This is a genomic window from Cohnella candidum (assembly GCF_003713065.1).
Classification (GTDB): domain Bacteria; phylum Bacillota; class Bacilli; order Paenibacillales; family Paenibacillaceae; genus Cohnella; species Cohnella candidum.
In genome coordinates this window covers 3,698,171-4,425,000 of sequence record NZ_CP033433.1, presented here as the reverse complement: position 1 = coordinate 4,425,000, position 726,830 = coordinate 3,698,171, and the positions used below count along the sequence as shown (strand labels likewise).

Annotated in this window: 679 protein-coding genes, 6 tRNA genes, 6 rRNA genes, 1 other RNA gene, 13 pseudogenes, 6 riboswitches and 1 other annotated feature (1 of these 712 cut by a window edge); of the genes and pseudogenes, 425 read left to right on the top strand and 280 right to left on the bottom strand. The window is 56.2% G+C overall.

Annotated elements, in window-relative coordinates:
* The 16 genes from EAV92_RS20420 to rpoE form a co-directional block, all read right to left on the bottom strand.
* Window positions 1-178: the 5' portion of a pro-sigmaK processing inhibitor BofA family protein gene (locus EAV92_RS20420; RefSeq protein ID WP_123043833.1), read on the bottom strand. The gene continues 74 nt to the left of window position 1, outside the view; only the first 178 of its 252 coding nucleotides appear in the window; its start codon is at window positions 176-178; the stop codon falls past the left edge of the window.
* An 11-nt stretch (window positions 179-189) separates the two neighbouring features.
* Entirely contained in the window at window positions 190-450 is a 261-nt protein-coding gene (locus tag EAV92_RS20415; RefSeq protein ID WP_241158333.1) for a DUF2508 domain-containing protein, read from the bottom strand.
* 153 nt (window positions 451-603) lie between these two features.
* Window positions 604-1,203: a recombination mediator RecR gene (gene recR, locus EAV92_RS20410; protein ID WP_123042795.1), complete on the bottom strand. Its 600-nt coding sequence runs from the start codon at window positions 1,201-1,203 to the stop codon at window positions 604-606.
* Between the two features lie 85 nt (window positions 1,204-1,288).
* A complete protein-coding gene (locus EAV92_RS20405) occupies window positions 1,289-1,600 on the bottom strand; it encodes a YbaB/EbfC family nucleoid-associated protein (protein WP_123042794.1) in 312 nt (103 codons plus the stop codon).
* 16 nt (window positions 1,601-1,616) lie between these two features.
* Window positions 1,617-3,398: a DNA polymerase III subunit gamma/tau gene (gene dnaX / locus EAV92_RS20400; RefSeq protein ID WP_123042793.1), complete on the bottom strand. Its 1,782-nt coding sequence runs from the start codon at window positions 3,396-3,398 to the stop codon at window positions 1,617-1,619.
* Between the two features lie 86 nt (window positions 3,399-3,484).
* A complete protein-coding gene (locus EAV92_RS20395) occupies window positions 3,485-4,618 on the bottom strand; it encodes a two-component system sensor histidine kinase NtrB (RefSeq protein ID WP_123042792.1) in 1,134 nt (377 codons plus the stop codon).
* A gap of 197 nt (window positions 4,619-4,815) precedes the next feature.
* An RNA gene (gene ffs / locus EAV92_RS20390) (signal recognition particle sRNA large type) lies at window positions 4,816-5,080 on the bottom strand.
* A 59-nt stretch (window positions 5,081-5,139) separates the two neighbouring features.
* Window positions 5,140-5,580 carry a YhcN/YlaJ family sporulation lipoprotein gene (locus EAV92_RS20385; RefSeq protein WP_123042791.1) on the bottom strand — a complete coding sequence of 147 codons (441 nt, stop codon included), beginning with the start codon at window positions 5,578-5,580 and terminating at the stop codon, window positions 5,140-5,142.
* 81 nt (window positions 5,581-5,661) lie between these two features.
* Window positions 5,662-5,859, bottom strand: a complete 198-nt coding sequence (gene rpmE / locus EAV92_RS20380) for a 50S ribosomal protein L31 (protein ID WP_123042790.1) — start codon at window positions 5,857-5,859, stop codon at window positions 5,662-5,664.
* Between the two features lie 101 nt (window positions 5,860-5,960).
* Window positions 5,961-7,217, bottom strand: a complete 1,257-nt coding sequence (locus EAV92_RS20375; protein ID WP_123042789.1) for a radical SAM family protein — start codon at window positions 7,215-7,217, stop codon at window positions 5,961-5,963.
* Window positions 7,218-7,256: 39 nt separating this feature from the next.
* Window positions 7,257-8,555 (bottom strand): transcription termination factor Rho, encoded by a 1,299-nt coding sequence (gene rho / locus EAV92_RS20370; protein ID WP_123043831.1) that lies wholly within the window; start codon window positions 8,553-8,555, stop codon window positions 7,257-7,259.
* 62 nt (window positions 8,556-8,617) lie between these two features.
* Entirely contained in the window at window positions 8,618-9,868 is a 1,251-nt protein-coding gene (locus tag EAV92_RS20365; protein WP_123042788.1) for a UDP-N-acetylglucosamine 1-carboxyvinyltransferase, read from the bottom strand.
* A 178-nt stretch (window positions 9,869-10,046) separates the two neighbouring features.
* Entirely contained in the window at window positions 10,047-10,901 is an 855-nt protein-coding gene (gene fba / locus EAV92_RS20360; RefSeq protein ID WP_123042787.1) for a class II fructose-1,6-bisphosphate aldolase, read from the bottom strand.
* Window positions 10,902-10,992: 91 nt separating this feature from the next.
* Window positions 10,993-11,388 (bottom strand): response regulator, encoded by a 396-nt coding sequence (locus EAV92_RS20355; protein ID WP_123042786.1) that lies wholly within the window; start codon window positions 11,386-11,388, stop codon window positions 10,993-10,995.
* Between the two features lie 134 nt (window positions 11,389-11,522).
* A complete protein-coding gene (locus tag EAV92_RS20350) occupies window positions 11,523-13,127 on the bottom strand; it encodes a CTP synthase (protein ID WP_123042785.1) in 1,605 nt (534 codons plus the stop codon).
* A 228-nt stretch (window positions 13,128-13,355) separates the two neighbouring features.
* Entirely contained in the window at window positions 13,356-13,952 is a 597-nt protein-coding gene (rpoE, locus tag EAV92_RS20345) for a DNA-directed RNA polymerase subunit delta (RefSeq protein ID WP_123042784.1), read from the bottom strand.
* A 350-nt stretch (window positions 13,953-14,302) separates the two neighbouring features.
* Here rpoE and EAV92_RS20340 point away from each other — a divergent pair, with 350 nt between their 5' ends.
* Window positions 14,303-15,436 carry a S8 family peptidase gene (locus EAV92_RS20340; protein WP_123042783.1) on the top strand — a complete coding sequence of 378 codons (1,134 nt, stop codon included), beginning with the start codon at window positions 14,303-14,305 and terminating at the stop codon, window positions 15,434-15,436.
* Between the two features lie 9 nt (window positions 15,437-15,445).
* Here EAV92_RS20340 and argS (EAV92_RS20335) read toward each other — a convergent pair whose 3' ends face one another.
* From argS (EAV92_RS20335) to EAV92_RS20295, 9 genes are all read right to left on the bottom strand, one after another.
* On the bottom strand, window positions 15,446-17,122 hold the full coding sequence (gene argS / locus EAV92_RS20335; protein ID WP_123042782.1) for an arginine--tRNA ligase: 1,677 nt from the start codon (window positions 17,120-17,122) through the stop codon (window positions 15,446-15,448).
* 1 nt (window position 17,123) lies between these two features.
* Window positions 17,124-17,546, bottom strand: coding sequence for a YwiB family protein (locus tag EAV92_RS20330; RefSeq protein WP_123042781.1), 423 nt, complete (start codon window positions 17,544-17,546; stop codon window positions 17,124-17,126).
* A 111-nt stretch (window positions 17,547-17,657) separates the two neighbouring features.
* Window positions 17,658-19,421 carry a glycoside hydrolase family 2 protein gene (locus EAV92_RS20325; RefSeq protein WP_123042780.1) on the bottom strand — a complete coding sequence of 588 codons (1,764 nt, stop codon included), beginning with the start codon at window positions 19,419-19,421 and terminating at the stop codon, window positions 17,658-17,660.
* Between the two features lie 71 nt (window positions 19,422-19,492).
* Window positions 19,493-20,959 carry an ABC transporter substrate-binding protein gene (locus EAV92_RS20320; protein WP_164472868.1) on the bottom strand — a complete coding sequence of 489 codons (1,467 nt, stop codon included), beginning with the start codon at window positions 20,957-20,959 and terminating at the stop codon, window positions 19,493-19,495.
* A gap of 132 nt (window positions 20,960-21,091) precedes the next feature.
* Window positions 21,092-21,922 carry a carbohydrate ABC transporter permease gene (locus EAV92_RS20315; RefSeq protein ID WP_123042778.1) on the bottom strand — a complete coding sequence of 277 codons (831 nt, stop codon included), beginning with the start codon at window positions 21,920-21,922 and terminating at the stop codon, window positions 21,092-21,094.
* 16 nt (window positions 21,923-21,938) lie between these two features.
* Window positions 21,939-22,850: a carbohydrate ABC transporter permease gene (locus EAV92_RS20310; protein WP_164472867.1), complete on the bottom strand. Its 912-nt coding sequence runs from the start codon at window positions 22,848-22,850 to the stop codon at window positions 21,939-21,941.
* A 176-nt stretch (window positions 22,851-23,026) separates the two neighbouring features.
* A complete protein-coding gene (locus EAV92_RS20305; RefSeq protein WP_123042776.1) occupies window positions 23,027-24,634 on the bottom strand; it encodes a response regulator transcription factor in 1,608 nt (535 codons plus the stop codon).
* 6 nt (window positions 24,635-24,640) lie between these two features.
* On the bottom strand, window positions 24,641-26,488 hold the full coding sequence (locus EAV92_RS20300; protein ID WP_123042775.1) for a cache domain-containing sensor histidine kinase: 1,848 nt from the start codon (window positions 26,486-26,488) through the stop codon (window positions 24,641-24,643).
* Between the two features lie 17 nt (window positions 26,489-26,505).
* Window positions 26,506-28,275, bottom strand: a complete 1,770-nt coding sequence (locus EAV92_RS20295) for a glycoside hydrolase family 2 protein (RefSeq protein WP_123042774.1) — start codon at window positions 28,273-28,275, stop codon at window positions 26,506-26,508.
* A 157-nt stretch (window positions 28,276-28,432) separates the two neighbouring features.
* Window positions 28,433-28,681, top strand: a binding site (T-box leader).
* Window positions 28,682-28,723: 42 nt separating this feature from the next.
* On the opposite strand from EAV92_RS20295, the gene argS (EAV92_RS20290) reads away from it, so the two are divergent.
* Window positions 28,724-30,421, top strand: coding sequence for an arginine--tRNA ligase (gene argS, locus EAV92_RS20290; protein ID WP_123042773.1), 1,698 nt, complete (start codon window positions 28,724-28,726; stop codon window positions 30,419-30,421).
* Between the two features lie 243 nt (window positions 30,422-30,664).
* Here the strand turns inward: argS (EAV92_RS20290) and EAV92_RS20285 are convergent, their stop codons facing one another.
* The 3 genes from EAV92_RS20285 to speE form a co-directional block, all read right to left on the bottom strand.
* Window positions 30,665-31,606, bottom strand: coding sequence for an alpha/beta fold hydrolase (locus EAV92_RS20285; protein WP_123042772.1), 942 nt, complete (start codon window positions 31,604-31,606; stop codon window positions 30,665-30,667).
* A 197-nt stretch (window positions 31,607-31,803) separates the two neighbouring features.
* Window positions 31,804-34,020 (bottom strand): methyl-accepting chemotaxis protein, encoded by a 2,217-nt coding sequence (locus EAV92_RS20280; RefSeq protein ID WP_123042771.1) that lies wholly within the window; start codon window positions 34,018-34,020, stop codon window positions 31,804-31,806.
* 210 nt (window positions 34,021-34,230) lie between these two features.
* Window positions 34,231-35,058 carry a polyamine aminopropyltransferase gene (gene speE, locus EAV92_RS20275; RefSeq protein ID WP_123043830.1) on the bottom strand — a complete coding sequence of 276 codons (828 nt, stop codon included), beginning with the start codon at window positions 35,056-35,058 and terminating at the stop codon, window positions 34,231-34,233.
* Between the two features lie 202 nt (window positions 35,059-35,260).
* Between speE and EAV92_RS20270 the strand changes: the two genes are divergently transcribed.
* Window positions 35,261-37,312 carry a transglycosylase domain-containing protein gene (locus EAV92_RS20270; RefSeq protein ID WP_241158332.1) on the top strand — a complete coding sequence of 684 codons (2,052 nt, stop codon included), beginning with the start codon at window positions 35,261-35,263 and terminating at the stop codon, window positions 37,310-37,312.
* 180 nt (window positions 37,313-37,492) lie between these two features.
* Here the strand turns inward: EAV92_RS20270 and EAV92_RS20265 are convergent, their stop codons facing one another.
* Window positions 37,493-37,999 (bottom strand): YwhD family protein, encoded by a 507-nt coding sequence (locus tag EAV92_RS20265; RefSeq protein WP_123042769.1) that lies wholly within the window; start codon window positions 37,997-37,999, stop codon window positions 37,493-37,495.
* Window positions 38,000-38,220: 221 nt separating this feature from the next.
* On the opposite strand from EAV92_RS20265, the gene EAV92_RS20260 reads away from it, so the two are divergent.
* Window positions 38,221-40,332, top strand: a complete 2,112-nt coding sequence (locus tag EAV92_RS20260; RefSeq protein ID WP_241158331.1) for a HelD family protein — start codon at window positions 38,221-38,223, stop codon at window positions 40,330-40,332.
* A 136-nt stretch (window positions 40,333-40,468) separates the two neighbouring features.
* Here the strand turns inward: EAV92_RS20260 and EAV92_RS20255 are convergent, their stop codons facing one another.
* Window positions 40,469-41,356, bottom strand: coding sequence for an IS3 family transposase (locus EAV92_RS20255; protein ID WP_241158330.1), 888 nt, complete (start codon window positions 41,354-41,356; stop codon window positions 40,469-40,471).
* 807 nt (window positions 41,357-42,163) lie between these two features.
* Window positions 42,164-42,625, bottom strand: a complete 462-nt coding sequence (locus EAV92_RS24635) for a hypothetical protein (RefSeq protein WP_164472866.1) — start codon at window positions 42,623-42,625, stop codon at window positions 42,164-42,166.
* A gap of 1,287 nt (window positions 42,626-43,912) precedes the next feature.
* Here EAV92_RS24635 and EAV92_RS20245 point away from each other — a divergent pair.
* The 3 genes from EAV92_RS20245 to EAV92_RS20235 all read left to right on the top strand — a co-directional run bounded on the left by EAV92_RS20245 (window position 43,913) and on the right by EAV92_RS20235 (window position 47,614).
* Window positions 43,913-45,898, top strand: coding sequence for a M1 family metallopeptidase (locus EAV92_RS20245; RefSeq protein ID WP_123042767.1), 1,986 nt, complete (start codon window positions 43,913-43,915; stop codon window positions 45,896-45,898).
* Window positions 45,899-45,910: 12 nt separating this feature from the next.
* Window positions 45,911-46,726: a hypothetical protein gene (locus EAV92_RS20240; RefSeq protein ID WP_123042766.1), complete on the top strand. Its 816-nt coding sequence runs from the start codon at window positions 45,911-45,913 to the stop codon at window positions 46,724-46,726.
* Between the two features lie 239 nt (window positions 46,727-46,965).
* A riboswitch (cyclic di-AMP (ydaO/yuaA leader) is annotated at window positions 46,966-47,102 on the top strand.
* A 5-nt stretch (window positions 47,103-47,107) separates the two neighbouring features.
* Window positions 47,108-47,614, top strand: coding sequence for a C40 family peptidase (locus tag EAV92_RS20235; RefSeq protein ID WP_123042765.1), 507 nt, complete (start codon window positions 47,108-47,110; stop codon window positions 47,612-47,614).
* A gap of 66 nt (window positions 47,615-47,680) precedes the next feature.
* Here the strand turns inward: EAV92_RS20235 and EAV92_RS20230 are convergent, their stop codons facing one another.
* Window positions 47,681-48,019, bottom strand: a complete 339-nt coding sequence (locus EAV92_RS20230; RefSeq protein WP_123042764.1) for a TFIIB-type zinc ribbon-containing protein — start codon at window positions 48,017-48,019, stop codon at window positions 47,681-47,683.
* A gap of 199 nt (window positions 48,020-48,218) precedes the next feature.
* Here EAV92_RS20230 and EAV92_RS20225 point away from each other — a divergent pair, with 199 nt between their 5' ends.
* The gene (locus tag EAV92_RS20225; protein ID WP_164472865.1) at window positions 48,219-49,640 is read left to right on the top strand and encodes an ABC transporter substrate-binding protein; all 1,422 of its coding nucleotides are present in this window, start codon (window positions 48,219-48,221) and stop codon (window positions 49,638-49,640) included.
* Between the two features lie 51 nt (window positions 49,641-49,691).
* Here EAV92_RS20225 and EAV92_RS20220 read toward each other — a convergent pair whose 3' ends face one another.
* The 8 genes from EAV92_RS20220 to EAV92_RS24630 form a co-directional block, all read right to left on the bottom strand.
* Window positions 49,692-50,453 (bottom strand): MgtC/SapB family protein, encoded by a 762-nt coding sequence (locus EAV92_RS20220; protein ID WP_123042762.1) that lies wholly within the window; start codon window positions 50,451-50,453, stop codon window positions 49,692-49,694.
* An 18-nt stretch (window positions 50,454-50,471) separates the two neighbouring features.
* The gene (locus EAV92_RS20215; RefSeq protein ID WP_338134422.1) at window positions 50,472-51,464 is read right to left on the bottom strand and encodes a histidinol-phosphatase HisJ family protein; all 993 of its coding nucleotides are present in this window, start codon (window positions 51,462-51,464) and stop codon (window positions 50,472-50,474) included.
* Between the two features lie 9 nt (window positions 51,465-51,473).
* A complete protein-coding gene (locus EAV92_RS20210; RefSeq protein ID WP_123042760.1) occupies window positions 51,474-52,256 on the bottom strand; it encodes a DeoR/GlpR family DNA-binding transcription regulator in 783 nt (260 codons plus the stop codon).
* Between the two features lie 14 nt (window positions 52,257-52,270).
* A complete protein-coding gene (locus tag EAV92_RS20205; protein ID WP_123042759.1) occupies window positions 52,271-53,302 on the bottom strand; it encodes an ABC transporter ATP-binding protein in 1,032 nt (343 codons plus the stop codon).
* Window positions 53,299-54,147, bottom strand: a complete 849-nt coding sequence (locus tag EAV92_RS20200) for an ABC transporter permease (protein WP_123042758.1) — start codon at window positions 54,145-54,147, stop codon at window positions 53,299-53,301. The genes EAV92_RS20205 and EAV92_RS20200 overlap by 4 nt, the downstream gene beginning before the upstream one ends.
* Window positions 54,137-55,000 carry an ABC transporter permease gene (locus tag EAV92_RS20195; protein ID WP_123042757.1) on the bottom strand — a complete coding sequence of 288 codons (864 nt, stop codon included), beginning with the start codon at window positions 54,998-55,000 and terminating at the stop codon, window positions 54,137-54,139. The genes EAV92_RS20200 and EAV92_RS20195 overlap by 11 nt, the downstream gene beginning before the upstream one ends.
* Window positions 54,967-56,085 carry an ABC transporter substrate-binding protein gene (locus EAV92_RS20190; RefSeq protein WP_123042756.1) on the bottom strand — a complete coding sequence of 373 codons (1,119 nt, stop codon included), beginning with the start codon at window positions 56,083-56,085 and terminating at the stop codon, window positions 54,967-54,969. Before EAV92_RS20190 ends, EAV92_RS20195 begins: the two co-directional genes overlap by 34 nt.
* Window positions 56,086-56,403: 318 nt before the next feature.
* Window positions 56,404-56,562 carry a hypothetical protein gene (locus EAV92_RS24630; RefSeq protein ID WP_164472864.1) on the bottom strand — a complete coding sequence of 53 codons (159 nt, stop codon included), beginning with the start codon at window positions 56,560-56,562 and terminating at the stop codon, window positions 56,404-56,406.
* 170 nt (window positions 56,563-56,732) lie between these two features.
* Here EAV92_RS24630 and EAV92_RS20185 point away from each other — a divergent pair, with 170 nt between their 5' ends.
* Window positions 56,733-58,268 (top strand): MDR family MFS transporter, encoded by a 1,536-nt coding sequence (locus EAV92_RS20185; RefSeq protein WP_123042755.1) that lies wholly within the window; start codon window positions 56,733-56,735, stop codon window positions 58,266-58,268.
* An 81-nt stretch (window positions 58,269-58,349) separates the two neighbouring features.
* On the opposite strand, the gene EAV92_RS20180 is transcribed toward EAV92_RS20185, so the two are convergent.
* Window positions 58,350-59,549 carry an MFS transporter gene (locus tag EAV92_RS20180; RefSeq protein WP_123042754.1) on the bottom strand — a complete coding sequence of 400 codons (1,200 nt, stop codon included), beginning with the start codon at window positions 59,547-59,549 and terminating at the stop codon, window positions 58,350-58,352.
* 76 nt (window positions 59,550-59,625) lie between these two features.
* On the opposite strand from EAV92_RS20180, the gene EAV92_RS20175 reads away from it, so the two are divergent.
* On the top strand, window positions 59,626-60,126 hold the full coding sequence (locus tag EAV92_RS20175; RefSeq protein WP_123042753.1) for a GNAT family N-acetyltransferase: 501 nt from the start codon (window positions 59,626-59,628) through the stop codon (window positions 60,124-60,126).
* Window positions 60,127-60,238: 112 nt separating this feature from the next.
* A complete protein-coding gene (locus EAV92_RS20170; protein WP_123042752.1) occupies window positions 60,239-60,442 on the top strand; it encodes a DUF378 domain-containing protein in 204 nt (67 codons plus the stop codon).
* Window positions 60,443-60,508: 66 nt separating this feature from the next.
* On the opposite strand, the gene EAV92_RS20165 is transcribed toward EAV92_RS20170, so the two are convergent.
* The 8 genes from EAV92_RS20165 to EAV92_RS20130 all read right to left on the bottom strand — a co-directional run bounded on the left by EAV92_RS20165 (window position 60,509) and on the right by EAV92_RS20130 (window position 70,533).
* Window positions 60,509-62,236, bottom strand: coding sequence for an ABC transporter ATP-binding protein (locus EAV92_RS20165; protein WP_123042751.1), 1,728 nt, complete (start codon window positions 62,234-62,236; stop codon window positions 60,509-60,511).
* Window positions 62,237-62,279: 43 nt separating this feature from the next.
* On the bottom strand, window positions 62,280-62,561 hold the full coding sequence (locus EAV92_RS20160; protein WP_123042750.1) for a 4a-hydroxytetrahydrobiopterin dehydratase: 282 nt from the start codon (window positions 62,559-62,561) through the stop codon (window positions 62,280-62,282).
* Window positions 62,536-63,306 (bottom strand): ECF transporter S component, encoded by a 771-nt coding sequence (locus EAV92_RS20155; protein WP_123042749.1) that lies wholly within the window; start codon window positions 63,304-63,306, stop codon window positions 62,536-62,538. Before EAV92_RS20155 ends, EAV92_RS20160 begins: the two co-directional genes overlap by 26 nt.
* On the bottom strand, window positions 63,303-64,949 hold the full coding sequence (locus tag EAV92_RS20150) for an ABC transporter ATP-binding protein (protein ID WP_123042748.1): 1,647 nt from the start codon (window positions 64,947-64,949) through the stop codon (window positions 63,303-63,305). The genes EAV92_RS20155 and EAV92_RS20150 overlap by 4 nt, the downstream gene beginning before the upstream one ends.
* The gene (locus EAV92_RS20145; RefSeq protein ID WP_164472863.1) at window positions 64,922-65,815 is read right to left on the bottom strand and encodes an energy-coupling factor transporter transmembrane component T family protein; all 894 of its coding nucleotides are present in this window, start codon (window positions 65,813-65,815) and stop codon (window positions 64,922-64,924) included. Before EAV92_RS20145 ends, EAV92_RS20150 begins: the two co-directional genes overlap by 28 nt.
* Entirely contained in the window at window positions 65,812-66,561 is a 750-nt protein-coding gene (locus EAV92_RS20140) for a DUF4430 domain-containing protein (protein WP_123042747.1), read from the bottom strand. Before EAV92_RS20140 ends, EAV92_RS20145 begins: the two co-directional genes overlap by 4 nt.
* A gap of 41 nt (window positions 66,562-66,602) precedes the next feature.
* Complete coding sequence (locus tag EAV92_RS20135) at window positions 66,603-69,359, bottom strand: S-layer homology domain-containing protein (RefSeq protein ID WP_123042746.1); 2,757 nt, start codon at window positions 69,357-69,359, stop codon at window positions 66,603-66,605.
* A gap of 235 nt (window positions 69,360-69,594) precedes the next feature.
* Window positions 69,595-69,775: riboswitch (cobalamin riboswitch) on the bottom strand.
* Window positions 69,776-69,792: 17 nt separating this feature from the next.
* The gene (locus EAV92_RS20130) at window positions 69,793-70,533 is read right to left on the bottom strand and encodes a glucosaminidase domain-containing protein (protein WP_123042745.1); all 741 of its coding nucleotides are present in this window, start codon (window positions 70,531-70,533) and stop codon (window positions 69,793-69,795) included.
* Between the two features lie 199 nt (window positions 70,534-70,732).
* On the opposite strand from EAV92_RS20130, the gene tadA reads away from it, so the two are divergent.
* Window positions 70,733-71,230, top strand: coding sequence for a tRNA adenosine(34) deaminase TadA (tadA, locus tag EAV92_RS20125; RefSeq protein ID WP_123042744.1), 498 nt, complete (start codon window positions 70,733-70,735; stop codon window positions 71,228-71,230).
* On the opposite strand, the gene EAV92_RS20120 is transcribed toward tadA, so the two are convergent.
* Window positions 71,150-71,422: an aspartyl-phosphate phosphatase Spo0E family protein gene (locus EAV92_RS20120; RefSeq protein WP_123043827.1), complete on the bottom strand. Its 273-nt coding sequence runs from the start codon at window positions 71,420-71,422 to the stop codon at window positions 71,150-71,152. The genes tadA and EAV92_RS20120 overlap by 81 nt on opposite strands.
* Before the next feature lie 222 nt (window positions 71,423-71,644).
* Here EAV92_RS20120 and EAV92_RS20115 point away from each other — a divergent pair, with 222 nt between their 5' ends.
* The 5 genes from EAV92_RS20115 (at window position 71,645) to EAV92_RS20095 (ending at window position 77,897) form a co-directional block, all read left to right on the top strand.
* Window positions 71,645-72,334: a response regulator transcription factor gene (locus tag EAV92_RS20115; RefSeq protein WP_206424243.1), complete on the top strand. Its 690-nt coding sequence runs from the start codon at window positions 71,645-71,647 to the stop codon at window positions 72,332-72,334.
* Window positions 72,322-73,671, top strand: coding sequence for a sensor histidine kinase (locus EAV92_RS20110; protein ID WP_123042742.1), 1,350 nt, complete (start codon window positions 72,322-72,324; stop codon window positions 73,669-73,671). The genes EAV92_RS20115 and EAV92_RS20110 overlap by 13 nt, the downstream gene beginning before the upstream one ends.
* 51 nt (window positions 73,672-73,722) lie before the next feature.
* Complete coding sequence (locus EAV92_RS20105) at window positions 73,723-74,412, top strand: ABC transporter ATP-binding protein (protein WP_123042741.1); 690 nt, start codon at window positions 73,723-73,725, stop codon at window positions 74,410-74,412.
* Window positions 74,409-76,964 carry an ABC transporter permease gene (locus EAV92_RS20100; RefSeq protein ID WP_123042740.1) on the top strand — a complete coding sequence of 852 codons (2,556 nt, stop codon included), beginning with the start codon at window positions 74,409-74,411 and terminating at the stop codon, window positions 76,962-76,964. The genes EAV92_RS20105 and EAV92_RS20100 overlap by 4 nt, the downstream gene beginning before the upstream one ends.
* Before the next feature lie 105 nt (window positions 76,965-77,069).
* Window positions 77,070-77,897 carry a sugar phosphate isomerase/epimerase family protein gene (locus tag EAV92_RS20095; RefSeq protein ID WP_123042739.1) on the top strand — a complete coding sequence of 276 codons (828 nt, stop codon included), beginning with the start codon at window positions 77,070-77,072 and terminating at the stop codon, window positions 77,895-77,897.
* Here the strand turns inward: EAV92_RS20095 and EAV92_RS20090 are convergent.
* The 5 genes from EAV92_RS20090 to EAV92_RS20070 all read right to left on the bottom strand — a co-directional run bounded on the left by EAV92_RS20090 (window position 77,892) and on the right by EAV92_RS20070 (window position 81,410).
* Window positions 77,892-78,911, bottom strand: coding sequence for a LacI family DNA-binding transcriptional regulator (locus tag EAV92_RS20090; protein ID WP_123042738.1), 1,020 nt, complete (start codon window positions 78,909-78,911; stop codon window positions 77,892-77,894). The two genes, EAV92_RS20095 and EAV92_RS20090, sit on opposite strands and share 6 nt — an antisense overlap.
* Window positions 78,912-78,996: 85 nt before the next feature.
* A tRNA-Arg gene (locus EAV92_RS20085) sits at window positions 78,997-79,072 on the bottom strand.
* A 78-nt stretch (window positions 79,073-79,150) separates the two neighbouring features.
* Window positions 79,151-79,873: an amino acid ABC transporter ATP-binding protein gene (locus EAV92_RS20080; RefSeq protein WP_123043826.1), complete on the bottom strand. Its 723-nt coding sequence runs from the start codon at window positions 79,871-79,873 to the stop codon at window positions 79,151-79,153.
* 13 nt (window positions 79,874-79,886) lie between these two features.
* Window positions 79,887-80,534 carry an amino acid ABC transporter permease gene (locus tag EAV92_RS20075; RefSeq protein ID WP_123042737.1) on the bottom strand — a complete coding sequence of 216 codons (648 nt, stop codon included), beginning with the start codon at window positions 80,532-80,534 and terminating at the stop codon, window positions 79,887-79,889.
* An 84-nt stretch (window positions 80,535-80,618) separates the two neighbouring features.
* Complete coding sequence (locus EAV92_RS20070; RefSeq protein WP_123042736.1) at window positions 80,619-81,410, bottom strand: transporter substrate-binding domain-containing protein; 792 nt, start codon at window positions 81,408-81,410, stop codon at window positions 80,619-80,621.
* 244 nt (window positions 81,411-81,654) lie between these two features.
* On the opposite strand from EAV92_RS20070, the gene EAV92_RS20065 reads away from it, so the two are divergent.
* A tRNA-Pro gene (locus EAV92_RS20065) sits at window positions 81,655-81,731 on the top strand.
* A gap of 118 nt (window positions 81,732-81,849) precedes the next feature.
* Here EAV92_RS20065 and EAV92_RS20060 read toward each other — a convergent pair.
* From EAV92_RS20060 to spoIIE, 39 genes are all read right to left on the bottom strand, one after another.
* On the bottom strand, window positions 81,850-82,965 hold the full coding sequence (locus EAV92_RS20060; protein WP_123042735.1) for a hypothetical protein: 1,116 nt from the start codon (window positions 82,963-82,965) through the stop codon (window positions 81,850-81,852).
* A 124-nt stretch (window positions 82,966-83,089) separates the two neighbouring features.
* The gene (locus EAV92_RS20055; protein ID WP_123043825.1) at window positions 83,090-83,956 is read right to left on the bottom strand and encodes a YitT family protein; all 867 of its coding nucleotides are present in this window, start codon (window positions 83,954-83,956) and stop codon (window positions 83,090-83,092) included.
* A gap of 180 nt (window positions 83,957-84,136) precedes the next feature.
* A complete protein-coding gene (locus EAV92_RS20050) occupies window positions 84,137-84,292 on the bottom strand; it encodes a small acid-soluble spore protein P (RefSeq protein ID WP_123042734.1) in 156 nt (51 codons plus the stop codon).
* A 26-nt stretch (window positions 84,293-84,318) separates the two neighbouring features.
* Window positions 84,319-84,498, bottom strand: a complete 180-nt coding sequence (locus tag EAV92_RS20045) for a hypothetical protein (protein WP_123042733.1) — start codon at window positions 84,496-84,498, stop codon at window positions 84,319-84,321.
* Between the two features lie 17 nt (window positions 84,499-84,515).
* Window positions 84,516-84,863 (bottom strand): hypothetical protein, encoded by a 348-nt coding sequence (locus EAV92_RS20040; protein WP_123042732.1) that lies wholly within the window; start codon window positions 84,861-84,863, stop codon window positions 84,516-84,518.
* Between the two features lie 218 nt (window positions 84,864-85,081).
* A tRNA-Ser gene (locus tag EAV92_RS20035) sits at window positions 85,082-85,170 on the bottom strand.
* 71 nt (window positions 85,171-85,241) lie between these two features.
* A complete protein-coding gene (gene serS, locus EAV92_RS20030; RefSeq protein WP_123042731.1) occupies window positions 85,242-86,525 on the bottom strand; it encodes a serine--tRNA ligase in 1,284 nt (427 codons plus the stop codon).
* Window positions 86,526-86,537: 12 nt separating this feature from the next.
* On the bottom strand, window positions 86,538-87,110 hold the full coding sequence (gene pdxT / locus EAV92_RS20025) for a pyridoxal 5'-phosphate synthase glutaminase subunit PdxT (RefSeq protein WP_123042730.1): 573 nt from the start codon (window positions 87,108-87,110) through the stop codon (window positions 86,538-86,540).
* 129 nt (window positions 87,111-87,239) lie between these two features.
* Window positions 87,240-88,124 carry a pyridoxal 5'-phosphate synthase lyase subunit PdxS gene (pdxS, locus tag EAV92_RS20020; protein ID WP_206424339.1) on the bottom strand — a complete coding sequence of 295 codons (885 nt, stop codon included), beginning with the start codon at window positions 88,122-88,124 and terminating at the stop codon, window positions 87,240-87,242.
* Between the two features lie 73 nt (window positions 88,125-88,197).
* Window positions 88,198-89,538: a D-alanyl-D-alanine carboxypeptidase family protein gene (locus tag EAV92_RS20015; RefSeq protein WP_123042728.1), complete on the bottom strand. Its 1,341-nt coding sequence runs from the start codon at window positions 89,536-89,538 to the stop codon at window positions 88,198-88,200.
* Between the two features lie 163 nt (window positions 89,539-89,701).
* Window positions 89,702-91,159 (bottom strand): IMP dehydrogenase, encoded by a 1,458-nt coding sequence (gene guaB / locus EAV92_RS20010; protein ID WP_123043824.1) that lies wholly within the window; start codon window positions 91,157-91,159, stop codon window positions 89,702-89,704.
* Between the two features lie 155 nt (window positions 91,160-91,314).
* Window positions 91,315-92,529, bottom strand: a complete 1,215-nt coding sequence (locus EAV92_RS20005; RefSeq protein ID WP_123042727.1) for a putative glycoside hydrolase — start codon at window positions 92,527-92,529, stop codon at window positions 91,315-91,317.
* Window positions 92,530-92,738: 209 nt separating this feature from the next.
* Window positions 92,739-95,779 (bottom strand): 23S ribosomal RNA (locus EAV92_RS20000).
* A gap of 203 nt (window positions 95,780-95,982) precedes the next feature.
* Window positions 95,983-96,058: transfer RNA gene (locus EAV92_RS19995), tRNA-Ala, on the bottom strand.
* Between the two features lie 16 nt (window positions 96,059-96,074).
* Window positions 96,075-96,151, bottom strand: a tRNA-Ile gene (locus EAV92_RS19990).
* Window positions 96,152-96,188: 37 nt separating this feature from the next.
* A 5S ribosomal RNA gene (rrf, locus tag EAV92_RS19985) occupies window positions 96,189-96,305 on the bottom strand.
* 135 nt (window positions 96,306-96,440) lie between these two features.
* Window positions 96,441-97,993 (bottom strand): 16S ribosomal RNA (locus tag EAV92_RS19980).
* Together the 16S, 23S and 5S rRNA genes with 2 tRNA genes alongside form the textbook arrangement of a ribosomal RNA operon.
* Before the next feature lie 264 nt (window positions 97,994-98,257).
* Window positions 98,258-99,772 (bottom strand): lysine--tRNA ligase, encoded by a 1,515-nt coding sequence (gene lysS, locus EAV92_RS19975; RefSeq protein WP_123042726.1) that lies wholly within the window; start codon window positions 99,770-99,772, stop codon window positions 98,258-98,260.
* A gap of 95 nt (window positions 99,773-99,867) precedes the next feature.
* Window positions 99,868-100,344, bottom strand: a complete 477-nt coding sequence (gene greA, locus EAV92_RS19970) for a transcription elongation factor GreA (protein WP_123042725.1) — start codon at window positions 100,342-100,344, stop codon at window positions 99,868-99,870.
* A 191-nt stretch (window positions 100,345-100,535) separates the two neighbouring features.
* Complete coding sequence (gene dusB / locus EAV92_RS19965) at window positions 100,536-101,564, bottom strand: tRNA dihydrouridine synthase DusB (RefSeq protein ID WP_123042724.1); 1,029 nt, start codon at window positions 101,562-101,564, stop codon at window positions 100,536-100,538.
* Between the two features lie 16 nt (window positions 101,565-101,580).
* The gene (gene folK, locus EAV92_RS19960; RefSeq protein ID WP_123043823.1) at window positions 101,581-102,075 is read right to left on the bottom strand and encodes a 2-amino-4-hydroxy-6-hydroxymethyldihydropteridine diphosphokinase; all 495 of its coding nucleotides are present in this window, start codon (window positions 102,073-102,075) and stop codon (window positions 101,581-101,583) included.
* Between the two features lie 5 nt (window positions 102,076-102,080).
* Window positions 102,081-102,473: a dihydroneopterin aldolase gene (gene folB, locus EAV92_RS19955; protein ID WP_123042723.1), complete on the bottom strand. Its 393-nt coding sequence runs from the start codon at window positions 102,471-102,473 to the stop codon at window positions 102,081-102,083.
* Window positions 102,473-103,330, bottom strand: a complete 858-nt coding sequence (gene folP, locus EAV92_RS19950) for a dihydropteroate synthase (RefSeq protein ID WP_123042722.1) — start codon at window positions 103,328-103,330, stop codon at window positions 102,473-102,475. The genes folB and folP overlap by 1 nt, the downstream gene beginning before the upstream one ends.
* Window positions 103,327-104,211, bottom strand: coding sequence for an aminodeoxychorismate lyase (gene pabC / locus EAV92_RS19945; protein WP_123042721.1), 885 nt, complete (start codon window positions 104,209-104,211; stop codon window positions 103,327-103,329). The genes folP and pabC overlap by 4 nt, the downstream gene beginning before the upstream one ends.
* Complete coding sequence (pabA, locus tag EAV92_RS19940; protein ID WP_123042720.1) at window positions 104,208-104,789, bottom strand: aminodeoxychorismate/anthranilate synthase component II; 582 nt, start codon at window positions 104,787-104,789, stop codon at window positions 104,208-104,210. Before pabA ends, pabC begins: the two co-directional genes overlap by 4 nt.
* Window positions 104,790-104,809: 20 nt before the next feature.
* Window positions 104,810-106,399, bottom strand: a complete 1,590-nt coding sequence (locus tag EAV92_RS19935) for an anthranilate synthase component I family protein (RefSeq protein WP_123042719.1) — start codon at window positions 106,397-106,399, stop codon at window positions 104,810-104,812.
* A 158-nt stretch (window positions 106,400-106,557) separates the two neighbouring features.
* Window positions 106,558-107,499, bottom strand: a complete 942-nt coding sequence (gene cysK, locus EAV92_RS19930; RefSeq protein WP_123042718.1) for a cysteine synthase A — start codon at window positions 107,497-107,499, stop codon at window positions 106,558-106,560.
* Window positions 107,500-107,639: 140 nt separating this feature from the next.
* Window positions 107,640-108,632, bottom strand: coding sequence for a peptidyl-prolyl cis-trans isomerase (locus EAV92_RS19925; protein ID WP_123042717.1), 993 nt, complete (start codon window positions 108,630-108,632; stop codon window positions 107,640-107,642).
* A 5-nt stretch (window positions 108,633-108,637) separates the two neighbouring features.
* Window positions 108,638-109,534: an Hsp33 family molecular chaperone HslO gene (gene hslO, locus EAV92_RS19920; RefSeq protein WP_123042716.1), complete on the bottom strand. Its 897-nt coding sequence runs from the start codon at window positions 109,532-109,534 to the stop codon at window positions 108,638-108,640.
* A gap of 90 nt (window positions 109,535-109,624) precedes the next feature.
* Window positions 109,625-110,389 (bottom strand): type III pantothenate kinase, encoded by a 765-nt coding sequence (locus tag EAV92_RS19915; RefSeq protein WP_123042715.1) that lies wholly within the window; start codon window positions 110,387-110,389, stop codon window positions 109,625-109,627.
* Window positions 110,386-111,282 carry a carboxylating nicotinate-nucleotide diphosphorylase gene (gene nadC / locus EAV92_RS19910; RefSeq protein ID WP_123042714.1) on the bottom strand — a complete coding sequence of 299 codons (897 nt, stop codon included), beginning with the start codon at window positions 111,280-111,282 and terminating at the stop codon, window positions 110,386-110,388. Before nadC ends, EAV92_RS19915 begins: the two co-directional genes overlap by 4 nt.
* Entirely contained in the window at window positions 111,255-112,889 is a 1,635-nt protein-coding gene (gene nadB / locus EAV92_RS19905; RefSeq protein WP_123042713.1) for an L-aspartate oxidase, read from the bottom strand. The genes nadC and nadB overlap by 28 nt, the downstream gene beginning before the upstream one ends.
* Before the next feature lie 39 nt (window positions 112,890-112,928).
* Window positions 112,929-113,867 (bottom strand): quinolinate synthase NadA, encoded by a 939-nt coding sequence (gene nadA / locus EAV92_RS19900; protein ID WP_123042712.1) that lies wholly within the window; start codon window positions 113,865-113,867, stop codon window positions 112,929-112,931.
* Between the two features lie 229 nt (window positions 113,868-114,096).
* The gene (gene ftsH / locus EAV92_RS19895; RefSeq protein WP_123042711.1) at window positions 114,097-116,106 is read right to left on the bottom strand and encodes an ATP-dependent zinc metalloprotease FtsH; all 2,010 of its coding nucleotides are present in this window, start codon (window positions 116,104-116,106) and stop codon (window positions 114,097-114,099) included.
* Between the two features lie 98 nt (window positions 116,107-116,204).
* Complete coding sequence (gene hpt / locus EAV92_RS19890) at window positions 116,205-116,747, bottom strand: hypoxanthine phosphoribosyltransferase (RefSeq protein WP_123042710.1); 543 nt, start codon at window positions 116,745-116,747, stop codon at window positions 116,205-116,207.
* 46 nt (window positions 116,748-116,793) lie between these two features.
* The gene (tilS, locus tag EAV92_RS19885) at window positions 116,794-118,233 is read right to left on the bottom strand and encodes a tRNA lysidine(34) synthetase TilS (protein WP_241158329.1); all 1,440 of its coding nucleotides are present in this window, start codon (window positions 118,231-118,233) and stop codon (window positions 116,794-116,796) included.
* A gap of 20 nt (window positions 118,234-118,253) precedes the next feature.
* Entirely contained in the window at window positions 118,254-119,183 is a 930-nt protein-coding gene (locus EAV92_RS19880; RefSeq protein ID WP_241158328.1) for a serine/threonine protein kinase, read from the bottom strand.
* Entirely contained in the window at window positions 119,167-119,919 is a 753-nt protein-coding gene (locus tag EAV92_RS19875) for a VWA domain-containing protein (RefSeq protein WP_123042708.1), read from the bottom strand. The genes EAV92_RS19880 and EAV92_RS19875 overlap by 17 nt, the downstream gene beginning before the upstream one ends.
* A 431-nt stretch (window positions 119,920-120,350) precedes the next feature.
* On the bottom strand, window positions 120,351-122,879 hold the full coding sequence (gene spoIIE / locus EAV92_RS19870) for a stage II sporulation protein E (RefSeq protein WP_123042707.1): 2,529 nt from the start codon (window positions 122,877-122,879) through the stop codon (window positions 120,351-120,353).
* A gap of 374 nt (window positions 122,880-123,253) precedes the next feature.
* On the opposite strand from spoIIE, the gene EAV92_RS19865 reads away from it, so the two are divergent.
* Entirely contained in the window at window positions 123,254-123,901 is a 648-nt protein-coding gene (locus tag EAV92_RS19865; RefSeq protein WP_123042706.1) for a hypothetical protein, read from the top strand.
* Between the two features lie 38 nt (window positions 123,902-123,939).
* Here the strand turns inward: EAV92_RS19865 and EAV92_RS19860 are convergent, their stop codons facing one another.
* From EAV92_RS19860 to pth, 18 genes and pseudogenes are all read right to left on the bottom strand, one after another.
* Window positions 123,940-125,076, bottom strand: coding sequence for an NADH-dependent flavin oxidoreductase (locus tag EAV92_RS19860; protein ID WP_123042705.1), 1,137 nt, complete (start codon window positions 125,074-125,076; stop codon window positions 123,940-123,942).
* Window positions 125,077-125,210: 134 nt separating this feature from the next.
* The gene (locus EAV92_RS19855) at window positions 125,211-125,657 is read right to left on the bottom strand and encodes a S1 domain-containing RNA-binding protein (protein WP_123042704.1); all 447 of its coding nucleotides are present in this window, start codon (window positions 125,655-125,657) and stop codon (window positions 125,211-125,213) included.
* Between the two features lie 137 nt (window positions 125,658-125,794).
* Window positions 125,795-126,103 (bottom strand): FtsB family cell division protein, encoded by a 309-nt coding sequence (locus tag EAV92_RS19850; RefSeq protein WP_164472861.1) that lies wholly within the window; start codon window positions 126,101-126,103, stop codon window positions 125,795-125,797.
* Between the two features lie 129 nt (window positions 126,104-126,232).
* The gene (yabQ, locus tag EAV92_RS19845; protein ID WP_123042702.1) at window positions 126,233-126,826 is read right to left on the bottom strand and encodes a spore cortex biosynthesis protein YabQ; all 594 of its coding nucleotides are present in this window, start codon (window positions 126,824-126,826) and stop codon (window positions 126,233-126,235) included.
* The gene (yabP, locus tag EAV92_RS19840; RefSeq protein WP_123042701.1) at window positions 126,823-127,104 is read right to left on the bottom strand and encodes a sporulation protein YabP; all 282 of its coding nucleotides are present in this window, start codon (window positions 127,102-127,104) and stop codon (window positions 126,823-126,825) included. The genes yabQ and yabP overlap by 4 nt, the downstream gene beginning before the upstream one ends.
* Window positions 127,105-127,169: 65 nt before the next feature.
* Window positions 127,170-127,915, bottom strand: a pseudogene (locus EAV92_RS19835) (amino acid ABC transporter ATP-binding protein).
* A 12-nt stretch (window positions 127,916-127,927) separates the two neighbouring features.
* Window positions 127,928-128,596, bottom strand: coding sequence for an amino acid ABC transporter permease (locus tag EAV92_RS19830; RefSeq protein ID WP_123042700.1), 669 nt, complete (start codon window positions 128,594-128,596; stop codon window positions 127,928-127,930).
* A gap of 12 nt (window positions 128,597-128,608) precedes the next feature.
* A complete protein-coding gene (locus tag EAV92_RS19825) occupies window positions 128,609-129,457 on the bottom strand; it encodes an amino acid ABC transporter substrate-binding protein (RefSeq protein ID WP_123042699.1) in 849 nt (282 codons plus the stop codon).
* Between the two features lie 112 nt (window positions 129,458-129,569).
* Complete coding sequence (locus EAV92_RS19820; RefSeq protein ID WP_164472860.1) at window positions 129,570-130,664, bottom strand: lactonase family protein; 1,095 nt, start codon at window positions 130,662-130,664, stop codon at window positions 129,570-129,572.
* A 105-nt stretch (window positions 130,665-130,769) separates the two neighbouring features.
* On the bottom strand, window positions 130,770-131,054 hold the full coding sequence (locus EAV92_RS19815; RefSeq protein ID WP_123042697.1) for an RNA-binding S4 domain-containing protein: 285 nt from the start codon (window positions 131,052-131,054) through the stop codon (window positions 130,770-130,772).
* 3 nt (window positions 131,055-131,057) lie between these two features.
* Entirely contained in the window at window positions 131,058-131,333 is a 276-nt protein-coding gene (locus EAV92_RS19810) for an HU family DNA-binding protein (protein WP_123042696.1), read from the bottom strand.
* A gap of 199 nt (window positions 131,334-131,532) precedes the next feature.
* On the bottom strand, window positions 131,533-133,017 hold the full coding sequence (yabN, locus tag EAV92_RS19800; protein WP_123042694.1) for a bifunctional methyltransferase/pyrophosphohydrolase YabN: 1,485 nt from the start codon (window positions 133,015-133,017) through the stop codon (window positions 131,533-131,535).
* A gap of 9 nt (window positions 133,018-133,026) precedes the next feature.
* Window positions 133,027-134,757, bottom strand: a complete 1,731-nt coding sequence (locus tag EAV92_RS19795; protein ID WP_123042693.1) for a putative polysaccharide biosynthesis protein — start codon at window positions 134,755-134,757, stop codon at window positions 133,027-133,029.
* Window positions 134,758-134,914: 157 nt separating this feature from the next.
* Window positions 134,915-135,457, bottom strand: a complete 543-nt coding sequence (spoVT, locus tag EAV92_RS19790) for a stage V sporulation protein T (protein WP_123042692.1) — start codon at window positions 135,455-135,457, stop codon at window positions 134,915-134,917.
* A gap of 298 nt (window positions 135,458-135,755) precedes the next feature.
* The gene (locus EAV92_RS19785) at window positions 135,756-136,892 is read right to left on the bottom strand and encodes a peptidylprolyl isomerase (protein ID WP_123042691.1); all 1,137 of its coding nucleotides are present in this window, start codon (window positions 136,890-136,892) and stop codon (window positions 135,756-135,758) included.
* A complete protein-coding gene (gene mfd, locus EAV92_RS19780) occupies window positions 136,879-140,400 on the bottom strand; it encodes a transcription-repair coupling factor (protein ID WP_123042690.1) in 3,522 nt (1,173 codons plus the stop codon). The genes EAV92_RS19785 and mfd overlap by 14 nt, the downstream gene beginning before the upstream one ends.
* Window positions 140,401-140,528: 128 nt before the next feature.
* Window positions 140,529-140,759 carry an anti-sigma-F factor Fin gene (locus EAV92_RS19775; RefSeq protein WP_123042689.1) on the bottom strand — a complete coding sequence of 77 codons (231 nt, stop codon included), beginning with the start codon at window positions 140,757-140,759 and terminating at the stop codon, window positions 140,529-140,531.
* A gap of 83 nt (window positions 140,760-140,842) precedes the next feature.
* Window positions 140,843-141,415, bottom strand: coding sequence for an aminoacyl-tRNA hydrolase (pth, locus tag EAV92_RS19770; protein ID WP_123042688.1), 573 nt, complete (start codon window positions 141,413-141,415; stop codon window positions 140,843-140,845).
* Between the two features lie 121 nt (window positions 141,416-141,536).
* Here pth and EAV92_RS19765 point away from each other — a divergent pair, with 121 nt between their 5' ends.
* A complete protein-coding gene (locus tag EAV92_RS19765; RefSeq protein WP_123042687.1) occupies window positions 141,537-141,737 on the top strand; it encodes a hypothetical protein in 201 nt (66 codons plus the stop codon).
* Between the two features lie 123 nt (window positions 141,738-141,860).
* On the opposite strand, the gene EAV92_RS19760 is transcribed toward EAV92_RS19765, so the two are convergent.
* From EAV92_RS19760 to EAV92_RS19690, 15 genes are all read right to left on the bottom strand, one after another.
* Entirely contained in the window at window positions 141,861-142,505 is a 645-nt protein-coding gene (locus tag EAV92_RS19760; RefSeq protein ID WP_241158327.1) for a 50S ribosomal protein L25, read from the bottom strand.
* Between the two features lie 69 nt (window positions 142,506-142,574).
* Window positions 142,575-143,531, bottom strand: a complete 957-nt coding sequence (locus EAV92_RS19755) for a ribose-phosphate diphosphokinase (protein WP_123042686.1) — start codon at window positions 143,529-143,531, stop codon at window positions 142,575-142,577.
* A gap of 54 nt (window positions 143,532-143,585) precedes the next feature.
* Window positions 143,586-144,989, bottom strand: coding sequence for a bifunctional UDP-N-acetylglucosamine diphosphorylase/glucosamine-1-phosphate N-acetyltransferase GlmU (glmU, locus tag EAV92_RS19750; protein WP_123042685.1), 1,404 nt, complete (start codon window positions 144,987-144,989; stop codon window positions 143,586-143,588).
* A gap of 115 nt (window positions 144,990-145,104) precedes the next feature.
* Window positions 145,105-145,389, bottom strand: a complete 285-nt coding sequence (spoVG, locus tag EAV92_RS19745; protein ID WP_123042684.1) for a septation regulator SpoVG — start codon at window positions 145,387-145,389, stop codon at window positions 145,105-145,107.
* A 109-nt stretch (window positions 145,390-145,498) separates the two neighbouring features.
* On the bottom strand, window positions 145,499-145,897 hold the full coding sequence (locus tag EAV92_RS19740) for a RidA family protein (protein WP_123042683.1): 399 nt from the start codon (window positions 145,895-145,897) through the stop codon (window positions 145,499-145,501).
* Between the two features lie 33 nt (window positions 145,898-145,930).
* The gene (purR, locus tag EAV92_RS19735; RefSeq protein ID WP_123042682.1) at window positions 145,931-146,752 is read right to left on the bottom strand and encodes a pur operon repressor; all 822 of its coding nucleotides are present in this window, start codon (window positions 146,750-146,752) and stop codon (window positions 145,931-145,933) included.
* A 113-nt stretch (window positions 146,753-146,865) separates the two neighbouring features.
* Window positions 146,866-147,723, bottom strand: coding sequence for a 4-(cytidine 5'-diphospho)-2-C-methyl-D-erythritol kinase (ispE, locus tag EAV92_RS19730; RefSeq protein WP_123042681.1), 858 nt, complete (start codon window positions 147,721-147,723; stop codon window positions 146,866-146,868).
* A 129-nt stretch (window positions 147,724-147,852) separates the two neighbouring features.
* Window positions 147,853-148,035, bottom strand: coding sequence for a small, acid-soluble spore protein, alpha/beta type (locus EAV92_RS19725; protein ID WP_123042680.1), 183 nt, complete (start codon window positions 148,033-148,035; stop codon window positions 147,853-147,855).
* 132 nt (window positions 148,036-148,167) lie between these two features.
* A complete protein-coding gene (veg, locus tag EAV92_RS19720) occupies window positions 148,168-148,440 on the bottom strand; it encodes a biofilm formation stimulator Veg (RefSeq protein WP_123042679.1) in 273 nt (90 codons plus the stop codon).
* 149 nt (window positions 148,441-148,589) lie between these two features.
* Complete coding sequence (gene yabG, locus EAV92_RS19715; RefSeq protein ID WP_123042678.1) at window positions 148,590-149,459, bottom strand: sporulation peptidase YabG; 870 nt, start codon at window positions 149,457-149,459, stop codon at window positions 148,590-148,592.
* A gap of 57 nt (window positions 149,460-149,516) precedes the next feature.
* Complete coding sequence (rsmA, locus tag EAV92_RS19710) at window positions 149,517-150,407, bottom strand: 16S rRNA (adenine(1518)-N(6)/adenine(1519)-N(6))-dimethyltransferase RsmA (protein ID WP_123042677.1); 891 nt, start codon at window positions 150,405-150,407, stop codon at window positions 149,517-149,519.
* Window positions 150,404-150,958 carry a ribonuclease M5 gene (gene rnmV / locus EAV92_RS19705; RefSeq protein ID WP_123043820.1) on the bottom strand — a complete coding sequence of 185 codons (555 nt, stop codon included), beginning with the start codon at window positions 150,956-150,958 and terminating at the stop codon, window positions 150,404-150,406. The genes rsmA and rnmV overlap by 4 nt, the downstream gene beginning before the upstream one ends.
* Before the next feature lie 199 nt (window positions 150,959-151,157).
* The gene (locus EAV92_RS19700; RefSeq protein WP_241158326.1) at window positions 151,158-152,171 is read right to left on the bottom strand and encodes a 3D domain-containing protein; all 1,014 of its coding nucleotides are present in this window, start codon (window positions 152,169-152,171) and stop codon (window positions 151,158-151,160) included.
* A gap of 376 nt (window positions 152,172-152,547) precedes the next feature.
* Window positions 152,548-152,740, bottom strand: a riboswitch (cyclic di-AMP (ydaO/yuaA leader).
* 186 nt (window positions 152,741-152,926) lie between these two features.
* Entirely contained in the window at window positions 152,927-153,697 is a 771-nt protein-coding gene (locus EAV92_RS19695) for a TatD family hydrolase (protein WP_123042675.1), read from the bottom strand.
* Window positions 153,698-153,719: 22 nt separating this feature from the next.
* The gene (locus tag EAV92_RS19690) at window positions 153,720-155,012 is read right to left on the bottom strand and encodes an HD domain-containing protein (protein ID WP_123042674.1); all 1,293 of its coding nucleotides are present in this window, start codon (window positions 155,010-155,012) and stop codon (window positions 153,720-153,722) included.
* Window positions 155,013-155,310: 298 nt separating this feature from the next.
* Between EAV92_RS19690 and EAV92_RS19685 the strand changes: the two genes are divergently transcribed.
* Window positions 155,311-155,565 (top strand): AbrB/MazE/SpoVT family DNA-binding domain-containing protein, encoded by a 255-nt coding sequence (locus EAV92_RS19685; protein ID WP_027086730.1) that lies wholly within the window; start codon window positions 155,311-155,313, stop codon window positions 155,563-155,565.
* 99 nt (window positions 155,566-155,664) lie between these two features.
* Here the strand turns inward: EAV92_RS19685 and rsmI are convergent, their stop codons facing one another.
* From rsmI to EAV92_RS19630, 11 genes are all read right to left on the bottom strand, one after another.
* On the bottom strand, window positions 155,665-156,597 hold the full coding sequence (rsmI, locus tag EAV92_RS19680; protein ID WP_123042673.1) for a 16S rRNA (cytidine(1402)-2'-O)-methyltransferase: 933 nt from the start codon (window positions 156,595-156,597) through the stop codon (window positions 155,665-155,667).
* Window positions 156,598-156,601: 4 nt separating this feature from the next.
* On the bottom strand, window positions 156,602-157,393 hold the full coding sequence (locus EAV92_RS19675) for a tRNA1(Val) (adenine(37)-N6)-methyltransferase (RefSeq protein ID WP_123042672.1): 792 nt from the start codon (window positions 157,391-157,393) through the stop codon (window positions 156,602-156,604).
* A gap of 151 nt (window positions 157,394-157,544) precedes the next feature.
* The gene (gene yabA, locus EAV92_RS19670; RefSeq protein WP_123042671.1) at window positions 157,545-157,901 is read right to left on the bottom strand and encodes a DNA replication initiation control protein YabA; all 357 of its coding nucleotides are present in this window, start codon (window positions 157,899-157,901) and stop codon (window positions 157,545-157,547) included.
* Between the two features lie 41 nt (window positions 157,902-157,942).
* Entirely contained in the window at window positions 157,943-158,743 is an 801-nt protein-coding gene (locus EAV92_RS19665; protein ID WP_123042670.1) for a PSP1 domain-containing protein, read from the bottom strand.
* A gap of 2 nt (window positions 158,744-158,745) precedes the next feature.
* On the bottom strand, window positions 158,746-159,723 hold the full coding sequence (holB, locus tag EAV92_RS19660; RefSeq protein ID WP_123042669.1) for a DNA polymerase III subunit delta': 978 nt from the start codon (window positions 159,721-159,723) through the stop codon (window positions 158,746-158,748).
* Window positions 159,724-159,779: 56 nt separating this feature from the next.
* Window positions 159,780-160,223, bottom strand: a complete 444-nt coding sequence (locus EAV92_RS19655) for a YaaR family protein (RefSeq protein WP_206424241.1) — start codon at window positions 160,221-160,223, stop codon at window positions 159,780-159,782.
* A 24-nt stretch (window positions 160,224-160,247) separates the two neighbouring features.
* Window positions 160,248-160,577 (bottom strand): cyclic-di-AMP receptor, encoded by a 330-nt coding sequence (locus tag EAV92_RS19650; RefSeq protein WP_123042668.1) that lies wholly within the window; start codon window positions 160,575-160,577, stop codon window positions 160,248-160,250.
* A gap of 82 nt (window positions 160,578-160,659) precedes the next feature.
* A complete protein-coding gene (gene tmk / locus EAV92_RS19645; RefSeq protein ID WP_123042667.1) occupies window positions 160,660-161,295 on the bottom strand; it encodes a dTMP kinase in 636 nt (211 codons plus the stop codon).
* An 18-nt stretch (window positions 161,296-161,313) separates the two neighbouring features.
* Window positions 161,314-162,774 (bottom strand): glycan biosynthesis hexose transferase WsfD, encoded by a 1,461-nt coding sequence (wsfD, locus tag EAV92_RS19640; protein ID WP_123042666.1) that lies wholly within the window; start codon window positions 162,772-162,774, stop codon window positions 161,314-161,316.
* Window positions 162,775-162,809: 35 nt separating this feature from the next.
* Window positions 162,810-164,264, bottom strand: coding sequence for an aminotransferase class I/II-fold pyridoxal phosphate-dependent enzyme (locus EAV92_RS19635; protein ID WP_123042665.1), 1,455 nt, complete (start codon window positions 164,262-164,264; stop codon window positions 162,810-162,812).
* A 118-nt stretch (window positions 164,265-164,382) separates the two neighbouring features.
* On the bottom strand, window positions 164,383-164,568 hold the full coding sequence (locus EAV92_RS19630; RefSeq protein WP_123042664.1) for a sigma factor G inhibitor Gin: 186 nt from the start codon (window positions 164,566-164,568) through the stop codon (window positions 164,383-164,385).
* 153 nt (window positions 164,569-164,721) lie between these two features.
* On the opposite strand from EAV92_RS19630, the gene EAV92_RS19625 reads away from it, so the two are divergent.
* Window positions 164,722-165,249 carry a transposase gene (locus tag EAV92_RS19625; RefSeq protein WP_123042662.1) on the top strand — a complete coding sequence of 176 codons (528 nt, stop codon included), beginning with the start codon at window positions 164,722-164,724 and terminating at the stop codon, window positions 165,247-165,249.
* A gap of 57 nt (window positions 165,250-165,306) precedes the next feature.
* Here the strand turns inward: EAV92_RS19625 and rrf (EAV92_RS19620) are convergent.
* The 5 genes from rrf (EAV92_RS19620) to gyrA form a co-directional block, all read right to left on the bottom strand.
* Window positions 165,307-165,423: ribosomal RNA gene (gene rrf / locus EAV92_RS19620) — 5S ribosomal RNA — on the bottom strand.
* 86 nt (window positions 165,424-165,509) lie between these two features.
* Window positions 165,510-168,439 (bottom strand): 23S ribosomal RNA (locus tag EAV92_RS19615).
* 213 nt (window positions 168,440-168,652) lie between these two features.
* Window positions 168,653-170,205 (bottom strand): 16S ribosomal RNA (locus EAV92_RS19610).
* 292 nt (window positions 170,206-170,497) lie between these two features.
* Window positions 170,498-171,577 carry an HD-GYP domain-containing protein gene (locus EAV92_RS19605; protein WP_123042660.1) on the bottom strand — a complete coding sequence of 360 codons (1,080 nt, stop codon included), beginning with the start codon at window positions 171,575-171,577 and terminating at the stop codon, window positions 170,498-170,500.
* 49 nt (window positions 171,578-171,626) lie between these two features.
* Window positions 171,627-174,110: a DNA gyrase subunit A gene (gene gyrA / locus EAV92_RS19600; RefSeq protein WP_123042659.1), complete on the bottom strand. Its 2,484-nt coding sequence runs from the start codon at window positions 174,108-174,110 to the stop codon at window positions 171,627-171,629.
* 161 nt (window positions 174,111-174,271) lie between these two features.
* Here gyrA and EAV92_RS19595 point away from each other — a divergent pair, with 161 nt between their 5' ends.
* Window positions 174,272-175,051 (top strand): YheC/YheD family protein, encoded by a 780-nt coding sequence (locus EAV92_RS19595; protein ID WP_123042658.1) that lies wholly within the window; start codon window positions 174,272-174,274, stop codon window positions 175,049-175,051.
* Window positions 175,052-175,161: 110 nt separating this feature from the next.
* Here EAV92_RS19595 and gyrB read toward each other — a convergent pair whose 3' ends face one another.
* The 6 genes from gyrB to dnaA form a co-directional block, all read right to left on the bottom strand.
* Window positions 175,162-177,078, bottom strand: a complete 1,917-nt coding sequence (gene gyrB / locus EAV92_RS19590; protein ID WP_206424240.1) for a DNA topoisomerase (ATP-hydrolyzing) subunit B — start codon at window positions 177,076-177,078, stop codon at window positions 175,162-175,164.
* A gap of 66 nt (window positions 177,079-177,144) precedes the next feature.
* The gene (gene remB / locus EAV92_RS19585; RefSeq protein WP_123042656.1) at window positions 177,145-177,390 is read right to left on the bottom strand and encodes an extracellular matrix regulator RemB; all 246 of its coding nucleotides are present in this window, start codon (window positions 177,388-177,390) and stop codon (window positions 177,145-177,147) included.
* A gap of 65 nt (window positions 177,391-177,455) precedes the next feature.
* Window positions 177,456-178,574: a DNA replication/repair protein RecF gene (gene recF, locus EAV92_RS19580; protein ID WP_123042655.1), complete on the bottom strand. Its 1,119-nt coding sequence runs from the start codon at window positions 178,572-178,574 to the stop codon at window positions 177,456-177,458.
* 22 nt (window positions 178,575-178,596) lie between these two features.
* On the bottom strand, window positions 178,597-178,812 hold the full coding sequence (yaaA, locus tag EAV92_RS19575) for a S4 domain-containing protein YaaA (protein WP_123042654.1): 216 nt from the start codon (window positions 178,810-178,812) through the stop codon (window positions 178,597-178,599).
* A 10-nt stretch (window positions 178,813-178,822) separates the two neighbouring features.
* Entirely contained in the window at window positions 178,823-179,962 is a 1,140-nt protein-coding gene (dnaN, locus tag EAV92_RS19570) for a DNA polymerase III subunit beta (protein ID WP_123042653.1), read from the bottom strand.
* A 161-nt stretch (window positions 179,963-180,123) separates the two neighbouring features.
* A complete protein-coding gene (gene dnaA / locus EAV92_RS19565) occupies window positions 180,124-181,473 on the bottom strand; it encodes a chromosomal replication initiator protein DnaA (RefSeq protein ID WP_123042652.1) in 1,350 nt (449 codons plus the stop codon).
* Window positions 181,474-182,046: 573 nt separating this feature from the next.
* Between dnaA and rpmH the strand changes: the two genes are divergently transcribed.
* The 12 genes and pseudogenes from rpmH (at window position 182,047) to EAV92_RS19505 (ending at window position 193,118) form a co-directional block, all read left to right on the top strand.
* Window positions 182,047-182,181 carry a 50S ribosomal protein L34 gene (gene rpmH / locus EAV92_RS19560; RefSeq protein WP_094047216.1) on the top strand — a complete coding sequence of 45 codons (135 nt, stop codon included), beginning with the start codon at window positions 182,047-182,049 and terminating at the stop codon, window positions 182,179-182,181.
* A 94-nt stretch (window positions 182,182-182,275) separates the two neighbouring features.
* Window positions 182,276-182,611, top strand: a pseudogene (gene rnpA / locus EAV92_RS19555) (ribonuclease P protein component); the annotation flags it as partial.
* 206 nt (window positions 182,612-182,817) lie between these two features.
* Window positions 182,818-183,663: a YidC/Oxa1 family membrane protein insertase gene (locus EAV92_RS19550; protein ID WP_241158325.1), complete on the top strand. Its 846-nt coding sequence runs from the start codon at window positions 182,818-182,820 to the stop codon at window positions 183,661-183,663.
* The gene (gene jag / locus EAV92_RS19545; RefSeq protein WP_123042650.1) at window positions 183,660-184,277 is read left to right on the top strand and encodes an RNA-binding cell elongation regulator Jag/EloR; all 618 of its coding nucleotides are present in this window, start codon (window positions 183,660-183,662) and stop codon (window positions 184,275-184,277) included. The genes EAV92_RS19550 and jag overlap by 4 nt, the downstream gene beginning before the upstream one ends.
* 136 nt (window positions 184,278-184,413) lie before the next feature.
* On the top strand, window positions 184,414-185,790 hold the full coding sequence (mnmE, locus tag EAV92_RS19540) for a tRNA uridine-5-carboxymethylaminomethyl(34) synthesis GTPase MnmE (protein ID WP_123043817.1): 1,377 nt from the start codon (window positions 184,414-184,416) through the stop codon (window positions 185,788-185,790).
* A gap of 63 nt (window positions 185,791-185,853) precedes the next feature.
* Window positions 185,854-187,749, top strand: a complete 1,896-nt coding sequence (gene mnmG, locus EAV92_RS19535) for a tRNA uridine-5-carboxymethylaminomethyl(34) synthesis enzyme MnmG (RefSeq protein ID WP_123042649.1) — start codon at window positions 185,854-185,856, stop codon at window positions 187,747-187,749.
* A 3-nt stretch (window positions 187,750-187,752) separates the two neighbouring features.
* Window positions 187,753-188,502: a 16S rRNA (guanine(527)-N(7))-methyltransferase RsmG gene (gene rsmG / locus EAV92_RS19530; protein WP_123042648.1), complete on the top strand. Its 750-nt coding sequence runs from the start codon at window positions 187,753-187,755 to the stop codon at window positions 188,500-188,502.
* A 335-nt stretch (window positions 188,503-188,837) separates the two neighbouring features.
* Window positions 188,838-189,653 (top strand): nucleoid occlusion protein, encoded by an 816-nt coding sequence (noc, locus tag EAV92_RS19525; protein WP_123042647.1) that lies wholly within the window; start codon window positions 188,838-188,840, stop codon window positions 189,651-189,653.
* Window positions 189,654-189,702: 49 nt separating this feature from the next.
* The gene (locus EAV92_RS19520) at window positions 189,703-190,476 is read left to right on the top strand and encodes a ParA family protein (RefSeq protein ID WP_123042646.1); all 774 of its coding nucleotides are present in this window, start codon (window positions 189,703-189,705) and stop codon (window positions 190,474-190,476) included.
* Window positions 190,457-191,305 (top strand): ParB/RepB/Spo0J family partition protein, encoded by an 849-nt coding sequence (locus EAV92_RS19515; protein WP_123042645.1) that lies wholly within the window; start codon window positions 190,457-190,459, stop codon window positions 191,303-191,305. The genes EAV92_RS19520 and EAV92_RS19515 overlap by 20 nt, the downstream gene beginning before the upstream one ends.
* A gap of 95 nt (window positions 191,306-191,400) precedes the next feature.
* Complete coding sequence (locus tag EAV92_RS19510) at window positions 191,401-192,573, top strand: aminotransferase class V-fold PLP-dependent enzyme (RefSeq protein WP_123042644.1); 1,173 nt, start codon at window positions 191,401-191,403, stop codon at window positions 192,571-192,573.
* Between the two features lie 53 nt (window positions 192,574-192,626).
* The gene (locus EAV92_RS19505; RefSeq protein ID WP_123042643.1) at window positions 192,627-193,118 is read left to right on the top strand and encodes a DUF4446 family protein; all 492 of its coding nucleotides are present in this window, start codon (window positions 192,627-192,629) and stop codon (window positions 193,116-193,118) included.
* On the opposite strand, the gene yyaC is transcribed toward EAV92_RS19505, so the two are convergent.
* Window positions 193,093-193,710, bottom strand: a complete 618-nt coding sequence (yyaC, locus tag EAV92_RS19500; RefSeq protein WP_123042642.1) for a spore protease YyaC — start codon at window positions 193,708-193,710, stop codon at window positions 193,093-193,095. The two genes, EAV92_RS19505 and yyaC, sit on opposite strands and share 26 nt — an antisense overlap.
* 120 nt (window positions 193,711-193,830) lie before the next feature.
* Here yyaC and EAV92_RS19495 point away from each other — a divergent pair, with 120 nt between their 5' ends.
* The 4 genes from EAV92_RS19495 to EAV92_RS19480 all read left to right on the top strand — a co-directional run bounded on the left by EAV92_RS19495 (window position 193,831) and on the right by EAV92_RS19480 (window position 195,392).
* Window positions 193,831-194,079, top strand: coding sequence for a putative Se/S carrier protein (locus tag EAV92_RS19495; RefSeq protein ID WP_123042641.1), 249 nt, complete (start codon window positions 193,831-193,833; stop codon window positions 194,077-194,079).
* Between the two features lie 29 nt (window positions 194,080-194,108).
* A complete protein-coding gene (locus tag EAV92_RS19490; RefSeq protein WP_123042640.1) occupies window positions 194,109-195,005 on the top strand; it encodes a mechanosensitive ion channel family protein in 897 nt (298 codons plus the stop codon).
* Between the two features lie 2 nt (window positions 195,006-195,007).
* Window positions 195,008-195,238, top strand: a complete 231-nt coding sequence (locus EAV92_RS19485; protein WP_123042639.1) for a DUF951 domain-containing protein — start codon at window positions 195,008-195,010, stop codon at window positions 195,236-195,238.
* Window positions 195,239-195,301: 63 nt separating this feature from the next.
* A tRNA-Ser gene (locus tag EAV92_RS19480) sits at window positions 195,302-195,392 on the top strand.
* A 571-nt stretch (window positions 195,393-195,963) separates the two neighbouring features.
* Here EAV92_RS19480 and EAV92_RS19475 read toward each other — a convergent pair.
* The gene (locus tag EAV92_RS19475; RefSeq protein WP_123042638.1) at window positions 195,964-196,146 is read right to left on the bottom strand and encodes a YjzC family protein; all 183 of its coding nucleotides are present in this window, start codon (window positions 196,144-196,146) and stop codon (window positions 195,964-195,966) included.
* Window positions 196,147-196,352: 206 nt separating this feature from the next.
* Here EAV92_RS19475 and rpsF point away from each other — a divergent pair, with 206 nt between their 5' ends.
* From rpsF to EAV92_RS19445, 6 genes are all read left to right on the top strand, one after another.
* Complete coding sequence (rpsF, locus tag EAV92_RS19470; RefSeq protein ID WP_123042637.1) at window positions 196,353-196,643, top strand: 30S ribosomal protein S6; 291 nt, start codon at window positions 196,353-196,355, stop codon at window positions 196,641-196,643.
* A gap of 67 nt (window positions 196,644-196,710) precedes the next feature.
* Window positions 196,711-197,214: a single-stranded DNA-binding protein gene (ssb, locus tag EAV92_RS19465; protein WP_123042636.1), complete on the top strand. Its 504-nt coding sequence runs from the start codon at window positions 196,711-196,713 to the stop codon at window positions 197,212-197,214.
* A gap of 20 nt (window positions 197,215-197,234) precedes the next feature.
* On the top strand, window positions 197,235-197,552 hold the full coding sequence (gene rpsR / locus EAV92_RS19460; protein WP_123042635.1) for a 30S ribosomal protein S18: 318 nt from the start codon (window positions 197,235-197,237) through the stop codon (window positions 197,550-197,552).
* Between the two features lie 166 nt (window positions 197,553-197,718).
* Window positions 197,719-198,228 carry a hypothetical protein gene (locus tag EAV92_RS19455; RefSeq protein ID WP_123042634.1) on the top strand — a complete coding sequence of 170 codons (510 nt, stop codon included), beginning with the start codon at window positions 197,719-197,721 and terminating at the stop codon, window positions 198,226-198,228.
* A gap of 103 nt (window positions 198,229-198,331) precedes the next feature.
* Complete coding sequence (locus EAV92_RS19450) at window positions 198,332-199,006, top strand: response regulator transcription factor (protein WP_123042633.1); 675 nt, start codon at window positions 198,332-198,334, stop codon at window positions 199,004-199,006.
* Entirely contained in the window at window positions 198,996-200,333 is a 1,338-nt protein-coding gene (locus EAV92_RS19445) for a sensor histidine kinase (RefSeq protein ID WP_123042632.1), read from the top strand. Before EAV92_RS19450 ends, EAV92_RS19445 begins: the two co-directional genes overlap by 11 nt.
* 5 nt (window positions 200,334-200,338) lie before the next feature.
* Here the strand turns inward: EAV92_RS19445 and crcB (EAV92_RS19440) are convergent, their stop codons facing one another.
* The gene (gene crcB / locus EAV92_RS19440; RefSeq protein ID WP_123042631.1) at window positions 200,339-200,698 is read right to left on the bottom strand and encodes a fluoride efflux transporter CrcB; all 360 of its coding nucleotides are present in this window, start codon (window positions 200,696-200,698) and stop codon (window positions 200,339-200,341) included.
* Complete coding sequence (gene crcB / locus EAV92_RS19435) at window positions 200,695-201,093, bottom strand: fluoride efflux transporter CrcB (RefSeq protein ID WP_123042630.1); 399 nt, start codon at window positions 201,091-201,093, stop codon at window positions 200,695-200,697. Before crcB (EAV92_RS19435) ends, crcB (EAV92_RS19440) begins: the two co-directional genes overlap by 4 nt.
* Before the next feature lie 250 nt (window positions 201,094-201,343).
* Between crcB (EAV92_RS19435) and EAV92_RS19430 the strand changes: the two genes are divergently transcribed.
* From EAV92_RS19430 to EAV92_RS19350, 17 genes are all read left to right on the top strand, one after another.
* Complete coding sequence (locus EAV92_RS19430) at window positions 201,344-202,357, top strand: LCP family protein (protein ID WP_123043816.1); 1,014 nt, start codon at window positions 201,344-201,346, stop codon at window positions 202,355-202,357.
* 120 nt (window positions 202,358-202,477) lie between these two features.
* The gene (locus tag EAV92_RS19425) at window positions 202,478-202,918 is read left to right on the top strand and encodes a CBS domain-containing protein (protein WP_123042629.1); all 441 of its coding nucleotides are present in this window, start codon (window positions 202,478-202,480) and stop codon (window positions 202,916-202,918) included.
* A gap of 137 nt (window positions 202,919-203,055) precedes the next feature.
* Window positions 203,056-203,919 carry a LysR family transcriptional regulator gene (locus EAV92_RS19420; protein WP_123042628.1) on the top strand — a complete coding sequence of 288 codons (864 nt, stop codon included), beginning with the start codon at window positions 203,056-203,058 and terminating at the stop codon, window positions 203,917-203,919.
* Between the two features lie 158 nt (window positions 203,920-204,077).
* Window positions 204,078-204,983 carry a DUF2232 domain-containing protein gene (locus EAV92_RS19415; RefSeq protein WP_164472859.1) on the top strand — a complete coding sequence of 302 codons (906 nt, stop codon included), beginning with the start codon at window positions 204,078-204,080 and terminating at the stop codon, window positions 204,981-204,983.
* 69 nt (window positions 204,984-205,052) lie between these two features.
* Entirely contained in the window at window positions 205,053-207,023 is a 1,971-nt protein-coding gene (locus EAV92_RS19410) for a DHH family phosphoesterase (RefSeq protein ID WP_123042626.1), read from the top strand.
* On the top strand, window positions 207,020-207,463 hold the full coding sequence (gene rplI, locus EAV92_RS19405; RefSeq protein ID WP_123042625.1) for a 50S ribosomal protein L9: 444 nt from the start codon (window positions 207,020-207,022) through the stop codon (window positions 207,461-207,463). Before EAV92_RS19410 ends, rplI begins: the two co-directional genes overlap by 4 nt.
* 4 nt (window positions 207,464-207,467) lie before the next feature.
* Complete coding sequence (dnaB, locus tag EAV92_RS19400) at window positions 207,468-208,823, top strand: replicative DNA helicase (protein ID WP_123042624.1); 1,356 nt, start codon at window positions 207,468-207,470, stop codon at window positions 208,821-208,823.
* Between the two features lie 226 nt (window positions 208,824-209,049).
* Entirely contained in the window at window positions 209,050-210,333 is a 1,284-nt protein-coding gene (locus EAV92_RS19395) for an adenylosuccinate synthase (RefSeq protein WP_123042623.1), read from the top strand.
* A gap of 295 nt (window positions 210,334-210,628) precedes the next feature.
* A complete protein-coding gene (locus EAV92_RS19390; RefSeq protein WP_123042622.1) occupies window positions 210,629-213,667 on the top strand; it encodes an efflux RND transporter permease subunit in 3,039 nt (1,012 codons plus the stop codon).
* A gap of 133 nt (window positions 213,668-213,800) precedes the next feature.
* Entirely contained in the window at window positions 213,801-214,727 is a 927-nt protein-coding gene (locus EAV92_RS19385) for a glycoside hydrolase family 43 protein (RefSeq protein ID WP_123042621.1), read from the top strand.
* A 111-nt stretch (window positions 214,728-214,838) separates the two neighbouring features.
* Window positions 214,839-215,528, top strand: coding sequence for a hypothetical protein (locus tag EAV92_RS19380; protein WP_123042620.1), 690 nt, complete (start codon window positions 214,839-214,841; stop codon window positions 215,526-215,528).
* A gap of 174 nt (window positions 215,529-215,702) precedes the next feature.
* Window positions 215,703-217,172, top strand: a complete 1,470-nt coding sequence (locus tag EAV92_RS19375) for a peptidoglycan DD-metalloendopeptidase family protein (RefSeq protein ID WP_123042619.1) — start codon at window positions 215,703-215,705, stop codon at window positions 217,170-217,172.
* A 148-nt stretch (window positions 217,173-217,320) separates the two neighbouring features.
* Complete coding sequence (yycF, locus tag EAV92_RS19370; RefSeq protein ID WP_123042618.1) at window positions 217,321-218,064, top strand: response regulator YycF; 744 nt, start codon at window positions 217,321-217,323, stop codon at window positions 218,062-218,064.
* Complete coding sequence (gene walK / locus EAV92_RS19365) at window positions 218,061-219,890, top strand: cell wall metabolism sensor histidine kinase WalK (protein WP_123042617.1); 1,830 nt, start codon at window positions 218,061-218,063, stop codon at window positions 219,888-219,890. The genes yycF and walK overlap by 4 nt, the downstream gene beginning before the upstream one ends.
* Window positions 219,887-221,215, top strand: a complete 1,329-nt coding sequence (yycH, locus tag EAV92_RS19360; RefSeq protein WP_123042616.1) for a two-component system activity regulator YycH — start codon at window positions 219,887-219,889, stop codon at window positions 221,213-221,215. The genes walK and yycH overlap by 4 nt, the downstream gene beginning before the upstream one ends.
* Window positions 221,216-221,267: 52 nt before the next feature.
* Window positions 221,268-222,032: a two-component system regulatory protein YycI gene (gene yycI / locus EAV92_RS19355; protein ID WP_123042615.1), complete on the top strand. Its 765-nt coding sequence runs from the start codon at window positions 221,268-221,270 to the stop codon at window positions 222,030-222,032.
* Between the two features lie 39 nt (window positions 222,033-222,071).
* Window positions 222,072-222,875: an MBL fold metallo-hydrolase gene (locus EAV92_RS19350; RefSeq protein WP_123042614.1), complete on the top strand. Its 804-nt coding sequence runs from the start codon at window positions 222,072-222,074 to the stop codon at window positions 222,873-222,875.
* Window positions 222,876-222,885: 10 nt separating this feature from the next.
* On the opposite strand, the gene EAV92_RS19345 is transcribed toward EAV92_RS19350, so the two are convergent.
* Window positions 222,886-223,086, bottom strand: a complete 201-nt coding sequence (locus EAV92_RS19345) for a hypothetical protein (RefSeq protein WP_123042613.1) — start codon at window positions 223,084-223,086, stop codon at window positions 222,886-222,888.
* Between the two features lie 161 nt (window positions 223,087-223,247).
* On the opposite strand from EAV92_RS19345, the gene EAV92_RS19340 reads away from it, so the two are divergent.
* From EAV92_RS19340 to EAV92_RS19305, 8 genes are all read left to right on the top strand, one after another.
* On the top strand, window positions 223,248-224,555 hold the full coding sequence (locus EAV92_RS19340) for a S1C family serine protease (RefSeq protein ID WP_123042612.1): 1,308 nt from the start codon (window positions 223,248-223,250) through the stop codon (window positions 224,553-224,555).
* Between the two features lie 42 nt (window positions 224,556-224,597).
* Window positions 224,598-224,765, top strand: a complete 168-nt coding sequence (locus tag EAV92_RS19335; protein WP_123042611.1) for a CxxH/CxxC protein — start codon at window positions 224,598-224,600, stop codon at window positions 224,763-224,765.
* Window positions 224,766-224,993: 228 nt separating this feature from the next.
* Window positions 224,994-225,716: a response regulator transcription factor gene (locus tag EAV92_RS19330; RefSeq protein ID WP_123042610.1), complete on the top strand. Its 723-nt coding sequence runs from the start codon at window positions 224,994-224,996 to the stop codon at window positions 225,714-225,716.
* Complete coding sequence (locus EAV92_RS19325; RefSeq protein WP_123042609.1) at window positions 225,713-226,732, top strand: sensor histidine kinase; 1,020 nt, start codon at window positions 225,713-225,715, stop codon at window positions 226,730-226,732. The genes EAV92_RS19330 and EAV92_RS19325 overlap by 4 nt, the downstream gene beginning before the upstream one ends.
* 27 nt (window positions 226,733-226,759) lie before the next feature.
* The gene (locus EAV92_RS19320) at window positions 226,760-227,467 is read left to right on the top strand and encodes an ABC transporter ATP-binding protein (RefSeq protein WP_206424239.1); all 708 of its coding nucleotides are present in this window, start codon (window positions 226,760-226,762) and stop codon (window positions 227,465-227,467) included.
* On the top strand, window positions 227,464-230,193 hold the full coding sequence (locus tag EAV92_RS19315; RefSeq protein ID WP_123042608.1) for an ABC transporter permease: 2,730 nt from the start codon (window positions 227,464-227,466) through the stop codon (window positions 230,191-230,193). The genes EAV92_RS19320 and EAV92_RS19315 overlap by 4 nt, the downstream gene beginning before the upstream one ends.
* Before the next feature lie 194 nt (window positions 230,194-230,387).
* Window positions 230,388-231,116, top strand: a complete 729-nt coding sequence (locus EAV92_RS19310; protein ID WP_241158324.1) for a superoxide dismutase family protein — start codon at window positions 230,388-230,390, stop codon at window positions 231,114-231,116.
* The gene (locus tag EAV92_RS19305) at window positions 231,116-231,673 is read left to right on the top strand and encodes a hypothetical protein (protein WP_123042606.1); all 558 of its coding nucleotides are present in this window, start codon (window positions 231,116-231,118) and stop codon (window positions 231,671-231,673) included. The genes EAV92_RS19310 and EAV92_RS19305 overlap by 1 nt, the downstream gene beginning before the upstream one ends.
* Before the next feature lie 52 nt (window positions 231,674-231,725).
* Here EAV92_RS19305 and EAV92_RS19300 read toward each other — a convergent pair whose 3' ends face one another.
* Together EAV92_RS19300 and EAV92_RS19295 are read right to left on the bottom strand one after the other, a co-directional pair.
* Window positions 231,726-233,165: a magnesium transporter CorA family protein gene (locus EAV92_RS19300; RefSeq protein ID WP_123042605.1), complete on the bottom strand. Its 1,440-nt coding sequence runs from the start codon at window positions 233,163-233,165 to the stop codon at window positions 231,726-231,728.
* Between the two features lie 18 nt (window positions 233,166-233,183).
* Entirely contained in the window at window positions 233,184-233,891 is a 708-nt protein-coding gene (locus EAV92_RS19295; protein WP_241158323.1) for a TrkA C-terminal domain-containing protein, read from the bottom strand.
* A 504-nt stretch (window positions 233,892-234,395) separates the two neighbouring features.
* Here EAV92_RS19295 and EAV92_RS19290 point away from each other — a divergent pair.
* From EAV92_RS19290 to EAV92_RS19280, 3 genes are all read left to right on the top strand, one after another.
* Window positions 234,396-236,147 (top strand): ABC transporter ATP-binding protein, encoded by a 1,752-nt coding sequence (locus EAV92_RS19290; RefSeq protein WP_123042604.1) that lies wholly within the window; start codon window positions 234,396-234,398, stop codon window positions 236,145-236,147.
* Window positions 236,148-236,180: 33 nt separating this feature from the next.
* Complete coding sequence (locus EAV92_RS19285) at window positions 236,181-238,199, top strand: ABC transporter ATP-binding protein (protein ID WP_123042603.1); 2,019 nt, start codon at window positions 236,181-236,183, stop codon at window positions 238,197-238,199.
* 72 nt (window positions 238,200-238,271) lie between these two features.
* The gene (locus EAV92_RS19280) at window positions 238,272-239,081 is read left to right on the top strand and encodes an alpha/beta fold hydrolase (RefSeq protein ID WP_241158322.1); all 810 of its coding nucleotides are present in this window, start codon (window positions 238,272-238,274) and stop codon (window positions 239,079-239,081) included.
* A gap of 43 nt (window positions 239,082-239,124) precedes the next feature.
* Here the strand turns inward: EAV92_RS19280 and EAV92_RS19275 are convergent, their stop codons facing one another.
* From EAV92_RS19275 to EAV92_RS19260, 4 genes are all read right to left on the bottom strand, one after another.
* Window positions 239,125-239,940: a GNAT family N-acetyltransferase gene (locus EAV92_RS19275; RefSeq protein WP_123042601.1), complete on the bottom strand. Its 816-nt coding sequence runs from the start codon at window positions 239,938-239,940 to the stop codon at window positions 239,125-239,127.
* A gap of 298 nt (window positions 239,941-240,238) precedes the next feature.
* Entirely contained in the window at window positions 240,239-240,631 is a 393-nt protein-coding gene (locus tag EAV92_RS19270; RefSeq protein ID WP_123042600.1) for a DnaJ family domain-containing protein, read from the bottom strand.
* Between the two features lie 50 nt (window positions 240,632-240,681).
* Complete coding sequence (locus EAV92_RS19265; protein WP_123042599.1) at window positions 240,682-241,329, bottom strand: response regulator transcription factor; 648 nt, start codon at window positions 241,327-241,329, stop codon at window positions 240,682-240,684.
* Window positions 241,326-243,497, bottom strand: a complete 2,172-nt coding sequence (locus EAV92_RS19260; protein ID WP_123042598.1) for a sensor histidine kinase — start codon at window positions 243,495-243,497, stop codon at window positions 241,326-241,328. Before EAV92_RS19260 ends, EAV92_RS19265 begins: the two co-directional genes overlap by 4 nt.
* 190 nt (window positions 243,498-243,687) lie before the next feature.
* Between EAV92_RS19260 and EAV92_RS19255 the strand changes: the two genes are divergently transcribed.
* Entirely contained in the window at window positions 243,688-244,356 is a 669-nt protein-coding gene (locus EAV92_RS19255) for a hypothetical protein (protein WP_123042597.1), read from the top strand.
* A gap of 149 nt (window positions 244,357-244,505) precedes the next feature.
* Here the strand turns inward: EAV92_RS19255 and EAV92_RS19250 are convergent, their stop codons facing one another.
* A complete protein-coding gene (locus EAV92_RS19250; protein ID WP_123042596.1) occupies window positions 244,506-244,661 on the bottom strand; it encodes a DUF1540 domain-containing protein in 156 nt (51 codons plus the stop codon).
* A gap of 188 nt (window positions 244,662-244,849) precedes the next feature.
* Here EAV92_RS19250 and EAV92_RS19245 point away from each other — a divergent pair, with 188 nt between their 5' ends.
* The 3 genes from EAV92_RS19245 to EAV92_RS19235 all read left to right on the top strand — a co-directional run bounded on the left by EAV92_RS19245 (window position 244,850) and on the right by EAV92_RS19235 (window position 247,396).
* Window positions 244,850-246,259: a DEAD/DEAH box helicase gene (locus EAV92_RS19245; protein WP_123042595.1), complete on the top strand. Its 1,410-nt coding sequence runs from the start codon at window positions 244,850-244,852 to the stop codon at window positions 246,257-246,259.
* A 146-nt stretch (window positions 246,260-246,405) separates the two neighbouring features.
* Window positions 246,406-246,900, top strand: a complete 495-nt coding sequence (locus tag EAV92_RS19240) for a hypothetical protein (protein WP_123042594.1) — start codon at window positions 246,406-246,408, stop codon at window positions 246,898-246,900.
* The gene (locus EAV92_RS19235; RefSeq protein WP_123042593.1) at window positions 246,884-247,396 is read left to right on the top strand and encodes a hypothetical protein; all 513 of its coding nucleotides are present in this window, start codon (window positions 246,884-246,886) and stop codon (window positions 247,394-247,396) included. Before EAV92_RS19240 ends, EAV92_RS19235 begins: the two co-directional genes overlap by 17 nt.
* On the opposite strand, the gene EAV92_RS19230 is transcribed toward EAV92_RS19235, so the two are convergent.
* Complete coding sequence (locus EAV92_RS19230) at window positions 247,362-248,003, bottom strand: TetR/AcrR family transcriptional regulator (protein WP_164472858.1); 642 nt, start codon at window positions 248,001-248,003, stop codon at window positions 247,362-247,364. The genes EAV92_RS19235 and EAV92_RS19230 overlap by 35 nt on opposite strands.
* Window positions 248,004-248,183: 180 nt before the next feature.
* Here EAV92_RS19230 and EAV92_RS19225 point away from each other — a divergent pair, with 180 nt between their 5' ends.
* Window positions 248,184-249,374, top strand: coding sequence for a YhgE/Pip domain-containing protein (locus EAV92_RS19225; protein WP_241158321.1), 1,191 nt, complete (start codon window positions 248,184-248,186; stop codon window positions 249,372-249,374).
* Window positions 249,375-249,447: 73 nt separating this feature from the next.
* Here EAV92_RS19225 and EAV92_RS19220 read toward each other — a convergent pair whose 3' ends face one another.
* Entirely contained in the window at window positions 249,448-249,642 is a 195-nt protein-coding gene (locus EAV92_RS19220) for a DUF2524 domain-containing protein (protein WP_123042590.1), read from the bottom strand.
* A 158-nt stretch (window positions 249,643-249,800) separates the two neighbouring features.
* Here EAV92_RS19220 and EAV92_RS19215 point away from each other — a divergent pair, with 158 nt between their 5' ends.
* A complete protein-coding gene (locus EAV92_RS19215; RefSeq protein ID WP_123042589.1) occupies window positions 249,801-250,019 on the top strand; it encodes a YwbE family protein in 219 nt (72 codons plus the stop codon).
* Window positions 250,019-250,498 carry a 23S rRNA (pseudouridine(1915)-N(3))-methyltransferase RlmH gene (rlmH, locus tag EAV92_RS19210; RefSeq protein ID WP_123042588.1) on the top strand — a complete coding sequence of 160 codons (480 nt, stop codon included), beginning with the start codon at window positions 250,019-250,021 and terminating at the stop codon, window positions 250,496-250,498. The genes EAV92_RS19215 and rlmH overlap by 1 nt, the downstream gene beginning before the upstream one ends.
* Before the next feature lie 198 nt (window positions 250,499-250,696).
* Here rlmH and EAV92_RS19205 read toward each other — a convergent pair whose 3' ends face one another.
* Window positions 250,697-251,887: an MFS transporter gene (locus EAV92_RS19205; RefSeq protein ID WP_123042587.1), complete on the bottom strand. Its 1,191-nt coding sequence runs from the start codon at window positions 251,885-251,887 to the stop codon at window positions 250,697-250,699.
* 108 nt (window positions 251,888-251,995) lie between these two features.
* On the opposite strand from EAV92_RS19205, the gene EAV92_RS19200 reads away from it, so the two are divergent.
* Window positions 251,996-252,940, top strand: coding sequence for a helix-turn-helix transcriptional regulator (locus tag EAV92_RS19200; protein WP_123042586.1), 945 nt, complete (start codon window positions 251,996-251,998; stop codon window positions 252,938-252,940).
* A gap of 120 nt (window positions 252,941-253,060) precedes the next feature.
* Here the strand turns inward: EAV92_RS19200 and EAV92_RS19195 are convergent, their stop codons facing one another.
* The gene (locus EAV92_RS19195; protein ID WP_123042585.1) at window positions 253,061-253,468 is read right to left on the bottom strand and encodes a VOC family protein; all 408 of its coding nucleotides are present in this window, start codon (window positions 253,466-253,468) and stop codon (window positions 253,061-253,063) included.
* A 769-nt stretch (window positions 253,469-254,237) separates the two neighbouring features.
* Here EAV92_RS19195 and EAV92_RS19190 point away from each other — a divergent pair.
* Window positions 254,238-256,796 (top strand): winged helix-turn-helix domain-containing protein, encoded by a 2,559-nt coding sequence (locus tag EAV92_RS19190; RefSeq protein WP_123042584.1) that lies wholly within the window; start codon window positions 254,238-254,240, stop codon window positions 256,794-256,796.
* A gap of 82 nt (window positions 256,797-256,878) precedes the next feature.
* On the opposite strand, the pseudogene EAV92_RS19185 reads toward EAV92_RS19190, so the two are convergent.
* Together EAV92_RS19185 and EAV92_RS25265 are read right to left on the bottom strand one after the other, a co-directional pair.
* Window positions 256,879-257,679, bottom strand: a pseudogene (locus tag EAV92_RS19185) (IS3 family transposase); the annotation flags it as partial.
* Complete coding sequence (locus EAV92_RS25265) at window positions 257,634-258,029, bottom strand: helix-turn-helix domain-containing protein (RefSeq protein WP_123039224.1); 396 nt, start codon at window positions 258,027-258,029, stop codon at window positions 257,634-257,636. The gene EAV92_RS25265 and the pseudogene EAV92_RS19185, both read right to left, overlap by 46 nt.
* Before the next feature lie 196 nt (window positions 258,030-258,225).
* On the opposite strand from EAV92_RS25265, the gene EAV92_RS19175 reads away from it, so the two are divergent.
* A complete protein-coding gene (locus EAV92_RS19175; RefSeq protein ID WP_123042583.1) occupies window positions 258,226-258,408 on the top strand; it encodes a hypothetical protein in 183 nt (60 codons plus the stop codon).
* 87 nt (window positions 258,409-258,495) lie between these two features.
* Window positions 258,496-261,918, top strand: a complete 3,423-nt coding sequence (locus EAV92_RS19170; protein WP_164472857.1) for an S-layer homology domain-containing protein — start codon at window positions 258,496-258,498, stop codon at window positions 261,916-261,918.
* A gap of 222 nt (window positions 261,919-262,140) precedes the next feature.
* Here the strand turns inward: EAV92_RS19170 and EAV92_RS19165 are convergent, their stop codons facing one another.
* Window positions 262,141-263,004 (bottom strand): helix-turn-helix transcriptional regulator, encoded by an 864-nt coding sequence (locus EAV92_RS19165; RefSeq protein ID WP_241158319.1) that lies wholly within the window; start codon window positions 263,002-263,004, stop codon window positions 262,141-262,143.
* 238 nt (window positions 263,005-263,242) lie between these two features.
* Between EAV92_RS19165 and EAV92_RS19160 the strand changes: the two genes are divergently transcribed.
* Window positions 263,243-264,043 carry an SDR family NAD(P)-dependent oxidoreductase gene (locus EAV92_RS19160; RefSeq protein WP_123042580.1) on the top strand — a complete coding sequence of 267 codons (801 nt, stop codon included), beginning with the start codon at window positions 263,243-263,245 and terminating at the stop codon, window positions 264,041-264,043.
* Window positions 264,044-264,490: 447 nt separating this feature from the next.
* Here the strand turns inward: EAV92_RS19160 and EAV92_RS19150 are convergent, their stop codons facing one another.
* The 4 genes from EAV92_RS19150 to EAV92_RS19135 form a co-directional block, all read right to left on the bottom strand.
* Entirely contained in the window at window positions 264,491-265,030 is a 540-nt protein-coding gene (locus EAV92_RS19150) for a PadR family transcriptional regulator (RefSeq protein ID WP_123042579.1), read from the bottom strand.
* Window positions 265,027-265,869, bottom strand: a complete 843-nt coding sequence (locus EAV92_RS19145) for a sialate O-acetylesterase (protein ID WP_123042578.1) — start codon at window positions 265,867-265,869, stop codon at window positions 265,027-265,029. Before EAV92_RS19145 ends, EAV92_RS19150 begins: the two co-directional genes overlap by 4 nt.
* Before the next feature lie 278 nt (window positions 265,870-266,147).
* Complete coding sequence (locus EAV92_RS19140) at window positions 266,148-266,453, bottom strand: aldo/keto reductase (protein WP_338134380.1); 306 nt, start codon at window positions 266,451-266,453, stop codon at window positions 266,148-266,150.
* 126 nt (window positions 266,454-266,579) lie between these two features.
* Window positions 266,580-267,356 carry an alpha/beta fold hydrolase gene (locus EAV92_RS19135; protein WP_123042577.1) on the bottom strand — a complete coding sequence of 259 codons (777 nt, stop codon included), beginning with the start codon at window positions 267,354-267,356 and terminating at the stop codon, window positions 266,580-266,582.
* 172 nt (window positions 267,357-267,528) lie between these two features.
* Between EAV92_RS19135 and EAV92_RS19130 the strand changes: the two genes are divergently transcribed.
* Window positions 267,529-267,957, top strand: a complete 429-nt coding sequence (locus tag EAV92_RS19130) for an Rrf2 family transcriptional regulator (protein WP_123042576.1) — start codon at window positions 267,529-267,531, stop codon at window positions 267,955-267,957.
* A gap of 132 nt (window positions 267,958-268,089) precedes the next feature.
* Here EAV92_RS19130 and EAV92_RS19125 read toward each other — a convergent pair whose 3' ends face one another.
* Entirely contained in the window at window positions 268,090-269,559 is a 1,470-nt protein-coding gene (locus EAV92_RS19125; protein WP_123042575.1) for an MFS transporter, read from the bottom strand.
* Between the two features lie 159 nt (window positions 269,560-269,718).
* Between EAV92_RS19125 and EAV92_RS19120 the strand changes: the two genes are divergently transcribed.
* The 6 genes from EAV92_RS19120 (at window position 269,719) to map (ending at window position 274,093) form a co-directional block, all read left to right on the top strand.
* Window positions 269,719-270,297, top strand: coding sequence for a TetR/AcrR family transcriptional regulator (locus tag EAV92_RS19120; protein ID WP_123042574.1), 579 nt, complete (start codon window positions 269,719-269,721; stop codon window positions 270,295-270,297).
* A 164-nt stretch (window positions 270,298-270,461) separates the two neighbouring features.
* The gene (locus tag EAV92_RS24945; RefSeq protein WP_241158318.1) at window positions 270,462-270,740 is read left to right on the top strand and encodes a hypothetical protein; all 279 of its coding nucleotides are present in this window, start codon (window positions 270,462-270,464) and stop codon (window positions 270,738-270,740) included.
* Window positions 270,741-271,062: 322 nt separating this feature from the next.
* Window positions 271,063-271,767 (top strand): hypothetical protein, encoded by a 705-nt coding sequence (locus EAV92_RS19110; protein WP_123042573.1) that lies wholly within the window; start codon window positions 271,063-271,065, stop codon window positions 271,765-271,767.
* A gap of 10 nt (window positions 271,768-271,777) precedes the next feature.
* Window positions 271,778-272,464, top strand: coding sequence for a CD3324 family protein (locus EAV92_RS25260; RefSeq protein ID WP_420888788.1), 687 nt, complete (start codon window positions 271,778-271,780; stop codon window positions 272,462-272,464).
* A gap of 290 nt (window positions 272,465-272,754) precedes the next feature.
* Entirely contained in the window at window positions 272,755-273,339 is a 585-nt protein-coding gene (locus EAV92_RS19100) for a TetR/AcrR family transcriptional regulator (RefSeq protein ID WP_123042572.1), read from the top strand.
* A gap of 7 nt (window positions 273,340-273,346) precedes the next feature.
* Window positions 273,347-274,093 (top strand): type I methionyl aminopeptidase, encoded by a 747-nt coding sequence (map, locus tag EAV92_RS19095; RefSeq protein WP_123042571.1) that lies wholly within the window; start codon window positions 273,347-273,349, stop codon window positions 274,091-274,093.
* Between the two features lie 48 nt (window positions 274,094-274,141).
* Here map and EAV92_RS19090 read toward each other — a convergent pair whose 3' ends face one another.
* Window positions 274,142-275,638: a monooxygenase gene (locus EAV92_RS19090; RefSeq protein WP_123042570.1), complete on the bottom strand. Its 1,497-nt coding sequence runs from the start codon at window positions 275,636-275,638 to the stop codon at window positions 274,142-274,144.
* Window positions 275,639-275,662: 24 nt separating this feature from the next.
* Window positions 275,663-276,169 carry a RidA family protein gene (locus EAV92_RS19085; RefSeq protein WP_241158317.1) on the bottom strand — a complete coding sequence of 169 codons (507 nt, stop codon included), beginning with the start codon at window positions 276,167-276,169 and terminating at the stop codon, window positions 275,663-275,665.
* A 130-nt stretch (window positions 276,170-276,299) separates the two neighbouring features.
* On the opposite strand from EAV92_RS19085, the gene EAV92_RS19080 reads away from it, so the two are divergent.
* Entirely contained in the window at window positions 276,300-276,776 is a 477-nt protein-coding gene (locus EAV92_RS19080) for a MarR family transcriptional regulator (RefSeq protein ID WP_123043813.1), read from the top strand.
* 162 nt (window positions 276,777-276,938) lie between these two features.
* Here EAV92_RS19080 and EAV92_RS19075 read toward each other — a convergent pair whose 3' ends face one another.
* Together EAV92_RS19075 and EAV92_RS19070 are read right to left on the bottom strand one after the other, a co-directional pair.
* Window positions 276,939-277,241: a Dabb family protein gene (locus EAV92_RS19075; protein WP_123042568.1), complete on the bottom strand. Its 303-nt coding sequence runs from the start codon at window positions 277,239-277,241 to the stop codon at window positions 276,939-276,941.
* 103 nt (window positions 277,242-277,344) lie between these two features.
* Window positions 277,345-277,752 (bottom strand): annotated as a pseudogene (locus EAV92_RS19070) (NADPH-dependent FMN reductase); the annotation flags it as partial.
* Window positions 277,753-277,913: 161 nt separating this feature from the next.
* Between EAV92_RS19070 and EAV92_RS24940 the strand changes: the two are divergent.
* Window positions 277,914-278,798 (top strand): annotated as a pseudogene (locus EAV92_RS24940) (helix-turn-helix transcriptional regulator).
* Between the two features lie 7 nt (window positions 278,799-278,805).
* Window positions 278,806-279,072, top strand: a pseudogene (locus tag EAV92_RS19060) (aquaporin); the annotation flags it as partial.
* Between the two features lie 151 nt (window positions 279,073-279,223).
* Here the strand turns inward: EAV92_RS19060 and EAV92_RS19055 are convergent.
* Window positions 279,224-280,087, bottom strand: coding sequence for an SDR family NAD(P)-dependent oxidoreductase (locus tag EAV92_RS19055; protein ID WP_123042565.1), 864 nt, complete (start codon window positions 280,085-280,087; stop codon window positions 279,224-279,226).
* A 48-nt stretch (window positions 280,088-280,135) separates the two neighbouring features.
* The gene (locus EAV92_RS19050) at window positions 280,136-280,894 is read right to left on the bottom strand and encodes an SDR family oxidoreductase (protein ID WP_123042564.1); all 759 of its coding nucleotides are present in this window, start codon (window positions 280,892-280,894) and stop codon (window positions 280,136-280,138) included.
* 190 nt (window positions 280,895-281,084) lie between these two features.
* Here EAV92_RS19050 and EAV92_RS19045 point away from each other — a divergent pair, with 190 nt between their 5' ends.
* The 3 genes from EAV92_RS19045 to EAV92_RS19035 all read left to right on the top strand — a co-directional run bounded on the left by EAV92_RS19045 (window position 281,085) and on the right by EAV92_RS19035 (window position 283,261).
* The gene (locus EAV92_RS19045) at window positions 281,085-281,723 is read left to right on the top strand and encodes a TetR/AcrR family transcriptional regulator (RefSeq protein ID WP_123042563.1); all 639 of its coding nucleotides are present in this window, start codon (window positions 281,085-281,087) and stop codon (window positions 281,721-281,723) included.
* Between the two features lie 103 nt (window positions 281,724-281,826).
* Window positions 281,827-282,054, top strand: a complete 228-nt coding sequence (locus EAV92_RS19040) for a hypothetical protein (protein WP_123042562.1) — start codon at window positions 281,827-281,829, stop codon at window positions 282,052-282,054.
* Window positions 282,055-282,067: 13 nt separating this feature from the next.
* Window positions 282,068-283,261 carry a winged helix-turn-helix domain-containing protein gene (locus EAV92_RS19035; protein ID WP_123042561.1) on the top strand — a complete coding sequence of 398 codons (1,194 nt, stop codon included), beginning with the start codon at window positions 282,068-282,070 and terminating at the stop codon, window positions 283,259-283,261.
* On the opposite strand, the pseudogene EAV92_RS24935 reads toward EAV92_RS19035, so the two are convergent.
* Window positions 283,251-283,475: pseudogene (locus tag EAV92_RS24935) on the bottom strand (hypothetical protein); the annotation flags it as partial. The gene EAV92_RS19035 and the pseudogene EAV92_RS24935 overlap by 11 nt on opposite strands.
* 210 nt (window positions 283,476-283,685) lie before the next feature.
* Between EAV92_RS24935 and EAV92_RS19025 the strand changes: the two are divergent.
* The 10 genes and pseudogenes from EAV92_RS19025 to EAV92_RS18980 all read left to right on the top strand — a co-directional run bounded on the left by EAV92_RS19025 (window position 283,686) and on the right by EAV92_RS18980 (window position 297,044).
* A pseudogene (locus EAV92_RS19025) lies at window positions 283,686-284,634 on the top strand (helix-turn-helix transcriptional regulator).
* A 67-nt stretch (window positions 284,635-284,701) separates the two neighbouring features.
* Window positions 284,702-285,106 carry a VOC family protein gene (locus EAV92_RS19020; protein WP_123042560.1) on the top strand — a complete coding sequence of 135 codons (405 nt, stop codon included), beginning with the start codon at window positions 284,702-284,704 and terminating at the stop codon, window positions 285,104-285,106.
* A 236-nt stretch (window positions 285,107-285,342) separates the two neighbouring features.
* Window positions 285,343-285,588: a hypothetical protein gene (locus tag EAV92_RS24620; protein ID WP_164472856.1), complete on the top strand. Its 246-nt coding sequence runs from the start codon at window positions 285,343-285,345 to the stop codon at window positions 285,586-285,588.
* 70 nt (window positions 285,589-285,658) lie between these two features.
* Window positions 285,659-288,763, top strand: a complete 3,105-nt coding sequence (locus tag EAV92_RS19010) for a hybrid sensor histidine kinase/response regulator (RefSeq protein WP_164472855.1) — start codon at window positions 285,659-285,661, stop codon at window positions 288,761-288,763.
* A 9-nt stretch (window positions 288,764-288,772) separates the two neighbouring features.
* The gene (locus EAV92_RS19005) at window positions 288,773-289,903 is read left to right on the top strand and encodes a response regulator (RefSeq protein WP_164472854.1); all 1,131 of its coding nucleotides are present in this window, start codon (window positions 288,773-288,775) and stop codon (window positions 289,901-289,903) included.
* Window positions 289,904-290,390: 487 nt separating this feature from the next.
* Complete coding sequence (locus tag EAV92_RS19000; protein ID WP_241158316.1) at window positions 290,391-293,273, top strand: X2-like carbohydrate binding domain-containing protein; 2,883 nt, start codon at window positions 290,391-290,393, stop codon at window positions 293,271-293,273.
* Window positions 293,274-293,502: 229 nt separating this feature from the next.
* Entirely contained in the window at window positions 293,503-294,804 is a 1,302-nt protein-coding gene (locus EAV92_RS18995) for a phytoene desaturase family protein (protein WP_123042556.1), read from the top strand.
* Window positions 294,782-295,645 carry an RNA polymerase sigma-70 factor gene (locus tag EAV92_RS18990; RefSeq protein WP_123042555.1) on the top strand — a complete coding sequence of 288 codons (864 nt, stop codon included), beginning with the start codon at window positions 294,782-294,784 and terminating at the stop codon, window positions 295,643-295,645. The genes EAV92_RS18995 and EAV92_RS18990 overlap by 23 nt, the downstream gene beginning before the upstream one ends.
* Before the next feature lie 135 nt (window positions 295,646-295,780).
* Entirely contained in the window at window positions 295,781-296,368 is a 588-nt protein-coding gene (locus EAV92_RS18985; protein WP_123042554.1) for a TetR/AcrR family transcriptional regulator, read from the top strand.
* 58 nt (window positions 296,369-296,426) lie between these two features.
* On the top strand, window positions 296,427-297,044 hold the full coding sequence (locus EAV92_RS18980) for a DUF2306 domain-containing protein (protein ID WP_123042553.1): 618 nt from the start codon (window positions 296,427-296,429) through the stop codon (window positions 297,042-297,044).
* 9 nt (window positions 297,045-297,053) lie between these two features.
* Here the strand turns inward: EAV92_RS18980 and EAV92_RS18975 are convergent, their stop codons facing one another.
* The gene (locus EAV92_RS18975; protein WP_241158315.1) at window positions 297,054-297,881 is read right to left on the bottom strand and encodes an SDR family NAD(P)-dependent oxidoreductase; all 828 of its coding nucleotides are present in this window, start codon (window positions 297,879-297,881) and stop codon (window positions 297,054-297,056) included.
* Window positions 297,882-297,970: 89 nt separating this feature from the next.
* Here EAV92_RS18975 and EAV92_RS18970 point away from each other — a divergent pair, with 89 nt between their 5' ends.
* On the top strand, window positions 297,971-298,318 hold the full coding sequence (locus tag EAV92_RS18970; RefSeq protein ID WP_123042552.1) for a winged helix-turn-helix transcriptional regulator: 348 nt from the start codon (window positions 297,971-297,973) through the stop codon (window positions 298,316-298,318).
* Between the two features lie 158 nt (window positions 298,319-298,476).
* On the opposite strand, the pseudogene EAV92_RS18965 reads toward EAV92_RS18970, so the two are convergent.
* Window positions 298,477-299,097, bottom strand: a pseudogene (locus tag EAV92_RS18965) (amidohydrolase family protein); the annotation flags it as partial.
* A 142-nt stretch (window positions 299,098-299,239) separates the two neighbouring features.
* Between EAV92_RS18965 and rbsK the strand changes: the two are divergent.
* The 16 genes from rbsK (at window position 299,240) to EAV92_RS18885 (ending at window position 315,456) form a co-directional block, all read left to right on the top strand.
* A complete protein-coding gene (gene rbsK / locus EAV92_RS18960; RefSeq protein ID WP_123042551.1) occupies window positions 299,240-300,157 on the top strand; it encodes a ribokinase in 918 nt (305 codons plus the stop codon).
* A gap of 61 nt (window positions 300,158-300,218) precedes the next feature.
* A complete protein-coding gene (locus EAV92_RS18955) occupies window positions 300,219-301,232 on the top strand; it encodes a LacI family DNA-binding transcriptional regulator (protein WP_123042550.1) in 1,014 nt (337 codons plus the stop codon).
* A 117-nt stretch (window positions 301,233-301,349) separates the two neighbouring features.
* On the top strand, window positions 301,350-301,808 hold the full coding sequence (gene rpiB, locus EAV92_RS18950) for a ribose 5-phosphate isomerase B (RefSeq protein WP_123042549.1): 459 nt from the start codon (window positions 301,350-301,352) through the stop codon (window positions 301,806-301,808).
* Window positions 301,809-302,108: 300 nt separating this feature from the next.
* Entirely contained in the window at window positions 302,109-303,278 is a 1,170-nt protein-coding gene (locus tag EAV92_RS18945; protein ID WP_164472853.1) for an ABC transporter substrate-binding protein, read from the top strand.
* 70 nt (window positions 303,279-303,348) lie between these two features.
* On the top strand, window positions 303,349-304,245 hold the full coding sequence (locus EAV92_RS18940) for a carbohydrate ABC transporter permease (protein WP_123042547.1): 897 nt from the start codon (window positions 303,349-303,351) through the stop codon (window positions 304,243-304,245).
* 11 nt (window positions 304,246-304,256) lie between these two features.
* Window positions 304,257-305,096, top strand: coding sequence for a carbohydrate ABC transporter permease (locus tag EAV92_RS18935; RefSeq protein ID WP_123042546.1), 840 nt, complete (start codon window positions 304,257-304,259; stop codon window positions 305,094-305,096).
* Between the two features lie 206 nt (window positions 305,097-305,302).
* On the top strand, window positions 305,303-305,659 hold the full coding sequence (locus EAV92_RS18930) for a nucleotide excision repair endonuclease (protein WP_123042545.1): 357 nt from the start codon (window positions 305,303-305,305) through the stop codon (window positions 305,657-305,659).
* A gap of 1 nt (window position 305,660) precedes the next feature.
* Window positions 305,661-307,217: an SAM-dependent methyltransferase gene (locus EAV92_RS18925; RefSeq protein ID WP_123042544.1), complete on the top strand. Its 1,557-nt coding sequence runs from the start codon at window positions 305,661-305,663 to the stop codon at window positions 307,215-307,217.
* Between the two features lie 192 nt (window positions 307,218-307,409).
* Complete coding sequence (locus tag EAV92_RS18920; protein ID WP_123042543.1) at window positions 307,410-307,913, top strand: RNA polymerase sigma factor; 504 nt, start codon at window positions 307,410-307,412, stop codon at window positions 307,911-307,913.
* A gap of 85 nt (window positions 307,914-307,998) precedes the next feature.
* The gene (locus tag EAV92_RS18915; RefSeq protein WP_164472852.1) at window positions 307,999-308,421 is read left to right on the top strand and encodes a hypothetical protein; all 423 of its coding nucleotides are present in this window, start codon (window positions 307,999-308,001) and stop codon (window positions 308,419-308,421) included.
* 219 nt (window positions 308,422-308,640) lie between these two features.
* On the top strand, window positions 308,641-312,222 hold the full coding sequence (locus tag EAV92_RS18910) for an Npt1/Npt2 family nucleotide transporter (protein ID WP_123042541.1): 3,582 nt from the start codon (window positions 308,641-308,643) through the stop codon (window positions 312,220-312,222).
* A 236-nt stretch (window positions 312,223-312,458) separates the two neighbouring features.
* Window positions 312,459-312,878, top strand: a complete 420-nt coding sequence (locus tag EAV92_RS18905) for a helix-turn-helix domain-containing protein (protein WP_123042540.1) — start codon at window positions 312,459-312,461, stop codon at window positions 312,876-312,878.
* A 5-nt stretch (window positions 312,879-312,883) separates the two neighbouring features.
* The gene (locus EAV92_RS18900) at window positions 312,884-313,345 is read left to right on the top strand and encodes a PIN domain-containing protein (RefSeq protein ID WP_123042539.1); all 462 of its coding nucleotides are present in this window, start codon (window positions 312,884-312,886) and stop codon (window positions 313,343-313,345) included.
* 214 nt (window positions 313,346-313,559) lie between these two features.
* Window positions 313,560-314,051 carry a CBO0543 family protein gene (locus EAV92_RS18895; RefSeq protein WP_123042538.1) on the top strand — a complete coding sequence of 164 codons (492 nt, stop codon included), beginning with the start codon at window positions 313,560-313,562 and terminating at the stop codon, window positions 314,049-314,051.
* Complete coding sequence (locus tag EAV92_RS18890) at window positions 314,048-314,533, top strand: CBO0543 family protein (protein ID WP_123042537.1); 486 nt, start codon at window positions 314,048-314,050, stop codon at window positions 314,531-314,533. Before EAV92_RS18895 ends, EAV92_RS18890 begins: the two co-directional genes overlap by 4 nt.
* Window positions 314,534-314,568: 35 nt before the next feature.
* Complete coding sequence (locus EAV92_RS18885) at window positions 314,569-315,456, top strand: fructose bisphosphate aldolase (RefSeq protein ID WP_123042536.1); 888 nt, start codon at window positions 314,569-314,571, stop codon at window positions 315,454-315,456.
* A 45-nt stretch (window positions 315,457-315,501) separates the two neighbouring features.
* Here the strand turns inward: EAV92_RS18885 and EAV92_RS18880 are convergent, their stop codons facing one another.
* Entirely contained in the window at window positions 315,502-316,881 is a 1,380-nt protein-coding gene (locus tag EAV92_RS18880) for an aminotransferase-like domain-containing protein (protein WP_123042535.1), read from the bottom strand.
* Between the two features lie 114 nt (window positions 316,882-316,995).
* Here EAV92_RS18880 and EAV92_RS18875 point away from each other — a divergent pair, with 114 nt between their 5' ends.
* The gene (locus EAV92_RS18875; protein WP_123042534.1) at window positions 316,996-317,433 is read left to right on the top strand and encodes a GNAT family N-acetyltransferase; all 438 of its coding nucleotides are present in this window, start codon (window positions 316,996-316,998) and stop codon (window positions 317,431-317,433) included.
* A 59-nt stretch (window positions 317,434-317,492) separates the two neighbouring features.
* Here the strand turns inward: EAV92_RS18875 and EAV92_RS18870 are convergent, their stop codons facing one another.
* Window positions 317,493-317,702, bottom strand: coding sequence for a hypothetical protein (locus tag EAV92_RS18870; RefSeq protein WP_123042533.1), 210 nt, complete (start codon window positions 317,700-317,702; stop codon window positions 317,493-317,495).
* 138 nt (window positions 317,703-317,840) lie between these two features.
* A complete protein-coding gene (locus EAV92_RS18865) occupies window positions 317,841-319,193 on the bottom strand; it encodes an MATE family efflux transporter (protein WP_123042532.1) in 1,353 nt (450 codons plus the stop codon).
* A 129-nt stretch (window positions 319,194-319,322) separates the two neighbouring features.
* On the opposite strand from EAV92_RS18865, the gene EAV92_RS18860 reads away from it, so the two are divergent.
* Window positions 319,323-320,000 carry a TetR/AcrR family transcriptional regulator gene (locus EAV92_RS18860; RefSeq protein WP_123042531.1) on the top strand — a complete coding sequence of 226 codons (678 nt, stop codon included), beginning with the start codon at window positions 319,323-319,325 and terminating at the stop codon, window positions 319,998-320,000.
* An 83-nt stretch (window positions 320,001-320,083) separates the two neighbouring features.
* Here the strand turns inward: EAV92_RS18860 and EAV92_RS18855 are convergent, their stop codons facing one another.
* From EAV92_RS18855 to EAV92_RS18845, 3 genes are read right to left on the bottom strand one after another with little or no spacing between them, the layout of a single operon-like run.
* A complete protein-coding gene (locus EAV92_RS18855) occupies window positions 320,084-320,839 on the bottom strand; it encodes an energy-coupling factor transporter transmembrane component T family protein (RefSeq protein WP_123042530.1) in 756 nt (251 codons plus the stop codon).
* A gap of 2 nt (window positions 320,840-320,841) precedes the next feature.
* On the bottom strand, window positions 320,842-321,747 hold the full coding sequence (locus tag EAV92_RS18850) for an ATP-binding cassette domain-containing protein (protein WP_164472851.1): 906 nt from the start codon (window positions 321,745-321,747) through the stop codon (window positions 320,842-320,844).
* Window positions 321,741-322,565: an ATP-binding cassette domain-containing protein gene (locus EAV92_RS18845; RefSeq protein WP_123042528.1), complete on the bottom strand. Its 825-nt coding sequence runs from the start codon at window positions 322,563-322,565 to the stop codon at window positions 321,741-321,743. Before EAV92_RS18845 ends, EAV92_RS18850 begins: the two co-directional genes overlap by 7 nt.
* Before the next feature lie 117 nt (window positions 322,566-322,682).
* Between EAV92_RS18845 and EAV92_RS18840 the strand changes: the two genes are divergently transcribed.
* Complete coding sequence (locus EAV92_RS18840; protein ID WP_241158313.1) at window positions 322,683-323,273, top strand: CD3073 family putative ECF transporter S component; 591 nt, start codon at window positions 322,683-322,685, stop codon at window positions 323,271-323,273.
* A complete protein-coding gene (locus tag EAV92_RS18835) occupies window positions 323,263-323,763 on the top strand; it encodes a CD3072 family TudS-related putative desulfidase (RefSeq protein ID WP_123042526.1) in 501 nt (166 codons plus the stop codon). Before EAV92_RS18840 ends, EAV92_RS18835 begins: the two co-directional genes overlap by 11 nt.
* 66 nt (window positions 323,764-323,829) lie before the next feature.
* On the opposite strand, the gene EAV92_RS18830 is transcribed toward EAV92_RS18835, so the two are convergent.
* Window positions 323,830-324,168, bottom strand: coding sequence for a DsrE family protein (locus EAV92_RS18830; RefSeq protein ID WP_123042525.1), 339 nt, complete (start codon window positions 324,166-324,168; stop codon window positions 323,830-323,832).
* 180 nt (window positions 324,169-324,348) lie between these two features.
* Here EAV92_RS18830 and EAV92_RS18825 point away from each other — a divergent pair, with 180 nt between their 5' ends.
* Both EAV92_RS18825 and EAV92_RS18820 read left to right on the top strand, forming a co-directional pair.
* Complete coding sequence (locus EAV92_RS18825; protein WP_123042524.1) at window positions 324,349-325,218, top strand: YitT family protein; 870 nt, start codon at window positions 324,349-324,351, stop codon at window positions 325,216-325,218.
* A gap of 134 nt (window positions 325,219-325,352) precedes the next feature.
* Window positions 325,353-326,135: a hypothetical protein gene (locus EAV92_RS18820; RefSeq protein ID WP_123042523.1), complete on the top strand. Its 783-nt coding sequence runs from the start codon at window positions 325,353-325,355 to the stop codon at window positions 326,133-326,135.
* Here the strand turns inward: EAV92_RS18820 and EAV92_RS18815 are convergent.
* The gene (locus EAV92_RS18815) at window positions 326,132-327,397 is read right to left on the bottom strand and encodes an MFS transporter (RefSeq protein ID WP_123043810.1); all 1,266 of its coding nucleotides are present in this window, start codon (window positions 327,395-327,397) and stop codon (window positions 326,132-326,134) included. The two genes, EAV92_RS18820 and EAV92_RS18815, sit on opposite strands and share 4 nt — an antisense overlap.
* Window positions 327,398-327,604: 207 nt before the next feature.
* On the opposite strand from EAV92_RS18815, the gene EAV92_RS18810 reads away from it, so the two are divergent.
* The 8 genes from EAV92_RS18810 (at window position 327,605) to EAV92_RS18775 (ending at window position 331,846) form a co-directional block, all read left to right on the top strand.
* The gene (locus tag EAV92_RS18810) at window positions 327,605-328,024 is read left to right on the top strand and encodes a DoxX family protein (RefSeq protein ID WP_123042522.1); all 420 of its coding nucleotides are present in this window, start codon (window positions 327,605-327,607) and stop codon (window positions 328,022-328,024) included.
* A 27-nt stretch (window positions 328,025-328,051) separates the two neighbouring features.
* Window positions 328,052-328,396, top strand: a complete 345-nt coding sequence (locus EAV92_RS18805) for a DoxX family protein (RefSeq protein ID WP_123042521.1) — start codon at window positions 328,052-328,054, stop codon at window positions 328,394-328,396.
* Between the two features lie 142 nt (window positions 328,397-328,538).
* Window positions 328,539-329,450 carry an SDR family NAD(P)-dependent oxidoreductase gene (locus EAV92_RS18800; protein WP_123042520.1) on the top strand — a complete coding sequence of 304 codons (912 nt, stop codon included), beginning with the start codon at window positions 328,539-328,541 and terminating at the stop codon, window positions 329,448-329,450.
* 37 nt (window positions 329,451-329,487) lie between these two features.
* Window positions 329,488-330,081: a TetR/AcrR family transcriptional regulator gene (locus EAV92_RS18795; RefSeq protein WP_123042519.1), complete on the top strand. Its 594-nt coding sequence runs from the start codon at window positions 329,488-329,490 to the stop codon at window positions 330,079-330,081.
* 101 nt (window positions 330,082-330,182) lie between these two features.
* Complete coding sequence (locus EAV92_RS18790) at window positions 330,183-330,602, top strand: MerR family transcriptional regulator (protein WP_123042518.1); 420 nt, start codon at window positions 330,183-330,185, stop codon at window positions 330,600-330,602.
* Window positions 330,599-330,862 (top strand): hypothetical protein, encoded by a 264-nt coding sequence (locus EAV92_RS18785; RefSeq protein ID WP_123042517.1) that lies wholly within the window; start codon window positions 330,599-330,601, stop codon window positions 330,860-330,862. The genes EAV92_RS18790 and EAV92_RS18785 overlap by 4 nt, the downstream gene beginning before the upstream one ends.
* A gap of 109 nt (window positions 330,863-330,971) precedes the next feature.
* Window positions 330,972-331,391, top strand: a complete 420-nt coding sequence (locus EAV92_RS18780) for a cupin domain-containing protein (protein ID WP_123042516.1) — start codon at window positions 330,972-330,974, stop codon at window positions 331,389-331,391.
* Window positions 331,392-331,399: 8 nt separating this feature from the next.
* The gene (locus EAV92_RS18775; protein WP_164472850.1) at window positions 331,400-331,846 is read left to right on the top strand and encodes a winged helix-turn-helix transcriptional regulator; all 447 of its coding nucleotides are present in this window, start codon (window positions 331,400-331,402) and stop codon (window positions 331,844-331,846) included.
* Window positions 331,847-332,014: 168 nt separating this feature from the next.
* Here the strand turns inward: EAV92_RS18775 and EAV92_RS18770 are convergent, their stop codons facing one another.
* Window positions 332,015-332,893 carry an aminoglycoside phosphotransferase family protein gene (locus tag EAV92_RS18770; protein ID WP_123042514.1) on the bottom strand — a complete coding sequence of 293 codons (879 nt, stop codon included), beginning with the start codon at window positions 332,891-332,893 and terminating at the stop codon, window positions 332,015-332,017.
* A 163-nt stretch (window positions 332,894-333,056) separates the two neighbouring features.
* Here EAV92_RS18770 and EAV92_RS18765 point away from each other — a divergent pair, with 163 nt between their 5' ends.
* The 4 genes and pseudogenes from EAV92_RS18765 (at window position 333,057) to EAV92_RS18750 (ending at window position 335,240) form a co-directional block, all read left to right on the top strand.
* A complete protein-coding gene (locus EAV92_RS18765) occupies window positions 333,057-333,509 on the top strand; it encodes a MarR family winged helix-turn-helix transcriptional regulator (protein WP_123042513.1) in 453 nt (150 codons plus the stop codon).
* A 16-nt stretch (window positions 333,510-333,525) separates the two neighbouring features.
* Window positions 333,526-334,044 carry a spermidine/spermine N(1)-acetyltransferase gene (paiA, locus tag EAV92_RS18760; RefSeq protein ID WP_123042512.1) on the top strand — a complete coding sequence of 173 codons (519 nt, stop codon included), beginning with the start codon at window positions 333,526-333,528 and terminating at the stop codon, window positions 334,042-334,044.
* 3 nt (window positions 334,045-334,047) lie between these two features.
* Window positions 334,048-334,146 (top strand): annotated as a pseudogene (locus tag EAV92_RS25070) (DinB family protein); the annotation flags it as partial.
* 152 nt (window positions 334,147-334,298) lie between these two features.
* Window positions 334,299-335,240, top strand: a complete 942-nt coding sequence (locus tag EAV92_RS18750) for a LysR family transcriptional regulator (RefSeq protein WP_123042510.1) — start codon at window positions 334,299-334,301, stop codon at window positions 335,238-335,240.
* A gap of 22 nt (window positions 335,241-335,262) precedes the next feature.
* Here the strand turns inward: EAV92_RS18750 and metE are convergent, their stop codons facing one another.
* Window positions 335,263-337,542: a 5-methyltetrahydropteroyltriglutamate--homocysteine S-methyltransferase gene (gene metE, locus EAV92_RS18745; RefSeq protein WP_478210228.1), complete on the bottom strand. Its 2,280-nt coding sequence runs from the start codon at window positions 337,540-337,542 to the stop codon at window positions 335,263-335,265.
* Window positions 337,543-337,731: 189 nt separating this feature from the next.
* A riboswitch (cobalamin riboswitch) is annotated at window positions 337,732-337,907 on the top strand.
* A 179-nt stretch (window positions 337,908-338,086) separates the two neighbouring features.
* Here metE and EAV92_RS18740 point away from each other — a divergent pair.
* The 8 genes from EAV92_RS18740 (at window position 338,087) to EAV92_RS18705 (ending at window position 344,107) form a co-directional block, all read left to right on the top strand.
* Entirely contained in the window at window positions 338,087-338,311 is a 225-nt protein-coding gene (locus EAV92_RS18740) for a glutaredoxin family protein (RefSeq protein WP_123042508.1), read from the top strand.
* Window positions 338,308-338,679, top strand: coding sequence for a class Ib ribonucleoside-diphosphate reductase assembly flavoprotein NrdI (gene nrdI, locus EAV92_RS18735; RefSeq protein ID WP_123042507.1), 372 nt, complete (start codon window positions 338,308-338,310; stop codon window positions 338,677-338,679). The genes EAV92_RS18740 and nrdI overlap by 4 nt, the downstream gene beginning before the upstream one ends.
* The gene (gene nrdE / locus EAV92_RS18730; RefSeq protein ID WP_123042506.1) at window positions 338,676-340,769 is read left to right on the top strand and encodes a class 1b ribonucleoside-diphosphate reductase subunit alpha; all 2,094 of its coding nucleotides are present in this window, start codon (window positions 338,676-338,678) and stop codon (window positions 340,767-340,769) included. The genes nrdI and nrdE overlap by 4 nt, the downstream gene beginning before the upstream one ends.
* A complete protein-coding gene (gene nrdF, locus EAV92_RS18725; RefSeq protein WP_123042505.1) occupies window positions 340,757-341,722 on the top strand; it encodes a class 1b ribonucleoside-diphosphate reductase subunit beta in 966 nt (321 codons plus the stop codon). The genes nrdE and nrdF overlap by 13 nt, the downstream gene beginning before the upstream one ends.
* 125 nt (window positions 341,723-341,847) lie before the next feature.
* Entirely contained in the window at window positions 341,848-342,588 is a 741-nt protein-coding gene (locus EAV92_RS18720; RefSeq protein ID WP_123042504.1) for a hypothetical protein, read from the top strand.
* A 2-nt stretch (window positions 342,589-342,590) separates the two neighbouring features.
* Complete coding sequence (locus EAV92_RS18715) at window positions 342,591-342,968, top strand: GntR family transcriptional regulator (protein WP_123042503.1); 378 nt, start codon at window positions 342,591-342,593, stop codon at window positions 342,966-342,968.
* A 10-nt stretch (window positions 342,969-342,978) separates the two neighbouring features.
* Entirely contained in the window at window positions 342,979-343,659 is a 681-nt protein-coding gene (locus EAV92_RS18710; RefSeq protein ID WP_338134421.1) for an ATP-binding cassette domain-containing protein, read from the top strand.
* Window positions 343,660-343,672: 13 nt separating this feature from the next.
* Entirely contained in the window at window positions 343,673-344,107 is a 435-nt protein-coding gene (locus tag EAV92_RS18705; RefSeq protein ID WP_206424236.1) for a hypothetical protein, read from the top strand.
* A 58-nt stretch (window positions 344,108-344,165) separates the two neighbouring features.
* Here EAV92_RS18705 and EAV92_RS18700 read toward each other — a convergent pair whose 3' ends face one another.
* Together EAV92_RS18700 and EAV92_RS18695 are read right to left on the bottom strand one after the other, a co-directional pair.
* Window positions 344,166-344,927, bottom strand: a complete 762-nt coding sequence (locus EAV92_RS18700) for an SDR family oxidoreductase (protein WP_123042501.1) — start codon at window positions 344,925-344,927, stop codon at window positions 344,166-344,168.
* A 7-nt stretch (window positions 344,928-344,934) separates the two neighbouring features.
* The gene (locus EAV92_RS18695) at window positions 344,935-345,306 is read right to left on the bottom strand and encodes a MerR family transcriptional regulator (RefSeq protein WP_123042500.1); all 372 of its coding nucleotides are present in this window, start codon (window positions 345,304-345,306) and stop codon (window positions 344,935-344,937) included.
* A 182-nt stretch (window positions 345,307-345,488) separates the two neighbouring features.
* Between EAV92_RS18695 and EAV92_RS18690 the strand changes: the two genes are divergently transcribed.
* The 4 genes from EAV92_RS18690 to EAV92_RS18680 all read left to right on the top strand — a co-directional run bounded on the left by EAV92_RS18690 (window position 345,489) and on the right by EAV92_RS18680 (window position 349,047).
* The gene (locus EAV92_RS18690) at window positions 345,489-346,724 is read left to right on the top strand and encodes an NAD(P)/FAD-dependent oxidoreductase (RefSeq protein ID WP_123042499.1); all 1,236 of its coding nucleotides are present in this window, start codon (window positions 345,489-345,491) and stop codon (window positions 346,722-346,724) included.
* A 21-nt stretch (window positions 346,725-346,745) separates the two neighbouring features.
* Window positions 346,746-346,883, top strand: coding sequence for a hypothetical protein (locus EAV92_RS24615; protein WP_164472849.1), 138 nt, complete (start codon window positions 346,746-346,748; stop codon window positions 346,881-346,883).
* A gap of 119 nt (window positions 346,884-347,002) precedes the next feature.
* On the top strand, window positions 347,003-347,716 hold the full coding sequence (locus tag EAV92_RS18685; RefSeq protein ID WP_123042498.1) for a DUF421 domain-containing protein: 714 nt from the start codon (window positions 347,003-347,005) through the stop codon (window positions 347,714-347,716).
* A gap of 98 nt (window positions 347,717-347,814) precedes the next feature.
* Complete coding sequence (locus tag EAV92_RS18680; RefSeq protein ID WP_123042497.1) at window positions 347,815-349,047, top strand: endo-1,4-beta-xylanase; 1,233 nt, start codon at window positions 347,815-347,817, stop codon at window positions 349,045-349,047.
* 47 nt (window positions 349,048-349,094) lie between these two features.
* Here the strand turns inward: EAV92_RS18680 and EAV92_RS18675 are convergent, their stop codons facing one another.
* Window positions 349,095-349,460, bottom strand: coding sequence for a DoxX family protein (locus tag EAV92_RS18675; protein ID WP_123042496.1), 366 nt, complete (start codon window positions 349,458-349,460; stop codon window positions 349,095-349,097).
* A gap of 37 nt (window positions 349,461-349,497) precedes the next feature.
* Window positions 349,498-350,364: a sigma-70 family RNA polymerase sigma factor gene (locus tag EAV92_RS18670; RefSeq protein WP_123043808.1), complete on the bottom strand. Its 867-nt coding sequence runs from the start codon at window positions 350,362-350,364 to the stop codon at window positions 349,498-349,500.
* 300 nt (window positions 350,365-350,664) lie between these two features.
* Here EAV92_RS18670 and helD point away from each other — a divergent pair, with 300 nt between their 5' ends.
* Entirely contained in the window at window positions 350,665-353,055 is a 2,391-nt protein-coding gene (gene helD / locus EAV92_RS18665) for an RNA polymerase recycling motor HelD (protein ID WP_123042495.1), read from the top strand.
* Here the strand turns inward: helD and EAV92_RS18660 are convergent.
* A complete protein-coding gene (locus tag EAV92_RS18660; RefSeq protein WP_123042494.1) occupies window positions 353,036-353,476 on the bottom strand; it encodes a MarR family winged helix-turn-helix transcriptional regulator in 441 nt (146 codons plus the stop codon). The two genes, helD and EAV92_RS18660, sit on opposite strands and share 20 nt — an antisense overlap.
* 123 nt (window positions 353,477-353,599) lie before the next feature.
* On the opposite strand from EAV92_RS18660, the gene EAV92_RS18655 reads away from it, so the two are divergent.
* Window positions 353,600-354,187: an NAD(P)H-dependent oxidoreductase gene (locus EAV92_RS18655; RefSeq protein WP_123042493.1), complete on the top strand. Its 588-nt coding sequence runs from the start codon at window positions 353,600-353,602 to the stop codon at window positions 354,185-354,187.
* Here the strand turns inward: EAV92_RS18655 and EAV92_RS18650 are convergent.
* Window positions 354,184-354,591 carry a GNAT family N-acetyltransferase gene (locus EAV92_RS18650; protein WP_241158312.1) on the bottom strand — a complete coding sequence of 136 codons (408 nt, stop codon included), beginning with the start codon at window positions 354,589-354,591 and terminating at the stop codon, window positions 354,184-354,186. The genes EAV92_RS18655 and EAV92_RS18650 overlap by 4 nt on opposite strands.
* Before the next feature lie 188 nt (window positions 354,592-354,779).
* Here EAV92_RS18650 and EAV92_RS18645 point away from each other — a divergent pair, with 188 nt between their 5' ends.
* The 6 genes from EAV92_RS18645 (at window position 354,780) to EAV92_RS18620 (ending at window position 358,667) form a co-directional block, all read left to right on the top strand.
* Window positions 354,780-355,652: an AraC family transcriptional regulator gene (locus EAV92_RS18645; RefSeq protein WP_123042492.1), complete on the top strand. Its 873-nt coding sequence runs from the start codon at window positions 354,780-354,782 to the stop codon at window positions 355,650-355,652.
* Between the two features lie 113 nt (window positions 355,653-355,765).
* Window positions 355,766-356,206 (top strand): SRPBCC family protein, encoded by a 441-nt coding sequence (locus EAV92_RS18640; RefSeq protein WP_123042491.1) that lies wholly within the window; start codon window positions 355,766-355,768, stop codon window positions 356,204-356,206.
* Window positions 356,199-356,672: an EVE domain-containing protein gene (locus tag EAV92_RS18635; RefSeq protein ID WP_123042490.1), complete on the top strand. Its 474-nt coding sequence runs from the start codon at window positions 356,199-356,201 to the stop codon at window positions 356,670-356,672. Before EAV92_RS18640 ends, EAV92_RS18635 begins: the two co-directional genes overlap by 8 nt.
* Window positions 356,653-357,096: a MarR family winged helix-turn-helix transcriptional regulator gene (locus EAV92_RS18630; protein ID WP_123042489.1), complete on the top strand. Its 444-nt coding sequence runs from the start codon at window positions 356,653-356,655 to the stop codon at window positions 357,094-357,096. Before EAV92_RS18635 ends, EAV92_RS18630 begins: the two co-directional genes overlap by 20 nt.
* Before the next feature lie 28 nt (window positions 357,097-357,124).
* Window positions 357,125-358,129, top strand: coding sequence for a glutathione S-transferase family protein (locus EAV92_RS18625; RefSeq protein WP_123042488.1), 1,005 nt, complete (start codon window positions 357,125-357,127; stop codon window positions 358,127-358,129).
* A 31-nt stretch (window positions 358,130-358,160) separates the two neighbouring features.
* Window positions 358,161-358,667, top strand: a complete 507-nt coding sequence (locus tag EAV92_RS18620; RefSeq protein ID WP_123043806.1) for a GNAT family N-acetyltransferase — start codon at window positions 358,161-358,163, stop codon at window positions 358,665-358,667.
* A gap of 3 nt (window positions 358,668-358,670) precedes the next feature.
* On the opposite strand, the gene EAV92_RS18615 is transcribed toward EAV92_RS18620, so the two are convergent.
* Both EAV92_RS18615 and EAV92_RS18610 read right to left on the bottom strand, forming a co-directional pair.
* Window positions 358,671-358,904: a GNAT family N-acetyltransferase gene (locus EAV92_RS18615; protein WP_241158311.1), complete on the bottom strand. Its 234-nt coding sequence runs from the start codon at window positions 358,902-358,904 to the stop codon at window positions 358,671-358,673.
* The gene (locus tag EAV92_RS18610) at window positions 358,901-359,365 is read right to left on the bottom strand and encodes a hypothetical protein (RefSeq protein ID WP_164472848.1); all 465 of its coding nucleotides are present in this window, start codon (window positions 359,363-359,365) and stop codon (window positions 358,901-358,903) included. The genes EAV92_RS18615 and EAV92_RS18610 overlap by 4 nt, the downstream gene beginning before the upstream one ends.
* Before the next feature lie 314 nt (window positions 359,366-359,679).
* On the opposite strand from EAV92_RS18610, the gene EAV92_RS18605 reads away from it, so the two are divergent.
* The 10 genes from EAV92_RS18605 to EAV92_RS18560 all read left to right on the top strand — a co-directional run bounded on the left by EAV92_RS18605 (window position 359,680) and on the right by EAV92_RS18560 (window position 369,683).
* A complete protein-coding gene (locus EAV92_RS18605) occupies window positions 359,680-361,059 on the top strand; it encodes an MATE family efflux transporter (RefSeq protein ID WP_123042485.1) in 1,380 nt (459 codons plus the stop codon).
* Window positions 361,005-361,763 (top strand): hypothetical protein, encoded by a 759-nt coding sequence (locus tag EAV92_RS18600; protein WP_164472847.1) that lies wholly within the window; start codon window positions 361,005-361,007, stop codon window positions 361,761-361,763. Before EAV92_RS18605 ends, EAV92_RS18600 begins: the two co-directional genes overlap by 55 nt.
* An 80-nt stretch (window positions 361,764-361,843) precedes the next feature.
* Window positions 361,844-362,059: a CDGSH iron-sulfur domain-containing protein gene (locus tag EAV92_RS18595; RefSeq protein WP_123042483.1), complete on the top strand. Its 216-nt coding sequence runs from the start codon at window positions 361,844-361,846 to the stop codon at window positions 362,057-362,059.
* 69 nt (window positions 362,060-362,128) lie between these two features.
* Window positions 362,129-362,590: a signal peptidase II gene (lspA, locus tag EAV92_RS18590; RefSeq protein ID WP_123042482.1), complete on the top strand. Its 462-nt coding sequence runs from the start codon at window positions 362,129-362,131 to the stop codon at window positions 362,588-362,590.
* A gap of 1 nt (window position 362,591) precedes the next feature.
* Entirely contained in the window at window positions 362,592-363,254 is a 663-nt protein-coding gene (locus EAV92_RS18585; RefSeq protein ID WP_123042481.1) for a GDSL-type esterase/lipase family protein, read from the top strand.
* A 178-nt stretch (window positions 363,255-363,432) separates the two neighbouring features.
* A complete protein-coding gene (locus EAV92_RS18580) occupies window positions 363,433-364,185 on the top strand; it encodes a polyphosphate polymerase domain-containing protein (RefSeq protein WP_123043805.1) in 753 nt (250 codons plus the stop codon).
* The gene (locus tag EAV92_RS18575; protein ID WP_123042480.1) at window positions 364,182-364,862 is read left to right on the top strand and encodes a DUF4956 domain-containing protein; all 681 of its coding nucleotides are present in this window, start codon (window positions 364,182-364,184) and stop codon (window positions 364,860-364,862) included. The genes EAV92_RS18580 and EAV92_RS18575 overlap by 4 nt, the downstream gene beginning before the upstream one ends.
* 18 nt (window positions 364,863-364,880) lie before the next feature.
* Window positions 364,881-366,908, top strand: coding sequence for a carbohydrate-binding domain-containing protein (locus tag EAV92_RS18570; protein WP_123042479.1), 2,028 nt, complete (start codon window positions 364,881-364,883; stop codon window positions 366,906-366,908).
* Between the two features lie 186 nt (window positions 366,909-367,094).
* On the top strand, window positions 367,095-368,600 hold the full coding sequence (locus tag EAV92_RS18565) for a malate:quinone oxidoreductase (protein ID WP_123042478.1): 1,506 nt from the start codon (window positions 367,095-367,097) through the stop codon (window positions 368,598-368,600).
* Between the two features lie 372 nt (window positions 368,601-368,972).
* Window positions 368,973-369,683 (top strand): spore coat protein, encoded by a 711-nt coding sequence (locus EAV92_RS18560; RefSeq protein ID WP_123042477.1) that lies wholly within the window; start codon window positions 368,973-368,975, stop codon window positions 369,681-369,683.
* A gap of 54 nt (window positions 369,684-369,737) precedes the next feature.
* On the opposite strand, the gene EAV92_RS18555 is transcribed toward EAV92_RS18560, so the two are convergent.
* From EAV92_RS18555 to EAV92_RS18540, 4 genes are all read right to left on the bottom strand, one after another.
* A complete protein-coding gene (locus EAV92_RS18555; protein WP_123042476.1) occupies window positions 369,738-370,853 on the bottom strand; it encodes a PRK06851 family protein in 1,116 nt (371 codons plus the stop codon).
* A 159-nt stretch (window positions 370,854-371,012) separates the two neighbouring features.
* Window positions 371,013-371,729: a 3-ketoacyl-ACP reductase gene (locus tag EAV92_RS18550; RefSeq protein ID WP_123042475.1), complete on the bottom strand. Its 717-nt coding sequence runs from the start codon at window positions 371,727-371,729 to the stop codon at window positions 371,013-371,015.
* A 104-nt stretch (window positions 371,730-371,833) separates the two neighbouring features.
* On the bottom strand, window positions 371,834-372,109 hold the full coding sequence (locus tag EAV92_RS18545) for a transporter (RefSeq protein WP_123042474.1): 276 nt from the start codon (window positions 372,107-372,109) through the stop codon (window positions 371,834-371,836).
* Between the two features lie 102 nt (window positions 372,110-372,211).
* Window positions 372,212-372,844, bottom strand: coding sequence for a hypothetical protein (locus tag EAV92_RS18540; RefSeq protein WP_123042473.1), 633 nt, complete (start codon window positions 372,842-372,844; stop codon window positions 372,212-372,214).
* A 200-nt stretch (window positions 372,845-373,044) separates the two neighbouring features.
* On the opposite strand from EAV92_RS18540, the gene EAV92_RS18535 reads away from it, so the two are divergent.
* Window positions 373,045-375,396 (top strand): S-layer homology domain-containing protein, encoded by a 2,352-nt coding sequence (locus EAV92_RS18535; protein ID WP_123042472.1) that lies wholly within the window; start codon window positions 373,045-373,047, stop codon window positions 375,394-375,396.
* Between the two features lie 113 nt (window positions 375,397-375,509).
* Here EAV92_RS18535 and EAV92_RS18530 read toward each other — a convergent pair whose 3' ends face one another.
* From EAV92_RS18530 to EAV92_RS18505, 6 genes are all read right to left on the bottom strand, one after another.
* A complete protein-coding gene (locus tag EAV92_RS18530; protein ID WP_123042471.1) occupies window positions 375,510-376,529 on the bottom strand; it encodes a bifunctional glycosyltransferase family 2/GtrA family protein in 1,020 nt (339 codons plus the stop codon).
* A gap of 17 nt (window positions 376,530-376,546) precedes the next feature.
* Complete coding sequence (locus EAV92_RS18525) at window positions 376,547-377,506, bottom strand: phosphodiester glycosidase family protein (RefSeq protein ID WP_123042470.1); 960 nt, start codon at window positions 377,504-377,506, stop codon at window positions 376,547-376,549.
* Between the two features lie 147 nt (window positions 377,507-377,653).
* Window positions 377,654-378,823 (bottom strand): MFS transporter, encoded by a 1,170-nt coding sequence (locus tag EAV92_RS18520; RefSeq protein WP_123042469.1) that lies wholly within the window; start codon window positions 378,821-378,823, stop codon window positions 377,654-377,656.
* A gap of 84 nt (window positions 378,824-378,907) precedes the next feature.
* Complete coding sequence (locus tag EAV92_RS18515; RefSeq protein ID WP_123042468.1) at window positions 378,908-380,170, bottom strand: sensor histidine kinase; 1,263 nt, start codon at window positions 380,168-380,170, stop codon at window positions 378,908-378,910.
* Window positions 380,170-380,847, bottom strand: coding sequence for a response regulator transcription factor (locus EAV92_RS18510; protein ID WP_123042467.1), 678 nt, complete (start codon window positions 380,845-380,847; stop codon window positions 380,170-380,172). The genes EAV92_RS18515 and EAV92_RS18510 overlap by 1 nt, the downstream gene beginning before the upstream one ends.
* Before the next feature lie 166 nt (window positions 380,848-381,013).
* A complete protein-coding gene (locus EAV92_RS18505; RefSeq protein ID WP_123042466.1) occupies window positions 381,014-381,256 on the bottom strand; it encodes a hypothetical protein in 243 nt (80 codons plus the stop codon).
* A gap of 75 nt (window positions 381,257-381,331) precedes the next feature.
* Here EAV92_RS18505 and EAV92_RS18500 point away from each other — a divergent pair, with 75 nt between their 5' ends.
* On the top strand, window positions 381,332-381,727 hold the full coding sequence (locus EAV92_RS18500) for a helix-turn-helix domain-containing protein (protein ID WP_123042465.1): 396 nt from the start codon (window positions 381,332-381,334) through the stop codon (window positions 381,725-381,727).
* A gap of 73 nt (window positions 381,728-381,800) precedes the next feature.
* Here EAV92_RS18500 and EAV92_RS18495 read toward each other — a convergent pair whose 3' ends face one another.
* Entirely contained in the window at window positions 381,801-382,673 is an 873-nt protein-coding gene (locus tag EAV92_RS18495; protein WP_123042464.1) for a LysR family transcriptional regulator, read from the bottom strand.
* 128 nt (window positions 382,674-382,801) lie between these two features.
* Between EAV92_RS18495 and EAV92_RS18490 the strand changes: the two genes are divergently transcribed.
* Complete coding sequence (locus EAV92_RS18490) at window positions 382,802-384,016, top strand: MFS transporter (RefSeq protein WP_123042463.1); 1,215 nt, start codon at window positions 382,802-382,804, stop codon at window positions 384,014-384,016.
* Window positions 384,013-385,239: an MFS transporter gene (locus EAV92_RS18485; protein WP_123042462.1), complete on the top strand. Its 1,227-nt coding sequence runs from the start codon at window positions 384,013-384,015 to the stop codon at window positions 385,237-385,239. Before EAV92_RS18490 ends, EAV92_RS18485 begins: the two co-directional genes overlap by 4 nt.
* A gap of 45 nt (window positions 385,240-385,284) precedes the next feature.
* Here the strand turns inward: EAV92_RS18485 and EAV92_RS18480 are convergent, their stop codons facing one another.
* Both EAV92_RS18480 and EAV92_RS18475 read right to left on the bottom strand, forming a co-directional pair.
* Window positions 385,285-386,073, bottom strand: a complete 789-nt coding sequence (locus tag EAV92_RS18480) for an ABC transporter permease (RefSeq protein WP_123042461.1) — start codon at window positions 386,071-386,073, stop codon at window positions 385,285-385,287.
* The gene (locus EAV92_RS18475) at window positions 386,070-386,957 is read right to left on the bottom strand and encodes an ATP-binding cassette domain-containing protein (RefSeq protein WP_123042460.1); all 888 of its coding nucleotides are present in this window, start codon (window positions 386,955-386,957) and stop codon (window positions 386,070-386,072) included. The genes EAV92_RS18480 and EAV92_RS18475 overlap by 4 nt, the downstream gene beginning before the upstream one ends.
* A 111-nt stretch (window positions 386,958-387,068) precedes the next feature.
* On the opposite strand from EAV92_RS18475, the gene EAV92_RS18470 reads away from it, so the two are divergent.
* The gene (locus EAV92_RS18470) at window positions 387,069-387,836 is read left to right on the top strand and encodes a TetR/AcrR family transcriptional regulator (RefSeq protein ID WP_123042459.1); all 768 of its coding nucleotides are present in this window, start codon (window positions 387,069-387,071) and stop codon (window positions 387,834-387,836) included.
* Window positions 387,837-387,888: 52 nt separating this feature from the next.
* Here the strand turns inward: EAV92_RS18470 and EAV92_RS18465 are convergent, their stop codons facing one another.
* Entirely contained in the window at window positions 387,889-388,806 is a 918-nt protein-coding gene (locus EAV92_RS18465; protein ID WP_123042458.1) for a MerR family transcriptional regulator, read from the bottom strand.
* Between the two features lie 180 nt (window positions 388,807-388,986).
* Between EAV92_RS18465 and EAV92_RS18460 the strand changes: the two genes are divergently transcribed.
* On the top strand, window positions 388,987-389,913 hold the full coding sequence (locus EAV92_RS18460) for a methyl-accepting chemotaxis protein (protein WP_123042457.1): 927 nt from the start codon (window positions 388,987-388,989) through the stop codon (window positions 389,911-389,913).
* Between the two features lie 9 nt (window positions 389,914-389,922).
* On the opposite strand, the gene EAV92_RS18455 is transcribed toward EAV92_RS18460, so the two are convergent.
* Complete coding sequence (locus EAV92_RS18455) at window positions 389,923-390,534, bottom strand: transglutaminase-like domain-containing protein (protein ID WP_123042456.1); 612 nt, start codon at window positions 390,532-390,534, stop codon at window positions 389,923-389,925.
* Window positions 390,535-390,657: 123 nt separating this feature from the next.
* Between EAV92_RS18455 and EAV92_RS18450 the strand changes: the two genes are divergently transcribed.
* Window positions 390,658-391,089 carry an SRPBCC family protein gene (locus tag EAV92_RS18450; protein ID WP_123042455.1) on the top strand — a complete coding sequence of 144 codons (432 nt, stop codon included), beginning with the start codon at window positions 390,658-390,660 and terminating at the stop codon, window positions 391,087-391,089.
* 61 nt (window positions 391,090-391,150) lie between these two features.
* Here the strand turns inward: EAV92_RS18450 and EAV92_RS18445 are convergent, their stop codons facing one another.
* The 4 genes from EAV92_RS18445 to EAV92_RS18430 all read right to left on the bottom strand — a co-directional run bounded on the left by EAV92_RS18445 (window position 391,151) and on the right by EAV92_RS18430 (window position 395,420).
* Complete coding sequence (locus EAV92_RS18445) at window positions 391,151-392,068, bottom strand: aldo/keto reductase (RefSeq protein ID WP_123042454.1); 918 nt, start codon at window positions 392,066-392,068, stop codon at window positions 391,151-391,153.
* A 74-nt stretch (window positions 392,069-392,142) separates the two neighbouring features.
* Window positions 392,143-393,216 (bottom strand): LLM class flavin-dependent oxidoreductase, encoded by a 1,074-nt coding sequence (locus EAV92_RS18440; RefSeq protein WP_206424235.1) that lies wholly within the window; start codon window positions 393,214-393,216, stop codon window positions 392,143-392,145.
* A gap of 116 nt (window positions 393,217-393,332) precedes the next feature.
* Entirely contained in the window at window positions 393,333-394,175 is an 843-nt protein-coding gene (locus tag EAV92_RS18435) for an aldo/keto reductase (protein WP_123042453.1), read from the bottom strand.
* A 36-nt stretch (window positions 394,176-394,211) separates the two neighbouring features.
* On the bottom strand, window positions 394,212-395,420 hold the full coding sequence (locus EAV92_RS18430; protein WP_123042452.1) for an MFS transporter: 1,209 nt from the start codon (window positions 395,418-395,420) through the stop codon (window positions 394,212-394,214).
* A gap of 146 nt (window positions 395,421-395,566) precedes the next feature.
* Here EAV92_RS18430 and EAV92_RS18425 point away from each other — a divergent pair, with 146 nt between their 5' ends.
* The 3 genes and pseudogenes from EAV92_RS18425 (at window position 395,567) to EAV92_RS18415 (ending at window position 397,792) form a co-directional block, all read left to right on the top strand.
* Entirely contained in the window at window positions 395,567-395,956 is a 390-nt protein-coding gene (locus EAV92_RS18425) for a winged helix-turn-helix transcriptional regulator (protein WP_123042451.1), read from the top strand.
* A 139-nt stretch (window positions 395,957-396,095) separates the two neighbouring features.
* Window positions 396,096-397,229 (top strand): annotated as a pseudogene (locus EAV92_RS18420) (DEAD/DEAH box helicase); the annotation flags it as partial.
* Between the two features lie 38 nt (window positions 397,230-397,267).
* On the top strand, window positions 397,268-397,792 hold the full coding sequence (locus EAV92_RS18415; protein ID WP_123042449.1) for a 5' nucleotidase, NT5C type: 525 nt from the start codon (window positions 397,268-397,270) through the stop codon (window positions 397,790-397,792).
* A 56-nt stretch (window positions 397,793-397,848) separates the two neighbouring features.
* On the opposite strand, the gene EAV92_RS18410 is transcribed toward EAV92_RS18415, so the two are convergent.
* Window positions 397,849-399,996, bottom strand: a complete 2,148-nt coding sequence (locus EAV92_RS18410) for a molybdopterin oxidoreductase family protein (protein WP_123042448.1) — start codon at window positions 399,994-399,996, stop codon at window positions 397,849-397,851.
* A 28-nt stretch (window positions 399,997-400,024) separates the two neighbouring features.
* Complete coding sequence (locus EAV92_RS18405; RefSeq protein ID WP_123042447.1) at window positions 400,025-401,257, bottom strand: nitrate/nitrite transporter; 1,233 nt, start codon at window positions 401,255-401,257, stop codon at window positions 400,025-400,027.
* 340 nt (window positions 401,258-401,597) lie between these two features.
* Here EAV92_RS18405 and EAV92_RS18400 point away from each other — a divergent pair, with 340 nt between their 5' ends.
* The 8 genes from EAV92_RS18400 (at window position 401,598) to EAV92_RS18365 (ending at window position 409,936) form a co-directional block, all read left to right on the top strand.
* Window positions 401,598-405,071: a PAS domain S-box protein gene (locus EAV92_RS18400; protein ID WP_123042446.1), complete on the top strand. Its 3,474-nt coding sequence runs from the start codon at window positions 401,598-401,600 to the stop codon at window positions 405,069-405,071.
* Window positions 405,072-405,104: 33 nt separating this feature from the next.
* On the top strand, window positions 405,105-405,533 hold the full coding sequence (locus EAV92_RS18395; RefSeq protein WP_123042445.1) for a DUF3995 domain-containing protein: 429 nt from the start codon (window positions 405,105-405,107) through the stop codon (window positions 405,531-405,533).
* Window positions 405,534-405,581: 48 nt separating this feature from the next.
* Window positions 405,582-405,998, top strand: coding sequence for an Rrf2 family transcriptional regulator (locus tag EAV92_RS18390; protein WP_123042444.1), 417 nt, complete (start codon window positions 405,582-405,584; stop codon window positions 405,996-405,998).
* Window positions 405,999-406,099: 101 nt separating this feature from the next.
* The gene (locus tag EAV92_RS18385) at window positions 406,100-406,966 is read left to right on the top strand and encodes an SDR family oxidoreductase (protein WP_123042443.1); all 867 of its coding nucleotides are present in this window, start codon (window positions 406,100-406,102) and stop codon (window positions 406,964-406,966) included.
* A gap of 134 nt (window positions 406,967-407,100) precedes the next feature.
* Complete coding sequence (gene ypfJ / locus EAV92_RS18380; protein ID WP_123042442.1) at window positions 407,101-407,925, top strand: KPN_02809 family neutral zinc metallopeptidase; 825 nt, start codon at window positions 407,101-407,103, stop codon at window positions 407,923-407,925.
* Window positions 407,926-407,980: 55 nt separating this feature from the next.
* On the top strand, window positions 407,981-408,562 hold the full coding sequence (locus EAV92_RS18375; RefSeq protein WP_123042441.1) for a DNA-3-methyladenine glycosylase: 582 nt from the start codon (window positions 407,981-407,983) through the stop codon (window positions 408,560-408,562).
* Between the two features lie 24 nt (window positions 408,563-408,586).
* Window positions 408,587-409,585 carry a DUF1835 domain-containing protein gene (locus EAV92_RS18370; protein WP_123042440.1) on the top strand — a complete coding sequence of 333 codons (999 nt, stop codon included), beginning with the start codon at window positions 408,587-408,589 and terminating at the stop codon, window positions 409,583-409,585.
* Window positions 409,586-409,654: 69 nt separating this feature from the next.
* Window positions 409,655-409,936: an alpha/beta-type small acid-soluble spore protein gene (locus EAV92_RS18365; RefSeq protein WP_123042439.1), complete on the top strand. Its 282-nt coding sequence runs from the start codon at window positions 409,655-409,657 to the stop codon at window positions 409,934-409,936.
* 167 nt (window positions 409,937-410,103) lie between these two features.
* Here the strand turns inward: EAV92_RS18365 and EAV92_RS18360 are convergent, their stop codons facing one another.
* Window positions 410,104-410,472 (bottom strand): hypothetical protein, encoded by a 369-nt coding sequence (locus tag EAV92_RS18360; protein WP_123042438.1) that lies wholly within the window; start codon window positions 410,470-410,472, stop codon window positions 410,104-410,106.
* A 118-nt stretch (window positions 410,473-410,590) separates the two neighbouring features.
* Window positions 410,591-412,600 (bottom strand): GTP-binding protein, encoded by a 2,010-nt coding sequence (locus EAV92_RS18355; RefSeq protein WP_338134379.1) that lies wholly within the window; start codon window positions 412,598-412,600, stop codon window positions 410,591-410,593.
* A gap of 149 nt (window positions 412,601-412,749) precedes the next feature.
* Here EAV92_RS18355 and EAV92_RS18350 point away from each other — a divergent pair, with 149 nt between their 5' ends.
* Window positions 412,750-414,201 (top strand): amino acid permease, encoded by a 1,452-nt coding sequence (locus EAV92_RS18350; RefSeq protein WP_123042436.1) that lies wholly within the window; start codon window positions 412,750-412,752, stop codon window positions 414,199-414,201.
* Between the two features lie 112 nt (window positions 414,202-414,313).
* A complete protein-coding gene (gene rlmN / locus EAV92_RS18345) occupies window positions 414,314-415,375 on the top strand; it encodes a dual-specificity RNA methyltransferase RlmN (RefSeq protein ID WP_123042435.1) in 1,062 nt (353 codons plus the stop codon).
* 4 nt (window positions 415,376-415,379) lie between these two features.
* Here rlmN and EAV92_RS18340 read toward each other — a convergent pair whose 3' ends face one another.
* Entirely contained in the window at window positions 415,380-416,120 is a 741-nt protein-coding gene (locus EAV92_RS18340; RefSeq protein WP_420888833.1) for an SDR family oxidoreductase, read from the bottom strand.
* A 126-nt stretch (window positions 416,121-416,246) separates the two neighbouring features.
* Between EAV92_RS18340 and EAV92_RS18335 the strand changes: the two genes are divergently transcribed.
* The 14 genes from EAV92_RS18335 (at window position 416,247) to EAV92_RS18270 (ending at window position 430,869) form a co-directional block, all read left to right on the top strand.
* Entirely contained in the window at window positions 416,247-416,612 is a 366-nt protein-coding gene (locus EAV92_RS18335) for a winged helix-turn-helix transcriptional regulator (protein ID WP_123042434.1), read from the top strand.
* Window positions 416,613-416,726: 114 nt separating this feature from the next.
* A complete protein-coding gene (locus tag EAV92_RS18330) occupies window positions 416,727-417,281 on the top strand; it encodes a CBO0543 family protein (RefSeq protein WP_123043802.1) in 555 nt (184 codons plus the stop codon).
* Window positions 417,282-417,356: 75 nt separating this feature from the next.
* A complete protein-coding gene (locus tag EAV92_RS18325) occupies window positions 417,357-417,941 on the top strand; it encodes a CBO0543 family protein (protein ID WP_123042433.1) in 585 nt (194 codons plus the stop codon).
* Window positions 417,938-419,461 carry a spore germination protein gene (locus EAV92_RS18320; RefSeq protein ID WP_241158309.1) on the top strand — a complete coding sequence of 508 codons (1,524 nt, stop codon included), beginning with the start codon at window positions 417,938-417,940 and terminating at the stop codon, window positions 419,459-419,461. Before EAV92_RS18325 ends, EAV92_RS18320 begins: the two co-directional genes overlap by 4 nt.
* Before the next feature lie 31 nt (window positions 419,462-419,492).
* Window positions 419,493-420,671 (top strand): Ger(x)C family spore germination protein, encoded by a 1,179-nt coding sequence (locus tag EAV92_RS18315; RefSeq protein ID WP_164472845.1) that lies wholly within the window; start codon window positions 419,493-419,495, stop codon window positions 420,669-420,671.
* 4 nt (window positions 420,672-420,675) lie between these two features.
* The gene (locus EAV92_RS18310) at window positions 420,676-421,788 is read left to right on the top strand and encodes a GerAB/ArcD/ProY family transporter (protein ID WP_123042430.1); all 1,113 of its coding nucleotides are present in this window, start codon (window positions 420,676-420,678) and stop codon (window positions 421,786-421,788) included.
* Window positions 421,785-421,985: a hypothetical protein gene (locus EAV92_RS18305; protein WP_123042429.1), complete on the top strand. Its 201-nt coding sequence runs from the start codon at window positions 421,785-421,787 to the stop codon at window positions 421,983-421,985. The genes EAV92_RS18310 and EAV92_RS18305 overlap by 4 nt, the downstream gene beginning before the upstream one ends.
* Window positions 421,986-422,066: 81 nt before the next feature.
* Complete coding sequence (locus tag EAV92_RS18300) at window positions 422,067-422,621, top strand: pyridoxamine 5'-phosphate oxidase family protein (RefSeq protein ID WP_123042428.1); 555 nt, start codon at window positions 422,067-422,069, stop codon at window positions 422,619-422,621.
* Window positions 422,622-422,704: 83 nt separating this feature from the next.
* Window positions 422,705-424,279 carry a spore germination protein gene (locus tag EAV92_RS18295; protein ID WP_241158308.1) on the top strand — a complete coding sequence of 525 codons (1,575 nt, stop codon included), beginning with the start codon at window positions 422,705-422,707 and terminating at the stop codon, window positions 424,277-424,279.
* Window positions 424,276-425,475: a Ger(x)C family spore germination protein gene (locus tag EAV92_RS18290; protein WP_164472844.1), complete on the top strand. Its 1,200-nt coding sequence runs from the start codon at window positions 424,276-424,278 to the stop codon at window positions 425,473-425,475. The genes EAV92_RS18295 and EAV92_RS18290 overlap by 4 nt, the downstream gene beginning before the upstream one ends.
* 5 nt (window positions 425,476-425,480) lie before the next feature.
* Window positions 425,481-425,699 carry a hypothetical protein gene (locus EAV92_RS18285; RefSeq protein WP_123042426.1) on the top strand — a complete coding sequence of 73 codons (219 nt, stop codon included), beginning with the start codon at window positions 425,481-425,483 and terminating at the stop codon, window positions 425,697-425,699.
* A gap of 21 nt (window positions 425,700-425,720) precedes the next feature.
* Window positions 425,721-426,848, top strand: coding sequence for a GerAB/ArcD/ProY family transporter (locus tag EAV92_RS18280; protein WP_123042425.1), 1,128 nt, complete (start codon window positions 425,721-425,723; stop codon window positions 426,846-426,848).
* 198 nt (window positions 426,849-427,046) lie between these two features.
* A complete protein-coding gene (locus EAV92_RS18275) occupies window positions 427,047-429,755 on the top strand; it encodes a glycoside hydrolase family 10-like protein (protein WP_123042424.1) in 2,709 nt (902 codons plus the stop codon).
* Window positions 429,756-429,894: 139 nt separating this feature from the next.
* Window positions 429,895-430,869, top strand: coding sequence for a quinone oxidoreductase family protein (locus tag EAV92_RS18270; protein ID WP_123042423.1), 975 nt, complete (start codon window positions 429,895-429,897; stop codon window positions 430,867-430,869).
* A gap of 74 nt (window positions 430,870-430,943) precedes the next feature.
* On the opposite strand, the gene EAV92_RS18265 is transcribed toward EAV92_RS18270, so the two are convergent.
* Window positions 430,944-431,624: a hemerythrin domain-containing protein gene (locus tag EAV92_RS18265; protein WP_164472843.1), complete on the bottom strand. Its 681-nt coding sequence runs from the start codon at window positions 431,622-431,624 to the stop codon at window positions 430,944-430,946.
* Between the two features lie 137 nt (window positions 431,625-431,761).
* Between EAV92_RS18265 and EAV92_RS18260 the strand changes: the two genes are divergently transcribed.
* The 3 genes from EAV92_RS18260 (at window position 431,762) to EAV92_RS18250 (ending at window position 433,986) form a co-directional block, all read left to right on the top strand.
* Window positions 431,762-432,244 carry a hypothetical protein gene (locus EAV92_RS18260; protein ID WP_123042421.1) on the top strand — a complete coding sequence of 161 codons (483 nt, stop codon included), beginning with the start codon at window positions 431,762-431,764 and terminating at the stop codon, window positions 432,242-432,244.
* A 2-nt stretch (window positions 432,245-432,246) separates the two neighbouring features.
* Window positions 432,247-433,443 carry a LuxR C-terminal-related transcriptional regulator gene (locus tag EAV92_RS18255; RefSeq protein WP_164472842.1) on the top strand — a complete coding sequence of 399 codons (1,197 nt, stop codon included), beginning with the start codon at window positions 432,247-432,249 and terminating at the stop codon, window positions 433,441-433,443.
* Between the two features lie 90 nt (window positions 433,444-433,533).
* Window positions 433,534-433,986 (top strand): DUF2269 family protein, encoded by a 453-nt coding sequence (locus EAV92_RS18250; protein WP_123042419.1) that lies wholly within the window; start codon window positions 433,534-433,536, stop codon window positions 433,984-433,986.
* 63 nt (window positions 433,987-434,049) lie between these two features.
* On the opposite strand, the gene EAV92_RS18245 is transcribed toward EAV92_RS18250, so the two are convergent.
* A complete protein-coding gene (locus tag EAV92_RS18245) occupies window positions 434,050-434,499 on the bottom strand; it encodes a PAS domain-containing protein (protein ID WP_164472841.1) in 450 nt (149 codons plus the stop codon).
* Entirely contained in the window at window positions 434,496-435,323 is an 828-nt protein-coding gene (locus EAV92_RS18240; protein WP_123042417.1) for an alpha/beta fold hydrolase, read from the bottom strand. The genes EAV92_RS18245 and EAV92_RS18240 overlap by 4 nt, the downstream gene beginning before the upstream one ends.
* Before the next feature lie 159 nt (window positions 435,324-435,482).
* On the opposite strand from EAV92_RS18240, the gene EAV92_RS18235 reads away from it, so the two are divergent.
* From EAV92_RS18235 to EAV92_RS18220, 4 genes are all read left to right on the top strand, one after another.
* The gene (locus EAV92_RS18235) at window positions 435,483-436,172 is read left to right on the top strand and encodes a C40 family peptidase (RefSeq protein ID WP_123042416.1); all 690 of its coding nucleotides are present in this window, start codon (window positions 435,483-435,485) and stop codon (window positions 436,170-436,172) included.
* Window positions 436,173-436,366: 194 nt separating this feature from the next.
* Window positions 436,367-437,458 (top strand): GGDEF domain-containing protein, encoded by a 1,092-nt coding sequence (locus tag EAV92_RS18230; RefSeq protein ID WP_123042415.1) that lies wholly within the window; start codon window positions 436,367-436,369, stop codon window positions 437,456-437,458.
* Window positions 437,459-437,576: 118 nt separating this feature from the next.
* Complete coding sequence (locus tag EAV92_RS18225) at window positions 437,577-438,773, top strand: ParM/StbA family protein (protein ID WP_123042414.1); 1,197 nt, start codon at window positions 437,577-437,579, stop codon at window positions 438,771-438,773.
* Window positions 438,774-438,782: 9 nt separating this feature from the next.
* On the top strand, window positions 438,783-439,094 hold the full coding sequence (locus EAV92_RS18220; RefSeq protein WP_123042413.1) for a hypothetical protein: 312 nt from the start codon (window positions 438,783-438,785) through the stop codon (window positions 439,092-439,094).
* Window positions 439,095-439,273: 179 nt separating this feature from the next.
* On the opposite strand, the gene EAV92_RS18215 is transcribed toward EAV92_RS18220, so the two are convergent.
* Both EAV92_RS18215 and EAV92_RS18210 read right to left on the bottom strand, forming a co-directional pair.
* On the bottom strand, window positions 439,274-440,860 hold the full coding sequence (locus EAV92_RS18215) for a glycosyl hydrolase family 18 protein (protein WP_123042412.1): 1,587 nt from the start codon (window positions 440,858-440,860) through the stop codon (window positions 439,274-439,276).
* Window positions 440,861-441,073: 213 nt separating this feature from the next.
* On the bottom strand, window positions 441,074-441,463 hold the full coding sequence (locus EAV92_RS18210; RefSeq protein WP_123042411.1) for a rhodanese-like domain-containing protein: 390 nt from the start codon (window positions 441,461-441,463) through the stop codon (window positions 441,074-441,076).
* 386 nt (window positions 441,464-441,849) lie between these two features.
* Between EAV92_RS18210 and EAV92_RS18205 the strand changes: the two genes are divergently transcribed.
* A complete protein-coding gene (locus EAV92_RS18205) occupies window positions 441,850-442,434 on the top strand; it encodes a flagellar hook assembly protein FlgD (RefSeq protein WP_123042410.1) in 585 nt (194 codons plus the stop codon).
* Between the two features lie 213 nt (window positions 442,435-442,647).
* Here the strand turns inward: EAV92_RS18205 and EAV92_RS18200 are convergent, their stop codons facing one another.
* The gene (locus EAV92_RS18200; RefSeq protein WP_164472840.1) at window positions 442,648-443,877 is read right to left on the bottom strand and encodes an MFS transporter; all 1,230 of its coding nucleotides are present in this window, start codon (window positions 443,875-443,877) and stop codon (window positions 442,648-442,650) included.
* 184 nt (window positions 443,878-444,061) lie between these two features.
* On the opposite strand from EAV92_RS18200, the gene EAV92_RS18195 reads away from it, so the two are divergent.
* Together EAV92_RS18195 and EAV92_RS18190 are read left to right on the top strand one after the other, a co-directional pair.
* Window positions 444,062-444,970 carry an ArsR/SmtB family transcription factor gene (locus EAV92_RS18195; RefSeq protein WP_164472839.1) on the top strand — a complete coding sequence of 303 codons (909 nt, stop codon included), beginning with the start codon at window positions 444,062-444,064 and terminating at the stop codon, window positions 444,968-444,970.
* Window positions 444,971-445,000: 30 nt separating this feature from the next.
* Window positions 445,001-445,714, top strand: a complete 714-nt coding sequence (locus EAV92_RS18190) for a DNA alkylation repair protein (protein ID WP_123042407.1) — start codon at window positions 445,001-445,003, stop codon at window positions 445,712-445,714.
* Between the two features lie 93 nt (window positions 445,715-445,807).
* Here EAV92_RS18190 and EAV92_RS18185 read toward each other — a convergent pair whose 3' ends face one another.
* The 4 genes from EAV92_RS18185 to EAV92_RS18170 form a co-directional block, all read right to left on the bottom strand.
* Entirely contained in the window at window positions 445,808-446,059 is a 252-nt protein-coding gene (locus EAV92_RS18185) for a transporter (RefSeq protein WP_420888787.1), read from the bottom strand.
* 257 nt (window positions 446,060-446,316) lie between these two features.
* Window positions 446,317-446,706 carry a GIY-YIG nuclease family protein gene (locus EAV92_RS18180; RefSeq protein WP_123042405.1) on the bottom strand — a complete coding sequence of 130 codons (390 nt, stop codon included), beginning with the start codon at window positions 446,704-446,706 and terminating at the stop codon, window positions 446,317-446,319.
* An 11-nt stretch (window positions 446,707-446,717) separates the two neighbouring features.
* Window positions 446,718-447,479, bottom strand: coding sequence for a DUF2087 domain-containing protein (locus tag EAV92_RS18175; protein ID WP_123042404.1), 762 nt, complete (start codon window positions 447,477-447,479; stop codon window positions 446,718-446,720).
* 130 nt (window positions 447,480-447,609) lie between these two features.
* Window positions 447,610-449,157: a methyl-accepting chemotaxis protein gene (locus tag EAV92_RS18170; protein WP_123042403.1), complete on the bottom strand. Its 1,548-nt coding sequence runs from the start codon at window positions 449,155-449,157 to the stop codon at window positions 447,610-447,612.
* Between the two features lie 158 nt (window positions 449,158-449,315).
* Between EAV92_RS18170 and EAV92_RS18165 the strand changes: the two genes are divergently transcribed.
* From EAV92_RS18165 to EAV92_RS18130, 8 genes and pseudogenes are all read left to right on the top strand, one after another.
* Window positions 449,316-450,218 (top strand): NAD(P)/FAD-dependent oxidoreductase, encoded by a 903-nt coding sequence (locus tag EAV92_RS18165; protein ID WP_123042402.1) that lies wholly within the window; start codon window positions 449,316-449,318, stop codon window positions 450,216-450,218.
* Window positions 450,219-450,372: 154 nt separating this feature from the next.
* A complete protein-coding gene (locus tag EAV92_RS18160) occupies window positions 450,373-450,870 on the top strand; it encodes a hypothetical protein (protein WP_123042401.1) in 498 nt (165 codons plus the stop codon).
* A 143-nt stretch (window positions 450,871-451,013) separates the two neighbouring features.
* On the top strand, window positions 451,014-452,240 hold the full coding sequence (locus EAV92_RS18155) for a sensor histidine kinase (protein ID WP_164472838.1): 1,227 nt from the start codon (window positions 451,014-451,016) through the stop codon (window positions 452,238-452,240).
* A 4-nt stretch (window positions 452,241-452,244) separates the two neighbouring features.
* A complete protein-coding gene (locus tag EAV92_RS18150; protein WP_123042399.1) occupies window positions 452,245-452,904 on the top strand; it encodes a response regulator transcription factor in 660 nt (219 codons plus the stop codon).
* A 101-nt stretch (window positions 452,905-453,005) separates the two neighbouring features.
* Window positions 453,006-453,443: pseudogene (locus EAV92_RS18145) on the top strand (ferritin family protein).
* Window positions 453,444-453,517: 74 nt separating this feature from the next.
* Window positions 453,518-453,967, top strand: coding sequence for an RrF2 family transcriptional regulator (locus tag EAV92_RS18140; protein WP_164472837.1), 450 nt, complete (start codon window positions 453,518-453,520; stop codon window positions 453,965-453,967).
* Window positions 453,968-454,041: 74 nt separating this feature from the next.
* Window positions 454,042-454,821 carry a DODA-type extradiol aromatic ring-opening family dioxygenase gene (locus tag EAV92_RS18135; RefSeq protein WP_123042397.1) on the top strand — a complete coding sequence of 260 codons (780 nt, stop codon included), beginning with the start codon at window positions 454,042-454,044 and terminating at the stop codon, window positions 454,819-454,821.
* 82 nt (window positions 454,822-454,903) lie between these two features.
* On the top strand, window positions 454,904-456,085 hold the full coding sequence (locus EAV92_RS18130) for an MFS transporter (RefSeq protein WP_206424234.1): 1,182 nt from the start codon (window positions 454,904-454,906) through the stop codon (window positions 456,083-456,085).
* Between the two features lie 208 nt (window positions 456,086-456,293).
* Here EAV92_RS18130 and EAV92_RS18125 read toward each other — a convergent pair whose 3' ends face one another.
* Both EAV92_RS18125 and EAV92_RS18120 read right to left on the bottom strand, forming a co-directional pair.
* Complete coding sequence (locus EAV92_RS18125) at window positions 456,294-457,304, bottom strand: LLM class flavin-dependent oxidoreductase (RefSeq protein WP_123042396.1); 1,011 nt, start codon at window positions 457,302-457,304, stop codon at window positions 456,294-456,296.
* Between the two features lie 40 nt (window positions 457,305-457,344).
* A complete protein-coding gene (locus EAV92_RS18120; RefSeq protein WP_123042395.1) occupies window positions 457,345-458,241 on the bottom strand; it encodes a helix-turn-helix domain-containing protein in 897 nt (298 codons plus the stop codon).
* A 189-nt stretch (window positions 458,242-458,430) separates the two neighbouring features.
* Between EAV92_RS18120 and EAV92_RS18115 the strand changes: the two genes are divergently transcribed.
* The 7 genes from EAV92_RS18115 (at window position 458,431) to EAV92_RS18085 (ending at window position 464,654) form a co-directional block, all read left to right on the top strand.
* Entirely contained in the window at window positions 458,431-460,320 is a 1,890-nt protein-coding gene (locus EAV92_RS18115; protein ID WP_123042394.1) for a beta-L-arabinofuranosidase domain-containing protein, read from the top strand.
* 99 nt (window positions 460,321-460,419) lie between these two features.
* Entirely contained in the window at window positions 460,420-460,836 is a 417-nt protein-coding gene (locus EAV92_RS18110; protein WP_123042393.1) for an SRPBCC family protein, read from the top strand.
* Between the two features lies 1 nt (window position 460,837).
* Entirely contained in the window at window positions 460,838-461,164 is a 327-nt protein-coding gene (locus EAV92_RS18105) for an ArsR/SmtB family transcription factor (protein WP_123042392.1), read from the top strand.
* Window positions 461,165-461,277: 113 nt separating this feature from the next.
* Window positions 461,278-461,784: an RNA polymerase sigma factor gene (locus EAV92_RS18100; protein ID WP_164472836.1), complete on the top strand. Its 507-nt coding sequence runs from the start codon at window positions 461,278-461,280 to the stop codon at window positions 461,782-461,784.
* Window positions 461,781-463,115 (top strand): TolB family protein, encoded by a 1,335-nt coding sequence (locus EAV92_RS18095; RefSeq protein WP_123042390.1) that lies wholly within the window; start codon window positions 461,781-461,783, stop codon window positions 463,113-463,115. The genes EAV92_RS18100 and EAV92_RS18095 overlap by 4 nt, the downstream gene beginning before the upstream one ends.
* A 12-nt stretch (window positions 463,116-463,127) precedes the next feature.
* On the top strand, window positions 463,128-463,667 hold the full coding sequence (locus EAV92_RS18090) for a hypothetical protein (protein WP_123042389.1): 540 nt from the start codon (window positions 463,128-463,130) through the stop codon (window positions 463,665-463,667).
* A 162-nt stretch (window positions 463,668-463,829) separates the two neighbouring features.
* A complete protein-coding gene (locus EAV92_RS18085; RefSeq protein ID WP_123042388.1) occupies window positions 463,830-464,654 on the top strand; it encodes a CPBP family glutamic-type intramembrane protease in 825 nt (274 codons plus the stop codon).
* 58 nt (window positions 464,655-464,712) lie between these two features.
* Here EAV92_RS18085 and EAV92_RS18080 read toward each other — a convergent pair whose 3' ends face one another.
* The 4 genes from EAV92_RS18080 to EAV92_RS18065 form a co-directional block, all read right to left on the bottom strand.
* On the bottom strand, window positions 464,713-466,287 hold the full coding sequence (locus EAV92_RS18080; RefSeq protein ID WP_123043799.1) for a catalase: 1,575 nt from the start codon (window positions 466,285-466,287) through the stop codon (window positions 464,713-464,715).
* Window positions 466,288-466,419: 132 nt separating this feature from the next.
* Complete coding sequence (locus tag EAV92_RS18075; protein ID WP_123042387.1) at window positions 466,420-467,142, bottom strand: peptidylprolyl isomerase; 723 nt, start codon at window positions 467,140-467,142, stop codon at window positions 466,420-466,422.
* A gap of 33 nt (window positions 467,143-467,175) precedes the next feature.
* On the bottom strand, window positions 467,176-468,015 hold the full coding sequence (locus tag EAV92_RS18070) for a 1,4-dihydroxy-6-naphtoate synthase (protein ID WP_123042386.1): 840 nt from the start codon (window positions 468,013-468,015) through the stop codon (window positions 467,176-467,178).
* Window positions 468,012-468,665, bottom strand: a complete 654-nt coding sequence (locus EAV92_RS18065) for a futalosine hydrolase (protein WP_241158307.1) — start codon at window positions 468,663-468,665, stop codon at window positions 468,012-468,014. The genes EAV92_RS18070 and EAV92_RS18065 overlap by 4 nt, the downstream gene beginning before the upstream one ends.
* Window positions 468,666-468,937: 272 nt before the next feature.
* Between EAV92_RS18065 and EAV92_RS18060 the strand changes: the two genes are divergently transcribed.
* The 3 genes from EAV92_RS18060 to EAV92_RS18050 all read left to right on the top strand — a co-directional run bounded on the left by EAV92_RS18060 (window position 468,938) and on the right by EAV92_RS18050 (window position 473,984).
* Window positions 468,938-470,632, top strand: a complete 1,695-nt coding sequence (locus tag EAV92_RS18060) for an ABC transporter ATP-binding protein (protein WP_420888832.1) — start codon at window positions 468,938-468,940, stop codon at window positions 470,630-470,632.
* Window positions 470,613-472,493, top strand: coding sequence for an ABC transporter ATP-binding protein (locus EAV92_RS18055; protein ID WP_123042383.1), 1,881 nt, complete (start codon window positions 470,613-470,615; stop codon window positions 472,491-472,493). Before EAV92_RS18060 ends, EAV92_RS18055 begins: the two co-directional genes overlap by 20 nt.
* A 120-nt stretch (window positions 472,494-472,613) precedes the next feature.
* Window positions 472,614-473,984 carry an MFS transporter gene (locus EAV92_RS18050; protein WP_206424233.1) on the top strand — a complete coding sequence of 457 codons (1,371 nt, stop codon included), beginning with the start codon at window positions 472,614-472,616 and terminating at the stop codon, window positions 473,982-473,984.
* A 52-nt stretch (window positions 473,985-474,036) separates the two neighbouring features.
* On the opposite strand, the gene EAV92_RS18045 is transcribed toward EAV92_RS18050, so the two are convergent.
* Window positions 474,037-474,165 carry a DUF4023 family protein gene (locus tag EAV92_RS18045; protein WP_123042381.1) on the bottom strand — a complete coding sequence of 43 codons (129 nt, stop codon included), beginning with the start codon at window positions 474,163-474,165 and terminating at the stop codon, window positions 474,037-474,039.
* A gap of 722 nt (window positions 474,166-474,887) precedes the next feature.
* On the opposite strand from EAV92_RS18045, the gene EAV92_RS18040 reads away from it, so the two are divergent.
* The 9 genes from EAV92_RS18040 to EAV92_RS18000 all read left to right on the top strand — a co-directional run bounded on the left by EAV92_RS18040 (window position 474,888) and on the right by EAV92_RS18000 (window position 483,171).
* Window positions 474,888-476,174, top strand: coding sequence for an MFS transporter (locus EAV92_RS18040; RefSeq protein WP_123042380.1), 1,287 nt, complete (start codon window positions 474,888-474,890; stop codon window positions 476,172-476,174).
* Entirely contained in the window at window positions 476,131-477,204 is a 1,074-nt protein-coding gene (locus EAV92_RS18035) for a M42 family metallopeptidase (RefSeq protein ID WP_123042379.1), read from the top strand. The genes EAV92_RS18040 and EAV92_RS18035 overlap by 44 nt, the downstream gene beginning before the upstream one ends.
* Before the next feature lie 11 nt (window positions 477,205-477,215).
* Window positions 477,216-477,833, top strand: a complete 618-nt coding sequence (locus EAV92_RS18030; protein WP_123042378.1) for a TetR/AcrR family transcriptional regulator — start codon at window positions 477,216-477,218, stop codon at window positions 477,831-477,833.
* Window positions 477,834-478,185: 352 nt separating this feature from the next.
* Entirely contained in the window at window positions 478,186-478,806 is a 621-nt protein-coding gene (locus EAV92_RS18025; RefSeq protein WP_123043798.1) for a TVP38/TMEM64 family protein, read from the top strand.
* Window positions 478,803-479,480 (top strand): HNH endonuclease, encoded by a 678-nt coding sequence (locus EAV92_RS18020; RefSeq protein WP_123042377.1) that lies wholly within the window; start codon window positions 478,803-478,805, stop codon window positions 479,478-479,480. Before EAV92_RS18025 ends, EAV92_RS18020 begins: the two co-directional genes overlap by 4 nt.
* Window position 479,481: 1 nt before the next feature.
* Window positions 479,482-481,755: an ATP-dependent DNA helicase gene (locus EAV92_RS18015; protein WP_123042376.1), complete on the top strand. Its 2,274-nt coding sequence runs from the start codon at window positions 479,482-479,484 to the stop codon at window positions 481,753-481,755.
* 56 nt (window positions 481,756-481,811) lie between these two features.
* Window positions 481,812-482,303 (top strand): hypothetical protein, encoded by a 492-nt coding sequence (locus EAV92_RS18010; protein WP_123042375.1) that lies wholly within the window; start codon window positions 481,812-481,814, stop codon window positions 482,301-482,303.
* Window positions 482,281-482,772, top strand: a complete 492-nt coding sequence (locus tag EAV92_RS18005; RefSeq protein WP_164472835.1) for a hypothetical protein — start codon at window positions 482,281-482,283, stop codon at window positions 482,770-482,772. The genes EAV92_RS18010 and EAV92_RS18005 overlap by 23 nt, the downstream gene beginning before the upstream one ends.
* A gap of 42 nt (window positions 482,773-482,814) precedes the next feature.
* The gene (locus EAV92_RS18000; protein ID WP_123042373.1) at window positions 482,815-483,171 is read left to right on the top strand and encodes a DUF3243 domain-containing protein; all 357 of its coding nucleotides are present in this window, start codon (window positions 482,815-482,817) and stop codon (window positions 483,169-483,171) included.
* A 127-nt stretch (window positions 483,172-483,298) separates the two neighbouring features.
* Here the strand turns inward: EAV92_RS18000 and EAV92_RS17995 are convergent, their stop codons facing one another.
* Window positions 483,299-483,502 carry a CsbD family protein gene (locus tag EAV92_RS17995; RefSeq protein WP_123042372.1) on the bottom strand — a complete coding sequence of 68 codons (204 nt, stop codon included), beginning with the start codon at window positions 483,500-483,502 and terminating at the stop codon, window positions 483,299-483,301.
* 257 nt (window positions 483,503-483,759) lie between these two features.
* Between EAV92_RS17995 and EAV92_RS17990 the strand changes: the two genes are divergently transcribed.
* The 11 genes from EAV92_RS17990 to abc-f all read left to right on the top strand — a co-directional run bounded on the left by EAV92_RS17990 (window position 483,760) and on the right by abc-f (window position 495,628).
* Window positions 483,760-484,659 (top strand): carbohydrate ABC transporter permease, encoded by a 900-nt coding sequence (locus EAV92_RS17990; RefSeq protein ID WP_123042371.1) that lies wholly within the window; start codon window positions 483,760-483,762, stop codon window positions 484,657-484,659.
* Window positions 484,656-485,504: a carbohydrate ABC transporter permease gene (locus EAV92_RS17985; RefSeq protein WP_123042370.1), complete on the top strand. Its 849-nt coding sequence runs from the start codon at window positions 484,656-484,658 to the stop codon at window positions 485,502-485,504. Before EAV92_RS17990 ends, EAV92_RS17985 begins: the two co-directional genes overlap by 4 nt.
* A gap of 38 nt (window positions 485,505-485,542) precedes the next feature.
* Window positions 485,543-486,892 carry an ABC transporter substrate-binding protein gene (locus EAV92_RS17980; RefSeq protein WP_123042369.1) on the top strand — a complete coding sequence of 450 codons (1,350 nt, stop codon included), beginning with the start codon at window positions 485,543-485,545 and terminating at the stop codon, window positions 486,890-486,892.
* A gap of 54 nt (window positions 486,893-486,946) precedes the next feature.
* Complete coding sequence (locus EAV92_RS17975) at window positions 486,947-487,954, top strand: LacI family DNA-binding transcriptional regulator (protein ID WP_123042368.1); 1,008 nt, start codon at window positions 486,947-486,949, stop codon at window positions 487,952-487,954.
* Between the two features lie 18 nt (window positions 487,955-487,972).
* On the top strand, window positions 487,973-489,004 hold the full coding sequence (locus EAV92_RS17970) for an N-acetylglucosamine kinase (RefSeq protein WP_123042367.1): 1,032 nt from the start codon (window positions 487,973-487,975) through the stop codon (window positions 489,002-489,004).
* Window positions 489,001-490,302, top strand: a complete 1,302-nt coding sequence (locus EAV92_RS17965) for a 6-phospho-beta-glucosidase (protein WP_123042366.1) — start codon at window positions 489,001-489,003, stop codon at window positions 490,300-490,302. Before EAV92_RS17970 ends, EAV92_RS17965 begins: the two co-directional genes overlap by 4 nt.
* A gap of 613 nt (window positions 490,303-490,915) precedes the next feature.
* Window positions 490,916-492,016, top strand: coding sequence for a WD40/YVTN/BNR-like repeat-containing protein (locus tag EAV92_RS17960; protein WP_123042365.1), 1,101 nt, complete (start codon window positions 490,916-490,918; stop codon window positions 492,014-492,016).
* 6 nt (window positions 492,017-492,022) lie between these two features.
* Entirely contained in the window at window positions 492,023-492,298 is a 276-nt protein-coding gene (locus EAV92_RS17955) for a MoaD/ThiS family protein (protein WP_123042364.1), read from the top strand.
* A gap of 68 nt (window positions 492,299-492,366) precedes the next feature.
* Window positions 492,367-493,389 (top strand): ThiF family adenylyltransferase, encoded by a 1,023-nt coding sequence (locus tag EAV92_RS17950; RefSeq protein WP_123042363.1) that lies wholly within the window; start codon window positions 492,367-492,369, stop codon window positions 493,387-493,389.
* A 65-nt stretch (window positions 493,390-493,454) separates the two neighbouring features.
* On the top strand, window positions 493,455-493,586 hold the full coding sequence (locus tag EAV92_RS25065; protein WP_277424209.1) for a hypothetical protein: 132 nt from the start codon (window positions 493,455-493,457) through the stop codon (window positions 493,584-493,586).
* Between the two features lie 119 nt (window positions 493,587-493,705).
* Entirely contained in the window at window positions 493,706-495,628 is a 1,923-nt protein-coding gene (gene abc-f / locus EAV92_RS17945; protein ID WP_123043797.1) for a ribosomal protection-like ABC-F family protein, read from the top strand.
* Between the two features lie 12 nt (window positions 495,629-495,640).
* Here abc-f and EAV92_RS17940 read toward each other — a convergent pair whose 3' ends face one another.
* Entirely contained in the window at window positions 495,641-495,850 is a 210-nt protein-coding gene (locus EAV92_RS17940) for an H-type small acid-soluble spore protein (protein WP_123042362.1), read from the bottom strand.
* A 137-nt stretch (window positions 495,851-495,987) separates the two neighbouring features.
* On the opposite strand from EAV92_RS17940, the gene EAV92_RS24610 reads away from it, so the two are divergent.
* The 4 genes from EAV92_RS24610 (at window position 495,988) to EAV92_RS24605 (ending at window position 499,255) form a co-directional block, all read left to right on the top strand.
* Entirely contained in the window at window positions 495,988-496,416 is a 429-nt protein-coding gene (locus EAV92_RS24610; RefSeq protein ID WP_164472834.1) for a hypothetical protein, read from the top strand.
* A 39-nt stretch (window positions 496,417-496,455) separates the two neighbouring features.
* Complete coding sequence (locus EAV92_RS17930) at window positions 496,456-497,643, top strand: DUF3900 domain-containing protein (protein ID WP_123042360.1); 1,188 nt, start codon at window positions 496,456-496,458, stop codon at window positions 497,641-497,643.
* A 252-nt stretch (window positions 497,644-497,895) separates the two neighbouring features.
* Window positions 497,896-498,459 (top strand): LemA family protein, encoded by a 564-nt coding sequence (locus EAV92_RS17925; protein WP_123043796.1) that lies wholly within the window; start codon window positions 497,896-497,898, stop codon window positions 498,457-498,459.
* Window position 498,460: 1 nt separating this feature from the next.
* Window positions 498,461-499,255 carry a TPM domain-containing protein gene (locus EAV92_RS24605; protein ID WP_164472833.1) on the top strand — a complete coding sequence of 265 codons (795 nt, stop codon included), beginning with the start codon at window positions 498,461-498,463 and terminating at the stop codon, window positions 499,253-499,255.
* Window positions 499,256-499,261: 6 nt separating this feature from the next.
* On the opposite strand, the gene EAV92_RS17915 is transcribed toward EAV92_RS24605, so the two are convergent.
* Together EAV92_RS17915 and EAV92_RS17910 are read right to left on the bottom strand one after the other, a co-directional pair.
* Window positions 499,262-499,720, bottom strand: coding sequence for a hypothetical protein (locus tag EAV92_RS17915; RefSeq protein ID WP_206424232.1), 459 nt, complete (start codon window positions 499,718-499,720; stop codon window positions 499,262-499,264).
* Window positions 499,721-499,831: 111 nt separating this feature from the next.
* The gene (locus EAV92_RS17910; protein ID WP_206424231.1) at window positions 499,832-500,527 is read right to left on the bottom strand and encodes an NAD(P)H-dependent oxidoreductase; all 696 of its coding nucleotides are present in this window, start codon (window positions 500,525-500,527) and stop codon (window positions 499,832-499,834) included.
* An 85-nt stretch (window positions 500,528-500,612) separates the two neighbouring features.
* Between EAV92_RS17910 and EAV92_RS17905 the strand changes: the two genes are divergently transcribed.
* Entirely contained in the window at window positions 500,613-500,978 is a 366-nt protein-coding gene (locus EAV92_RS17905; RefSeq protein ID WP_123042359.1) for a winged helix-turn-helix transcriptional regulator, read from the top strand.
* Window positions 500,979-500,988: 10 nt separating this feature from the next.
* Here EAV92_RS17905 and EAV92_RS17900 read toward each other — a convergent pair whose 3' ends face one another.
* Window positions 500,989-501,906 (bottom strand): 2-dehydropantoate 2-reductase, encoded by a 918-nt coding sequence (locus EAV92_RS17900; RefSeq protein WP_164472832.1) that lies wholly within the window; start codon window positions 501,904-501,906, stop codon window positions 500,989-500,991.
* A 53-nt stretch (window positions 501,907-501,959) separates the two neighbouring features.
* Window positions 501,960-502,298 carry a L,D-transpeptidase gene (locus EAV92_RS17895; protein WP_123042357.1) on the bottom strand — a complete coding sequence of 113 codons (339 nt, stop codon included), beginning with the start codon at window positions 502,296-502,298 and terminating at the stop codon, window positions 501,960-501,962.
* A gap of 120 nt (window positions 502,299-502,418) precedes the next feature.
* Between EAV92_RS17895 and EAV92_RS17890 the strand changes: the two genes are divergently transcribed.
* Window positions 502,419-503,078, top strand: coding sequence for a Dph6-related ATP pyrophosphatase (locus EAV92_RS17890; protein ID WP_123042356.1), 660 nt, complete (start codon window positions 502,419-502,421; stop codon window positions 503,076-503,078).
* Window positions 503,079-503,449: 371 nt separating this feature from the next.
* Here the strand turns inward: EAV92_RS17890 and EAV92_RS17885 are convergent, their stop codons facing one another.
* Window positions 503,450-504,418, bottom strand: coding sequence for a helix-turn-helix transcriptional regulator (locus EAV92_RS17885; RefSeq protein ID WP_123042355.1), 969 nt, complete (start codon window positions 504,416-504,418; stop codon window positions 503,450-503,452).
* Between the two features lie 117 nt (window positions 504,419-504,535).
* On the opposite strand from EAV92_RS17885, the gene EAV92_RS17880 reads away from it, so the two are divergent.
* The gene (locus EAV92_RS17880; protein ID WP_123042354.1) at window positions 504,536-505,420 is read left to right on the top strand and encodes an SDR family oxidoreductase; all 885 of its coding nucleotides are present in this window, start codon (window positions 504,536-504,538) and stop codon (window positions 505,418-505,420) included.
* On the opposite strand, the gene EAV92_RS17875 is transcribed toward EAV92_RS17880, so the two are convergent.
* On the bottom strand, window positions 505,408-506,295 hold the full coding sequence (locus tag EAV92_RS17875) for a LysR family transcriptional regulator (protein WP_123042353.1): 888 nt from the start codon (window positions 506,293-506,295) through the stop codon (window positions 505,408-505,410). The genes EAV92_RS17880 and EAV92_RS17875 overlap by 13 nt on opposite strands.
* Before the next feature lie 121 nt (window positions 506,296-506,416).
* Here EAV92_RS17875 and EAV92_RS17870 point away from each other — a divergent pair, with 121 nt between their 5' ends.
* Window positions 506,417-507,076 carry a DJ-1/PfpI family protein gene (locus EAV92_RS17870; RefSeq protein WP_123042352.1) on the top strand — a complete coding sequence of 220 codons (660 nt, stop codon included), beginning with the start codon at window positions 506,417-506,419 and terminating at the stop codon, window positions 507,074-507,076.
* 22 nt (window positions 507,077-507,098) lie between these two features.
* On the opposite strand, the gene EAV92_RS17865 is transcribed toward EAV92_RS17870, so the two are convergent.
* Together EAV92_RS17865 and EAV92_RS17860 are read right to left on the bottom strand one after the other, a co-directional pair.
* The gene (locus tag EAV92_RS17865; protein ID WP_123042351.1) at window positions 507,099-507,776 is read right to left on the bottom strand and encodes a response regulator; all 678 of its coding nucleotides are present in this window, start codon (window positions 507,774-507,776) and stop codon (window positions 507,099-507,101) included.
* A complete protein-coding gene (locus tag EAV92_RS17860) occupies window positions 507,773-509,842 on the bottom strand; it encodes a sensor histidine kinase (protein ID WP_164472831.1) in 2,070 nt (689 codons plus the stop codon). The genes EAV92_RS17865 and EAV92_RS17860 overlap by 4 nt, the downstream gene beginning before the upstream one ends.
* Before the next feature lie 247 nt (window positions 509,843-510,089).
* On the opposite strand from EAV92_RS17860, the gene EAV92_RS17855 reads away from it, so the two are divergent.
* Complete coding sequence (locus EAV92_RS17855) at window positions 510,090-510,755, top strand: hypothetical protein (RefSeq protein ID WP_123042349.1); 666 nt, start codon at window positions 510,090-510,092, stop codon at window positions 510,753-510,755.
* A gap of 60 nt (window positions 510,756-510,815) precedes the next feature.
* Here the strand turns inward: EAV92_RS17855 and EAV92_RS17850 are convergent, their stop codons facing one another.
* Window positions 510,816-511,445: a hypothetical protein gene (locus EAV92_RS17850; RefSeq protein ID WP_123042348.1), complete on the bottom strand. Its 630-nt coding sequence runs from the start codon at window positions 511,443-511,445 to the stop codon at window positions 510,816-510,818.
* 108 nt (window positions 511,446-511,553) lie between these two features.
* On the bottom strand, window positions 511,554-512,408 hold the full coding sequence (locus EAV92_RS17845; protein WP_123042347.1) for a DUF4097 family beta strand repeat-containing protein: 855 nt from the start codon (window positions 512,406-512,408) through the stop codon (window positions 511,554-511,556).
* 267 nt (window positions 512,409-512,675) lie between these two features.
* Between EAV92_RS17845 and EAV92_RS17840 the strand changes: the two genes are divergently transcribed.
* The 7 genes from EAV92_RS17840 to cyoD all read left to right on the top strand — a co-directional run bounded on the left by EAV92_RS17840 (window position 512,676) and on the right by cyoD (window position 517,776).
* Window positions 512,676-512,909 (top strand): hypothetical protein, encoded by a 234-nt coding sequence (locus EAV92_RS17840; protein WP_123042346.1) that lies wholly within the window; start codon window positions 512,676-512,678, stop codon window positions 512,907-512,909.
* 139 nt (window positions 512,910-513,048) lie between these two features.
* The gene (locus EAV92_RS24600; RefSeq protein ID WP_164472563.1) at window positions 513,049-513,222 is read left to right on the top strand and encodes a hypothetical protein; all 174 of its coding nucleotides are present in this window, start codon (window positions 513,049-513,051) and stop codon (window positions 513,220-513,222) included.
* A gap of 30 nt (window positions 513,223-513,252) precedes the next feature.
* Entirely contained in the window at window positions 513,253-513,615 is a 363-nt protein-coding gene (ymzB, locus tag EAV92_RS17835; RefSeq protein WP_123042345.1) for a protein YmzB, read from the top strand.
* A 231-nt stretch (window positions 513,616-513,846) separates the two neighbouring features.
* On the top strand, window positions 513,847-514,842 hold the full coding sequence (gene cyoA / locus EAV92_RS17830) for a ubiquinol oxidase subunit II (protein ID WP_123042344.1): 996 nt from the start codon (window positions 513,847-513,849) through the stop codon (window positions 514,840-514,842).
* Between the two features lie 24 nt (window positions 514,843-514,866).
* Window positions 514,867-516,837, top strand: coding sequence for a cbb3-type cytochrome c oxidase subunit I (locus EAV92_RS17825; RefSeq protein ID WP_123042343.1), 1,971 nt, complete (start codon window positions 514,867-514,869; stop codon window positions 516,835-516,837).
* The gene (gene cyoC, locus EAV92_RS17820; protein ID WP_123042342.1) at window positions 516,837-517,445 is read left to right on the top strand and encodes a cytochrome o ubiquinol oxidase subunit III; all 609 of its coding nucleotides are present in this window, start codon (window positions 516,837-516,839) and stop codon (window positions 517,443-517,445) included. The genes EAV92_RS17825 and cyoC overlap by 1 nt, the downstream gene beginning before the upstream one ends.
* A gap of 1 nt (window position 517,446) precedes the next feature.
* A complete protein-coding gene (cyoD, locus tag EAV92_RS17815) occupies window positions 517,447-517,776 on the top strand; it encodes a cytochrome o ubiquinol oxidase subunit IV (protein ID WP_123042341.1) in 330 nt (109 codons plus the stop codon).
* 70 nt (window positions 517,777-517,846) lie between these two features.
* Here the strand turns inward: cyoD and EAV92_RS17810 are convergent, their stop codons facing one another.
* Window positions 517,847-518,746, bottom strand: a complete 900-nt coding sequence (locus EAV92_RS17810; protein ID WP_420888831.1) for a cation diffusion facilitator family transporter — start codon at window positions 518,744-518,746, stop codon at window positions 517,847-517,849.
* A gap of 363 nt (window positions 518,747-519,109) precedes the next feature.
* A riboswitch (purine riboswitch) is annotated at window positions 519,110-519,209 on the top strand.
* Window positions 519,210-519,278: 69 nt separating this feature from the next.
* Between EAV92_RS17810 and EAV92_RS17805 the strand changes: the two genes are divergently transcribed.
* Window positions 519,279-520,715 carry an NAD(P)/FAD-dependent oxidoreductase gene (locus EAV92_RS17805; RefSeq protein WP_123042339.1) on the top strand — a complete coding sequence of 479 codons (1,437 nt, stop codon included), beginning with the start codon at window positions 519,279-519,281 and terminating at the stop codon, window positions 520,713-520,715.
* Between the two features lie 319 nt (window positions 520,716-521,034).
* On the opposite strand, the gene EAV92_RS17800 is transcribed toward EAV92_RS17805, so the two are convergent.
* Window positions 521,035-521,676 carry a DsbA family oxidoreductase gene (locus EAV92_RS17800; protein WP_123042338.1) on the bottom strand — a complete coding sequence of 214 codons (642 nt, stop codon included), beginning with the start codon at window positions 521,674-521,676 and terminating at the stop codon, window positions 521,035-521,037.
* Between the two features lie 140 nt (window positions 521,677-521,816).
* On the opposite strand from EAV92_RS17800, the gene EAV92_RS17795 reads away from it, so the two are divergent.
* From EAV92_RS17795 to trxA, 3 genes are all read left to right on the top strand, one after another.
* The gene (locus tag EAV92_RS17795) at window positions 521,817-522,644 is read left to right on the top strand and encodes an aldo/keto reductase (protein WP_123042337.1); all 828 of its coding nucleotides are present in this window, start codon (window positions 521,817-521,819) and stop codon (window positions 522,642-522,644) included.
* Window positions 522,645-522,754: 110 nt separating this feature from the next.
* Complete coding sequence (locus tag EAV92_RS17790) at window positions 522,755-523,180, top strand: RrF2 family transcriptional regulator (protein WP_123042336.1); 426 nt, start codon at window positions 522,755-522,757, stop codon at window positions 523,178-523,180.
* Between the two features lie 88 nt (window positions 523,181-523,268).
* On the top strand, window positions 523,269-523,580 hold the full coding sequence (gene trxA / locus EAV92_RS17785) for a thioredoxin (RefSeq protein WP_123042335.1): 312 nt from the start codon (window positions 523,269-523,271) through the stop codon (window positions 523,578-523,580).
* A 60-nt stretch (window positions 523,581-523,640) separates the two neighbouring features.
* Here the strand turns inward: trxA and EAV92_RS17780 are convergent, their stop codons facing one another.
* The gene (locus tag EAV92_RS17780; RefSeq protein ID WP_123042334.1) at window positions 523,641-524,306 is read right to left on the bottom strand and encodes a potassium channel family protein; all 666 of its coding nucleotides are present in this window, start codon (window positions 524,304-524,306) and stop codon (window positions 523,641-523,643) included.
* 94 nt (window positions 524,307-524,400) lie between these two features.
* Here EAV92_RS17780 and EAV92_RS17775 point away from each other — a divergent pair, with 94 nt between their 5' ends.
* Together EAV92_RS17775 and EAV92_RS17770 are read left to right on the top strand one after the other, a co-directional pair.
* Window positions 524,401-525,738: a TrkH family potassium uptake protein gene (locus tag EAV92_RS17775; protein WP_241158306.1), complete on the top strand. Its 1,338-nt coding sequence runs from the start codon at window positions 524,401-524,403 to the stop codon at window positions 525,736-525,738.
* 49 nt (window positions 525,739-525,787) lie between these two features.
* Window positions 525,788-527,017, top strand: coding sequence for a cation:proton antiporter (locus tag EAV92_RS17770; RefSeq protein ID WP_123043794.1), 1,230 nt, complete (start codon window positions 525,788-525,790; stop codon window positions 527,015-527,017).
* 62 nt (window positions 527,018-527,079) lie between these two features.
* On the opposite strand, the gene EAV92_RS17765 is transcribed toward EAV92_RS17770, so the two are convergent.
* Window positions 527,080-527,805 (bottom strand): hypothetical protein, encoded by a 726-nt coding sequence (locus EAV92_RS17765; RefSeq protein ID WP_123042332.1) that lies wholly within the window; start codon window positions 527,803-527,805, stop codon window positions 527,080-527,082.
* A gap of 242 nt (window positions 527,806-528,047) precedes the next feature.
* On the opposite strand from EAV92_RS17765, the gene EAV92_RS17760 reads away from it, so the two are divergent.
* The 4 genes from EAV92_RS17760 (at window position 528,048) to EAV92_RS17745 (ending at window position 531,506) form a co-directional block, all read left to right on the top strand.
* On the top strand, window positions 528,048-528,332 hold the full coding sequence (locus tag EAV92_RS17760) for a hypothetical protein (protein WP_123042331.1): 285 nt from the start codon (window positions 528,048-528,050) through the stop codon (window positions 528,330-528,332).
* A gap of 86 nt (window positions 528,333-528,418) precedes the next feature.
* Window positions 528,419-529,150 (top strand): response regulator transcription factor, encoded by a 732-nt coding sequence (locus EAV92_RS17755; protein WP_123042330.1) that lies wholly within the window; start codon window positions 528,419-528,421, stop codon window positions 529,148-529,150.
* Complete coding sequence (locus EAV92_RS17750; protein ID WP_123042329.1) at window positions 529,147-530,229, top strand: sensor histidine kinase; 1,083 nt, start codon at window positions 529,147-529,149, stop codon at window positions 530,227-530,229. The genes EAV92_RS17755 and EAV92_RS17750 overlap by 4 nt, the downstream gene beginning before the upstream one ends.
* Entirely contained in the window at window positions 530,226-531,506 is a 1,281-nt protein-coding gene (locus tag EAV92_RS17745) for a molybdopterin-dependent oxidoreductase (protein WP_123042328.1), read from the top strand. The genes EAV92_RS17750 and EAV92_RS17745 overlap by 4 nt, the downstream gene beginning before the upstream one ends.
* Before the next feature lie 124 nt (window positions 531,507-531,630).
* Here EAV92_RS17745 and EAV92_RS24595 read toward each other — a convergent pair whose 3' ends face one another.
* Window positions 531,631-531,774: a hypothetical protein gene (locus EAV92_RS24595; protein WP_164472830.1), complete on the bottom strand. Its 144-nt coding sequence runs from the start codon at window positions 531,772-531,774 to the stop codon at window positions 531,631-531,633.
* Window positions 531,775-531,855: 81 nt separating this feature from the next.
* Between EAV92_RS24595 and EAV92_RS17740 the strand changes: the two genes are divergently transcribed.
* The 5 genes from EAV92_RS17740 to EAV92_RS17720 all read left to right on the top strand — a co-directional run bounded on the left by EAV92_RS17740 (window position 531,856) and on the right by EAV92_RS17720 (window position 536,218).
* Window positions 531,856-532,779 (top strand): DUF6612 family protein, encoded by a 924-nt coding sequence (locus EAV92_RS17740; protein ID WP_123042327.1) that lies wholly within the window; start codon window positions 531,856-531,858, stop codon window positions 532,777-532,779.
* 169 nt (window positions 532,780-532,948) lie between these two features.
* Window positions 532,949-533,752 (top strand): GAF domain-containing protein, encoded by an 804-nt coding sequence (locus EAV92_RS17735; RefSeq protein ID WP_123042326.1) that lies wholly within the window; start codon window positions 532,949-532,951, stop codon window positions 533,750-533,752.
* Between the two features lie 43 nt (window positions 533,753-533,795).
* Complete coding sequence (locus EAV92_RS17730) at window positions 533,796-534,002, top strand: hypothetical protein (RefSeq protein WP_123042325.1); 207 nt, start codon at window positions 533,796-533,798, stop codon at window positions 534,000-534,002.
* A 151-nt stretch (window positions 534,003-534,153) separates the two neighbouring features.
* Window positions 534,154-535,254: a redox-regulated ATPase YchF gene (gene ychF, locus EAV92_RS17725; protein WP_123042324.1), complete on the top strand. Its 1,101-nt coding sequence runs from the start codon at window positions 534,154-534,156 to the stop codon at window positions 535,252-535,254.
* Between the two features lie 133 nt (window positions 535,255-535,387).
* Window positions 535,388-536,218: a stalk domain-containing protein gene (locus EAV92_RS17720; protein WP_123042323.1), complete on the top strand. Its 831-nt coding sequence runs from the start codon at window positions 535,388-535,390 to the stop codon at window positions 536,216-536,218.
* A gap of 48 nt (window positions 536,219-536,266) precedes the next feature.
* Here the strand turns inward: EAV92_RS17720 and EAV92_RS17715 are convergent, their stop codons facing one another.
* The 3 genes from EAV92_RS17715 to EAV92_RS17705 all read right to left on the bottom strand — a co-directional run bounded on the left by EAV92_RS17715 (window position 536,267) and on the right by EAV92_RS17705 (window position 538,255).
* On the bottom strand, window positions 536,267-536,770 hold the full coding sequence (locus EAV92_RS17715) for a DinB family protein (RefSeq protein ID WP_123042322.1): 504 nt from the start codon (window positions 536,768-536,770) through the stop codon (window positions 536,267-536,269).
* 88 nt (window positions 536,771-536,858) lie between these two features.
* Window positions 536,859-537,800 (bottom strand): helix-turn-helix transcriptional regulator, encoded by a 942-nt coding sequence (locus EAV92_RS17710; RefSeq protein WP_123042321.1) that lies wholly within the window; start codon window positions 537,798-537,800, stop codon window positions 536,859-536,861.
* Window positions 537,797-538,255, bottom strand: a complete 459-nt coding sequence (locus tag EAV92_RS17705; RefSeq protein ID WP_123043793.1) for a GNAT family N-acetyltransferase — start codon at window positions 538,253-538,255, stop codon at window positions 537,797-537,799. Before EAV92_RS17705 ends, EAV92_RS17710 begins: the two co-directional genes overlap by 4 nt.
* A 195-nt stretch (window positions 538,256-538,450) precedes the next feature.
* On the opposite strand from EAV92_RS17705, the gene prfA reads away from it, so the two are divergent.
* From prfA to EAV92_RS17655, 10 genes are all read left to right on the top strand, one after another.
* Window positions 538,451-539,524 carry a peptide chain release factor 1 gene (prfA, locus tag EAV92_RS17700; RefSeq protein WP_123042320.1) on the top strand — a complete coding sequence of 358 codons (1,074 nt, stop codon included), beginning with the start codon at window positions 538,451-538,453 and terminating at the stop codon, window positions 539,522-539,524.
* A 32-nt stretch (window positions 539,525-539,556) separates the two neighbouring features.
* Entirely contained in the window at window positions 539,557-540,459 is a 903-nt protein-coding gene (gene prmC / locus EAV92_RS17695) for a peptide chain release factor N(5)-glutamine methyltransferase (RefSeq protein ID WP_123042319.1), read from the top strand.
* A gap of 120 nt (window positions 540,460-540,579) precedes the next feature.
* Window positions 540,580-541,383 (top strand): stage II sporulation protein R, encoded by an 804-nt coding sequence (gene spoIIR / locus EAV92_RS17690; protein ID WP_123042318.1) that lies wholly within the window; start codon window positions 540,580-540,582, stop codon window positions 541,381-541,383.
* Window positions 541,384-541,470: 87 nt separating this feature from the next.
* Window positions 541,471-542,562, top strand: coding sequence for an L-threonylcarbamoyladenylate synthase (locus EAV92_RS17685; RefSeq protein WP_123042317.1), 1,092 nt, complete (start codon window positions 541,471-541,473; stop codon window positions 542,560-542,562).
* 126 nt (window positions 542,563-542,688) lie between these two features.
* Window positions 542,689-543,249 carry a manganese efflux pump MntP gene (locus EAV92_RS17680; protein ID WP_123042316.1) on the top strand — a complete coding sequence of 187 codons (561 nt, stop codon included), beginning with the start codon at window positions 542,689-542,691 and terminating at the stop codon, window positions 543,247-543,249.
* 24 nt (window positions 543,250-543,273) lie between these two features.
* Window positions 543,274-543,870 carry a low molecular weight protein arginine phosphatase gene (locus EAV92_RS17675; protein WP_123042315.1) on the top strand — a complete coding sequence of 199 codons (597 nt, stop codon included), beginning with the start codon at window positions 543,274-543,276 and terminating at the stop codon, window positions 543,868-543,870.
* 39 nt (window positions 543,871-543,909) lie between these two features.
* Window positions 543,910-543,992, top strand: a riboswitch (ZMP/ZTP riboswitch).
* Window positions 543,993-544,142: 150 nt separating this feature from the next.
* On the top strand, window positions 544,143-544,601 hold the full coding sequence (gene rpiB, locus EAV92_RS17670; protein ID WP_123042314.1) for a ribose 5-phosphate isomerase B: 459 nt from the start codon (window positions 544,143-544,145) through the stop codon (window positions 544,599-544,601).
* 17 nt (window positions 544,602-544,618) lie between these two features.
* The gene (locus EAV92_RS17665; protein ID WP_123042313.1) at window positions 544,619-545,206 is read left to right on the top strand and encodes a TIGR01440 family protein; all 588 of its coding nucleotides are present in this window, start codon (window positions 544,619-544,621) and stop codon (window positions 545,204-545,206) included.
* 81 nt (window positions 545,207-545,287) lie between these two features.
* Window positions 545,288-546,535, top strand: a complete 1,248-nt coding sequence (gene glyA, locus EAV92_RS17660; RefSeq protein WP_123042312.1) for a serine hydroxymethyltransferase — start codon at window positions 545,288-545,290, stop codon at window positions 546,533-546,535.
* Window positions 546,536-546,659: 124 nt separating this feature from the next.
* On the top strand, window positions 546,660-547,814 hold the full coding sequence (locus EAV92_RS17655; protein ID WP_123042311.1) for an MFS transporter: 1,155 nt from the start codon (window positions 546,660-546,662) through the stop codon (window positions 547,812-547,814).
* 252 nt (window positions 547,815-548,066) lie between these two features.
* Here EAV92_RS17655 and EAV92_RS17650 read toward each other — a convergent pair whose 3' ends face one another.
* The gene (locus EAV92_RS17650) at window positions 548,067-549,092 is read right to left on the bottom strand and encodes an NADH:flavin oxidoreductase/NADH oxidase (RefSeq protein ID WP_123042310.1); all 1,026 of its coding nucleotides are present in this window, start codon (window positions 549,090-549,092) and stop codon (window positions 548,067-548,069) included.
* 275 nt (window positions 549,093-549,367) lie between these two features.
* On the opposite strand from EAV92_RS17650, the gene upp reads away from it, so the two are divergent.
* The 12 genes from upp (at window position 549,368) to EAV92_RS17590 (ending at window position 558,813) form a co-directional block, all read left to right on the top strand.
* Window positions 549,368-549,997 carry a uracil phosphoribosyltransferase gene (gene upp, locus EAV92_RS17645; RefSeq protein WP_123042309.1) on the top strand — a complete coding sequence of 210 codons (630 nt, stop codon included), beginning with the start codon at window positions 549,368-549,370 and terminating at the stop codon, window positions 549,995-549,997.
* A gap of 33 nt (window positions 549,998-550,030) precedes the next feature.
* Window positions 550,031-551,167, top strand: coding sequence for a non-hydrolyzing UDP-N-acetylglucosamine 2-epimerase (gene wecB, locus EAV92_RS17640; RefSeq protein ID WP_123042308.1), 1,137 nt, complete (start codon window positions 550,031-550,033; stop codon window positions 551,165-551,167).
* 356 nt (window positions 551,168-551,523) lie between these two features.
* The gene (locus EAV92_RS17635) at window positions 551,524-551,772 is read left to right on the top strand and encodes an AtpZ/AtpI family protein (RefSeq protein WP_123042307.1); all 249 of its coding nucleotides are present in this window, start codon (window positions 551,524-551,526) and stop codon (window positions 551,770-551,772) included.
* Window positions 551,772-552,185 (top strand): ATP synthase subunit I, encoded by a 414-nt coding sequence (locus EAV92_RS17630; protein ID WP_123042306.1) that lies wholly within the window; start codon window positions 551,772-551,774, stop codon window positions 552,183-552,185. Before EAV92_RS17635 ends, EAV92_RS17630 begins: the two co-directional genes overlap by 1 nt.
* Before the next feature lies 1 nt (window position 552,186).
* A complete protein-coding gene (gene atpB / locus EAV92_RS17625) occupies window positions 552,187-552,954 on the top strand; it encodes a F0F1 ATP synthase subunit A (RefSeq protein WP_123042305.1) in 768 nt (255 codons plus the stop codon).
* Between the two features lie 39 nt (window positions 552,955-552,993).
* Window positions 552,994-553,209 carry a F0F1 ATP synthase subunit C gene (atpE, locus tag EAV92_RS17620; RefSeq protein ID WP_123042304.1) on the top strand — a complete coding sequence of 72 codons (216 nt, stop codon included), beginning with the start codon at window positions 552,994-552,996 and terminating at the stop codon, window positions 553,207-553,209.
* 103 nt (window positions 553,210-553,312) lie between these two features.
* Window positions 553,313-553,798 (top strand): F0F1 ATP synthase subunit B, encoded by a 486-nt coding sequence (gene atpF / locus EAV92_RS17615; protein ID WP_123042303.1) that lies wholly within the window; start codon window positions 553,313-553,315, stop codon window positions 553,796-553,798.
* Entirely contained in the window at window positions 553,795-554,340 is a 546-nt protein-coding gene (locus EAV92_RS17610; protein WP_123042302.1) for a F0F1 ATP synthase subunit delta, read from the top strand. Before atpF ends, EAV92_RS17610 begins: the two co-directional genes overlap by 4 nt.
* A gap of 73 nt (window positions 554,341-554,413) precedes the next feature.
* On the top strand, window positions 554,414-555,928 hold the full coding sequence (atpA, locus tag EAV92_RS17605) for a F0F1 ATP synthase subunit alpha (protein ID WP_123042301.1): 1,515 nt from the start codon (window positions 554,414-554,416) through the stop codon (window positions 555,926-555,928).
* 65 nt (window positions 555,929-555,993) lie between these two features.
* Window positions 555,994-556,866 carry an ATP synthase F1 subunit gamma gene (gene atpG / locus EAV92_RS17600; RefSeq protein WP_123042300.1) on the top strand — a complete coding sequence of 291 codons (873 nt, stop codon included), beginning with the start codon at window positions 555,994-555,996 and terminating at the stop codon, window positions 556,864-556,866.
* A 99-nt stretch (window positions 556,867-556,965) separates the two neighbouring features.
* Window positions 556,966-558,384: a F0F1 ATP synthase subunit beta gene (atpD, locus tag EAV92_RS17595; protein ID WP_123042299.1), complete on the top strand. Its 1,419-nt coding sequence runs from the start codon at window positions 556,966-556,968 to the stop codon at window positions 558,382-558,384.
* 27 nt (window positions 558,385-558,411) lie between these two features.
* The gene (locus EAV92_RS17590; protein WP_123042298.1) at window positions 558,412-558,813 is read left to right on the top strand and encodes a F0F1 ATP synthase subunit epsilon; all 402 of its coding nucleotides are present in this window, start codon (window positions 558,412-558,414) and stop codon (window positions 558,811-558,813) included.
* A gap of 80 nt (window positions 558,814-558,893) precedes the next feature.
* On the opposite strand, the gene fabF is transcribed toward EAV92_RS17590, so the two are convergent.
* Complete coding sequence (gene fabF / locus EAV92_RS17585; RefSeq protein ID WP_123042297.1) at window positions 558,894-560,132, bottom strand: beta-ketoacyl-ACP synthase II; 1,239 nt, start codon at window positions 560,130-560,132, stop codon at window positions 558,894-558,896.
* 125 nt (window positions 560,133-560,257) lie between these two features.
* Between fabF and EAV92_RS17580 the strand changes: the two genes are divergently transcribed.
* From EAV92_RS17580 to EAV92_RS17535, 10 genes are all read left to right on the top strand, one after another.
* Window positions 560,258-561,100, top strand: a complete 843-nt coding sequence (locus EAV92_RS17580) for a helix-turn-helix transcriptional regulator (protein WP_123042296.1) — start codon at window positions 560,258-560,260, stop codon at window positions 561,098-561,100.
* Between the two features lie 91 nt (window positions 561,101-561,191).
* Window positions 561,192-562,172: a YpdA family putative bacillithiol disulfide reductase gene (locus EAV92_RS17575; RefSeq protein ID WP_123042295.1), complete on the top strand. Its 981-nt coding sequence runs from the start codon at window positions 561,192-561,194 to the stop codon at window positions 562,170-562,172.
* Window positions 562,173-562,250: 78 nt separating this feature from the next.
* Complete coding sequence (locus EAV92_RS17570; protein WP_123042294.1) at window positions 562,251-563,210, top strand: lysylphosphatidylglycerol synthase transmembrane domain-containing protein; 960 nt, start codon at window positions 562,251-562,253, stop codon at window positions 563,208-563,210.
* Window positions 563,207-564,679, top strand: a complete 1,473-nt coding sequence (locus EAV92_RS17565) for an alkaline phosphatase family protein (RefSeq protein WP_123042293.1) — start codon at window positions 563,207-563,209, stop codon at window positions 564,677-564,679. The genes EAV92_RS17570 and EAV92_RS17565 overlap by 4 nt, the downstream gene beginning before the upstream one ends.
* 7 nt (window positions 564,680-564,686) lie before the next feature.
* Window positions 564,687-565,433 (top strand): glycosyltransferase family 2 protein, encoded by a 747-nt coding sequence (locus EAV92_RS17560; protein WP_123042292.1) that lies wholly within the window; start codon window positions 564,687-564,689, stop codon window positions 565,431-565,433.
* Entirely contained in the window at window positions 565,411-566,919 is a 1,509-nt protein-coding gene (locus tag EAV92_RS17555) for a glycosyltransferase family 39 protein (protein WP_123042291.1), read from the top strand. Before EAV92_RS17560 ends, EAV92_RS17555 begins: the two co-directional genes overlap by 23 nt.
* A gap of 171 nt (window positions 566,920-567,090) precedes the next feature.
* Window positions 567,091-567,864 (top strand): hypothetical protein, encoded by a 774-nt coding sequence (locus tag EAV92_RS17550; protein WP_123042290.1) that lies wholly within the window; start codon window positions 567,091-567,093, stop codon window positions 567,862-567,864.
* Window positions 567,865-567,904: 40 nt separating this feature from the next.
* Window positions 567,905-569,098, top strand: coding sequence for a hypothetical protein (locus EAV92_RS17545; protein WP_123042289.1), 1,194 nt, complete (start codon window positions 567,905-567,907; stop codon window positions 569,096-569,098).
* Window positions 569,099-569,137: 39 nt separating this feature from the next.
* Window positions 569,138-570,100 (top strand): FTR1 family iron permease, encoded by a 963-nt coding sequence (locus tag EAV92_RS17540; protein ID WP_123042288.1) that lies wholly within the window; start codon window positions 569,138-569,140, stop codon window positions 570,098-570,100.
* 156 nt (window positions 570,101-570,256) lie between these two features.
* Window positions 570,257-570,733, top strand: a complete 477-nt coding sequence (locus EAV92_RS17535) for a Dps family protein (RefSeq protein WP_123042287.1) — start codon at window positions 570,257-570,259, stop codon at window positions 570,731-570,733.
* 72 nt (window positions 570,734-570,805) lie between these two features.
* On the opposite strand, the gene EAV92_RS17530 is transcribed toward EAV92_RS17535, so the two are convergent.
* Window positions 570,806-571,372, bottom strand: a complete 567-nt coding sequence (locus EAV92_RS17530) for a hypothetical protein (RefSeq protein ID WP_164472828.1) — start codon at window positions 571,370-571,372, stop codon at window positions 570,806-570,808.
* A 189-nt stretch (window positions 571,373-571,561) separates the two neighbouring features.
* On the opposite strand from EAV92_RS17530, the gene EAV92_RS17525 reads away from it, so the two are divergent.
* From EAV92_RS17525 to murA, 13 genes are all read left to right on the top strand, one after another.
* Complete coding sequence (locus tag EAV92_RS17525; RefSeq protein WP_123042285.1) at window positions 571,562-571,933, top strand: NADH-quinone oxidoreductase subunit A; 372 nt, start codon at window positions 571,562-571,564, stop codon at window positions 571,931-571,933.
* Window positions 571,918-572,433 (top strand): NuoB/complex I 20 kDa subunit family protein, encoded by a 516-nt coding sequence (locus EAV92_RS17520; protein ID WP_123042284.1) that lies wholly within the window; start codon window positions 571,918-571,920, stop codon window positions 572,431-572,433. The genes EAV92_RS17525 and EAV92_RS17520 overlap by 16 nt, the downstream gene beginning before the upstream one ends.
* A complete protein-coding gene (locus EAV92_RS17515) occupies window positions 572,433-573,335 on the top strand; it encodes an NADH-quinone oxidoreductase subunit C (protein WP_123042283.1) in 903 nt (300 codons plus the stop codon). Before EAV92_RS17520 ends, EAV92_RS17515 begins: the two co-directional genes overlap by 1 nt.
* Before the next feature lie 6 nt (window positions 573,336-573,341).
* Window positions 573,342-574,442, top strand: a complete 1,101-nt coding sequence (locus tag EAV92_RS17510; RefSeq protein ID WP_123042282.1) for an NADH-quinone oxidoreductase subunit D — start codon at window positions 573,342-573,344, stop codon at window positions 574,440-574,442.
* Window positions 574,442-575,458, top strand: a complete 1,017-nt coding sequence (nuoH, locus tag EAV92_RS17505) for an NADH-quinone oxidoreductase subunit NuoH (RefSeq protein ID WP_123042281.1) — start codon at window positions 574,442-574,444, stop codon at window positions 575,456-575,458. Before EAV92_RS17510 ends, nuoH begins: the two co-directional genes overlap by 1 nt.
* A 4-nt stretch (window positions 575,459-575,462) precedes the next feature.
* Complete coding sequence (gene nuoI, locus EAV92_RS17500; protein WP_123042280.1) at window positions 575,463-575,915, top strand: NADH-quinone oxidoreductase subunit NuoI; 453 nt, start codon at window positions 575,463-575,465, stop codon at window positions 575,913-575,915.
* Window positions 575,912-576,433, top strand: a complete 522-nt coding sequence (locus EAV92_RS17495; RefSeq protein WP_123042279.1) for an NADH-quinone oxidoreductase subunit J — start codon at window positions 575,912-575,914, stop codon at window positions 576,431-576,433. Before nuoI ends, EAV92_RS17495 begins: the two co-directional genes overlap by 4 nt.
* 2 nt (window positions 576,434-576,435) lie before the next feature.
* A complete protein-coding gene (nuoK, locus tag EAV92_RS17490) occupies window positions 576,436-576,738 on the top strand; it encodes an NADH-quinone oxidoreductase subunit NuoK (protein ID WP_420888830.1) in 303 nt (100 codons plus the stop codon).
* 3 nt (window positions 576,739-576,741) lie between these two features.
* The gene (gene nuoL / locus EAV92_RS17485; RefSeq protein ID WP_123042277.1) at window positions 576,742-578,607 is read left to right on the top strand and encodes an NADH-quinone oxidoreductase subunit L; all 1,866 of its coding nucleotides are present in this window, start codon (window positions 576,742-576,744) and stop codon (window positions 578,605-578,607) included.
* Window positions 578,607-580,220, top strand: coding sequence for a complex I subunit 4 family protein (locus tag EAV92_RS17480; RefSeq protein WP_123042276.1), 1,614 nt, complete (start codon window positions 578,607-578,609; stop codon window positions 580,218-580,220). Before nuoL ends, EAV92_RS17480 begins: the two co-directional genes overlap by 1 nt.
* Window positions 580,221-580,223: 3 nt before the next feature.
* Window positions 580,224-581,765 (top strand): NADH-quinone oxidoreductase subunit N, encoded by a 1,542-nt coding sequence (locus EAV92_RS17475; RefSeq protein ID WP_123042275.1) that lies wholly within the window; start codon window positions 580,224-580,226, stop codon window positions 581,763-581,765.
* A 762-nt stretch (window positions 581,766-582,527) separates the two neighbouring features.
* On the top strand, window positions 582,528-582,782 hold the full coding sequence (locus EAV92_RS17470; RefSeq protein WP_123042274.1) for a DUF1146 family protein: 255 nt from the start codon (window positions 582,528-582,530) through the stop codon (window positions 582,780-582,782).
* Window positions 582,783-583,032: 250 nt separating this feature from the next.
* Entirely contained in the window at window positions 583,033-584,409 is a 1,377-nt protein-coding gene (gene murA / locus EAV92_RS17465) for a UDP-N-acetylglucosamine 1-carboxyvinyltransferase (RefSeq protein WP_123042273.1), read from the top strand.
* Between the two features lie 676 nt (window positions 584,410-585,085).
* Here the strand turns inward: murA and EAV92_RS17460 are convergent.
* Window positions 585,086-585,769, bottom strand: a complete 684-nt coding sequence (locus EAV92_RS17460; protein ID WP_164472827.1) for an HTH domain-containing protein — start codon at window positions 585,767-585,769, stop codon at window positions 585,086-585,088.
* A gap of 217 nt (window positions 585,770-585,986) precedes the next feature.
* Between EAV92_RS17460 and spoIID the strand changes: the two genes are divergently transcribed.
* The 19 genes from spoIID (at window position 585,987) to EAV92_RS17365 (ending at window position 611,796) form a co-directional block, all read left to right on the top strand.
* Entirely contained in the window at window positions 585,987-587,129 is a 1,143-nt protein-coding gene (spoIID, locus tag EAV92_RS17455; protein ID WP_123042271.1) for a stage II sporulation protein D, read from the top strand.
* A gap of 91 nt (window positions 587,130-587,220) precedes the next feature.
* Window positions 587,221-587,958 carry a M23 family metallopeptidase gene (locus EAV92_RS17450; protein ID WP_123042270.1) on the top strand — a complete coding sequence of 246 codons (738 nt, stop codon included), beginning with the start codon at window positions 587,221-587,223 and terminating at the stop codon, window positions 587,956-587,958.
* Between the two features lie 214 nt (window positions 587,959-588,172).
* Entirely contained in the window at window positions 588,173-589,291 is a 1,119-nt protein-coding gene (locus EAV92_RS17445; RefSeq protein WP_164472826.1) for an HD-GYP domain-containing protein, read from the top strand.
* A gap of 203 nt (window positions 589,292-589,494) precedes the next feature.
* Window positions 589,495-589,782, top strand: a complete 288-nt coding sequence (gene spoIIID / locus EAV92_RS17440; RefSeq protein ID WP_094047597.1) for a sporulation transcriptional regulator SpoIIID — start codon at window positions 589,495-589,497, stop codon at window positions 589,780-589,782.
* Between the two features lie 128 nt (window positions 589,783-589,910).
* The gene (gene mreB / locus EAV92_RS17435) at window positions 589,911-590,909 is read left to right on the top strand and encodes a rod shape-determining protein MreB (protein ID WP_123042268.1); all 999 of its coding nucleotides are present in this window, start codon (window positions 589,911-589,913) and stop codon (window positions 590,907-590,909) included.
* A 23-nt stretch (window positions 590,910-590,932) separates the two neighbouring features.
* Window positions 590,933-591,799, top strand: a complete 867-nt coding sequence (locus EAV92_RS17430) for a flagellar hook-basal body protein (protein ID WP_123042267.1) — start codon at window positions 590,933-590,935, stop codon at window positions 591,797-591,799.
* Window positions 591,800-591,835: 36 nt separating this feature from the next.
* Window positions 591,836-592,651 (top strand): flagellar hook-basal body protein, encoded by an 816-nt coding sequence (locus EAV92_RS17425; protein WP_123042266.1) that lies wholly within the window; start codon window positions 591,836-591,838, stop codon window positions 592,649-592,651.
* Between the two features lie 42 nt (window positions 592,652-592,693).
* Window positions 592,694-592,924 carry a DNA-directed RNA polymerase subunit beta gene (locus tag EAV92_RS17420; RefSeq protein ID WP_241158305.1) on the top strand — a complete coding sequence of 77 codons (231 nt, stop codon included), beginning with the start codon at window positions 592,694-592,696 and terminating at the stop codon, window positions 592,922-592,924.
* Between the two features lie 119 nt (window positions 592,925-593,043).
* Complete coding sequence (locus EAV92_RS17415; RefSeq protein ID WP_123042265.1) at window positions 593,044-593,568, top strand: CDP-alcohol phosphatidyltransferase family protein; 525 nt, start codon at window positions 593,044-593,046, stop codon at window positions 593,566-593,568.
* Between the two features lie 172 nt (window positions 593,569-593,740).
* Window positions 593,741-594,178, top strand: coding sequence for a 3-hydroxyacyl-ACP dehydratase FabZ (gene fabZ / locus EAV92_RS17410; RefSeq protein ID WP_420888786.1), 438 nt, complete (start codon window positions 593,741-593,743; stop codon window positions 594,176-594,178).
* A 79-nt stretch (window positions 594,179-594,257) separates the two neighbouring features.
* Window positions 594,258-595,958 carry a phospho-sugar mutase gene (locus EAV92_RS17405; protein ID WP_420888829.1) on the top strand — a complete coding sequence of 567 codons (1,701 nt, stop codon included), beginning with the start codon at window positions 594,258-594,260 and terminating at the stop codon, window positions 595,956-595,958.
* Between the two features lie 42 nt (window positions 595,959-596,000).
* A complete protein-coding gene (locus EAV92_RS17400; RefSeq protein ID WP_420888785.1) occupies window positions 596,001-598,133 on the top strand; it encodes a DUF5693 family protein in 2,133 nt (710 codons plus the stop codon).
* Window positions 598,133-599,251 carry a polysaccharide pyruvyl transferase CsaB gene (csaB, locus tag EAV92_RS17395; RefSeq protein ID WP_123042263.1) on the top strand — a complete coding sequence of 373 codons (1,119 nt, stop codon included), beginning with the start codon at window positions 598,133-598,135 and terminating at the stop codon, window positions 599,249-599,251. The genes EAV92_RS17400 and csaB overlap by 1 nt, the downstream gene beginning before the upstream one ends.
* A gap of 93 nt (window positions 599,252-599,344) precedes the next feature.
* Window positions 599,345-600,046 (top strand): WecB/TagA/CpsF family glycosyltransferase, encoded by a 702-nt coding sequence (locus EAV92_RS17390; RefSeq protein WP_123043789.1) that lies wholly within the window; start codon window positions 599,345-599,347, stop codon window positions 600,044-600,046.
* Between the two features lie 146 nt (window positions 600,047-600,192).
* The gene (locus tag EAV92_RS17385) at window positions 600,193-601,317 is read left to right on the top strand and encodes a glycosyltransferase family 4 protein (protein WP_123043788.1); all 1,125 of its coding nucleotides are present in this window, start codon (window positions 600,193-600,195) and stop codon (window positions 601,315-601,317) included.
* Window positions 601,318-601,532: 215 nt separating this feature from the next.
* Window positions 601,533-605,483 carry an S-layer homology domain-containing protein gene (locus EAV92_RS17380; protein ID WP_123042262.1) on the top strand — a complete coding sequence of 1,317 codons (3,951 nt, stop codon included), beginning with the start codon at window positions 601,533-601,535 and terminating at the stop codon, window positions 605,481-605,483.
* Between the two features lie 482 nt (window positions 605,484-605,965).
* Window positions 605,966-608,923: an S-layer homology domain-containing protein gene (locus EAV92_RS17375; protein ID WP_123042261.1), complete on the top strand. Its 2,958-nt coding sequence runs from the start codon at window positions 605,966-605,968 to the stop codon at window positions 608,921-608,923.
* A gap of 114 nt (window positions 608,924-609,037) precedes the next feature.
* Window positions 609,038-611,146 carry a hypothetical protein gene (locus EAV92_RS17370; protein ID WP_123042260.1) on the top strand — a complete coding sequence of 703 codons (2,109 nt, stop codon included), beginning with the start codon at window positions 609,038-609,040 and terminating at the stop codon, window positions 611,144-611,146.
* 128 nt (window positions 611,147-611,274) lie between these two features.
* Window positions 611,275-611,796, top strand: a complete 522-nt coding sequence (locus EAV92_RS17365; RefSeq protein WP_241158303.1) for a hypothetical protein — start codon at window positions 611,275-611,277, stop codon at window positions 611,794-611,796.
* A 62-nt stretch (window positions 611,797-611,858) separates the two neighbouring features.
* Here the strand turns inward: EAV92_RS17365 and EAV92_RS17360 are convergent, their stop codons facing one another.
* The 3 genes from EAV92_RS17360 to EAV92_RS17350 all read right to left on the bottom strand — a co-directional run bounded on the left by EAV92_RS17360 (window position 611,859) and on the right by EAV92_RS17350 (window position 616,765).
* Window positions 611,859-612,803, bottom strand: a complete 945-nt coding sequence (locus EAV92_RS17360) for a hypothetical protein (RefSeq protein WP_164472825.1) — start codon at window positions 612,801-612,803, stop codon at window positions 611,859-611,861.
* A 46-nt stretch (window positions 612,804-612,849) separates the two neighbouring features.
* Entirely contained in the window at window positions 612,850-614,262 is a 1,413-nt protein-coding gene (locus EAV92_RS17355) for an MBOAT family O-acyltransferase (protein WP_123042257.1), read from the bottom strand.
* Between the two features lie 115 nt (window positions 614,263-614,377).
* Window positions 614,378-616,765: an O-antigen ligase family protein gene (locus EAV92_RS17350; RefSeq protein WP_123042256.1), complete on the bottom strand. Its 2,388-nt coding sequence runs from the start codon at window positions 616,763-616,765 to the stop codon at window positions 614,378-614,380.
* Window positions 616,766-616,929: 164 nt separating this feature from the next.
* On the opposite strand from EAV92_RS17350, the gene EAV92_RS17345 reads away from it, so the two are divergent.
* The 46 genes and pseudogenes from EAV92_RS17345 to EAV92_RS17125 all read left to right on the top strand — a co-directional run bounded on the left by EAV92_RS17345 (window position 616,930) and on the right by EAV92_RS17125 (window position 667,865).
* Complete coding sequence (locus EAV92_RS17345) at window positions 616,930-618,336, top strand: undecaprenyl-phosphate glucose phosphotransferase (protein WP_123042255.1); 1,407 nt, start codon at window positions 616,930-616,932, stop codon at window positions 618,334-618,336.
* A gap of 37 nt (window positions 618,337-618,373) precedes the next feature.
* Window positions 618,374-618,985 (top strand): adenylyl-sulfate kinase, encoded by a 612-nt coding sequence (gene cysC, locus EAV92_RS17340; protein ID WP_123043787.1) that lies wholly within the window; start codon window positions 618,374-618,376, stop codon window positions 618,983-618,985.
* Entirely contained in the window at window positions 618,978-619,952 is a 975-nt protein-coding gene (locus EAV92_RS17335; RefSeq protein ID WP_123042254.1) for a glycosyltransferase family 2 protein, read from the top strand. Before cysC ends, EAV92_RS17335 begins: the two co-directional genes overlap by 8 nt.
* Before the next feature lie 140 nt (window positions 619,953-620,092).
* The gene (locus EAV92_RS17330) at window positions 620,093-620,905 is read left to right on the top strand and encodes an ABC transporter permease (protein ID WP_123042253.1); all 813 of its coding nucleotides are present in this window, start codon (window positions 620,093-620,095) and stop codon (window positions 620,903-620,905) included.
* 27 nt (window positions 620,906-620,932) lie between these two features.
* Complete coding sequence (locus EAV92_RS17325) at window positions 620,933-622,273, top strand: ABC transporter ATP-binding protein (RefSeq protein WP_123042252.1); 1,341 nt, start codon at window positions 620,933-620,935, stop codon at window positions 622,271-622,273.
* A 75-nt stretch (window positions 622,274-622,348) separates the two neighbouring features.
* Window positions 622,349-623,731 (top strand): sulfotransferase family protein, encoded by a 1,383-nt coding sequence (locus EAV92_RS17320; RefSeq protein ID WP_123042251.1) that lies wholly within the window; start codon window positions 622,349-622,351, stop codon window positions 623,729-623,731.
* 28 nt (window positions 623,732-623,759) lie between these two features.
* Window positions 623,760-625,070, top strand: a pseudogene (locus EAV92_RS25150) (glycosyltransferase WbsX family protein); the annotation flags it as partial.
* 54 nt (window positions 625,071-625,124) lie between these two features.
* Entirely contained in the window at window positions 625,125-627,029 is a 1,905-nt protein-coding gene (locus tag EAV92_RS25145) for a glycosyltransferase (protein WP_338134420.1), read from the top strand.
* 8 nt (window positions 627,030-627,037) lie between these two features.
* The gene (locus EAV92_RS17310; RefSeq protein WP_241158576.1) at window positions 627,038-627,985 is read left to right on the top strand and encodes an NAD-dependent epimerase/dehydratase family protein; all 948 of its coding nucleotides are present in this window, start codon (window positions 627,038-627,040) and stop codon (window positions 627,983-627,985) included.
* Window positions 627,982-628,959, top strand: a complete 978-nt coding sequence (locus EAV92_RS17305; RefSeq protein WP_164472824.1) for a glycosyltransferase family 2 protein — start codon at window positions 627,982-627,984, stop codon at window positions 628,957-628,959. Before EAV92_RS17310 ends, EAV92_RS17305 begins: the two co-directional genes overlap by 4 nt.
* On the top strand, window positions 628,956-632,369 hold the full coding sequence (locus tag EAV92_RS17300) for a hypothetical protein (RefSeq protein WP_123042247.1): 3,414 nt from the start codon (window positions 628,956-628,958) through the stop codon (window positions 632,367-632,369). The genes EAV92_RS17305 and EAV92_RS17300 overlap by 4 nt, the downstream gene beginning before the upstream one ends.
* A 14-nt stretch (window positions 632,370-632,383) precedes the next feature.
* Window positions 632,384-634,669 (top strand): hypothetical protein, encoded by a 2,286-nt coding sequence (locus EAV92_RS17295; protein WP_123042246.1) that lies wholly within the window; start codon window positions 632,384-632,386, stop codon window positions 634,667-634,669.
* 80 nt (window positions 634,670-634,749) lie between these two features.
* Window positions 634,750-635,724, top strand: coding sequence for a glycosyltransferase family 2 protein (locus EAV92_RS17290; RefSeq protein WP_123042245.1), 975 nt, complete (start codon window positions 634,750-634,752; stop codon window positions 635,722-635,724).
* A gap of 16 nt (window positions 635,725-635,740) precedes the next feature.
* On the top strand, window positions 635,741-636,523 hold the full coding sequence (locus EAV92_RS17285) for an NAD-dependent epimerase/dehydratase family protein (protein WP_123042244.1): 783 nt from the start codon (window positions 635,741-635,743) through the stop codon (window positions 636,521-636,523).
* The gene (locus tag EAV92_RS17280; RefSeq protein WP_123042243.1) at window positions 636,520-637,335 is read left to right on the top strand and encodes a sugar phosphate isomerase/epimerase family protein; all 816 of its coding nucleotides are present in this window, start codon (window positions 636,520-636,522) and stop codon (window positions 637,333-637,335) included. The genes EAV92_RS17285 and EAV92_RS17280 overlap by 4 nt, the downstream gene beginning before the upstream one ends.
* Before the next feature lie 13 nt (window positions 637,336-637,348).
* Window positions 637,349-638,170: a glycosyltransferase family 2 protein gene (locus EAV92_RS17275; protein ID WP_241158302.1), complete on the top strand. Its 822-nt coding sequence runs from the start codon at window positions 637,349-637,351 to the stop codon at window positions 638,168-638,170.
* Window positions 638,167-639,312 carry an FAD-dependent oxidoreductase gene (locus tag EAV92_RS17270; protein WP_123042242.1) on the top strand — a complete coding sequence of 382 codons (1,146 nt, stop codon included), beginning with the start codon at window positions 638,167-638,169 and terminating at the stop codon, window positions 639,310-639,312. The genes EAV92_RS17275 and EAV92_RS17270 overlap by 4 nt, the downstream gene beginning before the upstream one ends.
* A 38-nt stretch (window positions 639,313-639,350) precedes the next feature.
* Entirely contained in the window at window positions 639,351-639,698 is a 348-nt protein-coding gene (locus EAV92_RS17265) for an EamA family transporter (RefSeq protein ID WP_123042241.1), read from the top strand.
* 41 nt (window positions 639,699-639,739) lie between these two features.
* Window positions 639,740-640,483: a sugar phosphate nucleotidyltransferase gene (locus EAV92_RS17260; RefSeq protein ID WP_123042240.1), complete on the top strand. Its 744-nt coding sequence runs from the start codon at window positions 639,740-639,742 to the stop codon at window positions 640,481-640,483.
* A gap of 12 nt (window positions 640,484-640,495) precedes the next feature.
* A complete protein-coding gene (gene rfbC / locus EAV92_RS17255; RefSeq protein ID WP_123042239.1) occupies window positions 640,496-641,053 on the top strand; it encodes a dTDP-4-dehydrorhamnose 3,5-epimerase in 558 nt (185 codons plus the stop codon).
* Window positions 641,054-641,058: 5 nt separating this feature from the next.
* Entirely contained in the window at window positions 641,059-642,042 is a 984-nt protein-coding gene (gene rfbB / locus EAV92_RS17250; protein WP_123042238.1) for a dTDP-glucose 4,6-dehydratase, read from the top strand.
* Window positions 642,035-642,880: a dTDP-4-dehydrorhamnose reductase gene (gene rfbD, locus EAV92_RS17245; RefSeq protein ID WP_123042237.1), complete on the top strand. Its 846-nt coding sequence runs from the start codon at window positions 642,035-642,037 to the stop codon at window positions 642,878-642,880. Before rfbB ends, rfbD begins: the two co-directional genes overlap by 8 nt.
* 97 nt (window positions 642,881-642,977) lie before the next feature.
* On the top strand, window positions 642,978-643,262 hold the full coding sequence (locus EAV92_RS17240; RefSeq protein WP_123042236.1) for an alpha/beta-type small acid-soluble spore protein: 285 nt from the start codon (window positions 642,978-642,980) through the stop codon (window positions 643,260-643,262).
* Window positions 643,263-643,390: 128 nt separating this feature from the next.
* Window positions 643,391-644,593, top strand: coding sequence for a methionine adenosyltransferase (gene metK / locus EAV92_RS17235; protein ID WP_123042235.1), 1,203 nt, complete (start codon window positions 643,391-643,393; stop codon window positions 644,591-644,593).
* A gap of 156 nt (window positions 644,594-644,749) precedes the next feature.
* Window positions 644,750-648,757, top strand: coding sequence for an S-layer homology domain-containing protein (locus EAV92_RS17230; protein WP_123042234.1), 4,008 nt, complete (start codon window positions 644,750-644,752; stop codon window positions 648,755-648,757).
* A 14-nt stretch (window positions 648,758-648,771) separates the two neighbouring features.
* Window positions 648,772-649,134, top strand: coding sequence for an MmcQ/YjbR family DNA-binding protein (locus EAV92_RS17225; protein ID WP_338134378.1), 363 nt, complete (start codon window positions 648,772-648,774; stop codon window positions 649,132-649,134).
* 203 nt (window positions 649,135-649,337) lie between these two features.
* A complete protein-coding gene (locus EAV92_RS17220; RefSeq protein WP_123042233.1) occupies window positions 649,338-652,025 on the top strand; it encodes a stalk domain-containing protein in 2,688 nt (895 codons plus the stop codon).
* 85 nt (window positions 652,026-652,110) lie between these two features.
* Window positions 652,111-653,289: a sensor histidine kinase gene (locus EAV92_RS17215; RefSeq protein WP_123042232.1), complete on the top strand. Its 1,179-nt coding sequence runs from the start codon at window positions 652,111-652,113 to the stop codon at window positions 653,287-653,289.
* Window positions 653,279-654,001 carry a response regulator gene (locus EAV92_RS17210; RefSeq protein WP_123042231.1) on the top strand — a complete coding sequence of 241 codons (723 nt, stop codon included), beginning with the start codon at window positions 653,279-653,281 and terminating at the stop codon, window positions 653,999-654,001. The genes EAV92_RS17215 and EAV92_RS17210 overlap by 11 nt, the downstream gene beginning before the upstream one ends.
* A gap of 255 nt (window positions 654,002-654,256) precedes the next feature.
* The gene (locus tag EAV92_RS17205; protein ID WP_123042230.1) at window positions 654,257-654,679 is read left to right on the top strand and encodes a hypothetical protein; all 423 of its coding nucleotides are present in this window, start codon (window positions 654,257-654,259) and stop codon (window positions 654,677-654,679) included.
* Between the two features lie 153 nt (window positions 654,680-654,832).
* Window positions 654,833-656,662 carry an ATP-dependent helicase ComFA gene (locus tag EAV92_RS17200; RefSeq protein WP_123042229.1) on the top strand — a complete coding sequence of 610 codons (1,830 nt, stop codon included), beginning with the start codon at window positions 654,833-654,835 and terminating at the stop codon, window positions 656,660-656,662.
* Window positions 656,663-656,943: 281 nt separating this feature from the next.
* Window positions 656,944-657,477 (top strand): ComF family protein, encoded by a 534-nt coding sequence (locus EAV92_RS24760; protein ID WP_206424230.1) that lies wholly within the window; start codon window positions 656,944-656,946, stop codon window positions 657,475-657,477.
* A 90-nt stretch (window positions 657,478-657,567) separates the two neighbouring features.
* Window positions 657,568-657,981, top strand: coding sequence for a TIGR03826 family flagellar region protein (locus tag EAV92_RS17190; RefSeq protein WP_123042228.1), 414 nt, complete (start codon window positions 657,568-657,570; stop codon window positions 657,979-657,981).
* An 82-nt stretch (window positions 657,982-658,063) separates the two neighbouring features.
* Complete coding sequence (gene flgM, locus EAV92_RS17185) at window positions 658,064-658,348, top strand: flagellar biosynthesis anti-sigma factor FlgM (RefSeq protein ID WP_123042227.1); 285 nt, start codon at window positions 658,064-658,066, stop codon at window positions 658,346-658,348.
* Between the two features lie 12 nt (window positions 658,349-658,360).
* On the top strand, window positions 658,361-658,855 hold the full coding sequence (locus EAV92_RS17180) for a flagellar protein FlgN (protein WP_123042226.1): 495 nt from the start codon (window positions 658,361-658,363) through the stop codon (window positions 658,853-658,855).
* A 28-nt stretch (window positions 658,856-658,883) separates the two neighbouring features.
* Window positions 658,884-660,428 (top strand): flagellar hook-associated protein FlgK, encoded by a 1,545-nt coding sequence (gene flgK, locus EAV92_RS17175; RefSeq protein ID WP_123042225.1) that lies wholly within the window; start codon window positions 658,884-658,886, stop codon window positions 660,426-660,428.
* 54 nt (window positions 660,429-660,482) lie between these two features.
* Window positions 660,483-661,379 (top strand): flagellar hook-associated protein FlgL, encoded by an 897-nt coding sequence (gene flgL / locus EAV92_RS17170; protein ID WP_123042224.1) that lies wholly within the window; start codon window positions 660,483-660,485, stop codon window positions 661,377-661,379.
* Window positions 661,380-661,418: 39 nt separating this feature from the next.
* Window positions 661,419-661,988 carry a DUF6470 family protein gene (locus EAV92_RS17165; RefSeq protein WP_123042223.1) on the top strand — a complete coding sequence of 190 codons (570 nt, stop codon included), beginning with the start codon at window positions 661,419-661,421 and terminating at the stop codon, window positions 661,986-661,988.
* An 87-nt stretch (window positions 661,989-662,075) separates the two neighbouring features.
* Window positions 662,076-662,510, top strand: a complete 435-nt coding sequence (gene fliW, locus EAV92_RS17160; RefSeq protein WP_123042222.1) for a flagellar assembly protein FliW — start codon at window positions 662,076-662,078, stop codon at window positions 662,508-662,510.
* Complete coding sequence (gene csrA / locus EAV92_RS17155; protein WP_123042221.1) at window positions 662,510-662,761, top strand: carbon storage regulator CsrA; 252 nt, start codon at window positions 662,510-662,512, stop codon at window positions 662,759-662,761. The genes fliW and csrA overlap by 1 nt, the downstream gene beginning before the upstream one ends.
* Window positions 662,762-662,861: 100 nt before the next feature.
* Window positions 662,862-663,677 carry a flagellin N-terminal helical domain-containing protein gene (locus EAV92_RS17150; protein ID WP_123042220.1) on the top strand — a complete coding sequence of 272 codons (816 nt, stop codon included), beginning with the start codon at window positions 662,862-662,864 and terminating at the stop codon, window positions 663,675-663,677.
* 80 nt (window positions 663,678-663,757) lie between these two features.
* Window positions 663,758-664,801, top strand: a complete 1,044-nt coding sequence (locus EAV92_RS17145; RefSeq protein WP_123042219.1) for a glycosyltransferase — start codon at window positions 663,758-663,760, stop codon at window positions 664,799-664,801.
* Window positions 664,802-664,879: 78 nt separating this feature from the next.
* Complete coding sequence (gene fliD / locus EAV92_RS17140) at window positions 664,880-666,694, top strand: flagellar filament capping protein FliD (protein WP_123042218.1); 1,815 nt, start codon at window positions 664,880-664,882, stop codon at window positions 666,692-666,694.
* A 26-nt stretch (window positions 666,695-666,720) separates the two neighbouring features.
* Window positions 666,721-667,101 carry a flagellar protein FlaG gene (locus EAV92_RS17135; RefSeq protein ID WP_164472823.1) on the top strand — a complete coding sequence of 127 codons (381 nt, stop codon included), beginning with the start codon at window positions 666,721-666,723 and terminating at the stop codon, window positions 667,099-667,101.
* Window positions 667,102-667,110: 9 nt separating this feature from the next.
* Window positions 667,111-667,500: a flagellar export chaperone FliS gene (gene fliS, locus EAV92_RS17130; RefSeq protein ID WP_123042216.1), complete on the top strand. Its 390-nt coding sequence runs from the start codon at window positions 667,111-667,113 to the stop codon at window positions 667,498-667,500.
* Window positions 667,449-667,865, top strand: a complete 417-nt coding sequence (locus EAV92_RS17125; protein WP_164472822.1) for a hypothetical protein — start codon at window positions 667,449-667,451, stop codon at window positions 667,863-667,865. Before fliS ends, EAV92_RS17125 begins: the two co-directional genes overlap by 52 nt.
* A 9-nt stretch (window positions 667,866-667,874) precedes the next feature.
* Here the strand turns inward: EAV92_RS17125 and EAV92_RS17120 are convergent, their stop codons facing one another.
* Together EAV92_RS17120 and EAV92_RS17115 are read right to left on the bottom strand one after the other, a co-directional pair.
* Window positions 667,875-669,833, bottom strand: coding sequence for a TPR domain-containing glycosyltransferase (locus EAV92_RS17120; RefSeq protein ID WP_123042214.1), 1,959 nt, complete (start codon window positions 669,831-669,833; stop codon window positions 667,875-667,877).
* Window positions 669,834-669,844: 11 nt separating this feature from the next.
* The gene (locus EAV92_RS17115; protein WP_123042213.1) at window positions 669,845-671,539 is read right to left on the bottom strand and encodes a tetratricopeptide repeat-containing glycosyltransferase family 2 protein; all 1,695 of its coding nucleotides are present in this window, start codon (window positions 671,537-671,539) and stop codon (window positions 669,845-669,847) included.
* Between the two features lie 118 nt (window positions 671,540-671,657).
* Between EAV92_RS17115 and EAV92_RS17110 the strand changes: the two genes are divergently transcribed.
* The 14 genes from EAV92_RS17110 to argH all read left to right on the top strand — a co-directional run bounded on the left by EAV92_RS17110 (window position 671,658) and on the right by argH (window position 691,250).
* Window positions 671,658-673,778, top strand: a complete 2,121-nt coding sequence (locus tag EAV92_RS17110; RefSeq protein WP_164472821.1) for a glycosyltransferase — start codon at window positions 671,658-671,660, stop codon at window positions 673,776-673,778.
* Window positions 673,775-677,107 (top strand): glycosyltransferase, encoded by a 3,333-nt coding sequence (locus tag EAV92_RS25140; protein WP_123042211.1) that lies wholly within the window; start codon window positions 673,775-673,777, stop codon window positions 677,105-677,107. Before EAV92_RS17110 ends, EAV92_RS25140 begins: the two co-directional genes overlap by 4 nt.
* A 191-nt stretch (window positions 677,108-677,298) precedes the next feature.
* Complete coding sequence (locus EAV92_RS17100; RefSeq protein ID WP_123042210.1) at window positions 677,299-677,496, top strand: cold shock domain-containing protein; 198 nt, start codon at window positions 677,299-677,301, stop codon at window positions 677,494-677,496.
* 197 nt (window positions 677,497-677,693) lie between these two features.
* Window positions 677,694-678,257: a ribosome hibernation-promoting factor, HPF/YfiA family gene (gene hpf / locus EAV92_RS17095; protein WP_123042209.1), complete on the top strand. Its 564-nt coding sequence runs from the start codon at window positions 677,694-677,696 to the stop codon at window positions 678,255-678,257.
* A 157-nt stretch (window positions 678,258-678,414) separates the two neighbouring features.
* Window positions 678,415-680,928, top strand: coding sequence for a preprotein translocase subunit SecA (secA, locus tag EAV92_RS17090; RefSeq protein WP_123042208.1), 2,514 nt, complete (start codon window positions 678,415-678,417; stop codon window positions 680,926-680,928).
* Window positions 680,929-680,955: 27 nt separating this feature from the next.
* A protein-coding gene (gene prfB, locus EAV92_RS17085) for a peptide chain release factor 2 (RefSeq protein WP_123042207.1) occupies window positions 680,956-682,075 on the top strand; the annotation gives its coding sequence in 2 pieces (ribosomal slippage) (window positions 680,956-681,033 and window positions 681,035-682,075; 1,119 coding nt in all).
* Window positions 682,076-682,229: 154 nt separating this feature from the next.
* Entirely contained in the window at window positions 682,230-683,075 is an 846-nt protein-coding gene (locus EAV92_RS17080) for a YitT family protein (RefSeq protein ID WP_206424333.1), read from the top strand.
* A 153-nt stretch (window positions 683,076-683,228) separates the two neighbouring features.
* Entirely contained in the window at window positions 683,229-684,281 is a 1,053-nt protein-coding gene (gene argC / locus EAV92_RS17075; protein WP_241158301.1) for an N-acetyl-gamma-glutamyl-phosphate reductase, read from the top strand.
* 33 nt (window positions 684,282-684,314) lie between these two features.
* Window positions 684,315-685,550: a bifunctional glutamate N-acetyltransferase/amino-acid acetyltransferase ArgJ gene (gene argJ / locus EAV92_RS17070; protein ID WP_123042205.1), complete on the top strand. Its 1,236-nt coding sequence runs from the start codon at window positions 684,315-684,317 to the stop codon at window positions 685,548-685,550.
* Between the two features lie 14 nt (window positions 685,551-685,564).
* The gene (gene argB, locus EAV92_RS17065; RefSeq protein ID WP_123042204.1) at window positions 685,565-686,353 is read left to right on the top strand and encodes an acetylglutamate kinase; all 789 of its coding nucleotides are present in this window, start codon (window positions 685,565-685,567) and stop codon (window positions 686,351-686,353) included.
* Window positions 686,354-686,374: 21 nt separating this feature from the next.
* Window positions 686,375-687,559 (top strand): acetylornithine transaminase, encoded by a 1,185-nt coding sequence (locus EAV92_RS17060; protein ID WP_123042203.1) that lies wholly within the window; start codon window positions 686,375-686,377, stop codon window positions 687,557-687,559.
* 39 nt (window positions 687,560-687,598) lie between these two features.
* Window positions 687,599-688,531: an ornithine carbamoyltransferase gene (argF, locus tag EAV92_RS17055; protein WP_123043783.1), complete on the top strand. Its 933-nt coding sequence runs from the start codon at window positions 687,599-687,601 to the stop codon at window positions 688,529-688,531.
* 49 nt (window positions 688,532-688,580) lie between these two features.
* Window positions 688,581-689,819 (top strand): argininosuccinate synthase, encoded by a 1,239-nt coding sequence (locus EAV92_RS17050; protein ID WP_123042202.1) that lies wholly within the window; start codon window positions 688,581-688,583, stop codon window positions 689,817-689,819.
* Window positions 689,820-689,834: 15 nt separating this feature from the next.
* Window positions 689,835-691,250: an argininosuccinate lyase gene (argH, locus tag EAV92_RS17045; protein WP_123042201.1), complete on the top strand. Its 1,416-nt coding sequence runs from the start codon at window positions 689,835-689,837 to the stop codon at window positions 691,248-691,250.
* A gap of 97 nt (window positions 691,251-691,347) precedes the next feature.
* On the opposite strand, the gene EAV92_RS17040 is transcribed toward argH, so the two are convergent.
* Entirely contained in the window at window positions 691,348-692,607 is a 1,260-nt protein-coding gene (locus tag EAV92_RS17040; protein ID WP_123042200.1) for a hypothetical protein, read from the bottom strand.
* Between the two features lie 289 nt (window positions 692,608-692,896).
* Window positions 692,897-694,336: a VanW family protein gene (locus tag EAV92_RS17035; RefSeq protein WP_123042199.1), complete on the bottom strand. Its 1,440-nt coding sequence runs from the start codon at window positions 694,334-694,336 to the stop codon at window positions 692,897-692,899.
* 232 nt (window positions 694,337-694,568) lie between these two features.
* On the opposite strand from EAV92_RS17035, the gene ftsE reads away from it, so the two are divergent.
* From ftsE to EAV92_RS17010, 5 genes are all read left to right on the top strand, one after another.
* Window positions 694,569-695,255: a cell division ATP-binding protein FtsE gene (ftsE, locus tag EAV92_RS17030; RefSeq protein ID WP_123042198.1), complete on the top strand. Its 687-nt coding sequence runs from the start codon at window positions 694,569-694,571 to the stop codon at window positions 695,253-695,255.
* Window positions 695,245-696,162, top strand: coding sequence for a permease-like cell division protein FtsX (gene ftsX, locus EAV92_RS17025; protein WP_123042197.1), 918 nt, complete (start codon window positions 695,245-695,247; stop codon window positions 696,160-696,162). Before ftsE ends, ftsX begins: the two co-directional genes overlap by 11 nt.
* A gap of 28 nt (window positions 696,163-696,190) precedes the next feature.
* Window positions 696,191-697,369 (top strand): murein hydrolase activator EnvC family protein, encoded by a 1,179-nt coding sequence (locus tag EAV92_RS17020; RefSeq protein ID WP_123042196.1) that lies wholly within the window; start codon window positions 696,191-696,193, stop codon window positions 697,367-697,369.
* A 177-nt stretch (window positions 697,370-697,546) separates the two neighbouring features.
* A complete protein-coding gene (locus EAV92_RS17015) occupies window positions 697,547-699,064 on the top strand; it encodes a S41 family peptidase (protein WP_241158300.1) in 1,518 nt (505 codons plus the stop codon).
* Between the two features lie 18 nt (window positions 699,065-699,082).
* Window positions 699,083-700,510 carry a PDZ domain-containing protein gene (locus tag EAV92_RS17010; RefSeq protein ID WP_123042194.1) on the top strand — a complete coding sequence of 476 codons (1,428 nt, stop codon included), beginning with the start codon at window positions 699,083-699,085 and terminating at the stop codon, window positions 700,508-700,510.
* Between the two features lie 48 nt (window positions 700,511-700,558).
* Here EAV92_RS17010 and EAV92_RS17005 read toward each other — a convergent pair whose 3' ends face one another.
* The 4 genes from EAV92_RS17005 to EAV92_RS16990 all read right to left on the bottom strand — a co-directional run bounded on the left by EAV92_RS17005 (window position 700,559) and on the right by EAV92_RS16990 (window position 703,746).
* Complete coding sequence (locus EAV92_RS17005; RefSeq protein ID WP_123042193.1) at window positions 700,559-701,239, bottom strand: SdpI family protein; 681 nt, start codon at window positions 701,237-701,239, stop codon at window positions 700,559-700,561.
* Entirely contained in the window at window positions 701,236-701,508 is a 273-nt protein-coding gene (locus EAV92_RS17000) for an autorepressor SdpR family transcription factor (protein ID WP_123042192.1), read from the bottom strand. The genes EAV92_RS17005 and EAV92_RS17000 overlap by 4 nt, the downstream gene beginning before the upstream one ends.
* 123 nt (window positions 701,509-701,631) lie before the next feature.
* A complete protein-coding gene (locus EAV92_RS16995; protein WP_123042191.1) occupies window positions 701,632-702,750 on the bottom strand; it encodes a TFIIB-type zinc ribbon-containing protein in 1,119 nt (372 codons plus the stop codon).
* 6 nt (window positions 702,751-702,756) lie between these two features.
* Window positions 702,757-703,746, bottom strand: coding sequence for an SPFH domain-containing protein (locus EAV92_RS16990; RefSeq protein ID WP_123042190.1), 990 nt, complete (start codon window positions 703,744-703,746; stop codon window positions 702,757-702,759).
* A 238-nt stretch (window positions 703,747-703,984) separates the two neighbouring features.
* Here EAV92_RS16990 and uvrB point away from each other — a divergent pair, with 238 nt between their 5' ends.
* The 4 genes from uvrB (at window position 703,985) to EAV92_RS16970 (ending at window position 714,494) form a co-directional block, all read left to right on the top strand.
* Window positions 703,985-705,988, top strand: coding sequence for an excinuclease ABC subunit UvrB (gene uvrB, locus EAV92_RS16985; RefSeq protein ID WP_123042189.1), 2,004 nt, complete (start codon window positions 703,985-703,987; stop codon window positions 705,986-705,988).
* Window positions 705,989-706,027: 39 nt separating this feature from the next.
* Window positions 706,028-710,488, top strand: a complete 4,461-nt coding sequence (locus EAV92_RS16980; protein WP_123042188.1) for a DEAD/DEAH box helicase — start codon at window positions 706,028-706,030, stop codon at window positions 710,486-710,488.
* A gap of 166 nt (window positions 710,489-710,654) precedes the next feature.
* Window positions 710,655-713,513 (top strand): excinuclease ABC subunit UvrA, encoded by a 2,859-nt coding sequence (gene uvrA / locus EAV92_RS16975; RefSeq protein ID WP_123042187.1) that lies wholly within the window; start codon window positions 710,655-710,657, stop codon window positions 713,511-713,513.
* 72 nt (window positions 713,514-713,585) lie between these two features.
* Complete coding sequence (locus EAV92_RS16970) at window positions 713,586-714,494, top strand: aminoglycoside phosphotransferase family protein (RefSeq protein WP_123042186.1); 909 nt, start codon at window positions 713,586-713,588, stop codon at window positions 714,492-714,494.
* Window positions 714,495-714,497: 3 nt separating this feature from the next.
* Here the strand turns inward: EAV92_RS16970 and ilvN are convergent, their stop codons facing one another.
* Together ilvN and ilvB are read right to left on the bottom strand one after the other, a co-directional pair.
* Complete coding sequence (gene ilvN / locus EAV92_RS16965) at window positions 714,498-714,977, bottom strand: acetolactate synthase small subunit (protein ID WP_123042185.1); 480 nt, start codon at window positions 714,975-714,977, stop codon at window positions 714,498-714,500.
* Window positions 714,962-716,698, bottom strand: a complete 1,737-nt coding sequence (gene ilvB / locus EAV92_RS16960; protein WP_241158299.1) for a biosynthetic-type acetolactate synthase large subunit — start codon at window positions 716,696-716,698, stop codon at window positions 714,962-714,964. The genes ilvN and ilvB overlap by 16 nt, the downstream gene beginning before the upstream one ends.
* A 122-nt stretch (window positions 716,699-716,820) precedes the next feature.
* Here ilvB and EAV92_RS16955 point away from each other — a divergent pair, with 122 nt between their 5' ends.
* On the top strand, window positions 716,821-718,863 hold the full coding sequence (locus tag EAV92_RS16955) for a LuxR C-terminal-related transcriptional regulator (RefSeq protein WP_123042183.1): 2,043 nt from the start codon (window positions 716,821-716,823) through the stop codon (window positions 718,861-718,863).
* An 8-nt stretch (window positions 718,864-718,871) separates the two neighbouring features.
* A complete protein-coding gene (locus EAV92_RS16950) occupies window positions 718,872-719,651 on the top strand; it encodes a DUF817 domain-containing protein (protein ID WP_123042182.1) in 780 nt (259 codons plus the stop codon).
* A gap of 46 nt (window positions 719,652-719,697) precedes the next feature.
* Here EAV92_RS16950 and EAV92_RS24590 read toward each other — a convergent pair whose 3' ends face one another.
* Entirely contained in the window at window positions 719,698-719,865 is a 168-nt protein-coding gene (locus tag EAV92_RS24590) for a hypothetical protein (protein WP_164472820.1), read from the bottom strand.
* Window positions 719,862-720,404, bottom strand: a complete 543-nt coding sequence (locus tag EAV92_RS16945) for a hypothetical protein (protein ID WP_164472819.1) — start codon at window positions 720,402-720,404, stop codon at window positions 719,862-719,864. The genes EAV92_RS24590 and EAV92_RS16945 overlap by 4 nt, the downstream gene beginning before the upstream one ends.
* A 248-nt stretch (window positions 720,405-720,652) precedes the next feature.
* Between EAV92_RS16945 and EAV92_RS16940 the strand changes: the two genes are divergently transcribed.
* From EAV92_RS16940 to EAV92_RS16925, 4 genes are all read left to right on the top strand, one after another.
* A complete protein-coding gene (locus EAV92_RS16940) occupies window positions 720,653-720,862 on the top strand; it encodes a hypothetical protein (protein WP_123042180.1) in 210 nt (69 codons plus the stop codon).
* Window positions 720,863-721,031: 169 nt separating this feature from the next.
* The gene (locus tag EAV92_RS16935; RefSeq protein WP_241158298.1) at window positions 721,032-722,159 is read left to right on the top strand and encodes a S1C family serine protease; all 1,128 of its coding nucleotides are present in this window, start codon (window positions 721,032-721,034) and stop codon (window positions 722,157-722,159) included.
* Window positions 722,160-722,189: 30 nt separating this feature from the next.
* Window positions 722,190-724,094, top strand: coding sequence for a stalk domain-containing protein (locus EAV92_RS16930; RefSeq protein ID WP_123042179.1), 1,905 nt, complete (start codon window positions 722,190-722,192; stop codon window positions 724,092-724,094).
* Between the two features lie 165 nt (window positions 724,095-724,259).
* Entirely contained in the window at window positions 724,260-726,779 is a 2,520-nt protein-coding gene (locus EAV92_RS16925) for a U32 family peptidase (RefSeq protein WP_123042178.1), read from the top strand.
* The last annotated feature ends 51 nt before the right edge of the window (window positions 726,780-726,830 follow it).

Below are 726,830 nucleotides of genomic sequence, written 5' to 3'. Positions count from 1 at the left end.
TAGTGGCAGGATTCAAGGGAATATACAAGCCGGTAATCCATCCGGAATAATTCAGGGCGTAGATCGCCATCGCGGATAAAGCCAAGTGGGCGCCGAACCGGGTCAGCCAACCTATGGGAAGCTTCCGCTTCAGCAGGACGGCAACGAGCAGAACGGAGGAGACGGCCAGCGTCGTCATCCATACGATTTTCACCCGATTTTCCCCCGGCTTTCCTCTTCGCGCGAAGTCAAGTTCCACAGACCCTTGGCTTTACGGAGAAGCATGTCCAGCTTTTTCTCAGCCGCCTCGAGCGAATAGATCGCGTAATCCACGTGGTCTTGCCCGAGCGCTTCGTGAAACCGCCACAACGCCGTGTTCAGCTCCCGCTCGGCTTGCCGCACGTCATCGATCACTTCCCATCTGTCTTGCGTATGCACGACGCGCCACTGGTTTTTTTCCTTCAATCGCACGGTAGATCCCCTCCCGCAGTAGTGAACCGGTGTTGTCCGGACGGACAACCCACTAAGATGTGTATACCCGGTTTCCGGGATTTAGAACGTGCGGAAATGAGAAAAATGAAAAACGCCCCGAAGGGCGTATCGGAAAAACCGCTATGAATGCGTTCAGTAAAGCTCTCTCCGGCCTTCAAGCGCCTTGGACAGCGTCACTTCGTCCGCATATTCCAAGTCCCCCCCGACCGGGAGGCCGTGAGCGATCCGCGTGACCTTGATGCCGAAAGGTTTGACGAGCCGGGACAAATACATCGCGGTCGCCTCGCCCTCGATATTGGGATTCGTGGCCAAGATCAATTCCTGGACCCGCTCGTCCCCTAACCGTTTGACCAGGTCGGCGATCCGGATATCGTCCGGGCCGACGCCCTCGATCGGGGAGATGGCCCCGTGCAGAACATGGTACTGCCCCGTGAATTCGCGGGTGCGCTCCATCGCGACCACGTCTTTGGGCTCTTGGACGACGCAAATGACGGAGACGTCCCGCGTCTTGTCGGAACAAATCCGGCAAGGGTCCGTATCCGTGATGTTGCAGCACACCGAACAATACGTCAGGTTGCGCTTAACGCTTACGAGCGCCTTGGCGAAATCGATCACGTCTTCTTCCTTCATGCGGAGCACGAAAAAAGCCAGCCGGGCAGCCGTCTTCGGGCCGATGCCGGGCAGGCGGGAGAACGCGTCGATCAGCTTGGCGATCGGTTCCGGGTAAAACAAAGAGGGTGGCTCCTTTCTGCTCCCCAACGGGCGGTGCCGCGCTTAGAGGGTCATTCCGCTTCCCGAGGAGGACCCGAGGCTTGTTTTAGAACAAGCCCGGGATTTTCATGCCGCCGGTGAATTTGCCCATATCCTGGTTCGCCAACTCGTCGGCTTTGGAGATCGCGTCGTTCACGGCCGTCATTACGAGGTCCTGAAGCATTTCGACGTCTTCCGGATCCACGGCTTCCGGCTTGATGACGATGTTCGTCACTTTCTTGTGTCCGTTTACGGTGACGGTCACGACGCCGCCGCCGGCGGATCCATCCACCGATTTGGTGCCGAGCTCTTCTTGGGCTTTCATCATTTGTTCCTGCATTTTTTTCACTTGCTTCATCATTTGGTTCATGTTGTTCATGGATAACGAAGCCTCCTTAGTCGTCTTTGATCACTACAAGTTCTTCGCCGAACAGGCGCAGAGCTTCTTCTATTATAGGCTCGCGAGCGGGTTCCGTACCATCTTCCGGCACCAGCCGCAGCTCTTCCCCGGCCGCCGCCTCTTCGCGGGAAGCACCCGCACCCGACGCCAAGGCTTCCTGCCAATCCTTCTGCATGGTGGTGACCATCTCCGCCGGCTTGCCCAGCACGGACGTCAAAACGCCTTCGATCATCGCTTTGTTGGCGGGTCTCTCGGTCGTCTCGCGGTGGATGGTGTTGCGGAAGGCGACCAGCACGGTGCCGTCGGCGTACGCGGCGGGTTCCCCGTCCACCAGCCAGGCATGCACGGTGACCCGCTCTTCCTTCACCCGCTGAAGCACCTGAGGCCACTTGGCCGTCAGTTCTTTGGACTGCGGGGAATCGTGCGCCGCGACGAACGGATCCAACTTCACCCTGACGCGCGGAGCCTTCGAGGGAGCCTGCGAAACGCCTGACGAACGTCCTCCTCCGGAAGCCGAAGCGCCGGACGTCGATCCCCCAGCCACCCCGCCGCCCTTAAGCGCGGCTTCCAGCTTCCGCTCCATGTCCGCGAGCCTCGCCTGCAGCTTCGACACCTCGCCGGACGAGACGCCGGCTTGCGCCCCGCCTGCCGACGCGCCCGCCGCGGATCCCTCCTGAACGGACGGCGTTTCTCCCGAAGCGGTGCACAGCTTGATCAAGGCGATCTCGAACATCGTCTGCGGATGCGCGGCGTACTTCATCTCCGTCTGGTACCGGTTCAGCGTGTCGATGATGCCGAACAGCTTCTCCCGGGGAAACCCCGCGGCGAGCTGCCGGAGATCCGACGGATCCGCAACCCGGCCTGAAGACGAAGATGCATCCGGAGCCAATTGGGCAAGGAGCATATCCCGAAAATAGTGCATCAGCTGTTCAAGGCACTTGTCCGCGCTTTTGCCGGCTTTCATCATGTCGTCGATTTCCTGCAGCACGGCGGATACGTCGCCGTCCCGCACCGCCGTCGCCAGCCGCGCGAACTGCTCGGAAGGCAGGCCTCCCGTCGCGTCGATCGCCTGCTCCAGCGTGACGTTGCCGCCCGCGAAGGAGGCGATCTGGTCGAGCAGGCTGACCGCGTCGCGCATCCCCCCGTCGGATAACCGGGCGATGTAGGCAAGCGCCGGATCTTCCGCGTTCATCCCTTCCTGCTCGGCGATCTCCCGAAGGCGAGCCGTCTGCTCCTCGAGCGGAACGCGGCGGAACTCGAACCGCTGGCAGCGGGAAATGATCGTCGCCGGCAGCTTATGGGACTCCGTCGTCGCCAGAATGAACATGACGTGGGCCGGCGGCTCTTCCAGCGTCTTAAGCAGCGCGTTGAAAGCCTCCGTCGTCAGCATGTGGACTTCGTCGATAATATACACTTTACGCCGCACTTCCGTCGGCGCGTACTTCACTTTATCGCGGATGTCGCGGATTTCTTCCACGCCGCGGTTGGATGCGGCGTCAATCTCGACGACGTCCATCACCGTGCCCGCGGTAATCCGAACGCAGGAAGGACACTCGTTGCATGGCTCCTGCGAGGGACCGCGTTCGCAGTTGACGGCCTTGGCGAGCACCTTGGCCGCGGTCGTCTTGCCGGTTCCTCTCGGCCCGCTGAACAAATAGGCGTGGGAAAGACGGTTTTCCCGGATCGCATTCTGCAGCGTCTGAACGATGTGCTGCTGTCCGACCATGTCCTGAAATGTTTGCGGACGCCAGGCCCGGTACAAAGCCAAATGGGCCATTTATCTCGTCGCTCCCGTCTGTTTTGCCGTTTCATCCATTATACAACATCGGACCGAACCGCTCCACCGCGGGATGGCTCGTCCGCTTAGGTAGCGGACAGCGGCAGCCATACCGTAAAACAGGTTCCTCCCGCGTCCGATGCGACTTCAATATGCCCGCCCAGATCATGGACGATCCGCTGGCATATGGAGAGACCGAGCCCCGTCCCCTGGTGCTTGGTCGTAAAGAAAGGATCGAAGATCCGCTCGCGCACGTCCGGCGGGATTCCAGGCCCGGTATCGCGGATCAGGACGGCCAGCCTGCCCGGCTTGTCCTGGCCGTATTTCTCCCGGATTATTAATGTCCCTCCTCCGCTCATCGCTTCGATCGCGTTTTTGGCGATATTCAGGAATACCTGCTTCAACTGCTCTTTATCCACCCATATAGCCGGGAGGCCGGGTTTCGGATCGTATTGCACGGTGACGCCGTACATAATCGCTTCGTTGCAGATGACGGGGAGGATTTCCTGCAAGACGGCTCCGGCGCGCATCGAGGCCAAATGGACTTCCTTCGGCTTGCTCAGCAGCAGAAATTCGCTGACCAGCTCGTTCACGCGGTCCAGCTCGGACAACATGATGGTCACGAACCCGTGTTCCTTCACCATATCGCGATCGCTCAAGGACTTTTCGAGCAGCTGCATGAAGCCGCGCATGGACGTCAGGGGATTGCGGATTTCGTGCGCGGTGCCGGCTGCGATCTGGCCGATTGTCTTCAATCGGTCGGAACGCCGGATCTGCTCTTCGAGCATGACGAGATGGGAGACGTCGCGGAACAGAACGAAAGCCCCCACGATATCGCCGATTCCGCCTTCCTGCAGCACGTCCCCGTCCAGCATCAGCGTGAGCCGGCGCTCTCCTTCTCCCCATTTTAGGGATCGGTTGCGGAACACGCGGCCGCGGAGCAAGGAACGGTCGAAGGGATGCGACGTCCACCCGGCTTCCTCGAACCATTCCTCCGCGGGGCGGCCGAACCATTCGGCCCTGCCGGACCGGAACAGCTGGCAGATCATGTCGCTCATTTCCACGATGCGAAAATCGGCGTCCAGGATCAAAACGCCCGTGCTGTCACCGGCGAGAAACCGGTCGGCGAACAGGCGGGTGAATTTTTCCCGGAGATCGCCTGGTCTGGAAACGTTAGCGCTTGCATCTTCTTTGTCGAAAGACCATAATGGACCGTTCATCTTTCCTTTCACCTCGGTCTCAAGATGTTTCTCCCGAATGAGGAGAAGGAATCCCGTTTTCCCTCCCTATGGCCTAGGTATGGAACTATGTATAGGACAGCATTCGACAAACACGGGACAAAAAAAGCACCCGGCGTTTATCCAGCTTCGCCAAGGTGCTTGCTTTCCCGAGAGGGAACTACTTTATCGGATAAGGACCGTGCACCTGTCCCCGATCGTTGGGATCCAGCCGCACAAGCTAGACCGCTCAGGCCGGGCACCCCTCCAACACAAGAACGTAACCACTTACGGCTGCTTCCTTCCGGACCTGACCGGGTTCATGGCCGTCCCTCGCGGAGGACCCTGCCGTCAACACGGCGCTAAACTTGCCGGTTCCTGCATCTCAAGACCTCAGACAGGAATTCAACCTCGCTGGAGCGGATTGCGAGTTACAGGGCACCGCTACCTCCCCGTCTAGCACGGCAAAGTTAAGTATAGCGAATTGAAGCCGGAAGTGCAACCGAAGGGAACAGTTCCCACGTTTATCTCGCGGATGTCACGTGCACGTTATAGCGCGGAAAATTAAAGCGAAGCACGGAAGCCGCTTGCCGCTCGACCGTTTGCGCCCTGCGGGCTTCGAGACCCGGCTCCAGCTTGAGCGTAACGTAAGCCTGCGTGCCGTTAAACGTGATGTTGGCGCCGACCACGCCGCGTACGTCGCGGATGGCATCGCGCATCATGTTGGCGTCGTTCACGTAATTCAGCGCCATATTGCGCCCCGGGATATGGGGATTGCTGTTCGACGTGCCCAAATAGCCGTCGTCGCTGTAGCTTTGGGCTTTCACGCCGTTCGTGTTGTTCGCTCCGTTCGTACCGTTATTCATGCCCGTGTTGGTGCCGTTGCCGCATCCCGCGGCCAGTCCGAGCGCCCCGGCCAGCAGCAGCGCCTGAACCGTTTTCGTCCGCTTACCTTGGATCCGCATGAAAAAAACCTCCCTTTAATCGCTAGGATGCGAAGGGAGGTTTATCTCTATACAGCCAGTATCCGGTATTCAACCCGAATCTTAAAGACCGTATTTCTTCTTGAACTTGTCAACGCGTCCGCCGGCATCGAGGAACTTCTGTTTGCCCGTGAAGAACGGATGGCAGTTGGAGCAAATTTCTACTTTGATGTTCGAACGAATCGAACCCGTTTCGAAGGTATTGCCGCAAGCGCAAGTCGCCGTCGTCACATGATATTGCGGATGGATGCTTTCTTTCAAGGGGTTCACCTTCTTTCTCGCCCTGGATCAACAGTCGGAACCAGAGTATTAGACACATAATGGGAGTATATCACGCCTGGCATTGAAAATTCAATACCCGCTTACGACCAAACTTTTCCTTTCGGCGGCACGTGCGTATAGGAGCCGATCACGACGTCCGGAAGCTCGTCCCGGAAAATGTCCAGGAGCGTCTTCATGCCGTAAATCTCGCCCTTGGCCTCGGGAATCAGCGACAGGTACGCGTCCGGATCGATGTTCAGGTTGCGCATCTGGATCAGCTTCAAGCCCGTGCGGCGGGCGAAGCCGATCATCGCCTCGATCTCTTCCTCGCGGTCGGTCACTCCTGGGAACACCAGGTAGTTGATCGAGGTGTAGACCCCTTTGTCCGTCGCGTATTTGAGCGACTTCTCGACGTTCTTCAGCGTGTACCCGCGAGGCTTGTAATAAGCGTTGTAATGGTCGTCCAACGCGCTGATCGTGCTAACCCGCATCAGATCCAGGCCCGCGTCGGTGATGGCGCGGAGATGGTCGGACAGGCCGGCGTTCGTGTTGATGTTGATGTAGCCGTTCGACGTCTGCGCGCGGACCCGCTTGATGGCCTCGATGATCGTCGGCGCCTGGGTGGAAGGCTCGCCTTCGCAGCCCTGCCCGAAGCTGATGATGGCGTCCGGTGTCTTCAGGTGCTCGAGCATGACGTTCACGACGTCGTCCACCGTCGGCTTGAACTTCAGCCGGGTTTGCGGCGCCGGGAAGCCGCTGTCGTCGGGCTGCTCGGAAATGCAGCCGAAGCAGCCGGCGTTGCAGGCGAAGGAGACGGGAACCGCTCCTTCCAGGCGCTGCAGGAACGTATTGGACGCGGTCAGGCACTCGTATTCCAACGCGCAATTGGACAAGTGTCGGTACAGCTGGTTGTCGGGATACGTCGTGAGCAGGCGGTTGACCTGGAGCTCCAACTCTCTGCGGTCGCAGCGCTCGGGATTCCACGGCTCGGGATCGTCCGTCGCGTCGGCCGCCACGTAGAAGCCGTCGTCCTTCCAAACGACCGCGGTGTAACCGAACAGCGGAAACAGCTGCGTTTTGTCCTGCTTCAGGTAACCCGGCACGTAAAGCCGCGTAAACCCTTGCGGAAGCAAAGCCCCTACGGCCTGGGAGCCCGCCGGCAGCGCCTGCATTTCGCCGGTCGCCGGGTTCATGCCGATCGCCCGGGTATTCGGCAAGCCCACGAGCGTGGCGCCCGCCGGGAGGGGAATGAGCTCGTCCTCCAGCAATTCCACCAAGTCGCTGCCGCTGCGGGCGATCCCGTGCAGATCCGGGTGATCGTAAACTTGGCCGTTTTCGTCTGCGTAAACCAAATGCATCGCTATCGTCCTTTCCTTACGGCGGCGAACCGGGAACCGTCAGGAGGAGGCGCCTCCGCCCCTCGGCGGTCTCCGTCCGCCGCCGCTCGCGACAGGCGCGGACACGCCGGAGGTATCCAGCGAATCGAGGAACTCCTGGTTCGTCTTCGTATTTCCGAGCTTCTTCAGGAATTGTTCCACGTATTCCTGGGAATCGTTCATGCTTTTGCGGATTGCCCATAGCTTATCCAGCTCTTCCTTGCCCAGCAACAGCTCTTCGCGGCGGGTGCCGGAACGGCGAATATCGAGCGCCGGGAAAATCCGGCGTTCCGCGAGCTTGCGGTCGAGATGCAGCTCCATGTTGCCGGTACCTTTAAATTCTTCGTAAATGATGTCGTCCATCCGCGAGCCCGTCTCGATGAGCGCCGTCGCGAGAATCGTGAGGCTGCCGCCTTCTTCCACGTTGCGCGCCGCGCCGAAAAAGCGTTTCGGCCGGTGGAAAGACGCCGGATCGATACCGCCGGACAACGTCCGTCCCGACGGAGGAACGACCAGGTTGTACGCCCTCGCGAGCCTCGTGATGCTGTCCATCAGAATCACGACGTCCCGCTTATGCTCCACCAGGCGGATCGCCCGCTCCAGCACCAGCTCGGCCACTTTGATGTGGTGCTCCGGCACCTCGTCGAACGTCGACGCGACGACCTCGCCCTTCACCGAACGCTGCATGTCCGTGACTTCTTCCGGACGCTCGTCGATCAGCAGAACGAACAGGTCGATGTCCGGTCGGTTCGTCGAAATGCTGTTGGCGATTTCCTTCAGAAGGAGCGTTTTGCCGGCTTTCGGGGGAGCGACGATCAAGCCGCGCTGGCCGAGTCCGACGGGAGACAGGAGGTCGATGATTCGCGTGGAAAGCTTGGAGGGAGACGTTTCGAGAACGAGCTTTTTTTGCGGATACAGCGGGGTCAGCGCGGGAAAATGGAGCCGTTCGGCGGCCGTTTCGGGCGGCTCCCCGTTCACGGCGTTTACCTGCAGAAGACCGAAGTAGCGTTCGTTTTCCTTGGGTGTCCGGCATTTGCCGGATACCAGGTCGCCGGTCCTGAGGTCGAACTTGCGGATTTGCGAGGCCGAGATGTAGATGTCCTCCGCGCTGGGCAAGTAGTTGATCGGGCGAAGGAAGCCGAAGCCTTCCGGCAGGACGTCGAGGACGCCTTCCAGGAACATGTGTCCGCTGCGCTCCGCCTGGGCCCTCAGGATGGCGATGATGAGCTCTTTCTTCTTCATTTGCCCGTAGGCGGCAATCTGGTGTTCTTTGGCGAGTTTGTACAGTTCCGTTAGCTTGAGTTCTTCCAAATCTGACATTTGTAAATCGGTCACTAAGAATCCCTCATTTGCGTTTCAAGTTCGGGCAGGGCCCGAAGGCCTTACCCTTGGCGCCATACCTCCGCGCCTAGATTGCTGAGCTGCGAGACGAGCTTCTCGTATCCGCGGTCGATATACTCGACGCCCGAGATTTCCGTCGTGCCCTCTTCGACCGTCAGCCCGGCCACGACGAGCGCGGCTCCCGCGCGAAGATCCGCGGCGCGCACTTTGGCCGCGTTCAACCGGCCGCCTTCGATAATCGCCGAGCGGCCTTCGACCCGAATTTGTGCTCCCATGCGCACCAATTCCGGCACGTGCTTGAACCGGTTGCTGTACACGTAGTCCGACAATATGCTGACGCCGGCGGCTTGCGTAAGCAAGCTGGTCATCGGGGACTGCAGATCGGTCGCGAAACCGGGGTACACGAGCGCTTTCACGTCGACGGATTCGTAATGAGGCTGACCCACGACGCGGATCGACTCATCCATTTCGTAAACGTGCACGCCCATTTCCTGCAGCTTCGCCGTCAGTGCTTCCAAGTGTTTCGGAATGATGTTATCGATAAGGACATCTCCGCGCGTAGCCGCGGCCATGATCATATATGTGCCCGCTTGAATCCGGTCTGGAATGATCGAATGCCGGCATCCGTGCATTTCGCTGACGCCTTCGATGCGGATCGTCTCCGTGCCGGCGCCTTTGATTTTCGCTCCCATCGCGTTCAGCAGCGTGGCCACGTCGATGATTTCGGGCTCTTTCGCGGCGTTCTCGATGATCGTCGAACCTTTGGCGCGCGAAGCGGCCAGCATGATATTGATCGTCGCGCCGACGCTGACGACGTCGAGGTAAATCTTCGCGCCGCGCAATTCCTTTGCCCGGATGCGAATCGCCCCGAATTCGTTCGTCACTTCCGCGCCGAGCGCCTCGAAGCCTTTAATGTGTTGGTCGATCGGGCGGGGCTCGAAATTGCAGCCTCCGGGCAGGCCAATGACCGCTTCCCCGAAACGGCCGAGCAAAGCGCCCATGAGATAGTAAGAAGCCCTTAACAGTTTTACCCGTCCGTTGGGCATCGGAACCGATTTGATGGCCGAAGGATCAATGGACATCATGTCTTCGTTCCAACTGACTTTGCAGCCCAACTCCTCCAGCAGTTCCGCGTAGACGGCGACGTCCGTAAGCTGAGGAAGATTGTCCAGCCGAACTTCCGATTCCGCCAGAATGGCGGCGGGAATCAGAGCGATTGCGCTGTTCTTGGCGCCGCTGATGCCGACCGTACCGCGAAGCGGACGACCGCCCCGTACCATTAATCTCTCCATGAATGCAGGGTCCTCCTCATGTTGTTCATGGTGAATGAGCGGGAACCGCGCCATGCCCGGCACTCCCGCGATTAGGCCACCATGAAGGAAAGGGAAAACGCCGGTCGGCGTTTTCCCGCTCTTGTACCATTCGCTATCTATCATTACCCGCCATAACGGGCGAAAACCATCAACTCTCTTACGCTTGGTTGCTGGAACCGAACAGACGGATCTTCTCTTGAACGACTGCCTTCATCGCGTTGCGGGCAGGCGTGAGGTATTTGCGAGGATCGTAGACGTTCGCGTCTTTGTTCAGCACTTCGCGGATCGCCGAGGTGCAGGCGACTTGGTTCTCGGTGTTGACGTTGATTTTGCCGACGCCGGCTTGGATCGCTTCGCGGATCATGTCGTCCGGAACGCCGGAACCGCCGTGCAGAACGACCGGAACCGGGATTTTGGAAACGACTTCCTTGATGATGTCGTAGTGGATCTTCACTTCGCCTTTGTACATGCCGTGCGCGGTGCCGACGGCGATCGCCAGGCAGTCGACGCCCGTCTCTTCATAGAAACGGATCGCTTCTTCCGGTTTCGCGAGGGCTGCATTCGCTTCGTCCACGCTGATGTCGTCTTCGACGCCGCCGATCGTGCCCAGCTCGCCTTCAACGGAGACGCCCATCGCGTGAGCCGCTTTAACGACTTCCTTGGTCAAGCGGATGTTGTCTTCGAAAGAGTGGTGCGAGCCGTCGAACATGACGGAGGAGAAGCCGGCGCGGATACAAGCCATGGCCACTTCGAAAGAGCTTCCGTGGTCCAGGTGAAGGGCGATCGGCAATCCGGATTTGGCGGCGGCCGCTTTCGCGATCGCAACGGTGTACTCCATGCCCATGTATTTCAGGGCGCCTTCGCTGACGCCGAAAATGAACGGGGATTTCTCTTCGATTGCCGCGTCCGTGATGGCTTGCGCGAATTCGAGGTTGTTCATGTTGAACTGGCCTACGGCGAACTTGCCTGCTTTCGCTTTCGGTAAAAACTCATTCATCGATACGAGTGGCATAATGGAATTCCTCCTGCTTTCTATTTAAGGTTTCCTATCCGAAAAGCATACTGGGTCATTATAACACAAAACCGGGACAAGAAAGAAGGTCTTACGACCCCGTGGCGAATCGGGACGCAGGACCTTCACCCATTTGCATATTGACGGCCATTCTCATTTCGTCGATGTCGAACGGTTTGGTGAAATGCATCAAGGCGCCCAAGTCCGTCGCTTCCTTGATCATGTCCAACTCGCCGTATGCGGTCATCATGATGACCTTAATATCCCGGTTGATTTCCTTGATCTTCTTCAAAATTTCAAGTCCGTCCATGCCGGGGATTTTCATGTCCAGCAATACGAGATCGGGAACGTGGACTTTAACGATCTCGAGCGCCGTGCGCCCGTTCGCCGCTTGGAAAGTTTCGTAGCCTTCAGTGGAGAACACTTCGAGCAGCAATATTCGAATTCCAACCTGATCGTCTACGATTAACAATTTCTTCTTGTCCATGATCAACCCTCCGTGTCCGTAAAAGGCTCCTGATCTTCCGCATCCTTGCTATATTCGCGCCCAATGTCATGAATTCCTTCCTTTTCCAGCTAAAAAAATAACGTCCCGGCGATGCCGGAGCGTTATTCGGAAGATCAGGCTTGGGAATGGGCGATAGAGGCCTTGACGAACTCCCGGAACAGCGGCTGAGGACGGTTCGGGCGCGACGTGAATTCCGGGTGGAATTGCACGGCAAGGAACCACGGATGGTCCGGCAGCTCGATCATTTCGACCAGGCGCCCGTCCGGGGACGTGCCCGAAATGCGGAGTCCTGCCGATTCGATGCGGTCACGGTATTCGTTGTTGAACTCATAACGGTGGCGATGGCGCTCGTACACGAGTTCCTCACCGTAGCATTCCGCCGCCAGGCTGCCCGGGGCGAGCTTGCACGGATAGAGTCCCAGACGCATCGTGCCGCCCAAATCCTCGACGTCCTTCTGCTCGGGGAGCAAGTCGATGACCGGATACGGAGTGCCGGGATGAATCTCCGAGCTGTTCGCTCCGTCCAGTCCGACCATGCTGCGGGCAAACTCGACGACGGCCACCTGCATGCCGAGGCAAATTCCGAAGAAAGGAATCTTCTGTTCGCGGGCGTAACGGATCGCCGTCACTTTGCCCTCGATGCCGCGGTCGCCGAAGCCGCCCGGCACGAGAATGCCGCTGACGCCGCTCAGCATGTCGCCGACGTTCTGCGGGTTCACTTCCTCGGCGTTCACCCAGCGGATCTTGACCTTGGACCCGTTATGGATACCGGCATGTCCAAGCGACTCCGCGATCGAGAGGTACGCGTCATGCAGCGCGACGTATTTACCGACGATGGCGATCTCGGTCGTCTTCTCGAGCGACTTGACGCGCTTCACCAGCGACTCCCATTCGGTCATGTCCGGAGCGCCGGCGTTCAGGCGAAGATGCTGTACGACGTAATCGTCCAAGCCTTGCGCTCTCAGCATGAGAGGAACGTCGTACAAAGTCTCCGCGTCTAGGCACTCGATGACGCCGTTCGCGTCGATGTCGCAGAACAGGGCGAGCTTCTTTTTCATATCTTCGGACAGGGGATATTCCGTCCGGCACACGATCACGTTCGGCTGGATCCCGATGCTGCGCAGCTCTTTGACGCTGTGCTGGGTCGGCTTCGTCTTCACTTCGCCGGCCGCCTTGATGTAAGGAATCAGCGTTACGTGGACGTACATGACGTTCTCGCGGCCGATGTCGCTTTTGATTTGGCGGATCGCCTCAAGGAACGGCAGGCTTTCGATATCTCCGACCGTGCCGCCGATCTCCGTGATGACGACGTCGGATCCGGCTTCGCGGCCCGCGCGGAAGACCCGTTCCTTGATTTCGTTCGTGATGTGCGGGATGACTTGCACGGTTCCGCCGAGGTATTCCCCGCGGCGTTCTTTGCTGATGACCGTGGAATAAATTTTACCGGTCGTCACGCTGCTGTTCTTCGACAGGTTGATGTCGATGAAGCGCTCATAGTGACCGAGATCGAGGTCGGTCTCCGCGCCGTCGTCGGTCACGAACACTTCCCCGTGCTGATAAGGGCTCATCGTGCCCGGGTCGACGTTGATATAAGGATCGAACTTCTGGATCGTCACTTTGAGTCCCCGGTTTTTCAAAAGCCGGCCCAGCGACGCTGCGGTAATGCCTTTGCCGAGCGACGACACGACGCCGCCGGTCACGAAAATGTATTTGGTCACCCTGCCTAAACCCCCCACGCATGCCGCTTTGGCATCTTCTTATCGTTGCCCAGTTAACGTCTTGTTTCATCCGGAACCGGTGCGAAAAAAACAAAAAAGTGACACCCAATAAATGGGGGCACTTTTCATTAAATACCATATGGACATGCTCTCTTCTAAAGCCCAAGCATAAGTTTACAATCTCACCTGGGCGGTGTCAAGCCGAAAACGGACCTTCCGGCCAAAAGGTCAACGATCGTCGTCGTCGTCCAAATCTTCGTCCGCATCGTCCTCGTCGGCGTCGTCCAAGTCCTCGTCCTCTTCGTCCTTCTCGTCGCCGAGATCTTCTTCGTCCAGGCCGGCCTCTTCGTCGTCCAGCGCGACCTCTTCGTCGACCTCCGCGTTCTCTTCGCCTTCGTCGAAGATTTCCTCGCGGTCTTCGTCGAACAGGTCGAAGCTCTCTTCGTCGGTCGTGAAGGTTTCCTCGTCGTCATCGCCGTACAGATCGTCATCGTCGTCATCGTCGTCGTTGATGATACGAGGCCGCTTCCCGCCGCCGGTGACGGAGCCGTCGGTATCGCGTTCGACCGGATACCAGCGTTTCAAGCCCCATACGTTGCTGCCGACGCACGCGAAACGTCCGTCGATGTTGATTTCGGTGTACAGCTGCGCAATGAAATCATTAATTTGCTCTTCGGAGAAACCCCGAAGCTTGGCGATTTCGTTCATCAGGTCGCGGTAGTAAAACGGGGTGTTGGCCGCTTTCAGCACCTCGAAAGCGAGGTCCACCATCGGCATCTCCCGAATCTTCTCGGAGTCGAGCTTCAACACGTACTCGGCGCTCAAGTGACTTCCCATCCTCTCTTTATGTAAACCATTAAAGTGCACGTTGTATTTCAGTCAACCTATAGTAAACCTCATTTTCGCCGAAATTGCAAATCCAAGAAAGCGAAAAAGCGAAGACGCGTCGCGGGACGGCGCCTTCGCTTTTCGACTGTATCCCCCCGGCCGCTCCGCGGGCGGAGGAACCGGCATGGCCAAGAGTCTCTCCGGGAAACTCTCCATTCATCCTATGCCCGGGTGTCGGAAATGACACGGAATGACGCCCATTTCCGACCAAAAAAGGCCGCTTCCCAAGCCTTTAAGGAGGTGTCCTCATACTATAGGGAAGCACTTTCGTCGGGAGGGAGACCGTATTGAACGCATTTCTGGATTGGCTGCACTTCTCCCTGGATGCGGGCGAGCAAGGCGGGCGACGGTCCATCCTCCGGTTTGCAAGTCCCGGCGATTATCGGCAATTCCTGAAGGCGCTGCAGGCGAAGAAACGCCGCAGCGATAAATGGCACCCCGTTCGTCCTCTGGCCCTGATCCGGGGAATCTCCTGTCCCGCGCCGCCGGAAGAGATCCCCCGCCGCTGGGTCGACAAAATCCGTCTCGAAGCCGACGGCGCGATCCGGATCCACGCCTTGTCGCGGGGTTCGAGCGCGCTGGACGAAGGAATACCCTGGGGTGTTCGGCATATCCAGGCGCCGGAAGCATGGAACAAAACGACCGGCTACAACATCCGGGTCGGCGTCATCGACACGGGGATCGATTTCATGCATCCCGACCTGCAGCATTCGATCGAACGCGGCATCAATCTCATCTACCGGACGGTACCGCCGCACGACGATAACGGACACGGCACCCACATCGCCGGCACGATCGCCGCCGCCAATCGGCTGCAAGGCATGATCGGCGTCGCGCCGCGTGCCTCGATCCATCCGGTGAAAGCTTTCGATTATAACGGCACGGCTTACGTCTCCGACATTATACTCGGCTTGGACTGGTGCGTGCGGAACCGCATGAACGTCGTGAACATGAGCTTCGGCATGCAGACCCGCAGCACTTCCCTTCTGCAGGCGGTCGTGAACGCCAACCACGCCGGCGTCATCGTCGTCGCCTCTTCCGGCAACGACGGGCGCATCAGCGAAATCGACTATCCCGCCCGGTACGGCCAAACGCTGGCCGTCGGCGCCACGAACGAGCAAGGAAGGGTCGCCGCCTTCACGAACCGCAGCGGACAAATCGACATCTACGCGCCCGGCGACAAAATCGTCTCGGCTTGGATGGGCGGCAAATACCGCGAAATGAGCGGCACCTCGATGGCCACTTCCCACGTTTCCGGTGCCATCGCCCTGCTCCTCGCCCACAAGCCCGGCCTCACGCCCGACCAAGTCAAAGAAATCGTGAAGCGTTCGGCTGTACCGCTAAGGGGAACGAAAGCTCCCCGGTCGGCCGGGGAGCTTAACGTCATGCGGATGTTGAGAGAAGCGGATAGGGCGTTCTGACCGCTTCTTTTACATTTTATCCGGCGCGGAAACGCCGACGATCGACAGGCAGTTCGCGAACACGATCCGAAGCGCCGCGAGCAGCTGCAGGCGAGCCTGGCTTTGCTCCGCGTCTTCGGTGATCACGCGCTCCGCGCGGTAGTAGCTGTGGAACATCGAGGCCAGCTCGTAGACGTAGCGGATCATCGCATGAGGGGCGTAGATCCGTGCCGCGTCCGCGACGACTTCCGGAAGCTCGCCCATTTTGCGGAGCAGGTCGAATTCCGGCTCGGCGTCCAAGCGGTGAAGCGGAGCTTCATCCCAAGGAAGCAGCGCGATGCCTTGCTCTTCCGCCTGGCGGAAAATGCTGCAGATCCGGGCGTAAGCGTACTGGACGTAGAACACCGGGTTTTCGTTCGAGGTCGAGACGGCCAGGTCCATGTCGAAGTCCAGATGCGAATCCATGCTGCGCATCGTGAAGAAATAGCGGATGGCGTCGACGCCGACTTCGTCCATCAGGTCTTCCATCGTGACCGCTTTGCCCGTGCGCTTGGACATTTTCACCTTCTCGCCGTTCTGGAACAGGCTGACCATCTGCGCGATCAGGACGGTGAGTTTGTCCGGGTCGTTGCCGAGCCCCGCCATGGCCGCTTTCATCCGGGGGATATACCCATGGTGGTCCGCGCCCCAGATGTTGATCATGCGGTCGTAACCGCGGCCATATTTATCCATATGGTAGGCGATGTCCGGCGTCAAATAGGTATACGTTCCGTCATTCTTGACGAGGACGCGGTCTTTGTCGTCCCCGAACGGCGTGGTGGACAACCATACGGCGCCGTCCTGTTCGTACACTTGGCCTTTCGCGCGGAGCGCGTCCAAGGCGGCCGTCACTTTGCCTGTCTCGTACAGGGAAGTCTCGCTGTACCAGCTGTCGAACTTGACGCCGAAACGCTCCAAGTCCCGTTTCAGCTTGTCCAGCTCCCGCTCCAGCCCGTAGCTGCGGAAAAACGCGAACCGTTCTTCGTCCGGCAGCGCGAGCAGCTTGTCGCCTTCCCGTTCGGCCAATTCCCGCGCGAATCCGATAATATCCTCGCCGTGGTAGCCGTCCTCCGGCATTTCGGCGTCTTGTCCGAGCGCTTGGCGGTAACGCGCTTCGATCGATTTCGCCAAATTGACGACCTGGTTGCCGGCGTCATTAATGTAGTATTCGCGGGTCACTTCGTAGCCGGCGTAAGCCAGCAGGTTGCACAGCGCGTCGCCGACCGCGGCGCCGCGGGCATGACCCAGGTGCAGGCTGCCCGTCGGGTTGGCGCTGACGAACTCGACTTGGACCTTCTGTCCGCGGCCTGCTTCCACCGAGCCGTATCTCGCTTCTTGTGCACGAACGTCGCCGATGACTCCATGCAGGAAGCTTTTGTCCAAGCGGAAATTGATAAAGCCCGGCCCCGCGATTTCGGCGGACTCGATCCAGGCGCGGCTCTTGTCGAGATGCTCGAGGATCAATTCCGCGATTTGGCGCGGATTGCGCTTGGCGATTTTCGTCAGTTGCATGGCCAGATTGGTGGCTAGGTCGCCATGCGACTTGTCCTTGGGCACCTCCAGCACGATGGCCGGCAGCTCGTCCCGGCTGTCTACGAGCCCCGCTCCCAGCGCGGCGTCGGACAAGGCGTTGCCCATGACAGTGTGAAGCTTTTCCAAAACGTTCATGTCAGTCAGTTCCTCCCGAAATATCCAACCTGATCGTACAGCGGCCGAAATCCTGGTCCGCCATCCGCATGTCGTATTCCCATTCGACCCTGCCGCCCGCCGGCGACAAGCCGGCTTCGAGGCGGTGGGTCCAAGCCTCGACCGCCATCTCCCCGTAAGGGGTGCCGACGATACCTTCCCGCCAATCGCCGACACGGAACGCCTGGTCTTGCGAGACCGTTCCTTTGCGGGTCATGCGGATTTCGTCGTCCTTCACGAGCAAGGTCATGTCGGATTCGGCCGAGCCTTCCGGCGATTCCGACATCCGGCAGGTGACGGCCCATCCCGCAACCAGACGGTGAAGATGCCCGGATGCGGCCATCTCTTGCGTACCCTCTTCGCGAACGATCCGGAAGACGATCCGCACGTTCGTTTTCTCCGGCATGCCGCCCTCTCCACTCGTTCTTACATTATGATTACTACTATATACACAACGTCCCGGCAATTCAAATGAAAAGAGCAGCCGCCCCCCATTAGGGAACGGCTGCTCTTTATTCTACATAGCGTTGATTTCGCGAATGATTTCCAAAGGCACTTTCGGCTGACGGTCCTCGGTCAACAGCCCGTTCTTCTCCTGCTGGACATCGGCGATTTGCGTATAGCAATAGCCGACGATGTAGTCCGTTTCCTTAATGGCCTCGTGAATGCCTCGGAAGCGCGCGATGAACGCCTCCTCCGAGGATTCCTGCTGACCGTATCCCCAGCCGGAGTCCGTTTGGAACGCGATTCCTCCGAACTCGCTCACCATAATCGGCTGCCCCCGGTACGGAAAACCGTCCGCGAACGCGTATTTCCATTCGTTAAAGGACATCCCGTTGTTCACGATCGCGTCCTTGTTCCGGTAGCGCCGCACAAATTCCTCCTTCGTCTGCACGTAGTCGTGAAGGCTCAGGATATCCGACACCGTATGCTCCCACCCGTCGTTGGCCACGACCGGCCTATAGGGATCGAACGCTTTGGTCAAGTAATAGATCGATTCCGAAAATTTCTGCTGCCGGACGTCCTTGGCAATGTTCAGGAGGCCCCACGATTCATTAAACGGAACCCATGTCACGATGCACGGATGGTTGTACTGCTGTCGCACGATATCCATCCATTCGTTCGTGAACTTCTGGACCGCATTGTCGTTATACTCGAACGTTGCCGCCATTTCGGACCAGACGAGCACGCCTTTCACGTCGCACCAATAGAGAAACCGGGCATCCTCGACCTTCATGTGCTTGCGCACGCCGTTATATCCCATATCGAGAATCCGGTCGATGTCCTCGATAATGGCTTCCTCCGAAGGAGGCGTCAGATGGCTGTCCGGCCAATAACCTTGGTCTAGAATGAGCTTCTGGTAGATCGGCCGGTTGTTGAGCAAGATCTTATCCTTCTCGATCGAGATCTTTCTCATGCCGAAATAAGAGTATACGCAGTCGATCAGGCGATCGCCGCGGTACAAATTGAATTCCACGTCGTATAGATGGGGATGCGCAGGCGCCCAATGAGCCGCCTTCCACGGTCCGTTGCCCTCGTGGACCAGATTCGCGTCCAGCTTCAGCCAGGGTCGGTCAATCGCCAGGGTCATCCTCTTCACTTGCTCGCCTCTCAGGCTCACGACGGTTTCCAAACGAAGGGCGCCGTCCGAAAGATCCCCTTCGACTTGATATTCGAAACTCACCGAATTGGCATCGATATCCGGCGTCATCTTGACCGAGCCGATGTGCGCGCTCTCGTCCACGTATTCCAGCCATACCGTTTGCCAGATCCCCGTCGTCTGCACGTAAAAGCATTCGAAGCTGTCCCGTACCCAGCGCTGCTTGCCCCGGGGCTGCGTGGCGTCGAGGCTGTCCTCGGCTTTCACGGTAAGAGAGTTGGCGGTGCCTATCTTCAAGTAAGGCGTAATGTCGAAGCCAAAGGAGGTGTATCCTCCCTGGTGGCTGCCCGCGAAGACGCCGTTCACCCATACTTTCGCGACGTAGTCGACGGCCTGAAAATGAAGCAGCACCCGTTTGCCCGCCGCGTCGTCTGCAATGTCCAAGGTCCGGTGGTACCACACGCAAGGATGGTGCTCTTCCTGCCCGATTCCGCTCGTTTTCGTTTCGTAGGTAAAAGGAACCGTGATTTTCCGGTCGCCGCCGAAGCGTACAGGCCAACCTTCCCGTTCGCCGACATCCGCGTCGTCGAAACCGAATTCCCATTCCCCGTTCAAATTTTCCCAATGCTCCCTCACGAATTGAGGTCGGGGATAATCCTTCCGGTACATCTTCGTTGCCATGAAAGCCGCTCCCCCTCCTAAGCAAATCGTACCCCGCAAGCTAAACTCACGGGGTACGGCGCATGCGTTTCCTATTCGTTCTTGATGCCAGCGTCGGCAATGACTTCGGTAAAGGATTTCTCCATGATGTCAAGCGCCTTTTGCGGCTCCATGGTGCCGCGCAGCACGGATTGAACCGCCTGTTCCATGATGTCGTTCAGCCGCGGGGAGACGTACGGCACGTCCGGGTCGGCCATGATCTTGCCCTTGGTCAGGGAGTCCAGCAGCGTCTGGTACATCGGGAACTGTTTTTGCAGCTCCGGCCTCATGTAGTTGGAAGTGCGGGTCGGATCCATTTTGTCCTGCACTTTGAGCACTTCAAGGTCCTTCGACGTTACGTACTCCATGAATTTGTATGTCAGGTCCGGATTTTCGGTAGAGCTCGTCATGGCGATCGACCAGCCGCCCATCGTCGGAGCGCCGCCCGGCGTGACGGCGTAACCGACTTTGCCTTTGACCTTGGAGGTGTCGGCTTCCGCCGTCTGGATCAATCCCGGCCACTGCTCCATCATGGCCACCTCGCCGTTCGCGAACAGCGTGTTCGCTTCGTCCCAACCGAGGGTCAGCAGTTGTTTCGGAGCGTATTTCGTCAGTTCCTTCGCGAACTCGAGCGCCTTCAGTCCCGCTTCATTGTTGAAAGCCGGTTTAAAGTCTTTGTCCACGTCCCTGCCTCCGAAAGCAGCCAGACGGTTGGTCCAGATCCAGCGGCTGGACGTATTGTCCGCCATCGTGCTGTAGCCGTAAGTGACAGGAGAATCCGGATTCAGGCTCTTGGTGAAGAACGCGGCCGTCTCGCCCATTTCCTCCGCCGTCTCCGGCACTTTCAATTCTTTGCCGGTCTTCGCCTTAAAGCTTTCCTTGATTTTCGGGTCCTCGAACAGGTCTTTGCGGTAGAAGAAAATCTGAACGTCCGGCTTGTAGGGGAAAGCGACCAATTTGGACTTATAATTGCCGTAAATGTCGAGCAGGCTCGGGATGTAATCGCCCAGGTCGAGATTTGGGCTGACCAGCGCTTTATTGTCGATATAAGGCTTCAAATCCTGGACGAGCCCGCCTTCGGCATAGCCGTGGATCAGCGCCACCGGCATGACGATCGAATCGAAGGAGTGGTTCGTCTGCAGGTCGAGCTGGATTTTCTCCATATACGATTGCGCGGGGAAGCTTTGGACTTCGACTTTCGCGCCCGAAGCCTTCTCGAAATAAACGGCCGCATCCTTCAGCGCCTTCTCCGTGTCTCCCGCCATCGTGGCGACCACGATTTTCTTGCCTGCGTATTGCCCTTTCAACGTGCCGCCGGCATCCATGTCCTGCAGCTGAATGCCGTATACGTTCGGTCCCTCGACTTTGACCGCCGCCTGCCCGCTCGAGCTTGCCGAAGCGGATGGAGCGGACGACGCGGCGTCTTTACCGGAGGAAGAGCAGCCGGCAAGGACGAACGCGGCCGCCAAACTCAAACCGAGAAGCGCTCGGACGCTTTTGGAAATCCCTTTTTTCTTCATGTTCAGGTAACCCCCTAATTGGTTGAATACTATCATGAAAATCCGTTTCTTTGCTAACGCGTGTGGCCGTGCGCATGCCCGGAGCGGGCTGCCGGTCACCTCCTTTCAAGGTTGGGCTCGAATCCCGGCGATTTATCCTTTCACGGCTCCCGCGGTAAAGCCGTCCACGATATACTTCTGCGTCGTTAAGGACAGCACGATCGCCGGAATCATCGCGACCGTTCCGGCCGCGGCAATCTCCCCGAGCGGCGTATCCGTATTGACTTGAATAAGGCTGCTGATCGCCAGCGGCAAGAGCTTCTTGTCATCGGAGAACGTGAGGATAAGCGACAAGGAAAATTCGTTCCACGCCCCCATGAACACGAGGATGGAGGTCACGGCGATTCCGGGCACGACGAGCGGCAAGGCAACCCGCAGGAAAGTGCCGTACTCCGAGCAGCCGTCGATACGAGCCGATTCGAAGATTTCGCCGGGCATCTCGTCGTAGAATCCCATGAACAGGTAGATCGCCAGCGGAATCGCCGCCGTGACGTACACGATGACGAGCCCCGACAACGTGTTCAGCAAACCGGCTTTTTGGAACATCAGGTAATAAGGAATGATGAGCAGCAATCCCGGAATCATTCGCACGATGATCGTCGTGTAGATCCATAGGTTACGGCCGGGGAATTTGAAACGGGAGAATCCGTAGGCTCCCAGCGTCGTGACCAGGACGGTGATGACCGTCGTCGCGGAAGCGACCAACAGGCTGTTCAGAAACACTCTGCCGATGTGGTTCTGCGCGAACACGTCGGCGTAATGGGAACCGGTCAGCTGCATCGGGAACCAATCCGGCGGAAGCTTGATGATGGAATCCTTGGTCTTCACCGACGTCGCCAGCGTCCAATAAATCGGAAACAGGAAGTAAAGCGCGAACAAGGCCAGCAGGACCGACACGACCGTCCGTTCCGTTCGTCTCTTCATGTGGTTTCGCCTCCCTTCACGCCGCTTCCGGCTTGCGCTTCAGGAACGCGAAGGCAAGCAGGGAAAAGATGATGATGCACAGGAAATACAGAATCGATCCGGCGGATCCCGCTCCGATATCCGCGTAACGGAAGGCGGTCTTGTAGGTGATCGTCGCCAGCGTCTCCGTCGTTTCGCCCGGCGCTCCGTTCGTCAATGCGACCACGCTGTCGAACACGCGGAGGGCGTCCATGATGCGGATGGAAACCACCAATGCGATGAAGTTGCGGATCGTCGGAAGCGTGATCCTGAAGAAGCTGCCCGCCGGCCCCGCCCCGTCAATGGCGGCAGCCTCGGAAATTTCTTTGGGCACCGTCTTGAGCGCCGCCAGCAGGATTAACATGCAGAACGGCGTCGCCGTCCATACGTCCACCAGAATGATCGAAATCTTGGCCGGAAGCGTCTCCCCGCTCCAGCTCACCTTTTCGAGCCCCATCGAAGACAGAACGTAGTTGATCGGCCCGTAGAGGACTTGAAACAGCAGCGACCAGATCTTCGCGGATACGACCGGAGCGAGCATGAGCGGCATGATGAACAGGCTCTTGAACAGGGCCGTCTTGTTGCCGAACGCCCGGCTGTTCAATACGAGCGCCATGATCATGCCGAGCACGACCTGCAAGGCTACCGCCGCGATCGCGAAGACGAACGTCCATTTCATCGCATTGAGGAAAGCTTGGTTGTCCAGCATCGTCCGGAAATTGTCCAGTCCGACGAACCGGATGCTGGCGGGCGGAAGGGTCAATTTGTAATGAAGCGTGCTGAGATACAGGGAATAGCCGAACGGGAACACCATCAAGCCCAAAATGAAAACCAGGGTGGGAGCGGTGAATACGTAAGGAGCCCATCTCTCCAATCTCGTACGGCCGGTCTTGTTGTCTGTCCGGATCATGGGGTTCATCCCTTCTTTCGCCATGCGGTCCTTTGTATTTACAGCATAGCAACGGACGAACGGCGCCTAAATCCGACGCGATTGCCGAATCGGGTGTAACTTTTTGCGATCCGCGAGCAAAGAAATCCCCCTATGCCAGGGACGCGGTCCCAGTTGGCATAGGGGGAGAAAGTTGTTCACGATTTATGGTGATTCCGGTACTCCGTGGGCGTGAGGCCGACGTGCTTCTTGAACACTTTGAAAAAATACTTCGTTTCCTTGAACCCGACCAGGAAGGCAATATCATGGACCGGCATGGAGGAATGGCGCAAATACTCCTTCGCCTTCTCCATCTTGAGCTCGGTTAAGTAAACGTGGAAGTTCACGCCGAACTCTTGCTTGAACAACCGGCAGATCTGGTAGATGTTCATGCCGAACTTGGCCGACAGTTGGGCGAGAGACACTTCGTCCGAGGTGAATTGCCTCGAGACGTAGTCTTTCAGGTCATGCATCAACGCCCGCGAATCCGTATAGACCCGCGGACCTTTCATGAACCGCGCTCGCAGCTCCCGGACGAGCCACTCCTTCAATTCCTCGGGATCGTCGCACAACCTCGCCGCGAAACGGTCGTACGCGACGGTATCGGCCAAATCCGCTGAACCCGTCGACCGGCCGACTTGGTCGGCCAATGCCCAGATGCGCGCGGAAGCATTGTAGATCTGCTCCCGCGTCGCCGAAGCCGCTTCAGGCGACCGGAACAAGGTGTCCAGGATCAAAGAGAGCTTGTCCGTATCGCGCTGCTTGCAAACGGACTTGAGCATTTCTTCGAATTCCGAGGAAAGCAGCGGCACGGCAGCGTCCCGCTTCGACACGTCTTCGTACCGGAAGACCCGGCTTCGGTCGGTGAATTTCGTTCGTTCCGCCGCCACGCATGCCTCGGCGTAGGAAAGGTGGATCCCCTCCCAGCCTTCATGGACCGTTCCCGTCCCCAGACTGACCGCGAATCGCCCGAATCGCTCGAAGTTGGAGACCAGCTCCCCGCACCGCCTTTGGAATTCGGTCCATTCAGCCTCCTTGCGCTCCCCGGAAAAACCTCGGATGATCGTGATCTGCTTCCTCAGGTTCAACTGGCGGAACACGACCGCCCCTTCGCCCATGGACTCTTCGCAAATGTTGGCCGCAGTGAAGAGCAGCGCTTCCTCGTCCCCGGCATAGACGCCGGCCGCAAGCCTGCGAAAATTATCGATGCGCAGCACGGCAACAGCGTATTCCTCACGAGCGATTGTCTTCAGATAAGGATCCGGCGCCGACTCGCGCAGCGGGGACAAGTCCCCCTCCGTTAACCGTGTCAGCAGTGCCGCATGAAGCACGCCCTCGCTTTTCTGGATGCGGGAGTCCGACTCGATCGCTTTCCGCCTCTCCGATTGCTCCTCTTCGAGTTTTTGCACGGCGTTCACCACGACGCGGTGCAATTCTTCCTCTTCCACGGGTTTGAGCAAATAATCGAACAGTCCGAGCTGCAGCGATTGGCGGAAATATTCATAGTCCTTGTAGCCGCTGACGATGACGATTTTCGCTTCGGGCAGCCGTTCGGCCGCCTTCGCCGCGAAAGCCAACCCGTCCATGCCCGGCATCCGGATGTCCGCGAAGATGAGATGGGGACGGTGCCGTTCCGCGAGCACAAGGCCCTCGGCCCCGTCCATGGCTTCGGCGACGATCTCCAGCCCGTAGGACGGCCAATCGATCGTTCGCTTGAATCCTTCCCTTATCAACGGTTCGTCTTCGACGATCAGTACCCGGTACATCACTCTTCACCCGCCTTCCGCGTTCCGTTCAACCGGAAAAGTCATCGTAACGGTCGTTCCTTGCCCCAGCTTGCTGGAAATGTGCAAGCTCGCCTGATTTTGATACACCAGCTCAAGCCGTTCCTTCACGTTCAACAGCCCGATCCCGTGCGTTTTCGGTTCCTGCAGCTCGGCCGAGTCCGAGAGCCGCTTCGTCAGCTCGGCAAGCGCGTGCTCGTCCATGCCTTCCCCGTCATCTTGTACCGAGAGACGAAGCTTGTCATCTTCTTTCACCGCGAAAATCCGCACCGTACCGGGCGCAATCTTCCGTTCGATGCCGTGCTGGACCGCGTTTTCCAAGAGCGGCTGCAAAATCAGCTTCAACACCCTGCAAGAACGGAGCGATTCGGGCACGTCCACGTGGAACGACATCCTTTCGCCGTATCGGATCTTAATGATCTGCAGGTATTGCTCCGCGCTGCGAATCTCTGCCCCCAGCGGCACGATATCCTCGTCCCCCGTAATGCTGTATCGGAAAATGTGTGAGAGCGAAGTGGTCATTTTGCTGATGTCCCGGATCCCATGTATTTTGGCCAAACTCGAGATCGTCTCGAGCGTATTGTACAAAAAATGAGGATTGATCTGAGCTTTCAGCGCCTTGATCTGCATCGCCTGCTTGACGACTTTGGCCCGGTACAACTCGTTGATGACGTCATTCAAGCGGTTGACCATCCGGTCATAAGCCGTCGTCAGCTGCTGGATTTCGTCTTTGCCCGAGGGCTGCTCGGTGGACGGTTGGAAATCGCCTTTCTCCAGGCTCCGCATCGAGCGCATCAGCTTGTAAACCCCGCTGAAAATGCTGTTGAACACGAGAGTGGCGACATAAGCGGAGAGCAGGACGATGAAAACGGCGATTGCGATCGTGAACGTCAAAACTTTCTTCGTGCTGCGCATGAGATAGTCGTAAGGCACTTGCTTGACGATGATCCATCCGGTATCGTCCATCCGCGTGAAGGAAGTCAGGTATTTGCGCCCGTCGCCGGCTACATAGTCCATATGATGACTGGCCGGACTCTGGCCGCGAAGCGCCTCTACCAGTTTGAGATCGCCGAGCGGCTCCCCCCATTGCGCTTCCTGCTCGCTATAGATGACCGTGCCCGCTTCATCGATGATGAACACTTTCCCTTCGGCGGATGCCGTGTCGTCCGACAGGATTTCGCGGAATGCGCCCGGCTTGATGGCAAGCGCCGCCATGCCGAAATTCGTCCCCCGCCAGCGGTCCTTGATCGGAACGGACAAGGTCAGCACTTTATCCCCGGTCTGGTAAAATCCCTTCACCTCATTCAGGTGAGGAGGCAGCCAGGTGTAGGCCTGGTCAGGCCGGGACAAGGTTTCCAAGTAGAGCTTCGTGCCGGCGTATTTGGGAGGCATCATGCGATTGCCGACGTACATGCTGTACCGGTCGTCCAGCAACGTTACCGTAATGCCTTCCACCGTGAGGTTGCTCATCATTTTCACGTTCAGCATCCGCTTCAGCTCGTCATCCAACCGATATTGGCCCAGAATATCCAGCTCGGATGCACCTTTCATATCCGTCTGGATAAGATCTTCGTTGACGATCGTCTGAAGCAGCGTTTCGTAGTCGGACGCAATCGAATCCGCGTTGATCTTCACTTGGTTAATGATCTGCATCGAATACGATTCGATTTTCTGCGTCGCGTCTTTGTAGGAATAGTAAAAAGACACCGTCGCCACGATGGCGAGCGGTGCTACGGAAATGAGCAGGAAGGTCAGAAGCAGCCGCCGCTTGACCGTGAATCGTCTCAAAAAACGGATTTGCGACTGAAAGAAGGATTGGAGACGTCTGTTGGCCATGCGGCGGACCTCCCGGATTACAAGCTGTCTACGATTTCGCCTTCGTTGATGAGCCGGATCAGTTCGAGCGGGATTTTAGGCTCCCGATCCCAGGTGAGCAGGCCGCAGATTTCCGTCTCGGTATCCGTCAGCTGGGTATAGCAATATCCTTGCACCAGTCCCGACACGACCATCGGATGGATGACGTCGACCAGCCGATCGAGAAAATCCTTCTCGTTGACCGCGCAAGGCGTCACGTGCGGCGACTTCTCCGTGACGCGCAAATTGACGCCGCCGAACTCCGTCACCATGATCGGTTCGCCTTCGTATCGGTAACCCGGCGCGTAAATGAACTTGCGGCCGGTCATGTCGTTCAATATACGATCGAGATTGCCGTATCTCTCGAGCAACACGCCGCGGTCTTGCGAATAATCGTGAACGGTGCACAGGTCGGAGAGGCAGTGCTCCCAACCGTCGTTGGACAAGACGAGCCGGGTGGAATCGACCGATTTGGTAAAATGGTACAACGCCATCGCATGATGCCTTTGCTTAGGGTCGATCAATATATCGGGCACGCCCCAGCTTTCGTTCAGGGGCACCCAAGCGACGATGCAGGGATGGTTGTAATCGCGGCGAATGACCTCTCCCCATTCCTGGGTCATCCGGTAGGCGTACTCTTCCGAATACGCATAAGCATTGGCCATTTCTCCCCAGACGAGGACGCCCAGCCTGTCGCACCAATATAAGTACCGCGGATCCGCGACCATTTGGTGTTTTCGCATGCCGTTAAAGCCCATCTTCTTGCACAGTTCCACGTCCAGGCGAATGGCTTCGTCCGAAGGAGCCGTCAGAATGCCGTCCGGAAAATATCCTTGGTCCAGCACGAGCTTCATCGGATACGGCTTGTTGTTGAGACAAACCTTTCCCGCTTCAATGGAGATTTTACGCATTCCGAAATAACTTGTCACGCGGTCGCTTTGAATTCCGTCCACGTTCAGCGTAAACGCCGCGTGGTAAAGGTTCGGCTTCTCGGGAGACCACCATCGGCCGAAGCCGTGATCGTTGAAGTCCTGCAGGTTGATGCGCCGGGACTCCCGTTCGCCCGCCCAGACTGTCTCCTTCGCGACGAGCGACCCCGCGAACGTGATTTCGACGGTCAATTCGGCGCGTCCTTTCGGAGGCAGCCCTTGGATGAACGTCTCCATCTCGATCTCGTTGGTGTCCAGGTGCGGCGTGAATTTGACGCGATCCAGCCATACGGGATTGACGAATTCCAGCCATACGGTCTGCCAAATGCCGGTCATGTTCGTAAACCACATGACCTCGCCTTTTTCCTTCCAATACTGCTTGCCGCGGGGAAGCGCCATGTCTTCGAAATAGTCCTGGGCCCGGACGACGACCGTATGCTCATCGCCGACGAGCGCATCGGTGATGTCAATGGAAAAGGAAGCGTTACCCCCTTCATGACTGCACACATGCTGCCCGTCCAACCACACCTGCGCATCGTAATCGACGGCGCCGAAATGGAGGATCGTGCGTTTGCCGGCCTCTTTCTCAGGCACGCGGAACTTTTTCCGGTACCAGACCACGTCATGAAATTCGTTTTCCCCAATGCCGCTCAGCGGACTTTGATAGCAGAAGGGGACGACGATTTTACGGTCGAACGCTCCGCTCTCCCCGCCGTTCTCGTACCATCTATTGCTCAAGCCTTCGTTCCTGTCATCCATTCTGAAATCCCATTCGCCGTTTAAGCTTAGCCACGAATCCCTGAAAAATTGCGGCCGGGGATACTCCGGTCTGATCGCCATGCTCGCTGCACCTCTTGTTCAAGCTGGATTTGGAACCCCATTGTATCACCGGCGGCGAATGCCCATAATCCTTCGCGCTTGACATCCGAGGTGTAATTTTTTGCGCGGGCTTGCGGAGAGCGCGATCCGGCGTTATACTGACTAACAAATCATTTCCAAAACGACGTTGAACGGGAGAGTATCCGATCCAAGCCGTTATGCAGAGAGCCGGGAGGGTGGAAGCCGGCACGGCCGATCGGGGAAGCGGACCCGGGAGTCGGTTTCCCGAAAACAGCAGGAATGAAATGCCCCTGTTGTTCCGTAGGGAAATCCGGTCGGCACGTCCGGCCGTTATCCTGCCGAGCGGCATTCCCGTGCATGGGAACGCCAGAAGAGTGGTACCGCGGACTGATCCTCCGTCTCTTTATTGAGACGGGGGATTTTTTATTATCCGAAGGAGGTTAGCCGTATGATCGTCCGGATTGCCGCCCGCATTCTGTCTCCCCATCTGCAACTGTCGGAGGAGGAAACCGCGGGTCTTATCGAAATTCCCCCTCGCCCGGAGATGGGAGACGCCGCCTTGCCTTGCTTTTCACTCGCCAAGCTGCTGCGGCAATCGCCGCAGGCGATCGCGGAGCGGCTGGCTCAAGCCGTGAACGGCTCAGGCGATGGAGTCCGCGCCGAGACCGCCGGCGGTTACTTGAACTTGTTCCTCGACCCCGCCCATTGGGGAGTCCGTCTCTTGGGTCAGGTGGCGGCGGACGAGTACGGTAAGCTGCGCGTTGGAGAGGGCCGGCACGTTGTGATCGACATGTCCTCGCCGAACATCGCCAAGCCTTTCGGCATCGGCCACCTGCGTTCGACCATGATCGGAAACGCGTTGGCCAACTTGTACACGGCCGCGGGCTGGCGCGTCACGCGCGTCAATCATCTCGGGGATTGGGGCACGCAATTCGGCAAGCTCATTTCCGCGTACCGCCGCTGGGGGGACCGCAGCCTGCTGGAGGCGGAGCCGATTCGCGAGAGCTTGAGGCTCTACGTGAAGTTTCATGAGGAAGCGGAGAACGATCCGATGCTTGAGGACGAAGCGAGGGGATGGTTCCGCAAGCTGGAGTCCGGGGACGAGGAAACGCTCGCGCTCTGGCGTTATTTCGTGGAGGAGAGCTTGAAGGAGTTCAACCGCGTGTATGCGCGTTTGGGCGTCTCATTCGACCTCTTCCAGGGAGAAAGCTTCTACAACGACAAAATGGGCGCCGTCGTGGAACGCCTGACGGAATTGTCTTTGCTCGAGGAAAGCGACGGCGCTCAAGTCGTCCGGCTGGATGAGCTCGGCATGCCCCCGTGCCTGATCCTGAAGTCGGACGGCACGACGATCTACCCGACCCGGGATTTGGCCACGGCAATTTACCGTAAGAAACAGCTCGATGCGGATCTGCTGCTCTACGTCGTCGGTTCCGAGCAGGCTCTGCATTTTGCGCAAGTGTTCGCCGTCCTGGGCAAAATGGGCGAAGCCTGGAACGCCGATTGCCGCCACGTCCCCTTTGGCTTGATGAAGTTCGAAGGCAAAAAGATGTCAACGCGTCGCGGGAAGGTCATCTTCCTGGATGAGGTGCTGGACGAGGCCGTCGCCAAAGCGCTCGAGATCATCGTAGAGAAAAACCCCGAGCTTGCCGACAAAACGCAAACCGCCGAGGCGATCGGAGTCGGGGCCATCATTTTCGCGGACCTGAAAAACCGCCGCCAGCTGTCCGTCGATTTCCAGATGGAAGAGGCCCTGAGCTTTGACGGGGAAACCGGGCCGTACTTGCAGTACACGCATGCGAGGATGCTCAGCCTGCTGCGCAAGGGCGGGTACGAGGAGTTGAAACAACGCGGAACGGCTGTGGATGGGCAGTACCTGGAAACTCCTGCCTCATGGGCGTGCCTCAAGACCGTTTCCGGCTTCGAGGAATCGATCCTGCAGGCCGTGCGCGAGAACGAGCCGTCTGTCCTCGCCCGTTATTTGCTGGAGCTGACGAAGGATTTCAACCGTTACTATAATGAAGGCAAAATGATCGTGGAGAGCGAAGACGAGACCTTCGCCAAGCTTTCCGTCGCCGCCGCGGCGGCACGCGTGCTGGGGGATGGCCTGAGGCTGCTCGGCATGAAAGCGCCGGAGAGGATGTAGGCGGAGTGACGCTGGAGTTATTGCTCTCGAGCAATAATTCCGGCGAAAAAGCCGTATCTCGCCACGAATTATTGCTTTCCGACACTAACGCGGCGCCTCCACCCTCACTTTAAGGGGAAACACACCATTTTAGTGTCCAAAAGCAATAAAAACCGTTCAAACCGCCTCATCTCCTCAGAGTTAGTGTCAAAAAGCAATAACTCAATTCGTCGTTCCTGCTCAAACTCTCGACGAAGCAGCCAGTTACTTTTCCGCGAGCTTCAGGATCTCCTCCGCCACCACGTCCGGCGCGTAATGGTGCAAATAGTGGGACGAATTCGGCACGATGATTTGTTTGCCGTCGGTCGACCAGGAAGATAACGCAGCCTGACTGCTTTCCCAATCCTTATCGCTGCTCAGTTTGCCGAAGGCATCCGCTGTCAGCACCGTAATCGGGATGTCCAGCGGTTTCTTTCCTCGCAAGATGGTCTCGGCGTTTTCCCGGCTTAGCCGGATTTCATCGGTCATGTTCCGGTTGCCCGCCAGCAGCAGCGTCGATACCCGGTCCAATTCCCGCATGTTCGGAGGCAGCGCGGTGTCCTCCAATCCTCCGATTTGATATAAGACACGCGCGATTCCGGTCTTCCTGGCAAACCGATAAACGTACGGAATGACCGTCATCGGCGTATTGGACGCATAGTATTCCGGGCTCCCGCCCTCGATGAACACGATGCCCTTCACTTCTTCCGGATACTTCTGGGCAAACCGGATCGCCTCGAGGGAGCCCAGGGAATGAGCGGCAAAAACGTAGGGCGGGCGCTGTCCCGACCGTTCGAGTGCCTGATGGATTTCTTCGGCGATTCCGTCGATATCCCGCTTTCTCTCGGTGATGTCGCTGTACCCGTATCCGAAGCGGTCGTACACGGCGAATTTGGCTTTCGATTCCAGTTTATCGTACAACGGATAGAAATCCGCATACGGGTTCGCCGTCCCCCATCCCGCGGAGAAGACGACGGTGACCGGACCTTGCCCGCCCGCATAAAGGTGCATCCGGCCGCCGCTCACCTCGTACAATTGACCGACCGGTTGATACGATTTCAAATCGCGGTCGCTTGCCAGCCGCTGGTATATCCATCCGGCCAGCAGCAGCACGGCCACCGACAAAACCAGGTACATGAAGACTTTCAGCATTTTCCGTTTCCACATCACGGCATTCTCCTCTTTCGGTTCCGATGGATCGCACTCCGGCATTGTCTCATAAGATGATTTTCCCAGCATGAACGGAGAATGAAAATGGACCGCAGGCGGGGGAGGACCGGACTTTGGTGGGGGACCCCGCCAAACGACAAAAAAGCGCCTTCGGACGAATGAGTCCGGAGGCGCTTCTCTATGCCAGAGCCCTGTCACCGCTTGCTCGTCTCGGCCAGCTTGAACTGGCCGACCAATTGCTGAAGGAACCCCGTGATCGCCTCCACGTTGTGGGAAGTGTGACGAACGTCGACGATGTCGGCCTGCAGCTCCTGGACTTTCCCTTCCACTTCCGCGGAGATCGCCCGGTTCTCGATGCTGACCGTCGCGATCTTCTCCATCAGAACGACGACCTCATCGATAATCTGCGTTTTCAGATCGTCGTCTCCCTTGGCGTCTCCGAGCGTCTCCATCGCGGCCGCGACGAGCTCGGTCCCCTCGGATACCACCTTCGTGCCTTCGGTCATGGAAGCGTACGCCTCTTTCGCATGCAAGGAGATTTTCTCCACGATTCCGTGCACTTCTTCCGTGGACTGCCGCGTTAAGTCGGCCAGCTTGCGGATTTCCGACGCCACGACCGCGAACCCTCTTCCGTGCTCGCCTACCCGCGCCGCTTCAATCGAAGCGTTCAGCGCCAGCAGGTTCGTCTGGGCCGAAATTTCCTCGATGACCTTCAGCACGCTGCGGATCTCATTCGAGGTCTCTACGAACATGCGGATCGTATGGTTCGTTTCTTCGACGCGCCCGGCGATGTGCGCCATTTTGCCGCCGATCCGCTCGACCTCTCCCTGGGCGACGGAAATGTGCTCCGACGCTTGGCGCTCCAGCATGAGCAGCGTCTGGCGGGCTTCGTCCGCGACCACCTTGGCCTCGTCAATATCCTTCAGCTGCCGCCTGATGCTCCGCACCATGTCATGGATTCGCCCGCTCACCCGCTCCGTCTGCTGAGCCGTTGTGACGGTTGACTCGCCCAGCAACTTCTGGCTGGCGGTCACGTCGGACGCGGCAAGCTTGACCTTCAGCATGATGCCTTCCAGGGAATCGATCATATTGTTGATCCATTTGGCGAGCTCGTGCGTCTCGTCGTTACCGAATTCGCCGATGTCGAGCCGCTGCGTCAAATCGCCTTTGCCTTCGGCATTGATCCGGATGAACCGGTTGATCTTGCGCAGCGGAGCCACCACTTTACGGTCGCTGCGCCGGTTCAGCGAGGCGAGTGCGATTCCCCCGAACAGCAGGTTGAAGAGGAGCGCGCCAATGGCAATCCATACTGCCGCGAATTGAGTGGCCACAAAATAAACGAGAATGGCGGCGATCAGCGCGAACCCTCCATGCAGCAGCGCCTGCTGGCGGAACTGGCGGTAGGCGATACCCCGGATGCGGTAGACTTCCTCAAGGTCGCCTTCGCACATCATCCCCCACAGATCCGGGCAATGCGGCAGACGGAACGTGACGCCTTTGCCGATGACGGGGATGTGCCGGTAATCCGAATACCCCGGAAACTCCACGAACAGGTTGCTGCCGTTGCGGATCGTGTTCGCCACGCCCGGATGCAGTTCTCCCGTCGCCGGGTCGGTGAACATGAGCTCGAGCTCCGTATGCTCCTTAACCGTAACCGTTCCCCAGTTCGTCGTTACGCCGTCCTTCAGATTTTCGCCGTGCGTGAACGTCCGGTCCTCGAAGCGGCTTCGCGACAATGCGGTACCGGGCGCAATATGAGTGTTCAAGGAAGGCTCGGCCATGAAAATGTAGTTGTCGCCGGAATCGGGATAAACGTGTCCGGATTCCCGCTGGATCAAGTCGCCGATGACGTCGTTCGGGACTCGCGCGCACAAAGCGCCTTCCCAAACGTCTCCCTGTCCCAACGGCAAAATGAACAACAGCGTCATTTTGTCATGGAACGGCGAGGAACGGGACCCGGTCTCCAGGGTCAGCGGGTCTCCGAAAGGGCCGAAAAGGCATTTGCGCGTGCCTGGGCTGCCGCCTTTGGCGTATTCCAGCCCGGAGGTAAGCGGGGATCCGGCTTCGTAGGTTTGTCCGATGTGGGGCGAGTGCGTCGAATACACGACCGTCCCGCCGGCATCGAGCATGAAAATTTCGGTGAAATCGACGGCGCGTGAATAAGCCGCGGCAAACAGCCGATTGCGGCTTTCCGCATCCGCCCCCTGGCCCGGTGCCGCGCGGACGGCGCCCAGTTGGCCCTCCAGCCTCTCCAGGTGACGCCACCCGTCCATCGTCCAGTCCTCCAGCACCTGCATGCGGGTTTCGGCGATACCTTCGAAAATGTTTTCGACGTCTTCCTTTAATTGCGCGTTCAGCCGATATGACCACCATAGCGGCAGCCCTTTTTTGAAACCGAGCCATCCAAACACGTACGATCCCCTCTTCCACCCGTCGGAATATTCTCTCTTTGTGAGGGATTGTAACATGAATTAGTTATTTTTAACAGTAATTATTCATAAATCCGAATATATATAGGGAAATTCATTAATCTAATGTCAGGTTTTATGCATCTTCCAAAATAAAAAGACCCGCAGCGCTCGATGCCGCGGGTCTTTGGGAGGTTTTCCTCCATACATTCTTTATTTCGTCAAATCTTCCACGAACTTCGGAAGCACGAAGCACGCTTTATGCAATCTCGGCGAGTAATATTTCGTGTCCAGCTCCGGGATCGCGCTTTCGTCGACGGCCAGCGGATCGTGCTTCTTGCTGCCCATCGTGAACGTCCACAGGCCGCTCGGGTACGTCGGCACGTTGGCCGCGTACACGCGGACGAGCGGGAACACTTCCTTCACGTCGCGGTTGACGCTTTGGATCAAGTCGGCTTTGAACCACGGGTTGTCCGTTTGCGCCACGAACAGTCCGTCTTCCTTCAGCGACTCGTAGATTCCTTGATAAAAACCGCGCGTGAACAGCTGCACGGCCGGTCCCATCGGCTCCGTCGTATCCGCCATGACGACGTCATAGGTGTTCTTATGGTCGTGGATGTGCATGAAGCCGTCGTTCACGAGCACTTCGACGCGCGGGTCGTCCAGCTTGCCCGCGATTTCCGGCAAATACTTCTTCGAGTATTCGATGACTTTGCCGTCGATGTCGACGAGCACGGCCTTCTTCACTTTCGGGTGCTTCAGCACCTCGCGGATGACGCCGCCGTCGCCGCCGCCTACGACGAGGACGGTTTCCGGATTCGGGTGGGTGAACAGCGGAACGTGCGCGACCATTTCATGGTAGACGAATTCGTCCTTGATCGTCGTCATGACCATGCCGTCCAGCACGAGCATGTTGCCCCATTCCTCCGTCTCGATCATGGCGAGCTCTTGGAATTCGGTCTGTTCGTGCACCATCGTTTGCTTCACTTTCATCGTGATGCCGTAGTTCTCGGTCTGCTTCTCGGTATACCACAGTTCCATGGAGGACATGGGATCCCTTCTTCCTTATGTATTGTGATGAGGCGCCTGTCGCCTCTCTTCCGTTAATTCGGACAAGTTGTATTATATGATATCACCCGCAAAAAGCAACATTCGAACCTTGACGCGAAGAATAGCCCTCGCCTCCCTACTCCATACTAAAAGGAAAATGATTCCGCTTCGGCGTTACGGGAGGCGCTGCCCCATGCATTCGCATCAAGAGAATAAGCCGCGAAAACCGCGGGCGCCTTGGCGACTGGAGCCGCTGCGGAAGCGGCTGGCCTGGTTCACGCTCGCGTGTCTCGTCGTTGCGACAGCCGGCAGCATCGCGTTTCACCGGCTCGGGGCGCTGCCGACCGGCGCCGTGCCGCAATCGACGCAAATCTTGGATTCGGAAGGCACCGTCATCGCGACGCTCGCGGGAGGCGTCAATCGGCGTCCCGTGAAGCTGGCGGACATTTCCCCCTGGCTCGTGAAAGCCACGCTGGCCGTGGAGGACCGCCGGTTCTACGAGCATTCCGGCGTCGACGTAAGAGGTTTAGCCAGGGCGGCGTGGGTCGACGTCCGGCATTTGTCGAAACGGGAAGGCGCAAGCACCCTGACCCAGCAGCTGGCGCGGAATTTGTATTTGAGCCACCAGAGAACGTGGTCCCGCAAGCTGAAGGAAGCCTGGTACGCCGCCCGCTTGGAGCAGACGTACTCCAAGGACGAAATTTTGCAGATGTATTTGAACCAAATCTATTACGGTCACGGAGCCTACGGCGCGGAAGCGGCCGCCCGAATGTACTTCGGCAAGTCCGCCAAGGATCTGACGCTGTCGGAAAGCGCGCTGTTGGCGGGCATCCCTAAGGGACCGCGCTATTACTCTCCGCATCTCCATCCGGCGGAAGCCGAAAAACGGCGGCACACCGTGCTTCAGGCGATGCTGGAGACGAAAGAGATCACTCGGGAGCAGGCGACTGCGGCTTCGCGGGATAAGCCCGTCGTGAAACCTTTGCCGGAAGAGCCGGACCGGAACGCGCCGTATTTCGCGGATTACGTCAAAAGGATCGCGGTCGAACGGCTCGGAATCGACGAGCGGCTGCTGAACGAAGGCGGCTTGTCGATCACGACCACGCTGGACATGAACATGCAGCGCGCGGCGGAAGAGGCGGTGAAACGGGGCTTTCCGAAGGATTCGCAGCTTCAGACGGCGCTCGTCGCCATGGATCCCCGCAACGGCTACATCAAGGCGATGGTCGGCGGGCTCAGCTACAAACGCAACCAATATAACCGCGTGTTCGCCACGACGAGGCAGCCCGGCTCCTCCTTCAAGCCGATCGTGTACGCCACCGCCTTGGAGCAAAGGGTCGTCACGCCCTCGACTCGCTTCCGCAGCGAGCCGACCATTTTCTACTACGACAACAATCGGGAGATCTACCGCCCCAGCAACTTCAACGACCGCTATTTCAATACGGAAATCAGCCTGCGCCAAGCGATTGCCGCGTCGGACAACATTTACGCGGTCAACACGATCATGCAGGTCGGGCCGGAAGAGGTCATGTCCACCGCGCGGCGGCTCGGCATCACTTCGCCGCTCAAGGCGGTTCCTTCTCTGGCGCTCGGCACGTTCCCCGTCAGCCCGTTCGAAATGGCGTCGGCTTACTCCGTGTTCGCGAACGGAGGCAGCAAAACCTCCGCGCTCGCCATCCTGCGAATCCAAGACCGCGACGGCAAAGTGCTGTACGAGGCGCATCCGCATTCCACGCCCGTCATGCCGCCGTCCGTAGCCTACGTGACCACCCGGCTGCTGCAGAGCGTGTTCGACGCCGGCGGCACCGCCCACCGGGTCGCCGGCATGATCAAACGTCCGGTCGCCGGCAAAACCGGGACGACCGACTCCGACGCCTGGTTCGTCGGCTATACGCCCGAGTTGACGGCGGCGGTGTGGGTCGGCTACGACCGCGGGCGTTCGCTCGGCTCCGGCGACGCGCACCGGGCCGCGCCGATTTTCGCGGATTTTCTCGAAGGCGCGTTGAAGGAGAAGCCGCCGACGGATTTTCCGATGCCGGAAGGCGTCGTCAGCGTGTACGTCGACCCGGGGAACGGCATGCTGGCCACCTCCGGCTGTCCGAAGCCGGTGCTGGAGACGTTCCTCGTCGGCACGGAGCCGACCGAGATGTGCTCGGTGCACGGCGAGGCGGAAGCGGACAAAGAGTCTTCGGGCGCGAACGGCGGCGGCTGGTGGAAGAAAATGCGGCGCATGTGGCATTGGTGAGACTCGGTAACACTTCATCATACCCGGCCCGATTTTGCACACTTGGAGCGCCTAAACCGACCGCAGGCGAATCCTCCTCCGCAAGCGGGCAAAATCGAACTGCACGCGAGAGGAGTCTCGGTCAACCTGCCGCTCCCAAACAAAAACCCCGGCCTCCCGGCCGGGGTTTCGCACGTTCCCTTATGCGTTCAAAGCTTCCTTCAGCGCGTCCGTCGAGCGGTCCCACCATTCGGCGTTGTGCTCGATCAGCAGCTTCTTCAAAGCCGCCTTCTCTTCCGGACCGATGTTGTCGAGCATGATTTTCCGCTTCAGCGCGGCGTCCAGCCGGTTCACGTGGTCGGGCAGCACCTTCCAGCCCCGCCGCGCTTCCTCGTCCACCAGCATCTCGCAAGACGTCACACCTGCGTAGTAGCTGCCGTCTTCCCTGCGGTCGACCGCTACCCATACGACCCAGCAGGGACGTCCGTTCGGCACGTCTTCCTTGTTCGGCGAGAACTTGATTCCCCGTTCGACCTTGCTCTTTGCGTGCATCGCGCCGACGTCGAGGTAGGCCTCGCCGCGGTCGATGATGACGCAGGCGACCTGGCTCAGGTCGATGGTGCCCGCCCCGAACCCTTTGTGCTCCTTATTGCTGACCACGTTCAGCGCCAGTTTCTTCTTCTCCGGCGGCTTTTCGTTGTTTTCCACGTCCCTCGACCTCCGTTAAAAAACGGGCCAAGAATCCTCCGAAGAAGGTCCCCACCCGTCATCTGTTCTTATTCATAAATACGAACGTTTGTTCTATCTTTTTCAGGTAATCCGACAACCAACATCATACCAAAAAGGATAACATAAGTCTATTCTTTTTCCGATTTTTTGTGCAAAATGGGTACTGGCGCCAATCGATGAACGGGAGAGGGAGGAAAGACATGAACCATACGCAGGACACCGACGACGCAACGGACATGTACGAAGAAGAACGATCCAGACTGAACCATACGTTCGAAGAGATCGAACGGCAGCACTCCGCCATAGGCCCCGTTTACCGCGGCCAGGATTTCGTGGAGCAGCTGCTCGAAGCCAAGCGGGAGGAGACCCGCCAGCGGCTGAAGGTGCTCGGGACGGAGCCGTATTTCGGACGGCTCGACTTCCAGGAGAAGGGACGGCAAGCCCCCGCCCCGCTCTATATCGGCAAACGGGGCATGGACCGAAGGGACACCGGCGAGCCCTACATCATCGACTGGCGGGCCCCGGTGGCCAGCTTGTTCTATTCCTTCACCGGCGGCGACGAATCGGTCATCTACGAAGCGCCCGAAGGCAGCGTGGAGGGAGAGGTGCACCGCAAAAGGAACCTGTCGATCCGGGACCGCATCCTGCAGCGGGTCGTCGAGAGCTACGTGCGCGGAGGAGAGAATCTCGGTCTCAGCGACGAATTCCTGCTCTATCGGCTCGGCGAGAAGAAAGACAACCGTCTCCGGGACATCGTCTCGACGATCCAGTCGGAGCAGGACCGGATCATCCGCGCTCCCCGCCGCCTGGCGATCATCATCCAGGGCGCCGCGGGATCGGGCAAAACGACGGTCGCTTTGCACCGGCTGGCTTTCCTGCTGTACCAGTACCAAGACCAAGTGAAGGCGGAACGGATGATCATTTTCGCTCCGAACGCCATGTTCCTCGATTATATTTCAGGCGTTCTCCCCGAGCTCGGCGTCGGCAGCGTACGGCAGACGACGTTCGCGGATTGGGCGCTTGATAAGCTCGGCGAAAGCGTCCGTCTGGCAGAGGCCGGCGGGGAGGGCGAGATATGGTTCTCCACCGCGGGACGGCGTCCCGCGATCGACGACCTCACGCCCGGCAGGTTCAAAGGCTCCTTGCGCTACCGCGATTGGATCGAAGCTGAGCTGAACCGGTACGAGGACGCGTACTTGAAGGACGAAAATTTCGAAGCCTGGGACCGCCGCATGCTTCCGGCCGGCACGATCCGCGAATGGTTCGACGTCGAATACCGGCACTACCCGCTGGCCAAACGCCGCGAACGGCTGATCGGGCGGATCAACCGCTGGCTCGAGATGCAGCTCAAGGAAATCGGCGATCCCAAAATCCGCAAGGAACGGGCCAAAACGGGCAAGCAGCGACTGAAAGCGTTCGAGAAAAAGCTGCCGCAAGCGGACCCTATGACGTTCTACCGCAGCTTATTCGAGCAGCCGGAAGCCTTCGTGCCGGCAGACCTGGCCGCGCGGACCAAGGCCCTGCTGAAAAAAGGGCAGGCGATGCCCGAGGACCTTCCCGCGCTCGTCTGGATCCACCGCCGCTTCCACGGCCCGGACGAGACGTTCGACCATGTCGTGCTCGACGAAGCCCAGGACGTGCCGCCTTTCCAAATCGCCTTGCTCCATACGATGATGGTCGAGCCCTCCTTCACGATTCTCGGGGATTTGGCGCAAGGAATTCACGCTTATCGCGGCGTCCAGCGCTGGGAAGAGCTGTCCTCCGTGTTTCCGGAGGACCGCAGGGCGTACCACGAGCTTCGGATGAGCTACCGCTCCACGCTCGAAATCATCGAATTCTCGAACCGGATCCTGCCGTTCACCGGCACTTCGCTGCCGCCGGCCCAGCCCGTGTTCCGCAGCGGCGATCCGGTGGAAGTCGCCGAGGTCCGCTCTTCCGAAGAGAAAATCGCGCGCATCTCCGCCTACATCGCCGATAACCGGACCCGCGGCATGCAGACGATCGCGGTCATCGCGCGGACGGACGACAATTGCCGCGAGCTGGCGGCCGAATTGGAGAAAGCCGGCGTCGAGGCGAGGTTGATCTCGGAGGGCCAGACCCGCTACGGCGGCGGCGTCTCCATCGTCCCCGTGTATTTGGCGAAGGGGCTCGAATTCGACGCCGTCCTGCTGGCCGACGCCGATGCCGAGCACTACGCGGACGATCCCCAGGACGCCAAGCTGCTGTACGTCGCCTGCACCCGGGCGCTTCACCGGCTGACGCTGCTGTATCAAGGCAAGAGTTCTCCCCTGCTCACACTGACAACCCAGTAACCGCTATATACCTACAAAGCCGTATCCCCTTCGCTCAGCTAAGGGATACGGCTTTGTTGTCATTCCCATGCATCTAAACGAAAAGCACCCCCTCAGTCTGGTCAAGACCCCATTTAGCGGACACTAAAGAAAAACCCTACCCGACAAGCTGGCGCCGGTATTGAACCGGAGTCAGCTTGTTCAATTTTCTTTGCGGTCGACAATGATTGTAAAAGTGGATGTACTCATCAATTCGCCTTTGTGCTTCTTCAAAGGTTCGAATATCATAGGGGTAGAGCCCTTCCGCTTTCAAATGCGAGAAGAAGCTCTCCATGGAGGCATTGTCATAACAATTGCCTCGGCGTGACATGCTGATTTGGGCGCCAACCTTTGGCAGCATGTCGTGGTACTTGTAGGACGTGTACTGGGTTCCCTGATCGCTGTGAACGATCAGACCGGTCACGTCCTTCTCCGTTTCGAATGCCTTTGCGAATGTCTGCAATACAAGTTCCGTGTCATTACTCTCACTTATATGGTGAGCGACGATTTCGTTCTGGCATAAGTCTTTTATGGCGGAGAGGTACAGCCAGGAATCTCCAACTCGATACTGCGTAATATCGGTGACCCATTTTTGGTTCGGTGCATCTGCCCGGAATTGGCGATCTAAGATGTTTCTTGCTACTCGGTCGCCTATGTTCCAAGTCCGGCTGTACGGACGGTACTTGCGGCGAATTTTGGAGCGAAGTCCCATCCCTTGCATTAACCGCAGTACTTTCTTGTGATTGATCCAGATACCGTGATCCTGGTGCAGGAAAAGCTGAACTTGCCGGTAGCCGTAAATCCCTTTGTATCGCTCAAAGGTGGCACGAACTAACTGCTTTGCTGCTTTATCCTTATCCACATACATCCGCTTTACATAGGCGTAGTATCCACTGCGGGAAACGCCGACTTCCTTACAGAGCTCAGTGACGCTAAAGTTTTCACGGAGCTCATGGACGAGCCTATATTTCTCTGGTACACCTCCGCCTTCGTAATGGCCAACCACTTTTTTAGGACGGCATTCTCCATCTCCAAACGCCGTACATAGCGATCTTCATCGACATACTCTTTCCGTTTCCCACGGTGATCCATAAGCCCGTACTCGCCCATCTGCTTGTAGCGTCTCATCCATACTTTTAGTCGAGTAATATCCTCGATTCCGAGTACCTCTGCCACTTTCTGTTTTGTCATTCCTTGAAGTCGCATTTCAATTGCTTTCTTCTTCGTTTCGAAGCTATACGTAACAAATTTTTGCCCCTTCTTCGCCATGACGAAAAGCACCCCCTATAGTTTTCATCGGTTTAACACCAGGGTGTTTTTCCAATGTCCACTATAAGGGGTGCACTTCAGTCTTCATCGGTAACACCAGAGTGTTTTTTCCAATGTCCACGTATATGGGGTGCACTTCACTAATTGACGGGTGTTCTTTTCGTATAGGAGTAGATTTTACGACGTATGAAAAAATCTATCCTATGGGATGGCTTGTCATTAATTACAATTCCTATGGAGCAAGCATAAAGGTTTTGATTGGGTGTAGAAGCAAGTAAACTTGCTACTGAGGTGAAATTCAAAAAAATGTATTCCTCATCTGGAATAAAATTTACATCAAAGCTTACAGAAAAAACACAATTTGAACCAACATAACCGAGACAAGACACTCTATCATTTAAGTGAAGGAATTTCTTAAGCATGTAGATGTTTATAAAGTGATTTTTCTCGTATGCGAGTTCTTTCAGCAATTCAGTTGGTCTTTTTAATTCGTCATAGCTAGTACAAAGCCCAAAATTTTCATTTGAAAACGATAATTCTTGATTCATCTAAACGGCATATAACTTGCTGGATTTACAAAATCCTTGAATTGGTTATATGCTGAATTTACAGAATTAACAACACCATTATAAGTCGAAGTTACTGCTTTCGCAGCACTTTGAGCTAAAGAGTATCCAGGTGCTCCTAGTGCTGCATTTTGTGCGCCAACAGAGGTGCCAGTGTTAACAATTGTTGCATTAACTGTTTTGGACGCGGCATTGTTTGCCCATGTATCAGTTGTACCCGCAGCAGTCCCAAGACCTCCTACTATTCCTTTAACGATTGGACCACCTGGAGCAACATACCCCGCATATGAAATTACTGTATTTGTCACTTTAGTAGCCGTTTCATTCTGCTTGATAGATTGCACAGCTTGATTTTGATTTTTTAGCAAAGAATTGCTAGTATTGACAAAAGGATTACTATTTTTCGTGCTCGAACTACCCCCGCTAGCAACTTGAATCATCTAAAATCCCACCTTTTTACAATTTTTTAATTCGTTTTCATATTATCTAATTTTTTCTAAATTTTCAACAAGATTATTACAAATATCTAAATTTTACAAATTTGTTTTATCAAAAAAAGGGGGGGTATCTCTGAAATTTGCTTTTATTGTCAAACGGAATATCATTTTTATTCTCTGCATTCTTATACCCGCAACAATTTCCATTCAGATGGCGAATAAATCTCCATTGTTCGTTAATATTGGATCATTTTTAGGGTACAACTATTACCTAATAACTTCTAAAGGTGATTTTAGTATTAAGAGGAAAGGCTGGTTTATTGCCGGCTGGTTTATTGCCAATATCGCCCTAATCGTTCTTCTTACAATTGGGTTTGTTTATTCAGAAATTGATGTTTCTGTTTATTTAATATCACTTGCGTTATGGATTATAGGCTTTAATTTTTTCATATTCCTTAACAGAAGGATTAGCGATAGGATTACGCGAGGAGAAAACCATTGATGGGATGATGCGCTGATTGTGCTTAAAAACTGCGAGTAAAAATCCATATATACAGATCGCAGCGTCACAATACATTGGTACTTTTCCCTTATGGAATCAAAAGTATAATGAAGTAAAGTAAATTGAAAGCCTCGCTGGCCTAATAGGTTATGCAAGGCTTTCTATTTTTTCCGATTTAGTTCTCGCGAAGTTTTTAGCCCATTACGCTAAAAATAAATGATTCCACCGTTTTTGCTGGTTTCACTGCAAAAACGGCGGAAAATTGAGTTGCGACGACGCTGATCGCCTAGACCTACGTCAGCCCGGACTATACGATTATCGTCACCACGTTTTCCGCATCATTGAAATAGCAATCCACAGTAGCGTTGATGCCGTGGTCGTAAACGACCGTATCGCGAGGAATCCGTGCGTCGGCATTGCTCACGTCGGAACAGGCCGGGTTACTCCGAGATCTGAATGTCCTGATCGATACAAGCTTACGGGCTTCGCTGCCGTAACAGGCGCTGGACATGCAGCTGACATAGGCATCGTGATCGAGCTAGACTTGTAAGCGCCATATTGTCGTGGATGTCACAAGGAATCGTGCGGGTTTTGCGGTCACCGAGTGTTTCGTCAAGCTGATGCTCACTGTGCAGCTTCTTATTGGGTAATAGCGGTTTGCCACAAGAACGGCCAGCAAGAAGCTGGGCTTCCAATAACCGCCCCCGCCCTCAGACAAGCAGAAATAATCCGCGGACAACCCGCATATAGATGTCCGTAGATGCTTGTCAACGGGAGGGTTATCCGTTATGCCGAAGCGCCGCACGCTACGCCTGCTTCTTTTCACCGCAGCCGCCGTCGCCCTCGTATTCTCGATCCGGTTCGGGTTCGCGGACGCGCTGGAAACGCAATATGCCTGGCCGGCCATCGCCCAGGCCTCCGGCAAGGCTCCGCCCGCCGCCGTGCCCAAAGCTCCCCAGCCGGAGGCGGCGCCCATACAGCCGAAGCCGGTCGTCCTCAGCCAGCGCGTGACCGAATACCATATCTCCGTGACCTTGAACCCGGACAACACGCTGACGGGGCAGCAGACGGTCACCTGGAAAAATCCCGGCCGGAAATCGGTCTCGGATCTCTATTTCCACTTGTATCCGAACGCCTTCTCCCCCGGCAGCACGTTCCTCAAGGAATCCGGCGGCCAGCTTCGCGGCGACGCCATGGCGCCCGGCAGCTACGGAGCGATGGAAATCGCCGCGCTGACGACGGAAGAAGGCGAAACCCTCTTGCCCCGCCTGCACTATGTCCAGCCCGACGACGGCAACAAGCAGGACCGCACGCTCGCCACGCTGCGCCTGCCGGAAGCGGTCAAGCCGGGCGCGTCGGTGACCCTCAAAATGAATTTCAAGGTCACGCTTCCCCAAGTGTTCGCCCGCATGGGCACCGCCGGCGATTTCGTCATGGCCGGGCAATGGTTCCCGAAAGTCGCGGTTTACGAGACGGTCGGCATGCGCGGCCGCACGACGGAAGGCTGGAACCTTCACCAGTACCACGGCAACTCCGAATTTTACTCGGACTTCGGCATCTACAGCGTGCGGATCAATGTGCCCGACAACTATACCGTCGCCGCGACGGGCTTCCAGACGAAATCCCCCGCTTCGGTCCAGGGACGCAAGACGTACCAATATTACGCCGACGACGTGCACGATTTTGCCTGGTCCGCGTCGCCTCAATTCGTCTATTACGAGGATTCCTTCTCCGCCCCCGGCATCCCCGGCGTCCGAATCCGCCTTTATTTGGACCCGCTTCATAAGGACTTGAAAGACCGCTACCTGCACGCGGCCAAATCGTCGCTCTCCAAGCTGGCCTCCTGGTACGGGGAATATCCCTATTCGACGCTGTCCGTGGTCGTGCCCCCCGCGGGAGGCGCCGGAGCCGGCGGCATGGAATACCCGACGCTCGTCACCGCCGCAGCCGCCAAGAGCGCCAGTCCGGGTTACGAGCTGGAGCGGACCCTCGTTCACGAAATCGCGCACCAATATTGGTACGGCATGGCTGCCTCCAACGAGTTCGAAGAGGCTTGGCTGGATGAGGGCTTCACCTCCTACTCCGAAGACAAGCTGATGTCCGCCATTTACGGCGTTTCGCCGAACACGGCCGTGGAAGGAAGCTACCTCACCGATCCCGAACCGCTGCACCAGTTCGCCTGGCACTACGGCAAACCGGACGGCTACGCGGATAACGTGTACCTGCGGGCCAAACTCGTGCTGACGGCCATGGAGCGGCAGGTCGGAGAGAAGACGATGAACAAAATCCTGCGCGCCTATTTCCAGAAATACCGGTTCAAACACCCGTCCACGGCGGATTTTCAAAAGGTGGCCGAAAACGTGACGAAGCTCAAATGGAACGATTTCTTCGGCGCTTACGTGTACCGCGGGGAGACGGCCGACTTCTCCATCGAATCGATCGATTCCCACAAAACCGAGCAGGGCGGCTATCGCACCTTGGTGACGCTCAAGCGCAAAGGAGGCAGCCCGCAGCCGGTCACTCTCGCGCTTGGCTACGCGGACGGCCGGACGGAACGCAGACAGTGGGACGGAGCGCAGAACCAGACCCAATTGCAGCTCGATTCGGCATCCCCGCTGCTCTATGCGGCCGTGGACCCGAACCTGTCGGTCGTCCTGGACAACCGGCGCTACAACAACTTCCTGAAGGCGGAAGTCCCCTCCAAGGAACGGGTCAAATGGACGACCGGCGTCGCCCAGGCGCTGGAAAGCTTCTTCAGCACATTCGCATGGTGAGGTGAGCGCCGCATGAGAAGATGGCTCGGCAAGGGATGGGACATGACGGTCCGGCATAAGTATGTAGGGGTTCTCTTATTTCTGTATCGCTTATTGTGGGGATTCTTCCTGTTCCGGCTGGTAGACTCCGTGGTGACGCCCGTGCTCGCGCGGTATCCCGACCTTCACCCGAACGCGAACGCGATTCCGCTGTTCCTGATCGAAGCGGAATTCCGGCTGCTTCGGACCGATTTGCTCGACCCGCTTCTCTGGCTGCTGGCAGGCTTGCTGCTGTTCCGGATGATCGTCTCTCCCTTGATCAACGCCGGCCTCTATTACTCCTTCCGCCATTCGGAAGAAGAGAAGAGCGGCACCCGCATGCTCGCCGGCATCCGGCAAGCGTGGAAACCGGTCGTGCTGCTCTACTGGCTGGAGAACGCCCTCGCGCTGCTTCCCGCCGTCTGGCTGCTGCCGATGGCCAAGGACCGGTTCTTCAGCGCCGGCTCTCCCGGAAGCTGGATCCGGGAGCTGCTACCCTATGCGGCGGGATGGCTCATCTGGGGCTTCGTCGTCCACGTGCTGTTCCAATGCCTTCAATTCGGCGCCGTCAGCCGCGAAGGCTTCGGCAAAGCACTGATGCAAGCCCTGTCCCGGGCGTTGCCGCTTCTGGCCGTCTCGCTGGCGATGGCCGGCATCGGCGCCGCCGCATCCGCAGCCGTGTCGTCCGTCTCTCTCCTCTGGTCGGGTTTTATCGCCGTGGCGCTTCACCAAGCTTTCCACTTCGTGCGCACCCTGCTGTCCCTCTGGACCGCCGCCTCCCAATTCGCGGTCTGGAGGGGAAACGAGTAAGCCTGTTTTTTCCGTCCGTCTCATGCCCGAAGTCCCGGTCGTCATTCGACAATTCCTGCCCGGGAAATCCCCGTCCGTAAGCCGCTCCGGCGCTTGCGGGCGGGGGTTGCGCGTTTTACGGGCAACTAAAAAACCGCCTTGAAAGGAGGTTCAAAGAGTCGATTGGGAGGCAAAGATTAAGGAATTCTAATCCTTGGGGAGCAGGAAGTCCGCCGCAAAAAGCGAATATTTAGGGCTGTGTGAAAAAATTGCCGAATTCCCGTGCACCGGGAAACGGGGGAACCATTACGGGTGAATTGGCCTCGCAACACAGTGGCCATAGGGAACCTTCAACCGAACCCTCCAGCTAACCTCGTAGGCATCGGAAGGGGACACCCAGTCTTGCGTAAAGTTTCCGTTTTGCTGCTTTCTCTTGCTTTTTTGCTTGCCTTCCAAGTCGGAAGCGCGTTTGCTGACTCCAAGCTGGACGACACGATCGGCAAAGTGATCGGCGTCGATTACGACTACGGAGGAACGACCACGGGCGGATTCGACTGCTCCGGATTTACCGGATACGTCTTCAAGAAGCTCGGGATCACGCTTCCGCGCAGCTCGAAGGAACAGTTCCAACGCGGCAAAAAAGTGGCTCGCGCCGATCTTCGCGCGGGCGACCTGGTATTCTTCAACACGAGCGGTCATGGTGTTTCGCACGTAGGAATCTACGTTGGCGACGGCAAATTCGCCCACGCTTCCTTTACCCGCGGGGTAACGATCGACTCTTTGTCGGCGGATTACTACGTGAAACGCTACATCGGAGCACGCCGCGTGATGGATACCGACACTTATCAGGAAGTCGCCACCGATCCGGACGTCGCCGCGGGAGCGGACGACGAATCCGCCGCTGGATGACTTGGCTGAACCGAGGACGAAGGCCCGCTCAAGCGGGTCTTCGTTTTTTATTACCACCGCGCGGAATCAGTCAAACAAGTCTCCGAAAACGTCCAGTACGCTCTTTTTCTTTTTGTAGTGTTTCGGATGTCCCTGCGGGTGGCTCCCGTAATACGGTTGGCGGCTTTGCTGCTGCGGATAAGGCGGCTGCTGTTGCGGCGGATATTGGGACGGATCGTTCCGGCGGTCCGAGTCCGCATAATACCACTCGTTGTAATCCTGACGCACCTCGCGCACGTCCGTCATCAGCTTCTCCAATTCCCCCCGATCCAGCCAAACCCCTTTGCATGTCGGGCAGACGTCGATCAGGATGCCGTTCTTCTCAACCTCTCTCAGGCGCGAATTGTCGCATACCGGGCAATTCATGCTCTTCAACCTCCTTTAAATTCAGGTTTGCCCTCATTCCATACGGCCGAACGGCCATGCGGTTCCGCGCTCCCCCTCCCTAAATTTTCCCTAAAATCTCATAACATTTCCTTATTTCCCTAGGAAATGGATTCCACTTGGAAGATAATAGAGTCGAATCATAGAGAAACAAGGAAAAGAAATGGGAGGAGTGGGGAAATTGAATCGCTACCGTTGGACCCGTTACGTCTTTCCGTTCGCGTTGACGGCAAGCCTGTTGGCCGGCTGCAGCTTCGGAGACGCCGGCGCCGAGAAGCGCGCGGAACCCGTCACGCTGAAGGTCATGTACTATGACGAAAGGTCGTTTTTCGACCAGTACGGCATGCTCTTCTCCGCCCTGCATCCCGAGGTGGAGATCGAAGTCGTCAACACGCAGAGCATCAAGCACGAGCCGGGCAAGGACATGGAAGCCGAGACGCGGAAGTTCATCGAAGAGCAGAAGCCGGACATCGTCATGCTCTCCGCGGACCAGTACACGAAAATGGCGAACGAAGGCAAACTGCTCGAGCTGGAAACCCAAGTGCAGGAGAAAAGCTTCGACCAGGCGGGACTGATGCCCGGCATGCTGGACTACCTGAAGGAGCTGAGCGGCGGCAAGCTTTACGGACTCGTCCCGAACTTCTACAGCCAAGCGATCTTCTACAATAAGGACATGTTCCAAAAGTACGGCGTCGAACTGCCCAAGGACCAGATGAGCTGGGACGACTTGTTCCGCTTGGCGGCGATGTTCCCGACGACAGGCTCCAAAGACGATCGCGTGTACGGCCTCAAAATGGGATACTCCGCGACCGATCTGTATCAGCTCGGCAACATGATCGGCCTGACGAAAAACCTCAACATCGTCGACGCCGGCGCCAAAAACGTCACCGTGAACACCGACGCTTGGAAGAAAACGTACGAAACCGCGCTTAACGCCTGGAAGTCAGGCGCCCTCTATACGGAGGATCCCAACCAGATGAGCGACGGGCCCATGCAGTATGAGGACTACTTGCTCCGCGATCCGTTCATCGGCGGCAAAGTCGCGATGACGTTCGAGGGCACTTATTTAATGGATCAGATCAAACAAGCGCAGAACGTCGTCAAAGACAAAGCCGTGAAAAATTGGGACATCGTCACGATGCCGGTCGACCCGGGCAATCCCGAATACAGCCCGTACGTCTCCTTCAACAACATTTTCGCGATATCCGCCAAATCGGCGCAGTCGAAGGCGGCCTGGACGTTCCTACAGTATATTCACGGCGACGAATTCGCCCGCGTCACTTCCAAGCGGCAAATGGGCAACATGCCCGTCCGCACCCAGTACCTGTCGGACAAAGAAGGCCACCATTTCGAGGCTTTCTACAAGCTGAAGCCGATTCAGCCGGCCATGTACAAAAATTACGAAGCGGTTCCCGGAGACTTCATGAACAACTTCCAAGGCATGGCCCAGCAGGAATTATCCGCGGCGGCCGACGGAAAGGTTTCCGTGTCCGAGGCGCTCGACAGCCTGCAAACGAAAGCCGAGGAAGCCCTGCTGCTGGCGAAACAACAGAAAGATACCGCCAAACCGGGCGAAACGGCGACGACGGAATCAGGCGGTTAAATGACAAGCGGGCAGGTTCGCTTCACGCGATCCTGCCCGCTTTGCATTTCCTTATACGTCGCCGCCGGACGGTATATCTTCCGGTGCCTTTTTCCGCCCTTTGCCGTCGGACAAATGGTACGAGACCCTGATCACCCCAGGAATCGCCCGCAGTTCGTCCAGCACGTTCAGATGCTTTTCCAGCATCATGTTCTTCACCCGGAGATGAACCTGAATCGCCGCACCTTCCTGGCCGCCGACGCCCTTCTCCGCGGACAAATCCTCGATCGTCGCCCCGATCGCCGCGACCTTCGCCATCACCGATTGCACGCTTCCGCCGGATTCCCGCATCGTAACGGTCAGGTCCGCCATTCTCCGCTTCCTGCTGAATACTTTCTCCAGTTTGTTCAGCACGAACAGGCAGACCAGGGACAAGAAGGCCGTGAGCAGCGCCCCGTAATAGAAACCCGCTCCGACCGCCAGGCCCAAAGCCGCCACGACCCACAGCGACGCGGCCGTCGTCAGGCCCGAAATCGAATTGCCGTTGCGCAGGATCGTCCCCGCGCCGAGAAAACCGATGCCGCTGATGACCTGCGCCGCAAGCCTTGCAGGGTCAGCCCGGACGTTCGGCTCCCCCATGAAGACGCTGAACCCGTACAGAGACAACAGCATGATCAGCGCCGAGCCGAGACAGACGAGGATGTGCGTGCGGAAACCGGCCGAGTGCTGCCCGAACTCCCGCTCCAGACCGATCAAACCTCCGACCACGAGCGCGAACAGGATGCGCAGGGTCAATTCCCAGTGACTGATTTGCCATACGGCGGGATTGGACATTCGATCACCCTCCCTGCTCTATTCCCGAAGGGGAACGCTGATTCTGTGACGGTCCCTGAAATAGACGATCTCCCGGTATCCCGTATCCCAAGCCAGCTGCGCGGCCTCATCCAGCATCGTCCCGATATCGTCCGGGAAGTGCGCATCCGAGCTGAGCGTAATCGGCACCCCGTGCGCGTGCAGCTTAGCGAGCAGAGACGGGCTCGGGCACGCCTCCTTGACCGGATAACGGTAAGCGAGGCCCGTATTGATCTCGGAAGCGACGTCCGCCTCCTTGAGCGCCGCGGCGAGGTCGTCATAAAGGCCCTGCAGCAAAGCTTCGTCGGGCCGGTAGTTGAACACCTTCAAATTGTCCAAATGGGCGATGATATCGAAAATGCCGGAGCGTGCCGCTTGCTTCACGTGCTCGAAGCCGTAACGGTACAACTCCAGCAGGTCCTTCTCTTCGAACAGGTGCTGAACCTCGGGGTTGTCGAATCCCCATCCGTCCACGAAATGGACGCTTCCGATGACGTAATCCAGCTCATAGCGGTCCAGCAGCGCCTTGAGCTCCGCTTCCCCTCCCGGGAAAAAGTCGGCTTCCACGCCGACGGAAATCGGATGGCCTTTCTTCTGCATGCGGCGGACCGCGGTCAAGTATTCCTCGATCGAGCCGATTCGGACCCGGTCGAGCCAATAGCTTTGAAGGCGGCCCAGCTCGCTGTCGTCGATGATGACGTATTTCTCGTAGTATTCCCGGAATTCCTCGAAACGGTAGAGATGGTCCACGATCCCGAACCTTTCGATCCCCCGTTGGCGTCCTTGCGCCATGTACCGCTCCATCCAGCGTTCGGAGAAGCAGCCTTCCGCCAGCCTCGTCTGCAGCCGTTTCGTCTGCTCTTCGATCCAGGGAAGGGTGTGGCTGCGATATTCTATGGGACTTTCGTCAGGCGCGTTCTGCAGCGCCCGGGCGGTTTTTTGAAGCCAACCGAAAGAGTAAGGCCCTTCTTCCAAATGGAAATGAAAATCCACCTTCAACGTTCATCCATCCTCCTCGCCCGCTATCCATAGCCGGATGTCTTTGTCCGCCAAGTCTTTGCGCCATTCCCGGTCGCAGCCCGCATCCGTGATCATCGTATACACGTCGTCGAGGGGGCAGACGCTGGCGAACGTCGTTCTGCCGAATTTCGAGGAATCCGCCAAAAAAATCGTCTCGTCCGCGCGCTCCATCATTTTCCGGGAAATGTTCGCTTCCGACAGCTCGTAATCCGTAATGCCGTCGACCAGTGACACGCCTCCCGCGGAAATGAATGCCTTATTCACCCGCAGCCGATTCAAGACGAGCTCGGCGAGCGGGCCTTCCGTCGATTTCTGGCGTTTGTTGACCTCGCCGCCCGCGAAAATGATTTTGCCCGGAAAAATATCCAGCGCCAGCAGCAAGGTCGGCGTGGAATGGGTCACGATCGTGACGTCCCGATGCTCCGTCAAATTGCGGATCAGCTCGATCGTCGTCGTCCCGTTCCCGAGCATGACGGTGTCGCCGTCTTTCACCAGAGAGGCCGCATACCTTCCGATGGCCGCCTTCTCTTGCGCTTGAAGCAGCGTTTTCTCGTCGAACGGCAGCTCGAGCGAATCCGCCCGGACCTTCACGGCCCCGCCGTACACCTTTTTCAGGCGCCCGTCGCGGTCCAGCCGCTCCAGATCCCGCCGGATCGTCTCGGTCGACACCCGAAACTCCTCTGCCAGGACCTGGACTTCCACGCGCTCTTCCTTGTTCAGGCGCTCGAGGATCTTCTTCTTGCGCTTCTCAAACGACAAGGACATCTCGGCGCGTCTCCCTACGAAGAGGGACGAACGCTTTTCCATTCGTCCCGGGAAATCGACAGCTTGACGGGCGCACCGGCGGGCCAACTGTCGAGCGAGTGGCCGCTCAGCATGTCGACGGTCACCGGGAGGCCGGACACGTTGACCTCGAAACGCAGCACGTTGCCCAGAATCGACACCTGGGACACGGTCCCTTCGGCCACGATCGCGTCCGGAGTTTCTTCCGCCGTCGCCGCGGCCATCCGGATCGCTTCCGGCCGGACGGCGAACATGCCGCCTTGCTCGGGCAGTCCGCGGATCGCGCGCCCTTGCAGCTGATCCCGGCTCCAGACGTTGTAGTTGCCGATGAACCGGGCGACGTATTCGCTGGCCGGCGCGGTATAAATCTCGTTCGGGCTGCCGACCTGTTCGATGCGGCCGTGGTTCATGACGAAAATGCGGTCCGATACCGTCAGCGCTTCTTCCTGGTCGTGCGTGACGAAGATCGTCGTCATGTTCAGCCGCTGCTGGATGCGGCGGATTTCGCCCCGCAGCGAGCGGCGGATCTTCGCGTCGAGCGCGCTGAGCGGTTCGTCGAGCAGCAGCACGCTCGGCTTCTTGATCAGCGAACGGGCAAGCGCGACCCGCTGCTGCTGTCCGCCGGACAGCTGATTCGGGTAACGGTCCTCCTTGCCGCGGAGGTCGATAATCGACAGCATCTCTTCTACCATCGGCCGAATCTCGTCTTTTTTTAAGCCCATCATTTTTAACCCAAAAGCAATATTATCAAATACGTTCATATTCGGAAACAGCGCATAAGACTGAAAAACCATGCCGACGTTGCGACTTTTGGGAGGCAGGAACGTGATATCGCGGCCGCCGACTTCGATCTTGCCTTCGTCGATCGGGTTCAGGCCGGCGATCGCGCGCAGCAGCGTGCTTTTGCCGCAGCCGCTCGGCCCGAGCAGCGTGACGAATTCCCCTTGTTCGATGGAGAGCGAAACCTTGTCGAGCACCGGATGGCGATTGAAGCTTTTGGTCACGTCGCGTATTTGAACGAAACTCAAGCCGTTTCCTCCTTTCCGCCTTCGGACGGCAATGCCGTCCGCGGCTTACGGTTGCCGATTTTGAGCACGAGCACGTACAGAATGAGCACGAAAGCGAAAAACGTGACGATCGTCGCGCTGGAGAGATGGCCGTCCACGCCCATCATGTGGTACAGGTACACTTGGACGACTTCATAGCTCCCGCCGACAAGCATATTGGCAAGCACGAATTCCCCGAACACGATGGAGAAGGAGAGCAGGCTGGCCACGATGACGCCCGGCAGGATGTTCGGCAGGATGACGCAAAGGAACGCGGCCGCTTTACCCGCCCCGAGCACCTCCGCTGCCTCCATCAGTTCGGCGGCGTTGACCGCCCGGAGGGAATTTCGCGTACTCTGGTAGACATACGGCAGGATGATGATGAAATAGGCGCCGATCAGGATCCAAATCGTTCCCGAAATCGCGAAGGGCGGATTCGAGTAGAGCTTGATCAGCCCGACCGCGGATACGACCCCCGGCAGCGCGAACGGCATCAGCACGACGGTTTGCAGCCATTTTTCCAAGCTGGGGACGTAAAGTGAGACGATGAAAATGGTCGGCACCATCACGATCAGCGACAGCGCGACGGTCAGGACGGCGACGAGGAAGGAGCGCCCCAGCGCGTCCAGGAACCGTTGGTCGGTAAACAACCGGACGTACGAGTCGAGCGTGTATCCTTCAGGCAGCACGGTATCTTGCCATACGGTGCTGATCGAGAACAGGAAGGTGACCAGCAAAGGCAGCAGCAGGAACACCAGCACGACCGCGGCGACCAAGCCATGCCAGATCCGGCCGGCCGCGGGTTTCCGTTCGAGGTTAGCGGCCATCGTTCAATCCCCTCCTTGCCAGGCGCAGCATTTTCTCGTTGATGAACAAGGCCAGCGCCAGGATCAGGAACAAAATAATGGCGAGCGCGCTGCCCAGCTCCACCCGAGGGAACACGTCTCCCGACACGAGTCCGCCGATTTGGATCGGAAGCAGGTTGAAGTTCGACGTAACCAGCGCATATGCCGTCGCATAGGCGCCCATGGCGTTGGCGAACAGCACGCTGAACGTGCCGACCAATCCCGGCAGCAGCACCGGCACGCCGATTCGCAGCCAATATTGCACGGTGCCGGCGCCGAGCAGGGACGCGGATTCCCGCCACTCCTGCTTCAAAGCGTACAGCGACGGATAGATGAGCAGGATGCCGACGGGGATTTGAAAATAAATGTAGACCCACGCCAAGCCCTTCCAAGAGTAGAGGTCGAATACGAGAAAGGACAGGCCCAGCTGCTTGAAAAGCAGCGTGAGCATGCCGTTCGTGCCGAAAAGGACGATAAAGCCGAAGGCCAAAGGCACTCCGGCGAAATTCGTCATCATGTTCGAGACGCTGAGCATGCGGTCCCGCGATTTCGGCGGGAAAGTCGTGAACGAATAGGCGGCGAAGGCCGCGACGACGATCCCGACGAGCGCCGAGACGAGCGAGAGCATCACGCTGTTCTTGATCGCGGTCGTATACAGAGGGTGCGTGAGCCCCTTGACGTACTGGCCAAGGGTGAACCCTTGGCCGCCTTCGTTATGGAAGCTGGAGATGAGCATCATGATGGCCGGTAAGAGCAGGAATGCGAACAGCCAAAGAAAGAACGGGAGCAGCAGCAGAAGCTTTACTTGATTTTGACTTGGACTTCTTCCTGCCATTTGGCACTAAGCCCCTTTACGGTGTTCTCCCATACTTTGAAGTCTTTGATCGGCTTGGCGTTTTTGTATTGGTCCTGCGGGATGAGTTTCGCTTCGACGTCCGCCGGCAGCTTCACGCTCGTACGGATCGGGCGGGCATAGCCTTTGGCCAGGTTGATTTGGCCTTCGTCGCTGAAGATATAGGCTCTCGCCAGCTTCGCGGCGTTCGGATGCGGCGCCCATTTGTTGATGATCGTGGCATAGCCGCTGATGACGCTGCCTTCGGACGGAATGTTGACTTCGTATTTGTCTTTGCCGAATTGGTCGCGGTAACCGAGCGCGTTGAAGTCCCACAGCAGCGCGACCGCGATCTCGCCCTTCTGGATATTGGCCGGCGACACGTCCACCTTGCTGATGACGTCTTTCTCCGCCAGACCCTTGAAGTAGTCGATGCCCGGCTGGATGTTGCCTTCGTCTCCGCCGTGCGCCAGAGCCGCGGCCAGGACGGCATGCTGCGCTTGCGCCGCTTTCAGCACGTCGCCAACGGAAACCTTGTATTTGCCTCCGGCGTTCTCCAGGTCGGCCCAGCTTTTCGGGCACTCTTGCACGAGGTCCTTGTTGCAGAAGAAGCTAATGCTGCCCGTGTAGGCGACCATCCAGTTGCCGTCCTTGTCCTTGGCCCAATCCGGCACTTCGTCCCAATACTGCGTCTTGTACGGCTGAGTGACGCCTTTCTGGACGGCCAGCGGACCGAAAGCGATCCCGACGTCGCCGATGTCGGCGGTCGGCTTGTTCTTCTCCGCGTCGAATTTGGCGATTTCTTCCGCGCTGCTCATGTCGGTGTCGGTATGCTTCACTTGGTACTTGGAGTTCAACTGGTTCCACGTATCCTTCCAGTTGGCCCAAGTATCCGGCATCCCGACGCTGACGACTTGCCCTTCCTTCTGGGCGGCAGGCAGCAGCTCATCGAGCGTCTGCGTCTTGCCGGACGCGGCGGATTCGCTTGCCCCGTCGTTCGATTTGCCGCATGCGGCGGCCGTGAGCGCGAGAACGAGCACCCCCGCGAGCCAAAACCATTTCTTTTTTCTGTTCGTGTTCCTAGACATTCCCCATCCTCCTCTGTTTGGTGAAGCCTTTATATCCATCCCGCTTCCGTCCGGAAGGCGGGCTTGGAGTCGCTCGGCAGGCGTATCCAAGACGGATGTGGTTTTGTGTGGATACGCCATTATATTGAGGAAAAAACAACGGTATTCGTGGAGTTTTGGGGCTCTTGGCGGGGAGTGTTCAACCCTTGATGTGGTTTTATTTTGAATGATGTTTGTTATCGCGAATCGAGAAGAATGGTTTTCCCGTGTTAAAAATGAAAAAGGCCGCGCCTCGCGGGTTCGTCCCCGCAAGCGCAGCCTGAGTCGTGCCTATCTCGCTTATTTCGACGCTTCTTTCTCGTCCTCTTCCGTCTTCTTTCCCCACTGTTCGGCCTGCGGCTCGATGTCCCGGCCTTGATCGATCTTCTTCTCCTGCTCCGGGGAGTCGTTCTCCCGGAACTCCTCGTTGCGCGCTTGTTCGCCTGAGCGGTGTTCCATGGCATTTCCTCCTCGCGATCGGACTTACGAATCGTTACCCTTGCAGGCCCATTCTGAAAGCCTCCGAAACTTTTTTTGGCTGCCGAATTCTCACTGACACAATGGTGTCAGTATTGTCCGGTTATCCTGTTAACAGGAGAAGAAACCAACCGGAAAGGATTTGAGAAGCAATGAAAGCAACGCAAAGCAAAGGCGGGATGGTCGTGGCCGGCCTCCTGCTCGCCATTCTGACGGCATCGATGGACAATACGATCGTCTCGACGGCCATGGGCACGATCGTCGGCGAGCTCGGGGGACTCGACAAGTTCGTCTGGGTCACCTCCGCCTACATGGTCGCCGAGATGGCGGGCATGCCGATCTTCGGCAAGCTTTCCGACATGTACGGCCGCAAACGCTTCTTCGTATTCGGCATGATCCTGTTCATGCTGGGTTCGATTCTGTGCGGAACCGCAGGCTCGATCGTCGAGCTGAGCATTTACCGCGCCATTCAAGGCATCGGCGGCGGCGCCCTCGTGCCGATCGCGTTCACGATCATGTTCGACGCCCTCCCGCCGGAACAGCGAGGCAAGCTTATGGGCATGTTCGGCGCCGTCTTCGGCATGTCGAGCATTTTCGGGCCACTGCTCGGGGCCTATCTGACCGACCATTTGCAGTGGCAGTGGATCTTCTACATTAACTTGCCGCTCGGGTTGATCTCGTTACTGCTCGTCGCAAGCTCGTATAAAGAATCGCCGCAGCACGCCAAGCAGCGTATCGACTGGGCGGGAGCGATCACCCTGGTCGGCGCGGTCGTCTGCCTCATGTTCGGGCTCGAGCTCGGCGGCAAGTTTTACGCTTGGGACTCCCTGCCGATCATCGGCCTGTTCGCCGGCTTCGCCGTCCTCGCCGTGCTGTTCCTGATCGCCGAGTCGCGCGCCGCCGAACCGATCATCGCTTTCCGCATGTTCCGCAGCCGGCTGTACGCGTCCAGCAACGTGATCGCCCTCCTGAGCGGGGCGGGCTTCATCGCGGCTTCGGTATATATCCCGATTTACATCCAAGGCGTGCTCGGCGGGACCGCCACGAACTCCGGCCTCGTGCTGCTGCCGATGATGCTGGGCACCGTGGTGACCGCCACCGGCGGCGGGATCGTGATGAACCGCATGTCCTACCGCTCGATCATGATTTCTACGCTCGTCCTGTTGGTCGCCGGACTGGCGCTGCTGTCGACCCTGACGGCGGATTCGTCCCGCCTCATCGTCACGCTGTATATGGTCCTCGTCGGCCTCGGCATCGGCGCCTCCTTCTCCGTGCTGACCAACGCCGCGATCCATACGCTGTCGGTTCGGGAACGGGGAGCCGGCACCGCGACGCTGAACTTCCTGCGCTCGCTGGGCATGACGCTCGGCATCACGATTTTCGGCATCGTGCAGAGCCATTCGCTGACGCGTAAGCTGACCGAGTCTTTCTCGGGCGGCGATTCGGCGGCCGCTTTGCCGCCGGACCTCGATCTCAGCGATCCGCATGCGCTGCTGGCTCAGTCGACGCGCGCTCACATACCGGCACACGCGCTGGATACGATCACGAGCGGACTGTCCTCCTCCATCGCGCAAATATTCGCGTGGGGACTTATCCCTGCCGCGCTGGCTTTGGTCGCCGCGTTCGCGATGAGCCGCGAGAAAATGGACCCGCAAGCGGAGTCGGAGGCTTACGCCGCCGCGCATTGAGCACCCTAATGCTGACTAATAGAGAAATAGGCGACTCAACCTTTTGAAGGTGAGTCGCCTATTTCTATTAGTGTATCTCTCTCACATATTCGACGAAACGACGATTTCCTTCCGACGGCTCTTGGACGCCGAGGCCACGGCCCACAGCATCACGAGCAGCAGCACGATGCCGAATGCCGCGAACAGCCAGCGCGTCTGGTCCTCGTGGAAGCGGTCGAGAAACCATCCCGTCAGCTTCGGCAAGAGCGCGCCCCCGATGCCCCCGGCCGCCATCAACAGGCTGGTCGTCCGTTCCGTAACGCCCGGTACCGCGCGATTCGCGAACACGAGCGCGATCGAGAACATCCCGGACATCGCCAAGCCCGCCAACACCGTCAGCGCGAAGGTGGACACGACGCCGTCCAGGCCCGTCATGAGCAGGAAGAAAACGGCGTTGAAGCCGCACATCGCCACCAAATAAGCCGCGCCGCCGAAACGGTCCGCGGCGTGACCCGCCACCATCCGGCCGATCGTCATGGCCAGCCAGAACACGCTGATCGACAGCGAAGCGGTCGAATCGGACAGCCCGTTGTTCGCGACCATCATGGACGGCAGGTAGTGGATGAAGCTCATTTCGAAGCCGACGTACACCGCGAAGAACAGGATGCACACCGCCAGCGTCAAGCGCGCCCCTCTGCCCGCCGAGCCGGAAGTCTTCTGGTGTACGGCAGTTTCAGCGTCGGTCCCGCTCGACTTATCCAAGATTTTCGGCCAGAATAGGAGCCATGACAGGAACGCGGCAACCGCGATGACGGCGACCACGATGAACGACGCTTTCCACTGGCCCGTTGCGATGAGCAAAGACCCGATGAACGGCATAAGCAGCGCCCCCGCGCCGAAAAACACTTCGATGCCGCTCATGGCCTTATTCGCGTTCTCCCCCGCCGCTACGATGACGATGGAGCCGACGGTCGCTTCGGTAATGCCGAATCCGAAGCCCGTGATCGGCGCCACCGTCAGCATGACCGCCCAAGGCGGCTGCAGAAAATATACCGTTTGGATAATTGCGATTAATGCCAAGGCTGTCAGCAGCAGCCCTTTACGTCCGAGCACTTTGATGAGCCATGGCGTGCACAATACGCCGGTCATGCCGCCGAGAAACTGGTTCATGACCATCTGTCCGCCGTCCCCGTAATGGACGCCGTAATCGTGGACCATCGGCTCCATGACCGTGCCGATGACCAACTGCGCGAACCCGACCAGCAGATACGCGAAACTGCCCAAGAAGAGAAGCCGGGCCATTTCTATCTCCCTACCTTTCTCGATGTGAGGAACCAAATCAGCCTCCCTATCATAACATGGAAGGAGTCGCCATGTGATGAATTTTCAACTTCGTCCGATGACCGAAGAGGATGCCCGCCAGCTGTGCGAATGGCGATACCCGGCCCCCTACGACCGTTACGGCTGGCCTTCCTGGGAGCAGATGGTCCGGGACGGACGGGAATTCGCGGACCCTGAAATCCGCGCTTCGCAGTATGTGTCCGCCATACGGGAATCCGGCGAGATGGCCGCTTACGTGCAGTTCTTCCCCCTTGACCGGGCAGTCCGGATCGGGCTCGGCCTGCGCCCGGATCTGTGCGGCGCCGGCTTAGGCCTAGGGCTTGTCCGGTCAGCCGTCCAAGAGGCCAAACGCAGATACCCGGACCATGAAATCGACCTCGAGGTCGAGACGTGGAACCGGCGCGCGATCAAAACCTACGAGAGAGCGGGCTTCGCCGTGGAGGACGAATACGATCGCCCTTCTCCGAACGGCATCGTACGCGTACTATGCATGGTATGGCTGCCGGCGCGAACGGACGGCAATGGCGCCCAGGCATAACCGTACGTCGCAGCACATACAACTGTAGGGTACATCCAAGATTCGGCGGCGATTCGCTTTTCGGTTTGGCGAAAGTCCATGTATGACAAACCTTAAAGGAGGCTGTTACCGAATGAAGACGTTGAACGTGATCAGCCTGATCCTCGTCATTCTCGGCGGGCTCAACTGGCTGTCGGTCGGACTCTTCGAGTACGACGTCGTCAGCGAGTTGTTCGGCGGATCCACGGAAGTCGGCTCCAAAATCGTCTATATCGTCGTTGGCGTAGCGGCGATTTGGGCCCTGTCGTTCTTTACGAAGGTGACACGAGACGATTAATTAAACCTTGCAAAAAAACCGGAGTCCGCAGCGGCATGGCCGCCCGGAGCTCCGGTTTTCTTCGTTTTACCGCGTTGCGGCGACTCCGAACTGGGCGGAGCTGAGGCGCGAATACACGCCGCCTGCCGCGATCAGTTCGTCGTGCCGTCCTTGCTCGGCGATGCCGTCCTCCGTCACGACGACGATCCGGTCCGCGTGGCGGACCGTCGCCAGCCGGTGCGCGATGATCAGCGTGGTGCGGTCCTTCGAAAGCTCCTCCAGCGCCTGCTGGATGGCGTTTTCCGTCTCCGTGTCGAGCGCCGACGTCGCCTCGTCGAGAATGAGGATCGGAGGATTTTTGAGGAAAATCCTCGCGATGGACAAGCGCTGACGCTGTCCTCCGGACAGCTTGAGCCCGCGTTCTCCGATAAACGTGTCGAGGCCGTCCGGAAGCGCCAGCAGCATCGCTTCGAGATGGGCGCGCCGCGCCGCCTCCCACACTTCCTCTTCGGTCGCGTCCAGGCGTCCGTACGTGATGTTTTCGCGGATCGTTCCGTTGAACAGGAACACGTCCTGCTGCACGATGCCGATCTGGCTGCGCAAGGAGAGCTGCGTCATCCGGCGGATGTCGATGCCGTCGATGGACACGCTGCCTCCGTCGATCTCGTAGAACCGCGGAATCAGGCTGCACAGCGTCGATTTGCCGGCCCCGGAAGGCCCGACGAGCGCGACCGTCTCGCCGGCCCGGATATGAAGATCGATATTTTTGAGCACGTGCGTGTGATTCTCGTAGCCGAACGTGACGTTATCGAAGGAGATATCGCCTCTCAGGCGCGTAACCTCGATCGCATCCTTGGCGTCCTTGACGTCCGGCTCGGTATCGATCAGCTCGCAGAACCTGCGGAAGCCGGCCATCCCCTTCGGATACATCTCGAGCAGCGCGTTGATTTTCTCGATCGGCCTCAGGAAAATGTTCACGTACAGAAGGAACCCGACCAATTCCCCATAGGAAAGCCTGCCCTGGTAAGCGAACCAGGCCCCGCACAGAAGCACGAGCAGGGAAATCGTGCGCGTCAGCATGTAAATGCCCGAGGAGCTGAACGAAATGGTCAAGTAAGACCTCAGCTTGGCCGCCCGGAACGCGCGGTTGTTCGTTTCGAACCGCTTGCGCTCATACGACTCGTTGCCGAACGATTTGACGACGCGGATGCCGGAAATGCTGTCTTCGATGCGGGCGTTCACGTCGGCGATTTTCTCGAACATCTGGGTCGCGGCCTTGTTCAAACGGGCGTTGAAGAAGACGATCAGCCATGCCAGCACGGGAACCGCTACCAGCGTAATGACGGACAGCTCCCAGTTGACCATGAACATGATGCCGAAAGCGCCCGCGAACGTCATGATCGCGATGAACAGATCCTCCGGACCGTGGTGCGCCATCTCGCCGATATCGAACAGGTCGTTGGTCATGCGCGACATGATCTGTCCCGTTTTGGTGTTGTCGAAAAAACGGAACGACAGCTTCTGTACGTGATTGAACAGTTGCTTGCGCATGTCCGTCTCGATGTTGATGCCTAGCATATGGCCCCAATAGTTGACGATGAACTGCAGCCCCATGCTGACCAGGTACATCGACAGGAGGCCGACGCACGCCCACGTAATCGCGGACCAATCGCCTTCGGGCAGCAGCGTATCGATCATCCATTGTACGGCAAGCGGAAAACCGAGCTCCAGCAGCGCGACGATGACGGCGCATGTGAAATCCAGCGTAAAAAGGCGGGAATAAGGACGGTAATAGGTGAGAAAACGACGGATCAAACGGGTTCACCCCAGCTGAAATTGCCGTTCGGACGGCATTTTACTAGCCATCATAAGCGCTGGCCGATGCGATGTCCAGCCCCGTGATGCCGCCGGAGTGCCAAGTCGTCAGCCGCAGCGTGACCCGGCGGAAGTCGACGGAGATAAAGGGATGATGGTTCATCTCTTCGGCAATGTCAGCGACCTTGTTCACGAAACCGATCGCGTCCGCGAACGTCGGGAACAGGTACTTCTTCGTCAGCTTGCCTTCCTCTACGGCCCATCCTTCCAAGCTACGCAAGCCTTCCTGCAGTTCGGATTCATTCAGAAGCGGTTCTTTGGCCATACGCGGGTTCCTCCTTGCCGGCGTCAGAACCGGCATCGATTCGGTGAAGCGCGCCGTATTTGCGGCGGTAACGCTCGAGCAGCTTGATCCAGGAAGGGGCGAAAGCGGCGAGGAAAAAGACGTTGGCGGCGGCGTGTATCGTTTCGAACGGCAGCCCCAGCGCATAGACGCCGAGCACGGAAGCCCAGGACTGCTCCCGGACGCCGACGTCGAGCGCCACCGTCACGTTCAGGATCCAGCCGTACAGAAAGCCCCATGCGGCGCCGAACAGGATGAGCGGAAGCCGTTTGCGGCGCGAAGGGCTGCGATGGGCGAACAGCCCGGCGGTGAAACCGGCCATCCCCCAGGCGAACATCTGCCATGGCGTCCAGGGGCCTTGCCCGAGAAAGAAATTCGAGACGAGGCCGGTGACCGCCCCGACCATCCACCCCGCTTCCGCTCCGAACACGACGCCAGACAGGATGACGATGAACGTCACCGGGGTGAAGCCCGGCAGCAGCGCGGCGAACGGAATCCGGCTCACGGTAGCGACCGCGGCCATCACGGCGATCAGGACAAGCTCCCGGGCTTGCCGTTCGCGGCGTTCGAAGCGCCACAGGAACGGAGCCATCGACAGCAGCACGAGCACGATGCCGATCAGCAGCGAATTGCCGCGCGAGAGCGAAATATAGGCTAATACCAAGTATATGATCGCGACAGGGATCACGAGCAGCTTCGGACTCACGAGTTTGCGGATGCCGTTCATCGGAATGCCGCCCCCTCTTGGGCGGGCCGGGGCTCGCGTCCTTGAATCAAGCGGTGAAGAGGCGTGGCGTAAAACAGGTTTCCCCGGAAAAACGCCTCGGGCTCGTCATCCGCGACGATTTCCCCTTGGAAGAGCAGCGAGCATCGATTGGCGTACCCGGCGGCGAATTCGACGTCATGCGTCGCCATCACGAGAGTGACGCCGTCGCGGTGGGCTTCTTCCAAGTGGCCGATCAGCCGGCTCTTGGCCAGCGCGTCGACGCCTTTGGTCGGCTCGTCGAGCAGCAGCAGCTCCGGACGGCCGAGCAGCGCCAGGCCCAGTGCGCCGAGCTGCCGTTCCCCTCCGCTCAAGTCGTGCGGATGGCGGTGAAGCAGCTCCCGCAGGCCCAGCCGGTCCGCCATCCGCCGGACCTCGGCAGCCGGATCGGACGCTTGGGCCCTGTTGGCCGCGTACGTTAGATCTTCTTCCAGGGTATCGTGAGCGAAATGGAGCAGCGGGTTTTGCGCCAAGTAACCGATGCGCGAGTAACGGGAAGCGGACGGAATTTTCTCCAGCTTCGTCCCCTCGAGCCGTACGTCTCCGCGCTGCGGCCGCAGCATGCCGGCCAGAAGCCGGAGCAGCGTCGACTTCCCGCTTCCGTTGCCGCCGAACAAGGCAACACGGTCGCCTCGACGGATGCTCCAAGCCAGGCCTCGCATGACAGCCGGAGCTTTCTTGTCGTAGGCGAAGAACAAGCCGTCCGCGCGCAGCAGCGGCGGCCCGTTCTCCTTGGCCGCCGCTTGCGGCGATCCGGCCGTCGTGCCGGCTTCCGCGGAAACGAGCCTTCTCGCCTCCTTCACGGAAAGTGGCGGCTCCGCCTCTTGGCCTGCGGCGGCGTTCCGCTCCAGCCCCCATCTCGTCACCGCAGGCAGCGCCTCGATCCAGGAAGGATCTTGGCGCCGCCACGCCTCGGATGCGAAAGCTCGCGGCGTTCCGTCGAACGCGGCAGCTCCCTTGTCGAGCCGGATCACGCGGTCGGCGACGGGGAGCAGATCGTCGATGCGATGCTCGCTCATGATCACGGTGATGCCCCATTCGTCGTTTAGCCGCTTGATCATGCCGAGCAGCTCCCTCGCCGCCAGCGGATCCAGCTGCGAGAGCGGTTCGTCGAGCAGAAGCACGCGAGGCTGCAGCATCAATACCGCCGCCAGGTTCACCAGTTGCTTCTGGCCGCCGGACAGCTCGTCGGTGCGGCGGTGAAGCAGCGGCTCCAGGCCGAAAAATCCGGCCATCTCCGCCATCCGCCGCCGCATCGCCCCGCGGTCTAATCCGAAATTCTCCATGCCGAATGCCAGCTCATGTTCGACCGTGTCCACCACGAGTTGGTTTTCCGGGTGCTGCATGACGAGCCCGACCGCAGAAGCGGCTTCACGAGCCGGCCAAGACTCGACGCCGCGTCCATCCAGCAGTATCCGGCCGGATAACCGGCCGCCGGGCGACACTTCCCGCTTCAGCAGCCGGAGCAGCGTCGATTTCCCGCTGCCGGAGGGTCCCGCGAGCACGACGAATTCGCCTTCGGCGATCGAAGCCGACAGGCCGGTCAAGGCCGTCTCGCTTGCGTCCGGATAGTGGAACGTTACGTCCCGGAGTTCAATAATCGCCACGCTTTGCGGTCCCTCCTTTCCCAGCCCATCGGCAGCAAGATATAAATGACGTACAGGATTGCGGCACCCCAGTCACCCGGAGACAGCGCCAACGATCCCAATCTCGGATAAATGTTCAAAAAGCCGTTGCCATCCGCCCACAAAACAAAAATGGCGGCCGCGGCAGCCAGCAGGCCGGCCATCGTACACAGATCGCGAGACCGGAACCGGAAAGCGGGGTAGGCGCTTCTCGGCCCCGTTCCGTATCCGCGCGCCTGCATGGAATCCGCGGTCTGCAGAGCATCCTCGAGCGACCAGGAGAGAAGCGAGCCGACCAAACGGGCTCCATTGTGCGCGCGGCGGGCGAGGGAGCCTTCCGTAACGGTGATCCCCCTCGTTTTCTGGACGAGAATCAGCTCCTGCATCCGTCTGCGGAGCCGCGGGACCATCCCTGCCGCCATCATCGCGAGCAGGGCCGCCTTCGGAGAAATCCGGGCGAAGAGGTACAGGAATTTGTGCTCAGTCATGAGTAACCGGTACGACACGAACAAGGTCAGCAAACCGAGGAGCGACGTTGCCATCGTCACGCCATAAGCGACCGACTCCATCGTGATCGGCAGGTCGCCCCAATAAAACCATACGGTCCGGCCCCGGTGGGAAATGAGCGGATTCACGATGATCAAGACGACCAGGGCCGAGAGCATCGGGACCGACCATTTCCGCCATTCCCGCCCGGCGTCCAGCCGTGCGTTCACGGCCAGCCATGCCGCCCAGCCGCACAGCAAAATAACCGGATGAAACAGCAACATGCCGAAGGTAATCCCTCCGGCATAGTAGAGCAGCAACACCGACGGATGCAGGGAGCGCGCGCCGAATCCTTCGCTCATGGCGCCTGCTCCTTGCTTTCCTCGGCCTGTTTGTCGCTTGAGGTATAGAACCATTCCACCCGGTCGCCCGGTTTAGGCTTATAGGAACCGGCTCCCACGTCGAGAACTTTTCCGTTCACCTTGTATTTCCATCCGCTCGTCGGACCGTCGTCGAATTCGAACAGCCCGTCGATTCCGGCCACGTAGAACATCGCGCCGCTGCCGCTCGTATCGTAAGCCAGCTTATGCGCTTTGAGCGTCCGGATTAGCAGGTCGGCCACCGTGTCGTTCTTCTGCAGCTTGACCTGCTGCGGATCCAGTACGCTGCCCCACTCGGCGTTTCCGACGACGGAGATCGTGACCGTCTGGGCGGTTTCCTTCCCCGCGTCTTTCGCGGGAGGAGAAGGTTCTGCCGGCTTCGCAGGCGTGGAGGGGGAAGGAGCAGCCGGAGACGACGCGGAGGCCGGAGGATCGTCCACCCGTTCGCGGATGGACGGCGTGGTTGCCGGCGGAGACTCGGTCGTGGCCTTTGGCTGCGGCACAGCGGACGGCTCCGTTGACGGCTCCGTCGACGAAGCCGCTGGCGACGCCGGCGGCGAGGCCGGTTGCGTGGGCGACACTTGCCCGGCCGGCGGGCTCGCTGCCGCAGACGCGGACGACGCCTCGTTCGGCTGCGGCTTTTCGGCCGTTCCGCAAGCCGCAGCCGTCAGAATGGCCGCGGCCAGCATAGCGGTAACCGCCGCTCTACGCCAAGATAGGCTCAGCATGCTCTTCCCCTCCTTTCATTATCACTTCAACCCGAATCTTGTTATTTGCCCAATTTGCCGACGCCCGCACGGTACAGGACGCGGACCGCGATGACGGCCGCTTGCTCGCGGGGCATCGTCATCTTCGGCGAGAACTTCCCGTTATACGCGGTCATCCAGCCTTGCTCCATCACAGCCTGCACGGCAGCCTTCGCGGAAGCCGACACTTGGCTCTCGTCCGCGAGCGCCGTCGTCGAACCGGCCTTCAGCTTCAAAGCACGCATCAGAAGCTGGGCGGCCTGCTCGCGGGTCAGCTTCGCTTCCGGCGCGAATTGGCCCGGCGCTACGCCCGCGATCAATCCGGCTTTCGACGCGGCTTGGATGTCCTTCGCGTACCAAGCCGTGGCCGCTACGTCTTTAAAGTCCGAACCGCTCAGCGGAGCCAGCCCGAGCGCGCGGACGAGCGCGGATACGAACTCCGCACGGGTAACCGCCGCTTTCGGATTGAAGGCCGCGACCGAATCGTTCTGCCCTTTCATGATTCCGCCGGCTTTGACGGTCCGTACCGATTCCAGCGCCCAGTCGGACACTTTCGCCGCGTCGGCGAAGTTTATGCCGACCGTGAGCGGTGCGACGGTCCGGACAGCCGCAGGCGCCTTGCCGCTCGCGTAGCCCGAAACCTCCAGCACGTACGCGCCTTCTTTCAATCCCGTGAGCGTCGCGTTCCCGTTCGCGTCGGTCGTTGCCGAGACGCCGCCCGCCGAAACGCGGACACCGGCCAGCGGCTGCGGAGCGCCGGGTTTGCCGGCGTCCCAATCCATTTCGCGGTACGTGACCGCGACTTTCACCGGCTCGCCCGGCTTCGGCGCCGTCGGCGTTACGACGACCGGCTCCGGCAGCTTGGTGTTGTCGCCATAGTACACGACCACTTCCTGCCCGTCTTCGAGGAGCAGGCTGTCGATGCCCACGGCCGGCACGATCCAGGACGCGCCGTCCTTCACGGCGTACAACCAGCCGTCATAGCCGCCGAACTTGCCCGCGGCCGTACCGGCGATGCTGGACAAGTATTTGCCGAAAGAAAGTTCTTTTACTTCATAAGAAACGTTTTTCCCTTTCAACAAGTTTTCCACGGCCTCGAGCGCCGTTCCGCCCTGGGCAGCTCCGACAGCGATCGTGCCCTGGTCGCCCTCCACGCGGACGGTCACTTTCTTCACGTAGGAGCCGACTTCGACGGACGTCTGATAGCCGACGTAAGCCGGAAGCGCACCAAGCTTGTAGCCGTTAACCGTCAGCGTTTGGGTGCCGATCGGCAGACCCTTCAACGCGACTTTGCCGTCTTTGTCCGTCACGCCGGTCTGGCCGCCCACTGTTACGCGGGCGCCTTCCGCCGGACTGACGACGGCTTTGCCGGCATCCCAATCGTAAATTTCTTTCTCGACCGTCACCGTGACCGGCTGCCCTTCACGAGGCGCGGCAGGTTCTACTTTAACGGAATGGATCAAGGCCGTGTTATCGCCGTAGTAGACGACGATTTTGTCGCCGCCCTGCGGCACGAACGAAGCGAGGCCCGGCAGGTTCGTCAGCCACTCTCCGCCGCGGCTGACCGCGTACTGCCAGCCGTCGTAGCCGCCGTAAGAACCGTTGGCCGTCGAAGCGATCGACTTCAGGAAGGGTCCGAATTGCGGGTGTTTCTCGATTTCGTAAGGCAGGTTGTTTTTGCGCAGCACTTGGACCAAAGAATCCAATGCCGTGCGGCCGTTCACGTTGCCTTTGGCCAGTTGGTAGCTCGGTCCGTTGACGGTCAGTTCCGCCGTTTGGCCGACGCGGTCTCCCGCGTAGAGGGACGGCAGGCCGTCCTGGTAACGCTGGGCAGCCGTCAGGCCCAGCAGCGCATACAGCGAGGACAGGCCGTCGCTCTTACCGCCCGGGACGTGCGTGAAACTGCCGTCGCTCAAGCGGAATTCCAACAACCGCGCCAGCACGGATTTCCCGTTCTTCACGAAGCGTGCGTCTTGCACCGGGTCGATGCCCAGCGACGTCAGTGCGATAACCACCTGAACGGAGCTCTCGCTCGACTCCGGAGAACCGAAGCCGCCGTTATCCTTCTGAACGCCGGACAGCCAGGTGAGAGCGGCGTCCGTGACGTTTTTGACCTCTTCCTTGTCTTGGTATGGCGCGAGCGCCATCAAAACGATTCCCGTCACGTCGACGTCGCTTTTGCCCGGAACGAGCGACCAGCCGCCGTCCGCGTTGCGGTTGTCCACCAGCCACTTAACCAAGGAGTCGCGCGTCCAGCGGTCATTCAGGCCGGGCTGATAATCCGCGGCGTTCAAGGCGAGAAGCGCGTAAGCCGGCGCGTTCGGGCCTTGAGCCGTCATTTTGTCGAAATTGGCGATTTTGGACAGCAGATTGAGTTTGCTGGCGCCGAACTTGCTCGCGTCTCCGCCGTTCGCGTTCACGGCGAGAGCCGTGCGCGCATAATCGGTAACGAGGCGCAGGCTGCCTGCTGCAACGCTTTTCTCTGCTTGAGCTAAGTATTTCTCCCCGAACGGCTTGCCGCCGCGGGCCAGAGCGAGCGCCACCCAGTCGCTGACCGGGGTTGCTTTGCCGAGCGAGGACTGCAGCGCGGACAGCGCTTCATCCAACTGGGCGCGCGATGGCGCCGCGGCAGGCGTTGCCGTTGCGGCCGCGTCCCCTTCCGCCGCCATGGCGCCCGACCACGCGCTTATCGTCAGGGCGAAAGCCAGCAATCCCGCCGCGATTCCGCGGAGCCAGCCGCGCCGGGCCGTCCCGTTCCCCGTTTTCCGTTCCTTCAACATTCTCCCATTCCTCCTCTTCCCATGAATCGGGCGACCAAACAAAAAGCACCCCCCTGCCGGGGGATGCCGTGTGGATGACCGATCAAGGACGGAGCAGGCCGTAAAAAATCCGTCGCCGCCGCTCCGCTTGCGCTTGCCTGAACCGATCGCGCGGCCGCCGCAGCCCCGAGTTTCTCAAATCGGGTTACGAACATAGACGCGCAGCCACACCTCCCCTATTCCTCGTAGGTTGCCGGGTGTTTGTCGAAAACAGGCAGTTCTCCTGGCTCCAGGATCATCGTCTTCCGGGCCTTCCCATCGCGGATGCGATAGTGGCACGTTCCGGAAGACTCCCCATGGTCAGTGGCGGGACCGCGTCGGATTTGCACCGAACTTCTCTTTTAAACTATGAAAGTACCTGTTTTCCGCCGTATTCATTTGTGATGCCATCTTATCACGCGGGCTCGCCGGTGTCCATACTCGGAGCCGGGTCCGAAGGGCCGGAAGAGAAGGTAGATTTGCCTTCGTCCAACAACCGGAGCACGCGCGCCAATTCACCCCAGGTCACCCTGCGCTCCGGATGCGGCGAAGGTAACGGCAGCCCTCCCCGTTCCCCCAGCCACAGCATGTCGCTTGCGAATGCCGCCTCCGCAGCGCCCCGCCGATCGGCCGTCCTGTGCTCGTCCACCGTTTCCTCCGCTTCTCTCACGACTTCTCCCTCCCCTTCCCACTCCATCATGTTTTTCCAGATCGCCAAAATGTCTTGAGCGTACTTGTGGCCGGGCAGCGCCCATTTGCCGTTCAGGTCCTCCCAGCAAAACACGCTCTCTTCCCGCGCCGCGGCGAGGTCGAACAGCCGTTTCATATGCAGCTCGGTCCTGCGCCGGAGCTCCTCCTCCGTCCATGCCGGATCCGCCGCGCTCCAAATGGCATGGGCGTATGGTTTCCAAGGCGGGCCCTGCGGGTCCTTCTTCCACACCTGCGTATCCAGCATGGCTTGGCAAAACGCGATGTCGCCCCGGATGCCGTAGCGCTCTCCCAGTTCCCGATAATACGCAGCCACGTCTGGCGCGCCGGGATTGCGCCGGGCGGCGTACGCGCGCATCCGTTCGGCGGAACAGAGAGCCGGACCGAACACGGAAACCCTGCCGTTCGGCCGGATGGCCGGATGCTGGCGGAAAACGAGATTGATCATGCCTACCCCTCCCTCTCGGGCGGTTGTCCACCCCTCCCTATCCAGCCTATTCGGGAACGCGGCAATATTTGACCTGGTTTACCAAGCTGTTACAATTAAAAAGACTTATGCCCACAGAAAATAAAGAAGATGTGCATAACTCTGTGGATAAGAGGGTAGTTATCCACAGAATTGTGCACACCATGTTAACAACGAATGCATGTTCGCTGGTAATGAAAGGGGAATCTCCTTGCACGAGGACGAGAAATGGATGCGCGCGGCCATCGAGGAAGCCCATCGGGCGCGTTCGATCGGAGAGGTGCCGATCGGCGCCGTGATCGTACGAGACGGCGAGATCGTCGGTGCCGGCCACAACCTGCGGGAAACCTCGCACGATCCGACGGCCCACGCGGAGATGATCGCGATCCGCCAAGCCAGCGGGAAGCTGGGCGCCTGGCGGCTGCTCGGCTGCACCCTGTACGTCACGCTGGAGCCTTGTCCGATGTGCGCGGGCGCGATCCTTCAATCCCGGGTAGAGCGAGTCGTATACGGCACGGCGGACCCGAAAGCGGGATGCGTAGGCACGCTGATGGATTTACTGCAGGATACTCGGTTCAACCATCGGCTGCCCTGGGCTTCAGGGGTTCTTCAGGAAGAATGCGCCGCCTTGCTCACCGATTTCTTCCGCGGGCTTAGAGCCCGTCAGGACCGAAGCTGAGGGCGTTTCGGCGGCTCTTTTCCTGTCTTCGGCTTCTTGCTTCCGAAGACGCTGCAGTTGGACGATCAGCCTGTCCGCTTCTTCGCTGACGGCCACAATCTCTGGATCGGTCAAATTGCCCAAATCGTCTGCCATTTCGCAAAGTCGACGTTGCAGCAACTGGAGGCGATGGATCAACTGGGGCGTATCCATGTAGTCTCCCGACCGCTCCTTTCGCGTGATTTTCGTCATGCAGCGCTACCATTTTCCTTATCGTCCTATTATAGGACAAATTAATTCGTTTGATTGTAGAATGATGTCGACGTCTCGCCCAGAATTTCAATTTTTTTCCGACAAACCCGGGACTATAGTCATAAAACTGGCAAAATAACATTTATATCCAGATATTTAGCAGTAGGAAGGAGCATGACCGCGGTGGGAACGAAGGTGTTACTCGTGGAGGATGACGAATCGTTGCACAGGGGAATTCAGTTCACGCTGGAGCAGGAGGGCTTCGACACTCAGGGTGCTAGAACGCTGTCCGAGGCCCGGTCCTTACTGGCTCAGAGCGATTTCGGGCTGGTGCTGCTCGACGTGCAGCTCCCCGACGGCAACGGTTTCGATTTCTGCGCGGAGGTCCGCCGCCGTTCCTCTGTTCCGATCATATTTCTGACCGCGAGCGACCAGGAAATCGACGTCGTCCGCGGACTCGATCTCGGCGGGGACGATTACATTACGAAGCCGTTCCGGCTGCGGGAGTTCCTGTCGCGGGTGCAGGCCGTCATGCGCAGAACCGCGGCGGCTTCCGCCGAACGCTCGGAAAGACCGGCCTCGTCGGGCGGACTCGTCCTGCATGCCCAAGAGATGCGGGTCGAGAAAGACGGCCTGGATATTCCGCTCAGCCTGACCGAATACCGGCTGCTGGCCTTGTTCCTCGCCAATCCCCGGGCGGTGCTGTCCAAAGACCGGATCATCCGGAACGTCTGGCCGGACGGCGTGGACATTCTGGACGACAACACGGTCGCCGTCAACGTCCGAAGGCTTCGGGAGAAGATCGAGGACGACCCGCAAAATCCGCAGCGGATTCTCACGGTCCGGGGGGCGGGGTACCGATGGAACGGATGACGTCCGTCCGGTTGGGCGCCGCCCGCATCTGGCGGAACCCGCCCGTTCGGCGGCTCGCCTGGATCCTCGCCGGGATCGTGCTGCTCTCGGCGGTGCTGGCTTGGCTGTACGTAGAGCGATCGGCGGATCGGCTGCATAACGAGTGGCTCTCCAGGCAGACGGCGATCATCGGCAGGCTCTCCGCCGACGATCCCGCCAAAGCCGATGAATGGGCCCGCCTGCTCGCGAATCCGGACACTCTCACGTCGGCAGACCGGGAGAAAGGCCGTCAGTTGACGGAACCATACGGATTGACGCCGGCATTGAATGCCGGTCTGGAGCCGATCGTGTCCGGCTATCGGGACCGCTCGCTGGCGGCCTTGTTCGCGGGTATCGTTCTTTTGGCGGTCCTGCTTGCGGTCCTTCTCGTGCGGGAATACCGCCGTCAATTGGCGGATATCCACAGGCTGGCCTTAACCCTGGAGGATACGGTGAAGCACAACCGCCCGATGGCGTTCCGATTGTACGGGGAAGGCGAGCTCGGCATACTCGCGAGCGGCGTGCAGGAGCTGTCGATCCGGCTGCGGGAAACGATCGGGCAGCTGCACGCGGACAAGGAATTTCTGAAAGACACGATCGCCGACATCTCCCATCAGCTCAAGACGCCTCTGTCGTCTTTGATCATTTATACCGACCTGCTGCTGGAAGGCAACGTCGACGAGGAACGTACCCGGGAATTTCTCGGGACGTGCCGACGGGAGCTGGACCGGATGGAGTGGCTCACGCTGACGCTGCTGAAGCTTGCCCGCCTCGAAGCCGACGCCATGCTGCTGCAGATCCGTCCCGCTTCCATCCCGTACACCGTCGAACGTGCCCTTAATGCCGTCCGTCGCCTGGCTGAAGACCGGCAAGTGTCCATCGTCACGGTCCCGCCATCTCCCGAAGCCGCGGAACTTACCGAGGTGCCCCACGATTCCCGCTGGCTCGCGGAAGCGATCGCCAACCTGCTGAAAAACGCGGTGGAGCACAGCCCGTCCGGCGGCATCGTCCGCGCAGGCTGGGAGAAGACGCCTATTTTCCTCCGCTTCTATATAGAAGACGATGGCCCAGGGATCGCGGAGGCCGAGCTTCCCCGCATTTTCCGGAAGTTTTACCGCGGCTCCTCAGGCGGAAGCGGCGTCGGTCTGGGCCTGCCGCTCGCCAAAACGATCGCCGAGAGACATGGAGGCATGCTGTCCGCCGCAAGCCGATCCGAAGGCGGCTCGCGGTTCGTGCTGACTCTGCCTCTGCACCCCTTGCCGGCTCCGGAAGGAAACGCAGCTTACAATACTGTAAGCGAAGACACGGCGGAGTTGTAAGGTTCGCGCGTTATACTGTCCCCAAGAACGAGAAAGCGGGGAACGAAGAAGATGAACGTAATCCAAACCGACGGGCTCTGCAAAAGCTACGGCAAAGGCAGCACCCAAGTAGACGCGCTCAAGGACGTGTCTTTTTCCGTGAAGCAAGGAGAATTCGTGGCCGTAGTCGGCGCCAGCGGATCCGGCAAGAGCACGCTGCTGCATTTGCTGGGCGGACTGGACAGACCGTCCTCCGGCCATGTCCTGATCGACGGTGAAGACCTCTACGGCCTGAAAGAGAAAGAAAGAGCGGTGTTCCGCCGCCGCAAGATCGGCTTTATTTTTCAATCCTACAACCTCATCCCGGTGCTGAACGTCGAGGAGAACATCCAGCTCCCGCTTCTGCTGGACCACCGCCAACCGGACAAGGCTTACGTCGACGACCTCATCAAGACGCTCGGTCTCGACGAACGCCGCAAACATCTCCCTTCCGAGCTGTCCGGCGGCCAGCAGCAGCGTGTCGCCATCGGCAGGGCATTGGCGTACCGCCCCGCGATCGTGCTGGCCGACGAGCCGACGGGCAACCTGGACACCGCCAACGGCCGCGAGGTACTGGAGCTGCTGAAGCTGGCCGTTCGCCAATTCCACCAGACCGTCATCGTGATCTCCCATGACCTGAACGTCGCGGCGGAAGCCGACCGCGTCCTGCGGATGCAGGACGGGCGGCTGATCCACGACAACGGCGGGAGGAACGGGGCATGAAAGGCTATACCCTCCTGTCGGGCCGGTATTTGAAACAGCAACGGCGCCGTTCCGCGCTGACCGTGCTCGGCATCGTGCTGTCCGTCGCGCTCATCAGCGCGCTCCTCACGATGGGCCAAGCGCTGAAGGACAATCAGCTGCAGCAGCAAATCGCGGAAAACGGCTCCTTCCATTTCGCCTACTCCCAGCCATCGCCCGGATTGTACGACAAACTGAAAAACCATGCCCTGGTCGGCCAGGTCGGCAGAATCCGTTCCGGCGCGGAAACGCAAATCGACGGCACTTACAAGCTATACGTGGAGGAAGCGAATGATGACGCGTTCCGGCTGCTGCCGATCCATCTGGCGTCGGGACGGCTTCCGGAGACCGCCGACGAAGCCGTCTTGGAAGAATGGATCGTCGATCGGCTTCCGGGCAAACCGAAGCTCAGGGATTCCGTCACTTTGAACGCCCCGGACGGCAAACCGCATGGCTACCGGCTGGTCGGCATCCTCGTCAACCAAAAATACACCCAGGTACAGCAAGCCTCGCCGGCGTACACGCTGCTTCGCGAACCCGCCGGCGATCCCGGCGCCGGCCTTTCCGACCAGCTGTTCGTGACGTTCAAGAAAGGCGTCGACATCAGCGATCACCTGGCCGAGTTCGAGAAGCTGGGCACGCCATTCGCCACGAACCGGAACGTCCTCACGCTCATGGGAGAGTCGGCGGACAGCGGGCTCAACAAAGCGCTGATCATCATTTTCGGCACGCTCGTCGGACTTGTCGTGCTGTCCACCATTGCGGTGATTTATAATGCGTTCCATATCTCGGTCATCGAGAGGATCCGGCAATTCGGCTTGCTTCGGACCATCGGGGCTACTCCCCGGCAAATCCGCAACCTGGTGCTCAATGAAGCTTCAACGCTGGCGTTGATCGGCATCCCCGTCGGCCTCGCGGTCGGCTGGGGCGGCTTATGGCTGGCGCTCTGGCTCATGATCCAAGGCGGCTTCAACATTTTGCAAATGGAGGATTTCCGGCTGACCTTCCACTGGTGGATCATGGGCGTCAGCGTCGGCGTCAGCTTGGCCGCCGTCTACGTCGCCGCTTGGCTGCCGGCCCGGAAAGCGGCCAAAGTGTCGCCGGTGGACGCCGTCAAAGGGGCGGGAAGCATCGTCCGCGAATCGTACCGGCGCGCTCGCCTGCCTTCCCCGCTCCGTCTGCTGGGGATCGAAGGCAAGATGGCGTCCCAGAACATCCGGCGCAACCGCACGAAATTCCGGATCACGACGTTTTCGATCGTCGTCAGCGTCATGCTGTTCATCGTGTTCCACTATTTTACCCAGGAAGCCTTCAAGCTGACGGTGGATACGACCGAGAACAACAAGATTGCCTTCGAATTGAATCGTTACTCCATTCCGACGCAGGAAAGCGACGGCACGGCAGGCACGGTGCCGGATATCGTCACGCCCGAGACGATGCGAAAGATCGCAGACCTCCCCGGCGTGGAAGGCATCTATGGCCGGTATGATCTCCCCTCCGTGAATGCCCTCGTTCCGGACGAGAAGCTGAATCCGGCTTTCGCCGAGGCGGCCGGCATCCAGTGGGAGAAAGGGAAAACCCCCGAGGCGGAAGGCAGCGGAGTTCCCGTGAACCTGCAGCTGTATGACGATGCCAAGCTGGAGAAAGCGAAGCGGTTTCTGTCCTCGGGTACGGTCGATGCCGACCGGATGTCCGCGGAGGACGCCGTGATCCTCATTCAGACGGTACGGCCGTACAGCCCGAACGAGAAAAAGAAGGAAATCCTGCCCTTGGCCCGTTATAAAATTGGAGATACGATCGCTTTGCAGTTCGGCGATGATCTCTCCGATGCGAAGTCCGTTCGCCGCGTGAAAGTGGCGGGAATCCTGTCCCAATCGCCATTCGATTCGGCCTATCAGCCTAGCGCCCTCACCGTCATCGGCACCAAGGCGACGATCGCCAAGCTGATCGAGGCGGCCCCGCCCGCCAATCGCCCGTTCGGTACCGCGGTCATGGGCCTTTCGGTCGCCCTCAAGGACGGTGCCGACTCCGAACCCGTCCGAATCGCGCTGGAGCGAATCGCAGCCGACCTTCCGGGCGTGCAGCTGATCAACATCGTGGACCAACAGAAGCAGGAGCGCCAATTCGCGCTGCAAATGCAGATCTTCGTTTACGGCTTTCTGCTCGTGATCGGACTGATCGGCAGCTTGAACATCATCAACACGGTGCAGACCAACCTGCTGCTTCGCCGCCGCGAGATCGGGCTGCTCCAAGCGGTCGGCATGACGATGGGCCAAATCCGCAAAATGGCGACGGCGGAAGGCGTATGGTTCGGCGTCATCGGCAGCCTATGGGGCCTGCTGCTCGGAGGTGCGCTCAGCTACTTCCTGTTCAGCCAGCTGTCGAACATCCAGGGCATGCCCTTCCAATTCCCCTGGACCGGTGCCGTCATCGCCTGCGTATTCGCCCTAGGCGTCGGCCTGCTGTCCGTGCAGGGACCTCTCCGCCGGATGGCCAAAGCCAACCTCATCGAAGAGCTCCGCGACGAAGCATGACACAATCGGATACAAAGAAGGCCTTAACCGGCCTTCTTTTTTGTTGCCCCGAAGGCTACGATAGCGGTGTAGGAATGGACCGCCATAGGCGAGGGAGGAAAACGGATGTCTTATTTATCGGTCAGTACATGGAGCCTTCACCGGCTGCTGGGCCCATTGCGGTGGACGGCCTGGGACGAGGCCAGCCGGTCTCACGTGACGAACGAACAACCGCAGCCGGAGGAATTTTCTTTGCTGGAGCTGCCCGGAGAGGCGGCAGAACGGGGCTATCAAGCGGTGGAGGTGTGCCACTTCCATTTTCCTTCCGTCGAGCCTGCGTATTTGGCATCGCTGAAGGAAGCCTTTGCGAAAGCGGGGCTCTCCTTCGATACGCTGCTGCTCGATTACGGGGACATCACGACCGGAGACCCGGTCCGGCTGGAAGCGGACTTGGCGCTCGTTCGCCGCTGGATCGACATCGCGGCCGCCGCAGGCGCGAAAAGAATCCGCGTCGTCGCCGGACAGGCCCCGCATACGGACGAAGCGGCCATCCGCGATTCCGCGGCCCGGTTGACGGAGCTGGCGGAATACGCGAACGGCCGCGGCGTGCGGGTCGTATCGGAAAACTTTCAATCGCTGACTCGGACGGGAGCGAGTTGCTCCAAGCTGCTCGAGCTGACGGGGGACGCGATCGGGTTCATTACGGATTTCGGCAACTTCCAGGCTCCGACGAAATACGATGAATTCCTGTCCATTCTGCCGCACAGCGTCTCCGTTCACGCGAAAGCCGCTTACGACGCCAATGGGCTGCCGGACGAAGCCGAGTTCAGACGCTGCCTGGATACGGTCAAGCAGACCGGCTACAACGGGGCCGTCGTGCTGATCTACGACGGTCCGGGCGATATGTGGGCCGGGCTTAAACGAATCCGTGCGATCGTGAACGATTATTTATGAGTTCAGGGTTTTAGGAGGCGCGCAAGTCCCGCGCTCGATCAGCTCGGTCGGGAAAATGACGGCCGGCGCCGGATATTCATCGTCGTGGATCATCTCGTCGAGCAGCTCGACCGAACGCTTTCCGATGCTGAGCATGTCCTGCCGGACCGTCGTCAGCGCCGGCCGGACGTTGCGGGCGAGCTCGAGGTCGTCGAAGCCGATGACGGAAATGTCGTTCGGCACGGATAAGCCGGCCTCTGTGATCGCGTCGATCGCGCCCAGGGCGCCGTAGTCGGAGCAGCAGACGACCGCCGTCGGCGGGCGGGAGGCCGCAAGCAGCTTACGCATGGCTTCATAGCCTTGCTCTCTCGAATAATCGCCGAAGGCGACCGTCTCCTCCGCATAAGGCAACCCTGCCGCCCTCAAGCCCGAACGGTAACCGACGAGGCGCAGGCGGCCGACGTACGTGTCGGGCAGGTCGGAGATCAGCCCGATCCGCGTATGGCCGAGCCCGTGCAAATAGCGGACGGCCTGCTCGATGCCGCCGACGTTATCCGAGCTCACGTAACCCGCGCGGGGCCCTTTGACGTCCAAATCGATGAATACCGACGGAATGCGCGATTCGATCAATTCTTCGATGTTCATCTCCTCGTGGGAGAAGCCAAACACGACGATGCCTTCCACGTTGCGCGTCCGACAATGGCGAACGAGGTTGTATTCCTTGCTGCCGTAAGAGAGCTGGGCCAGATAGATGAGGTCGTATCCCCTCGCCTTCAGCCCCTGTTCCATACCGGCCAGAATATTGGAGAAGAACGGATGGGTCAAACCGGTCGTCAAATAAACGCCCAGCGTCATCGAGCGTTGGCCGACCAGCGAACGGGCCGCCGCATTCGGCTGGAAGTCCAAGTCCCGTACGATGCCCAGCACCTTTTCTTTGGTTTTCTGGCTTACCGTCGTGTACCCGTTCAGCACCTTCGAAACGGTCGCCACCGAAACCCCGGCCGCCTTGGCGACATCCCGGATGTTCGCCGCCATCCGCTTTTCCCCCTTAAAATAAAGTCCCGGCAGCTCCTGCCGGGACTTTCACATTCGATGTCATATACGAGTTCATGTAAACAATTGGCGGCCCCGAGACGACTCGAACGTCCGACACACGGTTTAGGAAACCGATGCTCTATCCACTGAGCTACGGGGCCACAGCAATGAACATTATAACACAAATCGTTCGCTTGCCAAACCGTTATTCGTGGGTTCCGAACCGTTTTTATCCTCGTTTACAGGACCTTCGACAGGAAGCTTTGGGTGCGTTCGTGCTTCGGCGCCCCGAACAATTCTTCGGGTTTGCCTTCTTCCACGACGTAGCCTCCGTCCATGAACAGAATGCGGTCGCCGACTTCGCGGGCGAATCCCATCTCGTGCGTGACGACGACCATCGTCATGCCTTCCTTGGCGAGCGTCTTCATGACGCCGAGCACTTCGCCGACCATTTCCGGATCGAGCGCGGAGGTCGGTTCGTCGAACAGCATGATTTTCGGCTCCATGGCGAGCGCCCGTGCGATCGCCACCCGCTGTGCCTGTCCACCGGACAGGGACGCCGGGTAAACGTCGGCTTTGGCCTCCAGGCCAACCTTGCGAAGCAGCTCCATCCCTATAGCCCGCGCTTGCTCCGGCGAGCGTCTGAGAACGCGGATCGGCGCCAGCATGATGTTGTCGATGACTTTCATGTGCGGAAACAGGTTGAACTGTTGGAACACCATGCCCATTTCCGAGCGGATTTTCGGAATGTCGGTGCCTTTGGCGAGCAGCTGGTCGTTCTCGACCCAGATCTCGCCCTTCTCCGGCTTTTCAAGCAGGTTCAAGCAGCGGAGGAACGTCGACTTGCCGGAGCCGGACGGCCCGATGACGACGACGACTTCCTTCGGCGCGATTTCCACGTTGATGTCTTGGAGGACGGTGTTCGAACCATACGACTTGGACAACCCTTTGACCCGGATCATCGGATTCATGGCCTCACACCTTCCTTTCCAAATACGCGAGCAGTTTGCTCAAGCTGTACGTCAGTACGAAATAAATCGCCGCAGCGGTTAAATACGGTTCCCATATGCGATAGTATTGCGTTTGCATGACTTTGCCCCAGTACATCAGTTCAGGTGCCGCGATAACCGAAACGATCGAAGAGTCCTTGATCAGCACGATGAATTCGTTGCCGAAAGCCGGGATCATCCGTTTGATGGCCTGCGGAATGATGATGTGGCGCATCGCTTGGCGATGCGTCATGCCCAGCGAATAGGCGGCTTCGCGCTGGCCTTTGTCGATCGACTGGATGCCGGCGCGGTAAATCTCCGCCGTGTATGCGGCAGAGTTCAAACTCAGCGCGACGATGGCGGCGACAATGACATTCGTACTGCCGTAAATCGGGGGAATGATGCCGAAATGAACGATGTAAACCTGCACGAGGAGCGGTGTGCCCCGGAAAAAGTTAATGTAGGCGCTCGTCGGCAAATTCAAGTACCGTTTCGGCGACATTTTGCCGATGCCGATCACGAGGCCGAGAATGGACCCGAACAAAATGCCGAGCAGCGAAATGCCGATCGTCAGCAGCGTCCCTCTCAGGAACAGGGGCGCGTAGTCATAGATAATATCGAACCTGAAATCCACGGCAGGCTCCCCTTCTAAGTGCGATTCCGGCAAAAAGCATGCGTAACGGTACTGTTAACCATTACGCATGCTTACCCGCAAATCTTATTTTGCATTCAATACGTTTTGAACATTCGGTTCCTTGCCGATCCACTTCTTGTAAATCTCGGCGTACTTGCCGCTCTCCAGCACTTTCTTGATCGCCGGATCGATTTTCGCTTTCAGGTCGCTGCCTTTCGGAAGCAGGATGCCGTAAAATTCGGACGGGAAGCTCGGATCGAGATTGCCTTCCAGGTTCTTGTCCGGATGCTGTTTCAGGTATTCGCCGACGATCGCCACGTCCGCTACGACCGCGTCCACGCCGCCGCTTTCCATTTCGGTGAACGCCAAAGCATTGCTGTCGAACCGTTTCAGGTTCGTGTTGTCTTTACCCATAATGTCGCTCATGATCGTGTCGGCCGTGGTGGAAATCTGTACGGCCACTTTCTTGTCCTTCAGGTCTTGCCCGGTTTTCAGCCCGCTGCCCGCTTTGGACAGGATCATGTTCGTCGACTCGAAATAAGGAGCCGAGTAATCGTAAGTCTGCTTGCGCTCATCCGTAATGGATACGGAGGAAATGCCGCCGGCGTATTCTTTGCCGTCCTTCACGCTTTGAAGCATCGGATCCCAGCCGGTGTTGACCAGTTGGTAGTCCAGACCGGCTTCCTTCATGACGGCGTCGAGGAAATCGGCGTCGAAGCCGACGACCTTGTCTTTATCCATCAGTTCCATCGGCGAGTATGCCGCGTCCGTGGCGAACTTATATACTTTAGCGCCGGACCCGCTGTCTTTCTTGCCGCACGCCGCAAGCGCTACGACCAGCAGCGCGGCCAGGGCGAAAAGACCCCATTTTTTCATTATTGTTAACCTCCTATAAAATATAAGCATATATCGACTGCATAAATTCTAGCAGGAATCGCGGTTGCTGGCAATGAACTTAACTAAGATGTTAGGTTGGAAAGTATGAGCAAGGGGTCCAATTGCAGTCCCTTGTCGGGTGTAAACATTGCCGATAAATTCCTGGGCTTTTTGCCTTCGCTTGCTCTTCCCTTTTGAAATTGTGTGTGCTATAATCGAATTCGTTCGCCGGAAACGGCGGCATCGAGACGTGGCTCAGCTTGGTAGAGCGCTTGGTTCGGGACCAAGAGGTCGCAGGTTCGAATCCTGTCGTCTCGACCATACATAACGGTGATCGCGGTCCCTTGGGACCGCGATTTTTGCGTTTTGCAGCGCAGTTAAAGAAACATTAAAAAGAGCGTTCCCGAGGGAACGCTCTTCTATTTATTGCGATGGTGGCTTACAGTCCGGAATCGGTCGCTGCGGAGTCGTCCGTTGCGCTTCCGCCGAACGCGCCGTCCATTTGCTGCTCGAATTGGTCCATCGTGATGACGTCCTTCGGTCCGTCCGGATACTCGAGCTTCACGTCTTTGTTGATGTCGAGCGTCTGGGACACGACTTTGAAGGCGAACGAGCCCGCTTGGCCGTCTGCGTCGATGGACGTTTTGACGTGCACGTCCGTGTACACCGGGTATTCCTTCGCGTCGATTCCGACGTTCGCGGTGACGTCGAGCGATTTGACGGATTTTTTGAACTCTTCCAGGCCCTTGGTGATATCTTCTTTCTTCGTGTCGGCCAGGTCTTTCTTCGCTTGGTCCAGATCTTCTTGTTTCAGGCCGAGCATGTCGCGGTATGCCGTGTTTTTGGACAGCAGGTCGATGATTTCGGGCGCGATCTTCTCGACCGCCGTATTGATGAACGGCTCGACTTGGTCTTTGCCGACTTTGAATTGGATCACTTGTTTGACGTCCGCGTCGTCCGGCAGGCCGGCGTCTTTCACTTTCACGTCGGACAGGTATTGTTTTTCGTCTACGTTTTTGAAAATGATCGCCAGAACGTCGTTCACGAAGTCTTTCGATTTCGCGGGATCGATGTTCGGCATCGGCTCGCCGGATTGTTCGGCCAGCTTCTTCAGGTCGAGCTCCAGGAACTTGCCGACCATGTCTTGCGGCAGCGGAAGGAAAGGAATGTTCGGGATTTTCACCCACATTTTATCCTTTTCCATGATGATCGGAATGTTGAAGTTCACGGCCATGTCGCCTTTCAGCGCCAGGGACAGCGTCATTTCAAGATGCAGCGGGTCGGCTTTGTACGCGCCGGTCCAGGAAATGTCCGTATCCTTGAACATCGTAATCATCTGAGCCGTGCTGGCGGCGTCTTCGCCTTCGGCCGGGAAGCTCAGATCCTCGATTTTCATGCTGCCTTTGAAGCTATAAGACTTAATGTCCGCGGATTTCTCCAAAGAAGACTTCAGAGCTTCCTGCGGCGATTTACTGCTGCTATTGCAACCGGCGAGCAACAAGGCGGCGGTCAGCATAAGTGCGACGAGCGATAACCAGACTTTGGATTTCACCAAAGCGAAAAACTCCCCTCATGAATAAAAGATCAATAAACTCCGTTCATTGTATCTTAATTCGGGGGAGTTAGAAAGACTTTTCGGCCTAAAAACTGACTAAAGCCCATTTCCATATGATTCCTAATTAATGAATATCCTTCTTTTTAAACCGTCCGCCTTTGACATCGTGGATATTGCCGACCGCGAGGAATGCATGTTCGTCGAGTTCGGTGACGATGGACTTCAGCTTGGCTTCCTCCAGACGGTTGATGACGACGAAAATCACCTTCTTGTCGTCCCCGGAATAGCCGCCTTCCCCGTTCAGGTAGGTGACTCCGCGGCCCAGCCGGTCCACGATCGTGCTGCCGATTTCGCGGTAATTGTCGCTGATGATCCAAACGGACTTGGATTCGTCGAATCCTTCGATCGTCAGATCGATCGCTTTGAAGGCTATGTAGTAGGCAATGAGGGAAAACAATGCGCGGTCCAGCGAGTAGACGAAGCCGGCGCTGCCCAGGATGAAGAAGTTGATGAACATAACGGTCTCGCCTACGGAGAACGGAGTCTTCTTGTTCACGAGAATCGCGACGATCTCGGTTCCGTCCAGCGATCCCCCGGCGCGGATGACGATGCCGGTCCCGACGCCCAGCAAAATCCCGCCGAATACGGCAGCCAGAAACGTATCCTCCGTGAACGGTTTCCAGCTGTGCAGCAGCGAGGTCGTAACGGAAAGCGTCGCGACGCCGAGCAGGGTGGACAGGGCAAACGTCTTGCCGATGGTTTTGTATCCGACCAGGAGAAAAGGAAGGTTCAGTACGAAGAGGAAAATGCCGACCGGCACATGGCTCAAATACGAGGACATGATGGAAATGCCGGTAATGCCTCCGTCGATGATGGAGTTGTTGATGAGGAACGTTTCGAGTGCGAAAGCGACCAGAATGGCGCCCAGCATGATGAAGAAGATTCGCCTGACGATTTCGAACGGGGTAAGGCTGCTGTGCTTGGCGGCCATAGCGGCCTTGGCTGCGGCTGTCGGGGGGCGCGGGGGAATCGGTTTGTTTTTCTTGGTCATCGATCTGCCTCCTCAGTGCTTTGTACCTTTTCTTCTATCATACCAAGCCGGCAACATCTGTGTCACTTTTTGCACACTTAAAATTTCGGATAAGAAAAACCCGGCGTTCGCCGGGTCCGATCAGCCTTCTCCGTTATTATGACGAGAATGGTTGCGGTTTTTGACTTTTTTGGACCCGGACAACGGTTCCGTCGGCGTCCGGCTGCGCTGCTCGCGGTTGCCCCCGCCCGCTTCTCCTTCGCCGGGTTGGGCGACAGACTGCACTCTCGGTTTCATAGCTAATGCCTCCTTATCGGGTTCGGTCAGGTCGTTTTGGGATGGTCCCTATCGGGAGTATGATCATGGTTCAACGCCGCCTGGTGGCGCCGGTCATTGCTGTCCTGCTGTTGCTGCTGAGCCTGGTGGGAGTTCACCGGGCTTTTGGCCAGGTCCTCCACGACGTTGCTCAGGTTTTTATCGGCCATCCCGTTCGCGTTCGACATGCGGATGTCCCTCCTCGTTACGCATGGGTTACGTCGTGCAGCGCCTGGGCGCACTCATGCAGGTGACGGCGATAGTCTTGGATCAGCGCCTGCATCACGTCGTTCCGTTCGTCCACGGTCTGCCCGTCTCTTTCGGCGTCCGTGAGCTGAATGTCGATTTCGCGGCTGTCGACGTAACGGACGGCAAAATCGAACTCCATCATCTGGTGGCCCGCGGTCCGGATATGGACGCGCAGCGCCTTCGGGTCGGCTTCGTCGGCCATAATCTCCGCCCGGTCGCCGCCGTGAAGCCGTTCGGGAAGCACCTGCCTCCACGCTTCGGCCAGTTGTTCCTGAGGGACGGTCAATTCGTCTTGGGTTGACATGTCAGCACCTCCGCCCTGTTAGGTTGGCTCGGCGCGCTCTTCTTATGCATTTGGCGGCATACGCAAAAAACCGACCCGCAGCGCGGATCGGTTCGCTAATATACGTTGTTATGGCGGAGAGGGTGGGATTCGAATTCCGGGGCCTACAAACATGCCCCCGGCATGTTTGCTTCACGGCCCGTTCGAACCCACTTGCGTCCTGAACGGAATACGTCGTTTGGCGGAGAGGGTGGGATTCGAACCCACGTGGGCTTGCACCCTAACGGTTTTCAAGACCGCCCCGTTATGACCGCTTCGGTACCTCTCCATGATATGGGCAGATCAAGCCCAAACAGGCGAAATCTGCCCCGTAATCATATCACATGCCCGAATCTCGCATCAACCCCTGGGACCGATTACCTCGTTACCGCCCATATACGGACGGAGCGCTTCGGGAATGGTCACCGTTCCGTCGGCGTTCTGGTAATTTTCGATCAGCGCCGCGACGGTGCGGCCGACGGCCAGTCCCGATCCGTTCAGCGTATGCACGAATTCCGGCTTCGCGCCCGCTTCCGGACGATAGCGGATGCCCGCGCGCCGTGCCTGGAAATCTCCCATGTTCGAGCAGGAAGAGATTTCGCGGTACACGCCGGCGCTCGGAATCCACACTTCGAGGTCGTAGGTCTTCGTGGAGCCGAAGCCCATGTCTCCCGTGCAAAGCAGCAGCACCCGGTAAGGCAGGCCGAGCAGCTGCAGTACGCGCTCCGCATGGCCGGTCATCTGCTCCAGCATGTCGAAGGAAGAATCCGGAGCGGACAGTTTCACGAGTTCGACTTTGTTGAACTGGTGCTGGCGGATAAGACCGCGGGTATCGCGTCCGGCCGAGCCCGCTTCCGAGCGGAAGCAGCTGCTGTAGGCGACGAAACGCTTCGGCAGATCTTCCGCGGACAGGATCTCTTCCCGATGGAAATTCGTTACCGGCACTTCCGCCGTCGGAATCAAATAGTAATCGGAGTTTTCCAGCTTGAACAGGTCCTCGGCGAACTTCGGCAGCTGGCCCGTTCCGACGAGGCTGTCCCGATTGACGATATAAGGAGGCAAAATTTCCTCGTAGCCATGGCGGTCCGAGTGCAGGTCCATCATGAAGTTGATCAATGCCCTCTCGAGCCGGGCTCCGAGGCCTTTATAGAATACGAAACGAGCGCCGGTCACTTTGGCGGCGGCTTCGAAATCGAGGATTCCGAGCTCCGAAGCGATATCCCAGTGCGGCTTCGGTTCGAAATCGAACGTCCGCGGGGTCCCTTCCCTGCGGAGTTCGACGTTGTCCTCCTCCGACGCGCCGACCGGCACCGATTCGTGCGGCATGTTCGGCACGGATAGGAGCATCAGGTCCATTTCCGCCTCGATCACGCGCACTTCGTCGTCGAGCTGCTTGATGCGGTCGCCCACTTCGCGCATCTCGGCGATCAGGTCGTCGGCGTTGCCGCCGGATTTCTTGAGCTTCGCCACTTCCTGGGACACGACGTTGCGGCGATTCTTCAGCTGCTCGCTTTCGCTCAGCTTCTCGCGGCGCGCGGTGTCGTATTCCGGAAATTTGGAGATCAGCTCGAGCGAAGCGCCGCGGTTCTTCAGCGATTGCGCCACGCGGTCAAAATCGGTCCGAAGCAATTTGACATCCAGCATGGGAATTCCCCCTTATCGAGCTTGGCGGGCCATATCCAGGAACAGCCCGTGCAAGCGGTAATCGTCGGTCAATTCGGGATGGAAGGAAGAGACGAGCAGGTTGTCCTGCTTCGCGGCCACGATCTCGTCCTTATAGGCAGAGAGCACTTCCACGTTCCCTCCGACTTCCTTGATCAAGGGAGCCCGGATGAACACCGCGCGAAGCGGCGTTTCGATCCCCTTGACGTCCAGCTCGGTCTCGAAGCTTTCACGCTGGCGGCCGAAGGCGTTCCGGGCTACCGTCATGTTCATCAGCCCCAGATGCGCTTCTTCTCCGCTCTCCAGGCGTTCCGCCAACACGATCAGGCCTGCGCAGGTGCCGAAAAGCGGCTTTCCCTTGCCTGCGAAATCGCGAACGGCTTCCATGAACCCGTATTTGCGCATCAGCTTGCCGATCGTCGTGCTTTCCCCGCCGGGGATGATCAGCCCGTCCAATTCATCCAGCTGCTCCGTACGTTTCACCGCAACGCCTTCCCCGCCGGCCAGGTTGATGCTGCGGATATGTTCGGCGACCGCTCCTTGCAGCGCCAGCACACCGATTTTCATATAAGGTCCCTTCCCCTCGCTCTTACGGTAAACCAATCACGGCGGCCCCCCTTGCCGGCCGATGAGGGCCGAACGGGAAGCCGCCGGATGGCAACAATCTCGTGTTGAATCGGTCAGGCTCCGTGCAGCTTAGATGCCGCGGTCCTGCATGCGTTGAGAGGATTCCAGCTTGGAAATCTCAATGCCTTTCATCGGAGCGCCCAGGTTTTTCGAAACGCGGGCGATCAGTCCGTAGTCATCATAATGCGTCGTGGCTTCCACGATCGCGCGGGCGAATTTCTCCGGATTTTCGGATTTGAAAATCCCCGATCCGACGAACACGCCGTCCGCGCCGAGGTGCATCATCAGCGCCGCGTCTGCAGGCGTCGCTACGCCGCCGGCGGCGAAGTTGACGACCGGCAAACGGCCGGTTTCATGCACGCCAAGCAGCAGGTCGTACGGAACGCCCAGCGTTTTGGCTTCATGGTACAGCTCGTCCTTGGACAGGTTCTGTACCTTGCGGATTTGGCCCATGATCAGGCGAAGGTGGCGGACCGCTTCGACGACGTTGCCGGTTCCCGGCTCGCCTTTCGTGCGAAGCATCGACGCCCCTTCCTGAATGCGGCGAAGCGCCTCGCCGAGGTCTTTCGCGCCGCAAACGAACGGTACCGTAAATTCAGCTTTGCTGATGTGGAACACTTCGTCCGCAGGGGTCAGCACTTCGCTCTCGTCGATGTAATCGACGCCCAGCGATTCCAGTACTTTCGCTTCGACGTAATGTCCGATCCGGGCTTTCGCCATAACCGGAATGCTGACGACTTTCATGACTTCCTCGACGATCGTCGGATCGGCCATGCGCGCTACGCCGCCGGCTGCCCGAATATCGGACGGAACGCGTTCCAGCGCCATGACGGCGGTTGCTCCAGCCGCTTCGGCGATTTTAGCTTGCTCGGCGCTCATGACGTCCATGATGACGCCGCCTTTTTGCATTTCGGCCATGCCGCGTTTGACTCTCGAAGTTCCCGTTTCCATGATCCATGCCTCCCGAAGATTCTAACTCTTGATTTTACAGCAAGGTTTACCAATAGGCAACCTATTAAGTCGGGATTTAGAAAAGACCGACGATTCCTTTAAACAGCGAGGAGAAGAAGTGGCCGATACCGCGGAAGAACAGGCTCAGCCATCCGGCCTTGTTCACGTCGTCGTTCGCCACCATATCGACGGTTGCCGTCATTTCTTTGCCGGTTGCGGGATCGGTGTACTTGACGGTAGCGGTCCCCACTTTGTCGCCTTGCTTCACCGGAGCCGGAAGCGGATCCTGGTTCGCTTTAATCGTCGATTCCGTGATGTTGACCGTCGAGCCTTTCGGCGCCATGATCGTAACGTCTTGTCCCGTGACGACTGGTACGCTGGAATGCTTGCCCTTGCTGACTTTCAGGGTTTCGATGCCTTTCAGGGGCGTCTTGGCTTCCACGATCGTCTTCTTCTCGAAATTGTTGAAGCCGTAATCGAACAGCTTCGCCGTCTCCAGGAATCGTGTTCCGTCGTACAGCCCGCCCGGAACGTTCATCACGACCGCGATCAGCCGCGTGCCGTTGCGGAGCGACGTACCCGTAAAGCAGTTACCGGCCGTCGGCGTATGGCCCGTCTTCAAGCCGTCAACGCCCGGATACGCGAATTTGCGGAAGTTCGGAATGTTTTTGTTGGATTCCAGCATCCAGTTCCAGTTCGGCGTAGAGGTTTTGTCCCTCTCCCGGAATTTCAGGCTCGGGATCTTCGACACCTCGAGGAACTGAGGCATTTCCTTCAAAATGTGGTACGCAAGAGTTGCGGAATCGCGGGCGGACATCATCGTCTCGCCGCCGCCCGATGGACGGAAGTTCTTGGGCATATCCGCAACGTCAAGTCCGGTCGTGTTGACGAAGTGGGTGTTTTTCATGCCGAGCTGCTGCGCGGTCTCGTTCATTTGCTCGACGAAGGCCTGCTCGGATCCTCCCAGAAACTCGGCCAGCTGTACGGTGGCGTCGTTCGCGGAGGCGACCGCCATGGCGACGTACAGTTCCTTGACCGTATGTTTCTCGCCTTTGGCCAAGAATACGCGGCTGCCGACTTGTGCGGCGGCATTCTCGCCCGTGGTCACGACGTCGTCCCATTTGATTTTGCCCTGTTCGACGGCTTTTTCCACGAGATACTCGGTCATCATTTTCGCCATGCTCGCGGGAGGCAGCTTGTCGTCCGCATTATGCTCGTACAGGACTTGTCCCGTCTCCGCATCCATCAGGAAAGCGGCTTGCGCGTTCAATTGAAGATCGGGCATAGAGGATGCCGCCGCGGCGGACGCGGATCCGGCAAACAGCATCATGGACAACATACCGAACAAAACGGACATGGAGACGAAGCGTTTGGAGATAGATGGCAAACGACGATACGGTGTATGAGGACGGTTCAAAACGTTCTCTCCCTTTTCGATAAATTACGACCTTCATTGTAACATAAGGGAATAGGCGAGAAAAAAGGCTTTCGAATCAATTCCAGCATTTCGCTGGAGATGGAAAAAATAAAACCGCAGGACCGGCGATACCGGCGATCCTGCGGCTTTCATGGCTGCGGAATTATAAGGAATAGTTAGGCGCTTCTTTGGTGATTTGGACGTCGTGCGGATGGCTCTCGCGAAGTCCCGCGCCCGTAATACGGACGAATTCGGTGTCGTTCTTGAGCTCTTCGATCGTGCCCGTGCCGCAATAGCCCATGCCCGAACGGAGACCGCCGATCAACTGATGAATCGTATCCTTGAGCGGCCCTTTGTAAGGCACGCGGCCCTCGATGCCTTCCGGAACGAGCTTGCTCTCGTTCTCTTGGAAGTAACGGTCCTTGCTGCCTTCCTTCATGGCGCCGATGGAGCCCATTCCGCGGTACGACTTGTACCGGCGGCCTTGGTAAATTTCCGATTCGCCGGGGCTTTCTTCCGTGCCCGCGAACAAGCTGCCGAGCATGACCGCGCTCGCTCCCGCCGCGATGGCTTTGGTGACTTCGCCGGAATACTTGATGCCGCCGTCCGCGATAATCGGAACGTTATATTCCCGCGCCACGGTGGCGCAATCGTAAATGGCCGTGATTTGCGGTACACCGATGCCGGCGACGATCCGCGTCGTGCAGATGGAGCCCGGCCCGATGCCGACTTTGACGATCGAGGCCCCGGCTTCGATCAGCTCGCGGGTCGCTTCGCCCGTCGCCACGTTGCCCGCCACGATCGGCAATTCCGGATACTTGTCGCGAAGCTTGCGCACCATCGACACGATGTCGATGTGGTGACCGTGCGCGGAGTCGACGACCAGCAGATCGATCCCCGCCTGAATCACCGCTTCGGCCCGCTCGAACGTATCTTTCGATACGCCTACCGCCGCTCCGACGAGCAGCCGTCCGTGTTGGTCTTTCGCCGCGTGCGGGAACTGGATCGCTTTTTCGATATCCTTGATCGTAATCAAGCCCTTGAGCGTGTTCGTTTCGTCCACGAGCGGCAGCTTCTCGATCTTGTGCTTCTGAAGAATGACCTCCGCTTCCTGGAGCGTCGTGCCTACCGGGGCGGTGACCAGATTGTCGCGCGTCATCACGCTGTCGATCTTGATGGAATAATCATGCACGAAACGCAAGTCGCGATTGGTGAGGATCCCGACCAGCTTGCCTTCTCCGTCCACGATCGGAACACCCGAAATGCGATACTTGCCCATCAGTTCTTCCGCGTCATATACGTGATGGTCCGGGGTCAGCGAGAAGGGATTGGTGATAACCCCGCTCTCCGAACGTTTCACCCGGTCGACTTCTTCCGCTTGCTGAGCTACCGACATGTTCTTATGAATGATGCCGATGCCGCCTTCCCGGGCGATGGCGATCGCCAAAGCCGATTCCGTGACCGTGTCCATTCCCGCGCTGATCAACGGAATGTTCAGCTTTACGGAAGGACTGAGCCTGGTTGACACGTCTACGTCCCGGGGAAGAATCGTCGATTTCCTGGGGATGAGCAGCACGTCGTCAAACGTGAGTCCTTCCTTGGCGAATTTGTTCTGCCACACGAGCATTTCCCTCCTTTGCCGGCTGCTTGCCGGACCATGTCTCCGATTGATTATAGGCAATCTTAGCAGAGGCACCTGGGGCTGTCAAGAACAATCCCGGTGCCGGAAAACCGCGCCGTTCGGGCGAATTTCGCGAATATTCCGACCATATCGGATCAGAAAACCGGGTACCGGCTGGACGAATTCCAAATCAGGTAAGAAGGAAAACCGGCTTGTTTGGCCGCTCGGATCTGCTCCCGAATTTGGTCCGGCCCATAGACCTGATGGGGTTGAACCCAAGACGCCGTAAATCCTTGGAGCCAGGGCCTGACGTCCGCCGGCTTCTTCCCTTGCCGACGAAGAACTTTATTCCGCTTGGACGCGTCTTGCATGGCCTTCGTCACGATAGGACCAGGGGTCAGATCAGGATTCGGGATCCCCCACGTTCCGTTGTTGTAGTGAGAGGGATATACCATCGGGGACAGCACGTCCGACACCGGCGCAAGATCGACCCAGCGCTGACCGATCCCCATATCCGAAGTGGTCGACCCGACCATCCCGAAAACGTCCGCCGATACGCGCAATCCGCGCGCGTGGGCTTCCCCTGCGGCATACCTCAGGAATTGGCGGATCGCCTCGCTTTTGCTGCGCCCGCGGGAGTATGGGTAGGCGATCTCCCGGTCCCTATTCGCTGCGATATCCGGAAAACGTACGTAATCGAACTGCACCTCGTCGAATCCGGCAGCCGCCGCCTCTTGGGCGAGTGCGGCCGGATATGCCCAAGCCTCCTCGTTGTACGGGTCAAGCCAGGCATGCCCGCGTCGATCGGTCCATACGGTGCCGTCCTTACGTTTCAACGCCAGATCAGGCCGCGCAAGGGCCGCTTCTGAATCCTTAAAGGACACGATCCTTGCGATCACATAGACCCGGCGGCTTTTGAGATCGCGGACAACCGCACGCAGGCGCCGGGCGGCGGGCGTTTCCGACCGAACGAAGCGCTTTGCATCGGAAGTACGGGTGAGCGACAGAAGCCGCGCTCCGCTGTTGACGTCAAGCACGACGGCGTTGAGCTCGGTGTTGTTGAGCAACGCATGGATCGACTTCATCTTGGAGCCGGACAGAGCAGCGAAGGTGGATACGTAAATGCCGCGGACGCTCTGTCTCGGGGGATTCGGCACGAACGGTGCCGCCGCACCGATCGCAATGCGCCTTTGTAAGTCCGTCGTTTTCGATTTGACCGTAAAACGTACGGGCTGCGATACAGTCGTTCCCTTAGATGCGACGGGCTCGGCCAGATCAGGACCATCCTCCCGCGTGCAGCCCGGCAATACCAAAGCGGTGAAGACGAAAACGACGAGAATCAACAGGTTCCGGGCAGTCGGTGTCGGCATGGAACGTTCGCCTCCTGGCAGCCGTTTTCCTTAGTGTGGCTGCGTTCGGCCGAACCTGTGATGTAAGATTGCTGGGAAAAGAGGAAATGAAAAAAGCACCTTCCGTCGAATGACGGAAAGTGCTTTAACGGTTTATAGGCTTGCGCCCTGAAAACCGGATAGCGAAACGTGAAAGCAGTGCTGAAGAAACAATCACCTGTGTTACTGCGTAGGATAAGCCCTCGACCGATTAGTACCCGTCAGCTGCACGCGTTGCCGCGCTTCCACCCCGGGCCTATCAACCTGGTGTTCTTCCAGGGGTCTTACGAATTGGGAAATCTCATCTTGAGGCGGGCTTCGCGCTTAGATGCTTTCAGCGCTTATCCCTCCCGCACTTGGCTACCCAGCGGTGCTCCTGGCGGAACAACTGGTACACCAGCGGTGCGTCCATCCCGGTCCTCTCGTACTAAGGACAGCCCCTCTCAAATTTCCTACGCCCGCGACAGATAGGGACCGAACTGTCTCACGACGTTCTGAACCCAGCTCGCGTACCGCTTTAATGGGCGAACAGCCCAACCCTTGGGACCTACTTCAGCCCCAGGATGCGATGAGCCGACATCGAGGTGCCAAACCTCCCCGTCGATGTGGACTCTTGGGGGAGATAAGCCTGTTATCCCCAGGGTAGCTTTTATCCGTTGAGCGATGGCCCTTCCATTCGGTACCACCGGATCACTAAGCCCGACTTTCGTCCCTGCTCGACTTGTTGGTCTCGCAGTCAAGCTCCCTTATGCCTTTGCACTCTTCGCGCGATTTCCAACCGCGCTGAGGGAACCTTGGGGCGCCTCCGTTACTTTTTAGGAGGCGACCGCCCCAGTCAAACTGCCCGCCTGACACGGTCCCTTCACCGGATTCACGGTGACAGGTTAGAACTCCGATACGATCAGGGTGGTATCCCAACGTCGCCTCCACCGAAGCTGGCGCTCCGGCTTCCAAGGCTCCCACCTATCCTGTACAGACCGTACCAAAGTCCAATATCAAGCTGCAGTAAAGCTCCATGGGGTCTTTCCGTCACGTCGCGGGTAACCTGCATCTTCACAGGTACTAAAATTTCACCGGATCTCTCGTTGAGACAGCGCCCAAGATCGTTACGCCATTCGTGCGGGTCAGAATTTACCTGACAAGGAATTTCGCTACCTTAGGACCGTTATAGTTACGGCCGCCGTTTACTGGGGCTTCGGTTCACAGCTTCGGGTTGCCCCTAACCGCTCCCCTTAACCTTCCAGCACCGGGCAGGCGTCAGCCCGTATACTTCGCCTTACGGCTTCGCACAGACCTGTGTTTTTGCTAAACAGTCGCTTGGGCCTCTTCACTGCGGCCCCCTCGCGCTATTCACGCTACCGGGGCACCCCTTCTCCCGAAGTTACGGGGTCATTTTGCCGAGTTCCTTAACGAGAGTTCTTCCGCGCGCCTTAGAATTTTCATCTCGCCTACCTGTGTCGGTTTACGGTACGGGCACCTTCGCCTGGCTAGAGGCTTTTCTCGGCAGCGTGAGCACAAGACCTTCGGTACTGCAATTTTCCCTCCCCATCACAGCTCAAGGTTATAGTGTGCGGATTTGCCTGCACACACCCCTCACTGCTTGGACGAGCTATTCCATCAGCTCGCGTCTTTGCCCTCCTGCGTCCCCCCATCGCTCGTAACGGCTTACGGTGGTACAGGAATTTCAACCTGTTGTCCTTCGACTACGCCTTTCGGCCTCGCCTTAGGTCCCGACTTACCCTGGGCGGACGAACCTTCCCCAGGAACCCTTAGGCTTTCGGCGGACAAGATTCTCACTTGTCTTTTCGTTACTCATACCGGCATTCTCACTTGTATGCAGTCCACCAGTCCTTCCGGTCTGACTTCAACCCGCATACAACGCTCCCCTACCCAAGTCGTAGCCTTCACTTCACTCTGGTGTGTTTAGCTGGGGCATTTGGTCAGAATCCTTGAACGACCTCTAAGGTCGATTCTGACTAATGTCCCGGTGCCAACCAGAACAAAGTGAAGACTACGACATGCCATAGCTTCGGTGGTGTGTTTAGCCCCGTTACATTTTCGGCGCAGAGTCACTCGACCAGTGAGCTATTACGCACTCTTTAAATGGTGGCTGCTTCTAAGCCAACATCCTGGTTGTCTTCGCAACTCCACATCCTTTCCCACTTAACACACACTTGGGGACCTTAGCTGATGATCTGGGCTCTTTCCCTCTTGACGACGGATCTTAGCACTCGCCGTCTGACTCCCGAGTACACATCCATGGCATTCGGAGTTTGACTGGACTTGGTAACCCTTGGCGGGCCCCGCACCCAATCAGTGCTCTACCTCCATGATGCTAAACCTCGAGGCTAGCCCTAAAGCTATTTCGGGGAGAACCAGCTATCTCCGAGTTCGATTGGAATTTCTCCCCTACCCCCACGTCATCCCAGAGCTTTTCAACGCTCACGAGTTCGGGCCTCCAGTGCGTATTACCGCACCTTCACCCTGCACAGGGGTAGATCACACGGTTTCGGGTCTACGACCACGTACTTAAGCGCCCTATTCAGACTCGGTTTCCCTTCGGCTCCGCCTCTACAGCTTAACCTTGCACGTGAACGTAACTCGCCGGTTCATTCTACAAAAGGCACGCCATCACCCATTAATCGGGCTCTGACTTCTTGTAAGCGCACGGTTTCAGGTTCTTTTTCACTCCGCTCCCGCGGTGCTTTTCACCTTTCCCTCACGGTACTGCTTCACTATCGGTCGCCAGGGAGTATTTAGCCTTGGCAGATGGTCCTGCCGGATTCCCACGGGGTTTCACGTGTCCCGCGGTACTCGGGATCCGTCTCGGAGAGAGCAGGCTTTTGGCTACAGGGCTCTTACCTTCTATAGCGGGACTTTCCAGTCCTCTTCGCCTAACCTGCTCTTTTATCACTCCATGTGAGACGTCCCACAACCCCAGGGAGCAAGCTCCCTGGTTTGGGCTAATCCGCTTTCGCTCGCCGCTACTGACGGAATCACTCTTGTTTTCTTCTCCTCCAGGTACTTAGATGTTTCAGTTCCCTGGGTGTGCCTCTTCATGAGCTATGGATTCACTCATGAGTAACTGCGCATTACCGCAGCTGGGTTTCCCCATTCGGAGATCCCCGGATCAACGCCCACTTACGGCTCCCCGAGGCATATCGCTGTTCGTCGCGTCCTTCGTCGGCTCCTGGCGCCTAGGCATCCACCGTGCGCCCTTATTAGCTTAACCTTTGCTGCAATCACAAGGATCACAGTTGCAGTCAAGACACAAGGTGCTTGATGTTTTCTTCAGCGCATTGCTTTCGTTTCGCTATCCAGTTTTCAAGGTGCAATTCCTTCGCTGCCTCATCGGCAGGAAGATCATCTTATCACGGCTGGCTTCGTCGCTCAACCCACAAAAGTTGGCAATTCGCTTCGCCGATAAGAATCGAATGGTGGAGACGAGGAGGATCGAACTCCTGACCCCCTGCGTGCAAGGCAGGTGCTCTCCCAGCTGAGCTACGTCCCCATAGGGTAATGAAATTTGGTTGGCCTTAGTGGACTCGAACCACCGACCTCACCCTTATCAGGGGTGCGCTCTAACCAGCTGAGCTAAAGGCCAATATTGTCAGGCCATGAAAAAGACCCATAATGGGCCTGCCTGGCGGCGTCCTACTCTCCCAGGACCCTTCGGTCCAAGTACCATTGGCGCTGGAGGGCTTAACGGTCGTGTTCGGGATGGGTACGCGTGGAACCCCTCCGCCATTACCACCAGACAGGTTGCGCATGTCGCCAAACGATGCGCGGTATTCAATTGAAGGAGGCTTGCTCCCCCAAAACTGAACTCGAGCGTAATACGTGCCACTCCTGCAAGCAGGATGTGGACTTTACTGCCCCGAAGGGCTCCTTAGAAAGGAGGTGATCCAGCCGCACCTTCCGATACGGCTACCTTGTTACGACTTCACCCCAATCATCTACCCCACCTTCGACGGCTGGCTCCTTGCGGTTACCCCACCGGCTTCGGGTGTTGTAAACTCTCGTGGTGTGACGGGCGGTGTGTACAAGACCCGGGAACGTATTCACCGCGGCATGCTGATCCGCGATTACTAGCAATTCCGACTTCATGCAGGCGAGTTGCAGCCTGCAATCCGAACTGAGACCGGCTTTGCTGGGATTGGCTCCGCCTCGCGGCTTCGCGACCCGTTGTACCGGCCATTGTAGTACGTGTGTAGCCCAGGTCATAAGGGGCATGATGATTTGACGTCATCCCCGCCTTCCTCCGGTTTGTCACCGGCAGTCAGCCTAGAGTGCCCACCATAACGTGCTGGCAACTAAGCTCAAGGGTTGCGCTCGTTGCGGGACTTAACCCAACATCTCACGACACGAGCTGACGACAACCATGCACCACCTGTCTCCCCTGTCCCGAAGGCCGCCTCTATCTCTAGAGGATTCAGGGGGATGTCAAGACCTGGTAAGGTTCTTCGCGTTGCTTCGAATTAAACCACATACTCCACTGCTTGTGCGGGTCCCCGTCAATTCCTTTGAGTTTCAGTCTTGCGACCGTACTCCCCAGGCGGAGTGCTTAATGTGTTAACTTCGGCACCGAGGGGTGGACCCCCCCGACACCTAGCACTCATCGTTTACGGCGTGGACTACCAGGGTATCTAATCCTGTTTGCTCCCCACGCTTTCGCGCCTCAGCGTCAGTTACAGTCCAGAGAGCCGCCTTCGCCACTGGTGTTCCTCCACATCTCTACGCATTTCACCGCTACACGTGGAATTCCGCTCTCCTCTTCTGCACTCAAGTTTCCCAGTTTCCAGTGCATCACGGGGTTGAGCCCCGCACTTAGACACCAGACTTAAGAAACCGCCTGCGCGCGCTTTACGCCCAATAATTCCGGACAACGCTTGCCCCCTACGTATTACCGCGGCTGCTGGCACGTAGTTAGCCGGGGCTTTCTTCTCAGGTACCGTCACCCAAGGAGCAGTTACTCTCCCTGGCGTTCTTCCCTGGCAACAGAGCTTTACGACCCGAAGGCCTTCCTCACTCACGCGGCGTTGCTCCATCAGACTTGCGTCCATTGTGGAAGATTCCCTACTGCTGCCTCCCGTAGGAGTCTGGGCCGTGTCTCAGTCCCAGTGTGGCCGTTCACCCTCTCAGGTCGGCTACGCATCGTCGCCTTGGTGGGCCGTTACCTCACCAACTAGCTAATGCGCCGCAGGCCCATCCATAAGCCACAGCTTGCGCCGTGTTTCCCAGCAAGATCATGCGACCTCGCTGCGTATCCGGTCTTAGCATTCGTTTCCGAATGTTATCCCGGTCTTATGGGCAGGTTGCCTACGTGTTACTCACCCGTCCGCCGCTAACCTCTTCGGGAGCAAGCTCCCTCAGAGATCCGCTCGACTTGCATGTATTAGGCACGCCGCCAGCGTTCGTCCTGAGCCAGGATCAAACTCTCCATAAAGGTAAAACCTTATTGAAGAGCCTTGAAGGCTCAAAAGTTAAAGCTGGTTTGTTCGAGCCGAAGCTCAAACCGTATTACGCTCGATGTTCAGTTTTCAAGGAGCAATCTACTCAGCTCGAAAGCCTTTCGTATAGCGCCGCTCACGAAGCGGCTTAAATAATATATCACGGTCGCCTATCGGATGCAACCCTTTTTGAGCTGGTTATTTTCGTTAAATAGAAAACCGCCCGCCAATCGGCGAGCGGCTCACAATGAGACATCCTATTAATCGTCGGCCCGCTCCCGCATGTGCGGGAACAGCAGCACGTCGCGGATCGACGGCGAGTCGGTCAGCAGCATGACCAGACGGTCCACGCCGATTCCCAAGCCGCCGGTCGGCGGCATGCCGTACTCGAGCGCGCGGATGAAGTCTTCATCCATCTCGTGCGCCTCGTCGTTGCCCGCGGCTTTCTCCTGCAGCTGCGCCTCGAAACGCTGGCGCTGGTCGATCGGATCGTTCAGCTCGGTGAACGCATTCGCATGCTCCCTCGCCACGATGAACAGCTCGAACCGGTCGGTAAACCGCGGATCCTTGTCGTTCTTCTTCGCGAGCGGGGAAATGTCAACCGGATGTCCGGTGACGAACGTCGGCTGAATGAGCGTATGCTCGACGAATGTTTCGAAAAACGCGTTGACGATATGGCCGAACGCCATATGAGGTTCAACCGGAACTTTATGCTCTTTGGCCAACCGGTGCGCTTCATCGTTCGTCATCTGCGCGGTGAAGTCGATGCCGACGGCTTCGCGGATCAATTCCATCATCGACACCCGGCGCCACGGCGGCGCAAGATCGACCTCTTGGCCTTGATAGTTGATCTTCGTCGTGCCAAGCACCTCTTGCGCGATGTGGGCGATGAGGTTTTCGGTCAGGTCCATGATATCCTTATAGTCCGCATAAGCTTCATACAGCTCGATCATCGTGAACTCGGGGTTGTGCCGCGTCGAAATGCCTTCGTTCCGGTATACCCGGCCGATCTCGTACACTTTCTCCAGCCCGCCGACGATCAGACGCTTCAGGTGAAGCTCGATCGCGATCCGCATGTACAGCTGCATGTCCAGCGCGTTATGGTGCGTAATGAACGGACGCGCTGCCGCGCCGCCCGCGATGGCATGAAGCGTCGGCGTCTCGACTTCGAGATAGCCGCGGCTGTCCAAATAACGGCGCATCGACTGGATGATTTTCGAACGGGCAATGAACGTTTTCTGCACTTCGGGGCTGACGATCAAGTCGACGTACCGCTGGCGGTACCGCGTTTCTACGTCTTTCAGGCCGTGGAACTTGTCCGGCAGCGGAAGCAGCGACTTCGTGAGCACGGTCAGTTCCTTTACTTTCACCGACGTTTCACCCGTCTTCGTCTTGAAAACGACGCCGTGAACGCCGACCATGTCGCCGATGTCGAGCAGGTCGAACGCCGCGAATTGGTTGCCCGGCACCGTGTCCTGGCGGACGTAGATTTGAATTTTGCCGCTCAAATCCTGAATGTGCGCGAAGGCGGCCTTGCCCATGCCGCGTTTCTGCATGATCCGGCCGGCTATGCTGACCTCGATCGCACGCGACTCCAGCTCCTCTTGGGAGAGCTCGCCGTATGCGGACAGAATGTCCCCCGCCTGGGTCGTGCGGACGAATTTCGAACCGAAAGGATCGACGCCGAGATCCCGCAGCTCATCCAGTTTGTTGCGCCGAATCTGCAGCAATTCGCTAAGCTCTGCCGATTCCGTGTTGTTTTCCGTATGTTCCATGTCGGATTCTCCTTCTTTCTAACCTCTCATACAACCAAAAAAGCTTCCGGAGGAAGCTTTTTTGCGTTGTCTGCGCTTGCGCCGGCAAGGCTGAATCACTTCTTGATATCGACGATTTTGTATTGGATAATGCCCGCAGGAACGTTGACTTCGACGGTCGTGCCTTTTTTCTTGCCGATAATCGCTCTGCCCACTGGGCTTTCGTTGGAAATCTTGTTCTGACCGGGATCAGATTCGGCCGTGCCGACGATCGTGTATTCCATCGTATCGCCGAATTCGAGGTCTTCCACGATAACGGTGGAACCGATGCCAACCGTCTCAAGGTCGATCTCGTCGTTATTGATGATGCGCGCGTTGCGGAGCATTTTCTCCAGCGTGATGATGCGGCCTTCGATGAATGCTTGTTCGTTCTTCGCATCCTCGTATTCCGAGTTCTCGCTGATATCTCCGTATCCGATCGCGATCTTGATGCGCTCGGCCACTTCGCGGCGTTTGACCGACTTCAGGTTCTCAAGCTCCTCTTCCAGCTTTTTGAGCCCGTCGGGGGTCAGAAGGACTTCTTTATCGCTCATCTCACCGATCTCCTGTCGTGGATAGGGTTAACTGCAACGTCTGATTACTCCAATATATGGCGCTTCCGCGTGGTCATGACACCGAAGGGAGGGGACCGGAAGATCCGGTCTGCCCTTGCGAATATTGGTACTGATTATATTTCAACCCCTCAAAAATGTCAATTCACGGAAAAGCCCGCCGGGGCGCGTCCTCAGTGCACGAGAAGGTTTCCGGAATCGCTCTCGTTCTGCGGTTCCCGGGCCATGTCTTCCTCCACCGACCGTACGTATTCGGTCAGCATCGACACGACGGCTTCGCGCGCCGTGAGCTCCATGATTGTGTCCTTCACCTTATGCGCGTTGGGCAGTCCTTTGAGGTACCACGCCAAATGCTTGCGCATTTCACGTACGGCCTGGCCCTCGCCTTTGAGGTTGACCAACCGGTCGAGATGAAGCACCGCAATGCGGATCTTCTCGCTCGGCGCCGGTTCCGGCAGCATTTCGCCCCGCGTCAGGTAGTGAACGGTGCGGTACAGCATCCAAGGATTGCCGAGCGCGCCGCGCCCGATCATCACTCCGTCGGCTCCCGTATGCTCGAGCAAGCGTTTGGCATCTTCCGGGGCGAACACGTCTCCGTTGCCGATGACGGGAATCGACACGGCCTGTTTAACGTCCCTTATAATATCCCAGTTCGCTTTGCCGGTATACAATTGTTCCCTGGTCCGTCCATGCACGCTCACCGCGGCGCCGCCCGCGCGTTCGACGGCCTGCGCGTTCTCCACGGCGTAAACGTGCTGGTCGTCCCAGCCGATCCGCATTTTGACCGTCACCGGTTTCTTCGCCGCTTCGACCGCGTAAGACACCATGTCGTAAATCTTATTCGGGTCGAGCAGCCAACGGGCGCCGGCATCGCATTTGGTGACCTTCGGTACCGGGCAGCCCATGTTGATGTCGATGATATCCGCGTTCGTGTTTTCGTCCACGTATTTCACGGCCGCGACGAGCGATTCCTTGTCGCCTCCGAAAATCTGCAGGCTGAGCGGCTTCTCCCGCTCGTCGACGAACAGCATCTCCATCGTCCGCTGGTTCCCGTGAAGGATCGCTTTATCGCTCACCATTTCCGCGCAGACGAGACCGCACCCGAATTCCTTGGCGATCAGCCGGAACGCCGGGTTGCAGACGCCCGCCATCGGGGCCAGCACGACGTTGTTGTTCATTTCTATGTTGCCGATCTTAAGCACAATGGCAACTCCTTCCTTATCGGGGCTCGTCCAGGCGGCCCCGCGGTTTGATTCCGGCCGCTTCCTGTTCGGCCGCGCCTACGGAGCTTTCCCAGGGGAAAGCTTTACCCGCAGGCCATACATCCTTCAGAGGAACCAACACGAACGCCCGCTCCCCCATGCGGGGATGCGGGAGCGTCAGTTCCTCCGATTCCATCCGGGCTCCTTCGTACAGCAACAAATCCAGATCGATCGTCCGCGGACCCCATCGGATGTCCCTTACGCGGCCCATGTCCTTCTCGATCGCAAGCAGCGTGCGCAGCAGTTCGGCGGGAGCCAATTCCGTCTCCACGGCCGCCGCCATATTCAGAAAAGCCGGCTGGTCGGCATACCCGACCGGATCCGTCTCGTATACGCCGGAAATCCCCAGCACTCGCACTCCCGGCACGGCCGCCATGCGGCGAAGCGCTTCCGAGAGGGAAGCTTCCCTGTCGCCCAGGTTGGCGCCCAGCGCCACGTAAGCCAACTTCAAATCCGTCAATCCTTTGCGGGAATCACGTTGCCGCCGCCATCCCGGCGTCTTCGAAGTTCCACGGTCACTCCATCGAAAGTGATGTCGAACGGCGGATTCGGCTTCGTTACCGATACCGTGGCTTCGTTGATAATAGTATACGTACCGAGTACCGCGTTCGCAATCTTTTCGGCCAGCGCCTCGATCAGCTTGACCGGAGCCCCTTCGACAATGGCTTTCACCGTCGAATGGATTTCGGCATAGTTCACGGTGTCCGCCACGTCGTCCGAACGAGCCGCCTTCGTCAGATCCAGTCGAAGGTCCAGATCCACGTAAAATTTTTGGCCGAGCTTGTTTTCTTCCGGAAAAACCCCGTGGTAGCCGTAAAACACCATCCGTTTAAGAACCATTTTGTCCATCATTCCACACCCCTTGCCGATGACTTGTATACGATCGCGTCGGTCATCGCCGCCACGCGTTTCATCTGTTTCACGTCGTGGACCCGAATGATCTGGCAGCCTTGCGCGATCCCGAGCGCTTGGGTAGCCGCCGTCCCTTCGAGCGCATCCGAGGCTTCCACGCCCAGCGTCCGCCGAATGAACGTTTTGCGCGAAGTCCCGAGCAGCACGGGATAGCCGAGCCGCACGATTTCGTCCAGTCGGCCCATCAGCTCAAGGTTCTCGTCGTAATCCTTCGCGAAACCGATGCCCGGATCCAGCCAAATGTTCTCGTCCGACACGCCGGCGGCTTTCGCCCGGGCGACCGATGCCAACAAATCCTCAATGACGTCCGGCACGAAATCGGCGTAATCCCGGCTTTCCCGATTGTGCGTCAAAATAACCGGACAGCCGTATTCCGCGGAAACCGCTGCGATTCGGTGATCGCGTTTGAAGCCCCAAACGTCGTTCACGATGTGGGCTCCCGCTTCCAGCGCCTGCCGGGCGGTTTCCGCTTTGTATGTATCGATGCTGATCGGCAAGCGGACCGCTTCCCGGATCGCCCGAATGGCGGGAACGACGCGGCGCAGTTCTTCCTCGAGCGATACCGGATCATGGCCGGGCCGCGTCGATTCGCCTCCGATGTCGATGATATCCGCGCCTTCGGCCTCTAGCTGGCGTGCCCGCTCGACCGCAGCTTCCACGGCGTCGTACCTTCCTCCGTCGGAGAACGAATCCGGCGTCACATTCAAAATACCCATGATGAGCGTTCTTCGACCCAGCTCCAGGCGCAAACCGCCTTCAAAGGCGTAACTTCTATCGTAAAATGTCGGGTTCATCGCTCTAAACTCCCTTCGGCGGCGCGGCGGTACCGTTCCATCCATTGCCGGGTGACGGAGTTCGCTTCCGCTGATGCGTAACGGGAAACCGTTAGCCCCCGGTCGTCCTCGAGCGTAGTGACCGGTACGATTTCCTGAATCGAATTGGTGAGAAACACTTCATCCGCCCGAAGAAGGTCCTCGAACGGATAAAGACCTTCCTTCACCGGATACCCGGAAGACGCCGCCAACTCCATGAGGTATTCCCGGGTAATACCCGGCAAGGGACCCGCTGCCGTTGAAGGCGTATGCAAGACGCCGTCCGACAGCCAGAACACATTGCTCACGATTCCTTCGCACACGTTCCCCGCCGCGTCCAGGAACAATCCTTCCGCACCGGGACCTGCCCCGCCCTCCGCTAACTCCCGCTTGGCAAGGATATTGTTCATATAATGGAAAGATTTTAACCGGATCTCCCCTTCCGTCGAGCTCCGTCGCAGATGCAGCAGCCGCAGCGTCTTGGCGGACCGGTTGTCCGGCCGGTCCGGCGCGAGCTCTTTGGCGTAGACGATTTCCGTCGGCGTTTCATAGGGACCCGTCGGCAAACCGACGGCTCCTTCTCCCGCGGAAACCGACCAGCGAATATAGGCATCCTCCAGCCCGGAAGCGGCCAGCAGCCGGGCTACGCCTTCGCGCATCCGCTCCGCGTCCGGCTCGTACGAGATACCGAGCAGCCTGCAGCTGTCGGCGAGCCGCGCCGCATGCCGCTCGAGCAGCCAAGGCTGACCGTCATAGGTGCGGAAGGTTTCGAACAGGCCCATTCCGTACAAAAAGCCGTGATCGAATGCAGAGATCACGGCTTCCTTGCTGTCTATGATTCGGCCGTTCCGAAGGACGTTCATGCCCGGACGCCTTTCTTATAAGCCAGAAAGTTGCGGAGCATGCGCAGCCCGTTGTCGGTCATGATCGATTCGGGATGGAACTGAACGCCCTCCACCACGTACTCCTTATGCCGCAAGCCCATGATTTCGCCGTCATCCGTCTCGGCGGAAATCTCCAGGCAATCCGGCAGCGTATCCCGCTTCACGACGAGGGAATGGTAACGCGTGGCCGTGAACGGGGACGGAAGCCCTTCGAAAACGGTGCGCCCGTCATTCGTGATTTCCGACGTTTTGCCGTGCATCAGCTTGTCCGCGCGGACGACCTCTCCGCCGAAAGCCTGGCCGATCGATTGGTGGCCGAGACACACGCCGAGAATGGGGATGCGGCCTTTAAAACGCTCGATCAGCGAGAGGCTGATGCCGGCTTCGTTCGGCGTACAAGGGCCGGGCGAAATGAGGATGTGGTCCGGCTTCATATCCTCGATCTCTTCCAAGGTGATTTCGTCGTTGCGATGTACGGCGATTTCTTCCCCGAGTTCCCCCAAGTATTGGACCAAGTTATAAGTAAAAGAATCGTAATTGTCGATCACCAAAATCATCGTTCGTTCCTCCCCTTCGTTCAGGCCGGCGGCCGGGACGGCCGATCTTGTCCTTCCGCGTACCGCTGCCCGTACTGTACGGCCTTCCAAAGCGCTTTGGCTTTGTTCAGGCACTCGTAAAATTCCCGATTCGGATCGGAATCAATGACGATTCCCGCTCCCGCCTGGATGTGACAAACCCCGTCCTTGACGGCGATCGTACGGATAATAATATTAAATTCCATATTCCCGGCGTAGTCAATCCATCCCATGGAGCCCGTGTACGGCCCCCGGCGGACCGGCTCCAGTTCTTCTATGATTTCCATCGTGCGGATTTTCGGCGCTCCGGTGATCGTGCCGCCCGGGAACACCGCCGCCACGACATCGAAAGCGTCCTTGCCGGGAGACAGCCGGGCTTCCACCTGCGACACGAGATGCATGACGTGGGAATAGCGCTCGACCGTCATCAGCTCCGGCACCTTCACCGTGCCGTACGCCGCCACCCGTCCCAAGTCGTTGCGCTCCAGATCGACCAGCATCACGTGTTCGGCCCGTTCTTTCTCGTTCGAGCGCAGCTCATCCTCCATCGCCTTATCCTCTTCCGGCGTGCGGCCGCGGCGCCTTGTCCCGGCAATCGGGCGTGTGGACAGCTTGCCTTCGTCCAGCTTGACCAACAGCTCGGGAGATGCGCTGACCAAGGCGAAGTTCGGCGTGCGCAGCATGCCCATGTACGGGGAGGGGTTCACGAGCCGAAGCCACTCGTACAGCTCCTCGGCGGGGAGGCCCGCCGCCACGCTCTGCCTGAGCGACAGATTGACCTGAAACGCGTCTCCCTGCGCGATATAATCCTGGATCCGCCGAACCGCATTTTCGAACGCGCCCTTGCTCATCGATGTCGCCAGTCCGGGAATGCGCTCCACTTCGATTTGCAGCAGATCTTCTTCTAAAAAGGAACGCATCGTCCGAAGCCGGCTCTCGGTTTCCGGCTCTTCGGAGACGGCGCACCATGACCGCCATTGCCGTTCCATCTCGTCGGCCGCCCGTTCCGCTTCCACATAAAGCCGCTCTAAATACTCATCGTCGTTCGGGGCATCGGCCGGCACGCGCATATGGACTGCCAGGTAGACGGCCTGCTCTCTGTGATCGGCGATCCACAGTCGCTCGTAACGTTGGAACGCGAAATCCGGCAGCCCCAAATCATCCGATGCCGCGACAGGCAGTTTTTCCAAGCTCCGTACCGTGTCGTAAGACCAGAAGCCGAACGCTCCTCCGCAGCAATCCGGAAGCCCTTCCGGACGGGGAGCGCTCCATCCCGTCATCCAGGAACGCACGAGATCCAGAGGCGCTCCTTCGAGAGAGCCCTGATCCGCCCATTCCTTACCGTCCCAAGAAGAGATGCGGGCCTTGTTTCCCTTCCCTTCGATAACCTCCACAGGTTGGAGGCCGGCCATCGTATAACGTGCGCCTTTCCCGCTTTCCAAGACGCAACCATAAGCGGAGGCATCGCTCCAAAACCGATCCCACACGACCGGCAGCAGCCTTCCTTCAGCCGCCCGGATCATGCGTACATAAGGAAGCAACGTATAGGAGCCTTGCCACTCCCTCCATTGCTCCAACGTAATCCTGTTCATTGCGCCCACCTTCGCCTTTGCTCATCCGACCCTTGTCCGTTCATCCGTCCGAACCGTTCCTTAGAGGATACCACCCCGACCGACCTCTGCCAAGACAAGAAAAAATGACAAAACCGCCCATGCTGTGCATGGACGGTTTAGGATCGCGTTTGAGCGTATTAGTTGTCGAAGTTGAACAGCGGCGTGCTGAGGTAACGTTCGCCGTTGGACGGAACGACCGCAACGACGCGTTTGCCTTCGCCGAGTTCTTTGGCCACTTTCAACGCAGCGAAGATCGCAGCGCCGGAAGAAATGCCGCAAAGGATGCCTTCTTGTTTGGCAGCCGCACGCGCGGTTTCGAACGCGTCTTCGTTCTCGATGGTGATGACGCCGTCGTAGATTTCGCGGTCCAGGATGTCCGGAACGAAGTTCGCGCCGATGCCTTGGATTTTATGCGGGCCCGGTTTGCCGCCGGACAGCAGCGGGGAAGCGGAAGGCTCGACCGCGTAAATTTTGACGTTCGGGAAGTTCTTTTTCAGCACTTCGCCGGCGCCGGTAATCGTACCGCCCGTACCGATGCCCGCGATGAACGCGTCCAGCTTGCCGTCGAGGGAGTTGATGGCTTCGACGATTTCCGGACCGGTCGTTTCGCGGTGGATCTTCACGTTGTCGGGGTTTTTGAACTGTTGCGGCATGAAGTAGTCTTTGTTCTCGGCCGTGATTTCTTCGGCTTTCTTAACGGCGCCGTTCATGCCTTCCGAACCCGGCGTCAGCACGAGTTCCGCGCCGTAAGCGCGAAGCAGGTTGCGACGCTCCAAGCTCATCGTTTCGGGCATGACCAGAATGGCGCGGTAGCCTTTAGCCGCTGCGACCATGGCCAGACCGATACCGGTGTTGCCGCTCGTCGGTTCGACGATCGTCGTAACGCCCGGCTTGATGTCGCCGCGCTTCTCGGCTTCCTCGATCATGCTGATGGCGATGCGGTCTTTCACGCTGGCGCCCGGGTTTTGGTACTCCAGCTTGACGTAAATTTCCGCGCTGCCGGCAGGAACGAGGCGGTTCAAACGCACGAGCGGCGTATCGCCGATCAGCTCGGTAATGCTGTTCACAATCTTAGCCATGAATAATTCCCTCCCGATAAGTTGCGACTGCTAGCCGCACGATGCTTAATCCGACTAAATCAGTCGGCTTTTGTCTGCTTTCATCTTATCAACCCAAACAGGGAATGTCAATAGCTGGCTGTCTGGCAAAGGCTTGCTCCCTATCGCTCTGAAGGCAGCTTCAGCTTGGGATCGAGCGTCTTTGCCTGATACTTGGCGAGCAGGGATTGCTCCAAATCATGCATGGAGGGAGCCTTCTCGAGCGCCAGCCGTCTGGCGATCTCATCCTTAACGGACTCGTAATCTTTGCCCTCTACGATCTTCCTTCCGTTGAGCAAGAGTACGACATAGCCTTGATCCGTTTGGATCGGCCCGGCGGCTTCGCCGACTTGAATCCGACTGGCCGCCGAAATCAACTTCGCATCCTGCAGCGGATCGGTTTCGTCGACCCAGCCCAGATTCCCGCCGCTGTCCGCCGTCATGCCATCCATCGAATATTGTTTCGCCAGCGCCGCGAAATCGGTTCCGGCTTCCAACTTGCCGAGAACCTCGTTGGCCTCTTTTTCCGTGCCCGTCAGAATCCAGGCCAATTCATACTGCTTGCGCGGGCCGTATTCCTTCTTATGGTCTGCATAATAGCGCCGGATATCCGACTCCGGGACGTGGATCCCCCGGACCGTCAGCTTTTCCAGCAAAACCCGGTACCTGGCGTCTTCCTTCACCGCTTCCCGGTCCATGCCCAGCTGCTGCAGCATGGAATCGTAAAACTCTTGTTCGCTCCCGTAACCTTCGCTCATCCCGCTGATTTCCCGCTCGATCTCTTCGTCGTCGGCAGAGAATCCCAGTTTGGCCGACTCCTGATTGACCGCTTCGTGCAGCATCATCTCCCGAAGCACTTCCGCTCCATAACCGGAGAGCAGACGCTCGGTCAATTCGGACCTCGTAATCTTCTTGCCTCCGACTTCCGCAACGGCTTCATCCGCCGCCGACGCCGCCAAACTCCCAGACGGAGACGGAGACGGAGACGATGACGGGGACGGCGGCTGGCCGGAGTTCTCGCCGGAGGAGCCGATCGCGCATCCCGTCGTTCCCACGGTCAACGAGACAAGGGCAGACCAAACGAGCCGCTTCAGCGGCATTGTCCTGACGCCCATCCGTTTCAAACTCCCTTCGGGGTCCTCTCCGAAGCGCGCCGATGAAGCTCTTCCAGTTCCTCGGCCGTGAATTTGTAGGTCTCGTTGCAGAAATGGCAGAGCACATCGGCTTTCCCGTCTTCGTCGATCAGGCTTCGAAGCTCATCGGGACCCAATGTGATCAGCGTTCTCTCCACCCGCTCGCGCGAGCATTGGCAGCGGAACACCGGTTCGATCGTTTCATGGATCGTCAGATCGTCGCCTACGAGATATTTGAGAATGCCCTCGGGCGTTTCTCCTTGATCCAACAGCGCGGTGACATGCGGCATCGCGGAAACCGCGGCTTCCAGCCGCTGCAGCTGATCTTCCGGCAGACCCGGCAGCACTTGGACGATCAGTCCACCGGCATGGATGACGGAATTATCCGTGTCCACCAGCACGCCGAGGCCGACGACGGACGGAATCTGCTCCGACTCCGCGAAGTAATAGGTGAAATCCTCGCCGAGCTCGCCCGATACGATCGGGACGCTGCCGCGGTAAGGCTCGCGCATGCCGATATCCTTGATGACGTTCAAATAGCCGCTCGTGCCGACGGCGCCGGCCACGTCCAACTTACCGAACTTGTTGCTCGGGAGGTGCACATGGGGATAATCCACGTATCCCCGCACTTCGCCGCGCGCGTTCGCGTCGACGACGATTTGCCCCAGCGGCCCGTCGCCCTTTACTTGGATCGTCAGTTTTCCTTCGTCCTTCAGCATGACGCCCATCATCGCGCCGGCGGTAGCGGCTCTGCCGAGCGCGGCCGTTGCGGTCGGGAACGTGTCGTGCCTTCTCTGAAGCTCGGAGACGAGCTGGGTCGTCCGGGCCGCGAACACCCGGATGCCGCCGTTCCATGCCGTTCCTCGAACCAATTCGTCTTTCATCACTTCCGTTATACCCCTTTCCAGTCAAAAACGACTTCGCGGTCCCGCAGCAGGACTGAGAATGTCGTTTTCGTCGCCGCTATCCCTTTTTTACCCATTTCTCTCGTAAACGATGCGCAGCCCTTCCAACGTCAGCAACGGGTCCACGAGTTCGATCGTTTCCGACTCATCCGCGATCAATTCCGCCAGCCCTCCGGTTGCGATGACGCGGGGCTTGCCGTCGAATTCCTTGAAAATCCTTCGAACGATTCCGTCTACCTGACCCGCATAGCCGAAAATGATCCCCGACTGCATCGCAGCCACCGTATTGCGTCCTACGACCATGCGCGGTTTGGACAACTCGATGCGCGGAAGTTTAGCGGCTCTCTGGTAGAGCGCCTCTGCCGATATGCCGATCCCCGGCACGATGGCCCCGCCCAGATAGGCGCCGGAGGCATCGATATAATCGAAAGTCGTCGCCGTGCCGAAATCGACCACGATGAGCGGAGCGCCGTATTTCTCGATGCCCGCCACCGCGTTGACGATCCGGTCCGCCCCGACTTCTTTCGGATTTTCGTAACGGATGTTGAGCCCCGTTTTAATGCCCGGTCCTACGATGAGCGGCTCCTTGCCGACGTATTTGGCGAACAGCCTCTCCAGCGTAGGCATGAGCGGCGGCACGACGCTCGACAAGATGACGCCTTCGATGTCCTGCGCCTTCACGTTCGCGATCTGAAACAGATTCGTGATGAGAACCCCGTATTCGTCCACCGTGGAGGAGCGGTTGGTGCTCAGCCGCCAATGGTGCGTCAGCTCCCGGTTCTGGTACAATCCGAGCACGATGTTGGTATTCCCGACATCCACGACCAAAATCACGGGTGATCCCCCTTTATTTCGTTCAAATCCAGGCTGATGTCCAGCGCTTGGAACGAGTGCGTCAAGCTGCCGGCCGAGATGACGTCTACGCCGCTGGCGGCAACCTCCGCGACCTGCTCCGGCTTCAAGCCTCCGGATGCTTCCAGCACGATGTGCGGAGCAACCGCTCGTACTTGGACGGCCGCTTCCTTCATCGCTTGAGGATTCATGTTATCGAACATGACGATATGCGCACCCGCGCGAGCCGCTTCGAGCGCCTGCTCGACGTTTTCGGCTTCCACCTCGATCGTCATCGTATGCGGGATTCTCGACTTGGCCGCCGCGACCGCCGCCGTGATGCCGCCCGCCGCTTTGATGTGGTTGTCTTTGATCATCACCGCGTCATACAATCCGAAGCGGTGGTTATAGCCCCCGCCGACCCGGACCGCGTATTTCTCGAGCGTGCGGTGTCCCGGCGTCGTTTTGCGCGTATCCACGATGCGGGCGGGATAATCGCGCGCCGCGTCGACGTAAATCCTCGTCTTCGTGGCGATGCCCGACATCCGCTGCATCAAGTTCAAAGCCAGCCGCTCGCCGGTCAGAATCGAATGCGTCGATCCTTCCACGACGGCCAGCACCGTTCCGCGTTCCACCCGGTCTCCGTCAGCGGCTTTCGCCTCGAAACGGAGCTTCTCGTCCACGACACCGAAAACGAGGCGGGCAAGCGGCATGCCGGCCAGAACGCCGCTTTGCTTGGCGTGAATAATGCCTCGGGAAACGTGTCCCGCCGGCACCGTCGCCATCGTCGTCACGTCTCCGGAACCGATGTCTTCCGCCAGCCACCTGGCGATCTGTTGCTTAACCGCCTCGACGGCGGGTCCTCCGTTCAGCCAATCGCTTTCTCGCTCGAACATGCCAGCCGTTCCTCCCCCAGCCCGTGATCCCTGTCTATTATCGTATGTTTGAGCCAATCGATATCGTCGCGCTCCGGGAAATCTTCCCGGAAGTGAGCCCCGCGACTCTCCTCGCGCGACAGCGCCGATTCGGCGGTCAGCATGGCGCAGGTCAGCAAGTTCGCGAACTCCAGCTCCTCACGGGAAGCCAGCGGGGTGCGGAAGACCGGCAGATGCTGCTTGATCTCTTCCAGCCCCCGCTCGAGCCCCAGCCGATCCCGCCTCAGGCCGACCCAGCGCACCATCGATTTTTGCAGCTTCAGTCTCCGCTCCGGTGCGGCCATGCCGGACGGCGACAACCGCTGCTCCTCATGGCGGACATGCATGTCCCGGTCCATCGGCTTCAGGCGGTTAATGCTTTCCACGATCCGCCGCCCGAACACGATCGCTTCCGACAGCGAATTGCTCGCCAGACGATTCGCCCCATGCACGCCCGTAGACGAAGCTTCGCCGCACGCGTATAACCGCTTGATATTGGTTTCCCCGTCCAGGCCCGTCTTCACTCCGCCCATCATGTAATGGGCAGCCGGGGCGACCGGAATCCAATCCGTCGTCAAATCCAGCCCGAACTGCAGGCAAAATTTATGGATGGTCGGGAACCGGTGCCTGACGAGCTCCGGACTCTGGTGGGTAATATCAATGTAGACGTAAGTCGACTTGGTCTGCTCCATCTCTTCAAGGATCGCCCTGGCGACCACGTCGCGGGGCGCAAGCTCGAGCTGTGGATGGTATTTATCCATGAACCGCTCGCCGCGGATGTTGCGCAGGTAGGCGCCTTCGCCCCGCACGGCTTCCGAGATCAGAAACCGTGGAGCTCCCGGATAACACAACGAGGTCGGATGAAACTGGATGAACTCCATGTCCCGGATCAACGCGCCGGCCCGATAGGCCATCGCGATGCCGTCCCCGGTCGCGACCTCGGGATTCGTCGTATAGCGATAGAGTTGCCCCGTACCCCCGGTGCTAAGCACGACGGCCTTGCCGTATACCGCCACGCGGGAGCCGTCCGGTTTCTGGACGACGGCGCCGCGGCATTCCCCGTCTTCCGTGAGCAGATCGAGCACGAAGTGATCGTCCCACACTTCAATGGAAGGATTCGTCTGCACCTTATCCGCCAGCGCCCTGACGATTTCGAAACCGGTGGCGTCGCCGTTGGCGTGCAGAATCCGGCGCTGGCTGTGGGCGCCTTCCCGGGTCAAGGCGTAGTGGCCGTCTTCCTCTTCGTCGAACTGGGTGCCGAGACGGATCAGCTCCTGAACGCCGCGGGGTCCTTCGTGCACCAGCACTTGAACCGCTTCTTCATCGCATAGCCCCGCACCCGCGATCAGCGTATCCTGAAGGTGGAATTCCGGGGAGTCTTCCTCTGAGAAAACGGCGGCAATGCCGCCCTGGGCATAACGGGTGTTGCTCTCGAACAGCGATTTCTTGGTGATCATGAGCACGCGGTTCCGTTCGCTGGCCTTGATGGACGTGAATAGTCCCGCGATGCCCGCTCCAATGACGATGACGTCCGTATGCACCTTCGGCAGCGTATCCAGATCGAAGTCTACGATATAACGCGGTATCATGGATTCTCGGTCTCCTGTCCGGCAAGAAAGTAGAGAATGCTACTTCACTTGCAGCATTCTCTCCAGCGATAGTCTGGCTTTGTCGGCCACTTCCGGCGGTACGTAGATTTGAGGCTGCATCGTTTCCAGGCAGCGAACGACTTTCTTCAAGTTGTTGACCTTCATGTTCGGGCAAACGAGGAATTTGGACGCAAAATGGAACGTCTTGTTCGGACTGTCCACACGAAGCTGATAGCCGGTTCCGTCCTCGGTTCCGACGATGAACTCCTGATGCTCGGATTCCTTGCAGTATTTGAGGATCCCGGTGGTACTGCCGACGAAGTCCGCCATCGCGACCACTTCGGGCCGGCATTCGGGATGCACGACGAATTGCGCGTTCGGGTGTTTGGCCCGCATTTCCACGACGTCTTTCACCGTCAGCATGTCGTGCGTATTGCAGTACCCTTCCCAGATGATCATTTTCTTGTCCGTGAATTGAGACACGTAATGGCCGAGGTTCTTGTCCGGGCACCAGATGATCTCGTCGGAGTCGACCGAGTTGACCACCTTCACGGCGTTCGCCGACGTGCAGACGATATCGGTCTCCGCTTTGACGTCCGCGGAGGAATTGATGTAGGTGACGACTTTGGCGTTCGGGTGCTTCGCTTTCAGCTCGCGGAGCCCGATCGGATGGACCATGTCGGCCATCGGACAGCCCGCCCGCTCGTCGGGCACGAGAACGATTTTATTCGGCGCCAGGATCTTGGCGCTTTCCCCCATAAAATGAACGCCGCAAAATACGATGACGTCGGCGTCCGTGGCAGCCGCCTTCTGCGCCAGCAGGAACGAGTCGCCGCGGAAATCCGCCACCTCTTGGATCTCATCGCGTTGATAGTAGTGGGCAAGAATGATGGCGTTGCGTTCTTTCTTCAGCTGCAAAAGCCGTTCGCGCAGCTCGCGGTTCTGTTCCGCCTTGCGCTCCAGAGCTAATGCTTCCATGGCAGTACTCCTCCTCCGGCTCCATCGTCCTCCCGCGGCAGACTTTGTGAATGCAGTCACAAAGTAGGGGGCGGATGGGAATCCGTAATCGATGATTACCCCCTAATTTACACTCGCTTCTTCACGGTTGTCAATGAATTTACGTGACATCGCAAGTAAAAAAATCAGCCCATGCGGCCGTTGGCCAGCATGGGCTGATCGTATAAACAGTCGGTTGCATCCAGCGGGATTAAACCTCGCCGGAACCGTCGTCCTTGCGGTTGTCCGGATTTTGCGGCGTCGGCGTTTGCAGGTCGTCCTCGCGTGTCTGGATGCGGACCCGGACGCCTCCTCCGAGCGTATCGACGATCGGATCGGTGTTCGGTTCTTCGCTTCCTCCGGAGGAACCGTCGCCCTCGCCGTCGGCGTTGCCCGTCTCGATCAGGCTCTTGATCTGGTCGAGATCCAGCGTTTCCTTCTCCAACAGGGTGTTCGCGACAAGATGCATTTCCTTGCTCTTCTCGGTCAAGAGGTTTCTCGCCCGGTCGTAGCAAGTCTTAATGATGTCCTGCATCTCTTGGTCGATCTCGTAGGCGATGGCGTCGGAATAGTTCTGCTCGTGTCCGAGGTCGCGGCCCAGGAAGACCTGGCCCTGCGAGTTGCCGAACTGCATCGGTCCGAGCTTGTCGCTCATGCCGTATTCCATGATCATGCTGCGGACGATGCCGGTCGCTTGTTTGAAGTCGCTGTAGGCGCCGGTGCCGATCTCGCCGATGAAAAGCTCTTCGGCGACGCGTCCGGCGAGCAGCCCGGTGACTTTATCCAGCAGCTCTTGCTTCGTCACCAGCATGCGGTCTTCCTTCGGCAGCATGATGACGTAACCGCCGGCGCGGCCGCGCGGGATGATCGTGACTTTGTGGACCATGTCTGCGTTCTCGAGGAAGAAGCCCGCGATCGTATGGCCCGCTTCGTGGTAAGCGACGATGCGCTTCTCGCGATCGCTGATGACGCGGCTTTTCTTCTCGGTACCGACGATGACGCGGTCGATCGCTTCGTCGACCTCTTGCATCGCGATGTCTTTCTTGTTGCGGCGTGCGGCCAGCAAGGCCGCTTCGTTGAGCAAGTTCTCCAGGTCGGCGCCGGTGAAGCCCGTCGTCCGCTTGGCGATCGTATTCAGCTTGACGTCTTTGCTCAGAGGCTTGTTGCGGGCGTGGACTTTCAGCACCGCTTCGCGGCCTTTGACGTCCGGACGGTCTACGGTGATCTGCCGGTCGAAACGGCCCGGACGCAGCAGCGCAGGGTCCAGGATGTCCGGACGGTTGGTCGCCGCGACGATGATGATGCCTTCGTTCGCGCCGAATCCGTCCATTTCGACGAGCAATTGGTTCAACGTTTGTTCGCGCTCGTCATGTCCGCCGCCGAGGCCTGCGCCCCGTTGACGGCCGACGGCGTCGATTTCGTCGATGAAGATGATACAAGGCGCGTTCTTCTTCGCGTTCTCGAACAGGTCGCGGACGCGGGATGCGCCGACGCCGACGAACATTTCGACGAAGTCCGAACCGGAAATGCTGAAGAACGGAACGCCGGCTTCGCCTGCTACCGCGCGGGCGAGCAAGGTTTTACCGGTACCCGGAGGGCCGACGAGCAGCACGCCCTTCGGAATGCGGGCGCCGAGCGCCGCGAACTTGCGGGGATCCTTCAGGAATTCGACGACTTCGACCAATTCCTGTTTCTCTTCGTCCGCACCGGCGACGTCCTCGAACGTCACGCGTTTTTTCTCTTCATTATAAAGACGCGCGCGGCTCTTGCCGAAGTTCATGACTTTGCCGCCGCCGCCCTGCGCCTGGTTGATCAGGAAGAAGAACAGGATGAACATGATGACGAACGGAATGATGGAAGTCAGGAAGGTCAGCCAGAAGCTCTGTCCCGGCATTTTCTCGACTTTCACCTGGATGTTGTTCTTTCTCGCGAGCTCCGCGAAACTCGAAGCGCCCGGATCCGACATGAGGATCCTTCCGCTGAACGTTTCCGATTTGGAGCCTGCTTTGGCCGGATCTTTATAGGTACCGGTGACCAAGTAGGAACCGCTTTGGATCTGCATCTGCATATCGGATGCGTTGCCTGTTTCGACGATTTCCATGATTTTGTTGTAGTTGATTTCATCGGTAGTCTCGTTCTTGCTGATGAAGAACTGGACGATCCCGACGGTCACCAAAAATATGAGCAAATAAAAGCCTGTGTTGCGGATGATCCGATTCATCCCTGGCCTCCTCTCGGCACGCTTACATCATTTTACCATAGCCTGTCTTGGCATCACAACAGAACGGGGGAGGGGGCGCGCCGCTGCCCTCCGGTCGATCAGCCGTTCGAATAGATCTCCGGTTTCAGCACGCCGACGAAGGGCAGATTCCGGTATTTCTCCGCATAGTCGAGGCCGTATCCGACGATGAACGCGTCCGGAATAACGAACCCGGTGAAATCGGCATTGATTTCCGAGGTCCGGCGTCCCGGCTTGTCGAATAAAGCGACGACCTTCACGGACAAAGCGTTGCGGCGTTCGAGAACGTCGATCAGGTAGCTGAGTGTCAAGCCGCTGTCGATGATGTCTTCTACGATCAGGACGTCCCGTCCGTCCACGGACGAGTCCAAATCCTTGACGATCTTGACTTCGCCGGAAGAACGGGTGGACTTGCCATAGCTGGATACCGCCATGAAATCGAGTTCGATCGGCACCGTGATGTTCTTGGCCAGATCGGCCATAAAAATAAACGCGCCTTTCAGCACGCAGATCACCAGGGGATTTCGGCCTTCGTACTCCCGGCTGATGGCTGCCCCAAGCTCCTTCACCTTGTCCTTGATGGCTTCTTCCGAGTAAAACACTTCTTGAATGTCGTTCAGCAAAGAAGGGACCTCCCAGTCGGTTATTACACGGTATGATGGCATGGCTTCATTCATGTCCCGTTTGTGGCGGAGTCCGGAACTCCGGTTCCACCGCCGCGCGGATCGTCCGGGCCGTGCCGGCATCGACGCGCGCGATTCCGGAGCGGCGCAGGCCCGGCACCCATAGGATCCGGCCTTCCGCGTCCGCAACGAGCGGCCATTCGTCCCGCATGGAGCGCGGGATCTTGGCGTCAACGAACATATCTTGCACTTTTTTGGTTCCGTTTAGTCCGAGCGGCGCCATCCGATCGCCCGGCAAGCGGGTTCGCACGATCAGCGGCAGGCTAAGCGAAGATTCGTCAAAAAAAGCCTCCCACCGGTTAACCGGCAGCGAGGTGACGGCTCTTTCCCATCGTTCAAAACGGATCGACCGTCCGCCGGTCCCCAATTCCACGAAACAGGGAAACCCGGAGACCGGATACGCGTAGACTGTCGGCTCGGCGGCCTGCGGCCCTAAATATACCTCGTCGTACTCCCGAACGCAAACCCAGCCCTCGCCGAGATCGATCCGGGCTACCGTCGCGACCTCGTCGGACAGGGCCTCCAGCACCTCTTCCACCTGCCGGAATGCCAAGGTATGCCAAGGGCCCGAAGAATACTTTAATATTAGTTTAATCAATCTGCGTTGTAAAGCGACGTGCAGGCCGCGGAACCGGCGCCGCTTCAGGCGGAAACCCGCGCCGGACGGGACCGCGTGATCGCGGAAAACGCCCTCGGCGGCGGCTTCCATGTATTCGTCGTCCGCCGCCGCCAGATCGGCCAGGCGGATCAGGGATTCCTTCAACCGGGGATTGTAGTTCTCCAGCATCGGGATCAAATCCAAGCGGACGGAGTTCCGGGTATAGTAACGTGCCGAATTGCTGCTGTCGACCGCGTAAGGCACCTCGTTTCGCCCACAATAAGCAAGAAGCTCTCCTTTGGTAATACGGAGCAAGGGGCGGATCAGTTCCAAATTCTCTTCCCTTCGGCGGTAAGGAATTCCGGCAAGTCCGCCGATCCCCGTTCCCCGGAGCATTCGCATGAGTACCGTCTCCGCTTGATCGTCCGCGTGATGACCCAACAAAAGCAAAGAGGCACCGTAAGATCGCGCCGTTTCCTTCAGGAAACCGTAGCGTTTCTCGCGTGCCGCGGATTGGGGGTTCATCCCCGTTTCTTCTATATATGCCGGCACGTCGATGTCGGCCGTCTCCACCGGAATTCCCCATTGTGCGGCCGTTTGCCTGACGAGCTCCGCTTCCGCCTCCGCCTCGGCACCCCGAAACCGGTGATTCACGTGGGCGGCGACGACCTTGAACGGCCGTTCCCCGGCCATCTTCCAAAGCAAGTGGAGCAGCGCCATCGAATCCGGTCCGCCGGATACGGCGGCGACGGCGGTCATGCCGGCCGTCCACCAGCCTTCGCGTTCCGCTTCTTCCATGATACGGACCAACAGCTCGTCCCGGCTCACCCTGCCGCCTCCCCTTCGCGTTATCGAAACAGCCACACCGAGGCCAACGTCGCGCAAAGCGCGACCGAAAGCACCAGAAGACCCGTCATCCAGGCCGGAACGTGCGCCCTCTCCGGCTTCTCGCGCGAATCCTTCTTGCGGTGCGCGAGCCGCCATTCCTTCAAAGCCTCCCTGGAATCCTGAAAGTCTCCATGAAAGGCCCGTTCCAGCCACCGTTCCATCGGACGCAGCTTCGGATTGGTTCGCACCAGCTTCATGAGGTCTTCGACGCCGCGGTCCTGCGGCAGCCGGGTGCCCGACAACTGAAGGAGCCGTTTGCCGTCCGTCGCGTGAAGCCACAGCATGCCGAACCCGAACCAATCGTAGGCGGGATCCGCCGTACGGCTGCCGGCCGACCAATAGCCGCGGTCGTAGATTTCGGTGAACTGGCGCACGCTGCGCCCGATCGCCGTCATGCCGCCGTAGTCGACGAGCTCAACCCGGCCGAAATCGTGGACCAGCACGTTGTCGTTTTTGATGTCGGAAAACACCCAGCCCGCTTCGTGAAGCTCCGCCAGCCGCTCCATCAGCCGGTAACCGATAACCCCGATCCAATGCGTGCCGTGTTTCTTCAAATAGGATTTCAATGGAGCCCCCGGTACATAACGCATGGAATAGAACGGAACGTCTTTGCCGTTCAACGTGAAATCGTCCACGTCCAACAAAAAAGGAGGCCTGCCCCTTCCCCGCTCGGTTCCGTCCAGCGAAGCGAGAACATTGGCTTCCCCTTGCAGTTCGGCGGCTTCGGTGCCGATTTTGATCGCGCAGACGGAGCGTCCGAGCGTCGCCAAATACACCTGCCCATTCGCGCCGAGGCCGAGCAGCCGCTCTAACTTATACTTTTTGCCGTTCCATTTGCCCGTCAGGATCGTGCCGGGAGGCAACTGGCTTTTCTCAGACGACGTAGTCACTGCGCACCTCGCCAGCATCGCCCCGCTTAGACGGCGGAGTGTCGACAAGTTCTGACTTGATCTTACCACAAGTTTCCCGGTAAAAATCAACTACCTGCATGAGCGCGGGCCCGGTCGGCGTCGTTCCTTTCATTCGGATGCGTGAAAACAGCAGCGGAAGCCTGCCGGCGTCCGCGGTCCAGTCGCAATCCAGCGCGCACGGAAGATGGCCGTATTCGCCGGGATAATGGAAGACGGCGACGGCGCTTCTACCGGTCCTCGCCTGCAGGCTGAGCGCAAGATCGCGGATCGCGTCCTCTACGGCGTGCAGCTTCGGCTTCATGCTGGCGCTCGTATCGATAAGGAGCGCGACCCGCAGCTCCGACGTTTCCTCGAGCTCATCCATCACCTTCACGACTTCCGCCCGCTTGGCCGGCGGCAAAGCACCGACGGAATCGAGGCCGAAAAGCTGCTTCAGTTCCGTGTTGACCGCTTGCCTGATCGTGCCGGCCACAGTCTGCCGCGTCATCATCTGCACGGTCTGGGACAGTTGGCGCGAGGTCACGATACGGCTCATCCCGCCCCCGGCCCTCGCGATTTCGGATATTTCACGAGCCCCAAGCTCGCCGATCGTTCCGTCGTCCACGACGCCGGCTACGTTAACCGTAATCCCCTCCGCGAACGCTTGAGCCGCCGCGGTGACCGGACTTTCGCCGACGTTGGAGCAGCCGTCCGTAATGAGCAGAATCTGGTTCATCCGTATTCACTCCTTCTCCTCTCAACTCTATTAGCATTGTCGCCAAGGAGTGGGAGATTTAATCCGGAGTTTTTGGCAGCGAGGCGCGTGATAGATGGGAGGCAAATGAAAAAGGAACCCCCTCGTGGAGTTCCTTTACCTTGGACAAATGAGTCCGTTTGAAATCAACCGCCGAGCCGCCCACGGGCTGCACTCATGAGAAACTGTAAGACGGTTACACCGTCTTACGTCGAAAGCTGCGCGGGATTTAAACTCCCTAAAACGGTCACACCGTCTTAGAAGTGCTATCGACGCGCGTCTCGAGCTCTGCAAGACGGCCAACCCGTCTTGCGTCCGCAAAATCGCCCGACTACGGCTCCGTAAGACGGCCATTCCGTCTTACAGCTTCGCTCATCCCAGCTTGTCCTCTTCTCATCCCCGAATCTCCCTTCTCAGCTCACCGTCCTCGGGCGTTCCACGCGGCCCAGCCCGGGGTAGCGGAACGCCGCCCACTCCGGCTGATGGCGCGTGATGCGCGATACGACGACCGTCATGTCGTCGCGGATCGCGCCGGGGTTCTGCTTCAGCGCGATATCGAGCAGCTCGTCCGCCAGCTCCTGCGGATCGTCCGTCTCGATCTCCTGCAAAACTCTCTTGATCCATACCTCCTTGTTAATGGCATGTCCGGGCGCGTCGAGCACGCCGTCGGTCATCATGATCAGCGTGTCGCCGGGAAGCAGCTGAACGCGCAGCAGGTCGATTTCGATGTCCTGTAAGATGCCGATCGGCAAATTGTTGGCCGCGATCGGAATGATCTGCCTCCCCCGCTTGATGAAGCTCGGCGTGGAGCCGATCTTCAGCATCGTCGCGTGCGCGGAGTAAAGGTCGATGAGCGCGAGGTCGACCGTCGCGAACATCTCTTCCGGAGAACGGAGCAGCAAAACGGAGTTCACCGATTTGACCGCCAGCCGTTCGTCGATGCCCGACTGCAGCAGCTGCTCCAGCATCGACAGCGCCGCGCTGCTTTCCATCCGCGCGCGGGCTCCGTTCCCCATCCCGTCGCTCAGCGCCACCGCGAACTTCCCGCTTCCGAGCTCCGTAATCGTAAAGCTGTCGCCGGAGAGAAGATCCCCGTCCTTGGCAGCCCCGGCCACTCCCGTCTCGACTTCGTACGCCTTCGCCGACGCGAAGACCACGGTGGTCAAATGCGGCGCGGGCTCGCCCGTCTTCTCCTGCGTGACGCCGACCGTCTCCCCGAGAATTTCGGACAGCAGCGGCGCGATCATTTTGCGGCACTCGTCATATCCGGTCCGGAAAGCGTGGACCAGCTCGATCTCCACTTTTCCCTCCTCCAGGCTGATGATATCTATGCTCTGAACGGCAAGGCCCATCCTGTCGATGGCCTCCCGGATTTGTCCTTCCTGAAGCTCCATCTGCTGGGCTTCGCGCCGGATTTCCTTGACGAGGTCGTCCATGACCTGGGAGACTCCGGACAGCTGATCGGCGACCAGGTATCGGCTGTCCTGCAGCTGGCGGCGCCAGTGAAGGTCGTGCCGGTACAGGTCGTATTCCCGCTTCAGGATGTCGAGCACCTGTGGCGTTCTGACGCAGAGCCTTCCCCAGCTCTTCGGCATGTCCCCCGGCTGCAAGTCCGGATTGTCCGACACGGCGCCCATCATGTCCGTCATCAGCTTGTAGGTCTGGAAAAACTGCGTGTCCCAGCAGAGCCCGCGCCGATGGCAGCTTGCGCAGGCTTTCTCGTGAACCGCGCCCGCGAAGTGATCGAAATCCTTGTTCTGCCGAGCCATATCCCCCGCCTCGGTGATTTGGCGGAAGCTGCCCGACAGCTGACGGAACACCTCGGAAAACCGCGCCACCCGCTGCGCCGTGAGGTCCCGAACTTTTTGCGCGTAATCTTTTTGATTTTGCGCATAATGCGAGGTACCCGGCACATATTTTGAAATAGCGTCGGTCACGGAACGCGGCGTGAAGAAGAAGAGCACCGCCGCCGCCGCCGTCGTCCAAGCGGAATTGAGCGTTTCGCTTGCGTCGGAAGCGAACAAGCTGAGGACCGTCGTGCCGAGCAGCAGGCCGAACAAGGTCCCCGCTTTGCCGCCTTCGCGGATCATGCCGGCCATCAGCCCGCCGAGCGCGAGCAGCCCGATGTCCCCCGCCGCCCCGAGATCGGACAAGGTCAGCATCATGCCCGCCACCACGCCGGCCGACGTTCCGAGAGACACCCCGCCCACGAATGCGGCCAGAAGCACGATATAGCGGGTCAGCACGTCCGTCAGTTCCATGCCCTGCACGCTCCAGCCGGTCATCCCGGTCAACACGCACGCAGCCAGAATCAGCAGTCCGATCCACTCTTCATGGCGGTACTGGACCGATTTCTTGGACCGGTTCAGAAGCGGCAACGCATGAACGAACAGCATCGTGAGCACGAACGCCAGCGCAGCCTCGACCGCGGTCCACATGTACGGAAGCCAACTCGGCTTGTCCGCCAACACCGCATGGAACAATCGGACAAGCAGGGTGGAAGCGAACACCACCACCGGCGCATGGGACAAGTCCGCCTTCTCGTAAACCTCCAAACCCCGGAACAGCAAATAGAGCACGCCGATCTCCGCCAGGATCACCGCCGGCGCCGGCTCCGCGGCCCAGAAGCTCCCCGCGGCCAAGGAAGCCGCCGCCCAGAACGCCATTTCCCTCCTCACGTAGAGCACCACTCCGAAAAACGCGGCGGCAAACGGAGCGAGATGCTCGACCAATTGCGCCCGCCCCAGCAAAAACCCGAACCCGACCGTCAACAGCAGCCACTTCTGTTCGCTCAAGGCCTGTCCCATCCGAGCCCACCGGCCCGGCGGCGCGCCTGCAAACCGCTTTGTCCTTCGGCCGGCCCACCACCTTTTCTTCACCGTTGCCGTGGATTCACCGCTGCCCGGACGCGGTATGAAAGGTACGACGGACGACTTGTCCATGCTGCACACCCCAATCTCCAGAATGAATGTGCCTCTCATTATAGACGGGGCCCTTTCAGAAAGTTTGTCAGAAGGCGTTGCCGCGGCAAAAGTTTTTTCCGACAGCCTCCGTGACCCGCAGACGACGGTATTCGGGACAAGCGCGAATCCGCGGCCCGTCCGGCGTTTTTCCCCCAAACAGAAAATACGTTCCCCTCCCGCTAAACCCCTCTCCCGCGAAAAACCGCGCGTTTCCGACGGCGCCGCAGCCCCTGAAAACAGACGCCATCCGCGCGGGGACTGCCGGATGACCGCGAATGTAAGCGGTCTGCCCCTGAGGATTTCTCCGGACGTGGCTCATTTTCCCAAAATCGGTTAACCTAAGAGAATCGGAGGTGTCCAACATAAATTCACAAACGAAAAAATGGACCGTCGTTCTCAGCGCGCTAATGCTGGCGATCGGTTTGGCCGGTTGCGGCAAGAACAGCGAAAACAAAGCGTCGTCCACCCCCGGAGCATCGGCGCCGACCGCGTCAAGCAGTGCGTCCGCCCCGGGTAACGATAGTTCGGATTTGCCGGCAACCAAAGAGTTCACCATCAAGCAGGACGGCAAAGAGAGCAAAGAGACCGGAAAACTGACCCAAGGACAAGGCTTCACGTTGTACGTTCTGGACGGGTATTCCTTCGTCTCCATGCTCAGCCTGCTGACGCTCAGCGCCGACCAAAACTATTACGCGCACATCGAGAAGCTGGCGGCCGGCTACAGCCTGGACGACCTTAAGAAAACGGCAAGCGAGCAGCTGGCCAAAGTCGGCAGCGTCAGCGAGATCGCCGGACAAGACCAGAACGCTCTGCTGGGCGGTACCGCTCTGATGCTGACGGCGAGCAGCGACAAGCTGACGCAGCAAGTGATCGTCAAAATCGTGAAAGGCTCGGCTTACCGCATCGACTTAAACGTGCCGAAGGGCGGTTCCGAGCAAACCTTCCTGCCGCATATCTATGCTTCGGTCGGATCCATCGCCAACTCGAACGTCGCAACCTGATCAACGATGGATACGCAAAAAGCCTGATCCCTCTCGGATCAGGCTTTGTTTTTGCTTTCGACGGGGAACCAGCCGGGCGTGTTCATGATCGCGTTCCATAACGGATCCGGGATAAACAATCTCTCCTGATCGGCCGGATTCAGCGTCGTCATGACGTCCGTATCGTTGCCTCCGCCGATTTTGCCGACCCAGTCGGGCTCCATGATCAATTCCCGGCCGAGTGCGATCAGCGGAACGCCCGTCTTCAAGGCCTTAAGCGAATCATCCGGCGTCCGGATCGCCCCGACTCCGATGATCGGCTTCTTCTGTCCGACCCGCTGCTGAATCCATTGCATGCGCGTCCCGCTTTCCGCCGATTCCGTTCGGGGAGCCGACCAGAAATCCATGAGCGAAACGTGAAGGTAATCAAGAGGCTGCTCGACGAGAGCGTCCAGAAGCCGCATCGTATCGGCCATCGAGATGCCGGGAGATTCCGCTTCTTCCGGAGAAAACCGGTATCCCACGAGAAAAGGGCGTTCCGCGTACTCCGTCGCCACGCGCACGACTTCTTCCACGACAGCCAAAGGAAAGGACATTCTGCCGTCCAGGTCGCCGCCCCATTGGTCGTCCCGCCGATTGGAATGAGGCGAGAAAAATTGCTGAATGAGATATCCGTTGGCGCCATGGATTTCGACGCCGTCGAAGCCCGCCTCGATGGCGCGTCTCGTCGCTTCTCCGAAATCCCGGATAATGCCTTCGATTTCCTCGTGCGTAAGCGGACGCGGAACCGGCGAGCCCTGCTCGACGGCCGGCACCGCGCTCGCGCTGACGACGTCTCCGCCCGGCACGAGCTCCGGCGGACAGCTCCTCCCGCCGTGGAAAATTTGCAGCACCGCTTTGGCGCCCCTATCCTTAATCGCGGAAGCCAGCCGCCGCAGGCTCGGGACCATCTCGTCCCGATGCGCGCCGAATTCGCCGTGGAAGCCTTTGCCGCTCGGCGTGACGTAGGCGCATGCCGTAATGACCATGCTGACCCCGCCGGACCTGCGCGCATAATATTGGACCTCCGCATCGGAAACCGTGCCGTCCTCATGGGAAGACCAGTTGGTCATCGGCGCCATCACGATACGGTTTTTCAAATGGGTGCCGATCGGGAAGACATATTCTTCGAACAAAGGACCGAACTTGGGATTCATCGAGACGCAATCCTCCATTCCGGCAGCAAGCCGCAGATGGCTTTAAGATGGCTCGGCGCTGAAATCCTTATTCGGTTCGAAGGCGCCGTGAAAATAAAAAGCCGGACCGCGAAGGTCCGGCTGATCCTGCTATATTACGAACGGCGTCCGCCTCGGCCGCCTCGTTTGGATTCGGTGCTTTTCTTCAGAGAGGAGATGCGTTCCTCGCTGTCTTTCAAAAACCGGCTCAATTTGTCATCGAAAGAAGCACGGCCGCCGCCTCCGCCGCCCTTGAAAGGACGACCTCCGCGATCGCCTCCGCCGCGTGGTCCGCGCGGATACGACTGCTGCTGCTGTTCAGGCGGTTTATCTACGGCCTGGCGGATGGACAATCCGATCTTCCCGTTCTGGTCCACATTGATGACTTTGACCGTGACCACGTCATTCACTTTCAAATGCTCGTGGATGTCTTTCACATAGCTGTCGGCAACTTCGGAAATGTGTACGAGCCCCGTAACGCCGCCCGAAAGATCCACAAACGCTCCGAAATGCGTGATGCCGGTCACTTTGCCCTCCATTTTGGTGCCCACTTCGATGGCCATAAAAACCGATGTTCCTCCCTGAACCTGAGTGTGACCGAACCGCAGGGGTTCGGCTATGCCGATTATAACCGACAGCGGAAAGCAAGGTCAACCGACGGATGCCCCGTCCCACTTGACGGGAACGGCTTTTCATGAGGTTATTTCTGGATCTGAATCGGTTGTTCTCCCGGCAATCCCATGCCTAAATCCCGGCGCGCGATTTGTCCGACGTACTCGTCTTGTTTCAGGCGAAGCGTCTCTTGCTTCAACGCCTCGTTCTTCGCCTCGGCTTCGGACAGCTTCTTGCTGGTTTCCCGCAATTCGGCTTGACGCCCGCTCATTTGTCCGTATTGGTTCGCCAGTATGTAAGCGGCCCAACTCAGAAACAAGACCATAACGAACGTGAGCAGCTTCAGTCTTCTGCGCGCGCCGATCGTCGATGGCGTTGCCTTCGTGTGGGATGACATGTCCGAATGCTCCTTTCCAGCAAGACTGTGGGACGCGATCATTATAGCATATTTTGGGATGCGGGAAATATAATTCTTCCGATTCAATTCATTCATTACCCGCTTCGATCGGTGTCGAAACAGAAAGAATCAACTTTTTTTCCAAAACGTCTCCCACGCCGCCTTGATGCGGTTTTTGAGCCGTTTCCATCCCTCGATCCCAGCCGTCACCCGTCTCCGAACCGGCAGCAACTTGTCCCACAGCCAATTCCAGAGAGGCATGAGAGGGATAAGGAGCAGTTTCCCGACGTAGAGGAGGATCGCGGCGATGATGACGAAAACAATGTCGAGAAGCTTGGCCAAAATGCGAACGAGAAACAGGAACGGTACCGCGATCACCAAGCGAAACGCCTTCCACAGCCATGCCGCGAGTCCTATGACCAGCGTAACGATGCGGTCCGCCGCCTTGACGACGTGCGGGCTGAGCAAGCCGAAATAGCCGGTAACCCCGATCCCCAGCCCCAGGAAGACGTAGAGTCTCACTTCCCCATGGTTATGGTCAAGCAGGACGTTGAACACCCCAAGCGTCGCCGCCGCCCAGTAAACGACGTCGAACGCCGGGAGCATCCACCGGGGAATATGGAACCGGCGGGCGATGACGCGGTAAAAGTCGAACACGAGCCCCATCAGCGCCCCGCATAACACCATCCAACCGATCGTCGACCATTGGGAAGCCGCGTTCACTTGAACAACTTCCCGAACAAGCCTTTCGATTTGCCCGTGCTCGCACCGTCGAGGTAGACGAGTGAATTCACCGTGCCCTCGATGGCGACCAAGCCCTGATCCAGGCTCAGGTTTTTCATATGCAGATTCTGGCCTCTCACCGCGAGGTAGCCGCATTCCGTGACGAGGAGGAATTCCTCGTTGTCGAAGCTCTCGACGTTGCCGACGCCGGTAATTTCCAGCGTCTTGCGATTCAGCATGCGGATTTCCTGGTGTTTCGCGCCTTTGACGTGTTCCATGCCCGTCCCCTCCCTTATGCCACTAACATATGGGGTGCAGGGTCCGTTTAGAACCGGGCTTGGACTTATTGCGCGTGCAGGCGGGAGAGGAACGATCTCGTCCGTTCGTTGCCCGATTCGCGAAGCACTTCGGCAGGCGTTCCCATTTCCACGATCTGGCCTTTATCCATCAGCACGACCGTATCCGCCGCTTCCTCGGCGAATTTCATTTCGTGCGTGACGACCACCATCGTACGGCCTTCCGCGGCGAGCGACCGCATCACCTTCAGCACTTCCCCGACGAGCTCCGGGTCCAGCGCCGAGGTCGGTTCGTCGAACAGCAGCAGATCAGGATCCATCGCGATCGCGCGGGCGATCCCGACTCGCTGCTGTTGTCCCCCGAGAGCTGATGCGGATATAGATCCGCCTTGTCCTCCAGTCCAACCTTGCGAAGCAGCTCCAACGCGCGGAACCTCGCTTGATGCTTGTCCGTCCGCTGAACCGTGATCAATCCCTCCATCACGTTCGCCACGGCGGTCCGATGCGGGAACAGGTTGTAGCTTTGGAACACCATGCCGGTCCGCTGGCGCAGGGAAAGGACATCCGACTTCCTCTGCTTCTTGCCGGGCGCGAAATCCAGGCGGAGATCGCCGACTGCCAGGGTCCCTTCCGTCGGGGTCTCCAGCAGGTTGATGCATCGCAGGAGCGTCGTTTTGCCCGAGCCGGAAGGTCCGATGATAACCAGCACCTTGCCCTTCTCCAGGCTCAAGTCGATGCCGTTCAGCACGTTCACGGGGCCGAACGATTTATGCAAATTCGAGATGGTTAACATTCGGCAGCCCTCCTATCGGACATGATACCGGTCGAAATACCTCTCCAAGCGGGCTTGCCCGAAAGAGAGCACGGAACTGAAGAGCAGATAGACAAGGGCGACCTCCACGTACAGCAGCAAAGGTTCGTAAGTGGTGGAGACGATTTGCTGGGATTTTTGGAACATTTCGGACACGGTAATGGAGAAAGCCAGGGAGGTGTCCTTCACGAGACTGATGAAAGCGCTGGCCATCGTCGGCGTCGCCACGCGCGCCGCTTGCGGCAGCACGGTGCGCCGGAGTGCCTGCCATCTCGTCATGCCCAAAGCATAGCTGGCCTCCCATTGCCCCCTCTGGATGGACAAAATGGCTGCCCTCACGGTCTCGGATCCGTAAGCGCCGACGCTGATGGTAAAGCCGATGACGGCGGCCGGAAAGGGATCCAGGATGATGCCGACCTTCGGAAGACCGAAGAACAAGATGAACAGTTGAACGAGCAGAGGCGTGCCGCGAATGATCCAAACGTAAAATTGCGCGAGCAGCTGCAGCGGCTTCGGGCCGTACAGGCGGGCCAGCGCCGTCAGCACCGCGACGAGCAAGCCGAGCACGAACGAGATCGCGGCCAACGGAATGGTAAAAGCTACCCCCGCTTTAAGCAGGGGTAGCAGCGAATCTTGGGCGATTTGCCATTGTCTTTCGGTCATAAGGATCGTCCTTTACTTGGACACGTCGGCGCCGAAGTATTTTTCGGAAATTTTGAGATACGTGCCGTCGCTCTTCATCTCGTCGAGCGCCTTGTTGACGGCTTCGATCAGCTCCGGGTTTCCTTTGTTGAAGAGGAACGCGCTGTGGGAAGCGTCGGAAGTTTCATCCACGATTTTGATCGGGGCGTCAGGCTTCTGCTTCTTGAAGTCCAGGAAGGACAAGCCGTCGTTGACGGTCGCGTCGATCCGCTTGGACAGCAGCAATTCGATCGCTTGGTTGAAGCCTTCGGTCTGCACGATTTCGGCTCCGTTGGCTTTGGCGATATCGGTCAGGTTGCTGGTCAGCGATTGGCCGGCTTTCTTGCCTTTCAGGTCCGCCAGCTTCTTGATGTCGTTGTTGTCCTGGTGCACGATCAGCACCGCTTTGGAAACGATGTACGGATTCGAGAAATCGTACTTTTCCTTGCGGTCGTCGCGGATGGAGACTTCGTTGGCTACCGTGTCGAAACGCTTGGCGTCCAGACCGGCGAACATGCCGTCCCACTTCGTTTCGATGAACTCAGGCTCGACGCCCAGGCGTTTGGAGACTTCCTGCGCGATTTCGACGTCGAAGCCGGTCAGCTTGCCGTCTTTGTCATGGAAGGTGAACGGAGCGTACGTTCCTTCCGTGCCGATGCGGATCTTTCCGTTCGCTTTAATCGTATCCAGCAGCGTTTTGCCGCCGGCCGAAGCGCTGGCGCTGGGAGAAGCCGAGGCCGATCCGGCGGGGGAAGCGGCGCCTTCATTGTTGTTTTTACCGCATGCGGCCGCCACCATCGTAAAAGCGAGCAGCAAAGCGAGAACGAGACTTGATTTCTTCATGTTGTGAAACCCCTCTCTGAGAATTCCGATTGGATTGATTGAAATATTCAAGATATTAGCATCCGGTAGTATCCCCGTCAATTCCTTTTTTAGAAAGGGCCCTCAGTACTCATTACGGGCGTGAGGCATACAGCGGATTGACCTTCAGGCACACGGGCTTGCGCGCCGGAATCTCCGAGCCGCTGAAGATCGGCAGTCCGGTGGCGGAATCCACTCTGAATAAGGCGATGTTGTCCGTATCCTGGTTGGCGACAAGCAGCCACTGGCCGTCGGGCGTGAGCACGAAATTGCGCGGATTGCTGCCGCGGGTGGACACGTGGCCTTCGGCGCGCAGCTCGCCGGTTGCGTCGTCCAGCCGGAAAATGGCGATGCTGTCATGGCCGCGGTTGCTTGCATAGACGTACTTCCCGTTCGGCGACACGACGATTTCCGCGCACGTGTTCTGTCCCTCGAAGGAAGCAGGCAGCGTGGATACCGTCTCCTGCCGCTCCAGCACGCCGGGCTCGGGGTGCGAAAAGCGGGTGACGCTGCTGCTCAGCTCGTTGATCACGTAGGCGGTGCGGCCGTCCGGATGGAAGGCCATGTGGCGGGGACCGTCTTCGGGAGACAGAACGGCCGCGCCGAAGCCGGTCCAGTCGGTGCCGTCCCCGGCCTTCTCGTAAATAACGACGCGGTCGAGTCCAAGGTCCGGAACGAACAGGAAGCCTCCGCCTTGCGGATCGAATACCGCCGAATGCGGATGGGGCTTCTCCTGCCGCTGCGCATTCGGGCCGGAGCCCGAGTGGCGCAAACGAACCATGGCGTCGCCCGGCTTGCCGTCCGGCTCGAGCGGGTACAAGGTGACCGCCGAGCCGTTATAGTTGGAAACGGCGAGCCAGTGCTCGTCCGGATCCAGCGATACGTGGCACGGAGCCGCTCCATGCGTGAGCCGCTCCCAGCCGGACTCCAGCTTGCGGGTATCCTGCGTAATGGGATAAGCGATCATCCGACCGCCCGGCTGTCCCTCGACCTCTTCCGTTTCGCTGACCGCATACAGCACGCCGGCCGAACGGTTCAAGGCGAGAAAGGACGGATTTTCGATGCCGCCGTATTCCGACGTCTTCAACCACTCTCCCGTTTCCCCGTTCAGCTCCAGTCTCGTGATGCCGACTTCCTCGGGAGACGCGTATGCGCCGACCCAAATCTCCCACGTCCGATTCCCCGACATTTTCATGCCTCCCATCAACATGCAAAAGGCCGCCTTGGGGCGGCGCTTCTGGCGTCAATCAAGCCTTCTCTTATATGTACCCGTTCCTCCCGCCGAATATCACGGTCACGGGAAAGACGGGCCTTCGTTTTCGTTTTTGCGGTACTCTTCTTTCAGCACCGTGTACATCTCTTGCGTGTCTTCCTTCTTCGCCGACTCCGACAGCTTCTCGATGCGCACCGTGACGATCCGCTGGCCGAATTGGATCTCGAGCTCGTCCCCCGGCTTGACGACGGCGCCCGGTTTGGCCTCTCTACCGTTGAGAAGGACGCGCCCTTGATCGGACACGTCCTTCGCGACGGTGCGGCGCTTGATAAGGCGCGACACCTTCAAAAATTTATCCAGACGCATGAATTACTTTACGGCGTCTTTCAGTTTGTTGCCTGCTTTGAAAGCCGGAACTTTGGAAGCCGGGATTTCGATCGATTTGCCCGTTTGCGGGTTGCGGCCTACGCGGCCGGAACGGGAGCGGGTTTCGAACGTGCCGAAGCCGATGAGTTGAACTTTGTCGCCTGCAGCCAGAGCGGTTTCAACTTCGCCCAGGAAGCCGTTCAGTACGGATTCGACGTCTTTTTTGGTCAAGCCCGTTTTAGTCGCGATGTTGTTGATCAGGTCGGTTTTGTTTGCCATTTCTAAAATTCCTCCCAGTATCGTTGGATTATTCGCTTTCCCGCTTGCGGCGGGCTTTCGCGTTGTTTTGATAAAACACGAAGAATACTATTCTGCTCTTTGCTAAAAAAATCCTGCCGGCCGGACAAAATTTTTCTCGAAAAAAGCAGAAAATGCCGGAACAATGCCGAATTCAGGACTTCGGAACCATCTTCGGACGTCACTTGGGAAGGTTTTTCGCCTCCTGCCACCACTCTTCCATCTCTAGTAAACCAGTTTCGTCAAAAGTTCGGCCGCTTATACGCAATCTCTCTTCGATATGACCGAAACGGGAGGCGAACTTGCGGTTCGTGCCGGCCAGCGCCTCTTCCGGATCGGCTTTCAGGAATCTAGCGGCGTTCACCACGGCAAATAGAAGGTCGCCCAATTCTTCCTTGCTGCGTTCCGGGGTCTCGTTCGCGGCCGCGTAGCGGAGCTCCGCCAACTCTTCCTCGATTTTGTCGAATACGCCGGTAAGATCCGGCCAGTCGAAGCCGACGCCCGCGGCCTTCTTCTGCAGCTTGTAGGCGCGTGGAAGCGCGGGCAGGTCCTTCGGAATGCCGTCCAGCACGGAAGTCCGTTCGGGCACTCCTTTGCGGCGTTTCTCCTCGGCTTTCATCTGCTCCCAGTTCTTGAGCGCTTCTTCGGCATCCTGCGCGTTCTCCCCGCCGAACACGTGGGGATGGCGGAAGATCAGCTTGTCGTTCAATTCCGCGAGCACGTCGTAGACGTCGAACGTACCGACCTCTTCTTCCATCTGGCTGTGCAGCAGCACCTGGAGAACGACGTCGCCGAACTCTTCTTTCATGTTGTCCGGATCGTCGTTGTCGAGCGCTTCGATCGCCTCGTACGTTTCTTCGATGAAGTTTTTGCGGATCGATTGGTGCGTCTGTTCGCGGTCCCACGGGCATCCTTCGGGACTTCTCAGGATGGCCACGATTTCATGGAGCCGCTCGAAGGAGCGCCTGCGCAGCCGGTCGTCGGCGTCCGCGCGTATGTAGACGAGCGTGAGATTGCCGTAAGCGTCGAGCCTGTCGAGATCGTGGAGCGGAACGGTTCGGATGCGCTCCTGGCCGGGAATGCCCAGCGCTTGTCCGACGACGACCGGGTAGTCGTCGGGATAGACGTTCATAAGCGCCAGTTTCACGTCGGAGGCGGTGAAAGCGTCGTAAACCTGCCCGATCACGGTGTGCAGGCGGGGACGAAGCTGCTCGCGGGTCAGCTCGGAAGCGTCAAGAAGCTGGAAGCCCTCGATCGGATCGAAGCCGAGCCGGACGAACGCTTGGTCCAGGAAGCTCTCTCCGCCGATAAGGCGAAGCTCCACTCCGCGCTGCGGAGCGTGCTCGCGCAGAAGCTGCACGGTCCGCTCGGCGACCATCGGGTGGCCGGGCACGGTGTAGATGACGGATTCGCCTTGCCGCTCCGATGCGGTCCGAAGCAGCGTTTCCGCAATCGATTCGTATACGTCCTCGAAGCGGTCGTGCGCTTCATAGTGGGAATCGAACGTTTCGAACGTGATCCCGCGTGCCTTTAAGTCGCTTATAGCAGGGTGGTCCGCCGTGCGGGCGAACCGCAGCGACGATTGCTCGAGCGCCTTCAGCGCGCCGAGCGTCAGTTGGTCTTCGCCGCCGGAGCCGAGCCCGACGACGGTGATGGATGCGGTCATGTTATACGATCATCCTTCCGGGGAAGATGGGGATGGAGCGGTCTTGCGCCGAACGGCGGCTTGCAGCCTCGTGAGCCGGGCATCCATGCGGGAGCCGGGGCCGCAGCCCGGCAGCTCCCGCCATTGCCGCGGGCCGACGGCTCCCGCGGCGATCAGGGCGGCGGCGAACGCGAGTGCGCCGACGGCGACGCCGGGCAGCGCGGTGAGCAGCGCCCCGGCGCGGGCCGGCAGGCCCTGCGTGAGCGCGCCGAGCGCCAGCGCGGCAAGCGCGACCGCCGCCGCCATCGCGGCGAGCGCGGCGGCGGGCTTCCAGGCGGTGGCGAGCCGTGCGGCCGGCACCGCCAGCTTCTGGCGCAGCGACAGCGCGTTCAGCACGGCCGCTGCGCCATAGGCGGCGACCATGCCGGCCGCCGCGCCTTCGATGCCGTACGCCGGCACGAGCAAGGCGTTCAGCGCCAGCTTGAATACCGCCGCCACCGCGAGATTGACGGCCGGGGACTTCAGATCGCCCCGGCCTTGAAGCAAGCCGCCGCTGACAGCCTGCAAAGTGCCGAACACGGCGGCGGGCGCCATCAGCACGATCGCGCGGCTGCCCGCGTCGTCGGCGAACAGCGTGATGTCGATCGGCGCCGCCAGCAGCGCCAAGCCGATGGCGGACGCACCGCCCAGCCACCAGCCGAGCCTCAGCGCGAATGCCGCTTTCTCGGCGGTCTCCGAAGCGTCGTCGCCGCGCGTGCGGGAAGCGGTCAGCGCCGGCACGAGAGCGGAGGCGGCGCCCCCCGCCGCCATCAGCACGAGCTGAAGCAGGGCGATGCCGCGGTTATAAACGCCGAACTGCGCAAGGGAAGCGGCCGCTTCCGACCCCGCATTCTGAAGCAGCCGCGGAATCGAAAACGCGTCGATGAGCCCGAACAGCGGAGCGACCACGGAAGCGGCGGCGACAGGCAGCGCGACCGTTATGATCCGCCGCACGAGAGTTTTGCGCGTTTCCGGCCAAATCACGATCCTCACGTTGCCGCCGTCCGGCCGGGACGAACGCTTCTTCGGCGTCTCCGCTCCCTGAATCCAGACGCCGGCGCCCGTCCTCCTTCTCTCCGGCCACAGCATGGCGACGAGGCCGCCGACGGCGCCCGCGGCCAACCCGCCGTGGACGGCCGCCGTCGCGGCGGAGGCGTTCCAGCCCGCATCGATCGCCCACCACAGCATCGCCAGCATGAAGGCGACGCGCGCCGTCTGTTCGATCACCTGGGACAGCGCGGGGCGGGCCATGCGCATCTGGCCTTGCCGGTATCCCCGCAGCACCGCCGCCGCAGGAGAGAACAACAGCGCGATGGAGGAAGTGCGGACGGCTGCCACCGCTCCAGGCGCGCCCATCCAATCCGCGAACAGAGGCGCTGCCGCCTGCAGAATGCCGAAGGCGAGCAGCCCGCTCGCGCACAACAGCCCGAACGACCAGCGGACGACGCGCTGGGCCCCCGCCTCGTCTCCTTCCGCTTCCCGTTCCGCCACCATCACGCTGACCGCGGTCGGCACGCCCGCCGCCGCCAGCGTCATCCACATGATCGCAAGCGCGTACACCGCGCTGTATAAACCGAACACCTCATCGCCGGCGAAGTTCTGCAGCGGGATTTTCTGCAAGGTTCCGATCACCTTGGAGATCAGCGCCGCTCCGCCGAGAAGCGCCGCCCCTTTCAATACCGTTTTCCCCGCGGACGGCCCCGGGTTCCGTTCCGTTGACATGACGACCGTTCTCCCATTCCCCGTTCAAGCTATAACGATAAAACGCTATGTACGCATTATAAACCAATCGGCCGCGCGGGACGAGCATGGGAGCAATGCAAAACAGCCCCCCGGAACGTCAAGCCGTTCGTCCGGGGAGCATGCAGGAGCGCAAACGTTATTGCTCCATTTGTTTGGCCAGGAAGCCGGCCGCCGTCTCGACCATTTTGCTTTCCATTTCGCCCATGGAAACTCCTTCTTCTTTGCTAAGCAGAACGACCGTGCCGATCGGGTCGCCGCCGGCGACGATCGGAGCCGCGACGAACGAGCTGAAGTTTTCTCCGCCGTCACGCATGATCTCGAAGCTGCCCGCTCCCGTTTCCAGCATGATTTTGCGGTTCTCCATGCAATTCTCGAGCACGCTGCCGATCGGCTTGTCCAAATATTCCTTTTTGGAAGCGCCGGCCAAGGCGATGACGGTATCCCGGTCGGAGATCATCGTGATATGATTCGTGCTTTCGTATAAGGATTCGGCGTATTCCTTGGCGAAGTCGCCGAGTTCTCCGATCGGGGAATACTTTTTGAGTATGACTTCACCGTCCCGGTCGACGAAAATTTCGAGCGGATCCCCTTCCCGGATGCGGAGCGTGCGGCGGATTTCCTTCGGAATGACGACCCTGCCCAGGTCGTCGATGCGGCGTACAATTCCGGTTGCTTTCATGGCTGCTGTTGCCCCACTTTCTTAGGTGATTTAACCATTGGCTGCTGTGCCGGCTGGGAAACTGACCGGCTTGTATGGCGAACGCGAGAGCTCGGAAAAAGGTGACATGGATTCGTAGGTGTAGTATTCAACCCCTCCCATTTTCTTATGCGCTCGCCCACCGCTGGTGGAAACAACCAATGCGTTATGAAAGTTATTACCCCGAAAATGGGAAGTGCCATCCAAAATTCACCAAGATTTCGGCAACGGAATGAAAAAAGCCGCTCCCGAATCGGGAACGGCTGCGGTGAGAAACCGGTTATTTGCTTGCCGGCGAGGAGCTCGGAGACGCGGAAACGCTCGGTGAAGCCGGTGCCGACGGGGATGCCGATGCGCCCGGAGATGCCGAAGCGGACGGCGATGCGGAAGGTTCGGCCGGAAGCGTCACTTTGACGTTCAGCTTCTCTTCTTCGGATTGCAGGTAGTTCTGCACCTTCGTGCTGACGACCGATTGTTTCAGTTCGTCTTTGTCCGCTTGGGCAAGCTTGTCGTAAGCCGTTTCCTCGCGGCTTTCCACCTTGATGACGTGGTAGCCGAATTGCGATTGGACCGGCTCGCCGATCTTGCCGATCGGCTGCGTGTTCGCGGCGTTTTTAAAGTCCGTATCCCAACCTTTGGCTTGCTGCTTCTCGTACAAGCCGCCCTTGTCCTTGGAACCCGGATCGTCGGAATATTGTTTGGCGATCGCGTTCCAGTCGCCGCCTTTATCGAGCTTGTCCTTCGCTTCTTTGGCCCGCTTGAGGGCTTCGTCGTCGCTTCTCAGCTGTTTGCCGGTCGTCGAATCGGTCGTGGCGACCAACACGTGCCGGACGGTGACGATATTGTAATCGGCCTTGTTCTTGTCGTACTCGGCCTTGATTTCTGCGTCGGTAACGGCCTTGGTGAATTCGTCGCTCTGGGCTTTGGCGATTTGGGATCCGGTCGCCAGCACCTTCACGATTTTCTTCATTTCGTCGACCGTCAATTTCTTCTGGTCGAGTTGGCTCTTCAGATCCGTACTGGTCTTCAAGGCGTCGTTAATCGACGTTTCGAAGTTTTTGACGTCTTCGTCGGCCGCTTTGGCCTGCGCGTCCGTCGCGCGGCCGTACATCACTTTGTACAGCGCGAACTGTTTGACGAACTGCTCTTTGAATTGCGGAATTTGCAGGTACATGGCCGTTTGGGGATCGGATACTTCCATAAAGGCGGTATACTTGTCGAACTCCCCTGAGGTAATCTGGCCGCCGTCGTACGTGGCGATGACGGTACCTTCCCCTGACCCGGGAAGACCGACTTTATCGGCATTCGCCTTATTATCGTTTTTCTTGCCGCATCCGGCGACGAGCGCGGCCAGCAGCACCGCCGCCAAGACCGTAAACAATACCCGGCGCGCAGATGCGCGTTTAGGGTGCAACATCTTGAAGTTCTCCCTTCGATTTTAGGACTTCCCTGTATTGTACCAGAAACTCCTCGACGAGCGCCAACAGTGCGTCTTCCCCGAGGCCGCGGGTTTTGAGCTTGGCCGATAGCTGCTGGGAGGACAGAACGACCAACAGGCGGCCCTGAAACTTGGCCTCGAGCGCCTTCAGCTTCGGACCCTCCACCTCGGAGGCGCGGCGATCCTCGAATTTCAGCGTCACGTCGTCGCCGCGATGGACGATCGACTCCACCCCGTAACGCCGCCCGTAAACCTTGAGCCGTGCGACGGCGAGCAGGTTGAGCACCGCTTTCGGCGGATCGCCGAACCGGTCCACCAGCTCGTCGAACAGATCGGATACGTCCTCGAGCGTGGTCGAGCCTGCGACTTTTTTGTAAATTTCGATTTTCTGGATGCTGTCGTAGATATAGTCCGGAGGCAGGTATGCGTCAACGCCCAAATCGAGCTGCGTGTTCACCGGCTGGACGGGAACGGCCGCCCCTCCCCATTCGCTCTTGCGCTGATTGATCTCTTCGGCCAGCATCTGCGAGTACAGGTCGAACCCGACGGACGCGATAAAACCGTGCTGCTCCGCGCCGAGCAGGTTGCCCGCGCCGCGAATGGCCAAGTCGCGCATCGCGATCTTGAACCCGGAGCCCAGCTCCGTGAATTCCTTAATGGACTGGAGGCGTTTCTCCGCGACCTCGGTGAGGACCTTGTCCCTCTGATAGGTAAAGTAGGCGTAAGCGATTCGGCTGGAACGGCCTACGCGGCCGCGCAGCTGGTAGAGCTGGGACAAGCCCATCTTGTCCGCATCGTGCACGATGAGCGTGTTCACGTTCGGGATGTCCACGCCCGTTTCGATGATGCTCGTGCTGACGAGCACGTCGTATTCGCCGTCCAGGAAATCGAGGATCGTCCGTTCGAGCTCCTGCTCGGACATCTGCCCGTGGCCGACGGCGACGCGGGCGTCCGGCACGAGAGCGCTGATCTGCTCCGCCATCTGGTAGATGCCCTGCACCCGGTTGAAGAGATAATAGACTTGGCCGTCGCGCGCCAATTCCCGCTCGATGGCTTCCCGCACGAGCGTCGGGCTGTATTCGACGACGTACGTCTGCACGGGGAAGCGGTTCTCCGGCGGCGTCTCGATGACGGACAAATCCCGCACGCCGAGCATCGACATGTGCAGGGTCCGCGGAATCGGCGTCGCCGTCAGCGTCAGGACGTCCACGTTCGTTTTCAGCTTTTTGAGCTTCTCTTTATGAGTGACGCCGAACCGCTGCTCCTCGTCGACGATGAGCAAGCCCAAATCCTTGAAAATGACGTCTTGGGAGAGCAGACGGTGCGTTCCGATCACGACGTCGACGGTGCCGGCTTTCAAGCCTTTGATCGCATCGTTCTGTTCCTTGCGGGAGCGGAAACGGCTCATGACTTTAATATTGAAAGGATACCCGGAAAACCGCTCGCGGAACGTCTCGTAATGCTGCTGCGCCAAAATCGTCGTCGGCACGAGCACCGCGACCTGCTTGCCTTCGATCGCCGCCTTGAACGCCGCGCGCACGGCGACCTCCGTCTTGCCATAGCCCACGTCGCCGCACAGCAGGCGGTCCATCGGCCGGGGCAATTGCATATCCGCCTTGATCTCGCGGATCGTACGCAGCTGGTCGTTCGTTTCCTCGTAAGGGAACATAGCTTCGAATTCTTGCTGGTACGTCGTATCCTCGCCGAACGCGAAGCCTTTCGTTTCCTGACGCGCGGCATAAAGCTTGATGAGATCGTCCGCGATATCTTTGACCGACGAACGGACTTTGGACTTGACGCGGTTCCAATCCTGTCCGCCGAGTTTGCTGACTTTCGGCTCTTTCTCTTCCGAGCCGATGTATTTCTGGATCAGGTCGAATTGCTCGACGGGCACCGACAGCCGGTCGCCGCCCGCGTACAAGATATGAAGATAGTCTTTGTGGATACCCGCGACTTCCATCGTGCCGATGCCGAGATACTTGCCTATCCCGTGATTCTGGTGAACGACATAATCGCCGACCTTGAGCTCGGTGTAGCTCTTGATGCGTTCGGCGTTGTCCAGATGGCGGTCGACGCGGCGGGCTTTGCGCTGCTTCTGCGTGAACATCTCGCCTTCCGTGATGACGACCAGTTTCACGGAAGGAAGCTCGAATCCGCTCTGAAGGTTGCCGAGCAGAATCTCGGGCGCCTCGATATGATAGTCGTCGAGCACGCGGCGGATACGCTCCGCCCTCTCCGGGCTGCCGGCCAGCATCAGGATGTGTGCGCCGCTTTTGCGCCAACGTTCCATTTCCGCTTTCAGCACGTTCATCTGGCCATGGAAGTTTTGCATCGAACGGCAGACGAAATTGACGATGTTCTGCGGCTGGGTGTGCGGAATCTGCCTGACGAACAGCGACAGGTAGACGACCTGAAACTGTTTCGGATACATCGCTTGTTCAGCCGGTACGGCGAGCGTGAAGCCGGGTAGCGTCTTGCCTTGCTGCAGCAAGTGAACGCTCCACTCGGATTCGTCTCGCTCCAGCTGTTTGGCGGTTTCGCCCAGCCGGTTCGGTTCGTCCATGATGAGAAGCGTGTCTTTCGGCACGTAGTCCAGCAGCGTCTGGCGCTCCGGATACAACAAAGAGACATACTTGTAAATTTCGGAAAAATAGACGTTTTGTCGCAAAAGATCGATTTCCCGGGAAATTTCGGACTCCAGCCGCTCTTTGGCTTGCCGGTCGCTCATTTTCTCCAGCTGTTTCTGCATCAAATCGTAGGCGTGTTGAGCCGCGGCTCCGAATCGCCTCGCATCGGCGATCAATTCCCGGCACGGACCGACCGAGTAGGCGTCCAGCTTGTCGATCGACCGCTGGTCCGTCGGATCGAAGGTCCGGATCGAGTCGATCTCATCGTCGAACCATTCCACTCGGTATGCGATGGAAGAGGCGAGCGGAAAGAAATCCACGATTCCCCCGCGCACGCTGAAATGGCCCTTCTGCTCGACGCGGTCCACGCGTTCGTAGCCAAGAGCCACCATGTCTTTGAGAAATTCGTCGAGCGGTTTCGTCCCTCCGACCTTAAGGTCGATGCGGGAGTTCGCCAGCGTCTGTCGATCCGGCTGGAACCGCCGCAATCCGGCGAAAGGTACGACGACCACCCCGCGGAATCCTTCCGCCAGCTTGAGCAGCACTTCCAGCCGCCTGGCCGAAGTTTCGGGACTCGATATCGCGGTCTCCGCCGCGATCAGCTCGTTGGCCGGATACAGGAGCACTTCGCCGTCGTTCAGACACTCCTGCAGGTCATCCGCCATCTTCTGCGCGGAGAACATGTTGTGCGTTACGATCAGAATCGGTTTTTGCAGTTCCCGGAACATGGCGGCCACGACCGCCTGCCGCGCGGAGCCCGACAACCCGGCAACCAGCTGTTCTCTCATTCCGCCGCGAATGCCGTTCATGATGCTGACCAGATCGGAATCCGTGGCGATCGTCTGGAGTAGCGGGTTCATCCTATATCCCCCCGGTGTTTCTAATGACTAACGAAGCATCGGCGCTTCGCTTCAAGATCATGATAAAAAGAGCCCGGCTCATGCCAAGGCCCCATTACAGTATCCCGGTGCGCACGGCGACGAAGGTTTCATTGCAGCGGATTGGACAGCAGCGCCAATTCGGGATGGCTATCCAACGTCTGGCTGCAATATTCGCAGATCACCTTAACGGTTACGTCCCCGTTCGAATTATACGATATTATACGCTTCCGCTCTTCGGGGGTCAAGAATTGCAGGCCCAGCCGATACTCGGGCACTTGATCGTTCTCGAACCGTCCGAGCGGCATACGGCAATGCCGGCATTCATAATTTACAGCCATATGTATGCCTCCTGAAGGGGGGATATGCGGCTGTGCCGCGTTCCCTTCAGTATGCCCGCCTATTGCCGGTTTTAGCCGGATTCTTAACCCCCGGACCGGCCGTTGAACTTGGCCATCGTCTGCTCGAACGTATGCGTGAGCGAAAACTCGATCGCGTCCGCCGCTTCCTCGACCATTCGCTTCACTTCCGCGGCTTCCGCCTTGGCGAAAGAAGACAGCACGTAATCGACGACGGTTACCCCCGGTCGGGGGCGCGAGATTCCCATACGGACCCGATTGAACGTCTGCGTGCCCGTATGCTGGATGATCGACTTGATCCCGTTGTGGCCGCCAGCGCTGCCTTGGTACCGAAGCCTGATTTTGCCGACCTCCGTATCGAGGTCGTCGTAAACGACGATGCCGTCCTCCAACTTCGCCTTGAAGTAGTCCATGAACGCACGCACCGATTCCCCCGACAGGTTCATGTAGGTCATCGGCTTGATCAACGCTACGCGCTCGCCCTGTATCCGGGCTTCGGCGATCAAGGCTTTGCATTTGTTCTGGAAGCTGCCGGCGTTCCATCTCCGGGCCAGCTCATCGACGACGAAAAATCCCGCGTTATGGCGGGTCGTTTCGTATTCCGCGCCGGGATTTCCCAGTCCGACGATCCAACGCATCTATCCATCAACCTCCGATTCAACGGCAAAAAACAAAAAATGACGATCGCATGCAACGAATCGCGAACCTTGCGTGTCCTAATCATCAGAGCGATCAAACACGCGAAAGAAGGGTGAATGGATGTATCTCAACGGCCAAATGATTTTCGACGATCGGCATTTCCAAGATCATATGGTGTCGGAAGTACCCATTCAGATTTATTGCGGCCGTTTGCACAGCGATATCGGGTTCATCGAATATTATGGCAAAGAATTCGTGAAGGTCAACAATATTTTCTACAGCCGCAAGCAGTTCACGTTCGTCTCGCGCCCCGGGTATTGAAAAATCTGGTGTGTTTTTCGGGGCCCCCGAAAAGTAATCGGAATAAACTGCGAAGGATCACGTCACTTTTTGGGCAATAAATAGAGCCGCGCCATAGAGGCGCGGCCCTCTGCCGTTATGCGGTCATCCTTCCACGAGGCGAGCCGACTTGGCTTGGCTTGCGTTCTCCTCTGCGGCATCGTCGATGGCATCCGCTTCTTCCGCCGAAATTTCTTTCTGCGGCGCCAGGACGGAAGCGACGACGCTGTCCGCGTCCATCAGCGGCTTTACGCCCTCCGGGAACTGGATGTCGGCCACCGTGAGGCTATCTCCGACCTGCAGGTTCTCGACTTCGAGCGGAATCGAATCGGGAAGGTTCTTCGGCAAGCATTCGACTTCGATCTCATGCAGCACCAGCTGCAGCATGCCGCCTTCCTTCTCGCCCGCCGATTTGCCGGACACCTCGAGACGGACCGGCGCTTTGATGCTTTCGTTCATATTGATCTTATGGAAATCGATGTGCAGCACTTCACGGCTCATGGAATCCCGCTGAACCTCGGAGAGCAGGACGTTCTCTTTGCCGTCTCCGGAGATGTCCAGCTCCAGCACGGCGTGCGGATGCGACCTCAGCAATGCTTCGAGCTCCTTCGCGTCCACGGCCACGGGGGTCGGTGCAGAGCGGTCTTTACCATACACGACGCCGGGGATCCGACCGTTTTTGCGCAGCTTGCGCAGCTCGCCGCGACTGGTCGTCGCACGGGTTTCGGCTTTCAATGTCATCGGGTTCATAGGGTACGACCTCCTTGCAGATATACCCTATTGTTACCCTTCCGGCTTGCCGAATAAACGTGAATGCATTTACACGTGGGGTTCGAACAGTTTACTGATCGACTTCTGCTCGTGGATGCGCTTGATGGCTTCCCCGATCAGCGGCGCGACGGACAATACCTTGATTTTGGAGCAGCCGTTGTTCTGGGGCAAAGGAATCGTATCGGTGACGACGATTTCCTTCAGCGGGGAATTTTGCAGCCGCTCGAATGCGGGTCCGGACAGTACGGGATGCGTGCAGCAGGCATACAAATCCTTGGCTCCCGCTTCCTTCAGTGCGTTGGCCGCAAGGGCGATCGTGCCCGCGGTATCTATGATATCGTCTACGAGAATCGCCGTCCGTCCCGACACGTCGCCGATGATGTTCATCACTTCCACGACGTTCGGCTCCGGACGCCTCTTGTCGATGATCGCAAGCGGCGCCTGAAGCGTATCGGCCAATCTCCGCGCGCGCACGACGCCTCCATGGTCCGGAGATACGACGACCGGCTTGTCCAATTCTTTCTCATAGAAATAATCGCCGAGAATGGGTACGCCAAGCAAATGATCCACCGGAATGTCGAAGAAGCCTTGGATCTGCATGGCATGCAAATCCATGGCGATCACGCGGTGCGCGCCGGCGGTCTCGATCAGATTCGCGACGAGCTTCGCCGTAATCGGATCCCGCGCCCGCGCCTTGCGGTCTTGCCTTGCATAGCCGTAATACGGCATTACAACGTTGATCGTTTTGGCGGACGCCCGCTTCAGGGCGTCCACCATGACGAGCAGTTCCATCAAATTCTCGTTGACCGGAGCGCTGGTGGATTGAACGACGAAAACATTGCTTCCGCGTACGCTTTCGTCGAGTTTGATATGGATTTCGCCGTCGCTGAACCGTCTGGTCTCGCATGCGCCCAGTTGGACGCCGATATGGCGGGCGATCGCTTCGGCCAGCTTCGTGTTGGAGCTTCCAGAAAGTATTTTTAAGTTGCCGTCATGGTAGGCCACCCGGAAACAACCCGCTTTCCGTCGCCAGAGCAAAACGCTCTTTCGACCCTTGTATTATGATTCGCCGTTCTTCTTCTCTTTGATCGCTTTCGCGCGGGAACGGATTTTGTCCGCATAGCCGGGTTTATTGACTTGCCGGGCCCTGGCGATCGCCAGGTCGTTCTCGTCCACGTTGTGCGTGATCGTGGATCCCGCCACGACATAAGCGCCGTCGCCGATTTTGACCGGCGCGATGAGATTCGCGTTGCTTCCGATGAAGGCATTGTCTCCGATTTCCGTCACAGACTTATTATACCCGTCGTAATTGGCGGTAATCGCGCCGCAGCCGATATTGACGCCTTTGCCGACGACGGCGTCGCCGACGTAGCTGAGGTGCGGAACTTTGGTTCCGTCGCCGATCGAAGCGTTTTTGATCTCGACGAAATCGCCGACTTTGACGCCGTTGCCGAGCTTTGTGCCCGGACGTAAATAAGCGAAAGGTCCGACGTTGCAGTCTTCCCCCACGACGGCGCCCTCTCCGACGGTCTGGCGCACGGTGGATCCCGCTCCGACAATCGTATCCGTCAGATCGGCCGATGGCCCGATGACGCAATCTTCTCCGATGGCCGTGCTTCCCCGAAGCACCGTGCCGGGATAGATGAGCGTATCCGCCCCGATGGTTACGCCGGCTTCAATGTAGGTACTGGCAGGATCGATCAGCGTGACGCCGTTTGCCTGATGGGCGGCATTGACGCGCTGCCGCATCAGCCGCTCGGCTTCGCCGAGGGCCATCCGGTCATTGACGCCGATCGCTTCGGACGGATCCTTGAGCAGGCTCGCGGCTACGCGTTTGCCCTTCTTCTGAAGGATGCCGATCACGTCGGTCAAGTAATATTCGCCCTGGGCATTCTCGTTCGTCACGCTCTCCAAAGCTTCGAAAAGCAGCCGGTTATCGAAACAATACGTGCCGGCATTGATTTCGTTAATGGCCGCTTCCTCCGGCGTGCAGTCTTTCTGCTCGACGATACGGAGCACGGCGCCGTCGTCTCCCCGAACGACGCGGCCGTAACCCGTCGGGTCGTCCATCTTGGCCGTCAGCACGGTAGCCGCCGCCCCTTCGCGGATATGCCGCTCCATCATCGCTTCAACCGTAGCGGCCGAGACGAGCGGCGTATCGCCGCAAATGACGAGCGTAATGCCTTCTTCCGAACCCAGCAGCGGTTTCGCTTGCATGACCGCATGGCCCGTGCCGAGCTGCTGGGCTTGCAGCGCGTACTCCGCCCCGTCTCCCAGCCTCTCTTTCACCGCTTCCGCGCCGTGGCCGACGATAACGACGACCCTTTCGCAGGAGGCATCCCGGACCGTATCGATCACGTGTCCGACCATCGGTTTGCCGCATACGGGGTGTAACACCTTATATAGTTTCGACTTCATACGCTTGCCCTGTCCCGCAGCAAGCACAATCGCCATTTTCTTCATCGGGTGGACCGCCTTCCATCCCCTCCGGGGGTATTCAATCCTGAAAGAATGATAGCTTATTCCCGGCAAAATGAAAAGAGAGCCTCTCTCGGCCCTCTTGTTCATGAGTACGTTATTATGCCCCTTCGACGATAACGTCTTCTTCTTGCGCTGCGCGTTCATACTCCGCCAGAACCGCAGCTTGGATTTTCTCCCTCGTGCCGGAAGAAATCGGGTGAGCGATGTCACGGAACTCGCCGTCCGGAGTCCGTTTGCTCGGCATTGCCACGAACATCCCATTGTTCCCGTCGATGACGCGTATGTCATGAACGACGAATTCGTTGTCAATGGTAATCGAAGCGATGGCTTTCATGCGCCCCTCCGAGTTGACGCGGCGGAGTCTCACATCAGTAATTTGCACTTGTGTTCACCACCTTTAGGCCTCTAGAAGACTTGGTGTAATATTCCACACGAGCAAGGCAAATCCTTCTTTAAACTGGTAATTTCGCTGGGTTTTTAGAAAAAAATTTTTAATTCCTTCCAGTTTCGACAGATACCGCCGCCACAAGCTCGATTTCGACAAAAACGTCTCTGGGAAGCCGTGCGACTTCAACGGTGGAACGAGCCGGCTTATGGTCTCCGAAGTAGGAAGCATAGATCCCGTTGAACTCCGCGAACTGGTTCATGTCCTTTAGGAACACGGTCGCCTTGATGACGTCCTTCAGCGTCGCGCCTTCAGCCGCGAGAACGGCAGTCAGGTTGGTCAGAACTTGATGCGTCTGCTCCGCGATGCCGCCGGAGACGAGCTCTCCGTCCGGCTTCAGCGGAATTTGGCCGGAAGTGAACAGCAGTTGTCCGAAGCGCACCGCTTGGGCGTAGGGGCCGATGGCGGCGGGAGCGTCCGGAGTGGACACGATTTTAAGCGTCATGAAGGAAACCTCCTCGGTTCATGGGATGGGATTTCAAAAAAAGTTGCCGGGCTGTACGGTAATGTGGCGGGTTTTCAGGTCCACTTCCGTGAGGCGGGCCAGCGAGATGTAGTCGTGGAGAAGCCTCTCTTCGTTATCGACTTCTCCGGACTCTACGAATACGCCGACACCCGCGACGACGGCGCGGAACTCATGCAGCAGGTCGACCATGCCTTGCACGGTTCCGCCCGCTTTCATGAAATCGTCGATGATGAGCACGCGCGACTCTTCCCGGAGGGCACGGCGCGCAAGGGACATCGTCTGAATCCGTTTGGCCGATCCGGATACGTAGTTGATGCTGACGGCGGATCCTTCCGTCACTTTATGGTCGCGCCGCACGATGACAACGGGCAGATTTAGAAATTGGGCCGTCGCGAACGCCAGAGGAATGCCCTTCGTCTCGACGGTCATGATGACGTCGATCTGGCGGTCCGCGAAAGCGCTGGCGAACATGCGCCCCACTTCCTGCATTAATCCCGGCTGTCCCAGCAAGTCGGTCATATACAAATAGCCGCCGGGCAGCAAGCGGTCCGGCTGTTCGAGTTCGCGGCACACGGCGACGATCTTCTCGAGCGCCTGGTCTTTGCGGCAGCGCGGGACGAACCGGACGCCTCCGGCCGCTCCCGCAAGCGTATTCAAATCTCCGACGCCTTCATCCTCAAACACTTCTTTGATGATGGCCAGGTCTTCGCTGATCGAAGACTTGGCGGACTGATATCTCTCGGCGAATGCTGTTAAGGATATTAACGTATGGGGACGGGCCAACAGGTATTGGGTCATCTCTACGAGGCGTGCGCTGCGCTTGAGCTTTTTCACGATTCTCTCTCCCGTCCGAAAACCGAATAATTTAACAAGATAATAACATCTTTATACGGTTTTCATCAACAACCAGTTCCCATTGGCCGCTTTTTTCTCCAAAACTATCGTGATTATGTAAGCAATCTTACCACGTAAACCTCTTTGCAGAAACCGCGAAGCCCGTTGTAGATTCTCGGGACCTTCGCTTCCTTCGACACGAGGCCGAATACCGTGGGGCCGCTGCCGGACATCAAGACGCCGTCTGCGCCGAGTTTGGCCATGCAGTCCTTGATTTGGCGCACTTCCGGGTAACGGTCGAGCGTGACCGTCTCGAGCACGTTTCCGAGCGAGTCGCACATCTCGGTAAACGATTCGCTTCGAATGGCCGACAGCATGTCCGAGAGCGACGGGTGGTTCTTCAGCTCGCTCGCTCTTAGTTTGCCATAGACGTCGGCGGTCGAGACGTTAATGGGCGGCTTGGCCAAGATGACCCAGCATTGCGGCGGAGCCGGAATGCTCTCGAGCACTTCGCCCCTGCCTCTGGCTACCGCCGTGCCTCCCCGGATGCAGAAAGGAACGTCCGATCCGAGTTCGGCGCCCAGCGATTCCAGCTCCTGCTGCGACAGGCCGAGGCCCCACAGCCGATTCAGGCCGCGGAGCGCCGCCGCCGCGTCGCTGCTGCCGCCGGCTAATCCGGCCGCCACCGGAATTCTTTTGTCCAGATGGATATATACGCCCCGCGACACGCCGTATCTTTCCTTGATCAACCTGGCCGCTTGGAAAGCGAGGTTCTTCTCGTCGAGCGGAATGAACCCTGCTTGGCTGGAAAGCACGATCCGGTCGCCCGGCAGCTCCTCCATCTCCAGACGGTCGGCCAGATCGACCATGGTCATGACCATTTCGACCTCGTGGAAACCGTCCTCCCGTTTGCGGAGAACGTCCAGAAGCAGATTGATTTTGGCGGGGGCTTTCTCGTAGATTTTCGTCATCTCGTCGTCACCACATTTGGAAAAAGCTTCTCGATATTATATCAAACCCCGGGCAAAAAAACGAACGGGCCCTTCCGCCGAGACGGAGTGACCCGTTCATTCCCATTGCCGTCCCGCGGGGAAGGAGGATCAACCCTGCGGAGGGCGCGCCATCGCCTGTTCCGCGATTTCGATCGCCCTCTTCACCATGTTCCCGGCATCTTTGGTCCGTATGCCGCCCCAGCCTTCCCGCTGGACCGTGTCGTAAAACCCGAGGTCCTTGGCTAGCTCCGCCTTGAATTGGTCAGACATGACACCTCTTCTTCGGCTCAAGCGCATGGCCTCCCTTCGACGGGTGACGCCTGTCGGCGTTCCCGCCACTAGCATACCCCGGACGAATCCCGGGCATGCAAAACGGGCAGCCCCGGCGCTTCTTGCGCGCCGGCACTGCCCGTGCTCAACCGGTCAATGCGAATAACTGATCCGGACCTGACCTTCTTCGTTGCACAGCATCACTTCGACGGACTCGGTGAGAATGTCGGCGTAGCTGTACGAAACCCGTTTGAAAGCGTGTTGTTCCTGGTCCAGCTTGACGATGAAAACCGATGGGTAGATTTCTTCCAGCACGCCCGTGCGTTCGATGGTCTTGCGTCGTCCACCGTTGGCGCGGAGCATGATTTTGGAACCGACGTGCGGCTCCAGGCTTCGCTTGATTTCCAGAAGCGCGTTCTTCGCCATGATCCACAACCACCTCTTTCCCTGTAAATTATAACTAAAAAGAGGGGTCTTGTCAAATGAGCGAAATATTATATCAGCCGCTCCATTTTATTGTCAACGGTGAATTTCCTTGATATTGTCGGGTTTTTAAAATTCTGCCGCGATCGACGTCACACAATGTTCACATTTTCGGCCGTTTCTTTCGGATTCGGAACTCCGATGCGGAAGCTGCCCATCGTCTCGATTCCCCCGACGCCCTGTATGCCGCTGATCGTGTTGGTAACGACGTCCGTCACGTTAATCGTTTCCCGGAACGGAGTGAATGCCGCGCGAACGGCAACGTATACGGGGTCGAGGGCATGGATCATGATCCTCGCCGGAGAGCTGGCGAAGTTGGCGCCGGCTTGAAGCAGAGCTTCGAAATGCGATTGGCAAGCTCCCGCCACGACGATCAACGAATCGCGGTGCCGCTCGAACTCGCGGGCCACCCGAACGGCATGGACGAAATTCAGGGAGTTCTTATAGTTCCCCAAATGCTGCAGATTCTCCCGCTGCTTGAGCACGCCGTCGTGGCCCGTGATGACCACGATATCCGGGCGCACCTGCGGGAGAAGCCTGACGAGCATACCGGGCATCTGCGACTCGTGGCAGTGGATCCCTTCGGCGGGAATCCGGAGCTGCCCGTAGACCTGCATGCTTTTCTTCAAGTAATTCGGATCGCCGTCGAGATGGAGCACCTTGCCCGGCATCTCGAAATAGTGCTGCCTGCGGTCAGGATTCGGATAGGCTCCCGCTCTCTCGGATTGCTTGAATCTCTCCTCGCGCATGCGGCGAATCGATTCGTTCGCCTGGATACGAGCCTGCCGCGTGCCGCTGAGCTCGTCCGGATTCCGCACCGGAAGAAGATCGTCGAGCGGGGCGTCCGCCAGCAGACGGTAGTCCGTCCCGCGCAGCAACGCTCCTTTACCGGCGAAGTCCGCGATTCGAAACATCATATCTCCACGATACGATTTGCGGACGACCAGGTCCCCCTGTTTCATGGGCCAATCACCTCTTCGTCTATCGTATGGAGAGGCGACGCTCATGGTGCGCGTCCGTCAGTCGATCATGCCCGCTTTCGCCAATTCCCCGTCGATCCGGGCGAATTCATCCAGAGACAGCGTCTCCGCCCGGCGCTCGGGCTGGATGCCGCATCCTGCCAGCAAGGCGGTGAGTTCCGCCTTCCGTTCTTTGCCGGACAACGCGGACAGGTTGTTGGCGATCGTCTTGCGGCGCTGCGCAAACGCCGCGTGGACGACGCGGAAGAACCGATCCTCGTCCGGTACCGTCACCGCGGGCTGCGGCCGCTTCGTCAGGCGAATGACGGCCGAATCCACGTTCGGCGCCGGGATGAACGAGCCGGAGGGCACGATCGCGACCAAATCCGGCTCGCAATAATACTGGACCGCGATGCTGAGGCTGCCGTATTCCTTGCCGCCCGGCTTAGCGGCCATCCGCTCGGCCACTTCCTTCTGCACCATCACGACGATGCGCTCGATCGGCAGCCGTTCCTCGAGCAGCTTCATGACGATCGGCGTCGTCACGTAATACGGCAGGTTCGCCACGACGCTCACGCCGGCTGTACCGGCGAAGTGCTCGTCCCACAACCGCTTCAGGTCGGCCTTAAGGACGTCTGCGTGAATCACGTTCACGTTGTCGTAAGGGGACAGCACGTCCTCCAGAATCGGAAGAAGCCGGTTGTCGATCTCGAGCGCCACGACGGTCCCCGCCGCCTGCGCCAACCGTTCCGTAAGCGCGCCGATGCCAGGACCGATCTCCAGGGCGCCGCGCGACTCGTCGAGGCCGGCGGCCGCGATGATTTTATCCAGAATATTGCCGTCGATCAGAAAGTTCTGCCCGAGGCTTTTCTTGAACGTAAAGCCATGCCGGCGAATGATGTCCTTCGTGCGTCCGGCAGCCGCGATGGCCGGTCCTTCTGTTTTTCTCATGTACGCTGCAACCCTTCCCTCTCCATCTGTTCCAACGCTTGCGCGAATTCCGCCTTCGTGATGCGGAACATGTTGCAGCGCTTGTGGAACTGCTTCCCGTTCGCGTAACCGATGCCGATCAGCTCACCCATTCTCTCGCGGCGCCGCGCGGCGTCCGCGTGCACGATCAGGCCCGCCTCCAGCAGATCGCTCCACTCGATCTCGCCCTCTGCCTCGGGGCCATTCGCCTGATCCGGCGTTCGGACCGCTTCCAACGCCCGCCGGATCGCTTCGTCGGAAGCATGCTCCACGCCCAGGCCGGTCTTGCTGCGGGCTTCGTCCTTCGTCAAAAACGCGTGCTTGGCGCCGGGCACCCGCTCCGCCACGATTTTGCGGATTCTCTCGCCGGGAGCGTCAGGATCGGTGAAGATGATGACGCCTCTTCTCTCCTGCGCCAATTCGATCCGCCGGAGCACGTCTTCGCCGACGGCGGATCCGCCGGTCTCGATCGTATCCGCGCCGACCGCCCGGCGGATCGCCACGGTATCGTCCTTGCCTTCCACCACAATCATTTCTCGGATCGTCAACGTTCATTCCGCCTGCCTTTGTCCCATTCGCTTCCTACAGCGTAAACGAGTTTGTCCTTGACTTCAAGAAAACGGATAACGGGGCAGCCGCGCAAAAACGGGCGGCCCCCGACCAGGAAGGCACGCCCGTTTCGCTTAACGTATATCGCCGCTTAAAGATTTGAATATTCTGCAACTTTAAAGCCTAGTCCGACGTCGGTTTAACTGGACCGATCACATAGACGGTGTAGCCCTTTTTCAAACCGAACCGCTCCGCCCGGCTTTCGCTGTCGTAGTAGACATCGATCTTCTTGCCGTTGATCGCACTGCCGGTATCTTCGGCGCGGCGGAAGCCGATGCCTTCGATGTAAACCCACCAACCCATCGGAATCACGTCCGGATCCACCGCGATCGTGCGTCCTTCCTTGACGGTCGTGCCGGAAGCGGTAATGCCGTAGCCCGAATCGCCTTTGGATTTGCCCGTGGAGGCGAAACCCGCGGAATAGGCGGTAAGAGTGACGTTCGAAATCTTGTGCTTCACGGCGATCGTTTTGCCGTTCAGCTTGAGGACGCCGCCCTGCGTCTTCGCGACGAGGGTCGTCGGAGCCGCCGCTTTCTTCGTTCCGACGGCAACGATTTGCTGTACTGCGGGTTTGGCGACCGTCTTATCGACGATCTGCTCGGATACGAGCTTGCCGTCTTCGAAGACGCGCTCGAATTTTTTAACCAGAACGCCCTTTTGGCCGGTTTTGACGACTTTCTGCGTTCCGGCCGCCAGTTGGGTGTTGGATTGCTTCACGACCGCGAAGTCGATCGGGTGCTCCGTCTCGATCGTCTCGGTGCGAACCCGGACGATGCGGACTTTCATCCCTTCTTCGATCGACGCGTCCACGCCGGGAATGACCCGATCCTGATCGCCCAGCCGGATATTCAGCGCCGCGAGGGCGTCTCCGACGGTGCGTTCCGTCGAATATTTCACCTGCTGTTTGCCATCGGCTTGGATGGACAACTGCTTTGCCCGCTCGATGATCAGATGCCCGTTCTTCTCAAGGGGAGAAGCGAGAGACAACGAGATGCGGTCAAAAGGCCCGACGTTAATATTATGCTCCTCGAGAAACCCGGATACGTCGGTACTCCGGGATTGGTAGACGACCGACTTGCCGCCGTCTACGACGGTTACGCTCTTGGCGTAAGCGCCTCGCAGCAGCGATGTGAACATGACAATGACAGCAAAAGAGAGAATTGCGCAGATGAAAATCAAACGCAAATGCTCATGCTTCCATTTCGCTGCGAAAAGCTTGTTGGTCGGTCGTGGATCATGGGTTCCCTGAGCAGGAATAACGCCCATTTTCTCGCTCCTCCTTCATAGCCCCGCCGTCGACTGTTACGCATGACTTTGTTCGACGCGACTAAATTCGTTTTGTTATCGGTGCAGCGTTCGCGTGTGCGGCGAATCCAGCGGACGCGGCAACGCCTTGACCAAACATAGGTCCTTAGTAACCTCGTTACCCGTTTTTTAAACAAACAAAAAGCCACCGACAGAGGACCTGTTCGTGGCTTCCGCTTGGTTAAAGGGAATTTGGCAGCACGAGGTTGACCTCTCTCTATGGACGCTTGCGAGGTTAGCTGTCGGGTTCGGGCATAGAGAGCCGCCCTGTCCGCTTCGCGGCTCATCGGCCGCTGCGCGAACTTCACCCCAAGATTGCTCGGACCGCTCGCAGGCGTCTCACGACACCCCTCGCGTTGGGTCCCCCGCTCTCCCAGTGGGAGATTCAGCGTTTTGGAAAAGGAATCCAGGTAGCAAAGTTAAACTCTGTGTAAGATCATAACCGCTTCCCAGCAAACATGTAAAGAGAGGTCAATGGACGTATTTGCCCATTTTAGCTTATTTTATCCGTTACTTTGGGATTATATTGTGAAGATCCTAGTTTTTTCGGCACCCAGGTTAATTTTAACGCTCTTTTCCTCTTGTTTTTACCGTAATGACAATCGCGATTTCGCGTTTCGGCTCGTCAGATTCACCAGTTCTTCCACAGAAATTCCTTTGATTTCCGCCGCCGTTTCCGCGACCAGAGAGACGTAAGCCGGCTCGTTCCGTTTCCCGCGATGGGGGTGGGGAGCCAAATAGGGGCAGTCCGTTTCGATCAAAATCCGGTCCATCGGAACCTTCGCCAGCACCTCTTTCGGCACCCTCGCGTTTTTGAACGTCACGGGTCCGCCGAACGAAATGTCGAAGTTCATGTCCAGGCACATTTTGGCCGTCTCCCAGCTTCCCGAGAAACAGTGCATGATTCCTCCGACTTCCTCAGCTTTCTCCTCCCGCAAAATCCGCACGATATCCTCATGCGCATCCCGGTTATGGATCACGATCGGTTTGCGGACCTTCCGGGCGAGCCGGATTTGCTCCCGGAACACGACGTGCTGGGTTTCCTTCGGGGACGTGTCCCAGTAATAGTCGAGCCCGATTTCCCCGATCGCCACCACTTTGGGGTGGTCGCAGAGCTCCTCGATCCAGGCCAAATCGGTTTCCAGATTCATGTCGATCGCGTCGGTGGGGTGCCAGCCTACGGCCGCATAGATAAACGGGTAGCGCTCGGCCAGTTCTATCGTGGTCGGAATGGTCTCGCGGTTGAAGCCGATGTTGACGATCGTGTCGACTCCGGCCTCCCGCGCGCGGCGGATGACATCCTCGCGATCCTCGTCGAATTTGTTCGAATCCAAGTGCGCGTGCGTGTCGATCAACATGTCGCAAGTTGTCTCCCTTCTATTATAAATACAGTCGTTCCCGCGTGAGCGGGGAGAGACGGTCCGCATGTTTGCGGATCACTTCTTCCGGGTAGTAGACATGATATTTGCCCCGCTGCAAGCCGGCAATCGACCGGATGATTTCTGATTTCGCGGAAATTTCCGTCAGCCGCTCTTTGTCGTCGAGAACCAGGATCGGCGGCTTGTACGAGCCGCCCTGCTGCGTCTCCGGTTTATACACGTCGTACGGCAGATCGGTAGGCGTGTCGACTTCCAAATAATAATCCGGATCGAGGCCGATTCTCCGCCATTGTTCCCTTAATTCCGCCAGCCATGTTTCGTCACGGAACTCCAAGGGTATGTACTTGTAAAGTTCCCGGTTCAAAAAACGACGGCACAAGTCCGACAAGATCGGATCTTTTTCGTGCGTCCACTGCCCGAAGGCGGTTTGCACCATCGCCTCGTCCAATTCCAAATATCCAGGGACCGTCAGCGTGCCTTCGAACAGCCTGCGGAGCGGCGACAGCAGGAATTCGAACCGGTAGCCGGACTCATACAGCGCGCGGGCCCTTTTGAATATCGAACGCAGCACGATTTCGGAGCTTCTGGTGACGGGATGGAAGTAGACCTGCCAATACATCTGGTAACGGGACATTAAGTACGCTTCGACCGCGTGCATCCCGCTTTCTTTGACGACGATTTGTCCCTTGTAAGGCCTGAGTACGCGCAGGATCCGATCGAGGTCGAACGTTCCGTAGTGAACGCCGGTGAAATAGGAGTCCCTCAGCAGGTAATCCATGCGGTCGGCGTCCATTTGGCTGGAAACCAGGCTGACCACGATCGGTTTCTCGTAGTTTTTACATATGACGGAGGAAATCTGCCCCGGAAGGTTCTCGTCCGTTTCGCGCAGTACACGGTTGACCTCGGTATCGCCAAGAATGATATCGCAGGTCCATTTTTCGTGGTCGGTTCCGAATACTTGTTCCAGGGAATGGGAGAACGGGCCGTGCCCGACGTCATGCAGCAGCGCCGCGCAGAGGCTGACGAGCCGTTCTTCGCGGGGCCATTCGGCGAACCCGTTGCGTTCGAATTGCGAGATGATCTTTCGGGTAATCTCATAGACGCCGAGAGAATGGGAAAACCGGCTGTGTTCGGCGCCATGGAAAGTCAAATAAGAGGTGCCGAGCTGGCGGATGCGGCGGAGCCGCTGAAATTCCGGCGTGTTGATGAGTTTCCAAATCGTCGGTTCCTGTACGAAAATGGAATGATGGACCGGGTCCTTAAACACTTTCTCCTCTTCCAACTCCCGCAGCATATGCGTCACCTCATTCAGACAAATGTTCGACAATCTTTGTCGACTTTTGTCGTATTTCGTTCTTCCATCCATTACCCGCACCCATGTGTGGCAATTCCATGAACTCCCGCAACAGCAAGCGATTTGGCTGTTTTTACCGAATTCGCCGCGGCGAATTCCGGTTGACTTATTTGGGAATCGTTGGTACGATATAAATCGTAAAAAAGAGAACTTTGTCGAATCGTGGCGATAATACATAACGTCAACGGCAAGTCTCGCGTTCGGTATTATTTTAACCTGAACTGAGGGGGATTTCCAAATGATGAAATCTACGGGGATCGTGCGGAAGGTCGACGAGCTGGGACGGGTAGTCATCCCGATCGAGCTGCGCCGTACGCTTGGAATCGGAGAGAAGGATGCGCTCGAAATTTACGTGGACGGCGAACGCATCATGCTGAAGAAATACGAGCCGGCTTGCATTTTCTGCGGCAACGCGGAGAACGTCACGTACTTCAAAGGCAAAATTGTTTGCAGAGAATGTTTGAAGGATTTGCCTTCCCCTGTGACAAATTAAAGAATATGCGTTATAATAGATAACAAGCCTGCTAAATTGTTAATTCTAACCTTTTTATATCTCCTTAATCCTCCCGAAGTTTGTCGGGAGGATCTTTTTTTATTCTTCCTCTCCGAGCAGCGCCTGGTAGACATCCCTTCGGGAAAGGCCGAGGTCCTTAGCGGCCAGCTTCATCGCTTCCTTGCGGTTGCCGGTCTGTTCGGCGTACCGATCCACGTGCTGCGCCAGCGTCAGCTGCGCCCACCAGGGCTCTTGTACACCCGGGCCCGCTTGGTTTCCGGCGCGCGTCGAAGCGTCGGCGGCGGTCGCTCCTTCGATCACGAGCACGCACTCGCCGATCGGCGGGTTTTCCTCTGCGTGGAAAAAGCAAGCTTGAACGGTACCGCGGATCGCTTCCTCGTGCCGCTTCGTCAGCTCGCGGACGATCGCCATGCGGCGATGCCCCCACCGCTCGGCGAGCAGCGCCAACGTCTTGCGCACGCGATGCGGGGACTCGTACAGGATGATCGTCCCCGGCTCGCCGCTCAAGGAATCCATCAATTTTTCGATGCCTTTGCGGTCCCTCGCCGGGAAACCCGCGAACAGGAAACGGTCGGTCGGCAGGCCGGAAATGATCAAGGCGGAGAGAGCCGCGTTCGCTCCCGGCACCGGAACGACGGGTATGCCCCGGGCTGCGGCTTCCGCCGCCAGCTCCGCTCCCGGGTCGGAGATCGCGGGAATGCCGGCGTCACTGACCAGGGCGATGCTAGCGCCTTCCTCCAGCATTTTGAGCAGCTCCGGGCCGCTGGCTTCGCGATTGTGCTCGTGATAGCTGACGAGGCGGTTCTGGATTTCGAAGTGGGTGAGCAATTTTCGCGTCTGGCGCGTATCTTCCGCTGCGATCAGGTTCACCTCGCGCAGCGTGCGGATCGCGCGGAACGTCATATCCTCCAGGTTGCCGATCGGCGTGGCGACCAAATACAACGTCCCCGGCTTCTCCCTCGCCGCGAAGCTTCGTTGGACCTGTGCCTGCTCTACGGACGGCTCGTCCATCACGTCAACCTTCCCCTTCCGTCTGACGCTCGTCCGTCAGTTCTGTTTTTCTTCCATAGAATACATCCAGAAGCTCGCCCGTATAACCCCCGCCGTCCTCGTAAACCACGAGCGGCGGCAGCAGGCGTACCTCCGGGCGGCCGTCTTTCGAGGCCTCCACCAAGACCATATTGGCTTCGCTCCCCTTCCGGGGATGGACGAATCGGATTCGCTTGGGCTCAAGCCGGTGCTTGCGCATCGACTCGAGAATATCGACCAGGCGCGCCGGGCGATGAACCACCGACACGCGGCCCCCTTTGCGCACGGCACGCGAGCAAGCCGCGACCACCTCGTCCAATGTGCAGCCGATTTCATGCCTCGCCATCGCCAGATGGGGGTTTTCTTTGTGCTCTCCCGTTCCTTTCGGCATGTACGGCGGATTCACCGTTACCGCATCGTACGCTCCGCCGACCGCGCCTTCTTGCGACCAAGTCCGTAAGTCTGCCTCCAAGATACGAATCTTGCCTTCCAGCCGGTTCAACGCCACGCTCCTCTTGGCCATGTCCGCCAATCGCGGCTGGATTTCGACACCGTCGATAGACGCTTCCGTGCGGGTCGATAGCAGCAAGGGAATGACGCCGTTGCCCGTACACAAATCCAGCACCTTGCCCTTGGGCGGCAACCCGGCAAACCTGGCGAGCAGCACCGCGTCCATGGAGAAGCTAAACACTTCCGGACTTTGTATGATTTTCAGCTCCTGCGTCAGAAGGTGGTCCAGCCGTTCGCCAGGCTGCAGATGCACATCGGGTTCGTTCATGCTTGGGGGAAACTCCTTTATTATATAGAAGAAATTTTTTCTGGGGGGTACGCCCCTTAGCTTACTCGACTTCCCTTCATCATGCAACGACGGCCCGATCTGCACAAAAAACCACCATTCCGAATGGAATGATGGTTCTGCGCGTTCACGATTATTTGCTCAAAAAAGAGAGACAGAACAGGCAATCTCCCTCCATGCGGAGGTGGCCGTAATAGACGTTGCAAATATGGAAGCCTTCATGGTATAAACGGGCCAAATTGTCGTAGCCTTCTCCGACCGTCGCTGCCGGCTTTTCCTTGCGTTCGGCAGCCGGTTCTTCCGCCGAATCGTTGTCCGCAGCGGAATCCGTCTCCCGCTTCAGCACCTTGCGCAGCTGTTGATTCTCGATACGGAGACGTTGGTTCTCTTCCAGCAGTTCTTTAATCTTGAGCTTGAGCGCTCCGAAATCGGCATGGATGCTGCCCATGTTGGACTCAAGCTCATCCATGCGAAGAAAAATATCCTTCATTTACGGCATTCCACCTCAAGCATCAGGTTGTGGGTTCCCGGTCATTTGAGGACGACGTCGTCAAACGGCAATTCTTTCACTTTGCCGAGCTCGAACAATTGGACGTGAACCGTCCGGCTGCCCAGGTTGAGGCCTACGACCTTGCCGTCGCCCATGGAAGTAACCACGTGGCGGCCGACCGAAGGCAATTCTTCTTTGGCGCTCTCGTAATTGTCGTGCTCGAATTTCAAACAACACATAAGGCGGCCGCAAAGACCTGAGATCTTCGTGGGATTCAGCGACAGGTTCTGGTCTTTAGCCATCTTGATGGAGACCGGTTCGAAATCGCCGAGCCACGAGGAACAACAGAGCACGCGCCCGCACGGACCGATGCCGCCGAGCATTTTGGCTTCGTCGCGAACGCCGATTTGCCGCAATTCAATGCGGGTCCGGAATACGCCGGCCAAGTCTTTGACCAGCTCCCGGAAATCGACGCGCCCTTCGGCCGTAAAATAAAAGATGATTTTATTCCGGTCAAACGTGTATTCCACGTCCACGAGCTTCATCTTAAGCCCATGGTCCCTTATCTTCTGCAAACCGACCGTAAAAGCGTTCTTGGCCGCGCCGCGGTTCTCTTCAACCGCTTTGGCGTCGACCTCTCCGGCCACGCGGATGACTTTCTTCAAAGGAAGCACGACATCGGATTCGCCGACCCTCTTCGGACCGACGACGACTTTGCCGTATTCCACGCCTCTCGCGGTTTCTACGATGACATGCTGATCTTGGGACACCGGATGCTCGGCGGGATCGAAATAATAGATTTTGCCCGCTTTTTTGAAGCGGACACCGACTACATCGTACAAATCTACCCCTCCCGCACGTTCACCAGAAATTGCTCCAAAGCCAACTGCGGCGGCACGTGAGCCTTGATGCGCCTCGCCGCGGTCAGCGCCGATTCCATGGCCTGCGCCCAAGCTTCAATACTCCGGCTCCAAGCGTGTTTCGAGATCCACTCCGCTTGGTCCGCGAATACCATCTGCTTCTGTCGGCCGGTCATGGCGTAAATCATATCTCTATACCATAAGGCAAATAATTGCAGCAACGTTTCGACATGTTCCGAGAGATCCGTCTTGAAAATTTGCTGTTGGGACAACAACAAACTGCCAGGGAACCGGGACAGATTCTCCCTGCCTAATTGTATCACTACGTTTCGGATTTCTGCAAACCAATTCTCATCCGCCAAAGCGCGTCCCGCAGCCAAGCCGGAAGCCAGATGCACCGCGGCTCTGGCTAGCAACGGAGGCTTGCCTTCGGCTATCAATTTCTCTTCCATCGCCTCACGGTCGCCCGGAACGAAAGGAACGAGCTGCGTTCTCGACAAAATGGTCGGAAGAACCGCCTTGGCGCCCGGCGCGATCAGAATGGCGACGACGGGTGAAGGCGGTTCCTCCAGAAATTTCAATAGGCTGTTGCCGGCTTGGACGGTCATCGTCTCTGCCGCGTGAATGATATAGACTTTATATCCCGCTCCGGCGCTTCGGTAAGAAAGCTCCCGTTGCAGCTCCCGGATTTGTTCGATCTTCACGCTCGCCCCGTCGGGTTCGATAACATGCAGATCGGGATGGTTGCCGTGGCTTACCTTGCGGCAGGACAAGCATTCCCCGCACGCGTCGTCGCCTCCCTGCTCGCAGAACAGCGCTTGGGCGAAAGCCATCGCCGTTTCGTGCCTGCCGGAACCGGAAGGACCGGCGAACAAATACGCATGCGCGACCCTTCCGGAGCGCAGGGCATGCTGCAAGAGCGATTTGGCCCTGTCTTGGCCGGGTATATCGCGTAAACCCATCATTGCACCTCTTCTGACTGCGAACCGCCGGTACGTACGCCGCAAACCGGCAGCGGTTAGAATACCAGGTTGATCAACATGCCGCGGATTTCCCCGACTTTATGGAGCAGGTCGAGACGGCCTTCTTCGGAATGGAGCAGCTCCTCGCCCATGCCAACGAGCAAGGCATCCACTTCCTCCAGCAGCTTATAGCGCTTGCCTCGGCCGCGGCGGTCCCAGCCCTTCGTTTCCTTCAAGCCGATGCCGCGGCGGACGGTGTCTTCCAGGAATCCCTTCACCATCTGGCGGTACAGCACGAGCTCCCGGACCGTCATCGAGCGGGTCAGCCGGTCTCCCTGCAAGCGGATATCCTCCAGCTTGCGCTGCAGCTCCTCATGGGATCGGTTTTCCTCCTGCTGCTGCATCATATCCGAGAAGTTCTGCGACGGCGCCGGCCGGTTGGCCGTTTCCCCTCTTTGCACCGTTTTGTTCATGGGATAAAAGCCCGGCTGGATTTTCACCGCCGCTCACCGCCCGGTTTCGGATTAGAAATGTTCAAAACGTTCTACCGGCATCACGAACACGGCGGCACCGCCGACCTGCACTTCCACCGGGAACGGAATATACGAATCGGCCGCTCCGCTGACGGGCGAAACCGGTGTCACGAGCTGATCCCTCACCTTACAGTTGGCGCGGATAACGTCGAGCGCTTGCTGCACCCGATCGTCCTCGATCCCGATCAGGAACGTCGTATTGCCCGCACGCAGAAATCCGCCGGTACTGGCGAGCTTGGTCGCGCGGAATCCTTCCTTAATCAGAGCGTTGGACAGACGGTTGCTGTCCTTATCCTGTATGACGGCAATCAGCAATTTCATCGGTCAGGCCCTCCTTCAGACAAAGTATGGGTCGATCTTGCTTCCTATTCTTATTGGACATGCCGGGCTCAAAATCCTCTTTTCAGAGGCGTGCCAGCGCATCCGACAAATACTGCCAAGCCTTGTCGGCCAAGTCTTGCTGGGATACCGAGGCATCCAGCGTCACGAATCGTTCCGGGAACATGCCGGCGACCTTACGGTAGCCTTCCCTGACCATTCGGTGGAAGTCCATGCCTTCCAGGTCCAGCCGGTCGACCTTCGTCCGGCCGCCCGCTTCCAGACGGGAGAGGCCGATTTCCGGTTCGATATCCAAATACAGCGTCAAATCCGGCATCCGGCTTTCGATGGCGAAGCGATTGATCTCCCAAATCGATTCGATACCGAGTCCGCGTGCATAACCTTGATAGGCAAGGCTGCTGTCCACGAACCGATCGCAAATGACGACGGCTCCCCGCTCCAGCGCCGGCAGCACCTTTTCGGCCAAATGCTGTCTTCTCGCCGCCGCATAGAGCAGCGCTTCGGTCAGCGGATCCATGGCGGTATTATCGACGTGCAAAATGATTTCGCGGATGGCTTCGGCAATCGGGATTCCGCCGGGCTCTCGGGTCGCCAGCACTTCGCGCCCCGTCGCGGTCAATCTGTCCGTCAGCTCGCGAACGAGCGTCGATTTGCCCGATCCTTCTCCGCCTTCCAGCGTGATAAACGTTCCGCGTGCCACCCCTGCTGCTCCCTTCGGCTATGAAACCCTGCTTCGCGCGATCATGCGCACCGCGCCGTACAAGACGGCGCCTGCCGCGCTTACTACCATCATATCAAAGCACGCGCTAAACATAAACAGATGCTTCCCGAGATCGGCCTCCCCGTCGCCCAAAATCGGCACGACGGCGGAGAATACGCCCGCCAGCCCTACGGCCGCCATCGTCTCCAGTCCCAATCGCACGCGGTTCGACCTGGACCGAAGCCACCATACGATCAATGCGGCGAAATAAATGAGGTAGAACCCTGCGAACCAGCCCAGCGTGTTCGGCATTCGGTGCGCTTTCCAATCGCTCCAACCGCTGAAGGTATGGGATACGGCGCCTCGTTGCTTGCCGGCTGATTGATCGTAATTACCCAGGTAATAAGGACGGATAAACATCGCGTTCGCCGAAGCCCTCTCCAGCTTCTCGACGAAACGCCCCGGATGGCGGAGATAATATAAGGCGATGTCCTTGTGGCTCAGCTTCAACAGAACCTCCCGTTCGAGCTCGGGGTCGTTTTGCGGAATGGCGGTTCCTTTTTGATAAAAGTTGGTTCCCGCGAGGACGGCGTACTTCTCCGGTATGCCGAGCTCCTTCATATCCCTCGACACGTCGGGTGAACCCTTCAACACGCCGAAAAAAATAGACTGGTACAAATTAATGTGCTTGAGGCCGCTCGGAGCGGCTACGATCATGAGCACGGAGCTGACGAGCAGCACGGAGATGCCGGTCAGCACCTGGCGATGCCAGCGGCGATCCTCCCGCAGGGAGAACATGCGCCACGCCAACAGCGCGAACGCGAATCCGAGCGGGGCGTTCTGGATCTTCGAGGTCGCCACTGCTAGCGACGCGATCACGAAAAGGGCGAGCAGCCGTCCGGTGGGTTGATCCTTGGATGCGAGCGCGAAAGCCGAAGCGATGGCCAGCAGCATGCCAAGCAAGGCGTACGGCTCGCCGAAGAACGATTGGAAGTAGGCCAAATAACCGACGTCGCCGAAAACGAACAATAGGATGAGTGCAGTTACGGCGGCAGCCAGACCGGTCGCGAATTTGCGTCCCGGATTGGATGGGATATAGCGGATGATTAAGTAGACGGCGGAGGCGAGCAGCAGCGTATAAACAGCCCCAAACCAGCGGATATCGAAAACTTGGTCGTTGAAGATCCGCGCGATCCAACCGATGACGGCGAGCAGCAGGATTTGAGTGGTCACGTAAGCCGAACCCCAGTTGCTCTTATATCCGAAGTATTGATGCGCGAATGCGAAATAGCGATCCGCATAGGTTTCCTGAGGATCGAGATAGCGGAAACCGGTGATTCTCATCAGCCGGCTGAAATCCCCGTTATCCGCCACCCCGATGAAAGGCGGCGTCATCAGCAGCCATATGGCCAATCCGATGGCTGCCAAGGCGGCGATCCAAGCGATATAAACCCGGATCTCGTATTTTCGGAAAAACATGATACGGTAACTCCCCCTCCATAACGTCTATCTCTCTATTTTTCAACCTCGACTCTGATTTCGTTCAGCATTGGATCTTCGGCGCCCTGGATCTGTGCGCCTTGCGATCTCCACTTGAAGAGTCGGGCGACCGCGTGCTCGGTAATTCTCTCACCCGGATACAGCTCCGGTATGCCGGGCGGGTAAGGTACGATCCATTCCCCTGCGATTCGCCCGACGCTTGTTTCCAGGCCGATTCGTTCGGTGGCGGATAGGCTTCGGCGAAAGGCAACGGGTTGAGGTATTTCTTCCGTCTCCGGTTCCAAAGCGTCAGGAATCGCGTTCGGACCGACGGACTGTGGGATAACAAGCTCGGAGATTTCGGAGAGAGCACGGTTCAAGGCTTCCGCGTCCTCCGGGCGAGTGCCTGTGCCCAGCGCCAACACGACATGGCGGGAATCGGCCATTTCGGCTATGCATCCCCGTTCAGCGAGTTCATCTCTCAGGCGGAATCCGTCCATGGTGCCGCGGGTGTCGTAAAGGACCAGTTTTAAGGGGTCCTGTCTGGCGTTCCCCGGCTGCTGGCCAATTGCCCGAAATGGCGTTGCCGGCAAAAATTCAAGCACTCGGTCTGCCGCTTCCAACGCCGGTTGGAACGCCGACTCCCCATCCACGTGCAGCTGCCTGCGGGCCAAGTCCAGCGAAGCCAACAAGGGGAACGACGGACTGGAGCTTTGCACCATACGCAGCGCTTGCCGAATCGCTTCCCTGTCGACCAAGCTTCCTTGCATATGTAACATGGCGCCCATGGTCATCGCGCTCAGTATTTTATGGGCGGATTGGACGACGACATCCGCCCCGGCGAACAGCGCGGACTCTGGGAACCTCGGATGAAACCCGAAATGTGGACCGTGCGCTTCATCCGCCAAAACCGGCATACCCGCGGAGTGGCAGATTGAAACGACCTTCTCCAAATCGCCGCACATCCCATAATAATTAGGAGAACATAAGACGACTCCCTTGGCCTCGGGATATCGTGCCACGGCTTCCGCAATTCGTTCAGGGGATGGCATGATGGCCAAGCCCGTAAGCTCATCGATTTCCGGCTGCAGCAAAACCGCGCGCACACCCGCAAGCATAAGCCCGTGCAGGACGGAACGATGGACGTTCCGTTGCACGATCAAGAGTTCCCCAGGTGACGCTGTACCGAGGATCATCGCTAAATTACCCGCCGTACTTCCGCCGACCACGAATCGCGTCTCTTCCGCCCCGAAGCAATCAGCGGCGAGAATTTGAGCCTCTTCGATCGGGCCCTGCGGATGGTGCAGGTCGTCCGTGTCCGCCAGTTCCGTCAAATCCAATGCGAGTAACTCCCGGAATCTATCGTCCGCCTCCGTATCGCTCCATGTCGCTCTTCCCTTATGACCGGGCACATGGAAGGAATGGACGCTCAGTCGCGCTTGTTGCGCCAGCATCTCATAGATAGGCGCTTTCGCTTTATCGGTCCGCATGCTGCGGCTCCTCTCCCTTATCCTTCCTCCATTTTAGCAATTACCGGTAGCTTCTCCAAACCGCGCCGTAAACAAAAACGCCAGAACCTTTGGTTCTGACGTTCTGGCCATCCCTTGTTTAAGCGTGGAATTTGACCCACAACTGACGAAGCTGACGGACGAAAAACGGGTATTTCTCGTCTCCGGCATCCGTGCGGACCATTTCGGATTCGCATGACAAACAGATGAATTCCGTTACGACGGTGATTCCTACTTCTTTCGACTGTCCGCACACGATGCATGTTTTCGTTTCTCGGGTTTCCATGCCAATCGCCTGCTTTCTTCTGCTTTGTCGTCAGTATGCCCGGAATTCTATGAAAATATACTTCGTTTCATAGGCCGAATCATAATAATCGCAACTCGATTAGCCGATAGTATTCTTCAGAAGCCCGCATCTAGCGCTTTGGGAGTGCATGAAATGAAACCAACCGCTGTCACCGGCGACCCGACCTACTATCATTATAAGCTTGTTCGCAAGATCACGCTCCGGCCGGAGAGCAAATACAGTTATATGACCACCGGTCTCGTAGGCTCCGCCGCCTTGATCGTCATTTACGGCCTGAAAGGCTTGCTTGCCGTTCCGTTGTCTCTGGGCATTATGCTGCTTGTCCATGCCGTCGTGCTTAGGCTGACCGTTCGGAGAGTCGAAGAACCTTGGGAGAAACGGTTCGCATTCCGCCGCGATTGGCCGTGGATCGGACCGCTGCCCGTCATGGACACGAATCTCGGTTTGTTCAAAAGGCTGCATTTTCACTTGTTTCTCGTAGGCTGCTGCATTTCCTTAATGGCTTACCCCTGGTCCGGTTCTTCCTGGATCGTCGCCTTGTTCTTCTGGCACCTGTGGCTGCTGTCCCCGAGACTCCGTCTCTTATGGCGCATGCGTAAGGAGAAAGCCGACGGCGTCATCCGGCTGGATTCCCGGGAAGTGTCTTACTATCACCGCTGAAATACGGTGAAAATACAAAAAAAGAGCCGCGTGAGCGGCTCTTTTCTTCTTTATCCGGCCTGGCGACGTCCTACTCTCCCAGGACCCTTCGGTCCAAGTACCATTGGCGCTGGAGGGCTTAACGGTCGTGTTCGGGATGGGTACGCGTGGAACCCCTCCGCCATTGCCACCAGATCGGATTTGTTCAAGGTTTACACCCTGAAAACCAGATAGCGAAACGAGAAAGCAGTGCTGAAGAAACAATCACCTGTGTTACTGCGTAGGATAAGCCCTCGACCGATTAGTACCCGTCAGCTGCACGCGTTGCCGCGCTTCCACCCCGGGCCTATCAACCTGGTGTTCTTCCAGGGGTCTTACGAATTGGGAAATCTCATCTTGAGGCGGGCTTCGCGCTTAGATGCTTTCAGCGCTTATCCCTCCCGCACTTGGCTACCCAGCGGTGCTCCTGGCGGAACAACTGGTACACCAGCGGTGCGTCCATCCCGGTCCTCTCGTACTAAGGACAGCCCCTCTCAAATTTCCTACGCCCGCGACAGATAGGGACCGAACTGTCTCACGACGTTCTGAACCCAGCTCGCGTACCGCTTTAATGGGCGAACAGCCCAACCCTTGGGACCTACTTCAGCCCCAGGATGCGATGAGCCGACATCGAGGTGCCAAACCTCCCCGTCGATGTGGACTCTTGGGGGAGATAAGCCTGTTATCCCCAGGGTAGCTTTTATCCGTTGAGCGATGGCCCTTCCATTCGGTACCACCGGATCACTAAGCCCGACTTTCGTCCCTGCTCGACTTGTTGGTCTCGCAGTCAAGCTCCCTTATGCCTTTGCACTCTTCGCGCGATTTCCAACCGCGCTGAGGGAACCTTGGGGCGCCTCCGTTACTTTTTAGGAGGCGACCGCCCCAGTCAAACTGCCCGCCTGACACGGTCCCTTCACCGGATTCACGGTGACAGGTTAGAACTCCGATACGATCAGGGTGGTATCCCAACGTCGCCTCCACCGAAGCTGGCGCTCCGGCTTCCTAGGCTCCCACCTATCCTGTACAGACCGTACCAAAGTCCAATATCAAGCTGCAGTAAAGCTCCATGGGGTCTTTCCGTCACGTCGCGGGTAACCTGCATCTTCACAGGTACTAAAATTTCACCGGATCTCTCGTTGAGACAGCGCCCAAGATCGTTACGCCATTCGTGCGGGTCAGAATTTACCTGACAAGGAATTTCGCTACCTTAGGACCGTTATAGTTACGGCCGCCGTTTACTGGGGCTTCGGTTCACAGCTTCGGGTTGCCCCTAACCGCTCCCCTTAACCTTCCAGCACCGGGCAGGCGTCAGCCCGTATACTTCGCCTTACGGCTTCGCACAGACCTGTGTTTTTGCTAAACAGTCGCTTGGGCCTCTTCACTGCGGCCCCCTCGCGCTATTCACGCTACCGGGGCACCCCTTCTCCCGAAGTTACGGGGTCATTTTGCCGAGTTCCTTAACGAGAGTTCTTCCGCGCGCCTTAGAATTTTCATCTCGCCTACCTGTGTCGGTTTACGGTACGGGCACCTTCGCCTGGCTAGAGGCTTTTCTCGGCAGCGTGAGCACAAGACCTTCGGTACTGCAATTTTCCCTCCCCATCACAGCTCAAGGTTATAGTGTGCGGATTTGCCTGCACACACCCCTCACTGCTTGGACGAGCTATTCCATCAGCTCGCGTCCTTGCCCTCCTGCGTCCCCCCATCGCTCGTAACGGCTTACGGTGGTACAGGAATTTCAACCTGTTGTCCTTCGACTACGCCTTTCGGCCTCGCCTTAGGTCCCGACTTACCCTGGGCGGACGAACCTTCCCCAGGAACCCTTAGGCTTTCGGCGGACAAGATTCTCACTTGTCTTTTCGTTACTCATACCGGCATTCTCACTTGTATGCAGTCCACCAGTCCTTCCGGTCTGACTTCTACCCGCATACAACGCTCCCCTACCCAAGACACATAGTGTCATGCCATAGCTTCGGTGGTGTGTTTAGCCCCGTTACATTTTCGGCGCAGAGTCACTCGACCAGTGAGCTATTACGCACTCTTTAAATGGTGGCTGCTTCTAAGCCAACATCCTGGTTGTCTTCGCAACTCCACATCCTTTCCCACTTAACACACACTTGGGGACCTTAGCTGATGATCTGGGCTCTTTCCCTCTTGACGACGGATCTTAGCACTCGCCGTCTGACTCCCGAGTACACATCCATGGCATTCGGAGTTTGACTGGACTTGGTAACCCTTGGCGGGCCCCGCACCCAATCAGTGCTCTACCTCCATGATGCTAAACCTCGAGGCTAGCCCTAAAGCTATTTCGGGGAGAACCAGCTATCTCCGAGTTCGATTGGAATTTCTCCCCTACCCCCACGTCATCCCAGAGCTTTTCAACGCTCACGAGTTCGGGCCTCCAGTGCGTATTACCGCACCTTCACCCTGCACAGGGGTAGATCACACGGTTTCGGGTCTACGACCACGTACTTAAGCGCCCTATTCAGACTCGGTTTCCCCTCGGCTCCGCCTCTACAGCTTAACCTTGCACGTGAACGTAACTCGCCGGTTCATTCTACAAAAGGCACGCCATCACCCATTAATCGGGCTCTGACTTCTTGTAAGCGCACGGTTTCAGGTTCTTTTTCACTCCGCTCCCGCGGTGCTTTTCACCTTTCCCTCACGGTACTGCTTCACTATCGGTCGCCAGGGAGTATTTAGCCTTGGCAGATGGTCCTGCCGGATTCCCACGGGGTTTCACGTGTCCCGCGGTACTCGGGATCCGTCTCGGAGAGAGCAGGCTTTTGGCTACAGGGCTTTTACCTTCTATAGCGGGACTTTCCAGTCCTCTTCGCCTAACCTGCTCTTTTATCACTCCATGTGAGACGTCCCACAACCCCAGGGAGCAAGCTCCCTGGTTTGGGCTAATCCGCTTTCGCTCGCCGCTACTGACGGAATCACTCTTGTTTTCTTCTCCTCCAGGTACTTAGATGTTTCAGTTCCCTGGGTGTGCCTCTTCATGAGCTATGGATTCACTCATGAGTAACTGCGCATTACCGCAGCTGGGTTTCCCCATTCGGAGATCCCCGGATCAACGCTTACTTACGGCTCCCCGAGGCATATCGCTGTTCGTCGCGTCCTTCGTCGGCTCCTGGCGCCTAGGCATCCACCGTGCGCCCTTATTAGCTTAACCTCGCTGTGGATCCTAAGATCCGCAGTTGCAGTCAAGACACAAGGTGCTTGATGTTTTCTTCAGCGCATTGCTTTCGTTTCGCTATCCAGTTTTCAAGGTGCAAGTTGAGATGAGTCATGCTTGCGCATTGCTCTCTCAAAACTGAACTCGAGCGTAATACGTGCCACTCCTGCGAGCAGGATGTGGACTTTATTGCCCCGAAGGGCTCCTTAGAAAGGAGGTGATCCAGCCGCACCTTCCGATACGGCTACCTTGTTACGACTTCACCCCAATCATCTACCCCACCTTCGACGGCTGGCTCCTTGCGGTTACCCCACCGGCTTCGGGTGTTGTAAACTCTCGTGGTGTGACGGGCGGTGTGTACAAGACCCGGGAACGTATTCACCGCGGCATGCTGATCCGCGATTACTAGCAATTCCGACTTCATGCAGGCGAGTTGCAGCCTGCAATCCGAACTGAGACCGGCTTTGCTGGGATTGGCTCCGCCTCGCGGCTTCGCGACCCGTTGTACCGGCCATTGTAGTACGTGTGTAGCCCAGGTCATAAGGGGCATGATGATTTGACGTCATCCCCGCCTTCCTCCGGTTTGTCACCGGCAGTCAGCCTAGAGTGCCCACCATAACGTGCTGGCAACTAAGCTCAAGGGTTGCGCTCGTTGCGGGACTTAACCCAACATCTCACGACACGAGCTGACGACAACCATGCACCACCTGTCTCCCCTGTCCCGAAGGCCGCCTCTATCTCTAGAGGATTCAGGGGGATGTCAAGACCTGGTAAGGTTCTTCGCGTTGCTTCGAATTAAACCACATACTCCACTGCTTGTGCGGGTCCCCGTCAATTCCTTTGAGTTTCAGTCTTGCGACCGTACTCCCCAGGCGGAGTGCTTAATGTGTTAACTTCGGCACCGAGGGGTGGACCCCCCCGACACCTAGCACTCATCGTTTACGGCGTGGACTACCAGGGTATCTAATCCTGTTTGCTCCCCACGCTTTCGCGCCTCAGCGTCAGTTACAGTCCAGAGAGCCGCCTTCGCCACTGGTGTTCCTCCACATCTCTACGCATTTCACCGCTACACGTGGAATTCCGCTCTCCTCTTCTGCACTCAAGTCTCCCAGTTTCCAGTGCATCACGGGGTTGAGCCCCGCACTTAGACACCAGACTTAAGAAACCGCCTGCGCGCGCTTTACGCCCAATAATTCCGGACAACGCTTGCCCCCTACGTATTACCGCGGCTGCTGGCACGTAGTTAGCCGGGGCTTTCTTCTCAGGTACCGTCACCCAGGGAGCAGTTACTCTCCCTGGCGTTCTTCCCTGGCAACAGAGCTTTACGACCCGAAGGCCTTCCTCACTCACGCGGCGTTGCTCCATCAGACTTGCGTCCATTGTGGAAGATTCCCTACTGCTGCCTCCCGTAGGAGTCTGGGCCGTGTCTCAGTCCCAGTGTGGCCGTTCACCCTCTCAGGTCGGCTACGCATCGTCGCCTTGGTGGGCCGTTACCTCACCAACTAGCTAATGCGCCGCAGGCCCATCCATAAGCCACAGCTTGCGCCGTGTTTCCCAGCAAGATCATGCGACCTCGCTGCGTATCCGGTCTTAGCATTCGTTTCCGAATGTTATCCCGGTCTTATGGGCAGGTTGCCTACGTGTTACTCACCCGTCCGCCGCTAACCTCTTCGGGAGCAAGCTCCCTCAGAGATCCGCTCGACTTGCATGTATTAGGCACGCCGCCAGCGTTCGTCCTGAGCCAGGATCAAACTCTCCATAAAGGTAAAACCTTATTGAAGAACCTTGAAGGCTCAAAAGTTAAAGCTGGTTTGTTGAGCCGAAGCTCAACCGTATTACGCTCGATGTTCAGTTTTCAAGGAGCAATTCAGCTCGGCATCCGGATCAACCGGCGCTTCGCTTTTCGTCCGCCGCGCTAACGGCGACTTAAATAATATATCACGCTGGGCAGAGCGATGCAACTGTTATTTTCTTCTTTCAATCCATGACCTATACATACATGAAAAATGACCGGATCCGGCGCTCACGCGCCTTCTCCGGTCCTACCGCAGCTTATCAGTTCGTCGCGAACACTTCGCGGATAAAGAGCTGCCGTTCCTGCATCAGATTGATGATGTTCCCGTGCACGGACACCATCGGGCGCGTCGGATTGTTGCGGTCCGAGAACACGATTTCCCCGATGCGTCCGTCGTTCAAGCGCACGAATACGCCATAATGGAATTGCGTCGTCCGATCGATGAACGTCTGCACGAACAGCGGATCCAATTTGCCGAACGACTCCGCCAGCAGTTCCTCCAACACCAAGTAAGGAGATTCCGCCTTCTTATAATTGCGGTTGGAGGTCATAGCGTGATACATGTCGGCGATGGCCACGATCTTGGCGTACGGGTGGATCTTGTCCCCGCGCACCTTCATCGGATACCCGCTTCCGTCGATCCGCTCGTGATGCTGCAAGGCCGCCAGCCAAACCCCTTGGTTCAGCGCGGTGCCGCCTTCGAGCAGGCGGAAACCGTAAACCGTGTGCTGGCGAATCTCTTGCAGTTCTTCGTTCGTCAAACGGCCGGATTTGTTCAGAATCGCCGAGTCCACCTTCACGTTGCCGATATCGTGGAGAAGGCCTGCCATGGCGATCTGCAGCCAGTCTTTCTCGGGAAACTTGTTCCATTTGGCCAGCAAATAAGAAGTCAACGCGCACAATACGCTGTTGCGAAGCAGCACGTCTTCTTTGCTGCTCCCGCCGGGAACGAGGAAAGAAATGACGTTATAGTCGTCGATATGCGCCAGAAGGGCTCCCAAACCGTTGCGGAGTTCCAAGACCGGCAGCTTCATCCCCGACGTAATCATGGAGAACGTACGTTTCAGCAGTTTCTCCATATTCACGAATTCCTGTTGCAGCGAGGAAAGCTTGACCTCGGTTGCCGCGCCTCCGTTATCTTCCGTTGCGGAATCCGGGTCGACCTCTTCCAAACCCGCCCGCCGGATATCCACGGTCGGGATGAGGAAAGCCTGCAAAATCTCCAGATCCCTATCCGTCAACGAGCGCCCTTCCTCCATCAACACGCTGCCGAGCGCCGTTTGGACGTCGCAGCCCAAACGGTCGCCGATTTGCGCTTGCATGACCGAGACCACCGGCATACGGGTAACCTCCCCCTACATCAGGTATGGAAAATCGAACGCCAACCTGTTACTCGACCGTCGAAGATTCTTCTCCGCCTTCCGCTTCTTCGCCTTCGCCGTTCTCGTCCTCGCTCTTCGGAGCGCGGGTGACGGTGGACACGGCGTCGTCTTCGCGGATATTGATCAGCTTCACGCCTTGCGTGATGCGTCCCATCGTATTGATGCCCGACATGCTGGTCCGGATCAAAGTGCCGGAAGTCGTCATGATCATCAGGTCTTCGTCGTCTTGTACGACTTTCAGGCTTACTACGGGACCGTTCTTATCGGTGACGTTCAACGTCTTGATGCCTTTGCCCCCGCGCGTCTGCGTACGGTATTCGGACATCAACGTGCGTTTGCCATAGCCTTTGGCGGTAACGATGAGCACTTCTTTCTCCGGATCGACGACGTCCATGTCGATGACTTTGTCGTCTTCGTCCAACTGAATGCCCTTCACGCCGGTCGCCGATCGGCCCATGGCGCGAACGTCTTGTTCCGGGAACCGGATAGACATGCCTTCGCTGGTCGCCATGATGATTTCGCGATTGCCGTCCGTCAGTTTCACGCCGATCAAATCGTCGTCCTCGCGGAGCGAAATGGCGATCAAGCCGACTTTGCGGATATTCGAGTAATCGTCAAGCGGCGTTTTCTTCACGACGCCGTTGCGGGTCGCAAAGAACAGGTATTGATTCGGTTCGAACGCCTCGACCGGAATGACCGCGTTGATCGTCTCGCCCTGTTCGATCTGAATCAGGTTGATGATCGGGGTTCCCCGTGCCGTGCGGCTCAAATCCGGAATTTCGTAAGCCTTCAGCCGGAACACCCGTCCTTTGTTCGTGAAGAACAACAAGAAATGGTGGGTGTTCGAGATGAACAGGTTTTCGACGTAATCGTCATCTTTCGTTCCCATTCCCGTGACGCCGCGTCCGCCGCGCCGCTGGCTGCGGTACGTGGACACCGGCAGGCGTTTGATGTAGCCGGAGTGGGACATCGTAATCACGACATCGTCGCGCGGGATCAAATCTTCGTCGAGGATTTCGTCGTCGCTGTGCGTGATTTCCGTGCGGCGCTCGTCCCCGAACTTGGTCTTGATCTCCTCGAGCTCTTCGTCGATGATGTTCAGCTTCAGCTGTTCGTCGGCGAGAATCGCTTTGTATTCGGCGATTTTCTGCATGAGCTCCTGGTACTCCTGCTCGATCTTCTCCCGCTCCAAGCCGGTCAAGCGCTGCAGGCGCATGTCCAGAATCGCCTGGGCTTGGTCGTGGGAAAGGCCGAACCGCGTCATCAAACCTTCGCGGGCCTCATCCGCCGTCCGGGAAGACCGGATCAGCGCGATTACTTCATCCAGATGGTCGAGCGCGATACGCAGACCTTCCAGGATGTGCGCGCGGGCTTCGGCTTTCTTCAGGTCGTATTCCGTACGCCGGGTGATAACTTCGATTTGGTGCAGGATATAATAATGCAGCATGTCGCGCAGGTTGAGCATTTTCGGCTCTTTGTTGACGATCGCGAGCATGTTGATGCCGAAAGTCGACTGCATCGGCGTCTGCTTGTAGAGGTTGTTCAGAACGACGTTCGGCGTCACGTCGCGGCGAAGTTCGATGACGATCCGCATACCGTTGCGGTTCGATTCGTCGCGCAAATCGGTGATGCCGTCGATCTTCTTCTCGCGCACGAGCTCGGCGATTTTCTCGACCAAGCGGGCTTTGATGACCTGGTACGGCAATTCGTGCACGATGATGCGCGCTTTGCCGTTCACTTCTTCGATCTCCGCACGTGCCCGCATCGTGACCGAACCGCGGCCGGTCCGGTAAGCTTGGCGGATTCCTTCGCGGCCCAGGATGAACCCGGCTGTCGGGAAGTCCGGACCGTGAATGTATTCCATCAAATCGAGAGCTGTGAGCTCGGGATTGCGGATCAACGCCTGCGTGCCGTTAATGACTTCGACGAGGTTGTGCGGCGGTATGTTGGTTGCCATGCCGACGGCGATGCCGGTATTGCCGTTGACGAGCAGATTCGGAAATCTCGCCGGCAATACGGACGGCTCATGCTCCTCCCCGTCGTAGTTCGGAATGAAATCAACGGTCTCTTTATTCAAATCGCGAAGCATTTCAAGGGTGATCTTGGACATCCTCGCCTCGGTATAACGCATCGCCGCGGCCGAATCGCCGTCGATGGAACCGAAGTTCCCGTGTCCATCCACGAGCATGTACCGCATCGAAAAATCTTGGGCCATCCGTACCATGGCTTCGTAAATCGACGAGTCGCCGTGCGGGTGGTATTTACCGATGACTTCGCCGACGATCCGCGCCGATTTCTTGAAAGGCTTGTCCGGGGTCATCCCCAGTTCGGACATGCCAAAAAGAATACGCCGATGAACCGGCTTCAAGCCGTCCCGGACGTCCGGCAGCGCTCGGCTGACGATAATGCTCATTGCGTAATCCATGAACGATTCCCGCATCTCCGTACCGATATCCCGGTCGACGACTTGGGAGCGTTGCTCTTCCGCCATGTAGATCCTCCTAACCAGTCTAAACCCATTTCAACGCACAAAATCAACGGAAAAACCATACCCGGCGCGGACCATCCACACCACGTTCCGGTTGCACTCATAAATTAAAACGAATGATTCCATTATACCATAACGTTACCGGGAAAGGTTGGATAAACCCGATGCGAATCCAACGCGTCCGCAGCAAGTGGGCCAAGACGCACGCCCTGCTGGCCGACCCCGCTGTGAGGCCGTTCGTGCCGGAAACGCGCCCTTTTACGAGAGCGACGGTAAAAGAAATGCTCAACCGCATGGGCATGGTGTACGTTAAGCCCGTCAACGGTACGTTCGGCAGGGGCGTAATCCGGGTTGAAAAAATAACCGGCCGGGACCCGCACTATTTCTTCCAATCGGGCGTGCGGCAATTCCGCTTCGAAACGTTCAACGAGATGTTCGACAAGCTGCTGGAGGTCAAAAAGCCGAAACCTTACCTTGTCCAGCAGGGAATCGAACTGTTGAAACTCGAGGGAAGACGTTTCGATCTTCGGGTGATGGTGCAGCGGAATCTCCAATCGGAATGGGAAACGACCGGCATTATCGGGCGATTGGCCCACCCCAGCAAAATCGTCACGAATTACCACAGCGGCGGCACGCCGATGACGCTGGAAGATTTGATGGACGGAAATATCCCGAAACAGTATTTCTCCCAATATCGCAACGGCTTGAAAAAAATCGGAACGATGGTGGCGGCGGCGCTTACCCGCAAGTTTCCCCGGCTTATGGAAATCGGCATCGATATCGCAATCGACGACCAGCTTCGGCCCTGGATTCTCGAGGTCAATACGCTGCCTGACCCTTATCTGTTCCGAAAGCTGCCCGATCCGTCGGTCTACCGTCGCATTCACCGATATGCCGAACACTATGGCAGATTCCGCCGCCGGAAAACCCGTTCCAAAGTTTAACGAAGGGGGTATCTCCATTGCAGAGATACCCCCCAATCGGTTTGACACGGGGCCCCCGAAAAGTAATCGGAATTCGCTTCGAAGCTTCACGCCACTTTTTGGGGAGTTTCTTAGATATCGAGATTCTTAACGGATTTCGCGTACTGTTGGATGAAATCGCGCCGCGGTTCGACGTTGTCGCCCATGAGCGTATCGAAAATCATGTCCGCCTGCATGGCGTCCTCAATCCGCACCTGGAGCATCGTGCGGCTGTCCGGATCCATCGTCGTCTCCCACAGCTGTTCCGCGTTCATCTCGCCCAAGCCTTTGTAACGCTGGACGTTGATCTTCGTGCCTTCGCCGAACTCGGCGATGATCTGGTCGCGTTCTCTCTCCGATTGCGCATAACGGACGACCTTGTTCCGTTCGATCTTGAACAACGGCGGCTGCGCGATATACACGTAACCCGCTTCGATCAGCTTGCGCATGTAGCGGTAGAAGAACGTAAGCAGCAGCGTGCGAATGTGCGCGCCGTCGACGTCGGCGTCGGTCATGATGCAGATTTTGTGGTACCGCGCCTTGGACAAGTCGAAATCGTCGCCGATGCCGGTGCCGAGTGCGGTAATGATCGCGCGTATCTCGAGATTGCTTAAAATTTTGTCCAGTCGCGCTTTCTCGACGTTGAGGATTTTGCCCCGCAGCGGCAGGATCGCCTGGAAGTGCCGATCCCGGCCCTGTTTGGCCGAACCGCCCGCGGAGTCGCCTTCGACGATGTACAGTTCGCTGATGGAAGCGTCCTTGGAGGAGCAATCCGCCAGTTTGCCCGGCAAAGCGCTCACTTCGAGCACGCTTTTGCGGCGGGTCAATTCCCGCGCTTTACGCGCAGCTTCCCTGGCCCGTGCGGCCGAAAGGGACTTATCGATGACCTTACGGGCCACGGACGGATTTTCGTCCATGAACTCCATCAGCTTCTCGGCGAGAAGAGATTCCACGATTCCGCGGACTTCGCTGTTGCCAAGCTTCGTCTTTGTCTGGCCTTCGAACTGAGGCTCCGGAATTTTGACCGAGATAATCGCGGCCAGGCCTTCCCGAACGTCATCGCCGGTCAGGTTCGATTCGTTGTCCTTCACGAAGCCCATCTTGCGGGAATAATCGTTAATAATCCGCGTCAAGGCGCTCTTGAAACCGGATTCGTGCGTTCCGCCCTCGTGCGTGTTGATGTTGTTCGCGAAGGAGTAAATGTTTTCGGTGTAGCTGTCGTTATATTGCAGCGCGATTTCGCACGCGATATAGTCCTTTGTACCTTCGACGTAGATCGGCTGCTCGTGCAGCGCTTCGCGAGTCCGGTTCAAATACTGCACGAACTCCTTGATACCGCCGTCGTATTTGAACGTCTCGCTGACGCCGGATCTTTCGTCGGTGAGCGAAATCTGGATCCCCTTGTTGAGGAACGCCAGCTCGCGGATCCGGCCTACGAGGATGTCGTACTCGTAAACCGTCGTCTCCGTGAAAATCTCCGAATCCGGTTTGAACTTGACGGTCGTGCCGGTATCGTTCTCGTCGGTGGTGCCGATCAGTTTGACGTCGTATTGGGGAACGCCGCGGCGGTATTCTTGCTGGTGAATCTCTCCGCCGCGCTTGACCGTAACGATGACTTGCTCGGAGAGAGCGTTCACGACGGATACGCCGACGCCATGGAGACCGCCGGACACTTTATAGCCTTCGCCGCCGAACTTGCCGCCCGCGTGCAACACCGTAAGGACGACTTCGAGCGTCGGACGTTTCATTTTTGGATGTTCGCCGACCGGGATGCCCCGGCCGTTATCGATGACCGTCACGCTGTTGTCTTCATGGATGAGGACGTCGATTTTATCGCAATAACCCGCCAAGGCTTCGTCGATACTGTTGTCGACGACTTCCCATACGAGATGGTGAAGCCCGCGGGAGCTCGTGGAACCGATATACATGCCGGGGCGTTTGCGTACGGCCTCCAAGCCTTCCAATACCTGAATCTGACTCTCGTCATACGTATTCTGTTGCGAATTCACGGACAAACCCTCCACCGCCTTCTTAGCATTGCCGAGATGTTGCCTGTTCCGGGCGAAACCCGGATGTTAGCCGTCCAGATAACGAGCTCTTTTCTTCAACGTGGACGTGGAAATCGGCGAATAATATACGCGTTCTTCGGTAACGACGATGGACTTCGGTTCTTCCTCTCCGATCGTCTCCACCCCGCGATTCTTCTGAGCCTGGGCGACGAACTGCCGCGACAGCTTGGAAGATTGCTCGATCGATATGTCAAAAATGGCCACGACTTGCGACGTTCGAATGATCTTCTCGCCGCCGAGATGAATGTACACGAGCCTCCCCCTTCCATCCCCTGGCAAACCGCCTCGTTAGACGGCCGCAGCGCGAGGAATGCGGTCTACTGCATCAGTGCGCCGTTTCGAACATGAAAAACGGCGGCATCCCGAAGACGGCTCATGTTCACGCTTTCCAATCCGGTCGTGGTGATGAAGGTCTGCACCCGGCTTTGGAACGTTTCGATGAGCTGTGTCTGCCGCGTCTGGTCCAACTCCGATAATACGTCATCCAGCAGAAGGATCGGATACTCCCCGATCTCCTCTCTCATGAGCTCGAGCTCGGCGAGCTTCAGCGACAACGCTGCCGTCCGCTGCTGACCCTGGGAACCGAAAGACTGGACGTCCTTGCCATTGATGGTGAACGTCAAATCGTCCCGATGCGGGCCTGTCATCGTCATGCCGCGGCGGAATTCCTGCTCTCTTCCCTGTGTTAACTTTATCATAAATTGCTGGAATAAAGAAGAATCATCTTGGGACTCGCCGGCGGCTTCTGCGGCGAAAGAAGGTTTATATACGACCTCCAAATGCTCGCTCCCCGCCGTGATGCCTTCATGGATTTTCTCGGCCCATTTTTGAAGGTGGTGTATAAAGTTTTTCCTTTTTTGCATCATTTTAACACCGTATGAAGCAAGCTGTTCGTTCCATACCTCAAGCAGCTCGGGCGAAGCCTTCGAGGAGTCCGTCGCCTTCAAATAGTTGTTCCGTTGCTGGAGCACCTTCTGGTATTGCTGCAAATCGTAAAGATAGCCGGGATGGACCTGGCCGATTTCCATGTCCATGAACCGGCGGCGTACGCCCGGCGCCCCCTTGACGATATCCAGATCCTCCGGCGCGAACAGCACGACGTTAAGCGAGCCGACGAAACCGCTCAGCTTGCGCTGTTCGAGTCCGTTCAGCTTCGCTTTCTTGCCTTGCGCCGAAATTTGCAGCTCCAGCGTCACGTTGCCGTACCGGCGTTCCAATTCCGCGCGGATTCGGGCTTGCGAAGCGTTCCAACCGATCAGCTCGCGGTCTTTGGAGGTCCGGTGCGACTTGGTCAGCGCAAGGACATGAATCGCTTCGAGCAGATTCGTCTTGCCCTGCGCGTTCGGCCCGATAAAAATATTGACTCCCGAGCCGATCGACAGCTGCAGAGAGTCATAATTGCGGTACCCGTGAAGCTCGATCGATTTCAATTGCATGGACGGCTTCCTTTCGCTCGTATCAGCGGGTGGTCACGGTAAAAGAGCCGCAGCCCTCCACCTCGACGGTATCCCCCGGCACGAGCTTGCGCCCCCGCCGGTTATCCGGTTCCCCGTTCACGAGCACCTTCGTTTCCTGCAGAAAAAACTTCGCTTCCCCGCCCGTACTGATGCAATCGGCCAGCTTGAGCAGCTGACCGAGAGTGATGTATTCGGTTGAAATGCCAATTTTCTTCATCTTGCTTCCCTCAATTCGTCGTTCTGTAGGGGAGAATCAGATGCAGGCTGTTGTCGTGGTCGCGCGGCTTGATGATGATCGGGCTCATCGCGCCGGTGAAGCCGATGAACAGCTCTTCGCTGTCGATGACCTTGAGCACGTCGAGCATGTACTTGGAGTTAAACGCGATGCGCAGCGGATCCCCGTTCAACTGGGATGCATCCAACTGCTCGGTGACGCGGCCCAATTCGGAAGAGCTAGACGAAATTTCGATGCTGCCGTCTTCCATTGTGGATAACCGGACGATGTTCGTTTTCTCTTCCCGGGACAGCAGGTAGGCGCGGTCGATCGCGTCGCTCAGCAATTTCGTGTTCAGGACGAGTTCTGTTTTGAATGTCGTCGGAATAATTTTGGAAGTATCCGGATACGTGCCGTCCAGCATTCTGGAGAAGAACAGCACGTTCCCCAGTTTAAACAGGACTTGGCTTTCGGCGACGACGATGTCCACCATCACGTTCTGATCCGGAACGATTTTGGCCAATTCGGACAAAGTTTTGCCCGAAATGACGACGTTGGAGAACCGCACGTCTTTCGATTCGACGGGCGCGACGCGGCTGGCGAGCCGGTGGCGGTCCGTCGCGACGAATTTGAACGAGCCGTCGTGCAGATTCCAAAGAACACCCGTAAGAATCGGCGACGATTCGTTAGTCGTAACGGAGAATACCGTCTGGCGGATCATGTCGCGCAGCAGGTCGCCGGGTACGGAAATCACCTGGTCTTCCGCAACCGTCGGCATCACCGGGAATTCTTCCGGATCCAAGCCGACAAGCTGAATATCCGTGGATCCGGAGCGGATCATCGTTTGGAACCGTTCGCCGACGTCGATATGGACTTGCTCATGGGGAAGCTTCTTGACCATCTCAACGAAAAACTTCGCCGGAAGCACGACGCTTCCCGTCCGTTCGACCGTGGCAATCGTTTTATCTGCTGTTTCCATGGGAATGAAGCTTTGGATGGAGATATCCGTATCGCTGGCCGTTAAGGTTACGCCGCCGAAAGTCGCGTCTACTTTAATCCCGCTCAAAATCGGAATCGTCGTACGGGAGGAGACGGCTTTGGATACATTTTGAATGGCCTCGTTCAAATCATGGCGCAAAATCGTCAATTTCAATGGGGTCACCTCATCGTTCAACGTTATTGTATCATGTTTTAAATTATTAAGTCGTAGCAGTAGGTGCGGTGAATATGTGGATAACGCGAAAAAAGTCGAAAAGAACGCCTATCCACAGTGTGAATGAATTGTGTATAGGCGTTTCCGTTATTCCCAGAAATTCAGTTTAAATTTTTGATGCGTTCCGTCAGGTTGTTGATAATTTTGTACAGCTCCTGGTCGACCTTAAGCTGCTGGGAGATTTTCTCGTGGGCGTGGATGACCGTCGTATGGTCGCGTCCGCCGAAAGCGTCTCCGATTTTAGGAAGCGAATAGTCCGTCATTTCCCGGGAGAGATACATGGCGATTTGCCGAGGGAAAGCGACGGCTTTCGTCCGTTTACGGGCTTTGAAATCTTCCAGCTTCAGGCCGTAAAACTCTCCGACCCGCTGCTGGATATCCTGGATCGTGATCAGCCGGTTGCGGCCCGTCGGCAGGATGTCCTTGAGCGCTTCGGCCGCGAGATGGGACGAGACGTCCTGGTTCGTGAGCGAGGAGTAGGCCACGATGCGGATCAGCGCGCCTTCCAGCTCTCGAATGTTGGTGTCGATCATGTTGGCGATGTACATCATGGCTTCGTTCGGAATGTCCAGATTCTCGGCTTTCGCTTTCTTGCGGAGAATCGCGATCCGGGTCTCCAGGTCCGGCGGCTGGATGTCGGTAATGAGTCCCCATTCGAAACGGGAACGCAGCCGCTCCTCGAGCGTCGGGATTTCTTTCGGAGGACGGTCGGACGAAATGATGATCTGTTTATGTTCTTCGTGCAAGGCGTTAAAGGTATGGAAAAATTCCTCCTGCGTACCTTCCTTGCCCGCGAGAAACTGGATATCGTCGATCAGCAGCACGTCGATGTTGCGGTATTTATTGCGGAAGCTTTCGCCGCGGTTGTCGCGGATCGCGTTAATGAATTCGTTCGTGAACTTCTCGGACGAAATGTAGAGGACCCTCGTGTTCGGATTGTTCTCCAAAATGTAGTGTCCGATCGCGTGCATCAAGTGCGTTTTGCCGAGACCTACGCCTCCATATAAGAAGAAGGGATTGTACGCTTTGGCCGGCGCCTCCGCGACCGCGAGCGATGCGGCGTGGGCGAAACGGTTGCCCGCCCCGATGACGAACGTGTCGAACGTGTACTTCGGATTCAGCATCGACACGTATTCTTCCTGCACGGCCGGCTTCGCAGCCGGCGCGGGTGGGAACGGAGCCGGCGGCTCGGCCGTCCGGGCTTCTTCTATAGCAAATTTAACCTCGACGGGACGGCCGACGTAATCGGCGATCGTCGTGGAAACCAGTTTGGTGTATCGCGTTTCGAGCCACTCGGCGGCAAACGTGGTCGGAGCCGTTACAACCACGACGTCGTCGGCCAGGAAAGAGGCTTTGGTGGATTTGAACCAGGTATCGAAACTCGGTTTGCTCAGCTTGGTCTGGATGACCGACAACACTTGCTGCCAGATCTCGCTGTTGCGGCTGTCCACAAGAACGTCACTCCTTTAAACCCGTTTCAGGACGCCAAAGAGCCAATGTGAACGCAAAGCGGGCGAATTTCACGCCTCTTGCGTCTACATTGGAAATCATTCAGAGCTGAGCGGGCGATACCGTCGTCTGGAATGAATATTCATAGGGAAGGAACGCCATCAACAAGTTGATCGAGTTATCCACATAATTCCCTGAATTCTTTGTAGGGTTGTCCATAACTGTGGGGATTTGTTCACAAAGTTATACACAGGGTGTTAATAATTATCGGGGATAAGGATGAAATCCACTGGAAAGAACATGACTAATCATAGCAGACAAACCCGCGGAATTCAACGAAATTCCGGGTGTTATCCACATTTTCAATAACTTGTGGAAGAAAGATGTGCACAGCACAAGATATTGTTGATAAAATGTGCGAGACTTCGACAAAGCAACTCGAAACGTGGAGAATGCCTCTATTGTTATTCACATGTGTATAAGTTTTCTTGAAAAATAGAGTCGTAGGTTGACTTTTGGGTCGTAAAATGGTTTAATGTAAAAACCTGAGTTTGCAAGTGAGGGGGTAAAGATTCATGGGACCGACATTTAAACCGAACGTGAGCAAGCGCAAGAAAGTTCACGGATTCCGTTCGCGCATGAGCACGAAGAACGGCCGTAAAGTATTGAAAGCTCGCCGCCAAAAAGGCCGCAAAGTACTGACGGCTTAAGAGTAAAGACCACTGCGGTGGTCTTTTTTCTTATATATAGGTTCAAACTGTTGGAGGGCCGTGGAAAAATGATGGCCGGAATGGTGGTACGCGAGTGCAGAGAAAGCTGAGGCTGCGAAAGAGGGAAGACTTCGGCCGCGTGTACAGGCAGGGCCGATCGTTCGCGAATTCGCAATTCGTCGTGTATTGGCGCAAACAAACGAATCCGGGTTGTTTCCGTTTGGGCGTATCGGCGAGCAGCAAGCTTGGCGGCGCCGTGGTGCGGAATAAGCTGCGCAGAAGGGTGAAGGAGATCATCCGGCTGAACGCCGCGAAACTGCAGGACGAGTACGACTTGATCCTGATCGTCCGCAAACCCGCTCTGGCGATGAACTATCAACAGATGGAAGGCAGCGTGCTGCACGTGCTGCGGAAGGCCGGCTTGCTCAAAGGCGGCACTCCCGGACAGGGACCCGGGGGAGCGGTCGGCAAACCCGGCGGACAGCGCGGGTCCGTTGCGCGGAAACCCTCGAACAAACCGCGGAAGTAAGCGTTCGCTTCCGCGTTTTCGCGCGCTTTATTTTGCCTTTCTTCTTATGGTATAGTGATCATGTGTATTTAGTTTTCTTGAGGGTTCGTAGAGAGGAGTTAAAGGTTTTGCTGCGAAATCGCAAATGGTGGATCGTCGTCGGCGCAATCATGCTGATGACGTTTTTGGCAGGCTGCTCGTCTGCACGCAAGACATCGACGACCGCCGAGATGGCGAATAGTAATTCTTGGTGGACCAAGAATGTCGTTCATTGGTTTTCGTACATGCTGGACACGTTTGCCCATTGGTTTAACGGTTCTTACGGAATCGCGATTCTGCTGCTGACGATTATCGTGCGGACGATCATTCTGCCGCTGATGATCAAGCAGTATAAGAATACGAAGGCCATGCAAGCCCTTCAGCCGGAAATGAAGGCGATCCGGGAGAAACACAAGGATGACCCCCGCAAGCAGCAAGAAGAAATGATGAAGCTGTATCAGACGCACCAGGTGAATCCGCTCGCCGGATGTTTGCCGCTCGTCATCCAGATGCCGATCTTCATCGCGCTGTACAACTCGATCTATATGAACGCCGCGATCAGGGAGCACTCGTTCTTGGGTTTGCAGCTCGGATTGTCTCCCAGCGAGTCCGGTCATTGGTACTATTATTTGATTCCGATCTGCGCCGCGATCACGACCTTCGTTCAATCGAAGATGATGTCGGCGCAACAGCAGGCGATGGGCCCGATGAAGGGGCTCATGATGGTATTCCCGGTGTTGATTTTCGTCATGGCGATCAACTTCGCCGTCGCGCTCCCGCTGTACTGGATATTCAGTAACCTTTATACCATCGTGCAAAACTATTTCATGTATGTGCGTCGCTCGCCGAAACCAGAGGACAAGCCCGATAACACGAAGAAGAAACCGAACGGCAAGTCCCGCGGCAAAGGCAAGAAGGGGGCCCATGCCAGATGAAAAAGCTGCAGGCATCCGGTAAAACGGTAGAGGATGCGGTAAGAAACGGTCTCTCCCAACTCGGCGTTGCGGAGAACCGGGTGAAAGTCGCGGTGTTGGAGCAGGCAAGCAAAGGCTTGTTCGGGCTCATCGGAGCCAAAGAAGCGAGAGTGGAACTGGAATTGCTGCCGGACGGCGTGGAGGAAGCGATGAACTTCCTTCGCGAAGTGTCCGGGGCCATGGGATTGTCGGTGACCGTCGAACGCGAAGACGACGCCGAGTCGATCCGGATCAATGTTAAAGGCTCGGATCTCGGTCTACTGATCGGGCGCCGGGGACAGACGCTTGATTCCCTGCAGTACCTCGTCAACATCGTGGCCAATCGCCATTCGGACCGCCATCTTCGCATCGTTTTGGATGCCGAGCAGTTCCGCGAACGCCGCCGGCGCACGCTGGAGGCGCTCTCGGACAGGATGGCCAACCGGGTCGTAAAGACGAGGAAGGAAATCGTCCTAGAGCCGATGAACTCGCAGGAGCGGAAGATTATCCATGCTTGGCTGCAAGGCCATGCGGACGTCAAGACCTACAGTCAAGGCGAAGAACCGAACCGGCGTATCGTTATCGCGCCTAAATAAGACCCAACTGCCCATGCTCTCATAAAACGTATCCCCATCATTCTTCAGGATGATGGGGCGTTTTGCTTGGAGGGTCATTGGCGTCTCAATGTTAGGGAACACTGCTGATGCGGAGAAAGAAGGTGAACGTATGGGAATGTCGGAAGATACGATCGCGGCGGTAGCGACCGCGCTTGGCGAAGGCAGCATCGCCGTCGTCCGCGTAAGCGGTCCGGATGCGATCGGTACGGTCGCCAAGGTGTTCCGTTCCAAAACGGATTTGCGTTCGGCGGCTTCCCATACGGTTCAATACGGGTGGATCGCCGATCCCGAAAACGAGCGCGTGCTGGACGAAGTGCTGGTCACGGTCATGAAAGGACCGAGGTCGTTTACCGCGGAAGACGTGGTGGAGGTCAGTACGCACGGAGGCATCATCGCCGTGAAATCGGTGCTGGAGCTGATCCTTCGGCACGGCGCGCGAATGGCGGAACCCGGGGAGTTTACGAAAAGAGCTTTCCTGAACGGACGAATCGATTTGTCCCAGGCCGAGGCCGTGATCGATTTGATCCGTTCGAAGTCGGAACGCGCCTTCCAATTGGCGAGAAAGCAATCCGAGGGAGCGTTATCCAAACAGATTATTCCGCTGCGTGCTCAGTTAATTGAGCTGCTTGCGCATGTGGAAGTGAACATAGACTATCCGGAGCATGACGTGGCCGAGGTTACGGCAGGCGTCATCCGGGAAACGTGCGGTTCCGTTCTATCGAAGGTGAACTCACTTCTGGAAACGGCGAACGAGGGGAAGATTTTGCGGGAAGGCATCGTAACGGCCATCGTCGGCCGGCCGAATGCCGGCAAGTCCTCCCTGCTGAACGCGCTGGCGAAGGAGAACAAAGCGATCGTCACGGACATTCCGGGCACGACGAGGGATATCGTAGAAGAGACCATCTCGCTGGGCGGTATTCCGCTGCGGCTGCTGGATACGGCGGGTATCCGCGAAACGAGCGATATCGTAGAACGAATCGGCGTGGAACGTTCTCGCAGCGCGTTGAACGAAGCGGATCTGATTCTGCTCGTGTTGAACCGGCATGAAGAACTGCATGAGGATGAGCGAGAGTTGCTCGGGCAATTGAAGGATCGCCCGGCACTCGTGGTCGTAAACAAAATCGATCTGCCGGGGATGCTCGATCTATCGGAGATCGAGGATTTGTACGGGAAGGATCGAATCGTATTCTTGTCGGCCAAAGAGGGCATCGGGATGGACGGTTTGGAATCGGCCGTATCCCGCATGTTCTTCAGCGGATCGGTGGAAGCATCCGATCTGACTTACGTGAGCAACTCCCGGCACGTCGCCGCGCTGCATCGCGCTCGCATGTCCTTGGAAGACGCGATCGGAGCAACGGGAGAAGGCGTACCGGTTGATCTTATCCAAATCGATATTTCCGCGGCGTGGGATGCGCTTGGGGAGATCCTCGGGGATGCGGCCGGGGAATCGCTGTTGGATCAAATTTTTTCGCAATTTTGTCTTGGAAAATAAACGAAACCCGGGGTTGCGGGATCGGCTGCAAGCTCGCGTTTGGAGAGATGGAGGTAGACAACGATGGGATACCGTGCAGGCGAGTATGACGTCATCGTCATCGGCGCCGGACATGCGGGAGTCGAAGCCGCGTTGGCATCGGCCCGTATGGGCTGCGATACGCTATTGCTGACGATTAACTTGGACATGGTCGCATTCATGCCGTGCAACCCTTCCGTCGGCGGTCCGGCCAAAGGACACGTCGTACGCGAAATCGATGCGCTGGGCGGAGAAATGGGCCGCAATATCGATAAAACGTTTATACAAATGAGAATGCTGAATACGGGGAAAGGACCGGCCGTGCACGCGCTTCGCGCGCAAGCCGACAAATTCCTATATCAGCATGCGATGAAGGAAACGATCGAGAAGCAAGAGAATCTGACGCTCCGTCAAGGCATGGCGGAGGACTTGATCGTGGAGGACGGCGTCGTTCGCGGCGTCGTGACGAAGACCGGCGCTGAATATGGCGCCAAAGCGGTCGTGCTGACGACCGGCACGTATTTGCGCGGCAAGGTCATCATGGGCGAGCTGATGTACGAGAGCGGCCCGAACAACCAACAGCCTTCGGTGAAGCTGTCCGAATCTTTGCGCAATCTGGGTCTGCAGCTCGTCCGGTTTAAGACGGGCACGCCGCCGCGTGTTCATCAGGACACGATCGACTTCGATAAAACGGAAATCCAGCCCGGAGACGCGAAGCCGAAATACTTTTCCTTTGAAACGGAATATATGGCGCATTCCGAAGACCAACTGCCTTGCTGGCTGACGTATACTTCGGAAGAAACGCACAAAATCATCAACGACAATCTTCATCGGGCTCCGATGTTCTCGGGCGCGATCGAAGGGACGGGGCCGCGTTACTGCCCGTCGATTGAAGATAAGATCGTCCGTTTCGCTGATAAGCCGAAGCATCAGATTTTCCTGGAGCCGGAAGGACGCAATACGAAGGAATATTACGTGCAGGGACTTTCGACGAGCATGCCGGAAGACGTACAACTCCAGATTTTGCGTTCCATCCCCGGCCTTGAAAAGGTGAAGATGATGCGTACCGGGTACGCGATCGAGTACGATGCGGTCGTTCCGACGCAGTTGTGGCCGTCATTGGAGACGAAAATCGTTCAGAACCTGTTCACGGCCGGCCAAATCAACGGCACGTCCGGTTACGAAGAAGCCGCGGGTCAAGGCATCATGGCCGGCATCAACGCTGCGCGGAAGGTAAAGGGCGAGGCGCCCGTCATCATCGACCGCTCCAAGGGATACATCGGCGTTATGATCGATGATCTCGTGACGAAGGGGACCAACGAACCTTACCGCCTGCTGACTTCCCGCGCGGAATATCGTTTGTTGCTTCGCCATGATAATGCCGATTTGCGGCTGACTCCGCTTGGCCGCGAAATCGGTTTGATTCCGGAAGAAAGATACAACAAGTTCCTGGACAAAAAAGAACGTGTCGACGCCGAAGTGGCTCGTTTGAAGGAGACGAAGTTCCGTCCCGACGAAGAAGTTCAAGCGATGCTGGAAGCTTGCGGTTCGGCGCCGCTTCAGAACACCGTGGACGGTACAACGCTGCTCCGCCGTCCGGAAGTGACATACGAAATGCTGGCTAAGCTGTCCCCGGCTCCCGTCGAATTGACGGAAGACATGAAGGAACAGGTCGAAATCCAGATTAAATACACCGGGTATATCGAGAAGCAGCTTCTTCAAGTCGAACGCTTGGAGAAAATGGAGAAAAAGCGGATTCCCGAAAGCATCGATTACGACATCATTCACGGATTGGCGACGGAAGCGAAGCAGAAGCTTGCGAAAGTCCGACCGCTTTCGATCGGGCAAGCGTCCCGCATATCGGGCGTAACGCCGGCGGATCTCTCGATTCTACTCGTTCACCTGGAGCACTATAACCGGGTAACCGCCGCGCAGGCCTAATCGATGGATAGCGTTCAACGCGTATTCGTCGAGCGTCTGTCGGAGTTAGGTATTCATTTGAGCGAACCGGATAAGCAGCTCGAACAATTCGAAACGTATTATCGGCTGTTGGTTGAGTGGAACGAGAAAATGAATTTGACCGGCATTACCGAGAGGGAAGCCGTTTACGAAAAGCATTTTTACGATTCGCTGACGCTCGCCGGCGTGACCGATCTCCGGGAGACAGCTTCGATTGCAGACATCGGTTCCGGTGCCGGATTTCCCTCGCTGCCTATTAAAATCGCGTTTCCCCATTTAAAAGTGACGATCGTGGACGCTTTGGCCAAACGGATTCGCTTTCTCGAGGAGGTCGTCTCCGGTCTCGGTTTGAAAGATGTCGTTTGCCTGCATGGCAGGGCGGAAGAGGTCTCGCGCAAACCCGAGCACCGGGACGCTTACGATTTAGTGACGGCTCGTGCGGTCGCGAGACTGGCGGCTCTGAACGAGCTTTGCATGCCTTTCGCGAAGACCGGCGGGAAGTTCATCGCCATGAAGGGATCGGACGTGACGGAAGAACTGGATGAAGCTTTATACAGCGTGAAGCAATTAAACGGCGCTTTCAGGAACACGGTTCAGTTGACGCTTCCAAGCGAAGGCTCGGCGCGTCACCTGATCGTCATCGCGAAGACAGGTTCAACGCCGAAAGCCTATCCGCGCAAACCGGGACTACCTTTGAAACAGCCCTTGGTCAACGGCGCAGCGAAAGTGAAATAAGTATGTCGGATGTATGTTCCACGTGAAACATTTCGGAAGCCCGAACTTGTTTCACGTGGAACATTTTTATTCATGGCGTAATACGTCTCTCTCAGGTATAATAAATAGAGCAGAAATTGATAGTCTTGGTGCGATACAAGGGCCGGCTTAGGGGCCGGCAGCAGGAAATGAAGACCTGACAGCGAATTGATTTACATAAGGAAATCGTGGAATCTGTGCCGCATAGGCGTCTTCGGGCGCAAAATGGCGGCGCTTTTTGTCGCTAAGGGCTGGAGTTGGAGTTTAGCCATCGGGATCCGTCCCTTATTATTCTTGAATGTGGGGATTAAAGACAGATGAGAGAACCATTCTCGCGCTTGTTGGGTTTAGGCGATAAAGGCAATCAAGAAGAAGTGAAGCAAATCCAGGTGAAGGACATCGTTCCGAGCCCTTACCAGCCGCGTTCGGTGTTCGATGATGACCGGATCGACGAGCTGTGCCAGACGATCAAAACCCACGGCATCATTCAGCCGATCGTCGTGCGTATCCGCAACGGCAAACACGAAATCATCGCCGGCGAGCGCCGTTGGCGGGCCGTTACGAAGCTCGGCATGGAGACGATCCCCGCTATCGTTCGGGAAATCAACGATTCGCAAGCCGCTTCCATGGCGCTGATCGAGAACCTGCAACGGGAAGGGCTTACCGCGCTGGAAGAAGCGATTGCCTATCAGAAGTTGATCGACCTGCACCAACTGACGCAGGAAAGCTTAGCGCAGCGACTCGGTAAGAGCCAATCGACGATCGCCAATAAGATCCGCCTGCTCCAATTGGGCGATGAGGTTAAAAACGCGCTGCTCGACCGTCAAATCACGGAACGGCATGCGCGGGCGCTGTTGTCTCTGCCCAATGAGGAAATGCAAAACAAGCTGCTTGCCGAAATCATCGAGAAAGAGCTGAACGTGAAGCAGACCGAAACGCGTGTCGCTTTCTATCTCGAAGTCTCAAAACCGCAGAAGAAAAGCCGAATTTCTTTCTCGAAAGACGTAAGACTGGCTTTGAATACGATTCGCCAATCGGTGGACATGGTGACCGGATCCGGAATCCCGATCAAAGCAAGCGAGAAGGACTTCGAAGACCATTACGAAATCGTCATTCACATCCCTAAGCGTTAGCGAAGAACCGTTCGCCGGCCGGTGAACGGATACTATTGAGGTGAACAGGTTGTCCAAAATCATTGCGATTGCCAATCAAAAAGGCGGTGTCGGCAAAACGACGACTGCGGTCAATTTGGGCGCATGTCTCGCCACCTTGGGCAAGAGAGTGCTCATCGTGGACATCGACCCGCAAGGCAACACAACGAGCGGCATCGGCATCAACAAAGCGGACGTTAATTACTGCATCTATGACGTGCTGATTAACGAGGTGCATCCGAAACAAGCGATTGCGGAAACCGGCATCGAGAACTTAAAAATCATTCCCGCGACGATCCAACTGGCCGGGGCTGAAATCGAACTGGTTCCGACCATGTCGCGTGAGGTCCGTTTGAAAAAGGCGCTCGCGATGGTGAAGAGCGATTTCGACTATGTGCTCATTGATTGCCCGCCGTCGCTGGGGATCCTAACGATCAACTCGCTTACGGCTGCAACCTCCGTCTTGATCCCGATCCAATGCGAGTACTATGCGTTGGAGGGTTTAAGCCAATTGTTGAACTCGATTCGCCTGGTGCAAAAGCATTTGAACACTTCGCTGCAAATCGAAGGTGTGCTGCTCACGATGTTCGATGCTCGTACGAATCTGGGCATCCAGGTCATCGAAGAAGTGAAAAAGTACTTCCAGCAAAAGGTCTATCAGACGATCATTCCCCGTAATGTTCGCCTGAGCGAAGCTCCTTCCCACGGGCAGTCCATCATCACGTACGATCCGAAGTCCAAAGGAGCCGAAGTTTATCTCGAGCTGGCGAAGGAAGTGATCTCGTATGAGCAAGCGGCTAGGTAAAGGCCTAGATGCCTTAATCACGTCTCTTTCCATTAAAGAAGACGATAAAATCGTAGAGATTCCGTTGCCGCAGCTGCGGGCAAACCCTTATCAGCCGCGAAAGACGTTCGACGACGACGCAATCAAAGAGTTAGCGGAGTCGATCCGGGAACACGGCGTCATTCAGCCGATCGTCGTCCGCCAAGCACTGAAAGGGTTTGAGATCATTGCCGGCGAGCGGAGGTTCCGCGCATCCCAATTGCTCGGCAATCCGACCATTCCTGCAGTAGTCAGATCCTACAGTGATCAGCAAGTGATGGAGATCGCCCTGATCGAAAACGTGCAGCGCGAAGATCTGAATGCGATCGAAGTCGCGATTGCCTACCAGGCAATCATGACGCAATTCACGCTTACGCAAGAAGAACTCTCTTTGAAGGTCGGTAAATCCCGGTCGCATATCGCGAACTTTTTGCGTTTGCTGGCGCTGCCCGATGAAATCAAAGATCATGTTTCACGTGGAACATTGTCCATGGGACATGCCAGGGCACTGGCAGGCGTGAAGGAAGACGCGAAGAGAAGAGAGCTCGCGAAACAGACGCTGACCAACGAATGGAGCGTCAGGGAGCTGGAGGAAGCCATTCAGGGACTGGAACTGAAAGGAAAACCGAAAGCGAAGAGCAAAGCGAAAAAACGCGACCCCTTCCTGGAGGAAATCGAGCAATCGCTTCGCGAGAAATTCCAGACGACGGTGAAGATTAAAAGCAACAAAGATAAGGGCAGAATCGAACTCTCCTACTTCAACAAGGGAGACTTGGAGAGGCTGCTGGAACTATTGAAAGCACTGGCATAATCGACCCTAACGGATAGCATACCCAAGTTGTAATCTTTCCAGCGAAGGATTAAACTAAGGTATGCTATCCTTGCGTCAGGACGGTGACGAAGGAAATGTCGCAATCATCTAAACCGCTGATTTATCTCGATAATGCCGCAACCTCTTGGCCGAAACCGCCGGAGGTTGCGGAAGCGATGGACAAATGCCTGAAGGAAGCGGCAGCCAACCCGGGAAGGGGAAGCCACGCCATGGCGGTTCGTTCGAGCCGCATCCTGTTCGAAGCGCGGAAACGCCTGGCCGGTTTGTTCCGTATTGCGAACCCGAATGATATCGCATTTACGCTGAATACGACTCATGCGCTGAATATGGCGATTCAAGGATATTTGCAGCCGGGAGATCATGTCATCGCTACGTCGCTGGAACACAACTCGATTCGTCGTCCTTTAGAAGCGCTCAAGAGAACGCGGGGCATCGAAGTGACGTACGTGCCGACGGATGCCCGCGGGCGTTTGGACTTGAACCGGGTGGAAGCGGCGATCCACAGCCGCACGCGACTCTTGGCCGTGACGCACAGTTCCAATTTGCTCGGTTCGATCTTGCCCGTGAAAGAGATTGGAACGTTAGCGCGGAGCAAAGGGGTCAAATTCCTCGTAGATGCGGCCCAGAGCGCGGGCGTGCTCGCTATAGATGCGGAAGCGATGGGGATCGATTTGCTGGCTTTCCCCGGACATAAAGGATTGATGGGGCCTCAGGGCACCGGCGGTCTCTATATTCATCCGGAGCTCGAATTGGAGCCGCTGATGTACGGAGGGACCGGGAGTAAGTCGGAATCTCCGGAGCAGCCAAACGTGCGGCCGGACCGTTATGAAGCGGGGACGCCGAATACGGTCGGCATTGCGGGATTGTCGGCAGGGGTAGACTTCGTAAAACGGGAAACCGTGGAGGCGATCCATGCTCGGGAGCGGAAGCTGACGGGCCAACTGATGACCGGCTTGCTCGACATTCCGGGCGTCGAGGTGCTCGGGCCGGAACCGGGGGAGGAACGGACGGCGATCGTGTCCTTCGTCATGGAAGGAGTGGATCCGTCCGAGACGGCTTTCGTGCTGGACCAGCAATTCGGCATCGCCGTGAGGTCCGGGTTCCACTGCACGCCGCTCGGACACGAGAGCGCGGGCACGACGGAGACCGGGGCCGTGCGCGCCAGTCCCGGATATTTCACGTCGGAATCGGAAATCGTATCCTTCATCGAAGCCGTAAGGGAAATCGGCAAGGCCCTCCGGGTCTGACATATACGCGCGAAAATCTTGAAGAAGCGAACATACGGGGGAGAAGAATAGACATGAACGGTTGGAACGATCAGATCGCCATGGCGGTGGCTGCCGGCGAAGGATTGCTGCTATTGGTTTTGTTGATTTGGGTTGCGGCAATGGCGGCGAAGCTGGGGAGGCTGAAGAAAGCGCACTCCAAGCTGATCGGCGATACCGGCGTGAACGGGTTGGAAGACGTGCTTCACGCGATACATCAGCATATGGGTGCGCTTGAGCGCAAGCAATCGGAACAGGAAGCTGCGCTAGGCCAACAAGAAAGACGCCTCGTCTCCATGAAAGGGAAAGTAGGCGTCCATCGCTTCAACGCTTTTTCGGATTCCGGAAGCGACCTCAGTTTTTCGGTTGCCTTCATTAATGAAGAGCAGGACGGGGTTGTCATCACGGGCATCCACGGAAGGGAACAGACGTTCCTCTACGCGAAGCCGATCGATAAAGGGCAATCTGCCTATATGCTTTCACCCGAAGAGAAAACGGCGATCAGTCTGGCATTGCAAAAGGGATAAGTTCCCCGCGAGCGGAATGGATGGCTCTTTTGAGGCTCTGGGCGATAATTTCGGACATTTTCATGACCAGGTTCAAACGGGTATTCTGCAGCACGAAATACTCCATGAAGCCGCCGACGTTTACGATCCCCGTCATGTGAATGTCCCCAACGGGCGGCAGCTCCTTGTTCACGCCGGCTCCCGGCCTCACGGGACCGACGCCGAGCTGGATGCACCCGACGCTCGATACCTGCCCTAGGCAGGCGTCTACGGCGATCACGAAAGGTTGGCGGGAAACTCGCGAGATTTTGAGCAGCGTTTCGCTCAGGTTCATCGCATGGACAGGGTCGTCCAACGTGCCGTACAAGTCGAAGTACGGGCTGGCATCGCGGGAGAGAGCCGTTCCGACGAGGGGACCGAGTGAATCGCCCGTGGACCGGTCGGTGCCGACGCAAACGACGACGATCCGGCGGTCGTGACTGACGGGCTGCAAAAAATGCTCTAACTTTTGGGATAATCGCTGCAATACGGCGGGTTCGTTAAAAGGAATTTTCAAAGAGAGCGCGGCAGTTTCCGCTGCCGTTCCCTGCCGTTTGTCCCATAATCCGTTCATTCGTACGTTCCGCCTCCTCCCAACGCTGTTACTAGTATATGGACGGGATGGCTCATTTATACTCGCCGTACGGACAACCGCTTCTCTTTTATTATTAAACTCGCCGGGAGGATTCTCCGCGTGGAGGCTCTATTGATCGCATTCGATTCGACCCAGCAGGCGCTGCGCGCCGAAATGCTGCTGGAATACGCGGACATAGAAATCGATATCCGGCCGACGCCCAAGGAAATCACGGCGGGCTGCGCCCTATCCATTGAATTTCCCGCGCAAGACTTGCCGGAGGCGCAGAGGGTGATCCGGGAAGAGAAGGTGGAGATCCGGGGGCTGTTCAGGAAAACGGAAGCCGGATACGAGGAAATCGCGGTTTAAAATATTGTCGCTAAAGGAGAGTTCGACGGATGCGCAGCGGATTTTGGATGGCCGGCGATACGGCTTCTACGGGCAACCTGTGGGAACAATTCGTAGACAACGTGTGGAGAACGCTTGAGGACGTAGAAATGTGGAAAGCCTGCGCGGCCGTGCTCGGAAGGATCATCCTGATTTTGCTCATCAGCCGGCTCGCTCTGTTCGTCGTCGGCCGCGTCATCGACCGCCTCACGATCGATCGCGACAATACCCGTCTGAAGCTGCGTTCCAGGCGCGTCCAAACGCTGGGGAGACTGCTGAAGAACGCGGCGGGGTATGTGACGAATTTTATCGTCATCCTGCTCGTCCTCGGAGAATTTCATATCAACCTAGCACCTCTGCTAGCGGGAGCCGGCGTTCTGGGCCTCGCGATCGGTTTCGGCGCGCAAAGTCTGGTCAAAGATATCATCACGGGCTTCTTTATCATTTTGGAGGATCATTTCTCGGTAGGGGACGTCATCCAGACAGGCAGCTACAAGGGAACCGTCGAAATGATCGGCCTGCGGGCGACGCGCATTCGCAGCTGGACGGGGGAAGTGTTCATCCTGCCGAACGGAGCGATCAACGACGTGACCAACTTCTCGATCAACAACGCGCTCGCCGTCATTGACTTCCCGGTCTCTGCGACGGACGATATGGAGGCGGTGAAAGACCTCATCCGCGGCGTGCTGCATAAGTTCGACGACGCCAACCTGATCGGGCAGCCCGACCTGCTCGGCGTGCAGACGGTGAACGCGACCGATATGACGTACCGCATCATCGCGGAATGCCGTTCGAACACGCAAGCTTCGGTCACGCGGCATTTGAACGCCGCACTCAAGAAAGCTTTCGAGGCCGAACGGAATCCGCGGTTCTACAAGCAAGAAGAGAAGACGCTGGCGGGGGGATAACGTTGGAACGGAAACAATTCCAATTGGGCGACGTCGTGCAGATGAAAAAGCCGCATCCCTGCGGCACGAACGAGATGGAGATCATTCGGATGGGGATGGATATCCGCATCAAGTGCGTCCATTGCAAGCACAGCATCATGCTGCCGAGAGCCAAGTTCGAGAAAAGCATGAAAAAAGTTCTCCGTTCCGCACCCGGAGGCGACGACGCCACCCCGCCATCCGAGATGGAATAACCTAGATCGCGAAATCCCCCAGTTGCGCGGTTCCGGTAAATGTGATATGATTTCTCTTGCTGTGGAGAGGTACCCAAGAGGCCCAAGGGGGTTGACTCGAAATCAACTAGGCGTCGCGAGGCGTGCGTGGGTTCGAATCCCACCCTCTCCGCCACCAACATAACAGCGAACAAAGCGGTTCCTTCGGGAACCGCTTTTTGATTTGTTTAGCAGCAGACAGAACGTTGCAAGCGAAGCAAGAAACGTGAATGTCGGTATAGTCACTTGACCGTCTGCAGCGAGAAACGCGATAGATGGCCAACCCCCGCACATGCACGCACTCCCACCAAACGCACGTAGTTCCGCACATCGCCAGGGGTTGAGTCCGGGTGTCCAGAGGGCGGAGCGCCTCGGAGTCCTCCTCCCGGGGGAGGAGGATTAGGAGGTGGGCGAAAAATAACGAAGAGCCCCTTGCGGGGCCCTCCGGGCGACGGTTGCTGAGTAACGATCGTTTCCAGACGTTGCTGAAACAAATCAGCGCTTCGGTGTCGGAGTTACGCATTCGCGACGTGTGTTACAGACAAGTGTCTTTGGCACAACCCTCCAGTTACCCTACTCCGAATGGTACGTGTCTGACGGTTGTTGCTTCTCCTCGTTCAAGGGAACCACACCTCTCAATTCCGTCGCCGAGAATTATAATGCCCGATCGGGGATCCATTATACACGGGGCGGCGAACTTTTTCGGATCAGCCCCGGAATCTTTTCCAAATGCGGTTATGGTTCGTCGTTACAGGAAAACGGCCGCCTGCGCGCATTCTGACTTTTTTGGGGTTTTCGATATGCATGTGGAAATCGTTCTCGCCGACTTCAATGTAGATGCCGTCGTTAGGCGCCTGATCGCCCGGTTTGAACTCGGATTGTTCTCCCACGTTGTTCACCTCCCGAAGCTGCCGCCTTGCAGGCGGACAGCCGTTCTCCCGACTAGTGTGACGACATTCACATTGACCTATGCGGTGAAACGTGATAAATTATTTAGGTATGCGATCTGTACGCATATCCTTGCTTCCCGGCCGTGAGACAAGTTCTGGCGGTATCCCAAGCGGGGGGCCAAAGACCAAAAGGAGGTGAACGGAAGATGCGCAACTATGAGTTGATGTACATCATCCGTCCTGACGTGGAAGCCGAAACCGTTCAAGCCGTTACGGAGAAATTCCAAGGCATCATCGCGAACGGCGGAGAGATCACGAAGCACGACGTATGGGGTAAAAAACGTCTGGCTTACGAGATCAACAAGCACCGCGAAGGAACGTATGTGTTGGTTCAGTTCAAAGCTCCCGCATCCGTTGTGACGGAGCTCGAGCGCGTGCTGAAGATTTCTGACGAAATCATCCGCCACATGGTAACCAAAGACGTTACCAGCGCTTAATCGACCAGCCGCACCGACCAGGCGGACAACCGCCGTTTAACCGTCAAGTACGGGAGGGAATGTTTCCATGTTGAACCGGGTTATATTGATCGGACGACTGACCAAAGATCCCGAGCTTCGTTACACGCCTGCCGGCGTGGCCGTCGCCCAATTCACGCTCGCGGTGGACCGTCCGTTCTCGTCTTCGAGAGAAGAAGGCAACAGAGAACGGGAAGCGGATTTCATTCCGATCGTGACATGGCGCCAGCTGGCCGAGACTTGCGCGAATTACCTTCGCAAAGGTCGCCTGGCCGCCGTAGAAGGCCGCATTCAAGTGCGCAACTACGAGAATAACGAAGGCCGTCGCGTTTACGTGACGGAAGTGATCGCCGATAACGTACGTTTCCTGGAATCGCCGAACCGCGAGAGCGGCGGAGGCGGCGCGGGACGGGACGAGTATTCCGGCGGTGGCGGAAGCGGGTACGGAGGCGGAAGCCGCAATTCCGGCTCGAGAAACAGCGGAAACAACAACGATCCCTTTGCGGACGACGGACGACCGATCGACATATCGGACGATGATTTGCCATTCTGAACGGAAAGGATTGAAAATCCATGAGCGAACAACAAGCACAACCGCAAGCGCGTGAAGAGCGCGGACCTCGCGGGCCCCGCGAAGGCGGAGGCGAACAACGCGAACCCCGTAAATTCCGTCGCGGCCGCAACAAGCGCCGCAAGGTTTGCTACTTCACCGTGAATAAGATTCAACATATCGACTACAAAGATCTCGACCTTCTTCGCAAGTTCATCAGCGAGCGCGGCAAAATCCTGCCTCGCCGTGTGACGGGCACGAAAGCGAAATATCAGCGCATGCTGACGGTCGCTATCAAGCGCTCGCGTCAAATGGCTTTGCTGCCGTACACGACCGAGTAATCGATCGATATAAGAAAGGCCTCTCATCTTCGGATGAGGGGCCTTTTTGCGTTACTGAGTTGGCCATTTTTCATACACTTTTTTCACATTTATCACCAAGCCGTTCCATACTCTCCTCCTATACTGGGAACGTAACCTCATCCCCTTGGTAAAGGAGAAAACGAAAATGAAGAAAAAACTGATGCTGCTGTTGATGTGTTCGATGGTGCTTGGCGCGGGAAGCGCATTTGCCCAGACGCCGGCGGGAACGGCGAATCCTTCCTCCATAAAGGCAGCCGCTCCGGTGAAAAAGCTGCAAGTGCTGAAGGAGTTTCAGGATGAATTGCACACCTTGAACGGCTTGCGGGAAACCCGTCTCGAAACCAAAGACGGGATCGTGCACAAGCAAGACCAGTTAGTGGACCTGACGCTCGCCGCCAAGGAGAACAAGGACAAAGAAGCGCTTATACAGGCCGCAGACATCCGCAAGCAAATTAGAGCGACGCATCAGGAAATCAAAGGGCTCTACGACAGCTTTCGGACTGAAGCGAAAGCGTTCCGCCAAGCGGTGAAGGATCGCGATCAAGCGCAAGCGCAGACGCACATCGATTCTGCGATCATGATCTTGGGCCAGGTGAACGCCAAGTTGGCCACAGAAGCTTCTCTGTACGACCAAGTCATCGCGATTTTTAGCTAAGGAGCGCTCCATAACGGCTTGCAAGGGGACAGGAGGGCCTGTCCTCTTTCGCGCTGTGCGGAAACGCCGAAATGATGTACGCTTGAAAAGGGAGGGGACGCCGGTGAAGCACGTATTCGTCGTGGACGACGAAATGAATATCCGCACGATCCTGAAGAAATACATTGAGACCGAAGGATACAAAGTCACGCTGTTCGATGACGGCACGCAGTTGTTGAGCGAACTGACGCGGCTGAAGCCGGATTTGCTCGTTCTCGACATCATGATGCCGGGTGTTGACGGAATGGAGCTGTGCAAGCAAATCCGTAAAACCAACGAGATCCCGATCATTTTCGTATCCGCCAAAAACGAGGAACTGGATCGGATTCTGGGCCTCGAGCTCGGGGCGGACGATTATCTTTCCAAGCCGTTCAGCCCGAGGGAACTCGTCGCCCGCATCAAAAACATTTTCAGAAGAATGGAGAGAACGGCGGTGCCGGCAGGACCGACAATCGTCGGAGATCTCTCTTTGCATAAAGAACGCAGGCTTGTGGAAGTCGGGGACCGGGAGATGAAATTAACGGCCAAGGAATATGAACTGCTGGAATTCCTCGCTGAACACCCGAAGCTTCCCTTCAAGCGCGAGCAATTGACCCGGAAAATATGGGGATACGATTATTTCGGAGACGAACGGTTGGTCGACGATTTGATCAAACGGCTGCGCAAAAAGCTGGCCGAGTTTCAGTCTGGCGTGCAAATCACGACGGTTTGGGGGTACGGCTACCGCCTTGATCCGTAATTTGAGAGTCGGAACGAAAATCCAACTGCACAATCTCTTTCTCATTGCGACGGTCATCCTCGTGACGGCGTTCAGCTTTCAGGTATTGTCCGAACGGTATTTGCTGAAGGAAGCGAAAGCCCAGTTGAAGTCGGACGCAGAGGCGATCGTCTTCTCGTTGAAAGGAACCCCCGTCTTATCCGGGCGCATCATCGCGGAACGCATCGTGAATCGTGCGAAGTTCAAATTGGTAGGCAGGGCAATCAGCTCCAGGCTGTTGATCCTCGACAAGAGCAACCGCGTCATCTATTCGAACGCGGACAGTGCGGAAGTTGAAGTTCTGCGTGGTTTGACCAAGTCTAACGATCAAGGGTACTTGGTTCAACGACGGGAAATTCTTTCTGAAAACGGCCAGCTTCTCGGACGGATCGTTCTCGCCGTTCAAATCCGGGAGGTGCAGGGATTCAACCGGATCCTGAGGGGAGCGGAATGGGTCAGCGCGCTGATCGGCGGTTTGTTTGCCATGGTTATGGGCTTCCTTCTCGGCAAAACGATTACGAGGCCGCTTGGGCGGCTGGCAGCCGGAATGCGCAAATTCACCCCGAAACAAAACGTACCTGCGATCGGAATCGCTTCACGGGACGAAATCGGAGAGCTTGCGGAATCCTTCAGCACAATGGCCGCAGAGATCCGTTCGCATGACCGGGTCCAGACAGAGTTCCTGCAGAACGCGTCCCATGAACTCAAAACTCCGCTTATGACGATCCAAGGAAACGCCGAAGCGATCAAAGACGGCATCGTTCAGGGAGAGGAAGCGGGGCAAAGCCTGGATCTGATCGTATCGGAATGCCAGAGGCTCAAAGGAATCGTGGATGAACTCATCTATTTGACTCGTTTGGAGCAAGTCTCGGAGGCGTACCGATTCGAGCGCTTACGGATCGGCGACGTCCTCTTGGACGCCATAGAAAGGCTTCGGGCAGTCGCGGAGCAGAAAGGCATTGAGTTGAGGGTAGAGGGGGAACTTGACCGGGAGGGGAATTACGATTCCGAGAAGCTGATGCGCGCCATGCTCAATATCGCGGGCAACGGGATTCGGTATGCCGGTTCCTTTGTAAGGCTAAAAGTGTCGGCAGAGGGGAATGCCACGATCATTATCTGCGAGGACGACGGGAAAGGTTTTGCCCCCGGCGAAGAAAATAAAGTGTTCGACCGGTTCTATAAAGGACAACAAGGCGGCACCGGGATCGGACTCTCCATGGCCAAGGCCATCGTCGAAGCGCACGGAGGTACGATCGAGGCCCTACCCGGAAAGCCGAACGGCGCCGTATTCCGTTTGCGCCTTCCATAACTTCGTTATCCTACAATAATCATGCCTGCCCACGCGAGCAGCAACCCCGTAACGACCGATCCCGCTACATAGGCGGCGGCCAGGCCCCAGCGTTTTTGCTCGATCAATTGGACCGTCTCGTAGCCAAAGGTCGAGAACGTCGTATAAGCTCCGCAAAAACCGGAACCGAAGACGAACCAAGCCCATGACGGAACCGTTGTGTTTGCATGCAACGCGTACAGCAGACCCAGCACGAACGAGCCTGAGATGTTGATCAAGAAGGTCCCGAAAGGAAACGTAGAACGAGACTTGGACGCGACCCATTTGCCCAAATAATAACGGGCAAACGCGCCCGCAATGCCTCCGATTCCGATCCATAGAATCATGCCGCCGTTCCCTCCTTCGCCCGCCGTGATTGCCGTTTGGCGACGGTGAAGCCCAGCGCGGTGAACAATACGCCGCCAATCAGACTGGCGAGTACGTACCCGGCCGCAAGCCCAGCGCAACCATTTCGGACGAGATTCACGGTCTCGACGGAGAACGTGGAGAACGTGGTGAAGGAGCCGGTAAATCCGGTGCCGATGCCTATTCGGACGGCAGGAGAGACGCGGATACGGTAAAGCACGATCGTAAAGAACCAACCCAGAAACAAACATCCAAGCAGGTTAATCGATAAAGTGGCGGTGGGGAATCCGGCCGGAGAAGCCCCGATCCATTGTCCGATTCCATACCTGCATAAAGTTCCGATAAAAGCCCCAATGGCTAGCGCCAATGCAACCAAGAATGCCCCCTCCTCCCTGCACGGTACCTCTTAAAACTAAGCCAAGCCGCGTTTTTTGACAACCTCGCTCCCCATTTTCGCGGGCCCACTCATTAACAATTTTTCACGAAGGCATAAGAAACAGGCAAAATGTCGTAACAATAAGCAACTTAGATCCGTGTTTCATCGTATATATGGGGTCCGCAATCCGCTTGCAGAAGCGGGAAGAGGCCATTCGGAAAGCGAGTGAAGACTTGCTGTGCATAAATTTATGAAAATGAAATCGGTCTGGATTACGCTGGCGGTACTGCTGGTCGGAGCCGGTCTGGGCTATGCCAACCGAGGCACGCTGGCCGCCTGGGGTTACGATACGTTCCTGTCCAAACAAGTGGAGAAGAAGCTGGAGAAATCCTACGTCCCCTTAACCGGACGCAACCCCGCGACCACGACCTCGGTCAATGAGGAAGTCAAAATCGCGGAGAATCCGTTCAGCGTGCTCCTCATGGGAGTAGACGCGAGAGGCCAGGAGAGAGGCCGGTCCGACACACTGATTTACACCGTCGTGCGCCCCAATGACGGCCGAGTGCTGATGCTGTCCATTCCGCGCGATACCTATGCCGATATTGTGGGTAAAGATTTCAGGGATAAAATCACGCATGCCTACGCCTACGGAGGTCCGGAGATGGCGCTGAACAGCGTAGAGAAACTGCTGGACGCGAGAATCGACCATTATGCGTCGATCAATTTCCAAGGCTTCGTCCAAGTCGTAGACACGTTGGGAGGCATCCCGCTGCCGATTACCGAAGATATCGTCAACAAAGGCCAGGATCACGAGAAGTTCACCATCAAGGCGGGCCAGTCCAGCTATGACGGCAAGGACGCCCTGAATTTCGTCCGGTACCGCGAAGACGCGGGGGATGACGTGTCGAGAACGGAACGGAACCGGCAATTCATCGAGGCGCTGATCCACAAAGCTTCTTCGCTGCAGCAATGGACCAAGATTCCGGAAGTCCTCGGCATCATCGGGGACAATTTCCGCACCGACATCCTGCCTTCGGACATGACGGATCTGGCCAAGCGGTTTCTGCAAACCGACCATCGCATCGTAAGCTACACGCTGCATGGGGAAGGCAAACGGATGGGCGAGAACAACCTTTGGTACTATGTGGCGGACGAAGCGGACCTGAACGCCGTGAAAACGACGATCGCCGCCTGGCTGAATCCGGATACGCCGGAATCGCAGCTGACCGCGCCTTCCACGGACACGAATGCGTATGCCGATTAATCGGCGGAAAAAGGCATCCTTGGGGATGTCTATCATGGTGGGGAGGCTCGGCCCCGTGCTATAATGGGGATGGCCGTTGCCAATCCGCTTCGGTTTCCGCCACAGTAAGGAGAGGAAAAGATGAACATCGCCTTTTTTCTTCTGCCTAAGCAGGAAGTCGTCTGCGTGACGGAAAACGCGACTTTCAGGCAGACCCTAGAGAGAATGGAACATCACCGTTACACCGCCGTTCCCGTGATCAGCGAGAAGGGCGAGTACCGGGCGACGGTGACGGAGGGAGACCTCCTGTGGTTTTTGAAGAACAACCCGGAATTGTCTTTCGATCAGCTTCACCGCGTATCGCTGTCCGAAGTGCCGCTTCGGATGAACAACCGCTCCGTCCGCATCGACGCGGACATGGAGGACTTGATCACGCTCGCCAAGACCCAAAACTTCGTTCCCGTCGTGGACGACATGAACCATTTCATCGGTATCGTCCGCCGAAGCGACATTATCGATTACTGCGAGAAGCTGTTGCTTCCCGGAAGCAAAACGGAAGCCAAGCTGATGAAAGAAGCCTAGAAGACGAACACCGCGCGGACCGCGCAGGAAACGCCCATAGCTGCACGATCGAACAGCCGCCAGGCGGAATCCGAAAGCTCGGTACCGCAGGCGGCTGTTTTCATGATTTTATAAGAGGTAACGGGAAGGATGCAGACATGAATCTCGACTATTGGCGAGCTTTTCTCGAGACGGCCCGTACGGGCAGCATGGCCAAAGCCAGCGACAAGCTGGGGCTGACTTCTCCTGCGTTGGGCAAGCAGATCCGGGCGCTGGAAGGCTATTACGGATCGCCTTTGTTCATCCGGTCGAGCTCGGGCGTCGAGCTGACTTCGGAAGGACGGCTGCTGCTCGCCAGGCTTCAACCGCTCGTGGAAGCGCACGAGAACCTGATGGAAGAACTGCGGAGTCTGCAGCTATCCGCAAAAGCCGTGACGATCGGCACGATTCCGAGCTTGTCCCAGCATTATGTTCCGGAAGTTTACCTCAGCCTTCAAAATGCCGGATACCGGGTAAACGTGGAAGTGCGCCACACCTCCCAGGAAGTGTTGGAGCTGCTGGCCGCACGGAAGGCGGACGTTGCGCTGGCGGAAAGTTCGTCCGTCGCTTCTTCGCTCTGGTCCAAAGAAATGATTCGGGAGCCGTACCACCTCGTGATGCCTTCCGGCGATCCGCTCGCGGACCGCGAATCGCTGTCGCCGGAGGATTGGGCGGGAATGCCGCTGGTGGTGTATCCGGAATCCTGTTCCATCCGCAGAACGGTGGAAGGCCGGCTTCTGCGGCACGGGCTTGCCTTGTCCATCGGCAAGGAGATCGGCTTCGGCGAATCCGCCGGCGCCTATGTGGCCGCCGGAGCGGGCATGGCCGTCATCCCTCTCCGGACCGCCGGGCAGCTCGCCGATCCCCGTCTGAAAGCCGTGCCGATGACCGGGTTCCCGGAGGAGAGATCCGTGTCGCTGATCGCCCGTACGGCGCAGGAAGCGAAGCCGCTATTGAGGCACTTCGCGTTTGCTTTCCGGTAACGCGAAGGTCCGCATGGTTTCGTTTCGCCGGTCATAGGATAGAGGACGATAGGACGCTTGATTTTTGTGGGGATCCCCTTGTTTTGTGTTATAATGAAATTTGCAGCTTTTACGGAAAGAAACCGGACAAGCTCACATAGATGCAAGGGGTGACCCCTTTGAATATTGGCTGGAAGTCGCTGGTCTGGAGCTTTATCGCGTTGCTGCTTCTGCTGTCGATACCGACGCCGCTGAACGCCTTGACGCTCTTCTTGCTCATGACGCCGTTCGTAATCCTGTTCACGACGCTGAGGCCGGCCGTGTTCGCAGGCCATGCCGCGGTCATCGCGGCTGCGGCATACTTGCTCAGCGGAGCCTACGGACCGCTGGCGCTGACGCTGATGATCTTTTTCCTCGTACCTTCGATCGTGATGGGGTTTCTGTACAAGAAAAGGCGAAAAGCTTGGTCGATCGTATTGGCCGGGTTCCTCGTCATTCTGGCGCAATTGCTGCTTGAGCTCGTCCTGTTCTCGCTGCAGTTCCGGATCGACCTGTCTGCGGAGCTCGCCGCGCTGATTCAGAATTCGCTGACGCAATTCGAAACGAGCGGCATGATGCCGGCCGGATGGGCCGCGAATACCGCGTCCGATCTCGGCGACGCGATCGTGACGATGCTGCCGCTTTTGCTGCTGTTGTCCTCGTTCCTGTTCGCGATCATCACACACGGGCTTACCCGCGCCGCAATGAGCCGCGCCGGCGTTCAGCTTCCGGCGTTGCCGCAGGCGAAGACTTGGAGATTGCCGCGAAGCCTGGTGTGGTATTACTTAATCGGCTTGGTCATTTCTTACGCGGTGCCCGCTGACGGAGGGGGTTTCTGGACGGTCGTCAGCGCGAACCTGGTGCCGCTTCTCCGGTTCGCCTTCACGGTACAGGCGATCGGGTTTTTCTTTTTCCTGGCGGACGCGAGAAAATGGTCCAAAGTCGTCCCCGTTCTGATCGCGGTGCCGATCGTGCTGTTTCCGCCGTTTTATCTGATCGGATTGCTGGACGTGGCGTTCCCGCTGCGTCGTTACTTTGTGAAATAGGATCGGCCGGTTACACGTTTCCCAAGCGCATGGAACGACCGGATCTGGGTGACGGGAGCGAAGTGGAACATGCCCAAGTTTCTCGTGAATCGATGGCACGGCATGCATATCGTGTGGGCGCTGGTGCTGATTTTCGTGCTGACGGTGGCGCTGACATGGTACCAATGGGTGCTTGGCCTGCTCGGCCTGGTGCTCGGCGGGGCCGTCGGCGTGTTCGGGGTGTTGGCGGAGCGGGCATTCCGCAAGGACTTGAACGATTACGTCCTTACGTTGACTTACCGCATGAAAGGCGTCGGGCACGATGTGATCGGGAACCTGCCTTTCGGCATCATTTTGTACAACGAAGACAAAGACGTCGAATGGCATAACGCCTTCGTCGGGACGGTCATGGGCCGTCCGTCGGTCGTCGGCGAGCCGCTCGGGCAGCTGTTCCCCGTCCTCATGCAAGCCAAGGACAAAGACAAGGAAACGCCCCCTATCGAGACCTCCATCGGCGGGCGCGTGTACGAGCTGATTTTCCGGCCGCAGGAGCGGATGCTATACGTCCGCGATTTGACGGACATGTGGACGCTGAAGAAGCGCTACGAGGAAGAGAAGCTGGCGCTCGGCATCGTCATGATGGACAATCTCGAAGAGGTGGCCCAAGGCATGGACGAGCAGCAGCGGGCGCTGATGCTGTCCAAGGTGACCGGAGAGATCAACGAGTGGGCGCTCCGGTATGGCCTATTCCTGCGCCGGCTGTCTTCGGACCGCTACATGGTCATCGCCAATCAGGGCTCTCTCAAGCAGTTGGAGCAATCCCGATTCGAGCTGCTGGATGAGGTCCGCGAGATCACCATGGACCAGAAGCTTCCGATGACGCTCAGTATCGGGTTCGCTTCAGGCAACGACAACGTGATCGAGCTCGGCCATCTGGCGCAAACCAGCCTCGACATCGCGCTCGGACGAGGGGGCGACCAAGCGGTCGTGAAGGTCGGCCAGCGGCAGAACTTCTACGGCGGCAAGAGCAACGCGGTCGAGAAGCGCACGAGGGTTCGTGCCCGCGTCATCGCGCACGCGCTGCGGGATCTCATGAAAGAGAGCGATAACGTCGTCATCATGGGGCATAAGATGCCCGACATGGACTCCGTAGGAGCCGCGATCGGCGTGCTGAAAGCCGCGCAGCTGCACGGCAAGGAAGCGTTCATCGTGCTGGAAGGCGTGAACCCGTCGATCCAGCGCCCGATGGAGCTGGTGAAAGAGGACGAGAAGCTGTACCGGCGGTTCATTTCGCCCGATCAAGCATTGGGCCTCATGGGCAAGCGGTCGCTCGCCGTCGTGGTCGACACCCACCGGGCGACGATGGTGGCGGAGCCAAGGCTGCTGCAGCAGACGGACCGGATCGTCATCATCGACCATCACCGCAGAAGCGAAGAATTCATCGACGACGCCGTGCTCATCTATATGGAGCCCTATGCGTCGTCGACATGCGAGCTTGTCACCGAGCTCCTGCAATATATCCACGAACGCGTCGTGCTCGATGTACGGGAAGCGACGGCTTTGCTGGCCGGCATTACCGTCGACACGAAGAGCTTCTCGTTCAGGACCGGCTCGCGCACGTTCGAAGCGGCATCGTTCCTGCGCCGCAACGGAGCGGATTCGATGCTGATCCAACGGATGCTGAAAGAAGACCTCGAAGAATACATCCGTAAAGCGGAGATTATCCGCCACGCCGAAATTTTCCGCGAATCCGTGGCGATCGCGGCGGCCGACAACGGCAAGCAAGTGCCGCAGCTGCTCATCGCGCAAGCCGCGGATACGCTGCTGAACATGACGGGCGTCAAAGCTTCGTTCGTCATCGGACTTCGACCGGACGGTTTGGTCGGCATCAGCGCCCGCTCGCTCGGCCAGATCAACGTACAAGTGATCATGGAGAGAATGGGCGGCGGCGGACACCTGACGAACGCCGCGGCGCAGATGCAGGGCACCGTAACGGAAGTCGCCAAGAAGCTGAAGAAAATTTTGAAAGAAATCGAAGGGGAAGAGGGGTTTCCGGAATGAAGGTCATTTTCTTGCAAGACGTGAAGGGCCAGGGGAAAAAAGGCGAAGTCAAAGAGGTATCCGAAGGTTACGCGCGCAATTTCCTTCTCCCGAAAGGACTCGTGCAGATCGCCACGACAGGAGCCGCGAAGACGATCGAGCAGATGAACGCCGCCGCGGACAAGAAGAAGGAGCGCGAGAAGCAGGAAGCGCAAGCGCTGGCCGCCAAGCTGTCCGAGATGACGGTCGTCATCAAGGCGAAAGCCGGCGAGGGCGGAAGGCTGTTCGGCGCGATCACGAGCAAGCAGATCGCCGAGGCGCTGGAGAAGCAGAAGATCGTCATCGACAAACGCAAAATCGAGCTGAACGAGCCGATTCGCACGCTTGGCGTGACCAAGGTTCCGCTTAAGCTTTACCCGGAAGTAAAAGGTACGCTGAGCGTACAAGTGTCGGAGGAATGATTCCATGAACGCGAACGCGGAAACGTTTGTATTCGACCGCGTACCCCCGCAAAACCTGGAAGCCGAACAAGCCGTGCTGGGCGCCATCCTGCTGGAAGCGGAGGCGCTCATTACGGCCATGGAACGGCTGCGCACGGAAGATTTCTACAGCGTGTCGCACCAGCGGATTTTCGACGCGATCATCTCGCTGAACGAAGACAACCAGCCGCTTGACCTCATTACGCTCACCGCCCGGCTTCGGGACCAGGGAGAGCTGGAAGAGGTCGGCGGCGTCAGCTATTTGGCGAAGCTGATCGGTGCGGTTCCGACGGCGGCCAACGTGGAATACTATGCCCAGATCGTTGAAGAGAAGTCGATGCTGCGGCGGTTGATCCGAACGGCCACGAACATCGTCACGAACGGTTACGCGGAAGGCGACGACGTCGGCGCGTTGCTGAGCGAAGCCGAGGCCAAGATCATGGAGCTGTCCAACCGGCGTTCCACGACCGGCTTTATCAGCATCCGCGACGTTCTGATGGACGTGTTCGAGCGGGTCGAGCACCTGTACAACCACAAAGGCGGCGTAACGGGAATTCCGACCGGTTTCCCGGACCTGGACAAGATGACTTCCGGTTTTCAGCGGAGCGACCTCATCATCGTCGCCGCGCGTCCTTCCGTCGGCAAGACGGCGTTCGCGCTCAACATCGCGCAGAACGTGGCCGTACGCGCCGGCGAGACCGTCGCCATTTTCAGTCTCGAGATGTCGGCCGCCCAGCTCGTGCAGCGGATGATTTGCGCCGAATCGAACGTGGACGCCGGCCGGATGCGGACAGGCAACCTGGAAGGCGACGATTGGGAGAAGCTGTCCATGGCCATCGGCTCGCTGTCCGAGGCGCAGATCTACATTGACGATACGCCGGGCATCACGGTCGCGGACATTCGCGCCAAGTGCCGCCGGCTCAAAAAAGAGAAAAACCTCGGCATGATTCTCATCGACTACCTGCAGCTCATCCAGGGCCGTGGCAAAGCCGGCGAGAACCGTCAGCAGGAAGTTTCCGAAATATCGCGTACGCTCAAGATGATCGCGCGGGAACTGGAAGTGCCGGTCATCGCGCTGTCGCAGCTGTCCCGGGGCGTCGAGCAGCGGCAGGACAAGCGGCCAATGATGTCCGACTTGCGGGAATCGGGCTCGATCGAGCAGGACGCCGACATCGTCGGGTTCCTGTACCGGGACGATTACTACGACAAGGAAACCGAGAAGAAGAACATCATCGAAATCATCATCGCGAAGCAGCGGAACGGTCCGGTCGGCACCGTCGAGCTCGTGTTCCTGAAGCAGTTCAACAAATTCGTCAGCTTGGATAGACAGCACGCGGGTTAAGGGACTGCAAGCGGATTTGCCCCCGACGACCAAGCAATTTCCGAACATTAAAATAGGCACCCGAGGAATTGTTCGCTTCTTGCGTTGACTTCCCCGGGTGCAATTGATACACTTAACATGCCCCGGGCATCGCCGGCGGCAGGGCTCTGCATGCCCTGCGTTTCGCGAAGGCTTAGCGGGCATTATTATACCGGCGGCAGAACATACGCCGGGCGGAGGGATGGCCTTGTCTACAGTCGTCGTAGTAGGGACGCAGTGGGGAGACGAAGGAAAAGGGAAAATCACCGATTTTCTCGCCGAGAAAGCGGACGTCGTCGCCCGTTACCAAGGCGGCAATAATGCCGGTCATACGATTTTGATCCAAAACAAAAAGTATAAGCTGACGATGATTCCGTCCGGCATCTTCAACCAAAACAAGCTGTGCGTCATCGGCAACGGCATGGTCATCAACCCGGCCGCGTTGGTGGAAGAAATCCAATACATCATCGACAACGGTTTTTCCGTCGACAATTTGAAAATCAGCGACCGCGCCCACGTAATCATGCCTTACCATCTCGTGCTGGACGCGCTCGAAGAAGACCGCAAAGCGGACAATAAAATCGGCACCACCCGCAAAGGGATCGGTCCGGCTTACATGGATAAAGCGGCGCGCAACGGCATCCGCATCGCCGACCTGATGGTCGCCGAAGAGTTCACGGAGAAAGCCCGCCGCCTCATCGCGGACAAGAACCAGATCATCACCCAAATGTACAACGGACAGCCGCTGGAAGCGGAAAGCATCATTTCGGAATACTTGGCGCTGGCCGAGAAGCTTCGTCCGTACGTGACCGATACGTCCGTCGTGCTCAACGACGCGATCGACGACGGCAAGAAGGTGCTGTTCGAAGGCGCGCAAGGCGTCATGCTGGATATCGACCAAGGCACGTACCCGTACGTCACGAGCTCCAACCCCTCCGCGGGCGGCGTGTGCATCGGCTCCGGCGTCGGCCCTTCCAAAATCCAGGAAGTCATCGGCGTCGCGAAGGCTTACACGACTCGCGTCGGCGACGGTCCTTTCCCGACCGAGCTGCACGACGAGCTTGGCCAATGGATCCGCGACAAAGGGCATGAATACGGTACCGTAACGGGCCGTCCGCGCCGCGTCGGCTGGTTCGATACCGTCGTCGTCCGCCATGCCCGCCGCGTCAGCGGCATCACGGGCCTGTCGCTTAACTCTCTCGACGTCCTGACGGGGCTGGAGACGGTCAAAATCTGCACGGCCTACCGCTTCCGCGGCGAGTTGATGGAGCACTATCCCGCGAACCTCAAAATCCTCGGCGAATGCGAGGCCGTTTACGAAGTGCTGCCGGGCTGGAGCGAGGACATTTCCGGGGCGAAGACGCTGGAAGACCTGCCGGAGACGACCCGCAACTTCGTCCGACGCGTCTCCGAGCTGACGGGCATCCCGATCGCGATTTTCTCCGTCGGCCGCAACCGCGAGCAGACGAACCAGGTCGCGAAAATCTATTGAGAGTCAAATCAGCGTTAAGAGCACGTTAAATATTCGGATTTCGGAACCGCTTTGGCGAATCTTTAGGTCGCCGGGCGGTTTTTTTGTTGTATGATGGTTGCTGTGTCTCTGGAACATATGACCAATTGTCAGCCGGTCCGGTTCGGACTCCGCCTTAAGTCCAGGTGGGTTTACGTACCCGAGACCATGTTCGCCGTAAGGCCTGCCGATTACAATAAGTTCCAACAGACAGACGTGCCGGCTCGATGCAGCATACGGCAGCCGCACATGAAAAAGAGGAGAGAGTGGAGAGAACATGAAGTTTTTCGCGAATTTTTCCCTGAGAAATCCGGTGGCCATCGTGCTGCTGGTCTTGCTCGTCGCGGTAGGAGGCGTATACTCCGCGTCCCAGTTCCGCCAAGAGCAGCAGCCGGAAGTGAACTTCCCCGGCATCATGGTGCAAGCGGTGTTCCCGGGCGCGGCTCCGAACGAGGTCATGAACCAAGTGACGCTGCCGCTGGAGAAAGTACTCCGGAACGTGGACGGCGTCAAAAACGTCACGTCGCAATCCGCGAACAGCGTCTCCATGCTGCAGCTGGAATTCGGCTACAACGACGACATGAAGAAAAAACAAGAGCTGGTGAAGCAGGCGATCGGGGACGTGAGGCTCCCGGAGAGCGTCGAGAAGCCGAACGTCATGTACTTCTCCACGACGAACCAGCCGATCATGTACACCACCGTCACGGGTCAGAAGGGCATGAGCCCCGAAGAGCTGACCACGCTCGTGAAAAACTCGGTCATTCCGGACCTGGAAGCGATCGAAGGCGTTAACGAGGTACAGGCGATCGGGCTCAAGGACGATGGCGTATACATACGCCTGGATGCTTCCAAAATGGCGGCTCTCGGCATCACCTACGACCAAGTGATGGGCGCGTTGCAAGCGAATAACCTGAGCGTGCCGCTCGGCGAAGTCACGTTGCAGCAGAACAAGCTGCCGGTCTTCGTGCAAGGCGACCTCCGTTCGCTCGAACAGCTGAAGGCATGGAGCCTCACGCCGGACGGCAGCGTGAAGCTGACGGACATCGCGCAAGTGGAACAAGGAAAAGACCTGAGCGTCATCAACCTGACGAACGGCCAGCCGAGCATCACGCTTAACATCGTGAAGACCGGCGCGGCCAATACGGTCGAAGTGGCGGATAAAGTCCTGAAAGTCTATGAGGACGCCGAGAAGGGCGGCCAAATCAAGTCGCTGATCATGTACAACCGCGCGACCGACGTCAAGGAATCGGTCAGCTCGCTGGCCCGCGAAGGCGGACTGGGCGCCTTGTTCGCTTCGCTGCTCATCCTGTTCTTCCTGCGGAATTTCCGCGCGACCTTGATCGCGATCGTCTCGATTCCGCTGTCTATGCTGATCGCGCTGATCTGCCTCAAGTCGTTCACGGACGTGACGCTGAACATCATGACGCTCGGCGGTTTGGCGGTCGCGACCGGCCGGGTCGTGGACGACAGCATCGTCGTCATCGAGAACATCGTGCGCCGTCTGCGCGGCGAGAAAATCAGCAAGGATCTCGTTCTGTCGGCTACGGCTGAAGTGGGAAGAGCGATCACCTCTTCCACGATCACGACGGTTGCCGTATTCGCGCCGCTCGGCTTGCTGCAAGGCATGATCGGCGGATACTTCCGCCCGTTCGCCTGGACCGTCGCTTTCGCGCTGCTGTCTTCCTTGCTTGTGGCGCTCACGGTCGTTCCTCTGATGGCATGGGCTTTGTTACGCAAAACCCAGCCGAAAGCGGAAAAGGAATCCGCCGTCAGCCGCGGTTACAAACGCGTGCTGAAATGGTCGCTCGGCCATAAAGCGACGGTGCTCATTCTGTCTTTCCTTATCTTCGTGGGCAGCCTGGTTCCGATCTTCGCCGGCAAAGTCGGCGTGACGCTGCTGCCGGAATCGGATTACAAATACATTTTCGCCTCGCTTAAGATGCCGAAAGGCACGAGCCTGGATTCGATCCGCGCCGAAGCGGATAAAGTGGACGCAGTCGTACGGAAACACACCGCGGTCGAGAACGCCAGCCTGACGATCGGCGGAAGCATCACGGGAAGCGGCGATGCCGACACCGCGGAATGGTTCATCGGCTTGAAGAGCGATACGGATCTGGATCAATTCAGCGACGAAGTCGGCAAGCAAGTCACCGTTCCGGCCGGCGCGGAATTCAGCCTGATCAAGGATGACATGTCGGGCGGCGGGGCGATCTCCATTACCGTAACCGGCAACTCCACGCAGGACATCCGCACGGCGACGGAACAGATCACCGCGGCGGTCGCTAAGGTCGCGGGCACCAAAAACATCAGCAACAACCTTCAAGACGGAACGAAGGGCATCGCGATCGAAGTCCGGCAGAACGACGCCGCCAAATACGGCCTGTCCGCGGCCCAAGCTTCGATGCTGCTGCACCCGTTCCTGACGGAAACGAAAGCCGGCACGATCGGAGACGGCGCGAAAGCAAACGATTTGTACCTGGCATTGAACGGGGTCTCCCTGAAATCCGTAGACGATATCGCCGGCTTAAAGCTGCACGCGCCGACGGGCCAGGAAATTTCCGTTCGAGACATCGCGGACGTCAAGGAAGTCCAGCTTCCGAGCACGCTGCAGTATAAAAACGGCGCGGAATACGCGACCGTCTCCGGTAAAATCACGGATAAGAACGTCAACAAAGTCAACGCGGAAGTCGAGAAAACGCTGAAAGCGTTGAAGCTCCCGGCCGGTGCCGACTACACGACGGGCGGCAGCAACGCGGACATCCAGCAGATGATGAAGGATATGTTGATGGCCATGTTGGTAGCCGTGGGCATGGTTTACATCGTGATGGTCATCGCCTTCCGCGAAGGCCGCGCGCCGCTGGCGGTGCTGTTCTCCCTGCCGTTCGCCCTCATCGGCGGATTGGTCGGCACGCTGATCGGCGGCGAGCCGCTGTCGGTCTCCAGCATGATCGGCTTCCTGATGCTGATCGGCATCGTCGTCACCAACGCGATCGTACTGCTCGAACGCGTGCACCAGCAGATCGAGCACGGCCTGACGATCCGCGAAGCGTTGATCGAAGCGGGAGGCACGCGTCTCCGTCCGATCCTCATGACGGCGATCGCGACGATCTGCGCCCTGATCCCGCTCGCGATCGGCATGGGCGGCGGAAGCATCATCTCGAGCGGCCTGGCCGTCGTCGTGATCGGCGGATTGGCCAGTTCGACGCTCCTCACCTTGGTCGTCGTGCCGGTCATGTACGAACTGCTGTACTTCAAACGCTCGCGCAAGCAGCGTCAAGCAGCGTCTGCCGCACCTGTCGCCGAAGCGGCTGCATAACAAGGAAATGTAAACGAGAAACCGTTCGCCCTTTAAGGCGGACGGTTTTTGCGGTTTAAGGACTAGGGGGGATGCGATTTTTTTCCTATAATAGAGCAGGAAGACAATTCGGTCATGGAATGGAGGAGGCAGCATGAAATCGGGAAATCCGCTTTTCCCCGGCTGGTACGCAGACCCGGAAGCTAGAATTTTCGAGGATCGTTATTGGATTTATCCGACCTATTCCGCCGATTACGAGGACCAGACTTTTTTTGACGCCTTCTATTCGGACGATCTTGTCGTTTGGACGAAATCGGAACGGATATTAGCCGCGGAAGACATAGAATGGGCCAGCCGGGCGGTATGGGCGCCGTCTCCCATCTATGCGAACGGGAGATACTACCTCTATTTCGCCGCGAACGACATCCAGAACGACGAAGAGCGGGGCGGCATCGGCGTCGCCGTCGCACTCCGCCCGGAAGGCCCCTTTCTGGATCCGATAGGCAAACCGCTGATCGACAGGTTCGTGAACGGCGCGCAGCCGATCGATCCGCACGTTTTCATCGACGACGACGGTACGCCGTATTTGTTTTACGGCGGATGGGGCCGCTGCAACGTCGTGAGATTAAACCGCGATATGACCAGCCTGGACACCCACGATAACGGAGAGACGTTCATCGAGGTGACGCCGTCGGGTTACGTCGAAGGTCCCTGCATGCTGAAGCGGCAGGGCCGCTATTATTTCATGTGGTCGGAAGGCGGATGGGGCGGACCCCACTATTCGGTCGCTTACGCGGTTGCCGACACTCCGATCGGGCCTTTCGAGCGGATCGGAAAAATCTTGTCCGCCGATCCGGAGGTCGCGACGGGCGCCGGCCACCACGGGTTTCTGAATGTACCCGGGACTGACGATTGGTATATGATCTATCACCGGCGTCCTTTGGAAGAGTCGGCAGCCAATCATCGCGTCGTCTGTATCGAGCGCATGGAGTTCGAAGATGACGGGACGATCCGTCCGGTGAAGCTTACGTTCGAAGGCGTCGGGCCTCAGCTCTTGCCGCCGCGCCACCCCGGCGAATAGCCGGAAATCGCTCTATCGCCGCCCGCCTGTGCTTTTCCACACGGTTAAAAGCCGATAGGTTTGTCCATACTGAAATCTATGAAAAGAAGATGGAAAACAGGTGGTAGCGGCATGTGGTGGAAATGGATGAACTGGGCGGCGAAGACGCTGGCGACGGCCCTGCTGCTCAGCTTCCTCAGCATCTGGACGACGGGTTATATCGTGAACAGCTATATGGAATCGCTGCTGAAGCAGCTCGACCTGCCCCTTCAGACGCAGCCTTTCGCGCTGTCCGGCGTCTGGGGCCGGCTGTGGGGCGCACATCCTGAGCCGACGGCCGCCGCGGATGCATCCGAAAAGCCGACGCCCTCCCCCGCGTCGACCTCCCCGGAAAACGCAGGCCGCGGAGGCGGAAGCGGGAAAGCCTCTCCCGATCCGAGCCCTAGCGCAAGCGCGAACGCCAACACTAGCACAAGTCCCGGCACAGGCGGCATCGCATCGGGAAGTCCAGGTCCCGGTCTTCCGGATGAGACCCCCTCGGTTTCGGCGTTTAGCGGCAGCACGGCGGAAATGACCGCGGAGCAGCGCCAACTGCTGCGAACGGTCATGGCCAAAATGGACGCCGAACAACTGGCCTTGCTTTCCGACAAGCTGGCCGACGGGCTGACGAAAGCGGAAGTCGAGGAGATCGGAAAATCGATCAAGCCGATTCTGACCGAGTCTGAGTACACCCAAATGATGGAGCTGCTCCAAAGCCGGGAATCCGGGACCGAAGACACCCCCAATCCCCCGGCCGGCGAGGAGCTCGCGCAAAATCCGTAAACCGAGAGTGTGCATTCAAAAACCGCCCCCGATAGGGCGGTTTTGCCATTTTTCGAACATCAAACGTTTGTTTGGTTGTCCGGTCTGTAAGACCTATGTTAAAGTAGGACTCAGGTTTTACCTTGAACGGAAGGCAAATAGGTTCCGAACATCATACGCGTAAAGGAGAAGATCATGGCCGATTTCAGGGGAACGGGCCGAATCCGGAGCGCAGCTGCTGCCGTCAGGGGCAGTCTCCGGCACGTTCGGTCTTACTGCTTGAAAGGAATAACCGTTGTTAATAAGAAAATGCTTCCGAAGTGGAGTCGTTTTGTCGGGCATTACCGCAGTCCCATCGCCGCAACCGCGATCGCCGTTCTTGGCGTCGGAGCGGTTGCCATTGGCGGGCACCAATACGTGAAAGCCCACATGGTGGATTATTACCGGGTTTACGTGAAAGGCGTGCCGGTCGGCACGATCAGTTCCAGCGCCAAAGTCGAGCATTGGCTCTCCGCCAAAGAAGCCGAATTGGACCGGGCGGACACCTCCCTCCTGCAGGCGCTCGACGGCAACCAGGTTACATACCGCCTTGAAAGGGCTTACAAGGCTCGTCCCGGCGACGAGCAAACGCTAGCCGCATTGGCGGGCAAAGTGACGACGCATCCCATTGGCGTGGAAGTCAGGATCGAAGGAAAAACCGTCGGCATCGTCCGGGACCGCGCGACGGCGGAAGAGCTGCTGGACAAAATCAAGCACCAATACGTGCCGAAGGACGCCAAACTCGCCTTCGCCGAAGCGGAAGCCGAAGATTCCGCCGCGGCCGCGCAGCAGCCAAGGGTTCGCACGATGGCGCTGTCGGCGACTGTCGGCGCGAAGAAACCCGCGACAACGGCTCAAACGCCTAAAACGCCCGAGCATCTCGTCACCTCCGTGGACTTCGTCGAGAAGGTCGATCTCCAGGAAGTCGCGCTCGGCGACGGAACGTTAACCGATCCCGATCTTCTCTATGAACGGCTGACCGAGGACAGACCTTCCCCGATGCTGAACGTGCAATCGGTCGAACAGGTGACGCAGGACGAAGTCATCGAGGCGACGATCGAGTACAAGAAGAGCGACGACATCCGGGCGGGCCAATCCAAGATGATCCGCCAGGGACGGGACGGCAAGAAAAGAGTGACGTACCGACTGGTCAAAACCAACGGGGATCTCGCGGAAGAGGAGATCGTCTCCGAGCAAATCCTGGAGAAGCCCGTCTCCACGATCATCCTCAAAGGAACGAAAGTCATTCCGGGAGAGGGTTCCGGCAAATTCATTTGGCCCGTCATCGGGCACCGGATCACGAGCTATCTGGGCGAGCGCTGGGGACGGATGCATAACGGCATCGACATGGTCGGCCGAAGCAACATCATGGCCGCCGATGACGGCGTCGTCGAGTACGCCGGGTATAAGTCCGGGGGCCTCGGCAACATGGTCATCATCGATCACAAGAACGGCTTCAAGACCGTTTACGGGCACATGAGGAGCATCAAAGTCAAGAAAGGCCAGATCGTCGAACAAGGCGAAACGATCGGCATCATGGGCAGCACGGGCCACTCTACCGGCACTCATCTTCATTTTGAAATCCATTTGGACGGCAAGCTCAAAAACCCGACGAGTTACTTATAAGCGCAACGAAGCTTTCTCCGACCGGAGAAAGCTTTTTTCTTGGCCGTAGAATCGGTGCAGGAGATTGTTTCCTTCGTTCTCCCGGCTATGCGGTTATGGTAAGATAGAGTCATGGAAACGAGCTTCCGGAGAAGGGAGGCGTGCAGGCATGCCGGGCAAAATTCTGGTCGTGGACGACGAGCGGCCGATCGCCGATATTCTGAAATTCAATTTGGAAAAAGAGGGCTACGAGGTCGTCTGCGCTTTCGACGGGGAAGCGGCGGTGCGGCTGGCGTTCGAGGAGGATCCCGACTTGATTCTCCTTGATTTGATGCTGCCTATCAAAGACGGTATGGACGTGTGCCGCGAGGTGCGTTCGCGTTTGTCTACGCCCATCATCATGCTGACGGCCAAGGATACGGAGATCGATAAGGTGCTGGGGCTTGAACTCGGCGCCGACGATTACGTGACCAAGCCGTTCGGCACGCGGGAGCTGCTCGCGCGGGTGAAGGCGCACTTGCGGCGCCAGCGGAACCTGGAGGCGCCCCGCGGCAACGACGACAGCGCCCCGCAGGAGACGGAACCGCAGGGAATCAAGCTGTTCAACCTTTTCATCGACACGGACATGTACGTCGTATACAAGAACGGCCAGCCGCTCGATCTCACCCATCGGGAGTTCGAGCTGCTCCACTATCTGGCCCGCAACAGCGGCAAGGTCATGACGCGGGAGCATCTGCTGCAGGCGGTATGGGGCTTCGAATATTTCGGAGACGTCCGCACCGTCGACGTCACGATCCGCCGGCTTCGCGAGAAGATCGAGGATGACCCGAGCCGCCCCGACATCATCATGACCCGCCGCGGCCTCGGCTATCTGATGCGCAGCACGCGCATGTCGGGCGGTCCCCTGGGATGAAGCTTTTTCGGATTTTCCGGAGCATTCAGGCAAAGCTCATTCTGATGGTGCTGATGCTCATCCTGATCGCGGTTCAGCTGATCGGGGTGTATTTCATCAGCACCATGAAGAGCTCGCTGATCGAGTCTTTCACGAGCAACCTGAACTACCAAGCGAACCTGCTGACCAATCTGACGGCCCCTGCGTTGTCCCAACAGGACAAGAGCGGCGGAGCGCTGCAGGAAGCCGGGGACGAACTGAACGCGCTGACCGGGAGCCTCTCCAGCATCAGCGGCGCCGAGATTCAGGTGTTGGACGCCAGCGGACGCGTGCTGACGACGTCCAAAATGACGCAGCCTTCGATCATTGGGCGCAAGAACACTTCGCTGCTCGTCAGCCGTGCGTTGCAGCGCATCCCCGACAACGAGGAAGAAATCATCGACGACGACAACGTCCGCAAGAAAGTGATCGCCAAGCCGGTCATCGCCGGAGGCAAAGTCGTCGGCGTCGTCTATATCACCGCTTCGATGAAAGACCTGTACCAGACAGTCGAGCGGATCAACCGCATTTTCGTCTCCGCGATCCTGATCGCGCTGGGACTCACCGCCTTGCTCGGCGTACTGCTGGCCGGCACGATCACCGCGCCGATCAAGGCGCTCACCCGCCAAGTCACCGAGGTGGCGGAAGGCCGCTTCGACCAGCGGGTTCCCGTGCTGGGCACCGACGAGATCGGGCAGCTCAGCGCCGCGTTCAACGACATGACGGACCGGCTCTCCGAAGCGCTCGCGCTGAACGAAGAGGAGAAGGAGAAGCTCTCTTCGGTCCTGACGAACATGAACGACGGGGTGCTGGCGACGGACGAACTCGGCCGGGTCATCATCACGAACCGCCGCGCGCAAACGCTGCTCGGTTCGGAGAATTGGGAGGGCCGAACGCTGTCCGAAGCGTTGGGCGTGGACAAGGCGCCGATCGCCCAGACTCTCGAAGGCAAGGAATCCTGGCTGCTGCTGCGCAGGGAGGTGGCGGAAGACGAGGACGAGGTTATCGTCCGCGTCACGCTGACGCCGATCCGGCGAAGGGACAAAGGCGTGGCGGGGGCCATCGCCGTGCTTCACGACGTCACCGAGGCGGAGAAGCTGGAGCAGTCCCGCCGCGAGTTCGTGGCGAACGTTTCCCACGAGCTTCGCACGCCGTTGACGACGATCAAGAGCTACGCCGAAGCGCTCGGAGACGGCGCGATGGAGGAGCGCGAGCTGGCGGACCGTTTCGTCGGCGTCATCCGCAACGAGACCGAGCGGATGATCCGGCTGGTCAGCGACCTGCTGCACCTGTCCCGGTTCGACTCCCGCCGCCTGCAGCTCCGCCGCGAAAAGACGAACATGAACGACATGCTGGAAGAGGTCGTCGACCGCTTCTCATTCCAATTGCGCCAGAAGGCGATTACCGCATCGGTGAAAGTCGATGCCAAGCTGGAGCCGGTATGGCTCGACCGGGACGGTATCGACCAGGTGCTGGACAACCTCGTCTCCAACGCCCTCAAATACACCCTCGACGGAGGAACGATCGACCTGTCGGCGGCTCGGACCCCGGCCGGGCTTCTCTCCGTCGTCGTGATAGATACGGGAATCGGCATTCCGAAGAAGGATTTGGAGCGCATTTTCGACCGGTTTTACCGGGTGGACAAGGCCCGCTCGCGCAACATGGGCGGCACGGGCCTCGGCCTGTCGATTGCCCGGGAAATCGTCCGGGCGCACGGCGGCGCGATCTCGCTCGACTCCGAGGTCGGCGTCGGTACCGTCGTGACCGTGACGCTGCCGATCGTGCAGGAAGGAAGTGAGCCGGCATGATGGAGAAGGGCAAATCCGTGCTGCTCGGCTTGCTCGTGGCGCTCAGTCTGGTGCAAAGCTATTTCCTGGCTTACAGCATGCCGAGCCTGGAAGCCAAAGTGAAGCCGAATCAGGATTACGTCCAGACGGAGCCGCTCGGTCCGGAAGAGAAGGTGCAGAACCTGCTGTTCCCCGAAGAGATCGTGCTTCATCTGGGCGGAGACAAGCATACCGTTTTTTACCCGGACAACTCGCCTTACTACGATTTGATCCTGAGCAAACTTCAGGGCAGGGATTTCAAAGGCTTCGAGCGCAGCTCCGTGGACTCGGTCGATTGGGACTTGGTCAGGCGGGAAGACCAAGGCGTCGAGCTGCGGTTCGGCCGGCCGATCCCGTTCAAGCTTCTGCAAGGAGAAGGCGTGTTCAAGCTCGAAACCGACTTTCTCTTCTCGGGCGATTCGATCGACCGGATCTGGATTTTCGTTCGCAAAGACAGCGAAGAGGTGCGCACGTTCTTCTTCAGTTCGGACGGTCGCAACGTCTACGAGTCGCTTCGGGCCGACCTGACGGTGGGCGACGTGGCGACGAACGTCGGGTTCGGCCAGTTCTGGACGCCGTACCAGACGACCGACGGCCAGCTGTATTTGCCGGAGAAGCCGTACTCCTGGCTGACGCAGATGGACGTGCCGATCACCCGCTATACAAGCGAACAGATGCAGACGAACCTGTTTTTCGATCCGGGCATGACGCGGACGATCCAGGAAAACAAAGACGGCAACTTGATCTATACAGACGGCAGGCGAGGGCTCAAAATCGGCGAAAACGGCGGATGGATGTCGTATACCGACCCCGTGGCGCCGACCGAAGGCCAGACCGACTTCATCGACAATGTGACGGGCGCGGTGCGGTTCGTCAATCAGCACGGCGGGTGGAACGGGCAGTACCGCCTGACACTGTCGCCCGAATCGGATGCGGACAACGAAGACAGTGCAGACAGTCTCATCCGCTTTCAGCAATATTACGGCAAAGTGCCGGTGATGCCGGGCAAAGGGTTGACGTTCGGCTACATGCAGCTTCTGCTGCAGCAAGGTACCGTTACCTCGTATGAGAGGTCCTTGCTCATCATGGACGACACCGCGAAAAACCGCACAAGCCGGACATTGCCGGGAGGAGACCCTCTGCGCAGCCTGATCGCGCAAGCCTCTCTCGGATCCAGGGTGATGGCGCTGTTCCCGGCTTACCGGCCGACGCTGGAGAAGGACGTCATCACGCTTCATCCGGTTTGGGCCGTGCGCTTGGCGAACGGCTCCGTGCAGATCGTGGCGGAATCGACCGCCGCGCCGTAAGCCGGAAGCTTCAAACCATAAATCCGCGCAAAAGCGCCAAGGAGGGGAAGGGATGGACTGGAGACGGGCGAAAAGCGTACTGATTCTCGCCTTTCTGATGTTGAACGTGCTGCTTGGCTATCAGCTGTGGACGGAATGGCGCGCCCAAGTGAGTACGTCCGTCGACTGGACGTCTCTTCCCGCGGAGACGCGGCAGATCATGCAGGAGAAGAAAATCCGGATCGACGCGCAAATCCCGGCGGAGACGCCGTCGATGAAGGACTTGTCCTTCAAGCTGAAAGAGCAGCCGGCGAAGGGCGATAAAGCCCGCATCCCGATCGCGAAACCGCCGGAATCCCGAATCGTTTTCAATACGCAGGAGCTTTCGGACGCGCTCGGCGGGACGATTCCGGAGATCGGCAAATACGCCTACGACGACCCCGGCAGCCGGGAAGGCGTCTTCGTGTTGAACCGGATCGTGGACGGGTTCCCGATGTTCGACATCCATCTGGAACTGTACAACAGCGAGCAGCGGATCCAATCGTACCGTCAGGACATCGTCCAGACGCTCGCCTCGGACGTCTCGCAGGAGCAGCGGGTGCTGCCCGCATCCCAAGCGGTCGCGGTCGTCATCAACAACTACCTGCCCGCCAACTCCGTCATCAAGGACATCCGGCTTGGCTATCACGGGCAAATATTTCCTGACGCGGAAACGCAAGTTTCGGCACCCTCGTGGAGGGTTTTGTTAGAAAATGGCGAAGTGTACTATGTACATGCGATCAGCGCGGAAGTCACCACCGGCAAAGGAGAAACGCCTCCGGCGCCGGAGACGAAGTAGAGACTAGAGAGCAATACGGGAGAGAGAAAGGAAACCGCCATGGGCTTACGTTTTACGGTGCTGGCCAGCGGCTCGACGGGCAACGCGACGGTCGTATCTTCGGATGCGGCGACCGTGCTCGTCGATGTCGGGCTGAGCGGCAAAAAAATAGAAGAATTGATGCAGCAACGCGGCGTCGCGGGGAATGAATTGGACGCGGTGTTCGTGACGCACGAGCACTCGGACCATATCAAGGGCCTCGGGGCGTTCGCCAGGAAATTCGAATTGCCGGTTTACGCGAACGAGAAAACGTGGGCGGCCATGCACAAGCACGTCGGCGAGCTGCCCGACCACCAGCGCAAGGTGCTGGACACGGACAGCGCGATGGAATTGTTCGATCTCAAGATCGAATCGTATGCGATCTCCCACGATGCGGCGGAGCCGGTCGGCTATTGCTTTGAATCAGGCGGACGCAAACTGAGCCTCGCGACCGACATGGGCTACATGAGCGATAAGGTCATGGCCAAGCTGATGGGCTCCGACGTCATCGTACTCGAATCCAACCATGACATCGAGATGCTGAGGATGGGCCGATACCCTTGGAACATCAAACGGCGCATTCTCGGGGATACCGGCCACTTATCCAACGAAGCCGCAGGGGAAGCGTTGTGCAGGCTTCTGTCCGGCGCGACCCGCAGAGTCTATTTGGCGCACCTGAGCTTGCAGCACAATCTCATGGATTTAGCCAAACTGACGGTGAATACAGTATTAGAAGACAATGGGTTCTTCTATCAGAAGCACGAGTTCGCCTTATGCGATACCTACCCTGACAAGCCGACGGAGTGGGATCTGCTCAAGGCTTGAAACAGCGGCTTCAGAGCAGGAGCTGACGGTTCAGTTCAGCCTCCATATGGAGCGATTTGTCGCGGATTTCCTCGGGCGTGAGCAAGCCTTTGTCGACGAGCAGCTCGATGAGCGTGCTGAGCGCCAGAAGCTGCCGGTACTGGTCGTCCTTCAAGTCTCCCAAACGGGCGGCGAGATCGAGATAGTGCCAATCATAGGAAGCATTTTGCATAAGTCATCCCTTCCTTTCTTTTCATTGGAAATTCCTTGGTTGTCGGCTTGCCTGCGGGAATCTATTCTATTAGTATTTTAGTCACGGACTATGAAAACATTCCTGTTCATGATAGAAACTTGATTGATCCTGGACATACTCGTAAAGGAGGGAGAAAGACGATGAGCCTGTTCGACGACGATTTTTATTCCACCAAAGCGAAGCGTTCCATCCAGCGTTACGGTCCATCCGGCTCCGGCGGCATGCGCGGCTTGCGCTCCATGTCGACGTTCCGCGTCGCGGTCGTCTCTTCCCTCGTCAGCGCCCTTGCGGTGGTGCTGCTTTTCGTGCTGATCACGGGCGGCAGGGAAGCTTCGCCGGCGGCCATGCCCGCGCTTGCGGGAGGCCAGTCGCTGGTGGAGACCTCGGAGCGGATCATCTCGGCGTCCGAGAAAATCCGGCCCGCGGTCGTCAGCATCATCAACATCACGCAGAAGGCACAGGATCAGCAATCGCAGGACAAAGGAAGCGGCGGGGACGACTCCGGCGACATTCCGGAGAACGCCAGCCTCGGCTCCGGCGTCATTTTCAAGAAGGGTGACGGCAAAGCCTACATCATCACGAACGCGCACGTCGTGAACGACGCCGCGGAAGTGCAGGCGGTGTTGATGGACGGCACCAAGAAGGCCGCTACCATCGTCGGACAGGATACGATCAGCGACTTGGCGGTATTGTCCGTAGACAGCAAAGGCATCGATACGGTCGCCGATATCGGCGATTCGGAGAAGCTTCGCGTCGGCGAGATGGTCATCGCCGTCGGCAACCCGCTCGGCTTCGGCGATTCGGTCACGAACGGCATCGTGTCGTTCCTGCACCGCATCGTGCCGGTTTCGCTGAATCAAGACGGCATCTACGACTGGGAACAGGAAGTCATCCAGACGACGGCGGCGATCAACCAAGGAAACAGCGGCGGCGTGCTCGCCGACCTGAACGGCAATGTGGTCGGCATCAACAGCATGAAAATCGCCGACACGGGCGTGGAGGGGATCGGCTTCGCGATTCCGATCGACACGGTCATGCCCGTCGTGGAGCAGCTGATGGAGAACGGCAAAGTGCTGCGTCCTTATATGGGCGTATTCTCGATGGACTTGGCGACGTACCTGGACAATCCGCCTGCAGACGGCTCGGATTCCGGAACGGATTCGAACTCGGACGAAGGCGATTCCAGTGCTCCGCAGCTTGTCGTTCCGGACGGAGTGAAGGACGGCGCGCTCGTTCTGGAGGCCGTCGGGCCGGCCCAGGAAGCGGGACTGCAGCTGAACGATATTATCACGGCCCTGGACGGCAAGCCGATCAAGGGCACGATGGATTTGCGCAAATATCTGTATAACGAGAAGAAAATCGGGGACTCTCTTACCGTGACCTATTACCGGGACGGCAAGAAAGAAGAACTCAAGCTGACGCTGACGGAGAAAGACAAGGAGCAGTAAGCTCGGTGTCCGGTTGCCGGTAGGAAAGGAACGAACACATTCATGTATTGCGTATGCCGGGAACACGTGGAGCTCGCGATCGACAAATTCGTCGACGAGTACGAAGACGCACCGGATTTAATCAACCTGCAGACGACGACGTTCTCGGATTGGACGGCACCCGCGCGCTGCGATTGGTGTGAAGGGCCGGCGGAAGTGCTGGTCGTTTAAACGAAATAAACAAGAAGCGAAACCGGGGGCGAAAGCCTCCGGTTTTTTGGTGTGTCATTCGTTTTACTGGATTCGCAAGATCTTCGCATTTTATTGACAGGAAACCGACGGGAAACCCGCACGAACTTCAAACCGAATCCGTAACATACGTATCGAAGAGGGGAACGGATGGCCGTGTCGAACTATTTTACGACGGTTTGATTTTATTTCCCGAAAGAAGGCCGCGCCATGCAGCATCCCGAGGAACGAATCCGAATTCTCGTCGTTGATGACGAGGAGCAAATGATTTCTTTCATCGCCACCTATTTGGAAAATGAAAATTATACGGTCCTACGGGCTTCCGGAGGAATCGAGGCTTTGGAACAGCTGAAGCGGGAGCCGGGCCTCGATCTGGTGCTGCTCGATTGGATGATGCCGGGGATGAACGGGCTGGACACCTGCCGCAAAATCCGGGAGTTCTCGCAAATTCCCGTCATTTTCTTGACGGCCAAAGCCGAAGAGGTCGACAAGCTGCTCGGTCTGGAGCTGGGGGCGGACGATTACATCACGAAGCCTTTTTCCTTGCGGGAGTTGGAAGCGCGTATTCGCGTCATCCTACGCAGGGTCAATAAGACGGGGAAAGAAAGCGCGGAATCCGTGAGCGGGGACATCGTGAAGCATGGCAAGCTGACGATCGATTTGCCCAAACACAGGGTTGTTCTGAACGGGCAGCCGATCAGCCTGACGCCGACGGAATTCAAGATTCTCCGAACGTTGGCCCAGTCGCCGGGCAGGGTATACAGCCGGCTCGATTTGCTGGAAATCGCGCTCGGCGAGGAATATTCGGGTTATGAACGGACGATCGATACGCATATTCGAAACATCCGCAGAAAGATCGAAACCGACCTCTCCACCCCCGGTTACATCGTGACCGTTCATGGGGTCGGCTACACGTTCGGGGAAACGCCATGACGTTTCGGACGAAGCTGATCTTGTGGATCGGAGGGTTGGCCTCGTGCGCCTATCTGATCGCCTTGCGGATCGGCCGGCTGTGGGGCGGATCTTCCGAAAACGGCTATACGGGCGCGCTGTTCTGGATGACGGCGTTGTTCGGGCTCGCATTCATTTGGACGATGGCATGGTGGGCGGGACAGAGGCTGGCGGCCCGAATCCGGAGTTTGCTCGGACAAGCGGCAGCGGGGTTTCAACCGGGCGGCTTTCAAGCGATTCGGATCGGCGGCAAGGACGAGGTCGCCGAACTGGCCGCGCTCATGAACCGGTTGGTCGTCGAGAGGATCGCCGGAGACGAGGCCAGAAGCCGGCTCGTGTCGGACTCCGCTCATGAGCTGAGGACGCCGGTGGCAATCCTGAGAGGCCACCTCGAGACGATGCTGAAGGGCGCCGCCGAGCTGAAACGCGAAAACCTCGTATCCTTGCTCGACGAAACGAAGCGGATGTCTCGGCTGATCAGCGAGCTTCAGCAAGTCAGCCTCGCGGAAGCCGGCAAGCTGAAGCTTGACCGCTCCTGGACCCCGATATCTCACATGATCCAAGAGGTCGCGGACATCTTCGCGGTGGAGGCGGAAGACAAGCGCATCAAGCTGACGTGCCGGCTGGAGGAAGACGATGAGGTGTATTGCGACGCAAGCCGCATGAAGCAAGTCATGATTAACCTGATCGGCAACGCGATCCGTTACACGCCCGAACAGGGAAGCGTGGATGTTATTCAGACGATTCAGTTGAACGGCCAAATTCGCGTCGAGGTGTCCGATACCGGACCGGGTATCGCGCCGGAGAAGCTCCCTTATATTTTTCATCGTTTTTACCGCGTGGATGATGCCAGAAACCGGTCGGACGGAGGGACCGGCCTGGGCCTTGCGATCGCAAAGCAGTTCGTGGAAGCGCATGGAGGGACGCTGGAGGTCTCGAGCACGCAAGGGGAAGGGACACGGTTCATTCTCCAGCTGCCGATCTTTCCGGATCATTGATTTTGCTGTAGAGTGGGGGGGTTGGAATTGAGCGCGGAAGCGAATGTGCTCGAAGCCAAGGACATCTGGAAAGTATACGGGGACGGTGATCCGGTCGTTGAAGCGGTTAGAGGCGTGTCCCTGGAGGTGCGCCGGGGCGAAATCGTCGCCATTATGGGGCCGTCCGGGTGCGGGAAAACAACCCTGTTGAACTGTCTCGCGGGCATGGATCCGGTCACAAAGGGCAACATCATGCTCCTTGGCAGGGATCCATCTGCATTGTCCGAACGCGGCAGGGATGCGCTCAGGGCGGAGAGTTTAGGGTTCGTCTTCCAGTTTTATAATCTGGTGCCCGTACTGTCTGCCGCGGAGAACGTCGAGCTGCCGCTGCTGTGCCAGGGAATGCCCCGTGCGGAGGCTCGCCGGCTGGCCCTTCATGCTTTGACGAGAGTCGGCCTGCGGGAGAGGGAAAATCACCGCCCTTCCCAGCTTTCCGGAGGCCAGCAGCAGCGGGTGGCATTGGCTCGCGCCATCGCACACGGACCCAAGCTGATCTTCGCCGACGAGCCGACGGGCGCTCTGGACAGCCAGAGCAACGACATGATCATGGATTTGATCGATCACGTCAATCGCCATGACGGCATTTCCTTCGTCATCGTCACCCATAATCCGAAAGTAGCCGGTTACGCCGGCCGTACGTTGTTCATGGACAGCGGGAAGATCATTTCCGTGCGCCAAAGGACGGGAACGCCGTGAGGCCCTTGCTGCCAATCCTGCTGTTATTACCGCTGATGGTCGTGGCCGTTTATTTCTTTCGGGTCGTCTTTCGCTATCCTCACGTTCGCCGGATGGCGTTTCGGGAGTCCGCGGCGAGCAAAACGACCGCCTTGCTCACGATCTTGGGGCTTGCGGTCGGCACGTCGTTGATCACGATCGTCGTTTCCATCGAATTCATGTTGAAGACGGGTACGGAAAGCCAGCTTCGGCAGCATTTCGGACAGATCGAGTATGAGGTTCCCGCTATCCGTCAGCCGGAGCCGACCCGCTATTATTATTCGCAAGCCGAAATCGACCGGATGCTGCAAGCGGTTAGCGAGCCGGACGATCTGCTGCCTATCGTCTCGTATACCGTCTCCGTGTCCGCAACGCCTGAGGCGGACCCGGCAGGCGACCGGGTCATGCCGAACGTGCTGGTCATTGGGTTGGATCCGGCGCAAGCGGCCCCCTGGCTATCCGCAAGGCAACGTCCGGAGTGGCCGGATCCGTTACCCGCGGACGGCATGATTCTGTCGAGTCCGGTCGCAGAACGTCTTGGTGTTCGAACCGGAGACTATACGGATGTCGTCGATTTGCAGAACCGCAGCCACCGCTTCCGGGTGGCCAAAGTGCTGCCGGAGGACGGGCTGACGGGTTACCCCGGGGTCCAGCAAGCCTCCGCGACCGTGATCGTTGGTTTGCAAAGCGCGAGATCGCTGTTTGAGCTGCCGGACAAAGCCTATACCACGGTTCTCGGCGAAGGTCCGCCGCCCGGCGGTACTTGGCAAGCTGCGGCCGTTCGCTCGGAAGCGGCGGCACGGATGTTTGATTGGACCCGGACGGCATCCTATGTATTTCTGTTTATCAGCCTGAATGCGGTCGCCATGAGCATGATCCTGACGTTCAACCTGCTCAAAATGATGTCGGAGGAGCGGCGGCTCGGTCTGGGCATCTTGCGCACCGTCGGATTCGGGCGAGCGGATCTGAAACGGATCATGCGCGTGGAAGGGCTGATTTACGCGGCCGCGGCTTGCTTGCCGGGTTCGGCGGCCGGCTTGATCCTCGCCCAATGGCTGATCCGGCGCATCGATCTTCTGGGGAGCGGTCAGAGGGGCTTGGCGGGCCAGCTGGATTGGACCGTGGCTGCGCAGGCGGCGCTCATCGGCGGATCCCTCTCGCTCGCGTTCGCGGCCGTCTGTATCTGGATCGTATCGGCCCGGACTTTCTCGGCCTCCCGCATGCGTGCGAGCCGACCGGGTTCGGAAGTAGCGGGAGAACGGAGGAAGGATCATCCTGTATCCGTTCATGCCCTCGTCTCCTGGATCGTCCTTGCCGCGCTCCTCGGCTTCGTGACCATCAGCCAGTTCCCGCAGGTGAGACAGGGCTGGTTCCGGCAGGCGAATATCCTCCTATTGCCGGTCGCGTTATTCATGCTGACGCCCGTTATATCCTACGCCGGGATTCGCTGGATCGAAGGGTTAGGGTACGCAGGGCTGCGCCTGCTGAGGCCGCTTCCCCGCGTTTATGCCATGCTGCACCTAGCCTTGAAGCAGCTGGTGGCGGAACGGGTCCGCGGCGGACTGTCGATCGCGCTGTTTTGCGCCGTATCGGGATTCGTGAGCATGGCGATCGTCATGTCCGGGTACGTGCAATCCATAATGGGGCAGACGGATCCGAGAGATGCGATCGGAGGGTATGACGCGTACGCGGAAGATATTCGGATGATCGATTCCGGGAGGTTTGGAAATCTTTTGGCTTCGGCCGGTTATCCGCAGGGCGAAGCGCCCGTTTCGGCGGCGATTGTCCAGCTGCCCTGGAGCGAATCCGGCAGCTATGCTTACATGGTCAACGGCGTGGATGAAGCCTATGCTTCCACGACCCGGATTCCGGTCAAGGCGACGGGAGGACGCAGCGCAACGGCAGCGGAGTTGTGGCAAGAGTTGGCCGAAAATCCGGATACGGTCATCGTTTCCACGGGAGCGTTGGAGTTTTTGCAAATGGCGAAGTGGGAAGCGAAGGACGGCCATCTCTTATTTTCGATGAATGGGCACAAGTTGAGCAAAAAAATCATCGGCATCGTGGACGAGAAAGAATCCTATTACCCCTTCATGAAAGGGGTGTGGATGAACGCGGAGGAAACAAGGCGCATCGGCGAAGGCTTCAAAACGATGCACTCCATGCTCTTTCTGCGCTTCCCGACCCCGGAGCTTGCCGCCCAATGGCAGACAAAAACCGAATGGGCGTTGGCAAAGGGCAACATTTACCCCTTGAATAGCGCGTCCGAGTCGGAGACTGGATACTACCGCGATATCGGCACGATGCTCGGCATGTTCCGGCAGTTTAATTTGCTCGCCATGGGCATCGGAATGGCCGGCCTTGCGCTCGTTATTTTCCGATCCGCCAAACGAAGAAGAAGTCAGTTGGGAGCGCTTAGGGCAATCGGCATTCCTCCAGGTACGCTCATGATTTATGTATGGGTCGAGGGCTCCGTTACCGGCATTTTCGGAACACTCCTCGGATTTACGTCCGGCGGATATCTTTCTTATACGGTCTGCCTGTCTCAGGTTCAGGAAGGGGCAAATATCGCCGGATTCGGTTTTCCCGTCGCTCCTTCCCTCGTTTTCTTCGGAACGATTGCCGCCCTCATTGCCGTCGTCACGCTGGCCGCCGCCTGGTCGGTTTACCGGGTTTCTCCCGTACGTTCGGCGAAATACTTGATCTCATAGGCTTCTTGATCCACAGGCGACCCGCATCCGCGGGGCGCCTTTTATTGCGTGCGCAGGAAGGCTTTCCTTCACAAGATCTTCGCAATATATTCGCACGCCTTCGACGGAAACCCGGCAGAAAATTCAAACCCGGCCCTTAACATACGAGATGCAAGAATAAGATTCGAATGGATAAGAAACGGGAGGAATTTATCGTGAAAAAATCGGTCAATCTCAAACATGCCGGCGTTGCCTTCTTGTGCGGGTCGTTGTTCTTCTCCGGCCTGGCGGCCGCTCAGCCCAGCGCCATCAGCGTCTCCATGGAAAAGCTGCGTTTTATCGTACACGGTACCGACCGCGCGCCTGCCGACAACAAGTTCGACAATGCCGGACAGCAGGTCCCGGCGTCCATTGTGTACAAGGGAACGACCTATGTCCCGATCCGTTTGGCCGCGGATTTGCTGGACCAACCGGTTCATTGGGACGGAACGACGCAGTCTATATGGCTCGGTGAAGAGGAAGTGCCGCTCGTGAAAGCGGACGGAACCGTGATCGGTCACGCGATGCTGTCGCAGGGAGATAAGGGCGTGAACGTGCACGTAGAGGTGTCCCAACTGACGCCGGGCAAGCACGGGTTCCATCTTCACGAGAAAAACTTTGACAACAACGACTTCAAAACCGCCGGCGGGCACTTCAACCCGGAGAGCCACAAGCACGGGCACGACAATCCGGACGGGTCGCATGCGGGAGATCTGCCCAATATCGAAGTGGGGGCGAACGGAACCGGTCATGCGGAATTCACGCTGGAAGGCTTGACGCTCGATCGGAGCAGCGCCAACTCCGTATGGGGAAAATCCCTCATCATCCATGCCGCGGAAGACGACTATAAGACCGATCCTTCCGGCAATTCCGGCGACCGGATCGCGGGAGGCAATATACGTTAATGTTAGCTAAACTGCGCGTGCTCGGATCGGCTTTAACCGCGGCATTGCCGACGGGTATTCTGTTCGGCATTCTGCTGCGGCTCAACATGAGGATCATCGCGCTTGCCCGACCGGAAATGGCTTCCGGATTCCATTGGTCCAGCACCCTGATGATCATCATGGTCGGTACGGGGATGACCTTAGCCAGCGCCATCGTTTACGCCATCATCGGCAGCCGGCTGCCGGTGCGCCAAGTGCGTAGAGCCGCCGCATACGGTGCCGTCAATCTGCTGCTTTTCGGCGCGCCTTTCCTTCTGTCCAATCCGAGCGGGGAGTTGTTCGGAAGCCAGGCCGCGTTTGGGGTTCCGTTGTTCGCAGCGGGGTTCTTCCTGCAGGGTATGGCGATCGCGGCATTCGCAGGCAAGGTGGAACGCTGGGCGAATTCCCGCCAATCCGGGCGCTTCCGGCTCCTGCAAGCCGCAGGAATCGTTCTGGCTATACCGGCGCTCGTCATGCTGGGCGCAATCGTTTACGAGTACTATACGGAAATGCTGCCGGCCCTCCGCCAGTTATGGTGAGAGAAGGCCATAAGAGAGCCGCGTTCGTCCTTCCTGACGGGCGCGGTCTTCGTTATCTCTGCCTTCTGCGTATCCCGTCTTTGGCCCATTTATACAACACATTCGAAGTCAGCGCCACGGCGACCGCCAAACCGGAGAGCGTAACGGCCAAGGCGATCCATTCGAACAGCGAGTAGCCCCGCACGACGGACCAATGAAGCCCCGTTTTCAAATCGTCGATGACCTGGTTCATCCCGTAAATTCCGCTGACGACGGCGTAAATCGTCAGGATCGTCAGCAAGTAGCCCGACCGCTGCTGGCTCCGCATTTCCTGGTATTTGTACAGGTCGTTCAACGTCTGTTTTACGTCCGTGAACAATTCGTCGTGCCGGTAAACCTTCCGAAGCTGGACGAAAATTTCACGTCCCGCCGTCTGCGCGACGACTTCGACGAAGTTGTATTTGGCGGCATAAGCGGTGATGTCGCGGATCAGCTCGACCGTATGCTCTTCCTTGCGCTCCAATTGGACGTGGGAGTAAGCGTTGGACAATTTCAGCAGGACGATCCGGTGGAAGAGGTTCAGCAGCAGTCCATAGTAATATTCGCCGTACAGACGGCTGGTCAGCGAAGCCGCTTGCGCCTCGGAGTCGTTCGTCAGACAGCAGAAGCAGTTGTCGTCGGTCATGAAATAGGTGTAAGGAGCCCACCGTTCATAACCGTAGCGGGAACAATAATCCTCGATATAAGGCATATGGGTTGCACTGACGGCGGGACGGCCGTGCTCATCGAGCCCGTCTACTCTGGCGGCACGGTACCGGTCAAGCGTCGTGATCTCGGTTCCTTCGGGAAACCGGTAGAAAGCGATCGCGAACATCCTCTCATCCATCAGGAACGGCAGCTCTTCGAAATAGGAGCCTTCCATCGCCGTCATATCCAGGAAGGGCAGCACTTGCGGGACGAGTTCTTGAAACAGAAAGCCGTCGATCTCTTCGTAACGGTTATTTCCGTATTGAACGAAAGTCTCCCGATCCTGCCGGTTCGTGTCCTGCAAGCTGCGGAACCGGTCCGCGAACTCGATCGCTTGCGAGAATGACGGCGTCTCTCCGGAAAGCTCCGCCCTCAGTGTCAAAAACCCCGTATCGAACGGGCAGAGGAACACGTCCAAGGAATGAATGACGAAATCGCGCCGTCCGAGGCGGCTGATCAAGGAAGCCCGTAGGGCCAGCTTTTTGGACAGTCTGCGGAACGACTCGGGATTGTTATCCAGGGGGAACAGCACCTGGTTGGTAAACGGCAGATAGTAGCGCTCCATGTCGCGGTGCGAAATCCGGCGCCCGGGACCGTAGAAAGCGGATTCGAGCGAAGTCTCGTCCAGGCGGAATGGAAGGTACCCGTCCTCGAGCAGCATTTCCCGCAGCGCGCTCTGGCAGCGGTGCTCCAGGGAAAACGGAAAGACGAACTGGAACAGCGCCTCCCGCACCGGTTTGTCTTCGATGGGCATCGGCACCGTCATGGGATCCCCTCCCTCATTTTAAACCAAGCTCTTGGATTCCAGGTCGTGCTTCCTCAAACGCACGCGGTCCTGCAGCTCCTGCCGGAAAACTCGTCCGATTTCCTCCCGGTCGCCATACAGATAGAGTACGTCTCCGGCCTCCAGTCTCGTCGCGGCGCGTTCCCGCCTGATCTGGAGAGTTCCCCGTTTGATGAACAGAAGGTTAATATCGGAATTCGCTTCGCATCGCTCCACGATCGTCTGTCCGACCAGGCCGGAGCGTTCTCCGACCGGAATGTCCACGAACCAGTCCCCTTCATTCTGCAGAAGTACGACCTCAATCGGAAGCTCTTCGATCTCGAAGGTATCCTCCAGCGGTTTATCGAACTTGGCGGCGAGTATCCTTCGTACCGCGGGAACGCGGACGATCGCGAGGAGCAGCGCGAGTCCTGCGGAGATTTCGGCCAAGTGAGTGACTTTAAAGTCGGGCACCAGGATGCTGCTGATCGAAGAGATGATGACCGCGAAGGAGAATACCCCGAACAGGATGAGAAAAATCCCGATCCGCCGGCGAACCGGGTGGCCCAGGATCAATTCGGATTCTTTGGTGGTGAAGCCCGTGCTGGTCATGAGAGACACGACTTGAAACCGCGAAACGTCGTGGTCGAGACCGGTAGACCGCATGAGCACGACGGCGATTTCGATAACCAGGAACACGATCAGGAAATAGTTCAAAATGAAACCCACCGGCGGCCCGCCTCCTTACTCGCGTGGTAACTTCCTTCCTCTGCATTACCCTTTTTCGCACCAATTCCATCCGAGAAGGGTGGACAAGCGTTCGGTAAAAAGTTCATAAAGTTTTCAAGGGAATCCTTGACAGTCTGTGAAACGTGATGATAAAGTGACACATATACTTGATGAACGGAAAGGAGGGTTACGTCCCATGCGGAAAGATACTGTCATGATTGTGCGGATGTCGGGAGTCGGCTTTGGCCATCAACATGGGCGTAACCCTCGCGCGGAGCAAGCGGCGGCTTAAGAACTTTTCGTTCTGAAGACGGCGCAAAGGCGCGTGGTTACGCATCCGTAACCATGCGCCTTTTGTGTTCCTCAGGGAAATGGAGACCCGTGACCGGTAACGGGTTTCCCCACAAAGGCGTATCGCTGGCAACGGCGGTAGGCCTTTTTTGTTCCCAACCGTTCCCATCCAGATGAGAAAATGGTAGACCCGGGAGAGGGGTAGAGAGTTTTATGTTTATCGTTTTGAAGAAACTCGGTTGGTTTTTCCGGCTGCAGTGGAAAAGGTACGCGTCGGCCGTCGTGCTGCTCGCCATCGTCGGGGTGATCGACATCCTGCCGCCGAAGCTGATCGAGTACACGATCGACGGCATCCGAGAAGGCACCTTAACGGCCGGCAGATGGACGGAAGTGGTGCTCTACTGGTTCGCCATCACCGTGGCGAGCTACGGACTGACGTTAATTTGGCTGTACCAGCTGTTCGGAGGTTCGTTCATTCTGGAACGGATGATGCGGTCGCAACTGATGAGGCATTTTCTGAAAATGACGCCGACCTTCTACGAGCGGAACCGTACGGGAGACTTGATGGCGCGGGCAACGAACGACCTGTCGGCCATCTCGATGACGGCCGGGTTCGGCATCCTGACGCTGATCGATTCCACGCTGTTCATGGCGACGCTCCTTATCGTCATGGCCGGCACGATCAGCTGGAAGCTGACGCTGGCGGCGATGATCCCGCTGCCGGTCATCGCCATCGTGCTCAAATATTTCGGGGCCATGATCCACAATCGTTTCACCAAAGCGCAGGACTCCTTCGGCGAATTGAACGACCAGGTGCTGGAATCGGTATCGGGCGTTCGGGTCGTCCGGGCGTTCGTGCAGGAGAAAGCCGACAAGGATCGGTTCCGCGTCAAGACCGATGAAGTGCTGCATAAAAATGTTCAGGTAGCGCGGATTGACTCTTTGTTCGAGCCGGTGATCAAAATTCTGGTCGGGCTTAGCTACCTGATCGGCTTGGTTTACGGGGCTTGGCTGGTGTACCACAACGAAATTACGCTGGGCGAGCTCATCTCGTTCAATATGTACCTGGGCATGCTGATCTGGCCGATGTTCGCCATCGGCGAGCTGATCAACATCATGCAGCGGGGTAACGCCTCGCTCGACCGCATCCATGAGACGCTCGGCGTGAAGCCGGACGTCGCGGATGCCGGAACGCTCAAGAAGGTCGAAGTACCCGATAACATCGTGTTCGATAAGGTTACGTTCCGTTATCCGTCCTCATCCATCGATAACCTGGTCGATATCTCGTTCTCGATCCGCCGCGGGCAAACGCTCGGCATCGTCGGACGGACGGGAAGCGGGAAAACGACGGTGCTGCGCCAGTTGCTGCGGGAGTATCCTCTCGGCAGCGGCGTCATTACCGTAGGCGGCGCGCCGCTCAGCGAGGTTTCGCTGGAGCAGATCCGCGGCTGGCTCGGTTACGTGCCGCAGCAGCCGGTGCTGTTCAGCAAGACGATCCGCGAGAACATCCGGTTCGGCAACGCGGACCGCGAGTTCACCGAGGAAAGGCTGAACCGGGCATTGGAGCTGGCCTCGTTCCGCAAGGACGTCGCGTTCCTGCCGGACGGCCTCGAGACGCTCGTCGGCGAGAAGGGTGTCGCGCTCTCCGGCGGCCAGAAGCAGCGGGTCAGCATCGCGAGGGCGGTCATCGCTGACCCGGAAATCCTGATGCTCGACGACGCGCTGTCGGCGGTAGACGCGAAAACGGAAGTTGAAATCCTGGAAGGCGTCCGCCGGGAACGCGCGGGCAAAACGACGATCATTACGACCCACCGGCTGTCCGCCGTGCAGCATGCGGACTGGATTATCGTCCTGGACGAAGGGCGGGTCGTGGAAGAAGGCACGCATGACCGGCTTCTGGAGCTGGGCGGTTGGTACAAAGAACAATTCGACCGCCAGCAGCTGACGGAGGTGCTCGATGCGTAATAGACGACGAATGGGGATAGAAGGTGAGAGACTGTGAATACGACAGGTATACGGTTGTTTCGATATGCCCTGCTGTACAAAAAGCCGATTCTGGCGGCGCTGCTGCTCCTGGCTCTGGCGGTAAGCGCCGAGCTGGTGGGGCCGATCTACGCGAAGCGGATGATCGACGACCATATCATGGGGATTCAGAAGGTTTGGAACGAAACGCAGAGTCATGACCGATACAGCGTGCCTTATGACGGGAAGCGTTACAAACGCGGCGACCGTCTAGCGGAAGGCGAATCGGCGGGAGCCGCCGCGCGCATCGTGCAGGTAGGAAGGTCTTATTATTTCGTGAATGCCGGTGACTTGGCGGAAGGGACGATGGCCGTCAGCGGCGATATGCTCACGGTGACTCCGTCGCAAGGAAACCCGGTATCTTACCCGGCGGCAAAGCTGACGACCGGAGAAGTGTACTCCTTCTATCAGCCGGAATTCCGCGGCTTGATCCAATTGGCGCTAACCTACTTCGGCTTCCTGGCCGCGGGTTCGGTGCTGGCTTACGGCCAGCGCTACCTGCTTCAGGTTTCGGCGAACCGGATCATCCACCGGATGCGCAACGACGTGTTCTCGCACATCCAACGGCTTCCGGTGCGGTACTTCGATAACTTGCCGGCGGGCAAGGTCGTCGCCCGGGTCACCAACGACACGGAGGCGATTCGCGAGCTGTACGTGAACGTGCTTGCGAACTTCTTCTCCGGCGTTATTTTCATCACGGCCATTCTGGGCGCGCTGTTCGTGCTCGATTGGCACCTGGCGGTCATTTCGCTGCCGGTCGTGCCGATCCTGTACTTCTGGATCGTGATCTACCGCAAATTCGCGGCCAAGTACAACCACGAGATCCGGTCGCGGCTGAGCGACATCAACGCGATCGTCAACGAATCGATCCAGGGGATGCCGATCATCCAGGCGTTCCGCCGCGAGAAACAGACGGAGAACGAGTTCGAAGAGCTTAACAGCAGCTACCTGGGCTTCCGGAACAAGCTGCTGCAGCTGAACTCGATCATGTCGCACAATCTGGTCAACGTTTTCCGGAACTTATTTTTCCTCATCGCCATATGGATTTTCGCGAAAGACTGGCTCGGAGCGGCGATGACCGTCGGGATGCTGTACGCCTTCATCGACTATATCGGGCGGATGATGCAGCCGGTCGTCGGGATCGTCAATCAGCTGGCGAATCTCGAAACGGCGCGCGTATCGGCGGAGCGGGTGTTCGAGCTGCTTGATGAGGAAGGGGTCGACGTTTCGGAGGAGAAGCTGCCGCGCTACCGCGGTGACGTCCGCTTCGACAACGTGTCCTTCGCTTACAAGGAAGGCGAGGACGTGCTGAAGAACATCACGTTCAATGCCCGCCAAGGGGAAACGGTCGCGCTGGTCGGCCATACGGGCTCCGGCAAAAGCTCGATCCTGAACCTGCTGTTCCGGTTCTACGACGTGGAGCGGGGCATCATCTCCATCGACGGGGTCGACGTGCGCGACCTGCCGAAGCAGGAGCTGCGCCAGCACATGGGCATCGTGCTGCAGGATCCGTTCCTGTTCACGGGGACGATCGCGTCGAACGTGAGCCTGGGCGATCCGTCGATTACGCGGGAGAAGGTTGAGCAGGCGCTCAAGGATGTCGGCGCCTACGAGATGTTCCAGCAGCTGCCGCAAGGCATCGACGAGCCGGTGATCGAGAAAGGCAGCACGCTGTCCGCAGGGCAGCGGCAGCTGATCTCGTTCGCGCGGGCGCTCGCCTTCGATCCGGCGATCCTGATCCTGGACGAAGCCACGGCGAGCATCGACACCGAAACGGAAGCGATCATCCAGGCTGCGCTCGACGTGCTGAAGCGGGGACGCACGACGTTCGTCATCGCGCACCGGCTGTCGACGATCCGCTCGGCGGACCAGATCCTCGTGCTCGATCGCGGCAAAATCGTCGAACGCGGCAATCACGACGAGCTCATGCAGCTCGGCGGCAAATACCACGCGATGTACCAGCTTCAGCTGGGCGGCGTGGAAGTGCCTGCATAAGGCGGCACGAGCATGAAACGCCGGCCTTCGGCATACGTTCGAATGAATGGACGTATGCGGAGGTGCGGCGTTTTGCCTTATATCGAGTCGGAGAACGGGGTCTATATCTATGTAGAGGACATCGATCCCGGGATGGGAAAGCCCATCCTGTTCATTCATGGCTGGCCGGTGAACCAGAGGATGTTCGAGTACCAGTTCGACGTGCTTCCCCGGTTCGGCTATCGGTGCATCGCGATGGATTTGCGCGGCTTCGGCAGGTCCAGCAGCCCTTGGACGGGGTATACGTACGACCGGATGTCGGATGATGTACGGGCCGTGGTCGAGGCTTACCGGCTGCGCGATTTCACGCTGGCCGGCTTCTCGGTCGGGGGCGCGATCTCCATCCGCTACATGGCACGGCATGGAGGCTACGGCGTTCGGAAGCTGGGCTTGGTATCGGCTGCCGGACCCGTCTTTACGAAGAGGCCGGATTATCCTTATGGCTTGCCGGTGGAGTCGGTCAATGACTTGCTGCGTCAAACTTTGGCCGATCGGCCGAAGATGCTGGAAGGATTCTCGAAGGATTTCTTCGCCGTTCCGCATAGCGAGCCTTATATGAAATGGTTCGGTGATTTGGGACTGCAGGCGTCCGGGCACGGCACGTACGGCACGCTCGTGGCGCTGCGGGATGAGGACCTTCGCCGCGATCTTCCCCGCATCCGGGTACCGACGGTCATTTTTCATGGAGCGCATGACAAAATCGTCCCGTTCGAATCCGCGCAGGAGATGCACCGCAGCATCGCGGGGTCGCAGCTGTACCGGTTCGAGAAAAGCGGCCACGGTTTGTATTACGATGAGTTGGAGACGTTCAACAGCACGTTTTTGAAGTTCTTGCAGAAGTGAGCAGGCGGATATAAGAAATGCTTGGCCTTGGAGGCCAAGCATTTTATTTTGAGAATTTGATTTCGGCGATCTTACCGCTCTCCACGAACCCGATGTTCCGATAAACCTTGTTCGAGTCCGGATTCTTTGTATCTGCATACAGCATGGGGATCAGCCCCTCTTGGTGTACAATGTCGCATAATTGAGAGACTACGGCGCTTGCGTAGCCTTGCTTCCGTTGCTCCGGCGGCGTGTAGACCGCGTTGATGCGGGCATGGCGGGCGGAACGGTGCGCGATGTTGGCCATCGACACGGGCTCGGGGGAATCGGCGAACAGAAGATATAAGTTGCCCGATTGGATCATGCGTTCTGCCAGAGGGAGTTGACTGGAAGGCTCGGCGGAAGTCCCATAAGCGTCTCGGGCAAATCCTGCGCAAAACTCCGCAAGGGTCTGGGCGTGCTCGAGAGTGGCTTTTTTCAACCATGTGCCGCCTTTTGAGGGCGTCTTTACGACCGGGCAAACGTATGATTCCATGATCAATTCCGTTCGATAAGTTACCTGGCGCGCAAGGGAATAAGTATGGGCGAACTTCCGGGCCAATGCCGACTCTCCGGAAATGCCCGGCAGCTCCACATCCTGAATTCGTTCGATCAGCGCTGTGACGAGAACTTGCGAAAACTGGTCATCCACGTCGTCCGCCATCCATACCCAAGCCTTATGACCTGGAGTTTGAGCGAAGATGAAACGGCCGTCCGTACTTTTCAAACAATAGTTTTGTTCGTTGCCGCAGATCAGATGGATCAAGTTATACGGCACTTCAGCATCCGTGAAAGGCTGCCGGTGCAATATTTCGTCGTCGGGATGCAGAGTGACGAACATAGTATCCATCCTCTTGCCACGATTTTCCCCATCATAGCACGCATTTGGGAGAGTGGGCGCGCTGTAAATCGGATTTGCACAATTAAATCGACATCGCGCCCTCGACGTTCGGCTGCATTTCGAATTCGCCCACTTGCATGGCTAAAATCGACGGCGGAACGCAGGAATGGGGCTCCAAGTGTGCAAAATCCAACTGCTGCGTCAAATCGTCGGCGAAAAGTCCTGCAGTTGTGCAAATTCGAATTAGGCGAGCGCTAATGCAAGAGAAAAGCGGGTACCTCGTACCCGCCTAATCGCATCATTCTGTATTTTCGCCTTCCCGCATCAGCTTCTCTTGAATCTGCCGCTCGTATGCGGTGAACGCGTCCGATACGTGCCAGCCGCGGTCGGACATGAGCGATTGGTAGCGAAGCTTCTTGGCGGATAGTTCGCCCCGCAGCTTCGCGCGCTCGGTTTCGTCCCGGCAAGCCGCCAGCAGATCTTCGAGCGTGACCATATCCTTGCGCAGCTGCATTTCCTCCGGGATCATGCCGGCGTTCTTCAGCAGCTTGAAGCCGATGCGCAGCCCTTCCGGCACCCCTTCGAGGTCATCCGGAGGCAGAGGTTGGCCCTTGCCGGGGAGGTTGTCGAACTCTCCCTTGCGGATCGCTTCGCGGATTTTCTCATCGGCGGCGGAAACTCTCCAGTCCATTCGGTCCGCTCCTTCCGGGCATTCGACTCTATGCTTTCAGCGCCATTGTATCATATGTCTTTGCGCGATTCCCGGGCAAGGCGCATCGCTTCGTGGCGGTCCTGCACCTGGAGCTTGTTGAGGATGTTCGTGATATAGTTGGCGACCGTTTTCCCGCTGATCTCCAGCTTGGAGGAGATGGCCGCGTTGGACAGCCCTTCCGTCATGAGATACAGCACCTCGCGCTCTCGCACGCTCAGCTCCGGGAACATTTCCTCGCTGGCCGCGGGCCGGCTCATGGAGAAATATTCGATCATCCGCGACGCGATGCCGGGGCTGAAAATCGCTTCGCCGTTGCCGACTGCCCGGATCGCCCGCAGCAGCTCGTCTTTGTCCGCGTCCTTGAGGACGTAGCCCTTGGCGCCGCTGCGCATGGCCGTGAACACGGAAGCGTCGTCCTCGAACATGGTGAGGATCAGGATGCGGACGGCGGGGAAGCGGGAGGTGATTTTGCGCGTGATTTCCACGCCGCTCTCTCCCGGCATCCGGATGTCCATCAGCATGACGTCGGGAATCAGCTCGGAGGCCAGCGTCAGCGCCTCTTGGCCGTTGGCAGCTTCCCCGACGACTTCGAGATCCGGAGTCGTAGAGAATAGAGTCCGGACGCCGTGGCGAAACATCGGATGGTCGTCGACGATGACGATTCGCAGGGGATTCATGCGCTTTCGCTCCTTTCACCATTGTCATGGCCCGCTGTCAAGGGCAGCCTGGCCGTCACACGGGCGCCGGCCGGCTCCACATTCTCGACGCGGAAATAGCCGCCCAGCTCTTCCGCCCGTTCACGCATCGACTGGAGGCCGATGCCGCCCGGCCCCAGCCCGCCCGCACGGCGCGAGCCGCCACCGACGCCGATGCCCACGCCGTCGTCCGCGATCTCCAGCGTCAGCGCCGCCTCCGGCTCAAGGATGTACGCGATGCTGACTTCGCACCGCCGAGCGCCGGAATGGCGGATAACGTTGACCATCGCTTCGGTCACGATCCGGAAGGCAGCGACTTCCACCGCGGCGGGGAGCTCGGGCAGCGTCTCGGGAGCGAACAGGCGGAACTCGGTCGGGCCGCCTCCCGCTTGGCCGTCCGGCCTGGCCATCGGGCGGGTGATGTCGTGGATGCGCTCGCGGATCGCATCGATGAGCCCAAGCTCATCTAATGATGGCGGCCGCAGGTCGTGAACGAGCCGCCGGATGTCCGCCACCGAGGAGCGGATGACCGTCTGCAGCTCGGCGAGAATGGCTTTGGTCTTGGCCGGGTCGGACTCGAGCAGCGTCTCGGCGGCCGACGCGGTGAATGCGAGCGCCGCCAGCCGCGGCGCCAGGTCGTCGTGCAGGTTGCCGCGCAGCCTGCGGCGTTCTTCTTCCCGCGCGAGGACGAGCCGTTCGCGGGATTCGCGCAAGTCCTCCGCGGCGCGAATCAGGTCCAGCGAAGCGGTTGCACTCTGTACGACCGCGCCGGCCTGGCGAACCAGCATGTCGAGGAAGCGCCGATCCGACACCGTGAAGGATTCGCCCGCCGAGCGGGGAGCGCACAGCAGCTCGCCGAGCTTCTCGCCGCGGTGCACGAGCGGCAGCCGCAGCGGCTCGCTGGCTGGCTCGCCCTCTTCGGCCACGATCATAGAATCGCCGCCGCCGTCACGAACGATCGACAGCCCCGCGTAGGGAAGTTTGAGCGCGTCCTTGACGGTATGGACGACGACCTTGAGCGCTTCATGGGGCGACAGCGGATTTTCCAATTGGCAGCCCAGCGTGCCGAGTACGGTGAGCGGATCCTCGTTGTCCCCGTAGATCAGGCGGTTGACTTTTCGCTGCAGGAATTCCTTGAGGGGAGAGAACAGGATGGCGATGATGCCGGTCGCGATGAGGGAGGAGATGAGGTTGGAGGCGGACCGGAAAACCGTACCGACATACCACACCCCTACAATATAAACGGCGATCACGAAAAGAGAGAGCGCAACGTAGACGAGCGTCCGGTTGACCAGCGCGTCGATGTCCCACAGCCTGCGCTTAAGCAGGGCGATCGCCAGCGTGAACGGAATCAGCATCATTCCGAAATCGAGCAGCGTCTCCATGCCATAAAGGAACAGGGGATTTCGGTTCAAATCATCCGGTTTGAAGACGAACACCAAGGTGACGCCGATCAGGAACGCAATGCCGCCGAACATGCCGTAGAACGCCCATTTGGCTTGCTGTTTTTCGATGGGATCGAGCACTTTGCGGTAGCGGTGGATTTGCACCGTCAGAAGGCTGACCATCCAGGTCATCGTCCAGATGATATAAAGGTTATGGCCTACGGCTTGAAGGTCAAAGGGAGTACCGGGCAGAAGCGATCGCCCAATCCCCGGAAGGAGCAAGACGATCAGCGCGTACTTCGTCCAACGCGGGGCGAACCGCCCGTTCGGGAAGACGTAATACAGCGTCATGAACGCGGAATAGGACAGAACCTCCAGGATTTTCACGAGCAGGGTGACGGAAGGGTGGGCTTGCAGAAGAAATTGGGAGAGAGAGTTGAACATGTAACCTTGGGTGACTAACGCCACGGACGCGACGGAGCCGACGAACTCCTTGGATTTGTACCGAAAGATCAGCAAGCCTACCGAGATGTAGACGAGACCGAACAAAGTATAGAGGGCCGTGTAGGCGAAGGCGAAAGCCGATGCCGTAAGGCCATGGGATTCCAGCCATTCCGGGGTAGGAGCGGTATCATAAAAGGCGGAGCAAGACGCGAAGCCGACGCAATGGTCCCTTAATTCCACGTAAAACATCGGCACGGAATAGACGAACAGCACGATTCCGCACAAACAGATGAGACCCGCGACCCACCGCCCGATTTTCACAAACGTCCCTCCCTCTTGCCAAAGTATAGCAGGCGCCGTTTCAGCCCGTAAACTCCCGTCTTCTTCCCGAACGTTTTCCCAAAAAGATTTCCCGGCCGCCGGGAATCTCCCGCTCTTCCTGTTGGGAATGCAGGTCCGTGTATGATAGGGACTGCGCCTTAGATGCGCGAGTTAAAGGAGGAGATAATGAATGATCGCATTACCGAAAGGTTATTTGAAATTCGCGGGCTGGACTCTGTTGATCGGGGGAGCGATGGGGGTTGCCGGACAGCTTCTGCATATCGGGGATACCCCGGAAACGCTGGCCGATATTCCGGACTTCGTGAAAGCGGCCGTCAACACGCACGTGCTGCTGGCTTGGGCGTCGATCTTAATCCTGCTCGGGATGCCGGGGATTTTCCTCAGGCAATCGGCGAGGCTGAAAACATGGGGCTGGATCGGGTTTCCGCTGCTGTTCATCGGCATGATCCTTGAAATCTTCCACGGACCGGTCCAAATTCTCGCCTACCCGATTATTTTCGACCACGTGAAAGACTCGGAGACGCTGAAAGTCGTAAACGACCAAATCAACAATCTGATGACGGACCAATATCCGCTGTCGCTGGCCGTGCTGATTCCGCTCATTCCGGGCATTATTCTCGGCATGCTGCTTCTTGGCATCGCGACGCTGCGGGCCCGCGTATTCCCCCGTTGGCTGGGCGTGCTGACATTGGTTGCCCTCGTGATCCTGATCGGCGGGATCGGCGTGCAGACCATCAACGTGTTTCCGGTCATCCATCTGGTTTTCGCCTTGTTCGGCGGCATGCTGGCATTCGGAAAATCGGAGTCCGTATCGGTTGACGCGCAGGTTGCGGCGTAAAGTTGGCGGAAATTGGCGCGCAAGGTGATAATCATTCTCACTATTGGCTACAATAAGTGACGAAGCAAGGAAAAGCGGCTCCGGCCGGTGAGGGCCGAAACCGCCATTCAGGTGTCGCTGGCGCAAGGGTAAGGGACCCTCGCTCCGGATTAGAGCTTCGGTTCGAACGTTTTGCAGTCAGTTTCTTCGGATTGGGAAGCTTGCTTGTTGCGGTTGTTGACGACGTAGATGGACGAGGCGTTGCATTGATTGCCCGGCGCCCAGTACTTGCAGGAATTCACTTCGCAGAGCACGTCTTTGGCCATGTTCGGATTCACCTCCTGGAAATAGGATGGTCGAACGCGACGCGGCTTTATACGTCCAGCCGAACCCGCTTATCCCGCGTTGACGGGAGGGAGCGGGTTTTTGCCATCGGCGGAGGATGCGGGTTGCCTGGATATGGTACGATAGGAAAGGCAGATACAAATGTACGATAACCGGATGAGGTGCTGATATGGCAAGTTTTGAAGAATTAGGAATTGGGGAGGAAAGGGCGGCGCTGCTCCGCAAGATGGGAATCGCGAAGCCGACTCCGATTCAGACGCAAGCGATACCGCCGATCCTGGCGGGGCGGGACGTGATCGGCCAGGCGCAGACGGGCACGGGCAAGACGCTCGCGTTCGTACTGCCGATGCTGGAGCGGCTCGATCCTTCGGCGCCTTACGTACAGGGCTTGATCGTCAGTCCGACGCGTGAGCTGGCGATTCAGATTACGGCGGAAGTGAAGAAGCTGACCGCTGGCACGGATTATCGCGTGCTGGCCGTCTACGGCGGCCAGGACGTCGAAGCGCAGCTGCATAAGCTGCAGAAGAGCATGCACATCATCGTCTGTACGCCGGGGCGGCTGCTCGATCACCTGCGGCGGGAGACGATCGATCTGTCTCGCGTGAAGGTGCTTGTCCTCGACGAGGCGGACCAGATGCTGCACATGGGCTTCTTGAACGAAGTGGAAGAAATCCTGCGGGCCGTTCCGTACCGGCGGCAATCCTTGCTGTTCTCGGCGACGATGCCGGCGAACGTGCGGGGCTTGGCGACCCGGTTCATGGACAAGCCGGAGGAAGTGACGGTGAAAGGCACGCAGGTGACGGTGAAGGACATCCGCCAGTGGGCGGTGGAGACGACAGACCGCGCCAAGCAGTCGGCGCTGTGCAAGCTGATCGACGAGCAGCAGCCTTTCCTGGCGATGATTTTCTGCCGGACGAAGCGGCGGGCCAGCACGCTGAACGAGGCGCTTCAGCAGGCCGGCTACAACTCGGATGAGCTCCACGGCGACTTGTCGCAGGCGAAGCGGGAGCAGGTCATGACCCGGTTCCGCCAGGCCAAGCTTCAGCTTCTCGTCGCGACGGACGTGGCGGCGCGGGGGCTCGACGTGGAGGGCGTCACGCACGTCTATAACTACGACATTCCGCAGGACGTGGACAGCTATATCCACCGGATCGGCCGAACAGGCCGTGCAGGCGCTTCGGGTCTCGCAATCACGTTCGTGGCGCCGCGGGACAAGCCGGAGCTGGCGGATATCGAAAACGCCATCGGCATGGCGATGGAGCGGGTTCGCCTTGACGCCGGAGACGGCGGGGCGACGCGCGAACGCGCCGGCGGCGAAGGACGTGGCAGCCGGTCGCAGCAAGGCGGTCGAGGTGGCAATCGCGCCGGCGGCGGTGGAGGGAGACCGCAGCAAGGCGGTGGACGCGGCGGGCGTCCGCAGCAGGATAACCGCGGCGGAGGACGCAGTAACCGCGGAGGCGAAAGCGGCGGCCGGGGACACGGCGGCGGTCCGCAAGGCGGCAAGCCGCAGGGCAGAGGCCCGGGGGGCGGCAGCGGCAAAAAGTCGCCGATCCGCTCGTTGCGCAACAAATCCCGTTGAGTCGATTAAAACGTAAAGCCGGCAACCGCGTTCATGAGCGGTGCCGGCTTTTTTGCCATGTTAAAGGCTTTGCCGAATAAGAATTTCCAAAGCGGAAAAACCTGTATTAAAACTTGCGGCAAGCAAGCGGTGGAGGGGATGCAGAAATGATCATTGCGGTCGCGGTCATGGCTGTGCTCTGCTTAGGCGCTCTGATCTCTCTCCGCTGGATGCAGCATACCTTCCTGCTGCTGGAGAAGATCGTTTACTATATGGCCGCCGCAACTTCCATTCAGCAGCTGCACTCGGTCGTTCCCGACAATTTCAAGCTTTTTGAAATCGCCGACACCGCTTCCGCTTTCACGATCTTCAAACTCAGCCAGCTCGTCTTGTTTCCGCTCCTCACGGTGTGGCTTCTCTATGGGCTGTTTCGTTTGCGGGACCACTATTTTCTCAAAATTCTGCTTTCTGCGGCATGGGTTCTTCTTCTAACGGGGCTTTACGGCCTGTACGAAAGGTTAGGCGTCATGGAATTCACCGGATGGAAAACGAAGCATGCCATCGTCATGTGGCTGGCAGTACTGGCCGAAACGGCGCTCTTCTGCGTATGGTTCCGGATGCTGCTGAGAAAGAGTGGGAACCGCGATGCTGTATCCTCCTGAACGTTTCGATCTCAACGAATGGTTCTCGCTGCTGTCCGGCATCGTCGTTTTCGCCGCCGCCCTCTTGCTTCCCAAACGGTTTTCCGCCGTTCTGACCACCGTCTTCGTCATGTTCACGTTGTTCATTTCGCAGACGGTGGACGCATTGATCGCGGTCGAACCCGTTAACTTATACGATGTCAGCGACACGTCCAAATATGAAATTATGGACGCCTTCATCTATTATTTCGTTTATCCGCCGACGACCTACCTGTTCTTGTACTTCTACGATAGATGGAAGCCGGGAGGTTGGCGCCGAGTCCTCTACGTTGCGGGCGGTTCCTTCGTTTCCGTCGTGTTGGAGGGCCTTGCCCACTGGGTTCGCGTGTATACCTATAAAGGCTGGAACCTCGGCTATTCCTTGTGTGTTTATCTGGTCGTGTATGCCCTATACGTGTGGATATACCACTTGATGATCAAGCTCATGGACCGCCAAGGAATCCGGACGCGACGATAGGACCTTGGCCGACGAGGCGGGTCATGATCACCGCGATATCGCGGGGCGACTGCCGCTTGCCGGATTCGAACCAATGCTGGATGAGGCCGATGTTGGCCGATGACATGTAAGCCAAAATATAATCCATCGGAATCCCGAAGGTATCCACGCGCTCCGGCGGTGCGGCACCTACGACTTTGCTGTAGATTTTGTCTTTCATCATTTCTTTGACGCGGGGTGCGAAAGACGGGTCGCCTTTGGGCCCCAGAATGGCTTTGCAGAAGTCGGCATGGCGGCTCCAATATTCGAAAATGGTCAATAACGCCGGGTAGGCCTCGTTGCGATGCGCATATTCGACGAGCTCGAGGAAATCCATCTTCGTCGCGAGAGAGGCGAGACCTTCCAAAATCTCGGTCTGCAGCTGTTCAAGCAGATCGTACACGTCCTTGTAATGGAGATAGAAGGTTCCCCGGTTGATCTCGGCGCGCGAGGTCAGGTCGCTGACCGTAATGCCTTCAAGACCCTTCTCCTCGATGAGTTCCACCAAAGCTTGGCGAAGCAGTTTTCGGGTTCTAAGCGTTCTGCGGTCGGCGGATGGCTTGTCGGCGTTGGGGGTATGGTCGGTCATGAGGGAGCCCGCTTTCTCCATTTTTTTGGAAATATCCGACACTTTGAAGGAGAAGTGTTGAATATTGAACATATTCGGAAGCAACTGATGATTGCCGTTCTCTTCTCCATCATTATAATTAACAGCGTGACCATTAATCAACAGCGTGTTCATTATTTAATGGGGTGAAGAGACATGAAAATGTTCGTTCAACAAAAGTTCGTCCGGATCGCGGTCATCGCGGTGACTGTGGTGCTCATGGTTTTCGGGCTGGCGATGATGGGGTCGGTGCTCGGGGCGAAGCCGCAGGGACTCCCGATCGCGCTGGTCGTACTCGACAAGCCGGCTGAACTGCCGACAGGAGGGGAGCTGGCTGCGGGCGGGATGGTAAAAGAGAAAGTGACGGGGCTCGCTCAGCTTCCGGTGAAATGGAAAGTGCTCGGGACGGAAGGGGAAGCGGCGGCTGCGATGGATCGCCAAGAGGTGTACGGCGCGCTCGTGCTGCCGGCGGATTTCAGCGCGGGACTGCTGTCGATCCAATCGCCGGAGCCGAAACCGTCAACGGTGAAGTTGTATTATAACGAGGGCATGAGCGCCCAAGGCGTGGCTGCGGCGAAATCCATCCTGCAGCAAGTCGCGAAAAACGTCTCGGCCGAATTGTCCGCGCAGCTTCTTGAGCAGGTCGGACAGCGCGTTCAGCAAATTTCGGTCGGTTCGGTGCATGCGCTGCTGGCGCCTTTCGGCACGCAAGAGATTTCCGTACATCCGGTAGGCAGCAATAACGGAGGCGGAAGCGCGCCGAACATGCTGACGCAGATTATTTGGATGGGCTGCCTGGTCATGAGCGTGCTGCTGTTCTTCGCTTCGAAGGCGGCGACTGTTCACGGCGGCCGACGGAGTGCCGTGGCGGGGCAAACCGTCATCGGACTGGCGCTTGCGGCGGGAGCTTCCGGCTTCCTCGTCTGGATGGCCCATTCCTGGTACGGGATGGAGATCGCCGATCAGTCGACGACATGGCTGTTCTTGTGGTTGGCGGCGTCTGCATTCTTCCTGATGCAGACCGCGTTGTTCAACTGGATCGGCATTCCGGCGGTGGCGATCCTCGTGCTCCTGCTGTTCTTCTCGCTGCCGGTCCTCAATCTGGCGCCTGAGTTTATGCCGCAGGCTACTCAGGATTGGCTGTACTCCTGGACGCCATTCCGGTATGTCGCTTCGGGATTGCGCAACCTGATGTATTTCGGCGGCGAGCACGGTATGGGATTGTCTTACGGCGTGCTGTGGGGCATTGCCGGGGTGAGCTTGGCCGCGGTGTTGGCGTCGGCGCTTCGCAAGGGGCGTGTGCAGTTTGCGGCTGGGGGATCGGCTGGTGCGGCTCCGGCACAAGCACGGTAATATTTTCGAATGAAGCAAAAACGGCCTTTTCGCCTTGGGTGGCGGAAGAGGCCGTTTTTGTTTGGACTTGCGGCTAGGTGATGGACGAAGGGTTGATACTGCATTTGTTCAGGATGAAGTTGATCTGGTTTTCGAGACGGTTGATCGTTTCCTGCGACTGCTGATCTTCGCCGCCACGGCCCCGCAGCTCCGCGAGCTCCTGTTTGAGCTGGTGAAGGTCTTCTCCCGCGTGGGAGCAGTCGTAGTCGCTTTCGAGATTGCTGAGCATGCTGCGCATCCTCCATTCTGTCTTCGCTGTCGGTAAAGCGGACGGTTGCCTCATCCTATTATGGAGGATAACGGGCAACTTATTCGGCGTTTGGTCGAGGAAGCGGCGTGTGCTAACATTAGGGCAATGAGCTTGAAGAAACGGGGAGATAAACGGTTATGGCAGGAAGCGGGAAAATCCGGAACGACGTGCGTCCGGGCCTGGAAGTGGACATCGTGTTAAAAAAAGACCAGCGGACCGGCGCTTTGACGCGCGGGATCGTGAAGGATTTGCTGACCAACTCGCCGACGCATCCGCATGGCATCAAGGTGCGGCTGCAGGATGGACAAGTCGGGCGCGTGCAGAATATCATCGGGCCGAGCGGAGGCAACGGCTAATGCAGATCCAAGTTGTCTGTGTCGGGAAGCTGAAGGAAAAGTATTGGACGGACGGTATCGCGGAATACGCCAAACGGCTGGGCCCTTACGCGCGGCTAGACATCCGCGAGCTTCCGGACGAGAAAACGCCGGACTCGATGAGTCCGGCGGAGGAAGAGATGGTGCGCACGCGCGAGGGCGAGCGTATCCTGGCGGCGCTGAAGCCGGACGCGCACGTGATCGCGCTCGCGATCGACGGCGAGACGTGGTCGAGCGAGCAGCTCGCCGCGCATCTGGAGAAGCAAGCCGTGTACGGCGGCGGCTCCGTCGCCTTCGTCATCGGCGGCTCGCTCGGTCTGTCGCCGGCGGTGCTGTCGCGGGCGGACAAGCGCCTGAGCTTCGGCCGCATGACCTACCCGCATCAGTTGATGCGGGTTATTCTGCTGGAGCAGATTTATCGCGCGTTCAAGATCAATCGGGGAGAACCTTATCACAAGTAACGGCGAATTGTTGCTAAATATAGTTGCGTTTCGTGCCAAACCGATCGGATAACCATCCCGCCACCGGAAAAATCACGTCGAGTATTGCCAAGATAATTAAACATTTGGTTGGCGCAGTCCTTTGTGCCAGATCCTTAAAGCATGAGCAGCTCTCCGGCGGAATATAGCCGTTGAAGGGCTTCTCTTATTTGCTTTAGCTTAAGTTGCGGAAGCCGATCCCGTGCCTGAACGAACCTCTTTTCTCCCGAAGATGCCGCCCAACATGAACGTTCCGAGCGAGAGTGCCATGCAGACCGCGGAGAAGATACCGATCGACGAATAGCCGCCGAACTGGACATAGAGCAAGCCGGCAACCCACGCGCCGAACGTGTTCGCGCCATTCATCGTCGAGTTGGCCAGACTGGAGATCGTTCCCCGGATGGAAGCGTTAAGCGAGGTAAGCGCACCCATAACGATCGGGAAGACGATCCCGAGCGTCGTGAAAATGATCAGATAGACGATTCTCACGCTAATGACGCTCGTAAGTTGGGGCACGACCGCGTACAACGCTACGAGCAGCACCATACCTGTCGCAATCGTGTTCGCATTGCTTAGTTTTCGAGAGAAATACGAGCTGATCATGCTTCCGAACAGATTGCCGAAGCCGAGGAAGATCATGACGGTGCCGATTTGCCCGACGGGGAGCTCGAAGCGATCGGCCATCCACTTGCCTAAGAAGGCGAACGAGGTACCAACGGCCAAGTGAAGGAGCAGGTAGGCGAGGAAGCCGCTCCTCGCTTTGCCGCTCGTGATCAGGGGGACATATCGGCTAAGGATCGACTTCCGCTCGCCCTTGTTCGCGGCTGGCTTCATGTCGGGCAGCAAGAAGTAGGCGAAGACGACGAGCAACAACGAAGATATTCCGATCGTCCAGAACGGAACGGACCAGTTCGAGTTCGCAAGCCAGCTACCGATCGGCACGCCAAGCGCTTGGGATGCGGCGAGTCCCGAGAAGGCGATGCCCATTGTCTTCGTTATTTTGGCTGGAGCTACGACGGTGGGGATGGAAGCCCACACCTGCGGCGCGGTGAACGCCGCGCTTATGCCGGCAAGGAAACGGAACAGGCACATCGTCCAGAAGCTGTCTGCAAATCCGCATAGAGCCGTCGAGATGGAGAATCCGAGTAAGCCGCATATCAGAACGGTTCTCCGGTTCCAGCCGTCGGACAGAGGCCCGGCGATTAAGGCGAAGACGGCCGAGCTGAGCGTGTAGGCGCCTAGCATCCATCCGGCGACCCCCGTCGACACGCCGAATTGCTCTTGCAACGTCGGGAGCAAGGGAGAAATAATGAACGTATCGGTTCCGATCATGAACATGATGAGAAAGAAGAGTACGGTATACTTACTCACGGTCGATCACTCCTATTGGTTAGTGTTGCTTGCTGTCAATATTCTAAGGCATAATAGTGACAGAACATGTCATCAACACATCTAATTAGGATAAAGAAGGTAGTCGGAATGCCCAAATCCAAAAGATTGATGGAACTGATGATGACCGTTAACCGGAAGCGGCGGTTCAAGGTTCAGGAGCTTGCCGACGAATTCGGCGTTTCCAAGCGTACAATTCTAAGGGATTTACAGGAGCTTAGCGAGCTGGGGGTGCCGCTCTACTCGGAAGTTGGTCCGCATGGCGGGTATCAGGTCATCAGGGAGCGGGTGCTGCCTCCGATCGCATTTACGGAGGGAGAGGCGGTGGCGATGTTCTTTGCGGTGCATGCCCTGCGCCATTACTCCTCGTTGCCGTTCGAAGCGGAATCCGCCTCGGCGCTGAGCAAGTTCTACCTCCATATGCCCGGGGACGTCCGGGACCGGATCGACGGCATGAAGAACCGGGTCGACTTCATTACCCCGACAAGGCGGGGCGATGCCCCTTGCTTGGCCATTCTTCTTGACGCTGCCGTACATCGGAAGGTGCTCGTCGTCGAATACGAGTCGAAGGGAGAGGAGGCGGGCAGCCGCCGTATTCAGCCGGTTTGCATTTACGCGAGCAACGGCTTTTGGTATTGTACGGCCTACTGCTTCCTGCGCCAGGGTTTCCGCGTGTTCAGGTGCGACCGGATTCGCGAGGCGGCTTACGACGCATCCGGCACGGAGCCGCTCGATCTAGGCGACGTAAGTCTTAGCCGGCGTGCGTCCGCTAAGCCGAGGGAACCTATACGCCTCCGGGCGGAACTCAGTCGTGCCGGCGTCCAACGTTGCGAATCCGAATTGTGGCTAGCCCCCTTGCTGGACGTGCGCGAAGACGGAAGCGGCGCGATCGATAATGACGTGTCGCGCGGCGATATCCCTTTTTACACGGAGTTCTTCATCGGACTAGGAAACGAAGCGGAGCTGAAGGAGCCTGCAGAATTGAAGGATTCGATCCGGCGGAGGCTCTCCGAGATGTTGGCCCGATACCAATGAACGGTTCGCCGCGCTGAGCCCTATCCCAGCGAAAAACTGACACCTGTGGATGAAGTGTCAGTTCGCATAGAAACTACTTTTTTAACAAAGATTAATTTTTTTATTCCACTCCGCGCTCCTTTATCTCCGAGTAAAGATTTGGAACGTAACGCCGAACTTATCCGTTACCATACCGTAAGCCAAACTAAAGTGGGTTTTTTGCAGAGACGTGATGACTTGGCCTCCGTGTTGCAAGGCATCGAACAATCGAGTCGAATTTTCGACATCAGGTGCCGTGATGCAGATTTGAACTTGATTGCCCCTCTGATTGGGTTGCCCTTGGAATGTATCCGCAACGTACAGCTCTGTCTCCCCGACTAATAACACGGCGTGCGATAAACGTTCTTTGGTTTCTTCCGGTACGGTTTCCGTCCCCTCGCCGAAGGTTTGTTTAAAGATAACTTTGGCATCCAATGATTTTTCATAAAAGCCGATAGCCTCTTTTGCGTTTCCGTCCAGCATGATGTAGGGAGTCAATTGCAACGCCATCATTAGCAGCTCCTTAAATTTAAATTTTAAAACTTGTGCCCCCTCTAGCTAGGTTTAGCTGGGACTGGTTCCAATTGTAATTGCTAATAGTGACAGGTATTGTCGTGAATATACATTTTCGCCGTTATGACCGTTAAGGAGAACCGTATCATAAATAACGGCGAATAGAAGGGGGGATGGAACGGTGTGTTGAATCAAAATAAGCAAGAAGGGTCATGCTCTGTTAAAACAACGCATACCTTGTGGTCTACTCTATAAGGATGAGAAATGCAATCGATCCTATTTTGCGGAAATTCACTTTCCTGGTTTAAGTAATCCATAATAAGCGAACAGGATGCTACAATAATGCGTATTACGATATTCCGCCAAATACCTGCACTAACGCTGCCTTGGGAGAATGCATAGATTTCTACGACGATCGTCGGGACATGAAAAAAAATAAACACTGAGGTAATAATGCGTAAACTTCTGGCGACTGTGATCGTCCTGATAGCCAGACTTAATTCGCAAGTGCCGAGCAAATAGCAAACAAGATAGGCAGATGAGATGATTTCAACTCCAACTACAATCGGTATCATGCTGGGTGCAATGATAAGTACGATTCCTGTAGCAAAGTGGCAAATGCATGGATGAGGGATAATTGATAGGTTCTATTCGGCCCGGGCATTGAATGAAGCGCCGGATGAAATTTCAAAGGATATATCCTGATATCATGAGAATCAATATAATGAAGAAAGGATGTGCTAAGCTAGAATCGAGGTAAAGAATCATGATCCTAAGTACCAAACTTCATGTTCCGCAAAAGCGGCCCGATAGACTGATCGAGCGAGCGGCGGTTACGAAGGTTTTGAATGAAGGACTGAAGAGCAAACTAACAACCATAACGGCACCGGGAGGATACGGCAAGACAACAGCCTTGAGCCAATGGCTGCAGCAGACCGATATCCCATTTGTTTGGGTTTCCCTCGATGCGCAGGATAATGATCTGACTCAGTTTTGGACTTATGCGATTGCTGCTGTAAGCGGCAGGCATCCCCATTTTGACGAGGCGGTAAGCCCGTCTTTATCTTTACTTAAATCGGGAGCCTTTGAGCCATTCCTCACAGTCATGATTCATGAGCTTAACCGTTGTTCAGATGAACTGGTCATCGTTTTTGACGATTTTCATTCGATTGATCTTTCACCCATTCACGCATCGGTGGCGTATCTTCTCGCGCATATGCCCGCTCATATTCACCTCTATATTACTAGCCGTGCTGATATGCCCTTCCCTACGGCTAGACTGCAGGCGACCTTCCAACTGGTGAAAATCACGTTAGAAGATTTGCGGTTTCAACAGGAAGAGGGAGTCCGTTACTTTCAGGATTGTATGGGATTACTGCTCACGGAACAGGAGATCGCGAGGCTGGTCAGCCGTACGGAGGGTTGGATCAGTGGACTGCATCTAGCTGCGCTTTCGTTGCAAAGAAGCGGGAATTATTCTGAGTTTATCCTTGCTTTCAGCGGGGAACACCGCAGTATTTCCGATTACTTGTTTCAGGAGGCTTTCACGCATCTGTCCGACGAGCTGCAGTTTTTCCTCTTGCAGACGTCGATCTTGGATAGAATGAGCGGACCGTTGTGCGAAGCGGTTACCGGACAGGCCGAAAGTCAGGCGCATTTAGAAACATTAGAGCATCAAAACTTGTTCATCATCCCACTGGATGAACGGCGGGTATGGTATCGCTATCATCATCTGTTCTCCGACTTTCTGCGAAGGCTCTTTCGTCAGAGATATGCGGCAGCTTCGAAGCCCTTCCATGTCAAGGCCGCCAATTGGCTGGAGGAGCACGGGTTTATGGCAGAAGCGGTAGAGCAATTGCTTATGCAAGGAGATCCTGTTGAAACGAGCTCCTTCATCGAGAAGTATTTACGGGACCTTCATGTCAAGAGAGGGCTCGAGCGAACGCCATGGAGCGCTGAGACCCGCGCATGGGATTCACGGGTGCTGCGCACGCTGCCGGAATCTTGTTTGGCTGGAAAGCCGGGCATTCAATATCTATATGTCAAAGTGTTGTTGGAAACGGGCGAATTGAAGGCCGCGGAATCCCGGCTTCGTCTCATCGAGGAGCAGTTGTCTGCGCCAGATTGGAAATCCTATACGGGATCGGTGCTTTATTTGACTGCGGCTGTTTCCTCTTATCAGAAAAACATTCAGCGAGCGAATGAGTATTTTGAACGGTTCGATCGGTATATGCCGGAAGGCAGTCATATTCAGATGATGGAAGCGAATTCATACTCGCTCACTTTCGAGACATTCCTGACCTTTTTCCGTGATTTGCACGTAGCGGATTGGTATCTCCTAAAATGGATCAAGACATGGGAAGACAGGGAGAACTACCCGTTTGTCGGCTATTTTTACAATTCGTACAGTCTTCTCTTGTATGAATGGAACCGTTTGGATGAGGCTGAGATTTATGCGGAGAGGGTACTGCAGTCCAAGTGTATGCAGCCCTATGCCCTCATTGTGGTAAATGCATCGATCATCGCTGCGCAGATCCGTCTGGCAAAGGGAGAGCCGGCCAAAGCGTTCGAGACGCTGGAGCACGTGAAACCGAAAATTGATTCGGTGGATAAAAGTCTATTTATGAGAAAAATAGAGATGGAACAAGTGTATTTGTCGCTTGTGAGCGAGTCTTTCGATGAGAGCCGGCTGCAAACCTGCGGCATCCGATCTACCGATTCGATCCTGCTGGGTTCGGTAAGGGAGTACCAGCGCTTGGCCAGGGCGCTCATGACGTGCGGAAAGGTCGACGAAGCGCTGCAGCTGCTTGAACGATTGTATCGCCTTGTTGATGAGCATGATCGGCTTTGGGACAAAGTCAAGGTGTCCGTTCTGCAAAGCATGGCCTTGGTTCACAAGGGAGATAAGAAGAGCGCTTTGTCCAAATTGGAAATGGCGCTTGAATTGGCGGAGCCGGGCAAGTTCATTCGCACCTTTGTAGATGAGGGGACAGAGATGGCTGTATTGCTGCGAGAATATATCCAGCATAGGCAGCACCATTTCAACCGCAACTCCTCGGAGGTATCTTTACACTACGTTAGAGAATTACTTCAATTAATGAATGACAATAGGAATGATACTTCAAGCCCGGGGGGCCTTATTACGAAACAGGAATTAAACATTTTACGGATGATTGGCATGGGATTGTCGAATAAACAGATCGCCGAACAGCTCCAAATCACGGCTGAAACGGTAAAAAGCCATTTGAAAAACATATATAGAAAGCTGGATGTGAATAATAGAGAAAAGGCTCTGAAGCATGCGGAAGATTTAAAATGGTTATAGTAAGCTGCAATTTTATCCCCCATTTTTACTGCGCTTCCCTCCCCTGGTCAAGACCCCTTTTAGCGGACACTAAAGAAAAAGCCTACCCGACAAGCTGGCGCCGGTATTGAACCGGAGTCAGCTTGTTCAATTTTCTTTGCGGTCGACAATGATTGTAAAAGTGGATGTACTCATCAATTCGCCTTTGTGCTTCTTCAAAGGTTCGAATATCATAGGGGTAGAGCCCTTCCGCTTTCAAATGCGAGAAGAAGCTCTCCATGGAGGCATTGTCATAACAATTGCCTCGGCGAGACATGCTGATTTGGGCGCCAACCTTTGGCAGCATGTCGTGGTACTTGTAGGACGTGTACTGGGTTCCCTGATCGCTGTGAACGATCAGACCGGTCACGTCCTTCTCCGTTTCGAATGCCTTTGCGAATGTCTGCAATACAAGTTCCGTGTCATTACTCTCACTTATATGGTGAGCGACGATTTCGTTCTGGCATAAGTCTTTTATGGCGGAGAGGTACAGCCAGGAATCTCCAACTCGATACTGCGTAATATCGGTGACCCATTTTTGGTTCGGTGCATCTGCCCGGAATTGGCGATCTAAGATGTTTCTTGCTACTCGGTCGCCTATGTTCCAAGTCCGGCTGTACGGACGGTACTTGCGGCGAATTTTGGAGCGAAGTCCCATCCCTTGCATTAACCGCAGTACTTTCTTGTGATTGATCCAGATACCGTGATCCTGGTGCAGGAAAAGCTGAACTTGCCGGTAGCCGTAAATCCCTTTGTATCGCTCAAAGGTGGCACGAACTAACTGCTTTGCTGCTTTATCCTTATCCACATCCATCCGCTTTACATATGCGTAGTATCCGCTTCGGGAAACGCCGACTTCTTTACAGAGCTCTGCGACGCTAAAGCTTTCACGGAGCTCGTAGACGAGCCTATACTTCTCTGGTACACCTCCGCCTTCGTAATGGCCAACCACTTTTTTAGGACGGCATTCTCCATCTCCAAACGCCGTACATAGCGATCTTCATCGACATACTCTTTCCGTTTCCCACGGTGATCCATAAGCCCGTACTCGCCCATCTGCTTGTAGCGTCTCATCCATACTTTTAGTCGAGTAATATCCTCGATTCCGAGTACCTCTGCCACTTTCTGTTTTGTCATTCCTTGAAGTCGCATTTCAATTGCTTTCTTCTTCGTTTCGAAGCTATACGTAACAAATTTTTGCCCCTTCTTCGCCATGACGAAAAGCACCCCCTATAGTTTTCATCGGTTTAACACCAGGGTGTTTTTCCAATGTCCACTATAAGGGGTGCACTTCACCCCGACGGGGGATTTTTTTTTATTTGCGAGTGTCTTAAGATAATTCCCGAAAAGAAAAATTCGACAATAGAAGCGAAAAATATCGTGATTTGCTATTGAAGGGAGGCCTTCTAGAGTGGAGAAAATGGTTCTAAGCAAAATGTTGATAGGAAAAGAACTATCGGAGAATGTCTACAATCACAGAGGTCAATTGTTGATGAAATCGGGAACGTTGCTCACGGATAGTAAAATCGATTTATTGAAAAAAAATGAAATCCTTGAGGTTTCCATTGCGGATGAAGTAGTTGAAGCGGAATAGTTGAGATAATCGATTCGGCGAAAAGTGAGCAAGCAAACATTCGCTTATCTATTCATTAAAATGATGGAACATGAAGGAGATCGAGAAATGATTGTGATGGGTAAAAAAGCAACTGCGTATATCTTGGCAATGTTGATGGTGATCGGTACAATTTCCGTTAATTTCTCGGCAAAAGCATATGCGACGGCACCCCCGGTTCATGAAATCACGGCAAGCGGAGCGTTTTCCTTTTCCCAACAAGGAAAATTTAATCGTCCAAATTCAGTGACTGCAGACGTATATGGAAATGTTTATGTGGCCGATTCAGGAAACAATCGAATCCAGAAATTTGATTCTAGCGGTAATTACGTGACGCAATGGGGAAGTTATGGTTCCGCGAATGGTCAGTTCAATAATCCGACTGGAATAGCGGTAGACACTGCCGGTAACGTGTATGTGGCGGATTCAGGAAACAATCGAATCCAGAAATTTGATTCAGATGGTACCTACGTGACGAAATGGGGGAGATCAGGCGATGGGTATGGTGAGTTCGATGAACTTGCTGGAATTGCGGTTGATACGGACGGCAACGTGTATGCGGTGGATCCAGGAAACTCTCGAATCCAGAAATTCAAATTCAACCCGGTTACCTCTACCTACGTCTTTGACATGCTATGGGGTGGTTATGGCAGCGGAAATGGCCAGTTTATTTCTCCCAATGTAATTGCGGTAGACGCAGCTGGCAGCGTGTATGTGGTGGATTATGAGCCGGTTATGGGCACCTTCCGAATCCAGAAGTTCAATTTCAACGCATTGAACTCTACCTACGACTCCGTGACGCAATGGGGGGGGCTTGAAAATACTAGTGGAATAGCGTTAGATACTGCCGGCAACGTTTATGTGGTGGATCGAGTAAACGCGCGAATCCGGAAACTTAATTCAAGCGGTACCTCAGTGACGCAATGGGGGAGTATGGGTTCCGAAGACGGCCAATTTAGTTTTCCCAGTGGAATTACGGTAGACGCAAATGGCAGCGTGTATGTGGTGGATACGGGTAACAATCGAATCCAGAAATTCAATTCAAGCGGTACCTACTTGATGCAATGGGGGAGCTATGGCGTCACTTCCATAAGTCCATCAAGTATAGCCGTTAGTAATAGTGGTAACGTATATGCAGAGGATCTGGGCAATAGTCGAATCCTGAAATTTGATTCCAACGGTACATACCTCGCGCAATGGGGGAGTTCCGGCAACGGGGATGGCCAGTTCTTTTATTATGGCGGTAAAATTGCTTCGGACGCAGCCGGTAATGTGTTCGTAGTGGATTATGGCAACAATCGTGTCCAAAAATTTGATTCCAACGGTACCTACTTGACGAAATGGGGAAGTATGGGTTCCGAGAATGGTAAGTTCAATAATCCCACTGGAATAGCAGTAGACACGGCCGGCAACGTGTATGTGGTGGATACGGGTAACAACCGAATCCAGAAATTTGATTCAAGCGGTACCTACTTGACGCAATGGGGAAGTATGGGTTCCGAGAATGGTAAGTTCAATAATCCCACTGGAATAGCAGTAGACACGGATGGCAACGTGTATGTGGTGGATACGGGTGCGTTGGATACGGGTGTGTTGGATACGGTTAACTATCGAATCCAGAAATTTGATTCAAGCGGTACCTACTTGACGCAATGGGGGAGTTATGGCGGCGATAGTGGCCAATTCGATGATCCTCAAGGAATTGCTGTAGACGCATTCGGTAATGTATATGTGGCGGATACAAACAACAGCCGAATCCAAAAGTTTGATTCGAGCGGTAATTATCTCACGCAATGGGGTTCTGGATACGGGATCGATAATCCTCCTAAAGGGGTTTCGGTAGATAAAGATGGGATCATCTATGTGGCAGGAACCAGAACTAAGATATTCAGTCCCAACAATAATACGAATGTAAAGAAATTAACTCTCTCGGTTGGTCTCTCATCCGTTTCGTTGAACCCGTCCTTTACAACTGAAACAACATCTTATACGGCAACCGTCGCTTCTAACGTTGCCGTCATGACGATCACACCAGTGTTGGAAGATCCTCTGGCAACTGTGAGTATCAATGCTCCGTCGGGTACAGTGACATCTTCAGTATACAATGGCGTCACTTCTTATGACGTGCCTTTGAATGGTGGGGAAAATACGATCACACTGACGGTAACGGCATATGATCGCATTACAACGAAAAACTATACAGTTTCAGTGACGCGTTTGCCAGCGTTAACCTCAACAATCGGGACGGTAAGCGCAGGCGGAACAGCGAATGAAACGATTACGAACATTCCCTATGGGACAACACTAGCCAATTTCAAGGCAGCGATCACGCCGACCGCGAATGCAACGTTTGAAGTGTACGATGCGGATGGAACGACCGTAGCTACAACACTGGCAACAGGCAAGAAGGTCATTGTAACTGCGCAGGACGGAACTACGAAGGTCACGTATACCGTGACGGTGAATGCGCCACCCTCGAGCACAACAACACCAACAACACCAATCGACTTCCCGGTTATTTCAACAGATGGGACATTAACGCTTCCCGCAGGCAAAAAAGGCGAAGTGAGTTTGGAAGATGCGGTAACAATCTCGATTCCCGCCAATGCTACGAACAAAGAACTGAAATTAACGATAGACAAAGTGCTGGATACGCAAAATCTTCTCAAGGATAAAGAAACACTAGCTAGCCCGATCTTCGAGATTCTGAAAAACTTCCCGGAAAACTTCAGCAATCCGGTAACGTTGACCTTCACTTTCGACCCAACAAGCTTGAAGGGCAATCAAAAGCCAGTCGTATTCTATTATGACGAAGAGAAGAGGGAATGGGTGAAAGTTGGCGGCGAGGTAAAAGGCAATAAAATTACCGTCGATGTCAATCACTTTACGAAGTATGCGGTAATGGCTGTAGACCAAGCGGACAAGCCAACAACAGAAGATCCGGCGGCAAATGTTGCATTCAGCGATATATCCGGACACTGGGCGGAGGCTAACATCAAGCAAGCGATAAGCAATGGAATGGTCAGCGGTTATCCCGACGGCACGTTCAAGCCGAATCATACCGTAACGCGTGCGGAATTTGCGGTAATGCTGATGAATGCACTGGGGCAGCAAGGAGATGGAGCATCGCTGACGTTCACCGATAAGGCGAAGATCGGCGCCTGGGCGCAGAAAGCAGTTGCACAAGCGGTGAAGGCCGGTATCATCAACGGCTACGAGGATGGCTCTTTCCGCCCGAATGCCGTAATTACCCGATCGGAAATGGCAGTGATGATCACTAAAGCTTTGGGCCAATCGACAGAAGCGACATCGGTAACGGGCTTCGCTGACGACAAAGACATTCCGGCATGGGCGAAAGGCGCAGTGGCGGCCATGAAAGAGCTTGGTCTTGTCGAAGGCAAAGGTTCAAACGCTTATGCTCCCGGCGATCAAACGACAAGAGCAGAGGCGGTTACGGTTCTGTTGAAAATGCTGGCGTACAAGGACAAGTAAATAAATCTCTTACAAGGCTGCTTTGAAGTCAAATTCAAGGCAGCCTTGTTTATTAAGAAGCCTGTGACCCTCAAATCGATCACACCTTTCAAGATTCAGGGCCCCTGTTATCCCAAAAGGCAACTTTTAATTATAGGCGCAAGTACCGGCGCGACAAGGTCATGATTTTGGCCTTCCAAGCACAAATCACAGCACGTCTAATCTATTAACGGGAGTAACCGTCTATGGGAGCCGATTGTCCTGCTCCAGTAAACGCAATAATCTCTCCTCCGTGCCAGAACCGGGAACCGGAACAAAGAAACACCAGTGCAGTCCAGGGTCGTTATCAATGACAGCCGCCGAATGGAGCACGAACTCCATCTCCTGTGCGTCAGGAAGACGAAATAATGCGGTGGCTTGGCGCTTTTGCTTGACTTCATATAGCTCCCAGAAATGCACGAATTCCTCGCTTTCCCGTCTCAAGCGTTCGAACCGTTCCAAATACAACGGGTTGTTCTTGTAAAGGTCGAAGCTTGCCCGCAGAACCGCTACGGAGTAACGGGCAAAGCCTTCCCAATTCACCAGTCTTATGCGGTAATCCGGCTTTAAAAACATAATGTCCATCATATTCCGTTCGTTGTCCGGCAGACTGCCGAAATCGGCTACGATCAGTTCTGCCGCCCGATTCCAGGCGATAACATCCGTACCTTCGTCCGTGATAAAAGAAGGATAATGCAGCTGATCTACGATTTTCTGCAAAACTCCCGCATCCGGCCCTCCGTTATTCGGCACTGTAACGACACTCGCCGCGTCTACATTGGCCAGATCGAACAGATGCTTCTGTTCATCTTCGTCAAGCTGAAGCGCTTTGCCGATACTTAGCAGCACTTCCGGCGAAGGATTCACCTCCTTGCCTTGCTCCAGCCAGGTATAGTAAGTCACGCTTATATGGGCAAGATAAGAGACTTCTTCTCTTCGAAGTCCCGGAGTGCGTCTTCGTCCGGGCAGCGGCTGGATCCCCGCCTCTGAAGGCTGCAAGCGTTCTCTGCGCGATTTTATGAACTTGCCCAATGCGGATGAGGAACGATTTGTTTTCAAGCAGCTCACCTCTAATTACTTATATGGAACAATACGTATCGTAATTAACCAAATGGACCCAAAGCACTTCGTACACGATCATTATAATCTCTGTTAAGGTTTCGTATCCACAAAAGAGAACCATAACGAGTACCGATGCTGTTACTCCCATTACTAGTATAGACATGCTGTGGCTAACCCCTCCTACCGATAGTACGATTAAGATAATTTACATCAGAGCAGTGCTATCGATAGGAGGCTTTGTATCTTGAACAAGTATGCATATAGAAACAAGCTGGCTGTAGTCACCGGTGCTTCATCCGGAATCGGGAAAGCGTATGCCAAAGAACTGGCGGCACGAGGCTGTCATGTCGTTCTGGCAGCGCGCTCCAAGGACAAACTGGATGCAATGGCAAGGGAAATCAACCGCCAGTACGGCGTACGGGCTTATGCTCTCGCTTGCGATTTGTCCAAAGCGAATGCCCCGCGTCAACTGGCCGAACAAATATCCGAACTGGGCTTGTCGGTCGATATTCTCATCAACAACGCAGGCGTTGGCACATATGGCCGTTTCGAGGAAATAGACCCGGAGCGCGAGCAAGAAGAGATTATGCTGAACACGGCTGCGTTAGTCGATCTTACGCATCGGTTGCTGCCCGATATGCTGAGGCGAGAGGACGGAGTCATCGTTAACGTGGCTTCTATGGCCGCGTTTATGCCTTGTGCTTATTCTACCGTTTACGGGGCTACCAAAGCATTTGTCTTGTCCTTCTCTGAGGCACTATGGGCGGAAACGCGCGGGCGAGGCGTTCGCGTGCTCGCACTGTGCCCGGGTGCAACCGAGACGGGGTTCTTCGATGCGGTCGGCAGCGAGGAAATGGGGGCGGGCCAAAAGCTCTCGACCCCGGAGAAGGTTGTACAGGCCGGATTTCGTGGGATTGATCAGGGACGCAGCTATATCATCGATGGACGTAACAATTACCTTATGGCTCAAATGATCCGGTTTTTTAGCAGGCGCAGGGTAGCCTTGATCATGGAGCGCATGTCAAAGCCAAAAAGACACGGTTAGCGGGATTATTCGCCAGAACTTATTTTGCTTTCGAATTGGCACGACGAATCGAAGGAACAAGAGTTTCGTCATTTGCATTTCATCCGGGATGGGTAAAATCCAATCTGACCAGTTCAATGCCTCGAAGCTTTTGGCCTTGCTGAACAGCTATCTGCTTTACTATGGTCTGAATTAGGGTCAGCTTCTTTCCGCTTGGTCTTTCAGCCATTGTTCCTTTAGCTGAAGAAAGTAGGCTTCGATCTGATCGAGCAGTGTCGCTCGAAGGTTTCCGGTGTGACGCAGCACGTCAAAGTCCTGCTTTAACTTAAGAAATTCTCATGGTTGCATGGTTATCCTTAGATGACAATCCTCAGATGACATTACCAGAATACAAAAAGGCCCCACAGCCTAAACACTTTTTTCAAAGTGTTCAGTCTATGGGGATCAGTTTATTTAACTTCTTTTTTATTATGCAACAGGCCCCTCTATATCTGCTTTCAATTGTTCAAACCACTCTAAGTTAACCAAATGATGGGAACGGGAATTTTCGTTCATGCGGCGGTAGTAATCGATTGTGCCGGGAAGTTCTTGTGTGTTGGACAGGTATTCATCAAGGAGGGCGATTCGGGTTTTAGTCTGGTCTATTTGCGATTGGATCAGTTTCAGCAATTTGTTTTTGTCGTAATCATCGGCAAAGAGCAACGCCCCATAAAATTGCAGGTTCACATATTCCGATTTGGTGCCGTATTCAACCATTAATTTATCGAATTCAGCCATTCCCGATCCAGTGATTCTAAAGTTCCGAATTTCGCGCCCACTGGTTGAAGGATTCTGCTGAATCTGTTCAATCCAACCTTTTTCTTCAAGTTGCTGCAGATTGTAATAAAACGAGCCTTTCGTGAAGTTTACAATGTATTTGTAATGGCGTTTTTCCATTAAGGCTAGTAGTTCATAGCCGTGAGCGCCGGGGTTTTGGATGAGCAAGCCAAGGATGAGTAAGGGGATCAAGGCTGCATCACCTTCACCATCTGCGCCTCGAATTCCGCGTACGTGATTTTACCCGAAGCTAAATTCATGCTATGAAGGTAAATCTGTTCTGTTTTCGAATAGTCCCGATCAACTTTCAGCGACTGCTCCTCCCCCGGGATGGGTAACATGACATGGCACTTTTTCGAAAAAGCCTCGAAATAGCGGTAGCCGAATTTGCGTTGCGAAACCGCGTCTAAATGAATGCCATCAGGATTCGCGGTCAAATCTGCCGCTGTTACAAAATAACAATTTTGATGTTCGTTGGCGAAGTGCTGCAATTGTTCATTGACCTGTCGATACTCTGTCGCGTGCTGTCCAAAACCGGTCTTCCCAAGGAAATCACCAAGTCCACCAATGATCAACGGTATCTCATCAAGATTCAATTCGTTTCTTAGGGTCTCGATGATAAGGGTAAATTTCTCGTAATACGTTTCATGTAGCGAACGATAACTGTCGCTTTCACCCTGGTGCCAAAGGATTCCGTAGATTTGACTGGACCGCAGGGCGAAGCGGGCTTCGGACAAAGCATGCTGAAAAAGGATGCCTTCCGGATGCCAGTCATTCAAGGAACTGCCACCTTCCGCACAAGGGATCAAACCAATATCTTCATCGGGATTGGCTTTCGACCAGGCATCGGCGAAAGACGCCGCCAGGCTTACACCGGAAATCGGACGGTCATAATTAATCGGCTCTGTCATCATCTGCCACTGTCCATTCCGCAGCATTTTTATTTTTTCATTATAGATAGGATCGACTTCATGCAAAAATCCACGGCCTGCCATATTAGACTGACCCAACATTAAAAATGATTTTATCATTTAATCTTCACCCCTTTACGTCATTACTATGGTCTAATTAGACCAAAAACATTATATAGTCTAATTAGACTAAAATCAATTGAATTAAATAAAGAGGGCTCACGCGGCATGCTCCTTTTATTTTTTCGCTGTTACGAGCGTTAAGCTGAACCGTACCACAAGTAGTGGTAAGCGAAGAGTTGAGTTGAAGGTGGAGGCGGCGCTCGCAATGTGTGAGAAGTGTTCGTTCGAGATCGGAAATAATTTGTTTATTTGGTTCATCTGTTTTTCTGCGGATACTAAAAAACCGTTTCGCGGTAATTTCCGCGAAACGGTTCCGTAATCCGAATAGACGGATTATAGTGATTAATGCATCGGATTTTCCCAGCTTTCACCGCTGCTTCAAGATCGTGGATTTCCTGTGCTGTCAGCGTGATTTCAGCGGCTTTTACAGCATCAGCAATTTGGGAAGTTCTCGTAACGCCGATGATCGGAACGGTTCCTTTCGCAATGGCCCAAGCGATTGCAACTTGTGCAGAAGTCGCATTGTGCGTATCGCCGATTTCCTTCATAACATGGATCAAGGCTTCCAGTTTCGCAAGCACGTCTTCATTAAACGCCTCTCTTCTTTGGTGCCGCTTGGGAGAGGATTTTTCGCATTGTATTTGTCGGTTAATGCGCCTTGTTCCAACACCATATAGGAGAAAAACACAATCACAAATGTAGGTTTATTAGGAATGCTTGGCTAAAAAATTTGAGATTCCCTTACAGACTTGATTGGGTGCTTCTAAAGGAGAAAGGTGGCCGGTTTGGGGAATGACGTGTAGTTCTGCACGAGGTATGCGTGGCAGCAGCTCACTTTTCAGCGTTTCCAACCGATCTATCGGGTCAGATTCTCCGGCTATCACAAGTGTGGGGACATTGATGTTTTTCACTTCCCCGGATATATCCTCGAGCATTGCGGTTTCAGGCCATGCCTCACGAGCTAAAGGTGCGCTTTTTTGCATATCCTCGAGCACCATTTCGCGAATATTTTCTTCCAGAGGAAGTAAGGTAATATTGCTCAAAGCCATTTCTGCTCCCTCACGAGTATCATAAAAATGAACCATTGCATTTCTAATTTCTTGTGGCATATCTTGAGGAGTCGGGGGAGATGGTGCAACTAAAATCAAAGCTTCCAAACCGGCGGGATTACGTGAAGCCAGTAACTGTGCCGCTTTACCGCCCATTGAATGACCAATGACCGCATAACGCTTCAAACCAAGCTCTTGAATGAGCGCATGTGCATCATCGGCCAGATCCTTAATTGTATAAGATGTAGCAGACTTATCTGAGTTCCCCCATCCACGTTGGTCATAAGCTATGCAACGGTATTTCTCTTTTAGAACGTCAATAATCTTATCCCAGGTTCGTGCTGACCCGCCGTAAAAGTGCAAAAACACAAGAGCAGTGTCTCCTTGTCCCTGTTGTTCAACATGAAGTTCGACTCCGTTAACAAGATAGTGCATACAATCCACTTCCTTAATAGTATTAGTAACTGTTACTGTTACATATAATAAGATATCGAATCATGCCTTAGAAGTCAAGTTGATTCCGTGACCATTTTTTTAAATTTGATTTGCCTTTCAAAAATCAATACACTACAAATAAGCTTTACTCTGAAAGAAGGACCTTGCAAAAATGAGAAGCCAACAGTTCTCTGTAGCCGTTCATATTTTATGCTTTCTTGAATTTAATAAAAAAGGCCGTACCACGTCCGAATTACTTGCTATGAGTGTGAACGCGAATTCGGCGGTTATTAGAAGAATTATGAGAAAACTTACTAAAGCAGGTCTTATTACATCTACTCTTGGAACAAATGCAGCGATAAGCCTGGCCAAAAAGGCAAATCAAATCACGCTATTGGATGTTTACCGTGCTACCATTGAAGATAATCGTGGAATTTTTATCATTCATCAAGATACAAACCCGACTTGTCCGGTAGGAAGTAAAATGCCGCATTTATTAAATGGAGTTTACACTAAAGTCCAAACGACGATGGAGAACGAATTGGCGGGCATTACGATTGATCAGCTGGTCAAGAGTGGAATAGTCGAAACGAAAAATTAAGACGTGAACGGTAACGTCTTTGTCGGGATGGGTTTGGGATGGGCAAATAGACGATAAAAGCCCAAAAACAAAAGGACATTCGCACTGAAAACTCAAAGCGGATGTCCTTTTTGTAATCTCCATTAGCGACTTTCACGATCGACGAACACCGTTTCGCCCAGCCAGCATCAATGCCAGCGGCAGGATGAGCGCAGCGGCGGCGGCCAGCACATATAGACAAATGTTAAACGCGTCGGGATAGGCGGAGACCGAGCTATGGGCTCCAAGAGCGCTAAGCCAAACGATGCCGATCAGGGCGATTCCGATCGTAGAGGCGATCTGTATGCTGGTTGTCATAACACCGGATGCGGAGCCGATGTCCGTTGTGCGGATCTTCGCCAAAACGATATTAGTCAGTGGCGCGGCGACGAAGCCTTGACCGATGCCGAGCGCAGCTAAAGCCGGGATCCACACGCCGATATCGGATGAAACCCCGGTTGTTCGGACCGCCCAGCTAAGCAGCAGGTAACCTGCTGTCGTCAAGATGGAACCGACGGTCAGCACATGGGCTCCAAGCTTCGCGGCGACTCGGGAAGAGAACAGCGATGCGAGGAAATAGCCCATTCCCATCGACCCGATTACAAGACCTGCTTGCAGAGCCGAGAAATGAAGTCCAAGCTGAAGCATGTAGGCGGCGACAAGGAAGAAGGCGCCCTGCGATGACATCAACAGCAGCACGACGAGAATGCCGAACGTGAACACCCTATGTCTAAAGAGATCGACATTCATAAATGGGAGCCGGCCGCGGCGAAGCAGCCGCCGTTCGTACCAGGCGAACAAAACCAACACAGGGGCCGACAAGAGCAAACTGACGACGAGGCTCGCGGGCCATCCTTCACGTTGTCCCTGCACGAGCGGATAGACGAGCATCAGCAAGCCTGCAGCGGCGAGTGCGGCACCAATCCAATCCAGTCCGGCGCGATCCGGCGAGCCGGATTCCGGAATAAACGGAATCAGGGCCAATATCAGAGCCCCGAGCAGGACGCTGATCAGAAACACTGCTCTCCAATCCAGATCCCACAAATCCATGCGGAGAAGCAGCCCGCCGATGATCTGCCCGACCGCCGCCGCGATTCCCTGGGTCGCTCCATACATGCCGAAGATCGCACCTCGACGTTCCGGAGTATAATTGGCTTGAATGAGGGATAAAATCTGCGGCATAAACAAAGCGGCGCCGACGCCTTGCAAAACTCGCGACGCAATGAGCATCGTGACAAGGGCAGATAGGCCGCATAATAGAGAAGCAATCGTGAATAGGGCCACCCCGATGAACAGCATTCTCCGGCGACCAAACCGATCGCCCAGCCGTGCACCGATAATCAGCAGAACGGCAAACGTAAGAGTATACCCGGTAAGCATGAATTGTACATCGGCGAAGCTGGCCTCGAGCCCTTTTTGGATCGAAGGCATGGCTACGTTCACGATGAACGCGTTCGACACGGCCATAAATACAGACAATAGCAGAGCCGGCAGCATCAGACGCGATCTGCGTCCGTCTCCTTTAGAGACGGGGTCGCGAGTCCGCGCCGACTGGGCGGAAGCGTCCGAAAATGTCTTGGGCATAGAAAGTTCCCCTTTCCCACTACTCGCTCAATTGACAGAAGGCGAGAGGGCTTCATATAATGGGGGAGACAGGTCTGTCTCACCAGATTGAAATGATACAGACAGATCTGTCTCATGTCAATGCACTTTTTTCCAAACTTTTAGAGACGGGGGTCGAAGATGAAAAAAGAATCGGCCAGAGATCGGATACTGCGGGTCGCCTCCGAATTGTTCTACATGGAGGGAATACGGGCGGTCGGCATCGATCGGATTATCAAGCAATCCGGCGTTGCCAAGGCAAGCTTCTATCGAAGCTTCGCGACGAAAGATGATCTGACGGTTGCTTATCTCGAATTCAGAGATGAACTAAAAATAGATAAATTTGAAAAACTGAGGCAGCTGTACCCGAACTCCCCTAAAGAACAGCTCGTCACCCTCATCCACGATGTGACCGAACAGATGGGGATGTCGGATTACCGGGGGTGTCCGTTCTTGAACGCGGCGGTCGAATTCCCGGATCCGGACCACCCTGCCCACGTCAAATTGCTGAACATTCAGAGGAGCTTCTGGTCCCGGGTCCTAGAGCTTGCAAGGGCAAGCGGGGCACGTCAGCCCGAGGAGCTGGCTGCGCAGCTGAGGATGTTATATGACGGATTCGTCATGAAGAGGTACTTGGATAAGTCCGATTTCGATCGGGAGTATTTCCGGAATGCTGCGGAGCTGCTCTTGGAGAAGCAGCTCGACAACCATCGCGGGTAACCAAGTTCCGCATGCATCGCTTCCGCGATGCTATATGTCTCGGAGGACACAACCCAAGCGAAAGTATGGGAGTGTCCTCTTTGATCCGCCATTAAGCGAACGGTCAGAGTTATATTAAAACACTTGAGGGGGTCGAAACGGAGAGTCATAAAGTCGTTGTCCGGATGAACGATAAAGATACATTTCCAAGCTTTATCAAAGAAAAATGGTGCATCGAGCAAACAGCCGCAGTTGGCGTTCCAGGACCCGAAGTGTTGTCCATGGGTATAGTTGATGAAACTGTATATATGATTCAAGCCTTTATTGAGGGAGACAACGGAGTAGACAGTACTGTTCCCATTTCCATTCGCCCATTCTCCCATATTGTAAAAGTTCGGATTCAAGTAAAGCATAGAGGAGGAGCGGGATTAATTACAAACATGACTTCGGTGAATGATTCGTGAGGAATTATGGGGAACTTGCCCCGCTGTTTCCGCTCTCGTGGTTTCTGGCAGTAGTTCGGTAAGCTCTACGTTGCAGAGCTTAACCGCAAAACGCAAGTCGCTTTAAAGCCCGGAACGTCGCCGCGCGGCACACTTAGGCGCATTTTTCGCCGATAGCGTTAAGCTGAACCGTATCATAAGTGACGGCAAGTTCTTTGGTAGTGTAAAGTCGGGTTAAGCCATACATTGCATATTACAAAACCATTTCTAATGCTAAGATTTTCACAAATCAGATGCGCACCTGATTGAAGTGAGTTGAGAATCGAGCTAAGGAGATGAGAAGATGAGTAAGGATAATATCTTACGATCGATGCTATCCGAGAAGGTCAACATGACCCCGAATGGATTTGTGGCAGATCAATTAACCCCCGATCAGTTCTGGAATTGTCATGAGTTGTTTTTTGACAGTCTATTTGAAGTTCATGCTTCGGACATATCGGGAGTAGAGGGCTACGGTCGATTCAATGAGGATTGTAAAACGGAATACGGAAGTTGCAAGGAATTTTTGGTCGATACGTTCGCAGAGGATAAAGAAGGCTACTGGTATAACTGGGGGGAAATGTTCGGGACGACACTGTTGCAGCGCGATTTCTTCGAGCAGTACTACAAGGAAATGGAGGAGAGAATTCCTTATTGCGAGGGAAAGCGTTATTTGGTGAATAACTTCACATTTTTCGAAAAAATGATTACAGATGGGAAGACGACGGTCGGGTTTCCCGACTGGAGCTTCTCCGGCATCGGAGACTTCCTTATCGACTTCGCGATCATGGATTTAAATAAACCTTATTTGCGAATTCCGGAACTGCTCGTGGAGTACTGCAAGAAGAAGAATATCTTCATTCCTGACTTTAAAGAAAGATTCTTATGTATGGCGTATTATAAAGGGATCGATGGTTTACGCTGGCATGCATCGATCGACGACGCGGAGTCCTGCACTTCCATGATGAAATCGATCAGCGAACTGAAGGAGCGAATAAATGCTTTGTGACGGTGATTAGATGAAATATGAGAATGGCTGTGACATCCTCCCAGAGGAGCTATTACGGGAAGTTCAAAAATACGCAGCAGGCAAACTGCTCTATATTCCCTCGGGGGAGGAAAAGAGAGCTTGGGGAGAAGCCTCCGGCTACCGCAAGCAACTGCAGCGTAGAAATCGGATGATTCGCAACAAGTACGCTCATGGGCGTACGGTATCCGAGCTTGCTGACGAATACTTCTTATCCCTGGATTCGATTAAGAAGATTCTTTATTCGAAGAAGCAGGATGATCATCTAGTGTATGCACCGTCGATCGAATCGGCTGTTAACTATGCGAATGAAGGAATGCTTGAAGAATGGATGAATTGTTACTGGCAGCTTTCCAAGAAAACAGCAGTCGAGTCGGAAGATGTTGTGGCAGATCGGCTCTATTTCGGTATCGTAAAGCTTCCATTGCGTCTCATTCAACAGGATGAGTTCAATATCGGTGACGCTCATGCGGTTGCAACTGAAGACTTTTCAACACTTAGGCCTCTTATCATAGAGTATCATCAAGGGAAATTTTATTGTACCGAACAGAAGGCGCTATTGGCGGGGTTGAAGCAACGAAAGGTTAATAGTTACCCGACCATCATCGTGTTGCAGGATAGCACCGATTATAAGAGGTTTATGAATCATTTTGGAACAGTATTATTTTTCGTCAAATAAAGCATTAGAAACGGCCATCCCGCAAAGGATGGCCTTAAAAACTTGCCGTTACATATAGCACGGAGAACCGTATCATAAGTAAGGTACGCACAATCAGAAAATAAATCGTGCTTGATAGCAGCTATATCAGCAGATTAAGACGATAGTGACAATTGTCCGGCGAACAAAGACTATAAATTAACAACAACTTTATTTTCTTTCACGAACAGACCATTTGCATATCCTCGCCCCATGTGTTACCGTTTTTATATCGACAAATTTGCAGGTCAATACAAGGAGGTCACGCGCCTATGTGCCCCCGTACTAAAGAACAAAATGAGCTCATCCGCATACAGCGCAGAGGACAGATCCTGGCCGCCGCCGCGCGCGCCTACTTCCGCACGGGCGGCAGCTTTGATATTCGCGACGTCGCCCGCGAGGCCGAACTCGGTTACGGCACGGTATACCATTACTACCCCAACCGGCATTTATTAATAGAAGATGTACTGGGCAGCGGCTTCGAACGATGCGAGCAAGCCCTGGCAGAATGGGCAAACACCTGCGACGGCAGTCCGGAAGATAGACAGCTGTTGACGTATTGCAAGGTGCTGCTCCGGCTGTGGCAGTCGGACGCCTGCGCATATCTCGTCTACAAAATGGCCGCGGAGCATTATGCAGGCTTGCCTGAGAAGGATCGGCACCCCATCAAGAGACGATTCACGGAACGGCTGTACGTTCCGCTCCAATCGATCGCCCAGCGCGAAGACGACAGCGTCGACTATATGCTTGCTGTGCTGGTCGGCTGCTGTGGGCTGCACTACTATGCGGGCACTTCCGAGCTGGACGTCGATCGAATCGCCAAGCTCGCGATGCAAGCTACTACGAAGGAGTCCTGATACGAACATGATCATCTTAAAAAGCAAACATGAAATCGAGGCCATCCGCAAGGCATGCCAAGTGGTGGCTGAATGCCACCGTACGATTGCCCCGCTCATCAAACCTGGCATCACGACGAACGAGATCGAGCGCATATTCGAGGACATTATTCTGAAGCACGGCGCCAAGCCATACGAGAAGGGCTACAAGGGCTATCCATATGCGACCTGTGCCTCCGTCAACGACGTGATCGCGCATGGCTTCCCTAGCGATAAGCCACTGGAGGAAGGCGATATCGTAACGATCGACACGGTCGCGGAGCTCGACGGCTGGCTCGGCGATTCGGCTTGGAGCTATGCGGTCGGGAAGATTTCGCCGACGGCCGAGAAGCTGATGCGCGTCACGAAGGAATGCCTTGACCTCGGCATCGCGCAGGCGAAGCCCGGCAATCGGCTCGGCGACGTGACGAGCGCGATCCAGCGGCATGCAGAATCGCACGGCTTCGGCGTCGTGCGCGATCTTCTCGCCCATGGCATAGGCCGGGACCTGCACGAGGAGCCGACTTATATGCATGTCGGCAAGCCCGGCAAAGGCCTCCGGATCAAGGAAGGTATGGTGTTCACGATCGAGCCCATGATCACTGAAGGCACCTACCACATGACAATCGATCCGGACGGCTGGACCGCGAGGACGCTGGACCGCAAGCTCGCCGCCCAATACGAGCATACGATCGCCATCACGGCTGAAGGTCCACAAATCCTGACCGCGCAATAGTATAATTAGAAGCCGACCACGAGATGGTCGACTTCTTTTTACGAATGACTATTCCTTAATGTTTCCGCACCAGCGCGTGATTCCTTCATTTATCATTTGCATTGGATTCGGAGCTGATAGAGAAATCGCCCAGGCAATATGACCATCCGGCCGAATAAGTGCCGTGTGGACGTCGTTCCAATCCGCGTCTGCCTGAGCCAAAGATGCATGAACAACTTGAAGGTTGCTATACGTTTCCCATTGACCGCTATTCTGTTCATTAAAATGGAAGCGCAACAGAAGAAAAGTACCTTTGTTTAGGAATGGATAGGAGTTAATCCATTGCCCGTCTTTCAGCTTTAAGGTTAGATCCTTGAAACGTTTCCCGTTTAAAGGATGGAGAGGCGCTTCGGCATCTGGAGCATAATGTACGTCCATTGCGGAAATTTGTGCGGCGATTTGATAATTAGCCTCCGGTATTTGAATCAGATTAGCCAGCATGCTTCGCAGTTCCGTGATGGGAGGAGTCACGTCCAGAAGCAGGGTTTGGACCTCGGTATTCCGGAGCAAAGCCGTGTTCCATGGGAAACGTTCGGTATGATAACTGTCCAATAGCCAGTCCGGAGCCCAGCCTTTGATTGCTCCCGCAAGCTTCCAGCCTAAATTCATCGCTTCTTGCAAGCCGACGTTCATTCCCTGTCCACCAGCCGGAAAATGAATGTGCGCCGAATCTCCCGCCAAAAACAATCGTCCATTCCGATAGCGTCCCGCTTGCCGCGTCGCATTTCCGAAACGGGACATCCATTTCACATCGTTCAGTCCCAGGTCGCTTCCGGTCGTACGGATAAGCGATGAACGAAACTCTTCCAATGTAACGGTCTCATCCTTAGAGACGTTACGTCTCTCCATATCGATCATTAAGACCCGGTAAATATGATCATTGATCGGCATGATGCTGACCAAACCCTTTTCCGTAATCCGGGATATGACGCTCATAGGAGCTAAATCAGATAGAACGGCATCCCCCAGAATAGCCGTGAAGGTCGCGTCCGTACCTTCAAACGATATGTTTGCATGTTTTCGAACCAAACTTCTGGCTCCGTCCGTACCTACCACATAAGCGGATCTTAACGTTGTTTCTCCATGAGGTCCGGCGATCTTAACGTCGACCCTGTCCTCATCCTGATGCACGGATAGAGCCTCAACCTCTCGCCAAACCTCTGCGCCAAGGCTAAGAGCCCATTCCTCCAGCACCTTCTCCGTCTCACTCTGCGGTAAAAAGAGAGTGTGATTGGAAGTGGAATCCAACGCCGAGAAATCCAAAGGAGTTTTCAATCCGGCAAAATGTCCTCTTGAAAGTAAGCGGCCTTGACGAATTAATCGTGATTTCACTCCACGCATATCTAATATTTCAAGGGTTCGTGGATGTACCGTAAGCGCGCGTGAATATGGAGTTGTTTCTTTTAATCGCTCAATGACGCAAACCTTTACACCGGCTAATGCCAATTCTCCAGCCAGCATCATGCCGACAGGTCCGCCACCGATAAGGATGACTTCATATTCCATACAAATAACCTCTTTTCCTAAATATTATGGGAAGATAACGATAGCGTCTATTTCGATAAGCCATTCAGGATCGGCTAGTGCTTGAACGCCTATATATGTACTTGCTGTCTTCGGCCAGTTAGCGCCAAACACATGAAATCCGGCGTCAAAAATAATCGAAATCAATTCCGGGTTGTGGTTTACCACAAAAATATTCATTTTTGCAATGTACAATGGATCCGCTCGCGCGGCTTCCAATGCATACTTAATATTGGTAAACACTTGAATCGCCTGCGCGTAATAATCCCCTGAACCGACCAATGCTCCTGTTTCATCTACGGAAACCTGACCTGAGATGAAGGCCAATTTAGAGGCAGAAGTTACGACGACGTGAGAAATTACAGATGTAACCTTATCCGTCAATGTCTTTGGATTCACGATTTCCATAGTGTTTCGGGAAGAACCTCCTTCATGAATTATTGTTTCTAGCGCACCATTTTTGTCCTCAATAATACAAGGCAAAACAAAAATTAATAAATAATTTTGTTTCACATGAAACAATATTATTGTACGGTGTCATTCCTTATCCTGTCAACCCCAATATGAGCATGCCTGTCCGCTTGTTTCTCAGAAAACAATCTATGATATAATGAAACAAATGATTCAAGGAGCCGGCATGATCATGGATACTGCCAATAAAAACAAAGCCGCAATTCATGAGTTTTTCATTCAGTTTCTTCAGCAAAAAGAGCAATATGAAACGCGAATAACTGCAACATACCTCGAGGATATCCGGAAGCATATCGAATCGGAATTCAGATTGAACATGTCGGAACTGCACACCATTGCGTGCATCGGAGAGCGGGAGCCGATCAATGTCACTTCCATCGCGGAAAGGTTAAATTTAAGCAAAGGGAATACCTCCAAGATCGCAAATAAATTACTTAAGGCAGGTTGGGTGCGGAAAGCCCAACTCAACGATAACAAAAAGGAAGTATATTTTCGGCTAACGTCTGTCGGGAAAAAGCTATTTGCTGCTCATGATGAGCTCCATGCGAAGGAAAAGCAAAGAATGTACGAATTTTTGGAAAGATTCAACGAAAGCGAGCTTGAATTTATCAAACGGCTGTTTGAAGATATGGTTGACTTCTATCGCTAACGTACCTCAACAACGTTCCCACAGCAGCAGAGACCATCACGAACAATGAATGGCGTATACAGCCTCCGGCTGCACACGCCATTCATTGTCCCTCATCTATCTGGAGTTGTTCGGGTGTTTTGCCAACCGTGAAAAGTTCGGTAATCCGCTTCCGTTGACGCGTTAAGCAATCGGGTAATCCATAACGACGATCCCTTCAACGAATGGGCCAATGGATTGCAATAAATTAAGATGCAGGGGGTGCTGATTATAATCCCGGCAAGCCTGCTGATACTCAAAAGTAACTCGAATGCCCAACGTATAACCCTGCTTGTGCTCTACTTCCTCCGTAACGTTCATTCCGGCGCTTATATCGACAATACCCGGAATCTCATCTTTAAAGGCAAGCGCATTCTTCACTATATCTTCTTGTCGGTCAGTAGAAAAATTGGCATTGAGCTTCAACAATACAATATGCTCGAACATCCGTTTCCCCTCCAAGGTTCCTGATTATAGTTAGCTCTGCAGCTGCTTCAATCGGGATTGTTCCTTCATCCATTTCACGAAATTGTCGGCTACGAGATCAAGGTAAAAGCGGCGAGGAGATACCGGAAGAGAACAGAATGTCTCGCAGATGACCCTGCGCTTTGACAGACCCCAACAATCCCATGGAAGATCCCACGATCCACGAGGGCTTCCCCATCATGACTCGATCGACGCGGGATAACCAGTCAATTGCATTCGCCATGACGCCGGGAATGGTTGAATTATACTCCGGAGTGACCCATAACACCGCGTCGGCAGCAGCGACTTTGCTTTTGAAATCGATAACCGGCTGCGGCGGAACAGACTCGATATCCTGATCGTAAAAAGGAAGGTCCCGAATGTTTAAGACATCCAACTGAAAAAAGTGCTTATAACGGTTTTGAATATAACGGGCTAACTTCAAGTTGTACGATTCTTTGCGAATGCTTCCGACAATGGCAGCTACTTTCATTCTCATCACCTCATCCGATAATCGTTGTCCGATCCATTCTTGCCATTCTTCCTAAGGAGGACATAGACTAGTGTATATGGACCTGACGTGGCTAGGGAGAGATCTGGTTATCGTAGGAGTGGGAATCCTACGTTCATGAATGGAGAGGAGGCGTGGAGATCATGGCGAGCAGATTGGACCGTTACGAGGAATTGTCCCGTTTTCTGCGAACGCGCCGGGAACGAATGACCCCTCAGGAAGTAGGTTTGCCGGAGTCAGGACGCAGAAGGACACCCGGACTTCGCCGCAGCGAGGTCGCTCTGCTGGCGGACGTGGGGCTGGATTGGTATACCTATTTGGAACAAGGGCGTCATATCAACGTATCCGCCGAGGTTCTTGATCGAATAGCGGAAGTGCTTCGGTTAGAGGAATCGGAACGCAGGCATCTGTACCATCTTGCCCGTAAGCAATTTCCCTTGGTCGATACGAACCAACTCTCTAAGGTAACGCCGGAACTCCAACGCTTTTTGGATAGCCAAACCCTGTCCCCATCGAATGTCATGGATGCGCGCATGAACATCATTGCCTGGAATGAGGCCTATTGCGCATTGAATGGGGATCTCGCGGCTATGTCGGAGAGGGAACGAAATTTTGTCTGGATGACGTTTACTTCTCCCCGTTTCCGCTATGTCAAAGGAGACCAATGGGAACTTCATGCGCAACGGATCGTAGCTAATTTCCATGCCGGATAAGCGCGTCACGGCGACGATCCTTGGTGGTCTGAGCAGTTCGAGTCGCTGTCGCAGGCAAGCAGGGAGTTTCGGGAGTTTTGGGATTCCCAGGAGATTCTCGATGCCATTGATGCTCCCAAGACGCTGCATTGTCCGAATCTCGGGAAATTGAATTTTGATCTTGTATCTTTTCAGTATTTGAACGATGCAAACTTGACCGTGTCCATCCATGTTCCCCATCAAGACGGCACGATGGAAAAGATGCAGCGGCTATTGAGTGACTATCAGAGCCGGCATTCAGAGTTGCTTGAATCCAGAAGTTCAGATTTGGTCTAGATTTCGCGTATTGACGTTCGTTTTCGTCTACGCCATTCTCGGCGTGACCTCGGAGTCCGGCAATGGCAAAGTCGCCGGGTTGGTTATCGGCTTGACGGGGACTTCGGTCAATCCGGCGAGAAGCTTCGGACCAGCGATCCTGCTCGGGGGAGAAGCATGGTACGAACTGTGGGTTTTCGTCACGGCTCCATTCCTCGGGGCGCTGCTGGCGGCGGCCGCTTACCGGCTGCTAAAAGTCCGCAAAGCCTGCAAACAACGATGCTGGAGCCCATAATTGTAGCAACCAAAAGGAGCTGCCCGCGGCAGCTCCTTTCGTTTTTTTTCGCCATTATGACCGTTAAGCTGAACCCTGCCATAATAAGCAACTCTCTTGCAGAACACCGGCTCCTCAGTAAACAGTCTCCTAAACAAAGTTCTTCTGGAACTCAGCCATGAGGAGCACCGTCAAGAAACTCACGGCTATATATGTCCGAAATTCTGTCTAGGACGCGCTGCGCATGTTCTGCAAATTTCAAGTCCGCAACCCGACCCTTCAACAAAAATACGCCGGTCTCATCGCGGTGTTTGCCGAGAGCTCCTTCATATAATTGGTCGGCGCCGTGGGTAGGCGGAGAGGAAATAGCCCTAAAAAGCAGTTCAAACCATACGGGCATTCCCGAATCTTTTCCCTTTTTTAGCGTATTGTTAAGTCCCGGGTCAACGCTGCGGATCTTGATGCCTTCCTTGGCAAGTCGGGGCGCCACCGCTTGAGTCCACAACGATAGCGCCAACTTAGAGGCCGCATAGGGACCCACCATTTTGCGGAAGATATTGGGATGCTCTAGGTTTTCGATAGTAAACTCCTTCGTGAATCTAAGCACCTGTGATGAAGTGTTGATCACCGTCTTTAATCGGCCGTTTTTCAACGATTCCTTCAATTCCATCAGAATGATATAAGGAACGACCGTCAACAATTCATAGTGCTTTTCGCGACCTTGCTTCGAATAGCTCAGCTCGCTTAAGCCGCCTCCGGCGTTGTTGAACAAAATATCGATCTGCGGTTCCTGGCTTTTGATTTCTTCCAAAGAGCGTCTCAAGCTGCCATAATCGGCGAGATCCGTCACTTTATAGGTTCGAAGCCGTCCGTTCTTGAGGGCATTTTGCATGAGCATATCGTCCTCCGGAAAATCGGAACGGTTCAAAGTAACGACCTGCCAGTTCTGCGATAGCAATTTCCGGGCTAGTGCCAACCCAATCCCCTGGCTTGCGCCCGTAATCAGTGCGATATGTTCTCGTGCGTTCGTATTCAATGGATGTCCTCCCCTTCTAGGTCGGTTCGCCATAGTCGTGGAAACGGATCAGATCTGGGTGCCGCCTCCGTCGACAGGGAACTCGGCCCCGGTGGTATAAGTGGCGTCAAATGCTAGGAATGCCACGACTTTGGCGACCTCGACCGGATCGCCCAAACGCAGCATCGGAATCTGCTGTGTCATCTGAGCCTTTGTCTGTTCGGCAGCTTCTTTCGGCATCGCCTTCTCTAAGATACCAGTGTCAATGACGCCGGGACTGACTGCGTTCACGCGAATATTCCGAGATAATAACTCGCGTGCCAGACTTCGAGTCATGGAGCGCAGCGCCGCTTTACTAGCTGCGTACGCACTGAGCATGGGGAGACCCACTGCGTTCACGATTGAAGTAGTAAGTACTACCCCGCTTCCCGTGCTCAGGAGTGGGGCGAGTTTTTGTACGGTGAAGTACGGACCTTTGGCGTTGATGGTAAGGATCTCGTCGTACGTTTCTTCGGTCGTTGACTCGAAAGGGACAAAGCCCGTGACGCCTGCGTTAACGAACAGGGCATCTATCGTTCCGAATTCAACCTTCACTCGATCGGCCAACGCGGCGACATCCTTCAATGAGGCGGCATCGCTCAAGCACGCGAACGCGTTGTTGCCGAGTTGTTCGCGAGCCGCGTCAAGCGTCGCTTGAGTACGTCCGGTAATCAGAACGTATGCTCCTTCATCCACTAGCAACTTCGCTGTCGCGAGGCCGATTCCACTGCTGCCTCCCGTGATCACGACTTTCTTGCCGGAGAATTTGCCCGTACTGGTTGGTTCCATTTGAATCGTCCTCCCTTTGTGTAATCCGCAATCGGATGATTAGGTACAGGACGATTATACAACAATCACTTAACAAAATGAACTAATTTAATTAAATTAGTAAATTTAATTCGTTTGATTATTGATGTAAATAAAAATCAGCAAATTTGTTATAATGCATTTGTTAAGCAACAAAGGGAGGCGCTTATTCGTGAGAAAAGCCGTGAGTGTGGAGACCTATATAGAAAAAATAAAAACCGTTATAAGAAGAACAAAATTCAGCCAACTGAAAGTCGACGATCTCGCAAAATACATGGATATCAGCAAAGTGACGCTGTATAAGTATTTTGCCTCCAAAGATGACATCATCGAACAAGTCGTAGAGTATTACATTGAGTACTCGAAGAAAGCTGACGCCACGGTCAAAGATGATTCCGTCTCCTTTTTGGAGCGGTTTCAAATCACGTTCTTACAATCATTGATGTGTGCCATGTTTATCTCTGATCTGTTCTTGCAGGATCTGAAGGAATTTTATCCGCATCATTTTGAAAATCTGTCAGTTGCCCTGCAAAATCGGAACAAAAGCTTACAAACTTTTTTTGAATCCGGTATGGAGCAACAGATTTTCAACAGATTGAATGCCGTGTTGTTTATGGTTCAAGACGACGCTGTGCTTCGGCGCTTTATCGAGCCATCATTTTCGATTCAGTATGATATCACCTTGAAACAAGCCATAATGGATTTCTACCACATGAAGAAGTATCAATTGCTAAAACCTGAATACCTGAAGATGACAGACGACTCCAATATGGAGGGGAAGATCGTTCATCTTCTGCAAACCATCTCATAAAGTTAATGCTCACCTTGCATTTAAGAGAGCTTGAACGGGATGGCATCATTCATCGGGGGGAGGGGATCATCTTATCCTATTGTTTTCCGTTGAAGGTTCCATCATGAAGGGTTTCGATCATGAATCCCCATTAAGCCCGTATGCACAAGACGAACATAGAGTATGGCCGGGCATCTATGATAACGTTCCAAGCGAATTATTGTCTCTTCTGGAGCATGAAGGCGAAGGTGTCCCTATTACGATTGAGAAGATTCAAAAGCTAAACCCCGACTGTGCCGCAGAGGAAGTTTATCGGGAGTTGGAGTCCATGGGGTTCATGAAAATGGATTGAAGCAGGTGAGAACATGATCCGAATAACAAACCGCCAGGCACGGCAATTCCTGTTGTTGAAGCATGGACTTTTGGGCGAATATAAATTTAGTGAGAAGCAGGGCGTATTGGACTTTGCTCGGCAGGTCGGCTGCATTCAATACGACCCTATTGATGTTTGCGGGAAAAACGCCGAATTGGTGCTGCAGTCGCGAATCAAGGGATTTACCAAGGGAATGCTCGCCGAGTTGCTGTATGAGGATAGAAGCCTTGTCGATTATCCCGACAAGAACCTGGCCATTATCACTGTCGAGGACTGGCCGTATTTCGATCGATACAGGCAAGCCGCCCGAAAACATGCCGAACGCTATCCCGAATTGGAAGCGTTGACAGCGCAAGTACGGGCTCATATCCAAAATCACGGAGTCGTAAGTTCGGATGATTTAAAATTGGATGGAGAATTTTCTTGGCAATCGGCCATCCACTGGAGCGGTGGAAACAATTCATCTCGATCAGCGCTGGAACAGATGTATTCGACAGGCGAGTTGATTATCCATCATAAAAAAGGAACGCGTAAATACTACGATATCGCCAAGAAGTACATACGGCCCAATCTGCTGAATGCATCAGAGCCGCTGAAGGATGAGCTTGAGCATCATAAGTGGCGGGTACTGCGCCGAATCGGCTCCGTTGGTCTCTTATGGAATCGTGCGTCAGATGCATGGCTGAATATATGGGGGTTGAAAGCAGCACAGCGTAACGAGGTTTTTCGCCAGCTACTACAAGAAGCTCGCATTATTGCTGTTGCCGTGGAACGAATAAAAGATACGCTGTACTGCCTCGCGGAGGATTTGCCGCTTATGGAAGCCGTTCTGCAAAATCAGAAGCTGAAATGGCGTTGCGAGCTTATTGCTCCTCTAGATAATTTGATATGGGACAGAAAACTGATCAACGACTTGTTCGGTTTCGATTACACCTGGGAGATTTACACGCCTGCAACCAAACGAAAATTCGGCTATTATGTGCTGCCTCTATTATATGGAGAGCGCTTCATTGGACGAGCCGAGATCATCGTGGAGCGCAAAGCAGGAACGCTCGTTGTTAAAAACATCTGGTACGAGAACGAAGTGAAGCAAACAAAGGAATTGCGAACAGCATTGAACGGTTGTTTTCAAAAATTCGCGTTATTCAATGGGTGCGAGACGATTTCGGCAGAGTCTATGAACTGATAAGCTCCGTTACATCCAAGACGGGGTTATTCGGTGTTCCTTCAATGCTCTTGTTTCGCAGGAGAACCCCCCTTGCTGCTTCCATGTAAGATAACATGATTGGTGAAAGCCACTTGTCCTTATGCCATAACATCTGCGTAAACACGTGCAAGGCCGGAATTTGCCATGGAAGGGCAACAAGTTCGCCCCGTTTAACTTCGGCTTCTGCTTTTATTTACAGCGCTTGCTTGCGTCATGCCAGGGAGCACAGATCTCATCCTATCGAGTCGATCTGGGGCCTGCCGGTCGCGGAATTAACAGTGCCGATAATGAATTTATTGATGACAATCTAAAACGCTTGTTGGCGCTTAGTACAAACGGATGATCATCCTTAACATGGGAGTGTCCTGTTAGCGACTTTATGACGTTTTCAAGGGGGCAGTCAATGAACAAAGCAGATCGTTTGTTGGCCATCGTGCTGGAGCTGCAAGGCAGGCAAGTGGTGCGTGCCGAAGATTTGGCGGTACTATTTGAAACCAGCGTGAGGACCATCTATCGCGACATTCAGGCGCGCAGTGAAGCGGGCGTACCGATTACAGGCACTACAGGCACAGGGTATTCTTTAATGGAGGGATATTTTCTGCCGCCGATCAGTTTCACAATAGAGGAAGCCGTGACCTTGCTTATAGGAACGGACTTTATCGAGCAACGATTTGATGATGATTATCGTAATAGGGCTCATGTTGCTAGGAGGAAAATCGAGGTCACTCTATCAGAAAGTGTCCGCAGTGAGACCTCCCGTATACGCAAGTCGCTGCGTTTGCTCGCTCCAGGCAAACCGGCAGCTCTGTCTATCGAAAGGGAAAATCTAAATAAAATCCGCCGAGCGATATTAGATGGGCGTAAGATCAGATTTCATTATTCGAAAAAAATGGCGGATTCCACGGGAAGCCGTCAAAGTGAACGTACCGCCGCTCCCTATGGCCTCGTACTCGTTGAAGGATCTTGGATGCTTGTGGCCCGGTGTGATCTACGCCAGGACATCCGCCATTTCCGTTTGTCCCGAATGGTTGAACTTATCGAACTGGAAGAACGATTCGAACTCCCGGCGCATTTTGACTTAAGGGACTATAGCCCCTTGGATGATCGCCACTTGCGAGTCTGCCTTCGGTTTAAACCAAGACATCGCGGAAAAGGTGAAGGAATCGAACTATCATTACATTGAGGATATGAAAGAGCATGAAGAAGGATTGGATGTGGTTTTACGCGTTCGTCAGCTGGAAGAATTGCAGCAATGGGTGCTTGGCTGGGGAGCGGATGTGATCGTGTTGGAACCCGAATCATTCCGAAATCGGATTCGTGAGGAAGCCCGAAAAATTCTAGAACGCTACTGACATAACGTTGTCAGTAGCGTTCTTATATAATCGGACATGTAAACGTGACTAGGAAGGATGATATCTTGTGAAATTAGCTTCTGTACGCATCATTACTGACGACGTGGATCGTCTCGTCGAGTTTTATGAGAAAGTCATGGGGGTTTCGGCGGAGCGACCCGCGCCCGTATTTGCCGAACTCGTTGCGCCGTCATGTACCCTTGCAATCGGCCACTCCCAGACGGCGCAGCTATTCGGCGCCGGTTCCGTAGTGGGGGCCAACAATCGCACTGTCATTATTGAGTTCCGCGTCGACGATGTCGAGGCCGAATATATGCGCTTGAAGCCATATGTCGATAATTGGGTAATGGAACCGACCACGATGCCGTGGGGGAACCGTTCTATGCTGTTCCGCGATCCCGACGGCAACCTGCTTAACCTCTTCGAGCCGGTGACTGAGGATGCGATTAAACGGTTTAGAGGCAGGCATTGACGGTCTACGTCCGCAGCGAAGAAGCACGCCTATCAGCGAATCGACGTCATTGTTCGTGATGGAGAAATTGAAGTCCGAGGAGTGGTAGAGTTTTCGTTGGTTGAAGTGAACGACACGGAATTCCAGGGAGACAATAGGAAACGACTACGCGTCTTCTCGATCCCCGTAGGGGCCGGCATTGCCAATTCTGTTCTGGACGATACGGGCCTATTCACATGTGTTGGAGGAGTGGATGTATGGAACGCGGCGATGTGGATACCAAAAGCGGACGTCACTTGGTTGTCCTGCGATTGTACGGACTTCTCAGTGCTCGGGCTTTCGGGGCAGGATATCGTCGGAGGGCTGGCGCCGCATTATGCGTGAAGATGAATGATATTTTAAAGAAACCGGAAACCACCGCTTTAGCGGCAGGCTCCGGTTTTTTTGCTTCTGTTTTCATTTCGCGTATTATGAAGGAATATGTCGAATCAAAGAGAAATTAACGATGTGACGTTCAAATAATAACGGTAGATCCTTGGTGCGAATATGAAAATGGGACAGGAAACGGGTACGATGAGAAAGCAATTGACGGTACTGATCATCATGATCGGTGTATTTACCGTCGTTACATCGCTATTCATCCATGAATGGCTAAATCCTGCTTTGCGGCACCCGGAAGCGCGAGGAGGGGTATTAGACGCAAGACAATGGAATTTTGCGAAGCAAGGGATTATTCCGTTGCGGGGAGAATGGGAGTTTTATGAGAACAAACTGCTGACTCCGCAAGATTTCCAAACCGATGGAGAGTTGCTGAGAGCGGAGCGCCGAATCGTTCGCGTTCCTGGAGGCTGGAAGGGTTCCGTTTCCTCCGGCAGCGGGTACGGTGCGGGTACGTATCGTCTACGCATAAAGGTCGGCAACCCGGATTTCTATAGCCTTAGAGGCAAAAAGATTCGCATGTCCAGCCACGTATTTATGGGGGGATCGGACCTTGGCGGCACCGGAAAACCGGATTTGTCAGCGGATCGATTCGTACCTAGCAACCTGCCGTTTTTCGGTACGATTAAAGCGGATACCGACACCATTGACGTCATCATCCAGATCGCCAGCTACCGCTATCTGGAAGGCGGATTGGTCCAAGCGCCGGAATTTGGTTTAACGGCAGACGTATTGGCCAGACGAGACAATGCGAGGCTGGCGGATATGATTGTCATTACCACGATGCTTGTATTCGGGGTTTATTTCGCGGGGATGTTCAAGCAATGGCGGAAGGAGCCTTATCTCGCATTTTTCAGTTTGTTCTGCTTGTCATTAGGGTTGTTTTTCGGCATCGACAACGAAATCGTCATGGCGACCTTGTACCCGACGATTTCCTTCCTATTGTTGCAGAAAATGCTTTTCATTCTGCCCTACTTTTCGATCTTTTCTTTTGCCCTTTATGTCTACCTGTACCTGGACCACAGAGAAAGATTGGGATTTAAGTGGCTGCTCCGGATTTCTTATGCCTATCTGGCCTTATTGATCGCGATTCCGAACGAATATTTGATCAATATTCTATGGTCGGGGATCGTCCTGCAAATCACCGTGTTCATTTTCATTCTTTACTGGATTTTCCGTCATCGGGGTCGCGGGGTTCAAGTTTACTATATTTTGTTGGGTGCATTTTTCCTTATCCTTAGTTGGGTTTATGCCGAAACACGCTATCAGTTGGCGTTGGACAACCCGTATTATATGATCGTAACGCCGTTGCTTCTCGTTCTATCGCAATCGTTCCTCATGTCGGATCGGGTTCGTGAGGCGTTCATGCGGAGTGAGCGATTGGCAGAGCAACTGATCGTGTACGATCGCCAAAAAGACGAATTTCTCCTCCACACGTCCCACGAATTCAAGACGCCACTGCACGGCATCATCAATTTGGCGCAGGTGGTCATCGACCAGAACGGCGCAGAGTTAGCGCAGCGGCAGCGTGAGAATCTGGATTTCATCATTGCCCAGGCGACCCGCCTGTCCACGCTGGTTAACGATATTATCGATTTTCAGAGTTTGCAGCGCCGAAGCTTGACATTCCAGAATCAGCTTTTCGATGTCAGCGGCACGGTGCAGGCTACGCTCGAAGCGCTGCAATATTTGCGCAGGAACGAACAAGTGCGGCTAGTCAATCTAGTTCGGCCGGGAACCTCTTATCTGTATACAGACGAAAACCGCCTGAAGCAAATACTCGTGAACCTGGTCGGCAATGCGCTGAAATTTACGGAACGGGGAAGCGTGGTGGTGGCCGCGGAATCGCGTGAAGGCTGGCTTCACCTGACGTTTGCGGATACCGGCGCCGGGATGAGCGAAGAGCGGCGACGGCAGCTTTTTACAGGCGAACTTACGGGCGGTGGCACGGAACCGACAGCTTTGGCGAATCAATCTTCCGGTCTGGGTTTGAAAATATCAAAGGCGCTTGCAGTGCAAATGGGCGGTGATCTGGCACTGCTTTGGTCGGAGCCGGAGCAGGGATCGATTTTCGAGTTGCGGCTGCCGGAGGCAACGGCTGCGCAAAGGGAACGGGATCCCTACCAAGCTGAAGCCGCTGTCGGTCTGGAACCGCAGCTGCTGCCCGGGGCAAGCGCGCCGACGACAGAAGAGACGTCGCCTCATGCGGCGGAGCGGTCTGGCGAGGTGAAGATTCTGCTCGTTGATGACGATGCCTCCAACATTAAGGTGCTGCAGGAGCTGCTTGCACCAAGCCGCTATCAAGTTCTCGTGGCCTACAACGGAGCGGACGCGCTCAGGCTGATCCAGCAGCATCACAGCGACTTATCGCTTGTCCTGCTCGATGTGATGATGCCTGAGATGTCAGGGTATGAAGTGTGCAGGCGCATTCGGGACGAACACCCGATCTACAAGCTGCCGGTTCTTCTCTTGACGGTGCGCAACTCGCCAGCCGATATCGCGATGGGTTTTGAGGCAGGCGCCAACGATTTTCTGGTGAAGCCGTTCGACGGCAGAGAATTAATGGCGCGGGTGAAGACGTTGCTTCAGCTCAAGGAAGCGGTTCAGCATGCCGTTCAAGTGGAAACCCTTTTCTTGCAATCGCAGATCAAACCGCATTTTATTTATAACGCTTTAAGCGGCATTATATCATTGTGTTACAGCGATGGAGCGCGGGCGGGCAAGCTGCTGGGCGAATTCAGCAATTATTTGCGGCTCAGCTTCGATCTTGACCCCTATCATGCCAAAGTCAGTCTGAATCGGGAGCTTTCCCTGGTGAAATCTTATGTCGAGCTGGAGAAGGCGCGTTTCGGCGAACGATTGAAAGTGGATTGGGACACGGACGCTTCCAGGGAGACTCTGATTCCCGCGCTGATCATTCAGCCGCTCGTCGAAAATGCGATCCGCCATGGTTTGATGAAGCGCATATCGGGAGGTACGGTCCTCATTCAAGCGATTGCAGAGCAGCAGGGATTGCGAATTGTGGTTCAAGACGATGGAGTCGGCATGTCCGCGGAACAATTGGCAACGATCCTGTCTCCGGATCGATCGGGCGACGGGGGAATTGGTCTTATCAACGTGCATAAACGGCTCATGAACGAATACGGACAAGGCCTTCAAATCGAGAGCGTTCAAGGGAAGGGCACGAAAGTGACGATCCTGATTCCTTCTCGTAAGCAACCAGACCGACTAGGCAGGTGAATCGTGAAAGTGAGAGCCATAGTCGTAGACGACGAACGATTGATTGCAGAGCATATTGACAGACTTCTTGCTGACGCGGGGGTCGAAGTTGTGGGCTGCTGCACGAATCCTTACGAAGCTTTGGAGATGACGAAGGCGTTGCGGCCTGATGTGCTGTTCCTTGATATCGAGATGCCGGAGATGAGCGGTCTGGATATCGCGGAGAAAGTATATTCGGACAACCTCGATTCGGAAGTCGTCTTTATTACCGCCTACAACCAATATGCCATCGATGCTTTTCGGGTGAACGCGCTCGATTATTTGCTGAAACCGATCATGGAAGAAGATTTGAACCGCTCGCTGGAGCGGATCAGGAAGCGGCGAAAAGAGCGCATGGGGGCTGCAGGAATGATCGGAAACCGGCAGTTGTCGGCCTCGCTTTTCGGCAAGTTTTCCGTTTATATCGGCGATGATCCGGAACCGGTTCGCTGGGTGACGTCCAAATGCGCGGAGCTTTTCGCTTATATGCTCCTGCAACAAGAGGATAAGGAAGTAAGCAAATGGCAGTTGTTCGAGGCGCTCTGGAACGAGAAAAATACGGAAAAAGCGGACATCAACCTGCGAAGCACCGTTAGCAGGGTCAACAAAACGTTGAGGGATCTCCACGCAGGCATGTCGCTCACCTCCGTCAGAAACGGGTATCGGCTGACCATGTCCGGCGATGCGATCGTTGTAGACGCCGATCCATTGGAGAGCTTCGCGCTGGATTCCGTCGAGATCGGCCCGGATAATCTGAATCAAGTCGAACAACTCGTCTATCGTTGCAATCATCCGTTTCTGAAAGAGTTCAGCGGCGAATGGTGCGAGCCTTACCGGAACCGGTATCGTCAGTATTTCCTTTATCTTGGAGGCAAGCTGTTTTCGTATTACGAGCGTGTGAGGACTGAACCCCTCAAAGCGCTGCGTTTGGCGGAAATGTTAGTTGACCACGATCCTTATAACGATTCCCTTCGGGCAGCGGCGTTGAAACTCCGTCATCAGCTTGAGGGCCGGAAACGGGCGGCTGCATATTATGAAGCGTATGCTAAGCTGTTGAGAACGGAGTTGGGTACGGAGCCGGGAGATGCGCTTACTGATATGTTTCATAAATTGACCGATTGAATGACAGTAGTGGAATAAATGCGATAAAAGGAACCTGTGATCTATGAGGATCGGGTTCCTTTTCTTTTTGCAACAATTTTGCAACATTGCATGAGCTATTATGTCGTAAACAGCATATTTTTGTCGAAAAAATTCAAAGAAGGGCGGTAAATATGGGAACATGCTCCCAACGCTAGTTGCCACTATCATTTTACTCTATGCCCGCAATTGTGGAATACATACGATACGATCCGAACCAATCCAGCTCCCGGCTGGTCCAGGTGTAAAGCGGAAAGTGGGAATTTCCTCCATTTGTTTATTCTTTGTTTATCTTAAGTTGATATCATTCTTATCGAAAAAACAAGAAAGATATCTGAAAATAGGGAGGATAGACAGCATGAACGGCAATGTACGGGTCCGAAGAACTTGCACAGTTAAGGGAAGAAGGAATAATCCAACACTCCTGATAGCCGTTTATATGTCCAAATAATATAATGAGGTGGAAAAATTGCAACTTGATATAAGAAAACAATTGTCACTATTACTGGCTTTCATGCTATTGTTCAGCGCAGTTATTATGGGGCGGCCGGAGACCGTGTGGGCTGGCCAAGGGCCAATTCAGAAGTGGAATAAGGTAAGCTCACAAAGTCTTTCCAGCATCGCATACGGAAATGGCATCTATGTGGCCATCACTTCTGGCAGTAATCCAAAACTGGTCACGTCGACAGATCTGGTCAATTGGACAGAACAAAACATTGCAAACTTGACCAAGCCCTTTAACGTGGTGAAGTTTATTAACGGTACATTTGTCGTAGGGACGAACTATTCGGACCCCATCACCCAAACCGGTGCAACCTTCTTGTTCTCGAATAACGGGACGAACTGGGATGCGAGAACGGTTTCGCAGCCCCCTCAATTTTCGATCACCTCCGTCGTTTATGGGAACAACACATATGTCGCATCCAGTTATTTTGGAGAAATTACAACCTCCACCAACGGTGTTAATTGGACACCTCCAGTTCGTATCGTGGATCGGTTGTCCGAAGTTAAATTTATCAACGGTTATTTTGTTGCGGTGGGCTACAAAGAAAAAAATAAAACGATGCCTGAGATGGGGGGGAATGATTCGATATCAACCTCGACAAACGGTGCGAGTTGGACTACAACGATGTTGCAAGCCGTGAACGGAGGACCGGGATTGTCAACGGTCGCAAGCAACGGGAATAACGTTATTGGCGCAAGTTTTACTAGTGTATACCGTTTTTCTGCGAGCGACCTCAATAATATCTCGAATCAAACGATCCAAGATTTCAACAACAACTTCTTCATTAAAAAATTGGTTTACGCGAATACGGACGGCGGTACCTATATTATTGTAGGGACTGGGGGTAAGATCATAACATCAGCGGATACGAACAATTGGACGGATGAGTCGATCTCGGATGCAACTTCCGATTTTATGGACGTGATCGAAGCGGAAAATACGGCGGTCGCGGTCGGGACAATCGGTGTATATAAACGGGTTCCGCAGGTTGTGAACGCAACAATCAATCCGGGGACAGGCAGCTTTGATAAGAATACGGCGAATCAGGCGGATGTAACGACAACGGTAACGCTGAACGGCAATACGCTGAGCGGCATCGCAAACGGTGGAACCACTCTGACTTTAGACACCGATTACACGGTATCGGGGAGCACGGTAACGATCAAGAAAGAATACCTCGCCCGACAGTCGATCGGTACGACGACATTGACGTTTAGCTTCAGCGGCGGAGCCGATCAGACGCTTTCGATCACAGTCTCCGATACGACGCCGCAAAACAGTGCGATCAATCCGGTGACAGCCAACTTCGACAAAAATGCTGCGAATCAGGTGGATGTTACGACAACGGTGACGCTGAACGGCAATACGCTGAGCGGCATCGTAAACGGCGGAACCGCCCTGACTTTAGACACGGATTACACGGTATCGGGGAGCACGGTAACGATCAAGAAAGAATATCTTGCCCGACAGTCGATCGGTACGACGACATTGACGTTTAGCTTCAGCGGTGGAGCCGATCAGACGCTTTCGATCACAGTCTCCGATACGACTAGCACCTCGTCCGGTTCCGCTACTTCTACGACACCGGAGATAACCAATAATGTAGACGTACTTGTTAACGGGAAAGTAGAAAATGCGGGAACGGCCGCAACAAGCAAGCGAAACGGCCAAACGGTAACTACGATTGTCGTCGATCAGAAGAAACTGGACGACAAGCTCGCGGCGGAAGAAAAAGGCGCTGTGATCACGATTCCGGTTGCCGCCAAGTCCGATGTCTTCATCGGCGAACTGAATGGCCAAATGGTGAAGAACATGGAAGGCAAGCAGGCGGTTGTAGAGATTAAAACGGATAAAGCGGCGTACACGCTGCCCGCGCAGCAGATCAATATCGACGCTGTATCCGACAAGATCGGCAAGTCGGTTTCCTTGCAGGACATTAAGGTGCAAATCGAGATTGCGGCGCCGACAGCGGATAAGGTGAAAGTCGTAGAGGATGCTGCAGAGAAGGGCACGTTCACGCTTGTCGTTCCGTCGGTAGAATTCACGGTTAAAGCCATATACGGAGAGAAGACTGTCGAAGTATCCGCATTCAACGCCTATGTGCATAGAACGATCGCGATCCCGGATGGCGTTGATCCGAACAAAATCACGACGGGCATCGTCGTAGAGCCGGATGGATCCGTTCGCCACGTTCCGACGAAGATCGTTGTGATCGATGGCAAGTATTACGCAACCATCAACAGTTTGACTAATAGCACCTATTCCGTCGTCTGGCATCCGCTTGCATTTAGCGACGTTGCGAACCATTGGGCGAAAGGTGCCGTTAACGACATGGGCTCGCGCATGGTTATTGAGGGCACCGGGGGCGGCCAGTTCAGTCCTGACCGGGATATTACGCGCGCCGAATTCGCGGCTATCATCGTTCGCGGTTTGGGGCTCAAACTGGACAATGGAGCACCGCCATTCTCGGATGTGAAGGCAACGGACTGGTACAGCGGCGCGGTCAACACGGCTTATGCGTACAAGCTGATCGCGGGCTTCGAGGACGGAACGTTCCGGCCGAATGACAACATTACGCGCGAACAGGCGATGGTGGTGCTCTCCAAAGCGATGAAGGTCACCGGACTGAAAGACAAGCTTTCCGTTCCATCGGCAGTTGCGGTGCTTCGTCCGTTTGGAGATGCGGCAGAAGTATCTCCATGGGCGCAAAGCAGCGTTGCGGACAGCGTGCAGGCGGGCATTGTATCTGGACGAAGCGATGCTAAACTTGTACCGACGGACTTCATGACCAGGGCAGAGGTTGCAACGATGATTCAGAAACTGTTGCAAAAATCGGGTCTGATTTAAATAGAAATCAGTGATCAACGCGCTAGAAGGAACCTTTGGTCCATACGGATCGGGTTCCTTTTCTTTTTGAGAATGATAACAGAAAGTCATCGGGGACGGGTCGAGCGGGTTGTACGCGGCGTTTACATACTGCTTTCTGACCAAGGTCCTAAAATTTTATTTGCTCACCTGTCACACTTCACATCCCTTGCCCGTCATACAGGCAAAATACGAAAAGGGATGATGAGCGATGCAAAAGGTGGATGTGGTCGTGGTCGGTGGAGGGATTGCGGGTTTAACCGCTGCCATTTACGCAGCCATGGCCGGGAAACAAACGGTGGTCATTGAAAAACAGAATCGCTTAGGCGGCCGAGCCATTTCGAATAAGAAAAAAGGAGCGTACTTCAATCTTGGCGCGCATTCCTTGTATAAGGGAGATGCGTACGCGACTTTCCGGGAAATGGGGCTGACCTTGCAAGGAAAGCGCCCTTCGGCGTTCGCGTATGGCGTTTGGAAAGGGAAATTGAACGCCTTGCCTTCGGATATGAAGTCCTTGTTCACGACCCCACTGTTGTCTTGGAAAGGAAAGATGGAGTTCGCTTCCTGTCTGATGAAAGTTTCCAAAGCGGATACTCGTCAATTTGACCGGATCAGTATCCGCGAATGGGTCGAAGGGAATTTGCGAGATCCCATGGTGCGCAATATCTTTTATTCGTTGCTTCGTGCCGCCAGTTATGTGGTCGGGCCGGATTTGCCTGCCGCGGGTCCTGTATTGAAGCAGCTTCAGAATGCCCTTAAAGGCGCGTTGTACCTGGATCGCGGCTGGGGCGAATTGATCGAGGAATTGCGGAAAAAGGCATCCGACCTGGGAGTACGGTTCGTAACGAATACCAAAGTCTCGTCCATCGATACCCGTGGCGGGATCGTGCGGCAGGTTCTCTTCGAAGACGGAACGAAACTCGATACGCACCATGTTATCCTGGCCACGTCGCCTGCTATCGCATACGAGTTGGTGCCTTTCGCAGAAAAAACCGCCCTTCGTACTTGGAAAGAACAAGCGATTGAGGTTACCGCGGCTTGCCTGGATGTGGCCTTGAAACGGCTTCCCAAGCCTAACCGCCAATTTGCTTACGGAATTGATCAGACCGTGCTTTTTAGCAATTATTCGCGTGCGGCCTACCTAAGCGACGATGGTGCGCAAGTTATATCGCTCATTAAGTACCAAGGGAAAGATCCGGATCCGGATAAAGATCTGCAAGAACTGGAAGGCGTGCTGGACTTGATGCAGCCGGGATGGCGGGAGGAAGTGGTTGCCAAGCAATACCTTCCGAAAATGACGGTTTGTCACGACTTTATGCATATGAAACGCCATGAGAATCCCGGACCCGCTGTCCCGGAAATACAAGGGTTATACGTAGCAGGAGAATGGGCGTCGCACGGTGAAGTATTGGTCGATGCCGCAACCGCAAGTGCCAAAAGAGCCGTACAACACATGCTCTCCCTTGAGGGTAAGGAGAGGAACGCCCCTTATGAGCATAGAGGAGTTATATAAACTTTATAAAACGGAGCTGTTTTCGCTGGCTTATCGAATGCTCGGCAGCGTCATGGATGCGGAAGATATCGTACAAGATGCTTTCATGAGCTATAACGGATTGTCCGACATCGGGACGATCCGAAACGAAAGGGCATTCCTGTACAAAATCGTAACGAACCGTTGTCTTGATCTTCTGCGCTCGTCGGCCAAAAAACGGGAAATGTATGTCGGTCCATGGCTTCCGGAGCCCTTGATTGAAAAAGGGGCTTCGGACGACGATCCATCCAATCGGTATTTGAGGTCGGAGTCGATTTCCACGGCTTATCTTCTGCTTCTTCAGCAATTGAGTGCAACGGAAAGGGCGGTTTTTCTTCTTCGGGAGATTTTTCATTATTCATTTGATGAGATTGCCGATATCGTCGGGAAAAGCAGCGCGAATTGCCGGCAAATATTCCACCGCGCCAAAAAGAGCATCCATTTCAACCCTGACCAACAACCGGCGGTTTCCATTGCTGAGGAGAAGATTAAAGAGTTTGTCCATTCGCTGTTGCAAGGAAATACGGCGAAGCTTCTTGAACTGGTTAGCGAGAATGTCGTGCTCTACACGGACGGCGGAGGCAAAGTAAGCGCGGCTCAAGTGCCTGTTGTCGGGTTTGAGCAGGTGCTGAAGCTTCATCAAAATATGATCAACAGGCATGCGGGTAAATTTACTTACTCGTTCCTCATGGTGAATGGGCTCCCCGGAATCCGCCTTCGTTTGGATGAAGGGCTTCAATATGTTTATTCTTTTGCTTATCGGGATCATAAGATCGAAGCGATTTATACGGTCGCAAATCCGGAGAAGTTAAGACATCTATAGAATCACACTTATAAGAGCTCAAAAGGAGTGCCGAGGCACTCCTTTCTTTACTTTAATATCCGACGTCATTGACAGAGAAATAAGGTGTATGCTAAGGTTTATTAAACATCGTTCAAATAAAGAGAGGTCTTTCACTTGTCACCTAGAAAAGCCGTTGAGCATGAGCTGAGCAGACAAAGAATTCTTGATGCGGCAAGGCAGCAATTCGTGGAGCACGGTTATCGCGATGTATCCATGCGCAGCATTGCAAAGCAGCTGGGGTATTCTCCAGGTTCGCTTTATTACCATTTCCGCGAGAAGGCTGATTTGTTTAGTGCCATGACGGCAGAAGATTTTCACAGACTGGACAATCTGCTCGAAGAAGTGGTAAGCACTTCGCCAAACCCGGGACGCGAGCGGCTTGAGCTGATTTTTCTCTCTTTTATCCGATTCGGTCTGGAGAACAAACGGTCATTTGAACTCATGTTTTTGATTCGGGAACCAGGGCTTGAATGCTACACGTCACAAGCAAATACGGCCAGCTATGAGAAATTTTCTAACGCGGTGAAGGAATCGCTGCAAATGATCAACGCAGACCGGGCGAAAGATGTCCAATTGATCTGGGTCCTGTTTCTGTCCCTGCATGGTTTTGTCAGCTTTTATATTCATAGCCCGCAAACGTATGAAGACATTGCCATGCTGGCCGACGTACACGTGCAATTATTACTCCGTGGACTGACGTAATTTTTTTAATCTTTAATTGAACGGCAGTCAATTAAATTAGAGGAGAGTGGATATTGAAATGGGAAAAAAGATCATTCGGGCACTCATTTTTGTTTTTGCGTTTTCGATTGCAGGATATGCAATGGTTCAGTATGGCCTGCTTAAAGCCAGCAGTGCGGGACTCGTCGCTTTCAAATTGCAAAAGCCGAATTTCGAACTCACGCCATGGGTCTATGTGTTGTACATACATATCGTCACCGCCATACTTGCCTTGATCATTGGACCTTTTCAAATTTTCATGAAGCCGACGAACACAAGGAAACGTCGGCATAAACTTTTAGGGTATGTATACGTTATTTTGATTACAATAAGCGGGATCGTGAGTGTGTATTTATCCCTTTTTGCTACAGGGGGCTGGATTGCTGGGCTTGGCTTCATGTTGTTGGATGCATTATGGGTGGCGACGACACTTACGGCGACGAGAAAAATTATGGTCAAAGACATACAAGCTCATAAAGCGTGGATGCTTCGCAGTTATTCGCTTACTTTTGCCGCAGTAACGCTTCGCCTCTGGTTAGCTCCGCTGGCTCTTATTTTTGGTGATTTCGAGGCGGGGTATCGGGTAGTAGCATGGTTATGTTGGATTCCTAATTTGCTCGTCATAGAAGCGGTGATTTTAAAAAAAGGGTTCCGCTAGATCATTCAGTCACGGGCGCAATCCGCCGATCGTGTAACCGCCATCGACGAGTATGCTCTGACCGGTTATAAAACGAGCGTCGTCGGAAAGAAGCCAGAGTACGGCATCCGCCACATCTTCAGATTGCCCAACCCGTTGTAAGGGAGTATGCTTTACGAACGGATGCGCCGTAGTTTCGTCGCTTAGAACCTCCTGCGACATCGGGGTTGCAATCATTCCGGGGCTGACGTTGTTCACTCGAATGTTGCTGGGACCCACCTCCAACGCCACGGTTCGCATCATTGCGTCGAGTGCTCCCTTGGAGGCCGCGTAGCCTGAAGTTCCCGGCATCGCCCCATGCGCCGTCCACGAAGAAGTGTTAACGATCGAGCCTCGGATACCACGTTCGAGCATGGCTGCGATTTCGTATTTTAGACAGGCGAATACGCCCCGTAGATTGATCGACATCAGTGTATCAAAATCGTCAAACGATAGTTCGTGAATAGGCGAGAAAGTTCCGAGAACGCCGGCGTTGTTCCAAGCCATATCCAGACTTCCGAACACATCCAGCGTCCTGTTTATAAGCGCTGCGACCTGACGAGGATCGGCAACGTCGGTCGGAACGGCGAGTGCCCTGCCTCCGAGAGAGACAATTTCATCAGATACTTCTTGAAGCTCTTTCATGCGTCGACCCGCTATGACGACATTGGCGCCTTCCCGGCCGAGCCTTAGTGCAGCAGCACGGCCCATCCCGGTGCCGCCTCCGGTGACAATCGCTGTCCGGCCCTCAAATCTCTTTATTTCTTCCGCTTTCCCCATTTCAATCATTCCCTTCACATATTGGCTGCCTTCGGCCATTTCAGTATATTTAAGTTAGTAATATACTTAAAGTACGCAAATTAATAATACCAAGTAACAAAAATAATACTATGCAGAGGGATAATGAGATGGAAAATGCTATTGAAAAAAAGTGTCCAGTCGAAACGACGCTTGAGATCATTGGAGGAAAGTGGAAAGGGGTGATTCTTTATCACTTAATGAGCGGAACGAAGCGGTTCGGTGAGCTTCGCAGAATCTATCCAAAGGTCACACATCATATTCTTACTCTGCAACTACGGGAACTTGAACGTGAAGGAATCATAGAGCGAAAAACGTACAATCAGGTGCCTCCAAAGGTAGAATATTCGCTAACCGAATTTGGAAAAACATTAAAGCCCATTATTTTGCTGATGAAAGAATGGGGTGAGGGTTACAACGAAAGAGCAAGCCGGCATCCCCAATCCTCGGACGATTGACCTCGCATTCCCGCCAGTTCCCATTTGGTATGCTATTTCGCTAACCGACAATGTTGACGTTACCAAGTAATCCTTCCGCCATTATCCATCATGAATCGACGGCAGCCGGCCACACGAACGGCTGCCGTTTTCATTGAAGTAACGGGCGGGGAGAGAGATTAATTTAGTCTCTGTACACCTTTGAACCATACGGCTTTAATGGACAAGGTGTCCGAGATGTTGGTTGTCGGATCACCGTTTACTAGTATAAGGTCAGCGCGCGCACCCTCGGCAATACGGCCTCGATCGATAAGACCAAAGCAACGGGCTGGTTTCGCGGTAGCCGACTGAAGCGCTTCTATCGGGGTGAACCCGGCCTTCACCAGCAATTGCATTTCATGATGGACGCTGGCTCCATGAGCAAGTCCGCCAAGATTCGGAACGGGAACCGGCGCGACATCCGTCCCTACCAGAATGTCAACTCCGGCATGGTGAAGATCCATCACATTCTTAAAGCTGTTCTCCATATTGCCTTGTGGAAACGTATTGAAACTTGAGTTTAAAATATCGATCCAATCCGGACTTAATTTGGAATGAACACGCGGATCATTCGCCAATTCCGATGCCGGATTTCCAATAATAGATGAATTCAACACCAAGCACGGTGTAACAAAAGCGCCTGAATCCGCTATGGATTGCACTAACTCGGACGTGCACTCGGGTCTGTCGATAAACAAGTGGCCCAAACCGTCGACTCCAAAATCGATGGCTTCTTGCGATGAACGAGCCGTCAAGACGTGCAGTTGTGCCGACCAAACCGGCTTAATGTCGCTTCTATCGATAAGCATAAACATATACTTTCAGAGAAAATAACCCTTGACTATTTAATCGATTCAAGAGATAAAGATGATGAGGAATTATTTAACTCGGGGAGGAGATTGTTTGGCGAAAATCGTAGTGGCAGGCAGCATTAACATGGACGTGGTAATACGGGTTCCGCATATCCCCAGGGAGGGAGAAACGCTTCTGGCCAGAAGTATCGGCCGCTACGGAGGAGGTAAAGGAGCCAATCAGGCAGTAGCCGTCGGCCGTCTAGGCGGCGATGCGGTAATGATCGGCCGGTTGGGAAACGATGACTATGGCAAAATCCTTCTCGATAGCCTTTCCGACAGCGGCGTCCGTACAACAGGCATCGAATGGGATCCGGAGCAGCCAACGGGCACGGCTTATATCAACGTCTCCGACCGGGGAGAAAACAACATCGTCGTTCATTCGGGCGCCAACGGCCGATTTGACATTGCACAAATGGAACGCCATGTCCGATTGCTTGAAGAGGCCGAATATTGCCTGATGCAACTGGAGATTCCGATGGAGACGGTCGAACATGCGGCCGCAGTTTGCAGGAACAAGAACGTCAAATTGCTGCTTAACCCCGCTCCTGCCCAGCCCCTTCGACCGGAGGTCCTTAGGGGACTTTACATGCTGATTCCGAATGAATCGGAGCTTAACCTGCTGTGCCCCGAACCGGGAGACTTGCAATCGAAGGCGACTCAGTTGCATGAGGCCGGCGTGGAGAACGTGCTGGTTACGCTGGGTTCCAGAGGCTGTCTTCTCGTCAATCGGGACGGCGTGCGATCTTACTCGGCTATTTCGGTCAAAGCCAAGGATACGACGGCTGCCGGGGATTCTTTCATCGGAGGATTGGCCGTCGCGCTGTCGCAAGGAAAAACGTTGGACGAATCGATCCGGTACGCGTCCGTTGTTGCGGGCATCGCCGTCAGCAGGGAAGGGGCTCAAAGTTCAATTCCCGATCGGGAAACGGTGAGTCGAATTATTAAAATCATGGAACTTTCTGATTGACAGACGTTGAAACCGCTTTTATACTACAGTTAATCGTTTTAAGAAAGAAGGTGGATACGGTATGAAAAGAGCCACTCTGAAAGAAGTGGCCCAATTGGCAGGGGTATCCACTGCAACCGTTTCGAATGTGATCAATGGAAAGAAATATGTCCGAAGCGAAGTGAAAGAGCAGGTCCTTGCCGTCATGCAGGACTTGAACTATCAGCCCAATACGCTTGCCAAGAGCTTGAGGAAACAGGAATCGCGCATCGTAGGCCTTCTGATCTCCGATATCGCCAACCCGTTTTTCTCTTCCGTCGTGCGGGGAATCGAGAAGGAACTGGCGGCAAACGACTACAACGTGTTGCTATGCAACACGGATTCCAGTGTGGAGAAAGAACGCGAATGCCTGGAGGCTTTGATCGGAAAAAGAATCGACGGTCTCATCGTATCTTCGGCCGGCAATACGGGAGATTATTTTCGCTCCCTGGAGGAAACCGGCGTACCGATCGTATTCCTAAACCGCTGCCCGCAATTCATGAACTGCGATGTAATCCTGACCAACAACATGAGAGGCGCCTATAACGCGACGGAACATCTCATCCGCCATGGCTACGAACGGATTGCCATTATTACGGGCCCGACCTCTCTGAGTACCGGCAAAGACCGGCTTACAGGCTACCGCAGGGCGCTGGAGGACTATGGAGTTACCGAGCAAGAGACGTTGGTCAAGGAAGGCCGTTTCGATATCGATAGCGGATACGAGAAAATGATGGAGCTCATGGAGCAGGAGCACAAGCCGGATGCGGTGTTTATCTCGAACAACTCAATGACGCTGGGCGGATACAGATACTTAAGGGAACAGGGGATCCGAATTCCCAATGAATTGGCGGTGATCGTATTCGACGATCCCGATTGGGCGGAATTGGTCGATCCTCCGGTCACGGCAGTACGCCAGCCCACTTACGAGCTGGGGGTTCAAGCCGCTAAGCTCATGATAGCCAGCATCAAGGACAGGAAAACGAAGCACGACATCATGTACATGGATCCCGCTTTAATCGTCAGGCAATCGTGCGGTTGTCCGGCAAGGAAGTAGTGCGGAATCACAATTATAAATTCTCCAAAACGCTATCTGAGCCATCTGAGTTAATCGATTAAATAACGATTGAGTTAATCGATTAAATAAACCAGACACTAGAGGAGAGACACCCGAATGAAAATCGCAGTTGGCGGAGACCACGCCGGATTTCCTTTGAAAGCCGCGGTGGTGGATGCATTGAAAGCCAAGGGGCACGAAGTTACCGATTACGGAACGTTCGACCTGAATCCGATCGATTTTCCGGACATTACGAAAACGGTCTGCGAGGCCGTCCTCTCCGGCAAAGCTGAACGGGCAATCCTCGTGTGCGGCACCGGCGTGGGAGCTTGCATCGCGGCAAACAAAATACCGGGAATCCGCGCAGCCGTGTGCCATGACGTGCATTCCGCGCATCAAAGCGTGGAGCATGATGACGTCAACGTGATGTGCGTGGGAGCGCAGATCATAGGTCCCTGGCTGATGGTCGATTTGATCGACAGCTATTTAAATGCCGATTTCAGCACGGATGAAGATTTCCGCAGGCGGGTGCGCAAACTGCAAGCTATGGAGGGCGAATACGCGCCCCATAATTAACAAACGGATCATTGACGGATCCGCTTCACCATTTGGGGAGGTGATGCTTGTTGTAAAACAAGCAAGGGGGAGAGGGAATGCCTCATCCTACCGATTGCCGGACTTCCGGCTGCACCTGAAAAAACGCAGCATTTGGCTATCATTCATGAAGGAGGAATTTCATTGAAAATGCAAAAAGGGATATCCGCCTTGTTGATTGGCTTACTGTTGATTCTTGGCGCATGCAGTGATAAAAATGCCCAACCGAGCGCTTCGAACGCTTCATCGAAGGCTGCCGCACATGAAAATGTTACGATACGTATGGCCTGGTGGGGCGGTCAAGCCCGACATGAAATGATGAACGCCCTGCTTGATAAATTCGAAGAGAAGTACCCTTATATTACGGTAGAGCGCGAATTCGGAACGGAAAACCAGTTCGTCGAGAAATTGAACACGCAGGCGGCCGGAAACAACACCCCGGACGTGGTGCAGACGAGCAGCTTCTTCCTGCATGATTTCGTCGCGCGCAACATTCAAATGGATCTGGATCCGCTCGTCGCTTCCGGTGAAATTAACGTAAGCGATTTCAGCAAAGAAGACTTAAACGGCGGCAAAGTGGACGGCAAACTTTACATGGTCAGCTTCGGTCACAACATCACGGGCGTCATTTATAACACGGCCATCTTCGAAAAAGCGGGCGTGACGCTGCCCAAAAACAACTGGACATGGGACGAATACTTCAATACGGCGCAACAGTTGCAAAAATACTTAGGCAAGGATGCATGGGCTTCGGAAGACGAAGGCGGTACGTTTAGAGGTTTTGACAATTTCCTGATGCAGAGAGGCAAGTCCATGTTCAACGGCAAAGACCTTGGCTTCGAAAAGCAAGATCTCGTCGATTGGTACGCGTTCTGGGACAAAATGCGCAAAGCCGGCGTCGTGCCGCCAGCATCGATTCAGGCCGAGCAGGGAGACAAACCGCAGGAGCAATCCATGCTGGCGCGGGGCAAAGTAGCCATGATCAGTAAAAGCTCCAATCAGCTGAAAATCTACCAGAAGAGCACGCAGGATAAGTTGGCAATCGTCACTTATCCGCTCGGAGCAGGCGCAGAAAAGGCATTTCCGCTCATTATCGCGGGCGCAGGTATTTCGCCGGATTCCAAGCACCCGAAAGAAGCCGCCCTGTTGCTGAACTTTATCGTGAATGAAAGCGATGCAGCAACCATTTTCCGGGGGGAACATGGTCCGCAAGCTTCCAAAAAAATGCAGGATGTTATTCACTCCAGCCTCGGAGAACCGGAAAAAATCGAATATGCGTTTGTAGACGAAATTCTTCCGGCGACCAAGCCTTATCCGGCTATGCCGGCAGGAAGCACCTCCGTGCAGAAGCTTGTGCTGACGGAGAACCAAGCGGTCGCGTTCGGCAATAAAACAGTCGAGCAAGCGGCAGACGACTTCTTCGCCCAAGCGCAACAAATTCTGAAAAGATAGGCAGCAGGAGGAAGAGCAGCCTGAGCCGGACTGCGGACAGGTTGCTCTTCACTTGAAAGGGGTTCGAATTATGCGCACAAAACTGGCTCGCAGGCGGAGTGAAGGCCTCATCCCCTATTTATTTTTGGCCCCATGGATGATCGGAGTGCTGGCGTTCAGCGCGATTCCGATTTTCACTTCTCTCTACTTGTCCTTCACGAACTACAATTTTGTCGGGACACCGAACTGGATCGGTTTGCGCAACTATATCACGATGTTTACCAACGATCCGCAGTATCTTCAATCCTTAAAAGTGACATTTACGTACGTGTTCGTTGCGGTTCCCTTGGAGCTCGCTTTCGCGCTGTCGTTGGCGATGCTCTTGAATAGGGGGATCAGCGGACTGGGCATGTACCGATCTTTATATTATATGCCCTCGCTGATCGGGGGCAGCGTCGCGGTCGCGATCCTGTGGAGGCAGGTTTTCGGTGAGGATGGCATCGTCAATCAGGCACTTGGGATATTCGGAATCGACATGCCGAGCTGGATCGGAACTCCCTCCCATGCGGTATGGGCGCTGATATTGCTCAAAGTCTGGCAATTCGGTTCCCCCATGATCATTTTTCTCGCCGGTCTCAAGCAGATTCCGAATGACTTCTATGAGGCATCGTCCCTGGACGGAGCCGGCCGCTGGAAGCAGTTCGCGCATATCACGCTGCCGATGCTTACGCCGATTGTGCTTTTTAATGCGATTATGCAAATGATCAGCTCGTTCCAGGCATTTACCCCTGCTTACGTCATCAGCGAAGGAACGGGCGGACCTGTGAACTCCACGCTCTTTTACACGCTTTACTTGTACCAGAACGGTTTCGGAAACTTCCAAATGGGTTACGCTTCTTCGATGGCGTGGGTGCTGTTCATCATTATCGGCGTGTTCACGTGGCTCGCATTCCAATCTTCGAACAAATGGGTACATTACGATAATTAGAAGGTGACGAAATGGCATTGGTTATCCGCTACCAAAAAGTGTTCATTCATGCGTTGATCATCGCCGGGGTCGTCATAATGCTTTACCCTGTTTTGTGGATGCTCAGCAGTTCGCTCAAACCGACGCAACTTATTTTTACCGATCACAGCCTCTGGCCGAAAGAATTCACCTTGGACCACTATAAGAACGGGTGGAAGGGAATTTCGAAAACGACATTTACGACGTATTACCTGAATTCGTTCATGCTCGTGTTCTTTGCGATTATCGGAAATGTCGTTTCTTGCTCGTTGGCGGCGTACGCATTTGCAAGATTAGAGTTTAAAGGCAAGAAGTGGATGTTTGCCGTCATGCTGATGACGATGATGATTCCGCTTCATGTGTTGGTCATTCCCCAGTACATCATGTTCAACAAGCTGGACTGGATGAACACGATTCTGCCGATCGTGGTTCCGAAGTTTTTCGCCACGGAAGGATTCTTCGTCTTCCTGACGATCCAGTTCATCCGTTCTCTGCCGAGAGAGCTCGACCAGGCGGCGACCGTCGACGGATGCGGTCCGTTGCGGATATATACGAAAGTGATTCTTCCGCTCATCGTACCCGCGATCGTGACGACGACCATCTTTACCTTCATCTGGACATGGAACGATTTCTTCAGTCAGTTGCTTTACCTGACCGGACAAGACAAGTTGACGGTTACGCTGGCGCTTCGGATGTTCCTGGACGCCATGGGAGAATCCGCGCTCGGCTCCTTGTTCGCCATGTCGTTTCTCTCCATTGTTCCGGTATTTTTGATGTTCCTCTTCTTCCAGCGTTTCATCGTTGAAGGGATTGCATCCACCGGAATCAAATGACCGAATAAGCAGAAGGCATCATCCGGATAGCCGGATGATGCCTTCTTTGTTTAATCTTATTTAACGCCACGCCGGTAGGCATGGAGAACCGTACCGTAAATAACGGCAAGTTTTATTTGAAGAAGTTGAGTATAATGGTATCGCGTATGTGAGAAGAATACGAGCATAATAGATACAACGAATACAGACAAAGGAAGTGTGCCTTCGTGATCCAAATCACCGTTCCTGCACCTGATGTCACCATTACCAAAAAGGTTGATCCTCAGGAAAGCAACATTTACGGCTTTACCGAATTTCACCTGATTACGAGAGAGTTGGGTGGGATTTTCATGTTTTACAACGAGAAAGATGAATTGTTGTTCGTCGGCAAAGCCAGAAAACTAAGACCGAGAATCAAAAAGCATTTTGAGGATTCCGTATCCCCGATCAAAAAGCATAGAGACGAAGTGACGAAAATCGAAGTTTGTATCGTAGAAGATCCCGTCCACAGAGAAATTTACGAAACGTATATCATTAATGAAGGCAAGGCCAAATATAACGAAGACAAAGTATTTTTTAGATAAAATGACAGACAATCTTAAACAACGTTATCGTTTCAGTGAAGCGCCACTGTGGAAAGTTCAGCGAAAATACTATGAAGAGCTGGGGACGAAGGCCTGGAAGAATGACCAGGTTCCCCAATACATCACGAGTAATCCCATGATCGCTGCCGCGTATGCGGAAATGATCTTTGGGTTTCTTCAGGATCGAGTGAACAAGGGAATTGGTTCTGAGCCCGTGTTTATTGTGGAGCTTGGGGCAGGAGCGGGACGTCTTGCTTACCATGTGTTGAACGAGCTGTGTCAGTTGAGAGACTATGCCGGGATATCGCTGCCTTCGTTCCGCTATATCATGACGGATTTGGCGATGAACAATGTGATGGCTTGGAAGGAACATCCCGCGTTTCAAAAGTTTATTGCCGAGGGATTACTGGACTTTGCGCAATTCGATGCAGTGCATGATTCCGTGCTGAACCTTGTCGTATCCGGCACAACGATTCGTGAAGGGGACTTAAAACAACCGTTAATCATCGTTGCCAACTACTTTTTCGATAGCATTCCGCAGGATTTGATTTACATTGGCGACGGGAAAGTTTATGAAACGGATGTCTATATTGAACATTCCGAACATCATGATTCACTGAAACCGGCAGAATGGTTAGATCAATTCACTTTACATTATGAGCATCGACGGGCGCCTGAGTACGAACAAGAAACCTATCCTTACCGTAATGTGATTTCCATGTATCAGGAACACCTAGAAGACTCGCATATTTTATTTCCTGCTGCCGGAATCGCTTGTTTAGAGCGCTTGAATTTGTTATCTCAGACGGGATTCCTTTTGATCACAGCAGACAAAGGAGATCACTTGCTGGATAGCTGGAAATTTGCAGAACCCCCGCAGTTGGTCTTGCATGGAAGTTTTTCTTTAACAGCAAATTACCATGCCATAAAGTCTGTCTTTGAGCAAAAAGGAGCGGCGGCGTTATTCCCTCCGCATCATTATAAAGATATCAATGTGGGCTGTATTTTCCATCTGGATAAACCAATGGATTATCCCAACCTGAGACTGGCTTACCGTCGTTGTATTGAACGCTTTGGTCCTGACGAATTCTTTAGTTTGAAAAGATGGGTAGATCGCAATATAGATACCATGGGGTTGCAGCAAATATTAAGTTTTTGGCGTTTGGGCGACTATGATGCGGAATTTTTCATACAGAGCACGAAGCGGATCTCCGACCTGTTGCCGGAATCGAACGATGAAGAAAAGCAGGATTTGCTTAGAGGCATAGAACTGATGTGGTCATCTTTCTATGTCATGGAGCAACGATATGATCTGGCGCTCGATGCCGGATTGGTACTGTTTGAGATGGACATGTACGAGCACTCCAAACATTATTTGGAGATTTCGGTTCGTGAAGAGCAAGATGAGGTCGTATCAACCGTCTATTATTGTCTGGCCATCTGCTGTTTCGAGTTAGACTTAGTCGAAGATGCATTGAGGTACATACAGAAATTATTAGAACTTGAGCCTGAACACGAAGAGGCACTCGCGTTGATGAGCCACTTTGAGTTGCGTTAATCAACGCCAATACCTGAACCTGCGCGCGATCCCGTCTCTATATGAGGCGGGATTTTTTTATTGCCCGAAGGCTGCATCCCTTTGCACGCTTCGGCTCGTCTAGTGCCATGAAGAGGATATTTAAAAAATATCCGCTCCCCGTGAAAAATAATCGAGTTCCCGGTTGTATTGAAGGTGAAAGGAGGTGCTGAGGTGTACGATTCATTTGAGCTCAATGAATCCGTGCGACGGGCCTTGGAACTTTATTCGCAAAGCTTGATCAGGATAGCCTTCGCGTATTTGAAGAACACGGCGGATGCAGAAGAAGTGGCGCAGGACGTTTTTCTCGCCTATCTGCAGAAGCGCCCCGTATTCGATAACGGCGAACACGAGAAAGCTTGGCTGATCCGGACGACCATGAATAAAAGCAAAAACATGCTGAAGGCCGGGTGGTTCCGCAGCCGCAACCGCAACCCGGTTCCCGAAGACCTGAGCTACCTCCCCAAGGAAGAGAGCGACGTTCTGCAGGCTGTGCTGGCCCTGGACAAGAAATATCGGATTCCGATCCATCTGCACTATTACGAAGGCTATTCCATTCAAGAGATCGCGACGATCCTTGAGGCGAAACCGGCTACGGTGGGGACATGGCTGGCGAGAGGGCGCGCGCTTCTCAAGGAGAAGATTGGAGGCATGGAGGATGAAGAAGTCTGTTTATAAGTCCGCAATGTCCCATTTGAAGACCAGCGAGGATTTCCAAGAAGCAACCTATACAAAATTGATGAATCATAAGGAGACGATAAACATGGAATCGGCGAAGAAGAGAAAAGCAACGAGGTGGACGGTCGGCATCGCGGCGTGCGCCGTGCTCGCAGTGGGCCTTATCGCTCTCAATCGGGATTTCCCGGCGTCGCCCCCTTCGTCTCAGCCTACGGCTACCGCGACAGCGAAGCCTCCGATCATGGGCAAGGCTGCCGTCAACATCGATGGCGTCATCTCCGAAGTGAGCGCGGACGGCAAGAGCTTCAAGGTCGGCGACCTGTGGGTCACCGTGACGCCGGAGACGAAGATGGGCATCGACGGCCCGACGGCCGGCGAGCCCTCTGAAGAACTGCTGCAGAAGGAATTCAAGGTTGGAAACATCGTGTCCGGCTTCACGACCGACGACGTCAGCACGGGCAAGGTTAACGCGACGAGAATCTACAACAACATGGCTCCGCGGCAATAAGAACCGAACAGAGGTCCTCTGGAACGAATAAGCCATCCCTTCAGGGATGGCTTAAAATTATTCTCATGGGTCTAGATATTCCCGCGGCGTACCATGATTATTTTATGGTCGGTTATAGAGTTTTCGCTTCTCCTTTTATGACGGATGTAGTTTAATGAATGGTATGAGATTCCAGCTTTACTTGCCTGAAAATGCTTGTGAAAACGGGGTTGTTGAACAGTGAAGATCTTTTCAGGCAAGGCACGGGAGACGGCTTTTTTTCGTTCATCCGAAGATAAAGAAGAGTACGTGAAAGTATTCGTGCTCTTTCTTTATCTTTTGTTTGTATCGGCGGCCTCCACCTTAGGCCGTACCGCAGCAGATGCGCTATTCCTGTCCCATTTTGACTCGTCATGGTTGTCCAAGATGTACTTGCCTCAGTCCGCAGCGCTGATCTTGGCGGGCATTTTATTTCAGCGGTTCGGCAACCGAATCCGCATCGACCGGCTGCTTTACGGTCTCATTCCCTCCATTGCCTTGCTTGGGATGATGTCGAGAGTCGGCGTGGGCATGGAACAGACTTGGGTGCTTCCCGTCATCTATGTCGCGTTCGACGTGTTTAATTTCTTGATGGTCGTATGCTTTTGGCAATTTGCCGCTTTCATGCTCGACCAGCGTAAGGTCAAACGAACGATCGGCCTTGTCGGCAGCGGCGGCATTACGGGCGGCATCATCAGCGGATTCGGACTCAAGCTCGTCGTGCCCTTGGTCGGGACGGCGAATCTGATTTGGTTCTATTCGGCGCTGCAATTGCTTGCTTTGGCGGCGGTATTTGTCCTGGTCCGGCTTAGCGGCAATCCGGCGGTCGTCTTCAGCGAGACATCCAAGGGTTCGCAAGCGAGTGCGAATGCAAAGGCAAAGAAGCGGAAGGCAAAGGACAAGCAAGGCTTGTTCGAATCCGTTCCGCACTTGAAGTATGTGGCGATCATGTCGGCTGCGCTGATTCTGTCGTTGACGTTCGTCGACTATCAATTCAAGGTGATTTTGAAAGGCGAATTGACGGGCGAAGCGTTGGCCGGATTCATGGGCAGCTTCTACGGCGTGGCCGGACTGCTCGCCCTTGCGGTACAGGTTTTCGTCGCGGGGAAGCTGCTGACCCGGTTCGGCGTGATGATGGCGATTCTTATTTTTCCCGTTGTCCTGCTTACGGGAAGCATAGGCGTGCTGCTGGTTCCGGTATTGGCGATGTCGGTCCTCGTCAAGGGCAGCGATAAAGTCATCGGGGATACGATCAATTCATCGGTCAACCAGTTGATCATGTTCCCGATTCCTCCCGAGTGGAGAAACAAGGCGAAGAGCTTTTTGGACGGTATCGTTCGAAACGGGGCCAAAGGTTTGGCCGCAATCTGCCTGATGGTCCTGTCTCCTATTCTGCCGGCGCGGGAGTTCAGCTGGATCATTATCGGCCTGCTCGCGATTTGCATTGCAGCGGCGATCAAAGTGAAGGGCGCCTATTTGAAAACACTTCTATCTACGTTGCAGACGAATAGCGTCAAGTTAGAGGAAGCCGAACTTGATTTGATGGACCCCGCCAGTATTCAGATGTTGACCGGGGCGCTCCAAAGTCCCGACAAAACGCAAGCGTTGTACGGATTTCGGGCTCTGCGCGGATTGGATGGCTTCGATCTCCCCCCGCATTTGCCGGCACTCCTTGGGCATGCTTCGCGCGAGGTCGTCATGGAGGCGCTGACTTATATCGAAAGCCGCAAGCCGGAAGGCCTGGAGAAGGAATTAATCGCTCTGCTTACCGCATCGGACAGCCGGGTGAAGTCCCAAGCCATCCTGACTTTAGCCGCCTACGCCAAAGAAGAGGAACTTGAGAGAATTACCGGCTATTTGGAAGAGACGGATATGGAGGTCAGATCAGGCGCGATCGCAGGGCTCGTCAAGCATTATGGGATTGAAGGCATGTTCCGGGCGATCGGCGCTTTAAAGCAGCTTCTGGAGAGCAACGATGACAAGGAAAGAACGGTTGTCGCGGCGCTATTCGGAAGGATCGGCATGCAGGGATTTTATAAGCCGTTGATCCCGCTGCTGCAGGACCCGTCTCCTAACGTACGAAGACAGGCGCTGCGCTCCGCAGGCATGCTCCAGGTGCCGGAGTTGATCGTCTATCTCGTACCGATGCTAGGGCACGCGGTGACGCGAAAGGATGCGATCGAAGCCCTTGCGGCTTATGATGAAAAGCTGCTCCTTCCTATGCTCGATTCGTACTTCGGCTGCGAACCGGCGCCCGTCCATCTGCCTAAGGTGTTCGAGCGGATCTCGACGCTTCCGGCATTTGAACGGCTTCTCACGTTTTACCCTTCATCCGGGTTTGAAATGAGATTCCGGCTGCTCGAAGCGCTGAACCGGATGCTCCGAAACGTCCGCTTAACGGAAAAGCAGACAGGGACCATTCGAACCTTGATCATGCAGGAAATCGAATACTACTGGGAGTTCTCGGAACGTCTTACCGGGCTTACAACGAATTATGGCGATGTGGCCGAAGTCGCCGAACAGCATCGTTCTGTGGTCGTATGGCGCATTTTCCAACTGCTTGCCTTTGTACACGACGCTTACGCCATCCGTTCCGTGTATGCGAACTGGAAGGAAGGCGACGCGCGTCAGCAAGCCAATGCGATGGAAGCCATGGACCAGCTGCTGCAGGGCCCCCTGCGGATCGAAATGGCGAAGATCATGGAGGTGAAACGGGACGCCGCGCATACTCACCGAACGGAGCGCCAATTGGAAAGGCAGCTCATCTGGCTGAATGAGCAAAACGACTCGTGGCTGCGCCAAGTCATTCGATATGCGGTCAATCCGGACGAATCCGCCGAACTGAAAGAGCATATGGAGCGTATCCGGACGCTGCGGAACTATGCGTTGTTTCAAGGGCTGACAAGCAGGGAGCTTTCCGATTTGGCCGACAAGCTGACGCCTGCAAGCGCCACTCGCGGAGCGTATATATTCAAAGCAAATGATGCGGAGAATTCGCTTTACCTGGTTCGGAGCGGCACGGTCGGGATTTACCAGGACGGGGTCAAATTGGCGGAACGGAAAGAGGGAGAATCGTTCGGGCAGGCGGGCGTTCTGGTGCGCAGAGGGCGAGAGGCGGATGCGCTCGCGGAGGAGGATTGTCAGTTATGGAGGCTCGATTCTGACGATTTTTACGAGGTCATGTTCGATCGCTCGTCCATCGCCATCGAAATGATGAAGCTGTTATCGCGCCGGCTCCGCTCGGTCTTGTCGCGGCAAAGGGCGGCAGAGGCAACAAATAGCGATGAAGATCAGGTGAATGCGAACAAGGAGCTTGGAGCGGCCGCCATGGAGGTTGCAGCTGCTTCCCAGGCCGACGGGATCGACCGTCCGGATTCTCTTCTCCGCCGCGTGCTCGTCCTGCAGAAGATCGAACTATTCTCGCATCTGGCCGAAGCCGATCTTCTCTTACTGGCGCAAATGGTGGATGAAGTGGAGTATGACGCAGGGGAAACGATTTGCCAGGTCGGAGATTACGGAGATGCACTGTTCGGCATTATCGAAGGGACGGTTCGCATCCATCGGGACGGCATGACGCTTGCCAATCTTGCGGAGGGAGACTGCTTCGGTGAGATGGCGATCATCGACAGCGGTCCACGCTCCGCCGATTGTACGGCGACGGCTCCGACCGTGTTGCTGCAATTGCATAAAGATCAAGTGTTCTCGCTTTGCTTCCAGAATATTGAGGTGCTGCGAAGCATGATCCAGGTGATGGGGGACCGACTTAAAGGCATGGCCGGTTAAGTAAGGCAATGACCCCTGTTTTGCGTGAAAGCTGCAAAATTGCCCCGTTTATACCGTATTTGAGTGTAGCTTTAATGATTAAATAAAAGTTGGAAAAGTGGTATTTCGAAGTGGTAGGACCTTCCTTTCATAACCTCCTTTTTCTCCTCTCGAGCGAAGAATCAGGAGGTTTTTTTGTGGGGCTTTACGGGTATGTTTTGGCATTCGCCCAATAATACTGTTAGTGGGGTGATGAAATGGACAGAAATGACGATATTGACACTTTTGTTGACGAAGTGTATCGTAGAGAGACAAACAATGAGGCAGGTGATGGGGACATGACTTTAATCAGCATGCGTAATGCTTCTGATGCAAAATGGGTGACGACCGGTCAAGCGGCAAAGCTACTGGGCGTTTCTTCTGTGAACACAATTAAGCGTTGGGTTGCGGAAGGCAAGTTGCAAGCGATCAAACCAGGAAACCGCGTAATGATCAGTTACGAATCCATCAAGGACCTGCTTGACGCGGGAGATAAAGAGCTGATCCGTAAACAACAGCTTCTTAAGGCTTTGGATGAGCTGGATGAAGCTTTTGGCACGGAATTGTCGGGAGATGAGCTGGATTCTCTTTCGATGCGAAACTACAGTACGGATAACAAGCTGCCCTGGGAGAAATAATCTAAATGTCGTTGCCAATAGCCGTAATCGATACGAGTTCCATCATCACGGATCGAAAAGCACTCGTGGACGCAGCAGATGAAAACCTTTATGTGCCCTATTGGTCCCCGGCGATTATCGGGGAGCTGTACCGTGTGCTGACCATCAGACAAACGGAAATCCACATGGGTAAGGGTGGGCTGCTGGATGCCGCTTTTAAAAGGCAGCTGTCTCAGCAAAGCAAGCAAATGATGCTGATTATTTCCACGCTCTTTGAAATCGCGGATCCGAAGCCCCCGTATCCGTCTTCATGGCTGCATAATGTGGACCCGGACGATATCCCGATATGGGCAGCGGCGAAGCTGGTCGGTGCGGATTACGTCGTTTCCTGCAATCATACTGATTTTCCTCCTGGCCGTAAGTATAAAGGTATCGAGTATATAATGCCGGCGGAGTTTTTCCGAAGAATCGGCTATACGCAAGTATAAAAAAGAGGCTGCCTAATTCGGCAGTCTCTTTTAATTTGACATAGTTGGCGGTTTTTTGAATGAGATTGTGTTCTTCCAGTTCGTTTAAGTGCTGATAGATACATTTTCACTTTGCCAATTTCGAGCTACCGAACCCTCTGAATTTACCAACTCGGTTTAGGGTAAACTTTCCGCATCACTCTTCTTTCTATAGGAAGGAAGCTATACGGAAAAGATGAATTTGGAACAAAATCTGCTTTTAGTGATTTGGGTCTTCAGCTTGCTCGCGATCTTGTTCGGCGTACCTTACGGCAGGCGGCATTCATTTGTCATCGCCTTCATAACGGCGCAGGGGTTGGATTGGCTGGCGGAGATTCTGCTCTTGCAATATCATGTTTTGTCTTTCCCAATCCGGGAGTTTCCCAAGGCTTCGGATATGAGTATTTCGTTGATGATTTTATATGAGCCTTTATGCTGCGCGGCTTACGTGATTTACGAGCCCAGAAAGTCTTGGCCTATTCGGGCTTTATATTTGGCATTCTGGGTCAATGTAATGACTTGGACGGATATCGCCATATCCCACTTCAGCCAATTACAAGACCACAAGAGCTACTACTGGTTGGTAGCGGAACTCGTCTTTGGCGCCGAGCTGGTTGTCACGAATGCGGTTGTCCGGTGGTTTTTCAGCAATTCGTCCTTATTGCGAAGGAATCGGGGGGCCGTATGACTATCGAGCGCGGTATTCTGATTGGCGTGACGATCGTTTCTTTGCTGTTGGTTTTGGTCATCCCGAGAGAAAAATACCGGTTAGCTTTGGTTGCATTTTCAGTGAAACAGTTGATAACTACGATTCTTGGCCACGTGACCGTCGAGTCCGGTGCGTTATCCTACCCGGTTCGGGAATTCGCCCAGGTCAATCGAACCAGCTTTATCTATGAGTTTCTCGCCTACCCCATGATGTGCGCCGTATTTAATGTTTATTATCCCGTGCATCGCAACCGGCTATGGCAGATAAGCTACTATATAATCTTCTGCACCGGTTTAACGATTATCGAGCTGCTCATCCTGCGTCATACGAATTTAATTCGCTATGACAGATGGAATTGGTTTTGGACTTGGGGATCGTTATTCATCACTTTTATCGTCACTCGGGTAAGTTGCATTGTTTTCTTCAAAACCGTTCATCAGGAATATGAGAACTCCAGATGACATGAGGTTTATTTATTTTGGGGAGGAATTCACACATGAACAAACTGCAGCTGGAACGGATTCGCACCGGTCAAGGATTTATCGCCGCGCTGGATCAAAGCGGGGGGAGCACGCCAAAGGCACTGCAGCAGTACGGCATAGAGCCGAGCCGTTATTCCGGTGACGAGGAAATGTTTGCGCTTGTGCATGAAATGAGGACCCGCATCATCAAGAGCCCATCGTTTGACGCGGACTACATCCTTGGAGCCATCCTGTTCGAGAACACGATGGACCGGAAAATCGATGGGTTGTTTACGGCCGATTATCTTTGGGAGAAGAAAGGGGTCGTTCCCTTTTTGAAGATCGACAAAGGACTGGCTGAATCGGACGACGGCGTGCAAATGATGAAGGCGATTCCCGATCTGGATAGCTTGCTGCGGAGAGCGGTAGAGCGCAACGTCTTCGGAACGAAGATGCGTTCGGTCATTCATGAAGCGAATCCGCAAGGGATACGCCAGGTGGTGGAGCAGCAGTTCGAGCTCGGCAAGCAAATTTGGGCCGCAGGGCTTGTCCCCATCATCGAGCCGGAAGTCGACATTAATAGCACCGATAAGCTTGAATCGGAACGGATCTTGAAGGACGAAATTTTCAAACGGTTATCTTCTCTTGCCCCCGACGTGACGGTCATGTTGAAGCTCTCGATTCCGACAGAGGACGATTTCTACCGTGATTTAATGGATGAGCCGCACGTCGCTCGGGTCGTCGCGTTGTCCGGCGGTTACGACCGGGAGGAAGCCAACGAACGGCTGGCCCGGAATCACGGCTTAATCGCGAGTTTTTCCCGCGCTTTGGCGGAAGGATTGTCAGATCAACAGTCGGATGAGCAGTTCAACGAGACGCTGACTCGCTCCATTCGTTCCATATACGAGGCGTCCATCTCCTAACGAAGGTGACCGCTGAGCCCGTGCGGAAGAGCACGGGCTTTTTTTCTAAATCCAAGTAACGGCTGCTCGGCTAAGTTTGTTTGTTCTTCTTGGGCTCATGAGCTCGTCGGCCGTCTGGCGGATCATTCGGACGCCTTCCTCGATCTCTTCTTCATTCGTCCGAATAACGCCGAGGCGCAAGCCATTCGCGCTTTCCACGCTCGGCAGGAAGCAATGCACCGTTGGGAAAACATGCACGTCTTTCTGGCGAAGGGCCGCGGCCAGCTCCTCTGCCGCCAATGGACCGGGCAGCTCGAGTTGGGCAAATATACCGCCGGCCGGTTGGATTAGACGGAAACCTTCGTTCAAATGCCGGCCGCATGCCTCTTGAAGAGCCTTCATCCGAATGCCGTAGCGTTTCCTCATCATGTCGGCGTGGCGCTGAAACAATCCGCTGCCCAGATGAATCTCCAGAGCGGCTTGCGAAAGGGCGGATGTGCTCAAATCGCTCGAAGATTTGTACATTCGAAACAAAGGAATGAGTGCCTGTGGAAGTACGGCGGCGCCGAGTCGCAGGCCGGGCAGCATGATTTTGGAGAAGCTTCGGATGTAGATGACGCGGCCCGAATGATCATAGCTGCAGATGGGATCGGATTTGCCGTCCGTTTCCAAGTCCGCGAGATAGTCGTCCTCCACGATATACACATCATACTTCTCCGCCATAGAAGCGATGGCTTCTTTCTCCCGACGCGACAAGCTGGTTCCGAGCGGGTTGTGGAACCTGGGGACCGTATAGAAAAACTTGATGGCATTGTTCCGAAAATGCCGTTCCAGTTCGTCAAGGTCGAGGCCGGATTCCGTCCGGGTTACCCCGATTGCCGTTACCCCGAGGAGATTCAATAATTTCAACATGCCGGCATAGCAGGGCTGTTCGACCAAGATCGCCGATTTCCCGTTCGGAAACGGCATGGAGGCAAGCAAGTGAAGAGCTTGTTGGGCGCCGGAGACGACGCCTATCCGTTCGGAGCCGGCGAAAATTTGAGAGTCTGCCAGGTGCCGGGATATCGCCTCTCGCAGGGATGGAGATCCGAGCGGATCGCCGTATGTAAAAAGTCGATCTCCGTATAGCTGCACAGCCCGGTTCAATCCGTGCTGAATTTCTTCATAGGGAATAACACCGGGGTCCGGAGCTGCCATGGCAAAATCAATCCGTCCTTCCGGCCGATCCTCAGACTTGGAGGAACGAACGATCACATAGTGACCGCTTTTGGGTACCGAGTAAATCAGGTGTTCCTTCTCCAATTCATCGATGGCCCGGATGACGGTGTTTTTGCTGCACTCCCATTGAACACTAAGCTCTCGGATAGACGGCAATTTACCGCCGGGCTTGATCGCCCCGCTGTTAATCCGTTGTTTCAGATCGTCCTTCACATGCTCATATTTCATGAATTTTCACGCCAATCTGTACGGGTATAGGAGGCCAAACTATTCATTTTCCTCATCCAACTGTCACCATTATACTAAATTCATCACGTATCGAGAATGATGGGAGGTATACAGATGGAGTGGAATCATGAGTGCCTGCCTTACAGAATCAGTGACAGCGTGGAAGAGCTGCAACCGGATGTCATCCTTGCCTTATTGAAAAGCAGTTATTGGGCGGCGGAACGCTCTGAAGAAACCATCATTAAAAGCTGGAAGGAATCGCTTTGTTTCGGAGTTTACGATGCGGACGGGCTTCAAGTAGGTTTTATGCGAGCGGTAACGGATGGAGCAACTTTTTCCTGGCTGTGCGACGTAATCGTCGACCCGGGGTATCGGGGTAAAGGACTCGGCAAATGGATGGTGGCCGTTGTGGTCGACCATCCTCGCATTCGCCACACGAATATTTATCTCGGCACGCGGGACGCGCATGGACTCTATGAGAAGTACGGCTTCGTACGGCGGGACATGATGGTCCGCCGTGCAGCTCGACACCTAGCGGATAACGATAGTTGAAAATAGAGCGACAAAGAAAGAGCCATCCCGTAAGGATGGCTCTAAAACCTCTTCTCTGCTCATCGAATACGGAAAAATACGCCGATATTTTTCTGTTCCGTAATGACGAACCCGTGTTGCAGCAGACAGAGTACAGCATCCTTTACGGGGAGACCTGCTCTTAAAAATCTGCGGCAAGGGAATGCGCTTCCTATAATTCGTACTTTGCCGATGTTGGCAAAGTTTTTTTTGCTTCTGACGATAATGACCACATCCGGAAACCGGCTCATGATATCAACTCCTCATTCATAAGGGGATATCATAAGGTATTCTCTTGATGCAGCAATGCTTGGACATACTCCCTCTCCAAACCCGGGAGCAGCATGGCCACGTCCGAAATTGGGCGGTTTCGTATTTATATATGTTTTTTACTGTTCGAATTGTTCCAAATCCGGCTGCAATTTGTTTCGCAGAACATAGAGCATGACGGCTCCGACCAGGAACGCGGCGGCATCCGCGATGACGAGCGACCAGATCACCCCGTGGAAGCCGTTCATTCGGTTGGCGATATACAACACCGGAATCAGAGTAATTCCTTGAATGACCGACATAATAAATGCGGCGGTTCCTTGCGCTGTTGCTTGGAAGATGCCCGTAAACAACGCGGTCATCCCTGTAATGAACAAGGATAAGAACGTCACATGCAGAATGTAGCTGCCCATTTCAATTAATTGCGGGTCGTTCGTAAATAAACCGATCAAGTGGTCGGAAATCAGATAGACGATGACGCCGAATACAACGGCTAACGCCACAATCGCTTTGATCGTGAATCCGATGGTATGCTTCATTCGTAATTTATTCGCCGTAAAAGTGAAGGCAATGAGCGGCACGACTCCCTCGCATAAGCCCATCAGAATAAACTCGGGAAATTGCAATAAACGCGATGATATTCCGTAAGCCGCTACGGCCTGATTCCCATACTCGACAAGATAATGGTTAAAGATGAGCGACATGGCACCCAAGAAGATACTCATAACAAAGACGGGAACTCCGATTTTGAATACATGGCTCAGAATGTCCTTGGTCGCCTTGAACCATTTGACGGAGACGGTTAAAAATGGGCTCTTGTATCTCATATGGAAGACGTAGAATAGACTCGCAACCAAGTTAGAAATGACCGTAGCGGACGCAACGCCGATCACGCCCCAACGGAAGACGAAGATAACCAGCGCATCAAGAATAATATTCACGACTACGCTTAGAATCATGCCGCTCATCGACGTGACTGCTGCGCCCTCCGAGCGCACGATATTCTCCAGCGTGAAGAATAATACGACGAATGGGGAACCGATAAGCATAATCGTGACATAGTCTTTCGTAAATCCGAAGGAGTCCGGCGTCGCCCCCAGGCCATGGACGATTGAATCGATCAACGGGAGGCCGACGGCCATCACGATTACACCGAGAACCAAACTGCTGTAAAAGGCGAATGAAGACACATGCTTAACGTCTTCATATTTTTTCTCTCCCAGCAAACGGGAGATGAACGCACCGCTGCCGATGCCAATCAAGTTGCCCAGCGCCATGATGGCCGCGAATAACGGCAATGTTAGTGCGAGTGCGGTTAACATGGCCGTATTGCCCAGCGTACCTAGGAAATAAGCATTCAAAATGGAGTAGATGACACTCATGGACGTGCCTAGCATCATCGGTACGGCGAAGTGAGCTACGGCCTTGGCGATGGGGACTTTTTCAAAATAATGAAGGTTTTCTGCATCCATGCGGATCCCTGCTTTCTCGTTCCGTTTGTCTAACGATGTTAGATTGAACCTTACAGTGTTAGATGATATCATGGACTTATGAACCTGTAAAGAACAAACTTACACCGTTAGATAAAAGGGCGGATACCGATGAAAAAGCAGCAACCGCAGATTTCGGAGGACAGGATTCTTGAAGCCTCGTGGGAACTTCTGAGGGAAGAGGGCATTGAGAAATTCAGCTTGAGACGGTTGGCTGATCGGCTTGGGATTCAGGCTCCCTCTCTGTACTGGTACTTCAAGAGCAAGCAAGAACTCTACCAGCGCCTGGCCAACCAGGTATCCAAAATGATTCTGGAGGAGTTTCATTCCGAGGGGGATTGGAAGGAGCAACTGACGGGGCTTGCCGTAACGGTACGGAGCGTGCTCAGCCGGTATCCCTGCTCCACACAGCTCATGATGATGACGCTGCCCCACGAACCGGACATTATCCGGTTCACGAACCGCATGCTGCTCTGCGTGGAATCGACGCCGCTAGAGCAAGAGCAGAAAATGCAGGTCGTGACGACGCTTGTGAACTATGTCTTCTTTTTCGTTCTTGACGATTATCAGCATGAGCGCAATGTCTCCGCCATGCTTAAGGACCATGCAGAACTGCCGAGTCACGAGATGATTCGCCTTCTGGATTCCATGAGCGAGCAGGATGCGGGATTGTTCCGGAGAATGTTCACGAATGGGCTGTTCGAGCTGATGGGGACCGATCGCGCGTTCGAGTTCGGCCTGAAGCTGATTCTGCTCGGGATAGAGCAGGTGATTCAGGAGCAATATTGACCTACGGTAACCTATCTCAATACAACGAAACCGAGGCGGGGGCCTCGGGTTCTCTTTTTGCGCAAACATTCCGTGTAAGGGGTTTAACCGAATATCCGGTTAACGGCCGCAATCGCCAGTAAAAGAACGGCTGCCAGCGTCACCCCGGTGTCGCGACGGGCCCATCGATAAACCCGTAACGAAGTCCGTCCTTCGCCGCCGTCATAACAACGAGAAATCATAGCCGTAGCGAGTTCTTCCGCCCGTACGATCGAACGCACGATCATCGGCATGAGAATCGGGAAGACGCCGCCTAAGCGTTTGCCGACACCTCCTCGGTGAAAGCCTCCGCCTCGAGCGATCTGCGCTTTGCGAATGAACTCGAACTCGCGCAAGAGGATCGGAATGAACTGCAGGGCGATGGTGAACATCATCGCGGCCTCATGAACCGGTACACGCCTGCGGGCGAGCGGCGCAAGAATACGCTCCATGCCTTCGGCAAGCGCAAGCGGCGACGTCGTCCGCACCAGCAATGCAAGCGAGAGGACGAGTCCGGCGATTTGAAGGCACATCGTTAATCCGCTCATGGCGCCGTTGCTGCTCAGCAACAGATGGTAGGCCATCGTGGACGCGAAGAGCAGCGACATGGATAGCAACGTGATCGCAAGCATCCGCCAAGGAAGTCGAGCCACTGCCCAGGCGCATGCAAGCAAGAGAACCACCGCACCCTTGACCGCCGGATGTAAGCTGAGCAGCAGCGACGCCGCCAATAGAAGTGCGGCCGTCATTTTAGCTCGGGGATCCAGCGTTTCCAACCAAGAGCCGCGATCACGGTACATCAAGTAATCGGAGGCAGACATGATTAAACCTCCCCCTTCGACTCGTGCGTTTCGCGCCCGCGAATAAGTGATTCCGCGAAACTTGCGGCATCCCAAGGGTTGTGAAGCTCGCGAAAGCCGGCGGCCGCGAGCCGGTCACGCAGCGAAAAACATTCCGGTATGCGCATGCCCATCCGTTCGAGAAAGTCCGCGTCCGAGAGAATGGAAGCCGGCGAACCGTCGCGGACGAGCCTGCCTTGATCGAGCCATAGCAGCCGGTTTGCATGGGCCAGCATTTCCGTCATTTGATGGCTGACCCAGATCACGCACAGGCCTCGTTCTTGCCGAAGCCCGTGCAGCAGCGTGAACAGGGCTTCACGCGAGGGCCAATCCAAGCCGGCGGTCGGCTCGTCCAACAACAGAAGCTTGGGTTCCAGCGCCAGCACGCCGGCCAGCGCGACCCTTCGCTTCTCGCCGCCGCTGAGCTCCAGCGGGCTCCGATGTCCATATTCGCCGGCCACAAGATCCATGCTCATCATGGCCTGCATCACCGCATCGGTCACGCGGTTCTTGTCAGCCTTCCCCCAGCGCGCACGCGGTCCGAAGCCGATATCGTCAAGGACCGTGCGCGCGAAAAGCTGATGCTCCGGATATTGGAACACCAGTCCGATGTCGTCGAACCTTTCCGGCGCGCGCTCCTTCCAAGGATCTAGGCCGCCCAAGAGCAAGCTGCCGCCGGTAGGTTGCAGAAAGCCTTTCAGGAGCTGCAACAGCGTCGATTTGCCGGATCCCGATCGGCCCGCGACCGCGATCATCTCCCCTTCCTTAATGGCCAGCGAGACATCGCGAAGCGCTGCCGGCGTGTCGGCGGACGCCTTCTTGTGACGCCCCCTAATCGACCCTCCCCGATATTGATAAGAGACATTCCGCAGTTCCAGGGACATCAGCATAAGGCACGGATAACCTCCTCCTCGGTTGGCCATACGGGCAAGCGGACCCCGCGTTGTCTTAACGCGGCGCTTACCGCAGCGAGGTAAGGCAGCTCGATTCCGCAGGATGCCAGCAACTCCGGGGTCTCTAGCGAGGCCAGCGGCGTTCCCTGCCCCATGACCCTTCCTTCCCGAAACAGTACCACGCGATCGGCTCGGCGTATCTCCTCATAGTCGTGAGTAATATGAAGCAGCCCGATGCCTTGTTGGCGGTGGATATCGATCAGCATGTCCAGAAAATGCGCCCGCGCTCCCGGATCCAGCATCGAAGTAGGCTCGTCCATCACAAGGTAGCGAGGTAACATGACCAGGACGGAAGCAAGCGCCAGCTTCTGCTTCTCTCCGCCGGAAAGATCCATGGTTGCCTCTCGTTCCCGGCCTTGCAGACCCACCGTTTCCAAAGCCCAGGTAATCCGTTTCCTCATCTCGTCCCTCGGAACCTTAAGATTAGAGAGGCCGAATGCGATATCATCCTCTACGGTCACGCCTACGATCTGATTCTCCGGATTCTGGAATACGAATTGCACCGATCTACGAAGCTGTTGTTGGATCGCGGGCTCGGCAGCGTCCATGCCGTCTACCGTGACGGTGCCGGACTCCGGCTGCAGCAATCCGTTCAGCATTCTGGCCAGCGTAGACTTGCCGGAACCGTTCGAGCCCATAAGTGCCACATAGGAGCCTTCCGCTACCTCAAGCGTAACTCCTTGAAGCGCGGGCCGAACCCCTTCTATCTCGTCCGATTCCACATAGGAATAGCTAACGTTGTTTACCCTGATCATGAACGTTGCTCCAAATCCCATACAATATTTTCTTGTGAATAACACTAATTTATATTATATATGATTAGAAGTCGCAGGTTGTCTCCCTGGCAAATTAAACGGAAGGATGAGCCAATTGTGAATCAAAACGTGACAAGACTGGCGCTATGCGCCTTTGCCATCGCTTTGAACGTGGTGGCCGGTACGATCGTGGGTGACCTCAAAATCCCGCTTCTCTTCCTTGATACGATAGGCACGATTTTCATCGCCGTGCTGTATGGGCCGTATTGGGCTTTCGCGGTGGGCATTCTGACGAATCTGGTACTTGGCGTAACGTCCAACTACACGAATATTCCATTCGGCCTGGTCAACGGCGCCGTCGGCCTGATTGCCGGGTATGCGGCGCGCCGCTACGGCTTCAGCCTGTGGATCGCGATCGCTTCGGGCGTGTTCATGTCGATCATATGCCCGATCATCGGCACGCCGATTGCCGTGGCCATGTTCGGCGGACTGACCGGCGGAGCAACGGACGTCGTCGTGATTTGGCTGCGGGATGCCGGCGCTCAATTGTTCGCAGCCGCCTTTATTCCGCGATTGTACGAAAATCTGCTCGACAAGGTGCTCTCCTGCATACTCGTAATGCTCATCATCCGCAATTTGCCGGCCGGCATGATGAAGCGTCTCGGAAGTCCGAAACGGTCTTCTCGGGGATCTCAACATGCAGCGTAGCCGCAAAATTCTCGTCGTCTCGCACTGCGTGCTAAATCAGAATACGGTCATACCGGAAGAAGCCCGCAGCCCGGGCATGATGCGGTCGGCAGTGGATTGGGCGGAGGCGCAGGGATACGGTCTCGTCCAGCTTCCCTGCCCCGAGTTTACCTACCTGGGTCCGGACCGGCCTTCCATGACGCGGGCTCAATACGATACCCCGGAATATCGCGCCCACTCGCGCGCGATTCTGCAGCCGATCGTGGAGCAGCTGAGAACTTACCAAAATCACGGATACGAACTCATTGGCGGCTTAGGGATTGCGACAAGTCCCTCCTGCGATCCCGGTTACGGCGTATTTATGGAAGAGCTTCACCGATTGATCGACGAGAACGGTATCCAGCTTGACCACTTCTGGCAGATCCCCGCGACGCAGTCCGGCACGTTCGACATTGACGATCCGGCGTCTACCTATGGAAGCGTTAGGGGCCAATCACCCTATAACCCATGAATAAGAGCCTGCGCGATCGCATGATCGGCAGGCTCTTTCGTTGTTCTTATACCGCGCAGGGCTTGATCAAGCGATCGTGAATACCTCATGTTCGGCCGACAGCTCAATGAACCGCTTCATGGTCGATACCTCGCCGGCAGACAGCTTATCCGTGACGCCGAAATAGTCGGTGCATGTCTTGCACGCCAGAACCGGTACTCCGAGCTGTTCGAGTTCTTTTAGTTGCAAGGATACGACAGACGCTTCAGTCAGCGCCATGACGCCGCGGTGCATGCAGAAAACGGCGGCCGGGCGTTCCTGCTCTTGCTTCAGCAGCGTAAAGAAAGTTTCCAAAATCGTATGGCCCAGCGCTTCATCGCCTTTTCCCCAGCAGTCCGTGCTCAGCAAGATCACTTTATTTTGCACAATGGGTATCCTCCGGTATGATGGGTTTTAGGAAAAATATATCGGTTGGGGAACGTTCCGTCAAACTTTGCCATTAAAGACTGAATAAATCAGCCTTTAATCGAACATTCTCTTTAACTGCATCGCGATCTGTTAAAAATGGGTTTGCAGGAAGACAGTACAATGAAATGAGGTCATAAAATGAAGACAACGCAAGAACAACCTGCCGTTTTCATGAAAATTTTACGCGGACTGGCCGTGATCATAGGAGCCTTCATCACCGCCTATGGTCTTGAAGCCGTATTAATCCCGAACAATGTATCCGACGGCGGGGTGACAGGTTTAAGCATCGTAGGATCGGAGCTTATCGGAATGCCGTTAGGACTGCTCATCGCGATTCTCAATGTTCCGTTTATCTTTTTGGGATACAAGCAAATCGGAAAAACCTTCGCGATTTATTCCGTGCTCGGTATTGCTTCATTGGCTGTCGGCACGGTCGTCATGCATGAAATTTCCCCCATCCTCCAAGGCGATACGCTCCTGGTGACCGTTGTCGGCGGTATTATCATCGGTTTTGGAATGGGTCTGGCCTTACGGAACGGCGGTGCGCTGGACGGGATTGATATGTTAGCCGTATTGCTCTCCCGGAAACTGCCTTTCGGTACCAGCGATCTTATCTTATTCCTGAACGTGTTCGTGTTTATTGTCGTTTCAACCGTTTTTGGCCTACAAGGCGCGATTATGTCAGGCATCGCTTATTATATTGCCTCGAAAGTGATTCATATTGTTGAAGAAGGTTTGAGCGGCGCGAAAACGTTCAAAATCATCACCAGGCATCCGGAAACCATGGTGGAAACCATTCGCGACCGCTTAGGACGCGGTGCTACATATAATCTCGTGGAAGGCGGATACACCAACGAACAGTTCAAGGAGATTACTTGCGTCATTAACCGGTTGGAGGAAAGCAAAATGAAAGAAATCATCCATAAAATCGATCCGAGTGCCTTTGTGATGGTGTACGACGTTGCCGAAGTGAAAGGCGGAAACTTCAAGAAGCACGATATTCACTAATCCGGAACGGTCTTGACAGCGAAGCGTTTTTAAAATACTCTGAAAATAATTTAAAGGCTATGTAACCGAAAGGTTCAACCTCGCGGCAATTGGGGTTGGACCTTTTTTTATTGACTGAATGGAGGAGATTGGGGATGGCTTCGAAGGAGCACCTTCTTGGAAGGCTGGATGAAATCGGAGGTTCGCTGGAGCGCAGAGGCGAGGCGCTGCTTTTGTTGGGAGTCGGATCGGTAGGGGTGGAAACGGGACGAATCGATGAATACTCCGATTTGGACTTTTTCGTGATCGTGAAGCCGGGGTTTAAACAAGCGTATATAGAACGTTTGGATTGGCTGGAGGAGGTATCTCCGTTGGCGTATACCTTCAAGAATACGGTGGACGGACACAAGATCCTGTTCGAGGATGGGATATACGGCGAGTTTGCCGTGTTCGAGGAGGAGGAAATGGAACATATCGCCTACTCGGAGGGAAGAATCGTTTGGATGGATCCGGATTACGCGAAGCCGGAGATCGCCAAGGGCGGAAGAAAGACGGAAACGCAGCGAAGAGAGGGACTGGATTTTCCGCTGAATGAGGCTCTGACCAACCTGTACGTGGGACTATGCCGATATGCCCGAGGAGAGAAACTCTCCGCGGCGCGGTTCGTCCAGAGCCATGCCGTGGATAGCGTCCTTAGCGTGCTGCATTTGTTGGAGAAGGAAGAGGCGTACTTTCCGGACGTGTTCGGAGAGGAACGGCGGATGGAAAAGAGGTACCCTTCCTTTGCGGAACGAGTAGGCGGAATGATGCAGGGATATGAGCGGACCCCGGAATCGGCGCTGAATATTCTTCGTTTCTTGGAAGAAGTATATCCCGTTAACGCCAGAATGGGTGCGGAAATCAGACGGTTGGCGACAAGTCAGCGTGGCGGAGTTTAATCGCCCGCGCCGGGGTCGGCCGCGTTATGGAAGGTCCGGCGGCCGATCAGGCCTACCCCTAGCGCCAGCAGAGTGAGTCCTGCCGCGAGTAAATACAGGTTCACGATGCCGAACCATTCGGCTAGGCTAGCCATAACCAGCAGCGAGATACAGAAAACGAGATTCAGCAGGGAGGCTTGAGCCGACAATACTTTGGGCAGCGTCTCTTTGGCTACGCTGCGCTGAATCAAGGTGCGCCGGTTGACGATCGACAGTTCGGCGAACGGTCCCATCAACAACACGAGAATAAGCGCAATGATGGGCCGGGTGTTGATGGCGTAGAGAGCTGTAAGGATGCCGTACCCCGCCATGCCGATCAACATGGCTGCCAGGTAGCGGTTCCCGATCGCCCGCGCCAACGTCAGCACCAGCAACCCGCCGCCGACTGTCCCCGCAAAATATGCTCCATTGATGAACCCCCACCACTCTTCACCTTTTCCTAGGGCGACTTGCACGAAGGCGAGCGTAAAGGCACCGACCCATACCGACCCGCCCAGCATGTCGATGATGTCCATAAATGTAAGCAACCGTAATCGCGACATCTGCCAGATCATTTTCCAGCCTTCGGTCAGGGTGTGCCATTTGGACGAAGGTGCAGCCGAGTTGTCCTCTGCTGTATGCCGCCGTACCGACTCGACATCGGGCGGCTCTTTGACGCCCAGCGTAAAAACCGCGGCTAACCCGTAGAGGATGACCGTCAATAGCAGCGTGTGACCGGGGCCTAGAAAAGCGACGATCAGGCCGCTCAGTCCCCAGCCCGCAAACTGTACCACCTGGTCACTCACGCTGATAAGGCCGTTTGCCTTGAGCAGACCCTGCTCATGCGCCACGAGCCGCGGAACAAGCGCATTGCGAGCTGGAACCGTCCATCCGTCAAGGAAGGACATGATAAAAACGAGCGTAAAAACAAGAACAAGCGACGAGTTGTTATCGTTAAGCTGTAAGTATAAGGCCAGACAGAGGAACAAAATACACTGGCCCGTCTGCGAAAGGAGCAGCAATGCCGGCAGCTTGAAGCGGTTCATCAGCAGCGGTGCGATCAAGCCGCTCAACATTTGGGCGCCGCTGCGCATCAACGGCATCAAGGCCGCCGATACCAGCGAGTCGGTCCGGTTTAATACCAGCACCGTAAGTGCCATAATGTAAAGAACATCCGCCGCGTTCGCCGTTGTCTGCGTGGTCCACAGGTAATAGAAAGGGCGGGTTAAAATCGAGGATTTCATTGCAAGTAGTCCCCGTTTCTTGGAGTGTGACGCACGAATGGCAATAAAATAAGGATAGGGGAATTTGAAAATCATTACAAATTACTGCGAGAACTCTCCGAGTGTGGAGAGTTCTTTTCTTAATTCAAAAAATGAATTGACAGGACACCAAAAGGTGTCCTATAATCAAACCGACACCAAATGGTGTCAGATAAAGGAGGGAAACAAATGAATACGATCAGTACGGTAACAACCGCGAAATTCATAACACAGTCCCGAGGAAGAATGATTGCCTATTGGACCATCACAGTACTACTCGCAATATCGATAACGTTAAGCGGCATTGGTCAACTGATGCGATATGGGGGAAACGTCGAGTTAGTGACCCATATCGGTTTCCCGCTATACATTACAAAAATTCTCGGGACTTGGAAATTGCTTGGAGTCCTGGCGATCCTCGCGCCGGGTCTTCCTCGACTCAAAGAATGGGCTCATGCCGGTATCTTCTTTTTAATGACGGGCGCGGCGTTATCCCATGTGTTTGCAAACGATTACGGCGATTCCGGGTTTCATGTAATCCTGCCGCTCACATATGCCGCGTTAAATATCGCTTCGTGGGCGCTGCGTCCCAAGAGCCGCAGACTTTAACAAAATTCCGAATAGGGGGAGAAACCCATGTACATCGTGTTTGTGATTTTCCAAAGTTTTCTGCTCGTCTCCATGACCTTTGGCGGTGCGAGCAAGCTCGCCGGTTCGAAAAATTTCAAGGATATGTTCGAATCGCTAAAACTGCCGCAATGGTTCCGAGTGGTAACGGGATTCGTTCAACTCGCCGGAGCAGCCGGACTTGTTGTCGGCTACTGGAATCGGGAAACGGCCGTGTGGGCAGGGATCTGGATCGGCATTACCATGCTGGCGGCATGCCTGTCTCATTTCAGAGTCAAGCATCCTCCCGGGCAAGCGATGCCGGCTTTCGTAATCACATTAATTGCGGTTGCCTTGGCAGCCGTGCAAGCATAAATAAGCATTCGGAGGAGTACCTTTCATGGGGATACTCCTCTTTTTTATTTATGAACATGAAACGCCCGTTGACAAATGAATGAACCGTTCATATACTAATGACAAATGAATGAATCATTCATTTAATAAGGAGGCATCTCAAATGAACGAATTCAAACAAGTGAACGGTCAAAATGTAAAAGGAAAATATGCAGTGATCACAGGTGCGACGAGCGGGATCGGGTTGGCGGCCGCGCAAGCGTTAGCCGCCGGAGGGGCGAATTTGGGCATCATTGCGCGCAATGCGGCCAAAGCCAATGAGGTTGCGGCCAGACTGCGGGCGTCTTCCGGCAATCAGGTCACGGTCGACGTGTTTATTGCCGACATGTCTTCCCAAAGTTCCATCCGCCGCGCGGCAAACGAGATATTGGAGCAATGTCCGAAGATCGATATCCTGATCAATAACGCGGGCGCCATGTTCGTCGATCATAAGCTGACGGAGGATGGTCTGGAGATGACTTGGGCAGTCAACCATATCGCCCCATTCTTGTTAACGAACCTGCTGCTTGATAGACTGATGATGAGTGAAGATTCCCGCATTATTACGACGTCTTCCCACGGTCATAAGATGGCGATGAAGGGCATCAATTTCGATGACTTGAGCGCTAAGGGTTATTTTGGATTTCTGGGGAAAATGAAGGGCGGCCCTAATTTTCGATACGGCGAGACGAAGCTGGCGAACATTTTATTCACCGCTGAACTGGCGCAGCAGTTGAAAGGCACTAATGTATCTGCGTATTGCTTCGATCCGGGACTGGTCGCCACGAATTTCAATCAGGACAACGGATGGATGGCCCGGATGACGATGGCCGTCATGAAGAGATTTGCCCATACCCCCGAGAAGGGCGCGGAAACGCTGGTGTGGCTGGCGGATACCGACTCGAAGAACCTGGAAAGCGGGCGTTACTACGCCGATAAGCAAGTGAGGACGCCGTCGGTACAAGCGAGCAACATGGAAGCGGCGAAAAGGCTCTGGGAAGTGAGCTGGGCGCAAATTCGCGCATCGGAAGCTTAATCGACGTCGACGCACAAATAGGGAAGAAGGATAATCGATGCCGAAAATTGGAAGAGCGCAAACCGAACAAGCGCTCGACGAACGCAAAGATCAGATCAAAAGGGCGGCTCTTAAAGTTTTCGCGGAGAAAGGGCTTGCCGGCACGAAGATGAGCATGATCGCGGAGGAGGCCGGCATCAGCCAAGGGCTATCGTACCGCTATTTTGAATCCAAAGACGAGATTTTCGCGCTTCTCGTGGAAGAGGCGATCGAGGAGTCCCGGAACGCCATCCGGGAAATCGGAAAATTACCGGGTTCGCCTCTTGAGCAACTAAAGGCGTTCACGCTTCAATTGTTGGATGAGAACCACAAGCACTATTTCCTGCTCGTTCAACAAGCGCAAACCTCGGAAGGCGTTCCGAGCAAGGCGAAGGAAGCAATCGAGCGGTATTCGCCCCAGGATACCATCGAGCAGATAATTCCGATATTTGTCCGAGGGCAGCAGGAAGGACAGTTCGCAGAGGGCGACGCTTACAAGCGGTTGATTTTATTTCTTTCGGTGATTACCGGTCTTATGCTTCAAGATGCCAAGGCGATGGGCATGGATTGGACGCAGGAAGTCGACCGTCTGCTGAACATCTTGACGAAATAACGGAGCAAGCCGGCCCCCGATGGGTCGGCTTGTCGGCATTTTTGCCGCTTGACCCGGTACCATGGTCCGGAGTTTATCCTAAGGAAGGGAGGAGGAACGCAATGAAGGGGCTCACGATCGGGCAAGTAGCCAAGGCGGCGAACGTCAACCTGGAAACCGTGAAATATTACGAAAAGCGCGAGCTTTTGCAGAAGCCCGCCAGAAGCGATTCGGGGTATCGGCTGTATTCGGAGTCCGCTGTCGAAGACATTCGGCTGATCAAGAGAGCGCAGGATCTCGGATTTACGCTGAATGAGATCAAGCAGCTTTTGGCGCTGATCAAGCAGGAAAGCGACTTTCCGGTGGAAGAGATGCAGGCGCTGGCGCTCGTTAAAATCGTGGAAATCAACGAAAAGATCACCCGACTGGCGAGTTTCAAATCGCTGCTGGAGCAAGCGGTCGAACTTTCCGCGCCATCCGATCCTCTTCCCCAACGGAATTGCCCAGTGCTGAAAAAAATAAGGGAGGAAGATGCGCATTGAGTACGATCGAAATTTTTAAAGACGGCAGCCCGCAATCGGATGATCTCGAAGCCAGAGTCAGGGAGTTGGCTTGCCCGCGATGTTCCATACTCGTTTATGACGTCGGCAGTCCGGAATGCGAGGCCGAGTTGCAGTCCCGTGCGGCAAAATACGGAATCGGATCCTTGCCGGCGGTTACTTTGGACGGCAAGGCGGTGTCGCCGGAACAGCTCAACAAGGGGAAAGTATCCGAAATTCTACGGAATCTGCTCCACAAATAGGCCCTGCTTGTTTACACATCTATTTGTACTTGCAATTTAAAAGTACAAATCCTATACTCTATGTATCAACATGGTGTGGCGCTATATCAAATCGAAGGGAAGTTTGCGAATGAACGGTACTCATTTCAGCGTTGTGGAAGCAGGTCCTTTTAACAATCTTTTGAGTATGTCGAAGGATCCTGTCCCAGGTAAGTACTTTCTCAAGGATAGACTTGGACTCACCGGCATGGAGGTTTCACTGAATCAGCTGCCGGAGGGAGGTTCTATCCCGTTCTATCACACCCATCGTGAAAATGAGGAGCTGTACCTTTTCATTGGCGGCCAAGGCCAGTTTCAGGTGGACGGACAGACTTTTGACGTAAAGGAAGGAAGTGCGGTTCGTGTTTTGCCGCAAGGAGAACGCACGCTTCGCAATCACGGTACCGGCGATTTAGTGTTCATCGTGATTCAAGCCCAAGAGGGCAGTCTCCGTCAGTGGGTACAAACGGATGGCGTCATACTGGATAAGCCGGTGACCTGGCAAGAATAGGCCGGAACTTGCTTAAAGTAAGTGTGAATTTTATAATAAGGCCTATGAAAAAGCGAACATCCACCGTATGTCCGATTGTATATGCGCTCGACATATGGGGGGATCCTTGGAGTCTGGTCATTCTTCGGGACGTCCTCATCCATAACAAGCGGTATTACCGCGAATTCCTGGCTTCGCGCGAAGGCATCGCGACCAATATTTTGAGCGCACGCCTCCAAACCCTTGTAGATTCAGGCTTGCTCAACAAAATTGAAGGCGAGACCAATCGGGCTCAAACGATGTACCGGCCAACGCAAAAAGCGCTGGACCTTATTCCGGTTTTATTCGCCATCATGCACTGGGGGCTTCAATACAACCCGAATACCGACATGAGCATTCCGATCATGCAAGAGTTAAAAACAAATGAAAAAGAGCTGGGCGAACGCCTGCTGCGGAATTTCGAGGATGTACGTTAATGATTAAACTACGCCACATATGACAAAAGGAGCTGCTCAGGCAAGCTCCTTTTTTATTGTTTACTGGCTTCAATTTCATCCGGTTCAAACGTATAAGCTTTCCCGCATACATGGCACACGATTTCGATTGAACCGCCTGTTTCGCAAGCATCCTTTCGTTCTATGCGATTATAGACGTTTGTAGTCTCGGATGACGGTATCCACCACATGCTTTCCCCAATTCGAAGCTTCCGAGCCCTTCTCATGCTGAGCGAAGGTGATGAGTGCTTTCCATAGTGCCCAGCCGCGTGCCCGGTTATCAGTAGCCTCATCAAAATCCATAAGTTTCAGGAATGTTTCGCGGCTGCCTTCATCAAAAAAGTTCCAGGCCATTACAAGATCACTCGAAGGATCGCCCACGCCCATCGTTCCGAAATCTATGACGCCGCAAAGCCTTCCATCCCTAACGAGCAAATTCCCTACTGCTACGTCACCATGCAGCCATAGCGGGGCGGAATGGTATCTTGTCGCAAGTGAAAGCTCCCATATTTCCGTTAACAGCTTATGATCGTATTGTTCGGATACAGCTTCGATGATAGACCTTGTTTCGTCATCGTAAACCGCAAGATTTCCCCCTCGGTAAAAGTTTTGGGAGCCAGCCGGTATGCCTCGGCTTGCGTCGATTGCCTCCAGCTCTTTCAAAAACTTAGCGAGGTCTTCGGCAAATAGTTTTAGATTGGGTATGTTGGTATGCATAACGGTCTCGCCTTCAATCCACCGGTTGATGGACCATGGAAGAGGATATTCTTCGGTCGGCTCCCCTTTTGCAACGGGAACCGGAATCGGTAAGGAAATAAGCGGTTTGAAAATAGGAAGCCAAGTCAACTCTTTCTCAACAGCCGACGCATATCTTTCATGACTCGGCAGACGAATGGTCATCCCGCTGCCCAATCGATAGGTTCGGTTATCATGGCCGCTTTTTTTCACGGACCTTATATCTAAATTGGCCCACTCCGGAAATTGGCTGTCGACTAATCGGCGTACCAATTCATTCGTAATAACGATCATGTCCTCACTTCTTTCGGCGGGAGTACCTCCATCATAACCACCAGACTGAGCCGAAACAAAATATTAAACGAATATAAAAAAGTTTTCCGGTTGTTATTTTTGTTGCAAATGCAATAAAACGAATGTACGATATAAGCAACAATATCTTACTGGAGCTGCCAATATGAAGGAAATTCTTCGTGAAATCGGAATGATCGCCAGAGCGCTGGATTCCATAAGCAATATTGAATTTAAACAATTCGATCTTACCAAAGGTCAGTACCTGTACCTCGTGCGAATATGCGAAAATCCGGGAATCATTCAAGAAAAGCTGGCTGAGATGATTAAGGTTGACCGAACGACAGCCGCTCGCGCGATCCAGAAACTCGAGACCAACGGATTTATCGAGAAGAAGGATGATCCCGGCAACAAAAAAATCAATAAGCTGTTTCCCACGGTGAAGGGGAAGACGGTCTACCCTTATATCAAAAGGGAAAACGATTATTCCAACACGGTCGCGCTTTCCGGATTTTCCGAGAGTGAAGCGGAGACCGTTTTTAACCTGCTGCAGCGAGTCAGAAAAAACGTAGAGAAAGACTGGGAGTTCGTGAAAAAGGGAAACAAGCGGGATTATTGAGGAGGACAAAAGTGAAATGACGTTAGAGATCAGAAAGTGCACGCTTGAAGATCTGGGCGCGCTTCAAGAAGTTAGTGTAGAAACCTTCAATGATACGTTCAAGGATCAAAACTCGCCCGAGAATATGAAATCCTATTTGGATAAAGCATTTAACCTCGAACAATTAGAAAAAGAACTTTCGAATAACGATTCGGAATTCTATTTCATTTATTCTAACGGTCAAATTGCCGGGTACCTGAAGGTAAACATCAATGACGCTCAATCTGAACGAATGGGCCGGGACTCGCTTGAGATCGAGAGGATTTATATTCGGAGAGCATTTCAAAAACAGGGGCTGGGTAAGCATTTCTATCTTAAAGCGATTGAAAGAGCAAAGGAGCAGAATAAGGAGAAGATTTGGCTCGGGGTTTGGGAGAAAAACGAGAGCGCGATCGCGTTTTATGAAAAAATGGAGTTTGTTCGGACCGGAGCCCACTCTTTCTATATGGGGGATGAAGAACAAACCGATTTTATTATGACCCGCACGCTTAGTTAATCGACGTATCACCGTGGCAACGTGACGGCTATGCTGAGGCAGCAAGGGTATGCCGGGGTCCCGACCGATTATTTGTTTTATTTGTTGGAACGGCAACAATAATCTTGTAAATTATTGTTATGACGATGCTGCGGTGGAAGCCGGGAGCCAAAGAAGGGGAGCGGCAACGTGAGTGACTCCCAGCATTACGATCGGATCTGCTCCAAACTCAAGCTGCCTCACAAAAATTTCGTATTGGGCAAGGACGGAAACCGATGACATTGCAGCAGTTGAAGTACATTTTAACGATCGTAAGCAGCGGCTCCATTAGTGAAGCGGCGAAAAAGCTCTATATTTCGCAGCCCAGCTTGTCCAGCGCGGTGAAAGAGATCGAGCAGGAAATGGGCATCGAAATCTTCGTGCGTTCCTCCAAGGGTATCGTGCTGTCCGTGGACGGGGCAGAGTTTCTGTCCTATGCCCGCCAAGTCGTGGAGCAGGCGGAGCTTCTTGAGCAGCGGTACACGAATCGGAAGCCTTCCAAGAAGCTCTTCTCCATCTCGACGCAGCATTATGCCTTCTCGGTACAAGCCTTCGTAAGCTTGTTGAAAGAGTTAAACGTAGATGAGTACGAGTGTACGCTTCGCGAAACCCGAACTTACGAAATCATAGAAGACGTACGCCATATGCGCAGCGAGCTCGGCGTTCTCTATCTCAATGATTTTAACCGGAAGGTCATTCAGAAAATATTGAGGGATAACGAGCTCCGATTCCATCCGCTTTTTGTCGCCGAAGCGCACGTGTTCATTAGCTCCGAGCATCCGCTTGCCTCCAAGCAGATGCTGAGAATAGAAGATTTGGACGATTACCCTTCGCTAGCCTTTGAGCAGGGAGAATACAATTCGTTCTACTTCTCGGAGGAAATTCTCAGCACGAGAGCCCACAAGAAGAAAATACTGGTCAGCGACCGCGCGACGCTGTTTAATCTCCTCATCGGGTTGAACGGCTACACGATCAGCTCGGGCGTGCTGAATAAAGATCTGAACGGAGAGCAGATCAAATCCGTGCGCCTTCATACGGAAGAGAACATGCAGGTGGGATACATTACGAATGAGAAAGCGAGTCTGAGCCGGCTGGCCAAAGACTACGTCCGCATTCTGAAAAGCGTCATTGCGGATTTCGGTTATCCCGTCATCCACGAAGAGGATGAGCCCAACTGAGCTCATCCTCTTTTTATATATGCTACAATTCGTTTCTTGCTTCCTTGGCCGCTTGGACCAAGTTCCGTAAGCTCGCCCAAGTTTCGTTTTCCCCGCGCGTCTTGAGCCCGCAATCGGGGTTGACCCACAACTTGGCGGGATTGATGGATTCCAGCATCCGCTTCAGCGCCTGTTTCAATTCTTCCACGCTCGGAATACGAGGGGAGTGAATGTCGTACACGCCCGGGCCGACTTCGGTGCGGAAGCCGCAAGCCTGAATGGATTCGATGATCGAAAGGTCCGATCTGGAGGCTTCGAACGTGATGACGTCGGCATCCATGTCGTCGATCTCCCGGATGATATCGCTGAACTGGCTGTAGCACATGTGCGTATGGATCTGCGTGCCTGCCTGGACTCCGCTGTGCGTCAGTCTGAAGGCGGGAATCGCCCAGCTCAAATACTCGCGATGCCAGTCCGACTGCCGCAGCGGCAGTTTTTCTCTTAATGCGGCCTCGTCGATTTGGATGATGTCAATGCCGTTAGCCTCCAAATCCAATACTTCGTCCCGGATGGCAAGCGCGATTTGCAGGGCGCTGTCCTTCAGGCTGATATCTTCACGGGGAAAGGACCAGTTCAGGATCGTAACCGGGCCGGTCAGCATTCCCTTGACGGGCTTGTCGGTCAGGCGCTTGGCATAGGCGGAATATTCGACGGTGATCGGCTTGGCGCGGCGAATGTCTCCCCAAATGATCGGCGGCTTTACGCATCTGGTCCCATAGGACTGCACCCAAGCGTTTTCCGTGAAAATAAAGCCATCCAAGCTTTCGCCGAAATACTCAACCATATCGTTGCGTTCGTATTCACCGTGGACAAGCACATCGAGGCCGATCTCTTCCTGCCGTTCGATGCACTCTTCGATTTTACCGAAGTTGAATTGCTTGTATTGCTCCTCGGTGATGGCGCCTTTCTTGAATGAAGAGCGGTTCGCCCGGACGTCGGCCGTCTGCGGAAACGAGCCGATCGTCGTCGTCGGCAGTGGCGGCAAATTGAATTTCGCTTTCTGAATCGCTTCCCTCTCCGCAAAGGCGAGAAGCCTCCTGAAATCCGCTTCCGTGAGCGCCGTCGCTCTTGCCTGCACCGCTTCATCGTTCGTAAACCGCGGCCCGCTGAACAGCTTTTCGTTCTCCGTGTATAACGGTGAAGCATGAGGATCGGCATGCTCTGCGATCGCTTTGAGCTCCGACAGCTCCCGCAGTTTCTCCTCCGCGAAAGCCAGGAACCTTTTTTTCTCCGCAGGCAGCTTCTTTTCATGCGCCAGCGTGTAAGGCACATGGAGCAGCGAGCAGGACGGGCCGATCATGATCTGCTGCGCATGCCCGCCGATTTCGCGAATCAGGCCAAGGGTGCGTGGATAGTCGTTTTTCCAGATGTTTTTGCCGTTGATGACGCCCGCGAACAGCACTTTACCGTCCGGGAATCCGTACTGACGCACAAGATCCAAAGACCGTTTGCCTTCTACGAAATCGAGGCCGATGCCATCGAACGGAAGTGCTTGCAGGGTCGGATAAACGTCGCGAACGTCTCCGAAATACGTTTGCGCGAGAACTTTGACGTTCCCTTTGGCGGATAGAATCCTGGAATAGAGCTTCGAGAAAAGCGCGATATCCTCCGTAGTCAAATCCGTGACCAATGCCGGCTCATCCAGTTGGAGCCACGCCGCGCCAAGCGCGTTCAATTTGTCCAGCACGGCCGAATAGGCATCCGCAACATGGTCGGCGAAGTCCTCGGCCTTTTTGGCGCCCGTGTATTTCGCAAGCTTAAGCAGCGTGAAAGCTCCGATCAGGACGGGTTTGGTTGCGATGCCCAGCCGCTTTGCCTCCGCATACTCGTCGAACAGCTTTGTTCCCTCAAGCCGGATATCCGCGGTATCCTCGATCTCCGGCTCCATGTAGTGGTAGTTCGTGTTGAACCATTTTTTCATGGCTAAAGCTTTCACGTCGCCTTGTTTACCTTGATAGCCTCGCGCCATCGCGAAGTAAGTTTCCAACGGGCCAAGGCCGAGCGCGCGGTATCGCTTCGGAATGACGTTGAACAAGCTGGCCGTGTCGAGCAGTCCGTCGTAATACGAGAAATCGTTGGATGGAATCCAATCGATGCCGCTCTCCTGTTGCAGCTTCCAATGGGCCGCTCTCAGCGTTGCGCCAATACGTTGCAATTCCTCCGCCGCGATCTCGCCTTTGAAAAACTTTTCGGACGCAAATTTAAGCTCTCTTAATGCCCCGACTCGGGGGTAACCGATAACCGAAGTCTTCAACGCCAACACTCCTTGGTTCCATGTTGACCCCATTATAGGGGGAAGAATTCGCCATCGAAAAACACTTAAAAACTATATACAGCCATAGAAATTTCCTATGGGCGATCAATATCTTGAGTCGAACGCCTCATAATCCAATGTTTACATACTGTATCTTGGAATGGCCGCGGAGGTGTGCTACAATCAGAACATTCCAATTGAATAGAGTTCCGGACAGGTACTACTTCGGTAGTTTAATAGGGAAGCTAGTGCGATTCTAGCGCTGTCCCCGCAACTGTAACGCTGACGAACGTTCGAATCCACTGTGCCAGGCATGGGAAGGGAACGGGAGAAAGAAGCGTAGCCAGGAGACCTGCCTTTTTCGGAACGATGTTTGCATTTCTCCGGGGGCTGGGAAATCGAACGATAACCATCAGGATTCCTTCTCCCGGCCTTTCCAGCAGATGAGCATCGCTGCTTGCCGGAGTCGATTCATGTTTATCGTTTGCGGCACCCTCGGAGACGAGGGTGCTTTTTATATTCATCATCAATTGAAATCCGGAGGAGAAGCGCTATGAAACTTTACACGAGAACGGTATGTCCGAAATGCATGTGGATCAAGTCCGAAATCGCCCGGTCGGGCCTGGCAGTCGAGATCATCAACATCGATCATGACGAGGCATCCCGCGAAAGGCTTATGGAAGCCGGAGTCATGAGCGTGCCCGTGATGGAAGCGGGCGGCGAATTCATTGTCGATCCGACCGAGATGGTGAAGCAATTGGAGAGCTTGAGCGTATGATCGCCTTCGCAAGCCGCACCGGGAACATTCGCTATATCGTTTCCCGGTTGCAGCTGCCCGCGGTCGAGATCGAAGAAGGACGTACGCTTTCGGAACCGTATTTGTTATTCACTTATACGGATGGTCTGGGAGAAGTCCCGCAACAGGTAAAGAGGTTCATGGAGCGAAACGGCCGGTATTGCCGTGGAGTGATCGTGAGCGGCAACAGCAATTTCGGCCACCAGGTGTTCGGAGGAGCCGGCGATGCCATCGCGCGCCAATGGCAAGTCCCGCTCGTGCGGAAGATCGACATGCGGGGCTTTGCCGATGACTACGAGGCCATCCAGCATTATTACGAGCAATGTTTCCGGAAGGAGCCAGTCCGATGAAATCCTATTTGAAGCTGAACAACGAGGTGCTGAACCAATACAGCCGAACGGGCAAGCTGGATCTCGCCAAGGATAAAGAAGCGACGCGCAAGTACTTTTTGGACCACGTCAACGCGAAGCTGCGTTATTTCATCGACACGCAAGAGAAAATCCGGTATCTCGTAGACGAAGGCTATTACGAGTCCGCTTTTTTGGAAATGTACGAAACGTCGTTCATCGAGCGGCTTTATGAGAAGGCATACGCCTATAAATTTCGCTTTCCCTCTTTCATGAGCGCGAGCAAATTCTACGAAAGTTATTCGATGAAAAGCAGGGACGGCCAAGAATTCCTTGAAAAATACGAGGACCGCATCGTCATCATCGCGTTGTATCTGGCGCAAGGGGATGCGCAGCTGGCGGAACGTGCGGTAGAGGCCATGATGTCGGCCTACCAGCCGGCGACGCCTACCGCGCTGAACAGCGGCAAGAAAGCCCGCGGGGAGCTGGTCAGCTGCTTCAAACTGACGATGGACGATTCGATGCGCAGCATTGCCGAGAACATCGGGTATTGCTTGGAACTGTCGCGCTTAGGCGGCGGCGTCGGGGTCAACGCAACCGACCTCAGGCCGCTGGGCGATCCGATCAAAGGCATTCTCAATCGCGCAAGCGGCGTCATGCCGGTCGCGAAGCTTCTCGAAAACTCTTTCTCTTATTCGAACCAACTCGGCCAGCGTAATGGATCCGGCGTCATCTATTTGAACATTTTCCACGCGGACATCGAGAATTTCATTTCGGCCAAGAAGCCGAATGCCGACGATAAAATCAGGCTCGCCACGCTGTCTACGGGCATCATCGTGCCGCACATTTTCTTCGAGCTGATGAAGCGGGACAAGGACATGGTGCTGTTCAGCCCGTACGACATCTACAAGGAATACGGCAAGCGGATGTCCGAAATCAGCATCAGCGAGATGTACTACGAGCTGCTGGACAATCCGAATATCCGCAAAATCAAGCGCATCAACGCGCGGAAATTATATACGGAAGTGAAGAAAGCCCAGTTCGAGTCGGGGTATCCGTTCGAGGTGTTCGACGATCACGTGAACGAGAAGCACGCCCTTCGCAATTTGGGGCGGGTGAAGATGTCCAACCTGTGCACGGAAATCCTGCAGGTTCAAGAGACGAGCGTCATTCACGATCAAGGTACGGACAACGAGTACGGCTTCGACGTGTCCTGCAACTTGGGTTCGATCGATATACATAAGGCTACTCAAGACGAACAATTCGAGCAGTTGATCGACACGTCGATGCGTCTGCTCACGAACGTTTCGTTAATGACCGATATCAAAAACGTTCCGTCCGTCGCCAAAGCGAACCGTCACATGCACTCCGTCGGGCTCGGCGTCATGAATCTGCATGGGCACTTGGTCTCCCAAGGAATCTTGTACGGTTCGGAAGAGTCCGTGGCGTTCATCGATGCGTTCATGGAGGCGCTCAATTACTACTCGATCCAGGCATCCATGCAGATCGCCAAGGAGCGCAAGGAAACGTTCCACGGCTTCGAGCAAAGCGATTATGCGAATGGCTCTTATTTTGATTCCTATGTGTCCAAGTCCGAAGTCGACCTGCCGGAAAAGGTACGGAAGGCGCTCGGAAACGTGCCGATCATTACCCAAGAGATGTGGATTAGCCTCAAAGAGCAGGTCATGCAGCACGGGTTGTTCAACGCCTACCGCTTGGCGATTGCGCCGACCGGCAGCATCTCCTACATCCGCAACAGCACGGCTTCGATTGCGCCCTGCACGGAGAAGGTGGAAATCCGCGATTACGCGGACAGCCGGACGATCTACCCGATGCCGTTTTTGAACAACGACAATATTTCCTTGTACAAGGAAGCTTACGAAATCGATCAGTATCGCATGATCGATCTGTACGCCGCGGCGCAGCGGCACATCGACCAAGGGATTTCGATGACGCTGTACGTCACCGATCAGTGGACGACCGAACAGCTGGCTCGCTTGTACATTTACGCTTGGATGAAAGGGATCAAGACGGTGTACTATGTGCGCCAGCGCCTGCAAACGATTGAGGAGTGTGTTTCATGTTCGATCTAAAAGCGTTCGAAGCGGTCAACTGGAACCGGAATCAGCATGAGCTGACCAAGGTGTTCTGGGACCAGCAATGGAAGCAAATCTGGTTTCCGGAAGAAATCGCGGTGAGCAAGGACATCAAGCAGTGGCAGGATTTCGCGCATCAGGATACGTACAAGAAAGTGCTCGGCGGGCTGACCCTGCTCGATACGATCCAGACGAATATCGGGATGAACGAAATCGCGCGTTACGAGCCGAACCTGCAAGAGAAAGCCCTGTACACGGTTTTCGCTTCCTTCGAGGCCATTCACGCGAAATCGTATTCGTATATCTTCACGACCCTGTGCACGAACGGCGAGATCGACAACATTTTCGATTGGGTTAAGCGCAATGAGTACTTGCAGTACAAGGCGAAAAGAATCAGCGACGTGTACCTGGCGATCGAAGAAGGCGACGAGGTTTCCTTGTGGAAAGCGATGTTCGCGTCGGTCATGCTCGAGTCGTTCCTGTTCTACTCCGGATTCTTTTTCCCGCTGTACTTGGGTGGGCAAGGCGTTCTGAGGAACAGCGCGGAAGTGATTTCGCTCATCCTGCGGGACGAATCCATTCATGGCGTAGCGATTGGGTATTTCGCCCAGCAGCGGTTCAAGCAGTTCACGGCGGAGCAGAAAGAGCAGCTGACGGTCTGGGGCTGCGAGCTTCTGCTCGATCTCTATCATAACGAGATGAGCTATACGAACGATTTGTATGCGGAGACGGGGTTAAGCCCCGACGTGAAAAGCTATGTCCGCTACAATGCCAACAAAGCGTTGATGAACATCGGCTTCGAAGTGATGTTTCCGGACGAGGAAGTCAATCCGATTGTCATGAACGGCATCCGAAACGAAGGCTCGACGTACGATTTCTTTTCGCAGAAGGGTTCCACTTACGCAGTCGCGAAAGTGGCTCCGATTACGGACGATACGTTCAAGTTTTAATACCGAGGCAAAGAAGGGCAACCTTCTTTGCCTTTTTTTTCTTCATGGCTATTTACATGTCATAATGAATTAGTGTACTATGACATTAATACACTAAGTCAGTTCAATAAAAGGATGAAGCGGCTATGCGGCAGTGGACAGCTTTGTTTATGAAAGATTTCAAGCTTTCGAGAACCGTGTTTTTCATTGGACTCGTCATGAATGTACTGGTGGTCATGTTGACGCTGTACTTGGGGCAGGCAGCGAACGATTCGTTAATCATGTTCGTACCCTTGGCCATTTTCGTCGGCATTCATGCGATCTACGTACCGATTGTCGTTTTTATCAGCTTGAAAACCGAGAGCAGCCATTTGTCGTTGTGGCTGAACAATCCCCAACCGGCGGTAAAACTGTTGTTGAGTAAAATCGCAAACGGTTTGATGATGATCGTGATTTCCCTCTCCATGTTATATGTCTTGTCCATACTGCTGATCGCACCTAAGTTCGGCATGATGGAGTCGAATTGGACGGATATCCGGAGAGTGGGGTTGTTCATTTTTCCTCATATGATTTGGATATCGATTCTGCTTAGCGCGTGGGTGATGGTGCTTTGGGCACTATACCAATGGTTCAGATTAAAGATCGGGCGTTGGAGCCGAGCAGCCGTTGCAGGCGCGGCCATCCTATCCGCAGGGGCAGATGCCTTGCTCAAATCCTCTGAGCCGTATCGATTCGTTACGGAATGGGGAGGCATGGCTTACAAGTTTCCCGCGATATTATCAGACCCGGTTCAAACCTACGCAGGAGAATATGTGTTGGACTTCGTGATTTTCGTAGGACTATTCATTCTGGCCGCGTGGCTCGTGGATCATAAAGTCGAGGGATAACGATGGATGAATTTAACGCATCGAAGCCGATTTATTTGCAATTGGCGGACCGCATACACCGACAGATTACCAGCGGAGAATTGAAAGCAGGCGAGAAGCTTCCTTCGGTCCGCGATATGGGGATCAAATACGGCATGAATCCCAATACCGTTCAGCGCGCTTACAGCGAATTGGAACGCGAAGGAATCTTGGAAACGAGAAGAGGCCAAGGCACGTTCGTTACGGAACGACAAGACCGCTTGGTTCAACAGCGCGACAAGTTGAAGCATGAACAAATCGAGCAATTCGTCCAAGTCATGCAAGAGCTGGGATACAGCGCGGCGGAAATCCTGTCGGGGCTGGAACAATATTTGAATGACATGGGGAAAGGAGATGCGTGAAGTGATTCGGATGACGAACGTTTCGAAGAAATACGGTAAACAGGCCGCGCTTCAGGACATCTCATTGTCGGTGCCGATCGGTAAAATCATAGGCATTGTGGGCGGGAATGGCAGCGGAAAGTCGACGTTGTTGAAATTAATGTCCGGACTCTCGCTGCCGACAAGCGGGAGTGTGACGGTAAACGGAGAGACGGCCAGTCGACGAATCGGCAGAGTCGTTTCCTACTCCTCCGACGCGGGTTCGTTTTATCCTATATTCACGGTAAGAGAGGCTTTGCGTTTTCAAGCATCGCAATTTGCCGACTTTAACCTTGCGAAAGCGGACGAAATCATAAAGTTGATGAAGCTCGATCCACATATGAAAATCAAAGCGCTCTCGAAAGGAAACCGCGGCCGATTGCAAATCGTGCTTACTTTGGCCAGGGAAGTACCCTACATTCTGATGGATGAACCCTTGTCCGGGCTGGATCCGATGGTACGCGAGTCTATCGTCAAAGGAATCATTTCCTATGTGGATTTGCAATCCCAATCCTTAATCATGACCAGCCATGAAGTGACGGAAATCGAAACCTTAATTGACGGGTTCATTGCGCTGAAAGACGGTTCATTGCTGAGAATGGCCGATATGGAAGATTTGCATGAATCAGAGGCGCTAAGCCTGGCGGATTGGATGAAGAAATCCTATGTCTAAGGGAGAGGGAACGATGAACCTGACGGAGCCATCCAAAAAGGGATCGATCGGCGAGGTCTCGTTATTGCGTCTATATTTGTTGAGGCTGGGTTACTTGATTGTCGTCGTGGGGCTCGGTCTCAACGTATGGCCGGAGATCATCAACCGGTCCGGTTCGTGGGAGCTGATGGAAGGGGTGGTGCAATGCATGCTGCTCGCCTTCTGGTCGTTATGCGTCCTTGGGCTGCGGTACCCCCTTCAGGTGCTGCCTGTGCTGCTGTGGGAAGTGGCGTGGAAGACGGTTTGGCTCCTTCTCGTCGCACTCCCGGTTTGGACATCCGGCCAGATAGACGATGCAACCATGGAGATGGCTATTTCTATCTTATGGGTCGTAATCTTTCCCTTCCTCATTCCTTGGCGCTTTGTGTTTGCAAACTACGTGAAGAAGCGCGGAAATCTGTGGGCCTAGCCGGGCATTCAGCACGGTTATAAAGAAAACTCGCCGTTATGCGGCGAGTTTTTGCTTTTTATTCGATCGTATTTTTCGTTGCCTTATACATATTGGCTACATGTTCGTCGACTTCGTCCCGCGACATGCGCAAGCGAGCAACGGAAGTACCGTATCCGATTTCCTGTTTACCCTCTGCCAATCCTTCAAAAATTCCATCCGCGAACGCCTCCAACGGTTCTCCATGCACATGCAGCCCCGTTCCGCCCAAATCCGTATTCACGGCCGGAGGAGCAACTTCAATCACTTCAACGGACGTTTCCGAAAGCTGGTGTCTGAGGCTCATCGTAAACGAGTGAACCGCCGCTTTCGTGGCCGAATAAATCGGAGCAATCGCAAAAGGCGTATAAGCCAATCCCGACGTCACGTTAAGGATCGCCGCATATTCTTTTGTTGCAAAATAGGGTGCGAACAGCATGGCAAGCTGGAACGGCGCTTCGATGTTGGTCTTGATTTCTTGATTGAAATAACTCCAATTGTTCTTCGCGTCGGCTTTCAACACGTTAAACCGTTGTTGGATGCCGGCATTGTTGACGAGTACGTTCACTTCGGGATGGTTCGCCGTTACCCAATCGAACAATGCGACACGCTCGGATTTCACACTCACGTCACTGACGCGGGTGATGAGGCTCGGGAGTTTCTCCTTCGCGTTTTCCAGTACACTTTCACGACGCCCGGTAACGATGACCGTATTTCCAGCTTTGATAAAACGTTCCGCAAAAGCGAGTCCGATGCCGGCGCTTCCGCCCGTAATCAGGATGGTATTCCCGGAAAGCTTCATGACAGTCTCAAGTCTCCTTTGTTTTTCGGTTTGTATAACGTTCAATTTTTACGTCGATCCCTTTGAGGGATTCCGTCATCGTTGAAATTTCGGCCAGTACGGCTTTCTTGTGGTTCTCCATCATTTCAAGCCGAAGTTCCGTGGTGCTGTCTCCCTCAATTACCCAGTCCATATATTGCTTGATTCCGCTGATCGGCATATGCGTGTTTTTTAAACAAATCACGGTTCCCAGGAGCGCCATTTGATCCTCTGAAAATAACCGCCTCCCGGCTGCATCACGCTCGATGAGGGGCAGCAGTCCTTTTTTCTCATAGAAACGGATCGTAGATTCCGGAATATTGAATCTCGCTGCAGCTTCGCTAATGGAACAGTACTTCATCTGGAGACCTCCATGTACCTTACCCTGTCGACAGGTATAGAATACGACTTAAACCAAGGTTTAAGTCAACAAGAAACTTTTTTCCCGAGCAAAGTTCCCGAAGGTTCGGGAACCGGACCCTTGTGAGCGGGATATCGGGGGTTCTACGATGGAGAGGAACCGTAACGGGAGGGGACGATCGAATGAACCGACATTACGACGTCATCGTTGTCGGAGCCCGGGTTGCCGGCTCGGCGCTAGCCTATGAATTGTCCAGGGCGGGCCATGATGTTCTGCTCGTGGATAAGAGCACGTTTCCGAGCGACATCTTGTCTACGCACAATTTCTACGGCAACTCCTTGGCGATGCTGAAGGATATGGGCGTCCTGGATCGACTGCTGCAGACCGGCACTCCCCTGTACAAACGGGCGGTCGTCCAATTCGAAGATGCCGTCATCGACGGTGAGTTTCCCGAAGTGGACGGAGAGACCGAGTGCTTTTGCATCAGGCGCGTACATCTCGATCAAATTCTGTTCGAGCATGCGTCGTCACAAGCCCGCGTGACTTCGATTGAAGGTTTCCGTGTCACCGATGTGCTCCGGGAGAAAAGCGTTGTAACCGGGATTGCGGGCGTTCGCCGAGACGGCGAGAAGGAGCAGTTTACGGCCAAGCTCGTCGTCGGCGCCGACGGGCGAAACTCGACGTTGCGGGACCTGGTGAAGAGCGCGCGGATCATGTCCGTTCCGACGGACTTTGCCTCCTATGTCGGCTATTTCTCGGGCTACGAGCAGAGCGGCGACATTCATGCGGAGCTGTACAAAATCAAGGACAAAATCGCCATCGTGTTTCCTACCAGCGACAACCTGCACGTCGTGGGCGTGATGTTCCCGCTGGAAAACGAGGAGTGGAGCGGGCGATTCGCCCTCTCTCCGGAAACCGCGTTGCGCGACCTCATTCACACCGGATTTCCGGGCACCCCGTTCCCGGAACGGCTGCGGAAAGCCGTGCTTGAAGGCAAGGTACGAGGGCTGCGAGGCTACGACAACGATTGGTACCAGGGGATGGGAGAAGGATGGGCGCTAGTCGGCGACGCCTTCTCATTCAAGGACCCCGCCGTCGGGCAAGGCATGCAGGATGCCTTGTATAGCGCGCGGATATTAACCGATGTTTTAACCCGATACGACGATTGGGAAGCTCACTGGGCGGAAATGGCCGCGACGTATCAGAGATTAATGGAAGCGAAAATGTTGTCCCGTTTTCATATGGCCTGCCAATTTACGAAAAATGCTCCGTTTACCGCGGAGCAGAGCGCGGTAAATCGGTTGATCGCCGCTCACTCCGAAGCTACTCGGGCTTTTCTCGGCATCTACAATCATGCGAATGAGCCGCAGGAATTCGAACGGCTGGTCGGGAGCTTGCTGGCGATGAATCAATCCTAACGAAAGGAGGAGTCGGACGAGATGACGAAAACATCGAAAAGATTGACGCGGCTCACACTCGCGGCGTTATTGGCGGCAGGTCTGTGGTGGACGGCCTCGCACGCAGACGACGTCCATATGGAAGCCCGTCGCATCATCGTGTATAGCACGACGAGCTAAGCAACTTCCTCAACGCATACCCGAGGTCTGTCTCTTCCCTAGAGGCAGACCTTGCCGTATTTCCGGTTTCCGGATAGGAAAAACTATGGAACGGATCATTCGGATGGGGGAACGCGTACGTGCATTTTTTCAAGGGCCAAGACTCATTGACGGCGATCGAATGGATTTTGCGAAGCGTCGTCTCTTTTATCTTTCTGACCATCTCAACGAAAATGATGGGCCAACGTACGATATCGCAGCTCAGATTTCTGGATTTCGTCATCGCGCTTACGCTCGGCAATATCATCGCCAATCCTTTATCCGACGAGCGGCTGGGATTGAAAGGCCCGATGATTACGACCGTTTCGCTTATTCTCCTGTACGTTATCGCGATTTGGCTCGGTCTGAAGATCCCGAAGCTCAAGCAATTTTTCGAGCCGCCCGCCACCCCCTTGATCGTGGACGGAAAGCTGCATTACCGGAGCCTGTCGAAAGCGAAATTGTCTATCGAGCATTTATATGCCGAACTCCGGAAATCCAACGCGGAGGACATCACCAAGGTGGCTTTTGCGGCCATGGAGCCGGGCGGTACGCTGTCCGTTTTTCTCAAGCCCGCTTATCAACCCGTAACGCCAACGGACTTGAAATTGTCAGCTCCATCTTTCAATTTGACGAGACCGATTATTACGGACGGCCACACGGTACATGATTTGTTGCAGGAAATCGGCAAGGATCAAGCGTGGCTGGAAACGGAGATACGTCCGCATGAGCTGAAAAATGTCATTTTAGCCACGGTAGATAACAAAATGACGGTACAGGTTCACTTGGTGCGGGAATCCGATAAACATTCCTAATGAAATCCTTTAATATGTTCGGTTTTCCCAAAGCGGAAACCCAAGTAAAATCCCCTTAGATTCGGAAGCGCTTGCACAACGAGGATGGGGGAAATCGAATGCCGAACGCCAATCAGTGGGCACACCGGATGACAAAGAAGACGATCAAGCTTGTGGACGCGGCTGGTAACCCCGTTGCCCGCAAAGAAGTGGCGTTTCGACAGACCCACCATCAGTTCCTGTTCGGCTGCGGTATTTTCGATGCCGTCGAAGTCGCGAATCGTAACGTACCGGCAGACCGACTGGCATTTCTGGAACGGAAACTGGATTTGTTCTTAGAGGTATTCAACGGGGCGACGCTGCCTTTCTATTGGGGGAGGTTCGAGCCGGAGAAGGGGAAACCGCAGACGAAAGAATTGCAAGCTGCCGCAAGGTGGTTAAAAGAGCGAAATATCACCGTCAAAGGACATCCTCTCTGCTGGCATACCGTAACGGCCCCTTGGCTGCTGGAGATGAGCAACGAAGAGATCCTGAACGCGCAGTTGGCCAGAATCGAGCGTGACGTCTCCGATTTCAAAGGACTCATCGATACGTGGGATGTCATCAATGAAGTCGTGATCATGCCGATTTTCGACAAGTACGACAACGGCATCACGAGAATCAGCAAAGATCTCGGACGCGTAGGCATCGTGAAAGAAATGTTCAAGAAGGGGCGAGAATCGAACCCCGGCGCGACGCTGCTGCTCAATGACTTCAATACCTCGATTAACTACGAAATCCTAATCGACGGATGCTTAAACGCGGGCATTTCCATTGACGCGATCGGGATCCAGTCGCACCAGCATCAAGGATATTGGGGACGCGAGAAATTAGAGGAAGTCTTGGAGCGTTTCTCGCACTTCGGCCTGCCGATCCATTTTACCGAGAATACTTTGACATCCGGACATCTCATGCCGGCTGACATTGAAGACCTGAATGATTATCAATTTCCGGAATGGCCGTCTACACCGGAATTCGAAGAGCGTCAGGCCAGGGAAATCGAAGAAATGTACTCCATTCTGTTCCGGCATCCCCTGGTGGAAGCCATTACGACCTGGAATTTCAGTGACGAAGGCGCATGGCTCGGCGCCCCTGCCGGAATCGTCCGGGTCGACAACAGCCCGAAGCCTGCGTATGAGCTGCTGAAGAAGCTCATCAAACAAGACTGGTCCACGAACGTGATAAGCACGACGGACGATAATGGAATCGTAACGATCGAAGGATTCCTCGGCGATTACGATCTTGTTTGCGGCGATCGCAAAGTCAGCATCAAGTTGGACAAAAACGCCGGAACGGCGCAGTTGGTCATCTAAGCATGCAGAGAGCAAGGCCATCGTATTGGGATGGCCTTGCTTTTCATTCAGAAGAGTTTGGACAGTTCGCTTGCGTGCATGGATAGGATCGTGAGGTTTAATAGAGCAAAAACGAGGGCAGGAGCCGTCTTTCCGATCGGATCTCGGACCTTTACGTGCACAAAGCAGGCAACGAGCATCGTGACGCTCAGCCATACGCTGGCCCAGGGAGTCGCCCATGTCAACCAGTAGCCGGCGATGAGCGCCGCGGCGCCAATCAGTTGGACGAAGCCGGTCGTCACGCGAAACTTTTGCGAAAGTCCAAGGTGCTCGAAAATGTCGACCCAGTACTTGGCACCGACGACTTTGGCGGTGCCGGAAAAGAGGTAGTACGCGAGCAGCAGGCTTTGCAGAACGATCGAGAAAACGTGCATGTTCATTCCTCCGCTTCAAGGTTCAATGGAAAAGCTCTTATTCGCTTAGTTCGATCAAGTTGAGATCCTTCAGTCGGGACGTATCGGAAATCACCTCGACGCCGGCGATGAGTCCGTTCGCGTACGTGAGAGCGAGCACAAGAAGCAGCTGTCCGCCCGGGGAAACGACGACGCCGACGTCGCCATTGACGATTACCGCATGAGCGGCTTTGGCGCCTCCGCCCATAAGCTGTTCGGCCACGGCACGGGGGCCAGAGACTTCGTTCGGGACGTTCTTGAAGTCGCTGCGCAGGACTACCGAAGGATCGAGCACGGTAAGCAAAGCATCAAAGTCCCCTTTCCTTGCCGCCGCGAGGAAGGAATCGACAAGCCTCCTCTGAACGTTGAGGTCGGTCGAGGCAGCAGGTTTGGCCCCTTGTATGCGGCGGCGCGCCCGGCTCGCGAGCTGCCTCGCGGCAATCTCGGAGCGTCCCACGATGGGGGCGATCTCCGCATAGGGTAAGGCGAAGATGTCGTGCAGAACGAACGCGATGCGTTCTTCCGGATTCAAGGCGCCGAGCACGACCAGCAGCGCGACCCCGATCGAGTCGGCCATGATCGCTTCGTTTTCCGGGTCCCCTCCTGCCTGTTCCTCCAGGGACTGCCCGATGACCTGAGCTTCCATCGATTCTTCCCGCCGGGCTTTGCGAGACCGCAGCATGTCAAGGCACACCCGCGAGACGACGGTCGTCAGCCATCCCCCGACATTTTCGATTCCGTTCGCATCCGAGCGGTTGAGCCGGATCCAAGATTCCTGGACGGCATCGTCCGCCTCGTTCCAGCTTCCCAGCATTCGGTATGCGACGGAACGCAGATGAGACCGGTGGGCCTCGAATTGTTCCGTTACTCCATGCTCGTCGTTCATCGTCATACTCCCCTCTCCACGGCTCTCACTGGATTGACGTTTAAAAACGAATCAACGTGACCGGAAACGAAATTTTTTAAGCTGCAATAAAAAACCCCGGCAGCTCTGCCGGGGGTGAATGATGAAATTTCAATTGCGCATGAAAAAACAGTGTGGTACCATGAGAAAACACCTGTGTCTGCTATTATTATTAACGCAGTCCTATCGCATCTTACCTTACACTATAATCATACCATGCGGGATGGCGGTTGTCAAACGTTCTTTAACCTCAAATTTCCGAGAGGGAGCGTGTCCAAAAACATGATCGACGAAAAGGATTGGAATCAGGAACAAGAGCGCCTGGACGAGGTGACGGAAAAGCTGCAAGCGAGAATCACCGAACTGGAGCCTGAGGTGACCGGGCTGCAGGAACAGGCGGGGGACATCCGCAAGCGGTTCTGGGAAGAAGTAACGGTCAACACGGCCAGCGACGAGGATTTCGAGGAGACATTCTACAGCATCAAGCAGCAGGAGGCGTTGTTGTCGGAGCGGGAGCGCAGCTACCGTCTGCGCAAGCAACAGTGGAAAAGCATGAACCGGCTGTTGGTGTCTCCTTACTTCGGGCGCATCGATTTTAACGAGGATGGCTTAGGCCGTGAGCAGGTCTACATCGGCGTAGCGTCTTTCGTGGATTCGGACGGCATGGACTTTCTCATCTATGACTGGCGTACGCCGATCGCGAGCATGTACTACGACTATTCCCCGGGACCGGCCGCCTACGATACGCCGGGTGGACGCGTCACGGGGAAGATGGAGCTGAAAAGGCAGTACCAGATCCGCGAGGGCCGGCTTCTGAACGTGTTCGACACGAGCATCACGATCGGCGATGAGCTGCTTCAACAGGCGCTCGGTCAAGGCGCGGACGCCCAGATGAAGAGCATCGTGGCGACCATCCAGAAAGAGCAGAACGCCATCATCCGGGAAGACAAAAGCCGGATGCTCATCGTGCAGGGGGCGGCCGGCAGCGGGAAAACCTCCGCGGCCCTGCAACGGGTCGCGTACTTGCTGTACAAACACCGCGATCAACTCAGGGCCGACCAAATCGTGCTGTTCTCGCCGAACCCCATGTTCAACAGCTACGTCTCCACCGTCCTTCCCGAGCTGGGCGAAGAGAACATGCAGCAGACGACCTTCCAGGAATACTTGGAACATTGGCTTGGATCCGCATTTCGGGTAGAAGATGCGTTCGATCAGATCGAATTCGTGTTGTCGGAACCGTCCAGACCGGGATATGAGGCTCGGCTGCAAGGAATGGCCTACAAAGCGTCCTCGGCGTTTCTTCAAGCTCTCCAAAATTACGCGCGTAGGCTGGAGCAGGAGGGAATGCGGTTCAATAGCATCCGTTTTCGGGACCGCGATTTGATCAGCGCCGCCCGGATGAAATCGCAGTTTTACGGCTACGATCCTTCCATCCGCCTGGCGAATCGGGTTGCCATGCTGCAGGAATGGCTGCTGAAAGAGCTGGTCTCGCTGGAGCGTAAGGAACGGGAGGAGCCGTGGGTACAGGATGAGATGAATTACCTCGACAACGAGCAGTATGCCGAGGTGCATAAGCAGCTGCACAAAGAGCGGGGCGTCTTCGACTTCGCCGAGCGGTACGAAGAAATCCAAGAGAGGCTGAACGATAAGCCTCGGCGGGACGAGAGCGACTTCGACTACGCCGAGCGGGAGGAAGAGCTGCTGCGCCGCATGATCGTCAAGGAGCAGTTTCAGCCGTTAAGACGAAGCGTGAAGCGCATGTCTTTCATCGATATGCCAGGGCTGTACGTTCAGCTGTTCGGCGATCAAGACGCGTATCGGACGATGACGCAGGAGGCCGAGATTCCGGCACTTTGGCCCGAGATTTGCGAGCAAACCCAGGAAAAGCTAGGCCGATTCGAACTTTTCTATGAGGATGCGACACCGTACCTGTATTTAAAAGAACTCGTCGAGGGCGTTCGGGTGAACACGGAAGTGCGGCACGTTTTCGTCGATGAGGGCCAGGATTATTCGATGTTCCAGTACGAATTTCTCAAAAAGCTTTTCCCCCGCGCCCGCATGACGGTACTCGGCGATTTCGGTCAGGCGATCTTTACGCAGGCAACGGAACTGCACGGCGCGGAATCGCCGCTCATCCGGCTCTATGGCGAGTCGGAAACGAGCCTGGTCCGTCTGATACGCAGTTATCGGTCCACCCGCGAGATCGTCGAGTTCACGAAGTCGCTGCTGCCGGGCGGTAAGGAGATCGTTCCCTTCGAAAGAAGCGGGGAGAAGCCGCTCCTTATGCAGGCGGATAGCGAAGAGGAACGGTTCGCACGTATCGCCGAGGCAGTGGCGGCGCTTCGCGCGGAGGGCTTCGCCTCCGTGGCCGTCATTACGAAGACGGCAGCCGAGAGCCGCGAGGCCTATGAACGCTTGACTGCCCAAGGATGCCAGGGTTTGAAGCTGGTGACGAAGACGACGCCGACCTTCGACAAGGGGACGCTGGTGATTCCCGCGTATCTCGCGAAGGGCGTGGAATTCGATGCCGCGCTGATCTATGAGGCTTCTGAGCGGACTTACCGTCGGGAAAGTGAGCGCAAGCTCTTCTATACGGCATGCACGCGCGCGATGCATCGGCTTCACCTTTATGCGGCGGGGGAATGGACGCCTTTCATTCCGGCTTTGAATTAAAGATTTTGGTCTGAAGAAGATCCAGCGCACGCTCGATTTCCGCGAATTCTTCGTCGGAAACCGACTTGAAGCGTTGGAAAAACCGGTCTTGAATGCGCCCGAAAGCCTCGTTCATCATCGACTCCCCCATGTCGGAAAGCCGAATCATGAGTTTGCGCCGATCGCCCTCCGCGGGTACTTTTTTGCAGAGCTTTTTTTCGATCAGCTTTTTCATTTCGCGGCTGGTGTTCGGCATCGACATATCCATGCAGTCGCTAATCTCGCTAAGCGTAACGGGCTGGCTGACGGCGAGATATTCAAGGATTCGGTACTGCAAGACCGTCACTTCCGAAGATTTCACGCCTTTGGTCAATTCGTAGGACGCTTGATGAACCGCTGTCGTGAAAGCCACGAATTTGCGGAAAAGCGCGTTCTTATCCATAAGCTCACCTCTCCCGATACCCTACCATATTAGTTATCATCAGACAATTATCTTTTGACAACTAATGAGTCCGCATGCTACCTTTTGCTTATCAAATGATAAGTAAAAAGGCGGTCGCGTAAAATGAAAACATTGGTCGTGTACACGCATCCGAACCACCAGAGCTTAAGTTACGCTTTTTTGCAGGAGGTCGTTCGGGGGTCCCGGGAGAATGCCAACATCGAAGATATCAGGATCTTGGATTTGTATGAGGAGGGGTTCAACCCGGTCCTGATTTTTAACGAGCGGAAACGCAGGAGAGACATGCACGCCGACCCTGCTCTCGCCAAATACAGGGAACAGCTGATTTGGGCGGACAAAATCGTCTTTATTTATCCGATTTGGTGGGGACGTCCGCCCGCCATGCTGTTGGGATATATCGACCAAATGTTCGCTTCGGGATTCGCTTACCGGGACAATGGAAGGCTACTCCCGGAGGGGCTTTTGAAGGGGAAATCGGTCGTTTGCATTTCGACGATGAAAGGTCCGGCGCTTTATCCGATGTATTGGCTTTATAACGCCCATAAGACCTTGATGCGCAAGGCGCTGTTTAATTTCGTGGGCATCAAGAAAGTGAAGTTCTTTGAATTCGGCAGTATGGAGAGTCCGAGGGGAAGGCATCAGGAAAAGCTGCATAAGATTTATCGGTTTTTCAAAACGGTAGCCGCTTAACGAATCGAAAAATGCACCCATTCCTTTCCCTGGATCGCGTCCATGCGGTGGAAGAAGGACTGGGCTCGCGTGTTATGGATCGATGTGATCCAGGTCATGTTGGCGAATCCTTGTTCCAAGCAGTAATTTTTGCAGGCCATGAAGAGCTCGGATTCCCATTCCGTATCCCGATAGGGTTCTTGGACGAAGAGGTCATTCATGACGGCGATTTTGTCGGCTTTCATTGTGCTGAACGTAAAGAAGAGAGTCGCGAAACCTACCGGCCTGCCGTCGTCCTCCGCAACGAATTGAATACCTAGTTGTCGGTCGAGCAGGGTTTGAATCAATTGGTGGACCTTCTCTACGGGTGGTGCGGGGTTCCGGTAGAAGCCCACGATGTATTCGTACATCAGTTCGGTTATCATCGTTAAGTCTTCAGGCTGTGCGATTCGGACAATAGGCGCTATAGGGAAAACCCCCTCGATTGGTTTATATAAATATACGGTTTTTTGAATATATATGCAACACGAAAGAACCCTGCAGAAACGTGCATCCATTGTCGGATGGGCACCTCCGGAACTTGTTATTCTGGTCGTGAAGGGAGGTTATGCGAATGGATTGGCTTGCGAACATGAACGGGGCTTTGAACTATATCGAAGAAAACTTGGCCGATGAGATCGATTTTGCGGAGGCAGCCAGGCGGGCATGTTGTTCGGAGTACCATTTTTCCAGAATGTTTTCCTTCCTTGCGGGCATCACGCTGTCGGAATACATTCGGCGGAGAAGGCTCTCGAACGCGGCTTTCGACCTCCAGGCCGGCGATATGAGAATTATCGATGCGGCCGTGAAATACGGGTATTCATCGGCAGACGCCTTCGCGAGAGCCTTCCAAGGCTTGCACGGGCTTCCTCCTTCTGCGGCCAAGATACAAGGTCCGATTTTAAAAGCCTATCCTCGTATGACCTTCCAACTCACGATCCAGGGAGGCGTACCGATGAATTATCGTATCGTAGAGAAAGGCCCGTTTCGTATCGTCGGCATCACGAAGAGGGTCCCCATCCAATTTCACGGCGTGAATACGGAAATCGAATCCATGTGGAAGAGTTTGAGCACGAACCTGATCGATCGGCTGAAGGAGTTATCGAATGTCGAGCCTGCCGGGCTAATCCAAGCGTCGGTGAATTTTTCCGAAGGCCGAATGGAGGAGAAGGGGGAGCTGGACCATTATATCGGGGCGGCGACAACGGAGGAATGCCCCGTAGATCTTGCGCGGTTGGAAGTAGCTGCCTCCACCTGGGCGGTGTTCGAAGCGGTGGGGCCGTTTCCCGATACGCTCCAAAATGTGTGGGGACGCATTTATTCCGAATGGTTTCCTTCGGCGAACTATGAGTCCGCTCCGGGGCCGGAAATGTTATGGAACGAGACGAAGGACCTTCAATCGCCGACGTTTAGAAGCGAGATTTGGATACCTGTCATCCGAAAATAAGAAATTCTTGGCCATCCGCTATGGATGGTCTTTTGTTTGTCATCCAAATAGTATTGACACATACGATATGTACACATATGATATGTACAAATACAATTTGAGGAGTGTTGAGCATGTGGCAATTCGAGCACACGATTACGACAAAGGCGAAAGCGGAGACGATTTGGAAGCTGTACAGCGATATTTCCACTTGGACTTCGTGGGATAAGGGCATCGTCAGCGTCTCGTTGGAAGGGCCGTTTGTCCAGGGCATGCGAGGATTTCTGCAGCCGGAAGGCAAGGAGAAGCTCCCTTATGAGCTTACCGAGGTGAATCCCCTGCAAGGCTTTTCAGACGTGACCGATATTCCGGGGGCAGGCATTCAAGTCAGCTTTACGCACATTTTGACGGAGTCGGACGGGGAGACGCAAATCACCCACAGGGTCAGGATCACGGGTCCGAACGCAGAGACTTTGGGACCGCGGTTTGGAGCGCACATGCCCAAGAGCGTTCCCCATTCGATGGAAGGACTGGCTGCCTTGGCACTGAAGATGGAGCGTGAACAAAGTGAGTGAAAGAGAAGCAAAACACCCCCGTTACTGGATTGGCGTCGTCTCCGCCTCCCATGTGGCGCGGGGAGTCGCGGGCGGTTTCGCCCAACTTTGTCACGGGAAGGCGGCGCCTCTCAAACGGATGCAGGCCGGCGACTGGCTGATCTATTACTCGCCGCGTACGGATATGCAGAACGGTGAGCCGCTGCAAGCTTTCACGGCGATCGGACAGGTCGAGGACGACCGGGTCTATGAATACCGGATGTCCGATTCGTTCATACCTTTTCGCCGCAACATTCGTTATACTACCTGTAAGGAAACGAAGATCCGTCCGTTGTTGGAACAGCTCAGCTTCACGCGCGGCGTGGACAATTGGGGCTACCCGTTCCGGTACGGACACTTCGAAATCTCGGAGCAAGATTTTCGGATCATTGCGGATTCCATGTTGAACGGCTCGGAGGTAGCGGCAGATGAGCTCGGAATTTCATAACGCGGAAGAAAGTCCCGGCTTTACGCTATGGCAGGTGACGAATCTTTGGCAGAAGGCGATCCGGATGGCATTGGATCCTTATGAGCTGACCCATCCGCAATTCGTGCTGCTCTTCTCCTGCAAGTGGCTGAATGAACGTAACGATCAAGCCGGCATTACCCAGGTGCAATTAGCCCAACATGCCCAAATGGACGTCAACGTCACTTCCCAGGTGCTCAGAACGCTGGAGAAGAAAGGATACATCAAACGCAGCCCCCATCCGACGGACTCCAGAGCGAACGTGATATCCGTAACCGGGACAGGCGATGAGATCGCGTCGAAAGCCGTTCAGGCCGTAGAAGCGGCGGATCGTGCCTTCTTTTCCGGTCTTGGCTCCGATGTTGGGCAGCTGAACCGGCTTCTGAGCCAACTGGCGAAGCGTTGACTCCATTCCCGAACAAAGGATGAGGATCATGACGGATAATGCACGGCAAGGCGGAGAAAAACCTGCGGAAATCTCGAAAGACGGGTCGTTTAAACGGCAAATCAACCGGTTCGTCATGCCTTTCGGGAATGAACCGGGCGAGCTTCCGGTGGAAGCGGGAAGATATCGTTTGTTCTGGTGCGCGGCATGCCCCTGGGCTCATCGGTCCGTGATCGTGCGGAAAGTTCTCGGGCTCGAGGACGCGATCAGCTTGGGGACGGTAAGCCCGATGAGGCCAAGGCTGCCGCATGTGGATTGGGAGTTCTCGCTGGACCCGGACGGAGTGGATCCTGTTCTGGGCATCCGTTATATGAGCGAGATCTACTTGAAAACCGACCCGGAATACACCGGCAGACCGACCGTACCGGCAGTCGTGGATGTCGCCAAACGCGAAGTCGTGAATAACGACTATTTCAAGCTGACCAACTATTTCGAGACGGTCTGGGCCCCGTTTCATAAGCCGGATTCTCCGGATTTGTACCCCGAGCATTTGCGCGGAGAAATCGATGCTTTAAACGAAACCATTTTCCACGATATCAACAACGGCGTTTACAAATGCGGCTTCGCCCGTTCCCAAGAGGCGTACGAACAAGCTTACGAAACGTTATTCGAGCGTTTGGATGAATTGGAAGAGCGGCTTTCCCGGCGCAGGTTTTTGCATGGGGATTTCATTACGGACTCGGATGTGAGACTCTATACGACATTGGTTCGTTTCGATGCCGCCTACTACGCCGCGTTCCGGACGAACCGCAAGCTGATTCGGGAATTCGAACATTTGTGGGGATACGTTCGCGATCTTTATCAAACGCCCGGATTCGGCGACACGACGGACTTTGACGCGATTAAGCGCCACTATCACCAGTCGATCACGATTGCCACCGATAGACCGGAAGTCGCGATCCTGCCTAAAGGGCCGGACTTGTCCGTCTGGGATCTGCCGCATGATCGCCATGCGTTAAGCGGTCAGGAAGGGAAATTTCTCATTCGTTCGTAAGATGGATTCCAACAAGAGGTGGAAAAGGGATATGGAATTACGCGATGCCCTTCAGGGGGAACGGAGTTTTATTCGGGAACAGAGGGTGAACGCCTACCGCGAGCACGCGGAATCGGTTCCGGACGCGCACTGGCAGGCGTTGGCGCGGGCCCTCGCTTCGGAAGCCGACAACCAGCCCGGCGTGGAGCTCATCGTCGCGGTTATCGATGGGAATATCGCCGGCAGCGTGGCATTGTTCCCCGCCGATTCGGATGCGTATGAAGGCAACGTGGATCGGGTCGATTATCCGGAGATCCGCATGCTCGCGGTTTCTCCGGAATACCGGGGAAAGGGCGTCGCTTCCGCTCTCCTCAAGGAGTGTATGGCCCGCGCGAAGTCCAGCGGATGCAAGGCGATCGGCCTGCATACCGGGGAGTTCATGACGAACGCGATCAAGCTGTACGAGAAGCTGGGGTTCAAGCGGCTGCCTCAATACGATTTCCAACCGGCGGGTGACGGCATCACGGTGAAAGCGTTCCGGCTTTCCTTGGAGGGCTGACGGTTACTCGATATAAATCATTTGCGTAACGGGACAGGCGGACCAGAATCCGAGTTTTTCGTACACGTCCTTGGCTTTGTTGCCGACGGTGACGAACAACAGGAGCAACGGTTCGCCTTGTTCGTGGAGGCACGACAGAGCATGCTTCATCATCGCCGTGGCCAGCCCGTATCCCCGATAGGCCGGCAGTACGGCGACATAGGAAATGAACGGCCACCCTTCGTTGCGTCCGATCAAGCAAACACCGGCGATGGAAGAAGTCGTTGATCCCATATAACGGCCGAGGCTGTCCGTAAGGCGTCGTCCCCCTGCATCTCGGTAAAAAACTCCGCCAAATCCTCTTTCAATTCCTCTTCGCCGTCATTCATGAAAGTATCTCCCGTCCCTTGTTCGAAGGATGTGAGAAGGACGGAGACTATCTCTTCTATATCCGAGGGATCGGGCTGTTTCAGTACGTATTCTTCCGATAGCGCAATTTCAAAAGAATCCGTAGGCCGGATCATCCCATGGCGGGCAAGGGTCGGCTCGAACCCGTTTCGCTCGAATGACTCCATCTGGGAGGGAAGCACGCCGGCGGCTTCGATGGATCTCGCGGGATCGGAGATCGACTTTACATAAGCGATGAGATCACGCAATAAAAAGTCCGTCAGTGGGTGCGGCGGGATGACGAACAGCGGACCCAGCTTATTCTCGCTCATGAGGACGCCTCCGATTCGTCGGCCTGCTTGCATCATCCAGTAGCAGGGCGCATTCTCCGGAACGGAAGTGAGCGGCAGGCTCCAATCCCGGCGCAGCCGGATATTCTCCCGGTACACGGAAAAATAGGCCGTGAAATCGGAATGTTCCGCCCTCGCCAATTCTATACTTTCGAGAATGGTTTTATCGTTCATATTGTCTCCATCTGAGCAGGAAGGTTTCGTTTTAGAAATCATAACACGCCATAGACGGAATTGCCTGCAGGAACTACACTAGGGTAAAACGCATAGTGCAGGCACAATAGGAGTTTGAAGAAGTGACAACATCGGATCGCATTCCATCATGGAAGAAACTTAGTCTCTTTGCCGTTACTTGGCCGATTTTCATCGATTCCGTGCTTCGGATGCTGCTCGGTACCGTAGACGTGTTCATGTTAAGCCGCATCTCGGACACGGCGACGGGAGCGGTAGGATTAGCCAACGAAATCATTTTCTTCTGCATTCTCATGTTCGGTTTCGTCGGGATCGGTACCAGCGTGGTCGTTTCGCAGTATATCGGCGCCGGGCGGGAGAAAGAAGCGAGCCGCATCTCGGCGCTCGCCATTACGATCAACCTGGCATTCGGGATCTTCGTCAGCATCGTGCTCGTCGGGTTCGGTGAGCCTCTCATGCGGCTGATGCACTTAAGTCCCGAGCAAATCGGGATCGCCGGCCGCTATTTGAAAATCATCGGAGGCTTTATTTGGATCGAGGCGCTCTCCTACGCGGTGTCGTCCATTATCCGGGCGGGCGGCAATACGAAGAGCGTCATGTTCGTCACCCTGGGCGTCAACGTGATCCATATCACGGGTAACTATTTGCTCATTTTCGGCAACTTCGGCTTCCCGGAATGGGGAGTGACGGGAGCGGCCGTATCCACGGTGGTCAGCCGTTTGCTCGGCATCGTCGTGCTTTTCGCGATTTTGTATCGCCGTATACCTTCACGGATTCGGATAAAAGATTACGTGACCTGGAACGGTTCTTACGTCAAGAAGATCCTCAGCGTCGGCTTGCCTGCCGCGGGCGAGCATCTGTCCTGGCAGTCGCAATATCTGATGATCATCAGCTTCGTCAATGTGATCGGAGTCACCGCGTTAAGCACCCATGTCTACGTCATGAACGTTTCGAATTATTATATGGCGCTTGCGATGGCGATCGGGGCGGGTACGGAGATCATCGTCGGGCAAATGGTCGGCGCCGGCGAGATGGAAGCTGCTTATCGCAGGCTCATGAAAAGCGTGAAAGTCACCTTCTTCTTAACGCTCGCCATTGTCGGGACGGCTTCGATATTCCGGCACGAGATCATCGGCCTGTTCACGGAGAATCCGGATATCATTGCCGTCGGTGCGAGTATTTTTCTGCTTTCCATCGTGATCGAGCCGGGCCGGACGTTCAATATCGTCATTATCAACTCGCTGCGCGCGGCCGGGGATGCCCGTTTTCCTGTCCTCATGGGCGTGATCTCGATGTGGGGAGTTTCGGTGCCGCTCGCTTATTATCTGGGCGTTCATTCCGGGATCGGACTGATTGGCGTCTGGATTGCCTTCGCGGTGGATGAATGGCTGCGAGGCGTCCTCATGCTGCTTCGCTGGAGAAGCCGGGCGTGGGAGAAGAAAGCGTTGGTGAAGCCGGTTTCGGCTGCGGAAACTTCCATGTAAAGCGTGTTGAACAATGGAGTGAAGAAGATATGAAAACTCTAGTGGATCTAGCGGTTGCCAATAATATCGCTTGGTGCGGAATCGTTTGCCATACCCATGGAATCGCGCATATCTCCAAAGGAAACGTATGGGGATTACGGGCAAAGGCGCCTGCTTTTTATCCCGATATCATAACGAACAATAGTAAGGTCACGACTGAAGAAGTGATGGATTTCATCGGTGGCGGTGAAGTTTCGGGCATCAAGGACAGTTATGCGAATCTTGATTTGGCATCGCACGGATTCAAAATGTTGTTCGAGGCGGATTGGATTTACCATGCCCCGGTGAAGGAAGCAGGACCCGCCCAACGATCATGGCTTACGGTTGCGACGGAAGAAGAGTTGAAAGAGTGGTCTGACGCGAATGGGACGGGAACCGTAATTCGACCGGAATTGTTGCGGCGGAATGACGTCAAAATTTTCATGCATCGTGACCAAGATCAACGGTCGGGGTTCATCGCCTACTTGGGTGCCGACGCGGTTGGAGTTTCGAATGTCTTCTCCACCGGTCAGGCGGAAGAAAGTATGTGGACAGACATCGTGAAGGTCGTTTCGGCTGCATTCCCCGGTTTCCCTATGGTTGGCTACGAAAGGAACGGCAGCCTTGAGGCCGCGCGTGCATCGGGTTGGACACCCATAGGTCCGCTGCGGGTGTGGGTGAAATAAAGCAGGAATAGCCGCTTGCTTCGAAGAAGTAAAGAGAAACTGCATATCCTAAGATCGACCATCGTATAGGAGGCCAACGCATGACGGATGAAATCAAGGTGACGATTAAGGTGAACGATAACGGTTCGCTTCGGGTAACGGGACCGGTCGAGCTGGTGGACGCGGAAGGGAACCCGTTCGAGCACAAAGAATCGTTCTCGCTGTGCCGGTGCGGGGCATCGGGAAACAAACCGTTCTGCGACGGAACGCACAAGTCGAACGGCTTCGAAAGCGCTCCAAGGGCTCAGAAGCCGTAAGTTGCAGCATCAAAAACCCGGCCTCAGAAGAGGCCGGGTTATATCGTTTAGGCGAGCGAGGTTTATTCCATGACCTTTTATCTCATTATCATTGTTTCAATTGTCCTCGATTTGGTGACGAAGATAGCCATTCGCACGAATCTGGAGCCCGGGGAGAAAACCGAACTCTGGGGCGGCGTCATCAAGCTGACCCACCTCGCGAATCATGGGACATCCGGTTATCTGTTCGTCGGCTACGGGAGGTGGCTGGCCGTGTTGGTCCTTATTCTGGTTGCCGTTGCTCTTTACTTGAGGAGCAAGGGATGGTTCCGGTCGCCGCTCATGCAGTGCGGTGTGGCGTTGGTCATCGGGGGAGCCGTAGGCAACGCGATCGACCGCATCGTGTATAACCAGGTTACGGACTTCCTGTATTTCTCCGACCAGGCGACGATGAATTTCGCGGATATTTGGGTCTACTGCGGCATCGTGATCATCGTGGCGGATCAAATTTTTCGCGGGTTCAGGCCATCATCGAAGAAGGAGGGGGCGTAAAATGGCGGCTCCCGAGGAACAAGCGTTAGTGTATGACGAGAAGCGGGAGAAAGTGAGAAAGTACCAAATCCTCAATCGTTACGCGCGTAAAGGACAAACCGTGCTCGTCGGCTCCTCCCTGATGGAGTTCTTCCCAATCCATGAACTGCAGCAGACACTGAAGCGCCAGGTCTGTGTATACAATCGTGGGATCGCGGGTTATGTAACGGCAGAGTTATTGGCATCGATGGAGGCCTGCATTTTCGAGTTGGAGCCCTCTAAAATCTTCATCAACATCGGCACGAACGACATCAGCGCGACGGATTACCGGCTGGAGAACTTGGTTGCGAACTACGACGAGATTTTAACCCGGATCGGCGATAGACTGCCGGACTGCCGGGTCTACGTCATGGCTTATTATCCCGTCAACGCCAAGGCGGAGTTTCCTCTCGTTCCTAGAGGGTGGATGGACGAGGTGTTCCAAAGGCGGACCAACGAGGCGATCCGGGAAGCGAACGAAGCGATCGAGCGGCTGGCGGCCAAGCACGGATATGCCTACATAGACGTGAACGAGGGGCTCGCGGATTCGGAAGGGAATCTGAAAGAAGAGTTCGGGATCGACGGGGTTCATATGTTCGCGAATGCCTATGCGGTCATTTTGGAGAACTTGCAAAAATACCTTTAGCTTGTAAGCAGTTCTGATAGGTAAGGGGCTTTCCCGTAAAGGGAGAGCCCCTTTTCGTCGTTGCCGCAAAAACATTTATACTCCGTTTACCATTTAAGATTCGCTAAAGGTTCGCGCCCTATTCTACAGACAGGAAGGGCGACACGGCGGTCGCCGAATGAAGAAAGGGGTGCCGAACTTGGCAATTGAAGTGTTTAACAGATACGAGAACAAATACTTAATGGATTCGAAAGCCTTCTACGGCCTCTACAACCGCCTGATGGAATACATGGAGCTGGATGCCCACAACAAGAACGATAAATTTTATTCCATCAGCAACCTGTACTACGACACCGAGCAGCATACGCTGATCCGCAACAGCCTCTCGAAGCCGAAGTACAGGGAGAAGCTCCGAATCCGTGCTTACGGTGTTCCGGAGCGGGATGCCAAAGTGTATCTGGAGCTGAAGAAGAAAGTGTTCGGCCTCGTGAATAAGCGCCGGACGGCGATGAAGCTTCATGAAGCGTACGAGTTCGTCCGGACAGGGCAGCCGCCGGCGTACCGGGAAGGGATGAATCGGCAGGTCACCCGGGAGATCGAGTATTTCCTGTCCCGGTATGAATTGCAGCCGATGGTGTACCTGGCTTATGACCGAATCGCGATGTTCTGCAAAGGCAACCGGGATCTGAGGATCACGTTCGACACGAACATTCGGACGCGGCGGTACGATCTGAAATTGGAAGACGGCGATCATGGCGAACAGCTGTTGGAGCGCGGCCAGTGGCTTATGGAAGTGAAGGCGGAGAAGACGATTCCCGTGTGGCTGGCGAAACTGCTGTCCGAGCATCGAATGTACCGGACGAGCTTCTCCAAATACGGCTATGAGTATAAGAAATCCATTCGCCATGCAGGAAACGTCTTCATACCGGAAAGGGAGAGCATTGTTCTATGATTGAGTCCATTTTCAATTCAACGGCATCCGTCACGGAATTATCGTTGAGCCACGCGCTTCTGACCTTCGCGGTGTCCATCCTCTTGGGCGGCGTGATCAGCTGGACGTACATGAAGACGCAAACCGCCTATTCTCCAAGCTTCACGCTGACGATGATGGTGCTTCCGACGATCGTGGCCATCATCATCCTGATGATCGGGAGCAACATTGCCCGCGCTTTCAGTCTCGCCGGCGCATTCTCCATCATCCGGTTCCGAAGCGCGCCGGGCGATTCGAAGGATATCTCGTACGTTCTGTTCTCGATGGCGGCCGGCCTCGGCTGCGGCGTCGGCGCCTACGGCTACGCGATTCTGTTCACGGTTTGCCTGTGCGTGCTCATGCTCGTCCTCAAGGCGTTCAAGTTCGGTTCGCACAAAGATGGGATGAAGACGCTGAAAATCACGATCCCGGAAAGCCTCGGCTATGAGGAAGCCTTCGATGAGATTTTCAGAAAATTTGGCATCGACTACGAGCTGAAGAAGGTCCGCACGACGGAGCTCGGCAGCCTGTACGAGGTCGTGTACGCCGTGAAGTTGAAGCCGAACACGAGCCAGAAGGAACTGCTTGACGCCGTCCGTACGCGGAACGGCAATCTCGACATCACGTTAACGATGAATCCTGCCTTGCAGGAATATTGAGGAAAAGAGGTAGATGAAATGAATTATTCGAATAAAGCGAAATTGATCGCCATCGCGCTTCTCAGCGCCGCATTAGCCGCGGGATGCAGCTCCAACAACACCGCGACTACGTCGTCCCCAGCCGCCACCGCTTCTACGTCCGTTTCGAAGACCTCTTCCAGCGGCGCTGCCGCGGCCGCCTCCGTGAAGCTTGCAAGCCTCAAAGCCTCCGAGCAGGCAGGCTTCGACGACAATGACTCCCTCACGACTTGGAGCGCGGACAACTCGACCGCGATTGCGCTGAGCGCTGCCGGCCCAGCGGTAACCGGCTCCGGCGCATCCGCCGACGGCGGGGTTATCACCATCAAGCAAGCCGGCACCTATGTCGTGAGCGGCACCGTGGCTGATGGCCAAATCGTGGTCGACGCGCCGGAAGACGCTGACGTGCATCTCGTGCTGAACGGAGCGAATATCACGAAGAACGACGGTCCGGCCATCTACGTGAAACAAGCGGACAAAACGATCGTTACGCTGCAGGAAGGCACGGACAACGCCGTCTCTGACGGCGCGTCCTATGCGGATACTTCCGAAGAAGCGCCTACGGCGGCGATCTTCAGCAAGAGCGATCTCACGATCAACGGCACCGGCAAGCTGACCGTGACGGGCAAATCGAAGGACGGCATCACCGGCAAGGACGACCTGAAAATCATGAGCGGGACGATCGACGTTCAAGCCGCCGACGACGGCATCATCGGACGCGATCTGGTCGCGGTGAAGGACGGCACGGTTACGGTCACAGCGGGCGGCGACGGCGTGAAATCGACGAACGACGCCGACGCGGATAAAGGATACGTCACCATCGTGAGCGGGACGTTCAACATTACGTCCAAAAACGACGGGATTCAGGCGGCTTCCACGATCCTGATCGGGGGCGGTACGTATAATATCGTGTCTGGCGGCGGATATGCGAAATCGACCAAAACGCATGCCGACAACGGGCCGGGAGGCTTCCGGAGTCAGCCGGGGAATCAGACGCAGACCCAAACGCAGGATCAGACGGCGACGACCGATACCGAGTCTTCCAGCGCCAAAGGGCTTAAAGCGACGGCCGATATCGCCATCGCGGACGGCAATTTCAAGATCGATACGGCAGACGATGCGATTCACAGCAACGGAAATCTCTTGATCTCAGGCGGCCAATACGTGCTGGCATCCGGCGATGACGGCATGCACGCGGACAACTCGCTTTCCATCTCGAACGGCACGGTCAACATTACGAACAGCTATGAGGGCATTGAGAGTGCGGACATCGCGATCTCGGGCGGCAACCTCCATCTGGCCGCCCAAGATGACGGCGTGAATGTCAGCGGGGGAAGCGACGGCTCCGCGGCAGGCGGCGCTGGCGGGGATTCGTTCAGCACGACGGACGGTATGCTGGCCATCAGCGGGGGTTACCTTTATGTAAACGCCGGGGGCGACGGTCTCGACTCCAACGGCTCGGCAACGATGTCCGGCGGCACCGCTATCGTGAACGGCCCGACCGACAACGGCAACGGACCTCTCGATTACAACGGAACCTTCGAGCAATCGGGCGGTTATCTCATCGCCGCCGGCAGCTCCGGCATGGCGCAGGCGCCGTCCGAGGATTCGTCCCAACGCGCCATCCAGATGACGTTCCCGAACACGCTCGAAGCCGGTACGCTGGTCACCCTGACGGACAGCTCCGGCAAAGCGCTCACGGCTTTCACGCCGGCGAAAACGTTCAGCAGCATCGTCATTTCCTCGCCGAATTTGAAGGCAGGCGACTCCTACACCCTCTCGACCGGCGGCAAGTCCACAGGCACGGCGACCGACGGCCTCTATGACGGCGGCGAGACGAGCGGCAGCACGAAAGTCGTCACCTTCACGCTCGGCGATAAAGTAACCTACCTGAACGAATCCGGCGTGACCACTGCGCCGACAGGCGGCTTCGGCGGAGGCGGCGGTGGCGGCCGTGGCCACGGCCCAGGCGGCCAGCGCCCGGACCGGATGCCGAATGGGCAGGACAACGGCAGTACAAACGGTTAACTTCGGTTTTCAAGAAAAAAAAGGCCTTTTCCGAAATCGGAAAAGGCCTTTTCATGGAATTCTTCCATTCCCGCGGTTATGCTGGGATAGGTTATAACTATCATAAGAGAAGTAATAGTGTTAAACTATGAATATGTGAAATTCGACACTTTCAACCCGTAAATTTAGATATAAGGAAGGATTGCAATGAGCGACAGACACGCAACAACAGATGTGATTTTGATCGGCGCCGGAGTCATGAGCGCGACCTTGGGCGCGCTGCTGAAGGAACTGGCGCCGGAATGGGAAATCAAGGTGTTCGAGAAGCTCGCGTCCGCAGGAGAGGAAAGCTCCAACGAATGGAATAACGCGGGCACGGGACACGCGGCGCTTTGCGAGCTGAACTACACCGTCGAGAAACCGGACGGATCCGTCGATATCAGCAAAGCCATCAAGGTCAATGAACAGTTCCAGGTATCCCGGCAGTTTTGGTCGTACCTTGTGGAACGCAAGCTCATCTCCAATCCGGAGGACTTTATCCGCTCGCTGCCGCACATGAGCTTCGTGCAAGGGGAGAAAGACGTCAACTTCCTGAGGAAACGGTTTGAAGCGATGTCCGGCAACCCGCTGTTCCAAGGGATGGAGTTTTCCGACGATCCGGCCAAGCTCAAGGAATGGATTCCGGTGATGATGAAGGACCGTCCATCGAATGAACCGATTGCGGCGACCAAAATCGATTCCGGAACGGACGTCAACTTCGGCGCTTTGACTCGTTTGTTGTTCGATCACTTGAAGAGCCGGAACGTCGAAATCCAATATAAGCATCAGGTAGATAATATTAAACGGGCGAGCGACGGATCTTGGGAGTTGAAAATCCGGAACCTCGAGAGCGGCACCGTTGCCCGCCACAACGCGAAATTCGTCTTCATCGGCGGCGGCGGCGGAAGCCTGCATCTGCTGCAAAAATCGGGCATTCCCGAAGGCAAGCACATCGGGGGGTTCCCGGTAAGCGGACTGTTCATGGTGTGCAACAATCCGAAAGTCGTCGAGCAGCATCATGCCAAAGTATACGGCAAAGCCAAGGTCGGCGCTCCGCCGATGTCGGTTCCGCACTTGGACACGCGATTCATCGACAACAAGAAATCGCTCCTGTTCGGACCGTTCGCCGGATTCTCGCCGAAGTTCCTCAAAACGGGCTCCATGTTCGACTTGATCACTTCCGTGAAGCCGAATAACCTCTTTACGATGCTTGCGGCAGGCGCGAAGAACATGCCGTTGACGAAATACCTGATCCAGCAAGTGATGCTGTCGAAAGAACAGCGCATGGAAGAGCTGCGCGAGTTCATCCCCGACGCCAAGATCGAGGATTGGGATTTGGTCGTCGCGGGCCAGCGCGTGCAGGTCATCAAAGATACCGACTCCGGCAAAGGGACGCTTCAATTCGGCACGGAGGTCGTGAGTGCCGCGGACGGTTCGATCGCCGCGCTGCTCGGCGCATCCCCGGGAGCTTCGACCGCCGTATCCGTCATGCTGGAGGTTATGCAGAAGTGCTTCCCGCAACGGATGCCGGAGTGGGAGTCCAAGATCAAGGAAATGATTCCGTCTTACGGCCTGTCGCTGCTTAAGAATCCGGAACTCATCCGCGAAATCCATCATTCCACGGCACGCGCGCTCGGACTCGTCAGCGAACGTGAGCTGCAGCTGGTCAACTAAAAACCATGAACGTCTCTGTAAGGCCTTCGTTCCGGATCTCCGGGATGGAGGCCTTTTGCGTGATGGGGCTGCCCAAGTTATTGCCTTTCGACACTAAAATGGAGGCTTGGGTCGGTTCGATTGCAGAGTTGTTGCTTTTGGACACTAAAAGCTCGCTATTGCCTTCACATCGACGGTGAAACAGGAGATTTAGCGTCGAAACGCAATAAAACGACCCCGCTTTCACGATCTAAGCCGAAGTTAGTGCCCAAAAGCAATAAATCGGGGGCGCAAAAACCGGAATCGAGAATGGGGGGGAAGCAAGGCGCATAAATTTCGGGGCGAGGTAAACATTATCTTTGATTCCAACCCTCAAAGGAGTGTTCATTTCGCATGCAATTCGGTGCCCACGAAACGATGGAAGTCCACGAATGTCTCATGGACAAAATCAATCAAATCGCGCATTTCAATCTTTATGCCAGCCAGGCGAGAGATCCAAGGCTGCAAGACATGATCGCTCGTCATCGGCATACGGCCATTATGTCTTACAATGAACTCGTCCATCTGACCCAAGGGAACACCCGATTTCAGCCGATCATGTCGAATCCGAGCATGCAGGGAATGGGCGGCCAACAGGTTCAATACGGCCTTCACAACCCGCCGCAAATGTCCCCGCAGACGGACGCGAAATTCAGCGACCAAGAGATCGCGGCGGCCATGCTGATCTGCCATAAGAATGGAGCGAAGAACGCTACTTGGGCGGCTTTGGAATGCGCCGATCCGAATCTTCGCCGCGCGATCCAAAACAGCGCGATGGCATGCATGAACTTTGCCTATGAAGTGTTCTTGCTCATGAATGAGCAAGGGCAATATCAAGTGCCTACGTTAAAAGACCAAACCGCCCAAACCTTTATGCAAAGCTATCAGCCGGCCGATCAAGCGCTCATGTCGCAATTCGGAGCGGCTGGGATGCAGGGCGGAGCGTATGGCATGCAGGGCGGAGCATATGGCATGCAAACCGCGAGCAATATGAACAGCATGAACAACATGAACAACATGAATTTCTCTAATTCCACGATGGGCCAGTATCGGATGCCGCAATAATAACGAACAAGGGCTCCTTCGAAAGAAGGGGCCCTTTGCGTTTCAACCGACATTTCATTGCAGTTGAAACGTGCCTTCCAAGCTCAACCGCTCATCCAATGCGGACTGTAATTGCCGCAGGTGTGACTCCACAATCGCGAAGTCGGTTGCCGCCGTATAGATGGATTTGATTTGCGCGTCGATCGCCTCGGCTTCCGCCAAATAAGCGGTGGCTTCCTTCATGCCGGCGGAGTAACGTTCTTTGATCGGCGCCAATTCGTTCGCGTAAGCTTCATCCGTGCCGGCAGTCATCGTGAGCGCATACATATCTAGAATTTCGTCGCCCTCCCGATCCGGGAAGTACTCGTGAGGCGCGGTGCTGTCGAAGATCGCGGTGCTCAGTTCGGGGAAAATCAGCATATCGAGACTGTTCGGATCAAAGCCGCAATGGAACACTCGAACGTCGATCCCCTTCGATTCAGCGGCGGCCGCAAGCTTCTTCAGCATCGTGGATTTGCCGGAACCCGGCCGTCCTTTGACGAAAATCCTCCTGCTTAGCGAAGCCGTCAAGCTCTGAATATAGTCGAACGCTCCCTTGGGAGTAGCCGCTCCGAAGAAGACGTGACGTCCGATAACGGGCGTATCTTTGGCGCGACCCGAGAACAATTCCTCGCTCAATTCTTGCGCAATCCGGTCCGCCTTCGCGAAATCCATGCTTCCAATGTAATATTTCTCCCACTCGTCATGGATCCGCAAAGCGGCCGCGAACGTCTCATAAGATTTGGCATAAGCTTGATCCAGTTTCTCTTGGAGGGCATCAATCGTTTCAAGGTCCTCCGGGGAAATGCGCTCCAGATCGAAAGCCTCCCCAAAATCGATGGAGAGAGTATCGGATGTGCTTTTGGCCGAAAAGTCTCCGCTGGCACGCCCATCCAAGATCCCCACTTCCAACTCCGTGGCGATGATGCCGTCCAGTTCGTCGGGGCGCAGGGGGGAATGGAAGCACTCCACATGCTGGCCTTTTTCGATCAAGTGATCGGCCAAACGCCGCAGAACCATGGACTTCCCCGTGCCGCGAGGTCCAGACAGGACGAAGATCCGGTCCAGTCCCCGGAATGCGGATTCATACAAGAAATGGGCGCCGCTCGCGGTATTGCCCCGCGCAAAGTAGTGGGATGCCGTTACGCTCAACCTGAAACACTCCTTTATCTGCCTCATCCGATGCCGGACATCTCGTGAGGCCGGGATAAATGCCTATGCTTCAGCGTATTCAGGCGGCCCGCAAAGCGTGATCGAGGAAAATGAAACAGCCTGGGTCCGGCTTGGAGCCGAATCCAGACTGGTTGCTGATTATTGGGGATTGGTCGTCAAGATGCCGGCCGTTTTCATGACGACGCGGGGCGGTAAGGCCAGTGCGGCGAGGACCAACTGCGCGACGTCTTCCGGCTGCATCATCCGGTCTTCCGTTCCGATCGGCAAGCCTGCCTTGAACGCCAACTCCGTGTTTACGGTGCTGGGCGTTAAGGCCGTAACTCGGATGTTGGACTTGCGGACCTCGTGGAAAAGGGATTCCGTCAAGCCCATTACCGCGAATTTGGAGGCGCAATAGGCGGAGCCTGTAGCGAACCCGCGCTCTCCGGCCGTGGAGGCTACGTTCAGGATGTCGCCTTGCTTGCGTTCCAGCATGTGCGGCAACGCGGCACGGGTCACATAATAGGTCCCCATGAGGTTGACCTGGATAATTCGCTGCCATTCTTCGGGGTCCATGTCCGCCAAGGTGCCGAACGTCGCGGTGCCTGCGTTGTTGATGAGAATATCGATGGTGCCCAGTTGCCCTGCCAATTGCGCGACTGCTGCTTCCGCCTCGGTTCGGTTGCTTACATCGGCCGTCGCGATGGCCGCGTCAGTGCCGAACTGTTCTTTCAGCTCGCTCCGAAGGCGTTCCAGGTCGGCGGCCGATCTGGCGATGAGGCCGAGCCGTACCCCCTCTTTCGCTAAAGCGCGAGCCACGGCCAAACCGATTCCTTTGCCTGCTCCCGTGATGATGGCGGTTTTCTGTGGTAACATGCGGCCGATCCTTCCTTCTCTCGATTCCAGGATTCACCTGTTTGCCGTACGAGGTGAGTATGCTCAAGAGCAGGCGTGATTATCAGCCGGAATTCCCGATGCCTTTAGTACAGTGTCGGAATAGGCGGACAGGATACGGTATCGATAAACCGCGGATCGATGCCGTAGAAATACCAGAACGCACCGTTCCATCGGTATCCCGCGACTTCGCCGTATTCCACCCGAGTCGGGTAAAACCAGAAGCTCTCCCCGTTTACCAACCAGACGTAAGTATAGTTTTGCAAGCAGTCGACGATATACGTTCCATAAGGCGGTACGGGGATGTAATCCGGGGGCGGGAGAGTCGGGGCGGGTGTTCCGAGCGGCGGCATGAATGCCATGCGTCTTCACTCCTTAAGCTCATTGCTGCTTTCATTTAGGGTATGTTCCCGCCCATGCTAAGGTTCGAAAAAAGACGTGATCGCTCACGTCTTAAGGAGTTATCAGGATTCGGTAATAAAATAAGAGTCCATCACGAACGCGATCCCCGCCGGATTCGGACCGGAGGAGATATAATTCTGGCCTTCAATGGATAACACGACGGAGTATGGGGCGTCTGCGGGAGTTAATATGATGTTCGAGGAGTAAAACCGGATATCTTGCCAGTTAAACGTGGGGCCGGGCTCATCAATGGGGGTCATGGAACCGTCCGATAACGGGAGCGGCACGCCGAAAGTATCCTTCGGAGTTATCGTTGCATAAGGGAAGGGCTCTCCTTGACGGAAAATCTGGATTTGCGTATCGTGGGCGTTATCGCAAAAAACGGCAATGCTTACGGCAATGCTCAAAGCGATAGCGCCGGGATTACTGATGAAGGAAGTTCTCGCCGCGACTCCGATCCGTTCGCCGTTGCCGATGGTGCTGTCCCATACGTAAGACGGCGTTAACTTAGGCAAGCCGTTATCGTTGGAATAAGGGGCCAAACCCGGCCATCCGAAATACAGCCGCGGAGTGTAGTTTGTCGCAGGCGTACCGCTTCCGGATAAGGCGCCGCTGATGGCGGTATTCCGGTCAGGTCCGACGAAGGTCGTCGAGGAATCGCTCACGGTTCTCAGCCTGCTGATGTTAAGACTCATTGAAATAACACACCTTTCAAGTCAAATAGATGCTTCTCCGACACCTTATTCGGACAAGATGATGACGGCTTGGACGGAAAGGGGAGTCGTTTTGCGTAAATTTGGAATCTCTCTTACCTAGATTTGCCGGCGCCCTTATAATAGACTCACTAGGGCCAGTCACCTTGTCCTAACTCACATATCCTAGGGGGTCTTTGTTGTTGGAAAAACGCGTGAAGAAACTCGTGGTTGCATCATTGTTACTCTCGCAGACTTTATTGCCGATGAGTGTGATTCACGCCGCCGGAAGCGAGCCGAAAGGCAGCTTGCCGGTTCATTATTCGGATTTCGGGGCCGTGTCGAGCTGGGGAAGAGACGCGGTTAACGCCATGCAGTCGCTCGGCATCATGACCGGCGACCAAGCAGGACGTTTCCGCCCCACGCAGGCGATTACCCGGGAGGAGCTTGCGTCCGTACTCGCCAAAACGCTGGAATTGCCTTTAAACGCTGACGGCGGTTCGGCTGCGGCGGATGTTCAATCGGCGGATTGGAGTAATCCGGCCATCGAGGCCGTCGTGAGCGCGGGGATCATGGATCTGGATGCGACGGGGTGTTTTCGGCCGAAGGATCGGTTGACGCGCGAAGAGCTCGCCGTATATGTCTCGCGTGCGGTCGACGTTATCGCGGATGCAGGCAGCACGGCGGGGAGCCAAGCTCCGGAAGATCAAGCGGCAATAAGTCCTTGGGCGAAAGACGGAGTGCACCGAGCGCTAGATCTGAAGCTGATGAGAGGAGACGGCACGCTGTTCCGTCCTCAAGCATTGGCGACGAGGCAGGAGGTAGCCGTTCTGCTGTTGAATGCCTTGAACAGCGGATACATAGAGGGAACGATAGGCGAAGTGACGTACGGTCAAGTCGTCATCGGCGGTATCGCCTATCGAGTGGACGTTTCGCTTACGGGCTTGTTTGCTCGGACTAACGCTGCGTCACTGAAAGGTGCGGGCATCCGGTACGCTGCCGAAGACAATGTCATCCGAAGCGTGGCTTCGTTGGAACTGAATGCGGCCGGGGTTGTTTCCGACGCGGAGTTCGAAGGCAATCAGGTGTTGGACGGTTCTGGAAGCGTGATTAACGGCTCTTTGACGGTGAATGCGGATTTCGTGACGGTGCGGAATTTGAAAGTGAGAGGGGAACTGTTGATCTCCGCGAACTTACAGCACGATTTCTATTCCGACGGACTGAACGTGGAAGGCGAAACGAGCGTGAACGGCGGGGATTCGAACACGGTCGTGTTCAATAACGCGATTTTGGGCGCCGTGAACGTCAACAAGCAGGATGTTCGCGTAGAGCCCAAAGGAAAATCCGTCATTGGAGAAATGACGGTCAATACGAGCGCTACGATTACGGCCGACGCCGGAGTCACGATTCCGAAGTTGACGTTATCCGAAGGCGCGAAGAACGTGCAGATCGATGCTGCGGTCGGCACGCTGGAAGTGCTGAACTCGACGGCCAAGCTGGACGTGAAGAAGCCGATCGAAAAAATCGTGCTGCCGGAAGGGGCGAAGGCCAGCGATCTGCTCATGAACTTCGATCAGATCAAGGACTTGGTCAAGGACGTGCAAGTGGGAACCACCTCGACGCCGATCACGCCTAAGCCGCCGACTCCGGCGACACCGAAGGCGGATACGACTCCTCCGAGCGCGCCTTCCGTGACTGGAGCCGTTTATGAGGACACGGAATCCATCGCCGGGACAGCGGAAGCGGGAACGTCCATCGTGGTTCGCGTTGGAGACCAAGTCGTGGGCCATGGCTATGCGGCATCAAACGGCAGCTATACGGTGTCGATCCAGAAGCAGACCGCGGGGACGGCCATCCGGGTCACGGCGACGGATGCCAGCGGGAACGTGAGCGCGGCGACATCCCGTACCGTCATCGCCAGGGATACCGAGGCTCCGGAAGCCCCGTCCGTGACGGATACGGTCAATAGTGATTCGACGTCAATCGTCGGCTGCGCAGAGCCGCTGTCCTACGTGAAGGTCTTGGACGGGGCGGAGATGATCGCGTCCGGCAATGCCGATGCGCAAGGGAACTTTGCGATCGTGATCTCTCCGTTGCCTGCCGACAAGAGTTTGTCGCTGACCGCGGAGGATGCCGCAGGCAACGTAAGCGCGGCGACGACCGTCGTCGTGCAATCGCGGAACACGTTGTTCAGGCTGCTTGATGCGGACTCGAAAACACAATACGTTTTCGATGCAGGCAGTACCGCAACTTTAATAAGGCCATACCTTTCGACGACGGTTCCTATGCAGAATGTAACCGTGACCGTAGACTTGGGCGGAGCTTTCGTCGCCTCTACCTCGGATTTATATCAAACCTGGGGTTCGGCTCAGATTCCCCTGGACGCATCCATGATTTCGAACAACGGGAGAACGATCACGTTCAGCAACGTCTCGTTTGAAAATTGGTTATGGGTCATTTTCGGGCAGAAGACGATCACTTCCGTGAAAGGCACCTACCCGATCACCTTTACCGTGAACGGTGTCTCGTCCAGCATTCCGGTCATCGTCCAATAACAGAGAAAACGCCTAAGCGCACGAGCCGCTTAGGCGTTTTGCGCATTTTAGAAGGAATAGGCTTAAACCACCACTTCGATCCCGCCGCACCATCCAGCAAATGAAGGCGTCTTTCAAGCCGATTTGAAGATGAGTTTCAGCTGCACCCAGAAGCTGAGCAAGAACAGCGATATTTCCGTGATCAGTTTGGATCCGAAGAGCGGGATGCCGACGTTCACGTGGAAAAGATGGAGGAGGCCGTAATTCAAAAGCACGATCGCGACGGCGAGCGAGAAGTATTTGGGTATCGAGGTGCGTGCGGTTGTTTGGGCTCTCCCGGCGAAGACGATTTTGCGGTTCACCGTGTAATTGAAAATCGAGCTGCATAACCGAGCGCCGATGACCGACAAGAACAGACTCCCGAACATCCATTGCAGTAAAAACAGGAGCGCGAAGTCCAGCACCGCGGCGAAACCCGAAGACGCGCAGAACTTAAGGAACGGAAAGTACACCTTCGCGGAATCGGCCAGCGGACGGAAATGGGACGATTTGTTGTCGTCGAGATACACCGTTTCGATCGGAACCTCGTATAGATCGTAGCCGGCTTTCGGAGCCTCGAGCAGCATGTTCATTTCGTATTCGAAACGGTCGCCCTGGACTTGGCACAGCCAATCGAGCATCTCGGAGGAATAGCCGCGGAGCCCGGTTTGCGTGTCCTGCACGGGTTTGCCCGTGGCCATCGCGTACACCATTCTCGTCGCCGAATTTCCGATGCGGCTTCGCAAGGGAACCTTGCCCGTGAATTGCCGGCTGCCGAGCACGATGTGGTTGCGGTGCCGACGGATGGCTTCCGTGATTTTCAGAATATCACCCGGCAGGTGCTGGCCGTCGCTGTCCGCGCAGACGATATCGTCTTTGATGCCGTGCTCCCTGACGTAGTCGAAACCCGTTTTCAACGCCCGGCCTTTGCCTTGGTTGGTCCGATGCGTGAGGACGGTGCAGCCGGCATTCTTGGCGGTATCGAAAATGCCGCGATAGTCGTCGCCGCTGCCGTCGTCTACGATCAGAATGGGATCGCCGCTGACTTCTTTCAGCTTGTGAATGAGGCCGATCAGCCGTTGGTCCGGTTCGTAGGAAGGAATGAGTATGGTCATGGGGGTCGACCTCCTTATCAGGATTTAGGAATATAGAGAATGTCGCTGACGGCCCGCTCATTGCCTTTGCCCAGCGGGTTATTCACGACTTTTCCGTTGAAGTACATCGTCGAAGAGCCGCCGCCGTCCAGGTTGTACGCTTCGGTCGCGCCGAGCTCCTTGAACAGGTTCGCGAATTCCGCCAGCGTCATGCCGCGGCTGTATCCGGCGCTGCGTCCGTCGACCACGATGAACACGTAGTGGTTCGGGGCGATCATGCCAATGCCGGTGCGCGGGTTGGCCTCTTGGATAGAGCGGTTGCCGAAGTTCTTGTCGATCTTCAAGCTGCTGAAATCGCTGGCGATTTCGCCGTTTTGCACCAGGATCGGACCGAAGGAATAGGTGTTCGTGACGCCTTCCGCGAACAATTCGTCTGAGGAGGTCTCTACTTCGTCGTACGTTTTCATCGATCCGTCCGAGAGGATAGCCATGCCGTCGCGCGCCGGTTCGTCGCGGTACAGGGTTCCGTTGCGGATCGTGACGCCATCGTTGCGGAAGCCGTAGTAGTCGCCGTTGATCGCGAAAATGGCGTTGTTGTTGGCCGCGATCGTCGAGGTGTCCTCGGTGATGTTGGTGCCGAATTCGTTTTTGGCGAAGGCGCTGAGCAGGTTCGTCGTGCCGTTGAAGGTCACGTCGGCCACGTAATACGTGAGAGTGTCGTCACCGGAGCCGGTCTGCACTTTTTTGACGTTGATCGTCTCGTTGTCGTCCTTGTAGTTCCAATCGTCGGCTGTCGCCGGAGTGGTGGACGATTTGACCGTCGCCGAAGTCTGGGTGGTGGCTGCCGTCGTCGTCGTCGTATTCGGAGTCACGACGGCTTGGACGTGCTCGATTAGGTAGCGGTCGGCGAGCTGATACAAAATGACGGCAAGTACCAGCACGATAGCGGCTATAATGGCGATGACTTTGTTTCTTCTGCGAGTAAAAATAAGAATCACTCCTTGTCTTGTTCATGCCCTTATCCTAAGAGGAGAACCTTTAACGAATCTGAAATGCTCGAAAGCTTGGGAATGGGCTTTATGCGCAAAAAAAGACGGAGGAATCCGAAATCGGATTTCCTCCGTCTTGCGTTGTTTTGTTAATCGTTAAGCTGCGACAGGGACCTTCCGTTCCTGGGCGTAGCAAGCGGCGCCTAAGCTGAGCGCAAGCGCCACGAGCAAAGCGCCGACCCAGGGCAGGGCGGTGAGGGATAAGTGGGTGATGACCGAGCCCCCGATGAAAGCGCCGGACGCGTTGCCCAGGTTGCCGGCCGAGTGGCTGGCGGTCGAAGCCAGCGCCGGTGCCGATTTCGCCAGGCTCATGACCCGCACCTGCAGGCCGGGGAAGACGGCGAAAGACGCGGCTCCCCAGAGGAAGACGGTGATGACGGCCGCAATGGGACTGTGGACGGTGAACGTAAACACCGTCAGGATGACGCAAATCGCGAAATAAATGCCGAGAATGGCGGGCATCAGCTTCCAATCGGCCAGTTTCCCGCCGACGATGTTGCCTGCGGTAACCCCGACGCCGAACAGGACGAGAATCCACGTCACGCTGTGCTCGGCGAAGCCGGTGACATCCACGAGGAGGGGGGTAATGTAGGTGAACACGGCGAACAGTCCGGCGTTGCCGAGCATTCCGATCAGCAAGAACAGATGCAGCTTCGGATTCGACATCGCGGCGATCTGCTTCAGGACGCCGGTCGGTTTGTCCTGCGGGATGCGGGGGATGAAGAAGAGGATGCCGACTAAGGTGACGGCGCCGACGATCGCGATCGCTCCGAATGATGCCCGCCAGCCGAGTTGCTGGCCGACATACGTGCCGAACGGCACGCCGATGATGTTCGCGATCGTAAGGCCCGCCATCATGAGAGATATGGCTCCTGCCCGTTTGTCAGGCTGTACGAGGCCGGAAGCGATGACGGCGCCGACGCCGAAGAAGGTACCGTGCGTGAGGGCCGTGATGATACGGGCGGCCATGAGAACGGCATAGTTTGGGGCCAGCACGGAAAGCACATTTCCGAGGATGAATAAAGCCATCAATAAAACCAGCAGCTTCTTTTGGGGAATGCGCTGGGTCGCGATCGTAAGGATAGGCGCGCCGACCGCCACGCCCATCGCGTACATCGTGATCAGCTGTCCCGCTGCCGAAATGCTGACGTTCAGGTCTTCGGCCACGTTCGGGAGCAGGCCCATGATCACGAACTCGGTCATTCCGATGGAGAAAGCGCCGACGGTCAAAGAGAGCAGAGCCAAAGTCGATTTCGATAAAGCCATGGAGAAGGAGTCACCTTTCAACTGTGTGGGATATTGCGCAATTAAGCTTTAAGTATAGGCGTCCTCCTTCTCCCGCACAATACGTTACGGCAATTGCACATAAAATGTCGTTCGTTCCCCGACGACGCTTTTGGCGGAAATCTTCCCCTTGTGCTGCTCGACGATCGATTTGGCGATGGCGAGACCCAGGCCGTATCCTCCATGCTTGCGCGAGCGGGAAGGGTCGGCGCGGTAAAACCGGTCGAAAATTCTCCCCAGGTGCTCGGGCGGAATGCCGTCCCCCGTATTCGCGACCATGAGCTGGACATCGTTATGGCGCTTGCGGAGGGTCAGGTTGATCGATCCCTTGGGCGGGGTGTACTTGATCGCGTTATCCAAGAGAATCATGGCCACCTGCTTGATCTGTTCCATGTTGCCTCGCACCGTCAGGTTCGGCTCGATCTCATAGTCGAGCGAAAGCTCCTTCTCGAACACGACGGCTTCCATCGTGAGCAGGACGCCTTCCACCGCTTCGCTGAGGTTGAAGTTCGCGTGAATCATCCCGGTTTTGGCGTCGTCCATTTCGGTGAGGTACAGCAAATCGTTGGTCAGCGTCTTCATGCGTTCCGTTTCCGACTTGATATGGTGCAGCCATTTGGACTGGTTGCGGATCGTATCGTCATCATTGGCGAGCAGCACGTCCGCGTTCGTGTTGATGACGGCCAGCGGCGTTTTCAATTCATGCGAGGCGTCGGCGATGAACTGCTTTTGCTTATTGAACGCCTCCCGAACCGGCTGGATGGATCGGTTGGCGAAAAACCGGCTCGTAAAATAGATGATGATCAGCATAGCGAAACCGACGGCGAGGAACGTATACACGAGGTTCTTGAGGATGTTCTGCCGGGCCGTCACGTCGAGGATTACGACGGAATATCCGTTAGCGTTAATCTGCACGAGGTATGCCCAATGATCCCCGGCCAGGGTGAACCGCCCCTCGGCTGCCGACCGGCTTTTCACTTTGGCGATAGCCTGCTTGTAGAAATCGTCCCCCCCTTCGAACCTGGAATCCGTCTGCGTGATGTTCCACTGCCTGTCCGTCTGGAGCGTGAAGGAAATCGAACGCTCCTGCATCGGATTCGCGGAGGGGTCGCCGTTCTGCTGCAAAGGGGGATTCCCATCTCGTTTCGGCTGCCCGAATTTATTGTCGTTTTTCCGGTTGAAGTCCGATACGCGGTGCAGCTCCATGCTGATGTCGTTGCTCACGTTCTGGTACGTAATCGTGTAAATGGCAGAGAAGGCCAGCAGCATCATGAAGGAGATAATGACCAGGTTCAGGATCAGGAACCGGTTCCGAAGCTTGTTGAACATCAGGGGGTCGCCTCCAATACGTAGCCGACGCCGCGTATCGTGTTGATACGGACGGACGAGCTCAGGAAGGTGAGCTTTTTGCGCAAGAACGAAATGTACACTTCCACGTTGTTGTGCTCGACCTCCGAATCGAAGCCCCACAGCTTCTCGATGATCTGCTCTTTGGAAGTGACCGCGCTTTTCCTCGTCATCATCAGCTCCAGAAGCTCGCTTTCCTTGAGGATCAGCTTGAGTTCTTTCCCTCCGCACGTCAGCTTCAGGTTCGATGTATTCAGCTCGATATCGCCGAATTTGAGCGTATCTTCCGGCACGACTTCGCCCCTGCGCCGGAGCGCCGCCCGGATTCTGGCCAGCAGCTCCCCGGTGACGAACGGTTTGGCCACGTAGTCGTCGGCGCCGTAATCGAGGCCGGAAATTTTATCTTCCACCTCGCCTTTGGCGGTGAGCAGGATGACGGGCGTGGCGATGCCTTCGTCGCGGACCGTTTTCAATATCTTAATGCCGTCCATGCCGGGCAGGTTGATGTCGAGCAGCAGCAGGTCGTAAATCCCGCTCAAGGCGTTATCCAGCCCCGAATGGCCGTCATGGACGGCATCGACGGAGTAATTTTGTTTTTTGAGAATTTGGCTTAACGCCTCCGCCAGGTGGATCTCGTCCTCGACGATCAAGATTCTCATGGTTGTTCCCCTTTGCGCGTGCAAGTTGCGGTTTCCCGCAAACCCATTTTATTTCATAAAGCTTTAACCAACCTTAATCGTAGCACGAACTTCCCCGGGAAGAAAAAAAGGATGGAGAAGTCGGATAACTTCCGACTCTCTATCCTTTTTAGCGGCCTATCCCCTTTTAGCGGGCGCAGGAACCGCAATTGCATCCCGTTTTCAGGCACGCCGTTCCCTCCGCTTTCCTGCGCTTCACCATGAAGAAACCGGCCAGGAAGAGGACAAGAGCCAGTCCCGCCAGAACAAGGGGATTCACAAAGAAAGACGAGACGCCGAGAGCCGCGGCACCGCCGAGCAGCGGCAGCGCGCAACATAAAGCACAAGCCCCTAACACGGCAAGACCGGCCAACCATTTGCTTTTTTCCATTCCCAACACCATCCTTCGCGAGGTATAATCCGATCATAAAAGTTAAAGTGCACTTGAAGTCAAGGAGTGTGTGGGATGGCCGGTCTCAGCATTGGACAGTTGGCGGCGAAAGCGAATTTGACCGCTTCAACTCTGCGCTATTATGAATCCGTCGGTTTGCTGCCGGCTCCGGAGCGGCAAAGCGGCCAGCGCCGGTACGACGAGGGTTTGCTGGATCGCATCCATTTCATCAAAATCGCGCAGCAGACCGGTTTCAGCATTCAGGAAATCGCGGTTTTGATGGAGGGTTTTGAACCGGGGTATTCGCTTTCCGAGCAATGGGAGCGGATGGTGAAGCAAAAACGCTCCGAGCTGGAGGAGCGCAAGAACCACATCAACTCCATGATCACGATCTTGGACAACGGTTTAAGCTGCAAATGCCTGACCTGGTCGGAGTGCATGGACAAAATCCAAACCGACGGTACCTGTTAGAGATCCTGATAAAAAACGTACGTAACCGAAACAGGCTGCCTGGCCAGGCAGCCTGTTCCCGTTGCAATACCGTTTAAAATTGTCCGATGATGAAATTGCGGAACAGCTCCGCGGAAGGGGACAACGTGCGTCCTTTGAGCCAGGCGAGGCCGATTTCCCTCCGGCACTCCGGCTCGGTCACGCGAAGCTTCTTGATCTTGCTCGGCGTAATGCCGGAGAAGGAGGGAATGAGCGTCACGCCGATGCCGGAGGATACGAGCACGGACACGGTGGCCACGTCTTCTCCTTCGAACACCACGTTCGGCACGAAACCGGCTTGCTCGCAGAACCGGTCCGTCAACGTGCGCATGCCGTACCCTTTTTTGAAGCTGATGAACGGCTCCTTCGCCAGCTCTTTCAGCCGGATGGAATCCCGATCCGCCAGCCTGTGATTCGCGGGAACGTAGACGAACAGCTCCTCATCGATCAGCTTGTGCCACTCCAGATGGTTCCGGTGCTCGAGGAGGCCGGAGATGCTGAGGTCCACTTCGCTGTCGAGCAGTTGCCGAAAGATCGCGGCGGTCGTATTTTGGGAAAGCTGCAGCTCCACTTGGGGGTAGGACCGGTTGAAGCTGCGGATGAAATCGGGGAGAAAGCTTAATCCGAAAGTCATCACGAAAGCCAGCGACACCGTGCCGGTATAAGGATCCTTCAGCTGCTTGAGCTCCGTGACGCCGTCCTCGATTTCCTGGAGGGCCTTATCCACCCGTTTCAAGAACAGCGTGCCGTACGCGTTCAGCTTCACCGATCGGCCGACGCGATCGAACAAGGGGACGCCAAGAGTCTCCTCCAAATGACGGATCGACCGGCTCAAAGCCGGTTGGGAGATGGCGAGCTGCTCCGCGGCGAGGGTGAAATGCTCGGTTTTGGCGACGATACGGAAATACTCCAGCTGCTGCCACTCCATCACGACAACCTCCTTTTAATACCGAAAATGCATCATGAATATAACTATAATAAATTGGACGTTATAAATCGTCGAGGCGTAAACTGGAATCCTAACGAAATTGTAAACAAGTTAGGAGTCCTGAAGTCATGGTACACATCGCAACGGGAAGTCCGGCGTACCGGAAAACGCTGCTGTCCATGCTGCTGGGCAGCATCGTGACGTTCGCCATTCTCTATAGTCCGCAGACGCTGATCGGCCCGTTCGCCGAGCAGTTCCATATCTCGCCGTCATCGGCGAGTCTCGTTATATCGGTATCCACGCTGACCTTGGCCGTCTGCATGGTATTCATCTCCGTTTTATCAAATGCCTGGGGCAGAAAAAGCATCATGGTCGTCTCGCTGTTCATGACGTCCGTATTGGCCATTGTTTCCTCGTTCAGCCACAATTTTCACTTGCTGCTCGTTTTGCGGTTTTTGGAAGGGATCAGCCTGTCGGGGTTCCCGGCCATCGCGATGACTTACCTGAATGAGGAGATCGCGCCGGGCAGTATCGGTAAAGTGATGGGAGCATACGTCGGGGGAAACGCGATCGGCGGTTTCGCCGGGCGAGTGATCGTCAGTTTGTTGTCGGATTTGTTCAATTGGCATATTGGGCTGCTGGCCTTGGGTTTGTTCAGTTTAGGCTGCAGCGTCGCGTTCTGGATCCTGCTGCCGAAATCGCAGAACTTCAGACCGGTGTCCATCTCGTTCGGCCATTGGATCGAAGGCTTCAGAAGCGGTTTGACCAACCGGAAGCTGCTTACGCTCTATGCGGTCGCTTTTCTGCTTCTCGGCGGGTACGTGACCCTGTTCAATTACATCGCCTATCCGCTTTCCAGACCTCCTTACGGTCTCAGCCAATCCGTCATCGGCTGTCTTTTCGTGTTCCAGTTGGTGGGCTCTTGGAGCTCCTTCTTCTTCGGCCGGCTTGCCGACCGGCATTCACGGCCCGCGTTGATCGGCTTGGGCGTCGCGATGTCCATAGCGGGGGCCGCTCTTACGCTGCTCGGCGAACTGTGGCTCACGATCGCCGGCATCATTCTGTTCGCTTTCGGCTTTTTCGCCGGGCATACCGTAGCCAGCGGTTGGGTGGGGAAAATCGCGCCCGCGCCGCACAAGGCGTACGCTTCATCGCTGTATTTGCTGTTTTACTATTTGGGTTCCAGCCTGCTCGGCACGACCGGCGGGTCGTTCCTGTCCGCTTATGAGTGGCCGGGCGTCGTCGGCTTGATCTGCGGGCTGCTCGCGCTGGTTGCCGTATTGGCGGCGGCTCTGGCCGGAGGGCGAAGTGCCCGAATCCATCCATCCCAACAAAAGGTGTGAGCCGTATCGTTCCGTCAGACGCTTCTATTCATAAACAGCCCTATTTCGCGGACTTCTGGATCTCCCGCGTTCTTTCTTCTACCTCTTTCCAAATGCTTTCCGTCGCGATCGGCTGGCAGATGTATTCCATCACCCACGATGCTTACAGCCTTGGCTTCGTCGGCTTAGCCCAGTTCCTGCCCATGGTGCTGCTGACGTTCGTCGTCGGGCATGTTGCTGACCGCTTCGACCGGAAAATGATCGTGTTCCTTTGCCAAGCCGTGGAAGGCTTGGCCGCCGTCCTATTGCTGCTCGGAAGCGTTGCGGGCTGGCTCGGCCGCGAAGAGATTCTGATCGCCGCGGCGGTCATCGGCGCTTGCCGCGCGTTCGAAGGACCGGCGTCGTCCGCGCTCGTTCCGATGCTGGTGCCGAAGGAGATCCTGCAGCAGGCGATTGCCTGGATGACCTCCGTGGGCCAGACTTCGCAAATCCTCGGGCCGTTTCTCGGCGGGATCCTGTACTCGGCCGGTCCGGTGACCGTGTACGCGAGCGCGAGCGCCGCTCTGCTGATCGCCTGCATCCAGGCGCTGCGGATCCGCACGCAACCGATCACCCGGAAGTCGGAGCCGGTCACGTTGCGTTCCGTATTTTCCGGCCTTGTTTTCGTCTACAGACGCAAGGTGATCTTGGGCACGATCTCGCTCGATTTGTTCGCCGTCCTGCTCGGCGGCGCTACGGCGCTGCTGCCGATTTTCGCGCAGGATATTCTCCAGACCGGCCCGTGGGGTCTGGGCTTCATGCGGGCCGCGCCGGCGATCGGCGCGCTGCTGATGTCGATCGTATTCGCGTGGTATCCGCTTCGGAAAGCGTACGGGCCGATCCTGTTCGCGGCGCTAGGCGTGTTCGGGCTCGCTACGATGCTGTTCGCCATCTCCGAGAACCTGTACCTTTCGCTGCTGGCGCTGCTTCTGATCGGGGCATCGGACGTCGTCAGCGTCGTGATCCGTTCGTCGCTCGTGCAGCTGCAGACGCCGGACGAGATGCGGGGACGGGTGAACGCGGTCAACTCGCTGTTCATCGGGACGTCCAACCAGCTCGGCGAGTTCGAATCCGGCATGATGGCCGGCTGGCTCGGACCCGTTCCGGCCGCGTTCATCGGCGGTCTCGGCACGCTGGCGGTAGCGGGATTATGGATGTACCTTTTCCCGTCGCTGAGGAAGCTGAAGTCGCTGACCGAGGGTTGAGAGTGAAGCAGGGCACCTGTCATGGGGACAGGCGCCCTTTTTCGTTTACCGGCGGCCCGCTTTTCGTTTGAACGACCACGAGGCCCATAAGTAAGAGGCGAGGATGATCAGCACGCACCAGCCGGCCGCCCACCACGCCTGGTTGTCGATCGGGGTGCCGGTGAGCAGGCTGCGGATCGTTTCGATGACCGGCGTGATGGGCTGGTTCTCGGCAATCCATTGGAGCCAGTTCGGCATCGTCGACGTGGGAACGAAAGCGCTGGACAGGTAGGGCAGGAAGAGCAGCGCGAATCCGTAACCGCTGGCCGCTGCCGGGTTGCCGGCGACCAGGCCGATGGCGGCGTACAACCAGGTGAACGCGAGAATGAACAGCGTGATCACGCCGATCGCCCCGAGCCATTCCATGAAGGTAGCGGTAGGGTTGAACCCAACGAGCAAGGCAACGCCGATCACGACCGCCGTCGCGAGAAGGTTGCGGGCCAGGCTGGCGGTCACGTGACCGAGAATGACGTTTTTGCTGTGGATCGGCATCGTCCGAAAGCGGTCGATGATGCCGTTCGTCATGTCCCCGGATACGTCGACGGCCGTGCTGGACGAACCGAACCCTGCACACAGCAGGATGATTCCGGGAACGACATAGTCGACGTAGTTGCCGCCCGGGTCGAGGGCGCCGCCGAATACATACGTGAACAGAAGCATGAGCATGATGGGAAGCATGATCGCCATGAGCAGCGCTTCGGTGTTGCGCAGGCTGTGGCGGATGCTTCTGCCGATGAATACCGTGCTCGTCGAGAAGAAGGAAGGCGCCTTGGCCGGCGCGGCTTGCGTGATCATACGGGGGATCCCTCCTGTGAGTGGGTGGTCAAAGCCAGGAAAACGTCGTCCATGCTGGGCCGGCGAATGCCGACTCTCGTTCCCGCCGGCGCGGCGTGGATGAGCTCGTCGAGCGCGCGTTTGACTTCGTCGATGCCGCCTCCGGTCGGAACCTCCCGGATCACTTCGTCCTTCTCGTTCCGCAGCTCGATGACGTCCGTGCCGATTCGCGATTTCAGTTCTTCAGCCGTGCCTTGCGCGACGATCTTGCCTCCCGAGATGACCGCGATCCGGTCCGCCAGCTCATCCGCCTCTTCCAGGTACTGCGTCGTCAGGAACACCGTGATGCCTTGCGCGGCGAGTTGAAGGATAATGTCCCAAAGCGCGCGCCGGCTGCGCGTGTCCAGGCCGGTCGTCGGTTCGTCCAGGAAAATGATGGGCCGGCTGACCACGAGGCTGATGGCGAGGTCCAAGCGGCGCCTCATGCCTCCCGAGTAGGTTTTCACGCGTTTGCGTGCGGCCTGCACAAGATCGAAGTGCTCCAGCAACTGCGCGGTTCTGGCTTTCGCTTCCTTCGCCGCGAGTCCGGAAAGCCGGCCCATCATCGTCAGGTTTTCTTCGCCCGTAAGCACTTCGTCGACCGCAGCGAACTGGCCGGTGAGGCTGATCGATTGCTTCACCGCGTTCTTATCGCGGGAGATATCATGTCCCGCCACGCGTACCGAGCCCTCGTCGGACGGTACTAACCCCGACAGGATGTGGATGAGAGTCGTCTTGCCGGCCCCGTTCGGGCCGAGCAGCGCGAAAATGGTTCCTTCCGGGACGTTCAAATCGATACCGTTCAGTACCGCCTGCCGGCCGAACGACTTACGCAGCCCGGCGATTTCAATAGCGGCTTTCGCCATGGGTAATCATCCCTTTCGTGTACACTATAAACAGTTTATTGCATACACAGTATATTACGTATACAGTTAAATGGCAACCCTGAATTTTGTATTTTCCTGGAGGTTATATAAATGGACGATGAGCTTGGGGAAAGTCTGCCCCGCGGCGTCGCGTTAAGCTGGGGGCTCGTCAAGCCGCCGCAGCGAGGGCCGAAGCGGGAGATGAGCGTGGAGAAGATCGTCGACGCGGCGATCGCCATCGCCGACAAAGAAGGGCTTTCCGCCTTGTCCATGAGCCGCGTAGCGGAAGCGCTCGGATTCACGACGATGTCGCTTTACCGTTACGTTCCGAGCAAGGACGACTTGCTGCTGCTGATGCAGAATGCGGCAAGCAAATTGGAGATCCCGCCGGATGAGGACGATACGGACTGGCGGCAGAAGATTCGCGTATACGTGCGGGCGAGCATACAAGCTTTCCGTGACCATCCTTGGTTCGGCGACATTCCGGTCACGGGAGTGCCGCTCATGCCGAACAACCTGCAGATCGTGGATTGGGCACTGCGGGCACTGGACGGTCTCCCCCTGAACGACTTCGAGAAAATGTCGACCGTGCTCCTCGTGAGCAGTTACGCGCGCTCCGTCGGAATCATTCAGCGGGATTTTGACCGCGCGATCCAGGCCGGCGCCAGTCCGGGGTCCTTCACGGGTCTCGACTATACCAATGCGTTAAGACAGCTGGTCACGCCCGATCGTTTCCCGAATCTGCATCCGCTCGTCGCGTCGGGCGTCTACACCGAAGAGAGCCCTCAGGAGAACCCGGTCGGCGACGACTTCGATTGGGGACTGGAGCGGATTCTGGATGGCATCGAGGCTTATCTGACCGCAAAGAAAACGAAATAAACGCAAAAAAGCCTTCCGGCCGATCTAGCTTGGCCGGAAGGCTTTTTCATTTTCAATTCGCGTTCAGCCGGACGTCAGGCGGAGAATGGGGAAAGGCGGTGAGGTACCACTTTTCCCAATCCTGCCGATTTTCCGGCAGCACGTAAGGCGATATCCAATCGGCGCAGTTCTCGAAACCGGCGCCTCCGAGCACGAAGGCGAGGCCGGGCTTCTGTGCCCGTTTCTCCATGATCCATCTGCCGACCGGATCCGCAAGCCGGTCGTCGGTGATCGATAGGGCCACCATCGAGACGCCTTTCTTTTCGATCAGTTCGTCCAAGCCGTAAAAAGGCGTATCCGGTCCCAAATAAATGACTTCCACGCCCTTCTCTCTGAGGAACAAGCTGAACAACATCAAGCCCATTTGATGATGCTCGCCTTCGGGGCATAGAGACAATACCTTGGGCAAATTCGACCGGATCGGGAAAACCCGGAGGAATTGCGTGCATCTATGCATGATGAGCTGGGACGCGAAATGCTCCTGGGCCACCGTGATTTCCCCGTTCTCCCAAGCGGTCCCCACACGGTACAGAACGGGGTGGAAGATACGATGGAACACGTCGGAATAGTGGTACAGCGCGAACGCCATATCGATGCGTTCGTGCGCCTGTGATGAATTCAATTCAATCAAATCTTCGTACAGCCGCTGAAGCAATTCCTCGTCCGGCTGGCCCTTAGGCGGCACGGCTTCTTCCGTTGCGGGAATTTGCCGATTCGTCCGTTCCAAAAGCCGAACGGCTTCGCTGACTTTCAGGCCGTTTTCGTCGATTTGCTTCTTGAGCCATTGTAGCGTCCGGATGTCATCTTCGCTGTATAAACGATGCCGGCCGTCGCTCCGGGCCGGGCTGATGATGCGGTAGCGGTTCTCCCATGCGCGGATCGTCACCGCGGGAATCCCAAGGAGTTCCGAAACCTTTTTGATGCTGTACATGTCCGACCCACCTCGTGTTTATTATACATAAACTATACAAAGTTGTAAGTGGAAGGACCGAATTTTCCGCTGAAACGAATATATGGTTGAATTTTCCTTGCTTTATATGTATAGAATTTGTACAATTTTTGTATCGTTCGTGTACAAAACTTATACAACCAGGAAATGAGGCCGATCCTTATGATGAACACGAGTAACGGGATGATTGCCGGCACGCAAGTGTTGGACGAGAAGGCGGTTCTATCGGCGATGAAGCGAACGCTTGCCATGATTGAGTTCGACGTCGAAGGCACCGTGATTTGGGCAAATGACCGATTCGCGATGACGATGGGATATGAAGCGGCGGCAATGCCGGGCATGCATCATCGGCAGTTCTGTACGGAGGATTTCGTGAACAGTCCGGCATACGCGGCGCTTTGGAGAGATTTGAGAAGCGGACGGCCGTTCCAAGAGAAAATTTTGCGGGTGAACAAGAGCGGACGCCTGCTGTGGTTCGAGGCAACCTATACGCCCGTATTGGACGAGGATGGACGCGTGCGGGCCATTGTAAAAGTGGCCACGGACATCACGGCCCGGGTAAAAACCGCGACCAAAATGACGAACGAATTGCAGCGGATGGCGGAGGAACTTTTGCATCAAGCGGAGCAAGGGGTAGACAGCGGCCTTCATATTGCCGCGGATCTCGAACGTTTCGTTCAGGAATCCGGCAATAGCATGCAATCGCTTGAGTATTTGGGGAGCGAGGCGGCTTTCGTTCGGGGAATGATCAAGACGATTCGGGATATCGCGTCTCAGACGAAGCTGCTGTCCCTGAACGCGGCGATCGAAGCCGCACTGGCGGGGGAACACGGGAGGGGCTTTAACGTGGTTGCCCAAGAAGTCCGCAAGCTGGCGGGGAGAGCGGAGGAAGCCGCGAAGGAAATGAACGGCCATTTGGAAAGCATTTCGGTCCAGATCGGCGAGATTTCCGGCCTCACCAAGCGCTCGCGGGAAATCCTCTCGCATAGCCGGCTTCTCGCGGATCGGGCCATGAGCGGATTTACGGGGATCGGCGAAGCCGCCCGCGAGCTGGATCGGAAGGCAAAGACGCTGACGGAGATGCCGTAAGGCGGGTCATCATAGTTCAGTGGGCAAACCGGTCCGGTACATCTCCAGAACGTCGGAGGAACGTTTTAACGTATCGAGGGTTTTGGGGTGGGGGTAGGCATAGAGGGTCGGGTAATCGATCTCGCCGTAATGGTCGCGGACCGGAAAAGCCAGTCGTTCCTCCTCCAGGGAGAAGCGGGCATCGATGCCGGGCTTGTTTCCTCTCGCGTCAAGGCGCACCCATCGGTCCAAGGAGCGGATGTAGACCGCGTTTAAAGCGTGGAGGCAGTATCCTGTATCCGGCGTGTCTCCCCAAGTGAGCCGCTGATACGAGAAGCCGGCCGGTACGCCTTGTCTGCGAAGCAGCGCGCACAGCAGATTCGATTTGGCATAGCAGATTCCTTCGCCATAGAGCAGCACATCGGACGCCCGGCAGGTCACGCGAGAGCCTTGGATGTCCCAAGAATGGGGGACGCGGTCGCGTACGAATTCGAAAGCCGCTTTCGCGAATCCGATCTCGTCTTGCGCGGAAGCAAACAGCTCATCCGCCGTCGCCCGAATCGCCGGGTTTGAATAATCGATGTCCTCCGTTTCCGCGAGGTAATCTTCCAGATTGTCGGATTCTAACACAAAGCGGTCCATCGCGTTCCTCTCCTATCGAACATTTCTATTAGAGTTCCTGGGGATTTTCTATTATTATACAATTAAACGTATAAATATACCATCCTGGTGTTACTCTAATTTTGAGAGGAGCGTGGATTTACGTTGGACAACCTGACGAAATTCATCATCAACAGACCGGCTCATGACGTTTTCGAAGCTTTCGTGGACCCCTCGAAGATCGGGAACTTCTGGTTCTCCTCGAGTTCCGAGAGATGGGAGCCGGGCAAGACGATCACGCTGGAATACGATCTCTATGACGCGAAGCTTGAAATCCGGATCCGGGAGACCGAGGCCGATCGAAAAATCGTGTTCGCTTGGGGTTCGGGCGAGGATGAACGGGCCGTTACGATCTCGTTGCATGAGACCGCGCCCGCGGCCACGAGGATTGAAATCCGGGAGGAAGGCTTCAAGGAGAACGATCCCGAGCTGATTCCGAACCTGATCGACAACAAAGAAGGTTGGGTTTTCATGCTGAGCTGCCTGAAGGCCTTTTTGGAATTCGGCGTCAGCTTGAGAGGCGGGTTGGCGAAGTAAGGCCGCCTCGTTCTCGCGGATACAAAGAAACCACTCCATCGCTGGAGTGGTTTCATCTGTTTTACGGAAGGATATTGCCGGCCGCGCGGAAAATTTCGTACCATTCTTCCCGCGTCAGGTGAACGTCGGAAGCCTTGATGCAATCCTTCAGGCGTTCGATGTTCATCGTACCGGTAACCGGCTGCATGTGCGCCGGATGGCGCAGCAGCCAGGCGATCGCGATTGTCGTGTTGGTCACGCTGTATTTGGCCGCGATTTCGTCGATCTTCGCGTTGAGTTCCGGGAATTTCTCGTTGTCCAGGAATACGCCCTCGAAGAAGCCGTATTGGAACGGCGACCACGGCTGAACGGTAATGTCGTTCAGGCGGCAGAAATCGAGGATGCTGCCGTCCCGGTCGACGGCGGAATCGTTCAGCATGTTATTGTTGATCCCTTGGGAGATCATCGTCGCGTTCGTAATGCTGAGCTGCAGCTGGTTGGCCACGATGGGCTGGCGGACCGCTTTCTTCAGCAGCTGGATTTGCATCGGATTCTGGTTGGACACGCCGAAATGGCGGACCTTGCCGGAGCTCTCCAACTGGTCGAACGCTTCCGCGACTTCCTCCGGCTCGACCAGCGCATCGGGGCGATGCAAGAGCAGGATGTCGAGGTAGTCGGTTTTCAGGCGTTTCAGGATACCGTCCACCGACGACAGAATGTGCTCTTTGGAGAAATCGAACATGCCTTTGCGGATGCCGCATTTGGACTGCAAAATGATTTTCTCGCGAACCGTATCGTTCATATGGATGGCGTCCGCGAAAATTTCTTCGCAGGTCCCTCCGCCGTAAATGTCCGCATGGTCGAAGAAATTCGCGCCTTGCTCCAGCGACGTTTGGACGAACCGTTCGGCTCCCGCTTTATCCAGCGAGTTGATGCGCATGCAGCCGACCGCGACAACCGGCACTTCCAGGCTGCTCGTACCCAATTTCATCGTTCTCACGAATAATGACCTCCTTAAAATGGCTGTACCTCTTGATTGTGACACAGGCAAGCAATCGGTTTCAAGGAGGGGGCTTATTCTTGTGCTCCCTGGCGGGCCAATTCCTTGCGCACGATAGGGGCAACCCGGGTGCCGAGCAGCTCAATCGCCCGCAGCAATTCGCGGTGCGGCATCGTGCCGACGTTGACGTGCAGGAAGAAACGGGTGACGCCCAGGTTCTTGCGCAGCAGAAGGATCTTCTCCGCGACGAATTCCGGGTCGCCGACGTAGAGGGCCCCCCGCAGCGTGCGAGCGGCATCGAACGCGTCGCGCGTATACGGCGGCCATCCGCGTTCGCGACCGATGACATTCATCTGAGCCTGCGTGGAAGGGAAGAACAGGTCGGCCGCTTGATCGGTCGTCTCGCCGACGAAGCCGTGCGAGTGCGTCGCGATCTGCAGCTTGGACGGATCATGGCCGGCCTGGGCGGCAGCCTGCTTGTAGAGATTGACGAGCGGAGCGAACCGCTCGGGCATTCCGCCGATGATGGCGAACGCGATGGGGAGGCCCAGCGTCCCTGCGCGTACGGCGGATTCCGGGTTTCCGCCGCTGGCGATCCACACCGGAAGCGGGTCTTGGACGGAGCGGGGATAGACGCCCAGGTTCCGGATGGCGGGGCGATGACGGCTGCCGGGCCACGTCACTTTCTCCGATTTGCGGATCGCGAGCAGCAACTCGAGCTTCTCTTCGAACAGTTCGTCGTAATCGTCCAAGCTATAGCCGAAGAGAGGGAACGATTCGATGAACGAGCCCCGTCCCGCCATGATTTCGGCCCGGCCGTTCGAGATACCGTCGAGCGTGGAGAACGATTGGTATACGCGCACCGGATCGTCCGACGACAGCACGGTGACTGCGCTCGTCAGACGGATTCGCTTAGTCATGGCCGCGGCAGCCGCGAGTACGACGGCCGGCGCCGTACCGGCGTAGTCGGCGCGGTGGTGCTCGCCGATCCCGTAGACGTCCAGGCCGACCTGGTCGGCCAGCACGATCTCTTCCACGGCGTTGCGAAGCCGCTCGGCATGGCTGATGACTTGGCCGGTTTTCGGATCCGGCGTGCTTTCCAGAAACGTGCTGATTCCTATTTCCATATTCGTGGTCCAGTCGGACATGGGCACTCGCCTCCTATGATAACCTTAATATTACTCAAAAAATTATGGTTTCTCAAATATAGTAAGCGAGATACCGCAAAGCAGGAGGCCGCGACCGGGCCCCCTGCCTTCATGGATTAAAAGTCGAAGTTGTCCGGATCCGGGCCGACCCGCTGATCGCGGTTCATTCCGTCGATCTGCGCCATATCGGCATCGCTCAATTCGAAGTCGAATATAGATGCGTTCTCGGCGATCCGCTGCGCTTGGACCGATTTCGGAATCGTGACGACGCCGTGCTGCAGGTCCCAACGCAGGATAATTTGCGCGACCGATTTGCCGTACCGCGCGGCGATCTCCGCCAAAGTCGGATCGTTCAGCAGTTCGCCCTGCATCAGCGGTGACCAGGCCTCCAATTGGATGCCGTGCTCTTTCGTAAAATGGCGCAGAGGCTGTTGGGTGAGACGCGGGTGGAATTCCACCTGGTTGACCATCGGTTTGATTCGCGCGCCGTCCATCAGGTCTTCCAGGTGATGAATCTGGAAGTTGCTGACCCCGATCGCTTTGACCCGGCCCTCCGCGTACAAAGTCTCTAACGCTCTCCAGGCTTCTTTATATTTGCCTTTGACTGGCCAATGAATGAGGTACAGATCCAAATCGTCCAACCCAAGCTTCTCGAGGCTCGCTTCATACGCGGCCAGTGTCGGTTCGTAGCCCAAGTCCGCATTCCACACCTTGGAGGTTACGAACAGGTCCTTTCGCGTGAGCCCGTTTTCGGCCAGCGCTTCGCGGATGCCTTGTCCGACTCCGAGTTCATTCTCGTATACGGCGGCGGTATCGATGCTCCGGTAACCATGGGCAATCGCCGATTTTACGGCTTGGACGAGTACGGGGCCTTCCTCCACCTTGAATACGCCCAGCCCGAATCCGGGCATTTTCACTCCGTTATGCAGGGTGACGGTATCTTGCAAATGTTTGATCATAATGAGGTCTCCTTATGATGAATGGATTTTTCGTGTTTAAGCGGCGGCTTCCTGCGGACCGTTGATGCGGTCCTTACGTTCCAGGACACGCGCCCAAGCCGTCAATAGGACGGCTCCGAAAACCATTAGGGCACCAATCCATGGTGTGTGGATCAGCCCGATCGTGTCGGCCACGATGCCGCCCAGATAGGCGCCGATCGCGATGCCGGCGTTAAAAGCGGAAATATTCACGGCCGAAGCGACGTCTTTGGCTTGAGGAGCCATACGTTCGGCCAGCATGACGACGTAGACTTGCAAGCCGGGCACGTTCATGAAGGCGAACAAGCCCATGAGAAAGACGGTAACCAGTCCTGCGGCTTTGTATGGCGCGGTGAATGCGAGCACGAGAAGCACGAGAGCCTGAAGTACGAACATATAAAATAGAGCCCTTGCGGGATCGCGATTCGCGGCCTTGCCTCCGATCACGTTGCCGATCGCGATGGCGATGCCGTACAGCAGCAGGATGACCGCGACCGTATTTTCCGGGAATCCGGTTATCTCATGGAGCAGCGGGGATAAATACGTAAAGACGACGAACGTTCCCCCATAGCCCAATGCCGTAATCGAAAAAGCAAGCAGCAAGCGGCCGTTTGTAACGACCTTCGCTTGGTCCGCAACGCGGATTTTCGTTCCCCGGCGCAAGTTCGACGATACGAGCGCCAAGTTGGTCACGAACGCGATGGCGCCCACCGCAGCGATCGCCGCGAAAGCGGCACGCCAGCCCATTTGCTGGCCGAGGTACGTGCCCAGCGGCACGCCCGTCACCGTGGCGACGGTCAGGCCGGAGAACATGATCGAGATCGCACTCGCCCGGCGGTGCTCCGGCACGAGATCCGCCGCGATCGTGGATCCGATGGACATGAACACTCCGTGCGCCAGAGCGGATATCACCCGGGCGGTTAGCAGTATCACGATCCCGCTTGCGGTTGCGGCCAGCGTGTTGCCCGCGATGAATACGAGCATGATCCAGAGCAGCAGCGTTTTTTTGGATACCCCCGAGGTGAGCGAAGTCAGGATCGGGGCTCCGAAGGTGACGCCGAGCGCATACAAGGTGACGGTCAGCCCGGCGGTCGTTACCGATATATTAAAGTCTTCAGCGATTAACGGAAGCAATCCGACGCTGATAAACTCGGTCGTTCCGATTGCGAAGGCGCTGACGGCCAAGGCCAATAGCGCCAAGGTGCTTCTACCGTTGCGTACGGTCATCTCTCTCACTCCCATGGATTTAATACTGTGCTTTCCGGCCGGTGAGTGCTATTATGAGCGATAAGGATAGTCGTGAATAGTACGCACCTTTTTGTAATATAGGTACTTAAAAGTGCCCATGGACATCAGGGAAGGAGAGGGATGGCATGGCGAAAGCGGCTCCGGTGAAAAAGTACAACATTTCCGTCGAGGCGACGCTCGAGGTGATCGGCGGCAAGTGGAAATGCGTCATTCTGTGCCACCTGACGCACGGGAAGAAGAGGACAAGCGATCTCAAGCGCCTGATGCCCGGCATCACGCAGAAAATGCTGACGCAGCAACTCAGAGAGCTGGAGGAAGACGGCATCATCAATCGGATCGTCTATAATCAAGTGCCGCCGAAGGTGGAGTATGAGCTGAGCGAGTACGGCTTGAGCCTGAGATCGATTTTGGATTCCTTGTGCGCCTGGGGAGAGAGGCACATCATCCGCGAATACGGGGATAAATTTGCGGTGCTGGAGGAAAATGTTCTGAACAACAAAGAATTGGAGGTTTAAAAGGCCTCCAGTTCCGATTTGCACGACTGCACGTTCATTTTCGGGTTTCCGTGGGATGGACATGCTATACTGGCAGTAGTATTTTGCTGCGAAACAAGAAAAAGAAACGGATTACGAATGGAATCCGCAAGGAGAACTCATGACTTTTGAAGATTTGAAATTGAACCCCGCCATCCTGAAAGCCCTCCGACAGGAGAATTACGCGAAGCCGACGCCTATCCAGGAGCAGGCGATTCCGGCCGTGCTGGCGGGCAAGGACGTGTTCGGCTGCGCGCAGACCGGCACGGGCAAGACGGCCGCGTTCTCGCTGCCGATTATCCACAAACTCAGCCAGCCGGGTAAACCGAATGGCCCCCGCCGCATCCGCTCCCTGATCTTGACGCCGACGAGGGAGTTGGCCCTGCAAATCGCCGATAACGTGAAAGCCTACAGCCGGAATCTCAATCTCCGCTGCCTGGCCATCGTCGGCGGCGTTGCCCAAACGCCGCAGGAGAGGGAGCTGCAGCAGGGCACCGATATCCTGATCGCCACGCCCGGGCGGCTGATCGATCTGATGAACCAGAAGCATGCCGATCTTTCGCATGTGGAGATCCTCGTTCTGGACGAAGCCGACCGGATGCTGGACATGGGCTTCATTCACGACGTGAAGAAGATTCTCGCCAAAGTTCCGGCCAAGCGGCAGACGCTTTTTTTCTCCGCCACGATGCCGCCGGAAATCTCCGAGCTGGTTCGAACGCTGCTTAAAGACCCGGTGAAAGTGGAGATCACCCCGGTGTCTTCCACGGCGGAGCGGATTCAGCAATCCGTCTACCTGGTCGACAAGGAAAACAAAATGAGCCTGCTGAACCATCTGCTGAAGGACCATCCGGAAATGGAATCGGTGCTCGTGTTCACCCGGACCAAACACGGAGCGGACCGCGTCGCGCGGGGGCTGAACCGCTCGAACGTCGCCGCGCAGGCCATTCACGGAGACAAGTCGCAAAACGCGCGCCAGACGGCGCTGAACAATTTTAAAAACGGAACGACGCGCGTCCTGGTGGCCACCGACATCGCGGCCAGGGGAATCGACATCGACGAGCTGTCGCACGTCATCAACTACAACCTCCCCAACGTGCCGGAAACCTACGTCCATCGAATCGGGCGTACGGGCCGGGCGGGGAACAGCGGAACCGCGATCTCATTTTGCGAAACGGACGAGCTCCCTTACCTCAAAGACATCGAGAAGCTGACGAAGAAACCGATCCCGCAGGTGAAGGAACACCCTTTCCCGATGGTCGGCTCGAAAGCTTAATTAGAGGAGCGTGTCCGACGATGCAACGAATCGCGATCGATATGGATGAAGTCATCGCCGATTTCAATACGAAGCATCTGCGTCTGTTCAACGAGGAGTTCGGCGAGAATCTGACCGTTCAGGACCTGATGGGCACCCGGCTGCGTCTGCTGCGGCCCCACCTCGTGGAACGGATTCTGAGCTACATGGTCGATCCCGGTTTCTTCCGCGATCTTGACGTCATGCCGGGCAGCCAAGAGGTGATCCGGGAGCTCAGCGAGCGTTACGAAATTTTCATCACCACCGCGGCGATGGAGTATCCGACATCGTTTAACGCGAAATACGAGTGGTTGAAGGAGCATTTCGGGTTCCTGGACGAATTGAACTTCGTGTTCTGCGGGAACAAAAGCATCATCCGGGCCGACTACCTGATCGACGACAACGCGCGGCATTTCGAAGGGTACGGCGGGCAGGGAATCTTGTTCTCGGCTCCTCATAACCGGGATGTGACCGGGTATGTACGCGTGAACGACTGGCAGGAAGTCCGGGCGTATTTTCTGAAATAACAACGAAGCGTTCGATCATGGCGATCGAACGCTTTTTTCGTTAAGAATGGCGGCCTTTAAGACGGCTCCGCCGCCTTCACCCGTTCCACCCGGATCGCGGAGATTTTGAACTCCGGCATCCGGCTGATGGGGTGCAGGGCATCGGAGGTCAATACGTTAACCGATTGTTCGCCGCCCCAGTGGAACGGAACGAACACCGTCGTCGGATGGATGTCCGACGTGATTTTGTACGTGAACACCGCGGATCCCCGCCGCGACGCAATGCGGATCTTATCGTTCAAGCCGAGTTTCAGCTTCTCGGCGAGCGAGGGGTGGATTTCCGCCAGCGGGACCGGATTTTTCTTCATCAAGCCCTCGGTCCGCCGGGTTTGCGCGCCGCTGAGGTAATGGCTGCCGACCCTCCCGGTCGTCAGCAGATACGGGTACGCGGAATCGGTCGTTTCCGCCGGTTTCCCCGGTTTGATGCCCCGAAGCTTCGCTTTGCCGTCCGGGTGATGGAACGACTGCTCGAACATTCTCGGCGTCCCTCCATGATCGGTTGAAGGAATCGGCCAGAACAGCCCCTTTTCCCGGATCAGCCTCTCGTACGTGAGGCCGCTGTAGTCGGCCTTCCCGCCCTTCGAAGCCCGCGCCAGCTCGTTGAAGATTTCTTCGCTTCCGGTATAACGGAAATACTCACCCGCCCCCAGCCGCTCCGTGAGCGCGCACAGGATTTCGTAATCTTCCATGCCGCCCGCCGGTTTGTCCAAAGCCCTCGGGCGGTGGAACACGCGGCCTTCCAGGTTGGTCAACGTCCCCTCGGTCTCCAGGAAGGAGGAGCCGGGCAGCAGCCAATCCGCGTAAGCGGACGTCTCCGTCTCGAACAGGTCGATGACGACGCACAGTTCCAGCTTTTGCATCGCTTCCTTGACCCGATTCGCGTTCGGGCTTGAGACAACCGGATTGGAGCCGAGCACGATCAGCGCCTTGATTTCCCCGCTCTCGATTTTGCCGAACAGTTCGTAAGCCGATACGCCTTTGCCGGGCAAGGTGTCGGGGTCGACACCCCAGACGCCGGCCACGTGGCGGCGGGCTTCCGGGTCTTCGATGGACCGATAGCCGGGCAGTTGATCGGCTTTCTGACCATGCTCGCGGCCGCCTTGGCCGTTCGCTTGGCCGGTGATCGTGCCGAAGCCGCAGCCGGGGCGTCCGATTTTACCGGTCAAGAGGCACAGGTTGATGTAGTTTAACGTGTGCTCGACGCCGTTGATTTGCTGCTCCAGCCCGCGAGCCGTCAGCACGATGCCCGTTTCCGCGCGCGCAAAGCCTCTCGCCACGCCCCGAATGACTTCCTCCGGAATGCCGGTGTAGCGCTCGACCTGAGCGGGCGGGAAATCCTTGACCGCTTCCCTGACTTCATCCAACCCGCTCGTTCTGTCCGAGACGAAGCTGCTGTCATACAGTTTCTCTTCCAAAATGACGTGAAGCAGCGCGTTCGTCAGCACTGAGTCGAAACCCGGCTGCAGCCTGATGTGGATGTCGGCGATTTTGGACGTCATCGAATTGCGGGGGTCGATCGTCACGATGACCGCCCCCTGCTTCTTGGCTGCAAGCAAGTAGGGCATCATCGTAGGCTGGCATTCCGCTACGTTCGTGCCGGCCAGAATGATATAGCGGGCAGACGGGATTTCATCGAGCGGAAAGTTCAAGCCCCGGTCAATGCCGAAGGCTTGATTTTGGGCCGCCGCCGCAGAGGACATACAGAAGCGGCCGTTGTAGTCGATGTACCGAGTCCGCAAGGCGACCCGAGCAAACTTGCCCATCAGGTAACACAGCTCGTTGGTCAGCGATCCCCCGCCGAACATGGCCACAGCATCAGCGCCATACCGGGATTGGATGTCCTTGATTCGGTCCGCGATGTCATCCAGCGCGACCGCCCAGCCGCGCGGGCTCCATTCTCCGGCGGACAGGCCTTCCGTTGTTCGTTCTCGGTACAACGGGCGACGGATCCGATCGGGATGAAAGGCGTGCTCAAGCACGTTGAATCCCTTCTGGCAGAGGCGGCCGGTGGCGACGGGGAAGTCTTGGCTGGCTTTGACGGTCCAACCATTGCCGGAGGCGTCTGGGTTCGGGGTCAATTCGATGCCGCATTGCATGCTGCAGAAGCAGCAGTGGGAGCGCAAGGGGAACCGGGTTCCTTCCGGCTCTCGGATGTCGTCAGGCATGGAACTCGGCCTCCTCTTATTGTCGGTGTTAAGCTTGAGCCGTCAGCTCATCGGCCGCCTGGGCGCGGCCGCCGTTGCCGACGAAGGTGGCTTTCCAATCCTTCTGCACGGCGATCACGATGAGGGCGCACAGCATCGCGATTCCCGCAAGAATCAGGAAGCCCGGCGCGTAGCTGCCGGCGGATTGCTTGATGGTGCCGAGGATTTTCGGCAGGAAGTAGCCGCCCAAGCCGCCCGCGGCGCCGACGATGCCGGTCATGATGCCGATTTCCTTGCGGAATCGCTGCGGAACGAGCTGGAATACGGCCCCGTTGCCCATGCCCAGCATCATCATCATGACGAACAGGAGCGCGATAATGAGGCTGAGAGACGGGAGCGACGAAATGGCGAACAGCAACACGCTTACCCCGGCGTAGAGCATGATCAGCATGCGGATGCCGCCGAGCCGGTCGGCCAGCCAACCGCCCACCGGACGGAAGAAGCTGCCCCCGATAACGCAGATCGTCGTGAAGTCGGCGGCACGGACGGCCGACAGCCCGTATTGGGTGTTGAAGAAAATGGTCAGGTACGTGGACATGCCTACGAATCCGCCGAAGGTGACGCTGTACAGCAGGCAGAACAGCCAGGTGTCGCGGAAACGGAACACGCGGCCGTAATCGGCGATCTTAAGCGGAGCGGGTTGCTGCGGGCTGTCTTTGGCCAGCAGGGAGAACACGATGAAGACGATGGTGATCGGAATGAGAGCCAGGCCGAACACGGGATGCCAATCGCCGAAGGAGTTGGCGATCCGGTTGGCGAACAGCGTCGCGAAGATCGTCCCGCTGTTGCCGGCTCCGGCGATCCCCATGGCCAGGCCCTGATATTGCGGCGGATACCAGCGGCTTGCCAACGGAAGGGCGGCGGCGAAGCTGGCGCCCGCGATCCCGAGCAGCAGCGCGATGACGTACAGGCTGCTCAGGCTGTTGGCGAAGAGCCATGCCCACACGAGCGGCACCATGGTCAGCAGCAGGCCAAGCTGCCCGGTGCGTTTGGGTCCGATGCGGTCGGTCAAGTATCCGAGCACCAGCCTCAAGATGGAGCCGCCGAGCGTCGGGAGCGCCACGAGATTCGCTTTCTGGACCGCCGTCATGTCGAAGTCGTTCATGATGATGACCGCGAGGGGTCCCATCATGACCCACACCATGAAGCTGACGTCAAAGTACAGAAACGCGCTGAACAACGACGGCTTGTGTCCGGCTTGCAAAAACCCTTGTTTTTTCATTTCGCATTCTCCTCTCCGGTTTGGAACGGTCATGTAAATGTTTCAGAAGCAACAGAAAAGCCGGAGGCAGTCGATGACTCGACGGCTTCCGGCTTCATTGCCAGGTGCGGGCACGCCCTTGTGCCCTTCCGTATTCGGTTGAAATAGGGGTGAAACGGCATGTGATTTAGGGATATTATAGGGTGCAACTGAATTGTATGTCAACTATTATGACGCAAATTATATTTTTGGGGGAAGGTGGAAGAAAAATTAACATGGACATTCCTTCGGAATTCCTTCGTTTTCCCGCCGCTGTTTCAAACCGGGCCCAAAGGTTTATAGAATATAGTTAGGTTGTAAAATGAGAAGGGGAGCAAAAATGACAGACGCCTGCGTTGGCCATCCCTCGATTTTTGAGCATATTTATCGGCATGCACCGATCGGCATCGCCGTCGCAGCCCCGGATGACGGGCGGTGGATCCGGGTCAATGGGGCGTTGTGTCGCATGCTTGGTTATACGGAAGAAGAATTGTTGTCTATGCATGACAAACAATTCTCGCATCCGGACGATTTGGATATCGACCACAGCCGCATTTTAGAAACCTTCATCGACGAAGAACATGTTTTTTCCTACGACAGGCGTTATCTCCGGAAGGACGGCTCGGTTTTATGGGTATCCGTCCATCTTTCCCTGGTTCGGGAAGAAGGCACGCGTAAGCCTGAGTTCCTGATCGTTCAATACATCGATATCACGGCCCGTAAAGAGGCGGAACAGAAAGTCCTGAACGACCAAGCGATGTACAATCTCATTTTCGAAAATACGCAGGATCTCATCACGGTGAGTACGCCGGACGGGATTACCCGATACTGCAGCCCTTCCATAGAACCCGTGCTCGGGTACGAACAGAGTGAGGTTGTCGGTCGAAACAACTTGGCTTTTTACCATCCCGACGACTTGCGGGAAGCGGCATCGCGCAGCTTCACGGATCAAGACCTATGGATTTGCCGGGTCAGGCACAAAACGGGGCACTACGTTTGGTTTGAAACCGCCTTCCATATTTTGAGGGATGCGGTCGGCGAAGTGGAACGGATTATCGGCATCGGACGCGACATCACGGAACGCAAACGAAATGAAGATATGCTTGCCGAGTCCCAGCGAATCGCGAAAATCGGATCGTGGGAATGGGATGTCCTTCATAACCGTTTTACTTGCACGGAAGAGATGCGACGGATATTCAGCTACCGTCTTACTCAGAGCGAAGCGGATTTCGATCGTTACCTGGCGTGCATCCATCCGGACGACCGTGAACGGATGCGAGCCATGTTCCAACTCGCTCTAGAGGGTGGTTCTTATGATTGGGAATTCCGCATCGTCCAACCGGATGGTCAAATACGCATCATCCATGCGCTCGGAAAATCCATGCGCGATGAAAACGGCCGGATCGACAAGCTCGCGGGCACGGTCGTCGATATTACGGAACGCAAACGGATGGAAGGACAGCTCCGGGAAAGCGAACGGCAATACCGCTTGATTTCCGAAAACTCGCTGGACTTCATATCCCGACATTCTGCCGATAAACGCGCGGAATATCTCTACGCTTCACCTTCCGCGTTGAAGCTGCTCGGCTATCATCCCGCTGAACTCACGGGAACCAGCGCTTACGACTATTTCCATCCCGACGACGTGCAGCGCGTTAATGATTACTTGATCGAACAGCAGTTGAAGGCGGATGCCTATACCGTCGATTATCGGATCAAGCGTAAGGACGGACGGTTTATCTGGGTAGAGAGCTCCGGAAGGTACACGGTCGATCCGGATACCGGCGAGTTCAGGGAGATCGTGGCCATTACCCGCGACATTACGGAAAGAAAAGAATACCAACGCCAGTTGGAGGAGAGCGAGCAGAGGTATAAATCGTTATTCGACAACAACCCCGCCGCCGTATACTCCATGAAACTCAACGGGGATTATTTGACCGCGAACGCGAACCTCGAGAAAATTACCGGATATACCTTGGAAGAGCTGATCGGAAAGTATTGGGGTCCCCTCGTTCATCCGAAGGATTTGGACAGGACGATCCGAAATTTCGAATTGGCCAAGCAGGGAGAGCCGCAGAGCTATGATCTGACCATCCTTCACAAAGACGGCCATGACGTGGAAATAAATTCCACGAACATTCCGATCGTGGTAGACGGCGAGGTCGTCGGGGTTTACGGCATCACCGTCGACATTACCGAACGCAAACGTTACATGGAACAAATCGAGAAGCTTAACGATGAGCGATCCCTGATCTTGAATTCGGTTTCGGAGGGAATATTCGGACTTGATGAGGATGGGAACATCACGTTCATCAACCCGGCCGGAGCCGCCATATTAGGTTATGGGGCCGATCAATTCCTCCGTAAAAATTACCGGGAACTCCTTGCGTATTCCAGGGCTGACGGCATCCCTTACCGTCCGGAAGAATCTCCGGTTCTGCAAACCATCCGGGACGGCCAACCGCGCTATATCCCCGAGGAATTCACTTGGAGAACGGATGGCTCAAGCTTCCTCTCGGAATACCGGGTCACTCCGATTCTCGATCACGGGCAGATCAAAGGCGCCGTTGTCGTGTTTCGCGACATCACCGGCGAAAAGGAGATCATCCGAGCCAAAGAGTCCGCGGAAAAGGCCGATTCGGCCAAATCGGAATTCCTGGCGATCGTGAGCCACGAACTGCGCACCCCGATGAACGGAGTCATAGGGATGACGGATTTGCTGCTGGATACTCCTCTCAATGAAGAACAGCAGGATTACGCGGAGATGATCCGGACCAGCGGTGAAGCTTTAATGCAGATTTTGAACGAGATCCTGGATTTGAGCAAAATCGAGGCGGGAAAAATGGAGATCAGGCGGGAGCCCGTCGATATCCGGCACGTGGTCGGCCAAGTCGCGGAGCTATTCTCCAGCAAGGCGGCGGAGAAAGGCGTCTCCCTGTCCAGCCGTGCCGATCCGGCGATTCCCCATTATGTCATGGGGGATTCTTCGCGGCTCTGGCAGGTACTCGTCAATTTAGTCGGCAACGCGGTGAAGTTTACCGAACGCGGCAGCATCCGGATTACCGTCGATTTGATCTCACGGAGGGACTTAGGTCAGTTTGCCATTCAGATCGAAGTGAAAGATACCGGCATCGGAATTCCGGCGGCAAAGCTGGATCATCTGTTCCAACCGTTTACCCAGCTCCATCCCTCACTTAACCGAAAATACGGGGGCACCGGACTGGGCTTGTCGATATGCAAGAAGCTGGTGGAACTCATGGGCGGAAGCATTTCCGTAGAGAGCTTGGAAGGGGAAGGCTCCGCTTTCCGATTCATTCTGATAACCGAACGTGGAGATGAAGCGGTTGAACCGACAAGCGAAGAGAATGCGACATCGGCCGAAGCCGCCGAGATGGATTCCTCTGCCGGAAGCCGAATACAGACTTTGCGGATCCTGATCGCTGAAGACACGCACGTCAACCAAAGATTGCTCGCACGGATGCTGGAGAAAACAGGTTGCGCGGTGGACGTCGTCCAGAACGGCAAAGAAGCGGTGCAGGCGGTACAGCGCAATCACTACGATCTCGTATTCATGGATATTGAAATGCCCCTGATGGATGGCATCTCAGCAGCGCGCTGCATAAGGGAGACGCTGTCCGCCGACCGGATTCCCGTGCTGGTAGCGGTAACCGCGTTCGCCCGCAGCGAAGACAGGGAGGCATGTCTGGCCGCAGGCATGCAAGATTTTATCGGCAAACCGATCTCGGCGGGGGAAGTGAAGCGGGTGCTGGATCAGTGGTGTACTCCGCCGATCTAACAGGCGGCTTACAGTTGAAGGAGGAGAAGACCAATGCAAATGATCGTAGTGAGCGCCGCCGCTATCATTCTGTTTCTGATCAGCGCGATCCATGTATACTGGGCGTTCGGCGGCCAATGGGGCGGCAAAGCCGCGGTGCCGCAGAAGGAGGGCGGCCGTCCCGCGTTTGTGCCGGGACCGGCGCCGACTTTCGCCGTTGCCTTCATCGTGCTGGCGGTCGGTCTTCTCCTGCTTGTCCAGTCCGGGCAGCTGTCACTTCTGGATTCGAACGCCTTTACAAGGATTTGCTGCATCCTTTGCACGGCCGTATTTTTCTTGAGGGCGGTCGGCGACTTCAAGTACGTCGGGTTCTTCAAAACGGTGAAGCATTCGGTATTCTCGCGCAACGACACCTGGCTGTACAGCCCTCTCTGCCTGTATCTGGCGATCTCGTTCGCGATCGCGGTCTGGGGCTCCGCTTGACAATCGCCCAGAGATAGAACTAGAATGGTTACAACGGTGGTGATACCCATGAAGCAGATCAGCAGCAGATTTTCCGTCGCGGTCCATATTCTCTCCCTGATCGCGGTGAGTCCCCAAGATTGCACCGGCGATTTCATCGCGGCCAGCGCCAATACGAACCCGGTCATCATCCGCAGGATCATGGGGATGCTGAAGAAGGCCGGTCTCGTCGAGGTGCGCCCCGGTGTCGGAGGAGCTACTCTGCGGAAAGCTCCCGATCGGATCACGCTTCTGGACGTTTACCGCGCCGTCGAGGCTGCCGAAGAGGGACGGTTGTTCAACTTCCATGAGCACCCGAACCCGAATTGTCCCGTCGGACGCAACATCGAGGCGGTCCTTCGCACGGAAATGCAAGAGGCCCAATCCGCGATGGAGCAGAGATTGGCCCAAGTGACGCTGGAGAGTCTGACCACCCAATTCGCGTGATATCAAAAGCTCTTACCGGAGCTTTTTTTATACAGACGTTGTAATCGATCTTGTTATAACGACAGTGATTGCAACGAATCTACAAATTTGGAGGAATCATGATGAAAATTTTGGTAACAGGCGCAACGGGGAAATTCGGTTCGCTGGTTGTAGAGAAACTGCTGGAGTTGGTACCGGCGGACCAAGTAGCAGTCAGTGTCCGCAATCCGGAGAAAGCCGAAGGCTTGCGAACTCGGGGCGTTGAGGTTCGTCAGGGAGATTTCGACCATCCGGAAACGCTGGACAAAGCGTTCGCCGGCGTGGACCGTCTCCTGATCGTATCCGCGGACGGCGACAACGAGACCCGGATCCGTCAACATCAGGCAGCCGTGGCAGCGGCCCAACGCGCTAACGTTGGATTCATCGCGTACACCAGCTTGGCGAATGCCGGGGCCAGCGATTTGTTCCTCGCCCCCGTCCATAAAGTGACGGAAGAAGCGATCCGGGCAACGGGCATCCCCTATTCTTTCCTTCGCAACAACTGGTACCTGGAAAACGAAGCGTCTTCCGTGCAAGCCGTAATCGCAGGTGCACCGTGGCTGACGTCCGCAGGCTCGGGTAAAGTAGGCTGGGCGGCACGCCGGGACTACGCGCATGCCGCAGCCGCCGTTCTGGCCGGCAACGGACACGATAGCACGGTTTACGAGCTGTCCGGCAAGCCGCTGACCCAGGAGGAGCTGGCTTCCATCCTCGCCGGCGTGCTGGGTCGTGACGTTCCCGTGCAGCAGGTCGATGACGAGACGTATGCGGGCATCATGGCAAGCGCCGGCGTACCGGAAGCGTTCGTCCCGTTCCTCTTGGCCATCCAAAGCGGAATCCGCGGCGGATATCTCGACGTGGAAAGCGGCGATCTGGAGAAACTGCTCGGCCGTCCGGCAACGCCGATCGTCGAAGGTCTTCGTCAAATCGTAAACGAAGCGAAAGCATAAGCGTCAGAAAAGAATATATTTCTCACCCCGGAGGCTGTCCGGGCTCGCGTCAAATCGAGCTCCGGACGGCCTCTTCGCCGTTTTTGGGTATATCACTTAAACAAGGTGCCCTGGCGGGTAAAGGGGGAATCGCGATGCAGTGGCAAGGCAGAAGAGGCAGCTCCAACGTGGAAGACCGAAGGGGTATGGGAGGGAAAACGCTCATCGGGGGCGGCATCGGCGGTTTGATTATTTTGCTGCTCTCCACGCTGCTTGGCGGCAATGCGGGAGATTTGCTGAATTCGCTGACGGGAACGGGAGCGGACTCGAACTCGAACTCCGCTTATGTGGAAACGCAGGATGAAAAGGAACTCACGCAGTTCGTGTCGGTCGTTCTCGCGGATACGGAAGACGTGTGGACGCAAGTGTTCAAGGAGGAAGGCCGGGTATACGAAAAACCGACGCTGGTGCTGTACACGGACAGCGTCCAGTCCGCTTGCGGGACGGCCGGCTCGTCGGTTGGGCCGTTTTATTGTCCGGGGGATCGTAAACTGTACATCGATTTGAGTTTCTACGACGAGCTCAAGCAGAAGTTCGGCGCGCCCGGGGATTTCGCCATGGCTTACGTGATCGCTCACGAGGTCGGCCATCACGTGCAAACCCTGCTCGGCACGATGGGCGACGGTTCGGACAGGTCGAACGAGCATTCCGTGCGCATCGAGCTGCAGGCGGATTATTTGGCCGGCGTATGGGCCCATTATGAGCAAGACATGAACGTGTTGGAGCAAGGTGACCTGGAAGAAGCGCTGAATGCGGCAAGCGCCGTCGGCGACGACACGCTGCAGAAGAAGGCACAAGGCTATGTCGTCCCCGAAAGCTTCACGCACGGAACCTCCGATCAGAGAAAACGGTGGTTTTATAAAGGCTTCCAATCCGGCAGAATCGAAGGAGGAGATACTTTCAATACGGACGAACTATAACAGAGGATGATCGTTCGTTATAGAAAGCGATATGCAAAGGTGGATAAACGATTTGATGCAACCGGTTGATCCCTCATTTTTCAAGCGGTCCGCGCTGGAGCTGGCACCGGCGCTGCTAGGCATGCTGCTCGTCAAGGAAACGCCCGCCGGTCCCGCGTCCGGCTGGATCGTCGAGACGGAGGCTTACGCGGGGCCGGAGGACCGGGCGGCCCACAGCTTCGGCAACCGGAGAACCGCGAGGACGGAAGTCATGTTCGGCCGGCCCGGATTCGCCTACATTTACGAAATGCATACGCATACGCTCCTGAACGTCGTAGCCGGCGAGGAGGGCAAGCCTGAAGCGGTATTGATCCGCGCGGTAGAGCCTTGCGCCGGGATCGATCTCATGTATGCCCGCCGCGGTGCGGTCAAGAAGGAGCGGGATCTCACGAGCGGTCCGGGCAAGCTGGCCCGCGCGCTGGGCATCGTGAAAGCCGATTACGGCAAGCCGCTTTACGAGCTGCCGCTGTTCATCGCGGCAGGGAGGGCGCCCGGCACCGTCATGGCCGGTCCCCGCATCGGCATCGACAACAGCGGGGAGGCACGCGATTATCCCTGGCGTTTTTGGGAGCTCGGCAATCCGTATGTATCCAAGTAGGCCGGATGGGGAGGAGTTGGCGGCATGCTTCATATCGTTAACGGGGATTCCGTGGCGGAGAAATTACGGCAAGGCGGCGTACAAGGGAAGGTGATGCCGTGGACGGAAATTTATTCTTACGGACCGGTCTTCCCGGATATGGCGGATAGCCGTCTCCTTGCGGCGAGAGCCGAGTATCTGGAGACCACCTTGGGCATTCCGCAGTATCTGTACCGGGAAACCTGCGAGAAACAGCTTCGGGTACTTAAGGAGCTCCAGAAGGGCGAAGAGGTCGTGCTTTGGTTCGAATACGACCTGTACGACCAGACGATGCTCCTCTTTCTGCTGGATTGGTTTTCAAGGCGGCCGTACGGAGAGATCCGGCTGAATCTGCTGTGCATCGGCTCGTATCCCGGCGAGGATGATTTTCGGGGATTGGGGCAACTGACGGCGCAGCAACTGATCGGCTTGGCGGGGACCTGTCATCCCGTCAGCCGCGAGGAGCTCGAGCTGGGCCGCATGGCGTGGAAAGCCTACTCTTCTCCGGAACCGGAAGAGCACCTGCGGTTGTTGAACGAGGACACGGCTGCGCTGCCCTATCTTCGGGACGCCTTCGAAGCGCATTTGGCCAGGCTGCCTTCCGTGCGCAATGGTGCCGGTATCGTAGAACAAACGGTGCTCGATTTGGTCGCCGAAGGGTGTGTTCGACCGTTGGACTTGTTCGGGCAAGCGGGAGACCGGCTGCGTCTGCTGGGAATGGGCGACTTGGAATTTTGGCGGCATCTGGCGGCCATGACGGCAAGGCCTCAACCCTTGCTGAGCGTTCGCGGAATCTCGTCGTTTCCCGACTTTGGCCGTCCGGACCCCTCGCCTTTGCGCGAGGCTGAAGTCAGCTTGACGGAGCTGGGACGAAAAGTAAAAGCGGGAGAAGCGGACTGGATGGCATTCAGAGAGACGGACGGTTGGTATGGCGGCTTGCATGTGAGCGGAAAGGACGCGGGCTGGCGGTGGGATACGGACCGCAGGACGTTGATCCGCAGATGATGCGCCGGTGAAGCATGAGCCTTTGCACTCCCGGGCATGTTAGGGGAAAAGGCAAGGGAGTGAGCGGGAATGTCCAGAAGGCGCAGATACTTGGTGCCCGGAGCGGAGCGGGGCATGCAGAATTTTAAGGCAGACGTCATGAGAAACGAAGGCTATTCCGTGAATCCGGCCCGGCCGGACGACGTGAAGTTCGAAGTGGCCAAAGATCTAGGCGTGCCGCTCAAGCCGGGAGACAACGGAGAGCTTTCAACGGAAGATGCCGGACATGTCGGCGGCAAGATCGGAGGGTCCATGGTCAGGGAAATGATCCGTCTCGCCCAGGAGAAGCTGGCCAAGCGGGATCAACCGTAGCCGGCGTTTCGTCACCCTCCCGCCCGGGAGGGTTCTTCGCGTTTGGCACAAGTTCCGTTTAAAGCGCCCCGCCAGGGGGTGTACACGGGCAAGACCATTTGGGGCAAATGAAAAGGGGGCTTGTCCCGCAGAGACCAACGTCCTGCGGGCGCAAGTCCCCTCTTTGATTATTTAATCGAGCAGCGAGCCAACTTGAGCAGCCAAGTGGATTGCGGGTCCAGGTTTCGGGTGTTTTTCGCCGAGTTCAGCACGGCGATGTTCAGGAAAATCCTGACCGTGTCGCCGGTCTTGTTGTTGAACAGCACTTTGTTCGGCCTCAGATCGCCCGATCCGCCCTTGGCCCGGAACACTCCGGTGCCGGGCAGAGCCTCGACGATGAAGACGAACGCGTCGTTGGACAACAGGAAGTTCAATCGCTTCAGGATCAGCTTTTTGCCGTTCGGCACGTCGATGACGATCGTTTGCAGATCTCTTCTCTGTTTCGGGCCGAGCCGAATAGGCGCATTCCCGCCCACGATTCCGCTTAATTGCAGCATTTGGCATATCACCTCCATAGAAGGACATGCCACAGCATATTCGGAGGAATCGCGAACGGAGCCGGCAACCGTCACCTGTCGGCCGCAATTGTAGGTTCGTCCACGGCCATCGGCCTGCTTAAGAAGAAGACAACGCGTTGCGTACGCTCAGGATGTATTTGGACGTGTCCAGCGGATTCACGCCCCTCCGCGGCCGCTCGGCTTTCACGTCCGGCGGGCACTCCTCGTAGCCGTCGAAGAAAGTGGACAGCGAGGCGCGGCCTTTCGTCAAAGAACCCAGCTTGACCGCGTATTCAAGCGATGTCGCGACGGGAACGCGGCCTTCGATCGTCATCCGGTCGCCATGCAGGGCGGGCGCTTCGAATGCCGCCCGCATGAGGACAAGGTCGTTCATCACCTTGCCCCCGAACTCTTCCGGCACGGTGAGGCGGAACCGAAGCATCGGTTCCAGCAGCTTCGTGCCGATCCGGCTCAGGCCGTCCATGATTCCCATCGGCGTGGCCACGACGAAATCCAGCGGATGGGTATGCCAGACGTGATGCTGTCCTTCGATCAGCGTCACCCGCAGGTCGACGACCTCCCAGCCGTACATGCCTTGCTGCAGCGCTAGCGGCACGCGGCGGGCGACCTCGTTCTGGTACTGCGGCAGCAGATCCTCCGAGCGTACATGCGCATCATATTGCAGCCCGGATCCCCGGGGGAGCGGCTCCATCCGGAAGCGAAGAATCGCCCAGCAGGGCTTGGGCATCGTGTAAGCCACAAATCCCTCGCCCGTGCCGCTTAACGTCTCTTTGTAAATGACGGAAGGCTGCCCGAACGTGACCTTCAGGCCAAACCGATTGTCGAGGATTTGCGTCAGCACCTCAAGCTGGATCGGCCCCATGACCTTCAGGTGCAGCTCGCGCTCCTCCTGCAGCCACTGCAGGTCCAGCAGCGGATCTTCGTCCGCCAGCTCCTGCAAGGCCGCCACGACTGCGGGATAATCCGCCGCGGCGGCCCAGTGGACCTGGACCGTCAGCAGCGGAATCGCCAGCCTCGCTTCCTGCGGCACCGCTTCTTCGCTGCCGATGACGTCGCCGATCCGTACATGCTGCATCCCGCAGACGGCGGCGATATCGCCGGCTTCCAGGACGCCGACGTCCTCCGATTTTCGCCCGTCGACCTTGCGGATCTGGGTCACCTTCTCGTCGATCCCTTGCGTCGCGTTCTTCACGGTGTCGCGGTTGCGGATCGTCCCTTGGTACAGGCGGACGAACGCCATGCGGCCCATCGTTTTGTCCCGCTCGATTTTGAACACGACGCCCGATAACGGCGCGTTAGCCTCCCCTTCCGGAGCGGGCAGGTAATCGACGATGCCGTCCAGCAGCGCCGTAATGCCGATCCCTTTGCCGGACGCGCCGAACAGCACGGGGAACAGCTCGCATTGGGCGGTCAGGCGCGCGAATTCTTTTTTCCAATCCGCCAATCCCTCAGCGCCACCAGGCGCTCCTTCCGCCAAATAACGTTCGAGCAGCGCTTCGTCCGTCTGCGCCAAGGCTTCCAGCATGTCCGCTTGAGCCGGCTGCGTCTCCGCATCGGCAGGCGACCATAAGTCGAAGGAGCCGGCAAACGTTTCTTCGGCGCCGTTCGCCAGCTGCACGGGTACCGCCATCGGCGACAAGTGTTTGCGGATGTCGGCCAGCACGCGGTCCGCATCCGCTCCGATCCGGTCCATTTTATTGACGTAGATTACGGTGGGAATCGCCAGCTTGCGTAAAGCATGCCAGATGATTTCCGTCTGAGACTGGACGCCTTCGACAGCCGACACGATGAGCACCGCGCCGTCCATGACGCGCAGCGACCGCTCCACCTCGGACAGGAAATCGACGTGACCCGGCGTATCCACCACGTTAACGGCAACGTCCTTCCACGTGAACATCGTCACGGCCGCGCGCACCGAAATGCCGCGCTCGCGCTCCACGTCCAGCCAATCCGTCTGTGCCGTACCCCGGTCTACGCTCCCTAGGGAGCGAATGCGTCCGCTTTCGTATAACAAATGCTCGGTGGTCGTCGTCTTGCCCGCGTCGACATGAGCGAAAATCCCGACGTTCCGGCGTTTGGATCCGCTGTCTATGGTCATAGGAGTCATGAGTGCTTCCCCTTCGTTTCTTGTGAACACGTGTTAAGTATAGCACATGGCCGGAATCCCGCCGACATGCATGAAATGGGCATGAACGCTCACAATAGTCCCAGTACTTCCAAGTACGACCTTAGATCGATTCATTCAACGCGGAGGGCATGCCGATGAGCGAGGGCTCGAGCAACCGGAAACAGCTCGTCCGCGGGCTGAAGGCCCGCCACATGACGATGATCGCCATCGGCGGCTCCATCGGAACGGGGCTGTTCGTCGCAAGCGGGGGCGCCATTCACTCGGCGGGACCGGGCGGCGCTCTCTTGGCCTACGGGGCGATCGGGTTCATGGTGTATTTTCTCATGACGAGCTTGGGCGAAATGGCGGCATACATGCCTTTGTCGGGTTCGTTCAGCACGTACGCGACCCGTTTCGTCGATCCCGCGCTCGGGTTCGCGTTGGGATGGAATTACTGGTTCAACTGGGCGATCACGATCGCGGCGGAAATTTCGGCGGCGAACCTCATCATCAAATACTGGCTGCCCGGCTCTTCCGACTGGCTGTGGAGCGCGCTGTTTCTCATCATTATGGCGGGCATCAACTACATGTCCGTCCGGGCATACGGGGAGTCGGAGTTTTGGTTTTCGCTCATCAAGGTCGTAACGGTGATCGTCTTCATCGTGATCGGGCTTCTGATGATCGTCGGCATTCTGAGGGGAGGCGCTAGGGGCTTCTCACTGTTCACGGAAGGCGACTCGCCGTTCGCGGGCGGCTTCCTGGCCGTGTTCGGCGTGTTCATGACCGCGGGCTTCTCGTTCCAGGGAACGGAGCTGATCGGCGTCGCCGCCGTGGAGAGCGAGGATCCGGCGAAAAACGTGCCGAAGGCGATCAAGCAAATCTTCTGGCGCATCCTCATCTTTTACCTGCTGTCCATCCTCGTGATCGGGGCATTGATCTCGTACCGTGACCCGCTGCTGCTGCAATCCGGCGTCGAAAACATCGCGGTCAGCCCTTTCACGATCGTCTTCGAGAAGGCCGGCTTCGCTTTCGCGGCTTCCCTGATGAACGCGATCATCTTGACTTCCGTGTTGTCGGCCGGCACGTCGGGCATGTACGCGTCCACCCGCATGCTGTGGGTTATGGCGAAGGAAGGCAAGGCGCCGTCCTGGTTGTCGCGGCTCAATCGCCGAGGCATTCCGTCCGCGTCCTTGGCTTTAACGGCCGCGGTCGGCTTGCTGGCGTTTCTCGCTTCGCTGTACGGAGCAGGCGTCGTTTACGTGTGGCTGCTGAACGCATCCGGCATGTGCGGGTTCCTCGCTTGGCTTGGCATCGCGATCAGCCACTACCGGTTCCGTCGGGCGTTCGTCGCGCAGGGACACCAGTTGGACGAGCTGCCGTACCGGGCGCGGTGGTTTCCATTCGGGCCGATCGTCGCTTTCGTCATCTGCTTCTTCGTCATGATCGGCCAGGGATACCCGCTGTTCGGCGCGAACGTCGATTGGGCCGGCGTCGCCGCCACGTACGTCGGGCTTCCGCTTTTTCTGCTCATGTATCTGGGCTACAAGCTCAAATACAACACGCGGATGATTCGGCTTCAAGACTGCCGATTCCGCGATTGAACAGGGGTGCCCAAGGCTGGGCACCCCTGTTTTTACATTCACGAGAATTCATCGCCGGCGCGGTAAATGGTATAATCTATAGATCAAGGTTTTTTCGAAGAGAGGATTACGAATGAACAAGCAATCCATATACGGGTTAACGGCGGAGCGGCTGGCCGAATGGCTGGGCGAGCGTGGACATAAGAAGTCCCGTGCGACGCAGGTGTGGGAAGGGTTGTACCGGAAACGCGTGGCGGCCTTTTCCGGCATGTCGGACGTGAACGCCGAGTGTGTTCGGCTGCTGGAGGACCATTTCGCAATTGAAACGTTAACCGAGCACACGAAGCAGGAGTCGGTGGACGGCACGGTGAAATTCCTGTTCCGCCTGCAGGACGGGAACCTGATCGAAACCGTTCTGATGCGGCACAAATTCGGCCTTTCGGTATGCGTCACGACGCAGGTCGGCTGCAATATCGGCTGCAGCTTCTGCGCCAGCGGACTGCTCGCGAAGAGCCGCGACCTGTCGGCCGGGGAAATCGCCGAGCAAATCATGAAGGTCCAGCTCTACCTGGACCGGGCGGGCAAAGGCGAGAAGGTCAGTCACATCGTCGTGATGGGCATCGGCGAACCGTTCGACAACTACGCCAACCTGCAGGATTTCCTCGCGATCGTCAAAGACCCGAAGGGGCTCGCCATCGGACCGCGGCATATCACCGTTTCCACAAGCGGACTGGCGGATAAAATCAAACGATTCGCCGACGAGGATCCGGGCGTGAACCTGGCCGTCTCCCTGCATGCCCCGAACGACGAGCTTCGGACGCGGATCATGAAAATCAACCGGGCAATCCCGATCGCGAAGCTCATGGAAGCGATCGACTATTACCTCGAGCGGACCCGCCGCAGAATCACGTTGGAGTACATTCTGCTGAAGGACGTCAACGACCGCCGCGAGATTGCCCTGGAGCTGGCGGAGCTGATCGGCGACCGCCGTCCGCTCGTGAACGTGAACCTCATTCCGTACAACCCCGTGGATGAGCACAGCCAGTATCAACGGAGCACGCAGGAAGCCATCACCGATTTCTATGACGCCTTGAAGAAACAAGGCGTCAGCGTCAGCGTCCGTTTGGAGCATGGCACGGACATCGACGCTGCCTGCGGCCAGCTCAGAAGCAAGCAGATCAAGGCCACGTCCTAGAACGTCAGACGTAACCGCCGTTCACGCGCAGCGTCTGGCCGGTCATCCACCCGGCTTCTTCTCCCGCGAGGAAAAGCACGGTGCCGACGATATCGTCCGTCTCGCCCAGCCTGCCGAAGGAGTTCATGTTGACGATGGCTTGAACCTGCGCTTCCGATTTCCCTTCCAAAAACAATTCCGTGTTGACCGGTCCCGGAGCGACGGCGTTAATCGTGATGCCCTTCGGTCCGAGCTCCTTGGCGAGCTGCCTCGTGAATTGCTCGACGGCGCCTTTGGTTCCCGCATAAGCGCTGTAGCCCGGGAACATCGATCCCGTCACGGACGTCGAGAAGTTGATGATGCGGCCGTTACGGTTCATGTGGCGGGCCGCCTGCTGGATGGCGAAAAAGGTTCCTTTCACGTTTACGGCGAATATCCGGTCGAAGTCTTCCTCGGTGAATTCGGCGATCGGCTTGGTCATCATGATACCTGCGTTATTCACCAGAATATCGAGGCCGCCGAACGCTTCCGACGTTTCGCGGAACAGCCGCTCCACTTCCGCCGGGCGGCTGATGTCCGCTTGCAGGGCGACGGCTTCGCCTCCGGCGGCTCGGATCTCGGCGGCAGCGTCCTCGGCCAGCCGGCCGTTTTGCGAATAATTGAGGACGACCTTCGCTCCTTCCCGGGCGAAACGCTCCGCGATCGTGCGGCCGATGCCGCGGGAAGCTCCGGTGACGAGGACGACTTTGCCTGCAAATCGTTGAATCATTTTCATACTCCCTTTCCGATTGGATGCGTCCAGCATAATACGGAAGGGGACGACAGAACAGAAGGCACTTTATTTTCGGATAGTTACCTCGAAGTAGGAATTGCGGAAGGGGGCGGCTTGCCGATGTTTTTGGATTCTTTGAGGGCGGATCCGGCTTACAACGAGGAAGACATCGATTGCTACATCCACGTGAACGAGACCATTCAGGCCATCGGCGGGAGATGGAAAATGCTCATCCTCTGGCACCTGCAGGAAGGCGGAAGGCGGTACAACGAGCTTCGCCGGCTGATTCCGGGAGTCTCGCAGAAGATGCTGACGCAGCAACTCAAGGAACTGGAGCAGGACGGACTCGTCGAACGCACCGTGTTTCCGGAAATGCCGCCGAGAGTGGAATACCGAATGACGGATTACGGACGAACGCTGGAGCCGATTTTCGACATCATGTACGAATGGGGCGTCCGGCACCGGGCCCGGAAGCAAGGAGAATGAGAGGAGTTCGAACCGATGGCGGTTCGGACTCCTTTTTCGTTGCCATTAGCCGTCTATCGCCGGTCGGGAAGGGCAACAATAACCCTTATAGTTCATGAAGGGAACCGGATGCGCATGGACAAAGAAAAAGAAATCGCGTTCATCGATGAGAATACGCACCAAATCCATGAATTGATCCGGCAAAAGATCCAATTCTGGGTTCATCACGTGCTTTTCTCCCGGCTGTGGTGGCTCGCGCTCGCTCTCTCGGTCATTCCTTGGGTGATCTGGGTGATGTACAGGAAAAAAGAAAGCACGGACCGTCTGCTCTACAGCGGTATGTTCGTCATGGTGATCTCGCTCGTTCTCGACGTCATGGGCGACCAGTTCGGATTGTGGCATTACCGATTCAATCTCATCCCCGTGCTTCCCACCTATTTTCCATGGGATCTCACGTTGATGCCGATTTTCGTCATGTTCTTGATTCAAGTCCGACCTACGCTCCATCCGATCGTGAAAGGTCTATTGTTTGCCCTGGTCACCTCATACATAGGAGAACCGATATTCGAATGGTTGGAAATCTACACGCGCAACCATTGGCAGCGGTATTATTCGTTGCCGATCCAATTCTTGATTTATGTGATCACCCATTGGCTAAGCAAACGAAAAGACTTCGACCCGATTTCCTAAAACGCGTCGTCGTCGTATTTTCGAAACCCGACTGGAGAAACTAACCATATGTTTGGATCGGAAGGGGCACTTTGCATGACAAGCGAGCAGCAGCAGGCGGTCGAGCGGATCCGTCAGGCGAACCAATCGGTGTCCAACGGCATCACCGATTACTGGAACGATTACTCCAATTATACGAGTCCGTATTTTTGGACTTGTTTGATGCTGCTGCTTGTACCGCTTGCCGTGCTTTTCATTAAGCTCGATAAGTCCCAAGCCTTCCGACTCGGTTTCTTCGGATTGTGCGTTCACATGGTATTCAGTTATACCGACCATTTGGGCGTGATGCGGGGATGGTGGGAGTACCCCTACAAGGTGCTCCCGTTTATCCCGGTTAATATTGCCCTGGATGCGGCCCTTGTTCCCGTATGCTTCATGCTGGTCTACCAGTGGGCGATGAAACGCGGCGTCAATGTTTATCTAAGCTTGATCGTGCTATGCGCGATATTCGCTTTCGTCGTTAAACCGTTGTTATCGCTCATCGATATGTTCTACCTGTTCGAATGGATGAATTTCGTTTATCTGTTCGGATTCTACGTGGTCATCGCGGTGATTTCCGTCACCCTCACGAACTTGTTCGCGTACTTGCAAAGGACGTCGACGCCGGGAGGAGCGTGGTGAAGACGCCAGGCCCGGCAAGCGTCGCCAGCGGGAAATTTGCGCAGGATCTGGCGCTTCTGCAGCAAGAATTCGAGCGTTGCTCCGACGTCGTCTACCGCACGTTCGCTTTGTCTTCAGGACAAAGCGGGGCCATCGTTTTCATCGAAGGCATGGTCGACGAGAAGCGGTTGGAAGCCAAGGTGCTTGAGCCGCTGATGGGCGGCTCGGCGCGGATCTTCGCGGAAGCCGCCGGAGCTCCCCCGAACGTGTCGGTGTGGATTCATGCCGATCACGTGAAGAACGAGACGGACATCAAGGCCGCCGCCGAATCGGTATGCAAGGGGGAAGCGGCGGTGCTGGTAGACGGCGTGCCGTCCATCCTGCTCGTCAGCATGCAGAAGCTGGACAAGCGTGCCGTGGAAGAGCCCGCCACCGAACCGATCATCCGGGGGCCGAGGGACGGGTTCACCGAAAACCTGGGCGTGAACATCACGCTCGTCCGAAGAAGGTTCGGCACGACCGATCTGAAGGTCGAAACGATGAAGATGGGGCGCTTATCCCAATGCTCCCTCGCCATCGTCTATTTGGATTCCGTCGTCTTGCCGGAGGTGCTGAAGGAAGTCCGGAATCGGCTCGGCCGCATCGAAATCGACGCGGTCTTGGAAAGCGGCTATATCGAGGAGCTCATTTGCGACAATCCGCTCAGCATTTTCCCGCAGCTGCTCAACACCGAACGGCCCGACAGGGTCGCCGGAAGCATCCTCGAAGGACGGGTGGCGATCCTCGTGGACAATACGCCGTTCGCGCTGATCGCTCCGGGAACGTTCATCGATACGCTTCAAGCGACCGAGGATTACTACCAGAACTATATCGTCGCGTCGGCAACCCGGCTGCTCCGGTTTTGGCTTTCTTTCAGCGCGCTCGTCTTCCCGTCGATTTATATCGCCGTCACAACGTTCCATCAGGAAATGATTCCGACGAGCCTCCTGCTCAGCATCGCTTCTTCGCGGGAGGCCGTGCCATTCCCCGGCATCGTGGAAGCCCTGCTGATGGAGGCGGCCTTCGAGGGATTGCGGGAGGCCGGGATCCGGCTGCCGCGGCCGGTCGGTCAAGCGGTCAGCATCGTCGGAGCGCTGGTCATCGGACAGGCCGCCGTCCAAGCAGGCGTCGTCTCCGCCATGCTGGTCATCGTCGTCTCCTTCACGGGCATCGCTTCTTTCATTTTTCCGGCGTATGCCCAGGGTCTCGCGATCCGTTTCCTTCGATTCCCGATGATGCTTCTTGCGGCTACATTCGGATTGTACGGACTCGTGCTCGGATTGCTCGCGGTACTTATCCATCTGGCCAAGCTGCGCTCCTTCGGGGTTCCTTATTTAGCGCCCTTTGCCCCGACGAATGCGAGCGGATTGAAGGACACGGCGGTGAGGGCCCCATGGTGGTCGATGGTCCTGCGGCCTTTGCAGACGGGCAAAGTGAACCGCCGGAGAATGAAGCCGGGCATGCGGCCCGGCCCAAGCAAGGGAGGAAACGCGGGAGGGTGACGCAAGCGAAAGGCGGAAAAGGAGTATGGGCATGCGGAAATTTTTCCTCCTCTTGAACCTTCTCTTGGCCGCTGTCTGTCTGAACGGCTGCTGGAGCAGGGTAGAAGTGAACGATATCGCGATCGTCACGGCTACGGGCCTGGACGTGGCGGAGAACGGGAAAATCCGGTTGTCTCTGATGCTCGCCATTCCCCGGCTCATCGGTTCCGGATCGGCCCAGAGCGGCTCGGAGAGCAAAATCGAAACGTCCGCCGCATGGGTCGTCTCCGAGGAAGGCGACACGATCATGGACACTTACCGCAGCCTGCAGGAGAAACTGCCGCGCAAAATATTTTTCGCCCACAGCCGGCTGCTCGTGATCGGCCAAGCGCTGGCTGTCCGGGGGATCGAACCTTACTTGGACTTTTTCGAGCGGTATCGGCAATCCCAGCTTAAAAGCTTCCTGGTCGTCTCGAAAACGACGGCTTCGGACGTCCTCAACTTCAAATCGAAATTCGAGAAGCTTCCGTCCGAAGTGCTGAAAGAAGAGATGAAGCAGGAGCTCATTCCGAAAGTCCGGCTGATCGACTTCGTGAACATGCTGACTTCGGAAGGGGAAGAACCCTTTACCCCCATCGTGGAGATCGTCCCTTCGGAGACGGGGAAAAGCGGTATGAATAACCTGTCCGTGACAGGGCTCGCCGTATTCCGCAGAAGCAGTATGGTCGGGCAATTGGACAGCAAACAAGGCAGAGGCGCCATGTGGGTCAGGAATCGGGTAAAGGAAGGCGTCATTACGATCGAAGTGCCGAAATCCGCGGGAGCCGGCAAGATCAGCGCGGAGCTGGAGGACGTGAAAGTGAAACGCCGCCTGTCCGTGCGCGATGACCGCTTATTCGTCCGGCTGGTGATCAACATCGACGAGAACATCTACGAGAATACCTCTTCGATCGATTTGAACAAATCCCGCAACGTGAATTACGTCCAGGGCTTGATGAAGGAAGACATCGAAGAACGGATCCAGGAAGCCAGCCGGAAAGTACAGCAGGAGTACAAAAGCGATATTTTCGGATTCGGGCAGTCGCTGTACCGGCAGGACCCGAAGAAGTGGAAGCGGGAGTTCCGCTCCCGCTGGCCCGATATGTTCCCGAAAACGGTGATCTCGGTCGAGATTCACGTGAACGTGCTCCGTACCGGCTTGACCAACCGGGTGATTCGCGTCGAGGAGTGATCGGATGGTCCGGATTTCCCCCTATCAGCTGTTTTCGCTCATGGTGTTGTTCCAGCTCGGAACCACCGTCATTTTCGGATTCGCGTCCGGCGCCGGAAGGGATGCTTGGATTTCCGTGCTGGTTTCCACTCTGCTGGGTCTCGCGATCATGACCGTTTATTTGGCGATTCATAGATTAAACGGGGGCCTGGGGCTGGCGGAGTGGTATCCGTCCTTGTTCGGCAAATGGCTGGGAACCTTCGTGGCTTGGCTGTATCCGATCCTGTTCATTTACGACGCGGGGAGGATCGTCGGCGATATTCGTTTCCTGTTTCCGATCAGCATCTTGCCGGGGACTCCGGATTGGGCCATCGCGGTCACTTTCATGATGATCGTGGTGTACGTGCTGACCGGCGGGATCGAGGTACTGGCACGGGTCTGCAGCATTTTGTTTCCCATCATGCTTCTATTCGTGACATTGGAAGCTTTGATGCTCGGCGCTTCGGGAAGTTTGAACCTGCATCTGTTGAAACCCTTCATGGCGGAGGGATGGGGGCCGGTGATGGGGGCCGTGTGGCCGCTCGGGATTACGCAAACCTTCGGGGAGAGCATCTCGTTCGCGTTAATTTGGTCCTACGTCAAAGGCAATGGCAAAGGCACGGGGTGCAGCCGCGTGGTTCTCGCAGCGACGCTGTGTTCCGGGATTCTCATTTCCTTCGTGGACGTCCTCGCCATCTCCGGTCTGGGAGAATGGACGTTCAAGCAAATGATGTATCCGTCGTTCGCGCTGCTGAAGCTGCCCAGCGTGGCCGACTTCCTGGAGAATCTCGATGCGCTGGGCGTCATTTACATGATGGTGAACGCGTTCGTGAAGCTTTCCTTCCATCTGTTCTCCGCCGTCATTTTGATCCGGCAGCTCACCGGCGCGAAAAGCGAGAAGAAGATCGCCTATCCGGTCGCGATCGCCGCCCTGTTCATGGGCATGACGATGGTCAGAGGGTTCAGCGCGCATCTCGAAGTCGCCGAGAAGCCGCTTCCCTATCAGTTTTGGGTCCCTCTGTTTCTCGTGTTGCCGGCAATTGCGCTGGCGGTTACGGGATTCAAGAAGATGGTCAAAGGCAAGGGGGCAAGCTCATGATCCGATATTGGTTTCCTTGGGAGTCCCGCAACATGCTGAGCGCGCCATGGAAAATGCAGCTCACGATGGCCGGGCTGGCGCTAGCCTTGTCGGTTTACACTTGGATTCGGGGCGCCCGCAAGAAGGGCAATCAGAATCAGCAGGCCGATGCCCAATCCGGCAACGAAGCAGGCCAGGGCGGACAAGGACAGAGCTAATATTGGAAAAAAATCCTAGACCCTCATCGGGTTCCGTGCCATACTCAAGGGCAAGGAGACGAGAAAAGGGGAGAGATCGCCATGGGGAAACAGTTCGAATCGATGCTTCCGGAGCACGAGGAGTTCATTCGGCGGCAGCACGTCTTTTTCGTCGCGTCCGCGCCGTTATCGGGGCGGGGCCACGTCAATCTATCGCCCAAGGGGCATGATTCGCTGCGGATTCTGAACGAGAACCGCGTGGCCTACCTCGACATGACGGGCAGCGGCAACGAGACGAGCGCGCACGTCCGGGAGAACGGCCGGGTGACGATCATGTTCTGCGCTTTCGAAGGAGCGCCGCGGATTCTACGGCTTTACGGCAAGGGAACCGTCGTGCTGCCGGGTACGGAAGAGTGGGAGGCGCTTTATCCGTTGTTTACGCCCTTGCTGGGCGCAAGGCAGATGATCGTCGTGGACGTACGCATGGTGCAGGCTTCCTGCGGGTACGCGGTGCCTTTCATGGATTTCGCGGGCGAGCGGGATACGCTGGAGCGCTGGACCCGCCAGAAAGGCGAGGAAGGGCTGCGCGAATACCGGAAGGAGAAAAACTCGTTCAGCCTCGACGGCCTGCCGACGCCGCTTGGAGAGGCATTGTAGAAACCGCGGATTGCGGTTTTTTTTCTTTTATTTGGCAATCCTAATTTTGCTAATTCGGCGAACGGTGAGCAGGGGAGACGGACATGAACTTTCTACTCCATTTGGTCAAAAAAGTCGTATCGGGAATGAAGTCACCTCCCCAGTCTCAGCCGAGCGCTCAATCATCCGTATCGGGCGTACGGTCGGACTTGTCCGGCAATTTGGATTGGATCAAGCAGCAGCTCGGGCACAGCACGGACTTGGTCATCCGGCAGTTTGTCTTGGGAGAAGGCAGACAGCGGCGTTCCGCCATCGTTTACGTGGAAGGTCTTGCGGATACGACAACCGTGCTGGAGCCTCTGAGCTTGCTGCTTCACGAACGAGCCCGTGAAGGGATCGAATGGTCGGAGACGAGTGCGGAACAATGGATGGACCGGCTGGTCGTTCCTTCGGGAAGCGTCAAACGGGAGGCGGTTCTTCAGAAGCTTCTGCTTGCGATCCTGTCCGGGGATATCGCCGTGCTATGGGACGGAGAGCAAGACGCATTAATCGTGGGTGCGCGGAAGTGGAAGGAGCGATCGATCCAGGAGCCTGAAGCCGAGCCTTCCGTGCGCGGGCCGCGCGAGGGATTCACGGAAACGCTTCGTACCAATACGGCCTTGCTTCGGCGTAAAATCAGAGACCCCCGATTGTGGATGGAAACGATGCAGATTGGAAGAGTCACCCATACCGACATCTCCATCATGTACGTCAAGGGGCTCGCGAGCGATGAGGTGTTGGCGGAGGTACGGAGAAGGCTGAATGCCGTGGACGTGGACAGCATTCTCGAGAGCGGTTATATCCAGGAATACATCCAGGATCAGACGCTGACTCCGTTTCCGCTCGTCTACTCCTCGGAAAGACCGGATGTCATCGCGTCGGAGGTTCTGGAAGGCCGAGTGGCCATCTTGGTCGACGGCACTCCGTTCGTCTTGGTGGTGCCGGCTTTGTTCACGCAGTTCCTGCAGGCGGCCGAGGACTACTATCAGCGATGGGATTTCGCGACGCTTATCCGGATTATCCGATACATAAGCCTGTTTATCTCCCTGATGGCTCCCGCTTTGTATATCGCCATCGTGACTTTTCATCAGGAGATCATTCCGCCGTCGCTGCTGATGAGTTTGATCTCGGCGAGGGAAGGGGTGCCGTTCCCGGCGTTCGTGGAGGCCATGATCATGGAAATTACGTTCGAAATTTTGCGGGAAGCCGGACTTCGGATGCCGAAGAACATCGGACAAGCGGTCTCCATCGTCGGGACGCTGGTGATCGGGCAAGCCGCCGTGGACGCCGGACTTGTCTCTCCGGCGATGGTCATCGTGGTGGCGTTAACCGCGATTTCCAACTTCGTCATTCCCGCATACGCGATGGCCATATCGTTTCGGATTCTCCGATTCGGGATGATGATGCTCGCCGGTTCATTGGGCATTTTCGGCATCGTGCTCGGTTTGATGGTGATGGTCTTTCACTTATGCAGCCTGCGGTCCTTCGGGGTTCCGTATTTATCTTCCTTCGCTCCGTTCCATTGGTCCGACCAGAAGGATACGATCCTCAGATTGCCCAGATGGTTGATGATCACGAGGCCGCACGCCTTGAAAAACCGCAACTTTTTCCGGACGAACGGAAGGAAGCCCGGCCCATGATCCGGCGGATCGGGAAAACGGCCGTTATCGTCCTCGCGGTCCTATGCTTGAGCGGCTGCTGGAGCCGCCGGGAGTTGAACGAGCTTTCCATCGCGGTTGCCTTGGGGCTGGATGCGGCCCCGAACCAGAAAGTGCTGGTGTCCGTCCAAATCGTGAATCCTGCCGCGATCGGACAAAAGAAAGCGGGGCCGGAAGGTTCTCCCGTCTATGTGTTCCGATCCGAAGCGTCTTCCGTTTACGAAGCGCTCCGGGAAATGACCACCGTCATGAACCGGAAAGTATACTTGTCCCATTTGCGTCTCGTCGTCTTCGGCGAGGAGTTGGCCAAACGGGGAATCAGCGATCAAGTCGATTTTCTGTCCCGTTACCACGAATTGAGGACGGATTTTTTCCTTATCGTCGCTAAGCAAGCCCGGGCGCAGGACGTCCTCTCCGTTTTAACGCCGGAAGAGAGCATTCCCGCCAACGAACTTTACTCGTCGCTCGACGTAGCGGAGCAGAACTGGGCCGTCACGAGCAAAATGACGCTGGACAAGGTCATCGACGATCTCACGACGCCGGGAATTTCCCCTGCGTTGACCGGCCTCAAGATCGAAGGGCCCGTGAAGGCCGGAGCCGGGCTGGGAAACATCCGAACGACGGAATCGCCGACATTGCTCATCTATGACGGAATTGCCGTGTTCCGCCAAGATCGGCTGATCGGCTGGCTGAACACCCGGGAAAGCAAAGGTTACCATTATATTTCCGACAAAGTGAAACGCACCGTCATCGAAGACGAATGCCCAAACGGACGGTTCGAGGTCGAATTGATTCGTTCCAAGACCAAACTGGTTGGAAAGGTCCGAAACGGCAATCCCGAGATCGGCATCCAGGTTCATGCCGAAGGGAACGTGGCCGACCTCAGTTGTCACGAAAAAATGATGAAACCGGGTACGGTCCAGGACATCGAACGGTTAACCGAGGAGAACATCAAGGAGAAAATAAAGGAAGCCATTAACGCGGCGCAAAGCCGCTACCATGCGGACATCTTCGGATTCGGCGAAGCCATACGCCGCGCCGATCCGAAACGATGGCACAAGCTTAAGCCGGACTGGGATGCCCGTTTCAGCAAGATTGACGTGCAAATTAACGTGGACGTAAAGATCCGGCGGATCGGTACGATTACCGATTCGATCCAATCCCGGATAAGGAAGTGAGACAAGTGGGAACCGTCATCGGCGCCGTGATCGTGGACATGCTTGTACTGGCGGTCGGATTGCCTCCGCTCAAGCGGACCAAGCAGTATAAAGAAATGTGCGCCTATGCGATATTGGCGACCTTTGCCGTCACCGTATACGCCCTTCAGAGGCTGCACTTCGCCTTGCCGAATCCGTTCGGATGGATTACCGCGTTTTTCCGGTCGTTCGGGCTGCCGGTATGACTGCTTGGGAGGGAGCTTGCCGTGGATAAAGAAAACAGGGAGATCGGCGTACATCAATTTACGCTCATGGTCATTTTTTTCGGCATGGGGTCCTCCATCTTGATTGCGCCGGCAAGTTTAGCCATCATCGCCAAACAAGACGCCTGGATATCCTCGATCATCGGAACCTTGATGGACCTCATCCCGGTCGTTGTCTACGCAGGGCTGATTCGGCTGTACCCCCGCAAATCGATTTTGGAGATGAATGAATTGGCCTTCGGGAAATGGCTCGGCATCGCCGTTTCCCTGCTATACGTATTTTTTTTCTTCGTGCTTAGTTATGCGCTTCTTGGTGACGTAGGCTATTTTTTGACGACCCAGGTCATGCCGGAGACGCCGATCGTCTTCATCATGAGCTGCATGATGCTCGTAGCGCTAATGGCCGTGCGGCTGGGGCCGGACGTCATCGCGAGGGGAAGCGAAGTGTTTTTTCCTTGGGTCATGCTGCTGTTTTTCCTTCTGGTGATCATGCTCTTGCCGAAGACGGAAGTCCATAAAATGCAGCCGATTATGGAGTTTGGGGCGGTTCCCGCATTACGCGCGGCTTTTCCGTATGGCTCCCTGCAAGAATACGTCGTCCTCATGATGCTCCTGCCTTATGTCAAATCCTCGCCTAAAATCCATTCTTCCTTCTTCGCCGGCGTCATAGCGGCGGGTGCGGTCGTATTCGTGATTATGCTGCTCTGCATCGTGGTGCTGGGACCGGGCCTCACTTCGGTCAATCTGTACCCGACCTTAACGCTGGCCAAGAAAATCAGCATCGGAAAGTTTCTGGAACGCGTTGAAGTGATCATCGGGGGAATGTGGCTGATCACGATCACGTTCAAGCTGATCATGACGTTCTTCGCCACCGCCGCCGGATTGACCCAGATTTTCAGGTTCAACAATTACGCTTTTCTTACGGTGCCGCTGGCTATGCTCGTGGTCGTTTTCGTGATGCCGACCTATACGAACATCGTCGTCGTCGTGGATTTCGTCGATCGCGTGTGGCCCTACTTTTCATGGTTGTTCATGCTGGTTCTGCCGACGGCCGCCTGGGTCGCGCTCTGGGTGAGGAGGTTAGCCGCCAAAGGAGTCGATGACGACTCGCCGCAGGTCGAGAGCGGTTAGGCGCAAGGCATCCAAATTAGGCGAGTAAGCGGCATACCTGAGACCTTCAGCCTAAAACGGAGGTCTTCTCCGACTTGGAGAAGGCCTCTTTCGTGTCGAATTTTACCGGAAAAATAATCCTCCAATATTATATATAAAAGTGGAATATTTATTTATATTGGAGGAAGCTTGCATTCTCAATCCTTGAGGAGGTTTCGCATGTTTCGCAAAACCAGAATGCTCACCCTGCTCGCCGGTATCGCTCTTGTCTTCACGGGGGCCTTCGGCCAAGCGGGGACCGCCGCCGCGGCGTCCGCGGAAGGCGCTCCGCAAATCGTCCTTGAGGACGGGCGGGTGCTGCCCGTAGACGCGGTAGACCAACCGCGCGGCTCGGATCAACTTGCCGTCTTTACCCGCCACTTCGGGGAAAAGACGCCCGCGTTCGGAGCCGGCGTCGACGAGTACATCGTCGCGGACGGCGTAGTCGTCAGCCATAACGCGAACGGCGCCGCCGGTACGTTCGTCCCGACGACGGGCTATGTCCTGTCGGCTTCGGGAACGGCCTCGGAAATGCTGGGCCAGCTGGCAATCGGCACGACACTCAACGCTCAGAACATCGACATCCCCGTCCTCCCGCAAAAGTATTTTTCCGTCCAAGGGGAAATCGTCGGTCTCGACCGGGTGAACGGCCCGCGCGGCGCTGCCGAAGTGGTGCTCTACGAGCCTTCTTTCGGTCCTTCCACCGGGACGAATCCCTGGGGCATGGAAATCGCCGTTTCGTCCGGCAAAGTCACCCGCGTCGTCGGCATCGAGGCGGATCCGGCGACCGGCGCGTTCCGAGATAACAACCTGCCGATTCCCGCGGACGGGTACGTGATTTCGATCCAGTCTGCCAGCCCCTTCTATGACAAGCTGATCGGCAAAGTAGCCGTCGGAGATTCCGCCGATCTGGTGACGAACAGCCTGATCTACACCGCCGGCAAATTGGCCTATGATGCTTATAATCCGAGATCGCTGGCCGATAACCCGGCCGCTTGGGACGACACAACGGGTGAACCGTTTCCCGGCTACCGCGGCGCGGACCAACTGATTATCTACGACAGCACCTACGGCACGCATACAGGCACGAATCCGTGGGGCTTCGAGGCCGTGGTGAACGCCCAAGGCTTCGTCATCGCAAGCGGAGGCAACGACAGCACGATTCCGGAAGGCGGCTACGTCTTGTCCGGCCACGGCGTCAAAAACCTGTGGCTCACGAATCACGCGCTCGTCGGCGCCAAAGTTCGAATCGACTCGGCGAACAAGCAAGTGCTCGTTATTTTCACGCCGGAATCGTATCTGGACAGAGCGGACATCAGCATCGACAACGCGGAGAAAGACCTGCAGGCATCCAAAGCGAAGTTCCTCGACGTTCCCTATGCCGGAATCGAACAGGAGATCGCGGCGGCTCGTACGCTGTACGGCCAAGCGAAGACGGCCATCGAGAACGGGAATACCGACGGTTTGTTCGATCTGCTGAACGCGCTGGACCGGAAGCTGACCGATGCCCATTTCATGAACTACGAGTCCCGCAAAGTCGATGAACGCGGACTGTGGGTGCGACCGAAAGAAACGAATCTCCAGCAGGTTCGAGAGCATCTTCAGAAAATGAAGAACGCGCACATCAATGAGGTTTACCTGGAAACCTGGTGGGACGGGTATACGATTTACCCGACGCAGATCGCCGATACGACCCAGAATCCGATCTATCAAGGCTTCGACGTGCTGCAAGCTTATCTGGACGAAGGAAAGAAGCTCGGCATCAACATCCACGCTTGGGTGGAAAACTTCTTCGCCGGAGGACCGGTCGTGACCAACCATCCGGATTGGCTGATGATCAGCCGCAAAGGAGACAACTACGAGCCGGGCACGTACGGCGCCAAATGGTACTGGCTCAACCCGGCCCTGCCGCAGGCAAGAGACTTCGTTTCCTCGGTGTACAAAGAACTGTTGACGAAATACGACGTGGCTTCCCTGCACCTCGACTATACGCGTTATCCGGGATCCGGCGATTACACGAATGATTTCGGATACGACGAATACACCCGGAACCTGTTCAAGCAGCAGGCCGGCGTGGATCCGATCGACCTTCACCCGGGCGACGCTCATTGGGAGGAGTGGCTGCAGTTCCGCGCGGACATCATCAACACCTGGGTGGACCGCGTCGTGAAGGAAGCGCACGAAACGCGTCCCGGCGTTCTAATCACGGCGGCGGTATGGCCGAACTACGAGGAAGCGCCGCAATCGCACGCACAGGAGACGGCGCACTGGGCTGCCAAAAACGAGATGGATCACATCTTGCACATGTCCTACGTCCCGGACGCCACGATCATCGAGCGGGACTTGAAAGCATCCCTGGACATCTCGGACGGCAAATCGTTCATCTCTTCCGGCATCGGCACCTTCATCGATCTCACGAAGACGGAGCTGGTCCGCCAGATCAACGCCGCCGTCATGGCCGGCGCGGACGGCACGGCGCTGTTCGAGTTCGAGTCCCTGTTCGACAACGGTTATGACCGGGAGCTCACGCTCGGCGTATATCGGAACGAGGCTGTCGCTCCGGATTACCGGAAAACGAAGCCGGTTTCCGTCCTGCTCGGCGACATGGTCCGTAAAATCGACGAGATCTACGTGCCGTTCCAAGGAATGTCGGCGCAAGACGCGGCATTTCTGAAACGGGAATTGCAATCGGCGATCAAGAAGCTGGATAAGGACGCGATGATGGATAACGGGACGGCCCATTCCGTGCGCGACCGCCTGCAGGGCTTGCAAGCGTCCATCGCCGGGTCCCAGGGCATCCAGGCGGAAGCGAAAAACCGGTTGAACTTCGATCTGAATTTCGCGCTCCGGATGGTCAACCTCTATCTCGTGAAAACCGGCAAAGCATAAAGCATGAACGAACCCCATGGCGCCGGCCATGGGGTTTTCTTCGGCACGCCAGCAACGCCTCTGCTTGCCGATTCCATGCGGTTCGGTTATGGTTCAAAATAGAAACTACAGGAATGACGTACGGAAACGGAGGATCGGAATGAAAGCGTTGGTATTCGATCGATTCGGAGGCCCCGAGGTGCTCCGGTATGGGGAGGTTCCGGACCCAACCGCCGTGCCGGGAACCCTTCTGGTCCGGATGAAAGCCGTCGGGCTGAACTTTGCCGATATTTACCGCAGGCGGGGCGATTACCATCTGGAGGGTCAGCCGCCATATATTCTAGGCTATGAAGGGGCGGGAATCGTGGAGGCCGTGATTGGCGAGGGCGAAGGCGGCTCACTGCGGGTCGGAGACCGAATTGCATTTGCCGACGTGCCTTACGCGAATGCGGAGCGGGTATCCGTGCCGATCGATCGCGCGATTCCGCTTCCCGAAGATATTTCCTTCGAGCTCGCCGCCGGCATTTTGCTCCAGGGCATGACCGCGCATTACCTGGTCCATGACAGCTACCCTCTCCGTGCAGGCGAAGACGTACTCGTTCACGCGGCTGCCGGCGGGGTCGGTCAACTGCTGGTCCAGCTGTGCAAGGCGAAGGGAGCCCGCGTCATCGGTTTGACGTCGTCCGAAACGAAACGGAAAGCCGCCTTGGCGGCAGGCGCGGATGAAGTTCTGTTATACGACGGCGATTGGGTGAACGGTGTACGGGCTTGGTCGCGGGAAGGGAGCGGGGTAGATGTTGCGTATGATTCCGTAGGTTCGACGCTCATGGACAGCTTTGCGGCGACGAGGACATTAGGAGCAATCGTGTTCTACGGAATGGCGGGAGGAAACCCGCCGCTCGTCGATCCGCGGATGCTGATGGATACGTCCAAAACGTTGACCGGCGGCGACCTGTGGAACCACGTGACGACAAGGGACAACCGGATCGCGAGGGCAACGGCTTTGTTCGATGCAGTCAATGCCGGAACGCTCCTGATGGAGAAGCCGCGAACTTTTTCGCTCGCGGACGGGGCGGAGGCGCATCGCCTGCTGGAAAGCAGAAAGCATGCGGGCAAGGTCGTCCTGATCCCATAAAGTTTGCAAGCTCTCGTAAGCAAATTCCAAGTATAAACGACCGAAGAGCCTGGGGGGATGCCCAGGCTCTTCTCTTATCCGGCAACGGCAGCCAAGCGGGTTTGCAGTTCCTTCCATTCTTCGGGGGCGAGCAGCTCCTGGAACGTGCCGCTGACGCTTTCGAATACGGGCGCGGGCGCCGACTTCTTCAGCGTCGCCAGCATCAGCGTCCTTTCCTCGATGTTTAAAGCCGGAATCATGTAACGCTGGAACAAGTCCTGGATATGAGGAGGCACGGAGTTACGAAGGCGGACCGCCGTCTCGATCAGCACTTCGTCTTCGAACGCCTTCCACAGCTCGGGCATCGCTACGCACTCTTCGTGATACAAGTGCAGGAAATAATCGCCGGTAAAGCGGCCGAGCTCGTCGACGAAGGTCAGCCAGGTCCGGCGAGTCTCCTCCGTGAAACCGGGCGAAGCCGCGATGGCGGCGGCCAAGCGTTCCAGTTCTGCGAGGAGTTTATCCGAGCGTTGATGTTGAAACTCCAGTTCGGAGCCGACGGCCGGCGCGCATTCGTCGATCAGCGGCTGGATGTGCGTATCTTCGTCCAGCGCGTGGCGGTGCAGCATGGCTGCCGCCTGGCGGAACCTGGCGAGGAACTCCTCTCTCTGCGCGGCATCCGCGGGGTCCAGCCGGCCGGCCGACCAGACGAGCTGCTGAAGCGCATGGCGCAAGCCTTTGTGGATCAAAGTGAACATGTTGAAACGCGGTTTCATGAACGAACCTCCTTGAGGATGTAGGATCATCCCTATTGTAGGAGGCGTCCTTCGTTCGCGGTATCGGTAGGATTACGTATCCTGTCATTTACAGGCGGAATGCTTTTTCCTACACTGAGGGAAAGGGGAGATGCCGGATGCCGGGCTTAACGGAGCTCAGTCGATTCCTGGAACGGGACGTTCCGAAATTCATCCACCTGGCGGCAGGCCGCGGGGGCAGAGCTCCCTTCAGTTGCCGGGCATACGCATGCCGGCCGGAAGCGGGACAAGGCAGAGAGCATTATTGGATCTACGTCCGGGAGAGCCAATGGGCCCGCGTGCAAGAGCACGTGAAGGAAGAGGCTCAAATGGCGGTCCTGCTGACTTCCGGCGTCGACAATGAATCTTACCAGATCAAAGGGACTTATGCCGGCGTTCGGGCCTTGAATCCGGAAGACCAAGCTTGCCTGAAACGGGAACAGCACCGGATTCGAGCCGCGCTGCCGGACATGTTCGCTCCCCCGATCGGGGTGGAAGCGTCGGAATGCCTGGCGGTCGGACTGGCCTTCGAATCGTTGTACGTCCAAACGCCGGGGCCGCAAGCCGGCGCCGCCATCGCCGAAAGGAGCCGGTCCTCCTGATTATGCTGCCGAAATCGATCATGACCGCACTTGAAGGCATTCTGCCGTCCACGATCGCGACGTCTTCCGGGGATGGGATCCCGAATGTGACGAATTTATCCCGTATCTGGTTCGTAGACGAGGAAACGGTGGCGATCGCCGACCAGCTGCTGCGCAAAACCGCCCGCAATTTGGAAGAGAATCCGTTCGCCATGATGCGGGTCGTGGATCCCCATAGTTACCTTCATTGGGAAGTGGAAGTCCGCCGCCTTCTTTCGGAAACGGAAGGCGTTCTGTTCGATCGGATCGCGCGCGATCTTCGCGCCGTCGCTTGGATGGCCGGAGAAACCGAGCCCGTACCGCTTCGCTCGGTGATCGTATTCCGCGTGCTGTCCGTACGTCCTTGCGAAGAGGAGTTCGGCCGTTCCATTTCCCGGAACGAACGTTTCGGAGAGCTGCTGGAGGAGCTGTCCGAGCGTCTGAGCTGGAGCCGTTCCTCATTCTGGATTCCGGACGGATCATCCGGCGGTAATCTGCGGCTTGCCGCATCACGCGGATTGCCCGCGGGCAAGGAAGCGATGGAAGCGCTGAAGCCGATGAAGCGAATCGCGGGTCTCGTACAAGCGGACAAACGCGCCGTATTCTTCCGGAATATCCGCTCCCAGCTGCGGTATCTTCACACGATCCGGCATGAGGCCGGGGAGCCGGGCCGGCCCAAATCCGATTACCTGGGCGCGCAGCCGGACCGGGAGCTTGCGACCAGCTTCGCCGGCTGTCCGCTGTTCGCGGGCGATCGCCTCGCGGGCATTCTATGCGGCGAAGCCACGACGGCCGACGCGGATACCTTCGACCGCATCGAGGAGGGCTTCCTAAAGCTGCTGGGCGCCCGATTGGGGGAAGCGGCGGCGATGACCGAATCGATGCCGCCGGAGGAAGCGCGAGCCGCTTTCCGCCAAGCGATCGAGCGGGCGTCCATGGAATGGGCGCGCCAGGCCGATCCGTTCCATACCGTGCTCAGCCCGAGAGAGCGGCAAGTGTCCGTTCGGGCTGCCCAAGGGTGGACGAACGAAGAGATCGCCCAATCGCTGTTCATCAGCAAGAGGACGGTCACGACGCATCTGGAGCGCATCTACCAGAAGCTGAACGTCGGTTCCCGTTCGGCTTTGACGCGATATGTCATGGAGAAGAACTTGCATGCGGAACCGGAAGAGGGAAGCTGACCTCGGGAATACGTAATCCTACCGATACCGCCGCCGCAGGGACGCCGTTATGCTAGGGAGGATTCTTATTCCATAAGGCGGGTGTCCTTCATGCAATGGCTGGTTTTGATCCATGTATTATCGGCGGTGCTCGGGCTCGGTCCGGCGTTCGCTTTTCCGATCGCGATGAGGAAAGCGGAGTCACACCGGGAGATGGCCCACATCGTCCGGCTGGTGAGCCGGATGGAAATGTTCCCGAAAATGTTCGGCACGCTTGCCGTCGTTTCCGGACTGCTGCTCTTCTGGCTCGGTTCTTACGGAACTTGGCTGCAAGTCTGGATTCTCGGAACCTTGCTCGTCTATGTCGTCGTGGAGATCTTGGTCATCGGCTTTCTGAATCCCGCTGCGGGCAAATTGAACCGTTTGCTGGAGGAGGAAGCGGCGGTTGGCGCACAGTCGCCGTCGTCCGCCGTTTCCGCATTATACGAGCGCGTCCGGAACCTTCATCTGGGGGCCGGGCTGCTTAGTTTGGTGATTTTCGCTTTGATGATCTTGAAGCCATGACGAGTCCAGCCAAACGAGAAAGAACCGTCGGTTCCGACGGTTCTTTCTCGTTCTGACATTCCTCTAGCTTCCGCGTACGCGTTCAACTTGATTCCGCAAACGGAGAAGCTCCGCTCTTGCTTTCTCGGCTGCCTGCTCGGAAGCCCCGATTTGTTTTTCGTATTCGATGATCCTGCGCATGGGAAAGAGAATGCATTCGTTCATGTCGCCCTCTTCCGTCTCCATCCTCGAAGCATTAAGCAAAACAGGGAAATCTTGGCCCGATTTCATGCGCAGGTTGAGGAACATTTCTTCGACCTTATGATTCAATTTGATGAGCGGCTGGAAATAAATTTGAAACACGGCTCTGCTGGAGACCGTCAGCAGCGAGCCGAAAGGACGTCCCGTCAGCTCGCCGGGCGAATAGCCCAGCATTTCATGCAGAGTCGCATTGGCCGCCGTGAGAATCATATCATTGGCGAACGCTGCGTAACCGCATGGAGCACGTTCGAGCCGCGCATCAAGGGGAGTCACGATACACCTTTAGCTAGCGGACGAACGTCTGTCTCTGCCAAATATTCGTTTATTTTCCGGACGGTCTCTTCCGGGTGACTGACATGTGGGCAATGTCCGGTGGCTTGCATCACAACCAGCTCGCTGTTTGCCAGATGGCTGCAAAGGTAAGTGCCGACCGTTAACGGGGTGATCGCATCGTCCGTGCATTGCAAGATCAGCGATGGAACGGTCACGTCGGGCAGAACGTCGCGATGATCCGAGAAGAAGGTCGCGATGGCAAACCGGCGCGTGATATCGGGATCGGACGAACAGAAGCTTTTTTCGAGTTCCGTGCTGAGGTGCGGACGATTCGGATTGTTCATCACGAGCGGTGCCAGAAAACGCGCCCACCCTCCGTCGTTCCTGTTCATCAAATCGAGCAGCCCGAGCAGATCGGCTTTCTCGAACCCCCCGAAATAGTCGGGCGGGTCGTTCAAATAACAAGGCGAAGGGCCGATCATGATCATCTTTCCGAAGCGGTCCGGTTCGCGTATCGAAGCGAGCAATCCGATCATGCCGGAGACCGAATGGCCGACGAATATCGCGTCTTTCACTTCCAATTCTTCGCAAACGTCCAGCAAATCCTGGACATAGCCGGAGAGCGTGCAATATTTATCGATATCGTAAGCGTTCGTATCCGACTTGCCCGACCCGACATAATCGAACAGGACGATCCGGTAATCTTTAGCAAAAGCGGGGGCAACGAAACGCCACATCGTCTGGTCGCATCCGAATCCATGCGCGAAAATCATGTGGCGCTTTCCATTGCCGTATACGTTGACGTTGTTCCGGGCAAGGATCATGGCTCTCTGAAGCTCCTTTTGACTAGGTGTCGGGGTGCCGCCTAACAAAACAGCACTATGTATTAACCTTGTCGCAACGCGCCGAAACGCGGCTGGATATATTTTAGCAAGGAAACCTCCCTATGAATCTAGTTATAATCGCCCATAGGGAGGGATTTTATGAAGAAGAAGAATATCGTTTCCATGGCAGTGTTGTCGCTGGTATCGCTCGCCATCTCGGCAACCGCATTCGCGCAGACCGCTACGGTGAAGAGCGGCGTAAATTTCCGTTCCGCGCCTTCGCTCAACAGCACCGTCTATCAAATGCTGAAAACGGGCACCGTCGTCGACGTCCAAGAGAAGGTCAACAGCTATTGGGTGAAAGTTTCCGTGAACGGCAAAGTCGGATACTTATCGCCTAACTATATTACGTACACACAGGCTGCTCCTGCACCGGCACCGACTCCGGCACCCGCGCCGGTTTCGACGTCGTCCGCGGCCGCACGCGTCATCCAGTACGCGAAAGACCTCAAGGGCATTACGCATTACAAATACAATGCGAACAACGCACCTACGCTCATGGATTGCTCGTCGTTCACGAAATACGTTTTCGGCAAAGTAGGCGTTTCCCTCAAATGGGGAACCCGCTACCAGAAGGATGCGGGCAGGTTCGTCGCGAAGAGCTCGCTCGCTCCGGGCGACTTGGTGTTTTTCCGTGTCGGCTCGTCCACTTCGATCGGACATGTCGGCATCTACCTCGGCAACGGTCAGTTCATCCACAATTCTCCGTCCTTTGACGGCGTGGGCATCTCCAGCATGACCTCCGGTTACTGGAGCACCCGTTACGTGACGGGACGCCGGGTTCTCTAATCCGTGGAGCCATCTTCAAAATAACTGGAGCCCCCGTACTGCGGATCTGCCGCGGTCGGGGGTTTCTTCATATGCTCCCGGAGTCCCAGCCGCATATTAGGTGAAAAGGCTTACATCAACGACTTCCTTTTCCGATATATCCGATATACTGAGTAGAATCAGTCGGCACTTCACAGCGAAGCGAGGCAGAATCGATGACCGAGTCCTACTTCGAAAACGAAAAGCGAACGTTCACCCGAGATATCCTCACTACGCTTTGGCGAGTGATCGTCCTATACGCGGTCGTTACGGGTGCCAACAGCTTCGTCACTGCTTACGACCAAGGCCTGTTCCTTCGAGACGTAGTTTTCATCCCGGCGCTGGAAATGGTTCTGCTGTGCGGCTTGCTCGAACTCTGCTTCCGTTACGTGCGCACCGGAATGGATTTCGTTTTGCTCGCAGGCGTCAATTTGCTGGTCAGTCTGATCATCCTGGCCCTCTATGAACTGCCGATGAGCGTTTATTTGCTCATTTTTCCTCTGCTTATTTCGCTCTTTTATTTCAGCGGGCGGCTGATCGCGTTCGCCGTGCTGCAGGGCTTGGTGACGCTGGCGCTGCTCTACTGGCTTTCTCCTCACTTGAGCCGGATGCTCACGGTGTCCAATGCGATGCTCGCGGCAGCTATGCTGGCGGGTACGGCCATGGTGATCAACAGCTTGAGAAAAAGAATGTTCAGCCTGGCGAATAACCTCGTGAGCGCAACCGAGGAGAAGCAGAAACTGCTGATGCAGAACGTCGAAATGGAGAGAAACAGCCGGATCGATCCCGTCACGAGGCTGTACAACCATAAATCGTTTCACGAGCACCTCGGCAATATTCTGGCTATGCAGGCTTCCGCGTCCATGGACGTTCACCTGGCGTTGCTCGACATCGATAATTTCAAGGTCATCAACGATACATATGGGCACGCAGCAGGCGACGTCATCATCAAATTCGTGGCGGACCGGATTTCGGACCGTCTCGAGGCGGATGATTTCGCTTCGCGCTACGGCGGGGAAGAGTTCGGGATTATCTGCGTGGAGAAGAACGGCGCCCGTTTTCAGGAACAGCTGGAGCGGATCCGGGAGGACATTGCCGCGCAAACGCACGAATTGCTGGACGGGAACCGGGTCACGGTCAGCATCGGTTTTCAGCGCCTTCAGGCGGACATGAGCAAAGAAAAGCTCTTCGAAGCGGCCGACTCTGCCTTGTACGCCGCCAAGCGATCGGGCAAGAACAAGACAGTGCAGGGCTCGACTTTACCATAAAGTACAAGGGTTAAAAAACGTTAACCTCCTTCTGGGACCATAGCGGGATGCGGAATAACACTTCGCATGGCAAAGTAATACCCGGACATAGTCAGCAACACAGAAGGAGAGGCTTTGAATGAACTATCATTTCTTCGTCGGCAACGACAACGGCAACAGCGAACACGACCTCATCATCGACGGCAAACTCATTCAGCAGCCCAACGTCAATTGCATGGTAGACGAGCTCCCCTGGAGCGAAGAGCAATCCCCGGAGAGCTTCATCAAGAACCTTCAGGACCAATTGGTCGTGACGATCGATTCCCCTGCGGCGCGCCCCGGCATGTATTACGTCGGCAAATTCGCGCTGGAGAGCGGCGAAATCCTGGACAACCTGCAGATCGGAATCGATCTGAAATCGGACATGGATCTGCCGGTCGTCAATACGCTCGCGCAAATCGCGGCTATCGCCGTACAGAAGGCATTCGAGGATGAGAAGAAAATCCCGGAACGCGTCGACGTGGAGGCCGACATGGCCACGGCGCTGCCGGTGACCCAGCACACGGACGAAACCTCGGCGAAATTCGAGAAGCGGTTCATGACGGGAACCCATCACGTGACGGTTCATTTGGGCATCCAGCGCGTCACCGTCAATGTGGCGTTTCCGTTCGCGAAAGTCGTACCGGAAGCGACTCCCGTCATTTTCACGCTTCAAAAAGACGGCGAGGGGAATTGGCGGGACGGCGAGATTTTCCGCGAATTCATGGAATCCTACGGGATCGAAAAGAAATTCAACGGCAGCTACTTCAAGGACAAGCGCATCCTTCACGTGGACATCGGCGACGGGTCGACGGAATATCCGATCACCGAAGGCAACAAGTTCCTGAGGCAGTTCGTACATGGCAGCCACCACGGCGCCGGGTACGCGATCGAAGAAGCGCTGGACGAGTTCAACCGCCTGATCCACCTGCCCGACAGCCCCCGGCAGTTCTTCAGCGACGTGATCAAGAATCCGAAACATAAGTATTATGCCCGCGCGATCAAGACGCTCAAGAGGCCGCTCGAAAGCCAGGTCAAACAGATCATGCAAAACGTAAAGCGCCAGCTGACGAAAGCCCGGAACGAGATCGACCTGATCTGCGTGTACGGAGGCGGCAGCATTCTGATGCGTTCCATCCTTCATCCGCAGTTGGCGGAGCTGTGCGAGGAGCGGGAGCTTCAACTGCTGTACATCCCGGCCGAGTACGCCGTTCAGCTGAACGCGATGGGATTGGACGCCTTCGCCCGCGGCAAAATCTACGATGCGCTGAAGAGCAAAGCCTCCCAGACTGCGTAACGTCCATTCATGAAGAAGATCAAGCAGCCGGGCGAAAATTTCAGTCTCAAAACGCGCAAAACCGAAGATCCGCGGGTCATGCAGTGGATCAACGCCCAGACGAATCTGATGGATTCGCTTCGTTACCTGATCGAGAATGAGATCGCGCGCAACGGCGTCCGCAATCTCCAGACCGTCATACCGGCGGAACGGACGTTGCTGCAGGGTTCGCTTCCGCAACAGCCGGCGGAGCTCCCCTCTGCCGCCCCGGACGCTCAGCAGGAACCCGATCTCCCTCCCGACGAAGAGCTGGACGAAGAAGATATCGAGGCGTGGATTTGAATCAAAGGAACACCAAGGAATACAAAGGAATACAAAGTATTACTTAGTATGACGAGTGTTTGCGAAGTGAAGTAATGTGAAATAATCCTTAGTATTACCTAGTCGTACCGAAAGGGGCCGACCCGCCGTATCGAGATGTCGATCGGCGGATCGGCCCTTTTCTTATAGGGAACAATTACTTACGGAGTGCCCAGTAAATCTTTCCCGAGTTGACCGGTCAAGGTCCCGTTCTTATCGGACGTGATGTCCCAGAACATCGCGCCGGCCAGCCCCGTGTCTTTGATGAACCGAGTTTTGTAGGAGAACGATTCGGCGTCGTCGTAACCGATGAACGTGCCGTCTGCCGGGTTGAAGAGCCACGGCGTCTTGGTGCTGTCGTTCCAGTAACGCGTGTAGCCGTTCTTGTTCACGTAATGGTCCTCGATATCGGCGATGTCCAGGGCGCCGGCTTCCCAAGTGCCTTTGGATACGCCTCCGCAGGCCTGGTAGAGTCCGTTGTCGTCGGTCTTGCACTTCGTCCAGCCGCGGCCGTAGAACGGCATACCCATCACCAGCTTGTCGGCGGGTACTCCCGCGTCCAGGAAGTTGTGAACGGTCCCCGCGACGTAGGTGTTGGCGGATCCGGGCGAAGGATCCTTCGGGTCGTAGTAGAGCGGGGAGTTGATGCCGCTGGCGGTATCCCAGCCCCCGTGGTAATCGTAGGTCATGACGTTGATCCAATCGACGACCGAGGAGATCTGATCCAGCTCCGTGTTGTCGATGAAGCTCGTCGAGGCACCCGCCGCGATGGTGAGCAGATAATGCTTGCCGTCGGCTTGGCCGGCGGCGTCCAGCTTCTCGCGAATTTTGCGGAGCAGCAGGGTATAGTTCTGTTTATCTTCCGGGCGATTGATATTGCCTTCCAAGCCGCCCCCTACGGGATATTCCCAATCGAGATCGACGCCGTCGAAGCCCCAGTCGCGGACGAACTTCACCGCGCTGTCCGCGAACTTGGTCCGCGATTCCTCGCTCACCGCAACGTCGGAGAACCATTTCGACCACGTCCACCCGCCTACGGAAATCAGCGTTTGCAAGCGGGGATTGACGGTTTTCAACCGGTTCAGCTGATTGAAATTGCCATGTTTGCAGCCTTCGCTCTCGCAGTCGCCGGGAAACACCTTGTCGGTGTCCGCCCACGGATCGCCGACGACGATTTCGCCGTCTTTGATGTTCGCGAACGCGTAGTTGATGTGGGTGATATTGGAGGCGTCGATATCCGCGACCTGATAATTCCGGTCGTAGATGCCCCAGGAAATATAATAAGCGATCACTTTATAAGCAGGCAGGATGGCAATGGATGAATGGGCGGAATCCCATTCGACGGATTTGCCTGCCGTTTCGGCCGCCCAGCGGAGCGGCACGAACAGCGTCCCGTCCACGAAGCGGGGGGCCGCCGCGAGTTCCTTGGGTTCGCGGTTGACGTAGGCGACTTCGCTGCCCGGGGTCATTTCGATGTACAAGCTGGCTTTGGAAACGCTGAAAGATTCGGCGTCGGAAGCAGGCGCGCGATAGGAGAGCCCGAGAGCCTTGAAAAGCGGTGCTGCTTCGGCGAGAACAGTGCCGCCTTGATGGATCGGAGCTTTGCTGAAGACGACGGGCACCCCGTCAACCGTGACCGTGATGACCGGCGCCTTTGCCTGCGCCGAATCCGCCGCGTAGGCGGGGATGGAAATCAAACTGAGGCATAAAGCGAGAACCCAGGCAGACCAACCTTTCATTTTCTTCATCTCTACCGACTTCCTCCCGCGAAATAGATTGCCTTCCTCCTATTAGGAGTACCATAAATCTATGGGGTTTGGCGGGACAAAAAGCGATAGAGAAAGGGGAAAATCCCATGGGAGAATCTTGTCGCAAGCGATTCGACGAAAAACGGGGCCGTCCCGCCAGGCCCAAACGGACCCGGGAGACGACCCCGCATGACATCGGAAAATGAATGGCCGTTACTCGACCTCGAAGCCGGCCGCCTTCCAGGCTGCCGTCCCCCCGTCTATGTAAGCAACGTCCGTAAAGCCCATCTTTTTGAGCAGGTAGGCGCCGAGTGCCGCTTGTCCGCCCGCTCCGCAGGTCACCAGCACGGGACGGTTGCGGTCGGCCAAGTCCGGATCGCGGAAGTGCTCCGGCAGCTCCAGGTCGGCCCGGATGCCCAGCATGCCGAGGGAAATGTTCTTGCTGCTCGGGATCAATCCGCAAGCGCCTGCGTCCGCGGCGTCCTGCACGTCAATGACGAGCGTGTTCGGGTTTGCTTTGATTTTCTCCCGTGCTTCCGCGGAGCTGACTCCGGGAACGTTCTCGCGGGCTTCTCCAACCATTTGCTTGAAAGTGACGGCCATTTGTACGATTACCTCCTTCAAGATAAAGGCTCCGTCTATCATAACACGGGGCTGAAAAACATTTCCAGCGAGAGAGCGGGATATTGGACGCGGATAAAACGGGTGCTCGGATAATCTTCATACAACCGCAACGGAACTCAGAGGCCTTATTCCTTGCATTTGACCCCATTTGAGATGCTAACGGAACTCAGCGCCGCTATTCAGCAACTTTGAGGCCAATTCTTCGTAAACGTCGAACAATAACGTCGCTGAATTCCGTTAGCTTTGTTTTAGAAGCTATTTTCGCTGAATAGCGCCTCTCAGTTCCGTAAGCCTCTACTGCCGCGCAACCATTGCCTCCTTAGCGTCGTCTGAATAGACAGACTTCTTGAGGAGGCATATATAAAATGAGAAAACTGGCTTTAGGCGTGTTGTGCGCCGCCGCGCTCACCGTCACGACCGTCGCTTCGATTTCGCCAATGGGAGCATCGGCAGCGGGAGTTACCGGCGCAACGAAAGTCATCGCATCCGCCCAATCGGCCGGCTGGGTCGAGAGCGTCACGGACTCCAGAGGCGGGGGAACGTTCGCGCAAGTGCCGTTCAACGTGCAATACGGCTCGGACAACACGCCGGCGGGCTTCCATTTCAACTTCAAGGGCATGGAGGACGGTTCTCTGTATCTTCGCGCGCCCGTTGCCTTCACGATCCAAATCACGAACGCCAAGACGAAGAAAGTCGTTTGGACCGGCAAGACACCTGTCGTTGCCGCCGGCGATTTCTCTTCCTGGAAGAAGTTCATGACCCTGGATTTCAAATGGGATCAGAAGGACGCCAAAGGCAAACGCGTCGCACCGGGCGACTATAAGGCGAACGTGATCGGGCCGGTAACCATTTCTTACTCGAAGGAGCCGGATTCCAAAATCCTCACGCAGACGTTGAATCTTTCGACCCTAAACCGCGGCGGAGTGGACATCCATATCAAGACGAAGTAACCGTGACGATTATAGGCAAGAGGCCGCTCAGGTAATGAGCGGCTTTTTTAAGTAGCGCACAATTACTTAATTCCGGGTTCACGCCGGTTCCACGCCCAATAAGTAAACCATGTTTACTAAACTCGGATCCCGCAATCTTTCCAGTGCCAAATAAGTAGTGCACGTTTACTTATCTGCGGTCTCGAGTCGGCTCTACGGCCAGTTAAGTAGTCCTCATTTACTTATCGCGAGACTGGGAGCCGCCTGGCCCATTTGGCGGAACAGGTACAGGCTCAGCACCAGCATGAACAGGCGCACGGAGGCATCGAAGACGAACACGGCAGAGGAGCCGTAACCCTGAGCAAGACCGCCGCCGATTACGTTGCCGATGGGCAGCGAGCACCAGGCCACGATCCGGATGCTCGTCAGCGCCCTGCCCATGATCTCCGGAGGAATCACCGTTTGGCGCATTGTGATAAGCGTAATGTTCCAGACGGACACGGTCAAACCGGATAACGCGAAAGCCGACACGAGCAAAATCAGGTTCGACGTCGCAGTCAGCACGAGCGGAGGGACGAGCATGAACAGCAGCACGCCCGCCAGTATCTGCTTCATGGTGAGACGCTTCTTGATCTGCCCATAAACGATCGAGCCGATCACGGCTCCCGCGCTCCAGCCCGCCATGATCCAACCCGTCACGTCCGAGTTTAGCACCAATTCCTTCTGCAACTTGAACAGTAACGCCACGCTCGTCGCCGGGATGGCCAGATTGGCGAGCATGGAGAAGATGCCGGTCGTCCGAATCAACTTATGATTCCATACGTAAGCGAACCCTTCGCCGATTTCCTTCCGGAGTCGGCGTTTTGTCGTGGGCACCGTCTGCGGTGATTCGGTCCTCCGGACTTTGAGAATCGTGGCGACGGAGATCAAGTAAGTGACGGTCGTGAGCAGCAACACTTGGCTCCCTCCCAGCCAGGCGAGCAGGGTGCCGCCGAGCGCGGGACCGAGCACCTGGCTGAGCGAGCTGCCGCTCTGCAGCGCGCTGTTGGCGCCGCTCAGTTTGTCCACCGGAACGATCTGTGGCAAGTAGGCGCCGTAAGCGGCGTCGAATATGGCGGCGAAGGCGCTGAGCACTGCTTGTACGACGAACAGCAGGATGACCGGCGTGTCTCCGGTCAACGCGATGGAGACCGGCAGCGCGGTCATCGTAAGCAACCGGCCGAGATCCGCGGCGATCATCATCTTGCTGCGGCTGAAGCGGTCCGCCCACACGCCTGCCGGCAGGGACAACGACAAATAAGGGATGAACCCGACGGCGAACGCAAGACCGGTGCTCGCGGCCGAGCCGGTTTTCTGCAGCAGCATCCAGGGGATGGCGAACATCGCGATTGCCGCGCCGAATTGCGCCAGCGTCTGGCCCGAGGCGAACCAGATAAACATGCGGTCTTTCCATATTGAAGTCATGAGGGCTTCCTTCTTTCTCGGAGGAAAAGTATGTAAGATAGCCAACATATTATACCCTATTTAACGAAATGTAAATAAGTTCGTCAAAAAACGAACTAAATATAATTTCGGTTCGCATTGACGACGCACCCCCTCGTTCGATACGATGGATGAAGAAAATAACCTCCATGTAGGAGCGACGCTCATGCAATTGGAATTCGTTTACCGGGAAGCCGACGAACTCATCAACAGCTTCTATACATACACTTGTCCCAGCGTATTCCGGCGTTCGGAGCGCGATAAAAAATGGCGAACGGAGATCGAGCGCCAATTGCCCGGTGATTTCAAGCGCGCGGTCGACGAGGACGAGACGTTCACCAAGAGTTTGGGGCTTGTCCATTTCCTCATCCAAGCCGGTCCATCCCCGGAAGCCAAAGCGTTCATCGACTGGCTGGGCGAGAGAAGCGCCGGGGAAATCTACGAATTCCTGTCTCCCCACATGAAGCAGTTTCCCGAGGAACTCGGAACGTTCCGGGATAAGCTCGTTTACTATTTGTCGGCCTGGTATGAAATTTACTTCCGCCAACTCGATCCCCGCATATCGGAGGAACTCCGGAAGGAGACGGAGGCGCGCAACCTTCAGTTGCGGGAGGTCACGGATAAGGACGCTTTCGTAGAGGAAGTGACGAACGGGCTCGTTTTCGAACCGCAGCCCCATCTGAAGAAGCTGGTTCTAACGCCGCAATACCACGCCAGGCCGCTGAACTGGATTTTCCTTTTCGACAGCTTGACCTGGTGCCATTATGCGTTCGATGCAGCCGGCCAGAATGACGAGAACGAGCCTTCCGCCTTGCTGAGAGAAGCGGCTAAAGGCTTGTCGGACGTGAACCGGCTCAAAATCCTGCGCTTTCTCCGAAACGGACCCCGCAGCTACACGGAGGTGGCCAAACATATCGGTCTCGCCAAAAGCACGGTATACGAGCACATGCTCATCCTGCGGTCGGCCGGCTTGATTCGCACCAACGTCGTATGTGATTCCGCGTCTACTTACGCCCTTCGCCGCGAAGGCATCGCCAAGTTGAACAAGGAACTGGAGCAGTGGCTCCTTCCTTAATCCCGGCACAACCGAAAACGGAGGTGCGACATGACGACGGCACTTCAAGAGGTCATGGATAAACTCGAAAGTATGGGTTCGGAGCAGACGAAAAGGACTTTTCGGAACCACGGGGCGCATGGCTCCGTCTTCGGCGTGAAAGTCGGGGATCTGAAGAAGCTGGTGAAGGACGTGAAGAAAGACCAGCAGCTGGCGCGGGACTTGTACGCGACCGGCAACAGCGACGCGATGTACCTGGCCGGCTTGACGGTGAATCCGAAAACCGCGACCAAGGAGATGCTTCAGGAATGGGCGCGGTCCGCGGGCTGGTACATGATCGCCGAGTACACGGTCGCCTGGATCGCGGCGGAAAGTCCGTACGCGCTGGAACTGGCGCGGGAGTGGATCGAATCGCCGGATGAGATGGTCGCCACGGCGGGATGGAGCACTTACGCGAACTACCTGTCAATCACGCCGAACGAGTTGCTGGACTTGGACGAACTCCGGGGTTTGCTAAAGCGGGCGGAAGAGACGATTCATCAGGAACGGAGCCGGGTGCGATACAACATGAACAGCTTCGTGATTGCCGTCGGTTCGTATGTGCCGGCGTTGTTCGTGGATGCAATGGAGGCGGCGGAGCGGATCGGAAAAGTGGACGTGAATGTCGGGCAGACGGCTTGCAAAGTGCCGCCGGCGGCGGACTACATCCGCAAAGTCGAGGAAATGGGCCGCACGGGCAAGAAGAAGGAAACGTGCATTTGTTGAGTGCTGGCCACTTGACTTAAAGTCGGCCCCGCACAGGAGAAAAGAGCCTGCTGCGAGGCTCTTTTTGGCCGAGGGAAGACCGCCGGGGTCCGTTTAGAAACAGGTAAAAGATCGGATGATCCGCAAATCGATTCCGAAATACGACCATCGGAAGCCGAACCAACGGTACCCGGCGACCGAATTCGGCCCGACGAAGGTCGGGAAGAACCAGAATTGCTGGCCGTTGACCAGCCATACGTATGTGTTCCGATACAGGCACCGGCGGATGCCGCCGGGGTCAACCGCAAAAGGCTGGGCGGACATCTGCGGGACAAACTGGGGCGGAGGCGCCGTCGGCCCTTGCATCTGTCCACCCGGAAAACCTCCACCCGGGAATCCGCCGCCCGGGAATCCGCCGCCCGGGAAGCCTCCCCCAGGAAAGACTCCTCCAGTGGCTCCCCCTCCCGGGAACCCTCCACCCGGAAAAAATCCCATATTCGCACTCGCTCCTTCATCATAGGCTGAAACATCATATGCAGGAGCGGAGGCGGGGACTTGGGCGGGTGACCCGAGCCTCGCAAAAACGGAACAAAACCCGGCCGTAGGGGCCGGGTTCGACGCGTTCAGGACTTCGTTTTCTGTTTGTTATAACCTTGATCCCCATAAGGCTGCAGCTTCTCCAGCCACAGCTCCAACAGTCCCTCCAGCTCCTTGCGGCACTTGGCCAGCTCTTCCGGAGTGGGCTGCGCATCTTCCAGCGGCTTCAGCTCATCCAGCACCTCAAAGACGAAACGCCCGCCGCCGTATTTCCGCCAATCTTCCTTAAGCTCATGGAAGGGCGGCTCCAGCCCGCCCATGAACGTCACGCGGTTCCGCATGCCGTTCAAATCCATTGCGCTCCCCACGAAAATTTTGCCGTTTTCGAGATTGCGGATTTGAAAAATGCCCATCGGGCGAAAAGATTGCGCGAAAGCGTTGGACAGTTCCTTTTTCCTCTGTTTTTCGATCGTCATTGCTGTTCCTCCTATTTCTTAAGCCAATACTGGCTGCCGTCCGCCAGCCGGTCCATATATCCGTATTCGATCAAGTATCTGCGCAGCGTCGCGAAATCCGCGAATCTCTCTTTGAGCAACGCGTTGACTTCTTTCTCCGTATAGCGGCGGTTCTCCTCGAACATCCGGGCGAGGTGGCGGAGGATGACGATTTTCCGCTTCTCTTTTTTGGGGAATTCGGATAACGGGCCGTCCGGCCCCTGTTTGAAGTAATTTTTCAGGATTTCCGCATTTTCTTTCTCGGTGATTTCGTATCGTTGGTCCACCATCGTCGCCGTCCTGTGAATGGGAATGAACCGGTTCTGCCGGTTAACGCGCGTATCGGCCAGTTCCATGATCGCCAAAAACACTTTGGCTTGCTTCATCCGCTCCCGCAGCGCGAAACGGTGGTTGCGGATGGTGGAGGTGCTGCCGCCGCCCGACTCTTTGACGATTTCGTTGTCGGACATGCCCGAATGGAACATTTGGAGCAGATTTTTCTGCAGGTCCGTCAGGCCCGTCAGTTTCTTGTCCAAGCCGAGCAGGAACTCGAACATTGAGCCATGCGCTTCCTCCACGTGGATCCGGGCGAACTTGCCCGCCTCGTATAGTCCGCCTTCGAAAGGGTAGATAACGCCCTGAATGAACTTCTCTCCGCATGCCAGACAGGTGAAAGACTCCGACTCGGCGTCGAAAGTAAAGCCTTGCTTCAACTCGTTGAGCGGCACTTCCCAGAATAATTCGGTTACTTGCATGGATAGATCAACTCCGATAACGCAATTGAATTATATAGACAGTTTAATTTATTGTCTATTTAATATCAAGCGCCGTGACCCGCTGAAAAACAAAAAAGGCTCTCCGCGAGGGGAGAGCCCGAGTCCAGCCTTATTCTTCTTTCACTTTTTCCATGATCAGCCCGAGATCGCCCGATGATGCTTGAAGCTGCCGGGCGGATTCAAGGATGCCGTCCATCAGGGCCAGCTGTTCCTCCGTCATGGCGTTCAACTGACGCGTCTGCTCCGCGTAATCGAAGGCGCTGCCGGACATTTCGCCGAGCGAGGCCGCGACCTGCTGGGAACCCGCGGCAATCTGCTGGGCGACGGCCGAAATGTCCTGGACGTGTTCGGACACCCGTTCGGACAGCTCGAGCAGGCTTTCGAACGATTCACGGGCCGCTCCCACGATCGCCAGTCCTTGCCTGACGTCCTCTTTCGCCCGTTGAATGGATTCGACGGAGCCCTGAGAGTCGGACTGCATCTGAAAGATGAGCTCGTCGATCCGTTCCGCCATTTCCCGGGATTGCTCCGCGAGCTTGCGCACCTCGGAAGCGACGATGGAGAACCCGCGTCCTTGCTCTCCCGCGCGGGAAGCTTCGATCGCGGCGTTCAGCGCGAGCAGGTCGGTCTGCCTTGCGATGCCTTTGATCGCGGCGGCGATGACGCCGATTTCCTGGGAGCGTTCGGACAACGACTGCGCCGCTTCATCCGATTGGCCGACCGAACGCTCGATGTTCGCCATCTGGTTCGAGATGTCCCGGATGGAATCGTTGCCGGCAGAGGCTTGGATCGCCGATTCCGCCGCGGTGTCCGCAACTCCTGCCGACGAATCGGCAATCCGGGTTACGCCCGCCGCGATCTCCTGCATGGCTCTCGTGCTGTTTTCCGATTCCATCACCTGGTTCTCGGTACGGGTCGCAATTTGCTGAATGCGGGACGCCATGGCGTGGTTGGTCTCGGTCGCGCGGGAGGAATGGCCGGACAGCTCCTGTGCCGTATGGACGATTTGAGAGGAAGCTGCGGACAGGCGCTCCACGATGTCGCGCACGGCGGCTTGTTTTTCCTCCCGATTTTCCTGCTCAATGTCTTGCCGGATCCGAACCGTCGACCGGATTAGAAGGATGGTGGCTCCGGAAGCCAGAACCAGGAAGAACGCATGGATGCAGACCATCTCGAACGAGTAGCTGTCGGCGCCGAACACGATCTCCGGGCGGAACAGATAGCCGGCCAGGTGCTGCACGGTGAAGATCGCCGTCATGACCAGAATCAGAGAAACGCTTTCATAATAGGCTAGAATGGCGACGACCATGAAAATCGAAAAATGCAGCTCGACCTGGCCCCCGCCGCCTGCGATGGTGGAAATGCTGCAGAAGGTCAAGGTGACGGTATTCAGCAAGGGAAGCCAGGGATGCGCCCGGTTCTTCAGATAAAGCGCGAAGCCCGCGGCAAGCGTGACGATGGGAATGGAGAGAATGAGGTTCAACAGGAGGGCGAACCGGCTGGAATATTCGGGTCCGGTGAAGTCCATGCCGTGCATGCCATGCATCGCGGAATGGGAGAACGCGTCCAATCCCCGGTGGAGCAGGTGAAACAAGAGCGAAATGAGGAGTGTAACGGAAGCGATCTGCAGGATAAACCGGTTTTTGCGCTGAATCATAGGTGGCCTCCCGGGTGACTTTTGTGTGAAGGAGAAAATTCGACGCGATTCCACAAAATCCCTTTCGAATGCCGACTCGTTTTTTTCCCGGAGATGGAAAGGGTACAATGGGGATATACATATCGTAGTGCGAGTTCTCGCGATGATCTGGAGGAGTGATGGGAATGCTCGATTGCGCGATCGTCGGCGGCGGGCCGGCCGGCCTCAATGCCGCTTTGGTTTTAGGAAGGTCTAGACGAAACGTCGTTCTGTTTGACGATAACCGGGCGAGGAACGGAGTGACGCGTGAAGCGCACGGGTTCGTGACGCGGGACGGCATACCCCCGAGCGAGTTTCGCAGAATCGCCCACGAGGAGCTCGCCCGGTATCCGACCGTGCGCGTGAAGAATACCCGGGTGAACGACGTGCGCAAGACGGGCTCGGCCATTCAGCTGACCGCAGCGGACGGGGTGGTCTATCAAGCCCGCAAAGTGATTTTGGCCACAGGGCTGAAAGAGGACCTGCCCTCCGTGCCGGGAATCCGTTCCTTCTACGGAACGAGCCTCTTCAGCTGCCCGTACTGCGACGGCTGGGAACGAAAAGACGAACCGCTGGTCGTCATTTCCGAAAGCCAGCACGCCTTCGACATGGCGAAAACCGTGTACGCGTGGAGCCGGGATCTCATTCTGTGCACGAACGGATATTTCGTCGTGTCCCGGGAAGAGAGGAAGCAGCTGGAGGCCAAAAACATCCGGTTGTATGAGCAGAAAATCCGGGAACTGGTCGGAGTGGACGGTCAGCTGCGGAAGGTCGTGTTCGAGGACGGAACGGAAGAGCGCAGGACGGGGGGATTCGTGGTCTCCGTCTGGTCCTACCCGACCGACTTCGGGCGGGCGTTAGGCTGCGAGTTGAACGAACACGGCGGGATCGCGACAGGCGATTTCGGCAAAACGAGCGTCGAAGGCGTCTTCGCGGCCGGCGACGTCTCCAATATCGTGCCGGCACAGCTGGTCGTGGCCGCTGCGAGCGGAAGCCGGGCGGCGATCGGCATCAATTCGGAACTCATCGAAGAAGATTTCTAGCGTCGAACGGGAGCTGCCTGATCCAAGGGATCGGGCGGCTTTTTTTGTCGGAGCTTCGGGTACATTTTCCTGTTTTCCCTTGACGCGAACTCACATACAATGAAATTGAAAGCGCAGCCAGAGCGATCACGATCACAATCCCGAGCATGAGGTGATGGACGTGGGTACCCGCTTGTTGTCGGAGGCGTTGATCAAGAAGCATCATCCCCATCTGAGGTACGTAAGGATCCATACGTCGGGGAAAAACGCGGTCGTCATTTACGCCTGGAACGAAAACCTGGAGCTGCCGGAAGCCGACAGGCTGGCCCTCCGAAGATTCGCCGCGGGATATTTGCCTCCCTATCTCTGCTGCCAGGTAAAGCCTTACTCTATGGTCCGGGAGGACGGGGTGCCGAGCGAGCCGGAAGTGCCGGACAGCGTCCGGGAAGCGGCGATGAACCGGAACTTGGACCAACGGGCGATACTCACGCTGATTAACGGCATGTTCACGGGAGGGGAAATGAGCTTCGACCATTATGACGGGGGAACGGGCACGATCTATTTTCGAGTACGTTCCGGCGGCAAAGTCACCGATGTCGAGAGGGAGCTCATTCGCCAGTATCTCTATGAAGTCGTGCCCATCGGCTCTTATTACGAAGTTGCGTATTCATAGATCGAGTAAGGAGAGGGGCGGACGCGTGTCCGCCTCTTTGTTTTGCGGGAGGCAAGACCGCTCCTAAAAGGCGGTAGATTTGATGGAACCGATGGACTTATACTGGATGAATGGAAAACGGGACAAAGGACGGTGACGACCGATTGGCATCCAAGATGAAGCCGCAATGGCACTGGTTCGTTACCGTCGTCATCGCGATGCGCGCGGTATGGTTCGTCGGCGGCCTGAACGAGCTGCACTTCCAATCCAAGCATTTTACCGAGACGACGGGCATTCATTGGGACAGAAGCACGATCTGGCTGGTAACGGCGGGCTTCGCCCTTTCCTTCGCCGTGCCGCTGTCGCTCTTCCTCATCCGCAAGGTCCCCACGTGGGTGCCTCCGCTGGCGGAACTGGTCATTTCGGGCGGGATGTATCTGTTCTACTCCAAGAGCGTCGGAGGCGGATTCGATTTCTACAACGTGCCGATCCTGACGCTCGGATTCATCAGCATCCGTTGGTCGGCCGTTTGGTCGGGCATTGCCGGCGTCGTGTTCATGCCCGTACTGGCCGGCTGGATTTGGGGGTTCTCGCTCTCCTCGGTCGGCGATGAAATTTTCAACCTGGCCGTTCTGTTCGGGATCGGCTTCTGTTTCCAGCGGCTCGTGGATTCCTATCAGAAAATCAACGGCATGTACGGCATCATCCAGGAGCAGAACCAGACGCTGGAGCTCTATTCGAAGCAAATCGAGAAGCTGACCTTGGCGGAAGAGAGAAACCGGCTGTCCAGGGATTTGCACGATACCGTCGGTCACACGTTTACGACGACGATCATGGGCATGGACGCGGTTTACTATTTGATCGACTTATCTCCGGAGGAAGCGAAGAAAAGCCTGCGCGAGCTGCTGCAAGTCACCCGGGGCGGGCTCGACGAGGTAAGGAGGCACATCCACCAAATCGCGCCCGAGAAAGACGAACAGTCGCTTGCCGCCGCGCTGGGCCAGATCGGCAGCGAGTTCGCGCTGCATACGGGCACGGCGGTCGAGTTCGACGTCATCGGAGCGGAATATGCCGTCTCCGAACAAGTTCGCTGGGCGTTCATCCGCTGCCTGCAGGAGTCGCTTACCAACGCGAAGAAGCATGGGGCGGCAACCCGGGTGGGCGTGGAGCTTTCGTTCGGGCGGAGCTCGGTCAAGCTCCGCATCGCGGACAACGGCAGAGGAACGAGCGAACTAGTCCGAGGGTTCGGGCTGCAGGCCATGCATGACCGGATGGCGAACCTGAACGGGACGCTGGAGGTCGAGTCCAATCCCGATCGGGGTACGATCGTCGTGTGCGAGGTGCCGGTCGTGAAAGTAGGGCAGTTGGAGTGGAAGCGCGAGGGGGCGTGAGAAAATGGAACGGATTCGAGTGCTTATCGCAGAGGACCAAGAGCTGATCCGCAAGAGCCTGGGCATCGTACTCGGAATGGCCGAAGGCATCGAGATCGCCGGCATGGCCGAGAACGGCAAGGCGGCCGTGGACAAGGCGGGCGAACTGCAGCCCGACTTGGTACTGATGGATATCCATATGCCGGTCATGGACGGGGTTGAGGCGACCGCGGAAATCAAGCGGCGGTGGCCGGACGTGAAAGTGATCATGCTGACGACGTTTCAGGAGGTGGAGTACGTCGTCTCCGCGTTAAACGCCGGCGCGGAAGGGTACATTTTGAAAGCGATCGACCCGACCGACCTGGCAGGCGCGATAAGGTTGGTGCACCGCGGGGAGACGATGATCACCCGGGAGGTAGCGAAAGCGTTATTTTCCCGTACGATGAACGAGCGAGACCGCCATCCCGTTCCGGAGAAGACGAAGGATTCCGAATACGGACTGACGGACCGGGAACTTCAAGTGCTGCAGTACATTTCGGAGGGATTGGCGAACCGCAGCATAGCGGAGAGGATGTTCCTGTCCGAAGGGACCGTGAAGAACTATATTTCGAGCATCTACTCCAAGCTCAACGTCCATAACCGGGCATCCGCGATGCGGAAGGCGTCGGAGGAAGGATTGTTTTAAAAAGGGGGCCTGCCGATCGCGGGCCTTTTTTCGTTCCTCCGCATAGATTGGTATGCGGGCTTCCGCCCAGAGAGGCCAAACGTGAAGGAGGAATGAAAGGCATGTATGAATATTATCCGTCGATTTACGACCGGTTTCCGGCCAACCAAGGGCTGTTAAACGATATCGCCAAGGCGATCAACGGGGAATACAGCGCCATCGCGTGTTACGAGAGATTGTCGAAGCTGGCGCCGGATGCGGATACGAAGCAGCGGATTTTGGAAATCCGGCAGGACGAGATCCGGCATTACCAGCATTTCTCCCAGATTTACTTCCGGCTGAGCGGCCATTAACCGACCCCTCAGATCCAAGAGGGATGTCCGGCCGATTATATCGCCGGGTTGGACTTCGCCTTCAAAGATGAGCAGGAGACGGTCGACTTTTACCATGAAATCGCCGATAAGGCGGACGATCCGCACACCCGGGAGGCTTTCCGGCGCGCGGCGGCGGACGAACAGAACCATGCCGTCTGGTTTCTGTATTTCATGACGCGACGCTAGTCTGGCCCAGCTTTGCACTCCCTTACTTGCCAATGGCGGCCCGGTTAGGCCACAATAGAAGCGAGGTGAAGTTCATGGCCCCAGTCAAATCTCAAAGTTCCTTGACGCCGACGGCTTTCGGCCTCGCGATCCAAGCGCTGGTCTTCCTGTCGGCTTCCGATAACGTTTGTCCCAGCCAGCAAATCGCCCAGAACATGAAATCGGGCACGACGTTCATGCGCAGGATGATGTCCCCGCTCGTTCGGGCGGGGCTCGTCGAGGCGCGGGAGGGTAGGGACGGAGGCTATATTCTCGCCCAGCCGGCCGACCGGATTACGGTCGCCGACGTCTACCGCGCCGTGCAGATGAGCGATCCGCTCAAGACGGGCCTGCTGGAGTCGACGACCGATTGCCCGAACGGACAAGCCGTCAAATCGGTGTTCCGCGAAATGACCGATCAGACGGAGAATAGCATGCTGGAAATCTATGCACGCTATACGATAGCCGATATTGCGGCCCGGGCGGCCGCGTCGCTTGCCCGATAAAGCTCCGGCTTGACTCGGGTTTCTTTTCCGACTATACTGTGCTTAATTCAAGTTCAGTTTGGGGGTTCAAACTTATGATTCCATCCCTATTCATAGCCCATGGCTCGCCGATGGTGGCCATTGAGCAAAGCGAATACGCGCAATTCCTGGAGCAGCTGGGCCGTACGTTTCCGCGCCCCAAAGCGATCGTGTTGTTCTCCGCGCATTGGGAGAGCCGCGTCCAAATGGTCAGCGAAATCGACGACTATTCGATGATTTACGATTTCGGGGGATTCCCGAACGAGCTTTATCAGGTGGTTTATCCGGCTAAAGGCGATAAGGAATTGTCCCGGCAAATTCAGCAGCTGCTGACCGACGCGGGGATCGAAAATCGCGCCGAAACGAAGCGCGGGCTCGACCACGGCTCGTGGACGATCCTGAACCGGATCTACCCGAATGCGGACATTCCGCTCATCGCCATGTCGGTCAATCCGGATCTGACTCCCGAGGAGCAGTACCGGATCGGCCAGGCGCTCGCCCCTTTGCGGGAACAAGACGTTCTCATTATCGGCAGCGGCGTGACGGTGCACAATTTCGGCTTGTTCGGCGTTCAGGATAAGGCGGCGGTGAAGGCTTTGGCCGTCGGTTTCGAGCAATGGCTTAAGGATCACATGGTGCAATGGGACCTCGATTCCTTGTTCCGTTACGAAGAGCTTGCGCCTTATGCCAAAATCGCGGTGCCTCCGCAGGCGAAGGAGCATTTCGTGCCGATCTTCTATGCGATGGGTGCGGCGGATGAAGAGCGCAAGACGGAGATGATCCATCTGAGCCTCATGATGGATGCATTCACCAACAGCGTTTATCAGTACGGATGATGGCGTATCGCGAATAAGCGTGTTACCATGTGAAAAGTGGCTCCGGGAGCCACTTTTCATTTTGTTTTCGGGGGAATAGAAAGTGAAGGCCATCTCCGCGCAATATCGCTTCATCGTTTTGCTTCTAGTCGTCGTCGTGGCGGGTATGAGCCAAGGCCTGCTGCTGCCGCTGTTGTCCATCCTGTTGGAGCGGTCAGGCGTATCCTCGGATATGAACGGGATCAATTCCGCGGCTTTGTATATCGGTATATTTTGTACGATGTTTTTCGTGGAGAAGCCGGTGCTGCGGTTCGGATATAAAAAGGTGATTTTGGCGGGCATCGGGTTGGTGGCGGTTTCCATGCTGCTGTTTCCGGTGAGCCAATCTTTAGGTTTGTGGTTCGTCCTTCGGCTGCTGATCGGCATCGGGGACAGTTCCTTGCACTTCGCCACGCAGCTGTGGATCGTCAGCTCCAGTCCGGCGGACCGGAGAGGGCGTTACATCTCGCTGTACGGCATGGCATACGGGGTCGGGTTCAGCGTGGGCCCGCTGGGGATCAACTTGCTGCCGTTCGGCCAGGCTGTGCCGTTCCTGGTCAACGGGGTATTCTTCCTGACTGTATTGCTGCTGTTGTTGCGGATTCCGAACGAACACGTCGAACGGGCGGGCAAGTCGGAGTCGTCGGAGAACCGGTTCGTCCGGACGTACCGGCTGGCTTGGTTCGTGCTGATTCCGAGCTTGCTGTACGGGCTTATGGAAGCCTCCATGAACAGCAGCTTTCCGCTGTACGGCCTTCGCATCAGTTTGCGTGAGGACTGGATTTCCTTGCTGCTGCTCGCATTCGGTATCGGCGCCCTGGTGCTGCAGCTGCCGTTGGGCATGTTGAGCGACCGGATCGGCCGCAAACCGGTGCTCGTCGGCTGCGCCGTGATCGGATCGGCGGCATTTCTGTGCGTTCCGCTGGCCGGCAGTTCGCTTGCGCTGCTGTTCCTGTTGTTCGCCGTCGCCGGCGGGGTGGTGGGCTCGTTCTATTCGCTCGGCCTGGCCTACGCCGCCGACATCCTGCCCCGGCCGATTCTGCCCGCGGCGAACGTGATCGCTTCGATCCACTTCAGCATTGGCAGCGTGATGGGCCCTATGCTTGGAGGATACGGGATCCGCTATGTCTCGATTCACAGCATCTTTTTGTTCTTGGGATTCGCGTTTTTGGGTTTTGCGCTGCTGGGGTTTTTGTTCCGTCCGCGGAAGGTGGAGGCCGGGGTGGAAGCGGGCGTGGCTGGGTGAAGAGGGGAATCGCATGTCTAAAAGTCGCCTGACTCGGGTATCCCGTTCGCTCATGTTCCGCGATTCCGTCGAAATAGCGCGCCATCCGCGCTATTTGGCACGCACTTTCGAAATCGCAACGAAATAACGCGCCACCCGCGCTATTCGGCACATCACCAAAGATAGAGGAAAAAAAGGGCAGAGCTCAACGAGCTCTACCCTTTTTGAGTTAGCCGAGAACGGTCTCGGCGAGGATTTGATACGATTTCAACCGGTCTTGATGGTCGAAAATTTGCGCGGTAACGATGATCTCGTCGGCCTTCGTTTCCTCCAGATACGCGGGAAGCTTCTCGCGGATCGTGTTTCGGTCCCCGATGATCGCGTAACGGAGCATGGACTCCACCATCATTTTCTCTTGTTCGGACCACAATCCGTCCATGCTATCCACCGGGGGCTTGAGCTGGCCGGTCCGGCCGCGGATGATATTCAAAAACTGCTGCAGAGGAGAGGTCGCCAGCCGGCGGGCCTCTTCTTCCGTTTCGGCGGCAATGACGTTCATGCCGACCATGACGTACGGCTTGGCGAGGTCCTTGGAGGGCTGGAAGTTGCTGCGGTAGAGCTCCAAGGCAGGCAACAGGTACTCGGGCGCAAAATGGCTGGCGAACGCGAACGGAAGTCCCAGCCGGGCCGCCAATTGGGCGCTGAATCCGCTGGAGCCGAGCAGCCAGATCGGAATGTCGAGACCCTCTCCGGGAATGGCGCGAACTCCAGGCGTGAACGGCTCGAACGAAGGATCGAAATAAGCGCGAAGCTCGCTCAGCAGCTCGGGAAAATCGTCCCCGTTGCTGCCCAGCGTTCTGCGAAGCGCACGGGCCGTCCGCATGTCGGAGCCGGGCGCGCGGCCGAGCCCCAGATCGATCCGGCCGGGGTAGAGCGACTCCAGCGTACCGAACTGCTCGGCGATCACCAGCGGCGCGTGGTTTGGCAGCATGATCCCGCCGGAGCCGACGCGGATTTTCTCCGTGCCGGCGGCAACGTGGCCGATGACGAGCGACGTCGCCGAACTGGCGATGCCCGGCATGTTATGGTGCTCCGCCAGCCAGTAGCGCCGGTAACCCCATTGCTCGGCATGGCGGGCGAGGTCCAGCGTGTTGCGGAGGGCTTCCGCCGGGGTTCCGCCTTCGACGATGGGAGCCAAATCAAGGACGGACAAAGTAATACCGGGTATTCCCGCGGTCATGAGATCAGCCTCCGTTTCGTAGGGTCGTTGTATTAGCATATCAAATTTCCGGCAAGGTTTGCATGCGCTCAGCCCCCGGCTCCGTCTGCCGGTACTGTTTGCGGAAGGCTTTGGGCGTCATGCCCGCGTACCGCGTAAAACAGCGCACGAAGTAAGGGAACGAGCCGAACCCCGTCTCCTCCGCGATGCCGCCGATTTTTCCGTCGGTATGGATGAGCAGCCGTTTCGCTTGTTCGACCCGATGGCGGGTCAAATAGTCGAGCGGCGTGCAGCCGAACGTTCGCTTCATGCAGATGGAAATGTAGTTGGCATGAAAATGCAGCGCCTCGGACAACCGGCGGTAGCCGACTTCCTCGCGGTAATGGTCGCGGAGGAAGGCGGCCGCTTTCTCGGCGACCGCATAATGCGGGCTGTCTGAGGGCGGCTCCGCTTCCTGCTGAAGCTGAAGCAGCAGCTCATGGAACAGCTGTTGCTGCTTCCATCGGGAGACTGCCGACTGCTCATCCTGAAGCGGCAGCAAGCGCCGGATCAGCTCCGGAACGCCGGGCGAGCTCATCCAAGAGCCGTGCGCGGGCAGATAGAACGAGAAGGACTCGATCGGCGAATACGGCTTGCCGTCGTCGATAGCCGACAGCGGCTGCCGCTCTTCCGTCTCGCTCCAACTGCCGACCGTATGAAAATGGATCCAGTAAAAATGCGTTTCTTCGCGGCAAGGCATTCGCGTCCGATGCGGCATGTCCGGCCGCAGGATGACGTAATGGCCGGCGGGCACGTCATGCGCGATGCCGTTTTCCTCGAGAAACAATCCCCCTCTCGTGACGACGAGGAGGTCGAAAACGCCGATTTGCGAGCGGTTGGGATGCGTGCCTCCCACGGGGTAGGTATCTTCTCCGCCCAACGTGATATGGGGCATGGGTGGAGATACGAATCGCAACATTCGGAGCACGCCCTCTCAACTCGTTCATGTCTCTATTGTAACGCTGAAGAGCCGGAACGGAAAACCGCCCAAACTCCAACAATGTTGCGATAGGATAAAAACGAAGTGCGATCGTGTATAGGAACAGGGTGCGAAAGAGGTGTATAGTGGTCGCGAACGCATCATTCCATCAGGGAAGGAAGAGCGAACATGAACGTATATCCGACCGCATTCGAATCGCTGCCCCTCGGAAGCATCAAACCTGCAGGCTGGCTGAGAAACCAACTTCGCATTCAGGCGGAGGGCCTGACCGGGCATCTGGAGGAGCATTGGCCGGACGTCGGGCCGGACAACGGCTGGATCGGAGGCCAAGGAGACAGTTGGGAACGCGGCCCTTATTACCTCGACGGGCTGGTGCCGCTGGCGTACTTGCTCGAGGACGAGAAGCTGATCGCCAAAGCGGGCCGGTGGATCGAATGGACGCTGGGCAGCCAGCGGGAAGAAGGGAATTTCGGTCCGGATCACATCGCGACCGTTAATCACGACGTGGACAAAAAGCAGGATTGGTGGCACCTGACGATCATGGTCAAGGTGCTCACGCAGTATCAGGAAGCGACGGGGGACGAGCGGGTCGTTCCTTTTCTGGCGAAATTTTTCGGTTACGTGAACCGGACGATCGGCGAGCAGCCGCTGCGGGGCTGGGCGGAAGCCCGGGGCGCGGACTTGCTGCTGGGCGTGCTGTGGCTGCACAGACGTCAGCCGGATCCGATGCTGCTGGAGCTGGCGGAAGTGATCGCGGAGCAGACGACGGATTGGACGGGCATTTTCCGGAACTTCCCGTACTGGCGCAAAGTCGAGCAGTGGGATTGGCGCACCCATGTGGTAAACGTGGCCATGGGGCTCAAAACGCCGGCCATTCAATACGAGCTGGACGGCACGCCGGAACTCAAAGAAGCCGTGGACCGCGGCATCGACAGCCTGATGACGTATCACGGACAGGCTCACGGCATGTTTTCCGGGGACGAATGGCTGTCCGGCACGCACCCGAGCCAAGGGGTAGAGCTGTGCGCCGTCGTGGAATACATGTTCACGATGGAGCAGTTGGTCCGCGTTTTCGGGGACGGCCGGTACGGCGACATTTTGGAAAAAGTGGCGTTTAACGCGCTTCCCGCGGCCATCTCGAAGGATTGGACCTCGCACCAGTACGATCAGCAGGTGAACCAGATCGTGTGCAACGTCGCGCCGCGCGCCTGGAGCAACGGGCCGGAAGCGAACCTGTTCGGCCTGGAGCCGAACTTCGGTTGCTGCACGGCCAACATGCACCAAGGCTGGCCCAAGCTGGCTTCGCATCTGTGGGTGGCCGACGGGCGCGGCGGATTGGCCGCAGTGTCCTACGCCCCGTGCGAAGTGAGTGCCCGGGTTGGAGATGGGGCACAATTACGGATGAAAGTGGAGGGAGAGTATCCGTTCCGGGAAGAGGCGACTCTGCGCCTGTCGCTTGATCGTCCCGCGACCTTCGCGCTTGCGCTGAGAATTCCGGGCTGGTGCGCGGCACCGACCATTACGGTAAACGGAACTCCGGTCGTAGCCGGGATCCCGGATAAGGGATACGTGCAATTGCATCGCGAATGGGCGGACGGCGACACGGTCGTGATCGGACTGCCGATGGAAATCCGCACGGAGAGCCGGCATTTCAACGCGGTCAGCGTGGAGCGGGGCCCGCTCGTCTACGCGCTTCCGATCGGCGAGAACTGGCAGCAGCTCACCCGCCGCGCACGTTTTCAAGATTGGGAGATCTACCCGGCCTCCCCTTGGAAGTACGGGCTCCTTGAAGGCACGGAGTTCCGGTTCAACCGGCAGGAAGACATCCCAGAGCTTCCGGAGCAGCCGTTCGACGCATCGCAGTCGCCGGTGCGCATCACCGCTTTGGGCCAGCCGGTGCGGAATTGGGCGATGGAAGGCAACAACGCCGGGACGCCGCCGCTCGTGCCGGATACGGACGGGTCGCCGATCGTGGAGCTTACGCTCGTTCCCTATGCCGGCGCCAAGCTGCGCATCGGGGAGTTCCCGGTCATTGAGCGAAGAAAACACCGGATTTGAACCCGAGTATCTTCCAGTTGACATGAAACCTTTTAGTTTCGTATAATCGATCTCATGAAGTGAAACCAAATGGTTTCGTAACAGAAGGAGGATAACATCATGTCGCAAACATTGCCGGATATTCGTCAGACGAAAGTATTGAAAGCGCCGATCTCCAAAGTATGGGAAGCCGTCTCCACGGCGGAAGGCATCTCTTCTTGGTTCATGCCGAACGACTTCCAGCCGGTCGTCGGCCATGAGTTCCATCTCGAAGCCGGCCCGTTCGGCCAATCTCCTTGCAAAGTGACGGTCATCGATCCGCCGAATCGCGTGTCATTCAACTGGGGCAAGGATTGGACGCTGACGTTCGAATTGAAGGAGCTGCCGGAAGGCGGCACGGAATTCACGCTGATCCACGGCGGTTGGGATGCCGAGAAGGTTACCGAATTCAACCAACCGCACACGCAGGTGCGCGAAATCATGGCGAACGGCTGGTCCGGTATCGGCAACAAACTGGCTCAGTTCATCGAGGGCTGAAATGCCGGAGACGTTGCCGAAACACGACGTCTTCCAAGCGATTGCCGATCCGACCCGCCGCAAGCTGCTGCTGCTGCTCGACGAAGGGGAGATGCCAGTGACCGCGCTCAGCGGGCATTTTCCGATGAGCCGCACGGCCGTGTCCAAACATCTGCGCATCCTCGCCGACGCCGGCCTCGTCAAGGAGCGCAAGGTCGGCCGGGAAACCCGGTACCGCATGGATCCGGATCCGCTGCTTGAGCTCAAACGCTGGCTGAACTATTTCGAACGTTATTGGGAAAACAAATTGGCCGCTCTCCAGCGGTACGTCGAATCCGACGAAGCTTGAATCCGAACGCCTGTCCCGAGGGGGCAGGCGTTTTTTTTGCGCGGTCCTGTAACGAAATGAAACGGCGCTCGTTTACAATGACAGAGCCGGCTCTTATTCACGGAGGATCGATCATGTTGGACTGGGAAAGCATCTGGAAAGAACATTGGCAGGAAACGTACAGATACATTTACTACAAAGTCGGAAGCAGGCAGGAAGCGGAGGATTTGACGCAGGAGACCTTCATCCGCCTCATGCGCAGCGGCAAGGATTACGCGGACTCCCCGATCGTCGGTTTGCTGAAACGGACGGCCATGCGGCTCATCATCGACCGGTGGAGGAGCGACAAAAGCCGGGCCCAAACGGTGGCGATGGACGACAGGGTCTTAGGTGACGATGGATCGGGCGATCCGGAACACCGGTACATTCACGACGAGCAGGTCCGCCAGGCGCTGGACGTCCTGAACGAAGACCAGCGGACGATCGTCCGGCTTCGGCTGATCCAAGGGTATTCCGTCAGGGAAACCGCGGAACTGACCGGCAAAACCGAAACCTCCGTTCGAACGCTGCAATTCCGCGCGATACGAACCATTCAACAAGCGCTTGGCATCAAGGCCGGGCAAGGAGAGATGATCACATGACCGATGCAAGGGAACGACAGGTATCGGCCTTATTGGACGAGGAGCAAGATTGGGAAAGGTTGTTGTCCGCCGACCCGGAACTGGCGGGCATCGCGGAAACGATCGAGCGCGTCCGTTCCGCCCGTACGTTCGAGCCGGCTTCGGCGGGCTTCGAAGAGCGGGGCTGGCAGCGGATCCTGCAGGAAACGAAAGCGACACCGACGGTCGTGAAGGAGGCGCCTCCGGCGCGCCGGGTACGTCCGTCCTGGCGAAAGCGAGGTTGGCTGACGGCGGCGGCATCGCTGATGGTCGCGGCGGCCGTGTTCTCCAGCCAGTGGTGGTCCGGCGAGACGGTCAGCGCCTCCGAGATCCGGGTGACCGGCAGCGGAGAGCTCGCGGATCTGGGCGTACAGGCCGCCCTCTACCCGCGGTATGCCGGGAACCTGGACACCGTCACCTACGGTACGGATGATCGGGTGAATGTTTGGAATCGGGTCGACTACACATCGCAGGCTTTCCCGCTCGGCTTCGCTTACATGCGGGATATGGCTTGGTCGCCGGACGGCAGCCTGGCAGCATTCGTGGGTTACGAGTCCGGCACGCCAGGGCCTTCTTCGCCGGGCCTATGGGTTGTCCAACGCGATGGAAGCGCACCGAAGGAAATCGCCAAACCGGGCGACGACGATACGGCGTACGAAAGCCCCGTCTGGTCCCCCGACGGCAAGAAGATCGCCTTCACCGCCACCCATGCGACGCTGTCGGACGAAACAGGCGTTGTGCAGGAGCAGAGGGTCATGATCGTGAACGCCGACGGTACCGGCCTTACCGCCGTTGCGAAAGGCAAGGAGCCTTCGTGGTCGCGGGACGGCAGCCAAATCGCCTACGCGGCGCCGACGGATTCGGGCATAACGGAGATCCATATCGTCGACGTCAACGGCAGCGGGCATGACCGCGCTCTCGTCTCCGGCAGCCAGCCGGCTTGGTCCCCGAACGGCCCGTTCATCGCGTTCGTCAAAACCCGGATCGAGCATCGCGCCCTGCGGACGGACGCGAAAGGAAAGGAAACCTTCACGGCTGACGTCACGTATCAAGAGCTGTGGGCGGTGAACGCCGAGAGCGGCAAGGAGACGCCGCTGACGACCGGTATTTACCCGGAAGATAGGATCAAGCGCCTGCTGGCCGAATCCGACGCCAAAGGTGAGACGTCGGCCGCATACACCGTCAGCGCCATTAGTTCCGAAGAAAGCCCGGCTTGGTCGCCGGACGGCGCCCGCATTGTGTTCTCCCGCAACACGAACGAAGAGAAAGGCCCGCATTTTGCGCTGCAAGAACTCAACATCGCATACCGCTAGGAGATGACCGTCATGATGAAAAGATTCCTGATTCTGCTGTCCGCGGGCTTGCTGCTCACGGCAGCGGCCTGCAGCACCGCGAAATCGAACCAAGAGGCTTCGCCTTCCTCTGCGGCCCCGTCCGCATCCGCGTCGGGATCTGCACAGCCTGAAGCTGCGCCCTTGGACAAGGGCACGCCGGTCAAGGCCATTCACCTTTCCATCCTCCTGCCTTCGGCATGGACGACGCAAAACGGGGAAGAATCGTTCACCTTCCAAAATGGAGGAACGCCGGTCGGCGGCCTGGATGGTTTGGGCTACAACGATACGCTCGAAGGGCTGCTGCCGAATGGCGCAACCGTCGACTCGCAAACCGAGCTCAAGGATTTTCCGGTGAAAACGATCGAAGCGAAGCTCACGATAGAAGGCGAAGGGGAAGACGGCAAACGAGAAGAACTGCACTATTTCTTTTTCCTTGCCGATCAGAAAGTCGTGTACGACCTTCGCTTCGACGCCAAGCAGGTGCAGGAAGACGAGGCGATGAAGATCGCCAAGAGCGCAACCGTATTTTGACGGGGAAGGGCACGGATGACTTTCGGCTAACCGCCGGCGGCTCAAATCGTGACTTCAAGTTATCCGAAAGTCACTCCCAGGGGGTGACTTTTTTTTGTTACCTTGTTTTCGAAGGGCGATAAGCCTCTTAAATCACGACCTCGAAAATAAGGAGATAAACCCATGTTCGACAACTTGAAGGATTCCGGAAAAGCTTGGCTGTTCGCGATTATGGTACTTGCGTTGGGGGTAGGCTTCAGTTACATCGCCGGGATCAGCTCGACGGTTTACATGTTCACTCCGATGCTGGCCGCTCTGCTGATGACGATGGTGCTGACTAAGGAGGGATACCGCAAGGAAGGCTGGAAGAAGCTCGGCCTTCATAAGCTGGGGCTGCGCGGCTGGCCGTTCGCCTTGATCGTGCCGGTGATTCCGCTGGCCTTGAGCTATGCGGCGGCCTGGGCGTTCGGATTGTCGGAATGGCGGGTGCCGGACAAGCTGTTCGGCTTCGAGTGGAGCGCGGCTCCGATCGTTCTGGTCATCGTATACGTGAAATCGGTGCTGTTCGAATCGCTTGGGGAAGAAGTGGGCTGGCGGGGTTACCTGCTGCCGAGGATGGTCGGGAACAACGAGCGCAAAGGCTTGCTGCTGAACGGGCTTCTTCACGGCGTCTGGCACGCTCCCATCATTTTGAACACGACGGAATACCATGACGGCGAAAACGTATGGATCCTGTTCCCGCTCATGGTGCTGAGCACGATGTTCCTGGCTCCGGTAATCGGAAGGCTTCGGCTGAAAACGGGGAGCGTATGGACGGCTTCCATGATGCACACGACGCACAACCTGACTTGGGCGGTGTTGGCGGAGCTGTATGTTAACAAGTCGGATGCCGCGGCTTATGTCTCCGGCGACATGAGCTTGGTCGTCGTGCTCTTCTACGCCGGATTGACGCTGTGGATGTGGAGGAAGCCCGCAGCGAAGGCGGTATCGAGCGCGGTAACCGCTTAAAGCGCGCATAATATCGCGAAGGCCGCCCCTTGCCGGGCGGCCTTCGAACGTAACATTTTCAATACGGATCGGCTTGGTGACCCATCTGGCCGGAATTCTTCTTATCCGCGCCGGAGATCGTGTCCGACATTGCGCCGCTCACGATCGCTTCCTTCACCCGCCGTCCGTATTCCGGATCGGCTTGCGTGAAGTAGCCGATCATCCGCTCCCGGATATCCTCCTTGCACTGGCTGAGGGCGCCGGCCAGATTGGCGATCAGCTCTTCGCGCTCCCAATCCTCGAACTCCCGGTACGTCTGCCCGGCTTGCCCGAAATCATTCGTCCGGCTGATTTTCTCCCGGACCAGTCGGGCGTTATATTCCGGCTCGTGCGGCTTGCCGTCCCGCGGCGCCTCGCGGAGCCCGCCCAGCGAAGAGGGCTCGTAGTTGACGTGCGGGTTTTGTCCCGGCGCGCGGTCGACCTTGTACTGCATCTGGCCGCCCTGCTGGTTGGTCGCGACTCTCGCCTTCGGGGCGTTGATCGGAAGCTGCAGGTAGTTCGGGCCGACGCGGTACCGCTGGGTGTCGGAATACGAGAACGTGCGGCCTTGCAGCATTTTATCGTCGGAGAAGTCCAGGCCGTCCACGAGCACGCCGGTGCCGAACGCCGCTTGCTCCACTTCGTTGAAGTAATCCTCGGGATTGCGGTTCAGCGTCATTTTGCCTACAGGCAGGAACGGGAACTGATCCTTCGGCCACAGCTTGGTATCGTCCAGCGGATCGAAATCGAGCTCTGAATGTTCGCCGTCCTCCATGATCTGGACGCACAGTTCCCACTCCGGGTAATCGCCCCGCTCGATCGCTTGGTACAAATCCATCGTGGCGTGGTTGAAATCGGTGGCCTGGATCTCGTTCGCTTCTTTTTGCGTGAGGTTTTTAATGCCCTGCTTCAGCGGCTCCCAATGGTACTTGACCAGCACGCCTTTGCCTTCCTGGTTCACCCATTTGTACGTATTGACGCCGGAGCCCTGCATTTGCCGGTAGTTGGCCGGAATGCCCCACGGCGAGAACAAGAACGTGACCATGTGCGTCGCTTCGGGAGATAGAGAGACGAAGTCGAAGAAACGCTCCATGCTTTGCACGTTGGTAATCGGATCGGGCTTGAACGCATGGACCATGTCGGGAAATTTGATCGGATCGCGGATGAAGAAAATTTTCAGGTTGTTGCCGACCAGGTCCCAGTTTCCGTCTTCGGTGTAAAATTTGACGGCGAATCCGCGCGGGTCGCGCAGCGTCTCCGGGGAATGGATGCCGTGAATGACGGTGGAAAAGCGGACGAAGACGGGGGTTTGCTTGCCGGTTGCTTGGAAAAGCTTCGCCCGGGTGTACTTGGATACCGGTTCGTCGCCGACTTTGCCATACGCTTCGAAGACGCCGTGTGCGCCAGCGCCCCTGCCGTGAACGACGCGCTCCGGAATGCGTTCGCGGTCGAAATGGGTGATTTTCTCGATAAAATGGTAGTTCTCCAGCGTCGTCGGCCCGCGGCTGCCGACCGTTCGGACATTCTGGTTGTCGTGGATCGGGTGGCCTTGGCGGTTGGTCAGCGTATCTTCGTTTCCGGAACCGCCGGAGCGGTTCTGCGTTTCGTCAGTCATCAATTCGCCGCCTTTCGGAAGATGGATGTCCCCGGTATTTTTACCAACCGCCGCAAAATCATAAACCGGGACGGCAAAAACGCCCAAAGCTCTTGATGAGCCCTGGGCGTCTGGCGTTTCGGCCATTTTCGGTTACTTGATCGTTTCCGGTTCCTTGTATTCCACGCCTTTGGTGTCGACGGTCATTTTCTTGATCGCCATCGGCTTCAAGGGCATCGTCCCGTACGGATCGCTCGGGTCGATCTTCTGGTTCACGATTTCGTCCACCGTGTCCATGCCCTCCAAGACGTTGCCGAATGCCGCGTATTGGCCGTCGAGGGACGGGGCGTCGGCGACCATGATGAAGAATTGCGAGCCTGCCGAGTCGAGCGGCTGCGATTTGCGAGCCATCGAGAGGATGCCGCGCTTATGCTTCAGATCGTTTTGGAAGCCGTTGGCCGTGAACTCGCCTTTGATCGAATACCCGGGGCCGCCGGTTCCGTTGCCGTTCGGGTCGCCGCCCTGGATCATGAAGCCGGGCATGACGCGGTGGAAAATGGTGCCGTCGTAGAAGCCCTTCTTGATGAGCGAAATGTAGTTGTTGACCGTGTTCGGCGCGATGTCCGGGAACAGCTCGAGCTTGATCGTGTGCCCGTTGTCCATCTCGATCGTGACGACCGGGTTTTTGTCCGAATGCGGGGCCGTATCGCTCGCAGCGGAAGCGGCCGGAGACGAAGAAGCCGATTCGGCAGCCGATTCGGAGGCGGAAGGCGAGGCGCCGCCCGCATTGGTTTCGTTCTTCTTGCCGCATGCCGCCAGGATCATCGTAAGCGCGAGTACGAGAAACATCGTTAATCGAAGCTTGCTTGTCTTCATCGTTCTTGACTCCCCGTTCCAATGATTTTTTCGTTACCGCAGGGCTGCCGGGTCGATCGCCGGCACCAAGCCTTCCCGCGCGGCGCGCCCGAGCAGCGCTTCGATCGCGGCGAAGCCTTCTTCGCCGAGGTCGGCGGTAAACTTGTTCACATAGAGATCGATGTGATCCTGCGCCACCTTCGGGTCCATCTCTTGCGCATGCCCCAGGACATACTCCTTCGAGGCTTCAGGGTGCGCCCACGCATACTCGACGGATTGGCGCGCCCAGGAAGCGATCCGCTCCGCGTCTTGGTCCCGTCGGGCGATGATGGCGCCCAGCGGAATCGGCAGGCCGGTGTCGGCTTCCCACCAGCTTCCCATGTCGGCCAGCTTCGTCAGGCCGTAATTCGGGTAGGTGAACCGGGCTTCGTGGATGACGAGGCCGGCGTCGATCTTGCCGTCCCGCACGGCGGGCATGATCTCGTGGAACGGCATCACGACAATCTCGCCGAAGCCGCCCGGCACCTGCTGGGCCGCCCAGAGCCGGAACAGCAGGTAAGCGGTCGACCTCTCGCTCGGAACGGCGACCCGCTTACCGGCGAGCGACGCCGGGCTCGAGATCCCGGACGCTTCGCCGGCCGTCAGGACGAGCGGTCCGTTGCCCCGGCCGAGCGCTCCCCCGCAAGGGATGAGCCGGTACTGATCCAGCACATAAGGGAGAGCGGCGTACGAGATTTTGAGGACTTCCGGTCCGTTCGGTTCCGCCGCTAAGTGATTGGTGATATCGATATCCGCGTACAGGACGTCCAGCTCAGGCGCCCCGGGAATGAGCCCGTGCACCCAGGCATGAAAGACGAACGTATCGTTGGGACAAGGAGAAAAAGCGATTTTCATGCGTTTCCTAACACCTCCGGTAATAACGCGCATGCGGCTTCGAGAGCCTTCAGCGCTTGTGGGATCTTCCATGCGGCGCGGTCGCGGGGACCGACGGGGTTGGAGATGGCGCGGAATTCCAGCACCGGCAACCCCCGTTCGCCCGCGGCGACGGCCACGCCGTAACCTTCCATGCCTTCCGCGGCCGCGCCGGGAGTCCGCCTGGCCCGTGCCGCCGCCGAATCGGCCGTGCCCGTGACGGTACATACCGTCAGTACGGGACCGAGGCGGACCGGCAGCCCGGCTCCTTCGATCGCCCGCGCCAGCTTGTCCGCCAGCGCCTTGTCCGGCTTCGCCCTGGCCGAGCCGAACCCCAGCTCGTCCAGCGGAAGGAAGCCGGACGGCGTCTCGGTGCCAAGATCCGCCGCGACGATTTCGCTTGCGACGACCAGGCTGCCGACCGGGGCGGTTCCGATAAATCCGCCGCCGATTCCCGCGCTCACCACGAGCCCGTAATCGCCGCCGGCCAGCTTGGCCGCCGTGCGGGCGGCCGCCATGGCCGGACCGACTCCGGCCAATGCGACCTCAAACCGGGCGTCGCCGTCCAATCCGCGCAGTACCGCCTCCCGCTCGGCATCCACCGCGGTCATCACGAGCACCTTTTTCCCCATCGTTTTCGTCTCCTCGCCAGCTCGCTCGAATCCCATTCGTCCGAAAAAAATCCCTTCATCCAAATTAACGCTAACGTAAGGTGCTGTCAAAGGGAGGGGGTCGTGACTTTTGGTTTCCACAGCAGTATCTTTAAACATGCAGGGTTTTCGGGAAGGGGGCCTTCGGGGTCCCGAGGTATTATTGTTAAGGCAGAGGAGGGTGCGGAGTGGGTGTCTTTCGTCCTTATGTGCGGAAGTACGGAAAGCTTTTTCTGATCGCGATTTTCTTCTTGATGATCGAGTCCGCCGCCGATCTGCTGCTGCCGACGATCATGGCGCGGATGGTCGATGACGGCGTCACCGGCTCCGACATGCATGAAGTGCTGCGGCTGGGCGGCCTGATGCTCCTCGTGACGGCAGGTGGCGCGCTTGGCGCGACGATCCGCAACTTGATCGCGAGCCGGGTGTCCCAGCGGTTCGGCGCGGACGTGCGGTCGGATCTGTTCCGCAAAATCCAGACGTTCACGTTCGAGAGCATCGACAAGTTCGACCGGCCCTCGCTCATGACGCGTCTGACGAACGACGTGACGCAGGTGCAGAATTTCGTCAACGGCCTCATGCGCATTTTCGTGAAGGCGCCGATGATCTGCATCGGCAGTCTCATCATGGCCGCGAATCTCAATCGCCATTTGGCGTTGGTGCTGCTGATCGTCGTTCCGGTCGTCGGGCTGCTCATCTTCATCAACATGAGGATCGGGTTCCCGCTGTTCGCGAAGGTGCAAGGGGCGCTGGACCGGATCAACGGAGCGTCCCGCGAGTATTTGTCGGGAGTACGGGTCGTTAAAGCATTTAACCGGTTCGACCATGAAATGGGGAAGTTCGACCGGGCGAACGAGGAGTATCGGGAGCGTACGACGGTGGCTTCGCGGGTGATGGCGGTGTTCAGCCCCGGCGTCATGCTGACGGTCAATTTCGGCATCGCGGCGATCATTTGGATCGGCGGCCTGCGCGTCAATGCCGGCAGCATGCAGGTGGGCGATATTCTCGCTTTCATCCACTACATGACTCAGATTCTGTTCTCGCTGCTTATGATCTCGTTCGTGTTCAACATGTTCGTGCGGGCCAAAGCTTCGGCGGAGCGGATCGGCGAGGTGTTCGAGGAAGGGCGGCGGATGGAACGGGAACCTGCGCGCGAGGCAGGAGCGGCGCCTGCTGGAGGGCCTGCGCCTAAGCTGGAGTTCGACCGGGTGAGTTTCTCGTACGAAGGCGCGTCCGGGGATCCGGTGCTGAAAAAAGTCTCGTTCTCGTGCTTGGCGGGGGAAACGGTCGGCATCATCGGCTCCACGGGCTCCGGTAAAAGCACCTTGGTCAGCTTGATCCCGAGGTTCTACGACGTTTCGGCCGGCGCAGTCCGCGTCGACGGCGTTGATGTCCGGTCGCTGGAGCCGCAAGAGTTGCGGGAAAAGATCGCGGTCGTCCCGCAAAAATCGATCCTGTTCACCGGGACGATCGAAAGCAACATCCGTTGGGGCAAAGAAGACGCGACCGAGGAGGAAGTGGCTCAAGCGGCGCGCATGGCGCAAGCCGAAGAGTTCATCTCCAAATTTCCGGAGCGGTACGGCACCCCGCTGGGACAAGGGGGCGTCAATTTGTCCGGCGGGCAGAAGCAGCGGCTGTCGATTGCCAGGGCGCTCATCCGCCGGCCGGATATCCTGATCCTAGACGACAGCACGAGCGCGGTGGATACGGCGACGGAGACGCGGATCAAGCAGGCGCTGAAAGCCTACGCGCAAGGGATTACTTGCCTGATCATCGCCCAGCGGATCACGTCCGTCATCGATGCGGACAAAATCATCGTGCTTGACGACGGCGAGATCGCGGGCATCGGCAAGCATGACGAACTGCTCAGGATGTGCCGAAGCTATCAGGAAATTTTCCGGTCCCAGATCGGCAAGGAGGTGAGCGCGAATGTCTCAGCCACCTCGTGACGCGGCCGGTCCGCGCGGCGCCGTTCCCGCTCCGCGGGCGGGCGGCTTCGGTCCCGGAGGAGGGCATCCCGGAAGAGGCGGCCCCAAAGTGAAACCGAAGGATTGGAAAAGCACGCTGAAGCGCTTGTGGTCCTACTTCGGGAAAGAAAAAGGACTGCTCACGTTCACCTTCTGCATGGTGATCGTCGACTCCGCGATTACGCTCGCCGGTCCTTATTTGATCGGCTTGTCCATCGACACGATGGCGAACGGGCGCGGTCAAGTCGATTTCAATCAGCTGCAAATCGTGCTGATCGCGCTGATGGCGGCCTACTTGTCCGACGCGGCGCTGACCTTCGCGCAGGGCTGGTTGATGGCGGGCGTGTCGCAGCGTATCGTCCTTCGCTTGAGGCGGTCGCTGTTCGCCAAAATCCAGAGGCTTCCGCTGCGCTTCTTCGATACCCGTTCCCACGGGGAGCTGATGAGCCGGCTGTCCAACGATATCGACAACGTCAGTTCCACGGTGGCCCAGGCCGTCGTGCAGGTCATGACCGGTTCGATTTCCATCCTGGGCGCGCTCATCATGATGCTTTACCTCAGCCCGCTGCTGACGTTGGCGAGCTTGATCACGGTGCCCGCGGTTTTCCTGCTGACGAATACGATAGCACGCAAAACCGGGCCGCTATTCAAGGAGCAGCAGGTACGGCTCGGCGCGCTGAACGGGCAAGTGGAGGAAACGATCTCCGGCATTCACATCGTCAAAGCTTTCAACCGGGAAGAGAAGGTCATCCGCGAATTCGAGGCGGTCAACGACGAGCTGTGCAAGGTCGGCGTTCAGGCGCAAATCCGTTCCGGCTTTCTCATGCCGCTCATGAACGTGATCGGCAACGTCGGCTTCGCCGCGATCGCGATCACCGGCTCGTGGATGGCCGTGGAAAAAATGATCACCGTCGGCGTGATCGCCAGCTTCCTGAGCTATTCCCGGCAATTCGTCCGTCCGCTTAACGACTTGGCCAATACGTTTAACCAACTGCAATCCGGCATCGCCGGCGCGGAACGGGTGTTTGAGGTGTTGGACGAGGAAGAGGAGCCGGCGGATCCGCCGGAAGCGGTCCGGCTCGAAAACACGTCGGGGCATGTGCGGTTTGACAATGTTTCGTTCGGTTACCGGCCCGACGTGCCGATCCTGAAGGGCATCAGCTTCGAGGCGCCTGCAGGCACGAGCACGGCTTTCGTGGGTCCTACCGGCGCGGGCAAAACGACGATCGTCAACCTGCTCACCCGGTTTTATGACGTAACCGGCGGCTCCATTGAAATCGACGAACGAGATATCCGTACTTATACGATGGACAGCCTTCGCCGAAGCTTCGGCATCGTGCTTCAGGATACGTACCTTTTCTCCGGAACGATCAAGGAGAACATCCGGTACGGCAATCCGGAAGCGACGGACGAAGAGATTCGGGAAGCCGCGGTTCTCGCCAACGCGGACACCTTTATCCGCAGGCTGCCGAACGGCTACGATACGGTGCTCGCGGAGAACGGGGGCAATCTCAGCCAAGGGCAGCGTCAGCTGCTCGCGATCGCGCGGGTCATCCTGGCGAAGCCTTCGATCCTCATCCTGGACGAGGCGACGAGCAGCATCGACACCCGCACGGAGCTCCAGATCCAGGATGCCATGCTGCAGGTCATGAAGGGGAGAACCTCGTTCATCATCGCTCACCGGCTGAACACGATCCGCGAGGCGGACCGGATCATGGTCATCGACCACGGGCAGATCGTGGAGCACGGCAGCCATGATGAATTGATGGAGCGCAAGGGCGTCTACTATCGGATGTACATGAACCAGTTCGGAAACCTCGAAGAGAAGGCCGCCGGCGAATGACCGGCGGCTTTTTGCCTTTAACGGAAGTTTTTTCGTTTCGTGCCGCTCTTTTTTGGGCAGAGTAAGACGGTGCTTCGGATGGCACCGATCCTACAGTCCAAGGAAAGGGGACCAGCCTGCATGCCCTCAAGCCCATCCTCCGCCGGCACCCGCCGGCTCGACGGCCAGACGCGGCTCTTGCTGCTGGTGAACGGTTTGTACATTACCGCCAGCCTGTTGTCCGGCACGTTTCTCGGGATTTACATATGGAAAGCCTCCCGCAATTTCGTGCTTCTCGGCTGGTTTACGCTGCTCACCCACGTCTTGATGGCCGTGACCTTCTGGATAGCGGGGTACCTGGCCAAAAAAGGCCGCAGCGGCACCTGCATCCGTCTGGGAATCGGGGTTTCCGCCGTTTTTTACGGCATCGTGCTGCTGCTGGGCAAAGCGGCCGTTAACTATGTATGGCTGCTCGGCATGGTGCAGGGACTCGCGGTCGGCCTGTTTTGGCTTGGCTTTAACGTGATTTATTTCGAGGCGACGAATGCCGCCAACCGCGACAAATTCAATGGGTTTGCCGGAGTGACGGGTTCCCTGGTCGGGATGGCCGCGCCTTGGGGCTCCGGTTATTTCATTTCGCATATGGCGGGGGAGAGCGGGTACCGGATCATTTTCATGGTCTCTCTCGGCATTTTCGTCGCGGGGGTGCTCGTCAGCTTCCTGCTTCATAACCGGGAGCCGGGCGGGCAATACCAATGGCGCCTTCCGGCCAAGATCTGGCGGGTCCCGCGCACGCCTTGGCGGCCGGTTATCGGAGCGCTCATCGCGCAAGGATTCCGGGAGACCGTGTTCGGCGTTCTGATCGGGCTTCTCGTGTATATCCATACCGGCAGCGAAATGAAACTCGGCAACTACTCTTTGATCACCCAGATCGTGGCGTTCGTGACCTTCTTCGCGGTCGGCCGATGGCTGAAGCCCCGCTGGCGCCGGATCGGCATGCTCGTCGGGACGATTGCGATGACGCTGGTCATCCTGCCTTTCTTCTTCGGCGTGAACTATACGACGCTGCTGATTTTCGGGATCGGCACCTCGCTGTTTATCCCGTTTTTCACGATTCCGATGACGTCGTCGGTGTTCGACCTGATCGGCACGAACGAGGAAAGCGTCCGCCAGCGGTCGGAATACGTCGTGCTCCGGGAGCTGTCGTTAAACGTTGGACGCATTCTCGGGATGACCGTATTCATCGTCACGCTGAGCATCAGCAAAGCGCCCGCGGTCATCAACTGGATGATGCTGCTGATCGGGAGCGCCCCGATTATAAGCTGGTTTTTCATGCGAGATAGGCTAGCCCCCAAGCTGGAACGGGATCACTCGGCGGCGCGAGCCGTTCCCTTCTTCGTGCAAGGCTCGGAGGAACGGGACCATGTCCGGCATAAGCGGCCGGCCCTCGAGCACATCGCTCACGGCGATTTTCAGGGAAACGACGACGCCCGCGAGCAGCCTCAAACGTAAGCCGAAAACGAAGAAAGCCATGACACCGAATCGCCGGCGTCATGGCTTGTTTTCATTTCATCGTGCCTTTGCGTTTGTTGGGCAGCTGCTTGCCCGGATTGCCTTGGGCGTGCTTGCGGTTATGCTCCTGTTTTTCCTGGTTTTCCTCCAGCTTGTTCACGAATTCCCCGGTGCTATCCATCGTGTCTCCTCCTTTCGGGCGTTTCCGCTTAGGATTCCCTCTGGATCGGTTTTGGTAATCGGGAACGGAACGAAACCTCCATTGCGGGAGTATCGGGTTGTGGGGCGTCGGTTGGATGGTCTCATTTTGCGACGATGATGGGCGGCTGTGCGTAGAGTGGCAGATAATAGTCACATTTTGCGACGATGGTGAGCGGTTTTGTGCGGGGTGGCAGTTTATAGTCACATTTTGTAACGATAATCGGCGGTTTTATTTGGGGTGGTGCGATAAAGTCACATTTTGCGACGATGTGTTTAAGCCTCCGCGGTGGAACGAGGAACATGACGCAAGCAATCGTAAGATTCGCCCTTGTGGAGGATCTTTTTTTGTGTTTAAATAAAAATGAACGACCGGTCGGTTTTATTTATTTTGGAGGCAAGGTGCTTTTAAGACGGTTTGGCCGTCTTGCATAGCCGAATAGGGCAGAAGCGAGTTACTCCAAGACGGTTTGGTCGTCTTACAGAGCCCTTACCTGCGTATGGTTGTTACTCTAAGGCGATGAGGCCGTCTTGCGGAGCTTTTCATGTGCGCGGACGGTGCCCTAAGACGGTTTAACCGTCTTACGGCAATCCTGTAACCGGGAAAAACCCGGCTAGAGAGCGCCAAACCGCTTGTCCCACCGTTGTAACCGGGAAAAACCCGGATGCAGCGTCCCCATCCACCCCACCCCCTGGGAGGTCCCGATGAAAAACAAACTTTACCTCTACGTGAAAGCGTTCTCCGACCTCGGCTCGCGCATGGACACGATCGTGCTCGGCGCGCTTATTTACGCCGCGACCCAGAGCGTCGGCTGGCTGTCCGCGTCCATGGCGGCCGGCGTCATCGGAGGCCTGCTGTCCGGGTTCGTGTCCGGCGTCGTTGCCGACCGCTTCGACCGCAAGAAGATCATGATCGTCACGGACTGGCTGAGGTGCGGACTCATCCTGCTGCTCATTCCGTTCCCGCAGCCGGAAATGATTTTGCTCGTCCGGTTCCTCATGGGCCTCGTGGGCAGCTTTTTCGAGGTGAGCTACAACGCGGAAGTACCGCAAATCTACGGGGACCAAAATTTGCTCAACGTCAACGCGCTGATCTCCCGCCTCGGCGCCGTCAGCATGGTCATCGGGTTCCTCGCCGGCGGTGTGCTGCAGGACCAGCTCGGTTATGAAGCCGTGCTCGTGATCGACTCCCTGTCCTTCCTCCTGTCCGCCATCGCTTTGCAACGGATGAAGTGGGATCACGCCCGCGCCGCACCGCCCGAAGCCAACGACGCAGGCAGCGACACCGCCGCCGCACTCCCGAAGAGCAGCATCGGCAGCGTCTTACGGCAGCAGTGGGGAGACCTGAAGGAGGTCGCGGCGTTCCTCAAAACCCAAACCGCGCTCCTCATCGTCTTCATGGTGTTCCTAGCCGACACATTCGGCGCCGGTTCCCACAACCTGGGCGCGCCTCTCCTGGCCGAAAAGCTGGATCCGAACCGGCAGGCGCTATTTTACGGACTGATTTGGGCGACCTGGGGAGCGGGCAACGTGCTATCCACCTTCATCATGCCGAAAATCGCCTGGTTCCGCCGCCACCCGGGACGGATTTACCTGCTCGCCACGCCTTTCATGTCGCTCGGGTTCATCGGGATGTTCGCCACCGAGCAGGTCGAATGGGTCCTGCCGGCATCCTTCGCCACCGGGATCGCCGATGCCATCGCGATGACGACGCTGATGACGGTGTTCCAGCAGACGGAAAACCGGATCCGCGGCCGGATTTTCGGCGTCTCCGCCGTGCTGAACCGGCTCGGCTTCGGGCTCGGTTTCATCGCGGCCCCGCTGATCATGGAGAAGCTCAACCTGTTCGAAATGGTCATCACGCTCCACGGTTTCGTTATTGCCGCCGCTTTGATCGGCATTTTGCTTTACCGAACCACAACAGTCAACGCTGAGAGGAAAGAAGCCCATGGACAAATTGACCCAGTTGATGAAACGGCTGTCGGAGGTTGACGGAGTACCCGGCTTCGAGCACGAGGTGCGGACCGAAATGGAACGCTGGCTGGCCCCGGTTGCGGATGAAATCCGGCGGGACCGCTTGGGCGGAGTCGTCGGCGTGAAAACGGGGCTGGCGGAAGGTCCGAGGATTTTGCTGGCAGGGCATTTGGACGAGGTCGGATTCATCGTTTCCCATATTACGCCCAAAGGCTTTCTCCGCTTCCAGCAGCTCGGGGGATGGTGGCCGCACAGCCTGCTGTCCCAACGCGTGAAAATCAAAACGCGGCGCGGCGACGTCATCGGAATCGTCGGAGCCAAAGCGCCTCACGTCCTTCCCGCGGAAGAACGCGGCAAGGTGATGAAGCTGGAAGAAATGTACATTGACATCGGGGCTACCAGTCCGGAGGAAGTCTCAGAAATGGGCGTCCGGCCGGGCGACCCGATCATCCCCGCCGCGGATTTCTTCACCCTGAAGGAGGATCGGCTTTGGGCCGGCAAAGCGCTGGATAACCGCGCGGGCTGTGCGCTGGCCATTGAAGTGCTGGAGCGGCTGCAGGGAGAGAGCCATCCGAATATCCTCTTCGCGGGGGCGACCGTCCAGGAGGAAGTTGGACTGCGCGGAGCCGCGACGCTGGCCGAGCTGGTCAAGCCGGACATCGCCATCGCGGTGGACGTCGGCGTCTCGATGGATACGCCCGGACTGGACGGCCAGCAGGTTCCCTGCGACATGGACAAAGGTCCGATCGTCGTGCTGCTCGACGCGCACATGGTCTCGCATCCCGGCTTGCGCAATCTCGTGCTCGACACGGCCGAAGAGCTGGGCATCCCGGTGCAGACGGCGGTCAGCATGGGCGGCGGGACGGACGCCGGGCGGTTCCACATGAACGGCATCGGCTGCCCCTCCGTTGCGCTCGGATTCGCCACGAGGTATATTCATACTCATAACGCGGTCATGTCGCGGCGGGATTTCGAACAGACCGCCGAGCTCGTCACCGAAGTGGTCAAAAAGCTGAGCCGCGAGCGGATCCAAGCATTTTTTCATTAGGAGTTGCAGCCATGTCACCGAAGGTTTCCGATGCCTACAAGGAAGAGAAACGCGCGGCCATCCTGGAGGGCGCCCTTCACTGTTTCACGGAGAAAGGGTTCCAGGCCACGAAGGTCGAGGACATCGTCCGGCATCTCGGCATGAGCAAAGGAGCCATATACGGGTATTTCGCCAGCAAGGAAGACATGTACATCCAGATGTCCAACGGCCGGATGGACGCGATGGTCCAAAGTCTTCACGAGCAATTCAAGAACATGCCGGGAGCGACGGATAGAATCCGGTTCCTGTTCGGCCGATTCCGCAACCAAAGCTTGGACGAAATCCGCAAATGGATGACGTTCCACCTCGAGTTCATGCTGTACGCGTCCCGCCAACCGGCGCTCGTCGACACGCTCGCCGCTTATTCCAACAAGGCGATCCAGTTGTTGCGCGAGATTTTCGAGGAAGGCAAACGGACCGGCGAATGCCGGCAGGACCTGGACGAAAATGCGGCGACTTACCTGTTTTGGGCCGTTAGGGACGGACTTGCGCTGCAATTTCTTCTCGACGGCGAGGCGGCGGACTACGGGCGTTACTTGAACGAGGCGGAACAAATGGTTTTGCGATACATCGGCAACGCTTCCTCCTGAGACAGGGGGAGGCGTTTTTTTTGTATGACAACCACCCTCGGCGAGCATGCAGTTCGATTTTGCACGCTTGGAGTCGACGCGCCTACCCGCACATACGCTGCTATTCGATTTTGCACTCTTAGAGAGGTTTTTTGTAAAACGCCTTCCGAAAATCCCCGATTAGTTGTGCATTTTCGAACTACAGCCTGCCCTCGGGACACTTTCTTCCGTGCAGTTGTGCAAAATCGAACTGCGCTGCAAAAATGAATCGCCCTCCAATTCCGGCCAAACAGGCACCTCCCCAAGAGGTGCCTGTTTCTTTGGCGGGCCCATGGTATACTTACTCCATAAGTACATTCGCGCGGGTGCCATCATGAGTCTATCCCATTACGTCTCTTCCCTGACGGAAGAGGATCTGAAGTCCTGGCTGGAAAGATACCGTTCGCTCGGCCCCCTTCCCGGCATTCTGCTTACCTTCGCCAAGTCGTTCATCCCGCCGCTGCCCACGATTCTCATTGTTGGCGTAAATGCGGCGGTGTATGGGCTGTGGCTTGGTTTTCTCTATTCCTGGATCGGCATCGTGGCGGGATGCGTGACGACGTTCCTGATCGTGCGGAGCATTGCCGGCCATCCCTGGCTGGACCGTTGGGCGCAAAAACCGAAGGTACAGAAAAGCTTGGCCTGGGTTCGGCGGAACGCCTTCAGTTACGTGTTTTTGCTGAGCCTGTTCCCGGTCGGCCCCTTCGTGGTCATCAACATGGCCGCCGCGGCCGCCCGGATGTCGTTTCGGTCCTTTCTGATCGCGATCGTCTTCGGCAAGGCGATCATGGTTTTCGCCGTTTCGATCATCGGACATGACGTCGGCCGATTCATCGAACGTCCGGCGGAGCTGATTTATGTCGTGTTGTTCGTGGGAGTTTCTCTGTACATCAGTAAAAAAATCGAACGGCGATTCGCCGAAAACGCGGAACGGAGAGGAGGGGACGCCGCATGACGCACTCGGACAAAGGTTTGCATAAAGCATGCTCGGCCTGCGGGGAAATGAAGCCGCTCGACGATTTCCCGCGGAGGACCGGCCGCAAAGCCGGCCAGCAGGCGCGCCGGGGCACCTGCAAGAGCTGCATGCGGCGGAAGCGCCGAGTCCCGGCCGCAGCCACGGCTGCACCGGAGCCTCGCGTTCACCCCGCGCCCAAGCCAAGGAGCGGCATGCCCAAACATCCGCCGCGGCCGACTGCGGCCACTCGCAAAAGGCAGCCGGAGTCGGCCGGCCATGCGATCGCGGACCCGACGGACGCTTCGGCCCTCGTCCCGACCCGGCAAGGCTTCATCCGCATGCGGGGACGGACGGACAAAGGCCGCCGGTGGTTCCAGGAGATCGATCTCCCGCTCGCCGTGACGCTCGTGAAGGAGCGGGCGGCCGTCGTCGTGAACCGGCATACGATCCGCCGGCTGTTCAGCAACAAGGATTTCCGTCGATATATTCTGACTCGGGACAAGCATACCTGCCATTATTGCGGGCAATACGGCGACACGATCGATCATCTGCTGCCGCGGGCCAAAGGCGGACATACGACGCCGGACAATTGCGTGTGCGCATGCAATGAATGCAACCAGTCCAAGGCGGACCGCGACTTGGAAGAGTTCGTGGGTGCCCGCGCGGGAGGCTGACATGCCGGATACGGTTCGGCTGTCGGTCCGCGCGTTGGTGGAATACGCGCACCGAAGCGGGGATATCGAGACCACGGGTTTTAGGACGGTTGGCTCGATGACGGAAGGTTCCAGGGTCCATCGAGAGGTGCAGCAGGGTTACGGGGAACAAGATTCGAAAGAAGTGTTTCTGTCATCGGAGATTCCGTATGGGGATCTCCTTTTCGTATTGGAAGGCCGTTGTGACGGCCTGAGAGTGGACGCGGAACGGATCGTGCTGGAAGAGATCAAGTCCACCGTGCTGGATCCGCGGCATATCGCGGAAAACCAATATCCCGTCCATTGGGCGCAAGCGGGTTGTTACGCCTATCTGTACGCTAAAGCAAACGGATTGCCCAAAATGCGCCTCCGGCTCGTCTACGTGCACGTGGACTCGGGGGAACGCATGGTTTACGAACGCGACGCTTCCTACAACGAACTCGAATGGGAAGTAAAAGCGTCGATCGAGGCGTATGTTCCTTACGCGCGCATGACGCTGGAGCAAACGCGTCTTCGGGACGAGAGCATCGCCGGTCTGTCCTTTCCGTTTCCCGCTTATCGGCAAGGCCAACGCAAGCTGGCGGGGGCCGTCTACAAGACGATCGAAGAAGGCGTCGGGCTTTTCGCCCAAGCGCCTACGGGCATCGGCAAGACGGTATCGGTGTTGTTTCCCGCGATAAAGGCGGTCGGGCAAGGGCTGATCCGCCGTTTCTTCTACCTGACCGCCAAAACGACGACCCGCGCGGCGGCGGAGGACACCCTCTCGCTGCTTCGCGATCAAGGCCTTCATCTGCAGACGGTCACGCTGACCGCGAAGGAGAAGGTTTGTTTTCAGGAGGAAGTGCGGTGCAGCAAAGAGTCGTGCCCTTTCGCGGACGGCTACTATGACCGCATTAACGGCGCGATCCTCGACATGCTCGGGAACGAGACGCTGATGACGCGGCCGGTCATCGAGGAATACGCCCGGAAGCACCGGGTTTGCCCGTTCGAATTTTCCCTGGATGCCGCCTACGCGGCAGATGCACTTATCTGCGATTATAACTACGTCTTCGATCCCCGCGTGTCGCTCAAGCGGCTGACCGGCGAAGGGAAGAAGCAGGCCGCGCTGCTCGTGGACGAAGCCCATAACCTGGTCGACCGCGCACGGGAAATGTTCTCGGCTGAGCTCGTAAAGTCCGATTTCCTCGCGCTCCAACGGGAGTACAAATCGGCTTATCCCGGCGTTCATCTGGCGGCTAAAGCGATCAACGGCCATTTTATCGCGTTGCGGAAAGATAGCGGCGACCGCCATCGGATTTGGAAGGAAACCCCGGCTGCGCTGCTCGAGCTGGCCGAAGACTTCGTCCGGGAAGCGGAGCTGGCGCTGCAGCAATCGGAAACCGCTCCGCAGCCGCTTCTCGACGCTTATTTCGCGGCTCAGGCATTCGTCCGGGTGGGCGGCATGTATGACGAGAGGTATGCGACATACGCCGACGTCACCAAGCAGGATGTCCGGCTGAAGCTTCTCTGCCTGGATCCCTCGGAGCTGCTTCGCCAGACGGGCAAAGGGTACCGTTCCCGCGTCCATTTCTCCGCGACGCTGACGCCGGCCGCCTATTTTATGGACATGCTGGGCGCGGAACCGGACGATTACGGGCTGTCCGTTCCTTCCCCGTTCTCCCCGGAGCAGTGGGACGTATCGATCGTGCCGCTCTCGACCCGCTACGCGGACCGCGAACGATCCATCGGGCCGCTGGTCCGGCTGCTGAAGGAACTGCCGTCCACACGTCCCGGCAAATACTTCTTTTTCTTCCCGTCCTACGACTACATGAACGCCGTTTATGAAGCTTTCGAAGCGGACGGCCCGCCTTTCCGCACGCTCGTGCAGCAGTCGCTCATGACGGAAGAGGAGCGGGAACGTTTCCTATCGGCCTTTGATGAGGCCAATCCGGAAACGCTGGCCGGGTTCGCGGTGCTCGGCGGGGTATTCTCCGAAGGAATCGACATGGCGGGGGACCGGCTGAACGGCGTCGTCGTGGTCGGCGTAGGCCTTCCCCAGCTGGGGCCGGAGCGGGAAGCGCTGAAGCGCCATTTTGACGAGTCGGGAAAAAACGGCTTTGACTACGCCTACGTGTATCCCGGCATCAACAAAGTGCTGCAGGCGGGAGGAAGGCTCATCCGCACGGAAACGGACCAGGGTGTGCTCGTCCTGGTCGACGATCGTTATCGGCAAGCGCGGTACCAAAGGCTGCTGCCGGACGAGTGGAAAACCGACTAAACGGGCATATTGATTACCATCATCTCCTTTCATTGGATGGAGAGGGGGCTCTACCCGTGCTCATGGTCGTCGTGTTGTCCGCCGCCATCCTGCTGGTCACCGCGTTCTGCCTCAAACGCAAGAGGCTCCACCTTTTCGAAATCGTCGCCATATGGCTGGCCGTGATCGTCGTCAATGCGCCGGCCTATTCGTATTTTCTGATCAACCAGGGGTGGATCGAAGTGCCGGAGAACCGGGAGTTCGCCTTGGTGCGGATCGTCTACACGATGGTATTGAACTCGCTTTTCTTCGCTTGGGTGCTGGATTGGGCGCTCGTCCGGCTGCGGCCGCTCGCCAGGATACCGGTCTACCTGGCGATGCTGGCCGTCCTGCTCGGGGGAGGCTGGTTTTTGGACCGATGGGGGATTATCCGGTTTAAACCGGCCGGTTGGCTGTTTTACATTCCGCTTAAGGCGATCGTGTTGCTCGCGGCCTTATGTTCGGTAAGTCTCGTCCGCTATCTCATGCGGAAAGATGGTGTGCGAATTGATACGGTTACCCGGAATTAATGCTTGGTTCGTGCTGGCTTCCCTGGCTGTCGGTTACTTCATGGTCTACCGGCTGCCTCCCCGCCTGCCGAAGAGCGTCGCCGCACTGGTGATGCTATGGAGCGTAGCGACGCCTTTATGCATGGACCATTCGATCGGCAGCCCGCCGATCGATGTCTACGATACGAACATCAATCCGGCTTTGACGTTTACGGATTTTCTCACCTGGTGCATGTATCCCATTTTCGGGTATGTTTTCATTTATTTATACGACCTGTGGAAGATCGGGGGCTTGGGCATTCCCCTCTATGTGCTGGCGTGGGCTATTCTGGGGGCATGCTTCGAAAAGCTGTCCGTCGTGTTTCGCGTTTTCCAATACAAAGATTGGTCCACCTATGATTCTTTCTTGATCTACGTCATCGTCCAGTTGCTGACCGTCGTTTTCTTCCGGATTTTGATGAAAGTGTTCAAACGGGCCGGTAAGGTGTAATAGATTAGCGATACCCACTTTACCCCCGAAGGAGGACTTCAAATGTCGGAATTCAACCATGTGGTGCAAAAAGACGGCGAAGTGAATACAGGCCGGGTGGACGACGCGATCATGAACATGGACGAGGGGCAGAAGGAACGGATTTTGAGCGATTTTGAAACGTTCAAAAGCTACCTTCATAAACGGATCGATATGGCCGGGAACATCGGGCTCGGCGAAGAGCAGCTGGCGAAAATCGCCCAGCGCGTCGGCGACTATTTGGCGGAGCATGAGCAGCCGCGCAACAGCGAGGAGAAGCTTCTTCAGGAGCTGTGGAAGGTCGGCCAGCCGGAAGAACGCCATGCGCTGTCGCACATGCTCGTCCGGATGGCGCAGTCCTCGAATACGTCGACGCAATAAGCAGGCACGAATGAAGCGGGAGCCGGGTGGCTCCCGCTTTTTGCCGTTTCCGCGGCGTGTTTCCGCCGGAATCATAAAAGAGGCCGGCCCGGCGGGCACGGCCTCTCATCCTTGTCGCGGCGTCTTATCAATCGCCGGGATGCTTCCGATGGTCGTCGATCTCTCGGTCTACGCGGTTCCGCAGATGGCCGTAGTCTTCCTGGACTTTTCCCACAAGCTTCGTTCCTTCGCCTTCCCACGTATCCAGTTCATCCTTGGTCAGCTTGCCCCACTGCTTCTTCGACTCGCCCTTGAACTGCTTCCATTTGCCTTTGGGCACGTTGTGGTTCATCATAACTCTCCTTTGCAGATTGAGGTTATCAGTCTTTACCCGGATAAGCCCTTCGCCAATCGGAGGTTAAAATTTTCTCTTGAAAGACGGATGCGCTTCCAATTATAATAATGAAAGTTAAAGTGCTTTAACTTTGTGGTTGGGGTTTGGACCTTCCAAAAGCAAAACAAAGTTGGAGCACTATTTTAGGCTTTAAAGTTAAAGCGATTAAACTTCCGTGGTAAATTTGTCGTCATTTGAGGGAAAGGGGAGGCTGCATGGCGAGAGTACGGAAAGAAGGGCGGCGAGAGGCGAAGTATTTTTATTTGTTCGCGTCGCCGTGGCTTGTCGGGTTCCTCGTGTTCGCTTTATTTCCGGTCGCCGCGTCGTTCTACTACAGCCTGACGGACTATGACATCATCCACGCGCCCGTCTATGTCGGGCTGGGCAACTACCGGGAACTGTTCCAGGACGAACAGTTTTGGAAGTCCATCCGCGTCACGCTTCAGTACACGTTCGTCAGCGTCCCCCTGACCCTGGTCTTGTCCTTGGTCTTCGCTTTGCTGATCAATCGGAAGGTGCCTTTTCGCGGGTTTTTCCGGACGGCGATGTACTTCCCGAGCATGGTTTCGGGGGTCGGGATGTCCCTTCTCTGGTTTTGGGTGTTCAATCCGCAGGCGGGGCTGTTCAACTACTTCCTGTCCTGGTTCGGCGTGGAGCCGATCCATTGGTTTCTGGACGAGAAATACGCGATGTGGGCGCTCGTCATCATGTCGTTCTGGGGCATGGGCGGAGGCATGCTGATCTTCCTGGCGGGCCTGCAAGGAGTGCCCGCGCACCTTCACGAGGCGGCCAAGCTCGACGGGGCCGGCAGATGGCGGTCGTTCTGGAGCGTGACGTTCCCGATGATCTCGCCCGTTTTCCTGTTCCAGTTGATCATCGGCGTCATCGATTCCTTCCAGGTGTTCACGCAAGCTTACACGATCACGCAGGGCGGTCCCAATTACTCCACCTGGTTCTATGTCTACAACATTTACATTAACGCTTTCAAAAATTTCCGTTACGGCTACGCTTCCGCCATGTCCTGGCTGCTCCTGGTCGCCGTCTTGGCCATTACGTATCTGATCCTGAAGCTGTCGAACCGCTACGTGTACTACGAAGGGGGGCAAAGCCGATGAACAGGGCCGAGATCAAGCAGCTTCCTTCCCGGCTGCTCCTTTTCCTGATTCTGCTCGCCGTGACCGCCGCCATGCTCGCTCCGCTCGTCTTCATGCTGTCGACGGCGCTCAAGACGACCAAGGAAATGCTCGTATACCCGCCGCGGTGGATTCCCGAAGTTTTCGCCTGGAGCAATTTCCGGGAACTGTTCGCGAACAGCGACATCAAGTTCGGCCAGCAATACGCGAACAGCTTGATCGTCGCGGTATTCTCGGTGGTCGGCACCGTGATCTCTTCATCGCTCGTAGCCTTCGGTTTCGCCCGTTACCGGGCTAAAGGGAGCGGCTTTCTCTTCATGCTCGTGCTCAGTACCCTCATGCTTCCGTATCCCGCGATCATGATTCCGCAATTCCTGCTTTTCACCAAGCTGGGGCTGCACGATTCGCTGCTGCCTCTCATCCTGCCTTCCTTTTTCGGGTCGGCGTACATGATTTTCCTGCTCCGCCAGTTCTTCACGACTCTTCCCGGTGAACTGTACGACGCCGGGAGGATCGACGGCTGCAGCGAGTTCCGCCTGTACTGGAACCTGACGCTGCCGTTGGCGGGGCCCGCCCTGGCGACCGTTTCGATCTTCTCCTTCATCTGGAGCTGGAACGACCTGCTCTCCCCGGTGCTGTATCTGGATTCGCAGGAGAACTTCACGCTTCCGATCGGGATGGCCGCCATGCTGTCCTCGAAATTCCGGATCGCGCCTTGGAATCTGCTGATGGCCGCCTCGCTGCTGTCGACCTTGCCGATCGTGGTCATTTTCGCGCTTGCGCAGCGGAGGTTCGTGCAGGGAATCGTCCTTACCGGCATCAAGTGAATTCACATACGCCAAATCCATATCGATGGGGGTAGACCATGATTAAGAAAACGAAAGGCAGCAAAACGGCCGTCATTCTGGCTTCCGTGCTTCTCGTCTTCACATTGGCGGCAACGGCATGCGGAGGCGGCAGCGGCGGCAAAGGCGACACCGTGACGATCACGCACTACACGATCGATTCTCCCGACCGCACGTTCGTGGAAAAGCTGATCCCCGATTTTGAAGCGAAACATCCGAACATCAAGGTCAAGGTGACCAAAGCGCCTTACGAGCAATTCGACTCGAAGCTCCAGTCTTCCATCGCGGCGCACAATGCGCCGGACGTCACGTCCCACTGGGGCTACGGCGGGTTCATGGAGTATTACAACAAAGGCATGCTGGCGGACATGACTCCGCTCATGGACGGCTTCAAGGCTTCGGACTACAACATCCCCGAAGACGTCATGAACATCTACAAGGTGGACGGCAAAACGTACGGCATCCCGCTCAACAGCTACGTAACGGTGATGCTGTACAACAAGGATTTGTTCGACAAAGCGGGTCTTCCTTATCCGCCGACCGATTACGAGGACAAGAGCTGGACATTCGACAAAATGGTGGAGTACGCCAAGAAAATGACGGTAGATTCCACGGACATCTCCAAAGCGCAGTATGGGGTCGACTTCGGATGGGGCGAGCGCGACCAGCGGCCGCAATACTTCGGAGCTGATGTCTACTCCGAAGATACCTGGACGAACGGAGGCAAGCCGTCCCAGGTCAATCTGACCAAGCCGGAAGTGGTTGCCGCGTATGAGAAGATTTACGGCCTCATCTACGATCAGAAGGTGTCTCCGACGCCGGCGTTCTCCAAATCGGTCTCCGGCCAGTTCGGCGATCCGTTCCTTTCCGGCAAAATCGCCATGTCTGTCGTCGGCTCGTGGAGTCTCGCGGCTTCGAGCAACTTCAATTTCAAAGTCGGCGTCGCCGCGGTGCCGCAAGGTCCGAATCCCAAGGTCAGAAGCGTGCTCTACGTCGATCCGCTGTTCATTTTGAAAGACTCCAAACATCCCAAGGAAGCGTTCGAGTGGATCAAATACCTGCTGACGACGGACGTGCAGGAGAAGTCGATCGAGCTGTCCGGCGGCAACCCGCCCGTCAACCAGAAAGCGGCCGACAAGTACTATAGCAATTTCGAGGGCATCGATCCGGAGCAGATCAAGCAAGTGTTCGAAGGAGCTTACAAATACGGCTTCGAGTCCTACAACCACCTGATTTCCAACTATTCGCAGATCAACGAGCTGTTCATCAACGAGCTGGCCGGCGTGGAGAACGGCGACAAAAAGGCGTCCGAAGCGCTTCCGGGCATCCAGGAGAAATTGCAGAAATTGCTGGAGCGCGTGAACAAGTAGGTTGTGGTAGGATAAGGGTGATAGACTGGCGTAGTTACGGGAGCGAATGGATCCATGAAGGTCAGCATTTTCGACGTCGCCAGGAAATCGGGGCTGTCCGTCGTCACGGTTTCCCGCGTACTCAACAATTCGTCGTCGGTCCGGCCGAAAAACCGCGATAAAGTGCTGCAGGCGATGAAAGAGCTGGATTACCAGCCGAACGCCGCCGCGCGCAGCCTCGCGAAAGGGAAGACCGGCATCATCGGCCTCACGCTGACGACGCTGCAGGACTCGTTCCTGGATGCCGTAGTGAAGGAAATTAACGACCGGCTGGCCGAGCATGGCTATTTCCTCGCGCTCGCGATCTCGTCCGGAGACGACGATTCGTTCAGGCGTTCCTTGTTCCAGGAGGACCGCGTCGACGGCGTCATCCTGCTGTCGCCCTTGCGCGAAGACGAGTACGTCATGGAGTTGAAGAAGAAGAGAATTCCGTTCGTCATGCTGGACAATCAGCATCAGACATCCTCGGCGCCGTCCGTCATCGTGGACAATTTCAAAGGCGGGTACGAAGCGACCCGCCATCTGATCGAGCTCGGGCACCGCAAAATCGTCCACATCCGCGGGCCGGAACCGTTCCTCTCCAGCAAGGAGCGGGAACGGGGTTACCGGGCCGCGATGGCGGAGGCGGGCCTGCCGGCGCTGAACGTCGAGCATGCAACGTTCGACGTCTCGTCGGGCTACCGGATCGCGCGCGGCTGGATCGAGAAGGGCACGCTGCCGACGGCGGTGTTCGCGGCGGACGATTACGTGGCGCTCGGGGTGATGGACGCGCTGAAGAACGAAGGCATCCGCATCCCCGGGGACGTATCCGTCGTGGGCTTCGACGACCAGATTTTGTCGTCGGAATTCCGCCCGATGCTGACCACCGTCCGCCAGCCGGCGGACAAAATGGCGAAAAGCGGCGTCGATCTATTGCTGAGAAGCATGGCCGGAACGGCGTCCAAACGCAATGCCACCGTGCTGTTGGAGCCGGAATTGATCGTGCGGGAATCGACCGCGCCGCCGTTGAAGGATAAGACATAAGCTTAGGAGTGAGCCGTTTTGAAATATTACATGGGCGTCGACGGGGGCGGCAGCAAGACGTACACCTTGATCGTCGACGAGCAGGGCCGGGTGGTCGGCAAGGGCAAAAGCGGCAACGGCAACCACCAGGGCGGCGCCGAGCAAGCGAGGCGTCATATCCGGGAATCCGCGGAAATGGCGTTGGCGCAGGCTGGGCTTACCCGGGAGCAAATCGAATTTGCGTACTTCGGTTTGGCGGGAGCGGACCGGGAAGCGGATTACCGGATTTTGCGGCCGATGATCGCGGAACTCGGATTCGCGCGCCATGAAATCAATTGCGACACGATGATCGCCATGCGGGCGGGCACGGACCGTCCTTACGGGGTGGTGCTTATCTGCGGTTCCGGGACGAACAGCGCGGGAAGAAACCGGGAAGGCGGCTTTTACCAATGCGGCGGCTTCTCTTACCTGTTCGGGGATTTCGGCGGCGGAGCGACGCTGTGCGTCGAATTGTTCCGGTCGGTCATCCGTGCTTGGGACGGACGTGAAAATCCGACCCTGCTGACCGATAAATTGCTGCGGTTCCTAGGGTATGCGTCCGTGCAGGATATGTTCGACGATTACCTCGACCACAACCGGTTCCCGCCGATCGATACCGTTAAGCTTCTGTTCGAAGCGGCCGAGGAGGGCGATGAAACCGCCCGGAGGATCTTGCGCGTACAGGGCGAGGAGCTCGGCCGGGCTGCGGTTGCGGTCGTTCGGCGGCTCGGCATGGAGAACGACGGCTTCGACGTCGTGCTCGCCGGAAGCATTCTCGCGAAAGGCAAAGGGGACTTCGTCCATGCGCCGATCCGCGAGGCCTTGAAGGCAGCGGCGCCGGATGCCTCCCTCGTGAGGTTGAGCGTGGAGCCTGTCGTCGGCGCGGTCTGGATGGCGTTTGAGGCCTCGGGCGGTTCGTTGCCTTCGGAAGTTTATGAAAACCTGAAAGGCGTGGCCGAGTTCGAGGCTGTTGCTGTGCTTCGGCCGGAAAACGGAGAAGGAACAGAAGGAAAGGGAGGCGTATCCAAGTGAAACAAGGGTTGAAAATCGCAGTCATCGGAGGAGGCTCCTCCTATACGCCCGAAATCGTGGAAGGTTTTATTAAGCGCTACGAGCAGCTGCCGGTTCGGGAGCTGTGGCTCGTCGACATCGAGGAGGGCCGGCACAAGCTGGAAATCGTCGGCGAGTTGGCGAAGCGGATGGTGGCGAAGTCGGGGCTGCCGATCGACGTCCATCTGACGCTGGACCGGCGGCGCGCGATCGAGGGCGCGGATTTCGTCACGACGCAGCTGCGCGTCGGATTGCTCGAAGCGAGGAAGTGGGACGAGCATATTCCGAATCTGCACGGCGTCATCGGCCAGGAAACGACCGGGCCGGGAGGCATGATGAAGGCGCTGCGCACCATTCCGGTCCTGCTCGGCATCTGCCGAGACATTGAAGAGCTGAGCCCGAACGCTTGGCTGCTGAACTTCACCAACCCGGCAGGGATGGTCACCGAAGCGATCCATCGCTACTCTAAGGTGAAAAGCATCGGCTTGTGCAACGCGCCGATCGGCATGTACAAGTGGCTGAGCGGCAAATACGATACGCCGATCGACCGGATTTACGCCGAGTTCGTCGGGATCAACCATCTGCACTGGGTGACGCGGATCGAAGTCGCCGGCGAAGACAAGCTGCCGGAGCTGCTGGACCGGCGCGAAGAGTTTACCGGCAAAAACGTGCCCGCCACCGAGTGGGATCCGGACTTCCTCCGCACGCTGGGCGGCTTGCCGAGCTATTATTTGAAATATTACTACATGACGCCGGAAATGCTGGCCGAGCAGCTCGAGTCGTTACGGGCGAACGGGACGAGAGCCGAGGTCGTCAAACGGGTCGAAGACGAGCTGTTCGAGCTGTACAAGGATCCGAATCTGCAGGAGAAGCCGAAGCAGCTCGAGAAACGCGGCGGCGCCTACTATTCGGAAGCGGCCGTCAACCTGATGGACTCGCTGTATAACGATCGTCGCGACATCCAGACCTTGAACGTCACCAACGGAAAGATTCTCGACTTCCTGCCGGAGGACGCGTGCATCGAGGTCAACTGCGTCGTGACCGGCCAGGGGCCGATCCCGCTGCCGGTCACGAAGGTGCCGGAGCAAGTCAAAGGTTTGATCCACGCGGTGAAAACCTACGAGCGCCTCGCGATCGAAGCCGCCGTCACCGGCGACCGCGGCATTGCGCTGCAAGCGCTGGCGCACCATCCGCTCGTTCCGTCCGTCAGCGTCGCCAAAACGCTGCTGAACGAGATGCTCGAGAAGAACAAACCGTATTTGCCGGCCTTCTTCTCTTAACGCTATTGTGTTGAAGCGGCCCCGCTCGCCGGGGCCGCTTTTTCGTTTGCTCGTAGTGCCGCCGGATGCGCGGAAATAGTGTCCCACGTCCACTAAATTGCCCGCTCTCCCATCGAAGCGCCGAAATAGTGTCCCACGTCCACTAATTTCGTGCACCTTATTTGCTGCTCCGAAATAGCGCGGCACTCGCGCTAATCGGCACGCTCCCCCGCCAATCCGCCGAAATAGCGCGGCACCCGCGCTAATCGGCCCGCTCTTCCGCTAATCCATCGAAATAGCGCGGCACCCGCGCTAATCGGCCCGCTCTTCCGCTAATCCATCGAAATAGCGCGCCACCCGCGCTAATCTGCTCGCTCTCCCGCCAATCCACCAAAATAGCGCGCCACCCGCGCTAAATGGCGCGTTCCCCCGCCAATCCGCCGAAATAGCGCGTCACACGCGCTAATCTACTCGCTCATCTGCCACCGAATCTGATACATCCTCACCGAACTCGCTTAAATACCTAATATCCCGCCTTCCCATAGGCAGGATTTCACCTGTCTGCCAACGAATTTCCAACGGTAGAGAAAACGCATCCCGGAACCGTCACCAACCACGGGAGGTTTAAACCAAAATGGCAAAACGAATGGTCTTGCTCGTCGGCACGAACAAAGGCGTATTCATGTACACAGCAGATGCGAACCGCAAAGAATGGAGCCTCAAAGGGCCCTTCCTGCCGGGCTGGGAAGTCTACAGCGTGCTCGGGGACAGCCGTCACGGCAACCGGATTTACGCCGGCACTTCCCATGCCGCTTACGGGGCGACGATCCGCGTGTCCGACGACTTCGGCGAGAGCTGGACGCAAGTCGAACACGGCCCCTCTTACTCGAAGGAGTCCGGTTTCAGCCTGAACCGGATTTGGCAGATCGCCCCCGGTCACCCCTCGGAGCCGGACACCGTATTCGCCGGCGTCGAGGAAGCGGGGATCTTCGTCAGCCGCGACCGCGGCGCGACTTGGCGCGAGCTGGACGTCCTGACGAAGCACCCCTCCCGGCCGGGTTGGTTTCCCGGAGCCGGAGGCATGTGCCTCCACACGATCCTGATCGACCCCCGGAATCCGAAACGGATGTGGGTCGGCATCTCGGCAGTCGGCGTGTTCCGCACGGACGACGGCGGCGAAACGTGGACGCCGCGCAACCAAGGCCTCGCCCGCGTGCCGACCGGTCAACCGCAGGAAGACGTGGGATTCTGCGTGCATAAAATCGTGCTGGATCCGTTCAATCCCGACATCATGTACATGCAAGAGCACGGCGGCGTGTTCCAGTCGAACGACGGCGGCGATAACTGGTTCACGATAGAGGAAGGCGTCACGCTGCGGGAAGGCGACATGCCGTTCGGTTTCCCGATCGTCGTGGCGCCGAACGGAGACCTGTTCCTCGTCCCGCTGGAGAGCAGCGAACAACGTGCGGTTGCCGAAGGCAAATTGCTGGTGTACGGCAGGCACAAAGGCGACACGAGCTGGGCGCCTGTCGGGGACGCGATGCCGGACGAGCCCCGCCACGTCAGCGTGCTTCGCGACGCCATGACGATCGACGCGTTCGATCCCTACGGCCTCTATTTCGGGACGACTTCCGGCGAAGTGTTTTGCTCGCTCGACCGCGGCCGCACTTGGGACCGGCTGCCGGGCCAGCTGTCGCGCATCCTATGCGTCAAACCATGGGTTGTGGAGGATTGATCGAGTATGCAGCTTGAAGTCAGCGTACCGCTGCTGATCAGCGATTGCACCAAGGGCAAGACGCGGTTTCCGCTGGAAGCCGGCACGCTTGCGGAGGCGCTCCGCACGCTTGTCGAAACTTACCCTTTGCTGAAGGTGCATCTATATAACGAACAGGGCGAAGTGCGCGAGCACGTGCTGCTCTATTATAATGACGATAATATCGCTTGGCTGGACGACCTCGACATCCCGATCCGGCCCGGCGACAAGCTGCGGGTGCTTCAGGCGGTATCCGGGGGTTAAGCGAGCGATCCATCAGGACCGCAACGTCCCGAAACCGCCGCCCCGCGCAGGAAAGGAAGCTGACCATCATGCCGATCACGCCGGAACAAAGATACTCCAGGCAAATGCTGTTCAAACCGATCGGACCGGAAGGGCAACGCAAAATATCCTCCTCCCGCGTGCTGGTCGTCGGCATGGGCGCGCTCGGAACGGTGCTTGCGAGCCACATGGTTCGCGCAGGCGTCGGCACCCTTCGCATGGCTGACCGCGACTACGTAGAGCCGAGTAACCTGCAGCGCCAAATGCTCTACGACGAGGAAGACGTCGCCCAATCGCTGCCCAAAGCGGTCGCGGCCGGGCGAAAACTCTCCCGCATCAATTCGGAGGTCGTGCTCGAGACGATCGTCTCGGACGTCACGCCGCTGAACATCGAAAAACTGATGGACGGAATCGACCTCGTGTTGGACGGAACGGACAATTTTCAAACGCGGCTGCTCCTCAACGATGCCTGCTTCAAGCGAGGCATCCCGCTGGTATACGGCGGAGCCGTGAGCGCGCAGGGCATGACCGCGATGCTGGTCCCCGGTGAGACCTGCTGCCTGCGATGCCTGATCGGTTCCGGTGACGGAGGCGGGGGGCAAACCTGCGATACGGTCGGCGTGATCGCGCCCATCGTGGATATCATCGCATCATTCCAAGCGATCGAAGCGCTAAAATACATGGTGGGGAATACCGACGCCCGGCGCGGGGGGCTGCTGTCTCTCGAGGTGTGGCACTACCACTCGATGAACCTGAAGCTGCCCGGGCCGAAAGCCGGCTGTCCGACCTGCGGCACGAAGGAATATCCTGCGTTAACAGCCGACGCAGTGGAAGCGTCCACGCTGTGCGGCCGTGAAACGGTGCAAATCCAAGGTCCGCGGCCGTTCGATCTGGAGCAATGGGAGCAGCGTTTGTCTCCGTCCTGCACCATCACGCGCAATCCTTTCCTGTTGCGTGCTGAACTGCCCGAAGGAGAACGGCTCGTGCTCTTCCCCGACGGCCGGGTGCTCGTTCAGGGTACGGAGAATCCGTCCAGAGCCAGAAGCCTCTACGATCGCTATATCGGGTCCTGACGATTGCCAGGTTCCAACAATTTATGGTATGCTCTATCCAATTGACTGGAAGGAGGTGGGGCAGGATGAATCGCGAATGCGAGAATAACCAACTGAGCCGGGAGCCGATACAGGCCGCTGGCATCGTGCATGAATGGACGGTAGACGGGAGAAGTCTGTCCATTTTTGCCCATACGGTTATTCCCATCGCGAAATGATTCCTGTCTCGACCTCTACGGATACGTGAAGGCGAAGGCGCGGGATGTTTCCCGCGTCTTTTTCGTTTTCCGCAGACATTCGGCGTCGGCCGGGAGGGAATCCACTTAGGAGGAACTCTATCATGATCGTAAGCTGCCAAAACGTTAAAAAATACCACGGCGCCCAACTGGTGCTGGAACAAGTCACTTTCGAAATCCCCGAAGGGGGACGAGTCGGCCTGATCGGCCGCAATGGATGCGGCAAAACGACGCTGCTCCGCTTGATCGCAGGAGAAGAAAGGCCGGACGAAGGGGAGCTGGCCATCCGCAAAGACACTCGCATCGGTTATTTGAAGCAGATCCCGGAAGCGGAAGAGCATCTCGCCGTTTATGATATTCTGGCCCGGGGCTACAGGGAAGTGCTTCAGCTGAAGGAGCGGATGGGGGAGCTGGAGCAAGCGATGTCGGACCCCGCTCTTGCCGGTGACCCCGATCGGCTCACGGAGCTGCTGAGGCAGTACGCTTCTGCCCAGGAACGGTTCGAGCACGGAGGCGGATACGAGATGGAAGCCCGCATCGCGCAGGTCGCGGCGGGGCTGCGGATCGACGCCGGACAATTCGAACGCGGATACGGCTCCCTGTCGGGCGGCGAGAAAACGAAAGTCGCGCTCGCCTCCCTGCTGATCGAACGCCCGACGCTGCTGCTGCTTGACGAGCCGACCAACCATTTGGACCTGCGCGGCGTCGAATGGCTCGAAGATTACCTGCGGGATTACGGCGGCACCTGCGTCATCGTCTCCCACGACCGCTACTTTTTGGATAAAGTCGTCACCCGGATCGTCGAAATCGAAGACGGTGAAGCATCGCTTTATTTGACCTCCTATTCGGAATACGTCAAGGAGAAGGAAGAACGGCTGCTGCGGCAGTTTGCCCAGTATCAGGAACAGCAGAAGCAAATCGCTAAAATGAAGGAAACGATCAAGCAACTGGAAACGTGGGGCCGAATCGGGGGGAACGAGAAGTTTTTCCGGAGGGCGGCTTCCATGCGCAAAGCGCTGGATCGGATGGAGAAAATCAAACGCCCGGTCCTGGATCCCAAAACGGCGGATTTCGCGGCGGGCGCGGCCGACCGTTCCGGTACGGACGTCATCGCCTTCGAGCGCTTAACGAAGTCCTTCGGGTCCCGAACCATTCTAGACCGCATCGACGGGAGCCTGCGTTACGGAGACAAGACGGCGATCGTCGGGGACAACGGCGCCGGTAAAAGCACGCTGTTCAAGCTGCTCCTGGGGGAGATTTCGCCGGACGGCGGCGAAGTCAGGCTGGGCGCGAGGGTCGAAATCGGCTATCTGGGACAGGAAGAGAAACCGGGGGGAAAAACCAGCATCCTGGCCTTCTTCAAGGAAGAGGCGCAATTGGAAGAAGGAGAGGCGAGGCGGCTGCTGGCCAAGCAGCTGTTCTACGGGCCGGACGTGTTCAAATCGTTGTCCTCGATTTCCGGCGGAGAGTGGACCCGGCTTCGCCTTGCGCTGCTCATGCACCGGAAGCCGAATCTGCTCTTGCTGGACGAGCCGACCAACCATCTCGACATCGTATCCCGCGAGGCGTTGGAAGAGGCTTTGGATGAATTCCCGGGCACCGTGCTTGTCGTATCTCACGACCGCTATTTCATGAACCGGATCGCCGGGCGGATCTGGGAAGTCCGGAACGGCGGCCTGACGAGCTTCCTGGGCCACTATGACGATTACCGGGAGCAACGCGCGCGGCTTGGCGTTGCCGATGATCTATCCGCGACGCGCGTCATCGCTTCCGTTCCGGCCGCAACTTCCGCCGGGGGAGCCGATGCCAAACGCGCGAAAGCCCCCGCCGCGAAGACGGAGGCTGCTCGGGATCTGGAGTCGGCGATCTCCGCAACGGAGGCCGAATTAGGCCGGCTGGACGCAGAACTGGAAATTGCGGGAACGACCTCCGATGCCGCTGAATTGGCGAAAGCCTGGGAGAGCCGTGAGAAACTGCAGGAACGATTGGACCGTTTGTACGAAGAATGGATGGCGGGGCAATAAACGCCCGTCTCTTCAGACGAACGGAAGATCCGTTTCCGTCGTGAATTCCTCCGACAACGCGTCGAGTGGGACGGTTTGCTCCTCTTCCGGAAGTTCACGCTGAAAGATTCTGGCGGTCCCTTCCTCCACGTTGACGTGCTGGATGTAGACGGGCACGCCGTAGTAAGAGACATCGATCATTTCCGGGGATTCCGCGATTTCTTGCGCTCTTTGAGCGTTCATCAGTCATCACCTCTCGCACAGTATTTACCCGGTTATCCACCGTTATCCACGCCGGAAAGGCAAAAAAAAGGCCCTTTCGACTTCCCGAGGGAAGAGAAAGGGCTTAAACGGAATTGGGTATTAGCCGGGGATTACCAATGAAGCTTCCGGTGCTTGTTGTGGTGCTTGCGGTGTTTTTTCGCATGTTCGACTTTGACGATACGGTGTTTTCTGACGCGGATTTTTTTAACGTCGAACACGTCGACATTGAACTTTTTGACGTTGACTTTTTTGATGTTGAACTTTTTGACTTTGACTTTTTTGATGTTGAATTTTTTGACTTTAACCCTTTCGATGTTAAAGGTTTTCACCTTTTTCGAACGGATGTTTTTGACGCAGTGCTTTTTGCCTCCGAACCACATGCTGCTTCACCCCCTTCCTCGAACAAGGATGTCGGGAAGCGGCCTTGCCTTTCCTTTGCCGCATGTTATCGTATGGACTTGGGGGTCGAGCCGTACAGGCGGATGAACAGGGTCAATTGCGCCGTTTTTCCTTTTTACATGAAAGGCGGACGTGCTTTAAAATAAAACAGTTAGGAGAACGCCCCATAAGGAGACCGCGCTCACATGAAATTTTCCGTCCAATACCTGAGCTTTTTCGTGATCCATTCCGATGGTTCCGAGACCGATACAACCAAGCGATATAAGCACTATCAGACATTGACCCATGAGGAATACCAGGACAGCGAGCTCAAGGAATTCCTGGACAGCGAATTCGCTCGCATCGGCAAACGCAAGGCGGAAGTCAATCCGATCAGCGAGGCGGTGCCGACCAAAATCGGGCGTTTCATGGTCGAGCCGGGCCATGAGTTGACGAGCAACCCGAACTACAACCTGTTCCAGCGGCTTCGAACCGCTCCGGACAAGCAGCAATTCCACATGATGGGCGACGATCTGATCCGCATCTATATGGACGCCAGCGCGGTTCGCGGAGGAGCGTTCATCGTAGCGCTCGCAAAGCTGAACGAGTTATTCGACGATCCGTTCGTTTTCCTGCTCAAATGCGACTTCGAGAACAAAATCGCCCGCATTTCCGACGAGCACAGCCTGATTTCCAAAGTGGAAATGGCCATTAACGCACGAAACATCAAGTCCATCATGTACCCCCACATGCCGGAGCCGGGAATGCTTGAGGAGTGGGAGCTCAAAATCCACCAGGCATCGCATGCGCGGTATTTCGAGGATTTTCTCAAGTACGTTTCGTACGAGAAGTCCAAGCCGGAAATCGTCAGCGACCAGGTGGCAGAGATGTTCACGGAATACATGGAGACCAAGTGGCCCGAAGCCGCCGCAGTCGCCGCCGCGGCATTGGAAGAGCCGGAGGTGAACGAGGCGCGGTTCGCGGGGGTCGAGGGGATCGATGAGCTCGAGAGGGAGAGAAAACAATTCGAGCTCTGGTCCGCTTCGGAGAAGCGGGAGCTGCAGGAGCTGTGGGCGCACGAGCGGGTACTGGAGGCGGCGACGAGACTCACCGCGTACCAGCCGGAGCTTGAGCTGAAGCTGAAGCTCGCGGGGATTTCCGTGCGCGGCCATATGGCCGATTACGGGAAATCGATTCATTTGGCCAGCCATAACGGGCGCTACGTCGTCGTGATCGAAGGGGACAACTTCGAATTCGAGAAGGGAGTCTCCCCGGTCGAGCTGCTCCAGCCCGACGATATTTCGGTCGTGCTGGAGCGGATGCGGAAGCGGGCCGAAGAGGAAGATGAGGCAGCAGCCGCAGGCGGTTACGGGGAAGGTTATCCCGAAGGCTAGGGAGAATAAGACAACAAAGGCGGCCCCAATCTGCCATCCCTTATGGGATGGACGGTTGGGGCTTTTTCGCATGGGGAACGCTGTTATTCGGGGGCCATTCTCCAGCGGTGCGACTCTCGCGAATTGGGGTAAGAGATGACCAAGCAATCGGGTCCTTTGCAATTCTTCCGGCATAGGTGGCATTTTCGGAGAGTAGAGTAGGAAGGACAGCCTCTGGTTCGAGGCGCAGAACGGATGGATGGGGGCAAACGCATGAAACGTTCGACGATGAGTTTGATCATCATTGGGGCACTCGTTTTGATTCTGCTTTTCACGGGCATCGGATCTTACAACCGGCTCGTCTCTTCGGAAACGGACGTGGACAATAAATTCGCGACGATTGACGTCCAGTTGCAGCGCCGGGCGGATCTGATTCCGAATTTGGTCCAAACGGTCAAAGGGTATGCCGCGCACGAAAAAGAAGTGCTGACCGCGATTTCCGACGCGCGCGCCCGGCTGGCCGGGGCCGGCACGCCCGAGCAGAAAGCGGCGGCCGATTCGGAGCTGACAAGTGCGCTGTCCAGGCTGTTGGTCGTGGTGGAGAACTACCCGGATCTGAAAGCGGATGCCCAGTTCACGAGGCTGATGGACGAACTGTCGGGCACGGAGAACCGGATCGCGGTCGCCCGTAAGGATTATAACGATGCGGTTTCGGTCTATAACACGAAGGTCCGGAAGTTTCCCGCGGCGATCTTTGCCGGAATGTTCGGGTTCGACAAGAAGACCTACTTCCAAGCCAAAGCGGGGGCGGAAAATGCTCCCGACGTGAAGTTCTGAGATGGCGGAGGGGCGGCTGAAGGTTTTCGCCGCGGCTTGTCTCGCGGTGCTCGCCCTGTTCGCTGCGGCGGGGGGAGCGTTTGCGCAGGCGGATTCCCGGTACGGCGTCTATGTGCAGGATGAAGCCGGGGTCATTTCCGGACAGACCGTGGAAGCGTTGTATCGCCAAGCCGTCTGGCTTCACGAGCAGACCGGTACGGCCCAAATCGGCGTCGTGACCGTAACCGATCTGGGCAGCCGCACGCTTGAGGAGTACGCGGTCGCGAAGTTCCGCGAACTGGGTTTAGGGGACAAGAAACGGAATGACGGCGTGCTGCTGCTGTACGCCAAACAAGAAAACCATGTGCGGATCGAAGTCGGATACGGCATGGAAGGGCGGATCCCGGACGGCAAGGCCGGGGAGATCCTCGATCGGTATTTCGTTCCGAACCGGAACGCCGGTCACCTGGATGACGCGTTCTTCAAGACGCAGAGCGCGCTGATCCGCGAGATGGCGGCGGAGTACGGCGTCGACGCATCTTCCATCGGATCGGGGGACATGCCGGTCCCCGATTACGGCGATGAAGGCGGGGGATTTTGGAGCTCGCTGCCTTGGCCGATCAAGCTGTTGGGTGGCCTCGGGATTGCGGTTCTGATCCTGCTGGATTTTAAGTTTACGGGCGGCGCCGTCACGTACGGAATCTTGAGTATGCTAGGTCGCAGAGGAGGATCGTCCGGAGGAGGCTCCTCAGGCGGCGGGCGTTGGGGCGGCGGGGGAGGTGGGGGCTCCTCCGGCGGTGGCGGGGCAAGCAGGTAGCCGGAATCACTCGGTCGCTACTTGAAGCGCGAAAACGTAAGAGGCGTCGCCGTTCGAAACGTTGGCGCGTTCTTCGTCCATCCACCACACGCTGTAAGTATAGTAATAGAGGCCGGGCTGGGCGGGAGCTTTGAAAGCGTTGCCGCTTAGCGAAATTTCCGTCTGACCCGAACCGCTTTCTTGCATGAGATGGAACTGATTCGGCTGCGGTTCATAAGCCATCGTGAGCGAAACCTCTTGGTTAGGATTCACACGGATCGGTTCTCGGCCTTCCAGGAGCTGAGCGGCACCGACCATGTCCACGCATCGGCCCCAGCAGTAGGTGCCGAGCTTGGTTGCGAAAGTCCGGTCCCCGACTTGGACCGTGGCGTCAGGCGGATTTGCTCCATGCGGTTTCGCGTCGGGTTTGTCCGCGCATCCGAGCAAGAGGATGGTTAAACTGACTGCGATCAGCCACTTGGCCATAGGTCAACGCCTCCTTATGCTGTATAGACGTGTTTGATTCGCGGATTGTTCCGGGAATCAAAAAACAAGCGGGCCCGTTCAAGGGCCCGCTTGTTCGCATTTATGGAGTATTTACCGCCAGGTCACGATCTCCTCGATCGATTGTCTCGTTTTCGGGCGGGGTTCACGAACGCGGAAGCCGAAGCCGACCATGCAGACGAGCCGCAGCTGCTCGCCGTCCGCGATTCCCTCTTCGCGAAGAATCCGCTCGACCGGCTCATGCTCGAACCCTTCAATGGGGCAGGAATCGATGCCGATCAAGGCCGCAGCAGTCATCATGTTTCCGAGCGCAATGTACGCCTGCTTGCCTGCCCAATCCCATACCGCGCGATCGGTGTCCAGGAGTTCGAAGTCGGACTCCAGGAATTTGCGGTAGACGCGTTTCTTATTCTCGACGGCTTCCGGAGGCAGCTTTTGTACATCCTCGACCATATGGCGAATGTGTTCGGATCCCGGCATGAGTGCATCCCGCGTACGGGCGAGGAACAGTACGAAATGGCTGGCGGTCGGCAGCTGCTTCTGGGCGCCCCAGGAATAAGGCCGAAGCTTCTCCCGGATGACGGGATCCTGCAGCACCGCGATTTTCCACGGTTCGAAGCCGTAGGAGCTCGGGGACAAGCGGGCCGTTTCGAGCAGGAAGGCGAAATCCTCGTCGGTTATTTTCCGGTCGGGATCAAATTCCTTGCATGCATGGCGGAAGTTATAAGCCGACAAAATCTCTTCTTTTTGCAGGGTCAAGATTCTCTCCTCCTTTGTGTGTGGTCTCATTGTAGGGAATATGTGGTATGATGGGAAGTACGCACATTGTTGTGATATAGTCACACTTTTTATACCATTGGGAGGAGACGCGGCCATGGGGAGTTCTAAAGAAGCGGCTGCCGGGCGAAAGTATTCCTGTTCGGTGGAGGCGGCGCTGGACGTGATCGGCGGCAAATGGAAAAGCATCATCCTCTATCATCTTTTGGGCGGGACCAAAAGATTCAGCGATTTCCGCCGGCTCATTCCCGGGGTCACGCAAAGGATGCTGACGCTGCAGCTTCGGGAGCTGGAAGACGACGGAGTGATCCACCGCGAGGTGTACCGGGAGGTTCCGCCGAAGGTGGAGTACTCGATGACCGATTTCGGCCGCACCCTGGCGCCGATCATCAGCAGCATGAAGGCTTGGGGAGACGAATTCTCCCATCGGATCGGCCAAGAGGCGGCTGCTTCGCCGAAATAAAAAACGGACCCTAGCGGGTCCGTTTTGCGTTCTCGTAGATCGAGAGCTTATGGTAGGCCGTCTCCAGCAATGGAGTGTCGATTCCGTGCCGACCTGCCAGCTCCAGCAGGTAACCTTGAATGTGCCGGCTTTCCGTCGGCAGTCCCTGGCGCATGTCACGAAGCATTGAAGTCGTGCTGCCGGGCGCCATCCCGGCAATCGCCTGCAGCTGGCGCTCCCGGATGCCGTCCCCCAGTCTGCCGCCGGCGGCCGCAATCGTATTCGCCGCTTCCGCCGAAAACCGCTCGAACGGCACCATTCCCGCGGCGTCGCGAATTTCGCCGACCGTCGCGTCGAACAGCGTGGTCAAGCCGGACATGACGCTGATGAACATATACTTTTCCCACAAATCCCGTACGATGTCGTCATGCTCCCGTAATAGCGGGATTTTCGACAACTCCGTCCGCAGCTCCGCGTAGCGTTCATCGGTCATATCCCCGTAACGCCCATAGGTGAACGATTGCATGGGACTAAAATGGACAATCCGTCCCTGCTCGTCCAACGTCGTTTCGATCCGGGCGACGCCGCCGAGCAGCGGGCGGCCAGGGAAGCTCGCCGTGATCAAGTCCATATGCCGGATGCCGTTCAGGAAAGGCAGCAGCGCCGTGTTTTCGCCGGCATAAGGCCGCAGGTCCTCGAGCGCCTGCTCCAAGCCGTAAGCTTTCATGGCGACGACGATGAGATCATAAGGACCGGCCGCCTCACCCGCCGTGATCACCTTGGGCTTGCCCGAGAAGTTGCCGACCGGGCTTATCACCGTAAGCCCGTTTTCCTCCAAAAGCCTTTTCCGGTTCTCCCGGACGAGCAGCGTAACGTCGGCGCCCGCTTCGAGCATCCTGGCTGCCGCATAGCCGCCGACCGCACCGGCTCCGGCGATCAATATTTTCACGATCCCAACCTCCCGTCTCTTCCTCTCCTTCATAACACCGGGAGGACGGGGTGTCAATTGCGTATGGTGACCGACGTCCCTACGGGAACGAGCCGGGAGAGCGCCAGAACGTCTTGGTTGTACATTCGGATGCAGCCATGGGACACCATTTTGCCAATCGATGACGGGTCGTTCGTGCCGTGGATGCCGTAATGCGGCTTGGAAAGTCCCATCCACATGACCCCGAATGGGCCGCCCGGATTCGGCGATTTGTTCACGATGTGCAGCCTGCCGGTCGGCGTCGCCGCCGCGATGCGTCCGATACCGACGGGAAACGACCGGACGACCGCGTCGCCGTCCAGCAAGTAGAGCCTTCTGTCCGACAAGTCGACGATAATGCGGTAATTCGGCATTCGCCGCACCTCCTGCTCCTACGATATGGCGGGAGCGGAGATTCGTCCGGGCGCTTGGCCCAGGCGCGCGGAATTGTTGTAAGATGATTGCAAGTGGCGACTAGGGGGAGGAAGGACGCTGTGAAAAAGAGAGTCGCGCTCTCCTGGAGCGGGGGCAAAGACAGCTGCATGGCGCTCGACCGTCTCGTCAAAGACGGTCACGAAGTCGCCTGCCTGTTGACGACGCTGCCGGCCGACATCGGCCGCACGTTCGGCCACGGGGAGAGGGCGGAGCGGATCGGGGAACAAGCGGACGCGCTCGGACTCCCGGTCGAGTGGATTGCTTGCACGTTCGCCGGCTATACGGAAGATTACGTTCGGACACTTAAGGAATTGAAAGCAAAGTATCAGTTGGAGGCCGTCGCATTCGGCGATCTCTTCCTGGAGGAGCATCGCGAATGGGGAACGGGCGCAGCTTCCGCCGCCGGCTTAGAGGCGTTGTATCCGTTGTGGATGGAGCCTTCCGGAACCCGGGACGCCCTGCTAACTTTCGTGGAGTCGGGCTACCGTGCGGTCGTCATTCGGGTACGCGACGGCGCGCTGACCGAGGATTGGCTGGGGCGCGAGGTGGACCGGTCCTTCTACGAAGATATCGCCATGGAAAACGTATGCCCGATGGGAGAAGGCGGGGAATACCACACTTTCGTCTACGACGGGCCGCTTTTCCGCCGCCCGGTTCCGTTTCGCAAAGGCGAGGTCCTGCAACTGGAAACGACCAAACGGCTGGAGCACCACGGATAAGGGAAGCCTCTCGGGCTTCCCTTGAGAGGATGTTCAAGCGCTGAGAGTGCTGTAACCGGGAAAATCCCGGTTAGAGCGGACGTGAGAGTGTGGTAGAGTGCTGTAGCCGGGAAAAACCCGGTAAGGGAGGACGCGCGTGCGTGAGCGTGTGCTGTTACCGGAGTGATTTCCGTTACTCTGACATTACCGAAGACGATTTCGCCGTCTTGTGGAGCAGATTCGGTTACTTTGGCAGTACCGAAGACGTTCTCACCGTCTTGCGGAGCGGATTTGGTTACTTTGGCGTTACCGAAGACGGTCTTACCGTCTAACGGCGCGTAACTGAGGTATGAAAAAAAGGCTGACTGGGACAAAATCCGAAGCAGCCTTTGTCATATGCCATAGAGCTCGCCAAGCGCTTGAAGTTCCGAGCGAACAGCGAGCCGCAGCTCTTCCGGCTCCAACGCTTCCGCGTGCTTTCCGTAGCTGAGCATGATGCCGCAGGCGGAGTCGAGCGTATGGAACTCGACGTCCGCCTCGATCCAGCCGTCCACCGGCAATCTCTCCCCCTGCAAGTACACATACCTTTCTGCCGCAAAACGGGGCCACCTGGCTTCGGACACCCTCACCCGAGCGGGATACCGCGGTAAAGTCGCCCGAAACCGCTCCGTCGATTGCTCCCAATATGCCGCCAACTCGAACCCGTCAGGCCGTTCGAAGCGCTCATCGAGCAGCGTAACCGCGGACAGCCGGGAAATCCGGTACGTGCGCATATCGCCGTCCGCGATCGCGATCATATACCAAACGCTCTGTTTGGCCACCAAGCCCAAAGGAGCGACGACACGCTCTTTGTCCATATCAGCGACGACCGCACGGTAGAGGATCCGAAGCGTTCTCTCCTCCCACACCGCCTGCTGGATGATGGAAAGGCGCTCGGCGTCGGCGGAGGAAGAACCCGCGGGCGGGCGCCAACCGGCTCCGTCGACGTGAATCCGCTGGCGGGCGATCTCCGCATTCTCGCGAACGGATGCGGGCAGCGCCGCCAGCAGCTTGCGGAACGCGGCCTGCGCGCTGTCGGTCAAACCCAGATCCTTCACCACACTGGAAGTGCCGAGCAGCAGCAACGAAGATATTTCGTCCGCCGTCATCCCGGTCAACCGGGAACGGTATCCTTCCGGCAGCGACCAACCGCCGCGGTAACCGCGATCCGCTACAACCGGGATGCCCGCCATGCCCAGCGTCTCCATGTCGCGGTGGACGGTTCTTTCCGAGACCTCAAGCCGGGCGGCGAGCTCTCTGGCCGTCGCCCGTCCGTTTGTCTGCAGCCACATAAGGATCGATAACAGCCGGTCCGCTTTCAAACGCCGCCGCTCCTTTTTCTCCGTTTGCTTTGATTTTAACATACCAATATGACGGACATTGTCATATTCCTCACTTTATGATGGGATTGTCAAAACCACATAGGGAGGCAACCCAAAATGAAGGAAAGACCTTTGGAAGGAAAAGTAGCCGTCGTTGCAGGCGCGACACGGGGAGCGGGCAGGGCGATCGCCGTCGAGCTCGGCGCTGCCGGGGCCACCGTCTACTGCACGGGACGCAGCACGCGCGGCAATCCGTCGGACCTTAACCGTCCGGAAACGATCGAAGAGACGGCCGAGCGCATCGAAGTCCGGGGCGGCAAAGGCATCGCCGTAAGGGTCGACTACACCGTGGAGGAAGAAGTGGCTGCGCTGTTCCGCAGGGTGAAGGAGGAGCAAGGAGGCCGGCTCGACATCCTGGTCAACGACGTGTGGGGCGGAGAGAAGTTAACCGCGTGGGGTACGCCGTTTTGGGAATCTTCGCTTGCAGACGGGCTGCTGATGCAACGGCGGGCGGTGCACACGCACATGATCGCCAGCTACTACGCAGCTCCGCTCATGGTCGAAAGAAAAAGCGGACTGATCCTAGAAATCACCGACGGCTTCGATTACCGGTACCGCGGCAACCTCTATTACAGTCTCGCGAAAATATCGGCGATTCATCTGGCTGAGAGCATGGCGGCGGAATTGAAGCCGCATGGGGTGGCCGCGGTTTCAGTGACGCCGGGCTTTCTACGCTCGGAGGAAATGCTGGACCATTTCGGCGTGACGGAACAGAACTGGAAGGAAGCCGTGAAGCTGGAACCGCATTTCATCATGTCCGAAACGCCGGCCTTCGTAGCCAGGGGAATAGCGGCGCTGGCGGCGGATCCGAACGTCCTGCAGCGCACCGGCGGGATCTTCTCGTCTTGGGGCTTGTCCGACGATTACGGGATCATCGACGCGGACGGCAACCGTCCCCATTGGGGCCGGTATGCGGAAGAACAAGGGTTTTACGCGAAATAAGCCGACAGTTTGTTTCGCAAAGCGCGGGCCGGGGCGTTCAGCACCCGGTCTTTACGCGTGATCAAGCCGTGGGTCAAACGGACTTCCCTGGGCATCGGAATTTCCGCGACCCTCCCGGATGCGATTTCCCCACGAACGGCGATTTCGGGAAGGAAAGCCACGCCGTGTCCGGCCGCCACCATTTGGCGGATCAGCTCCGTGCTCGGAAATTCCGTTTCCTCCGGCACCGGAGCGCCTTGCTCTCCCAGCAGCTTTCCGGCGACCGCCCGGTAGAGGCAGCTTCGGCCGAAACCGATCGCGGGGCGGCCGTTCAAAGCGGACCAGCCTTCGTCCTCGATGCCGCGCGCAAGCTCGGCGGAGGCCGCGAAGATCATTTTTTCATCGACGAGGGGTTCGAATGTGAGATCGTCCCGTCCCGGATCGCGGGGAACGATGCCGATATCCGCGGCGTGCCGCGCGACTTGGTCGACGATATCGGATTGGAAGCCGGTCTCGAGGCGAAGGCGGATCTCCGGATATTCGCCGAGAAAACCGGGCAAAAACCCGGAGAGACGGGTCACGCAGAACGATTCCATCGTCCGAAGAACGACCGTTCCTCGCGGCTCCTCCAGGCGGCTCATCCGCTCCTCGAGCATTTCTCCCAGCCGGCGGAAACGGCGGGCATAGTCGGCCATCTCCCGGCCGGCCTCCGTCGGGACGACGCCCCTCGGCAGGCGCTGGAACAACGTTTGCCCGCAGGTCTGCTCCAACTGGCGGATTTGCGCGGTCACGGTCGATTGCACGTAGCCGAGCTTATCGGCCGCCTGGCTGAAACTGCCTTCCTCAAGCACCGCGAGGAAAGTCACGAAAAAACGCCCCTCCAATTTATCCAACATCCGATTCCTCGCCGCCCATCCATTTCATTTTGCGATACCAACCATTTTAAACATTCGTTTCTCAAATCGGTAAGCTGATGATAGCATAATCTCCAATCCCATGGAATGGAGGACATCGAAAATGAACAAGAAATCAGGCTTCCGATTAGGCGTGTACGTATTCAAAGACGCGGAGATTGTCGACTACGCCGCGCCGTACGGGGTATTCTCCGTCGCCCGCAGGCTGGATCCGGAGCTCGACGCCTTCCTGGTCGCGGACGCGATGCGGCCGGTCCAGACGCAGGCGGGGCTTACCGTTCTTCCGAATTACGGCTTCCGGGACGCGCCGGACATGGACGCTTTCCTGATCCCGGGCGGCTTCGGGACCCGCCAGGAAATGCACAACCGCAGCCTTCACCGCTTTATCGAATCTCTGCCGGAATCGTGCCTGTTGACAAGCGTATGCACGGGGTCGTGGGTATACGGCCGGATGGGACTGCTCGATGGGCTCGCCGCCACCAACCGCAAAGAGCCCGATAGGCTCGAAGCCTCGGGCATGGGGAAAGTGCCGATCGACCGGCTCGCGGAAATCGCGCCCGCCGCCCGGATCAGCCGGGCCCGGGTCGTCGATTGCGGCAGGATCATCACGGCGGGAGGGATCGCGTCGGGCATGGAGATGGGCTTCCACCTGCTGCGGCGCGCGGGCTACGGCGAGGACTTCATCACCGAGGTGGCGAGGGTGATGGAATACCACGCTGCATACCAGGTTTACCGCGGGGATATCGAACTCCATCAGGCCTAACCTAACCGGAGCCTAACCAGAGTCACGGCCCCCCCAAGCCGGCCTCCCTCGCGAGGAGAATGGCCTGGGCGCGGTCCGCGACCTGCAGCTTGTTCAGGATGTTAGACACATGGTTGCGCACCGTCTTCAGCGACAAGCCGAGCTTGCGTGCGATTTCGGCATTACCGAGGCCGGACGCGATCCGGCCCAGCACTTCACGTTCGCGTTCGGTCAGGTTCGGGAACAGCGGATGCGCAGGGGCGCGGCCGCCCATCATTTCGAAATAGTACATGATCTTCCTGGCCATCGTAGAGCCGAAAACGACGTCCCCGCCGGCAACGACGTTCAGCGCGCGGACGATTTCGTCCTTGTTGGCACCTTTGAGCAGATAGCCCCGAGCTCCCGCCTTCATCGCCGCGAACACGGAAGAATCGTCGTCGAACATGGTCAGCATCAGGATTCCTATGTGCGGGCTCATGCGGATGATTTCCCGGGTCGCTTCGATGCCGTTCATCCCGGGCATGTTCACGTCCATCAGCACCAAATCCGGCTGCAGCGACTCTGCAAGCCGGACCGCTTCCGCGCCGTCCGCCGCCTGGCCGACGATTTCGAAGGAGTCCACCGTCTTCAAGGAGGCGATGAGCCCCTCGCAAAACATTGGATGGTCGTCGGCCAGCAAAATCCTCGTTTTCTCGATTCCCTCGTCGTTTCGTTCCGTCATGCCGATCTTCCTCCCGCCAACGGCAATTCAACCCTTATCCGGGTTCCGCCGCCGATTTCAGAATCCCACGCGCAGTGCCCGCCCAGTTCCTCCGCCCGTTCCTTCATGGACCTCACGCCGACGCCCGATTTGTTTCGCTCGGCCATGCCGATGCCGTCGTCTTCGACCGTCAGCCGCAATTCGCCGTCTTCTTCCCAAGCGCGTATCCGGCAAATCTTCGCGCCGGAATGGCGGACGACATTCGTCAGCGCTTCCTGCACGATGCGGTAAACCGCGACCTCGGCGGCGGCCGGCAGCTCGCTCGGGATCGAAGCGTCGTCCAACCGGATTTCGAGGGAAGGATCCTGAAACTGAAGGGCCAGCTCGCGCAGAGCGAACCGGAGCCCCAATTCGTCGAGCACCGGAGGGCGCAGCTGGTAGACCAGCCTGCGGATATCATCGAGCGCCGCGCCCATTTGCGCCTGCACCGTCACGATCGCCTGCAGCGATTGGGCGGGCTCGCGCCCGTGCTGCTGGCGCGCCTCGTCCAGCCTCAGCATCATGCTGGCCAGGCTGGAGCCGAGCCCGTCGTGCAGGTCCCGCCGCAGCCGTCGGCGCTCCTCCTCCCGCGCGATGACGATCCGCTCCCGCGAACGGTGAAGCTCTTCCGTCAGGCGGACCGATTGCACGGCGATGCTGACCTGGCGGATCAAGTCGTCCAGCGCAGTTTGGCGTCCCGGCGGCCAGGCCGCGCGCGGCTCTTCTATCCCGAGCACAAGCCTCCCGACTCGTTCGCCTTGCACATCAAGCGGGATGGCGCTTTCGCTTTCCCCGGGCGTGCCATAAGCCGCTATCCTTTCGTCTCCGTTGCCGAAATCGACTTCGACGGCTGCATAGGGAATGCGAAGCGCTTGGGCGATCGTCTCCGCGACGGCGGGCAGAAGCGAGTGGTGGGTGAGGGCGCCTTCCAGCCGTTTCGTCAGACCGGACAGAAGCTGATGGGGATCTTCCCGGTCCCCGTAGACGAGACGGTTGACGGCGGTTTGCGCCTGACTCCGCAGCGGCTGGAACAGGACGGCGACGAAGCCGGCGGACAGCAGCGAGATCATGTCGTTCACCCTTCCCCGGAACAGCAGGCCGAGCCCTCCGACGAGCAAAGCATACGCCATGACCATCATGATACTGAGAGCGACATAGACGAGCGCGCGGTTGAACGCTTTGGACATGCGCCGGATACGCTGTTCGAACGCCATCAGCCCGATCGAGAACGGGAGAAGAAACAACCCGGAATAGAGAACCAGGTGCATCAGCAGCTTAAAGATGCCTTCCGAGCCCACGGCCGGAAACAACGACGCGGTCCCGCCGGCCATATAGGCCAGCATCCCAACGGCGAACCAACGGATTTGGCGCCGTCGCTCGGGGGAGCTCTCCTTCCGGGAGCGCGCGATTTGAACGCCAACGACGAGCAGATGAACGGCGTTGACGTAGATAAGCCGCAGGATCGGGTTCCAATTCATGCTGTTCAAATATGGATTGTCGGGCAGCAAATATCCGAAAACGACGCCTGCCAGCCACAGCAATGCCGGCACCGCGGTCCAGCGGGGCACGAACCTCCCGTAAGGCAGGAGAAACAGGAAGAAAAGATAGAGGGAGCCGATGACATTGAGGAAAAGGAAGCCGTCCATTAACCTCGGGTAATCGGCGAACAGCGGATCGTCCACGTTGAAAATCGTCCCCGTCACGATGAGCATCAGCGACGCGGTTAGACAATAGAAATCCTTCCAGCCATAACGGTACAACAGGATTCCGACCGCCCACGACGACAGGTTCTGGACGGTGAGCAAGACGAAAGTGAGCGCATTGTACAGGCCGGGATCAATCCCGAGCAAGGACAAACGGTTGAATTGGGCCTCGTTCATCTGAAAGAAGCTGAAGCAGCCGTCGTTGGAGCAAGGGGCGGCATACGCATCGAAACCGAGGGCGTGGTTATAGATCGAAACGACGGCGGAGAGAAGGGCCAAAGCCCACCAAAGCGCGTGCATGCCGGCAAGCGCGGCCGTTCGGAGCCGTGTGGTCGTCGAATCCATCGGGGTTGCGGTCCCTTCCTTATCCATCCAATAGGTAAAGTTGAGACCAGTATAGCACGGCCGCGTTCCCGGCCGGTCGGGAATTTCGCGCGTCGCCGCGCCTGCCGAAAATCCAATGGGCCGGTTCCCGAAAGGAAGTTCCCGGATCGTCCGGGAACAGCGCCCTTGCCGGCGGGATACCGGCGGTTTTAAGATGAGCGGCGTACTCATCAAGCCGTGGTTCACGGCGGTTTAAGGAGAGGTTGCCATGATAACGGTGCCGAACGGATATTTCCGGTTTTGCGGCTGGATGCTCCTCGCGGGCAGCATGCTGACGACGATCGTCCAATACGCGCATCTCGAAGACGTTCCCAGCGGGATGGGGCAAATGTCGTACTTCGTGGACGTTGCCGTATGGACGCACATCGCGCTGGTCGTCGCTTACACGTTATTCCTCATGGGCTTGAGCGGGCTGTATCTCAGGCAGTCGTCCGGCCTAAAATGGTGGGGTTGGCTGAGCTTCGGCTTCATATTCGCGTTTTACGTCCTCGATCTCATGCATGCGCCGCTGCAGATTTTCGATTACCCGGTCTTTTACGGCGACGTGCATACGGAAGCGGATTTGGCCGCCGCGACCGAGACGGTGACGCGCATCCAGTCGCAAGAGGGACCCGGCATGTTTCTCATGATGCTGCTGTTCCCGTTCATGCTGCTTGGGACGCTTCTGGAAGGCATCGCGATGCTTAGGGCGCGGTTGCTGTCCAGATGGCCGGCCATCGCAACCTTGGTCTCGCTGGTCTTCGTCATTCTTCCGTACGGGCCGGTGACGAAGTATTTGTTCCCGCTGCCCTTCCTGATTCACGCCTGGTACGGGGGTATCCTCGCGTTCGAGAAGAAAGAGTCTGTGCCCGTGCAAATGAACGCTTCAAGCTGACGAGGCAAGAAAAAAACGTCCCTTCCGCCAATAGACGAAAGGGACGTTTATCATACCGGATCAAGCGTGGCGGTCCTGCATCGACTGGGCCGAAGCGTCGCCCGCTCCCGCCTCGGGATGGGTGCGCAGCCACTCCCTCAGTTTGGACAACCGGCGTTCGTACTTGAGCCAAAGCCCGGCCATCACGAGAACGTATACCGTCAAAGGAGCCACGACCTTCAGCGGGTCGTAAGGAACCGGAGAGACCAACGTGCAATAGAAAGAGGTTGCCGCACCGAGCGCGGTCGCTTGATAGGGAAGAATGAACAACCGGCTGCACAGGTGGCTTTTCATGGCGCCGTTCAGCGGTCCGCCGGAGGATCTGCTGGTTTTGCGTAGCTGCCAAAGCATCGGGACGGTCGTAAACCAAACTGCGAGCAAAGGCGCCCCGATGAGAGGCGCATTTAGCAGCAAGCGGTCTTCCCAGAAGAGGGAAGGCAGCGAAGCCATCATCGTGCCGATGCAGAAGAAAACGACGAGCGCGGGTAAGGTCAGCCATCCGGTCAAGGACAATAGCTTGCGGGCTTTGCGATGCAGCCTTTCCGCGGTTCCGCTGTTGCGCAGGCGGGTGCCTTGGCGCACGGCGAGCCATGCGGACAGGAATAGGAGCAGGCTGAACCCCATTTCCACGATTGCCAGATTGCCGTACATGACCGAACCTCCCTTAGCTCATTTAAGTTCCTGCTATTCCCTTATATCATATCCTATGCATCCGGTTGTCCAAAACCTCCAAGTTTTGAGAAAGTTTTAGACAGGCGCTCACGGCCCTTGCTCGATCCGGATGCTGCCGCTGTCCGCGCGCACCTTCACGAGGTCCTTCGTTTCCCTCTTGGGCTCCGGGGCGAAGATGCTTCCCGAATCGGTTTTCAAATCGAAGTCGCCGGCGTAGGACTCGGGGAGGTGAACGTACACGCTTCCCGAATCGGCCTTCAGCTCTACGTTTGAGGTGTCGTCCTTGTAAAGCTTGATGCTGCCCGAATCCGCCTGGACGCGGAGCGGACCGGTGACGTGCTCGAGCTTGATCGAACCGGAATCCGCGCTGACTTCGCCGTCGTTCGTTTGGATGCCGTCGGCCTTGATGCTGCCGGAATCGGCCTCAAGATTCAGCTTGCCGGCGCTCAGGCGGGTGATCGCCACGCTGCCGGAGTCGATCGAGATGTCGGCCGTCGCCGCATTGGCGTCATCGAGCGTCAAGCTACCCGAATCCAGATGTAACCCCAACTTCTCGAGTGCGGCCCCGTCCGCCATTGTGACGACGATCTCTTCGTCCGCCCGGAGGGCAGTGAAATCGAACAAGCTGAACCATTTCCGCGGCTCCCGCAAATCCAGCGCCAATTTTCCGTCCTCCAGCTTGATGTCTTGGACGGCTTCGGCCATTTTCTCCGGACCTTTGCCGTTTACGTAGACGGAGTTGCTGCCATCCGTGCTTTTGACGAATTTCATTCGGACCTTGTAGTCGCTTTTGACGTTCAGATCCCGAAGCTCCCCGGCGCCAAACGTCCACTTCTTCTCGAAAGACGATAACGATTTGCCGGAACCCCAAGCATTAGAAGATAAAGCCGCAAGACCGATCATGACCAATAGAAGGCCGGCGACCATCCAAAAAGTTCTCATTTTAAATTTACCCCTCCATGCTGTCTGCCGTTCGTGAAGTTCGATTGGCTGATAATGGAAGTTTACTGCATCCGGCCGCTTTACTGAACAGTCTCTCGGTCCGATCGATCCCCGACTAAGGTCTTGTTCTATCGCTGCCTTTCTCCAAAAGAGGCGAATAAAAAGAGGTTCCGGCGGTTAATGTGTAAATAACGACTATAAATCGTCACATCTTTGTGATAAAATGTTCACAAAGAAGAGCGCTTTCACACGGAGAGGTGAGCATCCATGGAAAACCGTCAAATGTCCCGCACGCTCAAATGGATCGCGACGATCGTCGTTTTGTTGGGTACCGTTTTCTGCATTTTGAACTTGGCTGAATTCAACGACCGGAACCTCGGCCTGATGGTCGGGATCGGATTCCTGGTCGGCGGATTGCAAATTTTGGTTTTCGGGGCGATCGCTCCCCTGATGCAACGGCGCCAAGAAGACGGCGCAATGGCCGAAGCGGTTCGGAAGTAACCGCAAAATTGTCCGATCATTCCCGTAAAGCCGCAGCCGGAGGTCCTCTCCGGAGCGGCTTTTTTGCCGTTTGGACGCCCGCATAATTGCTTAAGGAGTCACCTATCCTAAACGAGGGTAAAAGAGGGAGGTGTCAACAATGGCGAAATCCAAGAACCGGGCATCCAAGGCGGACGTCCAAACCACGCCGGCCAACAAGCTTCCCGTTCCGGAGCTGGATACCGAAAGCGCGGCCGAAATCGTATACGGAACCGAAAACGACATGGCCAGCCGCAGCGCGTTCAACAAACAGGATTCGAACAACCAATCTTAAGCATGAAGATATAAAGGAGGCGTCATGGGGATGGACATGAGCATGGAACCGACGGTACGCACATTGATGGATTGGCTCCAGTCGCAGACGAACCATTCCATCATGATCCAGAAGAAAGAGGACGACGACCTCGACGAGGTTCGCCTTCAGCTGCATGAGGTCGGTTACCGGCCGGACCACCGTTCGATCGACGGCTACACGGAAGGAACCGCACTCGTGCTTCACGGCAAGGGCACCATCGTCACGGACTTGGAGGAGGCGCCTCTTCCCGGCGACAGCTACGTGATTCCGATCGCCGGACTGACGATCTCCAAAGCGTCCGAGGACGGCGTCATTCTGCGGAACGAGCGAGCCCATTACGCCTTATCCCCTGACGCCTCCGATCGGCACTAGTGCCGATTTACATAGACGCGTTCATCGAAGGACGTATTCCGAAAGGCTGCTCAAGCCTTGCGGGAAACGTCCTTTTTGCGTTTGCCGGATTTCCAAGATTCAACTCTCGTCGAAACGGTGAACAAAGTATAGCCAAATTGCGTCGGAAAGTTGACGCATTTGTTAACAGGGGAGTCATGAGCGTCGGATTCTGATATCTTGAATCACAGAGGAGACAGAGGAGATGAAATCATGAAGCTTACGCGAGGATTCCGCCGGTTAGCGGTTGTCCTGTCGCTTCTCGGCCTGGCGGTGATGCTGTCCGGATGCGGGGAACAATTCGTCGTCCTGGACCCGAAAGGCGTCGTGGGCAAACATCAATTGGATTTGATCCTGATTACCACCGGACTGTGCTTGATCGTTGTCGTGCCCGTGATCGTGATGGCATTCGTTTTTGCCTACCGGTACCGCAACAGGGCAGGCAGCAAGGCGGACTACCAGCCGACCTGGGAGCACAACACCAAGCTCGAATTGCTGTGGTGGGGCATTCCGATTCTGATCATCGTCATTTTGGGAGCGATCACCGCTCATTACACTTACAAATTGGAGCCTTCCAAGGCGCTGGCTTCCGATAAGAAACCGATCGTCATCCAGGTAACGTCGCTGGACTGGAAGTGGCTGTTCCAATACCCCGATCAAGGTATCGCGACGGTGAACTACGTAGAGTTCCCGGCGAACGTTCCCGTGCGCTTCGAGCTGACCTCGGACGCCCCGATGAATTCGTTCTGGATTCCGCAGCTCGGCGGGCAGATTTACACGATGTCCGGCATGGCCATGAAGCTGAATTTGATGGCGGACGAACCCGGCACGTACATGGGCATGGGCGCTAACTTCAGCGGACGGGAATTCGGCAAAATGCGGTTCGACGCGAAGGCGACGACGCAAGCCGAGTTCGACAATTGGGTGAAGAACGTCAAGTCGACGGCACCCGCTCTGACCCAAGAAGGCTATGACAAGCTCGCCGAGCAGGGCACGATGGGCACGCAGGATTATTCGTCCATCCCGGCAGGGCTGTTCGATAAGATCGTCACGAAGTACACCAACGGAACCGTCATCCATCAACACGGCGGCGACGCTTCGGCAAGCACGGATATGAACGACATGAACATGGAAGGCATGGACATGAGCGGCATGGACATGTCGACGTCGCAGTCGACGACGGATGCTCAGTCCGCGCATGACCATTAACAACGAAGAAAAGGAGGTACCGCCATGTGGGATTCGATAAAGGAGTTCGCTTCCGGTTTTTTCGTCACCGGCGACCCCTTGATTTACGGTGCCGACGTCGCGATCGTCATGACGCTGATCGCGGTCGTCTCGGTGCTGACATACTTCAAAAGATGGACCTGGCTGTGGCGCGAATGGCTGACGACCGTCGACCATAAACGCATCGGCATCATGTACGTCATCGCATCTTTGCTGATGCTGTTCCGCGGCGGCGTCGACGCGCTGCTCATGCGCACCCAGCTCGCGGTTCCGAACAACGACTTCCTGACGCCTGAGCACTATAACGCCATTTTCACGACGCACGGCGTCATCATGATTTTGTTCATGGCCATGCCATTGATGTTCGGGTTATTCAACCTCGTCGTGCCGCTTCAGATCGGCGCGCGCGACGTCGCGTTCCCGTTCCTGAACTCGCTCAGCTTCTGGCTGTTCTTCTGGGGCGCGATGCTGTTCAACATGTCCTTCGTCATCGGCGGCTCGCCGGACGCTGGCTGGCTGTCTTACCCGCCGCTGTCCGAAATGTCGCACAGCCCGGGCGTCGGCCAGGACTTCTATATTTGGGGCATCCAGATTTCCGGTATCGGCAGCTTGATGACCGGCATCAACTTCATCGTTACCATTCTCAAAATGCGGGCGCCCGGCATGAAGCTGTTCAAAATGCCGATGTTCTCCTGGTCGGTTCTCTCGAGCTGCCTGACGATCATCATGGCGTTCCCGATTCTGACCGTTACGCTGGCCTTGCTGTTTATCGACCGCTATTTCGGCGCGCACTTCTTCACGCTGGACGGCGGCGGCAATCCGATGATGTACATCAACCTCATCTGGATGTGGGGCCACCCCGAGGTTTACATCGTGATTCTGCCCGGCTTCGGGATCGTCTCCGAGGTCGTGGCCACGTTCTCGCGCAAAAGGCTGTTCGGCTACAAGTCGATGGTGTTCGCCCTTATGTGCATCGCCGTTTTCTCCTTCTTTACCTGGGCGCACCATTTCTTCACCATGGGTTCCGGCGCGGACGTGAACATCTTCTTCGCGATATCGACGATGATCATCGCGATCCCGACGGGCGTCAAGGTGTTCAACTGGATTTTCACGATGTACCGCGGCCGGGTTTCCTTTCCGACACCCATGCTGTGGGTGATGGGATTGATTCTCTGTTTCGTCGTCGGCGGCATGACCGGCGTCATGTTGTCCGTCGCGCCGGCCGACTTCCAGTTCCACAACAGCTACTTCCTGATCGCGCACTTCCACCAAGTGCTGATCGGAGGCGTCGTTTTCTCTTATTTCGCGGGACTGTATTACTGGTGGCCGAAAGTGTTCGGATTCAAGCTCAACGAAAAAATCGGCAAATGGGCGTTCTGGCTCTGGAACATCGGGTTCTACGTCTGCTTCATGCCGCAGTATGCCGTCGGCCTGATGGGCATGACGCGCCGCGTCAGCACCTACGGCTGGGATACCGGCTGGTGGGGCATGAACCTTGTTTCCACGATCGGCGGGTTCATCATGGGGATCGCATTCCTGTTCCAAGTATGGCAGATCCTTCACAGCATCAAATTCATGGAACGCGACACGACGGGAGATCCGTGGGGCGGCCGTACGCTGGAATGGTCGATTCCGTCCCCGGCGCCGCATTACAATTTCGCCTTGACTCCGATCGTCGACGGCAGGGACCCTTGGTGGGAAGAGAAGCTTCGCCGCGAGCGGGGCGAGGCGCCGAAGGCTCAGCCGCCTCTGGAGCCGATTCACATGCCCAAAAACTCCGGCATCCCGTTCATCATGTCGTTCTGCTGGTTCCTCGCGGGCTTCGGCCTCGTGTTCAACTGGCTGTGGATCGCGATACCGGGCTTCATCGGCGTAGCGGCATGCATGCTGGCGCATTCGTTTAACTATAATACCGATTACTACATTCCGGTGGACGAGATCGAACGCACGGAAGCTGCGGCAAGGGGGGCTGTCTGATGGCGCACGGAAACGCGAACGCCCACTCCCATTCGCATGAGGGGCATCACGACCTGGAATCGCTGCGGTCGATGGGCTTCTGGATTTTCCTGATGACCGACTGTATCCTGTTCGGCAGCTTGTTCGCGACGTATATCGTCCTGCACGCCAATACGGCAGGCGGCCCGACGGCACACGAGCTGTTCAAAATGAACGGCGTCATCGCCGAGACGTTCATCCTGCTGACGAGCTCGTTCACGAGCGGGCTCGCGGTTCTGTCCATGAACCAAGGCAATCGTAAGGGTTTGATCGGCTGGCTGATCGTGACCGTTCTGCTCGGCGCATCCTTCATCACGCTCGAAGTGACGGAATTCGTCGACATGGTTCACGAGGGAGCCAAGATTAGCACGAGCGGGTTCCTTTCCGGGTTCTTCACGCTGGTCGGTACCCACGGACTTCACGTTTCGATCGGCCTTTGCTGGATGATTGCCTTGATGATCCAGATTGGCCGGCACGGCATCACGCCGGTGACCCGCCGCAAAGTGAACGTCATCAGCCTGTACTGGCACTTTCTCGACGTCGTCTGGATTTTCGTCTTCACGATCGTTTACCTGATGGGGGTGATGTAAGATGGCGCAGCATACCGCAAGCCATGGCGAGCATGAGCACGAGTCCCACGGCTCGCTGAAGTCTTACGTCATCGGTTTCGTCCTGTCGCTCATTCTGACCGCGATCCCGCTGGCCGTCGTGCTGAACGACTGGATGCAGGGAACCGGAGCGCGCGCGGTGCTGCTCATTTGCGCGGTGCTGCAGTTCGTCGTCCAGCTCGTCTTCTTCATGCACCTGCGCGAAGAGAAGAAACCTCGCTACAACCTGTTGGCCCTTATTCTAGGGATCATCATCCTGATCACGATCGTCGGAGGATCGATCTGGATCATGACTTACAACAACGTAGGATAAACGAGCGAAAAAAGACAAAGAAGCGAGCCCGATTCGGGCTCGCTTCTTTGCGTCTTTGCGCGATGTGCGGTTATTCGCCTTCGTACCAGGGATTGAGATGGACGAGCACTTCGATGACGTCGGGGTCCGCCTCCATGATGCGGTTGCGGATTTCGCGGCTGATGTCGTGGCCTTCCTGGATCGTGAAATCGCCCGGCACGCCGACCCGTACGTCAACCGTGATGTAGTGCCCATGTTCGCGGGCGCGGATCCGGTCGATCCGTTTGATGTGGCCGACCGCGAGGATGATGTTTTGATAAGCCTCGATCTTCTCGGCGGCGGCGTTCTTCTCCATGAGGATATCGACGGATTCGCGGCCCATTTGGAAGGCGAGCTTCATGACCAGCAGCGATACGATGATTCCGGCAAGCGGGTCGCCGTACGCAGCCCAAGCCCAGTCGAAATGGTCGCCGAGCACCGCGAGTCCGATGCCCACCACGGCGGCCAGGGAAGCGTAGACGTCCGCCAGATGGTCATACGCTGTGGCGAGCACGCTTTTGCTTTTGGCGGCGCGGCCGATGCGTATCGTGTAGACATACAGCGCCTGCTTCCAGATCAGCGAGATGAAAGCGGCGCCCAGCGCCAGTACGCTTTCCCCTTCCGCCGGCTCGAACAGGGCGCGGATCGACTGCAAGCCGATCCAGAACGCGGCCAGCGCCAGGATGACGGCCACGAGGGCGGAGGCGACCACCTCCGCTTTGCCGTGCCCGTAGGGATGGTCTTCGTCGGCCGGTCTCTTGGACACCATGGAGGAGGTCAGAGCGGCGACGGTGGCGATGATGTCACCCGCGTTGTGCACGCCGTCGGCGAGAAGGACGGGGCTCGCGAACACGAGGCCCGCGGCGAGCTTCATGGCGGTAAGGACAATGTTGCTGATCAAGCTGACCCAGATCGCGGTCAAGCTCTGTTTGTGCGTGTCTGCCACAATGATGGCTCCTTCAAAAAGAGTTTGCCGAGTGCAAATAAACAAACAAGCCTTCGACCGGTAGGGTCAAAGGCTTGTATCCATTTTATCGTCGTTTAGGATTGCGATGCCGTTCATGTCGGACAACCGCCCTCTCTGTTGGGCATTTTGATTGGTTTCCATTGTAGCACAGCGGAAGGCGCCAAGGGAAATCGTGTAAGAGAATATTCGGTTTCATGTGGCTGATGTCGTGAATGTTCGGATTTAGACGGTTGTTTTGGACAAGTTGAGGAATGAGTTTGGGATAAACGCCCGATAAACCGAATAATATATAGATTTAGTTCTTGACGCGTACGTCGATTTGCGTTACCCTACTCAAGGGAACGCGATCGCGTGACCGGATTCATCCATCGTATATCTCCGGCAACAGGGCCGGAGGTCTCTACCAGGAACCGTTGAATTCCTGACTACGAGGATGTGGCTTGCCCACACCCTTCGGCAGTCGGGAATTTTTTGTCTGCCGCTGGCAGAATCGGAACATTCGGATGGAGGCGACAACATGAATCAATATGACGTAATCGTGGTCGGGGGCGGGCCTGCCGGCATTTTCGCTTGTTACGAGCTGACGAGGAAAGCGCCCGGCATGAAGGTGCTGCTCGTGGATAAGGGTCACGACATCCATCACCGGCATTGTCCCATCTTGGAAAATAAAATCGAGCTCTGCCCGCCGCCGGCCGGCAAGAAGGAATTCGCCGGCTGCCTGCCGGCTTGTTCGATCACCGCCGGCTTCGGCGGCGCAGGAGCATACAGCGACGGCAAATTCAACATCACGACCGAGTTCGGCGGCTGGCTGACGGATTATTTGCCGCCGTCCCAAGTGCTCGCGTTGATCAAGTACGTGGACGAGATCAACTTGGAGCACGGGGCAACGCCCCACGTAACCGATCCGACGACCGACGTCGTGCGGCAGATCGAGCACCGCGGCTACGCGGCCGGCTTGAAGCTGCTGCGCGCGCAGGTCCGCCATTTGGGGACCGAGCAGAACCTGGAGATTTTGAAGTCGATCTATGATTACCTGACCAGCCGCATCGACATGCGCTTCAAAACGGAAGTGGCGGATCTGCTGACCGTGAAGGAAGACGGCACTCATCGCGTTCGGGGGATCCTGCTGAAGAACGGCGAGGAGATCGAAGCGGGGCGGGTCATCGTCGCGCCCGGCCGCGACGGTTCCGCTTGGCTGTCCGAGGTGCTGAAGAAGCGCCGTCTGAAAATGGTGAACAACCAAGTGGACGTCGGCGTTCGCGTGGAGACGTCGGACGTCGTCATGCGGGAAATCAACGAGCATCTGTACGAAGGCAAATTCATATTCAATACGTCCGTGGGGACGCGTGTTCGGACTTTCTGCAGCAACCCGTCGGGCCACGTCGTCGTGGAGAACCACAGCGGCGTCATGGCGGCGAACGGGCACGCTTATAAGGACCCCGCGCTGGGCTCGGCAAACACGAACTTCGCGCTGCTCGTTTCGCACAAGTTCACCGAGCCGTTCGACAAGCCGAACGAATACGCCCGGGAGATCTGCAAGCGGGCGAACGATTTGTCGAGCGGCGGGGTGATCGTGCAGAAGTACGGCGATATCCTGCGCGGGCGGCGTTCGACCGAGGGACGCATCAAGGAAGGCTTCATCGAGCCGACATTGAAGGAAGCCGTGCCGGGAGATCTGGGGCTCGTGCTGCCGTACAACACGATGAAGAGCCTGATCGAGATGGTCGAAGCGCTGGATAAAGTGACGCCGGGCATCGCGTCCGAACACACGCTGTTCTACGGCGTGGAAGCGAAGTTCTACTCCGCGCGTCCGAAGCTGAGCGAAACGCTGGAGACGGAGATCGCCGGCCTGTACTGCGGCGGCGACGGAGCCGGCGTCACGCGCGGCTTGGCGCAAGCCGGCGCCGCCGGCGTCTGGATCGCCCGCGCCATCGCCGAGCAAGCAGCGGTGTGAGGGGCGATGAAGCCATAAGACGGTGGAACCGTCCTAGGTAACCCGAGTTAGTCGGAAAAACCGGTTAACGGCACTGCGAACGGGTCCGAATCGCACGAGATAGCCGGAAAATCCAGCTAACGGCGCTTCCGAAGGCTTCAAAAACGCGAGTTAGTCGGAAAAACCGTTTAACGGCACTGCGAGTGGCCCCCGAATGAGCGAGATAACCGGAAAAACCGGTTAACGTCATGCCAGCGACACTGCAGCGGACTTTCCGCCCACCATAAACGCACAAAACCCCCGAGACCGAAGTCTCGGGGGTTCTTCACATGCGCATAGCTCAAGCGTTCTCTTGCTGCGAAATTTTACGGAACGCGGCCAGGAACTGCGCGGCGGGATAGGCGCCGGATAGGGCATACTTCCCGTTGATGACGAAGAACGGCACGCCCGTAATGCCCATGTTCCGCGCGGTTTCGAAGTCTTGCTCCGTCTCCTGGATGCCTTCCCCGGCATCCAGCCGGCGGCGGATATCTTCCGCGTCCAGGCCGATGCCGGCGGCCAGCTCCAGCAGCACTTCCGGCTGAGCAAGGTCCCGCCCCTCTTCAAAGTAGGCGTCCATGGCCGCATTGACCCACTCTTGCTGGCGGTCCGCCGGCACGATGGCGGTGATGCGATGGGCCAGCAGCGTATTCGGCATCCGCGTCACTTTATCGAACCGGAACGTCAGCCCCACGTCCGCGCCGGCATCCGTCACCCGCTGAAGCATCGGATCCAGCCGCTCCGCTCCGCCGAACTTGGCTTCCATGTCCTGCCGAAACAACTTGCCTTCCGGCGGAACGCTCGGATCCAACTGGTAGGCGTGGAAAGTGACGGGAATGGTCTCGTTCACTTCAGACGCCCAGGCCATGATGGCGTCGTACATATTTTTCTTGCCGATGCGGCACCAAGGACAAACCATATCCGAATATAAATCGATTCGCATTACCACAAATCCCCTCTCTGAGCGCCATGCCTAAGTCATACCCCCAGTATGGCAGACGGAACGCCCATGTACAACGTGCGGCGCCCCTTCTGCCGTGTTAAAATGGAAAATGTTGAGTTTGCGAAAGGGTGGGATGAAACATGAAATTGACGATCGATTCGACGGCGGAGCTGCTGAACGGAGTGGACATGCCGCGTCTGGGGCTGGGTGTCTGGCGGACCCAAGAGGGCGACGAAGTCGAACGGGCGGTCTCCTCCGCATTGAACGCCGGTTACCGGCTCATCGACACCGCGTCCATGTACGGAAACGAAGCTGGCGTCGGAAGCGCGATCCGCGCATCGGGCATTGCGCGCGATAAGCTGTTCGTGACGACGAAAGTATGGAACAACCAACAGGGCTACGACAGTACGCTTAAAGCTTTCGAGGAAAGCAACGACAAGCTGGGGCTGGACTACGTCGACCTGTACCTCGTTCATTGGCCGGTGAAGGAGAAGTACAAAGAGACTTACCGCGCGCTGGAAGAGCTCTACGACCAAGGCCGGGTCCGCGCCATCGGCGTCAGCAACTTCCAGGCCCATCACCTTGAGGACTTGATGGGCGCCTGCCGCATCAAGCCGATGGTCAACCAAATCGAACTGCATCCCCTGCTCACGCAGAAGAAACTGCTCATGTTCTGCCGCAAGGAAGGCATCCAGGTGCAATCCTGGAGACCCCTCATGCAAGGCAGGCTGGATGTGCCCGCGATCGCCGAGCTGGCATCCAAATACGGCAAAACGCCGGCCCAAATCATCCTCCGTTGGCACCTCCAGCAGGGAGTCGTGACGATTCCGAAATCGGTCAACGAGGCCCGGATCCGCGAAAACGCGGACGTCTTCGACTTCGAGCTGGCTCCCGAGGACATGGTTCTCATCGATTCGCTCAACGAAGACCGCCGTTTCGGCGCAGATCCGGACAACTTTGATTTCTAAAACAACCCGGACATATCGGCGAGGCCGGAACGGAACAATAGACAATGCGCAGCGTTGACAACTTTAACTGTAACTGATATTATTACAGTAACCGACGGGGAGGAGAAGCCATGAACAGTGAATTCGTCATAGCCGTTCACGGTCTCGTGCTGCTTGCGTACCGACCCGAAGGAATGGCGACCAGCGAAGAGATCGCGGAGAACGTCTGCACCAATCCGGTGCGGGTGCGCAAAGTGATGAGCTGCCTTCGCAAGCATGGCTTCGTCGACACCCGGGAGGGGCAGGGCGGCGGATACAAGCTGTGCCGCCGGCCGGAAGAAGTCACGCTCGCCGACGTTTACCGGGCGCTTGCCGCGGGTTCCCTGGCACCGAGCTGGTGCAGCGGCGATCCGGAGAAAGATTGCGTCGTCAGCTCCAACATGGCCGAGGTGATGACCTCCGTGTTCTGCGGAGCGGACCGCCACCTGGAAGCTTATTTCGGGCAAATCACCATCGGCGGCATGCTGGACAAGGTGAAGGCCAAGCAACAGGCTTGAGCGAAGGATGTAACGGGTATATTAGAGTTGCCCGATCATCATAGGTGAATTTTCTCGATTCCCATTTTACCTGAAGGAGAGATGTGACATGGCAGTCGCCATCACGAAAGACAACTTCAACGAAACGGTCGCGCAAGGGGTATCCCTTCTGGATTTCTGGGCTCCTTGGTGCGGACCTTGCAAAATGCAGCTCCCGATCGTGGAAGAGCTGGCTGAAGAACTGAAAGGCCAAGCGACGATCGCGAAAGTAAACGTCGACGAAGAGCCGGAATTGGCCAGCCAATTCGGCGTCATGAGCATCCCGACGCTGATCCTGTTCAAGGACGGCCAACCGGTCGACAAGCTCGTGGGTCTGCAAAGCAAAGCGGCTCTGCAATCCAAAATCCAAAACCTGGTGTAATCGCGCATCTTCGCCGATCACGCCGCAACAAGAACCGCCGGTCACAAAGACCGGCGGTTTTTATGCGTTGACCGAGCTTTCGAAGTTGTCGATCTGCTCGTTCGTGCCGATGACGACCATGACGTCGCCTTCCTCCACCAGATCCTCCGCGGCGGGAGCGATGACGACCTGGTCGTTCTTCTTGTTGATGGCGACGATGGAGCAGCCGAAGCGGGCGCGTGTATCGAGCTCCTTCAGGGAGCGGCAGGCCAGTTTCCGGGTGGCCGACAGTTCCGCGATCGTGTAGTTTTTGGAAAGCTCGATGTAGTCCAGCAGGTTCGGCGAGACGAGCTGGTTGGCGACCCGAACTCCCATGTCGCGCTCGGGAAAGATCACCCGGTCCACGCCGATCTTCTGGAGCACCTTGCCGTGAAGGCCGGACAACGCCTTGGCCACCACCTTCCGGACTTCGAGCTCCTTGAGCAGGATGGAGGTGAGGATGCTCGCTTGAATATCGTTGCCGATCGCGACGACCGCGCAATCGACGTTGCGGATGCCGATCGAGCGCAGTGCTTCTTCGTCCGTCGTGTCCGCGATGACGGTATGGGTCAGAAAGGCGCTCATCTCGTCCGCGACCTGTTCGCTCCGGTCCACGCCCAGCACCTCGTGCCCCAGCCGAATCAGCTCCCGGGCAAGGCTGGAGCCGAACCGGCCCAGGCCGATCACGGCGAATTGGTTGGATTTCATCGGTTCCTCCTTATGCGGCAGGCGAGTATCTGATATCGGCCCGAAAATGGGGAAACCCTATGTCTGTTGGATAACGGCCAGTGGGGGGATGACGGTGTTCGCCGGATTGTTCGATCTGTCCAAATGGTCTCCGCCGCGTTTTCTCGTCTGCGGATTCGCGGTTATTATTCTGCTCGGCGGGCTCGTCTTATCCCTGCCCGTCTCCTCCGCGCAAGGAACCTCTCTCCGTTATCTGGACGCCGTATTCACCGCCACTTCCGCCACCTGCGTGACCGGATTGGTCGTCGTCGACACGGGCACGTATTACTCCATTTTCGGCCAAGTCGTCCTCCTGCTCCTGATCCAGATCGGCGGGCTCGGCTTCATGACCATGGCCACCCTCTTTGCGCTCGTGCTCCGGAAACGGATTTCGCTGCGGGAACGGATGATTTTGCAGGAGGCGATGAACCAGCCGAGCATGCAGGGAATCGTTCAGCTGATCCGCCGGGTGTTCCGTTACTCCGTCGCCATCGAAGCCGCGGGCGCTTTGCTGTTCACCCTCAGGTGGTCTCTCGACATGCCGATCGGGCGAGCGGCGTACTTCGGCGTTTTCCACGCGGTCTCGTTTTTCAACAACGCAGGGTTCGATCTGTTCGGGGAGTATCACAGCTTAACCACGTACGCGGAAGATCCCATGGTGAACTTGATCGCGATGGCCTTGATCGTATTGGGCGGCCTCGGGTTCGTGGTCCTGGCGGATTTGCTGGAGTATCCCAAGTCCCGCTGTTTGTCGCTTCATTCCAAAATCGTGCTCTGCATGACGGGAATCCTCATCGTTTCGGGAGCGATTGCCGTCTTCGCGTTCGAGTACGGAAATACGCTTGGGCCGCTAGGCGGCACCGGCAAAATCCTGGCGTCTTTCTTCCAATCCGTAACCGCGAGGACGGCCGGGGCGAATACGGTCGACATCTCCGCCCTTCATCAGGCGACGTTGTTCTTCGTCATCTTCCTCATGTTCGTGGGTGCCGCCCCGGGATCGACGGCCGGAGGCATTAAAGTGACCACTTTCGCGACGCTCGTGGGCGGCGTTCACGCGATGGTGCGCGGCAAGGACGACATCGTCTTTTTCCGCTATCGGCTTGCCCGCGGCAGGCTGCTCAAAGCCCTGACCATCACGATGCTGGCGATGGCGCTGATCGCGGCGGTTACCATGGCGTTGTGCGTGACGGAGAATGCGGCGTTCATCCGCGTATTCTTCGAAACCGTCTCCGCTTTCGCGACGGTCGGATTGTCAACGGGACTGACGCCCGATCTCAGCGACGCGGGCCGGGTCCTGATCGCGTGCATGATGTTCGCCGGGAGGCTCGGTCCGTTAACGCTGGCTTACGCGCTCGGCCCCAAGTCCGAGAAAGAGTTGTACCGTTATCCGGAAGGGAAGCTCATCATCGGGTAAAAGGGTGTATAATAAAGGAATTCTTGCGCGAAGGATGCGGAAAATCAACATGGAAAGCCAAGCGACGGAAATGATCCATCATTTGTTTTTGCTGTTCCTCATCATCGTCACGACCGGCGTGGTGGCGGGCAAACTGGCGGAATGGCTACGGCTTCCCGACGTCGCGATGTTCATCGTGGCGGGCATGGTCATTGGGCAGGGCCTTCATTGGGTAAACGAAATGAGCACGTCCGTAACCAACCAGCTCATCTTGGTCGGGGGTTCGGCGCTGATTCTGTTCGACGGGGGCAGAAACATTCGGCTGAAAGGGCTGCGGAAAGTCGGGCTCACCGTGGGGCTGCTCAGCGTGCCGGGCGTGCTCATCACGGTCGCGGCCACCGGGGCCGCCATCCATTACATATTCGGGATCGATTGGTTGTATTCGCTGCTGGCTGCCGCCGTTATCGCTTCCACGGACCCGGCGTCGATCATTCCCGTATTCCGGCAAGTCCGGATCCGCGACAAAGTCCGGGAGACGGTGGAAAGCGAATCCGCCTTCAATGACGCGACCGGCTCGATCGTGACGTTCGCCTTGCTTGCGGCCGTGACGGGCAAGCAAGCGCTGGAAGCGGGGCCGATGATCGGGGAGTTTTTGAAAACGGCTCTCGGAGGTATCGTCGTCGGCGTGGTTTTGGCATTCGTAGTGATGTACCTGGTCGGGCATGTCCGCATCGGCGTATTCGGCGACTATACGGGCATCGCCATGCTGGTGCTGGCGCTGGCGGCTTACGTCATCGGCGATCTGCTGCACGTGAGCGGTTTTATGGCGACGTTCGTCGCCGGCTTGATCTGGGGCAACGCCTCGACGTTCGGCGTCCATCTCGCGCATAAAGAAACGGAAATGACCCATCTGGCCGAAAATTTGACGGTCATCATGCGCATGCTGATTTTCGTGCTGCTGGGCAGTCAGGTCGATTTCGGCTTGCTGGCCGAATACTGGTGGCAAAGCCTGCTTGCGGTGCTCGTGCTGATGTTCGTCGCGAGGCCTCTTACGGTGTATGCTTGCGCCTTGCCGGACCGAAAAGCCGAGTGGGCGGGCAAGGAGCTGCTGTTCATGGTTTGGGTGCGGGAGACGGGCGTCATCCCCGCCGCGTTGTCGGGCATGATCGCGGCGAGCGGCATTCCTCACGCAGACGTGATTGCTTCCGTAACGTTCATGGCCATCATGCTGACGATCCTGCTGCAGGCGAGCACCACGGCATGGGCGGCCCGCAAGCTGGGGTTGGAAGTGAAGGGTTAACTCGTTATATCGCAAATGCAAAAGGAAAGGCGGTCCCATGCGGGGACCGCCTTTTGCGTGGATCAGATCGTCCATGAGCCGTGAACGACGGAGGCAAGCTTCCACTCTCCCGAAACTTGGCGGAACACGAGGACGAGACTTTCCCAGTCCATGCCCTCGTTCTTCTTGTCGAAGCCCGGAAAGTGGAACTCCACATAAGAAGCTCCCGGATAAACCTCCGTGCCGTTGAAGGGGGTGTTGCCTTTGCCGAGTAGTTGGTTGACGCTCACGTCCGGAGCGCTCGAGAAATCCTGGCTGTACACGAATTTCTCGAAATAGTCCCGGAACGTCAGGTCGATCGGTTCCCCGCTGCCGTCGTAAGACCCCCAAGTGAGCTTCTTGGTGTCTTTGAAGGACGGGAGCTCTCCTGCCTTGAACACGAGCGAAGTTTTCTCGTCGATGTGCAGGGAAGGGGAGAACCGCAAGCCTTCGGGATCGGCCGCTTCGGACAACCGCTCCAGGTCCCGGTCGCGAAGGGCGTCCACGACGTCCTGGGCGGTCTGTTTGAGCTGGCTGTCAGGCTTCGTATCCGGAGATTGGGAAGCGGAACCGGACGGTTCGGGCGAAGGGGCGGACGATTCCGTCGGGGGAGCTCCCGCGTCCGTGCCTGCCGAAGCGGATTCGGTTGCCGGGACGACGGGCGTGCCGCCCTCGTCCGAAGAGCTGCCGCTGGCCTGCTTATCGCCGCAGCCGGCTAAGAGAAGCGCCATAAGCGCCAGAAGAAGCAGGTAAGGGATCGTTTTGCGCATCATGTATTCCTCCTTGCTGTTCGTAATGTTTTAGACGCAGAAGTAAGCCGGATGTTCCGCTCGAAAAAGGACGGAATGCACATTTTCATTGCCCAATTTTAGGGATTGCTTTTTTGGCTGGCTGCGGGACGCCGAAAGACTTTCGTAAGGAAAATGTAAGGGCGGCTTACGAAAAGGGTTAGAGCGCGGTTATCCTTAGGCGGTACATTGTCCCTGAAGCGACATTCCGAGGAGGTTGGAACATGGGACAAAGAAAATGGTGGCTGCCGCTGATCTTGCTGCTCGTCATCGGGCTCGCCGCCTGCGGCAAAGACAAGATGGACGACAAAATGCAGGACGGCGGCAAAAGCACCCCGATGGAAACGCCGATGGACAGCGGGAAAATGATGGACGACGGCAAGAAGATGGACGACGGCAAGAAGATGGATGGCGGCAAGAAGATGGACGACGGCAAGAAGATGGACGACGGCAAGAAGATGGACGACGGCAAGAAGATGGATGACGGCAAAATGACGGACAACAAATAGTTCGCGCCGGCAGGAGGGCTTCCCGTTCGGGAGCCCCCTGTTATGCTATACTTTGGTTATCAAAAATGGGCGGAGGGGGCTGCGGCATGCCGGGGGAAACGGTGCTGGTGGCGGATGACGAACGCGACATTACCGACGTGTGCCGCCGCTATTTGGAGCGGGAGGGCTACCGCGTCCTGACGGCGGGCGACGGCTTGGAGACGTTGTCCCTGTGGGAGGAGCATCGGCCCGATCTGGTCGTCGTCGACCTCATGATGCCGGGCAAGTCCGGCTGGGACGTCTGCGCCGCCATTCGGGACCGCGAAGATATTCCGATCGTCATGCTGACGGCGCGCGGGGAAGAGAGCGACCGGCTGCTCGGCCTCACGCTGGGCGCCGACGATTATTTGACGAAGCCGTTCAGTCCGCGGGAGCTCGTCCTCCGGGTTCGGAACATTTTACGGAGGTCCGCCAAAGAAAGGCCGGCTTCCGCGGGCAGCCCAAGCGCACCTGCGGAAACTCGGTTGGAGGAGAGGCACTTCCAGGGGCTTTCCTTGTTTCCGGCCCAGCGCAGGGTCGCCTTGGACGGGCGCGAAGCCGAGTTGACGGTGAAGGAGTTCGACTTGCTGCACTGGTTCGTCCGGCATCCGGGCCAAGTGTTCTCGCGGAACCAGCTGCTCAGCCGCGTGTGGGACGTGGATTTCGAGGGAGACACCACGACGGTGACGGTGCACATCCGCCGGCTCCGCGAGAAGATCGAGCCTGAGCCGTCGGAGCCCCAATGGATCAAAACCGTGTGGGGAATCGGCTATAAATTCGAAGGAAGGCCGCTTCCATGAAATGGAGAGGCGTCAAGCTAAGGCCCTACTTGCTCGCCGCGAACGCCGTCAGCTTGGTCACGGTCCTCGGGCTGCTGTTCTTCTGCTACAGCCGGATGATCCTGAACCGCGAAGCCTTCCTCTGGCTGGGCGGCGCCACGCTGGCGGCGGGGCTGTTGTCCTTCGCGGTCCATTACGCGCTCATACGGCCGCTGGAACGATCGGTGAACCGCATCGGAGAAGCTTCCAAGGAGATCGCGTCAGGGGCTTACGGCGCCGAAGTTCCGATCGTCGGCCCGGCGGAATTCCGCCAGTTGGCCGGACGTTTCAACGGAATGAGCCGGCGGCTGGCCGAGAGCTTTTCCCGCCTTCGCCAAGCCGAGATCTCGCGCCGCGAGCTCGTGGCCAACGTCGCGCACGATCTCAGGACCCCGCTTGCGTTGCTGCAATCGCATGCGGAAGCCCTTCAGGACGGCGTGGTGCGGGATGAAGAGACGGTCCGGCGTTATTTGGGAACGATTCGGTCGGAATCAGTCCGGCTGGCGGGCTTGGTCCAGGACTTGTTCGAGTTATCCGCCATCGACGCGGGAGCCGAGGCTTACCGCCCGGATAAGATCAGCTTGGAGGACGTGCTGGTCGAAACCTTGAACGCGTACGCGCCCAGGCTTGAGGGGAAACGGCTGGAGGCCAGGGTTACGCTGCCCGAACCGACTCCCATCGTCGAGACGATGGACCGGAGCCTGCGGAGGATCGTCGGCAACCTGCTGGACAACGCCATCCGGCATTCTCCCGAGGGAGGATCGATCCTCATATCGGCGGCGGACATCGGCGGACATCTGTTGGTCGTCCGCGTGCAGGATGAAGGAGAAGGCGTACCGGAAGCGGAGCGGGAGCGGATTTTCGAACGCTTTTACCGGGCGGACCCGAGCCGGCGCAGGGACGGAAGCGGCGGAGGGTTGGGTCTCGCCATCGCCAAGGCGTTGGCAGAGCGGCATGGAGGAGCAATCGGCGTCGAGCCCGGTCCGGGGACGGGAAGCGTCTTCTGGTTCACCGTTCCGCTCGCCGTCTTGTCTGATACGGAAAGGAGGGAAAGGGCATGAATCGCAAAAAAGCGGGGTTCGGCAAACAGCTGGCGGAGCTGCACCGCTGGAACGCGTGGATTGTCTTGGCGCTGGCCGTCAGCGGGGTGCTGCTGGCTTGGGGAGCGATTCGGGAGCTCGGCGAAGGCCGAATCTGGATCAAGCAGCTTCACATCGCGCTGGGCGTCATCTCCGGCATTTTGATCGTGTTGTACGTACCGCTCGGACGGCGCCACCTGAAGCAGATCAGGCAGCGTCCCCGGCAGAAGGGCAACTTGGGTTTCATCCTCTTTCTTCTCATCGGTTGGCTCGTATCCGGCATCATTCTCTGGCAGCTTCGCCACTTTCCGCCGCGGTGGGCGAACAACGCGCGTCTCGTCCATCAGTTGTTAACCTACTTAGGGCTGCCTTATATCTTGTATCATTCCGTCACGCGTTTGAAATGGATGAAGCAGCCCGGAAGGAGGGCGGTCCGGACGTCGGATCCCGCGTTGGATCCGGGGCAGCCGATTCAAGGCGAATGGCCGGCATCCGCGGGACCCGAAGCGCCCGGCCCTTGGATGGACCGCCGCCAGTTTCTCAAAATCACGCTCGGCGCGGCGCTGGCCGTAACCGTGCTGCCTCCGTTTTTCCGATGGCTGGGGTCGGCGTCCGGCGGCGCGATCTCCATCTCCGGCGGCGGCGAGGCTGCGCCCGATCCGGATCCGAACCGAATGCTGCCCGCGCCCCAGCCTCTTCCGGACTCGGCGAACGTCATCGGCGGAGGCGCGGAAGGACGCTTCGAGATGTACACCGTCACCAGGCTGCCTGCTTTCACTTCCGATATGTGGTCGTTCACGATCGACGGGCTGGTGGAGAAGCCGGTTATATGGAACTGGGAGCAGTTCCTCGCCCAGAAGCGCATCGTGCAGGTCAGCGATTTCCACTGCGTAACGGGCTGGTCGGTGTACCGCAACACTTGGGAAGGAATCCCGCTTTCTCGTTTATTGCAAGAGGTCGGGGTGAAGCCCGGCGCGAAGACGGTCAAGTTCTACTCCGGCGACGGAGTGTACACGGACGCGCTGACGCTCGAACAAGCGAACATGGATGACGTGATGGTGGCGGTGCTCCATGACGGCAAGCCCATCCACCGCGATTACGGCGGTCCCGTGCGGTTGATCGTTCCGAAAATGTACGCCTACAAGTCCGTAAAGTGGCTGAGCCGAATCGAGTTGATCGACCAAGAGCATATCGGTTATTGGGAGGAGCGGGGTTACGACAACGACGCCTGGCTGAAAGGCAAGGGAGTGCCCCTCTAACTGCCGCGTTGCAAAGAAAAAGCTGTCCCGGCATCGGTTGCCGCGGGACAGCTTTTTGTCGTTATCGGCGGGTTTGCGCTTGACTCCCTATTTTCGGGTATGTTAATGATGAGAGTCTAACCCATTAATCGGTTTTCTTCTTTTTACGGGGAACGGGAGCGACGGATTTCGTATTTTCGAGCGTGTCGTTCACGAAAGCCATATCCTGGTTTTCCGCCTTCATTTGGGTCGTTCCCTTGTAATTGCCTCTATGCGATTCATTTTCCATTGGCGATTCCTCCTCATAGGGGTACGCTTGTGATTGTGCGCATTCTTTTCCGATGTTATCCGCCAGGAGGTTTATCTCATCATGAAAATGCCCGTTCTGCCGCTCTTCCGATACTCGTCCCGCTCACTGCTGTTGGCAGCGGTATTGACCGCAGCGGTTCTCGGCGGCGCCGGCTGCTCATCTTCCGGAGCGTCCGCAGATCCGTCCTCTTCTTCCCCTCCCGCTTCTTCCGCGGCAACCCCGCAGCCTTCGCCGTCACCCGAACAGTCGGAAGCGGTCAAGGCGCTGAAACAGGCGGAAACGGCGGCGAAAAGCTTGAAGAATTATTATTTCAAAATGGACCTGACGCAGCATTTGACCGGAGAGAGCGCGGACAGCAATTCCAACGTTACCGTGAACTCGAACGGGCGCGTGGAGACCTCTCCTCTTAAGCTCGACCAGCAGGTAAAAAGCGTGATCGACGAAGATACTTATGATCTCAGGGCGATACTGACGCCGGATGCTTATTATATGTACGATAAGGATTTAGAGGGATGGAGCCGGACAACGAAAAGCGATACGGCCGAGATGGTCAAGACGCTGTCCGATTTCCAGGTGGATCCCGACCAAGCCCTGCTCGACGTCCAGGCTCTTGGGGACGGACTGCGTTTGGAAGGAGACAAAATCACATTCGAAGGCAACGGAGCCGAGGCAAAAGCTTTCCTCGAGAAGGTGCTCGAGAGCACGCTCGGCTTGTCCGGTCTGGAGCAGAAAGTGCAGGATAGCATCAAGCTCGGCAGCCTGAAGGTCGAAATCGTCCTCGATCCCGTTAAACGCTGGCCCACCTCGTACCGAATCGATTCGACCATGACGATTGAATATGAAGCCGGCAAACCATCCACGTTGAAGCAGACGTTTTGGGGCACGTACAGCAAGCCTAATGCGGCCGAACCCGTCGTCGTGCCGGCGGCAGCGAAAGACGCGCCCGAAATCGATTCCGATGTTTCAGGTGACGACAGCGAATAGTCCATAAGGCCCGGTCGGACTCCCGCATCTCTCCCCGCGCCGCCGTTTCCTTCTCCCAAGGAAGGCACGACGGCTATTTTGGTTTCCGGAAATAGGTTTCCAGAATCTTGAAGTTGTCCGCATTCTGAAATAAACTGGAGGCGATTGCCAATCGAAAAGGGGGGAGTTCATGGACGGTTTTTTGAAAGGAATCCTGGACAAGCTGCCGCCTTGGTTTTACAGCGTGTCCGCGGTATTGTTTCTCTTGGTGCTCATCATCTTTTTCGGAATGACCTTGTTCGGAGCTTCCAGGATTACGAGGGCGATGCACAGCATCATGAGCCGCGACCGGCGCATCGAGCAGCTGCATGACAGGCTGCATGAAGCGATCCGGCGCGCGGAGAGGCAGGACAACGTGGCCTCCCAGCTGGCGACGGCTTGCGGCAACCTGAGTCCCTTGCTGCATCAGCTGAACGCGCTGCGCTCCCACCTGAACCTGATGACGCGGATGAACGAGATCGAATCGCTCGCGCAGCGGTGCCTCGACACGCTCTCGTCGGACATCAAGGTCAGCGCGGGCGGACGCCACCGCTGCGCGCTTTGGGTGCAGCAGGAAGAGGAGCTGCTTCTGGTGTTCGCGAGCTCGGGGTTTCCCAAAACGCATCCCGGCAACCGCAGGCTCCACATCCATCGATCGATCGCCGGCCGATGCCTGCGCAAAAGGCAGATGATCCATGTCGACGACGTCACCGAAGACGACGACTGGGAACCGAACCATGACTCGAAATCGCCCTACGCTTCGCTCATTTGCGTGCCGGTGAGCACCTGGGTCGTGCTGACCGTGGACGGCATCCAGGCGATGAGCCGCGAGGTCGAGCTGCTGTGCGAGCTTTACGGCGTCTTGTTCGAAGGAATCTTCCAGGAGCAGGTGAACACGGTGCAGCGGCTGGCCGGCGAGCACTTGGGCGAAGAAGCGAATGCCAGTGGCGCCTAAGCCCAATTTATGGTAATATCGGATCCAAAAGGAGCGTGGATCCGTGGTTCGTTTCATCCGTATTCCGATGATCCGGGCGGTGGCCCAAGCCGCGCTGGAACAAAATAAATTGACGCCTTTCGATTACGACGGAGTCGTGCAATGGATCGACCTGCTGGAGCAGCAGAGCGGCCGCCGTCAGGACGACCAAGCGATCCGGCAGGCGAGCGAATGGATGATCCGCCGGCGCCGATCCGCCTCCGCCTATTGACCGGCCTGACGCGCCGGGCTCCCCGCACGGGAGCCCGGCTTTTTTCATGCGCATTCGAGGCTTTCGAGAAGGAGATGCCGGATCGGACAATGGCGGGCGTTCGCAATCTGCGATATAATGTGCTGAGAATTGTAGAGGAGTGGTCTAATCAATGCCGCTGTCGTGTGGAATCGTCGGCTTGCCCAACGTCGGCAAATCGACTTTGTTTAATGCGATTACGCAGGCGGGCGCCGAGTCCGCCAATTATCCGTTTTGCACGATCGATCCGAACGTGGGCGTCGTCGAGGTACCGGACGAAAGGCTGCAGAAGCTGGCCGACATCGTCGTGCCGAACCGCATCGTCCCGACGGCTTTCGAATTCGTCGACATCGCCGGCCTCGTGAAGGGCGCGAGCCGCGGGGAAGGCCTCGGCAACAAGTTCCTGGCCAACATCCGCGAAGTCGACGCCATCGTTCACGTCGTCCGCTGTTTCCATGACGAGAACATTACCCACGTCTCGGGCAAAGTCGATCCGATCCATGACATCGAGGTCATTAACCTCGAGCTGATTCTGGCGGACATGGACTCCGTGGAGAAGCGCATCGAGCGCTCCCGGAAGAATATGAAGGGCGGAGACAAGAAGTACGCCCAGGAAGTCGAAGTGCTTGAGCGCATCCACCAGGCCCTTCTCGCCGAGAAGCCCGCGCGCAGCGTGGAGCTGACGGACGAAGAGAAGCAAATCGTGCGCGATCTCCATCTGCTGACGATCAAGCCGGTTCTGTACGCGGCCAACGTCAGCGAGAGCGAAGCGGCGAACGCCGACGGCAACGAGTACGTCCAGCGCGTCCGCGAATTCGCGAAAGCGGAAGGCTCCGAAGTGGTGCCGATCAGCGCCAAGGTCGAGAGCGAAATCGCCGAACTGGAAGGCGAAGACAAAGAGCTCTTCCTGGAAGAGCTCGGCTTGACGGAATCCGGGTTGGACCGCCTGATCCGCGCGGCGTACAAGCTGCTCGGGCTGTACACCTACTTCACGGCCGGCGTCCAGGAGGTCCGCGCGTGGACGATCCGCAAGGGGACCAAAGCGCCGCAAGCGGCCGCCGTGATCCATACGGACTTCGAGCGGGGCTTCATCCGCGCGGAAGTCGTATCCTACGACGACCTCGTGAACTCCGGTTCCATGAACGCCGCCAAGGAGAAGGGGCTTCTCCGTTTGGAAGGCAAGGAATACGTCGTCGCGGACGGAGACGTCATGCATTTCCGGTTTAACGTATAATCGCAGCGTTACAGTGCTTAGGGGCGGCCTTCGGGCCGCTTTTTTGTTTTGTCTAGCAACTTTTCGGCTTCGTATCCGTTAGAATGAATGGAATATTATGGGCGAAAATCCATCGAAAAGGGAGTGCGTGGGGATGAGGAAAAGGATTCGAACGGTACTGGTGCTGACCGCGGCGGGACTGCTCACCGTGACGGCTGCCGCCGGCGCTTCTGGCTTGACCTCGAAAGTGAGCGGGCTTCTGCGCAAGGACGTGATGGTCGTCGTGGGCGGACTCGACTCGGGCATGGTACCCGTATTCATCGATGGCAAAGCTTACCTGCCGGCGCGGGAGGTTGCGCAGAAGTTCGGGTATAAAATCACTTGGGTTGAGGAACACAAGGTGGTGCTGCTGGAGGATGAATCCACATTTTTTAAGGACAACGGCGTTATCACGAGCGTAGAGCAAGAAGGAGACGGCAGGGTGAGGTTCGATTTCCTCGGGCGGTCGCCAAACGATGCCAACAGGCGGATGATATTCCATGCGAACGCTAAATCATCCGTTATCACGGATGAAGAGGGCCGTCCGGCCGGATTGGATGCGCTCAAGCCCGGCGTTCACGTCGCGGTCGATTACGGACCTTTCGTGTCGGCTAGCCTGCCAGGAAGCGCATTCGCGCAGAATATCGTCGTGGGAACGCAAAGGCTTATCCGCGAAGACAAGCTCGGCGATATTCGGATTACCGACGAAGGGACTTCTCTTATTCTCGGCACCGGAGAAGGCAATGAGTTCCATACCGATCTCGTCCTGAACGCCGGCAAAGAATCCACGGTCATCTCCTCGAAAGGCGACCCGCTCTCTTGGACCGATCTCAAGAAAGGCATGCGGATCCGGGCGTATTACGGGCCGGCCGTCTCGAAGAGCATCCCGCCGCAAGCCCCGATCGACACGATCGTCGTGTTGGACGACGTCGCTCCCGGCAAATAAACAAAGGCAGTCCGGAAGCCGCCAAGGCGGAAAACGGACTGCCTTTTTTCAAACGACGGGCGGCTTCATGCCGAATTCTTCCCATTCCTCGTATACGGGACCGTACATGCCCGGGATCTTGAGGCCGGCTTGCCGCATCAGCACGGTCATTTGGGCGCGGTGATGGACCTCGTGCTGGATGACGACTCTCAGCGTCACGGCATTCGACCATTGCTCGCCGTACATGTCGTGGACATCCCTTAGATTTTCGTCGGTCCATTGAGTCCGGATCGCTTCCCGCATGGATTGTTCGGCGATCCGGTATGCCTCGACGATCTCGGCAGCGGAGGCGGGAACATGGTCGTAGCCGAATGGGGCTTCGAAATGAAGGCCCGTCCGGGTCAGCATCTCGTGAGGGGATACGATCAAGTGGGAAGCGAGACGACCGATCGTCCGGCGCCCCGCGCCGACCTGCTGGTTCAGGGCTTCGTCCGTCAGGGCGGCGAAAAGTTTTTTGGTGGATGCGGACTCGTGGTTCCACTCTTTCATGAATTCTTCGATCGTGTGAAACATGTGTATTCCTCCCGTTCTCCGATAGGTTGGATGCCGCCAAGCGGACATCACGACAACAGCATACAAAAAGACCACTGACAGCAGGCTGTCAGCGATCCGCGTACAGGTTCAAAATTTCTTCGGCTTTCTTCCGCATCGTCTCGGCCGCTTCCCGCGGCTCCAACACCTTCACGTCAGCTCCGAAACCGAGCAGGTGACCGTACAGCCACGGCTCGTCCGGACGTGATGCCCGCACGAGAAAGGAGCCGTCCGGCAAATCCTCGATGGCGTCCGCCCCGAAAGCGTCCACCGCCTTAGCCCGTGACCTCGGCCCGAAATGCAGCACCAGATCGATCATGTTGCCGTGGATCCGGTGCTCCCATCTGAGATAGTCCCCGCTCGGCGGCAGCTCCCTTCTCACGAAAGAGGGACCCGTGACCGCCAGCTCCCGGATTCTCGACAGCCGGAAAATCCGGAAATCCTCGCGCAATAAACAATAGCCGTACAAATACCAGACGTAGCCTTTAAGCACCAGCTTCATCGGCTCGCAGGACCGTGTGGTTTGGTCGCCGTCTCCGCTGACGTAAGCGAAAGAGATGATTCGACGGTCTCGAATCGCATCCCGCAGGCCGGCCAGCTTCTCTTTATCCTCTTGTCCCCGGCTCCAAGGGTTGATGTCGATTGAGAGATGCTCCGACGTTTCCCCCAGCCGTTCGTGCTCGGACTTGCCCAGCATCGCGCCGACCTTGTCGAGCAAGGGCTCGATTTCCCGGTCTTCCAGCGTCGAGCGGATGCCGCGCAGGGCGATGACGATCGAGCCCAGTTCCTCGAACGAGAGAACCTGACGGTCGAGCCGGTATCGGTCCGCGATTTCGTACCCGCCGGAGGTGCCGGCATAGGACACGACGGGGATGCCGGCGAATTGGATCGTTTCCACGTCGCGGTAAATCGTTCGCAGGGAAACCTCGAAGCGGTCCGACAGTTCTTTGGCGCTGACACGCTTGCGGTTGAGCAGCAGCATCGTAATGGCGAGCAGGCGGTCGAGCTTCATAAGGTTTTCCGGTAGCAGACGCTCAGCTCGTCACCTGCGTACTCCCCGAACGGCTCGATGCGATGGTAGCCGTTTTTCTCATAGAATCGGATCGCCTCCGGCTGCCTAACGCCGGTTTCCAGCAGCAGGTCGGCGAAGCCGCGGCGGCGGGCGGCGTTTTCGAGCGCGTCCAGCATCTCCTTGGCGATGCCGCTCCCCCGGTAGGCCAAATCCACGAAAAACCGTTTGAGCTCCGCCTGTGAACCGTCCAACGGACGAATGCCGCCGCAGCCCACGGGTTGGCCGTCCGCGCGGGCGACGACGAACGTCATTTTGCGGACCTTCGGATCGCCAAAGTCCACGCCGTAAATCGTTTCATGCGGATATCTGGCCCGTAAGTCCTCGTCCAACTTACCGATGAGATAGGCCAATTCCGGGTCGCCCGGCGCCACTTCCCGAATGTTCAGTTCCGACACCAATTTCACCTTCCCTGCAGGTTTCCGTGCATTTTCGCGTCTTTATGCGTCTATTTTAAAGATTCGGGCCGTAGATTGCCACGCAATCTTTCTGCCGGGAACCGGGCATCAATCACTTGCAAGGATGTGATATAATAAAGGTTGCAAAACCGACGCATCATGAATGGTGCGGCAAACAACGGAGGTTGAGGAGAAGTGCTGGACCGTCTGCAAGCTTTGGCGGATCGATACGAAAAGTTGAGCGAGCTGCTGTGCGATCCCGACGTGGTGAACGACTCCGCGCGGCTTCGTTCTTATGCGAAGGAACAATCCGGCCTTGAGGAAGCGTACCAGGGCTATCAGGAATATAAAACGGTGCTGGAGCAATTGGCCGGCGCCAAGGCGATGCTCGAAGAAAAGTTGGACGACGAAATGCGCGAAATGGTTAAGCTGGAGATCGATGAGCTGGATGAGCGGCGCGCGGAGCTGGAAGACCGCGTCCGTATCCTGCTGCTGCCCAAGGATCCCAACGACGGCAAAAACGTCATCGTGGAAATCCGCGGCGCCGCCGGCGGCGAGGAAGCCAACCTGTTCGCGGCGGATCTGTACCGGATGTACGCCAAATACGCGGACAGCCAAGGCTGGCGCACGGAGCTGCTGGAGGCGAACGTCAGCGATCTCGGCGGATTCAAGGAAGTCATTTTCCAAGTATCCGGTTCCGATGCTTACCGCAAAATGAAATACGAGAGCGGGGCGCACCGCGTGCAGCGGGTTCCGGAAACGGAATCCGGCGGGCGCATCCATACTTCCACGTCCACGGTCGTCGTCATGCCGGAGGCGGAGGAACTCGACATCGAAATCCTCGACAAGGATATTCGAGTCGATACGTTCTGCTCCAGCGGCGCCGGCGGACAGTCCGTCAACACGACGAAGTCGGCCGTGCGCGTGATGCACATCCCGACCGGCATTATAGCGACGTGCCAGGACGGCAAATCGCAGAACGATAACAAGGCCAAAGCGCTGCAAGTGCTGCGCGCCCGCATCATGGACATCAAGATGCAAGAAGAGGAAGCCAAGTACGCGGGCGAACGCCGCGAGAAGATCGGAACCGGCGACCGGTCCGAACGGATCCGGACGTACAATTTCCCGCAAAGCCGGGTAACCGACCATCGGATCGGGCTGACGCTTCACCGGCTCGATTCCGTGCTGAACGGCGACATGGAAGAAATCGTGCAGACGCTGACGCTCGCCGAGCAGCAAGCGGTGCTCGAACGCGAGAACATGGGCTGATCGCCCGGATAGAACGCAAGGGGGCTCCCGGTTTGAGCGCGGAGACGAGGAAGACGCTGCGGGACGCATGGTCCCAAACGAAAGCGAGATTGGAGCAAGCAGGAGTGGAAGAAGCGGCCGCGGACGCGGAGCTTCTTCTTTTGCATTTGCTCGGCAAGAGCAAGGCCGAGCTGCTCAGGGATTGGCGCGAGCCGTGGCCGGCGGGCGCCGGGTTGGATGCGGCGTGGGAGGAGCTGCTGCGCCGCAGGGGGAGCGGCGAACCCGTGCAGTATGTGACGGGGGAGCAGTATTTTTATGGGCGGCGGTTCGAAGTCGGACCGCAGGTGTTGATTCCGCGGCCGGAGACGGAGCTGCTCGCGGAAGCGGTGCTGCTTGAGGCGGACAGGCAGTGGCCGGCAGGCAGCGGCGCGGTTCCGCGCGTGCTCGACGTCGGGACCGGCAGCGGCGCTCTGTCGGTGACGCTGGCGGCCGAGCGGCCGACGTGGCGGGTGACCGCCAGCGATTTGTCCGCGGACGCGCTGGGGATGGCGAAGCGCAACGCAGCGGCTCTGCTGGGCGCGGAGGAGCGGATCCGGTTCGTGCAGGGAGACCTGCTCGAACCGTTCATGGCGGAAGCGGGAGGGGAGCCGATCGACGTGCTCGTCTCCAACCCGCCGTACATCGCATCCGGCGAAATGCCCGACTTGCAGCGGGAAGTCCGCGATTTCGAGCCGCATCTGGCGCTCGACGGCGGAGATGACGGCTTGACGCCGTACCGCCGGATGGCGGAGCAGCTTGGGCGGCTCCCGCAGCTACCTCAGATCGTCGCCTGGGAAGTCGGCGCCGGCCAAGCGGAGGACGTCGCGGCGCTGCTGCGTGAAGCGGCGGACTGGGAGCGCATCCGCTTCGTCGTCGACTACGCCGGCATCAACCGGCACGTCATCGCCGTGAGGTAAGCGCCCCTCCCTTTTTCCGATTTGCTAGGTTTATAGATTCGCCGACTGGACATAATGATGGCTAAGACGTTCCGGAACGCATAGCGAGCGCCGACGGGTGCTCAAGGAGAGAGAATCCCTATGCGACGTCAAGGCCATCATTTTACTTTTATCCGTACGAAGTTTGCTGCCATCTTCCCGAACTTGAATTTCCAGGCTGCGGCGAAAGCCGTCCTTGTATGCTTGATCCTAGTGCCGTTGTTGTCTTCCACTATGGGAGCTGCGGCTCAAGCCTCCTCCTCAGAAGATGAGGAAACCGCGATTCCGCCGGACGCGATCCGCATCCGCATTTTGGCCAATTCCGACTCGGACTTCGATCAGAAGGTGAAGCGCGATGTTCGCGACCGGGTGGAGGCGCTTATTTTGTCTTGGGGACCGATGCCGGGGACCCATGAACAAGCTCGTGCGTTGATCGCCTCCCACTTGAATGAAATTCAGCAAACGGCCGACCAAACGCTGCAAGAGTGGGGCGTGGATTATGGCGCCGCAACGGAGCTGGCTAAGGTGCCTTTTCCGGAAAAAACGTTCGAAGGACGCAGCTACCCATCCGGCAACTATGAAGCGCTGCGGATCTCACTGGGCGGGGCGCAAGGTGCCAACTGGTGGTGCGTGTTGTTTCCTCCGCTGTGCCTGACCGCGGCGACGAAATCGGAAGAAGCCGCTACGGCCAAACCGGCGGAAGCCCAAGCGACGGTCGGCAAAGCATCCACGAAAACACCGGTTAAAACTTCTGTGAGATTAGCTTCCGCACAAGCGAACGCAAACGACGATGCAGCCGGCAAAGCGGCCGATGCCGACAGCGACGCCGACAAACCGAAGCCCCGGTTCTTCCTGTGGGAGCTGCTGCAAAAATTCGGCGAGTTCCTGGGCTCGATTTTCTCGTAAATCGGCCGCCCCCGGACATCGCGCTTCGGCCTCCCGCCAAAATATGCTATAATCGCGACGAGAAACCTCAAGGATGGATATCGCGCCATGACGAACACGAAATATTGGCCGGCGGACGACGAATCGTCCTCGGGCTTGAAAGAAGCCGCCGCGGCCCTCGCCGCCGGCGGCGTTGTTGCATTCCCGACCGAGACGGTATACGGTCTCGGCGCCGACGCGCGGAACACGGACGCGGTCCGGCGGATTTTCGAGGCCAAGGGCCGCCCGTCCGACAACCCGCTGATCGTGCATGTGGCGTCGGAAGAAGCGCTGGATTCGCTCGCGGAACAGGTCAACGATCTGGAAAGAAAGCTCATTCGCGCTTTCTGGCCCGGACCGCTGACCCTCGTGCTTCCTGCGAAGACCGTCGCCGTGTCCCCGCTCGTCACGGCGGGTCTCGACACCGTAGCGGTGCGCATGCCCTCGCATGAAACGGCCAGACGGCTCATCGAGCTGTCCGGCTGCCCGCTGGCCGCGCCGAGCGCGAACCGGTCCGGTCGCCCGAGCCCGACGGCCGCTGCCCACGTGATGGAAGACCTTGATGGCAGGATCGACGGCGTGCTGGACGGCGGTCCCACGGGGGTGGGGTTGGAGTCCACGGTCGTGCGGGTGCTGGACGGCGTCATTCACATCCTCAGACCGGGCGGCGTCACCGCGGAGCAGCTGCAAGCAGCGGCCGGTCCGGAAGCCCGCGTCGAAACCGGCGGCGAATCGGCGGCCGAAGGCGCTCCGGAAGCGCAAACGGCGGAGCAGCCCCGCTCGCCCGGCGTGAAATACACGCATTACGCCCCCGAAGGCGAAATGCTGCTCATCACGGCAGATAACGACGACGCCCTGATCCAAGCGGTACGCGAAACAGCGCGCCAAGCCCGGGACGCAGGCCGCAAAGTCGGCATCATCGCGGCAGGCGAGCACGCCGGCCGCTACGAGGGAGCAGCGGACGAAATCCTCGTCTGCGGCTCCAGGCAAGCGCCCGAGACGGCGGCGCAGCAGCTTTACGCGACGCTTCGGGAATGCGACAGGCTCGGTCTCGACTTCATCGTCGCCGAAGGGTTTCCCGAGCGGGGAATCGGAGCCGCGCTCATGAACCGCATGCGCAAAGCCGCCGGCGGCCGCGTGAGGTCTGTCCCCCAACCGTAACCTGTCCCCGCGGCGGGTCATGTTCCCCCTCTTGTCCGCATATGCTCAGAAAAGAGCGAAGGCGGATTTCGCGTCCGGGATCGATCGGCATCCGCCGTTTCCGGAACGCGCGGGGGGGATAAGCTAATGTTGGAGATGTCCGCGTCCGCCGGCCACCTGATCGCCATCCTGCTGATGGCGATCGCCTTGGGCATGGACGCTTTTTCGCTGGGCATCGGCATCGGGATGAAGGGCGTCAGGCTCTTGGACGTGCTCAAGCTAAGCTCCGTCATCGCGCTCTTCCACATCCTGATGCCGCTGGGCGGGATGGTGACGGGACAATACGTGAGCTCGCTGCTCGGAGGCGTGGCGACGTCTGCCGCTGGGGCGTTGCTTCTGCTGCTGGGCGGGCATATGGTGTACAGTTCGCTGCGGGGGGAACAGGTAGAATCGATCGACCATCGCACCGGATGGGGACTGATCGTGTTCTCCTTAAGCGTCAGCATCGATTCATTTTCGGTGGGCGTGTCGCTCGGCATGTTTTCCGGGCATTTGCTGTTCACGGTGTTGATGTTCGGGTTATTCGGAGGGTTGATGAGCGTGCTCGGCCTGCTGCTCGGACGCAAGGTCGGCCGTTCCCTCGGAGGATACGGCGAAGCGTTCGGCGGCGTGATCCTATTTGCGTTCGGGCTGCTTTTTCTGTTATGAATACGGTAAGAGGGAGGGGGAAATATGCGCACCATTCTGTTCGTATGCACGGGCAACACCTGCCGGAGTCCGATGGCGGAAGCGATGCTGAGAGATTTGGCGGGCCGCGCCGGGAAGGCGGTCGAAGTCCGTTCGGCCGGCCTGGGAGCCGTGGATGGATATCCCGTTTCCCCCAACGCCGCCGAGACGCTTCGCCGCCGCAAGCTGCCGGTCCCCGGTCCGTCCCGGGCCTTGTCCGCGGATCAAATCGCTTGGGCGGATCTCATTCTCACGATGACGTCGTCTCATAAGCAGGCGATCGTACGGCGCCACCCGGACGCCGCGGATAAAACCTACACGCTGAAGGAGTTCGCGCTTCGGGACGGAGCGTTGGCCGCCGACCTCGAAGAGGCGGAGCGCCTGTACTCCGAATGGCAGATTCGCCGCGCGCTCGGCCAGAATCTCAGCGAAGAGGAGCGCCGCCGTCTCGAGGAGCTGGAACGCCGGCTGCCGGATTTCGACATCGCCGATCCTTTCGGGGGACCGCTCAGCTTCTATGAGAAAAGCGCGGACGAGATCGAAAATGCCGTGCTGCGCCTGCTGGACAAGTTGGAGGACGCGGAACACCGGAAACCGGATTGATTTTTACCTTCGGACCCGTTATGATGAGGGTACAATTTAACGTTCCGATGTGACTGGCGACGCGAAGTGGGTGGAACCACGGGGGAGCATCGGAATGACGGCCGGTCGCCTGGGCGAAGAGCAGTGCGTTTGACGACGCGCTCGCTCTTTTTTGTCTTTTTCGGCAAAATTTGCGTGTCGAAGGAGGAATGCCCTCAACTGTTGGCCGGCGGACAATTCAGGTATAATACCCTTGTGAATACGAGCCGTTTATCCTTGGGAGGTAGTCATCCATGAAAATAGCGATTGGTGCCGATCACGCCGGTTACCGTCTGAAAGACGTCATCGTTCCGATGCTGAAGCAGCTGGGCCACGAAGTGCTCGACGTCGGCTGCGACTGCGCGGATTCCGTCGATTATCCGGATTACGCGATTCCCGTTTGCGACATGGTCGTGAACGGCGAAGCGGAGCGGGGGATCCTGATTTGCGGCACGGGGATCGGAATGTCGATCGCGGCCAACAAAACGCCGGGCATCCGCTGCGCGCTCGTGCACGACTTGTTCTCCGCCAAAGCGACCCGCGAGCATAACGACACCAACGTGCTCGCCATGGGCGAACGAGTCGTCGGTCCGGGCCTTGCCGAGGAGATCGTCAAAGTTTGGCTGGACACGCCGTTTTCCCAAGGCGAACGCCATCTGAACCGGATCCGCAAAGTGATGGGGCTCGAAGACAAACAGGCTTTGCATCCTTGATGTCGGAGGTGACCGGCATGACGACGAAGGAACAAGCGCCGATCGCCGATCTGGTCGAGCAAGCGTTAACCGAGCTGGCGGAAGCCGGCGGCATCGGCTCCGGCAAGCTGGTCGTCATCGGGACCAGCACCAGCGAAGTGCAAGGACGCCGCATCGGCACGTCCGGAGCGGAGACGGTGGCCGCCGAGATCCACGAAGGCGTAGAGCGGGCCCGTGCCAAGATCGGCTTCGCCGCGGTGTGGCAATGCTGCGAGCACCTGAATCGCGCTCTGGTCATGGAACGCCAACTGGCTGAAGCGATGGGCTGGACGATCGTGTCGGCGGTGCCCGTTCCGAAGGCCGGAGGCTCCATGGCCTCGTATGCCTACCGCCGGATGAAAGACCCTTGCCTCGTCGAACAAGTGCAGGTCCATGCGGGCCTCGACATCGGCGAAACGCTGATCGGCATGCACCTGCGTGTCGTCGCCGTACCGTTTCGGCCTTCCGTCCGGTGGATCGGCGAAGCCCGCGTGACGGCCGCCTACAGCCGTCCGAAGCTGATCGGCGGAGCGAGGGCGGTATATGAACTGCCAACCGAGACGTCCTCGAGCGGAACTTGCGATTAAATCGTACGGATCGACCGAACATCTACCGATAAATTTTCATTTTCGTCCCTATCCCATTCGAATATTGGAGGTTTTCCCGTCATGGATCAATTGCGCCAGCAAGACCCCGAAATCGTCAAAGCGTTAAACCTGGAGCTCGGCCGCCAGCGCGACAACATCGAGCTGATCGCTTCCGAGAACATCGTCAGCCCCGCCGTCCTGCAAGCGATGGGCACGGTGCTCACGAATAAATACGCCGAAGGCTATCCCGGCAAACGTTACTACGGCGGCTGCGAATACGTCGACATCGCCGAGGACATCGCGCGCAACCGCGCGAAAGAGCTGTTCGGCGCCGAGCATGCGAACGTGCAGCCCCACTCCGGCGCGCAAGCGAACATGGCCGTCTACCTGGCCGCGCTCAAAACCGGCGACACCGTGCTCGGGATGAACCTGGCGCACGGCGGCCACCTCACGCACGGCAGCCCGGTCAACGCGTCCGGCCTGTTCTATAACTTCGTCGCTTATGGCGTCAGCGAAGATACGTTCACGATCGATTACGACGAAGTCCGCAAAGCGGCCTTCAAACATCGCCCGCGCATGATCGTCGCCGGCGCGAGCGCGTACCCGCGCATCATCGATTTCGAAAAAATGGCCCAAATCGCCAACGACGTCGGCGCTCTCCTGTTCGTCGACATGGCGCATATCGCGGGCCTCGTGGCGGCCGGCGAGCATCCGAGCCCGGTTCCGCACGCGCACTTCGTCACGACGACGACGCACAAAACGCTCCGCGGTCCCCGCGGCGGCCTGATCTTGTGCCGCCAGCCGTGGGCGGCGGCGATCGACAAAGCCGTATTCCCGGGCTCCCAAGGCGGACCGTTGATGCACATCATCGCCGCCAAGGCGGTCGCCCTCGGCGAGGCTCTGCAGCCGTCGTTTAAAGACTACGCACGCAACATCGTCTCCAATGCGAAGGTGCTGTCCGAAGCCTTGCTGGCGGAAGGCCTGAACCTGGTATCCGGCGGTACGGACAACCACCTGATGCTGATCGACACCCGCAACCTGAACATCACGGGAAAAGACGCCGAGCATGTCCTCGACTCCGTCGCCATCACGGTCAACAAGAACGCGATCCCGTTCGACCCGACGAGCCCGTTCGTGACGAGCGGCATCCGGATCGGCACGCCGGCCGTCACTTCCCGCGCCATGGGCGCCGAAGCGATGAAGACGATCGCCAAGGTCATCGCCATGACGCTGAAAAACCCGAAGGACGAAGCGACGCTCCGGCAAGCCCGCGATCTCGTTCGCGACCTGACGGCGCAATATCCGCTGTACCCGGGCCTGCAATATTAATCCCAGCCATTCGGACATCCCGCTCCCGCTTCGCGGCGGAGCGGGATGTTTTTCTTTCCAGGCGCCGAAGCGGCGCTGTCCTGTGTTACAATGACCGCATGCTATCCAGAGAGGATCCTGCAGGTTGAAGAATTTATCCGTATTCTATTTCTTTTATTACTTAGGCATGTCGATGTACTCTCCTTTTCTCAGCCTCTACTTCGAGTCCAAAGGATTCAGCGGCACGGCGACCGGACTGCTTCTGTCGGCGTGGGCCGTCTCGGGAGTGGTTTCACCGCTGGTCATGGGCATGATCAACGACCGGCTCCGCAACCCGCTGACCCTCCTTCGAGTGTGCGTGGTCGTCATGCCGGTGATCGGGCTCGGATTTTACTTTTCGGGCGGGTATGCCGTTTGTTTGGCGCTGGCCATCTTGTTTTCCTGGTTTTCGTCATCTGCGATGCCCTTGACCGATTCCGCGGCGGTCCAGATCGGAAGCCGAGAAGGCTTCTCGTTCAGCAGCGTTCGGCTGTGGGGGGCGCTCAGTTACGCCATCGGATCGTTCATCACCGGGTTTATTTACAAGGAAACCGGCTATCCGGTCAGTTTCCTGATCTTTTTCGCCATGAGCATTCCGATCCTCGTATCGATGCTGAGGCTTCCGGCGGTGCCGCGTTCTTCGGGCAAAAGGCCGTCCCTGATCGAGCAAGCGGGTACCGCGGCGAGTAACCGGCCGTTCCTGCTGTTCGTTTTCATGGGTTTCTTGCTGATGACCTCGATGGCGGTGAACTCCTCCTTCTTGCCGCTGTACTTCCGGGAAAAAGGGTTCGACCTCGGCTTCGTCGGCACGGCTTATTCCGTTGCGGCGCTGATCGAGGTGCCCATGTTCGGGTTGTCCGCTCGCTTGGTGGGCCGTTTCGGCCGGTTTCCCATTCTGGCGTTCGCAGCCGGCTGTTATGCGCTAAAATGTTTTTGCCTCTTCGCGTTCGACAACATGGCGCTGACGATGGCGCTCCAACTGCTGGACGGCGTCTCCTACGCTCTGTTCGCGGGCGTTGCGGTAGAGGTCGTCAACGACTTGTCCGACGAAAAATCGAAAGCGACGTCGCAAGCGGCTTTCGCGGCTTTGACCTATGGGTTGGGCGGGATCATCGGAAATGCTTCAGGGGGAGCGGTGCTGGAGATTTGGGGCGGGTCGACGCTCTACTTGCTGCTGTTCGGGATGAGTCTGTGCGCAACGATTCTCTTGATCGCAGTGAGAAAGTGGAAGGGCTTCGCCTCTGCGTCTCCCTCGAATTAGCGAGAGCTTACGGAACTGAAAAGCGTTATTCGTCGGACAAAGGTCATTTTGAAAATCTAACGGAACTCAGTGACGTTATAGTCCGTATTTCACGAAGAATTAACCTCATAATGGCTGAATAGCGGCGTAGAGTTCCGTTAGTCTATCAAATGGGCTCAAATAACCGGAATAAGGTCGCTGAGTTCCGTTAAAGTAGAGAAAAAGATGGCGAAGCAGAGGAGAACCCTCTTGCCTCGCCATCTTTTTCTTTATTCACTTATAACCGCGCTCGTATTGCTTCACGATGTCGGCTTTGCCGTCCAGCGCGCGCAGGGTGTCGATCGCCCAATACGGCTGGCGCAGCAGGCCCCGGGCGATCGCGACGAGGTCGGCGTCTCCGCCGGCGACCGCGTGTTCGGCCAAGGCTGGGTCTTCCATCATGCCGACGGTCATGACCGGCACGCCAAGCTGCTCCTTCACGGCCCGAGCGTACGGAAGCTGGTAGCCGGGGTAGTTGCCCGGTTTGCGCGGACCCGCCGGTCCGCCTTCGCCGCCGGTGGAGATATCGAACATGTCGACGCCTGCGTCTCGGTACGCCCGGCACATTTCCAACGAATGCTCGAGTCCGTATCCGCCTTGCATATACTCAATGGCCGAGACCCGCATAATCAACGGCATATCCGCGGGTAATACTTTTTTGACGGCTCGAATGATCTCTACGCCGAATTTGGCGTAGTAGGCGCCGAATTCGTCCGTCCGCTTGTTGATGCCCGGGGATTGGAACTGATGGATGAGATAGCCGTGCGCCCCGTGCAGCTCGATCGTGTCGACGCCGGCTTCGACCGCCCGGCGGGCGGCGTCGGCGAATTTGCCGACCATTTGCCAAACCTCTTCGGTCGTCAGCGGCCGCGGCTTTTTGGCGTCGGGGGCGAATGGCTCGTCGCCCGGACCGACCGGTACTTCCGCGTCGAGCGCCTTGCGGCCGGCATGGGCGATCTGAATGGCGGCTTTGGCGCCGTATTTATGGATCTCGTCGATGACGCGGCGGAATGCGGGGATGTGATCGTCCGACCAGATGCCGAGATCCCGGTTGCTGATGCGTCCGTCCGGCTCGACGTCCGTCATTTCGATGATGATGAGGCCGGTGCCGCCGATCGCTCTCGTGGCATAATGGACGAAGTGCCAATCGTTCGGCTTGCCGTCTTCCGCATCCACGGAGTATTGGCACATGGGGCTCATGACGATTCGGTTTTTCAGCTCCAGGCTTTTCAGTTTGTAAGGTTGGCCCAAATGGCTCATGGGAACGCCTCCTGACGGTAGGGAATAGGATATGTTTATCATTTTACAGGTTCGGCATTCCTACTGCAAAAAAGATAGCGGCAACAAAAACGAAAGCCCGCTATCGCGGTTCCCGTGCGGAAATCGGATGCGTTTCCGGCGTCAGGGCATGTCCGCAAGAGAGTTGCGCAAGCTTCGGGAGACAATGTTATAATGAAGGGCAAGTCACATAGCCGAGGCCGACCGCCGCATCCAAGCGTTACCCGTCGGGCCTCCATTCGAAAGGGAGGAAAATCATGGGGCGACTCGTGATTTGCGATCATCCGCTGATCCAGCATAAAGTAACGATTATAAGGGACAAGGAAACGAATACGAAACAGTTCCGGGAATTGGTCGATGAGGTCGCGATGCTCATGGCTTATGAGCTGACCCGGGACATGCCTTTGGAAGAAATCACCGTACATACGCCGGTTTCGGAGGCCGTCGGGCGCCGCATTGCCGGCAGAACGATGGGCCTCGTTCCGATTTTGCGCGCGGGACTCGGCATGGTCGACGGGGTGCTGCAAATCCTGCCTTCCGCGAAGGTGGGGCATATCGGCATGTACCGCGATCACGAAACGCTGCAGCCGGTCGAATATTACATCAGCCTTCCGACCGACGTCGAAGAGCGGGAGCTGATCATCATCGATCCGATGCTGGCTACCGGCGGCTCGGCGAACGCCGCTATCGACATGCTGAAGAAGCGGGGCTGCCGCCCGACGAAGCTGATGTGCCTCATTGCCGCTCCCGAAGGCGTCAAAGCCGTGCAGGAACGCCACCCGGACGTGGACATTTATCTGGCGGCGCTGGACGAGAAGCTCAACGAGCAAGGCTACATCGTGCCGGGTCTCGGAGACGCGGGAGACCGCCTGTACGGCACCAACTAAGGATTGCCCAAGGTTAAAGGAGAGACCGACAACGTGAGCAAGATCAAGGTCATGACGATTTTCGGCACCAGGCCGGAAGCGGTGAAGATGGCGCCGCTCGTGCTCGAGCTTCAGAAGTTTCCGGAACAGATCGATTCCATCGTATGCGTAACGGCTCAGCATCGGCAGCTGCTCGACCAGGTGCTGGAGTTTTTCGAGATCCGTCCCGACTACGATCTGAACGTCATGCAGCAACGCCAGACGTTGACCGGTACGACCATCCGCGTATTGGAAGGGCTGGAGCCCGTGCTCGCCGAATCCAAGCCGGACATCGTGCTCGTCCATGGCGATACCCAAACTTGTTTCCTGGGCAGCTACGCGGCCTTCATTCAGCAGATCCAAGTCGGGCACGTCGAAGCGGGCCTGCGCACTTGGAACAAAATGTCCCCGTATCCCGAAGAAATGAACCGCCAGCTGGCCGGCGTCTTGTCCGACGTTCATTTCGCTCCGACGCAGCAATCGGCGGCGAACTTGCTGAAGGAAAATAAACCCGCCGACAAAATCTACGTCACGGGCAACACGGCGACTGACGTGTTCCAGTACACGGTGGATCCGGGCTTCGAACACCCTGTTTTGGAGTGGGCGAAGGGCAAGCGGATGATCCTCATGACGGCTCACCGCCGCGAAGCGATCGGAGAGCCGCACCGCAACATTTTCCGCGCCGTCAAGCGCATTGCCGACGAATTCGAGGACGTCGCCGTCGTGTACGCGGTGCACCCGAATCCGGCCGTGCGGGAGCCGGCGAACGAAATCCTGGGCTCCCATCCGCGGGTCAAGCTGATCGAGCCGCTCGACGTGTTCGAATTCCATAACTTCTATCCGCATACGTTCATGATCATGACGGATTCCGGCGGGCTGCAGGAAGAAGCGCCTTCGTTCGGCGTTCCTACTCTCGTGCTCCGCGATACGACGGAGCGTCCGGAAGGCATCGAGGCGGGCACGCTCGAGCTGGTCGGAACCGATGAAGATCATGTATACGGCAGGGCCAAAGCTCTGTTGACGGAGCCCGCGCTGTACGAACGCATGAGCAAAGCCGCCAACCCTTACGGGGACGGACAAGCCTCCAGGCGGATCGTGCAGGCGATCCTCCATCATTTCGGCAAAGGCGAAAGGCCGGATTCGTTCCGCTGAATCGTCGGCCCTCATAGTCGGGAACCCTTTCCTCCGGAGCGGAGGAGGAGGGTTCCCGTCGTGTATCCGCCGACTTTTCGACGTGCTGCGGGACGTTTGCCGAGGAAAAGGCTTCCAAAGTCTTTCTACCATCCCGCAAACCGGCATACAGCATACAGTCGAACTGTATGGTTCGAAAACCCGAAAAGTCTTGATTTATCAGGGTTTCCGGGCTTGTCCGTTCACACAATTTTTGAATTTCGTTTCATTGACAAACGTCGTAACCGAAAGATACAATAAAACGTGGAACATGGGGGAGAAAAGGCTTACTTTCCGGGCTTTTTCGACTTCCGTGGGCATCGAAGGAGCGAGTAGAAATGACGGACTCCCCTCAGCGGAACAAGCCGCCTCAGGACATCAACCCGTGGAAAACCGCGGGACTGGTTATGGGGCTCGGAGTGGAGCTTGCGGTATGCGTCGGACTCGGTTGGTGGCTGGGGACGGTGTATGACGAACGGAACGGTACCGATTTCGGATACCTGACGGGCGTCATCGTCGGGCTCGTGGCCGGCATCGGTTCCGCCGTCGCGCTAATCCGCAAGTTTTCGGGGGAACGGAGGACGTAATGAACGACTTGCCCGTTTTGATGCGAAGGAATACGCGTTTGACGTTCTTTTTTTTGTCCGTAGGTTTCTTGGGCATGGTATTCCGGCCCGATTGGAAGCCGGTTTTCGGAGGTTTCTTGATGGGAGTGGCGGGGGGCTATCTCATGTCCCTGCATCTGGCATGGAAGGTGCAGGCCATCGCGGCGAAAGCCGCGACCGGACGACGCGGCCGTTTCGGAACGTTCGGCTTCGTGTCCCGCGCTGCAATCGGCGTGTTGGCCGCGGTGATTTCCGTCCGCTACCTGGAGTTCAATCTCCCGGCGACGGCGGTCGGTTTATTAGCGGGGCCGTTGGTCACACTGTTATTGGGATTATTCGCCATAAGCCGCCAATCCGGCGGTCACTCCTCCGATGAAAGGGGTGAGAAGCAATAAGATGGAACATTTAGCGCCTTTGCTCAAGATCGGCGGATTCAGATTGGACTTGGCCGCCCTTTTCATGATCGTCCTGTCGAGCCTTATCGTATTCGTGTTGTGCCGCTTGGCCGTGCGGAACGCGTCGGTCGAGAATCCGGGCAAACTCCAGAACTTCCTGGAGTGGGTCGTCGAATTCGTGCAAGGAATCATCGGGCAAGCGATGGACTTCAAGAAAGGCAAACCTTACTTGGCTCTGGGCTTGACGCTGATCCTGTACATTTTCGTGTCCAACATGCTCGGCCTTCCGTTCGGCATCGTAACGGAAGCGCACGACGCCGGTCATGCGACCTTCCTCGGGCAGCAACTGTACGTGGAAGGGCAGCCTGAACACCTGGCCTTCAATTGGTGGAAGTCTCCGACGGCCGACGCCTCGATGACCATGGCTCTCGCTCTGATCGTCATCGTCCTGTCGCACATCCAAGGCTTGCGCCACAACACGAAGCACTATCTCAAGCATTACACGCACAACCCGAACATCGTTTTCCTTCCGATCCACCTGATCGAAATCGTGTCCAAGCCCCTGACGCTCGGCTTGCGTCTTTTCGGCAACATTTTTGCCGGCGAAGTCATGATCGGCGTTATTCTCGGGATGGGCGCGATCGGCATTCCGGCCATGATCGTATGGCAAGGATTCAGTATTTTCGTAGGCTGCATTCAGGCTTTCGTATTCACCATGCTGACGATGGTTTACATCTCGCAATCCATTGTCCATGAAGAGGATCATTAATCAAGTACACAAACCCATTTTTCGAGGAGGATTTACACAATGGAATACGGTTATTTGGCAGCAGGTATCGTTTTTGGTCTGGGTGCGCTCGGCGCTGGTATCGGTAACGGTTTGATCTTCAGCAAAACGGTCGAAGGCATCTCCCGTCAGCCTGAGCTTCGCGGTACGTTGACGGCTACGGCGTTCATCGGCGTAGGTCTGGTAGAAGCAATGCCGATCATCTCCCTCGTCCTCGCGTTCATGTGGGCGAAGTAATCTATCGAACCGCAAGGCGCGGAGTGCCTGGAGCCTCCTCGCCTTCCTTTTGCCATTAACGCACGCAAGATGAGATTAGCCGTGTGAAAGGAGTGAAGGTCCGTTGAGTTTCTTATGGGAAAATTTCCTGATTCAGTTGATCGCATTCGCTGTCCTGTTCTTCCTTCTGCAGCGTTTTGCATTCAAACCGTTGTTCGGAGTCATGGAGAAGCGCCGCCAAATGGTGTTGGAGCAGATGGAAAGCGCTCAGAAAAACCGTGACGAAGCGAACCAATATATCGAAGAGCAGAAACAAGCCCTTCAACAAGCTCGCAAGGAAGCTTACGACATCATCGAGCAAGCGAAGTCGACGGGCTCCAAGCAAGCGGACGACATTCTCGCGGCCGCCCGCAACGAAGCCGGCCGTTTGAAAGAAGAGGCTCTCCGCGACATCGAGAGCGAGAAGAACAAAGCGGTTGCCGCTCTTAGAGCGCAAGTCAGCGGCTTGTCCGTCCTGATCGCGTCCAAGATCATCGAGAAGCAAGTCGATGAGCAAACGCAGCAACAGTTGGTCGAACAATACCTTCAAGAGGTAGGGAATAAGTCATGAGCCGGGGGACAGTCGTAGCGCGGCGCTATGCCAAGGCGCTGTTCGAGCTGGCCCGGGAACAAGGGCTTGTGGCGGAAACCGAAATCCAATTGCAAGCCGTGGTCGAAGCCACGCAGAAAGACGCCGAAATCCGCGCGTTCCTGGCTGCTCCGGGCATCACGACGGCTGACAAGATCAAGGCGCTTCAAGCCGCATTCGGCGACAAGGCGTCCGCGATCGTTCTCAATACGATCAGCCTGCTGATCGAACGCGGCCGTCACGGCGAGCTTGCGTCCTTGCTGGACGCGTACCGTCTCGTGTCGGGCAGCGTGCTCGGGCGCGCGGATGCGGTGGTCACTTCCGCTAAACCGCTGACCGAGGATGAGAAAACCAAATTGGCGACCCAATTCGGATCGCTGATCGGTAAAACCGTGCGCGTAGAAAACGTCGTCGATGCAGCGCTGCTCGGCGGGCTCACCGTCCGCATCGGGGATACCTTGTACGACGGAAGCCTTCGCGGCAAGCTGGATCGGCTTTCCAAGCAATTGCAAGCGTCCGTGTAATATATGAACGGGCAACCGGCCGCGGCGTGGCCGCCGGTACGCGGTTGCGTCGTAGAAACAGGGGTGAAACGAGTTGAGTATCCGACCTGAAGAGATCAGCACGCTGATCAAACAGCAGATCCAGAATTACCAATCCGATATCCAAGTCGTTGACGTCGGAACCGTCATCCAAGTCGGTGACGGGATTGCCCGCGTTCACGGTCTTGAAAAGTGTATGGCCGGCGAGCTCCTCGAGTTCGAAGGCGGCGTCGTAGGCATGGCGTTGAACCTCGAAGAGGACAACGTCGGTGTCGTTATCATGGGTCCCTACACGAACATCAAAGAAGGCGGCCAAGTGAAGCGCACCGGCCGCATCATGGAAGTTCCGGTAGGCGAAGCTCTGCTGGGCCGCGTAGTCAACGCGCTCGGCCAGCCGATCGACGGCAACGGACCGGTCGCCACGACCGAATTCCGTCCGATCGAGTCGCCGGCTCCGGGCGTTATGGCCCGTAAATCCGTTCATGAGCCGATGCAAACCGGCATCAAGGCGATCGACTCGATGATTCCGATCGGCCGCGGCCAACGCGAGCTCATCATCGGCGACCGCCAAACGGGTAAAACCCAAATCGCGATCGACACGATCGTGAACCAAAAAGGCAATGGCGTGAAATGTATCTACGTCGCCATCGGACAGAAGCAATCCACCGTCCGCGGCGTCGTCGAAACGCTGCGCAAAGCAGGCGCACTCGATTACACGATCGTCGTATCCGCCAGCGCTTCCGAGCCGGCTCCGCTGCTCTTCATGGCGCCGTACACCGGCTGCGCGATGGGCGAGTACTTCATGTACAAAGGCGAGCACGTTCTGGTCATCTATGACGACTTGACCAAACAAGCCGCAGCATACCGCGAATTGTCCCTGCTGCTCCGCCGTCCTCCGGGACGCGAAGCTTATCCGGGCGACGTATTCTATCTCCACTCCCGCCTTCTCGAGCGCGCAGCGAAGCTGAACGACGAGCTCGGCGGCGGCTCCCTGACCGCGCTTCCGTTCATCGAAACGCAAGCGGGCGACGTATCGGCGTACATCCCGACGAACGTCATCTCCATCACGGACGGCCAGATCTTCCTGGAAGCCGACCTGTTCTACTCCGGCCAACGTCCTGCCGTTAACGTCGGTATCTCCGTATCCCGCGTCGGCAGCTCCGCGCAGATCAAAGCGATGAAGAAGGTCGCGGGCACGCTGAAGCTTGACCTTGCCCAATACCGTGAACTCGCCGCGTTCGCGCAATTCGGCTCCGACCTCGACAAGGTTACGCAAGCCCGCTTGAACCGCGGCGTGCGTACTCTCGAGATCCTGAAGCAAGGCATCAACCAGCCGCTGCCGGTTGAACGCCAAGTCGTTTCGCTCTTCATCGTGACCCGCGGTCACACCGACGATATCCCGGTTCAGGACGTACGCCGATTCGAATCGGAATTCCTGACCTACTTGGATGCCAACCGTTCGGATATTTTCGCGTCCATCCGCGACACGAAAGATTTGACTTCCGACAACGAAAAAGCGCTCGTGGAAGCGATCGGCGCATTCAAAAAAGGCTTTGCCGTAACGGCATAAGACGCGATACAGGCGGCCGGGACCGTTCCTAGCGGCACGTCCCGGCAATAAGGTGGTGAATTGGATTGGCTAAAGGCATGCGCGAAATCAAACGCTCGATCAAGAGCAAGCAGAACATGAAGCAGATCACCAAAGCGATGGAGATGGTTTCGGCGGCGAAGCTCAAACGCGCGCAGAACGCGGCGCTCGCTTCCCGGCCTTACGCCGACAAGCTCCGCGAGGTGGTGTTCAGCATCGCGTCCGGCTCCAGCGGCGTAAAGCATCCCATGCTCCAGAATCGCGAGGTGAAGCGGACGGCTTACCTGGTGATCACTTCCGACCGCGGTCTGGCGGGCGGCTTGAACACCAACTTGCTCCGCAAGCTTCTGATCTCGATTCGCGAAAGGCACAGCTCGAAGGATCAGTACGCCGTGTTCGTCATCGGGCGCAAAGGCCGCGACTTCCTGAAGAGACGGGACATTCCGATCGTGGAAGAAGTGACCGGAATGAGCGATTCCCCGACGTTCGCGGACGTGAAACCGATCGCGGCAGCCGCCGTCCAGGGATTCGAGAACGGAACCTACGACGAATTGGTCCTGGTTTATAACGAGTTCCGCAACGCCATTACGCAAATCCCGACGCTGCAAAAGCTGCTTCCGCTTGACGCGAGCGAGCTTAACGGCGCCGGCAATGGCGCGAAGGCGGACTACGAATACGAGCCGTCCGCGGAGGAAGTTCTCCAAGTTCTGCTTCCGAAGTACGCGGAAACCTTGGTGTACAGCGCGCTGCTGGACAACAAGGCAAGCGAACACGGTGCGCGGATGACGGCGATGGGCAATGCGACGAAAAACGCCACGAAAATGATTCAGCAGCTCACGCTGACCTACAACCGCGCGCGCCAAGCGGCAATTACCCAGGAAATTGCGGAAATTGTCGGCGGCGCGAATGCGCAAGCATAACGTACTACAAGCATTTTTAGCGGGGCCCACGAAAAGGAATCGAATAAGCTTCAACGCTTAACGTCACTTTTTGGGGAATATGTTTTAGGAGGGACACGCATGAACAAGGGACGCGTTATTCAGATCACGGGTCCGGTCGTCGACATCGAGTTCGACCACGGCCAACTGCCCGAGATCCTGAATGCCATTCGTATTGAGCATAAAGCGCAAAATTCCGGCGAGCGCGACATCGCATTGACGGTCGAAGTCGCTACGCATCTTGGCGATAACCTCGTCCGTGCGGTTGCCATGTCTTCCACGGACGGTCTTGTCCGGGGCATGGAAGCCGTCGACACGGGAGCTCCGATCACGGTATCCGTCGGTCCGGCTACGCTGGGACGGGTATTCAACGTATTGGGCGAGCCGATCGACAACGCGGGAGAAGCGGATAAAGCGATCACTTACCCGATCCACCGCGCCGCTCCTACTTTCGAAAACCTCTCTACCCAAACGGAAATGCTGGAAACCGGCATCAAGGTCGTCGACCTGATCGCTCCTTACACCAAGGGCGGTAAAATCGGTCTCTTCGGCGGCGCCGGCGTAGGCAAAACCGTCTTGATGCAGGAACTGATCCACAACATCGCATCCGAGCACGGCGGTATTTCCGTATTCGCAGGCGTAGGCGAGCGTACCCGCGAAGGGAACGACCTCTACCACGAAATGGCGGAGTCCGGCGTTATCTCCAAGCTTGCGATGGTATTCGGCCAGATGAACGAGCCTCCGGGAGCGCGTCTGCGCGTCGCACTGACGGGCCTGACGATGGCGGAATACTTCCGCGACGAAGAAGGCCGCGACGTTCTTCTGTTCGTCGACAACATCTTCCGCTTCACCCAAGCGGGTTCCGAGGTATCCGCGCTTCTCGGCCGTATGCCGTCCGCGGTAGGTTACCAGCCGACGCTGGCGACCGAGATGGGCCAATTGCAAGAACGCATCACCTCGACCAAAAAAGGTTCGATCACGTCGATCCAGGCTATTTACGTACCTGCGGACGACTACACCGACCCGGCTCCGGCTACGGCGTTCGCCCACTTGGACGCAACGACCAACTTGGAGCGTAACATCGCAGCCATGGGTATTTTCCCGGCGGTTGACCCGCTGGCTTCTTCTTCCCGTATCCTGGCGCCTGAAATCGTCGGCGAAGAGCACTACAACGTCGCGCAAGGCATCAAACGCCTGCTGCAACGCTACAAAGAGCTTCTCGACATCATCGCCATCCTCGGGATGGACGAATTGTCCGAGGAAGACAAGCTCGTCGTACTGCGCGCCCGCCGCGTTCAGCTGTTCCTTTCCCAGCCGCTGCACGTCGCCGAAGCCTTCAACGGCATCCCAGGCGTATACGTGCCGGTTAAAGAAACGATCCGCAGCTTCAAAGAGATCCTCGAAGGGAAGCATGACGATCTCCCGGAACCGGCTTTCCACAACGTCGGCGTAATCGAAGACGCTGTCGAGAAGGCCAAAAAACTCGCTGCTGCGGTTTAATCCGCCGACGGCCAGGGAGGAATCGAAATGAGCACCCTACGACTCGAAATCGTCACGCCTGAACGCAAGGTGTACGAGAAAGACGTCAACATGGTCGTTGTCAAAGGCGTCGGCGGCGAGCTCGGTATTTTGCCGAACCACGTTCCGCTCGTCACCCCGCTCAAGATCGCGCCCGTGAAAGCCAAAATCGACGGCAAAGATGAGTACTTGGCCGTTCATGGCGGTTTCATGGAAGTCCGCAAGGACAAAGTCGTGATTCTGGCGGAAGCGGCCGAGCTGGGCCATGACATTGACGTCGTCCGTGCCCAACAAGCCAAGGAACGCGCCGAGCGTCGTCTGACCGACAGGTCGACCGAGCTGGATCACAAACGCGCGGAGCTCGCTCTGCAGCGTGCGCTGAGCCGGATCTCCGCCGCCGGCGGCGAATAAGGCCAACAATAACGAAAAGCCCATCGCTTTCCCTGTTCAAGGGAGACGATGGGCTTTTTTTCTCATCAGGGAGTCATGACTTATGCTCGCCAAGATTTAAGCGCGATAACCGCGTTATGGCCGCCAAAGCCGAAGGAATTGGACAACCCGATGGACAACTCGGCTTCCCTTGCCCGTTCCGGGACATAGTCCAAATCGCACGCGGGATCAGGCTGCTCGAGATTGATGGTTGGCGGAATGATGCCGTGTCGCAAGGATTGCGCCAAACCGATCGCTTCCACTGCGCTCGATGCGCCAAGCAAATGACCGGTCATGGACTTGTTCGCCGTCACCGGGATTCGGCCGGCTGTTTCGCCGAACAGCTTTTTAATGGCCAAAGTTTCGGAAATGTCACCGATCTCCGTGCTCGTCGCGTGCGCGCTGATGACCGATACGTCTGCGGGTTGAATGCCGGCTTCTTGAATCGCCAGCTTCATCGCATTGTAAGCTCCGGTCCCCTCCGGATGAGTGGCCACCATATGGTAAGCGTCCGAGGTGGCACCGTAACCGATCACTTCCGCGAAGATCGGCGCGTTCCTACGCAAGGCGTGAGAGAGCGACTCCAACACGAGAATCCCCGCTCCTTCCGCCATGACGAACCCGTCCCGTCCTGCATCGAACGGTCGGCTGGCTTTAGCCGGTTCGTCGTTGCGGCTCGATAAAGCCGTCGCGTTGCCGAAGCTCGCGAGCGAAAGCTCCGTGACGGCTGCTTCGGCTCCACCAGCAACGACCGCATCCAATACGCCCCAGCGGATCGACCGAAACGCTTCTCCGATCGATGTATTGCCGATGGAGCAAGCCGTAACCGGAGACATCGTCGGACCTGTTATGCCGTACTTGATGCTGATCATGGCCGCCGCCATATTCGAAATCATCATGGGCACCAAGAGGGGACTCACGCGCTCGGGTCCCCGCTCGTGCAACAGGGTGTCCTGATCCACTAAAGTCTGCAAGCCGCCTACGCCGGAGCCGACGAAAACGCCGACCCGTTCGCTATTCACCCGTTCGAACTCTAGTCCGGATTGCGCAATCGCCTGCTCGGCGGCCGCCAGAGCGAATTGGGAGAAGCGGTCCATGCGCCGGGCCTCTTTCCGGCCGAATAACGCCTCCCCGTCGAAATCACGGACAAGGCCGGCAATTCGGGACTTGTGCCGGGAAACGTCGAACCTATCGATCCGCGAAATCCCGGATTCTCCCCGAATCAACCGATTCCAATAGCTTTCCACGCTGTTTCCGAGAGGAGAGACAACGCCCATCCCCGTAATCACCACGCGTTCCATGCCGTCACCCACCCATTCCCGTCAAAATCTGAAAATATCTTGCCATGCCGGTTATCCTATTACAAGATATCGTTTATCATAGTACAGAGAGTACCACGATCAGAATAGACGAGAAGGGTGAAGAGATGGACAGGGAAGCGAGACTTCAAGCGTTGTCCGTTTTTTTAAAAGCAAAACGAGTCAAAATCCAGCCGGAGTCCGTCGGTCTAGCCCCGGGCGGCCGCAGAAGGACGCCAGGCCTCCGCAGGGAAGAGGTCGCCCAGTTGGCGGGTGTCAGCACGACATGGTATACCTGGTTGGAGCAAGGGAGGGACATTCGCATGTCGGCTCAGGTGTTGGACTGCATCGCTTCGGCGTTGCGGCTGACGGTCGACGAACGAAAATACTTGCATGCCTTGGCGCTGGAGTCGGGTTTGGGCACAGCCATGCAGCAGCAAGAAGAACGCCCGGAGATCAGCCCACCCCTTCGTAAAATCATGGACGAGCTGCGCTATTGTCCGACGGTGATCACGGATAGGAGATTTAACATTGTCGGTTGGAACGAAGCGGCCTCCTATGTTTTCCTGGATTTCGAACAGATTCCATTTGATAGCCGCAATATGATCAGGCTCTTGTTTACGCGGAATGAGCTTCGCAGGTTGGCCGTGAATTGGGAGCATTTCATCCGAGGGTATCTGGCCATATTCCGCGCTTATTACGGCCAATACGTGGAGGATCCTTGGTACGGTCGTTTCGTGGACGAGATGAAAGAAGTGCATCCCGATTTTGCTTCCCTATGGGAGCAGAGCGAGGTGAAATCCGCTCCGGAGGTGCTGATCGAATTCCGGCACGCCAAAGCGGGGAAAATGCTCTTCCATCTCACCTCGCTGCAAGTTCAGGGCAGCGCGGATTTGCGGTGCAGCGTCTACACGCCGGCTCCGGATTCGTCTACCGAAAATAAACTCCGAAGAAAGATGGACCCGAGATAGCGGACCGGCTCTCCGTTCGTTTTTGCTTCCTCCATGGCGTTGCAGTAAAATTTACGGATAAGAAAAACAGCAGGTTGGGAGCGCGAGAAACGTGAAAGCAGAAGACGTCATCATCATCGGCGCCGGGCCTTGCGGGTTGTCCGCGGCCGCGGAGCTTCAGGATAAAGGATTCGACCCGCTGATCATCGAGAAGGAGAACGTCGTTCACTCGATCAGCTGCTATCCGATCAACATGCAGTTCTTCAGCACGCCCGCGTTGCTGGAGATCGCCGGGGTGCCTTTCATCACTCCTCATGACAAGCCTTCGCGGTTGGAGGCACTTCACTATTACCGGACCGTGTCCGAGCGCCGGAACCTGCGGATCCGAAGATACGAGAAAGTGACCGCCGTAGAGAAAACGCCGTCCGGAGAATTCGTCGTCCGCTCCGTCCGCCGCGGCGGCGAAGCGCTGGAAACGCGGGCGCGCGCGGTCATCGTGGCCACCGGCTATTTCGATCATCCAAACCGTATTGGCATCCCCGGAGAGGATTTGCCTCACGTCACGCACTTTTTCCGGGAGGCTCACCCTTACGCGGGTACGCGCGTCGTCATTATCGGAGGCAGCAACTCCGCGGTCGATGCGGCGCTCGAGATGGAGCGAGTAGGGGCGAAGGTGACGGTCGTCTACCGCGGGGAATCCGTTTCGGCGAACATTAAACCATGGGTTCGTCCTTTGTTTGAAGGGCTGGTCAATAAGGGTCGTATTGAACTGCGGCTTCAATCCCGCGTGACGGCCATTCGCCCGGAAGAAGTGACGGTGCAGTCGGGAGATTCCAGCGAGATCGTGGGCTGCGACTTCGTGCTCGCACTGACGGGTTTCCGCCCCGATCGCGGGTTTCTGCGGGCAATGGGCGTTCACGCCCCGGACGGCGACATTCCGCCGACGCATGATCCGGAAACGATGGAGACGAACGTGCCTGGTCTGTATTTGGCCGGCGTCGTATCGACCGGACGGGACGCGAATGAAATTTTCATCGAAAGCGGACGTTTTCATGGCCGCAAAATCGCGGCTCATTTAGCCGCCAAGAATTGACGCAAAGAGACCGTCCAAGTATACTGGTTGAGACATTGAGAATGTTTCTCATGTACGGGGCTTGACGGAGGCGTCGCCATGACAGCGATAGGGAAGCGCGTTAAAGGAACCGTCGGCATCTTGATGCTGGCGGTTTTCGTGTTGCTTGCGGCGCGTTTCCTTCACGGCGGTGAACTCTCTTCCGTCATGGAGTCCTTGCTCCGATCCCCTTGGACGCTTGTGCTCATGAGTCTCGCCTATGCACTTTCATTTTATGTGAAGGCATGGGCTTGGAAGATTTACGCGGGTGCCGGACAGCCGGTATGGAAGCACTTGGCGCCGATCGGGTACAGCTTGCTCATCAACCATTTGCTGCCGGTGAAGGCCGGCGATCTCGTTCGAACCGGACTGGCGGCGAAAATGGAAGGAAAGAAGTACGACGAAGCCCTCCATACGGTTGCGGTCATGAGAGCGATGGACGTTTCCGTATTGGCGTTGTATGGTGTGCTAGGTTTGGCCCTGCTCGGCGTCGCTTGGGTGCCCGGTGCCGCTTGGCTGCTGGTCCCGGCAAGCGTTCTAGGCGCGGTGATCGTCCTGCTTGCGCTTCGTACAGCCGCGCGGAAGGGCAGCAGCTTCGCCCTTCGCCAATGGGAGCTGCTCGGCCGCCTTCGCAGCGGGAAAGCATTGGCGGCCTGGCTCGTGACCGCGGTCAGTTGGGTGCTGGAGGGCTTCGTTCCTTACGGCGTGCTTCACGTTCTGCACGCCTCCGTCTCCTTCGTGGAAGCGGTGTGGGCGGGCAGCATGACGGTGGCGGGCCAGATATTCCACGTGACGCCAGGTGGGATCGGCACGTATGAAACGACGATGTCCGCTTCTTTGGCCGCTTTGGGCATGGACGGCGAAACCGCATTGGCGGTGGCGGTCGTCTCCCATGGCTACAAATTTCTGTTCTCGTTCGCGGCAGGCGCCATATCCTGGCTCATTCTGCCGATATCCTGGAAAGAAGGATCCGGTTGGCTGTCCCGCCGCCGGCTCGGAAAGGTAGGGCCTGCCGAATGAAACGCGCTTCCGGTTTCGAAATCGTCGCCGCCAGAGCTTGGAACTTGCTGAACGAAGGGCGTCCTTTTACGCCGATCTTCGTCTTGGGCACATTCCTGCTGTTCCATGCGGGAAGTTGGGCTGACGCGAATTTTTGGACGGATGCCGCCGTGGCGCTGCTGGGCACGCTGCTGCTGTTCGCCGTTTATTTTGCCTATGATTTTCCGCTCTATCTGCGAAACTATCTGTGGCTTCCGCTTGTGGCCGCTCTCGTCATTTGGGGCGGTGCCCGGGAGATGCTGGGGCTGTGGCTGACGGGGATCGGCCTGTTCTTCTTTTTCACGGTGTTTTTCTGGGGGACCTTCTACTATCATCTTCGCATCGGCACCTCCTGGCTGAACTTCACGAGGTTCTGGAAGCTGGTGCTGCAGCACAGCGATTCGACGAGCGGCAATGCGCAGGAGCAGCTCCCCAAAACGTTGCTTCTGCTCTATCTGATGGAAATGCTCTACCGCTGGAGCGCCTCTCCTTTCGGCACGATCTCTAACGCCTGGTTTGAGGCGATCATTTTCGAAGCGGCCGTGCTTGTATATGCGTGGGTGCTGCACTGGTATCTATTCGATTGGAAGCCGGAGGAACGGAACGAATCCCCGGCGACTCTGCCGAAGGTAGAGGGGGCAGTCAGCCGCAAGGTTTACGTGCTCGTGGTCGACGGCATGCGCAAGGACAGGTTTGAGGAGGCCGATGCTCCGTTCCTCAAGAAGCTTCGGGCCGAAGGGACCGAATATACGGCCATGGAAACCGTGTATCCCGCCCGAACGGTCGTCTGCTTCTCTTCGATGTTCACGGGAACGTATCCGCGGGAGCATGGCATCGCTTCGAACATGGTCTGGCGGCTGGGCGTCCGGACGGAGACGATTTTCGATTCGCTTCGGAAGGTTGGCAAAAAGGGGCGTCTTGTCGGCATCGCGCATCTGATCGATTCGATGGGGGACGACGTGGACGCGGTCACGGCGGTGGCCCACTTCGACGAAGCCGACCCGATGGCGGTCGCGTTGGCAAAGCAGGTCGTGGAAGAGCATGACCCGGATTTGCTCGTCCTGCAGCTGATCGGCACCGACCAAATCGGCCACAGCCGGGGTGCCTTGTATGACGAATACCGAACGAAAATCGAACAAGCGGACCGGCTGCTGGAGGAATTCGTCGGCTGGCTCGAGAGCCGGGGGGCGATGGAGGAAGCGACCGTCATCGTCTGCGCGGACCATGGCCAGGCGATCGGGATCGGCGGCCATGGGCATCTGGATGAAGGCGAGAGATGGGTGCCGTTTTTCATGTCCGGTCACGGCGTCCGGAAAGGCGTCACCATCGAAACGCCGCAGACGCTCGTCTCCATGGCGCCAACGCTCGCCTACTTACTGGGTGCGCCGTATCCGAGTCATAGCAGGGGGCCCGTTCTTTCGGACGCTCTAAACGAAATAGACAAAGGATAAATCCCTCATGAAAATCATCGTGTTTCTGCCTGCTTATAACGAATCCATGAATATCGGCGACGTCGTCGCGAGAATTCCCCGGGAGTTTCGTCCGGGTGTCACCGTGGAAGTACTGGTCGTGGACGACGGGTCCGTGGACGGCACCGCCGAAGCGGCCCGTCGCGCCGGCGCCGACCACGTCGTGTCACTTCCTAAGAACATGGGACTGGGTGCGGCCGTTCGGGAAGGGCTCAGACTCTGCGTCGAGATGGGCGCCGACATCGGACTCATGATCGATGCGGACAACGAGTATCCGCCGGAACAGATACCGGATGTGCTTGCCCCCATTCTCGAAGGAACGGCCGACTATACCATGGGCTCACGCTTCAAAGGGACGATTCGTGGCATGACGCTGCTTCGCCGCCTTGGCAATTATACGTTTACGTTTTTGCAAACCTTGCTGTTACGGAGATGGATCTGGGACGGCCAATCGGGCATGCGCGGATTCAGCCGCCGGGCCATGGAAGCCGCCCGGATCGTGCACGACTACAACTACGCTCAGGTTCTGACTTTGAATCTGATCCGGCAAGGTTTCCGGATGCAAGAGATCCCGATCGATTACCGCGTCAGGACGCAAGGCGAGTCCTTCATCAAGTTCCGGGCCTACGTCTCCCGCGTGCTTCCGGCCATTTGGAGAGAATTGCGTTTGCCGACGGAAGGACGAACGAAGGAAAATAAAAGGAGGGGCAAACATGCGGGGGGCATGGGCGGCTAAAATCGGATGGGCCATATGCGCGGTACTTCTCATCGCCTATGCGGCGTTCGGAGCGCTTCTTCTGTCCCCTTGGGCGGCCTCGTGGGACGAAGTCGACTTCGTGTTGGCGCTGGACCGGTTCGACCTCCTGGCCATGCAGCCTCATGCACCCGGATACCCTTATTTCGTATTGGGCGGGCAGCTGATTCGATCGTTCATCGAGGACCCCGTCAAGGCTCTCGGGGGATGGAATCTGCTGCTCGCTTGCACGTCGGCTTTCGCGGTATATCGGATCGGGAGACGATGGCTCACCATCCCGTATGCCTGCTTGGCCGCGGCGATCGTGCTGACCGTTCCGATGAACTGGACGCTTGCCGTCCGGCCGATGTCGGACGGGGCGGCGCTCGCGATATTATGGTGGTATCTTTGGTCGCTTGTACGTTTGGCGGAGAAACGCTCAAGCGGCAGGTGGCTTGTCGCGGCGTTCCTATTCGGCTTGCTGATGGGAACGCGGCTCTCTTATGTTCCTTTCGGCATAGGTTTGTTGATCATATGGGCAGGCGTATGGCGTGACGCGAGACTGTCAGTAAGGGCCAAGGCGGCAAGATTAACGGGATGGGCAGCCGCCGTGTCGGCGTTCCAATTCCTGTGGGTGTTCGCCGTCGGCGCCGCCGAAGGGAGCCTTGCCGAGACGCTGCGCTTGTTCGCGGGATTCGGAGAAGGGCACTTCACCGAATGGGGCGGCGGCGTGGCGCAGCCAGGGTTGCCGCTCGGCGAACGGATTTGGCGGTTCGCGGCGGATAACTGGCTGTGGACGGGGTTGTTTGCACGCTCGGCATGGCTCGCCGCCGCGGCCGGTTTGTTGCTCGCTTGGACGGTATGGGCGGCATATCGGCGGAAACCCAGCAATCGTCTGAGCGTCGGGAGGCTTCGCAGGTTCGCCGTATCTCCCGCGGGCATCCTGATCGTCTGCGCGATCGCCTACGCCCTCTGGGCGCTCCTCGGGCAAAACATCGCCAAGACCCGGCACATCGCGCCGCTTGCAGCGATGTCGATATTCGCACTGGCCGTTTGCGCGGGGCGGTTGAAGGCAGCCAAGCCCGTTACGGCTGTTCTCCTCACGGTGCTCGCCTTGGTGCAAACGGCGGAGGGTGCCCGTCTCGTCGTTCTTCAACACAAGGAAGAGCCAGCCGTTTATCAACTTGCGGATGCGTCAGCCCAAGATGTCAGCCCTTCGACGGTGCTGTATACATGGGAAGAAGAACGGGTTCTTCGCTATCTGAACGTACCCGTTGAGACACGCCCCATTTTCACATACTCTTACTTCCTCGCCAACATCGAGGCTGAGCGGAATGCCCGGATCCTTCTTACGGGAAGCGTGTGGGAGGAATTCCGTAAGCAAGCCGATTTGCCGGACACCAAGGTTCGACGGCTGGGGGCATTCCAATCCGATGACCGACTGGACCCCGTTTACGGCAAAATTGAGTTGTACGAGTGGATCCGGTAAAAGTGGGCATTCTGTGAACGATTTTCGGAATGATCCTCCACTCTATTGACACTCTAATTGAAAATGATTATCATTACCTCTGGAGCCGACGGGATACGAGAACCGCGTTCGGCGCCATCGGGGATACATAACCCTCGATTCGGCAGCTCGGATCGACCGGAAGGTGGAACGATGAATTTGCTTAAAGTCCGCATGTTAATCGCTTTGGTTTCGGCCCTGCTTCTGGCCGGAATCTTTCCTGCATCCGCCGGCGCTTATTCCTACGGGAACGCGAATACGGAGGCCGTGGCCGAAACGTTTAAATTGATCGCCTCCAAGCTGAGCGCGGACAGCCCCGACTGGACGGCCGCCAACGCGGCTTATGCCGAACTCCGTTCGGAGCTCGATTCCCATTTCGGCAAGGATGTCACGAAGGAAATGGACGATGCGTTCGCGGCCAAAGACAAGGATCGCGTCCTGAAGGACTGGAAAGGCGTACTCGTCTTGAACCTCGACAGGCGCTTTACGTATGCGGAGCAAGGGTTCAATAACTACAGCGATGCCAAGCTGCTGTTGGCTAAAGCGCGCGCGACTTATGAAACCTTGAAGCCCTATCTGTCCGGCACGCCGGCGGAAGGGAAACAGGAGGAGCTCGACCAGGCGTTCGACAAGGCGCTCGAAGGGCTTGGCAACCCGGGACTTCTCGGCGTCGGCAAGAAAGAACCGAACCCGGACCTATTCAAACAAAACATCAAATTGATTTACGATACGGTAGCGCCTCTGTTCCCGATGGCCAACGGGATCACGGCTGGCGAGGCTTCTCTGGACCCGGCCGCTTCTCCGGCGGCTCACGCGCCGATGGAAGAAACCAACAAAACGAACGGCACGGTCACGATCGCGGCGATTATCGTCGTGCTCGCGCTGGCCGGTCTGCTGTTCTGGCGGATGCGCCGCCGCAAGTCCTAATATCTTTGCCAAAATAATAATGACGCGGGGTTTTCCTATCATGAATAAGATTTCCGTTTCTCTATCCGTTCTGATCATCGCCGCAACGCTTTCCGCTTGCGGATCCAAAAACAAGGATGCTGCATCATCCGCGCCTGCGGCCTCGTCCGCTTCCGCATCTCCTTCGGCTGCGGTGTCCGCATCGCCATCGGCTTCGCCAAGCGAAACCGCGACGCCGTCGCACGAACCTCTTGCGATCGACGTCTCTAAGCTATCCTCCAACTTCAATGAGATCGTGGAAATGGCAGAAGCGAAAAAAGACGTCAAGACGATTCAGCAAACCTATGTGCAAAACTTCCAAACCTACGTGAAAGCGATTGACGCCACGCTGGCGGAAGGCGCTCCACGAATCGACGAGAACATTTCGTTCGTGCTCGACCATGGCGTTTCCGGCGAAATGAACGCGGATCAGGTAGCCGAAGCGGTAGAGAAAGGCCTGATCTGGTATTTCTACTTCCAAGTGAAAAACCTCGTCGACAAGCAGGCCGGACCGGCTCTCAAAGACGGAGACTCCGCCAAAGCATCCGCGCTTCTGGAACAGGCAATTCAAGCTTATAAAGCAGTGCTGGAGCCTTTCGTCGAAAAACGTGACGCCAAGTTCAACACGACGATGAAGGATTCGATCGCAAGTGCCGTCATCCCGGCGCTTCAAGCGGACGTGAAGGCCGGCAACGTCGCCGACTTTAACGTGCATCGCCAAATGCTCGACAAAACGATGATCAAAGCGTTCACGCTCGCGACGTACAATTACGGAGAGAAGATGCCGACGGTCGAAAAGGCCGAACAAGCCAAAGAAATGACGGAAGGCTACTTCCTGTTCCTGCCGGTGTACCAGTATTTGAAAGGCGGAAGCGAAGCCGACGCCGATGCCGTCAAAGACGCGTTCGGATCGGGCGATGCCTCCAAGGTCGTACCGGCCAAGATCAAAGCTTCGCTCGTCACGGCCTTGACCGGTAAAGTGAAGGAATATTTGCAGGAATCCCAGCAAGAATTGAAAGACGGCAAAAAAGACGACTCGCGCGTCCATGCCATGGAAGCGGCCATGTTCGTATCCGCGCACGAGGTGTTCCTCGGCGCCGGCTACGCGTCCGTCTCCTCCGCGAGCGAAGCCTACGTCAAAGCGATCGACGACGGCAACGCCGACGAAGCGAAGAAGCAGGCGGACGCGATTCTCGCCGCCCTGTCCAAACTGTAATCCCCAATCGCACGTTAAACTGGCAACAGGAGTGATCTCGTGAATTTGCAGGCATTTCTCATTACGTTCCGCGAGGCGATGGAAGCGATTCTGATCGTAGGCGTGATTTTGACCTACCTGAAAAGAATCGGCGAAACCCGCTGGAGCAAATGGGTATGGGTAGGCGTCGTGCTGGCCTTGGTCGCAAGTTACGGGGTCGCGCTCCTGTTCCAGGTTGCGCTCACCGGATATGAAAGCATGTCGAACCAAAACTACTTGCGCATCGGCATCATGCTGGCTTCAACTGCGCTGCTGACGCACATGATTTTGTTCATGACGAAGCAAGGCCGCAGCCATCAGCTCAGCGTGCAGACGAAGGTCGCCGCGATTCTGACGACGGGCGGCATTCTCAATATGGTGATCCACTCTTTCCTGATTACGCTCCGGGAAGGCGTGGAGACGGTGTTTTTCTTCGCGGCGATCGGCGGCGGCGACATCCAGTCGGCGATGAACAACTGGGGTGCGCTTCTTGGCCTCGTTACGGCGTGCGTGATCGGGTATCTGTTTTTCCGGGGAACCAAGCGGATCTCCTTGAAGCATTATTTCCGCGTGACCAGCGTGTTCCTGATGCTGATCGCCGGAGGCTTGCTCGTGCAGGCGGTCGGCATCATGCAGGATATCGGCATCATCGGTTCCGCTTACCGTACGGCCGGCGGGCAGATCGCCGAGGTTTACAACATCGAATGGTTCATGCCGGAGCATCCGAACGATGAGGCCCACTATATCCGCGACACGGGGCATCATCCGCTGATCAACGGGCAAGTCGGCGTCTTTTTCAAAGCGTTCCTGGGGTACACGCACAATCCGTCGTTGGAGGAGTTCGGCGTCTACTGGGCGTATTATTTCTTCGTCTTCCTCGTCCTGACGCGTCGCAAAAAACCGGATACGGCCGCTTCCGTTTCCGAGGGCGCGGAAGGGCCGGAAACGGTCGGAAACGCGCCGGTTCAGCGGCAAGGGGCTTAAGGATCGGATACGAAATCATTACCGAATCTTCGCTTGGAGCGGGGGTTCGGTTTTTTATTTGGCTAGGTTTCGAGAGCTTTATTGGTTGGACGAGGGCGCGATCGGGTAAAGTATGACGGAAGAAACAGCACAATTGAAGGAAAGGTTGTGACCGTAATGGCCGTGAAGGAAAAAGATCTCGCGAAGCCGGCGAAACAACTGCAGCAGACGCTCAACGAACAGCTGGCGAACTGGTCGGTGGCGTATTTCAAACTTCATCATTTCCATTGGTACGTGAAAGGTCCGCATTTCCCCGTGCTCCACGCGAAATTCGAAGAGCTGTACAATTTGTCCGCGCTGAAGCTGGACGAGCTCGCCGAGCGCATGCTGGCGATCGGGCTGGAGCCTGCTTCGACGATGAAGGAGTATCTCTCCCTTGCCTCGATCAAGGAAGGCGGCAAAACCGGCGGTAACGAAGCCGACATGCTGGAGATCGTCGTAGCGGACTTCGAGAAAATGGCGGAAGGCCTCAAGGAAGCCGGCACGATGGCCGAGGAAGAAGCCGAGGACGGCCCGACGGCGGATCTGCTGTACGGCCAAGTCGAGGAACTGCAGAAGCAGATTTGGATGCTGAAAGCGACGCTCGGCAAGTAATCGCTGCGGCGTGAAGGAAAAAGCCAGACGTTGGATGCCCCGATGGGCTCCGCGTCTGGCTTTTTGCGTGGATTAATACCGCTGCGCTTCTCCCACGTTTACGGTGACGATACCGTAGCGCTGCGGGGTATCGGCCGTCGCGCCGAACCAAACCTCGCCGTTGCCGGCCATGACGCCTTCGTCGTTCACGAACAGCTTGTTTACGTCTTGGTCGGCCAGCGCTTTGCGGACCTTGTCGGTGAAGATGCGGTCGTACTGCCTCACGAAATCCTCTTTCGTTTTTACTTCCACGGCGACTTTGCCGACGTTGACACGGATCGGGTACAGCGCGTTTTCGGCGGCCAGTTCCTTGTCGTTGCGTGCGGCGGCGTCTTTTACGGTTTCGAACATTTTGCGGGATGCCGCGGGATCGGTAATGCCGGCGACTTCATACGGGTTTCCTTGCGTGACCGCCCCGGAAGTCGAAGGCGCTGGGCCTGACGGCGTAGCGGAGGCGGTAGCGGCAGCGGGTGAAGAGGAAGCCGCTTCGTTCGAAGCGCCGCCGGATCCGCAAGCGGCAAGGCCGATCGTCAAACCGGCCGCGAGCAGCAGCGTGAAAGCCATTCGAGGCGCCCGAAGCGCCGATTTTAGGTTGTGCAAGTTGTTCATCCCTTCTCGTATCATCGCCAACCATTATAGCATTCGCGGGCCCAGCCATTCCAAGCGGATACGTGAAAACGCTTTTTCCATGGACGCCGATGGGAGCATTTGCTATAATTGTGAAGGAAAAATGACCGTCAGGCCAAGCCGGGCGGAGCTTTTCTCATCTTCGAGCGCGGAGGTAAGCAGGTGGAGAAGTACATCAATTCGTACGTCATCGTGGCTATTTTCGTCATCTTGGGCACCGCATTTCCCATCATCGTCCTTTGGCTCGGCAAACAGCTTCGCCCCCACAAACCGTCTCCCGATAAAGAGACGACTTACGAAAGCGGGAACGATCCCGTCGGGGACAGCCAGATCCGCTTCAACGTGCGTTACTACTTGTATGCTCTCATGTTCGTCGTTTTCGATGTCGAAACCGTTTTCCTCTACCCTTGGGCCGTAGCGTATCGTCAGCTCGGCTTATTTGCGTTGACGGAAATGGTCATATTCGTCGGGCTGCTTCTCGTCGGCCTGATCTACGCCTGGAAGAAGAAGGTGCTGCAATGGAATTCGATTTAGAGAAGGTGACGCCGGAAGAGCGTCAGGAGATCGAACGCAACGTGTTTTTCGGCACCATCGAGCAGTTGAAGGGCTGGGCCAGGAGCAATTCCCTGTGGCCGCTGACCTTCGGTTTGGCCTGCTGCGCCATCGAAATGATGACCGCCGGGGCGCCCCACTACGATTTGGACCGGTTCGGCGTCATGTTCCGGACATCTCCGCGGCAATCGGACGTCATGATCGTGTCGGGGACGGTCACCAAAAAAATGGGGCCGCTGCTCAAACGGCTGTACGATCAAATGCCGGAACCGAAGTGGGTCATCGCGATGGGTTCGTGCGCGACGGCCGGCGGCCCGTACGTCAAATCGTATTCCGTCGTCAAAGGCGTGGACCAGCTCGTGCCGGTCGACGTCTATATTCCGGGCTGTCCGCCCAACCCTGCCGCCCTCATTTACGGAATCAACAAGCTGCAGGAGAAGATCCGTTATGAAGCCAAGACCGGGAAGCAGGTGACCGGCTGATGAGCGACGAACCGAAACGCGAGAACGAGGCAGGCGCGGCGCCGGAACAGCAACCTGCGACGCCCGCGCAAGAGCAGCCTCAAGCCGAGGCGCCTGCCGAAGCGCAAGCTCACCCGCAGCCGCCGGCGGAAACGCCCGCTCAAGCTCCGGCAGAGCCGCCTGCTGCCGAAACCGCTCCGGCTGCACCGGCGGCCGCCGGTGAGTCGGGCGAGGCCGCTCCCCGCCGCAAAGAGACGGATGAGGAGAAAGCCGCCCGCCGCGCAGCCGCTCTCGCCGCGAAGGAAGCGGCCAAGGCCGCCGCAGCCATGGCGAAAGCCGCCGAAGCCGCCGGCGCACCCGCTGCAGCACCTGCAGCCGCGCCAGCGTCCGCGGAAGGCGCGGGCGAAGCCGCCGCTGCGCCGCCACCGCCTCCGAAACCGCCGTCGCCGAACCAGCCCCGGCTGGACCGGGCCGTCGCCCTCCTGAGGGAGCTGGTCGCCGAGGACGCGGTTGAAGAAGCGTCTATCAACGAGCTGAACGACCATCTTCCGACGCTCGTCGTGAAGAACGACCGATGGGCGCAAGCCGCCCGGCTGTTCCTCGAGCACGAAGAACTCGCCTGCCGCTATCTGCGCAACGTATCCGGAGTGGATTACGAGACGTACATGGAGGTTGTGTATTACCCGCTCAACATGGAGCGCCGCGAGACCTACTGCATCAAGGTCCGTACCGACCGCGAACAGCCGGCCGTTCCTTCCGCCACCCCCGTATGGGAGACGGCGAACTGGAACGAGCGCGAAATTTACGACCTGCTCGGCATCGATTTTCCCGGTCATCCCAACATGACGCGCATCATGATGCCCGACGACTGGGTCGGCCATCCGCTCCGCAAAGACTACGTCCCGCTCGACCCGGAGGTGTAAGTTAGCGTGATTCGTACCGAAGAACTGCTGCTGAACGTCGGCCCGCAGCATCCCAGCACGCACGGCGTGTTCCGGATCGTGGTCAAGCTCGACGGGGAAATCATTACGGAAGCAACGCCGGTCATGGGTTATTTGCACCGCGGGACCGAGAAGCTGGCCGAAAACCTGAACTTTACCCAAATCATTCCTTATACCGACCGGATGGACTACGTGTCCGCCATGACGAACAACTACGTGCTCTGCCATGCCGTCGAGAAAATGATGCAGATCGAAATTCCGGAACGCGCGGAATTCCTGCGCCTGATCGTGATGGAGCTGCAGCGGATCGCCAGCCACCTCGTATGGTGGGGAACGTACTTGCTCGACATCGGGGCGATGAGCCCGTTCCTGTTCGCCTTCAGCGACCGCGAGCGCATCCTCCAGCTGTTCAACGAACTGTGCGGCGCGCGCCTCACTTACAACTACATGCGCGTCGGCGGCGTCAAATGGGATGCCCCGGAGGGCTGGATCGACCGCGCGAAGCAATTCGTGAAAGACATGCGCCTGCGCCTCGACGAGTACCACAACCTCGTCAGCGGCAACGAAATTTTCCTGTCCCGGATCAAAGGCATCGGTAAATACGACGCGGACACGGCGATCGCTTACGGCTTGTCCGGCGCGAACCTGCGGTCCACTGGCGTGGATTGGGACCTTCGCAAAACCGAACCGTACAGCTTGTACAGCCGTTTCGAGTTCGACGTCGTCACGGGCAAGAACGGCGATTGCTACGACCGCTACCTCTGCCGCATGGGAGAGATCGAGCAAAGCATCCGCATCCTGGAGCAAGCGCTCGAGCAGTTCCCGGCGGAAGGGGAAACGATGGGCAAAGTGCCGCGCGTCATCCGGCCGCCGGGCGGAGAGATTTACGTGCGCATCGAATCGCCGCGCGGCGAAATCGGCTGCCACATCGTCTCCAAGGGCAAAGCTGAGCCATACCGGCTGAAGTTCCGCAGGCCATCCTTCGTGAACCTGCAAATCCTGCCCAAGCTCCTCGTCGGCGAGAGCATGACGAACCTGGTCACGATTCTCGGCGGCATCGATATCGTCCTCGGGGAGGTCGACTGCTGATGGAGCATTGGATCAACGAGCCACTGAGCTGGGGCAGCGCGGCCATTTACGTCATCGGGGCCGTCGTCCTTCTGGCGTTCGTACTGTTGTTCGTAACGTACGCCATCTATTTCGAACGGAAATTCATCGGCTGGATGCAATTCCGCAAAGGCCCCAACCGGACCGGTCCGCTCGGCCTGCTGCAGTCGGTGGCGGACGTCGCCAAGCTGCTGCTCAAGGAAGACACGATCCCGGCTAAAGCCGACCGCGGGCTTTTCGTTTTGGCGCCGATTCTGGCGTTCGTCCCGTCGTTCGTGGTGCTCGCGTTCATCCCGTACAGCCAAAACCTGCAATTCGCCGACCTGAACATCGGCTTCCTGTATTACATCGCGCTCTCCGGCATCACGACCATCGCGATCGTGATCGGCGGCTGGGCGTCGAACAACAAATACGCCCTGCTCGGGGGCATGCGCTCCGCCGCGCAGATGATCAGCTACGAGGTTCCGCTCGTCATCTCCGTCGTCGGCTGCGTCATGCTCGCCGGAAGCCTGAATCTGCGCGACATCGTTTCTGCTCAGGCAGGGTACTTTTGGCACTGGAACTTCCTGCCCCAGATCGTCGGCTTCGCGGTCTTCGTCATCGCCGCGATTTCGGAGCTGAACCGCACGCCGTTCGACCTTCCGGAAGCCGAGTCGGAGCTGGTCGCCGGTTACCACGTCGAGTACAGCGGATTCCGGTTCGCGTTCTTCATGCTGTCGGAGTACGTGTACGTCTACGCCATCGCGAGCCTGACGACGCTGCTTTTCCTGGGCGGCTGGAATCCTCCGATTCCTCAGCTCGACTTCATTCCGGGCATCATCTGGTTTTTCCTGAAGTTCTCGTTTATCGTGTTCTGCCTGTTCTGGATCCGGGCGACGTTCCCGCGCCTGCGCGTCGACCAGCTGATGGGACTGGCTTGGAAAGTGCTGCTGCCGCTCGCCATCCTCAACATTTTCATCACGGCCGCTTGCATCGAATTGTTCGGAATGGGAGGTTGACGACATGAAAGGGATGATCAAAGGCCTCGGCGTTACGCTCAAGACGCTGGGTGCCAAAAAAGTAACCTTGTCCTATCCCGACGTTCCGATCGAGATGCCGGACCGGTTCCGCGGAATCCAGTACGTGGACGAGGATAAATGCATCGTGTGCAACCAATGCGCGCGGATCTGCCCGACGGATTGCATAACGCTTACCGGCAAACCCAATCCGGATCCGGAGAAGAAGGGCAAAGTCCTCGACACGTTCGACATCAATTTCGAGATTTGCATCCTGTGCGACCTGTGCACGGAGGTCTGTCCGACCGAGGCGATCGTCATGACGAACAATTTCGAGCTCGCCGCTTACAGCCGGGACGACTTGTTCAAGGACCTCAAATGGCTGGGCAGCAACACCGAGAACGTCCGCCAGGACAACAACAATATCGGGGCGCCCCAGAGGGGAGCCAAAGGCGAATGAATTTCAACATCGATTTGACGGGGGAGTTCGTCGCCTTCTTCGTCCTCGCGGTTTGCGCGATCGTCGGCGCAGTGCTGGCGCTGAACTTCACGAAAGTCGTGCACATGGCGATATCCCTCGCGTTCACGTTCATTTCGCTGGCCGGCTTGTACGTGGTGCTTGACGCCGAATTCGTCGCTTTCGTCCAAGTGCTGCTGTACGTCGGCGCGATTACGATCCTGATGATTTTCGGCATCATGATGACCAAACACCAGGGCGAAGGGCAGGAGCCGACACGGCCGCTGCTCGAAACGCTGGCCGCGATCGGGTGCCTGTGCTTGCTCGGCATTCTGATCTTCGCGATCCGCGACGCCGATTTCCCTACGGAAGTCGGCAATCTGCCGGCCGACAGCACGCGTGAAATCGGGAAACTGCTGTTCACGCAGATGGCGATTCCGTTTGAGCTCGTTTCCGTGTTGCTCACGGTCGCCTTCATCGGCGCGATCGCGCTCGCCAAGAAGGAGGAGGATCCGCAATGAACATGCTCGCCTCCTACCTGACGCTGGCCGCCGTCCTGTTCTGCGTCGGTCTGTACGGCGTCCTGACGAAACGCAATGCCATTATCGTTCTGCTGTCCATCGAATTGATGCTGAACGCGGTGAACCTGAATCTGGTCGCGTTCTCCAAATACGGCGTGCATCCTTCGCTCGCCGGACAAATTTTCTCTCTCTTCACGATGACCGTCGCCGCGGCCGAGGCCGCCGTCGGCGTTGCGATCCTGGTGGCGATCTACCGCGCCCGGACCTCCGTGAACGTGGACGAATTCGACGAGTTGAGGAGGTAGCGCATGAGTTCCATGGCAGAATACGCCTGGCTCGTTCCGCTCATCCCGGCCGCGGCGTTCGCCGTCCTGACGGCTATGGGCCGCGGGGCTGGGCGCACGGGCGCTTGGATCGGAACGATCGCCAGCCTGATTTCCCTGATCCTGTCCTTAATCATCGCGGGTCAGCGTTTATCGGGAACGGCGGAAGAGTACAGCAGCCACTTCGATTGGATCCAGGCCGGCAATTTCACGCTGCCGCTCGGTTTCGAAGTGACGAACCTGACGAGCCTGATGCTCGTCGTCGTAACGCTGGTCAGCTTCCTCGTCAATCTGTACTCCCAAGGCTATATGAAGGACGACGAAAGGATTTCCACTTTCTTCGCCTACGTCGCGCTGTTCACCAGCTCGATGCTCGGACTCGTTCTTTCCTACAATCTGCTGACGATGTATATTTTCTGGGAACTCGTCGGCGTCTGCTCGTTCCTGCTGGTCGGGTTCTGGTTCCACAAGCCGGAAGCGAAGGCCGCCGCCAAGAAGGCGTTCATCGTCACCCGGATCGGGGACCTCGGTCTGCTGATCGCCATCCTGCTCCTGTTCTGGTACATGCCGAACCATGAGCTGGACTTCACGAACCTGCACAACGTGTTCGGCAATCAGACGGGCGTCATTTCGACGGGCATCACCACGTTGATCGCGCTGCTGATTTTCCTCGGCGCTGTCGGCAAATCCGGTCAGTTCCCGCTGCATGTGTGGCTTCCGGACGCGATGGAAGGCCCTACGCCGATCAGTGCGCTGATCCACGCCGCCACGATGGTCGCGGCCGGCGTATTCCTCGTTACGCGGACTTTTGATGTTTTCCATGCTTCCCAAGCGGCCATGGACACCGTCGCGATCATCGGCGCATTCACCGCGATTTTCGCCGCGACAATTGGCCTAGCACAGAACGACATCAAGCGCATCCTGGCTTACTCCACCGTCAGCCAGCTCGGCTACATGATGCTGGCGCTCGGGGTCGGTTCCGTCACCGGCGCGATGTTCCATCTGTTCACGCACGCCTTCTTCAAAGCGCTGCTGTTCCTCGGGGCGGGCAGCGTCATCCACGGCGTACATACGCAGGACATCCGCGAAATGGGCGGGCTCGGCGGCAAAATGAAAATCACGGCTTGGACGTTCGGCATCGGCGCCCTGGCGCTGTCGGGAATCCCGCCGTTCGCCGGCTTCTGGTCCAAAGACGCGATTCTTACCGCAGCGATGGACGCGAACCCGATTTACTTCGTGGTCGGAGCCATTGCCGCCTTCTTCACGGCACTGTACATGGCGCGCCTGTTCTTCCTGGTCTTCACGGGCCAGCCGAGAAACGACGCGGAAGCGCACGAATCTCCAGCCGTCATGACCGTTCCGCTGCTCGTGCTGGCCGTGTTGGCCGTCGTCGCCGGTTTCGTGCAAACGCCGTTTAACGGTTGGTTCGGCGAATGGCTGACGGGCAATGCCGAACAAGAGCATGGCAGCGCTTTGGTGATCGTCGTCTCCGCCGCCGTGGGTCTTCTGGGCATCTACATCGGATGGCTGATCTACGCGAAAGGCACGCTTCGCCGGGACATCGTGTCGTCCCGGGTTCCGGGTCTCGTCCGATTGCTGGAGCGCAAATATTACATCGACGAACTGTACCATGCGATTTTCGTGAAACCGCTTGAAGGACTCGGCAAGCTGCTGAACGCCTTCGACGATTACGTGATCGACGGAGCCGTCCGGATGACGGGCTACTCCGTATCGGCCCTCGGCCGACTGAACTCGCGGCTGCAAAGCGGCCAAGTGCAAGGTTACGTCCTCACGGCGCTCATCGGCCTTGTCATTCTTGCTCTCGCGATCGCCGGAAGGAGGTTCTGGTAATGCTCGAGGACATTCCGGTCTTATCGCTCATTCTGTTGTCTCCATTGGTCGGCGCCTTGCTCGTGCTTCTGCTGCCCGCGCAGCGGAGCGCTTGGCTCAGAACCGCGGCGCTCGTGTTCACGCTCATTCCGCTTGCCTTGTGCTTGTGGCTGTTCGCGGCCTACCAGCCTGGGGTGGGAGGCGGAGCGTTCGCCGAACATTACACTTGGTTGACCATTCCGCTGAACAAAGAAGTGGATACCAGCATCACGTCGATGCAGCTGGCGTTCGACTATTCTCTCGCGGTGGACGGCATTTCGCTTCCGCTGCTGCTGTTGTCGTCGATCGTGTCGGCGATGGCCGTGCTCGCCTCGGTCCATATCCGGAAGCGCTGGAAAACTTATTATGCGCTGTTTCTCTTGCTGGAAACCGGCATGTACGGCGTTTTCCTCGCCCGCGACCTGATCGAGTTCTTCATCTTCTTCGAACTCACGCTGATCCCGATGTTCTTCTTGATCGGCATCTGGGGCTACTTCGGCCGCGAGAAAGCGGCGACGAAGTTCCTGGTTTACAACGGAGTAGGCTCCGCGGCCATGCTGCTCGGATTCCTGATTCTCATCGCGACGGCCGGCTTTACCGCCGTGGGGTCGGACAGCGGATTCGCCGTGCAGTTCAGCGGCAGTTACGACGTTCTGCTCAAAAACTTGGCGGATCCGGCCTCTTACGCGAACAATGCTCAGTCCGTCGGTCTCGGCGTCTATTTGTCCGGCAACCTGAAGTGGACGGCCTTCATTCTGCTTCTGGTCGCGTTCGGCATCAAGATTCCGATTTTCCCGCTCCATACGTGGATGCTGCGCGTCCATACGGAGGCGCCGCCTTCCATCGTCATGATCCACTCCGGCGTTCTGCTCAAAATGGGCGTCTACGGTCTGATCCGCTTCGGAGCGGGGTTGCTTCCGGCTCAGCTTGACGATTGGTCGACGGTCATCGCGCTGCTCGGCGTCATCAACATCCTGTACGGTGCCGTGCTGGCTTGCGTGCAGAAGGAGTTCAAGCTCGTGCTGGCCTACTCCAGTATCAGCCACATGGGCATCGTGCTTCTCGGTCTCGCGTCTTTGAACGAGGTCGGCTTGCAGGGCGCGGTTTACCAATCCGTCTCTCACGGCCTCATTTCGGCGTTGCTGTTCCTGCTCGTCGGCAGCTTGTACGAACGTACGGGCACGACGCAGCTTGAGGATTTGGGCGGGTTGGCGAAATCGGTGCCGTTCTTGTCGGGCATTTTGCTGACCGCGGGGCTGGCATCGCTCGGATTGCCCGGACTTTCGGGCTTCGTCGGGGAGTTTCTGGCGTTCCTCGGACTGTTCGGTTCGATGAAATGGATGACCGCGATCGGCGTGCTGGGTATCCTATTCGCCGCCGTGTACGTGCTTCGCAGCGTGCTGGGAATCACGTTCGGTCCGGTTCGCGAGCGATTCGTCGGCATCAAGGACGCGCGGTTCATCGAGGCCGTGCCCATGATCGCGCTCACCGCATTGATCGTGCTCCTCGGCGTGTACCCGTCCGTTCTGACCGACGTGATGCAGCACGGCTTCAACGGGCTGCTCGAACATCTTCAACAGAGGACGGGGGGCTGACGAATGGAAACCTTACAGACTTTAACTTGGACCGACGCCTGGTACCTCGCCCCCGAGCTCACCTTGTCCATTTTCGCCGTCGTGCTCGCGATTCTGGACTTGTTTCTGCCGAGAAGCTGGAACCGTAACCTGATCGGGTGGCTGACGATTCTCGGGTTGGCCGTTGCCGCCGTATTCGTCGTCTGGCTGATGCTCGATTTCAAAAACGCCGGCGCGGCGAATCCGGAAGCCTCAGTCCACAATCTGCTCGGCGTCAGCTATCGGGTAGACGATTACGGCGGTTTGCTGAAATTGCTGTTCCTTGGCGCATCGGCGTTCATCGTACTGGCTTCGTTAGGCAGCACCCGCAACTCCGACATTCCGCTGAAGGGCGAATTTTATTACTTCGTGCTTCCGGCGGTTTTGGGAGCCATGGTCATGGCTTCTTCCGGCGACCTGATCACCCTGTTCGTCGGGCTGGAGCTGCTCAGCATTACCTCGTACATTTTGGTCGGCATGCGCAAACGCAGCGGTTTGTCCGCTGAGGGAGCGTTCAAGTACCTGGTGACCGGGGGCACCGCCTCCGCCTTCATCTTATACGGAATGTCCTTCCTGTACGGAGTGACGGGCTCGACCAACCTTGCCGCGATCGGCAACGCGATGCCGGGTGCCATAGCGGATTACCGGGCGCTCGTCTACGTGGCCTTCTTCCTGATGACGGCAGGCTTCGCCGCGAAGCTCGCGCTGGCGCCGTTTCACGCTTGGGCGGCAGACGTCTACGAGGGAGCTCCTACGCCGGTCACGTCGTTCTTGGCGGTCGTGTCTAAAGCCGCGGCATTCGGCATGCTGTACCGGATTTTCATGAATACGGCGTATTTCACGAAAGGCGATCCGATGGTCCAGAAGGACTTATACCTGGCGCTCGCGGTATTGGCCGCAACGGCCATGATCGTCGGGACGGCAGGCGCGCTTCGCCAGCATAACGTCAAGCGGCTGCTCGCCCTTTCGGGCGTCGCCAACGCCGGCATTCTGCTGACGCCGCTCACGCTGCAATTGACGCAGCTGCACTCATCCCTCTTTTCCGAGTTCGCGTATTACCTGTTGGCTTACGCTTTCATGAACATCGGCGCGTTCGCCGTGCTGACGGTCGTATCCCGCGGTTCCGGTAACGAATCGTTGTCCGGATTCGCCGGCCTGTATTATCGGGCGCCGTGGACGGCCGCCGGGATGACCGTGCTGCTTTGCTCGCTCGCAGGCCTTCCGGTCACCGGAGGATTTTTCGGGAAGCTGTTCATCCTGTTCGGAACGGTGCAGACGGGCGCTTATTGGCTGGCGGCGATTCTGCTCGCAACAACGGTCGTTTCCTACGCGGTCTATTTCTCGTTCATTCGCCAAATGTACATGAGAAGCGGGTCCGACGACTCGGTCATTCGCGTTCCGGGTCCGGCTGCCGTCTCGATTTGGATTTGCGTGGCGGCGACGCTGGTTCTCGGCTTCATGCCAAAACCGATCATCGGCTGGATCGACGGCTTGTTCTCGATCCCCTACGATTTTCTGGCTCGTTAACCGAATAGGACAGTCGTCCCTGACCGCCCTCGCCTCTCGTGCGAAGGGCGGTTTTTTATTGCGTATAAACGCCGATCTCGAATGGACCTTTCGAACGCTTTTTTGCGGGAAATTGCGACGAAAGTCCCTATTTTTTGGAATAAAGAAGGGAATTGGTGTCGATAATCGAAGAAATAAGTAATGGCGAAAAAGAAGGCCGTTTCGGAAGGGGCTCAATGGGGTATAAAACTCGTTTGGCCAGCCCTTCCGTTATCGCCGCGTGCCCTGAAATGGCGGTATTGCTCCCAGGGGCGGGAGCAGATGAATCCGTCGATTCATCGCCGCCGGTTCCGGAATCGTCGATACGATCTGCCGTTTCCGTGACGGATACGGCAGATCGAAACGCCTGAAGTTTCCCGATTGACGGGCTTGCCGGTTCACGTGGCTCATGATGGAGCGGCAAGGTACTAACGCTGCTTCCTGCCCATCGGGCGAGGAAGAGCGGGCAGAAGGAGGAGTTTGGTTCAGCGTTGCCTGAGTGCTTGGAAGGAATCGGGACGCTTAAGCGGTCTTTGGAATATATTACCCAGTATGAGAAGTTCAAACGTACTGGTTACTTGATTTTTGTCTTGTTGCGGCATTGAAGCCTCCGAACCTGCAAATCCTGAAGGAAACGAATCCATTCGTCAGGGAACCCGGCAAGGTTTGGCGTACGCCCGGATCGTCGGGTGTTAAGCGCAAAGAAAGCCGCCGAGATGGTTTGACGAAAGGGGAATTGGAGTAATGAACGATACAGGAGGGTTCAGCTCCGTTGCCTGGGACGGAATGTTTTCGATCTTCGTCACGCTGGGCTGCGTGGCGCTCGCTTGGGTCTTGCTGCAGGAAGTTCGGTTCGATAAAATTCTCCGTCACCCGCTTAGTCCCCGCGCCCGGTTGCTGCAACTTGCGGCAGCGATTGCGCTTGGCCACTTGCTGTCGGGATTCGTGCTGAATTATTGGCATTGGGCCGGCTATGTCAAGTGGTTGTTCCGCTCCTGATGAGGAGCGAGGAGCCGCATAAGGGTGTGTCGGAATGAAAACAATGGGTAAAAGGGTGGAGAGCACGTCAGAAAGTCGCATTTCAACGAAAATCAGCTTTTTGCAGCACCCGGCAGGAAGGATTTGGCGCTTGTGCCAGTCAACCTGCCGATGGTAAGATGAAATTTGTGTAATTTGGCTTTTTCGGGGTTGGGCTTGTTGATCGAGTACGGCTTCGGAATGATTTATTAACGCGCGGAGGGAACCACCCATGAGCAAAATCATCGTCCGCGGAGGCCGTCCATTACAGGGGGCTGTCCGTGTTCACGGCGCTAAAAATTCCGTCCTTCCGATCCTCGCCGCCACGCTGTTGGCGGAAGAAGGATCCTGCGTCATTCACGACGTGCCCGCCCTGGATGATGTCAACAACATACTGCAGGTCCTTGAACATTTGGGGGTCCGCGCGAACCAAGCCGGAGGAAGCGTTCACTTGAACGCGGACTCGCTCTCTTCGTTCGAAGCGCCTTACGAGCTGGTTCGGAAAATGAGGGCATCCTTCCTGGTGATGGGACCGTTGCTGGCACGTCTGGGCAAGGTTCGGATTTCTTTGCCGGGAGGCTGCGCGATCGGCACGCGTCCGATCGACCAGCATCTCAAAGGATTCGAAGCGATGGGAGCCGAAATCGGTTTCGGCCAGGGCTCTATTGAAGCAAGCGTCAACGGCAAACTGCGCGGCGCGAAAATCTATCTGGATATCGCGAGCGTCGGCGCCACGGAAAATATCATGATGGCTGCCGCTACGGCCGATGGCACGACCGTGATCGAAAACGCGGCTAAAGAACCCGAAATCGTGGATTTGGCCAATTTACTTAACGCCATGGGCGCCAAAGTCCGCGGAGCCGGCACCGGCATGATCCGCATCGAAGGCGTGGAACGTCTTCGCGGCGTCGAACACGCGGTTATTCCGGACCGGGTGGAAGCGGGTACTTACATGATCGCAGCCGCCATTACGGGCGGGGATGTATATGTGGAAGGCGCGATCCGCGACCATCTGGGTCCGGTCGTGGCCAAAATGGAAGAAATGGGCGTCATCGTCGACTGCGACGAAAACGGCATCCGAGTCCGGGCGCAGCATCCGCTTCGCGCAGTGGACGTAAAGACGCTGCCTTATCCGGGTTTCCCGACCGACATGCAAGCCCAGATGATGGCACTGTTGCTGAAAGCCGAAGGCACCAGCATCGTGACCGAGACGGTGTTCGAGAACCGCTTCATGCACGTCGAAGAGCTGGCTAAAATGGGCGCGGAAGTGAAGGTCGACGGACGTACGGCGATCATCTCCGGCAACACGCGCCTCACGGGCGCAAGCGTCTGCGCGACGGATCTTCGCGCCGGTGCCGCCTTGATCTGCGCCGCTCTGGCTGCAGACGGCGTAACCGAAGTGAGCGGCCTGCACCATATCGACCGCGGTTACATGGACATCGTCGGCAAGCTGTCCGCGCTGGGCGCCGATATCCTTCGCGCTCCGTCGCCGGAGGAACTGCTGGCCGAGACCGAACGCGCGCAAATGCCGCCTGCCGTTACCTTGAAGAGGGAAGACCGCAGCGCGTCGGAAGTCGGCGTCCTGCACATTCAGCCGACGCTGGCCTAACCGCAAGCCGACCTTATTCTATATCGATTCCGAAAGGGTGCCCGTCCGGGCATCCTTTTTTTCGTTGTTGATGGGTAAACGAATAAGTATGCCGATTTGTTGCGCTGTTGCAGTTGAAAGTTGGCTGAAAGAGGGCGGGACATTCGGTGAAAGTTCCATTAGTGCGCCGAGATAGTCTCCCACGCAGACTAATTTGCACGTTCACCCGCGATCACGTCGAAATAGTCTCCCAAGTAGACTAATCTGCTCGTTCACCCGCGATCACGCCGAAATAGTCTCCCACGTAGACTAATCTGCACGTTCCCCCGCGATCACGCCGAAATAGTCTCCCACGTAGACTAATCTGCACGTTCCCCCGCGATCACGCCGAAATAGTCTCCCACGTAGACTAATCTGCACGTTCCCCCGCGATCACGCCGAAATAGTCTCCCACGTAGACTAATCCGCTCGTTCCCCGCGATCACGCCGAAATAGTCTCCCACGTAGACTAATCTGCTCGTTCACCCGCGATCACGCGGAAATAGTCTCCGACGTAGACTAATTTGCCCACATCCCCGCGATCACGCCGAAATAGTCTCCCACGTAGACTAACTTGCCCACATCCCAGCGATCACGCCGAAATAGTCTCCCATGTAGACTAATTTTGCTCGTTTGCCCCCGGCTACGCGGAAGGAGTTCATCTCTTTGCGCCCCGGTTCAGCATATAACGAGAGATCCGTTTCAAACCGGGCTTTCCGGGCAACACGATTTTTTCTTCCGATAGTGCTTTAAGGTGTTTCGCTATCGTTCTGTTACTCCAATGCAATTCGCGAGCGATCTCCGTCGGTGAGAGGGCGGTGCCGCGGGTCTCCATTAGTTTGATGATGGCGTGGTCGATCGGATTTTCGAGCGGTGCCGCCGACTTCACTGCTCCCCACTTACCGAGGGCGAGGCGGATTTTCTGCTGGCAGTGGCGGGGGTTATCGGTGACTTGGTCGGTGGAGAAACGGAGGACTTTCCAGTCGTCGAGGACCAGGTCGTTTTGGCGGTCGAGGTTGTCGTCGAATTGCCAGCGGCTAAGTTTACTGTGGTGCGTTCCGAATGCATCAATCTCGATGCAGAGCATCAAGCCGTCTTTGATATAAGCGAAATCCAAAAACCGGCTGCCGTCCTTGAAGTCGTGCACTTCGAATTCGGGATGCAAATGGTCCAGATTCCCGAACGCCGGCCACCACACCCTAACAATAAACAGCTTCTCGGAATGTCCGAGACCCTGCATCAACCTCCGTTTGCGTTCTCCTGTAGCATTACGGATATGTTCCTCCAGCCAGCGTTGATAGGCGGATTCGAAAATCTCGTCCTTCTGCAGTTTTACGACCATCTCTAACCTCCTCCTCACGCGCAAACGCAAAAACGCCGTCCGACCGGACAATCCGGTGCAGACGGCGCGTGCTTCGCGACGATATCTTGCCTCGAGAGTAGCAGAAAAACCAAGGCTAGGCAAGTGAATGCATGGTTCTATTTCCCACCCAAAGCGCATATCCTCCTCTAGACCGGCAGGGACAGGCCTGCGGCGAAAACAGTCGCGGAGGTAACGCATGAAATCGCTCAACAGGTTGGAGTGGACGGCATTCGCGGGAGGCATGGTTATCGCGCTGGCCCTATGGCTCGTTCTTCACCATAGGGACGCCGGCCAACAAGAAGCCCAATCCACCCTCGTACAAGTTTCCGAAATCCAATGGGATAACGAAACGGACAAGCGGTCAACGCAGAGCAACTCGACAAACGCTGACTCCCCCAATCAGCCGACTACCCGCAACCCATCCAACACTAAGCCTTACAACGCCAGTGCCAACCAACCGGAGCCGATCATCCGAGTCTACCTCTCGGAACAGCGCCGAATCGAGAAGGTGCCGCTCGAAACCTACGTCCGCGGCGTCGTCGCGGGCGAGATGCCCGCGGACTTCGAGCCGGCGGCGCTCGAAGCGCAAGCGCTCGCCGCCCGCACTTACATGGTCAGGCGCCTCAAGCTGCACGATACAAGCGGAGTCCCCGTGGATGGCGCCGACGTAACGGACACCCAAGTCAACCAAGTCTACCGATCTCTCGCCGACATGGACAACCTCCGCAAGCAGGACGGACAAGCCTACACCAAAATCGACGACGCTGTTAACAACACGAAAGGCAAAGTCATCGCCTATCAAGGAGAACCGATCCAAGCCCTGTACTTCTCCGCGAGCAACGGCTACACCGAGAACTCGGAAGACGTATTCCCCGGCGTCGTTCCCTACTTGCGGTCCGTCATCAGCCCGTGGGATCGAGTGGGCGCGCCCCGTTCGGAGGAAACCGTTCAGATTCCGCTCGATCAGTTTTACGAGAAGCTCGGCATCGACTCGCTGCCAGCTGGAGGCGCAACCAACGGCAAGCCCAATATCGTCGTCACCGAGTGGTCAACGGGACACCGAATCAAGTCCATAACCATTGCCGGACAAACCTTCACAGGGCAGGAATTGCGCGAGAAACTGGGGCTCCGTTCGACCTCATTTTCATGGACTACAAACAACGACGAAATCACCTTCACCACCTACGGTAACGGGCACGGCGTCGGCATGAGCCAGTGGGGGGCGGAAGGGATGGCGCGCGAGGGGCGTACGGCAGAAGAAATCGTGGAATACTATTACTCGGGAACGAAACTGATGGAAGTTTCGAATCTAATGGGCCTATCCGGAAAATCCTCGTGAGAATTCAGACTATAAAAATGTCAATCTTGCAATCCGTTCAGGTATAAAAGCCCGTCACCTGGTAAGAATGGCTTACTGAGGTGATGGAAAAATGAATAACGAAGGCAACAAAACGACTCGCAAGATCGACGAATCTACCAAGTCGATCGCAGGATCGGTGTCGGCCAGACCTTCCGGATGGAAGAAGCTGCTCTCCAAACGCTGGGTATTCCCGGCAGCTTACATGGCCGCGGCGGCAATTATCGTAACGATCCTCTGGCTAAACGCAGGAGGCCAGGGGAAAGAGACGGACCAGTCGGTTCCGGGGCAAGCCAGCGCAGACGTTGGCGTCAAGGAAGACGGCTCGAGTCCGGCAGCGGCTCCGGCCGCGGCAAACGGGGAAACGCTCCGTTGGCCGGTGGACAAAATGGCGTCGTTCAAAACGGCCATGTCCTTCTATGATGCCTCGGCATCGGATGAGGAACGGCAAGCCGCCATGGTGGAGCACGACAACACGTTCACTCCGCACACGGCCATCGACCTGGCGCGCACCGACGCTAAGGAATTCGACGTACTGGCCGCTCTCAGCGGCAAAGTAACGGTAGCCGAGCAAACGCCGGCGAACGGTTACGAAGTGCACATCCAGCACGGCAACGGACTTGAAACCGTCTACCAAAGCTTGAAAGACGTGAAAGTCGAAGTCGGTCAAGAAGTCGAACAAGGCGACGTCATCGCCAAAGCCGGCCAAAGCACGCTGGAAGCCGACGAAGGCGTCCATGTCCACTTCGAAGTATTGAGCAACGGTCTGTCGGTGAACCCGAACAGCTTGATCAAAGCCGAGAATAAGTAACCGAAAAAACCGGGATGATCCTCGATTTGAGGTCATCCCGGTTTTCCTAATTTTGATTAAAAAGTCAATTGGACTATCGACATAGATTCGGGGGTGTGACATAATTTACTAGTGGGTAAATAAGACTAGTAGATTTAGGTGGGTTTGTCGATTCCTGCCCATTTCATGTTTTACGGAAAGGTCGCTGTGAATTGATATGAGAGAAGTACCGGTCATGAACCTGGTGAGCGGCGACGTGCTTGCCAAACCTATCTATTCCCGCAACGGTGTCATTCTTCTCGACGCAGGCACCGTGCTGACTGAAGGCTATATTCAACGGTTGAGAGGTTTGAATATCGACCGCGTTTCTTTGCGTTTGTCGCGTGGAGCCCTCTGGACGGATTCCGCGGTTCAGCAAAACTTCGAACTATCCCAAGCGGACTGGGCGCTGCCCGATATCGGGAGAATGAAGGAAGACGAGAAAAGCCGCAAAGAGGCCGTTCAAGCCGCGCTCGATTTTACCGATACGATGCGGGGCATTGAGCGTATTGCGCTTCCCGTACCTCAGGATAAATTCAGGAATCAATTCAAGTCGATGATCGGTGAAATCGTATCCAAAAGAGAGCTCGCGGAAGAGCTCGGCGTCATGCTGCAGACCGATCCGCTGCTGTTCCAGCAGGCGCTGCAAGTGACCATGTGCGCAAACGTGATCGGGACCGCCAGGAAGTACGATTCCGACGAGATGTATAATCTCACCCTTGGCTCCCTGTTCTCCGATATCGGCATGACGCGTTTGCCGACGGACCTGACCAAAGTCACGAGAGAGCTGACGGATTCCGAGCGGCTGAAAGTACGGGGCCACACGACCGAAGGTTACCGCATCCTCAGCAAAATGAAGGACGTGCCCCTCGAGTCTGCCAAAGTGGCGCTCCAGCACCACGAACGGTACCGCGGCGAAGGCTATCCTTTCGGACTCAAACGGGAAGAGATTTCCGAATTCGCCCAAATCGTCGGCATCGCGGATGTGTACAACGCGCTGGTCTCCTCCCGCCATCATCGTAAAGCATACGCGGTGGAGGAAGCGACGGAGTACCTGTTCGCGGCAGGCAATTACGAGTTCGATCTCTCGCTGATCCAGACCTATTTGCGGCATTTGACGATTTATCCCGTTTCGACCCACGTGCTGATGAACAGCGGACAACATGCGTTCGTCGTGGAAACGGCCAATCGTCCCGTGCTAAGGCCGGTGGTGCAGGTTTATAGAGAAGCGGACGGTTCGACGATCGCCTCTCCTTACCTGGTCGATCTGGAGCAGCACCCTTATCTGGCGATTCTGAAGCGGCTCGGAGACTAACCCATTTACAGTTTAATCCATTCCAATGAACAAATACTGAACAAGAAGGCGGATGCCCGGTCATCCGTCTTTTCTTATGCCCTCAAGTCCCATTATGGGGATTAAAACCTGCGACCAAAGACGCACATGCCCTCCGGAACAAAGAATAAGTGACCGCGCCCCTCATATAATGTACCAATCTATTTCAGCAGGGAGGCGGGAGCGTGCACGACTACATCAAAGAACGCACCATCAAGATCGGCCGGTGCATTGTGGAAACGCGGAATACGGTGCGTACGATTGCCAAAGAATTCGGCGTCTCCAAAAGCACGGTGCATAAAGACCTGACCGAACGCTTGCCGGAAATCAACCCGGACTTGGCGGACCAGGTCAAGCACATTTTGGAGTACCACAAATCGATCCGGCACCTGAGGGGAGGAGAAGCAACCAAGATTAAATACAAGAAAACGACGGTCAAAAAACGGGAAGTCATGACGGCCGGCAAAGCATAATTCCGCCTAAAGATCGACAAACAAAAGAAGGAAAACGTAAAATCGCGTCGAATAACGTACCATTACGACTTTTTTATCCTACAGCTGTCGAAATTTATCCATTCCAATACGTTAAGGAGCCAAGGCTCATGTTCAGCAAAGACATCGGAATCGATCTCGGCACGGCGAACGTGTCCATTCATGTGAAAGGAAGGGGCGTAGTCCTCGACGAGCCTTCGGTTGTCGCCATTGAGAGCGACACGAGGAGGGTACTGGCCGTCGGCGACGACGCCAGGAGAATGGTCGGCCGGACGCCGGGCAACATCGTGGCGATCCGTCCGCTGAGAGACGGTGTCATCGCGGACTTCGAAGTCACGGACATGATGCTGAAGGCTTTCATCCAACGCGTGGGGGGCCGCAACTGGTACAGCCGTCCCCGGATTCTGATCTGCGCGCCGAGCAACATTACTTCGGTCGAGCAGAAAGCGATCCGGGAAGCCGCCGAAAGAAGCGGAGCCAAAGAGGTCTTCATGGAAGAAGAACCGAAGGCGGCGGCGATCGGCGCGGGCATGGACATCTTCCAGCCCAGCGGCAATATGGTGGTCGATATAGGCGGAGGCACGACGGATGTGGCCGTCCTTTCCATGGGCGACGTCGTTACCGCCTCTTCTCTTAAAGTCGCGGGGGACAAGTTCGACGCGGCGATCATGAAATACATAAAGAACAAATACAAGCTGCTGATCGGGGAACGCACCAGCGAGGACATCAAGATCAAGATCGGAACGGTGTACCACACCGGCCGCCGGGAAGAAATGGACATCCGCGGCCGCGACATGGTGACGGGGCTTCCCCAAACGATCACGATCCATTCCGACGAAATTCGCGACGCGCTGTGGGAGCCGGTGTCGGCCATCGTCTCCTCGGCGAAGTCGGTGCTCGAGCGCACGCCTCCGGAATTGTCCGCGGACATCATCGACCGCGGCGTCATCCTGACCGGCGGCGGCGCGCTGCTGGACGGGCTCGACGCCCTGCTCGCGGACGAGCTCAAGGTCCCGGTGTTGATCGCGGAAGATCCGATGCACTGCGTCGTGAAAGGGACCGGCATCATGCTGGACCATCTGGACAAAATGACGCGCAAGCTAGGCTAAACCATTTTGGGAGGACAAGCGTCATGCTAAGAGGACTTTATACGGCCGCTTCCGGAATGATTGCCCAGCAGCGGCGTCACGATACGGTAACGAACAACATCGCGAACCTGAACACGCCTGGCTACAAGGCAATGAACTCGATGACCCGCGCGTTTCCTGACATGCTGATTTCCGCCATGGGCGGCGACAACGTGCAGAACGGGCCGATCGGCAAGCTGACGACCGGCGTTTTCGCCGAGGAGAACCGGTTATCGTTCGGACAAGGAGATCTGAACGAAACGTTCCGGCCGCAGGATTTGGCGCTCGTTTCCGATATCCAGGTGAACGGCGCGGTTTTTGACGCATCGGGCAAATACGTGGACCCGAACGGGAATGTCACCTTTCAGCCGCAGGCTTTCTTCACGGTGCAGAGCCCGGACGGGGAACGTCAATATACGAGGGACGGCAGCTTCAAGACGGCGCCGGACGGCACGCTGCTCACCGCGGACGGAGCGCCGGTGCTTGGCGCGAACGGGCAGCCGATCGTGGTGACCGGCACGTGGGAAGACATCGCCGTGACGAGCGACGGCTTCCTGGTCAACAAGACGACGAGCCAGCGGCTGCCCGGCAACCCGCAGTTGATGCTGACGCTGGTCAATGATCCGAACCAACTGTTACGGCAAGGCAACGGCCGTTTCCAATACGCCGGCGATCCCGCCGGACTGCGGCAAGTCGCCGCGGGCGACCGCGTGCAGGTGCGCCAAGGCTACTTGGAAAGATCGAACGTGGACTCGGCGCAATCGATGGTGGACGTCATGTCCGCTCTCCGCGCGTACGAATCGAACCAGAAGGTCATCCAATTTTACGACAGCAGCCTGCAGAAGGCCGTCAACGAAGTCGGCCGCGTCTAAGCCGCCATCGCACACAGGTAAAGGGGGAATCGCCGCGTGAACAACTCCATGATTTCCGCATCGGCCTCGATGGGCTCTCTCCAAAGAAAGCTCGACATGCTCGCGGATAACATCGCCAATATCAACACCGTCGGTTACAAGCGCAAAACGTCGGTGTTCGAGGATTTGCTCACCAGCTTGCAGCCGCATGAGCCGGCGTTCTCGCTGTCCGGCCGCGCGACGCCTGCCGGCTTTACCCAGGGCTGGGGCGTCCGCTTGTCGTCCATGCAGCTGGATATGACGCAAGGAACGCTGCAATCGACGGGCAACCCGAACGACGTCGCGATCGAAGGCAACGCGTTGTTCGAGGTCGTCACGCCGGACGGTACTCCCGCATATACCCGTCACGGTGCCTTCCAGTTGAACCCGCTGCCCGGCGGTGATCGGCAGCTCGTGACGGACGCCGGCTTGCCGGTCGTGGACGAAACCGGCGGCAGCATCATCGTTCCGGAAGGACGCAACCTGACGATCCAGGCCGACGGCACGATGCTGGCGGTCGGACAAGCCGGAACCGATCCGATCAATCTCGGCAAGATTCGGCTGATGGAGGTCGTGAATCCGGAACTGCTTCGGTCCATCGGAGATAACCTTTATGGAGTCGATGCCGGCACCAACGCCGCCGACGTCGTTCAGCAGCTGGCGGTTCTGCCGGAAGGGACGGCGGTAAGACAAGGCTTCACGGAAGCCTCGAACGTCAATTTGACGGACGAGATGACCGAAGTGATGTCGGTGCAGCGGGCCTACCAGTTGAACGCGCGGGCATTGTCATCCGCCGAGCAAATGATGAGCATGGCGAATAATCTCCGGGGATGATACGATAGAGGAGATGAGTTTCGCAAAGGAGTCGAAAGCTTCATGACCGCATCTCCCCGTCCGACGGTTTCCGGCGGCCGATCCGCCGGCCGAATGATCGGGCGCATCCTATGGATCACTTTCAAAATGTTGATTATCCCCATATTGTGCGTGTTGGCTCTGATTCTGGGAGCGGCGGTCGGTTACGCCGTTCTGGGAGGAAAGCCGGTATCGGAAGTGTTCCAAGTGGACACTTGGAAGCATATGTACGATCTCGTATTTGCGGAGGGCTAAACGCGTGCCCGCGCTCCGCAAGCGGATTCTAGGCTCCCCGACTCGGTCGGGGAGTTTTCATTTATTGAGGTGAGCGTTATAATGGGCGAGGGGAAGTTGCGGAGAGGGGAGCGGCTGGGATGAACGTACCGAATACGATTACGATGTCCCGGTTCGTTTTGATTCCTCTGTTTTTGATTTTATATTTGAACGGCGATTCGGTCGCGGCGCTCATTACGGTGCTGCTGGCGGGGGCGACGGATATCCTGGACGGTTACATAGCGCGCCGCAGCGGACAAATCACGATAACCGGCATCATGCTCGATCCGTTGGCGGACAAGCTGATGATGCTCGCGGTCGTCTCCGCGCTGCTCCTCGGAGGCAAAATCCCTTGGGCGGCCGTGGCGGTCATGGGGTTCCGGGAAATCGGGATGATCGCAAGCTCGGCGTTTTTCCATTTCCGGGGGATGAAAACGGTGCCCGCCAACTGGCTCGGCAAAGCGACGACCGTCGTGTACTACGGCGCGATCATGCTGCTTCTGCTCGATCAACCCGGCGGACTCCCCATTTTGTGGACGGGCATCATCCTGTCTTTCCTGACGTCCGCGATTTATTTCCTGAAATTCCGGCATTTGAACCAGTCCGACATTTCGGGCCGGGCATGACCGACCTACAAAAGAGCCCGCGGCCGCGCCCACTCTGCCGAGGCGCGGATGCGAGCTCTCTTATATCAACCTTCGCGACTGCAGTTCGACGAAGGGGACAACCCTATTATGGGCGAACCGAATGCCGTCTATGCGGCGGCAACCATTTCCTGCCATGGAGGAGATCAAGAGCATGCTCGACATCAACCAAATCCAAGAAATCATTCCGCACCGTCCGCCGTTTCTGCTCGTAGACCGCATTTTGGAGGTCGAACCGGGCAAACGCGCCGTCGGCTTGAAAAACGTGACGATGAATGAGCCGTTTTTCGTCGGGCATTTTCCGGGATATCCGGTCATGCCGGGCGTGCTGATCGTCGAAGCGCTCGCGCAAGTCGGCACCGTCGCGATGCTCGCCTTGGAGGAGAACCGCGGCAAACTCGGCTTTTTCGCCGGCATCGACGAATTCCGTTTCCGGGGCCAAGTGAAGCCGGGCGACACGCTTATTTTGGAGTTGGAAGTCACTCGCCTGAAGGGTCCGATCGGCAAAGGCCGGGCAACGGCCAAAGTCGGCGACACTGTCGTGGCTGAAGGTGAGCTCATGTTCGCGTTATCCGATCCGTCGAAGGGGTAATGTACATCAGGGTCGTACGAATGTACGGACTCATCATAGAGATAATGTATAGCCGGAAAGGGAGAGGTGCGAGTAAATGATGAAATCGCCGCAGGAACTGTACGAAGCTTGGCTCGGGGATCCGGGCATCGACGAGGCCACGAAGGAGGAGCTCCGGTCGATCGCCGGCAAGGACGCCGAGATTGAGGACCGCTTCTACCGGGATCTCGAATTCGGAACCGGAGGCTTGCGCGGCGTGATGGGCGCGGGGACGAACCGGATGAACCGATACGTGATCGGTAAAGCGACTCAAGGCTTCGCGGAGTACCTGTTGAAACAAGGGCCTTCGCCGTCCGTGGTGATCGCCCACGATTCCCGCCACAATTCGGACGTGTTCTCGCTGGAGGCGGCATGCGTGCTTGCGGCTAACGGGATCAAGACCTACCTGTTCCGTTCGCTCCGCCCGACGCCGCAGTTGTCCTTCTCGGTCCGGCATCTGGGCGCCGCGGGAGGCATCGTCATCACGGCGAGTCACAACCCGCCCGAATACAACGGGTACAAGGTCTATGCCGCCGACGGCTGCCAGCTCGTGCCGCATCAGGCCGAGCAAGTGATCGAGAGCATCCGCGGAGTCGCTTCTTTCGACGCCGTGAAACGGCTCAGTCAAGCGGAAGCCGAGGCCAAAGGGCTTCTCGTATGGCTCGGGGACGAGGACGACCAGGCATTCGTGGACGCCGTAAAGGCACAGGTCGTTCAGCCGGAGATGCTTCGCCGCGGCGCGGGAGACGCCCTGTCGGTCGTTTATACGCCGCTTCATGGCGCCGGCAATTTGCCCGTTCGCCAAGTACTCGAACAAGCCGGCTTCGGCAACGTTCACGTCGTATGGGAGCAAGAGCAGCCGAACGGCGCATTCCCGACGGTGAAATCCCCGAACCCGGAAGAGCATGATGCGTTCAAGCTGGCGATCGAGCTGGCCGACCAAGTGGGCGCCGATATCATCATCGGTACCGACCCGGACTGCGACCGCATGGGCTCCGTCGTGAAGAACGACGCAGGCGAATACGTCGTGCTGACCGGCAACCAGGCCGGCGCGATCATGGTCCATTATTTGCTATCGAATCTGAAAGAGCAGGGCAAACTACCGAAGAACGGCACCGTCATCAAAACGATCGTCACCAGCCAGATGGGCGCGGACATCGCTCAATCCTTCGGCTGCAAAGTGATCGATACGCTCACGGGCTTCAAATACATCGGCGAGCAAATGACGAAGTTCGAAGGCTCGGACGAGAACGTCTTCCTCTTCGGTTACGAGGAAAGCTACGGCTACCTCACGGGCACGTATGCGAGGGATAAGGACGCGGTCGTCGCTTCTTTGCTGATCAGCGAGGCGGCCGCCTATTACAAGTCTCTCGGCAAAACCTTGTACGACGTGCTTCTCGAGCTGTACCGCCAGTACGGCACCTATCTGGAGAAGCTGGAATCGCGCACTTTGAAAGGAAAAGACGGGCTGGAGAAAATCGGCGCGATCATGAACGATTGGCGCTCGAACCCGCCGGCCGAAGTCGCGGGCGTGAAAGTCGAACGCGTGCTCGACTACGCGGGGGGATTAGACGGCCTGCCGCCCGAAAACGTGCTGAAATTCCTGCTCGCCGACGGCTCTTGGTTCTGCCTGCGGCCTTCCGGCACGGAACCGAAAATCAAGCTGTATTTCGCGGTTCGGGGGGACGACCTGGATGCGGCGAACGCATCGCTGGGGCGTCTCGTCTCGAGCGTGATGGAGCGCGTGGACGCACTGGCGTAAACACGGATAATGAATGCCGAATAGAGGATACGGGCGGCAGCAATGCCGCCCCCTTTTGTGGCCCTGCGAGGGGCTGCGCGGCTCGACATACAGACGAATCGACTTGCAGAACATGAAGGAGTGACGGTTGTGCCTCAGTGGTTGAACAGATTGAATCGCAAAATGGCAGGATGGCTGTGGTGGGTGGTGCTGGTCGGCGTGATCGCGTCGCTGCCCGTCATGTACGCCAGGTCCCAGACGGAAGCTTCCGCGAACGAGACGGCTCTCGTCATCGACTATCGGGACTTGCTTCAAATCGGAGCGGGCAAGCCCGATCCCGATGCTTTCGTGAAGCATGAGCTGACCGAGCTCAAGCAAGCCGGCGTGAACGGCGCCGTCGTGTACGAGAGCACGCTGGAAGAACTGGGCTGGGCGGGCGAGATCGCGGTATACAGCGCCGCGGACGCCGCAGCGCTGCAAGGCCGCGTTCCTGTCCGAGGGGACAACCGCACTTATGTTCTGTTTTTGAACCCGGAAGACCAAACGGTAATCAAAGGTCTCATTCAGGACAGCTTCCCCCGTCATGGCGCCGACGTGACCGACTGGTCCGTCGACGGGCACAATGGCGTGGCTATCGACATGGCAAAAGATGACGCGATGCTTCGTCCGATGCAACCGAATCCTCTGGATATTAAGGTTTTGAGGGATGCAGGGCTATGGGTCGTTCCGCGGCTGTCGGACAAGTTCGAGCCGTTCGATCCGGAAGTGATGAACGGCTGGCTGAAGTCTTTCAAGGCGGCCGGCATCGACCGCATTACGTTCGACGGCGACGCGGTGCCGGGATTCAGTCTGGAATCCCCGGGGCCGGGCAAACCGGACGGCATCCAGCAGTTTGCCTACATGCTCCAAGACAACGGAATCGGCATCGCTTCCTTCGAGAATTTGAAAACTCCGGTTCGCGGGCTGACCAAGCTCGCGAAGCTGATCGACTATAACGTGATCCGCGCTCACTCCGTTACCGACCAGGAGATGGCGACGATCAAGACGGATGCGCTGCAAGACCGCATCCTGCTCGCGGTAAAAGACCGCAACATCCGCATGGTATTCCTGAACGCGGTGCCTTCCCGCGACGGCGTGAAGGGCAAAGTGACGAACCCGCTCGACACGATCAAGGACGCGCTGCAGGGAGCGGAAGGCTCCTCCCAGAAGGGTGCGGTGGACAGGCTCAAGGATTTCGGCTTCACGTTCGGCACGCCGAAGGCATTCACGGTGCATCACGCGCCGGCGGAATCCGCGCTGCGCGGCCTGGCGATGCTCGGCGCGATCGCGCTCGTGGCCATCGTCATCGGCATGTTCATCCCGTGGCTGCTGTCGATCGCGTTCGTGCTCGGATTGGTCGGCGGCGCCGGTCTGTACGTGCTGAAGCAGACGCTGATGGTGCAAACGCTGGCCCTGTTCGTGGCGATCGCGGCTCCGACGGCGGCGGTCATCCTGCTCGTGCGGAGGCTGCGCGCGCAGCGGTCGGAAGAGCTCGGCGCCGGAAGGCGGCTGGGCAGTGCGGTACTGCTGTACATCCGCACTGCGCTGCTGTCGATGGCGGCGATTCCGATGGTCGTGGCTCTGCTCAACCATATTTCTTATAATCTCGTGCTTCAGCAGTTCCGCGGCGTCAGCCTGCTCCATGCGGCGCCGATCGGCCTGGTCGCGCTGTACGTGTTCCTGTACGGCCCCGGCGATACGGTATTCGGCAACGCGCGGAAAATTCTCGTGACGCCGATCACCGTGCTTTGGATTGTCGTGCTCGGCGTATTGGGAGCCGCGGGCATGTATTACATGTCCCGCACGGGCAACGCGGGAACCGCGTCCGGCATCGAGCTGACGTTCCGCTCGCTGCTCGAGAACACGTTCGGAGTCCGTCCGAGGACGAAGGAGTTCCTGATCGGGCATCCGATCCTGCTGCTCGGCATTTTCCTGACGCTGCGTTACCGGTTTGCCGCTTGCCTGCTCGTGCTCGGCACGGTTGCCCAGCTGTCGATGGTCGATACGTTCGCGCATATCCATACCCCGCTCGTTCTTTCGATCTCGCGCATTCTGTTGGGCCTTGGCCTCGGCTTGCCGATCGGACTGATCCTGATCGCGGTTTGGCAGATTGCCGAGCGGCTCTGGAAGCGGGTTGAATTTCAGGGGGCGAAGTAATGCGTCTCGTCATTTCGGGCTATTACGGGTTTCGGAACAGCGGCGACGAGGCGGTGCTCAAGAGCATCCTGACCGCGCTTGAGCATGCCGGACAGGAGCGTAGCGTACGCGTCGAGCCGATCGTGCTGTCTGCGGATCCGGAGTGGACAAGTAAGCAGTACGGCGTAGAGGCTGTGCCGCGCATGAAGCTGGCGGAAGTGAGGGCGGCTTTGCGCGCGAGCGACGGGCTGATCAGCGGAGGCGGCAGCCTGCTGCAGGACGCGACGGGGCTCGGGTCGATTCCGTATTACTTGGGAATCATGGAACTGGCGCGGTGGAGCGGGAAGCCCACCTTCGTGTATGCGCAAGGCATCGGCCCGGTGAACCGGGCGATGTTCCGTTGGCCGATCGCTCGGGCGTTCCGCAAGGCCGCGTACGTGTCGGTGCGCGACGAGGAGTCGGCGGCGCTGCTGCGCCGCTTCGGCGTCCCCGAGGCACGCATTGAGGTGGTGCCGGACCCGGTCATGGGCTTGCCTTTGCCGGGGGAGGCGGGGGTTGGCTTTGCGCAGGCAGATGCGAGTGCGCGTATGGATGTGGACGGGCCGGCCGTGGTCGGCGTGTCCGTCCGGTTTTGGCGCGGCGACCGCGCGGACTTGGACCGCGCGGTCGCCGCGCTTGGAGCGCTGGCCGGACGGCGGAGCGTCCGGCTGCGCTTCTTGCCGTTCCATCACGGCCCGGACGAGGATGCGTCCCGGTACGTGATGGAACGGCTCGCGAGCGCGGGCGTCGCCAGCGAGCTTGCGCCGGCGCACGAGGAGCCGCAGGCGATGCTGCGCGAGGTGAGCCGTTGCCGGCTGCTGTTCGGCATGCGGCTGCACTCGCTCATCTACGCCGCGAACCGCGAGGTGCCGCTGCTCGGGCTTTCGTACGATCCGAAAATCGACCAGTTTCTCGCCCGTTTGGGGCAGAAGGCGGTCGGAAGCACGGACGCGCTGGACCCCGAGATTTTCGCGGACCAAGCCGCCCGAATGCTCGATCGGCCGGAGGAATGGCTCGCGTCGACGCGTCCCGCGATCGAACGGTTAAAACTGGAAGCTGTCCGTCCGGCGCAACAAATCGTGGCATTCGCGCGTATTTAACATAGTGAGCGAGGAGAGTGTCGCGTTTTGAGTTCCGCTACGAACGAACGAGCCTACCCGACGGTGTCGCTGTACGGCGTCTCGTTTTCGAAAATGAATATGGAAGAAACGGTCCGATATCTGGTGGACGCGGTGGAAAACCGCCGTTCGCACCGAATCGTGACCGGCAACCCGATCATGCTGATGGCCGGATTCGAGGACCGAGAGTTTCAGCGGGCCTTGAAGACCGCCGATCTCGTCGTACCTGACGGAGCCGGCGTCGTCTGGGCGGCCCGGCACGTGGGAGAACCCGTGAAGGAGCGCGTGACCGGTTTCGATTTGATGCACGAGCTGCTTCGCGAAGGCGACCTGCGGGGATGGAAGGTTTACCTGCTGGGAACGACCGAAGAAATCATTTCGACGGCACACGCGAATTTGCAGAAACTGTATCCGGGCGTCCGTTTCGTGGGCTATCGCGACGGTTATTTTACCGATAAAGAGGACGGCGCGGTGGTCGCCGCCATCCGGGAAGCCGCGCCGGACCTGCTATTCGTAGCCCGTTCGATGTCGACCCAAGAGGCATGGCTGGCCAAGTATCAGAGCACGCTGCAGGTACCCGTGATGATGGGCGTGGGAGGAAGTTTCGACGTCATCGCCGGCAAGCTGAAGCGCGCGCCGAAGCTTTTTCAGAAAATGCGGCTGGAATGGTTTTACCGTTTATTACAGGAACCTTCCCGTTATAGGAGAATGTTGGTATTGCCGAAATTCGCCCTCAAAGTGATGAGGGACGGAGATAAGGTCCTCAAACAGGGCTAAAACGTTTGTGAAAATTCATGAAAATGGCGGAAATGAACCAATATGCCGGAAAACGACGAGAAAATCGCCTTGTTGAATTCCGGGCGCCGGGTTTATAATTCTACTCGGTGCTTATAAAAGGGGAGTTAAAGATGCCAACAGGCTATATGATCGGAATCGGAATTTCCGGCTTCATCGCGGCGCTCGCGCTGGCACTCATGCTTACACCGCTCGTTAAGAAGTTCGCGTTCCGCGTCGGCGCCGTCGACGTCCCGAACGCCCGGAAGGTCCATTCGCGCATCATGCCGCGTTTGGGTGGTCTCGCCATTTACGCTTCATTCACGCTCGTCGTTCTGCTGCTGATGTTGATCATCCCGGACAACCTGATGATGGCCAGCAACCGCAACCTGATCGGCGCCCTCCTGACCGGAGGCACGGTGATCATCCTGCTGGGCGCGCTCGACGACCGTTTCGATTTGAACGCCAAGTTGAAATTTCTCGTACAGATCGGGGCCGCGTGCATCGTTGTTTTCGGCTTCGATATTAAAATGAATATCGTAAACATTCCGTTCGGATCCGCCATGCAGCCGCTGGGCGAGTGGATCGGCATTCCGCTGACGATTTTCTGGATCGTCGGGGTTACGAACGCGATCAACCTGATCGACGGCCTGGACGGGCTGGCTGCCGGCGTATCCGCCATCGCTATCGCCAGCATCATGGGCATGGGCGTCATCATGGGCAACGGTACCGTCGTGCTCTTGTCCGTCGTGCTGCTCGGCAGCATTCTCGGTTTCTTGTATTTCAACTTCCATCCCGCGAAAATTTTCATGGGCGACTCGGGCGCGCTGTTCCTTGGATTCAGCCTGGCGATGCTGTCCATGCTCGGATTTAAGCAGATCACCGTGATCTCCTTCGTGACGCCGCTGCTCATCATCGGCGTGCCGCTGTCCGATACGTTCTTCGCGATCGTACGCCGCTGGGTGAACAAGAAGCCGCTGATGAAGGCCGATAAAGGCCATCTTCATCACTGCTTGCAGCAGCTGGGCTTCAGCCACCGCAAGACCGTTTTGATGATCTACGGAATCGCGGCATTCTTCGGCGCCTGCGCCGTGCTGCAATCCGCGCTGACGAAGACGGGCTTCGGCAACTGGGTGACGTTCATCGTTATCTGCGTGCTGGTGTTCCTGCTCCAGATCGGCGCCGAGTTGATCGGCATCGTCGACAAGTCGCGCCGTCCGGTGATCAATTTGCTGGCCCGCTTGAAGCCGCAAACGGAGAGCCGTTCGAAGTAACATTTTAGAGTGAATTGTGTATACAAAATGGAGCCCTCGAGAGCCGCAACTCTCGGGGGCTTTTTGCTGTCTAAGAGACTTGTAGGAAGAAAGTTCCACTCCTCTATGGCGTCGAAATAGGACCAATCGAACTAAACTGAGAGGAGCGAAGTGCCGATACATAATAGTAATCCGCAAAACTAGGCAAACACTTCCTCTGAAGGAGAGATTAACCGATGCAACGAATGAAGCGAGCGATGGCGTGGTTGATGATGGGGCTGCTCATCTTGTCCCTGCTCCCGCCTGGGCTGGCTAAACAAGCGCATGCCGCTGGCGCGACCGCCACTTATTTTATTCCCGATATCGTTGAATTCGGCAACACTTCCAAATTGAGCACAACGGACAATAGCGATCCTACTCTTTTCTTGAGCCGCGACACCGTCTATACGACGACAAGTCCTACCTTTACGGTCACAGGTACATTCACAAGCGTGAGCAAAGACTCCCTGAAGGTGAAGATCGAGCAATTGATCCCGAAAGGCGATTCCTCTGGCACGACGAGATGGGATGTGGACTCTACTAGGACTACGGCCGGAACGGTATTGGCCGATACGGGGTCAACAAACCGCTTCACGGCCAATAATCTCACCTTGTTCAGCGGAATGAACAAAATTACGTTTACCGGACTTACCGGAAGCGTCGAGCGTTCGGATACGTTCTATATCCTATATGACCGTGTACCCTACCTGCAAAGCTTGAAAGTAAACGGCGGGGGGACTTCAACCGTGCTGAGCGAAGGCTCTCCGGCGGTTGTTGAGAGCACCAGCGTAACGCTCCAAGGTGTTGCCAAGAACATTAACAGCATGTCCGTTGCCATTAACGGGGGTAAAGCGATTATCGGTTCCGTCATGGACGATGGCACCTTTTATTCACCGTCCCTTGCACTGCAGCCGGGCTTGAACGATTTGACGATTACGATCAAGAGCTTATCCGATTCGGTTGTCATTAACCGATCCATTTACGCTTTCAACAAAACACAACCCTTCACGAGCATGAAGCTGATCGTTGGCGGCACCGATGAGACTGAGTTGATGAACAACAGTAACCCAATCGTGACTTCAGGGTATGCTGGCCTTGGCAACCAAGCCCTTCTGCAGTTCACCCTGCTTGTTCCTTATGATGCCAATATTCCATTTGAAGGAAATGCTGATTACTACATCAATGATTCGTCTTCGAAGACGACGATCGCCTTCACTCCTACGGATAGCGAGACGATTATTCCAGGTAATGATGGGATCACCCCGCAATATCGGTTGATCACTTTTACGACCGACTATTTTACTTTTAAGCCCAACAGCGATAACACGGCGGATTTGAAGAACCAAACCTTTAATCTCGTTGTCGGGTATAAGGGCACCTCCATGACCTACTCGGGTAAGTTCACTTTTCTCCCAGGGGAAACCTTGATCGAGAAAATGTACTACCTGCCGAATTATGATGAGACCGGTACAGACTTCGACAATATCACCAAGATGCCGCTTGATGGTGCGGAAGTCAGTGACCAGGATTTCTGGGTCCTGGTGAAAACGGCACCTGGGGCGGGTTCTCCGGATTTGAACGGTGTTTATTTGCCTTTAGGAAACACTGCTTTGGTCATCGACAATGGCAGCATTATGGCAGATGACGCCAAAGGTTACTATGCATATAAAATCACAGGCTTCAACAGCGGCCAGCAGAAAGTCAGATTTACGTTGGGTACGTCACAAGCAGGTTACTCGGCGAGTATCAACTACTCTACGCAAGACTACATCTACGTGGCGGATATTTATGATGGCATGACCAAGTATTTCGATTCGCGAGAAGATAATAAAATTACGGTATCCGGGGAGTACATCGGGTTTAAGAACTATACTTCTTCCGAATATTTCGTGAACGGCGTAACGCCTGCCGACCCTGTTTTGGGCGTAGATAGTACCAATCGAAAGTTCAATTTGGAATTAACGGTTGGTGCAGATGACAGCCCATTATCTTTCGGGGAAAATCGAATCGTTTTTGTTGGAAAAACCACAGTGAATGGCATTGTAAGGGAGATCCGCAAGGAAATCCGAATCTACATTATCGACACGAACGTCTCAAGGATCGATAAATTCCAGCCGACTGTTGCGCCGGCTCTGGACTCCGATCGGCAGGCGCTGCCGGATTCCACCGTTAAGGATCCGCCTTACACGCAAGACATCATGGATCGGATTTTCCCAGTGTCTCCGGAGTTCCTTTTCAAGGACAGCAAATACACGACAAGCCAATTGAAATACGATTTGGTTATCAAAGGTGGCGGAGCCACCACTGTAAATTTGAAATTCGGTTCCGATACCATCTTCACCAAACAGCTTGCGGATCCATCTTCGTCTGAGTTAATTGAAGATGGCAGCGACGGTTTGTCGGGCAATTTCGGCAGCTTGAAATACGACTTCGCCGGTGATCAGGATAACTTTATCCTGCGGATTAAGAATATCGACTTTACCGTCCCTGGGTCCCATGTATACAACCTGGAATTGATCAACTCAACAGGAGCCCGTACGAATCAGCGGCTCGAAATCGTGCGCGAAGTATCAGCTTATCGGATCTTATCTCCACAACCGACTGTAGGAAACGATATCGTCGTGAACAAGAACTTCGTTCGCTTTGATATTGAAGCGGAAGGCGCTACGGACGTCTTGATCAACGGAGTATCATCTACCAAACGCCAGGACGTGAACAACCGATTCGTTTACGATTTTGTAGGGCTGAAGCCGGATAAGCTGACATCGATTAAGATTCAGATCGTCAGACCGCAGGGCAGCATTAACGACAAGATCAATGTGTACTACACTTCAGCTATTCAGGTCGACTCGCAGTACATGCAGGCTATGGCAACAAAGCTTAGCGTCTTCAATAAGACGGTTGAGCTCTCATTCCCCAAAGGGACAGTACTGAAGTCCGCACAGCCGAATTCAGCTGGAGTCTACAAGTTTTATACCGACAACAAATTGCTGTTCGGTATTGCGGACCCGAAAGACGGAGTCGTTGACCGACGCAACGATTACGGAAACATTATTAACCGCGATGCGGATGGAAGGTCCAATTCAGGAGCGACAACGATTACGATTCCGGACATCAACGTACAGCGTTTTAACTCCACCGAGACGACCGGCAAATTCACGCGCGTCTCACAAATTTATTGGATTAACGGAGGCTGGGGAGAAGAAGGGGATAAAACCTCTCCTCTGTATAAGCCTGCGATTAACGGACAGGCGCCCTACTTTATCGAAGGAAATACGGTGCGCGCTTTCGCTGATCCATCCGATCCGATACCGGAAGAGCGTAAAATTATACCTTCTAACAGGGGTACGCTGAAATTATCCTTCAATGAAAATGTTGTTGACGAGGTCTCATATACGATATCGGCGTTCCGCTTTACGGACAAAGGCGTATGGGAGAACGTCGGTGGCGAAGTGGATATGAAAAAACATACGGTGACCGTACCATTTGATGAGTTTGGTTACTACATGGTAGGCAAACTGAAGTCCGGGTACAGCGATATTACGAACCACCCGTGGGCGCGCAATATCCTTAATGGTCTTTATTCGAAGGGCATCATGACGAATCTGCGTTTCGACGAATTCGGAGCTGACGATCAGACAACACGCGGTGAGTTCGCGACATTGCTCGTAAAAGGCCTGAACATTAAACTCAACTATGACGATAATCAGTCTTTCACGGATGTTGTCCCCGGGGCCAAATCCGCAACATGGGATTATGAGCACATCGAGACGGCGGCTAGAGCGGGTATCGTCAGCGGATTATCCGAGGGTTCGTTTGGCCCAGACATCAAGGTTACCCGTGAGGATGCAGCTGTCATGATCGCCAGAGCACTTAAACTCAAACTCGCTGTCAACGATTCCAAGCTAGAGGCTGCACTCGCTAAAGCGTTTGTGGATTCGGCCAGTGCTCAGATTTATGCGAGACCATCTATCTTGGCGGTAACCAAAGCGGGTGTTATGAGCGGTACGCCTGTAACCATCCCGGGACAGAAAAAACCAATGTACAACTTTAATCCGAAGTCAAACCTGACTCGAGCTGAAGCTGGTGCGATCACGGTTAAGCTTCTGCAGAAATTCACCAAGATTTTCCCGAAAAACTTCAGCTAACACCTAAAAGGAGCCGGCCCATGGATATCACGGGTCGGCTCCTTAATTCTGCACTTCCTTGGCGCAAAAGGAAAAAGTTAAGCGATGACGAAAATCAAGGTCCAAGTTATACTAAAGAAGCAAAAACGCCATACATATTAAACGGTGCATGAGGCTTACGAAACATTTTCGTAAAAAATAATCGAATCAATTTTCGTTTCGCCGCAACTTTTATCCGTCTGGTGCGTTTAACAACATGTATCAAATGAGCGGGGCGCCTGCCTCGCAATCTACGACTCTCGTAAAATATGCGTTTGCGCTTCATATGGACCTCATGTATAATGGGGAAAGTGGCATATTTTACCCTGCCTATTTTGTGTTTTTCTTCGGCAGGATCACCTTGTTAACGAGTTTCTGCGACAGGTATCTACATAGAATAGAGACCGCGATTGCAGACACCCATTATAGACAATGCTCAACTCAGGGAAGGGGGTGAAACATCGATGAGAGATTCGAGCTATCATTCTTCCATGCAAGACAAACAGATGTTTTCTCGAGGAGGAGAAAAAAAGGTTATGAAGAAAAGTTTATCCGTTCTTCTGTCCGCAGCTATTGCATTCGGCGCATTCGCGTCCGTAGCTTCGGCAGCAACCCCTACTACGGCGCTTGAGAAATTCGAAGCGCTGAAAGCCGCAGGCATTTTCAGCGGCGTTGGCGCAAGCCAAGATCCTGCGCTGGCATCCAAAATGACCCGCGCTGAGCTGGCTCGTATCCTCGACCTGCTCAAAGGCCTGGACGTTGACACCAAGCCTACGACCCAATCCTTCAGCGACGTTAAGAGCTCCCACTGGGCGTTCGAAGAAATCGAAGCTGCTAAGGCTGCTGGTCTCGTAGTTGGCGTCGGCGGCGGCAAGTTCGACCCGAACGGCAACGTTACGGTTCAACAAATCGCTGTTGCTGCAGCTAACGTTCTCGGCCTGAAGCCTGTTGCTGGTGCAACGGTTGCCGGCGCTGACAACTGGGCTGCTGGTTACATCCAAGCACTGCTTGACAACGGCATCACCCTGCCGACTACTTACAAAGCTGCTGCTACGCGTGAAATCCTTGTAACGGCTACCTACTCCGTTTACGAGAAGATCGCTGTACCGGCTGCAGTTGAAGTGGCTAGCGTAACGGCAACAGGCGCGAAGAAGATCCAAGTGACCTTCAACAAAGCCGTTGATACTTCCAAAGCTACGTTCGCTGTGAAGAAAGGCTCCGTGGCAGTTAACCTGTCCAAAGCCGCTTCCTTCTCCGATGACAAGAAAGTGGCTACGCTCGAACTCGCAACGAAACTGACGGCTGGCGATTACACGGTTTCCGTTTCCGGTCTGACCGACACGGCTCTGACCAAAACGTTGACCGCGCAAGACGAGAAAGTTTCGAAAATCGAATTCGCTTCGTTGAACGCTCCGGTTGATCGTGCTTCTAACACGACGATCTATGCGAACATCAAAGCGTCCAACCAATACGGCGAAGATGTTACCAGCCAAGGCGGCTTTACGCTGAGCGTTGGTAAAGCAAACGCTACTTACACGATCAGCAGCGCTGGCGAAATCGCCATCACTTCTGCTGCCGGATTCTTGAAAGACGAGAAAGTAACGGTTGGCGTTCTGCACTCCGCTTCCAATACGTTTGTTAGCGGCGTTCTGGTCGTATCCGATGCTGCTCGCGCTTCGGAGCTGGCAATCACGGGCATTTACAACCCGAACAGCAAGACGCTTGAAGAAGGCGCTGATCCGAACGACTTCTACTTGATCGTCGATGCTAAAGACCAATACGGTAACAGCGTCACGAATACGACGTACCTGAACAAAGACGTCGTTATCACGAGCCAAAACACGACTGTTGTACCGCAATTCGATCAATCCACTGCTTCTGGCCCGTTCCAGACGAAAACGATTGACGGCGTTTCGAAAATCGTTGCTCAACTGAACAAGCCGAGCGGCCAATTGCTCAAAGCTGGTACGTCCAAAGTTATGTTGATTTCTAACTTCACGGGCAAATCCGCATCTTACGATGTGAATGTTTCCGAGAACGTTAAAGTCGACACGATTACGCTGTCCCAACCTGAAGTTGCTGTTCTGGGCGAGAAAGTGAAAATTCCTTTCACGGCAATCGACCAATTCGGTAAAGAAGTGACGGACGTTAACAAGCTGAACGCTATGACTCGTACTTCTACGTACGATTCGGTTTCGTCGAAGAAGCTGTCTTTCGTTCGCGACTATGTTAACAACAAAACCGAACTTGTTCTGGACACGGCTGGCCAAACTGCTAAAAATGCAGTCATCAGCATCGTAACGAGCACGTTCAAATCTTACCAACTGAACATTTCCTTGGTTGATGCTGCAGCAGCAACGGTAATCAGCGGCATCAATGATCTTGACAAAGTTTATGCAGTTGGCGCTAACGACACGGTTGACCTCTCGAAGGTTGCTGTAAAAGACCAATATGCTCGTGCTGTTGACATGACCGGCAAGTGGTCTGGCGACGCTGGTACCTATCGCTTGTATGTTGCTTCCTCCGACACCGCTACTGTTGACGTAGTGACTACTGGTGCACAAGCTCCGGTAACAATCGATGGCGTAACGTACAATGTTCTTGACAACGCAGCTGACACGTTTAAACTTGATGCTAAGAAAAAAGGTTCCGCAACAATCACGTTTAAACTCTTTAACCTTGACGGAACGTACAAAGAAGTATCCAGCAGCACGTATACCTTCTCTGCTAACGTCGTAGAAGCCGCTGACATCAAAGACTATGTTGTTGAAGACGCAGCAACGGCCTATGACCAAGCGGTGATCGGGTCCGTTAACTCGAAGTACGATGTAACGATCCCGGTAAAAGGCGTTCTGGCTGATGGCAGCAAAGTCGCTCTGCCGACTTCCTTCTATCAACTGAACGAAAATGATTCCGGAGCTTCCATCGTTGGCGGCAGTGCACTTCGCGTGTATGCACCGGATCCGGGTACGTATGCGGCTTATGGTGACAAAGATACTCGTGATGTCACTGTAACTGCAGTCGTTTATGCTGCTGATCAAACTCTGGTTGTCAGCAAAACGGTTAAAGCTTCTAAAGCTGCTTCCGCACCTGACAAATTGGCTCTTGAGTCCAAAAACAGTGTTGTTAAGGAATCCGATGCTGTAGTATCCGTTGACGTTTCTAGCGTTTCGGCTACGACTCCGCTTACCAACAAATATGCTACGATCGCTGGTCTCGTGAACGACGCTGTTGTCGTAACTGACCAATACGGCGTAGAAATTGCTGATCCGTCGACCTGGTCGATTTACACCAGCAACTTTACGAAAGACTCCAACGGTGTTGCTAAAACTTACAACACGGTTGTTGCTGGCGACAGCTTCGACGTAGTTGTGATCACGGCTAACAACAAGCAAATCAAGTTCCGCGTTGTTGTTAAGTAATCTGTTTTAACAAAAAAAGAAACCGAGGCAACTCGGTTTCTTTTTTTTGTGCACTTGAAACTTTCCCCCTTTCCGAAGCGTTTAATATATAGATCATAAGGGAGGAAATGGACGATGAGAGTAGCATTCAGAAAGGGAGCACTGTTTGCGTTAATCACGATTATCTTGTTGGTTACATATTCATCTGCGTTTGCTGCGACACAACCTTCGAAGGTTTCCCTTGGCGGAAGTTCGAATATAACCATCAAACAAGTTGATTTGATTAACAGCGGTTCCAGCAATGTTCTTGGAGTCACAGTGAGCATATTTAACGGTGGAAAGAGCGATTTGCAACTCATCGACTATTGGCTGAAAGTCGTGAACAAGAATGGCGATAAGTATAGCGTAAAGATATCTGATCAAGATAAATCCAAAACGAAAGTCGCACCAAATTCAACGGTCGAGCAGACCTATTTCGCTGAGATTGATAAATCAGCAACGATCAAACAATTGACTATTCAAATTATCAAATGGAACTTCAGTCAAACGAACTTTGAAACGGTTCTTGGTACGATTGATCTGAGTAAGGCTGCGTCCACTGTTGCCGCAAGCGGCACCAAGAAAACATTGACGTTCGATAAAGTTCAAGTGAGCACGCTCGCAGGTGATCTTTATGTCACGGAGAGAGACGGATATTACAATGTGTCTCTCGACTACGACCTCGAAAACATCGGACAAAGAAAACTAACCATTCCGGACACGATCAAGTACTACTTACAAACACCTAACGGGAACATCTATCAGTTAACATCAAGCCAAACGAGTGTTTCGATTGAGGCCAAAGGTAAACAGACCATTCAATTGACGGCCGAAGTTCCTTCGACGAACACGAATGTTACAACTTCGAAATTAGTGGTTGCACTAAGCGACCAAACGAATAAAGTAGATATTCCGATCGCTTCTTATCAATTAAAAGGTGCTACGCAAACTTCGAACTCTGCCGGTAAGGCGATTCAATTCCGAAATAAGTACGGCTTGTACGAAGTGAAGCTTGTTGATATTCAGCGGCTTCCTTGGAACGATCAGGATATTCTTGCAGCTGAATTTGAAGTGAAGAACCCTGGTAAAACATCATTATCTGTACCTGTTCTCTCCGGCTACTACACGGTTGATGGCGTCAACATGGGTAGAGATGCAACGAAGTTGGTTCAATTGGATAAGATCATTACACTAAAACCCGGAGAGACATCCAAGCAAGTAGTATATGCAAAAATCCCTTACACCTACGAGTATTCGGAAGTACAACTCAACGTAGAAAATATCGAATCGACGACAACGAAAACGACGGATACGGGAACTACACCGGATACGACCCAAGGAAAATCCGTCGCCGTATTCAAAGTAAAAGCTTCCGATCTGAAGCTTCCCCTCATTCCGAAAAATCAAGCTTATGCCCTTACCGATGTAGGCAAAAGAGCGGATGTCATCATCAAGGATTCGTACATCTATGAAGGAACGGCTACGGATATGTTCTATGGCTCAGTTGTCATGAGAAACAATGAGAAGCGTCCTTCAACTTTAACGACGCTCGAAGGGTTTGTAGAAGCCCAAGACGGTGCAATATTCCCTGCGAAGATCTCACAAGTTAAGACGACGGTGGGACCAAGCGGTGAAGCTCTGCTTGCTTTTAGAGCGGAGATTCCAAAGGCTTATGGCAAACAAGCTTTAAGAGTAATGATTGGCCAAGGTGTGACCGGAACGGGACTTACTACTGGGGATGCAGCTGCAGACGCATTCGTAAGAGCGGTGGAGTTGCAGCATGACACGCCGATTGCGACGGTAGCTTCTAGCTTGAAAGAAATTTCTTTGTATCCATATGTAATTACCCTAAGCAAAATCTACGGCACATATGATTCTTCTTCGATTGATCTGGAACTGAACGCGGACATCAAAGAAAACTCTCAATATAGCGTGATTCCAGAAAAACATAAGTTAGGAATCGAAATAACTAGCGGCACGTATTCTACTATCAAAGAGTATGATTTCAATGACGTCGGAGAAACTGATGCGGCGAAATTGTCAGTCGGAAATAGTGGTCTTAAGATTACCGTGTCTGAACCGGGAGTTCTGAATAAGCTGTCTACTTCGTTCGACTATACAATTAACGTTTATGATATCTTTGATGGTCACAAGAGACTGTTGGCTACGAAGAAACTAAACTGGTTCGAAAACAGCGATAAATGATTTGAGCGGGGTGCCTCATCTCAACGAGGCCCCCTTTTTTGATTATATAGGTAATTTGAAGAGCAACTTTTGGTTCGCAACTTGCGTATCTAATCAATAGTAAAATTGTCGAACCGGGAGAGATGATATTGGAGAATCAGAGAAAGTGGAGAACGTGGACGGGGATCATCGCAACAGCTGTTTTACTAAGTGCAATCGGATTCTACTCTACGGCTAAAGCTGACACGGCTAGCACGCCTGGGACGGCTGACGATCCAATTGTAACTAAGGGATATGTGGATCAGAAAGTCGCCGAACTGGTAAAAGTTGAATTGGACAAGTTAGGACCTCTAAATGGCGGTAACACGGGGAATGCAGGTGACGCAGCAACGGGGATGGCTCCTATCGAAGTGGTAACGGTACCTCTGGGTAAGAGTATCATCGTGAAAGCAGGCGGTGAACTGATTGTGCGAGCCGGTACCGCAGTCGCTGTAAGTACCGATACGAACGGCCTGTCCGACATGACGGACGGAGTTGACATTGCTCCAGGTAAGAGAGTAGGCAACAACCATTTTATTCTTTTCCCTAGGGATGGACGCGGTGTTAAACATGATCCGAAGTCAAAGGCGGAGTTAATCGTTTTGGTACGCGGTGGATATGAATTGAAGTAGCATTGATATTGCTTTGCCGATTGAAAAAGATCGTGACAGCGGGTCACGATCTTTTTCGTATGCTATAGCCACTGTTCCGCTATTCGTTGACTCACGACTTTAGCACCTTTGGGCCTGAGGTGATTGGTATCCCGGAAGTATTCCTTAAGTGTTAGACCTTGATTAGACATCACATGGAACTCCGCATCATACTCGGTGGCCAGGTATTGTATTTCATTGAAGTAAGCCTGCTGCTGTTTAGCATACTTTTTCTTTATCACGGCTTCAAATAAATCGGATCGAGGAATTTGTAAAATCACGATTTTTATGCCCTTAGAGTGGAGTTCCTTTAACAAAGATTCGAGCGATTCCGTTTGCAAACCATTCAAGTCGTAATTTTGAAACCAGCCATCGGCCGTTTTTTCGGCATATGCAGCGGTTAGATTTTCTTGTTTGACTTCGGTTTCCGCACGTAGACCGCCGGGTTGCCAGACAGTAGCCAGAGGCTTAGGTAACGTTCCTTTGAAGTATGACCTCACCATTTTACTCCAGATGTCGCGCAAATCGATCGCCTTAGAAGCCCATCCCAATGCAAGCTCCCCATAGTTGTCTTTGTTCATAATCCGAATTCTGTCTTTTAAACCGGCATAGTAACGGAACTTCGGATCGTTCGCCATATTGTACGAATTGATCTGATGCTCGTTTATCACGATGATGGCTTCCTTTACATGAGGGAGTCGATCCACGTACTTAAGATAGTTGTGATACATCTCATAAGCCTTGCCGCCGCTTACGCTGAAGTTAAAGATACTCTCGGGATTACGGCCTGAGGCCGCAGCAAGCAGATCAGGACGCAAGGCGTCCTTACTCTGGGAATCCCCGAAGATCACGGTATCAATCGCAGAGGGATTCGCATGCTGAAACGACACATCAAGCTCTGCAAACTGACCGACGAAGGAACGGTACTCGTGGCCATAAAAAGCAAGGTTTCTGAAGAGAAAGATTTCCGCAAACACGTAGATCAGCACAAACCCCAAAAATCCCAAGCTGATTCTCTGGCGTACACGTGTCCTTTTAGAATTGGAAGTAGATGAACTCATATTTACCCCCTTGCAGATAATAAATCAGGGTAAAAGTAATCAACGCGTAAGCAGCGCTTCTCAATGGGAAAGGTACGAAGTGCCAGATGCGGCCGAATCGGCCCTCGTTTTTCCGTAGCACATATTCGACCACGTGGACCGCGAAAAGCCCAACGATAAGTGGAAATGTCGGATGGCGAATTAGGTCAGCCGCGTGGACGCGAAGCATTTTGACCGTCATGTCCCAAGCCATACTGAGGCTGGGGGCATGGAAGAATACCCAGGTCCAAGTCACGATGTGGAAGAAAACGAATATGGCAACAATACGATAAACAACACTGTCCCTCAGTACGGCGACCCACCTGAACCGGTTCAACTCAAAGGACAAGCGGTGAATGACCTGTAGCAGACCGTGAATCCCACCCCAGATAACAAAGGTCCACATCGCTCCGTGCCACAAACCTGATATCAGCATGGCAATAAGAAGGTTCGCATAGAGACGCAGCTGTCCTTTGCGATTACCTCCAAGCCCTATGTAAATATAGTCACGGATCCACCGTGACAGTGTCATATGCCATCGTCGCCAGAATTCGCTTGGATTGGCGCTTAAGTATGGGGAGTTGAAGTTGTCGGCAAAGCGTACACCCATCATAATACCGAGACCGATCGCCATATCCGTATAGGCGGAGAAGTCGTTATAAATATAGAAACTGAACGTGTAGGCGGCCATCCAGGACTCCGTACTTGTCAGGGCGGAACCTTTATCGAACAGCTCCTTGACGATCGGGGACAATTGGTCGGCGATGACGATTTTCTTAACCATTCCGATCGCGAACAGGTAGACGCCGTATCGGATGTCACTCCAGGTGATACGCTTTTTGGAGAGCTCGTCCAACTGGGGGAAGAGCTCATCGCCGCGCATAATTGGCCCTGCGATAAGATGCGGGAACATAGAGACGAACACCCAAAACTTAACGAAAGAACGCGTTGGTTTGGAGTCACCTCTCCGAACGTCGATGAGATAGGAGATGAACTCGAATGTATAGAAGGAAATGCCGAGCGGCAGGACGATGGAAGCGGCCCAATCATCGGCGCGCGGTAAATGCAGACCGAGCATGTCCAGATTGCCTAGGACGAAAAGCGTGTATTTAAAGAATGCCAGATTGAGCACATTCAGAACGATGCCGATCCAGAAGAGCCACCGGAACCGCGAGAGCTGCATGGTGTGGACGATCCCGAAGGTCAGAAAGGCCATCACGAAGAACAGGACCAGAAAGCCTTCCGGATGGGCCACGTAAAATATTGCGTTGGCTGCGGCAAGCAGCCAGACACGCTGTTTCCGTAAGAGCAGGTAGGGGATCAACAGTATTATAAAGAAGATCATGAAATTCGGTGAATAAAAGAACATGGTGACACCTCATGCCCAGATGGTGAAAAGACGTTTTCAGTAAACGACATTATTATAACAAAGCATGCCCCAAAGAACGAGCCGAGCCATCCCTTAAGGAATGGCTCGGCTTAATTTATGAATTCTTCGCTTGTTGGTCTAATGCATCGATCTGGGCTTGCTCATTCGGATCCGCGCCGATCAGAGCGGCTTGCAGAGCATCGTCCTTCTGCCCGAGAGCATGCAGAGAGGCAAGGTAGTAGCGAATGCCGGTACGCGTAGCTGGATCGTTCAGATCTCCCTGCTTCAAAGGCTCTAGAAGCGCTTCTGCGGCTTTGTAATCCGCTTTGGAGTAATATACCGCTCCGACTGCTTGGCGAATGGCAGGCGTTACATCGAAAGGCCGTCCTTGCATTTGTTCTTTCGGTAAGGTTTTGAGGTGATCAATTTTATGCAGTACTTCATTAAAAAGCTCCAGAGTGCGTTCTGATTGTCCAGCAATTGCGTTCTGAACGATGGCGTTTTGATAGAAATCGATGTCCCATTGAAACTTTTGAATTGCTTCATCAAGAGCCTTCAATTCGTTCGGAGTATCGTTTAGGGATTTATAGTATTCAATTTTGGCATTAATTAGTTTCTTATCGTACGGCTCATCTTTTTCAGCTTGCGAGAATAGGTCATTAATTTGGGCGAGGTAGTTTTTATCCTGAGTTTGTGCGTAGCCTTGAGACAACCAGTCGATTTTTCGATAAATGAAAGTCGGATTGGAAGAACTCAGTTTCAAAGCCTTGTCTAAGGGAGCCATAACCTCGTCCAAGGTTCCTTGCCGGGACGTCGCCATGTCAATGGCTTTGTTATAATTGTTGTTCGCCATATATCCCCGGGCTGACCAGATAAAGAGTATAAGTGAAATGATGCTTATGACTACCGGGAAGAGGTGGCGTGTTTTAGCGAGGTTGTAGGTTTCCCATTTGTCGATGTTCAATTGAGCTGTGAAAGGCGCCAGCATTCCTCCCAAGCATACGAAGAACAGTATCCCGATATACCCGAAGCTCATATCGAAGTCGATGAAGCTGTGAATGAGCAAGGAAACGGAGAAAATGAAGAACACAAAATGACCGGAAAAAGCATCTTTCGTTTGGAAATAGCTTCTGATATACAGAAAGTAAGCAAACGCCAGGAAAGCTACAAAAAGGAGGAAACCGATCCAGCCGACTTCCACAAGCGTCTGCAAGGGGTAGCTGTGTACTTGAGTGCTAGTATATGGATTGTTCTGGTACTTCTCGTATAGAGCCGTCCATCCGTTACCGCCGACGCCGCCAAACGGATGATCCTTCACGATTTTCCACGCGTCCGAGTAAAACGTGCCGCGTTCGAGTACGCTGTGTTGATGAAGGTTAATACTCTCGATGCGGTCGGCAAGATCAGACGGCAAGAGTTTGGTAATCGAATTGCTTGTACTTACGAGAAGGGCAAGCAAACCGCCCACAACGATGGTTGCAGCAGGAATCCACCAAGACGATTTTTGCGTAAAATTAGGGGAACGCTTCTCGATCCATGGCATGAGCCAATGTTGAACGGCATATATGAGGATGAAGTTGAACAGCGAAGCTCCAATTAGTAACGACCAGCCTTTAAGCGGCAGGGTGCTGAACATGGAGATCGTGTCCACCGGCTTCTGATCCTGTGGTTGGACGATGGCCGCGATTTGTTTGTAATACGTCGTGATTTTTCCGATAACCACAAGTGTTAAGGAGGCAGTAAACAGCATTGCTAGGATTGAGAGGACCTGTGCTCGGAACCTCAGGAAAATTAGATAAATCAGAACCATGAACGGTATAAGAACCAAGCCCCCACGCGAAAACGTTAGCAGGAAGGAGACCGTGATCGGGATCAGCATGAGAGAGTGGATAAGGACCCAATACCATTTTCGGGAAGAGATCACCCAATAGAGACAAATCATGAAGGCGGCGGACAAGAAACCTGCATAGGTATTCGAGTACTGGAATACGGACGTAAGCCTGTATTCGCCCTGAGTAAACCAAAGAGCATCTTTGGAAAATACTTGTCCGAACATATTCAGCAGGCCGAAGATGACAATGGCGTATACCGATGCTCCTAATGCCCCGGCAAGGATTTTTTGGGCGAGTTCCCGGTCCGCGAAATAGAGAGCTAACAGGAAGAACGACACACACATGGCGATCATTAAGAAAACGAATTGCGAGCCATGTTTTGAGGCGCCGTAGAAGGTACTCACGTAGTAACAAATAGGCAATAAGAGTGATGAAAGCGACAATATCGCCTTATAATTGTTAATTGACCAACGAGAATACAAAAAGACGATCGAAAGACAGGCCAATGAAAATGTTAAAAGCATGGCTTGGTACAGCGGGTCTTCATAACTGATGACGTTTGCATTGTAAAGACCTGCCTGGTAGGGCAGAAAGAAAAGAAGCAATGAGATCCAGGAGAGTCCCAACCATTGATATACGGGGAGGTTTTTCTTGTTTCGTACGACCGTCATTTTCAACGTCCTTTTGTTTGGATGATAAAAAAAGTTTAACAGATGACGGCTCGGGTTTCTACGAAAAAACGCGAATCTTGTGGAACATTGGATAAACTTCCACTATGTGCCCAGCGTGGAGCGTGATAAAATATTAGTATCAATTAATCATGTAGGGTGATTCTATGATTCGCCAAAATCAGCGGTTCCTTACACAACTGTATGTACTGGCAGACGCTGCTTGCATGCTGCTGATCTTTATCGCGGCTTTCTGGATCAAATTTAACAGTGGACTTTTTCCCTCTGCGCAGACGTTACCCTTCAGAAATTATTTCATGTGGGGTACCGTGTACTCTTTCATTTCAATATTAATAGGTTTTTATGTCGGGTTTTACACGCCAAGACGCAAGAAGAGCTTTTCGGCAGATATTCTGAAGGTTTTGCAGGTTCATTCCATCAGTTTCCTTGGCTTGTTGAGTGCACTGTATGCTGCGAAAGAGTTACATATCTCACGGGAATTCCTGGTCATGTTTCTCATCCTTGATGTGGTGTTTCTCCTTTCCTACCGATATGTATTGAAGACTTTTCTATATCGTGTCCGGAGCAAGGGGTACAATCGGAAATATGTTTTGATTCTTGGAGCGGGTTCGGTAGGCCGAAACTTCTACGAGAATTTGCTGCTGCATCCAGAGTTGGGGTACGAGGTTTATGGCTTTCTGGACGACAAACGGGAAGAGCATGAGTTCGAACATCAACATTTTAAGCCGATACTTGGAAAAATTGGCACTTTGGAAGAAACATTGCGCATGCATCCGATCGACGAAGTGATTATTGCCTTACCTCTGGAAGCTCACGGCATGTACGCGAGCATCATCGCTTTTTGCGATAACGCAGGGGTGAAGACATTAATCATTCCTGACTACTTCGACGTGCTGCCTTCCCGCCCATTCTTCGATAACTTTGCCGGCATTCCGTTGATCAACGTTCGCGATATTCCCTTGGATGAAATTAGCAATCGCCTGCTGAAACGGACTTTTGACATTGTGTTCTCTCTAATTGCACTAATACTAGCTTCCCCGTTGATGCTGTTTGTTGTGGTTGGCATTAAATTGACTTCTCCCGGCCCGATAATATTCAGCCAAGAACGAATGGGCTTGAACCGCAGAACTTTCAGAATGTACAAATTTCGAAGCATGAGAGTCTCCGACTCTATCATCTCCGATACTAAGTGGACCATTGAAAACGATCCGCGGCGTACGAAGTTTGGAACTTTCCTTCGACGCACCAGCCTAGATGAATTTCCGCAATTCTTTAATGTTCTTATTGGGGATATGAGCGTAGTTGGTCCTAGGCCAGAACGTCCATATTTCGTTGAACAATTCAAGGATGAAATTCCTAAGTACATGGTGAAGCACCATATCCGACCGGGCATTACGGGGTGGGCGCAAGCGAGTGGACTTAGGGGCGACACTTCGATTAAGGATCGTATCGACCATGATTTGTTTTATCTCGAGAACTGGAGTTTTCTTTTTGACCTGAAAATCATCTGGCAGACAATTTATAAAGGACTTGTTAACCGAAATGCATACTGAATATATATCGACAGGGTGGCGAAGAATAGTGGATTCCATGAATATAAATGCTAATAACGTTAAGCGTCAAAGTTATAGAGTAACTAAAGAAATGAGGCGGACAATAAACAAACATAAGAGCTTTGTGATATGGCTAACGGGACTTTCCGGTTCTGGAAAGTCCACGATAGCGGACGCATTGGATCTTCTTCTTTTCAAAAAAGAAATGAAGTCTTATGTTTTGGACGGCGATAACGTAAGGCTTGGACTGAATAAAAATCTAGGCTTCTCTGCTGAAGATCGGAAAGAAAACATTCGCAGGGTTGGTGAAGTTTCAAAGTTATTCGTGGATTCAGGCGTTATCTGTATTTCCGCTTTTATCTCCCCGTTCTTGCAAGATCGTAAGGAGGTTAGGGCACTTTTTGAAGAAGGGGAGTTTATCGAGGTTTATGTTAAGTGTCCCCTTGAGACATGTGAACTAAGGGACCCTAAGGGGCTTTACGAAAAGGCGCGCAAAGGTGAAATTAAGGATTTTACCGGAATTAGCTCGCCATATGAAGTGTCTGAAAACCCGGAATTAATTATTGAAACTGACCTTCTTACAATAGAGGAGAGCGTAAATAAAATTTACCTGTTTTTAGAGAGTCGTGGAATTGTGAACAATGATTAAAGAACATTCATTATCAAAACTAACTGTTTCGGTGATCATTCCGACATGGAATGCAGGTCAAGAATTAAAAGATTTGATACAAAGCCTCTGGGCACAAACGCTGGTCCCTGCTCAGATTATTGTCGTTGATTCTTCTTCCACTGATGGAACGGCAGAATTGGCAAAATCGCTTGGCGCAACTGTGTTTTCCATTGAACAAGAGGAGTTCGATCACGGAGGAACTCGGAATTACGCTGCAGAACAGGCAGTAGGCGATATTCTCATGTTCATGACGCAAGATGCTATTCCTGCGGGTGAGAAGCTTATTGAGAACCTGATTAATCCGTTGACGGATCCCAATGTTTGTTGTTCATACGCTAGACAAATCGCCAAGCCTAATGCCAACCTGTTGGAACAGTTGTCGAGGGAATACAATTATCCATCTATCTCTTTGAAAAAGAGCGCTAAGGATATAGCATCTTTGGGGATTAAGGCATTTTTTTGTTCAAATGTTTGTTCCGCCATGCGGAAAGAAACATTCAGGGAGTTGGGGCAGTTCCCGGCTCCCGTCATTTTTAACGAGGATATGTTCTTTGCGGCGAAGGGGATTTTGGCTGGATATTCCGTTTTTTATGCTGCTGAGGCGGTTGTCTTGCATTCACATAATTATTCTTTGATGCAGCAGTTTAAGCGTTTCTTCGATAACGGCGTATCCATGAGGATGAATGAAGGATTTATGCCGTATTCCTCAGTCGGTAAAACAGGAACAAATCTGTTGAAAATTCAGTTACGTGGTATCGTCGAGAAAAGGGCGTGGAGATGGTTTGCCGTATTATTCTTGGACTTAACCATGAAGTTTTTTGGGTTACAATTCGGGAAAAGGTACTATATGTTACCGATTTATATTCGTAAGAGGTTCAGCATGCATCAGAAGATATGGGTGAAGATAATAAGAGATAGCGGGGCATTTACCAATGCCATGAAATGATTAAACCGGGTCCATGAGGAACCGGTTTTTTGCTTTGGATAATGTTGAAAGCTGTCCAAATTCGTCACAATCTATCAACAGCATGGTATAATTGAAACACTTCAGAAAACGATTATGGGAAATTCAAGGAGTAATAAGAAATGCAAGATTGGAATCCCTATTTACATTTCAGACAGATGTGGTCACATCGGGAATTAATTTTACAATTAACGAAACGTGAAATTTCCTCAAGATATAAGGGGTCTTATTTAGGCATTCTGTGGACATTCGTTACTCCAATACTGATGATTTCTATTTATACCTTTGTCTTCAGTGGCGTGTTTAAGGCGCGCTGGCCAGCCGGCAGTTCAAGCAAAATGGAGTTTGCTCTCATAATTTTTTGCGGTCTAATCGCGTTCAACATTTTTAGCGAACTGATAAGCAAAGCTCCCGGTTTAATATTGACTAACGTCAATTATGTGAAAAAGGTAGTGTTCCCTCTAGAGATTTTACCCGTTGTGCTTTTAGGTTCTGCGCTTATACAGGGCATTATAAGTATGTTCATTTTGATCATCGTGCAATTATTTGTCACGGGCGTCATCAATTGGACCATCATTCTCATGCCCGTCGTTTTGTTGCCTATAATGCTCATGTCTTTGGGCATTGGCTGGTTTCTTTCATCATTGGGTGTATTTCTACGCGATATTGGGCACATCATTGGGGTTGGACTAACGGCACTAATGTTCTTAAGTCCCATTTTTTACCCCATCTCCTCGATCCCTAATGGGATCAAAATCTTATACGTCCTTAACCCTCTCACGTATGTCGTTGAGGACTTGCGCCGCGTCATGATTTGGGGAAACACGCCAGATTGGTTGTCGTGGTTCGTCAGTTTGTTCATTGGCTTTATCATTAGCTTTGCAGGATTAGTATGGTTTCAAAAAACAAAGAAAACTTTCGCTGACATTTTGTAAATCATAGTGCGATCCAAGGGGATATCTATGAACTCAGAGATTGCGATCCAAATTCGGGATGTAAGCAAGTGTTATAAAATTTATGACAAGCCTGTCGACCGATTGAAGCAGGGAATCTTTAGAGGTCATAAGCAATTTTATAGAGAGTTCTGGGCTCTTAAGGATGTTTCGTTCGATGTTAGAAAAGGCGAAACCATCGGTATTGTGGGAAAAAACGGATCAGGAAAAAGTACACTATTACAAATGATCGCCGGAACGTTGACTCCTACATTTGGGGATATTCAGGTGAACGGCCGAGTCGCTGCGTTATTGGAACTGGGCAGTGGTTTCAATCCGGAGTTCACCGGGCGAGAGAATATCTATCTGAACGGCACGATTCTTGGATTTTCACGTGAGCAGATGGATTCATTATATGAAGAGATTGTCGCTTTTGCCGATATCGGAGATTTTATTGATCAGCCTATTAAAACGTATTCCAGCGGAATGACGGTCCGTTTGGCTTTTGCGGTTCAAGCCATGGTCCCGAAGGAAATCCTGATCGTGGATGAAGCTTTGGCGGTAGGAGATGAGTTGTTCCAACGTAAATGCTATGCCAAGCTTGAAGAGTTCAAACAGCAAGGCGGCACGATCTTGTTCGTTTCCCACTCCGGCAGTACGGTCGTGCAGTTGTGCGATCGGGCCTTATTGTTGGACGGCGGAGAGCAACTCCTGCTTGGGCCCAGCAAGACGGTGGTCAATTTGTATCAAAAATTTGTCCATGCTCCGGCAGACAAAAAAGCTGGACTGCGAGAAGAATTGAAGGCGATATCCCCTTATTCGGAGGATGCAGATGCTAACCTGGCGGCATCTCTCCGCGCAACCGAATCCGTACCCATGGATTCTATGTTCGATCCCCATTTCGTTTATAGTGGTACTGTCTACGAATCCCATGGTGCCGATATCGTTCATTGTGAAATCCGGAATGCGGAGGGGAAAAAGGTTAACCTTCTCATTCCGCGGGAAAGGTACACTTGGAGTTATACGGTGGAATTTACCGGCGATTTCCAAGACGTGCGATTCGGCATGCTGATCAAAACAGAAAGCGGCCTGGAACTCGGTGGGGCAACGTCGGCACTAGAAGGGAAAGGCGTATCCATCCGCAAGGGAACTGCCGTGACCGTCGATTATACGTTTTGCGCGAATCTCATGCCGGGCAATTATTTTTTGAATTGCGGAATCGTGGACTCTACCGGAATGTACGTAGCCAGAGCGGTGGATCATTATGCATTCAAGGTGCTCCATTATACAGGAATGGAAACAAGAGGTACCGGGATCGTGGATTTTCTCGTTCAAAACCGAGTCGAAATTCAAGTGCAGTCAGGGAAATAGAGCAAAACCGAGGTGTTGGGGTTGATGAGATCACAAGCAATTTGCGTCCTAGGCATGCATAGAAGCGGTACATCGTTGATCGCCAGGGCGATTAACGCTCTTGGGGTCTACTTCGGAGAGGAAGTGGACTTGCTTCAGGCAAAGGAAGATAACAAAGAAGGCTTTTGGGAGCACCAGAATATCGTCCGGTTGAACGATGAAATTCTCGAGGCTTTGGGAATCGAATGGCATGCATCTGCTCCGCTGGACGATTCATGGTGGACAAAGGACAAGTTCAAGCCTTTCGAAGAGCAGATCGTTTCCCTGGTCGAGAAAACTTTTGTGCCTCAATCCATGTGGGGATGGAAGGACCCCAGAACGTCGATATTGATTCCGTTGTGGATTCGTGCCTTAAAAAGGCTGGATATCGAGCTGCAATTTGTAATTCCCGTTCGTAATCCGATCGACGTGGCTTCTTCTTTGGCCAATCGGGACGAAATTGAATTTTCAAAAGCGGCTGGGATTTGGCAATTGTACACCTTGTCGGCGCTCCATTTCTCGCAGGGATTTCCCAGGCTGGTTGTTCAATACGACAAATTCGTGGAAAATCCGGTTATTCAGCTTCAGCGTCTCGGCAAGTTCATGAATGTCGAAGCTGACTTTCATCAAATTTCCGAAGAGATCATCAACCCTTCGCTGCGGCACAAAAAGTCGGATTTGCTATCTCTGGAAAATATGGCGAATTCTGAACGAGTCACGCAATCCATCGTCGAGGCCTACTCGATTTCCCTGGAACTGGCCGATAAAAATGGCGTGGCCGACGATTCCGCCGTCCAGTTTCAAATTGACCGGGTATACAACGAAGTTTCAAAGTGGAGACGGTTGCTGCTTCCGACGTCGATAAAGCCGAAGCTGCAAATTTTTTGGAAAGAGCTCAACGAAGAAACGTTCGTCGAGCATCATTCCTTGTCGGCAAACGTCGATCCCTCAACAGGTTACGAAACTTTTCGCTTTCCACTCGCTTCCGGCAAAGTTGTCAGAATCGACCCGATAGATCAACCGGGCTTGATTTCTATCCGTAAGCTTGCTTTTACGGATGGAAACGGAATGCAAATTGATCTTATCGCGGATGCTCAGCTGGATACGACCGAGAATTTGATTCAAGTGGAGGAACTCGGCGACGGACGCGGCCTGGACTTTATAAGTCTCAACAAAGATCCGCAAATGATATTCCGATTGCCGGGATTCGACGATGAAGCCGGCATATTGGAAGTTGAATTGAAAGTTACGACAGATTCGATTGAGGTGAGGGAAGCGTTTATTGAAATCATTAAAAAGAATACCGTAGCGTACTCGGAACTTGCATCCCAGATTCAGCAATTGCAAACGCAAATTCAACAGATACAGTTGCAAGTAACCGACATCAACTCCTCATCGTTGCAAAAAGTTTCGAGAAAGTTCGATAGATGGATCCGTTAATCTTCCGCGGTTAGGAGAGCACTCCAACATGAACGTAAAAGGTACGCTGAAAAAGCTCCTAAGGGGCATCTATCTCCGGCTGCCTGTTTCGCATCGCCTTAGAACGAAGATGAAAAACGGTTTTTTTCGTTCTTTTCGCTTCCTGCTGCACCGTACGGATGCCTATCAGGTCTGGTATAGTTCGCTTGCCGATCAAGATGCCTATCCGGACGAATCAGCCAGAAGCTTTCAAGATGACCGAGACCGGTATATCCATGATCTGCTGGCCCGAGCGGAGAGAAAGTCGGACGAATACGTTCCATATTCGTCCGATTTCGTGCAGCCTGACGTAAAACTGATCGCTTTCTACTTGCCCCAGTTCCATCCCATCCCCGAAAACGACCTGTGGTGGGGCAAAGGTTTCACGGAATGGACGAACGTGAGCAAGGCCGTTCCCCAATATGTTGGCCATTATCAGCCTCGTCTGCCGGACGAGCTCGGGTTTTATGATCTGAGGCTAGTCGACGTCATGAAGCGTCAAGCGGAGCTGGCGAAAGAGTACGGAGTTCACGGGTTTTGTTTTTATCATTATTGGTTTAGCGGCAAACGGTTATTGGAGAGGCCCGTGAACCAATTATTGGAGCACCCGGAAATTGATTTGCCCTTTTGCTTATGCTGGGCGAACGAAAATTGGTCGAGAAGATGGGATGGCCAAGAGCAAAATCTCCTGATGGAACAGAAGTATTCCGAGGAAGACGATCTTCTTTTCATACAGGATTTTAGCCGGTATCTCAATGACCGCCGTTACATCAAAATAAATGGGAAGCCCGTCGTGATCGTTTACCGCCCGGGGCTATTTCCTGATTTCAAGCAAACCGCGGCGCGGTGGCGAAAATATTGCAAGGATGAAGGGCTCGGAGAAATTCATCTGCTCGGCGTGTCCTGGAACATTCGGCACCCGGATGATTACGGCTTGGATGGGCTGGTAGAATTTCCTCCTCATTCGATGCATGAGCAGGGCTGCGAACTGATCAACGGAAAACTGGATATCATCAATCCCAACTTTAAAGGGCTCGTCTTTGATTATAAAAAGTACGTAGAAGAGAAGAAGTATGTTTATGAAACGGATTACAAGCTGTACAAAGGCGTAAGTCCGAGTTGGGATAATACGGCAAGGAAGCCGGATGGCGGTACCGTGTATCATCATGCTTCTCCTCAGTTGTACAAAACCTGGCTGAAAAACGTGATTCGGCACACCGAATCCACTTTTCGAGACGACAAGGTCGTTTTCGTCAACGCTTGGAATGAATGGGCGGAAGGCGCGTATTTGGAGCCTGACCGTAAATACGGTTATGCGCATCTCGAAGCTACCCGGCAAGCCTTGATCGAATCGAAGAATCATTTCGAGCGGAATATGATTCTCGTCACGCATAACGCCCACTTTAACGGGGCTCAGCTTCTGGCTCTGCACATCGCCAAAGCTTTGCGCCAGCACTTTGGATACCAATTGGAAATCATATGTCTGGAAGGCGGCGTTTTGCTTCCGGAATTTAAGAAATACGGAAACGTGCAGGTGTTGAATCAAAGGGAGGCGCTCGAAGAGCTTGCAACGAAGCTATGGAAGAAGGATTTCAGAACGGCGATTTGCAACACCGTGATTTCGGGCGAGCTCGTCGAGAAGTTCTCGACTGCGGGCATACGCTGTCTCTCGTTGATCCATGAACTGCCCGGCGTGATTCATCAATATAAAGCGGAAGAAAAGGCTCGCAAAATTTCCGAAAACGCGGACTGCGTCGTTTTTCCTTCCCGGTTCGTTCATGAAAAATTCAACGAAATTTGTCCCATCGATACTCGAAAATCCGTCATTATGCCGCAAGGGTTATTTAAAGTAAATAAACTGAAAGATCGGAAATCCGCGGCTCGGGAAAAGTTCCGTTCCATGCATCGCCTGCCTGAGGAGGCCCATATCGTATTGGGCGTCGGGTTTGCCGACCATAGAAAGGGCATCGACTTGTTTTGCGAAGTCGCGTCCAAAGTCAGGCAAGCAGACCGGAATACGTACTTCGTATGGGTGGGCAGCCGAGAGCCGAACGTGTTCTTTTCGATTAAAGAGGAACAAAAGAAGAACGTAATCTTTCTGGATCCGGCAAATGACATCGACCTTTATTACGCGGCAGCCGATTTGTATTTATTGACTTCCAGAGAGGACCCGTTTCCTACGGTGGTGCTGGACGCTTTAAGCGTTGGAGTGCCGGTAATCGGATTCCGGGAGGCGGGCGGCTTTGTCGATATCGTAACCGAGCAAACCGGCGCATTGGTCGATTATCTGAATACGGAAGAGATGGCCGCCGCCGTCCTGCGGATGCTTTCGGATCGGGAAGCAAAAGAACGGAAAGGAGCGGCCGCGATCCGGTTGGTCGAGAGCCGGTTTTATTTTTTGTCTTACGTTTATCGATTGTTGGATGTGCTGGGCCATGAATTCAAAAGAGTCACGGCCATCGTGCCGAATTACAATTATGCGAAGTACTTGCCGGATCGGATCGACTCCATTCTGAACCAGACCTATCCGATCTATGAACTTGTCCTGTTGGACGACGGTTCATCCGACGGAAGCAGGAATTGGTTGCAGCAGTTCGAAGCCGATCGGCACTTGAGAGTGAAAAAAAAGCTGAGTGCCAGTAATTCGGGCTCGGTATTCAAACAATGGGCCAAAGGGATCAATCAAGCGGAAGGGGAGTTTGTTTGGATCGCGGAAGCGGATGACCTTTGTTCATCCCGGTTTCTCCAAGAAGTCATGAGGGGCTTCCATTACGATCCCGATGTCGTCTTAAGCTACTCACAATCAAAACAAATCGATCAACGCGGCGATTTGCTGGCTTCCGATTATCTGGACTACACGAACGAGTTGGATCGGGACAAATGGAAAAGGGCGTATATTCGGGAAGGAATACACGAAATTCGGGATACGCTCGTGGTCAAAAACACGATTCCCAACGTGTCCGGCGCGGTCTTTAAAAACATGGACTATTCGGAAATCTTGCCGCGGCTTCCCGACTATAAAATCGCGGGAGATTGGATGTTTTACGTGTGGTTGCTTCAAAAAGGCAAAATATCTTACGTCCCGGCCCCTCTGAATATGCACCGAAGGCATTCCAACAGCGTGACGACCAGCGAGAACAAACAACTGCATTACCGGGAAGTGACGGCAGTGCAAGATTATATTTTGGACGTATTCGAAGTGACCGCGTCTTCCAGGGAAAAGGTCGAACTGTACCGGACAAGCCTTCAGAATTACTTAGGAATCGTTCCGAATTCTTGAAAAATGAGGTGGAACCATTGAATTGCCTAGTTTTAGGCGGAACTGGATTTATCGGTTCCCACCTATGTTTGGATTTGCTAGAGAAGGGGCACCGGGTGACGGTTTTTGCGAAGAGCGCATTTCACCCGGTTTTGAAGGAGATGAATGCGTATAACGGGTTTGCCTTTATCCAGGGAGATTTAGACAATCAGGATCTTATGGCCCGGACCGTTCAAGGCCAGGACTTGATTTTCCACCTGGTCAGCTCAACGACACCGAAGGTTGCCAACGATAACCCATCCCATGATGTCGCCACGAACGTCGTTGGCACCTTGCATTTGCTCGATCTGGCCAAAAACTCCGGGGTGAAGAAAATCGTTTACGCTTCATCCGGAGGAACCGTTTACGGCAAGCCGGCAGTCGTGCCGATTCCGGAAGAGCACCCGACGTGGCCGACGAACTCGTATGCGATCCATAAACTTACTAACGAAAAATATTTGCATATGTACCACGAGCTATACGGTTTGGATTATTCTGTCTTGCGGATTTCGAATCCGTTCGGCGAAAGGCAGAGGGTAGGGACCGGCCAGGGGGTCATCGCGAACTTTTTAAGCAAAGCATACCGAAACGAGACACTTGAAATCTGGGGAGACGGCAAAGTCATCCGGGATTACGTTTATATCGAGGATGTCGTGGCGGCGCTGGTCCGAGTCATGGACGAAACGGGCTCCCATAAAGTGTTTAATATCGGAAGCGGCGAAGGAAAGAGCTTGACGGATGTCGTTTCGGCTATCGAAATCGTGACAGGCAAGCTGCTGGAAGTCCGTTTTCTCCCCGGAAGGAACTTCGATGTGCCCGTAAACATACTGGATATCCGAAAGGCCAAACAGGAGTTGAATTGGGAACCGCGAGTGGATTTCGTGGAAGGTTTAAAGCGGACTGCTGCCTTTTATCAATTCGAGCAGATCGTGAAGTGATCAGGGGAGGGACCATGGAACCACATTCCGGGAAAGTTGCGGTATTGCTCTCCGTTTATAACGGAGAGAAGTATCTGCGCGATTTTTTGGATTCCCTCGTAGCCCAGACGTTCAAGGACTTCGTCTTATGGGTTCGCGATGACGGCTCTGCTGACCACTCGGTAAACACGATCCGGGAGTATCAAGACCGGCTTCGCATTGATTGGGTGGACGAATCGTCCGGCAACCTGGGCGTGAAGCGCAGTTTTGACCGTCTGCTTGCCCATGCATCGAGCAAAACCAACCACCTGTACTTTATGTTCGCCGATCAGGACGATATATGGCTCCCGCACAAAATCCGGGATACTTTGGCTGAAATGCGGGCGTGGGAAACGCGATATCCCGGAAACCCGATTTTGATCCATACGGATCTATCAGTTTGCAATGAAACGGGTGAAATCATCTCCGATTCTTTTTGGAGGTACCAGAAGCTGAATCCCGATCGGATCGAGTTGAACCGGCTTCTCGTTCAGAATGTCGTGACCGGCTGTACCATGATGTTAAACAGGCCTTTAGCGGAAATCGTTCGGCCGATTCCTCAGACTTGCATCATGCATGATTGGTGGATTGCTTTGGCCGCCTGCGGTTTGGGGCGTATCGGCTATTTGGGCAAAAGCACCATCCTTTACAGGCAGCATGGGTCGAACACCATCGGCGCCAAAGGGTTTACCTTGAGAACGCTATGGGCGAAATTGTTCGAACCGTTGTCGTTAACTCCTTTCGCACGACAGGCGCTGTGTTTTTACGACACATATGGCCAATGGCTAAGCGAGATTGACAAGGAACAAACGGATGTTTTCTCGAGGCTGCCTCGATTCCGGTTTTGGCAAAGAGTTCGGATCATTCGGAAGTACCGATTCTATAAACATGGATTTTTGCGTACCCTAAACTTCATTCTTAAAAATTGGAAATTGCGCGAGGGAGCAAAACAATGATCGAGAAGATTCAGAGCTGGTTCGCTTCCCAAAAAAATATTGCTACGAATGCGATATTGAGTTCGGTTCTGAGCGCGTGTTTCACCCTGCTTCTAACTCCTCTGCTGAAAAACGGGAAGCAGGGGTACCCCGATTTAATCGTCGGGAGCACGACTTGGAACGACTTCTATAAAACCTTCGACTATTATTTTATGGCGGCATTTTTAGTGTCGTTCATCGTTTTTTATTTAATCGGCGTGGTTGTTCTCAAAAAAACAAACGGAATACGCTTTTTGGAAAACATGGAGGGCTCCGAAGCCAAGCACTCCATTCAATCGGTCATGTTGGGTTTCTTCAGCTTTCTGGCTGGGACCACCATGCTTCGCGGAAGTTTGCCCCACGTTGAACTAATGTTGTACGGGTGCATGGCTGCCGCGAGTTATTTCTACATCAGCGATCAAGATCGCGAAAAAGCGCTGCTCCGCTTTTCTTCGGTCGTGATTTTCCCCGTATTCGCCTATTTCTCGATGATTGCGGCTACGGCTTTACTGAAGTGGCTGGCCCCGGAATGGATGATCGGCCACAAGGCGTTTGCGGCCAAAGCAATCACGGGATTGACGTTGATATCCTTCGCCTTCTCGGCGATCGCATTCCGAAAATGGCCTACGATTACTATTCGCCGTATCCTCATGCTTTCCCAGTGCGCAACCCCGCTTCTCCTGCTGGTATTCATTAATCAAACCTACTTCTATCAAAACAATATCCACTCCAATGGGTACTCTGCGCGTTTATCGATCTTCGTGGGGATCGCGATCGTTCTGCTTTTCTTATCCCATGCGTTCCTCTGGGTTCGGAATGCGAATCGGGATCTGGCCGGGATTCAGGACTTGGTGATGACTCCCGCGTTGATTCCCATTGCGGTTTTCATCGCGTTTCGGATTCCCCAATACACGGCCTTCGCAAGCGATGATTTTCATCTGGGGGAAATCATGATCGCTTGGCAGCAGATCTTCGGATTTCATCAGCAGATGTATACGGACTTCGTTTCCGTCCAGGGAATCGGCGGCATGTTATATGGCGCGATCAACGACTTCCTGCTGAACGGCACGATGGAGACGGTTACGCAGTCGTACGCTGTGTTTACTGCTCTATTCGTGGCGGTTACCGCTTTTTTGCTTTCACGGACCGTGGGAAACATGTGGGCACTATTGATTTCTACGTTCATATTGCCGAATACGGACCGCATTTATTTCGTGCCGATCGTGCTGCTGGTGCTGGCGAACAAAAAATTGCTGTCCAGACCGATGATCTGGCTGCAACTTTGGTTGGTCCTGAGCGCCGTACATAGTTTTTTCAATCCTTCCGTCGGCATGGCAACCTCTCTGGCGTCTTTTCCCTTTGCCGTGGTCATGGTTATCAAAACGATTAAGGAGAAATGGCCGTCCTTTTATTGGAATCGCCACAGAGTTCCATTCGCCGGAATCCTTATCTTGAATGCGGCGGCCGCGGTCGTGCTATTCAAACCGTTTCTGGGTTTGGTCGGATTCTTGATCGATAACGGTTCACTAAATACGACGGCATACGGAATAACGTTCATCCGAGATAAAGTGGTTCCTGATTATTTCCCGCATTTGTTCAGTTCAGCTTTGCTCAACAAGCTATTATGGGAAACCTTCCGAATCGGAGGATTGTTGCTCAGTTTTATTCTATTCTGGTATATCGGAATGAGGGAAATCAGAAACCAGGGCACCAAATGGCGATTGACTCCTACCTTGGTGATGGCGATCTCGGCTGGATTGCTGGTGATCACCGTCATGCCTTATAGCATGGGGAGGATCGATCCGGCATCGATCAATCGCCCCGGAACGATTACGTTGATGTTCTTCGGAGCAGTTCTCCCCGTCGCGTTCGCCCTCCTCTTGAAATCCAAATCCAATAGGCTCTGGGTCATAATGGCGGGCCTTCTCCTAGGCATGAAATATGTTTTCGTCTATCAGCCGGTTCCGTACATTCAGGCGAAAGCCATTGAGAATATTTATGTTCCCAATGAGGCGAAATACGTAGAAGGTGAAAAAGTGGGGTTGCCGATGTTGGGGCATTCCTACATGGAGAACGCAAAGTTGGAGGATATCCTGAATTTTCATTCGACGCTGAACGGATTGCTCCGCCAAGGAGAAACCTATTATGACCTTACCGACCGATCCTTGTATTACTACGTTGCGAATAAAAGAGTCCCTGCACTGTACTCGGCGGATTTCCTGGCCGCAAACGAGCGAATTCAGTCGAAAGTCATTTCCAAACTGGAAGCGGAAAAACCGGCGGTCGTATGGGCGGGACCCAGCATTCGGCACGACGGGGGTCCCTCGTCGCTCCGATCTTACCGCATCTATCGCTGGCTTCTGGAGCAGGGTTACCGATATGATTCTGTAAATGGGCTTGATTTTCTGCTCAGCCCGGACCGCTATCGCGAAGTGTTCGATAAAAGCCTCTCTCAGGTGAATGAAATTCCAGCAAGTCCAACTTGGAGCAAGCAGCAGGAAGCAGGGCGATCGGTGATCTCGGCTCCTCATACCCTGGTTGTCAATAAAAACGAAACGGGTTGGCACCATGAAGTCGTAACCGTTCCGATTCACGGTGCAACGGAATTTCTGATCCAAGCCGATCCGGATTTCCAAGTGACCGGCGGAGACGGAATCTCCTATGTGAATGTCGATTTTCTGGATCGCGACCAACGGCAAATCGGCAACTATACTTCCTCGTATTTAAGCAGCGGCACCCACTTCATGGACACTTTTTCGGTTCCGCCAATAACGGCATCAATGAAAGTAGGATTGGTAATCACCGAAAGTACGTTTGGGACCTTTACATTCCGGAATATTGCTTTAAACGCGATCGTAAAAGGGAAGACCTCCGATTCTGAGGCGTTCGCCGAGGCATACAATCTACTGGGGATGAACAAGCTGTTTTACCTTAAAGACATCCAGAGCATTGGAGTCGCTTGGGGGCGCAATTTCCCGACTTTACAGGAGCGGCTACAAACCCGGCCCATCGATTTTCCCGTTCCACAAATTCATTCCGTGGAGGAAGCGGCTCCCGCAACCTACCGGATTGTCGGTGACGATCCTTACTGGGTCTGGAGTTTCCCGAAGGCGCTGACAGGATCGGACAATGATTTCGTGGCCATCGACTTCGGGGCAGAGACGAAAGGGACCTTCGTCGGCCAGCTTTACTGGAGCTTGGATGGCGAATCCTTCAGAGAAGATCGGTCAGTCGTCTTCCGTGCAAACGACGGCAAAGTCCTGATTCCGCTGGGGTCATCTCCCTCCTGGCTGCTCAGCCGGCATATCACAGGACTTCGGCTTGATATAGACCGGTTTGAAGGACGCCAGATTCAATTGAACAACATCGCTTTCTATAAGCTGGTGAAATAATCGGGGGTTAAAGGTTGAAAACACGGTTATCGAAAAATCAAATGTTCTCCTTTTTCGCGAAGCTCGAGGAGAATCGCAAAGTACGCATAGCTCTTATCGTTATATATGTCGTCCTAGCTTTATTAATTTGTTTGCATATCGGGCTTTTCCGGATCATCTACTCGGACTTTTTCCCGATCGACGGGGATTTCCAGAACTTCAACGGATACCGCAGGCTGTTCGCCGGGCAAATTCCTTTTAAAGACTTCGATTATTACTTAGGGCTTGGGCCTCTCTATAGCAATGCGGGGTTGCTCCTTTTGCTGGGCGGAAACTTCACGGCCAGTCTGTTCGCGACGAATTTTCTGACAAGTTTCATGTTGCTGATCTCCATTTATGTGGTGAGCCGATCGAACCGCAGAAGTCCGCGAACCAGCCTCATTTTAACGGTTCTTTTCCTGATGATGGGCTGTGGCATGCTTCCGTACTTCCCTGCGTTCTCCTTCCTTGCCTATATCGTGCCGGGCAACTCCGATCGGATGGTCCGGGCATTCCTCCCTTTCCTTGTCGTGTTTGTCGCCTTCTTGGCGCAAAGACCGCCTGTTAAAGGGTGGGCGGATGCTATTCGAGGCAAAATCAAGCACCCCGTTTGGATTTCCGTTTTGAGGGGCGCGATGCTCGGCGGGTGTATTCCATGGTCTAACGATTATGGTCTAAGCGCTTTTTTGGCGGGTTTCATTCTGTATTGTGCCCTGAAGGTCAGATGGAACTGGAAGTCACTGCTTCATCCGATTGTATTTATCGCCGGCGGGTTGGCCGGATGCTTTATCATGGCGAATGTCCTTACGCTCGGCCATTTCTGGAACTGGTTCAGCTACAACTTCTTGGGGGTGGCGTCTGAGCAGTTTTGGTATTACGATACTTCCCCTTCCGTCAAGCTGTTGACCGTCCATGATATCCCTTTTAACTCCAGCATAGCTCTCGGCTTGGTTTTCATGGGTTATTTGCTATTGAAAATCTATCGCGCGAAACATACACGGGAAGACCTGTATCTGCTGTTCATGCTGCTGACCACTTTGATCGCCGGCTACGCATACGCTTTCGGCAGCAGCAAAGCCGGATTGTTTATCCCCCTGCAATTAGTACTTTTCGTTTCCATTGTCAGCAAAATTACGGTGTTCCGAAAACGACTGGCTATGGACGCGATTCTGGTGGCGATATCCCTTGCATTAATCATTCCGCCAATCTACTCCACGTTAGAGCAAATGAACGACACTAGAGAAGTCTATGTGCCGCAATTGCATGGTTATTTGAAGAGCTACGGTCCGGAACTCCAGTCCGTCAGCCAGGGTTTGTTGCAAGGCAAGAAAGTATTTTCTACCTATGCTTCCGCCTTGGAAGTGATGATGAACCAGTATCAGCCATCCGGCATCGATTACATTATCCATGTTTTAGGCGACGATAATCGCGAGAGATATATGCGTTCGCTTGAGGAAAGTAAACCGGATTTCGTTACCACCGTGAGGGAAGATTTCAACTTTTACGAAATTTGGGCGAAGAGGGCGAATTGGTTTTTCTACCGGGAGATTTTGCAGAAATACGAACCAGTAGCTCTTACCCCTTACAGCGTAATTTGGAAGCCGCTACAGACGCCGGCTACGGTCCAAGCGAAAGCAACCGTGACGATGAACAGGCTGGCCGGAAATCGAGTCCAATTCCAAGTAACCGTTCCGGACAGCCAACTGAGCCATGTGATCGTGGAATTGGACATATCGTACTCCTCGATTTGGAATGCCAATCGGATCAAAGGCTTGGGGATAAAGAAAATCGTAAGCATATACGACGGATGGTCCAAAGAGTGGAATGGGCAAGTCGGTTCCTATAACGTTCCGGAATCCAAGCAGCATTTGAAAATTCCCGTCAGGATCGTAAACGGAACCGGAGAAGCAACCTTGCAATCCTTGCCAGCCGATCTGACCCGGATGGATGTTACCCATTCTGAAATATCGGGCATGATGAGGGACGTGGATTATTACGATCTGGACAAGTTCAAAGCCGATGAATATTTCCAAGCCGCTAATTTGACCGACGCTAACTGGATGAATGGCTTGAAGTCGGATGAAGACGTTTTGTTAATGCCCAATAAGCCCGATGTAGCCTATAAAATCAAAAACGCGAAGTTTATCGTCGCGGAAAACGGTAAAAAGTATCCGATCGATCAAGTCCAAATGGTGGATCAGAATTGGATCCATATCTTGATCAACCAGCCGGTCAGGGCAGACTTGGAGTATCCTCACAAGTTGAAATTTGTCGATAAATAAACAGCCAAACAGTTACGGAAATCGTCGGAATATGTTCTAATAAGGTAAAAGCAAGTTTGAAACGGAATGTGGGGGCTACAATGAAATTTCCGAATTCGATCATTTCGGTTGCAACGATCCTGCATAATGACGAAGCCATACTCGAATCGTATTTGATGGAAACCGGCCAAGTGCTACAACAATGCTGCGAGAAATACGAGATCGTATTGATCGATAACGGATCGACGGATCGAACCGGTGCGTTAATCCAAACGCTCCAAAAACAAATGGTCAATATCCGGCTCCTTACCTTGTCTCGGCATTACGACGAGGAGCACGCGCGAATCGCGGCCTTGGACCATTGCATCGGAGATATTGTTGTTTTGATGGATGTGAACTTCGACCCGCCGTCCGTTATCCCCGCCATGTTGAAGCAAATGAACGGCGGTTATGACATCGTGATCGGTGAACGTACTAACCGGAATGATGAGCGTTTCGTGGATCGTGCGGCCGCAAAAGCATTCTACCGGATCAGCCAATGGCTGACGGGATTCCGGATTGACCCGAATCAAACCGATTTCGTTGCTCTCAGCCGAAAAACGGTGAATTCGCTGGTTCAGATCCGCGATCGGAGCAGATACCTCAAGTACTTGAAACTGGAAGTCGGATATAAACGGACGACCGTCAAGTACGACCGCATTCAAAGAAACCGGGAAAAAAAGCGCCGCGGTATACTCGAATCGTTCGGATTTGCCGTCGAAATGATCTTCACCAATTCCGACAAACTGCTTAGAACCGTATCTTTATTGGCTTTATTCGTCAGCATGATCAACCTGGTCTACGTGATTTACGTCCTCCTAGTCGCTCTATTCAAGCGGAACGTAGCGGAAGGGTGGACGACGACGTCTCTGGTGAACGCAAGTATGTTCGGATTGCTGTTTATCATCTTGTCAATTATCGGGGTCTATATCTCTTCCATTTTAAAGGAAACGAAAAAAGGACCTCTCTATTACGTGACCGATGAATCTAACAGCTCCATGATCTATCAAAATGTAGAAAAGAAAAATATCGTATAAGCCAAGGTGATTTTTTATGAAAGGTTTAATCGGCTACACCGGGTTTGTCGGGGGCAACTTGCGCATTCAAGCTTCATTCGATAAGCTATACAATTCCCGCAATATCCGGGAAATCGAAGGAGAATCCTTTGAGCTGCTAGTTTGTTCGGGGGCTCCGGCAGTGAAATGGAAGGCGAATCAAGAGCCGGAAGCCGATCGATCCAATATCGAGATTTTAATGAATCATTTGAAGAAGGTTCGCTGCGAGAGACTGGTCCTGATTTCAACGGTCGACGTGTATAAATCGCCGTTGGAAGTGGATGAGGACACTCCGATTGAAACCGATGCTCTCGAGCCCTATGGCAAACATCGCCGTCAGTTGGAAACCTTCATCGCCGAGCAATTCCCGAAGGTGCACATCATTCGCCTTCCCGGTTTATTCGGACCAGGTTTAAAGAAGAACATCATCTATGATTTCATGAATGAAAATTTGGTTCAAAACATCGATTGCGAACATGAATTCCAATTTTATAATTTGGAACGTTTGTATCTCGACATCACGAAGGTCATCGAAAACGATCTCGAAATTGTCAACTTCTCAACGGAACCCGTCAGCGTTCGCGAAGTGGCAAAACATGCCTTTGATCTGGATTTTGCGAACCGGACCGGTAAAGCCCGAATTCGCTACGACATGAAGACGAAATTCGCGAGATTGCTGAATGGCGGCTCCATGGATCATTACTTGATGTCTAAATCCGAACAACTGGATCAAATCCGGGACTTCGTCAACCAAACCGGGAGTGGGGATCCGACCAAATGAAATTGGCCATCTCGAATATCGCTTGGTCTGATCGGGAAAACGAGGACATCAATCGTCTTTTAGACCAGTATGGAGTGGATTCGATCGAAGTCGCTCCGACGAAAATTTGGCCGGATCCGATTCGGACGACCCTTTCCGAGTGCCTCGCATACCGTTCTTATTGGTCAGACCGGACCAAAAAAATCGTATCCATGCAGTCTCTTTTGTTCGGTCGACCCGATTTGACCCTGTTCGGCGACGAGCAGTCCAGAGAGAACGCCTATGAATATTTGGCGGAAATGATCCGATTAGGAACATCTCTCGGCGCAAAAGCGTTTGTTTTCGGGTCGCCTAAAAACAGATCCGCCGGGTCTCTGTCATCCCGTGAGGCTTACCGGATCGCCATTCCGTTTTTCGAACGGCTCGGGGAGGTGGCCCGGTCCTACGAAGCGAAATTTTGCGTGGAACCGAATCCTGCCGCTTACGGATGCGATTTTATCCGGAATACGGATGAAGGGATCGATTTGGTGAAAGCCGTCGGCCATCCGGGCTTCGGACTGCACCTGGATGCGGCGGCCATGGCGCTTAACGAGGAGAACGTAGGCGAGTCGCTGGAAAAAGCGTTTCCTGTACTCGCCCACTTTCACATCAGCGAACCTTACCTGCAAAAAGTGCCGTCGGGACAGGTGAACCATGCCGTGATCGCGTCCCAATTAAAGCAGTTGCAATATTCCGGTTATGTTTCCATTGAGATGAAAGACGGTCTTCATGAGTCGAATGCCATTACGGTCAAAGAGTGCCTGGATTATGCAACGGGAATATATCTCGGCTGAAGGAGGGGATTAAGTGCCAGAAATCATGAACGACGCATCTTGGCAAGTCCCGCACGCTGAGGAGATCGAGCTGTTCGATAAGAAGTGCGATTATTGCGTGGTCATTCCCGTCATTAATGAAGGCGAGAGAATCCGCAGCCAGTTAAGGGCCATGAAGCCCCTCGCCGAACAGGTAGATATCCTCATCGCGGACGGAGGGAGCACCGACGGCTCCTTGGTTCCCGAGTTTCTGCGTTCGGTTGGCGTGCGTACTTTACTCGTCAAAAAGGACAAAGGAAAGTTGAGCGCGCAGCTGCGAATCGCGTATGCCTATGCGTTGCGCCAAGGCTATAAGGGTGTCATAACGGTAGACGGAAACAACAAGGACGGAGTGGAGGCGATCCCCGATTTCATTCGTCATTTGGACAAGGGGTACGGTTTGGTTCAAGGCTCCCGCTACGTGAAAGGCGGACAAGCGATCAACACCCCGGTTGTCCGGGATCTGGCGATTCGGTTGCTTCATGCTCCGATCATCAGCTTGGCCGCCCGTCATCGTTATACGGATACGACCAACGGTTTCCGGGGGTATAGCCGGGAATATTTGCTTGACCCGAGGGTACAACCGTTCAGGGACGTTTTCAATTTGTACGAATTGCTGGCCTACATGTCGGTCAAAGCTCCCCGCTTGGGTTACCCGACCATCGAGATTCCCGTAACGAGAAGATATCCGGACAGCGGAGAAGTTCCCACCAAGATCAGCCATTTCCGAGGAAACCTTCTCCTTCTGAGGACGCTATTCCACTTGTTCACGGGCGCTTATGAACCTTCGAGAATCCAAGAGGGGCCAAAACTATGAGAACGTCGCCGGAGCGTTACGAAGCGGTCGTCATTGGCGGAGGCTTTTATGGCTGCAGCATCGCCATTAAACTTCGCGAAACCTTCGACAAGGTGCTTCTCGTGGAGAAAGAGCCGGACCTCCTTTCTCGCGCTTCGCTCGTCAACCAAGCGAGGGTGCATAACGGCTATCATTATCCCCGCAACCTGGTAACGGCCATCCGATCGTATGTGAATTTTCCCAGGTTTATTGAAGAATTCAAACCGTGCATCGTTGACGATTTCACCAAGCTGTACGGCATTGCCAGAATGGGTTCCAAGGTGAATGCATATCAATTCCATCAGATGTTTAAAGGGATCGGTGCTCCTATCGAAAGAGCCCGCGAGCGTTACCGGAAATTTTTCAACCCCGAATTGATGGAAGAGTTATTCGAGGTGAAGGAGTTCGCTTTCGACGCCGTCGTATTGAAAAACATGATGCGATCCAAAATGGAACGGGCTGGTGTGACCTATCGGACGAACACCGAGGTTTGGAAGGTGGAAAAAGGCCCGCACGGGGATGTTCGAGTGTTATTGAACGACGGCGAAACCTTAAATGCGAATTGCGTATACAATTGTACCTATTCGCAGATCAACAAGCTTATGGGCAATTCGGAACTCCCGCTACTACCTTTTAAACACGAGATAACCGAAATGGCGTTGATCGAGATGCCTGAGGAATTAAAAAACATCGGAATTACCGTCATGGACGGACCGTTCTTCTCGACGATGCCTTATCCTTCGGAAAACCTGCATTCCCTGAGCCATGTCCGATATACGCCTCATCTAAGTTGGTCCGACTACGAACAATTGATAGACGGGCATCAATACTTGAAAACCTTAAATCCGGAGTCCAGATACCTATACATGATCCGGGACGTCCAAAGATATTTGCCTGCTATTTCACAAGCTGCTTACAAGAAATCTATCTACGAAGTAAAGACAGTGCTGTTGCAAAACGAGAATGATGACGGTCGCCCTATTCTCTATCGCGAATACCCCGAATTCCAAAGCTTCGTAAATATTATGGGCGGCAAAATCGATAATATATATGACGTGCTAGAAAGCTTGGACGAACGCTTGGCGATCTTCAGGGAAGTAGCGGTTTCGTCGGAATTCCAATAAACCGTACGATAATAATAAATTGGGCTGGTGTTTATTGCGTGATTAACGCTCTGCTGCTTCTAGGCAATGTTTTTTTGATGACTGCGGGCCAAGTTCTATTTAAACAAGGAGCAAAATCTTTATCCGGATTATCCGTTTCGAATCTCATTCCGGTCGTGACGAATGTGTACCTGCTGTCCGGAATTTTCGTATATGCTTGCTCCACCGTGCTTTGGGTTTATGTTCTTTCCAGAATGAATCTCAGCTTGGCGTATCCTACACAAAGCTTGTCCTATATATTTGTCATGATTGCTTCTTATCTCATTTTCAGAGAACCCGTTTCAATGGCCCAATGGGCAGGGATTGCACTGGTTTTGGCGGGTGTCGTTTTTATCGCTCAAGGATAAGCAAAAGTTGCCATATTTTTAAAATTGAGGAGGCAGAGCACATGAAAGGAATCATCTTAGCCGGCGGTACCGGATCGCGTTTATATCCTTTAACCAAGGTCACGAACAAACACTTGCTTCCGGTCGGCAAGTACCCGATGATTTTTCATGCGATCGCGAAGCTGAAGGAGTCCGACATTAAAGATATCTTGATCGTAACGGGCAAAGATCATATGGGAGATGTCGTCAACTTGCTCGGGAGCGGTAAAGAGTTCGGGCTTTCGTTCACATACAAGGTGCAGGATGAAGCGGGCGGTATCGCCCAAGCTCTCGGATTGGCGGAACATTTCGTGGGCGATGATTCGATGGTTGTCATTCTGGGGGATAATGTGTTCGAAGATTCCATTGCTCCATACGTGGAAAATTTCAGAAAGCAAGGAAAAGGTGCCAAGATTCTTATTCAAGAGGTGCCGGATCCGAATCGATATGGCGTTCCGGAACTGGACGGGGACCGAATCGTTTCCATTGAGGAGAAGCCGTCCCATCCTAAGAGTCAATACGCGGTAACCGGAATATACATGTACGATGCCGAAGTGTTTAACGTTGTCCGTCGTTTGAAGCCCTCGGCTCGCGGAGAGTTAGAAATCACGGATGTGAACAATAGCTATATCGAAGAGGGAACGTTAACTTATGATGCCCTTCAAGGGTGGTGGACGGACGCCGGCACCTATGGTTCGCTTATGAAAGCGAATGAGTTGGCGCAAGAAGTCCGTTTCGGCGAGGAGTTCGGCAAACTTAAATTGTAAGGTGATCAAGAGATGATAGTAACGGAAGGCAAGCTGCCGGGTGTTAAGCTAATCGAACCGAAGGTTTTCCAAGATCACCGCGGATTTTTCGTGGAGAGCTATAATCAAGAACGCTATGTGCAGAATGGCATTCCTATGGTTTTCGTTCAGGACAATCATTCTTTGTCCGTCGAAACCGGCGTCTTACGCGGACTGCACTACCAGTTGGAGCCGAAGGCTCAAACCAAACTGGTTCGAGTGACGGCCGGCTCCATTTACGATGTTGTGGTGGATATTCGGAAAGGCTCACCGACTTTCGGCCATTGGGAAGGGTTTACGTTATCCGCCGATAACAAGCATCAGCTCCTTGTGCCTAAAGGTTTCGCGCATGGTTTCTGCACGCTGGAGCCGAACACAGAAGTGCAATACAAGGTGGACAATCTTTATTCGGCGGAACACGATCGGGGAATCGCATGGGACGATCCTGCGATTGGGATCACATGGCCGGTTGAACACGCGATTCTCTCGGAGAAAGACACTCGCCATCCTAAGCTAGCCAATGCTGAAATCAACTTCATTTTCGAAGGGTGAACGTCTTGAGATTGCTGATTACCGGCGGAGCCGGTTTTATCGGAAGCAACTTCGTCCACTACGTGAGACGGGAGCATCCGGAGTATGAGGTCATCAATGTAGACTTGCTTACTTATGCAGGTAACCTGGATAACCTGGAAGGGGTCGGCGGAGAGAACTACCGATTCGTCCGCGCGGATATCGCGGACCGAGCTGCCATGGAGTCGATATTCCAGGAGAGAGTCGACACGGTCGTCAACTTCGCAGCGGAGTCCCATGTAGATAGAAGCATTCTTGATCCCGGAATTTTCGTAAGGAGCAACATCCAAGGGACTCAAACTTTGCTGGATTTGTCTAAGCAGTACAAGGTGGGCAACTACATTCAAGTCTCTACGGACGAAGTATACGGAACCTTGGGGGCTGAAGGGCTTTTCACGGAAGAAACGCCGCTCGCGCCCAATAGTCCTTACTCCGCAAGCAAGGCGGGAGCGGACCTCCTAGTTCGGGCATATCATGAAACGTTCGGTCTCCCCGTGAACATAACGAGATGTTCCAACAACTACGGACCGTACCAGTTTCCCGAGAAACTGATTCCGCTCATGATCCGCAATGCTTTGGCGTATAAGCCTCTGCCGGTATACGGAGACGGGCTCAACGTCCGGGATTGGCTTTACGTTGAAGATCATTGCAGCGCGATCGATTTGGTGGTTCATAAGGGAGTCAGCGGGGAAGTCTATAATGTCGGCGGGCATAACGAAAGAACGAACCTGCAGGTCGTCCGTACGATTCTTCAGGAGCTGGGTCGTCCGGAATCGCTGATTTCTTACGTCGAAGACCGTTTGGGGCACGACCGCCGCTATGCGATCGATGCGTCGAAGATCCGCCGCCAGTTGGGCTGGAATCCGAAACACGATTATGAATCCGGCATTCGTGCCACGATCCAGTGGTATCTGAATAACGAGAAGTGGATGGAGCGCATCGAAACGGGAGCGTATCGGGAAAATGGCTGATTTTACGGTAGTTGTTACCGGAGCAGGAGGACAACTGGGGCAGGAATTAGTGAGCCTACGGCGCCCAGGAGTCACTTTCATCGGTCTGGATCGCGAGCAGCTCGATATCACGGACAGCTCATCCTGCCGTCAGGTGATGGAGCGAATCAATCCCGATGCCGTCATCCATGCGGCTGCATACACCGCGGTGGATCTCGCCGAATCGGAACCGGAAAAGGCCTACCTTATTAACGTAACGGGAACCCGTAATATGGCTGAAGCAACGGAATCCGTCGGCGCGAAGTTTTGCTATGTCAGTACCGATTACGTTTTCGACGGCCGGGGGAAGCAGCCTTACGGCGAAGACGACCGCACCGGTCCGCAAACGGTGTACGGAAGAACGAAGCTCGAGGGTGAGCAGGCTGCCTTAGCTGCTTGCAGCCGCACTTTCGTCGTACGAACATCTTGGGTCTATGGAAAGTACGGGGCCAACTTCGTTCATACGATGCTAAAGCTGGCTGAAACGCGTCCATCGCTCACCGTCGTAAACGACCAGACCGGAAGCCCGACTTACACGCTTGATCTTGCGCGGTTTTTGACGGACCTGGTTTTAACCGAACTTTATGGCGTTTACCACGCGTCGAACAGCGGAACTTGCACGTGGTTTCAGTTTGCCCAGGCGATCTTCGAAGAATCCGGCAAGAGTGTTCAAGTTCTTCCATGTACGACGCAAGAATTTCCCCGTCCTGCTCCCAGGCCGGCGTATTCGGTCCTCGGCCATGACGCCATGGAACGAGCGGGATTTGAACCCATGCGTCATTGGCGGCAAGCATTGAGGGATTTCCTGGTTAAAGATTAGTACATTCTTCCCTGATACCCAATAACTCATACGCCTCGGTGTTGGCGGTCGTGCACATACTAACTCCGTCAACAATCAAGGAGGTGCCAACGACAACATGGCAGGCAGCAGACGAAGAAAATTGGTGCCGGAATGCGACCCCGCGATTCAGCAAATGAAGTACGAAGTTGCGGGCGAGTTGGGAATTCCGATCGGCGGTACGTCCTCGCTCGCGGGTTTGGACTCCGAAATGGCGGGCGAATTGGGCAGTATCGGGGGAACGTCAGGCGGACAGAACTACCTGGGTTTTATAACCGCCCGGGAAGCGGGTTCGATCGGCGGATATATTACGAAAAGGTTGGTTCAACAGGCGGAGCAGCAAGCGCAGCAAACGATTCTGTAAGCCGCGCCACGCAAGGCTTCGCTCATTGACACCCCTCGACAAATCCGTTATTATTATTACTCGAAGGTTTGTCTAACAACCTTTTCCAAGCGGAAAAGGTTCATTTTTTTATATGGGGGTTGAAGAATTTGTCGATTAAAGGGCGGCATCTCTTCACATCCGAATCGGTCACGGAAGGCCATCCGGATAAAATATGCGATCAGATTTCCGACGCGGTATTGGACGCGTTTCTTGAAGTGGATCCCTACGCTCGCGTAGCTTGCGAAGTTTCGGTAGCCACAGGACTCGTTCTCGTTATCGGAGAAATCAGCAGTAAAGCGGACTACGTGGACATTCCGGCCATTGTCCGCCGCACGATTAAGGAAATCGGGTACACCCGTGCGAAGTACGGTTTCGACAGTAGCACGTGTGCTGTTCTTACTTCGCTAAACGAGCAGTCGGCCGACATCGCGCAAGGCGTTAACGCCGCTCTTGAAAGCCGGGAAGGCGCGAACATCCGCGAAGAGAACGCGGATATCGGCGCAGGCGACCAAGGCTTGATGTTCGGCTTCGCAACGAACGAAACGCCTGAATACATGCCGTTGCCGATCGCGTTGGCGCACCGTCTGTCGCGCCGTCTGTCGGAAGTGCGCAAGAACGGCACCCTCGACTATCTGCGTCCGGACGGCAAGACGCAAGTGACGATTCAGTATCAGGACGGCAAACCTGTAGGCGTGGAGACCATCGTTATCTCGACCCAGCATGCCGAAGAGGTTACCTCGGAGCAAATCGACCGCGATATTCGCGAACATGTCATCGCTCCGGTCGTTCCGGCGGAATGGCTGAACAGCGAAACCAAATACTTTATCAACCCGACGGGCCGTTTCGTTATCGGCGGACCGCAAGGCGATGCCGGCCTCACCGGCCGCAAAATCATCGTCGACACCTACGGCGGCTATGCTCGCCATGGTGGCGGAGCCTTCTCCGGCAAAGATCCGACGAAGGTCGACCGTTCCGCAGCTTACGCTGCTCGTTATGTCGCGAAGAATATCGTTGCCGCAGGTCTTGCCGACAAGTGCGAAATCCAGCTGGCTTACGCGATCGGCGTAGCCCGCCCGGTATCCATCAATGTGGACACTTACGGCACGGGTAAAGTGAGTGAAGAGAAGCTCGTTGAGCTGATCGAGAAAAACTTCGATCTGCGCCCGGCCGGCATAATCAAAATGCTCGACCTGCGACGTCCGATCTACGCGCAGACCGCGGCATACGGTCATTTTGGCCGTACCGACCTTGACCTGCCGTGGGAACGCTTGGACAAAGTCGAGGCTTTGAAGCAAGGCGCATCGGCATAATCCCGATAAAGATGAGGGCTTCCGCGAACCGCGGAAGCTCTTTTTATTGCGATTTTTCATGGTGAAGTTGTCGTTTTTGAGTCCTTCGTCCCTAAAGTTCCAACACGTGGAAACCGAAATAAAAGGTACAAGACTGTACTTCCTGGGAGGATACTCATGCCGCGTCTTCGCATTTTGTCTATAGCTCTTTTCCTAGCGCTGCTCATCCAAGTGGTTGCTGCTCCTATTGGGCCTTTTACAGCTGCTGTCAGCGCTGCTGTCTCTGATGTTGCGCCTACAACGAGCCCTGCTTCCGGAACAAGCATTACACCAAGCAGGCCCATCTACATGACATTCGACGAGCCGGTGCGCAGGGGGACGGGTTCGATTGTCATTCGGAATGCATCCACGAATGCGGCCGTGGCCACTTATGATGTCGCTAGTGATGAGAGCAATCTACAGTGGGTCCAAACAACGACGGTGATGATTAAAACCGTAAACGCACCAGGTAATTATTATATTGAGGTTCCTCCAACCGCGATTATCGGCGTTACGTCAGGCGCAACTTTCCCAGGACTTTCAGGAACGGGTGCCGGCGGGTATGTGTTTACCGTTATCCCAGCCATTGCTCCGACCAGTCTGAGCTTGAATCCGAACGCGGCGAAAGTGGATATCGATCATGCTCCATTTGACTTGGTCATGAAGTTTTCCCAAGCGATCAAAATCTTGCCTGCTGGAACCATTCAAATCCGCAAGGACTCCGATGACAGCATTGCTGAAACGATAGACCTATCAACGATAGCTGTCGACAATGCAACCTTTACCGTGACAATTCCCGTTATTCGTTCGCAATTGTCGTACAGCACGAAGTATTATGTCCGGATTGAGCCGGGTACGATTGCGGACTTGAGCGATAACCCTTATAACGGGATAACTGCGAAAACGACATGGTCGTTCGTCACGATGGATAAGTACGACGACGTAAAGCCCAAGGTTGCTTCGTACATTCCTCCAAACGGAGGCACTTTGAACAAACCTGATGGGAATCTGGTTCTCGTGTTCGACGAGAAGGTCTTCCCGGGATCCAGCTCCATTGTTATCAAGAATCCGGATAACTCACTATTCTGCGCTATACCGGTGAGTTCGTCTGCCGTATCCGTCAATAATACGACCGTAACGGTGACACCGCAGTTTGGATCCACCTGTCCGTATTTCGTGAACGGTTCGAGATATAGCGTAACTTTAGACGGTCAGGCCTTCCGGGACGGTACGGGCAATTATTTTGACGGAAGCACTTGGAGTTTCACTGTAGATGTGGATAAAACTGCACCTACCATCGTGAGTACCACACCGGCGTCAGGTTCGACCAATGTGCCTTATCCGATGACGACATTCAGCGCCGTATTCAGCGAACCGGTTAAAAAAGTTGGAACCGCGACTGGTACGATTTTTCAAACCAGTTCGCCAAGTTTGAAGATTAACCTGAACATTGCCGTGGACCCTTCTGATAATAAAAAGGTCAACTTTACGATCAGCAGCGGTTCTCTTAAGGTCAATACGCGATATTCGATCAACTTCCCGGCTAACGTCATTCAGGACCTGAACAATAATGCTTTCGCAGGTATTACAAATCCCAATGCCTGGTCTTTCGAAACGGGCGGAGCGGGCACGACGCCGACGCTGACCAAGGCGGAAATGGACAATTCGTCTATCGTCCTCACCTACAGCGAAACTTTGGATGCGACAAAAGTTCCAACGAATGGGGATTTTTACGTAACGGCAAATAATACTTACAATGCTGTCACGGGTGTTACGATTAGCGGAAGCACTGTGCGGTTGACACTGCAAACTGCGGTGTTGACTACCCAGGTTGTGAGGGTTTCTTATTCCTTGAACAGTAGCAAGGATAAACGGATTCAATCCGCACAACTTAAAGAGGTTGCGGCATTCACCAACCGCAATGTTTCGCCGGATACCCAGGCGCCCAAGCCGGTCAGCGGTACGGCGACGCCAGCAGTGGTGAATTTGGTCTTCAATAAAACTTTAGCCACCCTTGGTACCAATGCGCAAACGCAATTCCAAGTTTTATGGAATGGTCAGACGATCAATCCGACGTTTGCTGTGGCGAATGGGAATACCATTTTGTTGTCTTTCCCTGCCGTATCCACGACAGTGGGAACCGTTGCAGTATCCTACTCCCCGGGCGCAGTGCCGGTGAAGGATACCATAGGGAACCAAGCGGCTGCCTTTACATCTTTCTTCGTCGCGAACCCGACGGACACGACGGCGCCTACGCTCTCCGGAGCGACCGCCATTAATACGAAGTTGGTATTGGCGTATAATGAGGCATTGAAAACAACTGTGCTTCCGCCATTGACCAGCTTTACGATCGTGGCTGGCGGCGTGGAAGATCCGGTGACTGCCGTTGCAATCAACAGCAATACTGTTGAACTGACTTTAAAAACGGCGATCTCGAAAGATCAGCAGATCGCGATCACCTATATTCCTGGAACAAACCTTCTCTCGGACTTAAACGGTAATCCTGCGCCTGCTATTAATGGGATGCAGATTACGGGCGGGGCCGTGCAGCCGACCACTTTGTCTTCCGCTTCTGCAAGCGGCAAGGTCATTCAGTTGATTTACTCCGCTCCATTAAGCAGTGCGAATATCCCTTTAGTGGGGCAATATACCGTCACCGTTGGCGGTACGAAGGTGCCTGTAACTTCGCTGGGGGTATCGGGCACGCAAGTGAACTTGAATCTTGAAACGGCAGTCGCATATAAACAAGAAGTAAAAGTCAGTTACGTAACGACCGGTACGGCTCTTAAAGACGTCTTTAACCAGACGATAGGGGCATTGACGGATCAGATCGCTACCAATCAGACTTCCTTGCTAGGAGACTTGGCAAGTTATTTGACCATCGACAGTGCCGGAGGTCTCCAACTGGTTCCCGGCTCCTTGACGAGAACTACGACACAACTTCCATCCGGCAGGTCAGCGAGCAAATACGCTGTTGACGCATCGAAGCTTAATGCCGCGTTTACGGCAATCAAGACCGGGTCCGGAGCAGAGATTAAAAGCACCGTGCTGACGATCCCGATCCCTTCCTCTGAACTTGGCGCGATTGTTAGCTTGCCTTTAAGCGGCTTAATAAGCTCGCAAGGAATCGTTTCTAACGGTGTGGTCCGAGTAGAGTATTCAGGAACAAGTTGGGAATTCCCGATAGGTGGAACTGGAGTTGTCGCAGTTGCTCAGAGTTCAGGTCTTGACCCGTCCGTAACGGATTTAATTCTAAGTATTGAAAAGGCTTCTAATCCAGTTATCGAAAGTGCCGTAACTTCATCAGGCGGACAAATTCTAGGTTCTGCAGTCGACTTCACTGCAAAAATTGTTTCGAATGGAATCGTAAGAGAATTTACGAATTCTTCGATCTACGTCAAACGCTCCATCACAGTCAGCGGCACAGGGGTTAATCCTTCGCAGCTCGCGGTTATGCGCGTTGACGGGGATTCTGGGGATCTCGTATACGTGCCGACGGTAAAGACCAAGTCGGGCAATAACATTATCGTGAACTTCCTCCGCAAGGATAATAGCGTCTATGCGGTCGTGAATAAAGCGCCTGCCGTCTTCTTCGATATGGGCGGTCATTGGGCGGAACGCGACGTGGCGATTCTGGCTTCGAAGAACATCGTCAGGGGAGTCTCCTTGACCGAATTCGAGCCGGAGACGAACATCACGCGGGCCGACTTCGCGGAATTCATCGCACGCGGCCTCGGATTGACCGGCGACCGTTCGGCGGCCGCTCGGTTTAGCGACGTATCGAATTGGTCGAGCGCGGCTTCTTACATCGGCGCGGCGAGCAAAGCGGGCATCGTGTCGGGCGACGCGGATGGCGGCTTCAGGCCGAACGACAACGTGACGCGTGAAGAGATGGCGTCCATGATGATCAGGGCCATGAAGTACGCCGGCGTGCAGCCGACGGTAGACCAGAGCGTTCTGAATCCGTTCTCGGATCAAGGAAGTATTAGCAGCTGGGCTCGCGAGGCGGTCATCGGCTGCGTACAGGCAGGTCTGATCTCCGGATATACGCCGTCGACGGTGAAGCCGAAGAACAACGCGACTCGTGCCCAAGCGGCTTCGATGATCAAACGTCTGCTGCTTCACGTGAACTTCCTCGACGAGTAAGGGGAGTAACCAAGTTGATTGATCATCAAGTGCTCATTGAACGCAGCATAGGTATGCCTGGTGTCACTTTACGATACCCGTTCGATCCGAACTTGTCGGTGTTGTACGTCGGAAGCAAAATGTTCGCCCTCCTCGGCAGCAACGGAGATCGGCTGAGCGTAAACCTGAAGGCCGATCCGGAAGAAGTTTGGCTGCTCAGGCAGCAATATCCTCGCTCGGTGCTGCCGGGGTACCACATGAACAAAAAGCATTGGAATACCGTCGTGCTCGACGGTTCCGTGCCGGATGGTGAGGTTCTTGCTATGCTGGAGCAATCCTATCAGCTGGTGAAGGCCAAGCTGACCCGATCCGAACGAGCGCAGATAGACGGGGAATAACGCTCATTCCAGAAGAACCCGGAAACTCTCATGAGTTTCCGGGTTTTTCCTTGTTCCCACAAACAAATCGAATCAACTGTTTCATTTTGATTACAATCTCTTATCGGATGTAACTTTTTCGTTCCCAAGTAGTCTATAAAACTAGGAATCTACGAGGGCCGCTCGGCTCTCTCCCAAAATTTATAGACCTACAGGAGAACCAAATGCGCTTAAAACTTCAACCTCGCACGACGAAAACAAAGAAAATCGTCCTGCCGCTTCTTGCGGGTATGCTCGTATTCACCGTTCCGATGGCCAATCCCGTCCTTATGGCTCCCATATCCCATGCCACTGCTGCGACGACCGTTACATACAAGTTGGTCAAAAACAGCGAAACGATGGTCACCTCAGGCGTCAAAGAAATCTCTTACTCTTGGGTTCCGTCCAGCTCGTCCCAAAAGACGGAAGTCATGCACGTCGTGCAAGTCGACCTGAACAACCCTTATGTCTCCTTGAACGTGATGGGAGGCAAAAACGGCAGCGTCAACGCACGCCAATCCGTTACCGCCATGGCGAAGGAAACGAAAGCGGTCGCGGGCATCAACGCCGACGTATTCAATACGACCGGCGACGGCGCGCCGATCGGGGCCCAGATCTCGAACGGCAACCTTCTCGTCAGCACGTCCCAGTTGAAGGGCATGTATGCATTCGCCGTCACGAAAGACCGCCAGCCGATGATCGACAATTTTACATTCGAAGGCACCGTCACCGCCGACACGGGGGCTTCTTTCCCATTGGCCGGCGTGAACAAATCTCTCTACTGGGCGGATCCCAACAAGACGAACAGCCACGTCGACGCTCTGTATATTTACACGAACGCATGGACGGCACCCGAGCGCCCGACCGGTACTGGCACCAAGCCAACCGAAGCGCTCGTCGTGGACGGATACGTGACCGAAATCTCGATTGACAAAGAAATCACGACGCCCGTGCCGGCGAACGGATACGTGCTGCGCGGTCACGGGAAAGCCGCCAAGTTCATCACCGACAATCTGATCGTAGGAAGCAAAGTCGGATCGGACTACCATTTGACTTCTTTGACGACCCAAAAAACGTATGACCCGGGTTCCTTCCAAATGCTCGTAGGAGGCCACACCATCCTCCTCGACCAAGGCAAGGCAGCGACTTTCTCCCGCGATATCGCCGGCGTCAGCGGCTCGGCGGACCGTGCACGTACGGCTGTCGGCTATTCCAAAGACGGAAAGACCGCGTACCTTATTACCGTCGAAGAGAATGGCGGGCGCGACGGCGTCTCCTTGAAAGAATTGCAGCAAATGCTCTTGCAGCTGGGCGTATGGAAAGCGGTCAACCTGGACGGAGGCGGTTCTACCACCATGGTTACCCGTCCGCTCGGAGAAACTAACGTTGCGCTGACCCATCCGACCTTCTATGGCACGACACAGCGACTCGTCGCGAACGGAATCGGCGTCTATACGAACGCGCCCAAAGGCGAAGTGAAAGGGATCGTCGCCAGCGGAACCAGCACCCTGTTCGTCGGGCAAGAAACTTCTTACTCCCTTAAAGGCTATGACACCTACTATAACCCGATCGATCCGTCCGGCATGCAGCCCAAATGGAGCATCAACAACTCCGTCGGTACGTTCAAGGACGGCAAGCTGACCGCAGCCAAACCCGGCAAGGCCACGATTACCGTAAAAGCGGGGCTTGCGTCGAACTCGTTGAACATCGAAGTCATCGGTCAAGATCAGATCGATCAACTTACGATCGATCCGAACACGACCTCTCTTCGTCCGGGCGCCGTCATTTCCGTGCCGGTGAAAGCTCGCCTGAAAGATGGCCGCGAGCTGTCCGTACCCGCGAACTCGATCAAATGGGAGTTCAAAGGCTTCAAGGCGACGGCAAGCGGCGGAAAATTGACGATCGACAGCGTGGAGGACGGAGCCCAATACGGTTTCGCCATCGCGCGGTACGACGGTTTCGGTACGGCCGCGATTTTGACGCCGGGAAGCGAGCAATCGCTCGAAACGTTCGAGAATCCGGGCTACCCGATCGACTTCAGCGGGCTTCCGGGCGAAACGACGGGCTCGGCTTCCTTGCTGACCGGAATTCCGGGGCATGAGTCCTCGCAAGTGCTCGATCTGGCTTACGACTTCACGAACGGCACGGGCAGCCGGTTCGCGTATGCCAACCTGAACGCGATGAACGGAGGCATCAACGTCGACGGAACGCCAAGCGCGATGACGCTCGACATGCTGGGCGACGCCAGCATGAACTATGCCCGGGCCGAATTCGTCGGTTCTGACGGCAAGACTGTTCTCGTCGACGTCGCGAAGAAGATCGACTGGTCCGGCTGGAAAACGGTCCGCATCGACCTGGCAGCTGCCGGCCTGAAAGGCCCGGCGAAGCTGACGAAGCTTTATGTCGTCAACTTGGAGCAGGACCAGGACGAGCGCGCCCTGCAAGGGGAAGTCGCGTTCGACAACCTGACGCTGCAGTATCCTCCAAAGCCGTTTACTCCGGTGAAGCCGACGATCGTGATGACCGTGGGCAAGAAGACGGCGATGATCGACGGGAAATCGACCCAGCTGCAGACCGCGCCGTTCCTGCTCAACGACGTCAACTATTTGCCGCTTCGTTTCGTGACGGAGACGCTGGGCGCCGAAGTCTCCTGGGATAACGCGACCAAGAGAGTGACGGTTCTGCGCGGGGATTCGATGCTCGAGTTGTGGGTGGGCCGCTCGGAAGTGACGCTGAACGGAGTCCGCCAGAAGGTGCTCGCCGCCCCCATTTTAAAGAACAACAGCGTGTACGTGCCGGTTCGCGTCGTCACCGAACAGCTGGGACAGAAAATCGATTGGGACGGCAAAACGAAGACCATTACAATTCACTAATCTTTCGATCGAAAGTCCTATCCGCCTCACCACGAAAATGAGAAATATGATATGATGAAGACAAGCTGTTAAGGGAGTCGTTAGCGTGGATTATCGAGTGGACCAAATCGATCAGGTCATCCAAAATGCGATTACCGTCATGGAAGACAGCAAGGTCCAGGTTTTCGAAATCGCCGAAGCGGCGCGCAGGGAACTTCTCAGTCTCCATAAGGAACTGGAGAAGGTCATTGCGGAGACGACGGAAGCGATCGATAAGGTCGACAAGCTGGAGAGGGAATACCGGCTGTCGAGAATCCGCCTGACCGAAGTGAGCCGCGATTTCGTCCGTTACACCGAACAAGACATCAAATCCGCTTATGAGAAAGCGACCCAGATCCAGCTTGACCTCATGGTTTTCAGGGAAAAGGAAAGCTATCTGCGAGCCAGGCGCAACGAATTGCAAAGCCGCGTCAAATCCGTCGAATTGTCCATTGAACGCGCGGAAACGATCGGCCTGCAGATGAACGTCGTTTTAGACTATTTATCCGGCGATTTGAACCAGGTCACCCGGATTCTCGAATCCGCGAAAAACCGCCAGTTGATCGGCCTCAAGATCATTTTGGCCCAGGAAGACGAACGCAAACGGATCGCCAGGGAAATCCACGACGGTCCGGCCCAATCGCTCGCCAACCTGGTGCTGCGGACGGAAATCGCGGAGCGGATGCTGGACACGAACGACCTGGAGCTCATCCGCAATGAGCTGATCGATCTTAAAACGCAAGTCCGGCAAGGCCTCGGAGAAATCCGCAAAATCATTTTCAACCTTCGCCCGATGGCTTTGGACGACTTGGGACTCGTGCCGACCCTTCGGAAATTTGTTCAGGATTTCGAGGAAAAGACGTTGATCCGCACCGTATTCGAAACGACCGGCAAAGAGAAGAGGCTTCCGTCCGCGATGGAAGCGGCCATGTACCGTCTCGTGCAGGAAGCATTCAACAACGCTTTGAAGCACGCCGAAGCGACCTTCGTGTCTCTCGATATGACATTCCAGGAAGACAGCATACAGATGACCATCGGGGATAACGGCAAAGGGTTTTCCGTGGAACAGGTGGAATCTCAGGCCAGAATCCATTCGCAGTTCGGCTTGGTCGGTATGCGGGAGCGCGTCGAACTGCTGCAAGGCAAGATCGATATCGAGTCGACAGCAGGTCAAGGGACCAAAATCAAAATTCAGGTTCCCATTAAATCGGAGCCAGGAAAGGAGTTAGGCGAGCATGGAAAGTAAGACGGCGGTTCGCAAGATCAAGGTGCTGCTTGCCGACGATCATCAGCTGTTCCGCGAAGGGCTGAAGAGGATTCTGAACATGGAGTCCGATCTTGAAGTCATCGGGGAATGCGGCGACGGCATTCAAGTACTCGAGTTTTGCAACCGGTACAAGCCAGACGTCGTGCTGCTTGACATCAACATGCCGATCGAAAACGGGGTGATCGCGACCGAGCGGCTGCGGGACATTTTCCCGGATATTAAAGTGATTATCCTTTCCATCCATGACGACGAGAGCTATGTTTTCGAAACCCTTCGCAAGGGCGCGACGGGGTATCTGCTGAAGGACATGGAGGCGGAATCGCTCATCAACGCGATCCGCACCGTAGCGGAGGGACATGCCTACATCCACCCCAAAGTGACGGGCAAGCTGATCAACCAGCTCCGCCGCATGACGTATTTGGATGAGATCGGGGCGACCTCCGGAGCTGCGGCGAGCCGCGAGACGGTGACCAAATTCATCCCCCGCGGCAACAATCCGCTCACCCGCCGGGAAGCGGAAGTGCTCAAGCTGATGGCCGAGGGCAAAAGCAACAAAACGATCGGCGAAAACCTGTTCATCAGCGAGAAAACGGTCAAAAACCACGTCAGCAGCATTCTCCAGAAAATGGAGGTCGACGACCGCACGCAAGCCGTCATCAACTCGATCAAATACGGTTGGGTGACGCTGTAAGCGAGGCGCAGTCGTTAGGCGGTTACATAACGATCGATGCGGGAACATGACGATTGAAAACAGACGGCCCCTGCCGCGCGCGAGTGCGGTGGGAGGCCGTTTTTGTTTTGGGCGTTTCTACGGGTTCGCCTTGTCCGCGTGCGGCCGGTAACTCCCACTTGGCATGCGGCATATAATGCCATACCAACAAGCGGGAACGGATGTAAGGCGCGTCGGCGCCGTAGATCGGTCGACCGCGCACAGGAGGTGGCCGCCGTGATTCCGGAATTGATGTGGATCATCGGCTTTTACGTGGCGGCAGCGGCATTGGCGCATGGGGTATTCGGACGGGAAGCCGATTCGCGCAAGCGCCATTATGTACTGGTCGCGGGCAACCACCAATTGCAAATCGAAGGGTACGTGCGGGCGTTGCAAAGTTTTTCCCGGCGTACGGGAACGGATATCGGCATTACGGTCCTGCTCGACGATTCGACGGACGACACCGGTCCGATTGTCGAGAAGTTCGCGCGAGGCTATGATGGAATTGCATGGATCCGCAGCAGGGAATCGGGACCCGATGCGAAAGACCGGGATAGCATGATGAAGCAGTGGGAAGAGCAAGGGATGGAAAAGGATCCTGCGCAGGTCGTCTGGGTGGAACTCGACAAAAGAGAGGATTTGCATAGGCTGCCGCTTTAGGAAGTTGATATGACGGGGGATTGTCGACCGGTTGGAAATCGCATACAATGTTCGGTAACGGTATATGATGGGATTTCGGGTGAAGCACACCCGCTTTCGTCCTAATGGGCGAGGCGGGTGTGCTTTTTATTTTCGCGGAGGGGCGGGGGTCAGATGAGGGCCACATTATACGAGGTCGTTTGGTTTTCGGGTCGGAAATTGGCGGGGATGTCGGTTTGCTGGGAAGTGGATTTCCATTATTGGACGAGTACGGCGTTCCGGCAAGGCATTCATGAAGGTTGGGGGGACATGGGTCGTGGACAGGCCGAGGATTCGGCTCAGACTCCGTCTGAAATCGTTTGGCTGGACGAGCCGTTGCCACTGGGGATGGCTGAGTGTGCGGTGGTGTTAAGGAACGAGAAGCGGAGAAGGCGGACGCGGGAATGGGTGATGAACCGCCGGCATGGTGTCAACGGGCATGATGCCGGAAATTTCCGTGAGGCATATAAGGAGGGGCGCTCTCTTGGGGAGAAGGCGCGAGTTGCCGCAGAACGACTTCAGGGCCGCGGATATTTGCTGCCGGAGGCTTTGGCGGCTTTTGAGGAGACGGCAGCTGAGCTTTTGCCCGTATTACAAGTTGCAGCGCTGATGGGCAGCATACGGTTCACGGCCGCGGTGGCGCAGTTGTCCGGAAGGCGTGCCGCTGTGCATTGCAGGCGATGCGGAAGCGGCGGGCGGCAGTTGCATCGCACGCCATGCGCGGCATGCGGACGTCCGGAGTGCGCGTATTGCGAGGTCTGTTTGACCATGGGCCGTTGCCGGGAATGCGAGCTTTTGATTCTCGGGGAAGCTTTGGCGTCGGTGGCTTTGGCGGTGGAAGCCGATGATTCTGAGACTTTCAAGAAACGATGGAAGTTAAGTCCTGCACAAGGTGAGGCGGCTTCGACTGCATTGCAATTCCTAGCCGATAGGCTCGCGCAACGGCAGAAGAGGCATGTTTTTCTCCTATGGGCGGTGACGGGAGCCGGCAAGACGGAAATGATGTTTCCGCTGCTGGAAGCGGTTCTCTCCGCAGGCGGCCGAGCGGCGGTCGCGAGTCCTCGCCGGGATGTCGTCCTTGAGCTGGCGCCTCGGCTGGCTGCCGCCTTTCCTCATGTGAGCCGCGTCGTTCTCTATGGCGGAAGCGAGGATAAGTTCGAGAACGGAGCGCTGACGCTCGCCACGACGCATCAGTTGATTCGGTTCCGGGAAGCGTTCGACCTCATCGTACTCGACGAAGTCGATGCATTTCCCTATCATAACGATCCCGCACTTCACCATGCGGCAGCGCAGGCAAGGAAGAAAGGCGGCGTTACCGTGCTGCTGAGCGCAACTCCTCCAGTCGGCATGCAGCGGAAAGCGAGATGGGGACTGCTCTCCCATGCAAAGGTATCCGTGCGTTATCACCGAAGACCGCTCCCCGTTCCGAAACGCGTGACGATTCCTGCGGTATCGAGCTGGACGGGCAGCAAGCGCCGAGTACCAAACACCTTGAAAAAAACCCTCCAAGCCTCTATCGAACGTGGAGCGCAAGTTTTCGTCTTCATCCCGTTCATCTACCACGTGGGTCCCCTTATCAGGCTATTTCGCGGCTATGCGGGCGACTTCGGCATCCGGCCAGAGGAAGTAGACGGGACTTCCTCCCGTGACCCGGACCGGGGGACAAAGGTGATGGCTTTTCGCGAGCGGACCTTGCGTTTGCTTGTGACAACCACGATTCTGGAGCGGGGCGTAACGATTCCGAAAAGCGACGTTTTCGTGTTGGACGCGGATAAGCCTTTGTTCGATGCCGCGTCGCTCGTGCAAATGGCCGGCAGGGCAGGCCGCTCCGCGGATGACCCGAACGGGTCGGTTTATTTCGCCGCGCCGGCTTGGACCTCGTCGCAGAGAAGCGCTTGCCGGCAAATTCGCGGCATGAACGCCTTTGCGAGTCGCAAAGGATTTCTCATAAAGGGGGATTCCTGATGGCCTTCTCTTTTAGCCGTTGGTTGAGGCCGGAGGCACTCTCTTGTTTGATTTGCGGAAAACACGCGGGTGCATCTGCGAACACCTCCCTTCCGCCGGTCAGACACCCTGAAGCTAGATCCGTCCTTGTGAGCCTGTGTTCTACATGCAGTGCTGCGATCCCTTGGATCCAACGGCATGTTTGCAGAATTTGCGGCAGGCCGGAGTTTTGCCCGGATTGTCCGAGGAGGACGGAAAGGCATCTGATCTTCAGCCGAAGCGCAGTGCGCTACGATGATCGAATGAGAGAACTGTTAGCCCTTTACAAGTATCGAGGGAGCGAAAAGCTGGAGCCGTTAATGGGCGCGATTTTGTCGGCGGCCTACGAGCGGATTTGCCGGGAGTTGGGAACGGACGGTTTGTCCCGCTCTCCGTTCCATGCCGTAACATCGGTACCGTTGGCAAAAGAGAGGCTGGAGGAGCGGGGGTTCAACCAGGCGGAACGCATGGCAAGCCGGGTTGCGAAGAGGTATGGGGTGCCTTATCGGCAACTGCTGCGTAGAGTGCGTCATACGGAGAAACAGAGTCTCAAGACCCGCAGCACTCGTCTGACGGACATGAGGGGAAACTTCCAAGCGGTTGCAGAATCCATAGGCGAGTGGATGAAAGAAGTAGATGGCGTTCCGCCTGCCCGCATTCTCCTCGTTGACGACGTTTATACCACGGGCAGCACCATGAACGAGTGCGCATCCGTTTTGCAAAACGCCTTTTGTGAATCAGCTCGAGGTTCTCAGCCCAGGCTCGAAATCTACGGTTTGTTGTGGGCCAGATCGTAGATGGGAAAAAATAGCATGATTTTTTCTGTAGAATTTAGTATGATTGTGATATACTCTATCCCTGTATGTCGTACCTGAGGAGGAAACCTCATGAGCTTGTCCTACTGCCCACGTTGTTCTAGACTTTTTGCACGCGGGATGAGAGATGTCTGCAACAATTGCGTGCAGGAAATCGAGAAAGAATACGAACGGGTCGCGAATTACCTGAGAGAACATAAAGGCGCTACGATCCATGAGGTATCGGAAGAGACCGAGGTGTCGGTGAAGCAGATCACCAAGTTCATCCGTGAAGGCCGGATTTCGACCGAGAATATGCCGAACTTGTCCGTTCCTTGCGAGTCTTGCGGTTTGCCCATCCGGGAAGGCACGATGTGCGATTCTTGCCGGGCCAAACTCCAGAGAGACATGAAGAACCTTCAAGCCGGCATCCAGAAAGCACATACGACGAACGCACCCCACGATTCCAAGGGGAACACCTCATTTCAGATCCGCGATCGTCTTTAATCCGTAAGCTAAACAAATCCTATAGAACAACCGATAATAGAAATATAGATTATCGGTTTTTTTAATTTCGAGGTGATATTCAGTGAAGATAAATGACACTCAGCGCATCGGAAGCTACCGGGTTTACCCGCAATCCTCCGACGTCCGCACGAACGGCACGGCCGGCAAACGCCAGAAGGACCAGGTCAGCTTTTCCGCAGAGGCCATGGAACTTCTGGGCGCCCAGAAGAATCGTACCGACGACGCGGCCCGCACTCAGAAAATCGAGAAGTTGAAGCAAGAGGTGTCTTCCGGTACGTACCGCGTCGAAACGGGAAAGCTGGCCGACAAGATCGCGCCGTTCATTTACCCGGTTTCCGGCGAATAACGAGGTGAACGAGTGAGCATTCATGAGCTGCTGAACGCGCTGAACGGACTGACCGACATCCATGAAGAAATGCTGCAGCTTGCCCGGGAGAAGCAGAAGCTCGTGGTCGAGAACCGGGTCGACCGGCTGATGACGCTGACGGCCAAAGAATCGAAGGCCATTGCCGCGATGGAGCAGTTGAACCTGTCTATCCATCGATACACGCGGGAGTGCTGGGCGGAACTGGGGATTGCCCCCAAGCCCGGCTCTACCTTGGCCGATTTGCTTCAGGCCGTCACGAAGGCGGAGTCGAAACGACTGCTCGCGGAAGCGGCCGATCGTCTGATGACCTCGATCCAGCAATTAAAAGAACAGAACGAACGCAATCAACTGCTCGTTCGCCAGTCGCTGGAATACATTGCTTTTCAAATCGACCTGATTACCGCTCCGCCGGACGATATGACATATTCGCCAACCAAGTCGCATGCCGCCGCGGCTCCGCGCAGGTCTTTCGATACCCGAGCTTAATTGATTTCCGCCAAGGGATGTGTTTTCTATGAGATCTACCTTCCATTCGATCGAGACGGCCAAACGGGCGCTGTTCACCCAGCAAGCCGCCATCCAGACGACGGGACAGAATATCGCGAATGCGAATACGGTGGGTTATTCCCGTCAGACAGTCAACATGCAGGCGACTCGTCCGATCGAAGCGATCGGGATGACTCACAGCACGATCCCCGGCCAGCTCGGCACCGGCGTCGAATTCACCTCCATCACGCGGATTCGAGACAGCTTCCTCGACAACCAGTACCGGAACCAAAGCCAAGACCAGGGCAAATGGTCCGTGCAGGCGGATACGCTGGACAAGCTCGAGGCGATCTTCAACGAACCGAACGATACCGGCATCCGGACGCTTTTCGATAACTACTGGAAAGGCTGGTCCGACCTCGCGAAGGACCCGGAGAACGTCACCGCGCGCAAGGTCCTGCGGGAAAACGCGATCGCGCTGACGGATTCGATCAACCTGGCCAGCAAGCAGCTGTCCGACATGAACCGCGATTTGACCGACAACATCGGCGTGAAGGCCAGCCAAATCAACACGTTGGTGGGCAACATCGCCAATTTAAACTATGAAATTTCGAAGATTGCCGCTTACGGCGACAACCCCAACGATTTGATGGACCAGCGGGATGTGTTGACCGATCAGTTGTCCAAAATCGTGAATATCACCGTGACCAACACGGCGCAGGGATATAACATCAATATGGGCGGTACCGCGCTCGTAACGGGAGACCAGGCAATAACGGTGGACGCAGCCGGCCTGGAAGGCGCATTCGGTACGGACCTGACGAGCGGCGAGCTCTACGGCATGCTTCAGTCCCGCGACTATTACGTGAAGGACTATCAGAAGCAGCTCGATACGCTGGCCAACAGTTTGGCGAACGGCAAATTCACCGTCACGGTTCCGGCGGGCAGCGTCCTTCCGGACGGCATCACGCTCGACGGTAAGACTTATACGGGCTCCGACCGTACGTTGAAGGATCCGCTAACCGTGACCGTTAACGGCGTGAACGAGCTCCATCGCATGGGGTATCCGCTGTCGAATCCGCCGACGGCGGGCGTGGACTTTTTCGTTTCGAGCGACGGCGGGCCGATCACGGCGGCGAATTTGAAGCTCAACCCGGTCATCGCGGCCTCCCCGGACGCCATCGCGACTTCGATGAGGACGGACGGCACGCCGGAACAAGTCGTTCCCGGCAACAATACGCTGGCGCTGCTGATGGCCAACCTGAAGGACACGAAGATCAGCTTCTCCAATCCGGACGGCACGACGCCTCTGATCGCCAGCGGCACGATCGATGACTTTTACCGTTCCTTGATCGGACAGCTCGGCGTGCAATCCCAGGATGCCCAGCGCCAAGTCGACAACCAGGATTCCCTGCTCGCCCAGATCGACGAACGCCGTCAATCCGTCAGCGGGGTATCGTTGGACGAAGAGATGTCCGACTTGATTAAGTACCAGCACGCTTATAATGCCGCTGCCCGAGTGATGACGACCTTCGACGACATGCTGGATAAAATCATCGCCATGGTTCGTTAATACTCCTTTCCTTTCTTTCCTACAAATCACTCGAAATAACGAGGTGAACTTCCCATGACGGCTCGAGTCACCCAGAGCATGATGCACGGCCAAATGATCCGGAACCTGAACCGCAACTACCAGCAGATGAGCGTTCTGCAGGATCAGTTGTCCACGGGACGCAAGATCAATAAACCTTCGGATGATCCGGTCGGCATCACGTACGCATTGCGTTACCGCAGCGAATTGTCGATGAACGACCAATACCAGCGCAACATTACGGAAGCGACCTCCGCGGTTGACCACGTGGATACCGTGCTGGACCAAATCAACGACCTCTATTCCCGGGTGAAGGAATTGACCGTACGCGGAGTCAGCGACTCGAGCCCTGCGGAAGCGAGGAACGCGATCGGACAAGAGCTGGACGGCATCTACAAGCAGCTTGTCACGCTCGGCAACGACCAAGTGAGCGGGAAATACATTTTCAACGGGCAAAAAACCACGACGGCGCCTTATGAAATGGCGACTGCGGGGACGAAAGACACCGACACGGCCGATGTCGTTCTCCCTCTTGCGCCGGGTGTCGACATCGCCACGAATATTTCGGGCAACGAAGTTTTCGGAAGCTCCACGGATTCCGACAATATGTTCAAGCTGGTGAAGCAGATCCGCGATGCCATGAATGCCAACGATCCGGTGACGGCCGGCCAGGCGATGAACCAGTTGGATTCTCGCTTGAATAAGTTCCTTGGCGTCCGGTCGGAGATCGGCGCGCGTGCGAATCGCATCGAGTTGTTGGACAACCGGAATCAGGCACTAACCGATACGCTCAACGGCTTAAGCGGTAAAACCGAGGATGCGGATATCGCCCAGACGATCATGGACCTGAAGACCAAGGAGAATGTCTATCAGGCGGCTCTTTCCACGGGAGCCAGGATCATTCAGCCAAGTCTGGTCGACTTTTTGAAATAACGAATGATATCACGATAATGACGGCAAGGCGGTGAAGAGATGGAGCTGCTCCGCTTGTCCATCCGTTCGACTCCGGCCCGTTTGGGCATCGAGAGTCCGCGCGGTCAACTGCAAATGGAATCCAAGCCGGCGCAGTTGGAAATCTCTTCGCCCAGGGTCGATATGCAAATCCGCCAGCCGAGGGGCGAATTGTCGATAGACGCGTCCGCGGCTTGGCTGGCTTTGGGGCTGGGCGGACCTTTGGAGACCAATACGCTGAAGACACAGCAAGCCAACGAGAGGACGGCCGAAGCGATCGATCGGATCGTGCAGAAAGGCAATCGGATGGCTCAGATCACGAACAAATCGGATGCGGTCGTGGAGCTCGCGGCGGGCGCCCTGATTCAGGATAGCGAGGGAATCCGGATTTGGGGTCCGGCGTCAAACATGAACGTCAAAATGGAATATACCCCCCATCCCGCGGAGATCAATGCGAAGCCGGCGCATCCGGATATCCAGGTTCATGTCAACAAGCCGGATATCCAGTATACGCCCGGCAAAGCGAAAATCTATGTCGAACAAATGAACTCGATTAGGATCTGGGTCAGCCAGTACGACCTTTACGCTTGAATTTCCGATACGGCAACGTTACGCTAAGCTATGAACGCAGAGGTGCGGGAATAGCTTTTTTATTTCATATCAACCGGGAGGGTCTCCATGTTTGATTCCTTTTACGGCAAGACGATATCGATGGGAGGTTCGATCTTAGGTTTTGCCGAGCTTTCCAACTTCGTTCTGACTCCGGTGGATGAGTCGGATCCGAATCCGTCATTTGCCTACCTGCAAAGCGAAGAAGATCCGGAGATCGGATTCCTCGTCACGGATCCGTTCCGGTTCGTGTCTTCTTTTGAAATCGGGCTCTCCAGCCAGGAAGAGGAAGCTCTCGGAGTTGAGGATCTCGAGAACGTAGCGGTTTTAGCCATCGTCACGATCGCGGAGCCTTTTGTTCGTTCGACCTTGAATTTACTGGCGCCGCTGCTCATTAATACGAAAAATCTCAAAGGCAAACAGGTCGTTCTGCCTCCGGAAAGTCCTTATTCCACCAAAACGCTCTTTCTGGCCGGCTCCGCAACCGCAGAAGGAGGTGCCTGATGCTCATTTTATCGCGCAAAAAAGGTCAATCCATCGTCATCAATGAAGAGATCGAAATTTTCGTGATCGGCATCGAAGGGGATCAAGTGAAGCTGGGCATCGAAGCGCCGGCCAAAGTGAAGATTTACCGTAAGGAAGTGCTCGATTCGATCCGCGAGAGCAATAAGGCCGCCATGGCAAATCCAAGTCAGTTGAAAGCCATCAAAGGCTTCGCTTTAGAAGCCGTCAAAAAAAACGAAGAAACGACATAAAAACTTTAAAAAAACTCTAAAAACATACGACACGATGCCGATATAAGTAATGAGAGCTCACACGGAAGTGGGCCGTGATAATCCAAGGAGGAATACAGCAATGATCATCAACCACAATCTTAACGCGATGAACGCACATCGCAACTTGCTGTCGAACAACATCGCTCAAGGCAAGTCGAGCGAGAAATTGGCTTCCGGTTACAAAGTTAACCGTGCAGCTGACGACGCAGCAGGCCTCTCGATCTCCGAGAAAATGCGTACGCAAATCCGCGCTTTGAACCAAGCCCAATCCAATGCGCAAGACGGCATCTCCCTTGTGCAAACGGCTGAAGGCGCGATGAGCGAAATCTCCGACATGCTTTCCCGCATGAAAGAACTCGCAGTTAAAGCAACGAACGGAACGTACAACGCTTCCGACCTCGTGGCCATCGACGCCGAGTTCAAAGCACTCAGCACCGCAATCGACAGCATTGCGAAGAGCACGACGTTCAACGGCATTACGGTACTGAACGGCAACGCAGGCATCAGCATCCAAATCGGCGACACGACTTCCGTACAGAACACGGTTGTCATCTCGCTGCAGAACGTACAGCTGTCTTCGCTGAGCATCAGCGGCCAGTCTCTCGGCTCGGCTGTAGGTGCTTCTAACGCAATCAAAGCGATCGATACCGACATCGGCACGATCAACAGAGTGCGTTCCGCATTCGGTGCTGTTCAGAACCAGCTGGAGCACACGTTCAACAACATCGGCGCTACGGCCGAGAACCTGCAAGGTGCAGAGTCCCGGATCCGCGACACCGACATGGCCAAAGAAATGATGAACTACACGAAGCTGAACATCCTGCAATCCGCTGCAACGTCCATGTTGGCGCAAGCAAACCAAGCGCCGCAAAGCGTTCTGCAATTGCTGCGTTAATCGACTTCGGCAGTTCGCTGAATGGAGCCCATTACGACGTAATGGGCTCTTTTCGGTTTTAGAGGGAGCGAAAACCGTCTATGAAAATTAGCGTTTGCCTGATCGTGAAGAATGAGGAAAATAACCTTGCAAGGGCTTTGCGAAGCGTGCCGGACAGCTTCGAAATCGTTGTCGTAGATACGGGGTCTACGGACCGGTCCGTACCGATCGCACAGCAATTCGGGGCCGTTACGGCTTCCTATGAATGGAGCGACGACTTCGCAGCCGCACGTAATTTCGCAGGCTCCCGCGCGACTGGGGATTATATTTTAGCGCTGGATGCCGACGAAGAGCTTCCTGCCGATACGGAGGAACAACTTCTGCGTTTCGTCCAACAACACCCCGGCAAGGCTGGCTGCGTGTATATTAACAACGTGACCGGTGAAGAAATTCGCAGGCATAGAATGGTAAGGTTTTATCCCAACCGCCCCGAATTTCGGTTTGCAGGTACCGTGCATGAACAAGTTTACGAAAATGGCGAACCTGCCGTTTTTGAGATTCTCCCGCTGCAAGTCATGCATTACGGATACGAAGAGAATGAATACGAAGTAAAATCAAAATTCGAGAGATATTTGCCATTATACGAGAAGCATTTGGCGGATCATCCGAATGACGGCTACATGCTTTACCAAATGGGAAAGCTCTACTATTCGATCGAAGATTGGGCGGGCGCCGAAAGGCATTTGCTGTTGAGTATGGAGCAGCGACAGTTGGATCGCCTATATTACCCTGTCATGCTGGTGATGCTGGGTTATGTACTGAAAGAGCAACAACGCTACGCCGAAGCTGAGCAACTGCTCTATCCGTATGTAGAACTATATCCTGATTTTCCGGACCTGTTCTTTTTGCTCGGCCTATTGGCCATGGATACCGGAAAAATCCAAGCCGTCGAATCGTACTTCGCGGAAGCTCTAAAAATCGGCGATACGGATAAATACACCTCCGTTTATGGAGTAGGTACTTTTTTAGCCGCCTATAATCTCGGTGTTTATTATGAGGTCACAGGCAACAAGGACCTAGCGGGTCAGTGTTACCGCTTTGCTGCTGAATACGAATACGAGCCTGCATTGCGCCGGTTAAAATAAAAATCGAGAAACTCTTTATAAAGTATGGAAAAAATACGATAAATAAAAGTAGGAGTATGTTTTTCGGGAGGTAGGATTATGGTCACCAGGGTTTCGGGTATTAACTCGGGCATGGATATCGACAAAATGGTCAGCGACTTGATGAAAGCCGAGCGGATGCCGCAGGATAAATTGAAGCAGAAGAAAACGACGCTCACCTGGACATCGGATCTTTATCGGGAGATCAACTCCAAGCTGGCAAGCTTTAAGACCGTTGTCGACAACATGCGTTTGTCCGGTGACTGGAAAGCCAATACCGGTTCCTCCTCCAATGAGTCTGCCGTTACGATCTCTGCCGATTCGACGGCGAGTACGATCAATCATAAGATTACGGTCACGAAGCTGGCGGCCGGCGCAAGCGTTAGCAGCGCTGGCGGAATTTCTACCAACACTCTCGTTTCAACCGGCACTCCAATTACGGATATACAGGCTGGCGAGAATGATCAGTTCAATATTTCGCTCGGCGGCGTCTCGAAGAAGATTACTTTGACCCCGGGATCCTCTTACACGGATACATCGCTGGCAGCCGAAATTCAAAACCAAGTCAATAACGCGTTCGGCGCGAACAAGATACAGGTAAGCGTGAATGCCGGAAGCCTGGAATTCAAAGCTTTGGGAACAGCCGGCAACGAGCCTCAAATTATTTTGAGTGATGTCGCAAACAATTCCGGTCTTGCGGACCTTGGGTTCGTAAGTGGGCAATCAAATAAAATAAATCCTAAAATGACCTTGGGGGATCTTGGATACCAATTCTCAACTCCCATCATTCCAGGGAATTTTCTCATTAACGGCATATCGATTAACTATGATGATTCGGACACGTTGACTTCGTTAATGAATAAGGTAAACAATTCGGCTGCCGGCGTGAATATGAGTTATGATGAAGTCAGTGACAAGATCGTTTTTACGACCAAGGGAGTAGGAACGACCGCTCAAATCGATCTTCAAGATGGGACAAGCGGAAATATCCTTACAGCGCTTAACATGACGCAACCCGCTTCCGAGCCTGCCGCAACCCCGCCGTCTATCGTTCACGTAACCGGTACCGACGCTGACGTCACGATCGACGGCGTACAATCCTATCGAAGCAGCAATACGTTTACGACCGGCGGCGTCACCTATAACTTGAAGCAAACGACCACCTCACCGGTCACGGTTAGCGTTTCGCAGGACACGGATAGCATGGTCACCAAAATCAAAGACTTTGTTACCAAGTTCAACGATACACTCGACCTTCTAAATAAACGCGTCAAAGAAGTGAAATACCGTTCTTTCACTCCGCTGACGGATGATCAGAAAAAAGCGATGCAAGCGGCCGACATCACTTTGTGGGAAGACAAGGCGAAAAGCGGACTCTTGCACAACGATGACGTGCTGAAATCGACGATTAACGATTTAAGAGGTTTGGCGGTCGCTACCATTCCTGGAGCTACGTCCACCTACAATGCGTTCTATAAAATCGGGATCGGGACGACCGCTTACAATCCGGGGTCTGCGGACAACGGCAAGCTTGTATTGGACGAAGCCGCACTTCGTAAAGCTCTTTCAGAGGATCCGTCCTCTGTCATTGCGGTGTTCTCCAACCAGCCGGACGGCGTCGCACAGAAGATGTTCGACAAGGTGACCAAGTCGATCAAGACGATCACCCAAAAAGCCGGAGCAGCCGACACGACGGTGGATGACGTGACCTCCGATTTAGGGGATCAAATTCATAAATTGAATGTGAATATAACGGACTTCGACGGCAAATTGGCTAAGAAAGAAGACTACTACTACAGCATGTTCGCCAAAATGGACTCAGCCGTCGGGACTAGCAACTCCCAATTAAATTGGTTATCCAAACAATTCCAATAGGCTGAGGAAAGAGGTGCGCTGTGATCATGGACGTTCGAAGCATTTCGGCAAACGGGGTGGGCAAGCTGGACGTGGCTCCCGTTCAAGCTGCCATCCTATCCGGAAATTCACAACAACACACTCAGGATTCTTATCCCACCGCTACCGCTCTTTTGCATAAAGAGAAATACGATCTGACGATCTCGGATCAAGCGATGCGAAAAGCGATCGAGAAGGCCAACAAAGCCATGGAAGGCATCGATCGCCGGTTCGAATACAGCGTCCACGAGAAAACGGGCGAAACGATCGTCAAAGTCATCAACAAAGACAATAACGAAGTCATCCGGGAAATCCCGAATGAAAAATTCCTCGATTTGATGGCCAAGCTTCAGGAACTCGTCGGTCTGAATATCGATGAAAAGAGGTAATCCGCGATTATGAATCAGCATGCCCATGAAACCTACCTGAGAATGCAAGTCAACACGGCCGCGCCTTGGGAGCTGACGACCTTGCTTTTTAACGGCTGCATTAAATTCATGAAGCAGGGTTTGGAAGGGATCAACACCCGAAATGTCGCGATGAAGAACGAGAATATCAAGAAGGCAACGGACATTATTAACGAATTATCGTACACGTTGAACAAGCAATATGAAGTCGCCCACCGATTGGCTTCTTTGTACGATTATATGCTTCATCGACTGTTCACGGCCAACATTAAGATGGATGCCGAAAGCTTGCAAGAATGCATAGGGCTGATGACCGAATTGAAAGATACATGGGTGCAGTCGATGAAGCAATTACCGGCGGCGGCGAAGGTGCGCTCGTGATTCGGAGTGACGTTTCCGTTCATGATGCCTTCAGGCGAATGATCGAAACATCGGAAGCGATCCTTGAACTTGATCTGGAAGAGGAAGAGGATGCCGAACGGTTAGGGGCTTTGCAAGCTAGGCAGGTTGCGCTTAGGGTACATATCGAACGGGCGTGGTCATCTGCCTATCGAAACGACCCGGAAATTCATGCGTTAACCGAGAAAGCTTACGAATCGGAGCGTCAGGTGAACGACCGTTTGAAGGCCGCACGCCAGATGTTTTCGAACCACTTAAGCAAGATCCAGGTGGGCAGCCGGATGAAGAATGCGTACCATCATGAATATTCTCAAGCGGAAGGATACTTCTTTGACCGCAAGAAATAAGGGACAGGCTCAGGCCTGTCCCTTTATTAATTGTCGGACGACATCGATGTTAAGATTTTGGTAGAAGCGATCCTCATACTCTTTGGCGACTGTGGCTCGTTCCGGCGTCTTCGGGCTTGCTTTCAGATAACGAATATACCAGGGGCCTTGATCGGGATTGATCCGAATAGCCTCCCTCAGGAACTCGAGTCCTTCAACCGTTTCTCCCTGAGCCAGGTAAAGCATTGAGAGAAAATAATGGCCGGGACCGCTAAGCTGTTTCTTGTCCAGCAACAGTGAATAGTAGTCGATCGCCAATTGCAGCTGGTTGTGGTTATAGAAGTAGTCTCCGAGAATGTTGGCCAAGATGAAGTAGTAGGCCGGGAAGCGTTGAATCAATCCATCGTATTGCTCGTAGTAGCCCATTTTAAACAGATCAATGAGCAAGGTCGCAATATAGTTCACGTCGCACGGCTTCTCGTTTTCGTTGTCGCCCGAATCGAAAATGCCGGCGAACATCGCCTTCAACAACTCGTACGGAGGTTCGGACTCGTCGGTAGACGGAGACAGATAGGACTCATACTCCGGTTTGTTCCAGATGATCGAGGCGAGGAAGAGCAGCTTGTTCACTTGACCGGGATTGGACTCCCGATCGATGGCCGGCAAATGGGCTTCAAACCGCTCATGCTCGTTAAACAGGACCGCGTAAAACAATTGCTGAGCGGGCAGCAATTCGACATTCCGTTTCGAACACTCATCGTGGAAATAGCCGGCAAGCTCCTTGTGGCCAAGCAGAAGGCTGACATGCAGCAGTTTCATGAGATGATCCGATCTGCCGAAATCGAAGATTTTCCCCAGGTAGGCAAGAATGGACTCTGTCGGTTCGCTGGGGATTAGAATGTTGAGCAGCTTAAACAAAACAAGATGATCGTGAAGGTTCACATTCACGAGTTTGGATAAATAATAAACCGCCTGCTGGTAGTCGTGTTTTTTCTGGCTTAACGAAGCAAGGTTGCTCAGCGGGATATGGCTGCCCAAGCTCGGAGCGATGAGCCAGAAACGCCCGTCTTTGGCGGATGGGACTTCCGCTTTGGCGAGTGCCGTCTGGTAAAGCGCCGCGGCTTCTTCCTCGAAGCCCAGCAGTTCTAAGACGGAGGCTTTAATGCTGTAATAATCCGGGTACTGAGGCCATCTTCTCAGGTTTTCATCGATATACGAGATGGCGTCGCGATAACGTTTTAGCTCGATGAGAACGAGAACGATCTGGTAACGCACGAACGGGAAGATCGTCATCGTTTCGGTTTTTTTGGTAAGGGCGCGTTCATAGTAGTACAGCGCTTGTTTATAGTCTTTCAGACTGGAGTACTCGTTGCCGAGCGTGAAATAGTCGTACTCCTCCATTCCCTTGAGATCTTTGAAGATGCTCAGGTTCCGGGAGGATTTCTCCTTCTCTTTCCTCGTCTGCTCGAGATAGCCGGTATGGAAAATCGATAACGGATAGTTACGAAGCGGAAGCTCGCCGTCGCGATAAACGACTTGTTCATGGATGGGGCGGTCGAAATACACGGTAGGAAGGTTCGTGAACAGCCGTACCGCGGTAGATTCGATGAATTTGCCGGAATTTACGGACTCCACCAGATTGAAAATTGGCAGCACGAAACCAAGGGGCTGGCTCGCGTCCAATTCGGACAGCATGCCGCGCAGCTCGTCCTTCTTATCCGGATCCAGGTATTCATCCGCGTCGAGGACGAGAATCCACTTGGAAGTCGCCCGGCGGACGGCTTCGTTTTTGGCGATGGCGAAGTCGTTGATCCAGGTAAAATCGTAGACGTGTTCGGTGTAACGGGACGCGATTTCTTTGGTGCTGTCCGAGGAACCGGTGTCGACGACGATGATTTCGTCCACATAGCCTTGCACGCTGTCCAGGCAACGGGCGAGCACTTTTTCCTCGTTCTTGACGATCATGCATAAGGAGAGCAGTTTTTCCATGGGTCCTCCTTTTATTGGGGAAGAAGCGGGAATCGGAGCATTCCGGGAAACCGGGCGAACAGCAGGCTGAGAATCTCGTCCCGTTTAGGCGATGTCCGATCAAGATACTGAATCAATAGGGTATAAAGCTCGATCCTGTCAGGCAGCTGGACGAGGGCTTGTTCCGCGAATTCCAAGCCTTCTTCGACGTCTCCTTGTGCGAGATACAGCCTCGCCAAGTTCTCGTAGCCTTTACCGCTCAGGGAATTCTTCTGCAGCAGCAGAGAGTAGTAGTCCAGAGCAATTTCGAACTGGCGGTCTTCGAACATGGCATCCCCCAGCAATTGGGCCAGTTCCAAGGTGCGTTCGCCTTGTTTTTGTACGATTTCGTCAAACCGGTCATACTCGCCGGACCGGAATAAACGCATGCACGTTTCCGCAATGGACGTTAGGTCTGACTCGGCGGTATCCCGGTTGGCACCATTCCCTGAATAACCGAACTGCCCAGCGAGCGAGGCCAACCCCGCTTGGTCGCAAGCTTGTCCGATCATCTCCTTTTGCTCCGGGCCGGGATCGGGGTAGATGGAATTCAGCAAGGAAGCAATTCGTTCCGGCTCTTCCGTGCGGATCAGCTTCAACAGCTGAACGAGAACCGCCAAATGGTTCGGGACGGCAAAGGCAAGCTGCGTAAGATTTCCGACAGCCTCTTGGAAGGCGAAACGCCGGAGATGAAGAACGGCGAGCTGCTGTAAGGGGAGAGTGCTTCCGTAATTCGGACTGATCAGCCAGTTTTGTCCGCCGGACTTCCGATTCGCCCTTCGGAGACACTCCTGCAGGACGCCGATTGCTTGCTCGTCAAAGCCGGTTTGAGCGAGCAGATAACCCTCCAGCCAATAGAAGTCGCACGCTTCGGGCCAAGCCCGTTTCGCTTCAATGATATGTACATAGGCATCGGTAAACTGTTCTATTTTCATGAGGCAATTCACGAGATTGCCGATACACAAGGGCAGCCAGGACTTGTTCCGCTCCGACGCCTGATTGGCTTCGCGATAATGGAGGATCGCTTCCTCGTACCGGTCCTGGGAATAACACTCGTTCCCCATGAGGAAAGAATCGTAAGGCGTGAACCGGCCTTCTTGGCGCATGGCGTTCAGAATCGCTTGGTTTCTTTCGTTCTTGCGTTTATAGGCAATGGTTTCCGTCGTATAGCCGGTATGGTAGATGATCAGCGGATATTCAAGCTCTTTCAGCCGTCCCGATCGGGACACCAGCTGTTCATGGATGGGCCTGTCGAAACGCAAATCCGGATGGCGGGTGAAAACCCGCATCGCTTTGGATTCCGAGATTTTGCCGGAACCGGTCGTGCCTACGAAATTATATACAGGCAGCACGAGGCCTGAGGGATCCGACACGGGAATCGTCGACAGAAACTTCCGCAACTCCGCCAAATCGGGGACGTCCAAATACTCGTCCGCGTCCAGCATCAGAATCCAGGTAGAAGTTGACCGTTCAATCGCAGCGTTCCGCGCGGCGGCGAAATCGTCGTTCCAGTCAAAGTCGTAAACGTGTTGCGTATAGCGGGAGGCAATTGACTTTGTCGAATCGGTAGAGCCGGTATCGATGATGACGATTTCATCTACGGATGACGCGGTGCTGGATAAACATTTTTCCAAAAGGTCGCCTTCGTTGCGCACGATCATACAGAGGCCGAGGAATGGTGGTTGCATGCAGGCTCCCCATTAAAATATTTCCAATTGGATTCGCTACATTTACGCTCGTATCATGTCGATAAATGTTATAACTAGTATAACAGAATCCAGGCTAACCGAGTATGGGGGAGATCCCGTGTTAACGAGCATCGTCATCGCTACTTTCAATAAATTGGACTACACGCAGCAATGCATTTCCAGCATCCGGGAATATACCGAACCGGGCACCTACGAGATCATCGTGGTAGACAACCGATCGACGGACGGCACGGTGGAATGGCTCCAATCCCAACCGGATATCCGCGCGATTCTGAATGACGAAAATTTCGGATTTCCCAAGGCGTGCAACCAAGGCATAGAGATTTCGACGGGGGACAACATCCTTCTTCTGAACAACGATACGATCGTGACGAAGGACTGGCTGACCAATCTGCTGACCAGCCTGTACAGCAGCCCGGAGATCGGCGCCGTAGGCTCCGTCACCAACAGCTGCTCGTACGGACAAGCCATTCCCGTTACCTATAACAGCCTGGCGGAGATGCAAGCCTTCGCCGCCGAGCTCAATGTATCCGATCCGTCCGCATGGGAAGAGCGCCTCAAGTTGATCGGCTACTGCATGCTGATCAAAAAATCCATACTGGACGAAATCGGTTTGTTGGACGAGCGCTTCACGCCCGGAAACTACGAGGACGACGACATTTCTTTAAGGATCCGGCTGGCGGGCTTCAAACTCCTGCTTTGCAGGGATACCTTCATTCATCACTATGGGAGCGTTTCTTTCCGGGATGCACCACCGCAATACATACAGTTAATGCAGAACAACCGCCAGAAATTTCATGACAAATGGGGCTTCGATCCGGACCAAGGGAACAACTTCCGGCTCGACGTTTGCTCTTTAGTGGAGGCTGCATCCAACGACGAATTCCGCGTGCTGGAAATCGGTTGCGGCTGCGGGGGGAACCTGCTGCAGATCAAGCATCGTTTTCCTCATGCCATCCTTCATGCCACAGAACGGAACCCCGCGGCTGCAGCGGTAGCCGGCAGAATCGCAGCGGTAACTGAAGGGGAAACGGAAGAAACGCTGTCTTCCCTTCCGCGAAATTATTACGATTGGGTTTTGATCTCCGAATCCGTCTCCAAATGGCCGAACGCGGCGGAGGTTTTAACGAGTGTCCGCAAGCTGCTTAAAGAAGACGGCAGGGTGCTGGCCGTTCTTCAGAATTCCCTTCATCACGCCCGAGTGAAAGCCTATCTGCTTGGCCAGACGGAAAGCCGTTCCCGAAACGGTTTTAACGTAACGGAAGCTCAGGCCTTGTTTGCCGATTCCGGGTTTACCCAAGTAAGCATGACGGCACTGGTATCTGCCATCACCGAGGAAGAACGGACCTTTATTCAGAATTTGGTTTCCACGGTGGGGTTGGATACGTCAATCCCCTATGAAACTGCGGAAATTCTGGTATCCGCTTCGAACGAGACCGAGGAAATGTCCATAAAGAGACTCATTAACCAAGTGTTGAGCCAGACCGATACGGCGAACAGTCTCCGAAAGCTGGCGGAAGCCGATCCTGACGACGTCATTCAACTGGTTGAACGGGCAGGCAGCGAACAGAAAGAGGAATTGGTCAACTTTTTGGCGGTGCAGCTTGTTGAAATCGGGGAGAACAAACCGGCGCTCCGTTACTTGCAGCAGGCGTTTGAATGGAACCCGCAAAACACGCAAACCGTCTTTAATCTCGGTTTGACCATGTACATGATGGCAGAACCTCAATTGGCTCTGGAATGGTTCGGCATTTTGCCCGAACGCACGGAACAAGTAGAGGGATGGATAGAGAAGATTCGCCTCGAAATCGCGAAGGAAAAATACGACCGGCACCGTACCAAGTTTTTGCTTCGGAGAATCGAGCAAGGACTGGAGCGGGAAGAAAGCGCGTCGGAAATCGCTCAATTACTGCAGGATGAAACGTTGACCGTTGAAGAGTTGGAAAGCGAAGCGACGGCCGGCCTTATTCATAGAGCGGAGGTTTTGACTGTGATCGCCGCGGCTTGTTTCGAAACGAATGTACACGATCCGATATTCGGACTTTTCGACGCCGCGCTGAGGTTTGAACCGTCGAATTCTTTTGCGCTTTACCATTTGGCATCCAGTCTTCACTTATTCGGGGAACACGAGAATGCGCTTGTCTACTTGGAGCGTATCGCGGAACCTGATCAAGCGACGAATGAGTTGATTTCGAAAATAAGGGGACAACTTCAATGAATGCCAACAAAATCTGCTTTATCTCCTGCATCAATGACGAAGCTCTTTACGAGGAATCGTTAAGATATATCCAGTCCCTTGAGATTCCTGACGGGATCGAAGTGGAAACCCTAGCCGTTCAAGCTGCCCCTAGTCTCACGGCTGGTTACAATGAGGCCATGCAGAGTTCGGATGCCAAGTATAAAGTCTACTTGCATCAAGATGTCTTCATCATTCGTAAAACGTTCATTCGTGATCTGATCGATCTTTTTAGTGCCAACCCGGAATTGGGACTGGTGGGCATGATCGGCGCTGAACAAATGCCGCTCTCCGGAGTATGGTGGGATTCAGCGAAGAAGTGGGGGCAGGTTTACGAGAATCACACGGGAGTCATGCAGGCTTTGTCCCACCTGCAACCGACCGGTGATTACGCCGAAGTACAGGCGTTAGACGGCCTTCTGCTGGCAACCCAATACGATTTGCCATGGCGGGAGGACTTGTTCGACGGCTGGCATTTCTACGACATGTCTCAATGTATGGAGTTTAAAAGAGCCGGTTACTCCGTCGGCGTTGCTAAACAACAGGAACCGTGGGTCATCCATGACTGCGGAATCGTGAACGTGCAGAACGGATTCGAAAGATACCGGCAAATTTATCTCGAGCATTACTCCCAAGACCTGTTTCCCTTGGTCAGCATCCTGATCCCGACCTATAATCGTCCGCATTATTTTGAGTTGGCGCTGCATAGCGTACTCGAACAATCCTACAAAAATATCGAAATCGTCGTATGCGACGACAGTACGAACGATGAGACGGAGAAGTTAATTCAGCCGTACCTGGAACAATACTCGCACATCCGTTATATCAAGAACCCCCGCAACCTCGGCCAATTCGAAAACGATTTGCAATGCATGGAGCTGGCGAGAGGGGAATTCGTGAATTTCCTGATGGATGACGATTTGTTCCATTCGGAGAAAATTACCCGGATGATGGGCTACTTTCTTCAGGACGCACAGGAAGAGATCGCGCTGGTTACCTCTCACCGTCAATTAATCGACGAGAAAGGGACTGCCTTGGGCTGGGTGACGTCGACAGCGAAGCTGGCCGACAAGGACACCATCGTAGACGGAATTGCATTCGGCGATTCGCTGCTGCAGACCGGAATCAATTATATAGGTGAACCTACAACGGTCCTTTTCCGTAAAAGCCATCTGAAAGAACCCTTCGGCGTTTTTGCCGGACGGGCGTATTCCTGCAACGTAGATTTAGCTTCCTGGTTAAACCTGCTATCGACGGGCAAGATCGTTTATATTGCCCAAACGCTTAGTTATTTCCGGCTGCACGACGGGCAACAACTCAATATAGACAAAAATATCCCGCTCGGTTACGAGGACATCGTTCATCAAGTCCTGAACGCAAGATCCGTAGGATTTTTGAAGGATCCGTATGCCTACAAACAAGCCCTTAGCCGACTCATCCGGGAATATATGTCCGTGATCCGTAAAGTCGCGAATTCGGAATTGGGCGAGGAATACCATGAACTCGTCGAGGAAAATCGGGTCCAGGTCGCAAGGGAATTGGTACAATTCCCGCCGGATGAGCTTACCGGCGAAGATTTGCTGCAATCGTCCTATCTTGACGGTTTTGACCTGAACGCGCAGCAAGCCATTTCCGAGAAGTTTACATACCGCTCGAGAGATCGCATTTTCGTCAGCTCAAGTGCCCCGGATATCGGTTATGCCGACGGCAGCGAGCAACAAATGATCAAATTGTTCGAAGGAATCGATGAGATCACCCCCGACGCGGAGAACTTGATTCCCTACATACGGGATTGGGCGACGCAATACCATCTCTCTCCGGTTCGGACGAACTTGTTCGATGCCGTAGAGCCTTTGCTGGATAAGGATGGGGCCGTTCTGGAACTTGGGGGAGGGATGGGCGCGGCAACATGGTGGCTTGGTCAAAAGTTCAAAGACGTCGATGTGATCGAAGGAAGCCCGCATCGCGCGAAAGCCAACAAGCTCCGCAATAAAACCAGAGATAACGTGAACTTGTTCGTAGATGATCTAATGAACCTGTCCTTCCCTAGAAAAAATTATAAACTGGCCACGCTCATCGGCGTACTTGAATATATTCCGTACTTTGCTCAATCGAATAACCCGGAAAAAACCTGCGAAGAATTCCTCGCCGGGGTGTCCCGTCATCTGGATGAAGAAGGCATCCTGATGATCGCCATCGAGAATAAGCTCGGCGCCAAATATTTTTCCGGCTGCGTGGAGGATCACAACAGCACCTATTTCTCCGGTCTACACGGGTATCCCGATCGCTCAGCGATTACGTTCAGCCGTAATGAACTTCAGACGATTTTGGAACGCGCGGGATATAACCAGGTTCAGTTCTACCACTGCTTCCCGGATTATAAAATGCCCAAGACGATTATCCGTGAAGACGAGAAGATGTACGAGTGGAATCTTTCGAGCATAGCCCGGGGTCTTTTTCCCGGAAACGGCAACCGGAGAGAATATTTGATGCATGACGCCTTGCTTTTGAACTCCCTGTCTAAAGCCGGAGTGATGCACGACTTCTCGAACTCTTTCCTCGTTCTTTGCTCTAAATCCGAGAAGGTGAACTTGAAGTCGGAAGCCCTTATCACCAAGTACAGCAATGGAGAAGGAATCAAAAGCCAATTCCATCACAAGGTAGAGTTCCTGAGCGGGCCGGAAGGCAAACGCGTAAAACGAATTCAACTGTACGATAATCCGCCGCTGTCCAGGATGGGGTTGCTGAAATACGAATTGCGGAATGAGCCCTATCTGGGAGGGGAATCGTTAAGCATCGAAGCTTACAAGGCGGCGATCAAGAAGGATTCTTATCAGACGTTGATCGGGTTGTTCCGGGAAATCCATGAGAAGTTGACTGCGGATTACAGCCTGAACGAACGCGACGCGGAAGGCTATCTCTGCGTTGACGGCAAATCGATCGACTTCGTTATGAATAACCTGGTGAGGACTGCGGAGGGCCAACTTCATTTTGTCGACGGCAAATGGACGATGGAGGAGCCGCTGACGGAAGACTATATCATTTTCCGCAATGCCTTCAATCTCTTCCAGGAAGTTCATCCGTTCATCGAGGAATCGAAAGGGTCTTTGTTCATCTCGCGAATCCTGCTGGCCTTGTTCCCGCAAATGAACGAAAGCAGAATGCTGAGGCTGTTCAAGGCGGATTCCGTCTTCCATACGTTAGTCAACAAAGTTCCGTATTATTCGGGTGAACTCGAATCGAATCTCGGCGACAAATCGTTTACCCATAAGATGAAGGCTCTCTATTCCGGGGCTGCATCTCATCGGTAATGGTTCAAGAAGCATAAGGCTGTCCTCACGCAGGAGGTATGCGAGGGACAGCCTTTGTGCATCTTCACCAAAAATGACACCGCTTTCAAAAAATCGTTGACACCCATCTTTCCCCAATGATATAGTCGGTTTGTGGGCAGGCGGCACGCCGCTCCCAACAGTATCTGAACAATGAAGGGAATGTTTAACGGATGCAAGGTAAAGTGAAATGGTTCAACGCGGAAAAAGGATACGGCTTTATCGAGACGGAACAAGGCGGCGACGTGTTCGTTCACTTTTCCGCTATCCAAATGGACGGCTACAAATCCTTGGACGAAGGCCAAACGGTAGAGTTCGACATCGTGCAAGGCGCACGCGGACCTCAAGCCGCAAACGTAACCAGAGCGTAATCATCCGGCGCATTTAGGCGCCGCGGTTTTATACAAACTGCCGATTACCAATACTCTTGCCGGCTGACCGGCCCCGGAGAAATCCGGGGTTTTTTATTTTTTCAAACAATTGTGAGAAAATTCAAAATTATCATCGGAATGTTTTGAAACCTCCTCTTCCACTGTGGTAAGATGGAATCAGCAAAGGAGGTTTGCCTATGAAATACAACATTCGTGGTCAGCGTATGGAAGTGACGGAAGCTCTTCGAGATTATGTCGCGAAGAAACTCGGTCGGCTGGAACGGTATTTTGAAGCAGCTCCTCAATCCGATGTGCAAGTGACAATGGCCGTGACCAAAGGCCAGCATGCCATCGAGGTCACCATCCCTTTGCCGGGCGTTATGCTGCGGGCCGAAGAGAAGCGGGACGATATGTACGCTTCCGTCGACTTCGTAGTGGACAAACTCGAACGCCAAATTCGCAAGCACAAAACCAAACTGAACCGCAAGTTCCGCCGGTCGGACACGGCCAGACTTTTCAAGGAGGAAGCGGGTACAGGCACCAGCGGCGTGTCTACCCTGATCCACGAAGACGAAGACGAGCTGGAGCTCGTCAGGACCAAACGGTTCTCGATGAAGCCGATGGACGTCGAAGAAGCGATCCTCCACATGAACATGGTCGGTCACAATTTCTACGTATTCGCCAACTCCGACACGAAGGAAGTGAACGTCGTATACCGTCGCAGCGACGGGAAATACGGGTTAATCGAAACGGCGGAATAACAATAAAAGCCAATAAAAGCCCCGGCATCTTGCCGGGGCTTTTATTTGTATAGAACGGGAAACGGGCCCTTTTCCATTACCCTTTTCTTGCCCCCCCATTGACAACCTGATAAAATGTAAAGATACTGCCATACCTGCAAGAGAGAGGAGTTCCCCCATGCTCGGACTCGTTAAAAAAATATTCGGAGACGCCAACGAACGCGAAGTGAAGCGGCTCTCCCGCACGGTCGAGGAGATCAACGCCCTTGAACCGACTATTCAAGCGCTCAGCGACGAGGAACTGCGCGGCAAGACGGAAGAGTTCCGCAACCGCCTGGAGCAAGGCGAAGAGTTGGACGACCTGCTGCCCGAAGCGTTCGCGGTCGTTCGCGAGGCTTCCAAGCGCGTTTTGAATAAGCGCCATTACGACGTGCAGCTGATCGGCGGCATGGTGCTTCACTCCGGCAAAATCGCGGAGATGAGAACCGGCGAAGGCAAAACGCTCGTCGGCACGCTCCCGGTCTACCTGAACGCGCTCGCCGGCAAAGGCGTTCACGTCGTCACGGTCAACGATTACCTGGCCCAGCGCGACAGCCAGGAAATGGGCCAGATCTATACGTTTCTCGGCCTGACCGTCGGGTGCAACCTGCACGGATTGTCGCATGAAGAGAAGCAAGCGGCTTATGCCTGCGACATTACGTACGGAACCAACAACGAATACGGCTTCGACTATCTGCGCGACAACATGGTGCTTTACAAAGAGCACATGGTCCAGCGGCCTCTTTCCTATGCGATCATCGACGAAGTCGATTCCATCCTCGTCGATGAAGCGCGGACCCCGCTCATCATCAGCGGCCAAGCTCAGAAGTCGACCGAGCTTTACTACGCGGCCGACCGTTTCGTCAGCCGTCTCACCGAGACGGAAGACTATACGATCGATATTAAAATGAAAAGCATCGTGCTGACGGAGCAAGGCGTTTCGAAAACGGAACGAGCCTTCGGCATCGACAACCTGTACGCGCATGATCATGTGCTTCTTAACCACCACGTCAACCAAGCGCTTCGTGCTCGCTATATTATGAAGCGCGACGTCGACTACGTGGTGCAGGAAGAAGAAGTCATCATCGTCGACGAGTTCACGGGACGGCTGATGTCCGGCCGCCGTTACAGCGACGGTCTGCACCAAGCGATCGAAGCGAAGGAAGGGCTGAAGGTTCAGAACGAGAGCATGACGCTCGCGACGATCACTTTCCAGAACTACTTCCGGATGTATCGCAAGCTGGCCGGCATGACCGGTACGGCGAAGACCGAGGAAGAGGAATTCAAGCGGATTTACGGCCTCGAAGTCGTGCAGGTACCGACGAACCGTCCGATGATCCGTAACGACATGCCGGATACCGTCTATAAGTCGGAGAACGGCAAATACAAGGCGGTCGTCGAGGAAATCGTCGAACGCCACAAAACCGGCCAGCCGGTACTGGTCGGCACGGTATCCATCGAGAATTCCGAGCGCATTTCGGAAATGCTCAAGAAGAAAGGCGTTGCCCACCAGGTGCTGAACGCCAAGTACCACGCCGTGGAAGCCGAAATTATCTCCAAGGCGGGCCAGCACGGCGCGGTTACGATCGCGACGAACATGGCGGGCCGCGGTACCGACATTCTTCTGGGTGAAGGCGTTCCGGAAGTCGGCGGCCTTCATATCATAGGTACGGAGCGGCACGAATCCCGCCGGATCGACAACCAGCTCCGCGGCCGCGCGGGACGCCAGGGCGACCCGGGTTCCTCGCAGTTCTACCTGTCGATGCAGGACGAATTGATGCGCCGTTTCGGCGCCGACAATATCATGGGCATGATGGAGCGCCTCGGCTTCGACGAAGATTCCCCGATCGAAAGCCGTCTGATCACGCGTGCCATTGAATCCGCGCAGAAGAGGGTCGAAGGAAGCAACTTCGACGCTCGCCGCATCGTGTTGCAGTACGATGACGTCATCAACCTGCAGCGGGAGAAAATCTACGGCGACCGCCGCGAAATCCTGTTCTCGGAAAACATCCGGGAGATCGTGCTCGGCATGATCCGCTCGACCGTCACGCGTGCCGTCGAAAGCCATTGCCCGGACGAGGAAATTCCGGAGAACTGGGATATCGACAGCTTGCTGACCTACTCCCACACGCACTTCCTGCCGGATGACCGGCTGACCAAAGAAGATCTGTGGGGCAAGGAAAAGGAAGAAATGATCGAAATGCTCATGGAACGCATCGTCGCGTTGTACGATGAGCGCGAAGCGAACATGGGACCGGAGATCATGCGCGAGTTCGAGAAAGTCGTCGTTCTCCGCGCCGTCGACAGCAAGTGGATGGACCATATCGACGCGATGGACCAGCTTCGTCAAGGTATCCATCTCCGCGCGTACGGAGGCAACGATCCGCTTCGCGAATATCAATTCGAAGGCCATAACATGTTCCTCGGCATGATCGAGCGCATCGAAGAAGAGATCACGCTCTACATCATGAAGGCGCATGTCGAAAGCAACCTGAAGCGCGAAGCCGTCGCCGAAGGGCAAGCCGTGGACGCGAAAGCGGAAGAAGGACCGAAGAAACCGACGAAACGCGACGAGCAGCGCGTCGGCCGCAACGATCCTTGCCCGTGCGGAAGCGGGAAGAAGTTCAAGCAATGCCACGGCAGCATGGAGTAATGGATTTTAATATGAGGTGATCGCATCATGTCCGAACTGGACGTATCGGTAAAGCAAGACCTTCGCGAGTGCGCGAAGCGACTACAGCAACTTAGGGGGTCTCTTTGACTTAGATCTCAAGCGCGAGCAAATTGAGAACTACGAAGTCAAAATGAGCGCACCCGATTTTTGGGACGATAACGATAAAGCCCAAGGCATCATCTCCGAGATGAACGCGATCAAGTCGGTCGTCGAGCAGTACGAGAAGCTGGATAACGAGCGCACGGATCTCGAAGACATGCAGGAAATTCTCGAAATGGAAGACGACGACGAGCTGGCGGCGGAGTGGACGGAGAACGTCAAAGCGCTGTCCGGCAAAGTCGACGCATTCGAACTCCAGCTCCTTCTAAGCGAACCGTACGACAAAGCCAATGCTATCCTCGAGCTTCACCCAGGCGCAGGCGGCACCGAGTCCCAGGACTGGGCTTCCATGTTGTACCGCATGTACACCCGCTGGGCGGAGAAACGCGGCTTCAAAGTCGAGCTGCTGGACTATCTGCCCGGCGACGAAGCCGGCATCAAGAGCGTCACGATCATGGTCAAAGGCTACAACGCCTACGGCTATCTGAAAGCGGAGAAGGGCGTGCACCGGCTCGTCCGGATTTCCCCGTTCGACGCTTCGGGCCGGCGCCATACGTCGTTCGTATCCTGCGACGTCGTACCGGAAATCCCGGATGACGTGCAGATCGAAATCCGTCCCGAAGATCTGCGGGTCGACACGTACCGCTCGAGCGGCGCGGGCGGCCAGCACATCAACAAAACGGACTCGGCCGTTCGGCTGACGCACATCCCGACCGGGATCGTCGTCGCTTGCCAGACCGAGCGTTCGCAGATTTCCAACCGCGAGCGCGCGATGAAGATGCTCCAATCCAAGCTCTATGAGCTCGAGATCCAGAAACAGCAGGAAGAACTGGCCGCGATCCGCGGCGAGCAGAAGGACATCGCTTGGGGCAGCCAGATCCGCTCCTACGTGTTCCATCCTTACAGCATGGTGAAGGATCATCGGACGTCCGTCGAGACGGGCAACGTCGGAGCCGTCATGGACGGCGACCTGGACGCCTTCATCGACGGATACCTGCGCAGCCAAATCAAGCAGGAAGTGCAATAAGCTTCATATGACCATCCATCGGTTCCTACACGCAAGTGTAGGAACTTTTTCCATGTTACATAGAGGAGTGGCTGTCGTGGCAACGACCCTGCCGAACGATAAATCCCGCAAACCGAAGCGCAGTCAGCGCAAAACCGTCCGTGTCTCCCCGAGGATGCAGGAAATCGGCTCGTACCTTTTTCTGCTGGTTGGCTGTTTCATTGTCGCCGTAGGGTTCAACCTGTTCCTGCTCCCCAACAAGATCGCTTCCGGCGGAGTTTCTGGGATTTCGGTCATCATCAACAACCTGTTCGGCATTACGCCGGCCTACACCCAATGGGCGCTGAACATACCGCTATTCATCGCGGGCGTACTCGTACTCGGAAAGGGCTTCGGAGTGAAAACGGCGGTCGGTTCCTTTGTGCTGCCCCTGTTCATTTTGCTGACTTCCCAATTCGGTTCTCACGCGCCGACGCACGATCCTTTGCTGAATGCCGTATACGGAGGTCTGGCCGTAGGGTTCGGCATCGGCCTCGTCTTCCGAGGTCGGGCATCCACCGGCGGCATGGATATTGCTACGCAGATCCTGCATCGTCTCACGGGCATCCGCTTGGGACTCGCGATGGCGATTTTCGACGGCATCATCATTTTGTCCGCTGGAATTCTGATCTCGTTCGAAAATGCGCTATACGCTCTCATCGGCTTGTTCGTTACGAGCAAAACGATCGATGTCGTGCAGACAGGGCTGCAAACCTCCAAGGCGGCGTTCATCATTTCCAACGAGCCGGACAAGGTGTCGGCGGCAATCCTGCACGATTTGGATCGGGGCCTGACAAGGCTGCACGGGGAGGGCGGATATACGGGGCAAGAGCGTCCGGTCCTGCTGGCCGTGGTCGGCCAGAACGAAGTGGCGAAGCTTAAAGCGCTCGTTCGGGCTGCGGATCCGAACGCGTTCGTCATCATCAGCAATACGGCGGAAGTGCTCGGGGAAGGATTTCAATATGACCCATTGAATAAATAATACATAGGGCGTATAATAATGCATATTCTTATCCGGGGTGGAGAGTCCCCGATTTTCGCTTTCTTTCCGCACCGTTATTCGGTACAATGAGGATGGTTTTTACAGGGCTTCCATCCTTGACTTGAATCGCTTTTATGCATGGAGGAATGAAACTTGAGTCATCAACCGCTGCGCGCGGCCATCGTCGGTTCCACCGGCTACGGCGGCGTCGAACTCATTCGCCTGTTGGCTTCCCATCCGCAAGTCACCGTCACCTCCGTCATCTCTTCCTCCGCCGCGGGGACGCCGATCGCGGAAGGTTTTCCCCATTTGACCGAAATCCGCACCGACCTGCTGGACGGCGTCGATCCTGAGCTGATTCGCAGCAAGGCCGATGTCGTTTTCCTGGCGACGCCGCATGGCGTCAGCATGAAGCTTGCTCCCCAGTTCTTGGCGGCCGGCCTCAAGGTCATCGACCTCTCCGGCGATTATCGCTTGAAGGACGGGGAATCGTACCGCGAATGGTACAAACACGAGCCGGCGGTTCAAGCCGACGTGGACAATGCCATTTACGGGCTTTGCGAGGTTTTCGGTTCGGAAGTCGCGGACAAATCCTTCATTTCGAATCCCGGCTGCTACGCGACGACGGCGGCGCTGGCTCTCTATCCTGCCGTTCAGGCGGGCTGGATCGACCCGGACAGCATCATCATCGACGCGAAGTCCGGCGTTTCCGGCGCGGGCCGCGGGCTCAGCCTGGGCAACCATTTTTCCGAAATCAACGAAAATTTCAAAACCTATAAAGTGAATAAACACCAGCATACGCCCGAGATCGAGCAAACGTTGTCCCGCGCGGCGGGACGTCCGGTTACGCTCACGTTTACTCCGCACCTGGTGCCGATGACGAGAGGGATCATGTGCTCGTCTTACGCCAAGCTTACTGAGAAGCGTACAGATGCCGATTTCGTGGAGCTGTACCGGAAATTTTACGAAGGCCGTCCGTTTGTGAGGGTTCGCCCGGTGGGTCAATGGCCGGCTACGAAAGAAGTTTGGGGATCGAACTACTGCGACATCGGATTTTCGGTGGATTCCCGGACCGGCCGGGTGACGGTGTTTTCCGTCATCGATAACCTCGTTAAAGGCGCTGCCGGGCAAGCGATCCAGAACTTGAACCTGATGATGGGTTGGGACGAAACGTGGGGACTGCGTTTCACGCCGGCCTACCCGTAACCATCCCACTTGGAGAGGACTTGAACAGCCGATATGGGGAAAGTACCAGCTTACGAAATTGTTCCGGACGGCGGCGTCACGCTGCCGAAAGGGTTTAAGGCCGGGGGCCTTCACTGCGGATTGAAAAAATCGGAGCGTCACGACTTAGGCGTCATTTGGTGCGAGGTCGACGCATCCGCGGCTGCGGTATATACGACGAACTTGTTTCAAGCGGCCCCGCTCGGCGTGACCCGCAACAGTCTGGCTGCCGGAGGCGGTAAGCTGCGCGCGATGCTCGTGAACAGCGGCAACGCCAACGCATGCACGGGCGAGCAGGGGGAAGCGGATGCGCGCGAAATGCAATCGCGAATCGCGGAGGTATTGGGCGTCGGGAAGGATCACGTTGCGGTTGCTTCGACGGGCGTCATCGGTGAGTTGCTGAAAATGGACCGCGTCCGGGCGGGCATCGACAAGCTGCCGGGACGGCTCCGAGATGACGCGCAAGGGTCGGACGATTTCTGCCAGGCGATTCTGACGACCGACCTGGTCAAGAAGACATCCTGCGTGACGCTGGACGTTGACGGCCGGAAGGTGACGATCTCCGGCGCGGCCAAAGGCTCCGGCATGATTCATCCGAACATGGCAACGATGCTCGGATTCGTGACGACGGACGCGGTCATTTCGCCTTCGCTGCTGCAAGAGCTGCTGCGCGAAGTGACGAACGTGACGTTCAACATGATCACCGTCGACGGCGATACGAGCACGAACGACATGTTGGTCGCCATGGCGAGCGGGTTGGCTGGTCATCAAGAGCTGACGCGCAGCCATCCGGATTTCGCGGCGTTCGCTGACGGGCTTCGGCACGTTTGCGGCGAGCTGGCGAAAGCGATCGCCCGCGACGGAGAAGGCGCGACGAAGCTGATCGAGACCGTCGTGAGCGGCGCGGCAAGCGACGAAGCGGCCGCGGCCATCGCCAAGACGATCATCGGCTCCAGCCTCGTAAAATCCGCCGTATTCGGCGCGGACGCCAACTGGGGACGTATCATCGCCGCCGTTGGGCGCGCGGGTCAGCCTGTGAACGTGGCGACCATCGACATCCGGCTGGGGGACATTCTCGTACTCGAGCAATCCCGCCCGGTGGCGTTCGACGAAGCCGCTGCGCTGGAATACTTGAAAGGCGATACGGTCGGCATCCATGTCGAGCTCCATATGGGAGAAGGCAAGGCGACGGCATGGGGCTGCGATCTGACGTACGATTACGTCCGGATCAACGCTGCGTATCGAACGTAAGGGGTATGAACGGAATGATGGACACTTTCGTGATGAAATGCGGGGGGAGCACGCTTGCGGCGCTTCCCGATGCTTTTTTTCAGGATTTGCGGGATTTGCAGGAGAGCGGCGTTCGTTCCGTCATCGTTCACGGCGGCGGGCCGGCGATCAACGAAACGCTCGGCAAGCTGGGCATCGAAAGCCGCTTCGTGAACGGCCTTCGGGTCACGGACGAAGCGACGCTAGACGTCGTGGAGATGGTGCTGGCCGGACGGATCAACAAGGAGATCGTCCGCAAGCTGCAGCAGAACGGGGCGAAGTCGCTCGGTTTATCCGGTACCGACGGCAGGTTGATCGAGGCGCAGCCGGTGGCCAACCATGAGGAAGTCGGGCTTGTCGGCGACGTGACCGGCGTGAACGCCTCACTGATTCAAGGCGTCATGGCGCTCGGATATTTGCCGGTCATCGCGCCGATCGGCATCGACGCGGCAGGGCAACGCTATAACATCAACGCCGACACCGCGGCCGGCGCGGTGGCTTCGCATCTGGGCGTCGATACGATGATCGTCGTGACGGACGTTCCCGGAATCATGCGAACGGTGAACGGCGAGAAAACCGTTTTGCCGCAAGTCACCTTTGCCGATATCGAAGAGATGATCGCGAGCGGGGAAATTTACGGCGGGATGATCCCGAAAGTGCGGGCGGCGATGAGCTGTTTGCACGGCAACGTACGGGAAGTACTGATCGTGGACGGGGCGGCGGAGCGCGTGCTCAGCCGAGCCGTGCGGGAAGGCGGTTTGGGAACCCGGATCGTCAGAGACTGAACTTAAAGGAGTGAATTTACGATGAGCGAAAGCGCGCTGTTTTCTACTTATGCCCGCTACCCCATTACGTTAGTGAAGGGCAAGGGCAGCCGCCTTTGGGATGACCAAGGCAAGGAATATCTGGATTTCATGAGCGGGCTCGCGGTCACCAATCTCGGCCATGTGCCGGATACGGTGAAGCAAGCTTTGGTGAAGCAGCTCGACGAGCTGTGGCATATTTCCAATCTCTTCTCCAATCCGAACGGAGAGCGTGCCGCACGCCTATTGGTCGACAACAGCTGCGCCGACGCCGTGTTCTTCTGCAACAGCGGCGCCGACGCGAACGAAGCGGCGATCAAGCTGGCGCGGCGCTATCATCAGAAGGTCCGTGGCGAGTATCGCTACGAGATCATTACCTTTAACCAGTCGTTCCACGGGCGGACATTGGCCACGCTGACGGCGACGGGGCAGGACAAAGTCAAGGAAGGCTTCCTGCCGCTGCCGGAAGGATTCGTGCACGTGCCTCTGCACGACGTGCCGGCTTTGGAGTCCGCGATCAACGATCGTACCGCGGCGATCATGCTGGAGCTCGTGCAGGCGGAAGGCGGGGTCATCCCGGTCGAGGCGGATTTCTTGCGCGCCGTTCGCGAACTGTGCGATAAGCATGGGTTGCTGCTGATTATCGACGAAGTGCAAACCGGCATGGGCCGTACGGGCAAACTGTTCGCTTACCAGCACTACGACGTCGAACCGGACGTTTTCACGCTCGCGAAAGGCATCGGAAGCGGATTCCCTGTCGGCGCTATGCTGGCGAAAAAGCCATACACCGAGGGTTTCGTACCGGGCTCGCATGCCACGACGTTCGGCGGGACGCCGATCGCCATGTCCGTCGTCGTCGCGACGATCGAGACGATGCTGAAAGAGAACGTTGCTGAAAAGGCGGCTGAAGCAGCTCAGTATTTGATGGGCGAGCTTCACAAACATTTGGACGGCATTCCGGGCGTTGCGGGCATCCGCGGCAAGGGGCTGCTGGTCGGCATATTGTGCGATGAACCGGCGGGGGACGCGATCGCCGAGCTGCATAAGCGGGGATTGCTCGTCGTTCCGGCCGGGCCGAATGTCATCCGGCTGCTGCCGAACCTGCTGGTTACCCATGAAGAAATCGACGAGGCCGTTGGCCTGATCGCCGCGGTGCTCACCGAAAGGGCAGCGGCAAAGCAAGCATAGGAGGGGATTGTTGTGCCTTTGGCCGCGAACCTGGAAGAAATGGCGGCCCAGCTGAAGGGCCGGGACTTCCTCGGATTGATCGATTACACACCGGAAGAGATCCGCTATTTGCTGGATCTTGCCATAGAGCTCAAACGCAAGCAGAAAGCCGGAGAGGTGTTCCAGCCGTTAAAGGGCAAAACCCTCGGCATGATTTTCGAAAAGTCTTCCACGCGAACGCGGGTTTCTTTTGAAGTTGGCATGTACCAATTAGGCGGTCACGCTCTGTTTCTGAGCCGCAACGAAATCCAGATGGGCCGCGGCGAGACGATCCGCGATACCGCACAGGTCATGTCCCGTTATTTGGACGGCATGATCATCCGTACGTTCGGCCACCGCAACGTGGTCGAGCTGGCGAGAGGAGCGACGATCCCGGTCATCAATGCTTTGTCTGACCAATCTCACCCTTGCCAGGCGCTTGCTGACTATCAGACGGTGCTCGAGCATAAGGGACGTCTCGAAGGGCTGAAAATCGCTTACATCGGCGACGGCAACAATATGGCCCACTCCCTTATGATGGGGGCGAGCAAGCTGGGCATGCACTACGCAGGCGCCTCGCCGGAAGGGTACGATCCGGATCCGGAGATCGTCAAGCTCTCCCGGGAAGTAGCCGGGGAAACCGGCTCCCGGATCGACATCGTCCGCGATCCGCGCGAAGCGATCGAGAACGCCGATATCGTCTACACCGACGTTTGGGCGAGCATGGGCTTCGAGGAAGAGCAGAAGGAACGCGAGAAAGCGTTCGCCAAATACCAAGTGAACGAAGCGCTCGTCAAATCCGCCAAGGCCGACTATTTGTTCATGCACTGCCTGCCGGCCCACCGCGGCGAAGAAGTGAGCGAAGGCGTCATCGATGGCTCTCACTCCGTCATTTTCGACGAAGCCGAGAACCGTCTCCACGCGCAGAAAGCGATCATGGCCGCGATCATGTAAGCGGGCGGATCGACCATTTTAGAGGATAGAGAAGGTAGGGGAAACCGTCATGGCCAAAGAAAAAATCGTGCTGGCATACTCCGGGGGTCTCGATACGTCCGTCATCCTGACGTGGCTCAAGGAAACCTACGATGCCGAAATCATTACGTTTACCGCCGACATCGGGCAGAAGGAAGAGCTCGACGGTTTGGAAGAGAAAGCGAAGAAAACCGGCGCTTCCAAAGTGTACATCGACGACCTGCGCGCGGTATTCGCGAAGGACTTCATCTATCCGATGTTCCAAGCCGGTGCGCTGTACGAAGGGCAATACTTGCTCGGCACGTCCATCGCTCGTCCGCTTATCGCCAAGCGCATGGTTGAAATCGCACGCGCGGAAGGCGCAACGGCAATCGCTCACGGCGCTACCGGCAAAGGCAACGACCAAGTGCGCTTCGAATTGACGGCCGCTGCTCTGGCGCCGGACATCAAAGTCATTGCGCCTTGGCGGAATGAAGAGTTCCGTAACGCCTTCCCGGGCCGCGCCGAAATGATCGCTTATGCCGAGAAACACGGCATTCCGGTTCAAGCATCGGCGTCGAAGCCGTATTCGATGGACCGCAACCTGCTGCACATCAGCTTCGAGAGCGGCATGCTCGAAGATCCGTGGTTCGATTCCAGCGCGGACGACGTCCAGGACATGTACGTCCTGTCCGTCTCTCCGGAAAAAGCGCCGGATCAAGCGGAATACGTCGAGCTGGACTTCGAAGCAGGCGATTGCGTCGCCGTGAACGGTGAGAGTTTGAGTCCGCTGGCCGTCATGGAGAAGCTGAACGAGCTCGGCGGCAAACACGGCATCGGCCGCGTCGACATGGTCGAAAACCGCTTCGTCGGCATGAAGAGCCGCGGCGTATACGAGACGCCGGGCGGAACGATCCTGTTCACTGCTCACCGCAAAATGGAATCGATCACGATGGACCGCGACGTCATGCATTTGCGCGACTCGCTGATCTCCAAATACAGCTCACTCGTGTATAACGGATTCTGGTTCGCGCCGGAACGTCTCGCGATTCAAGCTCTCGTGACCGAGAGCCAGAAGAACGTGACCGGTACCGTTCGCCTGAAGTTGTACAAAGGCAATATCATGGCAGCCGGCCTGAAGAGCCCGGTCAGCCTGTACAACCCGCACATCGCCACGATGGAAGCGGACCCGACGCAAGCGTATGACCAAGGCGACGCGACCGGCTTCATCCGCCTGAACGCGCTGCGTCTCAAAGTATCCTCCGGCGTGAACGGCGCCTCGGGCGTTTAAGGGGGCTTCGCGTTCATGAGCAAGCTGTGGGGCGGCCGGTTCACGAAGAAAACCGACCAGCTGGTAGAAGAATATACGGCTTCGATCACGTTCGACAAGGAGCTCGCCGAAGAAGACATTCAGGGCAGCTTGGCACATGTGACGATGCTTGGACAATGCGGCATCCTCCCGGCGGAAGATGTCGAGCAGATTAAGGATGGACTGCTGAAGGTTCGGCAGCGGATTCTGAACGGCGAGCACGAGTTTCTCGTCGCAGACGAAGACATTCACATGAGCGTCGAGAAGGCACTCATCGAGGAAATCGGTCCCGTCGGCGGCAAGCTGCATACCGGCCGCAGCCGCAATGACCAGGTGGCGACCGATATGCACTTGTACCTGCGCAAGAGGGTCGTCGAGTTCGTCGACCTTCTGCACAAGCTTCAAACGGCATTGATCGGGCAAGCGAAAGCCAACCTCGACACGATCCTGCCGGGGTACACGCATCTGCAGCGGGCGCAGCCGATTCTTTTTGCGCATCACCTCATGGCGTACGTGTCCATGTTCGGACGCGATATCGAACGCCTGCAGGACAGCTACAAGCGCATCGATATGTTGCCTCTAGGGGCAGGCGCCCTTGCCGGCACCACGTTCGCGATCGACCGTTTGTTTACGGCGAAGCAGCTGAACTTCGGACGCGTCTATGAAAACAGCCTCGACGCCGTGAGCGACCGTGACTTCATCGTCGAGTTCCTCGCGAACGCATCGCTCATCATGACGCATCTGTCGCGACTGAGCGAAGAGCTGATCCTGTGGTCCAGCACCGAATTCCAGTTCGTCGAGCTGGATGATGCATTCTGCACCGGTTCCAGCATCATGCCGCAGAAGAAAAACCCCGACGTGCCGGAATTGGTCCGAGGCAAGACGGGGCGAGTTTATGGTAACTTGATCGGCCTGCTGACCGTGCTGAAGTCGCTTCCGCTGGCCTACAACAAGGACATGCAGGAAGACAAGGAAGGCATGTTCGATACGGTGAAGACGCTCCAGGGCGCCCTGCAGCTGTACGCGCCGATGATCGAAACGATGAAAGTGCGTACGGACAAGATGCGCAAAGCCGTCGACCAGGACTTCTCCAACGCGACGGACATCGCCGACTTCCTGGCCTCGAAGGGACTTCCGTTCCGTCAAGCGCACGAAGTCATCGGCAAGACGGTTCTGTACTGCATCCAGAACAACAAGTTCCTACTCAACCTCACCTTGGACGAGTTTAAGCAATTCTCCACGCTGTTCGACGACACGATCTATCAGGTGCTTCAGCCGGAGAGCGTCGTCAACGCGCGTAACGTCTATGGAGGCACGGCTACTGTTCAAGTGGCAGCAGCCATTGAACGTGCGGAAGCTGTGATGGCTGGCACGTCAGAGTGGGTTGCGGAGTATGCAGAGAAGAGTCGGTAGATAACGAAAATCCCGAACCATTTATTTGATGGTTCGGGATTTTTGCCATAAAAGAAGAACGCCGGCTATACCGGCGTTCTCGTCTTCAAGAGATGGCTTAGGATTCCGGGCCGTAGCTGAATTCATCGGATGCAATGGATTCGCGTTTGCCCACTTCTTTAACCGTGATCGTCAGTTTCGTTCCGCCGGTAGCACCAAGCTTATTGGAAGCGCTAAGCGTGATGGTTCCTTCAACCGTAACCGTACCGGAAGCGATTTTCGCTCCGTTGTCAAACAGGGTTACGGTAGCACCTTTTTTGATGCTGCTATTTGCAATTGTTACTTTGTCGGAAGTAGATTTACTGTTCACATAGGTTACTCCTGTTACAGAAGGTTTGTCGGTAACAGGCTCAGCATCGAACTTAGCTTCCTGAGCATCGGATTGCAGGTATCCTTTTCTGGTAACCGTAAACCATACGGATCCAGCAGCTCCTGTGGAGTCAAGATTAGCAACGTTGAAGGTTGCCACCAGAGATTTCGAGACCACTGCGGAAGCGATCTTCGTCTTTGCCCCAGATTCTTTCCAGAGGATTACCGTATCACCAGCAACGAGTCCCGTATTTCCGATGTTAGACACTTTGACTTGGTCAGCTTTTCCAAAGTTGTTATAAGTAGCGTAAGTTACTCCCGTGACAGAGGTTTTTTCTTCTGCGCTGAAAGAAACTGAGACAGGATCGGACGGGTCTTTGCCTTTATCTTGGAGAACAATGTTAATGGAACCGGAAGAACCATTGCCCAGGTTGGACTTGGTCGGGATCGAGATCACGACATCTTTAACCGCAGTGGATTTGGAAGACACTAAAGCGGAAGTTCCCGTACCGATAGGCGTCGTGCCGTTCAACACGGTAACTTTAGTTCCGGCGTAGGTAAGCCCCGTTACAGTGACAGTGTCCGCGATTCCGGCATTGTTTTGAACGTAAACTTGGTCAGTGACGGCTTTTTCCGTTTTTGCCGGAGCGCCGACTTTTTTAGAACTTGCAGAAGTCTCCAACACAACAGTAACGAAAATGTCGTCGCCTTCGGTCAAGTTGCCGACGGTAGCCGTAGCCGTGCCATCTTTTGCGGTAGCTTGTCCGAGCAACTTCGGTTTCGCAGACGTGTCGGCAGGATTGGTTTTGTAAACTTTCATGACTGCTCCAGCTTTCAGGCCGGTGAGGACCACCGTGTCCGCAATGCCGACGTTATTGTTAACCGTCAGATTGGCCGGGTCCCAGTCTACGCTCACAGTCGCTGCGCTTGCGAACGTGGCAGGTACGATCGCGAGTGCCGCGCTAAGAACGGTACTCAAAAGAATTTTTTTGAAGCTTCTTTTTTCCATTCCTTCATTCTCCTTTTTTTCTCATCTTGTGATACTGATTGACATCGGGTGGAAAGGTTGATCTTGTGTCGAAGACTGACGGTCTCACCTGCCCTATGCCGAATTCTCCTCACAAAACATGATTTTCCATCTCCAATATTAATATCGTCCCATCCTATGTCGCATTTAATAGGACAAGAGACAACTTTCGCAAAAAAAATAGAAAACTTTCGATTTTTGTGATTCAGATTACAAAAAGCGGGGTTATCCCCGAGGCCGATGTCGACCTTTGGAGATAACCCCTTATAAATTACACCGGCTCCACAGGACCCTCCTGACCAGATGGCGGAGGTGTCGTGTCCTGCGGCTTCAGTCGCGGATCCTCCGGATTCACCGCAATCAACCCATCCTGAGCGCGGTAGCTGGAGCGGGGCAGTCGTTCGCGCGATACTTCTTGACCATCGAGCAACTTTATGCGGAAAGTGTCCACGACCATGCCGGCTTCGCCTCTCTGCAGAACTTGCTCTTGGCCGAGTGTAACCGTGTCATTGCTCACGTAACGGACCAGAGGCGAGACTACTTTCACCTGTTTCGTTTCCGTGCGGTAGGAAACGTGCTCGTCGAGCGTACCGAACAGCTTAACCGTTACGTGCTTATCCTGCACAACCGTGCGGATGAGCAATTGTTTTTCTGTCGTATTCTTGAATCGGAAATTGATGTAGCCGTCTGCGAAAGTAGCGTCCAACCCCGGAGGCAGGTAGTGCACGGGGATGGAGTGGTTCCGGCGCTCCACGACGTCCAGGCCTGCGAGCAGGATGGCGTTGTACAGCGTGCTCGACACTTGGCAGATGCCGCCGCCGACTCCCGGCGTCAGCTTGCCGTTGACGATGACCGGCGCTTCGCGGTAGCCGTATTCTTTGTCGGCTTTGTCGACGATTTTGCCATATTCGAAAACATCACCGGGCATCAGCAGCGTATCGTTCAAAGCTTTCGCGGCTGCTGTAACGTTATGCGATCGCCCTTCTGCGCTCGTTGCGAAGGAGGTGGTGAACTCGGCGATCTTCCGATCGATGCCTTCCTCTTTTAAGGAAGCAATCGTCACCTTCGGGATGGTCTCAATAATCGGCAACGCGATTTTCCGCGGTTCCGCAGCCACATCTGCCGCTAACGATAACGGAACAAGCTCCTTCACCCGAGCCGCCAACGTCTTCAAATCAACTTCTCTCCCTACTACTTCCCGCGTATAAACGACCTGGTCATCCGCCGTAATCACTCGCGTAGCAACCTTCGGCTGACTGCCGGCGGCGCCGCCCCAAGCGCGCTGAACCTCACGCTGCAAAACCCCGTCGTCCCAAGCCAGCTCTACGGGATACGACATTCCGCGCTCCCCCGAGATTAGCCGCATCCACGCCCGGTCCCACCAGCCGCGGTCGCGATACCGCTCCATCGCTTCCACCGCTTCGTCGGCCGAGACCCGCAATCCAAGTTGCTGCACGGTCTTAACCGGCAACCCCACACTCGAATCCTCCCCCGATGCCACCGCCTTAACCTGCATCTTCTCCAAACCCGCCAACCGACCCCGCAGCTCCCCCAACGCCTCGTCTGCCGACAACCCGCCGGCCTCCCAGCCCCCAACCGAGAATCCCGCCGGAAGGCGATCATCCTGCCCAATATGATACGTAGCAGCCGCAGCCCCTCCGCCGATCGCCACCAATACCGCCGCCCAAGCGACAAGCAAGCCCTTTTTCACGGTTCCCTCGCCCCCTATGACTCTGCGAAAACTCTTTACAATATATAAGCTCAGCCAAGGTTTGGATTTCCGCAAAGATTAGAAAATTTTAAAGAATTCCATGATGTGTTGCAGGCCAACGGTTTTGGGGTATATATATGACTCTTTTCGCGCCGGAAAAGTCGACAAATAAAGGATTTTATAGCATGATGTCGAAGTAGCTAAAGTCCGAATCCTAACAGGAAGTGATATCGTGATCGAAATGCAAGACATCTGGAAGACCTACCCCGACGGTACGATCGCCCTGCAAGGAATCAACGTGGTGATCGACCGCAACGAGTTCGTCTACGTCGTAGGTCCTTCCGGCGCCGGCAAGTCGACGTTCATGAAGCTCATTTACCGGGAGGAAGTCCCGAGCAAGGGACAAATCTCCGTCAACGGTTTCAATATAGGCAAGCTCAAGCAACGCAAAATTCCATACGTTCGGCGGAATATCGGGGTCATTTTCCAAGATTACCGGCTGCTCCCGAAGCTGTCCGCCTACGATAATATCGCTTTCGCCATGGAAGTCATCGAGGCTCCCCGCCGCACGATCAAGAGGCGCACGATGGAAGTGCTTGACCTGGTCGGCCTGAAGCATAAAGCGAACAGCCTGCCTGCCCAGCTCTCCGGCGGTGAACAGCAACGCGTCGCGATCGCTCGCGCGATCGTCAACAGCCCTGCGGTCATCGTGGCTGATGAGCCGACAGGGAATCTTGACCCCGAAACCTCGTGGGGAATCATGAAGCTCCTCGAGGAGATCAATTTCCGCGGCACCACCATCGTCATGGCCACCCACAACAAAGAAATCGTGAACACGATGCGTAAGCGCGTCATCGCCATCGAGCGGGGCACCATCGTGCGCGACCAGCAGAGAGGGGAATACGGCTATGAGGCTTAGCACCCTCGTCCGCCATCTGCGGGAGGGCGGCAAAAACGTGGCGCGCAACGGCTGGATGACCTTCGCGTCGATCAGCTCGATCACCGTTTCGTTGTTCATATTAGGCGTATTCATGCTGTTGGCCTTAAATGTGAACAAACTCGCCGACCAGCTCGACAATCAGGTTCAGATCCGCGTTTACCTGAAGATCGGTCTCGAGCGGCCCAAAATCGAAGAGATCAGTCGCACGATCCGCCGGATTCCGGAGCTCAAAACCGTCACCTTCATTTCGAAGGCGGAGGGGCTCAAACGCCTGCGCGACAGCATGGACGAAGAAAGCCGCGTCGCGCTTGAGGGCTACACGGACGAGACGAATCCGCTGCCGGATGCGTTCGAAATCGAAGTCTATCAACCGCAGACGATCGGCTTCGCCGCGAAGAAGATCCAGGCGATCAACGAGACCGACCCGGACAAGCCTATTACGGCCGTTAAATACGGAGCGGGAACGGTAGAAAAGCTCTTCCGTATCACGAATGCGGTGCGCAACATCGGCCTGGTCATCGTCGCGGGTCTCGCGGTGATGGCGATGTTCCTCATTTCCACGACGATCAAAATGACCATCATGGCCAGACGGCGCGAAATTTCGATCATGAAAATGGTCGGCGCCACGAACAACTTCATTCGCTGGCCTTTCTTCATCGAAGGGGTGCTGATCGGCATCGCCGGTTCGGCCATCACTTCCGGCATTCTTTTGTACGGCTACTCGGAATTGATCACGACGGCGCAGCAGGACATCGGCCTTTACATGATCGAGCTTGCGTCGGTGAAGGACGTCGGTTGGATCGTGACCGGCACGGTTGCCGCCCTTGGACTTCTGCTCGGCGTCTGGGGCAGCACGCTCTCCGTCCGCAAATATTTGAAAGTTTAATATAAACGCAGTCAGAAGGAGGACTCCGGTGAAAAGGAAAATCGCCCTGACGCTCGCGGTCGTCATGATCGCCATGTTCGTTTCGTCCCCTTATCCGGGACAAGCGGCCTCTTCCCAGTTGGACAAGATCAACAAGCAGATCAAGCAGCTGCAAGCCGAAATGGACGCCAAAGCCCGGCAGAAAAGCCAGGCCCAAAAAGACGTCAAGAGCCTCACGACCAAGAAACAGGCGACCAAAGAGGAAATCGACGCCCTGATGAAGCAAATCGACCAGGCGGGCACCAAATTGGCGCAGACCCAAGATAAAGTCGCGCAAACGGAAGATAATCTTCGGCAAACGAGTCTGGAGCTGGAGGATGCCATGGCCAAGGAGGCTTCCACCAGCGACCAGCTTGATTCGCGCGTGCGTCTGATGTACACGAACGGAGCCGTCTCGTATATGGACGTTTTGCTCAGCGCGACGAGTTTCTCGGATTTCATCAGCCGTTTTGACGCTTTCCAGTCCATCACCACGCAAACCCGCGACCTGCTGGTTGACCAGAAGACCGTGCGGGCGTTGGTCGAGCAGAAGAAAGCGGAAGTGACGCAGGATCTCGAAGAGGTCAAACAGCTTTACGAGCAGATCGCCGACCAGAAAGCCGATCTCGAGAGCAAGGAAAACGACAAAGAAGAAATGGTGTCGCAGCTCGCTCAGCAGATTGAAGATTCCGAGGAGATCAGCGAGGAATCGGAGAAAGAGCTCATGGCTCTGGCGAGCAAGATGTCCAAGCTTCAGGCGGAGAAAAACCGGCTGAAGACCTACTATACGGGCGGCAAGCTCGCCGTTCCGCTGCACGTGAGCTACCGGATCACGTCGCCGTTTGGCTACCGGATCCATCCGATCACGGGGAAAAAGCAGCTTCACACGGGCATGGATATGGCCGTCCCGCAAGGAACGCCGATCTACGCCGCGGAATCCGGCGTCGTCATCGTCGCGCAGTGGTGGAGCAGCTACGGGAACTGCGTCATCATCGACCATGGCGGCGGGCTTTGGACCGTATACGGTCATATTAAAAACGGCGGCATCCTCGTGAACAAGGGAGATACCGTCAAGCGCGGCGAGAAAATCGCGCTGGTCGGTTCGACCGGCGCTTCGACCGGGCCGCATCTTCACTTTGAAGTTCGCAAGAACTCCGAGCCCGTGAGCCCGGTTCCTTACCTGAAATAACGAGTTGGAACGGACGGCCGCCGTCCGGCTCCGCCGCGAGAACGCCTGGGGCGTGCGGAGGACCGGGGGCGGCTTTGTTCATAAGCAAGCCGGCTTTTCGTTGAATTTGCATCTAGGAGAAGTCCGGTTTACGTGTCATAATCGAGAAGAGAGACCGATAAAAGGAAGTGGATGGCCGTGTGGGTCCGAGGTCGTACGGTTTTGGCGCTCGCGGTGCTCGCGGCCATCGCCGGCGGAGCGGCGACTTGGGGCGCGGTTCAAGCCGGCGGGCTGACGCCGACCGCCATCATGCCCGTCACGTCCGTGAAGGGAATCGATTCTCCGGACGGACTGAGGCAAGAAGAACTGGATAAGCTGAACAAAGCGCTCGACCTGATCGGCGACCATTACATGGTTCCGGCGGACCGCAGGGCGCTCATCGACGGCGCGCTCCAAGGCATGGTGGAGTCGCTCGGCGATCCTTACTCCGTTTATATGTCCAGTGAAGAAGCAGGCAAATTCACGGATACGACGCAAGGAGCCTTTACCGGGATCGGGGCCGATTTGAAGAAGGAAAACGGCATGATCGTCGTCGATTCGCCGATGAAGGATTCTCCGGCGGAGAGGGCGGGGCTGCAGGCGCGTGACGTGCTGCTCATGGTGAATGGAGAGAGCTTGCAAGGCTTGTCCTTAAGCGACGCGGCAGCGAAAATCCGCGGGCCTAAAGGCACCAAAGCCAAGCTGAAGGTGCTGCGCTCGGGGGCGAAAGAGCCGATCGAGCTGGAGCTGGTGCGCGACCGGATTCCGATGGAAACGGTGAAAGCGCAGCTTGGCGAGGATGGGATCGGCCGGCTGTCGATCAGCCAGTTTTCCATGAACACTCCGGTCCAGGTGGAAGACGAACTCAAAGCGATGGAAACCAAGGGAATGAAGGCGCTCGTCGTCGACCTTCGGAACGATCCGGGTGGCATGACCGATTCCGTGGAGAAAATCGCGAGCTTGCTCGTACCTGCCGGCAAGGTGATCGTCCAATACGAATATAACGACGGACACCGCGTACAGGCGTTGTCCCAAGCCAAGCCGGATCAAGCGAAGACATACCCGATTCTGGTGCTCATCAACAAAGCCAGCGCGAGCTCGGCGGAAATTTTGGCCGGGGCGCTGAGGCAGTCGGCGGGAGCGGTTTTGGTCGGGGAGACTTCTTTCGGAAAAGGGACCGTCCAAATCAGCTACGGCGACGACTTGGGCGACGGAAGCCTGCTTAAATTGACCGTGTTCAAATGGCTGCTTCCCGACGGGACGTGGATCCATCATCAAGGCATCGAACCGGATCTGAAGGTGGCGCAGCCGGATTACTGGCTGGCGTTCAAGCTTCCGCGCGACCGGGTGCTCAAGCGGGACGAGACGGGGGAAGACGTGAAAAACCTCCAAAACATCCTGGAGGGCGTCGGGTTTCCGGCGGACCGCAAGGACGGCTATTTCAGCGAAGCGACGGAGCAAGCGCTGCGGTCATTCCAACAACAAGAAGGTTTGACGGTGACCGGAACCGTGGACGAGAAGACGGCGGACCGGCTGGAGGAGGCGCTGTATGGGGAGCTTCAGAAACCGGAGAACGACAAACAGCTTCAGGCCGCGCTGGACAAGGCGCGGAGCATGATCGGGCTGACTTCGGCGGGGAGGAATTTTTCTCCCTCCGTCGAATATGTAGGTGGTTGACGGAAGGGGGAGGTCCCCGTGGATCCTCTGCTGAACGGATTGCAGGAGGCGGGACAGGCCGTTCTCGGCCTGCTTTCTATGCCTTATTTATATATCGCGGTATTGCTGGTTTGGTGGCACGCGAGCCAGGGTGTGACGCTGCAACGGAGATTGTTCCACGTCCGGTTGTACGGCTCCTTGTACCTGGTCCTCATCCGGCTGGGGGCAGGCGCCGTTGTGGGTCTTGCGCTTTCCGCAGCGGGACTCGGAGCGGGCGCCGCGTTGTCGCCCGAGACCTTGCTGTGCGTGTGGGCGGCGATGCTTGTGCTCGCGTTGTTCCGGCTGCGCTATATTTGCCTGGCTTATGCCGCGGGAGCGCTGGGATTGCTGCAAGCGATCCTTTCCTGGACAGTCCCGGCCGATCAAACGAGCGGATTCGCGCTGGAAGCATTGCAGGCGATCGACGACATCGATGTACCGGGACTCCTGTTCTTGGCGGGCTTGCTGCATGTCGCGGAAGGGTTCCTCGTCCGCGTGCAAGGCGCGAAAACGGCCATTCCGCTGTTCCTGGAAGGAAAACGGGGCAAACCGGTCGGCGCGTACGCCTTGTCCGGCGCATGGCCTATCCCGCTGCTGTGGCTGGTACCGTCATCGGGCGGAGACGGATTTTCGCTGCCGTGGGCGCCGCTTTTCGGCAGTGCCGCCGCGGATATGGCTTTGTGGACGTTTATGGCGTTCCCCGTCGTGATCGGATTCAGCGACCGGACGGAGACTTTCTGGCCGGAGCGAAAGGCGAAGGACGCCGGCAATCAACTGATTTATTACGGGATCGTGCTTGCCGCGTTGGCTGCAGGGGCCATCTATTGGCCGCCTCTCGCCGTGGCGGCATCCATTGCGGCTTTCGGCTTGCATGAGGCTCTCGTGTTCTTCAGCCGCTTCCGGGAAGCGGGACGCCACCCGCTTTACGCACAGGACGGCACCGGCGTCAAGATCCTGGCGGTACTGCCCGGAACCCCGGCCGCTGAAATGGGGCTGATGGCCGGCGAAACGATCCGCAAGGTCAACGGAAGCACAACCCGTACCAAAGAGGATCTGCACGCGGCACTTCAGCGGCAATCGGCGTTTTGCAAAATGGAAGTGGCGAATCGCGAAGGACACGTGAAATTCCTGCAGCGCGCCCGCTACGCCGGGGAGCATCACCAGCTCGGCCTGGTGCTCGCGCCGGATGAGTCGGCGGACTTCGTCGCCACACCGAGGTCGGCGTCCCTGTGGCAAAACCTGCGCAGCGCCGGTGCGCGCCGACGCGCGGGCCTGGCGTTCGCCCGGTCGGAATCGATGGCTGCGAATGCGGAGCAAGCGGCCGCAGAAGGTACCGACGCTGCGTCGGAAGCAGCGGTCATTGAGCCGGAAACGCCGCCGATGCCTCAGCCGGATCCGGGCCTGCCGCCCAGAAGCGCGAAAAAATGAGTAAAAAGCCCGTGAGCATAACCGCTCACGGGCTTTCTTCATGCCATTTCAAACCTTCTTGCTTTGGCGCGCGAACAGCAAATACGAGTAAACCATCGGCACGATCGCGCTCAATGCGGCGCACGAGATCAGAATGGCGGCGGCCGCGTAGGCGTTCACGAACCAGCAGCAAACGAACATGATCAAGCCCGCGATCACCCACATTCTCGCGCCGAAACGGTGGGTCAATCTCCAGTTGTTGTCGTCCATCAGCGTCCATGGGGTGCGGATGCCGAAGAAGAAGTTGCTGCGGACTTGGCCGAGACGGTTTCCGATTACGAACCAGAGCACGCCGAGGCCGCCGAGCAGGATGTTAATCGCCGGAATGTGGTAGCCCAAGTTCGTGAAAATCATCATCAGGAATACGCCCAGCATGAACAGGGACAGAGCCCACCGGAACAGGTCGAAGAAGCCGTCGAACCAAGCATAATTCGCTTTGCGCGGATCGGCGAACTGAAGCGCCTTCATCAGAAGGGGGAGCCCGATCAACAACACGGCGGTGAGCAGCCAGAAGCCCCACTTGGGCATCGTGCCGTCCTGCTCGCCTGCGACGTTGTAATGGGAGCCGACGACGTCGGGCAGGCTTCCGTTGAAAACCGCGAACAATACGATGAATGCCGCCACATTAAAACCGATTAACCAAACGTCCCTGCGCGTCCAGATTTTTTTGTTTTCCGTCGTTGTGGTCATGAGTCATTCTCCTTTGGTCCCATCATGCCGAGAAACCAACCCATGACTTCCTGCATGACGGTAAGGTTGAGGGAGTATAAAATGTTCTGGCCTTGCCTTTCGTCCTGCACCAGCCGGGCCTGCTTCAAAATGTTGAGATGATGCGAAATGCTCGGCTTGGAGATGGAGAAGCTGTCGGCGATTTCGCCGGCGGTCAGGTCGCGCTCTTTGAGCAGTTGGATGATTTTCCTGCGGGTCGGGTCCGACAGCGCCTTGAACGACTCGTTCATCCGGGAAATCACCTCCTTGGGTCCATATCTTTCGATATTTAGATAATATTCTAATTATCGAATTATTGTCAATGAAAAACCGCCCAACCTGGATTGGCGAGCGGCTCGATAAGGGTTAACTATTCATGAGGCGGAAGATTGACTCCATAAATAAAGGGCGATTCCCGCAACCGCGAGGCAGCCGAGCGTGAAGAAAGCGATCTTCACCGCGCTGCGGGGAACCCGTCCGGATACGGTGCCGGTTTGGCCGTTGACCATATACCGGTATGGCTTGGTCTTGTACGTGTAGGCGGCATTCCAGACAGGGAGCAGCAGATGCTTGTAGGTGATGTCCGAGTATTGGGTCCGGATGCTCAGGTTGCGGAGCTCGTCGCCGCCGATCTCGCGGCGGATTTCCGTTTCCAGCACGGAATCGGCCTTGTCCCGTGCCCGCTGCCAGCCTTCCCGGCGGGAGACTGAGTATCGCTCGGCGATGAATCCGCTCAAATATTCCGGCCTGTAGCCGTTCAGCTTGCTTAAATCGAAATCGCCGAGCTTCTCCAGCAGGGCGTCGTCGTAGTGGCCGGATGCCGGAATCAGGATGTCGTCGAAGCCGCGCCCATAGTCTCCGTGGGTCCAATGCCAGACGGTATAGCGCTCCGTTTCGGTATACGTTTCCGTTTTTCCGTTGACGGTTCGGGTCTTCGTCACCGTGCGGTAATGGTAAACGCCGACTTCCGCGGAGTAGACGGAGTAAGTTTCGGCGTCGTAGGTCCAATAAGGAATATAAATGCCGTTAAGATTCGCTTTGACGTCCTGCTTCTTGAAATCGTTCGGCAGGAACCAGCGTTTTTTCTTCCACTTCTTGAACAGCGCCGCGGCCTCGTCCCGGGAAGTCCGGAACGGAATGACCGATTCCGGCCGAATGGTGCCGGGATTTCCCTGAGGCAGTACCTTGGGCGAGCCGCAGAAGACGCATGTCGTCGCAGTCTGGCCGGCTGGGATCAACGTTTCCCCGCCGCAGCTTTCGCAGTGGATCGCCTGCTGCTCCGTGCCCCAATCGGTTTGTTCCGCTTCATCCCCGCCGTCTTCATCGAATTCATGCTCCCGCGGCTGACCCGCGAGATTTTCGATGCTTTGCTCCGCTCCGCAATACCGGCATTTCAAACCCTGCGAAGCCGTATCGAATTGCATCTGGCCGCCGCACCCCGAGCAAGGGAAGCCGACGGGAGCGGCCGTTACCGCTTGCGCACCGATCGCCATCGCCCGTTACACCTTCGTTCCGCAGCTGGAGCAGAACTTCGCGCCGGGCGATAGCTGGCCGCCGCATTCCGAGCAAAACTTCTTCTCCGTCCCGGGAGCGGCGCCTGAAGCCGATTGCGAGGCTGCGGCTGCGGGTTGCTGCGCGTTCATCGCTTGCGCGAACATTTGGCCCATCGCCATGCCGGCACCGAGGCCGGCTCCCGTTCCGGCAGCGCCGCCGTCCGGATTGTTCGCGGCTTCGCGGAGCGCCTCCGCGGCTTGGTATTTCATATATTGGTCGAGATTGCCGGCGATGTTCATCGACGATTTGCGGTCGATCATTTTCTCGACTTCTTCCGGCAGCGAAAGGTTTTCGACGTTCAGGTCGGTCAGTTCAAGTCCGATGGCATTGAAACGCGGCTGCAGCCGTTCTCGCGCCTGCACGCCGATTTCATCATAGGAGCTGGACAGGTCCGCGACCGGAATTTTCGTTTCGCCGAGAAGGTCGCTCAGTCCCGAAACGATCATGCTTTTGAGATAGCCGGCGATGCTGTCGAGCGAGAAGTCCTGCCTCGTACCGTAAATTTCAGGAAGGAAAACGGCCGGGTCCTTAATTCGGAACGCATAAACGCCGAAGCCGCGCAGCCGGACCATGCCGAACTCGGGGTCCCTCATGATGACCGGGTTCGTCGTTCCCCATTTCATGTCCGAGAAGATCGCGGTACTGACGAAGAACACGTCCGCCTTGAAAGGGGAGTTGAACAGGTGCTTCCAGGAACGCAGCGCCGTCAGCACCGGCAGGTTTTGCGTGCTGAGCGTATAACGGCCGGGTCCGAACACGTCGGCGATTTTGCCTTCGTCGAGGAATATGGCTGCCTGCGATTCCCGCACGGTCAGCTGGGCTCCCATTTTGATGGCGTTGTCGTATGCCGGGAACCGGTACACGATCTCGCCGGATTCGCCGAGCCACTCGATGACTTCGATGAATTGGCCTTTCATGAATGAAAAAAGTCCCATCCGTCTTCCTCCAATATAGCCAGAATGAACCATTCACTAAATAAATTCATTATACGTCAATGTGCCAAAAATCGGGTAGTGGAGGAGACCCCTCTTTTTTGACGCTCTTTATGGAAAAAGGTATAATCAATGGGAACACACATTCGTCAACGAGATGGGCTTCGCGCTCACTCCTCATAGAGAGTAATCCACGTTAGGTGCACCAAAAGAAATGCGAATATTGGAGGTTTTGCCGCTTATGGCGAACGCGAATTTGCTGGATAAGAAATTCAAGCTCGTATCGGAGTATTCCCCGCAGGGCGACCAGCCGGAAGCGATCCGCCAGCTGGCGGAAGGGATCGTGGAAGGCAAGCGGTATCAGACGCTGCTCGGCGCCACCGGCACGGGCAAAACCTTCACAATCGCGCAGACGATCGCGAAGGTGAACAAGCCTACGCTGGTCATCGCTCACAACAAGACACTGGCGGCCCAACTGTGCAGCGAGTTCCAGGAGTTTTTCCCGGAAAACGCGGTCACGTACTTCGTCAGTTACTACGATTACTATCAGCCGGAAGCCTATATTCCTTCTTCGGATACCTACATTGAGAAGGATTCCAGCATCAACGACGAGATCGATAAGCTGCGCCACAGCGCCACGTCCTCGCTGTTCGAGCGGCGGGACGTCATCATCGTGGCGAGCGTGTCCTGCATCTACGGCTTGGGTTCTCCGGAAGAATACAGGGATTTGCGGCTTAGCCTGCGGGTCGGCATGGAACGGTCGCGTAACGATATCCTGCATAAGCTCGTCGATATCCAATACCAGCGGAACGACTTGAACTTCGTCCGCGGGACGTTCCGGGTGCGGGGCGACGTCATCGAGATTTTCCCGGTCTCGCGGGGCGACCAGGCGATCCGTGTGGAGCTGTTCGGCGACGAAATCGAACGGATAACCGAAATCGACGTGCTCACGGGCGAGATCGTCGGCGAACGGGACCATGTGTCCATCTTCCCGGCGTCCCACTTCGTGACCGCAGAAGAGAAAATGAAGGTCGCGCTCGTGAACATCGAGCGGGAGCTCGAGGAACGGCTCGCGGAGCTCCGCGAGGCCGGCAAGCTGCTGGAAGCGCAGCGCCTGGAGCAACGAACGCGTTACGATCTGGAGATGATGGCCGAAATGGGCTTCTGCTCCGGCATCGAGAACTATTCCGGCCCGTTGACCTTCCGCGAGCGGGGCGCGACGCCGTATACGCTGATGGACTTTTTCCCCGACGATTTCCTTGTCGTCATCGACGAGTCGCACGTCACATTGCCGCAAGTCCGCGCGATGTACAACGGGGACCGTGCGCGCAAGGAAGTGCTGGTCGACCATGGATTCCGCCTGCCGTCCGCACTCGACAACCGGCCGCTGCGATTTGAGGAGTTCGAGGAAAAGGCCAAGCAGTTCGTCTACGTTTCCGCGACGCCGGGACCGTACGAGCTCGAGCATTGCCCCACGATGGTGCAACAGATCATCCGGCCGACCGGCTTGCTCGATCCGGTGATCGAGGTACGCCCGACCAAGGGGCAGATCGACGACCTGCTCGGCGAAATCCGGCAGCGGATCGCCAAGGACGAGCGCGTGCTCGTGACGACGCTGACGAAGAAAATGGCCGAGGACCTGACGGACTATCTCAAAGACGTCGGCATCAAAGTCCAGTACCTGCACTCCGACGTCAAAACGCTGGAGCGGATGGCGATCCTGCGCGACTTGCGGCTCGGCACGTTCGACGTGCTGGTCGGGATTAACCTGCTCCGCGAAGGTTTGGACTTGCCGGAAGTATCTTTGGTAGCGATCCTGGACGCCGACAAGGAAGGGTTCCTGCGCGCGGAGCGGTCGCTCATCCAGACGATCGGCCGGGCCGCGCGGAACGCGGACGGACGCGTCATCATGTACGGCGACAAAATCACGGATTCGATGGAGAAGGCGATCACGGAGACCCAGCGCCGGCGCACGATCCAGATGGCTTACAACGAGAAGCACGGCATTACGCCGCAGACGATCCAGAAGAAGGTCCGGGACGTTATCGAGGCGACGAAGGTCGCGGAACAGAAAGCCGGCTATTTGACCGGCGCCGAGAACCTGCAGAAGATGTCCAAAAAGGATCGCCAGTCGATGATCGAACGGCTGGAGCACGAGATGAAGGACGCGGCGAAAAACCTCCAGTTCGAACGCGCCGCCGAGCTTCGCGACGCTTTGCTGGAGCTCAAGGCCAGCATGTCCTGAGTTTCTTAGTCGATCCGATACAGAAAGGAGCGGTTGGCCATGTCCGAACGTGCGCCGTTTGACGGCATGCATCCCGTCCTTGCCGCTTGGTTCGCAGCCACGTTCGGCCAACCGACGGACGTGCAGCGGAGGTCTTGGGACGCGATCACTTCCGGCAGCCACGCTCTGATCGCGGCGCCGACCGGCTCCGGCAAAACGCTGGCGGCGCTGCTTCCCTGCCTGAACCGCCTTCTGACGGAGAAAGAGGAAGGCGGAGCGGAAACAGCAAGGAAAGGCGTCCGGATTTTGTACGTAACGCCTTTGAAGGCGCTGAACAACGACATCCATCACCACGTGCTCGGGTTCGTGGACGAGCTCGAACTCGTTGCGAAGGAATCCGGCGGGCATTGGCCGGGGATCCGCAGCGCCGTCAGGACGGGCGATACGAAACCGTCGGAGCGGACCGCTATGCTGCGCCGGCCGCCTGACCTGCTCGTCACGACGCCGGAGTCGCTCTATATCCTGTTAACTTCGGAGAGGGGCCGGGAGATGCTGTCCGCGGTCCGCCAAGTGATCGTGGACGAAATCCACGATTTGGCTGCGGACAAGCGGGGCTCCCACCTGTCTCTCTCTTTGGAGAGGCTGGAAGAAACGTGCGGAGCCGCCGTGCAGCGGATCGGCGTGTCCGCGACGCAGAAACCGCTGGAGCGGGTGGCGCGATATTTGGGCGGTTGGGAGGAAACGGAGGCATCGGCGGGAAGACCGGTCGACGGTAACGCAGACGCAGACGTGTCTCTATACGCAGAAGGCTTCGTCCACCCCTTGGGCTATCGCCCAAGGCCGGTGCGAATCGTGGAGAGCGACATGGTCAAGTCTTATTCGATCATGGCCTGCATTCCGGACCAGAACCGGCAGCTTCAAACGCGCGACGCGGCTGTTTGGCTGCCGCTGCTTGACCTGTTGACGGAGCTGATGACGGGCAGCCGCTCCGTGCTCATTTACGTGAACAGCCGCCGCTTATGCGAGCGGCTTTGTTTGCGTCTGAACGACCACGCCGGCTACGAGATGGCTCGGGCCCACCACGGCAGCATGTCGCGGGAATGGCGCCTCGAAGTGGAACGGATGCTGAAGGCCGGCGAGCTTCGCTGCATCGTCGCGACTTCGTCGCTGGAGCTCGGAATCGACGTGGGCCATGTCGATTTCGTCATCCAGATCGACCCTCCGCCGGAGGCGGCCGCGGGCATTCAGCGCGTCGGACGCGCCGGACACTCCGTCGGCGATACGAGCCGGGGGGCGATCATCGCCCGTTACAAGGGCGCGCTTCCCGACATCGCCGTCCTGAGCCGCATGATCGCGGAGAGGGATATCGAGGAGATCGTCGTCCCCCGCGACGCTTTGGACGTGTTGTCCCAGCAGACGGTAGCGATGGTGGCGGAGCGGGAGCGCACGGTCTCCGGCGTGTATCGGCTGATCGCGCGAAGCGACAGCTATCGGGCGTTTCCCCGCGAACGGCTGGAATCCATTCTGGAGGTTCTGTCCGGCTTTTATCCGTTTGTCCGGCCGCTGCTCGATTGGGATCGCGAGACGGGCCGCCTGATGCGGCGGGCGAATTCCGCGATGGCGGCCGTTACGGGAGCGGGCACGATCCCGCAGAGCTCGGCGTATCCGGTGCATCATGCGGAAAGCCGGGCGCAGATCGGCGAGCTGGACGAAGAATTCATCCACGAGTCCCGAGTGGGGGACGTCGTGCAGCTCGGGTCGCAAGCCTGGACGCTCACGGACATCCGGCACGACAGAGTATACGCGACGGAAGCCGGCAACCGTTTCAGCGAAATCCCGTTCTGGCGGAACGAGTCCCCGGCGCGTTCCTATGAACTCGGCGCCCGAATCGCCTCGTTCCAGAGGGAACTGGAGGAGCGGCTGCAACGGCCGGACGAGGAAACCGTGCAATGGCTCGAACGCGGTTACGGGATGGATGCCCGAGCGGCGACGGAGCTGATCGGGTTTCTCCGGTCGCAGCAGGCGGTCAGCCGTATTCCGACCGATCGCCGGATCGTCGTTGAACACTACCGGGACGCGGCGAATCAGAAGCACGTGATCCTGCACAACCATTTTGGGCGCAAGGTCAACCGCACCTGGCTGCTGGCCATCGAGCGCCAGTTCGAGGGCACGCTTCCTTACCGGGTCTACGGCAACGCGAAGGACAATGGCATCGAGCTCGTGTTTTCGGAATGGGACGTTTCCTGGCTGCACATGATTTGGCAAGTGACGGCCGCGAACGCGGAACGCCTGCTCGCCGAAGCGTTGACGGGTTCGCCGCTGCTCGCGGTTTCTTTCCGGAGAATCGCGGAAACCTCGCTGCTTCTCTCCCGAAGCTTCACGCGGGTTCCCTTGTGGCAGAAACGTCTCCGCGGCGCGGAGCTGCTCAAGAGCGCGCTCCCGTACGCCGAGCGTTTTCCGGTTTTCCAAGAAGCGATGCGCGAAGCCCAACAAGAGTTTCTCGATCTTCCCCGACTGCAAGACATCCTGGAGCGAATCGCGGACGGCCGAATCGATGTCGTCGTCCAGGAAACGGAATTCCCGTCTCCGCTCGCCTCGCAGTTCATATTCGAATACGTGAACATGCGGATGTATGAAGGGGACGGCCTCGACGAATCGGTCCAACTGCAGCTGCTGCAGCTCAGCAAATCGACCGCCGGGCAATTGTTCAAGCCGGAAGAGGGGCTGCAGGCCGTCGACCCCGGCGTGCTGGAAGAAGAGGGACGCAAGCTGGAAGAGCCGGAAGCCGAGCTTCGGCATGCGGAAGATTTGCTCCGGCTCCTGAAGAAAAGAGGAGACCTGGCCGAAGAGGAGATTGTCCGCTTGGCCGGCGGCCAGTCGCGCGCGTGGCTGGAGGAACTGAAGGAGCGGCGGAGGGTCGCCGAAATCCGGTTCGGAGCCGATACCTCGCCGAGGTGGATTTCCTCCGACGAACGGGAGGTATACGACGCATTCCCGTGCACGCCGGAATCGGTCGCGTTCGTGGCCGGGCGTTTCGCGGACAATCGTCTCTCGTTCACGGAAGAGGAATTGATGCAGCGATATCCGAACCTGTCTGCCGGGGAAGCGGCTTCCGTCGCGGAAATGCTGTTGCAGCAGGGGAGGACCGAGCAGGCGCCGTTCGCGGCAGACGCTTCGGAACGTATTTGGTCCAGCCGCAAGGTCGCCGAGCGGCTCGTCCGGCTCTCCATCGGCAAGGTCAGGCGAAGTCTCGAGCCGGTTGACGCTTCGCGCTGGCTGGGCGATTTGCTGCGAAGACAGCTTGTGCTGTCCGGAGGACAAGATGCGAGGGACCGCCGTGGAGAGGAAGGCCTGCTGGCGGTCATCGATACGCTGCAGGGATTGTTTTTACCGCTGTCCCATTGGGAAACGATCGTCTTTCCGTCCAGGCTTCCGGATTACCGCAAGGAAACGCTGGACCTGCTCTGCGCTTCCGGCCAGGTTATCTGGGTCGGCCGCAAGGACGGGGAGGACAAGGAAGGCAAAGTCGCCTTCTTCATTGCCGACAACAAGGCGCTGTATGAGCCGTGGTTGAAGCCGGCGGCACAGGAAGAGTCGCGTCATCCGGAATTGCTGGAACGTTTGCGCTTGGGCGGTGCCCGGTTCTTGACCCGGCTCAGCCAAGAGACGGGAAGGCTTCCTTCCGAGGTGCTGTCCGACCTCCTCGATCTCGTTTGGGAAGGGCAAGTGTCCAACGACCAGTTCGCTCCTCTTCGGCAATCCGGCAAGTCCAAAGGTAAAGACGGATTCCTCAAGTCCGGCTCCGGCTTGGGACGCTGGTATTGGACAGGTTCGCTTCTGACGGACTCAAGCGAGGAGGCGGCCGGATCACCGGGCGGTCTGAAGGAGGACTCTCCGCTCGTGCGGTGGGTTCATCATCTTTTGCAGACTTACGGCGTATTGACCAAGGAGCTGGCGGCGAAAACGTGCCCTTATGACTGGGATACTCTGCTCCCCGTGTTGAAAAAGCTGGAAGAGTGGGGTGCGGTGACGCGCGGGATGTTCATTAAGGATCTTCACTTGCTGCAATTCACCACCCGCGAACTTGCGGAGGAAATCCGCAAACCGCTTCCGACGACTCCGTCCGAGTCGGTCACGCTGCTGTCTGCCGTCGACCCCGCCAACCCCTTTGGCCAAGCGGTGGAATGGCCGCCAGTCGAGGGTGCGTCCTTCGCCAGGAAGCCGGGCAACTACCTGGTTCTGCAGGGAGACCGATGGCTCTACTGGATCGAAAATGGGGGCAAGCGGATCTTCGCGTTGAACGGAACGGAAGACGCGGAATCGCAACGGCAAGAGCAGCGCGCCGGAGAGTGGAAGGCCATTTTCTCCCTGCTGCTTAAGCGCCAGGGACTATCCAAAATTACCGTGGAAAAATGGAACGGAGTCGACGCGTCGGCATCGGATGCCGGAGAAATGCTGCGTTCGCTGGGCGCGGAAAGGGATCGGAACCGCTTCGTCCTGTGGCCGAGCCAGCTGCGCTGACCGCGTTCTCGCGGTTCGAGATTTTCCGGTAAGGATTTACATCTCAGCATTTGCAAGGAAGGCCGCAGTCCAGTATAATCTATGGGAACACACATTCCTATCGGATGAACGACCGCGGCCGGCATTTTGAGCGCCCCGCCGCCCCGTCGGAAAGGGGCTATTTTCATTGGCCAACGAGAGTATCGTCATCAAAGGCGCGAGAGCGCATAACCTCAAAAATATCGACGTCACGATCCCCCGGGATAAATTCGTCGTGCTGACCGGCCTGTCCGGTTCCGGCAAATCGTCCCTCGCTTTCGACACGATTTACGCGGAAGGGCAGCGCCGTTACGTGGAATCTCTGTCGGCTTATGCGCGGCAATTCCTCGGACAGATGGACAAACCGGATGTCGACTCGATCGAGGGATTGTCCCCGGCGATTTCCATCGACCAGAAAACGACGAGCCGCAACCCTCGCTCGACCGTCGGCACCGTCACGGAAATTTACGACTACCTGCGTCTGCTGTTTGCCCGCGTGGGCAAGCCTCACTGCCCGGACCACGGCGTGGAGATCACCTCCCAGACCGTGGAGCAGATGGTCGACCGCATCATGGAATTCCCGGAGCGCACGCGCTTGCAAATTCTCGCTCCGATCGTCTCCGGACGCAAGGGCGAACATCAGAAGCTGCTGGCCGATATCCAGAAGCAAGGATTCGTTCGGGTCCGCGTGAACGGAGAAATCCGCGATCTCTCTGAGAAGATTGAATTGGAGAAAAATAAGAAGCACTCGGTCGAGGTCGTCGTCGACCGGATCGTCGTGAAGGAAGACGTTGCCGCCCGGCTGGCGGACTCCCTGGAGACGGCGCTTAAGCTGTCCGACGGCCAAGTCATCGTGGACGTGATCGACAAGGAAGAGCTGCTGTTCAACTCCAAGCTCGCCTGCCCGATTTGCGGCTTCTCCATCGACGAGCTGGCGCCCCGGATGTTCTCCTTCAACTCGCCGTTCGGCGCCTGTCCGGAATGCGACGGGCTCGGCGCGAAGATGGTCATCGATCCCGAACTGCTCGTCCCCGACCGCTCGAAGAGCATCGACGACGGCGCGTTCGAGGCTTGGGCCGGCAGCACGTCTAACTACTATCCGCAGTTTTTGGCGGCGGTGTGCGCCCATTACGGCATCAAGACGGACGTCCCCGTGGAGAAGCTCTCCGACAAGGAGATGCAGATCATTCTTTATGGGACGGGAGGAGAACGGGTCCGGTTCCGCTACGAGAACGAATTCGGCCATACGCGCGACGCCCAAGTGCCGTTCGAAGGCGTCGTGCACAACCTGGAGCGCCGCTACCGCGAGACCGGCTCGGAAGGCATCCGCGAATTTATTGAGGGTTATATGAGCGCGAAGCCTTGCGGCAAGTGCAAAGGCCAGCGCCTGAAGAGAGAGTCGCTTGCCGTGACGGTCGGCGGAGAAAATATCGCGCATGTGACTTCGCTGTCGATCGGCGACGCCTCCGACTTCTTCGACCGCCTGGATTTGAACGAGAAAGAGAAGGCGATCGCCAACCTGATCTTGAAGGAAATCAACAGCCGGCTCGGGTTCCTGGTGAACGTCGGCCTCAATTATTTGACCCTGTCGCGGGCCGCCGGCACCCTGTCGGGCGGGGAAGCCCAGCGCATCCGGCTCGCCACGCAGATCGGCTCGAGCCTGATGGGCGTCCTCTACATCCTCGACGAGCCGAGCATCGGGCTTCATCAACGCGATAACGATCGGCTGATCCGCACGCTCGAGCATATGCGCGACCTCGGAAACACGCTGATCGTCGTCGAGCACGACGAGGATACGATGCTGGCGGCAGACTACATCATCGACATCGGACCCGGCGCGGGCATCCACGGCGGCCAGGTCATTTCGCAAGGAACGCCGAAGGAAGTCATGGATGATGAGAAGTCGCTGACCGGCGCCTATTTGAGCGGTCGCAAGTTCATTCCGGTACCGCTCGAACGCCGCAAGCTCAGCGGCAAATGGCTGGAAGTGAAAGGCGCGAAGGAGAACAACCTCAAAAACCTGAACGCCAAATTCCCGCTCGGCGTTTTCACCGCGGTGACGGGCGTGTCGGGATCCGGCAAATCCACGCTCGTGAACGAGATTCTCTACAAGACGCTGGCGCGCGATTTGAACAAGGCGAAGGTCCGTCCCGGCGAGTACAAGGAGTTCCTCGGCCTGGAGCATCTGGAGAAAGTCATCGACATCGACCAATCGCCGATCGGCCGGACGCCGAGATCCAACCCGGCGACTTATACCGGCGTATTCGATGATATTCGCGGCGTTTTCGAGATGACGAACGAGGCGAAAGTCCGCGGCTACAAGAAAGGCCGCTTCAGCTTTAACGTCAAGGGCGGCAGATGCGAAGCCTGCAAAGGCGACGGCATCATCAAAATCGAAATGCACTTCCTGCCGGACGTCTACGTGCCTTGCGAAGTCTGCAAAGGCAAACGCTACAACCGCGAGACGCTGGAGGTCAAATACAAAGGCAAAAGCATCGCCGAGGTGCTGGAGCTGACGATCGAGGACGCGACGGAGTTTTTCGTGAACATTCCGCGCATCCATCGCAAGCTGCAGACGCTCATGGACGTCGGCCTCGGCTACATGAACCTGGGGCAGCCGGCCACGACGCTGTCCGGCGGCGAAGCTCAGCGCGTGAAGCTGGCGGCCGAATTGTACCGCCGCAGTACCGGCAAAACGCTGTACATCCTCGACGAGCCGACGACCGGCCTTCACGTCGACGATATCGACCGCCTTCTGCAAGTGCTGCATCGATTGGTCGATTCCGGTGAAAGCGTGCTGGTCATCGAGCATAACCTCGACGTCATCAAGACCGCCGATTACCTGGTCGACTTGGGACCGGAAGGCGGCAGCGGCGGAGGCACGATCGTGGCCACCGGTACGCCGGAGGAAGTCGCCAAAAACCCGAAATCGTACACCGGCAAATACCTCGCGCCGATCCTGGAGCGGGATCGTGCCCGCACCGAGGCATCGCTCGCCAAGGTATAAGATCAGCAAACTCACCCCCTCACAGATAGGGGGTGAGTTTGCGTTATCCGAACGAAAAGGGAGGAAGACCTTATGCAAATGCCTGATACGTTGGCTCAAACGATTCGGAGCGTCTACGGGGAAGAAGGGGAAGCGTGGCTTGCCGCGTTTCCGTCCCTCGTTCAGAAATGCGAAAGCAAATGGTCATTGCGCCTGGAAGAACCGACATTTCCGCTCTCCTTTAACTTCGTGGCTCCGGTTCGGTTCGAGGACGGGCGGGAAGCCGTTCTGAAGCTGTGCGTCCCCTCCAAGGAAAGCCGCTCGGAGATCGCCGCGCTTCGTTGGTTCGATGGGAAGGGCGCCGTGCGGCTACTGGAGGCTGAACCCGACGAGGGGATTCTCTTGATGGAGAGAGTTCGACCGGGATTGACCCTGCATACGGTCCGGGATGAGGAATCGGCCGTGAAGGCGGCCGCCGAGGTGATGGCCAAACTTCACGGCACGGCCCCTGCAAAAACGGATTCGCTCCTTACCGTCGAAGGTTGGTTTGGAGGATACGCGCGGCTCCGCGACCGTTTCGACGGGGGAACGGGACCGTTGCCGGAACAATCGGTCCGCTTGGCGGAGGAGAGATACGAAGCGCTCAGGGAAAATCCGACCCCTCACTATCTCCTTCACGGGGACCTTCACCACGGCAATCTTTTGTCGGCAGACCGGGAGCCCTGGCTGGCGATCGATCCGAAAGGCGTGATCGGGGAAGCGGAATACGAACCTTGTTCCTTCCTCATGAACGCGATCGACGAATCCGATCCGCTGGAACAAATCCGCCGCAGGGTCGCCTTATTTTCGGAGTCGTTAGGGCTAGACCCGCGCCGCATCCTGCAATGGGCGTATTGCCACGCCGTTCTCTCCGCCTGGTGGTGCATCGAGGACGGCGTCGGCGGAGCAGACCGCCAGATCGGCCTCGCTGTTCATATGAATGAGGCCCTCGAGACCCTATAACATTTATCCTCCGCGATTCATCGCCGTTTCCCCGGTTCGAGTCAATTCCAACAAACCGTACGGTCGGATGAGCTGCAGAAAAGCGTCGTTTTTGTCCGCGTCCCCCACGACCTGTACGATCATCGAATCCAATCCCACGTCCACGACGGAGCATCGGAACGTATCCGCGAGGCTTTGGATTTCGGACCGTTTCGCAGGGTCCATCCGGAGTTTGACCAGCATGAGTTCACGGCTGACGCAGGGCTTTTCCTCCAAGGGGACGACTTCGAGCACGTCAATCAGCTTCAGCAGTTGGCTGCGCATTTGCCGGATGACCGCGTCGTCGCCCCTCGCGGCGACGACCATGCGTGACCGTCCTTCCTTTTCGGACGGTCCGACCGTAATGCTCTCGATGTTGTACCCCCTTCTCGAAAACAACCCGGACACCCTCTGCAGCACGCCGGGCGTATCGTTCGCCGTGATTCCGATTAACCTTCTAGGCATGAGCGAAACCCTCCCTCAGGTCCCAAGATGATATCCTCCAGCGATTTGCCTTGCGGCACCATCGGATACACCCATTCGTCCCGGGAGACGACGAAGTCGATCAAGACGGGGCCTGGTGTTTCTAACGCTTCCTGCCATACCCGTTCGGCTTCGGCCGGCGTTTCCGCGCGCAAGCCTTTGACTCCGTACGCCTCCGCCAGCTTGACGAAATCGGGGCTGCCGGACAAGTCGATATGGCTGTACCGTCCCTCGTAGACGAGTTCCTGCCATTGCTTGATCATGCCGAGCGTCCGGTTGTTCATGACGGCGATTTTCACGGGAATGCCGTGGATAGCGCAGATCGCGAGCTCTTGCGCGCACATCTGCATGCCACCGTCACCGTTGATGGAGACGACGATTTTATCCGGGTTGCCGATCTGCGCTCCGATGGCGGAAGGAAATCCGAAACCCATCGTGCCGAGGCCCCCAGACGTCACGAGAGAGCGGGGATGACGAAAACGGTAGAATTGAGCCGCCCACATTTGGTGTTGGCCGACGTCCGTCGTGATGATCGCGTTTCCTTCTGTCGTGCGGGAGATCAGTTCGATCACGTACTGCGGCTTCAACTCAACTTCCGAATGATCGTAGCGAAGCGGAAAGTCGGCTTTCATTTTCCGCAGCCGCGAGGTCCAATCCGAGAAGTCTGCATTCGACTCATCAGGCAGCTTCCCGACCAACCTCTCCAATACCGTACGGGCATCGCCGACGATCGGGATCGAAGCCGACACCAGCTTGCCGATTTCCGCGGCGTCGATATCGATGTGGGCGACGCGGGCGCGGGGGGCGAACCCGTCCAAGCGCGCCGTGACCCGATCGTCGAAACGGGCGCCGACCGAAATCAGCAGATCGCACTCGATCAAAGCGCGATTCGCCGCGAGCGTTCCGTGCATGCCGGGCATGCCCAGCCAAAGCCCGTGTTCCGCCGGAATCGCGCCTAACCCCATAAGCGTCGTCGTGACGGGGATGCCCGTTTTGTCGACGAACGCTCTTAAAGCCTCGCATCCCTCGGATTGAATGACTCCTCCTCCTGCAAGGATCAACGGTTTCTCGCTCGCCGTGATAGCGCCGAGGAGCTCAACCAGCCTATCCTCCTGAACAACTGAATCCGACTCACTACCCAAGGAGTATCCCGGAATGTCGATCCGCTCCGGATACTCGAACTCCGTCATGGCGGCGGAAACGTCCTTCGGGATGTCCACCAGCACAGGCCCTTTGCGTCCGGTTCCCGCCAAGTGGAACGCTTCCCGGATGATGCGCGCCAAATCCTCGACTCTTCGGACGAAATAACTGTGCTTCGTAATCGGCTGCGTCATGCCGACGATGTCCGCCTCCTGGAACGCGTCCGTGCCGATCAAGTCGGTCGCGACGTTGCCCGTGATGATGACGAGTGGAACCGAATCCATATGGGCGGTGGCGATTCCCGTTACGAGATTGGTCGCTCCCGGTCCGGACGTGGCCAAGCAAACGCCCGCTTTGCCGGTCGAGCGGGCGTAGCCGTCCGCGGCGTGGATCGCTCCTTGCTCGTGCCGCGTCAGCACGTGTTTAAAGTCCGGGTTGCCGTGCATGGCATCATAAATATATAAGACGGCTCCCCCGGGATAACCGAAAACGCACTCCACACCCTCGGCCAGCAGCATGCGGAGCAGGATTTCCGAGCCCGTCACGCGTTCTTTTTCTTTCATGTTCCATAAACCTCCAGCCATCCGATATATACGTAAAGTAACATCGGAAGGGCAGGGTTGAGGCTATCCTTTCGGTTACTTTGATCGTATACTTTTAGGTAAATTGCGAGGGAGAGCGGAGGTTGGGCGGATTGCAGACGATCGGGCAGCGGATGGAGAGGTTCATGGACGATCATTTCGTCGGCCGAGCCTTCGAAACGGAATATTTCAAGCGGTTTCTCGAAGATTTGGACGATAAAACGGAACGGATCCTCAACGTGCACGGGACGGCGGGGATGGGGAAGACATACCTGCTCGACCGGTTCGCCAACATTGCCCGCGAGCTGGGGGCGCTGCCCGTTTCGGTTCGCATCGGGGAAGCGATCAACGATCCCCGCGTATTCTGCCGCATCTTGTTACAGGCGCTAGGCACCGCGGACGTCGAAGAAGCCGAACTTTCCGCGGAGCATCAAGTCATCCGGGAGATCCGCACTCAAGCGGGGAAGCGCACGATCGTTCTTGTGCTGGACGGTTACGAAGAGGCCGGAAGCCTGGACCATTGGCTGCGCTCGACGTTTTTGCCGGAGCTGCCTTCCAACGTGCTGGTCGTCATCGCCGGACGCTATTCCCTTGAAGGTCCTTGGCGGCATTCGCCCGCTTGGCGAAGACTGATCGTCCGCTTGCCGCTGGCGGCGCTCACGTACGAAGACATCCGGGCGTACTTGCGCCACGCGGGAACGGAAGATGAGGCGGCGATCGATGCCGTATGGCTGCGGACGCTGGGCTACCCGCTCGCGATGTCCCTGCTGGCGCCGTTGCCGGATGAAGCCGGGCAACCGGCCGATCTTACCCGGATCGGAACGGGGCAGACGTTCGAGGCAATGCTCGGCCATTGGCTCGACGAAGCGCCGGACGAGGAGCTTCGCGAATGGCTGTTCGCGGCTTCCGTGAGCCGCACGTTCCAGCAGGAGCTGCTGGGGCAAATGGCGGGGAAAGCCGTCCGCCTAACCCTGTTCGAACGCCTGGTCCGCCTTTCTTTCGTGAGACGCACTGCGGGAGGATGGCAGCTTCACGATATCGTTTGGGAGACGCTCCGTAAGGCGTTCCGGGAACGGATGCCGGATACGTTCGATCTCTTCAGCCAACGCGCGGTCGAGTATCGGGAACGAAAAATAGAAGAAAGCATCGCCCGCGGTGAGGACACCTCCAGGGACTTGTCCGAGCTGCTTCATTTTGCGGGGAATCCGATTTTGCGGGCTCACTATCGCCACGCCAGAACTTCTCCGCATTACCGGGAACCGCTAAGCGGCGACAACCGGGCGGAATTCGAACAGTACCTGGAGCGAAGAAAGCTCAAGCCGAGGGCGTGGAACGTGCGTTGTTCCGATCCGGCCACGGGGAAGCTTTACCGGTTCGATTTCACGCCGGAGGAGAGCCTGCTCCGCTTGTCGGTCCTCTCCGTGCGCGGTTTGCGGGATTTGCCCGAATCCGCCGTGCAGTTGCTGCGAAGCGAAGAAGGCCGGGTCATCGGAGCTTTCGCGGCCGTGCCGGTGCGGGAAAACACGTGGGCGTTCCTCTCTGCGGCCCCGGTGTCGCGGTCTTTGTTCGGTTCTCTCTCGGGAGAGAGGCTTCAACAATTGAAAGAAGCGGCCAAGCAAGGCAGAGCTTGGTATCTTTACTCGGTGGACGTCGAAAATTTGGAGAGCGATCAGCTGCGGTCGGATATCGTGGCCCATCTGTTCGATTACGTGCTTGCGGGCAGCCTGATCCTGGCGTCTCCGCCGCCGCTCCCTTACTACGAAGAAGCGCAACGGAGCTTCGGCTTCGAAACGGTGCCCGGAGCGGAGCATGACGACTACGGAACGGGGAAGCCGGCGCACACTTTCTGGCTGGATACGAGGGGCGAGAGGCTGAAAGGATTTCTGCGGAAAATGGTGGGCCGGGAGCCCGAACTTCAGAAAGCGCAACCGGCGCAATCCCCAGCTTCTTTCCCCGGCATCGAAGAACTGACGGAGCGGGAGAAGGAAGTCGGCCGGCTGCTGGCGGAAGGGCACACGAACCAGGAGATTGCCGGAGCATTATTCGTTAGCGAAGCGGCCGTCAAAAAACACGTCAATGCGATGCTGTCCAAGTTCGGGCTGAAAAACCGGACGCAGCTTGCCGCGCGGATGCTGGGGAAGAGTTAGGAGGAAGCATGGCGCTATTCATCCGAAGATTAACGATATTCGCCTGGCAGCAGGCGTTGTGCTGCATTTTTCCGGTGATCCTGTTCGCCGCGATGGCCGTCACGAAGGTCGTCGAAATTCCGTACTTCCACCGATACGACCTCATTTTACTGATCTGTATCATCGCCCAGGCCGGCATGTTGATCTCCGGGCTCGAAACGAAAGACGAATTGAAGGTCATTACGATGTTCCACCTGATCGGGCTCGGCCTCGAGTTGTTTAAGGTGCAGATGGGGTCTTGGTCATACCCCGGCGAGGCCTGGTCGAAAATCTATGGCGTTCCCCTATACAGCGGCTTCATGTACGCCAGCGTAGCGAGCTACATCTGCCAGGCTTGGCGGAGATTCGATCTGCGATTCGAGAATTGGCCGAACGGCGTCTTGACGACGGGGATGGCCGTGCTCATTTACGCGAACTTTTTCACGCACCACCTCTTGCCGGATTTGCGCTGGGTTTTAATCGCCGCGCTGTTTTTCCTTTTTCCGAAATCGACGGTTCGGTTTACGGTGGACGGCCATCACTATCGAATGCCGTTGCTGCTCTCCTTCTTGCTGGTGGCTTTCTTCATCTGGGTGGCCGAAAATATTTCGACGCTGCTCGGGGCTTTCCAATATCCTCATCAAGCCGATAGATGGAGCCTTGTGCACTTGGGCAAATGGAACTCATGGTTTCTCCTCGTCATCATCAGCGTCATTATCGTCGTCCAATTGAAAGACCTGAAACGCCGCATAGGCGAACCCGAGGCGTAAACATGAAGAAGGACGGTCCCTTGGGGTTCCGTCCTTCTTCTCCTATTCAAGTCGGATGACCGACAGTCGGGTCAGCGGGCTCGTCTGCGTCGGAACGGTAGGCGATAAGGGTAATCGGCAGGCCGGTCCGTTCGGACAGTCTGCGTTCGGTCACCTTGATCTCTTCCACGACATCCGGCTGCAGGTTGGCGAATTCGTATTCGTCCCGGCTCATTTTTTCATCCGCTCGACGATCTTTTGCTGGGTTTCCAAAATGGTGCGCTGCTTGGCGAGGATCTCTTGTTTGCGTGCGATAACCGTTTGGATGTCGGCTTTGGCCGCTTCCCATTGCTTGGCGTCCGCATGCTTCCGGAATTGCTCCCAGGCGGTCTTCTTCTGGTCGCTGAGCGTGTGGATGTTGTTGCGCGTCGTTTTCAGCTCCAGGATCAGATCCTTCACGTCGGCCTTGAGCGCTTCGCGCTTCGCTTCGGGAAGCTTCTGATGAGCGGACCGGATGGCCTCGCGCTGCTGCTTGAACTGCACGAACAACTCCTTCTGCTGGGCTTTCAGCTGCTCAAGCTGGTTTTTGTAGCTTTGAAATTCGGCCGGATATGCGGCCCAGTCCGCTTCGGGCTGTTGGCGATCGAACGAGCCGCCGCCGTGGTGGTGATGGCCTTCTTCGGGATGCGCGGCCAAGGCTGAGCCGGCAGGCACCGCCAGGATCAGGCTCAACCCGAACAGGGCGGCCATAGTCGTCAATCGAACAATACGCATGTCGTGTTCCTCCCAGTTGTTGGATTCCATGTTAGTATGGGGCCAAAAAATCGGGATTAAACCATCCACGCCGAGCTTACGCGGTTATAAATGTCGGAGGAAAGGGAAATTTTATAAGCAACTGTGACAAAGTTGTTACGGCGGCAACTTCGGACTTGCAAGGCGCACTCCCAAAAGCTAACATAGATGAAGAATGGGTAGGTATGCGATACCGGAAAATTTTCGGATTCCTTGAAGGAGGTCCCACCATGACGTACCTGGCGGAACAAGCGGCAGAATCGGCCAGCACTTTCCAAACTTTCGACATCTTCATGGTGCTGTTTACGATCCTGATCGTAATCGGCTTAGTGAGACTGCTGCTGACGCGGCCTCGCAAAAACATGTTCGCCATCGGATTTGCCGTGGTCGCCCTGATCATATTCGTGGTCGCGGACGCTAAAATGATCAGCGGCTGGTAACAAGCGAATATAAGCGACGAAACGGGCCCGGGAGCTTGATGCTTCCGCGGCCCGTTTTTTTTTATGTTTTCTTTTGACGAACCTCAGAGGCTATTCCCGGTTTTTGTAACATATGGTAGAGTTATAGAATGCTCGAATTAGAAAAAATTTCCGATTGGAGAGACCCGATTTGATCAAACGGCATCGCAGAAGATACATCACGGCCCTGTTTTTGACCCTGGCGTTATCCGCAGGAAGCACGGTTTCCGCGGCGACCGCCGTATCCAGCGGCGTTTCGCTGGATGCCACGGTCATTAAGGGAGAGGTTTACGTCAAGGCTTCCTCGTTGGTCGCCCAGCTGGGCGGCACCGGAACCTATGACAAATCTTCGAAGAAGTACACGTACAACCCGGATTCTTTGGTGCCGGAAGTCGTGAAACGCGTATCTCCCTCGGTCGTGGCGATCATCGGCAAGCCGGACGACGCGAACGCGGACAATCGCTTTTCCCTCGCTCACGGGACGGGCGTCATCGTGAAAAGCGACGGCTGGATCGTGACGAACGCGCATGTCGTGCAGGACATGAAGCGCATCGTGGTCGTCACCGCGGACGGGAAGGAATTCGAAGGCACGCGCAAACAAATGGACGTCACGAGCGATCTGGCTCTCGTGAAGATCGATGCCAAAGGGCTGAAACCGGCGACATTCGCACCCTCGCCGCTGAAGGTACAGGTGGGAGAATCCGTGATCGCCATTGGCACGCCGGTTTCATTCTCGCTGAGAAATACCGCGACGGTCGGCGTCTTGAGCGGCATGAACCGTTCGGTCTCGTCATACTACAACCTGCTTCAGACGGACGCCGCCATCAATCCGGGCAACAGCGGAGGCCCGCTTCTTAATCTGAAGGGCGAGATTATCGGCATCAATTCGATGAAGTTCGTGGACGTGGATATCGACAGCATGGGTTTCGCGATTCCGGCCGATACCGTGCAATATGTTCTCAACAATTTTTATAAATACGGCAAAGTAAAGCGGGCTTCCCTCGGTATCGATCTGGAGGAAAGCTGGTCGGCCGTCATCGGACTGCCGACGGAAGACCCGATGACCGTGACGGCCCTGTCGTCACCGAATGCCGAGAAGGCGGGCATCCGGGTAGGCGATCAGTTGTATGCCGTCGCCGGAAAACAAGTATCGACGATGGTGGAACTCAATGAATTGCTGAAAGCTTATTTGCCTGACCAGAAGGTGACGGTCACCCTGTTGTCCGACGGGGATTTGGTGAACCGCGAAGTGACGCTCTCGGCAAGTTTGGCTCAATAACCCAAGAAAACGGAAGGTGCCGACTTTAAGATGAAAAACAAAATCGTGGCTTTCGCCCTCATCCTCTCCCTTTTATTCGCGTTCGCATTGCCCGCCCAAGCGGAGCAGGCGGCGACTCTCGACATTAAACTCAAAATCGGAAGCAAACAAATGACGGTGAACGGCACCGCCTCCACCATTACGGCCCCTTATCTGACGGGAAAGACGCCGATGGTCCCTCTGGCCGTCATTACGAAAGCGCTCGGGGCCAAGCTGGCTCTTAAAGGCGCGAAAACGATGACGCTGACCTATCTCAAGCATACGGTGGTCGCCACCATCGACAGCAAATCCGCTACCTTCGACGGGAAGAAAATCACGCTCCCCGCCGCCCCGGTATCGAAAAACAATGTCACGATGGTTCCGACCCAGGTGATCGAAGGTCTTGGAGCGAAAGTCGTATATGCTTCTTCGACCAAGGAAATCCGGATCACCGTGGCGGCAGCCCCGGCCGGATCGAATCCGGGAGCGGGTTCGGTCATCGACAGCGACGCCGGCAAATCCAAGATCGGGGACAGCTACTACTCCTGGTCGATGAACTACCCGACCGGTTTGGTTCAGGATTATCAATCCGATAATGGAGATACCCTGATCTTCCGCGATATCAAAAAAGAGTATTACTTGGGGATTTTCGTCACGGCAGCGAAAGATCCGATGTCCCCGGAAGATAAACGCACCGAGCTCTACAAGCACTTGGAAGGCGACGAAACGGTCGTAGATAAACAAAGCCTTCCGGGCCCGGTATGGCCGTATGAAAAAATAACGACCAAGATGAAAGACGGGTTCTACTACGAATTCCGCGGGCTCCAGTACAACGGCTATTTCTATGCCGTCATTTACGGGAAGAAGGCATCGAGTATCGCGGAGCTGCGGAAAGAAACCGGCATTCTGGACAGCTTCAAGCCGATCTTCGACAGCACGGACAAGTCGCTGAAAAATCTGGCCAAAGTCATCGGCCAAACGAAAACCCTGACAAACAAAGAGTACGGCTTTTCCGTTTCACTGCCGAAGGAATGGAGCATGGACGCGGATTCCACGACTCCATACGCGACGACGGAGGACGAGGATGCCTATCTGTGGATGGACGTCACTTCTCTCGTGGCCGGCGATACGGTAGATGCATGGGTCGACCGCAGGAATGCGAAATTTGAACAGACGTTCATTACGGAATACCGCAAGCCGACCGAGAAGAGCGATGTCGTCTGGAACGGCATTCCGGCCAAAATGCTCAAGATGTCCTACTCCTTTGATACCCAAACGTGGTGGGAGGAGTACGAGATTTTCGCGATCCAAGGCAACTACCGGTACTACACGGAATTCGCTTATCCGGTGAACAAGAAGGACGCCAATTTCCCGTTGCTCCAGTCGATCCTCAATACGATGAAAGTCGATTTTAAAGTCATTGAGAACAATTTCGGGAATATACCGGACGAGAACGATATACGGGATCTGACCCAAACTTCCGTGAAGACCAGTACCAAATACAAATACAGCGTGACGGTACCGAAAAACTGGCTGCTGCTGAACGCCGACATGGAACAGCAGGTTACGGGCTTCAGGTTTAGCGGCGGCAGCTTCGCCGTATTCGCGTACGATGTCCCGGATCCGCAAAGTACGATGGAGGCAGCCCGTCAATCGATTCTGGATAAGTATTCGGGGAAAGACAAAATCAAGATCGTCGAAGACACTCGGGTTACTTTTGCCGGCAAACCGGCGATCAAGTTGGTCCTCGAGGATACCACCAACATGGATAAGTCGCCGAACCGGGAAACCTCCTATATGTTCGAAAATAACGGAACCGTCTATGTCGTAGAAGGCCTTTATTATTTGGCCAACGGCACCGATTTCATCAAAAAGCAGCTGGAGACGGCGATGAACTCGTTTACCCTGAACGGATAACGGAATAGAACGGAGACCATCATCGCAGCCGGGACGCCGGATCGCGATGGTGGTTTTCCTTTTTATGCAGCCCTACAGGTTCCGCTTCCCATGGTCCCGCGGGTTCGCGTTTGGTATACTAAACGGTAATGACGCCGCGTACAGCGGCTCTTGGAGGTATTTAGAATGACAGACCTAGCCGCGAAGCGGCGTGAAGATATGGAGCTGCTGGCTCCGGCCGGAGATTGGGAATGCCTGCGTGCCGCCGTGGCCAACGGCGCGGACGCGATTTTCTTCGGCGTCGAGAAGTTCAATGCCCGGGCTCGAGCCCACAATTTCCAGAGCAACGAGCTGCCGGAAATCATGAAGTTTCTTCACCGATATGGGGTGAAGGGCTTCTTGACCTTCAATATCCTCGTCTTCGAGGACGAGCTCCCCGAAGCGCGGAAGGTTGTAGAAGCTTGCATCGACGCAGGCGTGGACGCGGTGATCGTGCAGGACCTCGGTTTGGTGCGAATGATCCGCGAGATTTCCCCGGATTTCCCGATTCACGGCTCGACGCAAATGACGATCACGTCACCCGAAGCGGTGGAGTTCGTGAAGCCATGGAACCTGGAGCGGGTCGTGCTCGGCCGCGAAAACAACCTGAAGCAAATCCGGCAGATCGGCGAGCAAGCGAAGCTGCCGATGGAAGTGTTCGTGCACGGAGCGCTGTGCGTTTCCTATTCGGGCCAGTGCCTCACCTCCGAAATGTGGGGCGGCCGCTCGGCGAACCGGGGCGAATGCGCGCAGGCGTGCCGTTTGCCGTACGATCTGATGGTGGACGGCGTTCATCAGCCTATGGGAGACATCGCTTACCTGCTGTCGCCTAAGGACCTCGCAGCCGTCGAGCTTGTGCCGGAACTGATTCAAGCGGGCGTCACTTCGTTCAAAATCGAAGGCCGCTTGAAAAGCCCGGAGTACGTGGCGAACGTGGTAAGCAAATACCGCAAGGCGATCGATAAGTACTTCGAAGGCGACGAATCCGATCCGAGCCGCGAAGAAATGCGGGAGCTTCAGCAAAGCTTCTCACGCGGGTTCACGCATGGATTCCTGGAAGGCACCAACAACAAGCAGCTCGTCGAAGGTACGTTTCCGAAGAGCCGCGGCGTCTACCTTGGACGCGTGGAGAAAATCCTTCGCGACGGCGTCGTCTGCAGCCTCGACGCTCCGCTGAAACGGGGAGACGGCATCGTGTTCGACGCCGGGGATCCGACGAAGAAGGAAGAGGGCGGGCGCGTTTACGATATCCGGCGAAGCGGCGTGAAGCTGGAAGGGGAAGCCCCGGAAGGCGACCGCATCGAAATCGTCTGCGGACGCAACGACGTCGACCTGACCCGGGTGCATGAAGGCGACCGCATCTGGAAGACGAGCGATCCGGCACTGGACCGCCGTCTCCGCTCGACGTTCGAGACGGAGAAGCCTTATCGTACATTCGGCGTGGCCGTGTCGGTGTTCGGCCAGGAAGGCTCGCCGATGCGCACGATCTGGACCGACACCGCCAAAGGCACGACCGTGGCGGTAGAATCCGAAATGCCGCTGGAGCGGGCGGAGAAGCGCCCTCTCGGCCATGAAGTGCTGAGCGAGCAGCTCGGACGTCTGGGCGGAACGCTGTTCCATCTCGAGCGGCTGGACGTTTCGCTTAAAGGGGACGTCATTGTTCCGATGCGGGAACTGAACCGGATGCGGCGGGAAGCCGCGGAGCAACTGGAACGGCTGCGGGAACAACCGCCGGTTTACGTGAAGCACGCCGTCGACGAATTCGCGGACGCCGGTACGCCCGCTGACCGTCCGGAAGCGGACGACGTCCGGCTGACGGTGCTGTGCCGGAACCTCGAACAAGTACAAGCCGCGGTGAAAACCGACGCGGCCATGATCTACGCCGATTTCGAGTTCATCAAGCAGTTCCCGGACGCCATCGCCGCTTGCCGCGAGGCGGGCAAGCCGATCGCTCTCGCGACGCCCCGCATCCACATGCCGGGCGAGAACGGCTACCATCGGAATATCCTCAAGCTGAAGCCGGATGCCGTGCTTGTCCGCAACACGGGCGCGCTTTACTTCTACTTGAAGGAACGGATGGAGAACCCGGATGCGGACCATCCGCAGTTGATCGGCGATTTCTCGCTGAACGTCGCCAACCACAAAACGGTCAATCTGTTCCGGGAAGCCGGGTTGGATTGGGTTACGCCTTCCTACGACTTGAACATCCAGCAGATGTACGACATGCTGAGCCGGACGGATACGTCCCGGTTGGAGGTCGTCATCCACCAGCACATGCCGATGTTCCATACCGAGCACTGCGTGTACTGCACGTTCATGAGCGAAGGGACCGACTACACGAACTGCGGACGCCCATGCGAGCAGAAACGCGCGTCCCTGCAGGACCGGATCGGCATGTCGCATCCGGTGCGGGTGGACGAAGGCTGCCGCAACACGGTATACAACGCCATCGAGCAGTCGGGCTCGGAATATTTGGACACGTTCCTCGATTTGGGCGTCCGGTCGTACCGGGTGGAATTTTTGGAGGAAAACGCGGACAAGGTCCGCGAGGTGCTCACGCTGTACCGTTCCGCGATCGACGGTCGGATCGGCGGCTCGGAGGTGTGGCGCAAGCTGAAAGCCATTAACCAGCTCGGCGTCACGCGCGGGCAATTGATCAAGAAATAAAGAAACGAAAACGGATAGAGGTCTCAGGTGCCGGCGCACTCGAGAACCCTA

Excerpts from the sequence above, each read along its gene's own strand:
- EAV92_RS20405 (WP_123042794.1), bottom strand. The coding sequence starts at position 1,600 with ATGAACAACATGAACCAAATGATGAAGCAAGTGAAAAAAATGCAGGAA.
- dnaX (WP_123042793.1), bottom strand. The coding sequence starts at position 3,398 with ATGGCCCATTTGGCTTTGTACCGGGCCTGGCGTCCGCAAACATTTCAG.
- EAV92_RS20395 (WP_123042792.1), bottom strand. The coding sequence starts at position 4,618 with ATGAACGGTCCATTATGGTCTTTCGACAAAGAAGATGCAAGCGCTAAC.
- EAV92_RS20385 (WP_123042791.1), bottom strand. The coding sequence starts at position 5,580 with ATGCGGATCCAAGGTAAGCGGACGAAAACGGTTCAGGCGCTGCTGCTG.
- EAV92_RS20375 (WP_123042789.1), bottom strand. The coding sequence starts at position 7,217 with ATGCATTTGGTTTACGCAGACGAAAACGGCCAAGTTTACGATCACCCG.
- rho (WP_123043831.1), bottom strand. The coding sequence starts at position 8,555 with ATGTCAGATTTGGAAGAACTCAAGCTAACGGAACTGTACAAACTCGCC.
- EAV92_RS20365 (WP_123042788.1), bottom strand. The coding sequence starts at position 9,868 with ATGGAGAGATTAATGGTACGGGGCGGTCGTCCGCTTCGCGGTACGGTC.
- fba (WP_123042787.1), bottom strand. The coding sequence starts at position 10,901 with ATGCCACTCGTATCGATGAATGAGTTTTTACCGAAAGCGAAAGCAGGC.
- EAV92_RS20355 (WP_123042786.1), bottom strand. The coding sequence starts at position 11,388 with ATGGACAAGAAGAAATTGTTAATCGTAGACGATCAGGTTGGAATTCGA.
- argS (WP_123042782.1), bottom strand. The coding sequence starts at position 17,122 with ATGAACGTTTTGGAAAAGCTTCACACTGTCATGGGCAACGCCTTGTCC.
- EAV92_RS20330 (WP_123042781.1), bottom strand. The coding sequence starts at position 17,546 with ATGCCGGAGAAAACGAACGTGCGGATCGTCTTCCGGATCGTTCGCGAA.
- EAV92_RS20325 (WP_123042780.1), bottom strand. The coding sequence starts at position 19,421 with ATGGCAACGAAGATGTACCGGAAGGATTATCCCCGACCTCAATTCGTG.
- EAV92_RS20320 (WP_164472868.1), bottom strand. The coding sequence starts at position 20,959 with ATGAAGAAAAAAGGGATTTCCAAAAGCGTCCGAGCGCTTCTCGGTTTG.
- EAV92_RS20315 (WP_123042778.1), bottom strand. The coding sequence starts at position 21,922 with ATGAAGAGACGAACGGAACGGACGGTCGTGTCGGTCCTGCTGGCCTTG.
- EAV92_RS20310 (WP_164472867.1), bottom strand. The coding sequence starts at position 22,850 with ATGATCCGGACAGACAACAAGACCGGCCGTACGAGATTGGAGAGATGG.
- EAV92_RS20305 (WP_123042776.1), bottom strand. The coding sequence starts at position 24,634 with ATGTACCGGGTACTGATCGTCGAAGACGAACCGTTGATAAGGGAAGGA.
- EAV92_RS20300 (WP_123042775.1), bottom strand. The coding sequence starts at position 26,488 with ATGGCCAACAGACGTCTCCAATCCTTCTTTCAGTCGCAAATCCGTTTT.
- EAV92_RS20295 (WP_123042774.1), bottom strand. The coding sequence starts at position 28,275 with ATGGCGATCAGACCGGAGTATCCCCGGCCGCAATTTTTCAGGGATTCG.
- argS (WP_123042773.1), top strand. The coding sequence starts at position 28,724 with ATGATCGTCCGGATTGCCGCCCGCATTCTGTCTCCCCATCTGCAACTG.
- EAV92_RS20285 (WP_123042772.1), bottom strand. The coding sequence starts at position 31,606 with ATGTGGAAACGGAAAATGCTGAAAGTCTTCATGTACCTGGTTTTGTCG.
- speE (WP_123043830.1), bottom strand. The coding sequence starts at position 35,058 with ATGGAACTGTGGTATACCGAGAAGCAGACCGAGAACTACGGCATCACG.
- EAV92_RS20270 (WP_241158332.1), top strand. The coding sequence starts at position 35,261 with ATGCATTCGCATCAAGAGAATAAGCCGCGAAAACCGCGGGCGCCTTGG.
- EAV92_RS20260 (WP_241158331.1), top strand. The coding sequence starts at position 38,221 with ATGAACCATACGCAGGACACCGACGACGCAACGGACATGTACGAAGAA.
- EAV92_RS24635 (WP_164472866.1), bottom strand. The coding sequence starts at position 42,625 with ATGATTCAAGTTGCTAGCGGGGGTAGTTCGAGCACGAAAAATAGTAAT.
- EAV92_RS20245 (WP_123042767.1), top strand. The coding sequence starts at position 43,913 with ATGCCGAAGCGCCGCACGCTACGCCTGCTTCTTTTCACCGCAGCCGCC.
- EAV92_RS20240 (WP_123042766.1), top strand. The coding sequence starts at position 45,911 with ATGAGAAGATGGCTCGGCAAGGGATGGGACATGACGGTCCGGCATAAG.
- EAV92_RS20230 (WP_123042764.1), bottom strand. The coding sequence starts at position 48,019 with ATGAATTGCCCGGTATGCGACAATTCGCGCCTGAGAGAGGTTGAGAAG.
- EAV92_RS20220 (WP_123042762.1), bottom strand. The coding sequence starts at position 50,453 with ATGTCCAATCCCGCCGTATGGCAAATCAGTCACTGGGAATTGACCCTG.
- EAV92_RS20210 (WP_123042760.1), bottom strand. The coding sequence starts at position 52,256 with ATGTCCTTGTCGTTTGAGAAGCGCAAGAAGAAGATCCTCGAGCGCCTG.
- EAV92_RS20200 (WP_123042758.1), bottom strand. The coding sequence starts at position 54,147 with ATGGCCGCTAACCTCGAACGGAAACCCGCGGCCGGCCGGATCTGGCAT.
- EAV92_RS20195 (WP_123042757.1), bottom strand. The coding sequence starts at position 55,000 with ATGGCAGGAAGAAGTCCAAGTCAAAATCAAGTAAAGCTTCTGCTGCTG.
- EAV92_RS20190 (WP_123042756.1), bottom strand. The coding sequence starts at position 56,085 with ATGTCTAGGAACACGAACAGAAAAAAGAAATGGTTTTGGCTCGCGGGG.
- EAV92_RS24630 (WP_164472864.1), bottom strand. The coding sequence starts at position 56,562 with ATGGAACACCGCTCAGGCGAACAAGCGCGCAACGAGGAGTTCCGGGAG.
- EAV92_RS20185 (WP_123042755.1), top strand. The coding sequence starts at position 56,733 with ATGAAAGCAACGCAAAGCAAAGGCGGGATGGTCGTGGCCGGCCTCCTG.
- EAV92_RS20180 (WP_123042754.1), bottom strand. The coding sequence starts at position 59,549 with ATGGCCCGGCTTCTCTTCTTGGGCAGTTTCGCGTATCTGCTGGTCGGG.
- EAV92_RS20175 (WP_123042753.1), top strand. The coding sequence starts at position 59,626 with ATGAATTTTCAACTTCGTCCGATGACCGAAGAGGATGCCCGCCAGCTG.
- EAV92_RS20170 (WP_123042752.1), top strand. The coding sequence starts at position 60,239 with ATGAAGACGTTGAACGTGATCAGCCTGATCCTCGTCATTCTCGGCGGG.
- EAV92_RS20160 (WP_123042750.1), bottom strand. The coding sequence starts at position 62,561 with ATGGCCAAAGAACCGCTTCTGAATGAATCCGAACTGCAGGAAGGCTTG.
- EAV92_RS20155 (WP_123042749.1), bottom strand. The coding sequence starts at position 63,306 with ATGAACGGCATCCGCAAACTCGTGAGTCCGAAGCTGCTCGTGATCCCT.
- EAV92_RS20145 (WP_164472863.1), bottom strand. The coding sequence starts at position 65,815 with ATGAGCGAAGGATTCGGCGCGCGCTCCCTGCATCCGTCGGTGTTGCTG.
- EAV92_RS20140 (WP_123042747.1), bottom strand. The coding sequence starts at position 66,561 with ATGCTGAGCCTATCTTGGCGTAGAGCGGCGGTTACCGCTATGCTGGCC.
- EAV92_RS20135 (WP_123042746.1), bottom strand. The coding sequence starts at position 69,359 with ATGTTGAAGGAACGGAAAACGGGGAACGGGACGGCCCGGCGCGGCTGG.
- EAV92_RS20130 (WP_123042745.1), bottom strand. The coding sequence starts at position 70,533 with ATGATCAATCTCGTTTTCCGCCAGCATCCGGCCATCCGGCCGAACGGC.
- tadA (WP_123042744.1), top strand. The coding sequence starts at position 70,733 with ATGTTCGCTGGTAATGAAAGGGGAATCTCCTTGCACGAGGACGAGAAA.
- EAV92_RS20120 (WP_123043827.1), bottom strand. The coding sequence starts at position 71,422 with ATGGATACGCCCCAGTTGATCCATCGCCTCCAGTTGCTGCAACGTCGA.
- EAV92_RS20110 (WP_123042742.1), top strand. The coding sequence starts at position 72,322 with ATGGAACGGATGACGTCCGTCCGGTTGGGCGCCGCCCGCATCTGGCGG.
- EAV92_RS20105 (WP_123042741.1), top strand. The coding sequence starts at position 73,723 with ATGAACGTAATCCAAACCGACGGGCTCTGCAAAAGCTACGGCAAAGGC.
- EAV92_RS20100 (WP_123042740.1), top strand. The coding sequence starts at position 74,409 with ATGAAAGGCTATACCCTCCTGTCGGGCCGGTATTTGAAACAGCAACGG.
- EAV92_RS20095 (WP_123042739.1), top strand. The coding sequence starts at position 77,070 with ATGTCTTATTTATCGGTCAGTACATGGAGCCTTCACCGGCTGCTGGGC.
- EAV92_RS20090 (WP_123042738.1), bottom strand. The coding sequence starts at position 78,911 with ATGGCGGCGAACATCCGGGATGTCGCCAAGGCGGCCGGGGTTTCGGTG.
- EAV92_RS20080 (WP_123043826.1), bottom strand. The coding sequence starts at position 79,873 with ATGATCCGGGTCAAAGGGTTGTCCAAGTCGTATGGTTCGAACACCGTC.
- EAV92_RS20070 (WP_123042736.1), bottom strand. The coding sequence starts at position 81,410 with ATGAAAAAATGGGGTCTTTTCGCCCTGGCCGCGCTGCTGGTCGTAGCG.
- EAV92_RS20055 (WP_123043825.1), bottom strand. The coding sequence starts at position 83,956 with ATGGCCGCCAAGCACAGCAGCCTTACCCCGTTCGAAATCGTCAGGCGA.
- EAV92_RS20050 (WP_123042734.1), bottom strand. The coding sequence starts at position 84,292 with ATGAAACCGAGAGTGCAGTCTGTCGCCCAACCCGGCGAAGGAGAAGCG.
- EAV92_RS20045 (WP_123042733.1), bottom strand. The coding sequence starts at position 84,498 with ATGTCGAACGCGAACGGGATGGCCGATAAAAACCTGAGCAACGTCGTG.
- EAV92_RS20040 (WP_123042732.1), bottom strand. The coding sequence starts at position 84,863 with ATGTCAACCCAAGACGAATTGACCGTCCCTCAGGAACAACTGGCCGAA.
- serS (WP_123042731.1), bottom strand. The coding sequence starts at position 86,525 with ATGCTGGATGTCAAATTGCTTCGGACCGATTTTGACCGCGTGGCGCAA.
- pdxT (WP_123042730.1), bottom strand. The coding sequence starts at position 87,110 with ATGAAAATCGGTGTGCTGGCGCTGCAAGGAGCGGTCGCCGAACATATC.
- EAV92_RS20005 (WP_123042727.1), bottom strand. The coding sequence starts at position 92,529 with ATGCCGACACCGACTGCCCGGAACCTGTTGATTCTCGTCGTTTTCGTC.
- lysS (WP_123042726.1), bottom strand. The coding sequence starts at position 99,772 with ATGGAACATACGGAAAACAACACGGAATCGGCAGAGCTTAGCGAATTG.
- greA (WP_123042725.1), bottom strand. The coding sequence starts at position 100,344 with ATGAGCGATAAAGAAGTCCTTCTGACCCCCGACGGGCTCAAAAAGCTG.
- folB (WP_123042723.1), bottom strand. The coding sequence starts at position 102,473 with ATGGACAAAATGGTTCTTAAACGGATGGTGTTTTACGGCTACCACGGG.
- folP (WP_123042722.1), bottom strand. The coding sequence starts at position 103,330 with ATGAACCCGACATTTTACGATAGAAGTTACGCCTTTGAAGGCGGTTTG.
- pabC (WP_123042721.1), bottom strand. The coding sequence starts at position 104,211 with ATGAACGTCCTTCGGAACGGCCGAATCATAGACAGCAAGGAAGCCGTG.
- pabA (WP_123042720.1), bottom strand. The coding sequence starts at position 104,789 with ATGATTTTGGTGATCGACAATTACGATTCTTTTACTTATAACTTGGTC.
- EAV92_RS19935 (WP_123042719.1), bottom strand. The coding sequence starts at position 106,399 with ATGAACAGGATTACGTTGGAGCAATGGAGGGAGTGGCAAGGCTCCTAT.
- cysK (WP_123042718.1), bottom strand. The coding sequence starts at position 107,499 with ATGGCTAAGATTGTGAACAGCATTACCGAGCTGATCGGCGATACGCCG.
- EAV92_RS19925 (WP_123042717.1), bottom strand. The coding sequence starts at position 108,632 with ATGGGCGTCAGGACAATGCCGCTGAAGCGGCTCGTTTGGTCTGCCCTT.
- hslO (WP_123042716.1), bottom strand. The coding sequence starts at position 109,534 with ATGAAAGACGAATTGGTTCGAGGAACGGCATGGAACGGCGGCATCCGG.
- nadC (WP_123042714.1), bottom strand. The coding sequence starts at position 111,282 with ATGTTCGAGCGAGAAAGCGATTGGCTGAACGGAGGACCCGCCGTCGAG.
- nadB (WP_123042713.1), bottom strand. The coding sequence starts at position 112,889 with ATGATACCGCGTTATATCGTAGACTTCGATCTGGATACGCTGCCGAAG.
- nadA (WP_123042712.1), bottom strand. The coding sequence starts at position 113,867 with ATGGAAGCATTAGCTCTGGAGCGCAAGGCGGAACAGAACCGCGAGCTG.
- ftsH (WP_123042711.1), bottom strand. The coding sequence starts at position 116,106 with ATGAATCGGATCATCCGCAACACAGGCTTTTATTTGCTCATATTTTTG.
- EAV92_RS19875 (WP_123042708.1), bottom strand. The coding sequence starts at position 119,919 with ATGAACCAGATTCTGCTCATTACGGACGGCTGCTCCAACGTCGGCGAA.
- spoIIE (WP_123042707.1), bottom strand. The coding sequence starts at position 122,879 with ATGGACAAGTCGTCCGTCGTACCTTTCATACCGCGTCCGGGCAGCGGT.
- EAV92_RS19860 (WP_123042705.1), bottom strand. The coding sequence starts at position 125,076 with ATGAATCCCAAGTTCGGTCCTTTGTTCGAAGAATATGTCTTCCCGATC.
- EAV92_RS19855 (WP_123042704.1), bottom strand. The coding sequence starts at position 125,657 with ATGGCCATCGAAGTGGGCACCAAAATGGAGGGCAAAGTGACCGGCATC.
- EAV92_RS19850 (WP_164472861.1), bottom strand. The coding sequence starts at position 126,103 with ATGTCATCCCACACGAAGGCAACGCCATCGACGATCGGCGCGCGCAGA.
- yabP (WP_123042701.1), bottom strand. The coding sequence starts at position 127,104 with ATGGAACACGTCAAAGGCGCGAAACACCAGGAAATCCGCATGCTGAAT.
- EAV92_RS19830 (WP_123042700.1), bottom strand. The coding sequence starts at position 128,596 with ATGACCGAAAGACAATGGCAAATCGCCCAAGATTCGCTGCTACCCCTG.
- EAV92_RS19825 (WP_123042699.1), bottom strand. The coding sequence starts at position 129,457 with ATGAAGAAATCAAGTCTCGTTCTCGCTTTGCTGCTCGCTTTTACGATG.
- EAV92_RS19820 (WP_164472860.1), bottom strand. The coding sequence starts at position 130,664 with ATGTCGGGGAATCGGACGTGGGAGATTTGGGTCGGCGCATACGCGTCT.
- EAV92_RS19815 (WP_123042697.1), bottom strand. The coding sequence starts at position 131,054 with ATGCGTCTGGATAAATTTTTGAAGGTGTCGCGCCTTATCAAGCGCCGC.
- EAV92_RS19810 (WP_123042696.1), bottom strand. The coding sequence starts at position 131,333 with ATGGCAAACAAAACCGACCTGATCAACAACATCGCGACTAAAACGGGC.
- yabN (WP_123042694.1), bottom strand. The coding sequence starts at position 133,017 with ATGACCGCATCCATCACCGTCGTCGGGCTCGGCTCCGGCGGCGAAGAC.
- EAV92_RS19795 (WP_123042693.1), bottom strand. The coding sequence starts at position 134,757 with ATGTCAACGGAACGGAACCCGGGGCCGTCCGCGGGGAAAACGGTATTG.
- spoVT (WP_123042692.1), bottom strand. The coding sequence starts at position 135,457 with ATGAAAGCAACCGGAATTGTACGCCGCATCGACGACCTGGGCAGGGTC.
- EAV92_RS19785 (WP_123042691.1), bottom strand. The coding sequence starts at position 136,892 with ATGTTGCACCCTAAACGCGCATCTGCGCGCCGGGTATTGTTTACGGTC.
- mfd (WP_123042690.1), bottom strand. The coding sequence starts at position 140,400 with ATGAACCCGCTACTCCAGACGATCGCCACGGATTCCGATCTGGTCAGC.
- EAV92_RS19775 (WP_123042689.1), bottom strand. The coding sequence starts at position 140,759 with ATGGCTGTAAATTATGAATGCCGGCATTGCCGTATGCCGCTCGGACGG.
- pth (WP_123042688.1), bottom strand. The coding sequence starts at position 141,415 with ATGCGTTGGATCGTCGGACTGGGAAATCCCGGCGCGGAATACGAAACG.
- EAV92_RS19765 (WP_123042687.1), top strand. The coding sequence starts at position 141,537 with ATGTATCTCAACGGCCAAATGATTTTCGACGATCGGCATTTCCAAGAT.
- EAV92_RS19760 (WP_241158327.1), bottom strand. The coding sequence starts at position 142,505 with ATGAACCCGATGACATTGAAAGCCGAAACCCGTGCGACGACCAGTCGC.
- glmU (WP_123042685.1), bottom strand. The coding sequence starts at position 144,989 with ATGAAGAAAATGGCGATTGTGCTTGCTGCGGGACAGGGCAAGCGTATG.
- EAV92_RS19740 (WP_123042683.1), bottom strand. The coding sequence starts at position 145,897 with ATGACGCTTAAAATCGTGTCCACTCCGGACGCTCCCGCCGCCATCGGC.
- ispE (WP_123042681.1), bottom strand. The coding sequence starts at position 147,723 with ATGACGAAAATCTACGAGAAAGCCCCCGCCAAAATCAATCTGCTTCTG.
- veg (WP_123042679.1), bottom strand. The coding sequence starts at position 148,440 with ATGGCGAAGAACGCGCTTCTGGAAATCAAGCGAAGCCTGGAGCCGCAC.
- yabG (WP_123042678.1), bottom strand. The coding sequence starts at position 149,459 with ATGAAACAGGGGGACCTGGTCGTCCGCAAATCGTATCGTGGAGATATG.
- rsmA (WP_123042677.1), bottom strand. The coding sequence starts at position 150,407 with ATGAGAAAAACAGAAGGACCGGCCATCGCGGCTGCCGGACGCACGAAG.
- rnmV (WP_123043820.1), bottom strand. The coding sequence starts at position 150,958 with ATGATTGTGGTGGAAGGCAAGGACGATACCGTGGCGATCCGCCGGGCG.
- EAV92_RS19700 (WP_241158326.1), bottom strand. The coding sequence starts at position 152,171 with ATGTTCACATCGCTGCTGCGAGGCGCTTACGCCAAGAGCGTAACCGTC.
- EAV92_RS19695 (WP_123042675.1), bottom strand. The coding sequence starts at position 153,697 with ATGTTGATCGACACGCACGCGCACTTGGATTCGAACAAATTCGACGAG.
- EAV92_RS19690 (WP_123042674.1), bottom strand. The coding sequence starts at position 155,012 with ATGCTGCGGGAGTTGGAAGAGGAGAAAGTGTTTAAGGACCCGGTCCAT.
- EAV92_RS19685 (WP_027086730.1), top strand. The coding sequence starts at position 155,311 with ATGATGAAATCTACGGGGATCGTGCGGAAGGTCGACGAGCTGGGACGG.
- rsmI (WP_123042673.1), bottom strand. The coding sequence starts at position 156,597 with ATGGACGAGCCGTCCGTAGAGCAGGCACAGGTCCAACGAAGCTTCGCG.
- EAV92_RS19675 (WP_123042672.1), bottom strand. The coding sequence starts at position 157,393 with ATGAACGAACCCGATGTGCATCTGCAGCCTGGCGAACGGCTGGACCAC.
- yabA (WP_123042671.1), bottom strand. The coding sequence starts at position 157,901 with ATGAAGGATATTTTTCTTCGCATGGATGAGCTTGAGTCCAACATGGGC.
- holB (WP_123042669.1), bottom strand. The coding sequence starts at position 159,723 with ATGGGTTTACGCGATATACCCGGCCAAGACAGGGCCAAATCGCTCTTG.
- EAV92_RS19650 (WP_123042668.1), bottom strand. The coding sequence starts at position 160,577 with ATGAAATTGCTGATTGCCGTCATACAGGATAAGGACAGCAACCGTCTG.
- wsfD (WP_123042666.1), bottom strand. The coding sequence starts at position 162,774 with ATGTTTTTCCGAAAATACGAGATCCGGGTTTATATCGCTTGGATCGCC.
- EAV92_RS19635 (WP_123042665.1), bottom strand. The coding sequence starts at position 164,264 with ATGCGGACCGATAAAGCGAAAGCGCCTATCTATGAGATGCTGGCGCAA.
- EAV92_RS19630 (WP_123042664.1), bottom strand. The coding sequence starts at position 164,568 with ATGGAAACCCGAGAAACGAAAACATGCATCGTGTGCGGACAGTCGAAA.
- EAV92_RS19625 (WP_123042662.1), top strand. The coding sequence starts at position 164,722 with ATGAAACCAACCGCTGTCACCGGCGACCCGACCTACTATCATTATAAG.
- EAV92_RS19605 (WP_123042660.1), bottom strand. The coding sequence starts at position 171,577 with ATGCCGGTGGTCTCGGTCATGCAAGCGCAAATCGGCGACCGTTTGGGC.
- gyrA (WP_123042659.1), bottom strand. The coding sequence starts at position 174,110 with ATGGCGGAAGAGCAACGCTCCCAAGTCGTCGACCGGGATATCGGTACG.
- EAV92_RS19595 (WP_123042658.1), top strand. The coding sequence starts at position 174,272 with ATGCGAATCCAACGCGTCCGCAGCAAGTGGGCCAAGACGCACGCCCTG.
- recF (WP_123042655.1), bottom strand. The coding sequence starts at position 178,574 with ATGCAATTGAAATCGATCGAGCTTCACGGGTACCGCAATTATGACTCT.
- yaaA (WP_123042654.1), bottom strand. The coding sequence starts at position 178,812 with ATGAAGAAAATTGGCATTTCAACCGAATACATCACTCTCGGTCAGCTG.
- rpmH (WP_094047216.1), top strand. The coding sequence starts at position 182,047 with ATGGGACCGACATTTAAACCGAACGTGAGCAAGCGCAAGAAAGTTCAC.
- jag (WP_123042650.1), top strand. The coding sequence starts at position 183,660 with ATGAAAAAGCTGCAGGCATCCGGTAAAACGGTAGAGGATGCGGTAAGA.
- mnmE (WP_123043817.1), top strand. The coding sequence starts at position 184,414 with ATGTCGGAAGATACGATCGCGGCGGTAGCGACCGCGCTTGGCGAAGGC.
- mnmG (WP_123042649.1), top strand. The coding sequence starts at position 185,854 with ATGGGATACCGTGCAGGCGAGTATGACGTCATCGTCATCGGCGCCGGA.
- rsmG (WP_123042648.1), top strand. The coding sequence starts at position 187,753 with ATGGATAGCGTTCAACGCGTATTCGTCGAGCGTCTGTCGGAGTTAGGT.
- noc (WP_123042647.1), top strand. The coding sequence starts at position 188,838 with ATGAGAGAACCATTCTCGCGCTTGTTGGGTTTAGGCGATAAAGGCAAT.
- EAV92_RS19515 (WP_123042645.1), top strand. The coding sequence starts at position 190,457 with ATGAGCAAGCGGCTAGGTAAAGGCCTAGATGCCTTAATCACGTCTCTT.
- EAV92_RS19510 (WP_123042644.1), top strand. The coding sequence starts at position 191,401 with ATGTCGCAATCATCTAAACCGCTGATTTATCTCGATAATGCCGCAACC.
- EAV92_RS19505 (WP_123042643.1), top strand. The coding sequence starts at position 192,627 with ATGAACGGTTGGAACGATCAGATCGCCATGGCGGTGGCTGCCGGCGAA.
- yyaC (WP_123042642.1), bottom strand. The coding sequence starts at position 193,710 with ATGAACGGATTATGGGACAAACGGCAGGGAACGGCAGCGGAAACTGCC.
- EAV92_RS19490 (WP_123042640.1), top strand. The coding sequence starts at position 194,109 with ATGCGCAGCGGATTTTGGATGGCCGGCGATACGGCTTCTACGGGCAAC.
- rpsF (WP_123042637.1), top strand. The coding sequence starts at position 196,353 with ATGCGCAACTATGAGTTGATGTACATCATCCGTCCTGACGTGGAAGCC.
- ssb (WP_123042636.1), top strand. The coding sequence starts at position 196,711 with ATGTTGAACCGGGTTATATTGATCGGACGACTGACCAAAGATCCCGAG.
- rpsR (WP_123042635.1), top strand. The coding sequence starts at position 197,235 with ATGAGCGAACAACAAGCACAACCGCAAGCGCGTGAAGAGCGCGGACCT.
- EAV92_RS19455 (WP_123042634.1), top strand. The coding sequence starts at position 197,719 with ATGAAGAAAAAACTGATGCTGCTGTTGATGTGTTCGATGGTGCTTGGC.
- crcB (WP_123042631.1), bottom strand. The coding sequence starts at position 200,698 with ATGATTCTATGGATCGGAATCGGAGGCATTGCGGGCGCGTTTGCCCGT.
- EAV92_RS19430 (WP_123043816.1), top strand. The coding sequence starts at position 201,344 with ATGAAAATGAAATCGGTCTGGATTACGCTGGCGGTACTGCTGGTCGGA.
- EAV92_RS19425 (WP_123042629.1), top strand. The coding sequence starts at position 202,478 with ATGAACATCGCCTTTTTTCTTCTGCCTAAGCAGGAAGTCGTCTGCGTG.
- EAV92_RS19420 (WP_123042628.1), top strand. The coding sequence starts at position 203,056 with ATGAATCTCGACTATTGGCGAGCTTTTCTCGAGACGGCCCGTACGGGC.
- EAV92_RS19410 (WP_123042626.1), top strand. The coding sequence starts at position 205,053 with ATGCCCAAGTTTCTCGTGAATCGATGGCACGGCATGCATATCGTGTGG.
- rplI (WP_123042625.1), top strand. The coding sequence starts at position 207,020 with ATGAAGGTCATTTTCTTGCAAGACGTGAAGGGCCAGGGGAAAAAAGGC.
- dnaB (WP_123042624.1), top strand. The coding sequence starts at position 207,468 with ATGAACGCGAACGCGGAAACGTTTGTATTCGACCGCGTACCCCCGCAA.
- EAV92_RS19390 (WP_123042622.1), top strand. The coding sequence starts at position 210,629 with ATGAAGTTTTTCGCGAATTTTTCCCTGAGAAATCCGGTGGCCATCGTG.
- EAV92_RS19385 (WP_123042621.1), top strand. The coding sequence starts at position 213,801 with ATGAAATCGGGAAATCCGCTTTTCCCCGGCTGGTACGCAGACCCGGAA.
- EAV92_RS19380 (WP_123042620.1), top strand. The coding sequence starts at position 214,839 with ATGTGGTGGAAATGGATGAACTGGGCGGCGAAGACGCTGGCGACGGCC.
- EAV92_RS19375 (WP_123042619.1), top strand. The coding sequence starts at position 215,703 with ATGGCCGATTTCAGGGGAACGGGCCGAATCCGGAGCGCAGCTGCTGCC.
- yycF (WP_123042618.1), top strand. The coding sequence starts at position 217,321 with ATGCCGGGCAAAATTCTGGTCGTGGACGACGAGCGGCCGATCGCCGAT.
- walK (WP_123042617.1), top strand. The coding sequence starts at position 218,061 with ATGAAGCTTTTTCGGATTTTCCGGAGCATTCAGGCAAAGCTCATTCTG.
- yycH (WP_123042616.1), top strand. The coding sequence starts at position 219,887 with ATGATGGAGAAGGGCAAATCCGTGCTGCTCGGCTTGCTCGTGGCGCTC.
- yycI (WP_123042615.1), top strand. The coding sequence starts at position 221,268 with ATGGACTGGAGACGGGCGAAAAGCGTACTGATTCTCGCCTTTCTGATG.
- EAV92_RS19350 (WP_123042614.1), top strand. The coding sequence starts at position 222,072 with ATGGGCTTACGTTTTACGGTGCTGGCCAGCGGCTCGACGGGCAACGCG.
- EAV92_RS19345 (WP_123042613.1), bottom strand. The coding sequence starts at position 223,086 with ATGCAAAATGCTTCCTATGATTGGCACTATCTCGATCTCGCCGCCCGT.
- EAV92_RS19340 (WP_123042612.1), top strand. The coding sequence starts at position 223,248 with ATGAGCCTGTTCGACGACGATTTTTATTCCACCAAAGCGAAGCGTTCC.
- EAV92_RS19335 (WP_123042611.1), top strand. The coding sequence starts at position 224,598 with ATGTATTGCGTATGCCGGGAACACGTGGAGCTCGCGATCGACAAATTC.
- EAV92_RS19330 (WP_123042610.1), top strand. The coding sequence starts at position 224,994 with ATGCAGCATCCCGAGGAACGAATCCGAATTCTCGTCGTTGATGACGAG.
- EAV92_RS19325 (WP_123042609.1), top strand. The coding sequence starts at position 225,713 with ATGACGTTTCGGACGAAGCTGATCTTGTGGATCGGAGGGTTGGCCTCG.
- EAV92_RS19305 (WP_123042606.1), top strand. The coding sequence starts at position 231,116 with ATGTTAGCTAAACTGCGCGTGCTCGGATCGGCTTTAACCGCGGCATTG.
- EAV92_RS19300 (WP_123042605.1), bottom strand. The coding sequence starts at position 233,165 with ATGACGGTGCCGATGCCCATCGAAGACAAACCGGTGCGGGAGGCGCTG.
- EAV92_RS19290 (WP_123042604.1), top strand. The coding sequence starts at position 234,396 with ATGTTTATCGTTTTGAAGAAACTCGGTTGGTTTTTCCGGCTGCAGTGG.
- EAV92_RS19275 (WP_123042601.1), bottom strand. The coding sequence starts at position 239,940 with ATGTTCGTCACTCTGCATCCCGACGACGAAATATTGCACCGGCAGCCT.
- EAV92_RS19270 (WP_123042600.1), bottom strand. The coding sequence starts at position 240,631 with ATGGACTGGAGAGTTTCCGCCGCCGATGAGAAAATCCGCGAAGCGATC.
- EAV92_RS19265 (WP_123042599.1), bottom strand. The coding sequence starts at position 241,329 with ATGAATCCCCTGCGAATCGTCATCGTCGACGACCATCCGATGTTTCGC.
- EAV92_RS19255 (WP_123042597.1), top strand. The coding sequence starts at position 243,688 with ATGATCGCATTACCGAAAGGTTATTTGAAATTCGCGGGCTGGACTCTG.
- EAV92_RS19250 (WP_123042596.1), bottom strand. The coding sequence starts at position 244,661 with ATGGCCAAAGACGTGCTCTGCGAAGTGAATTCCTGCAAGTACTGGGCG.
- EAV92_RS19245 (WP_123042595.1), top strand. The coding sequence starts at position 244,850 with ATGGCAAGTTTTGAAGAATTAGGAATTGGGGAGGAAAGGGCGGCGCTG.
- EAV92_RS19240 (WP_123042594.1), top strand. The coding sequence starts at position 246,406 with ATGATCATTGCGGTCGCGGTCATGGCTGTGCTCTGCTTAGGCGCTCTG.
- EAV92_RS19235 (WP_123042593.1), top strand. The coding sequence starts at position 246,884 with ATGCTGTATCCTCCTGAACGTTTCGATCTCAACGAATGGTTCTCGCTG.
- EAV92_RS19230 (WP_164472858.1), bottom strand. The coding sequence starts at position 248,003 with ATGACCGACCATACCCCCAACGCCGACAAGCCATCCGCCGACCGCAGA.
- EAV92_RS19225 (WP_241158321.1), top strand. The coding sequence starts at position 248,184 with ATGTTCGTTCAACAAAAGTTCGTCCGGATCGCGGTCATCGCGGTGACT.
- EAV92_RS19220 (WP_123042590.1), bottom strand. The coding sequence starts at position 249,642 with ATGCTCAGCAATCTCGAAAGCGACTACGACTGCTCCCACGCGGGAGAA.
- EAV92_RS19215 (WP_123042589.1), top strand. The coding sequence starts at position 249,801 with ATGGCAGGAAGCGGGAAAATCCGGAACGACGTGCGTCCGGGCCTGGAA.
- rlmH (WP_123042588.1), top strand. The coding sequence starts at position 250,019 with ATGCAGATCCAAGTTGTCTGTGTCGGGAAGCTGAAGGAAAAGTATTGG.
- EAV92_RS19200 (WP_123042586.1), top strand. The coding sequence starts at position 251,996 with ATGCCCAAATCCAAAAGATTGATGGAACTGATGATGACCGTTAACCGG.
- EAV92_RS19195 (WP_123042585.1), bottom strand. The coding sequence starts at position 253,468 with ATGGCGTTGCAATTGACTCCCTACATCATGCTGGACGGAAACGCAAAA.
- EAV92_RS19190 (WP_123042584.1), top strand. The coding sequence starts at position 254,238 with ATGATCCTAAGTACCAAACTTCATGTTCCGCAAAAGCGGCCCGATAGA.
- EAV92_RS25265 (WP_123039224.1), bottom strand. The coding sequence starts at position 258,029 with ATGGCGAAGAAGGGGCAAAAATTTGTTACGTATAGCTTCGAAACGAAG.
- EAV92_RS19170 (WP_164472857.1), top strand. The coding sequence starts at position 258,496 with ATGATTGTGATGGGTAAAAAAGCAACTGCGTATATCTTGGCAATGTTG.
- EAV92_RS19145 (WP_123042578.1), bottom strand. The coding sequence starts at position 265,869 with ATGATAAAATCATTTTTAATGTTGGGTCAGTCTAATATGGCAGGCCGT.
- EAV92_RS19135 (WP_123042577.1), bottom strand. The coding sequence starts at position 267,356 with ATGCACTATCTTGTTAACGGAGTCGAACTTCATGTTGAACAACAGGGA.
- EAV92_RS19130 (WP_123042576.1), top strand. The coding sequence starts at position 267,529 with ATGAGAAGCCAACAGTTCTCTGTAGCCGTTCATATTTTATGCTTTCTT.
- EAV92_RS19125 (WP_123042575.1), bottom strand. The coding sequence starts at position 269,559 with ATGCCCAAGACATTTTCGGACGCTTCCGCCCAGTCGGCGCGGACTCGC.
- EAV92_RS19120 (WP_123042574.1), top strand. The coding sequence starts at position 269,719 with ATGAAAAAAGAATCGGCCAGAGATCGGATACTGCGGGTCGCCTCCGAA.
- EAV92_RS24945 (WP_241158318.1), top strand. The coding sequence starts at position 270,462 with ATGAACGATAAAGATACATTTCCAAGCTTTATCAAAGAAAAATGGTGC.
- EAV92_RS19110 (WP_123042573.1), top strand. The coding sequence starts at position 271,063 with ATGAGTAAGGATAATATCTTACGATCGATGCTATCCGAGAAGGTCAAC.
- EAV92_RS25260 (WP_420888788.1), top strand. The coding sequence starts at position 271,778 with ATGAAATATGAGAATGGCTGTGACATCCTCCCAGAGGAGCTATTACGG.
- EAV92_RS19100 (WP_123042572.1), top strand. The coding sequence starts at position 272,755 with ATGTGCCCCCGTACTAAAGAACAAAATGAGCTCATCCGCATACAGCGC.
- map (WP_123042571.1), top strand. The coding sequence starts at position 273,347 with ATGATCATCTTAAAAAGCAAACATGAAATCGAGGCCATCCGCAAGGCA.
- EAV92_RS19090 (WP_123042570.1), bottom strand. The coding sequence starts at position 275,638 with ATGGAATATGAAGTCATCCTTATCGGTGGCGGACCTGTCGGCATGATG.
- EAV92_RS19080 (WP_123043813.1), top strand. The coding sequence starts at position 276,300 with ATGGATACTGCCAATAAAAACAAAGCCGCAATTCATGAGTTTTTCATT.
- EAV92_RS19075 (WP_123042568.1), bottom strand. The coding sequence starts at position 277,241 with ATGTTCGAGCATATTGTATTGTTGAAGCTCAATGCCAATTTTTCTACT.
- EAV92_RS19050 (WP_123042564.1), bottom strand. The coding sequence starts at position 280,894 with ATGGAACCAACCAGTACGGGCAAATTCTCCGGCAAGAAAGTCGTGATC.
- EAV92_RS19040 (WP_123042562.1), top strand. The coding sequence starts at position 281,827 with ATGAAGGGTTTCGATCATGAATCCCCATTAAGCCCGTATGCACAAGAC.
- EAV92_RS19035 (WP_123042561.1), top strand. The coding sequence starts at position 282,068 with ATGATCCGAATAACAAACCGCCAGGCACGGCAATTCCTGTTGTTGAAG.
- EAV92_RS24620 (WP_164472856.1), top strand. The coding sequence starts at position 285,343 with ATGGAACGCGGCGATGTGGATACCAAAAGCGGACGTCACTTGGTTGTC.
- EAV92_RS19010 (WP_164472855.1), top strand. The coding sequence starts at position 285,659 with ATGAGAAAGCAATTGACGGTACTGATCATCATGATCGGTGTATTTACC.
- EAV92_RS18995 (WP_123042556.1), top strand. The coding sequence starts at position 293,503 with ATGCAAAAGGTGGATGTGGTCGTGGTCGGTGGAGGGATTGCGGGTTTA.
- EAV92_RS18990 (WP_123042555.1), top strand. The coding sequence starts at position 294,782 with ATGAGCATAGAGGAGTTATATAAACTTTATAAAACGGAGCTGTTTTCG.
- EAV92_RS18980 (WP_123042553.1), top strand. The coding sequence starts at position 296,427 with ATGGGAAAAAAGATCATTCGGGCACTCATTTTTGTTTTTGCGTTTTCG.
- EAV92_RS18975 (WP_241158315.1), bottom strand. The coding sequence starts at position 297,881 with ATGGCCGAAGGCAGCCAATATGTGAAGGGAATGATTGAAATGGGGAAA.
- EAV92_RS18970 (WP_123042552.1), top strand. The coding sequence starts at position 297,971 with ATGGAAAATGCTATTGAAAAAAAGTGTCCAGTCGAAACGACGCTTGAG.
- EAV92_RS18955 (WP_123042550.1), top strand. The coding sequence starts at position 300,219 with ATGAAAAGAGCCACTCTGAAAGAAGTGGCCCAATTGGCAGGGGTATCC.
- rpiB (WP_123042549.1), top strand. The coding sequence starts at position 301,350 with ATGAAAATCGCAGTTGGCGGAGACCACGCCGGATTTCCTTTGAAAGCC.
- EAV92_RS18945 (WP_164472853.1), top strand. The coding sequence starts at position 302,109 with ATGGCCTGGTGGGGCGGTCAAGCCCGACATGAAATGATGAACGCCCTG.
- EAV92_RS18940 (WP_123042547.1), top strand. The coding sequence starts at position 303,349 with ATGCGCACAAAACTGGCTCGCAGGCGGAGTGAAGGCCTCATCCCCTAT.
- EAV92_RS18935 (WP_123042546.1), top strand. The coding sequence starts at position 304,257 with ATGGCATTGGTTATCCGCTACCAAAAAGTGTTCATTCATGCGTTGATC.
- EAV92_RS18925 (WP_123042544.1), top strand. The coding sequence starts at position 305,661 with ATGACAGACAATCTTAAACAACGTTATCGTTTCAGTGAAGCGCCACTG.
- EAV92_RS18915 (WP_164472852.1), top strand. The coding sequence starts at position 307,999 with ATGGAATCGGCGAAGAAGAGAAAAGCAACGAGGTGGACGGTCGGCATC.
- EAV92_RS18905 (WP_123042540.1), top strand. The coding sequence starts at position 312,459 with ATGGACAGAAATGACGATATTGACACTTTTGTTGACGAAGTGTATCGT.
- EAV92_RS18900 (WP_123042539.1), top strand. The coding sequence starts at position 312,884 with ATGTCGTTGCCAATAGCCGTAATCGATACGAGTTCCATCATCACGGAT.
- EAV92_RS18895 (WP_123042538.1), top strand. The coding sequence starts at position 313,560 with ATGAATTTGGAACAAAATCTGCTTTTAGTGATTTGGGTCTTCAGCTTG.
- EAV92_RS18890 (WP_123042537.1), top strand. The coding sequence starts at position 314,048 with ATGACTATCGAGCGCGGTATTCTGATTGGCGTGACGATCGTTTCTTTG.
- EAV92_RS18885 (WP_123042536.1), top strand. The coding sequence starts at position 314,569 with ATGAACAAACTGCAGCTGGAACGGATTCGCACCGGTCAAGGATTTATC.
- EAV92_RS18880 (WP_123042535.1), bottom strand. The coding sequence starts at position 316,881 with ATGAAATATGAGCATGTGAAGGACGATCTGAAACAACGGATTAACAGC.
- EAV92_RS18875 (WP_123042534.1), top strand. The coding sequence starts at position 316,996 with ATGGAGTGGAATCATGAGTGCCTGCCTTACAGAATCAGTGACAGCGTG.
- EAV92_RS18870 (WP_123042533.1), bottom strand. The coding sequence starts at position 317,702 with ATGAGCCGGTTTCCGGATGTGGTCATTATCGTCAGAAGCAAAAAAAAC.
- EAV92_RS18865 (WP_123042532.1), bottom strand. The coding sequence starts at position 319,193 with ATGGATGCAGAAAACCTTCATTATTTTGAAAAAGTCCCCATCGCCAAG.
- EAV92_RS18860 (WP_123042531.1), top strand. The coding sequence starts at position 319,323 with ATGAAAAAGCAGCAACCGCAGATTTCGGAGGACAGGATTCTTGAAGCC.
- EAV92_RS18855 (WP_123042530.1), bottom strand. The coding sequence starts at position 320,839 with ATGTCTGCCTCCGATTACTTGATGTACCGTGATCGCGGCTCTTGGTTG.
- EAV92_RS18850 (WP_164472851.1), bottom strand. The coding sequence starts at position 321,747 with ATGCTGATGTCCCTGGAACTGCGGAATGTCTCTTATCAATATCGGGGA.
- EAV92_RS18845 (WP_123042528.1), bottom strand. The coding sequence starts at position 322,565 with ATGATCAGGGTAAACAACGTTAGCTATTCCTATGTGGAATCGGACGAG.
- EAV92_RS18835 (WP_123042526.1), top strand. The coding sequence starts at position 323,263 with ATGCAGCGTAGCCGCAAAATTCTCGTCGTCTCGCACTGCGTGCTAAAT.
- EAV92_RS18825 (WP_123042524.1), top strand. The coding sequence starts at position 324,349 with ATGAAGACAACGCAAGAACAACCTGCCGTTTTCATGAAAATTTTACGC.
- EAV92_RS18820 (WP_123042523.1), top strand. The coding sequence starts at position 325,353 with ATGGCTTCGAAGGAGCACCTTCTTGGAAGGCTGGATGAAATCGGAGGT.
- EAV92_RS18815 (WP_123043810.1), bottom strand. The coding sequence starts at position 327,397 with ATGAAATCCTCGATTTTAACCCGCCCTTTCTATTACCTGTGGACCACG.
- EAV92_RS18810 (WP_123042522.1), top strand. The coding sequence starts at position 327,605 with ATGAATACGATCAGTACGGTAACAACCGCGAAATTCATAACACAGTCC.
- EAV92_RS18805 (WP_123042521.1), top strand. The coding sequence starts at position 328,052 with ATGTACATCGTGTTTGTGATTTTCCAAAGTTTTCTGCTCGTCTCCATG.
- EAV92_RS18800 (WP_123042520.1), top strand. The coding sequence starts at position 328,539 with ATGAACGAATTCAAACAAGTGAACGGTCAAAATGTAAAAGGAAAATAT.
- EAV92_RS18795 (WP_123042519.1), top strand. The coding sequence starts at position 329,488 with ATGCCGAAAATTGGAAGAGCGCAAACCGAACAAGCGCTCGACGAACGC.
- EAV92_RS18790 (WP_123042518.1), top strand. The coding sequence starts at position 330,183 with ATGAAGGGGCTCACGATCGGGCAAGTAGCCAAGGCGGCGAACGTCAAC.
- EAV92_RS18780 (WP_123042516.1), top strand. The coding sequence starts at position 330,972 with ATGAACGGTACTCATTTCAGCGTTGTGGAAGCAGGTCCTTTTAACAAT.
- EAV92_RS18770 (WP_123042514.1), bottom strand. The coding sequence starts at position 332,893 with ATGATCGTTATTACGAATGAATTGGTACGCCGATTAGTCGACAGCCAA.
- EAV92_RS18765 (WP_123042513.1), top strand. The coding sequence starts at position 333,057 with ATGAAGGAAATTCTTCGTGAAATCGGAATGATCGCCAGAGCGCTGGAT.
- paiA (WP_123042512.1), top strand. The coding sequence starts at position 333,526 with ATGACGTTAGAGATCAGAAAGTGCACGCTTGAAGATCTGGGCGCGCTT.
- EAV92_RS18750 (WP_123042510.1), top strand. The coding sequence starts at position 334,299 with ATGACATTGCAGCAGTTGAAGTACATTTTAACGATCGTAAGCAGCGGC.
- EAV92_RS18740 (WP_123042508.1), top strand. The coding sequence starts at position 338,087 with ATGAAACTTTACACGAGAACGGTATGTCCGAAATGCATGTGGATCAAG.
- nrdI (WP_123042507.1), top strand. The coding sequence starts at position 338,308 with ATGATCGCCTTCGCAAGCCGCACCGGGAACATTCGCTATATCGTTTCC.
- nrdE (WP_123042506.1), top strand. The coding sequence starts at position 338,676 with ATGAAATCCTATTTGAAGCTGAACAACGAGGTGCTGAACCAATACAGC.
- nrdF (WP_123042505.1), top strand. The coding sequence starts at position 340,757 with ATGTTCGATCTAAAAGCGTTCGAAGCGGTCAACTGGAACCGGAATCAG.
- EAV92_RS18720 (WP_123042504.1), top strand. The coding sequence starts at position 341,848 with ATGCGGCAGTGGACAGCTTTGTTTATGAAAGATTTCAAGCTTTCGAGA.
- EAV92_RS18715 (WP_123042503.1), top strand. The coding sequence starts at position 342,591 with ATGGATGAATTTAACGCATCGAAGCCGATTTATTTGCAATTGGCGGAC.
- EAV92_RS18710 (WP_338134421.1), top strand. The coding sequence starts at position 342,979 with ATGACGAACGTTTCGAAGAAATACGGTAAACAGGCCGCGCTTCAGGAC.
- EAV92_RS18705 (WP_206424236.1), top strand. The coding sequence starts at position 343,673 with ATGAACCTGACGGAGCCATCCAAAAAGGGATCGATCGGCGAGGTCTCG.
- EAV92_RS18700 (WP_123042501.1), bottom strand. The coding sequence starts at position 344,927 with ATGAAGCTTTCCGGGAATACCATCCTGATTACGGGCGGAAGCGCCGGC.
- EAV92_RS18695 (WP_123042500.1), bottom strand. The coding sequence starts at position 345,306 with ATGAAGTACTGTTCCATTAGCGAAGCTGCAGCGAGATTCAATATTCCG.
- EAV92_RS18690 (WP_123042499.1), top strand. The coding sequence starts at position 345,489 with ATGAACCGACATTACGACGTCATCGTTGTCGGAGCCCGGGTTGCCGGC.
- EAV92_RS24615 (WP_164472849.1), top strand. The coding sequence starts at position 346,746 with ATGACGAAAACATCGAAAAGATTGACGCGGCTCACACTCGCGGCGTTA.
- EAV92_RS18680 (WP_123042497.1), top strand. The coding sequence starts at position 347,815 with ATGCCGAACGCCAATCAGTGGGCACACCGGATGACAAAGAAGACGATC.
- EAV92_RS18675 (WP_123042496.1), bottom strand. The coding sequence starts at position 349,460 with ATGCACGTTTTCTCGATCGTTCTGCAAAGCCTGCTGCTCGCGTACTAC.
- EAV92_RS18670 (WP_123043808.1), bottom strand. The coding sequence starts at position 350,364 with ATGAACGACGAGCATGGAGTAACGGAACAATTCGAGGCCCACCGGTCT.
- helD (WP_123042495.1), top strand. The coding sequence starts at position 350,665 with ATGATCGACGAAAAGGATTGGAATCAGGAACAAGAGCGCCTGGACGAG.
- EAV92_RS18660 (WP_123042494.1), bottom strand. The coding sequence starts at position 353,476 with ATGGATAAGAACGCGCTTTTCCGCAAATTCGTGGCTTTCACGACAGCG.
- EAV92_RS18655 (WP_123042493.1), top strand. The coding sequence starts at position 353,600 with ATGAAAACATTGGTCGTGTACACGCATCCGAACCACCAGAGCTTAAGT.
- EAV92_RS18650 (WP_241158312.1), bottom strand. The coding sequence starts at position 354,591 with ATGATAACCGAACTGATGTACGAATACATCGTGGGCTTCTACCGGAAC.
- EAV92_RS18645 (WP_123042492.1), top strand. The coding sequence starts at position 354,780 with ATGGATTGGCTTGCGAACATGAACGGGGCTTTGAACTATATCGAAGAA.
- EAV92_RS18640 (WP_123042491.1), top strand. The coding sequence starts at position 355,766 with ATGTGGCAATTCGAGCACACGATTACGACAAAGGCGAAAGCGGAGACG.
- EAV92_RS18630 (WP_123042489.1), top strand. The coding sequence starts at position 356,653 with ATGAGCTCGGAATTTCATAACGCGGAAGAAAGTCCCGGCTTTACGCTA.
- EAV92_RS18625 (WP_123042488.1), top strand. The coding sequence starts at position 357,125 with ATGACGGATAATGCACGGCAAGGCGGAGAAAAACCTGCGGAAATCTCG.
- EAV92_RS18620 (WP_123043806.1), top strand. The coding sequence starts at position 358,161 with ATGGAATTACGCGATGCCCTTCAGGGGGAACGGAGTTTTATTCGGGAA.
- EAV92_RS18610 (WP_164472848.1), bottom strand. The coding sequence starts at position 359,365 with ATGAGCGAGAATAAGCTGGGTCCGCTGTTCGTCATCCCGCCGCACCCA.
- EAV92_RS18595 (WP_123042483.1), top strand. The coding sequence starts at position 361,844 with ATGACGGATGAAATCAAGGTGACGATTAAGGTGAACGATAACGGTTCG.
- lspA (WP_123042482.1), top strand. The coding sequence starts at position 362,129 with ATGACCTTTTATCTCATTATCATTGTTTCAATTGTCCTCGATTTGGTG.
- EAV92_RS18585 (WP_123042481.1), top strand. The coding sequence starts at position 362,592 with ATGGCGGCTCCCGAGGAACAAGCGTTAGTGTATGACGAGAAGCGGGAG.
- EAV92_RS18575 (WP_123042480.1), top strand. The coding sequence starts at position 364,182 with ATGATTGAGTCCATTTTCAATTCAACGGCATCCGTCACGGAATTATCG.
- EAV92_RS18570 (WP_123042479.1), top strand. The coding sequence starts at position 364,881 with ATGAATTATTCGAATAAAGCGAAATTGATCGCCATCGCGCTTCTCAGC.
- EAV92_RS18565 (WP_123042478.1), top strand. The coding sequence starts at position 367,095 with ATGAGCGACAGACACGCAACAACAGATGTGATTTTGATCGGCGCCGGA.
- EAV92_RS18560 (WP_123042477.1), top strand. The coding sequence starts at position 368,973 with ATGCAATTCGGTGCCCACGAAACGATGGAAGTCCACGAATGTCTCATG.
- EAV92_RS18550 (WP_123042475.1), bottom strand. The coding sequence starts at position 371,729 with ATGTTACCACAGAAAACCGCCATCATCACGGGAGCAGGCAAAGGAATC.
- EAV92_RS18545 (WP_123042474.1), bottom strand. The coding sequence starts at position 372,109 with ATGGCATTCATGCCGCCGCTCGGAACACCCGCCCCGACTCTCCCGCCC.
- EAV92_RS18540 (WP_123042473.1), bottom strand. The coding sequence starts at position 372,844 with ATGAGTCTTAACATCAGCAGGCTGAGAACCGTGAGCGATTCCTCGACG.
- EAV92_RS18530 (WP_123042471.1), bottom strand. The coding sequence starts at position 376,529 with ATGACCATACTCATTCCTTCCTACGAACCGGACCAACGGCTGATCGGC.
- EAV92_RS18520 (WP_123042469.1), bottom strand. The coding sequence starts at position 378,823 with ATGGCTTTATCGAAATCGACTTTGGCTCTGCTCTCTTTGACCGTCGGC.
- EAV92_RS18515 (WP_123042468.1), bottom strand. The coding sequence starts at position 380,170 with ATGTTCAACAAGCTTCGGAACCGGTTCCTGATCCTGAACCTGGTCATT.
- EAV92_RS18510 (WP_123042467.1), bottom strand. The coding sequence starts at position 380,847 with ATGAGAATCTTGATCGTCGAGGACGAGATCCACCTGGCGGAGGCGTTA.
- EAV92_RS18505 (WP_123042466.1), bottom strand. The coding sequence starts at position 381,256 with ATGGAAAAAAGCAAATGGTTGGCCGGTCTTGCCGTGTTAGGGGCTTGT.
- EAV92_RS18500 (WP_123042465.1), top strand. The coding sequence starts at position 381,332 with ATGGCCGGTCTCAGCATTGGACAGTTGGCGGCGAAAGCGAATTTGACC.
- EAV92_RS18495 (WP_123042464.1), bottom strand. The coding sequence starts at position 382,673 with ATGGAGTGGCAGCAGCTGGAGTATTTCCGTATCGTCGCCAAAACCGAG.
- EAV92_RS18490 (WP_123042463.1), top strand. The coding sequence starts at position 382,802 with ATGGTACACATCGCAACGGGAAGTCCGGCGTACCGGAAAACGCTGCTG.
- EAV92_RS18480 (WP_123042461.1), bottom strand. The coding sequence starts at position 386,073 with ATGATCACGCAAGCCGCGCCGGCCAAGGCGCCTTCCTTCTTCTCGACG.
- EAV92_RS18475 (WP_123042460.1), bottom strand. The coding sequence starts at position 386,957 with ATGGCGAAAGCCGCTATTGAAATCGCCGGGCTGCGTAAGTCGTTCGGC.
- EAV92_RS18470 (WP_123042459.1), top strand. The coding sequence starts at position 387,069 with ATGGACGATGAGCTTGGGGAAAGTCTGCCCCGCGGCGTCGCGTTAAGC.
- EAV92_RS18465 (WP_123042458.1), bottom strand. The coding sequence starts at position 388,806 with ATGTACAGCATCAAAAAGGTTTCGGAACTCCTTGGGATTCCCGCGGTG.
- EAV92_RS18460 (WP_123042457.1), top strand. The coding sequence starts at position 388,987 with ATGATGAACACGAGTAACGGGATGATTGCCGGCACGCAAGTGTTGGAC.
- EAV92_RS18455 (WP_123042456.1), bottom strand. The coding sequence starts at position 390,534 with ATGGACCGCTTTGTGTTAGAATCCGACAATCTGGAAGATTACCTCGCG.
- EAV92_RS18440 (WP_206424235.1), bottom strand. The coding sequence starts at position 393,216 with ATGTCCGACTGGACCACGAATATGGAAATAGGAATCAGCACGTTTCTG.
- EAV92_RS18435 (WP_123042453.1), bottom strand. The coding sequence starts at position 394,175 with ATGATCAAACATTTGCAAGATACCGTCACCCTGCATAACGGAGTGAAA.
- EAV92_RS18430 (WP_123042452.1), bottom strand. The coding sequence starts at position 395,420 with ATGACCGTACGCAACGGTAGAAGCACCTTGGCGCTATTGGCCTTGGCC.
- EAV92_RS18425 (WP_123042451.1), top strand. The coding sequence starts at position 395,567 with ATGGCGAAAGCGGCTCCGGTGAAAAAGTACAACATTTCCGTCGAGGCG.
- EAV92_RS18415 (WP_123042449.1), top strand. The coding sequence starts at position 397,268 with ATGCAACGAATCGCGATCGATATGGATGAAGTCATCGCCGATTTCAAT.
- EAV92_RS18410 (WP_123042448.1), bottom strand. The coding sequence starts at position 399,996 with ATGCCTGACGACATCCGAGAGCCGGAAGGAACCCGGTTCCCCTTGCGC.
- EAV92_RS18405 (WP_123042447.1), bottom strand. The coding sequence starts at position 401,257 with ATGAAAAAACAAGGGTTTTTGCAAGCCGGACACAAGCCGTCGTTGTTC.
- EAV92_RS18400 (WP_123042446.1), top strand. The coding sequence starts at position 401,598 with ATGAGAAGGGGAGCAAAAATGACAGACGCCTGCGTTGGCCATCCCTCG.
- EAV92_RS18395 (WP_123042445.1), top strand. The coding sequence starts at position 405,105 with ATGCAAATGATCGTAGTGAGCGCCGCCGCTATCATTCTGTTTCTGATC.
- EAV92_RS18390 (WP_123042444.1), top strand. The coding sequence starts at position 405,582 with ATGAAGCAGATCAGCAGCAGATTTTCCGTCGCGGTCCATATTCTCTCC.
- EAV92_RS18385 (WP_123042443.1), top strand. The coding sequence starts at position 406,100 with ATGAAAATTTTGGTAACAGGCGCAACGGGGAAATTCGGTTCGCTGGTT.
- ypfJ (WP_123042442.1), top strand. The coding sequence starts at position 407,101 with ATGCAGTGGCAAGGCAGAAGAGGCAGCTCCAACGTGGAAGACCGAAGG.
- EAV92_RS18375 (WP_123042441.1), top strand. The coding sequence starts at position 407,981 with ATGCAACCGGTTGATCCCTCATTTTTCAAGCGGTCCGCGCTGGAGCTG.
- EAV92_RS18370 (WP_123042440.1), top strand. The coding sequence starts at position 408,587 with ATGCTTCATATCGTTAACGGGGATTCCGTGGCGGAGAAATTACGGCAA.
- EAV92_RS18365 (WP_123042439.1), top strand. The coding sequence starts at position 409,655 with ATGTCCAGAAGGCGCAGATACTTGGTGCCCGGAGCGGAGCGGGGCATG.
- EAV92_RS18360 (WP_123042438.1), bottom strand. The coding sequence starts at position 410,472 with ATGCTGCAATTAAGCGGAATCGTGGGCGGGAATGCGCCTATTCGGCTC.
- EAV92_RS18355 (WP_338134379.1), bottom strand. The coding sequence starts at position 412,600 with ATGACTCCTATGACCATAGACAGCGGATCCAAACGCCGGAACGTCGGG.
- EAV92_RS18350 (WP_123042436.1), top strand. The coding sequence starts at position 412,750 with ATGCCGATGAGCGAGGGCTCGAGCAACCGGAAACAGCTCGTCCGCGGG.
- rlmN (WP_123042435.1), top strand. The coding sequence starts at position 414,314 with ATGAACAAGCAATCCATATACGGGTTAACGGCGGAGCGGCTGGCCGAA.
- EAV92_RS18335 (WP_123042434.1), top strand. The coding sequence starts at position 416,247 with ATGTTTTTGGATTCTTTGAGGGCGGATCCGGCTTACAACGAGGAAGAC.
- EAV92_RS18330 (WP_123043802.1), top strand. The coding sequence starts at position 416,727 with ATGGACAAAGAAAAAGAAATCGCGTTCATCGATGAGAATACGCACCAA.
- EAV92_RS18325 (WP_123042433.1), top strand. The coding sequence starts at position 417,357 with ATGACAAGCGAGCAGCAGCAGGCGGTCGAGCGGATCCGTCAGGCGAAC.
- EAV92_RS18315 (WP_164472845.1), top strand. The coding sequence starts at position 419,493 with ATGCGGAAATTTTTCCTCCTCTTGAACCTTCTCTTGGCCGCTGTCTGT.
- EAV92_RS18310 (WP_123042430.1), top strand. The coding sequence starts at position 420,676 with ATGGTCCGGATTTCCCCCTATCAGCTGTTTTCGCTCATGGTGTTGTTC.
- EAV92_RS18305 (WP_123042429.1), top strand. The coding sequence starts at position 421,785 with ATGATCCGATATTGGTTTCCTTGGGAGTCCCGCAACATGCTGAGCGCG.
- EAV92_RS18300 (WP_123042428.1), top strand. The coding sequence starts at position 422,067 with ATGGGGAAACAGTTCGAATCGATGCTTCCGGAGCACGAGGAGTTCATT.
- EAV92_RS18295 (WP_241158308.1), top strand. The coding sequence starts at position 422,705 with ATGAACTTTCTACTCCATTTGGTCAAAAAAGTCGTATCGGGAATGAAG.
- EAV92_RS18290 (WP_164472844.1), top strand. The coding sequence starts at position 424,276 with ATGATCCGGCGGATCGGGAAAACGGCCGTTATCGTCCTCGCGGTCCTA.
- EAV92_RS18275 (WP_123042424.1), top strand. The coding sequence starts at position 427,047 with ATGTTTCGCAAAACCAGAATGCTCACCCTGCTCGCCGGTATCGCTCTT.
- EAV92_RS18270 (WP_123042423.1), top strand. The coding sequence starts at position 429,895 with ATGAAAGCGTTGGTATTCGATCGATTCGGAGGCCCCGAGGTGCTCCGG.
- EAV92_RS18265 (WP_164472843.1), bottom strand. The coding sequence starts at position 431,624 with ATGAAACCGCGTTTCAACATGTTCACTTTGATCCACAAAGGCTTGCGC.
- EAV92_RS18260 (WP_123042421.1), top strand. The coding sequence starts at position 431,762 with ATGCCGGGCTTAACGGAGCTCAGTCGATTCCTGGAACGGGACGTTCCG.
- EAV92_RS18255 (WP_164472842.1), top strand. The coding sequence starts at position 432,247 with ATGCTGCCGAAATCGATCATGACCGCACTTGAAGGCATTCTGCCGTCC.
- EAV92_RS18250 (WP_123042419.1), top strand. The coding sequence starts at position 433,534 with ATGCAATGGCTGGTTTTGATCCATGTATTATCGGCGGTGCTCGGGCTC.
- EAV92_RS18240 (WP_123042417.1), bottom strand. The coding sequence starts at position 435,323 with ATGATCCTTGCCCGGAACAACGTCAACGTATACGGCAATGGAAAGCGC.
- EAV92_RS18235 (WP_123042416.1), top strand. The coding sequence starts at position 435,483 with ATGAAGAAGAAGAATATCGTTTCCATGGCAGTGTTGTCGCTGGTATCG.
- EAV92_RS18230 (WP_123042415.1), top strand. The coding sequence starts at position 436,367 with ATGACCGAGTCCTACTTCGAAAACGAAAAGCGAACGTTCACCCGAGAT.
- EAV92_RS18225 (WP_123042414.1), top strand. The coding sequence starts at position 437,577 with ATGAACTATCATTTCTTCGTCGGCAACGACAACGGCAACAGCGAACAC.
- EAV92_RS18220 (WP_123042413.1), top strand. The coding sequence starts at position 438,783 with ATGAAGAAGATCAAGCAGCCGGGCGAAAATTTCAGTCTCAAAACGCGC.
- EAV92_RS18215 (WP_123042412.1), bottom strand. The coding sequence starts at position 440,860 with ATGAAGAAAATGAAAGGTTGGTCTGCCTGGGTTCTCGCTTTATGCCTC.
- EAV92_RS18210 (WP_123042411.1), bottom strand. The coding sequence starts at position 441,463 with ATGGCCGTCACTTTCAAGCAAATGGTTGGAGAAGCCCGCGAGAACGTT.
- EAV92_RS18205 (WP_123042410.1), top strand. The coding sequence starts at position 441,850 with ATGAGAAAACTGGCTTTAGGCGTGTTGTGCGCCGCCGCGCTCACCGTC.
- EAV92_RS18200 (WP_164472840.1), bottom strand. The coding sequence starts at position 443,877 with ATGACTTCAATATGGAAAGACCGCATGTTTATCTGGTTCGCCTCGGGC.
- EAV92_RS18195 (WP_164472839.1), top strand. The coding sequence starts at position 444,062 with ATGCAATTGGAATTCGTTTACCGGGAAGCCGACGAACTCATCAACAGC.
- EAV92_RS18190 (WP_123042407.1), top strand. The coding sequence starts at position 445,001 with ATGACGACGGCACTTCAAGAGGTCATGGATAAACTCGAAAGTATGGGT.
- EAV92_RS18185 (WP_420888787.1), bottom strand. The coding sequence starts at position 446,059 with ATGCAAGGGCCGACGGCGCCTCCGCCCCAGTTTGTCCCGCAGATGTCC.
- EAV92_RS18180 (WP_123042405.1), bottom strand. The coding sequence starts at position 446,706 with ATGACGATCGAAAAACAGAGGAAAAAGGAACTGTCCAACGCTTTCGCG.
- EAV92_RS18175 (WP_123042404.1), bottom strand. The coding sequence starts at position 447,479 with ATGCAAGTAACCGAATTATTCTGGGAAGTGCCGCTCAACGAGTTGAAG.
- EAV92_RS18170 (WP_123042403.1), bottom strand. The coding sequence starts at position 449,157 with ATGATTCAGCGCAAAAACCGGTTTATCCTGCAGATCGCTTCCGTTACA.
- EAV92_RS18165 (WP_123042402.1), top strand. The coding sequence starts at position 449,316 with ATGGGAATGCTCGATTGCGCGATCGTCGGCGGCGGGCCGGCCGGCCTC.
- EAV92_RS18160 (WP_123042401.1), top strand. The coding sequence starts at position 450,373 with ATGGACGTGGGTACCCGCTTGTTGTCGGAGGCGTTGATCAAGAAGCAT.
- EAV92_RS18150 (WP_123042399.1), top strand. The coding sequence starts at position 452,245 with ATGGAACGGATTCGAGTGCTTATCGCAGAGGACCAAGAGCTGATCCGC.
- EAV92_RS18140 (WP_164472837.1), top strand. The coding sequence starts at position 453,518 with ATGGCCCCAGTCAAATCTCAAAGTTCCTTGACGCCGACGGCTTTCGGC.
- EAV92_RS18135 (WP_123042397.1), top strand. The coding sequence starts at position 454,042 with ATGATTCCATCCCTATTCATAGCCCATGGCTCGCCGATGGTGGCCATT.
- EAV92_RS18125 (WP_123042396.1), bottom strand. The coding sequence starts at position 457,304 with ATGACCGCGGGAATACCCGGTATTACTTTGTCCGTCCTTGATTTGGCT.
- EAV92_RS18120 (WP_123042395.1), bottom strand. The coding sequence starts at position 458,241 with ATGTTGCGATTCGTATCTCCACCCATGCCCCATATCACGTTGGGCGGA.
- EAV92_RS18115 (WP_123042394.1), top strand. The coding sequence starts at position 458,431 with ATGAACGTATATCCGACCGCATTCGAATCGCTGCCCCTCGGAAGCATC.
- EAV92_RS18110 (WP_123042393.1), top strand. The coding sequence starts at position 460,420 with ATGTCGCAAACATTGCCGGATATTCGTCAGACGAAAGTATTGAAAGCG.
- EAV92_RS18105 (WP_123042392.1), top strand. The coding sequence starts at position 460,838 with ATGCCGGAGACGTTGCCGAAACACGACGTCTTCCAAGCGATTGCCGAT.
- EAV92_RS18100 (WP_164472836.1), top strand. The coding sequence starts at position 461,278 with ATGTTGGACTGGGAAAGCATCTGGAAAGAACATTGGCAGGAAACGTAC.
- EAV92_RS18095 (WP_123042390.1), top strand. The coding sequence starts at position 461,781 with ATGACCGATGCAAGGGAACGACAGGTATCGGCCTTATTGGACGAGGAG.
- EAV92_RS18090 (WP_123042389.1), top strand. The coding sequence starts at position 463,128 with ATGATGAAAAGATTCCTGATTCTGCTGTCCGCGGGCTTGCTGCTCACG.
- EAV92_RS18085 (WP_123042388.1), top strand. The coding sequence starts at position 463,830 with ATGTTCGACAACTTGAAGGATTCCGGAAAAGCTTGGCTGTTCGCGATT.
- EAV92_RS18080 (WP_123043799.1), bottom strand. The coding sequence starts at position 466,287 with ATGACTGACGAAACGCAGAACCGCTCCGGCGGTTCCGGAAACGAAGAT.
- EAV92_RS18075 (WP_123042387.1), bottom strand. The coding sequence starts at position 467,142 with ATGAAGACAAGCAAGCTTCGATTAACGATGTTTCTCGTACTCGCGCTT.
- EAV92_RS18070 (WP_123042386.1), bottom strand. The coding sequence starts at position 468,015 with ATGAAAATCGCTTTTTCTCCTTGTCCCAACGATACGTTCGTCTTTCAT.
- EAV92_RS18065 (WP_241158307.1), bottom strand. The coding sequence starts at position 468,665 with ATGGGGAAAAAGGTGCTCGTGATGACCGCGGTGGATGCCGAGCGGGAG.
- EAV92_RS18060 (WP_420888832.1), top strand. The coding sequence starts at position 468,938 with ATGATCGAGTCCGCCGCCGATCTGCTGCTGCCGACGATCATGGCGCGG.
- EAV92_RS18055 (WP_123042383.1), top strand. The coding sequence starts at position 470,613 with ATGTCTCAGCCACCTCGTGACGCGGCCGGTCCGCGCGGCGCCGTTCCC.
- EAV92_RS18050 (WP_206424233.1), top strand. The coding sequence starts at position 472,614 with ATGCCCTCAAGCCCATCCTCCGCCGGCACCCGCCGGCTCGACGGCCAG.
- EAV92_RS18045 (WP_123042381.1), bottom strand. The coding sequence starts at position 474,165 with ATGGATAGCACCGGGGAATTCGTGAACAAGCTGGAGGAAAACCAGGAA.
- EAV92_RS18040 (WP_123042380.1), top strand. The coding sequence starts at position 474,888 with ATGAAAAACAAACTTTACCTCTACGTGAAAGCGTTCTCCGACCTCGGC.
- EAV92_RS18035 (WP_123042379.1), top strand. The coding sequence starts at position 476,131 with ATGGACAAATTGACCCAGTTGATGAAACGGCTGTCGGAGGTTGACGGA.
- EAV92_RS18030 (WP_123042378.1), top strand. The coding sequence starts at position 477,216 with ATGTCACCGAAGGTTTCCGATGCCTACAAGGAAGAGAAACGCGCGGCC.
- EAV92_RS18025 (WP_123043798.1), top strand. The coding sequence starts at position 478,186 with ATGAGTCTATCCCATTACGTCTCTTCCCTGACGGAAGAGGATCTGAAG.
- EAV92_RS18020 (WP_123042377.1), top strand. The coding sequence starts at position 478,803 with ATGACGCACTCGGACAAAGGTTTGCATAAAGCATGCTCGGCCTGCGGG.
- EAV92_RS18015 (WP_123042376.1), top strand. The coding sequence starts at position 479,482 with ATGCCGGATACGGTTCGGCTGTCGGTCCGCGCGTTGGTGGAATACGCG.
- EAV92_RS18000 (WP_123042373.1), top strand. The coding sequence starts at position 482,815 with ATGTCGGAATTCAACCATGTGGTGCAAAAAGACGGCGAAGTGAATACA.
- EAV92_RS17995 (WP_123042372.1), bottom strand. The coding sequence starts at position 483,502 with ATGAACCACAACGTGCCCAAAGGCAAATGGAAGCAGTTCAAGGGCGAG.
- EAV92_RS17990 (WP_123042371.1), top strand. The coding sequence starts at position 483,760 with ATGGCGAGAGTACGGAAAGAAGGGCGGCGAGAGGCGAAGTATTTTTAT.
- EAV92_RS17985 (WP_123042370.1), top strand. The coding sequence starts at position 484,656 with ATGAACAGGGCCGAGATCAAGCAGCTTCCTTCCCGGCTGCTCCTTTTC.
- EAV92_RS17980 (WP_123042369.1), top strand. The coding sequence starts at position 485,543 with ATGATTAAGAAAACGAAAGGCAGCAAAACGGCCGTCATTCTGGCTTCC.
- EAV92_RS17975 (WP_123042368.1), top strand. The coding sequence starts at position 486,947 with ATGAAGGTCAGCATTTTCGACGTCGCCAGGAAATCGGGGCTGTCCGTC.
- EAV92_RS17960 (WP_123042365.1), top strand. The coding sequence starts at position 490,916 with ATGGCAAAACGAATGGTCTTGCTCGTCGGCACGAACAAAGGCGTATTC.
- EAV92_RS17955 (WP_123042364.1), top strand. The coding sequence starts at position 492,023 with ATGCAGCTTGAAGTCAGCGTACCGCTGCTGATCAGCGATTGCACCAAG.
- EAV92_RS17950 (WP_123042363.1), top strand. The coding sequence starts at position 492,367 with ATGCCGATCACGCCGGAACAAAGATACTCCAGGCAAATGCTGTTCAAA.
- EAV92_RS25065 (WP_277424209.1), top strand. The coding sequence starts at position 493,455 with ATGAATCGCGAATGCGAGAATAACCAACTGAGCCGGGAGCCGATACAG.
- EAV92_RS17940 (WP_123042362.1), bottom strand. The coding sequence starts at position 495,850 with ATGAACGCTCAAAGAGCGCAAGAAATCGCGGAATCCCCGGAAATGATC.
- EAV92_RS24610 (WP_164472834.1), top strand. The coding sequence starts at position 495,988 with ATGAAGCTTCCGGTGCTTGTTGTGGTGCTTGCGGTGTTTTTTCGCATG.
- EAV92_RS17930 (WP_123042360.1), top strand. The coding sequence starts at position 496,456 with ATGAAATTTTCCGTCCAATACCTGAGCTTTTTCGTGATCCATTCCGAT.
- EAV92_RS17925 (WP_123043796.1), top strand. The coding sequence starts at position 497,896 with ATGAAACGTTCGACGATGAGTTTGATCATCATTGGGGCACTCGTTTTG.
- EAV92_RS24605 (WP_164472833.1), top strand. The coding sequence starts at position 498,461 with ATGGCGGAGGGGCGGCTGAAGGTTTTCGCCGCGGCTTGTCTCGCGGTG.
- EAV92_RS17915 (WP_206424232.1), bottom strand. The coding sequence starts at position 499,720 with ATGGCCAAGTGGCTGATCGCAGTCAGTTTAACCATCCTCTTGCTCGGA.
- EAV92_RS17910 (WP_206424231.1), bottom strand. The coding sequence starts at position 500,527 with ATGAGACCACACACAAAGGAGGAGAGAATCTTGACCCTGCAAAAAGAA.
- EAV92_RS17905 (WP_123042359.1), top strand. The coding sequence starts at position 500,613 with ATGGGGAGTTCTAAAGAAGCGGCTGCCGGGCGAAAGTATTCCTGTTCG.
- EAV92_RS17895 (WP_123042357.1), bottom strand. The coding sequence starts at position 502,298 with ATGCCGAATTACCGCATTATCGTCGACTTGTCGGACAGAAGGCTCTAC.
- EAV92_RS17880 (WP_123042354.1), top strand. The coding sequence starts at position 504,536 with ATGAAGGAAAGACCTTTGGAAGGAAAAGTAGCCGTCGTTGCAGGCGCG.
- EAV92_RS17875 (WP_123042353.1), bottom strand. The coding sequence starts at position 506,295 with ATGTTGGATAAATTGGAGGGGCGTTTTTTCGTGACTTTCCTCGCGGTG.
- EAV92_RS17870 (WP_123042352.1), top strand. The coding sequence starts at position 506,417 with ATGAACAAGAAATCAGGCTTCCGATTAGGCGTGTACGTATTCAAAGAC.
- EAV92_RS17865 (WP_123042351.1), bottom strand. The coding sequence starts at position 507,776 with ATGACGGAACGAAACGACGAGGGAATCGAGAAAACGAGGATTTTGCTG.
- EAV92_RS17860 (WP_164472831.1), bottom strand. The coding sequence starts at position 509,842 with ATGGATTCGACGACCACACGGCTCCGAACGGCCGCGCTTGCCGGCATG.
- EAV92_RS17855 (WP_123042349.1), top strand. The coding sequence starts at position 510,090 with ATGATAACGGTGCCGAACGGATATTTCCGGTTTTGCGGCTGGATGCTC.
- EAV92_RS17850 (WP_123042348.1), bottom strand. The coding sequence starts at position 511,445 with ATGTACGGCAATCTGGCAATCGTGGAAATGGGGTTCAGCCTGCTCCTA.
- EAV92_RS17845 (WP_123042347.1), bottom strand. The coding sequence starts at position 512,408 with ATGAGAACTTTTTGGATGGTCGCCGGCCTTCTATTGGTCATGATCGGT.
- EAV92_RS17840 (WP_123042346.1), top strand. The coding sequence starts at position 512,676 with ATGGAAAACCGTCAAATGTCCCGCACGCTCAAATGGATCGCGACGATC.
- EAV92_RS24600 (WP_164472563.1), top strand. The coding sequence starts at position 513,049 with ATGGCGAAATCCAAGAACCGGGCATCCAAGGCGGACGTCCAAACCACG.
- ymzB (WP_123042345.1), top strand. The coding sequence starts at position 513,253 with ATGGACATGAGCATGGAACCGACGGTACGCACATTGATGGATTGGCTC.
- cyoA (WP_123042344.1), top strand. The coding sequence starts at position 513,847 with ATGAAGCTTACGCGAGGATTCCGCCGGTTAGCGGTTGTCCTGTCGCTT.
- EAV92_RS17825 (WP_123042343.1), top strand. The coding sequence starts at position 514,867 with ATGTGGGATTCGATAAAGGAGTTCGCTTCCGGTTTTTTCGTCACCGGC.
- cyoC (WP_123042342.1), top strand. The coding sequence starts at position 516,837 with ATGGCGCACGGAAACGCGAACGCCCACTCCCATTCGCATGAGGGGCAT.
- cyoD (WP_123042341.1), top strand. The coding sequence starts at position 517,447 with ATGGCGCAGCATACCGCAAGCCATGGCGAGCATGAGCACGAGTCCCAC.
- EAV92_RS17805 (WP_123042339.1), top strand. The coding sequence starts at position 519,279 with ATGAATCAATATGACGTAATCGTGGTCGGGGGCGGGCCTGCCGGCATT.
- EAV92_RS17800 (WP_123042338.1), bottom strand. The coding sequence starts at position 521,676 with ATGCGAATCGATTTATATTCGGATATGGTTTGTCCTTGGTGCCGCATC.
- EAV92_RS17795 (WP_123042337.1), top strand. The coding sequence starts at position 521,817 with ATGAAATTGACGATCGATTCGACGGCGGAGCTGCTGAACGGAGTGGAC.
- EAV92_RS17790 (WP_123042336.1), top strand. The coding sequence starts at position 522,755 with ATGAACAGTGAATTCGTCATAGCCGTTCACGGTCTCGTGCTGCTTGCG.
- trxA (WP_123042335.1), top strand. The coding sequence starts at position 523,269 with ATGGCAGTCGCCATCACGAAAGACAACTTCAACGAAACGGTCGCGCAA.
- EAV92_RS17780 (WP_123042334.1), bottom strand. The coding sequence starts at position 524,306 with ATGAAATCCAACCAATTCGCCGTGATCGGCCTGGGCCGGTTCGGCTCC.
- EAV92_RS17770 (WP_123043794.1), top strand. The coding sequence starts at position 525,788 with ATGGAAAGCCAAGCGACGGAAATGATCCATCATTTGTTTTTGCTGTTC.
- EAV92_RS17765 (WP_123042332.1), bottom strand. The coding sequence starts at position 527,805 with ATGCGCAAAACGATCCCTTACCTGCTTCTTCTGGCGCTTATGGCGCTT.
- EAV92_RS17760 (WP_123042331.1), top strand. The coding sequence starts at position 528,048 with ATGGGACAAAGAAAATGGTGGCTGCCGCTGATCTTGCTGCTCGTCATC.
- EAV92_RS17755 (WP_123042330.1), top strand. The coding sequence starts at position 528,419 with ATGCCGGGGGAAACGGTGCTGGTGGCGGATGACGAACGCGACATTACC.
- EAV92_RS17750 (WP_123042329.1), top strand. The coding sequence starts at position 529,147 with ATGAAATGGAGAGGCGTCAAGCTAAGGCCCTACTTGCTCGCCGCGAAC.
- EAV92_RS17745 (WP_123042328.1), top strand. The coding sequence starts at position 530,226 with ATGAATCGCAAAAAAGCGGGGTTCGGCAAACAGCTGGCGGAGCTGCAC.
- EAV92_RS24595 (WP_164472830.1), bottom strand. The coding sequence starts at position 531,774 with ATGGAAAATGAATCGCATAGAGGCAATTACAAGGGAACGACCCAAATG.
- EAV92_RS17740 (WP_123042327.1), top strand. The coding sequence starts at position 531,856 with ATGAAAATGCCCGTTCTGCCGCTCTTCCGATACTCGTCCCGCTCACTG.
- EAV92_RS17735 (WP_123042326.1), top strand. The coding sequence starts at position 532,949 with ATGGACGGTTTTTTGAAAGGAATCCTGGACAAGCTGCCGCCTTGGTTT.
- ychF (WP_123042324.1), top strand. The coding sequence starts at position 534,154 with ATGCCGCTGTCGTGTGGAATCGTCGGCTTGCCCAACGTCGGCAAATCG.
- EAV92_RS17720 (WP_123042323.1), top strand. The coding sequence starts at position 535,388 with ATGAGGAAAAGGATTCGAACGGTACTGGTGCTGACCGCGGCGGGACTG.
- EAV92_RS17715 (WP_123042322.1), bottom strand. The coding sequence starts at position 536,770 with ATGTTTCACACGATCGAAGAATTCATGAAAGAGTGGAACCACGAGTCC.
- EAV92_RS17710 (WP_123042321.1), bottom strand. The coding sequence starts at position 537,800 with ATGAAGCTCGACCGCCTGCTCGCCATTACGATGCTGCTGCTCAACCGC.
- spoIIR (WP_123042318.1), top strand. The coding sequence starts at position 540,580 with ATGCGACGTCAAGGCCATCATTTTACTTTTATCCGTACGAAGTTTGCT.
- EAV92_RS17685 (WP_123042317.1), top strand. The coding sequence starts at position 541,471 with ATGACGAACACGAAATATTGGCCGGCGGACGACGAATCGTCCTCGGGC.
- EAV92_RS17680 (WP_123042316.1), top strand. The coding sequence starts at position 542,689 with ATGTTGGAGATGTCCGCGTCCGCCGGCCACCTGATCGCCATCCTGCTG.
- EAV92_RS17675 (WP_123042315.1), top strand. The coding sequence starts at position 543,274 with ATGCGCACCATTCTGTTCGTATGCACGGGCAACACCTGCCGGAGTCCG.
- rpiB (WP_123042314.1), top strand. The coding sequence starts at position 544,143 with ATGAAAATAGCGATTGGTGCCGATCACGCCGGTTACCGTCTGAAAGAC.
- EAV92_RS17665 (WP_123042313.1), top strand. The coding sequence starts at position 544,619 with ATGACGACGAAGGAACAAGCGCCGATCGCCGATCTGGTCGAGCAAGCG.
- glyA (WP_123042312.1), top strand. The coding sequence starts at position 545,288 with ATGGATCAATTGCGCCAGCAAGACCCCGAAATCGTCAAAGCGTTAAAC.
- EAV92_RS17650 (WP_123042310.1), bottom strand. The coding sequence starts at position 549,092 with ATGAGCCATTTGGGCCAACCTTACAAACTGAAAAGCCTGGAGCTGAAA.
- upp (WP_123042309.1), top strand. The coding sequence starts at position 549,368 with ATGGGGCGACTCGTGATTTGCGATCATCCGCTGATCCAGCATAAAGTA.
- EAV92_RS17635 (WP_123042307.1), top strand. The coding sequence starts at position 551,524 with ATGACGGACTCCCCTCAGCGGAACAAGCCGCCTCAGGACATCAACCCG.
- EAV92_RS17630 (WP_123042306.1), top strand. The coding sequence starts at position 551,772 with ATGAACGACTTGCCCGTTTTGATGCGAAGGAATACGCGTTTGACGTTC.
- atpB (WP_123042305.1), top strand. The coding sequence starts at position 552,187 with ATGGAACATTTAGCGCCTTTGCTCAAGATCGGCGGATTCAGATTGGAC.
- atpE (WP_123042304.1), top strand. The coding sequence starts at position 552,994 with ATGGAATACGGTTATTTGGCAGCAGGTATCGTTTTTGGTCTGGGTGCG.
- EAV92_RS17610 (WP_123042302.1), top strand. The coding sequence starts at position 553,795 with ATGAGCCGGGGGACAGTCGTAGCGCGGCGCTATGCCAAGGCGCTGTTC.
- atpD (WP_123042299.1), top strand. The coding sequence starts at position 556,966 with ATGAACAAGGGACGCGTTATTCAGATCACGGGTCCGGTCGTCGACATC.
- EAV92_RS17590 (WP_123042298.1), top strand. The coding sequence starts at position 558,412 with ATGAGCACCCTACGACTCGAAATCGTCACGCCTGAACGCAAGGTGTAC.
- fabF (WP_123042297.1), bottom strand. The coding sequence starts at position 560,132 with ATGGAACGCGTGGTGATTACGGGGATGGGCGTTGTCTCTCCTCTCGGA.
- EAV92_RS17580 (WP_123042296.1), top strand. The coding sequence starts at position 560,258 with ATGGACAGGGAAGCGAGACTTCAAGCGTTGTCCGTTTTTTTAAAAGCA.
- EAV92_RS17570 (WP_123042294.1), top strand. The coding sequence starts at position 562,251 with ATGACAGCGATAGGGAAGCGCGTTAAAGGAACCGTCGGCATCTTGATG.
- EAV92_RS17565 (WP_123042293.1), top strand. The coding sequence starts at position 563,207 with ATGAAACGCGCTTCCGGTTTCGAAATCGTCGCCGCCAGAGCTTGGAAC.
- EAV92_RS17560 (WP_123042292.1), top strand. The coding sequence starts at position 564,687 with ATGAAAATCATCGTGTTTCTGCCTGCTTATAACGAATCCATGAATATC.
- EAV92_RS17555 (WP_123042291.1), top strand. The coding sequence starts at position 565,411 with ATGCGGGGGGCATGGGCGGCTAAAATCGGATGGGCCATATGCGCGGTA.
- EAV92_RS17550 (WP_123042290.1), top strand. The coding sequence starts at position 567,091 with ATGAATTTGCTTAAAGTCCGCATGTTAATCGCTTTGGTTTCGGCCCTG.
- EAV92_RS17545 (WP_123042289.1), top strand. The coding sequence starts at position 567,905 with ATGAATAAGATTTCCGTTTCTCTATCCGTTCTGATCATCGCCGCAACG.
- EAV92_RS17535 (WP_123042287.1), top strand. The coding sequence starts at position 570,257 with ATGGCCGTGAAGGAAAAAGATCTCGCGAAGCCGGCGAAACAACTGCAG.
- EAV92_RS17520 (WP_123042284.1), top strand. The coding sequence starts at position 571,918 with ATGGAATTCGATTTAGAGAAGGTGACGCCGGAAGAGCGTCAGGAGATC.
- EAV92_RS17515 (WP_123042283.1), top strand. The coding sequence starts at position 572,433 with ATGAGCGACGAACCGAAACGCGAGAACGAGGCAGGCGCGGCGCCGGAA.
- nuoH (WP_123042281.1), top strand. The coding sequence starts at position 574,442 with ATGGAGCATTGGATCAACGAGCCACTGAGCTGGGGCAGCGCGGCCATT.
- nuoI (WP_123042280.1), top strand. The coding sequence starts at position 575,463 with ATGAAAGGGATGATCAAAGGCCTCGGCGTTACGCTCAAGACGCTGGGT.
- EAV92_RS17495 (WP_123042279.1), top strand. The coding sequence starts at position 575,912 with ATGAATTTCAACATCGATTTGACGGGGGAGTTCGTCGCCTTCTTCGTC.
- nuoK (WP_420888830.1), top strand. The coding sequence starts at position 576,436 with ATGCTCGCCTCCTACCTGACGCTGGCCGCCGTCCTGTTCTGCGTCGGT.
- nuoL (WP_123042277.1), top strand. The coding sequence starts at position 576,742 with ATGAGTTCCATGGCAGAATACGCCTGGCTCGTTCCGCTCATCCCGGCC.
- EAV92_RS17480 (WP_123042276.1), top strand. The coding sequence starts at position 578,607 with ATGCTCGAGGACATTCCGGTCTTATCGCTCATTCTGTTGTCTCCATTG.
- EAV92_RS17475 (WP_123042275.1), top strand. The coding sequence starts at position 580,224 with ATGGAAACCTTACAGACTTTAACTTGGACCGACGCCTGGTACCTCGCC.
- EAV92_RS17470 (WP_123042274.1), top strand. The coding sequence starts at position 582,528 with ATGAACGATACAGGAGGGTTCAGCTCCGTTGCCTGGGACGGAATGTTT.
- murA (WP_123042273.1), top strand. The coding sequence starts at position 583,033 with ATGAGCAAAATCATCGTCCGCGGAGGCCGTCCATTACAGGGGGCTGTC.
- EAV92_RS17460 (WP_164472827.1), bottom strand. The coding sequence starts at position 585,769 with ATGGTCGTAAAACTGCAGAAGGACGAGATTTTCGAATCCGCCTATCAA.
- spoIID (WP_123042271.1), top strand. The coding sequence starts at position 585,987 with ATGAAATCGCTCAACAGGTTGGAGTGGACGGCATTCGCGGGAGGCATG.
- EAV92_RS17450 (WP_123042270.1), top strand. The coding sequence starts at position 587,221 with ATGAATAACGAAGGCAACAAAACGACTCGCAAGATCGACGAATCTACC.
- EAV92_RS17445 (WP_164472826.1), top strand. The coding sequence starts at position 588,173 with ATGAACCTGGTGAGCGGCGACGTGCTTGCCAAACCTATCTATTCCCGC.
- mreB (WP_123042268.1), top strand. The coding sequence starts at position 589,911 with ATGTTCAGCAAAGACATCGGAATCGATCTCGGCACGGCGAACGTGTCC.
- EAV92_RS17430 (WP_123042267.1), top strand. The coding sequence starts at position 590,933 with ATGCTAAGAGGACTTTATACGGCCGCTTCCGGAATGATTGCCCAGCAG.
- EAV92_RS17420 (WP_241158305.1), top strand. The coding sequence starts at position 592,694 with ATGACCGCATCTCCCCGTCCGACGGTTTCCGGCGGCCGATCCGCCGGC.
- EAV92_RS17415 (WP_123042265.1), top strand. The coding sequence starts at position 593,044 with ATGAACGTACCGAATACGATTACGATGTCCCGGTTCGTTTTGATTCCT.
- fabZ (WP_420888786.1), top strand. The coding sequence starts at position 593,741 with ATGCTCGACATCAACCAAATCCAAGAAATCATTCCGCACCGTCCGCCG.
- EAV92_RS17405 (WP_420888829.1), top strand. The coding sequence starts at position 594,258 with ATGAAATCGCCGCAGGAACTGTACGAAGCTTGGCTCGGGGATCCGGGC.
- EAV92_RS17400 (WP_420888785.1), top strand. The coding sequence starts at position 596,001 with ATGCCGCCCCCTTTTGTGGCCCTGCGAGGGGCTGCGCGGCTCGACATA.
- csaB (WP_123042263.1), top strand. The coding sequence starts at position 598,133 with ATGCGTCTCGTCATTTCGGGCTATTACGGGTTTCGGAACAGCGGCGAC.
- EAV92_RS17390 (WP_123043789.1), top strand. The coding sequence starts at position 599,345 with ATGAATATGGAAGAAACGGTCCGATATCTGGTGGACGCGGTGGAAAAC.
- EAV92_RS17385 (WP_123043788.1), top strand. The coding sequence starts at position 600,193 with ATGATCGGAATCGGAATTTCCGGCTTCATCGCGGCGCTCGCGCTGGCA.
- EAV92_RS17380 (WP_123042262.1), top strand. The coding sequence starts at position 601,533 with ATGCAACGAATGAAGCGAGCGATGGCGTGGTTGATGATGGGGCTGCTC.
- EAV92_RS17375 (WP_123042261.1), top strand. The coding sequence starts at position 605,966 with ATGAGAGATTCGAGCTATCATTCTTCCATGCAAGACAAACAGATGTTT.
- EAV92_RS17370 (WP_123042260.1), top strand. The coding sequence starts at position 609,038 with ATGAGAGTAGCATTCAGAAAGGGAGCACTGTTTGCGTTAATCACGATT.
- EAV92_RS17355 (WP_123042257.1), bottom strand. The coding sequence starts at position 614,262 with ATGTTCTTTTATTCACCGAATTTCATGATCTTCTTTATAATACTGTTG.
- EAV92_RS17350 (WP_123042256.1), bottom strand. The coding sequence starts at position 616,765 with ATGACGGTCGTACGAAACAAGAAAAACCTCCCCGTATATCAATGGTTG.
- EAV92_RS17345 (WP_123042255.1), top strand. The coding sequence starts at position 616,930 with ATGATTCGCCAAAATCAGCGGTTCCTTACACAACTGTATGTACTGGCA.
- cysC (WP_123043787.1), top strand. The coding sequence starts at position 618,374 with ATGAATATAAATGCTAATAACGTTAAGCGTCAAAGTTATAGAGTAACT.
- EAV92_RS17335 (WP_123042254.1), top strand. The coding sequence starts at position 618,978 with ATGATTAAAGAACATTCATTATCAAAACTAACTGTTTCGGTGATCATT.
- EAV92_RS17330 (WP_123042253.1), top strand. The coding sequence starts at position 620,093 with ATGCAAGATTGGAATCCCTATTTACATTTCAGACAGATGTGGTCACAT.
- EAV92_RS17325 (WP_123042252.1), top strand. The coding sequence starts at position 620,933 with ATGAACTCAGAGATTGCGATCCAAATTCGGGATGTAAGCAAGTGTTAT.
- EAV92_RS25145 (WP_338134420.1), top strand. The coding sequence starts at position 625,125 with ATGATTCTCGTCACGCATAACGCCCACTTTAACGGGGCTCAGCTTCTG.
- EAV92_RS17300 (WP_123042247.1), top strand. The coding sequence starts at position 628,956 with ATGATCGAGAAGATTCAGAGCTGGTTCGCTTCCCAAAAAAATATTGCT.
- EAV92_RS17290 (WP_123042245.1), top strand. The coding sequence starts at position 634,750 with ATGAAATTTCCGAATTCGATCATTTCGGTTGCAACGATCCTGCATAAT.
- EAV92_RS17285 (WP_123042244.1), top strand. The coding sequence starts at position 635,741 with ATGAAAGGTTTAATCGGCTACACCGGGTTTGTCGGGGGCAACTTGCGC.
- EAV92_RS17280 (WP_123042243.1), top strand. The coding sequence starts at position 636,520 with ATGAAATTGGCCATCTCGAATATCGCTTGGTCTGATCGGGAAAACGAG.
- EAV92_RS17270 (WP_123042242.1), top strand. The coding sequence starts at position 638,167 with ATGAGAACGTCGCCGGAGCGTTACGAAGCGGTCGTCATTGGCGGAGGC.
- EAV92_RS17260 (WP_123042240.1), top strand. The coding sequence starts at position 639,740 with ATGAAAGGAATCATCTTAGCCGGCGGTACCGGATCGCGTTTATATCCT.
- rfbC (WP_123042239.1), top strand. The coding sequence starts at position 640,496 with ATGATAGTAACGGAAGGCAAGCTGCCGGGTGTTAAGCTAATCGAACCG.
- rfbD (WP_123042237.1), top strand. The coding sequence starts at position 642,035 with ATGGCTGATTTTACGGTAGTTGTTACCGGAGCAGGAGGACAACTGGGG.
- EAV92_RS17240 (WP_123042236.1), top strand. The coding sequence starts at position 642,978 with ATGGCAGGCAGCAGACGAAGAAAATTGGTGCCGGAATGCGACCCCGCG.
- EAV92_RS17230 (WP_123042234.1), top strand. The coding sequence starts at position 644,750 with ATGCCGCGTCTTCGCATTTTGTCTATAGCTCTTTTCCTAGCGCTGCTC.
- EAV92_RS17220 (WP_123042233.1), top strand. The coding sequence starts at position 649,338 with ATGCGCTTAAAACTTCAACCTCGCACGACGAAAACAAAGAAAATCGTC.
- EAV92_RS17210 (WP_123042231.1), top strand. The coding sequence starts at position 653,279 with ATGGAAAGTAAGACGGCGGTTCGCAAGATCAAGGTGCTGCTTGCCGAC.
- EAV92_RS17200 (WP_123042229.1), top strand. The coding sequence starts at position 654,833 with ATGAGGGCCACATTATACGAGGTCGTTTGGTTTTCGGGTCGGAAATTG.
- EAV92_RS24760 (WP_206424230.1), top strand. The coding sequence starts at position 656,944 with ATGAGAGAACTGTTAGCCCTTTACAAGTATCGAGGGAGCGAAAAGCTG.
- EAV92_RS17190 (WP_123042228.1), top strand. The coding sequence starts at position 657,568 with ATGAGCTTGTCCTACTGCCCACGTTGTTCTAGACTTTTTGCACGCGGG.
- flgK (WP_123042225.1), top strand. The coding sequence starts at position 658,884 with ATGAGATCTACCTTCCATTCGATCGAGACGGCCAAACGGGCGCTGTTC.
- flgL (WP_123042224.1), top strand. The coding sequence starts at position 660,483 with ATGACGGCTCGAGTCACCCAGAGCATGATGCACGGCCAAATGATCCGG.
- EAV92_RS17165 (WP_123042223.1), top strand. The coding sequence starts at position 661,419 with ATGGAGCTGCTCCGCTTGTCCATCCGTTCGACTCCGGCCCGTTTGGGC.
- fliW (WP_123042222.1), top strand. The coding sequence starts at position 662,076 with ATGTTTGATTCCTTTTACGGCAAGACGATATCGATGGGAGGTTCGATC.
- csrA (WP_123042221.1), top strand. The coding sequence starts at position 662,510 with ATGCTCATTTTATCGCGCAAAAAAGGTCAATCCATCGTCATCAATGAA.
- EAV92_RS17150 (WP_123042220.1), top strand. The coding sequence starts at position 662,862 with ATGATCATCAACCACAATCTTAACGCGATGAACGCACATCGCAACTTG.
- EAV92_RS17145 (WP_123042219.1), top strand. The coding sequence starts at position 663,758 with ATGAAAATTAGCGTTTGCCTGATCGTGAAGAATGAGGAAAATAACCTT.
- fliD (WP_123042218.1), top strand. The coding sequence starts at position 664,880 with ATGGTCACCAGGGTTTCGGGTATTAACTCGGGCATGGATATCGACAAA.
- EAV92_RS17135 (WP_164472823.1), top strand. The coding sequence starts at position 666,721 with ATGGACGTTCGAAGCATTTCGGCAAACGGGGTGGGCAAGCTGGACGTG.
- fliS (WP_123042216.1), top strand. The coding sequence starts at position 667,111 with ATGAATCAGCATGCCCATGAAACCTACCTGAGAATGCAAGTCAACACG.
- EAV92_RS17125 (WP_164472822.1), top strand. The coding sequence starts at position 667,449 with ATGGGTGCAGTCGATGAAGCAATTACCGGCGGCGGCGAAGGTGCGCTC.
- EAV92_RS17120 (WP_123042214.1), bottom strand. The coding sequence starts at position 669,833 with ATGGAAAAACTGCTCTCCTTATGCATGATCGTCAAGAACGAGGAAAAA.
- EAV92_RS17115 (WP_123042213.1), bottom strand. The coding sequence starts at position 671,539 with ATGCAACCACCATTCCTCGGCCTCTGTATGATCGTGCGCAACGAAGGC.
- EAV92_RS25140 (WP_123042211.1), top strand. The coding sequence starts at position 673,775 with ATGAATGCCAACAAAATCTGCTTTATCTCCTGCATCAATGACGAAGCT.
- EAV92_RS17100 (WP_123042210.1), top strand. The coding sequence starts at position 677,299 with ATGCAAGGTAAAGTGAAATGGTTCAACGCGGAAAAAGGATACGGCTTT.
- hpf (WP_123042209.1), top strand. The coding sequence starts at position 677,694 with ATGAAATACAACATTCGTGGTCAGCGTATGGAAGTGACGGAAGCTCTT.
- secA (WP_123042208.1), top strand. The coding sequence starts at position 678,415 with ATGCTCGGACTCGTTAAAAAAATATTCGGAGACGCCAACGAACGCGAA.
- EAV92_RS17080 (WP_206424333.1), top strand. The coding sequence starts at position 682,230 with ATGCAGGAAATCGGCTCGTACCTTTTTCTGCTGGTTGGCTGTTTCATT.
- argJ (WP_123042205.1), top strand. The coding sequence starts at position 684,315 with ATGGGGAAAGTACCAGCTTACGAAATTGTTCCGGACGGCGGCGTCACG.
- argB (WP_123042204.1), top strand. The coding sequence starts at position 685,565 with ATGATGGACACTTTCGTGATGAAATGCGGGGGGAGCACGCTTGCGGCG.
- EAV92_RS17060 (WP_123042203.1), top strand. The coding sequence starts at position 686,375 with ATGAGCGAAAGCGCGCTGTTTTCTACTTATGCCCGCTACCCCATTACG.
- argF (WP_123043783.1), top strand. The coding sequence starts at position 687,599 with ATGGCGGCCCAGCTGAAGGGCCGGGACTTCCTCGGATTGATCGATTAC.
- EAV92_RS17050 (WP_123042202.1), top strand. The coding sequence starts at position 688,581 with ATGGCCAAAGAAAAAATCGTGCTGGCATACTCCGGGGGTCTCGATACG.
- argH (WP_123042201.1), top strand. The coding sequence starts at position 689,835 with ATGAGCAAGCTGTGGGGCGGCCGGTTCACGAAGAAAACCGACCAGCTG.
- EAV92_RS17040 (WP_123042200.1), bottom strand. The coding sequence starts at position 692,607 with ATGGAAAAAAGAAGCTTCAAAAAAATTCTTTTGAGTACCGTTCTTAGC.
- ftsX (WP_123042197.1), top strand. The coding sequence starts at position 695,245 with ATGAGGCTTAGCACCCTCGTCCGCCATCTGCGGGAGGGCGGCAAAAAC.
- EAV92_RS17005 (WP_123042193.1), bottom strand. The coding sequence starts at position 701,239 with ATGACCACAACGACGGAAAACAAAAAAATCTGGACGCGCAGGGACGTT.
- EAV92_RS17000 (WP_123042192.1), bottom strand. The coding sequence starts at position 701,508 with ATGAACGAGTCGTTCAAGGCGCTGTCGGACCCGACCCGCAGGAAAATC.
- EAV92_RS16995 (WP_123042191.1), bottom strand. The coding sequence starts at position 702,750 with ATGGCGATCGGTGCGCAAGCGGTAACGGCCGCTCCCGTCGGCTTCCCT.
- EAV92_RS16990 (WP_123042190.1), bottom strand. The coding sequence starts at position 703,746 with ATGGGACTTTTTTCATTCATGAAAGGCCAATTCATCGAAGTCATCGAG.
- uvrB (WP_123042189.1), top strand. The coding sequence starts at position 703,985 with ATGGCGAACGCGAATTTGCTGGATAAGAAATTCAAGCTCGTATCGGAG.
- EAV92_RS16980 (WP_123042188.1), top strand. The coding sequence starts at position 706,028 with ATGTCCGAACGTGCGCCGTTTGACGGCATGCATCCCGTCCTTGCCGCT.
- EAV92_RS16970 (WP_123042186.1), top strand. The coding sequence starts at position 713,586 with ATGCAAATGCCTGATACGTTGGCTCAAACGATTCGGAGCGTCTACGGG.
- ilvN (WP_123042185.1), bottom strand. The coding sequence starts at position 714,977 with ATGCCTAGAAGGTTAATCGGAATCACGGCGAACGATACGCCCGGCGTG.
- ilvB (WP_241158299.1), bottom strand. The coding sequence starts at position 716,698 with ATGAAAGAAAAAGAACGCGTGACGGGCTCGGAAATCCTGCTCCGCATG.
- EAV92_RS16950 (WP_123042182.1), top strand. The coding sequence starts at position 718,872 with ATGGCGCTATTCATCCGAAGATTAACGATATTCGCCTGGCAGCAGGCG.
- EAV92_RS24590 (WP_164472820.1), bottom strand. The coding sequence starts at position 719,865 with ATGAGCCGGGACGAATACGAATTCGCCAACCTGCAGCCGGATGTCGTG.
- EAV92_RS16945 (WP_164472819.1), bottom strand. The coding sequence starts at position 720,404 with ATGCGTATTGTTCGATTGACGACTATGGCCGCCCTGTTCGGGTTGAGC.
- EAV92_RS16940 (WP_123042180.1), top strand. The coding sequence starts at position 720,653 with ATGACGTACCTGGCGGAACAAGCGGCAGAATCGGCCAGCACTTTCCAA.
- EAV92_RS16930 (WP_123042179.1), top strand. The coding sequence starts at position 722,190 with ATGAAAAACAAAATCGTGGCTTTCGCCCTCATCCTCTCCCTTTTATTC.
- EAV92_RS16925 (WP_123042178.1), top strand. The coding sequence starts at position 724,260 with ATGACAGACCTAGCCGCGAAGCGGCGTGAAGATATGGAGCTGCTGGCT.